This is a genomic window from Streptomyces sp. NPDC037013 (genome assembly GCF_055607265.1).
This window is the reverse complement of record NZ_JBVJRV010000002.1, coordinates 222,014-981,976: the sequence shown is the minus strand read 5'-3', so window position 1 is coordinate 981,976 and position 759,963 is coordinate 222,014. Positions and strand designations below refer to the sequence as shown.

The 759,963-nt window shown below is 71.5% G+C and carries 654 protein-coding genes, 2 tRNA genes, 3 pseudogenes and 3 riboswitches (1 of these 662 running past the window's edge); of the genes and pseudogenes, 263 read left to right on the top strand and 396 right to left on the bottom strand.

All coding sequences use genetic code 11. The features are described from left to right. Nucleotides 1-5: 5 nt before the first annotated feature. Nucleotides 6-2,015: a zinc-ribbon domain-containing protein gene (locus tag ACZ7DY_RS09430; protein WP_471132440.1), complete on the top strand. Its 2,010-nt coding sequence runs from the start codon at nt 6-8 to the stop codon at nt 2,013-2,015. Nucleotides 2,016-2,027: 12 nt separating this feature from the next. Here ACZ7DY_RS09430 and ACZ7DY_RS09425 read toward each other — a convergent pair whose 3' ends face one another. The 16 genes from ACZ7DY_RS09425 to ACZ7DY_RS09350 all read right to left on the bottom strand — a co-directional run bounded on the left by ACZ7DY_RS09425 (nt 2,028) and on the right by ACZ7DY_RS09350 (nt 13,528). Then, nucleotides 2,028-3,491, bottom strand: coding sequence for a tyrosine-type recombinase/integrase (locus ACZ7DY_RS09425; RefSeq protein ID WP_471132099.1), 1,464 nt, complete (start codon nt 3,489-3,491; stop codon nt 2,028-2,030). Then, nucleotides 3,488-3,682, bottom strand: coding sequence for a helix-turn-helix transcriptional regulator (locus ACZ7DY_RS09420; protein ID WP_471132096.1), 195 nt, complete (start codon nt 3,680-3,682; stop codon nt 3,488-3,490). The genes ACZ7DY_RS09425 and ACZ7DY_RS09420 overlap by 4 nt, the downstream gene beginning before the upstream one ends. Then, on the bottom strand, nt 3,679-4,836 hold the full coding sequence (locus ACZ7DY_RS09415) for an AAA family ATPase (RefSeq protein ID WP_471132093.1): 1,158 nt from the start codon (nt 4,834-4,836) through the stop codon (nt 3,679-3,681). Before ACZ7DY_RS09415 ends, ACZ7DY_RS09420 begins: the two co-directional genes overlap by 4 nt. Further along, nucleotides 4,833-5,732 (bottom strand): bifunctional DNA primase/polymerase, encoded by a 900-nt coding sequence (locus tag ACZ7DY_RS09410; protein WP_471132090.1) that lies wholly within the window; start codon nt 5,730-5,732, stop codon nt 4,833-4,835. Before ACZ7DY_RS09410 ends, ACZ7DY_RS09415 begins: the two co-directional genes overlap by 4 nt. A 90-nt stretch (nt 5,733-5,822) precedes the next feature. Continuing rightward, a complete protein-coding gene (locus ACZ7DY_RS09405; protein WP_471132087.1) occupies nt 5,823-6,344 on the bottom strand; it encodes a hypothetical protein in 522 nt (173 codons plus the stop codon). Between the two features lie 3 nt (nt 6,345-6,347). Further along, a complete protein-coding gene (locus ACZ7DY_RS09400; RefSeq protein WP_471132085.1) occupies nt 6,348-6,956 on the bottom strand; it encodes a hypothetical protein in 609 nt (202 codons plus the stop codon). A gap of 11 nt (nt 6,957-6,967) precedes the next feature. After that, entirely contained in the window at nt 6,968-7,162 is a 195-nt protein-coding gene (locus tag ACZ7DY_RS09395) for a hypothetical protein (RefSeq protein ID WP_471132083.1), read from the bottom strand. 58 nt (nt 7,163-7,220) lie between these two features. Then, nucleotides 7,221-7,475, bottom strand: a complete 255-nt coding sequence (locus tag ACZ7DY_RS09390) for a hypothetical protein (protein ID WP_471132080.1) — start codon at nt 7,473-7,475, stop codon at nt 7,221-7,223. 140 nt (nt 7,476-7,615) lie between these two features. Beyond that, nucleotides 7,616-9,856 carry an FtsK/SpoIIIE domain-containing protein gene (locus tag ACZ7DY_RS09385; RefSeq protein WP_471132078.1) on the bottom strand — a complete coding sequence of 747 codons (2,241 nt, stop codon included), beginning with the start codon at nt 9,854-9,856 and terminating at the stop codon, nt 7,616-7,618. 119 nt (nt 9,857-9,975) lie between these two features. Beyond that, entirely contained in the window at nt 9,976-10,140 is a 165-nt protein-coding gene (locus ACZ7DY_RS09380; RefSeq protein WP_471132075.1) for a pRL2-8, read from the bottom strand. A gap of 31 nt (nt 10,141-10,171) precedes the next feature. Further along, entirely contained in the window at nt 10,172-10,555 is a 384-nt protein-coding gene (locus tag ACZ7DY_RS09375) for an RRQRL motif-containing zinc-binding protein (protein ID WP_471132072.1), read from the bottom strand. Next, nucleotides 10,552-11,538, bottom strand: coding sequence for a DUF2637 domain-containing protein (locus ACZ7DY_RS09370; protein WP_471132069.1), 987 nt, complete (start codon nt 11,536-11,538; stop codon nt 10,552-10,554). The genes ACZ7DY_RS09375 and ACZ7DY_RS09370 overlap by 4 nt, the downstream gene beginning before the upstream one ends. Beyond that, complete coding sequence (locus ACZ7DY_RS09365; protein WP_471132067.1) at nt 11,538-12,068, bottom strand: WhiB family transcriptional regulator; 531 nt, start codon at nt 12,066-12,068, stop codon at nt 11,538-11,540. The genes ACZ7DY_RS09370 and ACZ7DY_RS09365 overlap by 1 nt, the downstream gene beginning before the upstream one ends. Continuing rightward, nucleotides 12,065-12,667, bottom strand: coding sequence for a hypothetical protein (locus ACZ7DY_RS09360; protein WP_471132065.1), 603 nt, complete (start codon nt 12,665-12,667; stop codon nt 12,065-12,067). Before ACZ7DY_RS09360 ends, ACZ7DY_RS09365 begins: the two co-directional genes overlap by 4 nt. Continuing rightward, nucleotides 12,664-12,957 (bottom strand): hypothetical protein, encoded by a 294-nt coding sequence (locus tag ACZ7DY_RS09355; protein WP_471132063.1) that lies wholly within the window; start codon nt 12,955-12,957, stop codon nt 12,664-12,666. The genes ACZ7DY_RS09360 and ACZ7DY_RS09355 overlap by 4 nt, the downstream gene beginning before the upstream one ends. A 172-nt stretch (nt 12,958-13,129) precedes the next feature. Continuing rightward, nucleotides 13,130-13,528, bottom strand: a complete 399-nt coding sequence (locus ACZ7DY_RS09350) for a DUF3307 domain-containing protein (protein WP_471132060.1) — start codon at nt 13,526-13,528, stop codon at nt 13,130-13,132. A 565-nt stretch (nt 13,529-14,093) separates the two neighbouring features. Here ACZ7DY_RS09350 and ACZ7DY_RS09345 point away from each other — a divergent pair. Further along, nucleotides 14,094-14,489 (top strand): GntR family transcriptional regulator, encoded by a 396-nt coding sequence (locus tag ACZ7DY_RS09345; protein WP_471132057.1) that lies wholly within the window; start codon nt 14,094-14,096, stop codon nt 14,487-14,489. A 216-nt stretch (nt 14,490-14,705) separates the two neighbouring features. On the opposite strand, the gene ACZ7DY_RS09340 is transcribed toward ACZ7DY_RS09345, so the two are convergent. The 6 genes from ACZ7DY_RS09340 to ACZ7DY_RS09315 all read right to left on the bottom strand — a co-directional run bounded on the left by ACZ7DY_RS09340 (nt 14,706) and on the right by ACZ7DY_RS09315 (nt 26,608). Then, nucleotides 14,706-15,284: a flavoprotein gene (locus ACZ7DY_RS09340; protein WP_471132055.1), complete on the bottom strand. Its 579-nt coding sequence runs from the start codon at nt 15,282-15,284 to the stop codon at nt 14,706-14,708. After that, nucleotides 15,266-16,501, bottom strand: coding sequence for a helix-turn-helix domain-containing protein (locus ACZ7DY_RS09335; RefSeq protein WP_471132053.1), 1,236 nt, complete (start codon nt 16,499-16,501; stop codon nt 15,266-15,268). The genes ACZ7DY_RS09340 and ACZ7DY_RS09335 overlap by 19 nt, the downstream gene beginning before the upstream one ends. Nucleotides 16,502-16,984: 483 nt before the next feature. Beyond that, entirely contained in the window at nt 16,985-17,422 is a 438-nt protein-coding gene (locus ACZ7DY_RS09330) for a GNAT family N-acetyltransferase (RefSeq protein ID WP_471132050.1), read from the bottom strand. A 1,913-nt stretch (nt 17,423-19,335) separates the two neighbouring features. Further along, nucleotides 19,336-21,909 (bottom strand): Z1 domain-containing protein, encoded by a 2,574-nt coding sequence (locus ACZ7DY_RS09325; protein WP_471132048.1) that lies wholly within the window; start codon nt 21,907-21,909, stop codon nt 19,336-19,338. A 300-nt stretch (nt 21,910-22,209) separates the two neighbouring features. Then, nucleotides 22,210-26,277, bottom strand: coding sequence for a trypsin-like peptidase domain-containing protein (locus tag ACZ7DY_RS09320; protein WP_471132046.1), 4,068 nt, complete (start codon nt 26,275-26,277; stop codon nt 22,210-22,212). Next, the gene (locus tag ACZ7DY_RS09315; RefSeq protein WP_471132044.1) at nt 26,270-26,608 is read right to left on the bottom strand and encodes a CU044_2847 family protein; all 339 of its coding nucleotides are present in this window, start codon (nt 26,606-26,608) and stop codon (nt 26,270-26,272) included. Before ACZ7DY_RS09315 ends, ACZ7DY_RS09320 begins: the two co-directional genes overlap by 8 nt. A 216-nt stretch (nt 26,609-26,824) precedes the next feature. On the opposite strand from ACZ7DY_RS09315, the gene ACZ7DY_RS09310 reads away from it, so the two are divergent. Together ACZ7DY_RS09310 and ACZ7DY_RS09305 are read left to right on the top strand one after the other, a co-directional pair. Further along, on the top strand, nt 26,825-28,126 hold the full coding sequence (locus ACZ7DY_RS09310) for a restriction endonuclease (RefSeq protein ID WP_471132041.1): 1,302 nt from the start codon (nt 26,825-26,827) through the stop codon (nt 28,124-28,126). A 170-nt stretch (nt 28,127-28,296) separates the two neighbouring features. Continuing rightward, nucleotides 28,297-29,070, top strand: coding sequence for a thioesterase II family protein (locus ACZ7DY_RS09305; RefSeq protein ID WP_471132040.1), 774 nt, complete (start codon nt 28,297-28,299; stop codon nt 29,068-29,070). Between the two features lie 18 nt (nt 29,071-29,088). Here ACZ7DY_RS09305 and ACZ7DY_RS09300 read toward each other — a convergent pair whose 3' ends face one another. From ACZ7DY_RS09300 to ku, 9 genes are all read right to left on the bottom strand, one after another. Then, nucleotides 29,089-31,383: a beta-ketoacyl synthase N-terminal-like domain-containing protein gene (locus tag ACZ7DY_RS09300; protein WP_471132038.1), complete on the bottom strand. Its 2,295-nt coding sequence runs from the start codon at nt 31,381-31,383 to the stop codon at nt 29,089-29,091. Beyond that, nucleotides 31,380-35,081, bottom strand: a complete 3,702-nt coding sequence (locus ACZ7DY_RS09295) for a non-ribosomal peptide synthetase (protein WP_471132036.1) — start codon at nt 35,079-35,081, stop codon at nt 31,380-31,382. Before ACZ7DY_RS09295 ends, ACZ7DY_RS09300 begins: the two co-directional genes overlap by 4 nt. Before the next feature lie 5 nt (nt 35,082-35,086). Beyond that, the gene (locus tag ACZ7DY_RS09290; protein ID WP_471132033.1) at nt 35,087-39,361 is read right to left on the bottom strand and encodes an amino acid adenylation domain-containing protein; all 4,275 of its coding nucleotides are present in this window, start codon (nt 39,359-39,361) and stop codon (nt 35,087-35,089) included. Further along, nucleotides 39,358-44,100, bottom strand: coding sequence for an amino acid adenylation domain-containing protein (locus ACZ7DY_RS09285; protein ID WP_471132031.1), 4,743 nt, complete (start codon nt 44,098-44,100; stop codon nt 39,358-39,360). Before ACZ7DY_RS09285 ends, ACZ7DY_RS09290 begins: the two co-directional genes overlap by 4 nt. Beyond that, complete coding sequence (locus tag ACZ7DY_RS09280; protein ID WP_471132028.1) at nt 44,097-45,182, bottom strand: MupA/Atu3671 family FMN-dependent luciferase-like monooxygenase; 1,086 nt, start codon at nt 45,180-45,182, stop codon at nt 44,097-44,099. Before ACZ7DY_RS09280 ends, ACZ7DY_RS09285 begins: the two co-directional genes overlap by 4 nt. Further along, nucleotides 45,167-48,811, bottom strand: coding sequence for an amino acid adenylation domain-containing protein (locus ACZ7DY_RS09275; protein ID WP_471132026.1), 3,645 nt, complete (start codon nt 48,809-48,811; stop codon nt 45,167-45,169). The genes ACZ7DY_RS09280 and ACZ7DY_RS09275 overlap by 16 nt, the downstream gene beginning before the upstream one ends. Next, entirely contained in the window at nt 48,804-50,201 is a 1,398-nt protein-coding gene (locus tag ACZ7DY_RS09270) for an MFS transporter (RefSeq protein ID WP_471132023.1), read from the bottom strand. The genes ACZ7DY_RS09275 and ACZ7DY_RS09270 overlap by 8 nt, the downstream gene beginning before the upstream one ends. A gap of 109 nt (nt 50,202-50,310) precedes the next feature. Then, on the bottom strand, nt 50,311-50,517 hold the full coding sequence (locus ACZ7DY_RS09265; protein WP_471132021.1) for an MbtH family protein: 207 nt from the start codon (nt 50,515-50,517) through the stop codon (nt 50,311-50,313). A 255-nt stretch (nt 50,518-50,772) separates the two neighbouring features. Further along, nucleotides 50,773-51,879 carry a non-homologous end joining protein Ku gene (gene ku, locus ACZ7DY_RS09260; RefSeq protein WP_471132019.1) on the bottom strand — a complete coding sequence of 369 codons (1,107 nt, stop codon included), beginning with the start codon at nt 51,877-51,879 and terminating at the stop codon, nt 50,773-50,775. 115 nt (nt 51,880-51,994) lie between these two features. Here ku and ligD point away from each other — a divergent pair, with 115 nt between their 5' ends. Beyond that, complete coding sequence (gene ligD / locus ACZ7DY_RS09255) at nt 51,995-52,879, top strand: non-homologous end-joining DNA ligase (protein WP_471132018.1); 885 nt, start codon at nt 51,995-51,997, stop codon at nt 52,877-52,879. Nucleotides 52,880-52,966: 87 nt separating this feature from the next. Continuing rightward, nucleotides 52,967-53,395 (top strand): nuclear transport factor 2 family protein, encoded by a 429-nt coding sequence (locus ACZ7DY_RS09250; RefSeq protein ID WP_471132016.1) that lies wholly within the window; start codon nt 52,967-52,969, stop codon nt 53,393-53,395. A 6-nt stretch (nt 53,396-53,401) separates the two neighbouring features. On the opposite strand, the gene ACZ7DY_RS09245 is transcribed toward ACZ7DY_RS09250, so the two are convergent. Beyond that, nucleotides 53,402-54,211, bottom strand: a complete 810-nt coding sequence (locus ACZ7DY_RS09245) for a nuclease-related domain-containing protein (protein WP_471132015.1) — start codon at nt 54,209-54,211, stop codon at nt 53,402-53,404. A 288-nt stretch (nt 54,212-54,499) separates the two neighbouring features. Between ACZ7DY_RS09245 and ACZ7DY_RS09240 the strand changes: the two genes are divergently transcribed. From ACZ7DY_RS09240 to ACZ7DY_RS09210, 7 genes are all read left to right on the top strand, one after another. Further along, nucleotides 54,500-55,072 (top strand): hypothetical protein, encoded by a 573-nt coding sequence (locus ACZ7DY_RS09240; RefSeq protein WP_471132013.1) that lies wholly within the window; start codon nt 54,500-54,502, stop codon nt 55,070-55,072. Between the two features lie 33 nt (nt 55,073-55,105). Then, complete coding sequence (locus tag ACZ7DY_RS09235) at nt 55,106-55,777, top strand: class F sortase (RefSeq protein WP_471132011.1); 672 nt, start codon at nt 55,106-55,108, stop codon at nt 55,775-55,777. Nucleotides 55,778-55,828: 51 nt separating this feature from the next. Then, the gene (locus tag ACZ7DY_RS09230) at nt 55,829-56,575 is read left to right on the top strand and encodes a hypothetical protein (protein ID WP_471132009.1); all 747 of its coding nucleotides are present in this window, start codon (nt 55,829-55,831) and stop codon (nt 56,573-56,575) included. Further along, a complete protein-coding gene (locus ACZ7DY_RS09225) occupies nt 56,572-57,867 on the top strand; it encodes an ATP-binding protein (protein WP_471132008.1) in 1,296 nt (431 codons plus the stop codon). Before ACZ7DY_RS09230 ends, ACZ7DY_RS09225 begins: the two co-directional genes overlap by 4 nt. 93 nt (nt 57,868-57,960) lie before the next feature. Then, on the top strand, nt 57,961-58,311 hold the full coding sequence (locus ACZ7DY_RS09220) for an SH3 domain-containing protein (RefSeq protein WP_471132007.1): 351 nt from the start codon (nt 57,961-57,963) through the stop codon (nt 58,309-58,311). Nucleotides 58,312-58,361: 50 nt separating this feature from the next. Then, entirely contained in the window at nt 58,362-59,732 is a 1,371-nt protein-coding gene (locus ACZ7DY_RS09215) for an FtsW/RodA/SpoVE family cell cycle protein (RefSeq protein WP_471132004.1), read from the top strand. Beyond that, nucleotides 59,729-61,189 (top strand): penicillin-binding transpeptidase domain-containing protein, encoded by a 1,461-nt coding sequence (locus ACZ7DY_RS09210; protein ID WP_471132001.1) that lies wholly within the window; start codon nt 59,729-59,731, stop codon nt 61,187-61,189. The genes ACZ7DY_RS09215 and ACZ7DY_RS09210 overlap by 4 nt, the downstream gene beginning before the upstream one ends. 9 nt (nt 61,190-61,198) lie before the next feature. Here ACZ7DY_RS09210 and ACZ7DY_RS09205 read toward each other — a convergent pair whose 3' ends face one another. After that, nucleotides 61,199-62,305: a ferritin-like domain-containing protein gene (locus ACZ7DY_RS09205; RefSeq protein ID WP_471131999.1), complete on the bottom strand. Its 1,107-nt coding sequence runs from the start codon at nt 62,303-62,305 to the stop codon at nt 61,199-61,201. 125 nt (nt 62,306-62,430) lie between these two features. Between ACZ7DY_RS09205 and ACZ7DY_RS09200 the strand changes: the two genes are divergently transcribed. The 4 genes from ACZ7DY_RS09200 to ACZ7DY_RS09185 all read left to right on the top strand — a co-directional run bounded on the left by ACZ7DY_RS09200 (nt 62,431) and on the right by ACZ7DY_RS09185 (nt 65,780). Then, the gene (locus ACZ7DY_RS09200; RefSeq protein ID WP_471131996.1) at nt 62,431-63,369 is read left to right on the top strand and encodes an AurF N-oxygenase family protein; all 939 of its coding nucleotides are present in this window, start codon (nt 62,431-62,433) and stop codon (nt 63,367-63,369) included. A 56-nt stretch (nt 63,370-63,425) separates the two neighbouring features. Then, entirely contained in the window at nt 63,426-64,151 is a 726-nt protein-coding gene (locus tag ACZ7DY_RS09195; protein WP_471131993.1) for a TetR/AcrR family transcriptional regulator, read from the top strand. Nucleotides 64,152-64,188: 37 nt separating this feature from the next. Then, the gene (locus ACZ7DY_RS09190; protein WP_471131992.1) at nt 64,189-64,473 is read left to right on the top strand and encodes a hypothetical protein; all 285 of its coding nucleotides are present in this window, start codon (nt 64,189-64,191) and stop codon (nt 64,471-64,473) included. Between the two features lie 143 nt (nt 64,474-64,616). Continuing rightward, nucleotides 64,617-65,780 (top strand): C40 family peptidase, encoded by a 1,164-nt coding sequence (locus tag ACZ7DY_RS09185; protein WP_471131990.1) that lies wholly within the window; start codon nt 64,617-64,619, stop codon nt 65,778-65,780. Here the strand turns inward: ACZ7DY_RS09185 and ACZ7DY_RS09180 are convergent. Genes ACZ7DY_RS09180 through ACZ7DY_RS09160 form a run of 5 tightly spaced genes read right to left on the bottom strand, consistent with a single transcriptional unit; the run spans nt 65,750 to nt 71,577 of the window. After that, nucleotides 65,750-66,988, bottom strand: coding sequence for a styrene monooxygenase/indole monooxygenase family protein (locus ACZ7DY_RS09180; protein WP_471131989.1), 1,239 nt, complete (start codon nt 66,986-66,988; stop codon nt 65,750-65,752). The genes ACZ7DY_RS09185 and ACZ7DY_RS09180 overlap by 31 nt on opposite strands. Before the next feature lie 57 nt (nt 66,989-67,045). Further along, entirely contained in the window at nt 67,046-67,663 is a 618-nt protein-coding gene (locus tag ACZ7DY_RS09175; RefSeq protein ID WP_471131988.1) for a GTP-binding protein, read from the bottom strand. Then, on the bottom strand, nt 67,644-68,063 hold the full coding sequence (locus tag ACZ7DY_RS09170) for a DUF742 domain-containing protein (protein ID WP_471131987.1): 420 nt from the start codon (nt 68,061-68,063) through the stop codon (nt 67,644-67,646). Before ACZ7DY_RS09170 ends, ACZ7DY_RS09175 begins: the two co-directional genes overlap by 20 nt. After that, nucleotides 68,060-68,626, bottom strand: coding sequence for a roadblock/LC7 domain-containing protein (locus ACZ7DY_RS09165; RefSeq protein ID WP_471131985.1), 567 nt, complete (start codon nt 68,624-68,626; stop codon nt 68,060-68,062). Before ACZ7DY_RS09165 ends, ACZ7DY_RS09170 begins: the two co-directional genes overlap by 4 nt. Before the next feature lie 8 nt (nt 68,627-68,634). Next, entirely contained in the window at nt 68,635-71,577 is a 2,943-nt protein-coding gene (locus ACZ7DY_RS09160; protein WP_471131983.1) for a sensor histidine kinase, read from the bottom strand. A 359-nt stretch (nt 71,578-71,936) separates the two neighbouring features. Here ACZ7DY_RS09160 and ACZ7DY_RS09155 point away from each other — a divergent pair, with 359 nt between their 5' ends. Further along, nucleotides 71,937-72,782 carry a hypothetical protein gene (locus tag ACZ7DY_RS09155; RefSeq protein WP_471131981.1) on the top strand — a complete coding sequence of 282 codons (846 nt, stop codon included), beginning with the start codon at nt 71,937-71,939 and terminating at the stop codon, nt 72,780-72,782. A gap of 272 nt (nt 72,783-73,054) precedes the next feature. Here the strand turns inward: ACZ7DY_RS09155 and ACZ7DY_RS09150 are convergent, their stop codons facing one another. Further along, nucleotides 73,055-73,543 (bottom strand): MarR family winged helix-turn-helix transcriptional regulator, encoded by a 489-nt coding sequence (locus ACZ7DY_RS09150; protein ID WP_471131979.1) that lies wholly within the window; start codon nt 73,541-73,543, stop codon nt 73,055-73,057. A gap of 257 nt (nt 73,544-73,800) precedes the next feature. On the opposite strand from ACZ7DY_RS09150, the gene ACZ7DY_RS09145 reads away from it, so the two are divergent. Next, entirely contained in the window at nt 73,801-74,634 is an 834-nt protein-coding gene (locus tag ACZ7DY_RS09145; protein ID WP_471131978.1) for a lysozyme, read from the top strand. Between the two features lie 66 nt (nt 74,635-74,700). Here the strand turns inward: ACZ7DY_RS09145 and lon are convergent, their stop codons facing one another. Next, nucleotides 74,701-77,121, bottom strand: a complete 2,421-nt coding sequence (lon, locus tag ACZ7DY_RS09140; protein WP_471131975.1) for an endopeptidase La — start codon at nt 77,119-77,121, stop codon at nt 74,701-74,703. 249 nt (nt 77,122-77,370) lie between these two features. Here lon and ACZ7DY_RS09135 point away from each other — a divergent pair, with 249 nt between their 5' ends. Further along, nucleotides 77,371-78,408, top strand: coding sequence for a methyltransferase (locus tag ACZ7DY_RS09135; RefSeq protein WP_471131973.1), 1,038 nt, complete (start codon nt 77,371-77,373; stop codon nt 78,406-78,408). A 62-nt stretch (nt 78,409-78,470) separates the two neighbouring features. After that, complete coding sequence (locus ACZ7DY_RS09130) at nt 78,471-79,112, top strand: GNAT family N-acetyltransferase (protein ID WP_471131971.1); 642 nt, start codon at nt 78,471-78,473, stop codon at nt 79,110-79,112. On the opposite strand, the gene ACZ7DY_RS09125 is transcribed toward ACZ7DY_RS09130, so the two are convergent. Further along, nucleotides 79,039-79,869 carry a rhomboid-like protein gene (locus ACZ7DY_RS09125; RefSeq protein ID WP_471132437.1) on the bottom strand — a complete coding sequence of 277 codons (831 nt, stop codon included), beginning with the start codon at nt 79,867-79,869 and terminating at the stop codon, nt 79,039-79,041. The genes ACZ7DY_RS09130 and ACZ7DY_RS09125 overlap by 74 nt on opposite strands. A gap of 376 nt (nt 79,870-80,245) precedes the next feature. On the opposite strand from ACZ7DY_RS09125, the gene ACZ7DY_RS09120 reads away from it, so the two are divergent. The 5 genes from ACZ7DY_RS09120 (at nt 80,246) to ACZ7DY_RS09100 (ending at nt 87,236) form a co-directional block, all read left to right on the top strand. Beyond that, a complete protein-coding gene (locus ACZ7DY_RS09120; RefSeq protein WP_471131969.1) occupies nt 80,246-80,923 on the top strand; it encodes a spermidine synthase family protein in 678 nt (225 codons plus the stop codon). Between the two features lie 65 nt (nt 80,924-80,988). Next, nucleotides 80,989-81,729: a response regulator transcription factor gene (locus ACZ7DY_RS09115; protein WP_451512757.1), complete on the top strand. Its 741-nt coding sequence runs from the start codon at nt 80,989-80,991 to the stop codon at nt 81,727-81,729. 13 nt (nt 81,730-81,742) lie between these two features. After that, nucleotides 81,743-82,822, top strand: a complete 1,080-nt coding sequence (locus ACZ7DY_RS09110) for a sensor histidine kinase (RefSeq protein ID WP_471131966.1) — start codon at nt 81,743-81,745, stop codon at nt 82,820-82,822. Between the two features lie 275 nt (nt 82,823-83,097). After that, nucleotides 83,098-86,925: a multifunctional oxoglutarate decarboxylase/oxoglutarate dehydrogenase thiamine pyrophosphate-binding subunit/dihydrolipoyllysine-residue succinyltransferase subunit gene (locus tag ACZ7DY_RS09105; RefSeq protein ID WP_471131963.1), complete on the top strand. Its 3,828-nt coding sequence runs from the start codon at nt 83,098-83,100 to the stop codon at nt 86,923-86,925. A gap of 128 nt (nt 86,926-87,053) precedes the next feature. Beyond that, entirely contained in the window at nt 87,054-87,236 is a 183-nt protein-coding gene (locus tag ACZ7DY_RS09100; RefSeq protein WP_003961784.1) for a DUF6104 family protein, read from the top strand. Nucleotides 87,237-87,413: 177 nt separating this feature from the next. Here the strand turns inward: ACZ7DY_RS09100 and ACZ7DY_RS09095 are convergent, their stop codons facing one another. Together ACZ7DY_RS09095 and ACZ7DY_RS09090 are read right to left on the bottom strand one after the other, a co-directional pair. Further along, entirely contained in the window at nt 87,414-87,746 is a 333-nt protein-coding gene (locus tag ACZ7DY_RS09095) for a hypothetical protein (protein WP_471131960.1), read from the bottom strand. A 542-nt stretch (nt 87,747-88,288) separates the two neighbouring features. Continuing rightward, nucleotides 88,289-89,149 carry a hypothetical protein gene (locus ACZ7DY_RS09090; protein ID WP_471131956.1) on the bottom strand — a complete coding sequence of 287 codons (861 nt, stop codon included), beginning with the start codon at nt 89,147-89,149 and terminating at the stop codon, nt 88,289-88,291. Between the two features lie 180 nt (nt 89,150-89,329). On the opposite strand from ACZ7DY_RS09090, the gene ACZ7DY_RS09085 reads away from it, so the two are divergent. Continuing rightward, a complete protein-coding gene (locus tag ACZ7DY_RS09085; RefSeq protein ID WP_471131953.1) occupies nt 89,330-90,256 on the top strand; it encodes a DUF4097 family beta strand repeat-containing protein in 927 nt (308 codons plus the stop codon). Between the two features lies 1 nt (nt 90,257). Then, nucleotides 90,258-91,400 carry a PadR family transcriptional regulator gene (locus tag ACZ7DY_RS09080; protein ID WP_471131951.1) on the top strand — a complete coding sequence of 381 codons (1,143 nt, stop codon included), beginning with the start codon at nt 90,258-90,260 and terminating at the stop codon, nt 91,398-91,400. 97 nt (nt 91,401-91,497) lie between these two features. On the opposite strand, the gene ACZ7DY_RS09075 is transcribed toward ACZ7DY_RS09080, so the two are convergent. The 4 genes from ACZ7DY_RS09075 to ACZ7DY_RS09060 form a co-directional block, all read right to left on the bottom strand. After that, nucleotides 91,498-92,130 carry a Clp protease N-terminal domain-containing protein gene (locus ACZ7DY_RS09075; protein ID WP_471131950.1) on the bottom strand — a complete coding sequence of 211 codons (633 nt, stop codon included), beginning with the start codon at nt 92,128-92,130 and terminating at the stop codon, nt 91,498-91,500. After that, nucleotides 92,130-92,339, bottom strand: a complete 210-nt coding sequence (locus ACZ7DY_RS09070) for a helix-turn-helix domain-containing protein (protein WP_471131949.1) — start codon at nt 92,337-92,339, stop codon at nt 92,130-92,132. The genes ACZ7DY_RS09075 and ACZ7DY_RS09070 overlap by 1 nt, the downstream gene beginning before the upstream one ends. An 89-nt stretch (nt 92,340-92,428) precedes the next feature. Continuing rightward, nucleotides 92,429-93,391, bottom strand: a complete 963-nt coding sequence (locus ACZ7DY_RS09065; RefSeq protein ID WP_471131948.1) for a zinc-binding dehydrogenase — start codon at nt 93,389-93,391, stop codon at nt 92,429-92,431. 210 nt (nt 93,392-93,601) lie between these two features. After that, a complete protein-coding gene (locus ACZ7DY_RS09060; protein WP_471131947.1) occupies nt 93,602-94,825 on the bottom strand; it encodes an NAD(P)-dependent malic enzyme in 1,224 nt (407 codons plus the stop codon). A 580-nt stretch (nt 94,826-95,405) separates the two neighbouring features. Between ACZ7DY_RS09060 and ACZ7DY_RS09055 the strand changes: the two genes are divergently transcribed. Genes ACZ7DY_RS09055 through ACZ7DY_RS09045 form a run of 3 tightly spaced genes read left to right on the top strand, consistent with a single transcriptional unit; the run spans nt 95,406 to nt 98,108 of the window. After that, a complete protein-coding gene (locus ACZ7DY_RS09055; protein ID WP_471131945.1) occupies nt 95,406-96,362 on the top strand; it encodes an ABC transporter substrate-binding protein in 957 nt (318 codons plus the stop codon). Nucleotides 96,363-96,402: 40 nt separating this feature from the next. Beyond that, complete coding sequence (locus ACZ7DY_RS09050) at nt 96,403-97,347, top strand: amino acid ABC transporter permease (protein WP_471131944.1); 945 nt, start codon at nt 96,403-96,405, stop codon at nt 97,345-97,347. After that, a complete protein-coding gene (locus ACZ7DY_RS09045) occupies nt 97,347-98,108 on the top strand; it encodes an amino acid ABC transporter ATP-binding protein (protein WP_471131941.1) in 762 nt (253 codons plus the stop codon). Before ACZ7DY_RS09050 ends, ACZ7DY_RS09045 begins: the two co-directional genes overlap by 1 nt. 116 nt (nt 98,109-98,224) lie before the next feature. On the opposite strand, the gene ACZ7DY_RS09040 is transcribed toward ACZ7DY_RS09045, so the two are convergent. After that, nucleotides 98,225-99,010, bottom strand: a complete 786-nt coding sequence (locus tag ACZ7DY_RS09040) for a methyltransferase (RefSeq protein ID WP_471131938.1) — start codon at nt 99,008-99,010, stop codon at nt 98,225-98,227. 92 nt (nt 99,011-99,102) lie between these two features. Here ACZ7DY_RS09040 and ACZ7DY_RS09035 point away from each other — a divergent pair, with 92 nt between their 5' ends. Continuing rightward, a complete protein-coding gene (locus ACZ7DY_RS09035) occupies nt 99,103-99,753 on the top strand; it encodes a CGNR zinc finger domain-containing protein (protein ID WP_471131935.1) in 651 nt (216 codons plus the stop codon). On the opposite strand, the gene sodX is transcribed toward ACZ7DY_RS09035, so the two are convergent. Next, entirely contained in the window at nt 99,636-100,070 is a 435-nt protein-coding gene (sodX, locus tag ACZ7DY_RS09030; protein ID WP_471132434.1) for a nickel-type superoxide dismutase maturation protease, read from the bottom strand. The genes ACZ7DY_RS09035 and sodX overlap by 118 nt on opposite strands. 144 nt (nt 100,071-100,214) lie before the next feature. Here sodX and sodN point away from each other — a divergent pair, with 144 nt between their 5' ends. The 4 genes from sodN to ACZ7DY_RS09010 all read left to right on the top strand — a co-directional run bounded on the left by sodN (nt 100,215) and on the right by ACZ7DY_RS09010 (nt 104,688). Further along, on the top strand, nt 100,215-100,610 hold the full coding sequence (sodN, locus tag ACZ7DY_RS09025) for a superoxide dismutase, Ni (protein ID WP_164560667.1): 396 nt from the start codon (nt 100,215-100,217) through the stop codon (nt 100,608-100,610). 236 nt (nt 100,611-100,846) lie between these two features. Then, a complete protein-coding gene (locus ACZ7DY_RS09020) occupies nt 100,847-101,590 on the top strand; it encodes a GAF and ANTAR domain-containing protein (RefSeq protein ID WP_471131931.1) in 744 nt (247 codons plus the stop codon). Between the two features lie 410 nt (nt 101,591-102,000). Further along, the gene (locus ACZ7DY_RS09015) at nt 102,001-102,393 is read left to right on the top strand and encodes an ANTAR domain-containing protein (RefSeq protein WP_471131928.1); all 393 of its coding nucleotides are present in this window, start codon (nt 102,001-102,003) and stop codon (nt 102,391-102,393) included. A gap of 144 nt (nt 102,394-102,537) precedes the next feature. Beyond that, entirely contained in the window at nt 102,538-104,688 is a 2,151-nt protein-coding gene (locus ACZ7DY_RS09010) for a GTP-binding protein (RefSeq protein ID WP_471131926.1), read from the top strand. On the opposite strand, the gene ACZ7DY_RS09005 is transcribed toward ACZ7DY_RS09010, so the two are convergent. After that, complete coding sequence (locus ACZ7DY_RS09005; protein WP_471131924.1) at nt 104,666-105,655, bottom strand: LysR family transcriptional regulator; 990 nt, start codon at nt 105,653-105,655, stop codon at nt 104,666-104,668. The genes ACZ7DY_RS09010 and ACZ7DY_RS09005 overlap by 23 nt on opposite strands. A gap of 175 nt (nt 105,656-105,830) precedes the next feature. Here ACZ7DY_RS09005 and ACZ7DY_RS09000 point away from each other — a divergent pair, with 175 nt between their 5' ends. Further along, complete coding sequence (locus tag ACZ7DY_RS09000; protein WP_471131922.1) at nt 105,831-107,129, top strand: MFS transporter; 1,299 nt, start codon at nt 105,831-105,833, stop codon at nt 107,127-107,129. Here ACZ7DY_RS09000 and ACZ7DY_RS08995 read toward each other — a convergent pair. The 6 genes from ACZ7DY_RS08995 to ACZ7DY_RS08970 form a co-directional block, all read right to left on the bottom strand. Next, nucleotides 107,068-108,090: a sigma factor gene (locus tag ACZ7DY_RS08995; protein WP_471131919.1), complete on the bottom strand. Its 1,023-nt coding sequence runs from the start codon at nt 108,088-108,090 to the stop codon at nt 107,068-107,070. The two genes, ACZ7DY_RS09000 and ACZ7DY_RS08995, sit on opposite strands and share 62 nt — an antisense overlap. A gap of 135 nt (nt 108,091-108,225) precedes the next feature. Next, nucleotides 108,226-108,855 carry an HAD-IA family hydrolase gene (locus ACZ7DY_RS08990; protein ID WP_471131918.1) on the bottom strand — a complete coding sequence of 210 codons (630 nt, stop codon included), beginning with the start codon at nt 108,853-108,855 and terminating at the stop codon, nt 108,226-108,228. Between the two features lie 141 nt (nt 108,856-108,996). Next, a complete protein-coding gene (locus ACZ7DY_RS08985) occupies nt 108,997-109,281 on the bottom strand; it encodes a hypothetical protein (protein ID WP_471131915.1) in 285 nt (94 codons plus the stop codon). Nucleotides 109,282-109,334: 53 nt separating this feature from the next. Then, nucleotides 109,335-109,958, bottom strand: a complete 624-nt coding sequence (locus ACZ7DY_RS08980) for a GNAT family N-acetyltransferase (protein ID WP_471131913.1) — start codon at nt 109,956-109,958, stop codon at nt 109,335-109,337. Nucleotides 109,959-110,824: 866 nt separating this feature from the next. Then, the gene (locus ACZ7DY_RS08975) at nt 110,825-111,961 is read right to left on the bottom strand and encodes a family 2 encapsulin nanocompartment cargo protein polyprenyl transferase (RefSeq protein WP_471131912.1); all 1,137 of its coding nucleotides are present in this window, start codon (nt 111,959-111,961) and stop codon (nt 110,825-110,827) included. A 102-nt stretch (nt 111,962-112,063) separates the two neighbouring features. Then, the gene (locus tag ACZ7DY_RS08970) at nt 112,064-113,470 is read right to left on the bottom strand and encodes a family 2B encapsulin nanocompartment shell protein (RefSeq protein ID WP_471131909.1); all 1,407 of its coding nucleotides are present in this window, start codon (nt 113,468-113,470) and stop codon (nt 112,064-112,066) included. Nucleotides 113,471-113,660: 190 nt separating this feature from the next. On the opposite strand from ACZ7DY_RS08970, the gene ACZ7DY_RS08965 reads away from it, so the two are divergent. The 4 genes from ACZ7DY_RS08965 (at nt 113,661) to ACZ7DY_RS08950 (ending at nt 118,383) form a co-directional block, all read left to right on the top strand. Further along, a complete protein-coding gene (locus ACZ7DY_RS08965; protein ID WP_471131906.1) occupies nt 113,661-116,270 on the top strand; it encodes a phosphatidylglycerol lysyltransferase domain-containing protein in 2,610 nt (869 codons plus the stop codon). A 102-nt stretch (nt 116,271-116,372) separates the two neighbouring features. Then, the gene (locus ACZ7DY_RS08960) at nt 116,373-116,609 is read left to right on the top strand and encodes a hypothetical protein (RefSeq protein ID WP_471131904.1); all 237 of its coding nucleotides are present in this window, start codon (nt 116,373-116,375) and stop codon (nt 116,607-116,609) included. A gap of 139 nt (nt 116,610-116,748) precedes the next feature. Further along, complete coding sequence (locus tag ACZ7DY_RS08955; RefSeq protein WP_471131901.1) at nt 116,749-117,339, top strand: N-acetylmuramoyl-L-alanine amidase; 591 nt, start codon at nt 116,749-116,751, stop codon at nt 117,337-117,339. Between the two features lie 150 nt (nt 117,340-117,489). Then, the gene (locus ACZ7DY_RS08950) at nt 117,490-118,383 is read left to right on the top strand and encodes a 1-aminocyclopropane-1-carboxylate deaminase/D-cysteine desulfhydrase (protein WP_471131899.1); all 894 of its coding nucleotides are present in this window, start codon (nt 117,490-117,492) and stop codon (nt 118,381-118,383) included. A gap of 42 nt (nt 118,384-118,425) precedes the next feature. On the opposite strand, the gene ACZ7DY_RS08945 is transcribed toward ACZ7DY_RS08950, so the two are convergent. Continuing rightward, nucleotides 118,426-120,024 carry a Na+/H+ antiporter gene (locus ACZ7DY_RS08945; RefSeq protein ID WP_471131897.1) on the bottom strand — a complete coding sequence of 533 codons (1,599 nt, stop codon included), beginning with the start codon at nt 120,022-120,024 and terminating at the stop codon, nt 118,426-118,428. A gap of 46 nt (nt 120,025-120,070) precedes the next feature. On the opposite strand from ACZ7DY_RS08945, the gene ACZ7DY_RS08940 reads away from it, so the two are divergent. From ACZ7DY_RS08940 to ACZ7DY_RS08930, 3 genes are all read left to right on the top strand, one after another. Next, nucleotides 120,071-120,331, top strand: a complete 261-nt coding sequence (locus tag ACZ7DY_RS08940) for a UBP-type zinc finger domain-containing protein (RefSeq protein ID WP_471131895.1) — start codon at nt 120,071-120,073, stop codon at nt 120,329-120,331. A gap of 245 nt (nt 120,332-120,576) precedes the next feature. Next, the gene (locus tag ACZ7DY_RS08935; RefSeq protein WP_062782207.1) at nt 120,577-120,990 is read left to right on the top strand and encodes an ATP-binding protein; all 414 of its coding nucleotides are present in this window, start codon (nt 120,577-120,579) and stop codon (nt 120,988-120,990) included. 17 nt (nt 120,991-121,007) lie between these two features. Beyond that, the gene (locus tag ACZ7DY_RS08930) at nt 121,008-122,018 is read left to right on the top strand and encodes an RNA polymerase sigma factor SigF (RefSeq protein ID WP_471131892.1); all 1,011 of its coding nucleotides are present in this window, start codon (nt 121,008-121,010) and stop codon (nt 122,016-122,018) included. A gap of 34 nt (nt 122,019-122,052) precedes the next feature. On the opposite strand, the gene ACZ7DY_RS08925 is transcribed toward ACZ7DY_RS08930, so the two are convergent. After that, nucleotides 122,053-122,514: a hypothetical protein gene (locus ACZ7DY_RS08925; RefSeq protein ID WP_471131890.1), complete on the bottom strand. Its 462-nt coding sequence runs from the start codon at nt 122,512-122,514 to the stop codon at nt 122,053-122,055. An 80-nt stretch (nt 122,515-122,594) separates the two neighbouring features. Between ACZ7DY_RS08925 and ACZ7DY_RS08920 the strand changes: the two genes are divergently transcribed. Both ACZ7DY_RS08920 and ACZ7DY_RS08915 read left to right on the top strand, forming a co-directional pair. Further along, nucleotides 122,595-123,563, top strand: coding sequence for a diacylglycerol/lipid kinase family protein (locus tag ACZ7DY_RS08920; RefSeq protein ID WP_471131887.1), 969 nt, complete (start codon nt 122,595-122,597; stop codon nt 123,561-123,563). 314 nt (nt 123,564-123,877) lie between these two features. Beyond that, complete coding sequence (locus ACZ7DY_RS08915; RefSeq protein WP_016639615.1) at nt 123,878-124,135, top strand: WhiB family transcriptional regulator; 258 nt, start codon at nt 123,878-123,880, stop codon at nt 124,133-124,135. 262 nt (nt 124,136-124,397) lie between these two features. Here the strand turns inward: ACZ7DY_RS08915 and ACZ7DY_RS08910 are convergent, their stop codons facing one another. Both ACZ7DY_RS08910 and ACZ7DY_RS08905 read right to left on the bottom strand, forming a co-directional pair. Next, nucleotides 124,398-125,864, bottom strand: a complete 1,467-nt coding sequence (locus ACZ7DY_RS08910) for a histidine kinase N-terminal domain-containing protein (RefSeq protein WP_471132431.1) — start codon at nt 125,862-125,864, stop codon at nt 124,398-124,400. A gap of 367 nt (nt 125,865-126,231) precedes the next feature. After that, nucleotides 126,232-126,861, bottom strand: coding sequence for a TetR/AcrR family transcriptional regulator (locus tag ACZ7DY_RS08905; RefSeq protein WP_471131884.1), 630 nt, complete (start codon nt 126,859-126,861; stop codon nt 126,232-126,234). A 93-nt stretch (nt 126,862-126,954) separates the two neighbouring features. Between ACZ7DY_RS08905 and ACZ7DY_RS08900 the strand changes: the two genes are divergently transcribed. Continuing rightward, nucleotides 126,955-127,728 carry an SDR family oxidoreductase gene (locus ACZ7DY_RS08900; protein ID WP_471131883.1) on the top strand — a complete coding sequence of 258 codons (774 nt, stop codon included), beginning with the start codon at nt 126,955-126,957 and terminating at the stop codon, nt 127,726-127,728. 165 nt (nt 127,729-127,893) lie between these two features. Beyond that, nucleotides 127,894-128,679, top strand: coding sequence for a glucosamine-6-phosphate deaminase (nagB, locus tag ACZ7DY_RS08895; protein WP_471131881.1), 786 nt, complete (start codon nt 127,894-127,896; stop codon nt 128,677-128,679). Between the two features lie 117 nt (nt 128,680-128,796). Here nagB and ACZ7DY_RS08890 read toward each other — a convergent pair whose 3' ends face one another. From ACZ7DY_RS08890 to ACZ7DY_RS08875, 4 genes are all read right to left on the bottom strand, one after another. Next, a complete protein-coding gene (locus tag ACZ7DY_RS08890) occupies nt 128,797-130,302 on the bottom strand; it encodes a glycoside hydrolase family 3 protein (RefSeq protein WP_471131878.1) in 1,506 nt (501 codons plus the stop codon). Between the two features lie 8 nt (nt 130,303-130,310). Further along, a complete protein-coding gene (locus ACZ7DY_RS08885; protein ID WP_471131875.1) occupies nt 130,311-131,141 on the bottom strand; it encodes a carbohydrate ABC transporter permease in 831 nt (276 codons plus the stop codon). After that, nucleotides 131,138-132,127 carry a carbohydrate ABC transporter permease gene (locus tag ACZ7DY_RS08880; RefSeq protein ID WP_471131872.1) on the bottom strand — a complete coding sequence of 330 codons (990 nt, stop codon included), beginning with the start codon at nt 132,125-132,127 and terminating at the stop codon, nt 131,138-131,140. The genes ACZ7DY_RS08885 and ACZ7DY_RS08880 overlap by 4 nt, the downstream gene beginning before the upstream one ends. 94 nt (nt 132,128-132,221) lie before the next feature. Beyond that, nucleotides 132,222-133,496 carry an extracellular solute-binding protein gene (locus ACZ7DY_RS08875; RefSeq protein WP_471131869.1) on the bottom strand — a complete coding sequence of 425 codons (1,275 nt, stop codon included), beginning with the start codon at nt 133,494-133,496 and terminating at the stop codon, nt 132,222-132,224. A 286-nt stretch (nt 133,497-133,782) separates the two neighbouring features. Here ACZ7DY_RS08875 and ACZ7DY_RS08870 point away from each other — a divergent pair, with 286 nt between their 5' ends. The 8 genes from ACZ7DY_RS08870 (at nt 133,783) to ACZ7DY_RS08835 (ending at nt 143,397) form a co-directional block, all read left to right on the top strand. Further along, nucleotides 133,783-134,565: a GntR family transcriptional regulator gene (locus ACZ7DY_RS08870; RefSeq protein WP_471131867.1), complete on the top strand. Its 783-nt coding sequence runs from the start codon at nt 133,783-133,785 to the stop codon at nt 134,563-134,565. 122 nt (nt 134,566-134,687) lie between these two features. Next, the gene (locus ACZ7DY_RS08865) at nt 134,688-136,805 is read left to right on the top strand and encodes a carbon starvation CstA family protein (protein WP_471131864.1); all 2,118 of its coding nucleotides are present in this window, start codon (nt 134,688-134,690) and stop codon (nt 136,803-136,805) included. Between the two features lie 15 nt (nt 136,806-136,820). Continuing rightward, a complete protein-coding gene (locus ACZ7DY_RS08860) occupies nt 136,821-137,042 on the top strand; it encodes a YbdD/YjiX family protein (RefSeq protein WP_471131861.1) in 222 nt (73 codons plus the stop codon). Between the two features lie 110 nt (nt 137,043-137,152). After that, complete coding sequence (locus ACZ7DY_RS08855) at nt 137,153-137,422, top strand: DUF3311 domain-containing protein (protein ID WP_471131859.1); 270 nt, start codon at nt 137,153-137,155, stop codon at nt 137,420-137,422. Between the two features lie 20 nt (nt 137,423-137,442). Further along, entirely contained in the window at nt 137,443-139,059 is a 1,617-nt protein-coding gene (gene mctP / locus ACZ7DY_RS08850) for a monocarboxylate uptake permease MctP (RefSeq protein WP_471132429.1), read from the top strand. 85 nt (nt 139,060-139,144) lie between these two features. After that, entirely contained in the window at nt 139,145-139,648 is a 504-nt protein-coding gene (locus ACZ7DY_RS08845; RefSeq protein WP_471131856.1) for a GNAT family N-acetyltransferase, read from the top strand. Nucleotides 139,649-139,709: 61 nt separating this feature from the next. Continuing rightward, a riboswitch (cobalamin riboswitch) is annotated at nt 139,710-139,832 on the top strand. 131 nt (nt 139,833-139,963) lie between these two features. After that, the gene (locus tag ACZ7DY_RS08840; protein WP_471131853.1) at nt 139,964-142,375 is read left to right on the top strand and encodes a ribonucleoside-diphosphate reductase subunit alpha; all 2,412 of its coding nucleotides are present in this window, start codon (nt 139,964-139,966) and stop codon (nt 142,373-142,375) included. Then, nucleotides 142,375-143,397, top strand: a complete 1,023-nt coding sequence (locus tag ACZ7DY_RS08835) for a ribonucleotide-diphosphate reductase subunit beta (RefSeq protein WP_471131850.1) — start codon at nt 142,375-142,377, stop codon at nt 143,395-143,397. The genes ACZ7DY_RS08840 and ACZ7DY_RS08835 overlap by 1 nt, the downstream gene beginning before the upstream one ends. Nucleotides 143,398-143,475: 78 nt before the next feature. On the opposite strand, the gene ACZ7DY_RS08830 is transcribed toward ACZ7DY_RS08835, so the two are convergent. The 10 genes from ACZ7DY_RS08830 to ACZ7DY_RS08785 all read right to left on the bottom strand — a co-directional run bounded on the left by ACZ7DY_RS08830 (nt 143,476) and on the right by ACZ7DY_RS08785 (nt 153,616). Further along, entirely contained in the window at nt 143,476-144,852 is a 1,377-nt protein-coding gene (locus tag ACZ7DY_RS08830) for a bifunctional albaflavenone monooxygenase/terpene synthase (protein WP_471131847.1), read from the bottom strand. Then, the gene (gene cyc1 / locus ACZ7DY_RS08825; protein WP_471131844.1) at nt 144,849-145,973 is read right to left on the bottom strand and encodes an epi-isozizaene synthase; all 1,125 of its coding nucleotides are present in this window, start codon (nt 145,971-145,973) and stop codon (nt 144,849-144,851) included. The genes ACZ7DY_RS08830 and cyc1 overlap by 4 nt, the downstream gene beginning before the upstream one ends. A 302-nt stretch (nt 145,974-146,275) precedes the next feature. Then, nucleotides 146,276-146,932, bottom strand: a complete 657-nt coding sequence (def, locus tag ACZ7DY_RS08820; RefSeq protein WP_471131841.1) for a peptide deformylase — start codon at nt 146,930-146,932, stop codon at nt 146,276-146,278. A 63-nt stretch (nt 146,933-146,995) separates the two neighbouring features. Continuing rightward, nucleotides 146,996-147,976, bottom strand: coding sequence for a tetratricopeptide repeat protein (locus tag ACZ7DY_RS08815; RefSeq protein WP_471132426.1), 981 nt, complete (start codon nt 147,974-147,976; stop codon nt 146,996-146,998). 202 nt (nt 147,977-148,178) lie between these two features. Continuing rightward, nucleotides 148,179-149,426 (bottom strand): HD-GYP domain-containing protein, encoded by a 1,248-nt coding sequence (locus ACZ7DY_RS08810; RefSeq protein WP_471131838.1) that lies wholly within the window; start codon nt 149,424-149,426, stop codon nt 148,179-148,181. After that, nucleotides 149,423-150,775, bottom strand: a complete 1,353-nt coding sequence (locus ACZ7DY_RS08805) for an HD-GYP domain-containing protein (protein WP_471131835.1) — start codon at nt 150,773-150,775, stop codon at nt 149,423-149,425. Before ACZ7DY_RS08805 ends, ACZ7DY_RS08810 begins: the two co-directional genes overlap by 4 nt. Nucleotides 150,776-150,913: 138 nt before the next feature. Beyond that, complete coding sequence (gene rsrA, locus ACZ7DY_RS08800; protein WP_471131832.1) at nt 150,914-151,234, bottom strand: mycothiol system anti-sigma-R factor; 321 nt, start codon at nt 151,232-151,234, stop codon at nt 150,914-150,916. Further along, the gene (locus ACZ7DY_RS08795; RefSeq protein WP_471131829.1) at nt 151,231-151,914 is read right to left on the bottom strand and encodes a sigma-70 family RNA polymerase sigma factor; all 684 of its coding nucleotides are present in this window, start codon (nt 151,912-151,914) and stop codon (nt 151,231-151,233) included. The genes rsrA and ACZ7DY_RS08795 overlap by 4 nt, the downstream gene beginning before the upstream one ends. Before the next feature lie 231 nt (nt 151,915-152,145). Continuing rightward, nucleotides 152,146-152,793 carry an alpha/beta hydrolase family protein gene (locus tag ACZ7DY_RS08790; RefSeq protein ID WP_471131827.1) on the bottom strand — a complete coding sequence of 216 codons (648 nt, stop codon included), beginning with the start codon at nt 152,791-152,793 and terminating at the stop codon, nt 152,146-152,148. Nucleotide 152,794: 1 nt separating this feature from the next. After that, a complete protein-coding gene (locus ACZ7DY_RS08785) occupies nt 152,795-153,616 on the bottom strand; it encodes an SOS response-associated peptidase (protein WP_471131825.1) in 822 nt (273 codons plus the stop codon). 49 nt (nt 153,617-153,665) lie between these two features. Here ACZ7DY_RS08785 and ACZ7DY_RS08780 point away from each other — a divergent pair, with 49 nt between their 5' ends. From ACZ7DY_RS08780 to ACZ7DY_RS08765, 4 genes are all read left to right on the top strand, one after another. Further along, a complete protein-coding gene (locus ACZ7DY_RS08780) occupies nt 153,666-154,388 on the top strand; it encodes a M50 family metallopeptidase (RefSeq protein ID WP_471131823.1) in 723 nt (240 codons plus the stop codon). A 32-nt stretch (nt 154,389-154,420) separates the two neighbouring features. Continuing rightward, nucleotides 154,421-155,770 carry a 3-phosphoshikimate 1-carboxyvinyltransferase gene (gene aroA, locus ACZ7DY_RS08775; protein ID WP_471131821.1) on the top strand — a complete coding sequence of 450 codons (1,350 nt, stop codon included), beginning with the start codon at nt 154,421-154,423 and terminating at the stop codon, nt 155,768-155,770. Nucleotides 155,771-155,787: 17 nt separating this feature from the next. Beyond that, nucleotides 155,788-156,798 (top strand): ribosome small subunit-dependent GTPase A, encoded by a 1,011-nt coding sequence (gene rsgA / locus ACZ7DY_RS08770; RefSeq protein ID WP_471131818.1) that lies wholly within the window; start codon nt 155,788-155,790, stop codon nt 156,796-156,798. A 111-nt stretch (nt 156,799-156,909) separates the two neighbouring features. After that, the gene (locus tag ACZ7DY_RS08765; protein WP_384249258.1) at nt 156,910-157,233 is read left to right on the top strand and encodes a DMT family transporter; all 324 of its coding nucleotides are present in this window, start codon (nt 156,910-156,912) and stop codon (nt 157,231-157,233) included. Between the two features lie 26 nt (nt 157,234-157,259). Here ACZ7DY_RS08765 and ACZ7DY_RS08760 read toward each other — a convergent pair whose 3' ends face one another. Beyond that, nucleotides 157,260-157,865, bottom strand: coding sequence for a TetR/AcrR family transcriptional regulator (locus ACZ7DY_RS08760; RefSeq protein WP_471131814.1), 606 nt, complete (start codon nt 157,863-157,865; stop codon nt 157,260-157,262). A gap of 141 nt (nt 157,866-158,006) precedes the next feature. On the opposite strand from ACZ7DY_RS08760, the gene hisN reads away from it, so the two are divergent. After that, on the top strand, nt 158,007-158,807 hold the full coding sequence (gene hisN / locus ACZ7DY_RS08755; RefSeq protein WP_471131811.1) for a histidinol-phosphatase: 801 nt from the start codon (nt 158,007-158,009) through the stop codon (nt 158,805-158,807). A gap of 248 nt (nt 158,808-159,055) precedes the next feature. Continuing rightward, entirely contained in the window at nt 159,056-159,457 is a 402-nt protein-coding gene (locus ACZ7DY_RS08750; protein WP_471131809.1) for a CBS domain-containing protein, read from the top strand. 65 nt (nt 159,458-159,522) lie between these two features. On the opposite strand, the gene ACZ7DY_RS08745 is transcribed toward ACZ7DY_RS08750, so the two are convergent. After that, entirely contained in the window at nt 159,523-160,992 is a 1,470-nt protein-coding gene (locus ACZ7DY_RS08745) for a catalase (RefSeq protein ID WP_471131808.1), read from the bottom strand. A 126-nt stretch (nt 160,993-161,118) separates the two neighbouring features. Between ACZ7DY_RS08745 and ACZ7DY_RS08740 the strand changes: the two genes are divergently transcribed. From ACZ7DY_RS08740 to ACZ7DY_RS08725, 4 genes are all read left to right on the top strand, one after another. Beyond that, nucleotides 161,119-161,535 carry a Fur family transcriptional regulator gene (locus ACZ7DY_RS08740; RefSeq protein WP_471131805.1) on the top strand — a complete coding sequence of 139 codons (417 nt, stop codon included), beginning with the start codon at nt 161,119-161,121 and terminating at the stop codon, nt 161,533-161,535. A 184-nt stretch (nt 161,536-161,719) separates the two neighbouring features. Further along, nucleotides 161,720-162,496 carry an ABC transporter ATP-binding protein gene (locus ACZ7DY_RS08735; protein ID WP_471131802.1) on the top strand — a complete coding sequence of 259 codons (777 nt, stop codon included), beginning with the start codon at nt 161,720-161,722 and terminating at the stop codon, nt 162,494-162,496. Next, nucleotides 162,493-163,389: an ABC transporter permease gene (locus ACZ7DY_RS08730; protein WP_471131800.1), complete on the top strand. Its 897-nt coding sequence runs from the start codon at nt 162,493-162,495 to the stop codon at nt 163,387-163,389. Before ACZ7DY_RS08735 ends, ACZ7DY_RS08730 begins: the two co-directional genes overlap by 4 nt. 38 nt (nt 163,390-163,427) lie before the next feature. Then, a complete protein-coding gene (locus ACZ7DY_RS08725; RefSeq protein ID WP_471131797.1) occupies nt 163,428-164,594 on the top strand; it encodes an ABC transporter substrate-binding protein in 1,167 nt (388 codons plus the stop codon). 43 nt (nt 164,595-164,637) lie between these two features. On the opposite strand, the gene ACZ7DY_RS08720 is transcribed toward ACZ7DY_RS08725, so the two are convergent. The 4 genes from ACZ7DY_RS08720 to ACZ7DY_RS08705 form a co-directional block, all read right to left on the bottom strand. Continuing rightward, nucleotides 164,638-164,711: transfer RNA gene (locus ACZ7DY_RS08720), tRNA-Met, on the bottom strand. A 99-nt stretch (nt 164,712-164,810) separates the two neighbouring features. Further along, nucleotides 164,811-166,631, bottom strand: a complete 1,821-nt coding sequence (locus tag ACZ7DY_RS08715) for a tetratricopeptide repeat protein (RefSeq protein WP_471131794.1) — start codon at nt 166,629-166,631, stop codon at nt 164,811-164,813. A 268-nt stretch (nt 166,632-166,899) separates the two neighbouring features. Beyond that, nucleotides 166,900-166,973: transfer RNA gene (locus tag ACZ7DY_RS08710), tRNA-Met, on the bottom strand. Between the two features lie 50 nt (nt 166,974-167,023). Beyond that, nucleotides 167,024-169,960, bottom strand: a complete 2,937-nt coding sequence (locus ACZ7DY_RS08705; RefSeq protein WP_471132424.1) for a UPF0182 family membrane protein — start codon at nt 169,958-169,960, stop codon at nt 167,024-167,026. 148 nt (nt 169,961-170,108) lie between these two features. Between ACZ7DY_RS08705 and ACZ7DY_RS08700 the strand changes: the two genes are divergently transcribed. Then, nucleotides 170,109-170,648, top strand: a complete 540-nt coding sequence (locus ACZ7DY_RS08700) for a PPA1309 family protein (RefSeq protein WP_471131791.1) — start codon at nt 170,109-170,111, stop codon at nt 170,646-170,648. 99 nt (nt 170,649-170,747) lie between these two features. Here ACZ7DY_RS08700 and ACZ7DY_RS08695 read toward each other — a convergent pair whose 3' ends face one another. The 4 genes from ACZ7DY_RS08695 to ACZ7DY_RS08680 form a co-directional block, all read right to left on the bottom strand. Beyond that, complete coding sequence (locus tag ACZ7DY_RS08695) at nt 170,748-171,839, bottom strand: YlbL family protein (protein ID WP_471131788.1); 1,092 nt, start codon at nt 171,837-171,839, stop codon at nt 170,748-170,750. Between the two features lie 136 nt (nt 171,840-171,975). Beyond that, nucleotides 171,976-172,314 (bottom strand): hypothetical protein, encoded by a 339-nt coding sequence (locus ACZ7DY_RS08690; protein WP_471131785.1) that lies wholly within the window; start codon nt 172,312-172,314, stop codon nt 171,976-171,978. Between the two features lie 143 nt (nt 172,315-172,457). Then, a complete protein-coding gene (locus ACZ7DY_RS08685; protein WP_471131783.1) occupies nt 172,458-172,922 on the bottom strand; it encodes a molybdenum cofactor biosynthesis protein MoaE in 465 nt (154 codons plus the stop codon). Between the two features lie 136 nt (nt 172,923-173,058). Further along, on the bottom strand, nt 173,059-174,171 hold the full coding sequence (locus ACZ7DY_RS08680; RefSeq protein ID WP_471131780.1) for an SDR family oxidoreductase: 1,113 nt from the start codon (nt 174,169-174,171) through the stop codon (nt 173,059-173,061). A gap of 191 nt (nt 174,172-174,362) precedes the next feature. Between ACZ7DY_RS08680 and ACZ7DY_RS08675 the strand changes: the two genes are divergently transcribed. Both ACZ7DY_RS08675 and ACZ7DY_RS08670 read left to right on the top strand, forming a co-directional pair. Further along, complete coding sequence (locus ACZ7DY_RS08675) at nt 174,363-175,823, top strand: zinc-dependent metalloprotease (protein WP_471131778.1); 1,461 nt, start codon at nt 174,363-174,365, stop codon at nt 175,821-175,823. Continuing rightward, nucleotides 175,820-176,344 carry an NUDIX hydrolase gene (locus tag ACZ7DY_RS08670; RefSeq protein WP_471131776.1) on the top strand — a complete coding sequence of 175 codons (525 nt, stop codon included), beginning with the start codon at nt 175,820-175,822 and terminating at the stop codon, nt 176,342-176,344. Before ACZ7DY_RS08675 ends, ACZ7DY_RS08670 begins: the two co-directional genes overlap by 4 nt. A 96-nt stretch (nt 176,345-176,440) precedes the next feature. Here ACZ7DY_RS08670 and ACZ7DY_RS08665 read toward each other — a convergent pair whose 3' ends face one another. The 4 genes from ACZ7DY_RS08665 to ACZ7DY_RS08650 form a co-directional block, all read right to left on the bottom strand. After that, nucleotides 176,441-177,196 carry an AIM24 family protein gene (locus tag ACZ7DY_RS08665; protein ID WP_471131773.1) on the bottom strand — a complete coding sequence of 252 codons (756 nt, stop codon included), beginning with the start codon at nt 177,194-177,196 and terminating at the stop codon, nt 176,441-176,443. 16 nt (nt 177,197-177,212) lie between these two features. Then, nucleotides 177,213-177,893, bottom strand: a complete 681-nt coding sequence (locus ACZ7DY_RS08660; RefSeq protein WP_471131770.1) for an AIM24 family protein — start codon at nt 177,891-177,893, stop codon at nt 177,213-177,215. 11 nt (nt 177,894-177,904) lie between these two features. Continuing rightward, on the bottom strand, nt 177,905-179,602 hold the full coding sequence (locus ACZ7DY_RS08655) for a TerD family protein (RefSeq protein WP_471131767.1): 1,698 nt from the start codon (nt 179,600-179,602) through the stop codon (nt 177,905-177,907). Nucleotides 179,603-179,719: 117 nt separating this feature from the next. Beyond that, nucleotides 179,720-180,343 (bottom strand): M48 metallopeptidase family protein, encoded by a 624-nt coding sequence (locus ACZ7DY_RS08650; RefSeq protein ID WP_471131765.1) that lies wholly within the window; start codon nt 180,341-180,343, stop codon nt 179,720-179,722. A gap of 215 nt (nt 180,344-180,558) precedes the next feature. Between ACZ7DY_RS08650 and ACZ7DY_RS08645 the strand changes: the two genes are divergently transcribed. Together ACZ7DY_RS08645 and ACZ7DY_RS08640 are read left to right on the top strand one after the other, a co-directional pair. Continuing rightward, nucleotides 180,559-181,701 carry a ThiF family adenylyltransferase gene (locus ACZ7DY_RS08645; protein ID WP_471131763.1) on the top strand — a complete coding sequence of 381 codons (1,143 nt, stop codon included), beginning with the start codon at nt 180,559-180,561 and terminating at the stop codon, nt 181,699-181,701. 41 nt (nt 181,702-181,742) lie between these two features. Beyond that, nucleotides 181,743-183,170, top strand: a complete 1,428-nt coding sequence (locus ACZ7DY_RS08640; protein WP_471131760.1) for an ABC1 kinase family protein — start codon at nt 181,743-181,745, stop codon at nt 183,168-183,170. A 42-nt stretch (nt 183,171-183,212) separates the two neighbouring features. On the opposite strand, the gene ACZ7DY_RS08635 is transcribed toward ACZ7DY_RS08640, so the two are convergent. The 5 genes from ACZ7DY_RS08635 to ACZ7DY_RS08615 form a co-directional block, all read right to left on the bottom strand. Next, nucleotides 183,213-183,404, bottom strand: coding sequence for a hypothetical protein (locus tag ACZ7DY_RS08635; protein ID WP_471131758.1), 192 nt, complete (start codon nt 183,402-183,404; stop codon nt 183,213-183,215). A 146-nt stretch (nt 183,405-183,550) separates the two neighbouring features. Next, nucleotides 183,551-183,874 (bottom strand): hypothetical protein, encoded by a 324-nt coding sequence (locus ACZ7DY_RS08630; protein ID WP_471131755.1) that lies wholly within the window; start codon nt 183,872-183,874, stop codon nt 183,551-183,553. Continuing rightward, entirely contained in the window at nt 183,871-184,239 is a 369-nt protein-coding gene (locus ACZ7DY_RS08625; RefSeq protein WP_055565619.1) for a WhiB family transcriptional regulator, read from the bottom strand. The genes ACZ7DY_RS08630 and ACZ7DY_RS08625 overlap by 4 nt, the downstream gene beginning before the upstream one ends. Nucleotides 184,240-184,408: 169 nt before the next feature. Next, nucleotides 184,409-184,750 (bottom strand): hypothetical protein, encoded by a 342-nt coding sequence (locus tag ACZ7DY_RS08620; protein ID WP_471131753.1) that lies wholly within the window; start codon nt 184,748-184,750, stop codon nt 184,409-184,411. A gap of 162 nt (nt 184,751-184,912) precedes the next feature. Then, nucleotides 184,913-187,201: an ATP-dependent DNA helicase UvrD2 gene (locus ACZ7DY_RS08615; protein WP_471132421.1), complete on the bottom strand. Its 2,289-nt coding sequence runs from the start codon at nt 187,199-187,201 to the stop codon at nt 184,913-184,915. A gap of 68 nt (nt 187,202-187,269) precedes the next feature. Between ACZ7DY_RS08615 and ACZ7DY_RS08610 the strand changes: the two genes are divergently transcribed. Beyond that, a complete protein-coding gene (locus ACZ7DY_RS08610) occupies nt 187,270-187,512 on the top strand; it encodes a mycoredoxin (protein WP_471131750.1) in 243 nt (80 codons plus the stop codon). Nucleotides 187,513-187,527: 15 nt separating this feature from the next. Here the strand turns inward: ACZ7DY_RS08610 and nudC are convergent, their stop codons facing one another. The 6 genes from nudC to ACZ7DY_RS08580 form a co-directional block, all read right to left on the bottom strand. Next, nucleotides 187,528-188,475 (bottom strand): NAD(+) diphosphatase, encoded by a 948-nt coding sequence (gene nudC / locus ACZ7DY_RS08605; protein ID WP_471131748.1) that lies wholly within the window; start codon nt 188,473-188,475, stop codon nt 187,528-187,530. An 87-nt stretch (nt 188,476-188,562) separates the two neighbouring features. Then, complete coding sequence (locus tag ACZ7DY_RS08600) at nt 188,563-189,966, bottom strand: dipeptidase (protein ID WP_471131746.1); 1,404 nt, start codon at nt 189,964-189,966, stop codon at nt 188,563-188,565. Nucleotides 189,967-189,976: 10 nt separating this feature from the next. Next, complete coding sequence (locus tag ACZ7DY_RS08595) at nt 189,977-193,639, bottom strand: UvrD-helicase domain-containing protein (protein ID WP_471131743.1); 3,663 nt, start codon at nt 193,637-193,639, stop codon at nt 189,977-189,979. 97 nt (nt 193,640-193,736) lie between these two features. Continuing rightward, nucleotides 193,737-194,438: a hypothetical protein gene (locus tag ACZ7DY_RS08590; protein WP_471131741.1), complete on the bottom strand. Its 702-nt coding sequence runs from the start codon at nt 194,436-194,438 to the stop codon at nt 193,737-193,739. A gap of 98 nt (nt 194,439-194,536) precedes the next feature. Continuing rightward, nucleotides 194,537-198,043 (bottom strand): ATP-dependent helicase, encoded by a 3,507-nt coding sequence (locus ACZ7DY_RS08585; protein ID WP_471131738.1) that lies wholly within the window; start codon nt 198,041-198,043, stop codon nt 194,537-194,539. Between the two features lie 167 nt (nt 198,044-198,210). Beyond that, the gene (locus tag ACZ7DY_RS08580; RefSeq protein ID WP_471131735.1) at nt 198,211-198,732 is read right to left on the bottom strand and encodes an MGMT family protein; all 522 of its coding nucleotides are present in this window, start codon (nt 198,730-198,732) and stop codon (nt 198,211-198,213) included. A 203-nt stretch (nt 198,733-198,935) separates the two neighbouring features. Here ACZ7DY_RS08580 and ACZ7DY_RS08575 point away from each other — a divergent pair, with 203 nt between their 5' ends. After that, complete coding sequence (locus ACZ7DY_RS08575; RefSeq protein WP_471131732.1) at nt 198,936-201,713, top strand: lysylphosphatidylglycerol synthase transmembrane domain-containing protein; 2,778 nt, start codon at nt 198,936-198,938, stop codon at nt 201,711-201,713. Nucleotides 201,714-201,729: 16 nt separating this feature from the next. On the opposite strand, the gene ACZ7DY_RS08570 is transcribed toward ACZ7DY_RS08575, so the two are convergent. Then, complete coding sequence (locus tag ACZ7DY_RS08570; protein WP_471131729.1) at nt 201,730-202,497, bottom strand: YwiC-like family protein; 768 nt, start codon at nt 202,495-202,497, stop codon at nt 201,730-201,732. 197 nt (nt 202,498-202,694) lie between these two features. Between ACZ7DY_RS08570 and ACZ7DY_RS08565 the strand changes: the two genes are divergently transcribed. From ACZ7DY_RS08565 to ACZ7DY_RS08530, 8 genes are all read left to right on the top strand, one after another. After that, a complete protein-coding gene (locus ACZ7DY_RS08565; RefSeq protein WP_471131727.1) occupies nt 202,695-206,372 on the top strand; it encodes a nitrate reductase subunit alpha in 3,678 nt (1,225 codons plus the stop codon). Nucleotides 206,373-206,374: 2 nt separating this feature from the next. Next, on the top strand, nt 206,375-207,907 hold the full coding sequence (gene narH / locus ACZ7DY_RS08560) for a nitrate reductase subunit beta (RefSeq protein ID WP_471131724.1): 1,533 nt from the start codon (nt 206,375-206,377) through the stop codon (nt 207,905-207,907). Beyond that, nucleotides 207,904-208,536: a nitrate reductase molybdenum cofactor assembly chaperone gene (narJ, locus tag ACZ7DY_RS08555; RefSeq protein WP_471131722.1), complete on the top strand. Its 633-nt coding sequence runs from the start codon at nt 207,904-207,906 to the stop codon at nt 208,534-208,536. The genes narH and narJ overlap by 4 nt, the downstream gene beginning before the upstream one ends. After that, nucleotides 208,536-209,258, top strand: coding sequence for a respiratory nitrate reductase subunit gamma (narI, locus tag ACZ7DY_RS08550; RefSeq protein WP_471131721.1), 723 nt, complete (start codon nt 208,536-208,538; stop codon nt 209,256-209,258). The genes narJ and narI overlap by 1 nt, the downstream gene beginning before the upstream one ends. Then, nucleotides 209,255-210,463 carry a TIGR04053 family radical SAM/SPASM domain-containing protein gene (locus ACZ7DY_RS08545; RefSeq protein ID WP_471131718.1) on the top strand — a complete coding sequence of 403 codons (1,209 nt, stop codon included), beginning with the start codon at nt 209,255-209,257 and terminating at the stop codon, nt 210,461-210,463. The genes narI and ACZ7DY_RS08545 overlap by 4 nt, the downstream gene beginning before the upstream one ends. Next, nucleotides 210,460-211,884: a protoporphyrinogen oxidase gene (hemG, locus tag ACZ7DY_RS08540; RefSeq protein WP_471131716.1), complete on the top strand. Its 1,425-nt coding sequence runs from the start codon at nt 210,460-210,462 to the stop codon at nt 211,882-211,884. Before ACZ7DY_RS08545 ends, hemG begins: the two co-directional genes overlap by 4 nt. Nucleotides 211,885-211,997: 113 nt before the next feature. Beyond that, nucleotides 211,998-213,545, top strand: coding sequence for an alpha/beta hydrolase (locus tag ACZ7DY_RS08535; RefSeq protein WP_471131713.1), 1,548 nt, complete (start codon nt 211,998-212,000; stop codon nt 213,543-213,545). 120 nt (nt 213,546-213,665) lie between these two features. After that, on the top strand, nt 213,666-215,234 hold the full coding sequence (locus ACZ7DY_RS08530; RefSeq protein WP_471131710.1) for an alpha/beta hydrolase: 1,569 nt from the start codon (nt 213,666-213,668) through the stop codon (nt 215,232-215,234). Nucleotides 215,235-215,305: 71 nt separating this feature from the next. Here the strand turns inward: ACZ7DY_RS08530 and moeZ are convergent, their stop codons facing one another. The 12 genes from moeZ to ACZ7DY_RS08470 form a co-directional block, all read right to left on the bottom strand. Then, nucleotides 215,306-216,484, bottom strand: coding sequence for an adenylyltransferase/sulfurtransferase MoeZ (moeZ, locus tag ACZ7DY_RS08525; RefSeq protein WP_471131709.1), 1,179 nt, complete (start codon nt 216,482-216,484; stop codon nt 215,306-215,308). Between the two features lie 63 nt (nt 216,485-216,547). Beyond that, a complete protein-coding gene (locus tag ACZ7DY_RS08520; RefSeq protein WP_471131706.1) occupies nt 216,548-217,297 on the bottom strand; it encodes a spherulation-specific family 4 protein in 750 nt (249 codons plus the stop codon). Next, nucleotides 217,285-218,241 (bottom strand): NAD-dependent epimerase/dehydratase family protein, encoded by a 957-nt coding sequence (locus ACZ7DY_RS08515; protein ID WP_471131703.1) that lies wholly within the window; start codon nt 218,239-218,241, stop codon nt 217,285-217,287. The genes ACZ7DY_RS08520 and ACZ7DY_RS08515 overlap by 13 nt, the downstream gene beginning before the upstream one ends. Before the next feature lie 150 nt (nt 218,242-218,391). Next, the gene (locus ACZ7DY_RS08510; protein ID WP_471131701.1) at nt 218,392-219,663 is read right to left on the bottom strand and encodes a hypothetical protein; all 1,272 of its coding nucleotides are present in this window, start codon (nt 219,661-219,663) and stop codon (nt 218,392-218,394) included. Nucleotides 219,664-219,911: 248 nt separating this feature from the next. Further along, nucleotides 219,912-221,687 (bottom strand): DUF3492 domain-containing protein, encoded by a 1,776-nt coding sequence (locus ACZ7DY_RS08505; protein ID WP_471131699.1) that lies wholly within the window; start codon nt 221,685-221,687, stop codon nt 219,912-219,914. A 254-nt stretch (nt 221,688-221,941) separates the two neighbouring features. Next, complete coding sequence (locus tag ACZ7DY_RS08500; RefSeq protein WP_471131696.1) at nt 221,942-223,552, bottom strand: dipeptide ABC transporter ATP-binding protein; 1,611 nt, start codon at nt 223,550-223,552, stop codon at nt 221,942-221,944. Next, nucleotides 223,549-224,538, bottom strand: coding sequence for an ABC transporter permease (locus ACZ7DY_RS08495; protein ID WP_471131694.1), 990 nt, complete (start codon nt 224,536-224,538; stop codon nt 223,549-223,551). Before ACZ7DY_RS08495 ends, ACZ7DY_RS08500 begins: the two co-directional genes overlap by 4 nt. Continuing rightward, nucleotides 224,535-225,470, bottom strand: coding sequence for an ABC transporter permease (locus ACZ7DY_RS08490; protein WP_471131692.1), 936 nt, complete (start codon nt 225,468-225,470; stop codon nt 224,535-224,537). Before ACZ7DY_RS08490 ends, ACZ7DY_RS08495 begins: the two co-directional genes overlap by 4 nt. Further along, complete coding sequence (locus ACZ7DY_RS08485; protein WP_471131689.1) at nt 225,467-227,203, bottom strand: ABC transporter substrate-binding protein; 1,737 nt, start codon at nt 227,201-227,203, stop codon at nt 225,467-225,469. The genes ACZ7DY_RS08490 and ACZ7DY_RS08485 overlap by 4 nt, the downstream gene beginning before the upstream one ends. Before the next feature lie 218 nt (nt 227,204-227,421). Then, a complete protein-coding gene (locus ACZ7DY_RS08480) occupies nt 227,422-227,514 on the bottom strand; it encodes an Ms4533A family Cys-rich leader peptide (RefSeq protein ID WP_471131686.1) in 93 nt (30 codons plus the stop codon). 68 nt (nt 227,515-227,582) lie between these two features. Further along, entirely contained in the window at nt 227,583-229,025 is a 1,443-nt protein-coding gene (locus tag ACZ7DY_RS08475; protein WP_471131684.1) for a DUF3152 domain-containing protein, read from the bottom strand. A gap of 8 nt (nt 229,026-229,033) precedes the next feature. Then, nucleotides 229,034-230,035: an alpha/beta fold hydrolase gene (locus tag ACZ7DY_RS08470; protein ID WP_471131681.1), complete on the bottom strand. Its 1,002-nt coding sequence runs from the start codon at nt 230,033-230,035 to the stop codon at nt 229,034-229,036. Between the two features lie 193 nt (nt 230,036-230,228). Here ACZ7DY_RS08470 and ACZ7DY_RS08465 point away from each other — a divergent pair, with 193 nt between their 5' ends. The 4 genes from ACZ7DY_RS08465 (at nt 230,229) to ACZ7DY_RS08450 (ending at nt 232,175) form a co-directional block, all read left to right on the top strand. Further along, nucleotides 230,229-230,447, top strand: coding sequence for a hypothetical protein (locus ACZ7DY_RS08465; RefSeq protein ID WP_471131678.1), 219 nt, complete (start codon nt 230,229-230,231; stop codon nt 230,445-230,447). A 195-nt stretch (nt 230,448-230,642) separates the two neighbouring features. Then, complete coding sequence (locus ACZ7DY_RS08460; RefSeq protein WP_471131676.1) at nt 230,643-231,284, top strand: TetR/AcrR family transcriptional regulator; 642 nt, start codon at nt 230,643-230,645, stop codon at nt 231,282-231,284. Nucleotides 231,285-231,423: 139 nt separating this feature from the next. Continuing rightward, a complete protein-coding gene (locus ACZ7DY_RS08455) occupies nt 231,424-231,651 on the top strand; it encodes a DUF3107 domain-containing protein (protein ID WP_362999486.1) in 228 nt (75 codons plus the stop codon). Between the two features lie 254 nt (nt 231,652-231,905). After that, complete coding sequence (locus ACZ7DY_RS08450; protein WP_471131672.1) at nt 231,906-232,175, top strand: hypothetical protein; 270 nt, start codon at nt 231,906-231,908, stop codon at nt 232,173-232,175. Nucleotides 232,176-232,693: 518 nt separating this feature from the next. On the opposite strand, the gene ACZ7DY_RS08445 is transcribed toward ACZ7DY_RS08450, so the two are convergent. After that, nucleotides 232,694-233,431: a ferritin-like fold-containing protein gene (locus tag ACZ7DY_RS08445; protein ID WP_471131669.1), complete on the bottom strand. Its 738-nt coding sequence runs from the start codon at nt 233,429-233,431 to the stop codon at nt 232,694-232,696. 464 nt (nt 233,432-233,895) lie between these two features. On the opposite strand from ACZ7DY_RS08445, the gene ACZ7DY_RS08440 reads away from it, so the two are divergent. Next, the gene (locus ACZ7DY_RS08440) at nt 233,896-236,358 is read left to right on the top strand and encodes a DEAD/DEAH box helicase (protein ID WP_471131666.1); all 2,463 of its coding nucleotides are present in this window, start codon (nt 233,896-233,898) and stop codon (nt 236,356-236,358) included. 494 nt (nt 236,359-236,852) lie between these two features. Then, a complete protein-coding gene (locus tag ACZ7DY_RS08435; RefSeq protein ID WP_471131663.1) occupies nt 236,853-237,761 on the top strand; it encodes an alpha/beta fold hydrolase in 909 nt (302 codons plus the stop codon). 33 nt (nt 237,762-237,794) lie between these two features. Here ACZ7DY_RS08435 and ACZ7DY_RS08430 read toward each other — a convergent pair whose 3' ends face one another. Both ACZ7DY_RS08430 and ACZ7DY_RS08425 read right to left on the bottom strand, forming a co-directional pair. After that, the gene (locus ACZ7DY_RS08430; RefSeq protein ID WP_471131660.1) at nt 237,795-238,535 is read right to left on the bottom strand and encodes an SDR family oxidoreductase; all 741 of its coding nucleotides are present in this window, start codon (nt 238,533-238,535) and stop codon (nt 237,795-237,797) included. A 115-nt stretch (nt 238,536-238,650) separates the two neighbouring features. Next, on the bottom strand, nt 238,651-239,550 hold the full coding sequence (locus ACZ7DY_RS08425) for an NYN domain-containing protein (RefSeq protein ID WP_471131658.1): 900 nt from the start codon (nt 239,548-239,550) through the stop codon (nt 238,651-238,653). Nucleotides 239,551-239,731: 181 nt separating this feature from the next. On the opposite strand from ACZ7DY_RS08425, the gene ACZ7DY_RS08420 reads away from it, so the two are divergent. After that, complete coding sequence (locus ACZ7DY_RS08420) at nt 239,732-239,884, top strand: hypothetical protein (protein ID WP_467670991.1); 153 nt, start codon at nt 239,732-239,734, stop codon at nt 239,882-239,884. 65 nt (nt 239,885-239,949) lie between these two features. Here the strand turns inward: ACZ7DY_RS08420 and ACZ7DY_RS08415 are convergent, their stop codons facing one another. The 3 genes from ACZ7DY_RS08415 to ACZ7DY_RS08405 all read right to left on the bottom strand — a co-directional run bounded on the left by ACZ7DY_RS08415 (nt 239,950) and on the right by ACZ7DY_RS08405 (nt 242,310). Beyond that, nucleotides 239,950-240,555, bottom strand: coding sequence for a MarC family protein (locus tag ACZ7DY_RS08415; RefSeq protein WP_471131656.1), 606 nt, complete (start codon nt 240,553-240,555; stop codon nt 239,950-239,952). A gap of 143 nt (nt 240,556-240,698) precedes the next feature. Beyond that, on the bottom strand, nt 240,699-241,574 hold the full coding sequence (locus ACZ7DY_RS08410) for a PHP domain-containing protein (protein WP_471131653.1): 876 nt from the start codon (nt 241,572-241,574) through the stop codon (nt 240,699-240,701). A gap of 94 nt (nt 241,575-241,668) precedes the next feature. Further along, complete coding sequence (locus tag ACZ7DY_RS08405) at nt 241,669-242,310, bottom strand: DUF6758 family protein (protein ID WP_471131651.1); 642 nt, start codon at nt 242,308-242,310, stop codon at nt 241,669-241,671. Nucleotides 242,311-242,495: 185 nt separating this feature from the next. Here ACZ7DY_RS08405 and ACZ7DY_RS08400 point away from each other — a divergent pair, with 185 nt between their 5' ends. Next, a complete protein-coding gene (locus ACZ7DY_RS08400; protein ID WP_471131648.1) occupies nt 242,496-243,749 on the top strand; it encodes an MFS transporter in 1,254 nt (417 codons plus the stop codon). Nucleotides 243,750-243,788: 39 nt separating this feature from the next. On the opposite strand, the gene ACZ7DY_RS08395 is transcribed toward ACZ7DY_RS08400, so the two are convergent. After that, entirely contained in the window at nt 243,789-244,373 is a 585-nt protein-coding gene (locus tag ACZ7DY_RS08395; protein WP_471131645.1) for a suppressor of fused domain protein, read from the bottom strand. A 499-nt stretch (nt 244,374-244,872) separates the two neighbouring features. Between ACZ7DY_RS08395 and ACZ7DY_RS08390 the strand changes: the two genes are divergently transcribed. Then, nucleotides 244,873-246,009, top strand: coding sequence for a magnesium and cobalt transport protein CorA (locus ACZ7DY_RS08390; protein WP_471131643.1), 1,137 nt, complete (start codon nt 244,873-244,875; stop codon nt 246,007-246,009). Nucleotides 246,010-246,053: 44 nt separating this feature from the next. Next, nucleotides 246,054-246,566 carry a hypothetical protein gene (locus ACZ7DY_RS08385; protein WP_471131640.1) on the top strand — a complete coding sequence of 171 codons (513 nt, stop codon included), beginning with the start codon at nt 246,054-246,056 and terminating at the stop codon, nt 246,564-246,566. Nucleotides 246,567-246,603: 37 nt separating this feature from the next. On the opposite strand, the gene ACZ7DY_RS08380 is transcribed toward ACZ7DY_RS08385, so the two are convergent. Next, nucleotides 246,604-247,320, bottom strand: coding sequence for a hypothetical protein (locus ACZ7DY_RS08380; protein WP_471132418.1), 717 nt, complete (start codon nt 247,318-247,320; stop codon nt 246,604-246,606). Between the two features lie 246 nt (nt 247,321-247,566). Here ACZ7DY_RS08380 and ACZ7DY_RS08375 point away from each other — a divergent pair, with 246 nt between their 5' ends. Genes ACZ7DY_RS08375 through ACZ7DY_RS08365 form a run of 3 tightly spaced genes read left to right on the top strand, consistent with a single transcriptional unit; the run spans nt 247,567 to nt 250,593 of the window. Continuing rightward, nucleotides 247,567-248,844: a magnesium transporter MgtE N-terminal domain-containing protein gene (locus tag ACZ7DY_RS08375; RefSeq protein WP_471131638.1), complete on the top strand. Its 1,278-nt coding sequence runs from the start codon at nt 247,567-247,569 to the stop codon at nt 248,842-248,844. Further along, nucleotides 248,834-249,415, top strand: a complete 582-nt coding sequence (locus ACZ7DY_RS08370; RefSeq protein WP_471131636.1) for a DUF1003 domain-containing protein — start codon at nt 248,834-248,836, stop codon at nt 249,413-249,415. The genes ACZ7DY_RS08375 and ACZ7DY_RS08370 overlap by 11 nt, the downstream gene beginning before the upstream one ends. A 44-nt stretch (nt 249,416-249,459) precedes the next feature. Next, entirely contained in the window at nt 249,460-250,593 is a 1,134-nt protein-coding gene (locus ACZ7DY_RS08365; protein WP_471131633.1) for an Mrp/NBP35 family ATP-binding protein, read from the top strand. A 136-nt stretch (nt 250,594-250,729) separates the two neighbouring features. Here ACZ7DY_RS08365 and ACZ7DY_RS08360 read toward each other — a convergent pair whose 3' ends face one another. The 5 genes from ACZ7DY_RS08360 to sigE all read right to left on the bottom strand — a co-directional run bounded on the left by ACZ7DY_RS08360 (nt 250,730) and on the right by sigE (nt 256,697). Continuing rightward, nucleotides 250,730-251,398, bottom strand: coding sequence for a hypothetical protein (locus ACZ7DY_RS08360; RefSeq protein ID WP_471131630.1), 669 nt, complete (start codon nt 251,396-251,398; stop codon nt 250,730-250,732). Nucleotides 251,399-251,517: 119 nt separating this feature from the next. Beyond that, on the bottom strand, nt 251,518-251,979 hold the full coding sequence (locus tag ACZ7DY_RS08355; RefSeq protein ID WP_471131627.1) for a sec-independent translocase: 462 nt from the start codon (nt 251,977-251,979) through the stop codon (nt 251,518-251,520). 224 nt (nt 251,980-252,203) lie between these two features. Continuing rightward, complete coding sequence (locus ACZ7DY_RS08350; protein ID WP_471132416.1) at nt 252,204-253,880, bottom strand: S1C family serine protease; 1,677 nt, start codon at nt 253,878-253,880, stop codon at nt 252,204-252,206. 1,030 nt (nt 253,881-254,910) lie between these two features. Then, nucleotides 254,911-255,846, bottom strand: coding sequence for an anti-sigma factor family protein (locus tag ACZ7DY_RS08345; protein ID WP_471132413.1), 936 nt, complete (start codon nt 255,844-255,846; stop codon nt 254,911-254,913). Between the two features lie 77 nt (nt 255,847-255,923). Further along, nucleotides 255,924-256,697: an RNA polymerase sigma factor SigE gene (sigE, locus tag ACZ7DY_RS08340; RefSeq protein WP_467670964.1), complete on the bottom strand. Its 774-nt coding sequence runs from the start codon at nt 256,695-256,697 to the stop codon at nt 255,924-255,926. Nucleotides 256,698-256,850: 153 nt separating this feature from the next. Here sigE and ACZ7DY_RS08335 point away from each other — a divergent pair, with 153 nt between their 5' ends. After that, a complete protein-coding gene (locus tag ACZ7DY_RS08335) occupies nt 256,851-257,549 on the top strand; it encodes an O-methyltransferase (RefSeq protein WP_471132410.1) in 699 nt (232 codons plus the stop codon). 140 nt (nt 257,550-257,689) lie between these two features. On the opposite strand, the gene ACZ7DY_RS08330 is transcribed toward ACZ7DY_RS08335, so the two are convergent. Next, nucleotides 257,690-257,857, bottom strand: coding sequence for a DUF3117 domain-containing protein (locus tag ACZ7DY_RS08330; RefSeq protein WP_003966491.1), 168 nt, complete (start codon nt 257,855-257,857; stop codon nt 257,690-257,692). Nucleotides 257,858-258,165: 308 nt separating this feature from the next. Here ACZ7DY_RS08330 and chcB point away from each other — a divergent pair, with 308 nt between their 5' ends. Then, nucleotides 258,166-258,966 (top strand): 2-cyclohexenylcarbonyl CoA isomerase, encoded by an 801-nt coding sequence (gene chcB, locus ACZ7DY_RS08325; protein ID WP_471131624.1) that lies wholly within the window; start codon nt 258,166-258,168, stop codon nt 258,964-258,966. Nucleotide 258,967: 1 nt separating this feature from the next. On the opposite strand, the gene ACZ7DY_RS08320 is transcribed toward chcB, so the two are convergent. Continuing rightward, a complete protein-coding gene (locus tag ACZ7DY_RS08320; protein ID WP_471131622.1) occupies nt 258,968-259,564 on the bottom strand; it encodes a DNA-3-methyladenine glycosylase I in 597 nt (198 codons plus the stop codon). Next, nucleotides 259,561-259,962, bottom strand: coding sequence for a DivIVA domain-containing protein (locus ACZ7DY_RS08315; protein WP_471131619.1), 402 nt, complete (start codon nt 259,960-259,962; stop codon nt 259,561-259,563). The genes ACZ7DY_RS08320 and ACZ7DY_RS08315 overlap by 4 nt, the downstream gene beginning before the upstream one ends. A gap of 125 nt (nt 259,963-260,087) precedes the next feature. Between ACZ7DY_RS08315 and folP the strand changes: the two genes are divergently transcribed. Beyond that, nucleotides 260,088-260,948, top strand: coding sequence for a dihydropteroate synthase (folP, locus tag ACZ7DY_RS08310; RefSeq protein WP_471131616.1), 861 nt, complete (start codon nt 260,088-260,090; stop codon nt 260,946-260,948). An 18-nt stretch (nt 260,949-260,966) separates the two neighbouring features. Here folP and ACZ7DY_RS08305 read toward each other — a convergent pair whose 3' ends face one another. Both ACZ7DY_RS08305 and dapE read right to left on the bottom strand, forming a co-directional pair. Then, nucleotides 260,967-261,734: an LOG family protein gene (locus ACZ7DY_RS08305; protein WP_471131615.1), complete on the bottom strand. Its 768-nt coding sequence runs from the start codon at nt 261,732-261,734 to the stop codon at nt 260,967-260,969. A 97-nt stretch (nt 261,735-261,831) separates the two neighbouring features. Beyond that, nucleotides 261,832-262,911: a succinyl-diaminopimelate desuccinylase gene (gene dapE / locus ACZ7DY_RS08300; protein WP_471131612.1), complete on the bottom strand. Its 1,080-nt coding sequence runs from the start codon at nt 262,909-262,911 to the stop codon at nt 261,832-261,834. A gap of 62 nt (nt 262,912-262,973) precedes the next feature. Between dapE and ACZ7DY_RS08295 the strand changes: the two genes are divergently transcribed. Both ACZ7DY_RS08295 and ACZ7DY_RS08290 read left to right on the top strand, forming a co-directional pair. Beyond that, nucleotides 262,974-263,873: a heavy metal transporter gene (locus ACZ7DY_RS08295; RefSeq protein WP_471131609.1), complete on the top strand. Its 900-nt coding sequence runs from the start codon at nt 262,974-262,976 to the stop codon at nt 263,871-263,873. Between the two features lie 343 nt (nt 263,874-264,216). After that, nucleotides 264,217-264,675 carry an ATP-binding protein gene (locus ACZ7DY_RS08290; protein ID WP_471131607.1) on the top strand — a complete coding sequence of 153 codons (459 nt, stop codon included), beginning with the start codon at nt 264,217-264,219 and terminating at the stop codon, nt 264,673-264,675. Nucleotides 264,676-264,745: 70 nt separating this feature from the next. Here the strand turns inward: ACZ7DY_RS08290 and ACZ7DY_RS08285 are convergent, their stop codons facing one another. Further along, a complete protein-coding gene (locus ACZ7DY_RS08285) occupies nt 264,746-265,840 on the bottom strand; it encodes a bifunctional succinyldiaminopimelate transaminase/glutamate-prephenate aminotransferase (RefSeq protein WP_471131604.1) in 1,095 nt (364 codons plus the stop codon). A gap of 93 nt (nt 265,841-265,933) precedes the next feature. Further along, complete coding sequence (fdxA, locus tag ACZ7DY_RS08280) at nt 265,934-266,254, bottom strand: ferredoxin (RefSeq protein WP_030573070.1); 321 nt, start codon at nt 266,252-266,254, stop codon at nt 265,934-265,936. Nucleotides 266,255-266,397: 143 nt separating this feature from the next. Here fdxA and ACZ7DY_RS08275 point away from each other — a divergent pair, with 143 nt between their 5' ends. From ACZ7DY_RS08275 to ACZ7DY_RS08265, 3 genes are all read left to right on the top strand, one after another. Then, nucleotides 266,398-267,399: a GNAT family N-acetyltransferase gene (locus ACZ7DY_RS08275; RefSeq protein ID WP_471131601.1), complete on the top strand. Its 1,002-nt coding sequence runs from the start codon at nt 266,398-266,400 to the stop codon at nt 267,397-267,399. 115 nt (nt 267,400-267,514) lie between these two features. Next, entirely contained in the window at nt 267,515-268,345 is an 831-nt protein-coding gene (locus tag ACZ7DY_RS08270; RefSeq protein WP_471131599.1) for a transglutaminase family protein, read from the top strand. A gap of 67 nt (nt 268,346-268,412) precedes the next feature. After that, on the top strand, nt 268,413-269,264 hold the full coding sequence (locus tag ACZ7DY_RS08265; protein ID WP_471131596.1) for a transglutaminase-like domain-containing protein: 852 nt from the start codon (nt 268,413-268,415) through the stop codon (nt 269,262-269,264). A 40-nt stretch (nt 269,265-269,304) separates the two neighbouring features. On the opposite strand, the gene ACZ7DY_RS08260 is transcribed toward ACZ7DY_RS08265, so the two are convergent. From ACZ7DY_RS08260 to ACZ7DY_RS08225, 8 genes are all read right to left on the bottom strand, one after another. Beyond that, nucleotides 269,305-269,973, bottom strand: a complete 669-nt coding sequence (locus ACZ7DY_RS08260) for a response regulator transcription factor (RefSeq protein ID WP_471131594.1) — start codon at nt 269,971-269,973, stop codon at nt 269,305-269,307. After that, on the bottom strand, nt 269,970-271,172 hold the full coding sequence (locus ACZ7DY_RS08255) for a sensor histidine kinase (protein ID WP_471131591.1): 1,203 nt from the start codon (nt 271,170-271,172) through the stop codon (nt 269,970-269,972). Before ACZ7DY_RS08255 ends, ACZ7DY_RS08260 begins: the two co-directional genes overlap by 4 nt. Next, nucleotides 271,169-271,927, bottom strand: a complete 759-nt coding sequence (locus tag ACZ7DY_RS08250; protein ID WP_471131589.1) for an ABC transporter permease — start codon at nt 271,925-271,927, stop codon at nt 271,169-271,171. The genes ACZ7DY_RS08255 and ACZ7DY_RS08250 overlap by 4 nt, the downstream gene beginning before the upstream one ends. Beyond that, nucleotides 271,924-272,868 carry an ABC transporter ATP-binding protein gene (locus tag ACZ7DY_RS08245; RefSeq protein WP_471131586.1) on the bottom strand — a complete coding sequence of 315 codons (945 nt, stop codon included), beginning with the start codon at nt 272,866-272,868 and terminating at the stop codon, nt 271,924-271,926. Before ACZ7DY_RS08245 ends, ACZ7DY_RS08250 begins: the two co-directional genes overlap by 4 nt. A gap of 183 nt (nt 272,869-273,051) precedes the next feature. After that, nucleotides 273,052-275,241, bottom strand: coding sequence for a hypothetical protein (locus ACZ7DY_RS08240; RefSeq protein ID WP_471131583.1), 2,190 nt, complete (start codon nt 275,239-275,241; stop codon nt 273,052-273,054). Nucleotides 275,242-275,405: 164 nt separating this feature from the next. Further along, on the bottom strand, nt 275,406-275,768 hold the full coding sequence (locus ACZ7DY_RS08235) for a DUF6113 family protein (RefSeq protein WP_471131581.1): 363 nt from the start codon (nt 275,766-275,768) through the stop codon (nt 275,406-275,408). A gap of 140 nt (nt 275,769-275,908) precedes the next feature. Next, nucleotides 275,909-276,832, bottom strand: a complete 924-nt coding sequence (gene mshB / locus ACZ7DY_RS08230; RefSeq protein ID WP_471131578.1) for an N-acetyl-1-D-myo-inositol-2-amino-2-deoxy-alpha-D-glucopyranoside deacetylase — start codon at nt 276,830-276,832, stop codon at nt 275,909-275,911. Nucleotides 276,833-276,856: 24 nt separating this feature from the next. Next, entirely contained in the window at nt 276,857-277,051 is a 195-nt protein-coding gene (locus ACZ7DY_RS08225; RefSeq protein WP_055569071.1) for a hypothetical protein, read from the bottom strand. Nucleotides 277,052-277,198: 147 nt separating this feature from the next. Between ACZ7DY_RS08225 and ACZ7DY_RS08220 the strand changes: the two genes are divergently transcribed. Continuing rightward, complete coding sequence (locus ACZ7DY_RS08220; protein WP_471131575.1) at nt 277,199-279,373, top strand: S9 family peptidase; 2,175 nt, start codon at nt 277,199-277,201, stop codon at nt 279,371-279,373. 40 nt (nt 279,374-279,413) lie between these two features. On the opposite strand, the gene ACZ7DY_RS08215 is transcribed toward ACZ7DY_RS08220, so the two are convergent. The 5 genes from ACZ7DY_RS08215 to ACZ7DY_RS08195 form a co-directional block, all read right to left on the bottom strand. After that, entirely contained in the window at nt 279,414-280,475 is a 1,062-nt protein-coding gene (locus tag ACZ7DY_RS08215; protein ID WP_471131573.1) for an ABC transporter ATP-binding protein, read from the bottom strand. Beyond that, on the bottom strand, nt 280,462-281,508 hold the full coding sequence (locus ACZ7DY_RS08210; RefSeq protein WP_471131570.1) for an ABC transporter ATP-binding protein: 1,047 nt from the start codon (nt 281,506-281,508) through the stop codon (nt 280,462-280,464). The genes ACZ7DY_RS08215 and ACZ7DY_RS08210 overlap by 14 nt, the downstream gene beginning before the upstream one ends. A 6-nt stretch (nt 281,509-281,514) precedes the next feature. After that, nucleotides 281,515-282,492, bottom strand: coding sequence for an ABC transporter permease (locus ACZ7DY_RS08205; RefSeq protein ID WP_471131567.1), 978 nt, complete (start codon nt 282,490-282,492; stop codon nt 281,515-281,517). Beyond that, the gene (locus ACZ7DY_RS08200) at nt 282,485-283,408 is read right to left on the bottom strand and encodes an ABC transporter permease (protein WP_471131565.1); all 924 of its coding nucleotides are present in this window, start codon (nt 283,406-283,408) and stop codon (nt 282,485-282,487) included. The genes ACZ7DY_RS08205 and ACZ7DY_RS08200 overlap by 8 nt, the downstream gene beginning before the upstream one ends. 70 nt (nt 283,409-283,478) lie before the next feature. Beyond that, nucleotides 283,479-285,110 (bottom strand): peptide ABC transporter substrate-binding protein, encoded by a 1,632-nt coding sequence (locus ACZ7DY_RS08195; RefSeq protein WP_471131562.1) that lies wholly within the window; start codon nt 285,108-285,110, stop codon nt 283,479-283,481. 400 nt (nt 285,111-285,510) lie between these two features. Between ACZ7DY_RS08195 and ACZ7DY_RS08190 the strand changes: the two genes are divergently transcribed. The 5 genes from ACZ7DY_RS08190 (at nt 285,511) to ACZ7DY_RS08170 (ending at nt 291,561) form a co-directional block, all read left to right on the top strand. After that, nucleotides 285,511-286,536: an ABC transporter permease gene (locus ACZ7DY_RS08190; RefSeq protein ID WP_471131559.1), complete on the top strand. Its 1,026-nt coding sequence runs from the start codon at nt 285,511-285,513 to the stop codon at nt 286,534-286,536. Nucleotides 286,537-286,614: 78 nt separating this feature from the next. After that, nucleotides 286,615-288,393 carry an ABC transporter substrate-binding protein gene (locus ACZ7DY_RS08185; protein ID WP_471131557.1) on the top strand — a complete coding sequence of 593 codons (1,779 nt, stop codon included), beginning with the start codon at nt 286,615-286,617 and terminating at the stop codon, nt 288,391-288,393. 82 nt (nt 288,394-288,475) lie between these two features. Next, on the top strand, nt 288,476-289,456 hold the full coding sequence (locus ACZ7DY_RS08180; protein ID WP_471131554.1) for an ABC transporter permease: 981 nt from the start codon (nt 288,476-288,478) through the stop codon (nt 289,454-289,456). Between the two features lie 12 nt (nt 289,457-289,468). Continuing rightward, a complete protein-coding gene (locus ACZ7DY_RS08175; RefSeq protein ID WP_471131552.1) occupies nt 289,469-290,494 on the top strand; it encodes an ABC transporter ATP-binding protein in 1,026 nt (341 codons plus the stop codon). A gap of 26 nt (nt 290,495-290,520) precedes the next feature. Then, complete coding sequence (locus tag ACZ7DY_RS08170; protein WP_471131549.1) at nt 290,521-291,561, top strand: ABC transporter ATP-binding protein; 1,041 nt, start codon at nt 290,521-290,523, stop codon at nt 291,559-291,561. A gap of 207 nt (nt 291,562-291,768) precedes the next feature. Here ACZ7DY_RS08170 and ACZ7DY_RS08165 read toward each other — a convergent pair whose 3' ends face one another. From ACZ7DY_RS08165 to ACZ7DY_RS08070, 20 genes are all read right to left on the bottom strand, one after another. Then, entirely contained in the window at nt 291,769-292,992 is a 1,224-nt protein-coding gene (locus tag ACZ7DY_RS08165) for an MFS transporter (RefSeq protein WP_471131546.1), read from the bottom strand. Then, entirely contained in the window at nt 292,989-294,224 is a 1,236-nt protein-coding gene (locus tag ACZ7DY_RS08160; protein ID WP_471131543.1) for an ATP-grasp domain-containing protein, read from the bottom strand. The genes ACZ7DY_RS08165 and ACZ7DY_RS08160 overlap by 4 nt, the downstream gene beginning before the upstream one ends. A gap of 41 nt (nt 294,225-294,265) precedes the next feature. Then, entirely contained in the window at nt 294,266-294,838 is a 573-nt protein-coding gene (locus ACZ7DY_RS08155; RefSeq protein WP_471131541.1) for an NADPH-dependent FMN reductase, read from the bottom strand. A gap of 61 nt (nt 294,839-294,899) precedes the next feature. After that, nucleotides 294,900-295,340: a PPOX class F420-dependent oxidoreductase gene (locus ACZ7DY_RS08150; RefSeq protein WP_471131538.1), complete on the bottom strand. Its 441-nt coding sequence runs from the start codon at nt 295,338-295,340 to the stop codon at nt 294,900-294,902. 64 nt (nt 295,341-295,404) lie between these two features. Continuing rightward, on the bottom strand, nt 295,405-296,094 hold the full coding sequence (locus ACZ7DY_RS08145; protein ID WP_471131536.1) for a methyltransferase: 690 nt from the start codon (nt 296,092-296,094) through the stop codon (nt 295,405-295,407). Nucleotides 296,095-296,096: 2 nt separating this feature from the next. After that, a complete protein-coding gene (locus ACZ7DY_RS08140) occupies nt 296,097-296,873 on the bottom strand; it encodes a cyclase family protein (protein WP_471131534.1) in 777 nt (258 codons plus the stop codon). After that, complete coding sequence (gene ilvE, locus ACZ7DY_RS08135) at nt 296,870-297,814, bottom strand: branched-chain-amino-acid transaminase (RefSeq protein WP_471131531.1); 945 nt, start codon at nt 297,812-297,814, stop codon at nt 296,870-296,872. The genes ACZ7DY_RS08140 and ilvE overlap by 4 nt, the downstream gene beginning before the upstream one ends. Then, on the bottom strand, nt 297,811-299,475 hold the full coding sequence (locus ACZ7DY_RS08130; protein WP_471131529.1) for an FAD-dependent monooxygenase: 1,665 nt from the start codon (nt 299,473-299,475) through the stop codon (nt 297,811-297,813). Before ACZ7DY_RS08130 ends, ilvE begins: the two co-directional genes overlap by 4 nt. After that, nucleotides 299,472-300,716, bottom strand: a complete 1,245-nt coding sequence (locus tag ACZ7DY_RS08125; protein WP_471131526.1) for a tryptophan 2,3-dioxygenase — start codon at nt 300,714-300,716, stop codon at nt 299,472-299,474. Before ACZ7DY_RS08125 ends, ACZ7DY_RS08130 begins: the two co-directional genes overlap by 4 nt. Nucleotides 300,717-300,758: 42 nt before the next feature. Beyond that, the gene (locus ACZ7DY_RS08120) at nt 300,759-301,892 is read right to left on the bottom strand and encodes an aminotransferase class V-fold PLP-dependent enzyme (RefSeq protein ID WP_471131525.1); all 1,134 of its coding nucleotides are present in this window, start codon (nt 301,890-301,892) and stop codon (nt 300,759-300,761) included. Continuing rightward, nucleotides 301,889-302,611 carry a tryptophan 2,3-dioxygenase family protein gene (locus tag ACZ7DY_RS08115; RefSeq protein ID WP_471131523.1) on the bottom strand — a complete coding sequence of 241 codons (723 nt, stop codon included), beginning with the start codon at nt 302,609-302,611 and terminating at the stop codon, nt 301,889-301,891. Before ACZ7DY_RS08115 ends, ACZ7DY_RS08120 begins: the two co-directional genes overlap by 4 nt. Continuing rightward, nucleotides 302,608-303,930 (bottom strand): ATP-grasp domain-containing protein, encoded by a 1,323-nt coding sequence (locus tag ACZ7DY_RS08110; RefSeq protein WP_471131521.1) that lies wholly within the window; start codon nt 303,928-303,930, stop codon nt 302,608-302,610. Before ACZ7DY_RS08110 ends, ACZ7DY_RS08115 begins: the two co-directional genes overlap by 4 nt. A 166-nt stretch (nt 303,931-304,096) precedes the next feature. After that, on the bottom strand, nt 304,097-305,443 hold the full coding sequence (locus ACZ7DY_RS08105; RefSeq protein WP_471131518.1) for a hypothetical protein: 1,347 nt from the start codon (nt 305,441-305,443) through the stop codon (nt 304,097-304,099). Between the two features lie 618 nt (nt 305,444-306,061). Continuing rightward, complete coding sequence (locus ACZ7DY_RS08100; protein WP_471131517.1) at nt 306,062-307,228, bottom strand: ABC transporter ATP-binding protein; 1,167 nt, start codon at nt 307,226-307,228, stop codon at nt 306,062-306,064. After that, nucleotides 307,221-308,282, bottom strand: a complete 1,062-nt coding sequence (locus tag ACZ7DY_RS08095; protein ID WP_471131514.1) for an ABC transporter ATP-binding protein — start codon at nt 308,280-308,282, stop codon at nt 307,221-307,223. Before ACZ7DY_RS08095 ends, ACZ7DY_RS08100 begins: the two co-directional genes overlap by 8 nt. Before the next feature lie 11 nt (nt 308,283-308,293). After that, on the bottom strand, nt 308,294-309,253 hold the full coding sequence (locus ACZ7DY_RS08090) for an ABC transporter permease (RefSeq protein WP_471131511.1): 960 nt from the start codon (nt 309,251-309,253) through the stop codon (nt 308,294-308,296). Further along, nucleotides 309,246-310,175 carry an ABC transporter permease gene (locus tag ACZ7DY_RS08085; RefSeq protein WP_471131509.1) on the bottom strand — a complete coding sequence of 310 codons (930 nt, stop codon included), beginning with the start codon at nt 310,173-310,175 and terminating at the stop codon, nt 309,246-309,248. Before ACZ7DY_RS08085 ends, ACZ7DY_RS08090 begins: the two co-directional genes overlap by 8 nt. A 90-nt stretch (nt 310,176-310,265) precedes the next feature. Further along, nucleotides 310,266-311,891: a peptide ABC transporter substrate-binding protein gene (locus ACZ7DY_RS08080; RefSeq protein WP_471131508.1), complete on the bottom strand. Its 1,626-nt coding sequence runs from the start codon at nt 311,889-311,891 to the stop codon at nt 310,266-310,268. Between the two features lie 480 nt (nt 311,892-312,371). Further along, complete coding sequence (gene typA, locus ACZ7DY_RS08075; protein WP_471131506.1) at nt 312,372-314,279, bottom strand: translational GTPase TypA; 1,908 nt, start codon at nt 314,277-314,279, stop codon at nt 312,372-312,374. A gap of 273 nt (nt 314,280-314,552) precedes the next feature. After that, nucleotides 314,553-316,850: an ABC transporter family substrate-binding protein gene (locus tag ACZ7DY_RS08070; protein ID WP_471131504.1), complete on the bottom strand. Its 2,298-nt coding sequence runs from the start codon at nt 316,848-316,850 to the stop codon at nt 314,553-314,555. A gap of 406 nt (nt 316,851-317,256) precedes the next feature. Between ACZ7DY_RS08070 and ACZ7DY_RS08065 the strand changes: the two genes are divergently transcribed. From ACZ7DY_RS08065 to ACZ7DY_RS08035, 7 genes and pseudogenes are all read left to right on the top strand, one after another. Continuing rightward, nucleotides 317,257-317,571 (top strand): hypothetical protein, encoded by a 315-nt coding sequence (locus ACZ7DY_RS08065; protein ID WP_471131501.1) that lies wholly within the window; start codon nt 317,257-317,259, stop codon nt 317,569-317,571. Between the two features lie 94 nt (nt 317,572-317,665). Beyond that, nucleotides 317,666-318,502, top strand: coding sequence for a hypothetical protein (locus ACZ7DY_RS08060; RefSeq protein ID WP_471131500.1), 837 nt, complete (start codon nt 317,666-317,668; stop codon nt 318,500-318,502). A 16-nt stretch (nt 318,503-318,518) separates the two neighbouring features. Then, nucleotides 318,519-320,468 carry a fumarate reductase/succinate dehydrogenase flavoprotein subunit gene (locus ACZ7DY_RS08055; protein WP_471131498.1) on the top strand — a complete coding sequence of 650 codons (1,950 nt, stop codon included), beginning with the start codon at nt 318,519-318,521 and terminating at the stop codon, nt 320,466-320,468. After that, entirely contained in the window at nt 320,465-321,235 is a 771-nt protein-coding gene (locus ACZ7DY_RS08050; RefSeq protein WP_471131497.1) for a succinate dehydrogenase/fumarate reductase iron-sulfur subunit, read from the top strand. Before ACZ7DY_RS08055 ends, ACZ7DY_RS08050 begins: the two co-directional genes overlap by 4 nt. A gap of 138 nt (nt 321,236-321,373) precedes the next feature. After that, complete coding sequence (locus tag ACZ7DY_RS08045) at nt 321,374-322,636, top strand: alpha/beta hydrolase family protein (RefSeq protein ID WP_471131495.1); 1,263 nt, start codon at nt 321,374-321,376, stop codon at nt 322,634-322,636. Between the two features lie 51 nt (nt 322,637-322,687). Then, on the top strand, nt 322,688-323,614 hold the full coding sequence (locus tag ACZ7DY_RS08040) for a hypothetical protein (RefSeq protein WP_471131492.1): 927 nt from the start codon (nt 322,688-322,690) through the stop codon (nt 323,612-323,614). A 137-nt stretch (nt 323,615-323,751) separates the two neighbouring features. Next, nucleotides 323,752-324,426 (top strand): annotated as a pseudogene (locus ACZ7DY_RS08035) (TPM domain-containing protein); the annotation flags it as partial. Between the two features lie 21 nt (nt 324,427-324,447). Here the strand turns inward: ACZ7DY_RS08035 and ACZ7DY_RS08030 are convergent. The 8 genes from ACZ7DY_RS08030 to ACZ7DY_RS07995 all read right to left on the bottom strand — a co-directional run bounded on the left by ACZ7DY_RS08030 (nt 324,448) and on the right by ACZ7DY_RS07995 (nt 334,017). Continuing rightward, on the bottom strand, nt 324,448-327,129 hold the full coding sequence (locus ACZ7DY_RS08030) for a SpoIIE family protein phosphatase (protein ID WP_471131490.1): 2,682 nt from the start codon (nt 327,127-327,129) through the stop codon (nt 324,448-324,450). Nucleotides 327,130-327,302: 173 nt separating this feature from the next. Next, nucleotides 327,303-327,719: an ATP-binding protein gene (locus tag ACZ7DY_RS08025; RefSeq protein ID WP_471131487.1), complete on the bottom strand. Its 417-nt coding sequence runs from the start codon at nt 327,717-327,719 to the stop codon at nt 327,303-327,305. A 116-nt stretch (nt 327,720-327,835) separates the two neighbouring features. Next, nucleotides 327,836-328,231, bottom strand: a complete 396-nt coding sequence (locus tag ACZ7DY_RS08020; RefSeq protein WP_471131484.1) for a (deoxy)nucleoside triphosphate pyrophosphohydrolase — start codon at nt 328,229-328,231, stop codon at nt 327,836-327,838. A 36-nt stretch (nt 328,232-328,267) separates the two neighbouring features. Continuing rightward, complete coding sequence (locus ACZ7DY_RS08015) at nt 328,268-328,453, bottom strand: SPOR domain-containing protein (RefSeq protein ID WP_471131481.1); 186 nt, start codon at nt 328,451-328,453, stop codon at nt 328,268-328,270. Nucleotides 328,454-328,855: 402 nt separating this feature from the next. Beyond that, nucleotides 328,856-329,611 (bottom strand): GntR family transcriptional regulator, encoded by a 756-nt coding sequence (locus ACZ7DY_RS08010; protein ID WP_471131478.1) that lies wholly within the window; start codon nt 329,609-329,611, stop codon nt 328,856-328,858. A gap of 112 nt (nt 329,612-329,723) precedes the next feature. Beyond that, nucleotides 329,724-330,941: an alpha/beta hydrolase gene (locus ACZ7DY_RS08005; RefSeq protein ID WP_471131475.1), complete on the bottom strand. Its 1,218-nt coding sequence runs from the start codon at nt 330,939-330,941 to the stop codon at nt 329,724-329,726. An 88-nt stretch (nt 330,942-331,029) separates the two neighbouring features. Next, nucleotides 331,030-332,238, bottom strand: coding sequence for a DUF4190 domain-containing protein (locus ACZ7DY_RS08000; RefSeq protein WP_471131472.1), 1,209 nt, complete (start codon nt 332,236-332,238; stop codon nt 331,030-331,032). A 204-nt stretch (nt 332,239-332,442) separates the two neighbouring features. Next, the gene (locus tag ACZ7DY_RS07995; protein WP_471131470.1) at nt 332,443-334,017 is read right to left on the bottom strand and encodes a S8 family peptidase; all 1,575 of its coding nucleotides are present in this window, start codon (nt 334,015-334,017) and stop codon (nt 332,443-332,445) included. Between the two features lie 267 nt (nt 334,018-334,284). On the opposite strand from ACZ7DY_RS07995, the gene ACZ7DY_RS07990 reads away from it, so the two are divergent. Next, nucleotides 334,285-335,412, top strand: a complete 1,128-nt coding sequence (locus ACZ7DY_RS07990) for a threonine synthase (RefSeq protein ID WP_471131467.1) — start codon at nt 334,285-334,287, stop codon at nt 335,410-335,412. Between the two features lie 15 nt (nt 335,413-335,427). Here the strand turns inward: ACZ7DY_RS07990 and ACZ7DY_RS07985 are convergent, their stop codons facing one another. Beyond that, entirely contained in the window at nt 335,428-336,840 is a 1,413-nt protein-coding gene (locus tag ACZ7DY_RS07985; RefSeq protein WP_471131464.1) for an amidase, read from the bottom strand. A 33-nt stretch (nt 336,841-336,873) separates the two neighbouring features. Then, the gene (locus ACZ7DY_RS07980) at nt 336,874-337,812 is read right to left on the bottom strand and encodes an oxidoreductase (RefSeq protein ID WP_471131462.1); all 939 of its coding nucleotides are present in this window, start codon (nt 337,810-337,812) and stop codon (nt 336,874-336,876) included. A gap of 306 nt (nt 337,813-338,118) precedes the next feature. Here ACZ7DY_RS07980 and ACZ7DY_RS07975 point away from each other — a divergent pair, with 306 nt between their 5' ends. Genes ACZ7DY_RS07975 through ACZ7DY_RS07960 form a run of 4 tightly spaced genes read left to right on the top strand, consistent with a single transcriptional unit; the run spans nt 338,119 to nt 361,286 of the window. After that, nucleotides 338,119-355,524 carry a non-ribosomal peptide synthase/polyketide synthase gene (locus ACZ7DY_RS07975; RefSeq protein WP_471131459.1) on the top strand — a complete coding sequence of 5,802 codons (17,406 nt, stop codon included), beginning with the start codon at nt 338,119-338,121 and terminating at the stop codon, nt 355,522-355,524. Then, nucleotides 355,521-359,630: an amino acid adenylation domain-containing protein gene (locus ACZ7DY_RS07970; protein ID WP_471131457.1), complete on the top strand. Its 4,110-nt coding sequence runs from the start codon at nt 355,521-355,523 to the stop codon at nt 359,628-359,630. Before ACZ7DY_RS07975 ends, ACZ7DY_RS07970 begins: the two co-directional genes overlap by 4 nt. A gap of 23 nt (nt 359,631-359,653) precedes the next feature. Further along, a complete protein-coding gene (locus ACZ7DY_RS07965; protein ID WP_471131454.1) occupies nt 359,654-359,881 on the top strand; it encodes an MbtH family protein in 228 nt (75 codons plus the stop codon). 55 nt (nt 359,882-359,936) lie between these two features. Further along, the gene (locus ACZ7DY_RS07960; RefSeq protein WP_471131451.1) at nt 359,937-361,286 is read left to right on the top strand and encodes a tryptophan 2,3-dioxygenase; all 1,350 of its coding nucleotides are present in this window, start codon (nt 359,937-359,939) and stop codon (nt 361,284-361,286) included. Between the two features lie 103 nt (nt 361,287-361,389). Here ACZ7DY_RS07960 and ACZ7DY_RS07955 read toward each other — a convergent pair whose 3' ends face one another. The 3 genes from ACZ7DY_RS07955 to ACZ7DY_RS07945 are packed head-to-tail and all read right to left on the bottom strand — an operon-like array spanning nt 361,390 to nt 364,937. Continuing rightward, entirely contained in the window at nt 361,390-362,556 is a 1,167-nt protein-coding gene (locus tag ACZ7DY_RS07955) for an alpha-hydroxy acid oxidase (protein ID WP_471131449.1), read from the bottom strand. Beyond that, nucleotides 362,553-363,644 (bottom strand): 4-hydroxyphenylpyruvate dioxygenase, encoded by a 1,092-nt coding sequence (hppD, locus tag ACZ7DY_RS07950; RefSeq protein ID WP_471131447.1) that lies wholly within the window; start codon nt 363,642-363,644, stop codon nt 362,553-362,555. Before hppD ends, ACZ7DY_RS07955 begins: the two co-directional genes overlap by 4 nt. Nucleotides 363,645-363,689: 45 nt before the next feature. Next, entirely contained in the window at nt 363,690-364,937 is a 1,248-nt protein-coding gene (locus ACZ7DY_RS07945; protein WP_471132407.1) for an aminotransferase-like domain-containing protein, read from the bottom strand. A 30-nt stretch (nt 364,938-364,967) separates the two neighbouring features. Here ACZ7DY_RS07945 and ACZ7DY_RS07940 point away from each other — a divergent pair, with 30 nt between their 5' ends. Both ACZ7DY_RS07940 and ccsB read left to right on the top strand, forming a co-directional pair. Continuing rightward, nucleotides 364,968-365,156 carry a hypothetical protein gene (locus tag ACZ7DY_RS07940; RefSeq protein WP_471131444.1) on the top strand — a complete coding sequence of 63 codons (189 nt, stop codon included), beginning with the start codon at nt 364,968-364,970 and terminating at the stop codon, nt 365,154-365,156. Between the two features lie 409 nt (nt 365,157-365,565). After that, entirely contained in the window at nt 365,566-366,726 is a 1,161-nt protein-coding gene (ccsB, locus tag ACZ7DY_RS07935) for a c-type cytochrome biogenesis protein CcsB (RefSeq protein WP_471131441.1), read from the top strand. A 64-nt stretch (nt 366,727-366,790) separates the two neighbouring features. On the opposite strand, the gene ACZ7DY_RS07930 is transcribed toward ccsB, so the two are convergent. The 5 genes from ACZ7DY_RS07930 to ychF all read right to left on the bottom strand — a co-directional run bounded on the left by ACZ7DY_RS07930 (nt 366,791) and on the right by ychF (nt 376,780). After that, nucleotides 366,791-370,219 (bottom strand): DEAD/DEAH box helicase family protein, encoded by a 3,429-nt coding sequence (locus ACZ7DY_RS07930; protein ID WP_471131438.1) that lies wholly within the window; start codon nt 370,217-370,219, stop codon nt 366,791-366,793. Nucleotides 370,220-370,290: 71 nt separating this feature from the next. Continuing rightward, nucleotides 370,291-371,475, bottom strand: a complete 1,185-nt coding sequence (locus ACZ7DY_RS07925; protein ID WP_471131435.1) for a restriction endonuclease subunit S — start codon at nt 371,473-371,475, stop codon at nt 370,291-370,293. Continuing rightward, the gene (locus ACZ7DY_RS07920; protein ID WP_471131432.1) at nt 371,472-372,992 is read right to left on the bottom strand and encodes a type I restriction-modification system subunit M; all 1,521 of its coding nucleotides are present in this window, start codon (nt 372,990-372,992) and stop codon (nt 371,472-371,474) included. Before ACZ7DY_RS07920 ends, ACZ7DY_RS07925 begins: the two co-directional genes overlap by 4 nt. Before the next feature lie 117 nt (nt 372,993-373,109). Then, nucleotides 373,110-375,221, bottom strand: a complete 2,112-nt coding sequence (locus ACZ7DY_RS07915) for an AIPR family protein (protein ID WP_471131429.1) — start codon at nt 375,219-375,221, stop codon at nt 373,110-373,112. A 470-nt stretch (nt 375,222-375,691) separates the two neighbouring features. Then, the gene (gene ychF, locus ACZ7DY_RS07910; protein WP_471131426.1) at nt 375,692-376,780 is read right to left on the bottom strand and encodes a redox-regulated ATPase YchF; all 1,089 of its coding nucleotides are present in this window, start codon (nt 376,778-376,780) and stop codon (nt 375,692-375,694) included. Nucleotides 376,781-377,002: 222 nt separating this feature from the next. Here ychF and ACZ7DY_RS07905 point away from each other — a divergent pair, with 222 nt between their 5' ends. After that, complete coding sequence (locus ACZ7DY_RS07905) at nt 377,003-377,662, top strand: DUF6542 domain-containing protein (protein ID WP_471131423.1); 660 nt, start codon at nt 377,003-377,005, stop codon at nt 377,660-377,662. Nucleotides 377,663-377,704: 42 nt separating this feature from the next. On the opposite strand, the gene ppgK is transcribed toward ACZ7DY_RS07905, so the two are convergent. Beyond that, nucleotides 377,705-378,451: a polyphosphate--glucose phosphotransferase gene (gene ppgK / locus ACZ7DY_RS07900; protein WP_471131421.1), complete on the bottom strand. Its 747-nt coding sequence runs from the start codon at nt 378,449-378,451 to the stop codon at nt 377,705-377,707. A gap of 21 nt (nt 378,452-378,472) precedes the next feature. After that, a complete protein-coding gene (locus tag ACZ7DY_RS07895; RefSeq protein ID WP_471131418.1) occupies nt 378,473-379,456 on the bottom strand; it encodes a 4-hydroxy-3-methylbut-2-enyl diphosphate reductase in 984 nt (327 codons plus the stop codon). Nucleotides 379,457-379,540: 84 nt separating this feature from the next. Here ACZ7DY_RS07895 and ACZ7DY_RS07890 point away from each other — a divergent pair, with 84 nt between their 5' ends. From ACZ7DY_RS07890 to ACZ7DY_RS07875, 4 genes are all read left to right on the top strand, one after another. Next, nucleotides 379,541-380,953, top strand: a complete 1,413-nt coding sequence (locus ACZ7DY_RS07890) for an APC family permease (protein ID WP_471131416.1) — start codon at nt 379,541-379,543, stop codon at nt 380,951-380,953. Between the two features lie 168 nt (nt 380,954-381,121). Then, entirely contained in the window at nt 381,122-382,360 is a 1,239-nt protein-coding gene (xseA, locus tag ACZ7DY_RS07885; RefSeq protein WP_471131414.1) for an exodeoxyribonuclease VII large subunit, read from the top strand. 18 nt (nt 382,361-382,378) lie between these two features. Continuing rightward, nucleotides 382,379-382,645 carry an exodeoxyribonuclease VII small subunit gene (locus ACZ7DY_RS07880; protein WP_471132404.1) on the top strand — a complete coding sequence of 89 codons (267 nt, stop codon included), beginning with the start codon at nt 382,379-382,381 and terminating at the stop codon, nt 382,643-382,645. Between the two features lie 182 nt (nt 382,646-382,827). Continuing rightward, the gene (locus tag ACZ7DY_RS07875; RefSeq protein WP_471131411.1) at nt 382,828-383,418 is read left to right on the top strand and encodes a malonic semialdehyde reductase; all 591 of its coding nucleotides are present in this window, start codon (nt 382,828-382,830) and stop codon (nt 383,416-383,418) included. A gap of 128 nt (nt 383,419-383,546) precedes the next feature. Here ACZ7DY_RS07875 and ACZ7DY_RS07870 read toward each other — a convergent pair whose 3' ends face one another. Beyond that, the gene (locus ACZ7DY_RS07870; protein WP_471131408.1) at nt 383,547-384,065 is read right to left on the bottom strand and encodes a DUF4245 domain-containing protein; all 519 of its coding nucleotides are present in this window, start codon (nt 384,063-384,065) and stop codon (nt 383,547-383,549) included. Between the two features lie 217 nt (nt 384,066-384,282). On the opposite strand from ACZ7DY_RS07870, the gene glpX reads away from it, so the two are divergent. Then, entirely contained in the window at nt 384,283-385,314 is a 1,032-nt protein-coding gene (gene glpX, locus ACZ7DY_RS07865) for a class II fructose-bisphosphatase (protein ID WP_205039026.1), read from the top strand. A gap of 100 nt (nt 385,315-385,414) precedes the next feature. Here glpX and ACZ7DY_RS07860 read toward each other — a convergent pair whose 3' ends face one another. Beyond that, on the bottom strand, nt 385,415-385,828 hold the full coding sequence (locus ACZ7DY_RS07860; RefSeq protein WP_471131405.1) for a WhiB family transcriptional regulator: 414 nt from the start codon (nt 385,826-385,828) through the stop codon (nt 385,415-385,417). Between the two features lie 137 nt (nt 385,829-385,965). Next, on the bottom strand, nt 385,966-386,634 hold the full coding sequence (locus ACZ7DY_RS07855; RefSeq protein WP_471131402.1) for a DUF1707 SHOCT-like domain-containing protein: 669 nt from the start codon (nt 386,632-386,634) through the stop codon (nt 385,966-385,968). A gap of 206 nt (nt 386,635-386,840) precedes the next feature. Between ACZ7DY_RS07855 and ACZ7DY_RS07850 the strand changes: the two genes are divergently transcribed. Further along, entirely contained in the window at nt 386,841-388,508 is a 1,668-nt protein-coding gene (locus ACZ7DY_RS07850; protein WP_471131400.1) for a fumarate hydratase, read from the top strand. Between the two features lie 45 nt (nt 388,509-388,553). On the opposite strand, the gene ACZ7DY_RS07845 is transcribed toward ACZ7DY_RS07850, so the two are convergent. Beyond that, nucleotides 388,554-390,104 (bottom strand): ricin-type beta-trefoil lectin domain protein, encoded by a 1,551-nt coding sequence (locus ACZ7DY_RS07845; RefSeq protein WP_471131398.1) that lies wholly within the window; start codon nt 390,102-390,104, stop codon nt 388,554-388,556. 122 nt (nt 390,105-390,226) lie between these two features. Here ACZ7DY_RS07845 and ACZ7DY_RS07840 point away from each other — a divergent pair, with 122 nt between their 5' ends. From ACZ7DY_RS07840 to ACZ7DY_RS07825, 4 genes are all read left to right on the top strand, one after another. Beyond that, entirely contained in the window at nt 390,227-391,639 is a 1,413-nt protein-coding gene (locus ACZ7DY_RS07840) for a class II fumarate hydratase (protein WP_471131395.1), read from the top strand. Between the two features lie 277 nt (nt 391,640-391,916). Beyond that, entirely contained in the window at nt 391,917-392,603 is a 687-nt protein-coding gene (gene fomD, locus ACZ7DY_RS07835; RefSeq protein ID WP_471131394.1) for a cytidylyl-2-hydroxypropylphosphonate hydrolase, read from the top strand. Between the two features lie 116 nt (nt 392,604-392,719). After that, on the top strand, nt 392,720-393,148 hold the full coding sequence (locus ACZ7DY_RS07830; protein WP_471131391.1) for a hypothetical protein: 429 nt from the start codon (nt 392,720-392,722) through the stop codon (nt 393,146-393,148). 62 nt (nt 393,149-393,210) lie between these two features. After that, nucleotides 393,211-395,292, top strand: a complete 2,082-nt coding sequence (locus ACZ7DY_RS07825) for an ATP-binding SpoIIE family protein phosphatase (protein ID WP_471131388.1) — start codon at nt 393,211-393,213, stop codon at nt 395,290-395,292. Nucleotides 395,293-395,356: 64 nt separating this feature from the next. On the opposite strand, the gene ACZ7DY_RS07820 is transcribed toward ACZ7DY_RS07825, so the two are convergent. Then, nucleotides 395,357-397,609 carry a transglycosylase domain-containing protein gene (locus ACZ7DY_RS07820; RefSeq protein WP_471131386.1) on the bottom strand — a complete coding sequence of 751 codons (2,253 nt, stop codon included), beginning with the start codon at nt 397,607-397,609 and terminating at the stop codon, nt 395,357-395,359. A 251-nt stretch (nt 397,610-397,860) separates the two neighbouring features. On the opposite strand from ACZ7DY_RS07820, the gene ACZ7DY_RS07815 reads away from it, so the two are divergent. The 3 genes from ACZ7DY_RS07815 to ACZ7DY_RS07805 are packed head-to-tail and all read left to right on the top strand — an operon-like array spanning nt 397,861 to nt 401,476. Next, nucleotides 397,861-398,388 carry a PadR family transcriptional regulator gene (locus tag ACZ7DY_RS07815; RefSeq protein WP_471131383.1) on the top strand — a complete coding sequence of 176 codons (528 nt, stop codon included), beginning with the start codon at nt 397,861-397,863 and terminating at the stop codon, nt 398,386-398,388. Next, the gene (locus ACZ7DY_RS07810; RefSeq protein ID WP_471131381.1) at nt 398,385-399,071 is read left to right on the top strand and encodes an ABC transporter ATP-binding protein; all 687 of its coding nucleotides are present in this window, start codon (nt 398,385-398,387) and stop codon (nt 399,069-399,071) included. The genes ACZ7DY_RS07815 and ACZ7DY_RS07810 overlap by 4 nt, the downstream gene beginning before the upstream one ends. Then, on the top strand, nt 399,068-401,476 hold the full coding sequence (locus ACZ7DY_RS07805) for an FtsX-like permease family protein (protein WP_471131378.1): 2,409 nt from the start codon (nt 399,068-399,070) through the stop codon (nt 401,474-401,476). Before ACZ7DY_RS07810 ends, ACZ7DY_RS07805 begins: the two co-directional genes overlap by 4 nt. Before the next feature lie 51 nt (nt 401,477-401,527). On the opposite strand, the gene ACZ7DY_RS07800 is transcribed toward ACZ7DY_RS07805, so the two are convergent. Beyond that, nucleotides 401,528-402,481 carry a hydrogen peroxide-inducible genes activator gene (locus ACZ7DY_RS07800; protein ID WP_471131375.1) on the bottom strand — a complete coding sequence of 318 codons (954 nt, stop codon included), beginning with the start codon at nt 402,479-402,481 and terminating at the stop codon, nt 401,528-401,530. Nucleotides 402,482-402,614: 133 nt separating this feature from the next. Between ACZ7DY_RS07800 and ACZ7DY_RS07795 the strand changes: the two genes are divergently transcribed. Continuing rightward, a complete protein-coding gene (locus tag ACZ7DY_RS07795; protein WP_468087589.1) occupies nt 402,615-403,169 on the top strand; it encodes a peroxiredoxin in 555 nt (184 codons plus the stop codon). A 15-nt stretch (nt 403,170-403,184) separates the two neighbouring features. Continuing rightward, nucleotides 403,185-403,715: an alkyl hydroperoxide reductase gene (locus ACZ7DY_RS07790; protein WP_471131372.1), complete on the top strand. Its 531-nt coding sequence runs from the start codon at nt 403,185-403,187 to the stop codon at nt 403,713-403,715. Nucleotides 403,716-403,784: 69 nt separating this feature from the next. Here ACZ7DY_RS07790 and ACZ7DY_RS07785 read toward each other — a convergent pair whose 3' ends face one another. The 4 genes from ACZ7DY_RS07785 to ACZ7DY_RS07770 form a co-directional block, all read right to left on the bottom strand. Further along, complete coding sequence (locus ACZ7DY_RS07785; RefSeq protein WP_471131371.1) at nt 403,785-405,161, bottom strand: AI-2E family transporter; 1,377 nt, start codon at nt 405,159-405,161, stop codon at nt 403,785-403,787. Between the two features lie 135 nt (nt 405,162-405,296). Continuing rightward, on the bottom strand, nt 405,297-406,016 hold the full coding sequence (locus tag ACZ7DY_RS07780) for an aggregation-promoting factor C-terminal-like domain-containing protein (RefSeq protein WP_471131369.1): 720 nt from the start codon (nt 406,014-406,016) through the stop codon (nt 405,297-405,299). Between the two features lie 426 nt (nt 406,017-406,442). Next, nucleotides 406,443-407,765 (bottom strand): PhoH family protein, encoded by a 1,323-nt coding sequence (locus ACZ7DY_RS07775; RefSeq protein ID WP_471131366.1) that lies wholly within the window; start codon nt 407,763-407,765, stop codon nt 406,443-406,445. A 323-nt stretch (nt 407,766-408,088) separates the two neighbouring features. Next, nucleotides 408,089-408,850 (bottom strand): isoprenyl transferase, encoded by a 762-nt coding sequence (locus ACZ7DY_RS07770; protein WP_471131363.1) that lies wholly within the window; start codon nt 408,848-408,850, stop codon nt 408,089-408,091. 129 nt (nt 408,851-408,979) lie between these two features. Between ACZ7DY_RS07770 and mgrA the strand changes: the two genes are divergently transcribed. Next, a complete protein-coding gene (gene mgrA / locus ACZ7DY_RS07765) occupies nt 408,980-410,017 on the top strand; it encodes an L-glyceraldehyde 3-phosphate reductase (RefSeq protein WP_471131360.1) in 1,038 nt (345 codons plus the stop codon). A gap of 62 nt (nt 410,018-410,079) precedes the next feature. On the opposite strand, the gene ACZ7DY_RS07760 is transcribed toward mgrA, so the two are convergent. Next, entirely contained in the window at nt 410,080-410,649 is a 570-nt protein-coding gene (locus ACZ7DY_RS07760) for a hypothetical protein (protein ID WP_471131358.1), read from the bottom strand. A 358-nt stretch (nt 410,650-411,007) separates the two neighbouring features. Here ACZ7DY_RS07760 and ACZ7DY_RS07755 point away from each other — a divergent pair, with 358 nt between their 5' ends. Further along, complete coding sequence (locus tag ACZ7DY_RS07755; protein WP_471131356.1) at nt 411,008-411,439, top strand: DUF192 domain-containing protein; 432 nt, start codon at nt 411,008-411,010, stop codon at nt 411,437-411,439. A 219-nt stretch (nt 411,440-411,658) separates the two neighbouring features. On the opposite strand, the gene ACZ7DY_RS07750 is transcribed toward ACZ7DY_RS07755, so the two are convergent. Both ACZ7DY_RS07750 and ACZ7DY_RS07745 read right to left on the bottom strand, forming a co-directional pair. After that, on the bottom strand, nt 411,659-412,057 hold the full coding sequence (locus ACZ7DY_RS07750; RefSeq protein ID WP_471131353.1) for a winged helix-turn-helix transcriptional regulator: 399 nt from the start codon (nt 412,055-412,057) through the stop codon (nt 411,659-411,661). Between the two features lie 27 nt (nt 412,058-412,084). Beyond that, entirely contained in the window at nt 412,085-412,966 is an 882-nt protein-coding gene (locus ACZ7DY_RS07745) for a class I SAM-dependent methyltransferase (RefSeq protein WP_471131351.1), read from the bottom strand. Nucleotides 412,967-413,030: 64 nt separating this feature from the next. Between ACZ7DY_RS07745 and ACZ7DY_RS07740 the strand changes: the two genes are divergently transcribed. Continuing rightward, nucleotides 413,031-413,492, top strand: a complete 462-nt coding sequence (locus tag ACZ7DY_RS07740; RefSeq protein ID WP_471131348.1) for a nuclear transport factor 2 family protein — start codon at nt 413,031-413,033, stop codon at nt 413,490-413,492. Here the strand turns inward: ACZ7DY_RS07740 and ACZ7DY_RS07735 are convergent. The 13 genes from ACZ7DY_RS07735 to ACZ7DY_RS07675 form a co-directional block, all read right to left on the bottom strand. Continuing rightward, on the bottom strand, nt 413,482-414,117 hold the full coding sequence (locus tag ACZ7DY_RS07735; RefSeq protein WP_471131345.1) for an OmpA family protein: 636 nt from the start codon (nt 414,115-414,117) through the stop codon (nt 413,482-413,484). The two genes, ACZ7DY_RS07740 and ACZ7DY_RS07735, sit on opposite strands and share 11 nt — an antisense overlap. A 4-nt stretch (nt 414,118-414,121) precedes the next feature. After that, nucleotides 414,122-414,715 (bottom strand): hypothetical protein, encoded by a 594-nt coding sequence (locus tag ACZ7DY_RS07730; RefSeq protein WP_471131343.1) that lies wholly within the window; start codon nt 414,713-414,715, stop codon nt 414,122-414,124. 32 nt (nt 414,716-414,747) lie between these two features. Further along, the gene (locus tag ACZ7DY_RS07725) at nt 414,748-415,341 is read right to left on the bottom strand and encodes a pilus assembly protein TadG-related protein (RefSeq protein WP_471132401.1); all 594 of its coding nucleotides are present in this window, start codon (nt 415,339-415,341) and stop codon (nt 414,748-414,750) included. Between the two features lie 11 nt (nt 415,342-415,352). Beyond that, nucleotides 415,353-415,556, bottom strand: a complete 204-nt coding sequence (locus tag ACZ7DY_RS07720; protein ID WP_471132398.1) for a hypothetical protein — start codon at nt 415,554-415,556, stop codon at nt 415,353-415,355. Between the two features lie 324 nt (nt 415,557-415,880). After that, entirely contained in the window at nt 415,881-416,771 is an 891-nt protein-coding gene (locus ACZ7DY_RS07715) for a DUF5936 domain-containing protein (protein ID WP_471131341.1), read from the bottom strand. A 28-nt stretch (nt 416,772-416,799) separates the two neighbouring features. Continuing rightward, complete coding sequence (locus ACZ7DY_RS07710) at nt 416,800-417,753, bottom strand: type II secretion system F family protein (RefSeq protein ID WP_471131338.1); 954 nt, start codon at nt 417,751-417,753, stop codon at nt 416,800-416,802. 72 nt (nt 417,754-417,825) lie between these two features. Then, nucleotides 417,826-419,163 carry a CpaF family protein gene (locus tag ACZ7DY_RS07705; protein ID WP_471131336.1) on the bottom strand — a complete coding sequence of 446 codons (1,338 nt, stop codon included), beginning with the start codon at nt 419,161-419,163 and terminating at the stop codon, nt 417,826-417,828. Between the two features lie 40 nt (nt 419,164-419,203). Beyond that, nucleotides 419,204-419,620, bottom strand: coding sequence for a TadE/TadG family type IV pilus assembly protein (locus ACZ7DY_RS07700; RefSeq protein WP_471131333.1), 417 nt, complete (start codon nt 419,618-419,620; stop codon nt 419,204-419,206). Next, nucleotides 419,617-421,239: an AAA family ATPase gene (locus tag ACZ7DY_RS07695; RefSeq protein WP_471131330.1), complete on the bottom strand. Its 1,623-nt coding sequence runs from the start codon at nt 421,237-421,239 to the stop codon at nt 419,617-419,619. The genes ACZ7DY_RS07700 and ACZ7DY_RS07695 overlap by 4 nt, the downstream gene beginning before the upstream one ends. Nucleotides 421,240-421,249: 10 nt before the next feature. Beyond that, entirely contained in the window at nt 421,250-421,960 is a 711-nt protein-coding gene (cpaB, locus tag ACZ7DY_RS07690) for a Flp pilus assembly protein CpaB (protein ID WP_471131327.1), read from the bottom strand. Nucleotides 421,961-422,071: 111 nt separating this feature from the next. Further along, complete coding sequence (locus ACZ7DY_RS07685) at nt 422,072-423,025, bottom strand: hypothetical protein (protein WP_471132395.1); 954 nt, start codon at nt 423,023-423,025, stop codon at nt 422,072-422,074. Nucleotides 423,026-423,227: 202 nt separating this feature from the next. Beyond that, a complete protein-coding gene (locus ACZ7DY_RS07680; protein WP_471131324.1) occupies nt 423,228-424,202 on the bottom strand; it encodes an endonuclease/exonuclease/phosphatase family protein in 975 nt (324 codons plus the stop codon). Between the two features lie 290 nt (nt 424,203-424,492). Further along, nucleotides 424,493-425,824, bottom strand: a complete 1,332-nt coding sequence (locus tag ACZ7DY_RS07675; protein WP_471131321.1) for an Nramp family divalent metal transporter — start codon at nt 425,822-425,824, stop codon at nt 424,493-424,495. Nucleotides 425,825-426,076: 252 nt separating this feature from the next. Between ACZ7DY_RS07675 and ACZ7DY_RS07670 the strand changes: the two genes are divergently transcribed. Continuing rightward, entirely contained in the window at nt 426,077-427,426 is a 1,350-nt protein-coding gene (locus ACZ7DY_RS07670; protein WP_471131319.1) for a M14 family metallopeptidase, read from the top strand. A gap of 3,316 nt (nt 427,427-430,742) precedes the next feature. Here the strand turns inward: ACZ7DY_RS07670 and ACZ7DY_RS07665 are convergent. The 4 genes from ACZ7DY_RS07665 to ACZ7DY_RS07650 all read right to left on the bottom strand — a co-directional run bounded on the left by ACZ7DY_RS07665 (nt 430,743) and on the right by ACZ7DY_RS07650 (nt 434,610). Beyond that, nucleotides 430,743-432,233, bottom strand: a complete 1,491-nt coding sequence (locus ACZ7DY_RS07665; RefSeq protein WP_471131316.1) for a GntP family permease — start codon at nt 432,231-432,233, stop codon at nt 430,743-430,745. A gap of 115 nt (nt 432,234-432,348) precedes the next feature. Further along, entirely contained in the window at nt 432,349-432,759 is a 411-nt protein-coding gene (locus ACZ7DY_RS07660) for a RidA family protein (RefSeq protein WP_471131314.1), read from the bottom strand. Nucleotides 432,760-432,766: 7 nt separating this feature from the next. Continuing rightward, nucleotides 432,767-433,543, bottom strand: a complete 777-nt coding sequence (locus tag ACZ7DY_RS07655) for an IclR family transcriptional regulator (RefSeq protein ID WP_471131311.1) — start codon at nt 433,541-433,543, stop codon at nt 432,767-432,769. After that, nucleotides 433,540-434,610, bottom strand: a complete 1,071-nt coding sequence (locus tag ACZ7DY_RS07650) for a sugar kinase (RefSeq protein WP_471131309.1) — start codon at nt 434,608-434,610, stop codon at nt 433,540-433,542. The genes ACZ7DY_RS07655 and ACZ7DY_RS07650 overlap by 4 nt, the downstream gene beginning before the upstream one ends. A 129-nt stretch (nt 434,611-434,739) precedes the next feature. Here ACZ7DY_RS07650 and ACZ7DY_RS07645 point away from each other — a divergent pair, with 129 nt between their 5' ends. Together ACZ7DY_RS07645 and ACZ7DY_RS07640 are read left to right on the top strand one after the other, a co-directional pair. Next, nucleotides 434,740-436,035: an amino acid deaminase gene (locus ACZ7DY_RS07645; RefSeq protein WP_471131307.1), complete on the top strand. Its 1,296-nt coding sequence runs from the start codon at nt 434,740-434,742 to the stop codon at nt 436,033-436,035. Between the two features lie 147 nt (nt 436,036-436,182). After that, nucleotides 436,183-437,787, top strand: coding sequence for an N-acyl-D-amino-acid deacylase family protein (locus tag ACZ7DY_RS07640; RefSeq protein ID WP_471131305.1), 1,605 nt, complete (start codon nt 436,183-436,185; stop codon nt 437,785-437,787). 29 nt (nt 437,788-437,816) lie between these two features. On the opposite strand, the gene ACZ7DY_RS07635 is transcribed toward ACZ7DY_RS07640, so the two are convergent. Together ACZ7DY_RS07635 and ACZ7DY_RS07630 are read right to left on the bottom strand one after the other, a co-directional pair. Further along, nucleotides 437,817-438,428: a hypothetical protein gene (locus ACZ7DY_RS07635; RefSeq protein ID WP_471131302.1), complete on the bottom strand. Its 612-nt coding sequence runs from the start codon at nt 438,426-438,428 to the stop codon at nt 437,817-437,819. Nucleotides 438,429-438,482: 54 nt separating this feature from the next. Next, nucleotides 438,483-438,947, bottom strand: coding sequence for an ATP-binding protein (locus ACZ7DY_RS07630; RefSeq protein ID WP_471131300.1), 465 nt, complete (start codon nt 438,945-438,947; stop codon nt 438,483-438,485). A gap of 95 nt (nt 438,948-439,042) precedes the next feature. On the opposite strand from ACZ7DY_RS07630, the gene ACZ7DY_RS07625 reads away from it, so the two are divergent. Both ACZ7DY_RS07625 and ACZ7DY_RS07620 read left to right on the top strand, forming a co-directional pair. Next, a complete protein-coding gene (locus ACZ7DY_RS07625) occupies nt 439,043-439,858 on the top strand; it encodes a helix-turn-helix domain-containing protein (RefSeq protein WP_471131297.1) in 816 nt (271 codons plus the stop codon). Then, a complete protein-coding gene (locus ACZ7DY_RS07620; RefSeq protein ID WP_471131295.1) occupies nt 439,855-440,121 on the top strand; it encodes a DUF397 domain-containing protein in 267 nt (88 codons plus the stop codon). The genes ACZ7DY_RS07625 and ACZ7DY_RS07620 overlap by 4 nt, the downstream gene beginning before the upstream one ends. 49 nt (nt 440,122-440,170) lie before the next feature. On the opposite strand, the gene ACZ7DY_RS07615 is transcribed toward ACZ7DY_RS07620, so the two are convergent. Together ACZ7DY_RS07615 and ACZ7DY_RS07610 are read right to left on the bottom strand one after the other, a co-directional pair. After that, nucleotides 440,171-441,040 carry a trypsin-like serine peptidase gene (locus ACZ7DY_RS07615; RefSeq protein ID WP_471131293.1) on the bottom strand — a complete coding sequence of 290 codons (870 nt, stop codon included), beginning with the start codon at nt 441,038-441,040 and terminating at the stop codon, nt 440,171-440,173. A gap of 99 nt (nt 441,041-441,139) precedes the next feature. Continuing rightward, complete coding sequence (locus ACZ7DY_RS07610) at nt 441,140-442,582, bottom strand: cellulase family glycosylhydrolase (RefSeq protein WP_471131290.1); 1,443 nt, start codon at nt 442,580-442,582, stop codon at nt 441,140-441,142. 109 nt (nt 442,583-442,691) lie between these two features. Here ACZ7DY_RS07610 and ACZ7DY_RS07605 point away from each other — a divergent pair, with 109 nt between their 5' ends. Then, entirely contained in the window at nt 442,692-443,276 is a 585-nt protein-coding gene (locus tag ACZ7DY_RS07605; protein ID WP_471131288.1) for a hypothetical protein, read from the top strand. A gap of 16 nt (nt 443,277-443,292) precedes the next feature. On the opposite strand, the gene ACZ7DY_RS07600 is transcribed toward ACZ7DY_RS07605, so the two are convergent. The 4 genes from ACZ7DY_RS07600 to ACZ7DY_RS07585 all read right to left on the bottom strand — a co-directional run bounded on the left by ACZ7DY_RS07600 (nt 443,293) and on the right by ACZ7DY_RS07585 (nt 446,087). After that, a complete protein-coding gene (locus tag ACZ7DY_RS07600; RefSeq protein WP_471131285.1) occupies nt 443,293-443,580 on the bottom strand; it encodes an SCO5918 family protein in 288 nt (95 codons plus the stop codon). Between the two features lie 56 nt (nt 443,581-443,636). After that, nucleotides 443,637-445,046, bottom strand: coding sequence for a DEAD/DEAH box helicase (locus tag ACZ7DY_RS07595; protein WP_471131283.1), 1,410 nt, complete (start codon nt 445,044-445,046; stop codon nt 443,637-443,639). A gap of 243 nt (nt 445,047-445,289) precedes the next feature. After that, nucleotides 445,290-445,493, bottom strand: a complete 204-nt coding sequence (locus ACZ7DY_RS07590) for a cold-shock protein (protein WP_030989011.1) — start codon at nt 445,491-445,493, stop codon at nt 445,290-445,292. Between the two features lie 315 nt (nt 445,494-445,808). Beyond that, a complete protein-coding gene (locus tag ACZ7DY_RS07585; RefSeq protein WP_471132392.1) occupies nt 445,809-446,087 on the bottom strand; it encodes a MerR family transcriptional regulator in 279 nt (92 codons plus the stop codon). 247 nt (nt 446,088-446,334) lie between these two features. On the opposite strand from ACZ7DY_RS07585, the gene ACZ7DY_RS07580 reads away from it, so the two are divergent. Next, nucleotides 446,335-446,757 carry an Hsp20/alpha crystallin family protein gene (locus tag ACZ7DY_RS07580; protein ID WP_471131280.1) on the top strand — a complete coding sequence of 141 codons (423 nt, stop codon included), beginning with the start codon at nt 446,335-446,337 and terminating at the stop codon, nt 446,755-446,757. Nucleotides 446,758-446,838: 81 nt separating this feature from the next. Here the strand turns inward: ACZ7DY_RS07580 and ACZ7DY_RS07575 are convergent, their stop codons facing one another. Then, nucleotides 446,839-447,690 carry a S1 family peptidase gene (locus ACZ7DY_RS07575; RefSeq protein ID WP_471131279.1) on the bottom strand — a complete coding sequence of 284 codons (852 nt, stop codon included), beginning with the start codon at nt 447,688-447,690 and terminating at the stop codon, nt 446,839-446,841. Between the two features lie 202 nt (nt 447,691-447,892). Here ACZ7DY_RS07575 and ACZ7DY_RS07570 point away from each other — a divergent pair, with 202 nt between their 5' ends. Both ACZ7DY_RS07570 and ACZ7DY_RS07565 read left to right on the top strand, forming a co-directional pair. Further along, entirely contained in the window at nt 447,893-449,104 is a 1,212-nt protein-coding gene (locus tag ACZ7DY_RS07570; protein WP_471132389.1) for a pyridoxal phosphate-dependent aminotransferase, read from the top strand. An 81-nt stretch (nt 449,105-449,185) separates the two neighbouring features. Next, nucleotides 449,186-449,596: an SCO4983 family protein gene (locus ACZ7DY_RS07565; RefSeq protein ID WP_471131276.1), complete on the top strand. Its 411-nt coding sequence runs from the start codon at nt 449,186-449,188 to the stop codon at nt 449,594-449,596. Nucleotides 449,597-449,698: 102 nt separating this feature from the next. Here ACZ7DY_RS07565 and ACZ7DY_RS07560 read toward each other — a convergent pair whose 3' ends face one another. After that, entirely contained in the window at nt 449,699-451,414 is a 1,716-nt protein-coding gene (locus ACZ7DY_RS07560) for an Ig-like domain repeat protein (RefSeq protein WP_471131274.1), read from the bottom strand. 203 nt (nt 451,415-451,617) lie between these two features. Next, a complete protein-coding gene (locus tag ACZ7DY_RS07555) occupies nt 451,618-453,450 on the bottom strand; it encodes a phosphoenolpyruvate carboxykinase (GTP) (protein WP_471131271.1) in 1,833 nt (610 codons plus the stop codon). A gap of 296 nt (nt 453,451-453,746) precedes the next feature. Here ACZ7DY_RS07555 and trhA point away from each other — a divergent pair, with 296 nt between their 5' ends. The 4 genes from trhA to ACZ7DY_RS07535 all read left to right on the top strand — a co-directional run bounded on the left by trhA (nt 453,747) and on the right by ACZ7DY_RS07535 (nt 457,570). Then, on the top strand, nt 453,747-454,463 hold the full coding sequence (gene trhA, locus ACZ7DY_RS07550) for a PAQR family membrane homeostasis protein TrhA (protein ID WP_471131268.1): 717 nt from the start codon (nt 453,747-453,749) through the stop codon (nt 454,461-454,463). Between the two features lie 112 nt (nt 454,464-454,575). After that, entirely contained in the window at nt 454,576-456,135 is a 1,560-nt protein-coding gene (locus tag ACZ7DY_RS07545; protein ID WP_471131265.1) for an MFS transporter, read from the top strand. A gap of 5 nt (nt 456,136-456,140) precedes the next feature. Beyond that, a complete protein-coding gene (locus ACZ7DY_RS07540) occupies nt 456,141-456,776 on the top strand; it encodes a TetR/AcrR family transcriptional regulator (protein ID WP_471131263.1) in 636 nt (211 codons plus the stop codon). A gap of 29 nt (nt 456,777-456,805) precedes the next feature. Then, the gene (locus tag ACZ7DY_RS07535; protein ID WP_471131261.1) at nt 456,806-457,570 is read left to right on the top strand and encodes a Mut7-C RNAse domain-containing protein; all 765 of its coding nucleotides are present in this window, start codon (nt 456,806-456,808) and stop codon (nt 457,568-457,570) included. Nucleotides 457,571-457,643: 73 nt separating this feature from the next. Here ACZ7DY_RS07535 and ACZ7DY_RS07530 read toward each other — a convergent pair whose 3' ends face one another. Next, entirely contained in the window at nt 457,644-458,165 is a 522-nt protein-coding gene (locus ACZ7DY_RS07530; RefSeq protein WP_471131258.1) for a contact-dependent growth inhibition system immunity protein, read from the bottom strand. A 253-nt stretch (nt 458,166-458,418) separates the two neighbouring features. Beyond that, nucleotides 458,419-459,696 carry an RNase A-like domain-containing protein gene (locus tag ACZ7DY_RS07525; protein ID WP_471131255.1) on the bottom strand — a complete coding sequence of 426 codons (1,278 nt, stop codon included), beginning with the start codon at nt 459,694-459,696 and terminating at the stop codon, nt 458,419-458,421. 104 nt (nt 459,697-459,800) lie between these two features. Between ACZ7DY_RS07525 and ACZ7DY_RS07520 the strand changes: the two genes are divergently transcribed. Next, complete coding sequence (locus ACZ7DY_RS07520) at nt 459,801-460,091, top strand: hypothetical protein (protein ID WP_471131253.1); 291 nt, start codon at nt 459,801-459,803, stop codon at nt 460,089-460,091. Nucleotides 460,092-460,123: 32 nt separating this feature from the next. On the opposite strand, the gene ACZ7DY_RS07515 is transcribed toward ACZ7DY_RS07520, so the two are convergent. Continuing rightward, nucleotides 460,124-462,145 carry a thioredoxin domain-containing protein gene (locus ACZ7DY_RS07515; RefSeq protein WP_471131251.1) on the bottom strand — a complete coding sequence of 674 codons (2,022 nt, stop codon included), beginning with the start codon at nt 462,143-462,145 and terminating at the stop codon, nt 460,124-460,126. A 114-nt stretch (nt 462,146-462,259) separates the two neighbouring features. Here ACZ7DY_RS07515 and ACZ7DY_RS07510 point away from each other — a divergent pair, with 114 nt between their 5' ends. After that, complete coding sequence (locus ACZ7DY_RS07510) at nt 462,260-465,514, top strand: tetratricopeptide repeat protein (protein WP_471131249.1); 3,255 nt, start codon at nt 462,260-462,262, stop codon at nt 465,512-465,514. 295 nt (nt 465,515-465,809) lie between these two features. Here the strand turns inward: ACZ7DY_RS07510 and ACZ7DY_RS07505 are convergent, their stop codons facing one another. Next, nucleotides 465,810-466,415 (bottom strand): TetR/AcrR family transcriptional regulator, encoded by a 606-nt coding sequence (locus ACZ7DY_RS07505; protein WP_471131247.1) that lies wholly within the window; start codon nt 466,413-466,415, stop codon nt 465,810-465,812. Between the two features lie 70 nt (nt 466,416-466,485). Between ACZ7DY_RS07505 and ACZ7DY_RS07500 the strand changes: the two genes are divergently transcribed. Next, nucleotides 466,486-467,379 (top strand): NADP-dependent oxidoreductase, encoded by an 894-nt coding sequence (locus ACZ7DY_RS07500; RefSeq protein WP_471131244.1) that lies wholly within the window; start codon nt 466,486-466,488, stop codon nt 467,377-467,379. Between the two features lie 202 nt (nt 467,380-467,581). On the opposite strand, the gene ACZ7DY_RS07495 is transcribed toward ACZ7DY_RS07500, so the two are convergent. Then, nucleotides 467,582-467,836 carry a hypothetical protein gene (locus ACZ7DY_RS07495; RefSeq protein WP_471131242.1) on the bottom strand — a complete coding sequence of 85 codons (255 nt, stop codon included), beginning with the start codon at nt 467,834-467,836 and terminating at the stop codon, nt 467,582-467,584. Then, complete coding sequence (mca, locus tag ACZ7DY_RS07490; RefSeq protein WP_471131240.1) at nt 467,829-468,710, bottom strand: mycothiol conjugate amidase Mca; 882 nt, start codon at nt 468,708-468,710, stop codon at nt 467,829-467,831. The genes ACZ7DY_RS07495 and mca overlap by 8 nt, the downstream gene beginning before the upstream one ends. Before the next feature lie 178 nt (nt 468,711-468,888). Between mca and ACZ7DY_RS07485 the strand changes: the two genes are divergently transcribed. Together ACZ7DY_RS07485 and greA are read left to right on the top strand one after the other, a co-directional pair. Further along, entirely contained in the window at nt 468,889-469,323 is a 435-nt protein-coding gene (locus tag ACZ7DY_RS07485) for a DUF4307 domain-containing protein (RefSeq protein ID WP_471131237.1), read from the top strand. Nucleotides 469,324-469,489: 166 nt separating this feature from the next. Then, nucleotides 469,490-469,987, top strand: coding sequence for a transcription elongation factor GreA (gene greA, locus ACZ7DY_RS07480; RefSeq protein ID WP_471131234.1), 498 nt, complete (start codon nt 469,490-469,492; stop codon nt 469,985-469,987). A gap of 69 nt (nt 469,988-470,056) precedes the next feature. Here greA and ACZ7DY_RS07475 read toward each other — a convergent pair whose 3' ends face one another. The 3 genes from ACZ7DY_RS07475 to ilvA all read right to left on the bottom strand — a co-directional run bounded on the left by ACZ7DY_RS07475 (nt 470,057) and on the right by ilvA (nt 473,306). After that, nucleotides 470,057-470,914, bottom strand: coding sequence for an ABC transporter permease (locus ACZ7DY_RS07475; RefSeq protein ID WP_471131233.1), 858 nt, complete (start codon nt 470,912-470,914; stop codon nt 470,057-470,059). After that, on the bottom strand, nt 470,911-471,927 hold the full coding sequence (locus tag ACZ7DY_RS07470; protein ID WP_471131230.1) for an ATP-binding cassette domain-containing protein: 1,017 nt from the start codon (nt 471,925-471,927) through the stop codon (nt 470,911-470,913). Before ACZ7DY_RS07470 ends, ACZ7DY_RS07475 begins: the two co-directional genes overlap by 4 nt. Nucleotides 471,928-472,076: 149 nt before the next feature. Next, nucleotides 472,077-473,306: a threonine ammonia-lyase gene (ilvA, locus tag ACZ7DY_RS07465; RefSeq protein ID WP_471131227.1), complete on the bottom strand. Its 1,230-nt coding sequence runs from the start codon at nt 473,304-473,306 to the stop codon at nt 472,077-472,079. 157 nt (nt 473,307-473,463) lie between these two features. Between ilvA and ACZ7DY_RS07460 the strand changes: the two genes are divergently transcribed. From ACZ7DY_RS07460 to ACZ7DY_RS07450, 3 genes are all read left to right on the top strand, one after another. Continuing rightward, nucleotides 473,464-473,982, top strand: a complete 519-nt coding sequence (locus tag ACZ7DY_RS07460; RefSeq protein WP_471131225.1) for a MarR family winged helix-turn-helix transcriptional regulator — start codon at nt 473,464-473,466, stop codon at nt 473,980-473,982. Between the two features lie 64 nt (nt 473,983-474,046). Beyond that, entirely contained in the window at nt 474,047-474,529 is a 483-nt protein-coding gene (locus ACZ7DY_RS07455; protein ID WP_471132386.1) for a sigma factor-like helix-turn-helix DNA-binding protein, read from the top strand. A 16-nt stretch (nt 474,530-474,545) separates the two neighbouring features. Continuing rightward, entirely contained in the window at nt 474,546-474,797 is a 252-nt protein-coding gene (locus tag ACZ7DY_RS07450) for a hypothetical protein (RefSeq protein ID WP_471131222.1), read from the top strand. A 17-nt stretch (nt 474,798-474,814) separates the two neighbouring features. Here the strand turns inward: ACZ7DY_RS07450 and ACZ7DY_RS07445 are convergent, their stop codons facing one another. After that, complete coding sequence (locus tag ACZ7DY_RS07445; RefSeq protein WP_471131221.1) at nt 474,815-475,969, bottom strand: cystathionine gamma-synthase; 1,155 nt, start codon at nt 475,967-475,969, stop codon at nt 474,815-474,817. 102 nt (nt 475,970-476,071) lie between these two features. Here ACZ7DY_RS07445 and ACZ7DY_RS07440 point away from each other — a divergent pair, with 102 nt between their 5' ends. Both ACZ7DY_RS07440 and msrA read left to right on the top strand, forming a co-directional pair. Next, complete coding sequence (locus ACZ7DY_RS07440; RefSeq protein WP_471131219.1) at nt 476,072-477,190, top strand: hypothetical protein; 1,119 nt, start codon at nt 476,072-476,074, stop codon at nt 477,188-477,190. Nucleotides 477,191-477,260: 70 nt separating this feature from the next. Continuing rightward, nucleotides 477,261-477,959: a peptide-methionine (S)-S-oxide reductase MsrA gene (gene msrA / locus ACZ7DY_RS07435; protein WP_471131216.1), complete on the top strand. Its 699-nt coding sequence runs from the start codon at nt 477,261-477,263 to the stop codon at nt 477,957-477,959. 43 nt (nt 477,960-478,002) lie between these two features. On the opposite strand, the gene ACZ7DY_RS07430 is transcribed toward msrA, so the two are convergent. After that, nucleotides 478,003-478,929: a hypothetical protein gene (locus ACZ7DY_RS07430; RefSeq protein ID WP_471131214.1), complete on the bottom strand. Its 927-nt coding sequence runs from the start codon at nt 478,927-478,929 to the stop codon at nt 478,003-478,005. 197 nt (nt 478,930-479,126) lie between these two features. Here ACZ7DY_RS07430 and ACZ7DY_RS07425 point away from each other — a divergent pair, with 197 nt between their 5' ends. Continuing rightward, nucleotides 479,127-479,786 carry a ClpP family protease gene (locus tag ACZ7DY_RS07425; protein ID WP_471131211.1) on the top strand — a complete coding sequence of 220 codons (660 nt, stop codon included), beginning with the start codon at nt 479,127-479,129 and terminating at the stop codon, nt 479,784-479,786. A gap of 21 nt (nt 479,787-479,807) precedes the next feature. Then, complete coding sequence (locus tag ACZ7DY_RS07420) at nt 479,808-480,416, top strand: ClpP family protease (RefSeq protein ID WP_471131208.1); 609 nt, start codon at nt 479,808-479,810, stop codon at nt 480,414-480,416. 30 nt (nt 480,417-480,446) lie between these two features. On the opposite strand, the gene ACZ7DY_RS07415 is transcribed toward ACZ7DY_RS07420, so the two are convergent. Beyond that, complete coding sequence (locus tag ACZ7DY_RS07415) at nt 480,447-480,824, bottom strand: helix-turn-helix domain-containing protein (protein ID WP_471132383.1); 378 nt, start codon at nt 480,822-480,824, stop codon at nt 480,447-480,449. Between the two features lie 263 nt (nt 480,825-481,087). Beyond that, on the bottom strand, nt 481,088-482,101 hold the full coding sequence (locus ACZ7DY_RS07410; protein WP_471131205.1) for a helix-turn-helix domain-containing protein: 1,014 nt from the start codon (nt 482,099-482,101) through the stop codon (nt 481,088-481,090). 118 nt (nt 482,102-482,219) lie between these two features. On the opposite strand from ACZ7DY_RS07410, the gene ACZ7DY_RS07405 reads away from it, so the two are divergent. Beyond that, the gene (locus ACZ7DY_RS07405; RefSeq protein ID WP_471131202.1) at nt 482,220-483,272 is read left to right on the top strand and encodes an NAD(P)-dependent alcohol dehydrogenase; all 1,053 of its coding nucleotides are present in this window, start codon (nt 482,220-482,222) and stop codon (nt 483,270-483,272) included. A 147-nt stretch (nt 483,273-483,419) separates the two neighbouring features. Next, on the top strand, nt 483,420-483,806 hold the full coding sequence (locus ACZ7DY_RS07400) for a VOC family protein (RefSeq protein ID WP_471131200.1): 387 nt from the start codon (nt 483,420-483,422) through the stop codon (nt 483,804-483,806). Between the two features lie 16 nt (nt 483,807-483,822). Here the strand turns inward: ACZ7DY_RS07400 and ACZ7DY_RS07395 are convergent, their stop codons facing one another. Then, complete coding sequence (locus ACZ7DY_RS07395; RefSeq protein ID WP_471132380.1) at nt 483,823-484,629, bottom strand: alpha/beta fold hydrolase; 807 nt, start codon at nt 484,627-484,629, stop codon at nt 483,823-483,825. A gap of 42 nt (nt 484,630-484,671) precedes the next feature. After that, nucleotides 484,672-485,019, bottom strand: a pseudogene (locus tag ACZ7DY_RS07390) (winged helix-turn-helix transcriptional regulator); the annotation flags it as partial. Nucleotides 485,020-485,043: 24 nt separating this feature from the next. Here ACZ7DY_RS07390 and ACZ7DY_RS07385 point away from each other — a divergent pair. Continuing rightward, complete coding sequence (locus ACZ7DY_RS07385; protein ID WP_471131199.1) at nt 485,044-485,487, top strand: YybH family protein; 444 nt, start codon at nt 485,044-485,046, stop codon at nt 485,485-485,487. Here ACZ7DY_RS07385 and ACZ7DY_RS07380 read toward each other — a convergent pair. From ACZ7DY_RS07380 to ACZ7DY_RS07370, 3 genes are all read right to left on the bottom strand, one after another. Further along, complete coding sequence (locus ACZ7DY_RS07380) at nt 485,475-488,837, bottom strand: S8 family peptidase (protein ID WP_471131197.1); 3,363 nt, start codon at nt 488,835-488,837, stop codon at nt 485,475-485,477. The genes ACZ7DY_RS07385 and ACZ7DY_RS07380 overlap by 13 nt on opposite strands. 371 nt (nt 488,838-489,208) lie before the next feature. Then, nucleotides 489,209-490,474: a L,D-transpeptidase gene (locus ACZ7DY_RS07375; RefSeq protein WP_471131195.1), complete on the bottom strand. Its 1,266-nt coding sequence runs from the start codon at nt 490,472-490,474 to the stop codon at nt 489,209-489,211. 317 nt (nt 490,475-490,791) lie between these two features. Then, nucleotides 490,792-491,124 carry a hypothetical protein gene (locus ACZ7DY_RS07370; RefSeq protein ID WP_471131193.1) on the bottom strand — a complete coding sequence of 111 codons (333 nt, stop codon included), beginning with the start codon at nt 491,122-491,124 and terminating at the stop codon, nt 490,792-490,794. 110 nt (nt 491,125-491,234) lie between these two features. Here ACZ7DY_RS07370 and ACZ7DY_RS07365 point away from each other — a divergent pair, with 110 nt between their 5' ends. Then, a complete protein-coding gene (locus ACZ7DY_RS07365; RefSeq protein ID WP_471131190.1) occupies nt 491,235-491,537 on the top strand; it encodes an LPXTG cell wall anchor domain-containing protein in 303 nt (100 codons plus the stop codon). A 3,356-nt stretch (nt 491,538-494,893) separates the two neighbouring features. After that, entirely contained in the window at nt 494,894-495,688 is a 795-nt protein-coding gene (locus tag ACZ7DY_RS07360) for a PepSY domain-containing protein (RefSeq protein WP_471131189.1), read from the top strand. An 82-nt stretch (nt 495,689-495,770) separates the two neighbouring features. Here ACZ7DY_RS07360 and hutH read toward each other — a convergent pair whose 3' ends face one another. From hutH to ACZ7DY_RS07335, 5 genes are all read right to left on the bottom strand, one after another. After that, the gene (gene hutH, locus ACZ7DY_RS07355; RefSeq protein ID WP_471132378.1) at nt 495,771-497,309 is read right to left on the bottom strand and encodes a histidine ammonia-lyase; all 1,539 of its coding nucleotides are present in this window, start codon (nt 497,307-497,309) and stop codon (nt 495,771-495,773) included. A gap of 47 nt (nt 497,310-497,356) precedes the next feature. Beyond that, entirely contained in the window at nt 497,357-498,643 is a 1,287-nt protein-coding gene (locus ACZ7DY_RS07350) for a GGDEF domain-containing protein (RefSeq protein ID WP_471131186.1), read from the bottom strand. A gap of 141 nt (nt 498,644-498,784) precedes the next feature. Beyond that, nucleotides 498,785-499,582: an enoyl-CoA hydratase/isomerase family protein gene (locus ACZ7DY_RS07345; RefSeq protein ID WP_471131183.1), complete on the bottom strand. Its 798-nt coding sequence runs from the start codon at nt 499,580-499,582 to the stop codon at nt 498,785-498,787. Between the two features lie 111 nt (nt 499,583-499,693). Beyond that, nucleotides 499,694-500,770 (bottom strand): adenylate/guanylate cyclase domain-containing protein, encoded by a 1,077-nt coding sequence (locus tag ACZ7DY_RS07340; protein ID WP_471131180.1) that lies wholly within the window; start codon nt 500,768-500,770, stop codon nt 499,694-499,696. Nucleotides 500,771-501,437: 667 nt separating this feature from the next. Next, nucleotides 501,438-502,301: a biotin--[acetyl-CoA-carboxylase] ligase gene (locus ACZ7DY_RS07335; RefSeq protein ID WP_471131178.1), complete on the bottom strand. Its 864-nt coding sequence runs from the start codon at nt 502,299-502,301 to the stop codon at nt 501,438-501,440. A 126-nt stretch (nt 502,302-502,427) separates the two neighbouring features. On the opposite strand from ACZ7DY_RS07335, the gene ACZ7DY_RS07330 reads away from it, so the two are divergent. The 4 genes from ACZ7DY_RS07330 (at nt 502,428) to ACZ7DY_RS07315 (ending at nt 505,160) form a co-directional block, all read left to right on the top strand. Further along, a complete protein-coding gene (locus tag ACZ7DY_RS07330) occupies nt 502,428-504,062 on the top strand; it encodes an acyl-CoA carboxylase subunit beta (protein ID WP_471131176.1) in 1,635 nt (544 codons plus the stop codon). 24 nt (nt 504,063-504,086) lie between these two features. Then, complete coding sequence (locus tag ACZ7DY_RS07325) at nt 504,087-504,293, top strand: acyl-CoA carboxylase subunit epsilon (protein WP_471131174.1); 207 nt, start codon at nt 504,087-504,089, stop codon at nt 504,291-504,293. A gap of 79 nt (nt 504,294-504,372) precedes the next feature. Beyond that, a complete protein-coding gene (gene mmpB, locus ACZ7DY_RS07320; RefSeq protein ID WP_471131171.1) occupies nt 504,373-504,501 on the top strand; it encodes a morphogenic membrane protein MmpB in 129 nt (42 codons plus the stop codon). A gap of 50 nt (nt 504,502-504,551) precedes the next feature. Next, nucleotides 504,552-505,160: a nucleoside triphosphate pyrophosphatase gene (locus tag ACZ7DY_RS07315; RefSeq protein WP_471131169.1), complete on the top strand. Its 609-nt coding sequence runs from the start codon at nt 504,552-504,554 to the stop codon at nt 505,158-505,160. A 189-nt stretch (nt 505,161-505,349) separates the two neighbouring features. Here the strand turns inward: ACZ7DY_RS07315 and ACZ7DY_RS07310 are convergent, their stop codons facing one another. Next, nucleotides 505,350-505,805, bottom strand: coding sequence for a hypothetical protein (locus ACZ7DY_RS07310; RefSeq protein ID WP_471131166.1), 456 nt, complete (start codon nt 505,803-505,805; stop codon nt 505,350-505,352). Between the two features lie 354 nt (nt 505,806-506,159). Between ACZ7DY_RS07310 and ACZ7DY_RS07305 the strand changes: the two genes are divergently transcribed. The 4 genes from ACZ7DY_RS07305 to ACZ7DY_RS07290 all read left to right on the top strand — a co-directional run bounded on the left by ACZ7DY_RS07305 (nt 506,160) and on the right by ACZ7DY_RS07290 (nt 509,954). Continuing rightward, nucleotides 506,160-507,932 (top strand): acetyl/propionyl/methylcrotonyl-CoA carboxylase subunit alpha, encoded by a 1,773-nt coding sequence (locus ACZ7DY_RS07305; RefSeq protein WP_471131163.1) that lies wholly within the window; start codon nt 506,160-506,162, stop codon nt 507,930-507,932. 189 nt (nt 507,933-508,121) lie between these two features. Beyond that, nucleotides 508,122-509,009, top strand: coding sequence for a hypothetical protein (locus ACZ7DY_RS07300; protein WP_471131160.1), 888 nt, complete (start codon nt 508,122-508,124; stop codon nt 509,007-509,009). Nucleotides 509,010-509,013: 4 nt separating this feature from the next. After that, nucleotides 509,014-509,193 (top strand): hypothetical protein, encoded by a 180-nt coding sequence (locus tag ACZ7DY_RS07295; protein ID WP_471131158.1) that lies wholly within the window; start codon nt 509,014-509,016, stop codon nt 509,191-509,193. A 197-nt stretch (nt 509,194-509,390) separates the two neighbouring features. Further along, entirely contained in the window at nt 509,391-509,954 is a 564-nt protein-coding gene (locus tag ACZ7DY_RS07290; RefSeq protein WP_471132375.1) for a TetR/AcrR family transcriptional regulator, read from the top strand. 29 nt (nt 509,955-509,983) lie between these two features. Here ACZ7DY_RS07290 and ACZ7DY_RS07285 read toward each other — a convergent pair whose 3' ends face one another. Both ACZ7DY_RS07285 and ACZ7DY_RS07280 read right to left on the bottom strand, forming a co-directional pair. Continuing rightward, nucleotides 509,984-510,955: a DeoR/GlpR family DNA-binding transcription regulator gene (locus ACZ7DY_RS07285; RefSeq protein ID WP_471131155.1), complete on the bottom strand. Its 972-nt coding sequence runs from the start codon at nt 510,953-510,955 to the stop codon at nt 509,984-509,986. A 177-nt stretch (nt 510,956-511,132) separates the two neighbouring features. Continuing rightward, nucleotides 511,133-512,581, bottom strand: coding sequence for an NAD(P)H-quinone dehydrogenase (locus ACZ7DY_RS07280; RefSeq protein ID WP_471131152.1), 1,449 nt, complete (start codon nt 512,579-512,581; stop codon nt 511,133-511,135). A 122-nt stretch (nt 512,582-512,703) separates the two neighbouring features. Between ACZ7DY_RS07280 and ACZ7DY_RS07275 the strand changes: the two genes are divergently transcribed. The 4 genes from ACZ7DY_RS07275 (at nt 512,704) to ACZ7DY_RS07260 (ending at nt 517,514) form a co-directional block, all read left to right on the top strand. Continuing rightward, on the top strand, nt 512,704-513,141 hold the full coding sequence (locus ACZ7DY_RS07275) for a gamma-glutamylcyclotransferase family protein (RefSeq protein ID WP_471131149.1): 438 nt from the start codon (nt 512,704-512,706) through the stop codon (nt 513,139-513,141). A 114-nt stretch (nt 513,142-513,255) separates the two neighbouring features. Further along, nucleotides 513,256-514,080: a purine-nucleoside phosphorylase gene (locus ACZ7DY_RS07270; RefSeq protein WP_471131146.1), complete on the top strand. Its 825-nt coding sequence runs from the start codon at nt 513,256-513,258 to the stop codon at nt 514,078-514,080. Nucleotides 514,081-514,369: 289 nt separating this feature from the next. After that, complete coding sequence (locus tag ACZ7DY_RS07265) at nt 514,370-516,013, top strand: phospho-sugar mutase (RefSeq protein WP_471131144.1); 1,644 nt, start codon at nt 514,370-514,372, stop codon at nt 516,011-516,013. 214 nt (nt 516,014-516,227) lie between these two features. Continuing rightward, nucleotides 516,228-517,514, top strand: coding sequence for a hypothetical protein (locus ACZ7DY_RS07260; protein WP_471131142.1), 1,287 nt, complete (start codon nt 516,228-516,230; stop codon nt 517,512-517,514). 596 nt (nt 517,515-518,110) lie between these two features. On the opposite strand, the gene ACZ7DY_RS07255 is transcribed toward ACZ7DY_RS07260, so the two are convergent. Then, nucleotides 518,111-518,749 (bottom strand): PH domain-containing protein, encoded by a 639-nt coding sequence (locus ACZ7DY_RS07255; protein WP_471131140.1) that lies wholly within the window; start codon nt 518,747-518,749, stop codon nt 518,111-518,113. Nucleotides 518,750-518,860: 111 nt separating this feature from the next. On the opposite strand from ACZ7DY_RS07255, the gene deoC reads away from it, so the two are divergent. Genes deoC through ACZ7DY_RS07240 form a run of 3 tightly spaced genes read left to right on the top strand, consistent with a single transcriptional unit; the run spans nt 518,861 to nt 522,119 of the window. Beyond that, a complete protein-coding gene (gene deoC / locus ACZ7DY_RS07250) occupies nt 518,861-519,799 on the top strand; it encodes a deoxyribose-phosphate aldolase (RefSeq protein WP_471131138.1) in 939 nt (312 codons plus the stop codon). A 3-nt stretch (nt 519,800-519,802) separates the two neighbouring features. Beyond that, entirely contained in the window at nt 519,803-521,242 is a 1,440-nt protein-coding gene (locus ACZ7DY_RS07245; protein WP_471131136.1) for an aldehyde dehydrogenase family protein, read from the top strand. After that, entirely contained in the window at nt 521,235-522,119 is an 885-nt protein-coding gene (locus ACZ7DY_RS07240) for an aldehyde dehydrogenase family protein (protein WP_471131133.1), read from the top strand. The genes ACZ7DY_RS07245 and ACZ7DY_RS07240 overlap by 8 nt, the downstream gene beginning before the upstream one ends. 71 nt (nt 522,120-522,190) lie before the next feature. Here the strand turns inward: ACZ7DY_RS07240 and ACZ7DY_RS07235 are convergent, their stop codons facing one another. Next, complete coding sequence (locus ACZ7DY_RS07235) at nt 522,191-522,625, bottom strand: hypothetical protein (RefSeq protein WP_471131130.1); 435 nt, start codon at nt 522,623-522,625, stop codon at nt 522,191-522,193. A gap of 302 nt (nt 522,626-522,927) precedes the next feature. Between ACZ7DY_RS07235 and ACZ7DY_RS07230 the strand changes: the two genes are divergently transcribed. After that, entirely contained in the window at nt 522,928-523,569 is a 642-nt protein-coding gene (locus ACZ7DY_RS07230; protein ID WP_471131129.1) for a uridine kinase family protein, read from the top strand. Between the two features lie 181 nt (nt 523,570-523,750). Here the strand turns inward: ACZ7DY_RS07230 and ACZ7DY_RS07225 are convergent, their stop codons facing one another. Beyond that, the gene (locus tag ACZ7DY_RS07225) at nt 523,751-524,503 is read right to left on the bottom strand and encodes a SigE family RNA polymerase sigma factor (RefSeq protein WP_471131127.1); all 753 of its coding nucleotides are present in this window, start codon (nt 524,501-524,503) and stop codon (nt 523,751-523,753) included. A gap of 247 nt (nt 524,504-524,750) precedes the next feature. Here ACZ7DY_RS07225 and afsQ1 point away from each other — a divergent pair, with 247 nt between their 5' ends. The 5 genes from afsQ1 to ACZ7DY_RS07200 all read left to right on the top strand — a co-directional run bounded on the left by afsQ1 (nt 524,751) and on the right by ACZ7DY_RS07200 (nt 528,498). Continuing rightward, nucleotides 524,751-525,428, top strand: coding sequence for a two-component system response regulator AfsQ1 (gene afsQ1, locus ACZ7DY_RS07220; RefSeq protein WP_030779097.1), 678 nt, complete (start codon nt 524,751-524,753; stop codon nt 525,426-525,428). Beyond that, nucleotides 525,326-526,981: an ATP-binding protein gene (locus tag ACZ7DY_RS07215; protein WP_471131126.1), complete on the top strand. Its 1,656-nt coding sequence runs from the start codon at nt 525,326-525,328 to the stop codon at nt 526,979-526,981. The genes afsQ1 and ACZ7DY_RS07215 overlap by 103 nt, the downstream gene beginning before the upstream one ends. Beyond that, nucleotides 526,978-527,580: a hypothetical protein gene (locus tag ACZ7DY_RS07210; RefSeq protein WP_471131123.1), complete on the top strand. Its 603-nt coding sequence runs from the start codon at nt 526,978-526,980 to the stop codon at nt 527,578-527,580. The genes ACZ7DY_RS07215 and ACZ7DY_RS07210 overlap by 4 nt, the downstream gene beginning before the upstream one ends. Nucleotides 527,581-527,654: 74 nt before the next feature. Beyond that, a complete protein-coding gene (locus ACZ7DY_RS07205; RefSeq protein ID WP_471131121.1) occupies nt 527,655-528,203 on the top strand; it encodes a VanZ family protein in 549 nt (182 codons plus the stop codon). A 91-nt stretch (nt 528,204-528,294) separates the two neighbouring features. After that, nucleotides 528,295-528,498 (top strand): PspC domain-containing protein, encoded by a 204-nt coding sequence (locus tag ACZ7DY_RS07200; protein WP_471131119.1) that lies wholly within the window; start codon nt 528,295-528,297, stop codon nt 528,496-528,498. A 68-nt stretch (nt 528,499-528,566) separates the two neighbouring features. Here the strand turns inward: ACZ7DY_RS07200 and ACZ7DY_RS07195 are convergent, their stop codons facing one another. Then, nucleotides 528,567-528,932, bottom strand: a complete 366-nt coding sequence (locus ACZ7DY_RS07195) for an ATP-binding protein (RefSeq protein WP_471131116.1) — start codon at nt 528,930-528,932, stop codon at nt 528,567-528,569. A gap of 163 nt (nt 528,933-529,095) precedes the next feature. After that, entirely contained in the window at nt 529,096-530,265 is a 1,170-nt protein-coding gene (locus tag ACZ7DY_RS07190) for an adenosine deaminase (RefSeq protein WP_471131114.1), read from the bottom strand. 102 nt (nt 530,266-530,367) lie between these two features. On the opposite strand from ACZ7DY_RS07190, the gene ACZ7DY_RS07185 reads away from it, so the two are divergent. Further along, nucleotides 530,368-531,129, top strand: a complete 762-nt coding sequence (locus ACZ7DY_RS07185; RefSeq protein WP_471131111.1) for an alpha/beta hydrolase — start codon at nt 530,368-530,370, stop codon at nt 531,127-531,129. Between the two features lie 21 nt (nt 531,130-531,150). Here ACZ7DY_RS07185 and ACZ7DY_RS07180 read toward each other — a convergent pair whose 3' ends face one another. Further along, a complete protein-coding gene (locus ACZ7DY_RS07180; RefSeq protein ID WP_471131108.1) occupies nt 531,151-532,146 on the bottom strand; it encodes a LysR family transcriptional regulator in 996 nt (331 codons plus the stop codon). Between the two features lie 62 nt (nt 532,147-532,208). Between ACZ7DY_RS07180 and ACZ7DY_RS07175 the strand changes: the two genes are divergently transcribed. Next, nucleotides 532,209-533,531 carry an MFS transporter gene (locus ACZ7DY_RS07175; RefSeq protein WP_471131106.1) on the top strand — a complete coding sequence of 441 codons (1,323 nt, stop codon included), beginning with the start codon at nt 532,209-532,211 and terminating at the stop codon, nt 533,529-533,531. 138 nt (nt 533,532-533,669) lie between these two features. Then, nucleotides 533,670-534,653, top strand: a complete 984-nt coding sequence (locus ACZ7DY_RS07170) for a sigma-70 family RNA polymerase sigma factor (protein ID WP_471131103.1) — start codon at nt 533,670-533,672, stop codon at nt 534,651-534,653. Here ACZ7DY_RS07170 and ACZ7DY_RS07165 read toward each other — a convergent pair. The 10 genes from ACZ7DY_RS07165 to ACZ7DY_RS07120 form a co-directional block, all read right to left on the bottom strand. After that, complete coding sequence (locus ACZ7DY_RS07165) at nt 534,564-534,944, bottom strand: STAS domain-containing protein (protein WP_471131101.1); 381 nt, start codon at nt 534,942-534,944, stop codon at nt 534,564-534,566. The two genes, ACZ7DY_RS07170 and ACZ7DY_RS07165, sit on opposite strands and share 90 nt — an antisense overlap. Nucleotides 534,945-535,010: 66 nt before the next feature. Then, nucleotides 535,011-535,595 carry a Uma2 family endonuclease gene (locus tag ACZ7DY_RS07160; protein ID WP_471131098.1) on the bottom strand — a complete coding sequence of 195 codons (585 nt, stop codon included), beginning with the start codon at nt 535,593-535,595 and terminating at the stop codon, nt 535,011-535,013. Between the two features lie 126 nt (nt 535,596-535,721). Then, nucleotides 535,722-536,999 carry a thymidine phosphorylase gene (locus tag ACZ7DY_RS07155; RefSeq protein WP_471131095.1) on the bottom strand — a complete coding sequence of 426 codons (1,278 nt, stop codon included), beginning with the start codon at nt 536,997-536,999 and terminating at the stop codon, nt 535,722-535,724. Nucleotides 537,000-537,126: 127 nt separating this feature from the next. Beyond that, on the bottom strand, nt 537,127-537,528 hold the full coding sequence (locus ACZ7DY_RS07150; protein ID WP_471131094.1) for a cytidine deaminase: 402 nt from the start codon (nt 537,526-537,528) through the stop codon (nt 537,127-537,129). After that, nucleotides 537,525-538,787: an ABC transporter permease gene (locus tag ACZ7DY_RS07145; RefSeq protein ID WP_471131091.1), complete on the bottom strand. Its 1,263-nt coding sequence runs from the start codon at nt 538,785-538,787 to the stop codon at nt 537,525-537,527. The genes ACZ7DY_RS07150 and ACZ7DY_RS07145 overlap by 4 nt, the downstream gene beginning before the upstream one ends. After that, nucleotides 538,784-539,923, bottom strand: coding sequence for an ABC transporter permease (locus ACZ7DY_RS07140; protein ID WP_471131089.1), 1,140 nt, complete (start codon nt 539,921-539,923; stop codon nt 538,784-538,786). The genes ACZ7DY_RS07145 and ACZ7DY_RS07140 overlap by 4 nt, the downstream gene beginning before the upstream one ends. Then, nucleotides 539,920-541,530 (bottom strand): ABC transporter ATP-binding protein, encoded by a 1,611-nt coding sequence (locus ACZ7DY_RS07135; RefSeq protein WP_471132374.1) that lies wholly within the window; start codon nt 541,528-541,530, stop codon nt 539,920-539,922. Before ACZ7DY_RS07135 ends, ACZ7DY_RS07140 begins: the two co-directional genes overlap by 4 nt. A gap of 243 nt (nt 541,531-541,773) precedes the next feature. Beyond that, the gene (locus ACZ7DY_RS07130; protein WP_471131086.1) at nt 541,774-542,826 is read right to left on the bottom strand and encodes a BMP family lipoprotein; all 1,053 of its coding nucleotides are present in this window, start codon (nt 542,824-542,826) and stop codon (nt 541,774-541,776) included. A gap of 230 nt (nt 542,827-543,056) precedes the next feature. Continuing rightward, a complete protein-coding gene (locus ACZ7DY_RS07125) occupies nt 543,057-544,109 on the bottom strand; it encodes a BMP family lipoprotein (RefSeq protein WP_471132372.1) in 1,053 nt (350 codons plus the stop codon). Nucleotides 544,110-544,370: 261 nt separating this feature from the next. Beyond that, the gene (locus tag ACZ7DY_RS07120) at nt 544,371-545,615 is read right to left on the bottom strand and encodes an amidohydrolase (protein WP_471132369.1); all 1,245 of its coding nucleotides are present in this window, start codon (nt 545,613-545,615) and stop codon (nt 544,371-544,373) included. 710 nt (nt 545,616-546,325) lie between these two features. Here ACZ7DY_RS07120 and ACZ7DY_RS07115 point away from each other — a divergent pair. Next, nucleotides 546,326-547,516 carry a serine hydrolase domain-containing protein gene (locus tag ACZ7DY_RS07115; RefSeq protein ID WP_471131083.1) on the top strand — a complete coding sequence of 397 codons (1,191 nt, stop codon included), beginning with the start codon at nt 546,326-546,328 and terminating at the stop codon, nt 547,514-547,516. Between the two features lie 2,928 nt (nt 547,517-550,444). Next, nucleotides 550,445-550,891 carry a protein-tyrosine phosphatase family protein gene (locus ACZ7DY_RS07110; protein WP_471131080.1) on the top strand — a complete coding sequence of 149 codons (447 nt, stop codon included), beginning with the start codon at nt 550,445-550,447 and terminating at the stop codon, nt 550,889-550,891. Nucleotides 550,892-550,965: 74 nt separating this feature from the next. Here ACZ7DY_RS07110 and ACZ7DY_RS07105 read toward each other — a convergent pair whose 3' ends face one another. From ACZ7DY_RS07105 to ACZ7DY_RS07090, 4 genes are read right to left on the bottom strand one after another with little or no spacing between them, the layout of a single operon-like run. Continuing rightward, nucleotides 550,966-552,084 carry a hypothetical protein gene (locus ACZ7DY_RS07105; protein ID WP_471131077.1) on the bottom strand — a complete coding sequence of 373 codons (1,119 nt, stop codon included), beginning with the start codon at nt 552,082-552,084 and terminating at the stop codon, nt 550,966-550,968. 38 nt (nt 552,085-552,122) lie between these two features. Then, nucleotides 552,123-553,082, bottom strand: coding sequence for an N-acetylneuraminate synthase family protein (locus ACZ7DY_RS07100; protein WP_471131075.1), 960 nt, complete (start codon nt 553,080-553,082; stop codon nt 552,123-552,125). A gap of 14 nt (nt 553,083-553,096) precedes the next feature. Beyond that, on the bottom strand, nt 553,097-554,413 hold the full coding sequence (locus tag ACZ7DY_RS07095; protein WP_471131074.1) for a cytidylyltransferase domain-containing protein: 1,317 nt from the start codon (nt 554,411-554,413) through the stop codon (nt 553,097-553,099). Nucleotides 554,414-554,439: 26 nt separating this feature from the next. Further along, complete coding sequence (locus ACZ7DY_RS07090) at nt 554,440-555,819, bottom strand: DUF6716 putative glycosyltransferase (protein WP_471131073.1); 1,380 nt, start codon at nt 555,817-555,819, stop codon at nt 554,440-554,442. Nucleotides 555,820-556,017: 198 nt separating this feature from the next. Here ACZ7DY_RS07090 and ACZ7DY_RS07085 point away from each other — a divergent pair, with 198 nt between their 5' ends. Genes ACZ7DY_RS07085 through ACZ7DY_RS07075 form a run of 3 tightly spaced genes read left to right on the top strand, consistent with a single transcriptional unit; the run spans nt 556,018 to nt 559,639 of the window. Beyond that, nucleotides 556,018-556,995 (top strand): glycosyltransferase family 2 protein, encoded by a 978-nt coding sequence (locus ACZ7DY_RS07085; RefSeq protein ID WP_471131070.1) that lies wholly within the window; start codon nt 556,018-556,020, stop codon nt 556,993-556,995. Nucleotides 556,996-557,042: 47 nt separating this feature from the next. Next, a complete protein-coding gene (locus tag ACZ7DY_RS07080; RefSeq protein ID WP_471131068.1) occupies nt 557,043-558,422 on the top strand; it encodes an alpha-2,8-polysialyltransferase family protein in 1,380 nt (459 codons plus the stop codon). After that, entirely contained in the window at nt 558,419-559,639 is a 1,221-nt protein-coding gene (locus ACZ7DY_RS07075; protein ID WP_471131066.1) for an acyltransferase family protein, read from the top strand. Before ACZ7DY_RS07080 ends, ACZ7DY_RS07075 begins: the two co-directional genes overlap by 4 nt. On the opposite strand, the gene ACZ7DY_RS07070 is transcribed toward ACZ7DY_RS07075, so the two are convergent. Next, nucleotides 559,623-560,279 carry a TetR/AcrR family transcriptional regulator C-terminal domain-containing protein gene (locus ACZ7DY_RS07070; protein WP_471132367.1) on the bottom strand — a complete coding sequence of 219 codons (657 nt, stop codon included), beginning with the start codon at nt 560,277-560,279 and terminating at the stop codon, nt 559,623-559,625. The genes ACZ7DY_RS07075 and ACZ7DY_RS07070 overlap by 17 nt on opposite strands. Nucleotides 560,280-560,307: 28 nt before the next feature. Between ACZ7DY_RS07070 and ACZ7DY_RS07065 the strand changes: the two genes are divergently transcribed. Both ACZ7DY_RS07065 and ACZ7DY_RS07060 read left to right on the top strand, forming a co-directional pair. Then, a complete protein-coding gene (locus ACZ7DY_RS07065) occupies nt 560,308-561,756 on the top strand; it encodes an FAD-dependent oxidoreductase (RefSeq protein ID WP_471131064.1) in 1,449 nt (482 codons plus the stop codon). A 29-nt stretch (nt 561,757-561,785) separates the two neighbouring features. After that, a complete protein-coding gene (locus tag ACZ7DY_RS07060; protein WP_471131061.1) occupies nt 561,786-562,280 on the top strand; it encodes a MarR family winged helix-turn-helix transcriptional regulator in 495 nt (164 codons plus the stop codon). A 42-nt stretch (nt 562,281-562,322) separates the two neighbouring features. Here the strand turns inward: ACZ7DY_RS07060 and leuE are convergent, their stop codons facing one another. Then, nucleotides 562,323-562,982, bottom strand: a complete 660-nt coding sequence (gene leuE, locus ACZ7DY_RS07055) for a leucine efflux protein LeuE (protein WP_471131058.1) — start codon at nt 562,980-562,982, stop codon at nt 562,323-562,325. A 137-nt stretch (nt 562,983-563,119) separates the two neighbouring features. Continuing rightward, entirely contained in the window at nt 563,120-564,700 is a 1,581-nt protein-coding gene (locus ACZ7DY_RS07050) for an acyl-CoA mutase large subunit family protein (protein WP_471131056.1), read from the bottom strand. A gap of 73 nt (nt 564,701-564,773) precedes the next feature. On the opposite strand from ACZ7DY_RS07050, the gene ACZ7DY_RS07045 reads away from it, so the two are divergent. Then, complete coding sequence (locus ACZ7DY_RS07045; protein WP_471131054.1) at nt 564,774-565,670, top strand: L,D-transpeptidase family protein; 897 nt, start codon at nt 564,774-564,776, stop codon at nt 565,668-565,670. 171 nt (nt 565,671-565,841) lie between these two features. On the opposite strand, the gene ACZ7DY_RS07040 is transcribed toward ACZ7DY_RS07045, so the two are convergent. From ACZ7DY_RS07040 to ACZ7DY_RS07020, 5 genes are all read right to left on the bottom strand, one after another. Next, a complete protein-coding gene (locus ACZ7DY_RS07040) occupies nt 565,842-566,984 on the bottom strand; it encodes a hypothetical protein (protein ID WP_471131051.1) in 1,143 nt (380 codons plus the stop codon). Beyond that, nucleotides 566,984-567,649, bottom strand: coding sequence for an RNA polymerase sigma factor (locus ACZ7DY_RS07035; protein ID WP_471131050.1), 666 nt, complete (start codon nt 567,647-567,649; stop codon nt 566,984-566,986). Before ACZ7DY_RS07035 ends, ACZ7DY_RS07040 begins: the two co-directional genes overlap by 1 nt. A 243-nt stretch (nt 567,650-567,892) precedes the next feature. Further along, nucleotides 567,893-568,099: a hypothetical protein gene (locus ACZ7DY_RS07030; RefSeq protein ID WP_471131047.1), complete on the bottom strand. Its 207-nt coding sequence runs from the start codon at nt 568,097-568,099 to the stop codon at nt 567,893-567,895. Beyond that, entirely contained in the window at nt 568,096-568,722 is a 627-nt protein-coding gene (locus ACZ7DY_RS07025) for an RNA polymerase sigma factor (protein ID WP_471131044.1), read from the bottom strand. Before ACZ7DY_RS07025 ends, ACZ7DY_RS07030 begins: the two co-directional genes overlap by 4 nt. Before the next feature lie 86 nt (nt 568,723-568,808). Continuing rightward, complete coding sequence (locus ACZ7DY_RS07020; protein WP_471131043.1) at nt 568,809-569,639, bottom strand: hypothetical protein; 831 nt, start codon at nt 569,637-569,639, stop codon at nt 568,809-568,811. Between the two features lie 280 nt (nt 569,640-569,919). Between ACZ7DY_RS07020 and ACZ7DY_RS07015 the strand changes: the two genes are divergently transcribed. After that, on the top strand, nt 569,920-572,589 hold the full coding sequence (locus tag ACZ7DY_RS07015; RefSeq protein WP_471131041.1) for an FG-GAP-like repeat-containing protein: 2,670 nt from the start codon (nt 569,920-569,922) through the stop codon (nt 572,587-572,589). A 67-nt stretch (nt 572,590-572,656) separates the two neighbouring features. Here ACZ7DY_RS07015 and ACZ7DY_RS07010 read toward each other — a convergent pair whose 3' ends face one another. Both ACZ7DY_RS07010 and ACZ7DY_RS07005 read right to left on the bottom strand, forming a co-directional pair. Further along, complete coding sequence (locus ACZ7DY_RS07010) at nt 572,657-574,243, bottom strand: type 1 periplasmic-binding domain-containing protein (RefSeq protein ID WP_471131038.1); 1,587 nt, start codon at nt 574,241-574,243, stop codon at nt 572,657-572,659. 58 nt (nt 574,244-574,301) lie between these two features. Continuing rightward, nucleotides 574,302-576,512 (bottom strand): hypothetical protein, encoded by a 2,211-nt coding sequence (locus tag ACZ7DY_RS07005; protein WP_471131036.1) that lies wholly within the window; start codon nt 576,510-576,512, stop codon nt 574,302-574,304. Nucleotides 576,513-576,794: 282 nt separating this feature from the next. On the opposite strand from ACZ7DY_RS07005, the gene ACZ7DY_RS07000 reads away from it, so the two are divergent. Then, nucleotides 576,795-577,064: a hypothetical protein gene (locus tag ACZ7DY_RS07000; RefSeq protein ID WP_471131033.1), complete on the top strand. Its 270-nt coding sequence runs from the start codon at nt 576,795-576,797 to the stop codon at nt 577,062-577,064. A gap of 17 nt (nt 577,065-577,081) precedes the next feature. Here the strand turns inward: ACZ7DY_RS07000 and ACZ7DY_RS06995 are convergent, their stop codons facing one another. The 4 genes from ACZ7DY_RS06995 to ACZ7DY_RS06980 form a co-directional block, all read right to left on the bottom strand. Further along, nucleotides 577,082-577,657 (bottom strand): hypothetical protein, encoded by a 576-nt coding sequence (locus ACZ7DY_RS06995; protein WP_471131031.1) that lies wholly within the window; start codon nt 577,655-577,657, stop codon nt 577,082-577,084. A 62-nt stretch (nt 577,658-577,719) separates the two neighbouring features. After that, nucleotides 577,720-578,226, bottom strand: a complete 507-nt coding sequence (locus ACZ7DY_RS06990; RefSeq protein ID WP_471131028.1) for a hypothetical protein — start codon at nt 578,224-578,226, stop codon at nt 577,720-577,722. 117 nt (nt 578,227-578,343) lie between these two features. Next, entirely contained in the window at nt 578,344-579,204 is an 861-nt protein-coding gene (locus ACZ7DY_RS06985) for a DUF4328 domain-containing protein (RefSeq protein WP_471131025.1), read from the bottom strand. 68 nt (nt 579,205-579,272) lie between these two features. Beyond that, the gene (locus ACZ7DY_RS06980) at nt 579,273-580,841 is read right to left on the bottom strand and encodes a beta-N-acetylhexosaminidase (RefSeq protein WP_471131023.1); all 1,569 of its coding nucleotides are present in this window, start codon (nt 580,839-580,841) and stop codon (nt 579,273-579,275) included. Between the two features lie 229 nt (nt 580,842-581,070). On the opposite strand from ACZ7DY_RS06980, the gene ACZ7DY_RS06975 reads away from it, so the two are divergent. From ACZ7DY_RS06975 to ACZ7DY_RS06930, 10 genes are all read left to right on the top strand, one after another. Beyond that, nucleotides 581,071-581,694, top strand: coding sequence for a 2-oxo-4-hydroxy-4-carboxy-5-ureidoimidazoline decarboxylase (locus tag ACZ7DY_RS06975; protein ID WP_471131021.1), 624 nt, complete (start codon nt 581,071-581,073; stop codon nt 581,692-581,694). Nucleotides 581,695-581,841: 147 nt separating this feature from the next. Beyond that, nucleotides 581,842-582,222, top strand: a complete 381-nt coding sequence (gene sdhC / locus ACZ7DY_RS06970) for a succinate dehydrogenase, cytochrome b556 subunit (RefSeq protein WP_150185849.1) — start codon at nt 581,842-581,844, stop codon at nt 582,220-582,222. A gap of 8 nt (nt 582,223-582,230) precedes the next feature. Further along, complete coding sequence (locus tag ACZ7DY_RS06965) at nt 582,231-582,725, top strand: succinate dehydrogenase hydrophobic membrane anchor subunit (RefSeq protein ID WP_055569746.1); 495 nt, start codon at nt 582,231-582,233, stop codon at nt 582,723-582,725. Nucleotides 582,726-582,741: 16 nt separating this feature from the next. Further along, nucleotides 582,742-584,496 (top strand): succinate dehydrogenase flavoprotein subunit, encoded by a 1,755-nt coding sequence (gene sdhA, locus ACZ7DY_RS06960; RefSeq protein ID WP_467670229.1) that lies wholly within the window; start codon nt 582,742-582,744, stop codon nt 584,494-584,496. After that, on the top strand, nt 584,496-585,266 hold the full coding sequence (locus ACZ7DY_RS06955) for a succinate dehydrogenase iron-sulfur subunit (RefSeq protein ID WP_471131018.1): 771 nt from the start codon (nt 584,496-584,498) through the stop codon (nt 585,264-585,266). Before sdhA ends, ACZ7DY_RS06955 begins: the two co-directional genes overlap by 1 nt. Nucleotides 585,267-585,393: 127 nt before the next feature. After that, a complete protein-coding gene (locus ACZ7DY_RS06950; RefSeq protein WP_471131016.1) occupies nt 585,394-589,881 on the top strand; it encodes a DUF6531 domain-containing protein in 4,488 nt (1,495 codons plus the stop codon). Nucleotides 589,882-589,993: 112 nt separating this feature from the next. Continuing rightward, nucleotides 589,994-590,338 carry a hypothetical protein gene (locus ACZ7DY_RS06945; RefSeq protein WP_471131014.1) on the top strand — a complete coding sequence of 115 codons (345 nt, stop codon included), beginning with the start codon at nt 589,994-589,996 and terminating at the stop codon, nt 590,336-590,338. Between the two features lie 80 nt (nt 590,339-590,418). Next, a complete protein-coding gene (locus ACZ7DY_RS06940) occupies nt 590,419-591,039 on the top strand; it encodes a hypothetical protein (protein ID WP_471131012.1) in 621 nt (206 codons plus the stop codon). Nucleotides 591,040-591,077: 38 nt separating this feature from the next. Further along, nucleotides 591,078-592,100, top strand: coding sequence for a hypothetical protein (locus ACZ7DY_RS06935; RefSeq protein WP_471132364.1), 1,023 nt, complete (start codon nt 591,078-591,080; stop codon nt 592,098-592,100). A 146-nt stretch (nt 592,101-592,246) separates the two neighbouring features. After that, a complete protein-coding gene (locus ACZ7DY_RS06930; protein ID WP_471132363.1) occupies nt 592,247-592,657 on the top strand; it encodes a VOC family protein in 411 nt (136 codons plus the stop codon). Between the two features lie 47 nt (nt 592,658-592,704). On the opposite strand, the gene ACZ7DY_RS06925 is transcribed toward ACZ7DY_RS06930, so the two are convergent. Together ACZ7DY_RS06925 and ACZ7DY_RS06920 are read right to left on the bottom strand one after the other, a co-directional pair. Then, a complete protein-coding gene (locus ACZ7DY_RS06925) occupies nt 592,705-594,024 on the bottom strand; it encodes a metallophosphoesterase (RefSeq protein ID WP_471132361.1) in 1,320 nt (439 codons plus the stop codon). Between the two features lie 14 nt (nt 594,025-594,038). Next, nucleotides 594,039-594,281 carry an SCO4848 family membrane protein gene (locus tag ACZ7DY_RS06920; protein ID WP_062778448.1) on the bottom strand — a complete coding sequence of 81 codons (243 nt, stop codon included), beginning with the start codon at nt 594,279-594,281 and terminating at the stop codon, nt 594,039-594,041. A 133-nt stretch (nt 594,282-594,414) separates the two neighbouring features. Here ACZ7DY_RS06920 and ACZ7DY_RS06915 point away from each other — a divergent pair, with 133 nt between their 5' ends. Next, nucleotides 594,415-595,656, top strand: coding sequence for a D-alanyl-D-alanine carboxypeptidase family protein (locus ACZ7DY_RS06915; RefSeq protein ID WP_471131009.1), 1,242 nt, complete (start codon nt 594,415-594,417; stop codon nt 595,654-595,656). 7 nt (nt 595,657-595,663) lie between these two features. On the opposite strand, the gene ACZ7DY_RS06910 is transcribed toward ACZ7DY_RS06915, so the two are convergent. The 4 genes from ACZ7DY_RS06910 to ACZ7DY_RS06895 are packed head-to-tail and all read right to left on the bottom strand — an operon-like array spanning nt 595,664 to nt 598,605. Beyond that, nucleotides 595,664-596,671, bottom strand: coding sequence for a YihY/virulence factor BrkB family protein (locus ACZ7DY_RS06910; protein ID WP_471131006.1), 1,008 nt, complete (start codon nt 596,669-596,671; stop codon nt 595,664-595,666). Further along, entirely contained in the window at nt 596,659-597,141 is a 483-nt protein-coding gene (locus ACZ7DY_RS06905) for a GtrA family protein (RefSeq protein WP_471131003.1), read from the bottom strand. The genes ACZ7DY_RS06910 and ACZ7DY_RS06905 overlap by 13 nt, the downstream gene beginning before the upstream one ends. Continuing rightward, entirely contained in the window at nt 597,138-598,091 is a 954-nt protein-coding gene (locus ACZ7DY_RS06900; protein ID WP_471131000.1) for a decaprenyl-phosphate phosphoribosyltransferase, read from the bottom strand. Before ACZ7DY_RS06900 ends, ACZ7DY_RS06905 begins: the two co-directional genes overlap by 4 nt. Then, nucleotides 598,084-598,605 (bottom strand): phosphatase PAP2 family protein, encoded by a 522-nt coding sequence (locus ACZ7DY_RS06895; RefSeq protein WP_471130999.1) that lies wholly within the window; start codon nt 598,603-598,605, stop codon nt 598,084-598,086. Before ACZ7DY_RS06895 ends, ACZ7DY_RS06900 begins: the two co-directional genes overlap by 8 nt. Before the next feature lie 175 nt (nt 598,606-598,780). Here ACZ7DY_RS06895 and ACZ7DY_RS06890 point away from each other — a divergent pair, with 175 nt between their 5' ends. Further along, entirely contained in the window at nt 598,781-600,214 is a 1,434-nt protein-coding gene (locus ACZ7DY_RS06890) for an FAD-binding protein (protein WP_471130996.1), read from the top strand. Nucleotides 600,215-600,227: 13 nt separating this feature from the next. Next, nucleotides 600,228-600,983 carry a decaprenylphospho-beta-D-erythro-pentofuranosid-2-ulose 2-reductase gene (locus ACZ7DY_RS06885; protein ID WP_471130993.1) on the top strand — a complete coding sequence of 252 codons (756 nt, stop codon included), beginning with the start codon at nt 600,228-600,230 and terminating at the stop codon, nt 600,981-600,983. Nucleotides 600,984-601,022: 39 nt separating this feature from the next. On the opposite strand, the gene ACZ7DY_RS06880 is transcribed toward ACZ7DY_RS06885, so the two are convergent. The 4 genes from ACZ7DY_RS06880 to trpS form a co-directional block, all read right to left on the bottom strand. Next, nucleotides 601,023-602,249: a hypothetical protein gene (locus tag ACZ7DY_RS06880; RefSeq protein WP_471130990.1), complete on the bottom strand. Its 1,227-nt coding sequence runs from the start codon at nt 602,247-602,249 to the stop codon at nt 601,023-601,025. A 9-nt stretch (nt 602,250-602,258) separates the two neighbouring features. Next, nucleotides 602,259-603,449, bottom strand: a complete 1,191-nt coding sequence (locus tag ACZ7DY_RS06875; protein ID WP_471130988.1) for a hypothetical protein — start codon at nt 603,447-603,449, stop codon at nt 602,259-602,261. A gap of 34 nt (nt 603,450-603,483) precedes the next feature. After that, nucleotides 603,484-604,065, bottom strand: coding sequence for a 2'-5' RNA ligase family protein (locus ACZ7DY_RS06870; RefSeq protein ID WP_471130985.1), 582 nt, complete (start codon nt 604,063-604,065; stop codon nt 603,484-603,486). A 78-nt stretch (nt 604,066-604,143) separates the two neighbouring features. Beyond that, entirely contained in the window at nt 604,144-605,157 is a 1,014-nt protein-coding gene (gene trpS / locus ACZ7DY_RS06865; protein ID WP_471130983.1) for a tryptophan--tRNA ligase, read from the bottom strand. Nucleotides 605,158-605,246: 89 nt separating this feature from the next. On the opposite strand from trpS, the gene ACZ7DY_RS06860 reads away from it, so the two are divergent. The 3 genes from ACZ7DY_RS06860 (at nt 605,247) to ACZ7DY_RS06850 (ending at nt 607,536) form a co-directional block, all read left to right on the top strand. Further along, on the top strand, nt 605,247-605,849 hold the full coding sequence (locus ACZ7DY_RS06860; RefSeq protein ID WP_471130981.1) for an RNA polymerase sigma factor: 603 nt from the start codon (nt 605,247-605,249) through the stop codon (nt 605,847-605,849). Continuing rightward, nucleotides 605,842-606,660 (top strand): hypothetical protein, encoded by an 819-nt coding sequence (locus ACZ7DY_RS06855; protein WP_471130979.1) that lies wholly within the window; start codon nt 605,842-605,844, stop codon nt 606,658-606,660. The genes ACZ7DY_RS06860 and ACZ7DY_RS06855 overlap by 8 nt, the downstream gene beginning before the upstream one ends. A gap of 141 nt (nt 606,661-606,801) precedes the next feature. Further along, entirely contained in the window at nt 606,802-607,536 is a 735-nt protein-coding gene (locus ACZ7DY_RS06850; RefSeq protein ID WP_471130977.1) for a hypothetical protein, read from the top strand. A gap of 116 nt (nt 607,537-607,652) precedes the next feature. Here ACZ7DY_RS06850 and ACZ7DY_RS06845 read toward each other — a convergent pair whose 3' ends face one another. Continuing rightward, nucleotides 607,653-608,951 (bottom strand): serine hydroxymethyltransferase, encoded by a 1,299-nt coding sequence (locus tag ACZ7DY_RS06845; protein WP_471130975.1) that lies wholly within the window; start codon nt 608,949-608,951, stop codon nt 607,653-607,655. A 40-nt stretch (nt 608,952-608,991) separates the two neighbouring features. Continuing rightward, nucleotides 608,992-609,082, bottom strand: a riboswitch (ZMP/ZTP riboswitch). Nucleotides 609,083-609,316: 234 nt separating this feature from the next. Between ACZ7DY_RS06845 and rocD the strand changes: the two genes are divergently transcribed. After that, nucleotides 609,317-610,513, top strand: a complete 1,197-nt coding sequence (gene rocD / locus ACZ7DY_RS06840) for an ornithine--oxo-acid transaminase (protein ID WP_471132358.1) — start codon at nt 609,317-609,319, stop codon at nt 610,511-610,513. Nucleotides 610,514-610,566: 53 nt separating this feature from the next. Here rocD and ACZ7DY_RS06835 read toward each other — a convergent pair whose 3' ends face one another. Beyond that, the gene (locus tag ACZ7DY_RS06835) at nt 610,567-611,481 is read right to left on the bottom strand and encodes a LysR family transcriptional regulator (protein WP_471130972.1); all 915 of its coding nucleotides are present in this window, start codon (nt 611,479-611,481) and stop codon (nt 610,567-610,569) included. Between the two features lie 72 nt (nt 611,482-611,553). On the opposite strand from ACZ7DY_RS06835, the gene ACZ7DY_RS06830 reads away from it, so the two are divergent. Beyond that, on the top strand, nt 611,554-611,943 hold the full coding sequence (locus ACZ7DY_RS06830) for a RidA family protein (RefSeq protein WP_471130969.1): 390 nt from the start codon (nt 611,554-611,556) through the stop codon (nt 611,941-611,943). A 38-nt stretch (nt 611,944-611,981) separates the two neighbouring features. Here ACZ7DY_RS06830 and ACZ7DY_RS06825 read toward each other — a convergent pair whose 3' ends face one another. Continuing rightward, nucleotides 611,982-613,193 (bottom strand): glutathionylspermidine synthase family protein, encoded by a 1,212-nt coding sequence (locus ACZ7DY_RS06825; protein WP_471130966.1) that lies wholly within the window; start codon nt 613,191-613,193, stop codon nt 611,982-611,984. Between the two features lie 26 nt (nt 613,194-613,219). Then, entirely contained in the window at nt 613,220-613,630 is a 411-nt protein-coding gene (locus ACZ7DY_RS06820; RefSeq protein ID WP_471130965.1) for a hypothetical protein, read from the bottom strand. A gap of 216 nt (nt 613,631-613,846) precedes the next feature. Between ACZ7DY_RS06820 and ACZ7DY_RS06815 the strand changes: the two genes are divergently transcribed. Beyond that, nucleotides 613,847-614,692, top strand: coding sequence for a DMT family protein (locus ACZ7DY_RS06815; protein WP_471132356.1), 846 nt, complete (start codon nt 613,847-613,849; stop codon nt 614,690-614,692). A gap of 54 nt (nt 614,693-614,746) precedes the next feature. Here ACZ7DY_RS06815 and pdxR read toward each other — a convergent pair whose 3' ends face one another. Further along, nucleotides 614,747-616,165, bottom strand: a complete 1,419-nt coding sequence (gene pdxR / locus ACZ7DY_RS06810; protein WP_471130963.1) for a MocR-like pyridoxine biosynthesis transcription factor PdxR — start codon at nt 616,163-616,165, stop codon at nt 614,747-614,749. A gap of 47 nt (nt 616,166-616,212) precedes the next feature. On the opposite strand from pdxR, the gene ACZ7DY_RS06805 reads away from it, so the two are divergent. Genes ACZ7DY_RS06805 through ACZ7DY_RS06795 form a run of 3 tightly spaced genes read left to right on the top strand, consistent with a single transcriptional unit; the run spans nt 616,213 to nt 617,923 of the window. Continuing rightward, entirely contained in the window at nt 616,213-616,752 is a 540-nt protein-coding gene (locus tag ACZ7DY_RS06805) for a carboxymuconolactone decarboxylase family protein (RefSeq protein WP_471130960.1), read from the top strand. Next, nucleotides 616,749-617,195, top strand: a complete 447-nt coding sequence (locus ACZ7DY_RS06800) for a carboxymuconolactone decarboxylase family protein (RefSeq protein ID WP_471130957.1) — start codon at nt 616,749-616,751, stop codon at nt 617,193-617,195. The genes ACZ7DY_RS06805 and ACZ7DY_RS06800 overlap by 4 nt, the downstream gene beginning before the upstream one ends. Further along, nucleotides 617,189-617,923, top strand: a complete 735-nt coding sequence (locus ACZ7DY_RS06795; protein ID WP_471130956.1) for an isocitrate lyase/PEP mutase family protein — start codon at nt 617,189-617,191, stop codon at nt 617,921-617,923. Before ACZ7DY_RS06800 ends, ACZ7DY_RS06795 begins: the two co-directional genes overlap by 7 nt. An 84-nt stretch (nt 617,924-618,007) precedes the next feature. Here the strand turns inward: ACZ7DY_RS06795 and ACZ7DY_RS06790 are convergent, their stop codons facing one another. From ACZ7DY_RS06790 to ACZ7DY_RS06735, 12 genes are all read right to left on the bottom strand, one after another. Then, nucleotides 618,008-618,973: an ABC transporter substrate-binding protein gene (locus tag ACZ7DY_RS06790; RefSeq protein ID WP_471130954.1), complete on the bottom strand. Its 966-nt coding sequence runs from the start codon at nt 618,971-618,973 to the stop codon at nt 618,008-618,010. Between the two features lies 1 nt (nt 618,974). Beyond that, complete coding sequence (locus ACZ7DY_RS06785) at nt 618,975-620,951, bottom strand: ABC transporter permease (protein WP_471130953.1); 1,977 nt, start codon at nt 620,949-620,951, stop codon at nt 618,975-618,977. After that, nucleotides 620,951-622,069: a quaternary amine ABC transporter ATP-binding protein gene (locus ACZ7DY_RS06780; RefSeq protein ID WP_471130951.1), complete on the bottom strand. Its 1,119-nt coding sequence runs from the start codon at nt 622,067-622,069 to the stop codon at nt 620,951-620,953. Before ACZ7DY_RS06780 ends, ACZ7DY_RS06785 begins: the two co-directional genes overlap by 1 nt. Continuing rightward, nucleotides 622,066-623,601 (bottom strand): GMC family oxidoreductase, encoded by a 1,536-nt coding sequence (locus ACZ7DY_RS06775; protein WP_471130948.1) that lies wholly within the window; start codon nt 623,599-623,601, stop codon nt 622,066-622,068. The genes ACZ7DY_RS06780 and ACZ7DY_RS06775 overlap by 4 nt, the downstream gene beginning before the upstream one ends. Nucleotides 623,602-623,727: 126 nt before the next feature. After that, nucleotides 623,728-625,257, bottom strand: coding sequence for an aldehyde dehydrogenase family protein (locus tag ACZ7DY_RS06770; protein ID WP_471130945.1), 1,530 nt, complete (start codon nt 625,255-625,257; stop codon nt 623,728-623,730). A 150-nt stretch (nt 625,258-625,407) separates the two neighbouring features. Then, a complete protein-coding gene (locus ACZ7DY_RS06765; RefSeq protein WP_471130944.1) occupies nt 625,408-625,944 on the bottom strand; it encodes a hypothetical protein in 537 nt (178 codons plus the stop codon). Beyond that, complete coding sequence (locus ACZ7DY_RS06760; RefSeq protein WP_471130941.1) at nt 625,944-626,189, bottom strand: helix-turn-helix transcriptional regulator; 246 nt, start codon at nt 626,187-626,189, stop codon at nt 625,944-625,946. Before ACZ7DY_RS06760 ends, ACZ7DY_RS06765 begins: the two co-directional genes overlap by 1 nt. Before the next feature lie 58 nt (nt 626,190-626,247). After that, entirely contained in the window at nt 626,248-627,114 is an 867-nt protein-coding gene (locus ACZ7DY_RS06755) for a hypothetical protein (protein ID WP_471130938.1), read from the bottom strand. Nucleotides 627,115-627,116: 2 nt separating this feature from the next. Then, nucleotides 627,117-627,488: a hypothetical protein gene (locus ACZ7DY_RS06750; RefSeq protein ID WP_471130935.1), complete on the bottom strand. Its 372-nt coding sequence runs from the start codon at nt 627,486-627,488 to the stop codon at nt 627,117-627,119. Continuing rightward, a complete protein-coding gene (locus tag ACZ7DY_RS06745; RefSeq protein WP_471130933.1) occupies nt 627,475-629,175 on the bottom strand; it encodes a hypothetical protein in 1,701 nt (566 codons plus the stop codon). Before ACZ7DY_RS06745 ends, ACZ7DY_RS06750 begins: the two co-directional genes overlap by 14 nt. Before the next feature lie 166 nt (nt 629,176-629,341). After that, nucleotides 629,342-630,331: a malate dehydrogenase gene (locus tag ACZ7DY_RS06740; protein WP_471130930.1), complete on the bottom strand. Its 990-nt coding sequence runs from the start codon at nt 630,329-630,331 to the stop codon at nt 629,342-629,344. Nucleotides 630,332-630,768: 437 nt separating this feature from the next. Further along, on the bottom strand, nt 630,769-631,947 hold the full coding sequence (locus tag ACZ7DY_RS06735; protein ID WP_471130929.1) for a helix-turn-helix domain-containing protein: 1,179 nt from the start codon (nt 631,945-631,947) through the stop codon (nt 630,769-630,771). Nucleotides 631,948-632,586: 639 nt separating this feature from the next. Between ACZ7DY_RS06735 and ACZ7DY_RS06730 the strand changes: the two genes are divergently transcribed. Next, nucleotides 632,587-632,931: a hypothetical protein gene (locus ACZ7DY_RS06730; RefSeq protein ID WP_471130927.1), complete on the top strand. Its 345-nt coding sequence runs from the start codon at nt 632,587-632,589 to the stop codon at nt 632,929-632,931. A gap of 58 nt (nt 632,932-632,989) precedes the next feature. Here the strand turns inward: ACZ7DY_RS06730 and ACZ7DY_RS06725 are convergent, their stop codons facing one another. The 4 genes from ACZ7DY_RS06725 to ACZ7DY_RS06710 form a co-directional block, all read right to left on the bottom strand. Beyond that, a complete protein-coding gene (locus ACZ7DY_RS06725; protein ID WP_471130925.1) occupies nt 632,990-633,688 on the bottom strand; it encodes a response regulator in 699 nt (232 codons plus the stop codon). Nucleotides 633,689-633,700: 12 nt separating this feature from the next. After that, nucleotides 633,701-634,891, bottom strand: a complete 1,191-nt coding sequence (locus tag ACZ7DY_RS06720) for a sensor histidine kinase (RefSeq protein ID WP_471130922.1) — start codon at nt 634,889-634,891, stop codon at nt 633,701-633,703. Between the two features lie 296 nt (nt 634,892-635,187). After that, nucleotides 635,188-635,625: a DUF3017 domain-containing protein gene (locus ACZ7DY_RS06715; protein ID WP_471132354.1), complete on the bottom strand. Its 438-nt coding sequence runs from the start codon at nt 635,623-635,625 to the stop codon at nt 635,188-635,190. 172 nt (nt 635,626-635,797) lie between these two features. Next, nucleotides 635,798-636,652, bottom strand: a complete 855-nt coding sequence (locus ACZ7DY_RS06710) for a bifunctional methylenetetrahydrofolate dehydrogenase/methenyltetrahydrofolate cyclohydrolase (RefSeq protein ID WP_471130919.1) — start codon at nt 636,650-636,652, stop codon at nt 635,798-635,800. Between the two features lie 255 nt (nt 636,653-636,907). On the opposite strand from ACZ7DY_RS06710, the gene ACZ7DY_RS06705 reads away from it, so the two are divergent. Beyond that, nucleotides 636,908-637,534 (top strand): hypothetical protein, encoded by a 627-nt coding sequence (locus ACZ7DY_RS06705; protein WP_471130917.1) that lies wholly within the window; start codon nt 636,908-636,910, stop codon nt 637,532-637,534. Nucleotides 637,535-637,619: 85 nt separating this feature from the next. Here the strand turns inward: ACZ7DY_RS06705 and purH are convergent, their stop codons facing one another. Together purH and purN are read right to left on the bottom strand one after the other, a co-directional pair. Further along, a complete protein-coding gene (gene purH / locus ACZ7DY_RS06700; protein WP_471132351.1) occupies nt 637,620-639,191 on the bottom strand; it encodes a bifunctional phosphoribosylaminoimidazolecarboxamide formyltransferase/IMP cyclohydrolase in 1,572 nt (523 codons plus the stop codon). An 11-nt stretch (nt 639,192-639,202) separates the two neighbouring features. Further along, nucleotides 639,203-639,760 (bottom strand): phosphoribosylglycinamide formyltransferase, encoded by a 558-nt coding sequence (purN, locus tag ACZ7DY_RS06695; protein ID WP_471132349.1) that lies wholly within the window; start codon nt 639,758-639,760, stop codon nt 639,203-639,205. A gap of 401 nt (nt 639,761-640,161) precedes the next feature. Here purN and ACZ7DY_RS06690 point away from each other — a divergent pair, with 401 nt between their 5' ends. Next, complete coding sequence (locus ACZ7DY_RS06690; RefSeq protein ID WP_471130915.1) at nt 640,162-641,034, top strand: hypothetical protein; 873 nt, start codon at nt 640,162-640,164, stop codon at nt 641,032-641,034. 78 nt (nt 641,035-641,112) lie between these two features. On the opposite strand, the gene ACZ7DY_RS06685 is transcribed toward ACZ7DY_RS06690, so the two are convergent. Next, on the bottom strand, nt 641,113-642,990 hold the full coding sequence (locus tag ACZ7DY_RS06685; RefSeq protein ID WP_471130912.1) for a cell division protein PerM: 1,878 nt from the start codon (nt 642,988-642,990) through the stop codon (nt 641,113-641,115). Nucleotides 642,991-643,142: 152 nt separating this feature from the next. Between ACZ7DY_RS06685 and ACZ7DY_RS06680 the strand changes: the two genes are divergently transcribed. Next, on the top strand, nt 643,143-644,525 hold the full coding sequence (locus tag ACZ7DY_RS06680) for a helix-turn-helix domain-containing protein (RefSeq protein WP_471130909.1): 1,383 nt from the start codon (nt 643,143-643,145) through the stop codon (nt 644,523-644,525). Between the two features lie 84 nt (nt 644,526-644,609). Here the strand turns inward: ACZ7DY_RS06680 and sucD are convergent, their stop codons facing one another. The 7 genes from sucD to ACZ7DY_RS06645 form a co-directional block, all read right to left on the bottom strand. Further along, nucleotides 644,610-645,494 (bottom strand): succinate--CoA ligase subunit alpha, encoded by an 885-nt coding sequence (gene sucD / locus ACZ7DY_RS06675; RefSeq protein ID WP_205036191.1) that lies wholly within the window; start codon nt 645,492-645,494, stop codon nt 644,610-644,612. A gap of 21 nt (nt 645,495-645,515) precedes the next feature. Then, nucleotides 645,516-646,694 carry an ADP-forming succinate--CoA ligase subunit beta gene (sucC, locus tag ACZ7DY_RS06670; protein WP_471130906.1) on the bottom strand — a complete coding sequence of 393 codons (1,179 nt, stop codon included), beginning with the start codon at nt 646,692-646,694 and terminating at the stop codon, nt 645,516-645,518. 299 nt (nt 646,695-646,993) lie between these two features. After that, entirely contained in the window at nt 646,994-648,031 is a 1,038-nt protein-coding gene (locus ACZ7DY_RS06665; protein WP_471130903.1) for a hypothetical protein, read from the bottom strand. Nucleotides 648,032-648,143: 112 nt separating this feature from the next. Continuing rightward, the gene (locus ACZ7DY_RS06660) at nt 648,144-649,034 is read right to left on the bottom strand and encodes a hypothetical protein (protein WP_471130902.1); all 891 of its coding nucleotides are present in this window, start codon (nt 649,032-649,034) and stop codon (nt 648,144-648,146) included. Between the two features lie 118 nt (nt 649,035-649,152). Next, nucleotides 649,153-650,337, bottom strand: a complete 1,185-nt coding sequence (locus ACZ7DY_RS06655) for a VWA domain-containing protein (RefSeq protein WP_471132347.1) — start codon at nt 650,335-650,337, stop codon at nt 649,153-649,155. Between the two features lie 318 nt (nt 650,338-650,655). Continuing rightward, nucleotides 650,656-653,157 carry a DUF5682 family protein gene (locus tag ACZ7DY_RS06650; RefSeq protein WP_471130900.1) on the bottom strand — a complete coding sequence of 834 codons (2,502 nt, stop codon included), beginning with the start codon at nt 653,155-653,157 and terminating at the stop codon, nt 650,656-650,658. Further along, nucleotides 653,154-654,347, bottom strand: coding sequence for an ATP-binding protein (locus ACZ7DY_RS06645; protein WP_471130897.1), 1,194 nt, complete (start codon nt 654,345-654,347; stop codon nt 653,154-653,156). The genes ACZ7DY_RS06650 and ACZ7DY_RS06645 overlap by 4 nt, the downstream gene beginning before the upstream one ends. Nucleotides 654,348-654,500: 153 nt before the next feature. On the opposite strand from ACZ7DY_RS06645, the gene ACZ7DY_RS06640 reads away from it, so the two are divergent. Next, nucleotides 654,501-655,928 carry an SWIM zinc finger family protein gene (locus ACZ7DY_RS06640; RefSeq protein WP_471130894.1) on the top strand — a complete coding sequence of 476 codons (1,428 nt, stop codon included), beginning with the start codon at nt 654,501-654,503 and terminating at the stop codon, nt 655,926-655,928. A 23-nt stretch (nt 655,929-655,951) separates the two neighbouring features. Next, nucleotides 655,952-657,568, top strand: a complete 1,617-nt coding sequence (locus tag ACZ7DY_RS06635; protein WP_471130891.1) for a DUF5691 domain-containing protein — start codon at nt 655,952-655,954, stop codon at nt 657,566-657,568. 91 nt (nt 657,569-657,659) lie between these two features. Here ACZ7DY_RS06635 and ACZ7DY_RS06630 read toward each other — a convergent pair whose 3' ends face one another. Then, on the bottom strand, nt 657,660-658,295 hold the full coding sequence (locus ACZ7DY_RS06630) for a response regulator (protein WP_471130889.1): 636 nt from the start codon (nt 658,293-658,295) through the stop codon (nt 657,660-657,662). Continuing rightward, nucleotides 658,292-659,557, bottom strand: coding sequence for a sensor histidine kinase (locus ACZ7DY_RS06625; protein ID WP_471130886.1), 1,266 nt, complete (start codon nt 659,555-659,557; stop codon nt 658,292-658,294). The genes ACZ7DY_RS06630 and ACZ7DY_RS06625 overlap by 4 nt, the downstream gene beginning before the upstream one ends. Before the next feature lie 185 nt (nt 659,558-659,742). Here ACZ7DY_RS06625 and ACZ7DY_RS06620 point away from each other — a divergent pair, with 185 nt between their 5' ends. After that, nucleotides 659,743-660,852, top strand: coding sequence for an ABC transporter permease (locus tag ACZ7DY_RS06620; RefSeq protein ID WP_471130884.1), 1,110 nt, complete (start codon nt 659,743-659,745; stop codon nt 660,850-660,852). After that, nucleotides 660,849-661,571 carry an ABC transporter ATP-binding protein gene (locus tag ACZ7DY_RS06615; RefSeq protein WP_471130882.1) on the top strand — a complete coding sequence of 241 codons (723 nt, stop codon included), beginning with the start codon at nt 660,849-660,851 and terminating at the stop codon, nt 661,569-661,571. Before ACZ7DY_RS06620 ends, ACZ7DY_RS06615 begins: the two co-directional genes overlap by 4 nt. A gap of 161 nt (nt 661,572-661,732) precedes the next feature. Here the strand turns inward: ACZ7DY_RS06615 and ACZ7DY_RS06610 are convergent, their stop codons facing one another. After that, entirely contained in the window at nt 661,733-662,143 is a 411-nt protein-coding gene (locus ACZ7DY_RS06610; RefSeq protein ID WP_471130880.1) for a cobalamin B12-binding domain-containing protein, read from the bottom strand. A 430-nt stretch (nt 662,144-662,573) separates the two neighbouring features. On the opposite strand from ACZ7DY_RS06610, the gene ACZ7DY_RS06605 reads away from it, so the two are divergent. Both ACZ7DY_RS06605 and ACZ7DY_RS06600 read left to right on the top strand, forming a co-directional pair. Continuing rightward, on the top strand, nt 662,574-663,500 hold the full coding sequence (locus ACZ7DY_RS06605) for an esterase/lipase family protein (RefSeq protein ID WP_471130878.1): 927 nt from the start codon (nt 662,574-662,576) through the stop codon (nt 663,498-663,500). Between the two features lie 205 nt (nt 663,501-663,705). Continuing rightward, nucleotides 663,706-665,199: a M23 family metallopeptidase gene (locus ACZ7DY_RS06600; protein WP_471130876.1), complete on the top strand. Its 1,494-nt coding sequence runs from the start codon at nt 663,706-663,708 to the stop codon at nt 665,197-665,199. Between the two features lie 31 nt (nt 665,200-665,230). Here ACZ7DY_RS06600 and pcrA read toward each other — a convergent pair whose 3' ends face one another. After that, the gene (gene pcrA / locus ACZ7DY_RS06595; protein WP_471130873.1) at nt 665,231-667,744 is read right to left on the bottom strand and encodes a DNA helicase PcrA; all 2,514 of its coding nucleotides are present in this window, start codon (nt 667,742-667,744) and stop codon (nt 665,231-665,233) included. A 268-nt stretch (nt 667,745-668,012) separates the two neighbouring features. Further along, a riboswitch (cyclic di-AMP (ydaO/yuaA leader) is annotated at nt 668,013-668,168 on the top strand. An 8-nt stretch (nt 668,169-668,176) separates the two neighbouring features. On the opposite strand from pcrA, the gene ACZ7DY_RS06590 reads away from it, so the two are divergent. The 8 genes and pseudogenes from ACZ7DY_RS06590 (at nt 668,177) to ACZ7DY_RS06555 (ending at nt 678,479) form a co-directional block, all read left to right on the top strand. Then, nucleotides 668,177-669,388, top strand: a complete 1,212-nt coding sequence (locus ACZ7DY_RS06590; protein ID WP_471130870.1) for a C40 family peptidase — start codon at nt 668,177-668,179, stop codon at nt 669,386-669,388. Between the two features lie 161 nt (nt 669,389-669,549). Continuing rightward, a pseudogene (locus tag ACZ7DY_RS06585) lies at nt 669,550-670,125 on the top strand (TnsA-like heteromeric transposase endonuclease subunit); the annotation flags it as partial. Between the two features lie 258 nt (nt 670,126-670,383). Then, the gene (locus ACZ7DY_RS06580; RefSeq protein WP_471132458.1) at nt 670,384-670,995 is read left to right on the top strand and encodes a helix-turn-helix domain-containing protein; all 612 of its coding nucleotides are present in this window, start codon (nt 670,384-670,386) and stop codon (nt 670,993-670,995) included. Between the two features lie 71 nt (nt 670,996-671,066). Continuing rightward, a complete protein-coding gene (locus tag ACZ7DY_RS06575) occupies nt 671,067-671,732 on the top strand; it encodes a Mu transposase C-terminal domain-containing protein (protein ID WP_471130867.1) in 666 nt (221 codons plus the stop codon). Then, the gene (locus ACZ7DY_RS06570; RefSeq protein WP_471130865.1) at nt 671,729-672,796 is read left to right on the top strand and encodes an ATP-binding protein; all 1,068 of its coding nucleotides are present in this window, start codon (nt 671,729-671,731) and stop codon (nt 672,794-672,796) included. Before ACZ7DY_RS06575 ends, ACZ7DY_RS06570 begins: the two co-directional genes overlap by 4 nt. Further along, nucleotides 672,793-675,747: a TniQ family protein gene (locus ACZ7DY_RS06565; RefSeq protein WP_471130863.1), complete on the top strand. Its 2,955-nt coding sequence runs from the start codon at nt 672,793-672,795 to the stop codon at nt 675,745-675,747. The genes ACZ7DY_RS06570 and ACZ7DY_RS06565 overlap by 4 nt, the downstream gene beginning before the upstream one ends. Nucleotides 675,748-675,874: 127 nt before the next feature. Beyond that, complete coding sequence (locus ACZ7DY_RS06560; RefSeq protein WP_471130861.1) at nt 675,875-677,329, top strand: ATP-dependent nuclease; 1,455 nt, start codon at nt 675,875-675,877, stop codon at nt 677,327-677,329. A 133-nt stretch (nt 677,330-677,462) separates the two neighbouring features. After that, nucleotides 677,463-678,479 carry a hypothetical protein gene (locus tag ACZ7DY_RS06555; protein WP_471130858.1) on the top strand — a complete coding sequence of 339 codons (1,017 nt, stop codon included), beginning with the start codon at nt 677,463-677,465 and terminating at the stop codon, nt 678,477-678,479. Between the two features lie 705 nt (nt 678,480-679,184). Here the strand turns inward: ACZ7DY_RS06555 and ACZ7DY_RS06550 are convergent. Then, nucleotides 679,185-679,538, bottom strand: a complete 354-nt coding sequence (locus ACZ7DY_RS06550) for a hypothetical protein (RefSeq protein WP_471130856.1) — start codon at nt 679,536-679,538, stop codon at nt 679,185-679,187. Between the two features lie 345 nt (nt 679,539-679,883). On the opposite strand from ACZ7DY_RS06550, the gene ACZ7DY_RS06545 reads away from it, so the two are divergent. Beyond that, the gene (locus tag ACZ7DY_RS06545) at nt 679,884-680,957 is read left to right on the top strand and encodes a C40 family peptidase (RefSeq protein ID WP_471130853.1); all 1,074 of its coding nucleotides are present in this window, start codon (nt 679,884-679,886) and stop codon (nt 680,955-680,957) included. Nucleotides 680,958-681,052: 95 nt separating this feature from the next. After that, the gene (locus ACZ7DY_RS06540) at nt 681,053-681,694 is read left to right on the top strand and encodes a hypothetical protein (RefSeq protein WP_471130851.1); all 642 of its coding nucleotides are present in this window, start codon (nt 681,053-681,055) and stop codon (nt 681,692-681,694) included. Between the two features lie 42 nt (nt 681,695-681,736). Here ACZ7DY_RS06540 and ACZ7DY_RS06535 read toward each other — a convergent pair whose 3' ends face one another. Beyond that, entirely contained in the window at nt 681,737-682,468 is a 732-nt protein-coding gene (locus ACZ7DY_RS06535) for a LuxR C-terminal-related transcriptional regulator (protein WP_471130848.1), read from the bottom strand. Next, nucleotides 682,465-683,754: a PspC domain-containing protein gene (locus tag ACZ7DY_RS06530; protein WP_471130845.1), complete on the bottom strand. Its 1,290-nt coding sequence runs from the start codon at nt 683,752-683,754 to the stop codon at nt 682,465-682,467. Before ACZ7DY_RS06530 ends, ACZ7DY_RS06535 begins: the two co-directional genes overlap by 4 nt. Before the next feature lie 184 nt (nt 683,755-683,938). On the opposite strand from ACZ7DY_RS06530, the gene ACZ7DY_RS06525 reads away from it, so the two are divergent. Both ACZ7DY_RS06525 and ACZ7DY_RS06520 read left to right on the top strand, forming a co-directional pair. After that, the gene (locus tag ACZ7DY_RS06525) at nt 683,939-685,312 is read left to right on the top strand and encodes a PspC domain-containing protein (RefSeq protein ID WP_471130842.1); all 1,374 of its coding nucleotides are present in this window, start codon (nt 683,939-683,941) and stop codon (nt 685,310-685,312) included. After that, the gene (locus ACZ7DY_RS06520; protein WP_471130840.1) at nt 685,299-685,538 is read left to right on the top strand and encodes a hypothetical protein; all 240 of its coding nucleotides are present in this window, start codon (nt 685,299-685,301) and stop codon (nt 685,536-685,538) included. The genes ACZ7DY_RS06525 and ACZ7DY_RS06520 overlap by 14 nt, the downstream gene beginning before the upstream one ends. 173 nt (nt 685,539-685,711) lie before the next feature. Here ACZ7DY_RS06520 and ACZ7DY_RS06515 read toward each other — a convergent pair whose 3' ends face one another. From ACZ7DY_RS06515 to ACZ7DY_RS06505, 3 genes are all read right to left on the bottom strand, one after another. Then, nucleotides 685,712-686,245, bottom strand: coding sequence for a DoxX family protein (locus tag ACZ7DY_RS06515; RefSeq protein ID WP_471130838.1), 534 nt, complete (start codon nt 686,243-686,245; stop codon nt 685,712-685,714). A 152-nt stretch (nt 686,246-686,397) separates the two neighbouring features. Further along, nucleotides 686,398-687,663, bottom strand: a complete 1,266-nt coding sequence (locus ACZ7DY_RS06510) for a hypothetical protein (RefSeq protein ID WP_471130836.1) — start codon at nt 687,661-687,663, stop codon at nt 686,398-686,400. A 202-nt stretch (nt 687,664-687,865) separates the two neighbouring features. Then, the gene (locus ACZ7DY_RS06505) at nt 687,866-688,651 is read right to left on the bottom strand and encodes a class II aldolase/adducin family protein (protein WP_471130833.1); all 786 of its coding nucleotides are present in this window, start codon (nt 688,649-688,651) and stop codon (nt 687,866-687,868) included. A gap of 151 nt (nt 688,652-688,802) precedes the next feature. Between ACZ7DY_RS06505 and ACZ7DY_RS06500 the strand changes: the two genes are divergently transcribed. After that, entirely contained in the window at nt 688,803-689,282 is a 480-nt protein-coding gene (locus ACZ7DY_RS06500) for a pyridoxamine 5'-phosphate oxidase family protein (RefSeq protein WP_471130831.1), read from the top strand. 100 nt (nt 689,283-689,382) lie between these two features. Here ACZ7DY_RS06500 and guaA read toward each other — a convergent pair whose 3' ends face one another. After that, a complete protein-coding gene (guaA, locus tag ACZ7DY_RS06495) occupies nt 689,383-690,969 on the bottom strand; it encodes a glutamine-hydrolyzing GMP synthase (RefSeq protein WP_471130828.1) in 1,587 nt (528 codons plus the stop codon). A gap of 447 nt (nt 690,970-691,416) precedes the next feature. Here guaA and ACZ7DY_RS06490 point away from each other — a divergent pair, with 447 nt between their 5' ends. Next, nucleotides 691,417-691,770, top strand: coding sequence for a chorismate mutase (locus tag ACZ7DY_RS06490; RefSeq protein ID WP_471130825.1), 354 nt, complete (start codon nt 691,417-691,419; stop codon nt 691,768-691,770). 639 nt (nt 691,771-692,409) lie between these two features. On the opposite strand, the gene ACZ7DY_RS06485 is transcribed toward ACZ7DY_RS06490, so the two are convergent. The 3 genes from ACZ7DY_RS06485 to ACZ7DY_RS06475 all read right to left on the bottom strand — a co-directional run bounded on the left by ACZ7DY_RS06485 (nt 692,410) and on the right by ACZ7DY_RS06475 (nt 694,556). Then, nucleotides 692,410-693,144, bottom strand: coding sequence for a hypothetical protein (locus ACZ7DY_RS06485; RefSeq protein ID WP_471130822.1), 735 nt, complete (start codon nt 693,142-693,144; stop codon nt 692,410-692,412). Nucleotides 693,145-693,317: 173 nt separating this feature from the next. Then, nucleotides 693,318-694,061 (bottom strand): hypothetical protein, encoded by a 744-nt coding sequence (locus ACZ7DY_RS06480; protein WP_471130820.1) that lies wholly within the window; start codon nt 694,059-694,061, stop codon nt 693,318-693,320. A 129-nt stretch (nt 694,062-694,190) separates the two neighbouring features. After that, a complete protein-coding gene (locus tag ACZ7DY_RS06475) occupies nt 694,191-694,556 on the bottom strand; it encodes a hypothetical protein (protein WP_471130818.1) in 366 nt (121 codons plus the stop codon). A gap of 238 nt (nt 694,557-694,794) precedes the next feature. Between ACZ7DY_RS06475 and ACZ7DY_RS06470 the strand changes: the two genes are divergently transcribed. Continuing rightward, entirely contained in the window at nt 694,795-695,814 is a 1,020-nt protein-coding gene (locus tag ACZ7DY_RS06470) for an LAETG motif-containing sortase-dependent surface protein (protein WP_471130815.1), read from the top strand. Between the two features lie 79 nt (nt 695,815-695,893). On the opposite strand, the gene ACZ7DY_RS06465 is transcribed toward ACZ7DY_RS06470, so the two are convergent. From ACZ7DY_RS06465 to ACZ7DY_RS06430, 8 genes are all read right to left on the bottom strand, one after another. Continuing rightward, on the bottom strand, nt 695,894-697,708 hold the full coding sequence (locus ACZ7DY_RS06465) for a GMC family oxidoreductase N-terminal domain-containing protein (protein ID WP_471130813.1): 1,815 nt from the start codon (nt 697,706-697,708) through the stop codon (nt 695,894-695,896). 76 nt (nt 697,709-697,784) lie between these two features. Beyond that, nucleotides 697,785-699,401: a succinic semialdehyde dehydrogenase gene (locus ACZ7DY_RS06460; RefSeq protein ID WP_471130811.1), complete on the bottom strand. Its 1,617-nt coding sequence runs from the start codon at nt 699,399-699,401 to the stop codon at nt 697,785-697,787. A 168-nt stretch (nt 699,402-699,569) separates the two neighbouring features. Then, entirely contained in the window at nt 699,570-701,333 is a 1,764-nt protein-coding gene (locus ACZ7DY_RS06455; RefSeq protein WP_471130810.1) for a serine/threonine-protein kinase, read from the bottom strand. Between the two features lie 90 nt (nt 701,334-701,423). Further along, on the bottom strand, nt 701,424-703,082 hold the full coding sequence (locus tag ACZ7DY_RS06450; protein ID WP_471130808.1) for a protein kinase domain-containing protein: 1,659 nt from the start codon (nt 703,080-703,082) through the stop codon (nt 701,424-701,426). A gap of 97 nt (nt 703,083-703,179) precedes the next feature. Continuing rightward, nucleotides 703,180-704,817: a serine/threonine-protein kinase gene (locus tag ACZ7DY_RS06445; RefSeq protein WP_471132344.1), complete on the bottom strand. Its 1,638-nt coding sequence runs from the start codon at nt 704,815-704,817 to the stop codon at nt 703,180-703,182. Between the two features lie 144 nt (nt 704,818-704,961). Beyond that, nucleotides 704,962-707,832, bottom strand: coding sequence for a protein kinase (locus ACZ7DY_RS06440; protein WP_471130805.1), 2,871 nt, complete (start codon nt 707,830-707,832; stop codon nt 704,962-704,964). Nucleotides 707,833-707,980: 148 nt separating this feature from the next. Next, entirely contained in the window at nt 707,981-709,999 is a 2,019-nt protein-coding gene (locus ACZ7DY_RS06435; protein ID WP_471130803.1) for a serine/threonine-protein kinase, read from the bottom strand. A 579-nt stretch (nt 710,000-710,578) separates the two neighbouring features. Further along, the gene (locus ACZ7DY_RS06430) at nt 710,579-712,288 is read right to left on the bottom strand and encodes a glycerol-3-phosphate dehydrogenase/oxidase (protein WP_471130801.1); all 1,710 of its coding nucleotides are present in this window, start codon (nt 712,286-712,288) and stop codon (nt 710,579-710,581) included. A gap of 227 nt (nt 712,289-712,515) precedes the next feature. Between ACZ7DY_RS06430 and ACZ7DY_RS06425 the strand changes: the two genes are divergently transcribed. Further along, nucleotides 712,516-713,772 (top strand): nucleotide sugar dehydrogenase, encoded by a 1,257-nt coding sequence (locus ACZ7DY_RS06425; RefSeq protein ID WP_471130798.1) that lies wholly within the window; start codon nt 712,516-712,518, stop codon nt 713,770-713,772. A 65-nt stretch (nt 713,773-713,837) separates the two neighbouring features. Here the strand turns inward: ACZ7DY_RS06425 and ACZ7DY_RS06420 are convergent, their stop codons facing one another. The 4 genes from ACZ7DY_RS06420 to ACZ7DY_RS06405 form a co-directional block, all read right to left on the bottom strand. Continuing rightward, on the bottom strand, nt 713,838-714,962 hold the full coding sequence (locus ACZ7DY_RS06420; protein WP_150171160.1) for a GuaB3 family IMP dehydrogenase-related protein: 1,125 nt from the start codon (nt 714,960-714,962) through the stop codon (nt 713,838-713,840). Nucleotides 714,963-715,074: 112 nt separating this feature from the next. Next, nucleotides 715,075-716,583 carry an IMP dehydrogenase gene (gene guaB, locus ACZ7DY_RS06415; RefSeq protein ID WP_471130796.1) on the bottom strand — a complete coding sequence of 503 codons (1,509 nt, stop codon included), beginning with the start codon at nt 716,581-716,583 and terminating at the stop codon, nt 715,075-715,077. Nucleotides 716,584-716,712: 129 nt separating this feature from the next. Beyond that, the gene (locus tag ACZ7DY_RS06410) at nt 716,713-717,288 is read right to left on the bottom strand and encodes a sigma-70 family RNA polymerase sigma factor (RefSeq protein WP_055563244.1); all 576 of its coding nucleotides are present in this window, start codon (nt 717,286-717,288) and stop codon (nt 716,713-716,715) included. Nucleotides 717,289-717,533: 245 nt separating this feature from the next. Further along, nucleotides 717,534-718,145, bottom strand: coding sequence for a response regulator transcription factor (locus tag ACZ7DY_RS06405; RefSeq protein WP_003948568.1), 612 nt, complete (start codon nt 718,143-718,145; stop codon nt 717,534-717,536). Nucleotides 718,146-718,534: 389 nt separating this feature from the next. On the opposite strand from ACZ7DY_RS06405, the gene ACZ7DY_RS06400 reads away from it, so the two are divergent. Continuing rightward, nucleotides 718,535-718,864 carry a WhiB family transcriptional regulator gene (locus ACZ7DY_RS06400; protein WP_471130793.1) on the top strand — a complete coding sequence of 110 codons (330 nt, stop codon included), beginning with the start codon at nt 718,535-718,537 and terminating at the stop codon, nt 718,862-718,864. A gap of 67 nt (nt 718,865-718,931) precedes the next feature. Here ACZ7DY_RS06400 and ACZ7DY_RS06395 read toward each other — a convergent pair whose 3' ends face one another. After that, on the bottom strand, nt 718,932-719,828 hold the full coding sequence (locus ACZ7DY_RS06395; protein ID WP_471130791.1) for a LysR family transcriptional regulator: 897 nt from the start codon (nt 719,826-719,828) through the stop codon (nt 718,932-718,934). Nucleotides 719,829-719,909: 81 nt separating this feature from the next. On the opposite strand from ACZ7DY_RS06395, the gene ACZ7DY_RS06390 reads away from it, so the two are divergent. Together ACZ7DY_RS06390 and ACZ7DY_RS06385 are read left to right on the top strand one after the other, a co-directional pair. After that, complete coding sequence (locus ACZ7DY_RS06390) at nt 719,910-720,593, top strand: MOSC domain-containing protein (protein ID WP_471130790.1); 684 nt, start codon at nt 719,910-719,912, stop codon at nt 720,591-720,593. Nucleotides 720,594-720,646: 53 nt separating this feature from the next. Then, nucleotides 720,647-721,420, top strand: coding sequence for an SDR family NAD(P)-dependent oxidoreductase (locus tag ACZ7DY_RS06385; protein ID WP_471130787.1), 774 nt, complete (start codon nt 720,647-720,649; stop codon nt 721,418-721,420). Nucleotides 721,421-721,691: 271 nt separating this feature from the next. On the opposite strand, the gene groL is transcribed toward ACZ7DY_RS06385, so the two are convergent. The 3 genes from groL to ACZ7DY_RS06370 form a co-directional block, all read right to left on the bottom strand. Next, complete coding sequence (groL, locus tag ACZ7DY_RS06380) at nt 721,692-723,320, bottom strand: chaperonin GroEL (protein WP_471130784.1); 1,629 nt, start codon at nt 723,318-723,320, stop codon at nt 721,692-721,694. A gap of 139 nt (nt 723,321-723,459) precedes the next feature. After that, entirely contained in the window at nt 723,460-723,768 is a 309-nt protein-coding gene (gene groES, locus ACZ7DY_RS06375) for a co-chaperone GroES (protein ID WP_006347174.1), read from the bottom strand. 565 nt (nt 723,769-724,333) lie between these two features. After that, a complete protein-coding gene (locus ACZ7DY_RS06370) occupies nt 724,334-725,251 on the bottom strand; it encodes a polysaccharide deacetylase family protein (protein WP_471130782.1) in 918 nt (305 codons plus the stop codon). 83 nt (nt 725,252-725,334) lie between these two features. Between ACZ7DY_RS06370 and ACZ7DY_RS06365 the strand changes: the two genes are divergently transcribed. Beyond that, nucleotides 725,335-726,579 (top strand): class I SAM-dependent methyltransferase, encoded by a 1,245-nt coding sequence (locus tag ACZ7DY_RS06365; RefSeq protein WP_471130780.1) that lies wholly within the window; start codon nt 725,335-725,337, stop codon nt 726,577-726,579. A 28-nt stretch (nt 726,580-726,607) separates the two neighbouring features. Here the strand turns inward: ACZ7DY_RS06365 and ACZ7DY_RS06360 are convergent, their stop codons facing one another. Together ACZ7DY_RS06360 and ACZ7DY_RS06355 are read right to left on the bottom strand one after the other, a co-directional pair. Then, nucleotides 726,608-727,825, bottom strand: coding sequence for an RNA polymerase sigma factor (locus ACZ7DY_RS06360; RefSeq protein WP_471132342.1), 1,218 nt, complete (start codon nt 727,823-727,825; stop codon nt 726,608-726,610). Between the two features lie 143 nt (nt 727,826-727,968). Continuing rightward, nucleotides 727,969-728,325 carry a YciI family protein gene (locus ACZ7DY_RS06355; protein WP_471130777.1) on the bottom strand — a complete coding sequence of 119 codons (357 nt, stop codon included), beginning with the start codon at nt 728,323-728,325 and terminating at the stop codon, nt 727,969-727,971. Nucleotides 728,326-728,484: 159 nt separating this feature from the next. Between ACZ7DY_RS06355 and ACZ7DY_RS06350 the strand changes: the two genes are divergently transcribed. Then, nucleotides 728,485-729,096: a class I SAM-dependent methyltransferase gene (locus ACZ7DY_RS06350; protein WP_471130774.1), complete on the top strand. Its 612-nt coding sequence runs from the start codon at nt 728,485-728,487 to the stop codon at nt 729,094-729,096. Here ACZ7DY_RS06350 and ACZ7DY_RS06345 read toward each other — a convergent pair. The 4 genes from ACZ7DY_RS06345 to tsaB are packed head-to-tail and all read right to left on the bottom strand — an operon-like array spanning nt 729,093 to nt 731,635. Continuing rightward, entirely contained in the window at nt 729,093-729,356 is a 264-nt protein-coding gene (locus tag ACZ7DY_RS06345) for a hypothetical protein (protein ID WP_471130772.1), read from the bottom strand. The genes ACZ7DY_RS06350 and ACZ7DY_RS06345 overlap by 4 nt on opposite strands. Then, nucleotides 729,353-730,471 (bottom strand): tRNA (adenosine(37)-N6)-threonylcarbamoyltransferase complex transferase subunit TsaD, encoded by a 1,119-nt coding sequence (gene tsaD, locus ACZ7DY_RS06340; protein WP_471130770.1) that lies wholly within the window; start codon nt 730,469-730,471, stop codon nt 729,353-729,355. Before tsaD ends, ACZ7DY_RS06345 begins: the two co-directional genes overlap by 4 nt. Further along, nucleotides 730,464-730,946 carry a ribosomal protein S18-alanine N-acetyltransferase gene (rimI, locus tag ACZ7DY_RS06335; RefSeq protein WP_471132339.1) on the bottom strand — a complete coding sequence of 161 codons (483 nt, stop codon included), beginning with the start codon at nt 730,944-730,946 and terminating at the stop codon, nt 730,464-730,466. Before rimI ends, tsaD begins: the two co-directional genes overlap by 8 nt. A 32-nt stretch (nt 730,947-730,978) precedes the next feature. Beyond that, entirely contained in the window at nt 730,979-731,635 is a 657-nt protein-coding gene (gene tsaB / locus ACZ7DY_RS06330) for a tRNA (adenosine(37)-N6)-threonylcarbamoyltransferase complex dimerization subunit type 1 TsaB (protein ID WP_471130768.1), read from the bottom strand. A 156-nt stretch (nt 731,636-731,791) separates the two neighbouring features. On the opposite strand from tsaB, the gene ACZ7DY_RS06325 reads away from it, so the two are divergent. Continuing rightward, entirely contained in the window at nt 731,792-732,346 is a 555-nt protein-coding gene (locus ACZ7DY_RS06325; protein WP_471130765.1) for a hypothetical protein, read from the top strand. Nucleotides 732,347-732,356: 10 nt separating this feature from the next. Here ACZ7DY_RS06325 and ACZ7DY_RS06320 read toward each other — a convergent pair whose 3' ends face one another. The 5 genes from ACZ7DY_RS06320 to ACZ7DY_RS06300 form a co-directional block, all read right to left on the bottom strand. Then, nucleotides 732,357-732,545 (bottom strand): hypothetical protein, encoded by a 189-nt coding sequence (locus tag ACZ7DY_RS06320; protein ID WP_471130763.1) that lies wholly within the window; start codon nt 732,543-732,545, stop codon nt 732,357-732,359. A 190-nt stretch (nt 732,546-732,735) separates the two neighbouring features. After that, on the bottom strand, nt 732,736-733,248 hold the full coding sequence (gene tsaE / locus ACZ7DY_RS06315; RefSeq protein ID WP_471130760.1) for a tRNA (adenosine(37)-N6)-threonylcarbamoyltransferase complex ATPase subunit type 1 TsaE: 513 nt from the start codon (nt 733,246-733,248) through the stop codon (nt 732,736-732,738). Nucleotides 733,249-733,314: 66 nt separating this feature from the next. After that, nucleotides 733,315-734,529, bottom strand: a complete 1,215-nt coding sequence (locus ACZ7DY_RS06310; protein WP_471130757.1) for an alpha/beta fold hydrolase — start codon at nt 734,527-734,529, stop codon at nt 733,315-733,317. A gap of 13 nt (nt 734,530-734,542) precedes the next feature. Beyond that, entirely contained in the window at nt 734,543-735,694 is a 1,152-nt protein-coding gene (gene alr, locus ACZ7DY_RS06305) for an alanine racemase (protein ID WP_471130754.1), read from the bottom strand. 125 nt (nt 735,695-735,819) lie between these two features. Further along, nucleotides 735,820-737,124 carry a hypothetical protein gene (locus ACZ7DY_RS06300; protein ID WP_471130752.1) on the bottom strand — a complete coding sequence of 435 codons (1,305 nt, stop codon included), beginning with the start codon at nt 737,122-737,124 and terminating at the stop codon, nt 735,820-735,822. A gap of 284 nt (nt 737,125-737,408) precedes the next feature. Here ACZ7DY_RS06300 and ACZ7DY_RS06295 point away from each other — a divergent pair, with 284 nt between their 5' ends. Continuing rightward, nucleotides 737,409-738,182 (top strand): SDR family NAD(P)-dependent oxidoreductase, encoded by a 774-nt coding sequence (locus tag ACZ7DY_RS06295; RefSeq protein ID WP_471130749.1) that lies wholly within the window; start codon nt 737,409-737,411, stop codon nt 738,180-738,182. A gap of 32 nt (nt 738,183-738,214) precedes the next feature. On the opposite strand, the gene ACZ7DY_RS06290 is transcribed toward ACZ7DY_RS06295, so the two are convergent. Together ACZ7DY_RS06290 and ACZ7DY_RS06285 are read right to left on the bottom strand one after the other, a co-directional pair. Continuing rightward, a complete protein-coding gene (locus tag ACZ7DY_RS06290; protein ID WP_471130747.1) occupies nt 738,215-739,663 on the bottom strand; it encodes an NAD(P)H-hydrate dehydratase in 1,449 nt (482 codons plus the stop codon). 783 nt (nt 739,664-740,446) lie between these two features. Beyond that, nucleotides 740,447-740,815, bottom strand: coding sequence for a holo-ACP synthase (locus tag ACZ7DY_RS06285; protein WP_471130745.1), 369 nt, complete (start codon nt 740,813-740,815; stop codon nt 740,447-740,449). A 97-nt stretch (nt 740,816-740,912) separates the two neighbouring features. On the opposite strand from ACZ7DY_RS06285, the gene coaA reads away from it, so the two are divergent. Further along, nucleotides 740,913-741,893 (top strand): type I pantothenate kinase, encoded by a 981-nt coding sequence (gene coaA / locus ACZ7DY_RS06280; RefSeq protein ID WP_471132337.1) that lies wholly within the window; start codon nt 740,913-740,915, stop codon nt 741,891-741,893. 34 nt (nt 741,894-741,927) lie between these two features. Continuing rightward, nucleotides 741,928-742,890 (top strand): DUF389 domain-containing protein, encoded by a 963-nt coding sequence (locus tag ACZ7DY_RS06275; protein WP_471130743.1) that lies wholly within the window; start codon nt 741,928-741,930, stop codon nt 742,888-742,890. A gap of 40 nt (nt 742,891-742,930) precedes the next feature. Here ACZ7DY_RS06275 and glmM read toward each other — a convergent pair whose 3' ends face one another. The 4 genes from glmM to ACZ7DY_RS06255 form a co-directional block, all read right to left on the bottom strand. Continuing rightward, nucleotides 742,931-744,289 carry a phosphoglucosamine mutase gene (gene glmM, locus ACZ7DY_RS06270; protein ID WP_471130741.1) on the bottom strand — a complete coding sequence of 453 codons (1,359 nt, stop codon included), beginning with the start codon at nt 744,287-744,289 and terminating at the stop codon, nt 742,931-742,933. 116 nt (nt 744,290-744,405) lie between these two features. Next, on the bottom strand, nt 744,406-744,927 hold the full coding sequence (gene rpsI, locus ACZ7DY_RS06265; protein WP_360768561.1) for a 30S ribosomal protein S9: 522 nt from the start codon (nt 744,925-744,927) through the stop codon (nt 744,406-744,408). Nucleotides 744,928-744,969: 42 nt separating this feature from the next. Next, nucleotides 744,970-745,413 carry a 50S ribosomal protein L13 gene (gene rplM / locus ACZ7DY_RS06260; RefSeq protein ID WP_030782512.1) on the bottom strand — a complete coding sequence of 148 codons (444 nt, stop codon included), beginning with the start codon at nt 745,411-745,413 and terminating at the stop codon, nt 744,970-744,972. 284 nt (nt 745,414-745,697) lie between these two features. Beyond that, nucleotides 745,698-746,918: a glycosyltransferase family 87 protein gene (locus ACZ7DY_RS06255; protein WP_471130738.1), complete on the bottom strand. Its 1,221-nt coding sequence runs from the start codon at nt 746,916-746,918 to the stop codon at nt 745,698-745,700. Nucleotides 746,919-746,992: 74 nt separating this feature from the next. Here ACZ7DY_RS06255 and ACZ7DY_RS06250 point away from each other — a divergent pair, with 74 nt between their 5' ends. Next, nucleotides 746,993-747,859, top strand: coding sequence for a hypothetical protein (locus tag ACZ7DY_RS06250; RefSeq protein ID WP_471130735.1), 867 nt, complete (start codon nt 746,993-746,995; stop codon nt 747,857-747,859). Between the two features lie 31 nt (nt 747,860-747,890). Here the strand turns inward: ACZ7DY_RS06250 and truA are convergent, their stop codons facing one another. The 22 genes from truA to rpmC all read right to left on the bottom strand — a co-directional run. After that, the gene (truA, locus tag ACZ7DY_RS06245; protein ID WP_471130733.1) at nt 747,891-748,745 is read right to left on the bottom strand and encodes a tRNA pseudouridine(38-40) synthase TruA; all 855 of its coding nucleotides are present in this window, start codon (nt 748,743-748,745) and stop codon (nt 747,891-747,893) included. Nucleotides 748,746-748,819: 74 nt separating this feature from the next. Further along, complete coding sequence (gene rplQ, locus ACZ7DY_RS06240; RefSeq protein WP_471130731.1) at nt 748,820-749,296, bottom strand: 50S ribosomal protein L17; 477 nt, start codon at nt 749,294-749,296, stop codon at nt 748,820-748,822. A gap of 81 nt (nt 749,297-749,377) precedes the next feature. Beyond that, nucleotides 749,378-750,400, bottom strand: coding sequence for a DNA-directed RNA polymerase subunit alpha (locus ACZ7DY_RS06235; protein ID WP_016645160.1), 1,023 nt, complete (start codon nt 750,398-750,400; stop codon nt 749,378-749,380). Nucleotides 750,401-750,517: 117 nt separating this feature from the next. Next, entirely contained in the window at nt 750,518-750,922 is a 405-nt protein-coding gene (gene rpsK, locus ACZ7DY_RS06230) for a 30S ribosomal protein S11 (protein ID WP_003948617.1), read from the bottom strand. A 65-nt stretch (nt 750,923-750,987) separates the two neighbouring features. Continuing rightward, the gene (gene rpsM, locus ACZ7DY_RS06225; RefSeq protein WP_030782528.1) at nt 750,988-751,368 is read right to left on the bottom strand and encodes a 30S ribosomal protein S13; all 381 of its coding nucleotides are present in this window, start codon (nt 751,366-751,368) and stop codon (nt 750,988-750,990) included. 189 nt (nt 751,369-751,557) lie between these two features. Next, on the bottom strand, nt 751,558-751,671 hold the full coding sequence (gene rpmJ, locus ACZ7DY_RS06220; RefSeq protein WP_003948619.1) for a 50S ribosomal protein L36: 114 nt from the start codon (nt 751,669-751,671) through the stop codon (nt 751,558-751,560). A gap of 57 nt (nt 751,672-751,728) precedes the next feature. Then, nucleotides 751,729-751,950: a translation initiation factor IF-1 gene (gene infA, locus ACZ7DY_RS06215; RefSeq protein WP_003948620.1), complete on the bottom strand. Its 222-nt coding sequence runs from the start codon at nt 751,948-751,950 to the stop codon at nt 751,729-751,731. A 159-nt stretch (nt 751,951-752,109) separates the two neighbouring features. Continuing rightward, nucleotides 752,110-752,946 (bottom strand): type I methionyl aminopeptidase, encoded by an 837-nt coding sequence (gene map, locus ACZ7DY_RS06210; protein WP_471130728.1) that lies wholly within the window; start codon nt 752,944-752,946, stop codon nt 752,110-752,112. Between the two features lie 116 nt (nt 752,947-753,062). Continuing rightward, the gene (locus tag ACZ7DY_RS06205; protein WP_471130726.1) at nt 753,063-753,716 is read right to left on the bottom strand and encodes an adenylate kinase; all 654 of its coding nucleotides are present in this window, start codon (nt 753,714-753,716) and stop codon (nt 753,063-753,065) included. After that, nucleotides 753,716-755,029, bottom strand: coding sequence for a preprotein translocase subunit SecY (gene secY / locus ACZ7DY_RS06200; RefSeq protein WP_471130724.1), 1,314 nt, complete (start codon nt 755,027-755,029; stop codon nt 753,716-753,718). The genes ACZ7DY_RS06205 and secY overlap by 1 nt, the downstream gene beginning before the upstream one ends. A gap of 226 nt (nt 755,030-755,255) precedes the next feature. Then, nucleotides 755,256-755,711: a 50S ribosomal protein L15 gene (rplO, locus tag ACZ7DY_RS06195; protein ID WP_471130722.1), complete on the bottom strand. Its 456-nt coding sequence runs from the start codon at nt 755,709-755,711 to the stop codon at nt 755,256-755,258. 1 nt (nt 755,712) lies between these two features. Next, nucleotides 755,713-755,895 (bottom strand): 50S ribosomal protein L30, encoded by a 183-nt coding sequence (gene rpmD / locus ACZ7DY_RS06190; RefSeq protein ID WP_005481207.1) that lies wholly within the window; start codon nt 755,893-755,895, stop codon nt 755,713-755,715. After that, nucleotides 755,895-756,500, bottom strand: coding sequence for a 30S ribosomal protein S5 (rpsE, locus tag ACZ7DY_RS06185; protein WP_055564834.1), 606 nt, complete (start codon nt 756,498-756,500; stop codon nt 755,895-755,897). Before rpsE ends, rpmD begins: the two co-directional genes overlap by 1 nt. Before the next feature lie 41 nt (nt 756,501-756,541). Further along, nucleotides 756,542-756,925 carry a 50S ribosomal protein L18 gene (gene rplR, locus ACZ7DY_RS06180; RefSeq protein ID WP_398300201.1) on the bottom strand — a complete coding sequence of 128 codons (384 nt, stop codon included), beginning with the start codon at nt 756,923-756,925 and terminating at the stop codon, nt 756,542-756,544. 3 nt (nt 756,926-756,928) lie between these two features. Then, nucleotides 756,929-757,468: a 50S ribosomal protein L6 gene (rplF, locus tag ACZ7DY_RS06175; RefSeq protein ID WP_471130718.1), complete on the bottom strand. Its 540-nt coding sequence runs from the start codon at nt 757,466-757,468 to the stop codon at nt 756,929-756,931. Nucleotides 757,469-757,489: 21 nt separating this feature from the next. Next, nucleotides 757,490-757,888 carry a 30S ribosomal protein S8 gene (gene rpsH / locus ACZ7DY_RS06170; protein WP_018528360.1) on the bottom strand — a complete coding sequence of 133 codons (399 nt, stop codon included), beginning with the start codon at nt 757,886-757,888 and terminating at the stop codon, nt 757,490-757,492. A gap of 210 nt (nt 757,889-758,098) precedes the next feature. After that, nucleotides 758,099-758,284, bottom strand: a complete 186-nt coding sequence (locus tag ACZ7DY_RS06165) for a type Z 30S ribosomal protein S14 (RefSeq protein WP_003956452.1) — start codon at nt 758,282-758,284, stop codon at nt 758,099-758,101. Nucleotides 758,285-758,289: 5 nt separating this feature from the next. Next, nucleotides 758,290-758,847 carry a 50S ribosomal protein L5 gene (gene rplE / locus ACZ7DY_RS06160; RefSeq protein WP_125514478.1) on the bottom strand — a complete coding sequence of 186 codons (558 nt, stop codon included), beginning with the start codon at nt 758,845-758,847 and terminating at the stop codon, nt 758,290-758,292. Continuing rightward, complete coding sequence (gene rplX / locus ACZ7DY_RS06155) at nt 758,847-759,170, bottom strand: 50S ribosomal protein L24 (protein ID WP_030685463.1); 324 nt, start codon at nt 759,168-759,170, stop codon at nt 758,847-758,849. The genes rplE and rplX overlap by 1 nt, the downstream gene beginning before the upstream one ends. Nucleotides 759,171-759,172: 2 nt before the next feature. Then, nucleotides 759,173-759,541, bottom strand: coding sequence for a 50S ribosomal protein L14 (gene rplN, locus ACZ7DY_RS06150; RefSeq protein WP_003974257.1), 369 nt, complete (start codon nt 759,539-759,541; stop codon nt 759,173-759,175). Nucleotides 759,542-759,641: 100 nt separating this feature from the next. Further along, on the bottom strand, nt 759,642-759,926 hold the full coding sequence (gene rpsQ / locus ACZ7DY_RS06145) for a 30S ribosomal protein S17 (RefSeq protein ID WP_030782556.1): 285 nt from the start codon (nt 759,924-759,926) through the stop codon (nt 759,642-759,644). Continuing rightward, nucleotides 759,926-759,963 carry the 3' portion of a 50S ribosomal protein L29 gene (gene rpmC, locus ACZ7DY_RS06140; RefSeq protein WP_006347226.1) on the bottom strand. 187 nt of this gene lie beyond the right edge of the window, so 38 of the gene's 225 nt are visible here — the last part of the coding sequence; its start codon lies off the right edge, out of view; its stop codon occupies nt 759,926-759,928. Before rpmC ends, rpsQ begins: the two co-directional genes overlap by 1 nt.

Below are 759,963 nucleotides of genomic sequence, written 5' to 3'. Positions count from 1 at the left end.
CAGAGCTGATCGCAGTAGACGGCCAACCAGGACGCACCGCGGCAGACCTGCACGCCAACTCCAACAAGATGTGCCAATGGCGCTGCGGACACTGCAACCGCCCATGGGCAGCAACACCCGCCTCCAGGGGTAAGACGGGGAGCGGCTGCCCGCAGTGCCGCAAAGCGGCCTGGCAGGCACCGCCCGCAGGCAAGTCCCTCCAGGACCGCTTCCCGAGCATCGCTGCAGAGCTGATCGCAGTAGACGGCCAACCAGGACGCACCGCGGCAGACCTGCACGCCAACTCCAACAAGATGTGCCAATGGCGCTGCGGACACTGCGACCACCAATGGGCAACAACACCCAATGCCCGAAGCAATACTGGCAGCGGCTGCCCGCAGTGCGCTCGCCTCCGCAGCATCAATGGTCGCCGGATCGCACGCCCTGGCGAGTCACTGGCAGATCTTCACCCCGAACTGGCGGAAGAATTCGTCGACAATCTAGAAAATAGCCTCACCGCATCGCAGCTCAAACCGCACAGCGGCTATAAATGCCGCTGGCGCTGCCGATCCTGCAACAATGAATGGATAACGGCTCCAGGAAATCGCGTGACCGGAAAGACTGGATGCCCCGCCTGCTTCGCGGCCAGGCGCGGGAGCTGGAAACGCACCCCTAAGCTCGACTCTCCCAGCGCCCAAGAAGAACTCGGGGAAATCGCCTCGGAGTTCGTCAGTAACGAAACAACTCCCGATCACGATCTGACTATGCTCAGGCCCGGCTCTGCAGATAGGTGTGTCTGGCTGTGCTCAACTTGCGGCCACACTTGGGTGGCTTCTGTCGCCTCTCGCGTTAATTCCCACAGACACCGAAGCGGATCCGGATGTCGCAAGTGTTACGACCGTCGAATCGTGACGCGCCGCAGAACCCCGAAGCCAGGAGAGTCCCTTAGGGAACTCTATCCTCGGATCAGTCAGTCCTTCGTGAAAAATCTAACAACACCTGAGGAAGGGCCAGGACAGCTACGAATCCGCAGCAACGACCGATGCCTCTGGAGATGCAGCTACGAGCACGAATGGGAGGCTACGGTCCTGACCCGGACCTACGGTTCCGGGTGCCCTAAGTGCACTTCAGCGGGAAGGTCGCGCTTCGAGCTTGAAGTGCGGTCGCTGCTCAGTGCAGCAACAGGGAAGGTCGTGGAATGTGACCATGCGATTGAACATTTGCGTGGCCAATCAGGGCGCCAACCCCGAGTAGATCTATTCATCCCAGCGATTCACCTCTACGTAGACCTGGACCCGTTACACACGCACAGCGCAGACAGGCACCGGGCAAAGGACGCGAGGAAGAGTCTACTTCTCCGGGAATTGGACTACGTTCGGGTTCGCGCACGAGGCCTCCCCGAAATTCCAGGGGAGTATATAGAAGTCGAAGACAGCAGCAAGGACGGGATAGACCCCTGGATATGGGTTTCAGCCCTGCGCCCAGTCATGCTAACTCGCGGAATCCCGTTTGAAGTTCTCGACAAGAAGCAAATGGTGCGGGCCCTAAGGGAGGCCGCAGATTCCTGGTCGGAAATCAAGGGGAAGGTTAGATTTGAGTCCGCCGCTGAAAGGAGCCCCGAACTACTAGTCGAATTCAGGAAGAATCTGACTCGCCCAGGATACGATCTCAGCCTGTGCTCGCCTTCCTCGTTCGACAAGGCAGAATGGCAGTGCAACAAGTGCGGAAACTCATGGGTGACGATGATCCGCAATAGGGTAATCGCTGGTTCCGGCTGCCACACCTGCCATCGGCGAGGCGTAAACAACAACAACGTTTCCCGCTCGATGGCGCCGCCTGGCGAGTCGCTCGCAGAGCTGTTCCCCGACATCGCCGCCAGGTTCATCCGCTGCATCAAGGACCCGACTCGCACTCCAGAGAACCTTCGCATAAAGAGCAATCTGAAGTGCGAGTGGTCCTGTCACACCGGTCTACACACATTCACATCGCCAGTTTTTGCGGTGTCAAGCGGTGCTAAGCGCCGGTGCTGCAAGTGAGATTTCCTGCGGCTACGCCGTGTCTCCGTCTTCTTCCAACGATCTGGCGATCTTGGCGTTGGCCGCTTCCTCGTGACCGTCGATGCAGCCGTGATATCGGCGGTGGATCACCTCCGGGGAGTTGCCGACGCGTCGCGCCACCTCGGCGATGGGGACTCCAGCGTTCAGCCACCGCGTGATGCAGGTGTGCCGCAAGTCGTACGGGCGCCCGGCCAGCGGCGAATCGACCCGATCCGCGGGAAGCGCATACTCGCGTGCCTCCTCCCACACACGCCAATAGGTGGACGAGCCGACCACTCCCCCGCGCTCGTTGCCGAACACGCGCCCTTCCATGGCCGTTCCGAACTCCTTCAGGTGGGCCCGAAGGATGGCGACCAGGACGGGCGGGATGGGAACCGGGCGGTCGGTAGTGGCTGCCCGCGCCTTTAGGCCGCGGCGGTCGTGGCGCTCTCCGGAGTCTGTCCACTGCTTCCCTGAGACGGGGCGGGTTTCTCGGAGCGTCAGCGTGCCCCACCCCTTCTCTGGCAAGTGGCAGTCCGACAACCGGAGCCCGACCGCTTCCGCGGGCCGGAGTCCCGCGTAGTAGAGGACCGCGTAGAAGGCCACCAGGCGCCGCCCTCGGCAGCGATCCCACGAACCGACGTAGGAGACGGACGTGAGCAACTGGCGTGCCTGTACGGCGTTCACGAGAACGCGCCGGTCCACCACATCGTTGGAGCCGACTCGTTTCCGGCGGGCCTTCACGAGTGGGTTCTCTGGCAGCTCCCCTACAGCCACCGCGTGTTCGAGGGCGGCGTTCAGAGCCCGGCGGCGGCGCTTGTACGTGTCGCCCGCGGCCGGAGTGCCATCCAGCTTGTAGCTGACGCGGTACATCACCGCCTCGAAGACTTCGGCGTCGCCTACGTCGGCCAACGGCCGGTCGCTGGTGACGATCCAGTCGTGCGCGGCCTTGAGTTCGGCCGGCGGGTCCTCCCCCGCGTTCGTGGGCACGATGGCCCACCGGAAGGCCAGCCGCAGGGACTCGTCATCGGGGACGCCCTCGCCGCGCTTGACCATGGCGAGCGTCACGGCCGCGAGCCCATCGGCCATGCCCTCTCTGGTCTTGGCCGCGCTCGTACGCCAGCGTCCCGCAATGTACTTCCGGGAGAACTCGAACCAGCCCACCGGAGGGGCAGCGGTCTCGACTTCGGCCGCTTCAACCGCGGCCCGTACCTCGGACTCCGGCAGCCCTGATTCGATCTCGAACGGTTCGCCGCGCCGGTTCATGGCGGCCCACAGTTCGTTGCGTCGGCCCTCCGCGAGCGGATACGTGGCGAACGTATCGCCCCACACCCGACCGGCTACGGTCCAACGGAGCCGCCACGGGCGGGACTTTCGGCCGGTCTTCGAGATGCTCCACAGCTTCACGTTGAAGGAGAAGCCCGGCCGGGCAGACCCGCGAGGGCTCCCGGCCGGGGTGTTGTTCTGAGTGCTCACGCAGCGTCCTCCAGCTCCGCGAGCCAGCGCTCGTACTCCGAGCGCCGGATACGCACGTCGCCGTTCGGGAGCTTGATGGAGCGAGGTCCCTTCCCGCGCTGACGCCACCGGTAGAAGGTCGACGGCGCGACCTTCAGTTCCTCGATGACCTCCGCAATGGTCATCTTCTCGTCGACCGTGCGGGTACTCATCGGGCCATCCCTTCGGCTGCGCTGGGGCCGGACAGCCCGGACAGTTCCTCTTGGAGCTGTCCGGGTCGTTCTTGCAGCTCAGGTGGGGTAACCGGACAGCCGGACAGCCCGGACACCTCTTGCCCACCCTGTGTCCGGGCGTCCGTGTCCGGGTAGTACCGGCCAGCGGCGTCTTTGCTGAGCTGCCCGGCATCGGCCATGCGGCTGCACGTCCGGCGGATCGTGTCGATGTCGACCTGCGGCAGCTCCCCCGCCATGTCCTTCGGCTTCACGCCGGGATGAGCCCGGACAAACCGCAGGATCGTGGCGCGGGTATCGCTCACGGTGTGATCGGTGGCCGGGCCGTCCAGCAAGTGCCAGGCGCCGGAAGCCTCTTGGAACGAGAGCGCGTATTCGGCTTCGTTCACGTCGCGACCGGTCACATGCAGGATGCCGTCAGCCTGCCCGCGAGCCCGCTTGAGGACGAGCGTGGCGTCGGCCGCGCCCGCGATGCCGTTGGTCCCCGAGACCTCTGTGAGGAAGTCTTCGGAGGCCATCTTGCGGACGTGGTGAACGAGCACCACGGCGATGCCGTAGTGGTCCGCGAGCCGCTTCGCGTAGCCGACGGCGACGTAATCCGCGTCGTAGGCGGACACGCCCTGTGGGGACTGGCCGCGCATCTTGGCGAACACGTCGATCACGACCATGCGGGCATCGGGGTTGCGGTCGAGCCATCCGGCGATGGCCTCGCTGCCGCCCTGGGGAAAGGGCGGACATTCCGTGACCAGCGTCAGACCGGCGGGCGCCTGCTGGCCACCCAAGAGCTTGCCCATGCGGGTCTGAAGACGGCGCGGGGTGTCCTCCAGGGCGAGGTAGAGCACGGGCCCGCCCTGGACCGGTACCGAGTCGAAAGCCTGGCTTCCGGCCGCGACCGAGAGGCCAAGCCCGAGGGAGAGCCAGGACTTTCCGACCTTGGGCGGCCCGGCGAGCAGGCTCACGCCCTCGGCGAGGATGCCCGGCACGGCCCACTTTGGCTCCGGGAACTCGGCGGCCATGAGCTGGTCCGCAGTCCATGCGGTCCGCGGACGCTCTTGCTTGGGCGGCGCCACGGGCGCCGTTTCGGCGTCACGGGGAACCGAGTACAGGTGCAGTGGGGGGATGGGGTTGGCACTCATGCGGCGACCGTCCGGGGGCGCTGTGCTCCGGCCCGCAGGCCGGAAGCGATGGTGCGACGGGCCTCGCGCTCGCTCTGGCCGACTTGGAGCGCGGCCGAGAGCAGCCAGCCCGTGACGTCGGCCTCGCTCAACTCACCTCCGGCGACCAGCTGGCCGAGCGCGACGGCCGCGATGTAGAGGCTGTTGTTGTGCTCGTGCGGGCCGGAGCTGGCGACGCGTTCCACCTCGCCGTTGACTGCGGAGCGGAGGAAGGCGGTACGCCGGCCGCGACCGGTGAGGGCGACCGCAATGGGCGTCTGCGGGGGCAAGGGGGCCGGTCGGAGGAGTTCGGCGAGCCATGTCGGGAGGGGCGCCACAGGGGCGTCGTGGACAACCTCGTACGAGCGTCCACGGAAGACGCTGCCCGCGGCGACCACGAGGCCACCCCACGCGCGAGTGTCGACCTTCCAGCCGAGCCCGCGCGCACTGTCCCCGGCCGTGTTGCGCAGGGGCTCACCCTCGGGCGCGGCAAAGTAGAGATGGGTGCCGCCGCTCCAGGTGCGGACGGTGTATGTGGCGTCGGGGAACGGCTGGCCGTGGCGCTCGCAGAGCACGGCGAACACGTCGGCTCCGTCGGTGACGCTGTGCTCTGCCCAATCGGCCGGCGGGGTGTCGCCGGGATGCTTCGGCCGGTCAAGGTCGATGACGACAAGGCCCGAAGGGCCGGTGGCGATCCCGACGTTGAAGGCGCCCGCGGACCATGCGCGGGTGATGCGGTCCCGGTCGAGGGTCGCGCGGGTCTCCCAGTCGGAGACGGCCGGGCGCTTGTCACCGGGCACGAGAGGGAAGGCGTGCCAGCCTCGCGACGCTGCGTGAAGCGCGGAGGCGAGCTGGGCAGAGGGTACAGGATGCGGCATCCTGGGGTTCTCCTGTTCTGTCTTCGGACGGGCAGGGAGAGCCGCGGCGGCGGGGCGACCTTGCTGGGGATTCCTGCCGCCGCGGCGTTGCTACTTCTGGTGGTCCGCCGCGCTGCGAGCGGCGGGGTCGGTGCGGAGCCAGTGGGCGTATTCCTGGCGGACGTAGCCGCGCAGGTTCTCGGGGCTCTCGCGGTCGGGGTCGCCGGGCACGCCCTCGTACTCGGCGTCGATGGCGCGCAGGCGCCGGGCAGCCTCCACGGCCATCTCGTCGGCGTCGTTGATCGCGTCGCTAAGCGCGATGCGGTCGAGCAACGCGGCCTTGCGGAGCCAGAATTCGCGGTCGACCTTGGCGCGGTGGACGTAGCTGCGGGCCCGCTCGCAGGTCCAGCCGATCTCGCGGATGGTGCTGGGGGCGTGCGCGTATGCCTGCTCCGGCGTCGGCCACGGCTCCTTGACCGGCTCCGCGTGCGGGACCGCGCTGAGGTAGAGCCGGACACGACCCGACTCGCGGGCGGGGCGCTGGGTGTATTCGTCGTAGCTGAAGGCCTTGTCGAGTGCCGAGACGACGGCAGTGGTCTCCGTCTCGCGGCAGATGATGCGGATCTCGAACATCGCTCAGTGCTCCTTGTCAGTGTCGGCGGGGGTGAGCTGGGGCAGGCCCGCGTCGGCGAGCGCGCTGGGGTTGAAGCCGGGCAGGGCGGCGCGGGTGAGCATCGCGGTGGCGAGCTGTTCGGCGTACGCAGCGCCGGAGCGGGCCACCTCGATCTGCGCTCCGGCCTTGAGCGCTTCCACACGCTCGATATGGGCGTGCTCTGCGCGCCGTACGCCGACGTGCCGCTCGTGGGCGACGCTTGCGCGGCGGTCGGTGCGCCAGTACCGGGCGGCGAGCGCGTACGCAAGCACGGTGGCCAGGGCCCACAGCAGGAACGGCAGGGCGAGCCCGTCGGCGTATCCGGCGATGCCGGTGAAGGCGAGGGCGCCGGAGGTGGCGAACGCGGTTCCGGCAATGGTCTTGTCTCCGGCCCAGCCGGTGGAGGCGAAGACGCCGGCCGCCCCGGCCGCGAGGGCCAGCGCGGTCATCAGCACGGCGTTGCCGACGCTGTGTTCGGCGCCGTTGGCGTTCCAGATGCGGGCCAGGATCAGCACGGTGGAGGTGGCGATCGCGGGTGCGGCCTTGGGCGCGATCACGGCGAGCCAGTGCCGGGCAATGATCTGTTCGTTCACGGGTCGGGCTCCTAGAAGTCGATGGAGCTGACGGAGTCGATGACGTCGGCGGTCAGCGAGTTGATCGGTCCGGAGGCGCCGGTGGAGGCGAGGAAGAACCCGAACATCACGGCGATGAACGCGGCGCCGTAGCCGAGCGTGCGAGAGCGCAGCAGGAAGAACAGGACCAGGCCGAACAGGGCGACCATCGAGACGGTCACGGCCATGTGGGCACTCCTTTCGGAGAGTTGAGAGCCGCCGCAGTCAGCAGCCGGAGCAGGGTGCTCATGTGCGGGTGCCGTCGCGGTACAGGCGCTGGGCGCGGTTGAAGATCCAGCGGCCGACGCGTATCCGCTTGCCGTGGCCCTTGCAGCGGCGGCATCGCTTGCCGCGCTTGGGCTTGCCCTTGCGGTCGGTCAGGAGCGCGAAGCCGAGTCCGCCGCACTTGCGGCAGGTCCCGAACGGGCTGCCCGCACACACCGACGCGTAACCGAGCGTGACGACGAGCAGGCAGGCGATAGCAGCGAGCGTGAGGGTCATCAGAGCCTCTTTCTCGGGGTTTTCGGGGTTTCCGCAGGTGGGCTGCTATCCGCTAGATCCCTGATGGAGTGCTATTTGGGGTGCTAGCGGGGGTGCTACCGGTAGCAGGTCACCCCGCTACCGGTAGCAGCGATCCGAGGTCAGGCAGCGCCCCGGTTTTCGTCACGCTGTGCAATTGCCTTGGTGAGGTCGGCGCGGACGATGCCGCGCCGGGTGGTGCGCTCTCCGTCGTCGGTCGTCCCGGCGATGCCGCGGGTGGTGATGCCGTGCGGCTTGAGCGCGGACGTGACGTTCTCGCCCTTCCAACCGCCGTAGACCTCGGGCCGCAGTTCGGCCAGGCGGGCGGCGATCCGCTCGTTCCACACCCGCTCTTCCGCCACGGGCACGACCGCGGCAACGTCGGCGAGCAGGTCGTAGGACGGCCCGGCCGCCGCGGCGGTGTCCTCGCCGAGCGCGTGCCCGGATAGCGTGCCCTCGGCCTTGCGCAGCGCGAGGGCGCGCTGCGCAACAGCGTGGGTGGCGTTGTCGTCCAGGTAGGCGGTGCGCACCACAACCGGCAGCGTGGTCGCCCCGGCGAGGTAGCCGTTACCTGCGTCGACCTCCGGCCGGAACGAAGTCGCGCGTACGCCGTTCTTGTACGCCGACGTACCGAGGATCATGTCGTTCTCGACCTGACCTGCGACCTTGAGCGCGAAGCGGATGGACACGTTGCCGCTGATCCCGGTCGGAAGGCTGTCCTTGTCCGGCCGCTGCGTGGCGAGCACGAGGATCACGCCGAGGGCGCGACCGAGCTTGATGATGAACTCGGCGTCCTCACCAGCGGCTTTGCCGTACTTGGGGTGGGCGAACAGGTTCTGGCACTCGTCGAACACTCCGACCAGCGGCCACAGCTTGAGCGAGCGCTTGTCGGCGATCTGGCGTGTGATGCGCTTGTCCGGGCACAGGTCACGCGGCAGCTTCTTGATCACGGCCGCGCGGCGCATGACCTCCTCGCGCAGCAGCTTGAGGGAGTCGGCGGCGTACTTGACGGAGTCGTCGTCGATGCCGGACACGAACCGGTGGGAGATGCACTCCAGGGCGTCCAGGTCGCCGGTGCCCTTGTTCTCGTGCAGCCACAGTTCCACGGACGGATCCAGGGCAGCGCCACAGGCCAGCACCCGCACGGAGGCGGTCTTGCCCTGACCGGGCAGCGACCCGACCAGGATGTTGTGCTGGATCATCGGCACCGACTGAGCACGGCCGCGCGGGTCGATGCCGAACGGGTTGCGCTTGAAGATGTCGTGCCGGCGGGCATTCGCGAGCTGCCACTTCACGATGCCGGTCTTGGACAGGTCCCTATCCCCGACCCACAGGATGAGCCGTCCCTCGTGCTCGTTGGGGTCGGCGTCGGGCCACACGCACCCGAGCGGGCGGCGCAGGCCGGAGGCGAGCCGGGCGCGGCGGTCGGCCACGTCGGCGACCGTGACCCCGAGCGGCAGGTCGATGTCCGCGCGCCAGCCCGGACCCTCGCGGGTGATCGGAGCGACGAACCGGATGCCGTCCTGCCCCTTGGCCACCGCGCTCGCGATCTGGCCGATGCCGATGGACGCCATCGCCTTGACCACGATGTCGCTGGTCAGCTTCTGCACCTCGGTCTTCACCACGGCACGGGTGGCGAGCGGCGCATCGGCCGGCGCCCCGGCGATCCCGAACCCGAGCACCGCGAGCGTGGCCGCGATGAGCTGAGTGAGCGGGGCCGCGCCGAACGCCAGGAACAGCGCGATACCGAGGGCGAACACAGCGCCGATGACGGTCAGCACCATGCGCAGGCGAACGCGGCGATCGCGCTGCTTGGACAGCTTCAGGTACAACTCGGTGTTCTCGCGCCGCGCTTCAGCCTGCCGCAGCGGCTCCCCTTCGGTGTCCATGGCCCACCGGCCGATCCGGCTCAGGGTGTTGATCACGCCCTTCGGGGAGCGCCACACCAGCTTGGGCAGGTAGAGCATCGGGACGCGAACCGAGTGGAAGGCGAGGGTGTGGCCGACGTGTCCGGCGATCCAGCGCATCGCCTCTTTGAACTCGGCGGCCGACTTCGCCCACGCCGGGATCACGTCCAGGCGCTTAGAGTTGCGCAGTCGGTCGATGAGGCCGGGGCCCGACTCGGTCGGGGTGCGGCGGTCGACCAGAGTCGGCGACCCGTCGTCCGACCCGGTCGGCTCCGGGTCGCCCGACTCGGAGGGGGCAGAGTCGCCCGACCCGGTCGGCTTGGCGTCGGCCGACTCGGCACGCGCGGTGCGGGCCTTGTCGAGGTCGACTACATCGCCCTTGGCGTCGGTGCCGGAGTCGGCTTTCATCTCGGCTTCGAGCCGGTTGAACAGCTCGTTGTCGTCGGGGTGATTCACTGAGACTTCCTTCCAGGGATGGAGGGTTGGCGGGCCCGGCCGACGCTGTGAGAGGTAGGCGGCCGGGCCCGTCGTGCGGGTACGAGCTGGGATGCGGTGGCTACAGGCCTGGGGCCCGGTCACCACCAGCGGGACTTGCTGGGCACCGGGTTGGGGCAGCCGTTGATCATGTGGTCGACGCACTGCGGGCAGTCCTCACGCGGGCGCAGGTGGCGGTGCACGCGCGGGTTGTGCGCGTGATCCCAGCACTGCGGGCATTCACCGGGCGGCGTCTTCTTGGGCACGGTCCATCACCTCGTTGACTGAGCGGCGGGGTTAGGCGGCGCACTGTTCCTCGGGGTAGGCGCAGGGCACGCACATTCCCAGCGAGCTGGGGATGACGTATCCGGCGTCCCTCTGGCAGGCCGGGCAGGTGCGGCGGGCGCGCATCGCCTTGGCGAGCGCGGCCCGCTTGCCCGGCGTCATGGGACGCACCGGCTTGGCGCGGTCGACGCGATAGAGGTAGGCGACCAGCGGGTCGCGCCGGTAGCGCGGGCGCAGCACCTGCGCGGCCACCGGCTGACCACCCGGCCGCAGCCCCAGCGCGCGGAGCTGGCGGCGGGTCGCGAAGCCCTTGGGGGCGTAGCGCCACGGGTAGCTCGGTATGCCGAACTGGCCGCCGGACGGGTCCATGCACTTGGCGAACGTCAACGACGTCATGCCGCCGCTCCCTCACGCGCTTCACGCTCGGAGTCGGTGACCGGGTGCAGACGACGGCCTTCGGCCCGCTCACTCAGCAACAGGTCGCGCAGCACACGAGAGTTGGCCGCCGAGCAGTGCAGCGTGGTGCGGATCGCCTCGGCATTGATCGCGTCATCCGCCCACTCAGTGGTGGTCTCGCGGGCCTCGGCGAGCAGTTCAGCCGGAGTCCGCGTGGCCTTATTTGCCTTGGGCTTGGCCGGGCGCTTGCGCGGCGTCTTGGGCGCCTTCTCCGGGGCCGGGGTCGGCTCCTCGGCAACCGGCGGGGGCGGCAGCTCCTCACCGGCCGGGGCCAGTTCCCCGAGCTTGAGCAGGACACGCTGCGGGCGCGGGGTCTTCGAACGCCACCGCCTGCCGTGCCGCTCGCGCAGGTCTGCGCGGGCCAACTGCCGCTCCCGCTCACGCCCCAGCGCCTCCGAGTAGGAGGTGACCTCCCACAGCGTCATCCGGCGCCACAGCGCGAACGTCGACAGCGGGGCAAGCAGCCAACGGGAGCGGCGGATCTTCTCCATCCGCCTGCCGGTCACGGCGCCGATGCGGGAGGCGTAGACGTGAGCGGCGACCTCGGAAAGGACCACCCACAGCAGCGGCATCGTGCCGTGCGCGAGCTTGGCCGACAGCGAGTGCCCGGCCGCGACGTTCAGCCAGCACGTCACCCCGGTCAGCACCCACGGCACGAACCGCACCCAGCCGAGCGGCATGTCCGTGCGGATCAGCAGCAGGAACGCGGCGGTGAACACCGGAATCGCGATGTCGATACCGACCGGGAGCATCCACGGGGACGCGAAGCCCCAACGGGCACCGGCCGCGGACACCGCCTCAAACGAGGAAGCCAGACCCAGCCCACCGACCCCGGCCGCGAGCACGGCGACCGCACCCAACAGCCATGTCTCGGAACGGGACAGCGGCGGAACCTGCGCACGCGTCGTCTCTGTCGTGGTCATCAGGCCACCTCCTTCGTGGAACCCGTGGTCCGCAGGCGGCGATCCGCCGCGGCGTTCGCGTACCGGCAGGCATCGCACGCCTGCTCACCATTGCGGCGGTGGCGCTGATAGCCGCGGCGCGTCCCGCACCTGACCGGCTCCCGCTTCGACCTCACCGGCTTCGCCTTCGCGGCCGGCCGCGGCGCGGGGTCACCGACGAGCGAGTCGAGCGCGTAGCGCTCCTCCGGGCTCTTGCCGCCCCGAATCCCGAAGCGGTGCGAGTGGCTGACACCCAGCTCGCTGTTCAACGCGTCTTCCAGGCAGGCCGCGATGACGGGGCACTGTGCGCAGATCTCGCGAGCCAGCGCCGCGGTGCGGCGCTCCCCGCGCTCGGGGAAGAACACCTCCGGCTCCATCCCCTTGCACAGCGCCTCCCTCAGACCGGGATCCGGCGCCGGATCGAAACCCAGCACTTGCCCAGACAGCGCGGCACCCGCCAGGTGTGCGGCGCGGGAACCGGAGATCGTGAACGAGGAAGCAGGCCGGTTCACGCCGCCACCTCCTCAGCGAACGAGGGGTTGACCAGGCCGGTCAGGTCGGCGATCTCGTCGCCGGTCAGGACCGTGTGCTGGTCCATGGCGTGGGCGACGGTGCGGATCTCGCGCCACAGATAGGCGACCTTGCGGCGGGCCATCCCGCGCACCATCGACCAGGACTTGCCGCCCTGGGGAACGTGGTCCGCGCTGATGGCGAAACCGAGTTCGGTGAGGGTGTCGATGGCCTGCTCACGGTCGTGCACGGCGGCGCAGGCCGCGGCCCGCTCCGGCGTCCACAGCCCGTAGGCCATCAGGTAGTTGACCTGGGCGACCTGACCGCCGGCGGCCATCGCGGCGAAGCGCCACACCGGGGTGTTGTTCGCCTGCCAGGCGGTGTTGCCTGTCACGGCCCACGTGTCGTTCTCGTGCATCCAGGCGATGACCTCGCTGGTGTGCACGGTCATGCCGTAGGCCATCGCCAGCACAGCATGACCGGCCTCATGGAAGGCCATCCCCAACCGGGCCTGCTCGTAGGCGAGCGGCATGTCGAGGAACGGGCGCGGGACGCCCTTGTGGTCGCTCAGGACCTCGGGAGCAGGAGCGGTGGACCTCATGCCGCCACCCCCTTACGGGCGCCACGGCGGCGCGCCACGGGCCGGGCCAGCGGGACGACGTTGCCCAGCTCCGGCACGTACGCGTCGACCGCTTCGGCGGCCAGCCGGGTTGCGTCGTCAACCAGGTGCGGGTTGTCGGCGAGGATGTCGCGCGCCGCATCCTGACGGGCCGCGCGCTCCTCCGCGCTCTCGCCCTCCATCCCGAGCCACAGGTCGACCGGGGTGCCGAGGGCGAGTTCGATGTAGTCGTCAGCGGAGACGACCTGGTGAGAACCGATGTACGAACGCATAGCGCTCTCCTGAATCGAAGGAACAGGGAGAGCCCGGCGGTTGGCGACCTTGCTGGGGATTCCTGCCGCCGGGCGTATGTGCGATGAGCGAGCCGCGAATGCGACGGAGGTGCGTGCCCCGGCCGGGGGTCGAACCCGGCCTACGACCATCGGGGCGATTGAGCGGTGTGGGTCAGGACAGACCGGCGATGGCCAGGGCGGCGATGACCAGGGCCGTCAGGTGCGCGGTCTGGTCGACGTGGGCGGCACCGCCGTGCTGGGCGAACCCGGCTTGCCGGGCGAACGCCATCCAGCGGGCCACCGGCCAACGCCGGTCGATGACCGCATGCGTGGTGCCGATCCAGAGAACGCCGGCCGCCACCGCGATCAAGTTCAGGTCCAGATCGAGCACGGCAGCGCCGACCGCGAGCGCGGCCAGAGTCACGCCGACGTGGGTCAGGGCGTGGGAAAGGTTGGCCCGCCATCCGCAGGTGCCCGCCCCGGCCTTGTGCGCGGCCTGGTGGTCCGTCTGGAGCGGGTAATCCGACAGCAGGTGAGCGACGTAGAGCAGGACGAACAGCGATGCGAACACGGGGGCCTTCTCCCTGATCTGTGACGGGCTGGAACGAGTAGCGCGGGAGCGCGGTGCGTGCCCCGGCACGGGAGTCGAACCCGGCCTACGACCATCGGGGCGGACGTTCTGAAAGCGCGTCATCGTCACTGCTCTGACGCCAGCAGGGCGGCGCGCATCAGGTGGCATCCAAGGGGCTGACCTCCACAAATGAAGGGAGGGACCCCAGGGGTGTTCTCCAGAGCTGACGCGCGGACAGGACAGGTTCGCCTGCCACAAAGTGGCCGCCGGCGGTCATCACCCGGACCGTTGCGGGGACGGGGGCTCTCACCCCGTCGACTTGGCACACTGTTCAGTTCTCAACGAACGGACACTCCCGCGAGCGAGGTAACCCCTAGGGCTCCCGTTCGAGGAACGGGACTCGCGACATGCATTCGTGCAGGTCAAGCAGCTACGAGTAGACCGGCGAGCCCGTTTCCGGGCTCTCGCTCCGTCGTGATTTCAGATTGACCCATGTCAATCTGACTGTCAAGCAGTCCCACCGAAGGAATCGGAGATTGACCTAGGTCCGGCTACGCTCGGGGGTATGGATGAGAGCCCCGAAGCGCCCAAGCAGCCGCCGACGGCCAAGGAGATCGCAGCCGAGTACCGCGCGAAGATCACGGACCCTGACAGCGAGTACAAGCCCGGCGACCGGCTCCCCGCCGCCCGTGCGCTTGCCAAGGAACTGCACGTTCAGCTCATGACCGTGCAGAGCGCGTACAGCCAGCTTCGGGACGAAGGGCTTGTGCTCTCCCAGCAGGGCCGTGGCACGTTCGTCCGCGATCCGTCCGCCCCCCTCGGCACCGAACCGGGGAGCAGCCCCGCGTTCACCGCCTTGGCGACTGAACTCAGCGCGATCCATGACGCCCTGCGCGTACTCGGCGAGCGACTGGACCGCCTTGAGCGGATCGTCGGTAGTGAGACTCCACCCTCACCGTGAGTTTGTCGGTGCGCTCCACCAGCCGTTCCACGGTGGCGCGCGCCTCCCTCAAACTCGCTTTGATCAAGGCGAGTTCGGCAGGTGACATGTCTTGCAGCTCGCCGCGCTGCTCGTTGATGCCTGACATGCCAATGAGCATGTGGCCGTGAACGGCAAAGGACCCGGACAGAGTGTCCGGGTCCTTTTACCGTGCAGGTCAGGCAGGTTGACGACCTGTCATTTGATGCTCGCGTCCACTGCGTCCAGTACCGCGCCCCACGGGAGGTCCCGCCCCGCCGGCGCTTCCCTCGGCTCGTACAGCGGCCACACGTCCGGCTCGTCGACGACGCGCACTCCACCGGACCGAAGGGCCTCGATGTGGTGCTTCCACGCTGGATGGCGAGCGTGCGCAGCGTTCACCCGAGGGAAGACGACGACCGGCAGCGCGAGGGTGCCGATCGCCTCGCCCACCTGTGTCAGCGCCTGGTTGTCCATCAGCCCCATGGCCAGCTTGGCCACCGTGTTGGCCGACGCAGGGGCGACCACGAAGCAGTCCACCTGCGGGTGCGGCCGGGCCTCGCCAGGGAGCCGTGGTTCGTCCCGGACGGGGGACCCCGTGGCCTCTTCCAGTCGCTCCACCTCACCGCTGATACGAAGCCACTGCCCGGCGGTCGGCGTGAGCGTCACGGCCACCTGCCATCCGCGCTCAATCGCTGGCTCTACGAGACCGGTCCGCAGCGCCTCTACGCCTCCGGCCGCCGACCCAACGACTCCGAGAACCCCACGCTTGCCTGAACTCACTGCACCGCCTTGCATCGTTGAGCCATCACGAACACTTCGGACGAACGCGAACCGCTGGAAACGGGCGCCTGTTTGATCAGGTCCCGCAGCGTCTCGCGCACCCTCGGATTGTTGCGTACGAGCTGCGGAGACGTCCGCTCAGCCGTCCGCAGCTCAACGAAGGACTCGTCACTTTGCCCGGCCAGCGACAGCGCCCGCGCGTAGTCGATGCGGTGCGAGACGCTGCGCTCTTGCGGCATGTGATCGACGTTGATCCGACCCTTCTCAACCACGTACGAGATGTTGTCCAGGTCCAGCTCGATGGACAAGCGGTGCAGCACCACGTTCGTGGGCCCGAACCCGGTCTGCCAGTAGTTCTCATCGGACCCGAGGTCGTCCGCGAGTTCCTCGGCACGGTCCAGCAGCCCAGTCGCGATGGAGCGGTCCTGGTGGCGAGCAGCCGCTACGGCGGCACGCAGGTGAATCATGCCCAGCAAGCTCAGCGCTGCCGGATCGTGCTCGGTGACTTGCGACGACAACCACGCAGCAGCAGTGTTGCCCAGCTCTAGGGCATCGTCGTACCGGCCATTGGCGAGTAGGGCGTGCGTGCCGGAACGCGCTGCCGACGCGAGCACGAGTGGGTTGTCCGACTCATCAGCGGCTCGCATCGCGCGTTCAGCGGCGAGCCAAGAAATGTCAGACTCGCCGATCTTCGCCAACGTCGTTGCGGCGAGGTGGTGAGTGCGGGCGGACACGGCCCAGCAGTCGCCGCGATCCTCAACGCGCCGTGCCGCTCGCTCCTCCAGTTCCTGCGCGGTCTGGAGCAGCCCCGGAAGGGCCGCGATGACGCTGCCAAGACGGCCGCCCTGGTAGTCGTTCCAGGAGTGCTCTACGCGCACAGCCACGGGAGCCGGTGTCGGAAGCTGCGTCTCAGCCTCGGGACCGAAGAGCAAGCGGGACAGTCGGCGCGGGCTCATGAGGGCGTCGCGCACCGCCGGCACGTCGTCCTGTTGCCGCTCGTCCTCCATGAGCACGGTCTGCCCGAGCAGGTCCCCAAGCGGCACGCGCAGAATGCGCGCCAGCTCGGCGAGCATGTCGATACGGGGAGGCTTCCGCTTCCCTCGTTCGATCTTCGCCAACCAGTCGGTGCTCATGCCGACAAGTCCGGCCAAGACCTCCTGCGTGTGGCCACGACGCCGACGGTAGAACGCGATCCGCTCGCCGATGCTGAGGTGATCTCCAAGACCACGCATTGCGTCTTGCCTCCTACTGGTGGTGAGGGGCCAGGTTCACGGTACAGAGCTGGTGATGGGGCTGGTAGCGGGCATCGACCTCTGCCCGCCTCGGTACCAGGGTGAGGGGCCCGGAACAGAGAGACCCGGACAGAGTGTCCGGGTCTCTGAACTCGCGTTTCCTGGGGTTTGGCTGGACCGCCTGTGGGCCGTCCGACAGGGACCGGCAACCACCAACAACGACCAATGACCACCGCTCCGCCGCAGCTCCGAGCCAACCGCTCAGGAATACCAGGGGCACCTGCGCGTGCTCGGCCAAGAGAAGCCCGTATTCCTGCCGCAGTAGCGGAGTATCGCCCGTCCAGTGTCATCGCCAAGAGCGGCTCAGCTCGGCTCCGGACAGGGGTGTCCGAGCTGTCCGACTGTCCGGTTATGGTCCTGACCTGCAAGAACACCCCGGACAGCTAGAACGGTAGCTGTCCGGGGTGTCCGGCCTGATGACCCTCAGATGTCCGTTAGGACCCGAGGGCGCAGGTAAGACCGGTTCCCGATATCAAGGTGTCCGCACGACTTACCCCTGTTGGTGAAGGCCGCACCGGTCTCCCGCGCCATGGCCGGGAAGAACTGTTGCGCCTCAGGCGACTGGCCCGAAGTAACCCAGTCGTAGCCCGGGCTTTCCTTCAAGGCCCACAGCACAAGCCGTCGCCCGAGGCCCTGACGCTGCCAATCATCGTTGATCGAGATTTTCGCGATCATCCCGAACCGGCAGTCGTGGCAGACGTTCCAGATCAGGATCGCGTGATCGAGCCCGCCCCGATCACACACCTGGATCACCTTGCAGTCCGTACGCGCGCTGTTCGTGTAGTACAGGAAGAGCTTCTCTTCCCTCGGGTGGCGCACCTTGGTCCACCACCATTGGAACTCGCTGACGCCTTCCGGCATTTGACCTCCATCGACCTGGTGAAGCAACCGTAAGAGTCACTACTGACAGCGGAGCACGACGGTCGAGGTAGTTCCCGAAGCCTGAGGGTTACAGCGCCACAACCGGTACACAATGCCAAGCATGGACTCGGGTGTGCAGCACCGATCGGCGCAGCTACAAGTGTCCCCGGTGCGGCTGTTAGTGCTGGTGGTTCCATAGGGGCAGCAGTGGTTACTGAGCGGAAGCAGATACATGCGCCACACGGAAATCGACACCGCCATACGTCGCCACGCTTACGCCAGCCTGCCGCCACAAGCACTAAGCATCCGATGAAGTCGACTTATTGATCGGGGGCCAATGATTGTGAATGACTGGTCGGCGATATCCGCCATTTCGTCCTCCGTGCTGGCGTTGGCGGCAATCGCGATAGCAGTACGGGCTCATCAGACGGAGCATCGGCGGTCCCGGTTTGAGACCGCCCGGAGCCTGCTCCAAGAGCTCAATTCTGGCGAGACGGTGGCTGTTCGTCACAGCATGGCGCGACTCCATTACGGCCATCAACACGGCATGACTCCAGATTTGAGCGATGCAAATACGATGCGGCTGCATTTCGCTGCTTATTACACGATGCTGTGGTGCTTCGAACGTGTTGAAGCTGGGCGGACTTCACTCGCTTCCGGCCGCCTTGGTACTGGCCGTGATCCAGTCATCGAATACTTAGACAGTCGACTGGCATGGCATGTTGCCGAGTTCGCCTGCGCGTTCCCAAAGGCACGCGCGCAACTGGCGACAACGGCGTTCGACGGGAAAGTCAGGGACAGGGATTCAGTTGGGGGATTCATCCGCTTGCTGTCCGCACTCCAGGATCGTGGGCTGGTCAACCAGATGTTTACGTCGGACTCCTGTCCGGGGAGTGGGATCTGCCCGTGTGAATGTCATCAATGACCGGTCGAATCGTCATGAACAGCGCTCGTTTCACCAGAGCAACCGCGTCCAACCAGGGGCACTGTCAAGCAAAGATCCGCTAGCGTCTCGTGATCCCGTTAGCGTCACCTCTGTGACTCGCAAAAGCACTGCCCAGCGGGACGGCAGCAGGCGGACACACAAGCAGCTGCAACACCCGGGGTGTTGCAGCCCGTCGGCGGAGCCGACTCCCGAAGGGCGTAGGAGCCGGAGGCGACTTCCTCATTTGCCCCGCCTCTGGACTCCTCGCGACACACCTCCGACACACTCTGTGTCGCGGCACACCCTGGGCCAGGCTCCGCCGCAGGTCAGCGAGGGTCCGCAGACCCAATCCGGCATTCACTCCGGAGCCGTGTGCGCAGGTTCGAATCCTGCCGGGGGCACACTGTGCAAGTGTGTCCAAGACCCCGTCACCAGCGGAAACGCTGAGGCCGGGGTCTTCGCGTATGTGCAGTCGCGGCTCCGCGGACTTTTTGTGGACAGGACCTTGGAGCGTTGCCCGGCCCCACCTTTCAGTCGAGGCCCGCCGTCCGACCACTCCTCAGGAGGGCACGGCGGCTCAGGCCCGAGGTCGCCCCGCCCGAGGCAGACCCAAGTACGAGCACGTCGGCTAATCCAACGCCCCCAAGCCGCGAGAGTCAGCATGGAGCCATCCATCCGTTGAAGGCGAAGCGAACGGGATTGGCGTAGGGGTTAGTGGAGCCTCCCCAATCCTATTTCTGTGGAAGATATGAGCAGTATCGTCGATCTCCTTGAGGGGGCGAGGCAGTTTCGCTCAAGCATGGAGGGCACGAGAGGGAACTCGCCTCGAGTACTTTGCCTGGGCGCGGAGCTCGGCGGCATTACTTGATCCCTAGAGCCATGCCCTCGGTCGATACGGCACTCTCTTCACACCGTTCGGCTAGCGGCAGTCCTCTGCGCACAGCCCGTCCGGGAGTCGCCCCCGACCGCTGGAGTGACGCGTTACAGGCTAAATTTCCTCGTTGTCAAGGAAGCTGTAATCCTCGTCCTCGATGGGAACCTTGGACAAGTTGGCAGAGACGTAACTCTCCACGGATGAATCACCACCCGAAGGTACGGGGAAAACCAGTGCGACGCCGATGACATGCTCTTCTGCGTCCAGGGCGACGCGTTCTTTTCCCGTTCGCACCGAGGAGGACGCCGGTCGCTCTCTGGAGGGAGGCTCAGATGTCTTGTCGATGGGGTACAGGACGAGCAGCCCGTTGTTGGGCTGTTGGGATCTGCGCTGCTGCCTGTAGTCCCTCTCGGTCCAGGTAGTTTGGTAACCCTCCAGATCTACGGCGGCGTCCCGAGGGCTCATCAAAGTCTTGATGTCCGCAGGACCGGAGACATTCAGACGTGATCGAACGGTGCGCCCCACGGTCACCCCGGGAGCAAAAGTGAAGTCGTTACCCGGGCGGCCTTGAGGCGTGCCCACGATGGCGACATTCCACCGCCGCAGCGAGCCGGCCGCTGCCACTCGCTTATTGATGTAGCCAACGATCAGTTCCGAGGTGTGCAGAGACTCCTCGTGGAATTGGTAGCTGGTCAGGAAATGCGTAACGGCCTCGTGCGGTACATCGTGGAAGACGTACCGTCCCTCCTCGGGGCGCTCGTCGATCTTGGGGGAATTTGAGGCGGCTTTCACGACCAGGGCACGGGCCGCCTCAAGATTCGTGTTCAGCCAGTCGGCGTCGGTGTGGAAGTAGTGGGTCTGAATACGCTGACCTCCGTACGAAGATGCTGCCGTAACGGCGTCGCGCATCTTGGCAGCTGCCGTCACCCGCAAAGCCGGGTGCGTGCGCAGACGCACGGCGAAGGTCAGGGGGGTTTCATTCTCAGTCATATAAACGTCAATGTCGCGCCGCATCTCCGCCTCGACCGTGGCCAGATGGCGAAACCACTTGGCCAACTCATCGGTCATCCAGATGCGGGGCAGGTCGGCATAGCCGTTGCGGAAGCCGAACCAGCGCCCCATCTGCAACAACGTGTCATAGGCAGACACGGCGCGTACAAAGTAACTGACCGAGAGACCCTCCAGAGTGAGGCCCCGGGACAAGGTGTTACCGCCGACCGCGATGGCTACCACGGGGCCATTCTCATAGTCGAGACGGTCCTCGCTGGTGGAGTTGTCCATCACGATCCGACAGTGATCGATTACACCCGGCAAATGGGCCAACAGCTCTTCGAACTCCACCTTCCGTTCCCCGAAGTCTTCGGCCGGAACGCGGACTGTCTCCTCCTCCCACAGCTCCCGAAGCCCAGCCAAATACTCCTTGTTGTTCAGCAGATCAACCGCACGTTCACGCATCTGCTCGAGCGGCTTCTTGAAGCTCTTGTGCACAGCAGTGTTGACGCTGGTGTGAATCAGCATCGTGTTGTGCGGATTACCGATTCCGCGCACTCGTCGGGCGGCGGTGGCCAGCCAGAAGTACTTCACTGCTCGGCGCAGCGTGACAGTTAGTACGGGTTCGAAGCCTTCGGCGTCAGCTCTTCTCACGGGACGCACGCAGAGCACATCATCATCCGGCACCGAACGGATCATGTCGTATCCATCGTCCACCTCGTCAGGTCCATCGCCGTCGAGCGCGTATCGTCCGAATAGGACCTCGGTGCCGAAGTGATGGTCAGGCTTAGGAAGACTGACGATGAAGTCCCGCGGGTAAAGATCCGCTGCACTGGGGTCGATGAGAAGGTTCGCGAAGGGGGAGGCCGTGTATCCGACGTATGCTGACCGCGGCAGGCTTTTCGTTATGCCCATGATCAACGGATTGATTGACTTCGTTGCGACGGTGGCCTGGTCGGCCTCGTCGTCAATGATCAGTGCAGGACAGTCCTCTAGATAGTCAGATGCCTTCTCCAACCACCGGACGAGCTTGCGCAGTACCGTCGCATTCTTCTTCACCACGCACAGCACGCGGGTCTTGTTGCTCTTCCCGAAGTAGGAGGCTGGATTCTCCTGCGGAGTGAAGTCCTTGGCCGATCCCGTCAATTGGGACCACATTGAGGGGTTGGGCTCAACAAGCTGCTGGACCAGCCTCGCCTGAGTCTGGCGGCGCAGGCCATTGTGAATTCCAGCCAGAACGATGAACAATTTGTACCCGCGGTCAGCGGCCTTTGCCATGACCGAAGTGAAATTGGTCGTCTTGCCGGACTGCACATGACCCACCACTAGACCGCGGGTGGAGAACGCACGCTCCTTGGGGTGGTTCAGCAATGAGACGACACGGTTGGAGGAAGCGTCAAGATGAGTGATCGCAGGATCCGGCCAGCCGTCCTTGCGCAGTCGGTCCACGACCGCAGGCCAGCACTTGTCCTTGGCCTGCGGACCGGTGTACCACGTATATCGATTGCCGAGGACGATCGTACGCGGTTCCTCCCGCTCCCGGATTCGGATGGTCTGCTGCTCGTGTCGCTCACGGATCTGCTGGACAATTTCCGAGCTGATGCCGAACTGCTCCAGCCGCTTGACGGATTCTGAAGGAGGGAAAGCATCCAGGAGAGCCCTGAACGTCTCATACATATCGTCGAATTCATCTGTCATGTGAGTCGACCGTTCCCCCCGCTCTCATCCGCCTCATCCGGCCCGTTCACACGGGGCTCGGCTCTCGAATTTGTGCTGCCGTTGCTGCACCACGCGCCGAGGACGCGCACGCGTTCGCCTTGGTATGCCGTGCTCTGCAGCTTAGTTGGTCCTTCATGGTGCCCGGTGTCAGTCGTATACACAGGGTCTCGCACTCCTACGGCACGCTCCAGCCGGCCCTGCGTGTGGGTAAGCCGGCATACGACACGAGTCGGCAGGCCTCACCTGTCGAGAGATTGGAGATCGCCACGAAACCCCCATTCAGCGCAGATCCAGGGCCAGAAGCCCGTCGGTAAGGCCGGTGAATACACGGCGGCCGTGAGGAGCGAGGGACCGGACGGGTGAGCGAACCGGAATAACCTCGGTGGCGTGGGCCAGCTCCGGGTCCCACAGACGGACCGTACGATCATCACCGGCGGACACGAGAACCGTACGGGTATCCAGGACCACGGCACACACCGCACTCACTCCGGCGGTGTGTCCCTCGAGGCTGGCCACGGTTTCGCCGGTGCTCGGGTTCCATAGGCGCACCGTGCGGTCCTCGGCGGCAGTGGCCAACAGGGTGCGTCCCCGCACCGTCATCACGCACATCCCACGCACCCAGTCAGTGTGACCGGTCAGACGGTGCGCCACAGTCGTGCTCTCGATGTCCCACAAGGCCACGGCATAGTCGTCCCAGGCCGTGGCGAGATACGCCCGCTCGTCCACCATGACGGAGCACAGACCCAACACAGCCCGTTCTCGTTCGGCCGGCAGGACATGCACGATTTCGCCGCTGCGTGGGTCGTGCATACGAACGACCCCATTGTCGTCCGCGGCCGCCAATAGGGTGCGCCCACCCGTCGCCACCGAGCTCAGGGCCCTGACCGACCAATCGCCGACCTCCAGGACGCGCACGTCCCCACCTGTGTCTGGATCTGAGAGTCGGATCGAACGGTCACTGTCCACTGAAGCCAACAGACTGCGCCCATCCACGTCGATGGTGCACAACGCGGAGACAGTGCCGATGCGGGTCTTGAACGTGTGGCGGGTCTCTCCGTTTCGCGAGTCCCACAGACGCAATGTGTCCCCGTGCCCGAGGGTCGCCAGCAGGACTCCGTACGTCCCTTCGATGGGGCACAGGGCCTCGACCGGTTCCAGGGACTCGACCACTGTCACCTGACCCGGGGCTCCCGTGTCCCACAGACGGACCGTATTGTCATTGCCGGCCGACACCAACAACGCATGCCCCTCCGACATTACTGCGCACACATCCTGCACGACATCAGTGTGTCCCTCCAGCACACGTACCGAATCGCCGGTCAGGGCATCCTGCAGGTAGATGAGCCTGTCGTTGCCAACCGAAGCCAGTAGGGTTCGCCCCTCCACCTCTACCGGACACAGTGTGGTGATCGGGCCGTCTGCACCCTCAAGCGTGCACACCGGCATACCGGCCACGTCCTGCACGTATACCAGCCCATCGATGCGCGCCGACGCCAACAGGGTCCGCCCGTCCATGTCGACCGTGCACAACGCGGTGATCCAGTCGGAGCCGTCCTCAAGGGCCCGGACGACGTCCCCCGTCCCTGGATCCCACAGTCGAATCGCGCCGTCGTTGCCTGCACTGGCCAACAGGACGCCCTGCCCGGTGGGCAACGGACACAACGCCCTGACCGCACCCGCATGAGCCTCCAAGACCCGCACTCCCTCGCCGGTCTCCGGGTCCCACAACCGCACGGTGCCGTCATTGCCCGCACTGGCCAACAGGGTCCGCCCATCCACGTCGATCGTGCACAGCGCAGTGATCCAGCCGACGTGGCCCTCAACGGCGCGTCGCGCGTCGCCGGTGTCCGGGTTCCACAGCCGAACGATGCCGTCGTTGCCTGCACTGGCCAACAGGACGCCCTGCCTGGTGGGCAACGGACACAACGCCCTGACCGCACCCGCATGAGCCTCCAAGACCCGCACTCCCTCGCCGGTCTCCGGGTCCCACAACCGCACGGTGCCGTCATTGCCCGCACTGGCCAGCACGACGCGGCCCTCCGCTGCAATCACGCAGACCGCGTTGACCCAGTCAGTGTGCCCCTCCAAAACGATCTCCTCCGTGTGAGGCGCCCCAACGGCCCACACGGCTCGATAAGGCGCCGGCACGGCACTGTCGCGATAGCTGCGTCCCAAGTGCTCACGTGCCTCGGTCACGCTGAAGAGCGCTACCCGATCCGCCGCCGATGCGTCCAACGCCTGAGGAGTTGTCCGCAGCAAACGGCCACGGGCACGCGCCGCCGCCGAAGCTGCCGTCTTCACTGCAGGAACGAGACGGCGCAGATCAGCATGGAGGGGGTATCCCTCGTCCTCCAGCAACTCGTCGAGAAGTCCCCCACGTACTGCATGACGCGGCAAAGAACGCAGTAGGTATTCGGGCGCATTGTGCCAACCGGACGACACCAGGCCCATCAGTGCTCTGGCGATGCGGCCCTCATCATCGGCGAGAGCTCCCGCGGCCGCCCGATCGCCAAGTAGCGCCTCGTTCAACGCCTGGTGGAACAGTCGAAAGCTACCGGTGACGGCATCGGGATCACTCGACTCCACCAAAAAACTGGCAGCGGACGTGCGGGCGAACTTGCTCAGTTCCCGCAGAGTAGGAGCAGACCCGTTCACCGCCTCGATCGTCGTATGCCACAAATCCACACTAAGCCCCGGGGAATCCGCATAGGCCAACGCGGTGAGTACGTCCGGCGCAGGCACCCCCTCCACATCCGGCAGACGGGCGAGGTAGTCGCGCAATGCCGCATCAACGGTCGTGGTGAACCGCAGCTCCGCAATGTCCACGGGGTGCTGATCGTGCAGGCCGTGGGTCCGCGCCACCAGACCCGCGATCAGGAAATTGCCCTGGGCCATCTCGGCGACCCGGTCAGCCACGGGCTTGGCGACTGCCCCGTCCGCGTAGGGACTGTCGCGTCGCTCGTCGCCCGACAACTGCAGCGTCGCCAACGCGTACCGAGCCAGATCCTCTTGTGCGAAGTAGTCGGGATCGTCGAGGTCGACGATCCGAAGTGCAGTCTGGAACGGTGCCAGGAGGTCGCCGCGGTCGTCGGTGCGTCTACTCCCGACGACGACCCGAACTCCGAGATCGGCGCAGGTCTCTGCCGTCGCGACGGCAATGTGCCGCATGATTGCCCGTGCATCGGCCGGCGTACGGGCCTCGTCCAAGGCATCGATGATGATCGAGAAACGGCTCGATACGCCATTTTCCAGGGCTCCCCGCAGCAAAGTGGGTAGTTGCTCGACCTCATCGGGGCGAGGTGCACAGGCCGCGGTGGCGATTTCCCGCGCCACTTCCAATGCCGTCTTGTGCCGGGCGTGCACCGCACAAGCCACCGTGCCGATCGGCGCGCGCTCCGCGTCGTCGTCGACCGGTAGCAGCGAGGCGATCTCCGGGTCGGCGGTGGTGACGATCCGTCCCAACACCGCCGACTTGCCCACACCTGGGGAGCCAGTGACGAGCAGGACTTGGCGATGGTCGTATGCCGAATCGGTGATCCACTCGACGATGACCTTCAACGCTGCAGTTCGGCCGCAAAAGCGGAACCCCCGCTCAGCATCCGAGCCCACTCCTCGGGCCCTGGGGTGCCAATGCTTCCCCGATTCCGGATCGTTGGACAGGGTCCAGCCCCATGCGGACAGAGCGACGTCGCCGGCGTCCTCGGTGGACCAGTCAGTGAGCAAGTGGAGCTGCTGATCCGGCAGACAAACATCGACGGCCCGCATGGTGACGGCCCGTGCATAGCCGTCCCTTCTTCGCCCTTGAGCAACCAGCCCGACCACGGCCCCATAGTCAGCCGACCAGAGAGCACCGCCGCTGTAGCCGCCCTGAACGCCGTCGCCCACACGGTTGTCCAACCGCACCCAGCCGTAGCCGAGGGATTCTCCGATCAGTCCGCCCGACGAGTCGCCCAGGATCCCGTCCGGAAAACCGAAGGCCCACCACCGCTTGTCCACCAACTCCCTCGATGGTGGACGGAGCAGAGGAGCGGCATACTCCGCGGATACCGACTCCTCGAGCACGAGGACTGCGACGTCCTGCCGGTCTTGAAGTTCTGCTGTGGGAGCCACGACCTCGCGCACCTTGATCCGTCGGTTCATCAGCTCCTCGGCCTTCGGGAACGCGACCCACAGTTCCGGACACACGACCGAGCCGGTGTGCACCACGTGCGCGCACGTCAGCACCCGGCGAGCGTCGATGAGGAACCCCGCGCCGCGGGGATTGGTATCTCCCTCGCTGAGGTGAACGGCCGTGACCCAGGTATCCGACGCGGGGCTCAGTCCGTGTCGGAGAGCAGCGTCATTCACTCAGGGTCTCTCCGCCCTCGCCTCCATCCGGCTCCGAGCCAGACCGCCAGGTCAGCTTCACACCGAAGTTCGCCTCCGTGGCAGCCTTGGCGACCAGCCAGTTCGCAGACCCATTGACCTTGATGCCAAAGGTCACCTCGACTTCATCGGGACGCAGACACACGAGTTGATCCAGTACTGTGCGTGCGGCCTCCACGGCCGGGCGAACCGAGTCCTGAACACGATTCAGCACAGGGCCCGTACCGACCGGTTGCCAATCGTCCGTCGGCTCGATCTCGAACTGGACCAGCGTCTTCGAGTCGAGCTCGTACGACACCACCTGGGACGTCACTCGTTCCCCCCTTGCCTCCATCGCGTTCCAAGACGGTACCGGCAAAGGCCGCCCGCGACGACGAGGGGTGGGCATCTACAGCGTCTGCCGTTTCTGCGACGCACTCGGCCGCACCAGCGGGTCGGCAGGGGCGTTCACGTCACGGTCCGCCTTTTCTGGGCACCCGGTTCCCTCCGTGAAAGGATCACACTCTCGCAAGGCATGGGGAGGGGTGTCATGGGTGAGATGCTGCGGGTCGGACAGGTGCTGCGCTATGCGAGTGCCAAGGATCCGAGTGACGCTGTGCTCGACGGATACGCGAACTTCCACTACGTCACGGACGCCCCAGGTCACAAGAAGGCGCTGCTCGAGGCAGGCATCAATGGCATGGCCAAGGTCACGGCAGACGGAAGGCAGCGTCGGCCGGCGATCCTGATCCGCTCCAGCCCATGGAAGGCCGGCAGCGAGCAGACTCCTTGGCACGACGTGTTCGACCTCGACAACGGCCACGTTCGGTACTTCGGGGACCACAAAGCCGGGATCACGAAGCCCCCGGGGACCACCACCGGGAACGCCGCACTCCTGGGTGCCTTCGATGAACACCAGGCTCCGACACCCGAAGCCCGCGCCGGCGCGGCCCCGTTGTTGTTGTTTCGTGCGGTGTCGCGTGACGGCAGGGTCAAGGGCTTCGTGGAGTTCTGCGGGGTCGGAGTCATAGAGCGTGCCGAGCGGATCGTTCAATGGGCAGGTCACGAGCACACCACGTTCACCAACTACGTGTACGACGTCGCCGTCATCGACCTGACCGCCGAGAACGATCAGGTCGATTGGGACTGGATCACAGCTCGCCGCTCCGCGACGGTTTCCGACCAAGAGGCGCTCGCCAAGGCCCCCCGCGCCTGGCGCGAGTGGGTCAAGCGAGGTCACTCGGCACTCCCCCGAGTTCGACGGCGCGTCGCTCGCGCACGCATCACCAAGGTGCGTGAGCAGCGTCCGCCGGCCGGAAGCATGCGCTACGAGGACCTCCAGCTCATCTACCGACAGTTCGACGGACGCAAGCACGACTTCGAAGCCGTTGCTTCCGCGGTCGCTGCTCGCGTACTCAGGGGGGCCGGTCACACCTACCGCGAGGGTTGGATCACCCGACGATCAGGGGACGGGGGAGCAGACTTCGTCGGGCGCATCGACCTGGGCGCAGGCCTTGCCGGTACCAGCCTCGTCGTCCTGGGCCAGGCCAAGTGCATCCGCCCGGACAGCCTCATATCCGCGGAACAGATCGCACGAGTCGTTGCCCGCCTGCGCCGCGGCTGGATCGGCGTCTACGTCACCACCGGGTCCTTCTCGGAGCCCGCTCAGCTCGAGATGGTGGAGGACCAGTATCCCGTCGTCCTGATCAGTGGGTCGGACCTGGCCCGTGAGTTGCGCAGCATGGCCCGCGACGATCACGGCGGCGACCTCGCCGCATGCCTGAACCACATCCTCTACGCGCAAGGCGTGCCGATCACCAGCCGGCGCCCCGAGGAAATCCTTTTGGAGTGAAGGGCACCCGGCTCACGTCTGCCCGAGTGATGAACTCACGGGTACGGAGCAGAGTCGGTCCCGTGGCGTGAATCCTGACGTGGCGGGGCTGGGTGGTGTTCCGTGGGGTGGGGGTGGGCTGGTGGGGGGTGGGGGTTTGGGGGCGTGTTGGATGGGGGTGGTGTTGTTCTGTGGGGAAGGGGTTGCATGTGGGTGAGTGGGTGCGGGGGTTTCATCCTGCGGGTGAGGCTGGGGTGCGGATGGTGTGTTTTCCGCATGCGGGGGGTTCGGCCAGTTCCTACCATGCGTGGTCGGCTGCCGTCTCCGGGGTCGTGGATCCGCTGGTGGTGCAGTATCCCGGGCGTCGGGAGCGGTTCAGTGAGCCGTTCGCCGAGCGGGCCGACGATGTGGTCGACGCCGTGCTCGCCGAGTTGCCGGGGTGGCGGGACGGTGTGCCGACGGCGTTGTTCGGGCACAGCATGGGGGCGGTGCTCGCCTTCGAGACCGCGCGGCGCATGGCCGGTGCGGGGCGTCCTCCCGTGGCCCTGTTCGTCTCCGGCCGGCAGGCGCCCACCTTGCCCGCCGTCGAGCGTCGGCCGGTGCGGGAGATGTCGGACCGTGAACTCGTCGACGAGATGCGGAAGTTGTCCGGTACCGCCGACGAACTCCTCGCCCACCCCGAGCTGCTGCCGATCATCCTGCCACCCATGCGCGCCGACTATCAGCTTCTGGACGAGCACGTCCACCGTGCCGGGCCGCCGCTGGACTGTCCGATCGTCGCGCTGGCCGGGGACGCCGACCCGCGCGTCACGGTGGAGGGCGTGCGGGGCTGGGAGAGCGAGACCCGGGGCGGCTTCTCCTGCCATGTGCTCGCCGGCGGGCACTTCTTCCTCGACGATCATCTGCCGTACGTCACCGAGCTCGTGGCCGCCTCGCTGCGGGGCCGGGGCGCCGTCGCGCCCTGACCCCGCGCGCCGGGTCCGTCACTCCGCCTCGAACTCCGACAGGAGCGCGTCGAGCGAGTCCTCCGCCGCGTCCGGCTCCTTCGCGCCGATGATGCGGTCGGCCAGTTCCCGCAGGGTCAGCTCCTCCAGGAACAGGGTGATCGGTACGTCGATGCCGAAGTCGTCCCTCAGCCTGCCGACCAGGTGGACGGCGGTCAGCGAGTCGCCGCCCGCGGCGAAGTAGGTCGTCTCCGGCGGGATGGTGCCGTCCGCGTTCAGGTCCAGGCCCAGTGCCTCCGCCAGGACCTCGGCGATCGCCCTGGGGAGGTTCTCGGTCTCCTCTGCCTTGGGGGAGGCATCGACGTCTGCAGCGATGTCGGTTGCGTTCCGCGTGAGCGTGGGCTCGGCGTGCTGCCTTGGCGTCAGAGTCAGTGCGCCGTAGCTGTCCCCCTCGAACGGGTACGTCGGCAGGCTCACCCTGCGGCCGGCTTCCGGGGCCTGGGGGCCTTCCGGCCACGTGACCGTGCCGCCCTTCAGCCATACGTCGCCGAGTTCGCGCAGCCCGTCAACCTCGGGGGCGGCAGCGGTGGCGTCCTCGTGGTTCGCGCGGCCCTCCGCCAGCGCGGTCAGGCGCTCCGCCGCCTCCGCCCGGTCCTTGGCCAGGACGTACGCGCGTACGTCCAGGGGGGTGCGGCCGGTGCGCAGCGTGTGTGCGACGTCGGCGAGGGACGGGGCGTCCGGTGCGCGCAGGGTCGCGGCGAGTCTGGCGGCCAGCGTGGTGAGGGCCGTCTCCGTGCGGGCAGAGAGGGGCAGGAGGTGGGTGCCTCCGGCGGGTGTGGCGGTGCCGCTGTGTGGCGTGCGGGGCGGGGCCTGTTCCACGACCACGTGGACGTTCGTGCCGCCTATGCCGAGCGAGCTCACGCCCGCGCGGCGCGGGGTTCCGGGCGGGCTCGGCCACTGCGCGGTGCGGTCCACGACCTCGAAAGGGGTGCTGTCCAGGGCGAGTTCGGGGTGCGGGCGGGTCACGTTGACCGTGGGTGCCAGCGTCCCGTGCTCCAGCATCAGCACCACCTTGATGAGCGACGCCACGCCCGCCGCCGCGTCCAGGTGGCCGATGTTGGACTTCACCGAGCCGATTCCTATACGGGAGGTTGGGTGCGGCGTGTCCGGGGTCGGGTGGGGGTGGGAGTGGGGTGTGAACGCCGCTTTTGCCGCCGCCAGTTCTACTCGGTCGCCCAGTTCCGTCGCCGTTCCGTGGGTCTCCAGGTACTGGGCCGCGGACGGTTCGAGGCCCGCCGCCGACCAGGCCTCGACCACGGCCGCCGTCTGCTGTTCCACGCCGGGCGCGGTGAAGCCGACCTTCGCCGAACCGTCGTTGGTCAGCGCGGTGCCGCGTACGACCGCGCGGATCGGGTCGCCGTCGGCGAGCGCGTCCGAGAGGCGGCGCAGGACGACGACGCCCACGCCGCTGCCGGGCACGGTGCCGCCCGCCTGTTCGTCGAAGGGCCGGCACCGGCCGTCCGCGGAGAAGATGCCGCCCTCGTAATGGACGTACCCCTGCCTGCGTACGGTGTCGACGCTGACGCCGCCCGCCAGCGCCATGTCGCACTCGCCGAGCAGCAGCGCCTGGGCGGCGAGGTGCACGGCCGTCAGCGAGGTCGAACAGGCCGTCTGCACGGTCATGCTCGGCCCTTCGAGGCCGAGGCGGTACGAGATCCAGGGGGCGAGGAACTCCCGGTCGGCGAGGATGCGGATCTGCAGCGCGCCGAGCTGGGCCGCGAGGCGGCGGTCGGTGTGGGCGGCCAGCATGTGCTCGGTCGGGCTGCCGCCGACGTACACGCCGGTGCGGGACGGCGCGGCGAGCGGGTCGTGGCCGGCGTCCTCCAGGGCGGCCCAGGCGGTCTCCAGGAGGAGCCGGTGCTGGGGGTCGAGCGCGGCGGCCTCCGTGCGGTTGAAGCCGAAGAGGCCGGCCTCGAAGCGGTCGGCGCCGGCGAGGTGGCCCCTGGCGGGCACGTACTCGGGGCCGCGAACTTCGGCCGGGTCCGCGCCGTCGGCCAGCAGCTCCTCTTCGGTGAAGTCGACGATGGAGCAGACGCCGTCGCGCAGGTTCGCCCAGTAGGCGTCCAGGTCGGGGGCGCCGGGGAACCGGCCGCTCATCCCGACGATCGCGATGGCGGACTCCAGGGCCGGGTCCAGCTCGGCGTCGGAGGCCGGGGAGAAGGGGGGCTCGGGGGCCCGGTGGGTCTCGGGGGCCCCGTCCGCGGTCGCCTCGGGCGTGGACGCGGCGGACGCGGCGGCGGTGTGCCGAGTGGCCGGCGTGGTGGGCTCGGTCATCGTGGCGTGCCTTTCCTGGAGCGGAGCCGTTGTGCGGCGGCGTTCTGGCGTGCGCGGCGGTCGTCGCCCCGGCGTTGTGCGTCGGAGGTGTCGACGACGGGTGTGCCGGAGGGGGCGTCGGCGGGGCCGCCGGAGGTCTCTGCGGCCCGGTCGATGTGTGCCGCGAGCGCGGCGACGGTGGGGAGGCGGAACAGGTCGACCAGCGAGAGGTCCGGCAGCCCGAAACCGTCGTCGTCGGTCCTGGGGGCCGGGCGATCTCCCACGGCTGCCTGCCCCCCGGAACCCGGCCGTTCCCCCGAGTACGCCTGCTCCCCGGAACCCGACCGCTCCCCCGAGCCCGCGTGCTCCGCCGGACCCGACCGCTCCCCCGTCCCCCCGGCCGACTCCCGCAGTGCGGTGAGTACTCCGAGCAAGCGGACCGAATTGCCGCCCAGGTCGAAGAAGTTGTCGTGGACGCCGACCCGGTCGAGGGTCAGTACGCGGGACCAGATGTCCGCCAGACGGCGTTCGGTGGCGGTGCGGGGCGCCACGTAGCTGCGGCCCGACTCCTGGCGCTCGCCCGGCGGTTCGGGCAGCCGGGCGCGGTCGATCTTGCCCGAGCGGTTGAGCGGGAGCTCGTCGAGGTGGACGTAGACCTCCGGCAGCATGTAGCCGGGGAGCCGCTCGGCGAGATGGGCGCGCAGGGACTCGTCGGAGGGTGTCGCGCCGTCCCGGTGCACGACGTACGCGACGAGCCGCTGTTCGGCGCCCTTGCCGCGTACGGCCGCCGCGGCGACCGCCACGTCCGGGGAGCCGGCCAACAGCGCCTCGATCTCGCCGAGTTCGATGCGGATGCCGCGCAGCTTGACCTGGGAGTCGGAGCGGCCGAGGTAGTGCAGGCGGCCCCGCGCGTCGATGCGGGCGAGGTCGCCGGTGCGGTACATGCGGGAGCCGGGCGGGCCGTACGGGTCGGCGACGAAGCGTTCGGCGGTCATGCCGGGCCGGTCGATGTAGCCGCGGGCCAGCGAGGCACCCCCGATGTAGACCTCGCCGGTGACGCCGGTCGGCACGGTGCGCAGCCGGTCGTCGAGGACGTGGACGCGTGCGCCGGGCACCGGGCGGCCGATCACCACGGGTTCGCCGGGGACGAGGTCGGCGGTGGTGGCGTAGACCGTCGCCTCGCTCGGGCCGTACGCGTTGAGGATCCTGCGGCCCGGCTCGCTCAGCCGCTCGACGAGTTCGGCGGGGCAGGCCTCGCCGCCGACGGCGAGCGTCCGCAGGTGGGGCAGGCGCCCGGTCACGTCGGGCAGCAGCATCGCGGCGGACGGCGGCAGGAAGACGTACGTGATGCGTGAGTCGCGCAGCCGGGCGTAGAGCGTCTCGCCGAGCCGTTCGTCGTCGCGCGCGATGTGCAGTTCGGCGCCGGCGACCCACGGGAAGAACAGGTCGGAGACGGCCACGTCGAAGCCGAACGAGACGAATTGCAGCACGCGGTCGTCGGCGGTGACGGGGAAGGCGGGGCGTACGGCCCGGGTCAGGTTGAGCAGCGCGCGGTGCTCGACGGCGACGCCCTTGGGCACGCCCGTGGAGCCGGAGGTGAACAGGACGTACGCGAGGTCCTGCGGAGACGGCCGACCGGCCGGCGGGACCGCTGCCCCGCCCCCCGGTTCCGCTTCTGCCCCGCCCACCGGCTCCGCGTCCGCCCGCACGCACCGTACGCCCAGCCCCGCCCCCTTGTCCGCCGTCTCCGCCGCCGTCACGAGCAGGGACGTACCGGACGTCTCGACCATGTGGGCGAGGCGCGCGTGCGGGTGGGCCTGGTCAAGGGGGACGTACGCACCGCCCGCGCGGAGCACCGCGAGCGCGGCGATGCCCATCTCCGGGGAGCGGGGCAGCAGCAGGCCGACCCGGACTCCGGGGCGTACTCCGGCCGCACGCAGCCGGGACGCCAACGCGTCGGCTGCGGCGAGGAGTTCGCGGTAGGTGAGCCGTACGTCTCCGCAGACGAGGGCGGTGGCGTCGGGGCGTGCCGCGGCGACGTCCGCGATGAGGTCGGGCACCAGGCGGTCCGTGGGTGCGGCCTCCGCGGTGCGGTCGGCGGCGGCGACGGCGCGGGCGCGCTCGTCGGCCGGTACGGGGTCGAGGGTGGAGAGCCGGGCGTCGGGGCGGGCGAGGGCCTCATCGAGGAGCGTCTCGAAGTTGCGCACCCAGCCGCGGACGGTGGCGGCCTCGAAGAGGTCACTGCGGTAGATGAACTGGGCGGCCAGCTCATCCCGGGCCCCGGCCCCGTCGCCCTCGGCGTCGCCTCCCCCGGTCCCGTCGCCCCACCGCTCGACGTGCAGGTGGAAGTCGAACTTCGCGGTGGGCAGGGCGAGTTCGAGGCGTTCGACGCGCGCGCCCGCCAGGTCGAGGGTGAGGTCCGTGTCGTCGTCGTAGGCGAAGACGAGCTGCACCACCGGGTCGTGACTGGTGTCGCGGGACGGGGCGACGGCGTCCACGACGGCCTCGAACGGCGCGTCCTGGTACGGCTGTCCGGCGAGCAGCGCGGCGCGGACGCGGCCGATCAGTTCGCCGTACGACGGGTCTCCGGAGAGGTCGACACGGAGGGCCAGGGTGTTGGTCAGCATGCCGACCATCTCCTGGAGTTCGGGACGGTCGCGTCCGGAGACGGGGTAGCCGATGACGAGGTCGTCGCGGCCGGTGAGCCGGCCGAGGAAGGCGGCGTACGCGGCGAACAGCGCCATGAACGGGGTGGCGGCGCGGTCCCGGGCGGCCGCGGCGAGGCGCGCGCGGACCGCGGCGGTCAGCAGGAAGCGTTCGCTGCCGCCCGCCGCCGAGCGGACGGCGGGACGCGGGCGGTCCGGCGGCGGCGAGACGACCTCGGGCGCCCCGCGCAGCCGGCCGGCCCAGTGGGCGACGGCGTCGGCGTAGCCGCCCTGGGCCCGGCGCTCGTGCTGCCAGGCGGCGAAGTCCGGGAACTGGAGGGGGAGTTCGGGGAGGAGGCCTTCGGCTCCCGCTGAGTCCGTCGATTCCGTCGAGTCCGTCGATCCTGTCGATTCCGTCGCGTACGCCGCGTACGCCGCGGAGAGGTCGCGCAGGATGACGCCGAGGGACCAGCCGTCGCAGATCAGGTGGTGGGCGACGAGCAGCACACGGTGGCTGCCGTCGTCGAGTGCGTACACCGTGCACCGCAGCAGCGGTCCGGCCGCCGGGTCGAAGGGCCGGGCGGCGTCGGCGCGCAGCCGCGCGTCGGCCTCGTGCGCGGCCACGTCCTTCTCGACGGTGAGGTGGGCGCGGCCGGTGGCGGCGACGATCTGCGTCTGCGTGCCGTCGGGCGCGGTGCGGAAGACGGTGCGCAGGGATTCGTGACGGGCGACCAGGGCGTCGAGCGCGTACGCGAACGCGCCGGCGTCGAAGGGGCCGTGCACGGCGAAGGCGGCCGGCACGTTGTACTGGGCGGTGCCGGGGTTCATCCGGTCGAGGACCAGGAGGCGGCTCTGGGCGTCGGAGACGGGGAACTCGTACTCCTCCGTGTCGTCCACGTCCCCCGCTCCCTGCACGTATTCCTCCACGGACTCCTTCACGTACTCCTTCGCGGACTCCTTCATGTCCCCCGCCCCCTCCACGTACTTCTCCGCGTCCTCGGCCGGGCCCGTCGTCCCGGGGCCCGTCGCCCCGGGGCCCGTCGGGTCCGCGTCCACCGGGCTCGCTGCGTCCACTGGGTTCACTCTCCCTGGAGGGTCTGTTCGATGACCGCGGCGATCCGGGCCGCGGGTGCCGCGTCGAGCACCTCGGCGTGGGCGCACGCGAGTTCGTGCGTGGTGACCGCGGCCGCGGCCCGCCGCCACGCCTCGGTCTTGGTCGCGGTGGGGATGGCCTCGGGGTCGCGGGTGGCGGCGAAGAGGGTCACGGTCCCGTCGTACGGGGACGGCTGCCAGGCGCGGCCCAGGACGACGTGTCCGGCAATGGCCCGGGGCAGGGCGGCCAGCCGGTCGTCGCCGATGCCGTCGAGGGCGGCGCCCTCCTCCCGCATGATGCGGCGGGCCTCCTCCTCGACGACGGGGGCCGGGAGCGGCGTGCGGGCCGTCTCCGGCGGTTTGGGCATGGCGTCGACCACGGCGAGCAGCGCGACCTCTTCGCCGGCCGCGCGCAGCCGTACCGCCATCTCGTGGGCGACGGGCCCGCCGAAGGACCTGCCGAGCAGGAGGTAGGGGCCGTGCGGCCGGACGGTCCGGACACGGTCGACGTACGCGTCCGCCAGCGCGGCCACGCTGTCGTAGGGCCGGTGGTCCTTCTCGGTCAGGGCCGGTGTCTGCAGGGCGTACACGGGGCGGTCGGGGTCCAGGTGGGGCAGCAGGGCGGTGTAGGCCCAGCTCACGCCGAGGCCCGGGTGCACGCAGAAGAGGGGGGTCCCCTCGCCCGCCGCGCGCAGGGTGATCAGCGGGGCCAGGCTGTCGGCGGTGTCCGGGTCTTCCGGCCCGTCGAGGCGGGCGATGAGGGCGGCGGGGGTCGGCGCCGCGAAGAGGGTGGCGACCGGTACCCGTACGCCCCAGGCCGCCTCGATGCGGCCGGCGAGGCGCAGCGCGCTCAGCGAGTGGCCGCCGGCCGCGAAGAAGTCGGTGTCGGGGCCGGCCTCGGCGATACCGAGCGCCTCACCGAAGAGCGCGCACAGCTCCTTCTCGCGGCCGGTGCGGGGCTCGCGCGAGGGGGCCGGGGCGGCGACGGGGTCGGGCAGGGCGGCCCGGTCGGTCTTGCCGTGCGGGGTCAACGGCACGGCGTCGATCCGGGCCCAGGCGGTGGGCAGGAGATGCCGGGGCAGAAGCCGGGCGGCGGCGTGCCGGACACGCTCCAGGGGGTCGGGGGCGTGGGTGGGTGCGGCGGGGCCGTTTTCGGGGGCGGCCGGGCCGTGGGCGTGTGCGGCGGAGCCCACCCCGGGTGCGGCCGGGCCACCGTGATGTGCAGCGGAGCCGTGGCCGTGCGCGGCGCGGCCGATACCGGGCGCGCCTGGGCCGCCCCCATGTGCGGCCGGGCCGTCCCCGTGTGCGGCGGAGTTGTCGTCGGTGAGGACCAGCCATGCCGCTAGTCGTTTGCCGCCGTTCGGGGCGGGGACGGCCGCTACGACCGCGCGGGTCACTCCGGGGCAGCCGGCCAGCGCCGCCTCGACCTCGGCCGGTTCGATGCGGAAGCCCCGGATCTTCAGCTGGTCGTCGGCGCGGCCCGCGAAGGCGAGGGCGCCCGAACGGGTCCAGCGGGCGAGGTCGCCGGTGCGGTACATGCGGGTGCCGGGCGGTCCGTACGGGTCGGCGACGAACCGTACGGCGGTGGCGCCGGGCCGGGCGAGGTAGCCGTGGGCGAGGCCCGCTCCGGCGATGTAGACCTCCCCGGTGCAGCCGTCCGGTACGAGGCGCAGGCGGGCGTCGAGCAGGTGGACGCGGGTGCCGTCGAGGGGGTGGCCGATCGGGACCGGGCCGGCCTGGGCCGATCCCGTGACGGGGTGGGCCGTGGCGAACACCGTCGTCTCGGTGGGGCCGTAGCCGTTCACGACGGTGGTACCCGGGCAGTGTGCGCGTACGCGGCGTACCGCCTCCGGGTCCACGACGTCACCCCCGGTCCACACCTCCCGCGCGCCGCGCAGTGCCTCGGGTGCCAGTTCGGCGACCGTGCGGAACAGTTCGGCGGTGAGCCAGAGCGCGGTGACGCGTCGCTCGGGCAGCAGCCGCGCCAACAGGGCGGGCGTGACCGGCTCGTCGGGGCAGACGACCACGGTGCCGCCGGTCAGGAGCGGCACCCACACCTCGTAGGTGGCGGCGTCGAAGGTGTGCGGGCTGTGCAGCAGCACGCGGCGGTGTGCCGTACCGGCGAAGCGGTGGTCGGCGGCGAGTTCGACGATGGCCCGCTGCGGTACGGCGACGCCCTTGGGCTCCCCGCTCGACCCGGACGTGTACATCACGCAGGCGGTTGATTCGGGGTGCGCGGGGTCGCGGAAGGGCGCGGCTTCCGGGGACGTGCCGCTTACCGTCAACCACCTCATGGACGCGGCGAGTTGGGCGGGCGGGCCGTCGTCCGTCAGGACCAGTCGCACGGCCGCCTGTGCCGTGAGCCGGGTCAGCCGCTCCCCCGGCTGTCCCGGGTCCAGGGGCAGCCAGCAGGCGCCCGCCTTGACCACCGCCAGCTGGGCGACGATCAGGGACGGCGACCGGCGGAGCAGCAGGGCGACGGTGTCGCCCGGGGCCACCCCGGCCGCGACGAGGCGTCGGGCGAGGCGGCCGGATTCCGCGTCCAGTCGCGCGTACGTGAGGACGTCGCCGTCGGACTCAACGGCGGGGGCATCGGGCGTCCGAGCGACCTGGGCGGCGAAACGGGCCGTGAGGGTGGCGGGGGCCGGGGTGGGATCGGTGGCCGAGGCCGGTCCCATCACCGAGGCCGGGTCAGCCGCCGTGGCCGGTTCGGTCGCCGACGTCGGAGCGCTCCCCTCGGCCGCCCGCCCGTCGTGCGGCGTCCCCGCCGCCCTGGCCAGTAGTTCCCGGTGCTCCGCCTCGGGGAGTACGTCGATCCTGTCGACCGGGGTTGCCGGGTCACCGGTGAGCTGGTCGAGGGCTCGGGCCATGCGGGCCGCTACGGCCGCCGCGGGGATGCCGTGGCGACAGCTCACCGCGAGGAGCATGCGCTCGCCCGCGACGACGGCGAGCGTCACGGGATAGTGCGTGGCGTCGTGGACGTCGACCACGCGCACCGTCTCCGGGCCGTCCCCGGCGTCCTCCGCGCCCCGCGGGAAGTTCTCGAACGCGAGGACGGAGTCGAAGAGTTCGCCGTTCGCCGGTCCGGCGGCCGCCGGTCCGGCGGCCGCCCGCTGCACCTCCGCGAGCCGCACGTGGTGGTGGGTGACGAGCCGCGCCTGCTCGCCCTGGACGCGGGTGAGCAGTTCGCCGACGGTCTCCCCGTCCCGCAGCCGGATCCGGACCGGCAGCGTGTTGATGAACAGGCCGACCATCTCGCCCGCCCCCGGCAGGTCGTGCGGGCGGCCCGACACGACGCCGCCGAAGACCACGTCGCGGGCGCCGGTCATCCGGGCGAGCACCAGGGCCCAGGCGGCCTGGGTGAGGGTGTTGAGGGTGACACCCGTCTCCGCGGCGCGCCGCACGAGGGCGGCGGTCAGCTCCGCGGTGAGCCGGAGCCGGACCGTGTCGGGCTCCCCGTCGGCGCTTCCCCTCGCGCCGTTCGGCCCGCCAGGCGGTACGAGACCATCACCCGGCGGTACGAGAGCATCGCCCGCCGGTACGAAAGCCCCGCCCGTCGGCACGAGAGCCGCACCCGCCGGCACGAGACCCTCACCCTCCGGCACGAGCGCCTCGCCCACCGGCACGAGACCCTCACCCGCCGGTACCAGCGGCACCGTGCGCTCCAGGCCCTCGAGTGCCTCGCGCCACGCCCGGAGGGCCCCGTCCCGGTCCTGGCGGCTCAGCCACTGGGCGTACTGCCGGTAGGGCACGGCGGGCGGCAGGCTCGCGCCGGTGACGAGTGCCGCGAGGTCCCGCTGGAGGACCGGGACGGACCAGCCGTCGAGCAGGATGTGGTGGAAGGAGAGGACGAGTTCGTGGCCCGCGTCGTGGCGAACGAGCGCGGCGCGCAGCAGCGGCGGGCGGGCCGGGTCGAAGCGGCGCGTGCGGTCCTCGGCGAGCAGCTCCGCCATGCCGGTCTCGACCTCCGCCGGGGGGCGGCCGGTCAGGTCGGTCTCGGTCCACGGCACGGTGACGGCGTGCGGGATCACCTGCACGGGACGGTCGAGGCGTTCGTGCCGGAAGCAGGCGCGCAGGTTGGGGTGGCGTTCGAGGAGGGCGTTGAGGGCACCCCGTACGCGTTCCGCGGTGACGGCGGGGCCGATGTGGAAGCGGGCCTGGACCAGGTACGGGTCGGGGCCCGTGCCGTCGCGCACCGTGTGGAAGAGCAGGCCCTCCTGGACGGGGGTGAGCGGCAGGACGTCCGCGATGCGGCCGCTCATCGGGCGTCCTCCGTCCCGGTGTCCCCGCCGAGGAGTCCGGCCATGTCACCTTCGAGCATGGCCAGTTGGTCGGCGGAGAGGTCCACGAGCGGGAAGTCGGACGGGGTCGCGCCGACGGGGCCGCCGCGCTCCGTCTCGCGCACCAGCGCGTCGAGCGCCTCCTGCCAGAGCCGGGCGAGTTCGCGCACCTCGCCCTCCTCCAGGACCCCTTCGGCGTACGAGAAGGTGGCTTCCAGGCGTGGCCGCCCTTCGGCGTCCTGCCGGGCGAGGGCGTCGATCTCGACGGCGTGGCCGAGGGGGACGGCTCCCGGTCCGCCGTCGAGGAGTTCGCCGCCGGCCGCGTCGTCGGCGGTGAACCTGCCGAGGTAGTTGAACCGGACGTCGGGGGCGGGCAGCCCGGCGAGGCGGGGGGCGGTCGCCGGGTTGAGGTGGCGCAGGAGGCCCCAGCCGATGCCGCCGCCGGGCACGGCCCGCAGCTGTTCCTTCACGGACTTCAGCGCCTCGCCGGTCACGGTGGCCCCGGACGCCCCGGGCTCCCCGTTCTCTCCTCTCTTCCCCCCCTCCCCGATGTCGAGCAGTACGGGGTACTGGGTGGTGAACCAGCCGACCGTGCGGGACACGTCCGCGGGGCGGGACAGCGCCTCCCGGCCGTGGCCCTCCAGGTGGACGAGGAGTGCGCCGCCCGAGCCCCGGCGGCGGGCGGCCGCGGCGGTCAGGGCGGTGAGCAGGACCGCGTCGGGGCCGCAGTTGTAGGCGGCGGGCAGCGTGGTGAGCGCGGCCGTGGTGAGGTCGGCGGGCAGGGTGACGGTGACGGTCGCCCGCCGCGCGCCCGCGCCCCGCCCGCCGGCGATCTGCACGTCCGCCGCAACCGCGTGCGTCAACTGGCGCTCCCAGTAAGGCAGTTCGGCCTCGGCCTCCGGGCGTACGGCTTCCTCGGCGAGCAGTTCGGCCCAGCGGGGGAAGGAGGTGCCGGGGGCCGTCGGCGCGGGTCCCGCGGGCTCCCCCGTCAGGGCGGCCGCCAGCTCGGGGCCGATGATCCGCCAGGAGACGCCGTCGACCGCGAGGTGGTGCAGGGTCAGGAGCAGCAGGCCCGCCTCCCGTGGTCCCGCGTCGAACCAGACGGCGCGCATCATCTCGCCGTCCTCCGGGGCGAGGCGGATCGCCGCGGCCCGCCCGCGCGCCAGGGCGAGGGCGTCGGCGCCGCTCTCCACGGTCTCGCGCACGAGGTGGGCGCCGGCCGGGAGCTCCTCGGCGACCTCGGCCGCCGACTCGTCCCGCAGCAGCCGCATCCGCAGGGTGCCGTGTCGTTCGGCCAGGCCCAGGATGGCGCTCTCGACGCGGTGCGGGTCCGTGCCGGGCGGTACGGGGAAGACCATTGACTGGGTGAACGCCCAGGTGTCGCCGCCCTGTTCGAGCCACCAGCGCATCACCGGGGTGAGCGGGAACCGTCCCGTGCCGTCGTCGGGTCCGCCCGCGTCCACGGCGCTCTCGTCGACCGTGCGGGCGTGGAGGGCGAGTTGGGCGGGCGTCCGGAGCGTGAACACGTCGCGCGGGGCCACCACGAGACCGGCGGCCGACGCCTGGCCGGCCAGCTGGATGGCCATGATGCTGTCGCCGCCGAGGCGGAAGAAGTCGTCGTCGGCTCCGGCCTGTTCGACGCCGAGGATCCGCGTGAAGAGCGCGCACAGCTCCTTCTCGGCGGCGGAGGCGGGCGCCCGGGTCGCCGTCGCGGTCCGGGGCGCGGGCAGCGCGGCGCGGTCGAGCTTTCCGCTGTGGGTGAGCGGGAGTTCGGGCAGCTCCACGACGTCGGCGGGCACCATGTGGGCGGGCAGCCGGGTCGCGGCGTACGCGAGGAGCTCGTTCGGGTCGACGGCGCGGCCGGGGCCCGGTACCGCGTAGCCGATCAGCTGGGGCCGGCCCGCGGTGTCCTCGCGGACGACCGCGGCGGCGTGGGCGACCGCCGGATGATCGGCGAGGACGGCCGCGATCTCGCCGGGCTCGATGCGCAGCCCGCGCAGTTTCACCTGCTCGTCGGTGCGGCCCAGGTAGTGCAGGGTGCCGTCGTCGTCGCGGTGCACCAGGTCGCCGGTGCGGTACATGCGGGAGCCGGGCGGGCCGTACGGGTCGGCGACGAAGCGTTCGGCGGTGGCGCCGGGCCGGTTCAGGTAGCCGCGGGCGAGGCCCGCCGACGACAGGTACAGCTCGCCCGCGACCCCGGTGGGCACCGGGCGCAGCCGGGCGTCCAGGACGTGGGCCGTGGTGCCCGCGACGGGGGTGCCGATGGGCGGGGCCGTGCCGTCGCCGGTCAGCGGCGCGGAGAGGGTGGCGGCGACGGTGGCCTCGGTGGGCCCGTACGCGTTGTGGAAGCGGCGCCCGTCGACGGCCCAGCGGGCGACCAGGGCGGGCGGGCAGGCCTCCGCGCCGACCGCGAGGACGCGCAGCGCCGGGTAGGGGCCATCGGGCACGGTGGCGAGGACGGACGGCGGCACCATCGCGCAGGAGATCCGCCGCTCGGTGAGGACCCGGCCTAGCGCGTCGCCGGCGAGCGGGCCCGGCGGGGGTACGACCAGGGTGCCGCCGGGGCCGAAGGCCATGCACATCTCGGCGACCGAGATGTCGAACGCCGGTGAACCGAGCTGCAGGACACGGCAGTCGGCTTCGAGCGCGAAGCGGTCGGCGAGGCTGCGGGCGAGCGCGGCGACGCCCTGGTGGGTGACCACGACGCCCTTGGGGGTGCCGGTGGAGCCGGAGGTGTGGATGACGTAGGCGGCGTGCGCCGGGTCCGGGGCCGGGAGGCCGTCCGCCGCGGGCGGGAGCTCGCCCTCGTACGTCTCGCCGCACACGTCGTCGTCGAGGACGAGCCGCGGCAGGGCCGCCCCTGCCGGGTCGGGCAGTACGCCGGCGGCGGCCGTGCGCGCGTCGGTGACGAGCAGCGCGGGGGCGGCGTCGTCGAGGGTGCGGCGGACGCGTTCGGCGGGGTAGTCGGGGTCGACGGGCAGATAGGCGGCGCCCGCCCGCTGCACGGCGAGGGCGGCCAGGGGCAGGGCGGCACCCCGCCCGAGCGCGAGGGCGACGGTGCTGCCGGGGACCGCGCCGTGCCGGGCGAGAAGGCCGGCGAGGCGGTCGACGCGTTCGGACAGCGCGGCGTACGTCAGGCGCACGCCGTCGCCCTCGACGGCGACCGCGTCGGGGGTGCGGGCGGCGTGCCGGGCCACCGTGTCCGGCAGGGTCTCGGGGGCTGGCGCGGCGGGGCCGGCCGCCAGGGCGAGGACGCGGCGGCGCTCGGCGGCGGGCAGCATGTCGAGCTCCCGTACGAGCCGGGTCGGTTCCGCGGTGATCTGCCGGAGCAGTTCGAGGTAGCTGTCGGCCCAGCGGCGCACGGCCTGCGGGGAGAACAGGTCGGTGCGGATCTCGAAGCTGCCGTCCATGCCGTCGCCGCTGTCCCGCACCACGCCGACGAGGTCGTGCTCGCCCCCGGTGTGGATGCGTTCGGGCTCGGCGAACTCGCGTACGGCGGAGACGCTCGGCTGCTCCGTGAGGTGCATGAACACCCACTGGAAGAGCGGGGAGCGGCCCGCGCTGCGCTCCGGCGCGACGGCGGAGACGATGCGGCCCACCGGCAGGTCGGCGTGGGCCATCAGCGCGGCGAAGTCCGTGCCGAAGCGGGCGAGGACGTCGGCGAAGGAGTCGTCGTCGGCGATGCGCCAGCGGGTCGGCACCGCGTTCATCACGTACCCGATGACCTGGTCGAGGCCCTTGGCGGAGCGGTTGGCGACCGGGGTGCCGAGCACCAGGTCGTCGGCGCCGGTGACGCGGTGGGCGAGGATCGCGAAGGCGGTCATGAGGACGACGTACACGGAGGCGCCGCGGGCTCGGGCCAGCGCGCGCACGGCCTCGGCGGTGTCCGCGTCGACGCGGAAGCGGATCTGGACGATGCCGTCCTCGCCCGCTCCGGGGCTGCCGTGGCCGGGCACGGTCAGCGGGCCGGGCGGTCCGGCGAGGTAGCGGCGCCAGAAGTCGAGGCGGGCGTCGAAGACCCCGGCGGCCTCCAGCTCGCCCTGCCAGGCGGCGAAGTCGGCGTACTGGATCGCGGGGCGGCTCAGCCGGGGTTCGGTGCCGTCGCGGACCGCGCGGTACGCCTCGGCGAACTCCGTCTGCAGGACGTCGAAGGACCACCAGTCGGTGATGATGTGGTGCAGGCTCAGCATCAGCGTCGCGCGGTGCTCGTCGACGCGTACGAAACGGCCGCGGATCAGGCGGTCGGTGCCGAGGTCGAAGGGGCGGCGGCGGAAGGCGCGGAACGCCTCCTCGATGCCGGTGCCCGTGCCGCGCAGGTCGTCGCGTTCCAGGACGAAGGGGCCCTCGTCGGGGAAGTCGACGCGCAGGTCGTCGGCGGTGCCGGTGATCCGGGTGCGCAGGATGTCGTGGTGGCGCTGGATGAGGGTGAGCGCGGACTCCAGGTGGGCCGGGTCGACGGGCCCGTCGGAGCCGGGCGGCTCGTCGAAGTGGTAGGCGCAGCAGAGGTTGAGGGCCGGGGTGCCGGGATACAGCGACTCGTACACCCACAGGTCGCGCTGGGCGGAGCTGAGCCGCACGGGCGCGGCGGGGTCCCTGGGCGGTACGGCGGCGGGGATCTCGCGGGCGCGGCCGGCCTCGACGAGGCGGCGCATGAGCCGGATGCGCTGTTCGCCGCCGAGGGCGCTGAACCGGTCGGCCAGGGAGGGGTTCTTCGGGGTCACAGGGCGGCTTCTCTCAGTTCTGCGAGTCGGTGCAGTCCGGCGAGGACCTCGTCCCGTCCGATGCCGAAGTCGATGAAGCAGGCCACTTCGTCGCAGCCCAGGTCGCGCAGGTCGGCGAGCATCTTGGCGCAGGTGCCGGGCGAGCCGAGCAGGCTGCCCCAGGTCAGGTAGCGCTGGAAGGCGAACTCGGCGAGCAGGGCGGTCTGTTCGTCGGTCAGCGGCTCGCCGTCGGGGCCGCCCGCGGCGCGGTTGGCGGCGGTCTGGCGCAGGTACGAGGCGAGGTAGGTCTTGAGGGGCGCGGCGGCGAGGCGGCGCACCTCGGCGTCGTCGGCGCCGACGTAGGTGTGCGCCATGAGCGTCACGCGGCCGCGGGCGTCGGTGCCCGCCTGGTCGGGGGCGGCGGCGCAGGCGGCACGGTAGCGGGTGATCTTCTCGGCGAGTTCGTCCCTGCTCTGTCCGACGGTCGCACCGAGCACGCCGGCGCGCAGCTGTCCGGCCGCCTCCCACGTCCGCGGATTGCCGGAGGTGGTGACCCACAGCGGCAACTCGCTTTGTACGGGTCGAGGTTGCGGGACGACGCTGACGGGGCGGCCGGTGCCGTCGGGGTACCGGCCCGCTTCGCCCGCCCAGAGCCGCCGCAGTTCGGGGATGGTCCGCAGGGTGCGTTCCCTGCGGTCGTCGTAGTGGTCCGGGGCGAGCGCGAAGTCGGCGGAGTGCCAGCCGGTGGCGACGGAGAGGCCGACCCGGCCGTGCGAGAGGTTGTCGACGACCGCCCAGTCCTCCACGACCTTCAGCGGGTGGTGCAGGGGCAGGACGACGCTGCCCGCGCGGATGCCGATGCGCTCGGTGGCGACGGCGAGCGCCGCGCTGAGCACGGGAGGGCTGGGGAAGACCTGGCCCACCTGCTGGAAGTGGCGTTCGGGGGTCCACACGGCGTGGAAGCCGAGCCGGTCGGCGGTACGGGCGATGGTGAGGATGTCGTCGTAGGTGTCCGCGTGGCGGCTGCCGGGGCCAGCGGTGTCGCCGGTCCCCCGCGCGGGGGCGGCGCTGTCCGCGCCGAAGAACATCACGCTGAGGTCCACGGCTCCTCCTCCTGTTTCCTGCCGATTCGGCTCTGCTGGTTCTGCTGGCGGGGCACGCGCGGCCGCCGCGGGATGGGGGCCGGGGCGGGCCCGGCCCGGTCGGGGGTGCGCGCCAGTTCGGCGGCGAGGCCGGCGACGGTGGGCGCGGCGAAGAGCTGTGCGGCGGTCACGGGCCGGGTGTCGGTGGTGAGGCGGGCGGCGACCCGGACGGCGCGCAGCGAGTTGCCGCCGAGGGCGAAGAAGTCGTCGTGGCGCCCGATGCCGGGGCCCTCTCCGGTCGTGGCGGCGGTGGGGCCGAGCACGTCGCGCCAGACGGCGGCGATCTGCCGTTCCAGCGCGGTGGCGGGCGCCTCGCCGTCGCCTGCCGCGCCGTGTGTGCCGGGCGCGGTGGTCCTGTCCCGCTCGTCGGCGGTGCGCGGCGGGCCGGTGGCGACGAGTGCGGAGACCGGGGTGTCCGGGGCGGCGGCGGCCTTCTCCAGGGCCTGGGGCAGGGCGTCCGCGAGCCACGTCACGAAGCCCTCTTCCAGGGAGTCCGCGCGGTACTCGAAGGTGAGGGTCAGCCCTTCCGGTGTGCCGCCGGGGCCTGTGGCGCCGGTGACGTCCACGAGCAGTTCGAAGCGGGCGGCGCCGGTGCGGACGATCTCCACGCCCCGGTCGGCTCCGGGCAGGGCGACCTCGGCGCGGGCGTTGTTCTGCAGGGCGAGGACGACGTCGGTGAAGGGCTGCCTGCCGGGCATTCGTACGGGGTTGAGCTCGCCCACCACCTGCTCGAACGGCACGTCTTGGTGGGCGAAGGCGCCGAGGTCGGCGTCCCGGGTGCGGGCGAGGAGCTGCGCGGCGCTCGGGTCGCCCGAGACGTCGGTGCGCAGGACGAGCATGTTCACGAAGAACCCGACGACGTCCTCGACCCCGTCGTCGCCCGCGCGCGCGGCGACCGGCGCGCCGATCGCGAGGTCGGGCCCTGCGCCCGCCCGCACGAGGAGCGCGGCGAGCGCGGTGTGCAGGGCCATGAAGAGCGTGGCGCCCCGGGCGCGGGCGGCGGCCACGACGCGGGCGTGCGTGGCGGCGTCGACGTGCCGCACGACGGTCGCGGCGGCCGGGCCCGGCACAGCGGGCCGCTCCGGGCGCCTGGGCAGCAGCGGCCCGGCGCTGTCGAGACCGGCCAGTTCCTTGCGCCAGTACGTGAGTTGGCGGGCTGCGAGAGACTCGGGGTCGTCGGTCCCGCCGAGCCGGGCGGCCCGGTGGCGGGCGTGCTCGGCGTAGGAGAGGGCGAGGGGCGGCAGGACGGGCGCCGGGCCGGCTCCGCCCGGCGGCTCCCCCGTCCTGGCGGCGTAGGCGCGGGACAGGTCGCGGAAGAGCGGGGCGAGGGACCAGCCGTCGCCGGCGATGTGGTGGACCAGGACGAGCAGCGCGTGTTCGCCGGGGCGTTCGCGGAGGCTGAACAGCGTGGCGCGGACCGGGAGTTCGGCGCGCAGGTCGAAGGGGTGGCGGGCCGCCTCGTCGATCGCGGCGGCCAGGTCGCCCTCGCCCAGCGTGCGGTGGCGGAACGGCGGGTGGGCGTCGACCCCGCTCAGCACGCGGCGCGCCGGTGCGCCGTCCACCTCGTCGAAGAGGGTGCGGAGCACCTCGTGGCGGGCGACGACGTCCCCGAGGGCATCCGCGAGCGCGTCCGGGTCGACCGCGCCGCGCAGCCGTACCAGCATCGGCAGGTTGTACGCGACGCCGGAGCCGAGCCGGTCGAGGAACCACAGCCGGTGCTGGGCGTCCGAGACGGGCAGCGGGTCCGGGGCGGGGCCGGTGCCCGGGGCGGTCACGGAGACGGTGGCCTGGGCGGGCCGGGCCGTACGGGAGGCCGCCGCCCTGTCGACGTGCGGCGCGAGCCGGGCCGGGGTGGGCGCGGCGAAGAGGGTCCGCAGGTCGAGTTCGGCGCCCAGCGTCGCGTGCACGCGCCCGAGGACCCGCGCCGCCAGCAGGGAGTGACCGCCGAGCGCGAAGAAGTCGTCGTGCGCGCCGACCTCGCGGACCCCGAGCACACCCGCGAAGAGCGCGCAGAGCGCCCCTACGGTCTCGTCGGCCGGCTCCTCGGCCGCGCCGCTCCCGGCGCCGCGCGCCGTGCCGCCCGGTCCGCCGGTCGCGTCCGCGGGGGCGGGCAGCGCCGCCCTGTCCAGTTTTCCGCTGGCCGTCAGCGGCAGCTCGGCAAGTGGTACGAAGGCGGCGGGCACCAGGAAGTCAGCGAGCAGGCGCGTGGCGTGGGCCCGCAACTCGCTTTCGACAGGCGGCTGTTCGTGGCCCGTTGCGGGTACGACGTAGGCGATGAGCCGGCGTTCGCCGTCCGGCCCCGCGGGGGTGGCGACGACGGCCGCCCGGTCGACCCCGGGGTGGCGGGCCAGCACGTTCTCGACCTCGCCCGGCTCCACCCGGAAGCCGCGGATCTTCACCTGGCCGTCCGCGCGCCCCCGGTACTCGAAGGTGCCGTCGGGCCGCCGCACCACCAGGTCGCCGGTGCGGTACATGCGGGAGCCGGGCGGCCCGAACGGGTCGGCCACGAACCGCTCCGCCGTGAGCCCCGGCGCGCAGTAGCCGCGCGCGACGCCTTCCCCGGCGGCGTACAGTTCGCCAATCCCGCCGTCCGGGACGGGCGCGAGGCGCTCGTCGAGGACGTACAGCCGCTTGCCGCGCAGCGGGCGGCCGACCGGCACGGGGCGCCCGTCGCGGACGTCGGACGGCGCGATGGGGTGCACGGTGAGGAAGACCATGCATTCGACGGGTCCGTAGCCGTTGGTGAGCCGCAGCGCGGGCTGCCGCTCGAGGGCGCGGGCCACGTGCGGCGGCGACAACGCCTCGCCGCCGACGATGAGTTCGCGCAGACCCGACAGGGCGCGCGGGTACTCGTCGACGATCACGTTGAAGAGCGACCCGGACAGGTACATGGACGTGACGCCGTGCGCGGCGACGAGCCGCGCGATGACCACCGGGTCGGGCCAGCCGCCCGGGTGCAGCACACAGGTGCCGCCGCCCGTCAGCGGCCCCCACAGCTCCAGCGCGAAGGCGTCCCAGGAGACCGGTGCGCACTGCAGCCACACCGCGCCGGGCCCGAAGGAGGCGAAGTCCTGGCCGGTCAGGGTGGCGGCGACGGCGCGGTGCGGGGCGACGATGCCCTTGGGCCTGCCGGTGGAGCCGGACGTGAACATCACGCACGCGGTGTCGTCGGGCCGCACCCGCACCGACCCGCGCGCCAACGGCCGTGCCTGCGCGGCGTCCTCGGGGTGCAGGACCGCGGGGACGGCCGAGCGCAGGGGCTCCGGTACCGCGTCGTCCCGCCGGGACAGGAGGACGGCGACGGCCGCGTCCGCCGCCATGCCGCGCAGCCGTTCGGCGGGGAAGCCGGGGTCGAGCATCACATAGCCGGCGCCGGCCTTCAGCGTGCCGAGGACCGCGACGGCCAGTTCGGCGGTGCGCTCCAGGTGGACGCCGACGGTGTCGCCGCGCGTCACGCCGCGTGCCGCGAGCAGGCCCGCCAACCGGTCGGCGCGCGCCTCGAGTTCGGCGTAGCTCAGCCGTTCGCCGGCGTGGATGAGGGCCGTCGCGTCGGGGGCGCGGGACGCCTGCTCCTCGAACAGCTCATGCACGCACCGCGTCATCCTTCTCACCGCCCCCGTCCTCGGTGCGGGACGCCGCCACGGCGCCGGGGGCCGCCTTACCGGTCTCCGGTCCAGGGTCCGGCTCGGTCTCCGGTTCCGGGTCCGGCTCGATGTCCGGCAGGAGGGTGTCCATGTGCCGGATGGAGCGGCTCGCCAGGCCCCAGAGGGCGACCGCGACGCCCGCGACCCCGGCGAGGAAGAGCATCCCCGCCATGCCGCTGCCGGGCTCGTCGCCGAGGAGCGGGCCGAGGAGGACGAAGACACCGCTGCCATCGGCGGCCTGCGGCTCGAAGACGCCGTCGGCGAGCGGTCCGGAGAACGCCATGGCCAGCGGGCCGGAGATCTGGGACAGGAACATCACCGCGCCGAAGACCCGGCCCTGCCACTCCTGGGGAACCTTGGTCTGCACGATCGCCTGCATGGAGGCGTTGACGACCGTCATCAGCAGCGCGCCGACCAGCATGGCCGCGCACCAGCCGACGGCCCCGCCAACCAGGGACATGCCGATCTGCGCGGACAGGCACATGCCGAGGATGCCGAGCATCATGCCGCGGCCGCGGTTCTTCGGCCCGCCCCAGGCGGCCATCAGCAGGCCGCCGACGACTCCGCCGACGCCGATCGCGCTGTTCACCGCGGCGAGCGTGCCGTTGCCCGACTTGATCAGGACCATGGGCTGAACGACGGCGAAGCCGAAGACCATGACGAGGTTGACCACGCAGAAGTTCACGGTCATGTCGCGCAGGCTCGCCTGCCGGAAGAGGTAGCGCATGCCCTCGACGGCCTCGGCGGTGAGCTTGGTGCGCGGGGCGCCGGCCCCCTCGGGGACCTTATCGTTCCGCATCCGCACGATGCGGATGCCGATCAGCGCGAAGGCGTAGCTGGCGAGGTCGACGACGAGGATGGCGCCGATGCCGGACAGGGCGATCATGATGCCGCCGAGCGCCGGGCCGCAGATGCCCGCGGCGCTCCGGGCACCCGCCAACAGGCCGTTGGCGCGGCCCAGTTGGTCCTTGCGCACCAGCAGCGGCACGGCGGCGGTGAGCGCGGGGAGCTGGAAGGCGGCGCTGATGCCGAGCAGCACGGTGGCGGGATAGACCTGCCAGGGCTCCAGGCCGCCGCCGAAGAAGTGCACAAGGGTGAGCAGACCGACGGCCAGGATTCCGCCGGCGTCCGCGATCTGGAGCGCGGAACGTTTACGGATCCGGTCGATAATAGCGCCAGCAAATGGGCTGAAGAGCGCCTGCGGAAGCACGGCACAGAGGGACAGCGCGGTGACGGCCGAAGCCCGCTCCCCGGTGGACCACACCTCGATTATGAAAGCGAATCTCAGAACAGCGCTTCCGACCAGTGAGACGGCCTGTCCGGACCACACGAGCATCAACGGACCCGCGCCCGCGAAGCGCCCCGGCTGCCCCTTTCCCCCGCCCTTCACCCCCACCGCGCCCCGCTCCCCCGTTATTCCTTCTTCTCTTTTACCGTCGGCCACTTCAGGAGCCGGATATCAGGCTCGCGGGCCGCGGATCGGTCCAGTTCCGCTCGACATACGCCAGCGAATCGGCCCGTGAACTCGCCTCTTGCGCGACCGTCCAGCCGGAGGGGACATCGAGGCCGGCGGGCCAGAGCGTGTGCTGGTTCTCGTCGTTCACGAGCACCAGATAGTGCGCGCCGTCGTCCTCAAATGGATTACTGACCATGTACGTCAAACCCTCCGGAAATCCTAAAGAATCCCATTGTGTCCGCAGGGATCATTGCGCGGAGGATCTAATTCCATCAAGGATTTGTGACATTCATCACAGGTACAGAAAGGCGGAGACTGTTCGATATGACCGAATTCCGACGGTGGCGTTATCGACGCGCCTGTCCGGGGCGCCTGCGGCCCTCCCGCGCGGCCCGGCACCGTTGCTTTGCAATTTGCCGGGCCCTGTCAATGCGCCGGCGGGGGCCGCGCCTCAGGCGGATGCCCTCCGCTTTCCCGCCGTCGCCTTCTTCGCCGGGGCGGCCTTCTTTCCCGCGGCCGCCTTCTTGGCCGTCGCGGACTTTCCTGCCGTGGTCTTCGCGGCGGCTTTTGTCGCCGCCTTCGTCGCGGCCTTCGTCTCCGCCGGCTTGGCGGCAGCGGTCTTCGTCGTCCGCTTCTTGGCGGGGGCGGCCTTCTTCTTCGCCGCCGAGGCCGAGGCCGCGGTGGATTTCTTTCCGCCGACCTGTTTGGGCGTCGTACGGGACGACTTGCGGGCCAGCGGGGTCACTTCGGCCACCGTGTCGTCGTCCGAGGCCTCACCCCGGGCCGTACGCGCCGCGCGGACGCTGTTCTCGAGCGCGGCGATCAGGTCGATGACCTTGCCGCCGCCCGCGTCGCCCGCCGGGGCCCGCTCCACCGGGGCCGCGCCCTCCACCTTCGCGGCGATGAGCTCTTCGACCGCCTCGCGGTAGTCGTCGTGGAGCGTCGAGATGTCGACCTCGCCGAGGGTGTCCATCAGAGCGTCCGCCAGGTCGAGTTCGGCCTCGCGGACGGTGACGTGCGTCTCGGGGGCCACCCCTTCGGGGGTGCGGATCTCGTCCGGCCACAGCAGCCCGTGCATGGCGATCACATCGTCGACCACCCGCAGCATCCCGAGCCGCTCCCGGCCGCGCAGGGCGAACTTCGCGATGGCCACCTTCTGGCTCCGCTTCAGCGCCTCGCGCAGCAGGGTGTAGGGCTTGGCGGCGGGCGCGCCGCTGGCCGACAGGTAGTACGCGGCGTCCATCTGGAGTGGGTCGATGCGGTCCGCGGGGACGAAGGCGACGATCTCGATCGTCTTGGCCGTCGGGATCGGCAGCGAGGCCAGGTCCTCGTCCGTGATCGGGATGATCGAGCCGTCCGCGTCCTGGTACCCCTTGCCGATCTCCGCCGAGGAGACCTCGCGCTCCTCCAGCTCGCACACCTTGCGGTAGCGGATCCGGCCGCCGTCCTCGGTGTGGATCTGGCGGAAGGAGACCGAGTGGCTCTCGGTCGCGTTGACGAGCTTGATGGGGATGCTGACCAGTCCGAAGGAGATCGCACCGTTCCATATGGATCGCACGTCCGACACCTCACTGGGGGCGGGGAGAGGGGCAGGGCAGGGGAGGCGGATGCAGGGCGTACGGCGGAACCGTACGGTTCATGGCGATATAGGCGTTTTATGGGACTCTCATCGTATGACGCCTATCACAGAGGTGGAGGGGCGACGGCTCCCGCTCAGCAATCTGGAGAAGGTGCTGTACCCCGCGACCGGCTTCACCAAGGCCGAGGTCCTGCACTACTACGCGAGTACGGCCGAGGCCCTCCTGCCCCACCTCCGCGACAGGCCCGTCTCCTTCCTGCGCTATCCGGACGGGCCCGACGGCCAGAAGTTCTTCGCCAAGAACGTGCCGCCGGGCACCCCCGCCTGGGTGCACACGGCCGAGGTGCCACGCTCCGAGGGGGACGTGCGGCAGATCCTCGTACAGGACCTGCCCTCGCTGATGTGGGCCGCCAATCTGGTGACGGAGTTCCACGTGCCGCAGTGGCGGGCCGGGGCGCCCGCGCAGGCCGACAGGATGGTGTTCGACCTGGACCCGGGTCCGCCCGCCACCGTCGTGGAGTGCTGCCGGGCCGCCTGCTGGCTGCGGGAGCGGCTCGCGGCCGACGGTTTCCACGTCTGCGCCAAGACGTCGGGCAGCAAGGGGCTGCACCTCCTCGTACCGCTGGAGCCGACCCCCTCCGAACGGGTCACCGCGTACGCCAAAGGGCTGGCCGTGGAGGCCGAGCGCGAGCTGCCCGGCCTCGTCGTGCACCGCATGACGCGCAGCCTGCGGCCCGGCAAGGTCTTCGTCGACTTCAGCCAGAACGCGGCCGCCAAGACCACGGCCGCGCCCTACACCCTGCGCGCCCGCCCCGAGCCGACCGTCTCCGCGCCCGTGACCTGGGGCGAGGTCGAGAGCTGCGAGGAGCCGGGGCAGCTGGTCCTCACCGCGGACGACGTGGTGTCCCGGCTGGGCCGCGACGGCGATCTGCTGGCCCCCCTCCTCGACCCCAGCCTCGCCCGTCCGCTGCCGGAGTGACCGGCATCACGTCTATTCAAGTTTGACTAGTGGTCCGACGTGGCATACCTTCCCTGTCAGTAATCAAACTTGATGAGTGGAGACCGCGTGACCCTTCTTCCCGACACCGGATACGTCCCGACCGCCGAGGACCGGGCCAGCCTGGACGCCTGGTTCGCCGAGTACGACGCGCACAGCGCGCGGCGCGACGTCGAGAGCATGGCCGGCCTCGCCGTCTTCCCGCTCAACCTGGTCAGCGACGACGCGGCGGGAGACGGGCGGGCGGCGCAGTGGGACCGGGAGCAGTTCGTCCGGACCATGACGCACGTGATGGGCGACGGGAGCGAGGACATCACCTTCGAGTCCACGCGCACGCCCGTCTTCCTCTCCCCCGCGATGGCCGTCGTCTTCACCGACTCCGTGATGACGTCCGACGGCGGGACGCAGCGGCTGCGCTACGCCGACATCCTGATCCGGCGCGGCGGTTCCTGGGCCTTCCAGACCATGATCCAGGGCGGCTGGGGCGACAACCTCTGACGCGGCTCAGACCCGGTGCCAGGTGTGCCGGTCCCTGGCCAGGGCGTGCAGGGCCTCCACATCGGCCGGTTTCAGCACCCCGCCGAGGCGGGCCAGCCCCGGCAGGTCCGCCTCGCGCAGCACCCGCACGTCGCGCGGCGGCGCCGCCACGGCCAGCTCGGCGGCGCCGGTCCCGGCCAGCGCGAGCACCGGGCGGACCTCGGCCGTCAGCGCGAAGGAGGCGCGGCCGGCGTCGGAGCGGACCGAACGCAGCAGCGGCACCGGCTCGCCGCGGCCGACCGTGACCATCGGGTCGGCGATGCGCACCCGCTGCCTGCGGACGGCGAGGGCGTTCACGCAGAACAGGCCGCCGGGGCCGATCAGCAGATGATGGATGCGGGCGCCGCCGGGCAGCGGCACGGAGTGCAGCACCCGCCAGCCCGCGCCCTCAAGCTCCTCCAGCGCGCCGCCGACCGCCTGTTCGGCGGCGAGGGCGCGGTGCCGGGGGTCGGAGCGCAGCCTGCGGGCGGGCGGCGGTTCACGGTCGAGGGAGATCTGGAGGGCCTCGCCGGGACGGTTGGGCGCGAGGTCGTCGTCCGGGTGGAGCGTGAGGCGGGCCAGTTCGGCGGGGGTGGGCACGGGCGGCGGGCCCACCGTGAACGGCCCGGCGATGAAGGGGGCGAGGACCTCCAGGACGTCCGCCTCACGCTCCTCGCTGAGCAGATTGACGCGGGACGAGTCCCTGTCGTACCAGGCGACGTTCCTGCCGTCCGCGAGATACACGTACAAGCGCTCCTGCCCGTGCCGCCAGGCCGGTACGACGCGCAGTCCGGTCATGCGCCATCACCCCCTCGACCATGGGAACAGCCCGTGGGCTCCCGCGGCAAGAACCTGTCTGCGCCGGAGGCGGCCGGGGGCTCCTTCGCGCCGTCCGCGCACGGCCCGCGCCCGCCCCGCGCCGGGCCCCTCACCTCCCGTAACGGCACTGCCCGCACAGCTATGGCCGGCTGTTACATAGACGACGAACTGCCGCAATAGCGGACATCTAGCTTCGTAACTGTCCACCCGATCACCCCGGAGCGCCCAGCCGACCGAACCGACCGAACCGACCGTAAGGAACGTCCCGTGAGCACCGACCGCCGCCCCACCCTCCTCCGTACCGCCGCCGTCTCCGCGCTCCTCGGCGGGGCGCTGCTCCTGCCGACCGCCGGCGCCTACGCGGCCACGCCCGCCCCCGGCGGCACGCCCTCCCCGCAGGCGACGGAGAAACCCGGGCCGAAGAAGAGCGAGGTCTACGAGGTCACCCTCGGCAACGGCGCGCGGGCGAGGATCCAGGACCGCGGCGGCTCCTACGTGGCGACGGTCTCCCTCAAGGGCAAGGAGATCGCGACCCTCTCCGCCACACACCCGACGGTCACCCACGGCGGCGTCAAGTACGACCTGTACCCCTCCAACGGCCACATCGGCATCACGTACCTGAACGGCAAGGAGAGCGGCAAGAAGAGCGAGGAGAAGAGCGGGGAGAAGAGCGGCACCAAGGACAAGACCGTCACCCCCAGGGGCGGCGTCAAGGCCGGCGCGGAGCACGTGCGGGACGCCGGCGACCCCGCGTTCCTGGTGGCCGGGGGCGGCATGGCGGCGGCCGGTGCCGCGGGGCTCGGCTTCGCGATGATGCGCCGCGGCCGCTCGGACTCCTGACCACTCCTCCCCCTCCCCCCCCAGGAGCCACTCATGACCACCCCCACCCGCCACGAACCCGGCGTCCCCGACGAGACGCGGGCGGCCGACCGGCAGCGCCGCCGCACCACCCGCATCGCGGCCGCCGCGGCCCTGATCGCCGCGCTCGGCATCGGTCTGATCGCCTGCGGCCAGGGCGGCACGGGTGCCCCGGCCCCCGACGTCAAGGTGGACAACGCCGCCACCGCCCAGGCACGGCACGCCGTCGCCCCGCTCGAAAAGTCCAGGCCGACCGGGCTGCGGATCCCCGCGGCGGGCGTCGACACGACGTCGATGCTGGACCTGGGGATCGGCGCGGACCAGGAGCTCGAGGTGCCGCCCGCGGACAAGGCGGACGAGCCCGGCTGGTGGACCGGCGGGGTCACCCCCGGCGAGAAGGGCCCCGCCGTGATCGTCGCGCACTACGACACGGCGAACGGTCCCGCGCTGATGAAGAACGTGGCGAAGGTCAAGGTCGGCGACACTGTGGAGGTGCCCCGCGAGGACGGCAGCACGGCGACGTTCAAGGTGCGGGAGATCCAGCAGGTCGACAAGAAGGACTTCCCCACCAATAAGGTGTACGGGGCGACCGGCCGACCCGAGTTGCGCCTGCTGACCTGCGGCGGGCCGATCGTGGACGGCCACCGCTCGGACAACATCATTCTCTACGCCGACCTGGTGACGTGACAGCAGGCCTGGTGTCACGACAGGCCGCGCCCCGCGGCAGGCAGGAGTGCAGTGAACCGCAGCCGGCTCGCGGCCGCCGCTCTCGCCGTCCTCGCCGCGCTCGTCGTCGGCGGGTGCGGTGACCCGGGCGGGCTGCGGGGCGCCGGTGCGACGCCGACCGCGGAGGGGCCCACCCGCCTCTGGCCGGACCTGCCGTCCCCGTCGGTGCCCGCCGAGGACTACGGCGCCATAGAGAGCGTCAAGGTCAAGGGCGTCGCGGTGCCCGGGGGCGACCTGCACCGGGTGGACCCGGTCGACGTCGTCCGCGCGGACTTCGTCCAGAACCCGGGGACGTACGAACCCTCCGACCGGGCGTACAAGGACACCCTCGACCGGCTCAAGGACTGCGCCGAGGACGGCTCGGGCGAGCGCGGGCGCTGTCCCGTCCTCAAGGCGTACTACCGGGACCTGACCGGCGACGGCAAGGACGACCTGATCGCCGGCGTCTCGACGCCCGACGACAACCTCGACATCCGCGTCTACGCCGAGGAGGACCGCCGGCTGACGCAGATCATGGAGATGAGCGACGCCGTGCTCGGCGTCGAACTCGCCGGCCGCGACCTGATCATCCGCGCCATCTCCAGCCTGGCGGGGTACGAGTACCACACCGTCTGGTCCTGGGACTCGCACCAGAAGGCGATGCTGCCCACGAGCGACGAGATCGTCCGCTCCGCCCGCGGGCCCCACCCCAAGTCGCCCCACCCCTCCCCCGCGAAGCCCTCGCACGGCGCCTCCCCCTCCGCGGGCGGCGGGGCATGAGCCACCATCAGCCGCGCCGGCCGCGGCTCCCCGCCTGGACGGCGACCCTCACCTGGAAGGCCGCCGTCTTCATCACCGTCATGTGCTGTGCCCTCGCCGCGCTGCTCGGCGCGCTCGTGCACGTGTCGGTGACCGATCAGACGGTGGGCCAGGCCCGCGAACGGGCCCTCGGCCGCCTCAAGGAGGTCACCGAGCGGTACGAGGCGGGCGACCGGCTCGGCCCCGGCGCGGGCGTCGACCCGGCGGGCCTGCCCGCCCGGCTGCGGGAGCTCGCGGTGAACGGGGAGCGCGGCACGATGGTCGCCGCGCACGGGTCCCGGCCGACGATGTGGGCCGCGGGCCCCGCCGACGGGCACCGCGCCATCGCCGTCCAGGTCGACTACGCCCAGGGCGCCCGCACCATCGACGGCCTCGACCGGGCGATCCTCGGCTCCTCCGCGCTGGCGATCGGCGCCACGCTGCTGGTCGGCGCGTTCGCCGTGACGCGGGTGACGCGGCGGCTGCACCAGACGGCGCAGGTCGCCAGGAAGATCAGCGCCGGCGACCTGGACGCGCGCGTCCGGGACCCGCACTCCCGTCCGAGGGCCGGCGGGGTGCCGCGCCACCAGGACGAGGTGGCGGCGGTCGCCGGGGCCCTGGACACCATGGCCTCGACCCTGCAGGGCAAGCTCCTGAGCGAGCAGCGGTTCACCGCGGACGTGGCGCACGAGCTGCGCACCCCGCTGACCGGGCTGCACGCGGCGGCCGAGCTGCTGCCGCCGGGGCGGCCGACCGAGCTGGTGCGGGACCGGGTCGCCGCGCTGCGCACGCTGACCGAGGACCTCCTGGAGATCTCCCGGCTCGATGCGAAGAGCGAACGGGTGGACCTCGACGCCCACCAACTCGCTCCACTGGCGGAGCGGGTGGTGCGCTCTTCCGGGGACGGGACGGAACTGGTCGTCGTGCGCGACGTCTGCGTGGAGACCGACCGGCGGCGCCTGGAGCGGGTGGTCGGCAACCTCGTCGCCAACGCGCACAAGCACGGACGCCCGCCGGTCGTCGTGACCGTCGACGGGCCGGTCGTGACGGTGCGGGACCACGGCGAGGGCTACCCCGACTACCTGGTGGCCCACGGGCCGCAGCGCTTCCGCACCGAGGGCACGTCGTCCAAGGGGCACGGCCTGGGGCTGACCATCGCGCTCGGCCAGGCGGTGGTGCTCGGCGCGCGCCTGACGTTCTCCAACGCCTCCGACGGAGGAGCGCTGGCCACGTTGCGGCTGCCGTTCGAGGAGGTTCCGGAAGACTCGGCGTGAGGTTGCGTGCGCGCATGGTGCCGTTTTTAGTGTGGATTGCGGCTTCTGAGCATCCGCCAGGGCCGCCCCACCCCCTTCTGCCAAGGAGGCCCCATGCCCCTGCGCACCACCGCCACCCGGCTCGGCATACTCGCCGCCGGCGGCGCCCTCACCGCACTCACGATCGCCGGCCCGGCCGCCGCCCTGGACGGCACCGTGGACAATCCGCGCGTCTACAAGGGCCGCGTCACCGCCAAGAACGGGCTGCTGCTGCGCAACTCGCCGACCCGCGGCAGCAAGGTGGTCCGCACCGTCCCCCGCGGCAAGGTCGTCACGATCTTCTGCAAGTCGCGGGGCGACCGGGTGGTCAACAACAACATCTGGTACCTGCTGACCGACGGGACCTGGGCATGGGGCGCCGCGTACTACATCTCGAACATCGGTCCCGCGCCGCGCTGGTGCTGACAAAGGCGGCATAAGCGGACTTGAGGCTGATTGCTTGCTACGTTCCCGGCATGGCCGGAACGAGCACGGGCTCCGCACCCCCCGCGGTCCCCGCTGTCCGCGTCCCGCGCCGCCGCGGCACCGAACTGGCCCTGCTCGTCGTCGCCGTCCTGCTCTCCGTCTACGGCTACTGCGACGTCGGCCTCGCCAAGTACGGCACCGTTCCGCCCGGCGCCGCCGGTTACGGCGCCGGGCTCGGTGTGCTCGCCCTCCTCGCCCACGTGGCCGTCCGCTTCCGCGCCCCGTACGCCGATCCGCTGCTGCTGCCCATCGCGGTGCTCCTCAACGGCCTGGGCCTGGTGCTCATCTACCGCCTCGACCTGGAGACGCCGAACGACGAGGCCGCGCCGGCCCAGCTCATCTGGTCGACCATCGGCGTGGGCCTGTTCATCGCCGCCGTGCTCTTCCTGCGCGACCACCGCGTGCTCCAGCGCTACGCCTACCTCTCCGTCGTCGCCGCCCTGGTCCTGATGATCGTGCCGATCTTCTTCCCCGCCGTGAACGGCGCCCGGATCTGGATCAGGTTCGGCGCCTTCTCCTTCCAGCCCGGCGAGTTCGCCAAGATCCTGCTCGCCGTCTTCTTCGCCAGCCACCTCGCGGCCAACCGCAACGCCCTCGCCTTCACCGGCCGCACCATCTGGCGGTTCACCCGCCTCCAGCTGCCCACCGGACGTGTCCTCGGGCCCATCGTCGCGGTCTGGCTGCTCAGCGTCGGCGTGCTGATCCTGGAGCGCGACCTCGGCACCTCGCTGCTCTTCTTCGGCCTCTTCGTGATCCTGCTGTACGTGGCCACCGGCCGCACCGGGTGGATCGCGGTCGGCCTGCTGCTCGCCGCGCTCGGCGCGTTCGCCGTCGGCTCCCTCGAGCCGCACGTCCACAGCCGGGTGCAGGACTGGCTGCACCCCTTCGCCTCCATCGAGGCGGGCCAGGGCCCCAACCAACTCGCGCAGTCCCTCTTCGCGTTCGCCGCCGGCGGGATGCTCGGCGCCGGTCTCGGGCTCGGCCACTCCATCCTCATCGGCTTCGCCGCGAAGTCCGACTTCATCCTGGCGACCGCCGGCGAGGAGCTGGGACTCGCGGGGCTCTGCGCGATCTTCCTGCTCTACGCGCTGCTCGTGGAGCGCGGCTTCCGGGCCGGTCTCGCGCTGCGCGACCCCTTCGGGCGGCTGCTCGCGATCGGGCTCGCCTCCATCGTCGCGCTGCAGGTCTTCGTGATCGCGGGCGGTGTCACCGGCCTCATCCCGCTCACCGGGATGGCGATGCCCTTCCTCGCGCAGGGCGGCTCGTCGGTCGTCACCAACTGGATCATCGTGGCGCTGCTGATCCGCGTCAGCGACTCGGCGCGCAGCCAGCCGGGACCGGTCGCGGAGGCCGCCGGGTGACCGGGCACATCCGCCACGCCGCCGCCTTCTGCGCGCTGCTCCTGTTCGCGCTGCTCGTCAACGCCACCCGCGTCCAGGTCGTCCAGTCCGACTCCCTCGACCGCAACCAGGCCAACCGCCGCAACGCCATCGCCCGGTTCGACCAGCCGCGCGGCGACATCCTGGTCGACGGCCGGCCCGTCACCGGCTCCAAGGACACCGGCGAGCAGCTCCGCTACGAACGCACCTACAGAAACGGCCCGTTGTACGCGCCCGTGACCGGCTTCGCCTCCCAGGTGTACGGCACGACGTTCCTGGAGGACGCCGAGGACGGCATCCTCTCCGGCACCGACCCGATGCTCGCCCCGCTGCCCCTGTGGAACGACATCTCCCGCACGCAGAACCCCGGCGGCCGGGTGGAGACCACCATCAGGGCGGCGGCGCAGCGGGCCGCGTACGCGGGGCTCGGCGGCAAGCGGGGCGCGGTGGCCGCCCTCGAACCCTCGACGGGCGAGATCCTCGCCCTGGTCAGCACCCCCTCGTACGATCCGGAGCGGCTCTCCGGGACCAGCGCGCAGGTCGCGGACGCCTGGGCGGAGCTGAACGGCAGCCCGGTCAAGCCGATGCTGAACCGCGCGATCCGCCAGACCTATCCGCCCGGGTCGACGTTCAAGGTGGTCACGGCCGCCGCGGCGCTCGACGCGGGCACGGTGACGGATCCGGACGCGCCGACCAAATCCCCGAGCCCGTACACGCTGCCCGGTACCACCACCCAGCTGACCAACGAGGTGGAGGGCTGCGCCGACGCGTCGCTGCGCTACGCCTTCCGGTGGTCGTGCAACACGTTCTTCGCGAAGCTCGGGGTCGACACGGGGCTCGGCCGGATGTCCGACACGGCGCGGAACTTCGGCTTCAACGACCGGGGGCTGAAGATCCCCTCGTCCGTCGCGGCGAGCAACTTCGACACCTCGATGGACAAGGCGCAGCTCGCGCTCTCCTCCATCGGGCAGTACGACACCCGGGCGACCCCGTTGCAGATGGCGATGGTCGCGGCGGCCGTGGCCAACGGCGGGCAGGTCAAGTCGCCGCACCTGGTGGCCCGTACGACCACCGACGACGGCGATGTGATCGACACGGCGGGCACCAAGTCCCTGGCGCAGGCGATGAATCCGGCCACCGCGATGCAGCTGCGCGAGATGATGCGGCAGGTCGTCGACGAGGGAACCGGCACGAACGCGGCGATCCCCGGCGTGACCGTCGGCGGCAAGACGGGCACCGCCCAGCACGGCGTCGACAACACCGGCACGCCGTACGCGTGGTTCATCTCGTGGGCGCAGGCGCCGGGCGACGGGGAGCCTTCGGTGGCCGTCGCGGTGGTCGTCGAGGACGCGTCGGCGGACCGGGGCGACATCAGCGGGGGCGGGAGCGCGGCGCCGATCGCCCGCGCGGTGATGGAGGCGGTGCTCGGCCCCCGCTGACGCCGGACGTCAGCCGGCCTCGCCGGCCGCGATGGCGTCCCGCACCTCCGCCACGCGCGCCTGCTCCTCGGCCGCGAAGCGCTCGGCGTCCAGCTTCTCGGCGATCTCCTCGTCCTGGGCCATCAGCCGGTCGAGGTTGGCGTCGCCCATCTCGAAGACGCCCATGTCGACGTAGGCCTCCTGAAGGCGCTTGCCCCACAGCCCGATGTCCTTGACGCAGGGCACGATGCGGGAGAACAGCAGCTGGCGGAAGAGCGCGAGGAATTCGGACTGCTCGCTGTACTCCTCGGCCTGTGCCCTGGGGATGCCGAAGTTCTCCAGGACCTCGGTGCCGCGCAGCCGGTCGCGCATCAAGTAGCAGCCCTCGATGACGAATTCCTCGCGTTCGCGCAGTTCCGCGTCGGTGAGCTGGGTGTAGTAGTCGCGCAGCGCCATCCTGCCGAAGGCCACGTGCCGGGCCTCGTCCTGCATGACGTAGGCGAGGATCTGTTTGGGCAGGGGTTTGTCGGTGGTGTCGCGGATCATGCCGAACGCGGCGAGCGCGAGCCCCTCGATGAGGACCTGCATGCCGAGGTAGGGCATGTCCCAGCGGGAGTCGCGCAGGGTGTCGCCGAGCAGCGCCCGGAGGCTGTCGTTGATCGGGTAGAGCATCCCGATCTTGTCGTGCAGGAAGCGGCCGTAGACCTCCGCGTGGCGGGCCTCGTCCATGGTCTGGGTCGCGGAGTAGAACTTGGCGTCGAGGTCGGGGACGGACTCCACGATGCGGGCGGCGCAGACCATCGCGCCCTGCTCGCCGTGGAGGAACTGGCTGAACTGCCAGGAGGCGTAGTGCTTGCGCAGTTCGCCCTTGTCCTTGTCGGTCATCTTCGCCCAGTGGGGCGTGCCGTAGAGCGTCATGGACTCGTCGGGGGTGCCGAGGGGGTCGAGGGGGTCGACCTCCAGCTCCCAGTCGATGCGGCGTGCGCCGTCCCACTGTTTGTCCTTGCCCTTCTGGTAGAGGGCGAGGAGGCGCTCGCGGCCTTCGTCGTACTCCCAGCTGAAGCGGGCCGAACTGGCTGACGGTACTTGCCAGTTGAGACCAGCGGGTGGACTCGTGTAGAGCTCGTGCGTCGCCATGAGGGCAGGCTCACACGCTGCTGGACAAGCGGTCAACAAGTCGTGCGCAAGGGATTGACGGCCTTGCTGACAAGCAGTCTCATAAGTCCTGACCGCCGGTAACCCGCGACAAGGCAGGGACAGTCATGACGACCGTGACGGAAGACATTTCGCCGGAGGGCCTGCGGGACGCGCTCGGAGCGCTCAAGGACCGGGAACAGGTGGCCGTCCGGCTCCTGGAGTCGTCCGCCAAGCACTCCTTCGACCCCGACAAGGAGCTCGACTGGGACGCCCCGGTCGAGGAGGGCAAGTGGTTCTGGCCGCCGGAGCTCGTCTCCCTCTACGACACCCCGCTGTGGAAGCGGATGTCGCAGGAGCAGCGGCTCGACCTCGCCCGCCACGAGGCCGCCTCGCTCGCCTCGCTCGGCATCTGGTTCGAGATCATCCTGATGCAGCTGCTCGTCCGGCACATCTACGACAAGTCGGTGACCAGCGCCCACGTGCGGTACGCGCTCACCGAGATCGCCGACGAGTGCCGGCACTCCATGATGTTCGCGCGGATGATCCAGAAGGGCGGCGCCCCGACCTACCCGGTCACGCGCCTCAACCACAACCTCGCCCGCGTCCTCAAGACGGTCTCCACCACCCCCGGCTCGTTCGCCTGCACGCTGCTCGGTGAGGAGATCCTCGACTGGATGCAGCGCCTCACCTTCCCGGACGAGCGCGTCCAGACGCTGGTGCGCGGTGTGACCCGCATCCACGTCGTCGAGGAGGCCCGCCATGTGCGGTACGCCCGCGAGGAGTTGCGGCGCCAGATGGTGACCGCGCCCCGCTGGGAGCGGGGCCTTACGCGGGTCAGCTGCGGCGAGGCCGCCCGGGTCTTCTCGATCGCCTTCATCAACCCCGAGGTGTACACGAACGTCGGCCTCGACCGGCGCGAGGCCCTCGCCCAGGTCAAGGCGAGCGGCCACCGCCGCGAGGTCATGCAGACCGGGGCGAAGCGGCTGACGGACTTCCTCGACGACATCGGCGTCATGCGGGGCGTCGGGCGGCGGCTCTGGCGTAGTTCCGGGTTGCTGGCCTGACCTCCGCGGCGGTCTCCACGCCCCTGGCGCGGCGCTCCCCGAGTTACGCTGCTGGGATGACCTCGCCGGCCACCACCCCCGCGTACCGCCGCCTCAGCGTCGAGGCGCGGCGGCGGCAGCTCCTGGACTCCGCGCTCACCCTCTTCGCGCACCGCGCGCCGGAGGAGGTCAACCTCGACGACGTCGCCGAGGCGGCCGGGGTCTCGCGCCCCCTCGTCTACCGCTACTTCCCCGGCGGGAAGCAGCAGCTGTACGAGGCCGCGCTGCGCTCTGCCGCCGACGACCTGGAGCAGTGCTTCGACGAGCCGCCCCGGGGCCCGCTCACCCAGCGGCTCTCGCGGGCGCTCGACCGGTACCTGGCCTTCGTCGACCAGCACGACACCGGCTTCAGCGCGCTGCTGCAGGGCGGCAGCGTGGTGGAGACCTCGCGGACGACGGCCATCGTGGACGGCGTGCGCAGGGCCGCCGCCGAGCACATCCTCAGCCATCTGGACGTGCCTGAGCCCGGCCCCCGGCTGCGGATGACGGTCCGGATGTGGATCACCGCGGTCGAGGCGGCCTCGCTGATCTGGCTCGACGAGAACAAGCAGCCGCCGCTGGACGAGCTGCGGGACATGCTCGTCGAGCAGTTCATGGCGGTCCTCGTGGCGACCGCGGGACGCGACCCGCAGACGGCGGACGTCGTGCGGTGGGCGCTGACCCTGGAGACGCCCGAGGGACCCGTCGGCAGCCTCGCCCGGCACGTGCTGCCCGTGGTGGCCGACGCGGCCCACCTGCTCTGACGCCCGCGCGGCGGCGCCGCGGTGTGACACTGGGGGCGTGAAGAGCGAAGACACCCCCTTCGTGGGTGGCCCCCTGGACGGCCGGGTGCTCCCGGTGCTGCTCGGGCCGACGGGACACCCGCCGAAGGTGTACCGCGTGCCCGTCCCGGACGACGCGGGCGGGCCCCCGACCGTCCTCGTCTACCGCAGGACCGACGCCCGGCCGGACCGCCGCCTCTCGCTGACCCCGAAGTGGCGCTACGAGTTCGACGCCTCCGGCGACCAGGGCGGCGGCCTGAAGTGGCCGTGGTCGAAGCCCTCCCGGCCCGGCCCCGCCGACTAGGCCACGGCAAGGCGCCGCGCCGCCGCGCCCTGTACGAGTGACCTCATTGCGCCACCCGCCCGCCGCCCGCGAGCGGGACCCGCACCCCGGCCCGATGCTCGCGGTGCGTGCCGGAGGGGCCGGCGCGCACCGGAGGTGATGAGGTGTCAGGAACGTTGCTGCGGTGGGTCTGCACGGGTGCCGTGGCGGGCGCCCTGGTCATGGCGCCGGTGGGGGCGCACGCGGCGCCCGCGCCCGCGCCGGGCCCCGGCGAGCGCTCCGTCACCCAGCTCCTGTCGGACCTCCGGCGGCTGTACCGCTCGGCGGAGGAGGCCACGGAGACGTACAACGCCACCGCCGAGAAGCTGAAGAAGCAGCGCGCCGAGGCGGCGCGGCTCGCCGGGAAGCTGGCGAAGGCGCGCGCGTCGGTGCGCGACAGCCGGGGCGACGCGGGCCGGTTCGCCCGCCAGCAGTACCAGGGCGCCGGCGACCTCTCCCCCTACCTGCGCCTGCTCCTCGCCCGCGACCCGCAGCGCGCCCTCGACCAGGGGCACGTGATCCGGCGGGTGGCCGCGGGCCGGGCCGCGACGGTGGAGCGGCTCGTCGGCGGCGCGAAGAAAGCGGACGACCTCGCGGGCGCGGCGAAGAAGGCCCTGGCCGACCGGGCGGCCCTGGCGGCCCGGCAGAAGAAGCAGCGGGACAAGGTCGACGGGCGGCTGCGCGAGGTCGAGCGGATGCTCGCCGCGCTCACCCCCGAGCAGCTGGTCGCCCTGCGCGAGGCCGAGGAGAAGGGCTCGGCCGAGGCGCAGCGCGCGTTCATGGCGTCCGGCGCGCTCGGCGGCAGCCCCGCCGCCCGCGCCCCCTCCCGGCAGGGCGACAAGGCCCTCGACTACGCGGTACGGCAGATCGGGCGGCCCTACGAGTGGGGCGCCGAGGGACCCAAGGCGTTCGACTGCTCGGGGCTGACGCAGCGGGCCTGGGCGCACGCGGGCCGGGAGATCCCGCGCACCAGCCAGGAGCAGTGGGAGCGGCTGCGCCGCGTCCCGTTGGCGAAGCTGCGCCCCGGCGACCTGGTCGTCTACTTCCCCGGGGCCACGCACGTGGCGATCTACCTGGGCGACGGCAAGGTCGTGCAGGCGCCGCGCCCCGGCGCCCGCGTCAAGGTCTCGCCGATCGCGGCCAACCCGGTCCTCGGCGCGGTGCGGCCCGACCCCGGGGGCCGGGCCATGCACGGCTACGCGCCGCCCCGGCTGCCCGAGGGCGCCACCTCGGGCAGCGACCTCGGGTACGACGCCGGTCAGGCGCCGGGCGCCACGGACTCCAGGTAGGCGGCGGCCTTCTCCGGGTCGAAGAAGAAGTTCTCGAAGTCGGCCGGGTCGTTGAAGCCGTTGGCGAACCGGTCGGCGACGGGCTGGAGCTGCCCGGCCGCGCCGAGGATGTTCAGGACGTGCTCGGGCGGCGCGCCCAGCATGGCGTTGGTCCACTTGGTGACGTGCCGCGCGGTCTCCCAGTAGCGGTCGAACGCCGACTGCATCCATGCCTCGTCGAAGGGCCTGTCGCCGTGCTCGACGATGGAGGAGAGGTACGAGGCGGCGCACTTGGACGCCGAGTTGGAGCCCTGGCCGGTGATCGGGTCGTTGGCGACGACGACGTCGGCGACGCCGAGGACCAGACCGCCGCCGGGGAGCCGGCCGATGGGCTTGCGGACCGTGGGCGCGTACCGGCCGGCCAGCGTGCCGCCCGCGTCGGTCAGTTCGACCTTGGTGGCGCGCGCGTACTCCCAGGGCAGGAACTTCTCCAGGAGTTCGAGGGTCAGCGCGAGGTGCTCGCTCGGGTCCTTGACGCCCTGGAAGACGTCGAGGGGGCCGCCGGGGACGCCCTCCCAGAAGAGGATGTCCGCGCGGCCGGAGGTGGTGAGCGTCGGCATGACGAAGAGCTCGCCGACACCGGGCACCAGGTTGCAGCGCACCGCGTCGAACTCGGGGTGCTCGGGGCGCGGGCCGAGGCCGTGGACGTAGGCGACCGCGAGGGCGCGCTGCGGCTCGCTGAACGGGGAGCGCGAGGCGTCCCGCTCGAACATCGAGACCAGCTCGCCCTTGCCCGCGGAGACGAGGACCAGGTCGTAGCTGCGCGCGAAGTAGTCGAGGTCGGAGACGGCCGCGCCGTGGATGACCAGCTGGCCGCCGCGCTGCGCGAACGTCTCCATCCAGCCGGCCATCTTCACGCGCTGGTCGACGGATTGGGCGTACCCGTCGAGCCTGCCGACCCAGTCGATGACGCGGGAGGAGTCCGGCCCCGCGACCGAGACGCCGACGCCCTCGATCTTCGGGGCCTGCGACTCCCAGAAGTTCGCCTGGATGTCGCGCTCGTGCTGGAGCGCCGTGTGGAACATACACTGGGTGGACATGACCCGGCCGGACCGGATCTCGTCCGCCGTGCGGTTGGACATCAGGGTGACCTCGTACCCCTGCGCCTGGAGTCCGAGGGCGATCTGGAGCCCGGACTGGCCGGCTCCGACGACAAGTATCTTCCGCATGGGGGCACTTCTCCTACGTACGTTCTCTGGGGCTGAGGCCGTGGGGGGTGGCGTCGGCTATTCGGGGGTGGCGTCCAGCGCGTGCCCGACCAGGGCGAGCAGCGACTCGATCACCGAGATCCGCTGCCGGGCGTCCATGATCAGTACGGGGATGTGCGCGGGCACGGTCAGCGCCTCGCGCACGTCGGCCACCTCGAACCTCTCGCTGCCGTCGAAGTGGTTGACGGCCACGATGTACGGCAGGCCGCAGCTCTCGAAGTAGTCGAGCGCCGGGAAGCAGTCCGAGAGGCGGCGGGTGTCGGCGAGCACGACGGCGCCGATCGCGCCGCGCACCAGGTCGTCCCACATGAACCAGAAGCGCTGCTGGCCGGGCGTGCCGAACAGGTAGAGCACCAGGTCGTCGTCGAGCGTGATGCGGCCGAAGTCCATGGCGACCGTCGTGGTCGTCTTCTCCGGGGTGCCGCTCAGGTCGTCGGTGTCGGCGCTCGCCTGCGTCATCAGCGCCTCCGTCTGGAGCGGCGTGATCTCGGAGACGGCGGTGACCAGCGTCGTCTTGCCGACGCCGAAACCACCCGCCACCACTATCTTCGTGGCGATCGGGGCACGTGACCTGTCCGTCTGCCAGGCCTGCAACTGACCCTCGTTCTCGAGGAGTTCAGAGACGGCGGAGTCCACTCAGCACCCTTTCCAGCAGTGCGCGGTCGGGCTGTCCCGGGCCGTGCCCCGTTCCGTACACGCGGATCTTTCCCTGGTCGGCGAGGTCGCTGAGGAGGACGCGGACCACGCCGAGCGGCATCTTGAGGAGCGCCGAGATCTCCGCCACCGTCCGCATGCGGCGGCAGATCTCCACGATCGCCCGCATCTCCGGCATGACCCGCGCCAGCGTGCCCTTGGGCAGTTCGAGCCGCTCCTCGGGCGCCTCCAGCGCGGCGACGAACGTCTCGACGAGCAGGACGTGACCGAACCTGGTCCGGCCGCCGGTCAGCGAGTAGGGCCGCACCCGAGCGGGTTTGCGGTCACCGCCGCGCTGCGGCAGCTTCGGCGTCCTGCGGCTGCCGCCGCTGCTGCCGCTCATCGGGCGCTCTCCATCGACTGGCGCAGTTCGCTGCGGAGTTCGGGGGTGAGGACGTGCCCGGCGCGGCCGACGAAGAGCGCCATGTGGTACGCGACGACGCTCATGTCGCAGTCCGGGGTCGCGTGCACGCCGAGCAGCGAACCGTCGCTGATCGACATGACGAAGAGGCTGCCCTCCTCCATCGCGACCATGGTCTGCTTGACCGCGCCGCCGTCCATGAGCCTGGCGGCGCCGATGGTGAGGGAGCCGAGCCCCGACACGATGGTGGCGAGGTCGGCGCTGGAGCCCCTGGGGCCGGTGGGGTTGGCCGCGGGGCGCTCGGCGTTCCTGCCCGGGTCGGAGGAGAGCAGCAGGAGCCCGTCGGAGGAGACCACCGCGACGGAGAGCAGCCCGGGCACCTCCTCCACGAGGTTCGTCAGCAGCCAGTGCAGGTTGCGGGCTTCGCTGCTGAGCCCGTACGAGACGGAGCCACCGGATCCGGCGGCCTCGGCGGAGTTGCCGGGTTCGGCGGACTTGACGGGTTCAGTGGGCTTGGGTCCGGCGGAAGAACTGGGCGTGCGCATGGGCGCAGTCAACTGCTTGCCTCCTCGACTGAGTCCCCCATTACGTCTGCGGCTTGTGCGTTCTTTTCGTTACGTTGCGGCTGTTCTGCGTGGTCTGCCTGGTCTGCGCCGGCCGACGGGCCCGTCTCCGCGGCGAGTTCGGCCTCCACGTCCCGACGGCCGCTCTGCGCGCCCTGGTGGAAGCCGCCGAGACGGCGCCGGAGCGCCTCGGCGTCCACGGAACCGCTGCGGGGCCTGGGCGGCGCGGCGGGGGCCGTGATCTTCGGCGTCCGCTTCGGCAGCCCCTTGTCGGTGACACGCTCCCACTTGGGCGCGGGGGCGGGCTCGGGCTCTGGCTCCGGCTCGGGCTGCGGTGCCGGCTCCGGCTCGGGTGCCGGGGGCGGTACGAGCTCCATGGTGGTCTCCGCCGAGGGCGAAGGGGCCGGGGCGGGCTCGGGCGCCGTCCCGGGGGCCTCTTCGGGCTCAGGGGCGGGCTCCGGGGCGGGCTCCGAGGCCGGGAGCGCCGTTTCCAGGGTCCGCTCCGCCGCCGCTATCAGCGGGTCCTCCCCCTCGCCGGGGGCGGCGGCGGCCGCCACGCGTCCCGGGATGACGTTGGAGTTGGCCTCGGCCTCCGAGCCGGGCAGGTGGACGAGACCGGTGTCGCCGGGGCGGGGTGTCGTGCCCACGCCGGTGGGCGCCCCCGGCACGGACGGCGCCTGGGCCAGGATGCCGGACGGCAGCACCACGACCGCGGCGACCCCGCCCTGCTTCTGCTCCCGCAGCCGCACGCGGGCCCCGTGCCGCGCCGCGAGCCGCGCGACGACGTAGAGGCCGAGGCCGAGCCCGTCCCCGCTCTCCTGGTCGTACGCGTCGTCCGGGTCGAAGTCCGCGAGGCGGGCGTTGAGCTCGCGCATCCGGTCCTGGGCGACTCCGATGCCCTCGTCCTGGACGGAGAGCATGACCTCGCCGTTCTCCAGGAGCCAGCCGGACACCTCGACGGCCGCGTCGGGCGGCGAGAACGAGGTGGCGTTCTCCAGGAGTTCGGCGGTGAGGTGGCTGATGTCGTCCGCGGCGAACCCGGCGACGTGGGCGTGCGGCGGCAGCGTGGCGATGCGGACGCGTTCGTACCGCTCGATCTCGGAGACGGCCGCGCGCACCACGTCGACGAGCGGGACGGCACCGGGGTGCTGGTGGCCGTGTTCGGCACCGGCGAGGACGAGGAGGTTCTCGCTGTGCCGGCGCATGACCGTGGCCAGGTGGTCGAGTTTGAAGAGGGTGGCGAGCCGGTCCGGGTCCTGCTCGCGGTCCTCCAGGTTCTCGATGACGGCGAGCTGGCGCTCGACCAGGCCGAGGGTGCGCAGGGCGAGGTTGACGAAGGTGCCGTGGATGGACCGGCGGACCCGGTCCAGGTGCGCGGAGGCCTCGGCGAGCTCCTCGCGCAGCGCCGCGCGCTCGTCGGCCATGGACTGCCGCTGCCCGATGAGGTGCTTGCGGTCCGATTCGAGGGTGGCGAGCCGCTCGGTGAGGGCGGCGGCGTGGCCGTGCAGCGCGTTGACGGAGCGGACGACCTGCGCGAACTCGTCGTCGCGGCCGGTGAAGCGGATCGGCTCCTGCGGCGCGGGCTCGGTGGCGAGGCGGGCCGAGCCGAGCCGCAGGACGGCGAGCGGGCGGGTCAGCGAGCGGGCCGCGCCCATGGCGACGCCGACCGCGACGAGCAGGCAGACGCCGACGAGGGCGATCCGGATCTCCAGGGCCGTGACGTCGTCGTCGCGCAGCGCGGCGAGCTGCTTGGTGCGCTCGACGCCGAGCGCGGACTCGGCGCCGCGCATCGTCTCGATGCGGGCGGAGAGCGCGGCGTCGACCTTCTTCCTGTCGTAGCGCTGCTCGGCGGCGGAGAGCGTGGGCCGGTCGGTGAGGCTCTTGAGGTACTTCTCCGCGGCGGTGACCTCGGCGCCGGTCACGGTCGACTCGTACGTGGCGCGGGCGGGGTCGCCCGCCGCGTCCCGGAAGTCGGCGAGGGCGGCGAGCTCGCGGACGCGGGCCTGCTGGGCGGCGGTGCTGAGCTCGTCGCGGCGCCTGGTCTCGGCCGGGGACTCCTCGGTGCCGTTGGCCGGGAGGCCGGTGACCGGGTCGAGGGTGGTGGTGCCGTCGGCGGAGCGGGGCAGGGCGAGCGCGGCGAGGAGGAGGCCGCGGGCGGCGGCGGCCTGCTCGACGGCGTGGTCGAGGTCGGCGAGGGCGAGGGCGCCGTCGTTCGCCTCGGGGGGCAGCCGCTCGGCCAGGTCGCGGGTGAGCCCGTGGAGCTCGGCGATGACCTTGCTGTACGCCTCATGGGCTTCGAGAGCGGTGCTCTTGCCGGTGAGCGCCGCTCGGCGGACGGCGGCGATGTCCGCGAGGTCGTCGCGGAGCGCGGCGGGCGCGTCGGCGTCGCGGAGCTCGTCGATCTGCCGGTCCACGCGGGCGCTGCGGCTCTCGGAGAGCCCCTTGCCCTGGGGGCGGCCGGAGGCGATGAACGAGGTGACCTCGTCCCGCTCGTCGGCGAGTGAGTGGCCGAGGGAGACCGCCTGCTGGGTCTGCTCGGCGAGCGTCACGAGGCTCTGGGTGTCGTTCAGCCGTCCGGAGGCGGCGATGACAGCGGGCGCGCCCGCGCCCGCGACGGCGGCGGCCACCACGGCGACGGCGATGATCAGCCGATTGCGTACGCGCGCGGTGGGCGCCTTGTTGACCGGGGGCGCCGGAACGGGTGCTGCCGGGCCGGAGGAGGGGCCGGAGGAGGGCTGCGCGGCGGGCGGCGCCGCGGAGGCGTCAGCAGCGCCGGAGGTGGTGGCCCCGCCCGCTCCCGCGCCCGGGGAGGGGTCCGTGGCCGTGCGCTGCGGCGCACGGTCGGTCGGAGTGGTCGCGCCCGGCGTGGCCCCTTCCGGGGCCTTCTGCTTGCCTTTGCGCCCAGGCCGAATCTTCTGCACCGGTGCTCGCATTCCTGTTTTCGTCTGCCCTTGGGCCCGGGTGACGGTCTGTCAACACGAGCGCTCCCCCGGTACGGCTCCTGACCCTTCCAAGTGCCGGTGAGTGGCGGTCGTGCATCGCCTGCCTGGCCACCCGAAGGAGTGAACATCGGCGGGGAGTTGGCGGGCAAGTCCCGGCGGGGCGGCCGAATGGCCCGTGCGGTGCGCCGGTTGGACGTCGCTCAAAGGCTTTGGCAGGATGCGCCGCCACACCCCCGCCGGAGTTGATCATTCCGGTCGAATTCCGGCGCATGGGCCGCCGGTACGGGGCATTCCGCCTCCCCCGGACGACTTCCCTTCGCCCCTGTGAAGCCCTCGTGCAGACTGGCCGGATGCGTATCGAACTCGCCACCGAGCCCGGTGACCCCGCGCGCCCCAACGAGGACTACGCCTCGGTCTCGCTTCCCGCGTCCGGACAGGGCGGATCGCTGGTCCTCCTGGACGGCGTGACGCCACCCGAGGGGACGGTGGGCTGTCCGCATTCCGTTCCCTGGTTCACCGCACGGCTCGGCGGCGCCCTGGGCGAACTGTCCGTTTCACGGCGGGATATGACGCTCGCTGAGGTTCTGGCCGCGGCCATCACGCGTACGGCCGACGCCCATGGTTCAACCTGTGACCTTTCTCACCCTCGTACGCCTCAGGCAACGGTGGTGCTGGTGCGGTGGGACGCCGAACGCGTCGAGCACCTCGTCCTGTCCGACTCGGCGCTCCTCATCGGGGGCCCGGACGGCGAGGTCACCGCCATCCTCGACCGGCGCCTGGCGGAACTGCCGCCCGCCGTGCAGGCCCTGCGCGAGCAGGTGCGCGCCCTGCCGCGCGGCTCGGCCGAACGGGACGTGGCGGCCCGTGCGTACGGTGCCGCGGTCGAGGCCCTGCGCAACGCGGAGGACGGCTTCTTCACGGCCGCGGCCGACCCCACGGCCGCCCAGCGCGCGGTCACCGGGGAGCTGCCGCGGGCGGAGGTGACCGCGGTGGCGGCGCTCACCGACGGGGCCGGGCGGTGGGTCGAGACGTTCCGGGAGGGTGACTGGGCCGACTGCCTGACGCTGCTGCGCAAGCAGGGCCCGCAGCATCTGGTCGACCGGGTGCGGGCATTGGAACGCGCGGACCCGGACCGGCTCGCCTTCCCCCGCGGCAAACGACACGACGACGCGGCGGTCGTGTACGCGGAGTGGTGAGGGGGACGGTGCCGGTGCCGCCCGTACGGCGCCGGGGCTCAGCCACCCGTCGAGCCGGCACGGAAGGTCGCCGGGCACCCGGCGCCCGCGAAGGATGCGGCGACCTAAGCGCCCCGAAGCACCGCCGGCCCCCGGCGACCGCACGGCACCACCCGACCACCGACCACCCGACCGCACGGCACCACCCGACCGACCGGCTGACCGGCCGACCGCACGAGGCGCCACCCGACCGACCGCCGCACCACCCCACCGACCGACCGCCGCCCCCACCCTCAGCCGTCCGCGCCCTCGTTCAGTCGGCCGAGCAGGCGGGCCAGCTCGGCTACCTCTGTTCGCTCCCAGCCCGCGAGACGGCGCACGTACTGCGCGCGGCGCGCGGCCCGTACCGTGCGGAAGCGGGTGCGGCCGTCCGGGGTGAGCCGGATGAGCCAGGCCCGCCCGTCGGCCGGGTCGGGTTCGCGGGAGACCAGGCCGAGCTCCTCCAGCGCCCGCAGCTGGCGGCTCATCGTCGCCTTGCCGACACCGATGTAGGCCGCGAGCTCGGTGGCCCGCCGCGGCCCGGAGTCGTCCAGGCAGACGAGCAGCCCGTACGCGGCGGGCTCCAGATCGGGGTGGACCTGTCGCGCCATCTCGCCCGAGGAGGCCCGCGCCCGGCGCATCAGCAGCGACAACTCCCGCTCCAGGGCGAGGAACTCACGGTCCTCGCCCTGTTCCACGCCGTCCTGCGCGCCGCGCTCCACGCCCTCTTCTGCAGCACCCATGTCCCGCTTTCCCGATTCTGAAAGTTGTCGCCGGAAGGCTCTCGCGCCGCGGCCGTGGCGACAGCGGCCTGACCAGTATTTCGCAAGGTCGTGACCGTGCCGCCCCGATGGCGGCGTCACAGGAGTGGACCAACGGCAGAAGCCTGGACCCCTTCCCCGGCGGCGGTCTACGTGCGTAGCTTTTCAAGTGACATGTTCACACCACTGCATGTCGACAGGTCCCCACCGAGCACCACCGAGGCCTTCGGAGGCACGCCATGCCCGTGCACAGACCCGGACCGGCCCGCCGCTCGCGCTTGTCGCCGGCGGGGGTCCTCCTCGCAGCCCTTTCCGCCCTCTCCCTCCTCCTGGCGCTCCCCACGGCGGCCAGTGCGGACGACGTACCGCCGCGCGGCTCCGCCCGCCTCGGCCAGGGCGTCATCGAACACGACGGCCAGGGCGGTCTGCCCAGCGGCGGTGACGCCGTGCAGACCGAGGGCGTCGACGTCAGCAGCCACCAGGGCAACGTCGCCTGGTCGACCCTGTGGAACAGCGGGGTGAAGTGGGCCTACGTCAAGGCCACCGAGAGCACCTCGTACAAGAACCCCTACTTCGCGCAGCAGTACAACGGCGCCTACAACGTGGGCATGATCCGCGGCGCGTACCACTTCGCGACGCCCGACACCTCGAGCGGTGCCACCCAGGCCAACTACTTCGCGAGCAGTGGCGGGGGCTGGTCGCGTGACGGCAGGACGCTGCCGGGCGCGCTGGACATCGAGTGGAACCCCTACGGCGCGGCCTGCTACGGCAAGTCCCAGTCGGCGATGGTCAGCTGGATCGCGGACTTCCTGAACACCTACCGGGCGCGCACCGGCCGCGACGCCGTGATCTACACCGCCACCAGCTGGTGGAAGCAGTGCACCGGCAACTACGGCGGCTTCGGCGCGAGCAACCCGCTGTGGATCGCCCGTTACGACACGAGTCCGGGCGAACTCCCGGCCGGCTGGGACTTCCAGACGATGTGGCAGTACACGTCCTCAGGACCGACGGTCGGCGACCACAACAAGTTCAACGGCGCCTACGACAGGGTGCAGGCGCTCGCCAACGGCTGAGCGGGTCCCCCCGCGCACGCGAACGGCGGCCGTCCCGGTGCGGGTCGGCCGCCGTTCCCCTGTCCGCTACGCCGCGGCCGGGATCCTCACCTCGGCCTCGGTGAGGGCCAGTTCGAGCACCTGGCGGACATCCGTCACCGCGTGCACGTCGAGCTTCTCCAGGACCTCGGCGGGGACGTCGTCGAGGTCCGCCTCGTTGCGCTTCGGGATGATCACCGTGGTGATGCCGGCCCGGTGGGCGGCGAGCAGCTTCTGCTTGACGCCACCGATCGGCAGGACCCGGCCGGTCAGCGAGACCTCACCGGTCATCGCCACGTCCGTGCGGACGAGCCGCCCGCTGAGCAGCGAGGCGAGGGCGGTCGTCAGCGTGATGCCCGCGCTCGGCCCGTCCTTCGGCACGGCGCCCGCCGGGAAGTGGACGTGTACGCCGCGGTCCTTCAAGTCGCCGACGGGCAGCTCCAGTTCGGCGCCGTGCGAGCGCAGGAAGCTCAGCGCGATCTGCGCCGACTCCTTCATGACGTCGCCGAGCTGGCCGGTGAGCGTGAGCCCGGAGGCGCCGGTCTCCGGGTCGGCGAGCGACGCCTCCACGAACAGCACGTCGCCGCCGGCCCCGGTGACCGCGAGCCCGGTCGCCACGCCCGGCACCGCCGTGCGCCGCTCGGCCGGGTCCTGGGCGGACTCGGGCACGTGGTGCGGGCGCCCGATCAGGCCCCGCAGGTCCTCGTCCGTGACGGTGAACGGCAGTTCGCGCTCGCCCAGTTCGTGCTGGGCCGCCACCTTGCGGAGCAGCCGCGCGACGGACCGTTCGAGGTTGCGTACGCCCGCTTCGCGCGTGTACTCACCGGCGAGCTTGCGCAGCGCGCTCTCGTCGAGGGCGACCTCGTCCTTCTCCAGGCCCGCCCGCTCCAGCTGGCGCGGGAGCAGGTGGTCGCGGGCGATGACGATCTTCTCGTCCTCGGTGTAGCCGTCGAGGCGGACGAGCTCCATGCGGTCGAGCAGCGCCTCCGGGATGGCTTCCAGGACGTTGGCCGTGGCGAGGAACACCACGTCGCTCAGGTCGAGTTCGACCTCCAGGTAGTGGTCGCGGAAGGTGTGGTTCTGCGCCGGGTCGAGGACTTCGAGGAGGGCGGCGGCCGGGTCGCCCCGGAAGTCCGAGCCCACCTTGTCGATCTCGTCGAGGAGGACGACCGGGTTCATCGATCCGGCCTCCTTGATGGCCCGCACGATCCGTCCGGGCAGCGCCCCCACGTACGTACGGCGGTGGCCGCGGATCTCCGCCTCGTCGCGGACGCCGCCGAGCGCGACCCGCACGAACTTGCGGCCCATGGCGTGCGCGACGGACTCGCCGAGCGAGGTCTTGCCGACGCCGGGCGGGCCGACGAGGGCGAGCACGGCGCCGCCGCGGCGCCCGCCGACGACCCCGAGGCCGCGCTCGGAGCGGCGCTTGCGCACCGCGAGGTACTCGGTGATGCGCTCCTTGACGTCCTGCAGCCCGGAGTGTTCGGCGTCGAGGATCTCCTGGGCGCCCTTGATGTCGTACGCGTCCTCGGTGCGTTCGTTCCAGGGCAGTTCGAGGACGGTGTCGAGCCAGGTCCTGATCCAGGAGCCCTCGGGCGACTGGTCGCTGGCGCGCTCCAGCTTGTCGACCTCCTTGAGGGCGGCCTCGCGGACCTTCTCCGGCAGGTCGGCGGCCTCGACGCGGGCGCGGTAGTCGTCGGACTCCTCGGCCGCGTCCTTGCTGTCGCCGTTGAGCTCGCGCAGCTCCTTGCGGACCGCGTCGAGCTGGCGGCGGAGCAGGAACTCGCGCTGCTGCTTGTCCACGCCCTCCTGTACGTCCTTGGCGATGGACTCGGCGACGTCCTGCTCGGCGAGGTGCTCGCGCAGCTGCTCGGTGGCGAGCTTCAGGCGGGCGACCGCGTCCTCGGTCTCCAGGAGTTCGATCTTCTGCTGGGTGGTGAGGAACGGCGAGTATCCGGAGTTGTCGGCGAGCGCGGAGACGTCGTCGATCTGCGTGACGCGGTCGACGACCTGCCAGGCGCCGCGCTTCTTCAGCCAGCTGGTGGCGAGCGCCTTGTACTCCTTGACGAGCTCGGTCACATGGCCGGGCAGCGGCTCGGGGACGACGTCGTCGAGCTGCTGGCCCTCGACCCACAGGGCCGCCCCGGGCCCGGTCGTGCCGGCGCCGATCCGCACCCGGTCACGGCCGCGGATGAGGGCGCCGGGGTCGCCGTCGGAGAGGCGCCCGACCTGCTCGACGGTGCCGAGGACGCCGGTCGCGGCGTACGTCCCGTCGATGCGCGGAACAAGCAGCACCTTCGGCTTGCTGTCGCCACTGGAGCGCGCGGCGGCCTGGGCGGCCTCGACCGCGGCCCGCACGTCCGCGTCGGACAGATCGAAGGGCACCACCATGCCGGGCAGGACGACCTCGTCGTCGAGCGGCAGCACCGGCAGGGTGAGCGACGTGTACGTGGTGGACTCAGCAGCCATGATCTCCCCTTCGGCATTCAAGTTGAGCTATACCGGCTCAATGCTCATGAGCGCCGCGTTGTTCCCCCAACCGTGTTCGCTGTGAGCGATCAGGCGTGATGAAGCGGAGGGCGGGGAGGGGGCCGGGGTCCGGCTGCGGGCCCAGGGCTCATTTCCGGTCACGTATCCCGGGGGATGGCCTCCCGGTGGCGTTCCCTCGCGGCCGTTCCGTTGGGACCGTGGACGCTCCGACTCTCACGGAGGGCATCCATGGTCGACACACCCGGGATCGGCGGCGACGGCGGGCAGGACGTGGTCGGTCAGCTCGTGGAGCACGCGTTGGGGCACCTCTTCTCGGCGGCGCTGCGCACGGCGGCGCGCTGCCGGATGGCCGACCATCTGGCGGCGGGACCGCGCACCGCCGCCCAGCTGGCCGAGGCCACCGGCACGCACCCCGGACATCTGCGCCGCGTCCTGCGCCACCTCGCCACGCGCGGCATCTTCCGTGAGGACGCCGCGGGAGCGTTCCACCTCACGCCGGTCGGGGATGCGCTGCGCACGGACGTGCCGTACTCGCTGCACGCGGCGGTCCTCATGCTGACCGACCCGTCGTTCCAGCGGACCTCGGCCGCCCTGGAGGAGACGGTGCGCAAGGCGGGCCCGTCCTTCGAGCGGCTCTTCGGGAAGCCCTTCTTCGCCCACCTGGCCGAGGACCCCGCGCTGCGGGAGCTGTTCGACCACGGCATGAGCTCGCTCTCGGGCCCGGTCGACGTGGTGGTCGCCGGCACGTACCCCTTCCCGGAGAAGGGCACCGTGGTGGACGTCGGCGGAGGCCGGGGCGGGCTGCTGCGCGAGGTCCTGCGCGAGCGGCCCGGCCTGACGGGCGTCCTCTACGACCAGGCGCCGGCCGTGAGCACCCACGTGCTGGCCGGGGACGACGTGGTGCGGGGCCGGTGGCGGGCGGAGTCGGGGGACTTCTTCGCCTCGGTCCCCGACGGCGGCGACCTCTACGTGCTCAAGCACGTCCTGCACGACTGGCCCGACGACGCCTGTCTGCGGATCCTGCGCAACTGCCGGGCGGCGATGGCGCCGGACGCGCGCCTGGTGATCGTCGACTGCGTCCTGCCCACCGGCAACGCGCCCCACGTCGGCAAGACCCTGGACCTGGCGATGGCATCGGTCATCGACGGCCGGGAGCGGACGGAGGACGAGTTCTCCGCGCTGCTCACCGGGGCGGGGCTGCGGCTGACCCGGATCCTGCCGACGGAGACGTTCCCCTCGATCGTGGAGGCGGAGGCGGCGGGGTAGCGCGCGGAGCGGGGAGGGTCGACGCCACCCTCCCCGCCGGGACGAAGATCATCACGTGCAGAATGACGCTCATGTCGACAACGAACCCTCAGAGGCCGGGCCTTGCCGCCCCGCGTGCGGCGACGCCCGACGACGCCGAGACGATAGGCAACGCTCTGGCACGCGCCTTCGACGACGACCCGATGATGCGCTGGTTCTTCCCCGACGCCGCCACGCGTGAGAGCGGGCTCGGCCGCTACTTCGCCACCATCTTCACCCGGCAGTACGCCCGCCACGGCGTCTGCGAGCTCACCTCGGCGGCCGCCGCCTTCTGGGTGCCGCCGGGCGCCCAGGACAAGGCCGTCCCCGACGAGGAGACGCTCCAGGAGCTCGCGGGGATCCTGGGCGACCGCGCCCCGCTCTTCCGCGAGGCGGCCGCCGCGGCCGCGGGCCACGGCCCCCAGGAGCCCCACTGGTATCTGGCCGTGCTCGGCGCCGACCCGGCCGCGCAGGGCCTCGGTCACGGTGCCGCGCTGCTCCGCTCGGGCCTGGCCAAGGCCGACGCGGCCGGCCTCCCCGCCTACCTGGAGTCCTCCAAGCCGGAGAACCTCCCCTTCTACGAGCACTTCGGCTTCACGGTGCTCGGTGAGGTCAATCTCCCCGGGGGCGGACCGACCCTGTGGGCGATGCGCCGCGCACCGCTGCGGCCGGCCGGCACCGCCTGAGCAGCGGCCAGGTCGAGACGCCGATCACCAGCGCGAGCAGGTGGCCCCAGTTCGTCATCGGATCGGTGAACGCGATCAGGTCGTCGACCAGCATCCAGCCGAAGCCCGCGAGGACGGCCCAGCGCAGCCACGGCACGAGGAGCCCGGCGAGCGCGCCGACGCTGGCGGCCACGCCGAAGCTGATGCCGTAGTCGAGCCGGTGCAGCGAACTGTCGGGCAGCCGCCCCGCCAGCACCGAGAAGGCGACCGGGACCTCGGTCACGAGCGTGGCCACGACGTGACCGAGGAGGAAGACACCGGCGGTGCGCAGCCCCCCGATGCGGCGCTCCAGCGCGGTGAGCACCAGCAGGAAGCCCAGCGCGTACGGGGAGGTGATGCCGCCCGCGATCCACAGGGCACTGGCGACAAGGACGAGGACGGGACGGTGCGCGAGGTGCGCCACGTCCGTGCTGGAGCCCTGCAGGAGCGAGGAGACGAGGTCGGGGTCGGCGTACCGCGCGACCATCGAGGTGACGGCGAGGACGAGCGCGTACCCGAAGGTGAACGGCGTGCCGGTGGGCGTGGGCAGGAGCCGCCAGGGGCGCGCTCTGCCGATGACGCCCGGCAGGCGGTCCGCACGCGCGCGTGGCCCGCGGGACGCGTCGGGCAGGGGGTCGCCGGGCGAGGAGTCCCGCGGCGGGGAGCTTCTCGGCGGGGCCTGACGCGTGGTCTGTCTCGGTATTCCGTTCAGAGTGCCGGGCGTCTCGGGGCCGGGCACTCCAGGGCCGGCCGCACCCCCGCTCGACGGCGACCGTCCACCGGACGGCGCGTGTCTGCTGGACGGCTTCTCTCCGCCGGACGCCGCCTCGTCGCACGGCGGCCCTCCTGCCCGCGTCCCGGTGCCCGGCGTCTTCGTGCCGGACGTGTCCTCGGCGGGCTGCACGCTCTGGTTCACGGGTGAGGCGCTCCTTCCGTCCCGCCCAACCCTTTGCCCTCTTTTCCGGTGTTGTCTATGACCGGCGCCACGTGAGGTGCGTCTCACAACAGTTCCACGGCAACCCGGGGGGCGCGTTCTGCGTTGCGCGCTCCGGCCGGGCGGGGACGGCGGGAAAAACAGGGCGGGCCGGGCGGCGCCCCGAAATACGCTGGGCGCCATGCACACCCACACCACCGCCCCCGTCGTGCTCGACCGGCGCGAGGGTCCTCACGGCGAGGTCGTCCTGCGGCGCCACGGTGAGCTGCTGCAGATCATCGCCAACGGCTGTTTCCTCATGGACACCTCCGACGGCCGCTCCGAGCGACGGCTCGTCGACGCGGCCCGCGACGCCCTGGACGACCGCCCCGGCCCGGCCGTGCTCATCGGCGGCCTCGGCGTCGGCTTCTCCCTCGCACACGCCGCCGCCGACCCCCGGTGGGGACGCATCACCGTGGTGGAGCGCGAGCGCGCGATCATCGACTGGCACGGCGGCGGACCGCTCGCCGGACTGACCTCGACCGCGCTCGCCGACCCACGTACGCAGATTCTTCACACCGATCTCGTCACATACGTCGCCGAGGCCACGGAGACGTACGACGCGCTCTGTCTGGACATCGACAACGGCCCCGACTGGACGGTGACGGAGGGCAACAACTCCCTTTACTCACCTGCCGGTCTGACGGCCTGCAAAGCACGTCTGAACCCCGGCGGAGTGCTCGCCGTCTGGTCCGCACAGCCCTCGTCCGCTTTCGACGACGCTCTACGGAATGCCGGATTCCAGAGGGTACGGACGGAAGAGATCCCCGTTGCCCGAGGCGTCCCGGACGTGGTCCACCTCGGCGTCAGGGCTGCGTAGCCGAGGTGCCTTCGCGACCCGTACTCTGCTGACCGAACACAAGCGATCAGTGTCAGGGGCGGGCGATGGAGCAGACACACACCTCCCACAACAGCGCCACGGCGGCGACGCCGGGCGCACAGCGCCGGGTGCTGGTGGTCGAGGACGACCCGACGATCGTCGACGCCATCGCCGCCCGGCTGCGTGCCGAGGGTTTTGTCGTGCAAACGGCCGGCGACGGCCCTTCGGCGGTCGACACCGCCCAGGCGTGGCAGCCCGACCTGCTCATCCTCGACATCATGCTGCCGGGCTTCGACGGCCTCGAGGTGTGCCGCCGGGTCCAGGCCCAGCGTCCCGTCCCGGTGCTCATGCTCACCGCGCGTGACGACGAGACGGACATGCTGGTCGGGCTCGGCGTCGGCGCCGACGACTACATGACGAAGCCGTTCTCCATGCGGGAGCTGGCGGCCCGCGTGCACGTCCTGCTGCGCCGGGTCGAGCGGGCCGCGCTCGCCGCGACCACGCCCCGCAGCGGCATCCTCCGCCTCGGCGAGCTGGAGATCGACCACGCCCAGCGGCGTGTGCGGGTGCGCAGCGAGGACGTCCACCTCACCCCCACCGAGTTCGACCTGCTGGTATGCCTGGCCAACACCCCGCGTGCCGTCCTCTCCCGCGAGCAGCTGCTCGCGGAGGTGTGGGACTGGGCCGACGCCTCGGGCACCCGTACCGTCGACAGCCACATCAAGGCGCTGCGCCGGAAGATCGGTGCGGAGCGGATCCGTACCGTGCACGGCGTCGGGTACGCCCTGGAGACTCCCACCCCGTGAGGCGGGTCGTGCGATGAGCGGACCCTTCCAAGGACTGCGACCGTTCTCCATCAAGACCAAGCTCGGCGCCTTGGTGGTCGTCTCGGTGTTCATCACCACGGGCCTGCTCCTGGTGGCGATGGAGACCGAGACCGAGCTGCGCTTCATCACCGTCTTCTCGGTGATCGCCACCCTCCTCATCACCCAGTTCGTGGCGCACAGCCTCACCGCCCCGCTCGACGAGATGAACGCGGTGGCCCGCGCCGTCTCGCACGGCGACTACACGCGCCGGGTGCGCGGCGCCGACCGGCGCGACGAGCTGGGCGACGTGGCCTCCACGATCAACGCCATGGCGGACGACCTGGAGGCCCAGGACACCCAGCGCAAGGAGCTCGTCGCCAACGTCTCGCACGAGCTGCGCACCCCCATCGCGGCGCTGCGCGCGGTCCTGGAGAACGTCGTCGACGGCGTCTCGGCCGCCGACCCCGAGACGATGCGCACGGCCCTGAAGCAGACCGAGCGCCTGGGACGGCTCGTCGAGACCCTCCTGGACCTCTCCCGCCTGGACAACGGCGTGGTGCCGCTCAAGGCCCGCCGCTTCGAGGTGTGGCCCTATCTGTCGGGCGTCCTGAAGGAGGCCAACATGGTGGCCTCCGCGCGCGCGGGCATCGCGTCGGGCTCCGGCAGCCACACGCGTACGGACGTCCATCTGCACCTCGACGTCTCGCCGCCGGAGCTGACGGCCCACGCGGACGCGGAGCGGCTCCACCAGGTCGTGGCGAACCTCATCGACAACGCGGTCAAGCACAGCCCGCCGCACGGGCGCGTGACGGTACGGGCCCGGCGCGGCCCCTACCCCGAGTCCCTGGACCTGGAAGTGCTCGACGAGGGCCCCGGCATCCCGGAGTCGGAGTGGCACCGCGTCTTCGAGCGCTTCAACCGCGGCAGCCATGCGGGCGCCCCCGGGAAGGGCTCGGGGAACGACGGCGGCACGGGGCTCGGGCTCGCCATCGCGCGGTGGGCGGTCGATCTCCACGGAGGCCACATCGGGGTGGCCGAATCCCCTCGCGGCTGCCGGATCCAGGTCACTCTTCCGGGCCTGCCCGGAGCGTGAAGTTGACGTAGGGTTCGAGTGGAAGCGTTTCGCCGGTGCTGCTCAGGGGCACTCGGGAGCCGCTGCCGCGCGTAGACGCCCCACCGGCGTACCCGCGCGGCCATGTCGCGTTGCAGAACCTCGCTTGTTTCCCGCCATTTCACGCGCCGAAACCATTGATCCAGTGTGACTTACGCGACGGATGCCGGGCCCGGTCTGCATCTCGCGCCCTGGGAGGCGTAGCCTTTATTTCCGCTGTCCATCACCTTGTGAAGCGGAAGAGGGCGGTTACCGCCGTGTCGCCACAGTCCCCCAGTAACTCGAGCATCTCGACCGACCAAGACGGGCAGGGCAAGGACCCTGCTGCTGCCTTCGGTCCCAATGAGTGGCTCGTCGACGAGATCTATCAGCAGTACCTCCAGGACCCGAATTCGGTCGACCGAGCCTGGTGGGACTTCTTCGCCGACTACAAGCCAGGGGCGGGCGCTTCCGTAGCCGCCACCCCGGCGAAGCCGGCGGGTGACGCGGCCGCGGGGGCCGCGTCCACCAGTGCTCCCGCCGCCCAGGCCGCGCCCGCCGCTCCGGCGAAGCCCGCGGCCCAGGCCGCGCCCGCCGCCGCGGCTCCGGCCGCTCCCGCGAAGCCCGCGGCCACCGCTCCGGCCCCCGCCGCGAAGCCGGCCGCCAAGCCCGCGGAGGCCAAGCCGGCCGCGAAGCCCGCCGCCAAGGCGGAGCCTGCTGCCGACGCGGCCCCGGCCGGTCCCGAGTACGTGACGCTGCGCGGCCCCGCCGCCGCGGTCGCGAAGAACATGAACGCCTCGATCGAGGTCCCGACGGCGACGTCGGTCCGCGCGGTCCCGGTGAAGCTGCTCTTCGACAACCGCATCGTCATCAACAACCACCTCAAGCGCGCCCGCGGCGGGAAGATCTCCTTCACGCACCTCATCGGGTACGCGATGGTGCAGGCCATCAAGGCCATGCCGTCGATGAACTACTCCTTCCAGGAGAAGGACGGCAAGCCCACCCTGGTCAAGCCGGAGCACATCAACTTCGGCCTCGCCATCGACCTGGTGAAGCCCAACGGCGACCGCCAGCTGGTGGTCGCGGGCATCAAGAAGGCCGAGACGCTGAACTTCTTCGAGTTCTGGCAGGCCTACGAGGACATCGTCCGTCGCGCCCGCGACAACAAGCTGACGATGGAGGACTTCACCGGCGTCACGGTCTCCCTGACCAACCCCGGCGGCCTCGGCACCGTCCACTCGGTCCCGCGCCTGATGCCCGGCCAGTCGGTCATCATGGGCGTCGGCTCCATGGACTACCCCGCGGAGTTCCAGGGCACCTCCCAGGACACCCTGAACAAGCTCGGCATCTCGAAGGTCATGACGCTCACGTCGACCTACGACCACCGGGTCATCCAGGGCGCCGCCTCCGGCGAGTTCCTGCGGATCGTCGCCAACCTCCTCCTCGGCGAGAACGAGTTCTACGACGAGATCTTCAAGGCGCTCCGGATCCCCTACGAGCCGGTCCGCTGGCTCAAGGACATCGACGCCTCGCACGACGACGACGTCACGAAGGCCGCCCGCGTCTTCGAGCTGATCCACTCCTACCGCGTCCGCGGCCACGTCATGGCCGACACGGACCCGCTGGAGTACAAGCAGCGCAAGCACCCCGACCTGGACATCACCGAGCACGGCCTCACCCTGTGGGACCTGGAGCGGGAGTTCGCGGTCGGCGGCTTCGCCGGCAAGTCGATGATGAAGCTGCGCGACGTCCTCGGCGTGCTGCGCGACTCGTACTGCCGCACGACCGGCGTCGAGTTCATGCACATCCAGGACCCGAAGCAGCGCAAGTGGCTCCAGGACCGCATCGAGCGGACCCACGCCACCAAGCCCGAGCGCGAGGAGCAGCTGCGCATCCTGCGCCGGCTGAACTCCGCGGAGGCCTTCGAGACCTTCCTGCAGACGAAGTACGTCGGCCAGAAGCGCTTCTCCCTGGAGGGCGGCGAGTCCGTCATCCCGCTGCTCGACGCCGTGCTCGACAGCGCCGCCGAGGCGCGCCTGGACGAGGTCGTCATCGGCATGGCCCACCGCGGCCGCCTGAACGTCCTCGCCAACATCGTCGGCAAGTCGTACGCCCAGATCTTCCGCGAGTTCGAGGGCAACATGGACCCCAAGTCCATGCACGGCTCCGGCGACGTGAAGTACCACCTGGGCGCCGAGGGCACCTTCACCGGCCTGGACGGCGAGCAGATCAAGGTCTCGCTGGCCGCCAACCCGTCCCACCTGGAGACGGTCGACCCGGTCATCGAGGGCATCGTCCGCGCCAAGCAGGACATCATCAACAAGGGCGGCACGGACTTCACGGTCCTGCCCGTCGCCCTGCACGGTGACGCGGCCTTCGCGGGCCAGGGTGTGGTCGCCGAGACGCTCAACATGTCGCAGCTGCGCGGCTACCGCACGGGCGGCACGGTCCACATCGTCATCAACAACCAGGTCGGCTTCACCGCCGCCCCGGAGTCGTCGCGCTCCTCCATGTACGCCACCGACGTGGCCCGCATGATCGAGGCGCCGATCTTCCACGTGAACGGCGACGACCCCGAGGCCGTCGTCCGCGTCGCCCGGCTCGCCTTCGAGTTCCGCCAGGCGTTCAACAAGGATGTGGTGATCGACCTCATCTGCTACCGCCGCCGCGGTCACAACGAGTCGGACAACCCGGCGTTCACGCAGCCGCTGATGTACGACCTGATCGACAAGAAGCGCTCGGTGCGCAAGCTCTACACCGAGTCCCTCATCGGTCGCGGCGACATCACCCTGGAAGAGGCCGAGCAGGCGCTGCAGGACTTCCAGGGCCAGCTGGAGAAGGTCTTCACCGAGGTCCGCGAGGCCGTCTCGCAGCCGGCGCAGGCCGACGTGCCCGCCCCGCAGGCCGAGTTCCCGGTCCACGTCGACACCGCGATCTCCCAGGAGGTCGTCAAGCGGATCGCCGAGTCCCAGGTCAACATCCCCGACCGGGTCACCGTCCACCCGCGTCTGCTGCCCCAGTTGCAGCGCCGCGCGACGATGGTCGAAGAGGGCACGATCGACTGGGGCATGGGCGAGACCCTCGCCATCGGCTCGCTGCTCCTCGAGGGCACCCCGGTCCGCCTGTCGGGCCAGGACTCCCGCCGCGGCACGTTCGGCCAGCGCCACGCGGTCCTCATCGACCGCGCGACGGGCGAGGACTTCACGCCGCTGATGTACCTCTCCGAGGACCAGGCGCGCTACAACGTCTACGACTCGCTCCTCTCCGAGTACGCGGTGATGGGCTTCGAGTACGGCTACTCGCTGGCCCGTCCCGAGTCCCTCGTCATGTGGGAGGCGCAGTTCGGTGACTTCGTCAACGGCGCGCAGACGGTGGTGGACGAGTACATCTCCGCCGCCGAGCAGAAGTGGAACCAGCACTCGGGCGTCACGCTGCTGCTGCCGCACGGTTACGAGGGCCAGGGTCCGGACCACTCGTCCGCCCGCATCGAGCGCTTCCTCCAGCTGTGCGCGCAGAACAACATGACGGTCGCGATGCCGACCCTCCCGTCGAACTACTTCCACCTCCTGCGGTGGCAGGTGCACAACCCGCACCACAAGCCGCTGGTGGTCTTCACCCCGAAGTCGATGCTGCGCCTGAAGGCGGCGGCCTCGAAGACGGAGGAGTTCACGACGGGCGGCTTCCGTCCGGTCATCGGCGACGCGTCGGTCGAGGCGTCCGCCGTCCGCAAGGTCGTCTTCTGCGCGGGCAAGCTGTACTACGACCTGGAGGCCGAGCGTCAGAAGCGCGGCGCCACGGACACGGCGATCATCCGGATCGAGCGGCTGTACCCGCTGCCCGGTGCCGAGCTCCAGGCGGAGATCGCCAAGTACCCGAACGCCGAGAAGTACCTGTGGGCGCAGGAGGAGCCGGCGAACCAGGGCGCGTGGCCCTTCATCGCCCTCAACCTCATCGACCACCTGGACCTGGCGGTCGGCGCGGACATCCCGCACGGCGAGCGCCTGCGCCGCATCTCGCGGCCGCACAGCTCGTCCCCGGCGGTCGGTTCGGCCAAGCGCCACCAGGCCGAGCAGGAGCAGCTGATCAGCGAGGTCTTCGAGGCCTAGCCCCGGCTGTCGTACGTGGGTGGGCCCGGTCCCGAGCACTTGTCGCTCGGGACCGGGCCCACCGGCGTTCGCGGCCCTTTGAGCGCCTACCATGAACGGGTAGCAGCCGTCCGCACCAGGAGCATGAGTTGTACTTCACCGACCGTGGCATCGAGGAACTGGAGAAGCGGCGCGGCGAGGAGGAGGTCACCTTCGAGTGGCTCGCCGAACAGCTCCGCACCTTCGTCGACCTCAACCCCGACTTCGAGGTCCCGGTGGAACGCCTGGCGACGTGGCTGGCCCGCTTGGACGACGAGGACGAGGACGAGTAACGCGGGAGTGCTGCGCTGAGGGGGGTGGGGGGCTCCCGCCAGTGCGCGGCAGCGGACGAGGACGAGTAGCGGCGGCAGTGCTGCGCTGAGGAGGGTGGGGGGAGCTCCCCCGGTTTCCTGCCCGGCGTCGTCCAGGAGCACGGCGCCACTGCGGCAGAGGACGGCTAGCGGAGGCCGTCACCCGCCGAGCAGAGCGGGGACCGGCTCCCGCCAGTGCGGCAGCGGCAGGGTGCCCGGTTCTCTGGTGAGCACCTGTACGCAGACGTGGGTCGGCGCCGCGCCGGCGTCGAAGTGGGCGTGCACGCGCGCATGGAGGGTGTCCACGTCCCCGTGGGCGACCAGCGCGTCGACGAGACGGTGGCTCGGCCGCCCGCCCACGAGGCCCTCGCCACCGAAGCCCATACGGCGCGCGTTCGCCGCCTGATGGGGCGCCCGCGTGGCATAGCCGCGACGTGCCGCGCGGCACTCTCTCAGCCCCGCGCCCGCCTCCGGTGCGGCCGCACCCTTCATGCCGCGAGCGGGCCAGCCCCGCCCTCAGCGTGCTCTCAGCCTCGCGCCCGCCTCTGGTCGTACGCAAAGCCCGGCCGCGCCCTTCAAGCCGCGAGCGGGCCAGCCCCGCCCTCAGCCCCGTGCTCTCAGCCTCGCGCCCGCCTCCGGTCGTACGCGAGCCCAGCCACGCCCTGCGCCAGCAGCAGCGCCGCCGCCACACCCCACCCACCACTCCGCCGCCGAACCGCCCACACCCCAAGGGGCACCCCCACCGCGACATGAGCCGCAGGCGAGCCCCCGCGCGCGGGGCCCACACACCTACGGGCTCCTCACCCGCGACCCCACGTCTCGGAACCCGCCGAGCCGACCAGCCCCGCCCTCAACCCCGCGCCCGTCCCCGGTCGTACGCGAGCCCAGCCACGCCCTGCGCCAGCAGCAGCGCCGCCGCCACGTGAGCCGCAGCCAGCCCCCGCGCCCGGGGCCCACGCACCCACGGGTTCCTCACCCGCGACCCCACGCCTCAGAACCCGCCGAGCAGACCGGCCCGCTTAAGCCCCCGGCCCTCAGCCCCGCACCCGCCTCCGGTCATACGCGAACCCAGCCGCGCCCTGCGCCAGCAGCAGCGCTGCCGCCGCACCCCACCCACCACTCCGCCGCCGAACCGCCCACACCCCGAGCGGCAACCCCACCACCACGTGAGCCGCAGCCAGCCCCCGCGCCCGGGGCCCACGCACCCACGGGCCGAGCGGGCCTCTGTCGACCGCGCCGAAATCCACTCGCACCGCGTCCCGCCAGCCGGGCCAATCGACCTGACGTACGCCCTGCCGGGTCCGCGCGGCCTCGCGCAGGCGGTCGGCGGGTTGGCCGGGGGTGAGGCCGGGCGGCAGGGTGAGGCCCGTGCGGGAGAGGACGGCGAGGAGGCCGAGCATCCTCACGCGGGCGTCGGCCGCCGTGTCGGGGTGGGCGAGCGCGTCGAGGGACTGCATGTCCAGTACGGGGTCGAGGCCAAGCCGCGCGGCCAGCGTCCGCATCGCCTCGTCCTCCCCCACGGGCGTCCCGTTCGCGAGCCATTCGTAGCCGACGGTCCGCCGGAAGCCCACGGCGAGGGTGCAGCCGGACCAGTCGCGGTCCCACCACAGGGCGAGCGCGGGCCGGCCCGAGCCGACGGCGAGCGCGGTGGCCCACCCGGTGAGCACGCGGTCGACCGGCTCCTCGCCGTGCAACCACGGAGTGCCCTCGGGCACCAGCACGCTCCAGCCGGGGCCCGCCTCCGCCAGCAGCATCCGTTCGCGGAGGAGCCGGGCGGCGGGCTCGACGGCGTCGGGCTCGGCCCGGCAGAGCAGCAGCGCACCCGCGACATGGGAGGAACCTGCGGCGGCGCCGGCGGGTCCAGGGGTCTCGGGCGGGGAAGCGTCGGACGACATGGCCCCACGCTAGGACAGATCGGGGCATTCAGCGCATAGATCGCCATCCAGGCCACTCGGCCGCCCGGTCACCCGTTCGTGTGTCTTGACTTCCCGTATCCGCGATATATCGTGAATGGCATAGGACGCGATATGGCGCGTCGAACCCGGCCCGCCGAGGCCCGTCCAGGAGGTCAGCTCATGTCGGAGTGGTCCGTCGCCGAGCCCCGGAAGCTCACGTTCGACGCCCCCGTGACAGCACTCCACGTCCGCGTGGTGAACGGAACGGTCAACGTGGTGGGCACCGACGAAGGTTCCGCCCGCCTGGAAGTCACCGAGATCCAGGGCCCGCCCCTGACCGTGACGGAGAAGGGCGGCACCCTCACCGTCGCCTATGACGACCTGCCCTGGAAGGGCTTCCTGAAGTGGCTCGACCGCAAGGGCTGGCACCGCAGCGCGGTCGTCTCCCTCGCCGTCCCCGCAGGCACCCGCGTCGAGGTGGGCGTGGTCGGCGCGTCCGCGGTGATCTCCGGCATCGAAGGACGCGCGACGGTGAAGGGAGTCACCGGCGACACGACGCTGCTCGGCCTCGCGGGCAAGGTCCGCGCGGACACGGTCTCCGGCAGCCTGGAGGCGCAGGGCGTCACCGGCGACCTCCGTTTCAACTCCGTCTCCGGCAATCTCACGGTCGTCGAGGCCGCGGGCCCCTCCGTCCGGGCCGACTCGGTGAGCGGCTCGATGGTCGTGGACCTCACCCCGGCGGGCAGCCCGACCGACGTCGCGCTGACGAGCGTCTCGGGCGAGATCGCCATACGGCTCCCGCACCCGGCGGACGCCGAGGTCGAGGTCGACACGGCGAGCGGCGCGGTGTCGAACGCCTTCGAGGACCTGCGGGTGGGCGGCCAGTGGGGTGCCAAGCGGATCACGGGCCGGCTCGGCACCGGCCGCGGTCGGCTCAAGGCGACGACCGTCTCCGGCTCCATCGCGCTCCTGCGCAGGCCACCGACGGAGGAAGAGCCGTACGACGAGGTCCCCCTGGACCCCGCCCCGTCCGACGCCGCCCCCGCCACCCGGCACGACAGCCCGAGCGACCCGCAAGACGGCCCGACCGACAAGAAGGTGCTCTGACATGCCCCCCGTGTTCGCCCACGGCCGCCTGCGCCTGTATCTGCTCAAGCTGCTCGACGAAGCCCCCCGCCACGGCTATGAGGTGATCCGCCTCCTCGAAGAGCGCTTCCAGGGCCTGTACGCACCCTCCGCCGGCACGGTCTACCCCCGCCTCGCCAAGCTGGAGGCCGAGGGTCTGGTCACCCACACCACCGAAGGCGGCCGGAAGGTCTACGCCATCACGGACGCCGGCCGGGCCGAGCTGGCCGACCGCAGCGGCGAACTGGCCGACCTGGAGCTGGAGATCCGCGACTCGGTCGCCGAGCTCGCCGCCGAGATCCGCGACGGCGTCCAGGGCGCCGCCGGTGAGCTGCGCCGCGAGATGCGGGCCGCCGCCAGGGAGGCGCGCGCCACGGGCGGCCAGCCCCCGACGCATCCCTTCCCGGACCCGGGCGATTTCTTCGACGGTTCCCTGGGCGACAAGGAGAGCTGGCGCCAGGCGAAGGAGGAGTTCAAGCGGGCCAGGCAGGAGTGGAAGGAGCAGGCAAGGCGGGCGAAGGACGAGAGCCGCCGGGCCCGCGAGGAGGCCCAGCGCGCCCGCAGGCAGGCCAAGGACGCCCAGGAGAGGGCGCGCGCCCAGGCCCGTGAGGCGCAGGAGCAGGTCCAGCGCATCGCCCGGCGCGTGCAGGAGCAGGTCCAGGACCACTTCGCGCGGGGCGACTGGCCCACGGGTGTGGGCGAGGGCCTCTCCGAACTGGCCAAGGAGTTCGGCGAGTTCGGCATGGACCTCGGCAAGAGCTTCGGCACCCACCTCGGGAAGGAGGGCCCCGAGGGCAGCGTCAAGGACAGAGCCAAGGACAGCGCCGGGGCCGGCACCGAGGACAGCTCCGGCGAGGGCGCCGCGGACGGGGCCCGGACGCCCAAGTTCAGTACCGCCGCCGAGGATCTCCCCGTGGAGTACCTCCCCGACTGGGCCCGCGAGGACTCCACCGGCAATCCCGCCAGAGACCTCGACCGCCTCCTGGACCGCTTCCGCGACGACATCCGCGACGCGGCCCGGGACCACGGGGTGACGGAGGAGCAACTGCGGGATTCCAGGCGCCACTTGTCCGAGGCGGCGGCCCACATCGCGGCCACCCTGCGCGCCCCGGACCACAGCTCCTGACCGACCCGACCACCCGACCCGGCGGGGACGCGGCGCCACACCCCGCACACCCCGCACACCCCGCCGGGCCCCGTGACGGCGCCCTCGGTACGGCGGCTCAGGCAGGTGTGGGGTACAGGATCCGTTCCAGGTCCGCGTACGTGACGCCGTGGTCCGCGAGGATCTCCGAGACCATGCCGGGGCGGACCGTGAGCGCCAGGAGGAGGTGGTGGCCCCCGATGACCCGGTCGCGGCGGGCGGTCGCGATCCGCAGGGACTTCGTGAGGACCTCCTTGGCGTCCCGCCCGAAGGGACGCCGCCCGAGCCACGCCTTCCAGCCCTTGCGCGGCGCGCCCTCGTCGCCTCGGCCACTCTCGTCACCTCGACCGCCCTCGTGGCCGGCGCCGGCGACCGCGCCCGCCAGTACGCCGGTCCCGTGCGCCTCCTCGACCCGGGAGACGATCTCGTCGACGTCGATGCCGAGGCCGGCGAGCGCCTCCGCGTCGGCCTGCGAGAGCCCACCCCGGCGCCGCGCCTCGGCGAGGGCCCCTTCGACCGACCCGCGCCGCTCCGCGACCCCGAGGGCCGTCAGGGCGAACGCGGCACGACTGACGCCGGCGCCCTCGTCGAGCTGCGCGAGCAGGGCGAGCAACAGGTGTCCGTCATCGACCGACGGGGCGCCCTCCCGCTCCGCCTGCTCCACCGCGCCCACGACCACCGCGCGGGCCTCCTCGGTGAACTTCTCGAACATCACTGCCTCCCGTACTTCTTGTGCACGGCCTGCCTGCTCACCCCGAGCTCCGCGGCGATCTCCTGCCACGACCAGCCCTGCCGGCGCGCGCTGCGCACCTGCACGGCCTCCAGCTGCTCCACCAGCTTTCGCAGCGCGGTGACGGCTCGCAGCCCGATCCGTGGGTCGCGATCGCCCGCACGCTCGGCGAGATCCGTTGCTTCGGTCATACATGTCAACTTACGTTGACATGAGGTGAGCGTCAACCGTGGTTGACACGAAAGGAGGGAGGGCGCCCTGACGCCTCAGGGCTCAGGGCTCAGGGCTCCAGGACGATCTTTCCGAACTGCTCGCCCGACTCCAGCCGTTCGAAGCCCTCCCGGGCCCGGTCCAGGGGCAGCACCTCGTCGATCACCGGCCGTACGCCGGTCGCGGCACAGAAGGCCAGCAGGTCCTCCAGCTCGTCCTTGGTCCCCATGGTCGAGCCGACGACCTTCAGCTCAAGGAAGAAGATCCGGGTGAGTTCGGCGTGCGAGGGCCGGTCGCCGCTGGTGGCCCCGGAGATGACCAGCGTGCCGCCGGGCTTCAGCGACTTGACCGAGTGGGACCAGGTGGCCGCGCCCACCGTCTCGATGACGGCGTCCACCCGCTGCGGGAGCCGCGCGCCCGCCTCGACGGCCTCCACCGCGCCCAGTTCGAGCGCCCGCTTCCGCTTGGCCTCGTCCCGGCTCGTGGCGAAGACCCGCAGGCCGGCCGCCTTGCCGAGCACGATCGCGGCCGTGGCGACACCGCCGCCCGCGCCCTGCACGAGGACCGAATCCCCGGGGCGCACCCCGGCGTTGGTGAAGAGCATGCGGTACGCGGTCAGCCACGCCGTGGGGAGGCAGGCCGCCTCGGCGAAGGAGAGTTCCTTCGGCTTGGGCAGGACGTTCCAGGTGGGGACGGCGACGCGCTCGGCGAAGGTGCCCTGGTACTTCTCGGTGAGGATCGAGCGGCCCTCGCGCGGCCCGACGCCGTGGCCCGTCTGCCCGATGACGGAGTGGAGCACCACTTCGTTGCCGTCCTCGTCGATCCCGGCGGCGTCACAGCCGAGGATCATCGGCAGCTTGTCCTCGGCGAGGCCGACCCCGCGCAGCGACCAGAGGTCGTGGTGGTTGAGGGAGGCGGCCCTGACGTTCACGGTCGACCAGCCGGGGCGCGCCTCGGGGGCGGGCCGCTCCCCCAACTCGAGGCCGGTGAGCGGCTGGTCACGGTCGATACGAGCAGCGTAGGCAGCGAACATGAGGTGACCCTAGGCCTGACCTGCGCTCCGACGGAACCTCGTACGGCTGTGACACGCGCCGCTACAGGCCGTCGCCGCCGGGTGACCCCCGCGCACGTACCCGCGGGCGCACCGCCGCGCCCCCACCCGGCCCCGCATCCCGCCCAACGCACCGCGCCCCCTGCCGCACGAGGTGCACGGCAGGGGGCGCGAGAGGTACCGGGTCCGGCGTCAGCTCCGGGCCACGCCCTCGGCGCGGGCGGCGGCGGCGACCGCGGCCGTCACGGCCGGGGCGACCCGCTCGTCGAACGGCGAGGGGATCACGTAGTCCGCGGAGAGGTCGTCCCCGACGACGTCCGCGAGGGCGTCGGCCGCGGCGATCTTCATGCCCTCGGTGATGCGGGAGGCGCGCACCTGGAGCGCTCCGGCGAAGATGCCGGGGAAGGCGAGCACGTTGTTGATCTGGTTCGGGTAGTCCGAGCGGCCGGTCGCCACCACGGCCGCGTACTTGTGCGCGACGTCGGGGTGGACCTCGGGGTTCGGGTTGGCCATGGCGAACACGAAGGAGTTCGGCGCCATGGACGCGACGGCCGGCTCGGGGACGGTGCCGCCCGAGACGCCGATGAACACGTCGGCGCCCTCCAGGGCCGCCTCCAGCGAACCGCTGATGCCGGCCTTGTTGGTCAGCTCGGCGAGCTCGCGCTTGACCGGGGTGAGGTCGTCCCGGTCGCGGCTCACGACGCCCTTGCGATCGGCGACCGCCACGTCCCCGAGCCCCGCCTCCAGCAGGAACTTGGCGATGGCGACCCCGGCCGCGCCGGCGCCGGAGATCACGGCGCGCAGCTCGCCGAGCGTGCGCCCGGTCAGCTTCGCCGCGTTCCGCAGGGCGGCCAGCGTGACGACGGCGGTGCCGTGCTGGTCGTCGTGGAAGACGGGGATGTCGAGGCGCTCCTGCAGCTTGCGCTCGATCTCGAAGCACCGGGGTGCCGAGATGTCCTCCAGGTTGACGCCGCCGAACGACGGCGCGAGGCGCACGACGGTCTCGACGATCTCGTCGGCGTCCGTGGTCGCGAGCGCGATCGGCACCGCGTCCACGCCGCCGAACTGCTTGAACAGAATGGCCTTGCCCTCCATCACCGGGAGGGAGGCCTCGGCGCCGATGTCCCCGAGACCGAGCACCGCGGTCCCGTCGGTCACCACGGCGACGACATTCGATTTCCACGTGTAGTCGTGGACGAGCTCCGGCCGCTCGGCGATCGCGCTGCACACTTTCGCGACGCCGGGCGTGTAAGCCAGGGACAGGTCGTCCTTGTCGCGGACCGGCACGGTGGCCTGCACGGCCATCTTGCCGCCGCGGTGCAGCGCAAACGCCGGATCGAAGGGCTCGGCCGCACCAGCGGGGCCCTCGTGATCCGTACTGCTGTCGCTGCGAGGATTGACGATCTCCGCTGCCACTTGTCTGACCCCTTAAGTCTTATTCATCAGTTGAGGGTGTCCACTCCCGGTTGAGAAGTGGGCGGGCACCGCGTCCGTTCTCCGCCTGTCGGCGGAGGGAGGTACGGACACGCGAGCGCGCCGCACACGCGCCCTGGGCCCCGGATGAGGGGTGTAGCCAACCTTTGTACCCGAAGGGGGTGGGCACGGGCGAGTGACATTGGTTGCAGCCAGCTCCGCAGACGTCCCTAGAGGACGGGACGAATGTCGCTGAGCCCCGCAGGTGACCGGCCGGAAAAGGAGCACTCTTCACGGCACCGAACAGTGGATGTCCGAATTCTCCGAATAGTGACCGCAAGGGGTCCACATAGCGAGATCCACCGGATATCGCTTGGTTAACGACGATTCGCTCCGACCCCCATACACCCTTGGCGTACCGGGATGGCGGGATTCGAAGCGCGCCCGTTATCCGATTTTGACATCTCCGGCACCCGAAATCGGACGGTCCGAATGGCAAGATGCCGTCATCACACGAGGTCGCGACACCCGAAGGTGTGTGCCCGACCCATCGGCAACTCCCTCATCCGCCGGAGGACCCACCATGACCGCCAGCTCCATTTGTCGCAGGACCGCAGCCAAGTCCGTCAGGTCTCGGATCACGGCGGTCGGCACGATCGCGGTCGCCGGCACGCTGCTGCTCTCCGGCTGCGGCGACCAGACCAACGACAGGGGAAGCGATTCGGTCAGCAATGCCCCGCTCGCCGACAAGCTCCCCCAGGACATCCGCGACAAGGGCGTCATCAAGGTCGGGTCCGACATCGCCTACCCGCCGGTCGAGTTCAAGGACAAGTCCGGCAACACCGTCGGCATCGACCCCGATCTGGGCGAGGCGCTCGGCAAGCAGCTCGGCGTGAAGTTCGAGTTCGAGAACGGCACCTTCGACACCCTCCTCGGCGGCCTGCGCTCCAAGCGCTACCAGGTCGCGATGTCGGCCATGACCGACACCAAGAACCGCCAGGAGGGCATCGACGAGGAGACCGGCAAGAAGGTCGGTGACGGCGTCGACTTCATCGACTACTTCACCGCGGGCGTCTCGATCTACACCAAGAAGGGCGACACCCAGTCCATCGAGACCTGGGCGGACCTCTGCGGCAAGAAGATCGTCGTCCAGCGCGGCACCGTCTCGCACGACCTGGCCAAGGCCGAGTCGAAGAAGTGCAAGGGCGGCAAGAAGATCGCGATCGAGCAGTTCGACAACGACCAGCAGGCCCAGACCCGACTGCGCTCCGGCGGCGCCGACGCGGGTTCGTCCGACTTCCCCGTGGCCGCGTACGCGGTGAAGACCTCGGGCGGCGGCAAGGACTTCGAGCTGGTCGGCGAGCAGGTCGAGGCCGCCCCGTACGGCATCGCGGTCTCCAAGAAGAACCCCAAGCTGCGGGACGCCATCCAGGCCGCGCTCGACGCGATCATCAAGAACGGCGACTACGACAAGATCATCAAGAAGTGGGGCGTCGAGGACGGCGCTGTCAAGAAGGCCAAGGTCAACGGCGGCAAGTGATCCCCTCCCCCTCCCTCCCCGTCGCTGAAAGGCCACTCACGTGACCCCCGACATCTCCAAGAAGGGCCCGGCGGACGACGTCCCCACGGCCCGCCCGGCGGAGGCCATCAGGGCCATCCCGGTCCGGCACTTCGGCCGGTACGTCGCCGCCGTCCTCGCGATCGGCGTACTCGCCTCGATCGTCTACGCCTTCTCGCAGGGCGACATCAACTGGGGCGCCATCCCCGACAACTTCTTCGACGACCGCATCCTCAGGGGCGTCCGCGAGACCCTGATCCTCACCTTCCTCTCGATGCTGATCGGCGTGGTCGGCGGTGTGCTCCTGTCGATCATGCGGCTGTCGAAGAACCCGGTCACGCAGTCGATCGCCTGGTTCTACATCTGGTTCTTCCGCGGTACGCCGGTCCTGGTCCAGCTCTTCGTCTGGTTCAACCTCGGCTTCGTCTTCGACTACATCAACCTCGGTCCGATCTACAAGGACGAGTGGTCGGACTTCATGACGCCGATGCTGACGGCGCTGCTCGGCCTCGGCCTCAACGAGGCCGCGTACATGGCGGAGATCTGCCGTGCCGGTCTGCTCTCGGTCGACGAGGGCCAGACCGAGGCCGCGCACGCGCTCGGCATGAGCCACAACAAGACGCTGCGCCGCGTGGTGCTTCCACAGGCGATGCGCGTCGTCGTGCCGCCGACGGGCAACGAGTTCATCAACATGCTGAAGACGACGTCGCTGGTGGCCGCCGTCCAGTACTACGAGCTCCTCAAGTACGCGCAGGACATCGGCACCTCGTCGGGCGCCACGGTGGAGACGCTGCTGCTCGCCGCCTGCTGGTACCTGATCATGACGTCGATCCTCAGCGTCGGTCAGTTCTACCTGGAGCGTTACTACGCCCGCGGTTCGTCGCGCTCCCTGCCGGACACCCCCTTCCAGAAGATCAAGGCCAACATGCTGTCGCTGAGCAACCGCGGCGCCGGAGGTGTCCGCTGATGACCGCCATGGTGAAGGCCGAGGGCGTCCACAAGTCCTTCGGCAACGTAGAGGTCCTCAAGGGCATCGACCTGGAGGTGAAGTCGGGCGAGGTGTTCTGCCTCATCGGCCCGTCCGGCTCCGGCAAGTCGACGTTCCTGCGCTGCATCAACCACCTGGAGAAGATCAACGCCGGCCGGCTGTACGTCGACGGGAACCTCGTCGGCTACCGGCAGAAGGGCGACAAGCTCTACGAGCTGAGGGACAACGAGGTCGCCCTGCAGCGCCGGGACATCGGCATGGTCTTCCAGCGCTTCAACCTCTTCCCGCACATGACGGCGCTGGAGAACGTCATGGAGGCGCCGATCCAGGTCAAGGGCGTCGCCAAGGCCCAGGCCCGGGAGCGGGCCGGACAACTCCTGGAGCGGGTCGGCCTCGGCGACAAGGCGGGCAACTACCCCTCGCAGCTCTCCGGTGGCCAGCAGCAGCGCGTGGCCATCGCCCGCGCGCTGGCGATGGACCCGAAGCTGATGCTCTTCGACGAGCCGACCTCGGCGCTCGACCCCGAGCTCGTCGGTGACGTGCTCGACGTCATGCGCGACCTCGCGGAGTCCGGCATGACCATGGTCGTCGTCACGCACGAGATGGGCTTCGCCCGCGAGGTCGGCGACAGCCTCGTCTTCATGGACGAGGGCGTGGTGGTCGAGTCGGGCCACCCGCGCGAGGTCCTGACCAACCCGCAGCAGGAGCGGACGCAGTCGTTCCTGTCGAAGGTGCTGTAGCAGCACCCCGTAAGGGGCGCGGGGAACTGCGCGAGCAACCACGGCGGACCCGCACCCGGGAACGCGCGGAAGGGGCGGTACGGATCACGCATCCGTACCGCCCCTTCGCGCGCCGGTCACTTGAGCCCAAGAACCATCGCATCGGAGGGCGAGGCCCACACCGTCCGCGCCTCGCCGAACCCCGCCTCGCGCAGCGTCCGCGCGTGCCACTCGGGCGGCGGGGTGTCGCCGTCCGCGTGCTCGCCGTAGATCTCGAAGCGCTTGGCGGTGGGCTCGGCAAGCACCGGGTCCTTGGCGGCGAGCTGCCACCATTCCTTCCAGTCCACCGCGCCCTCGGCCTTGGCCCGGTCCATCCGGGCGTGGCGCTGGGCGCGGTCGGCCTCGTTCAGACGGGGCGTCGCGGGGTCGGGCATGTGGTCGGCGTTCATGAAGACGCCGCCGTCCCGTACGAGGCCTGCGACCTGGCCGTAGAGGGCGGCGAGCGGCTCGCTGTACAGCCAGTGCAGCGCGGTGGCGGTGAGCACGGCGTCGTAGCTGTCGTGCGGCAGCACGGCGGTCCAGTCGGGGTCCTTCAGGTCGGCGGTGACGAAGGTGACCCGGTCGTCCCCGGCGAAGGTGCCCTCGGCGATGGTGAGCAGGGCGGGGTCGAGGTCGACGCCGACGCTTGTCGCGTTCGGGAACCTCTTGAGGAGCCGGTCCGTAATACTTCCCGTACCGCACGCCAGGTCGAGGACGCGCGGTGCGGTGCCGACCACGGCCTCGACCATGTCCAGCATGATGCGGAACCGCTCCTCGCGGTCGGGCAGGTACCACTGCTGCTGCCGGTCCCAGCTGTCCTGCCAGGCGCGCCAGTCGGTGCCGAACGCGGCCCCCGCCTCGGTTCCGGTCCCCGTTTCCGTCATCAGAACCCCTCCACTCCGTAATACCCTGGTACCGCAATCGGCCATTACCGGCCGACGAGAATGACCATAGCCCGCCCTCGTAAGGACTACAAGTGGAACTGGCCTATTACTCGGACTACGCCGTACGCCTGGTCAACAGCGAGGAGCCGGGCCGCAACAAGGACACGCTGACGTCCGTCGAGGCGATCAAGGAGCTGTTCGGGCCGAGCACCCAGATGGCCCGTCGCGCGACCGACTCCGACGTCACCCGCTTCCGGTCCGTGCGGGGCAGGCTCCGGGCGGTCTTCGAGGCGGCGGACGCCGGCGACGAGACGCTCGCGGTCGACCTGCTGAACTCACTGCTCCTGGAGTTCCCCGTCAGCCCGCAGATCTCGGGCCACGACCACCGGGACGACGACGGCCGCCCCCTGTGGCACATGCACCTGGCGGACCACCCCTCGAACGCGACCGCGGGGTACGCCGCCATCGCCGCGATGGGCCTCGCCTTCCACCTCACCGAACACGGCGTGGAGCGCTTCGGGCTGTGCGAGGCGGCGCCGTGCCGCAACGCCTACCTGGACACCTCGACCAACCGCTCCCGGCGCTACTGCTCGGACCGCTGCGCGACCCGGGCCAACGTCGCCGCCTACCGCGCCCGCAAGCGCCTGGAGGCCGAGCGGTCCGCGGGCACCGGCCGTACGGCACCCAGCGCCCAGCGCACCAGCGCGAACGGCGAACGCCGGCCCGGCGTCGGCGGACGGTAGCGGAACCGCACCTTCCCCAGGACGAGTTCCTCGGGAACGACGCCGTAGTCCGTGCTGTCCCCACCCGCGAAGGCGTTGTCCCCGAGCACCCACCACCCGCCCTCGCGCCGCTCCTTGGCCCGCTTGACGACCAACAGGTCCTGCTGGAAGGGGTGGCACAGGATCACCACGTCACCCGGACGTACGCGCGCGCCCCACCGCACGAGCAACCGGTCCCCGTGGTGCAGCGTCGGCACCATCGAAGGCCCCGTCACCTCCGCCGCGCCCCACGGCACAAGGGCCTTTCCGCGCTCGCTCTCCTGCGACAGCTCCGGCATCACCGGCACCTCCCCGGTCCTATCCTCCACCAGTCCCAGTCTGACCCTGGACTTTTGACCTAAGCCCATGGGGGCACTCGCGAAAACCCGCCTCTCACGGAGTAATGTCCCACCTGAGAAGACGATCACGAGGAGGACAGCACCATGCTTTCCCGCCTGTTTGCCCCCAAGGTGAAGGTCAGCGCCCACTGCGACCTGCCCTGCGGTGTGTACGACCCGGCCCAGGCCCGCATCGAGGCGGAGTCGGTCAAGGCCGTGCAGGAGAAGATGGCCGGCAACGACGACGCGCACTTCCAGGCGCGCGCCACGGTCATCAAGGAGCAGCGCGCCGAGCTCGCGAAGCACCACGTCTCGGTGCTGTGGAGCGACTACTTCAAGCCCCCGCACTTCGAGAAGTACCCGGAGCTGCACCAGCTGGTCAACGACACCCTCAAGGCCCTCTCGGCCGCGAAGGGCTCGACGGACCCGGCCACGGGCCAGAAGGCGCTGGACTACATCGCCCAGATCGACAAGATCTTCTGGGAGACCAAGAAGGCCTGATTCTCCCCGGGTCGACGGCCCGCGCCCGCGCGGGCCACGTCACCCGTCCGACCGCACCCGGTCCGGGGCGCCGCGAGACCGGCGCCCGTGACGGACCGGGTGCGGTCGTCTGCGTGCCCCCACGCGTTGCTCGCCGGTCCTGCGGATTCCCGTACGGGTGGGCGGGGCCGAGAGGGCGTACGCGGCCCGCCGGCTGTGGGAAGGTGGCCTCAGATCACTGTCGGAGGTGGGTCGGCATGCTGGAGTCGCCGCGCGAGGAACAGCTGGCCGACGCCTTCGTCGACCTCGCCGACACCTTGGTGCGGCCCTTCGACGTCATCGGATTCCTGCACACCCTCGCCGAGCACTGCGTGGCCCTGCTCGACGTCGCGGCGGTCGGCGTACTCCTCGCCACCCCGGACGGCCACCTGGTGGACGCCGCGGCCTCCGACGAACGCACCCGGCAGCTGGAGCTCGCCGGCGTCGAGTGGGACGAAGGCCCCTCCCGGGACTGCTACCGGACCGGAGCACACGTTCCCGACGTACCGCTGGCGTCCTCGTCGGCCGGGAAACGGTGGCCGCGGTTCGCGCCGAGAGCCGCCGCCGCGGGCTTCACCTCGGTCGTGGCGGCGCCGCTGCGGCTGCACGACCAGGTGATCGGGGCGCTGGACCTGTTCCGGGACCGGCCCGGGCCCCTGGGCGAGTCCCAGCTGCGGCTCGGTCAGGCGCTCGCCGACACCGCCACCATCGGGGTCCTGCAACAGCGGGCGGTGAGCGAGCAGATGACGGTCTCCGCACAACTGCAGGCGGCGCTGGACAGCCGCATCGTCATCGAGCAGGCCAAGGGCTATCTGGCGCACCGCCGTGACACCGGTGTCGAGGAGGCCTTCACCCTCATGCGCCGCTACGCCCGCGACCACCAGACGCGGCTCACCGAGATCGCCCGTCAGGTCCTGGAGGGCACGGCCGACGCGACGCTCCTTCAGCGGCGCGATCCGTGAGCCGTCGGCCCCTCGGCGCCGCCCGGTGGGCCGGCCACCGACCGACCCGTACGCCGCCCGGAACGGAGCGTGTCCGGTGATCCACCCGGTGATGACCGGCTACTTGCGCGCCCTCAGTTCGCACCGGGGGCCGGGCCTGGCACCCCTGCCCCTGGAGGCCTGCGCCGGCATGCTGGGCCTCGACGGTCTCGGGCTGCTCCTGACGCCGGGGGACGGCCCGGGCGAACTGGTCCAGTCCTTCGGCACGCGCACGCTCGCCCTCGAGGACCTGCAACAGGTCCAGGGCCAGGGGCCCAGCCTGGACGCCGCCCGGCACGGAGCGCTGATCCTGCTGCCCGACGTGACCGACCCCTCGACGTTCGCGGCTCCAGCGCTGGCCCGGTCTGCCGGTCGCCGTCCAAGGGCTCGGCGTGCGTGCGGTGTTCGCCTTCCCGCTGCGCATCGGGGTCATCGCCCTCGGCGCGCTCACCGGCCATCGCACGCGCAGCGGCCCGATGACCACCGGTCAGCTCACCGAAGCCTTCCGGCTGACCGACACCATCGCCCAGATCGCCGTCACGACGGCCGCCGAGGGCGAGAACCCCTGGACCCCGCTGCTGGACGATCCCGGTCTGCACTTCGCCGAGGTCCACCAGGCCACGGGGATGCTCGCCGCCCAGCTGGGGACCGGGTGCGACCACGTCCTGGTCCGGCTGCGCGGATACGCCTTCAGCCACGACCTGCCCCTGCTGGACGCCGCCCGTGAGGTGCTGGCCCGCCGCCTGCGCCTGGACGACGACGGCGACGGGCGGGGTGTCACGTAAATCATTTGCCGCCCCCGGCCGCCGCCTGCTGCACTGACGGCAGCCGGCAAGAGCGGGCGGAATCTGCGGAGGAGACGGAAATGCGGCGTTCGTGCATGTCCCACACGAAAGGAATTTCCACTTCCGCAAAGGACATGACGGTACGTGCATTCATCTGCCCCGCACATTCTGAACCTGGGCATCCTGGCCCACATCGACGCCGGTAAGACCAGCCTCACCGAGCGGCTCCTGCACACCGCCGGAGTCATCGACGAGGTCGGCCGCGTCGACGACGGAAACACCCGGACCGACACCCTCGCCCTGGAGCGACGCCGCGGCATCACCATCAAGTCCGCGGTCGTCTCCTTCGTCATCCCCGCCCCGGCAGCCCAGGCGGGGGACGCGACGGGCCACGACGTCACGGTCAACCTCATCGACACCCCCGGCCACCCGGACTTCATCGCCGAGGTGGAGCGGGTCCTGAGCGTGCTCGACGGCGCCGTGCTCGTGGTCTCCGCCGTGGAGGGCGTCCAGGCGCAGACCCGCGTGCTGCTGCGGACCCTGCGGCGGCTGCGCATCCCCACGCTGATCTTCGTCAACAAGGCGGACCGCGGCGGCGCCCGGCACGAGGGCGTCCTGGACCACATCGCCGAGCGGCTGACCCCGGACATCGTCGCCATGGGCACGGTCGCCGGGCTCGGCACGCGTGCGGCCCGCTTCCTCCCGTTCGGCGCGGCGGACACGGACGGGTTCGTCACGCCGCTGACCGAGCTGCTCACCGCCCACGACGACGCGCTCCTCGCCGCGTACGTCGACGACCCGACGTCCCTCTCGTACGAGCGCCTCCGCGCCGAACTGGCCCGGCAGACCCATCGCTCGCTGGTGCATCCGGTGTTCTTCGGCTCGGCGGCGACCGGCGCGGGCGTCGCCGAACTCGTCGACGGGATGCGGGAGTTGCTGCCCGCACCGGTCGGGGACACGGAAGGACCCGTCTCCGGGACCGTGTTCAAGGTCGAGCGCGGCGCGGCCGGGGAGAAGGTCGCGTACGTACGGATGTTCTCGGGCACCGTCCGCACGCGCGACCGCGTGGACATCGAAACCGGCACCGGCACCGTTGGTGGCAGCGGTCGGGGCGAAGGCAAGGTCACCGCCATCAGCGTCTTCGACCGGGGCGATGACGTGCGCGCCACCGAGGTCGGAGCGGGGCGCATCGGCAGGCTCTGGGGGCTCGGCGACGTCCGGATCGGGGACGTGATCGGCGTACCGCCCAAGGGGGTCGAGCCCGGTGCCCATTTCTTCGCGCCGCCGACCCTGGAGACGGTCGTCTCCCCGCTGCGTCCCGCCGACCGCGGCGCCCTGCACCTCGCGCTCACCCGGCTCGCCGAGCAGGACCCGCTGATCGACCTGCGTCAGGACGGCATCCGCCGGGAGATCGCGGTCTCGCTCTACGGCGAGGTGCAGAAGGAGGTCATCCAGGCGACCCTCGCCGAGGAGTTCGGGCTCGACGTCCGCTTCCGGGAGACCACGACGATCTGCGTGGAGCGCGTGGCCGGGACCGGGTCGGCGTTCGAGATCATCGACAAGGATCCCAATCCGTTCCTCGCCACCGTCGGGCTGCGGGTGGAGCCCGCGCCGGTCGGCGCCGGGGTCGGGTTCCGGCTCGGGGTCGAACTCGGCTCGATGCCGTACGCGTTCTTCCGCGCCGTGGAGGAGACCGTCCACGAGACGCTGCACCAGGGGCTCTACGGCTGGCGTGTCCCCGACTGCACGGTGACCATGACGCACGCCGGGTACTGGCCGCGCCAGAGTCACGCCCACGGCACCTTCGACAAGAGCATGTCGAGCACCGCGGGCGACTTCCGGAACCTGACACCGCTGGTGCTGATGGACGCGCTGCGGAAGGCGGGCACGGTGGTGCACGAGCCGATGCACCGCTTCCGGATCGAGCTGCCCGCCGACACCGTCGGGGCGGTCCTGCCCGTCCTCGCGCGGCTGCGGGCCGTCCCGCACACGCCGACGGCGAGCGGCACCTCGTACCGTCTGGAGGGCGACATCCCTGCCCAGCAGGTGCACGCGCTGGAGCAGTTGCTGCCCGGACTCACGCGCGGCGAGGGCGAGTTGGAGACCGCCTTCGACCACTACGAGCCGGTGCGCGGCGGCACGGTCCCCACCCGGGATCGGACGGACCACGACCCCCTCGACCGCAAGGAGTATCTGCTGCGCGTGGTCCGCAGGACGGACGGCGGGGGCCGGGAGGAGGCCGCAGGGACGGGCGGGTACGAGGCGGGCGGTGTCAGCGGGGCGGCCGTGCGGTGACGTCGGCGCCGGCCGCGCCCGCCGCGCCGTCGGGGCGCGGTGTCGTGGCCCAGGAGGGCAGCCAGAGGGGCCCGGGCAGCGGCGCCAGGCCGGCGAAGTGGTCGATGACACCGCGCAGCCCCGGGTGCGGGTTGGCCGCGGGGAGCATGAGGGAGAGGGGGTAGACGGGCGTCGGATCCACCAGGGGGATGCGGCGCAGGTCGTGGTGGGTGGGCCAGACGTACCGGTCGCGCGCGCCGACGAAGGTGGCGAGGTCGGCGGAGTCGGCGAGGGCGTCGAGGAGCACCTCGTTGCCGAAGTTCGGGCCCGCCGCGTCGACTTCGAGGTCGAAGCGGGTGGTGAGCTGGTCGTAGAAGTCGGCCCATTCGCTGCCCGGTGCGATGCCCGGCACCCAGATGCGGAGTCCGCGCAGCCGGGACGGGGGCAGCGTGCGGGCGGAGGCGAGCGGGTGCCGGGGGCCGACGAGGAGTTCCAGCGGCGAGTCGAAGGCGTGGATCATCCGCACGTCGGGCGGCAGGGTGGCCGGGTCGGTGACGGACCGGAACGAGGCGTCGATGTCGCCGGCCGCCACGGCGGCCGCCGCGACGTGCGGGTCGTCGACCCTGAGGGTCACCACGTCGAGGTCGGTTCCGGGGTGCGAGCGCCAGTACTCGTGCAGGATGACGGCCTGGGCGCTGCGCAGGCCGAGCACGTCGATCCGCAGGGCCCGCGACCCGGGCCGCACCGCGGTGACGGCGCGGTCGACGCCCGCGACGATGCTCCGCGCGTGCGGGAGGAACGCCTGACCGTCGAGGGTCGGCGTGACCCCGCGGGCGGTACGGGTGAACAGGCGGACCCCGAGCTCACGCTCCAGGGCGGCGACCCGCTTCGAGACCGCCTGCTGGGTCACGCCCAGCTCGTCGGCGGCGTGCTGCAACTGTCCCAGCTCGGCCGCCCGCACGAACGATCGCACTGCCTCGGTGTCCATACGCCCCAGCCTAGGCACCCCCAACCGATGGTTGTGGCTCGCCCGAGGAGGGTTGTTTGATCCCTGGTCCGCTCGGCCGGTGTGATGCACGGACCCAAACATCGGTTGTCGCGGAGCAGGTGGGGAGGGCGGCGTGCGTCTGAGGTGGAGGCCCGGGGTGGGGTGGGGGCCGGAGGTGAGGTGGGGGCCGGATTTCGGCTGGCTGTGGGCGGCGTACGCCGTCAGCACGTACGGCACGTGGCTGGCCTTCGGAGCGTTTCCGCTCCTCGCGGTCCGGGTGCTGCACGCGTCGGCGTTCGCGGTGTCGCTGCTGCAGGCGGCCGGGCTGGCGGTCGCGGCGCTCGTGGCGTTCCCGCTCGGGCCGTGGGTCGAGCGGCGGGCCAAGCGTCCGGTGATGATCGCGATGGACCTGGTCCGGTTCCTCGCGCTGGCGAGCGTGCCGGCCGCGTACGTCCTCGGCCTCCTCTCGTACGCCCAGCTGCTGGTCGTCTCGGTCGTCACCGGCACGGCGGGCATCGCCTTCACCGCCGCGTCCGGCGCGTATCTGAAGCACCTCGTCCCCGGCGACCGCCTCCTCGCCGCGAACGGGAGGTTCGAGGGCACGAGCTGGGTGGCGACCGCCGCGGGCCCGCCCCTCGGCGGCGCGCTCGTCGGGCTGCTCGGCCCGGTCGTCACCGTCCTGGCCGACGCCGTCAGCCACCTGCTGTCCGCGCTCGCGGTCCTGCGCATCCGCGGCGGCGACGTCGCGGCGCCGCGCGAGCGGGCGGCCGGGGTGCGCGGCGCCGACCTCCTCGCCGGCTGGCGGCACATCGTCGGCGACGGCGCGCTGCGGCGCCTGTTCCTCAACTCGATCCTGGTCAGCGGCCTGATCACGGCCACCGTCCCGCTCCTGTCCGTGCTCCTCCTTGACACCTACCACTTCCCCGCGTGGCAGTACGGCCTCGCCTTCGGCCTCCCGGCGCTGGGCGGCTTCGTGGGCGCGCGGCTCTCCCCGCGCCTCGTGGACCGTTACGGCCGGGACCGGGTCATGACCGTCTCCGGCCGCCTGCGATCCTTCTTCCCGCTCGGCCTCGCGTTCCTGCGCCCCGGGACCTCCGGCCTGCTCATCGTGATCGTCGTCGAAGCGCTGCTGATCACCTGCATGGGCGTCTTCAACCCGATCCACGCCACGGAACGCCTGCGCCGGACCCCGCCCGGCCACGCCGCCCAGGTCCTCAGCGCCTGGAGCGTCAGCAGCAGACTCGTACAGGCCTCTCTCGTCGTGATCTGGGGCGTCCTCGCCACGCTCACCGGCCCGCTGCCCGCGATCACGGCATCCGGCGTGCTCCTGCTCGCCACCCCGCTCCTGCTGCCGAGCGCGGCACACATGGCGGCCCCACCAGGGGCCGCCGGGCCGTCCGGCCCTTCCCCTCCTAGAGGCCGAGCGCGGGAAGGTCGAGACGCTGGAGCCGCTCGCGGTCCGCGAGGATGTTGATCTCCGCGATCCTGCCGTCCACGACCGTGAAGGACGCGAGCGCGACCGCCTCGCCGCCGGGCACGCCGACCAGGCCGGGCATGCCGTTGACGAGCACCATGCGCTGGTACGGGGCGACCCGCGCGAACATCGCCGCCTGCCCGGCGACCACCGCGGCACCCCGCACCACCTTCGACAGGCCCGAGGACAGCTCCCCGGTGTCGGCGCGCAACACCACGTCCGGGTCGAGGAGTTCGAGCAGCGCGTCGAAGTCACCGGAGCGCGTGGCGGCCATCCACGCCTCGACGACCTCGCGCTGCTTGGCGATGTCGGTCTCCGCGGCGGGCGTCGAACCCTGCACCCGTCGGCGGGCCCGGCTGGCCAGCTGCCGGGTGGCGGCCGTCGTGCGCTCCACGATCGGCGCGATCTCGTCGAACGGCACGGCGAACATGTCGTGCAGCACGAACGCGAGCCGCTCCGCGGGTGCCAGCGTCTCCAGTACGACGAGGAGCGCGAGCCCCACCGAGTCGGCAAGCAGCACTTCCTGCTCGGGATCGACCGCGTCCACGCGGGTCACGATCGGGTCGGGGATGTGCGTCTCACCGAAGGTCTGCAGGGACGCGTCCAGGGAGTCCTCGCGGCGCGACTGCCGCGAGCGCAGCAGGTCGAGACAGATGCGGCCGACGACCGTGGTCAGCCAGCCGGCCAGATTCTGCACCTCGCCCGTCCCCGAGCCCACGCCCGTTCCCGAGCCCACGCCCGGGCCCACGCCCGTTCCCGAGCCCACGCCCGGGCCCACGTCCGTCCCTGAGCCCACGCCGGAACCGGCTTCCGCGCGGCTGAGCCGGAACCACGCCTCCTGCACCGCGTCCTCGGACTCGCTCAGCGAGCCGAGCATGCGGTACGCGACCGCGTTCAGCCGGGGCCTGTGCTCCTCGAACCTTGCCGCGAGCGCGACCTGCGCCGATCCGTTCTCGTCCATCTGTCACTTTCTCCCGTCGCGGTCCGTCATGGATATGACGTCCGGCCCCACCCATACGTGACAACCAAGGAGAACAGTAATGATCACTGGCAGGGGCGGAGTCAGCAGGTCGCGGCCCCCTGCGAAAAGGGCAGGTCAGAGCAGCGGGGCCAGCGCTTCCCTGAGGTCCGCCGGTTCGCGGTAGAGGAGGCCGGTCATGCCGAGCCCGACGGCGGCGTCCACGTTCTCCTCGCGGTCGTCGACGAAGAGGCAGCGGCGGGGCGCGACGCCGGCCCGCTCCGCCGCCGTCTCGTAGATACGGTGGTCCGGCTTGACGACGCCGAGATCCGCGCTGCCGACCACGTCGTCCAGGCAACCGTCGGGCCCGGTCAGGCCGAGCAGGGCGAGGTCCTCGGCGAGCCACGGCGTGGCATTCGTGACGAGCAGCACGGGCACTCCGGCCGCCCGGACCCGCCGCAGCAGGCCCACCACCTCGTCGTCCGCCCAGAACTTCGCCTCCGCCAGCGTCGTCCCCAGCTCGTGGCCGCGCGCCCACGGCACCCGGTCGGCGAGCCCGTCGGCGATGGCCCTGATCCACTGTTCGCGGGTGATCTCGCCACGCATCAACGGCATGTCGGTCTCGGGTTCGAACGCCACCTCGGCCGTACTGCCCCGGGGCAGGCCGATCGCGCTCTCCAGCTGTTCGAGTTCCGCCATGTCGTAGAAGCGGATCACGCCGTCGAGGTCACACAGGACGGCGTCGAACGCCCGGCCGCTGATGGTCATCACAGTTGTCTATCACGCCACTCGGTCACCATAGTCACCGAGCATTCACCGCACTTGGCACGCACCTGATCCTGGTACGTGCGGACGGCCTCGTACCTCGTACCTCGGAACGCCCGCCCCTTGGCTCTCCCCGGGGCCCCCTCAGTCGCCTTCGCCGCCTCCGGTGTCGTCCCGGGCGGCCCACCTCCTGCCGTGCCGGGACCGGAAACGCCTCGCGGCCGGCCCCTCGCCCGCCTTCTCGTCCTCATCGAGGACGCACGCCTCGCACTCCGCGTTGCGGCACGGCCCGGGACCCCATTCGGGGACGAACACCCCGAGCACCTTGCGCCGCCGGATCGCCGTGCCCACCGGGCCTCCGCAGACCCCGCACACGTTTCCCCGCGCGTCCTGCGGGACGGGGCCGGGCCGTGGCTCTTCGCTGCCCATACCTCCAGGCTATTCCGGGTCGGCCCGCCGGACACCCCTTCGACCTCGGTCTTTCAGGGGGCGACGCGGACCGCCCTCGGTTTGCGCCACATGGGCCACATGCGTGGCCCGTCGGGCAGGTCGAGGGTCGTCCCCGTGAAGTCGAACCCCAACCGCGCGTACAGGTCCCGGCTGCGCGCGTTGCTCGCCTCCAGATACGCGTGCAGGCCCTCGCGATCGCACCGTTCGAGCACGGCGGCGATCAGCTCCGTGCCGAGCCCCTCGCCCTGCCGGTCGGGGTGCACGGCGATGAGGTGCAGGTACTCGTGCGCCCTGTCGGTCGGATGGATCGCGTCCGTCAACCGCCCTATGAGCTCGACGCGTTCGTTCCCGGGGTCGACGGCCTGGCGCAGCAACGCCGGCCCGTCCTGGCCCTCGTCACCTCCCTCTCCCTCGTGTGCCGTCGCGGGCACGGACCACCACAGCGCCACGGCCGCGCCGTCCTCGGTGACGTCGACGTACCCCTCGCTGAGCGCGAGGTCGAAGAACGCCCGCATCAGCCCGCCGTGCAGACGCAGCCGACGCTCCTCGTCGGGGAAGACCCAGCTGCTCACCGGGTCCTGCATGAACGCCGCATCGAGCAACCGGACCACGTCCTCCCGGTCCCCCTCCCCGGCCCTCCGGATCGCCACACCCACAGCCCACCCCTTACCGCTCGCCCACTCCGGACGACGCACAGGCCACGGTCAACTCTTGGCCTCAGCACGCCGGTTGCAGCGTAAGTGATCGCCTGCGTGGGTTGGGTTGCGGGGGAAGGACCACTTCCCCCCGTGCCATGACCTCGCGGATGGGCGGGCTTTGGGTGGGGGGTACGGGCGGTCGGGCGGCTGGGGCTGGGCGGTGGGGGCCGGGGTGGGGCGGTTGGGGAGGCGTGGCGGTGGAGGCGGGAGCGGGGCGGTGCAGAAGGGGGGCGGTGGAGGGGACGGACGGGCCCATCCCACCCGTGACCACCCCTACCCCACCCAGCCCGGCTCCGCCCCGACACGCCCCGACACGACTCGACTCGACGACCCGACCCGACCCGACCCGATCGCTCCGGCTTCATCCCCGTCGTCTCACGCACACCTCCTCCAAGACGCCCCCCAGTCACATCTCCCCCAGTCTCACGCGCGTCTCTCCCCAGACCCGCACTCCGTGGGTCCCCCCGGCCCACGCTCCGTCGCTCCCCTAGGCCCGCATTCCCCCAGGCCCGCACCCGTCTCTCCCCAGACCCGGACTCCGTCGCCCCCCAGGCCCACGTTCCGTCGCTCCCCTAGGCCCGCACTCCCCCAGACCTGCGCTCAGTCGCTCCCTCGCACTCCCCCAGGCCCGCTCCGTCCCTCCCTCAGGCCCTCGCCCCCGCACTCCCTTGCTCCCCGACCCCCCGTTCCCTTCTTCTCCGCCCTCTCTCCCCCCAACCCGCTGCCCCTAGCCCCCCGGTACCCCCTGCCCCGACCCTCCGGCCCCCGCTCCCTTCTCCGCCCCTCCCCCCTGCTCCCCGGCCCCGGCCCCTTCTCTCTCCCCCTCAGTGCGTACGCCGAGTCACAAACTCGGCCAGCGCCAACAAACCCCCCGCCGCCTCCGGGTCCGGGATCGCCCTGGCCAGTTGGTCGACCGCCCGGGACATCCGGTCCGCCGCGTGCACCTGTGCCCAGTCCCGGCCGCCTGCCCTTTCCACGGCGCGGGCCGCGTGGGCCGCGCACTCCAGGACGTCTTCCGCCCCGGCGTCCCCCGCCTTGCCGGGCAGCCCTCCGTACAGCCCGGCGAGTTCGGTCGCGGCCGGTGTGCCCGAGGTCAGGGCCGCCACCACCGGCAGGGACTTCTTGCGGGCCGCCAGGTCCGCGCCGGCCGGCTTGCCGGTGTGGCCCGGGTCGCCCCAGATGCCGATGACGTCGTCGATGAGCTGGAAGGCGAGGCCCGCCTCCCGGCCGAAGCCGTCCAGCGCGTCCGTCTCGGCCCGGCCCGCGCCCGCGTACACCGCCCCGAGCGCACAGGCGCAGCCGAGCAGCGCTCCCGTCTTGGCCTCGGCCATGGCCAGGCACTCTTCCAGCGTCACCTCGCCCGGCGCGCGATCCTCCAGTTCGCAGTCCGCGAGCTGGCCCGCGCAGAGCTCCACGACGCAGGCGGCGAGGCGTGCGGCCGCCACCGAGGCCCCCGGGTGGGGATCCTCCGCGAGCCACCGCATCCCCAGCGCCTGCATGGCGTCGCCGGCCAGGATCGCGGCGGGCTCGCCGAACACGGTCCATGCGGTGGGCCGGTGTCTGCGCGTGGTGTCGCGGTCCATCACGTCGTCGTGCAGGAGCGTGAAGTTGTGGATCAACTCCACCGCGGCGGCCGCCCGCACGGCCGTCGCCGGTTCCCCGCCGAGCGCCCGTACCGCGGTGAGCACGAGCGCCGGCCTGATGGCCTTGCCCGCGTTCCCCGATGCCGGTGTGCCGTCCGCGTGTTCCCACCCGAAGTGGTAGAGCGCGATCCGGCGCAGTGAGCCGGGCAGCGAGTCGATCGCTCTGCGCAGCTCAGGATCGACGTACGCCCGCGCCGAGGCCAGGATCTCCGCTGCCTCGTGCCCTTCCCCGGGCCCGGTGCCGGCCCCGGGATCTCGGCCCGTCACGTTCGCCGCCCCTGCCCTGCCCGCCGCCGTGTCCGTCGTCGTGTCCGTCATGGACTCACCCCGTGAAGGATGCGGACGGTGGCTGTTCCTCGGTCTGTGGGCGCGTACGGAGGGGGTGTACCCCGCCCCGCGCCCCCAGACACGGGAGCCGGCTCACCCCCAGCGGCCGATCTCGACGTTCTCCAGGACGCCGAGCGCGTCGGGGACCAGCACGGCCGCCGAGTAGTAGGTCGAGACCAGGTACGAGATGATCGCCTGCTCGCTGATGCCCATGAACCGTACGGACAGGCTCGGTTCGATCTCGTCCGGGATGCCGCTCTGGCGGAGGCCGACGACGCCCTGTTCCTCCTCTCCCGTACGCATGCAGATGATGGATGTGGTGCGGGCCTCGGTGACCGGGATCTTGTTGCACGGGAAGATCGGCACACCGCGCCAGGTGGGGATCCTCGTGCCCGCCACGTCGATGGTCTCGGGGACGAGGCCGCGCTTGTTCAACTCCCGCCCGATCGCGGCGATCGCGCGCGGGTGGGCGAGGAAGAGCTTGGATCCGCGCCTGCGGCTGAGCAGTTCGTCCAGGTCGTCCGGGCCGGGAACGCCGTCGTGGGGCTGGAGCCGCTGGTCGTACTCGCAGTTGTTGAGGAGGCCGAACTCGCGGTTGTTGATGAGCTCGTGCTCCTGGCGCTCCTTGAGCGCCTCGACGGTCAGCCGCAACTGCTGCTCGGTCTGGTTCATCGGCTGGTTGTAGAGGTCGGCCACGCGCGTGTGGATGCGCAGGACGGTCTGGGCGACGCTCAGTTCATACTCGCGCGGTGCCGATTCGTAGTCCACGAAGGTGCCGGGCAGCACGGCCTCGCCGACGTGGCCGGCCGACAGGTCGATCGCCGCCTCGCCGTACTTGTTGGTGCGCTGGGCCGGGATCGACCGCAGCCGCTGGAGGTGGCCGCGCAGTGACTCGCTGCGCTCCGCGATCTGTTCGAGGTCCTGACGGGGCAGGGCGAGGACCGTGCAGGCGGTCACCGCGCGTGCGGTGTACTCCCAGATCGTCTCGGGGTCGATGAGTGCCTGCTCGCCGAAGTACGCACCGTCGGCGAGCGTTTCGAGCACCGTGTCGTCCCCGTAGGGCCCGGCGCCCACTTTTTCGACGCGGCCGTGCGCGATGAGGAACACCTCGTCCACGGGGCTGCCGAAGGAGGTCAGCACCTCGCCCGCGGCGAACTCCCGCTGCTGGCAGCGCTGTGCCAGCTGTCCCAGCACCTCCTGGTCCTCGAAGTCCCGCAGCGCCGGCAGCTCGCCGAGCTCGGCCGGGATGACCTGGACGCTGTCGCCCGTTTTCACGAAGGTCACCCGGCCGTCGCCGACCGAGTAGCTCAGCCTGCGGTTCACCCGGTACGTGCCGCCCTGCACCTGGACCCAGGGCAGCATCCGCAGCAGCCAGCGGGAGCTGATCTCCTGCATCTGCGGCGCGGACTTGGTGGTGGTGGCCAGATTCCGCGCGGCGGATGTGCCGAGACTCTGCTGCGGCTTCTCCGGCTCAGTACGGACCTCTTCGCCTACCGACATTGGCTTTGCCCTCCCGAATACCAAGATCTGCGGTGATCTGCTCCCCCAAGCCTTCCAGCACGGAGCGTGGCCGCGCCATTACACAAACGAGCGGGAATGGATCACGCTCCGACGGGGCAGGGAGGGGTGTTTCCACCCGTTCGGCCCAACTCGGGGTGTGCCGGGCGGGGCAGGCTGGTGGGCTCGGGAGATGACCACCTCCGAGGCCTCCGCCGACGCGGGCGCGCAGGAGCCGGCCCCGGCGGCACCGCTCGCGCCACCGGGCGAGCGCGGCCCGGCGCGCTGGCTGCACGCCGTCGGCCGGGCGTTCGAACCGGTCCGGCGTGCGCCGGTGACCGTCTTCGTCGTGGTGGCGCTGTGGGCCGTGGGCGCCTTGACCGGAAGCCTCGGCGCCGGCCCGTCCGGCACGCTCCTGGACGACGTCGGCGTAGGCGTGCCCGCGCTCGCCGACGGGCGCTGGTGGACGCCGCTCACCTCGATCCTGTGGTGTCCGGGCATCGGCAACTACATCGGCTCCACCCTGCTGTTGCTGCTCCTGGGCTCGGCGGCCGAGCAGCGCATGGGCTCCGTACGCACCGGCGTCGTCCTGGTCCTCGGACAGGTGCTCGGTTCGCTGCTCGGCACCGGTGTGGTCAAGCTGGGCGCGCTGGCCGGCGAGGACTGGCTGGACGACCTCTCGCACAACCTGACGGCGACGCCCGGGATCGGCGCCTGCGCCGTCGGCGCCTTCCTCAGCTTCCGCCTCAGCGCCCTGTGGCGGCGCAGGCTCCAGCTGTGCCTGACCGTCTTCCCGCTGATGCTCGCGCTGTACGTCGGCCATCTCCAGGGGGTGCTGCGGCTGGCCGGCGCGGTGGTGGGGCTGGGGCTCGGCGCCCTCGCGCACCGGCACACGCACCGTCTGCGCATGCCGCACGCCTCGCACTCGGAGGGCCGGGTCCTGGTCGCCCTCGTGGTGGCCGCGTCCGCCATAGGCCCCCTCATCGCCACGCTCTACAAGGACTCGCTCGGCCCGTTCAACGTCCTGGACCTGTACGTCTCCGGCGGGCCGAGCCCCCAGGACATCGCGGACGCCTGCGCGCAGGCGGACAGCACGGAGTGCGCCCGCATCCGCGCCCAGGACCACTTCTACGGCTCTCCGGCGATGCTCATGGGGATCGCCATCCCGCTGCTGCTGCTCGTCCTCGCCGAGGGGATGCGCCGCGGCCTGCGGCTGTCCTGGCGGATCACCGTGGCCGCGCAGCTGGTGTGGCTCGGGCTCATGGCGTACCTGCTCAGCGACATCGCCTCGCACCCGGACCGGTACGTCCTGGAGGGCAGCGACCTGGCCGACCAGAAGGCCGCGATGATCCAGGCGGTCGTCGAGCAGATGATGCTGCCGCTGCTCGTCCTGGTGTTGCTCTTCCTCACCCGGCGCCTCTTCGAGCAGCCGCTCTCGCGCACCACCGCCACCCGGCTCGCGGGGTTGGTCGGCGGCACGCTGCTGCTGTCCTGCCTCGCGTACGTGGGCATCGGGTACGCGGTGCGCGACCAGTTCACGCCCGACGCGACGTTCCCGAAGCTGGTCGCCGGCATCCCCGCCCAGTTCCTGCCGCCGAGCTACGAACCGTTCTTCTTCCAGGGCCGGGCCCCCGTCCCGGTCGGCGGCACCGCCCTGGCCCTGTACGAGTACTGCGGGATGCTCTTCTGGGTGGTCACGCTGATCGCGCTGTTCGTGGCGTTCCGGCGGCCCTTGATGCACGCCGACGCCGACGCGGCCACGCGCGCGCGTGCCCTGCTCGCCGCGCACGGCGGGTCCACGCTGTCGTATCTGACGACATGGCCCGGCAACCACTACTGGTTCTCGGCGGACGGCAGGGCCGCGGTCGCCTACCGGGTGCGTTCCACGGTCGCGCTCACCACGGGGGACCCCTTCGGGGAGCCGTCCGCGCGCGGGGAGGCGATCGGCGGCTTCGCCGAGTACTGCGACCGGCGCGGCTGGACGCCCTGCTTCTACAGCGTCACGGACGAGGTGAAGGCGCGGACCGCCGCCTTGGGCTGGAGCTCGGTGCAGGTCGCCGAGGACACCGTGGTGCCGCTTCCGGAGCTGGCCTTCACGGGCAAGAAGTGGCAGGACGTCCGCACGGCCCTGAACAAGGCCAAGAAGGAGGGCATCACCGCGGAGTGGCACACCTTCCCGGAGGCGCCCATCGCGCTCACCGACCAGATCCGCTCGATCTCCGAGGAGTGGGTCGCGGACAAGGGTCTTCCGGAGATGGGCTTCACGCTCAGCGGCCTCGACGAACTCGACGACCCGCACGTGCGCTGCCTCCTGGCCGTCGACGAGGACCGCACGGTGCACGGCATCACGAGCTGGATGCCCGTCTACGGAGACTCCCCAAAAGCCGCGGACGACTCCCCGGCGCCACCCGTGGGCTGGACCCTGGACTTCATGCGGCGCCGCTCCGACGGGTTCCGCGGCTCGATGGAGTTCCTGATCGCGTCCGCCGCACTCGGCTTCAAGGAGGAGGGCGCCCAGTTCCTCAGCCTCTCCGGAGCGCCGCTGGCCCGCTCCGACACCGGGGAGCCGCCCGCGGCGCTGCAACGACTGCTGGACTACGCCGGCCGGACGCTCGAGCCGGTCTACGGCTTCCGTTCGCTGCTCAACTTCAAGGCGAAGTTCCAGCCCCAGTACCGACCCATGTACATGTGCTACCCGGACCCTGCCGCGCTGCCCAACATCACGCGGGCGATCGGCAAGGCCTACTTGCCGCACATGAAGCCGTCCCAGGGCGTGCGCCTGATGCGCAAGCTGACCACCTAGACAGCAGAAGGAGGCCGGGAACCGCAAGATCCGCTCGACCGTTGAACCGCATGCGGGGCATTCGCACCACTCGCGCCTCGCACCGACCGGCAGGAGACAGCAATGGCAGGCTTCCTGGATCGCGCCAAGGAGCAGGCCCAGCGGGGCCTCACGCAGGGCAAGCAGAAGATCGACGAGGTCCAGGAGAAGCGCGCCGGCGACGCCCTCCTGAAGAAGCTCGGCGCCGCGTACTACGCGGAGCGCCGGGGCACCGGCTCCGCACAGGACACCCAGCAGGCGTTGCAGGCACTGGAGACGCACATCGCGACGCACGGGGACGGCTTCCTGCACGGCAGTTGACCGGATCGGCTCGCACGGTGCCCGAACAGTCCCCTGATCGCTTCCGAACAGCTGGTTCGGGCACCCCGGCTCCGGTACAAGCAGGGCATACGAGACGGTCCGCGAACGGCGGCCGTCGTGCCCTGCAAAGGAGGCGGTCATGGCCCCACCCATGTCCGCGGGCGCTTTTCTCCATGCCCTGCGAGACGAAGGCGTGACCGTCGTCGAGGTCGGCGACTGGGAGCACCACAACCGCAACCACAAAGGCCCCTGGGGGCCCGTGCACGGGGTGATGATCCACCACACCGTGACGTCGGGCAGCGACCGCACGGTGGAGATCTGCCGCGACGGTTTCCCCGCACTGCCGGGCCCGCTCTGCCACGGCGTCATCACCAAGGACGGCCGCGTCCACCTCGTCGGCTACGGCCGCGCCAACCACGCGGGCCTCGGCGATGACGAGGTGCTCCGCGCCGTCATCGCGGAGAAGCGGCTGCCTCCGGACAACGAGGCGAACACCGACGGGAACCGCCACTTCTACGGCTTCGAGTGCGAGAACCTCGGCGACGGCGAGGACCCCTGGCCCGACGCCCAGCTGGACGCCGTCGAGAGGGTCTCGGCGGCGATCTGCCGCGTCCACGGATGGACCCAGCGCTCGGTGATCGGCCACCTGGAGTGGCAGCCGGGCAAGATCGACCCGCGCGGCTTCACGATGCACTGGATGCGCGACCGCATCGAGGAACGCCTCAAGTAGCCCGCACGCACCCCACGAGACACACCCCACGAGAAGGACGCCCGGGGAGCCCCGTTCCAGGGCTCCCCTGCCGGACGGCACGCCACGGGAGACAATGGCGGGGTGTGTCCCCACCCGCCCGCCGGTCCGCGCCCCAGGCTGCCGTCCCCGTTGCAGCAGATCGAGGACGACCGCTTCGCCCGCCACGGAGTACGGCTGCTGCTCAAGCGGGACGACCTCATCCACCCCGACCTGCCGGGCAACAAGTACCGCAAGCTCGTCCTGAACCTGCGGGCCGCGGCCGACGCGGGCCACGACACCCTCCTGACCTTCGGCGGCGCCTACTCCAACCACCTGCGCGCGACCGCCGCGGCGGGCCGGCTCCTGGGCTTCGCCACGATCGGCGTGGTCCGCGGCGACGAACTCGCCGACCGCCCCCTGAACTTCTCCCTGACGCGCTGCGCGGCCGACGGCATGCGCCTGCACTTCGTCGACCGGGCGACGTACCGGCGCAAGGCCGAGCCCGACACCCTGGCGGACCTCCTGCGGGCCACGGACGCCCACAGCGCCTACGTGATCCCGGAGGGCGGCAGCAACACCCTCGCGGTGCGTGGCTGCACGGCCCTCGGCGAGGAGCTGCGCGAGCACACCGACGTGGCGGCCGTGGCGTGCGGCACCGGCGGCACGCTCGCCGGCCTGGCCGCCGGGCTCGGCCCGGACCGGCGGGCCCTCGGCATACCGGTCCTCAAGGGCGGCTTCCTGGGCACCGACATAGCGGCACTGCAGCGGCAGACCTTCGGCGAGCCCACCACCAACTGGCAGCTGGACGACCGTTTCCACGGCGGCGGCTACGCCCGTACCCCGCCCGAACTGCTCGCTTTCGCCGCGGACTTCGAGGACCGCCACGGCCGCGCGACCGGCCTCTCCGTGGAACGCCTCTACGTCGCCAAGCTCCTGTACGCCCTGACGGCCCTCTCCGAAGAGGGCGCCTTCCCGCCCGGCACCCGCCTCACCGCGGTGATCACCGGCGTACGCGAGGAACCACCGGCGGCCGCCACGGGCTAGGCCACCACGCGGCCCGTCACTCCCCCGGTCCGCCCCGCCCCCTCAGTCCTCGATCTCCCGGTGGGCGGCGGCCTCCTCCAGGTCCAGCTTGCGCAGCAGCGTCCGCATCATCTCGTCGTCGATGCGCCGCTCGTCCCGCATCCTCACGAACACCTCCCGCTCCGCGGCGATCGCCTCGCGCGCGAGACGCCGGTAGGTGTCGTCCGCCGACTCCCCCGTCACCGGGTTGGGTTGACCGAGCCGCTCCCAGACGGAGTTGCGGCGCCGCTCCAGAACGGTGCGCAAACGGTCCTGGAGGGGCTGTGGCAGGCCGTTGCGCTCGTCCCGCATGAGTTCCTCCACCCGGGCCTCCGCGGCCTGTGAGGCGGCATTCTGCGCCTGCGCCTCGGCGAGCGTCTGGGCCTGGGCGTCCCGGCCGGGCAGTTTCAGGACACGGATCAGCCACGGCAGCGAGAGCCCCTGCACGACGAGCGTGCCGATCACCGTGGTGAACGTCAGAAACAAGACAAGATTGCGCGCCGGGAAGGACTCGCCGTCCTCCGTCACGAGCGGGATCGAGAAGGCGATGGCCAGCGAGACCACCCCGCGCATCCCGGCCCAGCTGACGATCAAGGGCCGCCGCCAGTCCAGGTCGTCCTCGCGCTCCCTGATCCGCGCCGACACCGCGCGCGGCAGATAGGTCGCCGGATACGACCACACGAAGCGCGCCACCACGACGAAGACGAAGACCCCGACCGCGTACCAGACGGCCTCCCCCACGCCGTACTCCCCGAGTCCCTTGAGGACGACGGGCAGTTGGAGGCCGATGAGGGCGAAGACCGCCGACTCCAGGATGAACGCGACGACCTTCCACACCGCCGCCTCCTGCAGCCGCGTCTCGAAGTCGACCTGCCAGGAGCGGTGGCCCAGGTAGAGGGCGACGACGACCACGGCGAGCACTCCGGAGGCCCCCACCTGTTCCGCGGCGGCGTACGCGACGAAGGGGATGAGCAGCGACAGCGTGTTCTGCAGCATCGCCTCCTTCAGGTGGGTGCGCAGCCAGTGGATCGGCACCATGAGGAGCAGTCCCACCCCGACGCCGCCGACGGCGGCCACCAGGAACTCCCGGACCCCGCCGGCCCAGCTCGCGCCCTCGCCGACCGCCGCGGCGAGCGCCACCTTGTAGGCGGTGATCGCGGTCGCGTCGTTCACCAGGGACTCGCCCTGAAGGATCGTGGTGATGCGCGAAGGGAGCCCCACTCTGCGCGCGATGGCGGTCGCCGCCACCGCGTCCGGGGGCGCGATCACCGCGCCGAGGACGAGCGCGGCGGTCAGCGGCAGGTCGGGGATGAGCAGATACGCGAGCCAGCCGACCGCGACCGTGGCGAACAGGACATAGCCGACCGAAAGCAGCGCCACGGGCCTGATGTTGGCGCGCAGATCCAGGTAGGAGCTCTCCAGGGCGGCGGTGTGCAGCAGCGGGGGCAGGATCAGCGGCAGCACGATGTGCGGGTCGAGGTGGTAGTCGGGCACTCCGGGGACGTACGAGGCGATGAGCCCCACCCCGACCAGGAGCAGCGGCGCGGGCACGGGGGTCCTGCGCGCGGCCCCCGCCACCACGGCGCTCGCCGCGATCAGTGCCACCAGGGGCAATACATCCATCGCCAGATCCCTCCGCCCTGCGCGTTCCCGTCGTAACCTGGCAATCATGAACGAGTGCCCGCACGTCGCAGCGCTGCCGCACCCCGAGGTGGCCCCGCTGAGCGAGACGTGCCTCGAGTGCCAGGCGGCCGGCAGCCACCCCGTGCAGCTGAGGCTCTGCCTGGAGTGCGGCCACGTCGGCTGCTGCGACTCGTCGCCCTTCCAGCACGCGACGGCACACTTCAAGGAGACCTCACACGCTGTGATGAGGACCTTCGAGCCGGGCGAGAGCTGGCGCTGGTGCTTCGTGGACGGTTCGATCGTCTGACGCCTGGGTACGTCAACCCGGCGCCTGTTCTTTCCAATTGGGCCTGCGCGACCCCTAGCCACTGTCCGTACTCATAGGCTTACTATGAGTGACAGCATCGGGCGGGGTCCCCGGGACACGGAACTGGGGAGCGCGGTAGCGTCACCGCAGAAAGACGTGGTGCGTTACCCGTGTGACGCAGTCCGGACCACCGCTGGACGCGGTCCCGGAGCCCCGAAAGTGCTTGTACCACCTTGGAGGTGAGGGTGTCCCAGATCGCAGGCGAGCCCGGAAATCAGGACTTCGTGGAGGTCCGCCTTCCGGCTGCGGGTGCCTACCTGTCTGTGCTGCGGACGGCGACGGCCGGTCTCGCGGCGCGTTTGGACTTCACGCTCGACGAGATCGAGGACCTCCGCATCGCGGTGGACGAGGCCTGCGCGATCCTGCTCCAGCAGGCCGTGCCCGGCTCGGTGCTCAGCTGCGTCTTCCGCCTTGTCGACGACTCGTTGGAAGTGACGGTCTCGGCGCCCACGACCGACGGCCGGGCCCCGGAGCGGGACACCTTCGCCTGGACGGTGCTGTCGGCCCTGGCGGGCCAGGTCGACTCCGCCGTCGCCGAGGACAACACCGTCTCGATCAGCCTCTACAAGAAGCGCGGCGCGGGACCCGGGCCGGCGTGAGGAACGGGGACGGGCCCGTGCGGGACGAAGAGCGCGGCACACAAGGTCTGCCCGTCGGCGGCAGGGAGGGGGCGCGCCGTATGACCACCGGAATCCCCGAGCAGCAGGCCAAACCGCACCCGGAGGAGCCGGACCAGTCGGGTCCGCTGAGGGTGGCCGATGTGTCGGAGCAGGCAGAGCCGACCGCCAAGGACGAGCTCAAGCGGCTCTCCGGCCGGGGCGGCGGGCGACGGGTGGGAAACATGAGCGAGCACGAGCACAGCCGGCACGATCCCCAGGACCGCAGCGGCGCACGCGCGATGTTCATCGAGCTGCGCGCCCTGGACAACGCCAGTCGGGAGTACGCGGAGCTGCGCAACCAGCTGGTCCGCATGCACCTGCCGCTCGTCGAGCACCTGGCCCGCCGCTTCCGCAACCGCGGCGAGCCCCTCGACGACCTCACCCAGGTCGCCACGATCGGGCTGATCAAGTCCGTGGACCGCTTCGACCCGGAGCGCGGCGTGGAGTTCTCCACGTACGCGACACCGACGGTCGTCGGCGAGATCAAGCGGCACTTCCGCGACAAGGGGTGGGCGGTCCGCGTCCCGCGCCGTCTCCAGGAGCTGCGTCTGTCGCTGACGACGGCGACGGCCGAGCTCTCCCAGCTGCACGGCCGGTCCCCCACCGTGCACGAGCTGGCCGAGAAACTGGCCATCTCCGAAGAGGAGGTCCTGGAGGGCCTGGAGTCGGCCAACGCCTACTCCACGCTGTCCCTGGACGTCCCCGACACGGACGACGAGTCACCGGCCGTCGCGGACACCCTGGGCGCCGAGGACGAGGCCCTGGAGGGCGTGGAGTACCGCGAGTCGCTCAAGCCCCTCCTGGAGGACCTGCCCCCGCGCGAGAAGCGCATCCTGCTGCTCCGCTTCTTCGGGAACATGACCCAGTCGCAGATCGCGCAGGAGGTCGGCATCTCCCAGATGCACGTCTCGCGCCTGCTCGCGCGCACGCTCGCGCAGCTGCGGGAGAAGCTCCTCGTCGAGGAGTAGCCGACCGCCCCCCAGGCCTACTTCTCCCCCAGGCTTACTTCTTCTGTCCCTCCACGCTGCCGGGGCCCTGGATGCCGAGGGCCTCGGTGGTCGCCGGGTTGATCAGGAGCACCAGGGAGAGAACCGCCACAATGGCGAGGACGATGCCGGCCGGGATCGCCGCACTGTCGGCCTGCAGCATCTGCCAGGCCACCGGAAGCGCCATGATCTGCGTGATGATCGCGGGCCCGCGGCTCCACCGGCGCAGCTTCATCAGCCCGCGCGCGGCGAGCAGGGGCAGCAGCGCGAGGACGATCAGCGTGATGCCGCCCGTCTCGGCCTGGCGCGGGTCGTCGGGCGATCCCGCGAGCCCCAGCACGAGCATGTACACGCCCCCCACGAGGAGGGCGAGGCCCTCCAGGGCGACCAGGGCCGCGGCACCGGTCACCCGCGCGGGGCGCGGGCCGGACGCGGGCGGCTCCGGGGCTTCGGGGGTGGATTTCCGCTCAGTACTCACCCCTGCAGGGTAGCTCCGGGCGCCCGCGCCCCGGCACCTCGGTCTAGGCCGGTCAGAGACCGCTAGGTAGTCTGCTGCGCATGCGTGCACTCCTCGTGGTCAACCCGGCGGCAACCACCACCAGTGCGCGTACGCGTGACGTACTGGTCCACGCCCTGGCGAGTGAGATGAAGCTCGACGCGGTCACCACGGAGTACCGCGGGCACGCCAGAGACCTCGGCCGGCAGGCCGCGGAGAGCAAGGACATCGAGCTGGTCGTCGCCCTCGGCGGCGACGGCACGGTCAACGAGGTCGTCAACGGCCTGCTGCACCACGGCCCCGACCCGGACCGGCTGCCCCGCCTGGCCGTCGTCCCCGGCGGCTCCACCAACGTCTTCGCGCGCGCCCTCGGTCTGCCGAACGACGCCGTGGAGGCCACCGGCGCCCTCCTGGACGCCCTGCGCGAGGGCAGTGAGCGCACGGTGGGCCTCGGCATCGCGGGCGGCACGCCGGGCACGGAGGACGAGGCCGTGCCCTCGCGCTGGTTCACGTTCTGCGCGGGTCTCGGCTTCGACGGCGGCGTGGTCGGCAGGGTCGAACAGCAGCGTGAGCTCGGCCGGCGCTCGACCCACGCCCTTTATGTGCGCCAGGTGCTCCGCCAGTTCCTCGACGAGCCCCACCGCAGGCACGGAATGATCACCCTGGAGCGGCCCGGCGAGGACCCGGTGACCGACCTGGTGATGTCGATAGTCTGCAACACCTCCCCCTACTCCTACCTGGGCAATCGCCCCCTGTACGCGTCCCCGCAGGCCTCCTTCGACACGGGCCTCGACGTCCTGGGTCTGAAGAAGCTCTCCACCGCCGCGGTGGCCCGTTACGGCACCCAGCTCCTGACCTCCACGCCGGAGCGCGGACCGCACGGTAAGCACGCGGTTACGCTCCACGACCTCACGGACTTCACCTTGCAATCCAAGGTGCCCCTGCCCCTCCAGATGGACGGTGACCACTTGGGGCTGCGGACGAGCGTGACGTTCACAGGCGTACGCCGTGCACTGCGTGTGATTGTGTGAGTAGAAGGGCCTAAAGTCCTTTCACTCGAACGTTTAAACCAGGGTCCACCCCATGGAAGTACGGCTGTGACCCAGTCGACACTGAGGAATCAAAAAAAACTTTCCTGAAGGGGTTGTATCCGCCGCCGAGGTTTGCGAATCTCTACATGGCGATCGGGACGGCCCGCAACATCGGCCCCACAGAGAGCCAGAACCCCTCCTCCACCACAGGTCCACACCAGGCGACTGGGCGTCGGCCCTTCCCGTGCGGGGGGATTCGTGAAAGCGTTCACATTCACAAGCACCCGCAGTAATACCAAGGAGAGGTAGCAGCCATGGACTGGCGTCACAACGCCGTTTGCCGCGAGGAAGACCCCGAGCTCTTCTTCCCCATCGGCAACACCGGTCCTGCGCTGCTGCAGATCGAGGAAGCCAAGGCCGTCTGCCGCCGCTGCCCCGTCATGGAGCAGTGCCTGCAGTGGGCGCTCGAGTCCGGCCAGGACTCCGGCGTCTGGGGTGGCCTCAGCGAGGACGAGCGCCGCGCAATGAAGCGTCGCGCCGCTCGCAACCGTGCACGCCAGGCAAGCGCCTGACGGTCACGCCCCCAACGAGCCTGAGCTTGGCGGCGCGTACAGCGCGTACGCAACTCCCGCCCCCGAGCCGCAGCCGCGCAGTACCCCCGATGCGCATCGCAACGTGAGCAGTGAGCCCCGGACCACTCGGTCCGGGGCTCACTGCTTTCGTTGCGTTCGTTTACTTCCGGGTGTTCGTCCACTTCCCAAGCGCCCGGCCCGCCGCAGGCTCCGTCACGGAGAGCTACCAGGCGCTACCCGGCGGTTCGCGCCGAACGGTCGCCTACTTGTCGGCGCGCACCGGAATGTCAAGGATCACCCGCGTGCCGCGCTCGGGGGCGCGGACCATGTCGAAGGTGCCGCCCAGCTCGCCCTCGACCAGCGTGCGGACGATCTGCAGGCCGAGATTTCCGGAGCGGTGCGGGTCGAAGCCGTCGGGCAGACCGATGCCGTCGTCCTGGACGGTGATCAGCAGCCGCGCTTCCTTGGTGGTCCCGCCCCGCACGGCCGACACCTCGACCGTGCCGGTGTCCCCCTCCCGGAAGCCGTGCTCCAGCGCGTTCTGCAGGATCTCGGTGAGCACCATCGACAGGGGCGTCGCGACCTCCGCGTCGAGAATGCCGAAGCGGCCGGTGCGCCGGCCCGCGACCTTGCCCGGAGAGATCTCGGCGACCATCGCAAGGACCCGGTCGGCGATCTCGTCGAACTCCACGCGCTCGTCCAGGTTCTGGGAGAGCGTCTCGTGGACGATGGCGATGGAACCCACCCGGCGCACCGCCTCCTCCAGCGCTTCCCGGCCGGTGGCCGAGTCGATGCGGCGGGCCTGCAGCCGCAGCAGCGCGGCGACCGTCTGGAGGTTGTTCTTCACCCGGTGATGGATCTCCCGGATGGTGGCATCCTTGGTGATCAACTCCCGCTCGCGGCGGCGCAGTTCCGTGACGTCGCGCAGCAGTACGAGGGAACCGATGCGCGGGCCCTTGGGCTTGAGGGGGATCGCGCGCAGCTGGATCACGCCGTCACCGCCCTCGATCTCGAACTCCCGTGGCGCCCAGCCGCTCGCCAGCTTGGCGAGGGCCTCGTCCACCGGGCCGCGCGAGGGGGCGAGTTCCGCGGTCGCCGTGCCCAGGTGGTGGCCGACGAGGTCGGAGGCGAGGCCGAGGCGGTGGTACGCGGAGAGGGCGTTCGGCGAGGCGTACTGCACGATGCCGTCGGCGTCGAGACGCAGCAGTCCGTCCCCCACGCGCGGGGAGGCATCCATGTCGACCTGCTGCCCCTGGAAGGGGAACGAGCCGGCGGCGATCATCTGTGCGAGGTCGGACGCCGACTGGAGGTAGGTCAGCTCCAGCCGCGAGGGAGTGCGCACGGTCAGCAGGTTGGTGTTGCGGGCGATGACACCCAGAACGCGTCCCTCCCTGCGTACCGGGATGGACTCCACGCGCACCGGCACCTCCTCGCGCCACTCCGGGTCGCCCTCGCGCACGATGCGGCCCTCGTCCAGGGCGGCGTCCAGGAGGGGGCGGCGGCCGCGCGGGACGAGGTGGCCGACCATGTCGTCCTGGTAGGAGGTGGGGCCGGTGTTGGGCCTCATCTGCGCCACGGAGACATAGCGGGTCCCGTCGCGGGTGGGGACCCAGAGCACCAGGTCGGCGAAGGAGAGGTCGGAGAGCAGCTGCCACTCCGAGACCAGCAGGTGCAGCCACTCGAGGTCGGAGTCACCGAGGGCGGTGTGCTGGCGTACGAGGTCGTTCATGGAGGGCACGTGTGCGAGCGTACCTTTCGCGTCCGGCGGGTCAGCCGCGCGGAGTCACCGGCGCGAGGCCGGCGACGCGTGCGGGTCCCGGCGGATCCCGACGAGCCGCGGCGCCAGGGCGGGACCCTCAACCCGCCCACGGCACCGCAGCCCTTCAGGTGCATCGGCCGCCAGAATGTGCGGTACTGAACAGCCGATCGGGAGGATCCGACGCGGTCAGGGCAGAGAGCGCCGGTTCCTCGATCCGCTCTCCTGTGCGGGAAGAGCGGAGGCTTTACCCACGCATTGTGGACTAGACCATTCTCCCCTGTCTATGCGTGGACAGATGTTTGTCGTCGTCTCTTTCTCCGGTATCCGGACCGGGCGGTCAAGCCCCGTCCACCCCTGAATTCTCTCCCGGCCCGGCCTGCGGCCACGCCCGCATGGCGAGATCCGCCACGACTTCCAGATCCTCCCTGGTCGCACCGTCCCTGGCCTGCTGCGACATCCCCTGGAAGACCGCGGCCGTATAACGGGCGAGGGAGGCGGGGTCCGTGTCGGGCGGCAGCTCCCCCGTCGCGACGGCGGTACGGATGCGGGATTCGATCGCCGCGACGTTGGCGTTCCGCCGGTCCCGCAGGGCTTCCTCCACCTCCGGCGTCGTGCAGTTGACGGCGGCGGAGATGACGAGGCAGCCGCGCGGGCGTGAGGGGTCGGTGAATTCGGCGGCGGCCTCGTGCAGCATCCGCGACACGGCTCCGCGCACCGTCGGCTCCTCCGCGAAGGCGCGGTCGCCGAAGGAGCCGTGGGTGAGGCCGTACCTCATCACGACCTCGTCGAAGAGGCGCCGCTTGTCGCCGAAGGCCGCGTAGAGGCTGGGCGCCCCGATCCCCATGACGCGCGTCAGGTCCGAGACCGACGTCCCCTCGTACCCGTGCTCCCAGAAGGCGCGGATCGCTTGCTCCAGCGCCGTGTCGCGGTCGAAGGAGCGGGGCCGGCCGCGCTGTTTCGTCGCCATGGGGTGAATTGTATAGCGGGCGCTAGTAAATAGAGCGGCGGTCGGGTACGGTTCTTTCTGTAGCGACCACTAGAGAAAGAGGGGGCGCCTGACATGGGTGCTTTGGGGACGGGCACATCCGCAGGCAGGCTCGCGGGGAAGACCGCGCTGGTCACCGGTGGCAGCCGGGGCATCGGGCGGGGCATCGCCGAGCGGCTCGGGCGGGACGGCGCGCGGGTGGCCGTGCACTACGGCAGCAATGACGTGGCCGCGAAGGAGACCGTGGCCGCGATCGAGGCGGCGGGCGGCTCCGCCTTCGCCTTCGGCGCGGAGCTGGGGGTGCCCGGCGACGCCGAGGCGCTCTGGGCGGAGTTCGACCGGCACACGGACGGCCTGGACATCCTGGTGAACAACGCGGGCATCGGCCTGTACAGCCACGTGGGAGAGGTCCAGGAGGCGGAGTACGACCGGGTGTTCGCGGTCAACACCAAGGCGCTGTTCTTCGTAGTACAGAAGGGCCTCGACCGGCTCCGCGACGGCGGCCGGATCATCAACATCTCCTCCGGTGTCACCCGGATCGCCTTCCCGGTCACCATCGCGTACTCGATGACGAAGGGCGCGGTGAACGTCCTGACCCACACGCTCGCCCAGGAGCTGGGCCCCCGGGGCATCACGGTCAACGCGGTGGCGCCGGGGATCATCGAGACGGAGATGATGCACGGCATCCCCGCGGACCAGCAGGCACAGATGGCGGGGTATTCGACCTTCGACCGCATAGGACAGCCCGCCGACGTGGCGGACATCGTCTCCTTCGTCGCCTCGGACGACGCGCGCTGGATCACCGGTCAGTACATCGACGCGACGGGCGGCTCGGTGCTCGGGGTCTGACGGGGGCGGGCGGGGGGGGGCCGCTCGACGGGCGAGCGGGGTGGGGAGAGCCGAGCATGGACCCGAGGAATCGAATGTCCTGGCGGCGCGGCTCTGCTAGATTGGTCTATACCACCAATGGTTGCGAGTCTCCCCCAGCCCCCTCTCCAGATCGGCAGGCCCAGCGTGGAAGTTGTCATCGTCCCGGACGCCAAGGCAGGCGGCGAGCTCATCGCGGAGGCCATGGCCGCCCTGGTGCGTCGTAAGCCTGACGCCCTGCTCGGTGTCGCCACCGGTTCCACCCCGCTGCCCATCTACGAGGCGCTGGCCGCCAAGGTCGCGGCCGGTTCCGTGGATGCCTCGCGGGCGCGCATCTGCCAGCTCGACGAGTACGTGGGGCTGCCGGCCGGCCATCCCGAGTCGTACCGCTCCGTGGTCCTGCGCGAGGTCGTCGAGCCGCTCGGGCTGAGCGAGTCCTCCTTCATGGGCCCGGACGGCAGCGCCGATGACGTGCTGGCCGCGTGCGACGCGTACGACAAGGCGCTCGCCGAGGCCGGCGGCGTCGACCTGCAGCTGCTCGGGATCGGCACGGACGGGCACATCGGGTTCAACGAACCGTGCTCGTCGCTCGCCTCCCGTACGCGCATCAAGACGCTGACCGAGCAGACCCGCGTGGACAATGCCCGCTTCTTCGACGGCGACATCGAGCAGGTGCCGCACCACGTCATCACCCAGGGGATCGGCACGATCCTGGAGGCGCGGCACCTGGTGCTGCTCGCCACGGGTGAGGGCAAGGCGGACGCGGTGGCCGCCACCGTGGAGGGGCCGGTCGCCTCGGTCGTGCCCGCCTCCGCGCTGCAGCTGCACCCGCACGCCACGGTCGTCGTGGACGAGGCCGCGGCCTCCAAGCTGAAGCTCGCGGAGTACTTCCGGCACACGTACGCCAACAAGCCCGACTGGCAGGGGCTGTAAGAGAGTCTCTCTCGGCCGTACGCACGACGGAGGGGCGCCCCGGGTCAAGGGGCGCCCCTTTGTCGTGCGTTTTTGTCGTGCGTTTTTGTCGTGCTTTCGTCCGTGCCGACGGACGCGTCACGGAGCCGTGAGGGCCTCCGCCGCTGCCTGGCCGCACACCCGGGCGGCGCCGCGGGTGGCGACGTGGATCGCGCCGGTCGGGGCGGACTGGGGGACGCCCATCTCCACCACGACCGTGTTCGGGCGGGCGGTCACGAGGGTCTTCAGGGCGTCCGCCATCCACCCGTGGCGGTGCGCGTCGCGGACCACGGCGACGATGCGTCGTTCGCCGGCCGCCGCGAGGGCCCGGGCGCCCGCGCCGTCGCCGGAGAAGGCGCCGGACTCCGTGGCGGGGAAGCGGCGTTCCAGTTCGGCGGTCACGCCCCACGGGGTCTCGTCGCCGACCGCGATGTTCGGCAGGGGCGAGAAGGTGGCGACGTAGGGGGCCTCGGTGACCGGGGCCGCGTAGGTCTCGCCGCGGGTGACGGTCAGCGCGCGGCGGGCCGCGACCAGACCGATCCCGGTGTCGGGCGCGCCCCCCGAGCGATCGGCCGCGCCCGACACCTTCGCCGCCGCGGCCCAGCCCGCGAGGGCCCGTACGCGGTCGGCGGCCTCGGCGAGCCGCTCCTCGGGCAGCTCGCCGGAGCGCACCGCGGCGACGAAGGCGTCCCGCAGCCGCAGCACGGTCCCCTCGTCGGAGGGGCCGCCGCCCGTGCAGATCGCGTCGGCGCCGGCGGCGATGGCGAGGACGCAGCCGCGCTCGAAGCCGTACGGACCGGCGATCGCCTGCATGTCCATGCCGTCGGTGACGATGAGGCCCTCGTAGCCGAACTCCTCGCGGAGCAGGCCGGTGAGGATGCGGCGGGAGAGCGTGCCGGGGTTGTCCGGGTCCAGGGCCGGGGCCAGGACGTGGGCGCTCATCACGGCGCGGCTGCCGGCGGCGATGGCCGCGCGGAACGGCGCAAGGTCACGGGAGTTCAGCACGTCCCGGTCGACGTCGATGACCGGCACGGAGTGGTGCGAGTCGATCGCGGTGTCGCCGTGGCCCGGGAAGTGCTTGGCGGAGGTGGCGACGCCGGCCGACTGCATGCCCTCGACGTAGGCGGCGGTGTGCCGGGCCACCAGGAGGGGGTCCGAGCCGAAGGAGCGTACGCCGATGACGGGGTTGTCGGGGTTGGCGTTGACGTCGGCGGACGGCGCCCAGTTGAAGTTGATGCCGCAGGCGGCGAGGCGGCGGCCGAGGTCGGCGGCGACCTCGCGGGTCAGCTCCGTGTCGTCGACGGCGCCGAGCGCGTGGTTGCCCGGGTAGGAGGAGCCGGTGCGCACCTCCAGGCGGGTGACGTCGCCGCTCTCCTCGTCGATGGCGATCAGGAGGTCGTCGCGCTCGGCGCGCAGCTGCGCGGTGAGCGCGGCCACCTGCTCGGCGCTCTGGACGTTGCGGCCGAAGAGGCTGACGGAGGCGAGGCCTTCGCCGATCCGGCGGCGCAGCCAGTCGGGCGCCGCGGTGGTGCCGTCGAAGCCGGGCTGCAGGACGGCGAGGGCGTTGCGGGTGAGGGTGTCACCGGCGTGCGTGAGTGTCGTCATGTGCGGAGTTATCCCTTCACTGCGCCGTCGGTCAGGCCGGCGACGGCCCTGCGCTGCAGGAAGACGAAGAGGACGAGGATCGGGACGGCGAAGAGCGAGGCGGCGGCCATGGTGGCGCCCCAGTCGTCGCCGAAGGCGGTCTGGAAGCTGGAGAGCCAGATCGGCAGGGTCTTGGCGTCCGGTTCCTTGTTGAGCACGAGGGCCAGCGGGAACTCGTTCCAGGCGGTGATGAAGCCGAAGAGGGAGGTCGACATCAGGCCGGGGGCGAGCAGCGGCAGGATCACGCGGCGAAAGGCCTGCATGCGGGTGCAGCCGTCGACCATGGCGGACTCCTCGAGCTCCTTGGGCACGGCGGCGACGAAGCCGCGCAGCGTGAGGAGGGTGAAGGGGAGGATCATCACCATGTAGAAGAGGGTCAGCGGGATCAGGCTGTTCAGCATGTCCGCGTCGCGCACGATGATGTAGATGGCGATGACCATGACTTCCCAGGGCGCCATCTGCGCGAGCATGAAGCCGATGATGAAGCCGCGGCGGCCCTTGAAGCGCATCCGGGCGAGGGCGAAGGCCGCCGTCACGCCGATGATGAGCGAGAAGAGGACCGCGAGGATCGTCACGGTGAGGGAGTTGCCGACCATGGTCCAGAAGTGGTCGACGTCGATCGCCTTCTCGAAGTGCTCGAGGGTGGCGTCGGTCGGGAACCAGACCGGGTCCTCGGCGATGATGTCGCCGGTCGGCTTGAAGGCCGTGGCGAACATCCAGTACACGGGGAAGACGCAGAGGACGAAGATGACGACAGCGACCAGGTTGGGCCAGAGCCGGCCCATCAGCGAGCGCTTCACAGCTCGTCCTCCTCTTGCTTGAGCACGATCCGCAGGTAGTACGAGGTGATGGCCAGCAGGATGATGATGGTGAGCAGCGCGATCGCCGCGCCCATGCCGAAGTGCTGGTTGCCCATGCCCTCGATGTAGGCGTAGACGGGGAGGATCTCGGTGAGGCGGTCGGGGCCGCCCTCGTTGATCGTGAAGACCTGTACGAACGCCTTGAAGACCCAGATGATCTCCAGGAACGTCGTGGCGTAGAGGAAGGGCCGCAGGTACGGCAGCGTCACCTGGGTGAACTGCTTCCAGGCGCCCGCGCCGTCCAGCGCGGCGGCCTCGTACAGCTCCTTGGGGATGGTGGTCGTGGCGGCGTACAGGTTGATCGCCACGAAGGGGACCGACATCCAGACGATCAGCAGCAGGACGACGAAGAACGTCGAGTACTGCGTGGCCAGCCAGTCGTGGTCGGCCATCGACGTGAAGCCGATCTCGGCGAGCACCCAGTTGACGACGCCGAAGCGCTGCGCGAACAGCCACTGGTAGACCGTGCTCGCCGCGACGACGGGCATCGCCCAGGCGAGCACGAGGCCGAGCAGGAGGAACGTGCGCATCCGGCGGCCGAGACGTGCGAGCAGCAGTCCCACCAGCGTGCCGAGGACCATGATCAGCACGACGTTGACGGCGGTGAAGGCGACCGAGCGGCCGGTGACCCGCCAGAAGTCCTCGCCGGTGAGGACCTCCTTGTAGTTGTCGAACCCGTTCCACTCCGTGAGGTGGAGGATGAACTGCCTCATGTTGAGGTTCTGGAACGACAGGAGCCCGTTGTTGACCAGCGGCCAGCCGAGCAGCAGCAGGGTGGCGATGATCGCGGGCGCAAGGAGCAGATAGGGCGTCAGGCCGGCGAACCGCTTCGGTTCGTTGCGCGGGCCCTCCGGTCGTGGCCCGCCACCCGGGGTCTGCACCTCCGTCGGGCCGGAGGGCGGCCGTTCGGTCTTCTGCACGGTCATGCTCGCCATCTCTTTCGTGGGCATCGCGGTACGCAGAGGTGAGCCGGGGGCGGCGAGGGCGTGTCACCCGCCGCCCCCGGCAAGAGGGGCGTCCTTACTGCTTCTGCGACAGGCGCTTGTTGAGCTCGCCCTCGACCTGCTTGGCCGCGGCGGCCGGCGACTTACCGTTGAGCACCGCGGTCATGTAGTTCTTGATCGGGTTCGGCGGGTTCTCCACCGCGGCCCATTCGGGGATCAGCGGGGTGGTGCCGCCGCCGGCGGAGGCGGGAGCGGCGGCCTCGGCGGCCGGGTTGCCCTTGAGGTTGGACTCCAGCGCCTTCTTGTTCGGGATCGTGCCGCCTTCCTTGGCGAACTGACCCTCGAACTTGTCGGAGAGCGCGATCTTGAGGAACTCCTTGGCGAGCTCCTGCTTCTTGCTGGTCGCGGCGACGGCGAGGTTGGAGCCGCCCAGGAAGACGCCCTCGGGCTTGTCGGCGGTGGCGCCGGGGATCGTGAAGAAGCCGATGTCCTTCTCGATCTTCTTGTTGGCCTTGATCGCGGTCGCGGCCTCCCAGCTCATGCCGATGAAGGCGCCGGTCTTGCCCTTGGCGAAGACCTCGGCCTGCTGCGGGGTGGCCTCGTCCTTGTTCTTGGGGGCCTTGGAGAGGTCCGCGAACTGCTTGTACGTCTTCATCGCCTTGGCGACCTTCGGGTCGCTCAGGTTGGAGACGTACTTGTCGCCGTCCTTCTTGACCAGCTCGGCGCCCTCACCGATGGTCAGGCCGACGAAGTGGTACCAGTTCTGGCCGGGCAGGTAGATCGGCTCGGCGCCGGTCTTCGCGCCGATCTGCTTGAGGTCCTTGAGGAACTCGGCGCGGGTCTTGGGGGTGTCCTTGATGCCGGCCTCGGCCCAGATCTTCTTGTTGTAGACGACGACGCGGTTGAGGACGAACCACGGGGCGGCGTACTGCTTGCCGTCGATGACCGAGGCCTTGTTCATGGAGTCGGTCCAGTCGGAACCGATGGACTCCTTGAGGTCATCCAGCTCGGCGAGACCGCCGGTCTTGGCGTACGCCGGGGTCTGGGTGTTGCCGATCTCGAAGACGTCGGGCGGGTTCTCCTCGGAGAGCGCGGTGGTCAGCTTCTGCTGGATGCCGTTCCACTGCTGGACCTCGAACTTCAGCTTCGCGCCGGTCTTCTTCTCGAAGGCCGCCGTGACGTCCTTCTGCCACTGGTCCGGCGTCGAGCCGTCCATCGCCCAGAAGGTCAGCGTCTCGCCCTTGAAGCTGTCGGCTCCCCCGGCCTTCTTGTCGTCGTCGTCACTGCCGCACGCCGCGACCGAGACCAACATGCCCGCGACACCGATGGCCGCTATGAGCTTGCGCTTCACGTCACCCTCCTCAAGGGATGCCAGTCAACCCCCCACCCGCAGCGACCGAATGGACCGAGATCTGCCCGTGGGACTGGAACCTGGTCTTTAATGGTGTAGACCAGTACGGGGAGCTTGGCCTAGACCTTTAGGGGTGTCAAGGGTGTATAAGAAGGGCTGTCGCGTCCGTTATCGGACCGACACCTGAGCAGGCAGAGTCTGCTCGGCCCGTACCGTGCCACGATGTGAGCCGCGACAGACGGAGGAGCCGGTGACGGCAGCAGCACAGGAGCCGGGAAGGCAAGCCATGGGCACCGAAGCGGGTGGCACGGGGACCGATGTGGGCGCGCCCTCGGAGGGCCCGAGCGTCGGCCGCACCGCGCGCGTGCCCAAGTACTACCGCCTGAAGCGGCACTTGCTGGACATGACGGAGACACTGCCGCCGGGCACCCCCGTCCCGCCGGAGCGCACGCTCGCCGCCGAGTTCGACACCTCCCGCACGACCGTCCGCCAGGCGCTGCAGGAGCTGGTCGTCGAGGGGCGTCTGGAGCGGATCCAGGGCAAGGGCACGTTCGTCGCCAAGCCCAAGGTGTCGCAGGCCCTCCAACTCACCTCGTACACCGAGGACATGCGGGCCCAGGGCCTTGAGCCCACCTCGCAGCTCCTCGACATCGGCTACATCACCGCCGACGACACCCTCGCCGGTCTGCTCGACATCAGCGCGGGCGGCCGCGTCCTGCGCATCGAGCGACTCCGGCTCGCCAACGGCGAGGCGATGGCCATCGAGACCACCCACCTCTCGGCCAAGCGCTTCCCCGCCCTGCGCCGCTCCCTGGTGAAGTACACCTCGCTCTACACGGCGCTCGCCGAGGTGTACGACGTGCACCTCGCGGAGGCCGAGGAGACCATCGAGACCTCGCTCGCCACCCCGCGCGAAGCGGGCCTGCTCGGCACCGACGTCGGCCTGCCGATGCTGCTGCTCTCCCGCCACTCGCTGGACGGGAACGGCCGGCCGGTGGAGTGGGTGCGCTCGGTCTACCGCGGCGACCGGTACAAGTTCGTGGCCCGCCTGAAGAGACCCACCGACTGACGCCGCCGGGCCCCGTCGGCGCTCCACCCGTCCGAGGTCTGGCGCGGGTCACGCCGCTGCTCTACGGTCCTCCCGTCATCGCACGATGACCGTCATCGCATGACGAACGGGAGGACTACCCGGTGCGCAGCGCGAATCCCCGAACCATCGTCATCTGGTCCCTCGTCGCGCTGGTCGGCGCCGCGGGCTGGACCGTCCTCGCCCTCGCCCGCGGCGAGGAGGTGTCGGCCGCCTGGATGGTGGCGGCGGCCCTCGGCTCGTACGCCGTCGCCTACCGCTTCTACGCCAAGTTCATCGCGTACCGCGTGCTGAAGGTCGACGCGCGACGGGCCACCCCGGCCGAGCGGCTCGACAACGGCATCGACTTCCACCCGACCGACCGCCGGGTGCTGCTCGGCCACCACTTCGCGGCGATCGCGGGCGCCGGTCCCCTGGTGGGGCCGGTGCTCGCCGCCCAGATGGGATACCTGCCCGGCACCATCTGGATCATCGCCGGCGTGATCTTCGCGGGTGCCGTGCAGGACATGGTCGTGCTGTTCTTCTCGACGCGGCGCGACGGCAAGTCGCTCGGGCAGATGGCGCGCGAGGAGATCGGTCCGTTCGGCGGGGCCGCCGCGCTGCTCGCCACCTTCGCCATCATGATCATCCTGCTCGGGGTGCTCGCGCTGGTGATCGTCAACGCGCTCGCCGCGTCGCCGTGGGGCACGTTCTCCATCGCGATGACCGTGCCGATCGCCCTGCTGATGGGGTTCTACCTGCGGGTCCTGCGGCCCGGCCGGGTCAGCGAGGTCTCCCTGATCGGCATCGTGCTGCTGCTGCTCGCCCTCGTCGGCGGGCGGTGGGTCGCCGAGTCGTCGCTCGCGGACACCTTCACGCTCGCGCCGTCGACCCTGGTGATCTGGCTGGTCGCGTACGGGTTCATCGCCTCGATCCTGCCGGTGTGGATGCTGCTCGCGCCGCGCGACTACCTCTCCACGTTCATGAAGATCGGCACCATCCTGCTCCTCGCGCTCGGTGTCGTGATCGCGCTGCCGACGCTGAAGATGGACCCGGTGACCGACTTCGCCTCGCGCGGCGACGGGCCGGTCTTCGCGGGCTCGCTCTTCCCGTTCGTCTTCATCACCATCGCCTGCGGGGCGCTCTCCGGCTTCCACGCCCTGATCTCCTCCGGCACGACGCCGAAGATGATCCAGAAGGAGACGCAGATCCGGATGATCGGCTACGGCTCCATGCTGATGGAGTCGTCCGTGGCGGTCATGGCGCTCGTCGCCGCCTCGATCATCGACCCCGGCCTGTACTTCGCGATGAACGCGCCCGCGGGCGTGGTCGGCGACACCGTCCAGGAGGCGTCGAAGGCCGTCGCGGGGCTGGGCTACAGCATCTCGCCGGCCGACCTGGCCCACGCCGCCCGCCAGGTCGAGGAGACCTCGCTGCTCTCGCGCACCGGTGGCGCGCCCACGCTCGCCGTCGGTGTCTCGGAGATCTTCTCGAAGGTCACGGGCGGCTCGATGCGGGCCTTCTGGTATCACTTCGCGATCATGTTCGAGGCGCTCTTCATCCTGACCGCGCTCGACGCGGGCACCCGGGTGGGCCGCTTCATGCTCCAGGACATGCTCGGGAACGTCTACAAGCCGTTCAGGAACATGAGTTGGCGGCCCGGCCTGCTGCTGACCAGCGCCGCCGTCACCGGCCTGTGGGGGTACTTCCTCTGGGTGGGCGTGCACGAGCCGCTCGGCGGGATCAACCAGCTCTTCCCGATCTTCGGCATCGCCAACCAGCTCCTCGCCGCCGTCGCCCTCGCCGTCTGCACCACGCTCCTGGTGAAGTCCGGGCGCCTCAAGTGGGCCTGGATCACCGGTGTTCCGCTCGTCTGGGACGTTACGGTGACGCTCACCGCGAGCTGGCAGAAGGTGTTCTCCTCCGATCCGCGCGTCGGCTTCTTCCAGCAGCGCGCGAAGTACCGGGACGCCATCGACGACGGCACGATCCTGCCGCCCGCCAAGACCATGGACGACATGCACACCGTCGTCACCAACTCCACGGTGGACGGCGTCCTTTCGGCGGTCCTGGCCCTGCTCGTCGTCGTGGTGGTCCTGGACGCGGCCCGGGTCTGCGTCCGGCACATCCGCCACCCCGAGGCCGCCCCGCTGCGCGAAGCACCGTACGTGGAATCGGAGTTGAGGGCCCCGGCCGGGCTCGTCGCCACCCGGGAGGAGAAGCGGGCGGCCCTCAAACCATGACAGGAGGCCCTGACCATGACAGGAGGCCCTGAGCACATGACGGCACCACTGCTGCGCGGTCTGCGCTGGATGCGCTGGTACGTCAGGGAGCTGACCGACGAATCGGCGTACGAGCGGTACGTGGCTCATCTCCGCGCGGACCATCCGGCCGCAACCGTCCCCAGCCGGCGCGCATTTGAACGCATGCGGACAGACCAGCAGGAGTCGGACCCGAGCAAGGGGTTCCGCTGCTGCTGAGCAGGGACATTGACCCGTCCGTTATCCGGACGGGGGTTCCATGCAGCGAGACTGTGGCTTAGATTTCCCGCACGTTAAGCATGGGATAAGTGAGGGAACGGAGCCGCGATATGTCAGATGCGCCTGAAGTGAACAGACCGGTCGTCACGCCGGTCCGCGTGGTCATCGCCGTCTGCCTCGTCGCGCCCTTCGTGGCGATGCTGTGGGTGAGTTCCTACGCCAAGGTCGACCCGACCCTCATCGGCATCCCGTTCTTCTACTGGTACCAGATGCTGTGGGTGCTCATCTCCACGGCGCTGACGATGATCGCGTACAAGCTGTGGCAGCGCGACCAGCGCGCCCGCAAGGCCGAGCGGGTCCAGGGGGGTGCCGGACAGTGACCACACTCGCATCGGGCGGCGTGAACGGCGTCGCCCTCGGGGTCTTCATCTTCTTCTTCCTCGCGGTCACGGTCATGGGCTTCCTCGCCGCCCACTGGCGCAAGGCCGAGAACGAGCAGAGCCTGGACGAATGGGGCCTGGGCGGACGGTCGTTCGGCACCTGGGTCACCTGGTTCCTGCTCGGCGGCGACCTGTACACCGCGTACACCTTCGTGGCCGTCCCCGCGGCGATCTACGCGGCGGGCGCGGCCGGCTTCTTCGCCGTGCCGTACACGATCCTCGTCTACCCGCTCATCTTCACCTTCCTGCCGCGCCTGTGGTCGGTCTCGCACAAGCACGGCTATGTGACCACCTCCGACTTCGTGCGCGGCCGCTTCGGCTCCAAGGGCCTGTCCCTGGCGGTCGCGGTCACCGGCATCCTCGCCACGATGCCGTACATCGCGCTCCAACTGGTCGGCATCCAGGCCGTCCTCGACGTCATGGGCATCGGCGGCGGCCCCGACACCAACTGGTTCATCAAGGACCTGCCGCTGCTGATCGCCTTCGCGGTGCTCGCCGCGTACACCTACTCCTCGGGGCTGCGCGCGCCCGCGCTGATCGCGTTCGTGAAGGACGGGCTGATCTACCTCGTCATCGCCGTCGCGATCATCTACATCCCGATCAAGCTGGGCGGTTTCGACGACATCTTCGCCAAGGCCGGCGACGCGTTCGGCGTGGTCAACGAGAAGACCGGCAAGCCGCGCGGCGCGCTCGCGCCACCCGAGGCCGGTCAGTGGACGTACGCGACCCTGGCGCTCGGCTCCGCTCTCGCGCTCTTCATGTACCCGCACTCGATCACGGCGACGCTCTCCTCCAAGAGCCGCGACGTCATCCGCCGCAACACCACGATCCTGCCCCTGTACTCGCTGATGCTCGGCCTGCTCGCGCTGCTCGGCTTCATGGCGATCGCGGCCGGGGTCAAGGTCGACAACGGCCAACTGGCGATCCCGCAGCTCTTCGAGGACATGTTCCCCGACTGGTTCACCGGCGTCGCCTTCGCGGCGATCGGCATCGGCGCGCTCGTGCCGGCCGCCATCATGTCGATCGCGGCCGCGAACCTCTTCACCCGCAACATCTACAAGGACTTCATCAAGCCGGACGCGACGCCCGAGCAGGAGACCAAGGTCTCCAAGCTGGTCTCGCTCCTGGTGAAGGTGGGCGCCCTCGCCTTCGTCCTCACCATGGACAAGACCGTCGCGATCAACTTCCAGCTGCTCGGCGGCATCTGGATCCTGCAGACCATGCCCGCGCTGGTCGGCGGCCTGTTCACCCGGTGGTTCCACCGCTGGGCGCTGCTGGCCGGCTGGGCGGTCGGCATGGTCTACGGGACGGTCGCCGCGTACGGCGTCGCCTCGCCGACCCAGAAGCACTTCGGCGGCTCGTCGGACGAGATCCCCGGCATCGGCGAGATCGGCTACATCGGCCTGACCGCGTTCATCCTGAACGTGCTCGTGACCGTGGTCCTCACCTTCGTCCTGAAGGCGCTGAAGGCCCCCGAGGGCGTCGACGAGACGTCCCCGGAGGACTACACGGCGGACGCCGGCGACCCCGGTGTCGTACAGGAGCTGCCGAAGGCCACCGCGGGCTCCGGGCACTGACCCGCCCCCACAACCGCACCGCATCCGACAAGGGCCGCCGGAAAACCGGCGGCCCTTCGTCGTCTCCTGTTGCACACTGCGGCGCATGGACATCACGATCAGGCGGGCGAGGCCCGAGGAGTACGGGGCCGTGGGCGACCTCACCGCGCAGGCCTATCTCGACGACGGACACCTGGACTTCGGGACCGAGGACCCCTACCTGCCCGTGCTGCGGGACGTGGCCGGACGCGCGGCGCACGCCGAGATCCTGGTCGCCGTTGCGGACGACATGGCCGGGGAGCTGCTCGGCGGCGTGACCTTCGTGCCGGACGGCGGGCCCCTGGCGGACATCGCGCGGGACGGCGAGACCGAGATCCGCATGCTGGCGGTCGCGCACGCGGCGCGCGGCCGGGGCGTCGGCGAGCTCCTGGTGCGCTCGTGCGTCCAGCGGTCCAGGAACGCGGGCCGGAGCCGGCTCGTGCTCTCCTCCTCGCCCTCCATGCGCACCGCCCACCGGCTCTACGAACGCCTCGGCTTCCTGCGGACCCCGGAGCGCGACTGGTGCCCCCTCCCCGACCTGCCGCTGCGCACCTACGCCTTGACGCTCTAGACCCCACCTCCCTGACCCGACACAAGATGTGGGCCTGCTCCCGAAGCGCGACACAAGATGTATGCTCGTGCTCGCTGTCGCCGCAGGGGAATCCGGTGCAAGTCCGGAACTGTCCCGCAACGGTGGACGTGTACGCATTTGTCGTACGCGGAGTCCGAAGACCTGCCGGCAGCGCACCCGTGCCGTCCGGCCCGGGTGCCGACCGTCCGGGCCTCGTGGAATGGGCCGGTGGACGCGGTACGCCGCCCTGCCCGGGTGCGCCCGTGTGTGCCGACCCCTCCCCCAGGCCCAGAGCCGAGCGAGGGAGAGCTCCACGTGACCATCGCGCCTGCCGAACCTGCGTCAGCGCCGTCACCGACGACCGCCGAGGGCGCCGACGCGCCGGGGACCGCGCTGCTGCGCACCCTGACCGACCTCACCGCCGACCTCCCCGACGCCGACCCCGGGCGGGTCGCCGCCGCCGCGCTGCGGGGCCGGTCGGCGCGGGCCGACGAGGCGGAGCTGCGGACGCTCGCGACGGAGGCGGCCGCGGGGCTCATCTCCGAGGACCCGGCCTACTCCAAGCTCGCCGCCCGGCTGCTCTCCCTCTCCATCGCCGCCGAGGCCGCCACCCAGGGCGTGCGTTCCTTCACCGAGTCGATCGCGGTCGGCCGGCGCGAGGGCCTGATCGCCGACCGCACCGCCGCCTTCGTGACCTCGCACGCGGCCCGGCTCGACGCGCTCGTGGAGACCGCGCTCGCCGACGGCGCCGACTTCCGCTTCGGCTACTTCGGCCTGCGCACGCTGCACAGCCGCTATCTGCTGCGTCACCCCATCACCCGCCAGGTCATCGAGACCCCGCAGCACTTCATGCTGCGCGTCGCGAGCGGCCTGGCCGAGGACGACAGCACCCGCGCGCTCGACGAAGTCGCCGCGCTGTACGGCCTGATGAGCCGCCTGGACTACCTGCCGTCCTCGCCGACGCTCTTCAACTCCGGCACCCGCCACCCCCAGATGTCGTCCTGCTACCTCCTCGACTCCCCGCTGGACGAGCTGGACTCGATCTACGACCGCTACCACCAGGTGGCGCGGCTCTCCAAGCACGCGGGCGGCATCGGACTCTCGTACTCGCGCATCCGCTCCCGGGGCTCGCTGATCCGCGGCACCAACGGGCACTCCAACGGCATCGTGCCGTTCCTGAAGACGCTGGACGCCTCGGTCGCCGCGGTCAACCAGGGCGGGCGCCGCAAGGGCGCGGCCGCGGTCTACCTGGAGACCTGGCACTTCGACATCGAGGAGTTCCTGGAGCTGCGCGACAACACCGGTGAGGACGCGCGCCGCACCCACAACCTCAACCTCGCGCACTGGATCCCGGACGAGTTCATGCGCCGGGTCGCCGCCGACCAGGAGTGGTCGCTCTTCTCGCCCTCGGACGTGCCCGACCTGGTCGACCTGTGGGGCGAGGAGTTCGACGCCGCCTACCGGGCGGCGGAGGCCGCGGGGCTCGCCAAGAAGACCCTGCCGGCCCGCGAGCTGTACGGCCGCATGATGCGCACCCTCGCGCAGACCGGCAACGGCTGGATGACCTTCAAGGACGCCGCCAACCGCACCGCCAACCAGACCGCCGAGCCCGGCCACACCGTGCACTCGTCGAACCTGTGCACGGAGATCCTGGAGGTCACGGACGACGGCGAGACCGCGGTCTGCAACCTCGGCTCGGTCAACCTCGGCGCCTTCGTGCGGGACGGGGACATCGACTGGGAGCGGCTCGACGAGGCCGTCCGCACCGCGGTGACCTTCCTCGACCGCGTCGTCGACATCAACTTCTACCCGACCGAGCAGGCCGGGCGCTCCAACGCCAAGTGGCGCCCGGTGGGGCTCGGCGCGATGGGGCTGCAGGACGTCTTCTTCCAGCTGAAGCTGCCCTTCGACGCCCCTGAGGCGCGCGCGCTCTCCACCCGGATCGCCGAGCGGATCATGCTCGCCGCGTACGAGGCCTCCGCCGACCTCGCCGAGCGCAACGGCCCCCTGCCCGCCTGGGAGAAGACCCGCACCGCGCGCGGGGTGCTGCACCCCGACCACTACGGCGTGCAATTGACGTGGCCCGAGCGGTGGGCGGCGCTGCGGGAACGTATCGCCACCACCGGGATGCGCAACTCGCTGCTGCTCGCCATCGCGCCGACCGCGACCATCGCGTCCATCGCGGGCGTCTACGAGTGCATCGAGCCGCAGGTCTCCAACCTCTTCAAGCGCGAGACGCTGTCCGGTGAGTTCCTCCAGGTCAACGCCTACCTGGTGGAGGAGTTGAAGCGGCTCGGCATGTGGGACGCGCAGACCCGCGAGGCACTGCGCGAGGCCAACGGCTCGGTCCAGGGCCTCGATTGGATCCCCGAGGACGTCCGCGCGCTGTACCGCACCGCGTGGGAGCTCCCGCAGCGCGGCCTGATCGACATGGCCGCCGCCCGCACCCCGTTCCTCGACCAGGCGCAGTCGCTCAACCTCTTCCTGGAGACACCGACCATCGGCAAGCTCTCCTCGATGTACGCGTACGCCTGGCAGCAGGGCCTGAAGACCACGTACTACCTGCGCTCGCGCCCCGCGACGCGCATCGCCCGCGCGGCCGGCGGCTCGAACACCGCGACCGCCGCACCCGCGCCCGAGACCGTCCCCGTCCCCGCCCAGGCCACGGCCGAAGAAGCCGTCGCCTGCTCCCTGGAAAACCCCGAGTCCTGCGAGGCCTGCCAGTAATGAGCACCACCACGAACAGCGCGAAGAACCTCCTCGACCCGGGCTTCGAGCTGACCCTGCGCCCCATGCGCTACCCGGACTTCTACGAGCGCTACCGGGACGCGATCAAGAACACCTGGACCGTCGAGGAGGTCGACCTCCACTCGGACGTCGCCGACCTGGCGAAGCTGACGCCCGAGGAGCAGCACCTGATCGGCCGCCTCGTCGCGTTCTTCGCGACCGGTGACTCGATCGTCTCCAACAACCTCGTGCTGACGCTCTACAAGCACATCAACTCCCCCGAGGCGCGGCTGTATCTGAGCCGGCAGCTCTTCGAGGAGGCCGTGCACGTCCAGTTCTATCTGACGCTGCTCGACACCTACCTGCCCGATCCACAGGACCGGGCGGCCGCCTTCGACGCGGTCGAGGAGATCCCCTCCATCCGCGAGAAGGCCCAGTTCTGCTTCAAGTGGATGGACTCGGTCGAGAAGCTGGACCGTCTGGAGACGCGCTCCGACCGCCGCCGCTTCCTGCTGAACCTGATCTGCTTCGCCGCCTGCATCGAGGGGCTCTTCTTCTACGGTGCCTTCGCCTACGTCTACTGGTTCCGCAGCCGCGGCCTCCTGCACGGCCTTGCGACCGGCACCAACTGGGTGTTCCGCGACGAGACGATGCACATGAGCTTCGCCTTCGACGTGGTCGACACCGTCCGCAAGGAGGAGCCGGACCTGTTCGACGACGCCTTGCAGCAGCAGGTCACGGACATGCTCAAGGAGGCCGTCGAGGCCGAGCTGCAGTTCGCCCGCGATCTGTGTGGCGACGGCCTGCCGGGCATGAACACCGACTCGATGCGCGACTACCTGCAGTGCGTCGCCGACCAGCGCCTGCAGCGCCTCGGCTTCGCGCCGGTCTACGGCTCGGAGAACCCCTTCTCCTTCATGGAGCTGCAGGGCGTCCAGGAGCTGACCAACTTCTTCGAGCGGCGGCCTTCCGCGTACCAGGTGGCGGTCGAGGGGTCGGTCTCCTTCGACGACGAGTTCTAGCCTGGCGCGCCCCTGGCCGGGGTGTCCGGGATGTGCCCGCCCCGTCCGCGCGCCGGCGGGGTGGGCACAGCTCTCCGCTCAGCGCGGCCGGGCCCGCAGGACGAGCCGCCGGGGGTGCAGGGTGATGCCGACGCGGGTTCCGGTGTCGGTCTCCGCGACCGGCTCCAGCCGCCACTTCGGGGTCACCGTCGCCAGGATCAGGGCGAGTTCGGCCAGGCTGAAGTGGTCGCCGGGGCACTTACGGTTGCCGACGCCGAACGGCATCATCGCGAACTCCGGTACGTCCGCGGCGCGTTCCGGATTCCAGCGGTCCGGGTCGAACTCGAGGTTCCGCTCGAAGGAACGCGGGTCGCGCTGCATCGCGTAGACGCTGTAGACGATGTCCGCGTCCGCCGGAATCGAATAGCCGCCCAGTTCGGTTTCGGCCACCGACCGGCGGGTGAATATCCAGGCCGCCGGTCGTATACGCATCGCCTCGGTGACGACATTGCGGGTGTGCGGCAGGTCCTTCAGATCGGCGAATGTGATCGCCCGATCCGGGGCCACGGAATTTACCTCTTCAACCAACCGCCTTTCCTGATCCGGGTGTTCGGTGAGCAGATGGAACGTCCACGCCAGCGTCGACGCCACATTCTCCGCGCCCGCCACGACGAGGGAAACGACGTTGTCGTGGATCTCCTGGTCGGCTATGGGCTCGCCGGTTTCGTCCCTGGCCCGCAGCAATTCGGCGAGCAGGTCGTCCGGACCACCGGGCCCGGCCGCGCGGCGTTCCGCGATGATCTCGTCGACGAGCGTGTGCAGGTCGGCGAGGGCGCGCTCGAAGCGCCGGTTGGCGGGGGTCGGCACGCGGTACAGCGGACCGACCGAGAGGATCATCCGGCGGTAGAGCCCCTCGAACACGGTGTGCAGCGAGTCGGCGATGAGGTCGGCCTTCTCGCCGATCGAGTCGACCTCCAGGAGCGAGCGCGAGACGATGCGCACGGCGGTGCGGAACATCTCCGCGCTGACGTCGACCGTGGCGCCCGGCTCCCACCGGGCCGCCGTGGCGCGCGCCTCCTCCTCCATCACCTTGGCGTAGTCGGCGATCCGTTCCGGCCGGAACGCGGGCTGCATCATGCGCCGCTGGCGCCGGTGCCGCCTGCCGTTGCTCGTCGCCACGCCCTTGCCGAGGAGGACCTCCAGGGTGTCCCAGAGCGGCCCGCCGACGATGTACCCGGGGTTCTTCAGGAGAGCGCCGACGAGTTCGGGGGCGCAGACCGCGTAGGCCGTTTTCGGTCCCAGCCTGATCCGTACGAGGTCCCCGTGGTCGCGCAGCGCGGCGAGGAAGCCGAGTGGGTCGCGCACCAGCTTCCAGGCATGGCCGAGCAGCGGCACACCGCCCCGGACGAGGGGCGGGGTGCGCAGCGGGTCCGGCCCCGAGGTGGCCGGCGCGGGTATCGCGGATTCGACGCTCATTCGTCACCTGCCGGTTCGTTTTCCGCCATGGCTTCTTCTGTCACATACGGGGGCATGGACCTGTCGTCCCAGCTGTCCACCCGATAGCGACCGGATTCGTGATGGAACCAGTACACGGAAGAGAACCAGTTCCGCATGTTGAAGACGCATGATTTCACCGCCTCCGACAGCTCCCTTCCCTGCTCGCTTCCGTCCGCCAATTCATCGGCGAACAAAAGCACTTCGTGCTCGGCTTCGAGGAATTCCGTGACGCATTTGGTGACGCGCCTGTGGACTTCCCGTACCGCCTGTTCGAGCGTCATTCCCTCGTGGTGGATGAGACTGATCCCGAGATTGTGCAGTTCGTCTCCCGCGAGTTCTTTCGGCAGGGAGCACAGGTCGTTGTACCAGGCGGAGAAATCCTGGGTCGCCAGTGCCGCCCGCCGGTATGCGGGGTGTCTGCGCACGGAGGCCGGCAGCTCGCGGCGGGCCGTGGGTTCGAGGAGGTCGATCCACGCCCAGTGCGCGAACGTGAGCCGGCGCAGTTCGATGTAGGCCTCGACCGACGGCACCGTGCCGCAGCGCCGGTTCCTGAACTCCTGGTCGTACGCGTCGATCACCGGGTGGAAGTGCCGGGCGAACCTGGCGTTCCAGCTGGGACCGAGGAAGGAGTACAGGCGCAGGACACAGTCGGCGAACCCCGCGACCAACGGGTCCTGGTGGTGCCGGTACCGCCTCGGGTCGTGCAGAGTGCCGTGCAGGCCCGTGCAGAGCCGCCGCCACTGTGCCGCCCTGCCGTGCACCGAGTCCCGGTCGTGCCGGTCGTCCCACGCGAAGAACCAGCTGCTGAGGTCCGCTATCGCGGTGAGCAACTCGTCCGGCGCGCCAATGTAGTAGCCCGCGACCAGGTCGGTGTAGCACAGGCTGTCCGCGTAGCGCTCGACCTTGTCCGGGGGCATCAGGCGCATTTCACGCAGCCAGGTCCTGGACTTCTCCTGAAGCTTTGGCCAATACGGGTGCAGACGGCGAGGGAACCCTGCTTCGATCACCGGAACGGCCAGTGCCGGCGGGATGGTTACCACCGGTGTGCGTGGCTGTGTGTGTGGTTGTGTCTGTGAAGTGCTTCCGGAATATGCAGGCACGAACAAACCCCTTTCAGCCGCCTGAGGACACGCGCCCCTTGCGCCGTGCCGGGCGCGCGCCGTTGCGTATCCCCGCGCTTTCCATTCAGCACCACAACTGACCGTTCAGGGAACAGATTTGCGCCATTCACTACCCCCCAGTGCCGAGAACCTCCCCTTACGTGACTGAATAAGGATCACCAGGAGCCTGTTTTGCTCGCACATGCGAGCGGCTCATGCCAACGGCCCCTGGTCAGGAGGGTGTTCCCGACCAGGGGCCGCTCGTGTCACGCGGTACCCACGCCTCTCAGGCGTCGCGTGGGTCAGTCATTCGCCACCACGGGGTAGCGCGGGGTGCCTTCTTCCATCTGCCGCAGCGCGTCCTTGCGCTCCCTCTTGGAGAGGCGGTCGATGTACAGGTACCCGTACAGGTGGTCCGTCTCGTGCTGGAGGCAGCGCGCGAAGTAACCGGTGCCCCGCACCTTGATGGGGTTGCCCTTCTCGTCCTGGCCGGTCACCTCGGCGTAGTCCGGGCGGGCCAGCGGGGCGTAGGCGGTCGGCACCGAGAGGCAGCCCTCGCCCGAGTCGTCCAGGCTGCGCTTCTCGGCGGGCAGCTCCACCAGCACCGGGTTGCAGACGACGCCGACGTGGCGCACGCCCTCGTCGTCCATGCAGTCGTAGACGAAGACCTTCAGGTCGACGCCGACCTGGTTGGCGGCCACGCCCACGCCCTGCGCGACGCGCTGGGTCGCGAACATGTCGTCGATCAGCTTGGCGAGCTCGTCGTCGAAGGCGGTGACGTCCTTGCACTCCTTGTGCAGCACGGGGTTGCCGACGACCGTGATCGGCCGGGACGTGCCGCGCTCGCGGTAGGCCGTCTCCCGCTCCTCGCAGTCCTCGGTGTCGATGACGAAGCCCTCGTCGTCGACGGGGAGGACCCCGCCCCCACCGATGGCCTGCTGCTCAGTGTCCTGCGCCATGTCCGCCGTACGCCTTCCTTGAAACCCTCAAGACTTTGTGCCGGTACAGCCTACGGCGAAGTGTCAGCAGACCTCTTCGAGATCCCGCCAGTCACGGGAATCCGGACTGTCCGCCACCCAGCCGTCGAGCAGGCCGCGGACCAGCGCCGCGGGAGCCGCGAGGCCGCACTCACGCTCCGGCACCCAGAGGGCGCCGGGACTGCGGTGGCCGAGCGGGCCGGGATGGCCCGGTTCGCTGTGGTCGTGCGGGTCGAGGTGCTCGCCGTCGCCCTCGTCGCTCGGCATCCGGGACTCGGAGCACATCCGGCAGAGCAGCCGCACCGAGGACGACCAGTCCTCGGCGGCGAAGCCCGCGTCGGCCGCCAGCCGCTCCAGGGCGTCCCGGTCCTCCTCGGTGGCGGCCTCCAGGAGGACCACCCAGGTCGGCACGGGTGAGGGCGCCCACAGCTCGATCTCGTCGAAGACGGGGTACGAGTGCCCGGCCGCCGTCGTGCGCTCGCCGTGCGGGACGCCGTCGTGCAGCACGACCTCGCCCCAGCGGCGCCCGGAGGAGGGCAGCGGGATGGACAGGACCTCCATGCGGGCCGGGTCGAGTCGCCGGCCCCAGACGACCTCGGCCTCGCCCTCCGGGGAGAGCCGCACGGCGGCGCTGCCGAGCTCCATGCCCGTCGGCTCGCCGGATGCGGCCACCCCGCCCGGCACCCGCAGGCCGTACGCCTGCCAGGCGCGGCGGGCCAGGGGCCAGTCCTGCAGCGCGGTAGCCGCGATGCCGACGTTCCACCAGTCGGGGGCGCCCGCGGAACGGTCGAGGAGCGCCACGGCGCGCAGCCCCGCGGCCCGCGCCTGCTCCCAGTCGTGCCGGAACTTGTGCAGCAGCGCGAGGTTGAACCAGGACTCGGACAGCCAGGGCTCGAGATCCGCCGCGCGCGTGAGCAGTGCCCCCGCGTCCTCGTACCGGCCGTCGCCGATCAGCGTGAACGCGCGGTCGGTCGCCTGCCGCCATGAGGCGGAGGGCCGGTGCCGTCCCTTGCCGAAGATCCTCACGATTCCCGCCTGATTCCCGCCTGCCACGTCATGCGTCGTAGGTCATTTCCCGATCGGGCGCAGCGTCGGGTCCGTACCCCCCGTGCACCCTCTTCTTCGCATCCAACCACGTACGGTCGGACGGCCGCTCATTACCCATGGGTTACCCAGCCGGACGCGAGGTAAGGCCCGCCTTCTCGCACGGTCGTCCCCGCCCGGGACCCTACGGGCCGGCCCCTCCTCCCCTGGACACCACCCTGGCCAGCGACTCCACGACCTCCGGCTGGTAGTCGTGGCCGGTGGCCAGGCGGAGTCTCTCCAGGGCCTGGAGGGGGCCGTCGAGCGCCCCTGAGGGTCCTTCTCCCCGCGCCATCTCGTCGTACGCGTTCGCGGTGCGCACAATACGGGCGGTGAGCGGCTGTTCGCGGTACGGGTCGGCCTGGCGCTCCACGACGACGGCGACGGCGGCGTCCACGCCGGTCTGGCGGACGACGGCGCCGCCGAGCAGGGCTATGCGGCGCTGCTCGGCCTCCGGGAGCGCGGCCGTGGCGCCCTCGGGGACCGGGTCGACGAGGGAGAGCTGGCCGATGTCGTGCATCAGGGCCGCGTGCTCAAGGACGGCGAGGTCAAAGGCGCAGAGCCCCAGGTCACGGCCGACGGCCCGGCTCAACCCCGCCACCCGGTGGGCGTGGCCCTGCGGGGTGTAGCCGGCGATCTCGGTGGCCCTGGCCAGGGAGGCGATGGTCTGCCGGTAGGTGGCCCGCACCGCCGCGTACCGCCGGAAGGCCAGCTGGGTGAGGAGCAGCGGCAGGCTGAAGACGGGCAGCGCCCACAGCCCCGCCACGGCCACCGCGAGCGCCATGACGGCGCCCGTCGCGCAGACGGCGGAGCCGATGCCGAGGGTCGCCCGCAGCTCCTCGCGCAGCAGCGGCCCGAACGGCCACCGGGTGCGGGCGCGTGCGGTCACGGCGCCCAGCACGGCGTCGCAGAGCGCGGTGAGGACGAGCAGGGTGACGATGACGAGCGCGAAGTACGGCCCCTGCCCCACCCACTCGCCCAACTTGCCGGAGTTGTACAGGGGTTGGAAGCAGGCGGCGGCGAAGGCGACGGTCAGCACGCGCCGCGCCAGGTGGTCGGGGGTGGGGCCGCGGCCGAGCGCCACCCGCGGCACGGCGCCGACCAGGGCCGCCGCGACGACCACCGAGACGACCTGGAAGACGCCGTGGTGCGTGGCCCGTCCGGAGTTCTCGCCGAGCAGCGCGTACGCGAGTGCTCCGGCGGCGCCGAGCGGCGCGGTCTCCCGGCGCCCGCTCCCCCACCGCGACAGCTCGCCGAGGGCGATGAGCACCCCGAAGGCGAGGGCGACGCGGCCCTCGGTGATGCCGTGCCACAGGGTCCAGGCGAGCGAGACGACGGCGAGCAGCCCGGCCGGCCAGGTGACCGTCGGCGGCAGCCGCGAGGGGGCCTTCACCGGACCCTCTGGCGGGACGCCTCGGGGGCGGGCGGGACGGGCCCCGCGGGCGGGCGCGCGCCCTGTCCCGGCACGTCCGCGGTGACCTCGGGGTGCCAGCCGTGCCGCTCGATGGCGCGGGCCAGGGCGGCGACCATCTCGGGGTCGAACTGGGCCCCGGCGCAGCGCGAGAGCTCGGCCACCGCGGCCTCGACGGGCCGGGCCCGCCGGTAGGAGCGGGTGGAGGTCATGGCGTCGAAGGCGTCGGCCACCGCCACCACCCGGGCGCACTGGGGGATCTGCGCGCCCACCAGGCCGTAGGGGTATCCGCTGCCGTCGATGCGTTCGTGGTGGTGGAGGATGGCCGCCCGCGCCTCGCCGAGGAAGCCGATGCCGCGCACCATCTCGTGCCCGTACTCGGGGTGGAGTTCGATGACGCGCCGCTCCTGGGGCGTCAGCGGTCCGTCCTTGCGCAACAGCCGGGTGGGCACGCCGAGTTTGCCGACGTCGTGCAGGATCCCGGCGAACCGGAGGACCTCCACCCGCTCGTCGTCCATGCCGAGTTCGCGGGCGATCAGGACGGAGGCCCGGCCGACGCGTTCGCTGTGCCCGCGGGTGTACTTGTCCTTGATGTCGACGGCCTGGACGAGGGCCCGGATGGTGGCCTGGTGGGCGGCGCGCTCCCGGTGGTACTGCGCGAAGACCCAGCAGGAGACGCCCATCGGGAGCAGGACGAGGAGGGCGGCCGCGGGGCCGTAGGGGCTGGCCCAGAGCACGGCCATCATCAGTCCGGCGAGCCCGTGCACGGTGACGGGTGCCAGCGAGCGCGGGAAGAGGCCCCGCCAGGCGGTCCTTGCGGGCACACGCTCGGCGGTGACCAGGATGCCGCCGTCCAGCACGGTGAGCACGGCGGTGAAGGCGAGCACGGCCGCGGCCGCGGGGGCCAGGACGTACGGGAAGTCGGGGGCGGCGCCGGCGGCGGGTCCGCCCAGCGCGGCGAAGACGCGGGCCGCGGCCCAGGCGGCCAGGGCGAGCCGGGCGGCGCGCCAGAGGCGGCGCAGGCCGTGGGGGTGCCGGTCGACGCGGGCGAGCAGGGCGCCGGGCACGGCGACGAGCGCGGCGGCCGACGGCGGCAGCAGGAAGACCGCGGCGAGCAGGACGGGGAAGAAGGTGCCGAGGCCGTGGCCCTCGGGGGCGCGGCGGCCGACGAAGCGGCACCGGGTGAGCTGCTCGCTGCCGGCGAAGAGCACGGCCAGGAGCAGTACGGCGGGCCACGAGGGGCGGGTGCCGGGGGCGGGTGCGGCGCAGGCGCCGCCGGCCAGGGCGACGCTCAGGACGTAGACGCGGGCCCGCGCCGGCACCGACCGCATGGAGCTCTCCTCCCCGTTCCAGGTCGGAGACTAGAACGGGGGTGGGCCTGGCGACGCCCGGCTGCCCTCGATTAGCACGTACGAGTGACGGGGGAGGAGAACGGGGCGCTCGCGCCGGAGGGCCCGGGGGCCGGGTGGTCAGGCCTCCGAGGCGGAGACGTCGCGCGGCACGTCCTGCGTGACGTCCTGGTCGGGCACGGTCTGTCCCGAGCGGATGAGGTCGATGCGGCCCATGACCTTGGCCCGCAGGTCGACGGGTACGTCGTCCTGGCCGCAGCAGCGCTTCACCAGCTTCTTGACCGCCTGCTCGAGGCCGTACTTCTCCAGGCACGGAGAGCACTCCTCGAAGTGCGTCTCGAACTTGGTGCAGTCACTGTCCGGCATCTCGTGGTCCAGGAACTCATAGAGATGGTCCAGGACTTCACTGCAGTCAGTCTCGTGCGGCTCTCCGCAGCTCATGAGCCCGAGCCTTTCGTTCCGTTCGACTCCCCGGCACCCGCCGGGACGAGCCCGCGCTCACGGGCGTAGTCCTCCAGCATGCCGCGCAGTTGGCGACGGCCACGGTGCAGCCGGGACATCACCGTACCGATGGGTGTCCCCATAATGTCCGCGATCTCCTTGTACGCAAAGCCCTCTACATCGGCCAGATAGACGGCGATGCGGAATTCCTCGGGGATCGCCTGCAGCGCTCTCTTCACGTCCGAGTCGGGCAGGTGGTCCAGCGCCTGCGACTCGGCGGAGCGCAGACCGGTGGACATGTGCGACTCGGCGCGCGCCAGCTGCCAGTCCTCGATCTCCTCGGCGGCACTGCGCTGGGGCTCGCGCTGCTTCTTGCGGTACGAGTTGATGAACGTGTTCGTGAGGATGCGGTAGAGCCACGCCTTGAGGTTGGTGCCCTCGCGGAACTGGTGGAACGACGCGTACGCCTTGGCGTAGGTCTCCTGCACCAGGTCCTCCGCGTCCGCCGGGTTGCGCGTCATGCGCAGCGCCGCCGAGTACATCTGGTCGAGGAAGGTCAGCGCGTCCCGCTCGAAGCGGGCCGTGCGCTCCGCGGCCGTCTCAGAACTCTGCGCACTCTCCCGGGGCTGCTCCGCCTGGCCGTGCTCGGTCCCTGCGTCGGTCCCAGTGACCGGACCCACCTCCTCCAACGACGTGGCGAGGCCGAAAGCAGCCCCACTCGAATCGGAGGATAGACGACGACCCGCTCCCCGCGCCGCCCGAATAGATGCGGTTTTGGGTGCGCTCAGCACCGTCCACTCCAGGTCAGAGGCGCTGGAGCGGTTCGGGCAGATGGTCGAACCCATGCGGCGGACTCCCTCTCGTACGAACAGCTGCTGACGGCGTTTACCGTCTGTCCGCCACAACAGAGGTCACGGGCCCAACATTCCCGTCCAGCGGGTGACCGCGTCCGTGATGCGCTTCACTGCCTCGTCCTGGCCGATGTCGGCGCGCTTGGGCACGGCGAATCCGTGGTCGCCGTATGGGATCTCCACGAGTTCGTACGTCCCTTCGGGGAACTCCGCGGGCCTGCCGAACGGATCGTTGCCGCCCTGGACGACGAGGGTGGGCACGCCGGCGCCGAGCAGTTCGGCGGCGCGGGACTTCTCGGGCTTGCCAGGGGGGTGCAGGGGAAAGCTGAGGGCGAGCACGGCGGCGGCGCCCAGCTCGGCCGCCGTGCGGCAGGCCACGCGGGCGCCCGCGCTGCGGCCTCCGGAGATCACCGGGAGCCCCTTCTTCTCCAGCGCGGGCCAGATCCCCCGCCACCCCGCGTCCAGCGTCTTCGGGGCGGGCGCCAGCTTCTTGCCCGCGACCCGCCAGGGCTGCTCGACGAGGGCGACGCTCACGCCGTGCGCGGGCAGGGCCTCGGCGAGGGCCCGCAGGTCGCGGGCCTCGATGCCGCCGCCTGCGCCGTGGCCGAGCGCCAGCACGTACCGGGCCTTCCTCGCCGGGTGCCAGGTGATCCGTGCCTCGCCGGCGTCGGTGGGGATGAGCTCGCTGCTGGGTGCGTCCTTGGTCACGTCAGAAGAGTGTGCCCTCTTCGGGGCCGTCGAGCTCCTTGAGCAGCTCCGGACCGTTGTTGCGGACGTTGCTGACGGCGGTGGAGACCGGATAGGCGCGCATCAGGCCGTGCGGGGGCGGTTCGAGAAGGGTGCGCAGCTCGTCGACGTCCGTGCGGGCCGGGTCGAGCCAGGCGTCCCAGCGATCCGGCGTCAGCATCAGCGGCATGCGCGGGTGGATGTCGGCGAGCGAGCGCGGGCCCTCCTCGGGGGCGACGGCCAGGGGCGCGGTCTCCGCCTCCGTGGTGATCACCGTGCACGTCACCCACCAGGCGAGGGGGTGCTCGTCGGGCAGGGTCTTGTCCCGCCAGAACTCGTAGAGCCCGGCCATGGCGAAGACCGAGCCGTCGGCGGGGGTCACGAAGTAGGGCTGCTTGCGCGGCCTCTTCTTCTTGCCCTCGACCTCCAGCTGCCGCTCCTCGGGCGCGGTCACCCACTCGTAATAGCCGTCGGCGGGCAGGATGCAGCGCCGCGAGGTGAAGGCGCGGCGGTAGGACGGCTTCTCGTGGACGGTCTCCGCGCGGGCGTTGATCATCCGGGCGGCGCCCTCCGGCGTCTTGGACCAGGAGGGGACCAGGCCCCACTTCAGGGTGCGCAGCTGGCGAACCGGACGCGGGTCGCCGGCGTCTTTCAGGGGACGGTCGAGGACGGCGTGGACCTCTTTCGTGGGCGCCACGTTGAAGTCGGGGGCGAACTCCTCCTCGGGTTCCTCCTCCCACTTCTCGATCTCGAAGATTCCTGCGAGATCCTCGGGCCTACGACTCGATGCATACCGTCCGCACATACGTGCCAGACTGCCAGACCGCGCACGACCCGAGGGAGCCCTTCCCGTCATGGAAAGCACCGCCAACGCCGACCCGGCCGACCTCTGGGACCGCGTCTTCGGCACCCAGCCCGCCCCGGAGCAGTGGCTCGTCATAGCCGCCGGTCTCGTCGCCCTCGCCGTGGTCGTCCCGCACGGCGTCTGGCGCCTGGCCCGCAACGCGATCACCATCGCGCACGAGGGCGGACACGGTCTGGTCGCCCTGCTCACCGGGCGCCGCCTCGACGGCATCCGGCTGCACTCCGACACCTCGGGCCTGACCGTCTCGCGCGGCCGGCCGACCGGGCCCGGCATGATCCTGACCGCGGCGGCGGGCTACACCGCGCCGCCGCTGCTCGGTCTCGGCGGGGCGGCGCTGCTCGCCTCCGGGCGCATCACGGCGTTCCTGTGGATCGCGACGGGGCTGCTCCTTGTGATGCTGGTGATGATCCGCAACGCGTACGGCGCCCTGACCGTGATCCTCACCGGTGGCACGTTCCTGGTCGTCTCCTGGCTGGCCGGCACCGACGTACAGGCGGCGTTCGCGTATGCGGTCGTGTGGTTCCTGCTCCTCGGCGGCGTACGTCCCGCCTTCGAGCTGCAGTCCAAGCGCCGGCGCGGGGGCGCGGGCGACTCGGACGCGGACCAGCTGGCGCGGCTGACGCACGTTCCGCCGGGGCTGTGGCTCTTCCTCTTCCACGCCGTGTCGCTCTGCTCGCTGATGGGCGGAGCGCGCTGGCTCCTCGGGGTCTGAGCGGGGCCCCGGCCAGCCACTAAAGTGAGGGCATGACCGAAACCCCGGCGCACACCGCCCTCTGGCCCGCCCCGCACGCAAGCGGAGCCGTCACCGCGACGGTCCACGTCCCCGGTTCGAAATCGGTCACCAACCGGGCGCTGGTGCTTGCCGCGCTGGCCGCCGAGCCCGGCTGGCTGCGCCGCCCGCTGCGCTCCCGCGACACGCTCCTGATGGCGGGCGCCCTGCGCGCGATGGGGGTCGGCATCGAGGAGACGGTGTCGTCGAGCTCGTCCGTCGCGGGGGGTGACGCCGGCTCCGGTGAGGCGTGGCGCGTGATCCCCTCGGGTCTGCACGGCCCGGCCACGGTCGACGTCGGCAACGCCGGTACGGTCATGCGGTTCCTGCCGCCGGTCGCGGCACTCGCCGACGGGCCGATCCGTTTCGACGGCGACCCCCGTTCGTACGAGCGCCCCCTGCACGGTGTCATCGACGCCCTGCGCGTGCTCGGCGCCCGCATCGACGACACGGAGGGCAGCCCCGGCGCGCTGCCGCTGATCGTGCACGGCGGTGGCGCCCTGGAGGGCGGCAGGGTCGAGATCGACGCCTCGTCCTCCTCCCAGTTCGTGAGCGCCCTGCTCCTCTCCGGCCCGCGCTTCAACCAGGGCGTGGAGGTACGGCACGTGGGCGGCCCCCTGCCCTCGATGCCGCACATCCGGATGACCGTCGACATGCTCCGCGCCGTCGGCGCCCAGGTGGACACCCCGGAGGCGGGCGGCGAGCCGAACGTGTGGCGGGTCGCCCCCGGCGCCCTGCTCGGCCGCGATCTGACCATCGAGCCCGACCTGTCGAACGCCCAGCCGTTCCTCGCCGCGGCCCTGGTCACCGGCGGCAAGGTCACCATCCCCGACTGGCCGGCCCACACCACGCAGCCCGGTGACGCGCTGCGCGAGATCTTCACCGAGATGGGTGGTTCCTGCGAACTGACCGAGCGGGGCCTGGTGTTCACCGGTTCCGGTTCGATCCACGGCATCGACGTGGACCTGAGCGAGGTCGGCGAGCTCACACCCGGCATCGCGGCGGTCGCGGCCCTCGCGGACTCCCCCTCGACGCTGCGCGGCGTCGCCCACCTGCGGCTGCACGAGACGGACCGGCTCGCCGCGCTCACCAAGGAGATCAACGGCCTGGGCGGCGACGTCACCGAGACCGCCGACGGCCTGCACATCCGCCCGCGCGGGCTGCGCGGCGGCGTCTTCCACACCTACGACGACCACCGCATGGCGACGGCCGGCGCGATCATCGGCCTGGCTGTGGAAGACGTACGGATCGAGAACGTCGCGACGACGGCGAAGACCCTCCCGGACTTCCCCGACCTCTGGACCGGGATGCTCGGGAACCACTGACGGGCGGATCGAGAACCATGCGCCGCTACGGCAAGAACCCCGACGAGGACGACATCCGCGTCCGCCCCAACCGCAAGGGCAACCGCCCCCGTACCCACATCAGGCCCAAGCACGAGGACGCGGCCGAGGGCATGGTCCTCACCGTCGACCGGGGCCGTCTGACCGTCCTGGTCGACGACCGGATCGTGATGGCCATGAAGGCCCGCGAGCTGGGCCGCAAGGCCGCGGTGGTCGGCGACCGGGTCGCGGTGGTCGGCGACCTGAGCGGCAAGAAGGACACGCTGGCGCGGATCGTGCGGATCGCGGAGCGCACCTCCGTGCTGCGGCGCACCGCCGACGACGACGATCCCTACGAGCGGGTGGTCGTCGCCAACGCCGACCAGCTCGCCATCGTGACGGCCCTCGCCGACCCCGAGCCGCGGCCGCGGCTGATCGACCGGTGCGTCGTGGCCGCGTACGACGGCGGTCTGGAGCCGGTGCTCGTCCTGACCAAGTCGGACCTGGCGCCCGCCGACAAGATCCTCGAGACGTACGCCACGCTCGACATCCCCTATGTGGTCACCAGCCGCGAGGAGTTCACCGACGGCGCGGAGCTCGCGCGCGTCCACGAGCTGCTCGACGGCAAGGTCACCGCGTTCGTCGGGCATTCGGGGGTCGGCAAGACCACGCTGGTGAACGCGCTCGTCCCCGAGGAGCGGCGGCGCACGACGGGGCACGTCAACGCGGTCACGGGCCGCGGCAGGCACACCACCACCTCCGCCCTCGCGCTTCCCCTTGAGGGCTCGGAGGGCTGGGTGATCGACACTCCCGGCGTGCGCTCGTTCGGCCTCAACCACGTCGACCCGTCCCGCGTCATCCTCGCCTTCCCCGATCTGGAGCCGGGGACGGCACAGTGCCCGCGCGGCTGCAGCCACGACGAGAAGGACTGTGCCCTGGACGCCTGGGTCGCCGAGGGGCACGCGGATCCGGCGCGCCTGTACTCGCTGCGCAGGCTGCTCGCGACCCGGGAGCGGCACGACGGGGACTGACCTCGCCGTTGTTTGCGCCGCGACGGCAAAGGTAAATGCATAATCGCACCAAGCGGGATTCAAGCCGGGTGATGCGGCCGCGGTTCGTGGACGGGTACGGGAGGCAAGGGCATGGCGTGGCTGCTGGTCATCGTCGCGGGGATCCTGGAGACCGGCTTCGCGGTCTGTCTGAAGCTGTCGCACGGGTTCACCAGGCTCTGGCCCACGATCGCGTTCGCCTCCTTCGCGCTCGGCAGCTTCGGTCTGCTGACCCTCGCGCTGCGGAAGCTGGACGTCGGTCCGGCGTACGCGGTGTGGACGGGCATCGGCGCCGCGGGCACGGCGATCTACGGCATGGTCTTCCTCGGTGACCTGGTCTCCACGCTCAAGATCGTCTCGATCTCGTTCGTCATCATCGGCGTGATCGGGTTGCAGCTTTCCGGCTCCGCGCACTGAGGCGCCGGCCGGTCACCGCCCGCCGGTCACCGCACGCCCACCCAGCGCCCGATGGCCCCGCGGACCAGTTCCGCGGGGTCGTCGTCGTTTCCGGCGGGCGCGACGACGTACGACAGGGCGAGGCGGACGGCGCTCTCGCAGGCGAGGGCGAGTTCGGGGTCCCTGGTCCTGGCCCGGCCGCCGAGCGCGAGCACCGCCCGGTCCCGTACGAGCGCGAGGAGCTCCGCGGCCGAGGGCACCCCCGCGTCGGCGCGGCGCTGGGCCGGCACCGGCGAGGTGGAGCCGGTGAGCCGGCTCGGCGCGGGCAGCCGCTCCCCCCAGCAGTCGGTGAGCGCGGCCCGCACGAGCGTGTTGGAGCGGGCGGCGCCGACGGTCCAGGCGGCCACAGCGGCGAGCCGGTCGGCGGGCTCGCGCTCCTCGGCGAGGGCCCGCTCGACGCCGTGCAGATAGCCGTCGGTCTCGCGGCGCAGCAGGGCGCGGGCCAGACCGTCCTTGCTGCCGAACTCGTTGTAGAGGGTCTGCCGGGAGACCCCGGCGGCGGCCGCGACATCGACCATGCGGACGCCGGGCCACGGCCGGCGCGCGAGCGCCGTGCAGGCCGCGTCCAGTAAGGATTCCCGTGCTGCAGGCATCGTCGCCTCCCCGGGCCGTGCGGCTCCTGTGCCAGCGTTGACGCGCCGCGCGGCACTGTCAATAGCTCCGGCGCGAGGACGGCCGGGCGCCCGCGACCCGGCGCTGTGGATCGCGCCGAACGGGATCGATACTGTTCACCCATGCCCGACTACCACGATGATCTGCGTCTCGCCCACGTCCTCGCGGACACCGCCGACGCCGCGACCATGGCCCGGTTCAAGGCCCTCGACCTGAAGGTCGAGACCAAGCCGGACATGACGCCGGTGAGCGAGGCCGACAAGGCCGCCGAGGAGCTGATCCGTGGCAACCTCCAGCGGGCCAGGCCGCGCGACGCGATCCTCGGTGAGGAGTACGGCGTGGAGGGCACGGGACCGCGCCGCTGGGTGATCGACCCGATCGACGGCACGAAGAACTATGTGCGCGGCGTGCCGGTGTGGGCGACGCTGATCTCGCTGATGGAGGCGGGCGAGGGCGGCTACCAGCCGGTGGTCGGTGTCGTCTCGGCGCCCGCGCTGGGCCGCCGCTGGTGGGCGGCGAAGGGCGGCGGCGCCTACACGGGGCGTTCGCTCAGCTCGGCGACGCGGCTGGAGGTCTCCAAGGTCTCGCGGCTCTCGGACGCCTCGCTCGCGTACTCCTCGCTCTCCGGGTGGGAGGAGCAGGGGCGCCTCGACGGGTTCCTCGACCTGACGCGTGCGGTCTGGCGCACCCGCGGCTACGGCGACTTCTGGCCGTACATGATGGTCGCCGAGGGGTCGGTCGACATCTGCGCGGAGCCGGAGCTCTCGCTCTGGGACATGGCGGCGACCGCGATCGTGGTGACGGAGGCGGGCGGCACCTTCACCGGCCTCGACGGCAGGCCCGGCCCGCACAGCGGCAACGCGGCGGCGTCGAACGGCCTCCTCCACGACGAGCTGCTCGGCTATCTCAACCAGCGCTACTGACGCCTCGGCCGGCGCGGCCACCGACGTGCGGCGGGTCCTGACGGTCCGTCCGGCGCCGGGCGACGGCGCGTCGTATGGCGCACGCGCCCTGAACTGACCGCACGCGCCCCCTTGCTGGCCTCCGGCGGGGCTGCGACTCTGGGACTCCCCCGCTTGTGAACTTGTGAAGCCGTTCTCCGAGCCGGTAGCGGAGGCAATCCTTCGCCCTCCGGGAGACCGCGCTTTCACCAAGGAGGTGGCTCACGCCCATGCTCGTCCGCGACGCCATGAGCTCGATGGTCCTCACCATCGGTCCCGCCCACACCCTGCGCCAGGCAGCCCGGCTGATGTCGGCGCGCCGCGTCGGCGCCGCCGTCGTCCTGGACCCCGATACCTGCGGAATCGGCATCCTGACCGAGCGCGACATCCTCATCTCCCTGGGCCTCGGGCAGGACCCGGACCAGGAGACCGCGAGTACGCACACGACGACGGACATCGTCTTCGCCTGCCCCTCGTGGACGTTGGAGGACGCCGCGGACGCCATGTCGCACGGCGGTTTCCGGCACCTGATCGTCATGGACGGCAACGAACCGACCGGGATCGTCTCGGTCCGCGACATCATCCGCTGCTGGGCGCCGTCCCGGCGCGCGGCGGCCGGCGTGGCGGGCTGAACACGGCGACGGGCCGGCCCCCCGAAGGGAGCCGGCCCGTCGCTCATCCACGACAAGTGGCCGGGTCAGCCGCGCAGGGCCTGGACCGCGGCGTCCAGCCGCTTGCCGAAGTCGCCGTCCGCCTGACGGAAGTTGTCGATCGCGCGCTCGACGATGTCCTCGCGCGAGACCTTGGCGATGAAGCCCGACAGGTTCTCGATCAGGCGGCTCTTCTCGTCCTCGGACATCAGGCGGTAGAGGTTGCCCGCCTGCACGAAGTCGTTGTCCTCGGCGTGGGTGGCCGCCGCGTGGTTGCCGGTGCCGCCGGTGACCGGGAGGGGCTGCCACAGCGGCCGGTCCGTCTGGTGCGGGCCGCCGAAGCTGTTCGGCTCGTAGTTCTTCGCGCCCTTGTGGCGGCCGTCGTACAGGAAGCCGTCACGGGAGTTGGTGCGCGCCTCGGTGGCGTGCGGGCGGTTCACCGGCAGGTGGTCGGCGTTGATGCCGACGCGGTAGCGGTGGGCGTCGCCGTACGCGAAGAGACGGCCCTGGAGCATCTTGTCCGGCGAGGGGCCGATGCCCGGCACGAAGTGCGCGGGGCTGAAGATGGCCTGCTCGACCTCGGCGAAGATGTTCTCCGGGTTGCGGTTGAGCTCCAGCTTGCCGATCTCGATCGGCGGGTAGTCCGCGTGCGGCCACACCTTGGTGAGGTCGAACGGGTTGAAGCGGTAGGTGGCCGCCTCCGCCGCCGGCATGATCTGCACCTGCACGGTCCAGGAGGGGAAGTCACCGCGCTCGATGGCCTCGCGCAGGTCGCGCTGGTGGGAGTCGGGGTCCTCACCGGCGAGCTTGTTGGCCTCCGCCTGGGTGAGGTTCTTGATCCCCTGGTCGGTCTTGAAGTGGTACTTGACCCAGAAGACCTCGCCGGCCTCGTTGTTCCACTGGAAGGTGTGCGAGCCGAAGCCGTCCATGTGGCGGTACGAGGCGGGGATGCCGCGGTCACCGAAGAGCCAGGTCACCTGGTGGGTGCTCTCGGGGCTGAGGCTCCAGAAGTCCCAGACGTTGTCCGCCTCGGTCGAGCCCGTGTAGGGGTCCCGCTTCTGGGTGTGGATGAAGTCGGGGAACTTGATGGCGTCCTTGATGAAGAAGACCGGGGTGTTGTTCCCGACGAGGTCGTAGTTGCCCTCTTCGGTGTAGAACTTCAGCGCCCAGCCGCGGGGGTCGCGCACCGCGTCCGCCGCGCCGAGGTTGCCCGCCACGGTGGAGAAGCGCAGGAAGGTCTCGGTCTCCTTGCCGACCTCGGAGAGGAACTTCGCACGCGTCCACTGCGAGACGTCCCGGGTCAGCGTGAAGGTGCCGTACGCACCCGCGCCGCGGGCGTGCACGATCCGCTCCGGGATCCGCTCGCGGTTGAAGTGGGCGAGCTTCTCCAGCAGCAGCTGGTCCTGGACGAGGACCGGTCCGCCGAGGCCCGCCGTCTCGCTGTTCTGGTTGTCGGCGACCGGCGCTCCGGCCTCCGTGGTGAGCGGTCCCTGCGTCACGTGCGCCTCCTGCGTCATTCCTGCAAGTCCTGTCCCTTGGCGTTTGCCGTACTTGATCCTACGATGGACTTTGTCTAAGTCAAGCGCCAATCCAAAGTCACACCCGTTCGGGACTTGGGTCCCCCGCCTGTTAGGCTGGTTTTCATGAGTGACCTGTTGGAACGACTGCGCACACGCGGCTGGCGCATGACAGCGCAGCGGCGCGTCGTGGCAGAGGTCCTCGACGGGGACCACGTCCACCTCACCGCGGACGAGGTGCACGCCCGCGCCGCGGACAAACTGCCCGAGATCTCCCGGGCGACCGTCTACAACACCCTGGGCGAGCTGGTGAGCCTCGGCGAGATCCTCGAGGTCTCCACCGACCGCCGCGCCAAGCGGTACGACCCGAACGCGCACCGCCCCCACCAGCACCTGGTCTGCGCCCGCTGCGGCGCGATCCGTGACGTCCACCCCACGGGCAACCCCCTGGCCAGCCTCCCCGACTCGGAACGCTTCGGCTTCACGGTCGAGGACGTCGAGGTCACCTACCGGGGCGTCTGCCCGAACTGCGCGTCGGCGTAAGCACTCCGTACGCCCACGAGGCCCCCGGCACCGCGAGGTGCCGGGGGCCTCGTCGTTCCGTACCCGGGTAGCGGATCCCGGCCACAACACACCCCTTCCAAGATCTGACGGGCCGTCATATTCTCTGCGGCGCCCGCCGACCGCCCGCCCTCCGCGAGGAGGGAACCCTCCGCAAGGAGACCCCGTGGCAGATCCGCACCCCAAACTCCAGGCCCGCGCAGTGACCAGAACCTTCGGCCGGCCCCCCAGGGCAGTACACGCCCTGGGCCCGGTGGACCTGACCGTCGCCAGAGGCGAGTTCACCTGCGTCGTCGGCCCCTCGGGGTGCGGAAAGTCGACGCTCCTGCGCATCGCCGCCGGCCTGCTGCGCCCCAGCACCGGCGAGCTGAGCATCCGCACGGCCGCCCGGCGGCCCGTGGCGATGATCTTCCAGGAGTACGGGATCCACGACTGGAAGACGGTCCGGGCCAACATCAGGTTCGGCCTGGACATCCAGCGCGTCCCCCGCAAGGAGGCGAACGCGCGGGCCACCCGCTGGCTGGACCGCACGGGTCTCACCGACTTCGCCGACGCCTATCCCGCCGCCCTCTCCGGGGGCATGCGCCAGCGCGTCGCGATCGCCCGCGCCCTGGCCGTGGAACCCGAGATCCTCCTCATGGACGAGCCGTTCGCCGCGCTCGACGCCCAGCTCCGCACGATCCTCCAGGACGAGCTGCTCGCCCTCACCCAGACCACCCGCACCACGACCCTGTTCATCACCCACAGCCTCGAAGAGGCGATCGTCCTGGGCGACCGCGTCCTGGTGATGTCGGCCAGGCCCGGCCGCGTCATCGCCGAGCGCCGCCCGCCGTTCCCGCGCCCCCGCAGCGCGGACGTGCGCGCCGCGCCCGAATTCGCAGCGCTCAAGAGCGAGTTGTGGGAACTCCTCCGCGACGAGGTCGGCACGGGGGCCACCGCATGACCACCACCACCGGCAAGAGCCCGGCGCCGCGCCCCGGCGAAAGCCCCGCCCCGCCCGAGGAGCTCCTGATCAGACGGCCCGGACCGCAGGAGCTGCACCCCGCCCGCACCCATCGCCGCCGTCGCGCCCTCGAACTGTCGCTCGCCGCGGGCGTGCCCCTCGCCCTGATCCTGCTGTGGCAGCTCGCCGCCGTGAGCGGCTGGATCGACGACCGCGTCTATCCGGCGCCGCAGACCATCCTGGAGGACGGCTGGCACCACGCCGCGGACGGCGACCTCTGGCCCGACGTGTGGGCCACGCTGAAGCGCGTGCTCGCCGGGTACGCGATCGGCACGGCCGCCGGATACGCGCTCGGCCTCCTGATGGGCTCGCTCTCCGTCGTGCGCGCCGCCCTCGAACCGACCCTCGACGCGCTGTACGTGGTCCCCAAACTGGCGCTCCTGCCCGTCTTTCTGAACATGTTCGGGCTCGGCGAGGGCCCGCAGATCGCGCTGGTCGCCGCCACGGTCTTCTTCTTCGTCTGGATCTCGACGATGGCGGCGGTCCTCGCGGTACCCTCCGGGCACCGCGACGCGGGCCAGGTCTTCGGCGCCTCGCCCTGGCAGATGTTCCGCCACGTACTGCTCCCCGCGTCCCTGCCCGCCGTCCTGGTCGGGGCGCGCATCGCCGCGGGGGTCGCGGTCCTGGTCATCGTCGCCTCGGAGCAGATCGCGGCGGCGGACGGCCTCGGCCACCTCATCTTCGACTCGCGTGCCCTCTTCCAGAACGACGTGATGTTCGTCGGCATCGTCTGCGTCGCGGTGCTCGGCGTCGTCTTCTCCGAAGTGGTGCGGATCGCGGGCCGGTTGCTCACCCCGTGGGCCCCGCGCGACCGCGGCCGGAGCCAGTCATGACCCGGACGGATCTCCGTACCCGAGCGCTCGGAGGCACCATGCGCACCCGCACCACCGCACGGCGCACCACCGCACTCGCCCTGCTCGTCGCGGGCTCGCTGCTCGCCGCCGCGGGGTGCGCGAAGAACGACGACGGTGACGCGGAGGCCCCCGCGAAGCCCCGGACCGTCACCCCCGTCTCCGGCTGCGGCAAGAACAGCTGGACCGACCCCGCCGGCCTGGCCCCCGACCGCGCCCCGGCCCGCTGCGCCCCGCACACCCCCGCCCCCGATCCCCTGCCCGGGCGGCGCAGGCTGACCATCGCGACCGGCACGCTCAGCGCCGAGTACGTCGCTCCCCTCCAGCTGGCGGTGGAGAAGGGCGAGTTCAAAAAGGAGGGGCTCGACGTTGAGCTGAAGGTGCTGCCGACCCCGGACGCCCTGCCCCTGCTCGCCAAGGGCGACATCGACGCCCAGTGGGCCGCGCCGGAGGCCGCCGTGCTGAACGGCATCAACGGCGGCTTCGACATCAAGTGGACGGCCGGGAACTTCTCCCCCGACCCGCGGTCGAAGAGCGGCCTGTGGGTGCGGCTCAAGAAGGGCGAGAGCGCCGCCCGCGTCCCCCTGGCCGGCCGCACGCTCGGCACCATGATCGGCAAGGGGTCCGTCATCGCGTACCCCATGAACAAGGTCCTGAAGAAGCACGGCGGAGGCCTTGACGAAATCCGGTTCCAGCAGCTGGGCTCCGCGGACGTCCTCACCGCGCTCCAGAACGGCGGCACCGACGCGGCCTGGCTGCTCGACCCGGTCTGGCGCAAGGTCGACGGCGACAAGAGGTACGCCTTCCTCGGCGGCCAGCCGCGGGGCGAGCCCCTGGGCGGCCTCCTCTTCGGCCCGAACCTCCTCACAAAGGACCCCGACGCGGGCGTCGCGCTGCTGCGCGCGTACATCCGGACGGTGAACACGTACTTCGCGGGTGATTACAAGGCCGACGAGGAGTTCACGAAGAAGCTCGCCGGGCTGCTCAACACGGACGAGCGGATCCTGCGCTCCACCCCGTCCCTCCGCATGGACTGGGAGATCCGGGCCGGCACGACGGACCGCCTCCAGGACGCCTACCGCGCGGCGGGGGTGCTCGACGGCGACGAGGTGCCGGAGAAGAAGGCGGTGGACCGCACGCTGTACGAGGAAGCCGTGGGGCATGCGCGGAACGCGGACCACACATGAATCGAGGGCCGGAAGCACATGGCTTCCGGCCCTCGATCGTCAGTAGCGGGGACAGGATTTGAACCTGCGACCTCTGGGTTATGAGCCCAGCGAGCTACCGAGCTGCTCCACCCCGCGTCGGTGAACACAACTCTACGTCACGGCTACGACCAGCGCAAATCTGTTCCCAGGGCCGCCCGGGGGCACGGGCGCCGAGGGCCCACACCCGCCCCGCTCCTACGCGGTGAGCTCCTGGCGCAGCGCCTCCCGCAGCCGCCCGGCACGCTCGGAGACCTCCGCGGGACCGAGATCGACGGCCCGCGAGGCCCACCGCTGCCCCTGCGCCAGCTGACCGCGGCGCGCGTAGAGCAGGGCGAGACGGAGCGCCGCCCGCCCGTGCCCCGCGTCGGCGGCCCGCGTCCACCAGAGCGCGGCCTCCGGCTCGCTGCCCTCGCGGGCGAGGAGCAGGCCGAGGTTGAACGCGCCGTTCCGGCTGCCCGCCTCCGCGGCCTTGCGGTACCACCGCGCGGCCTCGACGACGTCGCCCCGGCCCGAGGCCAGCATGCCGACCCGGACCTGGGCGCGCCGGTGCCCCTGCTCGGCCGCCCTCTCGTACCACTCCTCGCACTCGCTCTTCTCCGCCGCGGGCTCGCCGAGCGCGGGCGGCGCGGCCGCGGGTCGACGCGCGTCGAGCACCGTGCCGAGCCGGTAGGCCGCCTCGGCGCTGCCGCCGCCGGCCGCGCACCGCAGATACCGCTCGGCCTCCTGGTCGTCGCCCGCGCGCAGCCGCGCCGTGCCGACCTGGAGCGCCGCGTCGGTGTGTCCCGCCGCGGCCGCCCGCTCGTACCAGCGCAGGGCGGTGGCCTCGTCGCCCCGGCCCGCGTACAGGATCCCGAGGTTGAACGCGGCGTCGACGCTGCCCGCCTCCGCCGCCTTGGAGAACCACGGCTCGGCGCCCGCCGCGTCGCCGCCCTGGAGCAGCAGCACGGCGAGGGCGTTGGCCGCCTCGCGGTGGCCGGCGTAGGCGGCGCGGCGGTACCACTGGTCGGCCTGCGCGGTGCGGCCCTGCTCGGCGCAGAGCAGCCCGAGGTTGTACGCGCCGTTCACGTCGCCCGCGTCCATGGCGGCGCGGTACCAGCGCTCGGCGGTCTGGGTCTCGCCCCGCTCGGCGTGCAGGGCGCCCAGCGCGTTCGCGGCGTTCCCGTCGCCGTCCTGGGCGGCCTTGAGCCACCAGACGGCGGCGCTCTCCTCGTCGCCCGCGTCCCGCAGCAGGAACCCGAGCGCGCAGGCGGCCCTGGGCTCGCCGTCCTTGGCGGAGTTCAGGTACCAGCGGCCGGCCTCCTTCAGCTCGCCGCGCCGCTCCAGGATCGCGCCGAGGTGCAGCGCGGCTCTGCGGTGGCCGCGGGCGGCCGCCTGGCGGTACCACTGCTCGGCCTCGGCGGCGGCCGGGCGGGTGCCGTCGTCGGCGGCCTCGGCGCAGGCGGGGTGCTCGCCGCGCTCCGCGGCGGCCCGCCGGTCGAGGGCGCGGGCCAGGCGGTACGCGGCCTCGCGGTGGCCGCGCTCGGCGGCGACCCGCATCCAGCGCTCGGCGCCGACGTCGCCGCGGTGCTCCAGGAGGTCGGCGAGCGCGTACGCCCCGAGGGTGTGGCCGTCCTCTGCGGACTGGCGCAGCCAGTACTCGGCGGCGGGCTCGTCGCCGCGCTCGCGGTGGTGCCGGCCGAGCGCGTGCGCGGCCGCGGCGGAACCGGCGACGGCGGCCACCCGCCACCAGCCGGCCGCCTCGTCGGCGTAGCCGCGCTGGTGGAGCAGGACGCCCAGGTTGTTGGCCGCGGCGCGGTCGCCCTCGGCGGTCGCGGCGCGCAGCAGGGATTCGGCTCCGTCGAGATCACCGCGGCGCAGCAGAAGGCTTCCGAGAACGCTCATGGCGTCCACATCTCCGGCCTCGGCGGCCAGCCGATGGCGCATCTCCTCGGCGGCCGCCCCGGGATCCTCCCGGTCGGCCGGCTGCACAAACCGCCCTGTCTCCAACAGAGTTGCCTTGTCCCCCATAACGTCCATCGTCGCACCACCTGCAACCTGGGTACACCTGGTATACCGCAGCCAGTGAGGTCACTTCAGCGTTTTGTCGACATGCCCACAGAGAGATAAGTCAAACACAGATCTCCCAACTCTCCCCCGACCTCGCACCGTTCGCATGTCTTGGCATAGGACACCCGCACACGACGGTCACCGGTCACCGCACCGGCCCCGGAACCGCTCGCGACACCGGGGCCGGCACACACGACGAAGGCCCGGATCCGTAAGGATCCGGGCCTTCACCTTGCAGTAGCGGGGACAGGATTTGAACCTGCGACCTCTGGGTTATGAGCCCAGCGAGCTACCGAGCTGCTCCACCCCGCGCCGTTGTGTTCAAACCGTACCACGGCGCGGGGTGGCTCCTTGACCGCCCGCTAGTCGGCCTTGTCCCCGCTCTTGTCCCCCGCCTTGTCGGCGCCCTTGTCAGCGCCCTCGTCGGGGTTCTTGTCGCTCTTACCGGCCGCCTTCGACGAGGCCTTCTCGGCCCGCTCCAGCGCCTCCTGGAGCCGGTCCTGCGCCTCGCCGTACGCCTTCCAGTCGCCCTTCTTCATGGCCGTCTCGCCGTCGTCGAACGCCTGCTGGGCGTCGTCGAGCGCGGCCTGGACCGTCGGGTCGTTGGACTTCGGGGGCTTGGTCGGCTCGTCCTGGTCCTGGCCCGGTGGCTTGGTGGCGCCCTCGACGCTGAAGACCTGGTTGAGCCCCTCGCTGAGCGAGTCCGCGAAGAACGTCTCCGTGCCGTACGAGACGGCGACCTTCTTCAGGAGGGGATACGCCGACTTGCGCCCCTGCACGTAGACGGGCTCGACGTAGAGGAAGCCGTCGTCCAGTGGCACGGTCAGCAGATTGCCGTAGAGGACATCGGAGTCGGCGCCCTTCATGTCACGGACGAACGTACCGACCTCCTTCATGGAGTTCAGTTTGTTCTGGACCTGTTCGGGTCCGTCGACGTCGCCCTGGACTCTGAGCAGCTGCATCTGGCCGTAGTTCTTGCTTCTGGCGTCGGCGTCGACCGTCATGAACGCCCGCAGGTTGGGCCGCTCGCTCGGGGTGAACGTCGTCGTCAGGGAGAACTGCCGCTGTGTCTGGCCCGGCGACTTCAGGGACAGGTAGTACGGCGGGACCGCACTGTCGTCCTTCTTCGTCGGGTCGTTCGGCACCTGCCAGGCGTCACTCGCGTTGTAGAACTGGCCGGGGTCCGTGACGTGGTACTTCGTCAGGAGCTCGCGCTGGACCTTGAACATGTCCTGCGGGTAGCGCAGATGGTCCATCAGCTTGGGCGGGATCTCGCTCTTGTCCTTGACGGTGCCCGGGAACGCCTTCTTCCAGGTCTTCAGGACCGGGTCCTTCTCGTCCCAGGTGTAGAGCTTGACGTCGCCGGTGTACGCGTCGACGGTCGCCTTCACCGAGTTCCGGATGTAGTTGACCTGGTTCTGCTGGGCGATCACCGTGCGCTGGCTGTCGGCCTGCGACAGGGAGTCGGCCGTGGTGTCGCCGAGCGTGGTCCGCGAGGCGTACGGATAGCCGTTGCTCGTCGTGTAGGCGTCGACGACCCACTGGATGCGCCCGTCGACGACCGTCGGATAGACGTCGCCGTCGATGGTCAGCCAGGGGGCCACCGCCTCCACGCGCTCCTTGGGGGTGCGGTTGTAGAGGATCCGCGAGCCGTCGCCGATGGCTCCGGAGTAAAGGATCTGCGGCTCCCCGAACGAGACCGCGTACGCGGCGCGGTTGATCGGGTTGGAGAGGTTGACGCCGCTGTCGCCCTTGTAGCTGTACGTCTTCTGACCGCCGCCGTTCTCCTCGTAGTCGAGCTCCTTCTGGGGCCCGCCCACGATCGAGTACTGGGTGGTCTTCTCGCCGTAGTAGACCCGCTGCTCGTACTCACCCAGGTCGCCATTGGTGGGCAGACCGGACTCGGTGAACGCCGGGGCGCCCTTGGAGCCCTTCTTGGTCTCCGTGCCCTTGGCGGCGACCATGCCGTAGCCGTGGGTGTAGGCGAAGTGGTCGTTGATCCAGTTCCGCTTGTCGAGCTTGTTCACGTCGATCTCGCGCAGGCCGACGATGGTGTCCTGGCCGTTGTAGCGGTCGACGTCCAGCGTCTTCGGGAACTGGTAGTAGCTGCGCTCCTGCTCCAGCTGCTGGAAGGTCGGCGAGACGATGTTCGGGTCGTTCAGGCGGTAGTTGGCCGCCGTGTCCGCGTTCTCGCGCTTCTTCTTGGAGTCCTCGTCGACCCGGCCCGCGCCCTTGTACTCCTCGGGCTTCACGCCGTTGATCCCGTAGGCGTTGCGGGTCGCCTCGATGTTCTTCTCGATGTACGGGGCTTCCTTGGCCTGCTCGTTCGGCTGGACCTGGAACTTCTGGACGATCGCGGGGTAGAGCCCGCCGATGAGGATCGCCGAGAGCACCATCAGACCGAAGCCGATGACGGGCAGCTGCCAGGTGCGCCGCCAGAGCGTCGCGAAGAAGAGGATGGCGCAGATGACGGCGATGCAGAACAGGATCGTCTTGGCCGGCAGGTACGCGTTCGCGTCGACATACCTCAGGCCCGTCCAGTTGCCCGTCGCCTTGAAGTCACTGGACTTCACCGCGAGGCCGTACCGGTCGAGCCAGTACGCGACGGCCTTCAGTGACACGAAGACGCCGAGCAGCACCGAGAGGTGCCCGGTGGCCGCGGCGGTCGCGCGCGCGCCGGGGCTGGTGATCCGCAGCCCGCCGTACAGGTAGTGCGTCAGGGCGGCGGCGACCAGGGAGAGCACCGTGGCCGCGAAGCCGAAGCCGAGCAGGAAGCGGTACCAGGGCAGGTCGAACGCGAAGAACGACACGTCCATGTGGAACTGGGGGTCCTTCTGGCCGAAGGACACGCCGTTGACCCACAGGAGCCAGGTGCGCCACTGGCCGGCCGCGGACGCGCCCGCGATCAGCCCGACCAGGGCGGTGACCCCGATGAGGAGCCACTTCTTGTACGGGGCGATGCCCATGCGGTACCGGTCGAGGCTCTGCTGCTCCATCGACATGGCGCTCAGCGGCGGGCGCAGCCGGTGCGCCAGCCAGATGTTCACGCCGACGGCGGCCGCCATGAGCAGGCCGAAGACGAAGAACAGGCCGATCTTGGTCCACAGGGTCGTCGTGAAGACCGATGAGTAGTTGACCGATCGGTACCAGAGCCAGTCCGTCCAGAACCCCGCGAACATGACGAAGGCCATGGCCAGGACGGCCAGGACCCCCAAGGTCATGAGCAGGGTGCGGACACGCCGGGAGGGTCGGCCCACTCTGATCCGTGGCCCCGTCGGGCCTCCGCCGCGGTCCGGCATCTGGAAAGCCAAGGTGCGCACCTCGAAGTTCGCTGTTGATTCGCTGTTGGTCCGTCAGGCCCCCGAGATCGCGGACCCACACCTATGCAACTTACTCACGCTTTACTCGGTTCCCGTTTCCCGGGACTAACGAGGCAGGATTGTGACCATGTCCAACACTCCCATGGCAGCGAGCCCCCTCACTCGGGCGGTACTCGAGATCGACGAGTACGTATCCGGCCTCGGCTGGGACCGGCCCGCCCGCCTCTTCGCGCTGGTCGACACCGCGCGACTGCGCACCCAAGAACCCGGCCTCGCCTCACAGCTCGGCCTCGACGACGGCGTGGAACACGCCGGTTTCACCCCCATCGAGCAGGAGGAGATCCCCGCCGACAAGCCGCTGGACGAGTTCCTCGGCACCATCGCCTGGCCCGACGCCGTGGCGGGCTGCGCCCTCACGGTGGAGCGCCTGATGCTGCCGCCGTCCGCCGAGACGTCCGTCCCGGAGGGCCTCGGCGAGGCTCAGCTCGCGAAGTGGGTGGCCGAGCACCCGGACCGCCAGGAGGTCCGCATGACCGTGGCGGTGCTCCGTGACGGCGCGCGCGAGTCCGCGCTGCGGCTGCGCGAGAAGGACTCCCCCACCGAGGTCCTCACCGGCTCGGACCTGGTACCGGGGCTTGCGGAGGCGCTGGCGGCGACGTTCGCCTAAAGGCAGACGGCCGCGCGCGGGTGGGGGGCTTCCCCGCCCGCGTACGGCCCTCTATGGGCCCCGGCGCCGGCCTCAGCCGAAGGGGCGGGCGGGCGCTTCTCAGCCCGCGGTGCACTTCGGCAGGCCGGCGGTGTCACCCTTGCGGATCTTCTTAAGGGACTTCACCGCGTCGTGGATGGTGTCCACCTTGACGAGCTTAAGTCCGTCGGGGACGTCCTTCGCGGCGGCCGCGCAGTTGGCCTTCGGCGTGAGGAAGTACTCGGCGCCCTTGTCGCGGGCGCCGACGGTCTTCATCTCGATGCCGCCGATGGGGCCGACCTTGCCGTTGTCCTCGATGGTCCCGGTGCCGGCCACGAACGCGCCGCCGGTGAGGTCGTCCGGGGTGAGCTTGTCGACGATGCCGAGGGCGAACATGAGTCCGGCGCTGGGGCCGCCCACGTCGGCCAGCTTGATGTCGATCGTGAACGGGAACGTGTGGTCGGTGCCGGCCTTGATGCCGACGACCGCGCGGTCGTCGTCGCCCTCGGCGGCCTTCGTCGTGATCTTGACGTCGTCGGTCGCGGACGTCTCCTTGCCCGCCTTCTCGGCCGCGGCGGCCTCCTTGACCGGGACGACGGAGAACGTGACGGGCTCGCCGGGCTTGTGCTTGGTGACCAGCTTGGCGACGTCCTCCATCTGCTCCACGGGCTTGCCGTCGACCTTCTTGATGACGTCTCCGGCGTGCAGCTTGCCCTCGGCCGGGTCGCCCTTGAAGACGGTGGCGACGATGACCTGGGACTTCACCGGGATGTGCAGTTCCCTCAGCGCCGCCACCTTGGCGCTCTCCTGGGACTGGCTGAACTCCTCGGCGTTCTCCTGGGAGGACTGCTGCTCGGTCTTGCCGTTCGGGTAGAGCGTGTCGTGCGGCACCACGATGTTGTCGTGTGCCAGCCAGCCGTAGACGGCCTCCGCCAGGTTCATGTTGTAGTCGGCGCTGGTGACCCTGACCGTCGTCATGTTGAGGTTGCCGGTCGTGGGGTACGTCTTGCGCCCGGAGATCTGCAGAACCGGTTCGCCGTCGTGGTCGCCGAGGGTGTTCACCGTGGGGCCGGGAGACATCTCCGAGTACGGCACCTTGATGAGCACTCCGGCGCAGAGGAGCGCGATCAACATCAGGGTGGAGGCGAGCATCGTCGCGGTGCGGCGTGGCATGGAACGACAGTACGGGACCTGCCTGTGGGAGCACCCCCGGGGCCGGTCCGTACGGGGAATCGCGGAGGAGAGCGGTGCGAAGGCGGCTCACAGGCGGTAAAGGGCACCGGCGCGAGGGGGCCTGGCGCGGCCGGCGTCACCTCGCCGAGGGGGACTTCTCCATGGCCTCGTGCGTCTGCGCGGTCTCGTACGGCTGTTCGGTCTCGGGGGCCTGCGCCACCTCGGGGAGCCGCTCCGCCGCGGGGGCCCGCTCGGCCTCGTGGGGCGGTCCGGTCCGGGGGTCCTCGCCGGGCTCGTGCGGCTTCTGCGTGACCCCGCGGGACTTCTCCATGGCCTCGCGGAAGGCGGCGTAGCCATTGAGCTCGGAGGTGTCGCCCGTCCGTCCGGACCTGCGGTTACGGGCGGCCCAGCTGCCCCACAGACCCGCACCGACGGCTGCCAGGAGCGGAATCAGCAACCAGGCAAGTGATGCCATCTCGACCTCCCGAGCCCGTGATCCACCGCAACTGACTGATCAGCAGATTAACCATCCGCATGGTCAACGCTCACGGCAGGGGTCGGGTTACGCAACCGGAGCCACCCGGGGCAACCGGACCCACCGGGTGCGCGGCCCGGGGGTCAACAGGCGCCGACCCACTCTTCCTTGCCGTCCGAGAAGCGCTGGTGCTTCCAGATCGGCACCTCGTGCTTGAGGTCGTCGATCAGTTTGCGGCAGGCGTCGAAGGCCTCCGCGCGGTGCGGGCAGGAGACGGCCACGACCACCGCCAGGTCGCCGACGGCGAGGTCGCCGACGCGGTGCACGGCGGCCAGGGCGCGCACGGGGTACGCGGCGACGACCCGCTCGGCCACCCGGCGCATCTCGGCCTCGGCGGTGGGGTGGGTCGAGTACCCGAGCTCGTCGACGTCCGCGCCGCCGTCGTGGTTGCGCACGGTCCCCACGAAGAGCGCCGTGCCGCCCGCCGCGTCGTCGCCGACGGCCCGGAAGACCTCGTCCAGGGAGAGCGGCGTGTCACGGATCGCGAGGAGGCGGATCGGGTCCTGCGCGGCCTGCTCGCCGGGGTGGTCCATCGTGGTGCGTGCCATGCCGCCATGGTGCCGCACGGCGGGGCCGGCACGGAATAGATCTTTCGCCCGGCACGCACGCGTACCCCATTGGAGTTCCCTACAGGAGGGCTCTCGGCGGGGCGGGCCCGTGCGCACGGCGCTCCGCCCCGGTGCGTCAGATCCTGCGCCGCGCCTTGCGCGCCCTGCGCACCACCGCCGCCGCGCCCAGCAGGGCGACCGTCGCGCCGGCCGCGCCCGCGGCCGTGGCGTCCTTGCGTCCCAGGCGCCGCCCGGCCACCGTGCGCCGCCCGGATACCTCCTCCAGCAGCTCCGCGAGGACCTCCTCGTTGGTCCACTGCGGGCGCCACCCGGCATCGTGGAGCCTGCTGACACTGACCACCCAGGGGTACATCGTGTACGCGAGGTCACCCGCCGGAGAGGGCGTGAGCCCGATGCGGTGCAGCCGGGCCGCGGCGCCGAGCGCGACCGTCGAGGGCAGCTCCATGCGGCGGATCCCGCTGAGCTCCTCGACCTCCTCCTGCTCCAGCCAGCCGTCACAGCCGACGGCCAGCTCGCCGTCGACCTTCTCCAGAACGGCGTACTCCAGGGCGCTGCACAAGTCCTCGACGTGGCAGAACTGCCAGGCCGGACGCGAACCCGCCACGACCAGGAGCCGGGGCGACTCGAAGTACCGGGTGAGGGCCGTGTCCGTGCCGCCCACCAGGGTCGCGGGCCGTACGACGGTGACGTTGAGGCCGGGGTGCGCGCGGGGCGCGCGGCGGGCCAGCCGCTCGACCTCCAGGAGATCGCCGACGCCGGTGGCCTCGGCGGTGGCACGCAATTCGGCGTCTTCGGAGAGGGGCAGTTCGTTGTCGGACAGTGCTCCGTAGACCATCGCCGAGGTGCACAGCACGACGCGGTGGACGCCCGCGGCCGCGGCGGCGGTCAGGACGGTCTGGGTGCCGCGCACGTTGTAGGCGGTGCGGGCCGCGCCGTCCGTCTCCAGGTCGAGGTCGAGTGCCAGGTGCACCACGACGTCCGCGCCACGCAGCTTCTCGGCGATGGCGGGGTCCCGGACGTCCAGGATGTGCCACTGCGCCTGCGAGCAGTCGCCGCGGCGCTCGTCGATGGCGATGACCTGCTTGATCTCCTCCGAGGCCGCGAGGCGCTCGGTCAGCAGCGCGCCCACTCCGGAGGCCGCGCCGGTCACGGCGACGACGGGCCCTCGGAGGGGCGCCGGGGTTGACGGGTTTCGCGCTGCGCGAACCTGTGGATCTGGGGAACTCACCGGGCGTCTCCAGCGGTTGTCTTCAGTACGTACGCGAATGACGCGTACGTACCAGGTGGCATCCATCCTGCCGCAGGCCATCAGTCGGCGAAGCACCGAGGCCCGATCCCGTCACGGTGTCTACGCTGGGTGGTGTTGTAGGGCAGCCGCCGTCGGGACATTACCGGCGGCCTGACGAGCCGAGGAATCCCGTGAGTGACACCCCATTCGGATTCGGCCTTCCGCCGGAGGAGCCGGACGACGGCGACGAGGGCAAGAAGAAGGAATCCCCTGGAGAGGGCCAGAGCGGGGGACAAGGCGCAGGTGGCCCCGCGAACCCGTTCGGCTTCGGGGGGTTCCCGGGGGCCGGCGGCGCCGGCGGCGGGGACAATCCGTTCGCCGCGATGTTCGGCTCGATGAATCCGAACGACCTGGGAGCCGCGTTCCAGCAGCTCGGCCAGATGCTCTCGTACGAGGGCGGCCCGGTGAACTGGGACATGGCCAAGGACATCGCCCGCCAGACCGTCTCCCAGGGCACGGCGGACGGCACCAAGGACGCCAGCGTCGGCCCCGGCGAGCGCTCCGCCGTCGAGGAGGCCGTGCGCCTGGCCGACCTGTGGCTGGACGACGCGACGTCGCTGCCGTCCGGGTCCGGCACGGCCGTGGCGTGGAGCCGCGCCGAGTGGGTCGAGGCGACCCTGCCGGTCTGGAAGGAGCTCGTCGACCCCGTCGCCGAGCGCGTCGGCCTGGCCATGGGCGATGTGCTGCCCGAGGAGATGCAGGCCATGGCGGGCCCGCTGATCGGCATGATGCGCTCGATGGGCGGCGCCATGTTCGGCCAGCAGATCGGCCAGGCCGTGGGCGTGCTCGCGGGCGAGGTCGTCGGCTCCACCGACATCGGCCTGCCGCTCGGCCCGGCCGGCAAGGCCGCGCTGCTCCCGGTGAACATCGAGGCCTTCGGCAAGGACCTGGGCATCGACAAGAACGAGGTGCGGCTCTACCTGGCGCTGCGCGAGGCCGCCCACCAGCGACTCTTCGCCCACGTGCCGTGGCTGCGCTCGCACCTGTTCGGCGCCGTCGAGGGGTACGCGCGCGGGATCAAGGTCGACACGGCCAAGCTGGAGGACGTCGTCGGCCAGCTCGACCCGCAGAACCCCGAGCAGCTGCAGGAGGCGCTCCAGCAGGGCATGTTCCAGCCGGAGGACACCCCGGCCCAGAAGGCCGCCTTGGCGCGCCTGGAGACGGCTCTGGCGCTCGTGGAGGGCTGGGTGGACGCGGTGGTGCACGCCGCCGCCAAGCCGCGCCTGTCGTCCGCCGACGCGCTCCGGGAGACGCTGCGCCGCCGCCGCGCGACGGGCGGCCCCGCGGAGCAGACGTTCGCGACCCTGATCGGCCTCGAACTGCGTCCGCGCCGGTTGCGGGACGCCTCGCGCCTGTGGGCCTCGCTCACGGACGCCCGCGGCGTCGACGGCCGCGACGGCCTGTGGGAGCACCCGGACATGCTGCCGACCGCCTCCGACCTGGACGACCCCGACGGCTTCGTCCACCGCGAGCAGCTGGACTTCTCCGAGCTGGACAAGATGCTCGGCGAGGCGGCGAGCGGCGGCGGCGCCGCGAAGCCGGACCTCACCAAGGACGAGCCCGACGAGGACAAGGGCGAAGACGGCAAGTGAGTCTGTACGACGACACGGTCCTCGTCCTCAAGGGGTACGAGGACCAGCCCGAGCTGCGCCAGGCCTACCTGGACCACTTGGCCGCGCACGGCGACGCCGGCATGTGGAAGGCCTGTACGGCGGGCCATGTGACGGCGAGCGCGCTCGTCGTCGACCCCGCGCGCGGGCGGGTGCTCCTGACCCTGCACAAGAAGCTGCGGATGTGGCTGCAGATGGGCGGCCACTGCGAGCCGGGCGACGCCACACTCGCGGCCGCCGCGCTGCGCGAGGCGACCGAGGAGTCCGGCGTCCCGGGGCTGACGCTCCTCGCGGGCGGCCCGGTCCGCCTGGACCGGCACCCCATTCCGGGGCCGTGCACCCAGCACCTGGACGTGCAGTACGCGGCTCTGGCCCCTGAGGACGCCGTGGAGGCGATCAGCGACGAGTCCCTCGACCTGCGCTGGTTCGCGTACGACGAGGTGGCGGGGGTCGCGGACGAGTCGGTCGTACGGCTGGTGGAGGCGACGAGGGCACGCCTCTAGGGGCGCCCCAGAAAGGGACGCGGGGAACTGCGCGACCGGCCACAGCCGGCCCGCAGTTCCCCGCGACCTGTCCGCTGCTTCACCGAAGCGGAGCGCTCAGCTCCAGACGTTGCCCTGGTTCGCCCCCCGGGCGCCCTGCTGGCCCATTCCGAACTGTGCCTGGGCGCCCCGCCCGATCACCGCGTTCTGCGGCGGCAGCATCTCGCTCGGCTGGACGAGGGCGTATCCCTGCCCCATGAAGCTGAGCTCCCAGCCCTCACCGGTGTTGCCGCGGCGCCGCCAGACGCCCGAGGAGTGGGTCTGGGCCTGCATCTGGACGCGCAGGCCGTTGGACCAGGCGACGATCGCGTCGGCGTCGGCGTTCACGTACTGCTCCGGTGTCACCTGCAGCATCAGCGGCTGGCCCGACGTCATCAGGGCGACCTTGCCGCGCCCGGTGATGTTGAGCTGGTACTTGCCGGAGCCGGAGATGCCGTACTGGCTGTCCACGGCGATGACCTGGTGGGTCAGCGACGAGTCCATCGCGAGGACATAGCTGCTGTCCACGGTCAGGCCGTCCTGCTCCACGTCCACCACATGGATGTACTGGGCGAGGTTGGCGAGGTAGACGGTGCCCTGGCCGTGGCAGCGCATCATGTCGAGGCCCTCGCCGGTGTGCGCGCGTGCGCGCTGGTTGCCCCGGCTCTGGTACTCGGCGTCGAACTCCATCATCCCCTGGTAGGCGACCATGGCGCCCTTGCGGGCCAGGACGTCGTCGTGGCCCTCCAGGGCGACCCGCAGCATCTGCGGGTTCTGGACGGAGTAGCGCTCCTGCGTCTGCTGCTCGGCGTGCGCGAAAAGTGGGCTCTGCATGTTGTGTTGCTCCCCCTCAGCCCCGTGCTCGGAGACGGTCGGTGCTGTCCTCACTGGGCTGTACGACGACGATGCCTTCTCCGGAGAAGCCCATCTGGTAGGCCTCGCCGCTGCCGCGCCCGATGAGGGATCCGGCCTTGAAGCTGCGCTTGCCCTTCACCTTCAGGTTCGGGGACCAGGCGATCAGGGCGTCCGGGTCGACGTACGTCTCGTCGTCGCCGCGGCCGCAGTCGACGACGATCGGGGTGCCGCGGGAGGTCAGCGCGACCCAGCCCTGGCCGGAGATCGTGATGTTCCACAGGCCCTGTCCGGCGAACTTCGCCATGCCCTTGACCCGCTCGACACCCCACTGGAGGGACGCGTCGAAGGCCAGCAGGTTGGTGCCGTTCACCGAGAGGGAGTCACCCGCCAGATTGATGACGACGACGTCCGCCCCGTAGTCGGCGAGGTAGAGCAGGCCGTCTCCGGAGCACTTCATCAGGGGCGCGCCCTCACCGGTCATCCACTCGCGCGCGACCTGACGGACGGCGGGCGGATTCGGCTCGTACTGCACGAACCCTTCGTAGGCGACCATCGAGCCCACCCGCGCGAGGAGGTCGTTCCCGGTCTGCATGGCCACCTTGACCATGTGGTGGCCGTGGTTCTCCATGCGGGTGGCGACGGGTGCGGGAGCAAAGCCCGCGAGCTGCTGATTCATGACGGGCTCCCTCAGACCTCGTACGGCTGGACGACGATGAAATTGCCGGGCGCGCCACGGAACTGGAGATTCACGCTCTCCCCCGTGGAGCCCGCGTAGGCGTTGCTGCGCAGCCGCACCTGGCTGGAGACGATCGCCTGCGCGGCGGCCGACCAGGCGACCACGGCGTGGCAGTCGGCGAACGTCGTCGGCGTCACGGGCAGGACGACGGGCACGCCGTGGGTCTTCAGGATGACCGTGCCGGTGCCCTGGAACTGCATGACGAACAGCGCGCCGCCGGGGATGCCGTGGCCCTCGATCCTGCGCACCTCGTGCTGCAGCGTCTCGTCGAAGGCGAGGACGTTCTCCGCGGAGACGCAGATCGCGTCGCCCTGGAGTTCGATGGGGTGCAGGTGGGTGCCCTCCTCGGCGAGGAAGACCTGGCCGCGGCCGGAGCAGCGCATCAGCTGCATCTCCTGGCCGGTGGCGTTGCCCACGATGCGGCCGGCGAAGCCGGCGCCCTTGTAGCTGAACTCGACCTTGCCCTGGTAGAGCACCATGCTGCCCTGGCGGGCGAGGATCGGCTGGTCGGCGACGCCGAGGTCGACGCGGATCAGCTTCTCGTTCTGCTGCGTCCAGCGCTGGCCGGTGGGGGCTTCGCGGTACTTCTGGAGGGCCGCGGCGACTCCGGCGCCCTGCGGCGCCGCGCCCTGGGCGGCGGCCGTCGGGCCGGCGAACTGACCGCCCGGAGGCTGCTGGCCGTAGCCGGGGGGCAGGGGCGCGCCGGGCTGCTGGCCATAGCCGGGCGGCATCGGGGGCGGCGGCTGCTGGCCGTAGCCGGGCGGCAGGGGCGCGGTCTGGCCCGGCGCCGGCTGGCCGGGGACCTGGCCGAAGTGCGGCTGCTGCGGGGGCTGGCCGTACGGCGAAGGGGGCGGCGGGGGCGGGGTGGCGCCGCCCGGCGGCTGGTTCAGCGGGGCCACGACGGTCTGCGCGGCGTGCACCGACGGGTCGACCGGGGCGGGCGCGGGGGCCGGGGGCGGGGTGGCGCCCTGCGGGGGCGCGAAGTTCTGCGCGGGCGCCGGGGCAGGGGCCGGGGGCGGGGTGGCGGCGGCCGGGGCGCCGAACGCGGGCGGCGCCGCTGCCTGCGCGGGCGGCGCGAAAGAGGGCGCGCCGGCCTGCGGCTGCGGGGCGGCCGGCTCCTCCTCGGCGACCTCGCCGCCGAAGTTCTTCAGGAGGGCCTCGAGGCCGCCGTCGAAGCCCTGGCCGATCGCGGCGAACCGCCAGACGTCCTTCAGGTAGAAGTCGCCCAGCATGACGGCGCGCTCCGTGGAGAACTCCGCGCCGGTGAAGGCGTAGCGTGCGACTTCCTCGCCGCCGGCGACGATGCGCACGTACCCGGAGGCGACCTGTGACATCTGTCCCGCGCCGTCGATGGTCGCGGTGAACGACAGCCGCTGGATCTGCGGCGGGATGCGGTCGAGCGTGACGCGGAAGGACTCGGTGTCGCCCGCCTGCGCGCCCAGGAGCTGGATCGACTCCTCGGGCGACTTGGGCTGGTTGAAGAAGATGAAGTAACGGTCGTCCGAGAGCCGTTCGCTCGCGTCCAGGCCGAAGCAGCTGATGTCGAAGGTCAGCCCGGGGGCGGAGATCTGTACGCCGACGTACAGATCGGTGCCCGCAGTGAGGTCACTGATCTTGGCCTTGTGGCCGCGTTGGAATTCCCTGGCCATACGTAACGACCGTCCCCCATCCCGAATGTGAATGCGTCGCGTCAGGCTAACCGCAAAGTCCGACAGCGGGCGAAGCCGGTACAGACCCGCTACACAACCGCCGGATCCGGGCGACGGTCACTCTTCGCGGGCGGCGGGGAGGTGGGGCAGCCGGCTGGCGGCGACCACCCCTTCGAGGTACCCCCGGGCCCGCTCCGTACGGGGATAGGCCTCCAGCAGCCGCCAGAAGTCGGGGCCGTGACCGGGTACGAGCAGGTGGGCGAGCTCGTGGACGAGGACGTAGTCGACGACGTACTCGGGCATGCCCTGCAGCCGGTGCGAGAGGCGGATGCTGCCCTCCGCCGGGGTGCAGGAGCCCCACCGGGTGTTCTGGTTCGTGACCCAGCGAACCGATGCCGGCCTCGCGCGGCCGCCGAAGTACTGCTCGGAGAGCTGTCCGGCGCGCTCGGCGAGCTCCGTGTCCCCGAGGAGGCGCTTGCTCTCCTGGGCCGCGAGCTTGTCGAGCATGACGTTGACCCAGCGCTGCTCCTCCGCCTCGGACATGCGGGCGGGGATGAGGACGACGGTGCGGTCGCCCTCCCGGTACGCCGAGACCGTCCTGCGGCGGCGGGCGCTCCGTCTGACCTCGACCGAGGTGGCCGTCGGGCCGGACGGCGCCGGGCTGGTCGTGCTGCGCTGTGGAGCTCCGGCGCGACGCGCCGAGGTCTCCCCAGCGACGCGAGGGGACGGGTCGGCGGGCACGCCCCGACGTTACCCGCTGCGCATGGGGGAAGTCCCGCCTCCGGGGCGGTTCGGCGCCGTTCCACCCCCTGTGCGTCTGATTAGTACGACTGATTAGTACGACGAATGCCCCCTGCCTGTGGACAACGCGACGCGGCCGTCCGGCGGGGCGGGCATTCTGGCATTCGATCGACGCGGCGGACGGGACCGCGCCGGCCGGCTGACGGGGGACGACCATGCCTGTGACGCATCCGATCGTGAAGCCCGCGCTGCGGCGCGGCTGGCGGGACCTGAGCACCGTGCAGTTCGGGGTGGCGCCCGCGCACGCCTTGGTGCTCGGCCCGATGGACACGGCGACGAGCAGCTTCCTGACCCTCCTCGACGGCACCCGCGGGGTGCCGCTGCTGCGGGAGGAGGCCCAGCGGATGGGACTGCCCGACGGACACGTGGACAGACTGCTGACCGAGCTCTCGCGCGCCGGGCTCCTGGACGACTCGACGGGTGGCGGGCCCGCGGCCGATTCCCTGCGCGAGCGGCCCGAGGTCATGGACCGGCTCCGCGCCGACGTGGCCTCGTTGTCGCTGGTCTCCCCCGAGCCGGGCGGCGCGACGGCGAAGATGGCGGCGCGGCGCGCCATGCGCGTCCGGGTCCAGGGCGCGGGACGGGTGGGCGCCCTCGTGGCCTCGGTGCTCTCGGCGGCGGGCGTCGGCCGGGTCGACGTGCTGGACGGCGGACAGGTGCGGCCGTGGGACGTGGCGCCGGGAGGCCTGCCCGCGGAGTCCGTCGGGGAGCGCAGGGACGCGGCCGCGCGCCGGACCGTGCGGCAGGCCGCGCCCGGCCGCCCGCCCCGGCAGGCCGCCCGGCCGGAGGGCGAGGCGGGGCTCTCCCTCGTGGTCATCGCTCCCCGGGACGGCCTGGACGCCTATGCTCCGGCGCCCGCCGCGGCCGAGGAGTTTCTCGCCTCGGGCACACCCCATCTCTATGCCGGGGTGATCGAGGGGACGGGCGTGGTCGGGCCGCTGGTCCTGCCGGGGACGACGGCGTGCGCCGAATGTCTTTTCCGGCACCGCTCGGATCATGAGGCGACCTGGCCACGGATGCTGGCCCAGTGGCGCTCGGGCCACTCCCGTCACGTGCCCGCGTGCGACGTGGCACTCTCGACAGCGGTCGCCGGCCTCACGGCGGGGCACGCCCTCGCCTTTCTGGACGGGGAGCCCTCCGCCTGCGCGGGGGTGCGCTGGAAGGCCGCGGTGCCCGGATTCGAGTGGCGCTCGAGCTCGATTTGGCCCCATCCATCATGCTCTTGTGGGGCGGCGGCGTCCGTTAAGGGGGATCGGCCCACCGCTGACACGAAGCCGCACGCAACAATGGCCGGGTAACCGCCTGCGAGGGCGCGGCTGTCTGGGACTTGGAGGGGCGCATGTCTGATCTTCCCCGGAAGGCGGTCACCCGAACCGCCAAATTGGCCGCGCTGCCACTCGGCTTCGCGGGGCGCGCGACCTGGGGGCTCGGCAAGCGGATCGGGGGCAAGTCGGCGGAGATCGTCGGCCGCGAGCTGCAGCAGCGTACGGCCGAGCAGCTGTTCAAGGTCCTCGGCGAGCTGAAGGGCGGCGCCATGAAGTTCGGGCAGGCGCTGTCCGTCTTCGAGTCGGCGCTGCCGGAGGAGATCGCGGGGCCTTACCGCGCGGCGCTGACGAAGCTGCAGGAGGCGGCGCCGCCGATGCCGACCAGCACCGTCCACTCCGTGCTGGAGGAGCGCCTCGGTCCGCAGTGGCGTGAGCTGTTCCTGGAGTTCGAGGACAAGCCCGCGGCGGCCGCGTCCATCGGGCAGGTGCACCGGGCCGTCTGGGCTGACGGCCGCGAGGTCGCGGTCAAGGTCCAGTATCCGGGCGCGGGCGAGGCGCTCCTCTCCGACCTCACCCAGCTCGGCCGGTTCGCCCGGCTCCTGGGACCGCTGATCCCGGGGATGGACATCAAGCCGCTCATCGCCGAGCTGCGCGACCGCGTCTCGGAAGAGCTGGACTACGGCCTGGAGGCGCAGGCCCAGGAGGCGCACGCCGCGGAGTTCCTGGACGACCCGCATGTGGTGGTGCCCCAGGTGGTGCACCAGAGCGACCAGGTCCTGGTCACCGAGTGGATGGACGGGACGCCCCTGTCGAAGGTGATCTCGGACGGCACCCAGGAGCAGCGCGACCGCGCGGGGCAGTTGCTGGCCCACTTCCTCTTCTCGGGCCCGGCGCGTACGGGACTGCTGCACGCCGACCCGCACCCCGGCAACTTCCGTCTGCTGTCGGATGAGAAGGGCGGCCACCGCCTCGGGGTCCTCGACTTCGGCACGGTGGACCGGCTGCCCGATGGGCTGCCCCCGACCATCGGCACATCCCTGCGGATGACGCTGGAGGGCGAGGCCGACGCCGTCTACGACATGTTGCGCGCGGAGGGCTTCGTCAAGGAGTCCGTCGACCTCGATCCCGAGGGGGTGCTCGACTATCTGCTGCCGATCATCGAGCCCCTGTCGGTCGACGAGTACACGTTCACCCGCGCCTGGATGCGCAAGCAGGCGGCGCGGCTGGCCGATGTCCGCTCCCCCGCCTACCAGTTGGGCCGGTATCTGAACCTGCCCCCCGCCTATCTGCTGATACACCGCGTGACGGTGAGCACGATCGGCGTGCTCTGTCAGCTGGGTGCGACGGTGCGGATGCGGGACGAGCTGGAGGAGTGGCTGCCCGGCTTCGTGGAGGAGGCGGAAGAGCTGCTGGACGACGAGGAGTTCGCGGAGGTCGAAGAGCTCTTGGAGGCCGATGAACTGGTCCGGGCGCGGGAGGGCGGCGCCGCGGCGGAGGCCTGAGGCCGCGCCGGGGCGGGACGGGGCAGCGCGGGGCGGGGCCGCTCACCACCAGGCGGAGTCGAGGCGCCCTTCGATGGCTCTGATGTTGTCCCGCGCGCAGGTGTCGCAGATGTAGCGGCGCTCGCCGTTCTCCACGGAGCAGGTCCAGGTCGGTGGGGTGCCCTCGGCGACCGCGCCGCAGCGGCAGCACACGAGATTCTCGGTCTCCACGGGGTCGGGATTCTGCTGTTCCACCCGCCGACCCTATCGCCGTGCCGGGAGGATCGGTGGGCACAACGCACCTCGGGGGACGGTCCGTTCGGACCGCCCCCCCGAGGTCATCCGTCAGGGCGCCGAGCCGCGTCCGCGGCTCTTTCGGCGTGACTTCTGTGGTGTGGCTCTTACTGCATGACGGCGATGGCGAGCGCGCGCCGGGCACGCAGCGAGGCGCGCTCCGCGCGACGCTGCATACGGCGGGCCGCCACCAGGCGGTCGGCCGGGCGCCGTGCCTCGGCCTCGCGCAGGCGTTCGTGCATATGCGCACGAGCCATGGCTTCTGGGATGAGTTGCATCTCTCGGGTCCTGTTCTGGCGCGGGACGTGCGCGCCGGTGGTGGTGAAGTCTGGGATGGCGGAGCCGGCGGGCTCGCTGGTGGCTGCCTTCATCGGGGCCTGCTTCTTCGGGTCGTGCGTGAGGGGGCGATCGATGGTTCCGGCGGTGCTCATGCGACGACCGGGTTCTTGCGCGGGCGGCCACGCGGCCGCTTGCGGGCAACCACGACGCCCTGGACGAACAGCTCGCCGCCCCAGACGCCCCACGGCTCGCGCCGCTCCTTTGCGCCGGCGAGGCAGGCCTCCATCAGCGGGCAGGTACGGCAGAGGGACTTGGCGTACTCGACGTCGGCCGGGGACTCCGCGAAGAAGACCTCCGGGTCGTAGGCACGGCAGGGAACGGGTACGCCGAGGTTCTCGATGGCGTCGTCGAGCGCGGTGAGCGCGGTGAGGGGAGTCAAGGTCGGGTCCTCCGTGGGTGCGGGCGGGGGGAGCGTCTGTGAAGGCGGTACGGACGGGGCGTGCGCTTCGAGTTGCACGGTGGTGTTTTCCTCGTCTGGTCGTGCCGGCCTGGGTCGGCCGGTTGGCGGCTGGTACCGGGTCTTGCTGTCGGCCCCTTCGCTCTGTCTCCCTGTTCTGGGGAAAACAGAAGGGCCGCGGATCCCGGGTGGGGTTCCGCGGCCCTGAAGGCGCCTGTCTGATCGAGGATCAGACTGGATCACTCCAGGGTTCGAGCCCACGGAAGGCCCACATCGTGTGGTGCTGCGTCGTCTGCTTCCGGAATCCGGCACCGGCTGCCGCAAAGGCATAGGCCTGGGCCTGCGCCTCCGCTACTGCTGCTTCCGGTGCCTTGGTCGGTCGCTCATTGCCCTTGCCGGCCTCACGGACGGGAAGACCGGCCAGAGGCAGGGAGGCGGGCATCGGACGGAAGGCGGGGGTGCCGCCGGACAGACCGGTGCCCTGGTTCGAGAAGCCGAGCAGGCAGGAAGCGACGACCGAGCGATCGGTCATTTTCGCGGTGCTGATGAAGCTCTCGTTGATGCTGATCACTGGAATCGCCTCCTCTCGGCGTCTAGGGGATCGGCCGGAACCGATCCGCGGACTGTCAAGTACAGCACGGAAGGGGGGCTTCGGAGAAGCCCGCCGTTTCCGTGCTAAGAACCTATGGGTCTTCCTTGCGCATGCGCAAACTATTTTTTCGACGAGTTTGAATCATTCGTCATCGGCGCCCCTTACACGCTCCTGACCTGCACAAATGGCGAGCACATCGGCGCCGAACCGCTGAAACTTCCGGACCCCGACACCGGGGATCCGGGCCAGCTCGCCCTCGTCCTCGGGCACCGCCTCCGCGATGGCGATCAAGGTCTTATCCGTGAAGACGCAGTACGCGGGCTGCCCCAGTTCCCTCGCCTGACCGGAGCGCCACTCCCGCAACCGGTCGTAGAGACCCTCGTCCATGTCGGACGGGCACTCCTCGCACCGCATGAGCTTCATCTCACCCGCGTCGGTGAGGGTCCGGCCGCAGACCCGGCAGCGGGCCGGGGTGCGGCTCTTGCGCCGACGCCGCTCCGCCGCCACACCCGTCGCGCCGCCGCTGCCGCGCTCGACACCGCCGGGACCGCCGGCCGCGGCCCGGGCCGCGGAGCCCGCGCCCGACCCCGGACGCAGCCCGTCGAGGAACCGGCTGGGCCGACGATTGGGCCGGCCGCCCGGCGAACGGGAGAGGGCCCAGGAGAGCGAGAGATGCGCGCGGGCCCGGGTGACGCCCACATAGAGGAGGCGCCGCTCCTCCTCGATCTGCTCGTCGGTCTTGGCGTAGGTGATCGGCATCATGCCCTCGGCGAGCCCCACTAGGAACACGGCGTCCCACTCCAGGCCCTTGGCCGCGTGCAGTGACGCCAGCGTGACGCCCTCGACCGTGGGGGCATGCTGGGCGTTCGCCCGCTCGTCGAGCTCGGCCACCAGGTCGGCGAGGGTCGCCTCCGGTCTGGCCCGCGAGAAGTCCTCGGCGAGCCGCACCAGCGCGGCCAGGGACTCCCAGCGGTCGCGGACCGCGCCGGAGCCCGCGGGCGGCTCGCTCGTCCAGCCCTTGGTCGAGAGCACCGCCCGCACCTGGGAGGGCAGGTCGACGACGTCGTCGAGGAGGGCGTCGTTCCCGCCGAAGCGGGCCGCGCCGCGCAGGGCCGCGCCCGCCTCGCGCACCTCGGTGCGCTCGAAGAACCGCTCGGCGCCGCGCAGCTGGTAGGGCACGCCGGCGTCGGCGAGCGCCTGTTCGTAGATCTCCGACTGCGAGTTCGTACGGAAGAGGACCGCGATCTCGCTGGCCGGGACGCCGTCGGCGAGGAGGGCACGGATGCGGCGGGCGGCGCCTTCGGCCTCGGCGGGCTCGTCCGCGTACTCCGTGTAGACCGGGTCGGTGCCGGGCTCGCGCTGCGAGATCAGCTCCAGGCGGTGGTCGGCGGCGCGGCCGCGGGCCTGGGAGAGCAGGCCGTTGGCGAGGCGGACGACCTGGGGGGTGGAGCGGTAGTCGCGGACCAGCTTGACGACCGTCGCGCCCGGGTGGCGGGTGCGGAAGTTCAGCAGGTGGTCCGGGGTGGCGCCGGTGAAGGAGTAGATCGTCTGGCTGGCGTCGCCGACGACACAGAGGCTGTCGCGCTCGCCGAGCCACAGCTCGAGGAGGCGCTGCTGGAGCGGGCTCACGTCCTGGTACTCGTCGACGACGAAGTGCTGGTACTGGCTGCGGACCTGCTCGGCGATGTCGTGCCGGTCCTGGAGGATGCCGACGGCGAGCAGCAGCACGTCCTCGAAGTCGATGACGGCGCGGTCGCGCTTGAGGTCCTCGTACGCCGCGTAGAGCTGGGCGATCTCGGCGGGGTCGCGCGGGACGTCGCGGCCCGACTTGGCGGCGGCGGCCGCATAGTCCGCGGGGACGGTCTGGGTGACCTTGGACCACTCGATCTCGCTGGTGAGGTCGCGCAGCTCATTGCGGTCCAGGCGGATGCGGCAGGCGGCGGCCGCGTCCGCGACGAGCTTGATCTTGCGATCGACGATCCGGGGCAGCGGGCCGCCGACCGCCTTCGGCCAGAAGAACTGGAGCTGGCGCAGGGCCGCGGAGTGGAAGGTGCGGGCCTGGACGCCGGAGGCGCCGAGCTGGCGCAGGCGGCCGCGCATCTCGCCCGCGGCGCGGTTGGTGAACGTGACGGCAAGCACACTGGCGGGCTGCAGGATTCCGGCGCGCACTCCATAGGCGATCCGGTGGGTGATCGCCCGTGTCTTGCCGGTGCCGGCGCCCGCGAGGACGCACACCGGCCCGTGCAGGGCCGTGGCCACCTCGCGCTGCTCCGGGTCGAGCCCGTCGAGCACCGCGTCGGCAGAGTCCGGGACCTGCGGGAAGAGGGAGGAGTGCGTTGCTGATGTCACCCCGCCATGCTGCCAGGTCGTGGGAGGCGGATGAGCCGGTTGTCCACAGGGGAGCCGTGGCGGTCGTACTAATGCGGGAATGGTCGCCGGGTCGCGTACGTTCGCTCCATTGCGAACACCACCCCGAGCGACGAAGGAGCACGGAAGAGATGCCGGGCACTGTGACGATGTACAGCACGACGTGGTGCGGCTACTGCCGCCGCCTCAAGGGCCAGATGGACCGTGAGGGCATCGCCTACACCGAGATCAACATCGAGCAGGACCCGGACTCGGCGGCTTTCGTCGAGAAGGCGAACGGCGGAAACCAGACGGTTCCCACCGTTCTCTTCCCGGACGGCTCGACGCTCACCAACCCCTCGCTGGCGCAGGTCAAGCAGAAGCTCTCGGTCTGACGACCGGGCGACCGCTCAGCCGACGGTCCCCGGCTTCGGCAGGGGCTTGCCGTACCAGAGTTCGATCAGTCGGGCCGCAATCGAGATCCCGTAGGGAGGCAGGACCTCCCCGGACTCGAATGCGGCCCGCAGGTCTTCCCGGGAGAACCAGCGTGCCTCGTGGATCTCCTCGCCGTCGACGTTGATCTCCGAGGAGGTCGCGTCGGCCATGAAGCCCAGCATCAGGCTGGAAGGAAAGGGCCAGGGCTGGCTCGCCACGTACTCGACGTCGCCGACCGTGACGCCCGCCTCCTCGAAGACCTCGCGCCGCACCGACTGCTCGATGGACTCCCCCGGCTCGACGAAGCCCGCCAGGGTGGAGAAGCGCCCCTCGGGCCAGTGCACCTGGCGGCCGAGGAGGATGCGGTCCTCGCTGTCCCTGACCGCCATGATCACGGCCGGGTCCGTGCGCGGGTAATGCTCCGCGCCGCAGGCCTGGCAGCGGCGGATGTGACCGGCCGCCGCGATGACGGTGCGCTCGCCGCACCGGGAGCAGAAGCGGTGCAGGCGCTGCCAGTTCTCCAGGGCGACGGCGTGCACCATCAGGCCCGCGTCGCGTGGGGAGAGCAGGAGCCCCGCCTCGCGCAGGCCCGCGGCGCGTGCCGACTGGTCCATGCGGCCGGGCAGGGAGTCCTTCTGGAGAGCGAAGTAGCTGACGCCGTCGTCGTCCGTGCCCAGGAAGTAGCGGTGCTCCTCGGTGAGGGGCGCCTCGAAGGACGGCGTCATCACCAGTTCGGTGGTGCCCTCGGGGGTCTCGTCGATGAGTACCTGACCGCCGGAGACTACGAAGACCCGGGTCGACGGGTGGCTCCAGGCCGCGGCGAGCCACGCCTCGTCCATGCGGTGGTGGGCCGCGCGGTCGATGCCGCTGGCGGCGGTCAGCGAGACGGGGCGGTCTGCGGTGCTGTCGGTCCAGGTGGTCACAGGTGCTTCCAACTCCCCCGGTGGAATGGGTGGTTCAGCAGGGCGTGCGGCGGGACGCGCTGGGCGGCCGGTGGGGCGGCGGGGGCTTCAGTGTGCATCGCGCCAGTTCTCCGCGAGGTCGCCCCAGAGGTGGGCGGTCGTCTCGACGCCCTTGAGGAGCAGGTCGATCTCGACCTTCTCGTTCGGCGCGTGCCAGCCGTCGGACGGGACGGAGATGCCGAGGAAGAGCACGGGTGTGCCGAGGACGTCCTGGAGGTCGGCCGCCGGACCCGAGCCACCCTCACGCGTGAAGCGGATCTCCTGGCCGAAGGCGCGTCCCATCGCCCGTACGACGGACTGCAGGGCGGGGTGGTCGAGCGGGGTCAGGCACGGGCGGGTGGCGGCACTGAAGGTGATCGTGTGGCGGATGCCGACGGGGACGCGGGCGGCGGCCCACGCGCGTACGGCCTCCTCGACGCGGTCCGGGTCCTGGCCCGCGACGAGCCGGAACGTCAGCTTCACGAAGGCGGACGCCGGGATGATCGTCTTGCTGCCGGCGCCCTGGTAGCCGCCGCCGATGCCGTTGACCTCGGCGGTGGGGCGGGCCCAGATGCGCTCCAGGGTGGTGTGCCCGGCCTCTCCGTGGGTGCCGTGCGACTTGGCCGTACGCAGCCAGCGCGCCTCGTCGAAGGGCAGCTCGGCGAAGAGTTCGCGCTCGCGGTCGGTGAGTTCCGTGATGCCTTCGTAGAAGCCCGGGATGGCCACGCGCGCGTCCTCGTCGTGCAGGGCGGCGACGAGGCGGGCGATCTCGGTGGCGGGGTTCGGCACGGCGCCGCCGAACGAGCCGGAGTGGATGTCCTGGTCGGGCCCGTGCAGCTCGATCTCGCACTCGGCGAGGCCGCGCATGCCCGTGCAGACGGTCGGGGTCTCCTCCGACCACATGCCGGTGTCGGAGACGATCACCGCGTCGGCGGCGAGACGGTCCCGGTGGGCTTCGACGAGCGCGCGGAAGTGCGGGGAGCCGGACTCCTCCTCGCCCTCGACGAGCAGTTTGAGGTTGACCGCGGGCGCGGTGCGGCCGGTGGCGGCGAGGTGGGCGCGGACGCCGAGGGTGTGGAAGAAGACCTGTCCCTTGTCGTCGGCCGCCCCACGCGCGTGCAGGCGGTTTCCGCGCACGACCGGGTCGAAGGGGTCGGTGTCCCAGCCGTCCTCGCGGGCCGCGGGCTGCACGTCGTGGTGGCCGTAGACGAGCACCGTGGGGGCCTGCGGGTCACCGGAGGGCCACTCGGCGAAGACGGCGGGCGCCCCGGGCGTCTCCCAGATCTCCGTGACCGGGAAGCCGGTCTCCTCGAGCTGAGCGGCGAGCCACTCGGCGCTGGCGCGCACATCCCCGGCGTGGTCGGGCTGGGCCGACACGGACGGGATGCGCAGCCACTCGGCGAGGTCGTCGAGGAAGGCGGCACGGTGGTTCTCGATGTACGTGCGGACGGCGCTGTCCGGTGTCTCGCTCATGGTCACGAGCCTATCCGCCATCCGGGGCCGTCTCGTCCGGCGGCTCGTCGCCCGGGGCACCGGCCGGTTCCTCCAGGAGGAGGCGTTCCAGCCGGTCTCTCCCGGGGAGGTTCCCCGGGCGGGCGATCTCCCCGCTGCGCACGTAGAGGAAGGCGGCTTTCACCGATTCCAGGGGCACGCCCTGCTGCTCGGCCCAGGCGAGACGGTAGACGGCGAGCTGGAGGGGGTCGGCGGTGCGGGTGCGGCTGGTCTTCCAGTCGACGATCTCGTACGTCGTGTCGGCGCCGTCACCCTCCTTGTAGACCGCGTCGATGCGGCCCCGGATGACGCGGCCCGCGATCACGAACTGGAAGGGCACCTCGACGCGGTAGGGCGCCCGGTGGGCGTACTCGGTGCGCTCGAAGGCTTCCTTGAGGGCTTCCAGGTCGCGCTCGTCGGCGATCTCGGCCTCGTCGGGTCCGCCGCCCGGCAGCTCCTCGGGCGAGAGCATCGGCAGGGTCAGCTCTTCGAAGCGGGACTCGATCCAGGCGTGGAAGCGGGTGCCGCGGCGGGCCGCGGGCTGCGGTGGGCGCGGCATGGGGCGGGCCAGGTCGCGCGCGAAGCCCTCGGGGTCGGCGGCCAGGCGCATCAGCTCGGACGCGGTGAGCGAGGGCGGTACGGGGATGTCCCTGACGGCTTCGCGGGCGCGCAGCAGCTCGCCGGTGAGGGCGTCCAGGTCGCGGTCCCAGGAGGCGAGGGTGCGGGCTTCTTCCGGGGTGAGGCGGGGGCCGGGGTCGGTGCCGGGGTCCTCCGGGGCGGGGCGGCTCCCCGGGACGCGCTCCGCGGGGTGCGGGCGGGCGCTGTGCGCGGCCGGCGCGGGGTGCGGCACGCGCGCGTGGGCCGCTTCGTCCCTGCTGCCCCCACTGTCCGGGGTGTCCGCGGGATGCGGGATGGTCGGGCGCTCCCTCTCCAGCGAGTCCCAGTCCACCGGGTCCGTCGTCGGGGGCGCGTCGCCGAAACCGGCCTCTTCGTAGAGGACCTCTTCATAGGAGGCCTCTTCGTAGGGAGGCTCCTCGTCCTCCGGAGGCGGCGGCCATTCCGGGTCCTCGGCCGGGGGGACGTCGTCGTACGCCGACGGGTGGGCCTCCTCGTGGGAGCGGGCGTGCTCGGTGGTGCCCTCTTCCGTGAGGCGGTCCAGGTGGGCGAGGACCGTCTGCGCGGCGGCGCGGCGGCGGGCCATGGCGTCGTCGTCCAGCGGCAGCGGCCAGGCCTGCTCGGCGGCCGTCTCGCGCAGGGCGGGGTTCTCCTCGTCCTCGGCCGGTTCGTCCGCCCAGGCCTCGATCTCGCCGTGGCCGGCCGCGCAGTGGTCGTGCAGGGCCAGGAGGAAGTCCGAGGGGCCGCGCGGCTTCTTCTGGCTCGGGCCCCACCAGTGGCCCGAACCGAGGAGCAGGGAGCGGGGGCGGGTGAAGGTGACGTAGCCGAGGCGGAGTTCCTCGGTGCGCTGGTGGTCCTTCATCGCTTCGTGGAAGGCCTTCATGCCCTTGGCGTCCCACGCGTCGATGTCGGGCAGCGTGGCCGCGTCGCCGCGCAGCTCGTGCGGGACGACCTTGGCCTGCGAGGTCCACTTCTCGCGGCCCTGGGCGCTCGGGAACGTGCCGGTGACCAGGCCGGGGACGGCGACGACGTCCCACTCCAGGCCCTTGGACTTGTGGGCGGTGAGCACCTTGACGGTGTTCTCGCCGCCCGGCAGGGCGTTGTCGAGGCCCTTCTCGTACTGGGCGGCGGTGCGCAGGAAGCCGAGGAAGGCGAGGAGGGTCGCGCCGGAGTCGTTGGCGGCGAAGGAGGCGGCGACGTCCAGGAAGTTCGAGAGGGTCTCGCGGCGGCGGGCCGCGAGGGCGCCCGGGGAGGCGGAGAGCTCCACTTCGAGGCCGGTCACCGCGAGCACGCGGTGCAGCACGTCCATCAGCGGGTCGGACAGGGACCGGCGCAGCTCGCGCAGTTCCGCGGCGAGGCGGGCGAAGCGCACCCTGGCCTCCGCGGAGAAGGGCAGCCCGTCGTCGCCTCCGGAGGGGTCGTCCGGGTCGAGCGGTGACTCCAGGAAGGTGTCCAGCGCGTCCGCGAGGGATATCACCTCGGCCGGGTCGACGCCCTCGACGGCTTCGGCGAGGCGCCGGTCCGGGTCGTCGGGGGCGGCGTGTCCCGGGCGTACGAGGAGGCGGGCGCGGCGGCCGAGGAGGGCGAGGTCGCGGGGGCCGATGCGCCAGCGCGGGCCGGTCAGGAGCCGCACCAGGGAGGCGTTGGCCCCCGGGTCCTGGAGGACCTCGCAGACGGCGACGAGGTCGGCGACCTCGGGGAGGTGCAGGAGTCCGGAGAGGCCGACGACCTCGACGGGGATGTCCCGGGCGACGAGCGCGGCCTGGATCTCGGCGAAGTCCGTCGCCGTGCGGCACAGGACGGCGATCTCGCCGGGCGCCTTGCCGGTGCGGACGAGGTGGGCGATCGAGTCGCCGAGCCAGTCGATCTCTTCGGCGTGGGTGGGCAGCAGGGCGCAGCGCACCACACCGTCGCGCTCGGCGCCGGGGGCGGGCCGCAGGGCCTCCACGCCGGCGTGCATGGCGCGCAGGGGCTCCGCGAGGTCGTTGGCGAGGTCCAGGAGACGGCCGCCGCTGCGGCGGTTCTCGCTGAGGGCGTGGCGGGCGGCGGGGCGGCCGTCGGCGTACGCGAAGTGGTCGGGGAAGTCGTCGAGGTTGGCGACGGAGGCGCCGCGCCAGCCGTAGATGGCCTGGCAGGGGTCGCCGACGGCGGTCACCGGGTGTCCGGTGCCGCCTCCGAAGAGGCCGGACAGGAGGATGCGCTGGGCGACCGAGGTGTCCTGGTACTCGTCGAGGAGGACGACGCGGAACTCCTCGCGCAGGATCTCGCCGACCTCCGGGCGGGTGCGGGCCAGGGTCGCGGAGAGGGCGATCTGGTCGCCGAAGTCGAGCAGGTCGCGGGAGCGCTTGGCCGCGCGGTACCGCTCGACGAGCTCGGCCAGTTCGAGCCGGGCCGCCGCCGTCTCGGGGACCTTGCGCAGGTCGGCGTTGGAGAGCTTGGCGCCGTCCAGGGCCCGCAGCAGCCCGGTGTCGTACGCGCGGAGCCGCTCCGGGCGTACGAGGTGCTCGGCGAGCTCGCCGTCGAGGGCGAGGAGGTCGCTGACGAGGTCGGGGAAGGAGCGGGTGAGGGCGGGGTAGGGGCCGGGGGCCTCGCGCAGCACGCGGGCGGCGAGCTGGAAGCGGGTGGCGTCGGCGAGCAGGCGGGAGCTGGGCTCCAGGCCGATGCGCAGGCCGTGGTCGGTCAGGAGGCGGCCCGCGAACGCGTGGTACGTGGAGATGACCGGCTCGCCGGGCGGGTTGTCCGGGTCGACCGCGTCCGGGTCGGTGACGCCGGCCTTGACGAGGGCCTGGCGCACGCGCTCGGCGAGCTCGCCCGCCGCCTTGTTCGTGAACGTCAGGCCGAGGACCTGCTCGGGGGCGACCTGGCCGGTGCCGACCAGCCACACCACGCGGGCCGCCATCACCGTCGTCTTGCCCGAGCCGGCTCCGGCCACGATCACCTGCGGGGCGGGCGGCGCGGTGATGCAGGCCGTCTGCTCCGGGGTGAACGGGATGCCGAGGAGCTCTTTGAGCTGCTCGGGGTCGGTGAGGCGAGGTGACACGTCAGAGAGGCTAGCGGTGGCCACTGACAACCGGGACATGTCCGGCCCGGGGCGGCCACCGCACGCTCATGGGGTGCGTGGGGTCAAGAACCCGGGGTCAGGAACCCGACGCCAGCTTCTTCGGGTCGACGACCTGGTCGGCCGGCGGAGCCTTGACGTCGACGGCCTTGCCGTAGTCCTTGAAGGTCACGGTGCCGGGGCCGTCGCTGCCCTTGTTCACGACCTTCAGGAAGTACGGCTTGCCCTCCATGGCGACGTAGAAGGTGGTGGTCTCGCCACCCTTCTTGCGGGTCAGGACGGCCGCCTTCGCGCCGTCGACCTCGGCGTCGTCGCCGCGCTTCAGCTTCTTGAGGTTCTTGTTGCTGAACATGTCGTCCGGGTTGCAGACGGCCTTGCCGCCCTTGTTGGGCTGCTTCACCCAGCGGCCCTTGAGGAGCTCGGCCGTCGAGCTGCCGCCGTTGCCCTCCCAGAACTTGTCGTCGCCCTTCGAGTACGAGAACTCGCCGACGGACAGGAACTCGGCCTTGCCGGACTTGGCCGAACCCATGGTGCCCTTGCAGTCACCGGACTTGGCGACGGCGAACTCGATGTCGCTCACCTCGCCGCTCTGCTTCATCTGGCCCTTCATCGTGTAGGACCCGGCGTCCTTGGAGGCCTTGGACGCCTTCTCGGCGATCTTGTCGGCGCTCATGCCGTCGAAGGGGTCCTTGTCGCCGCTGTCGCTGCTGCAGCCCGTTACGCCGATGACGGCGGCGGCACAGGCGACGGCCACTGCCAGGAGCTTCCGATTGGCTGCCATATACGCGTACTCCTCAAAAAGGTGCGCCTTCTGGTCGGCGCACAGCAAGTTCTTACCCAGACTTTAATTCGGCCACATGGGTGCCCCGTCCCCCGGGGTTACTCCACGACGTGGCGGCCCTCGGGGCGGGCGCTACAGGAGGCGCGGAAGGCGCAGTGCGTGCAGTGCTGGCCCGTGGTGGGCGTGAACCGTTCGTCGAGGACCTTGCCCGCGGCCGTCGCGAGGAGGTCGCCGATCCACTCTCCGGAGAGGGCCTCCTGGGCCTGCACCTTCGGGAGGGCGTCGCCGCCGTTCTTCTTGGCGGCGCCCTGGCGCAACTGCACCAGTTCGGCGCCGCCCGGCTCGGGGCGTACGCCTTCGAAGAGGTCGTCCGCGGCGCCCTCGCGCACCGCCAGCTGGTAGATGGCGAGCTGCGGGTGGCGGGCGACCTCGGCGGAGGTCGGGGCGTGTTTGCCGGTCTTGAAGTCCACCACGTAGGCGCGGCCTTCCGCGTCCTGTTCGACACGGTCCATGGAGCCGCGCACCCGCACTTCGTAGGGGCCTGCCTCCAGGGTCACGTCGAAGCCGTGCTCGCTGGCGACGGGGGTGCGGCTCGCCCGGTCCATCACGTGCCACTGGAGGAAGCGCTCCAGCGCCACGCGCGCGTGCTCCTTCTCCTGCGCGGACTTCCAGGGGGCGTCGAAGGCGAGCGCGTCCCACACCGAGTCGAGGCGCTCCATGAGGACGGCGAGGTCGGCGGGGGTGCGCCCGGAGGCGACCTCGTCGGCCAGGACGTGCACCACGTTGCCGAAGCCCTGGGCGGCGGTCGAGGGAGCGTCCGCCTTCACCTCACGGCCGAGAAACCACTGCAGGGAGCACGTGTTGGCGAGCTGGTCGAGCGCGCTGCCGGAGAGCACGACGGGCTTGTCCCGGTCCCTCAAGGGGACCTCGCTCGCCGTCGGCTCGTACATGCCCCACCAGCGGTACGGGTGCGCCGCCGGCACGAGCGGGCGGCCGTCGGCGTCGCTGAGCGCGGCGAGGCGGGCCAGGCGCCGGGCCGCCGCCTCGCGCAGGGTGTCGGAGACGCGCGGGTCGACGGTGGTGGCGCGCAGCTCGGCGACGAGCGCGGCGACGGACAGGGGGCGGCGCGGGCGGCCCGTTATGTCCTTGGGCTCCACGCCGAGTTCGGTGAGGAAGCGGGACGGCTGGTCGCCGTCGTCCGCGGGCGCCTTCACCGCGGTCACCACGAGGCGTTCACGCGCGCGCGTGGCCGCCACGTAGAACAGGCGGCGCTCTTCGGAGAGGAGCGCTCCGGGGGTGAGCGGTTCGGCGAGGCCGTCGCGGCCGATGCGGTCGGCCTCCAGGAGGGAGCCGCGGCGGCGCAGGTCGGGCCAGAGCCCCTCCTGTACGCCCGCGATCACGACCAGTCGCCACTCCAGGCCCTTGGCGCGGTGCGCCGTCATGAGCCGTACGGCATCGGGACGGGCCGCCCGGCGCGTGAGCGTGTCCGCGGCGATGTCCTGTGCCTCGGTCTCCTCCAGGAAGTTGAGGGCGCCCCGGCCGCCCGTGCGCTCCTCCGCGCGAGCCGCGGCGGCGAACAGCGCGCACACCGCGTCGAGGTCGCGGTCGGCGTTGCGCCCGGCCGCGCCGCCGCGCCGCGCGGTGCGCTCCAGGCGCCTGGGCCACGGTGTGCCGTCCCACAGCTCCCACAGCGCCTCTTCGGCGGTGCCGCCGCCCGCGAGGCGCTCACGGGCCTTGCGCAGCAGCGCGCCGAGACGCTGGGCGCCCCGGGCGTACGTCGGGTCGTGCGCCACGAGCCGCTCCGGCTCGGCGAGGGCGCGGGCCAGCAGCTCGTCGGAGGGCGGCGGCACGTGGTTGCCCGCGGCGCGCTCCTCCTCGCGCAGGGCACGGCCGAGCCGGCGCAGGTCGGCGGCGTCCATGCCGGCCAGCGGCGAGGTGAGCAGGGTGAGCGCGGTCTCGGTGTCGAGCCAGCCGGGCGCGACGCTCCCCGCGCGCGGGACGGCCGCCGAGCGTGGTTCGGTCTCCGACGGGTCGGGGTCCTGGGGATCGGTGTTCGCCGGGTCACCGGCCGCGGTCTCGGCGCTCTCGGAGCCATCCGCTCCGGAGACGGTCCCTACGGAGACAGTCCCTCCGGAGCCCTCGGCACCAGCGCCACCGAATCCCCCCTCCGAGTCCACCGCCCCCGCATCAGTCGCCTCCGCGTCGACCGCCGTCGCCACCACCCGCAGGGCCGTCAGGAGCGGGGTCACCGCGGGCTCGTGGCGCAGGGCGATGTCGTCGCCGTCGATCTCCAGGGGGACGCCGGCCGCGCCGAGGCTGCGGCGGACCGCCGGGATCGTGCGGGCGCCCGCACGGACGAGGACCGCCATCTCGCCCCACGGAACGCCGTCCTCCAGGTGCGCGCGGCGCAGGATGTCGGCGATGTTGTCCAGCTCCGTGCCGGCCGTCGGGTACGTGTACACCTCGACGCGGCCGCCGTCCCTGACCGGCGCGGGCTCCCGGTGGACCCGTACCTTCTCCGCGGGCAGCCTGGTCAGCGGCATGCGCCGGGTGAGCAGCCGGGTGGCCGCCAGGAGCTGCGCGCCCGACCTGCGGGACGTCGTCAGGACCTCGACCGGCGCCGGGGTGCCGTCCGCGCGCGGGAAGTCGTGGGGGAACTCCAGGATGCCGTTCACGTCGGCGCCCCGGAACGCGTAGATGGACTGGTCGGGGTCGCCGAACGCGACGAGCGTGCGGCCGCCACCGGCGAGCGCGTGCAGCAGCCGCACCTGTGCCGGGTCGGTGTCCTGGTACTCGTCCACGTAGACCGCGTCGTACTGCGCGCCGAGGGTCCGCGCCACCTCCGGGCGGCGGGCGAGCAGCACCGCGCGGTGGACCAGTTCCGCGTAGTCCAGCACTCCCTGGAGGTCGAGTACGTCCAGGTACTCGGCGAGGAACGCCGCCGCCGCGCCCCAGTCGGGCCGTCCACTGCGGCGCGCGAAGGCGGCCAGGGAGTCCGGGCCGAGGCCCAGCTCGCGGCTGCGGGCGAGCACCGCGCGCACCTCGTCGGCGAAGCCGCGGGTGGTCAGGCAGGCGCGCAGCTCGTCCGGCCAGCGGATGTGCCCGTGGCCCTCCTGCGCGAGGTCGATCTGGCCCGCGAGCAGTTCGCGTACCGCCACGTCCTGTTCGGGGCCGGAGAGGAGCCTCAGGGGCTCCACGAACAGCTCGGCGTCCTGGTGGGCGCGGACGAGGGCGTAGCAGAAGGAGTGGAAGGTGGTGGCCTGCGGGGCGTGTGCCGCCCCGATGCGCAGCGCCATGCGGTCGCGCAGTTCCACCGCGGCCTTGCGGCTGAAGGTGAGCACCAGGATCCGCGCGGGGTCGGCGCCCCGGGCGACGCGGGCGGCGACGGCCTCCACGAGGGTGGTCGTCTTGCCCGTGCCGGGGCCGGCCAGGGCCAGCAGCGGTCCCCCCTTGTGGTCAACCACACGGCGCTGACCTGCGTCCAAGCGAGGGGGAGCGGACGGGGTCGGCGGTGTACGCACCAGTCGGTAGGCATCCCGGTCCCCCTGTCGTACCTGATGGTGCGACGGGTGCCCGATGTGCCGAGTGGAAGAAGGGGAACTCACGTGGGTCGCCGGTCCTGGTGGGTGTGCTGGTCTCAGAGCGGCCGCGCGATGGCCGCGGGGTGATGGGGATGTGTGCGGTCGACGCTACGCCAGTGGACGCGGCGGACGCGCCGCTTCCCCCGTACGGGCCACCGGTCCCCCGCCGGGCCGTCCGATGCCGGAAGCTGTCAGGTGTGAGCCTCCGGAGCCTGCGGGCGAGCGTCACCCGCGGCGTCGCCGTCCGCGCCGCCGCCCCCCGTGCCGTCTCGGGCACCGCCTTCCGCGACGGCGCGCGCCACGGCGTCCCGGGTGCCGGGTCCGGCCCCGCCGTCCCATCGCGCCCGGCGCATGTCGAGCTTCGGGAGGTGTCCCTGGGCGACGCGCGAGGCCTGCCGCAGGGGCGTGCCCTCGTCCCGGTAGCGCTCCAGGGCACGCAGTTCGTGGCCCGGCAGCAGGGCGCCGTCGGAACGGACCACCCGCCACCACGGAACGCCTCCTCCGTAGAGGGCCATCACGCGTCCGACCTGGCGCGGGCCGCCCTCCTCGAGCCATTCGGCGATGTCCCCGTAGGTCATCACCTTCCCCGGCGGGATCAGCTCGGCGACCTCGAGCACCCGTTCCGCGTACTCCGGCAGTGCCTGCGCGCCGGTGTCGGCCGCGGTCTGCCGCGTCCGGTTCTCCTGTCGGCTCTCCTCGCTCATCCGGTCCATCCTGCCGCACCCCGCCGACACCGTGACGGGCCCGGCACGGAGCGTGCCCCGGGCCGGTCCGCGGGGCGCAAAGTGTCGTTTCGTGACCACTTCGCGTCCTTGCGTTGCCCCCTGATGCCCCCCTCCGCGGGTCGGGCATGCCACCATCGTGCGGGCGGTGACTGGTGATACGAGATCAAGAAGAGACGACGGAGCGGCAGGGCGTGCATCCCGATGAGAAGGCGGGCACCTCTGCGTCCGAGTCACACCTGGACACCGGTGAGAACGCCCTGACGACCGAGAAGAACGACCACGACGACCCCATCGAGAAGGCCGGGGCCGACGGCCGGGAGACCGGACAGGGCTCCTCCGCCGGCTGTCCGGACGGCGACGGCGACGAGGCGCACACCGACCGCGTCGCGGGCGACGAGCCGCTCCTCGCGGCCCGTGTGCACCGCCCCTCCGACCTCATGCGGCTCCTGGTGGGCGTGCTCGCCATCGCCGTGCTCCTCGCCATCGCCGCGTTCGCGCACGGCACGACCTCCGGGCTCGAACAGGACATCGACAAGGGCACGGAGCAGGCGCCCGACCTGCTGATCAAGGTGGCCGGTCTGGTCGCCAGCATCGGCGTGCTGCTCGTCCCCGTCGCGTTCGCGATCGAACGGCTGATCAAACGGGACGGGCTGCGGATCGCCGACGGCGTACTGGCCGCCGTCCTCGCGCACGGCGTGACACTGGCCACGGACCTCTGGGTCGCGAAGGGCGCCCCCGGCTCCATCCAGGACGCGCTGACCAAGCCGTCCCCGGCCGACGTGCACGCCTTCACCGATCCGGTGCACGGCTACCTCGCCCCCGTCATCGCGTACATGACGGCCGTCGGCATGTCGCGCAGGCCGCGCTGGCGGCTCGTGCTGTTCGTGGTGCTGCTGCTCGACGCGTTCACCATGCTGGTGACCGGCTACACGACACCGTTCTCGATCATCCTGACGGTCCTGATCGGCTGGGCGGTGGCGTACGGCACGCTCTACGCGGTCGGCTCGCCGAACGTACGGCCGACCGGTCAGACGCTCCTGGTGGGGCTGCGGCACGTCGGCTTCCACCCCGTGAGCGCCGCCCGCGAGGAGTCCCCGGACAGTGAGCACGGTGACCGCGGGCGCCGCTATTTCGTCACTCTGGAGGACGGCCCGCCGCTTGACGTCACGGTCATCGACCGCGAGCAGCAGGCGCAGGGCTTCTTCTACCGCGTCTGGCGCCGGCTCACCCTGCGGGGCATCACCCAGCGGCGCAGTCTGCAGTCGCTGCGGCAGGCCCTGGAGCAGGAGGCGCTCCTCGCCTACGCGGCCATCGCGGCCGGGGCGAACGCGCCCAAGCTGATCGCCACCTCCGAGCTCGGCCCCGACGCGGTGATGCTCGTCTACGAGCACACGGGCGGCCGCACCCTGGACTCGCTGCCGGACGACGCCCTCACCGACGAGCTGCTGAGCGACACCTGGCGGCAGGTGCAGGCCCTCCAGTCCCGCCGGATCGCGCACCGCAGGCTGGCGGGCGACGCGGTGCTGGTGGATCGTTCCGGCAAGGTGATCCTCACGGATCTGCGCGGCGGCGAGATCGCCGCGGGCGACCTGGTCCTGCGCATGGACATCGCCCAGCTCCTGACCGCCCTCGGGCTGCGGGTGGGCGCCGAACGCGCGGTCGCCGCCGCCGTGGCGGTCCTCGGCCCGGACGCGGTGGCCGACTGTCTGCCGCTGCTGCAGCCCATCGCCCTCACCCGCTCCACCCGCTCCACGCTGCGCAAACTGGCCCGGGAACGCTCCCAGCGCGAGCGTGAGGCGGTCCTCGAGGCCTCCCGCAGGTCCAAGCAGTCCGCGCACGCGCAGCTCGACGACGCGTCGGCGGAGAAGCCGTCGCAGAAGCAGGAGAAGCAGGCGGCCAAGCAGGAGCGGCAGGCCGAGAAGCAGGCCATAGACGACGCCCTGGAACAGGCCCGCGAGGAGGACCTGCTCACGCAGATCCGCCACCAGGTGCTGCTCATCCGCCCGACGGCGCCGGTCGAGCCGGCGCAGCTGGAGCGGATCAGGCCCCGCACGCTGATCAGTTTCATCGCCGGTGCCATCGGCGCGTACTTCCTGCTGTCGCAGCTCACCCACGTCGAGTTCGGCACGCTCTTCCAAGAGGCGGAGTGGGGCTGGGTGGCCGCCGCGGTGGGCTTCTCCGCACTGAGCTACTTCGCGGCGGCGATGAGCCTGCTCGGTTTCGTGCCGGAGCGGGTGCCGTTCCTGCGGGCGGTGGCGGCGCAGGTCGCCGGGTCCTTCGTGAAGATCGTGGCGCCCGCGGCGGTCGGTGGCGTGGCCCTGAACACCCGGTTCCTGCAGCGTTCCGGGGTGCGGTCCGGGCTCGCGGTGGCGAGCGTCGGCGCCTCGCAGCTCTTCGGGCTCGGCTCCCACATCCTGCTGCTGCTGGTCTTCGGCTATCTGACGGGGACGGAGAAGACGCCGTCCTTCACGCCGTCCCGCACGGTCATCGCCGGTCTGCTGTCGGTCGCGGTGCTCGTCCTCGTGGTGACCGCCATCCCGTTCCTGCGGAAATTCGTCGTCACGCGCGTGCGATCGCTTTTCGCCGGTGTCGTGCCGCGCATGCTGGACGTGCTGCAGCGCCCGCAGAAGCTGCTCACCGGCATCGGCGGGATGCTGCTGCTCACCCTGATGTTCGTGCTCTGTCTGGACGCCTCGGTACGAGCCTTCGGCAACGAGCAGATGACATCCCTGAGCCTCGCGAGCGTCGCGGTCGTCTTCCTCGCGGGCAATGCCCTGGGCTCGGCGGCTCCGACGCCGGGCGGTGTGGGCGCGGTCGAGGCGACGCTGACCTTCGGTCTGATCGCGGTGGGCGTGCCCAAGGACGTGGCGGCGCCCGCAGTGCTGCTCTACCGGCTGCTGACCCTGTGGCTCCCGGTGCTCCCCGGCTGGCTGTTCTTCAACCATCTGACGCGCAAGGGGCTGCTCTGACCCGGCGGGACAGCGGTCAGAACAGCAGCAGGAGAGCTGTCAGGAGCAGCACGGCTCCCAGCACCTCCACTGCCCCGACCACCGGCACCCGCACGCCCCTGCCGGGCAGCAGCGCCGCGCGCGCCAGGTAGGCCGCGAAGAGGAGCACGAGCCAGGGGCTCAGCGCGTACGCGGCGGCGACCGCGAGCACGTGGTACGTCACCGACGCCCGGTAGTACGCGCGTGAGTCCCGCTCGCGGATCATCGTCTTCACGTACGGCACCGTGCCCGCGAAGAACAGCAGGCAGGCGAGTGCGGGGCGCCAGCCGTCAATGAGCTCGCCGCCGCCCATGCGCAGCGTGACGAGGAGCATGCCGCAGGCCGGGACGACCGCGGCCAGGCCGTTGAGCAGGGCCCGCTCCCGGTTCCGCCAGGCGTACCAGGTGTTGACGGCGACGAAGGGCGCCGCGCAGAGGGCGACCGGCAGCAGCCAGGGGTGGGCGACCAGGAGGGGCACCCCGCAGAGCGCGCACACCGCCGCCGCCCACAGGGCGGGCCGCACATGGCGGCGCGGGGCCCTGGGGTTGCGCGACAGGCGCCGCAGCCGCAGCCACTGCTGGGCGTGGAAGGCGGCGACGTACCCGGCCAACCAGGCGGCGAACAGCGGCAGATGGGCCCAGCGGGGCCCCGCGTCCGGCCCGTGGCCGAGGAACACGCCCGCCGTGAAGGGCACCGCGAGCATCGCCCACGCGCCGTGCTGGTTCGGCAGCCACGCGTGGAGGCCGCCCCGTCTCCTGCCGCCCATGCGTCCACCCTCTCAGCCCGTCGGACAGGTACCCCCGCCGTTCCAGCCTCGCAGCAGCAGGGCCCGAACAATTCCTGCTATAGGTCACCCCTTCACGGGACCTAAGACCCCGGGGTCCCAACCATCCCCAGGCTTAGGGTCGTTGTGGGCGGTACGTGTGTGCGGCCTTTTCTTCGGGACGGCCAGGAGATGTGACGTTGCAGCAGAAGAAAGACATCGCTGAGACGCTCGTGAAGGCCGGGAGTTTCTTCACCCGCGCCGCGGAGACATCCGAGGACCTGCACCGGGTGGAACGCACCGGCGGCCGGGGCGGAGAGGCCTTCTATCGCGACCGGTGGAGCCACGACAAGGTCGTGCATTCCACGCACGGCGTGAACTGCACCGGTTCGTGCCGCTGGAAGGTCTACGTCAAGGACGGCATCATCACCTGGGAGACCCAGGCCACGGACTATCCCTCCGTGGGGCCCGACCGTCCCGAATACGAACCCCGCGGCTGCCCGCGCGGCGCCTCTTTCTCCTGGTACACGTATTCGCCCACGCGTGTGCGGTATCCGCATGTGCGCGGCGCCCTGCTGGAGATGTACCGGGAGGCGAAGGCGCGGCTGAAGGACCCGGTGCTCGCCTGGGCCGACATCCAGGGCGACCCCGAGCGCAGGCGGCGGTACCAGCGGGCGCGCGGCAAGGGCGGGCTGGTGCGGGCGAGTTGGGACGAGGCCCTCGAGATCGTCGCCGCCGCGCACGTGCACACGATCAAGGAGTACGGCCCCGACCGGGTCGCGGGTTTCTCCCCCATTCCCGCGATGTCGATGGCGTCGCACGCCGCCGGCGCCCGTTTCCACTCCCTCATCGGCGCCCCGATGCTCTCCTTCTACGACTGGTACGCGGATCTTCCGGTCGCCTCGCCGCAGGTGTTCGGCGATCAGACCGACGTACCGGAATCGGGTGACTGGTGGGACGCCGCGTATTTGATGATGTGGGGTTCCAATGTGCCGGTGACGCGGACGCCCGACGCGCACTGGATGACGGAGGCGCGTTACCGCGGGCAGAAAGTCGTCACCGTATCGCCGGATTTCGCGGACAACACGAAGTTCGCCGACGAGTGGATGCACCCGCACCCCGGAACGGACGGCGCTCTGGCCCTCGCGATGGGGCACGTCATTCTCCGCGAGTTCTTCGTCGAACGGCAGACGCCTTTCTTCCTGGATTACGTACGCCGTTACACGGACCTGCCTTTCCTGGTGACGCTCACCGAGAGCGGAAAAGGACTCGTACCGCACAAGTTCCTCACCGCCGCCGACCTCGAAAGCGACGGGAAGGAGACCGAGAACGCCCGCTGGAAGACCGTCCTGATCGACGACGCGACCGGCGAGCCGACCGTCCCGAACGGCACCCTCGGCCACCGATGGGGCACTACGGAGAGCCCCGACTGGAATCTGGACCTCGGTGACACCGTGCCCCGGCTCACCCTGTACGGCGAGGAGACCGCGGAGATCGCGCTGCCCCGCTTCGAGGAGACCGGGCGCGACGGTGACGACCTCGGTGTCGTACGCCGGGGAGTGCCCGTCCGGCGGATGGGCGGCCGGCTCGTCACGACCGTCTTCGACCTGATGCTCGCCCAGTACGGCGTCCCGCGCGCGGGGCTGCCCGGCGAGTGGCCCGGCTCCTACGAAGACGCCTGCCAGCCCGGCACCCCGGCCTGGCAGGAGACCCTCACCTCCGTGCCGGCGGCGCAGGCCGCGCGCGTGGCACGGGAGTTCGCCGAGACGGCCGAGGCCTCCCAAGGGCGCTGCATGATCCTCATGGGCGCGGGGACCAACCACTGGTTCCACGCGGAGACCACCTACCGCGCCTTCCTTGCGCTGCTCACGCTCACCGGCTGCCAGGGACGCAACGGCGGCGGATGGGGGCACTACGTGGGGCAGGAGAAGTGCCGCCCGGTGACCGGCTGGGCGACGCTGGCCGGCGCCTCCGACTGGGGCCGCCCGCCCCGGCACATGATCGGCGCGGGCTGGTTCTACCTCCACACCGACCAGTGGCGCTACGACAGCCTGCCCGCCGAGTCCCTCGCCTCCCCGCTGGGAGAGGGCCGTTTCGAGGGCATGACGGGCGCCGACTGCCTGGCGGCCGCCGCACGCATGGGCTGGATGCCCTCGTACCCCACGTTCGACCGCAACCCCCTGGATCTCGGCGAGGCCGACGATCCCGTGGCGAGCGCCGTCGGAGAGCTGGCGGCGGGCACGCTGGGGTACGCCGGCGAGGACCCCGACGCGCCGCGCAACTGGCCGCGCGTCCTCAACGTCTGGCGGGCCAACCTCCTCGGCTCGTCCTCCAAGGGCAACGAGTACTTCCTCAAGCACCTCCTCGGCACCCACTCCAACCTGCCCGACGACGGACCGCGTTGCGCGCCGCGCGACGTGCGGTGGCGCCCCGAGGACGTGGAGGGAAAACTCGATCTGCTGCTCTGCCTCGACTTCCGGATGACGTCCACGACGCTGCTCTCCGACGTCGTCCTGCCGGCCGCCACCTGGTACGAGAAGCACGACCTGTCCTCCACCGACATGCACCCCTTCCTGCACGCCTTCACGCCGGCCGTGGACCCGCCCTGGCAGGCCAGGAGCGACTACGACGCCTTCCTGGCGCTCGCGCGCCGGTTCGGCGAGCTGGCGGGCGAGCATCTGGGCGTGCGCCGCGACCTCGTCGCCACGGCGCTGCAGCACGACACCCCGGGCGGTGAGATGGCGCAGCCCGGCGGCGTCGCGCTGGACTGGTCGAAGGGCGAGTGCGAGCCCGTCCCGGGACGCACGATGTACAACCTCTCGGTCGTGGAGCGCGACTACGGGGCGGTCGGCGAGAAGTTCGCGGCGCTCGGCCCGCTGGTGGACCGCCTCGGGGTCACCACGAAGGCGGTCACGTACGACGTCGCCGAGGAAGTCGCGTACCTGACGGAGAAGAACGGCACGGTGCGGGGCGGCACCGCCGACGGCAGGCCCCGCCTTGACACCGCCCAGCGGGCCTGTGAGGCGATCCTGTCGCTCTCGGGGACCTCCAACGGCCGATTGGCCACCCAGGGCTTCGAGACGCTGGAGAAGCGCGTCGGCACCGAGATGGCGCACCTGGCCGCCGAGGCGGAGGGGAAACGGATCACGTTCGCCGACACCCAGGCCCGCCCGGTGCCGGTCATCACCTCCCCGGAGTGGTCGGGCAGCGAGTCCGGCGGGCGCCGCTACACGGCGTTCACCGTCAACACCGAACAGCTCAAGCCCTGGCACACGCTCACCGGACGCCAGCACTTCTTCCTCGACCACGACTGGATCCACGAGGTCGGCGAGGCCCTGCCCGTCTACAAGCCGCCGCTGAACATGCACCGCCTCTACGGAGAGCCCGAGTTGGGTTTCCGGACGGACGGCGCGGGCGGCCGCGAGGTCGCCGTGCGGTTCCTCACCCCGCACAACAAGTGGGCGATCCACTCCCAGTACCAGGACAACCTCTACATGATGACGCTCGGCCGCGGCGGTCAGACGGTGTGGATGTCCCCGCAGGACGCCGAGGCCATCGGCGTGCGCGACAACGAGTGGATCGAGGCGGTCAACCGCAACGGCGTCGTCACGGCCCGCGCGATCGTCTCCCACAAGATGCCGCCGGGGACCGTCTACATGAACCACGCCCAGGAGCGCACCGTCGGCGTCCCGAAGACGGAGAAGACCGGGCGGCGCGGCGGCATCCACAACTCCCTCACCCGGATCATGCTCAAACCCACCCATCTGGTGGGCGGCTACGCCCAGTTGACCTGGGCCTTCAACTACCTGGGGCCGACCGGCAACCAGCGCGACGAGGTGACGGTCATCCGCCGCCGCTCGCAGGATGTGGAGTACTGATCATGCGCGTCATGGCCCAGATCGCCATGGTCATGAACCTGGACAAGTGCATCGGCTGCCACACCTGTTCGGTCACCTGCAAGCAGGCGTGGACCAACCGCAAGGGCACCGAGTACGTCTGGTTCAACAACGTCGAGACGCTCCCCGGGCAGGGCTATCCGCTCCGCTGGGAGGACCAGGAGCGGTGGAAGGGCGGCTGGGAGCGGACCAGGTCCGGCCGGCTGCGGCTGCGGGCGGGAGGACGCCTCAAGCGGCTCGGGCAGCTCTTCGCCAACCCCGACCTGCCGGAGCTGACGGACTACTACCAGCCCTGGACGTACGAGTACAAGAACCTCACCGACGCCCCCGCGGGCGACGACATGCCCGTCGCCAAGCCGGTCTCCCAGGTCACCGGCGAGCCCCTGGGCACCATCGAATGGGGCCCGAACTGGGACGACAACCTCGGTGGCGCCCCCGAACACGCCCCCAAGGACCCCTTGGTGGAGAAGATCCGCGACGAGATCGGCGAGAAGATCCGCTTCGAGTTCGAGCAGAGCTTCATGTTCTACCTGCCGCGGATCTGCGAGCACTGCCTCAACCCCGCGTGCGTCTCGTCGTGCCCCTCCGGAGCGATGTACAAGCGCGTGGAGGACGGCATCGTCCTCGTCGACCAGGACGAGTGCCGCGGCTGGCGGATGTGCGTCACCGGCTGCCCGTACAAGAAGGTCTACTTCAACCACGCCACCGGCAAGGCCGAGAAGTGCACGTTCTGCTTCCCGCGCGTGGAGGCAGGGATGCCCACCATCTGCTCGGAGACGTGCGTCGGCCGCATGCGCTACCTCGGCGTGATGCTGTACGACGCCGACAAGGTCACCGAGGCGGCCTCCGTCGAAGACGAACAGGACCTCTACCCGGCGCAGTTGGAGTGCTTCCTCGACCCGCATGACCCGACGGTGGCGGCCGCCGCCCGCGCCTCGGGCATCACCGACGAGTGGCTCGACGCGGCCCGCCGCTCCCCCGTCCACGACCTCATCAGGACGTACCAGGTCGCCCTGCCGCTGCATCCGGAGTACCGCACGATGCCGATGGTCTGGTACGTGCCGCCGCTCTCCCCGGTCGTCGAGGCGGTCGCCGCCGCGGGCCACGACGGGGAGGACGCGGGCAACCTGTTCGGCGCCATCGACGCGCTGCGCATCCCGGTGGAGTACCTCGCCGAGCTGCTCACGGCGGGCGACACGTACGCCGTCGACGCGGTGCTGCGCCGCATGGCCGCCATGCGCGCCCACATGCGGCGCGTCAACCTCGGCCAGGAGCGCGACGAGTCCATCGCCGCCGCGGTCGGCCTGACCGGGCAGGAGATGGAGGACATGTTCCGCCTCCTCGCCGTCGCCAAGTACGAGGACCGGTACGTGGTCCCGAGCGCCGCGCGGGCGGACGCGGACGCCCTCGCCGACGCACACCCCCTCGACGGCGGCTGCCCGGTGGCCGAAGCGCCGCCCGCCGCCTCCGAAGAGCGCGTGCTGCTCAACCTCAGCCCCACCCGGAGGAGCGCATGAGCCCCGACGCCGTCGTCCGTCTCGTCGCCGGGCGGCTCCTCCAGTACCCCGACGAGCGGCTCCACGCCGATCTGGACGCCCTCCACGAGGCGAGCGACGACCCGCTGCTGCGCTCCTTCATCGCCCACGCGCGCGCGTGCCGCCCGCTGGATCTCGCCGCGCATTACACGGACGTCTTCGACACCCGCAACCGCCGCTGCCTGTACCTCACCTGGTGGTCGGACGGCGACACCCGCAACCGCGGGCTCTCCCTGGTGCGGATCAAGCAGGTGTACCGCGAGCACGGCCTGGAGTTCGCCTCCGAGGAGCTGCCCGACTTCCTGCCGGTGCTGCTCGAGTTCGCCGCCCGCGAGGAGGAGGCGGGCACCGCGCTCCTGGAGGAGCACCGGGCCGGGCTCGAACTTTTGCGGCTGGCCGTCACCGACGCGGACACCCCGTACGCGCGCGTGCTCGAAGCGGTCTGCGCGACGCTCCCCGGGCCCTCCCCGAGGACGCGGGCCGAGGCGAAGGCGCTCGCCCGCGTCGGGCCGCCCCGCGAGACCGTCGGGCTCGAACCCTTCGGGCCCGGCGTGGAACTCCCCTGGCCCACCCTCCCCGCCCGCCCCGACCGGGAAAGGACCCCGGCGTAATGGACCTCTTCCTGTGGGGCGTCATGCCCTATGTCGCCGTCACCCTCCTCATCGCGGGGCTCGCCTGGCGGGCCAGGTACGACCGGTTCGGCCTGACCACGCACTCCTCCCAGCTGCGGGAGTCACGGCTGCTGCGGATCGGCTCGCCGCTCTTCCACTTCGGGATGGCGTTCGTGGTGCTCGGCCATGTCGTGGGGCTGCTGATCCCGGACAGCTGGACCGACGCCGTGGGCGTCAGCGACCACACGTACCACCTGATGGCCGTCTCCACGGGTGCGGTCGCGGGGCTCGCCGCGGCCGCCGGCATCGGGATCCTCGTGTACCGGCGCCTGACGGTGCCCGCCGTCCGCAGGGCCACCCTCCGCAGCGACCACGTGATGTACACCGTGCTGCTCGGCGCGCTCCTGCTCGGCCTGATCGCGACCGTGCTCAACTCGTCCGGAGCGGTCGACTACAACTACCGCGAGGGCATCTCCGTCTGGTTCCGCAGCCTCTTCACGCTCCGGCCGCAGTACGCGCTGATGGGCGCCGCGCCCCTCGCCTTCAAACTGCACGTCGTCTTCGGCTTCGCGCTCTTCGCGCTGATCCCCTTCTCCCGGCTCGCGCACATCGTCAGCGCCCCCTTCAAGTACCTCTTCAGGCCGTACGTCGTCTACCGCCGCCGGGAGCCGCGGCAGCTCGCGGGCCGGGCGCCGCGCCGGGGCTGGGAGCGCGTCTCATGAGCCGCGTCGTCAGACGCCCCCGGCACGACGTCGCCGAACGCCCCTTCATCGTCATCTGGGAGGCCACGCGCGCGTGCCCGCTGGCCTGCCTGCACTGCCGGGCCGAGGCGCAGCCCGCACGGGACCCGCGCGAGCTGGACGGCGCCGACGCGCGCCGCCTCATGGACCAGATCGTCGCCTTCGGGCGGCCGAGCCCCCTCTTCGTCATCACGGGCGGCGACCCCTTCCAGCGCGCCGACCTCACCGACCTCGTCGCCCACGGCACCGCGCTCGGACTCCGCGTCGCCGTCTCCCCCTCGGGTACGCCGACGCTGGACCGGGCCAACCTGACGGCGGTGCGCGACGCGGGCGCCGTCGCCCTCTCGCTCAGCGTCGACGGATCCACCGCCGAGCGGCACGACGCCTTCCGAGGCGTGGACGGCGTCTTCGAATGGACCCTCGACGGCTGGCGTACCGCCCGCGAGCTGGGCCTGAAGGTGCAGATCAACACCACCGTCACGCGCGACAGCCTGGAGGACCTCGCCGACATCGCCGCCCTGGTGCGCCGCGAGGGCGCCATGCTGTGGAGCGGTTTCGTGCTCGTGCCCACCGGCCGCGGCGAACAGCTCTCCGCGCTCACCCCCGGCGAGGTGGAGGACGTCCTGCACTTCCTCTACGACACGGGCGCGGTCCTCGCCACCAAGACCACCGAGGGCCACCACTTCCGCCGCGTGGCGCTCCAGCGGACCATCCTGGAACGCCACGGCGAGACACCCGAAACAGGCCCCCTGTACGCGCGCCTGACGGCACGCGCGCGTGCCCTCGGGCTGCACGAGGGAGAGCGGCGCGCGGTGCGCAGGCCGCCCATGGACGTCGGCTCCGGACGCGGCTTCGTCTTCGTCTCGCACACCGGCGAGGTCCACCCCAGCGGCTTCCTGCCGCTGTCGGCCGGCAACGTGAGACACCATCCGCTCGTCGACATCTACCGCGGCTCCGCGCTGTTCACGACGTTGCGCGAACCCTCCCTGCTCGACGGCGCCTGCGGGCGCTGCGAGTTCGCCACCGTGTGTGGGGGCTCCCGCTCCCGCGCGTACGGGGCGACGGGACGCGTGCTCGGCGCCGACCCCTGGTGCGCGTACGAACCGGGGAGCTTCCCCCACCAGGACGAACTGCGGGAACTGCTGGCGCACACCGCGCCCGCCCGCGCGGAGAGGACCACGGCATGACACGCTCAGTGATCGTCGTCGGCGGCGGCATCAGCGGACTGACGGCCGCCTGGCGGCTGCGCGACGGCGCGGAGGTCACCGTCCTCGAGGGCGCCCCCGTCATCGGCGGCAAACTGCGCACCGGCACCCTCGCGGGCGTCCCCGTCGACGAGGGCGCCGAATCCCTGATGGCGCTGCGCCCCGAAGCCGTACGCCTCGCCGAGGAGGTCGGTCTCGGCGACGACCTGTGCGACCCGGCCCCGGCCCCCACCACCCTGTGGTCGAACGGCGCGCTGCGCCCGCTGCCGGCCGGCCACATCATGGGCATCCCCACCGACCCCGACACGTTGACGGGCACCGGGCTGCTCTCCGCGGAGGGCACGGCCCGGCTGCGGCTCGACGCGACGCTGCCCGCAGAGCCGCCGGCGGACGACGTCTCCGTCGCCGAGTACCTCGGCTGGCGGATCGGCCAGGAGGCCGTGGACCGGCTCGTGGAGCCGCTGCTCGGCGGGGTCTACGCGGGCCGCCCCGACCGGCTCTCACTGCGGGCCGTGCTGCCGCGGGTGGCGGCCGCCGCCGAGCGGGGCGAGCCGCTGCTTTCGGCGCTGGCACGGCTGCGGGGGAGCGAGGGCGGCGACGCCCCGCGCGCGGGGAGCCCTAGACCCGCGCCCGTGCGGGGCCTGCGCGGCGGCAACGGACGCCTCCCGCACGCCGTCGCCGCCGCGAGCGGCGCCCGCATCCTGACCGGCACGCGCGCGCGTGAACTGCAGCGGACCGCCGGAGGCAGGTGGCGGGTGCTCGCCGTGACGGGCGACGGGCCGCTGCTCCTCGAGGCGGACGCGGTGATCCTCGCCGTGCCCGCGTACGAGGCCGCCGAGCTGCTGCGGCCGCACGCGCCGCTGGCCGACGCCGACCTCGGGGCGATCCAGCACGCGAGCACCGCCGTGGTGACCATGGCGTTCCCCCGTTCGGAGGCCCTGCGCGGGCACAGCGGCAGGCGTGGCGAGGGGCTGCCCGAGGGCAACGGCTTCCTGGTACCGGCCGTCGACGGGCACACCCTCAAGGCCGCCACGTTCCTCGGCAACAAGTGGCGGTGGCAGAGCGAGGCGGCGCCCGACCTCTTCCTGCTGCGCACCTCGATCGGCCGTGTCGCCGAGGAGCACCGGCTCGCCACCCCGGACCGCCATCTGATCCGCACCTCCGTCCGCGAGCTGCACCAGGCCCTCGGCTCCATCGGTGAGCCCGTCGCGGCCCGCGTCACCCGCTGGGAGCGCGGCCTCCCGCAGTACGGCGTCGGCCACATCGACCGCGTGGCCCGCGTCCGCGAGGCCGTCGGCGAGCTGCCCGGCATCGCGCTGTGCGGCGCGGCGTACGACGGCGTGGGCGTCGCGGCGTGCGTGGCGACGGGGACGGCGGCGGCCCGCCGGATCGCCGAGGGCTGACGCCGGGCCCGGAGGGTGGCGCGCCGCCGGATCGCCGGGCGCGGGGGGCGGGATCCTCACCCACACGGCCCGCGCCCCGAGCGTCCCGTCGGGACCCCGCGCAGGATGGGCACATGCCCACACAGTCCCAGCCGCGCGTCACCGCGCTGGCCGCCGCCGCCCTGCTCCTGTCCGCGACGCTCTCGGCCTGCGGCGGAAGCGACTCCAAGGACGAGGACCTGTCGGCTCAGAAACTGAGCTGGAAGGAGTGCCCGGCCCCGGCGGCCTCCGAGGGCGGCGGCAGCGCCCCCTCGCCGCTGCCGGGCGGCGCCGAGTGGCAGTGCGCCACGATGAAGGCGCCCCTCGACTGGTCGAGGCCGAAGGGCGACACGATCGGCATCGCGCTGGTCAAGGCGGCGGCCGACGGCCCCGAGGACAAGCGCATCGGCTCCCTGGTCTTCAACTTCGGCGGCCCCGGCGGATCGGGCGTCACCACGCTGCCCGCCTTCGGGGAGGAGTACGCCAAGCTGCGCACCCGTTACGACCTGGTCAGCTTCGACCCGCGCGGCGTCGGCCGCAGCGCGGGCATCCGCTGCGAGGACGACGAACAGCTCGACACCTACTTCCAGCAGGACGCCACGCCCGACGACGACGCCGAGCGCAAGAAGCTCGTCGAGAACGTGAGGTCCTTCAACGACGGCTGCGAGAAGAACGCGGGCAAGACCCTCCCGCACGTCCGCACCACCGACGCGGCCCGCGACATGGACCTGATGCGCCAGGTCCTCGGCGACGACAAGCTGCACTACTTCGGGATCTCGTACGGCACCGAACTCGGCGGCGTCTACGCACACTTGTTCCCCAAGAAGGTGGGGCGGGCCGTCTTCGACGCGGTCGTCGACCCCACCGAGAACGCCGAACAGGGCTCCCTCGGCCAGGCCAAGGGGTTCCAGCTCGCCCTCGACAACTTCGCGAAGGACTGCACCTCCCAGGTGGACGACTGCCCGGTCGGCGACACGGAACAGCAGGTCAAGGAGAAGATCGCCAAGCTGCTCAAGGACCTCGACGAAAAGCCGATCCGCGGTCTTCCGCCCCGCGAACTGACGCAGACCGCCGCCACCAACGGCATCGCGCAGTCCCTCTACTCCAAGGACTTCTGGCCGTACCTCACCCAGGGCCTCGAAGAGGCGTACGAAGGCGACGGCAAGATCCTGATGGCGCTCTCCGACTCGATGAACGGGCGCAACGAGGACGGTGGGTACAGCAACATCCAGTCCGCCAACGTCGCGATCAACTGCGCCGACGACAAGGCGCGCTACACCCCGCAGTACGTCGACGGGAAACTCCCCGAGTTCCGCAAGGCGTCGCCGCTGTTCGGCGACTACCTGGCGTGGGGCATGGTCAGTTGCACCGACTGGGCGGTCGACGGGCAGGCCGACCACCCCGACGTGAGCGCCGAGGGCGCGCCGCCCATCGTCGTCATCGGCAACACCGGCGACCCGGCCACTCCGTACGAGGGCGCCCGCAAGATGGCGCGGGCCCTCGGCAAGGGCGTCGGCGTCGAGCTGACGTACAAGGGCCAGGGGCACGGGGCGTACGACAGCAAGAACGCGTGCGTGCGCGACGCCGTGAACGGCTATCTGCTCGACGGGAAGGTCCCGGAGGCGGACACGGTCTGCTCCTGATCCACCGAGGCCCCGACCGCCCGCGACGGTGCCCCGGCCCGCCGCGGGTGGCCCCTCCCGGCGCTGTCGGTGGCCCCGCCTACTATGGCCTGACTGTCTTCCGAGGGGGGAAGCGCCTTCATGCAGCGTTTCGTACGGTCCACGGCTCTGGCCGCCGCAGGAGTCCTGGTGGCGGGCCTGGCCGCCGGCTGCAGCTCGTCCGACGACGGGGACGCGGACGACGGGAAGGGCTCCTCGGCCTCGGCTCCGGGACCCGCCCCGAAGCCGGACCCCTCCTCGACCCTGCCCGCCTCGCTGACCTCCCAGAAGCTGGACTGGGGCCGCTGCAAGGCGCCCGAGGGAGGCAGCACGCCCGGTGCCGAGTGGCAGTGCTCGACGCTCAAGGTCCCGCTGGACTACGACAAGCCGGACGGCGACACCATCGGCATCGCCCTGATCCGTGCCAGGAGCACGGGCAAGGGCCACCGCATCGGCTCCCTCCTGTTCAACTTCGGCGGCCCCGGCGGCTCGGGCGTCTCCGGCCTGCCCTCCTTCGCCGACTCGTACGGCAAGCTGCGCGAGCGGTACGACCTGGTCAGCTTCGACCCGCGCGGGGTCGCCGCGAGCCAGGGCGTGCGCTGCCGGGACGACAGGGCGACGCAGGCCGCCGAGAAGACGGTCGACCTCACGCCGGACACCCCGGCCGAGGAGAAGGCGTACTTCAAGGACGCGGCGGAGTTCGGCGCGGGGTGCGCGCGGAACGCGAAGAAGGTCATCGGGCACATCTCGACGGTCGAGGCCGCCCGCGACATGGACGTCATGCGCCAGGTCCTCGGCGACGACAAGCTGCACTACTTCGGCGTCTCGTACGGCACCGAACTCGGCGGCACGTACGCCCACTTGTTCCCCCGGCGCGTAGGCCGTCTCATGTTCGACGCGGTCGTCGACCCGACCGCGGACTCGATCGCCCACGCGGAGAACCAGGCGAGGGGCTTCCAGCGCGCCCTCGACAACTACTTCAACTCCCGCGGCCAGGACCCGAAGGCCGGGACGGCGAAGCTGGCGAAGCTCTTCAAGCACCTGGACGCCGAGCCGATGCGCGCCTCCGGCGACCGCAAGCTGACCGAGTCCCTCGCCAGCACCGGCATCCTGGTCACGCTCTACAGCAAGCAGACCTGGCCCGCGCTGACCCGCGCCCTCGCGGACGCCGAGAAGGGCGACGGCTCCGCACTGCTCCAGCTCGCCGACGCGTACAACGAACGCGACCCCTCCGGGCACTACAGCACGCAGAGCCACTCCCAGCGGGCGATCTCCTGCCTGGACGCGAAGGCGCGGCCCACTCCGGAGGAGGCGAAGAAGCGCCTGGACCGGTTCCGCGGCATCTCGCCCGTCTTCGGGGAGTTCCTGGGCTGGGACACGGCGGGCTGGTGCCACGAGTGGCCGGTGCCCGGTCTTTACGACTCCCCGGACGTGAGCGCGCCGGGCGCGGCCCCCATCCTCGTCGTCGGCAACACGGGCGACCCGGCCACCCCCTACGAGGGCGCCCGCAAGATGGCGGACGAGCTCGGCAAGGACGTGGGCGTGCACCTCACCTGGAAGGGCGAGGGCCACGGGGCGTACGGCAACGGCAGCTCCTGCGTCGACGGCGCGATCAACACGTACCTGCTGGAGGGCAAGACCCCGAAGGACGGCACGGTCTGCTCGTCCTGACGGGCCCCCCGCCGACGGAGAAGGGGCCCGCACCGTGACGGTACGGGCCCCTTCTCCGTGTCGCGCTACGCCTAGTAGACCGGCTTCTCGGGCTCGATCTGGTTGACCCAGCCGATCACGCCGCCGCCCACGTGGACCGCGTCCGCGAAGCCCGCGGACTTCAGCACGGCCAGGACTTCCGCGGACCGGACACCCGTCTTGCAATGCAAGACGATCTTCTTGTCCTGCGGGAGGTCCTGGAGGGCGTTGCCCATCAGGAACTCGTTCTTGGGGATCAGCTTGGCGCCGGGGATCGAGACGATCTCGTACTCGTTCTGCTCCCGGACGTCGATGATCTCGATCTTCTCGTCCGCGTCGATCCACTCCTTGAGCTGCTTGGGAGTGATCGTCGAACCGGCCGCCGCCTCCTGGGCCTCCTCGGAGACGACGCCGCAGAAGGCCTCGTAGTCGATGAGCTCGGTGACGGTGGGGTTCTCGCCGCAGACCGCGCAGTCGGGGTCCTTGCGGACCTTGACCTGGCGGTACTGCATCTCCAGGGCGTCGTAGATCATCAGGCGGCCGACCAGCGGGTCGCCCACGCCGGCCAGGACCTTGATCGCCTCGGTGACCTGGATGGAGCCGATCGACGCGCAGAGCACGCCGAGCACGCCGCCCTCGGCGCAGGAGGGGACCATGCCGGGCGGCGGGGGCTCCGGGTAGAGGCAGCGGTAGCACGGGCCGTGCTCGCTCCAGAAGACGGAGGCCTGGCCGTCGAAGCGGTAGATGGAGCCCCAGACGTACGGCTTGTTGAGGAGCACGCACGCGTCGTTGACCAGGTACCGGGTGGCGAAGTTGTCCGTGCCGTCGACGATCAGGTCGTACTGGCCGAAGATCTCCATCACGTTGTCGGCCTCGAGCCGCTCTTCGTGGAGGATCACGTTGACGTACGGGTTGATGCCGAGGACCGAGTCCTTCGCGGACTCCGCCTTGGAGCGGCCGATGTCCGCCTGGCTGTGGATGATCTGGCGCTGCAGGTTGGACTCGTCGACCTCGTCGAACTCGACGATGCCGAGCGTGCCGACACCGGCCGCGGCCAGGTACATCAGCGCCGGCGACCCGAGGCCGCCGGCGCCCACACAGAGCACCTTGGCGTTCTTCAGCCGCTTCTGCCCGTCCATCCCGACGTCGGGGATGATCAGGTGGCGGGAGTACCTGCGGACCTCGTCGACGGTGAGCTCGGCGGCGGGCTCGACCAGGGGTGGCAGCGACACGGGGACTCCGTTGGTCGGTTGTGCGGAACGGTTGTTCTGCCTGTAACACTGCCACGCCCTTTTTCATTCCGAGATACCCGTCCCGACACGCGAGACGATGTCGTCCCAGTAGCCGGGCAGGGACTCCCAGGGGTCGTCCCCGTCGCCCGTGCCGGCGCGGTCGGTGAAGTAGATCGTCGAGGCGCCCTGCCAGCGGGCGACGCGCAGCGCCTCGTCCAGGTGGCCGCGCGGCACGCCGTGCACGAAGTGGCAGAAGCGCTCGGGCGGGTAATCGGCGGTCCACTCCGCCACCTGCGACCAGCGGTAATCGCTCCACGGCCCGGCGAAGGTCACCAACTGGTCGCCCGTCTCGGCGTATCCGGGGTACGGATGGGTGCCGTGGCCGAGCACGATGTGGGCGTCGTCGACGAGCGCCCGCAGCGTCGCCACCGTCCTGCGCACCTCCGGGAGCGCGGCCCGTTCGGTCGGGCAGCGGTCCAGCGAGAAGCCGTCGACCCGGTACCAGTCGAGGTAGCGGTGCGCGTCGGAGACCAGCTCGCCGAAGGAGCGGGCGCCGTACGCCGCGTCGAGGTGGCCGAGCACGCGGACTCCCCCGTTCCGCAGCCGTCCCGCCGCCTCCAGGCAGTGCGGATCGGGCCGCTCACCCGGGCCGTTCGCGACATTCAGGACAACCCACTTCAGGGGGGTGCCCGGCCGGGTGAGCTCGGCCCATTCGACGGGGGCGACGAGCGGGTGGGCGAAGCCGGGGACACCGAAGCCGACCCGCACCTCGGTGCTCGCGGCACTCCGCGCGGACCTGGTCAGATGCGGCATGCGGCCTCCATCCAGATGTCGGCGAGGGACTCCTCGAGATTGATCCGGGGCCGCCAGCCGAGGCGGTCGCGCGCGGTGCGCACGTCGGCCTGCTGCCAGCTGCCGCACCCGTCCGGATAGGGGTACGCGGCCGTCGGCACCCCGTGCTCGGACTCGCCGCGGGGGTGGCCGATCGCCGCCCGCACGGGCACCTGGTCGAGCTCGTGCAGCGCGCCGCCGTACCCCGCGACCCGGGCCAGTACGGCCGCCGCGTCGCGCAGCCGTACGGCACGGCCCGCGCCGATGTTGACCACGCCCTGGGCGGCGGAGAGCGAGGCGGCGTGCACGGCGCGCGCCACGTCGCGCACGTCGACGAAGTCCCGCTGCACCCCGAGCCCGCCGAGTTTGAGCTCGCCGTCCCCGGCCTGCATCGCGCGCCGCATGGCCTCCGCGAGCCGGCCGAGCGGTGAGCCGGCGGGCGTGCCGGGTCCGGCGGGCGAGAAGACGCGGAGGACGACGGCGTCGAGCCCGGAGCCCAGCACCAGTTCGGTGGCGGCCAGCTTGCTGACGCCGTAGGGCCCGCCGGGGCGCGGCACGGCGTCCTCGGCCGTGGAGGAGCCGGGCTGGCTCGGCCCGTACTCGGCGCCGCAGCCCAGCTGCACGAGGCGCGCCCCGCAGCCGCTGCGGCGCAGGGCCTCGCAGATGGTGGCGACGGCGACGGTGTTGTGCCGGGTCAGCTCGCGGGCGCCGCCACGGGTGGCGCCGGCGCAGTTGATGACGACGCCCGGGTGCACGGCGTCCAGGAAGCGGGTGAGCGCGCCGGGGCTTCCGCCCGCGAGGTCGAACCGTACGTCCGAGTCGTCGCTGCGGCCGAGCGCGGTGAGCTGCACGGCCGGGTCGGCGAGCAGCCGGTCGGCGACGAACCGGCCGAGGTATCCGTTGGCTCCGATCAGCAGCACCCTCATCGGGCACCTCCCGGAGTGGCCGCTCGGAGGCGGAGACGGCTGCTGGTGGTCATCTGTCTTTCTCCTTCGGGGTGTTGCCGTGGTGCACGGGGTGAGGCCCGCGGTGTCGGCCCCGCGGGAGAGTGGTCGGATGGTCTGCCGGCCGGCGGCTCACGGCGCGTCACGGGGGACGGCGTGGGCCGAGGCGAGGGCGAGGGTCCTGGCCGCGTGGACCAGGAGGGCGAGGGCGGCCGCGCCGCACGCGGCGGCCGGTACGACACCCGGTCCTCCCGCGTCGACGGCGGCCCTGACGGGCGCGGCCAGCGCGTCGCAGCCGGGCAGCCGGCCCGCGAAGACCAGGGCAAGGGCGGCGGCTTCGCAGGCGCCGGCCGCGCCGAGCAGCAGGGCGGGGGCACGGGTGAAGCCGTAGACGCCGAGGAGCCGGGCGAGCAGCAGCAGCGCGCCGAGGGCGGCGGCTCCCGCGAGCGCGGGCGGGCCGCCGGCCGGGTGGCCGCCCGCCCGGCCGGCCGCGTCGGGGACGAGCGCGTCCGCCAGGGCGAGCAGCACTGCGAGGGCGCCGAGGAACAGCGTGACCACGCCGAGCAGCAACGGCCTTACGGAGGCGGCGAACTCGTCGAGCCCGCGGCTGGCGGCGAGCCGGCCCCCGGCCCGTACCGCGAAGAGACGGGCGCACCAGATCGCGGGCGCGACGGCGAGGGCGAGACCGAGGACGGCGGCGACGGCGGGGTCCCACAGGTCGCCGGGCCCGCCGGGTGCGTCGGGGCCGTCCGCGAGGACGCCCCGCAGCAGGCCGTCGCCGAGCAGGGCGTACGCGAGGAGCCAGCAGACCCACGCGCGCGTGGCGGGCCAGGGCCGCGTGACGGCGCGCAACGGACCGCGCCGCAGGGCGACGCACAGCGCGAGGGCGACGGCGAGCGCTCCGGCGGGCGTGATCACGAGCCGCGCGGTGCCATGGGCGAGGCCGAGGCCGGCCACCGTGGCCGCGCAGGCGGCGCCGGGCAGCAGCGCGAACAGGGCCCAGCCCGGCGGTACTTCAGGTATGCCGCCGGGGCGGCCGGGACCGCTGCGTCCGCCGCGCGCCGGTGCCACCCCGTCGCGGTCTCCCGTGCGCGCACCCGCGCCGGGCGCCTCGTCGGAGGCGGTGCGGCGCGCGGTGTCGTCCTCGCCGCGGGGCACGCGCGCGTACATCTCCTCGGCGAGCGCGAACACGTCCCGGTGCCGGAAGCGCGCGGCCGTCCGGTCGGTGACGCCGTGCGCCTCCAGCCCCGCCGCGATCTCCAGCGGGTCGACGGCGCGCTCGCACAGCTCACGGTGGCGGTGCATGAGGGCCTTCACGGGGTCAGCGGCACCGCGCCGGGCGGGGGCGGGCCGGGCCGCGTGGGCGGGGGCGGTGTGGCAGGCGCGGGGTGCGCGATGCACCATCCCCTCCCCGGGGCGTGGCACCGTCCCCTCCCCCACCGGCGCGGCAGGCTCGGCAGACCCGGCACCGGGCACCCCCACCGGCTCCGGCCACTCCGCCCGCTCCCCCTGCTCCACCCGAACCGCACGCCCCTCACCCCCCGGCGTAAGCGCCGTCTCCGCGAGCAGTTCCTCGGAGCGGGTGTCCCAGCCCTCGGCGCCCCGTGGAGCGTGCGGCGCGTCTGCCGTGCCGAGCGTCTCCTGCCGCCGCTTCATACGGTGGCCCCCTCTTCCTCCGTCAGGGCCTCGTCCGCCGCGGCCTCGTCCGTCACGGCCCAGCTCGGCACTCCGGCGCCCTCGGCCCCCGGCTCCGCCCCGGACGGCACGGGGCCCACGGCCACCGCCCAGCGGCCGGGGAGATACGCCTCGGCCGGGTGGGCGAAGGGCACCGGCTCGCCCGTCTCGTCCACGGCGTCCCTGCGCACGGGACAGTGCGAGACGATCTCCAGATAAATGCTCCGGAAAGCCGCGACGTTCTGCTCGACGGTGAAGAGTTCGAGGGCGCGCGCCCGGGCCGCCGCGCCCAGGCGTGCGCGCCGGCCGGGGTCGCGCAGGAGCGCCACGCACGCCTCCGCGAGCGCCCGCGGATTGCGCGGCGGCACGACGAGCCCGGTGCCGCCGATGACCTCGACCACGGCACCGACGTCGGTCGAGACGGTCGCGCGTCCGCAGAACATGGCCTCGACCAGGCTGATCGGGAAGCCCTCGACGACGCTGGAGAGGACGACGACGCTCCCACAGGCATAGGCGTCGACGAGGTCGGGCACGTCGGGGCCGCCGATCTCCTCGAAGGAGACGGGGTTGTCGCCGACGGCGTGTGCGCCCTTCGCCTCGTCGGGGAAGAGCTGCGCGGCGAGGGCCCGGCAGTGCGCGAGGTACGCGCGGGCCTCGGGCCCCTCGGCGGGCGCCCCGACGATCCGCAGGCGGGCGCCGGGCACGTCCGCGCGGATCTCCGCGAAGGCGTGGAGCAGGGAGATCAGGTCCTTGGCCGGCTCGATGCGGCCGACCCAGAGGAGGGTGCCGGGGTCGCCGTCGGGTGCCTCGTCCCCCTCGCCTATCTCAGCGAAGCGGCCGGCCTCCATGCCGGGGTAGACCGTGCGGAGCTTGGCGCGGTCGGCGCCGCACCGCTCCTGCCAGCGCCGGACGTGGGTGTTGCCGGGGGTGATGAGGGCGGCCCTGCGGTAGACCTCGGCGGTGAGGAGGCCGTGGAAGGAGGCGAGCAGCGCCCGCGCCGGCGCGCTCAGGTCCAGCTCGCCCGCGGCGAGGTAGTGCGCCCGCAGCTGGACCCCGTACTCGGTCACGAGCAGCGGTACTCCGGCGAAGTGTCCGGCGAGCAGTCCGGGCAGCGCCGCGGGGCCGCCGGAGGTGGCGTGGCACAGGTCGACGGCGCCGAGCCCGTCGGAGCCGTACCAGTCGAGGGAGAGCGGCCGCAGCGCCCGCTCGATCAGGCCCACGGCGGCGAGCAGGTCGGGCACGCGGGCGGCGTGCGCGGCCCGCAGTGCGCCGGGCGCGCGGCAGGCGCGTTCCAGTGCGCGGACGGCGGACTCGGAGCGCAGCGCGCCGACCAGTCCGCCCTCGTCGCGGGCGAGTTCGGCGAGCCCGTACAGGGCGCTGCTGAAACGGTCCGCCACGTCGGCGCGGCCGTCCGGCGACCCGCCGTCCACGGCGCCGGAACCACCCCGGCACACCGCGTCCGCCAGCTCCCCGAAGCACTCGGCGAACCGGCGCCGGGCCCGCCGTCCGCGCCCGCCCCGGGGCCCGGCGGCACAGAGCGCGTCGTCGTCGACGGTCCACAGCGGCGCGGTCCGCACCCGGCCGATCTGGGGCGGCAGTTCGACCCAGCCCCGGGCCTCCTGGCACTCGCTGCGGCTGAGGGCGTAGACGTCGAACTCGTGCTGCCCGAGCCCGCGCACGAGCCGGTCGCACCAGAGCCTGGCCTCACCGTCCACATACGGGTAGCCACCCTCCGTAAGCAGTCCGACGCGCACGAGCGCACCCCCGATCTCCCGTCTGGGGAGCCGCCGTTGGTCCGACGGCTCGCAGCGGGACGAACGTATGCGGTCATGCGGGTGGCGCGACGGACGGTTGTCCATCGCGCCACCAGAAGGGGTGAACGGCAGTAACTTTCCCGGGCCGGTGGCGTTCTGTCGCGCTATAACGCCTCGGACGCCCCATTTCGCCACGGAGAGTCAGGCTGCGGCCACCTCTGGAGCCATGGCGTCCGCGTGCCGCCGCCGGTTTCTCAGGCCGCTTCCAGCTCCTTGCGGGCGTCGCGGCGCCTGGCCGCCGCCTCCGGGTCGAGCGCGGGAACCGCCGCGAGGAGCCGCCTGGTGTAGGGGTCCCGGGGCGTCCCGTAGACCTCGGCGACCGGGCCCTCCTCGACGATCCGGCCCCGGCGCATCACCGCGACACGGTCGCTGACCTGCCGGACCACCGCGAGGTCGTGCGCGATGAAGACCAGCGCGAGGCCGAGCTCGCGCTGCAACTCCGCGAGCAGCGCCGTCACCTGGGCCTGCGTCGTCACGTCGAGGGCGGAGACCGGCTCGTCGCAGACGATGAGCCGGGGCTCTGCCGCGAGCGCCCGCGCGATGCCCACGCGCTGGCGCTGTCCGCCGCTGAACTCGTGCGGGTAGCGGTCGTAGTGCGCCGGTTCGAGCCCCACGCGCCCCAGGAGTTCGCGCACCCGCCCCCGTACGAGGGAGTCGCTCTCGCCCCGCGCCCGCAGCGGGTCGGCGATGGACTCGCCGACGGAGCGCCGCGGATTGAGCGAGGAGACGGGGTCCTGGAACACCATCTGCACCCCGGGCACCACCCGCCCGCCGGGCGTCTGCGCGCCCGCGTGCCGCAGTCGTCCCGCGGTCGGCTCCAGGAGGCCCACCAGCATGCGGCCGAGCGTGGTCTTGCCGCTGCCGCTCTCGCCCACGATGCCGAGGGTCTCCCCGCGGCGGACGGTGAGCGAGACGTCGTCGACGGCGGTGACCGCGCGCCGGCCGCGCCCGAACTCCCGGCGCAGGCCGGTGGCTTCGAGCACGACCTCACCGCCTCCCCCCGCCTCCCGGAGCAGCGGCGCGTCCACGCGCGGTACGGCCTTCAGGAGCTGCCGGGTATACGCCCTCCCCGGCGCGCCGAGCACTTCTCGCACCGCCCCGCGCTCCACCGCGCGCCCGTTCCGCATGACCAGCACCTCGTCGACGCTCTCGGCGGCGACGCCCACGTCGTGGGTGACCAGGAGCAGCCCCATGCCCGTCTCATCGCGCAGCGTGTGCAGCAGGTCGAGGATCTGGGCCTGGACGGTGACGTCGAGCGCGGTGGTCGGTTCGTCGGCGACGAGCAGCGCGGGCTCGCAGGCCAGCGCCATGGCGATGAGGGCGCGTTGCCGCATGCCGCCGCTGAACTCGTGCGGACGCGAGCGGGAGCGGCGCGCGGCGTCGGGGATGCCGACCCGGTCGAGCACCGCCACGGCACGCGCGCGTGCCGCCCGCCGGGACGCCGCCGTGTGCACGCGGTACACCTCGGCGATCTGGTCGCCCACCGCGTAGTACGGGTCGAGGGAGGAGAGCGGGTCCTGGAAGACCATCGCGGCCGTCCCGCCGCGCAGCCGCCGCAGTTCGGCCTCACAGGCCCGCTGTACGTCGACGCCGTCGACCAGCACCGATCCGCCGACGCGCGCTCCCGTGCCCCGGTGCAGGCCGAGCAGCGCGGACGCCACGGTGGACTTTCCGGAGCCGGACTCACCGACGAGGGCGAGCGCGCCGCCCTTCTCCAGGGTGAAGGAGATGCCGTCGACGGCATGGACGGCATCCTTCCCGGACCCGAACTCGACGGTCAGATCGTCGACTTGGACGAGCGTCACGACAGCACCACCCTTCGGTCGGCCGCCGCGTACAGGAAGTCCGCGACGGCGTTGGCGAGCACCACGAAGAAGCCGGTGACCATGACCATCCCGACGACCACCGGCAGGTCGACGACCTTGACGGCGTGGACGAGTTCGCGGCCGAGGCCGGGCAGCCCGAACAGCGTCTCGGTGAGCACGGCACCCCCGAACATCGACCCGAAGTCGTTGGCGGTCAGGGCGATGACCGGCGCGACGGCACCCCGCAGCGCGTGCCTCCCGATGATCGTCCGCTCCCCCACCCCGTACGCGCGGAAGGTGCGCACGTGGTCGTCGGCGAGCGTCTCCAGCATCGAGGAGCGGGTCAGCCGCGCGTACTTGGCGGCCTCGATCAGCGCGAGCGAGAGCCAGGGCAGGAGCAGGTTCCACGCCCACTGCGTCGGGTCGTCGGCGAAGGGCACGTACTGCGGGAAGGGCAGCCACTGGAGCTGACCGCAGACGACGATCATGAGGAGCAGACCGATGACGAAGACGGGCGTGGCGGTGCCCGCGAGCGTCACGGCGGTCAGCACGCGCTCGCCGAGCCGGCCGCGCCGCCAGGCGGCGAGCACTCCGGTGCCGACGCCGAGGAGCAGCCACAGCACCATGGCGCCGAGGGCGAGCGACCCGGTGACCGGCAGCTTCGCCAGGATCAGCGCGGTGACCTGCTGGTCGCTCTGGTAGGAGATGCCGAGGCAGGGCGCGCCGCAGTGTTCGGTGCCCGTGCCGGTGGAGTGGTCGCGGCCGACGACCAGGCCCTGCAGGAAGTCCCAGTAGCGGACGTACAGCGGGTCGTCGAGCCGCAACTGCGCGGCGACCTGGTGCACTTGGGCGGGCGAGCAGCGCGGTCCGCAGGTGATCTGGGCGACGTCGCCGGGCGCGGCGTAGAACACCGCGTAGACGATCACGGAGATGATCAGGAGGGTGACCGCGGCGCCCACGACGCGCCGCGCGAGGAAGCCGGTCATGCGGCGGCCTCCCGCTTGCGGCCCGTGCCGATCTTCAGCCGCGAGGCGGTCCGCGGGTCGAGTGTGGTGCGCACGCCGTCGCCGAGGACGGTGAGCGCCAGGACGGTCACGAACAGCGCGCCGGCCGGGAACAGCAGGTACTGCGGGGCGGCCTGGTACCAGACGTCCGCGGCCGTGAGCATCTGTCCCCAGGACGGGGTGGGGGGCTTGACGCCCACCCCGAGGAAGGACAGCGCCGCCTCGGCGGTGATGTTGCCGGGGACGAGCAGCGCGGCGTAGGTGATGACGGGCGCGGCGAGCGCGGGCAGCAGTTCGCGTCGGGCGATCTGTACGCCGCCCCAGCCGCTGAGCCGGGCCGCGGCCACGTGGTCGAGCTCCTTGAGCGTGACGGTCTGCGCGCGCACGATCCTGGCGACGCCGCCCCAGGCGATGAGGCCGATGACGAGGGCGACGAGGACGGGCCGGGGGAAGCCGTCCGGCACCACGGCCATCAGCGCGAGCGCGAAGACCATCAGCGGCAGCGCCACGAACACGTCGGTGGCCCTGCTGAGGACCTGGTCCGCCCAGCGGCCGCCGAACCCGGCGGCGACGCCGACGGCGACCCCGATGACCAGCTGCACGACGGTGGCGGCGAGCGCGACGCCGAGCGAGACCCGCGCCCCGTACACCAGGCGCGCGAAGAGGTCCCGGCCGGTCTGCGGCTCGACGCCGAGCCAGTGCTCGCCGCTGATCCCGCCGAGCGGGCCGGTCGGGACGCCGCCGCGCGCCGAGTCGACGAGGTCGGGGTGGTACGTGGTGGGGTCCTGCCCCTCCAGGGCGGTGAGCAGCGGCGCCGCGAGCGCCACGACGACGAGCAGGGCGACGACGCCGGCCGCCGCGAGGGCGGCGCGCTGTGCGCGCAGCCGCCCCCAGAAGACGGAGCGGGCGGTCACGACGACTTCACCGCGACCTGGGAGACGTCGAGGACACCGGTCCAGTCGCTGATGACGACGTTGGTGACGTCCTTGCCGTACAGGCGCTTGTAGACCGGGTGGAAGAGCGGCACGGTGAGCGCCCGCCGGCCGATCTTCTCGTCGAGCGCGCCCCACCGCTTGGCGGCGGCCTTGAGGTCGGTCAGCTTGTTGATCTCGTCGATCTCGTGGTTGACCGAACTGTCGTCGAGCAAGGCGGAGTTGAAGTTGGAGCCGTCCTTCACGATCTGCCGGCCGTCGAAGATCGGGGCGAGGAAGGGGCCGCCGGAGGGCCAGTCGGCGCCCCAGTGGGCGAGGAAGAGGCCGGGCTCGTCCTTGGCGCTGTGGGTCTTTTCGTTGTAGTCGTTCTCTTCGAGGCCCCGCAGCTCGACGGTGAACCCGGCCTTCTTGAGGGCGTCCTGGATCGCGGTGGCGATCTCGGGGCCGGTCTCGAGGCCCTTGGCGTTGGAGTGGGTGAGCGTGATGGTCGGCCCGTTCTTGTACCCGGCCTTCTTCAAGAGCTCCCTGGCCTTCTTCGGGTCGCCGTTCGGGCCCGCCGGGAAGTGGTCGTACTTCGTGTATCCGAAGGACTTCTGGTTCGGCAGGTAGGTGGTGGCGGGTTCGGCGAGCGAGGAGCCGCCGGCGGCGTTGACGACCGAGGAGCGGTCCACGGCGTAGGCGACGGCCTGGCGCACCTTGGGGTCGTCGAACGGCTTCACCTTCGGGTTGAAGGCGAGGTAGTTGGTGTAGCCGAAGTGTCCGGTGCCGACGTGCGAGGCCAGTTCCTTGTCGCCGGTGACCTTGGCGAGCTCGGCCGGGCCGAGGTTGGTGTCGGTGGTGACGGCGGCGGCATCGGCGCCCCGGCCCGCGGCGAGCCGCTGGTTGATGACGGACGCGTCGAGTCCGGAGCGTACGTCGATGATGTCCGGGTAGGCCTTGCGCTCCGGGTCGGTCTTCGCGGACCAGTGCGGGTTGCGCTCCAGGCGGAGCCGCTCGCCGTCGTTCTCGTTCCTGACGACCTTGTACGGGCCGGACGAGAGGGGGTGCTCCTCGTACTTGGTGCCCTTGTCCTTGGCCTTCGGCACGGGCGTGAACTGCGTCTGCGTCGCCAGGTAGGGGAACTCGCCCTCGGGCTTGTTCAGATGAAAGACGATGGTGCGCGCGTCGGGCGTCTCGATGGAAGCGAGCCCCTTGCCGCTCTTGTCCTTGTACGGGCCCTGGTACGTGGCGCCACCGACGAGCCAGTCCCTCAAGTAGGGCGCCCCGCCGCTGAGTTCGGCGGCGAAGGACCGCTCGATGCCGTACTTCACGTCGGCCGAGGTGATCGGCGAGCCGTCCTCGTACTTGACGCCCTTCTTCAGGGTGTACGTCCACACCGTGGCGTTCCTGCTCGGCCTGCCCAGATCGGTGGCGAGGTCCGGCACGACCTCGGCGCCCTTGGCGCCGTTCTCGCGGTTGCGGGTGGTCAGGGTGCGGAAGACGAGGCTCGGCACGTTGCCGCCGCCGGAGGTGTAGAGCCGGGCGGGGTCGAAGTCGGTCTGCGGGGCGCGGTTGAGGACGGTGAGCGTGCCGCCCTCGGCCGGCGTCCCCCCGCCGCCGGTGCCGGAGCCGGTGCCGCCACCCTTGGGGCCGGCGCAGGCGACGGCGCCCGAGGCCAGGACCAGGCTGACGGATACCGCTGCCAAGCGGCGGACCATGACGGGCGATTGACGCATCGGAAAGAGACCTCTCGGGGGCGCTGCGGAAAGAGGGCAGCGGATTCATCGGAAAAGGGAGCGGATACCGAGCGGAGCTCGCCCCGGAGAAGGCGTGAGAACGCGGCACGGAGGCAGCGGAAAACGGCTGGGATGCGGTCACGGGCAGCCGGGAACGGCTACGGGCACACCGATACGAGTACAGCCGGGAAGAAGCGACGCATTCGCCGGGGCGGGCGTCAGCAACAGTGGATGTCGGCCACGCAGAGCGCGGTCACGCCGAACAGCGCCAGCTCAAGGGCGGCGCTCGACGAGGCGTGACGGTTCGACATGCGTGAAAATATGTACGACGTTTTGCCCGATGTCAAAGCGGCGACCGGCCCCGGACGGGCCGCCCGGCTCAACTCTTCGGGAACACCCAGGGGTTGGCCTTGCATTTGATGCCGTCGTGCTCGAGGAATTTCGTCTGCTGCTGCATGACGGGAGCGAGCTGTCCGCTCTTCGTGCAGTCCGTGTGATTGTGCCCGAGCCGGTGCCCGACCTCGTGATTGATGAGCATCTGACGGTACGGGTGAATGGCGTCGCCGTAGGTCTTGGCGCCCTGCGCCCACCGATAGGCGTTGATCATCACGCGGTCCGTCGCCGCGGAATCGCACGACACATTGTCCTGGGTGGTGTCCAGACCGGATTTGGCGCACCAGGCGGCGGTCGTCCCGGGACTCGCCAGCGTGACGACGAAATCGGGGCGCCCGGACGAGATCCGCTCGAAGGTACGGGCTCCGTCGTGGGCCCAACTCCGGTCGTCGTTCAGGGTTTTCTGCACGGCCTGCGCGAAGAGCTTCCCGTCGAGGCCGAGCCCCTTCTCGACGTCGACGCGGTAGCGGAACAGCTGTCCCTTGCCGGGCGCCTTCTCGAACCCCGGCATCGCCTCGAAGTCGCCGGACGCCTTCAGCTTCGGGTCCAGCGGGACCTTCTTGCCCATCTTCTGGTCGTACGTCTCCGGGGCCGCCGCCTCCGCGGGCGTGGGACGGCGGTCCGAGCGGGAGGCCGGGTCCTTGGTGTCGCGCGGGCCGCCGGGCGCCGCCTTCGTGCCCGTACCGGAGCCTTTCGCGCCGCCCGCGACCTGCCCCGCCACGACGACCGCGAGGAGCGTGGTCACGGCGGCGGCCGCGACACCGACGAGGGTGCGGCGCCCCCGCCCGCCCTTCTTGCCGCCGGGGCCCTCACCGTCGATGAAGTCGCCGTCCCGGTCGCCGAGTTGGGCCTCGGCGTCGCCCCAGTCGGTGACGGAGGCGTACGGGTCGCGGGGAGGCGGGGGCTGGGCGCCCGGGTGCGGCTCGGCGGGCTCGCACCCATCGGGCAGGGGCGCGGCCGGGGTGAAGCCCTCGGGGAGGTCGTCGGGGAAGGCGGCCACGTACTCCTGACGGGGTCCTGGCACGCCGCGCCCGCGCCGCCCGATCCGGGGACGGCCGCCGGTGTCGGCACCGCTTCCGGCACCCGTGTCGGCGCCGGTCCCGGGGGCCTCTCCCCAGCCGCCGCCGGACTCGCGCTGCTCCGGATGCCCGCCCCGCACCTGCGGTACGCCGTGGGGCGGGGTCGGCCGGGGCGTGCCGTGGGCCGGCGTGCCGTTCACGGGCGTCCCGTGAGCCGGTGTGCCGTGAGCGGGCGTCCCATGAGCGGGCGTGCCCTGCGCCGGTGTGCCGTCCGCCTCGGCGGACCGCCTGCGCCGCCCTGTGCCGGGCACGGGACCGGGCTGCGGGGCCGCCGCGCGCGACTTCGGTACCCCCGAGGTGCTGTTGTGGTCACTCGTGTCGGCCGGATCCCGGCGGCTGTGACGTCCCACGCCCCGCCTCAGCTCCCCGAACCCGTGTGCGGGTCGCGCCGGAGCGCGTCCTCGGACTCGCCCGTGTCGACCAGGAGTTCACGGAAGGCCGTGGCCACCGTCTCGGGGTACTCCATCATCGCGACGTGCCCCGCGTCGGGCAGCGTCAGGAGGCGGGAATCGCGGAACGCCGCGGCGGCCCTGCGGGCCATGCGGAACGAGACGAGCAGATCGCGCCCGCCGTACACGAGCAGGGTCGGCGCGAGCACGCGCTCGGCCTGCCGCCAGAGCCCGTGCTGACCGCCCAGCGTGTACGCGTTCACGATGCCGCGCGCCGAGCGGGCCATCGCGTCCCAGAAGTAGGGGAGCTGGAGCCTGCGCTCCATCTCCCGCACCGCCGCGCTGAACCCTTCCGGCGTCACCTTGGCCGGGTCGCCGTAACAGAGCCCCATCACGCCGCGCACCCGCTGCTCCGGCGTCCACTCCCTGGTGAGCCGCGTGAAGAGGGAGACGACGCCCGGCACCGCGAGCAGCCCGGTCGGCACCGCCGTGCGCTGAACCCGCAGCTCGGGCAGGGCGGGCGAGACCAGCGTCAGCGTCCGGACGAGGTCGGGGCGGACCGCGGCGACGCGGGTCGTGATGGCGCCGCCCAGCGAGTTCCCGACGAGGTGGACCGGGCCGCGGTCGCGCGCGTCGAGGTAGCGGATCACCGCGCGGGCGTGTCCGGTGACGGAGTAGTCCCCGTCGTCCGGCGGCGGGGAGTCCCCGAAGCCGGGCAGGTCCAGCGCCTCGCAGTCGACGACGTCCTCCAGATGCGGCATCAGGGCCGACCAGTTCTGCGAGGAGCCGCCGAGCCCGTGCACGAACAGCGCGGGCGGCAGTCCAGGGCGGACGGAGGGCCTGGAACGCACCGTCAGCGAGAGCCCGGGCAGACCGACCGAGTCGAGCCGCTCCCCCTCCGCGACCGCCACGGCACCCGGCTTGGGCGCGGCTGCGGTGGCCAGCAGGTTCGGCAGATCGGTCGAAGACATGCGGCAATGTTACGAGACGATCACGCGGTAGTTCACGTGTTCGGCGTCACAGACCGCACACGGATCGCGTAGCGCCTCGTCCGCGTCTCTTCTACGCTCGAAACAGCCGACGAAAAGAGTCATGGAAAGAGGGCGCAGGGGGCACTCGCTACCACCAGGGCAACCGAGTACCGCAAGGGAAGAGAGCCAATACATGAGTGTCGACCCCACCGATCCGGACACCTTCGAGGTGGAAGCCACCGAGGCCGAACCGGACGTCGAGGCCCCGGAGGCGGACGCGGCCGAGCAGCACACGGACCTCGCCCCCAGCAGGGACGAACCCCTGGAAGGGGCCGACCCCAGCGTCGCGAGCGAGGCCGACCTCGCCGAACAGGCCCGCGTCGTCACCCTCGACGAGGACGACTACCGCTAGGCCCTGTCCGGCCCGGCGACGGCGAGAGGGCACGGCGCGGTCCTGACCGTGTTTGCCCTGCTACGCACCGCCGCGCAGCACTTCTGCGGACGTCCAGTCCGTGAAATTCTGCGCTCGCACCGCGCACATCGCAGTTACCGAAAAGTACGATGGCGGCGCGGCGCTCACCGCACATCGGACGATTTGGGAGGCGGCGTGACAGCCATCGAGCAGACAGAGGCGGCGCGCCCGCGGGGCACACGGCTGCCGCGCCGTGCCCGACGCAACCAGCTCCTCGGGGCGGCACAGGAAGTATTCGTCGCGCAGGGTTACCACGCGGCGGCGATGGACGACATCGCCGAGCGCGCCGGCGTCAGCAAGCCGGTGCTCTACCAGCACTTCCCGGGCAAGCTCGACCTCTACCTGGCCCTGCTCGACCAGCACTGCGAGTCGCTGCTGCAGTCGGTGCGCACGGCTCTGGCGTCCACCACGGACAACAAGCTCCGCGTCGCCGCGACGATGGACGCCTATTTCGCGTACGTCGAGAACGAGGGCGGCGCCTTCCGCCTGGTCTTCGAGTCCGACCTGACGAACGAGTCGGCGGTGCGCGAGCGGGTCGACCGCGTCACGCTCCAGTGCGCGGAGGCGATCTGCGAGGTCATCGCGGAGGACACCGGCCTGCCCAGGGACGAGGCGATGCTCCTCGCCGTGGGCCTCGGCGGGTACTCCCAGGTGGTGGCCCGGTACTGGCTGGCCAGCGGCAGCACGGTGCCGCGCGCGAAGGCGGTGGAGCTGATCACCTCGCTCGCCTGGCGCGGCATCGCGGGGTTCCCGCTGCACGGCATCGAGGGTCACTGACCCCTCGCGCCCCTGTTCCCGCTCCGTGTTCGCTACCGGCGTGCACGGCCGCGGCCGTCCCCGTCCCCTCACCGGGCTAATGTGTGCTGGGTACGGCGCGGACGGCCGCGCACAGACTGACCGTCGGAGGGACAAAGCCGTGGAGGTCAAGATCGGCGTGCAGTACGCGCCCCGCGAGATCGTGCTGGAGAGCGGCCAGAGCGCCGAGGAAGTCGAGCACGCGGTGTCCGAGGCGCTGACCGGCAAGTCGCCGCTGCTGAGCCTCGTGGACGACCACGGCCGCAAGGTCCTGGTTCCGGCCGACCGCCTCGCGTACGTCGAGCTCGGCGAGCCAACGACGCGCAAGGTGGGCTTCAGCGCCCTGTAGGACGCTGTGGATGGAGCGTGACGGAACGGCCCGGTGGTACGAAACCACCGGGCCGTTCCGCTGCGTCGTACGGGGTTCCGCGGTGCCGCACGGGGTTCCGCGGCCCGGTACGGGGGTTCGTGGCCCGGCGCGGGATTCCGCGGAGTGGGGCGCAAGACGGTGGGGTCCGGCCGTTCATGGAGGGTTGCATTCCGGCCGCCTGGGGTACACCGGCTACGACCGATTTGCACCTGGCCGCAAGGGAGGGCACCACCGTGATTCTGGAAGCACTCGGCTCCACACTGCTCGGCCTCGCCCTGGCCTGGGCCACCGCGCACCGCCTCGGCCACCGGCTGCCCGCGCGCAGCCTCGTCCTGTCGACGGGCCCCGCGGGCGCACTCATCGGCGCCTTCATCACGCACATGGCGCTCGGCTCCGGCCACACACCCGCGACACTCCTGGGAGCGATGGCCGTCTCGGCCGCTCTGCTGTCGCTGCTGATCCGCCCGACCCGCGGCAGACTGCACCGCTCGGCGACGGCGTAGGCCCCGCACACGGGGCCGGGACCGCGCGGCGCGTGCCCGCGGGTCCTCGGGGGGCGCGCGGAACTCCAGGCGACCGACTCAGGGCCGACCCCCGGCTTCCGGACCCCGTACGGATTCCAAACGGACCCGGGCCAGATCCCGCGACCGGACCCCGTACAGCTTCCGAACGGACTCGGGCCACATCCCGCCCGGACCCCGTACAGATCCCGGACGGAATCCGGGCTGGAACCAGACCGCATACGAGCCGAACCCGAGCCGAACCCCGACGGAATCCGGGCTGGAACCGGACCGGACCGGATGCGAGCCGAACCCGAGGCGAACCCCGACGGAAACCCGGGCTGGAACCGGACCGAACCCGAGCCGAACCCCGACGGAGAACCCCCGGAACCCGGCCGTCCTGCCCCCGGCCGCCCGGCCGAAACCGCCCACCAGACAGCCCAGCTCGGCCGTCCGCCCAAACCGCCCACCAGACAGCCCCGCCAGACAGCCCGACCAGAAGGCCCGACCAAACCGCCCCGCTAAGCCGCCAGGCCCAGCGCCGCCATCCGCTTCGTGTGCGCCTCGGTGATCCGCGAGAACATCCGGCCGACCTCGGCCAGGTCGAAACCGTCGGCCACGCCCCCGACCAGCATCGTCGACAGCGCGTCCCGGTCCGCGACCACGCGCTGCGACTGCGAGAGGGCCTCGCCCATCAGACGCCGCGCCCAGAGCGCGAGCCGGCCGCCCACGCGCGGGTCCGCCTCGATCGCGGCGCGCACCTTCTCCACGGCGAAGCTCGCGTGCCCGGTGTCGTCGAGCACGCCGAGGACCAGGGCGCGGGTGTCGCCGTCAAGGCGGGCCGCGACCTCGCGGTAGAAGTCACTGGCGATCGAGTCGCCCACATACGCCTTGACCAGGCCCTCCAGCCAGTCGGACGGCGCGGTCTGGCGGTGGAAGCCGTCCAGGGCCGCGACGAACGGCTCCATCGCCGCGGTCGGGTCCGCGCCGATCGCCGAGAGCCGGTCCCTGAGCTGCTCGAAGTGGTGGAACTCGGCCGACGCCATCTTCGCCAGCTCCGCCTTGTCGCCGAGCGTCGGCGCCAGCTTCGCGTCCTCCGCGAGGCGCTCGAAGGCCGCGAGCTCCCCATAGGCGAGCGCGCCGAGGAGGTCCACGACGGCGGCGCGGTACTCGGGCTCGGCGGAAGCCTTCGCCCAGTCCTGGGCGGCGACTCCGGTGGGTTCGGGGGCGGATTCGGCAGAGGTGTCAGGCGTCTCCATGAAGCGCACAATAGCCCGCTTGCCGGAGCGCGTAAGGCCCTGGTCAGTGAGTGTGACGACGACCATGTGACGTATTCGCCGGACACGCATGCGAGATTCCGGGGTAGAGTGGTAATGCACCCGCCGAATATTCGTCGGGCCGTACGAATGAGGATGCCCGGTCGGTGGCCCGATCGGCTCCGACCCGACAGCCCTCCGGGCGGTACGCGCAGCTGCGTACGGCACGAGGAGGGAACCTCAGCGGTAAGAGCGCTCGAGCGCAGGCAGTGGTCCCGCGCCCCCGGCCCGCCCCCCAAGCAGCCGGCGGTAGTGGCACGGTCACGACCCCCATGCGTTCGCCTCACGCCGCGTCTCACAGAAGAGGCATAGCCCTGACTACGACTTTCCGAGAGCTCGGGATCCTTCCCGAGACAGCCGAAGCCCTTGAAGCCGTCGGCATCATCAATCCCTTCCCCATCCAGGAGATGACGCTCCCCGTCGCCCTCTCGGGCGCGGACGTCATCGGCCAGGCCAAGACCGGCACCGGCAAGACGCTCGGCTTCGGCCTCCCGCTCCTGGAGCGCGTGGTCGTCCCCGCCGACGTCGAGGCCGGGCGTGCCACGCCCGAGCAGCTCACCGAGGCACCGCAGGCCCTCATCGTCGTCCCCACCCGCGAGCTCTGCCAGCAGGTGACGAACGACCTCCTGACCGCCGGCAAGGCGCGCAACGTCCGCGTCCTCGCCATATACGGCGGCCGGGCCTACGAGCCGCAGGTCGAGGCCCTCAAGAAGGGCATCGACATCGTCGTCGGCACCCCGGGCCGTCTCCTGGACCTCGCCGGCCAGCGCAAGCTCGACCTCAAGCACGTCAAGTGCCTGGTCCTCGACGAGGCCGACGAGATGCTCGACCTGGGCTTCCTGCCCGACGTCGAGAAGATCATCAACATGCTTCCGGCGAAGCGCCAGACGATGCTGTTCTCGGCGACCATGCCGGGCGCCGTCATCGGCCTCGCCCGCCGCTACATGTCGCAGCCCACGCACATCCGCGCCACCGCGCCGGACGACGAGGGCCAGACCGTCGCGAACACCAAGCAGCACGTGTATCGCGCGCACAACATGGACAAGCCCGAGATGGTCTCGCGCATCCTGCAGGCCGAGGGCCGCGGGCTCGCGATGATCTTCTGCCGGACGAAGCGGACCGCCGCCGACATCGCGGAGCAGCTGGAGAAGCGCGGCTTCGCCTCGGGCGCCGTCCACGGCGACCTCGGCCAGGGCGCCCGCGAGCAGGCGCTGCGCGCGTTCCGCAACGGCAAGGTGGACGTGCTCGTCTGCACCGACGTCGCCGCGCGCGGCATCGACGTCGGCGGCGTGACGCACGTCATCAACTACCAGTCCCCCGAGGACGAGAAGACCTACCTGCACCGCATCGGCCGCACCGGCCGCGCGGGCGCCAAGGGCATCGCGATCACGCTGGTCGACTGGGACGACATCCCGCGCTGGCAGCTGATCAACAAGGCGCTCGACCTGGGCTTCAACGACCCGGTGGAGACGTACTCCAGCTCCCCGCACCTCTACGAGGAGCTGAACATCCCCGCGGGCACCAAGGGTGTCCTGCCGCGCGGCGAGCGGACCCGTGCGGGTCTGGGCGCGGAGGAGATCGAGGACCTCGGCGAGACCGGTGGACGCGGCCGTGGCGGCCGCTCCGGCGGGCGCGGCCAGGACCGCGACCGTGACCGGGACCGCGACCGGAACCAGGACCGCGGTGGTCCCGCCGCCGCGGAGCGCGAGCGTCCGGCGCGTACGCCGCGTCGTCGCCGCCGTACCCGGGCCGGCAGCCCGCTCGACGCCGCGACGACGGCTCCGGCCACTCCGGTGACCGAGGCCGCCGCTCCGGTGGCCGAGGCCGCCGCTCCGGTGGCCGAGGCCGCCCCGGCCGCCGTCGAGGCGACCGAGCCGCGCACCCCGCGCCGCCGCCGGCGGACGCGTGCCGGTTCGGCGTCGGAGGCCCAGGCCACGGCCGAGGGCACGACGATCGTCCAGGCCGAGATCCCCGCACCCGCGGCCGCCCCCGCGGTCGAGGAGACGGAGGCTGAGGCCACGGTCACGAAGCCGCGCCGCCGCACCCGCAAGACCGCGGAGAAGGTGGCCGAGGCCGCCGCCCCCGAGGCCACCGAGGCTGCCGCCCCCGAGGCGGAGGCCACGGTCACCAAGCCGCGCCGCCGCACCCGCAAGACGGCGGAGACCGCGGTCGCCACGGCTGAGGGCACCCCGGAGCCGGTCGAGACCGCCGAGAAGCCGAAGCGCCGCACCCGCAAGGCGGCGGAGAAGGTCGCCGAGGCAGCGGTCCCGGAGGTCACCGCACCCGACGCCGAGGCCGACAAGCCCAAGCGCCGCACCCGCAAGACCGCCGCCAAGGCCGCCGAGGCCCCGGAGGCCGAGGCCACGGTCACCAAGCCGCGCCGCCGTACCAGCAAGGCGGCGGAGAAGGTCGCCGAGGCAGCGATCCCGGAGGTCACCGCCCCCGACGCCGAGGCCGACAAGCCCAAGCGCCGCACGCGCAAGACCGCCGCCAAGGCCCTCGACACCACCGAGGCCCCGCAGGCAGAGACGACGCCGGAGACCGAGCAGGAGGCCGCGACCACCAAGCCGCGCCGCCGCACCCGCAAGGTCGCCGAGCAGGTCACCGACGCCGCCACCCCGGAGGTCACCGCACCCGACGCCGAGGCCGACAAGCCCAAGCGCCGCACCCGCAAGACCGCCGCCAAGGCCGTCGACACCGTTGAGGAGGCGACCATCCCGGCGCAGGCGACGGACGAGGCCAAGCCCCGTCGTCGTACGCGCAAGGCCGCGGCCGCCCCGGCCGAGGCCGCCGGGACGGAGGCGCCCGCCACGGCGCCGCGTCGCCGCACGCGCAAGAAGACCGAGCCCGCGGAGGCCCCGGAGAGCTGACGCTCGCCGGCCCGCCGTACCGAAGGCCCGCCCCCACCAGGGGCGGGCCTTCGCGCATCCACACCGAGCCGACTGCCCCTACGGGCGGCTACCCCGGCGCCGTGACATACGGCGACCCGTTAACGGGCCGAACCCGCCACCAGGAGCGGGCCTGCGCCCGTCCACACCGAGCCCCCTGCCTTTGCGGGCGGCTCCCCCGGCATCGTGACGTGCGGCGACCCGTTAGCGGGCCGAATGCGCGGAGGCCCCGGAGAGCTGACGCTCGCCGGCCCGCCGTACCGAAGGCCCGTCCCTACCGGGGGCGGGCCTTCGCGCGTCCGCGCCGAGCCCGCCGCCCCGCGCGTGGCTCCCCCAGCGTCGTGACATACGGCGACCCGTTAGCGGGCCGAGCCCGCCACCGGGGGGCGGGCCTTCGCGCATCCGCACCGAGCCCGCCGCCCCCGCACGCGGCTCCCCCGCCGTCGTGACATGCGGCGACCCGTTAGCCTCGGCTCATGAGCAGGCCGCCGACCTTCGTCCCGCCCCCGTGCGCGCGTGCGTACGCCCTCGGTACCGCCCGGGGGGGCTTCGCCGTCCTCGACGCGGTCCCCGGGGCCGGTGTCCCGCGCCGGGGAACCGTTCTTCTGGTCCCCGGCTTCACGGGCAGCAAGGAGGACTTCATCGCCCTCCTGGAACCGCTGGCCGACGCGGGGTACCGCGCGGTGTCCGTGGACGGCCGCGGCCAGTACGAGACTCCGGGCCCGGACGAACAATCTGCTTACGCCCAGGCGGAGTTGGCCCAAGACGTGCTGGCCCAGGCGGCGGCCCTGACCGAGGCCGAGACGACGGCACAGGGGGCACCGGCCCCCCGCCTCCACCTCCTCGGCCACTCCCTCGGCGGGCAGATCGCCCGCGCCGCGGTCCTCCTCGACCCCGGCCCCTTCTCCACCCTCACCCTCATGTCCTCGGGCCCCGCCGCGGTCGCTCCCGCCCAGCGGGCCCGCGCCAAGATGCTGGCGGACGCCCTCGCGACGCTGTCGATGGACGAGGTGTGGCAGGCGATGCAGGCCATGGAGCCGCCGCCCCCGCAGGACGCCGAGGACGCGCGGGCCACGGGGGCCGAGGCCGGCGAGACCAACGCCCTGCGCGCCCGCTGGCTGCTGCACAACCCCGCCCAGCTCATCGCCACCGGCGGACAGCTCTCCACGGAACCCGACCGCGTGGCCGAGCTGGCCGCCCTGCCGCTGCCCAAGCACGTGATCTCGGGTGAGCGCGACGACACCTGGGCCGTGCCGCTCCTGGACGAGATGGCGGAGCGCCTGGCCGCCCACCGCACGGTGATCCGCGGCGCCGAGCACTCCCCCAACACCGACCGCCCCGCCGAGACGGCGGCCGCCCTGATCGCCTTCTGGAACCGCCACTGAGTCCCCGCGGCGCCGCGGCCCGGCCGTCCGGTGTCAGCGCAGGGTGTAGCCGCCGTCGGGGTAGAGGGTCGAGCCGGTGGTGTATCCGTTCGTGAACAGGAACAGCACGGCGTGCGCCACCTCGTCCTCGCTGCCCAGCCGGTGCAGCACGGTGTCCCTGCGGTACTGCGCGAACGCCGCCTCCCGGTCCGCCGCGGGCCGCCCCGCCCAGAGGTTGCCGTCGATGGTCCCGGGTGAGACGACGTTGACGCGGACCGGCGCGAGTTCCACGGCGAGTCCGCGCCCGAGCCCTTCGAGCGCCGCGTTGCAGGCCGCGTAGGCGGGAGCGGGGCCCGGCGGGCGCGCGCCGGCGGCGCCCGCCATCAGCACCACCGACGCGTCGGACGACAGTTTCGGCGCCGCGTGCCGCACCGCGTGGTACTGGCCCCAGAACTTGGACGTGAAGGGGCTCGCCGCGTCCTGCGCGCTCAATTCCCGCAAAGGCCCGACGCGGTAGGTGCCGGCCGAGGTGAACAGGTGGTCCACGCGGTCGATGCCGTCGAAGAACGACGCCAGCGAGGCGTCGTCGGTGACGTCGACGGTCCGCCAGGTCGCGACGGCCTCGCCCAGTCGGCCCGCCGCGTCGGCGAGGCGCCGCTCGGAACGTCCGCCGAGGACGACGCGCGCGCCCGCGGCGACGGCCCGGTGGGCCACCCGCAGCCCGATGCCCGAGCCTCCGCCGATCAGGACGACCGTCCGGCCGTCGAGCGTCTCACCGTCGGGGGATGTCGTCATGGTGCGGGCTCCTCTGCGTACGACTCACGGCGGGAGCCCCTGACGGTCTCCCGATGATCTTCCAGGAGTGCAGAAGACGTGCGGGACCGCCGATATTCCTGGTGCGGCGGTACGCCTAGTACTGGGCCTGCAAGTGGTCCCAGAACCCGTCCCGCAGCGCCCTGCGCAGGTCGGCCTGGCCGCGCAGCGAGTACTGGAGCAGCCGCTCGGCCTCGACCAGGAGGTCCTGATCCACGGATCCGGGCAGATACGGGTGGCCGGGCAGCAGCCCCACCAGCGACTCCCGGCCCCGTGCCGCGAGCCATTGCGCGGCGATCTGCGCCCCGACGAAGCGGACGTCCTCGCGGCTGGGCCGGTGCGCCACGGCGGTCGCGCCCCCCTCGTACGCGGTGGCGGTGCGCCGTGTGACGTACGGCTTGAAGAAGTCGAGGTCGAAGGTGCGCTGGCTGTCGACCTCCCACAGCAGCGGCTCGGCCTGGTTGCGGCCGTCGGGCGCCTCGATGCCCCACAGGTGGACGCGCGCGCCGTACCCCTGCGCGGCCTCGACCGCCGAGACCAGGTCCTCGTCCCCGCCGATGAGCGCGGCGTCGCTGATGGCGCGGTGCCGCGCCAGGGACTCCAGATCGCTGCGGATCAGGGAGTCGACGCCCTTCTGCTGGTTGTTGGCGTTGAGGTTGCCGAGCCTGACCTTGACGTCGGGCAGCTCGGCGATCGACTGCTGCTCGGTGGTGTGGATGCGGCGCCTGGCCCCGTCGTACCAGTAGACGCGGAGCAGCCGGCTGTCCGCGAAGATCGTGCGGGCCTTGTCGATGAGGGCGTCGATGAGGCCCTCCGCGTCGAGGTCGAAGGCGCGGCGGTCCTCGGTCCCCGCCGCGAGCCGGCCCGCGGCCGCGTACAGATAGCCGGCGTCGACGAAGATCGCGTGGGTCGACGGGGTCTTGGCCACCTCGGCCAGGACGCGTTCGAGCAGCGCGTTGGTGCGCTCCAGCTGGGCACTGATGTCGGCGTCGTTCATGTCGTCCTCAAGTCTCCCGCCGGTCACACAGCGAACACAACCGCTCTCGCTACTCACAAGTAATTAGGTTCTCGAAAAATTTCTTTAGCGTAGGGAATGTTTGCACCGGGCAACTCGTTGTACCCATCAGGAACACAGCAGTTCTCCTTCAGGAGGATGACCAGACGAAGGGAGAAGCCCTATGCGCTTCGAAATCATGCGACTCGACGACGTCGATGGCTCGGCCGTGGACAGTACCGTCGTGGACGCCGCCTCCGTCAACCGGATCGTGCAGCAGGCCGCCTCGATCGGCCAGCGCATCTACATCCGCCCGGCCGACACCTCGGCCTCGTAACGCAGACGTCGCAGGGCCCCCGTACGACATCCGTACGGGGGCCCTTCGTGCGTCCGGGGCCGGGTTCAGCCGCCCCTGATCACCTGCGTCACGCCGTTGATGATCTGCTGCACCGCGATGGCGGAGAGCATCATGCCCGCGAGCCGGGTCACGAGCACCACGCCGCCGTCCTTGATGACGCGGATGATCAGCAGCGAGTACCGCATCACCAGCCACAGCACCACGTGCATGGCCACGATCGCCGCCCACACCGAGAGCTGCGTGCCGACGCTGTCGGCGTCCTGGACGGCCAGGATGACCGAGACGATCGCGCCGGGCCCGGCCAGCAGCGGCATGCCGAGCGGCACCAGCGCCACGTTGACGTCCTTGGTCTGCTTCGGCTCGTCCGTCTTGCCGGTGAGCAGGTCGAGCGCGATGAGGAGCAGCAGCAGCCCGCCCGCGATCATCAGCGCGGGCACGGAGACGTGCAGGTAGTCGAGGATCTGGTGGCCCACGACGCCGAAGACCGCGATGACGCCGAAGGCGACGCAGACGGCCTGGAAGGCCATCCGCTGCTGCACCTTGGCGGGCCGGCCCGCGGTGAGGCCGAGGAAGATCGGGGTGATCCCCGGAGGGTCCATGATCACGAACAGGGTGAGGAAGAGGGAGCCGAAGACGGCGACGTCGAACACAGTGATGGCCTTGCAGAGAGTCGTACGAAGGAGCCGCGCCGGGGCGGCACCGGGCGCGGGGGCGCGACGGCCGCCACCACGGAGCGGTGGTGCGGTGAAGGGGAAGTGCGGTGAAGGGGTGCGGCCGCGCGGAGGGCGGGCCGTTACGCGGCGGGGTGTCCGCCGGCGCCCGGCACGGGGAAGGCTCCCGTCGCCCGGCGCGTGATCTCGCCGTAGATCTCGGGGTCGGTGGTGAACTCCCCGAGCACACACGTCTTGCGGCTGCCGTGGTAGTCGCTGGAGCCGGTGACCAGGAGGCCGAGCTCCCCCGCGAGGCCGCGCAGCCGGGTGCGGACCTCGGGCGTGTGGTCCATGTGGTCGACCTCGATGCCGTCGAGGCCCGCCGCCGCCAGTTCCGCTATCGCCGCCTCGGGGACGAGGCTGCCGCGCTTTGCGGCGCCCGGGTGCGCGAAGACGGTGACGCCGCCCGCCGCCTTGACCAGGCGGATCGCGTCGAAGGGGTCAAGCTCGTGCTTCTCGGCGTAGGCGCGGCCGCCGTCGGCGAGCCACTCGGGCGTGAAGGCGTCCGAGACGGTGGGCACGACGCCGAGCTCGACGAGCGCCTCGGCGATGTGCGGGCGGCCGACCGAGCCGTCGCCCGCGATCCGCGCGACCCGCTCCCAGGTCACGGGCACACCGAGCTCCTGGAGCCTGCCGATCATCGTCTTCGCGCGTGGCACCCGGTCGTCGCGGACGAGCTCGCGCTCGCGGGCGAGCTCGGGCTCCTCGGGGTCGAAGAGGTACGCCAGCATGTGCAGGCCGGTGCCGTCGAGGCGGCAGGAGAGCTCGGCGCCGGTGACGAGGGTCGGCGCGTTCGCCAGTCCGGCCAGGGCGCGCTCGGCCTCCGCGTGGCCGCGGGTGGTGTCGTGGTCGGTCAGCGCGACGACGTCCAGGCCGACGGCGGCCGCGTTGCGGACCAGCTCGGCGGGGGTGTCGGTGCCGTCGGATGCGGTGGAGTGGGTGTGCAGATCGATGCGCACGACGCTGACTCCAGTGCTCCGACGGGCTGACGAGGGGACGCTCAAGGATAACGGGAACGAGATGCTCCGAGGCCCGCCCCGCACGAGGCGTCCCTCACGACATGAGCAGCCGCGGCGAGAGCGCCCCGCAGGGCAGCAGGTCGACCTCGGCGCCCGCGTCCCGCAGGTCGGTGAGGACCAGCTCGTCGTACATGAGCAGGCCCGACTGCTCCGGCCAGGCGATGGCCCACAGCCACAGGCCGCGCGCCTCTCCCGCGAAGACGGCCCGGTCGTCCGGTGTCCCGGAGACGTGCCACATCGGTGTCGGCCGTCCGGCGGCGAGCACCTTGGCCTGCGGCGGTTTCTCCACGCTCATGTGCGGGCCGGGGTCGGGGCCGTCGATGCCCGCGTACCGGGCGCCGAGGCCGACGCCCAGCTCCTCGGCGACGAGCACGAGCTCGCCGACCCCGCCGAGCGGCGCGGGACCCGAGCAGGCCACCGCCGTCGCGCGGCCGCCGCTGCGGTCGTCGCCCGCGCAGGCCACGCCCGTGAAGAGCCACCCGACCGGCAGCGGCCACGGCATCCACACCGGCACCTGGGCGCGGTGCACCACGACCTGGAGCGCCTCGACGCTGGGCGGGATCACGGGCTGCAGCGGATGCACGGTGCCGTGCACGTCACACTGCCAGGAGTCGGCAAAGAGACCGGGAGCCCTGACCCGGCCACCACACTTCGGGCAACTGGGTTCGCCCCTCATAGCGCCCAACGGTCCTCCCCGGTCGCCGCTCCGTCAAGGACGATCACCCGTCCGGTGGCCCTGTCACCAGGCGTAATTAGATGTAGCTTGCATCATTTAGCCTCGCTAACTTAATATGTGCATACGTCAACGACCTCGGTCGGGGGCGCACGGAACACACTCCGGAGCAGTGAAGGAGCGGCTGTATGCACAGCAGCACAGGGGGTCCCGCCGAAGGGGACCCGTTCGACGCCGGGGCGGGCGGCCTCCTGCGCCAGCCCAAGGCCGTCTGGGCCACGGCCGGCGCGTCCGTCGTGGCGTTCATGGGCATCGGGCTCGTCGACCCGATCCTGCCGTCCATCGCCAAGGGCCTGGACGCGAGCGCCAGCCAGGTCTCCCTCCTCTTCACCTCGTACTTCCTGATCACCGCGGTCGCCATGCTGGTCACCGGCTTCGTCTCCAGCCGCATCGGCGGCAAGAAGACCCTGCTGCTCGGCCTCGCGCTCGTGGTGGTCTTCGCGGGCCTCTCCGGCACCTCGGGCTCGGTCGGCGAGCTGGTCGGCTTCCGGGCGGGCTGGGGACTCGGCAACGCGCTCTTCGTCTCCACCGCGCTCGCCGTCATCGTCGGCGCCGCGGCCGGCGGCAGCGCGGCCGCGATCCTGCTGTACGAGTCGGCGCTCGGCCTCGGCATGGCGTGCGGGCCCCTGGTCGGCGCGCTGCTCGGCGACGCCAGCTGGCGCTACCCGTTCTTCGGCACCGCGGTCCTGATGGCGATCGGCTTCCTCTGCATCACGGCGTTCCTCAAGGAACAGCCGAAGCCCGCGCGGAAGACGTCACTGCTCGACCCGGTCAGGGCACTGGGCCACGGCGGGCTCGCCTCGGCGGCCGCCTCGGCGTTCTTCTACAACTACACGTTCTTCACCGTGCTGGCCTTCACGCCGTTCGTGCTCGACATGAGCCCCTACCGGTCCGGCGCCGTCTTCTTCGCCTGGGGCGTGCTGCTCGCGGTGTTCTCGGTGCTCGTCGCGCCCCGGCTGCAGGAACGCCTCGGCTCGCTCAAGGTGCTCGGCGGCTCGCTGATCCTGCTCGCCGTCGACGTCCTCGTGCTCGGCTACGGCGACCACACCACGGCAGTCGTCTGCACGATCCTCTCCGGCGCCTTCATCGGCGTGAACAACACCGTCTACACCGAGCTCGCCCTCGGGGTCTCCGACGCGCCGCGCCCGGTGGCCAGCGCCGGCTACAACTTCGTGCGCTGGTTCGCGGCGGCCGCCGCGCCGTTCTTCGCCCCGAAGATCGAGGAGTGGAGCGACATCCACATCCCGTTCGTGGTCGCCGCCGTCACGGCGGTGCTCGGCGCGGGCGTGGTGTGGGTGCGCCGGAACGCGCTCACGCACGAGGCCGCGGAGCTGGAGCCCCGGCACGCCACCGAGGACGGCGTCGGCGTCTTCGCCGGCTGATCCCTCGTCAGGGCACTTCGCCGGTACGGGGCTTCGGCCTCAGTCCAGGGGTACGGACGTGCGCAGCGGGTCGCGCAGGTCCGTACCGCTGTTCAGCCAGCGCTCCTGGAGGGCCGCCGCGCCGTGCACCCGCTTCCACGCCGCCTCGTTCGGCGTCATGGGCAGCAGCGGCAGGAACCGTACGGGCTCCATGGGTTCGTCGAGGTCGAGGTCCTCCACCAGGCCGCCGGACTCCGCCACGAGCACCGAGGTGAACGGCGCGCCGGGCCACAGCGGTTCGCCCACGTCCAGCGAGGCGCCGGGCGCCACGATCACGCCCTCGACCTGGGGCGAGGCGGCGAGGACGGCCAGCGGCCGCAGCACCTTGTCGGTGTCGGCGAGCCCTCCCCGTACCGAGAGCACCAGCTCGGCGCGCGGGCCCTTCACCGGGTCGGCGAGCGAGGCCGTGGGGTCGGCCATCGGCTGGACGGACATGCCGAGCGTGGCGTAGCGCACCACGTCGCCGTCCGTGAACCGCAGCACCTCGAAACGGTCGGTGCCGAGGAAGGTCACCGCGGCGCGCGCGTCCGGTTCACCGAGGCCGGTACGGAGACGGGCCTCGACCAGCGCAAGAACATCAGCCATGACGTGAGCATAGAACTCGTCAGGTACGGGCAAAGCGGGGGCTTGACACTTCAGTCGGCTGATAGTGTTGGCCGCTGGCTCAGGGCAGCACGCAGAAGCGTCGCTTTCAAGCCCTGCGGACAGACACTGACTTTGCGCCACTGGCGTGAAGGGCGCATGGGACTTCCCTTACGGGGGACCGGCCGGAGGAGGTGGGGCTGCAATGGACCGAAGTCGACCGTGCAGTACCACCCGCTCTTCCGCCCGGTGAATCACGCAGCCCGGTAGCTGCGCACGCACACACACGCACCACGAGCACTCTTCGTGCCGTGTGTGACGGAAGAGCACTTCGTTCCCACCTGATCTGTCTGAGTTCCCTGATCTGTGTCAGTAGCGAAGCTGCCACCGCGACAGTGCGGTGCTCCCCGCTTTGTGGACGTGCCAAACACCCCGCAGTAGGACGTCCTCATTCCGGGCAGTTCCAACCGTCGCAGGCGGCCTCCTTCGAAGGAGCCTGCCCATGTCGATGATCCGCGACCTCCGTGCCGCCGTCCGTCCCTCGCTGCGCAAGGACGGCACGTCCTACCCCTCCTCCCCGGCCTCGTACGACACCTACGACGCCACCCGCGACGCCGCGTCGGCCGTCGTCGACTGCGCCGTCTACCGCGACGGACGCCGCCTGGGGTGCGCCGACACCCTCACCCCGCACGAGGCGATGCTCGAGGTGCGCCGTCAGGGCGGCTTCGCCTGGATCGGCCTGCACGAGCCGACCGAGGCCGAATTCGCCGGTATCGCCGCCGAGTTCGGGCTCCACCCGCTCGCCGTCGAGGACGCCGTCCACGCGCACCAGCGCCCCAAGCTGGAGCGGTACGACGACACGCTCTTCACCGTCTTCAAGACCATCCACTACGTCGAGCACACCGAACTCACCGCCACCAGCGAGGTCGTGGAGACCGGCGAGGTGATGTGCTTCACCGGCCGGGACTTCTTCATCACCGTCCGGCACGGCGGCCACGGCTCGCTGCGCGCCCTGCGCCGCCGCCTCCAGGAGGACCCCGAGCTGCTCGCCAAGGGCCCGTCGGCCGTCCTGCACACCATCGCCGACCACGTCGTCGACGGGTACATCGCGGTCGCCGACGCCATGCAGGACGACATCGACGACGTGGAGAGCGAGGTCTTCTCCGCGCCGAGCAAGGGCAAGGGCACCTCGCGCGGCGTCGACGCCGGGCGGATCTACCAGCTCAAGCGCGAGGTCCTGGAGTTCAAGCGGGCCGTCTCGCCGCTGCTGCGGCCCATGCTGCTGCTCAGCGAGCGGCCCATGCGGCTCGTCGACCCCGACATCCAGAAGTACTTCCGTGACGTCGCCGACCACCTCACGCGCGTCCAGGAGCAGGTCATCGGCTTCGACGAACTGCTCAACTCGATCCTCCAGGCCAACCTCGCGCAGGCCGCCGTCGCGCAGAACGAGGACATGCGCAAGATCACCTCGTGGGCGGCGATCATCGCCGTGCCGACGGCCGTCTGCGGGGTCTACGGCATGAACTTCGACCACATGCCCGAACTCCACTGGCGGTACGGCTACCCGATGGTGCTCGCCCTCATCGGCGGCGTCTGCCTCGCGATCCACCGGACCCTGAAGCGCAACGGCTGGCTGTGACACGGCCCCGGCCGGCCCCGGGCACCACTCGATAGGCTGCCGCCATGACTGCTGACCCGCTGCTCGGCCGCGCCCTCGTCGAGGAGGCCACCAAGAAGTCCGGCCTCATCTGGGTGCAGGGCGTGGACGCGCCCGCCCGGGCGCTCTGGCACGTCTGGCACGAGGGCGCCGCGCACCTCGTCGGGGACGGCCCGGGCGAGCAGCCGCTGCCGGGACTCGTCGACGGGGGCTCGGCCGAGGTCACCGTGCGCAGCAAGGACAAGGGCGGGCGCGTCGTCGCCTGGACGGCGGCGGTGAGCGAGCTGGCCCCCGGCTCCCCCGAGTGGGAGGCGGCCGTCGGCGAGCTGAAGGGCAAGCGGCTGAACGCGCCGGACGCCGAGCGGGTCACCGAGCGGTGGGCCGAGCAGTGCCGGGTCGTCCGGCTCGCACCGGTGGACGCCGTCACCGAGCAGCCCTCGGGGTCCCTCGCGGCCGCGCCGCTGCCCACGGGGGCGACCACGCGTGAGCCACTGCCCGATGGGCTTCCTCGGTTGCTCTTCAAGCGCAAGCGCCGCTGAGGCTCGCCCCTTCGGGGCTCGCCTCACGCGGGCCTCGTCAGGACGTCGGGAGCTGCTTGCCGTAGTCGACCATCTCGTCCTTGCCCGGCTCCTGCAGCGGGAAGTCCTTGTTCCAGTCGGAGAGCCTGAGCGTGCCCGCGTGGCCGCCGCGCTCCAGGCGCAGCGGGTAGGGCCTGCCCTCCAGGGAGACGGAGAGGGTGCCGCCCGCGCCCTCGTCGCCGGTGATCTTGATGCTGCGCAGTGCGCCCGTCCTGCCGCGGTCGCCCTTGGCCAGCTCCCCGTGGAGCGTGAGCATGCCGGCGAGCAGCTCGTCCTTGTCGGTGAAGCCGCTCAGCTGCTGGTAGGCGGGGTCCCCCTGGGGGACCTTCACGTACTTGTCGTCCAGCTTCGCCGCGGCGGTCTCGTCCGCGCTCCCGGACGCGCCGTCGCTCCCGCCCTCATGGGACCAGAACTCCGAGCCGGCCTTCAGGTAGAGCTGCTCGCCGACCCGCAGCAGCTGGAAGGTCTGCCCCTTGGAGGTGACCGAACCGGTGCCGCCGTCGCCCTTGAGCCGCATGTCGAGGGTGTACGTGTGGTTCTTGCTCACCACCGTGCCGGAGAGCCGCACCGACGACGCGCCCTCCGCCGCCCTGCCCGCCTTGTCCTGGATCTTCGACGCGGAGAGCTTCCCGATCCCGTTGGTGCCCGCGTCGGGGTCCTCCCCGCCGCCGCAGCCCGTCAGACTCGTCGACGCCGCGACCAGACCCGCGCACATCGCACTCACGAACGCCGCCCTGCGGGCGCGGCTGGCCAGGGGAAGTAGGGTCACAGGTGGCGCTGCCTCTCGTGGACGACCTCTACGGCTACGGCAGTACGGCAGCGTACCCGGGACGGGGGGATCGATCGGAGGCAGTCCGTCCGGACCCTCCGCCGGGGCACACCGGACGGGGACGGGCTAGCCTGAAGCCCGTATTGACGGACCAAACGGCATGAACCCACCCGGCCGGAAGGAGGCGCACGCATGGCGGCAGGCGCCCCCAGGGTCTTCGTCTCGCATCTCTCCGGCACCGCCGTCTTCGATCCGAACGGCGACCAGGTGGGCCGGGTGCGGGACCTGGTGGCGATGGTCAGGGTCGGCAGGCGGCCGCCCCGGCTGCTCGGCCTCGTCGTCGAGCTCTCCACCCGGCGCCGCATCTTCCTGCCGATGACCCGCGTCACCGGCATCGAGTCGGGCCAGGTCATCACCACCGGCGTCCTGAACGTGCGCCGCTTCGAGCAGCGGCCCACCGAGCGGCTCGTCCTCGGCGAGATGCTGGACCGGCGGGTGCACCTCGTCGAGTCGGGCGAGGAGGTCACCGTCCTCGACGTGTCGGTGCAGCAGCTCCCGGCCCGCCGCGACTGGGAGATCGACAAGGTCTTCGTACGGAAGGGGAAGGGCGGCACCTTCCGGCGCAAGGGCGAGACCCTCACCGTCGACTGGTCGGCCGTCGACGGCTTCTCCCTGGAGGAGCACGGCCAGGGCGCCGAGAGCCTCCTCGCCACCTTCGAACAGCTGCGCCCCGCCGACCTCGCCAACGTCCTGCACCACCTCACGCCCAAGCGGCGCACCGAGGTGGCGGCCGCCCTCGACGACGACCGGCTCGCCGACGTCCTGGAGGAGCTGCCCGAGGACGACCAGATCGAGATCCTCGGCAAGCTGCAGGAGGAGCGCGCCGCCGACGTCCTGGAGGCCATGGACCCCGACGACGCGGCCGACCTCCTCGCCGAGCTGCCGGAGGACGACAAGGAGCGGCTGCTCACCCTGATGCAGCCGGACGACGCTGCCGACGTGCGGCGCCTGATGGCGTACGAGGAGCGCACGGCCGGCGGTCTGATGACGACCGAGCCGATCGTGCTGCGGCCCGACGCGACGGTCGCCGACGCGCTCGCGCGGGTGCGTCAGCAGGACCTCTCCCCCGCGCTCGCCGCGCAGGTGTACGTCTGCCGTCCGCCGGACGAGACGCCGACCGGCAAGTACCTGGGCACCGTCCACTTCCAGCGGCTGCTGCGCGACCCGCCGTACACGCTGGTCGGCTCGATCCTCGACGATGACCTGCAGCCGCTCGCGCCGGACGCAACACTGCCCGCCGTCGCCGGGTTCTTCGCGACGTACGACATGGTGGCGGCGCCCGTCGTCGACGAGGGCGGCTCGCTGCTCGGGGCGGTCACCGTGGACGACGTGCTCGACCACATGCTGCCGGACGACTGGCGCGAGACGGAGTTCCATCTGGAGGAGGAGGGAGCGGGCCATGGCGGCTGACCGTGAGCGCGAGAACCGCGCCGAGCCGCGGAGCCCGCGATTCCGGCTGGATCAGCCGAGGACCCCGCGCCCCAGGCTCCTGCCCGAATACGACCCGGAAGCCTTCGGGCGGCTCTCGGAGCGCATCGCGCGCTTCCTCGGCACCGGCAGGTTCATCGTCTGGATGACGGTCGTCATCATCTTGTGGGTGGTGTGGAACATCGCGGCCCCCGACCACCTCCGCTTCGACCAGTACCCGTTCATCTTCCTCACCCTGATGCTGTCGCTGCAGGCGTCCTACGCGGCCCCGCTGATCCTCCTCGCCCAGAACCGCCAGGACGACCGAGACCGCGTCAACCTGGAGCAGGACCGCAAGCAGAACGAGCGCTCCATCGCGGACACCGAATACCTCACCCGTGAGATCGCCTCGCTGCGCATGGGCCTCGGCGAAGTGGCCACCCGCGACTGGATCCGCTCCGAGCTGCAGGACCTGGTCAAGGAGCTGGAGGAACAGCGGATCGAGCAGCGCGCCGAGAACCGCGTCGTATTCCCCTCGGAGAGCACCCGCGGACGTGACGTAGGCGACCGCTGACAGCCCTTTCCCGGGCGGGGTTACCGCGCCGTACTATCGGTCCCATGGCTACGGAAGACGCGGTGCGTGAAGCACTGGCGACGGTGAACGACCCCGAGATCCAGCGACCCATCACCGAGCTGGGGATGGTCAAATCGGTGGATATCGCCGCTGATGGGGCGGTAGCGGTCACCGTGTACCTGACGGTCTCCGGCTGCCCGATGCGCGAGACCATCACCAAGAACGTGACCGACGCGGTCGCCGCCGTCGAGGGCGTCACGCGCGTCGACGTGACCCTGGACGTGATGAGCGACGACCAGCGCAAGGAACTGGCCGCCGCACTGCGCGGCGGCACCGCCGAGCGCGAGGTGCCCTTCGCCAAGCCCGGCTCGCTGACCCGTGTCTACGCGGTCGCGTCCGGCAAGGGCGGCGTCGGCAAGTCCTCGGTCACGGTGAACCTCGCGGCGGCGATGGCGGCGGACGGCTTGAAGGTCGGCGTCGTCGACGCCGACATCTACGGCCACTCGGTGCCGCGCATGCTGGGCGCCGACGGCAGGCCCACCCAGGTCGAGAACATGATCATGCCGCCGTCGGCGCACGGCGTGAAGGTCATCTCCATCGGCATGTTCACCCCGGGCAACGCCCCGGTCGTCTGGCGCGGCCCGATGCTGCACCGCGCGCTCCAGCAGTTCCTCGCGGACGTCTTCTGGGGCGACCTGGACGTCCTCCTCCTCGACCTGCCGCCGGGCACCGGCGACATCGCGATCTCGGTGGCCCAGCTGGTGCCCAACGCCGAGATCCTGGTGGTCACCACCCCGCAGCAGGCCGCAGCCGAGGTCGCCGAGCGGGCCGGCTCCATCGCCGTCCAGACCCACCAGAAGATCGTGGGCGTGGTGGAGAACATGTCCGGGCTGCCCTGCCCGCACTGCGGCGAGATGGTCGACGTGTTCGGCACCGGCGGCGGCCAGAAGGTCGCCGAGGGCCTGACGAAGACCACGGGCGCCACGGTGCCGGTCCTCGGCTCCATCCCGATCGACGTCCGCCTGCGCGAGGGCGGCGACGAGGGCAAGCCGGTCGTCCTGACCGACCCGGAGTCCCCGGCGGGCTCGGCGCTGCGCACGATCGCGGGCAAGCTGGGCGGCCGCCAGCGCGGCCTGTCGGGCCTCTCCCTGGGCATCACGCCCCGCAACAAGTTCTAGGGGCCGCGCCCCTTCAGGGGCGCGGGGAACTGCGCGACCGGCCACAACGGACCCGCAGACGCCCCACGAACACGTCCTACGGAGAAGGGGGCGCCGTCACACCGACGGCGCCCCCTTCACCCGTCCGGCCTGCCGCCTAGGCGTACGCGCCGATGTCCTTGATCACCGAGAAGCCCAACCCGTACGCGCTCATCCCCCGCCCGTACGCGCCCAGGTGCACGCCCTCCTTCGTGGAGCCGGCGAGGACCCAGCCGTATTCGGACTCGCGGTAGTGGAACGGCGTCGGCTCGCCGTCCACCGGCAGCGACAGCGACGACCAGTCGGAGCCGTCCAGGTCGTCGGCGAGCACCCAGGCCGTCTCCGTCTGCTGGTCGAGCCAGTCGTCGCGCAGGGTGTGGTCCATCTGGCCGGGCCAGGTGAAGGAGAGCAGTCCGACGCCGGCGAGCCAGGCCGCCGACGAGACCGACGTGGCCTCCAGGACGCCCGTGCCGTCCGCGCTGCGCCGCACCGGGTTGGCCGCGACGGTCACCACGACCGCGAAGCGCTCCTTGTCGCTGCTGCCGAAGCTCCCCTCGGCGCGGACGGACGGCTCGTCACCGTGTCCGATCGAACCGTGCTCGACCGCACCGTCCGCCGTCGCGCCGACCTGCATCAGCCAGCGCTGCCCCGTGAAGGCCTCGTCGAGGCCGTACCAGGGGAAGGGCGCCAGCAGGTAGCCGTCGACCGTACGTCGGGCGGAGGGCACCGCTTGTGCGCCGCCGTCCGCGGTCGGCGCCTGCGCGCCCATGCGACGTGTCGTCTCCATGTACCCGGCCGCCTCCTCGCTCTCGAGTGCCCGGAGCGGCCCGCCCCCCTCGGGCGTCCTCACGCCGGACAACAAGGCAGGATAGCCACACCTGTTGGCGACGGCAGTTCAGGCGATGCTCAGGTGGCGTCCGCGTCGAACGGCGGAGGGTCGCCGGCGTCGGGCTTCGCGGGCTCCGCGGCCTTCTTCCGCATGTCGATCCGGGCTCCGCCGGACGTGGCGGCCGAGGCCCCCGCGCCGTCGTCGAAGGAGTCGCTCTCGCGGCCGTGCACGGCGTCCGCGACCTCGTTCATCTCCTTCTTGAGGTCGAAGCCGTTACGGATCTCCTTGAGCCCGAGCTCGTCGTTGTCGAGATGCTTGCGGATGAACTTCTTGGGGTTCAGGTCCTCGAACTCGAAGTCCTTGAACTCCGGGCCGAGCTCGTCCCGGATGTCCGCCTTCGCGCTGTCCGAGAACTCGCGGATCTTGCGGATCGTGCGGGAGATGTCCTGGATGACCTTCGGCAGCTTGTCCGGTCCGAAAATGAGCACGGCGAGGACGACCAGCGCCACTATCTCGAGTGCGCCAATGTCATTGAACACCTTGAGCTCCTTGCGATGTCCTCAGCCCGCGGCAGGTCGTCCCTGCGTGTGTCGTCCGTGCGTGTGCCGTCCGTGCCTGTGTCGTCCGTTCCTGTCCGGCAGGTGGTACTCGGCAGGTTTTGCGTGGTCCGGACCGGGACAACGGTACCCGGCGCCCGTGTCCGTCCGGTAGCCGCTGCACGACAACGCGGGGCAGACCTGGCCAGTCCTTTACCCCGGCGCCCTCAGTCACCGCCCGCCGAGCCGAGCACGAGGGTCACCTCGCGGTCGCCGCCGTCGCGTTCGACCGTCAGCCGCAGGCGGTCCTTGGGGCGGTGCGCGCGGACCTTGACGATCAGCTCGTCGCTGGAGTGCACCGCGTGGCCGTCGACCTCGGTGATGACGTCGCCCGGCTTCAGGCCCGCCTTGTCGCCGGGCCCGTCCGTGTTGACCGAGGGGCCGCCGTTCCTGCCCTTGTCGGCTATGCGGGCGCCATCGCCGTTGAATTCGGTGTCGAGCGTGACGCCGATCACGGGGTGCGTGGCCCTGCCGAAGTTGATCAGCTCTTCGGCGACGCGCTTGCCCTGGTTGATGGGGATGGCGAAGCCGAGACCGATGGAGCCAGCCTGGCCACCGCTCGGCGCGGAACCGTCGTCCGCGGAACGGATGGCGCTGTTGATGCCGATGACGCGCGCCTTGGAGTCGACGAGCGGGCCGCCGGAGTTGCCCGGGTTGATGGGGGCGTCGGTCTGCAGGGCGTCCACGTACGAGATGTCGCTGCCGTCGCCCTTCTCGCCGCCCGCGGTGATGGGCCGCTCCTTGGCGCTGATGATCCCGGAGGTGACGGTGTTCTCCAGGTCGAAGGGGGCACCGATCGCCACGACCGGGTCGCCGACCTGGACGTTCTCGGAGTTGCCGAGGGGCAGGGGCTTCAGGCCGCGCACATGGGAGACCTTGACGACCGCGAGGTCGTAGCCGGAGTCGCGGCCGACGACCTCGGCCTCGGCGGTCTGGCCGCCGCTGAAGGTCACCGACACCTCGCCGCCGGTGCCCGCGGGCTCGACGACGTGGTTGTTGGTGAGGATGTGGCCCTTGGCGTCCAGCACGAAGCCCGTGCCGGTGCCCTGCGCGGAGTCGCCGCTGACGTGCAGCGTGACGACGCCGGGCAGAGCGGCCGATGCGATGCCCGCCACGCTGCCCTTGGGCCGGTCCGCGGACTCGGTGGACGCCTGCGGGAGCCGGATGTCGTCGGTGCCGTTGCGCTCCAGGTACGAGCCGATGGCGCCGCCGATGACACCGGCCACCAGAGCGATCGCGACGCCCCCCACGACGAGGACCCGACGCGCCCGCCTACGCCGCGCCGCCGCACTCTCCGGCGGCACCGACCCGACCTGCTGAAGCGGCACGTTCCACGGGTCGTAGGCGCGCCGGGGCTGCGCGGGGGCTTGGGGCGCCTGGGGTGCGTGGGGCGCTTGGGGTGCCTGGGGGTGGGGGACGGCGTTGTACGGGGGTGGGGTGGGGCCTGGGGCGCCGTGAGCGCCGCCGTGGGGGGCCGGGCTGGGCGGGACCGGCGTGGGGCCGGGGGTGTCGTGGGGCGGCGTACCGCCGTGCGCGCCGGGCGCGCCGGGCGGGAGCGGGGTGCCCTGTGCCGGAGTCGCGGCCGGGTGCTGCACCGGTGGGGCCGGGGCCCAGGGGCCCGGTTCGCCGTAGGGCGGGGTGCCGTACGGGTCCGGGTCGTGCAGGGGGCGGGGCCGGTCCGCGGAGGCGGGCGCGGGGGCCTGCGCCGGCGCGCTCTGTGCCGGGACCGGGGCGGTGGCGGACGTTCCGTCGACCGACACCCCATGCGGGGCAAGGGCGGGCGTGCCGTCAGCCGGGGTCCCGTGCGGGGCGTCGGCGGCCGGTATGGGGGCGGTGGCCGACATGGAGCTGGATCCTGTCGGCGTCACGCCGTGCGGAGCCTCGGCGGAGTGCGCGGAATCAGCCGACATGGAGCCTGTCGGCGTCACGCCCTGCGGAGCCTCAGCGATGTGCGCGGAGTCGGCAGAGCGCGGAGCCTCAGCGGAGTCCGATGCCTCGCCAGAGAGCGAAACGTCGGCAGTGTGCGGAGCCTCGGCGGTGTGTGCGGAGTCGGCCGACATGGAGTCGATCGGCGTCGCGCCGTGCGGAGCCTCGGCGATGTGCGAAGCGTCGGCAGAGTGCGGAGCCTCAGCGGAGTCCGATGCCTCGGCGGAGAGCTGCACCTCGGCGGTGGGCGAGGCGTCGGCAGTGTGCGGAGCCTCGGCGATGTACGCGGAATCGGCCGGCATGGAGTCGACCGGCGTCGTGCCGTGCGGAGCCTCGACGGAGTGCTGAGTCTTGGCGGTATGCGAGGCGTCGGCAGTGTACGGAGCCTCGGCGATGTGCGAGGCATCGGTCGGCATGGAGTCGACCGGCGTCACGCCCTGCGGAGCTCCGGCGCCGTGCTGAGCCTCGGCCGTGTGCGAAACGTCGGCAGCGTGCGGCGCCCCAGTGGAGTGCGAGGCGTCGGTGGTGTGCGAGGCGTCCGCAGTGTGCGGCGCCTCAGCGGAGTACGAGGCCTCGGCGGAGTGCTGAGCCTCGGCAGCGTGCGGAGCCTCAGCGGAGTGCGAGGGTTCTGCCGTGTGCTGTCCCTCGGCGACCAGGCCGGGCGGCGCCTCGGCGGGCTGCGGCCGTGGCCCCGCCTCCTGCGCGGACTGCGGCTCCGGGGCCGGGGCCGATGGCTGGGACGGCTCGTCGGTGCCGCCCGGCACTTTCGGTCGGGGCCGGCTCCACCAGTTCGCCTTCGTGGGCTTCCCCTCGTCCATGTTCTCCCCACAACTGGCCCGCGGCGGACGCCGTTTGCATGCTCAACCCCGTGCCCGCACGATCCCCGGCGGGCACGGCCCACCGAGGATTCAACCAGGTTCCCCCGCGTGAGCGCAGGGCACCGTCGTCTCAGCGCATACGGGTGGTGCCCTTCAGCGGGCTCCCGGCGGGGGACGACGCGGTGGCCCGCACCGGATTCGCTTCTCCCGCCACCACGGACTCGTCCGTCGGCGGCAGCTCAAGGCCGGGCAGGACGGCGGTGTGCCGGGCCGGCGCGACCGGGCGTATCAGCGGGGAGAGCGTGGCGGCGCCGGCGACCATGGGTGCCGTCAGCTCGTACACGGACGAGCCCTGGGGGCGCAGCGGCCGGGTGGGCGGACCGGGCAGCAGCGGTCCCGTGACCTCGGTCGGCGCGACCGGGGCCGCGAGGGCGCCGGGGCGCTGGCCCTGGACCGAGAGCGGATTGCCGCCGCTGCGGCGCCGCACGGAGTCGGGGGTGGCGGCGGTCCCCGCGCCCTGGCTGCGCTGCGGGGTCACATTGCTGCCCGCACCGCCGGCACGGGAGTCGCCGGTGTCGGTGGGGGCGCCCACGGTGACGCCGCCGAGCGCGATGGCGGCCAGGGAGACCGCGCCCGCGGCGGCGAAGGCGAAGCGGCGGCCGCGCCAGAGCGAGCGCTCGGCCTCGTGCCGGGGGACGTCGTGGATGCGGAAGCCGCGCGGCTCGCCGGGGAGGACGGCGGCGTGCGCGCCGGCGGGCACGTACTCCACGAAGGGGTCGGGGGGCACGCCGAAGACCCCGGTCCGCGGCAGGCCGGCGGAGTCAGTGGCTCCAGTGGCGAAGCCTTCTCCGTCGCCCGGCGCGCCGGGTCTTCCGGACGGTCCGGTACCGCCTCCCGGAAGGCCCTGGAGCCTGGCGAGGAAACTCTCCGACGGCGGCGGCGGGGCCGCCTGCGCGAAGACGTTCTTCAGGCGGCGCTGGGCGTCCGCCTCGGTCTTGCACATCGGACAGGTCGCCAGATGCGCGAGGACGCGCTCGCGCGCGTCATGGCCCAACTCACCGTCCACAAGGGCGGCGAGCCGGTCCCCCAGATGCTGCTCGGCCTCGGCTGGATGCCGTTCGGCAGGATTCGACCGTGATCCACTCACGCGGTCGCGCCCCCTCCTCCCAGCGCCATGGCTCCGGTCACCGCGAGCGAGCGGCGCTCCGCGCGGGCCTCGGGAGACCGGTGCTGGAGGGCCTTGCGCAGCTGAGAGCGGCCCCGGTGGATACGGCTGCGGACCGTACCGAGCTTGACGCCGAGTGTTGCGGCGATTTCTTCGTACGAAAGGCCCTCGATGTCGCAGAGGACCACGGCGGCGCGGAATTCGGGCGCGAGGGTGTCGAGCGCCTGCTGGACGTCCGCGTCGAAGTGCGTGTCGTTGAACACCTGCTGCGGCGACGGCTCGCGGCTCGGCAGCCGCTCCGCGGCGTCGTCCCCGAGCGCGTCGAAGCGGATGCGCTGCTTTCGGCGCACCATGTCCAGGAAGAGGTTGGTGGTGATGCGGTGCAGCCAGCCCTCGAACGTGCCGGGGGTGTACGTGGACAAGGAGCGGAAGACACGGACGAAGACCTCTTGCGTGAGGTCCTCGGCGTCGTGTTGATTACCGGTCAGGCGGTACGCCAGGCGGTACACGCGGCCGCTGTGCGTGCTGACGATCTCCTCCCAGGTGGGCGGAGTCCACGCCTGCGATTCCGCGTCAGCGGCAAAGGTCGCGGTCTGAGCGGAGTCGTTGGCACGGATGCGGTCAGCGGTGTCGGTCACGGATTTCGGCTCACCCGCCAATCCGAGAAAGCGCCGCAGCGCTCCTCCCCGATCCGCGGACGCAGCCGCACCTCCCCTGTCGGCTCTGGTGGTGTCCAGTGGAGCCCCTACCATAACCACCTCGCCCGTTAGCTCCGGATAAGCGTTTTTACGTGAATTTGGTACGGGCTTCGCTGCAGGTGTCCTGCCCCTGCGAGCCACCCGCTTCAAGTCTTGATCCATCCGTTACCCCCGTCGCGCTCCCACCCCCTATAAACGCCCGGTCCCATCTGCGGGTTCCCGCCCCCAACGGATACAGTCACGGCCAGGCAACCACGGGGACAGGAGAGGGCCATTACCGGCAACCGGCAGACGAGCTGGGCGTTCGCCGACGCCTTTGTCGCCGAGGACGAGGCACTGCGCTGGGCCCGGGACCGGGCCCGGGAGGCAGGCCTGCCCTCGGTGTCGCCCGGCGCCGGAGCCGCGCTGCGCATGCTCGCCGCCACGGTTGACGCGAAAGCGGTGGCCGAAATCGGTACCGGGACCGGAGTGTCGGGCATCCACCTCCTGCACGGCATGCGGCCCGACGGGGTGCTGACCACGGTCGACCCCGAGCCGGAGCGGCAGGCCTTCGCCCGGCAGGCCTTCCGCGCGGCCGGCTTCGCGGGCAACCGCGCGCGGTTCATCCCGGGGCGGGCCCTCGACGTCCTGCCGCGTCTCGCCGACGGCGGCTACGACCTCGTCTTCTGCGACGGCGACCGCCTGGAGTCCCTCGAATATCTCGCTGAATCGTTGCGCCTGCTGCGGCCCGGCGGGCTCGTCTGCTTCGAGGGCGTCTTCGCGGACGGCAGGACCGTGGACTCGGGGCCGCAGCCGGTCGAGGTGCTGCACCTGCGCGAACTGCTGCGGGCCGTGCGGGAGAGCGCGGATCTCGTGCCGGCGTTGCTGCCGGTGGGGGACGGGCTGCTCTGCGCCGTCAAACGGTAGCGCCGCGCGGACCCGGGCGAACCCCGGCCTCCACCCCTGAGGTCTCCACCCCCGGAAGGGGCTCGCGGGGGTGAAGACAGCACTGCCCCGGCTCGTCGTACGATGCCGGGGCAGTGGAAAAAGTTTGGGCGCTATCCGCGTCAGCCGACGACCTTCTTCAGGGCGTCGCCGAGTGCGTCGGCCTCGTCCGGAGTCAGTTCGACGACAAGTCGTCCGCCGCCTTCGAGCGGAACGCGCATGACGATGCCCCGCCCCTCCTTGGTCACCTCGAGCGGGCCGTCGCCCGTCCGCGGCTTCATGGCCGCCATGCTCGTTCCCCTTCCTGAAACCAGCTCATCGCAGCCGACAACCCAGGTGTCACCGGCATCGAACACATTGCTTCCAGGCCATTATCCCGCATGGCAGGACCCGATGACCAACATCGGTCGGCATCGAGTGCGCAACGCGCGCCCGCAAAACCGCTCATTTCGCCGATGTGGCTGCGATACTTCGCCGCCCCCCGCGTCCCGAGGGCCCGGAATTCTTAGACGCAGGTCACATATCCGGGCTCATGCCGGACCCCGATGATCTCCGTCATGCTGAGTTCCTACCTACTGGACCAGCGGAGGGGACCACCATGGCCGACAGCGTGCTCTACGAGGTGAGCGACGGACTCGCGACGATCACGATCAACCGTCCCGAGGCGATGAACGCGATGAACACCGAGGCCAAGGTCGCGCTGCGGGAGGCCGTGCGGTCGGCCGCCGCGGACGACGCCGTACGGGCGGTGCTGCTCACCGCGAACGGCCGCGCCTTCTGTGTGGGCCAGGACCTCAAGGAGCACATCGGTTCCCTCACCGCCGACCGGGAGGCGGGCACCGGGCAGACGATGAGCACGGTCAAGGAGCACTACAACCCCATCGTGCGGGCCCTCACGGGCATGGCGAAGCCCGTCGTGGCCGGGGTCAACGGCGCCGCCGCGGGGGCCGGCCTCGGCTTCGCGCTCGCCGCCGACTACCGCGTGGTCGCGGACACCGCCAAGTTCAACACCTCGTTCGCGGGTGTCGCGCTGACCGCCGACTCCGGCGTCTCCTGGACCCTGCCGCGCCTGATCGGCCCGGGCCGCGCCGCGGACCTGCTGCTCTTCCCGCGGAACATCTCCGCGCAGGAGGCGTACGAGCTGGGCATCGCCAACAAGATCGTGCCGACGGCCGACCTCGCCGCCGAGGCCGAGCAGGTGGCCCGCGCCCTGGCCGAAGGGCCCACCCTGGCCTACGCGGCCCTCAAGGAGTCCCTCGCCCACGCGGCGAGCCACTCCCTGGACGAGGCGCTCGACAAGGAGGACGAGCTGCAGACCAGGGCCGGCGCCTCCGAGGACCACACGATCGCCGTGCGGGCCTTCATCGCCAAGGAGAAGCCGAAGTACCTCGGGCGCTGAGCTACCGCGCCGCCGCCTCGCGGGCCACGCAGTCCGCGAGGTGGTCGTCGACCAGGCCGCAGGCCTGCATCAGGGCGTACGCCGTGGTGGGGCCGACGAAGCGGATGCCGCGCTTCTTGAGGGTCTTGGACAGGGCCGTGGACTCGGCGGTGATCGCGGGCACGTCGGCGAGGCTCCGCGGGACCGCGCGGGTGGCGGGGTCCGGCGCGAAGGACCAGATCAGCTCGTCCAGTTCACCCTCGGGCCAGTCGGCGAGCACGCGCGCGTTGGCCAGGGTCGCGTCGATCTTGGCGCGGTTGCGGATGATGCCGGGGTCGGCGAGGAGCCGCGCGCGGTCCTCGTCGGTGAACTCCGCCACCGCGGCGATCTTGAAGTCGGCGAAGGCGGCGCGGAAGCCCTTGCGGCGGCGCAGGATGGTGATCCACGACAGGCCGGACTGGAAGGCCTCCAGGCAGAGCCTCTCGTACAGCGCGTCGTCGCCGTGGACCGGGCGGCCCCACTCCTCGTCGTGGTAGGCGACGTAATCCTCCGTGGACAGTCCCCACGGGCAGCGGAGCCGGCCGTCCGGTCCCGCCACCGCCCCGCTCCCGGTGCTCACTGGTCGTCGCCCTTCGTCTCCTCGGTCCTCGCCCTGTCCTCGGCGGCCTTGCGCGGCGCGTACCCCTCGAAGAGGGCCGGGCCCGCGACCGCCGTGGCCTGCGCGCCGGCCAGGGCCGCCTCCAGCTCGGCGATGCGGGCGTCCCGCTCGGCCAGCTCGGCGCCGAGCCGGCTGAGCACGTCGTCCACCTCGTCCATGTGGTAGCCGCGCAGCGTCATCGGGAAGCGCACAGCGTCCACGTCCGCGCGGCGCAGCGGCCGGTCGGGTGGCAGCGGGTCGGTGAAGCGCTCGGGCTCGGCGTCGGCGAGCGCCCCGCTCTCGCCGCCGCCGACCACGGCGAGGGAGACCGCGCCGACCACCACGACGAGGGCGATGACCAGGAACAAGAACAAGACCATCTCTTCAGGCCCCCACGCTCGACTGCCCGTGCTCAAACTGTCAGGGTCCGATCGTGCCATGCGGCTGTGACAGTTAAGGTCGCAGGCGGCCGAACCGCGACAAGGACCCAGGAGGGCCACAGGGGATGCTCAGGCTTGGCAGGCGCGAGTTCGACGCGCACGAGCCGGTGATCATGGCGATCGTCAACCGGACCCCGGACTCCTTCTACGACCAGGGCGCCACGTTCCGCGACGAGCCGGCGCTCGCCCGCGTGGAGCAGGCCGTGGCGGAGGGCGCCGCCGTCATCGACATCGGCGGGGTCAAGGCGGGGCCGGGCGAGGAGGTGACCGCCGCGGAAGAGGCGCGCCGAACGGTGGGCTTCGTCGCCGAGGTCCGCAGGCGGTTCCCCGACGTGGTGATCAGCGTCGACACCTGGCGGCACGACGTGGGCGAGGCGGTCTGCGAGGCGGGCGCCGATCTGCTCAACGACGCCTGGGGCGGCGTCGACCCGAAGCTCGCCGAGGTCGCCGCGCGGTACAAGGTGGGCCTGGTCTGCACGCACGCGGGCGGCGCGGAGCCGCGCACGAGGCCGCACCGCGTCACCTACGAGGACGTGATGGCCGACATCCTGCGGGTGACGGTCGGCCTGGCCGAGCGCGCCGTGGAGCTGGGGGTGGCGCGGGACGCCGTGCTGATCGACCCGGGGCACGACTTCGGCAAGAACACCCGGCACAGCCTGGAGGCCACCCGCAGGCTCGGCGAGATGGTCGACACGGGGTGGCCGGTGCTCGTCTCCCTGTCCAACAAGGACTTCGTGGGCGAGACCCTCGACAAGCCGGTCAAGGAGCGCGTCATCGGCACGCTGGCGACGACGGCGGTCTCGGCGTGGCTGGGCGCGCAGGTCTACCGCGTCCACGAGGTCGCGGAGACGCGGCAGGTCCTGGACATGGTGTCGACGATCGCCGGCCACCGGCCCCCGGCGGTCGCCCGCCGGGGACTCGCCTGAACTCCCGCGCGCGGAGGCCTACTTCCCGACTTCCTTGGTCACCAGGGAGATGGCCTCGTCGACGTCGTCGGTGACGTGGAAGAGGAGCAGGTCGGCCTCGGAGGCCTTGCCCTGGGCGATGACCGTGTTCTTCAGCCATTCGACCAGGCCGCCCCAGTACTCCGAGCCGAACAGGACGATCGGGAACCGCGTGACCTTGCGGGTCTGGACGAGCGTGAGCGCCTCGAAGAGCTCGTCCAGGGTGCCGAGGCCGCCGGGCAGGACCACGAACCCCTGCGCGTACTTCACGAACATCGTCTTGCGGACGAAGAAGTAGCGGAAGTTGACGCCGATGTCGACATAAGGGTTGAGGCCCTGTTCGAAGGGCAGCTCGATGCCGAGGCCGACCGAGGTGCCCTTCGCCTCGACGGCGCCCTGGTTGGCGGCCTGCATCGCGCCGGGCCCGCCGCCCGTGATCACCGCGAACCCGGCCTCGACGAGCGCCTTGCCGATCGCGACGCCCGCCGCGTACTCCGGCGAGCCCTCCGCCGTGCGCGCCGAGCCGAAGACGCTGATCGCGGGCGGGAGTTCGGCGAGGGTGCCGAAGCCCTCGATGAACTCGGACTGGATGCGCAGGACTCTCCAGGGGTCCGTGTGTACCCACTCGGACGGGCCGTCGGAGTCGAGGAGACGCTGATCGGTGGTGCCGGGCTGCACCTGGTCCCGCCGTCGCAGCACCGGGCCGAGCCGCTGCTCCTCGGGCCTCTTCCTCGCGGCGCGGGCAGCTCCGTCATCGGGGTGGCTCATCGTCTGCTCCCTCCATGCGTACGTGACTGACAGCGTAGGTCTACGCGGGTTACGGCAGAGGGACCTCGGGATGTCCGTCACCGGGAGCCCGCCACCGCTACGAGGTCAGCCAGGCCCGCAGCCTCTCCTCGGCCAGCGGGATCTGCGACGCCTGCACGCGCTCGTCGATCTTGTGCGCGAGCAGCGGCTCGCCGGGGCCGTAGTTGACCGCGGGCACGCCGAGCGCGCTGAAGCGGGAGACGTCCGTCCAGCCGAACTTGGGGCGGGCCTCGCCGCCGACGGCCGCCATGAACGCCGCGGCTGCGGGGTGGGTGAGGCCGGGCCTGGCCGCCCCCGTGTGGTCGTCGACGATGAACTCGTCCACGCCGCAGTCCGCGAAGTAGTCGCGCACGAAGGCGAGGGCCTGTTCCTCGGTGCGGTCCGGGGCGTAGCGGAAGTTGACGGTGACGGTGCACTCGTCGGGGATGACGTTGGTGGCGACCCCGCCCTCGATGCGGACGGCGTTGAGGCCCTCGTGGAACTGCAGCCCCTCCACCACCGGCTTGCGCGGCTCATACGCGGCGAGCCTCTGGAGGATCGGGGTGGCCGCGTGGATGGCGTTGGAGCCCATCCACGCGCGCGCGGAGTGCGCCCGTACGCCCTTGGTCCTCAGCAGGACCCGCAGGGTGCCCTGGCAGCCGCCCTCGACCTGTCCGTCGGTCGGCTCCAGGAGGACCGCGAAGTCGCCGGCCAGCCACTCCGGGTGGGCCTCGGCGACGTGTCCGAGGCCGTTGAGGTGCGCGGCCACCTCTTCGTTGTCGTAGAAGACGAAGGTGAGGTCGCGGTTGGGCTCGGTCACCGTCTGCGCGATGCGCAGCTGGACGGCGACGCCCGACTTCATGTCACAGGTGCCGCAGCCCCACAGGACACCGTCCTCGTCGAGCCGGGAGGGCACGTTGTCCGCGATCGGCACGGTGTCGATGTGCCCGGCGAGGATGACCCGCTCGCTGCGGCCGAGGTTCGTGCGGGCCACGACGTTGTTGCCGTGCCGGTCGACCGTGAGGTGCGAAAGGCCGCGCAGGGCCGTCTCGATGGCGTCGGCGAGTGCCGTCTCCTCGCCGCTCGGGGACGGGAAGTCGACCAGGCGCGCGGTCAGCTCCGCGGCGTCGAGCGTGAGGTCAAGCGGTGTGTGAGCCATGCGGACGACCCTAACGCCGGACGCCGGAACGGGTGGTCGGAGGACTCAAGTACCGTGGACGCGTGCCTGAGCCGCCCACCCCCGTCCGGCGCGGCCGTCTCCTCCGTCTCGGGGCCGCGGCCTGCGCGCTGCTCGCCGTCGCGGGCTATGTGGCCCTGCAGTGGATCTACGGCGGCAAGCCGGCCCCGCGGTGCACGGTCGTCTCCGGCAAGGGCGACGGCGCCTCGTACACCTTCACGGCCGAACAGGCGGAGAACGCCGCGACGGTCGCCGCGGCCGGCACCTCGCGCGGCATGCCCGAGCGTGCGGTGACCATCGCCCTGGCCACGGCCCTCCAGGAATCCGGCCTGCGCAACATCACGCACGGCGACCGGGATTCGCTCGGCCTCTTCCAGCAGCGCCCCTCGCAGGGCTGGGGCGACGCGCGGCACATCATGGACCCGGCGTACTCGGCGGGCCGGTTCTACGGGCACCTGGCCAGGATCCCCGGCTACTCCCGCCTGCCCCTGACGGTCGCCGCGCAGCGCGTGCAGCGCAGCGGCTACCCCCAGGCCTACGCCAAGCACGAGCCGGACGCGGTGCTGCTCGCCGCCGCGCTCACCGGCCGCGCGCCCGCCACCCTCAGCTGCGAGGGCCGCCCCGGCACGGATCCCGGCGGCCCCGCGAAGGTGCGGGCGGCGCTCGCCCGTGACTTCGGCCGCGAGGTGCGCCCCGACGCCGCCACGGGGCGCACGGTCCGGGTCCCGGTGCCCGCCGCCCCGCCCGGCGCCCGGACCCCGCAGCGGGGCTGGGAGCTGGCGCACTGGGCCGTGGCGCACTCCTCGGCGCTGCGCATCGAGCGGGTCTCGTACGGGGGCAGGGAGTGGCGCGCCGGGGGTGCGGGGACGTGGCGGAGGGCGGCCGGCGCGACCGCGGGGCCGGGCAGAGCCGCGGGGTCGGTCCGCATCGTCACCGGGCAGTAGTACGGGGCTTCACTCATACGTGCGGCGCGTCACCCGATCGGGGTCCTCCGAACACCGTGGGACGACACCGCGCACGCCTTTCCGTACCCCTGCGAACAATCCCCAAAACCCTTGGGAATCATGGGGATTAAGGATTCCGCGGCCAATCGGCCCACGATCCCTTTGACCGTTTTTATCCGCAGCTGATAATGCGACGCATTACCAATTCTTTACGTTGATCCACCGCAACCTTCGCGGGCTTCGAGCGGTAGTCACTGCGTCCGATCGCCGGAAGCCGTCCGGCGGAGCGCCGGGGCCGATCCGGCCGGACACCCCAACGTTCTCTCCCGTCTGAAGGAGCATCATGTCCCTCCCCCTGACCCGCCGGATCGCCCGTGCCGCGCTGCTCACCGCAGCAGGCGCAGCTTCCGTGGTCGGTGCGGCCGGCTCCGCGAGCGCCGTCGACCTGCCGGCCGGCCCCGACCTGGGCGGAGTGAGCGCCCTGGACGGAGATGACCTCGGCGACACCGTCGACGGAACGGCTCAGAACGTCGGCGACCTCGCCGGTGACGCCGGCGGCACGGCCGTGAAGCAGGCCGTGCCGGCCGCGACCAAGGCCGTCGGCCGGGCCGGCAAGACCGCCACGCCGGCAGCGCAGGAGACCGCGGGCGACGTCGCGGGCAGCACGGGCAAGGTGCTGGGCAAGACCGCCGACACGGCCACCGAGGGCGGCCTGCCCACCGACAACCTCCCCACCGACGCGCTGACCGGGGGCGGCCTGCCCACCGACCAGCTGCCGGTCGGCAGCCTGCCGCTCGGCTGATCCCGCCCGCGCCCGCGCGAAGGGCCCGCGGCCAGGTGGCCGCGGGCCCTTCGCCGTGCTCGTCCGCGGCTCACGCCAGGCGTTCGACCGCCGCCGCGATCCGCTCGTCCGTCGCGGTCAGCGCCACCCGTACGAAGCGGTCGCCCGCCGGGCCGTAGAAGTCGCCGGGCGCCACCAGGATGCCGAGCTGTGCGAGATGGCCGACGGTGTCCCAGCAGGACTCGTCGCGGGTGACCCACAGATACAGGCTCGCCTCGCTGTGCTCGATCCGGAAGCCGTGCTTCAGGAGGGCCGCGCGCAGGGCGGTGCGCCGGGCCGCGTACCGCTCGCGCTGCTCGCGCACGTGCTCGTCGTCGCCGAGCGCCGCCACGACGGCCGCCTGCGTCGGCGCGGAGGTCATCATGCCGCCGTGCTTGCGGATCTGCAGCAGCTCCCCGAGGACGGCCGCGTCACCGGCGAGGAACGCCGCGCGGTAGCCCGCGAGGTTGGACCGCTTCGACAGCGAGTGGACCGACACGATCCCCTCGTACGAGCCGCCGCACACGTCCGGGTGCAGCACCGAGACCGGCTCCGCCTCCCAGCCGAGCTCCAGGTAGCACTCGTCGCTGACGAGGAGCACGCCGTGCTCGCGCGCCCAGGCCACGGTGCGGGCCAGCTCGTCCTTGGACAGGACGCGGCCGGTGGGGTTCGAGGGCGAGTTGAGCCAGAGGAGCCTGAGGTTCGCCGGGTCCAGCTCGGTCGGGTCGTCGTACGCGACGTACTCGGCGCGGGCCAGCCGCGCGCCCACCTCGTACGTCGGGTAGGCGAGCCGCGGGTAGCCGACCACGTCGCCCGGGCCGAGGCCGAGCTGGGTCGGCAGCCAGGCCACCAGCTCCTTGGAGCCGACGATCGGCAGGACATCGCGGTGCGTGACGCCCCGGGCGCCGAGGCGCCGTTCGCACCAGCCGGTGATCGCGTCGCGCAGCTCCGGCGTGCCCCACACCGTGGGATAGCCCGGCGAGTCCGCGGCCGCGGTCAGCGCTTTCTGGATCAGCTCCGGCACCGGGTCCACGGGGGTGCCCACCGACAGGTCGACGATGCCGCCGGGGTGGGCGGACGCCGTGGCCTTGTACGGCTCGAGCTTGTCCCAGGGGAAGGTGGGAAGCCGGTCGGAGACTGCGGACACGTGTTGACTCCCGTGCTGGTGCTGGTCGTTGCAAATGCCTCGGTCCCGTGCGGCGGGATGCCGTACGGGACCGGGGCGACGCTCAGGCTGCCGTTACTGGTTCTGCGGCGGCAGGGCGGCGATGAAGGCGTGGTCGCGCTCGATGAGACCGAGCTTGCTCGCGCCACCGGGCGAACCGAGCTCGTCGAAGAACTCGACGTTCGCCTTGTAGTAGTCCTTCCACTCCTCAGGAGTGTCGTCCTCGTAGAAGATCGCCTCGACCGGGCAGACCGGTTCGCAGGCTCCACAGTCGACGCATTCGTCCGGGTGGATGTACAAGGACCGGGAGCCCTCGTAAATGCAGTCGACCGGGCACTCCTCGATGCACGCCTTGTCCTTGACGTCGACACAAGGCTGCGCGATGACGTAGGTCACGCTGTCGTTCCTCCTCGATACGGGCGTTGGCGGGCCGTCCTCAGGCTCCGCTCGCCTGGCGCGCGGGAGCGCGGCGTCGTCGATGCCCACCCCTAGTATCTCCGTTCCCGGGCATGATCCGAACAGGAGGGGCTTACAGAGCTGTGGAATTCACCGCCGGCGGACGTCTCGAGGTCCGCATCACCCCTGCTGACGTGGGCAAACGAGTCTCGGTACGGTGCTTGAGCGGCGCTTTGGCCACGGAAGAGAAGTTCACCGACACGGTGGGCGTTCTCGTATCGTGGAACGACGGTGTAATGCTCATCACACGACGGAACGGCGAGAGCGTCCGGATTCCGGAACGGTCGCTGGTCGCCGGGAAGGTCGTGCCGGCCGCTCCCGCGCGCCGGCGCGGGCCCGCCGCCTCCTACGCGGAGCTGGCGCGGGTCTCCGCGCGCGCCTGGCAGCCCGTGGAGAGCGAGCGGCTCGGCGAGTGGGAGCTGCGGGCCTCCGGCGGATTCACCAGGCGCGCCAACTCCGTGTCGCCGCTCGGCGATCCGGGACGCCCCCTGGACGAGGCACTTTCGTACGTCCGCCAGTGGTACGCGGCCCGCGGCCTGACCCCGTACGTCCAGACCGCGACCGGCGCCGAGGGCACGCAGGAACTGCTCTGCGCCGGCCTGGAGGAGCGCGGCTGGGAGCGCGAGGTGAGCGCCGAGCTCCACATCGGGGGGCTCGCGCCGGTCGGCGACCTGGCGGCGGACGTGGACCGCGTGCGGCTCTCCCGGTCCTTCGACGACGGATGGCTGCGGCGGTACCAGCGTTTCGGGGTACCCGGACCCCATGTGCGCAAGGTGCTGGCGAGCGGGCCCTCGGTATGGTTCGCTTCCGTGCCCGGGAACGGTGACGTCCCGGCCGCGATCGGACGGTGTGTGGTGGACGGTCGCTGGGCGGGTTTCCTGGCGGTCGAGGTCGACCCGGAACACCGGCGCCAGGGGCTCGCCACCGCGGTGATGGCAGCGCTCTCCCGGCAGGCCCTGGCCGAGGGCGCGTCGGCGGCCTGGCTGCAGGTCGAGGCCGACAACGACGCCGCGCGGGCGCTGTACGGCGGAATGGGTTTCGCCGCGCATCACGCCTACCACCACTACCGGTACGGGTCTGCCTGAGCACGAGCGGCGGCCCCGGCGGGACACGGCGCGGGCGGCGGGCACGGCACAGCGGCACGGCACGGCAGAGCACGGCACGGAAACAGCGCCCGGCGAGGGCAGACACGAGGCACGTATGCACGCGGAGTCCGGCGAATGGCGGCGGCGGTTCGCCGAAGAGGCGAGGTCGGAGCGGCCCGCTCTCGCGCTGCTGTGCCTGCTGATCGGCGCCGAGGCGGACCCCGCCCTCGACGAGGCGGGCATCGACGCCGCCGAGATCGAACTCGACCGGCTCGCGGGCCTGCTGCCGTTCCGGCCCGGCGGCCCCCGCGCCTGGGCGCTCGCGATGGCCGAACTCCTCGGTGAACAGTGCGGGTTCGAGGGAACGCCGGGCGATTACCAGCGCCTTGACTCCTCACTCCTCCACCAGGTCCTGCGGCGCCGCAGGGGGCTGCCGATCCTGCTCTCCGTGGTCTGGATGGAAGTGGCCCGGCGCGCGGGCGCGCCCGTCTACGGGGTCGCCCTGCCCGGCCACTTCGTCGTCGGCTTCGGCCCCCGGGACGACCAGGTGCTCGCCGACCCCTTCGACGGCGGACGGCTGCTCACCGGGGCCGACGCGGAGCTCCTCGTCGCCGGGACGGCGGGCACGGGCATCCAGCCGTCGATGCTGACGCCCGCCGATCCGCTCAACATCGTGCAGCGCATCCTCAACAACATCCGCGCCTGGGCCGCCGCCCGCCCCGAACGCTCCGACGTCGCGCTCTGGGCCCTCGACCTCTCCCTCCTCCTGCCCGCCCACCCGGCGCGGCTGCGCTACGAGCGGGCCCAACTCCTCGTCCAGCGGGGGGACTTCCTCGGCGGCGCGGACGAACTCGACGCGTACGCCGACGTGGTGTCGACGGTCGAGCCGACCACGGCGGACCGGGTGCGCCAGCAGGCACGGGCGGCACGGGCCATGCTGAACTGACCTCCACCCCGGGCCCGTACCGTCCCGGTCCGACGTATCGATCGACGCGACCGGGCACCAGGGACGTATGCACCCCCGACCCCCCGCACACGCCGAGCGGCGGCGGCTGTTCGCGGCCGAGGCGCGGTCCTCGCGGCCCGACCTCGCGCTGCTGTGCCTGTTGATCGGCGCCGAGGCGGACCCCGCGCTCGACGAGGCGGGCATCGACGCCGCGCGGCACCTGCTCGACCGGCTCGCGGCACGGGCCGCGCACGGCCGCCGCCCGCACGGCGACGACCCGCGCGCCTGGGCCACCGCCCTCGCCGAACTCCTCGGCGGACACTGCGGGTTCAAGGGCAGACCCGGCGACTACCAGCGCCTGGAATCCTCGCTCCTCCACCAGGTCCTGCGGCGCCGCAGGGGGCTGCCGATCCTGCTCTCCGTGGTCTGGATGGAAGTGGCCCGGCGCGCGGGCGCCCCGGTCCACGGGGTGGCGCTGCCGGGGCGCTTCGTCGTGGGCTTCGGGCCCCGGGACGACCAAGTGCTCGCCGACCCCTTCGACGGCGGTCGGCCGCTCACCGGCACGGACGTCGAGCTTCTGGTCGCCGCGGCCACCGGGGGCCCGCCCGCGCCGTCGATGCTCCGCCCCGCGGCCCCGCTGGACGTCGTGGGTCGCATCCTCGACAACATCCGCGCCTGGGCCGCCGCCCGCCCCGAACGCTCCGACGTCGCGCTCTGGGCCCTCGACCTCGCCCTGCTCCTGCCGTCGGCCCCCGCCCGCCTGCGCTACGAGCACGCCCGCCTCCTCGTCGACCGGGGCGAATTCCTGCTCGGCGCCGACGAACTCGACGGCTACGCACAGCAGATGGCGCCCCGCGACCCCGCCACGGCCGAGCTGGCGCGACGCCAGGCACGGGTGGCACGGGCGATGCTGAACTGAAGGCGGCGACGGAACGCCCCGGGGTGGGTGGGGCGGAAGGTCAGAGCCAGCCCTTGTCCCGCGCCGTCCTGACGGCCTCCGCGCGGTTGCGTACCGCGAGCTTCTGGATCGCCGTCGAGAGGTAGTTGCGGACCGTGCCCTGCGACAGGTGCAGCGCCGCGGCGAGCTCGGCGTTGGTGGCGCCGTCGGCCGCCGCGCGCAGGACCTCGCGCTCGCGTTCCGTCAGCGGGTTCGCGCCCTCCGCGAGGGCCGCCGCCGCCAGGGTGGGGTCGATGACCCGCTCCCCCGCGAGCACCTTGCGCACCGCCTCGGCGAGCTGCGCCGCGGGGGCGTCCTTGACCAGGAACGCGGCGGCGCCGGCCTCCATCGCGGTCCGCAGATAGCCGGGGCGGCCGAACGTCGTGAGGATGACCACCTTCAACGCCGGGAAGGCGGCGCGCAGTTCGGCGGCCGCCTCGATGCCGGTCATGCCGGGCATCTCGATGTCGAGCAGCGCGACGGCCACCGCGTGGGCGCGCACCGCCGCGAGCACCTCGTCCCCGCGGGCGACCTGGGCGACGACCTCGATGTCCGGCTCCAGGCCGAGCAGCGCGGCGAGGGCCTCACGGACCATCGCCTGGTCCTCCGCCAGCAGAATCCTGATGGCCCCGCCGCCGGCGCCCGCGCCGTCCGTACCGCCCGCGCCGCCCGTGCTGTTCCCGCTGCTCATGAGGGGGATCCTACGGCTGCCTCCGTCAGCGGCACGCGGGCCGCCAGCCGGAAGCCCCGGCGGGCCGCGGGACCCGTCTCCAGGACCCCGCCGACCGCCTCCACCCGTTCGCCGAGCCCCGTCAGACCGTTGCCGGCCACGCCGCCCGCGCCGCCCACCCCGTCGTCCTCCACCAGGAGTTCGAGGAGCGGCCCCGCGAGCGTCTGGCGGGCCGTGAACGCCACCGTGCAGTGCCGGGCCCCGCTGTGCCGCACCACATTGGTCACGGCCTCCCGCAGCGCCCACGCGAGCGCCGCCTCCGCCTCCTCGCCCGGCAGTTCGGCGGGCGGCTCCAGCGGGACGTCGGCCTCGATGCCCGCCGCGGTCAGCGCCGTACGGGCGCCGGCCAGTTCACCGGCGAGGGTGCGCCTGCGGTAGCCGGAGACGGCCTCGCGGACGTCGACCAGGGCCTGGCGGCTGACCTGCTCGATGTCGGCGACCTGCTGGGCGGCCCGCTCGGGGTGGTCGGGGAGCATCCGTCCGGCGAGCTCGCTCTTGAGCGTGATGAGGGAGAGCGAGTGGCCGAGCAGGTCGTGCAGGTCCCGGGCGAGCCGCAACCGCTCCTCGTTGGCGGCCAGTTCCGAGACGGTCGCCCGGGCCTGGCGGAGCTGGATCGTCGTACGGATCAGCTGGCGCACCCCGGCCATCGCGAACCCCACAAGGACGCTCAGGACGGCGAGGTTGCCCAGGAGGTCCTTGAGGCTGTCCGTGCGCAGGCCCACCCCGACCATCACGGCGGTGACCGCGGGGATGACCCACGCCGCGTACCGCATGGGCAGCACGGCGCCCGCGGAGACGGAGACGTAGACGAAGAGTCCGAGCCAGTTGCTGCCGAAGCCGAAGGTGAGGGCCACGGCGAGCGCGAACTGCACGGCGAACGACGCGTACACCGCACGCCAGTCGAGCACCTTCGTCGTGTACCGGAAGACCAGCGACAGGTAGCAGGTCACGAAGGCCGCGAGGCCCACCGAGCCGAGGGCCGTCGCCCCCGCGCTCCGGTCCGCCGTCGCGAGGTCGTGGACCGGGCCGGCGAGGAAGACCAGCCAGATGCCGATCCACAGGGCCTTCGTGAGGCGCTGGCGGGGGCCGAGCACCGGCTGGCCGAAGGTCTGCAGGGGATGGTCGTCGTCGCGTCTGCGCGCGCCGGGGGTCTCGCTCACGCCTTCAGGGTGTCCTTCCGGTACAGCCATGCCGCGCCGCCCGCGAAGAGGAGGAAGTAGGCCACCAGGAGGGTGATGTCCTTCGCGTGCGGCGCCTCGCCCAGTTCGATGGCCTGCCCGAGGGCAGCGTACGCGTGCGTCGGCAGCCACGAGGAGGCCTCCCGCAGCCAGTGCGGGAACGTCGTCACCGGCATCCACAGGCCGCCGAGCATGGAGAGCCCGAAGTAGACGATCATCGTGATCGGGCGCACGGCGTCACCCGTCGCGAGATAGCCGATGGCCACGCCGAGCGCGGCGAAGCAGAGGCTGCCCGCCCAGATCGCGCCGGTCAGCGCCAGCCACTGCCACGCGTCGAACCGGACGCCCTTGAAGATCGCCGCGACCGCGAACACCACGACGATGGACGGCAGGCTCACCACGGCCGCGCTGGCCGTCTTGGCGAGGACGTAGCCGCGCCCGGGCAGCGACGTCAGGCGCAGCTGCCGCACCCAGCCGCTCTCGCGCTCCTTGGCGATGCGCTCGCTGTTGCCCATGAGGACAGCGGTGAGGGCGCCGAAGGACGCCATCGAGACCATCATGAACGCGGGGACGGACAGGCCCGTGCCGGAGACCTGGTCGGCGCCGTCCTGGCTGCCCGCGATGATCACGAAGAGCACCGACGGGTAGATGACGGAGAAGAAGAGGAATTTGCGGTTGCGCAGGGAGCGGGTGATCTCCAGCTTGATGAGGCTGCGCGAGGCGAATGCGTTCGTCATCGGGTCCTGGCCTCCTCGGCCTCGGTGATCGCCACGAAGGCCTGCTCGAGTCCGAGCCCGGCGACCTCGAGGTTGCGGGGGTAGAGGCCGAGCCCGTACAGCGCGTGCACGGTGGCGTCGGCGTCGGTCGACTGGAGGCGGACCGTGTGGCCCGAGACGTCCAGCGCGGTGAGGCAGGGCAGCGAGCGGAGCCGCTCGGTCAGCGCGTCGTCGACGTCGGCGAGGTCGAAGGCGACCTTGCGGGCGCCGGCCTTCGCCTTGATCTCGGCCGCGGTGCCGTCCGCGAGGAGCCGGCCCCGGTGCAGGACCAGGACGCGGTCGGCGATGGCGTCGGCCTCCTCCAGGTAGTGCGTGGCGAACAGGACCGCGCGGCCCTGCTCCGCCTGCTCGCGCATGGTGGCCCAGAACGCCTGGCGGGCGGTGACGTCCATGCCGGTGGTCGGCTCGTCCAGGACGATCAGATCGTTGGCTCCCGCCGTGGCGAGGGCGAACCGCACGCGCTGTTCCTGGCCGCCGGAGAGCTTGTCGACCTTGCGGTCCGCGATCTGCGTGATGCCGGCGTGGGCGAGGACGTCGTTCACGCGGTGGGGCCTCGGGTGCAGGTCGCAGGCGAGCGTCACCAGCTCGCGCACGGTGACCTCGCCCATCAGGCCGCCGGACTGCAGCATGGCGCCGACCCGGCCCGCGGTGATCGCCTCGCGCGGCGAGCCCCCGAAGACCCGCACCGTGCCGCTGTCCGGGTGCCTGAGGCCGAGCAGCAGGTCGAGGGTGGAGGACTTGCCCGCGCCGTTCGGCCCGAGGAGCGCCACCGTCTCCCCCGGGTGGAGGTCGAGGGTCAGGCCGTCGACGGCGCGGACCTCGCCGTAGCTCTTGGTCACCCGCTCGAAGCTCACCGCGGTCGTCGTGACCGCGGCGGCGGGCGGTGCTGTGGTCGTCGTCATGTCCACCATCGTGACAAAACCGCAGGTGGTGGCGGCAGTGCCGGATGTGGTGTCTCGGGGATGACAGATGTCATGCCAGAGGCCGGACGGTTCTCCCGGTGAGGGTCACCGGGCGAGACCGTCCGGCCTCTTGATGCGTACGGGGGCTGCTCGCGTACGAGGCGGGCCGCTCGCGTACGAGGGTCAGTTCCCGTTCGTCTCGATCACGCCGATGCGCTCCGCCGGCGTCTTGCCGAGCAGCGCCTTGCCCATCGCCTGGGCGACGTCCGTCGGCTGGACCGGCGTCCTGTCGCCGTTCCCGCGCTGGATCAGGACGCCGTCGAAGACGTTGCCGTACAGCGTCTTGAGCTCCTCGAGGTCGTAGTGGACCTCGAGGGTGCCGTCCTTGAGGGCCCACGTCTCGAGGATCTTCGGCAGCGACTTCTCCGGGCCGAACGGGATCGACCTCGCGCCCGCCTTGATGGTGACGTTGGCGGACATGGCCGGCTTGGCGAAGTTCTTCATGAACTTGTCGACCTCGGCCTTGGACACCTTGGGGCTGCGCGTGGTGACCGGCACCTGGACCGTGCCCGCGCTGCCCGTCTCGACCTGCTTCTTGTACGCCTCGGCGACCGTCTTGGTCGAGGCCTGCGGGTCGATCCCCTTGCCGACCTTCCCGTAGACCGGAACGGCCTTGCCGGGCAGGAACTTGACCGTGCCCTCCTTCGCCGTGCCCGAGCCGCCCGCGGCGCGCTCCAGGGCGGCCGCGAGCTTCTCCTCGTCGACGGGCATGACGGGCTCGACGACCCGCTGGCCGCCGAAGAGCGAACCGATCACGGAGACGGGGTTGTAGTCGCTGCCCGCGGCCTCGCGGACGGTGGCCTGGCTGTCCAGGGTCAGGCCCGCCTGGTCCGGCTTGAGCGTGACCTGCGTGCCGTCCACCGACAGCTTCAGGGGCTTGGTGACGCGCGCGCCGATGGCGTCGTCGAGCTTCTTGACGGCCTCGTCACGGGTGCCGCCGCCGATGTCGACGCCGAGGACGGTGGTGCCCTTGGGGACGTCGGCGTGGTTCATCAGCAGGCCCGCGCCGTAGGCACCGCAGCCCACGACGATCACGGCGACCGCGAGGAGGACCAGCTTGTTGCGGCCCTTCTTCTTTTTCGGCGCGGGAGCGGCGGGCGGCACGTCCGAGCGCACCGGATCGGGCAGCTTCGGCGGCGTGTGCGGCACCGGTCCGTCGCCCTGCGGCCCGGCCGGGAAGGGGGAGTTGTCCTGCGTCGGCGGTACGACGGGGATGCCGCTGGTGAGGGTCTCACCGGAGACGTTGGCGCCGGGCGCGGAGGGACCGGGGGCGCCGGGGCCGCCCGGCACGGGACCGCCCGCGGCGGGCGGGCGCGGGCCGCCGGGCGGCGCGACCGGTCCGCCCTTCTGCGGGGTCAGGATCGCGGTGTCGTCACTCATCGCGCCGGAACGCGGCGGCCGGCCCGCGGAGTTGGCGGGACCACCGGGGGCGCCGGGACCGCCGGGACCACCGACACGCGGGCCACCCGGAGCGCCGGGGCCGGGGGCACCAGGAGCGCCGGGGCCGCCGGGGGTCGTGGGGCGGGGCACCGACGCGGGCGGCGCCACCGGGCTGTCGCCGGTGACGGGCCCGCCGGTGGGGCCGGTGGGGGTCCGGAAGTCCCCGGAGCCGGCCGCGCCGCCCGCACCCGCGGAGAAGTACGGCAGGTCGCCGCGGTGCGGCTCGCCCTGCGGTGCGCCCCCGCCGAGGGGGCCCGACGCCACTGCGCCCGACACGTCGAAGGAGCCGGAACCGGAGTCGTTCGAGCCCGAACCGGACGCGGCGGGACCGCCCTCGGCCCTGGCGGGCCTGCGCGGCGCGAACCAGTCGCTCGTCTTCTCCTCGGCCGCGCCGGAGGCACCGCCCGCACCCTCACCCGAACCGCTGCCGCCACCCGAGGCGGAAGCAGCACCGGACGAAGCAGAGCCGGAAGCGGAACCGGAACCGGAATGGGAGGCGGCCGGTCCGCCGGCCCCGGTCATCCCGCCCGCGTCTCCCGCGCCGGGGGCACCCGGCGCGGTGCCGTCGCGGCGGCCGTCGTCGTCCGTGTCCGAGGAGTCCCCGCGCGCGCCCTCGTCGCCGACGGGCGTGCGCATGACGACCGGCGGGATGGGCCGCGAACCGGGGATGTTGATCCGGATGCGGGTGGTCAGCGTGGTCTGGGTCTCGGGCTCGTCGGGCCGCTCGTCGGCGGCCTGCCGCCGCGCTCCGTCCGCGCCGCCTTCGGCGCCGACGCCCTGGGCCGGGGAGCCGTACGGCGGCGTCCCCGAGGGGTATGCGGCTCCACCGCGCCCCTGGGGGCCGGAGGACGAACTGTCAGTTTCACGACTCAAGGCAGGTTCTCCTGGTTGACTCCGCCGCCCGTCTCGACCTCATCCGGGGTCCCCCCGGCCGGAGGTTGGGGAGGCTCGGCGGCCGCACCACCATACTGGCCGCCGTCGGCACTCATCCCGTGACCGGCGTCGAACCCGTGCGGGGCACGGGCCGAAGTGGTACGTCACTTGCCAAGTCGGGCGGCGGGACCGCTCGGTTGCGACCCCTGCCCGAGGGTGGCGCACATCACAGCCACGGCCATGCCGCCGAGCAGGAAGCCGTACGAGCCGAGACCCGCGCCGAAGAGGAAGTCGCCCTCGGGTCTGCTGGCGATGAGCAGCATGACGGAGACGAACCAGCCGGCGGCGGGCGCCACCGCCCCCGCCTTGGTGCCGACCGCGCGCGCCCCGCCGTAGAAGAGTCCGGCGGCGCCGAGCAGCGCGAGCAGCAACCCGGCGGGGAAGAAGCCGCCTTGGACGAGCGCCCCCGCGACGCCGACGACGGCACCGAGCACGAATAGTCCGGCATAGGCGGCAAGTCGCCCCATTCTCAGGGGCTGTGCGAGATAGCTGCCCGCGGGCGCGGCGGCGGACGCGGCGGACGGCGTCCTGCCGGACCCCGGCCCGGGGGCGGCGGACTTCTTGGAGGCCCCGGAACCGGCCCCCGACGAGGCTCGGGATCGCGTGCTCACAGCGCGGTCACCTCAGTCACATCCGTCACCCTTTCGAGTCCCGCGAAGAGATCCGTCTCACGGGACGATTGCTCTGCGTGGGCTTCTCCCCGCACCAGCTCGTAGTACTCCACGTCGAAAACCGGCTGCGCCAGCTGGTTGGAGAGGACGAAGAGCGGCCCGCTCACGGTGATCTGGGTGGCATGGGCCGCCATCGCCGCCGCCTTGGCCGCCTTGAAGGCGCTGCCGTCGATCTCGGTGGTGATCCGCTCGTCGTCCGTGACGCCCGGCACGTCGTCGACGGCGGCGGCCACGCCGAACGGCGAGTGCCGCAGCGCCCCCGACATCCACCGGAACCGCTCCTCGACCACCGAGCGCGGGGCGCGGTTCCAGTAGATCTTGTCGATGGTGTGCGGCTCGCCGAGGTCGGCGCGGAACGCGGACTCGGAGGCGAGCTCGGCGGCGCGCATGGCGACGCGGTGCGCCTGGATGTGGTCGGGGTGGCCGTACCCGCCGTCGGGGTCGTACGTGACGAGGACCTGCGGGCGCACCTCGCGGATCACCTCGACGAGGTACGCGGCCGCCTCGTCGAGGTCGGCCGACCAGAAGGCGCCGGGCCGGTGGTTCTGCTCGACGCCCATCATCCCGGAGTCGCGGTAGCGCCCGGTGCCGCCGAGGAAGCGGTGGTCGGTGACGCCGAGCACCTTCATGGCGGCGGCCAGCTCCCCGATGCGCTGGGCGCCCAGGGAGTCCTCTCGGTCGGCGGCGAGATGGGCGAGCTCGGCCGGGATGACCTCGCCCTCCTCGCCCAGCGTGCAGGTGACCAACGTGACATGGGCGCCCTCGGCCGCGTACTTGGCCATGGTCGCGCCATTGTTGATCGACTCGTCGTCGGGGTGCGCGTGCACGAGCAGCAGGCGCCGGGCGGGCAGTTCCGTCATGGGACCACCCTACGAGCCCCGGGGTCAGAACTTGATGTCGCCGATCATCCCCGCCACGTTGGTCGTCAGCTCGTTGATGGTCGGCGCGACGGACGAGCTCGCCAGGTAGAAGCCGAGCAGCGTACAGACGACCGCATGCCCCGCTTTGAGACCGGACTTCTTGACCAACAGGAAGACGATGATCGCCAGCAGCACCACCGCCGAAATCGAGAGTGCCACGGCGGTCACCTCCAAGTCGTTGCCGTATGCCAGTGCGGACGCCAGCAGGTACATACCCACCAAGCGCTACGGATCATAACTATCCGTGTGGACGCATGACTCGGGGCACGGCAGCACAGGGGGGCGCATGCGCCATAGGCTCGGGGGATGACCACCGTGAACCCCGGAAATCCCAGGCCCGACGAGAGCCCGGCACCGCCGCTCTCCTTCCCGCGTCAGCACGCCAGGACCCAGCGTTTCACCCTCGGGGCGCCCCGTGCGTTCACCGTGGCGCCCGATGGGTCGCGGGTGGCGTTTCTCCGGTCGTCCTCCAGCACGGATCGAGCCAACCGCCTCTGGATCCTGGACATGTCGGACGGTTCCGAGCGCGTGGCGGCCGATCCGCAGCTGCTGCTCGGCGGCGCGGCCGAGGAGTTGTCCGCCGAGGAGCGCGCACGGCGCGAGCGGAGCCGTGAGGGCGGCGCGGGCATCGTGGGCTATGCGACGGACGCCGCCGTGGAGCTGGCGGCGTTCGCGCTGTCGGGCCGCCTCTTCGCCGCGGAGCTGCGGGCCGGCACCGCGCGTGAACTGCCCGCGCCGGGACCGGTGATCGACCCGCGCCCCTCGCCGGACGGCCGGCACGTCGCGTACGTCGCGCGGGGCGCCCTGCGCGTCACGGGCGCCGACGGCACGGGCGACCGGGCGCTCGCGGAGCCGGAGGCGGGCCAGGAGGCGACCGTCACGTACGGCCTCGCGGAATTCATCGCGGCCGAGGAGATGGGCCGTTCACGGGGCTTCTGGTGGTCCCCCGCGTCGGACCGGCTGCTCGTGGCACGGGTGGACGACGCCCCCGTCCAGCGGTGGTGGATCGCCGATCCCGCCCATCCGGGCCGCGAACCCCAGCGGGTGGCGTACCCGGCCGCGGGCACGCCCAACGCCGACGTGCGGCTCCTCGTGCTCGGCCTGGACGGCTCGCGCACCGAGGTGGTCTGGGACCGTGCGCGCTTCCCCTACCTGGCGCGGGTGCACTGGTCATCGGACGGCGCGCCGCTGCTGCTCGTGCAGTCGCGCGACCAGGGCAGCCAGCTGTATCTGGCGGTGGATCCGGACGACGGGTCGACGCGGATGGTGCACGCGGAGGAGGACGCGGACTGGCTGGAACTCTTCTCCGGCGTCCCCTGCTGGTCGCCCAGCGGCAAGCTGGTGCGGATCGTGGACGAGGGCGGCGCCCGCGTCCTGGCCTGGGGGGAACGGCCGCTGACGGGGCCGCAGTTGCACGTGCGGGCGGTCCTCGACGTGACCGAGGAGGATGTCCTGATCTCGGCGTCTGCGGGCTCCGCCGCGGCGGACCCCGAGACCGGTGAGATCCATGTCTACCGGGTCAACGAGCTGGGCGTGGAGCGCGTCTCGCAGGAGCCCGGCGTGCACTCGGCGGTCCGCGCGGGCGGCCTCACCGTCCTGGTGTCGGCCACCCTGGACCGTCCCGGCTCCCTGGTCCAGGTGCTGCGCGAGGGCAAGCAGGTGGCGACCGTGGCCTCACACGCCCAGCGCCCGGGGCTCACGCCGCGCGTGACGCTCACCGAAGGGGGCACGCGGAGGATTCCGTGCGCCGTCCTGCTCCCCACGGATTACAAGGAGACGGACGGGCCTCTTCCGGTGCTCCTGGATCCGTACGGCGGCCCGCACGGTCAGCGTGTCCAGCGTGCGCACAACATCTTCCTGACCTCGCAGTGGTTCGCCGACCAGGGGTTCGCGGTGCTCGTCGCGGACGGCCGCGGCACCCCCGGCCGCTCCCCCGGCTGGGAGAAGTCGATCAAGAACGACAAGACCCTGACCCTCGCCGACCAGGTCGACGCGCTCCACGCCCTCGCCGAACGGTTCCCCTTCGATCTGGAGCGGGTGGCGATCCGCGGCTGGTCCTACGGCGGCTACCTGGCCGGCATGGCCGCGCTGCGCCGCCCCGACGTCTTCCACGCGGCGGTGGTCGGCGCCCCGGTGACGGACCTGCGGCTCTACGACACGCACTACGAGGAGCGCTACCTCGGCGACCCGGCCGGCTCCCCCGAGACGTACCGGCACAACTCCCTGGTCTGGGACGACGGTCTGGTCGAGGCCGCCGAGCCGCACCGCCCGATGATGATCGTGCACGGCCTGGCCGACGACAACGTGGTGGTGGCGCACTCCCTGCGGCTCTCCTCCGCCCTGCTCGCCGCGGGCCGCCCGCACGAGGTCCTGCCCCTGTCCGGCGTCACCCACATGACGCCGCAGGAGGAGGTCGCCGAGAACCTGCTGCTGCTCCAGGTCGACTTCCTGAAGCGGTCGCTCGGGATGCCCCGGCCGTAGGACGCCGGGGGACCGGCGGGGGCGACGCCGCCCCCGCCGGTCACGGCACGACCTGCTTCTCCTCCGCGAAGTGGCAGGCCGAGTCGTGCGCGGCGGGCCCCTCGTGGAGCCGGAACTCCGCCGGCACGGCGAGGAGCGGCACTTCCAGCGCGCACCGCTCCCGCGCCTTCCAACAGCGGGTGCGGAAGCGGCAGCCCGAGGGCGGATTGGCCGGCGAGGGCACGTCGCCGGAGAGGATGATCCGCTCCCGGTGCTCGCGCGCGTCGGGGTCGGGGACGGGCACGGCGGAGAGCAGCGCCTGGGTGTAGGGGTGCGTCGGGTGCTCGTAGATCTCCTCGTCGGAGCCGATCTCGACGATCCGCCCGAGGTACATCACACCGACCCGGTCGGAGATGTGCCGCACGATCGAGAGGTCGTGGGCGATGAAGACGTAGGAGAGGTCGAACTCGTTCTGCAGCTTCTCCAGGAGGTTGATGACCTGTGCCTGGACGGAGACGTCGAGCGCGGAGACCGGCTCGTCGGCGACGATCACCTCGGGGCGCAGCGCGAGGCCGCGGGCGATGCCGATGCGCTGGCGCTGGCCGCCGGAGAACTGGTGCGGGTAGCGGTTGATGTACTCGGGGTTGAGCCCGACCACGTCCAGGAGGTCCTGGACCTTTTGCCGGCGCGAACCCTTCGGCGCGACCTCGGGGTGGATCTCGTACGGCTCGCCGATGATGTCGCCGACGGTCATCCGCGGGTTGAGCGAGGTGTAGGGGTCCTGGAACACCATCTGGATGTTGCGGCGGACCGCTTTCAGCGCGCGCCCGGAGAGCCTGGTGATGTCCTCGCCCTTGTAGCGGATCTCGCCGGCGGTCGGCCGCTCCAGGTTGACCAGCATCTTGGCGACCGTGGACTTGCCGCAGCCGGACTCCCCCACGATGCCGAGCGTCTCGCCCCGGCCGAGGTCGAAGTCGACGCCGTCCACCGCCTTGACCGCGCCGACCTGTTTGCGGATGACGATGCCCTGGGTCAGCGGATAGTGCTTCACCAAGCCGCGGACCTGGAGGATCGGTTCGCGGTCGGCGGGCGTGCCGACGCCGACGTGCTCACCTGGCAGCATCGAGCGTCTCCTTCCAGAAGTGGCAGGCGCTCCTGCGCTCGGCGGTCAGTCCCTCGTACGTGACTCTCGCGAGCGGTGGATCCTCGCGCACGCAGATGTCCTGGGCCATGGGGCAGCGCGGGTGGAAGGGGCAGCCGGGCGGGATGTTCAGGAGGTTGGGCGGCAGGCCCTTGATCGCGTAGAGGTCCTGGCCCTTCTGGTCAAGGCGCGGGATGGATTCGAGCAGGCCCAGGGTGTACGGGTGGGCGGGTGCCCGGTAGATCTCGTGGACGGGGGCCCGTTCGACGATGCGGCCCGCGTACATGACGGCGATGTTGTCGGCGACGTCCGCGACGACGCCGAGGTCGTGGGTGATGAGGATCAGGCCCATGTGCATCTCGCGCTGGAGCTCCGCGAGCAACTCCATGACCTGGGCCTGCACCGTCACGTCGAGGGCGGTGGTCGGCTCGTCGGCGATGATCAGCGAGGGTTCGAGCGCCATCGCCATGGCGATCATGATGCGCTGGCGCATGCCGCCGCTGAACTGGTGCGGATACTGCCCGACGCGCTCCCTGGCCGCCGGGATGCGCACCCGGTCCATCAGCTCGATGGCCTTGTTCTTCGCGTCCTTGCGGGACATGCCCCGGTGGACGACGTACATCTCGCCGAGCTGGTCGCCGACGCTGAGCACCGGGTTCAGCGAGGAGAGCGCGTCCTGGAAGATCATCGCCATGCCGGCGCCGCGGACCTTGCGCCGCTCGTCCTCCTTGAGCTTCAGCAGGTCCCGGCCGCGGAAGAGGATCTCGCCCTTGGTGATCTTCCCGGGCGGGATGTCGAGGATGCCCATGACGGCCTGGGCGGTCACGGACTTGCCGGAGCCGGACTCGCCGAGGACGGCGAGGGTCTCGCCCGCGGAGACGCTGTAGTCGACGCCGTTGACGGCCTTGGCGACGCCGTCCCTGGTACGGAACTCCACGTGCAGGTCGCGGACTTCGAGCAGCTTGTCCGTGCGGGACTCCCCGGCGGCGGACGGATCGGATGCCACGGTTGCCATGGGCGCCTACCTCAGCTTCGGGTCGAGGGCGTCGCGCACCGCGTCGCCGAGCATGATGAACGCGAGCACGGTGATCGCGAGGGCCCCGGCGGGCCAGAGCAGCATGTGCGGGGCGTTGCGGATGTACTGGGAGGCGGCCGAGATGTCGATGCCCCAGCTGACGGTCGGCGGCTTCAGGCCGACGCCGAGGTAGGAGAGCGTGGCCTCGAGGGCGATGTACGTGCCGAGCGCGATGGTCGCCACGACGATCACCGGGGCGACGGCGTTCGGGGTGATGTGGCGGAGCAGCATCCGGGAGTTGGAGGCGCCGAGTGCCCGCACCGCCTGGACGTAGTCGTTCTGTTTGGCGGTGATGACCGAGCCGCGCGCGATGCGGGAGATCTGCGGCCAGCCGAGCAGCACCATGAAGCCGACCACCGGCCAGACGGTGGAGCTGGTGACCACCGACAGGAGCACCAGGCCGCCGAGGACGACGGGGATGGCGAAGAAGATGTCGGTGATACGGGAGAGGATCGCGTCCCACGTCCCGCCGAAGAACCCGGCGAGCCCGCCGAGCACGCTGCCGATGAGGGCGACGCCGAGGGTGGCGCAGACGCCGACGGTGACCGAGACCCGGGTGCCGTAGACGACCCGCGTGTAGACGTCGCAGCCCTGCTCGTTGAAGCCGAAGGGGTGGCCGGGCGCCGAGCCCTTCTGCGCGTTGCCGAGGTCGCAGTCGAGCGGGTTGCGGGAGGCGATGAGCGAGGGCCAGAGGGAGATGACGACCAGGAAGAGGATGATCAGGCCCGAGATGATGAAGACCGGGTTGCGCCGCAGGTCCCGCCAGGCGTCGGACCAGAGGCTGCGGGCCGGTGCCGAGGGGCCGCCGCCCTCGGGGGCGCCCGGCGCCTTCTCGAGGGTCGTCGCCTCGCTCGTGGCGAGATCCATCGCGCCGCCCATGCCGGTCGCGGCAATGGCGCGCTCGGGCTGCTGGGGTTCAGGCATAGCGGATCCTCGGGTCGAGTACGGCGTACAGGAGGTCGACGATGAGGTTGGCCGCCAGGAAGACCAGGACGAGGACGGTCACGAAGCCGACGACGGTCTGGGTGCTCTGGCGGAGGATCCCCTGGTAGAGCTGGAAGCCGACGCCGTGGATGTTGAAGATCCGCTCGGTGACGATCGCGCCGCCCATCAGCGCGCCCACGTCGGTGCCGATGAAGGTGACCACCGGGATGAGCGAGTTGCGCAGCAGGTGCCGGGTGATGACGCGGCGCCGGGGCAGGCCCTTGGCGACGGCGGTGCGGACGTAGTCGGCGCGCCGGTTCTCCGCGATGGAGGTGCGGGTCAGCCGGGTCACGTACGCCAGGGAGACCGAGGCGAGGACGAGTCCGGGGATCAGCAGCTCGTTGAAGGGTGCCTCGCTGGAGACGGAGGGTTTGATGGTGCCCCACTGGACGCCGAGAAGCAGTTGCAGCACGAGGCCGGTGACGAAGGTGGGGATGGAGATCACGATGAGCGTGAGCAGCAGCACCACGGTGTCGATGGGCCGCCCGCGCCGCAGCCCGGTCAGCACGCCCAGCGAGATGCCGATGACGATCTCGAAGACGATGGCGACCAGGGTGAGGCGGATGGTGACCGGGAAGGCGGCCGACATCAGCTCGGTGACCTTCTGGCCGTTGAAGGCGGTGCCGAAGTCGCCGGTGAAGACGTTGCCCATGTACGTCAGGTACTGCTGCCACACGGGCTTATCGAGGCCGAACTCCTTCTTCAGCTGGGTGGCCGTGGCGGGGTCGCACCTGCGGTCGCCGCACAGGCCCGCGACGGGGTCGCCCATCACGTTCACCATCAGGAAGATCAGCAGAGTGGCGCCGAAGAAGACCGGGATCATCTGCAGCAGACGCCGGATCACATAACGTCCCATGGGGGCTCCGGAAATCGGGGGGAGCGGCCGCCGGGCGCCCTCGCGGGGCCGAACGGCCGCTCCCGGCGTCTCAGTCGACCTTGATCTCGTTGTAGACGGGCACGCTGAACTGGTTCAGCGCGACGTCGGAGACCTTGTCCGAGTAGCCGGCGCTGCCGTTCTGGTACCAGAGCGGGATGGCGGGCATCTTCTTGGCGAGGATCCTCTCGGCGTCCTGGAACTTGCCGACGGCCTTGCCGGTGTCCGTCTCGCCGTTGGCCTCGTTGACGAGCTTGTCGAATTCCTTGTCGGAGAACTTGCCGTCGTTGGAGGGGGCGTCGGTGAAGTAGACCGGCTCCAGGAAGTTCTGGATCAGCGGGTAGTCCATCTGCCAGCCCGCGCGCCAGGCGCCGTCCAGCTCCTGCTTGGAGGCCTTGCCGCGGAAGTCCGCGAAGGTGCCGACCGGGCTCGCGACGCAGGCCTTGTCCTTGCCGAGGGCCTTGTTGATGGAGTTGCAGACGGCGTCGACCCACTCCTTGTGCGAGCCGGTGTCCGCGTTGTACGAGATCTTGAGGGTGCCGCCGGGGATGCCGCCGCCCTCCTCGACCAGCTTCTTGGCCTTCGCGGCGTCGTATTCGCAGGCGTCGCCGCAGAGCCCGTCCTCGTACCCGCCGTCCTTGCCGAGCACCGGTGAGGTCCAGTCGGTGGCGGGGGTCCGCGTCTTCTGGAAGATCGTCTCGGTGATCTGCTCGCGGTTGATCGCCATGGACAGGCCCTGGCGGACCTTCTCCATCCCCGGCTTGGTCCACTTGCTGTCGTAGAAGGGGAAGGCGAGGGTCTGGATGATGCCGGCGGGGGTGTTGATGTAGCGGTCGCCGAGGTCGTTCTTGGCGTTCTTGAGCTGGGAGGCCGGGACGTCGTCGACGAGGTCGAGGTTGCCGGCCATCAGGTCGGTGTAGGCGGTGTTGTTGTCGGTGTAGACCTTCATGTCCACACCGCCGTTCCGCGCCTTGTCGTCCCCCGGGTACCCGTCCCACTTGCGCAGGGACATCTTGGAGCCCTTGGTGTACGAGTCCACGGTGTACGGGCCGTTGCCGACCGGCTTGGAGAGCCAGGCGTCGTGGTTGTCGTAGAAGGCCTTGGGCAGCGGCGCGAAGGCCGGGTAGCCGAGGGTGTCGGGCCAGGTGGAGAACTTCTGGCTGAGCTTGACGGTGAAGGTCGCGTCGTCGACGACCTTGAGCCCGGAGAGGGTCTTCGCGCTCGCGTCGCCCTTCTCGGGGTGGACCTTGTCGTAGCCGTCGATGTAGCCGAAGAAGTAGGCGTTCTTCTGGTTGTTCTTCAGGTGGGCGCCGTAGTTCCAGGCGTCCACGAAGGACTTGGCGGTGACCTTCTCGCCGTTGCTGAACGTCCAGTTCTTCTTGATCTTGACCGTGAAGTTCTGCGCGTCCTTGGTCTCGATCGACTCGGCGATCATGTTCTTGGCCTCGCCGGTCTTCGGGTCGTACCGCTTGAGACCCCGGAAGATCATGTCGAGGATCTTGCCGCCCTGGACCTCGTTGGTGTTCGCCGGTTCGAGCGGGTTCTGCGGGTCGCCCCAGGAAGAGCTCACGATGCCGGAGCCGTCGCCACCGCCGCCGCTGCTTCCCCCGCCACCACAGGCCGTCGCCGCGAGAGCGACCGCCACCGCACATGCGGCCCACTTGGCGTGCGTGGCTCCACGCATGGAGTCCTCCAGTCCTGGTGCTGTCCTGCCGTCCTTCTGTGCCGTGCGAGCTGACACACTTAACGGCAAATATCGCCGCATACGGCATGAACCGCACATTTACCCCACCCGTATGAGGCCGAGCCCATCCGGATGTACGCATTCCGAGACACTCGCGCCCGCATATCGGACTCATTGACAGGTTCACCCGGAACTGCCCGATCTTGTCCATCACGCTTGATTACGCCAAGGCAATGTTATGACCATGATTCAGTAAAGCTCTGATCAAGGATCTCAAGACCGGCCCAAAGCGCCTGACGATTCATTGACCGCATGGGAAACGCCTTGCGAAAGTCGCGCCTAGCCCGTAGGTGCTGGTTGTCCTGCGGATTCCTGATGACCCCTCCGGGCCTGGAGCGCCATGACCTCGCCAACTCCCGCCGCTGCCGCCACGCTTGAAGTGACGGACAAAACTGACGGCATCCCTCCCTCGCCCAAGGACCAGGGCAGCAAGGGCCGTTCGCCGGGGCGGCTCGCCTGGATTCGATTCAAGCGGGACAAGACAGGCGTGATCTCCGCCTGCGTGGTCATCTTCTTCTTCGTCGTGGCCCTGTGCGCGCCCTTGATCGCGAAGCTGTACGGGAAGGACCCCTACACGACATACGGGGTGGACGACCCGACCCTCCTCAACGAGTTCAGTTACCCGGTCAAGCCGAACGGCGGCATAGACGCGGACTTCTGGTTCGGCGTCGAACCCAGCCTCGGCCGTGACGTCTTCACGTTCCTGATCTACGGCATGCGCAACTCGCTGCTGATCGCCGCGGCCACGACGCTCCTGGTCACGTTCTTCGGCATCGTCATCGGCGTCACGGCGGGTTATATCGGCGGCAAGACGGACTACTTCATCGGGCGGGTCATCGACATCCTGCTCGCGTTCCCGTCCACGCTCTTCTTCATCGCCTTCTGGCCGGTGATGATCTCCATCCTCGTCTCGCCCGAGGAGAACACCCCGGTCTGGCTGACGGTCGTCAGCCTCATCACGGTGATGACCGCCTTCGGCTGGGCATCCATCGCCCGCCTGCTGCGCGGTGAGGTGCTCGCGCTGCGCGAGCGGGAGTTCGTGGAGGCGGCGAAGGTGACCGGCGCCTCACCGAGCCGGATCATCTTCAAGGAGCTGCTCCCCAACCTGTGGACGCCGATCCTCATCCAGTCCACGCTCGCGCTCCCCGCGTTCGTCACCGCCGAGGCCGGACTCGCCTTCCTCGGCGTGGGGTTGAGCGACCCGACGCCGGACTGGGGCGTGATGATCCAGAACGGCTCCAAGTACTACCAGGACGACATCACCTTCATGCTCTTCCCTGGCCTCTCCATGGTGATCTTCGTCGTCGCGTTCAACCTCCTGGGCGACTCCGTGCGCGACGCGCTGGACCCCAAGACCAAGCGCTGACACTCCCCAACTCCGGCACGGGCGACGGGGCCCACCGCCGCAACCATCCGCTGTCTCCAACGAACCAGGCAGGAAGCCATGTCCCTCTCTCGCAGAAACTTCATCATCGCCACGTCTGTCGCGGCCGGTGGCTCCATGGTCCTGTCCGCATGCAGCGGCGGCGGGGGAGGCGGCGAGGGCAAGGGCCCCGCCGGCGCCAAGGACTACACCAACGCCAAGGTCAGCGTCGGCACCGCCGAGGACTCCAAGGGCCCGGCCGCCGAGGTCAAGGGCGCCCGCAAGGGCGGCACCATCTACGGCGTCTCCCCCGACGACCTGTCGCACCTCGACCCGCAGCGCATCTACTACGCGCTGAACTCCACCGGTGCCATGCTCTTCGCGCGCTGCCTCACCGGTTACCAGACGGCCGAGGACGGCAGCCAGAAGCTCGTCGGTGACCTCGCCACGGACACCGGAAAGATGTCCGACGGCGGCAAGACCTGGACCTTCACGCTGAAGGACGGTCTGAAGTGGGAGGACGGCAGCGAGCTCACCGTCGAGGACGTCCGGCACGGCTTCGAGCGCTCCTGGGCCAAGTTCGTCACCGAGGGCGCCACGTACGCGCAGATCGCGCTCACCGGCAAGGACGACTGGCGCAAGGAGTACGAGGGTCCCTACGGCGGCAAGCACCTGGACGCCATCAAGATCGACAAGGCCAAGAAGACCATCACGTTCCACCTGGCCCAGCCGCGCTCGGACTTCAACTTCACCCTGGCCATGCACTCCTACGCCGCCAACCCGGTGAAGATGGACACCAAGGACAAGTACGACAAGAAGCCGGTCTCCTGCGGCCCGTACCGGCTCAAGCACCGCTCCATCGACAAGTCGATGACCTGGGTGCGCAACAAGCACTGGGACCCGAAGACCGACCCGATCCGCAACGCCTACCCGGACACCCACGAGTTCGAGTTCGGCACCGAGGGCCTCGACCTGGCGGACCGCCTCATCGCGGACCAGGGCAAGGACCAGTACACGATCAGCATCTACAACAACGTGCCCGCCGAGCGCATGCAGAAGGTCCTCACGGACCCCGACCTCAAGAAGCGCAGCTTCAACGGTCTGCTCACCGGCACCTACTACTACGCCATCAACTGCAGGCGCGTCACGGACCTCGACGTGCGCAAGGCGCTCAACCACGCCTGGCCGCTGGAGCAGATCCGCAAGATCTACGGTGGCCAGAACTCCGGCGACTACGCCACGACGATACTCAGCCCCGACATCCAGGGTCGCGAGAAGTACGACCTGTTCGGCAAGTTGAAGAAGCCGCAGGGCGACCCCGAGGCCGCGAAGAAGCTGCTCAAGAAGGCCGGCAAGCTCGGCATGAAGATCGTCTACGCCTTCCCGAAGAGCCCGACGTACGACAAGACCAAGGTCGTCATCGAGGCCGCGCTCAAGAAGGCGGGCTTCGACCCGGTCATCAAGGCCATCGACTCCACCACGTACTACGACCAGGCCCAGCAGGTCGACAACAACTTCGACGTGATGTGGTTCGGCTGGTCCCCCGACTGGCCGACCGGCTACACGCTGCTCCAGCCGCTCTTCGACGGCACCACCGTCGGCAACGGCTCGAACAACGTCTCCCAGCTGAACGTCGACTGGGTCACCGCGGCCATCAAGAAGAACGTGAAGATCTCCGACCCGAAGGCGGCCAACAAGGCCTGGGCCGAGCTGGACCGGCAGATCATGGAGAAGGAGGCGCCGATCATCCCCGAGATGTACCAGCGCCGCTTCTACCTGCACGGCTCCAAGGTCGGCGGCGCGCAGATGGACCCGCAGTTCTCCGCCACCCTGATCACCAAGGTGTACGTCAAGGCCTGACGCCCGGCCTCAGCGGCGGGGCGGCCGCAGCCGGCCGCCCCGCCCCCGCTCCCCCGTCGGCATCCGTCAGGAAACTTCCGCCATGTTCCGCTTCCTCATCCGTCGTATCTTCGGCGGCGCGGTGATTCTGCTGATCATCAGCGCCATCGTCTTCGTCCTCTTCTACGCCGCCCCGCGCGACCCCGCACGTCTCGCCTGCGGCAAGGTCTGCACGCCCGAGACCCTGGAGCTGGTGCGGAACAACCTGGGGATCTCCGACCCTCTTCCGGTGCAGTACTGGCACTGGTTCGAGGGACTGTTCGTGGGACGCGACTACGCGACCTTCGGGAACTGCCCAGCACCCTGCCTCGGGTACTCGTTCCGCAACAGCGAGCCGGTCCTCGGCACCATCCTGGACCGCTTCCCGACCACCGTCTCGCTCTCGCTCGGCAGTGCGGCCGTCTTCGTCGTCTTCGGCGTCGGCACCGGCATGCTCGCCGCGGTCAAGCAGGGCAAGGCCCTCGACAAGATCGCGTCCTCCGCGTCCCTGATCGGCTCCTCGCTGCAGATCTACATCGTCGGCGTCTTCGCCATCTATCTCTTCACCAACCAGCTCGGCTGGCTGGAGCGGCCCTCGTACACGCCGTTCACGGAGAATCCCGGCGCCTGGTTCTCGGGGCTGCTCCTCCCATGGCTCGTGCTCTCGGTCATCTTCACCGCGAACTACACGCGTATGACGCGCTCCCAGCTGGTCGAGACCCTCAGCGAGGACTACGTCCGCACCGCGAAGGCCAAGGGGCTCGCGGCTCGGACAGTCTTCTTCCGCTTCGCCTGGCGCGGCGCCATGGGACCGATCGTGACCATCTTCGGCCTCGACCTCGGCGTGCTGTTCGGCGGCGCGATCATCACCGAGAAGACGTTCAACCTGCACGGCATCGGCGAACTGTCGGTCAAGGCGGTCAGCACCAGCGACCTGCCGATGCTGCTCGGCGTCGTCCTGGTGGCCGCAGCGGCGATCCTCATCTTCAATGTCATCGTCGACGCGGTGTACGCCCTCATCGACCCGCGCGTGCGCCTCGCCTAGGAGCCGGAACCCATGAGTACCCCCTTCCTCTCCGTACGCGACCTGCGCGTCCACTTCTCCACCGAGGACGGCATGGTCAAGGCCGTCGACGGCCTCGACTTCGAGCTGGAGAAGGGCAAGACCCTCGGCATCGTGGGCGAGTCCGGGTCCGGCAAGTCGGTCACGAACCTCGCCATCCTGGGCCTGCACCACAAGGACAGCACCGCCATCGACGGCGAGATCCTGCTCGACGGCAAGGAGCTGCTCACCGCCACCGAGCGGGAGCTCGAGCAGCTGCGCGGCAACAAGATGGCGATGATCTTCCAGGACGCGCTCGCCTCCCTCTCGCCGTACCACACCATCGGCCGGCAGATCGGCGAGACGTTCCGCAAGCACACCGGCGCCTCCAAGAAGGAGGCCAGGGACCGCTCGATCGAGATGCTCACGAAGGTCGGCATCCCCCAGCCGGACCTGCGCGTGGACGACTACCCGCACCAGTTCTCCGGCGGCATGCGCCAGCGCGCGATGATCGCGATGTCGCTGGTCTGCAACCCGGCCCTGCTGATCGCCGACGAGCCGACCACGGCGCTCGACGTGACCGTCCAGGCGCAGATCATGGACCTCCTGAAGGACCTCCAGCAGGAGTTCGGCACGGCGATCATCTTCATCACCCACGATCTCGGCGTCATCGCCGACATCGCGGACGACGTCCTGGTGATGTACGGCGGGCGGTGCGTGGAGCGCGGCACCAAGAAGGAGGTCCTGCGGGCGCCCCAGCACCCGTACACCTGGGGCCTGTTGGGCTCGATGCCGTCGCTCGACGGCCCGGTCGACGTGCCGCTCTCGCCCATCCCGGGCACGCCGCCCAGCCTGCTGAACCCGCCCACCGGATGCCGCTTCCACCCGCGGTGCGCGTTCACCGAGCAGGTCGACGGCGACCGCTGCTCCGGCGAGCAGCCGCTCCTCGAACTGACCGACGGCCGGGGCGCGGCCTGCCACCTCACCGCCGAGCAGCGCGCGGAGTTCTTCGCGGACTTCGCGGGCACGCGAACCGACTGACGTACACGAGACGGGATTTCACGACGATGAGCAGCACCACACCCTCTCCTCTCCTGGACGTCAGCGGGCTGACCAAACACTTCCCGGTCATGGGCGGCTTCCCGTTCAAGCGGAAGATCGGCGCCGTGCAGGCGGTGGACGGTCTCGACTTCACCGTCGGCGAGGGCGAGAGCCTGGGCCTGGTCGGCGAGTCCGGCTGCGGCAAGTCGACGACGGGACGCCTGATCACGCGCCTCCTGGAGCCGACCGGCGGCAAGATCTCCTACCGGGGCCAGGACATCACGCACGCCTCGCGCAAGCAGCTGGCGCCGGTCCGCTCGGAGATCCAGATGATCTTCCAGGACCCGTACGCGTCGCTGAACCCGCGCCAGACGGTCGGCAAGATCATCTCGGGTCCGATGGAGGTCAACGGCATCAACCCGCCGGGCGGCCGCGAGGCACGCGTACGGGAACTGCTGGAGACCGTCGGCCTCAACCCCGAGCACTACAACCGCTTCCCGCACGAGTTCTCCGGCGGCCAGCGCCAGCGCATCGGGGTCGCCAGGGCACTGGCGCTTGAGCCGAAGCTGATCGTGGCGGACGAACCGGTGTCGGCACTCGACGTCTCCATCCAGGCGCAGGTGGTGAACCTGCTCCAGCAGCTCCAGAAAGACCTGGGCATCGCGTTCCTCTTCATCGCCCACGACCTGGCGGTGGTACGCCACTTCTCGCAGCGGGTCGCCGTGATGTACCTGGGCCGCATCGTGGAGATCGCCGACCGCGAGAGCCTGTACGGGAACCCGCGCCACCCCTACACCCGGGCCCTCCTCTCGGCGGTCCCCGAGGCGACGGCGGACGACGTCCCGCGCCGCGAGCGCATCCTGCTCACCGGCGACGTACCGTCCCCCGTCAACCCGCCCTCCGGCTGCCGCTTCCGCACCCGCTGCTGGAAGGCGACGGACAAGTGCGCGACGGACACGCCGCCGCTGATCCAGCTCGACGGCAACCGCGACGGCCACCTGACGGCCTGCCACTACCCGGAGGAATCGGCGGAACTGGCGGTGCCGGCGGCGCGTAAGTCGCTTTGAGGGGTGGGGGCAGGGGTGGGGTCTGCGGTTGGCAGAGGCCCCACAGGCAGACTCCACGCAGAGACCCACAGGCAGACGTGACCCACACCCTCGGGCCGGGGCCTCGCCCACCCCTCCGGGCATGGCCCCGCTCGCCGGAACCGGCCTCGCCCTCCCCCTTGACCCGAGCGGGGCGCGGCCGGTTCCGGCGCGGCGGAGGCGGGGCCGTCAGACGGGTACGGCCACGGCCCTTTTGCGGGCCAGCAGGCCCACGGCGACCGTGATGAGGGTGCAGCACAGGGCCAGACCGAACCAGACGGCCGACGCGCTGCCGGTAACGGCGAGAGCCACCCCGATCGAGGGGCCCGCGAAGTTGCCCACACCCATCATCGAGTTGGCCAGCGCGTTGGCCCGGGTCAGCTCCCGATCGGGGACCAACGAGATCAGCCACGGATGGAATGAGCAGGAGTAGGCGCACTCGCCGAGCGCGAACAGGCTCGCGTAGACGAGCAGTCCGGCCAGACGGAAGCCGTACGGCAGAAAGGCGAGCGCGCCCGCCGCCGCGTAACCCGCGGTCCACAGGACGACGGCGATCCGCAGGCCGTCGGTCTCCGGACGGCCCTCCAGTGCTCGGGTCACCCAGCGCTGAGTGGAGACGATCACCACCACGTTGACGGAGAGCAGGACGGAGACCACGAACAGGTCCATGTCCATGAGCCGTTCGGAGACGAGCGGTGCGGTGGCCTCGAACTGGCTGAAGCCGAAGAGGAAGACGGCGAGCTGCACCGCGGCGGCCGGCAACGCCAGTTTGACCAGACCGGCCATGGGCAGCAGCGGCCCGTCCACCTCCTCTGCCGTGTCCTTCTCCTCGTCGGCGGCCCTGGCGTGCTTCCCCGCGATCAGCATGGCGAGGGTGAGCGGCAGAATGCCCACCGCGTTCGCGACGAAGAAGTACGGGATGACGCCGCGTGGCAGCACCAGCGTGAGCGCGCCCGCCACCAGCGAACCGGCGGCCAGGGTGGCGTTGAGGACCGCGTAGCGGCGGGCGAAGACCTTACGGCGTTCGTCCGCGGTCACCAGGGAGTTGACGAGGGGCACGATCGCAGCGAGGAAGCCACCCTGGCCGGTGCCGATGGCCACGCCCGCGAGCAGTGCGGACGCCTGAGATCCGACGAACGGCATGGTCATGTAGCCGCAGAACCAGAGCACGGTGCCCAGAACCCCGAGGGTGACGCGGGGAAGTTTCAGGACACCACCGGTGAGCAGCAGGGCGACCACGAGGTTGGCGACCCCCGCCGCGCCGTAGAAGAGCGCGACGCCGCCGGTGCCGACGCCGGGCTCGTCGGCAAGGTAGATCGCGGTGTACGGGAAGACGAGCCCGAGGCAGAACGAGGACAGGCCGTGCGTGACGATCAGCCGGTCGACGGGGCGGAACCGGTCGAAGGCGCTCACCGGTGGGACTCTTCCGTCACAGGGACCACCTCGCTGGTGACCTCGGTCAGCGCCCGGTCCAGGATCCGGGCACAGCCCGCCTCGTCCTCGGCACGCGCGACGAGCACGGCCAGCCGGGGTATCGCCTGGCGGGGCGGGAGCAGCAGGGTGTCGCCCGGCGCGACGAGCGTGGCGGCGTGCACCACTCCGGGCAGCTCGGCGGCCCGGCCGACGGAGACGGACGACACCTTCCCGTCGTACGGGGGGTACACGAACCGCACCTCGGTGGTGAAGGAACGGCTCGGCGTCAGGTCGGGGCGCTCGCGCCGGGCCACCGAGGCGGCAGCCCGGACCAGGTCGACACCAGTGGCGAGCTGTCCCGCGTACGGGATGAGGTCGCCGCCGAGGCGTCCGTTGAGCTCGACCAGGCGGGGGCCCGAGCGGGTGAGGCGGACCTCGGCGTGCGTGACGCCCGCCTCCACGCCCAGCGCCCGGTGGGCGGCGGTGACCAGTGCGCGGACTCCGTCGGCCCACGGTTCGGTGCCGTCCCAGCCCTTGATCAGGTGGCCGGTCTCCTCGAAGTGCGGTGTGTAGCCGAGCCGTTTGGCGGCCACTTGGACACAGGTCACCTCGCCGTCGAGGACCACGCTGTCCACGCTGATCTCGGGGCCGTCGAGGAACTCCTCGACGAGGATGCCGTGACCGGTGGGCAGGGTCGAGTAGCCCGCGCCGCCCGCCAGTTCGTAGGCGGCGGCGACCTCGGCCGCGCCCTCGACCCGCACGACGCCGACACTGCCGGCCAGCGCGCGGGGCTTGACGACGACGGGGAAGCCGATCCGTCCGGCGATCTCCTGAGCCTCGCGCGCCGAGTGGGCGAGACCGTGCCGGACGGCGGGCAGGCCCGCCTCCGCCAGGAGACCGCGGGTCATGTGCTTGTCCCGGCAGCGCTGCGCGGAGCGCGCGCTCATGTGGTGCAGGCCCAGCGCCTCGGCCGCCTCGGCGGTGGCCTCGAGGACCGTCTCGTCCCAGGTGAGCACTGCCGAGTCGGGTCCGGCCAGCTCCTTCAGGGCGCCGACGACGGCCGCCGGGTCGGCCAGGTCGGCGCTGCGCCAGTCGTCGAGGTACGTCCGCTGCCAGGTGGGGTCCGCCGGCAGCAAGGCCGACAAGCGGTATTTCGCGGCCAGCGACCGGAAGGCGTAGTCGCGGTAAGGCCGGCCACCGCTCCCGACCAGGATGATGTGGTCTTGTTGCACGGCGTTCCCCTCCAGGGTTCGGACGTTGTCGGTGCGGTCGGTCAGGCGGAGGGCTCACGCAGCGGCCGGAGCGCCCCGGCGAACCGGGCGATCTCGTCCAGCATCCCGTCGGCCGCCTCGGCCATCTGGTCGGTGCCGCGGAAGGTGCCGTCATCGGCGATGTGGGTGCCGACGAAGTGGATCGCCACGGACTCGGTGATGGGCACCATCTTCAGCGTGGTGACAACCTGCTTGGTCATCTGCGCGGCGCGCAGACCTGCGGAGGTGTTGCCGTAGCTGACGATGCCGACCGGCTTGTACTGCCACTCGAAGTAGAGGTAGTCGATGGCGTTCTTGAGAGCCGCGTTGATCCCGTAGTTGTACTCGGGGGCGACGAAGACGAACGCGTCCGCGGCGTCGACGGAGGCACTCCAGTCCTTGGTGTGCTGCTTGGTGTAGGTGCGCTCCGACGGGTGGTGCGGCTCGTCCAGCAGGGGCAGGCCGACCTCGGCGAGGTCGATGACGTGGACGTCGAAGCCTCCGTGCTTCTCGGCGATCTTCGTGAACCAGTCGGCGACGGCCGGGCCGGTGCGGCCGGGGCGGGTGGAAGCGACGACGACGTGCAGGCGGGGCATGGGCGGGACTCCTCGGTTGGGGCGGGGCGGGGCGAACCCCGCCGCTTGCGGATGGAAAGGCTCAGGCGCCGGGGACCCAGCCGTAGCTGTGGTCGATGGTGAACCGGACGACCAGGCGAGCGTCGTCGACCATGGCCGCGCGGTACTCGTCCCAGTCGGGGTGCTCGCCCTGGACGGCGCGGAAGACGTCGATCAGCTCCTCGACCGCGTCGTCGTCGGGGGCCGCGGCCACCGCGGAGAGGGTGGCGGTCCCCTCGTACACCGCGTAGGCACCGCCGTCGGCGGTGGTGACGTGGAGGCTGATCCGCGGGTCGCGACGGAGGTTGCGCACCTTGGCACGGTCGTCGGTGGTGGAGAAGCGGATGAGGCCCTGCTCGGCGTCGTAGGTGAAGTCGACGTTGGAGAGCTGCGGCCTGCCGTCCTTCTTCAGGGTGACCAGCACCCCTCGGCGGTGGTCGTCGAGGAGCGAGAGGGTGCGGCTGCGGTCGTCGTCGTTCGGCACGTGCGGCCCTTCGGTCGGTTCGGTGGTGCGGTGACGGTGGTGAACACGTCGATTGTGCGGGCGATCACGCCCGCGTGAGCTCCCACATCTGAAACTCGATCACCACGGTGTCCAGATCCCGCCCTTGACTGCGGAGCAGTGTGAGCTTCTGTCCCGTTTCGGCGGCCAGTCGCCGCAGCAGTTCCACGTTGCCGATGCTGCTGAAGCCGAGCAGCACCCGGCCGTCGGCGGTGAGCCGGTCGGGCACCTCCCGCAGGAAGCGCCGGTGTGCGTCGTACCCCGGGTCGAAGAACGCGTGGTGCAGGTCGGTCTCGTTGACGAACCCCTCGGGCGGCTCCGCGAAGTTCGAGTTCCAGTAGATCAAGTCGAAGCGCTCGTCGGGCCCGAGCGCCGAGAACAGGTCGCTGTGCAGTACCCGCACCGTGTCCTCGACACCGTGCCGTGCCACGTTGAGCCGAGTGTTCTCCACCGCCGCCTCGCTGACGTCGAGGGCGGTCACCCTCGCGCAGCCCTCCTGGGCCGCGACCACGGCGGTGACACCGGTGCCGGAGCCGATCTCCAGGAAGGATCCGCCCGCGGGGAACGGCAACCACTCGGTGAACAGGCCGGTGACCGGCGTGTAGGTCGGGCTGAACACGCCGTCGAGAAGGTCCCATTGGCGTTCCAGCAGGGTGAACTCCGCCGGGCGCGCGGTGTCCTGGGTGTGCCGGTGCAGCAGGTCACTGCCGCGTTCGAACCCGATGCGTTCATCCATCGTCAGGCTCCTTCGGTGTGCTCGATGAGGGCCAGGACGCGGCTGGGGCTGCCGGAGCCGCCCACGATGGGCAGCGGCCCGGCGATCAGGACCGCGCCGGTGGGCGGCAGCAGCGCCAGGTTCCGCAGCTGCGTCAGCCCGTACTTGCCCGCACCGTGGAAGTACCAGTGGCAAGGGAAAGGCTGGTCGGGGAAGTCGGCCGCGAGCCCCGCGTCGGTGCCCACGGTCTCCACGCCGATGCCGGCAAGCGGGGTCTCCTCCGCGAGCCAGCGCGCGCACTCGGGGGCAACGCCCGGCGTGTGCCTGCCGTTGTGGAAGGCGGCCGGGTCGCCCTGCCGCTCGGCCCAGCCGCTGCGGTACAGGAGCCAGCCGTCCTCGGGCAGTGCGCCGTGCCGCTCCTGCCACGCCTCCACGTGCTCCCGGCGCATCAGGAAGTCCGGGTCGTCGGCGGCTTCCCGGGTGAGATCGATGACCGCCGCGGGACCGACCAACCGCCCGGCGGGCACCTGGGAGACATCGTGTCCGTCCTTGCCGGAGAGCCAGTGCACGGGGGCGTCGAAGTGGGTGCCGGTGTGCTCCGAGAGACGGATGTTGTTCCAGTAGACGGTGGGCCCGGCCGCGTCGTAGTGACTGATCACCTCACGGCCGAAGGGCCACGGCTGCCCTCGCTCGGGCGGCAGGTCGATGATCGGGGTCTCTTCGCTGAGCGGCGAGGTCAGGTCGACGACCCGGACACCGCCGGAGCGTACGGCAGCCACCAGATCGGTCAGCACGCTCATGCGGCACCGACCGTCCGGTGCGGGACCGGGGTGCACCACTCGGGGTGCTTCCCGAGTCCCCGGACCGCGTCGTCGTAGTGGTCCTGGAGGAGGCGGGTGAGCGCCCCCGGGGTGCCGTCGCCGACGGTCAGCCGGTCGACGCTGGTGACGGGCAGCAGCTCGGACATGGTGCCGCAGAGGAATATCTCGTCGGCCACGTAGAGCTCGGTGCGGTCGATCTCGCGGTGGCGCAGGGTCAGGCCGAGGTGCTCGTCGGCGAGGCGGGCCACCGTGTCGACGGTGATGCCCTCCAGGACACCGCTGGTCCCGGGCGGGGTGATCAGCTCGCCGTCGCGGACGATCACCACGCAGGAGCCGGGCGCCTCGGCGACCGTGCCGCGCTGGTTGAGCAGGAGCGTCGTGTCGTAGCCGTTGCGCAGCGCCTCGTGCTGGGCGAGCCGGCTGTTGTGGTAGTTCGCGCCGGTCTTGATGCGCGGGGGCATCGAGTCGTCGCTGATGCGGCGCCACGACGAGACCGCGGCGGCCACTCCGCTGCTGTGGGCGGCCGAGCGGGGCACCGCCGTGGAGGTGATGTGGACACCGGTCTCGGTGGTGTGCGCCATGGGGTCGAAGGTGGCTCCGAGCCCGAAGTAGGCGACCACGCAGACGTGGGCGTCCGCCTTGAAGTCGTTCGCGATGAGGAGGTCCATGCAGGCGCGCGTCAGGTCCTCGTCGGAGTACTCGATCTCCAGGTGCAGGCTCTTCATGGATCTGCGCAGCCGGTCCAGGTGGTCCTGTACGCGGAAGACCTGGCGCTCGCCGTCCGGGTCACGGTAGGCGCGCAGTCCCTCGAAGACGTTGGCCCCCCAGAACGCCCCCTGGCTGCGGGCGTGCAGGACGCACTGGTCCCAGGGCACGACGCTGCCGTTGAGCCATGCATACGGTGGCGCTTGCGAGGTCATGCCTGGGTTCCTTTCAGCAGGGGGGCGGCCGCGAGGCCGTCTTCCTCGGTGAGGTCGTGGTCTCCGGCCGGCCCGGCGGCACAGGCGCCGGCGGCGGTGGTCAGCGCGGCGGCGAAGGCGTCGCCACGGGCGGAGCGGGCGGCCAGGTGGCCGTCGGGCCGGACGAGCCACCACACGGGGCCGCCATCGGCGTACCCCTCGGGCAGGCCCTCGGGCCCGGTGTGCACGACCCGCACGTCGTCGGGGAGCGCGTCGGCAGGTGCACCGTCCGGCAGCACGGCGACGAGGTCGGCGGGAACGGCCCACGGGAGGGAACGGGCCTCGACGGCAAGCCGGGCGGCACCCGCCGCGTCGGGCGCGACGAGCAGCCCGACGAAGGTGTGCCCGAACAGGCGGCGCAGCCGCTCGGGGGTGCCGGTCAGCGGGGCGTCCGGGGCGAAGTGCCCGAGCAGCTCGTGACCCGCCGCCCCCGGGATCAGCGGCGACTCGCGGTAGACGTACGGCTCGGCCATACGGCCGCTGTTGACCCGACGCTCCGCGGAGGGCAGCACCTTGGACAGACGGAGCAGGACGGCGCGGGCCCAGCGACGCAGCGGATGCGGCGGCACCATGAAGCGGATGGTCGCCTCGGTGACCCGCAGGTTCTCGCGGGCCGCGGCGTACCGCTCCGTGTGGTAGCTCTCCAGCAAGTCCTCGCCGGCCAGGCCGCGTTCGATCTGGGCGAGCTTCCAGGCGAGGTTGTCGGCGTCCTGGATGCCGCTGTTCATGCCGCGGGAGCCGTACGGCGGCAGGGCGTGCGCCGCGTCACCCGCGAACAGCACCCGGCCTACCCGGAGCCGGGCGACGACCCGCTGGTGGAAGCGGTAGGTGCTGACCCAGTCGATCTCGTAGGGGATGTCCCCGATGACCGCGCGCACCCGCGCGTCGAACCGTCCGTCGGCGCGCTCGGCTTCGATGTCCGCGTCCGGCGGCAGCTGCCAGTCGATGCGCCAGATGTCGTGCGGCTGCGGGTGCATGACGAGCTGACGGCCCGGGTTGAACGAGGGGTTGTAATGGAAGTGCCGTTCCTTGGCGAGCGGCAGCTTCGCCTTGATGTCGGTGATGAGGAACCGATCCTTGTGGGTGTATCCGGTCCACTCCACTCCGAGCAGCTCGCGCAGGGTGCTGCGCACCCCGTCACAGGCCACCAGATGTCGTACGCGCAGCGCCTGTTCCGTGCCGCCGGTGCGCGCGGTGAGGGTGACTCCTTCGGAGTCCTGGACGACGTCCTCGACCTGGTGGTCCCAGCGCAGGTCGATGAGGGGCTCGGCCTCGGCGCGTTCGGCGAGCACCTGCTCGATGTAGTACTGCGAGACGTTCACGAACGGCCCGTAGCCGATCGGCTTGGGATGGGTGACCGCGCGGATCTCCTCATTCGCGACGTACGTCCGCGCGGTACGCCACGTCACGCCCTCGGCGTCGACAGGGTCGGCGCAGCCCGCCTTGTCGAGGATCTCCAGGACATCGCCCTGGATGAGGCAGGCCTTCGAACCCTGCTTGACCAGGGAGGGTTTGGCGTCCAGCACGACGCTGGCCACGCCGAGTCCGGCGAGCCGCAGCGCGGCCACCAGGCCGACCGGTCCCGCCCCGACGATCCCCACAGGTGCGACCACTGCTGTCATCGTGCCCTCACGGTTTCATCGCCCACGAGGGCGACATGGCGGAATACGGGTATGTCGCGCACCGACGCGAGGTACGGGGTGCCCTCGGTGTAGCCGGTGCCGGTCGCCTCGCCGAGCATGCGCACGGCGAGGCGGTAGTGCGTGCCGCGCCAGCGGTGCAGCGCCTGGGCGAAGCCGGTCATGGCCGACGCCACGGCCTCGGTCTGGCCCGGGTCGAGGTCACCGGAGTCACGGGCCTCGCGGTAGGCGTCGTCCAGGTTCGGATGGCCGTCCGCGAGGCGGGCGTGCAGGTCGGGCACGGAGTGGAAGGCGGGCGACTCGGCCCGCTCCTTGTCGGGCATTCGGCAGAGCGCCTCGACCAGCTTGTAACCGCGGGACTGGATGGCGCTCGCGCCCTCGGTGAATTCGCGGAAGGTACGGAACGAGTCGATCTGCATGGTGGCGAGCATGGAGAACAGCGGTGCGGACTCCCGCAGCGCGTCCTCGGCGCCCCGCACGAAGTGCACCGCTTCGTCGACCCGTCGCCCGCCCAGCGCGTCGATGGCGGCGCGCAGGTGCATGCCGAGCAGGACGAACGTCGTCTCGAAGGTCTGGAGCACGCGCAGGAACATGTACTCGTCGTGCGAGATGTACACCGGCAGGATGCTCAGTTGCATGGTGCGCCGTTCGGCGAGCGACATGTCGGCGCGCACGAGTCCTCGCACCTGCCGCGCCCGGTCGATGTGGCCGGTGGCGGTGACCCCCCGGTCGAGTGCCATGCGGGCGAGCGACGGCAGGACCGTGCGCAGCGCGTGCTTGCACCGCTTGAGGACCAGGTCCTCACCGGGGCGCAGCTCCGGCAGCCGTACGCTGAGACCGTCGAGCGCGGCAAGTTCAAAGTCGAGTGCGTCCGCCACCAGTTGGGCGATGAGCCGGTCGCACCGGGAGCGGGCGAACAGCGCCGTGGAGACCGGGTCGTCGGCGTTGGGCAGTTCGAGGACCGGCAGCGCCAGGTAGGTCGGGTAGTCGTAGCGGCCGTCGGGCTTGTCGAGGGCGGTGTCGAGGAAGGCCGCGAGGGCGCGTACCTCGGGCCATGGGCCGCGCATGGTCGGCAGCATGTCACGCACCCGCGCGAGCTCGTGGAGCAGTTCGGCGGGGACGAAGTGCTTGCCGACGCGCTGGTACTCGCGCACGACGGCGTCGTAGGGGAATCTTCCGGGATCCGGTTCGCGGGTCCAGGAGGCTAGTTCGGCTGTGAACATGATTCCTGCCACTGGTTGTGGGAGCGTGCTCGGCGGTGGTGCTCAGCGGGACCTGTGCTCACTCAGCGCCTCGCACAGCGAGGCGATGTCGTCGGCGTTGTTGTAGTAGTGGAAGGCGACGCGGACGACGTCGCCCCGGGCGCTCACTGCGACGCCCCGCCGCCCCAGCGCCTCGGCGAGGAGGGCCGGCCGGTCGTCGAGGATGCCGATGTGGGCACCGCGCCGCTCGGCGGGGATGTCCCGGACGCGTTCGCCCTGGTCGCGCAGCGCCTCGGCGGCGGTCGCGGTGAGGGTCTGGACGTGGGCGCGGATCCGAACGGGGTCGGTCCCGGCGAGCAGCCCGAGTCCGGCGGCGGCGGCGTAGCAGGCCGGCACCGGTGGGGTGCCGGTCTCGAAGCGCCGCGCCGAGTCCGCGAAGTCGAGGGTGCGTGGGTCGAAGGCGAACGGATCGCGTCGGCCGAACCAGCCGGTCAGCGTGGGCGGCAGGGCCTGCGCCGGGGCACGACGCGCGTAGAGGAACGCCACCCCGGGCAGGCCGAGCAGATACTTCGACGTACCGGCGACCAGGTAGTCGCAGCCGATCCTGTCCACATCGACGGGTTCGACTCCGGCCGCTTGGTAGGCGTCGACGAAGAGTTCGGCGCCGTGGGCGTGGGCGAGCCCCGCGAGTTCGGCGACGGGCATCCGCAGCGCGTCCTGATACCCCGTCATGGGGACCGAGACCAGCCGGGTCGTCCCGTCGACGGCTGTCGCGTACTCCTCGGCGTCCTCCGCGAAGACGACCTCTGCGCCCCGTGGCCGCTGAGCGAGCCAGACGTGGGCCAGCGAGGGGAACTCCAGCGGCGTGGTGACCAGGCGGGGCCGGGCGTCCCAGCCGACGGTGGAGGCGACCTGGTAGGCACCGACCGACGCGTTCGGGACGAGGGCGATCTGCTCGGGCGCGGCACCGATCAGGGTGGCGAACCGCTCCCGGGCCAGCGCCGTGCGCTCCTCGAAGAGGTGCCAGGGCGCACCGTGGGCGGACATCGCGTCGAGCATCTCGGTCAGCGCCTCGTCCAGCGCCGTGGACCGGGGGGCGAGACCGCAGCCCGCGAGGTGGGTGATGCGGTCGAGCACCGGAAAGGCGGCCCGGAACGCGGCGGGACTCAGGGACTTCTCGACGGCGGGCGCGCTCACAGCTCCTCCCGCACCGGCTGGTCGCCCATCGGGCCTGTCGCGGTGAGTTCGGTGCGCAGGTGCCACAGCTCCGGGAAGAGCTTGTGCGAGATCAGCTTGGCGAGCATGTCGACCGGGGTGCCCTGAGTCCCGACGGACTGGTGGCCGATGATGCGGGTGATGACCTTGAAGTGCTGGACGCGCCAGAGGGAGATCCGGTCGTCCCACTCGATCATCGCCTCGGCCAGCCGGTACTCGGGGGTGTCCTCCCCCGTCCGGTAGACCTCGGCGAGGTCGATGCCGCGGTCGGCCACGAGCTTGTCGAAGGCGGCTCCCACCACCCTGCTGTGGCTGCGGACCGCGCGCCAGCCGGGCGAGTCGGCACCGGAGCCGTGGCCGAGGATGGTGCGGATGGTCTGGAAGTCCCACGGCGAGAGCTGCCGCATCATCTCCAGCTGCTGGGTGACCAGGCGCCCGCCCAGCGCGGCCCGGCCCATGAGGCGGGTCGCGGTCTCCAGCTCGCCGGCCTCGATGTGCCGCGTCGCCTCCGCGACCTCCGCGCAGGCCAGCTTGAGCCAGAGCTCGGTGGACTGGTGGACGATCTGGAAGAGCATCTCGTCGCGGTGGACCCACTCCTCGGGGCGCCGCTGGAGGGAGAGCAGCGCGTCCGTGCGCATGTAGCGGGTGTAGTCGTTCTCGCCCTCGCCGTCGAGGATCTGCTCGGAGTAGTCCTTCGTCATCCGGTCACCTCCACGGGTGCGGTCTGTGCGGCGGGCACCAGGTCGTGACCGCCGGGCTCGGGGGCGCCGGGGACGGCGCGCAGGATGGGCTCGGCGCTGACGCGGAATCGGGTCGCCGTGTGGGTGAGGGCCTCGGCCACCTCGGTGCTGGTGCGGCCGCGGAAGCGGAACCGCCCGCCCACGTGCTCGTAGTAGGCGTCGGCCTCCGGCAGGATCCCGCCGGGGCTGAGCACCACCTCGGCGTACGGGCCGGGGGTCAGGCCCGTCATGGACGTGACGTCGGTGATGAGGCAGGGCCGCGCGGCCGGGGCGGGGATCAGCAGCCAGCCGCCGATCTCGCCGGTGGGGGCGGTGCCGTCGGCGGCCGGGACGCGGCCGAGCTGGATGTCGAAGGCGGCCCGCATCAGGTCGTAGCCGTGCAGGTCGCGCCAGATGAACGGGATCTCCGCGCCGCCCACCCGGGCGCCGACCTCGAGGAAGGAGCAGCGGGGGCCCTCAGGTCCGGTGGCGACGAAGAGTTCGAGGTGGAAGGGGGTGACGGAGCCGGTGAGCGCGGCGAGGTACGCGGTCGTGGCGGCCTCCACCGCCCGGATCACCGCCGGGTCGTCCACCTCGACGGAGCCGAGGAACGTGCCCTCGCGGAAGCCGAGGCAGGTGTTGAGGTACCGGGAGACGCGCAGCCGTGAGGTACGGGTGCCGTCGAAGATCCCGTCGACGTGGTGGATGGGGCGCGCGTCGAAGCTCTGCGCGAGCATCGGCTCACCGAACTCGGCTGCGCCGGGCAGGTCCTGGGGCCCTCCGAGCACCCGGACACCGGCGCTCGAACTGCCGATGCGGGGCTTCAGCACGACGGGCCAGCCCTCGCGGCGGGCGAAGTCCAGGACGTCGTCGGGCCGGTCGACGGCCGCGAAGGCGGGCACGGGCAGCCCCGCCTCGCGGATCGCGCGGCACATCAGGTACTTGTCACGGAACCGGAGCAGATCGTCGGGGCGCGGCCCCGGCAGTCCCCACTCGACGCGGAGTTCCGCGCCGACCAGCAGGTCGTCCTCCTTCAGCGCGACGAGGGCGCGTGGGTTGCCGTGCCGGTCGGCGAGCCGGGCGACGGCGGCGCGGACGGCCGGCAGGTCGTCGGTCGCTGCGACCAGCTCGATCCCCGCGGCCTCGGTGGGCACCGAGCCGAGCCCCACGTCGGTCGAGACGTAGGTGACGCGGTGGGTGGCATGGTCGAGGTACTCGACGTAGTCGGCGTAGTGCTCGCGCCACCGGTTGATGACGACTATGTGGGGGCGGTCTTCCCCGTCGACGGCGTACTCGGGCATCAGCAGTCCCTTCACGACAGCCCGCCCGCGCCTGTGACGCGGACCGGGCGGCTGGGTGCGTGAGGAAGCAGGGCGAGGGCGCCCTGGGTCGCGAATGAGCAGGGAGTGAGCAGGAGACGAGCAGGTGTGGGTGGCAGAAGGACGGCCCGGGGCCCGGGCGCCCGGGTCAGCCCGCGGTGAAGACGCAGCTGCTGCGCGTTCCGGGGTTGGAGAAGGAGATCACCGCGCCCTGTGTCGGCCGCAGGGCGCGCACGAAACAGCCCGCGTAGCCTTCGCCGTCGACGAAGACGCCCCAGTTGGCGGCCCAGTCCTCGGTGCGCCCGGTGGCCGCGTCGACGACCGGCTCGGGGGCGGGGCGGACCCGGCGCTGTACGACGGTGTCCTGACCGGCGGCGTCGAGCGCCTCGGCCCAGCGCGCGTCGTCCGCCTCGTGGCCGACGACCGTGCCCACGCCGCCGTAGCCGACGCCCGGCTTGATGACCAGTTCCTCGCGTTCGTCGCGACAGCGTCGCAGGAGGTCGGCGCGGTCGCCCGCGTACTGTTTGCCCGCGTCGAGGAGCCTCGTCCAGGGCACCGCGCGGTCGACGGTGGCCCGCTCCGCCTCGGTCAGCTCGGCGCGTACGGCCGGGTCGTGGAGGAGCGCGAGGCTGCCCTTGCTGGCGTAGACGCCGCTGTCCAAGGGCAGGAAGAGCGCGGTCCGCCGCTCGCGGTCGGCGCGGACGAGCGTGTCGAGGACGTCTTGGCCGGCAGGGTCGTCGAGGAGTTCACCGGCGACGAAGTAGCGCAGGATGACGTCCACCGGGGTGCCCCGGAGGGTGATCTTGCCGTTGCGGTCGGCGAGTTCGTGGATCTCGCCGAGAAGCAGGTCGATGCCCTGGGCGGCCATCGCTTCGCGGACGGCGGTGAACACGTGCTCGTGGGCGGCGAGTCCGCCGGTGCTCTCGATGAGGGCGACCACCGGTTCGCCGCCGTCGGTGACGGGCTCGGCGGCGCGGCGCAGCGCGTCGGCCACGCGGGGCGCCGTGTCGAGGTGGCGCAGTCCGTGCTCCTCGGCGAAGGCCGCGAACTCGGGGACGCGGAGCCAGGCGCGGTTCTGCTGGGCGGTGTCGGTGCCGCCCAGTTCGCTGCCCACGTTGAGTTCGAGCAGCTGGAAGCGGGTGCCGTCGTGGTAGGCGTCGGCCCGGGCATGCAGCACGGGGCGCGGCGAGGTGCTTCGGCACATCAGCTCGGCGAGCCGGTCGTCCATGCCGATGGCCGCGCAGTAGGCGCGCAGGTCACCCCCGTACAGGCGCTCGGGCAGCGACGTCATGATGCCGAAGAGGGACCGGAGGTCGTCGGCGAAGCCCTCGATCTCCGCCCGGTCGGCGAGGAGCGGCCGGTCGAGCAGGACCCGGCCGAACGACTGGGCGTACACGGCGGGGAGTTCGAGTTTCTGTGCGGCATTTCGCAGCGGCGAAAGCGCTTCGGTGCACTTTTCGACATAAAGCCTGGTGACAGTGTTGATCACGAGCATCCCCCTGAGCACGCTGCACCTGCCGCTCAGGGGTTCCCCGAGTGACTTGCAGACCTTTTACACAGACCCGCGTTCCGCCCGGTCGCCTTTAGCAACCTTTGCGGAACCCCCCGGAAGCTATAGCGCAGATCAGCCAAGCGTCAACTCTGCATACGCCGGGTACAGAAGTCCGCCCACTCCCGGCCCCGTATGCATCAATGCAGGTCAAAGCCTTGCGTTCACGATCGCTCCACGCCGCACGACGGCCGACGGACACATTCCGACTATGGCCATTCTTGAGGCTGCCACAATCGCCGTACGACCGGGTGCATCTCATCCACATCCCGCCGAACCCCAGGAAAACGATTTCCGCAATACGGCGAATCCGCATTCTCCGAGGTCAGCGGCGAACACGAATGGAATCAACCATTCCTTCAATTTCCCGCCGCCGCTGTCAACCGTGGAGAATCGGTCACCTTGAAAGGCTCCCGCCATCTGACCGGTCAGCCGGGGGTACGGGCCCGGGCACGGGCTCCTCTCGGGCCCCGGGCGCCACTGGAGCACGACGAAGGGCCCGGGACACTCGGTCCCGGGCCCTTCGTCCGTTCGCCTGCACACCGCTTCAGCGGGCGCACACCGCTACGCCGCGTGCACGACGTCCTTCTCCTCCGCGAAGTGGCACGCCGACTCGTGGGCCGCCGGGGTGTCCTGGCCCTTGAAGCGCTCGGGGACCGCGAGCAGCGGGGTCTCCTTCGCGCACTTGTCCTCCGCCTTCCAGCAGCGGGTGCGGAAGCGGCAGCCCGAGGGCGGGTTGGCCGGTGAGGGGACGTCGCCGGTGAGGATGATCCGTTCGCGGCCCTCGCGGGCCTCCGGGTCCGGGACCGGGACGGCCGACAGGAGTGCCTGCGTGTACGGGTGCGTCGGGTGCTCGTAGATCTGCTCGTCCGAGCCGATCTCCGCCATCTTGCCGAGGTACATCACGCCCACGCGGTCCGAGATGTGCCGGACGATCGACAGGTCGTGGGCGATGAAGAGGTAGGAGAGGTTGAACTCGTCCTGGAGCTTCTCCATCAGGTTGATGACCTGGGCCTGGACGGAGACGTCCAGGGCCGAGACCGGCTCGTCGCAGATGATGATCTCGGGGTTGAGCGCGAGGCCGCGGGCGATGCCGATGCGCTGGCGCTGGCCGCCGGAGAACTGGTGCGGGTAGCGGTTGATGTACTCGGGGTTGAGGCCGACGACGTCCAGGAGGTCCTGGACCTTCTGGCGGCGCGAACCCTTCGGGGCCACCTCGGGGTGGATCTCGAAGGGCTCCCCGATGATGTCGCCCACCGTCATGCGGGGGTTCAGGGACGTGTAGGGGTCCTGGAACACCATCTGGATGTTGCGGCGGACCGCCTTCAGCGCGCGCCCGGACAGCTTGGTGATGTCCTGGCCCTTGTAGAAGACCTCGCCGGCCGTGGCGCGTTCGAGGGTCATGAGGAGCTTGGCGACCGTGGACTTGCCGCAGCCGGATTCGCCCACGATGCCCAGCGTCTCGCCCTGGTACAGGTCGAAGGAGATGCCGTCGACCGCCTTGACCGCGCCGACCTGCTTCTTGATCAGGATTCCCTGGGTGAGAGGGAAGTGCTTGACCAGGTTGCGGACCTGGAGGATCGGCTCGCCGCGCTCGACCGGCGCCTCGATCGCCGCGACGGCCTCTTCGGGCGTGGCGGCGTCGACGGTCTCCACCTCGGAGACGTTCGGCATCGCGTCTTGCGGCTCGTCCGTCTTCGAGAGCTTCGAAGCCTTCGTCGGCTCAGCCATGGATCGTCTCCTTCCAGAAGTGGCACGCGCTGCCGCGGCCGGGCAGCTCCGTGCCGTCCTGCTCGGCGACCTGCATCAGCGGCGGGATCTCCGTGCGGCAGATGTCCTGCGCCTTGGGGCAGCGCGGGTTGAACGCGCAACCGCCGGGAATCTTGAGCAGGTTGGGCGGCAGGCCCTTGATCGCGTAGAGCTCCTGGCCCTTCTGGTCCAGACGCGGGATCGAGTCGAGCAGGCCGCGGGTGTACGGGTGCGCGGGGCGCTTGTACAGCTCGTGCACCGGGGCGGTCTCGACGATCCGGCCCGCGTACATGACCGCGATCTTGTCCGCGACGTCGGCGACGACGCCGAGGTCGTGGGTGATCAGGATCAGACCCATGTTGTACTCGCGCTGCAACTCCGCGAGCAGGTCCATGACCTGGGCCTGGACCGTCACGTCGAGTGCCGTGGTGGGCTCGTCCGCGATGATCAGGTCCGGTTCCAGGGCGAGCGCCATCGCGATCATGATGCGCTGGCGCATACCGCCGGAGAACTGGTGGGGGTAGTCGTTGACCCGCTCCTTGGCGGCCGGGATCTTGACCTTGTCCATCAGCTCGACGGCCTTGGCCTTGGCCTCCTTGCGGCCGAGCCCCTCGTGCACCCGGAACATCTCGCCGAGCTGGTAGCCCACCGAGAGCACGGGGTTGAGCGAGGAGAGCGCGTCCTGGAAGATCATGGCGATCTTGCGGCCGCGGATCTTCCTGCGCTCCTCGTTGGACATCTTCAGCATGTCCTGGCCGCGGAAGAGGATCTCGCCCTGCGGGATCTTTCCGGGCGGCATGTCGAGGATGCCCATGATGGCCTGCGCGGTCACGGACTTGCCGGAGCCCGACTCACCGAGGACGGCGAGCGTCTCGCCCGCGTCCACGCTGTAGTTGACGCCGTTGACCGCCTTGACCACACCGTCCCGGGTGTGGAATTCGACGTGCAGGTCCTTCACGTCGAGGAGCCTGCCGCTCTTCTCCTCGCCCGAGCGGGGGGCGGGGACTGAGTCTGTCTTCATGTCGATGCTGGTCACGTACGCCTCCCTCAGCGCAGCTTCGGGTCGAGGGCTTCGCGCACAGCGTCGCCGAGCATGATGAACGCCAGCACGGTCACGCTGAGCATTCCGGCGGGGAAGATCAGCGTGTGCGGGTTGTTCCGGATGTCGCTGAGGGCGTCGGAGATGTCGCCGCCCCAGGAGAGCGCGTCGTCGCCGAAACCGAGACCCAGGTACGACAGCGTCGACTCGGCGACGATGTAGGTGCCCAGCGAGATGGTCGCGATGACGATGACCGGGGCGAGGGCGTTCGGCAGGATGTGCCGGAACAGGATCCTCTTGGTGCCGGCGCCGAGCGCGCGTGCCGCCACCACGTAGTCCGAGTGCTTGGTCGTGATGACCGCGCCGCGCATGACGCGGGCGATCTGCGTCCAGCCGAGGAAGGCCAGCGCGCCGGTGATCACCCACACGTTGCGGTTGGTGAAGGCGTTGAGGACGACCATGGCGCCGAGCAGGAACGGGACGCCGAAGAACACGTCGACGATGCGGGAGAGCAGGCTGTCCCAGATGCCGCCGAAGTACCCCGCCAGCATGCCGATCAGGCCGCCGAACACGGTGACGAGGAGCGTCACGCCGAGGCCGACCATGACCGAGTTGCGCGTGCCGTAGACGACACGGGCGTAGATGCTGCGGCCCTGCCGGTCGTATCCGAACCAGTCGGCCTGGAAGAAGTGGCCGAGCTCGGGCTTCTGCAGGAAGTGGTGGGTCAGGTCGCCGTACTTGGGGTTCGCGTCCGAGAACAGCCCGGGGAAGGCGGCCACCACGAGCAGCAGCAGGATCAGCACGGCCGAGATGAGGAACAGCGGCCTGCGCCGCAGGTCCCGCCAGGCGTCGCCCCAGAGGCTGTGCGGCTTGCCGGGTGCCTCGACGGCGTCCACCAGGGTCGGCTCGTCGGGGTGGGCGATGCCGGCCGCCGCCTCTTGCGGCGTGGTCTTGGTGATGTCAGGCATAACGGATCCTCGGGTCCAGGACCGCGTAGAGCAGGTCGACGAGCAGGCTGGCGAGGAGGTACACGAGGACCAGGACCGTGACGATGCCGACGATGACCGTGCCCTCGTGCTGGCCCAGCGCGCGGTAGAGAAGGTTGCCGACGCCCTGGACGTTGAAGATGCCCTCGGTGATGACCGCGCCGCCCATGAGGGTGCCGATGTCGGTGCCCAGGTAGGTGACCACGGGGATCAGGGAGTTGCGCAGCAGGTGTCGCGAGATGATGCGGCGGCGCGGCAGGCCCTTGGCGACCGCCGTGCGGATGTAGTCCGCCTGCCGGTTCTCGGCGATGGAGGTGCGGGTCAGTCGCGCCACGTAGGCGAGGCCGACGAGACCCAGCACGAGGGCGGGCAGGATCAGTTCCCCGATGTTCTCGGAGTCCTGGACCGTCGGTGTCACCCAGCCCAGTTCGTTGCCGAAGATCAGCTGGAGGAAGAGACCGAAGACGAAGATCGGGACGGAGATCACGAGGAGCGTGAAGAGCGTCACGGTGTTGTCGAGAATGCGGCCGCGCTGCACACCGACGAGCACGCCCAGGGTGATGCCGACGACGAGCTCGAACGTCCACGCCAGAGCGGCGAGGCGCGCCGAGACCGGGAAGGCCTGGGTGATCTCGTCGAGGATCGGCCGGTTGCCGGCGATCGTGTGTCCGAAGTCGCCCTGCAGCAGTCCGCCCATGTAGTGGAAGTACTGCTGCCACAGGGGCAGATCCAGCCCGCGGTCGTGCTTGATCTGCGCCACCTGCGCGGGGTCCGGCGGCTTGTCTCCCCACAGTGCCGCGACCGGGTCACCCGGGAGCACGTTGACCATCAGGAAGATCAGAAGGGTTGTCCCGATGAAGACCGGGATCATCTGGAGCAGTCGCCTCGCGACGTAGCGCCCCATGGTGGTGCCTCCGTCCATTGCGGAGCCGCCCGCGAAGCGACGCCCGGGATCACCGGGCGTCGCCTCGCGGGAGCGGAACTCCGACGACTGCTACTTCTCGAAGACCTCGACGTCCGTGAGGACCGGGTCGCCGGCCTGGTCGAACTCGACCTTCTTCACGTTCTTCGAGTACGCGGAGAGCGTCTTGTTGTACCAGAGCGGGATGCCCGGGAAGGAGTTGACGAGCTCCTTCTCGGCCTGCTGGTACAGCTTCGCGGACTCTTCGATCGTCTTCGCCGAGTCGGCCTTCTTGGTCAGCTCGTCGAACTTCTTGTCCGAGAAGCCGCCCTTGTTGCCGTCGACGCCCGTGCCGTACAGGTCGGCGAGGAAGTTGCCGTTGAAGGGGTAGTCGAGCACCCAGCCGGAGCGGTACATCGACTTGACCTTCTTCTGGTCACGGATCTCCGTGTCCGCGGCGAAGTCGGTCACCGGGTCGCCGGAGCACTTGACCCCGGTGGCGTTGGTGATGGAGTTGCAGACCGCGACGACCCAGTCCTTGTGCGGCTGGTCGGCGTTGTACTGGATGGTGATCTTGTTGCCCGGAACGCCGCCGCCGTCCTTGATGGACTGCTTGGCCTTCTTGGCGTCGAACTTGCAGTACTCGCCGCAGGCGTTCTCCTGGTAGCCCTTGACGCCCTTGGCGACCCAGCCGGTGGCGGACTCACGGGTGCCGTGGAACACCGTCTTGGCGATGGTGTCGCGGTCGATCGCCATCGACAGGCCCTGGAGGACCTTGGGGTCGATGTCCTTCCACTGCTTGGTGTAGAAGGCGAAGTTGACCGTGTTGATCGCCGAGAAGTCCATGTCGATCGCGCGGTCGCCGAAGTCCTGCTTGAAGTTGGCGATCTCGCTGTTCGGCACCAGCGGCATGGTGTCGACGTTGTCCGACTTCAGGTCGGCGTAGGCCGCCGTGTCCTTGTTGTAGGCCTTGAAGTCGATGCCGCCGTTCTTCGGCTTGTTCGCGCCCTTGTAGCCACCCCAGGAGCGGACCGAGATGACCTTCTTGTGGTCCCACTTCTGGAACTTGTACGGGCCGTTGCCGACGGGGGCCTCGCCGTACTTCTTCGGGTCCTTCAGCGCGGCCGAGGGCAGCGGGTAGAAGGGCGCGTAGACCAGCTTGTACGCGTAGTACGGGATGCCGCTCTTCAGCGTGATGGTGAAGGTGTTGTCGTCGACGACCTTCAGACCGGACATGGCCTTCTTCTTGGCCTTGCCCTTCGCCGGGTGGACGGCGTCGTAGCCCTCGATGTCCCGGTACCAGGAGCTGTTCTGCTGGCCGTTGGCCGGGTCCGCGGCCCAGTTCCAGGCGTCCACGTACGACTTGGCGGTGACGGCCTCGCCGTTGTGGAACTTCCAGCCCGGCTTCAGCTTGACGGTCCACACCTTCGAGTCCTTGTCGGGGGTGACCGACTCGGCGTTCTCGTAGGTGATGTCGCCCTTCTTGTCGTAGTGGACCAGGCCCGTGAAGAGCGAGTCGATGACGACGCTGCCGTACGCCTCCATGGTGTTGGAAGGCTGCAGGGCGTTCTGCGGCTCACCGTTGGCGTAGCTGACGATCCCCTTCGGGTCGACCTTGCCGCTGCCCTTGTTGTCACTGTCGCCGCCGCCACAAGCGGTGGCCGTCAGCGCCACAACACCGGCTATCGCGACCCACTTGGCGCTCTTGGCACCACGCATGGGGTTCCTCCTCATGAGTCCACTTGTTCACTACAAGAGGGGGTACGTGCAACCGCGCCGACACCCCTGACGGCGAAGATCGAGTACCCCAGTGTGCTCGTGAGTCGGCGCTCCCCACAGCGCGTGACCCATTGACCCGAGCTATACGCGGTCAACTATTAGCCATGAGGTACCGGTCGACCACACCCTTTTGGTCTCGGTTCAATCACACCTGACGCGTACAACTTCCAAAATCCGGACAAACCGATCCGAGATAGATGGTTGCGAAACGGACGTGTTACGCATCTAACGGTCAGTGACGTCCGGATAGCGGACACGTGGCGGACAAAAACCGGTTGCCGGGAGAACCTCGACCGGCGGTGGCGACACCGTACCTGCCAGCGAAAACACACGAGGCCGACTCCCGCCGGATCCCCTGCGGGGACGGCGAAAATCGGCCTCGTACGCGACGGTGTGCCGCGACTGCCTACCTCAGTGGGGTCAGCCGTGCTTGGCGCGCGACGCCGAGCGGCCGCGCTCCTTCTGGTCCAGGACGACCTTGCGGATGCGCACGGCCTCCGGGGTCACCTCGACGCACTCGTCGTCGCGGCAGAACTCCAGGGACTGCTCGAGCGACAGCTTGCGCGGCGGGACGATCGCCTCGAAGGAGTCGGCGGAGGCGGAGCGCATGTTGGTGAGCTTCTTCTCCTTGGTGATGTTCACGTCCATGTCGTCGGCGCGGGAGTTCTCGCCGACGATCATGCCCTCGTACACCTCGGTGCCGGGCTCGGTGAACAGCACGCCGCGCTCCTGGAGGTTCGTCATCGCGAAGGCGGTGACGGCGCCGGCGCGGTCGGCGACCAGGGAGCCGTTGTTACGGGTCTTCAGCTCGCCGAACCACGGCTCGTGGCCCTCGTGGATGGAGTGCGCGATGCCCGTGCCGCGGGTCTGCGTCAGGAACTCCGTACGGAAGCCGATGAGGCCGCGGGAGGGCACGACGAACTCCAGGCGGACCCAGCCGGAGCCGTGGTTCGACATGTTGTCCATGCGGCCCTTGCGGACGCCCATGAGCTGCGTGACGGCGCCCATGTGCTCCTCGGGCACGTCGATCGTCATGCGCTCGACGGGCTCGTGGGTCTTGCCGTCGATCTGACGGGTGACCACCTGCGGCTTGCCGATGGTCATCTCGAAGCCCTCGCGGCGCATCTGCTCGACCAGGATGGCCAGCGCCAGCTCACCGCGGCCCTGCACCTCCCAGGCGTCGGGGCGCTCGGTGTCCAGGACGCGCAGCGAGACGTTACCGATCAGCTCGCGCTCCAGGCGGTCCTTGACCTGGCGGGCGGTGACCTTGCGGTCCTTGACCGCGGACTTGGCGTCCGCGCCCTTGCCGGTGCCGCCGCGGCCGACCAGCGGCGAGGTGTTGGTGCCGATGGTCATGGAGATCGCCGGCTCGTCGACCGTGATGAGCGGCAGCGCGATCGGGTTCTCCGGGTCGGCCAGGGTCTCGCCGATCATGATGTCGGGGATACCGGCGACCGCGCAGATGTCACCCGGGCCCGCCATCTCGGCCGGCTTGCGGGTGAGCGCCTCGGTCATCATCAGCTCGGTGATGCGGACGTTGGAGATGGTGCCGTCGCGCTTGATCCACGCGACGGTCTGGCCCTTGCGCAGCTCGCCCTGCTCGACGCGGAGCAGCGCGATGCGGCCGAGGAAGTTGTCCGCGTCGAGGTTGGTGACGTGGGCCTGGAGGGGCGCCGACTCGTCGTACGTCGGGGCGGGGACGTGCTCCAGGATGGTGGAGAAGAACGGCTCCAGGTTGGTGGAGTCCGCCGGGACCGTGCCGTCCTCCGGCTTGGTCAGCGAGGCGATGCCGTCGCGGCCGCAGGCGTAGACGATCGGGAACTCGATCTGGTCCTCGTCCGCGTCGAGATCGAGGAAGAGGTCGTACGTCTCGTTGACGACCTCGTCGATGCGCGAGTCGGGGCGGTCCGTCTTGTTGATGCACAGGATGACGGGCAGGCGCTGCTGGAGCGCCTTGCGGAGCACGAAGCGGGTCTGCGGCAGCGGGCCCTCGGAGGCGTCGACCAGCAGGACGACGGCGTCCACCATCGACAGACCGCGCTCGACCTCGCCACCGAAGTCGGCGTGGCCGGGGGTGTCGATGATGTTGATCGTGATCGGTTCCCCGCCGTCCTTGGGGTGATACTTCACCGCCGTGTTCTTGGCGAGGATCGTGATGCCCTTCTCACGTTCCAGGTCGTTCGAGTCCATCATGCGGTCGTCGAGGGACTCGGCGGCGTGCGCGGCGAAGGAACCGGCCTGCTTGAGCATGGCGTCGACGATGGTCGTCTTGCCATGGTCGACGTGAGCGACGATGGCGACGTTGCGGATGTCGTGGCGCGTGGCCATAGTGCGGCGTACTCCTGGAGTGAGTGGATGGTCACACGCACCTCTGAAGTACGCGAACCCTGCCGGGCTGGACACGCCACGGCCTCACCCCAGTCTACGTGTCTCGCGCGGAGGCAGCCTCCGCGGGGGCTGCGCGGGGGCCGCGAAAGGGTTCGGAACTTTGGGGAAACAGCAGGTCAATGGGTGGATACGAGCTTGCCCGCCGGGGTGGCCGGCGGGCAAGAGAGTTGAGCGGAATCTGAGCCGGGCCGCTCGCGCCGACCGGCCGGCCCGCTACGTGGCGTCGGGCTTGGCCGAGGGCTTCGCGCCCGGCTTCAGGAAGCCGATGTCCTCGTAGTGGGGGGCCTGGAAGCCGAAGGCTCCGGCGTTGGCCAGGTTCGGGCGGGCCGCCACCAGCTGGGGGCGCTGGTAGAGGGGGATGGAGCCCGCCTCGGCCCAGATGCGGGCGTCGGCCTTCTTGACCAGGGAGAGTGACGTTTCCTCATCCAGTTCCGAGGCCGCCTGGTCGAAGAGCTGGTCGATGTGGTCCGTGCCGACGCGCGTGTAATTCTGCTCGACGTTGAGCGAGCCGTCCGCGGCCGGGACCGGCTTGGCGAAGATCGGGCGGGCGTCGGTGGCGGGGAAGGCCGAGGCGGGCCACGAGTACAGCGCGAGGTCGTACTGGCCGGACGCGATGTGGTCCTTGAAGTAGCTCTCGTCGGCGACCTTCGCCGTCTCGGTGTGGACGCCGATCTTCTCCAGCATCCGCGTGATCCGGTCGGCCACCGCGCGCAGCGGCTCCGAGCCGTCCCCGGAGGGCAGCACGAAGCGCAGGGTGAGGGGCTTGCCGTCCTTGGCGAGCGGCGCGGCCGCGGTCCCGCCCGCGCCCTTGGGCGCCGGGGTCCCCTTGGGGGCGTACGCGCCGGGGGCGCCGCCCTGTGCCCGGTCCCTGGCGCCGTTGCCGGCCTTGGAGCGCTTGCGGTCGCCCGGCTCCTTCTTCTTCTCCTTGTCGGCCTCCTGGGGCAGGCCGACGACGTCGGCCTGCCGGTTCAGGACGGCCCGCTGGTAGGCGGCCGCGGGCGCCGGGGCGAGGACCGGGGCACCGGTGTCGGCGGGCTTGCCGTCGTCCTCGCCGACGATGTAGGTGCCGTCGTCCGCGGAGTCCTCCTCCGTCTTTGACCCGGCCTTCTTCGCGCCGGCCTCGCCGCCCGCCGTCTTCTCCTTGTCCTTGTCCTTCTTGCCCTTGAGGAGGGCGCCCGGCGTCCAGCCCGCGTCGGCGAGCAGTGCCCGTGCCTCGGCGGTGTCCTGCTCGCCGAGTGCGCCGCTGTTGTCCGCGTACGCCTGCTGTCCGGCGAGGGCGAGGTGGCTGCCGACCGGTTCGGCGGGCAGGCCGAGGGGTTTGAGTACGGTCTTCGCGAGCTCCTCGCGGTTGAGGGCGCGGGCCACCGCGCGGCGCACCCGGTCGTCGGCGAGCGGGCCCTCGGAGCCGTTGAGGGCGAGCTGGGTGTAGGCCGGTTCCAGGGATTTGCGGACCTCGTAGCCGCGCAGGCCCGACTGTTCCGTCTCGTACTTCTTGACGGCCTTGCGGGTCTTGGCGCGGGCCTTGGTCTCCGCGTCGGCGGCCTCCTCGTCGGAGCCGTGCGCGAGGGCCCAGGAGCGCAGCGCCCTGGCGGGGGTCAGCGCGGCGCCGGGGCCGTGGGCGAGCGGGCCCTGGGCGCCCTTGTCCTTGGCGGCCAGGCCGATCCGGCCGGCCTCCGCCGAGTCGATCGCGGCGAGGTCGACCTTGCCCTGGGCGAGCGCCGCGGCGCGCTCGGCCCGCGACACCTCGCGCAGCATCAGCTTGTCGAGCTTGGCGGGCCGGCCCCACCAGCGCGGGTTGCGCTCCAGCGTGATGTCGCCGGCCTTGCGGTCGACGTCGGCGAGGGCGAAGGGGCCCGCGGTCACCTTCAGCTTGCGGCGGGCGCCGTCGTTGAAGGCGTCGGGGCTGCCCATGATCTGCTTGGGGTAGAGCGGGGAGAACAGGGAGCGCCAGTCGGCGTACGGCTTGGCGAAGGTGACCCGCACCTCCAGGTTGTTCGCGCCGCGCTCGATCTTCTGGATGCGGTCGTAGCCGGCGTTGCGTGCCGTCCAGTACGCGGTGTCCTTGCCGGAGAGGGCGCGCCACTGGGCGGCGAAGTCGTCGGCGCCGATCTCGCGGCCGTCGCTCCAGACCGCCTGCTGGTTGAGCTTGTAGAGGACGACCTGCTGGGGTTCGCGCTCGACGACCTTCGCCGACTCGAGGAAGTCGGCGTTGCGCTGCGCCCTGCCCTGTTCGTCGAGGCGGAAGAGGGAGGGCAGGACGGCGGCGGCGACGCGTGTGGTGCCCTCGTCGGCGTCGGCCTGGAAGGAGTTGTACGTCTCGGGCAGGGCGTCGACCGCCCACTTCACGGTGCCTCCGTCGGCGACCAGGTCCCGGGCGGCGGGTGCGATGTCCTGGCCCGCGGTGGGCCGGCCGGCCTCGTCGTTCGAGCTGCAGCCGGCGAGGGCGGGCAGAGCCAGCACCCCCGTCGCGAGGAACACGACAGATCTGGCTCTGACGCGGTCGTGGGACATGACTGGTACCTCCGGGGTCCGGGGCTCGCCCGGCCGCCCGCTACCAGGACCGGGCCGGGTTTGATCACGTTTGGCGGTATATGGAGCTGATCACATCTATGGCCCCACTGAAGGGGACGGGACCCGTCCCGCGGCGGCGACACGGCGCGGCGGCGCCCATATCCCACTCGTGCGGCCCAACGGGGCGCGCGCCCCCGCGAGGGCGGCGCCGCCGGGGGCCCACCGGAGCGGTCCGGTCACCGAACAGTCGCCGTCGGTCGAGGTCGGCGCGATCCGCGCGTGATCCGGCGCATTCACCGCCCCTGATCCGGCAATCGACGCAGATCTCTTCACAAGCCGGGATGTGACGCGCGACACTCGCAGGCGCATGAGCGTTGCCGCCGCACCCCTGAAGTGAGGGCAAGTCATGGCTCTGCACGATGAATTGACGGATCTTCAACGATGCGTGGACGACCTGCTCGGCGCCGTCGGCAGGCTGGAACGGCAGGCCGATGGCCGGCTGGCGGGGGTCGACGTGCGCCGGGTGCGCACGGACACCGACCGGCTGAGCGAGAGCGTGGCCCTGCTGCGCGCCGCGGCTCCACTCCCCGCGCCCCGCCCCGAACCGCACCCGCGCGAATTCGTGACCATCCCGGACACGCCGTACGACAGCTCCCTGTGGACGGGCACCAAAGACCTCGACGACGAGGGCCTGGGCGGCTGCGACCGCCACGCGCCCTGACCCGCGGCCCCGGCCCGTGCCGGGGCCGCGCCCAGCACGCCGCACCCGCTCGCAGAGCCTCTTCCCGATCCTCGGACGAAGGAGTGGAGCCTCGTTGGCCACCGGCACGGAACCCCAACCGAAGAGCGGAACGGCCCCCGGCGGCGGCGTGCGCGACGGCACGCGCGCCGCCATCGCCGCTGCCCATCTGCGGACCGACCGCTGGTGGCTGGCGCCCGCGGCGACCGCCGCCGGGCTGCTCGCCTTCGTCGTCTACTCGACCTGGCGGGCGTTCGCGAACGCGGACTACTACCAGGCGCCCTACGTCTCGCCGTTCTACTCGCCGTGCCTGGCCGACAGCTGCCGGCCGATGCGGTCCGGGCCCAACTGGGAGATCTTCGGCAGCTGGTGGGGCCTGTCCCCCGCGCTGCTCATCCTGATCTTCCCGCTGGGCTTCCGGCTGACCTGCTACTACTACCGCAAGGCCTACTACCGGGGCTTCTGGGCGTCGCCGCCCGCCTGCGCGGTCGCCGAACCGCACAAGACGTACTCGGGCGAGACGCGGTTCCCGCTGATCCTGCAGAACCTCCACCGGTACTTCTTCTACGCCGCCGTACCGGTCGCGGGCATCCTCACCTACGACACCGTGCTGTCCTTCCGCGACGAGCACTACGCGTGGGGCCACATGGGGCTCGGCAGCCTCGTCTTCCTCGTCAACATCGTGCTGATCTGGGCGTACACGTTCTCCTGCCACTCCTGCCGGCACATCGTCGGGGGCAAGCTCAAGCACTTCTCCAAGCACCCGGTGCGCTACCGCATGTGGCAGTGGGTGGGGAAGCTGAATGCCCGTCACATGCTGCTCGCCTGGGCGTCGTTGGTGAGCGTCGCCCTCGCCGACTTCTACGTCTACCTGATCTCCAGCGGCGCCTTCGACGATCCGCGCTTCTTCTAATGGACGGGGCCTTCTGATGTCTCAAGTGGAGCGGCAGCAGTGGGATGTCGTCGTGGTGGGCGCGGGCGGCGCGGGACTGCGGGCCGCGATCGAGGCGCGCGAGCAGGGCGCCCGTACGGCCGTGATCTGCAAGTCGCTGTTCGGCAAGGCGCACACGGTGATGGCGGAGGGTGGCATCGCGGCCTCCATGGGCAATGTGAACTCCGGCGACAACTGGCAGGTCCACTTCCGCGACACGCTGCGCGGCGGGAAGTTCCTCAACCAGTGGCGCATGGCCGAGCTGCACGCCCGTGAAGCACCGGACCGGGTATGGGAGTTGGAGACCTGGGGCGCTCTGTTCGACCGCACTCCGGACGGCCGGATCTCGCAGCGCAACTTCGGCGGGCACGAGTACCCGCGCCTCGCGCACGTCGGCGACCGCACCGGCCTGGAGCTGATCCGCACCCTCCAGCAGAAGATCGTCTCGCTGCAGCAGGAGGACTTCAAGGAGTTCGGGGATTACGAGGCCCGTCTGAAGGTCTTCCAGGAGTGCACGGTCACCCGGGTGCTCAAGGAGGAGGACGGGGGCCTCGCCGAGGGCGGCCGGGTCTGCGGGACCTTCTGCTACGACCGCGAGTCGGGCCGGTTCTTCGTCCTTGAAGCGCCCTCCGTGGTCCTCGCGACCGGCGGCATCGGCAAGTCCTTCAAGGTGACGTCGAACTCGTGGGAGTACACGGGTGACGGGCACGCGCTCGCGCTACTCGCCGGGGCGCCGCTGCTGAACATGGAGTTCGTGCAGTTCCACCCGACGGGCATGGTCTGGCCGCCGTCGGTGAAGGGCATCCTCGTCACGGAGTCCGTGCGCGGCGACGGCGGGGTGCTCAGGAACTCCGAGGGCAAGCGGTTCATGTTCGACTACGTGCCCGACGTGTTCAAGGAGAAGTACGCGCAATCGGAGGAGGAGGGCGACCGCTGGTACGAGGACCCGGACCACAACCGCCGCCCCCCTGAGCTGCTGCCCCGCGACGAGGTCGCCCGCGCCATCAACGCCGAGGTGAAGGCGGGCCGCGGCTCCCCGCACGGCGGAGTGTTCCTTGACGTGTCGACGCGGATGCCCGCCGAGGTCATCAAGCGCCGGCTGCCGTCCATGTACCACCAGTTCAAGGAGCTCGCCGACGTCGACATCACGGCCGAGGCGATGGAGGTCGGGCCGACCTGCCACTACGTGATGGGCGGCATCGCCGTCGACTCCGACACCGCCGCGGCCCGCCGGGTGGCCGGCCTCTACGCGGCGGGTGAGGTCGCGGGCGGCATGCACGGCTCCAACCGTCTTGGCGGCAACTCACTCTCCGACCTGCTGGTCTTCGGCCGGCGGGCGGGCCTGCACGCGGCCAGGTACGCGGCGGGGCTCGCCGCGCGGCCGGTCGTGGACGAGGTGCAGGTCGACACGGCGGCCGCGGAGGCGCTGCGGCCGTTCAGCGCCGAGGGCCCCGAGGACGGCTCGACGCCCGAGAACCCGTACACGCTCCACCAGGAGCTGCAGCAGACGATGAACGACCTGGTCGGCATCATCCGCCGCGAGGCCGAGATGGAGCAGGCCCTGGAGAAACTCGCCGAGCTGCGGGTACGGGCGCGGCGGGCCGGGGTCGAGGGGCACCGCCAGTTCAACCCGGGCTGGCACCTCGCCCTCGACCTGCGGAACATGCTCCTGGTCAGCGAGTGCATCGCGCGGGCCGCCCTGGAGCGGACGGAGAGCCGCGGCGGCCACACCCGCGAGGACCACCCGTCGATGAACCGCGAGTGGCGCCGCGCCAATCTGCTGTGTCAACTCGCGGACCCCACCGAGGGGTTGGCGGCCACCGACCCCGTACGCGGCCAGATCGACCTGGTCCGCGTGGAGACCGAGCCCATCCGCCCGGACCTGCTCGCCCTCTTCGAGAAGGAAGAGCTGGTCAAGTACCTGGCTGAAGAGGAGCTGTACGAGTGAGTTCGTACGACGCGCAATTCAAGGTCTGGCGCGGGGACCTGGGGGGCGGCGGCCTTGAGGACTTCAAGGTCGAGGTCAACGAGGGCGAGGTGGTGCTCGACATCATCCACCGCCTCCAGGCGACCCAGGCGCCCGACCTGGCCGTCCGCTGGAACTGCAAGGCGGGCAAGTGCGGTTCGTGCTCGGCGGAGATCAACGGCAGGCCGCGGCTGATGTGCATGACGCGGATGTCGGTCTTCGACCCCGGCGAGGTCATCACGGTGACGCCGCTGCGGGCCTTCCCGGTGGTGCGCGATCTGGTGACGGACGTCGGCTTCAACTACACGAAGGCGCGCGAGGTCCCGGCGTTCGTGCCGCCCGCGGAGCTGGGGCCCGGCGAGTACCGCATGCGGCAGGAGGACGTGGACCGCTCGCAGGAGTTCCGCAAGTGCATCGAGTGCTTCCTCTGCCAGGACACGTGCCACGTGGTGCGTGACCACGAGGAGAACAAGGCCGCCTTCGCCGGGCCGCGCTTCCTGATGCGGGTGGCCGAGCTCGACATGCATCCGCTGGACGCGGCGGCGGAGTCCGGGCTCGACCGCAAGCGGACGGCGCAGGACGAACACGGGCTCGGCTACTGCAACATCACCAAGTGCTGCACGGAGGTCTGCCCCGAGGGCATCAAGATCACGGACAACGCCCTGATCCCGTTGAAGGAGCGCGCGGTGGACCGCAAGTACGATCCGCTGGTGTGGCTGGGCAACAAGATCCGGCGGCGGACGGAGTGAGGGGATAAGGGCTCCCAAGGGCGCTCCCAAGGGGGCGCTCGGGGGCGCGGGTCAGGGGCTCTGGGGGTAATCCCCCAGGCGGGATTTCCATGATTTCCCCCATGGTGGCGGGGGGCCGGTGGCGATCAGCATGGAGACATGACTTCTCGTGCCTTTCCGGCCCGTCGATCGGTCCTCGGGCTCGCCGCCGCGGGGCTCGCCGCCACCGCGCTCTCCTTCCCCGCGTCCGCGGCGCCGGCCGCGCGGACACCCGCCGACGCCGCCCCGGCCGCCGCCACGGCGTCGGCGGCCCGGCTGCCCGCGCCCACCGGTCCGTACGAGATCGGTACGGTCACGTCCCGCGTCGTCGACCGGACGCGCCATGACCCGTGGGTGCCCTCGCGGCCGTACCGCGAGCTGATGATCAGCGTCTGGTATCCGGCCGCGCCCGGCCCGCACCCCGGACACCGCACCGCCCGCTACATGGCGCCGGGCGCCGCCGCCCGCTGGGACGCCACGTCGCCGCACGGGATCCCCGGCGGCGCCATCGACTTCGCGGCCCTGCCCACGCATGCCCGCGAGGGCGTGCCGGCCGACACCCGCGGCGGCCCGCGCCCCGTCCTGGTGTACGCGGCGGGCGCGGGCGACCCGCGCACCTGGGGCACCTCCCTCGTCGAGGAGATGGCGAGCCGCGGCTATGTCGTGGTGACCGTCGACCACACGTACGAGAATCCGGGGGTGCAGTTCCCCGACGGCTCGGTCAAGGACGACGCGCCGCTGCGGAAGGCGCTGGCGGAGGCCCAGAAGAACCACACCATGTCGAAGCTGCTGAAGCGGACGCTCGGCGCCCGGGTCGCCGACTCCCGGTTCGTCCTGGACCGCCTCGGCTCCCTGCCGCACGGCCTGTCCCGGATCGTCGACCCGCGGCGCGTGGGCATGTTCGGCCACTCCGCGGGCGGCATCGCGGCGGCCGAGACGATGTACGAGGACCGGCGGGTCAGGGCCGGCATCGACCTGGACGGCACGCTGGAGTACAACCCCGAACCGAACGGCACCCATCTGATGCCGGTCGCGCGGCACGGCCTGGACCGGCCGTTCCTGCTGATGGGCCACGAGGGCAATGACCGTACGACGGAGCCGTCCTGGCGGTCGTTCTGGTCCCACGGCACCGGATGGAAGCGGAACCTCACGCTGCGGGGCTCGGCGCACCAGACGTACACGGACCTGGCCGCGCTGCTGCCGCAGACCGCGGTGGACCGCAAGACACTGGAGGAGAACATAGGAACGGTCGACCCGGCACGCGCGGTGGCGGCCCAACGCGCCTACGTGGCCTCGTTCTTCGACCGCTGGCTGAAGCAGCGGGACGACGGCCTCCTTGACGCCCCGTCCGGACGCTACCCCGAAGTGGAGTTCGCGGGCTGACATCTGCCGCTCCCCCGTGCCCGGCGGGCCCGCTGTGCCACACTGCCGCGCATGCGGACACCCCGACGCTCCGGCCCCTTCCCCGCCCTGCTGCTCGTCGGCGCGCTGGGCGTGGGGGCGGCGGGGGCCTGCTCCCTGCCCGGCGGCGACGGGGGCGGCGGTGGCGGTACGGGGCTGGAGCGGGCCCTGGACGTGGTGCCCGCCGCGGCGGCCGACCAGGGGCTGACCTACCGGGACGTGCGCGCCGGGCGCCGGCTCGCCCGGAAGAACCCCTCCCTCTACCGCGGCCAGGACGGCTTCGGCATCCTCGAGGTCGTCCAGCACGGTTACACCGGCGGGAGCGTCCGCGCGGACTGGGGGTTCGACACGAAGGACGTGGAGACCTCGGTCCTGGTGGGCAACAGCTCTTACCTCACCGGGTCGTTCGACACGGACGCGATCGGACGCGCCATGAAGAAGCAGGGCTACCGGGCCACCCGCACCGGCCACGGCGTCCGCTACCGGAAGCGCGGTGGGGACGAGACCTACGAGGTCTCCGGTTCCGCACGCGCCGCCAAGCGCTCGGAGATCGCGTTCGGCCTCTCCGGCTCCGGCAGGTCGCTGCGCGACGACGCGGCGTACGCGGCGGTGGCCGACTGCCTCGGCGACGTGTACGAGGCCTCGTACTCCGCGAAGCGTGAGGACGCCGACGTCGTGCTCTTCGCGATCGGCGGCCGGCTCGGCAAGCACGGCACGTCGTCCTCGGAGAAGCTCTGCGCCCGCACCGCCTCCCCGAGGGCGGCCGAGGCGACCGCGGCCCGGCTCCGCGAGAAGACGGCCGCCGGGCAGCGGTACGCGGGCTCGAAGGTGGACGTCGGCGAGGGCGCCGCCCCGATGGTCACCATGACCTGGAAGAACCGCCCCGAGTCCGGCCTGCGTCCCGGCGACAACGACAGGACCGCGGAGCTGCCTCGGGTGTTGTTGTGGGGCCGGGACTGAGACGACCGGCGCGGGGCGTCGCCGACGCCGCTGCTCTGGCCTAAAGGCCGATAGCGCGGCATACGCGGAATGTTGGCGTCCGGGGGGACCGCTCTCGGGTCGCGGTGCCCCGAGGGCCGCCATACGCTCCCCCTGTGATGCCGCCCTCGCACCTGGCCGCGCGGGCAGTGGCGGCCGCGGCCGCCGTGCTGCTCGCCTGGTGCTCGCCGCTGAGCCTTTCCCCCGCGGCAGCCGACGACCCGGTCACCCTCTCGCGCACCGGCCGGATCACCGACCGGAGCAACGCCCTCGGGGACCGCGGGGGCCGCCGGGGCGCCGTCGAGCAGGCCCTCGACCGGCTCCACGACGAGCGGGGCGTGCGGCTCTTCGTCGTCTACGTACGGGACTTCTCCGGCCGCCCCGCGCAGGAGTGGGCGGACACCACCGCCGAGCGCAACGGCCTCGGCCCCGACGACGTGCTGCTCGCCGTCGCCACGCACGACCGCCGGTTCGCCTGCTCCGTGGCCGCCTCCTCGCGGCTCACCGACGCGCGGCTCCGGTCGGTCGCCACCACCGCGATCGGGCCCGCCCTGCGCGAGAACGACTGGGCCGGGGCCGCCATCGGCGCCGCGGACGGGTACCGGGCCGTGCTCGCCGGCCGCCCGGTGCCCGCCCCGTCGCTCACCCCGGGACCGGCCGACCCCGGTGGCGGGGGCCGCCCCGTCACCGGTGACCTGGTGCTCCCCGTGGCGGCGGCGTGCGCGGCCGGGGTCGCGGCGACGGTCGCGTACAAGCGGCGCAGGAAGCGCGCCACGACCCGTACGACGCCGGGCGGCCGGGTCTGACGTCCCCGGTCAGAAGAGGCTGAGCAGGGCCTCCGCCGGGTCCACCGGTTCCGCGTCGCCGGGCAGCGCGAGTTCGAACCAGACCGTCTTGCCGTGCGGTGTCCTGCGCGAACCCCAGGCCGCGCTGAGCAGGCCGACCAGCTGGAGCCCGCGCCCGCCCTCGTCGGTGTCCCTGGCCCGGCGGCGGCGCGGCTGGACGAAGCCGCCGTCCCACACCTCGCACACCAGTGTCCGGTCGAGCAGCAGGCGCAGCCTGATGTCGCCCTCTCCGTACCGCAGGGCGTTGGTGACGAGCTCGCTGACCAGCAGTTCGGCGGTGTCGCAGAGCCGGTCGAGCTCCCAGGAGCGCAGTTGTTCGCAGGCCAGTTCGCGGGCGCGGCCGACCGACTTGGGGTCGCGCGGCAGCGTCCAGTCGCCGACGTGCTCGGCGGGCAGTCCCTGGACGCGCGCCATGAGGAGCGCGATGTCGTCCTCGCCGTGGTGGGTATCGAGCGTGTTCAGGACGTGGTCGCAGACGTCCTCCAGGGCGGGGGGCGCTTGGTTGAGTGCGCTCACCAGGGCGTTGAGTCCCTCGTCGAGCGGGTGGTGGCGGGATTCGACGAGGCCGTCGGTGTAGAGGGCGAGGAGGGCGTTCTCGGGGAGTTCGACCTGGACGTCCTCGAAGGGCTCGCCGCCGACGCCGAGCGGCATGCCCGGCGGCACGTCGAGCATCAGCGCGGATTCGCCGGGCTCGACGAGGACGGGCGGCAGGTGACCGGCGTTGGCGAAGGTACAGCGGCGGGTGACGGCGTCGTAGACCGCGTACACGCAGGTGGCGAGGTAGACCTCGCCGAGGTCCGCGTCGGCTCCCTTGCGGGCCGCGCGGGTGGACTGCTGGGGTCCCGCCGGGTTGCCGAGGCCGCGGGCGATCTCGTCGAGTGCGGAGAGCACCTCGGCGGGCTCCAGGTCGAGGAGGGCCAGGGTGCGGACTGCGGTCCGCAGTTCTCCCATGGCGACGGCGGCCCGCAGACCGCGGCCCATGACGTCGCCGACGACCAGGGCGGTGCGGTGGCCGGGCAGTTCGATGACGTCGAACCAGTCGCCGCCGACCTCCGTGGCGGCGTTGCCCGGCAGGTAGCGGCAGGCGATGTCGAGGCCGGACGCCTCGGGGTCGCCGGGGGGCAGCAGGGACCGTTGCAGTATCAGCGCGCGCTCGTGCTCGCGCCGGTACAGGCGGGCGTTGTCGATGCAGACGGCGGCGCGCGCGGCCAGTTCGACGGCGAGCGCCCGGTCGCGTTCGCCGAAGGGCTCGCTGCCCTTGGTACGGGAGAACTGGGCGAGGCCGACCACGGTGTCGTGGGCGACCATCGGCACGGCGAGCGTCGACTGGACGAGGCCGCCGGTGCGCCGGCTCGCGGAGTCGTCGTCGTCCCCGGTGATCAGCCGGGGGCGGGCCGCGCGCAGGGCGTCGGCGCAGGGCGAGGTGAACGCGAAGCGGTGCACGGCGCCGACGTCGACGGGTCCGGTGCCCGCCGGGAACGGGGCGTCGGCCACGGCGCTCGCGAAGGCCACGCGGCGCAGGTCCGCGCTGCCGTCGGCGAGTCCGGGCGGAGTCTCGTCGCCGTCGAGGAGGCCCTGGTAGAGGTCGACGGAGGCGAGGTCGCAGAAGCCGGGGACGGTGACGTCGAGCAGTTCTCTCGCGGTGGTCTCCAGGTCGAGGGAGTTGCCGATGCGGGCTCCCGCCTCGTTCAGGAGGGCCAGATTGCGCCGTGCGTGAGCGGCCTCACGGGCCGCCGCGTGGCGCCGGGTGACGTCGGTGCCGAGGCCGGCGACGCCGATGGGGCGGCCGGACGCGCTGTGCACGCGGTAGAGGTTGATCGACCAGTGGCGGCGGTCGCTGCTGCCGGGCGCGGGGCCCACTATCTGCAGGTCCGTCACGGATTCGCCGGTTTCCAGGACCCGTTTCAGGGCGGCGGCCATGCGGTCGGCCTCGTGGCGGGGCAGGTAGTCGTGGACGGTGCGGCCGCGCTGGTCCTCGATGCCGCCGCCGAAGACGTCGGCGAACCTGCGGTTGGCGCGCTGCACCTTCAGGTCCGGGCCGAAGAGCAGGAAGCCGAAGGGGGATTGGCCGAAAATGGCCTGTGAGGCGGCGAGGTCCGTCTCGATCTGCCGGAGCGCTCGGACGTCGACGACGATGCAGACCGCGCCCCGCTCGCCCTCCTCGGTCTCGGTCGGCATGACGTAGACCTCGGCGATGCCCTCCGTACCGCCGGCCCCGCCGCCGTCGGCGCTTCCCGGCACCGCCGTGCCCTCCGGGAGCCGGAAGGGGACCACGCCGGTCCACTCCCGCCCGTCGAGGATCTCGGTCATCTTGCGGTGGCCGCCGCCGCGCAGCTCGGGCGGCACGAAGGCCTCGATGGGGTCCTTGCCGACGGCGTCCCTGGCGGCCACGCCGAACAGCCGCTCGGCGCGCACGCTCCACTGGTCGATCAGGCCGTCGGCCCCGATGGAGAACGAGGCGACCTTGATGTAGTCGTATATCGAGCCGGGTGGGTTGCTCTGCCACGTCTCGCCGGACGGCGGGGTGCCGGGGGCGGTGTCGCCCGCCGTGTCGGCCGCCGCGTCGTCCGTCGCCTCGTCCGTGGCCCCGTGGGCCTTCGCGTCGCCCGACGGCCCCTCGGGCTCCGTCGCCTTCGCTGGTATCTCGCTCACGCGAACCGTCCCCTCCAGCTCACCGCGCCCGGCACCGGTCACCGCGTACGGCTGACCGCAGTATCCAGCACTACGGTGCAGCGGCACACGGCGTTCACGATCACGGCACGGACTCGACGCTTTCCGGCCCGCGCCGCCCGAGTGCCGGACGCCTGTCGCACACTGCCAGTCTTCTAACCCGGCAGGGCCAGCTCGAACCACACCGTCTTCCCCGTCCTGCCCGTGCGACCCGGCCGTGTGCCCCAGCGCCGCGAGGAGCGGGAGACCAGCTGGAGGCCGCGCCCGCCCTCGTCGTCGGGGGCGGCCATGCGCTCCAGGGGCGGGTCGGGGAGCGGGTCGGACACCTCCACGAGGAGGTCGCCCGCCGGGTCCGCGGGGCGTACGAGACGTACGCCGATGGGGCCGGAGGCGTGGCGCAGCGAGTTGGTCACCAACTCACTGACGAGCAGCACGGTGACATCGCCCAGGGGTGCGAGCCCCCAGTCGGCGAGCTGGGCGCGGACGACGGCGCGTGCCGTACGGACGGCGCCGGGGTCAGCGGGGAAGGCCCACTCGGCGCAGTCGCCTTGGGTGTCGATCACGCCGATCACTTCCAGACCAGTAGCTGAACCTGTCCGGTTTCATGGGGTTAATGGGCACATACCCGATATCCAGGTGGGTTTACCGCGTCTCGCGTCGCACTGTGGCACGAACGGCGTAGGCGGGGTCAGTGCGCGGCGTGCGGCAGGGCGAGCGCCGCCGTGACGGCGGGCACGTCGGCGGCCAGCCAGTCCACGGTCCAGACGCGGTCGGGGGTGAGCCAGCACAGGGCGTCGTGGTCCTGAAGGGGGCGCGGTTCGCCCGAGACGAGCCGGGCCGTCCACACCCGCAGGACATATCCCCTGGCCAGGGGCCATTCGCCGGGCACGCGGCCGGTCAGCGCGGCCTCGACGCCCAGTTCCTCGCGGAGCTCGCGCACGAGCGCGTCCTCGCACCGCTCGCCGGGCTCCACCTTGCCGCCGGGCAGCTCCCAGCCGCCCGCGAGCTCGGGGGGCGCGCTGCGCCGCGCGGCGAGCAGGCGTCCTTCGTCGTACAGGGCGGCGCCCACCACGATGCGTGTCATGCGCCGGAGCCTAAATGGTGCGGGGGCCGGTGCGGTTCAGCGGCCGCTGCCGTTCTGGCTCAGCTTCTCGACGGAGTACAGCTGCCGGTGCCCGCGGTCGTCGAGGCTGTCCGCCATCCGCTGGGCCTCGGCCTTCGTGGCGTACCTGCCCACGCGGTAGCGGTTGCCGTCGCTGTCCTGCCGTATCACGAACCAGGGCAGCAGACCCGTCCCGTCATTCATCGCGCCCCTCCGCTCGCCACCCCCGGCGCGCCCACGCCTCGATCCATAAGGAAACCGCAATCCGCATATGCCCGAGCCTACGCCCGACCTTTACGCAGCGGATACGGCTTTGCACAAAGAGATACGCAGGGGGGCCGCTATCGGCCACCGCCGCGCCACACCGGTGACATCAGGGGGCGCATCCATCGAATGCGCCCCCGTCGCCCGCCGCGCCGACCACCCCGGAGCCCGGTCCGCGCACACGCCCCGGCCCCCGCCCCGGCGGGACGGGGGCCGGCCCCGAAAAAGCCGAAACCCGCCCCCTCCGGCTCCCGGGAAGGCCGACGGGACGCGGGTGGGCGGGTGAGTGGGGTGAGCGGGGCGGGCGTTCGTGCGGCGGGCCCAAGGGGGCTGCCGCGGGGGTCACTTCACCGGCAGGTGGTACGCGATGTTGTAGCGGTCGGCGGGCACGACGATGTCGGCCGTCTCGACCGGGCGGCCCGAGGCGTAGTACGTGCGGTGGACGACGAGGACCACATGGCCGGGGACGCCGCCGAGCGCGGTGAGCTCCTCGGCGAGGCCGGGGCGGGCGCCGACCTCCTCCGCGACGTTGTCCACGATCACGTCGATGGCGGCCATCCGCTCCACCACCCCGCAGCCGCCGAGCGGCCCCTCCTCGGGGAGCATCACGGGGGTGCGGCCGGTGACGGCGAGGGGCTCCCAGGAGGTGGAGAGCATCATGGCCTCGCCGGCGTCCCGGAAGACGTACTTCGTGCACATCACGCGGTCGCCGGGGCGGATGTCGAGCCGCTCGGCGACCGCGACGCCCGCCTCCGTCTGCTCGCTGCGGGACTCCCAGGTGCCGCGCGCGCCGTCGGCGGCCTGCTCCTGGCGGAAGGGGGTCGTGCCGCCGTTCGCCGCGCGGTAGCCGGTGCGGGCGATCTTGCGGGGGACGGGGTGCTCCCGCACATACGTGCCCGATCCGGAGCGGCCCTCGACGAGACCCTCGGCCATCAGGACCTTGCGCGCCTCCAGGGCGACCGTGTCCGATACGCCGTACTCCTCGCGGATTCTCGCCTGCGAGGGGAGCCGGGTGTGCGGCGGCAGCGAACCGTCGACGATCTTCTTGCGGAGATCACCCGCGACACGCAGATACGCCGGCTGCTCACCGAAAGTCACTGGCCACTCCCATCAGGTTGACAGACAGCAACAGCCTGGCAACCGTGGGTTGTTGGCCGCAACCCTAGGCCAAGGAATCACCCGAAGTGATGATTTCTGGCGGCGCAGGTCTTTACGCAGGGCCTTTCCGCGGATATAGCGAACGATCAAGGGTACGGAGGAAGCGCTCGGTCGCGGCGCGGGCGATCTGGCTCCCCCACCCTCCCCAGTTGACGTCGAAACAGTGGTCGGCCCACGGGAGTTCGACGTACGTCGCCGGGGCGCCTGCCTCCTTCAACCGCCGGGCCAGCGCACGCGCCTGCGCCACCGGGACCGCGCGGTCCGCGCTGCCGTGCAGCAGGAGCGTGGGCGGCACGTCGCCCCGTACGAGCCGGACGGGTGAGCCGAGGCGGTAGCGGGCGGGCGCGCTGGTCGCCGAACCGCCCATCAGGCGCGGGATCATGGGGTCGCCGCGCAGGGCGGTACCGGCGATCAGGCGCCCCATGTCGGTGGGCCCGTAGAGCGAGATCACCCCGGCAACGGAGCTGTCCCGCACCGCGCAGGAGGCCGGGGCGAGACCGTCGCCCTCGGTGTAGGCGGCGGAGAGCGCGAGGTTGCCGCCGGCCGAACTGCCCGCGAGGAGCAGGCGGTCGGGGTCGACGCCGTACACGCGCGCGTGCCTGCGCACCCAGCCGACCGCGCACTTCACGTCGCCGATCTGGTCGAGCTGGGTGACCCGGGGCGCGAGACGGTAGTCGATGTCGAAGACCGACCAGCCGTGGGTGTTGAACCACCGGTTCCACTCGGGGGTCTGGCTGCGGTGACCCTTGTTCCAGCCGCCGCCGTGCACCCAGACGACGGCGGGCCGCCGCACCGCGCCGCGCTTGGGCAACGCCCACAGGTCGAGCCGCAGCTTCTGCCCCTCCGTCCGGCGCACGCCGCGACCGCGGCCCACGCGCGCGTACGTGAGGGTGCGGGCGCGGTCGGGCACCTTCGCGTAGTTGACGCCATCGAAGTACCGGGCGGGGGCCAGCCGTTGCCCCTGCCGCTGCGCGGTGCCGTACGCCGCCGCGTACGGCATGACTCCGTAGACGAGGGCGGCGAAGGAGGCGAGCGCGGCGAGCCCCGCGCACCAGGGGTGCCGCCGCCCGGCGAGCGCGGCGGCGGCCAGTCCGAGCGCCCCCGGGGGCAGCAGCACCAGACCCCAGGAGGTGATCGCGGCCGCGACGAGCACCAGGAGCGGCACGCGGGGCAGGGGGGCGGCGACGAGGACGGTGAGCGACGCGTTGAGGAGCCCCGTGGCGAGGAGCAGGGCCCTGGCCACGGCGGGCGGTGGCACGGCGGACGTCACACCGAAGAACTATCACAGAAGCGGACAAAATCCCCTTAGGTGACCGCTTCAACGGAGCCCGGGACCGCCCTCAGACAGCCTCGCCGTCTCAGACCGCCGCGCCCTCCCCGGGGTCCGCTCCGTGGTCCTCGTCGAGGCCCGACTCCGGACCGTCCCACGGCGTCGCGTCCCGCGGCGACGTCGTCGCGAGGCCGAGCGACTCGCGGACCGGGACGGCGCTCTTGTCGCCAAGCCCGCCCAGGGCCGCCTTGTAGTGGTCGTCATAGGTGTCGGCGTCAGCGGCCCGGGCCGCCTTCGCCCACTCCTTGCGCCCCTTGCCGATCTCGGTGAGGAGCGCGTCGACGTGCCCCTTGGCGCCCTTCGGCCACTCGTGCGCGCGCAGCTGCCGCGCGCGTTCGGCGAGGGCCTTGTCGACGCGGGCGGCCCACTTCTTGTAGCCCTCCAGGTCGTCCTCGAACCGCTCGGCGGCTGGTGTCGCGGCGTACACCGTCTCGAAGGCGCGGTCCGCCTTCACGTAGGCGAGCTGGTCGGCGTCGAGCGTGGTGGCGTCGCGGCGCAGGGAGCCCTTCAGGGGGTGCTCCTCGTCCATGGCGCCGAAGAGGCAGGTGACGTGGCGGTCGCCGCGGCGCCAGGTGGTCCGGTCGGGCGTGAAGTAGTAGATGTCGGCGTCGCCGAGGTCCGTCCAGCCGTCCATGACGTAATCGGAATGGAGGCGGGTGCACTTGGTCTCGGCGAGTTCGACGAGCGCGTCGTCGCCCGGGTAACGGGCGTCGGTCACGCGGAACGACGCGAACACCTCACCGTCGTGGGGTCCGGAGCACGGCACCTCGTCGACCTGGAACGCGTACTTCATGGAGTCGAGCTTCCCGCCCGGCGCGTCGAGGCAGCCGCCCTTGTCGACCGGGAAGGCGCCCTGCCGCGACTCGCGCGCCGCCTCCCGGAACCCCTCCGCGAACTCCCGCGCGCCGCCCGTGACGACGGCGAGGACGAGCAGCACGAGACCGAGCACGGAGAGGATGCTCCCCGCGACGGCCAGGCCCTTGCCGCGCTCACCCTTCCGCTTGATCTGCGCGAGGGCGACCAGACCGAGGATCAGGCCGACGGCGGGCAGAAAGCAGAGGATGCCGAGGACCAGGGAGGCGATGGCGAAGCCGTTCACCGGGGGCCGCGAGTACGGGGAGTACGCCCCGGGCCACTGCCGGTACGGAGCCTGCCCGGCCGGGGCCCACGGAGGCCCCTGCTGTCCCGGCTGACCCGGCGGAGGTGCGTACGGGCCGGGCGGCGGCGGTATGTCCACGGGTGGCGTTCTCCTGGGATTACGAGGGTGGTGCGCAAGGCTCGGCGCATCGTAATCGGGGGCAGGAGCGAAAGGGTAATGCGGCAGCAAACCTCGACATCTCGGCACCTCGCGCCTCGTCCTCGCGGCGGGCTGGGTCACCGACCCGGAGCCGTACCGCGAGGACGAGAATCAGAACCAGAAGCTGGCACTAGAACCTGGAACCTAGAACTGCAGGCCCCAGGAGTCGATCTTCCCGGTGTCCTGGGCCGCGTTGTCGCTGACCCGCAGCTTCCACGTGCCGTTGGCCGTCTCCGAGGAGGCGTTCACCGTGTACGTGGTGTTGATGTTGTCCGAACTGCCGCCGGTGCCGTAGCCCTTGAGGGTGTAGGCGGTCCCGTCGGGGGCGATCAGCTGGACCTGGAGGTCGCCGATGTAGGTGTGCTGGATGACGACCGGCACGGCGAGCGAGGCGGGGGCCGAGCCGTCGACGCCGGTGACGGTGATCGGCGACTCGGCGGTGGCGTTGTCGTTGATCGCGTAGTCGTCGGTGTTGGTGAACGTCTTGCCCGGCGGGTTGGTGGTGCCGCCGGTGACGTTCAGGAGGCGGTTGGGCGAGCCGGAGCCGGGGCTGCCGACGACGCCGGTCGAGGCGGCGGAGACCAGGGCGGCGGAGACCTGCGCCGGGGTCGACGAGGGGTTCTGGCCCAGGTAGACCGCGGCCGCGCCCGCCACGTGCGGGGATGCCATCGACGTACCGGAGATGGTGTTGGTCGCGGTGTCGCTCGAGTTCCACGTGGAGGTGATCGAGGAGCCCGGGGCGAAGATGTCGAGGATGCTGCCGTAGTTGGAGTAGCTCGCCCGCGCGTCGGTGCTGGTCGTGGCGCCGACGGTGATGGCCTCGGCCACGCGCGCGGGGGACTTGGTCGACGCGTCGGTCGACTCGTTGCCGGCCGCCACGGCGTAGGTGATGCCGGACGCGATGGAGTTGCGCACGGCGGTGTCGAGCGCGCTGTCGGCGCCGCCGCCGAGCGACATGTTGGCGACAGCGGGCTTGACCGCGTTCTTCGTCACCCAGTCGATGCCCGCGACGACCTGCGCGGTGGTGCCCGAGCCCTGGTTGTTCAGGACGCGGACGCCGACGATCTTGGCCTTCTTGGCGACGCCGTGCAGGGTGCCCGCGACGGTGCCGGCGACGTGGGTGCCGTGGCCGTGGCCGTCCTGGGCGGTGTTGTCGTTGTCGATGGCGTCGTAGCCGTAGGAGGCGCGGCCGCCGAAGTCGGTGTGGCTGATGCGGACACCGGTGTCGATGATGTACGCCGTGACGCCCTGCCCTGCGGAGTCCGGGTAGGTGTACTTCTGGTCGAGCGGCAGGTTCTTCTGGTCGATGCGGTCCAGGCCCCAGGACGGCGGGTTCGTCTGGGTCGCGGTGGCAGTGAACGTCCGGTTCTGGACGACCGCGTCGACCGCCGGGTCGGCCGCGAACTTCTTCGCCTCGGACTCGGAGAGCTGGACCGCGTAGCCGTTGAGGGCCTTGTCGTAGGTCCGCTCGATCTTCGCGCCGTACTCCTTGGCGAGGGCCCTGCCCTCGGCTGAGCGGGCCTTGGGCGCGTTCTTGTCGAGGCTCACGATGTAGCTGTTCTTGATCACTCCGGGGGCGCCGGCGTTCTCGATGGTGCCTTCCGCGCGGTCCGGCGATGCGGTCGCCGGGAGGGCGGAGACGACGCCGAGGGTGAGGGCCGCGACCGCTGTCGCGCTGATCCCGGCCAGTCTTCGGCGGTTGTGACGCGTCACTGCCATCTGAGGGGTCCTCCTCAATAGGTGGTGCGCTGGTGGGGGATTGGTGCCGTGGTGCCCACACTGACGGGACTGTGCGGCAGGGTCATGTCAAGACGACTCGCCCGCCCTTGCCTCCGTCGGGACGAAAGATTGGCGGATCCATGGGCAACCCACAAGAGCCAGGACCGGACGTAAGGCAGCGGCGGCGCACCACCATGACGCCCCCTCACCACCCGCGGGCGCCCCTGGGGTCACTCCGCGCACAACCGCCCCGGTTAGCCTGCGCGCATGAGACCCGCGACGGAGCCGCCCGCCCTGCCCGACTACGTGTGCCCGGCCGACGGGACGCGCGTCGCGCCGGGCTCGCTCACCTGGTCCTGCCCGGCCTGCCGCGGCCCCCTCGACCTGGACTTCTCCCCCGTACCCGCCCCTCTCGACGCGCTGACCGGGCGGGTGAACTCCCTGTGGCGGTACGCGGAATGCCTGCCGCTGCCCGCGCCCGCGCTCTCCCTCGGCGAGGGCCGCACGCCCCTGGTGGAGCTGGAGGGGCGAGTCTCGGCCAAGCTGGACTTCCTGATGCCGACGCTCTCCTTCAAGGACCGCGGGGCGGTCGTCCTCGCCGCCCTCGCGCGGCGCCTCGGCCCCGACCGCGTGATCGCCGACAGCAGCGGCAACGCGGGCACGGCCGTCGCCGCGTACTGCGCGCGGGCCGGACTGCCCTGCACCGTGTACGTGCCTGCCGGGACGTCGCCGAAGAAGCTGGAGCAGATCGGCGCGCACGGGGCGCGGCTCGAAGTGGTCGACGGTGACCGCGAGGCGACGGCCCGCGCGGCCCGTGCCGCCGCCGACGCGCCGGGCACGTTCTACGCCTCGCACGTCCACAACCCCTACTTCCTGCACGGCACCAAGACCTACGTCCACGAGCTGTGGGAGGACCTCGGCGGCCGGCTGCCCGACGCGCTCGTCGTCCCCGTCGGCAACGGCACGCTGCTGCTCGGCGCGGCGCTCGCGGTGCGCGAACTGCGGGCGGCGGGACTCGTCGCGCGGACGCCCGCGCTGTACGCGGTGCAGGCCGCGGCGGTCGCGCCGCTCGCCGGGGCGTGGCGGGCCGGCGCCGACGACCTGGTCGGCGAGACTCCGGCGGCGGCCACGTTCGCGGAGGGCATCGCCATCCCGCGCCCGCCCCGGGCCCGGCAGATCCTGCGGGCGGTACGCGACTCGGGCGGCGGTTTCCTCACGGTGTCGGAGGACCAGATCCGGGCGGCGCAGGCCGACTTGGCGGCCCGCGGTCTCTACGTCGAGTCGACCGGGGTGGCGTGCTGGGCCGCCGTACGGGAGGGAGCGCTCGGGGAGCGCACGGCGGTGGTGCCGCTGTGCGGGGCGGGGGCGAAGACGGGCCTGGCGCACGCCGGCTGAGGGCGGCGCCCGGGGTCAGGCCGGGAGCGGCGGGCGGTGGCGGCCGTGTCCCGTCGCGGCCTCAAGGGCGGCGCCCACCTCCAGCACGGTCCGCTCGGCGCGCGGCGGCCCGACGATCTGCAGGCCGACCGGCAGACCCTCGGGCGTGAAGCCGGCGGGTACGGAGAGGGCGGGGGCGCCGAGCACCGAGACGAGGTAGGCCGAGCGCATCCAGTCGATGTAGGTGTGCTGCGGCTGCCCGTCGACGACCTGGGGGTACTCCCACTCCACGGGGAACGGCGCGACCTGGCTGACGGGGGCGATCAGCACGTCGTACCGCTCGAAGAAGCGGACGGCGGCGAGGTGGATACGGGTGCGCTCGGCGGCGGCGCGGGCCAGGTCGTTCCCGGTCAGCCCGCGGCCCTCCTCGATGTTCCGGGCGATGGTGGGCCGCACCGCGTCGCGCGACGCGTCGAGGTAGGGCCCGAGCGACTGCTGGAAGGCCTGGGCGCGCAGGACGCGGAAGACGTCGTCGGCGCCGTCGAGGTCGGGGCAGGCCTCCTCGACGGTGCACCCCAGCCGTTCGAACACCGCGCCCTGCCCGGCCAGTACGGCGCGTACGTCCCGGTCGACCGGGACGCAGCCGCCCAGGTCGGGCGCCCAGGCGACCCGCAGCCCCCGAAGGTCCCGGTCCAGGGGCGCGCGGAACGTGGTGCCGGGTTCCTGGAGGGAGAGCGGGCAGCGCGGGTCGGGTCCGGCCATGACGGAGAGCAGCAGCGCGGCGTCGGCGACGGTGCGGGCCAGCGGGCCCGCGACGGTCAGGCTGTCCCAGGCGTCGATGGCCGGGTGGCGGGGGACGCGGCCCGGGGTGGTGCGCAACCCCACGACATTGCAGAAGGAGGCGGGGTTGCGCAGCGAGCCGCCCATGTCGCTGCCGTCGGCGAGGGGCTGGAGCCCCGCGGCGAGGGCGGCGGCCGCGCCCCCGCTGCTGCCGCCCGCGCTGCGGGTGAGGTCGTACGGGTTGCGCGTCGCGCCGAAGACGGGGTTGACGGTGTGTGAACCGGCCGCGAACTCGGGGACGTTGGTCTTGCCGAGGCGGATCGCGCCCGCCGCCTCGATCCGTGTGACGAGGAGCTCGTCCTCGCCGGGCACGAAGTCGGCGAGGAGCGGGGAGCCGTAGGTGGTGCGCATGCCGCGGGTGAGGTGGGTGTCCTTGAAGGCGATGGGCAGCCCGTGCAGGGGCCCGGGTTCCTGGCCGTGGGCGAGGCGTTCGTCGGCTGCCGCGGCGGCGGCGAGCGCACCGTCGGCGTCGAGCGTGACGATCGCGTTGACGGCGGGGTTGACCCGTTCGATCCGCTCCAGATGGGCCGTGACCACCTCGCGGGCGGCGAGCTCACGGCGACGGACCAGGCGTACGAGCTCGGTGGCGTCCAGCCGGCAGATGTCCATGGCGGCAGTGTGCCCCCGCGCCCCCGCCGCCGCTCAGGCTTTCGCGCCGCCGAACGCGTACCGCACGGAGGTCAGTTCCTCCGACACCTCCCACAGCCTGCGGCCGGTCGCGGGGTCCACCGCTCTCGGGGCCGGCGGCACCCTCTTCGGCGCGCCCCTCAGCTCGGCCAAGCCGTCGGGGCCGAAGAAGTCGCCGCCCGCCACGTCCGGGGCGCTCGCCGCGTACAGCTGGGGCAGGGCGCCCCGGTCCGGGGTCTGGGCGAGCGGCAGCAGGAGGCGGCCGAAGAGGAACTTCACCTTGGCGACCGGTGCGCTGGTCTGGAGGTTGGTCGCGGTGTAGCCGGGATGCGCGAGCACGCTGCGCACCCGGCTGCCGGCCGCGGTGAGGCGCCGGTGGAGCTCCTGGCCGAAGACGGTGTTGGCCAGCTTCGACTGGTTGTAGTACGCCATGGGCGCGTACGAGCGCTCGCCGGAGAGGTCGTCGAAGAAGAGCCGACCCTGCCGGTGGTTGGGCGAACTCACCGTGACCACGCGGGAGTCGGCGCCGCCCTCCAGCAGGTCGAGCAGGAGCCCGGTCAGCGCGAAGTGGCCGAGGTGGTTGGCGGCGAACTGCACCTCGTGGCCCTGGGGGTTGAGCGTGCGGGGCGGGGCCATGACGCCCGCGTTGTTGACGAGTACGTCCAGGCGGGCGTGGTCGGCCCGCACCTTGCCGGCGAAGGCGCGCACCGACTCCAGGTCGGCCAGGTCGACTTGGCGCACCTGTAGGCGCGCGGCTCCGTGCGCGGCGGTGATCGCGGCGGCCGCCCGCTCGCCCTTGGCCGGGTCCCGCACGGCGAGGATCACGTGCGCCCCCTTGCCCGCGAGGGCCCGCGCGGTCGCGAGGCCGAGGCCGCTGTTGGCACCGGTGACGAGGACGACGCGGTCGCTCTGGTCGGGAATCTGCTCTGCGGTCCAGCTCCGCTCACTCTTCATACGGCACAAGCTGCCGTAGCTGGCACTGAGTGTCAAGACGCACCTGCGTGCCAATCGGCGATTCGCCAGAAGCCGTGTCCATAAGCGCTTCCGCGACCAAATGCCATATGAGAAAGGCAACATGACGGAGCGTGATTCGCGCGTCGAGTCGCACTTGACCCGTGCTCGACCGCCTCGCGCCGGATGTAACATGATCTTGTTCGACTTTGGAAAGTGCGCGTGGGATGCGGCAAGTGCCCCTCGTGCCGGGGGGCCAGAGGCGCGAGAATTTCACCTGCCCCCGTTTATCCGTGGGGGATTCGCAGGGTGTTCGAGGGTACGCATTCCACCGGTCACGCGTTGTCGGCCGCGCAGCAGCGCATCTGGTTCGCCCAGGAACTGGCTCCGAACAGCCTCCTGTACAACATCAACGGCTATGTGGAGATCCGCGGGCCGCTCGACGAGGGCACATTCGAGAAGGCCCTGCGGCAGGCCGTCGACGAGGCCGAGGCGCTCCACGTCACCTTCGGCGAGACGGCCGGCGAGCCGTGGCAGGCGGTGCGCGCCGAACGCGACTGGCCGCTGCCCCTCATCGACGTGTCCACCACGGACGACCCGCACGCCGCGGCGCTCGCGGCGATGCAGGAGGACCTCGACCGGCCCTTCGACCTGCGCACAGGACCGCTGTTCGTACAGATGCTGTTCCGGATCGCCCCGGACCGCTTCTACTGGTACACGCGTGTGCACCACATCGTCTGCGACGCCTATGGATTCAGTCTTCTCGTCCAGCGCGTGGCCGACTGCTACACGGAACTCGTGTCGGGAGAGGACGGCGGCTTTTCCGCGAGTCCTTTCTCGTCGCTCGCCGAATTCACCGACGAACACGTGAAGTACACGGAGAGCGAGCGCAGCGACCGGGACCGCGAGTACTGGCTCGACCGATTCGGCGACGACTCCGAGATCCTCAACCTCCCCGACCGCGCCACCGGCCTGTGGGGCGAGTCCCCGCGGTACGAAGGCCGCCTGGACGCCGACTACTTCACCGAGATCAAGACGCTGGCGCGGCAGGCCCGTTCCACCTGGCAGGTCACCCTGACCGCGGCCGCCACCGCGTATCTGCGGCACTTCACCCGCACCGACGACGTCGTGCTCGGCTTCCCCGTCACCGGGCGCCTCACCCCGGTCACCAAGTCCACGCCGGGCATGGCGTCGAACGTGCTGCCGCTGCGGGTCGCGGTGGACCCCGCCCTCACCTTCGCCGAACTCCAGCGCCTCGTCGGCCAGGAGATGCGCGGCCTCCTGCGCCACCAGCGCTACCGCGGCGAGGACCTGCGCAAGGACCTCGGCCTCGGCGGCTTCTCACGCCGCATGTTCGGGCCCTCCATCAACTTCCTGCCGCTGGAGGAGGGGCTGCGGTTCGGCCCGTGCACGGGCGCGGCGCACGGCATGCCCAGCGGTCCCGTCGACGACCTGGTGCTCGTCTTCGAGGGCGGCAGCGGAGACGACGGCATCGGGGTGCGCATGGCGGGCAACACCGCCGCGTACGGCGAGGAGGACATCGCAGGTCACGGGCGCCGTTTCCTCGCCTACCTGCGGGCCCTGACCGCCGACCCCGACCGCCCGATCGGCACCGTCGACGTCATGGACCCGCGCGAACGCGACAGGGTCCTCACCGAGTGGAACCCCACCGCCACCGATCTGGACGCGGGCACCCTGCCCGCCCGGTTCGAGGAGCGCGCCCGGCACACGCCCGACGCCGTGGCCGTGGTCCACGAGGACACCACCCTCACGTACGCCCAGCTCAACACGTGGGCCAACCGGCTCGCCCACCGGCTGATCGCGCGCGGCGCCGGGCCGGAGAGCCTGGTCGGCCTGGTCCTGCCGCGCTCCGTGGAGCTGGTCGTCGCCGTCCTCGCCGTCCTCAAGAGCGGCGCCGGCTATCTGCCCGTCGACCCGGACGCGCCGGCCGCCCGGCGCGAGGCCGTCCTCGACGAGGCGCGCCCCGTCCTCGTCCTCGACGGCGTCGACTCGGTGCGCGACCTCGGGCCGGAGCCCGCGCACGATCCCACCGACGCCGACCGGTCCGCCCCGCTCCGCGCCGACCACCCCGCGTACACCATCTTCACGTCGGGTTCGACGGGCCGCCCCAAGGGCGTGGTCGTCACCCACCGCAACGTCACCCGGCTGTTCTCCGCCACCGAGGAGCAGTTCGGCTTCGGGCCCGACGATGTGTGGACGCTGTTCCACTCGTACGCCTTCGACTTCTCGGTGTGGGAACTGTGGGGCGCCCTGCTGTACGGCGGCCGGCTCGTCGTGGTGCCACACGCCGTGTCCCGCTCCCCCGAGGCGTTCCTCGGCCTCCTCGCCGAGCAGCGCGTCACCGTCCTCAACCAGACCCCGTCGGCGTTCTACCAGCTCATCCAGGCCGACCAGCGCAAGGCCGGCACCGAACTCGCCCTGCGCCACGTCGTGTTCGGCGGTGAGGCGCTGGTCCCGGGCCGGCTCGCCGAGTGGTACGAGCGGCATGCCGACGACGCCCCGACGCTCGTCAACATGTACGGCATCACCGAGACGACCGTGCACGTCACCCGGCAGGCCCTGACCCGCGAGAGCGCCGCCGCGGACAGCGGAAGCACCGTCGGGCCCGCCCTGCCCGACCTGCGTGCCTACGTCCTCGACGACCGGCTGCGGCCCGCGCCGCCCGGCGCGGTCGGCGAGCTGTACGTGGCGGGCGCCGGGCTGGCCCGCGGCTACCTGGGCCGCTTCGCGCTGACCGCCGAACGGTTCGTGGCCTGCCCCTTCGGCGGTCCCGGCGAGCGCATGTACCGCACCGGCGACCTGGCCCGCTGGACCGCCGACGGCCTCCTCTCCTACGAGGGCCGCGCCGACCAGCAGGTGAAGATCCGCGGCTTCCGCATCGAACTCGGCGAGATCGAGGCGGTCCTCGACCGCCACCCGGACGTCGCCGAGGTCGCCGTCGTCGTCCGCGAGGACCGGCCCGGCGACAAGCGTCTCGTCGCCTACGCGGTGCCGCGCGGCACCGCCCTGGACACCGCCGCGCTGCGGGCGCACGCGAGCGAGGCCCTGCCCTCGTACATGGTCCCGGCGGCCGTGGTGGCCCTGGACGCGCTGCCGTTGACGGTCAACGGCAAGCTGGACCGGCGCGCCCTGCCCGCGCCCCGGTTCGACGGCGGTGGCGGGCGCGCCCCGCGCGACGCCCGCGAGGAGACCCTGTGCCGGCTCTTCGCCGAGGTCCTCGGCGTGGCCGAGGTCGGCATCGACGACAACTTCTTCGACCTCGGCGGCCACTCGCTGCTCGCCACCCGGCTCGCCGTACGCGTCCGCGCCGAACTCGGCGCCGAGGTCCAGCTGGCCAGGCTCTTCGAGGCCCCGACCGTCGCCGGGCTCGCCGGCAGCCTCGGCGACGCGGCGCCCGCGCGCCCGGCCCTGGTGCCGCGGGAGCGGCCCGAGGTACTGCCGCTCTCCTTCGCCCAGCGGCGGCTGTGGTTCCTGCGCCGGGCCGGCGGCGCGGGATCGACGTACAACATGCCGCTGGCGCTGCGGCTCCGCGGCGACCTGGACCGGGGCGCCCTGCGCGCCGCCCTCCACGACGTCGTCGGCCGCCACGAATCGCTGCGCACGGTCTTCCCCGAGACCGACGGCGAGGCACGCCAGTCGGTCCTCGGCAGCTGGGACGTCCCGCTGCCGGTCACCGACACCGACGAGCGGGAACTGCCCGCGCTCCTCGAAGCCGCCGCCCGGACCGGCTTCGACCTGTCCCGCGAGATACCGGTGCGGGCCGCGCTGTTCGCCCTCGGCGCCCGCGACCACGTCCTCGCCCTCGTCATGCACCACATCGCCGGCGACGAATGGTCCATGGCACCGCTCGCCCGCGACCTGGGCGAGGCCTACGCGGCCCGCCTCGAAGGCCACGCCCCCGACTGGCGGCCACTGCCCGTTCAGTACGCCGACTACGCCCTGTGGCAGCGCGAACTCCTCGGCGACGAGGACGAGCCGGGCTCCCTCGTCCGTCAGCAGCTCGACCACTGGCGCGCCGCCCTCGCGGGGCTGCCCGATGAGCTGGCGCTCCCCACCGACCGGCCCCGCCCGGCCACCCCCGGCCACGAGGGCGGCGCCCTGCCCGTCTCCGTCGACGCCGGACTGCACCGCGCGCTCACCGCGCTCGCCGGGGCCCGCGGCGCGACCCTGCACATGGTGCTCCAGGCGGGCCTCGCCGCGCTTCTGAGCCGGCTGGGCGCCGGTGACGACATCCCCGTCGGCAGCCCCGTCGCGGGCCGCACCGACGAGGCGCTCGACGATCTCGTCGGGTTCTTCGTCAACACCCTCGTGCTGCGCACCGACACCTCGGGCAACCCCCGCTTCGGGGAGCTCGTGGACCGGGTCCGCACCGCCGACCTGGCCGCCTACGCCCACCAGGACCTGCCGTTCGAGCGGCTCGTCGAGGCACTCAACCCGGCCCGCGCCGCCGGCCGGCAGCCGCTGGTGCAGATCCTCCTCGCCCTGCAGAACACCCCCGCGTCCGCGATGACGCTGCCGGGCCTCGCCGTCGAACACCACGGCGTCCACCCGGGCGGCTCCAAGTTCGACCTGTCCCTGAGCCTGACGGAGACCCGGGACGCCGACGGCTCCCCCGCCGGGCTCGAAGGCTTCGTCGAGTTCAGCACCGACCTGTTCGACGCGTCCACCGTCGAACAGCTCACGGGGCGGCTGCTGCGGCTCCTGTCGGCCGCCGCGGCCGACCCCGGGCTCCGCATCGGCGACCTGGACCTCCTCACGGAGGCCGAGTACGACCGGCTCACCGCGGGCGTCAACGACACCGGCGCGGACCTCCCCGCCCGCACCGTCCCCGAGCTGTTCGAGGAGCGGGCCGCCCTCGACCCCGGCGCGCCCGCCGTCATATACGAGGACGTCACGCTCAGCTACGGCGAGCTGAACGCGCGCGCCAACCGGCTGGCCCGGCTGCTCGTACGGCGGGGCATCGGCCCCGAGGACACGGTGGCCCTCATGATGGCACGCTCGGCGGAGCTGCCCGTCGCGGTCCTCGCCGTCCTGAAGGCGGGCGCCGCCTACCTGCCGGTCGACCCCGCCTACCCGGCCGACCGCATCGCCTACATGCTGGCCGACGCGGCCCCGGCGCTCACCCTCGCCACCGGCGGCCTCGCCGCCGCCCTGCCGCCCGGCACCGCCCACCTCGACCCGGGCACGGCGGACCTGACCGGCCTCGCCGCGCACGACCTCACCGACGCGGAGCGCCGCACCCCGCTGTGCCGCTCGCACCCGGCGTACGTCATCTACACCTCGGGCTCCACGGGCCGCCCCAAGGGCGTCGTCGTCCCGCACACCGGCGTGGCCGGGCTCCTCGCCACGCGTGACGTGTGGCGGCTCGGGCCCGGCGACCGGGTGCTGCAGTTCGCCTCGTTCAGTTTCGACGCGGCGTTCTGGGAGCTGTCCATGGCGCTGCTCTCCGGGGCGGCGCTGGTGCTCGCCCCCGCGGACCGGCTGCGGCCCGGCGCCCCGCTGGTCGAGCTGGCCGCCCGGCAGCGGATCACCCACACGCTGCTGCCGCCGTCCGTGCTCGACGTCCTCGACCCGGGCGACCTGCCGTCGGTGCGCACGCTGCTCGTCGGCGGCGAGGCGTCGTCGGGCGAGCTGGTGGCCCGCTGGTCGGCGGGGCGGACGATGCTCAACGCGTACGGCCCCACCGAGATCACGGTCTGCGGCACGCTGAGCGGCCCCCTGTCGGGCTCCGCCCGCCCGTCCATCGGCTCACCCGTCCCCAACATGCGCGCCTACGTCCTCGACGCGTGGCTGCGCCCGGTCCCCACCGGTGTCGCGGGAGAGCTCTACCTCGCGGGCGACGGTGTCGCGCGCGGCTACCTGGGCCGGCCGGCCCTGACGGCGGAACGGTTCATCGCCTGCCCCTTCGGGGCGCCCGGCGAGCGCATGTACCGCACCGGCGACCTGGTGCGCAGGACCGCCGACGGCGAACTGGAGTACCTCGGCCGCGCCGACGAGCAGGTCAAGATCCGCGGTCTGCGCGTGGAGCTCGGCGAGATCGAGTCCGCGCTGGCCACCGCACCGGCGGTGGCACGGGCGACCGTGGTGGTACGGGAGGACCGGCCCGGCGACAAGCGCCTCGTCGGCTACGTCGTCCCGGCCGGCGAGGCGACCGGCGTCGACGTCGCGGAGGTGCGCGCCCACGTCGCCGCGCTGCTGCCCGCGTACATGGTCCCGGCCGCCCTGGTCACCCTGGACGCCCTGCCGCTGACCCCGAACGGCAAGCTCGACCGCCGCGCACTGCCCGCGCCGGAGTCCACCGCGCCGGCGGCGGGCCGTGCCCCGCGCACCCCGCGCGAGGAGGCCCTGTGCGCTCTGTTCGCGGAGGTCCTGGGGGTGGAGCGGGTCGGCGTCGACGACAGCTTCTTCGACCTCGGCGGCCACTCGCTGCTCGCCACCCGTCTGGTGAGCCGCATCCGGACGGTGCTGAGCGCCGAACTCCCGCTGGCCGCGCTGTTCGAGAGCCCCACCGTGGCCGGGCTCGCCGACCTGATCGCGGACGCGCGGGCGGAGGAGGCGCGGCCCGCGCTGGTGCGCTCTTCGGAGCGTCCCGCTTCGGTGCCGTTGTCGTTCGCCCAGCGCCGCCTGTGGTTCCTCAACCGCCTTGAGGACTCCGCGGCCCTCTACAACATGCCCGTCGTCCTGCGCCTGCGCGGCGACCTCGACCACGACGCCCTGCACGCCGCCCTCAACGACGTCGTCACACGCCACGAATCCCTCCGCACGGTCTTCCCCGAGATCGACGGCGAAGCACGCCAAGCCGTCCTCGACACCTGGGACCTCCCGCTGCCGGTCACCGACACCGACGAACAGCAGCTCCCGCAGCTGCTGACCGAGGCGGCCCGCGAAGGCTTCGACCTCGCGCGCGAACTGCCGCTGCGCGCACGTCTGTTCAAGGTCGGGGAGGATGAGCACGTCCTCGCCCTGTTGCTGCACCACATCGCGGGTGACGGCTGGTCGATGGGCCCCCTCGCCCGCGACCTGGGCGAGGCCTATACGGCCCGCCTCGGCGGCACCGCTCCCGCCTGGGCACCTCTCCCCGTCCAGTACGCCGACTACGCACTCTGGCAGCGCGAACTCCTCGGCGACGAGGACGAGCCGGGCTCCCTCGTCCGTCAGCAGCTCGACCACTGGCGCTCGGCGCTCGCCGGGCTGCCCGATGAGCTGGCGCTCCCCGCCGACCGGCCCCGCCCGACGGTCGGCAGCCACACCGGTGGGCGCGTCGCCGTGGACTGGGACGCCGAACTGCACGGGCGCATCGCCGAGTTCGCGCGCGAGTCGTCGTCCTCGGTGTTCATGGTCGTCCAGGCCGCCCTCGCCGCCCTCCTCAACCGGCTCGGCGCCGGAGACGACATCCCCATCGGCAGCCCCATCGCCGGACGCACCGACGAAGCCCTCGACGACCTCGTCGGCTTCTTCACCAACACCCTCGTGCTGCGTACGGATGTCTCCGGCCAGCCCACCTTCCGCGAGCTCGTCACCCGCGTACGGACCACCGACCTCGACGCCTACGCCCACCAGGACGTGCCCTTCGAACGGCTCGTCGAACTCCTCAACCCCACCCGCTCCCGCGCCCGCCACCCCCTCTTCCAAGTCCTCCTCGCCTTCCAGAACACCCCTGAAGCCGACCTCGAACTGCCCGGCCTGACCTTCGGGGTCGAGCCCGCGGACGTGGGGGTCGCCAAGTTCGACCTGTCGTTCAACGTCCAGGAGCGCCAGGGCGACCAGGGCCCCGGTGGCATCGCCGGAACCCTGGAGTACAACGGCGACCTGTTCGACCACCGCACCGCGGCGGCGCTCGCCGCCCGGCTCGAACGCCTCCTGCGGGCCCTCCTCGCCGACCCGGACGCCCCCGTCGCCGCGGCCGGCATCCTGGACGCCGACGAGCGGCACCGCGTCCTCACCGCGTGGAACGCCACCGCCACCGAGGTCCGCGGCACGACCCTGCCGGAACTCTTCGAGGCCCAGGCCGCCCGTACGCCCGAGGCGACCGCCGTCGCGCACGGCATCGAACGGCTGAGCTACGCGGAGCTGAACGCCCTCGCCAACGGCGTGGCCCGGCAGGTGACCGGGCGCGGTGCGGGCCCCGAGGACCTGGTCGCCGTCGCCCTGCCGCCGTCGCCGCTGCTGCTCGCCGCGCTCCTCGGCGTCCTGAAGGCGGGTGCCGCCTACCTGCCGGTCGACCCCGCCTACCCGGCCGACCGCATCGCGTACATGCTGGGCGACGCCGCCCCCGCGCTGCTCCTGACGACCGAGGACACGGTCCGCGGACGCGACGAGTTCACCAGCGTGCCGCGACTGGTCTGCGACACCATCGCGCCCGTGGCCGACGATCCGGACGACGCGCGGCGGACCGCTCCGCTGCGCCCGCACCACCCGGCGTACGTGATCTACACGTCGGGCTCCACGGGCACCCCCAAGGGCGTCGTCGTCGAACAGCGCAACCTCGTCGACTACTTGGCGTGGGCGGGCGCGAGCTACCCGAGCGCGGGCGGCTCCGCGCTGCTCCACTCCTCGGTGTCGTTCGACATGACGGTGACGGCGCTCCTCACGCCGCTGACGGTCGGCGGCCGCGTGACCGTGGGCAGTCTCGACGACGAGGGCCTGCCCGGCACCGCGCCGACCCTGCTGAAGGCGACCCCCAGCCATCTGCCGATCCTGGAGGCGCTGCCGGACCACGCCTCCCCCACCGGCGATCTCCTGCTTGCGGGCGAGGCCCTGACCGCCGGGGCGCTCGACACCTGGCGCGCCGCGCACCCGACGGTCGCCGTGCGGAACGTGTACGGCCCGACGGAGACCACCGTCAGCTGCGCCGAGCACCGTGTCGCGCCCGGCGAGGAACTCGCCCCCGGCCCGCTGCCGATCGGCCGCCCGCTCGCCAACACCCGTTTCTACGTGCTCGGTTCGGGGCTCCTTCCGGTCCCGGTCGGTGTGCCCGGTGAGCTGTACGTCGCGGGCAGCGGTGTGGCACGCGGCTACCTGGGACGGCCGGGTCTGACGGCCGAGCGGTTCGTGGCCTGCCCCTTCGGTGAGCCCGGCGAGCGCATGTACCGCACCGGGGACCTGGTGCGCTGGAACGCCGACGGCGAACTGGAGTACCTGGGCCGCGCCGACGACCAGGTCAAGATCCGCGGCTTCCGCATCGAGCCCGGCGAGATCGCCGCCGTACTCGACCGGCACCCCGCCGTCTCGCACTCCGCCGTCGTCGTCCGCGAGGACCGGCCCGGCGACAAGCGCCTCGTCGCGTACGCCGTCCCCGCCGACCCGGCGCACGGCATCGACCAGGCCGCGCTGCGTGCCCATGCCGCCGGTCTGCTGCCCGAGTACATGGTCCCGGCCGCCGTCGTCGCCCTCGACGCCCTGCCCCTGACCCCGAACGGCAAGCTCGACCGCCGCGCCCTGCCCGCGCCCGACTACGCCGCGACCGCCGTCGGCCGCGCCCCGCGTACCCCGCGCGAGGAGGTCCTGTGCGGCCTCTTCGCGGAGGTCCTGGGCGTCGAGACCGTCGGCATCGACGACAGCTTCTTCGACCTCGGCGGCCACTCCCTGCTCGCCACCCGCCTCGTCAGCCGCATCCGCGCCGCCCTCGGCACCGAACTCCCCCTCGCCGCACTCTTCGACACGCCCACCGTGGCCGGGCTCGCGGCACTCTCCGGAGCGGATGAGGCGCGGCCGGCACTCGTGCGCCCCTCGGAGCGTCCCGCTTCGGTGCCGCTGTCGTTCGCCCAGCGCCGCCTGTGGTTCCTCAACCGCCTTGAGGACTCCACGGCCCTCTACAACATGCCCGTCGTACTCCGACTGCGCGGCGACCTCGACCACGACGCCCTGCACACCGCCCTCAACGACGTCGTCACACGCCACGAATCCCTCCGCACGGTCTTCCCCGAGATCGACGGCGAAGCACGCCAAGCCGTCCTCGACACCTGGGACCTCCCGCTGCCGGTCACCGACACCGACGAACGGCGACTCCCGGAGCTGCTGACCGAGGCGGCCCGCGAAGGCTTCGACCTCGCGCGCGAACTGCCGCTGCGCGCACGGCTGTTCCGCCTCTCCGCGTCCGAGCACGTCCTTCTCGTCTCGCTCCACCACATCGCGGGCGACGGCTGGTCGATGGCCCCCTTCGCCCATGACCTCGGCACCGCGTACGCGGCCCGGCTCTGCGGCACCGCGCCCGACTGGGCACCTCTCCCCGTCCAGTACGCCGACTACGCCCTGTGGCAGCACGACCTCCTCGGCGACGAGGACGAGCCGGGCTCCCTCGCCCGGCGCCAGCTGGACCACTGGCAGAGCGCGCTCGCGGGGCTGCCCGAAGAGCTCGACCTGCCCACCGACCACCCCCGTCCGGCGACAGCGAGCCATCGGGGCGGCATGGTGCCGTTCGTGTGGGACGCCGAACTGTACGAGCGTGTCGCCGAGTTCGCGCGCGAGTCGTCGTCCTCCGTGTTCATGGTCGTCCAGGCCGCCCTCGCCGCCCTCCTCAACCGGCTCGGCGCCGGAGACGACATCCCCATCGGCAGCCCCATCGCCGGACGCACCGACGAAGCCCTCGACGACCTCGTCGGCTTCTTCACCAACACCCTCGTGCTGCGTACGGATGTCTCCGGCCAGCCCACCTTCCGCGAGCTCGTCACCCGCGTACGGACCACCGACCTCGACGCCTACGCCCACCAGGACGTGCCCTTCGAACGGCTCGTCGAACTCCTTAACCCCACCCGCTCCCGCGCCCGACACCCCCTCTTCCAGGTGATGCTGGTCCTCCAGAACACCCCCGAGGTCGGCCTCGAACTGCCCGGCCTCACCATCGGGGCCGAACCGGCCGCCACCGATGTCGCCAAGTTCGACCTGGTGTTCAGCGTGCGGGAACAGGGCGGCGCGGGCGGTGCCGTCGACGGGACGCTGGAGTTCAACCGCGACCTGTTCGAGCCCGGCACCGCGGCCGCCCTGGTGCGCCGCCTCGAGCACCTGCTGCGTGCCGCCGTCGCCGAGCCGGACGTGCCGGTCAGCCGGATCGACGTACTCGACGACGCCGAGCGGCAGCACGTCCTCACCGACTGGAACACCGCCGAGGGTGCCCGCGCGCAGGCGGCGACGCTGCCCGCGCTCTTCGAGGCCCAGGTCGCCCGGGCCCCCGGCGCGACCGCGGTCCTGCACGACGGCGAGAGCCTCGGCTACGCGGAACTGAACGCCCGCGCCAACCGCCTGGCCCGCCTGCTCGTCTCCCGCGGGGTGCGCCCCGACTCGGTGGTGGCCCTGGCCATGCCGCGCTCGGCGGAGCTCGTGATCGCGGCCCTCGCCGTGGTGAAGGCGGGCGCGGCCTACCTGAACATCGATCCGGAGTACCCGGCCGAGCGCGCCGCGTACATGTGCGCGGACGCCGCGCCCGTGGGGCTGCTCACGGTGGGCGACGCCGGGGACCGGGTGCCGGTGTCCGTGCCGCGCTGGCGGCTCGACGACCCCGGCACGGCCGCGGCCACCGCCGGCCTGTCCGGCGCCGACCTGACCGACGCGGACCGCGTCGTGCCGCTGCACGTGGGCCACCCCGCGTACGTCGTGTACACCTCGGGTTCGACCGGGACCCCGAAGGGCGTCCAGGTCACCCACCGGGGCCTGGCGAGCCTCGCGCTCTCCCACCAGGAGGCCCTGGGCGTGGACGGCGACTCGCGCGTCCTGCAGTTCGCCTCGCTCAGCTTCGACGCGTCCGCCGGTGAACTGGTGATGACCCTGCTGGCCGGCGCGACCCTGGTGGTGCCGCGTCCCGAGCAGGTCGCCGGGGACGCCGTGGTGCGGCTCATCGCGGAAGCGGGCGTCACGCACGCCATGCTGCCGCCCGCGTTCGTCGCCACCCTGGACCCGGCGAGCGTGCCCACGCTGCGCGGCCTGATCACCGGGGGCGAGGCGTGCCCGCCGGAGGTGACGGCCCGCTGGTCGTCCGGCCGCACGATGCTCAACGCGTACGGGCCCACCGAGTCGACCGTGTGCGCCACCCTCAGCAGCCCGCTGACCGGGGCGGTCTCCGCGCCGATCGGGCGTCCGGTGACGGGCACCCGCGCCTATGTGCTCGGTTCGGGTCTGCGGCCGGTTCCGGCCGGGGTGACGGGTGAGCTGTATCTGGCGGGTGACGGTGTCGCGCGGGGCTATCTGAACCGGTCGGGCCTGACGGCGGAACGGTTCGTGGCCTGCCCCTTCGGTGAGCCCGGCGAGCGCATGTACCGCACCGGCGACCTGGTGCGCTGGAACGCCGACGGCGAGCTGGAGTATCTCGGACGCGCCGACGACCAGGTCAAGGTGCGCGGCTTCCGCATCGAACCCGGTGAGATCGCCGCCGTACTCGACCGGCACCCGTCCGTCTCGCACTCCGCCGTCGTCGTACGCGAGGACCGGCCCGGCGACAAGCGCCTCGTCGCGTACGCCGTCCCCGCCGACCCGGCGCACGGCATCGACCCCGCGCTCCTGCGCTCCCACGTCGCGGAGCTGCTGCCGGAGTACATGGTCCCGGCGGCCGTCGTCGCCCTGGACGCGATACCTCTCTCCCCCACCGGCAAGGTGCACCGCGACGCGCTGCCCGTGCCGGACTACGCGGCGACCGCCGCGGGCCGCGCCCCGCGCACCCCGCGCGAGGAAGTCCTGTGCGGCCTCTTCGCCGAAGTGCTCGGCGTCGAGACCGTCGGCATCGACGACAGCTTCTTCGACCTCGGCGGCCACTCCCTGCTCGCCACCCGCCTCGTCAGCCGCATCCGCGCCGCCCTCGGCACCGAACTCCCCCTCGCCGCACTGTTCGAGACGCCCACCGTCGCCGGGCTCGCGGCGCTGGCCGGGGCGGAGGAGGCGCGGCCCGCCCTGGAGCCCCGCGAGCGGCCCGCTCCGCTGCCGCTCTCCTTCGCCCAGCACCGGCTGTGGATGCTCGGCAGGCTCCACGACGCGGACGCCCTCTACAACATGCCGGTGGTGCTGCGCCTGACGGGCACCGTCGACACCGGCGCCCTCGAAGCCGCGCTCGGCGACATCGTCGCCCGGCACGAGTCGCTGCGCACCGTCTTCCCCGAGCGCGACGGGCAGGCGGAGCAGCGCGTCCTGGCGCCCGCCGACGCCGCGTTCACCCTGTCCCTCGTACGGACCGACGAGGACGCGCTGCCGGGTCTGCTGACGGCTGCCGCGCGCCAGGGCTTCGATCTGGACCGCGAACTCCCGGTGCGGGCCGCGCTGTTCACGGTCGGCGAGACCGAGCACGTGCTGCTGATCTCGCTGCACCACATCGCGGGTGACGGCTGGTCGATGGGTCCCCTCGCCCGCGACCTGGGCGAGGCCTACACGGCCCGCCTCGAAGGCCACGCCCCCGACTGGGCGCCGCTGCCCGTCCAGTACGCCGACTACGCCCTGTGGCAGCGCGAACTCCTCGGTGACGAGGACGAGCCGGGCTCCCTCGCCCGGCGGCAGCTCGACCACTGGCGCACCGCCCTCGCGGGGCTGCCCGAGGAGCTCGACCTGCCCGCCGACCGGCCCCGGCCCGCCGAGCCCAGCCATGTCGGCGGGCGTGTGGCGGTGGACTGGGACGCCAAACTCCACGCCCAGATCGTCGAGTTCGCGCGCCGTTCCTCGTCCTCCGTGTTCATGGTCGTCCAAGCTGCCCTCGCCGCCCTCCTCAACCGGCTCGGCGCCGGAGACGACATCCCCATCGGCAGCCCCATCGCCGGCCGCACCGACGAAGCCCTCGACGACCTCATCGGCCTCTTCACCAACACCCTCGTGCTGCGTACGGATGTCTCCGGCCAGCCCACCTTCCGCGAGCTCGTCACCCGCGTACGGACCACCGACCTCGACGCCTACGCCCACCAGGACGTGCCCTTCGAACGGCTCGTCGAACTCCTCAACCCCACCCGCTCCCGCGCCCGCCACCCCCTCTTCCAAGTCCTCCTCGCCTTCCAGAACACCCCCGAAGCCGACCTCGAACTGCCCGGCCTGCGGATCGGCGGGGAGCCCGTCGACATCGGCGTCGCCAAGTTCGACCTGTCGCTGAGCCTGCGGGAGCGCACCGACGAGCAGGGCACCTCGTGCGGCATCGGGGGCATGCTGGAGTACAGCACCGACCTCTTCGACCACGAGAGCGCCGAGCTGATCGCCGTCCGGCTGCGACGGCTCCTCGGCGCGGCGCTCGCCGACCCCGACCTGCCGGTCGAAAGGATCGACATCCTCGGGACGGCCGAGCGCCACCGGGTCCTCACCGAGTGGAACGCCACCGACGTACCCGTCGACGGGCTCGACTCCACGGTGCACGCCACCTTCGCGTCCCTCGCGCGCACCTGCCCCGACACGGTCGCCGTGACCATCGGGGACCGGCACCTGACCTACGCCGAACTCGACCGGCGCGCCAACGGACTCGCGCACCGGCTCGCCGGACTCGGGGTGCGCCCCGAGGACCGCGTCGCCGTCCTGATGGAGCGGTCCGCGGAGCTCGTGGTCGCCCTCCTCGGCATCCTCAAGGCGGGCGCCGCCTACGCCCCGCTGCACGAGAGCTATCCGGACGAGCGCATGCGGGAGGTCCTCGCGGGCTCCGGCGCGCGCGTCCTGGTCACCGACCGTGTCTGGCGCGAGCGCGGGCTGCCCGCGAACGCCGCCGAGGTCGTCCTCGCCGAGGAGACCGGGTCCGCCGACGAGGGGCCCGCCGTGCCGGTGCGGCCCGACGGTCTCGCGTACGTCATGCACACCTCGGGATCGACCGGGAAGCCCAAGGGCATCGCGATCACCCACCGCTCCCTGTTGGAACTGGCGCTCGACCCGGCGTGGGCGGAGGGCGGCCACCACCGGCAGGTCCTGATGCACGCCCCGTACGCCTTCGACATCTCCGACTACGAGCTGTGGGTGCCGCTGCTCTCCGGCGGGCGCGTCGTGCTCGCGCCGCCCGGTGAACCCGACGTCGCCGAGCTCAAGCGGCTCATCGTCGCCGAGGGCGTCACCGGCGTGCACTTCACGGCAGGGCTCTTCCGGGTCGTCGCCGACGACCTCGGTGACGCGCTCGGCGGCGTGCGGGAGATCCTCACCGGCGGTGACGTCGTCTCCGTCGCGGCCGTCGAGAGCGTGCTGCGGGCGGCGCCGCACGTCGTGGTGCGGCACCTGTACGGGCCGACCGAGATCACCCTGTGCGCCACCACCCACACGGTGAGGGCCGCCGACGAGCCGGGCGACCGGCTGCCGATCGGCCGCCCGATGGCCAACACCCGCGTGTACGTGCTGGACGCGGCGCTCGCCCCGGTGCCGGTCGGCGGCGTCGGCGAGCTGTACATCGCCGGTGCCGGTCTTGCGCGCGGCTATCTCGACCGGGCCGCGCAGACCGGCGAACGGTTCGTCGCCGACCCGTACGGGCCCGCGGGCGGCCGCATGTACCGCACCGGTGACCTCGCGCGGTGGCGGCACGACGGCACGCTGGAGTTCGTGGGGCGCGCCGACGACCAGGTCAAGGTCCGCGGCTTCCGCATCGAACCCGGCGAGATCGAGGCGGCCTTGACCCGGCACGCCTCGGTGGCGCAGAGCGCCGTCGTGGTCCGCGAGGACCGGCCCGGCGACAAGCGCCTCGTCGCGTACGCCGTCCCCGCCGACCCGGCACACGGCGTCGACCCCGCGCTCCTGCGCTCCCATGTCGCCGAGTCGCTGCCCGACTACATGGTCCCGGCGGCCGTCGTCGCCCTGGACGCCCTGCCGCTGACCGCCAACGGCAAGCTGGACCGGGCGAAGCTGCCCGCTCCGGTGTTCCGGTCGACCGCGAAGACCGCCCCGCGCACCGAGCGCGAGCAGACCGTGTGCCGGCTCGTCGGGGAAGTCCTCGGCGTCGGTGAAGTCGGCGTCGACGACAACTTCTTCGAGCTCGGCGGCGACAGCATCGGCTCGATCCAGCTCGCCAGCCGGGCCCGTGCCGCGGGCCTCGAACTCGCCCCCAAGGACGTGTTCCAGGCCCGGACCCTGGCCCAGCTCGCCGCGGCCGCCGGCACCGTCACCGCGCAGCGCGACGCCTCCGCCGACGACGGCACCGGCGACATCCCGCTCACCCCGGTCGTGCACGACCTGCTGGCGCGCGGCGGCACCCTGGACGGCCTCCACCAGTCCGTGCTGCTCCAGGTGCCCGCCGCGGTGACCGAGACGACTCTGGCGACCGCCCTCCAGGCGCTGGCCGACCACCACGACCTGCTGCGCCTCGAAGTCCACGACGGTCAGGGCGACTTGAGGATGCGGGTGCGGCCCGTCGGCGCGGTCTCCGCCGCCGGCTGCCTGCGCCGCGTCGACCTGACGAACATGGACCGGGCCTCGGCCCGCTCCGTGCTCGCCAAGGAGGCCGCCGCCGCGGGCGAGCGGCTCTCCCCGGCGGACGGCGTGATGTTCCAGGCGGTCTGGTTCGACGCTGGCGCCGGCACCTCGGGGCGGCTGCTGCTCGCCCTGCACCACCTCGCGGTGGACGGCGTGTCCTGGCGGGTCCTGATGCACGACCTCGCCGCGGCGTGGAACGACGCCGCCGCGGGCCGCACCCCGCGCCCGGAGCCGGTCGGCACCTCCTTCCGGCGCTGGGCGACGCTCCTCGCCGAGGAGGCGGTCAGCCCGTCCCGCACCGCCGAACTCGCCTTCTGGCAGAGCCTGTACGCGCACTCCGGGCAGCCGCTCGGCGCGCGCGCCCTCGACCCGGCGCGGGACACCACCGCCACCGCGCGGTCCCTGGCGGTCTCGCTGCCCGCCCCGGTCACCGAGACGGTCCTGTCGCGGGTGCCCGCCGCCTTCAACGCGGGCGTCAACGACGTCCTGCTGACCGCGCTGGCCCTCGCCGTCCTCGCCGGCCGCGACCGGCCGGGGGACGAGCCGGTGCTCATCGAGGTCGAGGGCCACGGCCGCCACGAGGAGCTCGCCGCGGGGCTCGACCTGTCCCGCACCGTGGGCTGGTTCACCGGCGTCCACCCGGTGCGGATCGAACCCGGCGCGGTGGACTGGGACGACCTGTGGCGGGCCGGACCTGCCGTCGGGAACGTGCTCAAGCGCGCCAAGGAGCAGCTGCGCGCGGTGCCCGACCAGGGCATCGGCCACGGCCTGCTGCGCTACCTCAACCCGGAGACCGCGGACCGGCTCGCCGCGCTCGCGGCACCGGAGATCGGCTTCAACTACCTGGGCCGGTTCGACGGTCCGGGCCGTACCGCCGACTGGGCCCTGGCGCCCGAGGCGGCGGACGAGGAAGGCGCCGGGATGCCGCCGGGCGCGATGCCGCTGCGCACCGCGCTCACGGTCAACGCCGTGGCCCGGGCGGCGGCGGACGGCGCGGAGCTGCGTGCCGTGTGGACGTGGGCGGACGGCGTCCTGACCGAGGCCGAGGTGGCCGCGATGGCGGACGCCTGGCTGCGGGCGCTGACCGTGCTGGCCCGCCATGTGGAGCGGGACGACGCGGGCGGCGCGACGGCCTCCGACTTCGACCTGGTGGCGCTCGACCAGGACGAGATCGACGTATTCGAGGACGAGATCGACGGGTTCGGGGAGCCCGACGGGTTCGACGGCTCCGACGGGTTCGACGCCCCGGACGGGTTCGACGGATTCGACGGGCCCGACGGGTTCGGTGAACCCAGCACCGCCGGAGACGGCTTCGGCACCTTCACGGACGGCCACCCGGCCGAGGACGGGGATCAGGGATGACGCGCGCCAAGGCACGCATCGAGGACGTGCTGCCGCTGACGGCGCTGCAGGAGGGCTTCCTGTTCCACGCGCAGTACGACGAGCAGGGCGCCGACGTCTACCACCTGCAGTTCGTCTTCGACCTGCGCGGTGAACTGGACGCCGGCGCGCTGCGCCGCGCGGCCGACGGGCTGCTCGCCCGCCACGGCAACCTGCGCGGCGCCTTCCGCGAGCGGCGCGGCGGCGAGCCCGTCCAGGTCGTGCCGGACCGGGTGCGGATGCCGTGGCGGCTCCTCGACCTGGCGCCGGTGGCACCCGGCGAACGGCGGGAGCGGCTCGACGCCGCGCTCGCCGACGACCGGGCGACCCGCTTCGACCTGCGCAAGCCACCGCTGGTGCGCTGCCTGCTCGTCCGCCTCGCGCCGGGCGAGTACCGGTTCGTGATGACCAGCCACCACATCCTGCTCGACGGCTGGTCCGTGCCGCTGATGCTGCACGAGCTGTTCACGATGTACGCGCACGACGGCGGCGACCACACCCTGCCGCCGCCCCGGCCCTACCGCGACTACCTGCGCTGGCTGGCCGGGCGTGACCGGACGGAGGCCGAGGCGGCCTGGCGCCGCCACCTGGAGGGGCTGCGGGAGCCGACCCTGCTCGGTCCGGCCGGCGCGGGGCGCGAGACCGTGGTGCCCGAGGAGACCGAGACCTCCCTGGGCGCCGCGCTCACCGCGGACCTCACGGAGCTGGCCCGGCGCCGCGGGCTGACCCTCAACTCCGTGGTGCAGGGCGCCTGGTCGCTGGTGCTCGCCGCGCTGACCGGCACGGACGACGTGGTCTTCGGCGCGACGGTCTCCGGGCGCCCGGCGGACCTGCCCGGCGTCGAGTCCATGATCGGGCTCTTCGCCAACACCCTTCCGGTACGGCTGCGGGTGGACCCGGCCGAGTCCGTGACGGCGATGATGGCGCGGCTCCAGACGGAGCGCGCCGCCCTCGCCGCCCACGAGTACCTCGGCCTCGGCGAGATCCAGCACCTCGCGGGACCGGGCGGTGAACTCTTCGACACGCTGTACGTGTTCGAGAACTACCCGGCGCCCGCCGGTGACGGCCCGCCCGCCTACCGCGGCATGGAGATCGCCGGTACGGAGGGCAGCGGAGCCGCCCACTACCCGCTGACCCTGACCGTGCTGCCCGGCGAGGCGATCCGGCTGCGCCTGACCTACCGCCCCGACCTGTTCACCGAGGAGACCGTGCTCGGCTGGGCCGCCCGCCTTGACCGCGTCCTGCGCGCCGTGGCGGCCGACCCGGACCTGCCGGCCGGGCGGGTCGACGTGCTCGGCGCTGCCGAGCGGCGGCGCGTCCTCACCGAGTGGAACGACACCGCCGCCGAGCCGTCCGAACGGTGCTGGCCCGCCCTCTTCGAGGAGCAGGCGCACCGCACCCCGGACGCCCTCGCCCTCTGGGAGGCGGACGGCGCCGGTCTCACGTACGCGGAGCTGAACGCCGAGGCCAACCGCGTCGCGCGCGCCCTGGTCGCGCGCGGGGTGGGACCGGAGAGCGTGGTCGCCCTCGCCGTGCCGCGCTCGCCGCTCCTGGTCGTCGCGCTCCTCGCCGTCCAGAAGGCGGGCGCCGCCTACCTGCCGGTGGACCTCGGCCATCCCCGCGACCGGGTCGCGGCCGTCCTCGCCGGCGCCCGGCCCGCGGCGGTCCTCACCACGCTCGACGGTGCCGCCCGGCTGCCCGACGCGGCCGGCGCGCTCCTCCTGGACGACGCGGGGTTCCGCGCGGAGGCCGCCGGGTACGACGGGCGGGACCTCACCGACGCGGAGCGGGTGGCCCCGCTGCGGCCCGACCACCCGGCGTACGTGATCTTCACGTCGGGCTCCACCGGGGCGCCCAAGGGTGTCGTGGTGCCGCACCGCAGCCTCCTCAACTTCCATACGGCGATGGGCGACCGGTTCCCCCTCACCGGCACGGACCGGATGCTCGCGGTGACGACGGTCGCCTTCGACATCCACGCCCTGGAACTGCATCTGCCGCTGCTGCACGGGGCGAGCGTCGTCGTCGCCGACCGGGCCGCCGTCGTCGACCCCGCGGCCCTCGCCGACCTCATCGGCGCCAGCGGTTCGACGATCATGCAGGCCACGCCCACGCTGTGGCACGCGCTGCTCACCGAGCGGGCCACCGCCGCCGAGGGCCTGCGCATGCTGGTCGGCGGCGAGGCGCTGCCGCCCGACGTCGCGGACCGGATGACGCGCACCGGCGCGGAGGTCACCAACCTCTACGGGCCGACGGAGACGACGGTCTGGTCGACGGCCGCGACCCTCACCGCGGACGACGGCGCACGGGACGGCACGGGGCGCTCGGCCACGGCGCAGGCGGGCCCCTCCATCGGGCGGCCCATCCGCAACACCCGCGCCTACGTCCTGGACGGCGCCCTGCGCCCGGTCCCGCCCGGCGTCCCCGGCGAGCTGTACCTCGCCGGAGAGGGGCTCGTACGCGGCTACCTGGCGCAGCCGGCGCTCACCGCGGACCGCTTCGTCGCCGACCCGCACGGGCCGGCCGGCGCCCGCATGTACCGGACGGGCGACGTGGCCCGCTGGAGGGCCGACGGCGAGCTCGAGTACCTGAGCCGCACCGACCACCAGGTGAAGATCCGCGGATACCGCATCGAACTCGGCGAGATCGAGGCGGTGCTGACCCGGCACGCCTCGGTCGCGCGGAGCGTGGCCGCCGTCCACGAGGACCGCTCCGGCGGCCACGGCATCAAGCGTCTCGTCGCGTACACCGTCCCCGCCGATCCGGCAAAGGGCGTCGACGTCGAGGAGCTGCGCGCGTACGTGCGCGGCCTGCTGCCGGACTACATGGTGCCCGCGGCCGTCGTGACGCTGCCCGCGCTGCCGCTCACCCCGAACGGCAAGGTGGACCGCAAGGCCCTGCCCGCGCCCGACGTGACGGCCGCGCGCGGCACCGCGGGCCGGGCGCCGCGCACCGCCCGGGAGACGGCGCTGTGCGCGCTCTTCGCCGAGGTGCTCGGGGTGACGGACGTCGGCATCGACGACGACTTCTTCGAACTCGGCGGCCACTCCCTGCTCGCCACCCGCCTGGTGAACCGCATCCGCGCCGAACTGGGCACCGCCGCCTCCATCCGCAGCGTCTTCGAGGCACCGACCGTGGCGGCCCTCGCCGGACGGCTCGGCCCGGACGGCGACGGCGGCGAGGGCGGCGGGGACGGGGCGGACGACGATCCGTTCGCGCCACTGCTGCGGCTGCGCGAAGGGCGGCGCGGCACCGGCGGCCCCGAGGGCGAGGCCCCGTACTTCCTCGTCCACCCGGTCGTCGGCATCGGCTGGTGCTACACCGGCTTCATCACCCGGCTCGGCCCGGACGCCACCGTGTACGCCCTCCAGGCGAGCGGCCTGAACCCCGCCGACGCCGTCGCGGCCGATCTGCCCGCGATGGCCGCCGAGTACGCGGCCCGGATCCGCGAGGTGCAGCCGACGGGCCCGTACCGGCTCGTGGGCTGGTCCTTCGGCGGTCTGGTGGCGCACGAGATCGCCGTCCGGCTGCAAAGCGAGGGCGCGGAGGTGGAGCTGCTCGCGCTCCTCGACTCCTACCCATCGGCCTGGGAGGCACCCCGGGAGACGGGCGGGGAGGAGGACGGCGGGGCGGACCTGCTGCAGGAGATCCTCTCCGTACTGGCGAACGCGGCCGCACCGCTGGACGCGACCGGACCCGCGGACACGGCCGGACCCGCGGGCGACGGCGGGACGGATGCTGCCCGGCGCGGCCCCTACACCACCGGCGAGGTCGCCGCGCTGCTGCGCGCGCACGACAGCCCGCTGGCCGGACTCGGCGAGGACGGCATCGAGGCCCTGCACCGGGTGGCAGCCAACAACCGACGGATCGCGGGGCGTTTCGTGCCCGGCGTCTTCCGCGGCGATGTGCTGGCCTTCCGCTCCGGCCGCGCGAACGACGCGCACCCCCACGCCGTCAAGGCGTGGGACGCCCACGTCACCGGGGAGATCCACGAACTCGAAGTGGACTGCACCCACCTGGGGATGACCTCCCCCGCGGCACTCGACGTGATCGCACCTGTGCTCAAATCCCGTACCAACAACGGCAATTAACTACGGCAATTAGGAGAGACCCCATGGCCACCAACCCTTTCGAGGACGAGAACGGCACCTACCTGGTCCTGGTCAACGCGGAGGGCCAGCACTCGCTCTGGCCGTCCTTCGTCGAGGTCCCCGCCGGCTGGGAGCGGGTCTTCGGCGAGGACACCCGGCAGGCCTGCCTGGACCACATCGAGCGGAACTGGACGGACATGCGGCCCAAGAGCCTGGTCGATGCCATGGGCGCGGACCGCGCCGAGGCGTGACCCGGCCGACGGGGAACGGGTGACAAGTGACTGGTGAATTGGTGAGAGCGTGAACATGACGGAGAAGACGCCGGTGGGGGGATCCGCCGACTTTCGCGAGGACGGGCAGATCGGCGTCGGCGGCAGGGCACTGGGGCACAGCTCCGGCGCGGGCCGCACACAAGCGCTGCGCGCGGCGGTCGACGCCGTGACCGCCTGGTCCCACCAGGTGCTCGGGGCGGGCCGGCCCGACTTCGCCGGCTTTCCGTACGAGCAGGTCGTGGGGTACTACCAGCAGGTGGGCAAGGCGGCCGCCGCGCCCGAGCTGGTGGCCCTGCTGCGCGGAACCCGGCTCGGCATCGAATGCGCGGGCCGCGCCCGGCCCTGGGCGTCACCGGACACCTGGCTGTTCGACACCTGGCTGCCGCTGACCTTCACCGACCGGCCGATGAGCTACGTCTCGTACGCGGGCAACGACGTCCTGCGCGTCGCGGAGTGGGGGTCGGACGGTACCCCCGATGCGGCGGAGCGGGCCGATGACCTGCTCACGGCCGTGCTCCTCGCCGACCTGGTGGTGCGCGAGAGCGACGCGCTCGCCGCGGTCCGCGACAGCGACCGGCAGCGGGCGAGGACCACCGCGGTGTGGCAGGCCCTCGCCCGGCTCCCGGAGTACGCGCCGCTCGCCCTCCCGGACACCGCGCCGCTCGACGCGGTGCGGACCGCGCTCGCCGGGGGCGGGCCCGACGCGGCGGCACCGGTCGCGCGCGAGGCGGTCGACGCCCTCCGCGCCCAGGCTCCGGCGGCGCTGCTGCGCGCGGTCGAGGTCGCGCTGCTGCCGGTCACCACCCTCCACGACGAGCGGATGTTCATCCGCTCCATCCAGCTGTTCGAGCGGCTCTTCGCGCGGGTGGCGAGGGCGTTGACGTTCGCCGTCGAGGCGGTGCGCACGGACCGTCCTGCCGACGCGGCGGCGTTCCTGGAGACGGCGGCCACCCGCCTCGCGGGCGCCACGTCCCCGCTCTACCGGGTCCTGACGACGATGCCGCCGGAGTCCTTCGCGGTGATACGCGACCACACGCACGGCGCCAGCGCGATACAGTCCCGGCCCTACCAGCTGGTCGAGACGGTGAGCGCGAAGCGTGCCGGTGAGGCGCACTCCCCGGAGAAGGGCCCGCTGTTCACGCTCGACGCCACGCTGCAGGAGCAGTTCCTGACGCGGGCCGGCGGCTGGCCGACCGAGGACGCGCGCCGCCTGGGAGAGGCCATGCGGACGCTGGACGCGGGCTGGCGCGGCATGAAGCGCACCCACTGGGGCGTCACGATGAAGATCATCGGCCGGGTGCCGGGCACCGGCGGCACAGCGGGCGCCGACTACCTCAAGGCGGCGGCCGACCTGGCGCTCTTCCCGCAGCTGACGGCGGTGTAACTCCCGCCCTGCGTAAGGGAGAAGACAGAAGGGAAGGGGGGCGGCCGGATTCGAGTCCGGCTGCCCCCCTTCCCTCTCTGGTCTTCTCTTTCTTTCCTTCGGCTCAGATACGTACGACGGCGAGGTCGCGCGTGGCCGCGAGGTCGGGGCAGCCCGACAGGACCAGCGCCTCCCTCAACTCGGTGTGCAGCAGGCGCAGTACATGCCGGACGCCGGCCTCGCCGTCCACGGCGAGCCCCCACAGCACGGGCCGCCCGCACAGCACGCCGTCGGCCCCGAGCGCGAGCGCGCGCAGGATGTCGGCGCCGGTGCGCACACCGCTGTCGAGCAGCACCGCGCAGCCGCCGCCGACCTCGTCGAGGACTGCGGGCAGCGCCGTGACGCTCGGCGGCGCGGCCGGGAACTGCCGGCCCCCGTGGTTGGAGACGATCACTCCGTCCGCGCCGATGCCGACGGCGCGCGCGGCGTCCCGCGGGTCGAGGATGCCCTTCAGGACCAGGGGCAGCGCGGTCTGTCCGCGCAGCCAGGCGAGGTCGTCCCAGCCGATCGCCGGGTCGAAGGCGAGCGCGGTGTGCGTGGCGACGGCGGAGGCCCCGGCCCGGCGGGCGTGCGCGGCGGTGGTCCCCGGCGCGTTCGTGCTCGTCGCGTCCGTGGCGGGCGCGTCGGTGGCCGTCGTGTCCGGTGCCGGGCCGAGGTTGGCCGCGCGCACGTGGTCCGGCAGGGAGAAGCCGTTGCGCACGTCGCGCAGCCTGCGGCCCATGTGGGGCACGTCGACGGTGACGACGAGCGCCTCGCAGCCGGCCACCTCCGCGCGCCTGACCAGGTCGAGGACGACGGCCCGGTCGCGCATCCAGTACAGCTGGAACCAGCAGACCCCGCCGACCGCGGTGATCTCCTCGATCGGATGGCTGCTCAGCGTGCTGATGACGTACGGCGCCCCGGCGTCGCGCGCGGCGCGTGCCGCGGCGAGCTCGCCTTCCGGATGGAACAGCCGCTGGTAGGCCATCGGCGCCACGGCGAGCGGCAGTTCGGCCGTGCTCCGCAGCAGCGTGCCCGCCGTGTCGGCCCCGTCCGAGCCGCCGAGCACCCTCGGCACCGGGCGGAGCGCGTCCAGGGCGGCCCGGTTGGCCGCCTGGGTGGACTCGTCGCCGCTGCCGCCGTCGACGAAGTCCCGTACGTCCGGGGGCAGCAGGCCGGCGGCGAGCCGCGCCATCTCGTCGACGCTCACGGCGGCGGCCCGCAGGTCCACCTCGTGCAGGGGCACGGTCATGCGCCCGCTTCCTCCTGCCGGGCCCGCTCCATCTCCAGCTCGACGGCGCTGTACAGGGCCTTGATGTTGCCGCTGCCGAAGGTGCGCGCGCCGAGCCGCTCGATGACCTCGAAGAAAAGGGTGCCGCGCGGGTGGACGGAGCGGGTGAAGATCTGCAGGAGCTGTCCGTCCTGGTCCTCGTCGACCAGGATGTTCAGCTCGCGCAGCGCGTCGACGGAGTGGCGCTGCAGTTCGAGCCGGTCGGGCACCTGCTCGTAGTACGTGCCGGGCGTGGTGAGGAAGGCCAGGCCGTTCTCGCCGAGCAGGCCCACGTCGCGGACGATGTCATCGGTGGCGAAGGCGATGTGCTGGACGCCGCCGCCCCCGTGCTCCTTGATGAACTTGTCGATCTGGCCCGGCTCGCGGGAGGTGTCCGGCTCGATCAGCGTGAGCGTCACCGCGCCGGAGCGGCTCTGCACGACCTTGGAGTCCATGGCCTGGCCGCCGACGATGATGCGCTCGGTGAAGACCATCTCGAAGTCGAGGACGTTCTCGTAGTACGCGACGGTCGCATCGAGCTGGCCGGCTTCGAGGCAGACGGCGAAGTGGTCGATGGTGTGCAGGCCGACCTGCGCTTGGGTGGTCTGCTCCCGCTCGGACACTGGTGTCAGGCCGGGGAGTTCTAGGGCGTCCCGGTCGGTCGCGCGCTGCACGAACGTGTGCGTGACGTCGGCGAACGCGCCGATGGTCGCGGTGACGACGCCGTCGTGCTCGCGCGGTCCGGCCACCGGGCGGGCCCCGCGCCGCACGGCCTCCTCGTAGGCGGCCGCGGCGTCGGCGGTGGCGAGGGCGATGTCCGAGACACCGTCTCCGTGCCGCTCGACGTAGGCGGCCGCCGGGTGGTCGCCGCCCCGCGCGTCGGTGAGCAGCAGGCGTATGCCCGCGCGGCCGACGGCGGTCATGTGGGCGGCGCCGTCCGGGACGTCGGTCCGTGCCGAGTGCGCGTACACGCCGAGGCCGTAGTGGTTCACGAAGAAGTTGGTGGCCTCGGCGAGATCACCGACCGCGAAACCGACGTGATCGATGCGCAGATCGCCCAAGGGACTCATGACATTCCTTCTCGATATGATGACGGGTTGTTCGTGACGGAGAATTCAGGCGGCGGCGCACTGTTCGCGGATGAATTCCGCGAGGCGGTCGATGCCGACCGTGATTTCTTCCGGTGAGAGATAGCTGAAGGAGAGCCGGATCTGGGGCCGCGGCTTTCCGTCGCCGTAGAAGTGGTGCATGGGCGTCCACAGGACGCGGTGGTGGCGGCCGGAGTGTTCGAGGAGCGCGTCGTCGACGGGAAACGGAACGGTGAGGACGACGAAGAATCCGCCGCCCGGCGTGTTCCACGTCACGCGCGGATCGCTGCCTTCGGGGAAATTGCGGGCCAGTTCGTTCAGTACGTGCCGCAGGTTGCCCTGGTACAGCTCCGTCTCCCGGACATTGGCCGCGCGCAGGCTGTAGCCGTTGGCCACGAGCTTGCCGCCGATGACGGCCTGGGCGACCGGTGACGTATTCACCGTGAGCATGCTCTTGAGCTTCGCCAGTTCGTCGGCGAGGAGCACCGTGTCGCTCGCGCCGGGCCGGCTCACCCGCTGATCGGCGACGACGAAGCCGATGCGGGCGCCGGGCAGTCCGGTCTTCGCGAACGAGCCGAGGTAGACGACGCGGCGCCGGTCGCCGTCGAGCGACTTGAGCGTGGGCGCCGGCTCGCTGCCGGGGGCGTGGAACAGGCCGTACGGGTTGTCCTCCAGGATGAGGAAGTCGTGCTCCTCGGCGAGCCGGATCAGCGCCTCACGCGTTTCGATGCCGAGGGTGACGCCCGAGGGGTTGGCGAAGTCCGCCACCACGTAGCAGGCGCGCGGGCGCAGCCCCGCCGCCCTGGCCTCCTCGACGACCCGCACCAGGTCGTCCAGGTCGATGCCGTCGGCGTTCTCCCGCACGGGCAGGACCCGCATGTCGGTGAGCTCGGCCGCGCCGGTGGCGCCCACGTAACAGGGCATCGGGGCGATCAGTACGTCCTTGTCGTCCCTGCGCAGCGCGCGCAGCGTGAGGAACATCGCCTCCTGGCAGCCGACGGTCACGACCACGCTCTCCGGGTCGACGTCGATGCCCTCGTCGACGGAGAGGTTCCTGGCGATCAGGTCGTGGATGATGCCCTTGGTACGGCCGTACTGGAGGATCGTGCGGCGCACCCGGGCCTCGTCGCCGCCGTGCGCGCTCCGCAGGTGGTCCTCGAAGACGCGGAGGTGGCGGTGGACGTCCTCGGTGTCGAAGAACCCCTCGTACGGCCGGCCCGCGGCCATCGAGAGGGCCTCCGGAAAGCGCTGCGAGATCTCGTTCAGGAAATTCATCGACTCGATCACGGGCGAATCGAGTGAGCCGTGCAGCCCGAACAGATCGAGTTCGGCGCCCCGCCGGACTCCGGCGCCGACGACATCGCGTACTTCCACGACATCGCTCGCGACTACGCCACTGCTGATTTCCGCGTCGCTGATGATTTCTGCGTCATTGATGGCTTCTGTGCGCATGACCTGGCACTCGGCACGGCGGCCGAATTCCTCCCCCTATAAAGCAGCACGGGGCATCGGCACATTGCTGGTGACTCACAGAAAAGGGAACCCGGCCCCCGCTGACGGGTCCCCGCGAAACACGACATGCGCGGCTAAGGTGCGCGCAACACATCTCGCTCGATTTTTGATCGAATCATGATCGATTCAATCATGGCCGCTGATTGACCGTCAACCTGCGCTTGGTGCGGGCGTGACGTGCGACACGCACACCCATCTCCCCTTTGCCCGCGCCCGGTTGTGTTCACGGCCGCGCTCCCGCCCTCCCCCATCAACTGCCCGTAATGTACGGGCCATTGCCGCGTCGGGCCCAGGACCCCGGATGCCCTCCCGTCAAGTGCGGAGGCTAGGCTCACCCACGGGTGCGGAGCGTGCCCGGCCCGCAGTCTGAATCCTCCAAAGGGGTCGAGAAATGAATCTGGCCGCCAACGAGAACTTGGCGCATATCAGTAACGTGCTGATCTATTCGGCAATGGCCGTCTACACGTTGGCCTTCCTCGCCCATATCACCGAATGGATTTTCGGCAGCCGCAGCAAGGTCGGGCGCACCGCCGCCGCGCTGGTGGCCGAGGAGGAGAGCCGCGGCGCGGCCGGGGCGACGGCCCGGGCACGGGCGGCCGAGGGCGGCGGCACCGCCGTGCTCGACCGGCCGAAGGTCGTCGAACGGTCGCGGTCCGACACCCGTGACATCCCCGACGGCCCCGGCGCGCACGGCGACGACGCGCAGGGCGACCTGTACGGCCGCATCGCCGTCTCCCTGACGACGCTGGCCTTCCTCATCGCGGCCGGCGGCGTGGTCAGCCGCGCGCTGTCCGTGAAGCGGGCGCCGTGGGGCAACATGTACGAGTTCTCCACCACCTTCGCGACGGTCGCCGTCGGCGTCTACCTCGCCCTGCTCTTCGCCAAGAAGAACGTGCGCTGGATCGGGCTGCCGCTGGTCACCACCGTCCTGCTCGACCTGGGCATCGCCGTCACCTGGCTCTACACCGACAGCGCCCCGCTCGTCCCCGCCCTGCACTCGTACTGGCTGTGGATCCACGTCTCGACCGCCATCTTCTGCGGCGCGACGCTCTACCTGGGCGCGCTCTCCGCGCTGGTCTACCTCTTCCGCGACCGCTACGAGGTACGGCTCACCGACGGCCGCGTCGCCGCCAACGAACGCGGCCTGGCCCTCGCCCTGCGCGACAAGAAGGGCCCGGCCGGGGCCCGCCTGATGCTGTGGGCCCGCGTCGCGGGCAACGACATCCTCTCCCGCCTGCCCGCCTCGACGACCCTGGACCGCTTCTCCTACCGCATCAACGCCGCGATCTTCCCGCTGTGGACGTTCACGATCGTGGCGGGCGCGATCTGGGCGGGCGACGCGTGGGGCCGCTACTGGGGCTGGGACCCCAAGGAGGTCTGGTCCTTCGTCACCTGGGTCGCGTACGCCTGCTACCTCCACGCCCGCGCCACGGCCGGCTGGAAGGGCCGCAAGGCGGCCTACATCGCCCTGTGCGCCTTCGCCGCCTACCTCTTCAACTACTACGGAGTGAACTTCCTCTTCGGCGGCAAGCACTCGTACTCGGGGGTCTGAGGACCATCGCGATCGGCTTCGGGGGGCTTTCCGGCCAGGAGGCCCCCCGAAGCGCGTCACCGGCTCAGTCGCTCGGCCCTTCGGCCACCGCCGTGGCGCGGACGGCCCCGATGACGGACGCCATCGCGGCGATGTCCGCCTCGGCGAACAGGTCCTCCGGGCCGCGCGGGGCCAGGGCCGTGAACGGCGGGTCGTACAGCACGGCGATGTCGGCCACGCCGTTGCGGGACATGTAGTCGACGAGCAGGTCGGCGTAGCGGCTCTGGGCCGTGGAGAAGGTACGGCCCTGCCGGAGGTCCTCGAAGGCCGCCCGGGCGGCCTCGCGGTCCAGGCCCGTCAAAGAACGCAGGAAGACACCGAACCCGCCGTCCGCGTGCCGGGCGCGGTCGAGGTCGGCCTCGGTGCCGATGCCCGCGTCGCAGAGGAGCCGCTCCAGATCGCTCAGCTCCGAGGCGGTGACCTGACGGTTCCGGCGGATCTTCCGGATCGTCGCGGAGTCCTCGTGCGTACGCAGATAGATCTTCAGCTTCTGCTCGAACCGGGTCAGGCCCGTGTCGCCCGCCGTGCCGTGCAGCCGCGCGACCGTCAGCTCGCCCAGCTCGTCCTCGAAGTCGGTGTAGACGATGTTGCGCCGGGTCTTCTCGATGAGCCTGACCAGGCCGCGCAGGCGCCGCCGCACCGTCTCCAGCATCGGCGGGGTCACGTCCTGCCACCAGGTGTCGCCGGCCAGTTCGTCGATCAGCTCCTGCTGGGCCCGCACCGCGGGAATCGTGTACTGGTCCTGGAGGGCGGAGGCGATCTCCTGGACCTGCGCACGCAGCCGGTCGCGACCGGGGTCCGCCGTCACGATCGCGAGCTGCAGGCGGAGGACGGCCAGATCGAAGCACTTGGCCTCCTCGGTGTCGTCGGCGTCGCGGAAGGCCGTGGGGAGACCGGCGAGGTGGTCCACGGCCCGGGCGTGGGTCTCCTGTGTCAGCGAGAGCCAGGCGTCGAGGCCGGAGAAGGCGTCGACGTACTCGCGCCGCGGGCGCACCAGGAAGTTGTCCGGGTTCATCGCCGTGACTTCCTGGCACAGCCGTTCGGCCAGCTCATGGCGGAGCCCCGCCGTACTCTTCGTGCCGTCACCGGCCGCCTGCTCCGCCGGGTCGCCGTCCAGGGCCAGCAGCAGGTCGGCGCGGCTGGTGAAGATGCGCTCGGTCAGCGACGGCGCGATCCTGCCCTCGGCCTTCATGAGGTTCTGGTCGAAGAACTCGAGGTTCTGGCAGACATCGAAGACGAGGAAGCCGTCCTTGTCGCGGTTCGGGCCGAACAGGTCCGGGCACAGGCGCGTGCCGCGGCCTGTCATCTGCCAGAACTTCGTTTTGGAGCGCACCAGTTTGAAGAAGACGAGGTTCACGATCTCCGGCACGTCCACGCCCGTGTCGAGCATGTCGACCGAGATGGCGATGTGCGGCGTCTTCGCCGCATCGGAGAACTGGTCGATCAGGCTCTGCGCGTACTCCTTGCGGTAAGTGATGACCTGGGCGAACTGCCCGCGCAAGTGGGGGTAGTTGACGTCGAACCGCTCGGCGATGAACTCCGCGTGGGCGCTGTTCGCCGCGAAGATGACGGTCTTGCCGAGCCGGTCCCCGCCCGCCACGCGCACGCCCCGCTCCATCAGCGTGGCGAGGACCTTGTCCACCGTGTCGGCGTTGAACAGGTACTTGTTGAGCTCGTCCGAGCTGATCTCGTCCGGGACGCTGCCGTCCTCGGCCCAGTCGAGCTCGTCCCAGCGCTCCTTCTCCTCCTCGGGCAGATCCGCGTACTTGATGCCGCCGCGCTGGAACTTCAGGGGCACGTCCACGGCCCTGGCCGGCACGAGATAACCGTCCGCGACGGCCTCCTCCAGGCCGTACACGGCGGTCGGCACACCGGACTCCAGCTGGAAGCGCCGGTAGGTGTTCCGGTCGATCTCGTCCTTGGGCGTCGCCGTCAGGCCGACGAGCAGGGCATCGAAGTAGTCGAAGATCGCCCCGTACTTCTGGTAGATCGAACGATGTGCCTCGTCCACCACGATCAGGTCGAAGTAGCCGGGTCCGAAGCGGCGCGTCCCCGACTCGTCCACCTCGTTGATGAGGTTCATCAACGTCGGGTACGTCGACACGTACACGCGCGCGTGGCTGTTCTTCTCTTCGAGGAGGTTCACGACGGGTGCGCCGGGGAGCTGGTTCTTGAACGCGTTCGTGGCCTGCCTGACCAGCACCTTGCGGTCGGCGAGGAAGAGGACGCGCTTGGCCCAGTTCGCCCGCATCATCAGGTCGGACAGCGCGACGACGGTCCGGGTCTTGCCCGAGCCGGTCGCCATCACCAGCAGAGCGTGCCGTGCCGCGTCCGACTCGAACGCCTCCGCCACCCGGCGGATGGCGTGCATCTGGTAGGGGCGGCCGGCGATCCGGTCGTCGATCGGCAGCTTAACGAGGCTCTGCCGCCCGGTCCGGCGCTGGACGAGGAGTCGCAGCTCGTCCTTGGTGTAGAAGCCCTGTACGGCGCGCGGCGGGTGGCGCAGGTCGTCCCAGAGATACGTGTGGTAGCCGTCGGTGTAGAAGATGACCGGCCGCTGCCCGAACCTCTCCTCCAGCGCGTCCGCGTACAGCTTGGCCTGGTGCTGGCCCGCGCGCGCGTCCCTCGTGGTGCGCTTGGCCTCGACGACCGCCAGAGGCTTTCCGTCGTCGTCCCACAGGACGTAATCGACCCTGCCGCGGCCCGACTTGGACGCCGCCTGCGGCAGCCCCGTGACGGGGAACTCCCGGTCGCTCTGCCGGTCCAGCGGCCAGCCCGCCTCCTTGAGGAGCAGGTCGATGATGAGCGTACGGGTCTCGGCCTCGTTGTAGTCGTGTGTGTCGACGCGGGCCTCGTTGGCGGCCTTCGCCGCCCTGATCCCGGAGCGGAGGGCCTGCAACTCGGCGTCGAGATCCTGGTTCTTGCGCCGCTCCGCCGCCAACTCCTCCTGCTGTGCGGCGAACCGCTCCGCCAGCTTCTTCAGCTCGGCCTGCTTCGCCACCCGTACGCCGGCCGGCTCCGGGCGCGGCACGAGCGCCGGGTCGAAGGTCAGTCCCGGAGCGGGCAGGTTCGCCCGGTCCACGGCGTAGGTGCGGGCCAGCCAGTACATGACGTGGAACAGCTCGCCCACGACCCGCATCGCGTCGTTCTCCGTCACGGGCGTCCTGCGGTGCACCGCGGCGTTCCCCTGGCGCCGGATGACGTCCATCTTCGTACGGATCGCGGGGCCCGCCACCCGTACGAACGTGGGTTCCGAGAGCATCGCCGCCAGGTCGTCCCGGAAGGGGCGTCGCAGGGTCTCGTCCACCTCGAACATCCAGGTGACGCCGAGCTCCACGACCCGGCGGGCGTAGAAGACGGCCGCGCGCGGGTCGGCCACGGCGAGCCTCTCCGCGCGCACCGCCTCGCCGCGGAGGTCGGGCCATTCGGCCCCGAGGAATAGGAAGTTGCTCACGTGGCGCCCCCTGGTGCTGACGTCGAACGGACAGAAGAAGGAGCCGCTCCCTCCACGGGGCGGCAAGCCGGTCAGGCGGCGAGGGCGTCCGCCCACAGCTCGCCCCGGAACGCCCGGTGCCGGATGGCGGCGAAGAGCGTGTCGAGTACGGCCAGTTGGTGCTCCTGCTCGGCCTTGAGCCGCCGTACGGCCCGGACCCGTCTCACGTAGGCGGCCTGCAGCTCGACCGGCGGGACGTCCAGGGGCAGTTCCTTGATGATCCCCATGTTCAGGCCGGACATGATCGCTCCCTTGGCGTGGCGTCCGAGGTAGGAGCGGGAGACCGGGTGCATGAGGAAATAGCTGTGCAGGAACTCCGGCAGGCAGCGCGACGGGTCGAGCGTGATGCAGCAGAGGTGCTTGGTGTTGATCGCCGGGGGGATGTCGTCGGGGACGACCGCGCAGCGCCCGCACGTACCCATGATGGTGATGAGGACATCACCGGGGCGCACGGTGTACCGCGCGAGCTTGGCGTACTTCTCCTCGGTGATGAACCGGCGCCCCTGCCACTTGAATTCGTTGTCGACGGCGTTGTCGATGCCGAGGACCGCGATTCCGGACTCCACGAACTCCTCGCGCAGCAGCTGGCTGCCGAACGGGCCCGTCCGGATCGCCCCCTTCTGCCCGAGCGCGAGCTCCGCGACCGTCGTGCGCGGCCACGCCGGATCGGGGTCGCCGAACATTTCCATGAAGACGGCCCGGGTGAGGTCGTCGAGGAGAGCGAGGGACGCGCGGCGCTTGGCCCGCAGCGCGTCCACCCGCTCCAGCACCACGGCGATCCTGCGCTGTTCGTCCAGCGGGGGAAGCGGGATGTCGATGTCGCGGAGCGTCTTCACCGAGAGGTGCTTCACCGTGGCGAAGGGCGTGGCCGCCTCGATCCTCTTGAGCACGGCGGGAAGGAACCAGGCGAGATAGTCCCGGTCCAGCCTCTCCGAAACGCCGTCGATCTTGCAGACGCGCTGGTTGAGCAGAGCCCGGGCGCCGCGCCACCGTGCGAGGTTGAACTCACCGTCCATACCGATGAGGTGGTCACCGCGCTCGACGACATAGCGGGGGTCGTAATCACCCTCGTAATACGTGCTGGTGGTGCCCGGCCTGACGTCCCGGATCCGCACGATGGGCATGCCCCGGCCATCTGTGTTGAAGGCGTCCGAGGCGAAGGCGTAACCGGAGAGGAAACCCGCCACGGAGCCGAGTTTGACGACTTCACGGCTCATCCCAGCAGCTCCTTCAGCTCACTCATGCCGTGCTGGATCTCCGCCTCGATCCCGGCGAGCTCGTCCATGATCTCGGCCGGGGATCGGTGCTCGGCCTCCTCGTGGACCAGCTCCTTGTAGCGGGCCATGCTCAGGTCGTATCCCTGTGCGGCGATGTCCGCCTTCGGGACGGTGAAGCTCTGCTCGGTCCGCGGGCGCTCCCGCTCACTGTCGTTGCGCCGGCGCCAACGGCGCAGTACGTCCGGGAGGTTGTTCTTCGCGTGCTCGGCCTCGGTCAGCTCGCCCGCCGCGGGGACCGGCCCGAGCTTCTCCTCGTCGAGCAGCGCGGTGCGCTTGTCGTCCAGGCTCCAGCCGTCCGCCGCGACCTCGTAGAACCAGACGTGATCCGTGCCGCCGCTGTTCGTCTTGGTGAAGAAGAGAATCGCGGTCGATACGCCGCTGTACGGCTTGAACACCCCGCTCGGCAGCTTGACCACCGCGTCCAGCTTGTGGTCCTCGACGAGGATCTTCCGCAGCTGCTTGTGCGCCTTCGACGCGCCGAAGAGCACACCGTCCGGCACGATGACCGCGGCGCGCCCGCCGGGCTTGAGCAGGCGAAGGAAGAGCGCGAGGAACAGCAGCTCGGTCTTCTTCGTCTTGACGACCGACTGGAGGTCCTTGGCGGTGGCGTCATGGTCGAGGCTGCCGGCGAACGGCGGGTTGGAGAGGATCAGCGAATAGCGCTCCGCCTCCGCGGCGGCGCTCTCGGCGAGCGAGTCCCGGTAGCGGATGTCGGGGCTCTCGACCTCGTGCAGGAGCATGTTCATCGACCCGATGCGGAGCATGGTGATGTCGAAGTCGAAGCCGTGGAACATGCTCTCGTTGAAGTGCCGGCGCTGGGCCGGTTCCAGCAGCGCCTCGTGGTGCGTCCGGCTGACGTACTCCGCGGCGGCCACGAGACAGCCGGCCGTGCCGCACGCCGGGTCACAGATTTCGTCCTTGGGCCCGGGCGCCGTCATCTCCACCATCAGCCGGATGATGTGCCGGGCCGTGCGGAACTGCCCGTTGTTACCGGCTGTTTCGATCTTGCCGAGCATGTACTCGTACAGGTCGCCCTTGACGTCCCGATCCACCAGCGGAATCTCGTCGAGCATGTCGACGACCTTGACCAGCAGGTTCGGCGTGGTGATCGTGAAGCGCGCGTCGTGCATGTGCCGGGAGTACGTCGAGCCCTCGCCGCCGAGGTCGCGCAGCCACGGGAAGACTTCGTCCCGGACCACGTCGAGCAGCTTCTCCGGCGCCTCATTGGTGAAGCGGGACCAGCGCAACCGGTCCGTCTCCGCGGTGTAGATCGGATTCTCGACGGGCCGGCCCGTGCGGTTGGCCCGGTTCTCCTTCGCCGTCTGCAGGTCGTCCAGGCGGCTGATGAACAGCAGGTAGGTGATCTGCTCGATGACCTCCAGCGAATGGGAGATACCACCCGAGGAGAAGGCCTCCCACACGCGGTCGATCTTGCTCTTCAGCTCACCCGTAATCACCCGCGAAGGCTAACGGACCCCACCGACACCAGCCCCCGACTCCGACGCCGCCCCTGCGGCCTCGATGCCGACGAGGGCTCCTCCTGGTCCTCGCAGGCGCACGGGCCGCGGATTTCGTCAGCCCTCCTCCTCCTGGGCATCCAGCCATTCCTTGGCTACCTGCCACAGATTGCGTCTGCCATCGAGTACCCAGCGCGCAGGTCCCTGTACCGCGATGGGTGCCTCCTCCCAGCCTGCGAGCTCCCAGATACGGATCACGAGCCCGCTGGCCGAGTACGCCACACCGTCGTAGGACCAGATGAGTGGTCTGGTCCGATCGTTCTGCCAGCGGACCTGCGCCCGGCGCTCGTCCGCCTCGATCCACTCCTTCGTCGCCCTTGTTTCCGGAGCGTTGTGCGGGACGTACACCAGCGGCGTCCCATCCGGAATGATGCCGGCGCTGACAAGAGTCGGAACGACGTTGGGGCGGCGGCGACGGCGCTTCTGCCGGGCGAGGGGCTGGTAGTCGTCCGGCAGCTGCGGCACCCCGGTTCCGCCCCGCACGTCCTGCGGCACGACCCGGGACAGCTCGCGGCAGCGTGTCTCATTGGTGAAGGTGCTCCCAAGGAACGAGGTGGTGCCGTAGGTCTCGTCCACCCGGTAAATCAGCCACGACAGCACTGATTCGGTCAGCTTCGGGATGGACTCCAGCACGGAGTCCAGCGGATAGCCCGGCTCATCGATGTCTGCCAGGTCGAGCAGCTGGAAGACCAGATGGGTGATCAGCAGGTCTCCGCGCTGAGCCGTGTCCTGGGCACGTCCCTGAAGGCGCTTACGCAGGGCGTCGAGCGCCTTGCCTACCTCTCTCTGGATCTGGACGCATCGCCAGACCCGGAAAGCGCTCGGAACCTCGCCGAAGAGTCGGGGGTACGCGCCTCCGTCTCCCCGCTCCCAGAGCAGATCGGTGTCCCGCTTGGCCCGTACGGCCAGCTCAGGCGTGCGGCGGGCGCATGCGAGAGCGATGGCCGCGTGTACCACCGAGCAACCGGAATCCGGTGCAGGATCGGCCTCGCCGCGTTTGAACACGTACGTCTTGTCCAGGGTGAGATCGAAGTCTTCCCGAATCAGCGCCTGGGTCTCGTCCAGTGCGATGAAGTCCCTTTGAGAAACGTCGTTCTGGGTGTTCGTAGTCTCGGTGATCTTTGATGCGTAGTCGACGCGCTCGTCACCCAGGGAGATCACGCGGACCATCACATCGGCATCTTCCACTGTCTCCGGCGTCACCTGCATCGCCTTGTGGATGGAGGTGACGGTCTGGGCCCCGTTGACCACGCTGACATGGGTGAGCCGGAGTTCCACCGGATAGGCGGGGTGCCGCCTGTCCGGGTAGTACGGCTCGATCCTGTCGCACAGGATCGTGATGCCGTTGTTGAAGTACCAGAAGTTCTCCGGCTCGTCCGTCAGGGTCTTCTCAATGCCGGAATTGATGCGGGTCAACCCGAGCGACTGGCGGATGTTCTGCGAGAAGAGACGGGCACCGTGATCCTCGTACCACCTGGCGATCTCCCTGGCCGCCACGCTGCCCTGGTAGGCAGGGAAAGGGATGTCACGGTAGATCCATTTCGGCATCTTCACCTTGACGTTGACGGGATCTGGCGTCCGGTCCTCACGCAGCTGCCGCAGCAGATCCCCGGTCCCCATGAGCTGGTAGCTCAGCATCGGCCCGTGCCCATGATGATCCTCGACGGCGCGGTCGAGGATGTTCACGGTGTGTGAGCTGAGCGGATCATTCCCGACGACCGCGATGACCAGGTTGATCTTGAGGTTGGTGTCCCCCATGGCCGAAGCGAGAAGAGGAGCGAACGGCTGGAGCTTGTCGTTGAATGCATCGAATTGCCGCTGCTCCAACAGTCGCAGTCCGTCCACGAAGCCACGAGCCGCATCTGTATGGAATCCAGCCGTCCCCTTGTCGCTCCACTTGGCTTGAACCAGCCACACCTGGGTACCGTCCACGACGGCAACCGCGTCGATCCCGTTGTCGTCGCTACCGTCGATCACAGCGTCGGCGCAGGCCTTATGCTCCCAACCTGTCACCCGCCGGACCGCCGTGGCCGCCACGGCCCGGGACAGGAAAGCCCGTTCCCGCTCCGCCTCGGAGTTTCGCTGCAGATCGCTCTCGTCGATGATCCCTCGGTAGGCCTGGATCAGCGCCGCCCGCATCTGATGCAGCTCCAGTGGCGTCGTCTTCACAGGTTTCTGCCCCGCCCCGCTCATCCCTCTCCCCGGTGATGCTCGTTCAGCTCAAATGTCCGCGCTGGTCAAGCCTAGCCCGGCCACCCCAGCACCCACCTGGGCAATGGCCAACGACCTGCGCATCAGCCAGACCTGGCGCCCCCCCACCTGCCAGCCCGATCAGCAGCGCCCGATCAGCTGTGGATCGTAGGCGGCACTCTGACCCCCGTTCGCGACCGGAATGCGGGGTACCCCGGCTCAACTATCGGTTCTCGGGGACCTGCAGGACATCAGGCCTCGTCGTCCCGCACCCCAGACGTCCCGGCCGGGCCCTATCGGCAGCAGACAACTTGGGATACACGCCTGTTCAACGCGAGCACCTCAGCCACACCCAGCACGGGGAAAAACCAAGGGGTTCGACTCCAAAGAGTCGAACCCCTTCTGAACTGCATGTTTGCTAGATCAGTGACGTAGTGGCATGTCACCTGCTACACGTTGAACCGGAACTCCACCACATCCCCGTCCTGCATCACATACTCCTTGCCCTCCATGCGGGCCTTGCCGGCCGCGCGGGCCTCGGTTACCGAGCCCGTTTCGACCAGGTCCTCGAAGGAGATGACCTCGGCCTTGATGAAGCCCTTCTGGAAGTCGGTGTGGATGACACCGGCCGCCTCGGGGGCCGTCGCGCCCTTCTTGATGGTCCAGGCGCGGGATTCCTTCGGGCCTGCCGTGAGGTAGGTCTGGAGGCCCAGCGTGCGGAAGCCGACGTGGGCGAGGGTGGCGAGGCCCGGCTCTTCCTGGCCGACGGACTGGAGGAGTTCGAGGGCCTCCTCGTCGTCGAGCTCGGCGAGGTCCGCCTCCAGCTTCGCGTTGAGGAAGATCGCCTCCGCGGGAGCGACCAGGGCGCGCTGCTCGGCCTTGAAGTCGTCGTCCGTCAGCTCGTCCTCGTCCACGTTGAAGACGTAGAGGAAGGGCTTGGTGGTGAGGAGGTGCAGGTCGTGCAGGAGCTCCTCCTTGCCGGAGCCCTGGACGATGCCGGCGGAGAAGAGCGTGTCGCCCTTCTCCAGGATCGCCTGGGCCTCCTCGACCGCCTTCACCTTCGGAGCGACGTCCTTCTTGATGCGCGACTCCTTCTGGAGGCGCGGCAGGACCTTCTCGATGGTCTGGAGGTCGGCGAGGATCAGCTCGGTGTTGATCGTCTCGATGTCGTCCTTGGGCGAGACCTTGCCGTCGACGTGGACGACGTTCTCGTCCTTGAAGGCGCGGATGACCTGGCAGATCGCGTCCGACTCGCGGATGTTCGCGAGGAACTTGTTGCCCAGGCCCTCGCCCTCGCTCGCGCCGCGCACGATGCCCGCGATGTCGACGAAGTCGACCGTCGCCGGGAGGATCTTCTGGGAGGAGAAGATCTCGGCCAGTTTCGTGAGGCGCGGGTCCGGGACGCCGACGACGCCCACGTTCGGCTCGATCGTGGCGAACGGGTAGTTGGCCGCAAGCACGTCGTTCTTGGTCAGGGCGTTGAACAGGGTCGACTTGCCGACATTGGGCAGACCGACGATTCCGATCGTGAGCGACACGTTGCGACTTCCCGTACGTGAGGGATGTGGATGGTGGGCGGCCCGGTGGGCCGGAGCGGCCTTGGGGCGATCCCCCAGTCTACGGCGTGCCGCCACCGCCCCGGCCGGCCCGTCGCCCGGCCGCCGTCCGCCCGCCCCGCGCCCTTCGAACGCATGGCCAAGGTCGGCTCAAGGGCGTGTCCCGCGACGGATTCCGCGCCGTGCCCCGCCTAGGTTGGTCCAGTGGAGCAACACAGGACGCGTCCCCCTCAGTCCGCCCCCAGGAGCACGTCGCCGGCCCGGCCCCGCCGGACCGCCCCGCTGCCCCCGCAGGGCCGGCCCGCCGGGTCGGGCACCGTGTACCGGGCCGCGCCACGCCCGCGCCGCCCCGCCCCGCCGTTCGTCCGTGCCCTGCGCAGGCACCCGGTCTACCGCGCCGTGCGCCGGCACCCCGTCTACCGCACGCTGCGGCGGATCCCGAACCCCCGCCTGACCGGTCTCGGCAGCGGGCTCTTCTGCACGGCGGTGATGTTCCTGCTCGCCTGCCTGCTGCGGCTGATCGCGGGCGGTTCCGTCGTCGCGTACGGCGTGCTCTTCGTGCCCGTCGCCGCGCTCACCGCCTTCTGGGTGCGCCCGGCCGACCTGATCACCGCGCCGGTGGGCGTGCCGATCGCCTTCGCCGCCGGGGTGCTGCCCGTCTCCGGGGGCTCGGAGGGGTTCGGCGGCCAGGTCATGGGGCTCGTGACGACCCTGGCCCTGCACGCGGGCTGGTTGTACGGGGGCACGCTCGTCGCCGCGCTCATCGTGACCGTACGCAGGGTCCGGCTCATGGCCCAGCGACGCGGCGCCCGCCCGCCGCAGCGCACGGCGGCGGGCGGGAAACGTCTGCCCTCGGTCCCGTAAGGCCTTACCCGAACGGCAGTGCCTCGGTTCCGTAGAGCGCGGCTACGACTCCGTCTCGCCCGCCGCCATCGCCCCTCCGACGATGCCCGCGTTGTTCTGCAGCTGGGCCGGGACGATCTCCGCCGTGATGCCCTCGATCAGCGGCAGGAACTTGTGCGCCTTGCGGCTCACGCCGCCGCCGATGATGAACAGCTCGGGCGAGAAGAGCATCTCCACGTGCGCGAGGTACTTCTGGACGCGGCGCGCCCAGTGCTCCCAGCTCAGGTCCTCGTCCTCGCGGGCCTTGGAGGAGGCCTTCTTCTCGGCGTCGTGGCCGTTCAGTTCGAGGTGGCCGAGTTCCGTGTTCGGGACGAGGCGGCCGCCGGTGAAGAGCGCGCTGCCGATGCCCGTGCCGAGGGTGAGCAGGATGACCGTGCCCGTACGGCCACGGCCCGCGCCGAAGTGCATCTCCGCGACGCCCGCCGCGTCCGCGTCGTTCAGGACGGTGACGGGGACGCCACCCAGCCGGTCCGAGACCAGTCTGCTGATGTCCGTACCGATCCAGCTCTTGTCGACGTTGGCGGCGGTGCGCGCCGTGCCGTGGGTGATCACGCCGGGGAAGGTCGCCCCGACGGGCCCCTTCCAGCCGAAGTGCTCCACCACCTCGCACACGCCGTCGACCACCGCTTCCGGGGTCGCCGGATGCGGGGTCAGCACCTTGTGCCGCTCTTGCGTCAGGTCTCCACGGTCCAGGTCCACGGGAGCGCCCTTGATACCTGATCCGCCGATGTCCACACCGAAGATCTGCATGGACTCCACCGTACGGCCCACTCAGCGCTGTGACAGCTCGGCCGCCTCGGCGCGCAGGTCCCTGCGGAGTTCCTTGGGGAGGGAGAAGGTGATGGACTCCTCGGCGGTCTTCACCGTCTCCACGTCGGCGTAACCCCGCTCGGCGAGCCACTCGATGACGCCGTCCACCAGGACGTCGGGCACGGAGGCGCCCGAGGTCAGGCCGACCGTGGTGACGCCCTCGAGCCAGGCCTCGTCGATCTCGTCGGCGTTGTCGACCAGGTGCGAGGCGGCGGCGCCCGCGTCCAGGGCGACCTCGACCATGCGGATGGAGTTGGAGGAGTTCTTGGAGCCGACGACGATGACCAGTTCGGCGTCCTCGGCGAGCTTCTTCACCGCGGTCTGGCGGTTCTGCGTGGCGTAGCAGATGTCGTCGCTGGGCGGCGAGAGGAGGTTCGGGAACTTGCCCTTGAGGGCGTCCACCGTCTCCATCGTCTCGTCGACGGAGAGCGTGGTCTGGGAGAGCCAGACGACCTTGTCCGGGTCACGGACCTCGACGTTCGCGACGTCTTCGGGGCCGTCGACCAGCGTGATGTGGTCGGGGGCCTCGCCGGAGGTGCCGATGACCTCCTCGTGGCCCTCGTGCCCGATGAGGAGGATGTCGTAGTCCTCCTTGGCGAACCTGACCGCTTCCTTGTGGACCTTGGTGACCAGCGGGCACGTCGCGTCGATCGTCGCCAGCTTGCGCTCGGCCGCCTCCGCGTGGACGGTCGGGGCGACGCCGTGCGCGGAGAACATCACGATGGACCCCTCGGGGACCTCAGCCGTCTGGTCGACGAAGATGGCGCCCTTCTTCTCCAGCGTCCGCACCACGTACTTGTTGTGGACGATCTCGTGGCGTACGTAGATCGGGGCCCCGTACTGCTCCAGGGCCTTCTCGACGGCGATCACGGCACGGTCCACGCCCGCGCAGTAGCCACGGGGAGCGGCGAGCAGGACACGGCGGGAGCCAGGCGTAGCAGTCATGCCCCCATCGTAAGGCCGCGTCCAGCGCGTCAAAGATCGCCCGGTTGGGGAGACTGGAGGCCCGCGTTGATCTACGGAGGCACCATGTCCGGTCAGTCCGCCAGTACGGGAGCCCACGCGGAGAGCGGCGAGCCCGCCGGGGGCGAGGGGCTGCGGCGCACCCTCGGCTTCCGTGACCTCGTCGTCTACGGGCTGCTCTTCATCGCCCCCATGGCGCCGGTCGGCGTCTTCGGGACGCTCGACGCGAAGTCGCACGGCGCGGTGGCCCTGGTCTATCTGGTCGCCACGGTCGCGATGGCGTTCACCGCATTCAGTTACGCACAGATGGTGCGGGTGGTCCCGCAGGCCGGCTCCGTCTTCGCCTACGCGCGCGTGGGGCTCGGCAAGGGGCCCGGATTCATCGCCGGGTGGATGGCGATGCTCGACTACCTCCTCATCCCGGCGGTCGCGTACCTCTTCTCCGGCATCGCCATGAACTCGCTGGTGCCGTCGGTGTCCCGGTGGGTGTGGACTGCGCTCGCGGTCCTGATCACGACGGCGCTCAACCTGTGGGGCGTGCGGGCGGCGGCGCGGGTGGGGTTCGCGGTGCTCGCCATGGAGATCGTGGTGCTGCTGGTCTTCGTGGTGGCGGCGGTGGTCGTCCTGGCCCGGGACGGTGCGCAGCGCGACTGGCTCTCGCCGCTCTCCGGCGACGGTTCGCAGGGCGCGTTCGCGCTGTCGGCGGTGGTGGGCGCGGTCTCGATCGCCGTCCTGTCGTACCTGGGCTTCGACGCGATCGCCGCCTTCGCCGAGGAGGTGACGGGCGGTTCGGCGAAGGTGGCGCGGGCGGTGCTGTTCTGTCTGGCGCTCGCGGGCGTGCTGTTCATCGCCCAGACGTATCTGGTGGCCCTCCTGGAGCCGATGTCCTCGGCGGAGCTGGCGGCGGATCCGGGCAAGCAGGGCACGGCGTTCTACGACGCGGTGGACTCGGCGGCCGGCAGCTGGCTGCACGATCTGGTGGCGGCGAGCAAGGCGATCGGCGCGGCCTTCGCGGCGCTCGCCGGGCAGGCCGCGGCGGGACGGCTGCTCTTCGCGATGGCCCGGGACCGGCGCCTGCCGAAGGCCCTGTCAAGGACGGACTCCGGCACGCCCCGGATCGCGCTGCTGTGCGCGGCCGTGGTGACGCTGGTGGCCGCGGTGTGGGCGGCCCGGCGGGACGACGGCATGGACCACCTGGTGTCGGTGGTGGACATCGGCGCGCTGACGGCGTTCCTGCTGCTGCACGCGAGCGTGGTGGGCTGGTTCGCGGTACGGCACCGGGAGGACGGCTTCAGCTGGTGGCGCCACCTTTTGGTCCCGGTGCTCGGGGCGGCGATCGTGGTGGCGGTCATCTGGGAGGCGTCGGGCTCCGCCCAGGTGGTCGGCGCGGTGTGGCTCGCGGTGGGCCTTGCGGTACTGGCGGCCCAGGGCACGGACCGCACGACGCCCACCGCCCGAGACGACCGACCGGCTCGGTAAGCCCCCGGCTCCGGATCACGCCCCAGGGGCGCGAGGAACGGCGCGCTCAACTCCCACCATCCCGCACACGACCGACCGCCCCCACCCCGCCGCACCTCCTACTCCACTCCCCCGACGCCAAGACACACCACCCCAAAAGGCCGACCCGCCCGACTACGCTCGGGCAACATGGCTCTCAACACGTCCCCGGACGCCCCCCTCCCCGTGGGCGAGGTCTCCCGGCTCATCGGCGGGTGGATCGACCGGCTCGGCGCCATCTGGGTCGAGGGGCAGATCACGCAGCTGTCCCGCAGACCCGGCGCGGGCGTCGTCTTCATGACGCTGCGCGACCCGTCCCACGACATCTCGGTGAGCGTCACCTGCTACCGGCAGGTGTTCGACGCGGTGGCGGACGTCGTCTCCGAGGGCGCCCGCGTCGTCGTACGGGCGAAGCCGGAGTGGTACGAGCGGCGGGGGCAGCTCTCGCTGCGGGCCGCCGAGATAAAGCCGGTCGGCGTCGGCGAGCTGCTCGCGCGGATCGAGCAGTTGAAGAAGAGCCTGGCCAGGGAGGGGCTCTTCGCGCCCGAGCGCAAGAAGACGCTGCCGTTCCTGCCGCAGCTCATCGGCCTGGTCACCGGCCGTGCCTCCGCCGCCGAGCGCGACGTCCTGGAGAACGCCCGGCACCGCTGGCCCGCCGTCCGCTTCGAGGTGCGCAACGTCCCCGTCCAGGGGGTGCACGCCGTGCCGCAGGTCGTCCAGGCCGTGAAGGAGCTCGACGCCCACGACGAGGTCGACGTGATCATCGTGGCGCGGGGCGGCGGCAGTGTGGAGGACCTGCTGCCGTTCTCGGACGAGCAGCTGGTGCGGGCGGTGGCGTCGTGCCGTACGCCGGTCGTCTCCGCGATCGGCCACGAGCCGGACAATCCCCTCCTTGACCACGTGGCGGACCTGCGCGCCTCCACCCCCACCGACGCCGCGAAGAAGGTCGTGCCGGACGTCGGTGAGGAGTACGAGCGCGTGCAGTGGCTCCGGGACCGCGCCCGGCGCAGCGTCGACGCCTTCCTCGACCGTGAGGCGCGCGGTCTTGCGCACGCCCTGGCCCGGCCCTGCATGGAGCACCCGCACCGCATGGTCGAGGAGCGCGAGGAGCAGGTCTCGGCGCTGGTCGACCGCAGCCGCCGTACGCTCGGGCACCTGCTCGACCGGGCGGGTTCGGAGCTGACGCACACGCACGCGCGCGTGGTGGCCCTCTCGCCGGCCGCGACCCTCCAGAGGGGGTACGCGGTGTTGCAGAAGCCTGACGGCACGGTGGTCCGGGCGCCTTCGGAGGTGGCCGTCGACGAGGAGTTGCGGGCGCGCGTCGCCGAGGGGGCCTTCACCGTGCGGACGGTGGAAACCGCAGACAATGACGACAATGCCGAGCATTAGGGTGGGCGCATGACCAGCATGACGGACGAGGCCGGCGAGGCCGGGGCCTCCACGGACGCGCTCGGTTACGAGCAGGCGCGGGACGAGCTGATCGAGGTCGTACGGCGCCTGGAGACGGGCGGGACGACCCTGGAGGAGTCGCTGGCGCTCTGGGAACGCGGCGAGGAGCTGGCGAAGGTCTGCCGCCGCTGGCTTGACGGCGCGCGGGCCCGGCTCGACGCGGCCCTGGCCGGCCCGGAGACCGACGACGGCACGGGCGACGCGACGGGCGACGCGGCGGAGTGAGCGGGGCCGGGCGCCCCTCGATCCAGGGCTTCCCCGGCAAAACCGTCCTGACCTGCGGTTTGTGAAGCGGATCACGCAGGTCCGGTTTTTGTTGAAAGTTGAACAGTAGCGGCGTACTGTCGTGTTCGCGAGCCCGGTGACGGGTTCGCCAGACACCCCCGTACGTTCAAGAAGGTTGATTCATGTCTCTCGTACTCGACCCCGCCGCCCAGGACCTGCTCTTCCGCGAGGCCCGCACCGCGAACACCTTCACCGACGAGCCGGTCACCGATGAGCAGGTCCAGGCGATCTACGACCTGGTCAAGTACGGCCCCACCGCCTTCAACCAGTCGCCGCTGCGCGTCACGCTGGTCCGCTCCCCCGAGGCCCGCGAGCGCCTGGTGCAGCACATGGCCGAGGGCAACCGCCCGAAGACGGCGACCGCGCCGCTCGTCGCGATCCTCTCCGCCGACAACGAGTTCCACGAGGAGCTCCCGGCGCTCTTCCCGCACTTCCCGCAGGCCAAGGACGCGTTCTTCGCCGAGCGCCCGGTCCGCGAGCAGGCCGCGCTGGTCAACGCCACCCTCCAGGCCGCCTACTTCATCGTCGGCGTCCGCGCCGCCGGCCTGGCCGCCGGCCCGATGACCGGCTTCGACTTCGCCGGCGTCCAGAAGGAGTTCCTGGACGACGACCACACCCCGCTGATGGTCGTCAACATCGGCAAGCCGGGCGAGGACGCCTGGTTCCCGCGCTCCCCGCGCCTGGCCTACGACGACGTCGTCACCACGGTCTGAGCGACCTCGCGGGCCCACACGCCCGCCCACGCGAAGGGCCCCCGGCACAACGCCGGGGGCCCCTTCGCGTACGCGGTGGAGGGTCCGTCAGGACATCTCGGAAACCGTCAGGACATCTTCGGAAACCGTCAGGACATCTTCAGGGATTCGGCCATCTTCGCCAGCCGCCCGAAGGACGCCGTGCCCGTGACCACCGTCGTGGCGCCCTGCTCGCTGATCACCAGGGCGTCGTACTTCGGGCCCTTGTACCGCTGCCAGGTGCGGCCGCCGATCTCCTCGGCGGCGTCGGTGCGCGACGCGTTCTGGGTGACGTCCTTGATGAACGTCGACGACTTCGCGGTGGACTGCTCGATCGCGACGTACTCCTCGTCCGGGTCGAGGAAACCGAGGTGCCAGGTGTCGTCCTTCGCGCCGTCGAACCGCACCGACGTGGGCGTCCACTTCTTCGACAGGCCCTCGGGCGCGGCCACGGGATAGGCCGCGGCACGCCGTGCCGTCAGGAGCTCCACCCGGTAGTCGACCCGCTTGGCGGGGTCCTTGGACTCGTCATGCGGGACGAAGATGTAGATCACGCCCGCGACGAGGGCGATCACCACCAGCGACCACAGCATGTTCTTGACGGTCTGAGTGCCTTGTCTTCCTGCCACGCACCCATGGTCTCAGGTGCCGGCCCCGCCCCTTCCCCCGGTACCGCCCCGGGCCCGGCCGGCCGCTCATGCGTGGGGCCCACTGCTCATTTTGTCGACCTACGGATAGAGTCATCCACAACCCTCGTCCGGCCGCCCTCCCGTCTCCGCCCCCGCCCTTCCAAGGACGCCCTACGGGCGCGCCACTTTTTTGTATCAGCAGAAAGGTGCTCTTCCGATGACCGAGCATCATCTCCCGTCCGAGCTCGAGGTCTCCCCCGAGGCCCCCGACCGCAACCTCGCCCTGGAGCTCGTCCGGGTCACCGAGGCGGCCGCCATGGCGGCGGGCCGCTGGGTCGGCCGCGGCGACAAGAACGGCGCGGACGGTGCCGCCGTCAGGGCCATGCGGACCCTCGTCCACACCGTCTCGATGAACGGCGTCGTCGTCATCGGTGAGGGCGAGAAGGACGAGGCCCCGATGCTCTTCAACGGGGAGCGCATCGGTGACGGCACCGGCGCCGAGGTCGACATCGCCGTCGACCCGATCGACGGCACGACGCTGACCGCCAAGGGCATGCCGAACGCCATCGCGGTGCTCGCCGCCGCCGACCGCGGCGCCATGTTCGACCCGTCCGCCGTCTTCTACATGGACAAGCTGGTCACCGGCCCCGAGGCCGCGGACTACGTGGACATCAACGCGCCGGCCTCGGTCAACATCCGCCGCGTCGCCAAGGCCAAGAACTCCTCGCCCGAGGACGTCACGGTCATGATCCTCGACCGCCCCCGCCACGAGGGCATCGTCAAGGAGATCCGCGAGACCGGCGCCCGCATCAAGTTCATCTCGGACGGCGACGTCGCCGGCTCGGTGATGGCCGTCCGCGAGGGCACCGGCGTCGACCTGCTCATGGGCATCGGCGGCACCCCCGAGGGCATCATCTCGGCCTGCGCGATCAAGTGCCTGGGCGGCGTGATCCAGGGCAAGCTGTGGCCCAAGGACGACGCCGAGCGCCAGCGCGCCATCGACGCGGGCCACGACCTGGACCGCACGCTCTCCACGGACGACCTGGTCAAGGGCGACAACGTCTTCTTCGTCGCGACCGGCATCACCGACGGCGAACTGCTGCAGGGCGTCCGTTACCGCGCGGCGACCGCTTCGACCTCGTCGCTGGTCATGCGCTCCAAGTCGGGCACGATCCGCAAGATCGACTCCGACCACCGGCTCTCGAAGCTGCGCGCGTACAGCGCGATCGACTTCGACCGCGCCAAGTAGGACCCCGGCCGCCCCGCGGGCGGCCGCGCACGCCGAAGGGGGCGTCCCGTGCGGGGGACGCCCCCTTCGGCGCGTGCTGGACCCGGGCCCGGGCGCCGCGCTAGCCGGCGGCCGCGATCCCCGTCGCGTGCGCCGCCTTCTGCAGTTCCAGGTCGCGCCGGCGGCGGCGGGCCAGGACGACGCGGCGCTCGGCGGCGGTGAGGCCGCCCCACACGCCGTACGGCTCGGGCTGCAGGAGCGCGTGTTCGCGGCACTCGACCATGACGGGGCAGCGGGCGCAGACGCGCTTGGCGGCCTCTTCCCGCGAGAGCCGCGCCGCGGTGGGCTCCTTGGAGGGGGCGAAGAACAGGCCCGCCTCGTCGCGACGGCAGACGGCCTCGGTGTGCCAGGGGGCGTCGTCGTCCCGGTCGCGCACTGGCGCCCCTCCCCAAGCGCCCGACTGCGCTCGCGCAGGGGCTGCCCCACCGCCCGGAACTGCGGCGACCTGCAGAGACTGATGCGACGGTTGCAGCACGGTCTACTCCTGACGACGGCTTCGCGAGCGAGAGACGATGCAGCAAGCTCTACCCGCTGTGTGCGCGCCTATGCACTGAGTTCCGATGTACGGACGTTCCGCTTCCTCATGGGCCGCCGGCGGAGCGTCCGGGCCCGTCAGTGCCTGAGGTGTTTGCGCGGCTGCCGGTACAGATCACGGACGCGCTTGCCGCGCCTCGGCCGTGCGTCGATGGAGCCGAGGACCGCGATGCCGTCCACGTAGACGACGGGGGCGTCCCGGTCCGGGGAGTCGAGCGTGTCCACCTCGAAGCTGCCGAGGACACCTCCACCGCTGCCGCGCAGCGAGATGTTCTCCGGGACGCGGATCTCGACCGAGCCGAAGATCGCGAACGCCTTGATGACCACATGGCGCTGCTCGAAGATCGCCTCGCTCAGGTCGATCTCGACGCTGCCGAACACGGCGTACGCGTGGGTGCGGCGCCCCACCCGCCAGCGCCCCCTGCGTGCGGAGCTGCTGAGCACCGCGACGAGGTTCTCGTCGGCGACCGGCGGGACGACGCCCGGGGACGGCCTGGCCGGGGCCGGGTCGGGGGCGGGCCCGAGGGCCGGCGCCGCGCCGCGGGCCGCGTCGTGGGCGGCGGGCAGGTCGCGGACGAGCGGCTCCAGCTCGGCCATGGTCTTGGCGCGGTAGACCCCTTCGACGCGCTCCGCGTGCTCCTCCGCGGTCAGGCGGCCCTCCGCCAGGGCCTCGCGCAGGATGTCCGCCGTGCGGTCCCGGTCGGCGTCGGAGGCACGGAGCGCTGAGGGCTGCTTTTCGAGGTCCACGGAAGCAGCGTACCCAGACGCGATAGATCGCGACCAGACCTGTATCGCGACTATCCGGTACGACCATTCGGCGCGACCGCCCGGTGAGCCACGCCCCCTTTACTGAGCCTTACCTCACAGGAGCGCTCCGCCGGACGCGTTCTACGCTGGTTGGCGCGTCGCCAATGGAGGCCGCGCCGCTGTCTGCCGAGTGAGGAATGGCCGTAATGCCAGAGTTTGAGTACTCCGATCTGCTCCCGCTGGGAGAGGACACCACCCCGTACCGGCTGGTGACCTCCGAGGGTGTCTCCACCTTCGAGGCCGACGGGCGGACGTTCCTCAAGGTCGACCCGGAGGCGCTGCGCAAGCTCGCCGCCGAGGCGATCCACGACATCCAGCACTACCTGCGCCCCGCGCACCTGGCGCAGCTGCGGCGCATCGTGGACGACCCGGAGGCGTCGTCCAACGACAAGTTCGTGGCGCTCGACCTCCTGAAGAACGCCAACATCGCGGCGGCCGGCGTGCTGCCCATGTGCCAGGACACCGGCACCGCGATCGTCATGGGCAAGCGCGGCCAGAACGTCCTCACCGAAGGTGAGGACGAGAAGGCGCTCTCCAAGGGCATCTACGACGCGTACACGAAGCTGAACCTGCGGTACTCGCAGATGGCTCCGCTGACCATGTGGGAGGAGAAGAACACCGGCTCCAACCTCCCCGCCCAGATCGAGCTGTACGCGACCGACGGCGGCGCCTACAAGTTCCTCTTCATGGCCAAGGGCGGCGGCTCGGCGAACAAGTCGTTCCTCTACCAGGAGACGAAGGCCGTCCTGAACGAGGCCTCCATGATGAAGTTCCTGGAGGAGAAGATCCGCTCCCTGGGCACGGCCGCGTGCCCGCCGTACCACCTGGCGATCGTCGTCGGCGGCACGTCCGCCGAGTTCGCCCTGAAGACCGCCAAGTACGCCTCCGCGCACTACCTGGACGAGCTGCCCTCCGAGGGCTCCCCGACCGGCCACGGCTTCCGGGACAAGGAGCTGGAGGAGAAGGTCTTCGAGCTGACCCAGAAGATCGGCATCGGCGCGCAGTTCGGCGGCAAGTACTTCTGCCACGACGTGCGCGTGGTGCGCCTGCCGCGGCACGGCGCCTCGCTGCCCGTCGCCATCGCCGTCTCCTGCTCGGCCGACCGGCAGGCCACCGCGAAGATCACCGCCGAGGGCGTCTTCCTGGAGCAGCTGGAGACCGACCCGGCGCGCTTCCTGCCGGAGACGACGGACGAGCACCTCGACGAGGCCTCGGACGTCGTGAAGATCGACCTGAACCAGCCGATGGACGCCATCCTCGCCGAGCTCACCAAGCACCCGGTGAAGACCCGTCTCTCGCTGACCGGCCCGCTGGTCGTGGCCCGCGACATCGCGCACGCCAAGATCAAGGAGCGGCTCGACGCGGGCGAGGAGATGCCGCAGTACCTGAAGGACCACCCGGTGTACTACGCCGGTCCCGCGAAGACGCCGGAGGGTTACGCGTCCGGCTCCTTCGGTCCGACGACGGCCGGCCGCATGGACTCCTACGTGGCGCAGTTCCAGGCGGCGGGCGGCTCCAAGGTGATGCTGGCCAAGGGCAACCGCTCCCAGCAGGTCACCGACGCGTGCGACGCGCACGGCGGCTTCTACCTCGGCTCGATCGGCGGCCCGGCGGCGCGTCTGGCGCAGGACTGCATCAAGAAGGTCGAGGTCGTCGAGTACGAGGAGCTCGGCATGGAGGCGGTCTGGAAGATCGAGGTGGAGGACTTCCCGGCCTTCATCGTGGTCGACGACAAGGGCAACGACTTCTTCCAGAACCCGGCCCCGGAGCCGACGTTCACGCACATTCCGGTACGGGGCCCGGGCCTGGCGTAGCTCTACGGAGGAGCCCTCTTACCGAAGAGGGCTCCTCCGTAGAGCTCAGGCGAACCGCTGGTTCGCCGCCCCCGTGCACTTCTGCAGCCGCACCGGCTCCTTCGCCCCCGCGAGGGTCAGGCAGAGCCCGTCGGCGGCGGCGGGCCGCACCGTCCCGGCCTGGCGGACGAACTTCTGGTTGGTGCCGCCGTGGCAGTTCCAGAGCGTGAGGGCGGTGCCTTCCTGGTACGAGCCGTCGGGCACGTCGAGGCAGCGGTCCTGGGTCAGCCCGGTGTGCAGCGACTGCCGGCCGCCGGGCGTGCCGTCGTACCACCAGGTCTGGTTGCGGTTGCCGGTGCACTCCCAGCCCTGGACCTTGGTGCCGTTGCGGCTCTTGGACGCGTCGACGTCCAGGCAGCTCCCGATCGCCTCGTTCTTCAGCGGCTTGTACGCGTCGTCCCAGGCCCCTTCGTACAGCTTCGGGCTGCCGGTGCTCGCCGGGTCGGCGCAACTGCCCTCGCGCTTGCCGGAGTCGTAGAGCTGGGTGAGGCAGGACGCGAAGGCGGCGTGGCCGCGGGCGTTCGGGTGGAAGGACTGGCGGACCGAATTGGAGTCCGGCGGGAACGGGTTGGACACGTCGACGTAGAGGCCGCGCGCCCAGGTGTCCTCCATGCAGACCTCGTGGCCGTGGAAGAGGCGGGAGTTGTCGAGGTAGGTGGCGCCGGCGTTCCGCGCGGCCCTGCGCATGCCGGTCTCGAAGGTGGGCACCGCGTAGTTGCGGCCCCACTCGGTGTCGGAGTCGTAGCCGAGTCCGCCGCAGGCCAGCTTGCCCGGGAAGGAGGGGTTGTCGCGGAAGTCGGGGCCGATCGGACTCGGATAGCCCATGGCGACGAGCTTGTAGTCGCTCTCCTGGTAGCCCGCGTCCTTCATGACGGTCTTCAGGTCGCGCAGGGACTGTTCGACCTTGGGCACGAGGGCGTCGACGCGCGCCTGCCAGCCGTCGGTGTACTTGCCCGCGCAGGGACCCTGGCTGAGCAGGTAGCGGGTCACGCAGTCCGTCATCACGGGGGCGAACTGGAGGTCGTCGTTGGCGCCGATGACGAGCAGGATCGTCTTGATCTTCGTGTTGCGCGCCTTGATGGCGAGGTTGTCGCTCTGGACCAGCTCGTCGGGGTACTGCTTCTGGCCGCCGATGCGGATGTTGACGGTCTGCGCCCCGGAGCAGGCCACGTTGTACGTCACGTCGGCGGGGATGCCGGTGCGGTGGATCGCGGCGTCCGGCGAGCGGTGGCACCAGTTGTCGGGGCCGTCGGTGCCCGGTTCGTACCGGCCGACGCCCTCGCCGGAGATCTCGCTGTCGCCGAGCGAGATCAGGCCGGTCTTGCGCTCGGCCATCGGGCGTTCGGCCGGGCTGCCGTACAGCTTCGTGGCCTCGTCCGCCCGGATCTTCTCCAGCTCGGGCGGGAGCGGCACCGCGTTCGGCAGCGCTCCTCCAGCGTCTTCTTCCGCCGCCTGGGCGGGTACGGCGGCTGCTGTGCCGAGCACGACGGCCATGGCGGCGGCCGCCGCGAACGAACATCGCAGCCGGCCCCGGCCGCTGCCTCTGATGCGCTTCATCGCGCCTCCCCGGTGTGGTGTTACCCAGGGTTTTTACTGGTGGGTAGCAGGCTTGGGAATACCTGGAACAAGACAAGTGCTCAACTTTTTACGGGGTTTGAACGGAGAGGTAGGTTCAGGGCATGACCAGCGACGCCAGCGACGACCGCACCGGCGAGTACCGGATCGAGCACGACTCCATGGGTGAGGTGCGGGTCCCCGCGCACGCCAAGTGGCGGGCCCAGACCCAGCGCGCGGTGGAGAACTTCCCCGTCTCCGGGCAGGTCCTCGAACGCGCCCACATCGCCGCCCTCGCCCGCATCAAGGCGGCCGCCGCCCAGGTCAACGCGGAGCTCGGGGTGCTCGACGCGGACATCGCCGAGGCCATCGTCTCCGCCGCCGCCGAGGTCGCCGACGGCCGCTGGGACGACCACTTCCCCGTCGACGTCTTCCAGACCGGCTCCGGCACCTCGTCCAACATGAACACCAACGAGGTCCTCGCCACCCTCGCCACCGAGCGGCTCGGCCGCGACGTCCACCCCAACGACCACGTCAACGCCTCGCAGTCGTCCAACGACGTCTTCCCGTCCTCGATCCACATCGCGGCGACCGACGCGGTCACCGGCGACCTGATCCCCGCCCTGGAGCACCTCGCCGCCGCCCTGGAGCGCAAGGCCGAGGAGTTCGCGGACGTCGTGAAGTCCGGCCGTACGCACCTCATGGACGCCACGCCCGTGACGCTGGGCCAGGAGTTCGCCGGGTACGCCGCCCAGATGCGGCACGGCGTCGAGCGGCTGCGGGCCTCGCTGCCCCGGCTGGCCGAACTCCCGCTCGGCGGCACCGCGGTGGGCACCGGCATCAACACCCCGCCCGGCTTCGCCGCCGCCGTCATCGCCGAGGTGGCACGGGCCACCGGGCTGCCGCTGACCGAGGCGCGCGACCACTTCGAGGCGCAGGGGGCGCGGGACGGCATCGTCGAGACCAGCGGGCAGCTGCGGACCATCGGCGTAGGCCTGACGAAGATCGCGAACGATCTGCGGTGGATGGCGTCCGGCCCGCGCACGGGGCTCGCCGAGATCAACCTGCCGGACCTCCAGCCCGGGTCGTCGATCATGCCCGGCAAGGTGAACCCGGTGATCCCGGAGGCCGCCCTGATGGTCGCCGCGCAGGTCACCGGCAACGACGCGACGGTCGCGGCGGCGGGCGCGGCCGGCAACTTCGAGCTGAACGTCATGCTCCCGGTCATCGCCAAGAACGTACTGGAGTCGATCCGGCTCCTCGCCAACGTCTCCCGGCTGCTCGCCGACCGGACCGTCGACGGCATCACCGCCAACCGCGAACGGGCCAGGGAGTACGCCGAGTCGTCGCCGTCCGTCGTGACGCCGCTGAACAAGTACATCGGGTACGAGGAGGCGGCGAAGGTGGCGAAGAAGTCCCTCGCCGAACGCAAGACGATCCGCGAGGTGGTCCTTGAGTCCGGGTACGTGGAGCGGGGTGACCTCACGCTGGAGCAGTTGGACGAGGCGCTGGATGTGCTGCGCATGACGCGGGCCTGACGGGGTCTTCCCCTGAGCGGGAGGGGGTACCCGGCACCGTCCGTCCAGGTCTGCCTGCGCCTTGCCTCGGTCCTGCCCCCTCCGGCTGGGGCCACACGCCGAGGCGCCCGGCACCGGGGGCTGTGCCCACCCGTTCCGCCGTGCGGAACGCCTGCCCACAGCGGCCGGCCCCGCCCCGTGGCCACAGCGGCAGGGGGGCGTGCAGGGGGCCCCGGGAGTTTGTCTCGGCCACAGGAGACTCGGTGACCGCCGTGCGGGGGGCGTCTAGTATCTGTCCATGACAGAGCTCGACGGGAAGACGGCGGCCGGTGGCGGGGCGGCTCGGTGGGCGCCGGGTGATCACATCCTGTGGCGCTACCGGGAGAACTCCGGTCCCCGCCTCCACATCTGCCGCCCCGTCACCGTCGTGCGGGACAGCGACGAGCTGCTCGCCGTGTGGATGGCGCCCGGCACCGAGTGCGTCAGACCGGTGATCGCCGACGGGACGCCGCTGCACCACGAGCCGCTCGCCACCCGCTACACCAAGCCGCGCACCGTCCACCGGGGCCACTGGGCCGGCACCGGCGTCCTCAAGCTCGCGCGGCCGGGCGACCCCTGGTCGGTCTGGCTCTTCTGGGACCCGGGCTGGAAGTTCAAGAACTGGTACGTCAACCTGGAAGAGCCGCGCGCCCGTTGGTCGGGCGGCGTGGACTCCGAGGATCACTTTCTGGACATCTCCGTGCGCCCGGACCGCAGCTGGCGCTGGCACGACGAGGACGAGTTCGAGCAGGCCCGCAGGGTGGGCCTGATGGACGCCGGGAAGGCCGCCGACGTACGCGCCGCGGGACAGGCCGCACTTGACGTGATCCGTGCCTGGGGGGCGCCGTTTTCGGACAACTGGCAGCACTGGCGCCCCGATCCGTCCTGGGTCGTACCGGCGCTCCCGGATGACTGGGACCGTACGCCCGCGCATGTGTCCTCATGAGACCCTTGATGCGCCCCCGTGGTTCAAACGTAGGATCGTCCTCCGCAAGGGCGCACAGCAGCAACTCCGTGCGTCCGCGCGGTGCCTGACAGGAAGTCATCGAGGGGCGGCAGAACGTGAGCGAGGACCGCAGAGGCCGGGCCGAGGCCTGTGACGCCATCGGGCAGCACGACGACGACGCCCTCCCGTACAAGAAGGACCGCCGGCTGTCCGGATCCGGTCACCCGGTCCCCGGCACGGGCCTCTCCGCGGGCATGCTGGCCCTGGCGGGAAAGAACGTCCCGGCAGCCGGCTTCCGGCGACGCGACGGGGCCGGCCCGGACGACGCGGCAATTCCGTTCCTGGGGCACACGATCCGGGTATCCGGTTACCTGCGGGACGAACTGCGGCAGGTCGTGCGTGGCGCGGGCCTCGAGATCACCGGCGAGGACACGTACGCGTACACCCCCGCGAGCACCGACGCGTCCCCAGGCTCTCAACTTCGTTCGAGCAGGGGAGGCCCCACCCCCGAGCACCAGGTCTTTCTGCACTGCCGACGCGGCTGAGCAACGTGCAACGCTGGACGGCGCGCACGGCGCGCAGCCCCGGACGGACGGATTCGAAACGCGTGACGGAGCACCTCACACCACACGAGGGTCGCAAGGCACCAGTTGCCCGGCCGACCGCCCCCGCGGATCCCCGCGGGGCGCTGCTGCGTTCCCCCGAACCCCCGGAGGGCCCCGGCGCCGGTGCCGGGACAGCGGCGCAGACATCCGCCGGCGACGTACGTCCGGACGCCCCCGTGCCGTCCGGCGAGCACTCCCAGTCCTCGGCCGCCGAGCCCGACCCGCACCGGCCGCGCCCCGCGCCCGAGGGCGGCGTACCGGCGCAGTCCGGGCCCCTGCCCGACCGGCTCCCCGGCCCGCCGGACGGCGAGGAACGGCGCTCGGGGCAGGCCAGACCGCCCGGTTCGGGGCCGACGGCGATGCGGCGCGACGGCGACCGGCTGCGCTTCGTGGGCGCCGCCACCCGGCGCATCGCGCGCGGCATCGACCTCGACGAGATCGTGATGGGGCTGTGCCGGGCGACGGTGCCGACGTTCTCCGACGCGATCCTGGTCTATCTGCGCGACCCGCTGCCCGTCGGCGACGAGCGGCCCACCGGCCCCCTCGTGCTGCGCCTGCGCCGCTCCGACCGGCTGCGCTCCATCGAGGAGGGCGCCGAGGAGCCGGACACCGACGGCGGCACCCAGCCCGCGCTGCAGGTGGTGCACTCCGACATCACGGATGTGCTGGGCAGCGCCGAGCTGTGCGAGGTGCGGCCGGGCGGCGCCCTCGCCGAGGTGCTGCGCGGGGTGCGCCCGGTCTTCGCGGACTCGGCCGCGGCGCGCGCCGCACTGCCCGAACTGCTCGGTGAGGGGCGCACCCTGCCGGGCGGGCAGCGGGCGATCCTCGCGCCGCTGCGGGGCCGGCGCCGGGTGATCGGCGCGGCCGTCTTCCTGCGCCGCCCGGACCGGCCCGCGTTCGAGGCGGACGACCTGCTGGTCGCCGCCCAGCTGGCCACGCACAGCGCGCTCGGCATCGACAAGGCGGTCCTGTACGGCCGCGAGGCGTACATCGCCGACGAGCTGCAGCGCACCATGCTCCCCGAGACGCTGCCGCGCCCGACGGGTGTGCGGCTCGCCTCGCGCTACCTGCCCGCGGCGGAGACGGCCCGGGTCGGCGGCGACTGGTACGACGCGATTCCGCTGCCCGGCAGCCGGGTCGCCCTGGTCGTCGGCGACGTCATGGGGCACTCCATGACCTCGGCCGCGATCATGGGCCAGCTGCGGACGACGGCGCAGACCCTCGCCGGGCTCGACCTGCCGCCCCAGGAGGTCCTGCACCACCTGGACGAGCAGGCCCAGCGGCTCGGCTCCGACCGCATGGCCACCTGCCTGTACGCGGTCTACGACCCGGTCTCGCACCGCATCACCATCGCCAACGCCGGCCACCCGCCGCCCGTCCTGCTGCACCTGGGCGGGCGCGCCGAGGTGCTGCGGGTGCCGCCGGGCGCCCCGATCGGCGTGGGCGGCGTGGACTTCGAGGCGGTGGAGCTGGACGCCCCGGCGGGCGCGACGCTGCTCCTGTACACGGACGGGCTCGTGGAGTCCCGGCTCAGGGACGTGTGGACCGGCATAGAGCAGCTGCGCGAACGGCTCGCCGCCACCGCCCAGTTGACCGGGCCGGACCATCCGCCGCCCCTTGAGGCGCTCTGCGACGAGGTGCTCGACATGCTCGGTCCGGGCGACCGGGACGACGACATCGCGCTGCTCGCGGCCCGCTTCGACGGGATCGCGCCGAGCGACGTCGCGTACTGGTTCCTGGAGCCGGAGAACGCGACGCCGTCCCGCGCCCGCCGGCTGGCGCGCAGCGCGCTGGTGCGCTGGGGCCTCGAGGAGCTGACCGACTCGGTTGAGCTGCTCGTCAGCGAGGTCGTGACCAACGCCGTGCGGTACGCGACGCGGCCGATCACGCTGCGGCTGCTCCGCACGGACGTGCTGCGCTGCGAGGTCGGCGACGACGTGCCGCAGCTGCCCCGGCTGCGGAACGCGCGCGCCACCGACGAGGGCGGCCGCGGCCTGTACCTGGTCAACAGGATGGCGCGGCGCTGGGGTGCCACCCGGCTGAGCACCGGCAAGGTGGTCTGGTTCGAGCTGAACCGGAACTGAGCGCCCCCCCGTACGTACGAGTGCGCCCCGGACCTTCGCGGTCCGGGGCGCACTCATCTGCGGGTCAGTCCCTGCCGAACAGGTCGTCCTCCGGGTCCGGGGGCAGCTCGGGCGAGGTCGTCGGATCGGGCTTGGTCGTCGGCGGCGGGGTCGTCGGCGTCTGCGTGGGTGTCTTGGACGGCGTCTGCGTGGGTGTCTTGGACGGCGTCTGCGACGGCTTCTGCGTCGGGGTCTTCTCCGGCTTCGACGGGGTGTCGGTCGGCTCCTCGGAGACCGACGGCGTCGGGTCCGGGGGCGGCGCGACGGCCGCGCCCATGTTCGTGTCGAGCTTGAACTCGCTCGGCGAGCCCATCGCGTCGAAGGTGTAGGCCGCCCAGATCTCGGCGGGGAAGCTGCCGCCGTCGACGCGCGGCTTGCCGCCCGCGCCCTTCATGGAGACCTGCTTGTTCTTCTCCGGGGTGCCCGGGGCGCCCTCGCCGAAGAGGCCGACGGAGGTGACCAGCTTCGGCGTGTAGCCGGTGAACCAGGCCGACTTGTTGTCGTCGGAGGTACCGGTCTTGCCCGCCACGTCCTGCACGGGGTTGCGCACCGCGTGGCCCGTACCGTCGTCGACCACGCCGGTGAGCACCGAGGTGATCGAGTCGGCCGTGCCGGGCTTGACGACCTGCTCGCCGATCGGGTCGGGCAGGTCGACGGTGCGGTCCTTGTGCTCGACGGAGCCGACGAGCGCCGGGGTGACCTTCTTGCCGTGGTTGTCGAGCGTGGCGTACACGCCCGCCATCTCCAGGGGGCTCGCGCCCATGGAGCCCAGGGTCTGCGCCGGCACGGCCGGCAGTCCCTTGACGTCCATGCCGAGCTTGCCCGCCGTCTCCATCACCTTGGGCATGCCGACGTCGACGCCCATCTGCGCGAAGACGGAGTTGATGGACTTGTTCATCGCCTTCTGGACGGTGACGGGACCGTAGCTGTGGCCGTCCTCGTTGGGCGGCGCGAAGCCGACCTCGCTGCCCTTGACCGGGCGCCTGCTGGTGCCGTCGTAGATCGTGCCGGCCGTGATCGGCTTGCCGTCCTGCGTGGTGGCGCCGTTCTCCAGGGCCGCGGCGAGGATCAGCGGCTTGAAGGTGGAGGCCGCCTGGTAGTCGCGGCGGGTGGCGTTGTTCGTGAAGTGCTTCACGTAGTCCTGGCCGCCGTACATGGCGAGGACCTTGCCGGTCCGCGGGTCGACGGAGGCGGCGCCCGCCTGGACCCGGGCGTCGGCCTTGTTCTTCTTGCGGTCGAGCTGGGAGTTGAGCTTCCTGTCGACGGCCTTCTCGAGCTGCTTCTGCTTCTTGGGGTCGATGTTGAGGGTGACGGTGTAGCCGCCGGCCTCGAACTCGGCCTCGCTGAGGCCGCTGTCGCGCAGCACCTCGCGCTTGGCCTCCTCGACGAGGTAGCCGATCTGGCCCTCGCGGCCGGGCGGGGCCTTGGGGTTCTCCGGCGTGGGGAACTTCAGGGCGTCGCGCTTGCCGGAGTCCAGCCAGTCCTCCTCGACCATGTTGTCGAGGACGTAGTTCCAGCGTGCCTTGACCAGCTTCCTGCCGGTCGGCGTCGCGGAGGTCCAGTCGTACTGGCTGGGGGCCTGGAGCAGCGCGGCGAGGTAGGCGCCCTGCGCGACGTCCAGCTTCTTGGCGTCGATGCCGTAGTAGGCCTGGGCGGCGGCCTGGATGCCGTAGGCGCCGCGGCCGTAGTAGCTGGTGTTGATGTAGCCCGCGAGGATGTCGTCCTTGCTCTTCTCGCGGTCCACCTTCAGCGAGATGACGAGTTCCTTCAGCTTGCGGCTGACGGTCTGGTCCTGGCTGAGGTAATAGTTCTTCACGTACTGCTGGGTGATGGTCGAGCCACCCTGCTTGCCCTTGCCGGTCACCGTGTTGAGGACGCCTCGGGCGGTCCCCTTGAAGTCGATGCCCTCGTCCTTGTAGAAGGACTTGTTCTCGGCGGCGACGAAGGTCTTCTGGACGTCCTCGGGGACCTTGTCCAGGTCGACGATCTCGCGGTTCACGTCGCCGGTCCGGGCGATGACCTCGCCGTTGCTGTACTTGTAGACGTTGCTCTGCATCTTCGCCGCGGGGTTGCCCTCGGGGACGTCCACCACGAGGTAGAGGATGACGAAGCCCAACATGCCCAGCAGGCAGAACCCGAGGAAGGTGCCGAGGATCTTCTTCCAGGTGAAGAAGCGGCGTATGCCGGTGCGCTTGGGCTTGCTCCCGCCTGACGGGCGCCCACGCGCTGCCCGGCGGGCACCGCGCTGCCGCGCTTGTCGTTCTTCGGCTCGGCCCATGACTGAGAGTGCTCCGCTTCCGTCTAGTTCCCGTGCGTACGTCGAGTCAGCTCATGAAGCTAACACCGCACCGTGGGACAAACTCCTGCCGATCCGGTCTTTTGCGGACGTGACAATGAGCACCTGCCCCTAAGGAACCGACGATCCCGGGGCCCATAAGGTTGCCCGCCTCTCACACAAATGATCACTACACCCTGCGTATACATGAGGCGTATACACGGCACGTATACACAGCATGTAGAGTGCTCCGCATGTCCATTGGCCACACCCTTCTGGGTCTCCTGGAGTCCGGCCCCCGGCACGGCTACGACCTCAAGCGCGCCTTCGACGAGAAGTTCGGGCACGACAAGCCCCTGCACTACGGGCAGGTCTACTCGACCATGTCCCGGCTGCTGAAGAACGGCCTCGTCGAGGTGGACGGCATAGAGGCGGGCGGCGGCCCCGAGCGCAAGCGGTACGCGATCACCGAGGCCGGCGTCACGGACGTCCAGCGGTGGCTCGCCACCCCGGAGAAGCCCGAGCCCTACCTCCAGTCGACCCTCTACACCAAGGTCGTCCTCGCGCTGCTCACCGGCCGCGACGCCGCCGAACTCCTCGACGTCCAGCGCGCCGAGCACCTGCGCCTGATGCGCATCCTCACCGACCGCAAGCGCAAGGGCGACCTCGCCGACCAGCTCATCTGCGACCACGCGCTCTTCCACCTCGAAGCCGATCTGCGCTGGCTGGAGCTGGCCGCCGCACGTCTCGGCAAGCTCGCCCAGGAGGTGCGCTCCGCATGACCCCCGCAGGTTCCCTTCTCGTGGCCCACGGACTCCGCAAGGCGTACGGCCCGACCACCGCGCTCGACGGCGCCGAATTCTCCATCCACCCCGGCGAGGTCGTCGCCGTCATGGGTCCCTCAGGCTCCGGCAAGTCGACCCTGCTGCACTGCCTCGCCGGGATCGTCCGTCCCGACGAGGGCTCCATCACGTACGCCGGCCGCGCGCTGACCGGCATGTCCGACGCCGAACTGAGCGCCCTGCGCCGCAGCGAGTTCGGCTTCGTCTTCCAGTTCGGCCAGCTCGTCCCCGAGCTGACCTGCGTCGAGAACGTCGCGCTCCCGCTCCGCCTCAACGGCGTCAAGCGCAAGCCGGCCGAGGCCACCGCCCGCTCCTGGATGGAGCGCCTTGAGGTCGACGACGTCACCGGCAAGCGGCCCGGCGAGGTCTCCGGCGGCCAGGGCCAGCGCGTCGCCGTGGCCCGCGCCCTCGCCACCGGACCGCGCGTCGTCTTCGCCGACGAGCCGACCGGCGCCCTCGACTCGCTCAACGGCGAACGCGTCATGGAGCTGCTGACCGACGCCGCCCGCACGACCAACGCGGCCGTCGTCCTCGTCACCCACGAGACCCGCGTCGCCGCCTACTCCGACCGCGAGATCGTCGTCCGCGACGGCAGGTCCCGCGACATGGAGCGGATCGCATGAGCGCCACCCGGGTGCGCCCCGAGGCGCCCGCGGCCCCCGCCCCCTCTCCCCCGTCCGGGCCCGCCGGCTGGATACGCGACCTCGGCATGGGCATGCGGTTCGCGGCCGGCGGCGGCCGCGAGGGCTGGATCCGCACCATCCTGACCGCCGTCGGCGTCGGCCTCGGCGTCGCCCTGCTGCTCGGCGCCGCCTCGGTGCCGAACATGCTGCAGAACCGCGACGACCGGGGAGTCGCCCGTACCCCGCAGTCCGCCGTGGACGGGAAGCCGCTCAAGGCGAGCGACGAGACCGTGATGCTGCGCAACACCGGCACCACCTTCCACGGGAAGACCGCCACCGGCACCTTCCTGCACGCCGACGGAAAGCACCCCGTGCTGCCGCCGGGACTCGAGAAGATCCCGGCCCCCGGCGAGATGGTCGTCTCGCCCGCCCTGCGCGACCTGCTGGACGACCCGGCCAACAAGCTCCTCAAGGAGCGCTTCGCCGACTTCCGGGTGACCGGCACCATCGGCGATGCGGGCCTCATCTCCCCCCTCGAGCTCTACTACTACGCGGGCAGCGCCGACCTCACCCCCGCGCACGGCGCCTACCGCGTCGAACGGTTCGGGCAGGACAACTCGCTGCCCCTCGACCCGTTCCTGATGGCGCTCGTCGTGCTGATCTGCGTCGTGCTCCTCACCCCGGTGGCGATCTTCATCGGTACGGCCGTGCGGTTCGGCGGCGACCGGCGCGACCGGCGCCTCGCCGCGCTGCGGCTGGTCGGCGCGAGCGCCCGCTCGGTGCGCAGGATCGCGGCGGGCGAGGCGCTGTTCGGGGCGGTCCTCGGGCTCGTCGCCGGCGGCGTCCTCTTCCTGCTCCTGCGCGAACTGGTCGGCGTGGTCGACCTGACGAACGTCAGCGCCTACCCGTCCGACATGGTGCCCTCGCCCGCCCTGGTGGCGCTGGTCGTGGTGGCCGTGCCGGTCTCGGCGGTCCTGGTCACGCTGATCTCGCTGCGCTCGGTCGCCATCGAGCCGCTCGGCGTGTTCCGGGGCGCCAAGCAGCGCAAGCGGCGCCTGTGGTGGCGTCTGCTGCTGCCCGTCCTCGGCATCGGCATCCTGCTCTTCTCCGGCCGCATCGACCCCGACATGGGCAACGAAGCCGTCAACGTCACGGCCATCGCGGCGGGTTCGGCGCTCTCCCTCATCGGGCTCAGCGCGCTGCTGCCCTGGCTCGTCGAGGCCGTCGTGGGACGGCTGCGCGGCGGGCCCGTCCCCTGGCAGCTCGCCGTACGCAGGCTCCAGATGACGACCGGCACGGCCTCCCGCGCGGTCAGCGGGATCACCGTCGCGGTGGCCGGCGCGGTGGCGCTGCAGATGATGTTCGCGTCCATGCACGACGACTTCAACCGCGTCACCGGGCAGGACACCTCGCGCGCCCAGCTCATGGTCCGCAGCGGGACCGGCAGCGGCCCGCTCGCCCAGCGGATGATCGACGACTTCACGAAGACCGAGGGCGTCACCAAGGTCATGGGCCTGGTGCAGGCGTACGTCACCCGCCCCGGCGGCAGGACGGACGCCGGCATGACGCCGACCACGGAGCTGACCATCGGCAGCTGCGCCACCCTGCGCGAGCTGGCCCGCCTCGACTCCTGCGAGGACGGCGACACCTTCGTCTCCCACACGGGCAGCCGCGAGCAGAACGACTGGCTGGACAAGACCGCGCGCCCCGGCAAGCCGATCAACATCGGGCCCGACCCCGACTTCAACAAGGGCGCCAAGCCGGTCCTGTGGACGCTGCCGAAGGGCACCCCCACCGTCCAGGCCAGGACCAACCCCTACGGCAGCAAGATCAACGGCATCCTCGCCACGCCGGGCGCCGTCGACATCGAGAAGCTGGACGACGCGTCGACGACGGCCTGGGTCAAGGTCGACCCGAAGGTGCCGGACGTCGAGGAGTACGTACGCAACGCCGCCGCCCGCATCAGCCCGTTCCTCGGCGTGGACTCGCTGAAGGCGGTCGAGCGCGACAAGCAGTACGCGTCCATCGCGCGCGGCCTGCAGATCGGCGCGGGCGTCACGATGGCGCTGATCGCGGCGTCCATGCTGGTGTCGATGATCGAGCAACTGCGGGAGCGCAAGCGCCTGCTGGCGGCGCTCACCGCGTTCGGCACGCGCCGCTCGTCCATGGCGTGGTCACTGCTGTGGCAGACGGCGCTCCCCGTCGCCCTCGGCCTCGCGCTCGCGATCGGCGGCGGCCTCGGTCTCGGTGTGGTGATGACCCGCATGATCGACAAGAGCGTCACCGACTGGTGGTCGTTCGTGCCGCTGACGGCGGCGGGTGCGGCCATGGTGGCCGCCGTGACCCTGCTCAGCCTGCCGCCCCTGCGCCGCATGATGCGCCCGGACGGCCTGCGCACGGAGTGACCGCCGCGGTCCGCGGGCGCGCCGACGCTCCCGTACGGTGCCGGTGCGGGGTCACACGACCCGCACCGGCAGCGGCCGCACCGCCTCCTTCAGGGCCCGCGCCAGCTCCTCGTACTCCGCGGCCCGCGCCGCCCCCGTCCGCATCGCGAGGGCAATCCGCCGGGTCGGCGCGGGGTCGGCGAAGTACCCGGTGAGCAGCTGGTTGCTGCGGCTGGTCTCGACGCGGACGGCGGTGCGCGGCAGCAGCGTCACGCCGAGCCCGCCCGCGACCAGCTGGACCAGGGTGGAGAGCCCGGCGGCGGTCGTGGTGACGGGGGCGTCGGCGCGGCCCGCCTCGCGGCAGATGTCAAGGGCCTGGTCGCGCAGGCAGTGCCCCTCGTCGAGGAGCAGGAGGTTCAGCTCCTTCAGCGCCTCGCGCGGGATGCCCTCACGGCCGCCGAGCCAGTGGTCCAGCGGGGTGACGAGCACGAAGTCCTCGTCGAAGAGGGGAAGTTCGTCGACGCCCGGCATCCCGAGCGGGACGGCGAGCAGCAGCAGGTCGAGCCGTCCGGCGGTGAGCCCTTCGAGGAGCGAGGAGGTCTGCTCCTCGTGCACCTGGAGGTCCAGGTCCGGGTACTTCTCGTGGACGAGTGTGATCACGGCGGGCAGCAGGTAGGGCGCCACGGTGGGGATCACCCCGAGCCGCAGCGCGCCGGTGAACGGCGCCTTGACCGCCTCGGCCTCCTCCATGAGCGCCTCGACCTCGTCCAGGACGGCGCCGACCCGCGTGGCGAGGCGTTCGCCGGCCGGCGAGAGGAGCACCTTGCGGGTGGTCCGCTCCAGGAGCTTGACACCCAGTGCCTCCTCCAGTGCGGCCACGGCCCCGGAGAGCGCGGGCTGGCTCATCCCGATCGAGGTGGCGGCGTCCCGGAAGTGGAGATGCTCGGCCACGGCGGCGAAGGCGCGGAGCTGCGCCAGGCTGGGCTGTTTGCCGTTGGGCTGCTTGCCCCTATTTATGGCTCGCACTGATAACCACCTCCGATCAACATGACCCACTCTAGCTATTTCCCTAATCAATGCACCCTGTGCCACCATCGACATCAGTCCAACCCCACAGGAAACTCCCCAAAAGGGATTTTCTCTGCTGCAAGGAGTGCGTGTGCTCACTGTCGGTGACAAGTTCCCCGAGTTCGACCTGACCGCCTGTGTCTCGCTGGAGCAGGGCAAGGAGTTCGAGCAGATCAACCACAAGACCTACGAGGGCAAGTGGAAGATCGTCTTCGCGTGGCCCAAGGACTTCACCTTCGTGTGCCCCACCGAGATCGCCGCGTTCGGCAAGCTGAACGACGAGTTCGCCGACCGTGACGCCCAGATCCTCGGCTTCTCCGGCGACTCCGAGTTCGTGCACCACGCCTGGCGCAAGGACCACCCGGACCTGACCGACCTGCCCTTCCCGATGCTGGCCGACTCGAAGCACGAGCTCATGCGTGACCTCGGCATCGAGGGCGAGGACGGCTTCGCGCAGCGCGCCGTCTTCATCGTCGACCAGAACAACGAGATCCAGTTCACGATGGTGACCGCCGGTTCCGTGGGCCGTAACCCCAAGGAGGTCCTGCGGGTCCTCGACGCCCTGCAGACCGACGAGCTGTGCCCCTGCAACTGGACCAAGGGCGACGAGACCCTCGACCCGGTCGCGCTGCTCTCCGGCGAGTGAACAGGAGCCTCTGACATGGCACTCGACGAACTGAAGTCCGCCGTACCGGACTACGCCAAGGACCTCCGCCTGAACCTGGGCTCGGTCATCGGCAACAGCGACCTGCCGCAGCAGCAGCTGTGGGGCACCGTCCTCGCCTGCGCCATCGCGTCGCGGTCGCCGAAGGTGCTGCGCGAGCTGGAGCCCGAGGCGAAGGCGAACCTCTCCCCCGAGGCGTACACGGCCGCCAAGTCGGCCGCCGCCATCATGGCGATGAACAACGTCTTCTACCGCACGCGTCACCTGCTCTCCGACCCGGAGTACGGGACGATGCGCGCCGGTCTGCGGATGAACGTCATCGGCAACCCGGGCGTGGAGAAGGTCGACTTCGAGCTGTGGTCCCTCGCGGTCTCCGCGATCAACGGCTGCGGCCAGTGCCTGGACTCGCACGAGCAGGTCCTGCGCAAGGCCGGCGTCGACCGCGAGACGATCCAGGAGGCCTTCAAGATCGCCGCGGTCATCCAGGCCGTCGGCGTCACGCTGGACACCGAGGCGCACCTCGCGTAGTTCCGCCGACTCATACGGAAGCGGGGCCCGGAACCGAAAGGTTCCGGGCCCCGCTTTCGTGTGTACGGGCTACTCCCGCGGCTCCGCGGGAGCGGACGGGGAGGCCGGGGCGGGCGCCGACGGGGACGCCGGTTCCGGCGTGGACGCCGCCGGTGCCGAGTCCAGGGCGGTGGCACCGCGCGGCTGCGGGGCCTGCTTCAGAGCGGCCTCGTGCGCGTACGCCCGCAGATAGCCGACGACCGTGTTGGTGACGGCGACCAGCGGCACCGCCACGACCGCCCCGCCGACCCCGGCCACCATGCCGCCCGCGGCGACGGAGAGGATCACCGCGAGCGGATGCACGCGCACCGCGCGGCCGAGGATGAACGGCTGCAGGATGTGCCCCTCGATCTGCTGCACCGCGAGGACCACCACGAGCGCCATCACCGCGGTGAACACGCCCTGGGTGACCAGGGCGACGACCACCGCGAGGGCGCCGGAGACCACGGCGCCGACCAGCGGCACGAAGGCGGCGAGGAAGATGATGACGGCGAGCGGCACCGCCATCGGCACCCCGAGGAAGTAGATGCCGAGGCCGATGAAGATGGCGTCGATCAGGGCCACTATCACCGTGCCGCGCACATAGGCGGTGAGCGTGCGCCAGGCCCGCGGCCCCGCGCCGGCGATGCCGGGCCGCGCCTGGGCGGGCATCAGCTTCAAAAACCACTGCCAGATGCGCTTGCCGTCGTAGAGCAGGAAGAGCGTGGAGAACATCGCCAGCAGGATGCCGGTCAGCATCTCCACGATGACCGTGACGCCTTCCAGGCCCGCGGAGGTGAGCTCCTCCGTGTTGGAGCCGACCGCGTCCCGCAGGCTCTTGGCGATGTCGTTGATCTGGTCCTCGGTCACGTGGAACGGACTGTTGAGGAGCCACTTGCGCAGATCCTCGATGCCGTCCTGGACCTGCCGGGACAGTTCGTCGGCGTTCTCCATGACCTGCCAGACCACGAACCAGCCGACCAGACCCATGATGACGAAGCCGAGGATCGCGGTGACCGCCGTCGCCAGGCCCCGCGGCAGCCCGAGCCGTCTGAGGCGGGCCACCGTGGGCTGGAGCAGTGCGGTGATCAGGAGGGCGGCCACGAAGGCGAGCACCACCAGCTGCACCGCGCTGATGACCTTCATCAGCACCCAGAGGGTGCCCGCGAGGACGAGGAGGCGCCAGCCGGCCTCGGCCGCGACGCGCATGCCCCACGGGATGGAGGCCACCGGGTCGGGTCTGGCCGCTATGGCCGGCGCGTACGCGGGCGGTGGCGGAACGTGTTCACCGTCCTCGACGTAGGAGTCTCTCGGCTCGTCGGTCTCCGGATCGGCGTCGTCCTTGTCGCGGCGCTTCTCGTTCAACCGCTCGCCCATCTCGCTCAGTCCGGCGCCGAGCCGGCCGAGCCACCCTGGCACTCGCGACATGATCCGTCCTCTACCCCCGTCTTTACCCACCACTCCCCCCAGGAGCTGTCGCACCGACCGTACACGGGAGAGACCCCCCACCGTAGGACGGTGAGGGGCCTCTCGAGGTTGAGCTCCGGTACGGCCGGACGCGGCCTAGTACCAGCTGTTCGCCTGCCAGAAGCTCCATGCTCCGCACGGGCTGCCGTAGCGGTCGTTCATGTAGTTCAGGCCCCACTTGATCTGCGTGGCCGGGTTGGTCTGCCAGTCGGCGCCCGCCGAGGCCATCTTGGAACCGGGCAGCGCCTGGACGAGGCCGTACGCGCCCGAACCGGCGTTGGTCGCCTTGTAGTTCCACGTGGACTCGTGGTTGACGATGTTGCTGAAGCACTGGAACTGGTCACCGGGGACCATCTGCCGTGCCATCGCCTGGACCTGAGCGACCGTGTAAGAGCTCTGGGGCGTGAAGCTGGAGGCGTCCCGGGCGGAGGAGCGGCTGGCCTTGGTCTCGGCCTTCTCCTCACGCTCCTTCTTGGCGGCGGCCTTCTTGGCCGCCTCCTCCTTCTCCGCCGCCTTCTGCTTCTCGATCGCCGAGGCGGCGGCCTGCTTGCGGGCCTCCTCCGCAGCGGTCTTCTTCGCGGCGGTGTCGGCGGCCATGGCCTGCGCGTCGGCCTGCTGCGTCAGGGACGCGGTCTGGACCTGGGCCTGCTGACCCGCGGGGATATCTGCGAGGAGCGTCGCTTCGCTCGCCGCTGCCTCGAAGTCGTTCGAGTTCGCGGGCTGGGCGTTGCCCGAGGCAACACCCACGACAGCGCCGACGGTGGTGACCGCGGTGGCAGATGCCACGGCGAATCCCCGGACCGAAATCCGGCTCACACGGTTTCCTTCCAGCATCGCCCGCATAGGTGACCTCGCGGACGCAATCGTGCCCCTGGCGCTGGCCTCCGCTTGCGATCGGTCACGGGAGGCACGGGCCCGGTGGACAACTCCCGTTGGGGGAGCGTCGCGTGGTGCTTCGGGCGGCATGCGACGGCCACTATGAAGTTCTGGGGTGCGGTACCGCTGGGGGTACAGGTGTGTCGCATGCGGGGCCTGACAGGACCCAGACTCTGCCCCAGCCGGACACCGCAAGGCAATTCTCCGTTGCGTGGGAAAGCTCACACCCCGTTTGCCCCAGGAGTTTTCCGGAAAGAGGCGCACACCGAGACGCCGCCCGGCTAGGCTCACTCGCTTCGCCGGACGGCGCCAACTACGGCTGAACCGCCGTGAACTGACTCACAGGAGTCAGAACCGTCAGATCCCTCAGATGTGCCCGTCCTCCAGCATTTCGGTCACCAGCGCGGCGATCTGCGAACGCTCCGACCGGGTGAGCGTGACGTGCGCGAAGAGCGGATGCCCCTTCAGCTTCTCGACGACGGCGACCACTCCGTCGTACCGCCCCACGCGGAGGTTGTCGCGCTGGGCCACGTCATGGGTGAGTACGACACGGGAGTTCGCCCCGATGCGGGACAACACGGTCAGCAGGACGTTCCGTTCCAGCGACTGCGCCTCGTCCACGATCACGAACGCGTCGTGCAGCGAGCGCCCGCGGATGTGGGTGAGCGGCAGCACCTCGAGCATCCCGCGCGCCGTCACCTCCTCGATGACCTCTTTCCCCGCCACCGAGCCGAGCGTGTCGAAGACCGCCTGCGCCCAGGGACCCATCTTCTCGGCCTCGGTGCCGGGCAGATAGCCGAGCTCCTGCCCGCCCACCGCGTACAGCGGCCGGAAGACCATCACCTTCTGGTGCTGCCGGCGCTCCAGGACGGCCTCCAGGCCCGCGCAGAGCGCGAGCGCGGACTTGCCGGTGCCGGCCCGGCCGCCCATCGAGACGATGCCGACGTCCGGGTCGAGGAGCAGATCGAGCGCGATCCGCTGCTCGGCGCTGCGGCCCTTGATGCCGAAGGCCTCCCGATCGCCGCGCACCAGCCGGACGTTGCCCTCGGCGGTGACGCGGCCGAGGGCCTTGCCCCGCTCGGACTGGATGGTGAGCCCCGTGTGCACGGGCAGCTCCGCCGCCTCGGGGACGTACAGGGAGTCCTCTTCGAAGAGGAGGTCCACCTGTTCGCCCGAGAGCGTCAGCTCGGCCATCCCGGTCCAGCCGGAGTCCGTGATGGCGAGCTCGGCCCGGTACTCCTCGGCGAGCAGCCCCACCGACGAGGCCTTGATCCGCAGCGGCAGGTCCTTGGAGACGACGGTGACGTCGTACCCCTCCGCCTGAAGGTTGCGCGCCACGGCGAGAATCCGTGAGTCGTTGTCCCCCAACCGGTAGCCGGCCGGGAGCACGCCGGGATCGGAGTGGTTGAGCTCGACGCGCAGCGAACCGCCCAGGTCCCCGATCGGGATCGGGGCGTCCAGGCGGCCGTGCCGGATGCGGAAGTCGTCCAGCAGGCGCAGCGCCTGCCGGGCGAAGTAACCGAGCTCCGGATGGTGCCGCTTGGCCTCCAGCTCCGTCACCACGACGATCGGCAGCACGACTTCGTGCTCGTCGAAGCGGATCAGGGCGTTCGGGTCGGCCAGCAGGACGCTGGTGTCGAGAACATAGGTGCGCCTGTCGGGCATGCGGCGCTTTGTGCTGGTCACCACGGAAGGACGTACCCCCTCGGATGAGGTCGGGGAGCGACGGGAGGGATGCCGGGTGCGATCCGGCGGGTGTGAGCCGGACCGGTCACGGGCCGCGATGCGCGGGCCGAGCGCCGGCCCTCCACGTCGCCCGTGCTGCTCACACGGTCGTCCTGGTGCAAAGGGCCTCCCGGGCGGACGGCCCATGCCGTCCGCTGAGATACGACATCCGTGAATCGGACGTCGACCTGGAAGGCTTATTCCCTCGAACAAGCGCAGCCATGCCAGGGCATATGACGACGCGTTGGTTAACTCCGGGTTACCCCGACCTCAGGGGCGGAGGCGGATCAGCCGCCGTAGCGGCGGTGGCGTGCCGCGTAATCGCGCAGCGCACGCAGGAAGTCGACCTTGCGGAAGGCCGGCCAGAACACTTCGCAGAAGTAGTACTCGGAGTGAGCGGACTGCCAGAGCATGAAGCCGGAGAGACGCTGTTCACCACTCGTTCGGATCACCAGGTCGGGGTCGGGCTGGCCGCTGGTGTAGAGGTGCTTGGAGATCTGGTCGATGTCGACGCTCTCCGCGACCTCCTCCAGAGCGGTGCCCTTCTCCGCGTGTTCGAGGAGCAGCGAGCGGACGGCGTCGGCGATCTCCTGGCGGCCGCCGTAGCCGACGGCGACGTTGACCAGTATCCCGGTGTTGTGGTGGGTCGCCTCTTCGGCTTCCTTCATCACCATCTGGGTGTGGGCCGGCAGCAGGTCGAGGGCGCCGACGTGGTGCACGCGCCAGCGGCCGTCGGCGACGAGCGAGCGGACGGTGCCCTCGATGATGCCGAGGAGCGGGGTCAGCTCGTCCTCGGGGCGGTCGAAGTTGTCGGTGGAGAGCATCCACAACGTGACGACCTCGACGTCCGTCTCCGCGCACCAGCCGAGGAACTCCTCGATCTTGTGTGCGCCCGCCTGGTGGCCCTGTGCGGTGGTGCCGCCGGCGGCCTTGGCCCAGCGGCGGTTGCCGTCGAGGATGACTCCGATGTGCTTGGGCACCTGGTCGTGGTCGAGGCGGCCTTCCACCCGGCGTGCGTAAAGTCCGTACACCAGGTCGCGCAGGTTCACGTGTGTCAGCCTCCAGCAGATGGCGGTCCTCAAGGGGCGCGCCCAGAGCAACCCCGAGGGCGACACCCTACCGCCGCTCTAGTGTCCCTCCACAGTCGGGTGGCATGGCGCTCCAGTAGCTTCGTCCCCATGAACGACACGTCTACGTATCGCGCGGCACCGGACCGTTACGACTCGATGGAGTACCGGCGGACGGGCCGCAGCGGTCTGAAGCTGCCCGCCGTCTCGCTCGGTCTCTGGCACAACTTCGGTGACGACAAGCCCCTCGGCACGCAGCGCGAGATCCTGCGCCGCGCCTTCGACCTGGGCGTCACGCACTTCGACCTGGCCAACAACTACGGCCCGCCGGCCGGCTCCGCGGAGCTCAACTTCGGCAAGATCTTCGCGCAGGACTTCGCCCCCTACCGCGACGAGCTGGTCCTCTCGACGAAGGCCGGCTACCTCATGCACCCCGGGCCGTACGGCGAGTGGGGCAGCCGCAAGTACCTGCTGTCGTCCCTGGACGCGTCGCTCACGCGGATGGGTGTCGACTACGTGGACATCTTCTACTCCCACCGCTTCGACCCGGACACCCCGCTGGAAGAGACGATGGGCGCCCTCGCCTCGGCCGTCCAGCAGGGCAAGGCGCTCTACGTCGGCGTCTCCTCGTACAACAGCGAGCAGACCGCCGAAGCCGCGCGCCTGCTGCGGGAGATGGGCGTCCCGGCCCTCATCCACCAGCCGTCGTACTCGATGATCAACCGCTGGACCGAGGAGGACGGCCTGCTCGACACGCTGGAGGCGGCCGGCATGGGCTGCATCTCCTTCGTGCCGCTCGCCCAGGGCCTGCTCACCAACAAGTACCTGAAGGGCATCCCGGAGGGTTCGCGCGCGACGCAGGGCAAGTCCCTCGACCCGGGGCTGCTCAGCGACGAGGTGGTGCGCCGGCTCAACGGCCTGAACGACATCGCGGCCGCCCGCGGCCAGTCCCTCGCCCAGCTCGCCCTCAACTGGGTGCTCCGTGACGAGCGGATGACCTCCGCGCTGATCGGCGCCTCCAGCGTCGGGCAGCTGGAGGAGAACGTGGCGGCGCTCTCGGGTCCGAAGCTGACGGACGAGGAGCTGTCCGCGATCGACACGTTCGCCGTGTCGACGCCGGGCACCAACATCTGGGCCGGGCGGGGCTGACCCGGCAGGCAGACGCGGAGGAGCCCCGGACGGATCGATTCCGTCCGGGGCTCCCCCATGCGTCAGGCGCGCGGCCGCTTGAACCAGGCGCCCGCCGCGCCCTGCGAGAGCAGGATGACGACGGCTATGGAGCCGAGCAGCGGCAGCAGCCCGCCCGGGTTGCCCGCGGCCGTGCCGCCGAGGCCGAGCAGGATCTGGACGCTCATCAGGACGATGCACGTGACGCGGATGCCGTTGCCCGCGCTGCCGTACCGGAAGGCCATGCCGGCGGCGACCAGGAGGCAGAGGTTCACGCCGAGTGCGGCGCCGCCCGTCTCCGGGTTGACCAGGCCGATCAGGGCGACGCTGCCGATGAGGGCGAGGCCGCCGAGGACCCAGAGGACGATCTGCGCGGACCGGACGACGCCGGGCATGCTCTGCGGGGGCATGGGGCCGTATCCGGGGCCGTACCCGTATCCGTACCCCTGGCCGTAGCCGGGGTCCTGGGCGGGGCCGTTGTACGTGGGGAGTCCGGGCGGCGGGCCGGGCTGGGGAGGCTGCGGGGGGTACTGGTCGGACGGCGGCGCGGGGTACTGGTCCGACGGTGGCGGGGGGTTCTGGCCCGACGGCGGCGGGGGGTTCTGGTTCGACATGTCCCTGACGATAACCGGACGACGATCTTCAGCCGGTGGCCGGAACGGCGGGGGGCCGCGGGCGGGGCAGTGCACACGCCCACGCGCGTCGGGGCAGAAAAAACGGGCCGGTCCATGGGGGGGAGATGGACCGGCCCGAGGGGGGGTTTCCACCATAACCCTTCGTAAGTGCTGCTGGGTGCATCGGCGTGCCACAACTACTCTCCGAGACCGGCCGACGACTGCACGAACCCGTTCCACCGGCGGAATCCCGGGTTCTGAGACGGATTCCGGCCGGGCGCGGCGGTAACCCCCAAGAGGGACCCCCCGAGGGTTCGCGCCCTTGACGTTCCGGGCCACCGTGGCGCCAATACAGGGCATGGCGACGATGACGGTCTGCGCTCCCCCGCCGACCGACCGGACGACGACTCCCGCGCACGCCTCTGCGGGGATCCCGCTGGGGACGGAGATCCCTCTGGAGATCGCGGACTCGGCGCGGGCGCGGCGGCGGGGTCTGCTCGGGCGCGCGGGCGTGCAGGGGGCGCTCCTGCTGACACCGGCGAGCGGTGTGCACACCGTGCGGATGCGGTTCGCCGTCGACGTGGCGTACCTCGACCGCGAACTGCGGGTGCTCGCCGTCCGGACGATGCGCCCGGGACGGATCGGGCTGCCGCGACCACGGGCCAGGCATGTGCTGGAGGCGGAGGCCGGGGCGCTGGCCCGGTGGGGCGTGCGCCGGGGCGCGCGGATCGTCGTACGCGGGGAAGCGGAGAGCGCGGGCGGCGCGGACGTTGCGGATGATTCGATGTGACACCCCGCCGCACCGGGGGGCTCGCGGTGCCGCGCGGCCCCCTCCACCGCGCGGCACCGCCCCGCGTTGATTTGCTCACGCGAATTAGCCTTGGTCTGAACTTACGTGACGCCGAGGGGTGGATCGAGCCAGTATTGATAACGATGCGGAATCAAGGCTTCGATTACGGGTCGTACGTCACGGTCTGACGCAAGCGGGAGATATGCCCGGCTTGGCCAACTAGGCGGCGCTATCGGCGGTGTTGCCGGACCCCGGGGACCCCGCCCGCTCCTGCGCGCCCGCCTTGTACGCCAGCACCTGCTGCATGTGCTCGCTCCCCCACAATCCCAGGGGCACCAGGGCCTCGTTGAGGGAGAGGCCGAGTTCGGTCAGGGAGTACTCGACCTTCGGCGGGACCTCACGGTAGACCTCGCGGTGCACGATGCCGTCGGACTCCAGTTCGCGCAGCTGCTGGATCAGCACCTTCTCGCTGACCCCCTCGATGCTCCGCCTGAGCTCGCCGAAGCGCAGCGTCACGCCCGCGTTCAGCGCCCAGAGGATCATCGGCTTCCACTTGCCGCCGACGACATCCACCGCGGCGTCGAGCCCGCAGGCGTACGGTTTCCCGTCCCTCGGCACGGCCAACTCCTCTGCTCGTACGGCCCCTTACCGGGCCGACAGTACCGGCTTGCGCAGGTCGAAGAGGTGGCGCGTGCTGTGGGCCACGAAGGGGCCCTCCGCCTGGATCCGGTCGTGCAGCTCGCGCAGCCGCGGCCGGTACTCCGCCACGCTGAACCCGGGGACCATCCACACCACCTTGCGCAGGAAGTGGACGACCGCGCCGATGTCGTGGAACTCCATCCGCAGCCGCTCGGCCCGCAGGTCCACGACCTCGAGACCCGCGGCCTCGGCGGCCGCCCGCTCCAGGTCGGGGTGGCGGCCGTTCCTGACCTCCGCCGGCTGCGGACCGAGGAAGTACTCGACGAGCTCGAAGACGCTGGCGGGCCCCACGTGCTGCGCGAAGTACGTGCCGCCGGGGCGCAGGACGCGCGCGATCTCGTCGAAGTGCGCCGTCACCGGGTGCCGGCTGGTGACCAGGTCGAACGCCTCGTCGGCGAACGGCAGCGGCGCGTCCTCGGGCGAGGAGACGACGGCGACGCCGCGCGGGTGCAGCAGGGCCGTGGCCTTGGCGACGTTCGCGGGCCAGCCCTCCGTGGCAACGGCGAGCGGCGGCAGGGCGGCGGCGGAGGCCAGCACCTCGCCGCCGCCGGTCTGGATGTCGAGGCTCGCGGAGGCGGTGGCGAGGCGCCGCGCCATGGCCTCCGCGTACCGCCACGACGGCCGCTCCTCGGTGGCCCGGCCCTCGAACCACGAGAAGTCCCACCCTTCAGTGGGCGCGACCTCGGCCTCGGCCACGAGGTCGTCGAAGGTGCGGGGTGTGGTGGGGCGGGGGTCCTGGCTTCCGGCGGCGTGAGGGGCACGGCTCCCGGCGGAGCGAAGGTCATCGATCTCCGCGGAGCGGGGCTCCTGGCTCTCGGGGTGAATCATGGGGCAATCCTGACATCCACGACGGGGCTTGACGCGCGGGCGGGAGCCGTCAGACTTCCCCCGTGTGACAGTCACCCGCCACACCATGACGGACGAGCAGCGCAAGTCGGTCGCGCTCGCCTACCTCAAGGCCTTCGACCGGGGCGGCAGGACCCCCGACGGAGCGCCGCTCCTCGATCTCTTCGCGGACGACTCCCAGGTGTACTTCCCCAAGTGGGGCCTGGCCGACGGCAAGACGGAGATCGGGCGCATGTTCGGCGACCTGGGCTCCACGCTCCGTTCCATCACCCATCACTACGCCGACTTCAACTGGATCTTCTCCGGCACGGACACCGTGGTCTGCGAGGGCACGAGCCACGGCGAGCACCGGGACGGCGCCTGGCGCGCGGGGCTGCCCGCGTGGGGCGCGGGCCGCTTCTGCGACGTCTTCGAGATCCGGGACTGGCTGATCCACCGATGCTTCATCTACCTGGACCCGGACTACGCGGGCGGCGACGCGGGGCGGTACCCGTGGCTCAGCCCGTAGTGTCCTCGGTCTGTGTGCCGCCCCGCGGGAAGGAGACCTCCACCCGGCGGTTCTTCCGTCGGCCCTCCTCGGAGCCGTTGTCCGCGATGGGGTAGTCCTCGCTGTATCCGCGTACGGAGTAGGTGACCTCGGGGCCCAGGTAGGCGGCGAGTTTGTCGTGGACGGCCTCCGCGCGTTCCCGGGAGAGCTTCTTGCCGTGTGCGTAGGAGCCGAGGTTGTCCGTGAACCCGAACACCCTGACGTCCGTGGCCTTCTGCTTCTCGGCCTCCTCCGCGATCGCCTTGATGCGGGCGTTCGCCTCGGGGTTCAGCTTCGGGCTGTCCTTGGGGAACAGCACCTCGGCCTGGAGCGCGAACTTCACGTCCGTATTGGTGTCCTCGCGGCGCTCCTCGCCGCCGAGGTCCTCGACGACGGACTTGATGTCCAGCACCTTGGCCGGCGCGAGCGTGGCCCCGTCGGCGAGCTTCAGCCCCGGACTACTGGAGTCCACCTCGGGGGGCGGGGAGGTGGTGGTACTGCCGGGTGGCGCGGACGGATCATCGTCCGCCCAGGCCGGACCAGGCCCGAGCACGAGAAGCAGGGTGCTGAGCGCGACGGCGACGGTGGCGGCGAGGTGGCGGGCCATGGGTCTACTCGCCCTCGGAGATCTCTATGGGGGCGGGGGGCATCGATCCCACTTGGAAGGTGACGGTGCCCGTCCCCTCGGGGGGTGCGGGGAACTGAGCGAACCAGGTGGCGGTCTCCCCCTGCTTCACACGTCCGTTGAACTTGGTGCAGAGGCAACGTCCTGCTGTGTCCCTGAGGACGAGGTACTTCTTCTTGCCCTTGTCGTCCACGAGACTGGCGCCCGACAAGGACCCTCCGTTGGAGCGCAACTCGCGTTCATCACTCGCCCAGTTGGCACCCAGCCACGAGCGGCTCCCGTTGTTCGTTACAGTTCCCGAGACGGTCACGAATCCTCCGCCGTCACGGAGGGCCGACGTGATCTTGACTCCGATGTCGCCGTCCTTGGCCTCCGCCAGAAGTTTGTCACCCGAGGGAGTCTGGTCCTCCTCCGGCTCTTCATCGCCCTTGTCCTTCCCCGCCGACGGCGAAGAGGTCTTTTCCGGCTTGTCGTCGTCCCCTCCGCCACCGCCACAGCCGGCGACCGCGAGGACCAGCCCAGTCGTGATCGCCACAGCGGTCATTGCCCTGCGGGTCATCGTGGTGCGCCGAATGTCCATCGCTACGGCTTCCCTCTCTCGTCGATCGCTTGTCAGTCGGCCAGGTGAACTGAGAAGAGGACAGAAGCGTCCGGGAGATCGTCCGGCTCGAAGTCTTCGGGATCGATCTCGATGGGATCGCCACCGTCGCACTCGAATTCCACGGCCTTCTCCGGGTCGGCCGACGGATCGACGTCGCAGCGCGGTTTGATGACGGCGGTGGCATCCGCCTTGGCGTGCTTCGACTCCGTACCCGGGATGATCGAATCGCCCACGGTGTAGTTGGTCGTCACCTCTGCCCGAAAGCCCGGGTAGCCGTTCACTTCGGCGGGGCTGACGACCACGGTGGAGTCGTTCTCGGCGGCGAGCGCCTCCGCCGCGGCACTGGCACCGGCTCCCGTGAAGTTGTCTCCGGCGAGCCAGTCCGGCCAGTCGTCCCCCTCGCCGCGGATGGCCAGCCCCAGGCCCTGCATCAGCTCATCCCTGGCATCCTGAGCGGCGGCCAGAGCTGCGGCGTCCGCGGCGGTTTGAGCGCCGTTCCGAGCGGAGGCAGCCTGAGCGAAGGCGAAGAAAGCGAACGCGACGAAGAGCAGAATCCCCGTCATCCAGATATAGATGGGGAGAGTCTGCCCTCGGTCGCTGCGCAGGCCGCGAGCGGTCAGCCGCCCACCACGTCGTCGACCGCATCCCCGATGGCCCCGGAGATCGTGCCGTCCAGCCCCAGCTGGTCGATCAACGTGAAGATCCCCGCAATAAGAATCATCAACCCCGCATACTCCACGAACCCCGCCCCCGCGTCCCGCTCCTTCCCCCGGACCCGGGACGCCACGGCGACCGTCCACTCCACCCAGACTCTGAGCACGCGTTCCTTCAGCACGACGGCTCCTTCTCTCCCAGCCGATACCGAGCCCGTTGTGGTCAGAGGCAACGTACGCCACCACGCGTGCATCGGCAGCAACTCTGCGCAACGGATGCGGTAACCCGGGTGCCCGGTCCGCAAGTTGGCGGGTTCTCTTCCCTCTCGGTGAGATCACCATGCACGAAGTCCCCTCCCGCGAACCGTGAACCCAAAACTGACTGTCCCACATCGAGTTGCATCCGCGAAGGGCTTTCGCGGAGCCCGTTCCGGCCGACGGGAATTCACCCGGTACGCCACCTCGTACGCCACCCCGTACCCCATCGCCCGCTACCGTCCCAGGATCGAGCCGAAGTCCGAGCCCGAGCCGAGGAACATGCCCGCCGCGATGAGGATCATCGTGGCCGGGAGCATGAAGACCAGTGTCACCATCGTCGCCTTGGGGATCGTCTTCGCCGCTCTGCGGCGGGAGTTCTGCGCGTCCGTGCGGCGCATGTCCGTGGCGATCTGGATCAGCGTGTCCGCGATCGGGGAGCCCAGCTCCTCGCCCTGCTGGAGCGCGGAGACGAACTGGGCCACCTGTTCGGAGGCGTTGCGGCGCCGGAGTTCGTCGAAGGCCTGGCGGCGGCTGACGCCCATGTCCATCTGGCGCAGGGTGATGCGGAGTTCGTCCGCCCACGGCCCCTCGTACCGTTCCGCGACGCGGTCCAGTGCCTGGCGGAAGCCGAGGCCCGCCGAGACTACGACGGCGAGGACGTCCAGGAAGTCGGGGAGGGTGCGGTCGATGACCTCGCGGCGTTCGCGGATCGCCTGCCAGATCAGGGCGTCGGCGGCGACCGCGCCGAAGGCCAGGGTGAGCAGGCCGAAGAGCGGGGAGCCGTTGGTGAGGAAGACGAGGCCGAGGACGACGCCGAAGATGCCGTAGACCGCCCGGCGCGCGGCGTAGCGGTCGATGGTCAGGCCGCCCGGGTTGCCCGCCATGTCGATCCTGCGGCGCTTGGCGTCGACGCGTTTCGGGCCCATCAGGCGGAGTACGAAGGGGGCGAAGCGCATGCCGAGGCGGTCGACCGCGGAGCCCGCCACCGAGACGCGGGTCGCGCCGACCTCCAGGGCGACGGCGAGGTCGGTGGGGAGCTTGGCGTCCGCGCGGTACATGCGGATGCCCTGGCAGACGCCTGCCACGGCGAGGGCCATCGCGAGCGCTAGCAGCAGGCCGAGCACGTCAACTCTCCTTCCTGGCACGGCATTTCTAGACCTCGATCTTGCCCAGGCGCCGGATCACGAAGAACCCGACGCCGTACAGGCCCAGCGAGATGAGGATCAGGGTCTGGCCCAGCGGTGAGCCGGTCACGCGCTCCAGCGCGCCGTCGTTCGAGGAGTTGATGAGGAGCAAGGAGCCGAGGCCGAGCAGGGGGACCGTGAACGCCGTGGCGTGGACCTCCGAGAGCATCGTGCGGACCTCGCGCCGCGTCTCCTTCCTGTCCTCGAGGGTCTGGGTGAGGTTGCGCAGGGAGTTGACGACGGTGCCGCCCGCCTTGTTGGAGAGGACCAAGGTGGTGACGAGGACGATCAGTTCGCGGGATGGCAGGCGCGCGGCCAGTTCGCCGAGGGTGTCGTCGATCGAGCGGCCGAGGCTCAACTGGTCTGCCACATGGGAGAGTTCCTCGCCCGCCGGGGCCTCCAGTTCTTCCGCCGCCATCGCCAGGGAGGTGCGCAGCGCGAGGCCGGCCGCCGTGGCGTTGGCCAGGATGCGTGCCACGTCGGGGAGTTGGTTGATGAAGGCCTCGATGCGTTTCTGGCGCTGCCAGTTGAGGAAGGCGAGCGCGCTCCACACCGCCACCACTCCCGCGATCGGACCGAAGAAGGGGGCCAGGGTGGCCGCCGCCATCAGCCAGAGCGCGGCGACGACCGCGACGACGTACGTGAAGAACTCGCCGGGGGTCAGGTCCAGGCCCGTCGCCGAGAGCCGCAGGTGCAGGGAGCGGCCCAGGCGGGTGCGGCGCAGGCGCCGGTCGACTGCGGCGAAGCGGCGCACGCGGCCGTGCGGGCCGCCGTCGCCGGAGCCGGGGCCGGGGCCGAGCGCGAGGCGGTCGACCAGGGCCTGGCGCTGGGCGCGGCCCGACGCGTAGGTGTGGACCCCGGCGACGGCGAGGGTGCCGGTGAGGAGGGTGGCGCCGAGCGCGAGGACGGCCGGGTCGGTCATCCGATCGCCTCCCTCGCGTCCGGTACTGGGTCGGTCATCCGGTCGCCTCGCTCGTGTCCGGTACTGGGTCGGTCATCCGATCGCTTCCCTCGTGTCCAGTACGTCGATGGCCTGGGCCACGCCGAAGGCCGGCGGCACCGGTTCGTTGGCGACGTACAGCTTGTCGGCGACCTCGCGCGGCAGCGGCAGATGCTCGAAGTGGCCGTGCACGACGCGGTCGGCGCCGAGCGGGCGCGGCACGAAGCGGGTGACCGGCACGATGCGGAACTGCTGGCGGCCGTGGCTGACGAGCAGCACGATCTCGGCGACCTTGCGGGAGCCGTCGCCGTGCCTGGCCAGCTGGATGACGACGTCGACGGCGGAGTTGATCTGGTCCTTGAGCGCCTCGAAGGGGATCTGGACCTCCGACATGGAGCCGAGGGTCTGCAGCCGCATCAGGGCGTCCTCCGCGGTGTTCGCGTGGACGGTGGCGAGCGAGCCGTCGTGGCCCGTGGACATGGCCTGGAGCATGTCGAGGGTCTCGCCGCCGCGGACCTCGCCGACGATGATGCGGTCGGGGCGCATACGCAGGGAGTTGCGGACGAGGTCGCGGATGGTGATCTGGCCCTTGCCCTCGACGTTCGGGGGCCGGGATTCGAGGCGGATGACGTGCTCCTGCTGGAGCTGGAGCTCCGCGGAGTCCTCGATGGTGATGATGCGTTCGTGGGCGGGGATCAGGCCGGAGAGTGCGTTGAGGAGCGTCGTCTTGCCGGTGCCCGTGCCGCCGCTGACGATGAGGTTGAAGCGGGCGCGCACGAACGCGGCGAGCAGCATCAGCATGTGTTCGTCGAGGGAGCCGAGGCCGATGAGTTCGGGGAGCGTGTAGGCGCGCGGGAAGCGGCGGATGGTGAGGGTGGCGCCGGTGAGGGCGAGCGGCGGGATGATGACGTTGACGCGTTCGCCGGTGGGCAGGCGGGCGTCGACCATGGGGTTGGACTCGTCGACGCGGCGGTTGACCGTCGAGACGATGCGTTCGATCGTCTGCATCAGCTGGTCGTTCGAGGCGAAGCGGAGGGGCAGTTGCTCCACCCGGCCGGCGCGCTCGATGAAGATCGAGTCGGGGCCGTTGACCATGATCTCGGTGATGGAGGCGTCGGCGAGGAGCGGTTCGAGTACGCCGAGTCCGAGGGCCTCGTCGACGACGCGGCGGATCAGCTGGGCGCGCTCGGAGGTGGAGAGGACCGGGCCCTCGCGGCTGATGATGTGGCCGAGGACGCGCTCCAGGCGGACGCGGCGGTCGGCCGCCGCGAGCGACGACATCTCGGCGAGGTCGATCTCCTCCAGGAGCTTGGAGCGGTAGACGGCGACCAGGCCGTCGTCGCGGCTCGGCTCGGTCTGGCGGGTGGGGGCCACGCGGTGGCGCAGGCTCATGGCGTCCTCTCGACCTCCTTCGTACGTGCGTGGGCGTGGGTCAGTCGTCCGCGTCGTCGTCGTTCGGCATGGTGGCCTCCCTGGTGACGCTCCAGTCCGAGTCGACGAAGGGCAGCAGCGTCGGGACCTGCACCTCGACGGTGGCGGTCGTCGTGTCCCCACCCCGGCTGACGCCGACGGACGCGGTCAGGCCCCCGTCCATCGCCGCCGCGCCCGCCGCCTCCCCCGACTCGCCCTGCGAGGCCGCGCGGGCCGCGGCGCGGGCGCCGGAGCCGGCCTGGTTGGCGGCGTACCCCACCAGGCCGAGCTGGATGGCGGCGAGGCCGACGAGCAGCAGGATCGGCAGGAATCCGGCGAACTCCAGCATGGATACGCCGCGGTCGCCCCAGCGGCGACGGCGTCCGGTGGCCCGCGCCCGGCGGCCCCGGAGCCTCACGCGGAGCCCGGCCCGTGTCATCCGTCATCCCCCTCCTTCGCCGCGCCCGCCTCCCCGTCGACGTGCCATCCGGCGTCGAACCCGGGGAAGAAGACGGGCACCTCCACGGAGACGCGCGCCTTCCAGACGGCGCCCTCGTCCGTGCAGGAGACCGCCGCCCCCTGCCAGGCATCGGGCAGGTGTTCCTCGGCCGCGGCCGCGCACGCCCCGTCGGCGCCCTCCCCCGCCGCGTACGCCGCCGTGGCCGCCCGCGCCGCCTCGTCCGCCGCGTTCCCGGCCAGGGAGTACGAGTACCCGTACAGCGCGCACTGCCAGAGGATCGTCATGACGACGAGGAGCAGCGGGAACATCCCGGCGAATTCGAGGGTGACCGCGCCCCGGTCGCCGCTCGCCGCCTTTCTGCGCAGGGCCAGTGCCCCCCGCTTGGCACCGGTGCCGGCGGCGTCGGGGTCGACCAGGCCGAGTTCGCCCGCGAGGGCCCACAGCGCCTGTTTCACCGTGGAGCGGCTGTCGAGGTCCTGCATGCGGCCCGCGTCGACGACGGAGTGCAGTTCCTTGAAGCAGGCGGGCACGGTGGAGCGGGCCGTGCGGGTGCCGGTGACGCGCTCCACCAGGGAGGGCTGGATCTCCGCGGTCCTGCCGTAGCGGTTGACGACGGTGACGGTCTCCTCCGCCTTGCGGATCTGGAGGCGGTCCCAGAGGCGGACCATGCGCTTGGCGGCGCGGACGGCCACCACGTCGGGGGTGACGAGGAGGAGGGCCTGGTCGGCGAGTTCGACGGCTGTGGCGCTCGCTCCGGTGACGTAGGCACCGCAGTCGACGACCACGACGTCGTAGCGGGCGCGGAGCGCGCCGATGGTCTGGCGGGCGACGCGGTCGGTGACCTCTTCGCCGCGTTCGCCCTCGGCGGGGGCGAGGAGCAGGCCGATGCCGGTCTCGTGGGTGTAGATGGCGTCCTGCAGGACGCGGGGGGTGATGTCGTTGATGGCGGCGAGGTCGGCGACGGAGCGCCGGAACTGCACGTCGAGGTAGGAGGCGACGTCGCCGGATTGCAGGTCGAGGTCGAGGAGGGCGACGGAGCGGCCGGAGGCGCTCGCGGCGAGGGCGAGCTGCACGGCGGCGACGGTGGTGCCGACGCCGCCCTTGGCCCCGCTGACGGCGACGACGGTGCCCGCGCCGCCCGGCCCGGCGCCCCCCGCGTACAGCTCGAGGCCGCTGTTTCCGCTGCCGAGGTGGCGCCGCATGCCGGTGGACCAGGCGGCGGCGGCCTGGACGCGCTCGGCGAGGGCGTCGTAGGCGAGCGGGAGGCCGACGATGCCGCGCGCGCCGGAGTCCATGGCGGCGGTGAGGAGGCCGGGGCCGGTGTCGGCGGTGATGAGGACGACGCCGACGGCGGGGAAGCGCAGGACCAGGTCGCGGATGAGGTCGAGGGCGGGGACGGGGCCGATCCGCTCGTGGACGAGGACGACCTCGGGCAGTTCGTCGACGGATTCGGCGGCGAGCCGCGCGAGGGTGTCGAGCAGGGCCGTGGAGTCGCCGACGGGCGGCGCGGGTTCGGTGTCGGGCAGCTGGCCGGTGAGCGTGGACAGCGCGCGGGCCGCGTCGACGTCGCCGACGGCGGGGAGGATCCGAGTGGTCATACGTGACCTCCTACTTGTCCTCGTCGAGGGTGTACGTGCGGTCCCGCGGCGGTACGGTCGCGTCGCCGCCGGCGCCGACCAGGGCGAGCCGGACGTGGGTGGCGAACGACTCCGCGTAGGCGACGCGCTGGGCGTCGGCGGTGCCGAGGGCGAACGTGATGGGCACCGCCTCGGTGGCCCTGCGGCGGGTGCGGTCGTCCTGGTTCGGTTCGAGCGGGGTCAGCTTGCCGACGTCGAGCACCTTGGCGCCCTCCACGATGACTTTGGACTGGTCCTTCGCCTTGTCGGTCTCGCCCTTGAAGGTGGCGTAGATGTTGACCTTGGAGCCCGGGGTGATCTTGCCGGCGACGCCGGTCGCCGCGTCGATCATGATGGCGATCTCCTGCTGCCCGGGGCCGAGTTCGGGCCGCTCGACGATCATGTCGGACTGAAGCAGCGAGCCCTTGCGCAGCTGGGTGACGGCGATCTTGCCGCGGATCTCGCGCAGGTCGGTGACGGCGTTGTCGGAGAGCCACCGCTCGGGCATCTCGACCTTCTCGAACTGTTCGGCGGTCAGCTCCTTGTAGGGCGCGATGTCGCCCCTGAGCTTGTACGCGGCCACCTCGGGGCCCACCTTCGAGTTCACGTCGCGGATCACCGAGAGGACGCCCGCGAACGCACCGACCGCGCACAGGACCGACAGGACCAGCAGGATGACACCGCGGCGCTGGCGTGAGTTCATGGGCCGGACTACCTCGATCGGGTGCGGTTGGCTACGGACGGTGAGCGGGGTGGCGCGCGTGCGTTCGTCGGTCGCGTACGAGGTGCGGGGGCGGGGCGGGCGGGGCCGGTCCTAGGTCGCGCCGCGGGGCAGGGCGGTGGCGGCGCCGTGCCGGGCGGTACCCCGGCCGGTGCGGAGCCGCGGGCTCGGGGGGACGAGGTCGCGCACCGGCGGTGCGGGGCGGTCGGAGGGGGGCGGCAGGGGCGCGGCGCAGAACGCGCAGCGGTCACCGATGAGTTCGAGCCCGCACCAGTGGCAGTCGTCGCGGCGGACGGACGACACCAGCTGGTAGAGGACGGAGATGTCCGGGATGGCCGCGGCGAACTCGACGAGCCTGCCGGTGGCCCACCAGCGCTCGGACTCGTCGGGCAGCCGCGCCTCGCCGACCTCCTGGGAGTGCCAGGCGGGGGCGAGGGTGTCGGTGACCCAGTCGGGGGCGAGGCGGCCGGGGGCGTAGAGCAGCCGGGTGGCGAAGCCGGGTCCCGGCAGCTGTGTCCCGTCGCCGGCCGCCACCTTGACCAGCTCGGGCCGCGGGGTCGCGAGGACGGCGAACTGGCTGCCCGGCATCCAGGACTTGGCGTGCGACTGGAGGGTGACGGGCACCCGGTCGAGCCGGGCGACGGAGCCGAGCAGGGCGCCGGCGTAGATGTAGTGGGAGAGCAGCCGGGCGGCGCAGGCGAGGACGCCGGGGCTGAAGTCGCAGATGGACAACTGCCGCAGCTGGAGGGCGAGTACGGCGAGGCCGAGCGGCGGCAGGTCCGAGCGGACGACGGCGATGCGGTCGCTCTCCAGGACGGAGCGGACCGCGTGCAGCCGCCGTGCGACGGCGGTGGGCGCGGAGGCGGGGCAGAGCGCGATGACGTACCCGTGGTGCTCGATGAGGGTGTGCATCTCGGTGAGCGCCTGGTCCAGGGAGTACGCCCGCGGGGCCTGCACGGCCGCCTGGAGGACGGCGGCCGACGGGGTGTGCCGGTCGGGTGACGGCAGCACGAGGTCGGGGCCGGTGACGGCTATGGCGGTCGGCAATGCGTACACCCCCGGTCCTCGTGCACTCCTGCCTCAGCACCATATCCACGTCATGGTCGACTCGACACCCAACTTCCCACTGTTCATGCGGAGGTGGGCCGATCGGCGCTTCCGCCGCGACCGGCGCGCCGGAACGGGTGGCGGCGCCCCCGCTACCCCGGAGGCGCCGCCGCCGATCACCGTCGATCGCCGTTCGGGCCGGTCAGAAGGTGACCCCCGCCCACAGCAGCCGGTGGTCGGAGTGGATGGCGTGCGTGGCGTCGGCCCAGTCGACGTGCGCGGACATCGGCACGAAGATGTAGTCGATCTTCTTGTTCGAGTCCGCCATCGTGGCCTCGCCGTCCCGGCACCAGGAGAAGACCGGGAAGGGCGGCCCGCCGATCACGTCACCCAGGTGCGGATTGTTGCCGCAGTGGCTGTCGGCCTCCTTGAACCGGCCGTGCGCGCCCCGCCCGTAGGCGGAGTCGTAGAAGTTGTCCGGCGCCTGGTGCAGCGGCTCGGCGTTGAGGTCGCCGCCCACGAACTTCGTGTACCCGGCGTAGGTGGTGTCCAGGATCTCCTTCGCCCGTGCGGACTCCTTGCGCCGCTCGGCCTTGCTGTTGTGCGTCAGGTGCACGCTGCACAGGGCGAGCTGCCGGGTCGGGGAGGTGACGCAGAGCATCTCGCGCTGCTCCCGGTCGGCCGAGGTGCCGAGGCCGTGGCCGACGAGCGTGGCGGGGTCGAAGCCCATGTCGTTGCGGACGAGGAGGCCGTTGCCGAAGTCCGTGCGCTGCTCATCGGGTACGCCCACGGGGTGATAGCACTTGGTGTTGGGGCCGCCGGCTCTCGTCGTCACCGGGTCGAACAGGACCGTGTACTCGCCGCCCAGCCGGGTCTGCAGCCGGGCCGACCAGTCCGCGCAGGCCTCGTTCAGGGTCATGAAGGCGGGCTTGCGGTCCTGGACGCTGTCGTAGAGGGCGTCGGGCGCCTCGTCGCCGTCGTCGCCGTGCTGGGCGTTGCCGCCGGCCATGTTGAACTGGCCGATGGTGTACGACGCGGCGGCCGCGGGGGCCGGGGCGGGCGTCGCGGGTCCGGCCGGGGCCGCGGCGCCGCTGGGCGCGGCCCACAGCAGCCCGCCGGCGAGCAGGGCCGCCAGCGACGCGAAGGTGCGCGCGGGGCGGGACGCGAACGTACGCAACGTACGCGTGGGGCGGGACGCTAACGTACGCAACGTACGCGCGGGGCAGGTCGTCTTCCTGGGGCGTCTCGTGGTCATGGTCTCCCCCGTCCGCCCGGCCGTCCGGCGGCCGGGCTCGAATGGGCCACGACGGTACTGACGGAGAACGGAAAAAGGCCGCACGCGCCGAGGACCGGGCCAAAACTCGACGCCGCCGGAACCGGCACGTCCACGCCCCGCCAGCTCCGTGTTCGGGCCCGGGCGCCCCGGATCCAGGTTGGCCGAAGCCGTTCCCCGGAACCTCCGCGTCCTCAGAAGAAGCTGCCCCAGTCCTGGTCGGTGATCTGCTTGACGCACAGGATCAGGAAGAGCAGGCCCGCGATGGCCAGCATGGCGTTGCTGACCGGTCCGTTGCGCCACTCCCGGGGCGTACGCGTGGAGTTGAGCAGCCAGACCAGGGTGAGGGCGAGGAACGGCATGAAGGCCGCGCCGAGGACGCCGTAGATGATGATGAGGCGGAACGGCTGCCCCTGGAAGAGCAGGATCATGGGCGGGAAGGTCAGCCAGAGCAGGTAGGCGCGGAACGGCACGGACTTCTCGTGGCTGCCGGACGCCACCTCCTCGCCGGTCAGCGCCCGGTCGCCGGCCCCGACGCGCTGCTTGCGGTAGCGCTCGACGAAGTCGGCGAACATCAGGCTCACGCCGTGCCACACGCCGATCAGCGAGGTGAAGGACGTGGCGAAGAAGCCGACGAGGAACAACTTGGCGGTGGCGTTGCCGTACTCCTCCTCCAGGATGCCGGAGAGCTGGACGAGACCCTTGTCGCCGCTGGCGATGGCGACGTTGGCGGAGTGCAGCATCTCGGCGCCGACGAAGAGCATGGCGACGACGAAGATGCCGGTGGTGATGTACGCGACGCGGTTGTCGAGCCGCATCACCTTCATCCAGCCGGTGTCGGTCCAGCCCTTGGCGTTGACCCAGTAGCCGTACGCGGCCAGCGTGATGGTGCCGCCGACGCCGCCGATCAGGCCGAGGGTGTTGAGGATGGAGTCCTTCTCGTCGGGCAGGACGGGCAGCAGGCCCGCGAAGGCGTCGCCGAGGTGCGGGGTGACGCGGATGGCGAGGTAGACGGTCACCACGAACATCACGCCGACGAGGACCGTCATGACCTTCTCGAAGACGGCGTACTTGTTGAACCAGACGAAGACCAGCCCCACCACGCCGGTGAGGATGGCCCACCACTTGAGCGCCATGACGTCGGGGAAGAGGGCCTGGAGGGGCAGCCCGGACGACGACATCGCGGCCGCCCCGTAGACGTATCCCCAGATCACCACGTAGCCGACGAAGAACCACGTCGTCCAGCGGCCGAGGCTCGCCCAGCCGTCGAAGAGGGTGCGGCCGGTGGCCAGATGCCAGCGGCCAGCCGCCTCGGCGAGCGAGATCTTCACGACGCAGCCGATGACGGCCGCCCACAGCAGGGTGTAGCCGAAGTTGCTGCCCGCGATGAGCGTCGCGACGAGGTCGCCCGCGCCGACGCCGGTGGCGGCGACGACGATGCCGGGGCCGATGTATTTCCAGCTCGACTTGCGCGGCCGGGGGGCCGACGCGTCGGCGGTGGTGCCACTGCCCGTGGTTTCAGCCATGCCGATCAAGAAAGCGCATCGCCGCGCCCGGCACAAGGGGGTTGCACAAGGGGGTTGGCCGAAGAGAGCGTTGACGGGAGCATGCCACGGTTCGACGATGGGGCCGCGCAACCCGCATCGCACCGGGCGCACGAGCGGCGTGTACGCCGCGTACGGGGTGCGTCCACAGCACACGCAGCACGGCGCGCGCCCCCGCACGTGTCGTGTCGTGTCGTGTCGCACCGAACACCCCACACCCCCACAGGAGACTTCATGCGGCTCCGCATACGCGGCAGGAGATCCGCCGCCCTCGCGACCCTCCTCACCCTCGCCCTGGCGGCGCCCCTCACCGCCAACGCCGCACAGGCGCCGGACGACCGGGCCGACCGGCCCGCCACCGGCAAGACGGCGGCCGACCAGGAAACGCGCCAGTACGAGATCCCCCTGCGCGACGACCGCGCCGCGCGCACCGAACTCGCCCGCACCGGCGTCTCCATCGACGAGGTCGACGCCCGCACGGTCGTCGTCTCGGCCGACGCCGCCCAGGCCGCCGCGCTCCGGAAGTCGGGGTACGAGCTGAGGGCCCTGGCCGGGCCCCCGAAACGCACGAACGGGCAGGCGATCGAGCCCAAGGACTTCCCGTCCGCCGACGCGAAGTACCACAACTACGCCGAGATGAACGCCGAGATCGACCAGCGCATCGCCGCCCACCCCAACCTGATGAGCAAGCGCGTCATCGGCAAGTCCTACGGGGGACGCGACATCGTCGCCATCAAGGTCAGCGACAACGTCGCCACCGACGAGGCGGAGCCCGAGGTTCTCTTCACCCACCACCAGCACGCGCGCGAACACCTCACGGTGGAGATGGCGCTCTACCTGCTGCGCGAACTCGGCGACGACTACGCCACCGACGCGCGGATCAAGAAGATGGTCGACGAGCGCGAGATCTGGATCGTGCCCGACCTGAACCCCGACGGCGGCGAGTACGACATCGCCACCGGCCGCTACCGCAGCTGGCGCAAGAACCGCCAGCCCAACAGCGGCTCGTCGAACGTCGGCACCGACCTGAACCGCAACTGGGCCTACAAGTGGGGCTGCTGCGGCGGTTCGTCCGGCTCCACCGGATCCGAGACCTACCGCGGCCCGAGCGCCGAGTCGGCCCCCGAGGTGAAGGTCGTCTCCAACTTCGTCCGCAGCCGTGTGATCGGCGGCAAGCAGCAGATCAGGGCCGGCATCGACTTCCACACCTACAGCGAACTGGTCCTGTGGCCGTACGGCTACACGTACAACGACACCGCCCCCGGCCTCACCCAGGACGACCGTGACGCGCACGCCGCGGTCGGCCGCAAGATGGCCGCGAGCAACGGCTACACGCCCGAACAGTCCAGCGACCTCTACATCACGGACGGATCGATCGACGACTGGCTGTGGGGCGACCAGAAGATCTTCAGCTACACCTTCGAGATGTACCCGACGTCCTCCGGTGCCGGCGGCTTCTACCCGCCCGACGAGGTGATCGAACGGGAGACCTCCCGCAACCGGGACGCGGTCCTGCAACTCCTGGAGAACGCGGACTGCATGTACCGCTCCATCGGCAAGGAACAGCAGTACTGCACGGGCTGACGCCACGTCGGTACGGCGGGGCCCCGGCCGGGTGGAGGCCGGGGCCTGGTGTGGTGGGGCCTGGTGTGGTGGGGCGCTGAGGTGCCGGTGTGTGCTGTGGCGCTGTGCGGCTGTGCGGCTGAGGGACCAGCGGCGCTGCTGTGCCGGTGTGTGCCGTGCCGCTGTGCCGCTGTGCCGCTGTGCTGCTGAGGGACCAGGCTGGGCCGACCTCCGGGCCACGCCGCTCGGGCCATCGGCTTTCGTCGCCGGGTGCGGACCGGACCATCGTGGGCGGGCGTTACGGTGCGGGGCGAGGGAGGGCGGGGACTTCGGCGGGCCGGGACCTTCGAAAGTGACCGGGGCCGCCCGGGCGGGGGCGAGAGTGTGGCGGCTCCGGGCCGGAAGTAAAGGGCGCCCTACGGGCGTCGGCTCCGCCGATTCCGCTCCGCTCCACCCTTGACTCCCGCCCCTCCACCGCACGTCGACCTATGACCCGGACGGCCAGGGGCGAGGCGGCGGGCTCGGCTGGTGGGGTCATCGGCTTTCGCGGCCGGGTGCGGACCGGCCCATCGTGTGCGAGGGCCACGGCGCGAGCTCGGCCAGCCCGCCGGCTTCGCTGTCGGGCCATCCCCCTTCGTCACCGGGTGCGGACCGGCCCATCGTGTGCGAAGGCTACGGTGCGAGCTCGGCTAGCGGCCCGGCTTCGCCGCTCGGGCCATCAGCTTTCGGCGCTGGGTGCCGACCGGCTCATCGCGTGCGGGCGCCACGGTCGAGGCGAGGGAAGGCGGCACCTTCGGCGGGCCTGGACCTTCGAAAGTCACCGGGGCCGCCCGGATTTTTGCCTGAGTGTGGCGGTTCCGGGCCGGAAGTAAAGGGCGCTTCGCGTCGGCTTCGCCGATTCCGCTCCGCTCCACCCTTGACTCCCGTCCCTCCACCGCAGCTTGACCTTCGACCCGGACGGCCAGGAATGAGGCGGCGGGCTTCGCTGATTGGGTCATCGGCTTTCGCTGCCGGGTGCGGACCGGCCCATCGTGAGTGACGGCCCCGGTGCAAGCTCGGGCAGCCAGGCGGCCTCGCTGTTCGGGTCATCACCTTTCATCGCCGGGCGCGGACCGGCCCATCGTTGGCCGCTGCCACGGTGCGGGCTCGGTCGACCAGATGGCTTCGCTGCGCGGGCCATCACCTTTCGTCGCCGGGTGCGGACCGGCTCATCGTGTGCGGCTGCCCCGGTGCGGGCTCGGATAGCCGGGACGGCTTGGCGTGCCGGGTCATCGGCTCTCGTCGCCGGGTGCGGGCAGGTCCATCGTGGGTGGCTGCCACAGTCGGCGCTCGGGAGCGGCTCGGGAGGCCGTGGGCTTCGCTGTCGGCCGGGGGCCGCCGGCGGGGGCTGGGGTGAAGGGTGGGACGGGTGGGGCGTCCTGACGCGTCATCGCCGACCCGCATTTCGGTCATTTGGGTCTTGCGAGGGGTGGAGTGCTGGAAAGTCTCAGCGGAAAGGCCTGATGGGTGGGGTGTCGGGGAGACTTTCCTGCGAGCGGGACCAGGAGGGGCCTTGCGGGCTCGCTTCAGCGCTCCGCCACGACTCCCCGGGCGCGATGTCCGGAAGGCCCCACGTCCCAGCGCCTCAGTCGATCCGATGCGCGCGCCCCCGACCAAGCCCGGGCCCGCCCCGCGGCGGGCAGGCCCGCACCCAGCGACGACGTCCCCGCGCTGAGCGCCGACGCAGCCAGCCAGGCCGTGCCCGGCACCGAAAGGCGCACCTCCCCGAGCGGGCAAGCCGCGCGGCGAGCGGAGCTCACCCCTGCCGCCTGGCCGACCGAGCTCCCACCCTGACCCCGCCCACGATGGACCGGTCCACACCCGGCGACGAAAGGTGACGGACCAGGCGAGGAAGCCGGGCGGCTGACCGAGCACCTATCGAGGCCCCCCACGATGGGCTGCCAGACCGTACCTGGCCCCGCTCGCAGAAAAGTCCCCTCTACACCCCGCCAACCAGGCCCTCCCACTGAGACATTCCTGCACTCGATCCCTCACGAGACCCAAATGCCCGAAATGCGGACCGGGGATGGTGCGTCAGGACGCACCATCCGTCACACCCTTCACCCCAGCCCCCGTGGGCGGCCCCCACCAGCACTGAAGCCGACGGCCCACCCGAGCCGCGAAGCCCAGCGCCCCGACGATGGCAGCGACGCACGATGGACCAATCCGCACCCGGCGACGAGAGCCGATGACCCGACCAGCGGGGCCGCGTGGCTGGCTGAGCCCGCACCGTGGCGTCCGCACACGATGAGCCGCTCGGCACCCGGCGACGAAAGGTGATGGCCCGCGCAGCGAAGCCGCCTGGTCGACCTGGCCCACACCGTGGCAGCGGCCAACGATAAGCCGGTCCGCACCCGGCGATGAAAGCTGATGACCCGGCCAGCGAAGCCGCGCGGCTGGCCGAGCTCGCACCGTGGCAGCCACACACGATGGGCCGGTCGGCACCCGGCGACGAAAGCTGATGACCCGAGCAGCGAGGCCGCGCGTCTGACCGAGCTCGCACCGTGGCCCTCGCCCACGATGGGCCGGTCCGCACCCGGCAGCGAAAGGTGATGACCCCACCAGCCAGCCCCGCCGCCTCATCCCTGGCCGTCCGGGTCGAAGGTCAAGCTGCGGTGGAGGGACGGGAGTCAAGGGTGGAGCGCAGCGGAATCGGCGCAGCCGACGCCCGCAGGGCGCCCTTTACTCCCGGCCCGGAACCGCCACACTCAGGACCCCACCCGGGCGGCCCCGGTCACCGTCGAAGACCCCGGCCCGCCGAAGTCCCCGGCCATCCCTCGCCCCGACCGTGGCAGCCGCACACGATGAGCCGTTCCGCACCCGGCGACGAAAGCTGATGACCCGAGCAGCCAAGCCGCCTGGCTGGCCGAGCTCGCACCGTGGCCCTCGCCCACGATGAGCCGGTCCGCACCCGGCCACGAAAGCCGATGACCCCACCAGCCAAGCCCGCCGCCCCACCCCTGGCCGTCCGGGTCAAAGGTCAAGCTGCGGTGGAGGGGCGGGAGTCAAGGGTGGAGCGCAGCGCAATCGGCGAAGCCGACGCCCGCAGGGCGCCCTTTACTTCCGGCCCGGAGCCGCCACACTCTCGCCCCCGCCCGGGCGGCCCCGGTGACCATCGCAGATCCCGGCCCGCCGAAGTCCCCGCCCTCCCCCACCTCGGCCGTGGCCCCCCACTCACGATGAAGTAGGGCGCAGGAACGTACGAGCAGAGGAACGTAAGGGCGCACGTAACGGCGCAGGGAGCGAGCCGCAGATGGCGTGGGCGGCAGCCTTTTCTCGCCCCGCCCCCACCACCCCCCTACACAAACAAGCTGGCCCCACCCGCCACCGCAAACCCCGCCACCGAAAGCACCGACTCCAGCACCGTCCACGTCCTGAGCGTGTCCCGTTCGCTGATGCCGAAGTACTTCGCGACCATCCAGAAGCCGCCGTCGTTGACGTGTGAGGCGAAGATGGAGCCCGCCGAGATGGCCATGATGACCAGGGCCGTGAATGCCTGGGAGTAGTCGCCCTCGGAGAGCAGCGGGGCGACGATGCCCGCCGTCGTGACGATCGCGACCGTCGCCGAGCCCTGGGCGACGCGCAGGATCAGCGAGAGCAGGTACGCGAGGACGATGATCGGCAGGCCGACGTCCTGGAACGTGTCCGAGATGGCGTCGGCCACGCCGCTCGCCTTGAGGACCGCGCCGAAGATCCCGCCCGCGCCGACGACCAGGAGGATGTTGCCGACCGGCTTCAGGGAGGCGGTCGAGACGGTCTCCAGGGACTTGCGGGACCAGCCGCGCCTGATGCCCAGCAGGTAGTACGCCATGAGCAGGGCGATCGTCAGGGCGACGAAGGGGCTGCCGAAGAACTCGATGACCGACCGGAACGTCGAGGGGTCGAAGGCGATCGAGGAGAAGGTCGCCAGCAGGATCAGGACCAGCGGTGTGCCGATGATCGTGAAGACCGTGGCCAGAGCCACCGGGTTCTCCCGCGGGGCCACGCCCGCCGCACGCTGCTCGGCGACGACCGCGGCCTTCGCCTCTTCGGCGGCCTCGACCATGTCCTGCGGCACGGGCACGAAGATGCGCTTGCCGATCCACGCCGAGTACGCCCAGGCGGCGAGCACGGCGGGGATGCCGCAGACGATGCCCATCAGGATGACCCAGCCGAGGTCCACCTTAAGCAGGCCGGCGGCGGCCACAGGGCCGGGGTGCGGGGGCAGGAAGGCGTGGGTCATGGAGAGACCCGCGAGCAGGGGGAGGCAGTAGAGGAGGATCGACTTGCCGCTGCGCTTGGCGGCGGCGTAGACGATCGGCGCGAGGACGAAGATGCCGACGTCGAAGAAGACGGGGATGCCGAAGATCAGACCCGTCAGGCCCATCGCGAGCGGGGCGCGCTTCTCGCCGAAGAGGCCGAGGAGGCGGGAGGCGAGTACTTCCGCTCCGCCGGAGACCTCCAGGATCGCGCCGAGCATCGTGCCGAGCCCGATGATGATCGCCACGTGGCCGAGGATGCCGCCCATGCCCGATTCGACGACCGAGACGGCGTCGGACTTCTGGACGGTGCCGAAGAGTTCGGTGACGGAGAGGCCGGCCGCGAGGCCGACGGCTATGGAGACCGCGAGGAGCGCCACGAAGGGCTGCAGCCTGACCTTGATGATCAGGAAGAGCAGGAGCAGGATGCCGAGCGCGGCGACGGTCAGCAGACCGGCCGTGCCGTCGATCAGGGCGAGGAGACCACCGGTGTGCGGTGGCGTCTCGGCGGCGGGGGCGGCCGCGAGCACGGCGGTGTGGGACGGGGACATCGTTGACCTCGTAAGTGCATGGGGCTTTCGGGGCAGGGGGGATCGCGGCACGGCGCACCCTGCGAAAGGGGCGCCGTGCCGTGACGACGTACGGCTTGCGGGAGAGAGATGTGGGTCAGCCGAGGATGGCGAGCGCGTCGATCTCGATGAGCAGGCCCTTGGGCAGGCCCACGTAGACGGTGGTGCGGGCGGCGGCGGGGGCCTTGAGGCCCTGCTCCTCGAAGTACTCGTTGTAGATATGGTTCATCTCGGCGAAGTGGTCCACGTCCGTGAGGTAGACGCGCATCATCATCACGTCGTCCCAGGTCGCGCCGCCCTCTCCGAGGATCGCCTTGACGTTGGCGAAGGTCTGGAGGGTCTGCTCGCGCAGGGTGGGGCCGGCGGGGGTGGGGGCCTTGCCCTCTTCGGCCGGGAGGAAGCCGACCTGGCCGGCGACCTGAAGGATGTTGCCCTTCTTCACGCCGTGGGAGAACTTCGCGGGCGGGGTGGTGTGGGTGGCCGGGGTGAGGGCGGTCTTCTCGGTCATGGGCTGATCAGGCTTCCTTGAGTGGGGCGGTCTTGGCCTCCGGCGCGGCGCCGGAGTACTCCCTGCTGATGGCCTCCGCCGTGCGGCGGACCAGCGGGAGCAGGGTGAGGAGTTCCTCGGCGGTCACCACGACGTTCGGTGCGGAGACCGACATGGCGGCGACGACGCGCCCGTCCGCGCCGCGGATGGGGGCGCCGATGCAGTTGATGGACTCCTCGTGGCCACCGAGGTCGGTGGCCCAGCCCTGTTCGCGCACCTTCTCCAACTCGCGCAGGAACGCGGTGGCGTTGGGCGTCGAACGGGACGTGTAGGTGGGGTAGTCGAGCTTCTCCGCGATGGCGCGGCGCTCGGCCTCGGGGAAGTCGGCGAGCAGCAGCTTGGCGACGGCGGCGACGGTGATCGCCACCGGCTTGCCGATGCGGGAGTACATCCGCACCGGGTAGCGGCTCTCGACCTTGTCGATGTAGAGGACTTCCTGTTCCTCGTAGACGGCGAGGTGGACCGTGTGGCCGCACTTCTCGTTGAGGTCGAGGAGGTGGGGGTGGGCGATCTCCCGCACGTCGAGGCTCTCGACGGCCTGCTGGGCGAGGGCGAAGAGGCGCGCGCCGAGGCGGTAGCGCTGGTCGGACTGGCGGAAGACCAGGCCGTGTTCGTGGAGGGTGCGCAGGAGCCGCAGGGCCGTGGACTTGTGCACGTCGAGCCGGTCGGCGACCTGGCCCAGGTCGGCGGGGCCCTCGGCGAGCAGCGGCAGGATCGACAGCGCGCGGTCGACGGTCTGGCTCATGGGGTACGTACCTCCTCCTCGGCCCCGGTGTCCTCCGGGACGCGGTCGGTCCAGCCGGGGCCGAGACGAAGTGTCTCCCAGGCGGCGTCGTCCAGGGCGGCGAGGCGGTCGGCGTGCGTGCGGGCGGGGGGCGTGGCGAGGTCGCCGGGGACGGTGAGGGCGGCGGCGGCCATCAGGTGGCCGTGGCGCAGGCAGCGGCCGGCGGGCAGGCCGCGCAGAGTGGCGGAGAGGAATCCGGCGGCGAAGGCGTCCCCGGCGCCGACGGGTGCGACGACGTCGACCCGCAGGGCGGCCCGGAAGACGGGGTCCTCGCCGTGGCGGAAGACGGTGGCGCCGTGGCCGCCCTGTTTCACGACGAGGGTGGCGGGCTCGGGCAGGGCGGCGCGGATGGCGTCGGCCCCGCCGGTCACGCCCCAGGCCGCCGCGGCCTCTTCCTCGCCGACGAAGACGAGGTCGGCGCCGCGGGCGAGGTCGAGGAGTACGCGGGGGCCGTCGCCGGTGTCCTTCCACAGCCCGGGGCGGTGGTTGACGTCGAAGGAGACGAGCGGGCCGCGCTCCGGGCGCCGGGCGCAGAGGTGGCGTACGAGGGCGAGGCAGTCGGCGGAGAGGGCAGGGGTGATGCCGGACAGGTGCAGGATGCGGGCGGAGGTGAGGGCGTCCTCGTCCACCGAGCCCGGGGACATGGCGGAGGCGGCGGAGCCCGCGCGGTAGTAGACGACCTCGTGGGCGTCGGTGTCGCGGTCGTCGGCGGTGCGGAAGTAGATGCCGGTGGGGCGGTGCGGGTCGCGGCCGACGGCGGAGGTGTCGACGCCGTATCCGCCGATCGTCTCGATCAGGTGGTCGCCGAAGCCGTCGGCGCCGACCCGGCTGACCCACCGGGTGGTGTGTCCGGCGGCGGCGAGCGCGCAGACCACGTTGGACTCGGCGCCGCCGATCCCGCGGTCGAAGGAGGGTACGTCGGCGAGGCGGCCGGGGCGCGCGGGCAGGAAGGTGACCATGGACTCGCCGAGCGCCACGACGTCCACTGCTGCCTGTGCGGCCGCCCCTGCGGCTGCCTGTGCGGTCACGATCTTCCAGCCCCTCAACCGACTCTCCGGATCCGTTGACCCGGCGTTGGTGCGGATGTTAGACAGCTGTAAGCGACATACGCAATGACTGTTGCACATGCTGCAACGCACTCCTGGAGGAGGCGCCCCATGGCCGCCGACAACGCCGTCGAACGTCCCGCCGATCCGCTGTCCGCACTCGCCGATGAGCGGATCGACCACCGCTTCAAGGGCCTGCCCCCGGACGCGGAGGGCCTCACCGTCGGCGAGCTCGCGGCCCAGCGCAGGAACCTCTTCACCGGCGGCTTCACCACCCCGGTCCTCGCGCTCTCCGCCGAGCGCCTGGAGCACAACCTCGCCCTCATGGAGACGTACTCCGAGCGGCACGGCCTCGCCTTCGCGCCGCACGGCAAGACGTCGATGGCCCCGCAGCTCTTCGCCCGCCAGCTGGAGCGCGGCGCCTGGGGCATCACCCTCGCCGTGCCCCACCAGGTGCGCGTGGCACGGGAGTTCGGCACCGAGCGGATCTTCCTCGCCAACGAACTCGTCGACGCGGCGGCCCTGCGGTGGCTCGCCGCCGAACTGGACGCCGACCCCTCCTTCCGCTTCATTTGTTACGTGGATTCCGTACGCGGCGTCGAGCTGATGCACGCCGCACTCGGCGCGGCGGGCGCGAGCCGTCCCGTGGACGTCGTCGTCGAGCTCGCGGCGGGCGACGGGGCGCGGACCGGCGTGCGGACCGAGGCCGAGTGCTTCGAGATCGCCCACGCCGTCGCGGCCGCGGACACGCTGCGGCTCGTGGGCGTCGCCGGGTACGAGGGCGAGGTGCCCGAGGCGTCGACCGCCACGGTCACGGCGTGGCTGCGCCGCCTCGTCGCGCTGCTCGGCGACTTCGACGCGTCGGGGCTCTTCGCGGACCTGCCGGAGGTCGTCGTCAGCGCGGGCGGCAGCGCGTGGTTCGACGCGGTGGCGTCGGTCTTCGCGGAGATCCCCGAACTGTCGCGCCCGCTGCTCAAGTTGCTGCGCTCCGGCGCGTACGTCTCGCACGACGACGGCCACTACAAGCATCTGACGCCGTTCAACCGGGTCCCCGATGAGGGCGCGCTCGAGCCCGCCTTCCGGCTCTGGGCCCAGGTGGTGTCCCGGCCCACCACCGAGCAGGCGTTCACCAACGCGGGCAAGCGGGACGCGGCGTACGACCTGGACCTGCCCGAGGCGCAGGTCGTACGCCGGGACGGGGTGGAGCGGCCCGCCACCGGGGTGACGGTCACCGGCCTCTCCGACCAGCACGGGTGGCTGCGGACGTCGCCGGAGGCGGACCTCGCGGTGGGCGACTGGGTCGGCATGGGGCTCTCGCACCCCTGCACGTCCTTCGACAAGTGGCAGCTGATTCCTCTGGTCGAGGGGGACGGGACGGTTTCGGACTACATCCGAACGTTCTTCTGACCCCTGGGTCTTGGGCGGGGCTCTGGGCCGCCGCTGCGCGGCGGATGCCTCCCACCCACCCACCCGTTTACCCCGCACCGCACAGCCCAGGTAGGGCCCGCAGCCGGGCGAGAAGAAGCGCTAAGAAGCCCACAGAGAGGCACCTCCATGGACCTGGTCATCCGGGACGCACGCGTCATAGACGGCACCGGAGGTGCCTCCTACCGCGCCGACCTCGCCGTACACGAGGGCAGGATCACCGAGATCCACCGGGAGGGACGGTCGAGCGGCCCCCGTCCCACGGGGCGGGCCACCCTGAACGCCCACGGCCTGGCGGTGGCGCCCGGCTTCATCGACATGCACGCCCACAGCGACCTCGCCCTCCTCCGCGACCCGGAGCACACCGCCAAGGCCGCCCAGGGCGTGACCCTGGAGGTGATCGGCCAGGACGGGCTGAGCTACGCCCCCGTGGACGACCGCACGCTCGCCCAGGTCCGCCAGGCCATCACCGGCTGGAACGGCGACGGCGGCGACATCGACTTCGACTGGCGGACGGTCGGCGAGTACCTGGACCGCCTGGACCGGCAGGGCACCGCCGTCAACGCCGCCTACCTCATCCCCCAGGGCACCGTCCGCATGTACGCGATGGGCTGGGACGACCGCCCGGCGACACCCGCCGAGGTCGAGCGGATGAAGCAGCTCGTCGCCGAGGGGATGCGGGAGGGTGCCGTCGGCATGTCATCCGGCCTCACCTACACGCCCGGCATGTACGCCGACGACTCCGAACTCACCGAGCTCTGCAAGGTGGTGGCGGCCCACAAGGGCTACTACTGCCCGCATCACCGCAGTTACGGCGCCGGGGCCCTCCAGGCGTACGAGGAGATGGTGAACCTCACCCGTACCGCGAACTGCCCCCTCCACCTCGCCCACGCCACCATGAACTTCGGCGTGAACAAGGGCAAGGCGCCGGATCTGCTCGCCCTCCTCGACGACGCCCTCGCCCAGGGCGCCGACATCAGCCTCGACACCTACCCCTACACCCCCGGCTGCACCACCCTCGTGGCGATGCTGCCCAGCTGGGCCGGTGAGGGCGGGCCCGACGCCGTCCTCGCCCGCCTGAGCGACGACGCGACCGCCGAGAAGATCCGGCACCACATGGAGGTCATCGGCGCCGACGGCTGCCACGGCGTGCCCATCGAGTGGGACACGATCGAGGTCTCGGGCGTGAGCGACCCCGGGCTCGCCTCCTGCGTCGGCAAGACGATCGCCGAGTCGGCGGCCCAGCGCGGCGAGGAGCCGTGGGTCACCGCCCGCCGTCTCCTCATCGCCGACCGGCTCGGCTCGACGATCCTCCAGCACGTCGGCCACGAGGAGAACGTCCGGGCGATCATGCGGCACCGCGTGCACACCGGCGGCAGCGACGGCATCCTGCAGGGCTATAAGCCGCACCCCCGCGCGTACGGCACGTTCCCGCAGTATCTCGGGCGCTACGCTCGGGAGTTGGGCGTCATGTCCCTGGAGGAGACCGTCGCCCACCTCACCTCGCGGCCCGCCGCCCGGCTGCGGCTGCCCGACCGGGGCCTGGTCCGCGAGGGCTACCGCGCCGACCTCGTCCTCTTCGACCCGGAGACGGTCGCGGCGGGGTCGACGTTCGAGGCGCCGCGCACCCTGCCGACCGGCATCCCGCACGTCCTGATCGACGGCAGGTTCGTGATGCGGGACGGCCGCCGCACGGACGTCCTCGCGGGCCGCGCGGTACGCCGCACCCCCTGACCCCGAGGACCCCGCCCGCCGCTACTCGCTCACTTCTTCTTGCCCTTGATGTCGATGTGGGCGTTGAACTTCGCGCCCATGATCGTCACGAACACGTTGCCCTGCCGCTCACGCGTGGCCAGGGTGTCCCCGACCTGCCCCTTGCCGAGGGCCTTCTTGTCCTGGATCTCGGTCGCGTAGAGGTTCGTGAACTGGCTGTAGCGCTCCGCGGCCAGCTGGGCGGCCTCCTCCCACTCCGCCCGGAAGGCGGCGTATTCGGGCTCCGTCATGCCCGAACCGAAGGTGAAATCGGGGTGGTTGGCCTCCTCGTAGTGGTGCCTGCACAGGTCGAGGAGCAGGCCGGCGTCGCTCTTCTCGCCGACCGCCTTCACCAGGGAGTCGGCCTGCTTCTGGATGGCCGCCCTGCGTTCCGCCACCCGTTCCGCGTGCCGCTGCTCGATCGCGTCATCCTCTAGGGTCTTCTTGGCCGCGGCGAGACCGTTGTTCTTGTCCTCGTAGGTCGCGATGCGGACGGAGGCGTCGCGTTTGCGCTGCGGGATCAGTCCCCAGGGAAGGCCGATCGACTTGCTGTACGCCGTGAGCAGTTCGGTCGCTTCCGCCTCGTCGTCCGCGTACTCCACGTGACCGATCATCTTGGTCATGGTGCCCCCTTCCTCCCACCGGCCCGTCCGGCGGCGAGTGCCCCAGGCAACGTCTCACCGGCACCGGACGCCGTCACCGGGTGGCGGGCAGTCCGGTTCCGTCCCGGACAACACCAGCTCGAACCAGACCGTCTTGCCGATCCCATACGGCCGGGGGCGCACCCCCCACGCGTCGGCCAGCAGCTCCACCAGGGCCAGACCCCGCCCCGACTCGTCGTCCGGCCCCGCCTTCCTCGGGCACGGCGGCACGTGACTCGCGTCCGCCACCTCGACCCGCAGGACGTTCCCGTCCAGCACACACCGCGCCCCGACCTCACGGCCCGCCGGCACCCGCCCGTGCCGTACGGCGTTGGTCATCAGCTCACTGAGCAGCAGTACGGCCGCCTCCGCCACGCCGTCCGGGACCTTCCAGGCCCGCGCCTGCTCGGCGAGCAGCGCCCGCGACCTGCCGACGCTGCGCGGATCGCGCGGCATCCGCCACTCAAGCTCGCCCGGCAGGGGGGAAGTTGTGCGTTCCATGCCTCATACGCTGCCGGGCCGGGCATAGCCTTCTGGAGTATCGACACGGGTACAGAACGTGACCGTACCCGGCGCGCATCAGAGGGGCGGGCCCGATGACCGAGGTGAACTCCCAGCCGCCGATGGCCTGGCGCTACTGCGGCAACCAGGTCAAACGGTGGCGGGAACAGGCGGGAGTCACCCGCGAGGAGCTGTGCAAGGAGGCCGGCTACCACTACGAGTACGTCAAGTCGATGGAGAACGGCCGCCGCAAACCGACGCTCCGGCTGCTCCAGCTGGCGGACGAGATGTGCGACGCGCACGGGCTGCTGCTGTCGGCCCAGGACTACCTGAAGCCGGAGCCGTTTCCGGCGCGGTCGCAGGAGTTCATGCAGGCGGAGGCCGAGGCCATCGCCATCCACTCGTACGAACCGCTGCTCATCCCCGGCCTGTTGCAGACCGAGGAGTACGCACGCACATTGATCAGCGAGAGCTGCCCGCCCCTGGACGACGAGACCGTCGAAGAGCGGGTGAACGCGCGACTGCGCAGACAGGAGGCGCTGCGGGCACGCCCGTCCGTGGTCTTCGGGTTCGTGGTGTACGAGGCCGCGTTGCGGACGATGGTGGGCGGCCGGGAGGCCATGAGACGGCAACTGCAACACCTGCTGGAGACGGCCGAGTTGCGGAACGTGTCGGTTCAGGTGCTGCCGATGGGGAGGTGCAGCGGGCTCGCCCTGACGGGGTCATTGGTTCTGCTGGAGAGCCCCGATCACGAGAAGTGCGCCTTCTGCGAGGGCCAGGAGACCAGCGCCTTCTACGCCGACCCCGGAAAGGTCAGCAGACTGACGCAGCGCCATGGCATGATCCGCACGCATGCCCTCAGCATTGAGGAATCGGCACAGCTCATCAGGAGACTGGCGGAGGAACTATGAGCGAGCAGCTTTCCTGGTTCAAGTCCAGCTACAGCGATGACCAAGGCAGTAACTGCATAGAAGTAGCCCTGTCCTGGCGCAAGTCCAGCCACAGCGACGACGAGGGCGGAAACTGCGTAGAGATAGCCACCTGCCCCCACACCATCCACATCCGTGACTCGAAGCTCGGCGAAGACGGTCCGACCTTCGCCGTGCCCGCCGCCGCGTGGTCCCGGTTCACCGCAGTGCTCCGGGACGACGCGGGAGCCGAGCGCCTTTCCTGAGGCCACGCGCCGGTTCGGGCGGGCCCGCCAAGCCCGCCGGGCCCGCCCGCTACCTCCGGGCGGCGGCCGGACGCGGCAGCTTGCAGCCCTTGCGGCGGAGGTCGATCTCGCTGTGCTTGCCGACGCACGGCACGATCCCGTACGTCTCCTGCGCGTAGTTGATGCCCTTGCGCACGGTGACGTTGCCGCGCCGGTCTATCTCGCAGGGGTTGTTGATGGTGCAGCGTTCGCCGTCCTCGTTGCCCGTGTTGTTGACGGCCGTGACCCTGCCGGTCTTCCTGTCGATCACCGGTGAGCCGGAGGTGCCGCCGATGGTCTGGCAGGCCGGGGTGTAGCGGACCGAGTCCTTCCAGGTCCACTCCCCCTCCTTCATGCGGTAGACGAACCCGTCGATGTTGCAGCTGTACGTCTTCTTCCAGTAGCCGGAGACGAGCGTGATCGCGCGGCCCTTCACCGGGTGGTCGTCCTCCAGCACCAGCGGCCTGATCCCGTACTTCTTGGTGATGTCGCGGTAGCTGGTGGTGAGCCGGTACAGCGTGATGTCGGTGTCCGTCATCGTCGAGTACGCCACCTTGGACGCCTTGAGTGTGCCGACCTCATCCGCCTTTGCGTCGAGCAGCTTGAAGGTGCGGGTGGACGGCTGGTCGACGATGACCTCGCCCGCGGCGGGGAAACCGGTCTCCAGGCAGTGGCCATTGGTGAGGACGAGCGCCGGGTCGCCCGCCGAGGACTTCGGCATGCGGACGACCGAGCCGGAACAGTTGCTGAGCGCCACCGTCCCCGCGAAGTCGACCGTCCTGGCCCGTGCCGGTGCCTGCCCGTCCGGCCGGACGGGTCCCGCGAGCGCGGGTGTCGCGCCGGCCCCGGCCAGCGCGAGGGCGAGCAGGCCGCCCGTGACTGCTTTGCTCGGCTTTCCCATCGGTGGAGCCCCCCTTGTGACGTACGCCTGTCGTGCGGATGTCAGGGGCATTCTTGGAGGCCCGGTCCGCGGCGGACAAGGGGCCGGGGCTCTTCCCTTTCACCCCCGCGGTGTGATGCGCACGGAGTGCGTGCCGGGGCCCGAACCGAGCGTGAGGACACGGGAGTCGGGGTCCCAGGAGCGCCGCTCGGCGCCCCGCGTGCGGCCGCCGTGCGGGAAGTGACGCGCCGGCAGATAGACCTCCGTGCCGCCCCGCACGCCCGCCTTGCCCCGCCAGCTCACCGTCAGCGTTTTCTTCGCCGCGTCCCAGCGATAGGCCACCGGGTCCCCCGCGATGGCCCGTGGGTAGGGCCGGTCGAGGACGGGCAGCAGCACGGTCGGCTTCATGTCGGCGTCCCACGGCGCCCAGGAGCCGGGGTCGTTGGACCAGTAGGCGAGGCCCGCGCCCATCTCGTCGGCCATGCGCTGCACCTTCTCGACGTACTCCATGGCACCCGGCAGCCCCACGTCGAGCCCGAACTCCCCGATGACCACGGGCGCCCCGAGCCGCCGCGCGGTCTTCTCGGTCTGCTCGCGCCAGGCCCGCAGGGAGCGGTCGACCTGCCCCTTGGTGTCGCCCGTGTAGCCGCCGCCGAGGTCCATGGGGAGGGGGTAGAGGTGGGGCGCGTACGCGATGCGGGCCCTGTCGCCGTCGCCGCGCGGGTCGGCCAGGCGCGGGAGTCCGGAGGCGAAGCCCCAGTTGGCGCCGATGGCGGACGGCTCGACGAAGAGCCAGTGGTCGCGGTCGACGGTGCGGATGGCGTCGATGGCGTCCCGGTAGAGGCGGGCGAGCGGCCCGGCCTCGAACGCGGGGCCCTGCACGCTGCCGCCCCAGGGCTCGTTCATCAGGTCGTAGCCGATGACGGTGTCGTCGTCGGCGAAGTGCCGGGCCACGGCGCGCAGGGCGCCGACGTAGTGGGCCCGCAGATCACGCCCGCCGCCTTCGACCGTCCCCCAGAAACGGTCGAAGGCGCGGACGGTCCCGGGCTCGGCGTAGCCGAGTTCCCAGGGGTCGGTGGCGGCGGAGGTCAGCCCGTCCGTCTCCGTGGCCCAGCCGGGCGCGCCGTTGCCGCCGGTCTTCGGCCCGTACAGGTCCTGGTGCATGTCGAGCAGGACGTGGTAGCCGCGCTCGCCGTACCAGCGGACCCGTTCGGCGACCTGCCGCAGATACGCCGTGTCGTACGTTCCCGGCGCCGGCTCGACCTTGCGCCACTGGAGGAGGAAGCGGACGAAGTCGGTGCCCAGCTCGCGGCGTTCGCGCGCCACGTCCTGCTCGCCGATCCACGGCATGCCGTCGGCGGCCTGCTTGGCGCTGCTCGCCGTGGACAGACCGCGCAGCACCAGCGCGCGGCCCTGCCGGTCGGTGATCCAGCGGTGGCCGGTGGCGGTGTCGGCCCGTGCGGCGCCCGCGCCGTCGGGGCCGACGGCGACCAGCAGCGCGGCGGCGACGGCGAGCACCACACCGCCGACCGCCCAAGTACGCCACGCGGCAAGGGACTTCATGGCCCGGATGGTAGGTGGGGGAAGCCCCGGCACAACAGACCTGAGCATTGTTCACTTTTTCCGGCCGGACCCTGTCCGTCAGGGTCGGCGCGGCCTACAGTGGCGCGCCATGCGGACGACGTTCGACGTGTTGCGGGCCCGGACGGATGCCACGGCCGTGGTCGCCGGGGTCTGCCTGCTGCTGGTCCTGGCCCACGGCAGCGCGACCCTGCTGACCGCGTTCACGGCGCGGGCTGGTCTGACGGTCGTGCCGGGCGCGCTCGGCGTGCCCTTCGCCCTGCCGGGTCTGCGGGCGACGCCCCTGGGCGCGACGGAGTGGAGCCGGCAGCTCTGCGAGGACTTCGCGGCGCTGCTCCTGATCGCCGGGGCGGCGGCACGGATGCGCCGCCATCTGCGGCTGCGCCCCGGGGCGGGCCGGGTCCGCCGGCTGTGCGCGGGGTGGACGGCGCTGATCGCGGGCGCGGCGCTCGCGGGCGTGTGGCGGGGCATGGTGGCGGCCCGCATGGTCGAGGCGGGGATGTGGGGCTGGCTGATCCTGCCGCTCGTCGGCGCACTCTTCGGCGCGGTGTGGGGCGCGGCGCTCGGCTGGCTGCCGGGGGCGGCGGCGCTCGCGGCGGCACGAACACCGCACGAGGCGCCACCGCCCCCGGGACGTGCTGGACGTCCTGGGGCCGGTCCGCCTGAGAGGCCCTAGACGAGAGCGAGAGGCCCTAGACGACCGAGGTCGGCCAGGGCGCCGGGGCCGGCTCCGGGGCGACGGGCTCGGGCGCCGTGCGGCAGGTGAAGCCGAGGCCGGTCAGCGCCCTGGTCACCTCGCGCGCCGAGAAGTCACGGCGGTCCTGCCGGGTGATGACCTCGCCGACCTGCTTGACGGGGTAGTGCCGGCGGCCGATGATCACGGACTCGCCGGTGACGGGCTCGGGCTTGACGCCCTTCATGGCCTGCTCGACCTCGCTCTTGAACAGGTCGAAGGGGAAACGGGCGATGACACAGCGCATGGTGCCTCACAGGTGGGGAGGAAGGGGACGGTGGACCGGTGCCGTACGGGCCCGGTTCAGGCCGCGGATTCGCTCCGCGTACGGGCGGCGTAGGCGCGTCGCGCGCGGCCGTCGCGGGGGCGGCGGCCGCCGGAGGAGGCGCCGCCGCGGCGGGAGCTCTCCTTGGGCGGCGCGGGGATGGTCACCGGGATGCCGGACGGGGTCTTCGCTCCGGTGATGCGGGTCAGCTCGGCCTCGCCGGAGCGCACCTGCGCCGTGTGCGGCCGGATGCCGGCGGCGATCATCAGCCGGTTCATGTCGCGCCGCTGTGCGGAGGTGACCAGGGTGACGACGCTGCCCGAGCCGCCCGCCCGCGCGGTGCGGCCGCCGCGGTGCAGGTAGTCCTTGTGGTCGGCGGGCGGGTCGACGTTGACGACGAGGTCGAGGTCGTCGACGTGGATGCCGCGGGCCGCGACGTTCGTGGCGACGAGCGCGGTGACCTGCCCGGACTTGAACTGGGCGAGGGTGCGGGTGCGCTGGGGCTGGGACTTGCCGCCGTGCAGTGCCGCCGCCCGTACACCGCTGCTCAGCAGGTGGGTGGTGAGCCGGTCGACCGCGTGCTTGGTGTCGAGGAAGAGGATCACGCGGCCGTCCCGGGCGGCGATCTCCGTGGTGGCGGCGTACTTGTCGGCGCCGTGCACGTGCAGCACGTGGTGCTCCATCGTGGTGACCGCGCCCGCGGAGGGGTCGACGGAGTGGACGACGGGGTCGCTGAGGTAGCGGCGGACCAGGAGGTCGACGTTGCGGTCCAGGGTGGCCGAGAACAGCATCCGCTGGCCGCCCGGCCGCACCTGGTCGAGCAATTCGGTGACCTGGGGCAGGAAGCCCATGTCGGCCATCTGGTCGGCCTCGTCGAGGACGGTGACGGCGACCTGGTCCAGGTGGCAGTCGCGGCGCTCGATGAGGTCCTTGAGCCGGCCCGGGGTGGCGACGACGACCTCGGCGCCGGTGCGCAGGGCACCGGCCTGCCGTCCGATCGACATGCCGCCGACGACGGTGGCCATGCGCAGCCTCAGCGTCCTGGCGTACGGGACGAGGGCGTCGGTCACCTGCTGGGCGAGCTCGCGGGTGGGGACGAGGATCAGGGCGAGCGGGCGGCGCGGTTCGGCGCGCTGTCCCGCGGTCCGGGCGAGCACCGCGAGGCCGAAGGCGAGGGTCTTGCCGGATCCGGTGCGGCCGCGGCCGAGGACGTCGCGGCCCGCGAGGGAGTTGGGCAGCGTGGCGGCCTGGATCGGGAAGGGGGCGGTGACGCCGAGCCCGGTGAGGGTCTTCAGGACGCCGTCCGGGAGGCCGAGGGCGGCGAAGTCCTCGACGGGCGGGAGCGCGGGCGTGACGGTGACCGGCAGCGCGAACTCGCCCTGGAGGGCCGCGGGGCGTCGGCCCGGACTCTTGGGGCGCCGGCTGTTCGTGCGAGTCGAACGGTTCATGGAGAACCTTCCTCGATGCGGCGCGTATCGAGGAATTCTGTCCGTCACCGACCGGTGTCGAGCGGTGCCGAGAATCGCAGGAACGGCCGGGGAAATTGAAACGTATTCCCGGCCACGGAGAATTTAATCCCCGAGAGCCGGTGGAAATCTAGAAGAAGCGCGCAACGCTTCCTGAAACACAACGGGCTGGGGCCCGCACCCAAGGTGCGGGCCCCAGCCACGAAGTACGCGTGAGCGTCAGCGTCAGGCGGGAACGATGTTCTCGGCCTGCGGGCCCTTCTGGCCCTGCGTGACGTCGAAGGTCACCTTCTGGCCCTCCTGCAGCTCACGGAAGCCCTGGGTGGCGATGTTCGAGTAGTGAGCGAAGACGTCGGCGCCGCCGCCCTCCTGCTCGATGAAGCCGAAGCCCTTTTCAGCGTTGAACCACTTCACGGTGCCGTTAGCCATGTCATATCTCCTTCGGGGCAGTGCCCGGAAGCCCACACTGTGCGGACTCCGCGTCGCCGCGATGATTACCCCGTCCGGAATGACCGGCAATACAAAGTGCCCCCGCCAGCACATAAAGCCGACGTGAGCACTTGGAGTCTCTGGGAACCACAACTGCAACTGAAATCGACAGTAGCACGCCATCGCCGACGGCGCGCGATTTTCCAAATCGCGCGTCGGCCGGAACTTATTCGGCGCCGGACCCGGCGCGAAATTCTGTATGTGCCGTCGTAGATATGCGGCGGTGCGTGACGCAACGTTTCGCGCCCGGCGCCTTCAGGACGGCGTCCGCCCGCTCGCGGCGGTGTCGCCCCGCAGCTGCTCGTTGAGCCGGAGCGCGTCTTCGAGCTGGTCCTCCAGGATGACGATGCGGCAGGCCGCGTCGACGGGGGTGCCCTGGTCGACGAGTTCCCTGGCCCGCGCGGCGATGCGCAGCTGGTAGCGGGAGTAGCGGCGGTGCCCGCCCTCGGACCGCAGGGGCGCGATCAGCCGGGCCTCGCCGACGGCCCGCAGGAAGGCGGGCGTGGCGCCGATCAGCTCGGCGGCCCGGCCCATCGTGTAGGCGGGGTAGTCGTCGTCATCGAGCCGGTCGGGGCCGTGCGAGGAGGTCACCGGCGGAACGCTACCAACGGCGTATGCGGATGTCTGCCTCGGCCGTGACAGGTATCGGGCGGGCCGCCGGACGCCGGGCCCTCTCCCGACCTTCCTTGAGTCGAGGCTTGTCAAGTTTCTGCCGCCGAGCTATATACATAAACCGTAGGGCATCGCACCCAACACCACCTGTGGAGAGGAGTGAGCCGTGATGCTCATGCGTACCGACCCGTTCCGCGACTTCGACCGTCTCACCCAGCAGGTCTTCGGCGGCAGCCGTCCGGCCGGCATGCAGCTGGACGCGTACCGCGCGGGGGACGACGTCGTCGTCCACTTCGATCTGCCGGGCGTCGACCCCGAGTCGATCGACCTGGACGTCGAGCGCAACGTGCTGAGCGTGAAGGCGGAGCGCCGCTCCCCCGCGCCGGAGAACGTGGAGATGCTCGCCGCCGAACGCCCCGTCGGCACCTTCACCCGCCAGCTGTTCCTCGGCGACACGCTCGACACCGAGCGGATCGACGCCTCGTACGACTCGGGTGTCCTGACGCTGCGCATCCCGGTCGCCGAACAGGCGAAGCCGCGCAAGATCCAGATCACCGGTGGCGGCGGCGGACCCCGGCAGATCAACGGCTGACGCACACGGTTCCGGCCGGTACCGGCGCGCCGAGCGCCGGTACCGGCCGGATGTGCGGGGCCTCGCGGGGGCCTGGCCGGGTTACTTCAGCCTGGCCGGCTTGGGCAGCGTGCAGCCCGCGCGGGTCAGGTCGATCTTGTTGCCCGGCCCGACACACGGCACGATCCAGTAGGTCTCCTGGGCGTAGTTGATGCCCTGGCGGACCGTGACCCTGCCGTTCTCGTCGACCTCGCACGGGTTGTTGTCCGTGCACCGCTCGCCGTCCTCATTGCCGGTGTTGTTGACGGCGACGACCTTGCCGGTCGCGTCGTCGATCACCGGGGAGCCCGAGGTGCCGCCGATGGTCTGGCAGGCGGAGGTGTAGCGGACCGAGTCCTTCCAGGTCCACTGCCCCTCCTTGAGGCGGTACGCGAAGCCGTCGATGTTGCACTTGTACAGCCTCTTCCAGTAACCGGAGGCGACGGTGATCGCCCGGCCCTGCTCGGGCCTGGACGCGTTCAGCTCCAGCGCCTTGATCCCGTACCGGCTCTCGATGTCGCGGTAGGTGCTGGTGAGTTGGTACAGCGACACGTCCGTGTCGGTCATCGTGCCGTACGCGATCTTGGAGGCCCGGACCGTCCCCGCGTTGCCGCCGGAGGCGTTGAGCAGCGTGAAGCTGCGGGACGACGGTTTGTCGACGATGACCTGGCCGGGCGCCGGGAAGCCGCCCTCCAGGCAGTGTCCGTTGGACAGGACGAGCGCCGGGTCGGCCGGCTGGGAGCCGGGTACGCGGACCACGGAGCCGGAGCAGTTGCTGAGCGCGACGGTTCCGGCGAAGTTGACCGCCTTGACCGTGGGTTTCGCGGGGCGCTCGTCGCTGACGGCCGCGGCCGGCGCCGCCGTCGCTCCCAGAAGGAGCGCGGCGAAGCAGACACCGGCGAGAGGCTTGTTCATGTGGGGGATCCCCTCTGATGACCATGTGACCGAAGTTCGTTCGGTTTTGTCATGCGCATTGTTGGGCCCACCGGCCGCCAGGACAAGACCGCGGACGGACACAACTCACCGCTGACAGAACACGCCGGCGGCCGCCCCTCGCGTCCCCCTTGTGTCCGAAAACACGGAGCGGCCCGTGCGACCCGGCCGTAAGCTCGCGGACATGCAGGTCATCCAGTCGACGAAGCTCTCCAACGTCTGTTACGAGATCCGGGGCCCGGTGCTCGAGGAGGCGATGCGGCTGGAGGCGGCCGGACACCGCATCCTCAAGCTCAACACCGGCAACCCCGCGGCCTTCGGCTTCGAGTGCCCGCCCGAGATCCTCGAGGACGTCCTCCGCAACGTCGGCACCGCCCACGGCTACGGCGACGCGAAGGGCCTGCTGGCCGCCCGCCGCGCGGTCGTCATGCACAACCAGACCCTGGGCATCGAGACCGACGTCGAGCACGTCTTCATCGGCAACGGCGTCTCCGAGCTGATCGTGATGGCCATGCAGGGCCTGCTCGACGACGGCGACGAGGTCCTCGTACCGGCGCCCGACTACCCCCTGTGGACCGCGGCCGTCTCCCTCTCCGGCGGCACCGCCGTGCACTACCGGTGCGACGAGCAGGCCGACTGGATGCCGGACCTCGCCGACATCGAGCGCAAGGTGACCGACCGCACCAAGGCGATCGTCGTCATCAACCCGAACAATCCGACCGGCGCCGTCTACAGCGACGAGATGCTGCGCGGCCTCACGGACATCGCGCGCCGCCACAACCTCCTGGTCTGTTCGGACGAGATCTACGACAAGATCCTCTACGACGGCGTGACGCACACGCCGACCGCCGCCATCGCCCCCGACCTCCTCACCCTCACCTTCAACGGCATGTCGAAGGCGTACCGGGTGGCTGGGTACCGCGTGGGCTGGATGGCGATCTCGGGCCCGAAGGCGCACGCCTCCTCGTACATCGAGGGGCTGACGATCCTCGCCAACATGCGCCTGTGCGCGAACATGCCCGGCCAGCACGGCGTGGTCGCGGCGCTCAGCGGACGCCAGACGATCAACGACCTGGTGCTGCCGGGCGGCCGGCTCCTGGAGCAGCGCGACACCGCGTACGACCTGCTGACGCAGATCCCCGGGGTGAGCTGCGTGAAGCCGAAGGGGTCGCTCTATCTCTTCCCGCGGCTCGACCCGAAGGTCTTCAAGATCAAGGACGACCGGCAGATGGTCCTCGACCTGCTGCGCGCCGAGAAGATCATGGTCGTGCACGGTACGGGGTTCAACTGGCCGGAGCCCGATCACTTCCGGGTCGTGACGCTGCCGACCGCGACGGATCTGGCGGAGGCGGTCACCCGGATCGGGAAGTTCCTGGACGGCTACGGCCAGCCGTGACCCAGCCCTCTTGGCCTCGGCTCAACTTTAGACAGGATCTAAGCTAGGATGGCTTTCAAGCAACCGTCTGGAGGCCATCCCATGTACGAGCCGATCCGCACCAAGTCGGTCCACACGATGGCCGACGACGCCGGTTTCCCGCACCGCTCCCGCGAGGAGGAGCTGGACATCCAGCTCGCCGGGCACCTCGCGGCGCTCCTCGCCGTCACCGACGAGCTGCGCGCCCTGGCCCCCTCGGCGGAACTGGACGGCGCCGCCGAGCAGTTGGCCCACCAGGTGGCGCGGCTGCGCGGCGGTGCGCACCCGCCCCGCTCCTCGGCCGCGGCCGCCGGTCCCGAGTCCCACCTCGCCGCCCTGCACCAGCGCGCCCACGCCCTCGCGGGCCGCGCCCTGGTGGTGGCGGCCTCCCGCGCCGACACCGCGGCGGCGATCCTCGCCGCGGAGCGCATGGACGCCCACGCGGGCGCCACGCGCCTGGTCGGCGCCTCCTGAACGGCCCCGGTCCGCGGCCGGTGAGGCCGCGGACCGGGTGCCACCAACGGCGACGGCACTGGGGGTGCGCGCCCTGCCGCCGGTGCTCCATGCACCGCCCAACTAGCTGATGCGCACCGTGGCCTGGGCGGACGAACCCTCGTGCAGGGCGTCACCCGCGTAGCTCACCTTGTAGAGCGTCTTGCCCCGCTTGCCCGGCAGATCCTTGATCCGGAACGTGCCGTCGGCCGCCACCTGCGCCGCCGTCAGCTCGCCGGTCGTGCCGAACCGGTCGGTGCGCGTGACCTTCAGGTCGATCCCGGAGGGCAGCGCGCGTCCCTGCCCGGTGAGCTTGCCGGTGATCTCGACGCCGCCCGCGCGGGTCGCCTCGGCCGGCGCGGTCAGCTCGATCGCCGTCGACGCCTTGGCCACGTCCACCGTGACCGTGACGTCCTCGGCCGGGCGGTGCGTGACTTCACCGAGGAAGCGCAGCGTGTACGTCGCCTCGCCGAGCCGGTCCGGCACGTCGAGCACCGTGAAGCTGCCGTCGGCCGCGACCTTGGCGGCCGCCACCTCCTGCGTGCCGTCGGCGTCCTTGCGGATGGCGGCGACCTTCACGGGCTCGGCGGGAGCCGGGCCGTCCAGCTCCAACTTGCCCCGGATGCCGAGCGGTTCACCGACGACGGGCTTGCTGGGCGTGGTGCTCAACGTGCCCGTGAAGCGGGAGTCGTACTGCGCGGCGGGCGGCTGGACGACGTGCAGCCAGTACTCGCCCCTCGCGTTGCCGGTGACAGCGAAGAGGCGCTTGCCGTCCTTGGACCATTCGAGCCCCTCGGGCACGACCCGCGTGCCGTCGAGCTCGCTCTCGAAGGCGAACTCCAGCGCCGTGGTGCCGTCCTTCGGGTCGGCGGGCTGGATCAGCAGGTCCGCGGTGCTCCCGGTGGCGAACGCGCCCCGGGCCACATACTTGCCGTCGCCGCTGAACGCCACCGCCGACGCCTTCGCGCCCTCCGGCAGCGGCTGGTAGCCGACCGGGGCGTCCGCGAGGTCGCCCGCTTCGAGCAGCCGGGTGCCGTACGCGGCGTCCGCCACGGCGATCCGCTTGCCGTCGGGGCTCTGGGCGATGTCCTGCAGGTCGAGCGCGCCCTTGCCCTCGGCGTCGGCGAACCGCCGCGAGGGTCCGCGCACCAGGGTGTCGCCGCTCGCGTCGAACGTGGTGACGAACGGGTTGGCGTCGGCGCCCGCGCCGGCCTGCCCCGCCACCAGCCGGTCGGGCGCCCCGGGGTTGGAGTCGAGCCGCAGCCGCCCCTGGCTGTTCCAGCCGGTGTTGACGTACGAGGTCCCGCTGACCCCGTACAGCAGCGCGAGGTTGTCGGGCCGGTCGCAGTAGGAGCTGCCGCTGTAGGGCGTCTCCGTGTACCACGTCTTGCCGCCCGCGACCGCCACCTCGCGGCCGCAGGTGACGTCGTAGTTGGTGTACGCCGCGCCCGTCTTCTCCTGCGTCGCCGTGTCGAACGTCAGCATGCGGTTGGACTGCGACACGTGCAGGGTCGCGCCGTCCGCGCTGAGCGCCATGCCGGACACCGGCTGGTCGGTGGGGAGCGAACCGACGCGCTGCCCCTGGAAGTTGTAGACGAGGACCGCGCTCGCCCCGCTGTCGGACCTGCGCCCGTCGGTGACGTACACGCGCTCGTGCGCGTCGTCGACCACCATGTCACCGAACGACGGGACCGGCAGCTTCGCCACCTCGTCGGACGGGGTCGCGGCGCTCGCGGCGGGCGTCGCAAGGCCGACGAGCCCGGCCGAGCCGAGGGCCACCGCGAGCGCGGTGCCCGTCATCCGCCGTAAACGCTGAGATCTCTTCAACTCGTCCCCCCACGGGATCGATCGACGGCCCTACTGATCAACGGGCCGACATGCGGGTCCATGAAACATGTGGGAGGACTGTGAAGGCAAGGTGTTCAAGATGCAACTGTGTCGCACGGCCGGGCCCCCGCACGCCGTTGTGCGGGGGCCCGGCCGGAAACGGAAGGCGGCGAGGGTCAGCCCAGACGCCGGACGAGCGCGCGGTACTCGTCCCACAGCTCCTTGGGCGCGTGGTCGCCGAAGGTGTTGAGGTGCTCGGGGACCAGCGAGGCCTCCTCGCGCCAGACCTCCTTGTCGACCGTGAGCAGGAACTCCAGGTCGGCCGGGGCGAGATCGAGGCCGTCCGTGTCGAGGGAGTCGACCGTCGGCAGGATGCCGATGGGGGTCTCCACACCCTCGGCCCGCCCGTCGAGGCGGTCCACGATCCACTTCAGGACACGGGAGTTCTCACCGAAGCCGGGCCACACGAACTTGCCGTCCGCGTTCTTCCGGAACCAGTTCACGTAGTAGATCTTCGGGAGCTTGGACTGGTCCTTGTCCGCGCCGACCTTGACCCAGTGGGCCATGTAGTCGCCCATGTTGTAGCCGCAGAAGGGCAGCATGGCGAACGGGTCGCGGCGCAGCTCGCCGACCTTGCCCTCGGCCGCGGCGGTCTTCTCGCTCGCCACGTTCGCGCCGAGGAAGACACCGTGCTGCCAGTCGAAGGACTCGGTGACCAGCGGGACCGCGCTGGCGCGGCGGCCGCCGAAGAGGATCGCCGAGATCGGCACGCCCTTGGGGTCCTCCCACTCGGGCGCGATGATCGGGCACTGCGAGGCGGGCGTGGTGAAGCGGGCGTTGGGGTGGGCCGCGGGGACGCCCGACTCCGGCGTCCAGTCGTTGCCCTTCCAGTCGGTGAGGTGGGCGGGGGTCTCCTCCGTCATGCCCTCCCACCAGACGTCGTTGTCGTCGGTGAGCGCGACGTTGGTGAAGACCGAGTTGCCCCACAGCGTCTTCATGGCGTTGGCGTTGGTGTGCTCGCCGGTGCCGGGCGCGACGCCGAAGAAGCCGGCCTCGGGGTTGATCGCGTAGAGGCGGCCGTCCTCGCCGAACCGCATCCAGGCGATGTCGTCGCCGATGGTCTCCACGGTCCAGCCGGAGATCGTGGGCTCCAGCATCGCCAGGTTGGTCTTGCCGCAGGCGGACGGGAAGGCGGCGGCGACGTACTTCGACTCGCCGTGCGGGGGCGTGAGCTTCAGGATCAGCATGTGCTCGGCGAGCCAGCCCTCGTCGCGCGCCATGACGGAGGCGATGCGCAGGGCGTAGCACTTCTTGCCGAGCAGGGCGTTGCCGCCGTAGCCCGAGCCGTACGACCAGATCTCGCGGTCCTCGGGGAAGTGCGAGATGTACTTGGTGGAGTTGCAGGGCCACGGGACGTCGGCCTGGCTCTCCTCCAGGGGGGCGCCGAGCGTGTGGACGGCCTTGACGAAGAAGCCGTCGTCGCCGAGCTCGTCCAGGACCTGCTGGCCCATGCGGGTCATGGTGCGCATGGAGACGGCGACGTACGCGGAGTCGGTGATCTCGACGCCGATCGCGGACAGCGGCGAGCCGAGCGGGCCCATGCAGAAGGGCACGACGTACATGGTGCGGCCGCGCATGGAGCCGCGGAAGAGGCCCTTCTCCCCCTGGAAGATCTCCCGCATCTCGGCGGGGGCCTTCCAGTGGTTGGTCGGGCCCGCGTCCTCCTCCTTCTCGGAGCAGATGAAGGTGCGGTCCTCGACGCGCGCGACGTCGGTCGGGTCGGAGGCCGCGTAGTAGGAGTTCGGGCGCTTGATGGGGTCGAGCTTCTTGAACGTGCCCTTGGCGACGAGCTCCTCGCACAGGCGCTCGTACTCGGCTTCGGAGCCGTCGCACCAGACCACGCGGTCCGGCTGCGTCAGCTCGGCGATCTCGTTCACCCAGGAGGCGAGCTCCCGGTGGTTGGTCGGGACGGTGCCCAAGGACAGGGGAGCCGCGATGTCGCGCGCCACGATTGCTCCTAATCGAGGGGTTTTTGGGATGTATGCCCCGTGGGGGCTGCGACCCGGACGCTTCACGTGTACTTCCTCTGGCGCTCATCCGGTGCCGACCGCACTCATTTGATCATCCGACGTGGGCGCCCATCTGTCCAGAGGGCTTCACAGTTGAGCGGAGTGAGTATCGCCACTTGTACGGGTACGCGTATGACGGCACGGGTCCGTCCGCATGTCGTGCGGATCGGCCCCTCATCAGCACGGATGTGTCCGACTGATGTGCGACTTACGGGCCCGTAGGTACGATGCCGACCATGACCGCGTCTGCATCCGAAGCGAACCCGCAGCCCGCGGGAGAGCCCTCGCTCGTTCCGCCTCCGGAGTCCGTACCGCTTCCCGTGAAGCCGAAGATGCGCGGCTGGCTGCACGCGGGAATGTTTCCCGCGGTGGTCGTCGCCGGCCTGGTGCTCACCGCGCTCGCCGACTCGCCGCGCGGCCGGCTCGCCTGCGGGATCTTCGCCCTGACGGCCTGTCTGCTGTTCGGCGTCAGCGCGCTCTACCACCGGGGGAACTGGAGCCCCAGAGCCGACCGTGTCCTGCGCAGGCTCGACCACTCCAACATCTTCCTGATCATCGCCGGCACCTACACACCGCTGACCATGCTGCTGCTCCCCGGCTCGCAGGGCCGGTGGCTGCTGTGGGGCATCTGGGGCGCGGCGCTGGCCGGCATCGCCTTCCGCGTCTTCTGGGTCGGCGCGCCCCGCTGGCTCTACACCCCGTGCTACATCGCGATGGGCTGGGCCGCGGTCTTCTTCCTGCCCGACTTCCTGCACAAGGGCGGCGTCGCGGTGCTGGTCCTCGTCGTCGTCGGCGGGCTGCTCTACAGCGCGGGCGGCGTGATCTACGGCATCAAGCGCCCGAACCCGTCGCCCCGCTTCTTCGGCTTCCACGAGGTCTTCCACTCGCTGACCCTCGCGGCCTTCGCCGTGCACTACGTGGGCATTTCTCTGGTGGCCTACCAACACGGCTGACCCATCCCCCCTCCACACCCGGTGGCCGCGGCTCTCCAGCCGCGGCCACTCTTTTGTGCGCCCGCCGGATGGATATTGACAGTCACTACCTTCTGAGAGTTACTGTCATTTCATGGTTACTGTCATCAGTTCACCTGCCGAGGCCCGGCAGGACCCCCGCCGCTGGTGGGCGCTGGCCGCCCTGGTCGCGAGCATGCTCGTCCTCGGTTTCGACACGACGATCCTCAACGTCGCGCTGCCCACGATGGCCGCGCGGCTCGGCGCCGACACCGGGGAACAGCAGTGGATGGCCGACGCGTACGTCGTCGTCTTCGCCGCGCTGATGCTCCCCGCCGGACTGCTCGGCGACCGGTTCGGCCGGCGCCGGATGCTGATGACCGGACTCGGGATCTTCCTCGCCGCCTCCGTCGCCGGAGCCCTCGCCGACGACGTGTCCCTCGTCGTCGCCGCCCGCGCGGTCATGGGCGTGGGCGGCGCCCTCGTCATGCCGCTCGCCCTGGCCGTCCTGCCCGCCCTCTTCGGACCGGGCGAGCGGACCAAGGCCGTCGGCATCGTCTCCGCCTCCGCCGCGCTCGGCGCGCCGCTCGGGCCGATCCTCGGCGGCTGGCTGCTCGACCACTTCTGGTGGGGCTCGATCTTCCTGATCAACGTCCCGATGGTCGCGATCGGCCTGCTCGCCTGCCTCTTCCTGCTGCCCGAGACCCGCGACCCCTCCTCCCCCGCGGTCGACGCGCTCTCCACGGCCCTGACCGCGGCCGGCCTCGGCGCGCTGATCTACGGGATCATCGAGGCCCCGGGCCGCGGCTGGGGCGACCCGCCGGTCGTCGCCGTGCTCGCCGCCTCCGCACTCCTCCTCACCGCCCTCGTCCTGCGCGAGCGCCGCATGACGCGCCCCATGCTCGACCTGACGCTCCTGCGCCACCGCGGCTTCTTCCTGAACACCCTTGCGGCGACCCTGGTGATGTTCGTGCTCTCCGGGCTGTTGTTCGTGCTGCCCCAGTACCTCCAGGCCGTCCTCGGCAACGACGCCTTCGGCACCGGCGTGCGGATGCTGCCCATGATGGGCGGACTCCTCGTCGCCGCCCGCGGCGCGGAACCCGTCGTACGGCGCTTCGGGCCCCGCGCGGTGATCAGCGGCGGGCTCGTGGTCCTCGCCTTCGCCGCGATCCTCGGCAGCCGCACCGACGCCGGCAGCGGCTACGGCTTCACCGCCCTGTGGCTCTCCGTGGCCGGAGTCGGCTTCGGCTTCGCCGTCGTGCCCGCGATGGACTCCGCGCTCGGCGCGCTGCCCGTCGACCGCGCCGGCTCGGGGACCGGACTGCTCATGACCGTACGGCAGGTGGGCAGCGCGCTCGGGATCGCGCTGCTCGGCTCGCTCCTCGCCGGCGCGTACGCCGACCGGCTGGACACCCGCGGACTGCCCGGCCCCGCGGCCGGCGCGGCGGACGGCTCGGTGGTCGCCGCGCACGCGGTCGCCGACCACCTCGCCGCGCCGCACATCGCCCACGCGGCGGACGCCGCCTACCTGCACGGCATGGGCCTCGTCCTGCTGGTCAGCGGCGTCGCGGCCCTGGTCGCCGCGCTGCTCGTCGCCGCGCTGCTGCCCCGGCCCGACGACGCGCCCCCGCACCCGGCCGACCTGGGCAAGGACCGGACGGATGCCCGACAATGAGCGTCATGACCCCAGCACGTACCACCGCCTCCGCCGGCGCGCCCGCCCTGGGCCTGCGCGAGCGGAAGAAGCTCAAGACCCGCATCGCCATCCGCGACGCGACGTACCGGCTGGTGCGGGAGCAGGGGTACGAGGCGACGACGGTCGACCAGATCGCGGAGGCCGCGGAGGTCTCCCCGTCCACCGTCTTCCGCTACTTCCCGACCAAGGAGGACATCGTCCTCACCGACGAGTACGACCCGTTCCTGGAGAGCGAGTTGCGGAGCCGGCCCGCCGACGAGCCCATCGTCCAGTCGCTGCGGCACGTGCTGCGGCGGGCCGTGGGCCACGGCTTCGCGGAGGAGCCCGAGGTCACGCGGCTGCGCACCAAACTGATGACCGAGGTGCCCGCCGTGCGGTCGCGGATGCTGGAGAGCATGTCGGTCACCGGTGACATCCTCTGCCGTGTCATCGCGGAACGCACCGGCCGCGACCCCGGCGACCTGGAGGTGCGGACCTTCTCCATGGGGCTGGTCGGGGCGCTCACCGAGACCACCGCGTACTGGGCGGAGCACGGCCACCGGGACGACCTGCCCACGCTGGTGGACCGGACCCTGGACATGCTGGTCAGCGGCTTCTCCGGCGAGGAAAAACCTCGGTAAGGCCCGCCCCGGCATGCCATCCTGACGGCATGAACGGTCCGGAGATCCTCATCGCCTTCGACCCCGAGCTGGAGCTCTTCGTCCCGCCCGGCCGACGGGGCGGCCCCACCGCGGCCGCCACCGACGGCGCCTCCACGCTCGGCCACGTCGTCGAGTCCCTCGGCGTCCCGCTGACGGAGGTCGGCGCGCTCCTCGTGGACGGCCGCGAGACCGCCGCCGGACACATCCCGGCGGCGGGCGAGACCGTCACCGTACGGGCGGTCACCCGCCCCCAGCACGTCCCAGGCGCCCCGCTCCGCTTCCTCCTCGACGTCCACCTCGGCACCCTCGCCCGCCGCCTGCGCCTCCTGGGCATCGACACGGCGTACGAGAGCACGGACATCGGCGACCCCGCCCTCGCCTCCCGCTCGGCGGCCGAACGGCGCGTCCTGCTCAGCCGCGACCGGGGCCTGCTGCGCCGCCGCGAACTGTGGGCGGGCGCATACGTCTACAGCGACCGCCCCGACGACCAACTCCGCGACGTCCTGGGCCGCTTCGCCCCCGAACTACACCCCTGGACCCGCTGCAGCGCCTGCAACGGCTCCCTGCGCCCCGCCACGAAGGAAGAGGTCGCGGACCGCCTGGAGGGCGGCACGAAGGGCACGTACGACGTCTTCGCCCAGTGCCCCGAATGCACCCGCGTCTTCTGGCGCGGCGCCCACCACGACCACCTCGAATCCATCGTGACCCGCGCGGTGGAGGAATTCGGCGGGGCGGGCGCACGGTCCACGGTGCCTTCGACGACGGGCAGTTGACGCCCACACGGCACGAGCGGACGCCGACCGCGCACCCTCGGGCCAGCCGCCCACCCCGGGCACCGCCTTGCCCTCAGGCGCCGCTCCCGGCCACGTACTCGCGGAGCCGGTCCTCGATCTGGCTCATCCACTGCCCTGCCGTCATCCCCTGCGGCGGCAGCAGACCGCAGCCCATACCTGTCAGGGCGTACTCCAGGTCCCCCTCGGCAGAAGCCAGGGACCGCAGGTCGGCGATGTCCCGCAGGATCTCGCCGGCGTACTCGCTCTGCCCGTACTCCAGGTAGTCCAGCATGATCGCGTCACGATCCGGGTGGTCGAGAAGTGCGTCCTGGTGGAACCCGCCGCTCATGAGCCCCGACAGGGCCGGATACCTCTCCCTCCATTCCCACCTGGACTCCGGAAGGGCGTCGGCGTCCTCGACCTGCTCACCGCCCGCGAGAAACGCCCGCAGATGCGGCAGCATCAAACCGAAGAACTCGTCCGGGTCCTTCCCATCCGACGACCTGAGACTTTCCGGCGGGACACCCGCCTCGTCAAGCGCGTCGAAGACCTCGTCCACCGGCCCGAGCTCCAGCAACAGCTCCAGCTCGGACACCACCCGTTCCACCCGCCCGGGATGCCGGACAGCCATCCGCAGATAAGCCCGCATGGCCCGGGAGGGAACGTCGACGCCATCGAGATCCCCTGCGGACATGGGCGACCCGTCGCGCGCCCGCCCCTTTGCCCGTGCCGAGTCATAGGCACTCAGGAGCCCCGGAAGCTCCCGGAAGACAACTCTCCCGCCTCCACCTTCACCGACTACGCATTGTTCGGATTCAGACATAAAGGATCCATTTCACTGAGCAAGGCTAAGCCGGCGGGCCCGGGTAAGATGTTATCACCAAGTACCCATCGGGAGCCTGCGGGTCTCGCTTCAGTACGACAGTCACTTCCTTCGATGGATGCGGCTTATCCCCTCGCCTCCCCTCATCTCTGTTCAATCGGCGACCGACAGAATCACCCGGGAAATTTGCCGTAAAGGTTTCAGTCTTACCCTTTCCACTCTTCAGCCATTCCTCAATTTTGCGCTTATTTTCCTGAGCGACCCTGTTCATGTAGGACTTCGCCTCAGTGAAGCTTTCATAAGTGGACGCCGCGGGAATTTCGGGCTCCTGCTTCAATCGATGACGCAGATCCTTGTCACTCTTGCCCACATGCTTTTCAATGGTGTGCCCCCCGAGACTTTCTTCCACGGCCGGGTCGAACTCTCGCAGTCTCGGTGGTTTAGGTCCTTTACGACTCCATTTCTGGTCGTAATTCTTCCAGTTTTTCTTAAGCCAGTACGAATCTAGCTTCTCGACCTCTACGCCATATTTCTTGTACGGGTTGACACCATACGCGTAGGCGCCGGCCAAACCTCCATAGGCGCTGCGGCTTCCCGCCAGTGCCCACGCGCCACCCGAGCTCATTCCGCCGGCGCCCGGCCCTCCGAGCATCATCATCGACTCGATGTCCATGCCTACCTGGGTCGCGCCATCCAATGTGTCGGCGGTGATTCCCGCCAACCCATAGACATCGACGATGACCTGTCTGAAGTAGCGGTCGACGAAGCTCGGTTCGGGCACAGAGTTTGAGTCGTTGGTGTGATTTATGTTATCGAAAAGAATATTCACCAAAGCCCGGCAAGAGCTCTCCAGCGCCTGCACCAGCTCATGGACGGCCGCACGGTGGTCGGAAGCCGCAATCTCCGCCGTCTCCCTGGCGCGATGCACGAGGTCCTCGCCCGTTCCATCATGGGCCTTGAACACAGCTTGAGCATTTCTCAGGGCTTTGTCCGCGTCACTCTGACATTCCCCGAGAGTCCGCCGGAATGCTTTGATCGCGTCCGCTGCTGTCTCGTGTGCGGTCACCTCAGGAAGAAGCTGGTCCTTGAGAAAGACAAGCCGCCCCCATACTGCGGTGAACCATGTGCTCTCGAGTCCGGCCGACGGGAGGTGGTCGACGACTTTCGACAACTGGTCCAGAGCGTCCTGAGCGTCGTGTTGGCGACGACGGAAGAATCGTTGCCAATCGAGAAGAACTTCTGCATCACCGGGCGTCGGATCCTTGGAAAGACCGATCAGTTCCCATTCTGTAGGTCTCCCCACCGCCGCGACCCCAATCCTCTACCGTCCCATCTGTTCGTATGCCAAGATACCCTCCTGCGGGGGCAGGCACAGCGAGTTCAAGACGAGTTCCGGGGGTTGCGTTCATGGCCGATAAGGGAAAGTTCAAGCACGACAGCGAAGCCGTGACACAGCTTCGCACATCGATCCGCAAGGCACGTCCGCGTCACATCGACAGGCCGACAGAGCCTACCGCCTCCGAGGTTGCCGGAGAGCGGGTGTCCGAGCCCATGGCGCGATTGACCTATCTCACAGAAGTAATTGTTGAAGGTCGCACCAAAGCGATCGAAGACCTGGCGAGAAATATGCATGACGCAAATATGCGCATTTGTATAACTGACCAGGCACTCGGTCGTTCGATAGCCCGTGCCGATTGAACGGTTTCGGTGTCGGCGGTTCCACGAGATATTTACGAAAGCAGCCCCGCCAGTACCGCCGGATCCGTGGTCGGGGCGTCGCAGACGAAGTTGCGGCAGACGTAGGCCGCCGGGCGGTCGTTGACCAGGGGGCGGTCGGTGAGCAGGGGGAGTTCTTCGCTGCCTTCCGGGCCCGCCGCCACCACCGCTCCCGGTGCGGTGCCCAGCAGTGCCGTGCGATGCAGGTCGCCGAGGAGTTCTCCGACGACCGCCACCTCGCGGGGGCCGTCCACCGCCGCCTCCGCGACCGCGAGGCCGTGGCCGATGAAGCGGGGGACCCGGGGGCCGAGCGCCTTGACGATGCCGAGGGCGCGTTCGGCCGCCGTGCGGTGCGGGGCGGCGCCCGTGTGGGCCGCGTACGTGAGGAGCGCCCCCGCGGCGGCCGTCCAGCCGGAGGGCGCCGCGTTGTCGGTGGGGTCCTGGGGGCGGCGGATGAGCCGCTCCGCGTCGGCCGCCGTGTCGTACAGCGCACCGGTCCGCGCGTCGACGAACTGGGCGAGGACGTGGTCCAGGAGGAAGCCGGCGAACTCCAGCCACACGCCCTCCCCGGTCACCGAGGCCAGCGCGAGGAAGCCCTCGGCGACGTCGGCGTAGTCCTCGAGGACCCCCGCGTTGGCGCCGGCATGCCCGTCCTTGGAGGTGCGGGCGAGCCGGGCCCGGTCGTCCATGTGGAGCCGTACGAGGAGATCCCCCGCGCCGACGGCGGCCGCGATGAGGTCCGGCCGGTCGAAGTAGGCGCCGACCTCGGCGAGCGCGGCGATCGCCAGGCCGTTCCACGCGGCGACCACCTTGTCGTCGCGCCCCGGCGCGGGCCGCTCGGCGCGCGCCGCGAGCAGCCGCTCCCGTACGGAGGCGAGCCGCGCGGCGTCGGCGAGCGGCCCGTCCGTCCGGGGCAGGCGCAGCACGGAGGCCCCCTCCTGGAAGGTGCCGTCCTCCGTCACCCCGAAGCAGGTCGCCGCCAGCTCCGCGTCGTCGTCCCCGAGGACCTCCCGCAACTGCTCCGGGGTCCACACGTAGTACGCGCCCTCGACGTGCTTGCCGGTCGCCGGGTCCTCGCTGTCCGCGTCCAGCGCGGAGGCGAACCCGCCCTCGTTGGTGCGCAGTTCGCGGACCATGAAGTCCGCGGTCTCCAGGGCGACCCGGCGGGCGAGCTCCGAGCCGGTGGCCCGCCACAGGTGGGCGTAGACGCGGCACAGCAGCGCGTTGTCGTACAGCATCTTCTCGAAGTGCGGCACGATCCACTCGCGGTCGACGGAGTACCGCGCGAAACCGCCGCCCAGCTGGTCGTAGATGCCGCCGCGCGCCATCTGCTCGCAGGTATCCGCGGCCATCTGCAGCGCGCCCTCGGCCCCGGTGCGGGCGTAGTGCCGCAGCAGGAACTCGACGGTCATGGACGGCGGAAACTTGGGCGCGCCGCCGAAACCGCCGTGCGTCGCGTCGTAGTCACGGGTCAGCCCCAGCAGGGCCTGCGCCAGGTCGTCCTCGGTGGGCCGCTCGTCGGTGCCCTGCGCGAGCTGCCGCTCACCGAGGTCCCGCACGATCTTGCCCGCGACCTCGGCGACCTCGCCGCGCCGGTCCGTCCACGCCCGGTGCACACCGTCGAGGACCTGCGCGAAGGACGGCATGCCGTGGCGCGGCGCGGGCGGGAAGTACGTACCGAAGTAGAAGGGCTCGGCGTCGGCGGTGAGGAAGACGGTCATGGGCCAGCCGCCCTGCCCCGTCGCGGCCTGCACGGCCTCCATGTAGACGGCGTCGACGTCGGGCCGCTCCTCGCGGTCGACCTTGATGTTCACGAACTTCTCGTTCATGAGCGCGGCCGTCGCCTCGTCCTCGAAGGATTCGTGCGCCATGACATGGCACCAGTGACAGCTGCTGTATCCGACGCTGAGCAGCACCGGCACGCCGCGTTCGCGTGCCTCCTCGAAGGCCTCGGCCGACCAGGGCCACCAGTCGACGGGGTTCTCGGCGTGCTGGAGGAGGTAGGGGGACGTCTCATGGGCCAGTCGGTTCGGCATACCCCCCATCCTCGCGCACACCCGGCCCCGATCCGCGGACGCCCTCGCGCGCGCGCCCCGTACGCAGGACACTTGTGACCGCAGGCAACTGGTGCTCTCGGAGGGGGAACCCATATGCGGGACAGCCATCGGGCCGAGGCCGAGCGGCTGTTGGCACGGGCCGTCGAGGAGGAGGTCCGGCGCTCCGGCGGGCGAGTCGACGGGAGCGTACTGCTCTCGCGGGCGCGCGGCGCGCTGGACGCCATGGCGCAGACGGCGGCCGAGGAGTACGACGCCTACACGGCGGCACTGGACGCGGCGGAGGCGGGCCGGCTCAGCTTCGGGCAGCGTTACGCGCGCGAGGGGGCCGGAACTCCCCTGCTGGTGGCGGTGGTTGCGGCGCTCGCCGCCGGGCTCTCCGACCTGTCGTTCGGCACGAGCGTCGGCACGGCGCTCGGCACCGGCGCGGTCGTCGCCGTGGCGGGTGCCGCGGCGACCGTCCTGAAGGTGACGGCCTCCCACGTCCCGGCGGAGAGCCGGCGCGCGGGCGAGCTCAGCCGGCCCGGCGGCCCCGAGCAGCTGCGGCTGCAGTGGCTGACGGCGCTGGAGGTGCGCGGCATCCGTCCCTTCCTCGACCAGCAGCGGGTCCTCGCCGCCTCGACCGGCACGCACGCGGCGAAGAAGGCCGCGCCGCAGCTGCGCGGCACGGACAAGAGCGCGGCGGCGCGCAGGCGCAACGTCCTGCAGCAGTCCTTCACCCAACTCACGGAGACCGCGGTGCCGTTCGTGGGCCGGCGAACCGAGCTGGGGCGGATCGCGCAGTGGGTGCACGCGGCGCGCGCGAGCACCGACACGCGGCCCACCGTCGTCGTGCTGCACGGCAGCCCCGGCTCGGGGCGGACCTCGCTCGCGGTGCGGGCCGCACACGAACTGCGGGACCAGTTCCGCGGCGCGTGCGTGGTGGACCTGCGTGGCGACGCCCCCGAGGACACCCCGCTCGCCACCCGCGACGCCCTGCTGCACCTGCTCAACCGGCTGGGCGCCCCGCGCGAACAACTGCTCTTCAGGGAGCGCTCCTCACCGGAACAGCAGGCCAAACGGCTCAGCGAGCTCTACCACCAGTACCTGACGGGCCTGCCGGTGACGATCGTGCTCGACGACGCGCGCGACGTCGAACAGATCCGCACCCTCGTCCCGGAGCGCTCGGACAGCCTCGTCCTGGTCACCGCCAGGGAGCCCCTGGAACTCCCCGGCGACCTGCCCGCCTGGGTGCACCAGCTGCCCGTCGAAGCGCTGGACGAGGCGGCCGCCGAACAACTGCTGCGCGAGTCCGCCGAGGATCTGTCGGGTCCCTACGACGCCGAAGCGGGCGACGCCGTACGGGAGTTGTGCGGCGGTCTGCCGCTGGCGCTGCGCGCCGCCGGCTCCTCGCTCGGCCCGCGGACACCGCGCACGCTCGCCGCCGACCTGGAGGCCTACGGGCCCGCCGAGAAGGTCGGCCCGGTCGAGCGCGTCCTGTGGCTGCGCTACAGCGACCAGTCGGAACAGGCACGGCGGCTGCTGCGCCGCCTCGCGCTCGCCGGACGGGCGTCGCTGGGCGTGGCCGCCGCGGCGGCGCTGCTCGGCACGGACGAGCGGGAGGCCGCCCGGCAGCTGACCGCGCTCGCCCGCGCGGGCCTGGTCGACCTGCCCCGGCCCCGGGCCGCCGCGGACGGCGCGACACCGTCCGCCGCCAGCCGCTACCGCCTGCACGACCTCGTGCGCTCCTTCGCCAGGGCCCGCCTCCTCGACGAGGAGGAGGCCGCCGAGCGCACGGCCGCGCAGGAACGCCTCATCGCCAGCTACGGCGAACTCGCCGACACGGTGATCCGCCTGGTCGACGGCAAGACGTCCACCCGGGCCGACCAGTTCGGACAGCACGGCTTCGCCTCGCTCGACGCGGCGCTGCGCTGGCTGGACGACGAGTCGACGTTCATCACGGCGGCCCTGCGGCACGCGGAGGGCGTCGACCAGCGGGCCGTGCTCAACCTCCTCGGCGCCCTGTGCGACTACTGCCTGCTGCGCGGCGACCTCTACCGCCTCGGTGAGATCAACGAACTCACCCAGGCCATCGACCAGGGTCTGCTCGGCCGCAGCGTGCAGTGGCGTACCGGCATCGCGGCCCGCCAGCTCGGCGAGCTCGACCAGTCGCGTACGACACTGAACTCCGTCGTCGACCTGTACTTCGAGGCCCACCAGGACGCGGCCGCGGCCCGCGCGCTCGGCTCCCTCGGCATCACCCTGCACCACCAGGGCAATCTGACGGAGGCCGCGGCCCGCCTCACGGAGGCGCTGGAGTTGCAGACCGCGGAGGAGCTGGCGGGCGACCGCGCCTGGACCCTGCACGCGCTGGCTGCCGTCGAACGGGACCGCGCCCACCTGGCGCACGCCCTCGACATGCTGCGGACCGCGCTCGACCTGCACCGCAGGAGCGGCTCCGTGCACGGCGAGGCGTGGACCCACTTCCAGCTGGGCCAGCTCTGCCTGCGCATGGGCGACGTACCGCGCGCGGAGCACGAGCTGCGGGAGGCGCTCGAGCTGTACGGCCGCACGCGCGACGGGCGCGGCGAGGCCTGGGCCCTCACCCAGCTGGCGCGCGCCCGGCTCGTGGACGGCGACCCCTCGCCCGCGGTCGACGGGCTGCGGCAGGCGGTGGCCCGGCACCGCGACAACGACGACGCGCGCGGCGAGGCCTGGTCCCTGTACTACCTCGGCCAGGCCCTTGAGGAGACCGGCGACCTGGACCAGGCGGTGCGCGAACTGGAACGGGCCCGCACGATGTTCTCCCGGATGCGGGACGTGTACGGGCTGGCCTGTGCCCGGCACCACTCGGCGCGCGTGACCCGCGACCAGCGCGCCGCCCAGACCGGCTCGCTGCGCAACTCCGGCTTCGCGCGCCAGCTCCTGGTGGACGCCCGCGCCGACTTCCAGCGCATCGGGGGCGCGCACGGCGAGGGGTGGACCTGTCTGGAGCTGGCGGTCGTGGACGCGGGCAACAACCGCACCCAGCAGGCGCTCGCCCTGTGCGACGAGGCGATCGCCCTCTTCACCTCGTACGGTGACCGCCGCGGCGAGGACTGGGCCCGCTTCCTGCGCTGCACCCTGCTGCCGTACGCCTCGCCGGGCGGCTGGGAGATCGGCACGGCCGTCGCCCAGGAGGAGCTCAACCAGCTCGCCCGCGCCGACCACCCCACCCGCGACGGGAAACTCGCCGACTACGTCCAGGCGTACGGCCTGCTCCTTGAGCGGGGCGCCGACCTGGAGACCGGGTGGCAGGCATGGCGCCTCGGCATGGTGCCGAACCGGCACGCACGCGAGGTGATGGGGGTGGAGGTGCCACAACCGCAGTGAGCCACCCGGAGCGTCCGGGCAGCTGCGGGAGCCTCATGACGTAGAGGAATTGGGCCTTCCCCTCACGCCCGGGGCCGCCCGTCGTGGAGGAGGGTGGAACCAGGGAATGCCGCCCGTGTCCAGCTCCCCTCCCCGGGCGGCGCGACCCGACCACGGGTCGCCGGCGCTGCGGGAATGCACCGGCACCCGTGGCCTCCCCTTGGCTGGACCGGCCCCCGGACGGTGCAGGTCTTGGCGTCCCCGCCAGTCTCGCCAGGCGCACGTGGGCTCACCATGCGCAGACGGCACCGCCCCCTCAGCCAACCCGCGCCGCCCCGTCCGCCCCCGCCGGCCCCCCCGCCCCCCAAGCCGCCTCGATCATGTGGAAGATTTCGTCGACCGCCGTCTCCGGGTCGGGTGCCTCGCGGGCCAGTGCGTGGGCGTCGACCACGAATCTGGCGATCGTCAGGCAGGCCGTCGTGGTCTGGGGGAGGCCGAGGTCGGTGGCGATGGCCGCTGCCAGCGACTCCGCGTGGCGCAGCCTCATCGACTCCTCGTACCGGCGCAGGTCGGGCGACGCGTCGATCATGCGCCAGACCGGGGCGGCACTGTCCGACGTGCAGTGCAGCACCATCGCCCGCATCGCCTCGCGCAGCGCGGGGATGAGCGGCTCGTGCGGGGCCCGCTCGGTGACCGCCCGCGCGAGGCCCTGCTCGAAGGTCTCGTCCTGCGCGAAGACCAGTGCCTCTTTGGCGGCGAAGTGGGAGAAGACCGTGGTGACGGCGACGTCGGCCTCGGCGGCCACGTCCCGGATGCCCACCGCCTCGTATCCGCGATCCAGGAAGAGCCGCAGGGCGGTCTCGGCGATCTTCTGGCGGGTCGCTGCCTTCTTGCGCTCACGGCGTCCGGACGGCTCGGTCATGAGTGAGACGCTATCAGGTGCGTAAAAGTAATCGTTCCGAAAAGCTAACCGTTAGTGTTACGTTCGCGGCATGAAGAGAGTGAGCTTCGCCGAGTTCGGCGGTCCCGATGTCCTGCGCCTCACCGATGCCGAGGAGCCCCACCCGGGCCCCGGCCAGATACGTGTCGCCGTACGAGCGGCAGGAGTGAACCCCGTCGACTGGCGGGTCCGTGAAGGGCAGGTCCTTCAGGCCCACCCACTCGAACTGCCCGCCGGCGTAGGCCTGGACGCCGCCGGAGTGGTGGACGAGGTCGGCGCGGGCGTCGAAGGGGTGCGGGTGGGCGATCACGTGTTCGGCGAGGGGGCGAGTACATACGCGGAGTTCGCCGTGTTGTCGGCCTGGGCCCGGATGCCGGAGGGGCTGACGTTCGAGGAGGCGGCCGGCTACCCCTCCGTGGTGGAGACGGCGCTGCGCGTCATCCGCGAGGTCGGTGTGCGGCCGGGGCAGACGCTGCTGGTCAGTGGCGCGTCCGGCGGTGTCGGGTCGGCGGTGCTGCAGGTCGCCCGCGACCGCGGCATCGCGGTGATCGGGACGGCGGGGGCCGCGAACCAGGAGTACCTGCGCGGCCTGGGCGCACTCGCCACCACCTACGGCGAGGGGTGGGTCGACCGGGTGCGGCGGCTCGGCCGCGTCGATGCGGCCCTCGACCTGGCCGGCTCGGGCGTGCTCCGCGAGCTCGTCGAACTGACCGGGGACCCGGAAAAGGTGGTCTCCATCGCCGACCTCAGTGCGCCGGAGCACGGCGTGCGGTTCTCCGGCGTGGCCGGAAGCGTGCCGGACGCGCTCGCCGAGGCCGTCGACCTCATCACACGGGGAAAGCTCCACATCCCCGTCGAGAGGTCATACGCGCTCGCCGACGCCGCCGCGGCCCACATCGACAGCCAGGCCGGTCATACGCGCGGGCGCCGCGTCATCGTCATCTGAGCGCCGGCTGAACGCCCGGACTCCCGACCGCCACCCGGGCCCCCGGGGCGCCGAAGGACCCGAGCCGTTCGTTCACCGCGGGCCCCGCGACACGCCGGGGCCCGCACCGCGCGCCGCGGCCGCGCACCCGCCCCCTGGCGCCGGACCGCGAGGTCACGCCCCGTCGCGGGGCGGCTCCGGGCGCCGGAGAGCTGTCATGCGGCTACTTGCCGGTGGCGGGGTCCTTCTTCCCGGAGGCGTCCTCGCCGCTCACCGAGCCGACCGACTCCTTCTCCGGCTCCTTGAAGTCGACCTTGCGCATGTGCTTGTTCATCGACTTCATCAGGCCCCAGACGGCCAGGGCCATCACCGCGAAGACGATGAAGCCCAGGACGCCGGGAGTCACCTTGTCGTCGTCGACCTCCTTGGCAAGAGGGACGAGATGCGTCATTGCCAGATGTGCGTTCACGCTAGGCATTGTCGCGGATGCCCGTAAAGAGGTCGTCCTCGGGGAGGGAGGTATCGACGAGCGACTTGGCGAGCTCGTACTCCTCCGTGGGCCAGACCTCCTTCTGGAGCTCCATCGGCACGCGGAACCAGCCGCCCTCGGGGTCGATCTGCGTGGCGTGCGCGATCAGGGCCCTGTCACGGACCTCGTAGAAGTCGGCACACGGAACGTGCGTGGTCAGCGTCCGCTCGACCCGATCGGACTCGTCCCAGCGCTTCAGCCAGTCCCCGTACGGCGACTCCATGCCGCGGTCGAGCATCGCCCGGTGCAGCGCCTCGGTGCGCGGACGGTTGAAGCCCTGGTTGTAGTAGAGCTTCTGCGGCTGGAAGACCGGGCCGAACTCGCTCTCCGGGTACTTCTCCGGGTCCCCCGCACCGTCGAAGGCCACCATCGAGATCTTGTGGGTCATGATGTGGTCGGGGTGCGGATACCCGCCGTTCTCGTCGTACGTCGTGATGACCTGCGGACGGAAGGCGCGGATCTGGCGGACCAGCTCGCCGGCGGCCTTGTCGACGTCCTCCAGGGCGAAACAGCCGTCCGGCAGCGGCGGCAGCGGGTCGCCCTCGGGCAGCCCGGAGTCGACGAAGCCGAGCCACTCCTGCTTGACGCCGAGGATCGCGCGGGCCTCGTCCATCTCCTTCCTGCGCACCTCGTGGATGTTCTCCTGGATGTAGCGGTCGCCCTGGAGCTTGGGGTTGAGGATGTCGCCGCGCTCCCCGCCCGTGCAGGTCACGACGAGCACGTCCACCCCCTCGGACACGTACTTGGCCATGGTGGCCGCGCCCTTGCTCGACTCGTCGTCGGGGTGGGCGTGAACGGCCATCAGTCGCAACTGCTCAGTCAAGACTCGATCCTCAGTTATCGGGCGCCCTCGTGATTCCGGCGCGATGAACGGGTGCCGCCCCGCCGGGGCGTCGTCGAGGGGCGGCGGTCGGGTGCCGGGCGGGAGGCTTCTATAGTGACGGAACCGGGGGGCGGAAAATTCCGGCATCCCCTGTTCCTGGAGGACGATCATGGCGGCGGTGGGCCCTCAGCTCCCCGAAGGTTCTCCCGGCGGGGTTCCTGGCCGGGTTCCCGAGGGGCGGTACGGCCGCACGCGTACGGCGGACGAAGCCGCCGACCGCAAGCTGAAGATCGTCGGCACCGTGCTCGGCGTGCTCCTGCTCGGCCTGATCGGCTGGTTCGGCTACGACTACATCGACGGCACGAAGGTCAGCGGCGAGGTCATCAAGTTCGACGTCGTCTCGGACCACGCCGTCGAGGCCCACCTGGAAGTGCGCAAGGACACCGACGCGCGCGGCTACTGCACCCTGCGCTCGCAGGCCGAGTCCGGTGCCGAGGTGGGGCGCGCCGACTTCCGCTTCGACCAGCGCACGGACCGCATCGACAAGGTCGTCACGCTCCGTACGACCGAGAAGGCCACCAACGTCGAGCTGCTCGGCTGCCACTCCGACTGACGTGGCCCGGCTTTACCGCGCTCACCTGCGTCGACGCAAATCTGACGGCTTATGTCCTCCCCCTTGGGCAGCTGAATTGTTAGGCTCGTGGTTTCGCCCACCCGTGAGGGAACATCCTTCTGGGTAGGGCGATGCTTTGTATTCCCAGTACCTACGAGGAGCACCTGTGACCCAGACCAGCGAGAACGTCACCTGGCTGACCCAGGAGGCGTACAACCAGCTCAAGGCCGAGCTGGAGTACCTGTCTGGTCCCGCGCGCACCGAGATCGCGGCGAAGATCGCGGCAGCGCGTGAGGAGGGCGACCTGCGCGAGAACGGCGGGTACCACGCGGCCAAGGAGGAGCAGGGCAAGCAGGAGCTCCGTGTCCGCCAGCTGACCCAGCTCCTGGAGACCGCGCGGGTCGGCGAGGCGCCGGCCGACGACGGCGTCGTGGAGCCCGGCATGGTCGTCACCATCGCCTTCGACGGCGACGAGGACGACACCCTCACCTTCCTGCTCGCCTCCCGTGAGTACGCGAGCGGCGACATCGAGACGTACTCGCCGCAGTCCCCGCTGGGCACCGGCGTGAACGGCAAGAAGATCGGCGAGAACGCGAAGTACGAACTGCCGAACGGCAAGTTCGCCTCCGTGAAGATCCTTGAGGCCAAGCCGTACAAGGCCTAGCGCTCACTTCGGGCTCCTAGAACGACCGGGCTCCCGGCACCCACGGTGCCGGGAGCCCGGTCGTTTCCGTCAGGCCGCCGCCGAGCGGTACTTGCGGACCGCCAGCGTGCGGAAGACGACCAGGATCAGCACCGACCAGATGACCGAAGCCCAGATCGGGTGCTGCATGGGCCAGGCGTCCGGGGTCTTGAAGCCGGGCGGCAGGTTCCCGAAGAGCTCGCGGCAGGCCTGGACCGTCGTGCTGAACGGGTTCCACTCGGCGATGTGCCGGAAGAACGCCGGGAGGTTGTTGGAGTCCACGAAGGCGTTCGAGATGAACGTCAGCGGGAAGAGCCAGATCAGCCCGCCGGACGTGGCCGCCTCCGGGGTGCGCACCGAGAGCCCGATGAGGGCGCCGATCCACGAGAACGCGTACCCGAGCAGGAGCAGCAGGCCGAAGCCGGCGAGGACCTTGGCGAAGTTCTCGTGCGCGCGCCAGCCGATGAGGAGCGCGACCAGCGCCAGCACGACCAGGGTGAGCGCGGTCTGCGCGAGGTCGGCGATGGTGCGGCCGGTGAGGACGGCGCCGCGCGCCATGGGCAGTGACCGGAAGCGGTCGATGAGGCCCTTGTGCATGTCGTCGGCGATGCCCGCGCCGGCGCCCGCCGTGGCGAACGTGACGGTCTGGGCGAAGATGCCCGCCATCAGGAACTCGCGGTAGTCCTGCGAGGAGAGCGATCCGCCGACCTGGATCGAGCCGCCGAAGACGTACGTGAACAGGACCACGAACATGATCGGCTGCACGAGGCCAAATAGGATCATTTCGGGAATTCGGCTCATACGAATCAGGTTGCGGCGGGCTATGACCATGGAATCCCTGACGGACTGGCCGATGCCGCCGGCGGGCCTGGGGGACGCCGTGCGCACGGCGTCGGAGACGGTGCTCACTTGTCGGCCTCCTTCTTGGGCTCGGCCGGGGCGCCGGCCGTCTCTCCGTCGGTCGCTTCGCCATTGGTCGCCTGCTCGGCCGCGTGGCCGGTGAGGGAGATGAAGACGTCGTCGAGGGTGGGGCGGCGCAGGCCGATGTCGTCGATCTCGATGCCGCGGGTGTCGAGCTCGCGGATGACCTCGGCGAGGAGCTTGGCGCCACCGGTGACGGGGACGGTCAGCTTGCGGGTGTGCCGGGCGACGGCGACCTCGCCCTTGCCGAAGCCGCGCAGCACCTCGGACGCGGTCGCGATGTGGTCGTCGTCGTGCACGACGACCTCGACGCGCTCGCCGCCGGTCTGGGCCTTGAGCTGGTCGGAGGTGCCGCGGGCGATGACGCGGCCGTGGTCGACGACGCAGATGTCGTGCGCCAGGTGGTCCGCCTCTTCGAGGTACTGGGTGGTCAGGAGCAGGGTGGTGCCGCCCGCGACCAGCTCCTGGATGACCTCCCACAGTTGCTGGCGGTTGCGCGGGTCCAGGCCCGTGGTCGGCTCGTCCATGAACATCACGGGCGGCGACACGACGAGCGCGGCGGCGAGGTCGAGGCGCCGGCGCATGCCTCCGGAGTACGTCTTGGAGGGGCGGTCGGCGGCGTCGGCGAGGTTGAACCGGTCGAGCAGCTCGCCCGCCCTCGCCTTGGCCTCCTTGGCCTTCATCTGGTAGAGCTGGCCGACCATCTGCAGATTCTCACAGCCCGTCAGATACTCGTCCACGGCGGCGAATTGGCCGGAGAGGCCGATCGAGCGCCGCACCTCGTTCGGATGCTTGAGGACGTCGATGCCGGCGACGACCGCCTTGCCGCTGTCCGGCGTCAGGAGCGTCGTCAGACAGCGGACCGCGGTCGTCTTCCCCGCGCCGTTCGGACCCAAGAGGCCGAGTACGGTGCCTTCCGGGACATCCAGATCGACGCCGTCCAGAGCCTTTACGTCGCCGAAGGTCTTCACCAGACCTTCGGCGTAGATGGCGCCTGGCATGTGGTTCTCCCCCTGATGTGGGTGACTTCCTACGGAGAGCTTAAATTTGCCGGGACTCGCCCGCCCGGCGACCGGGTGACACAGGACACACCATAACGCGATACATCGCGTTCGCTCAGCTCTTTTTCGAAAGTCACCGGCGGGCCCCCTCAGCCGATGACCGTGTAACCCGCGGCCCGCAGCGCCGTGCCCACCTCGGCGCAGTGCTCGGGCCCCTTCGTCTCCAGATGCAGCTCGACCTCCGCCTCCGTGATCCCCAGCCGGGGATCGGTGCGCACGTGGCTCACGTCGAGGACGTTGGCGTCCACCTCGCACAGCACGCCGAGGAGCGTGGCGAGGGCGCCGGGGCGGTCGGTCAGGCGCAGCCGCAGCGAGAGGTAGCGACCCGCGGCGGACATGCCGTGGCGCAGGATGCGCTGCATCAGGAGCGGGTCCACGTTGCCGCCGGACAGCAGGGCGACCACCGGGCCCTCGAACCGCTCCGGATCGCTCAGCAGGGCCGCGACCGGACTGGCGCCGGCCGGCTCCACCACCATCTTGGCCCGCTCCAGGCAGAGCAGCAACGCACTGGAGAGCTCGTCCTCGGAGACCGTGACGACGTCGTCCACCAGCTCGCGGAAGAGCTGGAACGGCACGTCGCCGGGGCGCCCCACCTTGATGCCGTCGGCCATCGTCGCGGGGTTCGTGATCGACACCGGGTGCCCGGCGGCCAGCGAGGGCGGATAGGCCGCGGAGCCCGCCGCCTGCACGCCGATCACCCGCACGTCCGGGCGCAGCGCCTTGACCGCGACCGCGATGCCCGCCGCGAGACCGCCGCCCCCGACGCCGACGACGAGGGTGCGCACCTCCGGGCACTGCTCCAGGACCTCCAGGCCGACGGTGCCCTGCCCGGCGATGATGTCGGGGTGGTCGAAGGGGTGGATGAAGACGGCGCCCGTCTCGCGCGCGTACTCCTGCGCGGCGGCCAGCGTCTCGTCGACCACCTGGCCGTGCAGCCGGACCTCGGCGCCGTACTCCCGCGTCGCCGCGACCTTCGGCAGCGGTGCCCCGGCCGGCATGAAGACCGTGGCGCGCACGCCGAGCAGCGAGGAGGCCAGCGCGACGCCCTGGGCGTGGTTGCCGGCGCTGGCGGCGACGACACCGGCGGCGCGCTCCTCGGGGAGCAGGCCCGCGATGCGCACGTACGCGCCGCGCAGCTTGAAGGAGCCGGTCCGCTGGAGGTTCTCGCACTTGAGGTGCACCGGGGACCCGACCAGCGCGGACAGGTGCCTGCTGCCCTCCATCGCCGTCGTCCGGGCCACTCCGGAGAGCATCTTCTGCGCCCCGCGCACGTCGTCGAGGGTCACCGTCGGCAAGGAGTCAGGCGTGCGGTAGCTCATGACGTCAAGTCTTGCAGTCCGCGCTTAAGTCCTCCTGGGGCGACCAAGGGACGAGACCGTTCTCGTCGTGGGTTTGCGCAGCGCAGGTACGGTACGCGCCTCGGCCGCGTACCCTGTCCCCCAACCCATCGCCCTCGCATGAAGTGAGCCCCCGGCCATGCCCACAACTCCGGACATGACGACCGCCAGCGACCCCGGTCTCCTGGACAGCCTGCAGCACCAGGTCGCGGTCTTCGCACGCCGTGCGGAGCAGACCCGCCTCGGCGGCGTAGGCCAGGTCCGCAACTCCATGGACCGCGCCGCGTATCTGCTGCTCAACCGGCTCGACAAGGAAGGCCCGATGGGCGTCAAGGCGCTTGCCGCGAGCATGGGCATCGACTCCTCGACGGTCACCCGGCAGGTCGCCCCGCTGGTCGACACCGGGCTCGTCAAGCGCACCTCGCACCCCGAGGACGGCCGGGCCGTGGTGCTGCAGCTCTCGCCGCGCGGGCAGGCCAGGCTCGACGAGGTGCGCTCCTCGCGCCGCGAGCTGATGGCCGAGCTGACGCAGGACTGGGCCCCGCAGGAGCGCGAGAGCTTCTGCGCGCTCCTCACGCGCTTCAATACCGCCCTCTCGGCGCGGCAGACGTCCCAGGCGGCCCCCTCCGGAGAAGTTCCGGCCACTCCGGAGTCTTGACCCCGGCCCCGCGTCTGGCCTCATATGAGACCGGGATCCCCCTTCCTTCCGGCCGGGAGGCATGGTGCGAGAACGGCAGGCGCTGCAGAGCGCCCGCCGTGCCCGGGAGTTCGAGGCGTTCGTCGCGGGCGCGGCAGGGCGGCTCCTGCATGCCGCCACACTGCTCACCGCCGAGCCCCCGGACGACAACCCACGCGCGCGTGCCCTGCTGACCACGGCGCTCGCGCACACGTACGCGACGTGGGACCGGCTGCGCGGCGAGGACCCCTACGACCGCACCCGCCAGCAGGTCGCCCTCCGCTTCTCCCGCGCCGCCTGGCGCCGCCACCGCGGCCACGGCGGGGTCCTGGCCGGGCTCTCCCCCCAGGAGCGGCTGATCCTCGTCCTGCGGATGTACGAGGGGGTCGCCGAGGAGCAGACGGCGGCGCTCCTCGGGCTGCCCGCCGAACGGGTCTCTTCGGTCTGCGCCCGCGCGATGGCGACGGTCCTGCACCCGCCGCGCGGCCCCGCGCCGGCCCGGGCGCTGAGCGGGACGGCACCCTCATGAACGGGACGGTGCCGCCATGAGCCAGTACGAGCGCAAGGAAGCGGCCATCCGGCGCATCCTGGACGGCGTGCCGCCCGCCGTGCCGCCCGAGCTCTGCGGCGAGGCGGTGCGGCGGGGGAACCGGATGCTGCGGCGGCGCACGGCGGCGCGGCGGCTGTTCTGGGCGCTGCTGTTCGCCGCCGCGGTCGCGTTCATCGTGTGGGCGTCGATCGCCCGGCCGTGGGTGGAGCCGCCGTCGGACACGACCCCACCCCTGACCCGCTGGTGACGGCGGGCCGTCGGTTCCTAGCCGAGCGCCTGCTGCAGGTCGGCGAGGAGGTCGTCCGCCGACTCGATGCCCACGGAGAGGCGCACGAGGTCCGCGGGGACCTCCAGGGCCGAGCCCGCCACGGAGGCGTGCGTCATGCGGCCCGGGTGCTCGATCAGCGACTCGACGCCGCCCAGGGACTCGCCGAGGGTGAAGAGGCGGGCGCGGTTGCAGACCTCGACGGCCGCCTCCTCGCCGCCCTCGACGCGGAAGGACACCATGCCGCCGAACGCCTTCATCTGCTTGGCGGCGACCTCGTGGCCGGGGTGGTCCGCGAGGCCCGGGTAGAGGACCTGCGTCACGCGCGCGTGCCGGGTCAGCATCTCGGTGATCTTGGTGGCGTTCTCGCTGTGCCGGTCCATGCGCACCGCGAGGGTCTTGATGCCGCGCAGCACCAGCCAGGCGTCGAAGGGGCCCGCGACGGCGCCCATCGCGTTCTGGTGGTACGCCAGTTCCTCGCCCAGCTCCGCGTCGCCCACCACGAGCGCGCCGCCGACGACGTCGGAGTGGCCGCCCATGTACTTCGTCATGGAGTGCACGACGACGTCCGCGCCGAGCGCGAGGGGCTGCTGCAGGTAGGGGCTGGCGAAGGTGTTGTCGACGACGAGGCGCGCCCCGGCCTCGCGGGCGATCTGGGCGACCGCGGCGATGTCGGTGATGCCGAGCAGCGGGTTGGAGGGGGTCTCCACCCAGATCGCCTTGGTGCGGTCGGTCAGCGCGGCGCGCACCGCGTCCGGGTCGGAGGTGTCGGCCACCGACCACTCCACGCCCCAACGCGAGACGACCTTGGCGAAGAGGCGGAAGGTGCCGCCGTACGCGTCGTTGGGGATGACGACGTGGTCGCCGGGGGCGAGCAGCGTACGGAGCAGGCAGTCCTCGGCCGCCAGTCCGGACGCGAAGGCGAGTCCGCGGCGGCCGCCCTCCAGGGCGGCCAGGTTCTCTTCGAGGGCGGTCCTCGTCGGGTTGGCGCTGCGGCTGTACTCATAGCCGCCGCGCAGGCCCCCGACGCCGTCCTGCTTGTAGGTCGAGACCTGGTAGATGGGCGGGACGACGGCGCCGGTGAGGGGGTCGGCGGTGTTGCCCGCGTGGATCGCCACGGTCTCGAAGCTCTGCGTGCTGTGCGAGTCACTCATGCGGCCTGAGCGTAATGTGCGCGCGGGTCCTTCCGCCCGGGTCGGTCCGGGTACCTCCCGGCAGGTTGGCCAATTGTCGGACCCGTCTGGTTCGCTTGTGTCATGGAGATTCTCTGGTTCCTGTTCGCGGTGATCATGATCGGTGCGGTGCTCGGGCCCGTACTGCTGCGCAGGCGCGGCGGGATCCGGCAGGTGGCCCCCGGTTCGCCGGACGCCGCGGACCCGGCCGACTACGGCTTCCTGCGCCAGGAGGAGCTGGACATCCGCATGCCGGGACCGGACGCCGATCTCCTGGAAGTCCTCGACCTCGTGCAGCGCACACAGGAGTGGAAGGCGGCCTCGCAGCTCCTCGCGGGCACCGAGACGCACGGCGAGCGGCGATGGCAGCGCGTCCAGGCCTTCGCGGGCGCGGCCTCCCTGGAGCTCCAGCAGCGGCCCGGCGGCGTCAGCGACAGCCCCGGCGGGCAGTGGCTGCGGGTGTGGCGGGCCGAGGCGCCCAAGGACGCGGGCGGCGCGGCGGTGCACGCGGAGTTCCTGGTCCAGCAGGCGTGGCGCACGGCGGTCCAGGGGACGGACGAGTTCCGGATCATTCTGGAGGAGGCCAGGGAGGCGTGCGCGCAGGCGGCGCTGCTCGCCCCCGGCGACCCCGTCCCGTACATCGTGGAGCTCTCCATCGCGCGCGGACTGGCGTACTCCCGCGAGGAGTTCGAGCAGCTGTGGCTGAAGATCCTGGACCGCGCGCCCGCGCACATGGGCGCGCACCTGGCGGCGCTGCACTACTGGTGCGAGAAGTGGCACGGCTCGCGCGACCTGGCGTACGGCTTCGCGGAGGCCGCCGCGGCGCGCGCCCCGCGCGGCTCCCTGCTCGCCGCGCTCCCCCTCTTCGCGGTCTACGAACACCTCCCCGAGGTCAACCTCGTCCGCGGCTTCTACCAGAGCGAGGTCGTCACCAAGGCCGTCGAGGGCGCCCTCTTCGCGGTGCACGCCGCCCGCCAGGACGACCCGATGCTGGCCCACGTCCGCCACCTCCTCGTCTTCTTCCTCGTCCACAGCGAGCGCTGGGGCGAGGCCATGAACCAGCTGGTGCACGTGGACGGCCACGTGGGCGCGCTGCCCTGGACCCTCACCGAGGACCCCGCCGCGGGGTACGCCGTCTACCGCGCGCTCGCCGTCGCCGGTTACGAGGCGAACGGCGGCAGTCCGGCGACGCTCCACCACTGAGCACCGGAATGCGGCGGCGGCAGCCCGCGTTGACTCCGTAGACCCCTGTCACGCACGAGGAGAGACCCACATGATCTTCGGCCGCACGCCCGAGCTCCCCACCCCCGAGCAGGCCCTCAAGGGCCGGGCGACCCCGGAATTCGAGGTCCCCTCCCGCCACACGGTCCTCGGCAACCCGCTGCTCGGCCCCTACCCCGACGGCCTGGAGGTCGCCGACTTCGGCCTGGGCTGCTTCTGGGGCGCCGAGCGCAAGTTCTGGCAGACGGAAGGCGTCTGGACGACGTACGTCGGCTACCAGGGCGGCTTCACCGAGAACCCCTCCTACGAGGAGGTGTGCTCCGGCCTGACCGGCCACGCCGAAGTGGTCCGCGTCGTCTTCGACCCGTCCAAGGTGTCGTACGCCTCGCTCCTGAAGCTCTTCTGGGAGTCCCACAACCCCACGCAGGGCTTCCGCCAGGGCAACGACGTCGGCACCCAGTACCGCTCGGCGATCTACACCCACTCCCCCGCCCAGGCGGAGGCGGCCAACGCCTCCCTGGAGGCCTTCCAGCAGGTCCTGACGGCGGCGGGCCACGGCACGATCACGACGACGGTCCTGCCCGCGGAGAACCGCCCGTTCTGGCCGGCCGAGCCGTACCACCAGCAGTACCTGGACAAGAACCCCGACGGCTACTGCGGCATCGGCGGCACGGGCGCCACCCTGGACGCCCCCTCGGAAACGAACTGGGGCCGGGCGTGCCCGACGGGGATCGCGCCCGCCGGCGACTGAGGGCCCCGGAGCAGCACGGCCGTTCCGGTCCTCGCCCGCGACGTCAGGGGTGGCGTCCGCCCGCCCGTAGTTCCTCCGCGTGCCGGTTCAGGTCCTCGACCTGGGCGAGGGCGGTCTCCAGGCCGGCGAGCACGTCCCTGTACGTCCGTGCGTCCGCCGCATGCTCCAGGCACCGGGTCACCAGCGCGTGCAGGACCTTGAGCTTGGCGTCATAGGCCTCCACGTAGTCGGTGAGGGCCGTGCGCATCGGATGGGCGACGGCGTTGAAGAACACGCATACGCTTTCGCCGTCGCCGCCCTGAGCCAGCTCTCGGGCGCGTGCGGCGACCCGGGACAGCCGTTCCCTGATCTCATCCGGCGTCTCCCACGTCGGCAGGCCGTACGCCATGACGGTGAGGGGCTCCGAGACAGTCCGCCGCCGGCCCTTGCGCGTCCTGCCGGAGTCGAGGGACAGGGTCACTCGGTAGAAGTCCCGTCCCCGGGTCGCCTCTCGCGCGACGAGGGAGACGAGGAACCGGTCCGCATCCCCGGCGGCCACTTGCTGGTTGACGCCGTGCGCGTAACTTCCTTCCCGCAGCGGGATGTCCACTTGGTAGGAAGCGCTGGGACCGATCCTGCGCTCCTGCACGGGAAGGCGTGTCGTGACCGCCTCGGGCAGCTCGATCACGAAGGGCGTGTCGAGCGCGGGGACGTACAGCAGATGGGACAACTCGACGCGCACCCGCCGTACCAGCCCGGTCTGTCCTCCACCGTTGCGCACGGCGATGTCCAGCACGGGACGGTCCGGCGCCAGTTCGCCGACGATGAGCGCGTCGGCTCCTTGTTCGGCGGCCAACGCCCGCGCTTCGGCCACCAGGACGGTGTCCAGGGTGATCTCCCCGTCCAGTTTCCTTCTGGCCCGCAGCGTGGCCCATGCTCCGGCGCCCGCGGCCGCGAGACCGGCGACTCCCGCGATGACGGCATCCAGCACGCCTGTCCCCCCAGCTCTCGAACCGGCTCGGCAGCCTAACGGGCACCACTGACAGAGCCACGGGCTCCGTGGGGCCGCGCCCCTCTGCCCTCGGCGAATCTGCCGGCAGGCGAGATTTCTGACAATCGCCGGGGTGCGGGTCAACAGTGAAGTCATGGCGCGGCGTTGAGGTCGCCGCGGGACTTCTGGGAGGCGCGATGTCCGGGCTCGACAGTGGGTGGGACGCGGCGGTGCGGCCGCGGGCGGAGGACGGGGAGACCGTTCCTTCGCGGTTCGACGACCATCTGGCCGCGCAGTTGCTGAATCAGCGGATCGTGTTCCTCGGGACACAGGTCGACGAGGTGTCCGCCAACCGCGTCTGCGCGCAGATGCTGTTGCTGTCGGCGGAGGACCCCAAGACCGACATCAGTCTGTACATCAACAGCCCCGGCGGCTCCGTCACCGCCGGGCTCGCCATCTACGACACCATGCGGCTCATCCCGAACGACGTGGCGACCCTCGCCATGGGGTTCGCCGCGAGCATGGGGCAGTTCCTGCTGAGCGTCGGGACGGCCGGCAAGCGGTTCGCGCTGCCCAACGCGCGGATCATGATGCACCAGCCGTCGGCCGGCATCGGCGGCACCACCGCCGACATCGCCATCCAGGCGGAGAACCTGGAGTTCACGAAGCGGGCCATCGAGCGGATCACCGCCGAACACACCGGCCAGAGCGAGGAGACCATCTCGCGGGACGGCGACCGCGACCGCTGGTTCACCGCCGAGCAGGCCAGGGAGTACGGGATGGTCGACCGCGTCGTCGAGTCGCTGGAGGACGTGCGGCCCGCGGGGTCGAAGCGCCGCATCGGACTGGGAATCTGAGGGACGAGGGGAACGCACGCCATGAGCCAGTACACGATTCCGACCGTCGTCGAGCGCACTCCGCAGGGCGAGCGCGCGTACGACATCTACAGCCGGCTGCTCTCCGAGCGGATCATCTTCCTCGGCACCGAGATCGACGACGGCGTCGCCAACGTCGTCATCGCGCAACTGCTCCACCTGGAGTCGTCCGCACCGGACCGCGAGGTCGCCATCTACATCAACTCGCCCGGCGGCTCCTTCACCTCCCTCATGGCGATCTACGACACCATGAGCTTCGTGACCGCGCCGATCTCGACGTTCTGCGTCGGCCAGGCCGCCTCCACGGCCGCCGTGCTGCTCGCCGGCGGCGACCCGGGGCGCCGGTTCATCCTCGACCACGCGCGCGTGCTGCTCGGGCAGCCCGCGAGCCGCGGACAGCAGGGGACCGTCTCCGATCTGAGCCTCCAGGCCAAGGAGATGCTGCGGATCCGCTCCCAGGTCGAGGAGGTGCTGGCCCACCACACGCACCACGACGTGGCCACCCTGCGCGCCGACATGGACCGCGACAAGGTCTTCACGGCGCAGGAGGCCGTCGCGTACGGGCTCGCCGACCAGGTGCTCAGCCGGCGGGTGCTGCCCGTCGCCGCCTGAGACCGGGCGGCGACGAGCGGGGCGCGGCCGTCAGGCCGCCAGGCGGACCTCGCTCTGGTACGACATCCTGGCCGGCCTCGCACGGGGGAGGCCGGCCAGCCGGGTCTGGGCCAGGGAGAGCAGGTCGGGCAGGCCGAGGCCGAGCGCGCGGGCGGCGGCCGCGAGGACCTCGGACGAGGCCTCCTTGCGGCCGCGCTCCAGCTCCGAGAGGTAGGGCATGGAGATCCGGGCGGCATCCGCGACGTCCTTGAGGGTGCGCTCCTGGGCCAGGCGCTCGCGGCGCAGCACCTCACCGACTAGGTCCCGCCAGAGCGGCTCCTTCGCCTCCGCGGGCGCACCCGTCTGCCCGGGCGCTCCAGTCGCCGGCGCCCCGGCCCCGGCCGCCCTGCCCGGTGGGCGCAGCGGGATGACGCGGGCCTCTCCCTGCTTGAACTGCCCGGACTGCCCGGACTGGCCGGACTGCCTGGACTGGCCGGACCGCTCCGGCTGCACGGCCCGCTCGGGCCGCACGACCCGCTCAGGCTGCTCCGGCTGCTTCGACGTCTTCTGCGGCGCTTGCGCCTGGTGGCTGCTCACTCCCCCAGCCTAGGAGCCGTACCGCCGCCGGGGCAGCACGCGGCGTTCCGCCACCCGCGAAATCCCCTGGCCGCAGGGGGCCTTGCCGGCCGGTGTCACGTCGACGACGCGGAGCCCACCGACGACGCGTCCCGGCCCCAGCTGGCGAGCAGCCGCAGCCCCTGCGCGGAGGCCGACTGCGGTTCCGCGTGGTACATCATCAGCGACTGGTCGCAGTCGTCCGGCAGCCGCAGCGTCTCGAACGACAGGGTCAGCTCGCCCACCAGGGGATGGTGCATGCGCTTGACGCCGTGCCCCTTCTCACGGACGTCATGGGTGGCCCACAGCCCCCTGAACTCCTCGCTCTTCACGGAGAGTTCACCGACCAGCGAGGAGAGCTCGGGGTCGTTGGGATAGCAGCCCGCGTCCATGCGGAGGTAGCTGACGATGTCCGACGCCTTCTGCTCCCAGTCCACGAACAGCTCGCGCGAGCGCGGGTCGAGGAAGCAGATCCGCGCCCAGTTCCGGTCCTTGGGGGCCAGCTCGCCCCAGTCGCCGAAGAGCGCGGCGGCGAGCGCGTTCCAGCCCAGGATGTCCGTGCGCCGGCCCACCACGTAGGCGGGCACGCCGTCGATGGAGTCCAGGAGCTGCTGCAGCGCGGGCCGCATGTGCTGCTGGCGCACGGCCTTCTTCTTCTTGTGGGCCTTCGGCTTCGCGAGGTGGGTCAGATGCGCGTGCTCGGCGTCGGTCAGCCGCAGAGCGCGGGCGATGGCGTCGAGCACCTCGCCCGAGACGTTGCGGCCGTTTCCCTGTTCCAGACGGGTGTAGTACGCCACGGAGACACCGGCGAGCTGCGCGAGCTCCTCACGGCGCAGCCCCGGCACCCTGCGGTGCCGCCCGAAGTGCGGCAGGCCGACGTCCTGCGGCTGCAACCGCGCCCTGCGGGTGCGCAGGAACTCGCTCAGCTCGGCCCGGCCGTCCAGCGGCCGCCCCCCGGGCCCGGCGGGCAGGACGGGGCCCTGCGGGCGGGCCGCGGCGCCCTCGCGGCCCGCGACGCCCTCGCGGTCCTCGGCATCCGCACGGTTCCCGGCTTCCGCGGGGTTTCCGGCAGCCTCGGGGTTCTTGTCCATGACTTCCAGTATCCAGGGTCGTACGACCGTGAGCCTGACCCCGCCAGTGGTAGGCACAGTGGTCGTAGGCAGAACGGAGGCCTGGGTGACACCGCAGGTCAGTGGCAGCCTCGACACCATGACTGAGCAGATCACCACCGTTTCCGCCTACGCCGCTCCCGCCCCCGAGGCGCCCCTGGAGCGGACCACCGTGCCGCGCCGGGCCGTCGGCGAGCACGACGTCCTGATCGACATCAAGTACGCCGGTATCTGCCACTCGGACATCCACCAGGCCCGCGACGGCTGGGGCGAGGGCATCTACCCGATGGTGCCCGGCCACGAGATCGCCGGCATCGTCACGGAGGTCGGCCCCGGTGTCACGAAGTTCACCGTGGGTGACCGGGTCGGCGTCGGCTGCATGGTCGACTCCTGCCGCGAGTGCGAGAACTGCAAGGCGGGCCTGGAGCAGTACTGCGTCAAGGGCAACGTCCCGACGTACAACGGCATCGGCAAGGACGGTGAGCCGACCTACGGCGGCTACTCCACGCACATCGTCGTGGACGAGGCGTTCACCGTCCGCATCCCCGAGGGCATCTCGCTGGACGTCGCCGCGCCGCTGCTCTGCGCCGGCATCACCACGTACTCCCCGCTCAAGCGCTGGAACGCGGGCCCCGGCAAGAAGGTCGCCGTGGTCGGCCTCGGCGGGCTCGGCCACATGGCCGTCAAGATCGCGCACGCCATGGGCGCCGAGGTGACCGTCCTTTCGCAGTCCCTGCGCAAGAAGGACGACGGGCTGCGGCTCGGCGCCGAGCACTACTACGCGACCAGCGACGACGCCACCTTCGAGCAGCTCGCGGGCTCCTTCGACATGATCCTCTCGACGGTCTCCGCGCCGCTGCCGCTCGACAGGTACCTGGGCCTGCTGCGCTCCGAGGGCGCCTTCGTCAACGTCGGCGCCCCCGAGGAGCCGGTCTCCCTCAACCTCTTCTCGGTGATCGGCGGCGGCAAGACCCTCGCGGGATCGATGATCGGCGGCATCCAGGAGACGCAGGACATGCTGGACTTCTGCGCCGAGCACGGGCTCGGCTCGGAGATCGAGCTGATCCGCGCCGACCAGATCAACGAGGCGTACGAGCGCGTCCTCGCCAGCGACGTCCGCTACCGCTTCGTGATCGACACCGCGACGATCTGAGCCATCCGGCGGCCGTGGCCGGAATCCGTCTGCGCCGTGGGGCCTAGGCCCCACGGCGCACCGGCACGGTCCCCCCGACCGATACGGCATCCGTGGCCGCGCGCCTAGCGTTGTCCCCACCAGCGAAGGGCAGCAGGAGGTCACACCATGTCGATCGAGCTGAACCACACCATCGTCGCCGCCACGGACAAGAAGGCGTCCGCCCAGTTCCTCGCGGACATGCTGGGGCTCGAGGTCGGCCCCCAGTACGGCCCGTTCATCCCGGTGGAGATCCCCAACGGCGTGACCCTCGACTTCTACGACGGCGGCAGCGGCCCCGTGGTGCCGCAGCACTACGCCTTCCTCGTCTCCGAGGACGAGTTCGACACGATCTTCGGGCGCATCAGGAGCCGCGGCCTGACCTACTGGGCCGACCCGATGCACCGGCGCGTCAACGAGATCAACACGAACGACGGCGGCCGCGGGGTCTACTGGGACGACCCCGACGGCCACAGCCTGGAGATCATCACCAAGCCGTACGGCAGCGGCGGCTGACAGGCCACCGCGTCCCCTACGGCAGCGGGGCCCCGGCCAGGAAGTCGAGCACCGGCTCCGTGGCGACGTCCGCGAACTCCTCGAAGTACGCGTGCCGGGCCCCGGGCACGAGGAACGTCCGGGCGCCCGGGACGCGGGCGGCGATGAGCGGGGCGTTGGCGGTCGGGTTGAACGAGTCGTCCGTGCCGTGGACGACGAGCGTCGGCGCCGCGATCCGGGGCAGCGCGTCCCAGGCGTCGTGGCGGGCGCTCGCCAGGAGGTGCCGGCGGCGGGCGTACGCGGGCATCGTGGCGTCGCCCAGCGTGTGGAACTCCCGCCCGGGGTGGGCGCGTTCCTGTGCCGCGAGCCACTCGGGGGTGTACATGAGCTCCAGCAGCGCGCGGCGCACCGCCTCCGGGTCGGCCTGGGTGAGCGCCTTGCGGACCTCGGGCCCGCGCTCGACGCCGTGCGGCCCGCCGGGCGAGGTGCAGCCGAGGACGAGCCTGCCGACACGCCCCGGATGATCCGCGGCGAGCCACTGCGCGACGCGGCCGCCCATCGAGGTGCCGTAGACGTGGGCGCGGTCGATGCCCGCGTGGTCGAGGACGGCGAGCACGTCACGGGCGAACCCGGGCGTGCTGTACGTGTCGGTGTCGGGGCGGTCGCTCTTCCCGGTGCCGCGGTGGTCGAGGGCGACGGTGGTGAAGTGCGCGGCGAAGTCGGCGCGGACCGGGTCCCACCAGTGGTGGTCGTTGGACTGCCCGGCGATCAGCACCAGGGGCTCGCCGGAGCCGTGCAGCCGGTAGTGGAGGGCGGCGCCGTCGGCCGCCTCGGCGAAGGGCACGGCCGGGCACCTCCCCCGGACGGACGCGCTGACGCCCCAGTCCCAGAGCGCCTGCAGGACCGGCCCCAACTCCCGCCCGTGGGGCGTGAGTCGGTAGGTGACCGTGGTCGGCCAGCCGGGGGTGCGGGTGCGGTGGGCGACACCCGCCTCGACCAGCTGCGCGAGGCGCTCCGTCAGCACCTTGTCGGACAACTGCGGGAAGGCAGCGGCCAGTTCACCGTACGTGCACCTCTCGTGGCGAAGCAGCTCACGGACGACGAGTGTCGTCCAGCGGCCGCGGAGGGCGGCGAGAGTCAACTCGACGGGGCAGGCCGGGTCCGGGGCGGCCGTCTCGGCCAGCGCGTCGTCGGGAAGGCCCGGCCGCGCGCCGCTTACCGTTGGGTGAGTCACGAGGGGGCCTCCTACGGTTCAGCCATGACGACCGAGACCCTACCGACCCTGCCCACCCGCCCCGAGGACGTCCCCGCCGCGTTCGCCGCGCGCTTCAACAGCGGTGACGCAGCCGCCGTGCGCGAGATGTACGAGGAGCGGGCCGCCTTCGTGCCCGAGTCGGGCACCGCCGTGCACGGCGCCGCGGAGATCGCCGCCGCCAACGCGCCCTTCCTCGCCCTCGGCCTGCCGATCACCGTGCGCCCCCGCCACATCCACGTCTGCGGGGACCTCGCGCTGCTCGTCGTCGACTGGGAGATCGGCGACGGAGCGGCCCGCTCCACCGCCACGGACGTGGCACGACGCGGCGCCGACGGATTCTGGCGATACGTGATCGACAGCCCTTTCGGCGCCGCGCCCGTGCCGGTGAGTCGGCCTGCGGTTCAGCCGCGCGTCAACACGGCTGACTCAGCCGCTCACTTGCCGTAGTACGCGTTGTAGATCGACAGCGTCGACTTGTTGCCCTTCTTGTCCGCGATCTTGGCGTGGAACGAGATCGCCTTGTCCTTCGCCGGATTCTTCACGGAGATCTTCCCGTGGCTGACCGTGACCTTCTTCCAGGTCTGGCCGTAGTCGTAGGAGACGTACACGGCAAGGGACTTGAGGTTCGAGCCCGCCGCCGAGCCCTGGACCGTCACCGGCACGGACTGCACCTTGCCGGCCTCGGCCCTGCTCCACAGGTCGACCGCCGGGCTGAACCGGGCCGTGGAGACGGGGAGCCTCGCGTTCTCCGCCCGCTTGGAGCGGAACGAGAAGCTCGCGTCGACGCGCGTGGTGGCCGCGCCGATCTTGACGCTGCGCTTCACGGAGGTCGTCAGCCGGTACGCGGCGTCACCCGAGGAGACCTTGAACGGCTTCAGGCCGACCAGCGGGTCGTCGTTCTCGCCGACCTTGGTGCCGTTGCGGTACAGCGCCGTCTTCACCGACGAGTACAGGGAGTAGCCGGCGTGCGTCTTGCCGTCCGCGTAGACCGGGAGGTAGCCCGCGATCTCGTTGCCCTCCCGGTAGACGCCGAACTCGCCGCCGATGCGCGGGCCGAAGACGGCCGTGTTGAACGTCTTCTCGTAGCTCTTGCCCGCCCCGAAGGCCTGCGGGGCACCCAGCGAGTAGCCCGCCTCGGGCTCCGGCTCACGTCCCTCGACCGGCTCGCCGTACTGCGCGAACTCCAGACCCCACTTCACCTTGTCGTCGGTGGACACGTGGAACGTGCGGGTGGCCGGCAGCTTCACCGGGAAGGCGACGGACCAGGTGCCGTAGCCGTCGGGCAGTTCTGCGAGCGCCCGCAGCGAGCCCGTCTTGCCCCGCGTGGAGGCCCCGAGCCCGGCCTTGACCGCAGCCATGTCATCCGTCTTGTAGTGCTTGGTGTAGCCGGTGGCGAGCTGCCTCACCCGGCCGCCGACGAGGGTGTCGTACTCGTCCTTGTCGCCCTTGGTCCAGACGGCCGCCCACTGCTGGCTGAGCTTGATGCCGGTCGGGACGGCACCGATGGCGCCGCTGCGGAAGTTCTTGTACTCGTCGAGCAGCCAGCCGTAACCCACGGCCATGTCGGACGCCTCGACCGTGTAGTCGGGCGCCGCCAGCACGCCGGTGAGGCCGGCCTCCGGCCCGGTGATGTCGACCGGCGCCGCGGTGCGCGCGTCAACGGTCACCGTGGTGTCCTTGGTGACGTCGAGCTTCGGCTGGGCCAGCCAGTCGATGCCCTTGGTGGAGTCCTCCGGGTCGACCACGACGTCCGTGTCGAGGACGTAACCGCCCTTGGGCACCCGGACCTTGACGGTGCCGGACGCGTCGTAGGGCGCCCGCTCGACGCCCGTGGCGGTACCGGTGATGCCGCTGAGCGAGGCGTCGTAATTCTTGGTCGACTGCCCGTCACGCCCGATGAACTTCAGCGTCAGGTCGTACGACTCCACCTCGCGGTCGACCGCGGCCGCGGTGCGGACCGACTGGCCCGCGCCGGTCGCCACGACGTACGCGGAGTACGCGCCGTCGACCGTGCCGCCCAGCTTGGAGTCGGCCGTCAGGTCCACGGAGGCGGTGCCGCCCGCCGGGACGGTGACCTTCCGCGCGCCGAGCGTGAAGAACCCGGCCGGGGCCGGACGGCCCTTGGGGTCGGTGGCGGTCACCGCGAGAGTGAGGGTGACGTCGTCCTTGCCGAGGTTGCGGTACGTCACCTTCTTGGTGACCGGCTTGTCGTCGGTGTGCGGCCACTGCTGCGTGCCGAAGCTCACCGACGACGGGTCGGCGATCACGGTCTGCTTGATGGCCCGGTCGACGGCGATCCGGCCCGAACCCTGCTGGAACGCCGTGTACGGGCCACCCTTGGTGGAGCCGGTGAGGGCGCCCTTGAGCTCCGGCTGCTTCCAGTCGGGGTGCTGCTGCTTGAGCAGGGCGGCGGCGCCCGCGACGTGCGGGGTCGCCATCGACGTACCGGAGATCGTCAGATAGCCCTCGGGCTTCTGGCCGACCTCCTTGTCGATGACGGAGCCGTCCGCGGCGGCGGCCGTGATGTCCACGCCGGGCGCGGTCACGTCGGGCTTGACCGCGCCGTCGCCGACGCGCGGGCCCTGGCTGGAGAAGTCCGCGAGCTTGTCGTGGTCGTCGACGGCGCCGACGGTCAGGGCGGCGTCCGCGCTGCCGGGCGAGCCGACCGAACCGGGCGAGCCGTCGTTGCCCGCGGCGATGGCGAAGAGGATGCCCTTCTCCGCGGAGAGCTTGTTGACCTGCGCCTCCAGGGGGTCGACACCCGGGGTGTCGCCGCCGCCGAGGCTGAGGTTGACGACGTCGGCGCCCTGGGCGGCCGCCCAGTCCATGGCGGCGATGATGCCGGAGTCCTCGCCGTAGCCGTCGTCGCCGAGGACCTTGCCGTTGAGCAGCTTGGCGCCGGGCGCGACGCCCTTGAACTTCCCGCCGGACTTGGCGCCCGTACCGGCCGCGATGGACGCGACGTGGGTGCCGTGGCCGTAGCGGTCCTTGGCGTCGGCCGACTCCGTGAAGTTCTTCTCGGCGATCACCTGGTCCTTGAGGTCCTGGTGGCGGGAGTCGATGCCGGTGTCAAGGACGGCGATCTTGACGCCCTTGCCGTCGTACCCGGCGGCCCAGGCCTTGTCGGCGCCGATCTGCTTGACGCTCTTGTCGAGGCTCGCCTTGCGGACGCCGTCGAACCAGACGTGGCCGATGCCGGACGCCGCGGTGCGGTCGGCACCCTTGCCGCTGGTGAGGGCGGCCCACAGGTCGGACGCGTCCTGCTTGGGCGTGGTGACGGCGTCGGCGTTCAGCGACTTCAGGGTCCGGCGGACCGTGGTGTCGCCCGCGGCGCGGACGTCGGCCTTGGCGCTGGTCGCGGCGCCCTTGTAGCCGACGATGACCTTGAGGCCCTTCTTCTGGGCCGCACGGTTGCGCTTCTTGTTCAGCTCCGTGACGTCGAACAGGCGTCGGTCGACCTTGCCGTCCGCTATCAGGCGCCGCGCGTCGGCGGGTATCAGCAGCGTGTGGCCGCCGCTGCGCCGCACCTGCACGGGTATGTGCTCGCGCCCCTTGGCACGGTCGAGGCCGATGACGCGGCCCTTGGCGTCGAGGACGGCCTGGTCGCCGGTGATCAGGGTGACGTGGGTCGTGGCGTGGGTCGGGCCGGTGGTCGTGCCGGTGGCCCCGCCGCCCGCTCCCCCTGCTGCGGTGCTCGTGGTCGCGGTGGCCGGATCCGCGGCCGCGGGGCTGGTCATGCCCGCCGCGAGGGCCACGGCGACCGCCGCGGCGAGTCCGGCCCCGCACGCTCTCTTCACTTGTCTGTGCAAGTCTCCCCCTGGAGGTAAAGGGGCTCTCGCCCCTCGGAGGTCGAAGTATGCCGAGGGGCGATCATCTGCTCAATAGCGGGACAGGAGGGGGGAGTTGGTGCGGCCGAATTGCAATGTGCCGTCCTGCCGATTGGCCGGATCGGCTGGATCGGCGGCCGGATCTGCTGGATCGGCTGGATCGGACCAAATCCGGACGGCGGATTCCTCCATTCCCCATTTCTCGCTTTCCGGAGCCGCGCGGGCACGGGACTCCGGGCCCCGGGATCCCGGAAAGCGAGAAACGGCCCGCACCCCCGGGGAAGGGGATACGGGCCGTTCCGTTGCCGTCTTGGCTTGGCTGACGGTGCGGGGGGGGAGGGTCAGACGGCGGAGCCGGCCTTCCACTGCGCCCAGTCCATGTTCCAGCCGTTGAGGCCGTTGTCCGGGGCGATCACCTTGTCACCGGTGTTACGGACGTCGACGACGTCACCGGTGATGGAGTTCTCGTAGAACCAGGAGCCCGGGGTGCTCTTGTCGTTCGCGCCCTTGGCGTCCCGCAGGCCGATGCAGCCGTGGCTGGTGTTGGCGCCGCCGAAGATCGAGGGCGAGCCCCAGTAGTTGCCGTGGATGAACGTGCCGGAGTTCGACAGGCGCATGGCGTGCGGCACGTCCTTGATGTCGTACTCGCCCTTGCCGTCGCCACCCTTGAAGCCGACGGTGGCGCCGTCCATGCGGGTCTCCTTGAACTTCTCGGAGATCACCATCTTGCCGCTGTACGTCTTGTTCTCGGGCGAGCCCGCGGAGATCGGAATGGTCTTCACGACCTTCCCGTCCCGCATCACCTTCATCTGCTTCGTCTTGGCGTCGACGACGGAGACCTGATTGCGCCCGATCTTGAACTGCACGGTCTTCTGCTGCACGCCGTAGACACCGTCGGCGCCCTCGACGCCGTCGAGGTTCAGCTTCAGCGTGACCGTGGAGTTGCCCTTCCAGTAGTCCTCGGGCCGGAAGTCCAGGCGGTTGTTCCCGAACCAGTGCCCGACGATCTCCTGCCCGCTGTCGGAGGACACCTTGACCGCGGACTGGACCTCCTTCTTGTTGGTGATCCCCTTGTCGAAGTTGATCGACACGGGCATACCGACACCGACCGTGGAGCCGTTCTCAGGGGTGAAGTTCCCGATGAAGCTGTTGGCCTTCGAAACGGTCGTGAAGGAGGAGTTCTCGTGGGCCTTGCGGCCCTCGGAGTCCTGCGCGGTCGCCGTGATCTTGTACTTGGTGGCGCGCTCCAGCTGGCCGCTGGGCTTCCAGCTCTTCTTGTCCGCCGATATCTGGCCCTTGACGGCGGCACCGCCGTCGGCCGGCTGCATCGTCACGTCCGTGAGCGTGCCCTGGCTGACCGTGACCTTGGCCGCACTGTTGATGCTGGCGTTGTCGGAGCCGTTCTTCGGCGCGATCTCGATCCGGGCGGCGGAGGTCTTCTTGGCGGCCGCCTCGTCGACCTGGTTCTGCGACTCCTTGCCGCCCGAAGCCTTGTCGCCGTCGTCGCTGCTGCACGCCGAGAGCACGAGCACGCCGCCCACGAGGGCGGACACGGCCGTGAGGCCCTTGCGCCCGTGCCCGAGCTTGCGACGCCTACTGTCCGTCATCACACGCATCTCCATAGTTGCCGAATCCCCGGGGTCGACCCCGAGAGTCCCCGTATCCCCGCCCGCATAACGTCCTGCCCGGTTCGTCCCGTTCCATCGGCGGGACGAGTGTGGGGAACACCACGTTCGCGGTGCTGGACCGAGAGGGATGTATCACTCCTGCATCACCGTCCGGGCTCCTGTCGAGCCCACCAGTCTCGATCTCCGACCGAGCACGCCGGTCTCGACCTCCCGCGACCACAGTGCACGGGGAGACGAGTGAACCCCGGGCGGCGGTTGCTGCCCGGGGTTCCCGATTCCGGATTCTTCAATCCGGGCTACAACTCGTCGTCCTCGTCGTCATCATCCTCGTCCGACTCCCAATCCGGCGAATCGGGGTCGTAGTCGATCATCTCGCTGCTCCACGAGGCCTGCGTGAGCTCCGTGCCGGGCACCTGGCTGACCAGGTCAAAGGGGTCCACGAGGTAGGCGAGCGCCTCGGCGACGTCCTCCTGCACGGCCGTCTCCGCGTGCGCGCGCTCCTCGGTGGGCATCTGCTCGTCCTCGGCGATGCGGCCGAGGGCGGCTCCGGTCAGCTTCTCGGCGTCACCCACCTCGACGACCATTTCGACCCGCAGCCGTACAAACCGTGATGTCTCGTCTCCAGTCATACGACGGAGCGTACGGCCCTCTCCCCTCGCGACTTTCCCGCGACCCGCCCCTTTCATTAGCATCGCCCCACACGGCCAATTCGCCAGCTCCACAAGGGGGATCCGATTCCGTGTCCGCACGTCGTTCGTTGCTGACCACCGCCGCCGCCGGAGCCCTGCTCGGCGCCCTGTGCTTCGTCCCCTCCGCCAACGCGACCTCCCCCGCCTCGCACGACACGCCGCGCGACGACCGACCCGCGGCGTCCGCCCCGACGGGCCCCCACCACGAGACGACGACGGCCTCCGCCCACCTGGCGGAAACGGGCGGCTTCGACACGACCCCGTACGTGATCGGCGGCACGACATTCCTGAGCCTGGGCGCGGGTTTCGTGGTCCTCTCGGTCCGCAGGGAGCGCGGCGGTAGTACGGCTTGAGGGTGGGGGCCGGGGGCGGGGGCAGGCAGACTGACTGCAGGGCCAAAACGACCACCGCTCAATCACCGGACCCCCGAACGGGGTTGAGGTGGGCAGGCGACTTCGGCGAACCGGTACCGTCCGCTGAGCGGGACCGGGGCCACCCGCCCGGGTAGAGGCGTGAGCGTGGCAACGGGACCCCTGTTCGGGTCATTGGCTATCGGTGCCGGGTGCGACCCGGTCCATCGTGGGTGGCGGTCAGGGTCGAGGCGAGGGAAGGCGGGCGGCGACTTCGGCGGGCCGGGACCTTCGAAAGCCACCGGGGCCGCCCGGACATTGCCTGAGTGTGGCGGCTCCGGGCCGGAAGTAAAGGGCGCCCTACGGGCGTCGGCTCCGCCGATTCCGCTGCGCTCCACCCTTGACTCCCACCCCTCCACCGCACGTCGACTTTTGACCCGGACGGCCAGGAATGAGGCGGCGGGCTTGGCTGGTGGGGTCATCAGCTTTCGTGGCCGGGTGCGGTCCGGCCCATCGTGAGCTGGGGCCACGGTGTGAGCTCGGCTAGCCGCGCGGCTTCGCTGGCCGGGTCATCACCTGTCATCGCCGGGTGCGGACCGGCCCATCGTGGGCGGCTGCCACGGTGCGGGCTCAGCCAGCCAGGCGGCTTCGCCGCTCGGACCATCACCCTTCGTCGCCGGGTGCGGCCCGGCTCATCGTGAGTGACGGCCACGGTGCGGGCTCGGTTGACCGGGCGGCTTGGCGTGCCGGGCCATCAGCCTTCGTCGCCGGGTGCGGCCCGGTCCATCGTGAGTGACGGCCACGGTGCGGGCTCAGCCAGACGCGCCGCTTCGCTGCTCCAGCCATCACCTTTCGTCGCCGGGTGCGGACCGGTCCCTCGCGCGCCGCCGCCACGGCCGGCGCGCAGGGCTTCGCGGCCGGGCGGGCCGTCGGCTTCGGCCCCAGGGGGGTGATTGGAGTGGTCAGAGTGAGTGGTGCGGCGGAGAGGGCGTCCTGACGCACCAACCCCGGTCTGCATTACGGGCATTTGGGTCTCGCTAGGGGCAGGGTGCAGGAAAGTCTCAGCGGGAGGGCCTTATCGGCGGGGTGTCGGGGAGACTTTCCTGCGATCGGGAGCGGCCTTGCGGGCTCGCTCCAGCGCGCCGCCACGGCTCCCCGGGAGCGACGCCCGAAAGGCCTCAAGCCCCAGCGCCGCAGTCGATCCGATGCACGCGCCCCCGACCAAGCCCGAGCCCGCCCCGCCATGGGAGGCCCCGCACCAGGCGACAAGACCCCACGAGCTGAGCCCCCGCCGAGGCTCGCCCACGACAAGCCGGACCGCACCCAGCACCGAAAGCCACAACACCCCACGCGACAACGACGCGGACAGACTTCGCCCCTGCCTCCCCGATGAGCCCAAGCGCACCCGGCACCAAACGATGCCCCCCGGCAGCAGAGCCGCCCGTCGGCACCATGAACCGATCCGCCGGCAATGAGAGCTGATGACCCCGCACGCCTGGCCGCCCGCTTGACCGAGCCCCGATTATGGAGGCCGCACACGATGAACCGGCCGCCACCCGGCACCTTCAGCGGGCCGGGGTCTTCGAAAGTCACCGGGGCCGCCCGGGATTTTGCCTGAGTGTGGCGGTTCCGGGCCGGGAGTAAAGGGCGCTCCTGCGTCGCGTCGGCTTCGCCGATTCCGCTGCGCTCCACCCTTGACTCCCGTCTCTCCACCGCAGCTTCACCTTTGACCCGGACGGCCAGGGGTGAGGCGGCGGGCTTGGCTGGTCGGGTCATCGGCTTTCGCTGCCGGGTGCGATCCGGTCCATCGCGGGCGAAGGCCACGGTGCGGGCTCGGCCAGCGACCCGGCTTCGCCGCTCGGGCCATCAGCCTTCATCGCCGGGTGCGGACCGGCCCATCGTGGGTGGCGGCCGCCGTGCGGGCTCGGCCAGCCGGGCGGCTTCGCCGCTCGGGCCATCGGCTTTCGTCGCCGGGTGTAGTCCGGTCCATCGTGGGCGGGGGCAGGGTGGGAGCTCGGTCGGCCAGGTGACTTGGCGTGCCGGGTCGTCGGCTCTCGTCGCCGAGTGCGATGCGGCTCACCGCGCGCTGTCCGCTCGGGGGCGTGCGCCTTTCGGTGCCGGGCGCGGTCCGACCTGTCGTGGGCGAGCCCCAGTCGGCGTTCAGCTTGCGGGGTCTTGTCGCCGGGGGCTCGGTCAGCGGGGCACGCATCGAGGGCGCTGGGGTCTCCCGGGCCTTGATCGTAGGGAGCCGTGGGGGCGCGCTGGACCAGGTCCGCGAGACCGCTTCCGGGACCGATCGCAGGAAAGTCTCCCCGACACCCCACCAATCAGGCCCTCCCGCTGAGACTTCCCTGCACTCACCCCCTCGCGGGACCCAAATGCCCGGAATGAGGGCTGGGGATGGTGCGTCAGGACACACCACCCGGCACACTCTCCCCTCACACCACCCCAGCCACCTGACCGACCACCGCAGCTACCCGCGCGGCCTGGCACGCCCGACCGTGGCGGCGACGCACGATGGACCGGTCCGCACCCGGCGGCGAGAGCCGATGACCCGGCACGCCAGGCCTCCCCGCTGGCCGAGCCCGCACCGTGGCAGCCGCACACGATGGACCGGGCCGCACCCGGCGACGAAGGCTGACGGCCCGAGCAGCCAAGCCGCCTGGCTGGCCGCTCTCGCACCCTGACCCTCACCCACGATGGGCCGGTCTGCACTCGGCCGCGAAAGCTGATGACCCGACCAGCTAGACCCGCCGCCTCATTTCTGGCCGTCCGGGTCGAAGGTCAAGCTGCGGTGGAGGGGCGGGAGTCAAGGGTGGAGCGCAGCGGAATCGGCGAAGCCGACGCCCGCAGGGCGCCCTTTACTCCCGGCCCGGAGCCGCCACACTCAGGCAAAAATCCGGGCGGCCCCGGTGACTTTCGAAGATCCCGGCCTGCCGAAGGTGCCGCTTTCCCACGCCTCGACCGAGGCCCCGCGCACGATGAGCCGGGCCGCACCCGGCATCGAATGGTGATGGCCCGACCGGCGTGGCCGCCCGGCTGGCCGAGCTTGCACCGTAGCCTCCGCCCACGATGGGCCGGACCGCACCCGGTAGCGAAAGCCGATGGCCCCACCAGCGAAGCCCGCCGCCTCACCCCTGGCCGTCCGGGGCGGGAGTCAAGGGTGGGTGGAGCGGAATCGGCGGGGTCGGCGGGCGTAGGGCGGTCTTTGCTTTTGGGGCGGCGCGGTCACACTCAGGGCCCCACCCGGGGGCCTCGCCTCGCTCACGTATCCGCCCGGCGGGCTCGTCGCCGGTCGATCGGGTGACCCTGTCGCCCTTGCAACATGGGGTGGGCCGGTCGTGGCTAGGCATCCTGTTATGAGATTCGAGACCCGGCACATGAAGTCCGGCACAGCCCGCGCCCGCCACCTCCGTCTCGTCGGCACCGTCTGTGCCATCGTGGCCTCGGCCGCCCTGGTCGCCGGCTGTGGGGACGACGACAGCCAGACGTCCGCCGCGTCCGCCTCCGGCGCGGCGCACTCCGCCCCGAAGGAGGAGCCCACCTCTGCCGGCGCCTCCGACAGCGGCTCCCTCACCCAGGACCAGCGCGAGCGCAAGCAGCTCCTCGGCGCCACCAAAATCACCTACGACAAGGCCGCCGCCACCGCCCTGGACAAGGTCTCGGGCGGCAAGCTGACCGAACTCGACCTGGAAGGCATGGACGACGACGATCACGACGGTGACGGCGATGACGACGACACCAGCGCTTCGCCCAGCGCCAGCGGGAGTCCCAGCGGCAGTGCCAGTCCCAGCGGCCGTTCCGGTCCGCAGTGGGTCGCCGAGGTGGCCGAGAAGGACGGCACCGTCCAGAAGGTCCGCATCGACGCTGTCTCCGGCAAGGTGATCAGCTCCAACCCCGACAAGGACCAGGACGCCGACGACAAGCGCGAGACGGCCGACCGGCTCTCCCGCAGCAAGCAGACGGCACAGCAGGCCGCCAAGACGGCCACCGACAAGAAGCAGGGCACCGTCACCTCCGTCAGCCTGGACGGCAACGACAGCGGCGGCGTCATCTGGTCCGTCGACGTCGTCACCGACGACTGGAACAAGACCGACTTCGACATCGACGCCGTCAAGGGCGAGATCACCCGCGAGCACGTCGACCGCGACTAGCCAGTGGCCAGTAGCGACTAAGCGGCTAGCGGCTCCGGGCGACGGGGGTACGGGTAGGCGGTCCCCCGTACCCCCTCCCCCACTACGCCAACGCCCCCGTAACCCCCTCCACCGCCGCCACCAGCGCCCCCGTCCGTACGAACGTGTCCGCCGCCGCGAGGTCCGGTGCGAGGAAGCGGTCCGGGCCCGGGCCCTCTACGCCCGCCTTGCGGACCGCTTCGATGACCGCCCGGGTCGCGGGGGCCGGGGTGAGGCCCTCGCGGAGTTCGACCGCGCGTGTGGCGGCGTACAGCTCGATCGCGACGATGCGGGTGAGGTTGTCCACCGCGGTGCGCAGCTTGCGCGCCGCCGACCAGCCCATCGAGACGTGGTCCTCCTGCATGGCGGAGGAGGGGATCGAGTCGGCCGAGGCCGGGACGGCGAGCCGCTTCATCTCGCTGACCAGCGCCGCCTGCGTGTACTGCGCGATCATCAGGCCGGAGTCCACGCCCGCGTCGTCCGCGAGGAACGGCGGCAGGCCGTGCGAGCGGTTCTTGTCGAGGAGCCGGTCGGTGCGGCGCTCGGCGATCGAGCCGAGGTCGGCGGCGGCGATGGCGAGGAAGTCCAGGACGTACGCGACCGGGGCGCCGTGGAAGTTGCCGTTGGACTCGACGCGTCCGTCGGGAAGGACGACGGGATTGTCGACGGCGGCGGCCAGTTCGCGCTCGGCGACCAGGCGCGCGTGCGCCATCGTGTCCCGGCCCGCGCCCGCGACCTGCGGGGCGCAGCGCACCGAGTACGCGTCCTGTACGCGCGGCGCGTCGTCCTGGTGGTGGCCGGTGAGGCCCGAGCCGTCGAGGACGGCGAGCATGTTGGCGGCGGACGCGGCCTGGCCGGGGTGCGGCCGGATGGCATGCAGCTCGGGGGCGAGGACCTTGTCGGTGCCGAGCAGCGCCTCCAGCGTCAGCGCGGCAGTGATGTCCGCCGACTTGTAGAGGTTGTCCAGGTCGGCGAGGGCCATGACCAGCATGCCGAGCATGCCGTCGGTGCCGTTGAGGAGGGCGAGGCCCTCCTTCTCGCGGAGCTCGACGGGGGTGATGCCGTGCGCGGCGAGCAGTTCGCCCGCGGGCTTCAGCTCACCGTCGGGGCCCTCCGCGTCGCCCTCGCCCATCAGGGTCAGCGCACAGTGGCTGAGCGGCGCGAGGTCGCCGGAGCAGCCCAGCGAGCCGTACTCGTGGACGACCGGGGTGATGCCCGCGTTGAGGACGTCGGCCATGGTCTGCGCGACCTCGGGGCGCACGCCCGTGTGGCCGGAGCAGACCGTCTTCAGGCGCAGGAACATCAGCGCGCGGACCACCTCGCGCTCGACGCGCGGGCCCATGCCGGCGGCGTGCGAGCGGACGATGTTGCGCTGCAGCTGGGCGCGGAGGTCGGGGCCGATGTGGCGGCTGGCCAGGGCGCCGAAGCCGGTGGAGACGCCGTACACCGGGTCGGGCTTGGCGGCGAGCGCGTCGACGATCTCGCGGGAGGCGGCGAGGGCGTCCAGCGCCTCGGCCGTCAGTTCGATCCGTGCGTTCCCGCGTGCGACGGCGACGACGTCCGCCGCGGTCGTCCCGGAGGTCCCAAGGGCCACGGTGCCCACGCTGTGCATATCCATATTCAGCAGCGTACGGATTGAATCGCCGGGTGTCACGGGTGGGTTTGCTCCGGGCCACTTACACCCGGCCCCGACCCCAACCCATCGACATCACCCGCCCCACCCGCCCCACTCGCTCCCCGCCCTCCCTGCCCGCCCCGCCCCCGGAACTTCCGCCGCTCCCCCGCCCCCGGCGTCTCCGACGGCGGCGCGTCGGCGAGGCGGATCACCGGGTCGTTCTCCGGGCCGCGCTCCGGGTCGTACTCCCCCTGGCGGGCGCCCTCGCGCCCCGCCACCACCGGCTTCGCCGCGCGGGCGGCCTTCGCGCGGTACTGCGCCGCGTCGGCGAGGCGGAAGAGGCGGCGGGCCGAGCGCACCGGACCGATCGGGTCCCCGGTCGAGGCGACACCGCACGCTACGCCGTCGCCCAGCTCCAACTCGGCGGCGCGTACGCAGAGTTCGTCGGCGACCCGGACCACCTCGTCGGCGGTGGGCCCCACGGAGAGGAGGCAGAACTCGTCGCCGCCGAGCCGCGCCGCCAGCGTGCCCGGCAGCATCGCGCCGCAGAGGGAGAGGACCGAGCCGAAGCGTTCCAGGAGGCGGTCGCCGACGGCATGGCCCCGGGTGTCGTTGACCCGCTTGAGCCCGTTCACGTCGCAGACGGCCAGGCTCACCACGGTGCCCTCCGCGAGGTGCCGTTCCACCGCCGCGTCGAGCCGGAGGTCGACGGCGCGGCGGTTGGCGAGGCCGGTCAGCGCGTCCGTGAAGGCGAGCCGGCGGGCCTCCTCCAGGCGTTCGGTCTGCGCGATCCCGGCGGCGACCACCGCGGCGAGGACCGTCGCGAAGTCGGCGTCGCCCCGGTCGAAGACGGGCGCGCCGGGTGAGCGGGCCACGTACAGCTCGCCCCAGGCGCGGCCGTGCAGCACGATCGGCGCGATCACGCAGCAGCCGCGGCCGCGGCGCCGCAGCGCGGCCACCCGCTGGTGGCAGTAGCCGGCCGTACGGGCGCCCGCGGGGCCGTCGGCCGTCTCGACCCAGGCGTGCGGCTCGCCGCCGCCGGCCCAGTGTTCGTGCAGGAACTCGGCGATCTCCGGGAACTGGTGGACGGGGTACGCCTCGTTCTCCGGGAACTCCTCCTCCCCCCGGACGCGTTGGCCCGCGTTCACCAGGACCCGCAGCCGGCCCATGTCCCGCTCCCATACGGACAGCGCCGCGAAGTCCCCGGTCAGCGCGCGGCAGGTGCCGACGGCGGCCGCCCGCCAGGACTCACGCGGGGTGTGCGCCGCGGCCATTCCCTGCGCCAGCTCCACCACGGCCCGCAGCCGGACATCCTCTCCCATTTGCCCAGGTTAGGAGGTTTGCCGCATTTTGGAACTTCGGGACATGTCGTGGGACCCGTACGACGGACCCCGGATACGTGGCGCGAGGCCCGTACTACGGACCCCGATACATGTCACATGCCGTAGACCCGTACGACCCCGTCACTCACCGGGCCACTGCGGCTTGCGCTTCTCGTTGAAGGCCGCGACGCCCTCCGCCCGGTCGTCCGAGAACGCCACCGTGCGCCACGCCGCGTCCTCGACCTCCAGGCCGGCCCGCAGGTCGAGGCCGTGCCCGAGCCGCAGGGCACGCTTGGCCGCGCGCAGGCCGACGGGAGAGTTGGCGGCGATGCGGACGCCGAGCGCGAGCGCCTCCGTACGGGCCTCGCCCTCCCCCACGAGGAGGTCGACCAGGCCCAACTCCCGTGCCTCGGCGGCCTCCACGCGCCGCGCCGTGAAGATCAGCTCGGCGGCGCGGGCGGCCCCCACGCGGCGCGGCAGGAGCTGGGTGCCGCCACCGCCCGGGATGACGCCGACGGAGACCTCGGGGAGGCCGACGACCGCGGTGGAGTCGGCGACGATCATGTCGCAGGCGAGCGCGAGCTCGAAGCCGCCGCCGAGCGCGAAGCCGTGGACGGCGGCGACGGTGGGCATGGGCAGCTCGAGGACGCCGGTGTACGAGGCGCGGGTGGTGGGGCGCTGGCGGCGCAGCTCGGCGTCGCTGAAGGAGTTGCGCTCCTTGAGGTCGGCGCCCACGCAGAAGGCGCGCTCGTGGGTGGAGGTCAGGACGACGACGCGGGCGTCCCGGTCCTCGGTCAGGGCGGCGCAGGCGGCGGTGAGGGAGCGGGCCATCTCCGTGGAGACGGCGTTCATCGCCTTGGGCCGGTCAAGGACGAGCTCGACGACGTGGTCGTGCCGCCTGACCGCCACGTACTCCCCGTACCGCTGCTCGTCACCCATGACGCCTCGCTCCTCCACCTCGCGGTTAACGACCGTTACCCGGCGATCATGTCAGCCGGACCCGGGCACGGGGAAGGGGGCGGGGAGGGGGCGCGGGGAAGGGGGCCGGGCTCAGCCCCGGCGGGCCAGCAGCCACGGTTCGACGACGCCGAGCCCGCGCACGGGGCGCTGCCACATCGGCTGGAGGGCGAAACGGTACGAGGGCGGCTCCTGGCCCTCCTTCTCCGCGCGCGCGGCCTCCTCGGCGGCTTCCGCCTCCGAGGCGGGCGCCTCGCCCATCCGCGTCAGCTCCTCGGCGAGCGCGCCGTCGACGAGGACGGCGTCCCTGGGCGCTATCGACGTGAGGCGGCTCGCGAGGTTCACGGTGGTGCCGAAGACGTCGCCCATCCGGGTCGTCACGGTTCCGAAGGCGATGCCGACGCGCAGCTCGGGCATCGTCTCGTCGTTGGCCATGGTCTCGATGAGGCGCAGCGCGATCTCCGCGGCGACGCCCGCGTCGTCGGCGGCGTAGAGCACCTCGTCGCCGAGGGTCTTGATCAGCCGGCCGCCGTGCGCGGCGACCAGGTCGGCGGCGGTGGTCTCGAAGGCCTCGACGAGTTCGCCGAGCTCCTCCTCCTCCATGCGCCGGGTCAGCCGGGTGAAGCCGACGAGGTCGGCGAAGCCGACGGCGAGCCGCCGGTCGACCATCTCCTCGTCGTCCGCGGCCTGCACGACGCGGCCGGTGGCGGCGGCGAGCTGGCGCCGCCAGACGTAGACGAGGAACTCCTCCAGCTCGGGCAGGAGCAGCTCGATCAGGGGGTACGTGACCTCGGTGCGGGTCATGCCGGGCTCGGGCGGCTCGGTGAGGCCCTCCAGGAAGGAGTCGATCTGCCACTCGGCGAGCCGCGCGGTGGTCTGTCCGGTGGACCGCGCCACCTGCACGGCCATGGCCTCGCTGAGCAGGCCCGCCTCGACGAGACCGGCGAGCCGGCGCAGGGCCAGCACGTCCGCCTCGGTCAGCGCCTTGGCCTGGCCGATGTCGGGGAAGCCCATGGCCCGCCAGAAGCGGGAGGCCAGCTCCATGGAGACGCCCGCGCTGCGGGCGGCCTGGAAGGGGGTGTAGCGGCGGTCGGCACCGAGGATGAGCTGCTCGAGACGGAGAGCGAGCGGATCACGCTCGGCCTCCCCGTCACCGTCGACTTCGGGCACGCCGGGGGCTGCCGCGCCACCGGGGCCGCCGGACCCGCCGGGGGCTCGGGAATCGCCGGACGCGCCGGAGCCGCCGGGGACACCGTGAGCTCGGGAATCGCCGGACCTGCCGGACCCACCGGGGACACCGTGAGCTGGGGAATCGCCGGACCCATCGGACCCGCCAGAGACGCCGTGAGCTCGGGAATCGCCGGACCCACCGGACCCGCCAGAGACGCCGTGAGCCCGGGAATCGCCGGACCCGCCGGACCCGCCGGAGACCTCAGGAGCCCCGCCCCGGTCTGCCCCGCCCGAGACGCCCTCACGTCCGCCGCCCTCGCGGCCTCTCGGGCCCTCGCCGCCCGTGCCGTCCACATGCGCGGCGCCAGCTCCGACGGCCCCGGCCGACCCGGCGCTACGACCGGCCCCACCAGACCCAGCGGCCCCACCAGCCCCAGCACCCCCCACAGCCCCAGCGCCCCAGCCGGACCCGTCGTCGGGGGCGGGGTGTGCGCCCTCGCCGGAGCCCGTGTCGTCGACGGTCACGCCTGCTGCCCTTCCGATCTGCCGCGGTCAGGTATCGACCGGCGTCAACTTTACGGCAGGTGTGCCGCAGCTCACTCCCGACTCCCGCGACCGGCTTATTGACCCGGCCGGAAGTCCATGGGTCGGACCGCCGGGGCGATCCTCACTCCGCGCCCCTCAAGTGCACGATGTCGCCCGCCCCCACCGGTTGCTGCACGCCCTCCTCGGTGGCCAGGACCAGGCGGCCGTCGCCGTCCACCGCGACCGCCTCGCCCACGATGGAGCGGTCGCCGGGGAGCTCCGCGCGGACCCGGCGGCCGAGCGTGGCGCAGCCGGCGGCGTAGGCCTCCTGGAGCCGGCAGGCGCCCGGGTCGCCGCCCGCGGTGCGCCATTCCCCGTACCACTCCTCCAGGGAGCGCAGCACGGCCCGCAGCAGCGTGTCGCGGTCGGTGGTCCCCGCGCCGGCGAGGGCGAGGGAGCCCGCCGTGGGTACCGGCAGCTCGTCCTCGCGGAGGGTGACGTTGATGCCGACGCCGATGACGACACCGCCGCCGGACGCGGAGCCCGCACGCTCCGCGAGGATGCCGCCGGCCTTGCGCTCCTCGCCGCCGACGGTCACCAGGAGGTCGTTGGGCCACTTGAGTGCGGTGTCCACGCCGGCCACCCGGGAGAGCCCGGTGGCGACGGCGACCCCGGTGAGCAGCGGCAGCCACCCCCACCGCTCGACCGGCACCTCGTCGGGCTTGAGCAGGAAGGAGAAGAAGAGGCCGGAGCGGGCGGGCGCCGACCACTGGCGGTCGAGGCGGCCGCGTCCCGCGCTCTGCTCCTCGGCGACGAGCACCGCGCCCTCGGGGAGCTCGTCGGCGCGCGCCGCGAGGTCGGAATTGGTGGAGCCGGTGGCCGGCACCACGTCCAGGGAGGACCACAGGCCGCCGTCCCGCAGCAGGGCCCGCCGCAGGGAGGCGGCGCCGAGCGGCGGCCTTTCGAGGTCGGACCAGCGATTGTCTTCAGCATCTGACGGCGTCATGCAAGCCACCTTAGGTGTGGTAAACGCCGCACTGCCGAACGGTATGCGCGCCGATACGCTACGGGTCAGTAGCCAGCCGCACAGCCGTAGACAAGCCCCTTTGAGCAGGCAGGGAGCCGCATCCCGATGTCCGAGCCGGAAGAGCCCAACGTGCCCGCGTCAGACCGCAGCGCCGATGACGGCGCCATCGACATCCATACGACCGCGGGAAAGCTCGCCGACCTGCAGCGCCGCATCGAGGAGGCCAAGCACGCCGGTTCGGCCCGCGCGGTCGAGAAGCAGCACGCCAAGGGGAAGCTGACGGCCCGCGAGCGGATTGAACTCCTGCTCGACGAGGGCTCCTTCGTGGAGCTCGACGAGTTCGCCCAGCACCGTTCGACCAACTTCGGCCTGGAGAAGAACCGGCCGTACGGCGACGGCGTGGTGACCGGTTACGGCACGGTCGACGGCCGCCCGGTCGCCGTGTTCTCGCAGGACTTCACCGTCTTCGGCGGTGCGCTCGGCGAGGTCTTCGGCCAGAAGATCGTCAAGGTCATGGACTTCGCGCTGAAGACCGGCTGCCCGGTCATCGGCATCAACGACTCCGGCGGCGCCCGCATCCAGGAGGGCGTCATGGCCCTCGGGATGTACGGCGAGATCTTCCGCCGCAACACGCACGCCTCCGGGGTGATCCCGCAGATCAGCCTGATCGTGGGCCCCTGTGCGGGCGGCGCGGTCTACTCCCCCGCCATCACCGACTTCACCGTCATGGTCGACCAGACCTCGCACATGTTCATCACCGGACCCGACGTCATCAAGACCGTCACCGGCGAGGACGTCGGCTTCGAGGAGCTGGGCGGCGCCCGTACGCACAACTCCGCCTCGGGTGTGGCGCACCACATGGCGGGTGACGAGAAGGACGCGATCGAGTACGTCAAGTCCCTGCTGTCCTACCTGCCTTCGAACAACCTGAGCGAGCCGCCGGCCTTCCCCGAGGAGGCCGATCTGGCGCCGACGGAGGAGGATCTGGCGCTCGACACGCTGATCCCGGACAGCGCCAACCAGCCGTACGACATGCACGGTGTCATCGAACACGTCCTGGACGACGGGGAATTCTTCGAGACGCAGGCGCTGTTCGCGCCGAACATCCTCACCGGTTTCGGCCGGGTCGAGGGGCATCCGGTGGGCATCGTCGCCAACCAGCCGACGCAGTTCGCCGGCTGTCTGAACATCGACGCGTCCGAAAAGGGCGCCCGCTTCGTCCGCACCTGCGACGCGTTCAACATCCCGGTCATCACGTTCGTGGACGTGCCGGGCTTCCTGCCGGGTGTCGAGCAGGAGCACACGGGCATCATCCGCCGCGGCGCCAAGCTCATCTACGCGTACGCGGAGGCCACGGTCCCGCTGATCACCGTCATCACGCGCAAGGCCTTCGGCGGCGCGTACGACGTGATGGGCTCCAAGCACCTGGGCGCCGACCTGAACCTGGCGTGGCCGACCGCGCAGATCGCGGTGATGGGCGCGCAGGGCGCGGTGAACGTGCTGCACCGCCGCACCATCGCGGCGGCCGGTGACGAGGCGGCCCAGGAGGAGACCCGGGCGCGGCTGATCCAGGAGTACGAGGACGCCCTGCTCAACCCGTACACGGCGGCCGAGCGCGGCTACATCGACGCGGTGATCATGCCGTCGGAAACCCGGTCGCACCTGGTGCGCGGGCTGCGTCAGCTGCGGACGAAGCGGGAATCCCTGCCCCCGAAGAAGCACGGCAACATCCCCCTGTAAGCCGCGATCACGTAAGGAGCCCTCATGATCAAGGTCGTACGGGGCAATCCGACCCCGGAGGAGCTCGCCGCCGCCCTTGCGGTGGTCCAGGCGCGCGCCGCGGCGGTGGCCGGCCACCCGTCCGGCGCGCCGGTGCCGCCCGACTCGTGGGCCGACCCCGCGCGGGTGGCCCGCCACCGGCTGCCCGCGCCCTCGCCCACCGCGTGGGGCCGCACCTACTGGCCCGGCTAGGCGTCCCGTCCGGGCGGTCCGGGGAAGTTGAGTACGCGTACTCAGGCGTCCCGGTCCGCCCGGTCGCAGTATCGAATGCATGCTGTGGTCGGACCCGGAGAACAACCCGCCGAAGGACATGCGGGACCTGCAGGCGAAGATGCGCCGTGCGGGCCTTTTCCTCGCCCTGGCCATGGTCGTGGCGATGTTCGTGCTGGGCATCCACTAGCGCCCTCGCCTCACGCCCCCGCCGGGGACGGCGCTCGCTACCCTGGCCGCATGAGTGATCAGCCCCGCCGTCTCGTCCTCGCCTCCCAGTCACCGGCCCGCCTCGGTCTGCTCCGGCAGGCCGGACTCGCCCCCGAGGTGATCGTCAGCGGCGTCGACGAGGACAAGGTGTCCGCGCCGACCCCCGCCGAGCTCGCCCTCGCCCTCGCCGAGGCCAAGGCGTCCGTGGTCGCCGCACGGCCGGACGCCAAAGGCGCGCTGGTCATCGGCTGCGACTCGGTCCTGGAGCTCGACGGGCAGGCGCTCGGCAAGCCGGCCGACGCCGAGGAGGCCACCGCGCGCTGGAAGGCCATGCGCGGCCGCGCGGGCGTCCTGCAGACCGGCCACTGCGTCCACGACACCGTCTCCGGGCGGTACGCGTCGGCGACGGCGTCGACCGTGGTCCGCTTCGGCGAGCCCTCCGACGACGAGGTCGCCGCGTACGTCGCGAGCGGCGAACCGCTGCACGTGGCGGGGGCGTTCACGCTGGACGGCCGGTCGGCGCCGTTCATCGAGGGCATCGAGGGCGACCACGGCAACGTCATCGGCCTCTCGCTGCCGCTGCTGCGCCGGCTCCTGTCCGAACTGGGCGTCGGCATCACCGAGTTGTGGCAGCGCTAGGGCGTGTCCGCGAGGTCCCGTCCGGCCCGCGACGCCCGGCAGCGCGCTCGCCGCGTTGTCGGGCCCGCCCGAGTACGCCCGGCACGAGGGCGACCCTCCGCCCTGCGATCGCACGCACCAGACGCCGCGGGCCACGCCCTTCGGGCGAACAACGCTTCAGGTCAATACACCTAGGGCCTGCCGCCCGGTTCAGGCGGGCTGTGGGGCGCCGGTTTCGGGCGCTCCGCCGTCCGCCACTGCGCCGTCCCGCTGCGCCTTCTTCTCGTACGCCACGAGCGGCAGCACGATCAGGCCGAGCACGGCCATCATGAAGACGAACGCGGCCCAGCCCACCAGGCCGACGCAGAAGGCGCCGAGCAGGCCGTGGACGACCGCGCAGCTGATCAGCAGGATGCGTCCGAAGGTGCCGGGGGCGCGGTCGCGGGCGGCGGTGCGGGCCAGGACGACCGCGCAGAGCGCGAGGTAGCCGCCGAAGAGAAGGCCGGCGATCCAGGTCGACACGGTCATCGCGTGCGGGTCGAGGCCGGCCAGGGACATGTCCTGCTTGTCGACGACGAGGCCGAGGAACCAGTTGAGGAGCGCGATCCCGAGCGCCTCCGCGAGAAGAACGATCGCGCCCACCCAGGCCACCGGTCTGCGCGCCACGGCGCCCCACCCTCTTTCCGCTGCTGTTACCCCTAGTACGTCGATCCACCGCGCACGCTACTAACCGGTAAACCTCGGGACAAGAGGTGTGCCGCAGGCAAAGAATCATTGGGCCATTCGTAGGGACTCCACAAAGAAAGCCGCACCGGCGCAGCACGGGCGCACAGAGACCTTGACCACACCGGAGGGCTACGCTGCCGTGGAGGGACCCTGCGTACCGCGGTGCGACAAGGGATTTCGCGGACCTAGCCGGCCTCGAGTCACACTCCGTGTGGGCAAGCTCACCATTGGGGACGGGTCGTAAGCCCGTGTCGGCAGTCCCTAAACTCGGCTTGTTTCAAGGAGGGAGCCATCGTGCGCAAGGTGCTCATCGCCAACCGTGGCGAAATCGCTGTCCGCGTTGCCCGGGCATGCCGGGACGCAGGGATCGCGAGCGTAGCCGTCTACGCAGACCCGGACCGGGACGCTCTGCATGTACGGGCAGCCGATGAGGCGTTCGCGCTGGGCGGTGACACTCCGGCCACCAGCTACCTGGACATCTCCAAGGTGCTGGCCGCGGCCAAGGACGCGGGGGCGGACGCCATCCACCCCGGTTACGGCTTCCTTTCGGAGAACGCCGACTTCGCGCAGGCCGTCATCGACGCGGGCCTGAACTGGATCGGCCCGCCGCCGCAGGCCATCCGCGACCTGGGCGACAAGGTCGCCGCACGGCACATCGCGCAGCGCGCCGGTGCCCCGCTGGTCGCGGGCACGCCCGACCCGGTCTCCGGCGCCGACGAGGTCGTCGCCTTCGCCGAGGAGAACGGCCTGCCGATCGCGATCAAGGCGGCGTTCGGCGGCGGCGGCCGCGGCCTGAAGGTCGCCCGCACCCTCGAAGAGGTCCCGGAGCTGTACGACTCCGCGGTGCGCGAGGCCGTGGCGGCCTTCGGCCGCGGCGAGTGCTTCGTCGAGCGCTACCTCGACAAGCCGCGGCACGTGGAGACCCAGTGCCTGGCGGACAAGCACGGCAACGTGGTCGTCGTCTCGACCCGTGACTGCTCGCTGCAGCGCCGCCACCAGAAGCTCGTCGAGGAGGCCCCTGCGCCGTTCCTCTCCGACGCCCAGGTCGAGCAGTTGTACAGCGCCTCCAAGGCGATCCTCAAGGAGGCCGGCTACGTCGGCGCGGGCACCGTCGAGTTCCTCGTCGGCAACGACGGGACGATCTCCTTCCTGGAGGTCAACACCCGTCTGCAGGTGGAGCACCCGGTCACCGAAGAGGTCGCCGGCATCGACCTGGTCCGCGAGATGTTCCGCATCGCCGACGGCGAGGAGCTCGGCTACGGCGACCCCGAACTGCGCGGCCACTCCTTCGAGTTCCGCATCAACGGCGAGGACCCGGGCCGCAACTTCCTGCCCGCGCCCGGCACCGTCACCACGTTCACGCCCCCGTCGGGCCCCGGTGTCCGCCTGGACGCGGGCGTGGAGTCCGGCTCGGTCATCGGCCCGGCCTGGGACTCGCTCCTGGCCAAGCTGATCGTCACCGGTGCCACCCGCGAGCAGGCGCTGCAGCGTGCCGCCCGCGCGCTGGACGAGTTCACCGTCGAGGGCATGGCCACCGCCATCCCCTTCCACCGTGCCGTCGTCAGGGACCCCGCGTTCGCCCCCGAACTGACCGGCTCCGCCGACCCGTTCACGGTCCACACCCGCTGGATCGAGACCGAGTTCGTCAACGAGATCCCGCCGTTCACGGCCGCCGCGGACACCGAGACGGACGAGGAGCCGGGCCGCGAGACGGTCGTCGTCGAGGTCGGCGGCAAGCGCCTGGAGGTCTCGCTGCCGTCCTCGCTGGGCATGACGATCGCGCGCACCGCGGCGGCGGGCGGCGCCCGCCCCAAGCGGCGCGCGGCCAAGAAGTCCGGCCCCGCCGCCTCCGGTGACACCCTCGCCTCGCCCATGCAGGGCACGATCGTCAAGGTCGCGGTCGAGGAGGGCCAGGAGGTCAACGAGGGCGACCTGGTCGTCGTCCTCGAGGCCATGAAGATGGAACAGCCCCTGAACGCGCACCGCTCGGGCACCATCAAGGGCCTCACCGCGGAGGTCGGCGCGAGCCTGACCTCCGGCGCGGTCATCTGCGAGATCAAGGACTGACCCCGCACGGCCCGGTGGACCACCGGGCCAACGAGTTCACCCCGCGACGCCGGGCCCGCTGGGCCTCCAGCCGGCCCGGCGTTCGCGTGCGGGGGCTCGGATGGGCCCGCGCGGGCCGGACCGCGCAACCGAGCCGCTCCTCCCCCGCGTCCCTCTCCCCGTAGAACCGAAGACCACGGGGGGACTTCAGTGACACGCACGGGGGACTTACTCGGACTGCTCGCCGCGGCGGGCGTCAGCACGGCCTGCGGCTGGTTCGCGGTCACCGCGGACACCGGACAGCGTTACGAGGCGGGGCTCGTCCTGGGGCTGACCGTGGGCCTCTCCGTGGCGCTGCTGCGCCGCTTCACCGGGCTGCCGATGGGACGGCGACGCCCCTACACCTTCGCGCTGCCGCTGCCCGCGCCCGACTGGCGCGCCCCGGTCCCTGACCCGGGCTGCGACCCCGAGGCGCTGCGCCCGCACGCCGAGGAGCGCGCCGGACTGCTCAGCGACGCGGCGGCGCTCGGCGACTCCCTGCGCCACACCTGCGCGCTCTCGCCGCAACTCCGCACGGAACTGGCCTCGTTCGCCGTCACCGCGGCCATCCAGGCGAGCAACTCGGTGATCCGCCCGGTCTGCGACGGGCCGCAGAGCCCCGACCCCGCCTACGACGCCGCGCGGGCCCTCGGGGAGCTGGTGGCGGCGGTCGAGTTCAGCCGGATCGGGCTGCGCGCTCTCGAGGCGCTGGCGACGGAGCGGCCGCTGCGGCCCGACCCGCCCTGCTACTTCAACCCGCTGCACGAGCGCGGCCACGCGCGCGTGGCGCTGCCCGGCGCCGGTGCTGACGGCGCCGGGGCCGCCCACGAGGTCGCCGTCTGCGATGGCTGCGCGCGGCGGCCCGTGCCGCTCCTGGTGCCCTCGGCGGCCGGCCCGGTGCCGTACCACGAGAGCGATGCCGTCGACATCCGCTGGCGGCTGCTCGGTTACGGCGCGGTGGTCCCGGACAACGGCGCCACGATGATCGACACGGCCCGTGACGGCTTCGCTTCCGTCCGGGCTCGGGACACGACGCGAAGCGTCAGCGTACGAAGGTGAGTTGATGATCATGGGTGAACTGGTCACCGGTGTGCTGACCGGAGCGCTCGTCGGCACCTGCGTCACGTATCCGCTGGTCCTGTGGCTGACCCGGAACCTGCGCGGCGGCGCCCTGCCCCCGCACCGGCGCGAGCGCAGGGCCCGGGCGGAACTGGATGCCTTCTTCGCCCGCGAGGCGCCCTGAGCGCCCCCGCGCCGACCCGCGCACCAGCCCGTTCGCCGTCCCTGCGCCGCCCGTACGCCGCCCGCCCTCGCCCCGGTGGCCGGGGCGGGCAGTGGCATCCTTGAGGTACGCGTACGTTCACGAAGGGTGCGGGGATGACGACCGGCATGGGCCAGCAGGCGAGAGCGCACCGGCAGGCGGCACAGTCGGCGCGTGCCATGCGGGCCGACGCCCGCCGCAACTACGACCGGCTGCTCGCCGAGGCGCGCTCCGCCTTCGCCGAGCACGGCACCGGCACCTCCCTGGAGGACGTGGCGCGGCGCGCCGGGGTCGGCATCGGCACGCTCTACCGGCACTTCCCCAACCGGCACGCGCTGATGAGCGCCGTCTGGGAGGACGCGGTCAGTGATCTGCTCGCGCGCTCGCACGCCCTGCTCGACGACCCCCAGCCCTGTGCGGCACTGGTGGCGTGGCTGCGGGCCATCATCACTCATGCGGGTGAGTACCGCGGCCTGTCGAGCGCGCTCATGTCGGCGTCGCAGGACGACACTTCGGCGCTGGCCCGGTGCAGCAAGCCCATGCGGGAGGCGGGCGCGGCGCTGCTCGCCCGGGCGCAGGAGGCGGGGGCCGTGCGCCCCGACGTCTCCATCTCGGACCTGCTGCAGCTGACCAACGCGATCTCGCTGGCGGCCGAGGAGACCCCGGACGACCCGGAGTTGGCCGACCGCCTGCTCACGCTGACCCTGCGGGGCCTGAAGGCCGACGGGCAGACGGCGGCGTGACGGCCGCGCCGTCCCACCGGCCGTCCGGCTCAGCGGCGGCGCAGGTCCGCGACGCGCGCCGCCCGCTCCCCGGGCGGCTGCTCCCCGAGGATCGCGCTGCGCAGCTGCTGCCCCGGGCCCGCGCCGTGCGTGCGCCGCTGCCCCGGCAGGGGCACGTCCCGGCGTGACTGGCGCCCGGTCTGGACGGAGTCGCCTCCGGGGCCGGCACCGGGTCCCGCGGCGCCGCCCGCGACCGCGATCTGCACGCCCTGGTCGGCCAGGGCCTGCAGCTCCGTGGCCGCGCGGTCGTCGTGCCCCGGCGGTTCGTCGGTGACCAGGCGTGTGATGACGTCCGTCGGCACGGTCTGGAACATCGTGTCCGTGCCGAGCTTGGTGTGGTCGGCGAGGACCACCACCTCGGCCGCCGCCTGGACCAGCGCCCGGTCCACGCTCGCGGAGAGCATGTTGGACGTGGAGAGGCCGCGCTCCGCGGTCAGACCGCTGCCCGAGAGGAAGGCGCGCGTCACCCGCAGCCCCTGGAGGGACTGCTCGGCGCCGCTGCCCACGAGCGCGTAGTTCGAGCCGCGCAGGGTGCCGCCGGTCATGACGACTTCGACGCGGTTGGCGTGGGCCAGCGCCTGTGCCACCAGCAGGGAGTTGGTGACGACGGTCAGGCCGGGCACCCGCGCGAGCCGGCGGGCCAGCTCCTGCGTGGTCGTACCCGCCCCGACGACGATGGCTTCGCCCTCTTCGACGAGACCCGCCGCGAGATCGGCGATGGCCGTCTTCTCGGCGGTCGCGAGATGTGATTTCTGCGGAAAGCCGGACTCCCGCGTGAATCCGCCCGGCAATACCGCACCGCCATGTCGGCGGTCGAGGAGTCCTTCTGCCTCCAGCGCGCGCACGTCCCGCCGTACGGTCACTTCGGAGGTCTGGACGACGCGGGCGAGCTCACGGAGCGATACCGCCCCGTTGGCCCGCACCATTTCGAGGATCAATTGGCGACGTTCTGCAGCGAACACGAAACTGACAGTAACCCCAACGACCGTCTGCTTTCAGCAGTTTGCGCCGAATTACAGAAGTTGTTCGCACGGCAGGGTGGAAAGTGGTATAGGTGCTTACCCGCCGCGCCTATGCCGCGCGAATGGGCGACAACACTCCGTGACCTGCGGAGAGTTGTTCCGGCCCGGCTTCCCGGATCAGGCCTCGCCCGCCGTCTTCCGCGTGTGGAGTTGACGCGCCACCTCGGCGATCGACCCCGAAAGCGATGGGTACACGGTGAACGCATTCGCGATCTGCTCGACCGTCAGATTGTTGTCGACCGCGATCGAGATCGGATGGATCAGCTCCGAGGCGCGCGGCGCAACGACCACACCGCCGACCACGATCCCCGTACCGGGACGGCAGAAGATCTTGACGAAACCGTCCCGGATCCCCTGCATCTTCGCGCGCGGATTGCGCAGCAGCGGCAGCTTCACGACACGGGCGTCGATCTTGCCCGCGTCCACGTCGGACTGGCTGTAGCCGACGGTCGCGATCTCCGGGTCGGTGAAGACGTTCGCCGAGACGGCCTTCAGGTTCAGCGGCTGCACCGCGTCGCCCAGGAAGTGGTACATCGCGATGCGCCCCTGCATGGCGGCGACGGAGGCGAGCGCGAAGATCCCGGTGACGTCGCCCGCGGCGTAGACGCCCGGGGCCGAGGTCCGCGACACCTTGTCGGTCCAGATGTGCCCGGAGTCCTTCAGCCTGACCCCGGCCTCCTCCAGGCCCATGCCGCTGCTGTTCGGGATGGCGCCGACGGCCATCAGGCAGTGCGTGCCGGAGATGACGCGGCCGTCGTCGAGCGTGACCTCGACCCGGTCCCCGACCCGCTTGGCGGAAGCGGCGCGGGAGCGGGACATGACGTTCATGCCGCGGCGGCGGAAGACGTCCTCCAGGACGGCGGCGGCGTCCGGGTCCTCGCCGGGCAGCACCCGGTCACGGCTGGACACCAGGGTGACGTTGGATCCGAGGGCCTGGTAGGCACCGGCGAACTCGGCGCCGGTGACACCCGAGCCGACCACGATGAGCTCCTCGGGCAGCTCGTCGAGGTCGTACACCTGGGTCCAGTTCAGGATCCGCTCGCCGTCGGGCTGGGCGTCCGGCACCTCACGCGGGTGACCGCCCGTCGCGATCAGCACGGCGTCGGCGACGAGGGTCTCCTCGCTCCCGTCGGCGGCGCGCACCACGACCTTCCGCGAGCCGTCGGTGTCCTGCTGCCCCTCCAGGCGGCCGCGGCCGCGCAGCACGCGCGCGCCCGCACGCGTGACGGACGCGGTGATGTCGTGGGACTGGGCGAGCGCGAGACGCTTCACACGGCGGTTGACCTTGCCGAGGTCCACACCCACCACGCGCGCGGGGGTGTCGATGTGCGGGGTGTCGTCGGCGACGATGATGCCGAGCTCTTCGTACGACGAGTCGAAGGTGGTCATCACCTCGGCCGTCGCGATCAGGGTCTTCGACGGGACGCAGTCGGTGAGCACCGACGCCCCGCCCAGACCGTCGCAGTCGACGACGGTCACCTCCGCGCCGAGCTGGGCGGCCACAAGAGCCGCCTCGTATCCGCCGGGTCCGCCGCCAATGATCACGATCCGAGTCACGTACTCCATTGTCCCGCACGCTTCAAGGTGGTCACGCGCCGGGGCCCTCCGTCCGTGGCACCGCCCCCTCGTCCGGGCGGTCCTTCCGGTACGTGAGGGGCGTACGTGATTGCTGCCGTACCCTCGACCACATGTCGCTCTACGCCGCGTACGCCGGCAATCTGGATCCGCGGCTCATGTCACGCCGCGCCCCGCACTCACCGCTGCGCGCGACCGGCTGGCTGAACGGCTGGCGGCTCACGTTCGGCGGGGAGCACATGGGCTGGGAAGGCGCGCTCGCCACGCTCGTCGAGGCGCCCCGCTCCCAGGTCTTCGTCACGCTCTACGACATCGCCCCCATGGACGAGGACTCCATGGACCGGTGGGAGGGCGTGGGCATGGACATCTACCGGCGCATGCGGGTGCGCGTCCACACGCTGGAGGGCGAGGAGCCCGCGTGGGTCTACGTCCTCAACGGCTACGAGGGCGGCCTGCCCTCCGCGCGCTACCTGGGCGAACTGGCCGACGCCGCGGAATCCGCCGGGGCACCCCACGACTACGTGATGGAACTGCGCAAGCGCCCCTGCTGAGGCCTGCCCGCCCGGGCGCGGGCGGGGACTCGTCGGAAACGACAAGACAACGATCGGATTCCCGTAAGCATCGTCATCTACGCGCGTAGGCCGGGAGCGGCTACTCTCGTCCGCGTGAACGCTTCAGTTATTCCGGACGACATCCAGGGCGACCCCTACGCCGCCGCCGACGCCGCCGCCGCGCGGCTCCGCGAGCTGACGGGCGCCGAGACCCACGACGTCGCCCTCGTGATGGGCTCCGGCTGGGCGCCGGCCGTCGAGGCACTCGGCGCGCCCGAGGCCGACTTCCCCGTCACCGAGCTGCCCGGCTTCCCGCCGCCGGCCGTCGAGGGCCACGGAGGACGCATCCGCTCCTTCAAGGTCGGTGACAAGCGCGCGCTGGTCTTCCTGGGCCGCACCCACTACTACGAGGGCCGTGGCGTGGCCGCCGTCTCGCACGGCGTCCGCACCGCCGTGGCCGCCGGCTGCAAGACCATCGTGCTGACCAACGGCTGCGGCGGTCTGCGCGAGGGCATGCGCCCCGGTCAGCCGGTGCTGATCAGCGACCACCTCAACCTCACGGCGACGTCGCCGATCATCGGCGCGAACTTCGTGGACCTCACGGACCTGTACTCGCCGCGGCTGCGCGCCCTGTGCAAGGAGATCGACCCCTCCCTGGAGGAGGGCGTCTACGCGCAGTTCCCCGGCCCGCACTACGAGACCCCCGCGGAGATCCGCATGGCCCGCACCATCGGTGCGGACCTGGTCGGCATGTCCACGGTCCTCGAGGCGATCGCCGCGCGCGAGGCGGGCGCGGAGGTGCTCGGCATCTCCCTGGTCACCAACCTCGCCGCGGGCATGACGGGCGAGCCCCTCAACCACGAGGAGGTCCTCCAGGCGGGCCGCGACAGCGCGACGCGCATGGGAGAGCTGCTCGGCAAGGTGCTCGGCCGCATCTGACCGGCAGGGACGCCCTGGACGGCGGCCTCGCGGGGCCGCCGTCCTCCCGGGCGTCCGGGGCCGTCCCGGGCGTCCGGGGCCGTTTCGGTTGCGTGGGTGGTCCCCGGGGACGCCGGGGCGGGGCCGCCGGGGTGGGAGTTTCTCCCCGCCGCTCTTCCCGCCGTCCCCCGCGGGTACGAACGACCCTGGCCGCCTCTGCCCCACCGAGCCGCCACCGCCCCACCCCCGACAAGCGCAGCCGCACACGCCCCCGTACACGAGAGCCCGTACACGAGAGGCTGAAGAACCCGTGCAGGACACCTCCGAACTCATCGCGCGCGCCCAGGCCTGGCTGGCCGAGGACCCGGACCCCGAGACCCGCGAGGAGCTGGCCAAGCTCATCGACGCCGAGGACACCGCCGAGCTGACCGCACGCTTCGCCGGCACGCTCCAGTTCGGCACCGCCGGCCTCCGCGGCGAACTCGGCGCTGGCCCCATGCGCATGAACCGCTCCGTGGTCATCCGCGCCGCCGCCGGACTCGCCGCGTACCTGAAGGCCACCGGCCAGACCGACGGCCCGGTCGTCATCGGCTACGACGCCCGCCACAAGTCCGCCGACTTCGCCCGCGACACCGCCGCGGTGATGACCGGCGCGGGCCTGCGCGCCGCCGTCCTCCCCCGCCCGCTGCCCACCCCCGTGCTCGCCTTCGCCATAAGGCACCTCGGCGCGGTCGCGGGCGTGGAGGTCACCGCCAGCCACAACCCCCCGCGGGACAACGGCTACAAGGTCTACCTCGGCGACGGCTCGCAGATCGTGCCGCCCGCGGACGCGGAGATCGCGGCGCAGATCGACGCCATCGCGAGCCTGCACGACGTACCCCGCCCCGAGACCGGCTGGGAAACCCTCTCCGAGGACGTCCTGGAGGCCTACCTGGCGCGTACGGACGCCGTCCTGGCCCCTGGCTCCCCCCGCACCGCGCGCGCCGTCTACACGGCGATGCACGGCGTCGGCAAGGAGACCCTCCTCGCCGCCTTCGCCCGTGCCGGCTTCCCCGAGCCCGTCCTCGTCGCCGAGCAGGCCGAGCCGGACCCGGACTTCCCGACGGTCGCGTTCCCGAACCCGGAGGAGCCGGGCGCGATGGACCTGTCCTTCGCGACGGCGTCCCGCACCACGCCCGCCCCGGACCTGATCATCGCCAACGACCCGGACGCGGACCGTTGCGCCGCCGCCGTCAAGGACGGCGGCGAGTGGCGGATGCTCCGCGGCGACGAGGTGGGCGCCCTGCTCGCCGCGCACCTGGTCGCCCGCGGCGCCCGCGGCACCTTCGCCGAGTCGATCGTCTCCTCGTCCCTCCTCGGCCGGATCGCCGAGAAGGCGGGCCTGCCGTACGAGGAGACCCTGACGGGCTTCAAGTGGATCGCCCGCGTGGACGGCCTGCGCTACGGCTACGAAGAGGCGCTCGGCTACTGCGTGGACCCCGAGGGCGTGCGCGACAAGGACGGCATCACCGCCGCGCTCCTCCTCACCGAGCTCGCGTCCGAGCTGAAGGAGGAGGGCCGCACCTTCCTCGACCTCCTCGACGACCTCGCCGTGGAGCACGGCCTGCACGCCACCGACCAGCTGTCGGTCCGCGTGGAGGACCTGTCCCTGATCGCCGCGGCGATGCGCCGTCTGCGCGAGCAGCCCCCCACGGAACTCGCCGGGCTGCCGGTGACGAAGGCCGAGGACCTGACGCGGGGCACGGAGACCCTGCCGCCCACGGACGGCCTGCGCTACACGCTCGACGGCGCCCGCGTCATCGTCCGCCCGAGCGGCACGGAGCCGAAGCTCAAGTGCTACCTGGAAGTGGTGGTCCCGGTGGCGGCCAAGGCCGACCTGCCCGCGGCCCGCGCCAAGGCGACCCAGACGCTCGCCACGATCAAGCGGGACCTGTCCGCCGCAGCGGGCATCTGACGCGTACGGCAGGACGAGCGGCCACACGGGCGGGGGAACCGGCGAGCGGATCGTGACCGCCGCCGGGGGCGGGCGGGCGACCGCCGCTCCCCCGCCGCCCGCCACCCGTGCGAGTGGTTCCGCTAGCGCAGCTGCCCCAGTGCCCCGGGTGCGCTGCCGGTCCCCCAGGGAGGGTCGACCGGTAGCGCACCATCACGTTCCGGGAGCCGCCGCAGTGCCCTACGTCTCCGAGCCGTCGACCGCCACCGCCCCCTCCCGCGTACCCGCGTCCAGGGGCCCGGGCCGGGCCCTGCGCCCGCGCGCGGCCTTACCCGAACGCGCGCTCCGGGCCCTGCGCCACGCCTCCCCCGCGCTCCTCGCGTACGCGGCCGTGCGCGTCCTTGGCCTGCTGGTCCTCACCGCGTGGGCGCATCGCAAGGGCCGCGGGGTCCGGCACATGCTCATGGAGTCCTGGGACTGCGACTGGTACCTGAAGATCGCGGCACACGGTTACACGCACACGCTCGGCACCCAGGTCGACTCGAACAACCTCGCGTTCTTCCCGCTGTACCCCGCGCTCGTACGGGCGGGCGACACGCTGTTCCCCTGGCTGCCGCGCGGGGCGGTGGGCCTGGGCATCGCGGTGGGCTGCTCGTTCCTCGCGGCGTGGGGGATTTTCGCGGTGGGCAACCGGCTGTACGGCCGCCGGGCGGGGGCCGTCCTCGCCGCGCTCTGGGGGTGCCTGCCGGTCGCCCCGGTGCAGTGGATGGGCTACACCGAATCGCTCTTCACGGCGCTGACCGCGTGGTCCCTGTACGCCGTGCTCACCGGGCGCTGGCTGTGGGCCGGGGCCCTGGCGTCGCTCGCGGGACTCACCCGGCCCACGGGGGTGGCGCTGGCCGCGGCGGTCGCGGTGACGGCGCTGTGCTCGCTCCGCGGCCACCTCCCCCGTTTCCGGCGCGGCCCGGTGACCGGCTCCCCCCGCGTCCCGCCCCCCGGGCCGTCCGCGCTGTCCCCGCCACCCCCGCTCCGGCCGGTCCTCGGCGCGCTGCTGGCCCCGCTCGGCTGGCTCCTGTACGTCGGGTGGGTGGGGCTGCGCCTCGGCCGCTGGGACGGCTATTTCGCCGTGCAGAAGCTGTGGCGCAACGACTGGGACGGCGGTGTGGAAACGTTCCGCCGGATGTACGCCCAGTTCGAGGTCGAGCGGCCCTCGCTGTTCCTGGCGATGGTGACGGTGATGCTGCTGGGGGCGGTGGTCCTCTTCGTACTCTCCGTGAGCGACCGTCAGCCGCTGCCGCTGCTGCTCTTCACCGGTCTGCTGCTGCTGATCGTCCTGGGCAGCAGCGGGGTCTACTTCCCGCGGGCCCGCTTCCTGCTCCCCGGCTTCCCGCTGCTGCTGCCCCTCGCCGTCGCGCTGGCGCGCGCGAGGACGCGGGTGATGGTCACGCTCATGACGGCGGCGGCACTCTGCGGCGCCGCGTCCGGCGGCCACATGCTCCTGGGCTGGATGGGGCCTCCGTAGGACACGGGTGTCCCCGGCGACACACCACGAGGCCGCTCCGGCATGGACCCCCGGCGCCCGGACCCACGACACCCAGGCCCCCTGGCGCCCACACGCCCGGCACCCGGTTACTGGCTCCGGCGTCCGGCGTCCGGTCACTCGGATCCGGCGCCCTCCGCCGAGCCCCTCAGACCCCGCGAGCCCCGCGATCCCTCAGACCCCCGGCACTCACACGCCCGGCACCCGATCACCGGCTCCCGCGTCCGGCATCCGGCGCCCGGTCACCCGGACCCGGCGCCTCCGCCCAGCCCCTCAGGCCCCGCGAGCCACGTGACCCCTCAGACCCCGACACCTGGCCACCGGCTCCGGCGTCCGGCACCCGGCGCCTCCGCCCAGCCCTTCAGGCCCCGCGAGCCACGTGACCCCTCAGACCCCGACACCCGGCCACCGGCTCCAGCGCCCGGCATCCGGTCACCCGGACCCGGCGCCCCCGCCGAGCCCCCAGACCCCGCGAGCCCCGTGACCCCTCAGCCCCCCTCGGGCCCCGCGAGCCCACTGATCCCTCAGGCCCCCGCGAGCCCCGCGATCCCTCAAGCCCCCGCGCCCCCCGCGCCCCCTCAGCCCACCGCCAGCAGCACCGCGAGCAGTACCGCGCCCGCCGCGCACGGGGCGACGATCTCGTACGCCCAGCGCACCACCGGCTCGCCCTGCGCGGACTCGGCCGCGGCCCGCTGCTCGGCCAGGTCGCGGAGCTCGTCCATGGACTGGTCGCCCGAGGAGCGGGTGGGCGCGGCCGTCGGGTCGAGGAAGGGGCGGCCGCTCGTCGCCGGGTCGCCCGCCGCCGCGGCCTGCGACTGCCTGCGCGCCGCCTTCTTGCGGCCGCGCAGGGAGACGGGGATCGCCCACAGCTGGTACTTGTCGCCGTCGTTGGTCAGGACCTCGTTGGAGTATCCGGAGCGGAGCGTCGCGATGGACGCCCACGGCAGCGTGATGGTCCTGAACGGGTTGCGGACGCGGAGGCGGTCGTCGTTGGCGTAGACGACGGGCCGCACGGTGTACGCGACGACCAGGGGCACCGCGAACAGCAGTCCGGCGAGCGCGAGCCACGGCGTGCGGCCCTCGCCGTGGACGACGGCGTCGATGCCGAGCCAGAGGCCCAGGGCGAGCAGCAGGACGCCGCCGGCGATACCGGCGGGGGACCGGAAGGTGCGGTCCTTGTACGCGGGCTGCGCCACGGGGTTCTGGGGGTCGCTCATACCCTGATTCTGCCTGAAGTCCCGCGCGGCCCCCCGTGCCGGGCCCCGAGCCCGCCCCGCACCCCACCCCTGTACAGCAGCTACGCGCGTAGATATGCTCCCCTCGTGACCATGCCCACTGCATTCGCTGACGTGACAGCGTCCGACAGCACGCTCCGCCGCTTCCTTCACGGACTGCCCGGCGTCGACGCGGTCGGCCTGGAGGCGCGTGCCGCCTCGCTCGGTACCCGTTCGATCAAGACCACGGCGAAGGCGTACGCCATCGACCTGGCCATTTCGATGATCGACCTGACCACGCTGGAGGGCGCCGACACCCCGGGCAAGGTCCGGGCGCTCGGCGCGAAGGCCGTGAACCCCGATCCGACCGACCGGAAGACGCCGCGCACCGCCGCCGTCTGCGTCTACCCGGACATGGTCGCCACCGCCAAGGAGGCCGTCGCGGGCAGCGGCGTGAAGGTCGCGTCCGTCGCGACCGCCTTCCCTGCGGGCCGTGCCGCGATCGAGGTGAAGCTCGGCGACGTGCGGGAGGCCGTGGCCGCCGGGGCCGACGAGATCGACATGGTCATCGACCGGGGGGCCTTCCTCGCCGGGGACTACATGACGGTGTTCGAGCAGATCCGCGCCGTGAAGGAGGCCTGCGGCACCGCCCGCCTGAAGGTCATCTTCGAGACCGGTGAGCTCTCGACGTACGACAACATCAAGCGCGCCAGCTGGATCGGCATGATCGCGGGCGCGGACTTCATCAAGACCTCGACGGGCAAGGTCGGCGTCAACGCCACCCCGGCCAACACGCTCCTGATGCTGGAGGCCGTCCGCGACTTCCGCGCGCAGACCGGGGTACAGATCGGCGTGAAGCCGGCGGGCGGCATCCGCTCCACCAAGGACGCGGTGAAGTTCCTCGTCCTGGTGAACGAGACCGCGGGGCCCGACTGGCTGGACAACCACTGGTTCCGCTTCGGCGCCTCGTCGCTCCTCAACGACCTGCTGATGCAGCGCCAGAAGCTGGCCACAGGCCGCTACTCCGGCCCTGACTACGTGACGGTGGACTGACCCATGACTGCCACTCCTTTCGAGTACGCACCCGCGCCGGAGTCCCGCTCCGTCGTCGACATCGCGCCGAGCTACGGCCTGTTCATCGACGGCGAGTTCACCGAGGCCGCCGACGGCAAGGTCTTCAAGACCATCTCGCCGTCGACCGAAGAGGTCCTCTCCGAAGTCGCGCAGGCCTCCTCCGAAGACGTCGACCGCGCGGTGAAGGCCGCCCGCAGGGCCTTCGAGACGTGGTCGGCGCTGCCGGGCTCCGAGCGCGCCAAGTACCTCTTCCGCATCGCCCGGATCATCCAGGAGCGCAGCCGCGAGCTGGCCGTCCTGGAGACCCTCGACAACGGCAAGCCGATCAAGGAGACGCGCGACGCGGACCTCCCCCTGGTCGCCGCGCACTTCTTCTACTACGCCGGCTGGGCCGACAAGCTCGACCACGCCGGGTACGGCCCGAACCCCGCGCCGCTGGGCGTCGCGGGCCAGGTCATCCCGTGGAACTTCCCGCTCCTGATGCTGGCGTGGAAGATCGCCCCGGCGCTCGCGACGGGCAACACCGTCGTCCTGAAGCCCGCCGAGACCACCCCGCTCTCCGCCCTGTTCTTCGCGGACATCTGCCGCCAGGCGGGGCTGCCCAAGGGCGTCGTCAACATCCTTCCCGGGTACGGCGACGCGGGCGCGGCCCTGACCGCCCACCCGGACGTGAACAAGGTCGCCTTCACCGGCTCGACCGCCGTCGGCAAGGCGATCGCCCGCCAGGTCGCGGGCACCGGCAAGAAGGTCACGCTCGAACTGGGCGGCAAGGGCGCGAACATCGTCTTCGACGACGCCCCCATCGACCAGGCGGTCGAGGGCATCGTCACGGGCATCTTCTTCAACCAGGGCCAGGTCTGCTGCGCCGGTTCGCGCCTGCTGGTGCAGGAGTCGGTCCAGGAGGAGCTGCTCGACAGCCTGAAGCGGCGGCTCTCCACGCTCCGCCTGGGCGACCCGCTCGACAAGAACACCGACATCGGTGCCATCAACTCCGCCGAGCAGCTGGCCCGGATCACCGCGCTCGCCGAGACCGGCGAGGCGGAGGGCGCCGAGCGCTGGTCGCCCGCGTGCACACTGCCGACCTCCGGTTACTGGTTCGCGCCGACGCTGTTCACCAACGTCACGCAGGCGCACACCGTCGCCCGCGACGAGATCTTCGGCCCGGTCCTCTCGGTGCTGACGTTCCGTACGCCGGACGAGGCCGTGGCCAAGGCCAACAACACCCAGTACGGGCTCTCCGCCGGCATCTGGACGGAGAAGGGGTCGCGGATCCTCGCGGTCGCGAACAAGCTCCGGGCGGGCGTCGTCTGGGCCAACACTTTCAACAAGTTCGACCCGACCTCGCCGTTCGGCGGCTACAAGGAGTCGGGCTTCGGCCGCGAGGGCGGCCGGCACGGGCTGGAGGCGTACCTCGATGTCTGACCGACTCACGGTTCTCAAGACCTACAAGCTGTACGTCGGGGGCAAGTTCCCCCGCTCCGAGAGCGGCCGGGTGCACGAAGTGACGGACTCGAAGGGCAAGTGGCTCGCCAACGCGCCGCTGGCGTCCCGCAAGGACGCGCGCGACGCGGTCGTGGCGGCCCGCAAGGCGCAGGGCGGCTGGGCCGGTGCGACCGCGTACAACCGCGGTCAGGTGCTCTACCGCATCGCCGAGATGCTGGAGGGCCGCCGCGACCAGTTCATCGGTGAGGTGGCCGACGCGGAGGGCCTGTCCAAGGCGAAGGCGGCCGCGGTGGTGGACGCGGCGGTCGACCGCTGGGTCTGGTACGCGGGGTGGACCGACAAGATCGGCCAGATCGTGGGCGGGGCGAACCCGGTCGCGGGCCCGTTCCTGAACCTCTCGACCCCCGAGCCGACGGGCGTGGTCGCGGTCCTCGCGCCCCAGGACTCGTCGTTCCTCGGCCTCGTCTCGGTGCTCGCTCCGGTGATCGCCACGGGCAACACCGCCGTCGTGGTCGCCTCCGAGAAGTCCCCGCTGCCCGCGCTCTCGCTGGGCGAGGTCCTCGCGACCTCGGACGTCCCCGGCGGTGTGGTCAACATCCTCACCGGCAGGACCGCCGAGCTCGCGGCCCCGCTCGCCGCGCACCAGGACGTCAACGCGATCGACCTGACGGGCGCGGACGCGGAGCTGGCGCGGGACCTGGAGGTCGCGGCCGCCGACAACCTCAAGCGCGTGCTGCGTCCACAGCCTGTGGACTGGTCCGCCGACCCCGGCACGCACCGCCTGACGGCCTTCCTGGAGACCAAGACGGTCTGGCACCCGACGGGTTCGCTGGGCGCGTCCGGATCGGCGTACTAGCCGGTCCGCACCCCGAAGCCCCGGCCTCCTCCGTCCAGGAGGCCGGGGCTTCGTCTGTGCGCGGGGGCCGGCTAGCCCGGCAGCAGGGCCGCCACCTGGCCCACCGCGGGCAGGTCGGACAGGGTGCCGCCGCGGGCCAGCGGGCCGGTGGCGAAGGCCGTGCTGACCGGCTTGAAGTCCGCCACCTGCGTGCCGAGGGTGTTGTCGAGCGGGTCGGCGCTGGTGTTGGCCAGCGGGTCGAGCTGGAGGTTCTTGACCGGGCCGAGGCCTCCCTCCGTCGAGTGGTGCAGGGCAAGCCCCAGCGCCTTGAGCGGCGTGCCCGCGTCGACGTCGCCGAGCGGCGTGGCGACGGGGGCCACCGTCGGGGCCGGCTCCACCGCGCCGGCGACACCCGCGCCGCCCACCCCGAGGGCGGCGCCCGCGGCCGTGACGGTGAGACCGGCCCGCAGCAGTGCGCGCGCGGCGGGCCGGGGGGACTTGGACTTGTCTGCCGAGTGTCGTGCCATGGGTACCGCCCACATCCGTGCGTCGTTCCGGTAATCGACCGAGCACGTAGCGTAGTTGAGTGACGTCTCGGGGACCAAAGGCCGACTCGCCCGACGGGTCCGGCCGATCGGGGCCCACCCGATGGCCGAACGGCCGCATGGCGTCCCCCGAATGGCGGCGGCGCATCCGGGGGCCGGCCCCCGTCACGCACGGCGGCACCGGGGCTGGGCACCCTGCGCGGCTCGGTTGATAATGACTTCCGTCCACGCTGACGAGCCGTGTCGGGAGATGCGGTCCACCCCAGGTGAAGAGGTTCACAGAATTGGGTTCCCATCCCCCGATACCGACCCGCGTCGTGCTGCTCGCGGGCCCCTCCGGCTCGGGCAAGTCCTCCTTCGCCGCCCGCTCGGGACTGCCCGTGCTCTGCCTGGACGACTTCTACAAGGAGGCGGGCGACCCCACGTTGCCGCTGGTCCCGGGCAGTTCGGACATCGACTGGGACTCCGCGGACTCCTGGGACGCGGACGTGGCGGTCGCCGCCATCGAGCGGCTGTGCCGCACCGGCCGCACGATGGTGCCGGTGTACGACATCGCGACCAGCTCGCGCGTCGGCCAGGAGTCGCTGGACATCGAGCGCACCCCGCTCTTCATCGCGGAGGGCATCTTCGCCGCCGACATCGTGGAGAGGTGCCGCGAACTCGGTGTGCTCGCCGACGCGATCTGCCTGCGGGGCCGGCCCTCGACGACGTTCCGGCGGCGGCTGCTGCGGGATCTGCGCGAGGGCCGCAAGTCCGTGCCGTTCCTGCTGCGGCGGGGGTGGCGGCTGATGCGGGACGAGCGCGCCATCGTGAGCCGCCAGACCGCGCTGGGCGCGCACCCCTGCGGCAAGGAGGAGGCGTTGGGCCGCCTCGCCGCGGCCGCCGCGGGCCGGTGCGTGAAGGCGCGGGTCGAGGCCGCCTCGTAGCGGGGACAGGGGCAGCCATACGAGCGGACCGGAGCGCGAAAGCGGCCGGAAAAGCAGAAGGACCGGAAAGACCCCCCGGCCTTCCGGTCCCGCTACTTGATGCCCCCGTGTTTCCCCCCTGCGTTCCCCCGTGCTCGCGCCGCGTCCCCCCGGAGCGGCGCCCCCCGTGCTCCCCCGATCCTCAGGCGACCAACTCGCCGAAGGATTCCTCCTGGTCACGGCCGAAGCTGAGGACGTCGTCCTCGCGCAGCCGGCGGAGCGACCGCCAGATGCTGGACTTCACCGTGCCCACGCTGATGTCGAGGATGTCCGCGATCTCCGGGTCGGTGCGGCCCTCGTAGTAACGGAGGACCAGCATCGTGCGCTGGAGTTCGGGCAGCCGGGCCAGGGCCTGCCACAGCACGGCGCGCAGCTCGGTGCCGCGCATCGCGTCCGTGTCGCCCACCGTCTCCGGCAGCTCCTCGGTCGGGTACTCGTTCAGCTTGCGGCGGCGCCACGCGCTGATGTGCAGATTGGTCATGGTGCGGCGGAGGTAGCCCCCGACCGCGGCCTTGTCGCTGATCCTGTCCCAGGCCCGGTACGTCGAGAAGAGGGCGCTCTGCAGCAGGTCCTCGGCCTCGAAGCGGTCACCGGTCAGGTGGTAGGCGGTCGCGTACAGAGAGGCACGTCGTTCCTGGACGTAGGCGGTGAACTCCGCCTCCGACAGGGACTTCCGCTCCCCCGAGCCCTCCCCGTACGCCGCTCCCCCGTGAGCCTCGTTTCCCCCGTGGCTCCCCTGGAACGCGTCAACCACCGTCATGATCGCGGTGTGCTGACGTCCGGCGCCGCGAGCGCACCCCCGCCCGCTCACGGCACCGGACTTCTCAGAGCCCCGCCCGACGTCGTGGAGACGCGTGACAACTGCGCTTGAGCTGGTGCTGTGCAGCGTATTCATCTCGCGCCCCCCGTCGGTGGAGTCCGGCCTGTTCCGTCTTGCTTCCGTGCTTCTTGCGTATGACCAGAACTCTGCCCGAGCGACTTCATGACGGTGTCCGCCGACTGTCACAGGCCTGTCACAGGGGTCCGTGAGGTCTTCCACCTGTGAAGGTCACGTGTGGGTGCGGGCGCCTACCTGCTCTTTGAGGGGCCGGGGAAGGGCCAGCAGTCGTACTGGGGCCGTGACATGGGACAGAATGACGTCCGTGCCTTCCCTGTTGCTGATCGAGGACGACGACGCCATCCGGACGGCCCTGGAGCTTTCGCTCACGCGCCAGGGGCACCGGGTGGCCACTGCTGCCACCGGCGAGGACGGCCTGAAGCTGCTCGGAGAGCAGCGGCCGGACCTGATCGTGCTGGATGTGATGCTGCCGGGCATCGACGGGTTCGAGGTGTGCCGGCGCATCCGGCGCACCGACCAGCTGCCGATCATCCTGCTGACCGCGCGCAGCGACGACATCGACGTCGTCGTGGGGCTCGAGTCCGGCGCCGACGACTACGTCGTCAAACCCGTGCAGGGGCGGGTCCTGGACGCCCGGATCCGGGCCGTGCTGCGGCGCGGCGAGCGCGAGGCCAACGACGCGGCGACCTTCGGTTCGCTCGTCATCGACCGCGCCGCGATGACCGTGACGAAGAACGGCGAGGACCTCCAGCTGACCCCGACCGAGCTGCGGCTGCTCCTGGAGCTGAGCCGCAGGCCCGGCCAGGCGCTGTCGCGGCAGCAGTTGCTGCGTCTGGTGTGGGAGCACGACTACCTCGGTGACTCGCGGCTCGTCGACGCGTGCGTGCAGCGGCTGCGCGCCAAGGTCGAGGACGTGCCCTCGTCGCCGACCCTCATCCGTACGGTGCGCGGCGTCGGATACCGGCTGGACACCCCTCAGTGACCAAACCGCAGGACAAGCTCCGCGGCTGGGCCGCGGCGCGCAAGGCGATACTGGCGGGTCTGCGCTTCACGAGTCTGCGGCTGCGGCTCGTCGTGGTGTTCGGCCTGGTGGCGCTGACCGCCGCGGTCTCCGCGTCCGGCATCGCGTACTGGCTCAACCGCGAGGCCGTGCTGACGCGCGCCCAGGACGCGGCGCTCAAGGACTTCCGGCAGCAGATGCAGAGCCGGGCCGGCGCGCTGCCCGCCGACCCGTCGCAGGACGAACTGCAGTCCGCCGCCGAGCAGATGGCCAACAGCAGTCAGCGCTACAGCGTGCTCCTCGTCGCCGAGAAGAAGGGCGGCGGGCAGATCGTCGGCTACTCCGACCTGGACGCCTTCACGCTCGCCAAGGTGCCGCCTCCGCTGCAGAAGGCGGTGAACGACAAGCAGCCGCTCACCTCCGGCAACAAGAGCCCCTACCACCTGTACTGGCAGCGGATCGCCGACCACGGCACCCCGTACCTGGTGGGCGGCGCCACGGTGATCGGCGGCGGCCCGACGGGTTACATGCTCAAGTCCCTGGAACCGGAGGCGAAGGACCTCAGCTCGCTGGGCTGGTCCCTGGCCATCGCGACGGGGCTCGCCCTGATCGGCTCCGCGCTGCTCGCGCAGGCCGCGGCGACGACCGTGCTGAAGCCCGTGCACCGGCTGGGGGTGGCGGCGCGGCGGCTTGGCGAGGGCAAGCTCGACACGCGGCTGCGGGTCTCCGGCACCGATGAACTCGCGGATCTCTCCCGTACGTTCAACAGGACCGCCGAGAACCTGGAGAAGAAGGTCGCCGACATGAGCGCCCGCGACGAGGCGTCACGGCGCTTCGTCGCCGACATGTCGCACGAGCTGCGCACCCCGCTGACCGCCATCACCGCCGTGACGGAGGTCCTGGAGGAGGAGCTGGACGCGGAGACCGGCTCGGTGGACCCGATGATCGAGCCCGCCGTACGCCTTGTGGTGAGCGAGACCCGCCGCCTGAACGACCTGGTGGAGAACCTCATGGAGGTCACCCGCTTCGACGCGGGCACCGCACGCCTCGTCCTCGACGACGTCGACATCGCCGACCAGATCACCGCGTGCATCGACGCGCGCGCCTGGCTCGACGCGGTCGACCTGGACGCCGAGCGGGGCATCATGGTCCGGCTCGACCCGCGCCGCCTCGACGTGATCCTCGCCAACCTCATCGGCAACGCCCTGAAGCACGGCGGCTCTCCCGTGGAGGTGTCGGTGCGGCTGGAGGACGCGAAGCTGGTCATCTCCGTACGCGACCACGGTCCGGGCATCCCGGAAGAGGTGCTGCCGCACGTCTTCGACCGCTTCTACAAGGCGAGCGCCTCCCGGCCGCGCTCCGAGGGCAGCGGCCTCGGCCTCTCCATCGCCCTGGAGAACGCGCACATCCACGGCGGCGAGATCACCGCCGCCAACTCCGACGAGGGCGGCGCCGTCTTCACGCTGTGGCTGCCGCGCGACGGCGAGGGCGTCGACGGGGCCGGGGACGACGGCGCCGAAGGGGGCGAGGCATGAGCGGGCGACGGAGCATCCGTGCCGCGGCCGCCGCGGCGGCCCTCACCGCGGTGCTCGCCGGGTGCGGGATCAGGTCCACCGAGGTGCCGACCGACTACGGCGCGGCGCCGTCCCGGGTGCCGTGCGTGCTTTCGGGCTCGGGCATCGCCTCGCGGGCGGGCGGCGGGGTGCCGGTGGAGGTGTTCCTGGTCTGCGCCGCCCAGCTGGTCAACGTCGACCGGAACCTCCAGATCCGTACGGACAAGGCGACCACCGACCGGGTCCGCATCGCCCAGGCGCTCCTCGACGAGCTGGCCGCGCCGCCGTCGGAGCCGGAGAAGCAGGCCGGGTTCGCCACGGACGTCCGCGGCGGCACCACCGTCACCGGGCCGCGGAAGGGCGACCCGGAGGACGCGCTGCGTTTCAGCGCGCCGCCGGAGCGCCTGTCGGCGTTCGCGCTGGCGCAGATCGTGTGCACGCTCGCCGACAACGCCGCGTCGGACGGCCAGGCCGTGGTCCTCGGCGGCCCCGGCGACAGCCCGCTGCGGCGCTACGAGTGCACGCCGGAGGTCCGCTCCCGCCCCGGAACCGTGGCACCGCCCGCCCACACCGTCGACTAGCGGGCGGGACCGGCCGGGACAGCCGTCACCGGGTGCGCGGAACCGATCCTGCCGCCTCTGGCGTCTTGGGGGGCGTGCGTCAAGGCTCGGGCGGCCACGTTGCCGCCATCCGCTTCCGTGCGGCGGGGGGATTCCTCCTCGTCGCACATCTCCTGCTCGTCGGGTGGATCACGCTGCGTCCGCTGGACGTCCCCTGGGTGAGCGCCGCGAATCTGCGGCCACTCGCCGGGATCAAGGCGGATCTGGCGCTGGGCGGCCTCCAGGCGGCCCGCCGGATCGGCGAGAGCGTGCTGCTGCTCGCCCCGCTGGGGGTGCTGCTTCCGCTGGCCGGCGGCCGGCTGCTGGTCTCGCCGTGGGGTTCGCTGGTACGCACGGTCGCCGCCGGAGCACTGCTCTCGCTCGGCATCGAGCTGCTGCAGACCGGGGTCCCCGGCCAGGTCGTCGACATCGACTCGCTGCTCCTGAACACCCTCGGGGTGGCCGTCGCCCACCTGGCGATAGTGCCCGCGGTCCGGGGCCGGCTGCGGCGCGGCAGGGACGGGGAGCACCGGACGGCCCTCCTGCGGGAGGACGCGTCTCAGGGGTCGACCCCGACGATTCCCAGGGTCGGTATCGCACCGTAGATCGATGCTTTGCCCCGCTTCGTGGACGTACGGTCGAAGTATCGGGGCCCGGAGAGAGGCCTCGCACCGACGGTTCGCGAAGGAGCCCGACATGACCGCCCTTGCCCGCCCCACCCACGGCCGGATGATCGGCGGAGTGTGCGCAGCCCTGGCCCGGCGCTTCGGCACCTCCGCGTCGACGATGCGCGTGATCTTCGTCGTCTCGTGTCTGCTGCCCGGTCCGCAGTTCCTGCTCTACATCGCGCTGTGGATCCTGCTGCCCTCGGAGAGCAAGGCCGCCCGCCAGGCCTGGTGACCGCGGCGTGACGACGCGATGGGGCGCCCCCGAGTCGGGGGCGCCCCATCGGCGTGTGCGGTGGCGGGTCAGCCGAGCGGCAGGCCGTTGATGCCGGTGCCGCCCAGGGGCAGTCCGCCGAGCAGGCCCGAGACCGGGGAGGTGGGGCCGGTGGGCTTGGGGCGGGCAGCCGCCTTGTGGCCGACGGCGTCGGGGGCGGCCTTGCCGACCAGGGGCTTGGTGGCCTGCAGGCCGCTGCCGAGGGCGTTCTGCCCGGCGGCCAGGGACTCGGTGGCGCCGGCGAGACCGCCGGCGGGCAGCACCGAGGAGACGGGGCCCAGGGCGGCCGCGGGGTCGGCGACGGCGGGGGCCGCGTCGGCGGCACCGGCTCCGGCGGCGGCGAAGGCGGCGCCGAGAGCGGCGACACCGAGGGTCTTGGCGGCAGACTGCTTCATCTTCAATGCGTCCTTGCGTCTTTTGCGGCTGTGCTTGCGAAAGGGGGGTGTGCACGGTTCAACGACCGGAAGCAGCCCCGATCACGGGCGGCGGGCAGACGAAAGCGGCCGGGAGGCGAGGCTCCCGGCCGCCGACGCGTCACGCACAGCGGGACGCAGGTCGTCAGTTCCCGGCAGAAGTGCTGGTCGAGACGGTCTGACGGAACAGCCACTCGGACTTCAGCTCGGCGTAGCCGGGCTTGATCACGTCACTGATCATCGCCAGTCGTTCATCGAAAGGAATGAATGCTGATTTCATCGCATTGACCGTGAACCACTGCATGTCGTCGAGCGTGTAGCCGAACGTGCCGACCAGGTGCTCGAATTCGCGGCTCATGCTGGTGCCGGACATCAGGCGGTTGTCGGTGTTCACCGTCGCGCGGAAGTGCAGCTTGCGCAGCAGGCCGATGGGGTGCTCGGCGTAGGAGGTGGCGGCGCCGGTCTGGAGGTTGGAGCTGGGGCACATCTCCAGGGGGATGCGCTTGTCCCGTACGTAGCTGGCGAGGCGACCGAGCTTCACGGAGCCGTCCTCGGCGACCTCGATGTCGTCGATGATGCGCACGCCGTGGCCGAGGCGGTCGGCGCCGCACCACTGCAGGGCCTGCCAGATCGACGGCAGGCCGAAGGCCTCGCCCGCGTGGATCGTGAAGTGGTTGTTCTCACGCTTGAGGAACTCGAAGGCGTCGAGGTGGCGGGTGGGAGGGAAGCCCGCCTCCGCGCCCGCGATGTCGAAGCCGACGACGCCGAAGTCGCGGTAGCGGTTGGCGAGTTCGGCGATCTCCAGGGCGCGGGCGGCGTGCCGCATGGCGGTGAGCAGCGCGCCGACCCGGATGCGGTGGCCGTTCGCCTTCGCGCGGCGCTCGCCCTCGCGGAAGCCCTCGTTGACCGCCTCGACGACCTCTTCGAGGGTGAGGCCCTGCTCCAGGTGCTGCTCGGGGGCGTACCGGATCTCGGCGTAGACGACGCCGTCCTCGGCGAGGTCCTCGGCGCACTCGGCGGCGACGCGCTTGAGGGCGTCCTTCGTCTGCATCACCGCGCAGGTGTGGGCGAAGGTCTCCAGGTAGCGCTCGAGGGAGCCGGAGTCGGCCGCCTCGCGGAACCAGATCCCGAGCTTGTCGGGGTCGGTCTCGGGCAGGCCCTCGTAGCCGTTCTCCCGGGCGAGGTCGACGATCGTGCCGGGGCGCAGGCCGCCGTCGAGGTGGTCGTGCAGGAGCACCTTGGGGGCGCGGCGGATCTGTTCGGCGCTGGGTGTTTCACGGTCCGTGTGACCGGTCGTGTGTGTCTGGCTCGTCATTTCGGCACTCTAGCGCCTACGCGCGTAGAACTCACTGGTCGATACGTAACAGTGACCCTGCGGACGGGTGGCGTACACCGCGCCTTCTGACACTGTTCTGTCATGGCACAGCAACGGACCGCGGGGCCGGCGGACGCGGCCAGGCTCGGGCGCGCGATCGGCGCGGCGCCCTCGGCGGTGAGCGGAGCGGTGCTGCTGCTGCCCGGCGGCACCGAGACCTCCACCCGCAGGCCCTCGCCGCTGGCGGGCGCCTCGGTGCGGGCGCTGGGCCGCAGACTGGCCCACGACGGCCGCGCGGCGGGGCTCGCCACCCATGTCGTGCACTACCGCTGCCGGGGCTGGAACGGCGCGCAGGCCCAGCTCGCCCACGACACGGCCTGGGCCGTGGACGAGATCGTACGTCTCTACGGCGACGTCCCGGTCTGTCTGGCCGGAGTGGACATGGGCGGCCGGGCGGCGCTGCGCGCGGGCGGCCACGACGCGGTCAATTCAGTGCTGGCGCTGGCGCCTTGGCTGCCCGAGGAGGACGTGGCCGCGCCGCCGGAGCCGGTGAAGCAGCTCGCGGGGCGGCGGGTGCTCATCGTGCACGGCACGAACGACGAGCGGACCGATCCCGAGCTGTCGTTCCGGCTCGCGGAGCGGGCGAAGAAGGCCAACCGTGACGTGTGCCGGTTCGAGGTGCACTCCGACGGGCACCGGCTGCACCAGCACCAGTCGGAAGTGTTCGCGCTCGCCTCGGACTTCGTGATGGGCACGTTGTTCGGGACGGACTTCGCCCGGCCTCTGGAGGACGCGCTGGCGGCACCGCCGCCGCTGGGGCTCCGCATGCCGCTGGCCGCCGGCTTCGGCAAGTCCTTGCGCTGACCGCGTCCGGACGGCCGGGCCTCAGTCGCCGGACGGACCCACCCCCGCCCCCATGCCCATCCCCACCCCCGTCAGCAGATTCCCCTTCCTGCTGAGCAGGAACGCCTTGAACGCGGCGACCGGCGGGGTGTCGGGGTGGCCGTCCAGCCATGCCACGCCGATCTCCCGGACCGCCCGCTGCCCCGTCACCGTGAGCTCCACGACCCCCGGCCGCGGCACCGCCGGCGGCGGCAGCAGGGCGACCCCGAGACCCGCGGCGACCAAGCCGCGCAGCGTCTCCGCCTCCTCGCCCTCGAAGGCGACGCGCGGCTTGAAGCCCGCGTCCCGGCAGAGGTCGTCGGTGATCCGGCGCAGGCCGTACCCGGGTTCCAGCGTCACGAAGGCCTCCTCGGCCGCCTCCACGAGCCGGACCCGTTTGCGGGACGCCAGGCGGTGGTCGTCGGGGACCACCAGGCGCAGCCGCTGCTCGTCCAGGCGGCGGGCGACCAGGTCGGGGGCGTCGGGGACGGGTGAGGTGAGGCAGAGGTCCAGCTCGCCCGCGCGCAGCCGCTCGATCATCGCCTCGCCGTAGTTCTGGACGAGGCTGAACCGTACGCGCGGATGGTCGGCGCGGAAGGCGCGGAGCAGGCCGGGGACCGTCTCCGAGCCCATGGTGTGCAGGAAGCCGAAGGCGACCTTGCCGGACTCCGGGTCGGCGTCCGCGCGCACCGACTCGGCGGCGCGCTCCACCTCGCCGAGGGCGCGCTCGACGGAGGCGAGGAAGGTGCGGCCCGCCGGTGTCAGCGAGACGGTACGGCCGCGGCGGGCGAACAGGTCGACGCCGAGGTCGCGTTCGAGCCGGACGAGCGCGCGGGAGAGCGTCGACTGGGGGATGCGCAGCTGCTGGGCTGCGCGCGTCACGTGTTCGGTGCGGGCGGCCCCGGCGAAGTACGCGAGGCGGGGCGCGAGCAGCGCCACGATGTCCTCCGCGTCACTGTTCTGTGACAGCCGCGGCCCTGACCTCTGTTGATGCTCCACGGGAACGATTATGGGGTTTCCAAGCATTGGACGCATCAAAAGGAAGGTCCTACGTTCGTGGCATGCCTCCCGCCAGTAGCGGGGCGTCCGCCACCCATGCGGTCGCCCCCGCCCCGTCGTCCCCCGCCCCCTCCTCCCCGGCCGCCGGCTCCTCCCCTGCCGCCGCCGACTCCCGGATGACGCCCGGCGGGCCCGGCTACCGCCGGATGAGCCTCGCGCTCTTCCTCGCGGGTGTCGCCACCTTCGCCCTCCTCTACTCCACGCAGGCCCTCCTGCCGCTCGTCTCCGCGGACTTCGGCGTGAGCGCGAGCACGGCGAGCTGGACGGTGTCGGGCGCCACGGGCGCACTGGCCCTCTTCGTCCTGCCGCTGAGCGCGCTCAGTGAGCGCTTCGGGCGGCGCGCGGTGATGACCGCCTCGCTCGCCGTCGCCGTCGCCGTGGGGCTCGTCGTCCCGTTCGCCCCCTCGGTGGATGTGCTGATCGCGCTGCGCACCGTGCAGGGGGCGGCCCTCGCCGGGCTGCCCGCGTCCGCGATGGCGTTCCTCGCCGAAGAGGTGCGGCCCAAGGCACTGGTCGCCGCGATCGGGATGTTCGTCGCGGGCAATTCGATCGGCGGCATGAGCGGGCGCATCGTCACCGGCTGGGCCGCGCAGGCCTGGGGCTGGCGCGCGGCGGTCGGCGTGGTGGGGATCGTCGCGGTGCTCTGCGCGGTCGCCTTCCGCGTGCTGCTGCCCGCGCCGCGGCACTTCACCCCGGGCCCGCTCAGCCCCAAGTCCCTTGCCCGTACGGTCCGTACGCACCTTTCGAACCCGCTGCTGTGCAGGCTGTACGCGATCGGCGCGCTGTTCATGACCGTCTTCGGCGCGGTCTACACGGTGATCGGCTACCGCCTCACCGAGGCGCCGTTCTCCCTTCCGCAGGGCATCATCGGCTCGATCTTCCTGGTCTATCTCGTCGGCACGGTGTCGTCGGCGGCCGCGGGGAAGCTGGTGGGCCGGCTCGGGCGGCGCGGCGCGCTGTACCTGGCGGTGAGCACGACCGCCGGCGGGCTGCTGCTCTCCCTCTCCTCCTCGCTGGCCCCGGTCCTGCTCGGGCTGGTGCTGATCACCGCCGGGTTCTTCGCGGGACACGCGGTCGCCTCCTCCTCGGTGAGCCGTACGGCCACACAGGGGCGGGCGCAGGCATCCGCGCTCTACCAGTCCGCCTACTACCTGGGCTCCAGCGCGGGCGGCACGCTCGGCGCGGTCGCCTTCCACGCCGGGGGCTGGGCCGGGACCGTGGGCCTCGGCATCCTCGCCGTGCTCGGCGTCGTCTCGGTGACGGTGTGGGGCTCGCACGTGGCGCGGACGCGGGAGCGGCGCGGGCTGGTCGCGGCGCCCCGCTGAGAGGGGCTCCCCCGGGGTACCCCCTGTTTCACCTGCGGATTCGTCGACTCCGGGGGCCGTTGTCAGTGGGCTGCGGTAGCTTCCGATGTGTTGGGCCTCACATCGGGCCCTTCCCGGAAATGCCAGGGGTGGGTGGGGATGAGCGACAGCGCAGGGACGACGGCCGAGCTGGACGTCACGCTGGAGAAGCACCGGGTCGAGCTGACCGGGTACTGCTATCGGATGCTGGGCTCGGCCTTCGAGGCCGAGGACGCCGTGCAGGACACGATGGTGCGGGCCTGGCGCAGCTTCGAGAAGTTCGAGGGCCGCTCCAGCGTCCGCTCCTGGCTGTACCGCATCGCGACCAACGTCTGCCTGGACATGCTGAAGGCGGGCAACCGCCGCGCCCGCCCCATGGACCTGACGGCCGCCGCCCCGCTGGCCCGGGCCGCGCTCAACCCGCGCCCGGACAACACCTGGCTGGAGCCGGTGCCGGACGCCCGGGTGCTGCCGACGCCCGCCGACCCCGCCGAGGCCGCGGTCGCCAAGGAGTCGGTGCGGCTTGCGTTCGTCGCGGCCCTGCAGTCGCTGCCGCCCAAGCAGCGGGCGGTGCTGATCCTGCGCGAGGTCCTCGCGTGGAAGGCGAGCGAGGTCGCCGAGCTGATCGACACCTCCGTCGCCTCGGTGAACAGCGCGCTGCAGCGGGCCCGCGCCACCCTCGCCGAGCGGCCGGAGGACGACACGGCCGTCTCCGATCCGCTGGACGAGGAGCAGCAGAAGCTCCTGGACCGCTATGTCGCCGCCTTCGAGGGCTATGACATGACGGCGCTCACTGCGCTGCTCGCCGAGGACGCCGTCATGACGATGCCGCCGTTCGACCTGTGGCTGCGCGGCACCGAGGACATCACGGGCTTCATGACCACGATGGGCGCGGGGTGCGCCGACAGCCGTCTCTTCCCGGTCCAGGTGAACGGCACCCCGGGCTTCGCGCACTACAAGCCCGACCCGGACAACGGCGGGTACGCGCCCTGGGCGATCCAGGTCATCGAGATCTCAGGGGGCCGGATCGCCGGCTTCCACTGTTTCCTGGACACCGAGCGGTGGTTCCCGCTCTTCGGCCTCGCCCCCCATCTCGACGGCTGATCCGAGGAGTTCCACCAGACCGACCAGCCCGAGGAGGGCGAGCAGGGCCGGGGCGGGGTCCCTGAGCCGGATCCGGTACCCGGCTCTGCGGGCGGCGAGGTGCAGCCGGGCGATGGCGTCGACGGTGGCGAGGTCGGCGGTGGTGACGGCGGAGAGGTCACAGACGACGTCGGCCACCGGACCGCTCCCGGGCCCGTGCCGGGCGGCGGCCACCTGCTCGCACATGGACGGCACGTCTTCGGGACGCAGGGGCCCGACGACGCGGATGAGGTGCTCTCGAGAATCGACCACGCAGGGTGGACCGGCGGGGCGGGCGGAACTCATCGGTGAGCGCGCCCGGGGTGTGACCTGCTCGCGTCAGTCCACGGGGAAGGCGCTGGTGTCGATCTCCAGGGAGAAGGGGGCGGGAAGCGCGATGGGCTCCCCGAACTTGCAGGCGCGCAGAACGCGGTAGACGCCGCTCCGGGGTTCGCCGTAGAGGGTGACGGTGGGGCCGTCGGGGGCCCAGCGGTCGGCCAGCAGATAGAGGGGCACCCCACCGGCCGCGTAGCCTGCGGCCTTGCCGATGCGGTCATGGCCGGCATTGGACTGAGACGTGACCTCAAGGACCAGTTCGGCGGCAGCGGCAGGGATGTCCTGTTCGCCCTTGCCCACCACTTCCGCTCGTGGCGCGACCACCAGATCAGGAATGTAGGCACCTTCGCGCGACGGCACGAGGATTGACTGCTCGTGGTAGATGCCGAGCTCGAAAGGGATCGCGCCCAGCTGCCGATGGATCAACTCGGCGATCTCATTGTGGTTGTTCGACGGGCTGGGCGACACGGTGATGACCCCTTCGATGATCTCCACCTTGCTGCCCTCGGGCCACGTCATCTCCTCCCGGAACCGGAGAAGGGCTTCCCAGTCCTGGCCGGGCTCGTGGCTGGCGGTGAGTGCGCTCATGGCGGTCTCCTCTGCCGGTACGTCACCGATCCCAGCATGCCGAACGGGACCGGCGGCGGTCCACCGATCCCGTTCACCCGTACGAGTAAGCCCTGGCCAGAGCCCGCCGCCCGGAGGCCCGAGCCGCTAGCCGATCCGGTCCAGCACGATCGCCCCCGGCGTGAAGTCCGTGCCCGCCGGAGCGATGTCGTACGAGCCCTCCACCGACTCCAGCGCGTAGGCGAAGCGGTCCGGGGTGTTCGTGTGCAGGGTCATCAGGGGTGCGCCCGCCTCGACGGAGTCGCCCGGCTTGGCGTGGAGTTCCACGCCCGCGCCCGCCTGGACCACGTCCTCCTTGCGGGCGCGGCCCGCGCCGAGACGCCACGCGGCGACGCCGACGTCGTATGCGTCGAGGCGGGTCAGGACGCCGGACGCGGGGGCCTTGACCACGTGGGTCTCGCGGGCCACCGGGAGCGCCGCGTCCGGGTCGCCGCCCTGGGCCGCGATCATGCGGCGCCACACGTCCATCGCGGAGCCGTCGGCGAGGGCCTTCGCGGGGTCGGCGTCCTTCAGGCCCGCCGCGTCCAGCATCTCGCGGGCCAGCGCGAGGGTCAGCTCGACGACGTCGGCCGGGCCGCCGCCCGCGAGGACCTCGACCGACTCGCGGACCTCCAGCGCGTTGCCCGCCGTCAGGCCGAGCGGCGTCGACATGTCCGTGAGCAGGGCCACCGTACGGACGCCGCTGTCCGTGCCCAGCTCGACCATGGTGGAGGCGAGTTCGCGGGCGTCGTCGAGGTTCTTCATGAAGGCGCCGGTGCCGACCTTCACGTCCAGGACGAGCGAGCCGGTGCCCTCGGCGATCTTCTTCGACATGATGGAGGAGGCGATCAGCGGGATCGCCTCGACCGTGCCGGTGACGTCGCGCAGCGCGTAGAGCTTCTTGTCGGCGGGGGCCAGGCCGTCACCGGCCGCGCAGATCACCGAGCCGACGCCTTCGAGCACGTTCAGCATCTCCTCGTTGGAGAGCAGCGCGCGCCAGCCGGGGATGGCCTCCAGCTTGTCGAGGGTGCCGCCGGTGTGGCCGAGGCCGCGGCCCGACAGCTGCGGGACGGCCGCGCCGCAGGCGGCGACCAGCGGGGCGAGCGGCAGCGTGATCTTGTCGCCGACGCCGCCCGTGGAGTGCTTGTCGGCGGTGGGGCGGGAGAGCGAGGAGAAGTCCATGCGCTCGCCGGACGCGATCATCGCGGCGGTCCAGCGGGCGATCTCCTTGCGGTTCATGCCGTTGAGCAGGATCGCCATCGCGAGGGACGACATCTGCTCGTCGGCGACGGCGCCGCGGGTGTAGGCGTCGATGACCCAGTCGATCTGCTCGTCGCTGAGCTCGCCCCGGTCGCGCTTGGTGCGGATGACAGAGATGACGTCCATGGCGGTCCTTCCGGCAGTACAACGGCGTACGTAGGTGGATATACCGCGACTCTACGCGCATAGAGCCGGGAGATGAAGGCGGCCCCGCGCCCGGGACCGGAAGATCCCAAGGGCACGGGGCCCGCGGTCAGTTGAGGTGCTGCGGTCCGAACGCGTCCGGCAGCATGTCGCCCAGCGTCCGCACGCCCGACGACGTCTCCAGGAGCAGCTCCGCGCCCCCGAACTCGTACAGGAGCTGGCGGCAGCGGCCGCACGGCATCAGGATCTCGCCCTTGCCGTCCACGCAGGTGAAGTGCGTGAGGCGGCCGCCGCCGGTCAGCTGGAGCTGGGAGACGAGGCCGCACTCGGCGCACAGGCCGAGGCCGTAGGAGGCGTTCTCCACGTTGCAGCCGGAGACCGTCCTGCCGTCGTCGACCAGGGCCGCCGCGCCGACCGGGAACCCCGAATAGGGGGCGTACGCGCGGGACATGGCCTCGCGCGCGGCTTCCCGCAGGGCGTCCCAGTCGGCGTCGGCGGCGATGTACGTCACTTGCCCTGTCCCCTTCGGTACGGCATTCCGTCCGCCTTCGGCATCCGCAGCCGCTGGGCGGAGAGCGAGAGGACCAGCAGGGTCACCACGTACGGGGTGGCGGTGACGACCTGGTTGGGCACCTCGTCGGTCAAGCCGTACCACAGGAACATCAGCGCGGAGACGGCCGCGGTGATCACCGCGGGCACGTACCGCTTGCGCCAGGCGAGGTACGCCGCGCCGATGACCAGCAGGATCGCCAGGAGCAGCAGGAGCGCGTGGACGTTGGTGCCGCCGCCCCGGAGCTTCAGGCTGTCGGTGTAACCGAACAGGCCGGCACCGAGCGCGAGTCCGCCCGGCATCCAGTTGCCGAAGATCATCGCGGCGAGGCCGATGTAGCCGCGGCCGCCGGTCTGACCCTCCAGGTAGATGTTGGAGGCGACAAGCGAGAGGAACGCGCCGCCGAGACCGGCGAGTCCGCCGGAGATGACCACGGCCAGGTACTTGTACTTGTAGACGTTGACGCCGAGGGACTCGGCCGCGATCGGGTTCTCGCCGCAGGAGCGCAGGCGCAGGCCGAACGAGGTGCGCCAGAGCACCCACCAGCTCAGCGGCACCATCGCGACGGCGACCACGGTGAGCGGCGACAGGTTGGTGAAGAGACCGCCGAGCAGGCCCGCGAGGTCGGAGACGAGGAACCAGTGCTTGCCGTTGAGGTCCATCAGCCAGTCGGAGAGGCCCGGCACGGAGAAGTCCCCGAGGGATTCGACGGGCGGCGACTGCTTCGACGTACCGCCCTCCTCGCCCTCGAAGGCGAACGTCGCGAGGTAGCGCGTGACGCCCAGGGCGAGGATGTTCAGGGCCACACCGGAGACGATGTGGTTGACGTTGAAGGTGACCGTCACGATGGCGTGCAGCAGGCCGCCGAGGGCGCCGCCGAGGATGCCGAAGAGGACGCCCACCCACGGGCCCCACTGGAAGCCGGCCCAGGCGCCGAACCAGGTGCCGAGGATCAGCATGCCCTCGAGGCCGATGTTGACGACACCCGCGCGCTCGGCCCACAGGCCGCCGAGGCCGGCGAGGCCGATCGGCACGGCGAGCTTGAGGGCCGTCGACATCTGTCCGGTGGACGTGATGCCGTCGGCGCCGGTGACGATGCGGACCACGGAGGTCAGCACCAGGACACCCGCGATGATCAGCAGGAGGACGGGGAGCGAGACGCGGCGGCGGCCCGGCGCGGGCTGCTTGGCCGGGGGCTTGGCGACGGTTGCCGTGCTCATCGGGCAGCCACCTCCTTCACGGAGTCGTTGTTGCCGTTGTTGCCGTTCGCCCGGGCGGCGGCGGCCAGTTCCTCACCGACGCGCCGCTGCTGGCGGCGCAGGCCCCAGCGGCGTACGGACTCGGAGGAGACGACGACCGCGATCACGATGAGGCCCTGCATGATCACCGCGATCTCCTTGTCGTACGCGACCGGGGTGGCGTAGTCCAGGGCGGGCGAGGCCTTGTCGAGGAAGGCCCACAGCAGCGCGGCGAGCGCGATGCCGACGGGGTTGTTGCGGCCGAGCAGCGCGATGCCGATGGCGGTGAAGCCGAGGCCGGCGGGGAAGCTGAGACTGTAGGTGTGGGTGTCGCCGAGCAGGATCGGCAGGCCCGAGAGGCCCGCGACGCCGCCGGAGATCAGCATGGCCGTGAGCACCATGCGCCTGGCGTTCACGCCGGAGGCCGCGGCGGCCGACTCGGAGGCGCCGGTGGCGCGCAGGTCGAAGCCGAAGCGGGTGCGGTTGAGGACCAGCCAGTACAGGACGCCGGCGAGGACGGCGATGAAGACGAAGCCGTAGACCTCGCCGCCCGCCAGCTTGATGCCGGGGAACCAGCCGGACTTCTCCATCACGCCGGTGGTCTGGTTGTTGCCGACCGGGACGCCGAAGTTGTCGGTGAGGGTGAGGTAGCCGATGACGCTCGTCGCGATGGAGTTGAGCATGATCGTGGCGACCACCTCGCTGACCCCGCGGGTGGTCTTCAGCAGGCCCGCGATGCCGGCCCAGAAGGCACCGGTGAGCATGGCGACCGCCATGAGCAGCGGGATCTGCAGGGGGGCCGGGAGCGCGATGTGCGCGCCGACGACCGCGGTGATCATCGCGGCGAGACGGTACTGGCCGTCCACGCCGATGTTGAACAGGTTCATGCGGAAGCCGATGGCCACCGCGAGCGCGGCCAGGTAGTACATGCCGGCCTGGTTGATGGTCAGGACCTGCACGTCGGAATAGGAGATCTGCTCCAGCATGAGGGTGTACGGCTCGATCGGGCTCTTGCCCGACGCCAGCAGCACGACCGAGGTCAGCGCCACGGCCACGATCAGGGCGATGACCGGTCCGGCCACCGCGAGGAGCACCCGCTCCTTGTCGAACTTCTTCATCGGGTCTCGTTCTCCTCGATGGCGTCACCGGACTCGGGGTGTTCCAGGTGACCGGAGGCGGCGCCCGTCATCGCCGACCCCAGCTCCTCCGGCGTGATGGTGGCCGGGTCGGCGTCCGCGACGAGCCGGCCGCGGTAGATGACGCGCAGGGTGTCGGAGAGGCCGATCAGCTCGTCCAGGTCCGCGGAGATCAGCAGGACGGCGAGACCCTCGCGGCGCGCCTCGCGGATCTGGTCCCAGATCTGCGCCTGCGCGCCGACGTCCACACCGCGGGTGGGGTGGGCGGCGATCAGGAAGCGCGGCCGGTGGCTCATCTCGCGGCCGACGATCAGCTTCTGCTGGTTGCCGCCGGAGAGCGAGGCCGCCGTCACGTCGATGCCGGGCGTACGGACGTCGTACTGCTCGACGATGCGGCGGGTGTCGGCCTGCGCGGCCTTGGGGTCGAGCCAGAAGCCGCGCGCGTTGGGCTTCTCGGTGACGTGGCCGAGGATGCGGTTCTCCCACAGCGGGGACTCCAGGAGGAGGCCGTGGCGGTGGCGGTCCTCGGGGATGTAACCGATGCCGTCCTCGCGGCGCTTGCGGGTGGGGACGGCGGTGATGTCCTCGCCGGCCATGCGGATCACGCCGGAGTCGGCGTGCTTGAGGCCGATGAGCGCGTCGATCAGCTCGGTCTGGCCGTTGCCCTCGACGCCCGCGATGCCGAGGACCTCGCCCTCGTGGATGGTGAAGGAGATGTCGTCGAGCAGCGCGCGGCCCGAGTCGCCCCCGGCGAGCAGCTTGAGGCCCTCGACCTGGATCATCGGCCGGTCGGTGACCGTCGACTCCGCCGTCTCGGGGGTGGGCAGCTCGCTGCCGACCATCAGCTCGGCGAGCTGGCGCGGCGTCGTCTCGGAGGGGATCGCCGTGCCGACCGTCGTGCCGCGCCGGATGACGGTGATGTCGTCGGCGACGGAGAGGACTTCGCCCAGCTTGTGGGAGATGAAGATGACGGAGAGGCCCTCGGACTTGAGCTCGCGGAGGTTGTCGAAGAGCGCGTCGACCTCCTGCGGCACGAGGACGGCCGTGGGCTCGTCGAGGATCAGCGTGGTGGCGCCGCGGTAGAGGACCTTGAGGATCTCCACGCGCTGCCGGTCGGCGACGCCGAGGTCCTCCACGTACGCGTCGGGGCGCACCCCGAGGCCGTAACGCTCGGAGATCTCGGCGATCTTGCGACGGGCCGCGCCGCCGATCCCGTGCAGCTTCTCGCTGCCGAGAACGATGTTCTCCAGGACGGTGAGCTGGTCGGCGAGCATGAAGTGCTGGTGGACCATACCGATGCCGCGGGCGATGGCGTCGGCGGGGCTGTTGAAGGCGACCTGCTCGCCGTCGACGGCGATGGTTCCCTCGTCCGGCTTCTGCATGCCGTAGAGGATCTTCATCAGGGTCGACTTGCCCGCGCCGTTCTCGCCGACGAGGGCGTGCACGGTGCCCTTGTGGACGGTCAGGTGGATGTCGTGGTTGGCCACGACGCCCGGGAAGCGCTTGGTGATGCCGCTGAGCTCAACGGCGGTGCCACCGGGGCGGTTCGACGCCTTGTCGGTGGGCGGAGGGCTGGTGGACGCGTCGATGGCGCACTCTCCTCGGGGGCCGGAAGGCCTAAAAGGGCCTGAGGGAAAGGGGCCGCCTACGCGCGCAGTGCCCCTGCTCCCGGGAACTTCCCTGGTCTGAAGTGTCCCGGCCCCAACCTCCGCGTCACCGCGGGGGGTTGGGGATTGGTCCGCGCGAACGGGGCGCGGGTGAACCATCGTCCCCCACACCCCGTCGCACGAGAATCACGCTGCCGTCACGGCAGTCGGTACGGCGGCCGCGCCTTACGGCGTGGTCTTGACCTTGATCTTGCCGTCCTTGATGCCGGCCTCGGCCTTCTTCAGCGCCGCCTGGACGTCCTTCATCTTCTGGAACTCGGGGTTCGAGCCGGCGAGCGCGACGCCGCCGGACTTCAGGTCGGCGCGGACGACGCCGCCCTTCGCGCTGCCGTCCTCGACGGCCTTCGCGAGGTTGTAGACCGAACCCGCGACGTCCTTGGTCGCCGAGGTCAGGATGTACTTCTTGTACTTGGCGAGGGCGTCCTGCTTGTACTGGTCGGAGTCGACGCCGATCGCCCAGACCTTCTTGGCGGCGGCGGCCTCGATGACACCCTGACCGGAGAGGCCCGCGGCGTGGTAGACCACGTCGGCGCCCTTCTCGATCTGGCCCTGGGCGGCGGTCTTGCCCTTGTCGGGGCTGGAGAAGCCGCCGTCCTCGGCCTTCTCCGTCAGGTACTGCTTGACGACCTTGACCTTGGGGTCGGTGTCCTTGACGCCCTGCGCGAAGCCCGCCTCGAACTTGTGGATGAGGGGGACGTCCACGCCGCCGACGAAGCCGACGGTCTTGGACTTGGTGGCCTTGGCGGCCGTGACGCCCGCGAGGTAGGACGCCTCCTGCTCGCTGAAGACCAGGTCGGAGACGTTGTCGGTCTTGACGGTCTCGTCGTCGACGATGCCGAAGGTGGTCTTCGGGAACTTCGCCGCGACCTCCTTGATGGCCGGCGCGTACGCGTAGCCGACGCCGATGACCGGGTTGTAGCCCTGCTTGGCGAGCTGCGTCAGGCGCTGCGCCTTGTCGGCGTCCGACTCGCCGTCGACCGGCTCGACGGCCTTCTCGCCGGTCTTGAACTCCTTGGCGGCCTTCTTCATGCCGACGGTCGCGGCGTCGTTGAAGGACTGGTCGCCGGCGCCGCCGACGTCGTAGGCGATGGCGATGCCCTTGTTCTTGTCGTCCTTGCTCGCGGCGGCGTCGCTGGACGTGCCACCACAGGCGGAGACGGTTACGGCAAGCGCGGCGGTCGCGGCGCCCGCGACAGCTATTCGAGACACCCGGCGCATAGAGACGAACTCCTTGAGTCAAGCAAGCACAAGAACGTACGAGCGCCACCCGGCGCTGATTTCGCCGCAGCGTAACGCGCGTAGACCTGACATAAGAACCCTTCTGTCCGGTCCGTTATCGAGCTGTGGCCACCGGGTGTCGGGCGTCCGAACGACGGGTGGGCGCCCCCTTCGAGGGGAGCGCCCAGTAGCCGCAGGAGGTACTACGTAAAACGTATCCAGATCACGCACTACGGGGTGATCTTGACTTTGACCTTCCCGCCGATGATGTCGTCCTTGGCCTTCTCCACCGCGGCGACGACGTCCTTCATCTCCCGGTACTTCGGGTTCGAGTCGGAGAAGCCGACGCGGCCCGACTTGAGGTCGTAGCGCTGCTCGCCCTTCATCGGATCGCCCTGGACGACCGACTTCGTCAGGTCGTAGACCGCACCGCCGACGTCCTTGAAGGCGGAGCCGAGGATGTACCGCTTGTACTTGGCGAGCGCCTTCTGCTTGTACTGGTCGGAGTCGACACCGATCGCCCACTTCTTCTGCGAGCCGGCTTCCTGGATGACGCCCTGCCCGGAAAGTCCCGCGGCGTGGTAGATCACGTCCGCGCCGGCCTCGATCTGGCCGCTCGCGGCATTCTGTCCCCGGTCCGGACTGGAGAATCCCCCTTCTTCGGGCTTTTCGGTCAGATACCGCTTCTCGATTTCGATCTTGGGATCCACGGACTTCACGCCCTGCACGAATCCGGCCTCGAATTTGTGGATGAGCGGAATGTCCACGCCGCCCACGAATCCCACGTGTTTGGCCTTGCTCGCCTTGGCGGCGGCGACGCCCGCCAGATAGGAGCCCTGCTCCTCGTGGAAGACCAGGTCGACGACGTTGTCCGCCTTCACGGTGTTGTCGTCGATGATCCCGAAGGTGGTCTTCGGGTACTTCTTCGCGGCCGCCTCCACCGCGGGCGCGTAGACGAACCCGACGCCGATGACCGGGTCGTACCCCTGCCTGGCCAGCTGTTCGAGGCGCTGGACCTTGTCGGCGCTGGACTCGCCGTCGCCCGGCTCCATGTCCACGCCGCCGATCTTCAACTCCTTGCGGGCTTTCGTATAGCCCGCGTAGGCGGCGTCGTTGAAGGACTGGTCGCCCTGCCCGCCGATGTCGTACGCGAGCCCGATGCCCTTGCCCTTGTACGACGAGTGGGCGGAGCCCCCGCCCTTGCCGTCGTCCTGCGATGCCTCGTCGCTGGTCTTTCCGCAGCCGGCCGCGGCGAGGGCGAGGACGGCGAGGGTGGCGGTGATGTGAGTGGCGCGAGATGTCCGGGCGCGAGCTGGTCGCGACCGGCGGGATTTCGAAGAGGGACGACGCACAGGAAACACCCCTTGATCGCCAACGCGCCGCGTACGGCGCTGATTTCGGCGCACATTAACGCGCGTAGAAAGGGAGGGGAACGGGTTTTCGCGGTGCTGTTACCTCTTCGTGCTTTTCGCGCCGAGGGCCGGTTACGTCCGCGCGGACGCGCTGGAACGCGCGCGTCCACGCGGACGGCCGGTACGCCGCCGCTAGCGGGCCGCGTCCAACAGGGCGGCGGCCGTGAAGAGCTCGACGCCCGCCGTGATCGCGTACTCATCGACGTCGAAGTCGCCCTGGTGGAGGTCCCGGATGACCCGCTCCCCCGGCGTGCGCACGCCCAGCCGCGCCATGGCGCCGGGCACCCGCTCCAGGTACCAGGAGAAGTCCTCGCCGCCCAGGCTCTGCTCGGTGTCCTCCACGGACTGCCGGCCCCGCCGTGCCGCCATGGCATCGCCCAACAGGTCGGTGACCTCAGGGTCGTTGACGACGGGTGGCACACCGCGGATGTAGTTGATCTCGGACTTGGCGCGGTAGAGGTCGGCGATCTCCTGGACGGCGCCGTGCACCAGATCCGGCGCGTCCCGCCAGGCCCTCAGGTCGAGACAGCGCACGGTGCCGGAGAGCTCGGCGCGCTGCGGGATGACGTTCGGCGCGTGGCCCGACTCGATGCGGCCCCAGGTCAGCGAGAGCCCCGAACGCGCGTCCACCCGCTTGCCGACCAGCGCGGGAACCTCGACGGCCACCTTGGCGGCGGCGGTGATGAGGTCGGTGGTGAGGTGCGGCCGCGCGGTGTGCCCGCCGGGCCCGGCGAGCGAGACCTCCAGGCGGTCGCAGGCGGAGGTGATGGGCCCGTGCCGCAGCCCGATGCGGCCCGCGTCGACGCGGGGGTCGCAGTGCACGGCGATGATCCTGCCGACGCCGTCCAGGGCGCCCGACTCGATGGCGTCGGTCGCGCCGCCCGGCAGCACCTCCTCGGCGGGCTGGAAGATCAGCCGCACGGGGTGCGGCAGCTCCCCCGCCGCGGCGAGCCCGGCGAGGACGAGGCCGGCGCCGAGGACCACGGTGGTGTGCACGTCGTGCCCGCAGGCGTGGGCGCGGTCGGGCACGGTGGAGCGGTACTCCACACCCAGCTTGGTGTCCGGGATGGGCAGCGCGTCGATGTCGGCGCGCAGGGCCAGCATCGGCCGTACGCCGTCCCACGTCCCGATGTCGCAGATCAGCCCCGTGCCCCCGGCGAGCACATGGGGCGCGAGGCCCGCCTCCTCCAGCCGGGCCTTGAGGGCCGCGGTGGTACGGAACTCCTGGTTGCCGAGCTCGGGGTGCATGTGCAAGTCGCGTCGGAAGGCGACAAGTTCGGCGCGCAGCTCTTCGGGCAGCGCGCCGGGGAGCATGTCCGCCGACGCGGACTCCGATCCGGACACGTCGTCGGACACCTCTTCGGACGCACGGGACATCAGTTGGTTCACCCTTTGAAGGGTAAGGCGACACATCGGCCAACTGACCCACGATCAACAAAAGTTCAGCCCGATAGGGGAAGAATTTGTGGCCGCGTGGCGCATGACCGTTGGTCGCGGTGGGTAAACTTTTACGCCGCCACGGAGGATGCGGATGCCGTGCGGCGCCTGTAAGGGGCGAGGGCCACTGCCGTGAGCAGGGGCGGTCAGGGCGGTCAGGGCGGTCAGGGCGGTCAGGGCGGTCAGGGCGGTCAGGGCGGTCAGGGCGGTCAGGGCGGTCAGTGGGGCATAGCACGCGACGAGGACGGCGGTCTGTGGGTGCTTGCGGTACTTGCGGTACTTGCGGCAACACCTCCCTCTCCGGATTCTCCTGCCTTACCCCCCTCCCCGAGGCCACTGGTCTGAGCAATCTGAGCGATCTGAGCGTAGAACGCCCACGGCAGGAGGCCGGACAGCGCGGCGGCTCCGAGCAGCGCGGGCACGACGGCGGCGAACGGCCGCACGGGCCGCCCCCCCCCGGTCACGGGTATCCACTCCGGCACGGTCTCACCCCACTTGGATGGGGACTGATCGGGGGTTAGCCCCACCGGGACCGGGCGGGTAGCCGGATCGTGCAGGGGGGAGGGCGGGGGCGAGGGTGGGGCCGGGGCTGGGGCTTCGACTTCCCCCTCCCCTTCCGTCCCCTCCCCTTCCCTTCCAGGAGTTGGCTCGTGCGTGATCAGGCATCGCAGAAGTCCCGTTCGCCCCGTCGGCGGAGCGGATGGCGCAGGGCCGTCCCGGTCGCGGTCGTGGTGGCCGCGGGCGTCATGGCGACGGGTGCCCTGGCACCCGTCGGGTCGGCGGTGGCCGCCACCGACCGGCCGGACGCCGTGCAGCGGGGCGTGAACGCGCTGGTGGGCGCCGGTGACGGTCCCGGTGCGCTGGCTCCCGGCGCACTGGCCGGGACCCTGGACGCCGACGGCCGCACCCGTGACTACACGGCCGGGGTCGGCGACGTGGCCACCGGGGCGAAGGTGCCGAGGGACGGCCGGGTGCGGGTCGGCAGCAACACCAAGGCGTTCACCGCGGTGGTCGTCCTGCAACTGGTCGCCGAGGGGAAGGTCCACCTCGACACCCCGGTCAACCACTACCTGCGCGGTCTCGTCCGGGGCAACGGCAACGACGGCGACCGCATCACCGTCCGCCACCTCCTCCAGCAGACCAGCGGGCTGCCCAACTACAGCAAGTACCTGGGCGAGGAGGTCCGGTACTTCACACCCCGCGAGCTCGTCGACATCGCGCTGCGGCACCGGTCCGAATCCGAACCCGGGGAGGAGTGGAAGTACAGCAACACGAATTACGTGCTGGCCGGCATGATCGTCGAGAAGGTCACCGGCCACTCCCTGGCCGAGGAAATGGACCGGCGGATCATCCGGCGCATCGGCCTGCGCCACACCTATTTCCCGGCGCCGCGCGACGCGACGATCCGGGGCCCTCACCCGAAGGGCTACTACCGGGTGTCGCCGAACGAGCCCCTGCTCGACGTCACGGAGACGGACCCGTCCTGGGGCTGGGCGGCAGGCCAGTTGATCTCCACCAACTCCGACCTCAACCGCTTCTTCACCGCTCTCCTCGACGGTGACCTCCTGCGGCGTGCGGAACTCACGCAGATGCGCAGGACGGTCCCGGCCGAAAGCACGTTCGGCCCCGGCGCCCGCTACGGCCTGGGCCTCGTGAGCAAGCCGCTGCCGTGCGGCGGGCTGTACTGGGGCCACGGCGGCAGCTTCCCGGGTTACGAGACCCGAGGCGGCGCCACGGAGGACGGCCGAGCGGCGAATGTAGCGGTGACGACACAACTGGACGACGAGCCCGCGAGGGAACGAGCGGACGAGGTCGTGGTGTCGGCGCTGTGTGAGGGGTGAGGGGTGAGGGGGCCGGGGACGCTGACAGTCACCGGGGCCGCCCGGATGGGGTCCTGAGTGTGGCGGCGGGTCTAGCTGGTCGGGTCATCAGCTTTCACTGCCGGGTTCGGACCGGTCCATCGTGTGCGGCGGCCACGGAGCGAGCTCGGCCAGCCACGCGGCCTCGCCGGCCGGGTCATCACCTTTCATCGCCGGGTGCGGACCGGCTCATCGTGGACGGACGCCACGGTGCGAGCTCGGTCAACCACCCGGCCACGCCGCTCGGGCCATCACCTCTCGTGGCCGGGTGCGGACCGGACCATCGTGGATGGCCGCCACGGTCGGCGCGAGCGAGGGCGGCACCTTCGGCGGGCCGGGATCTTCGAAGGTCACCGGGGCCGCCCGGGTGGGGTCCTGAGTGTGGCGGTTCCGGGCCGAAAGTAAAGGGCGCCCTACGGGCGTCGGCTCCGCCGATTCCGCTCCGCTCCACCCTTGACTCCCGCCCCTCCACCGCACGTCGACCTTCGACCCGGACGGCCAGGGATGAGGCGGCGGACTTCGCCAGTCGGGTCATCACCTTTCGCTGCCGGGTGCGGACCGGCTCATCGTGGGCGAGGGCCACGGTGCGAGCTCGGTCAGACGCGCGGCCTCGCTGCTCGGGTCATCAGCTTTCATCGCCGGGTGCCGACCGGCCCATCGTGTGTGGCTGCCACGGTGCGAGCTCGGCCAGCCGCGCGGCTTCGCTGGCCGGGTCATCAGCTTTCATCGCCGGGTGCGGACCGGCTTATCGTTGGCCGCTGCCACGGTGTGGGCCAGGTCGACCAGGCGGCTTCGCCGCTCGGGACATCACCTCTCATCGCCGGGTGCGGACCGGCCCCTCGTGGGCGGCTGCCACCGTACGGGCTCGCCTGGCCGGGCGGCTTGGCGTGCCGGGCCATCGGCTCTCATCGCCGGGTGCGGACCGGCCCATCGTGGGTGGCGGCCATGGTCAGGGCTCGATCGGCCGGGGCCTTAGGTGGCGGTGGCTGCGGTGGTGGGGGTGAGGGGCGTGACGGATGGGGCTCCTCGGCGGGTCATCCCAGGCCCGCATTTCGGGCATTTGCATCTCGCGAGGAGTGGAGTGCGGGAAAGTCTCAGGGGGAGGCCCTGAATGGTGGGGTGTCGGGGAGACTTTCCTGCGATCGGGCCCGGGAGTGGCCTTGCGGGCCTGGTCCAGCGCGACGCGACGTATCCCGGCGCGCGACGCTCGGAAGGCCTCCCGCCCCAGCGCCGTGATCGACCCGAGGCACCCCGCTGACCGAGCCCCCGGCCCTGCACCCGGCGACGAGACCCCACAACCTGATCGCTAGCCGGGGCTCGCCCGCGACCGACCAGACCGCGCCCGGCACCGAAAGATGCACGGTCGCGAGCGGTCAGTCGCATCGCGTGCGACGACGCGAGCTCGGCCAGTCGGGCGGCTTCGCTGCTCGGGCCATCAGCCTTCATCGCCGGGTGCGGAGCGGCTCATCGTTGGCCGCTGCCACGGTGCGGGCTCGGTTGACCGGGCGGCTTGGCGTGCCGGGTCATCGGCTCTCGCCGCCGAGTGCGACGCGGCTCGCCGCAGGGCGTGGTCGCTCGAGGTCGTGCGCCTTTCGGTGCCGGGTGCGCTCCGGTCTGTCGTGGGCGAGCCCCGGTCGGTGCTCAGCTCGTGAGGTCTCGCCGCCGGGTGCGGGTCCGGGCTCGGTCAGCGGCGCGCGCATCGGGTCGACTGGGACGCTGGGATGCGGCTGCCTTCCGGGCATCGCGCGCGGGAAGCCATGCGGGCGCGCTGGACCAGGTCCGCGAGGCCACTCCCGGGCCCGATCGCAGGAAAGTCTCCCCGACACCCCGCCAATTAGGCCCTCCCCCTGAGACTTCCCTGCACTCCACCCCTCGCGAGATGCAAATGCTCGAAATGCGGGCCGGGGATGGCGCCTCAGAACGCACCACCCGACACACCCTCACCCCACACCACCCAAGCCACCAGCACCACGGCCCAGGGCCGCCGGCCCGCGAGGCCCGGCGCGCTCGACCGTGGCGGCGACGCGCCATGGACCGGTCCGCACCCGGCGACGAGAGCCGATGACCAGGCACGCCAAGCCACCCCTGCTAGCCGAGCCCGCACCGTGGCAGCCGCACACGATGGACCGGGCCGCACCCGGCGATGAAAGGTGATGACCCGAACAGCGAAGCCGGGTCGATGGCCGAGCCCGCACCGAGGCAGCGGCCCACGATGGGCCGGTCCGCACCCGGCAACGAAAGGTGATGACCCGAGCGGCGTGGCCGCGCGGTGGGCCGAGCTCCCACCTTGCCCCCGCCCACGATGGACCGGTCGGCACCCGGCGACGAGAGCCGATGACCCGACCAGCCAGACCCGCCGCCTCATCCCTGGCCGTCCGGGTCGAAGGTGAAGCTGCGGTGGAGGGACGGGAGTCAAGGGTGGAGCGCAGCGGAATCGGCGGAGCCGACGCCCGCAGGGCGCCCTTTACTCCCGGCCCGGAACCGCCACACTCAGGCAAAATCCGGGCGGCCCCGGTGACCTTCGAAGACCCCGGCCCGCCGAAGGTGCCGCTTTCCCTCGCCTCGACCGTGGCGGCCACCCACGATGAGCCGGTCGGCACCCGGCGATGAAAGCTGATGGCCCGAGCGGCGTGGCCGCTCGGCTGGCCGAGTTCGCACCGTGGCCTTCGCTCACGATGGGCCGGACCGCACCCGGCCACGAAAGCCGATGACCCGAGCAGCCAGACCCGTCGGCCCCACCCCTGGCCGTCCGGGTTAAAGCTCAACCTGCGGTGCTGGGAGGGGAGGCAAGGGTGGGTGGAGTGCCCTCTACTCCGGCCCGGCCCCCCCCACCCACGCAACGATGGCGTCGTCCTATCTATCTCTTGCCTGTGCCTGTGCCTGTGTCTGTGTCTAGGAGTCGCGTCCGTCATGAACGATGAACTTCGCTCCGATACATGGTCGGCCGGGGCCGACGGTGTGTTGCGGTTGCCCTCCGGGCGGCTTGTTCGGGGGCGGGGGTTGCGGCGGCCCTTGCCCGAGGGCCCCGTACCGCACCTTGGGGTCTACCTCCTGGGGAAGGAGCCGCCGAAGCTGCCCTGGGAGGCGCGGTGGGTGCGGTGGCCCGACTTCCGGTTGCCCGCTGACCGGGGCGCGGCCCGTGCGACGCTGCGGGAGGCGTGGGAACGGGCCGGCGAGGAACGGGTCGAGGTCGCCTGTGGGGGCGGGCGCGGACGTACCGGCACCGCCCTCGCCTGCATCGCCGTCCTCGACGGAGTGCCCGCCGGGGACGCCGTCGACTTCGTGCGCCGCCACTACGACCGGCGCGCCGTGGAGACTCCGTGGCAGCGGCGGTACGTGGAGAGGTTCCTCTCGTAGGTCATAGAGCGCCCGCCCCCCGAGTCCCCAAACCCCAAGCCCCCCCGGTCCCCAAAAGCCTCCCCCCCCACCCCCTACGCCAACACCCCCTCCCCCACCGACCTCAAGCGATGTACGTCCCGTGCCGTGCCCGTGACGCCGGAGAGGAAGCCCTGGGCGCGCGGGGACGCCGATTCCGTGAGCCAGGTCGGGTCTATGTCGCAGACCGCCACCCGCACCTCCGTACCGGCCAGTGCCAGCGGCAGTGTGTGGACGACCGTCGAGGGGAAGCTGAGGATCGTACGGCCGATGGGGCCGCGGCGGGCGATGAGTTCCAGGGGGAGGTCCGGGCGGACCACCTGGAGGCCCGTTTCCACGGCGAGGCGGTGGAGTTTCTCGGAGCTCTCGCGGCGGTGGGCGAAGTAGCGGGTGGCGCCGTGGGTGAGGGAGAGCGCGCGGACCGCCTCCACGTACCGGTCGGGGTCGACGACGCCGGTCTCCACCAGTGAGGTGCCGACGAGGTCGGCGCCCTTGCCGACGCGGGGCGGGCCGAAGCGTTCCCTGGTCCAGGCGAAGGCGTTGGGGGTGACCCGTACGCCGTCCGGGGCGCTGTCGATCGGCATGGAGGAGAAGACCTCCACGGTCCGGGCGGCGCCGGGGGTGAGGCGGCGCCGTGCCGATGCCGAGACCGGGGCGAAGACCAGGTCGCGGGGGCCGGGGCGGCCGCCCTTGCGGTGCCAGCGCTGGAGGCGTTCGCCGCGGGCCAGTTGGGAGATGAACTCCATGGTCGCCGTGCCGTCGTCGACGACGACCAGGGAGCGCGCCCGGGTGATGGTGAGGAGGAGTTGTACGTAGCGGGAGAACGGGTCGCCGATGACGATCCGGTCGGCCCCGCGCAGGGGGCCGGCGAGCCCGCCGATGGTCTGGAAGGGTGCCGTCGCGCCGCCGCGCGCCTCTTCCCAGCGCACCTCCACGCCCTCGTCGCGGGCGAGTTGCGCCATGCGGCGCAGCTGGCCGCGCGTCATCGGGTCGTTCGGGGAGAGGACGACGACGGTGAGGCCCCCGGCCGGGCCGGTCGCGGCCGCGGCGTGTGCCCACTCCAGGACGTTCAGGAGCTGGACGGGGCTCTCCACGAAGGCGAGTGTGGAGGGCGGGGTGGCGCCTGTGTCGTGGTGGGCGCCGGTGTCGGCGGCGCGGCCGGCTCGGGGGCTCATCGTCGTGGGTCCGTCTCCCGTCGTGTCGGGTCGCCGGCTCAGACGGCGACCGGCTCGGCGTCGGCGGACTCCGCCTCGGCGACGACGCCAGCGACGCGGCGGAGCTTCTTCATCGGGCCGAGCTCCGACTCGTAGACCTTCTTGACGCCGTCACCGAGGGACGCCTCGATGGTGCGGATGTCGCGGACGAGGCGGGTGAGGCCCTGCGGCTCGACGGAGGCGGCCTGGTCGGAGCCCCACATGGCGCGGTCGAGGGTGATGTGGCGCTCGACGAAGGTGGCGCCGAGGGCGACGGCGGCGAGGGTGGTCTGCAGGCCGGTCTCGTGGCCGGAGTAGCCGATCGGGACGTTCGGGTACTCCTGCTGGAGGGTGTTGATGACGCGGAGGTTGAGCTCTTCGGCCTTGGCCGGGTACGTCGAAGTGGCGTGGCACAGCAGGATGTTGTCGCTGCCGAGGACCTCGACGGCGTGGCGGATCTGCTTCGGCGTCGACATGCCCGTGGAGAGGATGATCGTGCGGCCGGTGGCGCGCAGGGCGCGCAGGAGTTCGTCGTCGGTGAGCGAGGCGGAGGCGACCTTGTGGGCGGGGAGGTCGAACTTCTCCAGGAAGGCGACGGCCTCGGTGTCCCACGGGGAGGCGAACCAGTCGATGCCGCGCTTGGCGCAGTGCTCGCTGATGGCCTGGTACTCGGCCTCGCCGAACTCCACGCGGTGGCGGTAGTCGATGTACGTCATGCGGCCCCAGGGGGTGTCGCGCTCGATGTCCCACTGGTCGCGCGGCGTGCAGATCTCCGGGGTGCGCTTCTGGAACTTCACCGCGTCGCAGCCGGCGTCGGCGGCCACGTCGATCAGCGCGAACGCGTTCTCCAGGTCACCGTTGTGGTTGATGCCGATCTCGCCGGTGATGTAGACGGGCCGGCCGGGGCCGGCCGTCTTCGAGCCGAAGCGGCGGAGGCGGGAGTCGGCGCCGATGGAGGTGACAGTGGTGTGGGAGCTCATGACAGGAACGGTCCTTAACTGTGGAGGGAGTCGAGAGAGGGGCCGAGGATCCAGGTGGCGATCTCTCGGATCGCGCCTTCACCGCCGGGGAGGGTGGTGACCGCGCGGGCTGCGCCGCGTACGACGTCGTGGGCGCTTGCGACCGCCACGGGCCAGCCCACGAGGGCGAAGCACGGGAGGTCGTTGACGTCGTTTCCGACGTAGAGCACGCGCTCGGGAGCGATGCCCTGCTCCTCGCACCACTGCTTGAGTGCGAGGTCCTTGCGGTCGATGCCGTGCAGGACGGGAAGCCTGAGCTTCCTGGCGCGCGCGGCGACGACCGGGTTCTGTTCCGTGGACAGGATCAGCATGTTCAGGCCGCTCCTGCGGAGGGCCGCGATGCCGAGTCCGTCGCCGCGGTGCACGGAGACGAACTCCCTTCCTTCGGAGTCGATCAGCACCCTGTCGTCGGTCTGGGTGCCGTCGAAGTCGAGGACGACCGCGTCGATGTCGGCGGCGGTCGGGAGGGCGGCCGTGTCGCCCGGGAGGGCCGTGTCGAAGAGGGGCGCGAGCGCGCGGGCGCGGGCGAGGTCGTGCGGGTCGTCGATCTCCAGGACGCGGGCGGGGTCGGTGCGGACGGGTTCGGTGCGGCCGAAGAAGCGGTGCTTCTCGGCGCGGAAGCCGGCCGCGTCCATCGCGTAGGCGGCGCCGGTCTCCAGGAGGTCCTGGGGCCGGTCCTGGCGGCGCGGGCGGAACGACTTGTCGTGGTTGACGCCGTAACCGCCGCGCGTACGGGTGGAGTTGGCCAGCGTCGCCGTACCGCCCACCGCGTCGGTGCGCCGGGCGGGGACCTCGTCGGAGCCGTCGGTGGCGTCGTCCGCCGCGTCGCGCCAGATGAAGCCGTGGAAGGGCGCCACGGTCATGGCCGTGTCGGCGCCGTTCTCGGCGACGGCCGCGGTCACCCCGTCGATGTCCTCGCGGGTGAGGAAGGGGCTGGTGCACTGGACGAGCAGGACGACGTCGACGGGCGTGCCGTGCAGCGCCTCGTGGGCGTCCATGGCGTGCAGGACGGCGGCTTCGCTGGTGGCGGTGTCGCCGGCGATGGCGGCGGGGCGCAGGACCACTTCGGCGCCGGCGGCGCGGGCGGCCTCGGCGATCACGTGGTCGTCGGTGGAGACGACGACGTCGGTGACGAGCCGGGCGGCCCGGCAGGCGCGGACGGCGCGGGCGACCAGGGGCACACCGCCGACCGGGGCGAGGTTCTTGGCCGGTACGCCCTTGGAGCCGCCGCGGGCGGGTATGACGGCGAGCACGCGGCGGGGCTGCGGGTCCGCTGGGCCGGGGTGGGACATGGGGGCTCCTTGGAGGGGGTGGGTGCTCACAGCTCGCCCATCCGCCGGATGACGGGGGCCACGCGCTGCACGCCGTGGCGGTAGGCCCCGCGGGCCGCACGGCGCACGATCTGCCGTACGGGTCCGGGGTCCTTGTCGGCCGCGGGGGCGCCCGGCAGCGGGGCGCCGTCGGGGCCGAGGTGGTGGCGGGCGAGGATGCCGGGGAGGTAGCCGCGGGCCGTGCTGAGGCGGTAGTAGGGCCGCAGCGGTGCGAGGCCGCCCGTGGCCGCGGTGCCGAGCAGTTCCGCGACGCGTTCCCGTGCCGCGTCGAAGGCGTTCTCGTACGTCCCGTCGGCGGCGACGCCCTGCCGTGCCAGCCACCTCTCGTCGGGCTCGGGCAGGTGGCCCGCGTCCAGCTGGTCCCAGGAGGCGAGGCATCCGGAGCCGGTGAAGTGGTGGTTGCCGAGTGCTTCGCGCACCCCGAGGTCGGTGAGGACGGCGGTGGGGATGCGGCGGTGCAGGGATTCGAGCGCGGCGGTGGACGAGACGGTGACCAGCAGGTCGGTGCGGTCCAGGACCTCGCCCATGTGCCCGTAGACGAGGCGGCAGTTGGCGGGCAGTCCGCCGTCGACGCGCTGCGCCAGCTTCTGGTAGGGCAGTTCCTCGATGTGCGTGGTGTGTTCGCCGGGCTTGCTGCGGAGTTTGAGCAGGACCTCGCGGTCGGGGTGGCGGCGGGCGTGTTCGGCGAGGCGGCGCAGCAGGTAGGTGCGGTGTGCGGCACTCTCGGGGACGGAGGGCTGGGCGGCGAAGACGACGGTGTACGGGCGGTCCGTCCGGGACGGGTCGTGCTTTTCGTACGGGGCGCCGCCGAGGAAGGGCAGCGCGGCCTCCGTCACCGCCGAGGCGTCGGCGCCCACTCCTTCGTACACGGCGCGGAAACGTTCGGCGTCCTGGCGGGAGTTGGCGAGGACGACGTCCGCGCCGTGCCGCAGGAGGAGGCCGTCGGCGAGTTTCTCGTAGACGACGCCGACGTAGCCGGTGACGACGACGGGGCGGCGTGCCGGGCCGCCGGTGAGGCGGGCGTCGTCGGTGACGCGGACGAGGCCGTGCAGCAGCGCCTGGACCGCCCCGCCCACCAGGGCGAGCACGATGACGTCGGGCGCGTCCCGCTCCACCTCGCGCAGGAACTCGACGGCGGTGACCTCGCGCAGGGAGTCCGCGCGCACGCCGACCTCGTCGAGCTGCCGGGGGGTGGGTGTGGCCCGGCCGCGGAGCAGGTACCCGCTGAGCCGGTGGCCTTCGGGGCCGCCGGTACCGGGCCGGGCGCCCGATACGATGCGGTGCGCGGTGAGGGCGCCCCATTTCCATCGCGTATCGGAGTCGGCGAGTACGGCGACCCGCAGCGGGTTCTGGTTGCTTGCTGGCACGTCCCAGACGCTAGGAAGGCATTTCGATTCCCGGCCCAACTCAGGTGCAACAAACGGTTAACAGCGCGCCGACGAACGGCGAATCGGCCCCGGGAAGGCTTTTCCGGCGGCCCGGTTAACCATTCCGCCACGCGTCGTTCACCTGCCATCCCACCGCGGGTCGACACGAATGACGGGCCGACACCTAACGTCACCCTCGTGGTTAAGCTCTCGGTCATCGTGCCGTTCTACAACGTGCAGCAATACGCGCCCGACACCCTGCGGAGTCTGCGCGCGAACGCACGTGACGACTTCGAATTCATTCTTGTCGACGACTGCTCGCGCGACGGGACTCCGGACCTTCTGGAGCGTGCGGCGCGCGAGCTTCCCGGCGCCGTCCACCTCAGACACGAGGTGAACGGCGGCCTCGCGACCGCCCGTAACACCGGTCTGGACGCGGCGCGCGGCGAGTACCTCACCTTCCTGGACGGCGACGACTGGCTCGCACCCGGCTACTTCGGTCAACTGGTCGCTGCCATCGAGGAGTTGGGGTGCGACTTCGTGCGCACCGATCATGTGCAGTGCACCGCGCGGGCCCGCTCCGTGCACCGTGTCCCGCACGGCAGGCGCGGCGTCGTGATGAGCCCGCGCGAGGTGATCCTGCCCGCCGACCGCTCGACCTCCGTCGACTACGCGTACGCCTGGGCCGGCATCTACCACCGCAGGCTCGCCGACCGCGGACTGCTGCACTTCACCGACGGTCTGCGCACCGCGGAGGACCGCCCGTGGATCTGGCGGCTGCACCGCGAGGCGGAATCCTTCGCGGCGGTGGGGCTGCTCGGTGTGTTCTACCGGCGCGGTGTCGCCTCGTCGCTGACGCAGATCGGTGACGTGCGGCAACTCGATTTCATCAAGGCATTCGACCAGGTGGTACGGGAAACGGCCGCCGACAGGGACGCGGCGGAACTCCTGCCGAAAGCCGTGCGCACCTACTGCGCGATCATCTCCCACCATCTGGGATCCATCGAAAGGTTCGAGCCGTCCGTGGCGCGGAAATTGAAGTCAATGAGTGCGGCAGCGCTGAAGCGGATGCCGCAGGGCGTTCTCGACGACGCGCTCGACTCCATGGACCTCCAGCGGGCCACCCGGCTGCGCAGGCTGCGGCGGCGCCCGGTGCCGGCGGAGGTGGCCGCGTAATGGCGACCCCAGAGGCGTCGGAGACGGCACACGTGACAGAAGCGGCAATGGGGTCAGGGGCCTCGCGCCGTACGACGCAGGTCTTCCTCGCGTCCACGCTGTACGGCGTCGCGACGCTCGCCGCGGCCCTGGATTCCGGCCGCTTCGGCCCCGCCGACCGGCGCATCCTCCTGGTCAGCAACAACGCGGCGACGCCCGAGACGACGACGCCACTGGACGAGATGCCGGGGTTCGCTCGGCTGCGCGGCCGGTTCGACGACGTGCGGTCCTGGAACGAGACCATCTCCCCCTTCCACCCCGGGGGTTGGGCGCCGCGCGGCGACGACGTCGTGCTGTGGGAGCGTTACGTCCGGCTGCTGTGGGGGCTCGGCGACGACGACGTCGAGCTGGCCGTCGAGTCCATCCAGGTCAACCCCGCGCTCGCCCTCGCGCAGATCTTCACCGGCGTCCCCGTGGACGTCTACGCCGACGGCCTGATGAGTTACGGCCCCACCCGCAACAAGATCGACCCGCTGGTCGGCACCCGGGTGCGGCGCCTGCTCCACCTGGACCTGGTGCCGGGCCTGACCCCGCTGCTGCTCACCGAGTTCGGGGTCGCCGCCGAGGTCGTGCCGACCGAGGCGTTCGTCCGAGTTCTGGCCGAACTCGCGGACGGCGAGGCGGAGTCGGCGGTCCCGCTCCCCGAACTCGACAGCCCCGCGCTCATCCTCGGCCAGTACCTCTCCGCGCTCTCCATCCTCACCGCCGAGGAAGAGGAGAAGCTGCACATCCGCATGGTGCGCGGCGCGGCCGAACTCGGCCACACGCAGGTGGTGTTCAAGCCGCACCCGACGGCGCCGGCCCGCTGGTCGCGCGCCCTGGAGAAGGAGGCACGGGCGATCGGCGTCGAGCTGACGGTGCTCGACACCCCGGTGCTCGCCGAGGTCCTCTACCAGCGGATGCGGCCCGCGCTCGTCATCGGCTGCTTCTCCACGGCGCTGATCACGGCCTCCGCGCTCTACGGCCTGCCCGCCGCCCGCACCGGCACAGACCTCCTTCTGGAGCGGCTCGCGCCCTACCAGAACAGCAACCGCGTCCCGGTCACCATCGTCGACGCGCTGCTGCCCGAGCTCACCGATCCGGTGGCCGTCCGGGCGCAGGAAACCGGCCTGGGAACCGGCGAGTTGACGCAGCTCCTGAAGGCCGTCGGCTTCGCGATGCAGCCGCAGATCTACCCGAGGCTGCGCCCCGACGCCGAGCGGTACCTCGCGCGGAACCTCACCGCGGCGACCTGGCGCTACTTCAAGCGGCGCCGCCTCACCGCGCTCGCACTGCCCGGCGCCGTACCCGCGCAGCTCGCCTTCATACCGCGCAACGCTGCCGTCCGGCGCGTGGCCCGCCGTGCGCGTTCGGTGCAGCGCTCGCTCAAGCGGACCGCACTCGGATGACCTCTCCCGACGCCACGCTCTCGCCGGGGACGGAACGTACCGGGGACGCCGAGAGAGACGCCGAGGGGGGCGTCGCCGCGCGGACCTCCGCTCTGTCCGCCGCGCCCGCGGCCCCCGCCGTCCGGACCGCCCGCGCGAAGCCACGGTTGCGCGCGCTGGACGGGCTGCGGCTCGTCGCCGCGCTCATGGTCGCCGCCTACCACTACGGCGGCCGGGACGGCGAGATCGCGCGGGCCTGGGGCAGTTCGCCCAAGGTGCAGTTCCCGACGGCCTCCGAGTGGTTCGCGTACGGCTGTCTCGGTGTGCAGATCTTCTTCGTGATCAGCGGCTTCGTCATCTGCATGAGCGGCTGGGGCAGACCCCTGCGGGCGTTCTTCGCCTCCCGCGCGTCGCGGCTGCTGCCCGCCTACTGGGCGGCGATCCTCCTGGTGACGGCGGTCTTCGCGCTGCCCGCCGTGGCGTACGCGGCGGTCTCGCCCAGTGACGCGCTGGTGAACCTGACCATGCTGCAGCAGCCGCTCGGCGCGGACCGGGTGCTCGGCGTGTGCTGGACGCTCTGGGCGGAGCTGCGCTTCTACGCCCTGTTCGCGCTCTGCGTGGTCATGCCGGGCGCCACCCGCGCCCGCGTGGTGCTGTTCTGCGCGGTGTGGACGCTGGCCGCGGCCGTCACGGAGGCCGCCGGCGAGCCGCTGCTCGAACTGGTCCTGATGCCGGAGTACGCGCCCTTCTTCATCGGCGGCATCGGCATCCACCTGATCCACCGCGACCGTCGCGACCTGACGGCGTGGGGCATCACGGCGGTGAGCTGGCTGATCGGCCAGCACTACGCGGTGCGGCAGCTGTGGCACGCGCCGAACCCGGACTTCTTCTCCTACCGCTCCGCCTCGGTGATCATCGCGGTGGTCACGGCCGGCTTCGCGGCGGTGCTGCTGATCGCCCTCGGCCACCTGGACCGGGCGAACTGGCGCTGGCTGACCGTGGCCGGCGCGCTGACCTACCCGTTCTACCTGGTGCACGAGCACCTGGGCTGGGTGACGGTGGGCGCGCTGCACCAGCGCCTCGGCCTGCCGTCGTACGCGACCTTCGGCCTGACCATCACGGCGATGCTGGTCCTCGCCTGGCTTTTGAACCGGTACGTGGAGGAGCGGCTGACCCCGCTGATCCGCAGGGGACTCGGCCGGGGCCCCGCGCCCCGGACCGTCACTCCCCCGAGCTGACGAGCGTCGCCCCGATCCCGGCCACGACCGCGGCGAGTCCCGTCTCGAAGCCGCGGTCGTGCGCGCCGAACATCTCCTCGCCGGCCGCCGCGATCAGCGGGTACGCGGCGAGGCGTTCGGCGCGCGCGGCGAGGTCGTAGCCGGTGTCGCCGCGGACCGGGTGGGGCGCCGTGAACTGCTCCTCGATGACGTATCCGATCGTGTAGCTGTACACGGTGAACCAGGCGCGTGCGGCCGGGCCCGGCGCGAACCCGGCCTCGACGAGCGTCCGCAGCATGGTCTCCATGGGGGCCGCGTACGACAGGTCCGTGTAGCGCGTGCCGCTGAAGACCTTGGCGCCGTCGCGGTAGCGCAGCAGGTGCTCGCGCAGGCCCCGCATCGCGCCGGTGAGCGCCACCCGCCAGTCGGGGTCGGGCGTGCTCAGGAATTCGTCCGCCATCCGGCGCATCATCTCGGTGGCCATCTCGTCCAGCAGCGCCTGCTTGTCCTTGAAGTGCCAGTACAGGGCGGGTGCCTTGACGTCGAGGCGCTGCGCGATGGCGCGCAGGGTGAGCCCGTCGAGTCCGGTCTCGTTCAGCAGGTCGAGGGCGGTGCGTGCCACCAGGGCGCGGTCCAGTTTCGTCGCGGTCACCTTGACAATTTAACACCGTTAAGCGCAGGGTTGCGCCATGGCACTTAACAACGTTAAGGAAACCGATGTCCTCGTCGTCGGGGCCGGTCCGACCGGCCTCGCCCTCGCCTGCGACCTGACGCGGCGCGGCGTGCGCGCCCTCGTCGTCGAACAGGCGCCCTCCCTCTTCCGTGGCTCGCGCGGCAAGGGCCTCCAGCCCCGCACCATGGAGGTCTTCGACGACCTCGGCGTCATCGGCGCGGTCCTCGCGGCGGGCGGCCCGGCCCCGGTCGGGATGGTGTGGCGGGACGGCGAACGGCAGGGCGAGCACCGGATGTTCGACCCGCCGGAGCCGACGGCGACCGCCCCGTACACCGGGCCCTGGCTGATCCCCCAGTGGCGCACCCAGGAAATCCTCCTCGCGCGCCTGCGGGAGCTCGGCGGCGACGTCGTCTTCGAGGCGGCGGTCACGGAGCTCGCGCAGGCCCCCGACGGGGTCACCGCGCGTCTCGCGACGGGCGCCACGGTGCGCACGGCGTACGCGGTGGCGGCGGACGGCGGCCGCTCCACCCTGCGCCGGGCGCTGGGCATCACGATGACGGGCGAGACCGTCGACCCGAACCCGATCCTGGTGGCCGACGTCCGCGTGGCCGCGCTCGACCGGGACAACTGGCACATGTTCCCGACCACCGACGGCCTGTACACGGCGATCTGCCCGCTGCCCGGCACCGAGGACTTCCAGCTGACCGCCCAGTTCCCCGCGGGGACCACGCCCGACCTGTCCCTGCGGGGCATACGGGAACTCGTCGCCGCCCGCACCCACCTGGCCGCCGACGCCGTGACCGAGGTGCGCTGGGCCTCCGACTTCCGGCCGCGCGCGGCGCTGGCCGACCGGTTCCGCGAGGGCCGTGTCTTCCTGGCCGGCGACGCCGCGCACGTCCACTCGCCCGCGGGCGGCCAGGGGCTGAACACCAGCGTCCAGGACGCCTACAACCTGGGCTGGAAGCTCGGCGCGGTCCTGCGGCACGGCGCGCCCGACGCGCTGCTCGACACCTACGAACAGGAGCGGCTGCCCAACGCCGCGCAGATGCTCGGCCTGTCCACCCGCATCCACCGCGGCGAGGCGCGGCGCGGGGCGGCCACGCGGCAGCTCGGCATCGGCTACCGCGAGTCGTCACTGGCGGTGGAGACCCGCGAGGGCCTCGCGGAGGACGAACTGCGGGCGGGCGACCGGGCGCCGGACGGCCCGTACGGGTCCGGGACGCTGTTCGACGCGTTCCGGGGCCCGCACTTCACGCTCCTGGCGGTGGGCACGGACGCGGAACTTCCGCCGCTGGACGGGGAGTCGGTGCGGATCCACCGCGTCCCCGCGTACGAGCCCTACGGGAAGGGCCTGTTCCTGGTCCGGCCGGACGGCTACGTGGGGTGGGCGGGCACGGACGCGCGGGACGGGCTCACGGAGTACCTGGCGCGGTGCGCGGGGAGCGAGGGAAACCGTTTGACCTGAAGTCGACTTGAGGTTCTACGTTCGGGCACATGACGAACACGACGCTTTCCACGAACCCCACGCCCTTCACGTACTCGCACAGCGACCAGGAGCTCGTCAACCAGCCGGTCGGCTACTGGAGTTCGGCGGCGGGCGCGGCCGTCGTCCACCACATCCGCACCACGCTCGCCGGGATGGGGCTCACCCAGCCCCAGTGGTGGATCCTCAACCAGCTCCTCTCGGCCCCCGACGGCCGCACCCCGGATGAGGTCGTGGCGGTCCTGAAGGGGTACCTGGAGGTCGGCGAGGGCGCCCTGCACCACGACATCGGGGCCCTGCGCGACCGCGGTCTGATCAGGGAGACCCCCACGGGCGCGATCGCCCTCACGGACGAGGGGAACGCGCTGCGGGTCCGCGTGGCCGAACGCCAGCGGGAGCTGCGCGCGCAGATCCACGAGGGCATCACGGACGAGGACTACGTCCGCACGCTGAAGGTCCTCCAGCGGATGATCCACAACGCGGGCGGTTCCGCCTGGCACCACTGAGGGGAGCGGCGCCGCACGCGGGCCCGTCGTGCCGCGTGCGCCTCAGACGCTGCTGAGCGACAACTTCACCGCGAACCCGAGGAACAGCGCGCCCGCCGCCGACGAGGCCCCCGCCGAGAGACGCTTGCGGCGACGGAAGGCGGCGGCGAGCCGGGTCCCGCCGAATATCAGCGCCGTGAGGTAGAGGAAGCTCGCGAGCTGCGCGAAGGCGCCGAGTACGACGAAGGAGAGCGCCGGATAGGCGTAGCCGGGGTCGACGAACTGCACGAAGAAGGCGATGAAGAACAGGATCGCCTTCGGGTTGAGCAGGCTGATCACCAGCGCCCTGCGGAACGGCCGCTCGGCGGCGACCCCGGCTCCGGCGCCCTCGTCCGCCGCGCCCGCGGACGTGTCGTGCCGCGCCCGCCACATGCCGAGGGCGGTCCGCAGCATCCCGGCCGCGAGCCAGGCCAGATAGCCGGCGCCCGCGTACTTCACGATCCCGAAGAGCACCGCGTTGGCCTGCAGCAGCGAGGCCACGCCGGCCGCGGAGAGCGTCATCAGGACGGCGTCGCCGCACCAGACACCGGCGGCGGCGGTGTAACCGGTGCGCACGCCGCGCCGTGCGGCGACGGAGAGCACGTACAGGGAGTTCGGCCCCGGCAGCAGAATGATCAGGGCGAGGCCGGCGAGGTAGGTCGGAAGATCGGTGACACCCAGCATGCCCGGAGTCTCGCACGCCCGCACGAACCACTTCGAACAGCGTCCGGACTACGGACATCCGTGCGCCTGCGCGGACGGTCAGCCGCCGTCCAGAAGGGTGTCGACGGGCAAGCACTCTTCATGGACGAGGGTGTCCCTCAGAAGGTGTCGGACGGCACATACGACCCCCACACCTCCCGCAGCGCGTCGCACACCTCGCCCACCGTGGCGCGTGCCCGCAGTGCCTCCTTCATCGGGTAGAGGACGTTGGCCTCCCCCTTCGCCGCGTCCTTGAGCGCGGCGAGGCCCGCGGCCACCGCCTGCCCGTCCCGTTCCGCGCGGAGGCGGGCGAGGCGGGCCGCCTGCCGGGCCTCGATCTCGGGGTCGACGCGCAGCGGCTCGTACGGCTCCTCCTCGTCGAGCCGGAAGCGGTTGACGCCGACGACCACGCGCTCGCCGCTGTCCGTCTCCTGCGCGATGCGGTAGGCGTTGCGCTCGATCTCGCCCTTCTGGAAGCCCTGTTCGATGGCGTGCACCGCGCCGCCGAGGTCCTCGACGCGCCGCATCAGGGCGAGGGCCGCCGCCTCCACGTCGTCCGTCATCCGCTCCACCACGTACGACCCGGCGAAGGGGTCCACCGTCGCCGTCACGTCCGTCTCGTACGCGAGGACCTGCTGGGTGCGCAGGGCGAGGCGGGCCGACTTGTCGGTGGGCAGCGCGATGGCCTCGTCGAAGGAGTTGGTGTGCAGCGACTGGGTGCCGCCGAGGACCGCGCCGAGGCCCTGGACGGCGACCCGGACGAGGTTCACCTCGGGCTGCTGGGCGGTGAGCTGGACGCCCGCCGTCTGCGTGTGGAAGCGGAGCATCAGCGACTTCGGGTTCCGCGCGCCGAACTCCTCACGCATCACGCGGGCCCAGATGCGCCTGGCGGCACGGAACTTGGCGACCTCCTCCAGGATCGTCGTACGCGCCACGAAGAAGAAGGACAGGCGCGGCGCGAAGTCGTCCACGTCCATGCCGGCCGCGACCGCCGTACGGACGTACTCGATGCCGTCGGCGAGCGTGAAGGCGATCTCCTGCGCGGGCGAGGCACCCGCCTCGGCCATGTGGTAGCCGGAGATGGAGATGGTGTTCCACTTGGGGATCTCGGCCCGGCAGTACCGGAAGGTGTCCGCGACGAGCCGCAGGGACGGCTGCGGCGGGAAGATGTACGTGCCGCGCGCGATGTACTCCTTGAGCACGTCGTTCTGGATGGTGCCGGTCAGCGTGTCCGCGGCGATGCCCTGCTCCTCGGCGACCAGTTGGTAGAGGAGGAGCAGCAGGGCCGCCGGGGCGTTGATCGTCATGGAGGTGGAGACCTTGTCCAGCGGGATCCCGCCGAACAGGACGCGCATGTCCTCGATGGAGTCGACGGCCACGCCGACCTTGCCGACCTCGCCGCTCGCGATCGGCGCGTCGGAGTCGTGGCCCATCTGGGTCGGCAGGTCGAAGGCGACGGACAGGCCGGTGGTGCCGTGCTCGATCAGCTGCCGGTAGCGGGCGTTGGACTCCGCGGCGGTGCCGAAGCCGGCGTACTGGCGCATCGTCCAGGGGCGGCCGGTGTACATGGTCGGGTAGACGCCGCGCGTGAAGGGGTACGCGCCGGGGGCGCCGAGCTTCTCCGCCGGGTCCCAGCCCGCCAGCGCCTCGGGGCCGTACACGGGTTCGATGGGCAGTCCGGACTCTGACTCGTGTGTCATGCCTCCAGCTTGCGCCCGCGCCCCGGACGCGTCACTCGCGGCAAACCGGGAAACAGTAGAGGGAGTGTTGTCCATGAGCACCGGGGGCGTGATGGGCAGGGGCACGACAGCGGCAGGGGCCGTGGCGGTACTGGTCCTGACGGCGGGCTGCAAGGCGGTGGCGGTCGACACGGGCGGGACGCCGCCCGGCACGGACGGCAGACCGAAGGCGTCGGCGGCGCGGCAGCCCGCCCCGTCCCAGGCTCGGACCCCGACAGTCCCGTCCCAGGCCCGGACCCCGACGGCCCCCTCCCACGCGCGGACGCCCTCCCCACCCGCCGCGCCTCCCCGGACCCCCGGGCTGACGCTGATGCGGGCGGGCGACCGCGGCGCCCAGGTGCGGGAACTGCAGGCCAGGCTGCGGCAGATCGCCTGGTTCGCCGAGAACCCCTCGGGGACGTACGGTCCCTCCACCGTCAGCGCCGTCAGGGGCTTCCAGGCCAAGCGCGGCCTGCCCCGTACGGGCGCCACGGACACCGTCACGCTGGGCAGGCTGCGGGCGATGACGCGCGAGCCGACGCGGTACGAGCTGTACGCGGGCGGCGGCATGCCGGCCGCCGCGCCGGACGAGCGCTGTCTGACCGGCCGGGTCCTGTGCATCGCCAAGAGCACCCGCACCCTGACGTGGATGGTCGACGGCCGGGCCGTGTCGACGATGGACGTGCGGTTCGGCTCGCAGTACACGCCGACCCGCGAGGGCACCTTCCACGTCACCTTCAAGTCCAGGCACCACGTCTCGACGCTCTACCACACCGCCATGCCGTACGCCATGTTCTTCAGCGGCGGCCAGGCCGTGCACTACTCGTCGGACTTCGCGGCCCGGGGATACAGCGGGGCGTCGCACGGCTGCGTGAACGTCAGGGACGAGAAGAAGATCGCGAGCCTCTTCGCCCAGGTGCGTGACGGCGACCGCGTCGTCATCTACAAGTGAGCGGGAAAAGCGGCGTGGGCGGGATCGGGGGAACGTATCCCGCCCACGCCGATGGCACGGAGCCAGAAGGTACGGGGGGAACCCCCGGCTCGTGCGCGGGCCGATGACCAGTCGGCTCACTTCTTACTGCGTCACGGCCCCGAAAAACGTCACACCCCGGCCGGAACGGCTTTACGGAAGCCTCGGCAGCGCGCTGTAGGAACCGGTCGGCGTCGTGCGCGGGACGGAGGGGGACGCCATGGGAGGCACGGGAGCGCCGCCGGTGTCACCGTCGCCGGAGCCGCCGTCCTCCTCACCGCCCGAACCGTTCCCGCCGCCTTCGCCCTCGCCGCCACCGTGACCACCGCCGTGACCGCCGCCGTGGCCACCGCCCTCGCCTTTTCCGCCCCCGCCCTGGTGGCCGCCGCCGCCCGCGGGGCCCAGGATCCGGCCGCAGAACTCCTCGACGCGGGCCGGCCCCTTGGCGGTCTCCTCCAGGCGGCGGCGCTTGTCGCCCTGGAGCTCGCCGCTGCGGTAGGCGCGGCAGGCGGTCACCGCCTTGCGGTACCAGGCCCCGGCCTCGTCCCTGCGGGGCGGCTCCGCGCCGTCGCGCTGCCCCGGGGTGGCGGTGGGGTCGTCGTCCGCCTCGGCCTGGGGCGGCGAGCTCTCCCCGGGGGCGCCGGTCGCCTCGCCGCCGGGTGCCGTGCTCTCGTCCGGGTCCAGCTCCTCGGTCGGCTCGCTCGTGCCGGCCGACGGAGAGGCCTGCGGCTCCTCCGGGGTGGCGGAGGACGACACGGACGCGGCGGGGCCCGGGTCGTGGGTGCTGAACGGTGACGGCAGTACGCCCGTGCCCGCGGCCACGGCGACGCCGCCGATCATGCATCCGGTGAGGGCGGCGGCGAGTCCGAGGCGCACCGGGCGGCCCCAGCGGCTGGGGCCCGGCCGGTTCCCGGCGAGACCCTGCCGTACGGTCTCGCCGGCGGCGGCCCGGTGGGCGGCCGTCGCGTACGGCGCGGTCCTGGCGCCGGAGGGCCGCGGCGACTCCTCGCGGGCGGCCCGGAAGGCTGCCAACGCGGCGGCCTCGCCCGGGAGTTCACCGGAGGGCGCGCCGAGGGGGCCGTCGGCAACGATGTCGGGGCGGGCGGCTTCCGCGGGAGCCGCATCCGTCGCGTGCCCGCGGTCGACGAGGGGGTGCGGGCCGGCCAGTGCGGCCAGGGTCCGGGCGAGCCGGTCGGCCTGTTCACGTGCGTCGGGGTCGATGCCTTCGAGGGGCTCGCCGCGCAGCAAACGCTCCGCCGCGTCGCGGTCCAGCCACTTGTGCTGCTCGTCGGCCATCACATGTCCTTCTGCGTCCGCGTACGCGATTGCGTCACACCGGCGGACGTCACCGCGCGACCGCGCGGCTCTCTCTGCGGGGGTACGGCGTCGAGCGCGTCCTTGGGGTCGGCGCCCTGCGACCCGAGCAGCTCCGCGAGCCGCTTCAGACCCCGGTGCGCCGCCGTACGGACGGCCCCGGGCCGCTTGCCGAGGGTCTGCGCCGCGCTCTTCGCGTCCAGTCCGACGACGACGCGGAGCACGACGGCCTCGGCCTGGTCCTGCGGGAGCCGGGCTATCAGGGCGAGGGCCTCGCCGGTGGCCAGGGACTCCATCGCCTCGTCGGCGGTGTCGGCGTCCGCGGGCCGGCCGGTCAGCTCCGACTCGTCGCCGCCCACGGCGGGACGGCGGCCGCGCATGCGTATGTGGTCGAGGGCGCGGTTGCGCGCGATGCGCGCCGCCCAGCCCCGGAACCGGTCCGCGTCACCGCTGAACCGGTCGAGGTCGCGCGCTATCTGCAGCCAGGCCTCGGAGGCGACGTCCTCCGCGTCCGGGTCGGCGACCAGCGTGCGTACGTATCCCAGAAGCCGTGGGTGCACAGCGCGGTACACAGTCCGGAAAGCAGTCTCGTCCCCGTCCTGTGCCGCAAGCACCGCGGCGGTCAGCTCCGCGTCGTCCCCCAGCACTCTCACAATCCTGCCACTCGGAGATCTGCGCCCGGCCCCGGCGCGAAGCAGCACGGTACGGCCTTGCGCGGGCCTACGTCCATGTTTGTACAACGTGCAACTAGCGGGTGACAGAACGCGGTGTGACAGAAACCGCACGCACGGCGCTGAAGGGAGTACGGACCGCACGCGGTTCGTACCGTGTGCCGGCCGGGGCCTCTCCTGTGGGGGGTGGCGGCCCCGGCCGGTTCCCCGGTGTGCGGCTCAGAGGGGTCCCCCTCGGCCGCCGGGACGTGGTCGCCAGTCGTCGCACGGGCGGGGCGGGGCGCCGTGGACGCCCTCGTCGCGGGCCCTGCGGAACGCCGTCATCGCCGCCCGCTGGGCGCGGGCCTCCACCTCCGCGGCCGCCGGCAGACGCAGTGCCGCCGCGAGCGCGGCCGGCACGGAGCGCGGCGGGTCGTGCGTGCTCATCCCGGTTCCCCCGGCGTCCCTCCGCCGTCGCCCGCCGCGCCGTCGCGGCCCATCCGCTCGCCCAGCTTCTTGAGTCCCCGGTACGCGGCCGTCCGCACCGCGCCAGGACGCTTGCCGAGCACCCGGGCCGCGGCCGGGCCGTCCAGGCCGACCACCACCCGGAGCAGGACGGCCTCCGCCTGGTCGCGCGGCAGGGTCGCGATGAGCCCGAGCGCCCGCTCCGTCGAGATCGCCTCCATGGCCGACGCCGATGTGCTGTGCGGGCCGGGCAGTTCGAACAGGTCCTGTTCGAGCGCGGCGGGCCGCGGCCGCGTCTTCTGGCGGCGCAGGTGGTCGAAGGCCCGGTGCCGGGCGATCGTCGCGGTCCAGCCGCGGAAGCCCGCCCCGTCCCCGCGGAACCGGCCGAGGTCCCTGGCTATCTCCAGCCACGCCTCGGCGGCCACGTCCTCGGCCGTCTCGCCGTCCGTGCCGACGAGGCCGCGCAGATAGCCGACGAGTCCCGGCTGGACCAGGCGGTACGCGACCGCGAAGGCGGCCTCGTCCCCCTCCTGGGCCGCCGCGACGGCCCTGCCGAGCTCTTCGTCGTGCGACTGCGCGCGACGGGGTCCCCCACCCTGGCCCAACCCGCTCCCATCCCCCGGTTCGGGCACAGTTCACCCTGGCTGTGCCTTCACGGTCGACAGCGCCGCCGGAGGCGGAAATGTCACGCTCACACCTCGAAGAGGGATCCTCCGCCGCCCCCGGGGGCGAACCGCGCGAGGTCGAGCGTCCGGTCCGCGGGCGGGGCCACCGCGCCGACCGGCTCGTCGTAGGCGGAGAACCGCATGTTCATCGCCTCGCCGTCCTTCACCTGGCGGACGGCGACGATGTGCGGCTCGCCGTCGGCGGCCACGTACAGCGTCACCCGCTCCCCGTTCTGGTCCCCGACGACCGGGATGACGTCCTGCCCGTAACGGCGTGTCTCCGCAAGGGCCTTGAAGGTCTCCTCGGCCTTCGGGGCGGTGGGCATCGACGCGGTGAACGCGTCGAGGTCGCAGCCCTTCGCCGGTGACCCGGCGGTCGAAGGGGCGCTGGAGGCGGCCGGCAGCTTCAGGTACTTCCCGCGCGCGAGCGCGGTCCGCTCCCGTACGCGTGCGGCGACCCCGGGCCCCCGCCGCGCGCCCAGCTCGCCGATCGCGTCGAGCGACGCGTCGGTGTAGCGCGCGTACACCGCGTCCCCCGCGACGACGATGAGGTCGCCGCGCTGCGCGGGCCCCATGTCGAAGGTGCCCTTGCAGTTGCCGTCGCGGTCCATGTGCAGGGAGCCCTTCCGGACGCCCTTCGCGGTGGTCATGTCGACGCCGACGCGCACCGACTCCGCGTCCTTTAGGAGCCGCATGCCCTCGACGGCGAGCTCCTTGCCGCGCTCCTCGTCCTCGGGGACGACCTCCTCGAAGGTGCCGCCCGCATACGTCACCTGACGGTCCGTGGCGCACGACGCGAGCGCGCCCACCGCGAGACAGAGCGCGGCCGCGCGTATCCAGCCTCTGTTCGTCCCCATCCCCGACCCCGCCCGTGACCTCACCGATGACCCCGCCCGTAACCCGCCGCCGCAACGACCCCACAACTGTCACATGACCCAGCGCACCGGCCCGCCCGTCCGTCACGCGCGGCAGGTGCGGGATACATCACGCGACAAATCGCCCGTCGCCCTACAACCCTTTGACCCCTCGATCAGTCGTACGAACTCGCTGAGTTCACCTGTAATTCGCTGAGGGGTGGGGTTCTTGAGGCCGCGCAATCCGCGTGAAAAGCCGCGTAGCACGCACGCGTACCGACCGTTGAGTCTGAAGCGCAGGGCATGGCTGACGATCGGTGCCGTCGTGCTGGGAGGCGCGGGGGCGGTGTCGTACGCGATGGCCGAGCCCGGCGACGGGCAGGGCACCGCCGCCGATCCGCGGGCCGAGCGGCCGGCGAGCGTCCACGACCTGACGCTGCGGGCCGACGGCGCGGCCCGGCGCGAGCTGCCGCGCACCTCGACCGAGCAGTTCTCGCTCCTCGGTGTCTCGTGGAGCGGCGCCACCACCGAGTGGGAGGGCACGGCGCAGGTCCGCACCCGCGCCATCGGTTCCGGCGCCTGGTCCGGCTGGCGCTCCCTCGAACTGGAGCCGCACCGCGCGGAGAAGGCGGAGGCGGGCCCCCGGGCCGCGTCCGATCCGCTCTGGGTCGGCCCTTCGGACGGCGTGGAGGTCCGCGTCGTCGCCGCCGACGGCACGGCGACCGCCGGGCTGCCCAAGGGCCTTGAGGTCAACCTCGTGGACCCGGGCGTCACCGCCAAGGAGGCCCGGAACCCGGCGCTCGACGGCGGCACCGCCCTGTCCCCCGCCGCCTACGCCGCCGACGCGGAGAGCCCCGCACCGACCGACGCGACGACGGCACCGACGACGCCTGCGCCGGACGAGCCGGATCCGACGAGCCCCCCGCCCACCGACCCGGACCCCTCCGGCTCCACCGGACCGGCCCCGGACCCGACCCCGACCAGGCCGACGCCCCCGCCGTCGACGGTGACCCGGCCACCGGTGATCGGCCGGGCGGCCTGGGGTGCCGACGAGTCCCTCGTCAAGGACCCGCCGGAGTACATCGACAAGGTCAAGGCGGTCTTCGTCCACCACACGGCCGGGGCCAACGACTACAGCTGCGCCGAGTCGCCGGCGCTGGTCCGCGGCCTCCTGACGTACCACGTGCGGACCGAGGGGTGGAACGACCTCGGCTACAACTTCGTCGTCGACAAGTGCGGCCAGATATTCGAGGGCCGCGGCGGCGGCGTCGACCTGCCCGTGCGCGGCGCGCACACCTACGGCTTCAACGGCGACTCGGCGGGCATCGCCGTCCTCGGCGACTTCGAGGGCGACCCGGCGACGGACAAGCCCGCGGGCAGGCCGACCCGCGCCGCCCTGGAGTCGGTGGCGCGCGTGGCGGCCTGGAAGCTCGGCCAGTACGGCGGCGACCCGTCCGGCAAGGTCACGCTGACCGCGGCCGACGACACCGGCGTGTGGAAGAAGGGCGAACAGGCCTCGCTGGACACGGTTTCCGGCCACCGCGACGGCTTCGCGACGCTCTGCCCCGGCAAGAACCTGTACTCCCGGCTCGGTGAGATCCGCCGCTACGCGTCCGGTGCCGGCCGCAACTCCGCGATCCCGACCGGCGACTTCAACCGCGACGGCATCACCGACCTGGTCGCGGCCACCCCGAAGGCGTCGTCGCACCGCGGCAGCGTCACCGTGGTGCCCGGCGGCCTCGGCGGGCCGGTGGGCGCGTCCCGCATCTCCCTCACGCAGGCCAGTGAGGGCGTCCCGGGCAGCTCGGAGACGGGCGACGACTGGGGCGCCGCCACGGCGTGGGGCGACCTGAACGGCGACGGCTACGCGGACCTCGTCATCGGAGCCCCCGGCGAGGACGACACGTCCGGCCACGCCGACCGCGGCGCGGTCACGATGCTCTACGGCCCGACGTTCACCTCCGGCACGGACATGCAGCTGTCGGACGACTTCCACTACCCGGGCGCCCGGTTCGGCGCCGCGGTCGCCTCCGGCGACTTCAACGCCGACGGCAAGGCGGACGTCTTCGCCGCGGCGACGGGCACGGGCGGCTCGTGGGCCGCGCGGCTCGACCCGGAGCACGAGTCGGGCGGCAGCCTCACCTCGGGCGACACCGCCATCGCGTACGCCGACGCCGCCTCCGGCGACTTCAACCGCGACGGGTACGCGGACGTGGCGCTCACCTACCGCGACCAGGCGGGCAAGGGCAAGGTCGCCTGGTTCCGGGGCGGCCGCTCCGGGCTGAGCCGGGTCGGCGTCCTCTCCGTCCCCGGCGGCCGCTCCGTCGCCGTGGGCGACGTCAACGGCAACGGCTACGACGACCTGGTCATCGGCCAGCCGTACACCGCGGAGTCGGGCGCCCACGCGGGCGGCCAGGTCACGGTGGTCCCCGGCACGTCGACCGGGTTCACCACGACCGGCATGAAGACGGTCCACCAGTCGACGTCCGGCGTGCCCGGCGCCGCCGAGTCCGGTGACGCCATGGGCTGGTCGGTCGCGGCGGGCGACTACGACGCCGACGGCTACGCGGACGTCCTCACCGGCGCCCCGGGCGAGGACATCACGCGGGCCGGCACGGCCAGGAAGGACGCGGGCACCTCGCTCCTCCTGAGGGGCTCTGCGGCCGGCCTCACCGGCACGGGCGCGAAGGCCTTCTCGCAGGACGAGCCGGACGTCCCCGGCTCCACCGAGACCGGTGACCGGCTCGGCTCCTCGGCGACCCTCGCGGACCTGTCGGGCTCCGGCCGCGCGGACCTCGCCATCGGGGTCGAGGGCGAGGACGCGGGCGACGGCACGGTCCTCCAGCTGGACAGCACCACGTCGGGTGTCCCCGGGGCGAGCGGCGTCTACTACGGGCGTACGGTGCTGGGCACGCCGGCCGGCGCAGGGCTGGGCCAGGCGCTGACGCCGTGACGCGCCGCGCGCCGCTCCCCCTTGCCCGGGGAGCGGCGCGACGGTCCTTCCCGGCCGGTGCGCCCGGTCAGCGCGTGTCGCTGGGCACCCGGCAGTCGGCGGGCTGGGACCTGTCCTCGGGCCAGCCGATGCCGACGAAACGCAACGCCTCGGTGCGCGGGTCGAGTTCGACGACGGCGACCGGTTTGTCGTAGGCATTGCCCGCGTTGGTGAGGCAGATCCAGCCGCTGGTGCCGCGGACCCGGTTGACGGCCTCGATGCGCCGCCACATGTCGGAGACCCGTTTCAGGGGCGGCACCGTGCCCTCGGTCTGGGCGTTGGCGAGCAGCACGGCCTTGGCGATGGTGCGGATGCCGTCGTAGACGAGCATGGTGCGGGAGTCGTCCAGGCGGGTCGGCCCGATGTATCCGGCGCTGCCCTTGTGGATGAGCGAGCGCAGCACGTCCAGCTCGGCCTTGGGCTCGGTGAAGTAGGCCGGCCCGCCGCTCTTGCCCTTCAGCTGCTTGTTCCAGGCCTCGGGGTGCCCGGGGGCCGCGTACTGCACCGTGACGAGGGGTTCCTTCCCGCCGCCGCGGAGCCTCGCCCAGTCGTCGCGTTTCATGTAGCGGTCGAGGGTGGCCGCGCCCGAGCCACTGATGATCGTGTACTTCTTGCCGCGGCACTGTGCGTCGGCCAGTTTGAGGGCGAAGAGCCGCAGGTGGACGGGGCGGCCCGCGAAGTAGACGTAGTGCGCGGTGGACTGGCAGATGTTCTGGGCGATGATCGTGAAGTCGTTGCCGGTGTCCCCGGGGTCGGTGATCGAGGGCGAGTCGAATATCTGGTCCTTGGGTCCCGGCGGGCCCTTCTCGTCGCGGCTGAACGCCTTGGCGAGTGATTCGTTGTAGATGTCGTGCGGTCGCGTGTCCCTGACGAGGACGGTCTCCTCGTCCTTGAGCGCGCCGTGGAAGTTGGCCAGCGCGTCGGCCTGCTGGCCGTTGGTGGGGATGATGCGGGCGAGGCCCGGATAGGGGTCCTTGCCGGAGCCGTTCTCGGGGTTGGCGAGCCCGCCGGCGCTGATCCGGCTGGCGAGGACGGGGATGTGCAGTTCGCCGGTGAGGCGGGCGATGGCCTTCTCGGTGGCGTCCAGGCTGAGGTTGAAGCCGGTGACGGCGCGGAGGTTGTCGCGCCGGTCGTCCGCGAGCTCCGCCAGCTGGTCGACGACGCGCTCCTGCTGGGCGTAGGCGTCGCCGGGGTTGGCGAGGACGAGCCGCAGCAGCGGGGTGTTCTCGTCGCGGTTGGCCCGGTACTGGGCGAGGTAGGCGCCCTGGATCTCGCTGCGGAGCTGTTTGCGCTCGGCGGCCAGGTCGGGCTGGAGCGGCATCATCAGGGCGACGGTGATGTGCGGCTTGTCGCCGACGAATTGTTCGTTCTCCTTGGCGATGGCGCGGGCCACCGCGTCGATCTCCGGGGTGCCGAAGGCGTAGCCGGTGCCGTTGACGCCGATGCACTCGCCGCCGTGTTTCTCGACGCCGGTGGCGCAGCTCTCGGCTCCGCCGATCGGAGGCAGGAAGACGTACAGGAGGATGCCCGCGGCCGCGAGGCCGAGCAAGGTGAGAATCCTGCGCATCCAGTTGGCCAAGAACGTGTTGTACAGCCAGTTCCCGAACTGCCTCAACGCTGCCCTCCCTCTGCCGTGTCTCCCGCGCCCGGCCACGCGGCCGGGCCCGCCGTGCTCAGCCGAAACCGATGTGCTCCGTGCACACGCACCGCTTCAGCGGCTGTTTGTCCTCGGCCCGGTCGCCCCAGTCGCGGGCCACCCGGATCAGCAGGGCCGCCCCGTCCGCGGCCCTCGCCACGTCGGCGCCCTCCGGCCCCTGCCGGCGCACCGCCTCGTCGGCGGTGCGCGCCAGCTCCTCGCTGAGCTCCCGCAGGGGCCCGCGCAGCGCCCCGGGCACGATCTCCTCGAGCGGCTGCGTGCGGTCCTCGGTGAGCCATACGGCGTGCAGCAGGCGGTCTATCCGGCGGCGCCGGGTGTCGCCGCGCACCTGTCGCTCGCCGAGGGCGCGGGCATAGCGGTCGTCCGGGGCACCGATCAGCGCGGCGTCCGCGATGGCGAGCAGTTCCTCGCACCATGCGGCGGTGGGCCGGGTGGCGAACGACTCGGCCAGGTAGCGGGTGACGAGGTCGGCGCCGTCGGAGGCGAGCAGGTGGTGCATGCGGTGGGCGGCGGCGGTGCCGAACAGCGCGTCGGGGTGGTGGTCGCCGAGGTCGCGGTAGTGGCCCTGGAGGAGCGCATGGTCGGCGTGCCAGGCCGCGCCGTCCACGCGCAGCCGGTGGAGGCGGCGGGTCAGCAGACGGCGCAGGCCGAGGTCGCCGATGAAGTGCCGGGGGCAGCGGGGCCAGCCGGTGTCCTCCAGGAGTTCGGCGATGCGGTAGGCGTTCAGCTGCTCGGTGCGGCCTTCCTGGACGGCGCGGATGAGGGTCTGCGCGCACTCGGCGTCGTGGGCGACGGAGAGGTGGGTGAGCAGGTCGAGCCAGTGGCCGCGGTGTTCCGGCGGGAGTTCCTCGGGGCGCTGGCGCACGACGAGTTCGTCGATGAGTACGTCGCCGACCGGCCGGTCGGCGACGGGGTGGCCGCGCTCGTCCTCGCCCGCCGGCACCCGGGCGTCCAGGATCGCCCAGTCGGTGCACTCCTCGGGGGTGGGGAACGTCGCGGTGGCGGTGGCGCTGGCGAGCCGGGTCACGAAGAGCGGGCGGCCGCCGCTCAGCCGGTGGACCCCGCTGTGGATGCGGAGCCGGACGGCGTTGTCCGGCTGTTCGTGGCCGCCCCGCAACCGGCTCAGCTCGTCCTTCTGCCGGTCACGGGTGAGGACGGGCATGCGGACGAGGAGGACGCCCCGCCACAGCGGCGCGTGGTCGGGGACGCCGCCGGCCGGGCGGCTCCACTCGGGCAGCCTGCCGGTGAACGGCTGCCAGCTCGCCATGCCCTCGTGGCTGCTGCCCGCGCGGTGCAGGAAGCGCCCCCCGTCCTCGCGCCGGGCCGTGGCGAAGACGACGAGCCGGTCGTGGTGGCCCCGCTCCCGGTCCTCCAGGGCCGGCTTCACCAGCCGTCTGCCCAGGGCGTTGTCCGCGTGGTCGAGGAGCAGGGCGGGCCGTCCCACGCGTGACATGCGTCCGCGTACGGAGTGGTAGGCCGCGTCGATGTCCTGCCGCAGCGCCCGGAAGAGGAACCCCTCGGCGATCCGCCGCGCCTCGCCGCCCTGCCGGAAGTCCTCGCCGAGCGCCCGCAGTCCGGCCAGCGGGTGGCCGCCGGCGCCGGGGTACTCGCCGTAGCAGGCGGTGAGGGCGGCGCGTCCCTCGGCGGAGACGCGGGCGAAAAGACCGTCGAGGAGGGCGTTGAGGAAGGGGCCGGCCAGGGGGCTGCCGACGAGTCCCGTCAGGTATCCCACGTAGTTCCTCGCCGTCCCCTTCAGGACCCCGCGCCAGAAGGAGCCGGGCGGCAGGATGCCTTCGAGCCGGCCGACCTCGTCGACCAGGGGCGCGGTCCGGGCGAGGGGGTCGCTCGCGGCCACGGCGGCGAGTCCGGCGTACAGGCGCGGCACGGCGATGCCGCCGCCGTCGCCGCCCCAGTCGCCGTACTGGAGGGCGATCTTGCGCAGTACCTCGGTCACCTCCGAACGGCTGCCGGGCCGTTCCTCGGCCTGTTCCCGGCAGTCGGTCAGGGCGCAGTCGACGTACGCGACGGGGACGCGCGGCCCGAAGTGCCGCCGTATGCACCGCAGAAGCCGCCCTTTGCCCATGCCGGGGCCGCCGACGAGCAGCACCACGGGCAGGTCGGGGCCGTAGAGCAGGTCCCTTCTGCGGCCGGCCGCGGTCTTTCCGAGCAGCCGGGCGATCAGGCCGCCGTCGTCCAGCAGCTCGTCGAATCCGAGTTCATCTGGCACGGGCCTCTCCGTGGCCGTGACGGCCGGGTCGCCTGTTGATGGCTCGTCAGGTTATCCAGGTGGTCGGCACTTTGGCGAGAGATCCGACTTACCGAGGGGTATTCCTTTCGAAGCCTTCTTGCATTAGTTCCCCACTTGACGCCGGACGACTGGCCCGATTCATTCCCACCCTGGTGAACGGGGGCCGAAGTGCTGTATAACCGGCCGCATTTGCGGCTCATTTTCGCCGGAAACGTTGTTTCGCCCGCGATTTGCTCGTGGTTCGCTCCTGGGGTGGGGAAGATGAAGAGAGAAAGCGTGCAGGGCGCCGGAGAAAGCGCCGACTTAGGGGAATTAGTCATTCCGGAGGACCCCGACGACCCGACCCTGGTCGGTGAGATCTCGGACCGCCGCGTGATCGCCGTCGCCGCGGTACTCGCCGCCCTCTGCGCGGCATTCGTCGCGTACGCCTTTCTGGGCGGCGATGAGCCGGAGCGGTCACCCGCCCCCACGACCTCGGCGACCCACCACGTCACGGGCACGGGCCCGGCCGCCGAGCGGCTCGACGAGTGACACCCGACGGCACTCCGTCAGACGCGGCCGCGGGCCCGCCGCGACACCACCGCGCGCAGCACCCGCCGCCCCTCCATGGAGACGTCCAGCGCCTGCCGCAGACCGCCCGCCGGTCCCGCGCCCCGGTCGGAGAGGAGCTCCAGGATCCGCACCTGGCGGCGGAGTTCGGCGGCGACCAGCGGGGTCATGCCGTCCGTGCGGCCCTCGCGGCGGGACGCCACGGAGCGGGCGCCGCGGTCCGGCGCGGTCTCCAGGAGCCGGTGGACCTGGAGCGCGGCGACGGAGCAGCCGTCCGCCCACTCCCTCACCTCGGCGCCCGCGTACGCCGCGGGGACGGCGTCGAGCATGCGCAGGGCGAGGGCGGCCGCCTCACCGGACGGTCCGGCGGTCCGCCGGGCGGGCCCGGCGCCGAGGGCCGAGCGGGCGTCGGCCAGCGGGCCGCCCCAGTCGCCGCCCTCCGAGAGCCGCGCCCAGAGCGGGCGCAGCAGGTCGTCGTCGCCGCCGAGCACCGGAACGCACCGGTCGAGGCAGGCGAGACCGCTCGCCGCGAGGCCTCTCTCATCGGCCTGCGCGATCAGCTCCACCAGGCTCATGCTGTACGTCTCCCGTCCCGGACCGTGCACTGACCCTTACTGCGCGCACCGGCCGGGGAACGTCACTGCGGGGCCACTCCGAGCCGGTGGAGGAAGCGGAAGAAGAGCTCTTCCGCGGAGGGTTCGGCGTCCGCGTTCAGGACGTCGAGCAGCAGGCTCTCGGTCGCGTCCCGGCCCGCCTCGGCCGCCCAGGCCACCGCCCGGCGCGCCGCGTCGCGCGGTTCCAGGAAGTAGTCCTCCACGGTCAGTTCGGAGTCGCCGAGGTAGCCGGCCATGGCGCCGCGCGCCAGGCAGGTGGTCCACGCCCCGCTCTCCGGCGCCGCCGCCTCGACGACCACGCAGTCGCTGTCCATCACGTAGCCGAAGAGTGCGGGCGCGCCCGTCTCCAGGGCCAGCGTGTTCATGTTCCCGACGTCGCGCGTGCCGTCGCCGCCGGGCACCTCCCACACCTGCCACCCGTCGGGCCGCCGGTCGAGGAGGCTCAGCTCGTCCCGTACGCCCGCGACCGCCGTGAGCTCGGCGAGCGGCTGCTCGCTCCTGCCGACGACGTAGTACCCCCAGTACCCCATGTCCCGCCCCCCCCGTAGTGCTCGTACCCCGTGCTGCCCGTGCCGCGCGTGCCCCGGCGGTGCTCCGAGGCCGAATACACCACAGGGGTCGGCGGGTCCGCCACCGGAAAGCGGAAATCATGGCGCGGCGGGCGGTCCCGGCAGCGGCTGGACCTGCGGCGGGCCCGACCTGACCTTGTCGTCCTGCATGCGGGTCAGACGGTGCACGAAGACCATGGCGAGGACGGCGGCGGCGATGTCGAGGGCGTCGGAGAACATGAGGTTGCCGACGGCCGCCTTGATCTCGTCGGGCTCCTCGGCCCGCCAGTACGACTGGGTGGACCAGCGCCCGGCGAGAAGGTCCGCCACCCACAGCGTCCACCATGCGTTGAGGAGCCGGTGCGGGGCGCCGCCCGCCGGCGCGCCGGGGGTCGTCGTGGGGTCCCCGGCCGGCCTGGGGTGGCCGCTCGCGTCCCAGATGTCGAGGGCGACCCGGCGCGGGAACCAGAGGTTCGCGATCGGCACGAACCAGCCCCACACGGCCCAGCCGCGCGTCTTGCGGTGGATGTAGGGGTCGAACACCTCGGCGTTCACGCGCACCCGGTGGAACCAGACGAGGAAGACGACGCAGGTCGCGATGAGCGCGCCGGTCTGCAGGTAGCCGGAGGCGGCGTAGAGGGAGTCGGCGCGTTCGGCGTCCCGCTCCACGTTCGCCCTCAGGGTCCCGTCGAGAAGGTCGGCCATCACGTCCCGCACGACGGTGCCGGCCCACAGCGAGTACAGGTCGGCGGCGACGGCGACGCCGAGCAGGGCGATCACCGCGCGGCTCAGGCCGACCGGTGAGCGCAGCCAGGCGGGGCGGGCCGTGACACGGCTGCCGGGTCCGGGCGGCGGGGCGGCGGATGCGGCCGCCTGGACGCAGACGTCGCAGTACCCCTCGGACGTCGTCGCCGTCTTCGTCTGACAATTCGTGCACAGCATCGCTGAGCGACCCCCCACGGGCTCACTGGAACGGAAGCCGCCCGGCCGGCCCCTCCCCAGGGCGCCGAAGGCGGCCAGGGCCTGCCCTAGCGGACGGTATCAGCGAGTTTCACGAAGTCACCCCAGCTGCGCGCGGGCTTCCTCGGGTCCCACAGTTTCTGGGCGGTGGCGGCCAGCGGCAGCCGGATGCCCCGCGCCACCTGTTCCTGGCTCTGCGCGCCCGCGAGGTCGCCCCAGACGGCGAAGGTGCCGCCGAGTATCCGGTCGTCGTAGCGCTCGTCCACGGGGGTCGTGCCGCGGATCACCCGCGGGGTCCAGCTCTCGTAGATGCGCTGCCCGGTCGGGTAGCGGAAGTCGTTGGGCTGGCCGAGGACGTAGTAGAGGTACTCGTCGTTGTAGTTGACGAGTCTGCGGCCCGCCTTCAGGTACTCGACGGGCTCGCGCGCGCCGATCTCCTTGCCCGTCCAGTAGGCGACCTCCAGGTCACCGGCGGCCTCGGCCCTGCCGCCCGGGAAGAACCCGTCGTTCCAGGCCTTCAGCTTCTTCTTGTGCGGGCGCACGGTGTCGGCGCGGTCGTTGAGCCAGCCCGTCGCCAGGTCCCGGACGCGGGCGCCGGGGCCGTAGCGCTCGCGGGCGGCGGCGGCCAGCTGCGGGTAGGAGGACTCGGGGTCCTTGGCGGTGAGGGCGCCGTACTCGTCGGCGCCGAGGTGCCAGGAGCCGCCGGGGAACAGCTCGGTGTACTCCTTGAGCAGATCGTCGACGATCTTCGCAGCCTCCGGCTCGGATATGTCGACGGCGCCGCGCACCGCGGTGCCGCGGGCGTCACGGAGCTGGAGGGAGGGGTGCTCGCGGATGACCGCGCCGAGGTGCCCCGGCGAGTCGATCTCCGGCACGACGGTGATGTGCCTGCTTTCGGCCATCTTCACCAGGTGGCGGACCTGGTCCTTGGTGAGGTGGTCGGAGGAGACGATCTCGGGGTGCGAGTCCGACGCGATGCGGAACGCCTGGTCGTCGGAGAAGTGCAACCCGAGCTGGTTGTACTTGAGGTCGCCGAGCTCGCGTATGCGGTCCTCCAGCCACTTCACGTCGAAGTGCTTGCGCGCAATGTCGACCATGAAGCCGCGCTGTGGTTTCGCGGGGCGGTCCCGCACCTCGCCCTCGGGAGCGGTCCTGCCGCCGCGCACCTCCTGCTTGAGGGTGCGGGTCCCGTAGAAGACGCCCGCCTCGCCCGGTGCGGCGATCCGCACCCGCTCCCCCTTCACGGTCAGCGTGTACGACTCGTCGCCGCTCTTCTTGCCGTCCGTCAGCGCCAGCTCCACATCGCCCTTGCCGGGCTTCGCGCCTCCCCCGTACCTGAGCTTCAGCTCGTCCGCGAGCAGCCGCCCCTCGTCCGCCAGGCCCTCGTCGCGGACGACCACGCGCCCCTTCCCCTCGGCGGGGCGCCAGCCGGGGCCGCGGGCGGCGGTGTGCTCGCGCACGGCGGGGACGGTGGCCGGGGTCTCGGAGAGCGGGTAGCTCCTGGTGGGGGTCGCCGAGGGGGCGGCGGCCGACCCGTCCGGGGGCGACACGCGCGCGGGCCCCCCGTCGTCGCCGGGCCAGAGCCCCACGGCAAGGACGGCGGCCCCCGCGACGGCGATCCCGCTCGCGGCGACCACCGGGCCGCGCCTCACCGGTCACCCCGCGCCGCCGAGGGGGTCGCGCCTGACGTCGATATCGGAACCAATATCAGAGCCATACCGCCACGCTACGACGGGCTCTTCCGGGCGGCTCGTCCACAGAAGAGGCCGAAACTCTCCCATTCGAGTGAAATTCGCTCATCCATCGGACACCTCGGAGCACGTCTCGATAGCGTTGCGCCACCCCCACACCCGCACCGCCCCACTCTTGCCGCCCCCTGCCCAGGAGCGCACGCTGCCCCCGCACCGTTCCCCTCGTCCCGTCGGCCGCGCCACCCCCGCGCCGCACCAGCTGAACGCCGCCACGCCCGCCGCGGCCGAAGCCGCCCTGCTCACCTGCTGCGGCAGCCGACGCTGGGCCCGCCGCGTCGCCGCCCACCGGCCCTACCCCGACCTCGACGCGCTGCTCGCGGCCTGCGACGAGGCGGCGTACGACCTCTCGCCCGGCGACCTCGCCGAGGCCCTGTCCTGCGAGCCCCTCGACCCGACCGTCCCGCACCAGGGCGCGGGGAACGCCGGTTACACGGCCGCGCACACCGCGCTGCGCGCCGCCCACGCCGCGTACGAGAGCCGCTTCGGTCACTCGTTCGTGATCTGTCTCGACGGCGTCGCGCCCGACGAGGCACTCGACCATCTGCTCTCCGGCCTCCGGTCACGCCTCGGCAACGATCCCGAGGAGGAACGCGCCATCGCCGCCGACGAGCTGCGCCGGCTCGCCAGAGGCCGTCTGACCAGGCTCGCCCTGGGCCAGGCCGCCGGATCGGGCCCCGGACACGCCGCGCGGGAGACTCGCCCGCAATCGCGCCCCGATAGCCCGTACGTGCCTGTTTGATTGCCTGTTTGATCACACCTGCGGACCCGGGGCAGGGCTACCGACAACTCGTCGATACGATGACGGGCGGCCGGTGGACCGTACCCGGCCGGGCTCGTCCGACGCCGAAGCCGGCCGGCCCCAACCCCCGCTCCCGGAGGAACTTCCGTGCCGGCTGGAACGCTGTACCGCGGCCGGGAAGGAATGTGGTCATGGGTGGCTCATCGAGTCACCGGCGTCCTCATCTTCTTCTTCCTGTTCGTGCATGTGCTCGACACCGCTCTCGTCCGCGTCTCCCCGGAGGCGTACGACGATGTCGTCAGCACCTACAAGACCCCGATCGTCGCACTCCTCGAGTACGGCCTGGTCGCCGCCATCCTCTTCCACGCGCTCAACGGCCTGCGCGTCATCGCCGTCGACTTCTGGTCGAAGGGCCCCCGCTACCAGAAGCAGATGCTCTGGACCGTCGTCGGCATCTGGGTCGTCCTGATGGTCGGGGCGCTCTACCCCGTCCTCGGCCACGCCGTCCGCGAAGTCTTCGGGAGCTGACGCCAGACATGTCTGCTGACACCACGCTTGAGAAGTCCGGCACGTCCGGTATCGGTCCCGTCGAGGGCGCCTCGCTCTACGACGCCGACAACCCGGCCCCGGTCATCGAGGCGCCCCGCAAGCGCACCTCCAAGACCCCGCGCTCGACCCGCGGCAACTTCGAGATGGCCGCATGGCTCTTCATGCGCCTGTCCGGCGTCGTCCTGGTCGTCCTCGTCCTCGGCCACCTGCTGATCCAGCTGGTGCTCGACGGCGGTGTCTCGAAGATCGGCTTCGCGTTCGTCGCCGGCCGCTGGGCCTCGCCGTTCTGGCAGGTCTGGGACCTGCTGATGCTGTGGCTCGCGATGCTGCACGGCGCCAACGGCCTCCGTACGGTCATCAACGACTACGCGGAGCGCCCGAACACGCGTCTGTGGCTCAAGGGCCTGCTGTACACCGCCACGGTGTTCACCATCCTTCTGGGCACGCTGGTGATCTTCACCTTCGACCCGAACATCCGCTAAAGCCGAGGCGACTTCCGTGAAGATTCACAAGTACGACACCGTCATCGTCGGCGCGGGCGGCGCCGGCATGCGCGCCGCCATCGAGGCGACGAAGCGCAGCCGCACCGCCGTGCTCACGAAGCTGTACCCCACCCGCTCCCACACGGGCGCCGCGCAGGGCGGCATGGCCGCCGCGCTGGCCAACGTGGAGGAGGACAACTGGGAGTGGCACACCTTCGACACGATCAAGGGCGGCGACTACCTGGTCGACCAGGACGCCGCCGAGATCCTGGCGAAGGAGGCCATCGACGCGGTCCTCGACCTGGAGAAGATGGGCCTGCCGTTCAACCGCACCCCGGACGGCACCATCGACCAGCGCCGCTTCGGCGGTCACACCCGTAACCACGGCGAGGCCGCCGTGCGCCGCTCCTGCTACGCCGCGGACCGCACCGGCCACATGATCCTCCAGACCCTCTACCAGAACTGCGTCAAGGAGGGTGTGGAGTTCTTCAACGAGTTCTACGTCCTCGACCAGCTCATCGTCGAGGTCGACGGGGTCAAGAAGAGCGCGGGCGTCGTCGCGTACGAGCTGGCGACCGGCGAGATCCACGTCTTCCAGGCGAAGTCCGTGATCTACGCGTCCGGCGGCACCGGCAAGTTCTTCAAGGTGACCTCGAACGCGCACACGCTCACCGGTGACGGCCAGGCGGCCTGCTACCGGCGCGGGCTGCCGCTGGAGGACATGGAGTTCTTCCAGTTCCACCCGACCGGCATCTGGCGCATGGGCATCCTTCTCACGGAGGGCGCCCGCGGTGAGGGCGGCATCCTCCGCAACAAGGACGGCGAGCGCTTCATGGAGAAGTACGCGCCGGTCATGAAGGACCTCGCCTCCCGTGACGTCGTCTCGCGCTCCATCTACACGGAGATCCGTGAGGGCCGCGGCTGCGGTCCCGAGGGCGACCACGTCTACCTCGACCTCACGCACCTCCCGCCGGAGCAGCTGGACGCCAAGCTCCCGGACATCACGGAGTTCGCGCGCACCTACCTCGGCATCGAGCCCTACACGGACCCGATCCCGATCCAGCCGACCGCGCACTACGCCATGGGCGGCATCCCGACCAACGTCGAGGGTGAGGTCCTCGCGGACAACACCACCGTCGTCCCCGGCCTGTACGCGGCCGGCGAGGTCGCCTGCGTGTCGGTGCACGGCGCCAACCGCCTCGGCACCAACTCCCTGTTGGACATCAACGTCTTCGGCAAGCGCGCGGGCATCGCCGCCGCCGAGTACGCGGCGAAGAACGACTTCGTCGAGCTCCCGGAGAACCCGGAGGAGCTGGTCGTCGCCCAGGTCGAGCGGCTGCGCGACGCCACGGGCACCGAGCGGGTCGCCGAGCTCCGCAAGGAGCTGCAGGAGACCATGGACGCCAACGTCATGGTCTTCCGCACCGAACAGACGATCAAGACGGCGGTGGAGAAGATCGCGGAGCTCCGCGAGCGCTACCTCAACGTCTCGATCCAGGACAAGGGCAAGCGGTTCAACACCGACCTCCTGGAGGCCATCGAGCTGGGCAACCTGCTCGACCTCGCCGAGGTCATGGCGCAGTCCGCGCTCGCCCGCAAGGAGTCCCGCGGCGGTCACTACCGCGAGGACTTCCCGAACCGCGACGACGTCAACTTCATGCGCCACACCATGGCGTACCGCGAGGTCGGCGACGACGGCACGGAGACGATCCGTCTCGACTACAAGCCGGTCGTCCAGACCCGCTACCAGCCGATGGAGCGTAAGTACTGATGGCTACCCCGACCCTCGAGAAGGAAGACGCCAAGCCCGAGGCGGGCTTCGCCGACTCCCCGTACATCACGATCACCCTGCGCGTGCGCCGCTTCAACCCCGAGGTCTCGGCGGACGCCACCTGGGAAGACTTCCAGCTGGAGATCGACCCCAAGGAGCGTGTCCTCGACGCACTCCACAAGGTCAAGTGGGACATGGACGGCACGCTGACGTTCCGTCGCTCCTGCGCGCACGGCATCTGCGGCTCCGACGCCATGCGGATCAACGGCAAGAACCGTCTCGCCTGCAAGACCCTGATCAAGGACATCAATCCGGGCAAGCCGATCACGGTCGAGCCGATCAAGGGTCTGACGGTCCTGAAGGACCTGGTCGTCGACATGGACCCGTTCTTCCAGGCGTACCGCGACGTCATGCCGTTCCTGGTCACCACGGGCAACGAGCCGACGCGCGAGCGTCTGCAGTCGGCCGAGGACCGCGAGCGCTTCGACGACACGACGAAGTGCATCCTCTGCGCGGCCTGCACGTCCTCGTGCCCGGTCTTCTGGAACGACGGCCAGTACTTCGGCCCGGCCGCCATCGTCAACGCGCACCGCTTCATCTTCGACTCGCGTGACGAGGCGGGCGAGCAGCGCCTGGAGATCCTCAACGACAAGGACGGCGTGTGGCGTTGCCGCACGACGTTCAACTGCACGGACGCGTGCCCGCGCGGCATCGAGGTCACGAAGGCGATCCAGGAGGTCAAGCGCGCGCTGATCACGCGCCGCTACTGATCTCGCCGGACACCGCACGTCCCCGTGGGCCCCGCTCCTCACCGGAGCGGGGCCCTTGGCGTTCCCGGGCGCGCCGTGGATATCGTGAGTTCGCACAGGGGAAGTTCACACGACCGGGGGGAAGCGCATGGGGGGCCACCGCCCGTCGGATTGGCATGTCCTGGATCTGGAGAAGGATCCGACGCCGGGTGATCCGCACCGGGTGCGGTCGCTGGCGAAGAACCTGCACGACTTCGCGGACGACGTGGGGCGGGTGCTGCGGGACGTCAAGGGGATGGCCGGTGATGAGGCGATCCTGCGGTGGGCGGGCAAGACGGCGGATGCGTTCACGGAGAAGTTCAAGGACGCGCCGGACAAGCTGAAGAAGCTCAAGAAGAGTTATGAGATGGCCGGTGACGCGCTTTCGGCGTACTGGCCGGAGCTGGAGCGTGCCCAGGCTTTGGCGGACAAGGCGCTGGTCAAGGGGCGTGAGGCGCAGGCTGATCTGTCGTCGGCGAAGTCCCGGTTGTCCTCGGCCGATTCGTGGGTGGAGCGGGCGGGCAAGGAGGCCGACAAGTACAAGGACAAACCCGGCAAGGATGTGCCCAAGCCGGATGAGGCGAAGGTGCGGGCCGCGACCCGTGACGCGCACTCCGCCGAGAAGGCCCAGAAGTCCGCCCAGGGCGATGTCGACTCCGCCAAGAGCGCGCTGGAAGCGGCGAAGAAGATGGCCGAGGACGCGCGCAAGATGCGTGCGGAAGCCGCGGGGACGGTGAAGAAGAAGATCGATGAGGCCTCCGACGCCGGTATCCGCAACCGGCACTGGTGGGAGGAGATCGGTGACTGGGTCACCGACAACTGGGATGCCATCGTCGCCGTCTGCAAGGTCGTCGTCGCCGTCGTCGGCGTCATCGCGATGATCGTCGGCGGCCCCATCCTGGCCGCCATCGTCATCGTCGCGGGTGCCATCGTGTTGGCCGACACCTTGAGCAAATACGCAAAGGGCCAGGCCGGCCTGATGGATGTGGCGTTCGCGGCGATGGACTGCGTGCCCGGCATGAAGGGCCTCACCACCGCCGCCAAACTCGGAAAGGGCCTCAAGGGGCTCAAGGGCGGGCTCAAGGGGTTCAAGTCCGCGCGCACCGCGCTCAAGGACGGGGCGAAGGGCGCGTACAACCGTGCCAAAAGCAAGATCAAGGGCTGCGGCGACCCGGTCGACGTCGCCACCGGCCACATGTACCTCCAGGCCACGGACGTCACCCTGCCCGGCACGCTGCCGCTGTCCTTCACCCGCCGCATGGCCTCCGGCTACCGCACCGGCGGCTGGTTCGGCCCCAGCTGGACCTCCACGATCGACCAGCGCCTCGAACTCGACGAGGACGGCGTCGTCTTCGTCACCGAGGACGGCCTGCTGCTCACGTATCCGCACCCCACAGAGCCGCATGCCCCGGTCCTGCCCGACGCCGGTCCGCGCAGACCGCTGGAGCGGCTGGACAACGGCGGCTATCTCATCAGCGACCCGGCCGGGGGACGCACTCTGCGCTTCGCCGCACCGGACGACGACACGGCGCCGCTCACCCGGGTGTCGGACCGCAACGGCAACACCGTCGACATCGAATACGACGGCGACGGCAGGCCGCTGGCCGTCCGGCACTCCCACGGCTACCGCCTTACCCTCGCCGTCACGGGCGATCGGATCACGGCCCTCGCGCTTGCGGGTGCGGGGCCGGACGGCGCGGACGTCGTGCTCAAGCGGTACGACTACACGGACGGCAACCTCACCGCCGTCGCCGACTCGTCGGGCCTGCCGACGCGGTTCACGTATGACGACCGGCTGCGCATCACCTCGTGGACGGACTCCAACGGCAGCCGTTACGACTACACGTACGACGACCGGGACCGGTGTGTCACCCAGGGCGGTGAGGCGGGTCACCTCGCCAACACCTTCACCTACGACATGCCCGACCCCGCCCGGCCCGGCCACCGCATCACGGAGGTCACCACCTCCACGGGTGCCACCTCACGCTTCGTCATCAACGACCGCTGTCTGATCGTCGCCGAGACGAACCCCCTGGGCCACACCGTTCTGCACGCGTTCGACGAGCGTGACGAGGTCGTCTCCCGGACCGACGGCCTGGGCCGCATCACCCGCTACGAATGGGACGCGCTCGGCAACCTCGTCGCGGTCCATCACCCCGACGGGACCAGCAGCAGGATCGCCTACAACGGGTACAGCCGGCCCGTGGAGGTCCTCGAATCCGACGGCAGGGTCTGGCGCTACACCTACGACGAGCGCGGCAACCACCTCAGCACCCTCTCTCCCGCCGCCGCGCTGACCCGGTTCGCCTACGACGACCGCGGGCGGCTGACCTCGGTGACCGATCCGCTCGGCCACACCGCCCGGATCGAGTGCGACGCGGCGGGACTTCCCCTGCGGACCGTCGATCCGCTGGGCGGGGCGACCGGATACGTGCGGGACGGCTTCGGCCGTCCGACGGCGGTGACCGCACCCTCCGGCGCCGTCACGCACCTGGAGTGGACCGTCGAGGGCCGCATCGCCCGGCACGTCGCCGCGGACGGCGGCACCGAGTCGTGGACGTACGACGGGGAGGGCAACTGCACATCCCACACCGATCCCATGGGCGGCGTGTCGACCTTCGAGTACACACACTTCGACCTGCTGTCGGCCCGCACCGGCCCCGACGGGGCCCGGTACACGTTCGAGCACGACGCGGAGCTCCAGCTGCGCAAGGTCGTCAACCCGCTCGGGCTGACCTGGAGCTACACGTACGACTCGGCCGGGCGCCTGGTGGCGGAGAACGACTTCGACGGCCGGATCTTCCACTACGTCCACGACGCGGCGGACCGGTTGACGGCGCGCACCCTGCCGTCCGGTGAGACGATCCGCTTCGAGCGGGACGTGCTGGGGCGCACGGTGTCGAAGGACGCGGCGGGGGACGTCACCACGTACGCGTACGACGACGCGGGCGACCTGATCGGCGCACACGGGCCGGACGTGGTCCTCACCCTGGAGCGCGACGCGGCGGGGCACATCACGTCGGAGACGGTCGCCGGGCGCACGTTGACGTACACCTACGACGCCCTGGGGCGCCGCACCGGCAGGACCACGCCGTCCGGCGCGGTGAGCACGTGGACGTACGACGCGGCGGGCAACCGCACGGAGCTCGTCACCTCCGGCCGTCGCGTGAGCTTCACCCACGACGCGGAGGGCCGGGAGCTGTCCCGCAGGATCGGCGAGGACGTCGCCTTCACGCAGGGCTTCGACGTGCTTGGTCGGCTGACCAGCCAGGAGATCGCCGGAGCTGCGGGCCACGTCCGGCGCCGCGCCTACACCTACCGCGTCGACGGTCACCTCGTCGGCATCGACGACCCGCTCAACGGATCGCGCCGCTTCGACCTCGACCCGGCAGGACGGGTCACCGCCGTCCACGCGGCGAGTTGGTCCGAGTCTTACGCATACGACGCGGCCGGCAACCAGACCCACGCCTCCTGGCCCTCCCCCATGCCGGGGCAGGAGGCCGTGGGCGCACGCACGTACACGGGTACGCGCATCCGCAGCGCCGGAGGCGTCCGTTACGAGTACGACGCGGCCGGGCGCATCGTCATGCGCCAGAAGACCCGTCTGTCCCGCAAGCCGGACACCTGGCGTTACGCGTGGGACGTGCAGGACCGGCTCACGTCGGTGGTCACTCCGGACGGGACGCGCTGGCGCTACCGGTACGACCCGCTGGGACGGCGGACGGCGAAGCAGCGGCTGGCGCGCGACGGGGAGAGCGTCGTCGAGCAGACCGACTTCACCTGGGACGAGACCAATCTGTGCGAGCAGACGAGCCATGCTCCCGGCACTGCGGACACGGTCACTCTCACCTGGGAGCACAACGGCCTGCACCCGCTGACGCAGGCCGAGAGCAAGCGGACGTCCGACGCCGCCACCGCGACGCAGCACGAGGTCGACCGCCGCTTCTACGCGATCGTCACCGACCTCGTCGGCGCCCCGACCGAACTCCTCGACGAGCAGGGCCACGTCGCCTGGCGCACCCGGTCCAGCCTCTGGGGCGCGACCGCCTGGAACCGTGGGGCGACCGCCTACACGCCGCTCCGTTTCCCCGGCCAGTACCACGACGCCGAGACCGGCCTCCACTACAACTACTTCCGGCACTACGACCCGGAGACGGCCCGGTATCTCACCCCCGACCCTCTCGGGCTCACCCCGGACCCGAACCACGCCACCTACGTACACAACCCGCACACCTGGTCCGACCCACTCGGGCTGACCCCCTGCGAAGACGAGATCCTTCCCAAGGGTTACACCTCATCTCCCGCGCTGGAGAAGGACCCCTACCACCCGGACATGGTCGGAAAGCGGAGCGAGAAGAACAGGGAGCTCTACGCCGCGACGCCGAAGGACCGTGCGGCCGAACTCGGTTACAAGACCCGAATTCCTCCGCAGCGTGCGCCTTTCCACTCCCATGGCCAAGAGGTGTTCTCCAACGGCAAGAACTACATCACTCCCGACGTCGACGGCCACAACGTCGCCGACGGCTGGAAGGTGTTCAACAAGAAGGGGCAGAGGATTGGCACCTACGACGCGGACCTCAACTACATCAAGAAGTGACGCCTTCTCGATCCAGGTGGTCTCCGAGCCGTCGGCGACTGAGGCTACGAATGACACCGGGGCCGAGGCCGTCGGCAGGATCACGGTGGGGGATTTCTCGGAGGACTTTCCGATGGATCTCTCCTACTGGAGCGCCGACGACTACCGGGAGAGCTGGGTGCGCGCTCTGCGCCGCGTCGACGCGGCGCGGGACGAGGTCGACTCGTGCCTGGTCACCTCGATCACGGATCCGGCGACCGCGAACTTCGTCTTCGGCTGGCCGCTCTATCGGCGTGGCATGGACGTGTACGTCCAGAACTCGGTCATCTTCCTCGGCGAACTCGCCGAGGAGTTCCGTCCGGCGGAGCCGTGGCGCTCGGTGGAGCCGCGCGGCACGGTCGACGAGGACGGCAACGAGATCTCGGAGTGGCGGACGACCGTCACGGAGATCCGGGACTTCCTGTCGAAGCTCCCCTGACCCGCAATCCCCACAGTTCCACCGCTCACCGTCCCCCCACCACGCAGGAGTACAGAGTGAACCGCCGCCCCATCCGTTTCATGACAGCCGCGCTGACCGCGTCCGCGGCCCTGTTGTTGTCCGCGTGCGGCTCGGGAGGGGGCGACGACGGGGCCTCGGAGAGGATCGAGGGGGCGGATGGGGGCGGGAAGCCGAAGGCCTCGGCGAGCGCCCGGCCGGACGGCGTGAAGCGGCCGGGGGTGAAGCTGCCCGGCTCGTTCAAGGCCGACTTCGTGGGCTGGCACAACAGCGACCCGAAGAAGCAGGCGATCCTGGACGACGGCAGGGAGCGCCTGAAGGCGGAGTACCGGGCCATCATCGACGCCGACCCGCAGGCCGACGCGGTGAGCTTCTACACCTCGCAGCAGGCGCTGAAGTCCTCCAGGACGTACATCAAGGGGTACGTCGACAACAACCACACGCTGGTCGGCGGCGCGCGGGTCTTCAACCCGCAGGTGAGTTTCTCCGACGCCGGTGGCGTGCTCTTCTACTGCGTGGACGAGAGCAAGGGCTACACCGAGGACCGCAAGACCAAGAAGCGGACGGGCACCCCCGACGACGTGAACCCCGTCCTTCAGTACCGCACGACCCTGAAGAAGACGCCCGAAGGGGTGTGGAGCACCGTGTCCCTGGAGACGGAGCGCGGGGGGTGCGACAAGTGACGGGCTCGCTGAAGCGGTCGCTGCCGCTGCTGGCCGCGATGACCCTCGCACTCGGCGCCTTCCCCGCGACGGCGTACGCGTTCGGCGAGGACAAGGACCATCCGCCCACCGGGCCGTCCGGCGGCGCCCACGGCAACACGCTCACCGCGGGCGTCGGCACCAGCGTCACGGTGAAGCAGGTCAGCGGCGGCAAGGGCGGCTCGGGCAGCAGGCCCGTCGTGGCTGTGGACCCGAACTGGAAGCCGCCGTCCTGCTGGTACGAGCCGGTGGCCACCCCCGAGCAGTTGAAGGACAGCGTCGAGAAGCTCAAGAAGGGCGGCGACCTGGTGCACGTGACGCCCTCGCTCAGCTGGGGCGAACAGCTCATGGTCGACCACTACGAAAAGGGCAAAAACCAGTCCGACGGCGCCAAGGGCTACAAGAACTTCAACATCGGCAAGGACGGCAAGTTCTGGCGCGGGGTGATGAACCCCGACGTCGAGGACACCTTCGAGGCCCGCCAGTGCGAGACGAACCTCTTCTGGCAGGACACCGATACGATCCCCGACATCAAGAACGCGCCCACCCCGAAGATCCTGGCCGGCTACGCCTACAACAAGATCAAGGTCCCCGACACCAAGGTCGAGATGAAGCCCGAGGGCAGGTCGACCGTGAAGCTGCCGACCTGGGTGTGGCTGGACAAGGGAACGTTCGAGCCGGTCACGGTGCATGCGGAGCTGCCCGGTACCGGTATCTGGGCCGATACCACCGCCAAGCCCGTCAGCCTCCACCTGGACCCGGGCACCTCGGACGCCGAGACCTTCCCCGGCGACGGGGAGTGCCCGGTGAACGACGACGGCAGCATCGGCACCCCGTACACGAAGGGGTCGTCGAAGGAGGACCCGCCGTGCGGCATCACGTATCTGCGGTCCACCGGCGGTGAGTCGTTCCGGATGAAGGCCTCGATCACCTGGGAGATCAGCTGGAAGGGCACGGGCGGCGCCGGCGGCAGGCTGCCCGACGGCACGTTCGAGGGGACCCAGGACATCGACGTCCAGGAGATCCAGTCGATCAACCGGTGACGTCCGGGTGACGTCCGTACGGTCGAAGAATCACCGTCCCGCCGCGCGGACCACGCGCGCCTGCGCCCGCGCGGCGGCCGCCGACCTACCCTGACGGAATGTCAGACAACCAGTCCGTCGGCCTGTCCGCTGACCAGTCCACCGCACTGCTCGACGACCCGTCCGCAGCACTGCTCGGCTTCGACAACGTCCTGTTCCCCGTCGGTGACCTCGGCGAGGCCGTCGGGTTCTACGAGCGGGCCGGCTTCCCGGTCGCGTTCCGTCTCGACGAGATCGGGCTCGCCATCCTGAAGGTCGGCGAGGAGACGCCGGGCCTGCTGCTGCGTGTGGAGGACGGCATCGTGCCGCGTACGCCCGTGTGGCCCTCGCCGCGCCTCTGGCTGGAGGTCCGCGACGCCCGCGCCAAGGGGCGCGCGCTGGCCGCCGCCGGGGTTCCGCTGCTGGCCGAGCCGTTCTCGGTGGCCACCGGGTGGACCGTGGAGATCGCCGACGCGTGGGGGAACGTCGTCGGATTCACGGACTACCTGAAGCGTCCGGAGCTGGCCCGCGCGTCCTGAGCCGGCCCGAAGGCCTTAGGCGGCCCGTACGTCCCCGGGCTGCGCGCTCAGGCCTGCCGTGACGCCAGTTCCACGACCGTGATGTCCGACGGCGCCCCGACCCGCACGGGCGGGCCCCACGCGCCCGCGCCCCGCGTCACGTAGAGCTGCGTGTCGCCGTACCTCTCCAGCCCGGCCAGGGTGGGGTTGGCGAGGTCGGCGACGAGGTTGCCCGGCCACAGCTGGCCGCCGTGGGTGTGGCCGGACAGTTGCAGGTCCACACCGTGTTCGACGGCGTCGTGGATGACGACCGGCTGGTGCGCCAGGAGCACCGAGGCCCGCGAGCGGTCCCGGTCGCCGAGCGCCTTGGCGAAGTCGGGGCCCTTGCCCTCGTTCTCGCCGGCCACGTCGTCGACGCCCGCGAGGTCGAAGCCGGGGAGTTCGGTGCGGGCGTTGCGCAGCGGGTGCAGGCCCAGTTCGCGCACGTGCTCGACCCAGGCGTCGGCCCCGGAGGAGTACTCGTGGTTGCCGGTGACGAAGTACGCGCCGTGCCGTGCCCGCAGGCCGGCCAGCGGCGCGGCGGCGGGGGCGAGGTGTTCGACGCTGCCGTCCACGAGGTCGCCCACGACGGCGATGAGGTCGGGCTGCGTGGCGTTGACGGTGTCGACCACGCGCCGGGTGAAACCGCGCCCGAGGATCGGCCCGAGGTGGATGTCGCTGACCACCGCGATGCGGAACCCGTGTGCCCCGCGCGGCAGTTTGGCCAGTGGCACGGTGACCCGCTTCACCCGGGGGCCGCGCAGGACGCCGTACGTTCCGTAACCGACCGTTCCGGCGGCGACGGCCGCGGCTCCTCCTCCGACGATCCGCGAGACGAAGAGGCGGCGCGAGGGGGCGGCGGAAAGGGCAGCCGCGGGGGCGGGGGCGGCGGCCACGGGGGCAGACTCTGCCGCCTCCGCGGCCCCTGTCCTTGTGTCGGAATGGGCCTCTACGGAGGCGGCGTCTCCCGGATCGCGCTCTACGGAGACGTCCTCTTTCGGGCCGGCCTCTCCGGAGAGTGCCGATTCCGCCGGGACGGTCCCGCGCTCCGCCCACCGGCGCACCAGTGGCCGCACCAGCTCGCCCGCGAGCAGCGCGAGCAGCAGGTAGAGCGCGACCGCCAGCCACATGAACCCCGGCCAGGCCAGCACCTGCTGCAGCAGGAAGGGGGCGCCGGCCCGCTCGGCGATCAGCGCCCCGAACATCAGCAGCGGGGCCGCGACGAAGAGCACCGTCCCCGCGCGCCTGGCGGGTCCGGGGCCCGCCGTGGTGTCGCGCACCAGGCGGCACCACGCGTACCGGTGCAGGGCGGCGAAGGCGGCCAGGACGGCCAGGCCCGCGAGGACCATGAGGGCGATCACGGCTATGACGTTCTGCGCAGTGCGCGGACTCCGCGGAACCCGATGACCCCAACCACCGTCCCCAAGACAAAGGAGACAACGGCAAGCGTCAGGTGCACCCAGAAGTACCCGGTCGGGTTGTCCGCGTCGTCGAAGGCCAGCCCACTGCCGTCCTTCCACAGGTTCTTGACGAAAGTGATCCAGATGAACCAGCTCCACACCCCGAAGGCGAGCAGGAACCAGGAGACAGGGCGGCTGAGCTTCATGCGTTCAGTATCGCGAGCTTTCCTTTCGGACCGCCGCCGGGGTGGGGACGACGGGACACAGCACACCTCGGCGGCGACTGACACAGTCCGGCCCTGTACGTTCTCGTCCGTGCCTGCCGTAAAAAAGACCGCCATGTTGGTCGCTTCCGCCGCATTGCTGACCATGTCGACCGCCGCGCCCGCGCTGGCGGACGGAAAGCCGGGGGACGACGACGACCGGCCGAAGCCACCCGCCAAGATGTCCACCGTCGGCGGCGCCCTGCTCGGCGAGCCGGACACGCAGGTGAAGCTGAAGGCGGGCGCCCCGGTGCTGCCCAAGGATCTGACGGGGCGTTCCTGGATCGTCTCGGACGCGGAGTCGGGTGACGTCCTCGCCTCGCACAACGCGCACTGGCGGCTGCCCCCGGCAAGCACCCTCAAGATGCTCTTCGCCGACACAGTCCTGCCGAAGTTCCCCAAGACCCAGGAGCACAAGGTCGCGCTCTCCGACCTGGAGGGCATCGGCGCGGGCAGCAGCATGGTCGGCATCAAGGAGAACGAGACGTACTCCGTCCACGACCTGTGGCTCGGCGTCTTCCTGAAGTCGGGCAACGACGCGGTGCACGTCCTGTCGGCGATGAACGACGGCGTGCCGCAGACCGTCAAGGACATGCAGAAGCACGCCGAGGAGCTGCAGGCCCTCGACACGCACGTGGTCTCCCCCGACGGCTACGACGCCAAGGGGCAGGTCTCCTCCGCGTACGACCTGTCGCTGTTCGCCCGCTCGGGGCTGCAGAAGAAGGACTTCCGCGAGTACTGCTCGACGGCCGTCGCCCAGTTCCCCGGCGAGACGAAGAAGATCTCGAAGGGCAAGGACAAGGGCAAGACGAAGCGCGAGTCCTTCGAGATCCAGAACACCAACAAGCTGCTCACCGGCGCCGAGGGCGTCACCCCGTACAAGGGCATCGCGGGCGTCAAGAACGGCTACACCTCGAACGCGGGCAACACGTTCACGGGGGTCGCCGAGCGCGACGGCAAGGTCCTCCTCGTCACGGTCATGAACCCCTCCTCCACCGAGGCCCACGCGGTCTACAAGGAGACCGCGCGCCTCTTCGACTGGGGCTTCAAGGCCGCGGGCAAGGTCGAGCCGGTGGGCGAGCTCGTCGCCCCGAAGGGCGCCACCACGGGCGGTGCCGGCAAGGGCGCCCCGGGCGGCGGCGCGGGCGCGGGCGGGGCCGAGAACGCGGCGCACTCCTCCGACGACGGGGGCAACGGCGTGGGCGTCGCCGTCGGGATCACGGCCGGTGTGCTCGCGCTGCTCGCCGCCGGTGTCTTCGTGATCAGGCGCCGGATGCCGCTGCCGGGCCAGGCCGGCCGTCGGGACCGCCAGAGCTGACGTCGCGTCAACCCTTCCGGCGGACACCTTCTCCGGAGGGTGCCGCCGGGGAGGCGCCCTCTCCGGAGAGGGCCGGTGTGGAGGCGCCCGCTACGGAGGGGGTGTCTGCCGGGGCGGTCTCTTCGGGGGCCGCCTCTTCGCCGTCCCCGTCCTCCGGCGCGGTACGTGAGGCCTTGCGCGTCGCCGTCCACGCGGCGCAGAACAGCAGCAGCTTCGCGGTGAAGTTGATCCACAGGAGCAGCGCGACGGGCACTCCGAAGGCGCCGTACATGTTCTTCGCGGCGACGCCCTTCATGTAGCCGCCGAGCAGCAGTTTGAGCAGCTCGAAGCCGGCCGCGCCGATCAGCCCGGCGGTGATGAGGTCGCGCCGGTGCGGCTGGACGCCGGGCAGCAGCGTCAGGACGTAGAGCAGCAGCAGGAAGTCGGCGAGCACCGCGATGGCGAACGCGATGACCTGGAGCAGGACGGAGCCCCAGCCCTTCTCGTCGACGCCGAGGAGGTCGGCGGTCCAGCCGACGGCGGTCGAGGCGAGCGCGGACGCGGCGAACGAGGCGAGGCCCGCGCCGCCGAGCCCGATGAGCACCCCGGCGTCCTTGACCTTGCGCAGGACGGGGTTCTCCTCCTCGTCCTCCAGCTCCCAGACGGCCCGCAGGCACTCCCTCATCGAGCCGACCCAGCCGATGCCGGTGAAGAGCAGCAGGGCGCCCGCGACGAGGCCGACGGTGCCCGCGTTGGCGACCAGCGCGTCGAGGTCCAGCTGGTCGGAGATGCCGGGCACCTGGTCGGAGATCTTGTTCTCCAGGGTGGTCTGCTGCTTCTTCGACAGTGTCGCGGCGGCGATGGCGGCGGCGACGGTGAGCAGCGGGAAGAGCGCCAGGAAGCTGATGAACGTCATGGCGGCGGCCAGGCGCGCCCAGTGGACCTGGTCGAGCCGTTCATAGGCCTGCCACGCGTGCGTGCGCATGCCCTTCGTGACGAGCGGCCCGATGCCGGGCAATTTCTTCAGCCAGTCCATGACGCCTCCGTGCCTGATGTCCTGCCCGATGTCCTGCCCGCCGTGCGGAATACCAAGGTCCGGGTACCCCAGAACCGCAGGACTGTGGCGAGCGCCATACCGATTCCGGCGCCCGAGATGGTGTCCGCCCGCCGCGAGGTGAGTCCGAGGCCGTAGTGGGAGACGGCGATGCACAGCAGTTGGACGAGGGCGCCCGCGATGTTGACGCCGAAGAACACCGCGTACTGGCGCAGCCGCGAGACCTCCGTGGTCCTGCGCCGGTAGGTGCCGAGGGCGTTGCCCGCGTACGCGACCGAGCAGCCCGCCACGAAGGAGAGCGCCTTGGCGGTCAGCGGGTCGAGACCCGCGGGGCCGCGCAGCCAGATGAAGAGGCCGAGGTCGGCGGCGTACGCGCAGATCCCGGCGGCGGCGAAGCCGAGCAGTTCGGGCGCGAGCGGCCGCAGCCGTTCGCGCAGGGAGTGCGGACTCACCAGTCGGCGACCGCGAGCCCGTACATGGCGAGCCACACCAGGCCGATCACGGCGAGCGCCCGGTCCCGCAGGACGACGTCCTCGGGCTCGCCCGCGGTGCCCCGGTCGGCGAAGACGGCGTAGCGCAGGATGGCGAGGATGAAGGCCGTCATGGACAACTGGCGCCAGGGCAGCAGGCCGTTGGCGGTGCCGCCCTCCTCCATGGCCCACAGGCAGTACGCGAGGACGGCGACCCCCGCGGCCAGTTGCCACACGAAGCGCAGGTAGCCGGTGGTGTATTCGGTGAGCAACGCGCGCGTGGCGCCCAGTTCCTGCACGCCGCCGGACATCTGGACGGCCTCGGAGTAGCGCTTGGCGGAGACCATGAAGAGCGCGCCGAAGCCGGTGGTGATCAGGAACCAGCGCGAGAGCGGGATGTCGAGGGCGAGTCCGCCGATCATGGCGCGCATCAGGAAGCCGGTCGTGACGATGGTGAGGTCGACGACGAGGACGTGCTTGAGGCTGATGCAGTAGGCGAGTTGCATGCCGACGTACGCGGCCAGGAGCACGGCGGTGAGCGGCGTGCACAGGACGAAGGCCGCCGCGGGCGCGAGGACGGCGAGGAGCCCTCCCACGGCGTAGGCGACGGAGACCGGCACCTGTCCGGCGGCGACCGGTCTGCGGCACTTGGTGGGGTGCGCGCGGTCGGCCTCGGCGTCGCGTGCGTCGTTGATGAGGTAGACGGCGGAGGCGGCGGCCGTGAACAGCGTGAAGACGATGGTGACCTGGATCAGGGCATGCCGCGAGAAGAGTTCGCCGGCTGCCGCGGGGGCGGCGACGACGAGGACGTTCTTCACCCACTGGCGGGGCCGTGCGGTCTTCAGCAGGCCGAGCGGCAGGCCGGCGGCTCCCGCTCCCTGGTCCTGGGGCGGGCGGGGCCGCTCCAGGACGGCGGAGATACGTTCAGGCATCGCTGTGGCCTCCGTTCATCCAGGTGGCGCCCACGCGCGCGGTGAGCGCTCCGAGCGCGGCGCCCGCGGCGATGTCCGAGGGGTAGTGGACGCCGACGACCATCCGGGAGACGCACATCGCGGCGGCCAGCGGCGGGATGAGGTGGGCGCCGACGGGGCGCAGCGCGCCGTACGCGACGGTGGCCGCCGCCGCCGACGTGGCGTGTGAGCTGGGGAAGGAGTGCCGGCCCGCGGTGCGCACCAGGGGCTGGATCCCGTCGTGGTCGCCGGGGCGGGGGCGGCGGACGATCCGTTTGACGCCCATACTGGCCAGGTGCGCGGTGGCGGTGAGCGCCGTGCCGCGCAGCCAGGCCCGGCGGCGCTCGCGGTCGACGGCCGCGCCCGCGAGGCCGGCGACGATCCACAGGGCGCCGTGCTCGCCGATCCGGGAGAGTGTGCGCGCGGCGGATGCCACGCGCGGGTCGGTGCCGCAGTCGCGCAGGGCCGACAGCAACCTGTGGTCCATGTCGTGCATGTGGCCTCTTTTCCGCAGGCGTGCGAAGAGTTCGAGAGCTGGGCATCTCGACTCTTCTAGGCAACATCCCCATAATTCCGTCAATGTAGGGTGACACTCGCTCTATCACCCATTTCGGTGAGAGCAAGGGCAGATTGGTACGAACTACCCCCTTGTGGGCGATACCGTCGCCTGCATGCCTGCCGACTCCCCCGCCGACTCCGCCGATTCCCTCGCCCGCACCCCGGCCCCCGCGTCGTCCGCCGTCTCCGTCTCCGGCTGGGGCCGCACCGCGCCGACCACCGCCCGGCTGGTGAGACCCCGTACGCAGGAGGAGGCCGCGGCCGCGGTGCGCGACTGCGGCGAGCGCGGCGGCATCGCCCGCGGCCTCGGCCGGGCCTACGGGGACGCCGCGCAGAACGCGGGCGGCGCCGTCTTCGACATGACGGGCCTCGACCGGGTCCGCGTCATCGACACCACACGGACGTCGGAGACCGGAGAACCGGAGGCCACCGTCGTCTGCGACGCGGGCGTCTCGCTGCACCACCTGATGGAAGTCCTGCTGCCCCTCGGCTGGTTCGTGCCGGTGACCCCCGGCACGCGGTACGTGACGGTCGGCGGGGCGATCGGCGCCGACATCCACGGCAAGAACCACCATGTCTCCGGGTCCTTCTCCCGGCACGTCCTCTCGATGGACCTGCTGACCGCCGACGGCACGGTCCGCACCGTCGGGCCCGGCAGCGACCTGTTCGACGCGACGGCCGGCGGCATGGGGCTGACCGGCGTCATCCTGTCGGCGACCGTGCGCCTGCTGCCCGTCGAGACCTCCTTGATGGCCGTCGACACGGAACGCGCCACGGACCTCGACGACCTGATGGCCCGTCTGGCCGCCACCGACCACCGCTACCGCTACTCGGTCGCCTGGATCGACCTCCTCGCCCGGGGCGCCGCCATGGGCCGCTCGGTCCTCACTCGCGGCGACCACGCCCCGCTCGACGCCCTCCCGGACCGGGCACGCGCGCGTAGGGCCCCTCTCGCGTTCCGCCCGGGACACTTCCCCGCGGCCCCCTCGTTCCTGCCCGAAGGGCTGCTCGGCAAGGCCTCGGTGGGCCTGTTCAACGAACTCTGGTACCGCAGGGCGCCCCGCTCCCGCACCGGCGAGCTGCAGAAGATCTCCACCTTCTTCCACCCCCTGGACGGCGTCCCGCACTGGAACCGCATCTACGGCCGCGGCGGCTTCGTGCAGTACCAATTCGTCGTCGGATACGGCAAGGAGGAGGCGCTGCGCCGCATCGTGCAGCGCATCTCGGAGCGCGGCTGCCCGTCCTTCCTCGCCGTGCTGAAACGCTTCGGAGAGGGCGACCCGGGGTGGCTCTCCTTCCCGATGCCCGGCTGGACCCTGGCGCTCGACATCCCGACGAACCTCCCCGGGCTCGGCGCCTTCCTCGACGACCTCGACGAGGAGGTGGCCGACGCCGACGGGCGCGTCTACCTCGCCAAGGACTCCCGCCTGCGGCCCGAGATGCTCGCCGCGATGTATCCGCGGCTCGACGACTTCCGTGCCCTGCGGGCCGATGTGGACCCGCGCGGCGTGTTCCGCTCGGACCTCTCCCGCCGCCTCGCCCTCTAGGAGACCGGTACTCATGAAAGACGCCTTCGGCACCCCCCAGTCCCTGCTCGTCCTCGGCGGCACATCGGAGATCGGCCTCGCCACCGCGCGCCGCCTGGTCGCCCGCCGCACCCGCACCGTGTGGCTGGCCGGGCGCCCCTCACCGGCCCTGGAGAAGGCAGCGGCAGGCCTGCGCGACATGGGCGCGGAGGTCCACACCGTCGCCTTCGACGCGCTCGACCACGAGTCCCACGAGGCATCCCTCGGCAAGATCTTCACCGAGGGCGACATCGACATGGTGCTGCTCGCCTTCGGCATCCTCGGCGACCAGGCACGCGACGAGGACGACCCGCTCGCCGCGGTGCGCGTCGCCCAGACCAACTACACGGGCGCGGTCTCGGCGGGCCTGGTCTGCGCGCGGGCCCTGCAGTCCCAGGGGCACGGTTCGCTCGTGGTGCTCTCCTCGGTGGCGGGCGAGCGCGCCCGCCGTGCGAACTTCATCTACGGCTCCAGCAAGGCGGGCCTCGACGCCTTCACCCAGGGCCTCGGCGACGCCCTGCACGGCACCGGCGTGCATGTGATGGTCGTCCGCCCCGGCTTCGTGCGCTCGAAGATGACTCAGGGCCTGGAGGAGGCCCCCATGGCGACCACCCCGGACGCGGTGGCGCAGGCCATCGAGACCGGCCTTCGGCGGCGCTCGGAGACGGTGTGGGTGCCGGGCGCGCTGCGCCTCGTCATGTCGGCGCTGCGGCACGTCCCGCGACCGGTGTTCCGGCGACTGCCCCTCTAGGGACCGTCCAGTGCCCGTCCGGTGCCCGCCCGGGAGGCTTCAGGGCTGTCCCTGGCGGCTCCGGGGCGGCTCGTACGTGGCGAGGGCGGGCAGGCTCAGCGGGTTGCCGCTCTGCATCACGTAGACCTTGCCCGCGCCGATGAAGGTGCCGGTGCCCGGCACCGGCACGATCGGGTCGAGCCAGAGCTGCTGCCGGCCCCCGGCCGTGACCTCCCCGCCCGCGGGCAGATGCGGCCAGGACAGCTTGGTGCAACGCCCCTGCGGCGAGCGGTACCGGCGCACTCCGAAGAGCAGGCCTCCGTCCTCGCCGCGCGCGACGATGCTCCTGGAGAGGCACGGATCCTTGTCGGTGCCCTCCTGTGCGCGCCACCGGGAGCCGTCCCAGCGCAGCAGGATGTGCTCGATGGAGGGCTCGTGTTCGGCCTCTCCGTGGTCGAAGCTGTGCGAGCCGAACGCCCACGCTTCTTTGGAGGAGACCACCTTCACGCCGTCGAGCGACGATCCCGGCTCGGGCGGCACGGGCCGCGGGAAGCGGTACTCGGGGGTCCGCACGGTCGTCCAGGAGGCGCCGTCCCAGTGCATCGCGGCGGGCTGGCTGCGTTCGCCGCTCGCACCGCCCACTCCGGAGCCGCCGGTGCGGAAACCGACCGCCCACAGGTCGTGCCCCGAGGTGCCGTCGAGCGCGTTGGCGGTGGCGGGCAGCACGTACGTCGACCAGCGGCTGCCGTCCCAGTGCTGCGCCTGCCGCTCGCCGAGCAGCACCCAGACGTCGTCCGGAGCGAAGATCTTCGTCCTCCGGACGGTGCCGGAACCCGGCGGCCGCGGTACGCGCCGCCAGCGCTCGCCGTCCCAGCGGGCCACCCCCACCGCGAAGTCACGGCCCGAGCCGAAGATCCAGACGTTGTCCGGGGCGGAGGAGTCGAGCCGGGGGTGGAAGGTGTTCCCGTCGAGTTCGGCGGGCGGCTTCTGGCGCCGCCAGGTGCTGCCTTCATAGTGCAGCAGGTACTGGCCGTCGGCCTCGCTCATGTCGCCGTGGTCCGATTCCCAGCCCGCGGCCCAGATGTCGTGCTCGGCCGTCGCGGTGACGGCGGTCAGCTCGCCCCTGACCGTCTTGTCGATGTGCTCCAGCTTCCAGGAACCGCCCTTCGCGGCGGCCGGGGTGCCGGTGGCGCGGCCCGTGGCGTCCGTACGCGCGGGTCCACCGCCGTCGCCGCAGCCGGCCGCCGTGAGGGCCAGGACGGCCAGGACCGCCGCTGTCTTGCGCATGACTGTCCCCTAGCGTCGCAGAGTGACGACCACGGCCTTGGAGACGGGCGCGCCCGGCTGCAGGACGTCGACCGTGCCGAAGCCGATCACCCGGTCCGTGCCCGGCACCAAGACGATTTTCTTGAGCCACAGCTGCTGCCCTGACCGCGGGCTGACGCCGCCGCCATCGGGCAGCCGCGGCTTTCCGATCCGGGTGCAGGTGCCGTCGGTGGTCAGGTGCCGGTTGCCGTCCATGAAGAACCCGCGGTCGCCGTCGCGGGCCACGGGCCTGCGGTGCTCGCACGCTCCGGGGAACGGCTCCGCGTCCTTCCACCGGGCGCCGTCCCAGCTCAGCTCCACGGGCTCCGCCTCCGGATCGCGGACCTCCTCACCGTCGTAGCCCTCATAGGAGTGCTCTCCGTAGGCGCGGACGTACGTCCTGGAGGCGACGTCGACCCCGGTGAACCCGGCGTACGGGCGGGCCGGCACCGGGTCGGGGAAGCGGAACGTCGGCGTCTTGGTGAGCGTCCACTTCTCGCCGTCGAAGTGCATCGCGGCCAGCTGCCCGACCTCACCGCCCGGGCCACCGACGCCGGGCCCGCTCGTGCGGGAGCCGACCGCCCACACGTCGTCCGCGGCGGATGCGGCGAGAGCGACGGTCGTCGCGGGCATCGGTGTCACGGTCCAGCCGCCGCCGTCCCAGTGCGTCACCCTGCCGTCGCCCTGGAGGGCCCACACATCGTCCGGAGCGATGACCTCGACGTCCTTGAGCGGCCCGGCGGGGGCGTTCTTCACGGGACCCCAGCGGGAGCCGTCCCAGAGCGCGTACCGCGGTGTGCGGGGAGCCGGCGCGGGCCCTTGCGCGGTGCTCATCCAGATGCCCGCCGACCCCAGGGACCACAGCCGGGAGAGATGGGGATCGCCCTTCACGGGCATCGGCCGACGCGTCCACTTCGCGCCGTCGAAGTGCAGCAGGTGGCCCTTGGCGAGCCGCCCGTCGCGGCCGGCGCCGTCACTGCCGAGCGCCCAGATGTCGTCGGGCGCCATGGCGGCCCCGTCGATCAGCTCGCCGTCCACGGCGTCGACACGCTCATACGCCCAGGAGAGCCCCGCCGGGCGGGACTTGCGGGGGGCCGCGTCCGCGTCGCCGCCCCCGTCCCGCGCCCCGCAGCCGACCGCCATCAGGGCCAGGACGGCGACGGCTGCCGCTGCGTTGCGCATGCTCCCCCCGGCACGGTCGGCCGGGCGGGCCCGGTCAGCAGGCGGGCAGCGTACCCCGGGCGGCCGGGGCGGAGGCCTGAGGGGGCACCACACAGCCGCCGAAGGCGAAGTTCCGCAGCTTGCGCCAGATGCCGTCGGAGCCCTGCTCGTAGAGGGCGAACCCGGTGCAGGACCACTCGGCCTCGTACTCCGAAAGCTCCTCGTACGCCCGGTCCATGGCCTCTTCGGCGATGCCGTGCGCCACCGTCACATGCGGGTGGTAGGGGAACTGCAGTTCGCGCGCCATCGGCCCCGACGCGTCCCGGACCCGCTCCTGCAGCCAGGAGCAGGCCGAACCACCCTCCACGACCTGCACGAAGACGACGGGAGACAGCGGACGGAAGGTGCCCGTCCCGGAGAGGCGCATCGGGAAGGGGCGCCCGGCCGCCGCGACCGAGACGAGATGCGCCTCGACCGCGGGCAGCGCCGACGCCTCCACCTCGGTGGGCGGCAGCAGGGTCACATGCGTGGGGATGCCGTGCGCCGCGGGGTCCCCGAAGCCCGCACGCCGCTCCTGGAGCAGGCTGCCGTGAGGCTCCGGGACCGCGATCGAAACGCCGATCGTTACGGTCCCCACGTCGTACTCCTGTCGTCGTGTCGATGGGCAGGGGGTGCTGCCGGGCGGGCAGCGTGGTGCGGTGTCCGGTCCGCGGGCTCAGTGCTTGGCGGGCAGAAAGCCCACCTTGTCGTACGCCTGTGCGAGGGTCTCGGCGGCGACGGCGCGCGCCTTCTCGGCACCCTTGGCCAGGATCGAGTCGAGCGTCTCCGGGTCGTCCAGGTACTGCTGGGTGCGGTCCCGGAAGGGCGTCACGAACTCGACCATGACCTCGGCGAGGTCGGTCTTCAGCGCACCGTAGCCCTTGCCGGCGTACTTCTGCTCCAGTTCGGCGATACCGGTGCCGGTGAGCGTGGAGTAGATGCTGAGGAGGTTGCTGATGCCCGGCTTCTCGGCCACGTCGTAGCGGATCACCGTGTCGGTGTCGGTGACGGCGCTCTTGACCTTCTTGGCGGTCGCCTTGGGCTCGTCGAGGAGGTTGATCAGACCCTTCGGCGTCGACGCCGACTTGCTCATCTTGATCGACGGGTCCTGGAGGTCGTAGATCTTCGCCGTCTCCTTGAGGATGTACGCCGACGGCACGGTGAACGTCTCTCCGAAGCGGCCGTTGAAACGCTCGGCGAGGTCCCGGGTGAGCTCGATGTGCTGGCGCTGGTCCTCGCCGACCGGGACCTCGTTCGCCTGGTACAGCAGGATGTCGGCGACCTGCAGGACCGGGTAGGTGAAGAGACCCACGGAGGCGCGGTCGGCGCCCTGCCTGGCGGACTTGTCCTTGAACTGCGTCATGCGGGAGGCCTCGCCGAAGCCGGTGAGGCAGTTCATCACCCAGGCGAGCTGGGCGTGCTCGGGGACATGGCTCTGGACGAAGAGCGTGCACCGCTCCGGGTCGAGCCCTGCGGCGAGCAGCTGGGCGGCGGCGAGCCGGGTGTTGGCGCGCAGCTCGGCGGGGTCCTGCGGAATGGTGATCGCGTGCAGGTCCACCACCATGTAGAAGGCGTCGTGGGACTCCTGCAGCGCCACCCACTGGCGGACCGCGCCGAGGTAATTGCCGAGGTGGAACGAGCCGGCGGTGGGCTGGATCCCGGAGAGCACACGAGGTCGTTCAGAGGCCATGGGGCCCATTCTCTCAGGTGACTCTCATAGCTCGGAAACAGGTGTGTGACGGGTGGGAACCGATCCGCCACGGCCGGTGTATCAAGAGTGTGAGGACACAGGGGGAGGTCCTGGAGGGGGGCCGCGTCGTCGATGAGGGTGCGGTGATCGCCCGCGTGCGCGCCGGAGAAGCGGAGGCGTACGCGGAATTGGTGCGGGCGTTCACCGGTATCGCGCTCAGGGCGGCGAAGGCACTCGGTGCGGGACCAGACGCGGAAGATGTGGTGCAGCAGGCGTTCTTCAAGGCGTACTGCTCACTCGGACGGTTCAAGGAGGGCTCGGCGTTCAAGCCGTGGCTGCTCGCGATCGTCGCCAATGAGACGAGGAACACAGTGCGTTCGGCGGTGCGGCAGCGGTCGGTCGCCGGCCGGGAGGCGGCGCTCACCGCGGCGGAGCCGTTGATACCGGAATCGGCGGATCCGGCGGTCGCCGCGCTGGAGGACGAGCGCAGGACGGCCCTGACGGCCGCCCTCGACCAGCTCGGTGAGGAGCACCGCCTGGTCGTCACCTCCCGCTATCTCCTGGAGCTGAACGAGACCGAGACGGCCGAGATGCTCGGCTGGCCGCGGGGCACGGTGAAGTCCCGGCTGAACCGCGCGCTGCGCCAGCTGGAGCGGCTGCTCCTCGGGGAGGGAGGTGAAGAGGATGAGTGAGCGGCACCGCGACGGCGAGTCGGCGGCGGAGGCGGCGCGGCTCCGCGAGGAGCTGCGGGCGCTCGGCCGGTCCATGGACGCGGGAGGCGTGAGCGGCGAGTCGATGGCCGAGCGCGTCCTCGCGCAGATACTCGCGGAGGAGACCCCGGCACCGGTGGCCGAGCCGCCCCGCGCCGCCGAGCGGCTGCGCCGGCTGCGGCACGGGCTCCGGGTGCGGTGGCGGGCGGCGACGGCGGCCCTGTGCGGGTTGCTCGCGGTCCTCGTGCTGACTCCCCCGGTGCGGGCGGCGGTCTTCGAGTGGTTCGACTTCGGCGGCGTCGAGGTGCGGTACGACCCGTCGGCGGCCCCCTCGTCGCGGCCGGCGGTGCCCGGCTGCGGTGAGCCCGTGACGGCGGCCGAGGCCCGGCGTCCGGCCGGGTTCACGCCCGCCGTGCCGACGGCGCTCGGCAGGCCGGACGCGGTATCGGTGACGCGCGAGCCGGGCTCCCGCGTCCTGGTCAGCCTCTGCTGGCGCGAGGAGGATCGCACGGTGCGCCTCGACGAGTACGCGGCCCTCGTCGACCCCGGCTTCGCCAAGACGGTGCCGAAGGCGCCCGAGTGGGTCGAGGTCGGCGGGGAGCCCGGGCTGTGGTTCGCCGAACCGCACCGGCTCACGTTCTGGCTGGTGGACGGGGACGGCGAGCGTTGGCGCCGGTCCGTGCGGACGGCGGGGGCGACGCTGCTGTGGACGCATGGGGACGAGCTGACGCTGCGGCTGGAGGGTGTGGCGTCGAGGAAGCGGGCGCTGGAGATCGCGAGATCGGTCCCGTGAGGAGGCCGCCCGTGCCCGGGACTGAGCGGATCGGGTCGGATCAGATCGGGTCGGGTGGATCGGGAACCTGAACGGCTCGGGCGGTGTACCTGAAGTGAATCGGCGCGGAGGGCCGCGCCGGCGGGCGGCTGGGGGATCGGCATGCGGACGGCAAGGGGACTGTGCGGGGCGGCGGCGGGACTGGGGATCGCCGGGGCGCTGGTGTTGGCAGGCGCTCCGGGCGCGGCGGCGGGCGGACCGACGAGCGTGCTGCTGGTGTCACCGGAGAGCACGCAGAGCGCCGCGCTCTACTACAGCGACAAGGAGTACGGCCAGTTGGAGAGGTGGCTCCAACCCAAGGGCTCCACCGGTCAGCGGGAGGAGGCGCCGGGCCTCGGCGTCGGCGAGAGCAGCCGCCAGATCAACATCACGTGGATGGTCCACGACGTGCGGCCTTGGCGGGTGGACCGGGTCTATCCGACGCTGACGGACAAGAAGGACGCGGACCTCTGGGTGCACAGGTCGACGGATGTCGCCTCGTTGAACGGCGGCTGGTATCGGGCGAAGGAGCCCGCGCGTCTGGTCTCCCTCTTCAGGGAGCTGGGGTTGATGGGGAAGGCGTCCGACGTGGGCAGCCCCGGGATCGCGCCGGGATCCGAGGTGCCGCCCGCCCCGTCGGTCGCCGAGAAGGGCGAGGAGGGGCAGGCGGCCGTCGTCCGGGGCGGCGGGCCGGGCAGTGGGGGCACGGACTGGTGGTGGGCGATACCGGGCGCGGCGGCGGGGGCGGTCGCCGCGCTGCTGCTCCGGGGGCCGGTGGCCGAGGGCCTGGCGGCGGTGGCGGGGTGGCGGCGCCGGCCTCGTGACGCCGGGCCCCGCCAGGAGTTGCGGGACCTGTGATCCCGAGTGGCGGGCGGGCCGCCCCCCCCCCCCCCCCCCCCCGGTCCGGTCCGGCTGCGCGGTGCGGCCGGAGCGGGTGCGGGGGCGGGTGCGGGGGCGGCCGGGGCCGTCGCGGGTCAGGCGGTGGGCAGGCCGGGGGCCGGGTGGACGGCCATCAGGTCGGCGACCTCGGACCTGATCTTCGTCAGGGCGTCCTCGTCCCCGGTGCGCGCGGCGGCGACACCGCGGTCGATCCACTCGGCCACGGTCGCCATGTGTTCCGTGCCGAGACCGCGGGAGGTCAGGGAGGGGGTTCCGATGCGGACGCCCGAGGGGTCGAAGGGCTTCCTCGGGTCGAAGGGGACGGTGTTGTAGTTGACGACGATCCCGGCCCGGTCGAGGGCCTTGGCCGCGATCTTGCCCGGGACGTCCTTGGGGGTGAGGTCCATCAGGATCAGGTGGTTGTCGGTGCCGCCGGAGACCAGGTCGAAGCCGCGGGCGAGCAGGGCCTCGGCGAGGGCCTTGGCGTTGTCGACGACCGCGTGGGCGTAGTCGCGGAAGGAGGCCCGGGACGCCTCGTGCAGGGCGACCGCGATGGCCGCGGTGGTCTGGTTGTGCGGGCCGCCCTGCAGACCGGGGAAGACCGCCTTGTCGATGGCCTTGGCATGCTCCTCGCGCGACATGAGCATCGCGCCGCGCGGGCCCCGCAGCGTCTTGTGCGTGGTCGTGGAGATCACGTCGGCGTGCGGCACCGGTGAGGGGTGGGCGCCACCGGCGATGAGACCGGCGATGTGCGCGATGTCGGCGACGAGGACGGCGCCGGCCTCGCGGGCGATCTCGGCGAAGGCGGCGAAGTCGATGGTGCGAGGGAGGGCGGTGCCACCGCAGAAGATCAGCTTGGGACGTTCCTTGAGGGCGATGTCGCGGACCTCGTCGAGGTCGATGCGGCCGTTGGTCTCCGGGTCGTCGGTCCGGCGCACGCCGTACTGCACGCCGCGGAACCACTTGCCGGTGGCGGAGACGCCCCAGCCGTGGGTGAGGTGGCCGCCCATCGGCAGGGCCATGCCCATCACGGTGTCGCCGGGCTCGGCGAAGGCGAGGTAGACGGCGAGGTTGGCCGGGGAGCCGGAGTAGGGCTGGACGTTGGCGTGCTCGACGCCGAAGACGGCCTTGGCGCGGGCGATGGCCAGGCGCTCGACGGGGTCGATGTTCTGCTGGCCCTCGTAGTAGCGGCGGCCGGGATAGCCCTCGCTGTACTTGTTCTGCAGGACGGTGCCGGAGGCTTCGAGGACTGCGGCGGAGACGTAGTTCTCGCTGGGGATCAGCCGCAGGGTCTCGGCCTGGAGCTGCTCCTCGGCGCCGACGAGGGCGGCGAGTTCGGGGTCCTCTGCGGCGAGCGCGGAGTGGTGGCGAGGGGAAGAGGAAGGGAGAGTCATGGCGTCCTCCGGGGCGAGCGGTGAGTGTCCGGTCGTGGTCCCGGGGTGCCCAGGCGGGCGGCACCTCGAAGGTCGTGCCTCGCACGGCTTCCTCGGGGTCCGTTCCCCGTGCGCCAGTCACCGTGCTGTCAGGGCCACCCTAGCTGGCACGCCGGTTCGGCAGGTTTCTTCGTCCGCGATGCGAGCGACGATAGAACTTGGGCGCCACACCCGCCCCACGCCGCAGGACGAACGGAGACCCCGTGTCGAGTACGCCATCTCCCCGCACGTCATCGTCATCGTCATCGTCATCCGCGTCATCGTCGTCGTCATCCGTGTCGCCGTCGTCGCGGGCCGGCTCCGGCTCCGGCTCGGGCTCCGGCGCGATCAGCGAGCAGTTGATCGCCTCGGCCGAGGCGCACAGCGCGCACAACTACCATCCGCTGCCCGTCGTGGTCGCCACGGCCGAGGGCGCCTGGATGACCGACGTCGAGGGCCGGCGCTATCTCGACATGCTCGCCGGATACTCCGCCCTCAACTTCGGCCACGGCAACCGCCGGCTGATCGACGCCGCGAAGGCGCAGCTGGACCGTGTGACGCTGACGTCGCGGGCCTTCCACCACGACCGGTTCGCCGAGTTCTGTACGCGCCTGGCGGAGCTCTGCGGCAAGGACATGGTGCTCCCCATGAACACCGGCGCGGAGGCCGTCGAGACGGCCGTGAAGACCGCGCGGAAGTGGGGGTACCGGGTGAAGGGGGTGCCGGACGGGCAGGCGAAGATCGTTGTCGCCGCCGGCAACTTCCACGGCCGGACCACGACCGTCATCAGCTTCTCCACGGACGAGGAGGCCCGGGCGGACTACGGCCCGTACACGCCGGGGTTCGAGATCGTGCCGTACGGCGATCTGGAGGCGCTGCGCGCGGCGGTCACCGACGACACCGTGGCCGTGCTGCTCGAACCGATCCAGGGCGAGGCGGGGGTCCTCGTGCCGCCGGCCGGATACCTGCCGGGTGTCAGGGAGCTGACCAGGGAGCGCCGGGTCCTGTTCATCGCGGACGAGATCCAGTCGGGGCTCGGCAGGACGGGGCGTACGTTCGCGTGCGAGCACGAAGGTGTGGTCCCGGACGTGTACCTGCTGGGCAAGGCGCTCGGCGGCGGGGTCGTACCGGTCTCGGCGGTGGTCGCCGACGCCGATGTGCTCGGTGTCTTCAGGCCGGGTGAGCACGGCTCGACGTTCGGCGGCAATCCGCTCGCCTGCGCGGTGGCGTTGGAGGTCGTCGACATGCTGTCGACGGGTGAGTTCCAGCAGCGGGCCACGGAGCTGGGCGAGCATCTCCACGCCGAGCTGCGGCTGTTGACCGGCACGGGCAAGGTCACGCAGGTGCGGGGGCGCGGACTGTGGGCGGGCGTCGACATCGCCCCGGCGTACGGCACGGGACGGGAGGTCTCCCAGAAGCTCATGGACCGGGGGGTGCTGGTCAAGGACACGCACGGGTCGACGATCCGCATCGCTCCCCCGCTGGTCATCAGCAAGGAGGACCTGGACTGGGGGCTCGATCAGTTGCGGGCGGTTTTGAGTTGACGGCCCTGAGGCCGGGGCCGGGCCCCGGCCTCAGCTTCGGGTTCGGGTTCGGTCTAGGGCCTGGTCGGGGGGTCTTGGTCTTGGTCGAGGGTCGTCATGATGCCTTTGACCAGGGGGTTCGGGTCGTTCTTGCGCCAGGCGACGGCGACTCGGGTGCGCGCCGTATTGGGGGTGATCCTGCGGAAGGCGACACCGGCGAGGCGGATCCGGCGGATGCTCTCCGGGGCCAATGACACGCCCAGGCCGGTTCCGACCAGGGCGCAGATGGTCTGCCATTCCACGGCGTGCTGGGTCACCTGGGGGGTGAACCCCGCGGCGACGCAGAGATCGGTGATCTGGTCGTAGAGCGGCGGACCGACGGCACGAGGCAGGAGTACGAAGGCAGAGTCCGCCAACTGCTCCACCCGGACGGATCGTTGGGCCGCGAGCGGGTGCGCGGCGGGCAGGACGGCCACGAACGGTTCGGTCAGCACGGTCTCGAAGCCGAGCTCCGCATCATGGGCAGGTGGCTCCCGCAACAGGCCGATGTCGATCGTCTTTTCGCGCAGGGCGGCCAGTTGCGGTGTCGTGGTCATCTCTTGGATGTCCAGATGCACGGCGGGAAACCGTTCCCGGAAGGTTCGCAGCAGGCTGGGGAGGACGGTGAGGGCGAGGGAGGCGGCGAAGCCGATCCGGAGGCGGCCGGCCCTGCCGCTGCCGACGTCGCGGGCTGCGGTCAGCCCTTCCGCGAGGTGGGTGAGGGCGCGCCGGGCGGCGGGGAGGAGTTCCCGCCCTGCCGGGGTGAGGCCGATGCGTCCGGGTTCGCGGCTGAACAGTGCGTGGCCGACCTTGGACTCCAGGCGGCGGATCTGCTGGCTCAGCGGAGGCTGGGCGATGCCCAGGCGGGTGGCGGCGCGGCCGAAGTGGAGTTCCTCGGCGAGCACGACGAAGGCGTGCAGCTGCGGCAGGGGAAGTTCGGGGCGCTCCATACGCCTAGAGATATCACTCCGTGCCTGAAGTCGTATTAGACGTATCGGAGTTGGGCCCTTAGCGTTCGGCGCATGACAGAGCGACGTTCCCTCCTCAGCGGCTCGACGTTCGAGGAACAGATCGGCTATGCCCGTGTGATGATCGACGGCGACTGGATTCATGTGTCCGGGACGACCGGATTCGACTACACCACCATGACGATCTCCGACGACGTGGTGGAGCAGGCCGAGCAGTGTCTGCGCAACATCGAGGCCGCCTTGACCGAGGCGAAGTGCACCTTCGCCGACGTGGTGCGGGTGCGGTATCTGCTGCCCGACCGGGCCGACTTCGAGCCCTGCTGGCCGGTGCTGCGTCGCGCGTTCGGCGAGGTCCGGCCGGCTGCCACCATGCTCATGTGCGGTCTCGCCGATCCCCGGATGAAGATCGAGATCGAGGTGTACGCGCGGCTGACCACCGCGTGACCAGCGCCTGACCAGCGCCTGACCGGGGTGGCGGCCGCTCAGAGGATCACGTGCGGTACGAACCGTGCGTACTCGTCCGTGATCAGGCCGGACGACTCGCGGATGCCGAGGCCCGCCGCCTCGTCCGCCACGACCCAGGCGCCGAGCACGACCCGGTTGCCGTCGAAGTCGGGGAGCGGCGCCAACTCCTGGTAGCAGCACGGCCCTTCGGGCTTCGCGGGGGCCGCGGGGGCCACGGGCGTCACGGGGGTCGCGCCCGGCTCGTGCACCGTCACCCCGGCGCCCTCGCGGCCGAGCAGCGGCTTGGTCACGTAGCCGGTCGTCGCCGCCAGTTCGCGGGGGCCGTCCAGGTAGGCGGGCAGGAGGTTCGGGTGGTCCGGGTAGAGCTCCCAGAGGATCGCCAGGAGCGCCTTGTTGGAGAGGAGCATCTTCCAGGCGGGTTCGATCCACAGCGTGGAGCCGGTGCCGCCGCCGTTGTCGAGGGTCTCCAGGACGTGCGGGGCGAAGCGGTCCGTGGTCGGCCACTCCCACGGGTAGAGCTTGAAGCAACTGCGCATGAAACGGAGCTTCTTGTCGACGAAGCGGCGCGAGAGCCGGTCCCAGCCGATGTCCTCCATGGAGATGGACTCGGCGGCGAGGCCCGCCTGTTCGGCCGTCTCCCTCAGGTACGCGACGGTCATCAGGTCCTCGCCGAGCTCGTCGGCGGCGGAGTGCGCGAAGTACAGCGGGCCGCCGGGCGGCAGCAGCGGGGCCTGCTTGCGCCACGCGTCGACGAGCCGATCGTGGAGGGAGTTCCACTGGTCGGCGCCGGGGAAGCGCTCCTCCATCCAGAACCACTGGGGGCTCGCGGCCTCGACGAGGGAGGTGGGGGTGTCGGCGTTGTACTCCAGCATCTTGGCCGGGCCCGTGCCGTCGTAACGCAGGTCGAAACGGCCGTACAGGGAGGGGAGTTCGGCCCTGCGGTGCCAGGCCTCGGTGACGGCGGCGGCCACCCGGGGGTCCGTGATGCCGAGGTCGGCGAGGCGGTCGTGCTCGACGATGTGCCCGGCGGCGGCCAGACACATCGCGTGCAGTTCCTCGACGACCTCTTCGAGCGCCTCGACCTCGGGGAGGGAGAAGACGTAGTGGGCGCTCTCGTCCCAGTAGGGGCGCAGGGTGCCGTCGGGGTAGCGGGTGAGGGGGTAGATGAGCCCCTGCTCCTCGACGGTCCGCTGCCAGTGTGGGCGCGGTTCGATCGTGCGGCGTTCCATCGTGTGCGTTTCCGGGTCCCGGGCGCTCAGCCGCCGCCGCTGCCGCTGCCCGAGCAGCCGAAGCCGTCCCGGTCGACGGCCTCGCTGCGGCTGAACGTGCCGTGGTCGGCGTGGCGTCCGTCGACGTCCGCGTCGTAGTACCAGGCGGCGTCGGTGCGGCCCGACGTGTTGCCGGTGCCGTAGGAGCCGCCGCGGGACTTGCCGGAGGACGAGGAACCCGACCCTGAACTCGAACCGGAACTCGACCCCGAGCCGCCGGACGCGCACTTGCTGTCGCTGACGATGCGGTAGCCGTTGGCGAAGTCGTAGCTGTCGCGGTCGACGCAGCGGCGGTCCGGATCGGAGCCGCAGGAGGTGAGGGCCGCGGCGAGCACGCCCATGCTGCCGAGCGCGACCGTGCTCGACCTCAGACGCCGTTGCTGTTTTTTCCCCGCCATGTGGTGCCACTCCCCCGTGTCGTACGTGATGCCGCCGCGGCCTCTTGGTACGCGCGTCCGTCGTCGTACCGCGATCGGCGATCAGCGTAGGGAAGACCCGGGACCCCGTGCCGGCCACCTCCCCCGGATGTCCCTTGCGTCTCCTTTGGACCTCCTCGGCTCCCCGGCGGCCGGGCCCGGCTCACCGTCCTCTACAGTCACTTCGTGTCTCTTGGGATGATTTGCGCACTCGGTTCGGCGGTCTGCTTCGGTACGGCCTCGGTTCTCCAGGCGGTCGCCGCGCGCGCCACCACGCCCGGCACCGGTTCCGGGGTCGACCCGGCGCTCCTGCTTCGCGTCCTGCGCCAGTGGCGCTACCTCGCGGGGCTCGGCCTCGACGGGCTCGGCTTCCTGCTGCAGATCGTGGCGCTGCGCTCCATCCCGATCTACGCGGTGGGCGCGGCGCTCGCCGCGAGCCTCGCCGTCACGGCGGTCGTCGCGGCCCGGCTGCTCAAGGTGCGGCTGAGCGGCGTCGAATGGGGCGCGGTGGGCGTCGTCTGCGCGGGGCTCGCGATGCTCGGGCTGGCCTCCGGCGACGAGGGCGAGGGCACCGGCTCGACGACCCTGCGGTACGTGATGCTGGGCGTCGCCGCCGCCGTCCTGCTGCTCGGCGCCGTCGCGGGGCGGCTGCCCGGGCGGGGGCGGGCGCTGGCACTCGGCCTCGGGGCGGGGTGCGGTTTCGGGGTGGTCGAGGTGACCGTCCGCCTCATCGACGACATGGCGCCGGGCGCGCTGCTCACCAACCCGGCGACGTACGCGCTGCTGCTGGGCGGAGGCGCGGCCTTCCTGCTGCTCACCTCGGCGCTGCAGCGCGGCTCGGTGACCACGGCCACGGCGGGCCTGGTGATCGGCGAGACGATCGGCCCGGCGCTGGTGGGCGTCGTATGGCTGGGCGACCGCACGCGCGGAGGCCTGGAATGGCTGGCACTCCTGGGCTTCGCCGTAGCGGTCGCGGGAGCGCTGGCACTGGCCCGATTCGGCGAGAGCCCTGCGGGGGGCGAGGCGGGGGACGGGGCTCGGTGATGTGGCGGGGGTCTGTGACCTGGCGCGGGGCGGTGAACCCCGCCCCCTGAACCCTCACGGCAACACCCTGCAAAGCGCCTCCAGTGCCCCCGTCCACGCGTGGTCCGCCGGGGTGCCGTAGCCGACCACCAGTGCGTCCTGTCTGGGCGTCCGGGCCAGGGGGTGGCGGAAGGCGGTCAGGCCCTGGACTGCTAGGCGTTCCCAGGTGGCTGCCTGGACTATGGACCGTTCGGTGCCCGGGGGGAGTTCGAGGACGGCGTGCAGGCCCGCCGCGATGCCGGTGGCGCGGACGTCCGGGGCGTGGGCGGCCAGCGCCGCCACGAGCTGGTCACGGCGGCGCCGGTAGCGCAGGCGGGCGCCGCGCACATGGCGGTCGTACGCCCCCGAGGTGATGAACTCCGCCAGCGTCAGCTGGTCCAGGGCGCCGCAGAACGCACCGGCCGCCTCCTGCTCGCCGAGTACCTCCTCCTGCAGGCCGCTCGGCACCACCATCCAGCCCAGGCGGAGCCCGGGGGCGAGGGACTTGCTGGCCGTGCCGAGGTACACGACGTGTTCGGGGTCGAGTCCCTGCAGCGCGCCCACGGGCTGGCGGTCGTAGCGGAACTCGCCGTCGTAGTCGTCCTCCAGGATCACCCCGCCCTCGCGCCGCGCCCAGTCGACGGCGGCCGCCCGCCGGTCGGGGTGGAGCGGCACGCCCATCGGGAACTGGTGCGCGGGGGTGAGCAGGACCGCCTTCGGGGATCGGGGGCCCAGCGACGAGACGTCGGTGCCGAGGCCGTCGAAGTCGAGGGGCGTCGTGCGCAGTCCGGCGCGGTGCAGCAGGTTCCAGTGCAGGTCGAGGCCGTACGACTCGACGGCCACCTCCGGTGTTCCGCGGGCCCGCAGCACCCGGCCAAGGAGCGCGAGGGCGTGCACGAACCCGGCGGTGATCACCACGCGGCCGGGGTCGGCGTGCACGCCGCGGGCCCGGGCGAGGTAGCCGGCGAGTGCGGTGCGCAGCTCGACGCGGCCGCGCGGGTCGGGGAAGCCGAGGGCGTCGTTGGGTGCCGCGGCCATCGCGCGCCGGGCCGCCTTGAGCCATTCGGCGCGCGGGAACGCCGACAGGTCCGGGGTGCCGGGGCCGAGGTCGTACACCGGAGCGCCGCTCCTCCTGCGGGGCGGCGCGGGCCGCACCGGTGGCGCGACGACGCGCTCGGCGACGCGCGTGCCCGAGCCCTGGCGTGCGGTGAGCCAGCCCTCGGCGACCAGATCGGCGTAGGCGTCGGCCACGGTGTTCCTGGCGATGCCGAGGTCGGCGGCGAGGGAGCGGGACGACGGGAGGCGGGTGCCGGGGGCGAGGCGGCCGCCGCGCACGGCCTCGCGCAGGGCGTCGGTCAGGCCCTTGCGGACGCCGTGGCGGGAGGCGTCGCCGCCGGTCTCCAGATGGAGGTCGACGCCGAGCCCGTCCCCAGAAGTGGCCCATGTTTCTCCCATGGAAATGGACCATACCCGTGGGTCACCGGCTCCGTAGGGTCGACGGCATGACCACGAACGCGACCCCCACCGCCAGTCCCCGGAGCACCGACAGCACCCCCGCCGCCGGGGAGTACGTCCACGAGCACACCCCCCGCCTCGCCTGGGCGCAGCACGCCCCCGAGGTCTTCAAGGCCATGATCAAGCTCGACGCGGCCGCCCGTAAGGGCCTCGACCCGGTGATCTACGAGCTCGTCAAGATCCGCGCCTCCCAGATCAACCGCTGCGCGCTCTGCCTGGACATGCACAGCAAGGACGCCCTCAAGGCGGGCGAGAGCGTCGAGCGGATCATCCAGCTCAGCGCCTGGGAGGAGTCCCAGCACTTCTACACGGCCAAGGAGGTGGCCGCCCTCGAACTGACCGAGGCGATCACCGTCCTGACCGACGGCTTCGTGCCGGACGACGTGTACGCGCGGGCGGCCGCGCACTTCGACGAGGCGGAGCTGACCCAGCTCATCTCGGCCATCACCGTCATCAACGCGTGGAACCGCTTCGGCGTCAGCACCCGCCAGGTGCCGGGCCACTACACGGCGGCCGACGCCAAGTGAGCGCTCGCACCACGTACTTGGACAAGGGCGTGGCCGGCGCGATGCGCACGCTCGGCGCGGCGGCCAAGCGGGGGCTCGGCGACCCCGTCCTCGCGGAGCTGGTGATGATCCGGGCCTCGCAGCTCAACGCGTGCGCGTTCTGCCTGGACATGCACGTGGACGTCGCGCTCGGGAACGGCGAGAGCCCCCGGCGGATCGCCCTGCTCGACGCCTGGCAGGAGGCGGGCGCGGCCTTCAGCGAGCGGGAACGCGCCGCTCTCGCGCTGACCGAGGCGATCACCGTTCTCACCGAGGGCTTCGTGCCCGAGGATGTGTACGAGAGAGCGGCCGGACACTTCGACGAGGGCGAACTCGCCCATCTCATCGGCGTGATCACGGTCATCAACAGCTGGAACCGGCTGATGGTCAGCCGCCGCATCGAGCCTGGAGGCCCGGCATGGTGAACCACGTCGACACACTGCGCGCCCTGCACCACGGACGGGCGCCCGGCGACCCGCTGGTCCTGCCCGGGCCGTGGGACGCCGCGAGCGCCCGGGTGTTCGAGGAGGCGGGGTACGAGGCGCTGGCCACGCCCAGTGCCGGTGTCGCGGCCTCGCTGGGGTACGAGGACGGGCAGGTGCCGGCCGAGGAGATGTTCGCGGCGATCACGCGGATCGTCCGGGCCGTCTCGGTGCCCGTGACCGCCGACATCGAGAGCGGGTACGCGCTCGCCCCGAAGGAGCTGGTGGACCGGCTCCTGGAGACGGGCGCGGTCGGCTGCAATCTGGAGGACTCCGCCGGCGGCCACGGCAGCGGCCCCGAGGCGCTCAGGGACCCCGCCGAGCAGGCGGCCTTCCTCGCCGAGGTGCGCAGGGAGGCGGGCGACCGGCTCTTCGTCAACGCCCGGGTCGACACCTTCATCAGGGGCGTCACCGACCCCGCGGCCGCCGTCGAGCGGGCCCGCCGGTACGTGGCGGCGGGCGCGGACTGCGTGTACCCGATCCTGGCGCCGGCCGAGGTGATCCCCGTGCTGCGGGCGGAGATCGAGGGGCCGCTCAATGTGGTGGCGCGGCCGGACGGGCCCACGCTCAAGGAGCTCGGGGAGCTCGGCGCCACCCGGATCACGTTCGGTCCCGGGCTGCTGCACCGGACGATGGCGGCCCTGCGCGGGATCGCCGACGGGCTGGCGTAGCCGCCGGAGCACGGCGGCGCGCCGAACACGGCGGTGCCGGGCGCCCGTTCACACGGGCACCCGGCACCGGGTGGGCGTGGCGGCCTACTTGGGAAGCCACCCCTTCCACTTCGCCTCGTGGTCCTCGACCCACTTCTTCGCGGCGTCGTCCGGCGACATCTTCTTGTCGGCGATCATCAGGGAGACCTCGTTCTGGTCCTCCTCCGACCACTTGAAGTTCTTCAGGAACTTCGCGGCGTCGCCGCCGTTCTTCGCGAAGTCCGCGTTGAAGTACTTCTGCAGCGGCGTGTGCGGGTAGGCGCACTTGATCTTGGCGGGGTCGGCGTCGCAGCCCTCCTTGTACTTCGGCAGCTTCACCTCCGTCATCGGCACCTTCTCGAACAGCCACTGCGGCTTGTACCAGTAGGTGAGGAACGGCTTCTTCTGCTTGGCGAACTGCTCGATCTGGGTGATCTGCGCCGCCTCGGACCCCGCGAAGACGACCTGGTAGTCCAGGTCCAGGTTCTGCACGAGGGCCTTGTCATTCGTCACGTACGACGGGGAGCCGTCCATGAGCTGGCCCTTGCTGCCGCTCTCGGACGTCTTGAGCCGGTCCGCGTACTTGTTGAGGTTCTTCCAGTCGGTGACGTCCGGGTGCTGCTTCGCGAAGTACGTCGGCACGTACCAGCCGATGTGGCCGGTCACGCCGACGTCACCGCCGGGCACGATCGTCTTCTTGTCCTTGACGTACCGCTGTTCCTGGTCCGGGTGGCCCCAGTCCTCCATGATCGCGTCGACGCGGCCCTGGCTGAGGGCGTCCCAGGCGGGCACCTCGTCGATCTGGACCTTGTCGACGCGGTAGCCCAGCTCGTTCTTGAGCAGGTACTCGGCGACGGCGACGTCCGCCTGCGCGCCGACCCACGACTGGACGGAGAGGGTCACCGTCTTGGCGCCCTCGGCGTTCGCGTACGGCGACGCCTGCTTGCTCATGTCGGCGGCGCCGCAGCCGGAGAGCGCCAGCAGCGCGCCCCCGGCCGTGACGGCACTCATGACACGCGTACGAACTCGCATGTCACGCTCCCTTCTTCGCGCGGCGGGGCCGGCGTTCGGTGGGCTGCGTGACCCGGTCGAGCATCAGGCCGAGGCAGACGATCGCGGCACCGGCCACCAGACCGGTCGCCAGGTCGCCCTGGGCGATGCCGAACACCACGTCGTAGCCGAGCGCGCCACCGCCGACCAGGCCGCCGATGACGACGACGGCGAGGACCAGGACGACGCCCTGGTTGAGGGCGAGCATCAGCGCGGGGCGGGCCAGCGGCAGCTGGACCTTGCGCAGCTGCTGCCAGCTGGAGGCGCCGAGCGAGCGCGAGGACTCCATCGCGGCGGCGTCGACCTGGTTCAGGCCCTGCGTGGTGATGCGGACGACGGCGGGCAGCGCGTAGACGACGGCCGCGGCGACCGCGGGGGCGCGGCCGATGCCGAAGAGCGCGACGACGGGGATGAGGTAGACGAACTGCGGCATCGTCTGGAAGACGTCGAGCACCGGCCGGAGCAGGCTTTCGAGGCGCTTGCTGCGGGCGGCGGCGATGCCGATGGCGAAGCCGAGGACCAGGGTCACGGCGACACCGGCGAGGACCTGCGCGAGCGTGTCGAGGGACTTGTCCCAGACGCCGAGCACGCCGATCGCGGCCATCGCGGCGACGGCGGTGAGCGCCGTCTGCCAGGTGCCGATGAGCCAGGCGAGCGCGGCGACGACGAGCAGCACCGACCACCAGGGCAGGCCCTGCAGGCCGTCCCTGACCGGGTTGAGGACCCAGGTGGTGAAGTGCGAGGCCCAGTCGGCGGTGCCGCCGACGACGGGCACGCCGGTGTAGATGTGATCGACCATCCACTCCTTGGCGGTGTTCACCGAGGGGGCGATGTTGACGACCCAGCCGGTCGGCCAGTCCACGCGGTCCGCGAAGCGGGCGGCGAGCGCGACGACGACCGTGCCGGCGGCGGCGATCGACCAGCCGCGCCAGCCGCGCAGTGCCGACGTGTCATCGGCGCTGCTCCCGGCGTGTTCGCCCGCGGCGCCGGTGACGCGGTCGAGGACCACGGCGAGCAGCACGATCGGGATGCCGGCGGCGAGCGCCTGGCCGACGTCGACGGTGGAGAGCGCCTGGTAGACGCGGTCGCCGAGACCGCCGGCGCCGATCACCGAGGCGATGACGGCCATGGAGAGCGCCATCATGATCGTCTGGTTGAGGCCGAGCAGGAGCTGCTTGGCGGCGAGCGGGAAACGCGCGGAGAACAGCCGCTGCCTGCTGGTCGCGCCGAGCGAGGTGACCGCCTCCATCACGCCGCCGTCGGCGCCGCGCAGGCCGAGCGCGGTGAGCCGGGCCATCGGCGGGGCCGCGTAGACGACGGTCGCGATGATGGCGGCGGGCACGCCCATGCCGAAGACGAGGGCGAACGGCAGCAGGTACGCGTAGGCGGGAAGCACCTGCATGGTGTCGAGGACGGGCCGCAGGATGCGGAAGACCCGGTCGTTGAGGCCGCCCGCGAGGCCGAGGAGCAGGCCGATCACGACGGAGGCGAGGACGGCGACGATCATCAGGGCGAGCGTCTGCATGGTCGGCACCCACATGCCGAGCAGGCCGCAGACGGCGAACGCGGCGGACGCCATGACGGCGAGCTTGACGCCCGCCGTGCGCCAGGCGATGAGGCCGGCGCCGATGGTCACGCCGGCCCAGCCGGCGGCGAGCAGCACGAGGTAGACGCCGCGCACGGAGAGCACGATGGCGTTGCTGACGTGGCCGAGGAAGTAGATGAACAGCGGGTGGCTGTCGCGGTTGTCGATGATCCAGTCGGTCGTCCTGCCGAGCGGCTCGGTCAGGTCGACGGTGAGGGCGTCGGGCCAGGCGCCGGAGGCCCACTTGGCGTTGAGGATCGGCACGAGGACGGCCGCGGCGACGGCGAGCAGCAGGAGCTTGCCGACGGCACGGTGGCGCAGGAGCGCGCCGATCCCCGTGTCCCGTACGGGCCCGGAAGCGGTGGCGGTGGCCATCAGGCGACCACCTCGCCCCGGCCGGGGACTGTGTCCGCCGCGGGGACCGAGGTCCCGGCGACCACGGCGAGCAGCCCGGCGTGGTCCACCACGCCCAGGCAGCGCTTGCCGTCCATCACGCGCACCGGGAAGCCGGTGCGGGCGACGGCCTCGATGGCCTCGGAGACCTTGGCGTCGGGCGCGAGGGCCGCGCCGCGGCTCTCCTCGTCGCCGCCGGCCGGGCGCATGGCGCTGCGCACGGTCATCACGTCGGCGCGCACCACGTCGCGGACGAAGTCGCGGACGTAGTCGTCGGCCGGGGAGCCGACGATCTCCTCGGGCGTGCCGAGCTGGACGACGCGGCCGTCGCGCATCAGGGCGATGCGGTCGCCGAGCTTGAGGGCCTCGCTGAGATCGTGGGTGATGAAGACCATGGTGCGGCCCTCTTCGCGGTGCAGGCGGACGACTTCTTCCTGCATGTCGCGGCGGATCAGCGGGTCGAGGGCGCTGAACGGCTCGTCGAAGAGGAGGACCTCGGGGTCGACGGTGAGGGCGCGGGCCAGGCCCACGCGCTGCTGCTGGCCGCCGGAGAGCTGGCCGGGCCTGCGCTGTTCGAGTCCTTCGAGGCCGACCTTCTTGACGACTTCGAGGGCCTTGGCGCGGCGCTCGGCCTTGCCGACGCCCTGGATCTCCAGGCCGTACGCGACGTTGTCGAGGACGGAGCGGTGCGGCAGCAGGCCGAAGTGCTGGAAGACCATGGCGGCGCGGTGGCGGCGCAGTTCGCGCAGGCGGGCCTTGTCCATGGCGAGGACGTCCTCGCCATCGATGGCGAGGGAGCCCGAGGTGGGCTCGATGAGCCGGGTCAGGCAGCGTACGAGGGTGGACTTGCCGGAGCCCGACAGGCCCATGACGACGAAGACCTCGCCCTTGTGGACGTCGAAGGAGACGTCGCGCACGGCCGCGGTGCAGCCGGTCTGCTCCCGCAGTTCGGCGGGGCTGAGGCCGTGCACCTCGGTGTTACCCGGTATTCGCTCGGCGCCGGGTCCGAAGACCTTCCAGAGGTTGCGGACGGCGAAGACGGGCCCTTCGGCCGTCTCGTCGGTCGTCTTGTCCGTGGTGGTCACGGTGGCCTCGCTCATCGGCCGTCACCCCCAAGGATCTCGGCACATTTCTCCCCGACCATGAGCACTCCGATCATCGGGTTCACGGCGGGCATCGTCGGGAAGACGGATGCGTCCGCGATACGGATTCCTGCCAGGCCCCGGATCTTCAACTCCGGGTCGACCACGGCGAGTTCATCAGTGGAGGCACCCATTCGGCAGGTGCCTGCGGGGTGGTAGACGGTGTGCGCGGCCTTGCGCACCAGTTCGCTGATCTCGGCGTCGTCGGTGACCTCGGGGCCGGGGAAGACCTCGCGCTTGAGCCACTTCTTGAACGGCTCGGCCTCGGCGACCTTGCGGGCCAGCTTGATGCCGTCGACGAGGGTCCGCCCGTCGTAGTCGTCCTCGTCCTCGAAGTACTTGAAGTCGAGGGCGGGCTTGACCTCCGGGTCGGCCGAGGTGAGGTAGAGGCGGCCGCGGGAGCGGGACTTGGGGATGTTCGGGGTCATCGACACGCCGTGCTCGGGGCGTTCGTAGCCGAGCCGCTCCGGGTTGTCGGTGAACGGGATCTGGTAGAAGTGGAACATCAGGTCCGGGCCCTTGTGGTCCGGGTCCCGCTTCACGAAGAGACCGGCGTCCGAGTCCATCGCGGAGTTGCCGGGGATCGGCCCGTTGGTCTCCCAGACGATGACCGACTCGGGGTGGTCGATGAGGTTCTCGCCGACGCCCGGCAGGTCGTGGACGACCGGGATGCCGAGGGCCTCGAGGTCCTTCTTCGGGCCGATGCCGGAGTGCATGAGCAGCCGCGGCGTGTCGATGGCGCCGGCGCAGACGAGCACCTCGCGGCGGGCGGTGAAGAGCTTCTCGACGCCGTCCTTGGTGCGGATGTGCACGCCGCGGGCGGTCTTGCCGTCGAGCTCCAGCTTGGTGGCCCAGGTCTCCAGGAAGAGGTGGAGGTTGGGGCGGTCACCGGCCTCCATGTGGGGGTGCAGGTAGGCGACCGAGGCGGAGGAGCGCTTGTTGTTCTCCGGGTGGTACGAGAGGTCGAAGAAGCCGACGCCCTCGTCGAAGGGCTTGTCGTTGAAGCCGATGACCTCGGGCACGCCCAGCGCGGTCTTCGTCGCCTCGACCCAGTCGGTGGCGATCTGGTTCTGGTCCTTCTTGGCGACGCGCACGATGTTGTTGCGCAGCTTGCCGAAGTAGGGGTCCATCGCCTTGGCGTTCCAGCCGGTGGCGCCGGCCGCCTCCCACTCGTCCCAGTCGGAGGGCAGCGGCTTGAAGGAGATCAGCGTGTTGTGCGACGAGCAGCCGCCGAGGACCTTGGCGCGGCTGTGCAGGATGTGCGAGTTGCCGCGCGGCTGTTCGGTGGTCGTGTACTCGTAGTCCAGCTCGCCGCCGAGCAGACCGAGCCACTTGCGCAGCGTGAGGACGTCCTCACGGTCGATGTCGCTGGGGCCGCCCTCGATGACGGCGACGGTGACGTCCGGGTTCTCGGTGAGGCGGGAGGCGATCACCGATCCTGCGGTTCCGCCGCCGACGATGACGTAGTCGAACTCGGTCTGGTCAGACATGCGTGGTGCTCCTCTTCCTGCGAGGTCGTGCCAAGGTGCTTGCGCGTAATGAGCGGGGGCGCTTGAACATGTTGCGCGCGGGGCGGACCTCCCGCCCCGCGCGTACCTCTGTGTGCCTGCCGGGTGTCAGCCCGCGAACCAGCGGACCGGCTGGGGTGCCAGGTTCTGGTAGATGTGCTTGGACTCGCGGTACTCGGCGAGGCCGGCGGGGCCGAGCTCGCGCCCGACGCCGCTCTTGCCGAAGCCGCCCCACTCCGCCTGCGGCAGGTAGGGGTGGAAGTCGTTGATCCAGATGGTGCCGTGGCGCATGCGCCGGGCCATCCGGCGGGCGCGGCCCGGGTCGCTGGTCCACACGGCACCCGCGAGACCGTACTCGGTGTCGTTGGCGAGGGCCACGGCCTCGTCCTCGGTGCGGAAGGTCTCGACGGTCAGGACCGGTCCGAAGACCTCTTCCCGTACGACCCGCATCTCGCGGTGGCACTGGTCGAGCACGGTCGGCTCGTAGAAGTAGCCCTCGGCGGGGCGCACGTCGTTCGGCTCGGGGCGCTTGCCGCCGCAGCGGAGCACCGCGCCCTCCTCCAGGGCGGAGGCGACGTACATCTCGGTCTTCTCGCGCTGCTGCTGCGAGACGAGCGGGCCGCACTCGACGCCGTCCTCGGTGCCGCGGCCGAGCCTGATCAGCTGGGCCCTGCGGGTGAGTTCGGCGACGAAGCGCTCGCGGACGGACTCCTCGATGATGAGGCGGCCGCCGGCGGAGCAGACCTGCCCGCTGTGGATGAAGGCGGCGTTGAGCGCCTGGTCGACGGCGGTGTCGAAGCCTTCCTCGGTGGCGCAGGCGTCGGCGAAGACGACGTTGGGGTTCTTGCCGCCGAGCTCCAGGGCGACCTTCTTCACGCCGAGCGCGGCGGCCTGGGCGACCTTGGTGCCGGAGACGAGGCCGCCGGTGAAGGAGACCAGGTCGACGTCGGGGTGGTCGGCGAGGCGGGCGCCGACGGTGTGGCCGGGGCCGGTGACGATGTTGGCGACACCGGCGGGGAGCCCCGCCTCGACGAGCAGCTCGATGAGCGCGACGGTCGTCAGCGGCGTGATCTCGCTGGGCTTGATGACGAAGGTGTTGCCGGCCGCGAGCGCCGGGGCGATCTTCCAGCTGGCCTGGAGCAGCGGGTAGTTCCAGGGCGTGATCATCGAGCAGACGCCGATGGGCTCGTGCACGACGACGCTGTGGATGTCGTCGGAGCCGGCGTCGACCACCCGGCCGCCGCCCTCCCCGATGACCAGGTCGGCGAAGTAACGGAAGGCGTCGGCGACGCAGTCGACGTCGACGCGGCCCTCTTCGAGGGTCTTGCCCGCGTCGCGGCTCTCCAGGAGCCCGATCTCCTCGCGGTCGCGCACCAGCAGGTCGGCGACGCGGCGCAGCAGCGCGGCGCGCTCGGCGACGGGCGTACTCGGCCAGGGGCCCTCGTCGAAGGCCTTGCGGGCGGCGGCGATGGCGGCGTCCGCGTCGTCCGCTCCGCCCTCGGCGATCACGGCGAACGGCTTGGCATCCGCCGGGTCGAGGATCTCGCGGGTGGCGCCGGAGGTGGCGGCGCGCCACTCTCCGCCCACATGGATGGTCTGTTGTGCGGACACGTCCCGTTTGCCTTCCGTTCCTGTCATATGCCCCGCCTGTCACTCGCGGCAGCCGGGTGCACCTGCCCTTCGGCAGGAAAAGCATGCACAACACATGGCCGAAAGTGCGCTGTCTCACTGCGGGTATGGACACTCAGGACAAAAAGTACGCGCAAACGCCGCCCAGAAGGGGCAGGGTCACCCCGTGTGACCGACCGGATCGTCGTCCGCGGGCTCGTCCCGGGCCATCAGCCCCGCCGTCCACAGCGGCATGAGCCAGTGCGCGACGAAGACGCCGAACAGCACGGGAAAGACCAGCCCCTCGACCGTGACCCCGCTCAGCCCGGCGACGCCGACGCCCGCGGTCACGGCGAGCAGGAGCCAAAACATCGCGCGGTGGGCACGGGCGGCCACGCGGTCCTTCTCGGCGCGCTGGCGCTCGTCGAGGGCGCGGGCGCGCAGTTCGAGGAGGCCGCGGGTGGCGCCGTTGATGATGCCGGTCGCCAGGCACCACGGGAGCAGGATCCCCAGGAGCGCGAGGACCGCCCAGCGCTCGTCGGCGAGCACGGAGCAGAGCCAGCACACGATGCCGGCCGCGGTCAGGATTATGTGGGCGAGGACCACGGCCCGCCGCCGCGCCGCGGTGGCGTGGAGCGAGGCGGCCTCGCGCCGGTTCATGAGCGCGTACATGCGCCGGTCGTAGCCGGTCATGGCGTGCCGTTCGTCGGTCCTCATCACTGGTTCCTCCCGTAGACCTGATCCGTGAGCGGGCGAAACGGTTCGAGGGAGAACAGGGCCTCGACCGGCAGCCCGAAGAACCTCGCGATCTTCAGGGCCAGGTCGAGGCTCGGGTTGTACTGCCCCCGCTCGATGTAGCCGATGGTCTGGTAGTGGACCCCCACCGCCTCGGCGAGGCTCTGCCGCGACACCTTCCGCTCGGCGCGCACCACCGCCAGCCTGTTGTGCACTTGCTCGCTCATGTATAAGGAGTACTACATTCATGAGTACGTCAGCAAGAGCCGCCAGGACCAGGGGGAGTCACCGGCCGGGCCTGGGCAGGAAGGAGTCCAGGGCGACCTTTGCCCTGCTCCGCTGCAACGGCCACTCGTCGGCGGGACCACCGACGAGGAGGGCGTACTGAGGGCCGGCGTTCTCGGTCATGAACGCCCAGTCCCACGCTCTCCGACGCTCGCCGTCAGCCGGACTGTCGTACGTGAAGGTCAGCATGGACGTGATGTCGTTGAATTCGACCAGTTCGTCCTGCCGGTAGCCGGGGAGGGCGTCGTCGCCCTCCTTGAGCGCCTCGGACGTGCGGCGCAGAGCCTCGTACGGAGTGATCTCCAGGCCTGAGGGCGTGGAGACCTGCAACCACGAGCGCCCGTCCGGCGAGTCGTAGTAGACCTGCACTCCCTTGGTACGGCGCACCCAGCCGCGCGGCACGGCGGTCGCGAAGCCCTTGGGGTCCTTCCGCATCTCGTAGCCCTCCGGCACCGGACTCGCCCGGCCGCCGGGCTCGGGCGTCGGGACGGAGGCGCTCGTCCGGCCGCCGGGCTCGGGCGTCGGGACGGAGGCGCTCGTCCGGTCTCCGGGCCCGGGCGTCGACACGGAGGCGCTCGCCGCGGGGCCGCCGTCCGCGCGGCCGTTCCCTCCGTCGTCCCGGCCCCACGCCAGCCAGCCGCCGACAAGGCCACCGGCCACCAGGGCGCCCACCACGACGAGCGCGAGCTGTCTGCGACGCGGACGGCCGCTCGGCGGGCCGTAGCCGCGGAAGCGGTCCCCCTGGGGCTCCGGGGGCCCCGGCCCGTCAGGATTCCGCAGCGGCACCGGCTCAGCGGAGGGGCCCGCGCCCGGCTCCCAGCGCTGGGTCGCGGCGTCCCAGTGCACGGGGTCACCGCGCCCGTTCATGGTCAGCCGCCCAGCAGCGCGCGGACCGACTCGGCGACCGCCGCGCCCGAGGCCAGGACCCCGATCCCGGCACCCGCGTCCGCCAGGGCGGTCCGGAGCCGGGCGAGCCTGCCGGGGCCGGCGCCGCCCGTCGCCGCGATCTCGGTCTCGGCGGCGGCCAGTTCGGTGTCGAGGGCGGTGGTCCGGCCGTCGACGGCCGCACGCCTCAGGTCCTCGCGCAACCTCCGTACGGCGGACAGCAGTTCCTCCTGGGCCCGGTCACGTCCATGTCCCCCGGCCGCGTGGTACGTCACCTCGTTGCCGTCACCGATCGCGACGGCGCCCTCCACACTGCCGATATGGATGTCCGCGCCGCGTCCCTCAGGTGGTCCCATGGTCTCCCCCACTCCGGTGCGCCGCCGTCGTGGCGGTCGCACCACCGGTGTTGCTGGTGACGATGTTCCGATTGCCGATGGCCACGGCGCCCACCGTCCCGAAATGCGTTTCGTTGATGTACGTCGCGCCGGCGGCGACGTTGACGACCTTCTGCTCGAACTCCTCGGTCTGCCAGCCCGCTTCGTACAGTGCCCGCCGCACCCCGCCCGCCACCCGGTCCTGGATGGACTTGAGGTAGCGGCTGACGTCCATCTCCTGGAAGAGCGAGGCCCGGTCGTCCGAGCCGAGCTCCCGAACGGACGCCCACGGGCCATCGGCGAGAGCCTTCGCGTGGCCGCCGGAGGCGATCCGCCACAGCACCCCTGCCGCCCGCCACATCGTCACCACGGCGCGCCCGGCCGAGGCCGGCACATGGCCGAGCGCCCAGACGGACTTGCCGAAGCGATTGTTGTGCCGGTACTGGTGGGCGACCCGATCGGCGTCCTGGTACAGCTGCCGCACCGGGCGCAGCACATGAGGGGCGATCTCCAGCATCAGCATCCCGCCCTGGGTGTGGGCCCGGACGAACACCGTCGTGACGATCTCCTCGTCCCAGCCGCCGACCCTGACCCGCAGGAAGTGCCGCCGGGTCTCGCCGCCCTCCTCGACCGAACGGAACCGGTGTTCCTCGAACGCCTCGGGCGCGTAAGGCGCTTGCGACCTGCGCGGCAGCCCCTCCACCGGCAGGAACACGACCTCGTCGATCTCCAGCTCACGCAGCCGGTCGCGCACGGCGAGGGCACGATAGGGCGCGCCGTGCGGGGACGGCACGCGCAACGCTTCGAGCAGCGGCACGATGTGGCCCAGGATCACCGTGTTGTCCAGCGGCTCGGGCCGGACGCCCTCACGCGGCCGCAGCTCCACCGACAGGGACCACGGCGCGTACGGCGTGCCCGCCCCGCAGAAGGGGGCTGCCGCGCGGTACATGAGCAGGCGCGCCCGCTGCTCGACGTGGATGCGGCGGCGCAGCCGGTGGAAGCGCTCGCCCTCCGCCTGCTCGGCCGGATCGGCGGCGAGATCGGGGAACCGGGCCCTGGACAGCTCACCGGTCAGCGCCTTGGCGAACTGGCCGCCCTGTGCGGCCACCACCCAGGCCATCAGGAGAGGCAGGGTGAGGGCGAACCATGCCGGGGCCGGGTTTCCTCCGCCGGTGATGATGCCGATGCCGAGAAGATCGACGCCGCCCCCGGTGGCGAGGCCGAGGAGCAGCATGAGCACGCAGGCGAGGGTCCCTCGCCCACCCCAGCGCAGCTGCCACACCACGACGCGCCAGAGCAGGGACGAGCGTCTCGCGATCCTCCGGATCCACCCTGCGAGGACGAGCATCGCGAAGGGCGGCAGATAGAAGAGGACAAGGCCTCCGGTGAGTGGCAGGGCCGCGGCCCACAGCAGCAGGATGACGAGCGCCCAGCCGGACTCGACGCGCCGGGCGCGCAGCGCGTGGGCGAGCACACGGGTGGCGTCGATGCCGAGCGAGGGGGCGGCGATGCGCTCCTCATGGACGTAGAGCTCGTCGATCACCGCCTCCCGGAAGCCGACGTCGACGTAGGAGCCCGCGCACAGGAGCCGGGTCGCCTCGCTCGCACTCGGGTCGCCGCCGGGGCCGGTGGGCGAGCCGGTCCACCGCGGTGCTGGGGTATGCGTCACGAGTGCCCCCGGTGCGCTGGCTGCCTGGGCTCGTAGGCGAGCCGGAAGCGGCAGTGGTTTCAGCGTAGGGGAAGGTGCTCCTCCGTGTCGTACGCCAATAAGACCGCCCCCGGCGGCCGCTGCGAGGAGCGGCCGCCGGGGGCGGTGGAAGGCGTACTGCCGGGGCTCAGATGAGGCCGAGACCGCGGACGGCCTCGCGCTCCTCGGTGAGCTCCTGCACCGACGCGTCGATGCGGGCGCGCGAGAACTCGTTGATCTCCAGCCCCTGGACGATCTCGTACTTGCCGTCCTTCGTGGTGACGGGGAAGGACGAGATGAGGCCCTCCGGCACGCCGTACGAACCGTCCGAGGGGATGCCCATGGAGGTCCAGTCGCCCGCGGCGGTGCCGTTGACCCAGGTGTGGACGTGGTCGATGGCGGCGTTGGCGGCGGAGGCGGCCGACGAGGCGCCACGGGCCTCGATGATCGCGGCGCCGCGCTTGGCGACGGTCGGGATGAACTCGTCGGCGAGCCAGGCCTGGTCGCTGACGACGTCGGCGGCGTTCTTGCCGGCGATCTCCGCGTGGAAGATGTCCGGGTACTGGGTGGCCGAGTGGTTGCCCCAGATGGTGAGCCGCTTGATGTCGGAGACCGACGAGCCGGTCTTCTTCGCCAGCTGCGACAGCGCGCGGTTGTGGTCGAGGCGGGTCATCGCGGTGAAGCGCTCGGCCGGTACGTCCGGGGCGGCGGCCTGCGCGATGAGCGCGTTGGTGTTGGCCGGGTTGCCGACCACGAGCACCTTGATGTCGTCCGCGGCGTGGTCGTTGATGGCCTTGCCCTGCGGCTTGAAGATGCCGCCGTTGGCCTCCAGGAGGTCACCGCGCTCCATGCCCTTGGTGCGGGGGCGGGCGCCGACGAGGAGGGCGACGTTGGCGCCGTCGAAGGCGACGTTCGGGTCGTCGCTGATCTCGATCGAGTTCAGCAGCGGGAACGCACAGTCGTCGAGCTCCATGGCGGTGCCCTCGGCGGCCTTCAGGGCCGGCGTGATCTCGAGAAGGCGCAGGTTGACCGGCACGTCCGCGCCGAGCAGGTGGCCCGAGGCGATGCGGAAGAGCAGGGCGTAGCCGATCTGGCCGGCGGCGCCGGTGACGGTGACATTCACGGGAGTGCGGGTCATGGCGATCTCCGTAAGACAGCTGGCGGTGGGGGTCCCTGTCCTTCATACGTGGATCCCCTGGTTCCTGGATCCCCGCCGACGCCTCGCCGAGTCCTCGATCGCCTCTCGATGATCGATCTCTTGGCATCAAGAGAGATCCGCCGTCAGGCTATCGCGCCCCGGGCGGCCCGGACCCCCGGGTCGGTGTGGCCCGGCCCACAGCGTGGCGTACGCGATGAGGGGGGCGGCCGCCACCTCCGGGGGGGGGAGGAGTGTGGCGGCCGCCGTGGGGGTGTGACCACTCCCGTGGGGGTACGGTCCGCCTGCCCCCCAAGACCCGTCTCATGCACACTTCCCCCCACTTTTCTGAACGTCCCCCAACTCCCCGGTGCCCCGGAGCACTTACCTGCCCCCTCCAAGCCGCCGTTCCCCCACAATCCGACAGCCCCGCCCGAGGACTACGCGGTGCAGCCCGTCCGCCCCGACTTCAGCGTCGCGCACGCCTTCGCCGCCGTCCCCGACTTCGCCTCGACCATCGGCGTATACGCGTCGAAGTCCTCGTTCACCGTGCCGCTCTGCTTGGCCCCGGCCCCGCTCCCCGACCCCGTGATCGTCAGCTCGTCCCCCGGCGTCGCCTGTGTGATCCGCGCCCACGCGGCCCCGCACGCCTTGCTGTACCGCACCTCGACCACGGTCTTGCCGATCGTGGCGCGCGACGCGGTCTTCGCCGACTCGCCGCCGCAGCCCATCTTCTCGGGGTCCTTGCCCGCACAGTCCGCGCCGGTGCACTCGACGCCGGCCGGCAGCTTCGCGTCACTCGTGGTCGGCGTGGCGGATGGCTTCGCGTCGTTCTTGCCCTTGTCGTCGCCGCCGAAGCCGATCAGATAGACCGCGGCCGCGACCACGACGAGCACACCGACCACACCCGCGAGGAGCACGGTCAGTTTCGTGCGCCGGCGCCGCCCGTCGCCCGGTCCCCCGCCACTGTCGGGCGCGCCGAACGCGGGCGAGGCGACATCTCCGTACGGACTGGAGGAGCTGGACGCGCTGGGCGCCCCGGCCGCACCACCGGCACCACCGGCACCACCGGCACCACCGGCACCACCCGCACCGGAAACACCGCCCGCGCCGTACGAGTCATACGAGCCGTACGAGCCATGGGCCCCCGCCCCCTGCGGCGGCACCGTGGGCGAGACGCCGGCCGGCCCGGCCACCCCCGTGGCGGGCCCCCCGGCACCACCGGAGCCGTTGCGCGCGGCCCGGCCACCGTTTCCGTGGGCCGGCCCCGCTTCCGTGCCCAGTTCCCCGAGGGCCGCCCGCGCCTGCGAGATGCGTATCGCCTGCATGGTCATGTCGTGCCGCATCTCGGAGCGGCTCCACGCCCGCTCCGCCAGCTCCCACATCGTGATGAGGTGCACGGGCGGCGTCTCCGTGACCTCCGCGAGAGCGACGATGGCTCCCTTCGGGGCGAGCAGCCGCCCGTTCAGATAGCGCTCCCACGACGTCTTGCTGTAGCCGGTCCTGTCCGACACGGCCGCAATGCTCAGCCCGCTGCGGTCGACGAGTCTGCGCAGCTGGCCCGCGAACTCCCTGACCTGCGGATCGAGCTCATCCGGTAGCGGCTTCCAACGAGGCATTGCTCCCCCTATTCCCCCCGTACGTGCTTGTCCTGCCCCCGCGCCGACCTCATGCCGATCCTTGCGCCGACCCTGCTCCGCTCCCGTTCTGGACTACCCAGATGGATGCGCCGAGCCAGGATGCCAGTTCCCGGAACGGGGGCGCACGGGAGCATTCGGGCCACGGGCGGGCGCCACCGCGCTCCCGGCGGTCGGGGGCACAGTCTCCCACCGCTACGCCGCCCGCCGATGCGGAACCCCAAGTACCGGTCCGATAGATCCGTTAGGCCCGAAACGCCCCTGCCCTCCCCCGGCCCCCCGGCACCGCTCGCCACAAGGTCGTTGCACGCCTCGAACACCGTTGCGGAATGGTCACCTCCGTGCCACAGGGACCGGGCATCCCTTGAACCGGGTTGGCGGGTCCATGACTCTGGATCACGAGCGGAACGCGCCGCTTATTTCGGGAGGTTCCAGCAGGAATCGCACCTCACCGAACGGCGGTGCCCGCCCTCTCACGGGGGTGAGGGCGGGCACCGCTCCCCCTCCCGAAGACCCGAACGTCCCCGAAAGGGCGACTTCGGCCCCGCCTTGCGGCATCCCGGCCGGCGCCCTCGGCAGAGTCGGTGCGGCAACGCACGAACCTCCCGAAGGGACCCGCGCATGAAGTACGGCAAGCGGTTCGCCGGCGGCGTCATCGCCGCATCCGCCCTCATCGGCACCGGCCTGGCGACGGCCCCCACGGTCTCGGCGGCCCCCGCGGCCGCCGCCCACGCCTCTCCCGCCGCCCACGCGGCGGCGTTCCGGGGCACCGCCCCGGCCTGCGTCACGCGGGACGTCATCAAGCACCGCAAGTACGTGAAGGTGACCAACCACTGCGGTCACGCGATGCACCTGAAGGTCGTCATCGACTGGGGCAACGACTCGCCGTGCCTCACGTACCAGAACAACGAGCAGTGGGAGTGGACCTGGGGCCGCGGCTCCTACGGCAAGGTCGTCACCTGCTGACCCTCCCCGCGCGCCCCCGCGGCCCGTCCTGTCCCCGGGGGAGAGGACAGGCCGCGGCTCAGCCCTCCGGCCCCGGCACCCCCGGCGTGACCAGCCCCGTCTCGTACGCCACGACCACCGCCTGCGCCCGGCTGTCCAGGTCGAGTTTGCTCATCGTGCGGTTCAGATGTGTCTTGACGGTGGCCTCGCTGATGTAGAGCCGCTCCGCGATGTCCGCGTTGGTCAGCCCGCGCGCGATCAGCTTCAGCACCTCGACCTCGCGCAGCGTCAGCACCCCGAGATCCGGCGGGGGTTCGTACTCCTCGCCGCCGGGATCCGCCCCCTGCCGGGAGAACGCCTCGACGAGGCGCCGCGTCACGCTGGGGGCGAAGAGCGCGTCCCCGCCGCCGACCGCCGCCACCGCGGCGAGCAGCCGCTCGGGCCCCGAGTCCTTGAGCAGGAAGCCGGAGGCCCCGGCCCGCAGCGCCCCGTACACGTACTCGTCGAGGTCGAACGTGGTCAGCACCAGGATGCGCGGCGCCGGGTCGGCGGCCTGGGCAAGGATCTTGGCGGTGGCCGTGATGCCGTTCATGCCCGGCATCCGGATGTCCATCAGGATGACGTCGGGGCGGGTCCGCGCGGCGAGTTCCACGGCCTCGTCGCCGTCGCCCGCCTCGCCCACGACCTCGACGCCCGGCGCGGCGCGCAGCAGACCCACCAACCCCGCACGGATGAGGAATTGGTCGTCGACGACGAGCACCCTGATGCATGCGCTCATGCGGTCACCCGGTCATTCCGTAGCGTCGTCCCCCCGCGCCGCGGCCCGCGCCGAGGTCGGCAGGGTGAGACGCACGGCGAATCCCCCCTCGCTCAGCGGGCCGATGCTGATCGCCCCGCCGTAGAGCTTGGCCCGCTCCCGCATCCCAATCAAGCCGTGCCCGCTCCCCGTCCGTACTCTGTCCGAATTCACCCCCTGCCCGTCATTGATGACCGAGACCTCTATGTGCCGTCTGCGGTAGGCGAGTTCGACGGTCGCCGCGGCTCCGCGGGCGTGTTTCAGTACGTTGGTGAGCGCCTCCTGCACCACGCGGTACGCGCAGAGTTCCACGCCCGGCGCCAGCGGCCGCGGTGTCCCCGTGACGCGCAGTTCGACGGGGGTGCCCCCGGCCCGCACCCGCTGGACCATCTCGTCCAGCCTGGAGAGACCCGGCATCGGTGCCGCGGGACCCTCCTCGCCCTCCTCGCCGGGCCCCCCGCGCGCGTCGGGCCCGCCGTCCTCGGCGCGCAGCACCCGCAGCATGCGGCGCAGCTCTTCGAGCGCCTCGCCGCTGGTCCCCGAGATGGTGCCGAGCGCGGCGCGGGCCGTCGCCGGGTCGGAGCCGAAGACGAAGGTGGCGAGGCCCGCCTGCACGGAGATCACCGACATGTGGTGGGCGACCACGTCGTGCAGCTCGCGTGCGATCCGGCCCCGCTCCTCGGCGACCTCGCGGCGGGCCCGTTCGTCCTGCTCCCGCTTCAACTCCCGGGCCAGTTCCGCCGACCGGCGGGCGACGGACCCGAACCGCCAGAGCACCAGCGAGAAGCCGACGGCCTGCCCGACGACCGACGGCATCGAGGACCCCTCGCTGATCGCGCCCGCGTAGATCCACAGGCCTGCCATCAGGGCGGTGCAGGGCAGGGAGACGCACGGGGGCCGCAGACAGGCGACCGTGTAGACGGACAGCATGGGGCCGAAGGTGCCGACGACGGGCCAGTAGCCCGCGGTGACGTACACGAACCACGCCAGATGTACGACGAGCAGTACCGTCAGCGGCGCCTTGCTCCGGGCCGCGACCGGGAGGCTGACCAGGGCGACCAGCGCGTAACCCGGGGCGCCGAGTCCGGTCCAGCCCTGCTTGACGGACTCCTGCCCGAGCAGCACGGCCACCGTGGTCAGCGCGACCGCGATGAGCGCGTCGACGGCGAGGGGGCGGATCCGCATCGCCGCAGCGTAACCCGCAGATGGGCGGGGGAACGTCAACCGGCGGCGGTACAGCGGAAGTTGTAGGAACCGGCCGGCTACCGCACGGGGAGCACGCGCGGTTCAACCCAGGACGGGACGACGCGGCCGGGCGGCGGCCCGTACCTTCGGGTGAGTACCGCGGCACCGGCCGAAGACCGGTCGCCGCCCGGACCGCGGCCGTCGGGGGAATCGAACGGGGGGCGCCCGGTCCGTACGACGGTGGCCCGTCCCCTCGGGGGAGGACGGGCCACCGTTTCGCGGTCGTGCGACGCGGGCTAGATCGTGTAGTGCAGGGTGTCGTCGAGGAACGGGATCTCCAGCACCGGGTCCGGCTGCGCCATCATCGCCAGCAGCACGATGGCGACGCCGAGCACCCCGTACGTGACCATGTCGGTGAACCGCGAGCGCACCGCGAGCATGCCGACGTCCGGCAGCGCCCAGCGCAGCACGGCGCCCCCGATGAGGGCGACGCCGACCAGTATCGTGCCGAGCCGGAAGACGTCGAACGCGGTGAGCAGCAGCCCGAGCCCGACCGTGGAGACGACCGCGAGCAGCGGCCACTGGCGGGCCGGCGCGGGGGCGTCGCCCGCCGCGGCCCGGCCGCCGCCCTCCGGCCGCGCCGTGTCACGCGTGAACAGCGGGAAGCGGCGGGACACCTTCCGCGGCCGGCCGTCCGGTCCGGGCGCGCTGACCGTGCCCTTGGCCCGGGGCATGTCCCCGTCCGCGTCCCCGGAGACGCCCTCCGCGCGGGAAGCGCCCTGCGCCCGGGAGCTGTCCCCGGAGCCGTCCCCGGCCCCGGCCGTCCCGTCCCCGGAGACTCCGGGTGTGGTGCCGTCCGTGTCAGGTTCTGCGCTCATGGCCTCGCCCCTCATCCGTCTTTCCCGGTCAGCGCGCGGAGCGTTCCGCGGCCTCGACGACGTTCACCAGGAGCTGGGCGCGGGTCATCGGGCCGACACCGCCCGGGTTCGGCGAGATCCAGCCGGCGACCTCGGCGACGCCCGGGTGGACATCGCCGACGATCCTGCCGTTCTCGTCGCGCGAGACGCCGACGTCCAGGACCGCGGCGCCCGGCTTCACGTCCTCGGGCTTGATCAGGTGCGGGACGCCCGCCGCGGCCACGATGATGTCGGCGCGCCGGAGGTGGGCGGCGAGGTCACGGGTGCCGGTGTGGCACTGGGTGACCGTGGCGTTCTCGGACTTGCGGGTGAGAAGGAGCGGCATGGGCCGGCCGATGGTCACGCCGCGGCCGACGACGACGACCTCGGCGCCCTTGATCTCCACGTCGTGCTGCCGGAGCAGCCGGATGATCCCGTACGGGGTGCAGGGCAGCGGCGCCGGCTCGTTCAGGACGAGGCGGCCGAGGTTCATCGGGTGCAGGCCGTCGGCGTCCTTGTCCGGGTCCATGAGTTCCAGGACGCGGTTCTCGTCGATGCCCTTGGGCAGCGGGAGCTGGACGATGTAACCGGTGCAGGCGGGGTCGTCGTTGAGCTCGCGGACGACCGCCTCGATCTCCTCCTGGGAGGCCGTGGCGGGCAGTTCGCGCTGGATGGAGGCGATGCCGACCTGGGCGCAGTCGCGGTGCTTGCCGGCGACGTACTTCTGGCTGCCCGGGTCGTCGCCGACCAGGACGGTACCGAGTCCGGGCGTGACGCCCTTCTCCTTCAGGGCCGCCACGCGGGCGGTCAGTTCGGACTTGATCGCGGCTGCGGTGGCCTTGCCATCGAGAATCTGGGCGGTCATGGCTCCATCTTCCCGGATGAGACCCGCCCGGTACCAATCAGGGCGCCCCCCTGTCGCCCCAAGGGCCTCCCCGCTGATCAGCGAGGTTGCACTTGCACAACACATACCGAATGCGGCTGGACAAATAAGCCATGCCTAAAGAACGATATGCGGCACAGTGCCGCGGGCAGTGTCGGGGGGACGGACCGCATCTGTAACACCTTCCTCCGTGATGTGCCGCGTCGTCCCCGCACCACCCGACGGAGGAAGACCGCCATGAGTTACGGCGACCCGAACAACCCATACGGGCAGCCGCCCCAGCAGCCCCCGGCCGCTCCCGGGTACGGCTATCCCCAGCAGGGCCCGCCCGGCGTCCCGCCGCAGGCCCCCTACGGCTACCCGCAGCAGCCGGCCTACCCCGGTTACCCGGGCGGCAACATGATGCAGCAGTCGATGCCGGGCCTCCTGGTCACCGCACGCGTCTTCCTGTTCCTGATCTCCGCGGTGCAGATCCTGGCCACGATCGGCTTCCTCTACGGCGCGGCGGTCGCCAACGACGTCTCCGACAGCGCCGACGAGTTCGGGTTCAACGACGCGGGTGACTTCGGCGACGCGGCGACCGGCGTGTTCGTCATCCTCGCCCTCGTCGTCGCGGCGTTCGCCGCCCTGTCGATCACGCTCGGCGTGAAGTTCAGCCGCGGCGGCCAGGGCGTGCGCATCACCACGGTGGTGTACGGGGCACTCGGCGGCGTCGTCGGTCTGATCTACCTCTTCGTCGGCCTGGACACGGGCCTCGCCACCGCGATCATCGGCCCGCTGATCTGGGTCGTCTTCGCCGTCATCATCACCCTGGCGCCCGTCGTCCCCAGCGGCACCGCGTGGTTCAACCGCCCGCGCTACTGAGCGAGTTGTCCGTACGCACACGAGGGCCGCACCACTCCCGGCGGGGAGGGTGCGGCCCTCGTCGTTGCGTCAGGTCAGGTGCGGCTCAGTGGAAGAAGTGCCGCGTCCCCGTGAAGTACATCGTCACGCCCGCCTTCTTCGCGGCCTCGACCACCAGCTCGTCGCGGACCGAACCGCCGGGCTGCACCACGGCCTTGACGCCCGCGGCGGTGAGGATCTCCAGGCCGTCGGGGAAGGGGAAGAACGCGTCGGAGGCGGCGTAGGAGCCGCGCGCCCGCTCCTCGCCGGCCCGCTCGACGGCGAGCTTCGCGGAGTCGACGCGGTTGACCTGGCCCATGCCGACGCCGACCGACGCGCCGTCCTTGGCGAGCAGGATCGCGTTGGACTTCACCGCGCGGGACGCCTTCCACGCGAACACCAGCTCCGCGAGCTCGCCCTCGTTGAGCGCGTCGCCCGTGGCGAGCGTCCAGTTGGCGGGGTCGTCGCCGTCGGCCTGGAGGCGGTCGGTGACCTGGAGGAGCGCCCCGCCGTCGATCGGCTTGACCTCGACGGCGTTGGCCGGCGCCCGGTGGGCGCGCAGGACGCGGATGTTCTTCTTCTTGGTGAGGACCTCCAGCGCGCCGTCCTCGTACTCGGGCGCGACGATGACCTCGGTGAAGATGTCGGCGACCTGCTCCGCCATCTCCCTGGACACCGGGCGGTTGACCGCGATGACGCCGCCGAACGCGGAGAGCGGGTCGCAGGCGTGCGCCTTGCGGTGCGCCTCCGCGACGTTCGCGCCGATCGCGATGCCGCACGGGTTGGCGTGCTTGATGATCGCGACGCAGGGCTCGTCGTGGTCGTACGCGGCACGGCGCGCGGCGTCCGTGTCCGTGAAGTTGTTGTACGACATCTCCTTGCCGTGCAGCTGCTCGGCCTCGGCGAGGCCGCCCTTGCCGTCGACGTAGAGGGCCGCGCCCTGGTGCGGGTTCTCGCCGTAGCGGAGCACGTTCTTGCGCTCGTACGTGGCGCCGAGGAACTCGGGGAAACCGGACTCGTCGGCCGCGGCGTACCCGTCCGCGAACCAGCCCGCCACCGCCACGTCGTACGCGGCCGTGTGCCGGAACGCTTCTCCCGCGAGGCGCTTGCGCGCGGTCAGGTCGAAGCCGCCGGCCTTGACAGCCGCGAGCACGTCCGCGTAGCGGCTCGGGTCGGTGACGACCGCGACCGAGGGGTGGTTCTTGGCGGCCGCGCGGACCATCGAGGGGCCGCCGATGTCGATCTGCTCGACGCACTCGTCGGGCGTGGCGCCCGAGGCGACGGTCTCCTTGAAGGGGTACAGGTTCACGACGACGAGCTGGAAGGGCTCCACGCCCAGCTCGGCGAGCTGGTTGCGGTGGTCCTCCAGGCGCAGGTCGGCGAGGATGCCCGCGTGCACGCGCGGGTGCAGCGTCTTGACGCGGCCGTCCAGGCACTCGGGGAAGCCGGTGAGCTCCTCGACCTTGGTGACGGGCACCCCGGCGGCGGCGATCCTCGCGGCCGTGGAGCCGGTGGAGACTAGCTCGACGCCCGCCTCGTGCAGCCCGCGCGCGAGCTCCTCAAGGCCGGTCTTGTCGTAGACGCTGACGAGCGCGCGCTTGACGGGGCGCCGCGCGGCGTTCGCGTCGGCGGCGTTCATGGCTTCGGCGGTCACGGGATAAGAACCTTTCGTCCCTCAATGCGGTAGCCGTGCCGCGCCAGGCGCCCCACGACCTCGACGAGCAGCGTGCGCTCGACTTCCTTGATGCGCTCGTGCAGAGCGCTCTCGTCGTCCTCGTCCCGGACCTCCACCACGCCCTGGGCGATGATGGGGCCGGTGTCGACGCCGTCGTCGACGAAGTGGACGGTGCAGCCGGTGACCTTCACGCCGTACGCGAGCGCGTCGCGCGCACCGTGGGCCCCCGGAAAACTGGGCAGCAGCGCGGGGTGGGTGTTCACGAACCGCCCGCCGAAGCGCGCGAGGAACTCCTTCCCCACGATCTTCATGAAACCGGCCGAGACCACCAGGTCGGGCTCGTGCGCGGCGGTCGCCGCGGCGAGGGCGGCGTCCCACTCGTCGCGGGTCGCGTGATCCTTCACCCGGCAGACAAAGGTCGGGATCCCCGCGCGCTCGGCGCGCTCGAGGCCCGCGATGCCGTCGCGGTCGGCGCCGACCGCGACGATCTCGGCCCCGTAGGCCCAGGCGCCCTCGGCCCGGACGGTGTCCATCAGGGCCTGCAGGTTCGTCCCCGACCCGGAGACCAGCACGACGAGTCGCCTGGGACGCGCGACCACAGCGCTCTCGGCCACAGCGGGGCCCTTTCTCGGAAGGTGCGTCTTTGTACGGTCGTACGAAGGCTTCGTGCCCCGCGATACGGGGAACCCTACGAAGCGGCCGACCGCCAGCAACGATACCGGCACCCGGAACCGCCCCTCACGGGACGGGGGTGGAGCCGACGATGCCCGCCACCGCCGCGTCGTGCGGCAGATTCCCCGGAAGGGTGGTGGTGGGAGACGGGCGGGCGGAGGGTAGCGTCTGTGGGAAAGGCGCCTGAATACCGACGAACGCCGCGTTGCCGAGCCGCACACCGGCTCCACCACGGCCCTACCAAGGGGAAGACGCACACCTGATGCCGGACCGTAGCCGCCCTTCGTCTCCACCGCAGGACTCCGACTCCCAGGGACCGAAGTCCCGGGCCACGGACTCCCGGGGAACGGGCAAGGACGACGACAACCCCTTCGCGCCGCCGCCGGAGGGGACCCCGGACCAGCCGTGGCAGCCGCGCCGTCCCTCGGGCGACTCCGGGCAGGACGGTTCCGCCGGCGGCGAGGGCCAGGGACAGGGACAGGGCCACGGTTCCCCGTGGGGCAGCCAGTGGAGCGACCGCCAGCCGGGCCGCTCCCCCGGCGGCTTCGGCGAGCGGCCCGGCCGGCAGAACGGCCCCGACAAGGAAGGCCCCGCGGGCTCGGGCGGGCCCGGCGGACCGGGCGGCGGCATGCGCTGGGACCCGACGGACCCGGCCCAGCGCCGCGCGCGCTACGCCCTGCTCTCCGGCATGTGGGGCTTCTTCTTCGCGCTCTTCGGCTGGCGGTACCTCGCGCTGCTGCTCGGCGCGCTCGCGCTGATGTGGGCCATCCAGTCGCTGCGCGCGAAGCCGCGCACACCGGACCCGACGGCGCCGGCTCCGACGGTCGCCCAGGCCGGCGGGCCGGGCTCCGCGACGCCGACGCCCACGCCCGCGCAGACGCCGACGGCGCCCGGTGCCCCTGCCGTGCCGGCCAGGACCGACGCGCCGAGCACCCGACCGCAGACGACGGCCGCGATCAGCGGTCTGGTGACGGGCGGCCTCGCGCTGGCCATGGTGGCGGCGACGTTCACGGCGCAGCTGGTCTACCGCGACTACTACACGTGCGTGGACGACGCGCTCACCAACGTGTCGAAGCAGTCCTGCGAGGACCTCCTGCCTAAGCAGCTGCGGCCGCTCCTGGGCGAGCAGGACTGACGCCCTAGCCCGGGCCCGGGCTAGGGCTAGGGCTAGGGCTAGGGCTAGGGCCTGGGCTCGCCGTGTGCGTCAGGGGCCTCAGGGAGTCTCGGGCCGGTCCCGAGGAGCTTCCACCGCATCCCTGAGCGCCTGACGGCGCGCTTCCCGGGCGTCCTCGTACCAGGGGAGGGCGCGGGCGGGGAGCTGCGCGGCTCGCCCGGGTTCTTCGGTCACGGGTGTGGGCGGCGGGGTTGTCGTGGGTGTCGTCTCCGTGGCCGCGCTTACTTCCGTCGGATCCTTCGACACCGTCGGTTCCATCGGTTCCATCGGTTCCGTCGGTTCCGTCGTCGTCTGGGCCGGCGCGTCCCCGGGGCCGTCGGCGTCCGGTGCGGGCCGCCGTCGGCCGGGCCACGGGAGCCGGACGCGCGTGGTCTCCGCCCGTGGCGTGCGAGGGAGCGGCAGCCGGGGGCGCGGCACCCGCAGTGACGGCAGCGCGAACCGGGGCAGCCACCTCCACCGCCCGCCGCCCGACGGCCTCCGCAGCCGCCACGCCCGCAGGACCAGCGCCACCGGCACCCCGGTCACCGCGGTCCAGCCCAGCGCCGCCGCCCCCGTCTGCCACCAGACCGGCCCGAATTCGGCGAGAACCGCGACCCCCATCGACCCACCCGCGAGCGCCGCGAACCCCGCCATCAGCGCCCCGCACACCACGGCGGCCAGCGCGGCGCCCGAGGCCGTGCGCCCCGCCGGCCACGCCTCGTCCCGCTCCCCGAAGGCGGGCGCCGCCGCCTGGACCGTGCACCAGGCCACGACGAGTCCCGCCGCCACCGGCACGGCCGCCGCCGACCAGCTCAGCGGGGAGCCGGGACCGGCCGAGGGCAGGGCCGCGAGGAGCGGGAAGGGCGGCAGCAGCGGCGCGGCACCGGCGGCGAGGGGGGTGGCGACCGTTCCCGAGCCGAGGACGAAGCCGGGGCCGAGCCCGTAGGACGCGCCCCACACGGCCGCGTTGGGCACCAGCGCGAGGGCGAGCAGCAGGACCGCGAGCCGCCCCGACCACACGTCCGTGAGCTGCGCGAACGACGCCTGCACCGGCCCGTTGTGCAGGACGAGCGAGACCGCGACGAGCAGCGCTCCGCCGCCGACGAGCACCGCCGCGCCCGCCGCGCCGGCCCGGACGACGGCGACCGCCCGGCGCCGCAGGAGGAAGCCGCGCACGAAGAAGCCGGGTGCGAAGAAGCCCCGTACGACGAAGTCGCACGCGGCGAGCAGACGCGCGGCGAGGCGTCGCACGAAGGCGGTCCGTGCCCCCTCGGCCGGGTCGGTCGGGGCGGACGGCGGGGGCGGCGCGGCCAGCGCGGCCCACCGCGCCCACCCGGTCGGTCCGCCCGACGCGCCTCGCGGGGGCGCGGGCAGCGGTCCGTGCGGGCGGCCGAGCGCCGTCCACACCCCGGCCCCGGCCGCGAGTGCCGTGAGGACCGGGACGTGCACGGCGACGCCGAGCCAGTCGGGCCGCAGCTCGCCCCCGCTCGCGTACAGCGCGGCGGCCGCGCCGACCAGCAGGTATCCGGTCACCACCCCGCCCCACGCCGTGCGTGCCGCGTGGGCGCGGCCCTCGGGGGCCGCCGCGTCCCGTGCCGCCCGGTGCACCAGCCAGCCGGGCAGGGCGACCAGCAGCAACGGGGTCACGCCGATCGGCGCGGGCACCCCGGAGAGCGTGTCCGTCCTGATCAGCTCGGTGCCGTGGGCCAGCAGCCACAGGCCCGCCGCGACGTGCAGCGCGCCCGCGGGGCCGCTGTCCGGGTACGGCGAACTGATCCAGAGACCGATCACCAGGACGGCGAACGAGCCGAGGCCGAGGCCCGCGGCGATGGCGCCGCCCGCCATGCAGGTGGCCAGGCCGGGCGAGCGATCGCGGACCTGTTCGCGCAGCTGCTCCACGGGCGGCGACGAGGCGTGGGGATCGGTCGTGTGGGTCACGCGGCCATGCTGCCAACGACACGCGCTTTCTTCCCGTAACAGGCGAATACCGGATGTGTCGCTCAATATACGTTTATGTACTTATTCGTACTGCGGGAACGGCTGTGCCCGGCCGCCCGCCGTACGCCGGCCCACGGTGCGGAGATCCCGACATGCCCCAGAGCCCTGCCACGCCTCTGCCGTCCCCCAAGGAACGCCGCAGGCTGCGCGAGGCGAAGTCGCTGAGCCAGGCCGACATCGCGGCGAAGATCGGCGTCACACGCGAGACGATCCGCGCCTGGGAGACGGGCCGGACCGATCCGCGCGGCCGAAGACGCGAGGCGTACGCGAAGCTCCTCAACCCGGCCACCGAGGGCGAGCGGGCCGAGGAGGAGACGCCGCAGAAGACCGCGGGTGCCTCGCGCGCCGCCGGAGCGGGCCGGTCCGCCGCACGAGGGGCGGGATCTCCCGCGCGTGAACGGACCCGGGAGCCCGGCTGGGCGAGGTCCGGGGAAGGCGGCAGGTCGAGATCGAGACCGGAGCCCGCCGCCAAGCGCGCCGCCAAGCCCAGGACCCCGACGTCGGTGGCGGCCGCGTCCCCGGCGGTGACGGGCCACGTGGGGGTGGGCCAGGTGGGGGTGGGCCAGGTGGGGGTGGGCCAGGTGACGGCCGGTCACGCGGGCACGGGTACGGGAATGGGTACGGGATCGCGACCGTCCGCCGTGCGCCGGTCCACCGTGCCCGAGCCGGCCGGGCCCCGGGACCTCACCCCCGCCCAGGCGTTCGACGCCCTCTGCGCCCAGTGCGGCCCCGGCCTCGTACGCCAGACGTATCTGCTCACCGGGCGGCGGCACCTCGCCCAGGAGTCGGTGGAGCGCGCCTTTCAGCTGGCCTGGCAGCGGTGGCCGGAGGTGGCCGTCGACCGGGACCCGGCGGGCTGGGTGCGCGCGGCCGCGTATGAGTACGCGATCTCCCCCTGGCACCGCTTCCGCCCCCGGCGCCACCCGGAGACCCCGCCCGCGGCGCAGGACGACCGTGCCTTCCTCGCCGTACTCCTGAGCCTGCCGCCCGCGCAGCGGCGCACGCTGATGCTCTACGACGGCCTCGGCCTCGACCTGCCCGACACCGCGGCCGAGACGGAGGCGAGCACGCCCGCCACCGCCAACCGGCTGCTGCGCGCTCGCGAGGCCGTCGCCGAGCGGCTGCCCGACCTGGCCGACCCCGATGCCCTGCACCGGCGTCTCGGCGAGCTCGGCAAGGGTGAGAGGCTGCGGCTTCCCGACGCCGAACGGGTGCGCACGGGCAGCGAGTACCGGGCCCGGTTCTGGACGCACGCGGCCATCGCGTTCACGACCCTGATCGTCGGCGCGACGGCGCTGACCCTGCGGAACGCGCCCACGCACTACGAGCCCCCGCTGGCGCCGGGGACCGCCATCAGCGGGGTGCCGCCGCGGATGGGCCCGGGCCCGTTCACCGCGGCCGACCAGCAACTGCGCGACAAGCTGCGGGCGGAGCTGACGAACGGCCCGTACCGGCTGACCCCCCGGGCCCTTTAGCCCACGGGCTCTCTACTTCACGTACGAGCGGGCCCGCACCTCGGTCGAGGTGCGGGCCCGCTCGTACGGAGTGCTGTGGCTGCGTCAGCCGGCGAGGATCGCCCGCGCCAGCTTCGCCGTCTCGGTCGGCGTCTTGCCGACCTTGACGCCCGCGGCCTCCAGGGCCTCCTTCTTCGCCTGCGCGGTGCCGGAGGAGCCGGAGACGATGGCGCCGGCGTGGCCCATGGTCTTGCCCTCGGGCGCCGTGAAGCCGGCGACGTAGCCGACGACCGGCTTCGTCACGTGGGCCTTGATGTAGTCCGCGGCGCGCTCCTCGGCGTCGCCACCGATCTCACCGATCATCACGATCAGGTCGGTGTCGGGGTCGGCCTCGAACGCCTCCAGGGCGTCGATGTGCGTCGTGCCGATGACCGGGTCGCCACCGATGCCGACGGCCGACGAGAAGCCGATGTCACGGAGCTCGTACATCATCTGGTACGTCAGCGTGCCGGACTTCGAGACCAGGCCGATGCGGCCCGGCTTCGTGATGTCGCCCGGGATGATGCCGGCGTTCGACTGGCCCGGGGTGATGAGACCGGGGCAGTTCGGGCCGATGATGCGGGTCTTGTTGCCCTTCGACTTCGCGTACGCCCAGAAGGCGGCGGAGTCGTGGACGGCGATGCCCTCGGTGATGACGACGGCGAGGGGGATCTCGGCGTCGATCGCCTCGACGACGGCGGCCTTGGAGAAGGCCGGCGGCACGAAGAGGACGGAGACGTTGGCGCCCGTCTTCTCCATGGCCTCCTTGACCGTGCCGAAGACCGGGACCTCCGTGCCGTCGAAGTCGACGGACGTGCCGGCCTTGCGCGGGTTCACGCCGCCGACGATGTTGGTGCCGTCACCCAGCATGAGCTTGGTGTGCTTCATGCCCGTGGCACCGGTCATGCCCTGGACGATGACCTTGCTGTCCTTGTTGAGGAAGATAGCCATGGCTGTTCTGTCCCTCGTCCCTTACTTCGCGGCCGCGAGCTCGGCGGCCTTGTCGGCCGCGCCGTCCATGGTGTCCACACGCTGCACGAGCGGGTGGTTGGCGTCGCTCAGGATCTTGCGACCCAGCTCCGCGTTGTTGCCGTCGAGGCGCACGACCAGCGGCTTCTCGACCTTCTCGCCCTTGGAGGCGAGCAGCTCCAGGGCCTGCACGATGCCGTTGGCGACCTCGTCGCACGCGGTGATGCCACCGAAGACGTTGACGAAGACGGACTTGACGTCCGAGTCGCCGAGGATGATCTCCAGGCCGTTCGCCATGACCTCGGCGGAGGCGCCGCCACCGATGTCGAGGAAGTTGGCGGGCTTCACGCCGCCGTGGTTCTCACCGGCGTACGCGACGACGTCCAGGGTCGACATGACCAGACCGGCACCGTTTCCGATGATGCCGACCTCGCCGTCGAGCTTGACGTAGTTGAGGTTCTTGGCCTTGGCGGCAGCCTCGAGCGGGTTGGCTGCGTCCTTGTCCTCGAGGGCCTCGTGGTCGGGCTGGCGGAAGTCGGCGTTCTCGTCGAGCGAGACCTTGCCGTCCAGGGCCAGGATGCGGCCGTCCTTGGTCTTGACGAGGGGGTTGACCTCGACGAGGAGCGCGTCCTCGGCGACGAAGGTCTCCCACAGGGTCACCATCGCCTCGGCGACACCCTCGGCCACCTCGGCCGGGAACTTCGCCTGGGCCACGATCTCGCGGGCCTTCTCGATGGTCACGCCCTCGACGGCGTTGACCGGGACCTTCGCGAGGGCCTCGGGAGTCTTCTCCGCGACCTCCTCGATGTCCATGCCGCCCTGCACCGAGGCCATGGCCAGGAAGGTGCGGTTGGTGCGGTCGAGGAGGTACGAGACGTAGTACTCCGCCTCGATTTCCGGAGACAGCTCGGCGATCATCACCTTGTGGACCGTGTGGCCCTTGATGTCCATGCCGAGGATGTCCGTCGCACGAGCGACGGCCTCGTCCGGGTTCGCCGCCAGCTTCACGCCGCCGGCCTTGCCGCGGCCACCGACCTTCACCTGTGCCTTGACGACCGACTTGCCGCCCAGTCGCTCGGTGGCCTCGCGCGCCGCCTCAGGCGTGTCGATGACTTCACCGGCCAGCACCGGTACACCGTGCTTGGCGAAGAGGTCCCTCGCCTGGTACTCGAACAGGTCCACGCGCGTCCGTCCCTTTTCCGTGATCTCGCTGCGATCTCGCTGCTTTGGTGTCAGCTGTCTGCGTGGGCGTGCCGCGGAGGGCAACGTGACTGCGCTGTCACAAGGGAGGCGTAGGACGGAGTCCGGTACGCGGCATGTCCGTCTCGCAGGTTATCGCCGCGGGACGTGGGTCCCTAAATCACAGATCACATTTGGGCGGTGATGACGGTCACAGATCCGGCGCTGGTCCGGTCCTCACGGCAGGCCGGGTGACGGGGTGAGCGGCCCCTGGGGTTCCAGGGACCGCCCGTTTGCACCTGTTACTGCTGGTACGGAACTGCTGCTGTGGTGCGGGTCGCGTTGTACGCCTCCGTGTACGCCTCCGCGTACGTCGGCAGGTAGCACGGGGTGACCGAGCGGGCCACGCCATGGGCGCCCGTGACGGCGTTCCCCGCGAGCGTCTGCGCGTCGGGGGCGACCGTGCCGGTCAGGTCCCGCGCGAACGACTGGGCCTGGCCCGTCACGCCACCGGCGAACGGCCGCACGTCGCCCGTCACGCCGTACGCGAGCCGGTCGGCGCTGCCACCGACGCCCCGCACGACGGGCCGCACCTGGTCGGCGACCGTCTGCACGAGGGGCGAGACCGAGCCGACGACACCGTCCGCGAAGGGCTGGACGTCGTCGCCGACGACACCCTGCGCGAACGGTGGAACCTCACCGACGACCCCGCCGGCGAACGGCTGCACGTCACCGGCCACGCCATGCCCCAGGCGGGTGACGTCGTGGACGGCCTGCCCGGCGACCGGCACGACACCGTCGACGGCGGTGGCGGCGACCGGCGGCAGCACGGCCGCGGACGTCTCGTCGACGATGGGGGCGGCGGTCGTCGTGGCGGTCGTGGCGGTCGTGGCGGTCGCGGCGGTCGCGGCGGTTTCGAGGTGCGGGGCGAAGGCGGAGAGGGGGCCGAAGAGGTAGTCGACGGAATCCTCGGGGGTGGTGACGTCCGAGGTGGTGACGTGCGGGGTGGTGATGTGTGAGGCGGTGATGTGTGAGGCGGTGAGGTGCGGGGTGGTGGCTGCGGGAGTCTTGGGGGTGTGGACCGTGGGGAGGTCGGCCTCCGGGGCGGCGGACTTCGCTTCCGCGACGACGGACTTCACCTCGCTCTGGATGTCGGCCTGGACGTCGGCCCGGGCGTCGTCCTGGGCCCCGGTGGCGTCCGTGACCGCGTCGGACACCCGGTCCGGCAGGGCGACGGAGTGCTGGGGCAGCTCGTCCGCGCTGGCCACGGCGGAACCGAGCGCCCACGCGCCCGTGACACCTGCGGCTATGACGATGGAACGACGGATGTTCTTGTTCATGCGTGCTTCGGATCCTTCGAACTCTGGCTGTGGATCCGACCCGGACATCTCGGGTCGGCGGGCAGACCTGTGCCACCCCCGCGCGGCAGGTCTTCGCGGGGAAAGGGCTGCCCTAGCCAGGGAATTCGGGAATGTCCCGGTGCCTGTCGCGGATCGCGGCCGGAACCCGGGAGTCCCCGCCACCGTGCAGAAGCCGCACCGGCGCCCGGCCGTCGAGCGAGGCGGCACCCGGATCACCGTGCCGGGTGGAACCACCGTCACCGGCGGACTGCGCGCCCAGCGTCCGCCCGGGACCGGGACCGGGACCGGGCGCGGGCGGACGCTGGGCGGGCGCGGGGAACGGTTCGTGCCCGGTGCCACGGGCCTCGTCCGAGCTGCCGTCACCGGCCGGGGAGGCGTCGGGGGCGGACAGGTCGGCCGCGTACATGTTCCCGGTGCCGTACGAGGACTGCTCCCGCCCTGCCGCTGTGCGGTGTGCCCGAACACCAGGCGCGGGCGGCACGGCCCGCGTCGACGACTGGGCTTCAGCGCCGGCGTCGGCGGCGGGGCTGGACCGCGGAAGTCCGGGCACGCCGGGAAGGTCCGGTGCCTCAGGCACCACGCGCTGCGAAGCACCGTCAAGAACCCCGGCGACTCCGGTGACTTCGGTGGCTTCGGTGACGACCGGCTGCGCGGGGCGCCGCACGGTCCGGGTCACGGGCTCGGGGGCCTCGGCCACCGGCTCGGCCGTGTCACGCACGGCGTCGCGTCCGTCCCGCGCGACCTCACGCACGTGCTCCCGAGAGGGCGCGGCCACCGGTGAACTCACCGGCTCCACCGACCGCGCCGACGCCACCCGCTCCGGGACCGGCACACCATCCGCCGCATGCGCACGCGCACCGCAGAGGAGGCCCAAGGTGAACAACGCGGCAAGCAGCAGCGTCACTTGCAGCACACGCCGCCCGGCCACCGCGCGCAGCATGCGCACGGCGGCGTCGGGCAGAACGACTGCTGCGAGGGTCAAGGCGAGGGGGTTCCTCTCCTGTTCGAGCGCTGATCGGGACGGGTCGCGGAACGCGAGACTCCGGGAGTGAAGCCCGCAGATACTCGCACGGCCTGCCCGACCTCGCGCAAGCCCCCTGTCACCGATGGGCGTTCATGTCCGGTATGGGAAGAGGCCTCTTCTCGATCGCCGCGGCCATGACCTCCGGGAAGAGGTCCGGCGTGCAGGCGAACGCGGGTGCGTCCAGCGCGGCGAGCGCCGCCGCGTGCTCGCGGTCGTACGCGGGCGTCCCCTCGTCGGAGAGCGCCAGCAACGTCACGAACTGCACCCCGGACGCCTTCATCGCCGCGACCCGCTTCAGCATCTCGTCCCGTATCCCTCCTTCGTAGAGGTCGCTGATGAGGACGACGACCGTGTCGGCGGGCCGGGTGATCTGCGACTGGCAGTACGCGAGCGCCCGGTTGATGTCGGTGCCGCCGCCGAGCTGCGTGCCGAAGAGGACGTCGACCGGGTCGTCGAGCTGGTCCGTCAGGTCGACGACGTTGGTGTCGAAGACGACCAGCCGCGTGTCGAGCGAGCGCATCGACCCGAGCACGGCGCCGAACACCGAGGCGTAGACGACGGAGGCCGCCATCGACCCCGACTGGTCGATGCAGAGGATGACTTCCTTCTTCACGGACCGGGACGCCCGCCCGTACCCGATGAGCCGCTCGGGCACGATCGTCCGGTACTCCGGCAGGTAGTTCTTGAGGTTGACCGCGATCGTGCGGTTCCAGTCGATGTCGTGGTGGCGCGGCCGGCTGACGCGGGCGCTGCGGTCAAGGGCGCCGGTGAGCGTGGAGCGGGTCCGGGTGGCGAGGCGCTTCTCCAGGTCCTCGACGACCTTGCGCACGACGGCCCGCGCGTTCTCCTTGGTGGTCTCGGGCATGGCCTTGTTGAGCGAGAGCAGGGTGCCCACGAGGTGCACGTCCGCTTCGACGGCCTCCAGCATCTCCGGTTCGAGCAGCAGCGTGGAGAGTCCGAGCCGGTCGATCGCGTCTCGCTGCATGACCTGGACGACGGAGGAGGGGAAGTACGTCCGGATGTCGCCGAGCCACCGCGCCACGGTCGGCGCCGACGCCCCGAGCCCCGCCGAACGTTCCCGCCCCTGCGCGTTCTTCTCCCCCGCCCCGCCGTACAACGCGGTCAACGCCCCGTCCATCGCCGCGTCCTGACCGGCCAACGCGCACCCCGTCCCGTCCGCGCGATCCCCGCCAAGCACAAGCCGCCACCGCCGCAACCGTTCCCCACGCCTGTCAACTTCCCCACCGGACTCCCTGCTGATCTCCTCCCCGGCCTCCCCACCCGACCGAGCCGGACCGGCCCCACCGACCACGTCACCCACGGAGGCCGCAGACTCACGGACGACCACGCCCTCCCCCTGACTCTCACCAACGGCCGCAGACGCGACCTCACACCCCACCCCGCCCACTCGGACCCCCTCAGCTGCCCCAGCCACACAGACCACCCCAATCGACTCAGCCAAACCAGCCACCCGGACCTCCCCTGCCGCCCTAGCCACACCGGCCACCTCAGTCGCACCTCCAGCCACACCACTCCTCCCGCTCGCCCCCGCCACCCCAACGCGCCCGAGAACCCCCACTCACCCCACCCCCACAAGCTCACCCCCCAAGTCCGCTCGTCCCGCCCCCGTCCCCGCCCCCTCCTCCGGCATCAGCCCCAGCAAAAGGCGGACCATCGGGACGACCGCGTCCGCGCGGGTGGTGTCGATCTCCGTGGCGAAACCGGGTACGCCGCTCTCGCTCCCGCCGCCACCCGCCACGGCCGCCGCCCCCGCCCGCACCGGCCCGCGCCGGACCAGCTCGCCCAACGTCCGCCGTACTCCCGGCTCGTACGCCGAGAAGGTGCGGCGCAGCAGCGGCAGCACGTCGGTGAAGGCGTCGTCCGACACCCCGCACAACCAGTCGTCGACCAGCCCGAGCAGCCGCTCGTCGTGTACCAGCAGCATGCCGCCGCCGGTGCCTCCCCCGACGAACCCCTCGATCCAGGCGGCCCCTTCGGCGGGCGCGCTTCCCCGGGAGAGCGCCAGGCCCATGAGCCGGGCCACTTCCTCGTCCCCCAACTCACCGCCGTCCAGCAGCAGTCGTACGCAGCGCCCGCGCACGACTCCGGCCACCCCCTCCCGCTGGGCGAGCACCCGCAGCACCGCGGCCCACCGCGCACGGACACCCGGCACCTCGGAAGTTCCATCCGCAGCCCCCTGCGGGCCCGCCGGCCCGGGCGTCGGTCGGGGTGGCAGCTCCGCCAACAGCACCACCGCGCCGTGCACCGCGTCGACGTGGCCCCGCATCTCCAGGGCGGCGTCCGTGTCCAGCCCCGCGCACGCGGGCGGCAGGCCCACGAAGATCCGCTCGGCGAGTCCGCGGGCCACTTCGCCGAGGGCCTCCGTGCCGGTCCCCCGTACGTCCCCGTAGCGGAGCGACCGCACCAGGGCGGGCAGGGCCTGCGCGAGGTGGCCGACGTCCGTGTCCAGGGCCGCCCGGTCCGCCAGCACGCGCATCACCACGGGCAGCGCGTCCGGCAGTTCCGCCAGCAGGCACCGCTCGGCGAGCGCGGTGACCTCGGCGAGCGTCCCGGCGTCGACCGCGTCGGACGAGGCCTTGCCGGTGGCCGCGCCCAGGACCGTGGTGCCCCACACCCCCGCCTCGGCGACCCGCACGGACAGCTCCGGCTCCCACCGCAGCCGCCAGGTCTCGCGGAACGTTCCCGTGCTCCCCCGGGACACCGCCGGCTGCCCCCAGCCGACTCCGAGCAGCCGCAGCCGGTGCAGGAGTCTGCTGCGCGAGGCGTCCGTCTCCTTGCGGAGGTCGAGCTCCAACTCCCGCTCCAGCGCCTCCGGTTTGAGGCGCAGCTTGCGTTGCAACCGGGTCAGGTCGCGCTGCAGGGGGACGGCCGGCGCCCTCTCGGGTACTTCGCCCAGCACATCTCCTACGACGAGCTTGTCGTGCACGAGTGCGAGCGGCACGTCGGAGCCCTCGCACATCACCGCCCGCACGGCGTCGGTCGTCTCGGTGAGACCGGCCAGCGGCCGCCCCCGCATGGCCGCCAGCGCGTCGGCGAGCCGCACCGCTTCGATGACGTGCGCGGACGAGACGAGCCTGCCCTCCTCGCGCAGCAGCCCCGCGACCTTCGTCATCCAGCGCTCCACGGGGCGGTCCGGAGCGCCGAAGAGGTGGCCGTACCACCCGGGGGAGGCGATCCCCGCGCCGTACCCGCTGGCGCGCGAGAGCCGTCGGTGGGTCCAGGGCACCCACGTCATCTCGGCCTTCACCTTGGGCAGGCCCTTGAGCAGCGCCCGGTCGGCCGCCACCGTCGTCTTCGACCGCAGTGCGGGGACGTGCCAGGCCCCGCACACCACGGCCACCCGCTCCGGCCCGTACTCCTTGGCCGCGGCCCGCACTTGGAGCCGCATGTACGCCTCGCGCACCAGGTCGCGGCCGTGGCCGCCGTCGCCGTATGCCTCGCGCAGGGCGCCCATCGCATCGCCCAGCGCCTCGAACGGCGCGAACGCGTCGCCGTCCGCCCCCCGGTGCTCGACGACGTCCTCCCACCAGCGCTCGGGGTCGTCGTATCCCGCGGTCTCGGCGAGGACGGCGAGGGGATCGATCCGTACGTCGGTGCCGTCCTCCGGCACCGCCGACCCCGCCCCGCCCTCATCTCCACCCTCATCTCCACCCTCACCCCGGCCCTCATCACTCGCGCCTCCGCCCTCGGACGGGCCCTCGCCCTCACCGTCGCTCTCTTCCTCGGCCCGCAGAGCGAGCGAGTGGGCCGCCGGGAGGTCGATGAAGCGCACGGGCACCCCCTGCCCGAGGGCCCACCGCATGGCCACCCACTCCGGGGAGAACTCCGCGAGCGGCCAGAACGCGGAACGGCCCGGCTCGTCCACGACATGGGCGAGCAGCGCGACCGGGGGCCGCATCCCCTCGTCGGCGGCGAGCTCCACCAGGCCGTCGGCCTCGGGCGGCCCCTCGACGAGGACGACACCGGGGCGTGCCGCGTCGAGTGCGGCCCGCACGGCGCGCGCGGATCCCGGTCCGTGGTGCCGCACCCCGAGCAGCAGCGGTTCGGCCGGCCCCGTCATGCGCTCACCTCGCGGCACGCGCGGTAGAAGTCCTTCCAGCCGTCGCGCTCGCGCACGACCGCCTCCAGATACTCCTGCCAGATCACCCGGTCCGCCGCCGGGTCGCGCACGACGGCGCCGAGGATGCCGGCCGCGACGTCGCCGGGGCGCAGGACGCCGTCCCCGAAGTGGGCCGCCAGGGCGAGGCCGTTGGTGACGACGGAGATCGCCTCCGCCGTGGACAGGGTGCCGCTGGGCGACTTCAGTTTCGTACGCCCGTCCGCCGTGACACCGTCGCGCAGCTCACGGAAGACGGTGACGACGCGGCGTATCTCGTCGATGCCCTCCGGGCCCGTGGGCAGATCCAGGGAGCGGCCGATCTGGTCGACACGACGGGAGACGATGTCGACCTCGGCGTCGGCGGTCTCGGGCAGCGGCAGGACGACCGTGTTGAAGCGGCGGCGCAGGGCGCTCGACAGGTCGTTGACACCGCGGTCGCGGTCGTTGGCGGTGGCGATGAGGTTGAAGCCGCGGACGGCCTGCACCTCCTGTCCCAGCTCCGGGATCGGCAGCGTCTTCTCCGACAGGATCGTGATCAGGGTGTCCTGCACGTCGGCCGGGATGCGGGTCAGTTCCTCGACGCGCGCCGTCGTGCCCTCGGCCATCGCGCGCATGACGGGGCTGGGCACGAGCGCGTCGCGGCTGGGGCCGTGGGCGAGCAGCCTCGCGTAGTTCCAGCCGTACCGGATGGCTTCCTCCGGCGTGCCCGCCGTGCCCTGCACCAGCAGCGTCGAGTCGCCGCTGACCGCGGCGGCGAGGTGCTCGGACACCCACGTCTTGGCGGTGCCCGGCACGCCGAGCAGCAGCAGCGCGCGGTCGGTGGCGAGGGTGGTGACGGCGACCTCGACGAGGCGGCGGGGGCCCACGTACTTCGGCGTGATCACCGTGCCGTCGGGCAGCGTGCCGCCGAGCAGATAGGTGGCGACGGCCCAGGGCGAGAGCTTCCACCGCTGCGGCCGCGGCCGGTCGTCCTGCGCGGCGAGCGCGGCCAGTTCGGCGGCGAAGGCCTGCTCGGCATGGGGCCGCAGCGCCTGCGCGTCATCGGCGGGCCCGCCGCCCGAGGACGCGGGGCCGGGTGCGGGCACGGAAGTGGAAGTGGCCCCGGGCTGATTCGCGGTCGCGGACGTCGTCGAGTCGACGGAAACGGTCATGGAGCGATCCCCCTCCAGCTCGTCCGGACGCATCTGGCCCGGATGTGTCTCCACCGTGCACCACGCCACTGACAATCGGCCCGAGCGCGGCCCTGACCTGGGCAGATGGCTGGCGCGAGGTTGATTGTCAGTGGCGGCGCCTACCTTCGAGACATGACTCAGCAGGGGGTGCGCTGGACGGCGGATCAGGTGCTGGCACTGGCTCCTGACGCGCCGTCACGCAAGGCGGGAAGCAAACTCGGCGTCGCCGGCCCATGGTCGGAGGCGGGCAGTTCTGACGAGGGGACGGTGTGGGGGCTGTGCAAGGGCAGTGGCAGCAGGCCGTATCAGACGATCGTCGACATCGCGGACCCGGCGGGCCCGGCGTACAAGTGCAGTTGCCCGAGCCGCAAGTTCCCGTGCAAACACGCCGTGGGGCTGCTGCTGCTCTGGGCGGGCGCGGACGGCACCGTGCCGGCGGGTGGGGAGCCGCCGGCCTGGGCCGGGGAGTGGCTGGCGGGCCGGCGCCGGCGGACCGGGACGACACGGATTCCGGCTGGGACGCCCGCCGCCCCGGCCGACCCCGAGGCGGCGCGGAAGAGAGCGGAGAAGCGGGCCGAGCGGATCACCGCGGGCGCGACTGAGCTGGAGCGGCGCCTGGCCGACCTGCTCCGCGGCGGCACCGCGGCGGCCGAGCAGGCGGGGTACGGCATGTGGGAGGAGACGGCGGCCCGCATGGTCGACGCCCAGGCGCCGGGGCTGGCCGCGCGCGTGCGGGAGTTGGGGGCCATCCCGTCGTCCGGGCCCGGCTGGCCGGTGCGCCTGCTGGAGGAGTGCGCCCTGCTCCACCTCCTCGACCAGGGCTGGCTCCACCGCGACCGGCTCCCGGACGACCTGGCCGCCACGGTCCGCTCCCGCGTGGGCCTGCCCGCCCGGCCGGAGGGACCGCCCCTGCGGGACCAGTGGCTGGTCCTCGCGCAGTACGACACGGCGGACAGCCGGCTCACCACGCGCCGCATATGGCTGTACGGCACGGATTCCGGCCGTACGGCGCTCCTCCTCTCCTACGGGGCGGCGGGCCGCCCACCCGCGCTGGCACTGCCCGTGGGCCTCGCTCTCGACGCCGAGGTGACCGGTTATCCGGGGACGGGCCAGCTCCGCGTGGAGCTCGGCGAACAGTTCAGCGCACCGGGCCCCGCCACGCGGCGGCCTCCGGGGGTACGGACGGACGAGGCCGCCGCCCGCTACGGCACGGCGTTGCGCGCCGATCCCTGGCTGGAGTCGTGGCCGGTGACGCTCGCCGACGTGATACCGGTCCGGGCCGAGGAGTCCTGGCAACTGGCCGACGCCCAGGGCGGTTCGGCGCTGCCGCTGGCTCCTTCCGCCGTATCGAGACCGGGCCTGTGGCGCATGGTCGCGCTCTCCGGAGGCGCACCGCTGACGGTGTTCGGCGAGTGCGGCCACCAGGGCTTCACCCCGCTGGCGGCCTGGCCGGTGGCGCCAGAAGGGACGGAGCCGGAGAAGAGGGCGGCTGGAAAGACAGCGAAGGGAGAAACGGTGCCGGGAGAGGCAGTGTCGGGAGAAACGGTGTCGCTGTGCTGACGGACGCACCCCAGGAGACGGACATGCCCACCGCTCACCCCACCCCCCACCCCGCCTGGGACGACCTGGTCACGGCCGCCCTGCTCGGTACCGACCGGCGTGCTCTGCCGGCCGCGCTCCACACGCCCGGCAAGGAGGCGCCGTTCGCCCTCCTGGACGCGGCGGCGGTGCAGACGGTGCGCCGCCGGGCCGGATTGCGCCCGGCCCCGGCCGCGCCCCTGCCCGAACCCGCCGACGAGGACCCGAGACCGGCCTTGCCGCCCGCGGCAAGGCGCAGGCTCGCGACGCTCCTCACCGACCAGCCCGGGACCGGCAGCGGCGGCCGGCGGGGCGCCGCACCGGACCTGATGGAGCTTCTGCCCCAGTGGCTGGCCCTGGCGAACGCCCGGGGGTACGGGGCGCCGCCCGAGCTGCTGCCCGCCCTGCTGAACGCCGCCCGGGGCCGCACGGACCTGCGCCCTCAGGCGCTCGTCTTCGCGGGCCCGAGAGCGTTGTGGCTGGCCCGGCTGAACCCCGACTGGAAGTTCGCGCTCCGCGCCACCCCGGGCGGCGGCGTGGCGCTGCCCGACGCCGACGATCCGTCGGAGGTCCGACGCCTCTGGGAGGAAGGGCTCTTCGCCGAACGCGTCGCGCTCCTGACCGCTTTTCGCGCGCACGACGCGCACCGGGCCCGGGAGTTGCTCGTCTCCACCTGGCCGACGGAGCGGGCCGAGGACCGGCTGATGTTCCTCGACTCGCTGCGCACCGGCCTGTCGGCCGAGGACGAGCCGTTCCTGGAGCGGGCCCTCACCGACCGCAGCCGCAATGTGCGCTCCACCGCCGCGGAGCTGCTGTCCGCGCTCCCCGCCTCGGCCCTGGCGGCCCGGATGGCGGCACGCGCGGCCTCCTGCGTGGCCGTCGACCACACCTCGGACGCCCCGACCGTCGTGGTCGAGGCACCGCACGAGTGCGACGCGGGCATGGAACGGGACGGCGTCGTCCCGAAGCCCCCGGCCGGCCGCGGCGAACGCTCGTGGTGGCTCGGCCAGTTGGTGGAGGCGGCCCCGCTCGCCACGTGGCAGGACCGCCTTGGCCATCGCAGCCCGGCCGAGATAGTGGCCCTGCCGGTCGCCGACGACTGGCGCGGCGAGCTGCACGCCGCGTGGTGCCGTGCGGCGGTACGGCAGCGGGACGCGGCCTGGTCCACGGCGCTGCTCGGCGCCCCCGCCTCCCCCGACGCGGCAGGTCCGGGCGCCGTGTCCCTCGCCGAGCGCGCCAAGCTCCTCGCCACGCTGCCCGCCGCCGAGCGGGCCCGGTGGGTGGCCGGCTTCATCGCGGCGCACGGACTGTCGGAGGCGTTCCAGCTGCTCGGCGTCTGCGCGGTGCCCTGGGCCGCGCCGCTGGGCAGCGCGGTGGTCGACGCCCTGAACATCGCGCGGGACGCGGGAAGTTACCCCTGGAGCTTCAGCGGGGTGATGGGCCTGGCGGAGCGCTGTCTCGACCCGGCGGAGGCGGTCCGCCTGGAGGCGCTCACCGCCATACCGGACGAGCCGGAGGACGCCTCGCCCGGCGCGGGCGGCTACTGGTCGGAGGCGTTCCAGCGCCTGGTGACCACGCTCCGCCTCCGCGCGGCGATACGCGACGAACTCCCGCCTCCCTGACCCCGACGGGACGGCGCGCCGCCCCGGCTGCGGGCCGACGTCGGCCCGCGCCGCGTACGCCCCCGCCCACGCGAGCCCCCGGCCACCGGGTTCACCGCCGGATGAGGCCGAGTTCGATCGCCGTCGCCACGGCGGCGGTGCGGGAGTCGACGTCGAGTTTGGCGTAGACGCGGGCGAGGTGGGACTTGACCGTGCCCTCGGTGAGGTGGAGGCGGGCGCCGATCGCCTGGTTGGACAGCCCCCCGGCGACCAGCGTCAGGACTTCCGTCTCGCGGCGGGTCAGGGCGGTGGCGGGCGTGCGCAGCCGGTGCATGAGCCGGTCCGCCACGGCGGGGGCCAGCGTGGTGCGCCCTGCGGTGGCGGTGCGCACGGCGGCGGCCAGGTCCTCGGGCGGCGCGTCCTTGAGGAGGTAGCCCGTGGCGCCGGCCTCGATCGCGGGCAGGGTGTCGGAATCGGAGTCGTAGGTGGTGACGATCAGTACGCGGGGGGCGCCGGGGCGGGCGGTGATCGCAGCGGTGGCCTCGGCGCCGTTCATTCCCTTGCCGAACCGGAGGTCCATCAGTACGACGTCGATGTCGCCCTCGGCGGCGCGGGCGACGGCGGCCTCGGCGGTGGCGGCCTCGGCCACCACTTCCAGGCCGGGCTCGGTCTCCAGTACGGCGCGCAGTCCGGCCCGCACCACGGGGTGGTCGTCGGCCAGGAGGAGGCGGATGGGGGTGTCGGTCACGGGCGGGCCTCTGGCTCGGTGAAGGCGGACGGAGAGGAAGACGGCGAGGGCGAGAGGGGCGGGGGTGGGGGCGGGGTGAGGGGAAGGCGGGCCGTCAGGGCGGTGCCGTGGCCGGGAGCGGACTCGACGGTGAGCGTGCCGCCGAGGGCCCGCATGCGGGCGCGCATCGCGGCGAGGCCGAAGCCGCCGGTTTCGGGGGCGAGGGCGGGCAGCCGGTCGGGGTCGAAGCCGGCGCCGTCGTCGACGACGGCGAGGGTGACGTGGTCGCCGAGGTAGCCGAGGGTGAGGTCGGCGGTGGAGGCGTCGGCGTGGTGGACGGTGTTCGCGAGCGCGGACTGGGCGACGCGCAGCAGGGCGACCTCGGCCGCGGTGGCCAGGGGCGCCGGGTCGCCGCCGCGGAGGTGGAAGCGTGCGGTGAGCCGGTGGCGGGCGGAGGTGGTGGCGCACAGCCGGTCCAGCGCGTCGGCCAGGGTGGTGCCCTCCAGGGCGGGCGGGGTGAGGGCGGCGACGAAGCGGCGGGCTTCGGCGAGATTGTCCACCGCGGCCTGCCGCGCCTGGCCGACGTAACGCCCGGCCTTCCGCGGCGCGTCGGGCAGGGCCCGTTCGGCGGCGCGGAGCAGCAGCTGGATGCTGGAGAGGCCCTGGGCGAGGGTGTCGTGGATCTCGCCGGCCAGCCGTTCGCGCTCGGCGAGTACGCCCGCGGTGTGCTGGGCGGCCGCGAGGTCGGCGCGCGTGGCGGTCAGCTCCTCGATCAGCTCGCGGCGCTGTTCGCTCTCCCGGTACAGGGCCTGGTATCCCCACACCACCGCGACCGCCACCGCGGCGCCGAGGGCAGGGCCGATCGCCATGGCGGCGCTGAACGAGCCGGCGTGGGCGGCGAAGGCGGCGATGGCGGCCACGGCGGTAGCGATCACCGCGGTGAGTCCGGCGCGGCGCGGCAGCAGGTGGAGCTGGAGGAAGTACAGCGGGAACGCCACCCACACCCCGTCCGGGGAGAGCGCGAGCAGCGCCAGCCATACGAGGCCCACGCAGGCCAGCCACCAGGCGGCGGCCCACCGGGAACGGCGCACGGCGGGCAGCACCGGCCCGGCCGCGTACACCAGCGCACACACCACCGCCAGGGTGACGATCCCGCCGGCGTACGGGCGGCTGTCGGCGACGGCCCGGGCGGCGGCCAGGACGAGCAGGCCGATGATCAGCAGATGCAGGCACCAGGCCAGGGCCCGGGTGGTCGGGGTCAGAGTCAGGGTGGAGGCGTTCACAGTCCGTCCAGCGTAGGGAGACGGACCCCGCTGAAGCCTCCATCGAAAGTTACAACCGGCGCGCCGCCTTTCGGTCCGCGAAGTCCCATCCCCGGCCAGATGCCCGCGCGGGGGTCCGGCGGCGACGGTGGGGACGTACCGCTTCCACACACCCACCTCAGCCCTGGGAAAGGCCCGGCCAAGCCTTGTTCGTCGCCTGGAGAGACCTGAAGTTCGCCAAGGGGCGCTTCGCCCTCATGGGAACCGTCATCGTGCTCATCACCCTGCTCGTCGGCCTGCTGTCCGGCCTGACCGCCGGTCTGGGCCGGCAGAACGTCTCCGCCATCACCGGCCTGCCCGTCGACCGGATCGCCTTCGGCTCACCGAGCGGCGCACCGGGCGGTGGGCAGGGCGGCGGGCAGCAGGAGCCGTCGTACGCGAACTCCACCGTCACCGCCGAGCAGTGGCACCGCTGGGCCGCGACCCCCGGCGTCACCGGCGCCGAACCGCTGGGCATCACCACCACCAGGGCCACCGCCGGTCACAGGAGCGCCGGCGTCTCCGCCTTCGGCGTCCGGCCCGGCTCGCCGCTGGCCCCCGACGGCGACAGGATCGACGACCGCACCGCGGTGCTGTCCGCCACGGCCGCCCGCGACCTGGACCTGGAGCCCGGTGCCGCGTTCACGCTCGCCGGGCAGAAGCTGACGGTCGCCGCCGTACGGGGAGACGCCTCGTTCAGCCACACGCCGGTGATCTGGACGAGCCTCGGCACCTGGCGGAAGACCGCACCGCCCTCGGACGCGACCGGACCGACCGCGACGGTCATCGCCCTCACCACCACGTCCGGCGTCGACCTGAGCGCCGCCGACGAGGCCGCGGGCACCCGGACGGTCACCAAAGACGAGTCGCTGTCCGCGATCGGCTCCTACACCTCCGAGAACGGCTCCCTGCAGCTGATGCGCGGCTTCCTGTTCGCCATCTCCGCCCTGGTCATCGGCGCGTTCTTCACCGTGTGGACCATCCAGCGCAGCGGGGACGTCGCCGTCCTCAAGGCCCTCGGCGCCTCCACGGCCGGCCTCCTCAAGGACGCCCTCGGGCAGGCCGTCGTCCTCCTCGTCGGCGGCACGCTCATCGGCACCGGCCTGGCCGCCGTCCTCGGCGCGCTGGTCGACGGCACGGTGCCGTTCCTCCTGACCCCCGCCACCGTCCTCGTCCCCGCCGCCGTGATGATCTGCCTCGGCGTACTCGGGGCGGCCCTGTCCATCCGCCGCATCACCGCCGTCGACCCCCTGACGGCCCTGGGAAGTGCCCGATGAGCCTGAACCTGACCGACATCACCCTCACCTATCCCGACGGCGTGACCCGGCTGACCGCCCTGGACGGCGTCAGCCTGGACGTTCCTGGAGGCAGCCTGGCCGCGGTGGTCGGCCCTTCTGGGTCCGGCAAGTCCAGCCTCCTGGCCGTCGCCGCCACCCTCGTCACCCCCGACGCCGGCACCGTCACGATCGACGGCACCCCCACCACGGGCCTGAGCCGCGGCGAACTCACCGAGCTGCGCCGTCACAAGATCGGCATCGTCTTCCAGCAGCCCAACCTGCTGCCGTCACTCACCGCCGCCGAGCAGCTCCAGGTGATGGCCCGGATCGACGGCCGCAGCCCCGCGAAGGCCCGGACCCGCGCCCTCGAACTCCTCGACGCGGTCGGCCTCGCGGACCAGGCCCGCCGCCGCCCCCACCAGCTCTCCGGCGGGCAGCGCCAGCGCGTCAACATCGCCCGCGCCCTGATGAACGGCCCCACCGTCCTCCTGGTCGACGAACCGACCAGCGCGCTGGACCACGAACGCGGCGCCGCCGTCATCGACTTGATGGTCCGCCTCACCCGCGAACAGGGCACCGCGACGGTCCTGGTCACCCACGACCCGTCCCACCTCACCGCCGCGGACCGGATCGTCACGGCCCAGGACGGCCGCCTGCGATCTCCCCGCCCGTCGACCGCCGTACGCGAGACGGCGGGGGAAGGACGGACCCGGGGCTGACGAGCCCGCCGCACGCCCCGGCGTACGCAGGCACCGAGTACGCCGGAGTACGCAGGCACCCCGAGTACGCACGTATCCCGGGCAGGCACGCACCTCGAGTACGCACGAAGTACGCCCGCACCCCGAGTCCGCACGCGGAGTCCGCACGCGCCCCCGCGAGATCACGCAGGCTGTCGCACGTTCCCCCGGACCCACTCCACGATCGACGCGGTGGTGGCGCCCGGTGTGAAGATCTCGGCGACGCCCTTCTCCTTCAGCGGCGCGATGTCCGCCTCCGGGATGATGCCGCCGCCGAAGACCTTGATGTCCTCCGCGTCCCGCTCCTTCAAGAGCTCCAACACCCGCGCGAACAGCGTGTTGTGCGCACCGGACAGGATGGAGAGGCCGATCGCGTCGGCGTCCTCCTGGATCGCGGTGTCCACGACCTGCTCGGGCGTCTGGTGCAGCCCGGTGTAGATGACCTCCATACCGGCGTCGCGCAGCGCCCGCGCGATCACCTTGGCCCCGCGATCGTGCCCGTCGAGCCCCGGCTTGGCGACCACCACGCGGATCGGCCCGGCTGCCACACCCATCACTGCCTCCATGTACCGATGTCCGTACCGTTGACCGACAACAGTCTGTCCCGGCACAGATACCCCGTACCGCACCGGCCGGGGAAGTGAACGAACGTTATCTACAGCATCGCTCAAGCGGCAGTTTCACGGTGTGGAGCGAGGGGGAAATCACACGGTGGGACACGTTCGCTGCGCGCCGTCCGTCGTTCGGGGGTTCACGCCCCGCATCCGGAGCAGGCGCGAGGGGAGCCGCATCGAGATCGCCGACCACCGCACCGGCCACCGCACGGCGTGGTGACAGCGCACATCGGCGACTGCGACGGGGGCACGGAGCCGCCGCTCACGGGGGCCCGTTCCGCCATCACCGGCCCCCTCCTCGACCACGACTCCCCCTAGGGCATACGGGGGAACAGAGCCGTCCTCCCGTGCGCCGTTCGGGAGGTCGACGATGCCGGTCACAGGGGGCCACCCCTTTCGCCCATTAGGCGCGCTGCTGCCGAGAATTCTCAGCCGCGCCCCACTTCCACCGCTGCCCGCCCTGCCCGCCCTCCCTGCGCTGCCCGCTCTGCCGACCAAGGTGGCGGGCCTCTCCGTGGCCCTGCTGAAGGCGACCGCCCTGGAACTGACGATCCTCGCGGGCCACGTCCTCCTCTACCCCTCGGGCATCGCGCAGGAGCGCAGGCCGGCCCCGGTCCAGCCGCCCCCGGACGCCCCCCGCCTCCCGCCGGACGACCGCCCCCCGGTCCTCCTCCTGCACGGCTTCATCGACAACCGTTCCGTCTTCGTCCTGCTGCGCCGCGCCCTGTCGCAGCACGGCGGGCGGTACGTGGAGTCCCTGAACTACTCCCCCCTCACCTGCGACATCCGCGTCGCGGCCGAGCTGCTCGGACGCCACGTCGAAGAGATCTGCGAACGCACGGGACACGCCCGGATCGACATCGTCGGGCACAGTCTCGGCGGTCTGATCGCCCGCTATTACGCGCAGCGGCTCGGCGGCGACGTACGCGTACGCACCCTGGTCACGCTCGGCACACCGCACTCCGGCACCCGCGTCGCGCCGTTCGCGGACGCGCACCCGATCGTCCGGCAGATGCGGCCGGGATCCGACGTGATCGAGGAGTTGAGGGAGCCGGCGCCGCGGTGCCGTACGCAGTTCGTGGGGTTCTGGAGCGATCTGGACCGCGTCATGGACCCGATGGAGACGGCGTGCGTCGACCACCCGGACCTGACCGCGCAGAACGTCCGCGTGACCGGAATCGGCCATCTCGCCCTGCCGGTCCACCCCGCGGTCGCGAACGGCATACGTCAAGCGCTCGACCTGACGCATCCGGGCGCCGACACCCGGAGCGCGCCGGGCGGACTCACGGTCGCCTGAGGGCTCAACCGGGCGCGGAAAAGCCGCCACCCGTGTCGAACGGACCTCGAACGCAGGGCCAAGGCTGTGCCCACAGTCCGCCGAAAGACGGCCGAATGCCCGTTTCCTGAGACCATGAAACCTGCCGAAGATTGTCGCGCCCGTATACCGCCGGGTACAGTCGCCGCACTGCTCCGCCCCTGCTGCCGAGGCGAAAGAGAAGTTGGTGAACGACCGTCACCCGTCGGGGAGCTCGACTCCCCCGTCCTCGGCTCTCGGTGCCGACCACGCGCACTACGCGACGTATGGACAACCGGGTGCCCAGCCCGGCGGCTACGGCTACGACGCCTACTCCACCGGCTCCACCGGCAGCTTCGACACCACGGGTTTCCCCTCTGCGGGATGTGAAACCGGCGGATACGACACGGGCACCTTCGCCACCGACCCCCTCTTCGGCGACATGCCGGGCGGCGGGCAGGACACGGGCGGTTGGGCGACGACGACCGGCCCCCAGCAGACCCTCACCCAGGACCCGTACGCCGCGCAGTACTACGCCGCCACGTACGACACCGGCGGCTACGACACCGGCTCGATGTGGTCGACCGGTGGCCATCAGCAGCTCGCCGACATCCCGTCACAGCCGGGCCCCGGCCCCGACGCCACGGGCCAGTGGGACACCGCCGCCTGGGACCGGCCGGCCCACGCGAACGGCGCGCCGCAGCCCGGCCTGTGGGACACGCAGAGCTTCGACACCGGCGCGTACGACGCCACGGCGTGGAACTCCGCGGGCGAGACGCACGACCCGGCGTCCCCCACGGACACGTACGAGATCTCCCCGGACGCCGCCCACGAGGACGACGCCGCGTACGACGACACAGGCGCGGGCCCCGGGAGCGCCTCTCCCGCGGGGGTCCCCGAGGCTCAGGGTCCCGGTCGGCGCGCCTCCCGCGGCAAGGGGGGCGGCGCCTCCGGAGCGGGCGGTTCGCGGACCCGCCGCCGCAGCCCCGCCAAACGTTCCGCGCTGCTGACGGTCGCGGTGCCCTCGGCGTGCGTGATGGGCGTCGCCGGCGTGGCCGCCGCCTCCGTGGGCAACTTCGGCGGGGACGAGAGCACGGACACGACGGCGTCGGCCCCGGACCCGACCTCCGTGAAGCCCTCCGCCGCCAACAACAAGCTCGACACCCAGCTGGCCAACCTCTCCGCGGACGCGGGTGACTTCGCGGACCGCGCGAGCCGTACGCAGGAACGCATCGACCTCAAGGCCCAGAAGGAGGCCGCCCAGAAGAAGGCGGCCGCCGAGGCGGCGCGCAAGGAACGGCTGCGCCCCAAGTTCGCCCTGCCGGTGAAGCAGCACGGCCTCAGCGCGTACTACGGCCAGGCCGGCGTCAACTGGATGTCCGCGCACTCCGGGATCGACTTCCCGGTGTCGTACGGCACGGAGGTCGTCGCCGCCACCGACGGCACCGTGACGACCAAGTGGAACAGCGCCTACGGCAACATGGCGATCGTGACCGCCAAGGACGGCACGGAGACGTGGTACTGCCACCTCTCCACGCACAAGATCTCCAGCGGTCCCGTCAAGGCGGGCCAGCCCATCGCCTTCTCCGGGAACTCCGGCAACTCCACAGGACCGCACCTGCACTTCGAGGTGCGCCCCGGCGGCGGCTCGGCGATCGACCCGCTGCCGTGGCTGCGCAGCCACGGCCTCGACCCGACGTAACTCCCGCCGGGGCCGGTGCCGTGGCCGGGCCTCACAACTTCTCGACCGGCGCGTACCTCAGCAGGAGGCGCTTGGGCTTGGGCTCGCCGAAGTCCACCGTCGCCTCCGCGTTCGCCCCCGTGCCCTTCACCCCGACGACCGTGCCGAGGCCGAACTGGTCGTGCGTGACCCGGTCGCCGACGGCCAGCGCGACCACCGGCTTCTCCGTGGCGCGGCGCGTGGCGAAGCCCTGCGCGCCGCTGCTGCGCGAGCGCGAGGACGACAGCGTCGACGCGATGCCCCCGGCCGGACCCGAACCACCGAAGCCGGACGACGCGGGCGCGCCGGCGGAGCCCTTCCGCTTCCAGTCCAGGTGGGTTTCCGGGATCTCCTCGAGGAAGCGCGACGGCGGGTTGTACGACGGCTGTCCCCAGGCGCTGCGCATCGAGGAGCGCGTCAGGTAGAGCCGTTCACGCGCGCGCGTGATGCCGACGTACGCGAGGCGACGCTCCTCCTCCAGCTCCTTGACCTGGCCGAGGGCGCGCATGTGCGGGAAGACGCCGTCCTCCATGCCGGTCAGGAACACCACGGGGAATTCGAGGCCCTTGGCGGTGTGCAGGGTCATCAGGGTGATGACTCCGGAGCCGTCGTCCTCCTCGTCGGGGATCTGGTCGGAGTCGGCGACCAGGGCGACCCGCTCCAGGAAGTCGGCGAGCGTGCCGGCCGGGGCGGGCGTCTCCTCAGAGGGGGCTCCGGCGTCCTCCGGGGCTTCGGTCCGGGCGTTCTCCTGCTCGAACTCCAGGGCCACGGCGGCGAGTTCCTGGAGGTTCTCGATGCGTGTCTCGTCCTGCGGGTCGGTGGAGGCCTGCAACTCGGCGAGGTAGCCGGTGCGTTCGAGGACGGCTTCCAGGATGACGGCCGGGCCCGCGCCGGACTCGACGATGGTCCGCAGCTCCTCCATGAGCGTGTTGAACCGCTTGACCGCATTGGTGGAGCGGGCCGCCATGCCGTACGCCTCGTCGACGCGGCGCAGCGCCTGCGGGAAGGAGATCTTCTCGCGCTGCGAGAGCGCGTCGATCATGGCTTCGGCGCGGTCGCCGATGCCCCTCTTGGGCACGTTCAGGATGCGGCGCAGCGGGACGGCGTCCTCGGGGTTGGCGAGGACGCGCAGGTAGGCCAGCACATCGCGGACCTCCTTGCGCTCGTAGAAGCGGACGCCGCCGACGACCTTGTAGGGCAGGCCGACGCGGATGAAGATCTCTTCGAAGACACGGGACTGGGCGTTCGTCCGGTAGAAGATCGCCACGTCGCCGGCCTTCGCCTCGCCCGCGTCCGTGAGGCGGTCGATCTCGTCGGCGACGAACTGTGCCTCGTCGTGCTCGGTGTCGGCGACGTATCCGGTGATGCGCGCGCCCGCGCCCTGGTTGGTCCAGAGATTCTTCGGGCGGCGGCTTTCGTTGCGCTCGATGACCGCGTTGGCCGCGGTGAGGATCGTCTGCGTGGAGCGGTAGTTCTGCTCCAGGAGGATCGTCGTCGCGTCCGTGTAGTCCTCCTCGAACTGGAGGATGTTGCGGATGGTGGCGCCGCGGAAGGCGTAGATGGACTGGTCGGCGTCACCCACCACGCACAGCTCTGCGGGGTCGTCGCCCTCGCCTCCGGAGGGGCCGACCAGCTCGCGCACGAGCGCGTACTGCGCGTGGTTGGTGTCCTGGTACTCGTCGACCATGACGTGCCGGAAGCGGCGGCGGTAGTGCTCGGCGACGTCCGGGAAGGCGCGCAGGAGGTGGACCGTCGTCATGATCAGGTCGTCGAAGTCCATCGCGTTGGCCTCGCGAAGGCGCGACTGGTACATGGCGTAGGCCTGGGCGAGGGTCTTCTCGAAGCCGTCGGCGGCCTGACCGGCGAAGTCCTCCTCGTCGATCAGCTCGTTCTTCAGGTTCGAGATCTTGGCGCTGAAGGACTTCGGCGGGAACTTCTTGGGGTCCAGGTCGAGGTCACGGCAGACCAGGGCCATCAGGCGCTTGGAGTCGGCGGCGTCGTAGATCGAGAAGGAGGACGTGAAGCCCAGCTTCTTGTACTCGCGGCGCAGGATGCGGACGCAGGCGCTGTGGAAGGTCGACACCCACATGGCGTTGGCCCTCGGGCCGACGAGCTGCTCGACGCGCTCCTTCATCTCGCCCGCGGCCTTGTTCGTGAAGGTGATCGCCAGGATCTGGCCGGGGTGCACACCGCGCTCGGCGAGGAGGTACGCGATGCGGTGGGTCAGCACGCGGGTCTTGCCGGAGCCGGCGCCGGCGACGATGAGCAGGGGGGAGCCCGCGTGGACGACGGCCGCGCGCTGGTTCTCGTTCAGGCCGTCGAGGAGCGACGCCGGGTCGATGACCGGGCGCGGGGCGCCGTCGCGGTAGTGCGTGTCCCGGGTCATGGGCACGTCGAACTTCCCGCTGAACAAGTCGTCCGGAACCGGTTCCGGAGCGCTGTCCTCGGGCGGCGGCGGGGGCTCTTCGTCCGCGGCCCGGGAGGGCTGCAGGTCCGCCAGGAAGCTGTCATCAAAGAGGCTGCTCATCGCCTCCCGAGTCTAGGCGGCCCCACTGACAACCCGCTGCGGGTTCCGGTCACCTCACATGTGACCTGGCACGCCACCGGGCGGCGCGCTACGCCCGGCTCGCGGACGATGACCCTCCGCATCCGGCCGGTGGGGGTCACGGCACGGGCTCCGCAACATCACGAAAATGTATCGGGCATATCGAACATCAACCTTCACACGGGCCACACGGGTTGGCTAGCGTGCTCCGCGGGCCGCTCGTCCCCCACCGGCGAACCCCGCCGGGAACGGGTGGCCTCCGCCGAGTCCGACATGTTCGGAGCCGGGGACCCACCGAAAACTTGGGGTGAATCGGTCCCGTACGAAGTACGGGACCGTAGGGCAACCTTCCGGACCACCCGCCCGAACCCGACAGCTAACCCGGTAGGCGGTCTACGGAAGGAGTCGCCTCCCTTGGCGTCGCACCGCAAGCCGCGGACCCGGGCAGCCGGAATTCGCACGGCCCCCGCCCTCGGCCTCACGACGGCTGCCCTCACCTCCGTCGCCCTCCTGTCGCAGAGCGCCCAGGCGGCGCCCTCCGCGCCGGCCGGACCCAGCCTCGAAGAGGTCCAGAAGAAGGTCGACGAGCTCTACCGGCAGGCCGGCGTGGCCACCCAGAAGTACAACTCGGCCAAGGAGCGCACCGACAAGCAGCGCAAGAAGGTCGACCACCTCCTGGACGACGTGGCCAGGCGCACCGACAGGCTGAACGCCGCGCGCAAGGAGCTCGGCTCGTTCGCCGCCGCGCAGTACCGCACCGGGGCCGTCTCCGAGACGGCCGCGATGATGCTCGCCGACGACCCGCAGGGTTACTTCGACCAGAACCACCTGGCGGACCGGCTGACCACGCGCCAGAAGAAGGCGGTCGACGACTACCAGGCGCAGCGGGCGTCGGCGACGAAGCAGCGCACGCGGGCCGCGAAGAGTCTGGAGACCCTCAGCGACTCGCGGGACGACCTCAGGACGAGCAAGCGGACCGTCCAGAAGAAGCTGGGCGACGCACGCGAACTCCTGTCGCGGCTGACGGCCCAGGAGAAGGCGCGGCTCGCGGAGATCGAGCGGAAGAAGAAGCAGGAGGCCAGGCGGAAGGCCGAGAAGCTCGCCCGCGAGCAGGCCGCCGAGGCGGAGCGCGAGCGCAGGGCGGAGGAGGCGCGGCGGCAGAAGGAGCGCGAGCAGGGCCAGGGCTCCGGGTCCGACACGGGGTCGGACGCGGGGTCCGGTGCGGACGCGGGCTCGGGGTCCGGTACGGGTTCCGGCACCACGGACGGCGGCTACGCCACCAAGGCCGCGAAGGTCATCGACTTCGCGGAGGCACAGATCGGCAAGCCGTACGTCTGGGGCGCCACCGGCCCCGACTCCTACGACTGCTCCGGGCTCACCCAGGACGCGTGGAAGGCCGCGGGGATCTCCCTGCCGCGCACCACGTGGGACCAGGTGAAGGCCGGCACGACCGTGAAAACGGCGGACGCGAAACCGGGTGACCTGGTGTTCTTCTACGACGACATCAGCCACGTGGGGATCTACATCGGCAACGGCAAGATGATCCACGCCCCGAAGCCGGGCGCGAACGTCCGCGTCGAGTCGATCTACTACATGCCGATCCACGGCGTGGTGCGTCCCGCCTGAAAACCACCCTCTACTGTAGGGCCGCGTTAGATCTGTCGGATTCTCAGCGATCTGTCGTCAACTTGTCGTCTGCGACAGATCGCTGAGAATCGCTCCGTAGAGTGACTCTCGGCCACTCACAGCCTTCTTGCGCTCCCCGGACGCATGGGACGCCGCAGTCTATGGGCAGCCTCGGCCGGGATCACCTTCTGTGTCCCTTCGGTTACTCGGAAGTGGCGGTGTCGTACGTCTCGGTTCGAGAGCCAACGGCTGAGGCCAGAGCTGTAGAGGTCCGCTACCGCCAAGCAGACGGGGTCTTCGCGGAGACCTCGTGGGATCTGCTGGTGAGTAAAGAGGTAGCGGCCGGGCTGCCGGTGCGGGAGTTCCGCTGGTACAAGGGGCGTCGGCACTACTCGGGCTGGTACCACGCGGTGACGGGCGATCGCCTGGTCGCCTACGAGAGTCGTTTGGAGCTCGCCCGGATCTTGCTGGCGGATTTTGCCAGGGATGTGGTCGGCATTGCCGCTCAGCCGTTCCAGGTGTGCGGGGACGACGGGGTCCGCGTCCGCCGACACGTGCCGGATCTACTGCTGACGCATGCGGACGGGCTGGTCACGGTGGTGGACGTGAAGGCTCCGTACCGTGTCGACCTACCGGGGGTAGTGACCCAGTTCGACTGGATGCGGAAGCTGTGTTCGCTGCAGGGCTGGGCTTTCGAGGTGTGGGCCGGCGCCAGTCCTGTCCTCGTGGAGAATGTCCGGTTCCTAGCCGGCTATCGACGGCCTGAGCGTGTCGCAGTGCACCTGTCTGCGGATGTCTGCGGAGGTACTGGAAGCCGCGCGAGTGCAGGCGAACGTCGGCGGGATCGAGAGGGCGTTGGCGGCACGGCATCCTGCGGATCTCGTCCGTCCGGCACTTTTACATCTGGTGTGGTCGGGTGCCCTGTCGGCGGATCTTTCGCGTCCGTTGAGTGCGCAGACGCCGGTTCGCCTCGCAGGTGGGGAGGACCAGGAGGGATGAGGAGTGCCGCCGTTGCGGTGTTTCCCGGGTCTCGGCTGGTCTTCTGCGGCGACGTCGTCGAAGTGGTCGAGTTCGATCACCTGGGTGTGATGATCCGCAATGCGTGGACCGGTAAGTTCTCCACCGTCTCGGTGGGACGTCTGGCTGCAGGCTCGAAGCCGGTGGACACCGGACCACTGCCGAGGGCCGATGACAGTGCAGGCCTCGTGCTGGCGTCATTGTCGCGGCAGCAGCGGGATCAGGTCGGCGAGCGGGCCGGGCATATCCGTGAAGTTTTGACCGGCTACCGTTCGGGCTTCGCTGAAGGCGCCCGGCCTGATGAACCGCGCGACGAGTTCTCCGAGGCACGGTCGTTGAAGCAGCGGATCGGAGCCAAGGCCGCCGAGCTGAAGGTGTCGGCGCGAACGGTGGAACGGTGGGCCGCTGCCTATCAGGCGGGTGGCGAGGCCGCGTTGGTCGACACCCGCTTGCTCAAGAGGCGAGGCTCTCGTGTCGATCCGCGTTGGGACGAGGCTGTCAGCGTCGTGCTCGCGGACTACGTCACAGCGTCAACGCCGACACAGTCGAGGATCAGGCGTTCTTCTACATCCACGAGCTGGAGGACGTGATCCGCGAGTGGATCACTGGGGTCTATCAATGTTCCCAGCACGATGGGCTGGTCATCCCTCAGTGGCCGGAGGTGGAACTGTCGCCGCTGGAAATGCTGCAAGCCGGTCCGGCACGAGCGGGACGGCTGCGCATACTTCCGTCGCCCGACCTCGTCTTCGACTTCCTGCAGGTTAAGCCGCGCACTATCCAGCACTACGGCGTCGAGGTCGACGGGCTGCGGTACAACGGGCCGGTCCTGGACGGCTACCGCAACGAGAAGAGCCCGTACGGCGGGCTGCTCGCCGGCCGGTGGCCGATCCGTGTCCACCCCGATTACGTGCGGTTCGTCTACTTCCAGCATCCGGCCGACGACTCCTGGCACCGGCTGGAATGGGAACACGCCCCCGCACTGGATACGGCGTTCTCCGCCGAGGCCGCGGCTCACGCCCGGCGCCTGTCGCTCCGGCGCGAGCGGCATCTCGACGCCTCCGAGGCGGTGGCCGAGCTCCTCGCCCGTTGGGACCAGGGCATGGTCACCGATCGCCGCGAACGCCGCATGGCCCTGCGGTTGTCCGCCGAACGAGCCGCGGTCCCGCTGCCCCGGCTGCCAGAGGACAAGCCCCACACGCCGGTGAGCACGGCCCACCTACATTTGGTGCCCCAGCCCGTCACCAGCGACCTCGACGAGGAGGACGAGATTTTCGACGCCCCGGACGGGGACGACTTCTACGCGGACGCCTTCGAGGTACTGGAATGAGCACACCAGGACTGTTCAGCCTGTCCCGCAAGGAGGGCTGGAACCAGTACGTCAACACTCCGCCCCGGCAATGGCCCGAGATGCTCACCCGAACTCAGCTGGACGCGCTGGGCGAGGACGCCCGTGAGGACTACAACGACCGGCGTCACGACTGGCACGCGAACTTCGGCATCATCCAGACCCCTCAGCTGGCCTTCCTCCACGAGGAACTGGACCAGATCGTGGCCAGCAACCGGCAGGACGGCGACCGCATCCGCTCCGCGGCAGTCATCGACGCCCTGCCCGGCCTGGGCAAGACCACCATCGCCAACCTCTACGGCCGCACATACGACCGCCAGCAGCGCCGCCGACTCGGAGCGGTCACGGCCGAGGGCAACGAGCGCGTCCCGGTCTTCCGGGTCGGGCTGACCTCGAACACCACTCTGCGCACGTTGAACCGAATGATCTGCGAGTTCTACGGGCATCCCGCCACCGACCGGGGCAGCGCCGCGGCCCTGGCCAGCCATGCTCTGGACTGCGTGCTCAGCCGCGACAGCCGTCTGGGGATCATCGACGACATCCACTTCATCGACCTCGACCGCAAGGAAGGGCTCGCGGTGAGCAACCATCTGAAGTGGCTCGCCAACGAGCTTCCCGTCACCTTCGTCTACGTCGGCGTCGGACTCGCCGAACGTCGCTTCTTCGCCGACGGGCTGACCGGGAAGAACACGGTCCTCGCGCAGACCGCACGCCGCTGGACGCGGCTCGGCGTGGACCCGTTCCACCTCATCTCCGACCAGGGGCGCCAGCACTGGCGGAGCCTGCTCAAGGCATCCGAGCGCCAACTCGTGCTGGCCGAGCACCGCCCCGGCATGCTCATCGACCTGGCCGACTACCTCTTCGAACGTACCAGCGGCCACATTGGGTCGTACTTCACTCTGCTGATGCGCGGTTGCTACCGAGCCATCCGTGGCAGGACCGAGGCCTTGAACCGCGACCTGCTCGACCAAGTACAGGCTCGCAAGCAACTCGCGGCCGCTCTCGCCCACGGCACTCTGTCATCCAAGTCCAAGGCGGCATCATGATCCCCGGCAGTAGTCGCGTGCTGCCGCTGCGGGTCCCTGTTGCCCCCGGCGAGGGGATCGACAGCTGGCTCGAAGCACTCGCCCGCCGCAACGGGCTCTCCCTTCGGGCACTGCTGACCGACTTCGGCCTGCCGGCCCCTTCCCTGACCTCCACGCTCTTCACGAGCGTCACTTCCTCCCAGCTTCGTGAGCTGGAACGCCGCTGCCAGTTGCCCGATCACCACCTGGACCAGACCCTGCCGAATCCTGTCCTGCCGCTGCGGACACGGCAGGCCCGCGGCTCGCGCTACTGCCCGGACTGTCTGGCCGAACGCGAGGGCCGATGGAAACTCGTCTGGTGGCTGCCCTGCGTGTTCGCCTGCACCAACCACCGCACGCTGCTGCACGACACGTGTCCCGGCTGCGGCTGCCGGCCACGCCGCCTGCTCCCAGGCCGCACTCGTTCCCATCCGGCCGGGATCTGCACCACCCGCCGTGGTGACAACCCGCCCTGCGGCACGGATCTCCGCATCACGCCGACGAACCGACTCCCCGACACCAGCCCGCTGCTGTCCGCTCAGCGCTGGATCGACGAGCTCCTTGCCGATCCCGACATCTCGGCGGCAGCCGCGAGCCTGAACGATCTGATCCATTTGTCGCGCTGGTTCCTGCACGCCCTGCCTGAGCAAGAGATCCGCCGTCTGGGAACCGTCGCCGCGACGGCATGGGCCGAGCGCCCCACCAAGGCCCCGCCCGACCGGCTGGCACCGGTGAACGCCCCGCTCACCGCAGTGATCACGCACCATGCCCGACCACTGCTGGGCCCCTGCCACGACACCGCCATCCAGCGCATCCAGCAGCTCCGCACTCAACAGGGGGCACCGACAGCTCTCCACCCCGCCGACATGACCATGGGGAACTGGAAGAAGCTCTCACCCCGCATGCGTGGCAGGTTCGTCCACGCCGCTGATACCCACCTCAGCCAGCTGGACCGCGTCCGCCTGCACTCGGGCAGTCCAGCGGCCCGCATCCCCGCCCCCGGGGATGCGCCGCACACCTCCCGCTCCCAGCACATCCCACAACTGCTCTGGCCCCACTGGACCTTGCGGTTCCTTCCGCCCCAAGGACTCCGAGTCGACCTGTTCCGCGGCACCACCGCCGCCCTGCTCTTTCTGCCCGGCGCCAGCAGCAGGGACAAGAAGGCCCTCCTCAAGCCGCTGCACGGCCACCTGGCCAACTACGTCGCCCACGCCCTGCAAGTGATCAGCCAAAGCGGCTATGAACAGGTCTTTCCCGCCCTCTGCCGTATCGCCGACTACCTCGACGAACACGGCAGTGAGATCAATTACCAACGGCGGCGGACCCTCATCCCGGCCGACACGATCAGCGAGGCCGCGTGGCAGGAACTGTGTTTCCGCACCAACACACATCCCGGCGAAACGAGTACGCCCGCCGCCCCTGGCCGTCTGCTGCAGGCCAGGAGATATCTCTTCCATCTGCTGACCGGAGCCGACCTCACCGACGCCCAACACGCCCTGGCCTGGAAGAGCCCAAGCGACCGCACCCGCTACGTCAACTTCAACCTCTCGCTCTCGCTCTCGCAGAGACAGGCCCTGCTCCAACACGCCGAGGAACTGCTTGAAGATCTTGGCATCGACGAACCTGTGGCCTGGGAACCACCCGAAGAGTGCTGCCAAGGACTGGCCCTTCCCGGCCCCCGGCTGGACGACATCGATCTCGGCACCCTCAAACGCCTCGTGATCGCCGAAGGACGCAAGCCCTCCGATACCGCCCGCCTGATGAAGACCACCGTCACGCACGTCCGACTCGCTCTCGAACACATCGACCAGGGCGAACGGGAATGGGCCCGCACCACCCCCATCTCGGCCTGGAAACTACGAGAGCGCGCCCGCACAGTACTCACAGCCTCCTTCCTGGGCCGCGAATACACCAAGAGCGGCAAGACACTCACCCGCATCGCCCGGGAAACCGGCATCTCCCGCCAGATCGTCGTCGAGCAGGCGAAGGCGACGGGCCTCACCATCTACTACTCGCAACGCCCCGTCCCCATGGACGAGTCCTGGCTGAGCAAGCAGTACCTGGCCCACAAACGCTCCACAGCCGACATCGCCGCCCAACTCGGCACCGAAGACGAAACAGTCCGCCGCCGGTTCCTGCAACTCGGCATCCCCCTGCGCCCGCCGGGCGTTCACAGCCGCACCATCATGACCGCCAAGGTCGACAAAAGCGTCCCGCGCAATATCCGCGCAGCCGTCGAGGGCACGCTGCACGGCTGGCTTCGCCTTCACCGCTTCCAGATCGCCATGGCCCTGCCGAATGTCGAAACCGCAGCCGACTACCTCGGCACGCACCGAGGTGCCCTGGTCCACCAATTCCAGCGCCTGGAACGCGATCTCGGGCACGCGCTGTTCCATCGCGCCGCCTTCAGGAAACCGCACCGTCCGACCAGGCACGGCAGCGCCCTCCTGCGCTCCCTTGCCACCGATGACATCCAGGCGATGATGCACTCCGCACTCGGCCCCGACCAGATCACGCGCATGCCGGACGCGGCCACGCTGGCCAGAGCCGCTATCCGTCTCACCACCCGGCAAAGCCCCGGACCGCTCAGGCCTTTCGGCGACGACATCACCGCCAAGCGAATCCGAATCACCGGCCCCACCCTCGTACTCCTGCGCGACCTGGTAGACCACCAGAACGAAGAGTTCTACGGCGCCCAGATCCATGCGAGAACCGGCATCGACAACGGCACCCTCTATCCCCAGCTCAAGAGGATGGAACGAGCGGGCTGGCTCACCAGTCGGCCCGAAGCCGAAGAGTCCTGGCTCGCGCGAGCACCGGTCGGCTGCGGCCCCGGTCGCCGACGCACCTACTACGCGCTCACACCCGCTGGGCTCCGCGCAGCCGCCCACGAAGTCCAGCACCACAAACCACGCCGCCGCACAGCTCGATGAGTCTTTCCTCATTACTCGATGATTCTTTTTGCCTGATCTGCGACGATAAACCAATAACAGTCAAGAGACAGACGGGGCAGTGGTGACTGACTACAGGAGCGAAGTCCGACCGAGTGTGATCACCGACTTGGAGACGAAGGTCACCAAGGAGAACTACGGCAAGTTCCTCAAGCGACTGACCTTGCGGAAGCTTCGGGGCTTCACGGACCGAGAGGTCACTTTCGACTTCCCCGTCACCGCTCTGGTCGGGCCAAACGGCGGAGGCAAGACAACCGTTCTGGGGGCGGCGGCACTGGCCTACAAGAGCGTCTCGCCAGGACGGTTCTTCGCAAAGAGCGGCAAGTACGACTCCAGCATGCAGAACTGGTCAATCGAGTACGAAATCATCGACAAAGAGCACACACCGCGGCTATCGGTCTCGCGCACAGCCAGCTTCAAGCAACTGAAGTGGAACCGCACCGCTCTTGAACGCGAGGTTCTGGTGTTCGGAGTCGAGCGGACCCTGCCCGCCACAGAGCGCGCCAAGCTCAAGGCCGCCATTGGTGGATCCTTCGCCGCTGTCCGCGAGGTGACCCTTGCCCCCGAGGTCACGCAGCATGCCGCAAAGATCCTGGCCAAGCCCATCGAGGGGTTCCAGCAGCTCTATGTGGACGCCGCGGAAAGAGTGTCGCTCTTCTCCGGCCTCACCCCTCGGGGGGACGGGTACTCTGAGTTCCACTTCGGTGCCGGCGAGGCGAGCGTCATCCGAATCGTCGCCGAGGTCGAAGCGGCCTCGCCCGGGGCGATGATCCTCATCGAGGAAATCGAGAACGGCTTGCACCCGGTGGCCACTCAGCGCATGGTCGAGTACTTGATCGGTGTCGCCCATCGCAAGTCCTGTCAGGTCATCTTCACCACGCACTCCAACGACGCGCTCGCCCCGTTGCCTTCCAAGGCCGTCTGGGCAGCTCTGCAAGGCAATGTGATCCAGGGGAAGTTGGACGTTAAAGCCCTGCGAACCATTACGGGACAGATCCAGGCCAAGCTCGCGATCTTCGTCGAAGACGACTTCGCCGAGCTCATGGTTCTCACGGCCCTGCGCAGCCATGGTGGCATCGAACTGGACGAGGTCAAGGTGCATGCGATGGGTGGCCACGATCCTGCAATCAAGGTCAACACGCATCACAACATCGACCCCACCGCAACCTATCCGTCGATCTGCATCCTCGACGGCGACCAAGCCGAACGCGCCAATCCGGACAAGGGCATCTTCACACTTCCTGGATCCGGCTATCCCGAAGCCCATGTGCTGGAAAGGGTGTTGGACTGTCTCGACGAGGAAGCAGGTCGGCTAGCTGTGGCCGTCCACCTCGGCCTACATGCACAGGAACGAGTGAAGAAGGTGGTGACGGAGCGTGCACTCACCAACTGGGACCGGCACACGATCTGGGAACAGATCGGCGGCGACCTGGACTTCACCTCGGGCCACATCGTGAAGAGCGCGTTTCTGACGACCTGGGCCCAGAAGTTCCCCGAAGAGGTCAAGACTCTGGTCGAGGCGATCGGCGACAAGCTCCCTCGCCGGGACAGCAACCAACCGTGACCCCCGGCGGCCGCCACGAGCAGAGGGCCGAGTTCGACGGATTCGCATTGCCTCCGTCCACGACGAGGGTCCTGGCAGAATGCGACGTAATCCGAGGGTGCTCAGAAGCCAGGCGTCTATAAGGATTCGAGTCTTGACAGCTAGCGAAGGCAGCGAAGGTGGTGCACCTGAGCCTCGTCCCGGCGACGAGGCGCAGGCAAACTCGCCGACTACGCACGAGGTCGACTTCCCGCCAGTGCAGAACGGCGTCGACTACCTCCACAGCGTCGTCGACCACCTCACCGCCGACGAACAGCCTCACCCGCGGGACCTGAAGTACGCGGTCCTGCACCTGCAGGCGTCCGCGGAGGTCCTCCTCAAGGCCCGTCTGCTGCAGGAACACTGGAGCCTCGTCTTCAAAGACCCCGGTCTCGCCAGCCGCAAGAAGTTCGAGGCTGGCGACTTCGAGAGCTGCACGACCAATGGAGCCATCGCCCGCCTCAAGGACATCGCCGGCGTGACCGTCGACGACAGGGCGGCGAAAAGCCTTGCGGTCCTGTCCCGGTGGCGCAATGCCCTGCAGCACTATGGCCTCAAGGTGAACGCCCGCGCCGTCGACACCCGGGCGGCCCAAGTCCTGGACTTCCTCGTCGCCTTCGTGCACGACCAATTGCTGCCATCCCTGCCCGGCGAAGAGGCTGGCCCGCTCACGTCCGAGCTGGAGCGAGTGCGTACAAGAGTCCTCACCATCAAGTCCTTCATTGATACACGGCTCAAGCGCCTGACTGACGAGCTGAAGGACGTCAAGGACCGCACCGTGGAGTGCTGCTCCTGCGGCGAGGCCACACTCGTGGTCGGCGAGGGGTCGAAACCCCTCTCCTGTCGCTTCTGTCACGCCACCTGGGACGATCCCAACCATGCAGTCACCGAGTACATCGACACGTTCGATGTCAATATGGACGGCAATGTTCAGTCATGCCCGAACTGCAACGCGTACGCACTGCTGGTCGACGGGGCGAGAGTCGCCCAGGCACCTGAGGAACGCCGGTCACTGTGCTTCTCCTGCAGTGCGGATTTCGACGAACTAGCCCAGTGCAGCGAGTGCCTGGACACGTATGTCCCCGCCTCCGAGGACGATCTCGGCCTGTGCGAGGACTGCTTAGGCGCCTGATTCGCCAAGTTCTGACGGCCTGTAGCAAAGACACAGCGGTCGCGATGACCGCAGCGACCACCCTGTAGAAGTGGTCGTCGACGCCGAGACCAGCGGCCACCACGGCGTGGCTTGGACTGCCCGAGCAGGCCCCGGACCGCTACGGGCACGGGGGACGTCTCGCGGTCGCTGGGGGAGCATCCGCCCTATCGCGTCGACGCAGAAGGGGTAGGCGGCCCGCGCCGTTGCACGCTTCGCGAAGGAGACCCAGTGACGACGCACCCGTACATCGAGGCGGAGAAGTAGAGCACGCACCCAAACGAGCGTGTGAGCTGCTCGAGGTCTCCCGAACCGCCTTCCACGCCCGCCACACCAGCGCTCCGGGCGCACGGCTCGTGAGGCCGAACTGACCGAGCAGATCACCACCCAGCCCTCGGATCATCGCCGTCGTCAAGGATGCCCACGCGCTCCTCAACTCCTGACCAGCCCGTGGCCGCGCGCAAGCAGATACCGCTACCCCAGCCCGCGAAGAAACGGACAGGCCGATGAGAAGAACCGCAGGACAGACCGATGAGAATCCACCCCGAACTGCAGCTCAGCGACGCCCGCTCCGACAAATGTAATGGGAACCTACATCTACGCGCGCGTGCCCGCATCCTCGGCAGGATGCGGGCACGCGCGCGTAGAGGGTGTCCGCCGCTCAGGGGCCCAAAGCGGCGGGAGCACTCAGGTCCAGAGCACGGCGATGAAGATGTTCGCCACGGTCAGCAGGCCGACCGCGCCGAAGAGGCCCTTGTCGATCTTCTCGTCGTCCCGCTTCACGTAGACCAGCGCGAGGATCACGATCAGGACGGCCAGCTTGATGCCGATCTTGAGGTTGTTGACCGCGTTGTCGTCCGCCTGGTTGAGGCCCACCAGGACCACACCGGTGACAAGCATGGTCAGCGCGCCGTGCAGCATGGCGGGGCTGAACCGGGCCGCGCCCTGGCCCATCTGCTTCATCTGGGTCAGGAAACCGCCCAGGAGCGAGGCGATGCCGATGATGTGCAGGCCGACGAAGAGATGGATGAGTACGTCCATGGGGCCGGAGCCTAGCCGGGACGGCCGCCGCTCCCGGCAGCCACCCCCGTACCACTGGTCCCTCGCGGGCGCGTCGTAACGGGGCCATCGGTCAGAGCCGCGTTCGAAGCGGGCACGGCCCCCCGAGCCGACCGGTCACAGTTGGTCACCACATCGCCCGCTTACGTCAATAGCGCACAATCCGTCACCAACCCGTGACGGTCAGGTTTAGCGTCCTCCCTCAGGTGACCGGCTCCCCACCGCCGTCCGAACCCGGGACGGCCGCCGGCCACCACCGCCGAGAAACCCGGCGGCGGTCCGCTCCCCCTGTGCGGGCCGTCGCCGGACACGTAAGGAGCCCTATTCGTGGCAGCGCACCGCAAGCCCAGGCGGCGCTCGCTCAGCGGCAGCACGGCCCGCACCGCCGCCACCCTCGCCCTCGCAGCAGCCGCCACCGCGACCGCCTTCGACGGCACGGGGCACGCGGACCCGCGGCTCGGCCCGGCCGAGGTGAAGTCCAGGGTCGACGCGCTCTACCGGGAGGCGGAGACGGCCACCGAGAAGTACAACGGCGCGAAGGAGAAGGCCGAGAAGGCCGAGAAATCACTCGGCGAGCTGCGCGACGAGGCGGCCCGCAAGACGGAGAAGCTCAACGCCGCCCGCGACGACCTGGGTTCGTACGCCGCCGCGCAGTACCGCGCGGGCGGCATCGACCCCTCCCTCCAGCTCGCGCTCTCCTCCGACCCCGCACAGTTCCTGGACCGCGCGGCACGCGCCGACCGGGCCGGCGACCGGCAGGCCCTGGCCCTGCGCGACGTACACAGGCAGCTGCGCGAGCTGAGCCGGCTGCGCGGCGAGGCCGACGACCGCCTGGCCGTCCTCCGCGCACGCCAGGCGGAGTTGAAGAAGCACAAGAAGACGATCACCGGAAAGCTCGCCGAGGCCAGGCGGCTGCTGTCCCGGCTCACCGCCGAGCAGCGTGCCGACCTGACCGGTCCCGACGGCGGCCCGGTGGCTGGACGGGCGGGCGGCGACCACGCCACCCGGTCGAGCGCGCGCGAGGCGGCCCCGGTCGCCGCCAAGGCTCCCGACTCCCGTGCCGCGTCCGCCGTCGCGTACGCGTACAAGGCGCTCGGCAGCCCGTACGTCTGGGGCGCCACCGGACCGAACGCCTTCGACTGCTCCGGGCTCACCCAGGCCGCCTACCGCTCGGCGGGCGTCTCACTGCCCCGCACCACCTACGCCCAGATCGGCGCGGGCAAGCGGGTCTCCCGCTCCGAACTGCGCCCCGGCGACCTGGTCTTCTTCTACTCCGGCATCAGCCACGTCGGCCTCTACGTCGGCAACGGTCAGATGATCCACGCCCCCAACCCCAGCGCTCCGGTACGGCTCGCGCCGATCGACCAGATGCCGTTCGCCGGGGCCACCCGCGTCACGTGAACCCCGGCGCCTCCCGCCCGTCGCGGTCAGCGGCGGGTGACCGTCGCGATCAGCGGGAGACCGACCGGTGATGATCCACCAGTAATGTCGGGTGCATGCCTAGCCGTACGCTGCCGCCGCCCCCGCCACCCGTACATCTGCGCACCTGGCCGGACCGGCAGACGCTGCTCACCGACCGCGGCATGGCCCTGGAAGAGCTCCGCAGGCGGCACCTCGGAGTGGGCAGGCTCCTGCTGCTGTGGCTGTGCGGGCTCGGTGCCGCACTCGGCTGGGCGCTGCTGGTCGAGCCGTTCGCGTTGCTCGCGGACGAGGACATCACCGGCTTCATCGTCGGTCCGATCCTCGCCGTCCTCGGTCTGGGGGTGCTGGTCCCGGCGGTGATCGGCATCGTCCTCGGCTTCCGCCGCGACCGGCGGATACGCGAACTCACCGACGACTGGCTCGCCCTGGACAGCGACCCCGCCTCCGACGCCCGGCTGCGCTCCCCCGCGCTGAGCCTCCTCTGGCTCCTGTCGTCCCTCGCCGTGTGCGCGCTCGGGCTGTGGACCTCCTTCGCGGCGGCCGCGTACGCCGAGCCGGGGCGCGATACGTACACCGACGTCGCCCTCGGCATGGGCGTCGGCCTGATCGTGTGGCTGACGGGCCTCATCGGCGCCGTGAAGGCCGTCGGCCACTACCGGTGGGCGCTGCGGAAGCCGGGCCCCGCGGCACCGGCGGCGAGAGCCGCGCACCGCTGAGCGCCACCGCGCGCCGCCGGGGCGTCGCGGCGCGCCGACCGGTCAGACCAGCCGTCGCGCCGTCGCCCACCGCGTCAGCTCGTGGCGGTTGGACAGCTGCAGCTTCCGCAGGACCGCCGAGACATGCGACTCGACCGTCTTCACGGAGATGAACAGCTGCTTGGCGATCTCCTTGTACGCATAGCCGCGCGCGATGAGCCGCAGCACCTCGCGCTCGCGCTGGGTGAGGCGGTCCAGGTCCTCGTCGACCGGGGGCGCGTCGGTGGAGGCGAAGGCGTCCAGGACGAACCCCGCGAGGCGCGGCGAGAACACGGCGTCGCCGTCCTGCACGCGGAAGATGGAGTCCACCAGGTCGGTGCCGGTGATGGTCTTGGTGACATAGCCGCGGGCACCGCCCCGGATGACGCCGATGACGTCCTCGGCGGCGTCGGAGACCGACAGTGCGAGGAAGCGCACCGGACTCTCCGCGTCCGCCATCAACGGCGCGCAGCGGCGCAGGACTTCGACCCCGCCGCCGCCGGGGAGGTGCACGTCCAGGAGGACGACCTCGGGGCGGGTGGTCGTGATGACCGTGACCGCCTGGTCGACGTCGGCGGCCTCGCCGACGACCTCCACACCGGTGACGTCGGTCCGGCCGATCTCCGCCTGCACCCCGGTGCGGAACATCCGGTGGTCGTCGACCAGGACGACTCGCACGCGACGCCCATCCGCACCGCCGCCCTCGTCCGACCCGGTCGGCTCCGTGGGCCCATTGGCCCCGGTCGCGTCGCTCATGTCGTCGCCGTCCTCTCCATCTCCAGCTCGACTTCCGTACCGCCGCCGGGCACGGCGCGCAGCCGTGCCGTGCCGCCATTGCGCTGCATGCGGCCGATGATCGATTCTCGTACGCCCATGCGGTCGTCGGGCACGGAGTCCAGATCGAAGCCGGGGCCGCGGTCCCGGACGGACACGAACACCGTCTCTCCCTCGACTTCGGCGAAGACCTGCACCGCGCCGCCCTCGCCACCGTACTTGGCGGCGTTCACCATGGCCTCCCTCGCGGCCTGCATCTGCGCCGTCAGCCTCTCGTCGAGCGGGCAGTCGCCGACCACGACGACCTCTATGGGGACGCCGTGCTTGTCCTCGACCTCGGCGGCGCTGCGGCGGACCGCCTCGGCGAGGGTGTCGGGCTCCTCGTCCTCGTCCTTGCCGGTGCCCTCGGGTTTGTAGAGCCAGGCGCGCAGGTCGCGCTCCTGGGCGCGGGCGAGCCTGCGCACCTCGCCCGGGCTCTCCGCGTTGCGCTGGATCAGGGTCAGGGTGTGCAGCACGGAGTCGTGGACATGCGCGGCGACCTCGGCTCTCTCCTGGGCGCGGATGCGCATCAGCCGCTCTTCCGAGAGGTCCTGCATCATGCGGACGAGATAGGGGCCGGCGAGCAGCGCCACGCCGACCAGGACGGCGAGCGAGGCCTGCAGGACGGCGCCCAGGTGCGCGGCGGAGCCCTGCAGCACGAAGATGCCGGAGACGCCGGCGCCGACCAGGAGCACTCCGGCCGCCGAGCGGGCGAGGGTCAGGGTGCGCCTGCGGCGGCCGACGGCCATCCAGCGGGCCCTGCGGGCATTGTCGGCCTGCCGCCAGACGAGGGCGACACCGGCGGCGACGAGCAGCGTGGGGACGACATACGCCTTGGTCGAGCCGTCCAGGTCGACATTGCCGACGAAGACCATGGCGACGACGACCATGGCGAGCAGCGCGACGAGCTGGCCCTTGTCGGGCTTGCGGGCAACGAGCTTGCGGCGGCCGTCCGGTGTCATCTCCGTCGTGACGGCCGCGGGCGGGCGCTCGGCGTCCACGCCGCCCACGCCGAGCGGGACGAAAAACCAGAACGCCGCGTACAACAGGGCGCCGAGACCGTCCGCCGTGAACAGCCCGACGAAGATCAACCGGACCCAGATCACGGGCAGCCCGAGATGCCCCGCCAGACCGCGCGCGACCCCGCCCAGCCAACGCCCGTCGCCGCTGCGATAGAGCTTGCGCAGCGGTCGGACGTCGTCGAGGGGCGGTGCAGCGGCTTCCGGCATGTCATCGATGTTCACACGCGGGCGCGGGTACGAGCATCAGGGGCGATCCCCGAGACTTCCCTGATCTCGGCCCCTGCCCGGACCCTGTCAGGGGTGCGACCCGAGGAGTCTCAGGGGCGATATCAGGGTTCGTCCAGGGTCGTCCCGACTGCCGCGGCGGCCTCGCGGCCGTCACCATGGACGCATGACAGATCAGCAGCCCGCCGAGACGGAGACCGAGGCCGCCCTCCGCGATGCCGTGCGCGCCGCGGAGGGCGAGTGGGGCGTCCCCGCGGGCGCTCACCTGTCGGGGCTGCCCGCCGAGCCGCGCAAGTTCCGCCGCGACCGCCGGCACAAGAAGATCGGCGGCGTCTGCGCCGGGCTCGGCCGGATGTGCGACATGGACCCGGTGATCTTCCGCATCGGCCTCGCCGTGCTGGCGATCACCAGCGGCCTCGGCCTGGTGTTCTACGGCTTCGCGTGGCTCTTCGTGCCGTACGAGGACGAGGAGGAGAACGAGGCGCGCAGGCTCCTCTCCGGCCGGGTGGACGGCCAGGCCCTGACGGCGGTGCTCTTCGCCCTGGTCGGCTGCGGCGTCTTCCTCACCCTGTTGAACAACGGCGGGGCGCTCACCTTCGCCGCCGTCCTCGCCCTGCTCCTCGCGGGCGCGGGGTACTGGTCGCAGCAGCGGGACACCCTCGACACCGACCCGGTGGCGGCGCAGGCCGCGGCGGACGCCCCGCCCGAGGCGCAGGCGCCGCCGGTGACCGGCGGCCCTTCCTGGTGGCGCGACCCGATAGTGAAGGACGGCACGTACCACGGGAGGCCGGGCTATTTCTGGGGCCCCGAGGGCCTAGACGTCACCTATGAGCCGACGGGACACCGGCCGTGGCCGCGCCGCGTGACCGAGCCCCCCGCCGCGTCCGTCGCCACGCCCAAGCCCCGCGGGCCGCGCTGGATCGGCGGCTGGGTGTTCCTGTTCGCCCTGCTGGCAGGTGGCCTCGGCACCGGCCTGACCTGGGAGGACCACCCGCTCGGCACGACGCTGCAGACCGGCCTGGCGGCCGCGCTCGCGGTCCTCGGCCTCGGCATCGCCATCAGCGCGTTCCTCGGGCGCACCGGCGCCGGCTCGATCGTGCTCGCGGTGCTCACCGCCGGCCTCCTCGCGGGCGCGGCGGCCCTCCCGGAGAACATCACCACGCACTACGCCCGCACGGACTGGATACCGGCCGCGGCGACGGACGTCCGCCCCCAGTACGAGCTGGGACTCGGCAGGGGCACGCTCGACCTGAGCGGGATCGAGGTCGGCAAGGACAAGACGGTGAAGACCCACGTCGAGGTCGGCGCGGGTGACCTGAGGGTGATCGTGCCGAAGGACGCCACGGTCCGGCTGAACGCGGAAGTGGGCGTCGGCGACATCGTGTTGCCGGACGACAAGAGCAAGGACCTGGACATCGCGCCGGGCCGTGAGAAGAAGGTGACGCTGGAGCCGTCCGCGGGCGGCAAGGACGGCGGCACGATCGATCTGCACCTGGAAGTCGGTGTCGGACAAGCGAAGGTGACCCGTGCTACGTCATGAATTCCACCCCGGCAAGCTCATCGCCGGCCTCTTCCTCCTGGCGGTCGCCGTCGTGTACGCGGGCGACGCGGGCGGCGCCTGGGACGCGCCGTGGTTCGTCGCGCTGCCGCTCGTGATGGCAGGCCTCTTTTTCGCGGGTGTGGCGGCGGCGATCCATGGGATACGCCCGCGGGGAGCCGCCCGCGCGGGCGGACGACCCGGGGGCGCCGGGGCCTCGCGGGACTAGGGCGTGTCCGCGAAGTCGCGTCGTTCGCCCGGAGGGCGTGGTCCGCGGTGTCTGGTGCGTGTGATCGCAAGGCGGAGGGTCGCCCTCGTACCGGGCGTACTCGGGCGGGCCCGACAACGCGGCGAGCGCGCGTGCCAGGCGTCGCGGGCCGGACGCGACTTCACGGACACGCCCTAGGGTCCGTCGGCTCTCGCGCGGCGGCGGGCGGTGCGCAGGGCGTCGACGGAGTACACCGCGGCCCCGGCGAGCACCAGCGGCAGCCATGCCATCAGGTAGGCCAGGTCGTTGCCGTAGTAGTACGGCTCCTCGTGCCAGCTCACGGTCAGCCAGAGGCTGAGCGAGATGAAGGCCCCGCCGAGCGCGGCGACGCGCGCGAAGAGGCCGATCAGGGTGCCGATGCCGACGGCCAGTTCCCCGAGGGCGATGGCGTAGCCGAAGCCGACGGGACTCTTCAGGGAGAGGTCGACGAGCGCGGGGACGGCGGAGATGTCGCGGACGCCCTCCATCTGCGCGCCGATCGACCCCGGGCCGCTCGCCTGCATGAAGGCGCTGTCGGTGAGCTTGTCCAGACCGGCGTAGATGAAGGTGACGCCCAGGAAGATCCGCAGGGGAAGCAGGGCGTGGCGGGCGGCGGCCTCCCGCCGGTCGTCGCGCCTGACGTGGCTGGTGTGGTGGGTGGGGCTGTGCGCCCGTATGCCGTGCGTCATGGCACTCCGCCTTTCGCGTTGTCCCGTCTACTGACGATACGGACGAAGCAGGAGCGCTGCTCAACGACGTGCGGAGCACTTCACGGCACGGGGCCGAATGGGGCTCTGGTGCCCAGACGGGGAGGGGGGTGGAGAGGAGGCTGGGGAGGGGGTCAGTCCGTGACGTCCATGGTGACGCGGTTCGTCTCGACGCCCGCGGCCGTGACCACCTGGACGTCGACGCGGCCGGGTTCGACGTCGACCGGGACGGGGACGGTCAGCACCGCGTCGGTCGGGTTGGTGAAGCCGCCGGGGACGGGCACGAGCGGCACATGGACGTGCACGGCGCCGATGCGGACGACCGTGCGGGCGAGCCGGTCGGCAGCTCCGGCGCCGGGCGGGACGAAGCCGGCGCCGCGGATCTCGATGTCGTCGCCCGTGCGGATGGGGGCGTCGAGGTCGCCGGCCTCCCGGGCGCGGACGACGGAGTGGATCACCGGTCGGCCGCCTTCGGCGTACTTCCCCGCCAGGTACGTGGCGGCCGAGACGAGGACGAGCAGGGCGAGACCCCACGGCAGGTCGGGGAGCTGCCCGGGCCGCCGGGCGAGGCGGACGGCCGCGAAGACCAGGGCGACGGCGCTGATCAGGACGTACTGCGCGTCGGTGAAGCTGCCCCGGCCCGCGTCGTCGGTGAGCGGGTCGGCGGCGCGCGGCCGGTCGGCCCGCACCTTCTGCAGCCGCTGGCCGAGCACCCGCAGGCCGACGACCCTGCGCACCAGGACCGCGGCCGTGCACACCACGGCGAGGACGGTCACGGTGCCCGCGGCGCGGGCGAGTTCGAGGCCGGCGATCAGGTCGTCGCGCTCCCGGTGCCCGGAGGCCACGGCCAGTTCGCCGGCGAGGACGAGGACCGCGAAGACGACGAGGAGCACCCAGGAGGCGGCCACTGCACGCGAGGTGGAGAGCCGGTTGTCCTCGCCGATCACCGGCGCGAGGACTCCGCCGCGCGCCCGGTGGGCGTATGCCGTGGCGGTCAGCAGCCCGCCCACGACCAGCGCGGCCAGCAGGCCGGCCGTGCGCGCGGCCGTCCAGCCGGTGCCGATCGCGGTGAGCGCCTGGACGAGGAGCAGCACCGCGCAGGCGCCCCAGACGACACCGAGGGTGCGCGTCCACAGCCGTCGCAGCCACGCCTCGCCCTCGGCCCTGCTGCGCTCGGCGACGTCCCGCGCGGACTGGGTCAGCTCGTCCGAGACCCACTGCCGTGAGGCGCCGGCCGAGTGGGCGACGGCGGCGGGCAGCCCTTCGCCTGCCGCGAGTCCGTCCCGTTTGGTGAGGAACGCGGCCACGGCGCGCCGGTGCCCCTCGCGCGCCCCGTGCGGGCATCCGCCGCACGTGCAGCCGCCCCCGTGCGCGCCCTGCCTCGCCTCCTGCACCGCCACCGCGTACGCCGCCTTCCCCACCCTTGAGGCCGCCGGGGCGGCTTCACCTGAACTTCCTTGCAGAGAAAGGGAATTGTGCCGTACTGAAGGGCGAACGAATCCCCGGGGTCAGGTCAGCGGGGGTGAAAGACCGGGCGCCTCGTTGACGCCCAGGTCGGCGGGCAGGGCAGGGTGCGGGATGGGGTGTGGGGCGGGGTCCCGGTCATGCCAGCAGGTCGGGTTCGCTGCGGCTGATGTCCTGCCACAGGGACTGGTAGTTGATCCAGGCGACCAGGTCGCTGCCGAGCTGCTCGCGGGTCTGCACCGCCTGCTTGTGGCCGATCAGCACGGGCCGCCCGGCCGCTCGCGCGCTCAGCTGGACCTGGCAGGAGCGTTCCATGGAGATGAACCACCAGGCGGCGGCGTCGACGGAGTCCCCGACGGTGAGCAGGCCGTGGTTGCGCAGGACGACCGCCTTGTGCCCGCCGAGCGCGGCCGCGATCCTGCGGCCCTCCTCGGCGTCGACGACGACACCGGTGTAGCCGTCGTACAGCGCGTGGCTCTCGTAGAAGGCGCATGCCTCCTGGGTGATCGGGTCGAGGAGTTCGCCGAGCGTGGAGAGCGCGCGGCCGTGCAGCGAGTGGCAGTGCGCGACGGCGACGACGTCGGGCCGCGCCAGATGGGCCTGGGCGTGGACGGTGAACGCGGCCTGGTTGACGTAGTGGCGCCCCTGCACCACCTGCCCCTCGGCGTTGGCGAGGACGAGGTCGCCGACGGTGATGTGCTTGAAGGGCATCCCGAAGGGGTTCACCCAGAAGCAGTCGGTGTACTCGGGGTCGCGGGCCGTGATGTGGCCGGAGACCCCGTCCTCGTAGCCGAGCCTGCCGAAGATCCGCAGTGCGCCGGCGAGCCGCTCCTTGCGGTGTCGCCGCTCGTCCGCCACGGACTCGTGGACGGGCGGCATCGCGAACTGCAACCGCTCGACGGGTATCGGTGTGGGCGCCTGCATGTGTCCTCCATCCCTGGCTGTACGAGGCGGAAGGTACCGGTGGTGCGTACAGGAGAACAGAGGGTGTCGATCAGGAGAGCAGGAGGATGTCGGATCAGCGCCGGCATAAAAGACGACAGGGGATGTCGGGTATCGGTGTCACACTCTGCGTATGTCGTCCAACTGGGAAGCCTTCACCACCGCGGATCCGGAGCTCGCCAAGACGGTCGAGCAGCGGTTCGCCGCGTTCACCCACCATGTCCTCGCGACGCTCCGCAAGGACGGTTCGCCGCGCACCAGCGGGCTCGAAGCCCGTTTCCTCCACGGCGAGTTGTGGCTCGGCATGATGCCGAACTCGCTCAAGGCACTCGATCTGCGCCGGGACCCGCGGTTCGCGCTGCAGGCGAATCCGGGCGCGGACGCGGAGATGGCCGGGGGCGACGTGCGGATCGCGGGCCGGGCGATCGAGGTGCGGGACCGGGAGACCATCGCGCGCTACGCGGACGCGGTCAATCCGCCGGACCCGGACGCCTTCCACCTCTTCCGTGCCGAGCTGACCGAGGTGGTCCGCACCTCCATCGAGGACGGGACGTATCTGATGGTGCAGTTGTGGAAGCCGGGCTCGCCGACCCGCGTCACCAGGCGGACCTGACCGAACGTGCAGACCTGACCAGACATGCGGACCTCACCGCACATGCGGACGGCGCCGCCCACAGAGCTGTGGACGGCGCCGTCTCGGGCGTGCGGGGAGGTCACTCCCACTCGATGGTCCCCGGCGGCTTCGAGGTCACGTCGAGCACGACGCGGTTCACGTCGGCGACCTCGTTGGTGATGCGCGTCGAGATCTTGGCGAGAACGTCGTACGGCATGCGGGTCCAGTCGGCCGTCATGGCGTCCTCGGACGAGACGGGGCGCAGGACGATGGGGTGGCCGTAGGTGCGGCCGTCGCCCTGGACGCCGACGCTGCGGACGTCGGCGAGCAGCACGACCGGGCACTGCCAGATCTCGCGGTCGAGACCGGCCGCCGTCAGCTCCTCGCGGGCGATGGCGTCGGCCTCGCGCAGCAGGTCGAGGCGGTCCTTGGTGACCTCGCCGACGATGCGGATGCCGAGGCCGGGGCCGGGGAACGGCTGGCGCTGGACGATCTCGTCGGGCAGGCCGAGCTCGGCGCCGACCATCCGGACCTCGTCCTTGAACAGCTTGCGCAGCGGCTCGATGAGCTTGAACTCGAGGTCCTCGGGGAGTCCGCCCACATTGTGGTGGGACTTGATGTTGGCGGTGCCGGAGCCGCCGCCGGACTCGACCACGTCGGGGTAGAGGGTGCCCTGGACCAGGAACTCCACCGGCTGGTCGCCGGGGGCCTCGGCGACGATCTCCGCCTGGGCCTGCTCGAAGACGCGGATGAACTCGCGCCCGATGATCTTCCGCTTCTCCTCGGGGTCGGAGACCCCGGCGAGCGCGGCGAGGAACCGCTCCTGGGCGTCGACGACCTTCAGCTGCACGCCGGTCGCGGCGACGAAGTCCTTCTCGACCTGCTCGGTCTCGCCCTTGCGCATCAGGCCGTGGTCGACGTACACGCAGGTCAGCTGCGAGCCGATGGCCTTCTGCACGAGCGCGGCGGCGACCGCGGAGTCCACGCCGCCGGACAGACCGCAGATCGCGCGCTTGGTGCCGACCTGCTCACGGATGGCGGCGACCTGCTCGTCGATGACGTTGCCGGTCGTCCAGTTCGGGGTGAGGCCGGCGCCGCGGTAGAGGAAGTGCTCCAGGACCTGCTGGCCGTGCGTGGAGTGCATCACCTCGGGGTGGTACTGCACGCCGTACAGCTTCTTCTCGTCGTCCTCGAAGGCCGCGACGGGCACGACGTCCGTGGACGCGGTGACCGTGAACCCCTCCGGGGCGGCACTGCACGCGTCGCCGTGCGACATCCACACGGACTGCTCGGCCGGGGTGCCCTCGAAGAGGGTGGAGTCCGCCTTGGAGACGGAGAGCGGCGTACGGCCGTACTCACGCGCGCCGGTGTTGTCGACGGTGCCGCCGAGGGTCGTCGCCATCAGCTGGAAGCCGTAGCACATGCCGAAGACGGGCACGCCGGCCTCGAAGAGCTGGCGGTCGACGCTGGGGGCGTTCTCCGCGTACACCGACGAGGGGCCGCCGGACAGGATGATCGCCGCGGGCTTCTTGGCGAGCATCTCGGAGACGGGCATCGTGCCCGGCACGATCTCGCTGTAGACGCGGGCCTCACGGACGCGACGGGCGATGAGCTGGGCGTACTGCGCTCCGAAGTCGACGACCAGAACGGTGTCGGGAGCGGCGGCAGCGGGGGACGCTGATGGCACGGCGGCGGCCTTCCGGCATTGAGCTTGAGCGGTGCGTGAGCAGAGGCTCGTGCGTGAGCAGGGGGTCTGTGTTTCTCGGTGTTTGTCGATTCTAACGGCCCGGACGTCACCTCCCTCGTCGTATCCGACGGGCCGCGGACCGGGCGCCCTGACCAGGGCGGACCCGGGACGGCGCATGGACAGGCGTCTCAGCATCCGGGCCGTGGGCGGATCCGGATTGACCCGGCACGCGCGCGTGGGGGCATACTGACCCCGTGAACAAGCACCTCGGCTTCCTCTTTACCTATGGTAACCGGCCCACCGGCTGCCATGGTCGAGCTGCTTGATCCACTGACAAGCGACTTACCGGGCGCCCCGGGCCGACAAGGCCCGGGGCGCTCTGTCGTACGCGGGCCCTGCCGCTCCGGGACCCCGGTCCCCCGGACCAGACACCCCAAGGAGCCCCTGATGACCGCCCCCGCCACCACCGCGACCGCTGCCCCCGCCACCCCTGCGACCACCACCCCCGCCCCCACGAACCCGGCCTCCGCCGACAAGACCGGCGCCCGTACCCCCGAGGCCGCGGGAGTCATCGAGAACGCCCGGGAGCGGATCGACGCGCTCGACGACCGGATCATCGGCCTCGTCCAGGAACGCATGGCCGTCTCGGCCGTCATCCAGGAGGCCCGCATCACCTCCGGCGGCCGGCGCGTGAACCTCTCCCGCGAGATGGAGATCCTCGGCCACTACAGGGACGCGCTCGGCAAGCCCGGCACGACGCTCGCGATGACCCTCCTCGAGCTGTGCCGGGGCCGGGTCTGACCACCGCGACGGGACCTGTCACGGGGCCCTCGGCGGGGCCCGCGGCGGCCTGCGGAACTGAGTTCGGATCCGTTCTCACCCGTACGGCGCGTGACCGGTTCCGGGCGGGCTTCGTTGGTCCCGGTGTCCGTGTCAGCCAGGTGCGGGCCCGTAAGAACCACGCGTGGCTCCGCTGGAGCGATGAGGCGTACGGACCGAGTCCGGGCGCCGTGGGACCTCGCTCCAGTGATGTGACCGGACGGCAGGGGACAGCAGCCCGGTCACCCAAGAGAACGGTCGGCTCCGGGGACGCCCGGGGCCGGCCGGCCTCCGTCCCCCTCCCCCTCCCCCTCATCCCTCCTCCGTCCCGGAATCCTCCCGGCATTCCCGTCCCGTACGCCTGTGGCCGTGCCCCCTCACGGACGTTCCGCGCCGGACATGGCCGAAACCCCTATAGACGCGGTCGCAACGGATGTGGTCGAAACGGTTGCGCAGGCAACAACACATCCAGCACGATGCGTACCGGCTCCTCCATCGAGCGGCGCACTCCCCCGGCGCCGCCCCGAGGCACCGACGCCGCCCTGACGTCGGTGCCGACAGCCAAGGGCCCCGCGGATCCGTCCCGCGGGGCCCTTCGCTCTCGGTGTGACCGGCGGGGCCCTACTCGGCCCGCAACTTCTCCGCCTGCGCCTTGACGATCTTCGCGGGGACGCCGAACTCCTTCGGCTTGAGCAGGTTGATCGAGTAGAAGGCCGCGAGCGTCGAACCGCTGCGTATGACGGTGAAGCTCATCGGCGTCTTCTGGCCCTCGATCACGCCCACGACCTTGTACGAGACGCCGTCGTCGCCCTCCTTGGGGGCGGGCAGCGCCGCGACGTCGCGGTATTTGGAGTCCGCGTGCTCGTAGGCGCCGCACTTCTTCGTGGCCGTCCGCAGGCCGTCCATGATCTTCTCGGCGTCGGCGCGCTCGTGGGCGAGCAGCGCGAGCGAGATGACCGTGGCGTCCAGCTCGTCGGGGCCGGTCAGGGTCCGGCCGACACGGGCCTTGGCCGCGGGCTGGGTGGCGAACATGAACATGTCGGCGAGCGGCTGGCAGGCGGCCGGGTCGGCGGGCACGATCTGCGACGGCATGTCCGCCGCGGACATCTTCTCGAACGTGTACCCCTTGAGGTCACCCTTGCCCAGCACCACCTTCTCCAGGTCGGCGGCGGAGAGCGCGGCCGGCTTCTTCCCGGCCGGCTTCGATGCCCCCGGCCCCTGCGCGGACCCGGTGGGCTTCGACGACTTCCCGCCGTCGTCGCCGCTGTCACCGCTGTCGCTGCCGCACGCTGCGGTCAGGCCGAGCGCGACCGTGACGGACGCGGCCACGAAGGCCCGAGACACAGTTGACTTCACGTTTCCTACCTTCAGTTCTCCCCGGGGCGGGCGACGGCCCGCGCCGAGGCGACATGAAAGCGGCAGACCCACGGCTCCCACCAGCGATTTCCGTAACGATCGGAAACCGCCGAAAAGGTTGTACGCGAGGGGTGTGAGTCAGGTCGCCCGGCGCCCGTGGCCCCGGGAGCCGCTCACGCGCCGAGCTTGGTGAGCTGCGCGTCGACGATCCGGGGAGCGACCTTCGGCGCCTCGTCGGCCTTGGGCGTGCCGACGCCCTCCATGCCGCCCCGCTCGGCCTCCCGGTCGCTCTGCACGCCCTCCGGGTCGTACAGGTTCGACGCGTCGAAGACCGCGAGCGTCGAACCGCTGCGCACGACCGTGACGCTCTTCCGGAACACGTACTGGCCCCTGCGGTCGGCGATCTTGTACGAGACGGCCTCGTCGCCCTTGTCCGGCGCCGGGAGGGCCTCGACGCCGAGATAGCGCCGGTCGCCGATGTGGAAGCTGCCGCACTTCTTCGACTTCGATGCGGCGCGCAGGTCGGCCATGGCCCGCTCGGCGTCGGCCCGGCCGTAACCGGAGAGGCCGACCTCGGTGGTGGTGACGTCCTTGTCCGACCCGGCGGTCAGGACGCGGGTCACGCGGCTCTTCGCCTTCGTCCTCGCGGGGGCGGCGAGCGGGGCGCACTCGGCGGGCGCCGCCTTCCCCGCGGGCGGCGCCGCGGCGCCCGAGCCCGACGCGTCCGGCGTCTCGACCTTGTAGCCCTTGACGTCGCCGGCCGTCAGCGCCGCCTTCTCCAGCTTCGGGGCGGCGGCGCCGGCGTGCGGCTTCTCCCGCTTCCCGTCGCCGTCACCGCCGCTGCCGCAGGCGGCGCTCGTCCCGAGGACGGCCACGACCGAGACGGCCACCACGGCGCGCGACACAGCTGACTTCACGTTCTGATCCCCCGCTTGCTTCCCGCGTACTTCCGCGTACTTCTCGTTCACTTACGTCTCGCACGGCGCGGAGTCACCCGCACCGCCACTACGAGCTACGACGGAGGAAGATCCGATCCGGTTCCGGAATCACCAGCCCCAGATCCAGAAGCGGAACGGGCTGAGCAGGACGATCGCCAGCGCCATGCCGCCGAGGACGATCACCACGCTCCACACCCGGCGGCCGCGCTCGGACCGCGCGCCGCGGCTCGGGCCCGTCGGCGCCGCCCGCCATTCGTCCGGGCTCCACCGCACGGACTGTGCCTCGCGCCTCGCGCGCCTGCGGCGGAACCGGCCGGCCTGCTCCACCTGCCGGCGCGCGGCCTCCTCGTCGAGGCGCCGCAGCCGCTCGGCCACCATGCGGGCCCGCGCGGACGGTTCCTTCGGCGCGGACGAGCGGATCTCCCGCTCGCTGTCGTTCTCGAACCTCTTCCACACCTCGTCGGGTATGGCCACGCTGAACCCCTCCCCTGGGTCGGCTCGCCCTGCGGGCGGGGGCAGTTCTACGGCACCTCGTCACGGCGGCACAAGCGGTGTGAGTCACGCCACATAAGGATTATGTGAAAACGAGGACAACCATTCACAGGGATCACTGGTCATGCATGCGTAACAACGGCCACACCTGCGTCCCGGCGCGGGGGCCGCCGCCTCCGTACTGCCGACCCGGCAGTGCGCCGGACTTCCCGAGGTCTGCATGAAGCTTCGTCGTGCCATGGCTGCCGCGGCCACTACGGCTGTCCTGGCCCCGCTCGCGCTGCTGTCGGCTCCGGCCGCCTTCGCGACCGAGGACACGTCCACGCCGCCCGCGGCGACCCCGGGAACGCCCACGCCGGCCGGGACGCCGACTCCGTCGGCCACGCCGTCGTCGCCCGCCCCCGAGGTGCCCGAGACGCCGGAGACGCCCGCGGACCGCAAGCCGACCCCGCCCCCGGTGCCGGTGGTGGAGAAGCCGGGCAAGGACGTCGACCTCCCCGAGGACCCGGAGGAGGACCCGGACCCGGCCGCCTGCTCGCCCGAGGACGACGTGGACGAGGACTCCGCGCTGGAGGTGGAGCTCGTCGGGCTCCCCAAGAAGGTCGTCGCGGGCAGCGGCTGGCACCAGTTCAAGCTGACCGCGGCCAACTCCTCGGACGAGCCGCTCGGCGACGTGGACTGGACCACGTTCGTGAACAACCTCGGCGCGGACGACGACGAGGAGGACGGGCTGAGGTACTCCACCGAGGTGCAGTTCCTCGACCCGGAGACCAAGGAGTGGACCTCGGTCGACAGCGAGCTGAACGACGGCCTCGCCTACGGCACCATCGAGCTGGACGCCGAGGAGGAGACCGCCGTCAAGCTGCGGTTCAGGGTCGGCGCGGACGCCCCGTCCGTCGACGGGTACGCGGTCGGCACCGGTGAGTACGTCGACTCCGAACTGGACTGCACGCACGAGTCGTACGACTACCACCCGCTCGAGGTCGTCAAGGCCGGCGGTGGCCACAAGACCCCGGCCCCGGCCACCCCGGTCCCGTCCCCGTCCCCGTCCAAGACGGCGGCCGCGGTGGACAAGCCGCAGGGCGGCGCCCAGGACACCCCGGTCACCGGCGGCAGCCTCGCCGAGACCGGCTCCAGCTCGATGCTCCCGGTCGTCGGTCTCGTCGGCGGGGTCGCCGTCGTCGCCGGTGCGGGCGTGGTGTTCGCCGTACGCCGCCGCAAGGCGGACTCCGCCGTCTGACGGCACCTGATCACGCGGAAGGACCTGCGCTCGGAGGGGGGCGCAGGTCCTTACGTGTGTCCGGGGGCGGTTCGCCGGCTCACTTCTTGGGCGGCACCGCAGGCATTCCCAGGAACGGCAGCCTCAGCGCGCCGAAGGCGTCCGCGGGCACCGCGGGGGTCTTCGGCTCGACGGCGGCGATCCGCACGTACTGCCCGCCCTGCGCCGGACGCGGGTCCTCGCCGCCCTTGTTGGGCCAGAACGACATCGCGCGCTCGGCCTGCGCGGTGATGGTCAGGGACGGGTTCACGCCCAGGTTGGCGGAGACCGCGGCGCCGTCGACGACGGAGATGCCGGGGTGGCCGTAGAGCCGGTGGTAGGGGTCGATGACGCCGGTCAGGGGCGAGTCGCCGATCGGGCAGCCGCCCAGGAAGTGCGCGGTCAGCGGGGTGCCCATCAGCTCACCGATGTTCGAGCCGGGGAAGCCGTTGATCTCCTCGGCGAGGATCGTCGCGGCCCGGGTGGCCTCGGGGATCTGGTCGGGGTTGGGCGCGCCGTGCCCCTGCCGGGCGGTGAGCAGTCCCTTGCCCAGCCCCTTCTCCTTGCGGTACGTGGTCAGGGAGTTGTCGAGCGACTGCATGACGAGGCCGATGATGGTCCGCTCCGACCAGCGCCGGTTGGAGAGCGAGCGCACCGCGAGCAGCGGGTGCCGCGTCATGTTGGCGAGCCACCCCCTGACCCGGTCCTTGCCGCCCTTCACGCTGTACGGGACCTGGAGCAGCGTCATGCCACCCATCGCGTTGGACTTCTTGCCGTAGCGGACGGGCTCGATGTGGGTGTTGTCGTTCGGGTGGATCGACGAGGTGATCGCGACGCCCTTGGTGAAGTCGACCCGGTCGGCGCCGTGGCGCCTGCGGTAGCGGCGGTCGGTGGTCTGGGCGCCGACCAGGGCCTCGGAGTTGGTGCGGGTGAGCGTGCCGAGCCGCGGGGAGATCCGCGGGAGCAGGCCGGTGTCCTTCATGCGGTGCAGGAGGGTCTGCGTGCCGTAGGTGCCGGCGGCGACGACGACCTTGCGGGCCTTGAACGTGCGGCCCCTGCCCTTGCGCTTGTCGTCGGTGGGCAGGGTGGCCACCGCGAACCCGCCCCGCGAGTCCTCGGTGACGGCGACGACTGAGGTCATCGGGTGGATGACGGCTCCGGCCTTCTCCGCGAGGTGGAGGTAGTTCTCGTTGAGGGTGTTCTTCGCGCCGTGCCGGCAGCCCGTCATGCACTCGCCGCACTCGGTGCAGGAGCGGCGGGAGGGGCCCGCGCCGCCGAAGTAGGGGTCGGGGACCTCGGTGCCGGGGGCGGCCTTCGCGGAGCCGTCCGCGTCCTTGCCGTCGCCGAAGAAGACGCCGACGGGCGCCATGTGGAAGCTGTCGCCGACCCCCATCTCCTGCGCGGCCGCCTTCAGATGGACGTCCGAGGGCGTCATCGTCGGGTTGAGCCGCACCCCGAGCATGCGCTTGGCCTGCTCGTAGTAGGGGCGCAGCTCGTCCTGCCAGTCGGTGATGTCCTTCCACTGCGGGTCCTCGAAGAAGGGCTTCGGCGGTACGTAGAGGGTGTTGGCGTAGTTCAGTGAGCCGCCGCCGACCCCCGCGCCCGCGAGGACCATGACGTTGCCGAGCAGGTGGATGCGCTGGATGCCGAAGAGGCCGAGCGCGGGGGCCCAGAGGTAGTTCTTCAGGTCCCAGGAGTTCTTGGGCAGCGTCGCGCGCGTGAAGCGGCGGCCCGCTTCCAGGACGCCGACGCGGTAGCCCTTCTCCGTCAGGCGCAGCGCGGAGACCGCGCCGCCGAAACCGCTGCCCACGACGATCACGTCGTAGTCGTACGCGTCATCGCCCACCTGGTTTTGGGCAGAGCTCTCCTGTGACATCGACTCTCCTCGTCAAATTGCCCGCGGGCCGTCTGTGGTTGCTCGCGCAGTTCCCCGCGCCCCTGACGGGGCGCTGCTAGCGCAGCCGGAGCGCCTTCATGACCTTCAGGCTCGTGCTCATGAACGCCGCGTACTTCTCGTCGTCCAGGCCGAAGGACGGCGCAAGCGGCATGAGCCGCTGGGTGGCGACGGTCTGCGCCTCCGTGTACTTGAGGATGCCCTCGGAGCCGTGCCGCCGGCCGAGGCCGGAGTCCTTCATGCCGCCCATCGGGGACTGCACGCTGCCGTAGGCGGGCGCGTAGCCCTCGTTGACGTTGACGGTGCCGGTGCGCAGGCGGGCGGCGATCCGGCGGCCGCGGCCGCCGTCCTTCGTCCAGACCGAGGAGTTCAGGCCGTACGGCGTGGCGTTGGCGAGCTCGATCGCCTCGTTCTCGTCGGTGAAGCGGTAGAGGGAGACGACCGGGCCGAAGGTCTCCTCGGTGCAGACCGCCATCGGGGCCTCGACGCCGTCCAGGATGGTCGGCTCGTAGAAGTAGGGGCCGATGTCCGGGCGCGCGACACCGCCCGCGACGAGCGTGGCGCCCTTGGCGACGGCTTCTTCGACGTGCCGGGTCACGGTCTCCAACTGCCGTTCGCCGACGAGAGATCCCATGTCGGCGCCGTAGGCGAGGGAAGTGCCGAGGCGCATCGCCCTCGTCCGCTCGGCGAAGCGCTCCACGAACCGATCGGCGATGGACTCGTGGACGTAGAGCCGCTCGATGGAGATGCACAGCTGGCCCGCGGAGGAGAAGCAGGCGCGCACGGCGCCCGCGGCGGCCTTGTCGACGTCGGCGTCGTCGAGCACCAGCATGGCGTTCTTGCCGCCGAGTTCGAGGGAGACGCCGACGAGACGTGCGGCGGCGCCCTGGGCGACCTCGCGGCCGGTGCGGGTGGAGCCGGTGAAGGAGACGTAGTCGGCGTGGCGGACGAGTTCGGGGCCGACGACCGGGCCCTCGCCGAGGACGACCTGGAAGACCTCGGAGGGCAGCCCGGCCTCGATGATCAGGTCGCGGGCCCACAGGGCGGTCAGGCAGGTCTCCGTGTCGGGCTTCATCACGAGCGCGTTGCCCGCGACGAGGGCGGGCAGCGCGTCGCCGATGGAGAGTTCGAACGGGTAGTTCCAGGGGGCGATCTGGCCGACGACGCCGCGCGGCTGGCGGTTCTCGGTGACCTTGGTGAGGGTCGGTACGACGCCGGTGTGCCGCTTGGGGCTCAGGTACGCGGGGGCCTTGCGGCCGTAGTGCCGGGCGGCGACCGCGACGGCCTGTATCTCCTCGTGGGCGTGCAGGCGGGCCTTGCCGGTCTCCAGCTGGATCAGGTCGAGGACCTCGGCCTGGCGCTGGAGCACCAGGTCGTGGAAGCGCAGCAGGACGGCGGCGCGCTGCTTGACGGGGGTCCTGGCCCAGGCGATCTGGGCGGTGCGGGCCCGCTGGAAGGCGGTGGCCACGTCCTCGGGGGTGGACTCGGGCAGGTCGGCCAGCTTCTCGCCGGTGAGCGGCGTGTGGTTGGCCGTCCGCCCCGAACCGATGACGTCACGGGTGAGCTGGGCGATCAGCTCGGGCGTGACCACGTCGGCGGCGGTGCGCGCGCCGTCGGGGGCCGGGGCGGTCGGGTTCGTTCCGAGGGGCGCTGCGGTGGCCTGCGAGTCCGTCATGCTCGTGAGAGTAGGCCCACGCCAGGGATTTGGGTACCCATCGGTAACGGGGTTCACGGGTCGCGTACACGACGCCAGTGATTGCTGGCGACAAAGCCGCTGATCAGGGCGTTGTTACGGGTTGCGTCCCTCGACAGACGTTTTTCCGGGCCGCGCGCCGGACCCCGCTCAGAGCTCGTTCACCTCCAGCTTCTCGATGGCCGTCCGCGCGACCTCGCGGCCGCGCGCGGTGAAGTCGCCCTTGGCCGGGTAGTAGATGAACAGCTTGTACATGTCGCCGCTCCCGGTCTTGTAGTAGAAGGCCTTCAACTCGCGGGGGCGGGGGTTCTGGCTGTCGGTGGTGGAGTACACGACGGTGTTCTCCGCGGCCTTCTTCCCCCTGTACTTGGTCTCCTCCGGGCTCGTCTTCGGGGTGGGGTCGGAGGCGATGCCCCGCCCGTAGTCGCCGGACTCCTTGAAGACGGCGTCCTCGTCGTACATCTCCGCCGCGGCCGTCCCCGCGATGTCGCCGCTGTCGTCCTCGGCCTTCTTCTCCAGGGACAGACTGATCGAGATGCCGCCGCTGGGGTCGCTGTAGGAGACCCAGTGCGTCGTGGCCTCGGAGTTGTCGTCCTCGGACTTCTCGTACCCCTCGGGCGCCCAGACGGCCGCCGCGAGCTCCTTCGTCGGGTGCTTCTGCCAGCCCTCGGTCTCCGAGCCGCCGAAGGGGTTCACGGCCACCAGGACGCCCACCGCCACCGCGGCGACGACCACCCCGGCGACGACGGCGAGCGCCTTGCGGCTCAGGAAGATCCCCTTGCCACGGCCGCCGGCACCGTCGTTCGTGACGGTGACGACCTGCGTCGGCGCGGGCTGCGGCGGCTTCGCCGCCTCCTGGAGGAGGGCGCGGACCCGCGCCGCGTCCGGGCGCTGGGCCGGGTCCTTGACCAGCAGGCGGTTGATCGCCTCCGCGAGCGGACCGGAGGCCGACGCGGGCGCGGCCGGCGTCGCGTTGAGGACCGACTGGAGCGTGGCGGGGGTGTTGTTGCGACGGAAGGGCGAGACGCCCTCGGTGGCCGCGTACAGGACGACGCCCAGCGACCAGAGGTCGGAGGCGGGCCCCGGCCGCTGCCCCAACACCCGCTCCGGGGCGATGAATTCGGGCGAGCCGACGAAGCCGCCGGTGTCCGTCAGATTGGTCTCGCCCTCGATCTGGGCGATGCCGAAGTCGGTGAGGACGACTCGGTCGTGCCGGCCGAGCATGACGTTGTCCGGCTTCACGTCGCGGTGCAGGATGCCCGCCTGGTGCGCGGCGTCGAGGGCGTTCAGGACGTCGAGGCCGATCCGCGCGGCCTCCCGGGCGTCCAGCGTGCCCTCCTGGAGCGCGGCGCCCAGCGAACGGCCCTGGACCAGCTCCATCACGATCCACGGCTGGCCGTCCTCCACCGCCACGTCGTGGACGTTGACCACGGCGGGGTGGTCGAGGCGGGCCGCGGCGCGCGCCTCGCGGCGCATGCGCTCGAAGAGGTTGGCCCGCTCGCGCTCGGGGAGGTGGTCGGGGACGCGCGGCTCCTTCACCGCGACCTCGCGGCCCACCGTCTCGTCCTCGGCACGCCAGACGGTGCCCATGCCGCCATGGCCGAGCTTGGCGAGCAGCCGGTAGCGGCCCGCGATCAGCCGGCCCGCGCCCGGCTCCGGCGCGGCCGCCCGGTGCGGCTCGGCGGCCTGGTGCGGCACGGTCCGGGTGGGCGCCGGGTGCGGGGACGGGGGCGGGGTGGAGGCGTCGGGCCGGGGCGGCTCGGGACGCGAAGGTCCGGGCTGCGCGTACGGGTTGTCGGGGCCGGCTCCCGCGCCCTGGCCGGACTGCCCCGGCACGCCCGGCGGTTGCGGCGGCTGAAGGCTGAAACTGGTGGGTTCGTACGGCCCGTAGGAGGATCCCCCGTCGTTACTCATGACCCATGACTACCCTGCCGGACACCCCGGTTTCCAGCCGGGCCGCCCACTTGTGACCTGGGTGACGCACAGGGCGGGACGGCGCGGGTCTCACCGGCGCACGAACGTGTCGACCGCCGCGTCGAAGTACCGCCGGGCCTGCGCCGCGTCCCGCGCGGGACCCGAGACCCACACGTCGAACATCCGGCCGCCCTCCTGCCAGCACAGGTCGAACGTGTGCCGCTCGTCCCGGCCCGCCCCGGGGCCGTCCCAGGTGAACTCCCACAGGGCGGCGGGCCTGCCGTTGCGCGTGGTCTCGGTGACCCGGCCGCCGCGGTAACCGGGGGTGTTCCGCGGGCCCGCGGCGTCGGCGCGGCGCTGGGTGGCGAGCGGGCCGCCGGGTTCGGGGGCCGTCGCCTCGATGCCGATGCGGTAGGTGCCCCCGGGCGAGTCGTAGAAGACGCGGGAGCCCTCGGCCCTGCGGCGGAAACTCTCGGGGACCGCGAGCGCGAAGCCCGCCGGGTCCTTCGCGATGCGGTAGCCCTGCGGCGCCTGGGGCGAGGACGGCCGGGGCGTGCGGGTCGTCACGGTGACGGTGGGCGTCACGGAGACCCGGGTCGGGGAGGCGGACGCGGTGGGCACTCCGGTGCCGTCCCCGTCGCCGCTCAGCAGCAGCGCCGCGGCGGCCCCGGCCCCGGCGATGGCGGCCACCAGTGCGGCGGCGATCAGGACGACCCGGCCGCGCCGCGCGTACGGTGCCACGGACCCCGCACCCGTGAGGCCCACGGGGAGTTCCCTGCGTACCGGCGGGTGACCTGCCCGCCCGGCGCCCCTGGCCATCCGCCCGGGCAGCCCCGCGAGACCCGTGAGACCCGCCCCCGGCCCCTCCCGCGCCACGGCCGGCATCCGCCCCGTCTCGACGTACGCCCGCAGCAGCGCCTGCGCCGCCGCCGCGTCGAGCCGGCGCGCCGGATCGCGGTCGAGGAGACCGAGGACGACGGGTAACAGCGGCGCGGCGGCCGCGGGCGGGCGGATCTCGTCGTAGACCACCGCGTGCAGGACCCCGCCGATCGAGTCGCGGCGGAAGGGCGACTCACCGGCCAGCGCGGTGACCAGCAGGGCGCCCAGCGACCACAGGTCGGACTCCGGGCCCGTGCGCTCCCCCGCCATCCGCTCCGGCGCGGTGTACTCCGGCGATCCCACGAACGACCCGACCTCCGTCAGCGTCGTCGCCCCGGAGAGCTGCGCGATCCCGAAGTCGGTGAGCACGACGCGGCCGGACGCCCGCTCCAGGAGGACGTTGGCGGGCTTCAGGTCGCGGTGCAGGATGCCCGCCTCGTGCGCGGTGCTCAGGGCGCCCAGCAGGTCGATGCCCATCCGCGCGACGGCGGGCGCCTCCAGCGGCCCGTCCCGCGCGATCCGCCCGGCCAGCGAGCCGCCCTCGATCAACTCCATGACGATATAGGGCTGTTCGTCCTCCACCACGACGTCGTGGACGACGATGACGTGGGGGTGCCGCAGCTGCGCCACCGCCCGCGCCTCGCGCAGCGTCCGCTCGCGCTGCTGCTCCGCCTCGGCGTCGGAGAGGGACTCGTCGCGCGCCAGCTCCTTGACCGCGACCTGGCGGCCGAGGAGGAGATCGGTGGCCCGCCACACGACCCCCATGCCGCCCCGGCCCAGCCGCTCCTCCAGACGGTAACGCCCTGCGATCACACGGGTGTTGCCCCCGCCGACACCCGCCCCACCGGCGTGGTCTCCCAGGCTCCCCATGCGGCCATCATGCCCCACACGTGCGGGAACGAAATGGGGCCCGGCGAGCGGCGGGCCGGTTCCGGCCGCTGCCGTCGCACCGCCTGGAGGCGCGCGTTCAGTGCTCGCGCCACCCCTGGAGCATCGCGTCGAACTGCTCCCGGGTGGCGTCCCAGTTCCCGGCCGGCGCCGACATGTAGAGCACGTACTCCACGCCGGCGCGGCTGATGTAGCTCTGCGAGATGGCGCGGCGCGGCCCCGCGGTCGTGTCGTTGGCGCCCGCCTTCCAACTGAAGTCCCAGAGGGCGCCCGGCCGGTCCCGGAAGGTGTTGGAGTTCAGCTGGAGCCGCCGGTACGCGGGGAGCTTGACCCGCAGGTTCTTCTCCAGGGCCAGCTGGTGGGTGTAGGGGCTGTCGTACGGCGGTTTCCCGTCGACGGCGACGCGCAGGAAGCGGCGGCCGCCGTCGGGCGTGTAGTCGATCTGGTTGCCGTCCATCTCGCGCTTCCAGCTCTTGGGCAGCATGAGGCTGAAGCCCGCGGGGTCCTTCACCCGCTGCCAGTCGTCCGGAATGCCGCCGACCGGCGTGCCCGGCCCGTCCTGCCCGTGGGTGCCCGCCTGCTCCTGGGTGGCGCGGTCGGCGAAGCGCAGATAGCCGAAGACACCCGCGCCGCCGAGGAGCGCGGCCACCACGGCGAGGGCGACGATCGCGGGCCAGCGGCGGCGCTCCCGGGGGCCAGGACCCGCGCCGACGACGGTCTGGGAGTCGCGGCGCGCGGGGCCGCCGTCGGGGACGGGGGTGTCGGCGTGGCCGTTCGGCGGGGTGTACGCGTGCGGGTAGGGGGAGGCGAGCGGCGTCCGGGGGTGGGTGGCCGACGTGGCCGCCCGGTTCTCGTGCGCCGGGTGCGCCCGCGTCGGTACGTACGCCTGTGCCTGCTGCGGCCTTCGCCCCTCCGCGGCCTCGGCCAGCATCTGTTCGGCCTCCTCGGCCGTCGGCCGGGCCGCCGGGTCCTTGCGCAGCAGCGCCTCGATGACGGGGGCGAGGACGCCCGCGTGTTCGAGCGGGGCCGGCTTCTCCGTGACCACCGCCTGCATCGTGCCCAGCGGCGACGTGCGCCGGAACGGCGAGAAACCCTCGACCGCCGTGTACAGGGTGGCGCCGAGCGCCCACAGGTCGGAGGCGGGGCCCGGATTGCTGCCGCTGACCCGCTCGGGCGCGAGGTAGTCGACGGAGCCGACGACTTCTCCGGTGCGGGTGATCGTCGAGTCGCCCTCGATCGCGGCGATCCCGAAGTCGGTGAGCAGGATGCGCCGGTCGTCGGAGAGCAGGACGTTGCCGGGTTTGACGTCGCGGTGCAGGACTCCGGCGGCGTGCGCGGCGCGCAGGGCCTTCAGGGTCCACAGGCCGATGCGGGCGGCCTCGACGGGCTCGACGCGCTCGTCGTCCTTGACGGCGTCCGCCAGCGAGCGGCCCTCGACGAGCTCCATCACGATCCAGGGCCGCTCGTCGTACTGGAGGACGTCGTGGACGGTGACGACGGCGGGGTGGTTGATGCGCGCGGCAGCCCGTGCCTCCGTCTGCGTCCGCGCGAAGAGGACGGCCCGGTCGGCCTCCTGCACGAACTGGGCAGCCGTCAGCTCCTTGACGGCGACGGCACGGTGCAGCACCTCGTCCCGCGCGCGCCACACCCGTCCCATGCCACCGCGGCCGATGGACTCAACGAGTCGGTAGCGGCCCGCGAGGAGCAGGCCCTGCATCTGGTTCACGTTCCCCCGCAATGGTCTTGACCGCCCCAGATTAGGGAGCGGCGGGCGCGCAGGGAACAACAGGGTGGCTTAGGAGACCGCACTGTGACGCATGCCGTTCATGGGGTGACTGCCCGAACCGGCCCCGTCATCGACTCATCCGGTGACCTCGTAGGTGGCCGACGCCTGCTCGTAAAGCCTTGTCACCTCGTCCCGTTCGGCCTCGGGGCCGCGCACCTGCACCACGTGGTACCGCCCGCCCACGATCATCGCGAGATTCCGTACGAACACCTCGTGACCCGCGGAGTCCTGCCAGGTGAACTGTCCCTCGGCCATGGCCCGTCCACCGACGTCGATGCGCCGCATGCCGCTGGAGGTCGCCCAGGACGAGTCGCGGAACGGCTGCAGTTCGCGCTCGTGTTCGCGCTGGTACTTCATGGGGTCGCTGCCGTAGCCGTCGGTGGTGTCCCGGCCCGGGACCAGCAGCAACTCGAAGTCGCCGTGCGTGTAACGGACCTGGCCGCGGCCGTTCTCCGGCTGCCGGTCCCAGCCGCCCGCGACGGCCACGCGGAAGCCCTCGGGGTCCTTGCGCACGGTGAAACCCCGCGGCAGGTCGTGCCCGCCGGTCTGCGGCTCCTGCGAACTCGGGCTCCTGCCGGGCCTGCCCTTGCCCTCGTCGCCCTTTCCCTTGCCCTTGTCGCCGTCGCCCTTGCCCTCGTCCTTGCCCGGGTCTTCCCCGCGGCTCGGCCCCGCGGTGCCCTTGCCGTCACCCGTGCCGTCCCCGGGCGCCGAACTGACCTCGCCCGCGGCGCCCGCGCGGTCACCCGACGCGCCGTCACCGGACTTGGGCATGAACACCATCGCGTACACGATGGCCGCGGCGAGCCCGATCAGGATCGCGATCAGCAGCAGCTTGCCGAGCGAGCGGGGGCGGGCCGGGCCCCGGGGGGCGCGGGTGACGCGCGGCCCGTCGGGCGGGTGTGACGCGCGGGCGGACCCAGACGCGCGTGGCTGCCGGGTCTCGCGCGGTAGGCCGGGATCGTCCGGGGCCTGCACGGACGACACGAGCCGCGCGTCCCCGCCCGCGCCGGGCCGCCCCTTGCCGCCCCTGCCCTTGCCGCGCTTGTGCCGGCCGTGCCCGTACCCCGGCCCGGCCGCGGCGGCGCCCCGCCGCTTGCGCACGACCTCGCCACGCCGTCGTACGACGGGCAGCCGGCCCGCGTCGTACGACGGCACCGGCACGACGTGCGCCCCGGCCTCCGGCTCCGGCGCGGACCTGACCAGGGAGCGCAGCCAGCCGCTCAGCTCCTCGAAGTCGATCCGCTCGGTGGGGTCCTGACGCAACAGCGTCTCGACCACGGGCCGCAGCGGGCCGCACTCCTCGGCGAAGGCGGGCGGTTCGGCGCAGACCAGCTGGACCAGTTCGGCCGTGCTGTCCTCGGGGTACGGGGCGTGGCCCTGCACGGCGCGGAAGAGCAGGGCACCGAGGGCCCACAGGTCGGTCGCGGGGCCGATCGGCGCGGCGAGCTGCCAGTTCTCGTGCACGGGACCCGCCTGCTCGGGCGCCCAGCGCTCGGTGACGGCGCCGACGACCACCATGCGGGCGTGCCGGGCCCGCTCGGCGGCGAGAGCCGTGGCGGGACCGCGCGGAGCGGCTCCGTCGGCCGGGCCGTCGTCCCATCCGCCGCGCCGGTTCCCGGGCTCCTGCTCGGGCCGGTCCTGCTCGGGCCGGTCCTCGTGGCCGTGTGGGTGGCCTTGCGTGTGGCCGTACGCGTGGCCCTGCGTGTGGCTTTGCGTGCGGTCGGGCCGGTGTACGGGGCCGCCCTCCCGCTCGCTCCGGGGTGCACCCGTGCCCGCGCGGGTCGCTCCGGCCCTGCCCTCGTCCGTGCCGCGCGCCGCCGGGACCCCGCCCCTCGGCACGGCGCCGTGCCAGGGCTTCGTGGGCTGTGTGGCGGCCACGCCGTAGGGGTCCGATATCCGTCCCACCCGGCCGGGCTCGTCAGGTCCCCGCTCGTCGGACTCCTCGCGCACCCGGGCGGCAGCGCGCGTCCCCGCGCGGTACGCCGCGACGGCTCCGGCACGGCCGGCCCGCGCGTCCCTGCCCGCGGACTCCGGAGCGGGGTCGAGCGGCACGTCGCCGCCCTCGGACCGCGCGCCACGGGAGCCGGACGCGCCTCGAGGCGCGGCGGCCCCGGCCGAGGTGCCCGGCCCCGGAAGCTCCGCGTGCTGCCCGAACTCCCCGGAATCCCCGTGCTTCTCGTGCTCCCCGTGCTCTCCGTGTGGCCAGACACCACCCGACCCGGCCGCGGAGGCGCCTTCGTACCCCGCCACGTTCCCGACCGACCCCGCCGAGCCCGCCGCCTCCCCGGCCTCCACCGGCCGGGGGTCGTACCCGCAGAGGGCCTCCTCGGCGGCGCCGGCCGCGAGGCCCGTCAGCATCACGCGGCCGTCGTCGCAGATGAGCACCGTCCGCGTGGTGATGTTCCGATGCACCCAGCCGTACGCGTGCAGGACCCGTAGGGCCGCGAGGACGTCCGCGGCGACCTCGGCCGCCCGGTACGGACTCAGCGGCCGGTCCGCGAGGAGCGCCGCCAGCGGCCGCGCCGCCACCAACTCGCTGACTATCCACAGCGAGCCGCCCTCGGCGAAGACGTCGAAAACCTGGTCGAGCCGTGGGTGGTCGGGTATCTGCGCGGCGGTCTGCGCCGCCTCGATCGCGCGGCGCACCGCGGGGTCCGTGGGCCTGCGCGTCGTCCGCGATGCGGCCCGGCGCACCCCGGTACCGCCCGCCCCCGCCCGGGGCACGAACCCCTCGGGCAGGTCGTCGACGATCGGCTCGGCCTCGCCCGGGCCGCCCTCGCCGACCACCTCGGCCTCGACGATCTCCGGTAACGGCACCTGGCGGACCAGGACTTCCTGGCCGCTGTACGTGTCGAAGGCGCGGGACTCGGCGAGTTCGTACTCGTCCGAGGGCGGCAGCGGCAGGCGGTAGCGGTCGGCGAGCACTCGTCCCGCGTAGTCGTCCACGACGCCTCCCCCGTCCGCCCGGTGGTCAAATCCGTTCGACTTGTGGCTCGTTGCGGCTGCTTACGGCCCGCAACCACTCACGATACGTGCCCGAGGCGAACCGCAATGAGGGGATACGGGATCCCGGGCCCAGGACTTCGTCCCGGGCTCAGGACTTCGGCTCGAACGTCCTTGTGAGCGTGCGCCATGTGTCACGCCGCTTCCCGCTGCCCCAGTCGTCGGCCTTGGCCGTGTACATCATTCCGTAGCCGAGCCCGCCGTTGACGACGAAGCCGCGGTCTATCGACCGGTACTTGGTCCCGCCGTCCACGTAGGTGAATTCCCAGTCGGCCGTGTTCCAGCCGCGGAATCCGACCTTCTCTATCCGGATCCGGTCGTACTGCGACCGGACCATGTGGGTCTCCTGGTTCTTCCAGTCGCTCACCGGGTCGTCCTTGGGCGTGGTCGTCCAGCCGACGAGCAGCTTCTGCCCGTCGGGCCCGACGAAGCGCGCGCCCGCCCGGTCGGTGGACCGGTACTTCCACCCCTTGGGCAGCCCGATCTTGAAACCCTGGCCGTGCTTGTACGTGGATGCCGCGCCGTCGGACGGCTTCTTCTCCGCGTCGTCCTTGCCCTGGTCGTGCCCCTCGCCCTCGTCCGGGCCGGAACTCGCGTCCTTGGCGGGGTCATCGGCCGGGTCGCCGCCCGTGCCCGTGCCCTTGTCCGCGCCCTTGCCGGTGTCCTTGCCCGCGTCCTTGCCGCCGCCACCGGCGGTCGCGCCGCTGGACGCGGCCTTGTCGCCGCCCTTGTTGTCCTTGCTTCCGGAGCCGTCGTCGCCGAGCGCGAGGGCGAGCACCGTGCCGAGCACCGCGAGGACGACCACCACGGAGAGGATCACCAGCGTCCGCCGCGGCACCACGTCGGTGAGCGACGCCTTGACGGGCGGGCGGTTCGGCCCGCCCCCGGGCCCGGACGGCGAACCGGCCGCCGGGGAACCGGCCGCCGAGGAGGCGGAGGCCCCCGCGCCGCGCGCGGTGGCCGCCTTGCGCACGGAGTGCAGGGCGCCCTTCAACCGGTCGGCGGCCGCCTCCGCCGTACGCCCGGCGGTGGCCCCGGCCGACGGCCCGCCGGCCGCGCCCTTGGCACCCTCGCGCGAACCGGCGGCACCAGCGGCACCCGCGGCCCCGGCGGCGCCGCCCGCGGGCCTGGCCGGTTTCGTCAGCCTGGTCGTCCGCGCCGGCTTCTGGGCCTTCGGCGTCCTGGGCGGCGCGGGGGGGGCCGGCGGGAGCGGCACCACCTTGGTGGCCTCCACCGGCTCCCGCTCACGCTTGATCTCCGGGGCGTGGATGACGTCCATGAGGAGCGCCCGCGCACCCGCGTCGTCGAGCCGCTGCTCCGGGTCCTTGGCGAGCAGGCCGTAGATGACCTTCTCCAACGGGCCGGCGTTCGTGGGCTGTTCCACGTCCTCGGTCATCACCGCGGTGAGGGTGGCGATCGCCGAGCCCTTGTCGTACGGGGGGACGCCCTCGACGGCCGCGTACAGCAGGCCGCCCAGCGACCAGAGGTCGGCCGCGGGCCCGGGCTTGTGGCCGCGGGCGCGCTCCGGGGAGATGTACGAGGGGGCGCCGACGAGCATGCCGGTCGAGGTGATCGAGGGGTCGCCCTCGACCTGCGCGATGCCGAAGTCGGTGAGGACGACGCGGCCGTCCTCGGCGATCAGCACGTTCGACGGCTTCACGTCACGGTGCAGGATGCCCTCGCGGTGCGCGGAGCGCAGCACGTCCAGCACGGCGAGGCCGACCTCGGCCGCCCGGCGCGGCGTGAGCAGTCCGTCCTCGCGGATCACCTCCGCGAGGGACTTGCCCTCGACCAGCTCCATCACGATCCACGGCCGGTCGTCCTCGTCGACCACGTCGTAGACGGTGACGGCGCTGGTGTTGCGGATCCGCGCGATCGCCTTGGCCTCACGCAGCGTGCGCGTGATGAGCCGGCGCTTCTCCTCCTCGTCGATGCTCGAGGGGAACCGCAGCTCCTTCACCGCGACCGTGCGGCCAAGCGTTTCGTCCTTGGCACGCCAGACGGTGCCCATGCCGCCGCGGCCGAGCACCTCTCCCAGCCGGTACCGGCCGGCGAGGAGACGTTCGCTCTTGTCCCGACGGGCCTCACCCGTCTGCTCCGCGTCCGACATGCGTCCCCTCTGCTGCTACCGCTGCTACCCGAGCAACCCGCCCTGACAGAGCCTTCATTGTCCCTTACTCGGGGACCGGTCGGCGCCCAGGGTCCACCGGCCCCCGTCCCGTCCCCCATGATGGACCGCGCACAAGGAGGGACCGCCGTGCAAACACCGCGCTCGCTGACGGTCATCCTCCTTGCGGCGACGGCCCATCAGCGTTGCGGCAGGCCGTCCGCGACGCGCGGAACCGGCCACGGACGTCACTCTTCCGCTGCTCACGACGTGAGGCAAGGCCCCGGCCGGGGCACTCCCGTGCCGTGCGCTCCCGGAAGGCTCCCCGGGCACGCCTACCCCACTTCACCAGGTACGCCGCACGAGCACACACCGGCCCCCCGCATCCGGGTCCGCGCGCGGTCCGGCTCCCCTCAACACCCGCACCGCGCACGGCCACTACGGCAAGGGGCCGAAGCGCACCACGGCCGACACACCGTCACCTTCCGGGTCAGCACGGGCGTCTTCCGGGTCAACACGGACAAGTCGGCCGGTGCGGCACCGGAATCCGCCGTGCCGGCCGGTCACTCCTCCGCGAGGCGGTCAGTTGAGCGGCACGATGTCCGGCGCCCCCAGTCGCGCGGCGTCCGCCGTCAGGTCGTCCGGCTGCCGCTGCGACTCCCGCTCGGCCTCCACCCGCTTCTCGTAATGCTGCACCTCCCGCTCGATCTGGTCCTTGTCCCAGCCGAGGACGGGGGCCATCAGCTCGGCGCACTCCCGGGCGCTGCGGGTGCCCCGGTCGAAGGTCTCGATGGAGATGCGCGTGCGGCGGGTCAGCACGTCGTCGAGGTGGCGGGCGCCCTCGTGGGATGCGGCGTAGACGACTTCGGCGCGCAGGTAGTCGTCGGCGCCCGGCAGCGGCTTGCCGAGGTCCGGGTCGGTGGTGATGAGTTCGAGGACTTCCTCGGCCATCGAGCCGTACCGGTTCAACAGGTGCTCCACACGCACCACATGAAGGCCCGTCCGCGCGGCGATCCTCGCGCGGGCGTTCCACAGCGCCTTGTACCCCTCGGCGCCGACGAGCGGGATGTCCTCCGTGACGCAGTCGGCGACCCGCTGGTCGAGGCCGTGCACCGCCTCGTCGACGGCGTCCTTGGCCATCACGCGGTACGTCGTGTACTTGCCGCCCGCGACGACGACGAGGCCGGGTGCCGGGTGCGCGACCGTGTGCTCGCGGGAGAGCTTGCTCGTCGCGTCCGACTCGCCGGCCAGCAGCGGGCGGAGCCCGGCGTACACCCCCTGGACGTCGTCCCGGGAGAGGGGGACCGCGAGGACGGAGTTCACATGCTCCAGGAGATAGTCGATGTCGGCGCTGGAGGCGGCCGGGTGCGCCTTGTCCAGGTCCCAGTCGGTGTCGGTCGTGCCGACGATCCAGTGCCTGCCCCACGGGATGACGAAGAGGACGCTCTTCTCCGTGCGCAGGATCAGGCCTGTGCTCGCGTTGATCCGGTCCTTGGGCACGACCAGGTGGATGCCCTTGGACGCCCTCACGTGGAACTGGCCGCGCTCGCCCACCATCGCCTGGGTGTCGTCCGTCCACACGCCGGTGGCGTTGACGATCTGTTTGGCGCGGATCTCGTACTCCCCGCCGCCCTCGACGTCCTGCACCCGAGCGCCGACGACGCGCTCGCCCTCGCGCAGGAATCCGGTGACCTTCGCGCGGTTGGCGACCTTCGCGCCATACGCCGACGCGGTGCGGACGAGGGTGGCCACGTAACGCGCGTCGTCCATCTGCGCGTCGTAGTACTGCATGGCGCCGACCAGGGCGTCCTTCTTCAGGCACGGGGCGACGCGCAGGGCGTGGCGGCGCGTCAAGTGGCGGTGCATGGGCAGGCCGCGGCCGTGTCCGCGCGACATCGACATCGCGTCGTAGAGCGCGACGCCGGAGCCCGCGTACAACCGCTCCCAGCCCTTGTGCTGCAAGGGGTAGAGGAAGGGCACCGGTTTCACGAGGTGCGGGGCGAGGCGCTCCAGGAGCAGGCCGCGCTCCTTCAGCGCCTCCCGCACGAGGGCGAAGTCGAGCATCTCCAGATAGCGGAGGCCGCCGTGGATCAGCTTGCTGGACCGGCTCGACGTGCCGGACGCCCAGTCCCGCGCCTCGACCAGGCCGGTGGAGAGGCCGCGGGTCACCGCGTCGAGCGCCGTGCCCGCACCGACCACGCCCGCACCCACCACCAGGATGTCCAGCTCCCGGTCGGCCATTCCCGCAAGTGACTCGGCACGCTCCGCCGGCCCCAGTGTCGCTGTCCTCACCGCTGCCTCCCGTTGAGCTCGGGTGTGGTCGGACTCACATCATGCCCAGATTTCCCCGCCGCCCGCTGATCGCGGCCCCGGCCTGTGGACAACACTCCGGAACCCCACGCAAGGCAATACCGCAAATCGGTCATATTTACTCCTAGTCTGACATTGCGCTGGTCCGCCTTGTCCACAGGGCTTGCGCACTCGTCCCACACCGGCTATTGGGAGGACGGCCCACCGCCATGCCCGCAGATCTCGCCGTCATCGGTCTCGGCCACCTCGGCCTGCCCCTCGCCCAGGCCGCCGTCGCACGCGGCATCGCCACCATCGGCTACGACCCGGTCCGCGCCGCCGACCTGGCGGGCGGGCGGCTGCCCTGCGACGGCGGCGCCGAAGGCACCCTCACCGCCGCCGACGTCCGCCGGATGCTCTCGGGGGGCTTCAGGCCGACCGTCAACCCGGCCGAACTCGGCCGGGTCCGCACCGCTGTCATCTGCGCCCCCACCCCACCGGCCGCCGACCGCTCGCTCGACCTCGGTCAGGTGGCCGAGGCGGCCCGTGCGCTCGCCGCACGCCTGCGCCCGCACACCACCGTGATCCTGGAGTCCCCCGCCTACCCGGGGACCACGGAGGAATTCCTCCGTCCGATCCTCGAAACGGGTTCGGGCCTGCGGGCCGGCCGCGACTTCCACCTCGCGTACTCCCCCGGCCGCCTCGACCCGGGCAACCGCAGCCACGGCTACGCGGGCACCCCCAAGGTCATCGGCGGCCTCACCCCCGCCTGCACCGAATCGGCCGCCACCTTCTACGGCCGCCTCACCGACAAGGTCGTCCGCGCCCGCGGCCCCCGCGAGGCCGAGACCGTGCACCTCCTGGAGACCAACTACCGGCACGTCAACATGGCCCTGGTCAACGAGATGGCGGTCCTCTGCCACGACCTCGGCATCGACCTGTGGGACGTCATCCGCTGCGCCGAGACCAAGCCCTTCGGCTTCCAGGCCTTCCGCCCCGGCCCCGGCGTCGGCGGCCACGGCGTCGCCCTGGACATCCCGAACCCCTCGCGCGGCGCCCGCCCCCTGCGCATGGTCGAACTGGCCCAGCAGGTCAACGACCGCATGCCGCAGTACGTCATCCAGCGCTCGGCGACCCTCCTCAACGAACACGGCAAGTCCGCCCGCGGCGCCCGCGTCCTGCTCCTCGGCGTCACCTACAAGCCCGACCTCGCCGACCAGCAGGGCGCCCCCGCCCAGGAGGTGGCGACCCGGCTCATGGAGCTCGGCGCCGCGGTCAGCTACCACGACCCCTACGTGCCCAACTGGAGCGTGCTCGGCCGCCCCGTCCCGCGCGCGGACTCCCTCTACGAGGCGGCGGCCGACGCCGACCTGACGATCCTGCTCCAGCACCACCGCACGTACGACCTGCAAGGGCTCGCCGTGAAGGCCCAGCTCCTGCTCGACACCAGGGGCGCGACCCCGGCGGGCGCGGCACACCGGCTCTGACCGCCCACGACGACGAAAAGGGCCCCGGTACGAAGTACCGGGGCCCTTCTGCGTGCGATGTTCCGTCAGCGCTTGTGCTGCGAGTCCGCGACCGTCACCTCGACGCGCTGGAACTCCTTGAGCTCGCTGTAGCCGGTGGTGGCCATGGCGCGGCGCAGCGCCCCGAAGAAGTTCATCGAGCCGTCCGGGATGTGCGACGGGCCGGTGAGGATCTCCTCGGTGGTGCCGACCGTGCCGAGGTCGACCTTCTTGCCGCGCGGCACGTCCTCGTGGACGGCCTCCATGCCCCAGTGGTGGCCCTTGCCGGGCGCGTCCGTGGCGCGGGCCAGCGGGGAGCCGACCATCACGGAGTCCGCGCCGCACGCGATGGCCTTGGGCAGGTCGCCGGACCAGCCCACGCCGCCGTCGGCGATGACGTGCACGTACCGGCCGCCGGACTCGTCCATGTAGTCACGGCGGGCGGCCGCGACGTCGGCGACGGCGGTGGCCATCGGGACCTGGATGCCCAGGACGTTGCGCGTGGTGTGCGCGGCGCCGCCGCCGAAGCCGACGAGGACACCCGCGGCGCCGGTGCGCATCAGGTGCAGGGCGGCCGTGTACGTGGCGCAGCCGCCGACGATGACCGGGACGTCCAGCTCGTAGATGAACTGCTTCAGGTTCAGCGGCTCGGCGGCGCCGGAGACGTGCTCGGCGGAGACGGTGGTGCCGCGGATCACGAAGATGTCGACGCCGGCGTCGACGACGGCCTTGGAGAACTCGGCGGTGCGCTGCGGCGAGAGCGCGGCGGCCGTGACCACGCCCGCGTCGCGCACCTCCTTGATGCGCTGCCCGATCAGGTCCGCCTTGATCGGGGCGGCGTAGATCTCCTGGAGGCGCCGGGTGGCGGTCTCCGCGTCCAGCTCGGCGATCTCGTCGAGCAGCGGCTGCGGGTCCTCGTACCGCGTCCAGAGGCCCTCGAGGTTCAGGACGCCGAGGCCGCCGAGCTCACCGATGCGGATGGCGGTCTGCGGGGAGACCACCGAGTCCATGGGGGCCGCCAGGAAGGGCAGCTCGAAGCGGTAGGCGTCGATCTGCCACGCGATCGAGACCTCCTTCGGGTCGCGGGTGCGCCGGCTCGGTACGACGGCGATGTCGTCGAAGGCGTACGCGCGGCGGCCGCGCTTGCCGCGCCCGATCTCGATCTCAGTCACGTTGTGGGGCCTTTCCCTCTTGGTCTGCCCGTCCAGTATCCCCGACGCACACCGAAGGGGCGGCCCCGGTGATCCGGGGCCGCCCCTTTCGCGTGCGTGTGGAACCGGCAGGCTACTTCGTACGGCTGTAGTTCGGCGCCTCGACCGTCATCTGGATGTCGTGCGGGTGGCTCTCCTTGAGTCCCGCGGACGTGATCCGGACGAAGCGGCCGTTGGCCTGCAGGTCGGGGACGGTGCGCCCGCCCACGTAGAACATCGACTGGCGCAGGCCGCCGACCAGCTGGTGGACGACCGCCGAGAGCGGGCCGCGGTAGGGCACCTGGCCCTCGATGCCCTCGGGCACCAGCTTCTCGTCGGAGGCGACGCCCTCCTGGAAGTAGCGGTCCTTGGAGAACGACTTGCGGTCGCCGCGGGTCTGCATGGCACCCAGCGAACCCATGCCGCGGTACGACTTGAACTGCTTGCCGTTGATGAACATCAGCTCGCCCGGCGACTCCTCGCAGCCGGCGAGGAGCGAGCCCAGCATGACCGTGTCCGCGCCGGCGACGAGCGCCTTGGCGATGTCTCCGGAGTACTGCAGGCCGCCGTCGCCGATGACCGGGACACCGGCCTCCTTGGCGGCGAGCGACGCTTCGTAGATGGCCGTCACCTGCGGTACGCCGATGCCGGCGACGACACGCGTGGTGCAGATGGAACCGGGGCCGACGCCGACCTTGATGCCGTCGACACCGGCGTCGATGAGCGCCTGGGCGCCCTCACGGGTGGCGATGTTGCCGCCGATGACATCCACGCGCGGGGCATCCGACTTGATCTTGGCGACCATGTCGCCGACCAGGCGGGAGTGGCCGTGCGCGGTGTCGACGACGATGAAGTCGACGCCCGCGGCGACCAAGGCCTGGGCGCGCTCGAAGGCGTCGCCCGCGACGCCCACCGCGGCGCCGACGATGAGGCGGCCCTCGCCGTCCTTCGCGGCGTTCGGGTACTTCTCGGCCTTCACGAAGTCCTTGACCGTGATGAGGCCCTTGAGGATGCCCGCGTCGTCGACGAGCGGCAGCTTCTCGATCTTGTGGCGGCGCAGCAGCTCCATGGCGTCCACGCCGGAGATGCCGACCTTGCCGGTGACCAGCGGCATCGGCGTCATGACCTCGCGCACCTGGCGCGTGCGGTCCGACTCGAAGGCCATGTCGCGGTTGGTGACGATGCCGAGCAGCTTGCCCGCCGCGTCGGTGACCGGGACGCCGCTGATGCGGAACTTCGCGCAGATCGCGTCGGCCTCGGCCAGCGTCGCGTCCGGGTGCACCGTGATCGGGTCGGTGACCATGCCGGACTCGGAGCGCTTGACCAGGTCGACCTGGTTGGCCTGGTCGGCGATGGAGAGGTTGCGGTGCAGGACGCCGACGCCGCCCTGGCGGGCCATGGCGATCGCCATGCGGGCCTCGGTGACCTTGTCCATCGCGGCGGAGAGCAGCGGGACGTTGACCCGGACGTTCTTCGAGACTAGCGAGGAAGTGTCGATCTGGTCGGGCGCCATGTCCGACGCGCCCGGCAGCAGCAGCACGTCGTCGTAGGTCAGCCCGAGTGTCGCGAATTTCTCGGGCACTCCGTCGACGTTTGCAGTCATGACACCTTCCCCAAATGGCCTTGATCGGTGCGGATGTCCATGCTAACGGGCTCCGAGGGTGTCTCATTCCACGATCAAGATCATCGACGTTCTTTGTACGTTCGTACGTCGGCGCTCACGCGTGGGGGCTCACTGCTCGGCGAGCGCCCGCAGCCGGCTCAGCGCCCGGTGCTGGGCGACCCGCACCGCGCCGGGCGACATGCCCAGCATCTGTCCGGTCTCCTCGGCCGTCAGCCCGACGGCGATGCGCAGGAGCAGCAGCTCGCGCTGGTTGTCAGGGAGGTTGGCGAGGAGCTTCTTGGCCCACTCGGCGTCGCTGCTGAGCAGCGCGCGCTCCTCGGGGCCGAGCGAGTCGTCGGGCCGCTCCGGCATCTCGTCGGAGGGCACGGCGGTGGACCCGGGGTGCCGCATGGCGGCCCGCTGCAGGTCGGCCACCTTGTGCGCCGCGATGGCGAAGACGAAGGCCTCGAAGGGGCGGCCGGTGTCCTTGTAGCGCGGCAGCGCGAGGAGCACGGCGACACAGACCTCCTGCGCCAGGTCCTCGACGAAGTGCCGTGCGTCACCCGGCAGGCGGGAGAGGCGGGTGCGGCAGTAGCGCAGGGCCAGCGGGTGCACGTGCGCGAGAAGGTCGTGCGTGGCCTGTTCGTCGCCCTCGACCGCGCGAAGGACGAGGGCACCGATCACCGTCGTCTTGTCATCGCGCATCGGTCCATGGTGCCTTGGTGGCGACTGATCCGTGGCACCGCGTCCGTAGTTGTGCACTGAAGCGTTATGAGCAGGTGCGCCGGAACTCATCTCCTGCGCCCTCCCCTCCCGCTCGATCGACTCGTCCCCGAGGAACTCCACACCTCAAGGATGCGGCATCGGCGGCGAAACAAGCAGCGGCGGGCGTCCGTCGCCCCGCCCACCACACGGCGGGCGGGGATCGCGGGGCCCCCGCGGCGGCACACTCAGCGGACCAGGCCCCAGCGGAAACCGAGCGCCACCGCGTGTGCGCGGTCCGAGGCGCCGAGCTTCTTGAAGAGCCGCCTGGCGTGCGTCTTCACGGTGTCCTCGGAGAGGAAGAGCTCGCGCCCGATCTCCGCGTTCGAGCGGCCGTGGCTCATGCCTTCGAGGACCTGGATCTCGCGCGCGGTGAGGGTGGGCGCGGCGCCCATCTCGGCCGAGCGCAGTCTGCGCGGGGCCAGCCGCCACGTCGGGTCGGCGAGCGCCTGTGTGACGGTCGCGCGCAGCTCGGCGCGCGAGGCGTCCTTGTGCAGATAGCCGCGGGCACCGGCGGCGACCGCGAGCGCGACCCCGTCCAGGTCCTCGGCGACGGTGAGCATGATGATGCGCGCACCGGGGTCGGCGGAGAGCAGCCGCCGGACGGTCTCGACGCCGCCCAGGCCGGGCATGCGTACGTCCATCAGAATCAGGTCCGAGCGGTCGGCGCCCCAGCGGCGGAGGACTTCCTCGCCGTTGGCCGCTGTCGTCACGCGCTCGACACCGGGCACGGTCGCGACCGCGCGGCGGAGCGCCTCTCGGGCAAGCGGGGAGTCGTCGCAGACGAGGACCGATGTCATGACTGTCCTCCGCGGCTCTCACAGCTGCTGCGCGTCACCTTGAGCCTCCAGGCTGGTACATGTCGTCACCTGTGCGGTTGACGCTCTCGGACACCTGCCCGAGCGCTTCTTCTTTCAACCGCCTCCGCACTCTCAACGACGGTCACCCGAAAGAGTTACGGGGCAGTCAGCCACCTTCGGCACTCTACGTGAGGGCGCGGACACAGCGCAGAGCGCGCGGAAGACCCTCAACCTTTCATCACAAGCCATGCCCCATTTAGCGGCTTTTCTTCCCTTTTCCTGGTGTCTGCGGCTAGATTCGCAATGAGTCATATTTTCATCTCCTTAGATAGTAGATGTACGGTCATGGGCACCGTATCCGCGTCAGAACGGCATCAAGGGGACCAGCAATGGCAGATTTCTCCCGCCTTCCCGGACCGAACGCAGATCTGTGGGACTGGCAGCTCCTCGCGGCCTGCCGGGGGGTCGACAGCTCGCTCTTCTTCCACCCGGAGGGCGAGCGGGGAGCGGCGCGCAGCGCCCGTGAGAACTCCGCCAAGGAGGTCTGCATGCGGTGCCCGGTGCGTGCCGAGTGCGCCGCTCACGCCCTCGCGGTGCGCGAGCCGTACGGCGTCTGGGGCGGGCTGACCGAGGACGAGCGCGAGGAGCTCATGGGGCGCGCGCGCAACCGACTGGTCACGGCGGCCGCTCCGGCGGGCAGAGCCGTGTCACACAGCTGAAGGAACGTTTCTTCGAAAGGGCCCCGACGCTATTCGGGGCGGCCCCCGGGGCGGACCACCGCCCCCGTCAGCGGGCGGCGGCCCGCGCGAGATGGTCCAGCGTGGCGGCGACCGCCGGCACCTGTGCCAGATCCGGCAGCGTGAGCGCGACGATCTCCCGCTGCACGGCAGGTTCCACCGTCACGGTGCGGGCGCCCTTGGGGCGCACCGACTCGATCGCGAGCTCGGGCAGCACCGCCACCCCCAGGCCGGCGCCGACCAGTCCGATCACCGCCGGATAGTCGTCGGTCGCGAAATCGATCCGGGGCACGAAGCCCGCGCTCTCGCAGACCTCCACCAGTTGCCTGCGACAGCGGGGGCAGCCCGCGATCCACGACTCGTCGGCGAACTCCCCGATGGTGACCGACCGGGCCCCGGCGAGCCGGTGCCCCTCGGGCACGAGTCCGACGAGCCGGTCGGCGAGCAGCGGACGCACGACGAGGTCGCCCCACTCCTCCGCGGCCGTCGCCCCCTCGTACCGGAAGGCGAGGGCCACGTCGCAGTCCCCCTCGCGCAGCATCTCCACCGAACGCGGCGGCTCGGCCTCCACGAGGGAGACGCGCGTGCCGGGGTGGGCCGCGCGCAGCGCCGCGAGGGCGCCGGGGACGAGGGTGGAGCTACCGCTCGGGAAGGAGACGAGGCGGACCCGGCCCGCGCGCAGGCCGGCGATCGCGGCGACCTCCTCCTCGGCGGCGGTGAGTCCGGCGAGGATGCCCGAGGCGTGCCGCACCAGAGCCTCGCCCGCCTGCGTCAGCCGCATTTCGCGGCCGGTGCGGATCAGCAGCGGCGTGCCGGTCGAGGCTTCGAGGGCCTTCATCTGCTGGCTGACGGCGGGCTGGGTGCAGCCGAGCTCGCGGGCCGCGGCCGAGAAGGAGCCGGTGGCGGCCACGGCGCGCAGGACACGGAGGTGACGGGCCTCGATCATGGTGTGAGCATAAGTGACGCTTGGAAGCAACGCGAAATATTGCGTCGCGGCTTTGAGGGGCCCTCGCTTAGCCTGCTGGGCATGGAGCTTCTTTCGGTAAATGCGGGCCGTCGCAAGGCCGTTGACTACACCTCGTCCCCCACCGGCCTCACCGGCATCGACAAGCAGCCGGTCTCCGGACCGGTCCTCGTGACCGCGCCGGGCGCCAAGGGCGTCGGCGGCAGCGGAGTGGCGGGCGACGAGATCTGCGACCTGCGGCACCACGGCGGGGACCACCAGGCGGTGTACGCCTACGCCCGCGAGGACCTCGACGCGTGGGAGCGGACGCTCGGGCGGACCCTGGCGAACGGCGCGTTCGGCGAGAATTTCACGGTGTCCGGGGTGGATGTGAACGGCGCGCGGATCGGCGAGCGCTGGCAGGTCGGTCCCGACCTGGTCCTGGAGGTGACGAGCGGGCGCATCCCCTGCCGTACGTTCCAGGGGCACCTCGGCGAGACGGGATGGATGAAGCGCTTCACCACGGAGGGCGCGCCGGGCGCGTATCTGCGGGTGATCGTGGAGGGCGAGGTGCGGGCCGGGGACGCGATCCGGATCGTGCACCGGCCGGACCACGACGTCACCGTCGCCCTCCACTTCCGGGCCGTCACGACGGAGAAGTCGCTGCTGCCGCGGATGCTGGCGGCGGGCGACGCCCTGCACCCCGAGACGACGGAGCGGGCGCACAAGTACCTCGCGCGGCAGGCCGCCGAGGACCTCGCGGTGTGAGACCGGCAGGTCCATGCGGAACGGCACCTTCGCGATCTCACTAGCCTTGGGCCATGACTACGGCTCTGATTACGGGATCAACCGCCGGCATCGGCGCCGCGTTCGCGCGGCGCCTCGCCGGTGACGGGCACAACCTCGTCCTGGTGGCTCGCGACACCAAGCGGCTGCGCGAGCAGGCGACCGAGCTGCACGACCGGCACGGCATCGAGGCCGAGGTGCTGACCGCGGACCTCGCGACGGACGGGGGCATCGAGGCCGTCGAGAAGCGGCTGGCGAACCGGAGGGACCCGGTCGACCTGCTGATCAACAACGCGGGCTTCGGCAACAAGGGCCGGTACCTGGAAGTCCCGATGACCGACGAGCTGACCATGCTCAAGGTGCACTGCGAGGCGGTGCTGCGGCTGACCTCGGCCGCGGCGGAGTCGATGCGGGAGCGGGGCCGGGGCGGGGTGGTGAACGTCGCGTCGGTGGCGGCGTTCGTGCCGCGCGGCACGTACGGGGCCTCGAAGGCGTGGGTCGTGCAGTTCACCCAGGGCGCGGCGAAGGACCTGGCCGGGACCGGGGTGCGGCTCATGGCGCTCTGCCCCGGCTTCGTACGGACCGAGTTCCACCGGCGCGCCGGGATGGGCACGTCCAACATCCCCGGGTGGCTGTGGCTCGACGCGGACAAGCTGGTCACGGCGGCTCTGGCCGACCTGGCCCGGGGCAAGACCGTGTCGATCCCCGACCCTCGCTACAAGGCGCTGATGGGGGTGGTGAAGGTGACGCCGCGTTCCTTGCTGGGCGGGGTGACGTCGCGTACGGGCCGCAAGTACGGGCCGCGGTAGGCCTGCGGGGCCTTCTGGGTGGGAGCGTCTGCGGGGTTCCTCGCCGCTGCCGGCTGCGGGTCGCCGTCGGCTGGTCGCGCAGTTCCCCGCGCCCCTGAGGACGACTTCGGCGAGCGCCCCGTAAGGGGCGCGGGGAACTGCGCGAGGACGGACCACGGCCCGCAGCCGGCGACGGACGGGCTTCGGCAGACGCATCCCCGAAAAGGGCCGAGGCCCGGCTCCCCGAAAAGGGAGCCGGGCCTCGGTCACCGGTCAAGCCGAGCGCAGCGGGTCAGTGCGAGTGACCGTGGCCGTGGCCGTGGCCGGCGTCGGCCTCTTCCTCGGCCGGCTTCTCGACGACCAGGGTCTCGGTCGTGAGGAGCAGCGACGCGATGGACGCGGCGTTCTCCAGCGCGGAGCGGGTGACCTTGACCGGGTCGATGACGCCGGCCTTGACCAGGTCGCCGTACTCGCCGGTCGCGGCGTTGAAGCCGAAGCCCTTGTCGAGCTCGGCGACCTTCGAGGTGATGACGTAACCCTCGAGGCCGGCGTTCTCGGCGATCCAGCGCAGCGGCTCGACGGCGGCGCGGCGGACGACGGCGACACCGGTGGCCTCGTCGCCCTCCTTGCCGAGGTTGCCCTCGAGGACCTTCACGGCGTGGACGAGCGCGGAGCCACCACCGGAGACGATGCCCTCCTCGACCGCGGCGCGGGTCGCGGAGATGGCGTCCTCCAGACGGTGCTTCTTCTCCTTCAGCTCCACCTCGGTGGCGGCGCCGACCTTGATGACGCACACGCCGCCGGCCAGCTTCGCGAGGCGCTCCTGGAGCTTCTCGCGGTCCCAGTCGGAGTCCGTGGCCTCGATCTCGGCCTTGATCTGGGCGACACGGCCCTCGACGTCGGCCTTGTTGCCGCCGCCGTCGACGATCGTGGTGTCGTCCTTGGTGATGGTGACGCGGCGGGCGGTGCCGAGCACGTCGAGGCCGACCTGGTCGAGCTTGAGGCCGACCTCCTCGGCGATGACGGTGGCGCCCGTGAGGGTGGCCATGTCGCCGAGCATCGCCTTGCGGCGGTCGCCGAAGCCGGGGGCCTTCACCGCGACGGCGTTGAAGGTGCCGCGGATCTTGTTCACGACCAGGGTCGACAGGGCCTCGCCCTCGACGTCCTCGGCGATGATCAGGAGCGGCTTCGAGGAGTTGGCCTGGATGACCTTCTCGAGCAGCGGCAGGAGGTCCTGGATGGAGGAGATCTTGCCCTGGTGGATCAGGATGTACGGGTCGTCGAGGACGGCCTCCATACGCTCCTGGTCGGAGACCATGTACGGCGAGAGGTAGCCCTTGTCGAAGGCCATGCCCTCGGTGAAGTCGAGCTCGAGGCCGAAGGTGTTGGACTCCTCGACGGTGATGACACCGTCCTTGCCGACCTTGTCCATCGCCTCGGCGATGAGCTCGCCGACCTGCGGGTCCTGCGCCGAGAGACCGGCGACGGCCGCGATGTCGGCCTTGTCGTCGATCGGGCGGGCGGTGGCGAGGAGCTCCTGGGAGACGGCCGCGACGGCGGCGTCGATGCCCTTCTTCAGGGCGGCCGGGGAGGCGCCGGCGGCGACGTTGCGCAGGCCTTCCTTGACCAGGGCCTGGGCGAGCACGGTGGCGGTGGTGGTGCCGTCACCCGCGATGTCGTTGGTCTTGGTCGCCACCTCCTTCACCAGCTGGGCGCCGAGGTTCTCGTACGGGTCCTCGACCTCGACCTCACGGGCGATGGTGACGCCGTCGTTGGTGATGGTCGGGGCGCCGAACTTCTTGTCGATGACGACGTTGCGGCCGCGGGGGCCGATCGTCACCTTGACGGTGTCGGCAAGCTTGTTGACGCCGCGCTCAAGGGCGCGACGGGCGTCCTCGTCGAACTTCAGGATCTTCGCCATGGGAGCGATTCAGCCCTCTCGAAAACTCAGGGGGGTCCGGGGGAGCCCCCGGAACGTTCAGCAACGAACTACGCCCCTCGCCGCCCGGCATCAGCGGGGTGACCAGGGGCGCAGCTCAGAAAAGCAAATGCTGGGTGAATTACTTCTCGACGATCGCGAGCACGTCGCGGGCCGAGAGGACGAGGTACTCGTCGCCGTTGTACTTCACCTCGGTGCCGCCGTACTTGCTGTACAGCACGACATCGCCGACCTTCACGTCGAGCGGCAGGCGCTCGCCGTTCTCGAAACGCCCCGGGCCCACGGCGAGGACAGCGCCCTCCTGGGGCTTCTCCTTCGCGGTGTCCGGAATGACCAGGCCGGAGGCCGTGGTCTGCTCGGCGTCGAGCGGCTGGACCACAATGCGGTCCTCGAGCGGCTTGATGGCAACCTTGGAGCTGGCGGTCGTCACGATCCGGTCTCCCCCTTCGGAGATCTCACGGGGTTAAGAGTCTGAGTGTGGCGACCAGGTGGATCCGTCGTCGCGGGTGCCGGACCTGCCCGTCGCTGTTGGCACTCTCCAATGGGGAGTGCCAGAAGTGAGACTAGGACGGGGATTAGCACTCGGTCAAGCGGAGTGCCAATCGGCTGCGCCGGGCTTCAGCGGATGTTCGTGCCCCTGGGGCGGGGCGGCGGCGCTTTTTCCCTGTCGGGGCAACGGTTCTCTGCGTCTTTGGGTTCCCTGGCGGCGATTCGTGGGGGCCCCGGTTCTTGTTGCTCGGCACCGGGGGCTGTGCCCACCCGTTCCGCCCAGCGGAACGCCTGCCCACAGCGGGGGGCGCCAGGGGCCGCTGTGGAGCGGAGGATGCCGGGCGGGGTTGGGGTGCGGTGGTGCGGGGGGACCTTTTGGGCTGCCTTTCTGCCCAGGCGTTCGATCGGGTCCACCGATTCGGCGCAACCGGTGAGCAGTGCGGGCGCGAGCACTCCGCACAGCAGGGCCCCGGCGAGGAGGCGGCGGTTCGCTCGCGCCCGCGGGGTCACAGGTAGTCCTCCAGCCTGGCCACCGCGTACCCCCGGTCCGTGACCGTCTTCATGACGCGGCGGACCATGTCGGGCATCGTGCCCTTCCAGTCCTCACGCCCCCGGAAGTGCGTGAGGATGATGTCGCCGGGGTGCAGGTCCTTGTCCCACTCGCGCCACTCCATGTGGTCGGTGAAGGCCTCGGACGCCCACAGCGGCACCGCCTTGATGCCGCAGGACCTGGCGGCGCGCAGCGTGTCCCGGTTGTAGTTGCCGTACGGCGGGCGGAAGAGCTCGGGCCGCTTGCCGTAGTGCTTCTGGATGGTGTCCTGCATGCCGCAGATCTCGCGGCGCTGCCCCTCGTACGAGAGTCCGGGCAGGTAGCGGTGGTTGAGGGTGTGGTTGTTCAGGGTGACGCCGCGGTCCTGCATCTTCTTGAAGTACCCGTAGTCCTCCTTGACCAGGTAGTCGCTGAGGAAGGCGGTGTACGGCAGCCGGAGCTCGCTCATCATCTTCAGCAGCCGCGGGTCCTTCTCGGCGCCGTCGTCGATGGTCAGGAAGACGACCTTGTCCTTGGTGGGGACGGTCGTGAAGACGGGCGGCAGGCTCGACTGGCCCTCGACCTCGAACCCCTTGCGGGTGGTGATCCGCGGCTTGGCCGCGGGCGGCGGGGGCGCGGCGAGCGGGGTCTTGGCCAGCCCCCAGCGCTTGGCCGCCACGGCGCGTGCGGCCTGGACCGCGCCGAGTCTCTGGGCGTAGGAGTCCAGGGCGCGGGCGGGCGGGGCCTTGAGCGGCTGCTGGCCGTGGGCGGGCCGGGTGCCGTCGGCGGAGGCGCAGCCCGATGCGATGGCCGAGGCGGCCAGGACGGCCACCGCGGCGCGCGCCCGGTTCTTCCGTCTTCTGGCGTATTCTTCTTTTTGTCGTACTAGTTGCATGCCGCCGGATCCTCGCAGCTCAAGGTCGTGCCAGGGGCCCGACACCGCCGCCCGGCCGTGCACCATCCACCGACTGGCCCACAATGGGGCAGGTGAACGACCCGAACACGCCGAGCGGCCCCGAGTCCGACCTCGGCGATCCCCTCGCCGCCTTCGCCGCCCTGCGCACCCCCCGGGGCACGGCCCTGCTCGACGAGGTGCGGGACGTCGAGCCCGCACAGGAGCTCGCCGCCGCCACCCGGCTGCGCCGCACCCACCCGGCGCCCCTGGTCTCTGCCGCCCTCGCCCAGGCACGGCTGCGCCGGCGTGCCGCGGCGAAGTTCGGCGCCGGGGACGCGGCCCGGATGTTCTTCACCCCCGACGGCGTGGAGCAGTCCACCCGCTCCTCCGTCGCCACGCACCGCGCCGAGCGCTTCAAGGCCCTCGGCGTCCGTTCGCTCGCCGACCTGTGCTGCGGCATCGGCGGCGACGCCATCGCCCTTGCGCGGGCCGGGATCTCCGTGCTCGCCGTCGACCGCTCCCCGCTGACCTGCGCCGTCGCCCGCGCCAACGCCGAGGCCCTCGGCCTCGCCGAGCTGATCGAGGTCCGGGAGGCCGATGTCACCGAGGTGGACACCTCGGCGTACGACGCGGTCTTCGTGGACCCGGCGCGCCGCTCCTCCGGCCGGGGCCGCATCTTCGACCCGGAGTCCTACTCCCCGCCCCTGTCCTGGGCGGTCGGCGCGGCGCTCGCGGCCCCGCGCGCCGCCCTGAAGATCGCCCCCGGCATCCCCCACGAGGCGGTCCCCGCCGAGGCCGCGGCCGAGTGGATCTCGGACGGCGGCGACGTCAAGGAGGCCGTGCTGTGGTTCGGCACGGATGACTCCGCCTCGCACCGCGCGACGCTCCTGCCCGGTGGCGCCTCCCTGTGGTCACCGCTCGACACGATGCTGCCCGACCCCGAAGTGCGTCCCGTCGGGCGTTACTTGTACGAGCCGGACGGCGCCGTCATCCGCGCGCACCTGGTCGCCGAGGTCGCGGCCCGGGTCGGCGGCGGACTGATCGACGAGACCATCGCGTACGTCACCTCCGACGCCCTGCACGAGACCCCGTACGCCACCGCCTACGAGATCACCGACCGGATCCCCTTCAACCTGAAGAAGTTGAAGGCGCTGCTGCGGGAGCGCGAGGTCGGCGTCCTCACCGTCAAGAAGCGCGGCTCGGCCGTCGAGCCCGAGGAGCTGCGGCGCAAGGTGAAGCCCCGCGGCCGGAACGCCGCGACGGTCTTCCTGACCCGGGTGGCGGGCGCGCCGACGATGCTGATCGGGCGCCCGGCCGCGCGGAGCTGACCGCGCCCCGGCCGGGCCGCCGCGGCGCTCAGAGCCGGCAGGTGGCCGCCCGCGCGAGGAGCAGCTCCCGCTCCCTGCCGTTGCGCGCCAGCGCCGCCGCCCGCTCGAATTCGGCGCACGCCTCGGCCGTCCTGCCCAGCCGCTCCAGCAGGTCGCCCCGCACGCTGGGCAGCAAGTGGTAGTCCCGCAGCGCCGGTTCGGCGGCGAGCGCGTCGACCAGGAAGAGGCCCGGCTCGGGCCCCTGCGCCATCGAGACCGCCACCGCGCGGTTCAGCTCGACCACCGGGGAGGGGGTGCGGGCGGCGAGCAGGCCGTAGAGGACGGCGATCTGCTGCCAGTCGGTCTCCTCGTAGGTGTGGGCCCTGGCGTGGCAGGCGGCGATCGCGGCCTGCAGGGCGTAGGGGCCGAACGCGCCGGAGGAGTCCGCCGTGCTCCTGGCCCGGGCGAGGGCCGCGTAACCGCGCCGGATCAGCAGCCGGTTCCAGCGGGCCCGGTTCTGGTCCTTGAGCAGCACCGGCTCGCCGGACGGGCCGGTGCGCGCCGCGGAGCGCGACGCCTGCAGTTCCAGGAGCGCGGCGAGGCCGTGCACCTCGGACTCCCTGGGCATGAGGCCGGCGAGCACCCGGGCCAGGCGCAGGGCGTCCTCGCACAGGGCCGGGCGCAGCCAGTCGTCGCCCGATGAGGCGGCGTACCCCTCGTTGAAGATGAGGTAGATGACCTCGAGGACGGAGCCGAGGCGGGCCTCGCGGTCCTGGCCGGTGGGGACCTCGAAGGCGACGTCCTTGGTGGCGAGGATGCGCTTGGCCCGCACGATGCGCTGCGCCACGGCCGGTTCGGCGGCGAGGACGGCGCGGGCGATCTCCGCAGTGGTCAGGCCGCCCAGCAGCCGCAGGGTGAGCGCCACGCGGGCCTCGGCGGAGAGCAGCGGGTGGCAGGCGGTGAAGACGAGGCGCAGCAGGTCGTCGTCGATGCCGTCGGGGTCGGCGGGTTCGTCCGCGTGGAGCTGGGCGGTCTCCAGGTCGCGGCCGGCCTCCGCAAGCTTGGCGGCGTACCGCTCGCGGCGGCGCACCAGGTCGATGGCGCGGCGCTTGGCGGTGGTCATGAGCCAGGCGCCCGGGTTCTCCGGGACGCCCTGCTCCGGCCACTGTTCGAGGGCTGCCACCAGGGCGTCCTGCGCCAGCTCCTCGGCGATGCCGACATCTCGTACGATCCGCGTGACGCCGGCGATGATGCGCGGCGACTCCATGCGGAAGACGGTCTCCACGGTGGGGCGGGGCTGCCGCTCCGGTGACGTGCGGCGGGGGTGCTCCGGCGGATGGCTCACGGCCACCCATCAGAACACCCCGGCGCAGCGGCCGCAAAGGCAGGGAGGTGACCCGCCGGTAGGGCTCAGCCCTCCTCGATCTCCCGGACCTCCGCGGTGATCGTCCAGTACTCCTCGTGGGTCTTCAGGAACCTCTTGGTCCACTCGACCGCCTCGGCCATGTCCTTCGCCTGGCAGACCGAGTAGCCGCCGATGACCTCCTTGGTCTCGGTGAACGGCCCGTCGGTGACGGACAGCTCACCCTTGTCCCAGGTCACCCGGGTGCCTTCGGAGGTCGGGCGCAGCCCCGCGGTGTCGAGCATCACCCCGGCCCTGGTGATCTCTTCGAGCAGGGCGCCCATGCGCTCCTGCAGCTCGGGGCTGGGGCCGCCCTCGGGGACGTTGTTCTCGTCGATGCGGATCATCGTCAGGTAGCGCGGCATGGTGGTCTCCCATCGGGTGGCGGCGGGGCTTCTTCCCGCCTCTCACCCCTGCGTCGAACGGGAGACGCCCGTTTCGACATCGTCGCCGAGATTCTTCGAGGTTTCTTTCCGGCACACGGTGCTGCCCCTCGTCCGGGCGGCCGTGCCAGGCTCGCCCGCATGCCCTTCGACCACAACGACCACTACCACCGCCTGCTCCTGCGGCACCTGCCGCAGGAGGGCCGCACCGCCCTCGACGTGGGCTGCGGCACCGGCCGCTTCGCCCGCCGCCTCGCGGCCCGCGGTTACGAGGTCGACGCGCTCGACCCGTCGGCGGAGGTCATCGCCGAGGCCGTCGCCGCGGCGCGGCGCCACGGGCCCGGTGGCTGCGCCCCGCGCTTTCGGCGGGCGGACGTCACCGAGGAGGAGCTGCCCCGTGGCCACTACGACGTGATCACCTGTCTGGCGAGCCTGCACCACATGCCGTTCGCCACGCTCACCCGCCTGCGCGAGGCCCTCGCCCCCGGCGGCGTCCTGCTCGTCCTCGGCTGTTACGCCGGGACGACCTGGTGGGACGTGGTGGCGTCCCCCGCCAATGCGGTGGCCCGGCTGACGGTGTACGCGGCGGAACGGCTGCGCGGCACGGACCCGCCCCCGCTCAAGCCGCCCGTGCGCGCGCCCGAGATGCGGCTCCCGCAGATCCGCGCCGAGGCGGCCCGACTGCTGCCCGGCAGCGAGGTGCGCCAACTGCTCTTCTGGCGCTACCTGCTGACGTACCGGCGGACGGACTAGTCCGTACCGACCGACTCGAACCGCCACCGGTGCACCGGCCGCGTCACCAGCTCCGCCGGGGGCTCCGGCAATTCGGGCAGGTCCGTGTCCCACGCTGCGTCCCACCAGGTGATGACGAGCACCCGGTCCTGCGGCGCCCGGAACGCCTCGCGCCGCAGCGGCTCGGCCGTGCCGCCCGGCCGCTGCTTCCGTGCCCACGCCAGCAGTTCGGCCCCGCACCCCGCCGCGGCACGGGCCTCCCACATCAGCGCGACGGTCATGAGTACAGGTTCTCCTTGCTGACCTCGTGCACGTGGTCGTGGCCGTGGCCGTGGCCGTGCGTGTGTCCCGGCACGTGCGGCTCCGTCACCGGCAGCGACGAGTCCGCCGACAGGTCGAGGGAGGAGGCCGAGCGGTTGCGGGCCACCATCTCGGCGCCGAGGGCCGCGACCATCGCGCCGTTGTCCGTGCACAGCTTCGGACGCGGCACGCGCAGCCGGATGCCCGCCTTCTCGCACCGCTCCTGGGCGAGGGCGCGAAGCCGCGAGTTGGCGGCCACGCCACCGCCGATCATGAGGTGGTCGACGCCCTCGTCCTTGCAGGCCCGCACGGCCTTGCGGGTCAGCACGTCGACGACCGCCTCCTGGAAGGAGGCCGACACGTCCCGTACGGGCACCTCCTCGCCCGCGGCCCGCTTCGCCTCGATCCAGCGGGCGACGGACGTCTTCAGACCGGAGAAGGAGAAGTCGTACGCGGGGTCGCGCGGCCCGGTGAGGCCCCGCGGGAAGGCGATGGCCTCCGGGTCGCCCTCGCGGGCGTAGCGGTCGATGACGGGCCCGCCGGGGAAGCCCAGGTTCAGCACGCGCGCGATCTTGTCGAAGGCCTCGCCCGCCGCGTCGTCGATGGTCGAGCCGAGCGGCCGCACGTCCGAGGTGATGTCGGAGGAGAGCAGCAGCGACGAGTGGCCGCCGGAGACGAGCAGCGCCATGGTCGGCTCGGGCAGCGGCCCGTGCTCCAGCTGGTCGACGCAGATGTGCGAGGCGAGGTGGTTCACGCCGTAGAGGGGCTTGCCGAGGGCGTACGCGTACGCCTTCGCGGCGGAGACGCCGACGAGCAGCGCGCCCGCGAGGCCGGGCCCCGCGGTCACCGCGATGCCGTCGAGGTCCTTGGCGCTCACGCCCGCTTCCTTCAGGGCGCGCTGGATGGTGGGCACCATCGCTTCGAGGTGCGCGCGCGAGGCTACCTCGGGCACGACGCCGCCGAAGCGGGCGTGCTCGTCGACGCTGGAGGCGACGGCGTCCGCGAGCAGGGTGGTGCCGCGGACGATGCCGACGCCGGTCTCGTCGCAGGAGGTCTCGATGCCGAGGACGAGGGGTTCGTCGCGCGAGTCAGCCATGAATCTCGGTTCCTTGTACGCCAGATACGGAGGTGGAGGGATCGGTGCGGCGCATGACCAGGGCGTCCACGTTGCCGGGCTGGTAGTAGCCGCGCCGGAAGCCGATGGGCTCGAAGCCGAAGCGCTCGTACAGCTTCTGCGCCCGGGTGTTGTCGACCCGCACTTCCAGCATCACCTCGGCGCACTCGAAGGCGGTCGCGGCCTGGAGCAGGTCGGTGAGGAGCCGGGCGCCGAGGCCGCTCCCCCAGTGGTCGCGGGCGACGGCGATGGTCTGGACGTCGGCGAGCTCGCCCGAGGCGGCGAGCCCCGCGTAGCCGACGAGGCGGTCGCCGGCCATGGCCACCACGTAGCGGCGGGTGGCCAGCGGCCCGCGCGCGTGGGCGAGTTCGGACCAGAACATGCCGCGTGACCAGGCGTCGTCCGGGAAGAGCTCCTTCTCCAGGGCGAACACCGCGTCAATGTCCCACCAGCGCATCTCGCGCAGCACGGCGGTCTCGGTCACCTGGGTCACTTGGGGGTGACCACCTTGTAGTTCTTGGGCACCTGCGCGTCGGGCCTGCGCAGGTAGAGCGGCCTCGGCTCCAGGAGCTCCTCGCCCGCCGCCAGCCTCTCGGCGGCCAGGGAGGCGAGCGCGGCCGCCGAGACGTGCTCGGGCGCGCGGGCGTCGGGGAAGGTGTCGGGGTAGAGCAGCGCGCCGGCGCCGACCGCGGGCAGCCCCGCGACATCGGCGGCGATCTCCGCGGGCCGGTCGACGGCAGGTTCACCCGTACGGGTGCGGGCGTCGTCGTAGCGCGCCCAGTACACCTCCTTGCGGCGGGCGTCGGTGGCCACCACGAAGGGGCCGCCTTCGATGCCGGAGGCGTACGCGAGGCCGTCCAGCGTGCACACGCCGTGCACGGGGACGCCGAGCGCGAGGCCGAAGGTGTCCGCGGTCATCAGGCCGACCCGCAGGCCGGTGTAGGGGCCGGGGCCCACACCGGCGACGATGCCGGTCACGGCGTCCAGGCCGAGGCCGGCGTCGGCGAGCACCCGGTCGACGGCGGGCAGCAGCAGTTCTCCGTGGCGCCGCGCGTCGACCTGGCTCGACTCCGCGATGACGGAGGAGCCGTCGTGGAGTGCGACGGTGACGGCGGGCGTTGCGGTATCCAGAGCGAGCAAGAGCACGCGAACAGCCTACGGCTCCCGGGCGCGCCGCACGGCCGGACCGCCATGGGGGTGCGGCTCCCGCGGGGGCGGGGTGCGGCTGCCCCGGGATGGGGCACGGCTGCTGCTACCGTCAACTCCGTAGCCGTACGCAGTACGAAGAGGTGGGTGGCGAAGGTGTCAAGGAGCAGCTCGGGATGGGTGGCCGGGCTCACCGCCGCCGCGCTCGCGGCCGTGGGTTTCCTCGCCTACCAGGCTTCGGCCAGCGCGCCGGACGCCCGGGCGCAGCACCCCGACAAGACCTCCCCCTCGGCCGCCGCGCCGCGCTCCCCCAAGGAGAAGGCGGACCCGAAGCGGGTACCCGCGCACTCCGGGGAGGGCCAGCGGGTGGTGTACTCCGTGGGCGAGGACCGCGTCTGGCTGGTCGAGGCCTCCGGAAAGCTGCTGGCCACGTACGAGGTCACGCCGGGCACGGTCGACCCCGCGCCGGGCACCTACACCGTCACCTCGCGCACCGGCTCCGTCATCGGCACGGACGGCGCGCCGATCGAGCACGTCGTGCGGTTCACGACGGTCGGCGACACGTCGATCGGCTTCAGCGCGCAGGTCAACGGCTCGACGCCGAAGCCGGACCCGTCCAAGAAGACCGGTGGCATCCGCGAGTCACGGGCGGACGGCAACGCGATGTGGGAGTTCGCGACGCGCGACCGCAAGGTCGTCGTCATCCCCTGACCCGCCGTGATCAGCGGGACGGCTGCCGCTCCGTGGCGGAGTGCTGGTGGGCCGGGCGGCCGGGCGGGGTGGAGACCGCGCTCGCCGCGGCGCAGGACGCCAGCAGGTCACTCATCGACAGGTGCGGGGGCCCCGGGGCGGCCGACGGTCCCGGCAGCCGGTGCGACTGCGGCTGTACGTCACGTTCTGAAGCCGACATGGATGCCTCCTGGGGGCTCCGGGGGCAGCGTGGTTAGGTAGACCTAACCAGTACTGGTATCCATGTGACCACGCGCGACACACGCAACGCAACATTTTGCCGACGTCTTGTCGGAACGTTCGGGTGAACGTACGAGAGCGGGCCGCCGGGCGACGGGCACGCGGCGGCCCGCAGAAGCGGAGCGGTGGCCTCAGGCCGAGAGCGACGCCAGATCGGCCTCGGCCCAGCGGCGCCCGAGCCCGGTGAGCGTCACCTCGCGCACCTCGTCCGTCGTGTCCCCCACCGCACGGTCGATGACGACGTGCAGCCGGTCGTCCGAGAGCTCCTCGACCTTGCCGTCGCCCCACTCCACGACGATCACCGAATCGGGGAGCGAGACGTCGAGGTCCAGGTCCTCCATCTCGTCGAGCCCGCCGCCCAGGCGGTACGCGTCGACGTGCACGAGGGCCGGTCCTCCGCCGAGCGGCGGGTGGACGCGGGCGATGACGAACGTCGGCGAGGTGACGGCGCCGCGCACGCCGAGACCCTCGCCGAGACCGCGGGTCAGGGTCGTCTTGCCGGCGCCGAGCTCGCCCGTGAGCATGACGAGGTCGCCGGGGCGCAGCAGCTTGGCCAGGCGGCGGCCCAACTCGCCCATCTGCTCCGGGGAGTTGACCGTGGTCTTGAGTTCGGCGGCGGGGGCCGGGTGGTGCGGTGCTTCCATACCGACCACGGTAGCGGCTGGCGGACACCGCCCGGGCCCGCGCGGCCCGCACACCCGGCCGGGCAATCAGCCCCGCGCGCCGCCCGCCCGGTCGGCCGCCGGGACGGCCCCCGCCCGCACCAGCAGGTCCGCGAGACGGTCCGTGACCACCTCCGGGTGCTCCAGCATGACCAGGTGGCCGGCGTCCGGCACCAGGACCAGCTCGGCGTCGGGCAGCAGCCGGGCGATCGCCTCGCTGTGCTCGCTCGGCGTGACCAGGTCCTTGTCGCCGGCGAGCACGAGCACCGGCAGGTCGGCGAAGTGCTTGAGCGCCTCCGCCTTGTCGTGCTCGGCGAAGGCCGGATAGAACTCCGCGACCACGTCGATCGGCGTCGCCTCGATCATCCGCTCCGCGAACCGCGCGATGGCCGGGTCCACGTCCTTGCGGGAGAACGAGTAGCGCTTGATGACCCCCGCGAAGAGGTCCGCGGTGGCCCGCCGCCCCTTCTCCACCAGCTCGGCCTGCGAACCGAGCGCGCGCAGCACGCCGGGCAGCACCCGCCGCACCGCGTTCATCCCCGCCACCGGGAGCCCGAAGTTCACCTGACCGAGCTGCCCCGACGACGTCCCGACCAGGGCCACGCCCACCACGCGCTCCCGGATCAGCTCCGGGAACTGGTCGGCGAGGGCCATGGTCGTCATGCCGCCCATGGAGTGCCCGACGAGGACGAGCGGGCCCTCGGGCACGGCGGCGTCGATGACCGCCTTCAGGTCGCGCCCCAGCTGGTCGATGGAGACCGGCACGCCCCGCTCCAGCTGGTCGGCCCCGCGCCCCGAGCGCGCGTGGCTGCGCTGGTCCCAGTAGACGGCGCGCACGACACCGCGCAGGGCGGCCCGCTGGAAGTGCCAGGAGTCCTGGCTCAGGCAGTAGCCGTGGCTGAAGACGACGGTGACCGGAGCGGGGGCCCGGCGTCCGAAGAGCCGGCGCCGCCGCGCCACCTGGTCGCTCTGCGCCTCGACCTCCTCGACCTCGTAGGAGAGCTCCGTGCCGTCGTCCGCGTACGCCGTGCCGGGCATGCCGCGCAGCGAGCCGTACGGGCCCGATGCGTCCAGCGCGAGCCGCGCCTTCTTGCGCATACCGCGGCCGACGGTGAGCCGCTCTATGGCGACACCCGCGGCCGCGCCCGCCGCGATGACGCCTATCGCGGCGCCCGCCAATCCGGCCCTGCGCCAGCTCCCCGCCGCGGCGGCGGCCTCCGTCACCGCTTCCGCCGCGGCCGCCCCCGCGCTGCTCTCGCTCACGTGCCGCTCCTCGTCAGTCGTCGGTCCGCTCGTTCACATGGACGCGCGGGACGCGCGATCCGATGCGGGTGACGATCTCGTAGGCGATGGTGCCCGCGGCCTTGGCCCAGTCCTCGGCGGTCGGCTCGCCGCGGTCGCCGGGGCCGAACAGCACCGCCTCCGTGCCCACTTCGGGCTCGTCCCCGCCGAGGTCGACGACGAACTGGTCCATCGCCACCCGGCCCGCGACCGTCCGCCACTTGCCGCCGACGAGGACCGGACCGGTGCCGGAGGCGTGCCGCGGGATGCCGTCGCCGTACCCGGCCGGGACCAGACCCAGGGTCGTCTCGCCGGGGGTGACGTAGTGGTGGCCGTAGCTCACACCGTGGCCGGCCGGGGCGTGCTTCACGTGGGCCAGCGAGGCGGAGAGCGTCATCACGGGCCGCAGCCCGAACTCCTGCGGGGTGCCCACCTCGGGGCTCGGCGAGATGCCGTACATCGCGATGCCCGGACGGACCAGGTCGAAGTGGGTCTCCGGGAGCGTGAGCGTCCCCGGGGAGTTGGCGATGTGCCGCACCTCGGGCCGGATCCCCCGCTCCTCGGCGTACGCGACCATCTCGCGGAAGACGGTCAGCTGGGCGGCGATCGAGGGGTGCCCCGGCTCGTCGGCACAGGCGAAGTGCGACCAGAGGCCGGTGACCTCGACCAGCCCCTCGGCCTCGGCGCGCAACGACTCGGCGACCAGCTCGGGCCAGTCGGCCGGCATGCAGCCGTTGCGTCCGAGACCCGTGTCGGCCTTCAGCTGGACGCGCGCGGTCCGCCCGGCCGCGCGGGCGGCGGCGCTCACCTCGCGCAGCGCCCACAGGGCGCTCACCGACATGTCCAGATCGGCCTCGACGCCCTCGCGCCACGGGCCGCCCGGCGTCCACAGCCAGCACATGATCCGCCCGGGCACGCCCGCCGCGCGCACGGCCAGGGCCTCCTCCGGTGTGGCGGTGCCGATCCAGGTGGCACCCGCCTGCCGGGCGGCCCTGGCACAGGGCACCATCCCGTGTCCGTACGCGTCCGCCTTGACGACCGCCATGAACGCGGCGTCCGGCGCGTGGGCGCGCAGCGAGCGCACGTTGGCGCGGAGGGCGGCGAGGTCGATCTCGGCGCGGACACGGAAAGGGGCTGTCTCGTTCATCGCGGACAAGTGTCTCAGAGGCCGTCGCGCGGGCCCGCGCCAGCGGGTTCGCGGGCCCGGACGGGGGGCGGTCGGTGCGTGGAGGACGCGGGCCGACAGTGGACGGAGGACCCGGCGCACCGGTGCTATTCGGCAGGCCGGACTTCCACGACGTCATACCGGGCATGGCGGTCGCTGGACCATTGCTGCATACGTTCCGCCACCGGACCGGCGAGGACCCAGGTGGCCAGGCTCACGCCTCCGCCGATCACCATGCCCTGGGTGGACGGGTCCGCCAGAGTGGAGGCGGCGCCGCTGCCGACGCTGATGACCGCATTGACGTAGAGGGAGGAGCTCGCACGGGGCGAGGCGGTCCGGCTTCCGAGCCTGTCGCCGATCCCCTGGAGGCTCTCCACGTCCCAGTTCTCCCACCAGTTGTGCAGCTCCTCACTGAAGTCCTCGAGGAATCCGTCCCACTCCTCGGCGGTCATCCGTCCGAGCTGTTCCCGGAAGTCGTGCGGATAGACGACGGTCCGGACCGGATCCCTCAGCCTGAGGGACGCTTTGCGCCGGACACCGCGCAGATCCGCGGAGCCCTCGCTGGAGAACATGGCGTGTTCGGCCCGGGCGATCGTGCGGTAGTAGCAGCGGTCGAAGGCGAGCTCGAGCTGAAGCGCGTCGTCCCGCTCCGCCGCGTCGGCCTGGTCGAGCCGCTCTATCTCCCGCCACACCAGGCTTCGGCGACGTATCCCCGTCCGGACGTCCAGCGTCGCGGGCGAGGCGATGCGGGAGGCGACGGACCGCCCGGACGAGGTCAGCAGGGCCAAGTCCGTGAAGCCCTCCATGGCGAAGGACTGCGTGTCGTCCCCGTACGGCTGTGCCGGGCGGGTGACCAGACTGCCCTGCCGCTCCGCGTCGACCCAGTAGTGCCATGAGTCGCGGATGCGTTCACATTCGGTGACGGGAATGATGCGGGTGTCCTTGATCAGACCGAAGAGCCCCTCCACCACTCCGTCCCGCGCGCAGCGGCGGTCGACCTCGTCACGGGTGGCGCTCGCGGCGAGGGCGTCCTGAAGGGCCGTGCGTTGCGGCCGGGAAGCGGCCAGCGATGAGAACAGGAACGGCCGCGAAATCATGTCCCGTAAGGAGTCTTCCAGACTGTTGCCGGATACGGTGACCTCGAAGGGGAGAATGCGCACCCTTCCGGTCAGTACGCCACTGATACGGTCGACATATCGGTCATTGGCGATGAGGTGGAAGAGGCATCCGTCCAGCAGCTGGGCATAGGTCTGAAGTCGCCGCGGGCTGCGAATGGCATCCCAGCGCAATTGCCCGATGATCGACACACCGACGTGCGGCCGCACCAGTCTCGTCACGTCGTCGCTCGACCCGAGAAGCATGTCGCGCTGGCGGACGGAATCGTAGTACTGAGACAAGAGCGGTGGAATCATCAGGCGCGTCTCGCTCTTTTTCAGACCTCAGTGACCTGTGCCTGAGATCGGGACACCGGATTAGCACGTTCCCGGCAGCGCTGTCCAGCCGATGGCAATTTTTGGCGCTTGACCCGAACCGCACCCAGGCAACCGGTGAACGCAAGAGGAAATCGTCGATCAGTGTGACGGACGAGTCTGCGTCGGCCGTGTCCACCAAGGGTGATGCGCGCACGACCGCCTCCCCCATCGAGGTCCGGGCGTAGCGTATGGGGGCACACCGCCTGCATCTGACGGAGGGGCCGATGAGCACCGCACCATCCCGCATGGCAGGGAAGTCGTGCCTGGTCACCGGCGCAGCGAGCGGAATCGGGCGGGCGACCGTCAAGGTGCTCGTCCGCGAGGGCGGAACCGTCGTGGCCATGGACTGGAACGAGCCGCTGCTGAACGACCTCAAGGAGGAATGGGACGACCAAGGCCTGAAGATTTCCGTGGTCCGCGGCGACGTCTCACACGTGAGCGACGTCCGGCACGCCATCCGCACCGCCGTGGAAACCGGCGGCCGTCTCGATGTTCTCGTGGCGAACGCGGGAATCATCCCACTGACCGGAATCGCCGAATCCACCCCTGAGGACTGGGAGAGGGTCATGGCGATAGACGGAAAGGGAATGTTCCTCTGCTGCAAGTACGCGATCGAAGAGATGCGCAAGGGCGGCGGAGGATCAATCGTATGCACGTCCTCGGTCTCCGGCGTGGCGGGACAGCGGAACCAGGCGGTGTACGGGCCGGCGAAATTCCTGGCTTCGGGCCTGACGAAACACCTCGCGGTGGAATGCGCCGGCGACGGCATCAGGGTAAACGCCGTGGCACCCGGAACCATCATGACCGAACGCGTAAAAGAATTGCGCGACTCCCCCGGTGGGGATGATTACATCGCGTCCATGGTCGGCGCCCATCCCCTGGGGCGGCTGGGCGAGCCGCGCGAAGTGGCCGCGGCCATCGCCTTCCTCGCTTCGGACGAGGCGTCCTTCATCACCGGGGTGGTCCTGCCGGTGGACGGCGGTTACCTGGCGCAGTGAGCGCCTTCACCGCCGGCCACCACGACCCGCTGTCACGACGGAGTCCGCTCGGGGCGCCGGATCTCCCGCCACACGGCCGGAATCGCGTCGGCCACGTCGTGCGCGCCCACCGGCGCCCCGTGCGCCGCGTGCCGTCCCGCCAGGCCGTGCAGGTACGCGCCGACGGACCCCGCGTCCCTGGCGTCGAGCCCCGCGGCCAGCAGGGAACCGGCGAGCCCCGACAGCACGTCGCCGCTGCCCGCCGTGGCCAGCCAGGGCGTCCCCGTGGGGTTGGCGCGCACCGGGCCCTCCGCCGAGGCGATCAGCGTGGTCGACCCCTTCAGGAGCACCGTCGCCCCGTACCGCCGCGCCAGCTCCCGCACCGCGGCCAGCCGGCCCGCCTCGACCTCCTCGCGCGCCACACCGAGCAGCGCGGCGGCCTCCCCGGCGTGCGGCGTGAGCAGCGTCGGCGCGCGCCGCGCCCGGACCTCCCGCTCGTCCGCGAGCCGCAGCCCGTCCGCGTCGATCAGCACCGGTACGTCGGAGGCGACCACGTCCCGCAGCCGCTCCTCGTCGTCGCCCAGCCCCGGCCCCACGGCCCAGGCCTGCACGCGGCCCGCCTTCCACGGCGGCCCCGGCGACACCAGCACCTCGGGGAACCGGGCGATGACGGCGTCCGCGGCAGGCCCCACATACCGCACCGCCCCCGCGCCGCCGCGCAGGGCGCCCGCCACGGCGAGCACGGCCGCGCCCGGGTACCGCGCGGACCCGGCGACGATGCCGACGACCCCGCGCCGGTACTTGTCGCTCTCCCCGCCCGGCTCGGGCAGCAGCCGCGCCACGTCCGCGAAGTGCAGGGACTCCACCTCGCAGGCGTCGTCCGCGAGTTCGAGCCCGATGTCGACGAGCCGGACGACACCGGCGTGCTCCCGGGCCGGGTCGATCAGCAGCCCCGGCTTGTACGCCCCGAAGGTCACCGTCACATCGGCGCGCACGGCCTCCCCCGGCACCTCGCCCGTGTCGGCGTCCACGCCACTGGGCAGGTCCACGGCGACGACCAGCGCGTCCCGCGCGGCGGCGACCAGCCGAGCCGCCCGCTCCCTGAGCCCGCCGCGCCCCCCGATGCCCACGATCCCGTCGACCACGAGCCGGGCCCCGCCGACCACCCGCTCGGCCCGCTCCTCCCCGGCGTCCACGACGAGGCCACCGGCGGCACGGAGCGCGGCGAGCCCGCGGGGGTGCGTGCGCTCCGGGGCGAGCAGTACGGCGGTGACGCCCGCGCCGCGCCGGGCGAGCCGGGCCCCCGCGTACAGGGCGTCGCCGCCGTTGTCACCACTGCCGACCAGCAGGGCGACCCGTGATCCGTACACCTTGCCGAGCAGCTGCGCGCACTCGGCGGCGAGGCCCGCCGCGGCGCGCCGCATCAACACGTCTTCGGGCCCCTGGGCCATGAGCACGCGCTCGCTCTCCCGAACGCTCTCCACGCTGTACGCACTCCGCATGCCCCCAGTCTCCCCCGCACCCAGGGGGTTCACCGCCCGGGTCGGGCGGGGTTGCTCCCCGCCGCCCCGCGCGGCCCCGAACAAGCCCGCCGCTCCGCGGCGGATACCTCCCATCCACCCACCCGTTTACCCCGCACCGCAGGGTTGGGGTAGGGGCGGGGTGGGGGTGGGTCTGCCCGCGCCGCAGGGGGTCGGGGCGGGGGTGGGGGTGGGTTTACCCGCGCCGCAGGGAGTCGGGGCGGGGGTGGGGGTGGGTTTACCCGCACCGCAGGGAGTCGGGGCGGGGGTGGGGGTGAGTTTACCCGCGCCGCAGGGGGTCGGGGCGGGGGTGGGGGTGGGTTTACCCGCGCCGCAGGGGGTCGGGTGGGGGTGGGTTTACCCGCACCGCAGGGAGTCGGGGCGGGGGTGGGGGTGGGTTTACCCGCACCGCAGGGGGTCGGGGCGGGGGTGGGGGTGGGTTTACCCGCGCCGCGGGGGCCGGGTGGGGGTGGCTTTACCCGCACCGCAGGGAGTCGGGGCGGGCAGGTATACCCCGCGACGCCGGTCAGGGACGGTCCCGGCGGGAGCTACCCCCACCGGGCCGCAGCCGCGATCGAGACGGGAGGGGACGTGGGGGTATGTGCGCACGGAGCACCGAGCGAACCATGGCGTCTTTGTTCGTGCAGCGTGGCGCAGGGATAGCGAGTACGCACATACCCCCGCGGCCCCGACCCACAACCGAACAGCCCGCGCAGACCCCAGCCCAAGCGAAGCCGCACACGCAGCCGCACACACCTCCCGCCCCTACCCCTCCGCCACCACCACCGCCGAAGCCACCCCCGCGTCATGGCTCAGCGACACGTGCCACGAGCGGACCCCCAGGACGGACGCCCGGTCGGCCACCGTTCCCCGGACCCGCAGCCGCGGCTGCCCGCTCTCCTCCACGTACACCTCGGCATCCGTCCACCGGAGCCCACTGGGCGCCCCCAGCGCCTTGGCCAGCGCCTCCTTCGCCGCGAACCGCGCCGCCAGTGAGGCGATCCCCCGCCGTTCCCCGCCCGGCAGCAGCAGCTCGCTCTCCACGAAGAGCCGCTCGGCCATCCCCGGCGTCCGCTCCAGCGCCGCCGCGAACCGGTCGATCTCCGCGACGTCGATACCAACCCCAATAATCACCGGATCAGCGTGACACAGGTGACGTACCCCACCCCCCGCCCGACCCCCCGCCGCGTTCAAACAGCCGTAACAATGGACTGTGATCTCTTCGGTCTCCGTGCCCCCGACGGCACCCAGGAGCGCCCACCGGCCGAAGCCGGAGGCGACTCCCTACCTCGACCTCACCCGCACCGAGTGGAGCGCGCTTCGCGAGAAGACGCCTCTGCCCCTGACGGCGGAGGAGGTGGAGCAGCTCCGCGGCCTCGGTGACGTCATCGACCTGGACGAGGTCCGCGACATCTACCTCCCGCTCTCCCGCCTCCTGAACCTCTACGTCGGCGCGACGGACGGCCTGCGCGGAGCGCTCAACACCTTCCTCGGCGAGAAGGGTTCCCAGTCGGGCACCCCCTTCGTCATAGGAGTCGCCGGCTCCGTCGCGGTCGGCAAGTCCACCGTCGCCCGCCTCCTGCAGGCCCTGCTCTCCCGCTGGCCGGAACACCCCCGCGTGGAGCGGGTCACGACGGACGGCTTCCTGCTCCCCACCAAGGAGCTTCAGGCCCGCGGCCTGATGTCCCGCAAGGGCTTCCCGGAGTCGTACGACCGCCGCGCGCTCACCCGTTTCGTCGCGGACATCAAGGCCGGCAAGGACGAGGTGACGGCCCCCGTCTACTCGCACCTGATCTACGACATCGTGCCGGACCGGCGCCTGACGGTGCGCCGCCCGGACATCCTCATCGTGGAGGGCCTGAACGTCCTGCAGCCCGCGCTGCCCGGCAAGGACGGCCGTACCCGCGTGGGCCTCGCGGACTACTTCGACTTCAGCGTGTACGTCGACGCCCGCGCGGACGACATCGAGCGCTGGTACCTGAACCGCTTCAAGAAGCTGCGCCAGACGGCCTTCCAGGACCCCTCCTCGTACTTCCGCAAGTACACCCAGGTGTCGGAGGAGGAGGCGCTCGACTACGCCCGCACCACCTGGCGCACCATCAACAAGCTGAACCTCGTGGAGAACGTGGCCCCCACCCGCAGCCGCGCCACGCTCGTCGTCCGCAAGGGCCCCGACCACAAGGTGCAGCGCCTGAGCCTGCGCAAGCTGTGACCGGAACCCCGGTCGACCCCGTTAACCTGCGCACATGCTGCATCTGCGCCTGATCACACCGCCGGACATCACCGAGGACGCGGTGCGCCTGATCGAGCGCACGGTCGGTGCCACCCATCTCGCGGTGGTGCCCGGCGCGGCCCGCAACCCCGTGGGCGACGTCGTCATGTGCGACGTGGCCCGGGAGGCGGGCGACGGCCTGCTCCGCGGGCTGCGCGCGCTCGGCATCGACGAGTCGGGCTCGATCGCGGTGGAGAACATCGACCTGTCGCTCTCCCGCCGCGCCGACAAGGCGGAGGAGGAGGCGCCGGGCGAGGGGGCGGACGCGGTGCTCTGGGAGCACCTGGCCGAGGCGACGCACGAGGAGTCCACGCTCTCCATCACCTACGTCGCCTTCATCACGCTCGCCACGATGATCGCGGCGTGCGGCGTCGTGCTCGACAACGCGATCCTCGTCGTGGGAGCGATGGCGGTGGGACCCGAGTTCGGACCGCTCGCGGGGTTCTGCACGGCGCTGGTCCAGCGCGCTCCCCGGCTGGCCCTGCGCTCACTGACCGCGCTGCTCGTGGGCTTCGCGGTGGCCATGGCGGTGACGGTCGGGTTCAGCCTGTTCATGGACGCGATGGGGCTGTTCAGCGACGGCGCCCTCAAGGCGGAGCGGCCGAACACCAACTTCGTCTACCGCCCCGACTGGTTCTCGTTCGTGGTGGCGGTCCTCGCGGGCGCCGCGGGCACGCTCTCCCTCACCTCGGCGAAGTCGGGTGCCCTGGTCGGCGTGGCGATCTCGGTGACGACGGTCCCCGCGGCGGCGAACGCCGCGGTCGCCTTCGGCTACAGCGAGTACAAGCAGGCCTGGGGCTCCACCGAGCAGCTCCTGCTCAACCTGCTCGGCATCGTCCTGGCCGGTACGGCGACGCTGCTGGCCCAGAAGCTCCTCTGGGCCCAGCAGCGCCGGCGGACGGCCAGGACGGCGCACACGTGGCCGAAGGCCCCGTGACCGGCCCGGCCGCCGAGGGGTTCTCAGAGCCCCCGGGGCCTTAGCCCAGCGCCGACTTCACCACGTCGGCGAGGCGGCCTGCCACGGACCGCGCCTGCTCGATGTCGGCGGCCTCGACCATCACCCGTACCAGCGGCTCGGTCCCGGAGGGGCGCAGCAGCACCCGTCCCGTGGAGCCCAGCTCGCGCTCGGCGTCGGCGACGGCGGCGGACAGCTCCGCCGAGGTCTTCACGCGCGACTTGTCGACGTCGGGGACGTTGATCAGCACCTGCGGGAGCCGCTCCATGACGCTCGCCAGGTCCGCGAGCGTCCGGCCGGTCTCGGCGACCCGGGCCGCGAGCAGCAGCCCGGTCAGCGTGCCGTCGCCGGTGGTGGCGTGGTCGAGGACGATCACGTGCCCGGACTGCTCGCCGCCGAGGGCGAAGCCGTGCTCCTTCATCGCCTCCAGGACGTACCGGTCGCCGACGCCGGTCTGCACCAGGGAGAGCCCCTGGGCCTCCATGGCGAGCTTGAAGCCGAGGTTGGACATGACCGTGGCGACAACGGTGTCGTGACGCAGCGTGCCGTGCTCCCGCATGGCGAGGGCGAGCACGGCGAGGATCTGGTCGCCGTCGACCTCGGCGCCGGTGTGGTCCACGGCGAGGCACCGGTCGGCGTCCCCGTCGTGCGCGATGCCGAAGTCGGCCTTGTGCTCGACGACGGCGGCCTTGAGCAGCTCCAGGTGGGTGGAGCCGCAGCCGTCGTTGATGTTCAGGCCGTCGGGCCGGGCGCCGATCGTGATGACCTCGGCACCGGCGCGGGCGAATGCCTCGGGCGAGACGCGGGCGGCGGCGCCGTGCGCCTCGTCGAGGACGATCTTCAGCCCGTCGAGGCGGTTGGGCAGCACCCCGATGAGGTGGGCGACGTACTGGTCGAGGCCCTGGTCGTACGAGGTGACGCGGCCGACGCCGGAACCGGTGGGCCGCTGCCAGGGGGCGCCGGTGCGGTGCTCCTCGTAGACGGACTCGATGCGGTCCTCCAGCTCGTCGGCGAGCTTGTGGCCGCCGCGGGCGAAGAACTTGATGCCGTTGTCGGGCATGGCGTTGTGGCTGGCGGAGAGCATGACACCGAGGTCGGCGCCCAGCGCACCGGTGAGATGGGCCACCGCGGGGGTGGGCAGCACACCGACGCGCAGGACGTCCACGCCCGCGCTCGCGAGACCCGCGACCACCGCCGCTTCCAGGAACTCCCCGGACGCGCGCGGGTCACGCCCGACCACGGCTTTCGGCCGGTGGCCTTCAAAGGTGCCCGCCTCGGCCAGTACGTGCGCCGCCGCCACGGAGAGTCCGAGCGCGAGCTCGGCCGTCAGATCCGCGTTGGCGACACCACGCACGCCGTCCGTGCCGAAGAGTCGTCCCACTGCTGTCCTCCGAACGTTCAAAAAACGAATTGCCTCAGGGGTTCCTGAATAGACGAACGCCCCGGCAGCACGGTGAGTGCCGCCGGGGCGAACGAGAAGTACGAGCAGGCAGCGGTTTAGCGCTTGCTGTACTGCGGAGCCTTGCGGGCCTTCTTGAGACCGGCCTTCTTGCGCTCGACCGCACGGTCGTCACGCTTGAGGTAACCGGCCTTCTTCAGGGCGCCGCGGTTGTTCTCGACGTCGGCCTCGTTCAGCGCACGGGCGACACCGAGACGGAGCGCACCGGCCTGACCGGAGACGCCGCCACCCGAGATGCGGGCGATGACGTCGTAGCGGTTGTCGAGCTCGAGCACCTTGAAGGGCTCGTTGACTTCCTGCTGGTGGACCTTGTTCGGGAAGTAGTCCTCGAGCGTGCGCCCGTTGACCTTCCACTTGCCGGTGCCCGGGACGATCCGGACGCGGGCGATGGCGTTCTTGCGACGCCCCAGGCCGGCGGCCGGCTGCGGGTCGCCGAAGCGCGCGGCGTTCGACTCCGAGGTGTACTCGCCCTCGACGGGGGCCTCGGACTCGGTGGTGTACTGCTCGACGTCAACAACCTCGGTCTCTTCGACCGGCTGCTCAACGGTGGTCTCGGCCACGATTCTCCTCAGATTTCTTTACGTCTTTGGGGGTGGCCGGAACTACTGCGCGACCTGGGTGATCTCGAACGGGACCGGCTGCTGAGCGCCGTGCGGGTGCTGGTCGCCCGCGTAGACCTTCAGCTTCGAGAGCATCTGACGGCCCAGGGTGTTCTTGGGGAGCATGCCCTTGACGGCCTTCTCGACAGCCTTCTCGGGGCTCTTCTCGAGCAGCTCGTCGTAACGGACGGAACGCAGACCACCCGGGTAGCCGGAGTGGCGGTACGCCATCTTCTGGGTCTTCTTGTTGCCGGAGAGGTGCACCTTCTCCGCGTTGATGATGATGACGAAGTCACCGGTGTCAACGTGGGGGGCGTAGATCGGCTTGTGCTTGCCACGCAGGAGGGTGGCAGCGGTGGTCGCCAGACGACCGAGGACGATGTCCCGGGCGTCGATGACGTGCCACTGGCGGGTCACATCGCCGGGCTTGGGGCTGTACGTACGCACTTAGTAGCCTTCGCTTCTTCAGTGGATGGGGTCCAGACACACGGCACCCAGGAAGCGATCATGCAGCTGGGGCCCACAATGCCGGGGACGCTGCCCGTATGCGAGCCACTGGTAACTGCTCCAGGGAACCTACGTAAGGGCCCTTTCGCGTGAGATCGAGGACACCAATACGTATCAATCCCCGAGAGTACCCGCGCCGCCCCGTACCGGTCAAAACGCGGCTCTGGAGACCGCCACCGGCGGCTCGCACCCCACGGGCAGGTCTGCGCTCCCCAGCATACGGCTCATCCGCTCCGCGCCGCCTCGCCCGCCTCGGTCCGCCGCCCGCCGGGCACCCGCAGGCCGCCTCGCACCCCCCGCCCGGCGGCGACCCTGCCCGCCCCGCACGCCCACCCGGCCGCGCCCGCGAGCAGGCACAACGTCACCGCGTCCTTGAAGGCCCGGCGCGTCCCCGGCTCCAGCCACGGCCAGGTGAACCCCGGCACCTGCGGCACCAGCGCCACCCAGAACCACGGACCGCGCGCCGCCGCCCCCGGCGTCAGCACCCCCGCGAGCAGCAGCGGAACCACGACGAGCAGGTAGTGGTCGTACGAGGGACGGGAGACGAGAAAGGCCGAAAGCATCAGCATCACGGCGCACTCCACCACCCGCGCGGGCCCCTCGTCCCCCCTCTCCCACCGCTGCCGGGCACACCACAGCCCGGCCAGGGCCGCGCAGCCGGCCAGCAGCGCGGCACCCGTCTGCGGCACCCCGAGCCGGGCGAGCACCGCAGAGGGGGACGCCTCGTAGAGACGGACGAAGGCGTCGTCGCCGCGGAGCAGGAACGGCAGGGTCCGGGTGAAGAACCCGGCGGGGTCCGGCATGGCGAGCGCCGCGGCCGCCGACACCAGCGCGGGCACACCTACCGCCGCGCCCAGCGCCCGCGGACGGCGTGCCAGGACGAAGAGGAGCGCGACGGGCGCGAGCAGCGGCTTCAGGGCAACGGCCGCACCGACGACGAGCCCCGCCGCCACCCACCTCCCCCGGCAGGCGAGCAGCAGCGCGAGCGGCAGCGCCGCCACCGAGCCCACCGTCCAGTTGCCGAGGTCGACGAGGTGACCGAAGGGCGCGAAGCCGAGGGCGAGCCCGAGCAGGCCGTAGACCGCGAACCGGCTGCGCCACGCCACCCCGTGGATCCGCAGGGCGCACGCCCAGCCCACGACGAGCCCGGCGGTCACCGACGCGGGCACCAGGAAGCGCACGACGGCCGCCGGCAGCACCGCCTGCGGCACGGCGGCGAGCACGGCGCCCGGCAGATAGAGGAAGTGCCGGTCGGCGTAGGGCGAGCGGCCCGCCAGCCACGCCTCGGCGGCCCGCACCACGATGGCGTTGTCCATGCCGCCGTCCGGGGTGCGCAGCCCCACCCGGACCACCGCGGCGATCAGCACCACCCCGAGCACCCACCGGACCTGCCACTCGGCCGGCCGCGACAACCACCCGCTAACAGACGTTTTGCCCGTTTCCATGGGGCTCAGGCTAGGGCGGAATCCCCGCGCGACCCCGGCTCAACATCCCGGAACGCCCGTCTAAGATGCGCCCCATGAGCTTTGGGCAAGGGGGACCTCAGTGGGGTCCGGGGGGAACGGGCGGGCCCGGCGGCGGCCCCACGCCCGACTGGGCGGCACTGGCCGAGGCCTCCGAAGCGCGCGCCCGCCGCCGCAAATGGCTGATGATCGGCGGCGGCGCACTCGCCACGGTCGGCATCGCCGCGGCCGTGGCCATCACGGTCGTCTCCGCCAACAGCGACGACGACACCACCGCGAACAAGCCCGCGAGCGAGCTGCCGACGGCCGCGGACATCCCCGGCGCCAGCAAGAACGCCGAGCCGTCGTTCGAGGCGACCACGCCGCCGCCCCCGCCGGACCCCAAGGACTTCATCTCCAGCGCCAAGAAGGACAAGGCGCCGCTCACCCCGGAGGGCCTCTTCCCCGGCAAGTCCCTGCGCTCGGGCGAGCACGTCTACAAGAAGGGCGCGACCGACTCCACCACCACGTGCACGTCCGTCACCCAGAGCGCCCTCGGCTCGATCCTCGCCAAGCACGACTGCACGCGCCTGATCCGCGCCAGCTACCTCAGGGACGGCGTCGCGGTCACGGTCGGCGTCGCCGTCTTCGACACCGCGGCCGACGCCACCAAGGTCAAGGACCAGGTGAAGCAGGGCCTGGTCGACTCCCTGCCCGGCAAGGGCGTACCCACCTTCTGCCGTACGGGGGTGTGCCGCGGCACCTACAACTCCCACGGCCGGTACGCCTACTTCACCACCACGGGCTACACCAGCGGCAAGGACGTGACGACCGGCGACCGCAAGGCCTACGCCGTCGGCGACGACCTGGCCCGCTTCGCCTTCCAGCGGATCCAGCAGCGGGGCGAGGCCCAGGCGTCGGCCGCGGCACAGGCCCCGCAGTAGACCCGCCGTACGGGACCCGGGCCGGGGAGCCTCAGCAGCACCCGGCCCCGGGCAGCGTCCGCTTGTTGCGGGCCTCCTTGCTGCGTGCCGCGAGCAGCTCGTCGGCAGGGTAGCCGACCTCTTCCAGGGTGAGCCCGTGCGGCCGCACCACGTGCACCGCGGAGTCCCGCACCCCGGCCGCCAGCACCTTCGCCGGCCACTCCACGGGCCGGTGCCCGTCCCCCACGAAGAGCATCGCGCCGACCAGCGAGCGCACCATGTTGTGGCAGAACGCGTCCGCCCGCACGGTGGCCTCGTAGATGCCGTCGGGCCGCCGCTCCCACCGCAGCTCCTGCAGCGTACGGATGGTGGTGGCGCCCTCGCGCCGCTTGCAGTAGGCCGCGAAGTCGTGCTCCCCGATGAGCCGCTCGGCGGCGGCGTTCATCGCGTCGAGGTCCAACTCCCAGTCGTGCCAGAGCACATGGCCGCGCAACAGCGGGTCGACGCCACCGGGATGGTCGGTCACGCGGTAGGCGTACCGCCGCCAGACGGCCGAGAACCGCGCATTGAAGCCGGCCGGCGCCTCGGCGACCTTCCACACGCGCACGTCGTGCGGCAGCCGTCCCGCGAGCCGCCGCAGCAGCTTCTCGCGGTGCTCCTCCCACACGCCCTCCGGCAGATCGACGTGGGCCACCTGCCCCCGGGCGTGCACCCCGCTGTCGGTCCGCCCCGCCACGGTCAGCTCGTACGTCTCCTGCGACCGCGTCACGGTCCGCAGCGCCGCCTCGATCTCGCCCTGTACGGTCCGCTGCCCCTGGCGCTGCTTGGCCCAGCCGGAGAACTCCCTGCCGTCGTACGACAGGTCCAGCCGCACCCGTACGAACCCGGGCTCTACCTCGTCACTCACACCGCAATCCTCTCGACAACGCGAGAGCGGGCCCGCCCCGCAGGGGGCGGACCCGCTCACAGCAAGGCAGAGCCTCAGGCGTCCTTGGACTCCTCGGCCGGGGCCTCGACGGCCTCGTCCTTCTTGACGGCGTCTTCCTTGACCGCGCGCTTGGTCGCGGCCTCGGCCTCACCGGTGGCCTCCTGGGCCACGGTCAGGGCCTCCACCAGCTCGATGACGGCCATGGGCGCGTTGTCGCCACGGCGGTTACCGATCTTGGTGATACGGGTGTAGCCACCCGGGCGGTTCTCGTAGCGCGGGCCGATCTCCGTGAAGAGCGTGTGCACGATGCTCTTGTCGGTGATGACGGACAGCACCTGGCGGCGGTTGTGAAGGTCACCCTTCTTCGCCTTGGTGACCAGACGCTCCGCGTACGGGCGCAGGCGACGGGCCTTCGCCTCGGTGGTGGTGATGCGGCCGTGCTCGAAGAGCTGCTTGGCGAGGTTCGCCAGGAGGAGCTTCTCGTGCGCGGCGCTGCCGCCCAGACGGGCACCCTTGGTGGGCTTCGGCATGGTGTTTCTCCTAGTGATCTGCCCCGGCCGTATCAGGTACCGGGGACAGGGCCCCGAGGGCGGACGCCCTCGGGCAGTTCATCAGTACTGCTCGGTCTCGACGAAGCCGGCGTCGGCGTCGTCGTCCGCGCCGAAGGCGTCGGCGGCGGCGGTCGGGTCGAAGCCGGGGGGCGAGTCCTTCAGGGCCAGGCCCATGCCGTTGAGCTTCATCTTGACCTCGTCGATCGACTTCGCACCGAAGTTGCGGATGTCGAGCAGGTCCGCCTCGGAGCGGGCCACGAGCTCGCCCACCGAGTGGATGCCTTCGCGCTTGAGGCAGTTGTACGACCGGACGGTGAGCTCGAGCTCCTCGATCGGCAGCGCCAGGTCGGCGGCGAGGGCGGCGTCCGTCGGGGACGGGCCCATGTCGATGCCCTCGGCGTCGATGTTGAGCTCGCGGGCCAGACCGAACAGCTCGACCAGGGTCTTGCCGGCCGATGCCATGGCGTCACGCGGACGCATGGCCTGCTTGGTCTCGACGTCGACGATGAGCTTGTCGAAGTCGGTGCGCTGCTCGACTCGGGTCGCCTCGACCTTGTAGGTGACCTTGAGGACCGGCGAGTAGATCGAGTCGACCGGGATGCGGCCGATCTCCTGGCCGACCTGCTTGTTCTGCACGGCGGAGACGTAGCCGCGACCGCGCTCGACGGTCAGCTCCATCTCCAGCTTGCCCTTGCCGTTGAGCGTGGCGAGGACGAGGTCGGGGTTGTGCACCTCGACACCGGCCGGGGGCGCGATGTCGGCGGCGGTGACCAGACCCGGGCCCTGCTTGCGCAGGTACATCACGACCGGCTCGTCGTGCTCCGAGGAGACGACCAGCTGCTTGATGTTGAGGATGAGGTCGGTGACGTCCTCCTTGACGCCCGGCACGGTGGTGAACTCGTGCAGGACACCGTCGATGCGGATGCTGGTGACAGCAGCGCCGGGGATCGACGAGAGGAGGGTGCGGCGGAGGGAGTTGCCGAGGGTGTAACCGAAGCCCGGCTCCAGCGGCTCGATGACGAACCGCGAGCGGAACTCGTCGACGACCTCTTCGGTCAGCGACGGGCGCTGTGCAATGAGCATGAAGGAATCCTTCAGTCAGGGGCACCCACTATTTGATGCCCTGATACATGACAAGGATACGGGCGATACGGCTCCGAAGAGCCGTACCGCCCGGACCCTCAGATCAAGCGGCCTGCGTCAGACGCGGCGGCGCTTGGGCGGACGGCAGCCGTTGTGCGGCGTGGGCGTCACGTCCTGGATCGAGCCGACCTCGAGGCCGGTCGCCTGGAGCGAACGGATGGCGGTCTCACGACCGGAACCCGGGCCCTTGACGAAGACGTCGACCTTGCGCATGCCGTGCTCCTGGGCGCGGCGGGCAGCCGACTCGGCGGCCATCTGCGCGGCGAACGGCGTGGACTTGCGCGAGCCCTTGAAGCCGACGTGGCCGGCGGAGGCCCAGGAGATCACGTTGCCGGTCGGGTCCGTGATGGACACGATCGTGTTGTTGAACGTGCTCTTGATGTGAGCGTGCCCGTGGGCGACGTTCTTCTTTTCCTTGCGGCGCACCTTCTTGGCAGCGCCCTGACGACCCTTCGGGGGCATCTATAACTCCTACGGGAGGTGGTCGGTCCTGCAGCGTCAGCTGTCGATAGACCGCTGAGCGAGGACTACTTCTTGCCCGGCTTCTTCTTACCGGCGATGGCGCGACGCGGGCCCTTGCGGGTGCGGGCGTTGGTGCTGGTGCGCTGACCGCGGACGGGCAGGCCACGACGGTGACGCAGACCCTGGTAGCAGCCGATCTCGACCTTGCGGCGGATGTCGGCCTGGATCTCGCGACGGAGGTCACCCTCGGTCTTGATGTTGGCGTCCACGTACTCGCGGATCTTGACGAGGTCTTCCTCGGTCAGGTCGCGGACGCGGGTGTTGCGGTCCACCTCGGTGGCGTCCAGCGTCTGCTGGGCCAGCGTGCGGCCGATGCCGAACACGTAGGTGAGGGCGACCTCGATGCGCTTTTCGCGCGGGAGGTCAACGCCTTCAACGCGTGCCATTCATGGCTCCTGTTGATTCTTCGGAGGTCTTCAGCAGAACCACTCCCAGGTGCCGTATCAGGTACATCCTGGGTCCCCGGCCTCCGACCGGGGGTGTCGCCCTCCATTACCGATGGATCTGAAGAGGGACGGGTCCTGCGTATCTACTTTGCTTGCGTCGCGCGAAAATCTGCGAACTGCAGTCGTACGTCAGCCCTGGCGCTGCTTGTGGCGCGGGTTGTCGCAGATGATCATGACCCGGCCGTGACGGCGGATCACCCTGCACTTGTCGCAGATCTTCTTGACGCTCGGCTTGACCTTCATTGGTGAGGTTCTCCGGGTCAGTGCCACCACCCCGCGCGAGCGGGATGCGGGCAAGATCTACTTGTACCGGTAGACGATCCGGCCACGGGTCAGGTCGTACGGAGACAGCTCCACCACGACCCGGTCGTCAGGGAGGATGCGGATGTAGTGCATGCGCATCTTGCCGCTGATGTGTGCCAGGACCTGGTGGCCGTTCTGGAGCTCCACCTTGAACATGGCGTTCGGAAGAGACTCGACGACAGTGCCTTCGATCTCGATGGCACCTTGCTTCTTGGCCACGCTTCGCCCTTCGAATCGACTACCTTGATCGACTTCATGCGCCGTATGGAGACACACGGATGCACGAGAGCCGACGCGTCAGTCTACGTCAGTGCACTCGGAAAGACGAATCGAGAAAGTCTGCCCCACGACGAAGATCCTTAAGCAAGGGGGGCGCGGTCAGCCCAGGGGGTCGGGCGCCGGGGTCACCCCGTACGCAGCGAGCCGCGCCTTGCCGCAGTCCGGGGCCGTCAGCACGAGGGGCCCCTCCTCCGTGAGAGCGATCGAGTGCTCCCAGTGCGAGGACCAGGTCCCGTCCGTCGTGATGACGGTCCAGTCGTCCTCCAGCACCTCGGTCCGCGGCGTACCCAGCGAGACCATGGGCTCGATGGCCAGGCAGAAGCCGGGCACCAGCTTGGGGCCCTTGCCGCGCCGGCGCTCGACGTAGTTGAGGAGGTGCGGGTCCATGTGCATCTCGGTGCCGATGCCGTGGCCGCCGTAGTCCTCGACGATGCCGTACTTGCCGCCGCCGGGCTTCGGCTGGCGGCGGATGTACGTCTCGATGGCCCGGGAGATGTCGATGAGGCGGTTGCCCTGCTTCATCGCCGCGATGCCGGCCCACATCGACTCCTCGGTCACCCGGGAGAGCTCGACCAGCTCCGGGGCGTGACCGGTGCCCACGAACGCGGTGTACGCGGCGTCGCCGTGCCAGCCGTCCACGATCGCGCCCGCGTCGATGGAGATGATGTCGCCGTCCTTCAGGACGGTCTTGTCGTCGGGGATGCCGTGCACGACGACCTCGTTCACCGAGGTGCAGATCGTCGCGGGGAAGCCGCCGTACCCGAGGAAGTTCGACTTCGCGCCGTGCTCGGCGATCACCTTGCGGGCGACGTCGTCCAGGTCCTTGGTGGTGGCGCCGGGCACCGCCGCCTCACGGGTCGCGGCGTGGATCGCGGCGACGACAAGGCCCGCCTCACGCATCTTCGCGATCTGCTCGGGGGTCTTGATCTGCACCATGGGGCTTCCGCTCTCCGTCATCCGTCGACAAACCGGCCACGCACCCGCACGGGGTACGCATACAACAGTACGGCCGCGGTCCCCTTACGGGCACCGCGGCCGAAACAGCGTACCGGCTACTTGTCGCCCTTCAGGGCGTCCATCGCACGCGCGGTGACCTCGTCCACCTTGCCGAGCGCCGAGATCGTCACTACCAGACCCTGGGTCCGGTAGTAGTCGATGATCGGCTCGGTCTGCGTGTGGTAGACCTCCAGGCGCTTGCGGACGGTGTCCTCGCTGTCGTCCTCGCGCTGGTAGAGCTCGCCGCCGCAGACGTCGCAGACGCCTTCCTGCTTCGGCTGCGAGTACGTCACGTGGAAGACGTGGCTGGAGTCCTTGCGGCAGATGCGGCGGCCGGCGATCCGCTTGACGACCTCGTCCTCCGGGACCTCCAGGTCCAGGACGGCGTCGAGCTTCACGTCATCGGCCTTGAGCGCCACGTCCAGCGCCTCCGCCTGCGAGACGTTGCGCGGGAAGCCGTCGAGCAGGAAGCCGTTCACGGCGTCCGGCTTCGCCATGCGGTCCTTCGCCATGCCGATCGTCACCTCGTCGGGAACGAGGTTTCCGGCGTCCATGTACGCCTTCGCCTGCTTGCCCAGCTCCGTGCCCTGGCTGATGTTGGCACGGAAGAGGTCGCCCGTGGAGATGTGCGGGATCGACAGGTTCTTGGCGAGGAACGCGGCCTGCGTTCCCTTGCCCGCACCGGGCGGCCCGACGAGGACGATTCGCATCAGCGGAGGAACCCTTCGTAATTGCGCTGCTGGAGCTGGCTCTCGATCTGCTTCACGGTTTCCAGACCCACACCCACGATGATGAGGATGCTCGTCCCGCCGAACGGGAAGTTCTGGTTCGCCTGGAAGCCCACCAACGCCATCGTCGGCACAAGAGCGATCAGACCCAAGTACAGCGAACCCGGCCACGTGATCCGGTTGAGTACGTAACTCAGGTACTCAGCGGTCGGACGGCCAGCCCGGATGCCCGGGATGAAGCCACCATACTTCTTCATGTTGTCGGCGACTTCCTCGGGGTTGAAGGAGATCGCGACGTAGAAGAAGGCGAAGAAGACGATCAGGATGAAGTACGTGGCGATGTAAATCGGGTGGTCACCCTTGGTCAGATTCGCCTCGATCCACCGCTTCCATCCGGAATTGCCGCCCGCGAACTGGGCGACGAGAGCCGGAATGTAGAGAAGCGAGGAGGCAAAGATCACAGGGATGATGCCCGCCTGGTTGACCTTCAGCGGAATGTAGGTCGAGGTACCGCCGTAGGACCGGCGACCGATCATGCGCTTCGCGTACTGGACCGGGATCCGCCGCTGCGCCTGCTCGACGAAGACCACCAGACCGACCATGACGAGACCGACCGCGATGACGGTGCCGAACTCGATCCAGCCGCCCGCCAGGTCACCCTGCTGCTTGATGGCCCACAGGGCGCTCGGGAAGGTCGCGGCGATCGAGATGAACATCAGGATCGACATGCCGTTGCCGATGCCGCGGTCGGTGATGAGCTCACCGAGCCACATCACACAGGCCGTACCGGCGGTCATCGTGATGACCATCGTGATGGTGGCGAAGATCGACTGGTCGGGGACGATCTCGCTGGCGACGGGGCAGCCCTGGAAGAGGGTGCCGGTGCGGGCGGTGGCCACCAGGCCGGTGCCCTGCAGGATCGCGAGCGCGATGGTCAGGTAGCGCGTGTACTGCGTGATCTTCGCTGTGCCGGCCTGGCCCTCCTTCTTGAGGGCCTCGAGTCGCGGGATCACCACGGTCAGCAGCTGCAGAATGATGCTCGCCGTGATGTACGGCATGATGCCGAGCGCGAAGATCGTGATCTGCAGCAGCGCGCCACCGCTGAACATGTTGACGAGACCGAACAGACCCTGGTTCGCATTCGCGTTGTCGATGCAGGTCTGGACGTGCTTGTAGTCGATACCGGGGATCGGCACATGTGTGCCCACCCGGTAGATCACGATGATGCCGAGCGTGAAGAGCAGCTTCTTGCGCAGGTCGGGCGTCTTGAACGCCCGGGCGAACGCGGTGAGCACGGTGCCTCCTGCGACCCCCGCGCGCGTGCGTCAGAGGTGGTGGTCTGAGGTTCGACGAATACGTATCAGTCAAGAAAACCGTGCGGGCAGGCCGCACGGAGCTTGGACAGTGCACGCCACCTTACCGGCGACCGTGCCCCCCTTGGAACGACCAACCGGGGATGCCCCTTTTGTGGGGCATCCCCGGCTGGGAATCGCTCATGTCATCGACACGTCTGAGGGAATATCAGACGAGCTCGGTGACGGTACCGCCGGCGGCGGTGATCTTCTCCTTGGCGGAGCCGGAGACGGCGTCGACCGTCACCTGCAGCGCCACGGTGACCTCGCCCGAGCCGAGGACCTTGACAAGGCTGTTCTTGCGAACGGCACCCTTGGCGACGAGACCCTCGACGGTGACCTCGCCACCCTCCGGGTACAGCGCGCTCAGCTTGTCGAGGTTCACGACCTGGAACTCGGTCTTGAACGGGTTCTTGAAGCCCTTGAGCTTCGGGAGACGCATGTGGAGGGGCATCTGGCCACCCTCGAAGCGCTCCGGAACCTGGTAACGGGCCTTGGTGCCCTTGGTACCACGACCAGCGGTCTTACCCTTGGACGCCTCACCACGACCCACACGGGTCTTGGCGGTCTTGGCGCCCGGGGCGGGCCGGAGGTTGTGGACCTTCAGCGGGTTCTGCTCCGCCATGTCAGTCGACCTCCTCAACCGTCACGAGGTGGCGGACGGTGTGCACCATGCCGCGGAACTCGGGGCGGTCCTCCTTGACGACCTGCGTATTGATGCCCTTGAGACCAAGGGAGCGCAGGGTGTCGCGGTGGTTCTGCTTGCTGCCGATGTACGACTTCGTCTGCGTGATCTTGAGCTGTGCCATTACGCACCCGCTCCAGCCCGCGCACGAAGGAGAGCCGCGGGGGCGACGTCCTCGAGGGGCAGACCACGGCGAGCCGCGATCTCCTCGGGACGCTGCAGGCCCTTGAGGGCCGCCACGGTCGCGTGCACGATGTTGATCGCGTTGTCGGAGCCCAGGGACTTCGACAGGATGTCGTGAACGCCGGCGCACTCGAGCACCGCACGCACCGGGCCACCGGCGATAACACCGGTACCGGGGGAAGCAGGCTTGAGCAGGACGACGCCCGCGGCCTTCTCGCCCTGGATGGGGTGCGGGATGGTGCCCTGGATACGGGGGACCTTGAAGAAGTGCTTCTTGGCCTCCTCAACACCCTTGGCGATGGCGGCCGGCACCTCCTTGGCCTTGCCGTAACCGACACCCACGGTGCCGTCACCGTCGCCCACCACGACCAGCGCGGTGAAGCTGAAGCGACGACCACCCTTCACAACCTTGGCGACGCGGTTGATCGCGACGACGCGCTCAACGTACGCGGTCTTCTCGGCGGCGGCGTTGCCACCGTCGCGACCCTTCCGGTCCCGCCGCTCGCCGCCACCGGCACCGCCACCGCGGCGCTGGGGTCCAGCCATTGGAATTACCTCTCTCTGTTTCCGCTAGCTACGGAACCGACTCAGAACTTGAGTCCGGCTTCGCGGGCGGCGTCCGCCAGGGCGGCGATGCGCCCGGCGTACTGGTTACCACCACGGTCGAACACGACAGTCTCGACACCGGCGGCCTTGGCGCGCTCGGCGACCAGGGCGCCGACCGACTTGGCCTGCGCGGACTTGTCGCCCTCGGCGCCGCGGATCGTGGTGTCCAGGGTCGACGCCGACGCAAGGGTGTGACCCTTGATGTCGTCGATGACCTGGGCCACGATGTGGCGGTTGGAGCGCGTCACGACCAGGCGCGGACGCTCAGCCGTACCCGAGATGTGCTTACGGATGCGGATGTGACGACGCTTGATGGCAGCACGCTTGTAAGCGTCGCCCTTAGCAATCTTGACACCGTATGCCATGGCTTACTTACCCGCCTTTCCGACCTTGCGGCGGATGACTTCGCCCTCGTACTTGACACCCTTGGCCTTGTACGGGTCGGGCTTGCGCAGCTTGCGGATGTTGGCCGCAACCTCGCCGACCTTCTGCTTGTCGATGCCCTCGACCGAGAAACGGGTCGGGGACTCCACCTTGAAGGTGATGCCCTCGGGGGCCTCGACCAGGATCGGGTGGCTGTAGCCCAGCGAGAACTCCAGGTTGGAGCCCTTCGCGAGGACGCGGTAACCGACACCGCTGATTTCGAGCTTCTTCACGTAACCCTGGGTCACGCCGGTGATCATGTTCGCCACCAGCGTGCGGGACAGGCCGTGCAGGGCCTTGTTCTGACGCTCGTCGTTCGGACGGGTGACGTTCAGAACGCCGTCCTCGTCCTTAGCGATCTCGATCGGCGCGACAACGGTGTGCGAGAGAGAGCCCTTGGGGCCCTTCACCGCGACCGTACGGCCGTCGATGGTGACGTCCACGCCGGCGGGAACCGTGATGGGGAGCTTGCCAATACGCGACATTAGCTATTCCTCCGTTCCCGACTACCAGACGTAGGCGAGGACTTCCCCACCTACGCCCTTCTTGCCTGCCTGCTGGCCGGTCAGGAGACCGTGCGACGTGGAGATGATCGCCACGCCGAGGCCGCCGAGGACCTTCGGCAGGTTGGTGGACTTCGCGTAAACCCGGAGACCGGGCTTGGAGATCCGCTTGATGCCCGCGATGGAGCGCTCACGGTTCGGGCCGAACTTCAGCTCGAGAACGAGGTTCTTGCCGACCTCGGCGTCCTCGACCTTCCAGCCCGTGATGAAGCCCTCCTGCTGGAGGATCTCCGCGATGTGAGACTTGATCTTGCTGTGCGGCATCGCCACGGTGTCGTGGTACGCCGAGTTCGCGTTACGCAGACGAGTCAGCATGTCCGCGATCGGATCAGTCATGGTCATGAATTGGCCTTCGGCCTCTCTCGCCGGGGTTTCCTATCTGCGCCATCCCTCTCCCCACTCAGAGGCGGGACGGGTGCGGCGCGGGGACCTACGGCGTAGTAAGTCGGTCAGGGCGGCAGACGCCCAACCCTCCTAGCCTAAGCCATGCGGAGGAGGGCGGCTGCCAACCCTTTACTTACCGAGAGATCCAGACAGTCCCAAAAGGGGGGACTACCAGGAGCTCTTGGTCACGCCCGGGAGCTCGCCACGGTGAGCCATCTCACGAAGGCACACGCGGCAGAGGCCGAACTTGCGGTAGACGGAGTGCGGACGGCCGCAGCGCTGGCAGCGGGTGTACGCACGCACACCGAACTTGGGCTTACGAGCAGCCTTGGCAATGAGAGCCTTCTTCGCCATCTCGCTTACGCCTCCTTGAACGGGAAGCCGAGGTGACGAAGGAGGGCACGGCCCTCGTCGTCGTTGGTCGCCGTGGTGACCACGGTGATGTCCATACCCCGGACGCGGTCGATCTTGTCCTGGTCGATCTCGTGGAACATGACCTGCTCCGTGAGACCGAAGGTGTAGTTGCCACGGCCGTCGAACTGCTTGGGGGACAGACCGCGGAAGTCGCGGATGCGCGGCAGCGCGAGCGACAGGGTGCGGTCCAGGAACTCCCACATGCGGTCGCCACGGAGCGTGACGTGGCAGCCGATCGGCTGGCCCTCGCGCAGCTTGAACTGCGCGATGGACTTCCGGGCCTTCGTCACGGCCGGCTTCTGACCGGTGATCGTGGTCAGGTCGCGGATGGCGCCGTCGATCAGCTTCGAGTCACGGGCGGCGTCGCCGACACCCATGTTGACCACGATCTTGACCAGGCCGGGGATCTGCATGACGTTCTCGTACGAGAACTCCTCACGCAGCTTGCCCGCGATCTCCTCGCGGTACTTCGTCTTCAGACGCGGAGTGGTGGTGGTCGTCATCAGATGTCCTCACCCGTCCGCTTGGCAACGCGGATCTTGTTGCCCTCGTCGTCGAAGCGGTAACCGACGCGCGTGACGACCTTGTTGCCGTCCTTCTCCACGACCAGCTGGACGTTGGAGACGTGGACGGGGGCCTCGGTGGTCACGATGCCGCCGGCCTGCGAGCCGCTGGCGGTCGGGCCGGCCTTCGTGTGCTTCTTGACCCGGTTGACACCCTCGACCAGGACGCGCTCCTCGCGCGGGTAAGCGGCAATGACCTTGCCCTGCTTGCCCTTGTCCTTACCGGTGATGACCTGGACCAGGTCGCCCTTCTTGATCTTCATGCTTACAGCACCTCCGGCGCGAGCGAGATGATCTTCATGAACTTCTTCTCGCGCAGCTCACGGCCGACGGGGCCGAAGATACGGGTGCCGCGAGGGTCGCCGTCGTTCTTCAGAATGACGGCGGCGTTCTCGTCGAAGCGGATGTACGAGCCGTCCGGACGGCGGCGCTCCTTGACGGTGCGAACGATGACCGCCTTGACGACGTCACCCTTCTTCACGTTGCCACCGGGGATCGCGTCCTTGACGGTGGCGACGATGACGTCACCGATGCCCGCGTAGCGGCGACCCGAGCCACCGAGAACACGGATGGTGAGAATTTCCTTCGCACCCGTGTTGTCGGCGACGCGCAGTCGCGACTCCTGCTGGATCACGTCTATCTCCTGATTGTCTGCCGGTTCCCCCGGGGCAGTTCAGCTGAACTGCCCCGGGAGCCTGGCGGAACGAACTCCGAGGGGGGTGCCCCTCGGAGAATTACTTGGCCTTCTCGAGGATCTCGACGATGCGCCAGCGCTTGGTGGCGGACAGCGGACGCGTCTCCATCAGGAGGACGCGGTCGCCGACGCCGGCAGCGTTCTGCTCGTCGTGCGCCTTGAGCTTGTTCGTACGGCGGATGACCTTGCCGTACAGCGCGTGCTTGACGCGGTCCTCGACAGCGACGACAACGGTCTTGTCCATCTTGTCGCTGACGACCAGACCCTCACGGGTCTTGCGGAATCCGCGGGTCTCAGTGTTCTCAGTCACGTTGTTCTCGCTCATCAGGCGCTCTCCACCGTCTCGATGCCCAGCTCGCGCT

What these genes read in the sequence shown, in the direction of transcription:
- ACZ7DY_RS08115 (WP_471131523.1), bottom strand. Translation starts at nt 302,611, where the DNA reads ATGACGAAGGACTACTCCGAGCAGATCCTCGACGGCGAGGGCGAGAAC.
- ACZ7DY_RS07820 (WP_471131386.1), bottom strand. Translation starts at nt 397,609, where the DNA reads ATGGGCCGAGCCGAAGAACGACAAGCGCGGCAGCGCGGTGCCCGCCGG.
- hppD (WP_471131447.1), bottom strand. Translation starts at nt 363,644, where the DNA reads ATGAGTCCCTTGGGCGATCTGCGCATCGATCACGTCGGTTTCGCGGTC.
- ACZ7DY_RS06615 (WP_471130882.1), top strand. Translation starts at nt 660,849, where the DNA reads ATGAGCCTGAACCTGACCGACATCACCCTCACCTATCCCGACGGCGTG.
- ACZ7DY_RS06750 (WP_471130935.1), bottom strand. Translation starts at nt 627,488, where the DNA reads ATGGGACCACCTGAGGGACGCGGCGCGGACATCCATATCGGCAGTGTG.
- ACZ7DY_RS08700 (WP_471131791.1), top strand. Translation starts at nt 170,109, where the DNA reads ATGTCCAACACTCCCATGGCAGCGAGCCCCCTCACTCGGGCGGTACTC.
- ACZ7DY_RS06395 (WP_471130791.1), bottom strand. Translation starts at nt 719,828, where the DNA reads ATGATCGAGGCCCGTCACCTCCGTGTCCTGCGCGCCGTGGCCGCCACC.
- ACZ7DY_RS06915 (WP_471131009.1), top strand. Translation starts at nt 594,415, where the DNA reads ATGTTGGTCGCTTCCGCCGCATTGCTGACCATGTCGACCGCCGCGCCC.
- ACZ7DY_RS06435 (WP_471130803.1), bottom strand. Translation starts at nt 709,999, where the DNA reads ATGTCGGACGCGGAGCAGACGGGTGAGGCCCGTCGGGACAAGAGCGAA.
- rsgA (WP_471131818.1), top strand. Translation starts at nt 155,788, where the DNA reads ATGCGCCGCTACGGCAAGAACCCCGACGAGGACGACATCCGCGTCCGC.
- ACZ7DY_RS07600 (WP_471131285.1), bottom strand. Translation starts at nt 443,580, where the DNA reads ATGCGCTGTGTCATCGCCCGTTTCCCCTTCGACCTGTTCAAGAGCGAG.
- ACZ7DY_RS07130 (WP_471131086.1), bottom strand. Translation starts at nt 542,826, where the DNA reads ATGCGCCGGGTGTCTCGAATAGCTGTCGCGGGCGCCGCGACCGCCGCG.
- ACZ7DY_RS09205 (WP_471131999.1), bottom strand. Translation starts at nt 62,305, where the DNA reads ATGGCGACGCACGAGCTCTACACGAGTCCACCCGCTGGTCTCAACTGG.
- ACZ7DY_RS07945 (WP_471132407.1), bottom strand. Translation starts at nt 364,937, where the DNA reads ATGAATTTCCTGAACGAGATCTCGCAGCGCTTTCCGGAGGCCCTCTCG.
- ACZ7DY_RS08900 (WP_471131883.1), top strand. Translation starts at nt 126,955, where the DNA reads ATGGGTGCTTTGGGGACGGGCACATCCGCAGGCAGGCTCGCGGGGAAG.
- ACZ7DY_RS07805 (WP_471131378.1), top strand. Translation starts at nt 399,068, where the DNA reads ATGAGCGCCACCCGGGTGCGCCCCGAGGCGCCCGCGGCCCCCGCCCCC.
- ACZ7DY_RS08495 (WP_471131694.1), bottom strand. Translation starts at nt 224,538, where the DNA reads ATGACCGGCTTCCTCGCGCGGCGCGTCGTGGGCGCCGCGGTCACCCTC.
- purN (WP_471132349.1), bottom strand. Translation starts at nt 639,760, where the DNA reads ATGGACACCGTCCGGGCCGAGGGCGCCTGGGCCTACGGGGCCGAGATC.
- ACZ7DY_RS08185 (WP_471131557.1), top strand. Translation starts at nt 286,615, where the DNA reads ATGTCCCTCTCTCGCAGAAACTTCATCATCGCCACGTCTGTCGCGGCC.
- ACZ7DY_RS08845 (WP_471131856.1), top strand. Translation starts at nt 139,145, where the DNA reads ATGGACATCACGATCAGGCGGGCGAGGCCCGAGGAGTACGGGGCCGTG.
- ACZ7DY_RS08600 (WP_471131746.1), bottom strand. Translation starts at nt 189,966, where the DNA reads ATGAGCGAGACACCGGACAGCGCCGTCCGCACGTACATCGAGAACCAC.
- ACZ7DY_RS06740 (WP_471130930.1), bottom strand. Translation starts at nt 630,331, where the DNA reads ATGACCCGCACTCCCGTGAATGTCACCGTCACCGGCGCCGCCGGCCAG.
- ACZ7DY_RS06525 (WP_471130842.1), top strand. Translation starts at nt 683,939, where the DNA reads ATGACAGATCAGCAGCCCGCCGAGACGGAGACCGAGGCCGCCCTCCGC.
- ACZ7DY_RS07980 (WP_471131462.1), bottom strand. Translation starts at nt 337,812, where the DNA reads ATGAAGAGTGAGCGGAGCTGGACCGCAGAGCAGATTCCCGACCAGAGC.
- ACZ7DY_RS07360 (WP_471131189.1), top strand. Translation starts at nt 494,894, where the DNA reads ATGAGATTCGAGACCCGGCACATGAAGTCCGGCACAGCCCGCGCCCGC.
- glpX (WP_205039026.1), top strand. Translation starts at nt 384,283, where the DNA reads ATGACCGAGCATCATCTCCCGTCCGAGCTCGAGGTCTCCCCCGAGGCC.
- ACZ7DY_RS07955 (WP_471131449.1), bottom strand. Translation starts at nt 362,556, where the DNA reads ATGACCGTGCCCCTGCACGAGGTGGACCTGCGGGCCGCCGCCGTGAGC.
- ACZ7DY_RS07040 (WP_471131051.1), bottom strand. Translation starts at nt 566,984, where the DNA reads ATGGCCGACGAGCAGCACAAGTGGCTGGACCGCGACGCGGCGGAGCGT.
- ACZ7DY_RS06775 (WP_471130948.1), bottom strand. Translation starts at nt 623,601, where the DNA reads ATGTCTGACCAGACCGAGTTCGACTACGTCATCGTCGGCGGCGGAACC.
- ACZ7DY_RS09195 (WP_471131993.1), top strand. Translation starts at nt 63,426, where the DNA reads ATGACCTCGCCGGCCACCACCCCCGCGTACCGCCGCCTCAGCGTCGAG.
- ACZ7DY_RS06990 (WP_471131028.1), bottom strand. Translation starts at nt 578,226, where the DNA reads ATGGGGTACTGGGGGTACTACGTCGTCGGCAGGAGCGAGCAGCCGCTC.
- ACZ7DY_RS06550 (WP_471130856.1), bottom strand. Translation starts at nt 679,538, where the DNA reads ATGGACGTACTCATCCATCTCTTCGTCGGCCTGCACATCATCGGCATC.
- ACZ7DY_RS07290 (WP_471132375.1), top strand. Translation starts at nt 509,391, where the DNA reads ATGCGGGCCGACGCCCGCCGCAACTACGACCGGCTGCTCGCCGAGGCG.
- ACZ7DY_RS06665 (WP_471130903.1), bottom strand. Translation starts at nt 648,031, where the DNA reads ATGAACAAGAACATCCGTCGTTCCATCGTCATAGCCGCAGGTGTCACG.
- sucD (WP_205036191.1), bottom strand. Translation starts at nt 645,494, where the DNA reads ATGGCTATCTTCCTCAACAAGGACAGCAAGGTCATCGTCCAGGGCATG.
- ACZ7DY_RS07375 (WP_471131195.1), bottom strand. Translation starts at nt 490,474, where the DNA reads ATGACGGACAGTAGGCGTCGCAAGCTCGGGCACGGGCGCAAGGGCCTC.
- ACZ7DY_RS07145 (WP_471131091.1), bottom strand. Translation starts at nt 538,787, where the DNA reads ATGAGCACGGCAACCGTCGCCAAGCCCCCGGCCAAGCAGCCCGCGCCG.
- ACZ7DY_RS08390 (WP_471131643.1), top strand. Translation starts at nt 244,873, where the DNA reads ATGTCGATGATCCGCGACCTCCGTGCCGCCGTCCGTCCCTCGCTGCGC.
- ACZ7DY_RS06345 (WP_471130772.1), bottom strand. Translation starts at nt 729,356, where the DNA reads ATGACCGTCGCGCTGATGTGGGAGGCCCGTGCCGCGGCGGGGTGCGGG.
- ACZ7DY_RS06425 (WP_471130798.1), top strand. Translation starts at nt 712,516, where the DNA reads ATGCCCGCAGATCTCGCCGTCATCGGTCTCGGCCACCTCGGCCTGCCC.
- ACZ7DY_RS06605 (WP_471130878.1), top strand. Translation starts at nt 662,574, where the DNA reads ATGCCGGTCACAGGGGGCCACCCCTTTCGCCCATTAGGCGCGCTGCTG.
- ACZ7DY_RS06650 (WP_471130900.1), bottom strand. Translation starts at nt 653,157, where the DNA reads ATGACGGGGCCGGCCGAACCGCTGCTGCTCGGGGTGCGGCACCACGGA.
- ACZ7DY_RS06250 (WP_471130735.1), top strand. Translation starts at nt 746,993, where the DNA reads ATGAGCTTTGGGCAAGGGGGACCTCAGTGGGGTCCGGGGGGAACGGGC.
- ACZ7DY_RS07325 (WP_471131174.1), top strand. Translation starts at nt 504,087, where the DNA reads ATGATCAAGGTCGTACGGGGCAATCCGACCCCGGAGGAGCTCGCCGCC.
- ACZ7DY_RS06565 (WP_471130863.1), top strand. Translation starts at nt 672,793, where the DNA reads ATGATCCCCGGCAGTAGTCGCGTGCTGCCGCTGCGGGTCCCTGTTGCC.
- ACZ7DY_RS06790 (WP_471130954.1), bottom strand. Translation starts at nt 618,973, where the DNA reads ATGCGAGTTCGTACGCGTGTCATGAGTGCCGTCACGGCCGGGGGCGCG.
- narI (WP_471131721.1), top strand. Translation starts at nt 208,536, where the DNA reads ATGGACCTCTTCCTGTGGGGCGTCATGCCCTATGTCGCCGTCACCCTC.
- ACZ7DY_RS08245 (WP_471131586.1), bottom strand. Translation starts at nt 272,868, where the DNA reads ATGACGACGACCACAGCACCGCCCGCCGCCGCGGTCACGACGACCGCG.
- ACZ7DY_RS08015 (WP_471131481.1), bottom strand. Translation starts at nt 328,453, where the DNA reads ATGAATGACGGGACGGGTCTGCTGCCCTGGTTCGTGATACGGCAGGAC.
- ACZ7DY_RS06950 (WP_471131016.1), top strand. Translation starts at nt 585,394, where the DNA reads ATGGGGGGCCACCGCCCGTCGGATTGGCATGTCCTGGATCTGGAGAAG.
- ACZ7DY_RS07675 (WP_471131321.1), bottom strand. Translation starts at nt 425,824, where the DNA reads ATGGCTGAAACCACGGGCAGTGGCACCACCGCCGACGCGTCGGCCCCC.
- ACZ7DY_RS07335 (WP_471131178.1), bottom strand. Translation starts at nt 502,301, where the DNA reads ATGACGCCGTCAGATGCTGAAGACAATCGCTGGTCCGACCTCGAAAGG.
- ACZ7DY_RS08985 (WP_471131915.1), bottom strand. Translation starts at nt 109,281, where the DNA reads ATGGGCAGCGAAGAGCCACGGCCCGGCCCCGTCCCGCAGGACGCGCGG.
- rpsQ (WP_030782556.1), bottom strand. Translation starts at nt 759,926, where the DNA reads ATGAGCGAGAACAACGTGACTGAGAACACTGAGACCCGCGGATTCCGC.
- ACZ7DY_RS08970 (WP_471131909.1), bottom strand. Translation starts at nt 113,470, where the DNA reads ATGTCGGTAGGCGAAGAGGTCCGTACTGAGCCGGAGAAGCCGCAGCAG.
- ACZ7DY_RS09235 (WP_471132011.1), top strand. Translation starts at nt 55,106, where the DNA reads ATGACCACCCCCACCCGCCACGAACCCGGCGTCCCCGACGAGACGCGG.
- rplF (WP_471130718.1), bottom strand. Translation starts at nt 757,468, where the DNA reads ATGTCGCGTATTGGCAAGCTCCCCATCACGGTTCCCGCCGGCGTGGAC.
- ACZ7DY_RS07175 (WP_471131106.1), top strand. Translation starts at nt 532,209, where the DNA reads ATGCCTCCCGCCAGTAGCGGGGCGTCCGCCACCCATGCGGTCGCCCCC.
- ACZ7DY_RS08270 (WP_471131599.1), top strand. Translation starts at nt 267,515, where the DNA reads ATGCACGCGGAGTCCGGCGAATGGCGGCGGCGGTTCGCCGAAGAGGCG.
- ACZ7DY_RS08430 (WP_471131660.1), bottom strand. Translation starts at nt 238,535, where the DNA reads ATGACGACATCCCCCGACGGTGAGACGCTCGACGGCCGGACGGTCGTC.
- ACZ7DY_RS07620 (WP_471131295.1), top strand. Translation starts at nt 439,855, where the DNA reads ATGAGCGAGCAGCTTTCCTGGTTCAAGTCCAGCTACAGCGATGACCAA.
- ACZ7DY_RS06715 (WP_471132354.1), bottom strand. Translation starts at nt 635,625, where the DNA reads ATGCCCCGGGCCAAGGGCACGGTCAGCGCGCCCGGACCGGACGGCCGG.
- ACZ7DY_RS07405 (WP_471131202.1), top strand. Translation starts at nt 482,220, where the DNA reads ATGACTGAGCAGATCACCACCGTTTCCGCCTACGCCGCTCCCGCCCCC.
- ACZ7DY_RS06355 (WP_471130777.1), bottom strand. Translation starts at nt 728,325, where the DNA reads ATGCCGCGCTACCTGACGATGATCCGCATCGACGAGAACAACGTCCCC.
- ACZ7DY_RS09325 (WP_471132048.1), bottom strand. Translation starts at nt 21,909, where the DNA reads ATGACAGATGAATTCGACGATATGTATGAGACGTTCAGGGCTCTCCTG.
- ACZ7DY_RS07385 (WP_471131199.1), top strand. Translation starts at nt 485,044, where the DNA reads ATGACGACCGAGACCCTACCGACCCTGCCCACCCGCCCCGAGGACGTC.
- ACZ7DY_RS08715 (WP_471131794.1), bottom strand. Translation starts at nt 166,631, where the DNA reads ATGGACGTTATGGGGGACAAGGCAACTCTGTTGGAGACAGGGCGGTTT.
- sodX (WP_471132434.1), bottom strand. Translation starts at nt 100,070, where the DNA reads ATGCCGGAGCTGTCGCAGGAGAGCGAGCGCGGAAAGGCCCTTGTGCCG.
- map (WP_471130728.1), bottom strand. Translation starts at nt 752,946, where the DNA reads ATGGTGCAGATCAAGACCCCCGAGCAGATCGCGAAGATGCGTGAGGCG.
- ACZ7DY_RS08070 (WP_471131504.1), bottom strand. Translation starts at nt 316,850, where the DNA reads ATGTCCCACGACCGCGTCAGAGCCAGATCTGTCGTGTTCCTCGCGACG.
- deoC (WP_471131138.1), top strand. Translation starts at nt 518,861, where the DNA reads ATGCCCACTGCATTCGCTGACGTGACAGCGTCCGACAGCACGCTCCGC.
- ACZ7DY_RS09150 (WP_471131979.1), bottom strand. Translation starts at nt 73,543, where the DNA reads ATGGGTGCTGCAGAAGAGGGCGTGGAGCGCGGCGCGCAGGACGGCGTG.
- ACZ7DY_RS09005 (WP_471131924.1), bottom strand. Translation starts at nt 105,655, where the DNA reads ATGGACACCGAGGCAGTGCGATCGTTCGTGCGGGCGGCCGAGCTGGGA.
- ACZ7DY_RS06465 (WP_471130813.1), bottom strand. Translation starts at nt 697,708, where the DNA reads ATGTCACAGGAGAGCTCTGCCCAAAACCAGGTGGGCGATGACGCGTAC.
- ACZ7DY_RS07625 (WP_471131297.1), top strand. Translation starts at nt 439,043, where the DNA reads ATGACCGAGGTGAACTCCCAGCCGCCGATGGCCTGGCGCTACTGCGGC.
- ACZ7DY_RS09220 (WP_471132007.1), top strand. Translation starts at nt 57,961, where the DNA reads ATGCCCCTGCGCACCACCGCCACCCGGCTCGGCATACTCGCCGCCGGC.
- ACZ7DY_RS09355 (WP_471132063.1), bottom strand. Translation starts at nt 12,957, where the DNA reads ATGCGTTCGTACATCGGTTCTCACCAGGTCGTCTCCGCTGACGACTAC.
- ACZ7DY_RS08990 (WP_471131918.1), bottom strand. Translation starts at nt 108,855, where the DNA reads ATGACCATCAGCGGCCGGGCGTTCGACGCCGTCCTGTGTGACCTCGAC.
- ACZ7DY_RS06880 (WP_471130990.1), bottom strand. Translation starts at nt 602,249, where the DNA reads ATGCGCAAGACAGCGGCGGTCCTGGCCGTCCTGGCCCTCACGGCGGCC.
- ACZ7DY_RS07100 (WP_471131075.1), bottom strand. Translation starts at nt 553,082, where the DNA reads ATGAGCTCCCACACCACTGTCACCTCCATCGGCGCCGACTCCCGCCTC.
- ACZ7DY_RS08065 (WP_471131501.1), top strand. Translation starts at nt 317,257, where the DNA reads ATGGCTCTGCACGATGAATTGACGGATCTTCAACGATGCGTGGACGAC.
- ACZ7DY_RS07850 (WP_471131400.1), top strand. Translation starts at nt 386,841, where the DNA reads ATGCCAGAGTTTGAGTACTCCGATCTGCTCCCGCTGGGAGAGGACACC.
- ACZ7DY_RS07745 (WP_471131351.1), bottom strand. Translation starts at nt 412,966, where the DNA reads ATGATTCACCCCGAGAGCCAGGAGCCCCGCTCCGCGGAGATCGATGAC.
- ACZ7DY_RS08610 (WP_471131750.1), top strand. Translation starts at nt 187,270, where the DNA reads ATGCCGGGCACTGTGACGATGTACAGCACGACGTGGTGCGGCTACTGC.
- ligD (WP_471132018.1), top strand. Translation starts at nt 51,995, where the DNA reads ATGACGCCTATCACAGAGGTGGAGGGGCGACGGCTCCCGCTCAGCAAT.
- ACZ7DY_RS07510 (WP_471131249.1), top strand. Translation starts at nt 462,260, where the DNA reads ATGCGGGACAGCCATCGGGCCGAGGCCGAGCGGCTGTTGGCACGGGCC.
- ACZ7DY_RS07735 (WP_471131345.1), bottom strand. Translation starts at nt 414,117, where the DNA reads ATGGCCCGCCACCTCGCCGCCACCGTCGCCGTCGCGCTCAGCACCCTG.
- ACZ7DY_RS07705 (WP_471131336.1), bottom strand. Translation starts at nt 419,163, where the DNA reads ATGAGCCTGCGCCACCGCGTGGCCCCCACCCGCCAGACCGAGCCGAGC.
- ACZ7DY_RS08570 (WP_471131729.1), bottom strand. Translation starts at nt 202,497, where the DNA reads ATGGGCGGCAGGAGACGGGGCGGCCTCCACGCGTGGCTGCCGAACCAG.
- rplX (WP_030685463.1), bottom strand. Translation starts at nt 759,170, where the DNA reads ATGAAGATCAAGAAGGGCGACCTGGTCCAGGTCATCACCGGTAAGGAC.
- ACZ7DY_RS06925 (WP_471132361.1), bottom strand. Translation starts at nt 594,024, where the DNA reads ATGGTCCTCGCGGGCCTGGCCGTCCTGGCCGCCTTCGCCGCCCTGCAC.
- ACZ7DY_RS07200 (WP_471131119.1), top strand. Translation starts at nt 528,295, where the DNA reads ATGACCGCCCTTGCCCGCCCCACCCACGGCCGGATGATCGGCGGAGTG.
- ACZ7DY_RS07280 (WP_471131152.1), bottom strand. Translation starts at nt 512,581, where the DNA reads ATGGAGTACGTGACTCGGATCGTGATCATTGGCGGCGGACCCGGCGGA.
- ilvA (WP_471131227.1), bottom strand. Translation starts at nt 473,306, where the DNA reads ATGAGCTACCGCACGCCTGACTCCTTGCCGACGGTGACCCTCGACGAC.
- rplQ (WP_471130731.1), bottom strand. Translation starts at nt 749,296, where the DNA reads ATGCCGAAGCCCACCAAGGGTGCCCGTCTGGGCGGCAGCGCCGCGCAC.
- ACZ7DY_RS07195 (WP_471131116.1), bottom strand. Translation starts at nt 528,932, where the DNA reads ATGAAGCAGTCTGCCGCCAAGACCCTCGGTGTCGCCGCTCTCGGCGCC.
- ACZ7DY_RS07580 (WP_471131280.1), top strand. Translation starts at nt 446,335, where the DNA reads ATGCTCATGCGTACCGACCCGTTCCGCGACTTCGACCGTCTCACCCAG.
- ACZ7DY_RS08695 (WP_471131788.1), bottom strand. Translation starts at nt 171,839, where the DNA reads ATGCCACGCCGCACCGCGACGATGCTCGCCTCCACCCTGATGTTGATC.
- rplO (WP_471130722.1), bottom strand. Translation starts at nt 755,711, where the DNA reads ATGGCGGAGCAGAACCCGCTGAAGGTCCACAACCTCCGGCCCGCCCCG.
- ACZ7DY_RS08380 (WP_471132418.1), bottom strand. Translation starts at nt 247,320, where the DNA reads ATGTGCGCGGGTCTGGTCGCGGCGTCGACGAGTCTGACGGGCTGCGGC.
- ACZ7DY_RS08395 (WP_471131645.1), bottom strand. Translation starts at nt 244,373, where the DNA reads ATGGCTGATGTTCTTGCGCTGGTCGAGGCCCGTCTCCGTACCGGCCTC.
- leuE (WP_471131058.1), bottom strand. Translation starts at nt 562,982, where the DNA reads ATGCTGGGTGTCACCGATCTTCCGACCTACCTCGCCGGCCTCGCCCTG.
- ACZ7DY_RS09335 (WP_471132053.1), bottom strand. Translation starts at nt 16,501, where the DNA reads ATGCGTGGTCTTGGAGATCACCTCAGCATCGGCGAGCGGATCGCGTTC.
- ACZ7DY_RS06825 (WP_471130966.1), bottom strand. Translation starts at nt 613,193, where the DNA reads ATGGAACGCCGCACGATCGAACCGCGCCCACACTGGCAGCGGACCGTC.
- ACZ7DY_RS08405 (WP_471131651.1), bottom strand. Translation starts at nt 242,310, where the DNA reads ATGAGGGGCGAACCCAGTTGCCCGAAGTGTGGTGGCCGGGTCAGGGCT.
- mgrA (WP_471131360.1), top strand. Translation starts at nt 408,980, where the DNA reads ATGAACGACACGTCTACGTATCGCGCGGCACCGGACCGTTACGACTCG.
- ACZ7DY_RS09165 (WP_471131985.1), bottom strand. Translation starts at nt 68,626, where the DNA reads ATGCGCACGCCCAGTTCTTCCGCCGGACCCAAGCCCACTGAACCCGTC.
- ACZ7DY_RS07605 (WP_471131288.1), top strand. Translation starts at nt 442,692, where the DNA reads ATGCGGACGACGTTCGACGTGTTGCGGGCCCGGACGGATGCCACGGCC.
- ACZ7DY_RS08760 (WP_471131814.1), bottom strand. Translation starts at nt 157,865, where the DNA reads ATGCCTGCAGCACGGGAATCCTTACTGGACGCGGCCTGCACGGCGCTC.
- ACZ7DY_RS08200 (WP_471131565.1), bottom strand. Translation starts at nt 283,408, where the DNA reads ATGGGACGTTATGTGATCCGGCGTCTGCTGCAGATGATCCCGGTCTTC.
- ACZ7DY_RS07095 (WP_471131074.1), bottom strand. Translation starts at nt 554,413, where the DNA reads ATGTCCCACCCCGGCCCAGCGGACCCGCAGCCCCGCCGCGTGCTCGCC.
- ACZ7DY_RS07790 (WP_471131372.1), top strand. Translation starts at nt 403,185, where the DNA reads ATGGCACTCGACGAACTGAAGTCCGCCGTACCGGACTACGCCAAGGAC.
- ACZ7DY_RS06385 (WP_471130787.1), top strand. Translation starts at nt 720,647, where the DNA reads ATGACTACGGCTCTGATTACGGGATCAACCGCCGGCATCGGCGCCGCG.
- ACZ7DY_RS06300 (WP_471130752.1), bottom strand. Translation starts at nt 737,124, where the DNA reads ATGATTCCACCGCTCTTGTCTCAGTACTACGATTCCGTCCGCCAGCGC.
- ACZ7DY_RS08805 (WP_471131835.1), bottom strand. Translation starts at nt 150,775, where the DNA reads ATGCGGTCGGTGCCGGCGCGGGCCCGCGTCTACGTCCTGAGCGTCGCC.
- ACZ7DY_RS08890 (WP_471131878.1), bottom strand. Translation starts at nt 130,302, where the DNA reads ATGACGACACTCACGCACGCCGGTGACACCCTCACCCGCAACGCCCTC.
- ACZ7DY_RS07575 (WP_471131279.1), bottom strand. Translation starts at nt 447,690, where the DNA reads ATGAACAAGCCTCTCGCCGGTGTCTGCTTCGCCGCGCTCCTTCTGGGA.
- ACZ7DY_RS07500 (WP_471131244.1), top strand. Translation starts at nt 466,486, where the DNA reads ATGAAGAGAGTGAGCTTCGCCGAGTTCGGCGGTCCCGATGTCCTGCGC.
- ACZ7DY_RS08510 (WP_471131701.1), bottom strand. Translation starts at nt 219,663, where the DNA reads ATGGTGCATCGCGCACCCCGCGCCTGCCACACCGCCCCCGCCCACGCG.
- ACZ7DY_RS07560 (WP_471131274.1), bottom strand. Translation starts at nt 451,414, where the DNA reads ATGACGGGCACCGCGCTCGCGGTGGCCCTCGGCTCGGCCGGGCTCGTC.
- ACZ7DY_RS07050 (WP_471131056.1), bottom strand. Translation starts at nt 564,700, where the DNA reads ATGACACACGAGTCAGAGTCCGGACTGCCCATCGAACCCGTGTACGGC.
- ACZ7DY_RS09070 (WP_471131949.1), bottom strand. Translation starts at nt 92,339, where the DNA reads ATGACCGAAGCAACGGATCTCGCCGAGCGTGCGGGCGATCGCGACCCA.
- ACZ7DY_RS08205 (WP_471131567.1), bottom strand. Translation starts at nt 282,492, where the DNA reads ATGCCTGAACCCCAGCAGCCCGAGCGCGCCATTGCCGCGACCGGCATG.
- dapE (WP_471131612.1), bottom strand. Translation starts at nt 262,911, where the DNA reads ATGGCTCACACACCGCTTGACCTCACGCTCGACGCCGCGGAGCTGACC.
- ACZ7DY_RS09085 (WP_471131953.1), top strand. Translation starts at nt 89,330, where the DNA reads ATGTCGGAGTGGTCCGTCGCCGAGCCCCGGAAGCTCACGTTCGACGCC.
- ACZ7DY_RS08640 (WP_471131760.1), top strand. Translation starts at nt 181,743, where the DNA reads ATGTCTGATCTTCCCCGGAAGGCGGTCACCCGAACCGCCAAATTGGCC.
- rsrA (WP_471131832.1), bottom strand. Translation starts at nt 151,234, where the DNA reads ATGAGCTGCGGAGAGCCGCACGAGACTGACTGCAGTGAAGTCCTGGAC.
- ACZ7DY_RS08745 (WP_471131808.1), bottom strand. Translation starts at nt 160,992, where the DNA reads ATGACGCAGGAGGCGCACGTGACGCAGGGACCGCTCACCACGGAGGCC.
- ACZ7DY_RS08085 (WP_471131509.1), bottom strand. Translation starts at nt 310,175, where the DNA reads ATGGGGCGCTACGTCGCGAGGCGACTGCTCCAGATGATCCCGGTCTTC.
- ACZ7DY_RS07350 (WP_471131186.1), bottom strand. Translation starts at nt 498,643, where the DNA reads ATGGGAGAGGATGTCCGGCTGCGGGCCGTGGTGGAGCTGGCGCAGGGA.
- typA (WP_471131506.1), bottom strand. Translation starts at nt 314,279, where the DNA reads ATGGCCACGCGCCACGACATCCGCAACGTCGCCATCGTCGCTCACGTC.
- ACZ7DY_RS07925 (WP_471131435.1), bottom strand. Translation starts at nt 371,475, where the DNA reads ATGAGCCGTGAAGTCGTCAAACTCGGCTCCGTGGCGGGTTTCCTCTCC.
- ACZ7DY_RS06770 (WP_471130945.1), bottom strand. Translation starts at nt 625,257, where the DNA reads ATGACAGGAACGGAAGGCAAACGGGACGTGTCCGCACAACAGACCATC.
- ACZ7DY_RS08110 (WP_471131521.1), bottom strand. Translation starts at nt 303,930, where the DNA reads ATGCCCGAGTACGCCGTCGACGGGGAAGACCGCCCCCACATAGTCGTC.
- narJ (WP_471131722.1), top strand. Translation starts at nt 207,904, where the DNA reads ATGAGCCCCGACGCCGTCGTCCGTCTCGTCGCCGGGCGGCTCCTCCAG.
- ACZ7DY_RS09405 (WP_471132087.1), bottom strand. Translation starts at nt 6,344, where the DNA reads ATGTTCGAGATCCGCATCATCTGCCGCGAGACGGAGACCACTGCCGTC.
- ACZ7DY_RS07505 (WP_471131247.1), bottom strand. Translation starts at nt 466,415, where the DNA reads ATGACCGAGCCGTCCGGACGCCGTGAGCGCAAGAAGGCAGCGACCCGC.
- ACZ7DY_RS07030 (WP_471131047.1), bottom strand. Translation starts at nt 568,099, where the DNA reads ATGAGCACGCACGACCCGCCGCGCTCCGTGCCGGCCGCGCTCGCGGCG.
- ACZ7DY_RS07880 (WP_471132404.1), top strand. Translation starts at nt 382,379, where the DNA reads ATGACGGACGAGGCCGGCGAGGCCGGGGCCTCCACGGACGCGCTCGGT.
- msrA (WP_471131216.1), top strand. Translation starts at nt 477,261, where the DNA reads ATGATCTTCGGCCGCACGCCCGAGCTCCCCACCCCCGAGCAGGCCCTC.
- ACZ7DY_RS06855 (WP_471130979.1), top strand. Translation starts at nt 605,842, where the DNA reads ATGAGTGAGCGGCACCGCGACGGCGAGTCGGCGGCGGAGGCGGCGCGG.
- ACZ7DY_RS07060 (WP_471131061.1), top strand. Translation starts at nt 561,786, where the DNA reads ATGACGAACACGACGCTTTCCACGAACCCCACGCCCTTCACGTACTCG.
- ACZ7DY_RS09055 (WP_471131945.1), top strand. Translation starts at nt 95,406, where the DNA reads ATGACCGCCAGCTCCATTTGTCGCAGGACCGCAGCCAAGTCCGTCAGG.
- ACZ7DY_RS07520 (WP_471131253.1), top strand. Translation starts at nt 459,801, where the DNA reads ATGGCCGATAAGGGAAAGTTCAAGCACGACAGCGAAGCCGTGACACAG.
- ACZ7DY_RS08920 (WP_471131887.1), top strand. Translation starts at nt 122,595, where the DNA reads ATGCGTGCACTCCTCGTGGTCAACCCGGCGGCAACCACCACCAGTGCG.
- ACZ7DY_RS07235 (WP_471131130.1), bottom strand. Translation starts at nt 522,625, where the DNA reads ATGGCACGACACTCGGCAGACAAGTCCAAGTCCCCCCGGCCCGCCGCG.
- ACZ7DY_RS09040 (WP_471131938.1), bottom strand. Translation starts at nt 99,010, where the DNA reads ATGACGGAAACGGGGACCGGAACCGAGGCGGGGGCCGCGTTCGGCACC.
- ACZ7DY_RS06235 (WP_016645160.1), bottom strand. Translation starts at nt 750,400, where the DNA reads ATGCTCATTGCACAGCGCCCGTCGCTGACCGAAGAGGTCGTCGACGAG.
- ACZ7DY_RS08315 (WP_471131619.1), bottom strand. Translation starts at nt 259,962, where the DNA reads ATGGTCTTGTTCTTGTTCCTGGTCATCGCCCTCGTCGTGGTGGTCGGC.
- ACZ7DY_RS08235 (WP_471131581.1), bottom strand. Translation starts at nt 275,768, where the DNA reads ATGGGGCGACTTGCCGCCTATGCCGGACTATTCGTGCTCGGTGCCGTC.
- ACZ7DY_RS06515 (WP_471130838.1), bottom strand. Translation starts at nt 686,245, where the DNA reads ATGACGCACGGCATACGGGCGCACAGCCCCACCCACCACACCAGCCAC.
- ACZ7DY_RS08175 (WP_471131552.1), top strand. Translation starts at nt 289,469, where the DNA reads ATGAGTACCCCCTTCCTCTCCGTACGCGACCTGCGCGTCCACTTCTCC.
- ACZ7DY_RS08945 (WP_471131897.1), bottom strand. Translation starts at nt 120,024, where the DNA reads ATGGATGTATTGCCCCTGGTGGCACTGATCGCGGCGAGCGCCGTGGTG.
- ACZ7DY_RS07995 (WP_471131470.1), bottom strand. Translation starts at nt 334,017, where the DNA reads ATGGCAGTGACGCGTCACAACCGCCGAAGACTGGCCGGGATCAGCGCG.
- ACZ7DY_RS06460 (WP_471130811.1), bottom strand. Translation starts at nt 699,401, where the DNA reads ATGACGGACTCGCAGGCCACCGCAGCGCCCCTCGGAACGAACCCGACC.
- ACZ7DY_RS08995 (WP_471131919.1), bottom strand. Translation starts at nt 108,090, where the DNA reads ATGGACGAGAACGGATCGGCGCAGGTCGCGCTCGCGGCAAGGTTCGAG.
- ACZ7DY_RS08515 (WP_471131703.1), bottom strand. Translation starts at nt 218,241, where the DNA reads ATGAGGGTGCTGCTGATCGGAGCCAACGGATACCTCGGCCGGTTCGTC.
- ACZ7DY_RS06295 (WP_471130749.1), top strand. Translation starts at nt 737,409, where the DNA reads ATGAGCACCGCACCATCCCGCATGGCAGGGAAGTCGTGCCTGGTCACC.
- ACZ7DY_RS08470 (WP_471131681.1), bottom strand. Translation starts at nt 230,035, where the DNA reads ATGTCTTCGACCGATCTGCCGAACCTGCTGGCCACCGCAGCCGCGCCC.
- aroA (WP_471131821.1), top strand. Translation starts at nt 154,421, where the DNA reads ATGACCGAAACCCCGGCGCACACCGCCCTCTGGCCCGCCCCGCACGCA.
- ACZ7DY_RS07655 (WP_471131311.1), bottom strand. Translation starts at nt 433,543, where the DNA reads ATGAGCCAGACCGTCGACCGCGCGCTGTCGATCCTGCCGCTGCTCGCC.
- ACZ7DY_RS08360 (WP_471131630.1), bottom strand. Translation starts at nt 251,398, where the DNA reads ATGGAGACGACACGTCGCATGGGCGCGCAGGCGCCGACCGCGGACGGC.
- ACZ7DY_RS06805 (WP_471130960.1), top strand. Translation starts at nt 616,213, where the DNA reads ATGACCACGAACGCGACCCCCACCGCCAGTCCCCGGAGCACCGACAGC.
- ACZ7DY_RS07635 (WP_471131302.1), bottom strand. Translation starts at nt 438,428, where the DNA reads ATGACCAAGATGATCGGTCACGTGGAGTACGCGGACGACGAGGCGGAA.
- ACZ7DY_RS08140 (WP_471131534.1), bottom strand. Translation starts at nt 296,873, where the DNA reads ATGAGCGTGCTGACCGATCTGGTGGCTGCCGTACGCTCCGGCGGTGTC.
- ACZ7DY_RS06360 (WP_471132342.1), bottom strand. Translation starts at nt 727,825, where the DNA reads ATGGAGTCGCCGCGCATCATCGCCGGCGTCACGCGGATCGTACGAGAT.
- ACZ7DY_RS06570 (WP_471130865.1), top strand. Translation starts at nt 671,729, where the DNA reads ATGAGCACACCAGGACTGTTCAGCCTGTCCCGCAAGGAGGGCTGGAAC.
- ACZ7DY_RS07155 (WP_471131095.1), bottom strand. Translation starts at nt 536,999, where the DNA reads ATGGACGTCATCTCTGTCATCCGCACCAAGCGCGACCGGGGCGAGCTC.
- ACZ7DY_RS08780 (WP_471131823.1), top strand. Translation starts at nt 153,666, where the DNA reads ATGGAAAGCACCGCCAACGCCGACCCGGCCGACCTCTGGGACCGCGTC.
- ACZ7DY_RS06895 (WP_471130999.1), bottom strand. Translation starts at nt 598,605, where the DNA reads ATGCACGACATGGACCACAGGTTGCTGTCGGCCCTGCGCGACTGCGGC.
- ACZ7DY_RS07210 (WP_471131123.1), top strand. Translation starts at nt 526,978, where the DNA reads ATGAGCGGGCGACGGAGCATCCGTGCCGCGGCCGCCGCGGCGGCCCTC.
- ACZ7DY_RS07105 (WP_471131077.1), bottom strand. Translation starts at nt 552,084, where the DNA reads ATGAGCCCCCGAGCCGGCCGCGCCGCCGACACCGGCGCCCACCACGAC.
- ACZ7DY_RS08045 (WP_471131495.1), top strand. Translation starts at nt 321,374, where the DNA reads ATGACTTCTCGTGCCTTTCCGGCCCGTCGATCGGTCCTCGGGCTCGCC.
- tsaD (WP_471130770.1), bottom strand. Translation starts at nt 730,471, where the DNA reads ATGGCTGACTCGCGCGACGAACCCCTCGTCCTCGGCATCGAGACCTCC.
- pcrA (WP_471130873.1), bottom strand. Translation starts at nt 667,744, where the DNA reads ATGAGCAGCCTCTTTGATGACAGCTTCCTGGCGGACCTGCAGCCCTCC.
- ACZ7DY_RS09115 (WP_451512757.1), top strand. Translation starts at nt 80,989, where the DNA reads ATGGAGCAGACACACACCTCCCACAACAGCGCCACGGCGGCGACGCCG.
- ACZ7DY_RS08535 (WP_471131713.1), top strand. Translation starts at nt 211,998, where the DNA reads ATGCCCACACAGTCCCAGCCGCGCGTCACCGCGCTGGCCGCCGCCGCC.
- ACZ7DY_RS08445 (WP_471131669.1), bottom strand. Translation starts at nt 233,431, where the DNA reads ATGGAGACGCCTGACACCTCTGCCGAATCCGCCCCCGAACCCACCGGA.
- pdxR (WP_471130963.1), bottom strand. Translation starts at nt 616,165, where the DNA reads ATGGGAGAAACATGGGCCACTTCTGGGGACGGGCTCGGCGTCGACCTC.
- ACZ7DY_RS08730 (WP_471131800.1), top strand. Translation starts at nt 162,493, where the DNA reads ATGACCACCACCACCGGCAAGAGCCCGGCGCCGCGCCCCGGCGAAAGC.
- ACZ7DY_RS08685 (WP_471131783.1), bottom strand. Translation starts at nt 172,922, where the DNA reads ATGGCACGCACCACGATGGACCACCCCGGCGAGCAGGCCGCGCAGGAC.
- ACZ7DY_RS06765 (WP_471130944.1), bottom strand. Translation starts at nt 625,944, where the DNA reads ATGAGGACCGACGAACGGCACGCCATGACCGGCTACGACCGGCGCATG.
- ACZ7DY_RS08940 (WP_471131895.1), top strand. Translation starts at nt 120,071, where the DNA reads ATGAACGAGTGCCCGCACGTCGCAGCGCTGCCGCACCCCGAGGTGGCC.
- ACZ7DY_RS08090 (WP_471131511.1), bottom strand. Translation starts at nt 309,253, where the DNA reads ATGCCTGACATCACCAAGACCACGCCGCAAGAGGCGGCGGCCGGCATC.
- ACZ7DY_RS07570 (WP_471132389.1), top strand. Translation starts at nt 447,893, where the DNA reads ATGCAGGTCATCCAGTCGACGAAGCTCTCCAACGTCTGTTACGAGATC.
- ACZ7DY_RS06845 (WP_471130975.1), bottom strand. Translation starts at nt 608,951, where the DNA reads ATGACTCTCCCTTCCTCTTCCCCTCGCCACCACTCCGCGCTCGCCGCA.
- trpS (WP_471130983.1), bottom strand. Translation starts at nt 605,157, where the DNA reads ATGGCCTCTGAACGACCTCGTGTGCTCTCCGGGATCCAGCCCACCGCC.
- ACZ7DY_RS06955 (WP_471131018.1), top strand. Translation starts at nt 584,496, where the DNA reads ATGGCTACCCCGACCCTCGAGAAGGAAGACGCCAAGCCCGAGGCGGGC.
- ACZ7DY_RS07450 (WP_471131222.1), top strand. Translation starts at nt 474,546, where the DNA reads ATGAGCCAGTACGAGCGCAAGGAAGCGGCCATCCGGCGCATCCTGGAC.
- ACZ7DY_RS09410 (WP_471132090.1), bottom strand. Translation starts at nt 5,732, where the DNA reads ATGCCGCATCCTGTACCCTCTGCCCAGCTCGCCTCCGCGCTTCACGCA.
- ACZ7DY_RS08100 (WP_471131517.1), bottom strand. Translation starts at nt 307,228, where the DNA reads ATGGCTGAGCCGACGAAGGCTTCGAAGCTCTCGAAGACGGACGAGCCG.
- ACZ7DY_RS08965 (WP_471131906.1), top strand. Translation starts at nt 113,661, where the DNA reads ATGACCACCTCCGAGGCCTCCGCCGACGCGGGCGCGCAGGAGCCGGCC.
- ACZ7DY_RS07185 (WP_471131111.1), top strand. Translation starts at nt 530,368, where the DNA reads ATGGCACAGCAACGGACCGCGGGGCCGGCGGACGCGGCCAGGCTCGGG.
- tsaE (WP_471130760.1), bottom strand. Translation starts at nt 733,248, where the DNA reads ATGGAAGCACCGCACCACCCGGCCCCCGCCGCCGAACTCAAGACCACG.
- ACZ7DY_RS07315 (WP_471131169.1), top strand. Translation starts at nt 504,552, where the DNA reads ATGAGTGATCAGCCCCGCCGTCTCGTCCTCGCCTCCCAGTCACCGGCC.
- ACZ7DY_RS08440 (WP_471131666.1), top strand. Translation starts at nt 233,896, where the DNA reads ATGACGCTCCCCGTCGCCCTCTCGGGCGCGGACGTCATCGGCCAGGCC.
- ACZ7DY_RS07445 (WP_471131221.1), bottom strand. Translation starts at nt 475,969, where the DNA reads ATGAGTGACTCGCACAGCACGCAGAGCTTCGAGACCGTGGCGATCCAC.
- ACZ7DY_RS07470 (WP_471131230.1), bottom strand. Translation starts at nt 471,927, where the DNA reads ATGCCAGGCGCCATCTACGCCGAAGGTCTGGTGAAGACCTTCGGCGAC.
- hisN (WP_471131811.1), top strand. Translation starts at nt 158,007, where the DNA reads ATGCCCGACTACCACGATGATCTGCGTCTCGCCCACGTCCTCGCGGAC.
- ACZ7DY_RS06705 (WP_471130917.1), top strand. Translation starts at nt 636,908, where the DNA reads ATGAGTTACGGCGACCCGAACAACCCATACGGGCAGCCGCCCCAGCAG.
- lon (WP_471131975.1), bottom strand. Translation starts at nt 77,121, where the DNA reads ATGGCTGCTGAGTCCACCACGTACACGTCGCTCACCCTGCCGGTGCTG.
- ACZ7DY_RS09300 (WP_471132038.1), bottom strand. Translation starts at nt 31,383, where the DNA reads ATGACCGAGCCCACCACGCCGGCCACTCGGCACACCGCCGCCGCGTCC.
- ACZ7DY_RS07410 (WP_471131205.1), bottom strand. Translation starts at nt 482,101, where the DNA reads ATGGACAAGAACCCCGAGGCTGCCGGAAACCCCGCGGAAGCCGGGAAC.
- ACZ7DY_RS08080 (WP_471131508.1), bottom strand. Translation starts at nt 311,891, where the DNA reads ATGCGTGGTGCCAAGAGCGCCAAGTGGGTCGCGATAGCCGGTGTTGTG.
- ACZ7DY_RS06755 (WP_471130938.1), bottom strand. Translation starts at nt 627,114, where the DNA reads ATGAACGGGCGCGGTGACCCCGTGCACTGGGACGCCGCGACCCAGCGC.
- ACZ7DY_RS06710 (WP_471130919.1), bottom strand. Translation starts at nt 636,652, where the DNA reads ATGACCGCCCAGATTCTCGATGGCAAGGCCACCGCAGCCGCGATCAAG.
- ACZ7DY_RS06725 (WP_471130925.1), bottom strand. Translation starts at nt 633,688, where the DNA reads ATGAGCGCATGCATCAGGGTGCTCGTCGTCGACGACCAATTCCTCATC.
- ACZ7DY_RS06255 (WP_471130738.1), bottom strand. Translation starts at nt 746,918, where the DNA reads ATGGAAACGGGCAAAACGTCTGTTAGCGGGTGGTTGTCGCGGCCGGCC.
- ACZ7DY_RS06835 (WP_471130972.1), bottom strand. Translation starts at nt 611,481, where the DNA reads ATGGAGCGCCCCGAACTTCCCCTGCCGCAGCTGCACGCCTTCGTCGTG.
- ACZ7DY_RS06645 (WP_471130897.1), bottom strand. Translation starts at nt 654,347, where the DNA reads ATGACCGTTTCCGTCGACTCGACGACGTCCGCGACCGCGAATCAGCCC.
- ACZ7DY_RS07020 (WP_471131043.1), bottom strand. Translation starts at nt 569,639, where the DNA reads ATGGGGACGAACAGAGGCTGGATACGCGCGGCCGCGCTCTGTCTCGCG.
- ACZ7DY_RS08290 (WP_471131607.1), top strand. Translation starts at nt 264,217, where the DNA reads ATGTCCCTCCCCCTGACCCGCCGGATCGCCCGTGCCGCGCTGCTCACC.
- ACZ7DY_RS06935 (WP_471132364.1), top strand. Translation starts at nt 591,078, where the DNA reads ATGACCCTCGCACTCGGCGCCTTCCCCGCGACGGCGTACGCGTTCGGC.
- ACZ7DY_RS07160 (WP_471131098.1), bottom strand. Translation starts at nt 535,595, where the DNA reads ATGAGCGCACTCACCGCCAGCCACGAGCCCGGCCAGGACTGGGAAGCC.
- ACZ7DY_RS08765 (WP_384249258.1), top strand. Translation starts at nt 156,910, where the DNA reads ATGGCGTGGCTGCTGGTCATCGTCGCGGGGATCCTGGAGACCGGCTTC.
- ACZ7DY_RS07330 (WP_471131176.1), top strand. Translation starts at nt 502,428, where the DNA reads ATGTCCGAGCCGGAAGAGCCCAACGTGCCCGCGTCAGACCGCAGCGCC.
- ACZ7DY_RS06405 (WP_003948568.1), bottom strand. Translation starts at nt 718,145, where the DNA reads ATGACATCGGTCCTCGTCTGCGACGACTCCCCGCTTGCCCGAGAGGCG.
- ACZ7DY_RS07660 (WP_471131314.1), bottom strand. Translation starts at nt 432,759, where the DNA reads ATGACCGAGAAGACCGCCCTCACCCCGGCCACCCACACCACCCCGCCC.
- ACZ7DY_RS08260 (WP_471131594.1), bottom strand. Translation starts at nt 269,973, where the DNA reads ATGAGCAGCGGGAACAGCACGGGCGGCGCGGGCGGTACGGACGGCGCG.
- ACZ7DY_RS07845 (WP_471131398.1), bottom strand. Translation starts at nt 390,104, where the DNA reads ATGAAGCGCATCAGAGGCAGCGGCCGGGGCCGGCTGCGATGTTCGTTC.
- ACZ7DY_RS07590 (WP_030989011.1), bottom strand. Translation starts at nt 445,493, where the DNA reads ATGGCTAACGGCACCGTGAAGTGGTTCAACGCTGAAAAGGGCTTCGGC.
- ACZ7DY_RS08725 (WP_471131797.1), top strand. Translation starts at nt 163,428, where the DNA reads ATGCGCACCCGCACCACCGCACGGCGCACCACCGCACTCGCCCTGCTC.
- rplR (WP_398300201.1), bottom strand. Translation starts at nt 756,925, where the DNA reads ATGGCATACGGTGTCAAGATTGCTAAGGGCGACGCTTACAAGCGTGCT.
- hemG (WP_471131716.1), top strand. Translation starts at nt 210,460, where the DNA reads ATGACACGCTCAGTGATCGTCGTCGGCGGCGGCATCAGCGGACTGACG.
- ACZ7DY_RS07400 (WP_471131200.1), top strand. Translation starts at nt 483,420, where the DNA reads ATGTCGATCGAGCTGAACCACACCATCGTCGCCGCCACGGACAAGAAG.
- ACZ7DY_RS07960 (WP_471131451.1), top strand. Translation starts at nt 359,937, where the DNA reads ATGACGGAGAAGACGCCGGTGGGGGGATCCGCCGACTTTCGCGAGGAC.
- ACZ7DY_RS09245 (WP_471132015.1), bottom strand. Translation starts at nt 54,211, where the DNA reads ATGACCGGACTGCGCGTCGTACCGGCCTGGCGGCACGGGCAGGAGCGC.
- ACZ7DY_RS06205 (WP_471130726.1), bottom strand. Translation starts at nt 753,716, where the DNA reads ATGCGAATCGTCCTCGTCGGGCCGCCCGGTGCGGGCAAGGGAACGCAG.
- rpmD (WP_005481207.1), bottom strand. Translation starts at nt 755,895, where the DNA reads ATGGCACAGCTCAAGATCACGCAGACGAAGTCGTACATCGGCAGCAAG.
- ACZ7DY_RS08215 (WP_471131573.1), bottom strand. Translation starts at nt 280,475, where the DNA reads ATGCTGCCAGGTGAGCACGTCGGCGTCGGCACGCCCGCCGACCGCGAA.
- ACZ7DY_RS07730 (WP_471131343.1), bottom strand. Translation starts at nt 414,715, where the DNA reads ATGGACATTCGGCGCACCACGATGACCCGCAGGGCAATGACCGCTGTG.
- groL (WP_471130784.1), bottom strand. Translation starts at nt 723,320, where the DNA reads ATGGCGAAGATCCTGAAGTTCGACGAGGACGCCCGTCGCGCCCTTGAG.
- ACZ7DY_RS07990 (WP_471131467.1), top strand. Translation starts at nt 334,285, where the DNA reads ATGAGACCCGCGACGGAGCCGCCCGCCCTGCCCGACTACGTGTGCCCG.
- ACZ7DY_RS06885 (WP_471130993.1), top strand. Translation starts at nt 600,228, where the DNA reads ATGAAAGACGCCTTCGGCACCCCCCAGTCCCTGCTCGTCCTCGGCGGC.
- ACZ7DY_RS06535 (WP_471130848.1), bottom strand. Translation starts at nt 682,468, where the DNA reads ATGAGCGACGCGACCGGGGCCAATGGGCCCACGGAGCCGACCGGGTCG.
- ACZ7DY_RS09290 (WP_471132033.1), bottom strand. Translation starts at nt 39,361, where the DNA reads ATGAGCGGCCGCATCGCGGACGTCCTGCCGCTCACCCCCGTCCAGGAG.
- ACZ7DY_RS07595 (WP_471131283.1), bottom strand. Translation starts at nt 445,046, where the DNA reads ATGAACCGTTCGACTCGCACGAACAGCCGGCGCCCCAAGAGTCCGGGC.
- ACZ7DY_RS08880 (WP_471131872.1), bottom strand. Translation starts at nt 132,127, where the DNA reads ATGACCGTGCAGAAGACCGAACGGCCGCCCTCCGGCCCGACGGAGGTG.
- ACZ7DY_RS06470 (WP_471130815.1), top strand. Translation starts at nt 694,795, where the DNA reads ATGAAGCTTCGTCGTGCCATGGCTGCCGCGGCCACTACGGCTGTCCTG.
- ACZ7DY_RS09215 (WP_471132004.1), top strand. Translation starts at nt 58,362, where the DNA reads ATGGCCGGAACGAGCACGGGCTCCGCACCCCCCGCGGTCCCCGCTGTC.
- ACZ7DY_RS08040 (WP_471131492.1), top strand. Translation starts at nt 322,688, where the DNA reads ATGCGGACACCCCGACGCTCCGGCCCCTTCCCCGCCCTGCTGCTCGTC.
- ACZ7DY_RS09270 (WP_471132023.1), bottom strand. Translation starts at nt 50,201, where the DNA reads ATGCTCGTGTGGTCCGGACAGGCCGTCTCACTGGTCGGAAGCGCTGTT.
- rpsE (WP_055564834.1), bottom strand. Translation starts at nt 756,500, where the DNA reads ATGGCTGGACCCCAGCGCCGCGGTGGCGGTGCCGGTGGCGGCGAGCGG.
- ACZ7DY_RS08740 (WP_471131805.1), top strand. Translation starts at nt 161,119, where the DNA reads ATGAGTGACCTGTTGGAACGACTGCGCACACGCGGCTGGCGCATGACA.
- ACZ7DY_RS08520 (WP_471131706.1), bottom strand. Translation starts at nt 217,297, where the DNA reads ATGCCGCATCTGACCAGGTCCGCGCGGAGTGCCGCGAGCACCGAGGTG.
- ACZ7DY_RS08960 (WP_471131904.1), top strand. Translation starts at nt 116,373, where the DNA reads ATGGCAGGCTTCCTGGATCGCGCCAAGGAGCAGGCCCAGCGGGGCCTC.
- ACZ7DY_RS08590 (WP_471131741.1), bottom strand. Translation starts at nt 194,438, where the DNA reads ATGGCAGCCAATCGGAAGCTCCTGGCAGTGGCCGTCGCCTGTGCCGCC.
- ACZ7DY_RS08435 (WP_471131663.1), top strand. Translation starts at nt 236,853, where the DNA reads ATGAGCAGGCCGCCGACCTTCGTCCCGCCCCCGTGCGCGCGTGCGTAC.
- ACZ7DY_RS06875 (WP_471130988.1), bottom strand. Translation starts at nt 603,449, where the DNA reads ATGCGCAACGCAGCGGCAGCCGTCGCCGTCCTGGCCCTGATGGCGGTC.
- ACZ7DY_RS09155 (WP_471131981.1), top strand. Translation starts at nt 71,937, where the DNA reads ATGCGTATCGAACTCGCCACCGAGCCCGGTGACCCCGCGCGCCCCAAC.
- ACZ7DY_RS06890 (WP_471130996.1), top strand. Translation starts at nt 598,781, where the DNA reads ATGCCTGCCGACTCCCCCGCCGACTCCGCCGATTCCCTCGCCCGCACC.
- ACZ7DY_RS08580 (WP_471131735.1), bottom strand. Translation starts at nt 198,732, where the DNA reads ATGGACCGGATGAGCGAGGAGAGCCGACAGGAGAACCGGACGCGGCAG.
- ACZ7DY_RS08385 (WP_471131640.1), top strand. Translation starts at nt 246,054, where the DNA reads ATGACTGCTGACCCGCTGCTCGGCCGCGCCCTCGTCGAGGAGGCCACC.
- ACZ7DY_RS06850 (WP_471130977.1), top strand. Translation starts at nt 606,802, where the DNA reads ATGCGGACGGCAAGGGGACTGTGCGGGGCGGCGGCGGGACTGGGGATC.
- ACZ7DY_RS08480 (WP_471131686.1), bottom strand. Translation starts at nt 227,514, where the DNA reads ATGTCGAACCGTCACGCCTCGTCGAGCGCCGCCCTTGAGCTGGCGCTG.
- def (WP_471131841.1), bottom strand. Translation starts at nt 146,932, where the DNA reads ATGGCGCAGGACACTGAGCAGCAGGCCATCGGTGGGGGCGGGGTCCTC.
- ACZ7DY_RS08530 (WP_471131710.1), top strand. Translation starts at nt 213,666, where the DNA reads ATGCAGCGTTTCGTACGGTCCACGGCTCTGGCCGCCGCAGGAGTCCTG.
- ACZ7DY_RS08155 (WP_471131541.1), bottom strand. Translation starts at nt 294,838, where the DNA reads ATGCCCCGCCTGCACGTCGTCGTCGCTTCCACCCGCCCCGGCCGCACC.
- ACZ7DY_RS09415 (WP_471132093.1), bottom strand. Translation starts at nt 4,836, where the DNA reads ATGAGTGCCAACCCCATCCCCCCACTGCACCTGTACTCGGTTCCCCGT.
- ACZ7DY_RS07295 (WP_471131158.1), top strand. Translation starts at nt 509,014, where the DNA reads ATGATCATGGGTGAACTGGTCACCGGTGTGCTGACCGGAGCGCTCGTC.
- ACZ7DY_RS07840 (WP_471131395.1), top strand. Translation starts at nt 390,227, where the DNA reads ATGACCAGCGACGCCAGCGACGACCGCACCGGCGAGTACCGGATCGAG.
- ACZ7DY_RS06490 (WP_471130825.1), top strand. Translation starts at nt 691,417, where the DNA reads ATGACCGCCCCCGCCACCACCGCGACCGCTGCCCCCGCCACCCCTGCG.
- ACZ7DY_RS08400 (WP_471131648.1), top strand. Translation starts at nt 242,496, where the DNA reads ATGCACAGCAGCACAGGGGGTCCCGCCGAAGGGGACCCGTTCGACGCC.
- sigE (WP_467670964.1), bottom strand. Translation starts at nt 256,697, where the DNA reads ATGGTAGGGGCTCCACTGGACACCACCAGAGCCGACAGGGGAGGTGCG.
- narH (WP_471131724.1), top strand. Translation starts at nt 206,375, where the DNA reads ATGCGCGTCATGGCCCAGATCGCCATGGTCATGAACCTGGACAAGTGC.
- ilvE (WP_471131531.1), bottom strand. Translation starts at nt 297,814, where the DNA reads ATGACCTCGCAAGCGCCACCGTATGCATGGCTCAACGGCAGCGTCGTG.
- ACZ7DY_RS09200 (WP_471131996.1), top strand. Translation starts at nt 62,431, where the DNA reads ATGACGACCGTGACGGAAGACATTTCGCCGGAGGGCCTGCGGGACGCG.
- ACZ7DY_RS06785 (WP_471130953.1), bottom strand. Translation starts at nt 620,951, where the DNA reads ATGGCCACCGCCACCGCTTCCGGGCCCGTACGGGACACGGGGATCGGC.
- folP (WP_471131616.1), top strand. Translation starts at nt 260,088, where the DNA reads ATGCTCAGGCTTGGCAGGCGCGAGTTCGACGCGCACGAGCCGGTGATC.
- ACZ7DY_RS09360 (WP_471132065.1), bottom strand. Translation starts at nt 12,667, where the DNA reads ATGAGGTCCACCGCTCCTGCTCCCGAGGTCCTGAGCGACCACAAGGGC.
- ACZ7DY_RS06720 (WP_471130922.1), bottom strand. Translation starts at nt 634,891, where the DNA reads ATGCGGATCCGCCCCCTCGCCGTCGACGCGCTCATCGCGGTCGCGCTG.
- ACZ7DY_RS06530 (WP_471130845.1), bottom strand. Translation starts at nt 683,754, where the DNA reads ATGCCGGAAGCCGCTGCACCGCCCCTCGACGACGTCCGACCGCTGCGC.
- ACZ7DY_RS08420 (WP_467670991.1), top strand. Translation starts at nt 239,732, where the DNA reads ATGCGCTTCGAAATCATGCGACTCGACGACGTCGATGGCTCGGCCGTG.
- ACZ7DY_RS09110 (WP_471131966.1), top strand. Translation starts at nt 81,743, where the DNA reads ATGAGCGGACCCTTCCAAGGACTGCGACCGTTCTCCATCAAGACCAAG.
- ACZ7DY_RS07815 (WP_471131383.1), top strand. Translation starts at nt 397,861, where the DNA reads ATGTCCATTGGCCACACCCTTCTGGGTCTCCTGGAGTCCGGCCCCCGG.
- ACZ7DY_RS07670 (WP_471131319.1), top strand. Translation starts at nt 426,077, where the DNA reads ATGCGGCTCCGCATACGCGGCAGGAGATCCGCCGCCCTCGCGACCCTC.
- rpsH (WP_018528360.1), bottom strand. Translation starts at nt 757,888, where the DNA reads ATGACCATGACTGATCCGATCGCGGACATGCTGACTCGTCTGCGTAAC.
- ACZ7DY_RS06540 (WP_471130851.1), top strand. Translation starts at nt 681,053, where the DNA reads ATGCCTAGCCGTACGCTGCCGCCGCCCCCGCCACCCGTACATCTGCGC.
- ACZ7DY_RS08250 (WP_471131589.1), bottom strand. Translation starts at nt 271,927, where the DNA reads ATGACGAACGCATTCGCCTCGCGCAGCCTCATCAAGCTGGAGATCACC.
- ACZ7DY_RS06500 (WP_471130831.1), top strand. Translation starts at nt 688,803, where the DNA reads ATGTCGTCCAACTGGGAAGCCTTCACCACCGCGGATCCGGAGCTCGCC.
- chcB (WP_471131624.1), top strand. Translation starts at nt 258,166, where the DNA reads ATGGCCGACAGCGTGCTCTACGAGGTGAGCGACGGACTCGCGACGATC.
- ACZ7DY_RS09395 (WP_471132083.1), bottom strand. Translation starts at nt 7,162, where the DNA reads ATGGCCGTGACCGTCTCGATGGTCGCCCTGTTCGGCCTGGTCCTGTTC.
- ACZ7DY_RS09375 (WP_471132072.1), bottom strand. Translation starts at nt 10,555, where the DNA reads ATGACGTCGTTGACGTTCGCCAAGTGCATGGACCCGTCCGGCGGCCAG.
- ACZ7DY_RS06730 (WP_471130927.1), top strand. Translation starts at nt 632,587, where the DNA reads ATGAAGTACGGCAAGCGGTTCGCCGGCGGCGTCATCGCCGCATCCGCC.
- ACZ7DY_RS06370 (WP_471130782.1), bottom strand. Translation starts at nt 725,251, where the DNA reads ATGCAACTAGTACGACAAAAAGAAGAATACGCCAGAAGACGGAAGAAC.
- ACZ7DY_RS08210 (WP_471131570.1), bottom strand. Translation starts at nt 281,508, where the DNA reads ATGGCAACCGTGGCATCCGATCCGTCCGCCGCCGGGGAGTCCCGCACG.
- ACZ7DY_RS06450 (WP_471130808.1), bottom strand. Translation starts at nt 703,082, where the DNA reads ATGGGGAGCCTGGGAGACCACGCCGGTGGGGCGGGTGTCGGCGGGGGC.
- ACZ7DY_RS09045 (WP_471131941.1), top strand. Translation starts at nt 97,347, where the DNA reads ATGACCGCCATGGTGAAGGCCGAGGGCGTCCACAAGTCCTTCGGCAAC.
- ACZ7DY_RS07540 (WP_471131263.1), top strand. Translation starts at nt 456,141, where the DNA reads ATGACCCCAGCACGTACCACCGCCTCCGCCGGCGCGCCCGCCCTGGGC.
- ACZ7DY_RS09145 (WP_471131978.1), top strand. Translation starts at nt 73,801, where the DNA reads ATGCCCGTGCACAGACCCGGACCGGCCCGCCGCTCGCGCTTGTCGCCG.
- ACZ7DY_RS06965 (WP_055569746.1), top strand. Translation starts at nt 582,231, where the DNA reads ATGTCTGCTGACACCACGCTTGAGAAGTCCGGCACGTCCGGTATCGGT.
- ACZ7DY_RS07440 (WP_471131219.1), top strand. Translation starts at nt 476,072, where the DNA reads ATGGAGATTCTCTGGTTCCTGTTCGCGGTGATCATGATCGGTGCGGTG.
- ACZ7DY_RS07495 (WP_471131242.1), bottom strand. Translation starts at nt 467,836, where the DNA reads ATGCCTAGCGTGAACGCACATCTGGCAATGACGCATCTCGTCCCTCTT.
- ACZ7DY_RS07080 (WP_471131068.1), top strand. Translation starts at nt 557,043, where the DNA reads ATGGGGTCAGGGGCCTCGCGCCGTACGACGCAGGTCTTCCTCGCGTCC.
- ACZ7DY_RS08830 (WP_471131847.1), bottom strand. Translation starts at nt 144,852, where the DNA reads ATGAGCGTCGAATCCGCGATACCCGCGCCGGCCACCTCGGGGCCGGAC.
- ACZ7DY_RS07645 (WP_471131307.1), top strand. Translation starts at nt 434,740, where the DNA reads ATGGCCGCCGACAACGCCGTCGAACGTCCCGCCGATCCGCTGTCCGCA.
- ACZ7DY_RS07345 (WP_471131183.1), bottom strand. Translation starts at nt 499,582, where the DNA reads ATGGGTGACGAGCAGCGGTACGGGGAGTACGTGGCGGTCAGGCGGCAC.
- ACZ7DY_RS08180 (WP_471131554.1), top strand. Translation starts at nt 288,476, where the DNA reads ATGTTCCGCTTCCTCATCCGTCGTATCTTCGGCGGCGCGGTGATTCTG.
- ACZ7DY_RS08785 (WP_471131825.1), bottom strand. Translation starts at nt 153,616, where the DNA reads ATGTGCGGACGGTATGCATCGAGTCGTAGGCCCGAGGATCTCGCAGGA.
- ACZ7DY_RS06910 (WP_471131006.1), bottom strand. Translation starts at nt 596,671, where the DNA reads ATGGACTGGCTGAAGAAATTGCCCGGCATCGGGCCGCTCGTCACGAAG.
- ACZ7DY_RS09095 (WP_471131960.1), bottom strand. Translation starts at nt 87,746, where the DNA reads ATGAAGGGTGCGGCCGCACCGGAGGCGGGCGCGGGGCTGAGAGAGTGC.
- ACZ7DY_RS08190 (WP_471131559.1), top strand. Translation starts at nt 285,511, where the DNA reads ATGACCTCGCCAACTCCCGCCGCTGCCGCCACGCTTGAAGTGACGGAC.
- ACZ7DY_RS08220 (WP_471131575.1), top strand. Translation starts at nt 277,199, where the DNA reads ATGACCACCGTGAACCCCGGAAATCCCAGGCCCGACGAGAGCCCGGCA.
- ACZ7DY_RS07755 (WP_471131356.1), top strand. Translation starts at nt 411,008, where the DNA reads ATGGCGACGATGACGGTCTGCGCTCCCCCGCCGACCGACCGGACGACG.
- ACZ7DY_RS09345 (WP_471132057.1), top strand. Translation starts at nt 14,094, where the DNA reads ATGGATGAGAGCCCCGAAGCGCCCAAGCAGCCGCCGACGGCCAAGGAG.
- ACZ7DY_RS06995 (WP_471131031.1), bottom strand. Translation starts at nt 577,657, where the DNA reads ATGAGCCTGGTGGAGCTGATCGCGCAGGCCGATGAGAGAGGCCTCGCG.
- ACZ7DY_RS07610 (WP_471131290.1), bottom strand. Translation starts at nt 442,582, where the DNA reads ATGAAGTCCCTTGCCGCGTGGCGTACTTGGGCGGTCGGCGGTGTGGTG.
- ACZ7DY_RS09020 (WP_471131931.1), top strand. Translation starts at nt 100,847, where the DNA reads ATGCTGGAGTCGCCGCGCGAGGAACAGCTGGCCGACGCCTTCGTCGAC.
- ACZ7DY_RS07110 (WP_471131080.1), top strand. Translation starts at nt 550,445, where the DNA reads ATGAACGATGAACTTCGCTCCGATACATGGTCGGCCGGGGCCGACGGT.
- ACZ7DY_RS06830 (WP_471130969.1), top strand. Translation starts at nt 611,554, where the DNA reads ATGACAGAGCGACGTTCCCTCCTCAGCGGCTCGACGTTCGAGGAACAG.
- ACZ7DY_RS06365 (WP_471130780.1), top strand. Translation starts at nt 725,335, where the DNA reads ATGGGGCAGGTGAACGACCCGAACACGCCGAGCGGCCCCGAGTCCGAC.
- ACZ7DY_RS09265 (WP_471132021.1), bottom strand. Translation starts at nt 50,517, where the DNA reads ATGGTCAGTAATCCATTTGAGGACGACGGCGCGCACTATCTGGTGCTC.
- ACZ7DY_RS08855 (WP_471131859.1), top strand. Translation starts at nt 137,153, where the DNA reads ATGTCAGATGCGCCTGAAGTGAACAGACCGGTCGTCACGCCGGTCCGC.
- trhA (WP_471131268.1), top strand. Translation starts at nt 453,747, where the DNA reads ATGACCGCGTCTGCATCCGAAGCGAACCCGCAGCCCGCGGGAGAGCCC.
- ACZ7DY_RS09340 (WP_471132055.1), bottom strand. Translation starts at nt 15,284, where the DNA reads ATGCAAGGCGGTGCAGTGAGTTCAGGCAAGCGTGGGGTTCTCGGAGTC.
- ACZ7DY_RS07630 (WP_471131300.1), bottom strand. Translation starts at nt 438,947, where the DNA reads ATGGAACGCACAACTTCCCCCCTGCCGGGCGAGCTTGAGTGGCGGATG.
- ACZ7DY_RS08860 (WP_471131861.1), top strand. Translation starts at nt 136,821, where the DNA reads ATGACAGGAGGCCCTGAGCACATGACGGCACCACTGCTGCGCGGTCTG.
- ACZ7DY_RS06290 (WP_471130747.1), bottom strand. Translation starts at nt 739,663, where the DNA reads ATGCGGAGTGCGTACAGCGTGGAGAGCGTTCGGGAGAGCGAGCGCGTG.
- ACZ7DY_RS07890 (WP_471131416.1), top strand. Translation starts at nt 379,541, where the DNA reads ATGTCCGGTCAGTCCGCCAGTACGGGAGCCCACGCGGAGAGCGGCGAG.
- ACZ7DY_RS06400 (WP_471130793.1), top strand. Translation starts at nt 718,535, where the DNA reads ATGGCAGATTTCTCCCGCCTTCCCGGACCGAACGCAGATCTGTGGGAC.
- ACZ7DY_RS09135 (WP_471131973.1), top strand. Translation starts at nt 77,371, where the DNA reads ATGGTCGACACACCCGGGATCGGCGGCGACGGCGGGCAGGACGTGGTC.
- ACZ7DY_RS07425 (WP_471131211.1), top strand. Translation starts at nt 479,127, where the DNA reads ATGTCCGGGCTCGACAGTGGGTGGGACGCGGCGGTGCGGCCGCGGGCG.
- cpaB (WP_471131327.1), bottom strand. Translation starts at nt 421,960, where the DNA reads ATGAACTCACGCCAGCGCCGCGGTGTCATCCTGCTGGTCCTGTCGGTC.
- ACZ7DY_RS08905 (WP_471131884.1), bottom strand. Translation starts at nt 126,861, where the DNA reads ATGGCGACGAAACAGCGCGGCCGGCCCCGCTCCTTCGACCGCGACACG.
- ACZ7DY_RS07970 (WP_471131457.1), top strand. Translation starts at nt 355,521, where the DNA reads ATGACGCGCGCCAAGGCACGCATCGAGGACGTGCTGCCGCTGACGGCG.
- ACZ7DY_RS07170 (WP_471131103.1), top strand. Translation starts at nt 533,670, where the DNA reads ATGAGCGACAGCGCAGGGACGACGGCCGAGCTGGACGTCACGCTGGAG.
- ACZ7DY_RS08690 (WP_471131785.1), bottom strand. Translation starts at nt 172,314, where the DNA reads ATGGCATCACTTGCCTGGTTGCTGATTCCGCTCCTGGCAGCCGTCGGT.
- ACZ7DY_RS08750 (WP_471131809.1), top strand. Translation starts at nt 159,056, where the DNA reads ATGCTCGTCCGCGACGCCATGAGCTCGATGGTCCTCACCATCGGTCCC.
- ACZ7DY_RS06275 (WP_471130743.1), top strand. Translation starts at nt 741,928, where the DNA reads ATGCTGCATCTGCGCCTGATCACACCGCCGGACATCACCGAGGACGCG.
- ACZ7DY_RS06900 (WP_471131000.1), bottom strand. Translation starts at nt 598,091, where the DNA reads ATGCCTGAACGTATCTCCGCCGTCCTGGAGCGGCCCCGCCCGCCCCAG.
- ACZ7DY_RS09370 (WP_471132069.1), bottom strand. Translation starts at nt 11,538, where the DNA reads ATGACCACGACAGAGACGACGCGTGCGCAGGTTCCGCCGCTGTCCCGT.
- ACZ7DY_RS07240 (WP_471131133.1), top strand. Translation starts at nt 521,235, where the DNA reads ATGTCTGACCGACTCACGGTTCTCAAGACCTACAAGCTGTACGTCGGG.
- purH (WP_471132351.1), bottom strand. Translation starts at nt 639,191, where the DNA reads ATGAACGCCGCCGACGCGAACGCCGCGCGGCGCCCCGTCAAGCGCGCG.
- mmpB (WP_471131171.1), top strand. Translation starts at nt 504,373, where the DNA reads ATGCTGTGGTCGGACCCGGAGAACAACCCGCCGAAGGACATGCGGGAC.
- ACZ7DY_RS07615 (WP_471131293.1), bottom strand. Translation starts at nt 441,040, where the DNA reads ATGGGAAAGCCGAGCAAAGCAGTCACGGGCGGCCTGCTCGCCCTCGCG.
- ACZ7DY_RS07585 (WP_471132392.1), bottom strand. Translation starts at nt 446,087, where the DNA reads ATGGGCCGGGCCGCCGAGCTGATCGGCGCCACGCCCGCCTTCCTGCGG.
- ACZ7DY_RS08630 (WP_471131755.1), bottom strand. Translation starts at nt 183,874, where the DNA reads ATGAGCACCGCCGGAACCATCGATCGCCCCCTCACGCACGACCCGAAG.
- ACZ7DY_RS08170 (WP_471131549.1), top strand. Translation starts at nt 290,521, where the DNA reads ATGAGCAGCACCACACCCTCTCCTCTCCTGGACGTCAGCGGGCTGACC.
- ACZ7DY_RS06945 (WP_471131014.1), top strand. Translation starts at nt 589,994, where the DNA reads ATGGATCTCTCCTACTGGAGCGCCGACGACTACCGGGAGAGCTGGGTG.
- ACZ7DY_RS08130 (WP_471131529.1), bottom strand. Translation starts at nt 299,475, where the DNA reads ATGACAGCAGTGGTCGCACCTGTGGGGATCGTCGGGGCGGGACCGGTC.
- ACZ7DY_RS08265 (WP_471131596.1), top strand. Translation starts at nt 268,413, where the DNA reads ATGCACCCCCGACCCCCCGCACACGCCGAGCGGCGGCGGCTGTTCGCG.
- ACZ7DY_RS08705 (WP_471132424.1), bottom strand. Translation starts at nt 169,960, where the DNA reads ATGCCGGACCGCGGCGGAGGCCCGACGGGGCCACGGATCAGAGTGGGC.
- ACZ7DY_RS08375 (WP_471131638.1), top strand. Translation starts at nt 247,567, where the DNA reads ATGGCGGCAGGCGCCCCCAGGGTCTTCGTCTCGCATCTCTCCGGCACC.
- mshB (WP_471131578.1), bottom strand. Translation starts at nt 276,832, where the DNA reads ATGACGGAACTGCCCGCCCGGCGCCTGCTGCTCGTGCACGCGCACCCC.
- ACZ7DY_RS08915 (WP_016639615.1), top strand. Translation starts at nt 123,878, where the DNA reads ATGGACTGGCGTCACAACGCCGTTTGCCGCGAGGAAGACCCCGAGCTC.
- ACZ7DY_RS07120 (WP_471132369.1), bottom strand. Translation starts at nt 545,615, where the DNA reads ATGTCCCGTGCGTCCGAAGAGGTGTCCGACGACGTGTCCGGATCGGAG.
- ACZ7DY_RS06815 (WP_471132356.1), top strand. Translation starts at nt 613,847, where the DNA reads ATGATTTGCGCACTCGGTTCGGCGGTCTGCTTCGGTACGGCCTCGGTT.
- ACZ7DY_RS07515 (WP_471131251.1), bottom strand. Translation starts at nt 462,145, where the DNA reads ATGCCGAACCGACTGGCCCATGAGACGTCCCCCTACCTCCTCCAGCAC.
- ACZ7DY_RS07190 (WP_471131114.1), bottom strand. Translation starts at nt 530,265, where the DNA reads ATGACGAGCCAGACACACACGACCGGTCACACGGACCGTGAAACACCC.
- ACZ7DY_RS07640 (WP_471131305.1), top strand. Translation starts at nt 436,183, where the DNA reads ATGGACCTGGTCATCCGGGACGCACGCGTCATAGACGGCACCGGAGGT.
- ACZ7DY_RS07985 (WP_471131464.1), bottom strand. Translation starts at nt 336,840, where the DNA reads ATGGACATCTGCCGGCTGGACGCCACCGAGCTCGTACGCCTGGTCCGT.
- ACZ7DY_RS07255 (WP_471131140.1), bottom strand. Translation starts at nt 518,749, where the DNA reads ATGAGCGACCCCCAGAACCCCGTGGCGCAGCCCGCGTACAAGGACCGC.
- ACZ7DY_RS06635 (WP_471130891.1), top strand. Translation starts at nt 655,952, where the DNA reads ATGCCCACCGCTCACCCCACCCCCCACCCCGCCTGGGACGACCTGGTC.
- ACZ7DY_RS07785 (WP_471131371.1), bottom strand. Translation starts at nt 405,161, where the DNA reads ATGTCGCGAGTGCCAGGGTGGCTCGGCCGGCTCGGCGCCGGACTGAGC.
- ACZ7DY_RS07275 (WP_471131149.1), top strand. Translation starts at nt 512,704, where the DNA reads ATGTCGCTCTACGCCGCGTACGCCGGCAATCTGGATCCGCGGCTCATG.
- ACZ7DY_RS09225 (WP_471132008.1), top strand. Translation starts at nt 56,572, where the DNA reads ATGAGCCACCATCAGCCGCGCCGGCCGCGGCTCCCCGCCTGGACGGCG.
- ACZ7DY_RS09310 (WP_471132041.1), top strand. Translation starts at nt 26,825, where the DNA reads ATGGGTGAGATGCTGCGGGTCGGACAGGTGCTGCGCTATGCGAGTGCC.
- ACZ7DY_RS08370 (WP_471131636.1), top strand. Translation starts at nt 248,834, where the DNA reads ATGGCGGCTGACCGTGAGCGCGAGAACCGCGCCGAGCCGCGGAGCCCG.
- ACZ7DY_RS07965 (WP_471131454.1), top strand. Translation starts at nt 359,654, where the DNA reads ATGGCCACCAACCCTTTCGAGGACGAGAACGGCACCTACCTGGTCCTG.
- ACZ7DY_RS07695 (WP_471131330.1), bottom strand. Translation starts at nt 421,239, where the DNA reads ATGACCACTCGGATCCTCCCCGCCGTCGGCGACGTCGACGCGGCCCGC.
- ACZ7DY_RS09120 (WP_471131969.1), top strand. Translation starts at nt 80,246, where the DNA reads ATGCACACCCACACCACCGCCCCCGTCGTGCTCGACCGGCGCGAGGGT.
- ACZ7DY_RS08660 (WP_471131770.1), bottom strand. Translation starts at nt 177,893, where the DNA reads ATGAATCAGCAGCTCGCGGGCTTTGCTCCCGCACCCGTCGCCACCCGC.
- ACZ7DY_RS08975 (WP_471131912.1), bottom strand. Translation starts at nt 111,961, where the DNA reads ATGACGGACACGACGACGGACACGGCGGCGGGCAGGGCAGGGGCGGCG.
- ACZ7DY_RS07810 (WP_471131381.1), top strand. Translation starts at nt 398,385, where the DNA reads ATGACCCCCGCAGGTTCCCTTCTCGTGGCCCACGGACTCCGCAAGGCG.
- ACZ7DY_RS08910 (WP_471132431.1), bottom strand. Translation starts at nt 125,864, where the DNA reads ATGAACGACCTCGTACGCCAGCACACCGCCCTCGGTGACTCCGACCTC.
- ACZ7DY_RS06455 (WP_471130810.1), bottom strand. Translation starts at nt 701,333, where the DNA reads ATGAGTAACGACGGGGGATCCTCCTACGGGCCGTACGAACCCACCAGT.
- ACZ7DY_RS06505 (WP_471130833.1), bottom strand. Translation starts at nt 688,651, where the DNA reads ATGCAGGCGCCCACACCGATACCCGTCGAGCGGTTGCAGTTCGCGATG.
- ACZ7DY_RS07535 (WP_471131261.1), top strand. Translation starts at nt 456,806, where the DNA reads ATGAACGGTCCGGAGATCCTCATCGCCTTCGACCCCGAGCTGGAGCTC.
- ACZ7DY_RS08835 (WP_471131850.1), top strand. Translation starts at nt 142,375, where the DNA reads ATGAGCACCACCACGAACAGCGCGAAGAACCTCCTCGACCCGGGCTTC.
- ACZ7DY_RS08105 (WP_471131518.1), bottom strand. Translation starts at nt 305,443, where the DNA reads ATGCTCGTGATCAACACTGTCACCAGGCTTTATGTCGAAAAGTGCACC.
- ACZ7DY_RS08665 (WP_471131773.1), bottom strand. Translation starts at nt 177,196, where the DNA reads ATGCAGAGCCCACTTTTCGCGCACGCCGAGCAGCAGACGCAGGAGCGC.
- ACZ7DY_RS06795 (WP_471130956.1), top strand. Translation starts at nt 617,189, where the DNA reads ATGGTGAACCACGTCGACACACTGCGCGCCCTGCACCACGGACGGGCG.
- ACZ7DY_RS07895 (WP_471131418.1), bottom strand. Translation starts at nt 379,456, where the DNA reads ATGACTGCTACGCCTGGCTCCCGCCGTGTCCTGCTCGCCGCTCCCCGT.
- ACZ7DY_RS09065 (WP_471131948.1), bottom strand. Translation starts at nt 93,391, where the DNA reads ATGTTCGCTGCCTACGCTGCTCGTATCGACCGTGACCAGCCGCTCACC.
- fomD (WP_471131394.1), top strand. Translation starts at nt 391,917, where the DNA reads ATGACAGAGCTCGACGGGAAGACGGCGGCCGGTGGCGGGGCGGCTCGG.
- ACZ7DY_RS07370 (WP_471131193.1), bottom strand. Translation starts at nt 491,124, where the DNA reads ATGACTGGAGACGAGACATCACGGTTTGTACGGCTGCGGGTCGAAATG.
- ACZ7DY_RS07000 (WP_471131033.1), top strand. Translation starts at nt 576,795, where the DNA reads ATGAAGAGAGAAAGCGTGCAGGGCGCCGGAGAAAGCGCCGACTTAGGG.
- ACZ7DY_RS06320 (WP_471130763.1), bottom strand. Translation starts at nt 732,545, where the DNA reads ATGTCGGCTTCAGAACGTGACGTACAGCCGCAGTCGCACCGGCTGCCG.
- ACZ7DY_RS08425 (WP_471131658.1), bottom strand. Translation starts at nt 239,550, where the DNA reads ATGAACGACGCCGACATCAGTGCCCAGCTGGAGCGCACCAACGCGCTG.
- rpsK (WP_003948617.1), bottom strand. Translation starts at nt 750,922, where the DNA reads ATGCCCCCGAAGGGTCGTCAGGGCGCTGCCAAGAAGGTGCGCCGCAAG.
- ACZ7DY_RS06760 (WP_471130941.1), bottom strand. Translation starts at nt 626,189, where the DNA reads ATGAGCGAGCAAGTGCACAACAGGCTGGCGGTGGTGCGCGCCGAGCGG.
- ACZ7DY_RS08350 (WP_471132416.1), bottom strand. Translation starts at nt 253,880, where the DNA reads ATGTCGGCCACCGCCCCCATACCGGCCGCCGACGCCCCGCACGGGACC.
- alr (WP_471130754.1), bottom strand. Translation starts at nt 735,694, where the DNA reads ATGAACGAGACAGCCCCTTTCCGTGTCCGCGCCGAGATCGACCTCGCC.
- ACZ7DY_RS08145 (WP_471131536.1), bottom strand. Translation starts at nt 296,094, where the DNA reads ATGGATGAACGCATCGGGTTCGAACGCGGCAGTGACCTGCTGCACCGG.
- ACZ7DY_RS09390 (WP_471132080.1), bottom strand. Translation starts at nt 7,475, where the DNA reads ATGACCCTCACGCTCGCTGCTATCGCCTGCCTGCTCGTCGTCACGCTC.
- ACZ7DY_RS08195 (WP_471131562.1), bottom strand. Translation starts at nt 285,110, where the DNA reads ATGCGTGGAGCCACGCACGCCAAGTGGGCCGCATGTGCGGTGGCGGTC.
- ACZ7DY_RS09180 (WP_471131989.1), bottom strand. Translation starts at nt 66,988, where the DNA reads ATGCGGAAGATACTTGTCGTCGGAGCCGGCCAGTCCGGGCTCCAGATC.
- ACZ7DY_RS09090 (WP_471131956.1), bottom strand. Translation starts at nt 89,149, where the DNA reads ATGTCGTCCGACGCTTCCCCGCCCGAGACCCCTGGACCCGCCGGCGCC.
- ACZ7DY_RS06610 (WP_471130880.1), bottom strand. Translation starts at nt 662,143, where the DNA reads ATGGGTGTGGCAGCCGGGCCGATCCGCGTGGTGGTCGCCAAGCCGGGG.
- ACZ7DY_RS06920 (WP_062778448.1), bottom strand. Translation starts at nt 594,281, where the DNA reads ATGAAGCTCAGCCGCCCTGTCTCCTGGTTCCTGCTCGCCTTCGGGGTG.
- rpsM (WP_030782528.1), bottom strand. Translation starts at nt 751,368, where the DNA reads ATGGCACGCGTTGAAGGCGTTGACCTCCCGCGCGAAAAGCGCATCGAG.
- ACZ7DY_RS08125 (WP_471131526.1), bottom strand. Translation starts at nt 300,716, where the DNA reads ATGTTCACAGCCGAACTAGCCTCCTGGACCCGCGAACCGGATCCCGGA.
- sodN (WP_164560667.1), top strand. Translation starts at nt 100,215, where the DNA reads ATGCTTTCCCGCCTGTTTGCCCCCAAGGTGAAGGTCAGCGCCCACTGC.
- ACZ7DY_RS09075 (WP_471131950.1), bottom strand. Translation starts at nt 92,130, where the DNA reads ATGTTCGAGAAGTTCACCGAGGAGGCCCGCGCGGTGGTCGTGGGCGCG.
- ACZ7DY_RS06820 (WP_471130965.1), bottom strand. Translation starts at nt 613,630, where the DNA reads ATGGCGGGGAAAAAACAGCAACGGCGTCTGAGGTCGAGCACGGTCGCG.
- ACZ7DY_RS07875 (WP_471131411.1), top strand. Translation starts at nt 382,828, where the DNA reads ATGTCTCTCGTACTCGACCCCGCCGCCCAGGACCTGCTCTTCCGCGAG.
- ACZ7DY_RS06780 (WP_471130951.1), bottom strand. Translation starts at nt 622,069, where the DNA reads ATGAGCGAGGCCACCGTGACCACCACGGACAAGACGACCGACGAGACG.
- ACZ7DY_RS06165 (WP_003956452.1), bottom strand. Translation starts at nt 758,284, where the DNA reads ATGGCGAAGAAGGCTCTCATTGCCAAGGCTGCTCGTAAGCCCAAGTTC.
- ACZ7DY_RS08305 (WP_471131615.1), bottom strand. Translation starts at nt 261,734, where the DNA reads ATGAGCCACCCCGATGACGGAGCTGCCCGCGCCGCGAGGAAGAGGCCC.
- ppgK (WP_471131421.1), bottom strand. Translation starts at nt 378,451, where the DNA reads ATGCAGATCTTCGGTGTGGACATCGGCGGATCAGGTATCAAGGGCGCT.
- ACZ7DY_RS07140 (WP_471131089.1), bottom strand. Translation starts at nt 539,923, where the DNA reads ATGAAGAAGTTCGACAAGGAGCGGGTGCTCCTCGCGGTGGCCGGACCG.
- ACZ7DY_RS08055 (WP_471131498.1), top strand. Translation starts at nt 318,519, where the DNA reads ATGTCTCAAGTGGAGCGGCAGCAGTGGGATGTCGTCGTGGTGGGCGCG.
- ACZ7DY_RS07565 (WP_471131276.1), top strand. Translation starts at nt 449,186, where the DNA reads ATGTACGAGCCGATCCGCACCAAGTCGGTCCACACGATGGCCGACGAC.
- xseA (WP_471131414.1), top strand. Translation starts at nt 381,122, where the DNA reads ATGGCTCTCAACACGTCCCCGGACGCCCCCCTCCCCGTGGGCGAGGTC.
- ACZ7DY_RS09160 (WP_471131983.1), bottom strand. Translation starts at nt 71,577, where the DNA reads ATGCGAGCACCGGTGCAGAAGATTCGGCCTGGGCGCAAAGGCAAGCAG.
- ACZ7DY_RS06640 (WP_471130894.1), top strand. Translation starts at nt 654,501, where the DNA reads ATGACTCAGCAGGGGGTGCGCTGGACGGCGGATCAGGTGCTGGCACTG.
- ACZ7DY_RS08365 (WP_471131633.1), top strand. Translation starts at nt 249,460, where the DNA reads ATGGCTACGGAAGACGCGGTGCGTGAAGCACTGGCGACGGTGAACGAC.
- ACZ7DY_RS08485 (WP_471131689.1), bottom strand. Translation starts at nt 227,203, where the DNA reads ATGCGTCAATCGCCCGTCATGGTCCGCCGCTTGGCAGCGGTATCCGTC.
- ACZ7DY_RS08955 (WP_471131901.1), top strand. Translation starts at nt 116,749, where the DNA reads ATGGCCCCACCCATGTCCGCGGGCGCTTTTCTCCATGCCCTGCGAGAC.
- ACZ7DY_RS06940 (WP_471131012.1), top strand. Translation starts at nt 590,419, where the DNA reads ATGACAGCCGCGCTGACCGCGTCCGCGGCCCTGTTGTTGTCCGCGTGC.
- ccsB (WP_471131441.1), top strand. Translation starts at nt 365,566, where the DNA reads ATGAATCTGGCCGCCAACGAGAACTTGGCGCATATCAGTAACGTGCTG.
- ACZ7DY_RS08545 (WP_471131718.1), top strand. Translation starts at nt 209,255, where the DNA reads ATGAGCCGCGTCGTCAGACGCCCCCGGCACGACGTCGCCGAACGCCCC.
- ACZ7DY_RS07460 (WP_471131225.1), top strand. Translation starts at nt 473,464, where the DNA reads ATGCCCACAACTCCGGACATGACGACCGCCAGCGACCCCGGTCTCCTG.
- ACZ7DY_RS06410 (WP_055563244.1), bottom strand. Translation starts at nt 717,288, where the DNA reads ATGCGCGATGACAAGACGACGGTGATCGGTGCCCTCGTCCTTCGCGCG.
- ACZ7DY_RS07760 (WP_471131358.1), bottom strand. Translation starts at nt 410,649, where the DNA reads ATGTCGAACCAGAACCCCCCGCCGCCGTCGGGCCAGAACCCCCCGCCA.
- ACZ7DY_RS08645 (WP_471131763.1), top strand. Translation starts at nt 180,559, where the DNA reads ATGCCTGTGACGCATCCGATCGTGAAGCCCGCGCTGCGGCGCGGCTGG.
- ACZ7DY_RS09130 (WP_471131971.1), top strand. Translation starts at nt 78,471, where the DNA reads ATGACGCTCATGTCGACAACGAACCCTCAGAGGCCGGGCCTTGCCGCC.
- ACZ7DY_RS07665 (WP_471131316.1), bottom strand. Translation starts at nt 432,233, where the DNA reads ATGTCCCCGTCCCACACCGCCGTGCTCGCGGCCGCCCCCGCCGCCGAG.
- ACZ7DY_RS06445 (WP_471132344.1), bottom strand. Translation starts at nt 704,817, where the DNA reads ATGCAGGGCCTGCTCCTCGCGGGCCGCTACCGACTCGTTGAGTCCATC.
- ACZ7DY_RS06580 (WP_471132458.1), top strand. Translation starts at nt 670,384, where the DNA reads ATGAGGAGTGCCGCCGTTGCGGTGTTTCCCGGGTCTCGGCTGGTCTTC.
- rimI (WP_471132339.1), bottom strand. Translation starts at nt 730,946, where the DNA reads ATGCGCTGGTGGGACATTGACGCGGTGTTCGCCCTGGAGAAGGAGCTC.
- ACZ7DY_RS07710 (WP_471131338.1), bottom strand. Translation starts at nt 417,753, where the DNA reads ATGACCGACCCGGCCGTCCTCGCGCTCGGCGCCACCCTCCTCACCGGC.
- ACZ7DY_RS07065 (WP_471131064.1), top strand. Translation starts at nt 560,308, where the DNA reads ATGGCACTTAACAACGTTAAGGAAACCGATGTCCTCGTCGTCGGGGCC.
- ACZ7DY_RS09330 (WP_471132050.1), bottom strand. Translation starts at nt 17,422, where the DNA reads ATGCCGGAAGGCGTCAGCGAGTTCCAATGGTGGTGGACCAAGGTGCGC.
- ACZ7DY_RS09420 (WP_471132096.1), bottom strand. Translation starts at nt 3,682, where the DNA reads ATGAGTACCCGCACGGTCGACGAGAAGATGACCATTGCGGAGGTCATC.
- ACZ7DY_RS07245 (WP_471131136.1), top strand. Translation starts at nt 519,803, where the DNA reads ATGACTGCCACTCCTTTCGAGTACGCACCCGCGCCGGAGTCCCGCTCC.
- ACZ7DY_RS08020 (WP_471131484.1), bottom strand. Translation starts at nt 328,231, where the DNA reads ATGACACGCATCGTGGTGGGCGCCGCCCTGTACGACGAAGGACGCCTG.
- ACZ7DY_RS09170 (WP_471131987.1), bottom strand. Translation starts at nt 68,063, where the DNA reads ATGAGCGGCAGCAGCGGCGGCAGCCGCAGGACGCCGAAGCTGCCGCAG.
- ACZ7DY_RS09080 (WP_471131951.1), top strand. Translation starts at nt 90,258, where the DNA reads ATGCCCCCCGTGTTCGCCCACGGCCGCCTGCGCCTGTATCTGCTCAAG.
- ACZ7DY_RS06390 (WP_471130790.1), top strand. Translation starts at nt 719,910, where the DNA reads ATGGAGCTTCTTTCGGTAAATGCGGGCCGTCGCAAGGCCGTTGACTAC.
- ACZ7DY_RS08655 (WP_471131767.1), bottom strand. Translation starts at nt 179,602, where the DNA reads ATGGCCAGGGAATTCCAACGCGGCCACAAGGCCAAGATCAGTGACCTC.
- ACZ7DY_RS07420 (WP_471131208.1), top strand. Translation starts at nt 479,808, where the DNA reads ATGAGCCAGTACACGATTCCGACCGTCGTCGAGCGCACTCCGCAGGGC.
- ACZ7DY_RS08330 (WP_003966491.1), bottom strand. Translation starts at nt 257,857, where the DNA reads ATGGCGGCCATGAAGCCGCGGACGGGCGACGGCCCGCTCGAGGTGACC.
- rpmJ (WP_003948619.1), bottom strand. Translation starts at nt 751,671, where the DNA reads ATGAAGGTCAAGCCGAGCGTCAAGAAGATCTGCGACAAGTGCAGGGTG.
- ACZ7DY_RS07225 (WP_471131127.1), bottom strand. Translation starts at nt 524,503, where the DNA reads ATGAATACGCTGCACAGCACCAGCTCAAGCGCAGTTGTCACGCGTCTC.
- rplE (WP_125514478.1), bottom strand. Translation starts at nt 758,847, where the DNA reads ATGACGACCACCACCACTCCGCGTCTGAAGACGAAGTACCGCGAGGAG.
- ACZ7DY_RS07045 (WP_471131054.1), top strand. Translation starts at nt 564,774, where the DNA reads ATGAGCACCGGGGGCGTGATGGGCAGGGGCACGACAGCGGCAGGGGCC.
- ACZ7DY_RS06680 (WP_471130909.1), top strand. Translation starts at nt 643,143, where the DNA reads ATGCCCCAGAGCCCTGCCACGCCTCTGCCGTCCCCCAAGGAACGCCGC.
- ACZ7DY_RS06690 (WP_471130915.1), top strand. Translation starts at nt 640,162, where the DNA reads ATGCCGGACCGTAGCCGCCCTTCGTCTCCACCGCAGGACTCCGACTCC.
- ACZ7DY_RS07545 (WP_471131265.1), top strand. Translation starts at nt 454,576, where the DNA reads ATGGTTACTGTCATCAGTTCACCTGCCGAGGCCCGGCAGGACCCCCGC.
- ACZ7DY_RS06735 (WP_471130929.1), bottom strand. Translation starts at nt 631,947, where the DNA reads ATGCCTCGTTGGAAGCCGCTACCGGATGAGCTCGATCCGCAGGTCAGG.
- guaB (WP_471130796.1), bottom strand. Translation starts at nt 716,583, where the DNA reads ATGACTGCAAACGTCGACGGAGTGCCCGAGAAATTCGCGACACTCGGG.
- ACZ7DY_RS08870 (WP_471131867.1), top strand. Translation starts at nt 133,783, where the DNA reads ATGGGCACCGAAGCGGGTGGCACGGGGACCGATGTGGGCGCGCCCTCG.
- ACZ7DY_RS07075 (WP_471131066.1), top strand. Translation starts at nt 558,419, where the DNA reads ATGACCTCTCCCGACGCCACGCTCTCGCCGGGGACGGAACGTACCGGG.
- ACZ7DY_RS08465 (WP_471131678.1), top strand. Translation starts at nt 230,229, where the DNA reads ATGAGTGTCGACCCCACCGATCCGGACACCTTCGAGGTGGAAGCCACC.
- ACZ7DY_RS06350 (WP_471130774.1), top strand. Translation starts at nt 728,485, where the DNA reads ATGCCCTTCGACCACAACGACCACTACCACCGCCTGCTCCTGCGGCAC.
- ACZ7DY_RS07700 (WP_471131333.1), bottom strand. Translation starts at nt 419,620, where the DNA reads ATGACACGGGCCGGGCTCCGCGTGAGGCTCCGGGGCCGCCGGGCGCGG.